This is a genomic window from Hoeflea ulvae (genome assembly GCF_026619435.1).
Taxonomy (GTDB): Bacteria; Pseudomonadota; Alphaproteobacteria; order Rhizobiales; family Rhizobiaceae; genus Hoeflea; species Hoeflea ulvae.
The window spans coordinates 1,545,541-2,455,453 of the sequence record NZ_JAOVZQ010000001.1; the positions used below are offsets into that span (position 1 = coordinate 1,545,541).

At 62.2% G+C, this 909,913-nt stretch carries 878 protein-coding genes, 5 tRNA genes, 1 other RNA gene and 11 pseudogenes (2 of these 895 running past the window's edge); 508 read left to right on the top strand and 387 right to left on the bottom strand.

Annotated features, from left to right (window positions below):
• Positions 1-199: the start of an SDR family NAD(P)-dependent oxidoreductase gene (locus tag OEG82_RS07175; protein ID WP_267611749.1), read on the bottom strand. Its footprint begins 566 nt before the window's first position; only the first 199 of its 765 coding nucleotides appear in the window; the start codon lies at positions 197-199; the stop codon falls past the left edge of the window.
• 83 nt (positions 200-282) lie between these two features.
• Here OEG82_RS07175 and OEG82_RS07180 point away from each other — a divergent pair, with 83 nt between their 5' ends.
• Genes OEG82_RS07180 through OEG82_RS07195 form a run of 3 tightly spaced genes read left to right on the top strand, consistent with a single transcriptional unit; the run spans position 283 to position 4,013 of the window.
• A complete protein-coding gene (locus tag OEG82_RS07180) occupies positions 283-1,230 on the top strand; it encodes a 3-hydroxyacyl-CoA dehydrogenase NAD-binding domain-containing protein (protein ID WP_267611750.1) in 948 nt (315 codons plus the stop codon).
• Positions 1,220-2,899: a 2Fe-2S iron-sulfur cluster-binding protein gene (locus OEG82_RS07190; RefSeq protein ID WP_324288940.1), complete on the top strand. Its 1,680-nt coding sequence runs from the start codon at positions 1,220-1,222 to the stop codon at positions 2,897-2,899. Before OEG82_RS07180 ends, OEG82_RS07190 begins: the two co-directional genes overlap by 11 nt.
• The gene (locus OEG82_RS07195) at positions 2,886-4,013 is read left to right on the top strand and encodes an NAD(P)/FAD-dependent oxidoreductase (protein ID WP_267611751.1); all 1,128 of its coding nucleotides are present in this window, start codon (positions 2,886-2,888) and stop codon (positions 4,011-4,013) included. The genes OEG82_RS07190 and OEG82_RS07195 overlap by 14 nt, the downstream gene beginning before the upstream one ends.
• Here OEG82_RS07195 and OEG82_RS07200 read toward each other — a convergent pair.
• Positions 4,003-4,884, bottom strand: coding sequence for an IclR family transcriptional regulator domain-containing protein (locus OEG82_RS07200; RefSeq protein ID WP_267611752.1), 882 nt, complete (start codon positions 4,882-4,884; stop codon positions 4,003-4,005). The genes OEG82_RS07195 and OEG82_RS07200 overlap by 11 nt on opposite strands.
• A gap of 171 nt (positions 4,885-5,055) precedes the next feature.
• Between OEG82_RS07200 and OEG82_RS07205 the strand changes: the two genes are divergently transcribed.
• The 16 genes from OEG82_RS07205 to OEG82_RS07280 all read left to right on the top strand — a co-directional run bounded on the left by OEG82_RS07205 (position 5,056) and on the right by OEG82_RS07280 (position 20,218).
• Complete coding sequence (locus OEG82_RS07205) at positions 5,056-6,390, top strand: ABC transporter substrate-binding protein (RefSeq protein ID WP_267611753.1); 1,335 nt, start codon at positions 5,056-5,058, stop codon at positions 6,388-6,390.
• Between the two features lie 55 nt (positions 6,391-6,445).
• Positions 6,446-7,342, top strand: coding sequence for a carbohydrate ABC transporter permease (locus tag OEG82_RS07210; protein WP_267611754.1), 897 nt, complete (start codon positions 6,446-6,448; stop codon positions 7,340-7,342).
• Positions 7,339-8,160, top strand: coding sequence for a carbohydrate ABC transporter permease (locus OEG82_RS07215; protein WP_267611755.1), 822 nt, complete (start codon positions 7,339-7,341; stop codon positions 8,158-8,160). The genes OEG82_RS07210 and OEG82_RS07215 overlap by 4 nt, the downstream gene beginning before the upstream one ends.
• 2 nt (positions 8,161-8,162) lie before the next feature.
• A complete protein-coding gene (locus OEG82_RS07220) occupies positions 8,163-9,257 on the top strand; it encodes an ABC transporter ATP-binding protein (protein WP_267611756.1) in 1,095 nt (364 codons plus the stop codon).
• Between the two features lie 43 nt (positions 9,258-9,300).
• Entirely contained in the window at positions 9,301-10,221 is a 921-nt protein-coding gene (locus tag OEG82_RS07225; RefSeq protein WP_267611757.1) for a dihydrodipicolinate synthase family protein, read from the top strand.
• 15 nt (positions 10,222-10,236) lie between these two features.
• Entirely contained in the window at positions 10,237-11,019 is a 783-nt protein-coding gene (locus tag OEG82_RS07230) for an SDR family oxidoreductase (RefSeq protein WP_267611758.1), read from the top strand.
• Positions 11,019-11,729 carry an SDR family oxidoreductase gene (locus tag OEG82_RS07235; RefSeq protein ID WP_267611759.1) on the top strand — a complete coding sequence of 237 codons (711 nt, stop codon included), beginning with the start codon at positions 11,019-11,021 and terminating at the stop codon, positions 11,727-11,729. The genes OEG82_RS07230 and OEG82_RS07235 overlap by 1 nt, the downstream gene beginning before the upstream one ends.
• Positions 11,726-13,108, top strand: coding sequence for an aminotransferase (locus tag OEG82_RS07240; protein WP_267611760.1), 1,383 nt, complete (start codon positions 11,726-11,728; stop codon positions 13,106-13,108). The genes OEG82_RS07235 and OEG82_RS07240 overlap by 4 nt, the downstream gene beginning before the upstream one ends.
• A gap of 60 nt (positions 13,109-13,168) precedes the next feature.
• Complete coding sequence (locus OEG82_RS07245) at positions 13,169-14,614, top strand: NAD-dependent succinate-semialdehyde dehydrogenase (protein ID WP_267611761.1); 1,446 nt, start codon at positions 13,169-13,171, stop codon at positions 14,612-14,614.
• Between the two features lie 275 nt (positions 14,615-14,889).
• Positions 14,890-15,891: a LysR family transcriptional regulator gene (locus OEG82_RS07250; RefSeq protein ID WP_267611762.1), complete on the top strand. Its 1,002-nt coding sequence runs from the start codon at positions 14,890-14,892 to the stop codon at positions 15,889-15,891.
• 122 nt (positions 15,892-16,013) lie between these two features.
• Positions 16,014-16,094 (top strand): pyrroloquinoline quinone precursor peptide PqqA, encoded by an 81-nt coding sequence (pqqA, locus tag OEG82_RS07255; RefSeq protein WP_267614890.1) that lies wholly within the window; start codon positions 16,014-16,016, stop codon positions 16,092-16,094.
• A gap of 30 nt (positions 16,095-16,124) precedes the next feature.
• On the top strand, positions 16,125-17,051 hold the full coding sequence (gene pqqB / locus OEG82_RS07260) for a pyrroloquinoline quinone biosynthesis protein PqqB (RefSeq protein ID WP_267611763.1): 927 nt from the start codon (positions 16,125-16,127) through the stop codon (positions 17,049-17,051).
• Complete coding sequence (gene pqqC / locus OEG82_RS07265; protein WP_425497558.1) at positions 17,048-17,812, top strand: pyrroloquinoline-quinone synthase PqqC; 765 nt, start codon at positions 17,048-17,050, stop codon at positions 17,810-17,812. The genes pqqB and pqqC overlap by 4 nt, the downstream gene beginning before the upstream one ends.
• Complete coding sequence (gene pqqD, locus OEG82_RS07270; protein ID WP_267611764.1) at positions 17,812-18,129, top strand: pyrroloquinoline quinone biosynthesis peptide chaperone PqqD; 318 nt, start codon at positions 17,812-17,814, stop codon at positions 18,127-18,129. The genes pqqC and pqqD overlap by 1 nt, the downstream gene beginning before the upstream one ends.
• Positions 18,126-19,316, top strand: coding sequence for a pyrroloquinoline quinone biosynthesis protein PqqE (gene pqqE / locus OEG82_RS07275; RefSeq protein ID WP_267611765.1), 1,191 nt, complete (start codon positions 18,126-18,128; stop codon positions 19,314-19,316). The genes pqqD and pqqE overlap by 4 nt, the downstream gene beginning before the upstream one ends.
• Complete coding sequence (locus tag OEG82_RS07280; RefSeq protein WP_267611766.1) at positions 19,313-20,218, top strand: alpha/beta fold hydrolase; 906 nt, start codon at positions 19,313-19,315, stop codon at positions 20,216-20,218. The genes pqqE and OEG82_RS07280 overlap by 4 nt, the downstream gene beginning before the upstream one ends.
• Here OEG82_RS07280 and OEG82_RS07285 read toward each other — a convergent pair.
• Together OEG82_RS07285 and OEG82_RS07290 are read right to left on the bottom strand one after the other, a co-directional pair.
• Positions 20,191-21,366 carry an insulinase family protein gene (locus OEG82_RS07285; RefSeq protein WP_267611767.1) on the bottom strand — a complete coding sequence of 392 codons (1,176 nt, stop codon included), beginning with the start codon at positions 21,364-21,366 and terminating at the stop codon, positions 20,191-20,193. The two genes, OEG82_RS07280 and OEG82_RS07285, sit on opposite strands and share 28 nt — an antisense overlap.
• Positions 21,367-21,401: 35 nt before the next feature.
• Positions 21,402-22,799, bottom strand: coding sequence for an insulinase family protein (locus OEG82_RS07290; protein WP_267611768.1), 1,398 nt, complete (start codon positions 22,797-22,799; stop codon positions 21,402-21,404).
• 325 nt (positions 22,800-23,124) lie between these two features.
• Between OEG82_RS07290 and OEG82_RS07295 the strand changes: the two genes are divergently transcribed.
• Complete coding sequence (locus OEG82_RS07295) at positions 23,125-23,292, top strand: hypothetical protein (protein ID WP_267611769.1); 168 nt, start codon at positions 23,125-23,127, stop codon at positions 23,290-23,292.
• Between the two features lie 212 nt (positions 23,293-23,504).
• Here the strand turns inward: OEG82_RS07295 and OEG82_RS07300 are convergent, their stop codons facing one another.
• The 7 genes from OEG82_RS07300 to OEG82_RS07330 all read right to left on the bottom strand — a co-directional run bounded on the left by OEG82_RS07300 (position 23,505) and on the right by OEG82_RS07330 (position 31,180).
• Complete coding sequence (locus OEG82_RS07300) at positions 23,505-24,146, bottom strand: FCD domain-containing protein (protein ID WP_267611770.1); 642 nt, start codon at positions 24,144-24,146, stop codon at positions 23,505-23,507.
• Between the two features lie 98 nt (positions 24,147-24,244).
• The gene (locus tag OEG82_RS07305) at positions 24,245-25,327 is read right to left on the bottom strand and encodes a tartrate dehydrogenase (protein ID WP_267611771.1); all 1,083 of its coding nucleotides are present in this window, start codon (positions 25,325-25,327) and stop codon (positions 24,245-24,247) included.
• Complete coding sequence (locus OEG82_RS07310) at positions 25,320-26,417, bottom strand: isocitrate/isopropylmalate dehydrogenase family protein (RefSeq protein ID WP_267611772.1); 1,098 nt, start codon at positions 26,415-26,417, stop codon at positions 25,320-25,322. The genes OEG82_RS07305 and OEG82_RS07310 overlap by 8 nt, the downstream gene beginning before the upstream one ends.
• Before the next feature lie 2 nt (positions 26,418-26,419).
• Positions 26,420-27,820, bottom strand: coding sequence for an MmgE/PrpD family protein (locus OEG82_RS07315; RefSeq protein WP_267611773.1), 1,401 nt, complete (start codon positions 27,818-27,820; stop codon positions 26,420-26,422).
• Positions 27,821-27,833: 13 nt separating this feature from the next.
• Positions 27,834-28,628, bottom strand: coding sequence for an SDR family NAD(P)-dependent oxidoreductase (locus OEG82_RS07320; RefSeq protein WP_267611774.1), 795 nt, complete (start codon positions 28,626-28,628; stop codon positions 27,834-27,836).
• A complete protein-coding gene (locus OEG82_RS07325) occupies positions 28,609-29,670 on the bottom strand; it encodes an AbrB family transcriptional regulator (protein WP_473423764.1) in 1,062 nt (353 codons plus the stop codon). The genes OEG82_RS07320 and OEG82_RS07325 overlap by 20 nt, the downstream gene beginning before the upstream one ends.
• A gap of 70 nt (positions 29,671-29,740) precedes the next feature.
• Positions 29,741-31,180: an MmgE/PrpD family protein gene (locus OEG82_RS07330; RefSeq protein ID WP_267611776.1), complete on the bottom strand. Its 1,440-nt coding sequence runs from the start codon at positions 31,178-31,180 to the stop codon at positions 29,741-29,743.
• Between the two features lie 319 nt (positions 31,181-31,499).
• Between OEG82_RS07330 and OEG82_RS07335 the strand changes: the two genes are divergently transcribed.
• The 3 genes from OEG82_RS07335 to OEG82_RS07345 all read left to right on the top strand — a co-directional run bounded on the left by OEG82_RS07335 (position 31,500) and on the right by OEG82_RS07345 (position 34,664).
• Entirely contained in the window at positions 31,500-32,576 is a 1,077-nt protein-coding gene (locus OEG82_RS07335) for a tripartite tricarboxylate transporter substrate-binding protein (RefSeq protein WP_267611777.1), read from the top strand.
• An 81-nt stretch (positions 32,577-32,657) separates the two neighbouring features.
• Positions 32,658-33,134, top strand: coding sequence for a tripartite tricarboxylate transporter TctB family protein (locus tag OEG82_RS07340; protein ID WP_267611778.1), 477 nt, complete (start codon positions 32,658-32,660; stop codon positions 33,132-33,134).
• Between the two features lie 9 nt (positions 33,135-33,143).
• A complete protein-coding gene (locus tag OEG82_RS07345; RefSeq protein ID WP_267611779.1) occupies positions 33,144-34,664 on the top strand; it encodes a tripartite tricarboxylate transporter permease in 1,521 nt (506 codons plus the stop codon).
• Between the two features lie 66 nt (positions 34,665-34,730).
• Here OEG82_RS07345 and OEG82_RS07350 read toward each other — a convergent pair whose 3' ends face one another.
• Positions 34,731-36,299, bottom strand: a complete 1,569-nt coding sequence (locus OEG82_RS07350; protein WP_267611780.1) for a rhodanese-like domain-containing protein — start codon at positions 36,297-36,299, stop codon at positions 34,731-34,733.
• Positions 36,296-37,246, bottom strand: coding sequence for an alpha/beta fold hydrolase (locus OEG82_RS07355; protein ID WP_267611781.1), 951 nt, complete (start codon positions 37,244-37,246; stop codon positions 36,296-36,298). The genes OEG82_RS07350 and OEG82_RS07355 overlap by 4 nt, the downstream gene beginning before the upstream one ends.
• A 220-nt stretch (positions 37,247-37,466) precedes the next feature.
• Here OEG82_RS07355 and OEG82_RS07360 point away from each other — a divergent pair, with 220 nt between their 5' ends.
• From OEG82_RS07360 to OEG82_RS07420, 13 genes are all read left to right on the top strand, one after another.
• Positions 37,467-37,685, top strand: coding sequence for an enolase-like domain-containing protein (locus OEG82_RS07360; RefSeq protein WP_267611782.1), 219 nt, complete (start codon positions 37,467-37,469; stop codon positions 37,683-37,685).
• A gap of 70 nt (positions 37,686-37,755) precedes the next feature.
• Positions 37,756-38,454, top strand: a complete 699-nt coding sequence (locus tag OEG82_RS07365; RefSeq protein WP_267611783.1) for an enolase C-terminal domain-like protein — start codon at positions 37,756-37,758, stop codon at positions 38,452-38,454.
• Between the two features lie 112 nt (positions 38,455-38,566).
• The gene (locus OEG82_RS07370) at positions 38,567-39,517 is read left to right on the top strand and encodes a tripartite tricarboxylate transporter substrate binding protein (protein ID WP_267611784.1); all 951 of its coding nucleotides are present in this window, start codon (positions 38,567-38,569) and stop codon (positions 39,515-39,517) included.
• Positions 39,518-39,676: 159 nt separating this feature from the next.
• Positions 39,677-40,156 carry a tripartite tricarboxylate transporter TctB family protein gene (locus OEG82_RS07375; protein ID WP_267611785.1) on the top strand — a complete coding sequence of 160 codons (480 nt, stop codon included), beginning with the start codon at positions 39,677-39,679 and terminating at the stop codon, positions 40,154-40,156.
• Between the two features lie 33 nt (positions 40,157-40,189).
• Positions 40,190-41,701: a tripartite tricarboxylate transporter permease gene (locus OEG82_RS07380; protein WP_267611786.1), complete on the top strand. Its 1,512-nt coding sequence runs from the start codon at positions 40,190-40,192 to the stop codon at positions 41,699-41,701.
• The gene (locus OEG82_RS07385; protein WP_267611787.1) at positions 41,698-43,086 is read left to right on the top strand and encodes an MmgE/PrpD family protein; all 1,389 of its coding nucleotides are present in this window, start codon (positions 41,698-41,700) and stop codon (positions 43,084-43,086) included. Before OEG82_RS07380 ends, OEG82_RS07385 begins: the two co-directional genes overlap by 4 nt.
• Complete coding sequence (locus tag OEG82_RS07390; protein ID WP_267611788.1) at positions 43,083-43,847, top strand: SDR family NAD(P)-dependent oxidoreductase; 765 nt, start codon at positions 43,083-43,085, stop codon at positions 43,845-43,847. The genes OEG82_RS07385 and OEG82_RS07390 overlap by 4 nt, the downstream gene beginning before the upstream one ends.
• Positions 43,844-44,902, top strand: a complete 1,059-nt coding sequence (locus tag OEG82_RS07395; protein WP_267611789.1) for an AbrB family transcriptional regulator — start codon at positions 43,844-43,846, stop codon at positions 44,900-44,902. The genes OEG82_RS07390 and OEG82_RS07395 overlap by 4 nt, the downstream gene beginning before the upstream one ends.
• Entirely contained in the window at positions 44,889-46,082 is a 1,194-nt protein-coding gene (locus OEG82_RS07400; RefSeq protein WP_267611790.1) for a mandelate racemase/muconate lactonizing enzyme family protein, read from the top strand. Before OEG82_RS07395 ends, OEG82_RS07400 begins: the two co-directional genes overlap by 14 nt.
• Positions 46,083-46,099: 17 nt before the next feature.
• Positions 46,100-47,263: an acyl-CoA dehydrogenase family protein gene (locus tag OEG82_RS07405; RefSeq protein ID WP_267611791.1), complete on the top strand. Its 1,164-nt coding sequence runs from the start codon at positions 46,100-46,102 to the stop codon at positions 47,261-47,263.
• Between the two features lie 10 nt (positions 47,264-47,273).
• Positions 47,274-48,440, top strand: coding sequence for a CaiB/BaiF CoA transferase family protein (locus OEG82_RS07410; protein WP_267611792.1), 1,167 nt, complete (start codon positions 47,274-47,276; stop codon positions 48,438-48,440).
• Positions 48,437-49,891: an MmgE/PrpD family protein gene (locus OEG82_RS07415; protein ID WP_267611793.1), complete on the top strand. Its 1,455-nt coding sequence runs from the start codon at positions 48,437-48,439 to the stop codon at positions 49,889-49,891. Before OEG82_RS07410 ends, OEG82_RS07415 begins: the two co-directional genes overlap by 4 nt.
• A 36-nt stretch (positions 49,892-49,927) precedes the next feature.
• Positions 49,928-50,725 (top strand): HTD2 family dehydratase, encoded by a 798-nt coding sequence (locus OEG82_RS07420; RefSeq protein ID WP_267611794.1) that lies wholly within the window; start codon positions 49,928-49,930, stop codon positions 50,723-50,725.
• Positions 50,726-50,743: 18 nt separating this feature from the next.
• Here the strand turns inward: OEG82_RS07420 and OEG82_RS07425 are convergent, their stop codons facing one another.
• From OEG82_RS07425 to OEG82_RS07440, 4 genes are read right to left on the bottom strand one after another with little or no spacing between them, the layout of a single operon-like run.
• The gene (locus tag OEG82_RS07425) at positions 50,744-51,574 is read right to left on the bottom strand and encodes a sulfite exporter TauE/SafE family protein (RefSeq protein WP_267611795.1); all 831 of its coding nucleotides are present in this window, start codon (positions 51,572-51,574) and stop codon (positions 50,744-50,746) included.
• Between the two features lies 1 nt (position 51,575).
• On the bottom strand, positions 51,576-52,442 hold the full coding sequence (locus OEG82_RS07430; RefSeq protein WP_267611796.1) for an NAD(P)-dependent oxidoreductase: 867 nt from the start codon (positions 52,440-52,442) through the stop codon (positions 51,576-51,578).
• Positions 52,439-53,056 (bottom strand): RraA family protein, encoded by a 618-nt coding sequence (locus tag OEG82_RS07435; RefSeq protein ID WP_267611797.1) that lies wholly within the window; start codon positions 53,054-53,056, stop codon positions 52,439-52,441. The genes OEG82_RS07430 and OEG82_RS07435 overlap by 4 nt, the downstream gene beginning before the upstream one ends.
• Positions 53,053-53,757, bottom strand: coding sequence for a fumarylacetoacetate hydrolase family protein (locus tag OEG82_RS07440; RefSeq protein ID WP_425497633.1), 705 nt, complete (start codon positions 53,755-53,757; stop codon positions 53,053-53,055). The genes OEG82_RS07435 and OEG82_RS07440 overlap by 4 nt, the downstream gene beginning before the upstream one ends.
• A gap of 225 nt (positions 53,758-53,982) precedes the next feature.
• On the opposite strand from OEG82_RS07440, the gene OEG82_RS07445 reads away from it, so the two are divergent.
• The 4 genes from OEG82_RS07445 to OEG82_RS07460 are packed head-to-tail and all read left to right on the top strand — an operon-like array spanning position 53,983 to position 57,401.
• Positions 53,983-55,017, top strand: coding sequence for an ABC transporter substrate-binding protein (locus tag OEG82_RS07445; protein ID WP_267611799.1), 1,035 nt, complete (start codon positions 53,983-53,985; stop codon positions 55,015-55,017).
• Between the two features lie 59 nt (positions 55,018-55,076).
• Positions 55,077-55,835: an ABC transporter ATP-binding protein gene (locus OEG82_RS07450; protein WP_267611800.1), complete on the top strand. Its 759-nt coding sequence runs from the start codon at positions 55,077-55,079 to the stop codon at positions 55,833-55,835.
• Positions 55,832-56,680 carry an ABC transporter permease gene (locus OEG82_RS07455; RefSeq protein ID WP_267611801.1) on the top strand — a complete coding sequence of 283 codons (849 nt, stop codon included), beginning with the start codon at positions 55,832-55,834 and terminating at the stop codon, positions 56,678-56,680. Before OEG82_RS07450 ends, OEG82_RS07455 begins: the two co-directional genes overlap by 4 nt.
• A 1-nt stretch (position 56,681) precedes the next feature.
• On the top strand, positions 56,682-57,401 hold the full coding sequence (locus tag OEG82_RS07460; protein ID WP_267611802.1) for a GntR family transcriptional regulator: 720 nt from the start codon (positions 56,682-56,684) through the stop codon (positions 57,399-57,401).
• Positions 57,402-57,657: 256 nt separating this feature from the next.
• Here the strand turns inward: OEG82_RS07460 and OEG82_RS07465 are convergent, their stop codons facing one another.
• From OEG82_RS07465 to OEG82_RS07475, 3 genes are all read right to left on the bottom strand, one after another.
• Positions 57,658-58,845: a hypothetical protein gene (locus OEG82_RS07465; protein WP_267611803.1), complete on the bottom strand. Its 1,188-nt coding sequence runs from the start codon at positions 58,843-58,845 to the stop codon at positions 57,658-57,660.
• Positions 58,846-59,884: 1,039 nt separating this feature from the next.
• On the bottom strand, positions 59,885-60,400 hold the full coding sequence (locus tag OEG82_RS07470; RefSeq protein ID WP_267611804.1) for a hypothetical protein: 516 nt from the start codon (positions 60,398-60,400) through the stop codon (positions 59,885-59,887).
• Positions 60,393-61,319 (bottom strand): endonuclease/exonuclease/phosphatase family protein, encoded by a 927-nt coding sequence (locus OEG82_RS07475; protein ID WP_267611805.1) that lies wholly within the window; start codon positions 61,317-61,319, stop codon positions 60,393-60,395. The genes OEG82_RS07470 and OEG82_RS07475 overlap by 8 nt, the downstream gene beginning before the upstream one ends.
• A gap of 1,096 nt (positions 61,320-62,415) precedes the next feature.
• On the opposite strand from OEG82_RS07475, the gene OEG82_RS07480 reads away from it, so the two are divergent.
• Both OEG82_RS07480 and OEG82_RS07485 read left to right on the top strand, forming a co-directional pair.
• Positions 62,416-63,264, top strand: a complete 849-nt coding sequence (locus OEG82_RS07480) for a hypothetical protein (protein WP_267611806.1) — start codon at positions 62,416-62,418, stop codon at positions 63,262-63,264.
• Between the two features lie 414 nt (positions 63,265-63,678).
• On the top strand, positions 63,679-64,515 hold the full coding sequence (locus OEG82_RS07485; protein WP_267611807.1) for a plasmid recombination protein: 837 nt from the start codon (positions 63,679-63,681) through the stop codon (positions 64,513-64,515).
• A gap of 15 nt (positions 64,516-64,530) precedes the next feature.
• Here the strand turns inward: OEG82_RS07485 and OEG82_RS07490 are convergent.
• A protein-coding gene (locus tag OEG82_RS07490) for an IS3 family transposase (protein WP_267611255.1) occupies positions 64,531-65,681 on the bottom strand; the annotation gives its coding sequence in 2 pieces (ribosomal slippage) (positions 64,531-65,432 and positions 65,432-65,681; 1,152 coding nt in all).
• A gap of 302 nt (positions 65,682-65,983) precedes the next feature.
• Complete coding sequence (locus OEG82_RS07495) at positions 65,984-66,448, bottom strand: very short patch repair endonuclease (protein ID WP_267611808.1); 465 nt, start codon at positions 66,446-66,448, stop codon at positions 65,984-65,986.
• 67 nt (positions 66,449-66,515) lie between these two features.
• On the opposite strand from OEG82_RS07495, the gene OEG82_RS07500 reads away from it, so the two are divergent.
• On the top strand, positions 66,516-68,051 hold the full coding sequence (locus OEG82_RS07500; protein WP_267611809.1) for a DNA cytosine methyltransferase: 1,536 nt from the start codon (positions 66,516-66,518) through the stop codon (positions 68,049-68,051).
• 62 nt (positions 68,052-68,113) lie between these two features.
• Here OEG82_RS07500 and OEG82_RS07505 read toward each other — a convergent pair whose 3' ends face one another.
• The 9 genes and pseudogenes from OEG82_RS07505 to OEG82_RS07545 form a co-directional block, all read right to left on the bottom strand.
• A complete protein-coding gene (locus OEG82_RS07505) occupies positions 68,114-69,919 on the bottom strand; it encodes an AIPR family protein (protein WP_267611810.1) in 1,806 nt (601 codons plus the stop codon).
• Between the two features lies 1 nt (position 69,920).
• A pseudogene (locus tag OEG82_RS07510) lies at positions 69,921-70,924 on the bottom strand (PD-(D/E)XK motif protein).
• Complete coding sequence (locus OEG82_RS07515; RefSeq protein ID WP_267611811.1) at positions 70,908-73,775, bottom strand: Z1 domain-containing protein; 2,868 nt, start codon at positions 73,773-73,775, stop codon at positions 70,908-70,910. The pseudogene OEG82_RS07510 and the gene OEG82_RS07515 overlap by 17 nt, the downstream one beginning before the upstream one ends.
• A gap of 10 nt (positions 73,776-73,785) precedes the next feature.
• Positions 73,786-75,336 (bottom strand): ATP-binding protein, encoded by a 1,551-nt coding sequence (locus OEG82_RS07520; RefSeq protein ID WP_267611812.1) that lies wholly within the window; start codon positions 75,334-75,336, stop codon positions 73,786-73,788.
• The gene (locus OEG82_RS07525; protein WP_267611813.1) at positions 75,278-77,464 is read right to left on the bottom strand and encodes a sigma-70 family RNA polymerase sigma factor; all 2,187 of its coding nucleotides are present in this window, start codon (positions 77,462-77,464) and stop codon (positions 75,278-75,280) included. The genes OEG82_RS07520 and OEG82_RS07525 overlap by 59 nt, the downstream gene beginning before the upstream one ends.
• Entirely contained in the window at positions 77,451-77,951 is a 501-nt protein-coding gene (locus OEG82_RS07530) for a BrxR family helix-turn-helix transcriptional regulator (protein ID WP_267611814.1), read from the bottom strand. Before OEG82_RS07530 ends, OEG82_RS07525 begins: the two co-directional genes overlap by 14 nt.
• A gap of 433 nt (positions 77,952-78,384) precedes the next feature.
• A complete protein-coding gene (locus OEG82_RS07535) occupies positions 78,385-78,513 on the bottom strand; it encodes a hypothetical protein (RefSeq protein WP_267611815.1) in 129 nt (42 codons plus the stop codon).
• A gap of 315 nt (positions 78,514-78,828) precedes the next feature.
• Positions 78,829-80,868, bottom strand: a complete 2,040-nt coding sequence (locus OEG82_RS07540; RefSeq protein ID WP_267611816.1) for a DUF6538 domain-containing protein — start codon at positions 80,866-80,868, stop codon at positions 78,829-78,831.
• Between the two features lie 179 nt (positions 80,869-81,047).
• Positions 81,048-81,121 (bottom strand) — tRNA-Gln (locus OEG82_RS07545).
• A gap of 259 nt (positions 81,122-81,380) precedes the next feature.
• On the opposite strand from OEG82_RS07545, the gene OEG82_RS07550 reads away from it, so the two are divergent.
• Complete coding sequence (locus OEG82_RS07550; protein ID WP_267611817.1) at positions 81,381-82,910, top strand: Ppx/GppA phosphatase family protein; 1,530 nt, start codon at positions 81,381-81,383, stop codon at positions 82,908-82,910.
• A complete protein-coding gene (locus OEG82_RS07555) occupies positions 82,907-83,623 on the top strand; it encodes an RlmE family RNA methyltransferase (RefSeq protein WP_267611818.1) in 717 nt (238 codons plus the stop codon). The genes OEG82_RS07550 and OEG82_RS07555 overlap by 4 nt, the downstream gene beginning before the upstream one ends.
• On the opposite strand, the gene OEG82_RS07560 is transcribed toward OEG82_RS07555, so the two are convergent.
• Entirely contained in the window at positions 83,606-85,021 is a 1,416-nt protein-coding gene (locus OEG82_RS07560) for an MFS transporter (protein ID WP_267611819.1), read from the bottom strand. The genes OEG82_RS07555 and OEG82_RS07560 overlap by 18 nt on opposite strands.
• Positions 85,022-85,414: 393 nt before the next feature.
• On the opposite strand from OEG82_RS07560, the gene guaB reads away from it, so the two are divergent.
• The 3 genes from guaB to OEG82_RS07575 all read left to right on the top strand — a co-directional run bounded on the left by guaB (position 85,415) and on the right by OEG82_RS07575 (position 88,102).
• On the top strand, positions 85,415-86,914 hold the full coding sequence (gene guaB / locus OEG82_RS07565; protein ID WP_267611820.1) for an IMP dehydrogenase: 1,500 nt from the start codon (positions 85,415-85,417) through the stop codon (positions 86,912-86,914).
• On the top strand, positions 86,914-87,513 hold the full coding sequence (locus tag OEG82_RS07570; RefSeq protein WP_267611821.1) for a hypothetical protein: 600 nt from the start codon (positions 86,914-86,916) through the stop codon (positions 87,511-87,513). Before guaB ends, OEG82_RS07570 begins: the two co-directional genes overlap by 1 nt.
• A gap of 175 nt (positions 87,514-87,688) precedes the next feature.
• Positions 87,689-88,102: an MAPEG family protein gene (locus OEG82_RS07575; RefSeq protein ID WP_267611822.1), complete on the top strand. Its 414-nt coding sequence runs from the start codon at positions 87,689-87,691 to the stop codon at positions 88,100-88,102.
• A 45-nt stretch (positions 88,103-88,147) separates the two neighbouring features.
• Here the strand turns inward: OEG82_RS07575 and OEG82_RS07580 are convergent, their stop codons facing one another.
• Positions 88,148-89,107, bottom strand: coding sequence for a LysR substrate-binding domain-containing protein (locus OEG82_RS07580; protein ID WP_267611823.1), 960 nt, complete (start codon positions 89,105-89,107; stop codon positions 88,148-88,150).
• 145 nt (positions 89,108-89,252) lie between these two features.
• Between OEG82_RS07580 and OEG82_RS07585 the strand changes: the two genes are divergently transcribed.
• Positions 89,253-89,534 carry a DUF1127 domain-containing protein gene (locus OEG82_RS07585; RefSeq protein WP_267611824.1) on the top strand — a complete coding sequence of 94 codons (282 nt, stop codon included), beginning with the start codon at positions 89,253-89,255 and terminating at the stop codon, positions 89,532-89,534.
• A gap of 166 nt (positions 89,535-89,700) precedes the next feature.
• Here OEG82_RS07585 and OEG82_RS07590 read toward each other — a convergent pair whose 3' ends face one another.
• The 5 genes from OEG82_RS07590 to OEG82_RS07610 all read right to left on the bottom strand — a co-directional run bounded on the left by OEG82_RS07590 (position 89,701) and on the right by OEG82_RS07610 (position 94,238).
• Complete coding sequence (locus OEG82_RS07590; protein ID WP_267611825.1) at positions 89,701-90,561, bottom strand: DUF937 domain-containing protein; 861 nt, start codon at positions 90,559-90,561, stop codon at positions 89,701-89,703.
• 113 nt (positions 90,562-90,674) lie between these two features.
• A complete protein-coding gene (locus tag OEG82_RS07595) occupies positions 90,675-92,048 on the bottom strand; it encodes a glutamate--cysteine ligase (protein ID WP_267611826.1) in 1,374 nt (457 codons plus the stop codon).
• A 143-nt stretch (positions 92,049-92,191) separates the two neighbouring features.
• Positions 92,192-92,926 (bottom strand): 16S rRNA (uracil(1498)-N(3))-methyltransferase, encoded by a 735-nt coding sequence (locus OEG82_RS07600; RefSeq protein WP_267611827.1) that lies wholly within the window; start codon positions 92,924-92,926, stop codon positions 92,192-92,194.
• Between the two features lie 31 nt (positions 92,927-92,957).
• Positions 92,958-93,596, bottom strand: coding sequence for a hypothetical protein (locus OEG82_RS07605; RefSeq protein WP_267611828.1), 639 nt, complete (start codon positions 93,594-93,596; stop codon positions 92,958-92,960).
• A complete protein-coding gene (locus OEG82_RS07610) occupies positions 93,597-94,238 on the bottom strand; it encodes a LysE family translocator (protein WP_267611829.1) in 642 nt (213 codons plus the stop codon). It lies immediately after the preceding gene.
• Between the two features lie 209 nt (positions 94,239-94,447).
• Here OEG82_RS07610 and OEG82_RS07615 point away from each other — a divergent pair, with 209 nt between their 5' ends.
• Both OEG82_RS07615 and OEG82_RS07620 read left to right on the top strand, forming a co-directional pair.
• On the top strand, positions 94,448-94,744 hold the full coding sequence (locus OEG82_RS07615) for a metalloregulator ArsR/SmtB family transcription factor (protein ID WP_267611830.1): 297 nt from the start codon (positions 94,448-94,450) through the stop codon (positions 94,742-94,744).
• On the top strand, positions 94,728-95,375 hold the full coding sequence (locus OEG82_RS07620) for an SdpI family protein (RefSeq protein WP_267611831.1): 648 nt from the start codon (positions 94,728-94,730) through the stop codon (positions 95,373-95,375). The genes OEG82_RS07615 and OEG82_RS07620 overlap by 17 nt, the downstream gene beginning before the upstream one ends.
• Here the strand turns inward: OEG82_RS07620 and OEG82_RS07625 are convergent.
• The 4 genes from OEG82_RS07625 to OEG82_RS07640 are packed head-to-tail and all read right to left on the bottom strand — an operon-like array spanning position 95,359 to position 99,091.
• On the bottom strand, positions 95,359-96,030 hold the full coding sequence (locus tag OEG82_RS07625) for a LutC/YkgG family protein (RefSeq protein ID WP_267611832.1): 672 nt from the start codon (positions 96,028-96,030) through the stop codon (positions 95,359-95,361). The two genes, OEG82_RS07620 and OEG82_RS07625, sit on opposite strands and share 17 nt — an antisense overlap.
• Entirely contained in the window at positions 96,027-97,463 is a 1,437-nt protein-coding gene (locus OEG82_RS07630; protein WP_267611833.1) for a LutB/LldF family L-lactate oxidation iron-sulfur protein, read from the bottom strand. The genes OEG82_RS07625 and OEG82_RS07630 overlap by 4 nt, the downstream gene beginning before the upstream one ends.
• Positions 97,464-97,481: 18 nt before the next feature.
• On the bottom strand, positions 97,482-98,267 hold the full coding sequence (locus OEG82_RS07635) for a (Fe-S)-binding protein (RefSeq protein ID WP_267611834.1): 786 nt from the start codon (positions 98,265-98,267) through the stop codon (positions 97,482-97,484).
• The gene (locus tag OEG82_RS07640; protein ID WP_267611835.1) at positions 98,264-99,091 is read right to left on the bottom strand and encodes an FCD domain-containing protein; all 828 of its coding nucleotides are present in this window, start codon (positions 99,089-99,091) and stop codon (positions 98,264-98,266) included. The genes OEG82_RS07635 and OEG82_RS07640 overlap by 4 nt, the downstream gene beginning before the upstream one ends.
• A gap of 352 nt (positions 99,092-99,443) precedes the next feature.
• Here OEG82_RS07640 and OEG82_RS07645 point away from each other — a divergent pair, with 352 nt between their 5' ends.
• The 4 genes from OEG82_RS07645 to glcF all read left to right on the top strand — a co-directional run bounded on the left by OEG82_RS07645 (position 99,444) and on the right by glcF (position 104,003).
• Positions 99,444-100,928 (top strand): FAD-binding oxidoreductase, encoded by a 1,485-nt coding sequence (locus OEG82_RS07645; RefSeq protein ID WP_267611836.1) that lies wholly within the window; start codon positions 99,444-99,446, stop codon positions 100,926-100,928.
• A complete protein-coding gene (gene glcE / locus OEG82_RS07650) occupies positions 100,925-102,142 on the top strand; it encodes a glycolate oxidase subunit GlcE (RefSeq protein ID WP_267611837.1) in 1,218 nt (405 codons plus the stop codon). Before OEG82_RS07645 ends, glcE begins: the two co-directional genes overlap by 4 nt.
• A 46-nt stretch (positions 102,143-102,188) precedes the next feature.
• Entirely contained in the window at positions 102,189-102,566 is a 378-nt protein-coding gene (locus OEG82_RS07655) for a DUF4870 family protein (protein ID WP_267611838.1), read from the top strand.
• Between the two features lie 99 nt (positions 102,567-102,665).
• Positions 102,666-104,003, top strand: coding sequence for a glycolate oxidase subunit GlcF (glcF, locus tag OEG82_RS07660; protein WP_267611839.1), 1,338 nt, complete (start codon positions 102,666-102,668; stop codon positions 104,001-104,003).
• A gap of 86 nt (positions 104,004-104,089) precedes the next feature.
• Here the strand turns inward: glcF and OEG82_RS07665 are convergent, their stop codons facing one another.
• Together OEG82_RS07665 and OEG82_RS07670 are read right to left on the bottom strand one after the other, a co-directional pair.
• Positions 104,090-104,800 carry a L,D-transpeptidase gene (locus OEG82_RS07665; protein ID WP_267611840.1) on the bottom strand — a complete coding sequence of 237 codons (711 nt, stop codon included), beginning with the start codon at positions 104,798-104,800 and terminating at the stop codon, positions 104,090-104,092.
• A 144-nt stretch (positions 104,801-104,944) separates the two neighbouring features.
• Entirely contained in the window at positions 104,945-105,712 is a 768-nt protein-coding gene (locus OEG82_RS07670; RefSeq protein WP_267611841.1) for a L,D-transpeptidase, read from the bottom strand.
• A 238-nt stretch (positions 105,713-105,950) separates the two neighbouring features.
• Here OEG82_RS07670 and OEG82_RS07675 point away from each other — a divergent pair, with 238 nt between their 5' ends.
• Positions 105,951-106,586, top strand: coding sequence for a DNA-3-methyladenine glycosylase I (locus OEG82_RS07675; protein ID WP_267611842.1), 636 nt, complete (start codon positions 105,951-105,953; stop codon positions 106,584-106,586).
• Complete coding sequence (locus OEG82_RS07680; RefSeq protein ID WP_267611843.1) at positions 106,583-106,942, top strand: DUF1801 domain-containing protein; 360 nt, start codon at positions 106,583-106,585, stop codon at positions 106,940-106,942. Before OEG82_RS07675 ends, OEG82_RS07680 begins: the two co-directional genes overlap by 4 nt.
• Here the strand turns inward: OEG82_RS07680 and OEG82_RS07685 are convergent.
• A complete protein-coding gene (locus OEG82_RS07685) occupies positions 106,939-107,808 on the bottom strand; it encodes a DMT family transporter (RefSeq protein WP_267611844.1) in 870 nt (289 codons plus the stop codon). The two genes, OEG82_RS07680 and OEG82_RS07685, sit on opposite strands and share 4 nt — an antisense overlap.
• A 200-nt stretch (positions 107,809-108,008) precedes the next feature.
• Here OEG82_RS07685 and OEG82_RS07690 point away from each other — a divergent pair, with 200 nt between their 5' ends.
• The 5 genes from OEG82_RS07690 to OEG82_RS07710 all read left to right on the top strand — a co-directional run bounded on the left by OEG82_RS07690 (position 108,009) and on the right by OEG82_RS07710 (position 112,778).
• On the top strand, positions 108,009-108,452 hold the full coding sequence (locus OEG82_RS07690) for a BA14K family protein (protein WP_267611845.1): 444 nt from the start codon (positions 108,009-108,011) through the stop codon (positions 108,450-108,452).
• Between the two features lie 125 nt (positions 108,453-108,577).
• Complete coding sequence (hisS, locus tag OEG82_RS07695; protein WP_267611846.1) at positions 108,578-110,161, top strand: histidine--tRNA ligase; 1,584 nt, start codon at positions 108,578-108,580, stop codon at positions 110,159-110,161.
• A 218-nt stretch (positions 110,162-110,379) separates the two neighbouring features.
• Entirely contained in the window at positions 110,380-111,495 is a 1,116-nt protein-coding gene (locus OEG82_RS07700; protein WP_267611847.1) for an ATP phosphoribosyltransferase regulatory subunit, read from the top strand.
• A complete protein-coding gene (gene hisG, locus OEG82_RS07705; RefSeq protein WP_267611848.1) occupies positions 111,492-112,190 on the top strand; it encodes an ATP phosphoribosyltransferase in 699 nt (232 codons plus the stop codon). Before OEG82_RS07700 ends, hisG begins: the two co-directional genes overlap by 4 nt.
• Before the next feature lie 270 nt (positions 112,191-112,460).
• Positions 112,461-112,778: a hypothetical protein gene (locus OEG82_RS07710; protein ID WP_267611849.1), complete on the top strand. Its 318-nt coding sequence runs from the start codon at positions 112,461-112,463 to the stop codon at positions 112,776-112,778.
• Positions 112,779-112,841: 63 nt separating this feature from the next.
• On the opposite strand, the gene OEG82_RS07715 is transcribed toward OEG82_RS07710, so the two are convergent.
• The 4 genes from OEG82_RS07715 to groES all read right to left on the bottom strand — a co-directional run bounded on the left by OEG82_RS07715 (position 112,842) and on the right by groES (position 116,366).
• On the bottom strand, positions 112,842-113,231 hold the full coding sequence (locus tag OEG82_RS07715; RefSeq protein WP_267611850.1) for a DoxX family protein: 390 nt from the start codon (positions 113,229-113,231) through the stop codon (positions 112,842-112,844).
• A 183-nt stretch (positions 113,232-113,414) separates the two neighbouring features.
• Complete coding sequence (locus tag OEG82_RS07720; RefSeq protein ID WP_267611851.1) at positions 113,415-113,858, bottom strand: hypothetical protein; 444 nt, start codon at positions 113,856-113,858, stop codon at positions 113,415-113,417.
• A gap of 489 nt (positions 113,859-114,347) precedes the next feature.
• Complete coding sequence (groL, locus tag OEG82_RS07725; protein ID WP_267611852.1) at positions 114,348-116,000, bottom strand: chaperonin GroEL; 1,653 nt, start codon at positions 115,998-116,000, stop codon at positions 114,348-114,350.
• Positions 116,001-116,069: 69 nt separating this feature from the next.
• The gene (gene groES / locus OEG82_RS07730; protein WP_267611853.1) at positions 116,070-116,366 is read right to left on the bottom strand and encodes a co-chaperone GroES; all 297 of its coding nucleotides are present in this window, start codon (positions 116,364-116,366) and stop codon (positions 116,070-116,072) included.
• Between the two features lie 247 nt (positions 116,367-116,613).
• Here groES and OEG82_RS07735 point away from each other — a divergent pair, with 247 nt between their 5' ends.
• The 4 genes from OEG82_RS07735 to OEG82_RS07750 are packed head-to-tail and all read left to right on the top strand — an operon-like array spanning position 116,614 to position 119,933.
• Positions 116,614-117,462, top strand: a complete 849-nt coding sequence (locus OEG82_RS07735; protein WP_267611854.1) for a TIGR01459 family HAD-type hydrolase — start codon at positions 116,614-116,616, stop codon at positions 117,460-117,462.
• A gap of 16 nt (positions 117,463-117,478) precedes the next feature.
• Entirely contained in the window at positions 117,479-118,474 is a 996-nt protein-coding gene (locus tag OEG82_RS07740) for a bifunctional riboflavin kinase/FAD synthetase (protein ID WP_425497634.1), read from the top strand.
• Positions 118,471-119,190: an SDR family NAD(P)-dependent oxidoreductase gene (locus OEG82_RS07745; protein ID WP_267611856.1), complete on the top strand. Its 720-nt coding sequence runs from the start codon at positions 118,471-118,473 to the stop codon at positions 119,188-119,190. Before OEG82_RS07740 ends, OEG82_RS07745 begins: the two co-directional genes overlap by 4 nt.
• On the top strand, positions 119,190-119,933 hold the full coding sequence (locus tag OEG82_RS07750; protein WP_267611857.1) for an SDR family NAD(P)-dependent oxidoreductase: 744 nt from the start codon (positions 119,190-119,192) through the stop codon (positions 119,931-119,933). The genes OEG82_RS07745 and OEG82_RS07750 overlap by 1 nt, the downstream gene beginning before the upstream one ends.
• Positions 119,934-119,955: 22 nt before the next feature.
• On the opposite strand, the gene OEG82_RS07755 is transcribed toward OEG82_RS07750, so the two are convergent.
• The 3 genes from OEG82_RS07755 to OEG82_RS07765 are packed head-to-tail and all read right to left on the bottom strand — an operon-like array spanning position 119,956 to position 121,231.
• The gene (locus tag OEG82_RS07755; protein ID WP_267611858.1) at positions 119,956-120,390 is read right to left on the bottom strand and encodes an RES family NAD+ phosphorylase; all 435 of its coding nucleotides are present in this window, start codon (positions 120,388-120,390) and stop codon (positions 119,956-119,958) included.
• A gap of 2 nt (positions 120,391-120,392) precedes the next feature.
• A complete protein-coding gene (locus tag OEG82_RS07760) occupies positions 120,393-120,881 on the bottom strand; it encodes an MbcA/ParS/Xre antitoxin family protein (protein WP_267611859.1) in 489 nt (162 codons plus the stop codon).
• Complete coding sequence (locus tag OEG82_RS07765) at positions 120,833-121,231, bottom strand: hypothetical protein (protein WP_267615057.1); 399 nt, start codon at positions 121,229-121,231, stop codon at positions 120,833-120,835. The genes OEG82_RS07760 and OEG82_RS07765 overlap by 49 nt, the downstream gene beginning before the upstream one ends.
• 29 nt (positions 121,232-121,260) lie before the next feature.
• Between OEG82_RS07765 and ileS the strand changes: the two are divergent.
• Both ileS and OEG82_RS07775 read left to right on the top strand, forming a co-directional pair.
• Positions 121,261-124,190: pseudogene (gene ileS, locus OEG82_RS07770) on the top strand (isoleucine--tRNA ligase).
• A gap of 229 nt (positions 124,191-124,419) precedes the next feature.
• Complete coding sequence (locus tag OEG82_RS07775; RefSeq protein ID WP_267611860.1) at positions 124,420-124,953, top strand: hypothetical protein; 534 nt, start codon at positions 124,420-124,422, stop codon at positions 124,951-124,953.
• A 167-nt stretch (positions 124,954-125,120) separates the two neighbouring features.
• Here OEG82_RS07775 and OEG82_RS07780 read toward each other — a convergent pair whose 3' ends face one another.
• A complete protein-coding gene (locus tag OEG82_RS07780; RefSeq protein ID WP_267611861.1) occupies positions 125,121-125,567 on the bottom strand; it encodes a nucleoside deaminase in 447 nt (148 codons plus the stop codon).
• 184 nt (positions 125,568-125,751) lie between these two features.
• On the opposite strand from OEG82_RS07780, the gene OEG82_RS07785 reads away from it, so the two are divergent.
• The 12 genes from OEG82_RS07785 to OEG82_RS07840 all read left to right on the top strand — a co-directional run bounded on the left by OEG82_RS07785 (position 125,752) and on the right by OEG82_RS07840 (position 132,575).
• Entirely contained in the window at positions 125,752-127,302 is a 1,551-nt protein-coding gene (locus tag OEG82_RS07785) for a pseudouridine synthase (RefSeq protein ID WP_267611862.1), read from the top strand.
• Positions 127,283-127,900 (top strand): 16S rRNA (guanine(966)-N(2))-methyltransferase RsmD, encoded by a 618-nt coding sequence (rsmD, locus tag OEG82_RS07790; RefSeq protein ID WP_267614892.1) that lies wholly within the window; start codon positions 127,283-127,285, stop codon positions 127,898-127,900. The genes OEG82_RS07785 and rsmD overlap by 20 nt, the downstream gene beginning before the upstream one ends.
• Positions 127,893-128,777: a patatin-like phospholipase family protein gene (locus tag OEG82_RS07795; RefSeq protein ID WP_267611863.1), complete on the top strand. Its 885-nt coding sequence runs from the start codon at positions 127,893-127,895 to the stop codon at positions 128,775-128,777. The genes rsmD and OEG82_RS07795 overlap by 8 nt, the downstream gene beginning before the upstream one ends.
• Before the next feature lie 394 nt (positions 128,778-129,171).
• Positions 129,172-129,372, top strand: a complete 201-nt coding sequence (locus OEG82_RS07800; protein ID WP_267611864.1) for a hypothetical protein — start codon at positions 129,172-129,174, stop codon at positions 129,370-129,372.
• A gap of 216 nt (positions 129,373-129,588) precedes the next feature.
• The gene (locus OEG82_RS07805; RefSeq protein WP_267611865.1) at positions 129,589-130,767 is read left to right on the top strand and encodes a radical SAM/SPASM domain-containing protein; all 1,179 of its coding nucleotides are present in this window, start codon (positions 129,589-129,591) and stop codon (positions 130,765-130,767) included.
• On the top strand, positions 130,767-131,006 hold the full coding sequence (locus OEG82_RS07810; protein WP_267611866.1) for a hypothetical protein: 240 nt from the start codon (positions 130,767-130,769) through the stop codon (positions 131,004-131,006). The genes OEG82_RS07805 and OEG82_RS07810 overlap by 1 nt, the downstream gene beginning before the upstream one ends.
• Before the next feature lie 3 nt (positions 131,007-131,009).
• Positions 131,010-131,195 (top strand): hypothetical protein, encoded by a 186-nt coding sequence (locus OEG82_RS07815; protein ID WP_267611867.1) that lies wholly within the window; start codon positions 131,010-131,012, stop codon positions 131,193-131,195.
• Positions 131,196-131,236: 41 nt separating this feature from the next.
• The gene (locus tag OEG82_RS07820) at positions 131,237-131,419 is read left to right on the top strand and encodes a hypothetical protein (RefSeq protein WP_267611868.1); all 183 of its coding nucleotides are present in this window, start codon (positions 131,237-131,239) and stop codon (positions 131,417-131,419) included.
• A gap of 52 nt (positions 131,420-131,471) precedes the next feature.
• Positions 131,472-131,645, top strand: a complete 174-nt coding sequence (locus OEG82_RS07825) for a hypothetical protein (protein WP_267611869.1) — start codon at positions 131,472-131,474, stop codon at positions 131,643-131,645.
• A 32-nt stretch (positions 131,646-131,677) separates the two neighbouring features.
• Positions 131,678-131,869, top strand: a complete 192-nt coding sequence (locus tag OEG82_RS07830; protein ID WP_267611870.1) for a hypothetical protein — start codon at positions 131,678-131,680, stop codon at positions 131,867-131,869.
• A 128-nt stretch (positions 131,870-131,997) separates the two neighbouring features.
• Positions 131,998-132,210 (top strand): hypothetical protein, encoded by a 213-nt coding sequence (locus OEG82_RS07835; protein ID WP_267611871.1) that lies wholly within the window; start codon positions 131,998-132,000, stop codon positions 132,208-132,210.
• Positions 132,211-132,293: 83 nt separating this feature from the next.
• Entirely contained in the window at positions 132,294-132,575 is a 282-nt protein-coding gene (locus OEG82_RS07840; protein WP_267611872.1) for a hypothetical protein, read from the top strand.
• A 107-nt stretch (positions 132,576-132,682) separates the two neighbouring features.
• Here the strand turns inward: OEG82_RS07840 and OEG82_RS07845 are convergent, their stop codons facing one another.
• From OEG82_RS07845 to OEG82_RS07860, 4 genes are all read right to left on the bottom strand, one after another.
• Positions 132,683-134,125: an MATE family efflux transporter gene (locus OEG82_RS07845; RefSeq protein ID WP_267611873.1), complete on the bottom strand. Its 1,443-nt coding sequence runs from the start codon at positions 134,123-134,125 to the stop codon at positions 132,683-132,685.
• Entirely contained in the window at positions 134,122-134,541 is a 420-nt protein-coding gene (locus tag OEG82_RS07850; RefSeq protein ID WP_267614893.1) for a VOC family protein, read from the bottom strand. Before OEG82_RS07850 ends, OEG82_RS07845 begins: the two co-directional genes overlap by 4 nt.
• Before the next feature lie 259 nt (positions 134,542-134,800).
• Positions 134,801-134,992, bottom strand: coding sequence for a hypothetical protein (locus tag OEG82_RS07855; protein ID WP_267611874.1), 192 nt, complete (start codon positions 134,990-134,992; stop codon positions 134,801-134,803).
• Between the two features lie 68 nt (positions 134,993-135,060).
• Entirely contained in the window at positions 135,061-136,878 is a 1,818-nt protein-coding gene (locus OEG82_RS07860) for a monovalent cation:proton antiporter-2 (CPA2) family protein (protein WP_267611875.1), read from the bottom strand.
• Between the two features lie 102 nt (positions 136,879-136,980).
• On the opposite strand from OEG82_RS07860, the gene OEG82_RS07865 reads away from it, so the two are divergent.
• The 6 genes from OEG82_RS07865 to lpxK all read left to right on the top strand — a co-directional run bounded on the left by OEG82_RS07865 (position 136,981) and on the right by lpxK (position 142,573).
• Positions 136,981-138,315, top strand: a complete 1,335-nt coding sequence (locus tag OEG82_RS07865) for a TldD/PmbA family protein (RefSeq protein WP_267611876.1) — start codon at positions 136,981-136,983, stop codon at positions 138,313-138,315.
• Positions 138,302-139,108 carry a 3'(2'),5'-bisphosphate nucleotidase CysQ gene (locus OEG82_RS07870; protein WP_267611877.1) on the top strand — a complete coding sequence of 269 codons (807 nt, stop codon included), beginning with the start codon at positions 138,302-138,304 and terminating at the stop codon, positions 139,106-139,108. Before OEG82_RS07865 ends, OEG82_RS07870 begins: the two co-directional genes overlap by 14 nt.
• 66 nt (positions 139,109-139,174) lie before the next feature.
• A complete protein-coding gene (locus OEG82_RS07875; RefSeq protein ID WP_267611878.1) occupies positions 139,175-139,423 on the top strand; it encodes a DUF4170 domain-containing protein in 249 nt (82 codons plus the stop codon).
• A 74-nt stretch (positions 139,424-139,497) separates the two neighbouring features.
• Positions 139,498-140,211: a lysophospholipid acyltransferase family protein gene (locus OEG82_RS07880; protein WP_267611879.1), complete on the top strand. Its 714-nt coding sequence runs from the start codon at positions 139,498-139,500 to the stop codon at positions 140,209-140,211.
• The gene (waaA, locus tag OEG82_RS07885) at positions 140,208-141,551 is read left to right on the top strand and encodes a lipid IV(A) 3-deoxy-D-manno-octulosonic acid transferase (protein ID WP_267611880.1); all 1,344 of its coding nucleotides are present in this window, start codon (positions 140,208-140,210) and stop codon (positions 141,549-141,551) included. The genes OEG82_RS07880 and waaA overlap by 4 nt, the downstream gene beginning before the upstream one ends.
• Positions 141,545-142,573 carry a tetraacyldisaccharide 4'-kinase gene (lpxK, locus tag OEG82_RS07890; protein WP_267611881.1) on the top strand — a complete coding sequence of 343 codons (1,029 nt, stop codon included), beginning with the start codon at positions 141,545-141,547 and terminating at the stop codon, positions 142,571-142,573. The genes waaA and lpxK overlap by 7 nt, the downstream gene beginning before the upstream one ends.
• Positions 142,574-142,582: 9 nt before the next feature.
• Here lpxK and OEG82_RS07895 read toward each other — a convergent pair whose 3' ends face one another.
• Positions 142,583-142,810 carry a DUF2093 domain-containing protein gene (locus tag OEG82_RS07895; RefSeq protein WP_267611882.1) on the bottom strand — a complete coding sequence of 76 codons (228 nt, stop codon included), beginning with the start codon at positions 142,808-142,810 and terminating at the stop codon, positions 142,583-142,585.
• A 91-nt stretch (positions 142,811-142,901) separates the two neighbouring features.
• The gene (mutL, locus tag OEG82_RS07900) at positions 142,902-144,743 is read right to left on the bottom strand and encodes a DNA mismatch repair endonuclease MutL (RefSeq protein ID WP_267611883.1); all 1,842 of its coding nucleotides are present in this window, start codon (positions 144,741-144,743) and stop codon (positions 142,902-142,904) included.
• Between the two features lie 278 nt (positions 144,744-145,021).
• On the opposite strand from mutL, the gene OEG82_RS07905 reads away from it, so the two are divergent.
• Positions 145,022-146,737 carry a response regulator gene (locus OEG82_RS07905; RefSeq protein ID WP_267611884.1) on the top strand — a complete coding sequence of 572 codons (1,716 nt, stop codon included), beginning with the start codon at positions 145,022-145,024 and terminating at the stop codon, positions 146,735-146,737.
• Between the two features lie 115 nt (positions 146,738-146,852).
• Positions 146,853-148,220 carry a putative bifunctional diguanylate cyclase/phosphodiesterase gene (locus OEG82_RS07910; RefSeq protein WP_267614894.1) on the top strand — a complete coding sequence of 456 codons (1,368 nt, stop codon included), beginning with the start codon at positions 146,853-146,855 and terminating at the stop codon, positions 148,218-148,220.
• On the opposite strand, the gene OEG82_RS07915 is transcribed toward OEG82_RS07910, so the two are convergent.
• Complete coding sequence (locus tag OEG82_RS07915) at positions 148,210-149,127, bottom strand: LysR substrate-binding domain-containing protein (RefSeq protein WP_267611885.1); 918 nt, start codon at positions 149,125-149,127, stop codon at positions 148,210-148,212. The genes OEG82_RS07910 and OEG82_RS07915 overlap by 11 nt on opposite strands.
• Positions 149,128-149,212: 85 nt before the next feature.
• On the opposite strand from OEG82_RS07915, the gene OEG82_RS07920 reads away from it, so the two are divergent.
• The 3 genes from OEG82_RS07920 to OEG82_RS07930 all read left to right on the top strand — a co-directional run bounded on the left by OEG82_RS07920 (position 149,213) and on the right by OEG82_RS07930 (position 151,455).
• Complete coding sequence (locus OEG82_RS07920; RefSeq protein WP_267611886.1) at positions 149,213-150,778, top strand: trimethylamine methyltransferase family protein; 1,566 nt, start codon at positions 149,213-149,215, stop codon at positions 150,776-150,778.
• A 135-nt stretch (positions 150,779-150,913) separates the two neighbouring features.
• Positions 150,914-151,165, top strand: coding sequence for a type II toxin-antitoxin system ParD family antitoxin (locus OEG82_RS07925; RefSeq protein WP_267611887.1), 252 nt, complete (start codon positions 150,914-150,916; stop codon positions 151,163-151,165).
• Positions 151,166-151,167: 2 nt separating this feature from the next.
• Entirely contained in the window at positions 151,168-151,455 is a 288-nt protein-coding gene (locus tag OEG82_RS07930; protein WP_267611888.1) for a type II toxin-antitoxin system RelE/ParE family toxin, read from the top strand.
• A gap of 69 nt (positions 151,456-151,524) precedes the next feature.
• On the opposite strand, the gene OEG82_RS07935 is transcribed toward OEG82_RS07930, so the two are convergent.
• From OEG82_RS07935 to OEG82_RS07975, 9 genes are all read right to left on the bottom strand, one after another.
• Positions 151,525-153,498, bottom strand: a complete 1,974-nt coding sequence (locus OEG82_RS07935; RefSeq protein ID WP_267611889.1) for a beta-galactosidase — start codon at positions 153,496-153,498, stop codon at positions 151,525-151,527.
• A 19-nt stretch (positions 153,499-153,517) separates the two neighbouring features.
• On the bottom strand, positions 153,518-154,411 hold the full coding sequence (locus OEG82_RS07940) for an SMP-30/gluconolactonase/LRE family protein (RefSeq protein WP_267611890.1): 894 nt from the start codon (positions 154,409-154,411) through the stop codon (positions 153,518-153,520).
• Complete coding sequence (locus OEG82_RS07945) at positions 154,408-155,046, bottom strand: 2-dehydro-3-deoxy-6-phosphogalactonate aldolase (RefSeq protein ID WP_267611891.1); 639 nt, start codon at positions 155,044-155,046, stop codon at positions 154,408-154,410. The genes OEG82_RS07940 and OEG82_RS07945 overlap by 4 nt, the downstream gene beginning before the upstream one ends.
• Entirely contained in the window at positions 155,043-155,975 is a 933-nt protein-coding gene (locus OEG82_RS07950) for a 2-dehydro-3-deoxygalactonokinase (protein WP_267611892.1), read from the bottom strand. The genes OEG82_RS07945 and OEG82_RS07950 overlap by 4 nt, the downstream gene beginning before the upstream one ends.
• Entirely contained in the window at positions 155,972-156,742 is a 771-nt protein-coding gene (locus OEG82_RS07955; protein ID WP_267611893.1) for an SDR family NAD(P)-dependent oxidoreductase, read from the bottom strand. The genes OEG82_RS07950 and OEG82_RS07955 overlap by 4 nt, the downstream gene beginning before the upstream one ends.
• Positions 156,743-156,826: 84 nt before the next feature.
• On the bottom strand, positions 156,827-158,872 hold the full coding sequence (locus OEG82_RS07960; RefSeq protein WP_267611894.1) for an alpha-galactosidase: 2,046 nt from the start codon (positions 158,870-158,872) through the stop codon (positions 156,827-156,829).
• A 16-nt stretch (positions 158,873-158,888) separates the two neighbouring features.
• Positions 158,889-159,737 carry a carbohydrate ABC transporter permease gene (locus OEG82_RS07965; protein ID WP_267611895.1) on the bottom strand — a complete coding sequence of 283 codons (849 nt, stop codon included), beginning with the start codon at positions 159,735-159,737 and terminating at the stop codon, positions 158,889-158,891.
• Entirely contained in the window at positions 159,737-160,669 is a 933-nt protein-coding gene (locus tag OEG82_RS07970) for a carbohydrate ABC transporter permease (protein ID WP_267611896.1), read from the bottom strand. Before OEG82_RS07970 ends, OEG82_RS07965 begins: the two co-directional genes overlap by 1 nt.
• A gap of 108 nt (positions 160,670-160,777) precedes the next feature.
• Positions 160,778-162,019 (bottom strand): ABC transporter substrate-binding protein, encoded by a 1,242-nt coding sequence (locus OEG82_RS07975; protein ID WP_267611897.1) that lies wholly within the window; start codon positions 162,017-162,019, stop codon positions 160,778-160,780.
• Positions 162,020-162,399: 380 nt separating this feature from the next.
• On the opposite strand from OEG82_RS07975, the gene OEG82_RS07980 reads away from it, so the two are divergent.
• Both OEG82_RS07980 and OEG82_RS07985 read left to right on the top strand, forming a co-directional pair.
• A complete protein-coding gene (locus OEG82_RS07980; protein ID WP_267614895.1) occupies positions 162,400-163,170 on the top strand; it encodes an IclR family transcriptional regulator in 771 nt (256 codons plus the stop codon).
• Between the two features lie 68 nt (positions 163,171-163,238).
• Positions 163,239-164,324 carry an ABC transporter ATP-binding protein gene (locus OEG82_RS07985; protein ID WP_267611898.1) on the top strand — a complete coding sequence of 362 codons (1,086 nt, stop codon included), beginning with the start codon at positions 163,239-163,241 and terminating at the stop codon, positions 164,322-164,324.
• Between the two features lie 70 nt (positions 164,325-164,394).
• Here the strand turns inward: OEG82_RS07985 and OEG82_RS07990 are convergent, their stop codons facing one another.
• The 4 genes from OEG82_RS07990 to OEG82_RS08005 all read right to left on the bottom strand — a co-directional run bounded on the left by OEG82_RS07990 (position 164,395) and on the right by OEG82_RS08005 (position 170,544).
• Positions 164,395-166,023, bottom strand: a complete 1,629-nt coding sequence (locus OEG82_RS07990) for a long-chain-fatty-acid--CoA ligase (protein WP_267611899.1) — start codon at positions 166,021-166,023, stop codon at positions 164,395-164,397.
• Between the two features lie 182 nt (positions 166,024-166,205).
• On the bottom strand, positions 166,206-167,855 hold the full coding sequence (locus tag OEG82_RS07995) for a CRTAC1 family protein (protein ID WP_267611900.1): 1,650 nt from the start codon (positions 167,853-167,855) through the stop codon (positions 166,206-166,208).
• Positions 167,852-169,252 carry a di-heme oxidoredictase family protein gene (locus OEG82_RS08000; protein WP_267611901.1) on the bottom strand — a complete coding sequence of 467 codons (1,401 nt, stop codon included), beginning with the start codon at positions 169,250-169,252 and terminating at the stop codon, positions 167,852-167,854. The genes OEG82_RS07995 and OEG82_RS08000 overlap by 4 nt, the downstream gene beginning before the upstream one ends.
• 59 nt (positions 169,253-169,311) lie before the next feature.
• Positions 169,312-170,544, bottom strand: coding sequence for an ROK family protein (locus OEG82_RS08005; protein ID WP_267611902.1), 1,233 nt, complete (start codon positions 170,542-170,544; stop codon positions 169,312-169,314).
• 346 nt (positions 170,545-170,890) lie between these two features.
• On the opposite strand from OEG82_RS08005, the gene OEG82_RS08010 reads away from it, so the two are divergent.
• From OEG82_RS08010 to OEG82_RS08020, 3 genes are all read left to right on the top strand, one after another.
• Positions 170,891-171,919 (top strand): substrate-binding domain-containing protein, encoded by a 1,029-nt coding sequence (locus tag OEG82_RS08010; protein WP_267611903.1) that lies wholly within the window; start codon positions 170,891-170,893, stop codon positions 171,917-171,919.
• A 155-nt stretch (positions 171,920-172,074) separates the two neighbouring features.
• Complete coding sequence (locus tag OEG82_RS08015; RefSeq protein WP_267611904.1) at positions 172,075-173,403, top strand: sugar ABC transporter permease; 1,329 nt, start codon at positions 172,075-172,077, stop codon at positions 173,401-173,403.
• A gap of 11 nt (positions 173,404-173,414) precedes the next feature.
• Entirely contained in the window at positions 173,415-174,206 is a 792-nt protein-coding gene (locus OEG82_RS08020; protein WP_267611905.1) for an ATP-binding cassette domain-containing protein, read from the top strand.
• Between the two features lie 153 nt (positions 174,207-174,359).
• On the opposite strand, the gene OEG82_RS08025 is transcribed toward OEG82_RS08020, so the two are convergent.
• The 10 genes from OEG82_RS08025 to OEG82_RS08070 form a co-directional block, all read right to left on the bottom strand.
• Positions 174,360-174,587, bottom strand: a complete 228-nt coding sequence (locus tag OEG82_RS08025) for a hypothetical protein (protein ID WP_267611906.1) — start codon at positions 174,585-174,587, stop codon at positions 174,360-174,362.
• A 1-nt stretch (position 174,588) separates the two neighbouring features.
• The gene (locus tag OEG82_RS08030) at positions 174,589-175,482 is read right to left on the bottom strand and encodes a LysR family transcriptional regulator (protein ID WP_267611907.1); all 894 of its coding nucleotides are present in this window, start codon (positions 175,480-175,482) and stop codon (positions 174,589-174,591) included.
• Between the two features lie 142 nt (positions 175,483-175,624).
• Positions 175,625-177,052, bottom strand: a complete 1,428-nt coding sequence (locus OEG82_RS08035) for a gamma-aminobutyraldehyde dehydrogenase (RefSeq protein ID WP_267611908.1) — start codon at positions 177,050-177,052, stop codon at positions 175,625-175,627.
• Between the two features lie 17 nt (positions 177,053-177,069).
• Positions 177,070-177,885 (bottom strand): ABC transporter permease, encoded by an 816-nt coding sequence (locus OEG82_RS08040; RefSeq protein ID WP_267611909.1) that lies wholly within the window; start codon positions 177,883-177,885, stop codon positions 177,070-177,072.
• Between the two features lie 104 nt (positions 177,886-177,989).
• Complete coding sequence (locus OEG82_RS08045; RefSeq protein WP_267611910.1) at positions 177,990-178,949, bottom strand: ABC transporter permease; 960 nt, start codon at positions 178,947-178,949, stop codon at positions 177,990-177,992.
• Positions 178,946-179,935: an ABC transporter ATP-binding protein gene (locus OEG82_RS08050; protein WP_267611911.1), complete on the bottom strand. Its 990-nt coding sequence runs from the start codon at positions 179,933-179,935 to the stop codon at positions 178,946-178,948. The genes OEG82_RS08045 and OEG82_RS08050 overlap by 4 nt, the downstream gene beginning before the upstream one ends.
• Positions 179,936-180,109: 174 nt before the next feature.
• A complete protein-coding gene (locus OEG82_RS08055; protein WP_267611912.1) occupies positions 180,110-181,276 on the bottom strand; it encodes an ABC transporter substrate-binding protein in 1,167 nt (388 codons plus the stop codon).
• A gap of 237 nt (positions 181,277-181,513) precedes the next feature.
• On the bottom strand, positions 181,514-182,029 hold the full coding sequence (locus OEG82_RS08060; protein WP_267614896.1) for an arsenate reductase ArsC: 516 nt from the start codon (positions 182,027-182,029) through the stop codon (positions 181,514-181,516).
• Between the two features lie 218 nt (positions 182,030-182,247).
• Complete coding sequence (locus OEG82_RS08065) at positions 182,248-183,156, bottom strand: LysR family transcriptional regulator (RefSeq protein WP_267611913.1); 909 nt, start codon at positions 183,154-183,156, stop codon at positions 182,248-182,250.
• A 92-nt stretch (positions 183,157-183,248) separates the two neighbouring features.
• Positions 183,249-183,551: a hypothetical protein gene (locus OEG82_RS08070; RefSeq protein WP_267611914.1), complete on the bottom strand. Its 303-nt coding sequence runs from the start codon at positions 183,549-183,551 to the stop codon at positions 183,249-183,251.
• 217 nt (positions 183,552-183,768) lie between these two features.
• On the opposite strand from OEG82_RS08070, the pseudogene OEG82_RS08075 reads away from it, so the two are divergent.
• From OEG82_RS08075 to OEG82_RS08095, 5 genes and pseudogenes are all read left to right on the top strand, one after another.
• Positions 183,769-185,864: pseudogene (locus OEG82_RS08075) on the top strand (DEAD/DEAH box helicase).
• Positions 185,865-186,181: 317 nt separating this feature from the next.
• A complete protein-coding gene (locus OEG82_RS08080) occupies positions 186,182-186,646 on the top strand; it encodes a chemotaxis protein CheW (protein WP_267611915.1) in 465 nt (154 codons plus the stop codon).
• Positions 186,647-186,811: 165 nt separating this feature from the next.
• Positions 186,812-190,174 (top strand): transglutaminase family protein, encoded by a 3,363-nt coding sequence (locus tag OEG82_RS08085; protein ID WP_267611916.1) that lies wholly within the window; start codon positions 186,812-186,814, stop codon positions 190,172-190,174.
• A 3-nt stretch (positions 190,175-190,177) separates the two neighbouring features.
• Complete coding sequence (locus tag OEG82_RS08090) at positions 190,178-192,577, top strand: circularly permuted type 2 ATP-grasp protein (protein WP_267611917.1); 2,400 nt, start codon at positions 190,178-190,180, stop codon at positions 192,575-192,577.
• 5 nt (positions 192,578-192,582) lie between these two features.
• Positions 192,583-193,464, top strand: a complete 882-nt coding sequence (locus tag OEG82_RS08095) for a transglutaminase family protein (RefSeq protein WP_267611918.1) — start codon at positions 192,583-192,585, stop codon at positions 193,462-193,464.
• 16 nt (positions 193,465-193,480) lie between these two features.
• Here the strand turns inward: OEG82_RS08095 and OEG82_RS08100 are convergent, their stop codons facing one another.
• From OEG82_RS08100 to OEG82_RS08120, 5 genes and pseudogenes are all read right to left on the bottom strand, one after another.
• On the bottom strand, positions 193,481-194,401 hold the full coding sequence (locus OEG82_RS08100) for an ABC transporter permease (RefSeq protein WP_267611919.1): 921 nt from the start codon (positions 194,399-194,401) through the stop codon (positions 193,481-193,483).
• Positions 194,394-195,402, bottom strand: a pseudogene (locus tag OEG82_RS08105) (ABC transporter permease). Before OEG82_RS08105 ends, OEG82_RS08100 begins: the two are co-directional and overlap by 8 nt.
• A gap of 88 nt (positions 195,403-195,490) precedes the next feature.
• On the bottom strand, positions 195,491-197,191 hold the full coding sequence (locus tag OEG82_RS08110) for a peptide ABC transporter substrate-binding protein (RefSeq protein ID WP_267611920.1): 1,701 nt from the start codon (positions 197,189-197,191) through the stop codon (positions 195,491-195,493).
• A gap of 21 nt (positions 197,192-197,212) precedes the next feature.
• Positions 197,213-198,268 (bottom strand): ABC transporter ATP-binding protein, encoded by a 1,056-nt coding sequence (locus OEG82_RS08115; protein ID WP_267611921.1) that lies wholly within the window; start codon positions 198,266-198,268, stop codon positions 197,213-197,215.
• The gene (locus OEG82_RS08120) at positions 198,261-199,280 is read right to left on the bottom strand and encodes an ABC transporter ATP-binding protein (RefSeq protein WP_267611922.1); all 1,020 of its coding nucleotides are present in this window, start codon (positions 199,278-199,280) and stop codon (positions 198,261-198,263) included. Before OEG82_RS08120 ends, OEG82_RS08115 begins: the two co-directional genes overlap by 8 nt.
• 257 nt (positions 199,281-199,537) lie before the next feature.
• Here OEG82_RS08120 and argE point away from each other — a divergent pair, with 257 nt between their 5' ends.
• Positions 199,538-200,701 (top strand): acetylornithine deacetylase, encoded by a 1,164-nt coding sequence (gene argE / locus OEG82_RS08125; protein WP_267611923.1) that lies wholly within the window; start codon positions 199,538-199,540, stop codon positions 200,699-200,701.
• 11 nt (positions 200,702-200,712) lie between these two features.
• Here the strand turns inward: argE and OEG82_RS08130 are convergent, their stop codons facing one another.
• Genes OEG82_RS08130 through OEG82_RS08145 form a run of 4 tightly spaced genes read right to left on the bottom strand, consistent with a single transcriptional unit; the run spans position 200,713 to position 204,968 of the window.
• The gene (locus OEG82_RS08130; RefSeq protein WP_267611924.1) at positions 200,713-202,305 is read right to left on the bottom strand and encodes a 5-guanidino-2-oxopentanoate decarboxylase; all 1,593 of its coding nucleotides are present in this window, start codon (positions 202,303-202,305) and stop codon (positions 200,713-200,715) included.
• Complete coding sequence (locus OEG82_RS08135; protein WP_267611925.1) at positions 202,305-203,468, bottom strand: pyridoxal phosphate-dependent aminotransferase; 1,164 nt, start codon at positions 203,466-203,468, stop codon at positions 202,305-202,307. The genes OEG82_RS08130 and OEG82_RS08135 overlap by 1 nt, the downstream gene beginning before the upstream one ends.
• Before the next feature lie 4 nt (positions 203,469-203,472).
• Positions 203,473-204,102 carry a TetR/AcrR family transcriptional regulator gene (locus OEG82_RS08140; protein ID WP_267611926.1) on the bottom strand — a complete coding sequence of 210 codons (630 nt, stop codon included), beginning with the start codon at positions 204,100-204,102 and terminating at the stop codon, positions 203,473-203,475.
• Complete coding sequence (locus tag OEG82_RS08145) at positions 204,099-204,968, bottom strand: dimethylarginine dimethylaminohydrolase family protein (protein WP_267611927.1); 870 nt, start codon at positions 204,966-204,968, stop codon at positions 204,099-204,101. Before OEG82_RS08145 ends, OEG82_RS08140 begins: the two co-directional genes overlap by 4 nt.
• A gap of 113 nt (positions 204,969-205,081) precedes the next feature.
• Here OEG82_RS08145 and OEG82_RS08150 point away from each other — a divergent pair, with 113 nt between their 5' ends.
• The 4 genes from OEG82_RS08150 (at position 205,082) to OEG82_RS08165 (ending at position 208,307) form a co-directional block, all read left to right on the top strand.
• On the top strand, positions 205,082-205,888 hold the full coding sequence (locus OEG82_RS08150; RefSeq protein ID WP_267611928.1) for an ABC transporter ATP-binding protein: 807 nt from the start codon (positions 205,082-205,084) through the stop codon (positions 205,886-205,888).
• A 60-nt stretch (positions 205,889-205,948) separates the two neighbouring features.
• Complete coding sequence (locus OEG82_RS08155; RefSeq protein WP_267611929.1) at positions 205,949-206,719, top strand: transporter substrate-binding domain-containing protein; 771 nt, start codon at positions 205,949-205,951, stop codon at positions 206,717-206,719.
• Between the two features lie 74 nt (positions 206,720-206,793).
• Complete coding sequence (locus OEG82_RS08160; RefSeq protein ID WP_267611930.1) at positions 206,794-207,525, top strand: ABC transporter permease; 732 nt, start codon at positions 206,794-206,796, stop codon at positions 207,523-207,525.
• Positions 207,525-208,307, top strand: coding sequence for an ABC transporter permease (locus tag OEG82_RS08165; RefSeq protein WP_267611931.1), 783 nt, complete (start codon positions 207,525-207,527; stop codon positions 208,305-208,307). Before OEG82_RS08160 ends, OEG82_RS08165 begins: the two co-directional genes overlap by 1 nt.
• An 11-nt stretch (positions 208,308-208,318) precedes the next feature.
• Here the strand turns inward: OEG82_RS08165 and OEG82_RS08170 are convergent, their stop codons facing one another.
• Positions 208,319-209,311: a GlxA family transcriptional regulator gene (locus tag OEG82_RS08170; RefSeq protein WP_267611932.1), complete on the bottom strand. Its 993-nt coding sequence runs from the start codon at positions 209,309-209,311 to the stop codon at positions 208,319-208,321.
• 77 nt (positions 209,312-209,388) lie between these two features.
• Here OEG82_RS08170 and bcoG point away from each other — a divergent pair, with 77 nt between their 5' ends.
• From bcoG to OEG82_RS08210, 9 genes and pseudogenes are all read left to right on the top strand, one after another.
• Complete coding sequence (gene bcoG / locus OEG82_RS08175; protein ID WP_267611933.1) at positions 209,389-210,306, top strand: 3-dehydrocarnitine:acetyl-CoA trimethylamine transferase BcoG; 918 nt, start codon at positions 209,389-209,391, stop codon at positions 210,304-210,306.
• A 20-nt stretch (positions 210,307-210,326) separates the two neighbouring features.
• Positions 210,327-210,947 carry an HD domain-containing protein gene (locus OEG82_RS08180; RefSeq protein WP_267611934.1) on the top strand — a complete coding sequence of 207 codons (621 nt, stop codon included), beginning with the start codon at positions 210,327-210,329 and terminating at the stop codon, positions 210,945-210,947.
• Positions 210,944-212,377, top strand: coding sequence for a carnitine 3-dehydrogenase (locus tag OEG82_RS08185; RefSeq protein ID WP_267611935.1), 1,434 nt, complete (start codon positions 210,944-210,946; stop codon positions 212,375-212,377). The genes OEG82_RS08180 and OEG82_RS08185 overlap by 4 nt, the downstream gene beginning before the upstream one ends.
• A gap of 3 nt (positions 212,378-212,380) precedes the next feature.
• Positions 212,381-213,142 (top strand): SDR family oxidoreductase, encoded by a 762-nt coding sequence (locus OEG82_RS08190; RefSeq protein WP_267611936.1) that lies wholly within the window; start codon positions 212,381-212,383, stop codon positions 213,140-213,142.
• 34 nt (positions 213,143-213,176) lie between these two features.
• Positions 213,177-213,923 (top strand): annotated as a pseudogene (locus OEG82_RS24305) (acyl-CoA dehydrogenase family protein); the annotation flags it as partial.
• Positions 213,877-214,311: an acyl-CoA dehydrogenase family protein gene (locus OEG82_RS24310; protein WP_425497635.1), complete on the top strand. Its 435-nt coding sequence runs from the start codon at positions 213,877-213,879 to the stop codon at positions 214,309-214,311. The pseudogene OEG82_RS24305 and the gene OEG82_RS24310, both read left to right, overlap by 47 nt.
• A gap of 32 nt (positions 214,312-214,343) precedes the next feature.
• A complete protein-coding gene (locus tag OEG82_RS08200) occupies positions 214,344-214,631 on the top strand; it encodes an Rdx family protein (protein ID WP_267611937.1) in 288 nt (95 codons plus the stop codon).
• On the top strand, positions 214,628-216,700 hold the full coding sequence (locus OEG82_RS08205; RefSeq protein WP_267611938.1) for an acetate--CoA ligase family protein: 2,073 nt from the start codon (positions 214,628-214,630) through the stop codon (positions 216,698-216,700). Before OEG82_RS08200 ends, OEG82_RS08205 begins: the two co-directional genes overlap by 4 nt.
• A complete protein-coding gene (locus OEG82_RS08210) occupies positions 216,697-217,479 on the top strand; it encodes a carnitinyl-CoA dehydratase (RefSeq protein WP_267611939.1) in 783 nt (260 codons plus the stop codon). The genes OEG82_RS08205 and OEG82_RS08210 overlap by 4 nt, the downstream gene beginning before the upstream one ends.
• Positions 217,480-217,495: 16 nt before the next feature.
• Here the strand turns inward: OEG82_RS08210 and OEG82_RS08215 are convergent, their stop codons facing one another.
• On the bottom strand, positions 217,496-218,197 hold the full coding sequence (locus tag OEG82_RS08215; RefSeq protein WP_267611940.1) for a histidine utilization transcriptional repressor HutC: 702 nt from the start codon (positions 218,195-218,197) through the stop codon (positions 217,496-217,498).
• Positions 218,194-219,558 carry a formimidoylglutamate deiminase gene (locus OEG82_RS08220; protein ID WP_267611941.1) on the bottom strand — a complete coding sequence of 455 codons (1,365 nt, stop codon included), beginning with the start codon at positions 219,556-219,558 and terminating at the stop codon, positions 218,194-218,196. The genes OEG82_RS08215 and OEG82_RS08220 overlap by 4 nt, the downstream gene beginning before the upstream one ends.
• A gap of 74 nt (positions 219,559-219,632) precedes the next feature.
• On the opposite strand from OEG82_RS08220, the gene hutI reads away from it, so the two are divergent.
• The 7 genes from hutI to OEG82_RS08255 all read left to right on the top strand — a co-directional run bounded on the left by hutI (position 219,633) and on the right by OEG82_RS08255 (position 228,075).
• On the top strand, positions 219,633-220,826 hold the full coding sequence (gene hutI / locus OEG82_RS08225) for an imidazolonepropionase (RefSeq protein WP_267611942.1): 1,194 nt from the start codon (positions 219,633-219,635) through the stop codon (positions 220,824-220,826).
• The gene (gene hutH, locus OEG82_RS08230; protein WP_267611943.1) at positions 220,823-222,364 is read left to right on the top strand and encodes a histidine ammonia-lyase; all 1,542 of its coding nucleotides are present in this window, start codon (positions 220,823-220,825) and stop codon (positions 222,362-222,364) included. Before hutI ends, hutH begins: the two co-directional genes overlap by 4 nt.
• Positions 222,361-223,161, top strand: coding sequence for an N-formylglutamate deformylase (gene hutG / locus OEG82_RS08235; RefSeq protein WP_267611944.1), 801 nt, complete (start codon positions 222,361-222,363; stop codon positions 223,159-223,161). Before hutH ends, hutG begins: the two co-directional genes overlap by 4 nt.
• Positions 223,158-224,840 (top strand): urocanate hydratase, encoded by a 1,683-nt coding sequence (gene hutU / locus OEG82_RS08240; RefSeq protein WP_267611945.1) that lies wholly within the window; start codon positions 223,158-223,160, stop codon positions 224,838-224,840. The genes hutG and hutU overlap by 4 nt, the downstream gene beginning before the upstream one ends.
• A gap of 23 nt (positions 224,841-224,863) precedes the next feature.
• On the top strand, positions 224,864-225,952 hold the full coding sequence (locus OEG82_RS08245) for a TRAP transporter substrate-binding protein (RefSeq protein WP_267611946.1): 1,089 nt from the start codon (positions 224,864-224,866) through the stop codon (positions 225,950-225,952).
• A gap of 63 nt (positions 225,953-226,015) precedes the next feature.
• Positions 226,016-226,528: a TRAP transporter small permease subunit gene (locus OEG82_RS08250; RefSeq protein ID WP_267611947.1), complete on the top strand. Its 513-nt coding sequence runs from the start codon at positions 226,016-226,018 to the stop codon at positions 226,526-226,528.
• Entirely contained in the window at positions 226,525-228,075 is a 1,551-nt protein-coding gene (locus tag OEG82_RS08255) for a TRAP transporter large permease (RefSeq protein WP_267611948.1), read from the top strand. The genes OEG82_RS08250 and OEG82_RS08255 overlap by 4 nt, the downstream gene beginning before the upstream one ends.
• Positions 228,076-228,081: 6 nt before the next feature.
• Here the strand turns inward: OEG82_RS08255 and OEG82_RS08260 are convergent, their stop codons facing one another.
• The gene (locus tag OEG82_RS08260) at positions 228,082-228,675 is read right to left on the bottom strand and encodes an urea carboxylase-associated family protein (protein ID WP_267611949.1); all 594 of its coding nucleotides are present in this window, start codon (positions 228,673-228,675) and stop codon (positions 228,082-228,084) included.
• A gap of 1 nt (position 228,676) precedes the next feature.
• A complete protein-coding gene (gene gntA / locus OEG82_RS08265) occupies positions 228,677-229,336 on the bottom strand; it encodes a guanitoxin biosynthesis heme-dependent pre-guanitoxin N-hydroxylase GntA (RefSeq protein WP_267611950.1) in 660 nt (219 codons plus the stop codon).
• Positions 229,337-229,490: 154 nt separating this feature from the next.
• Between gntA and OEG82_RS08270 the strand changes: the two genes are divergently transcribed.
• Positions 229,491-229,691, top strand: a complete 201-nt coding sequence (locus OEG82_RS08270) for a hypothetical protein (RefSeq protein ID WP_267611951.1) — start codon at positions 229,491-229,493, stop codon at positions 229,689-229,691.
• Positions 229,692-229,775: 84 nt separating this feature from the next.
• Positions 229,776-230,855, top strand: a complete 1,080-nt coding sequence (locus tag OEG82_RS08275; RefSeq protein ID WP_267611952.1) for an endonuclease/exonuclease/phosphatase family protein — start codon at positions 229,776-229,778, stop codon at positions 230,853-230,855.
• Positions 230,856-231,082: 227 nt separating this feature from the next.
• Here OEG82_RS08275 and OEG82_RS08280 read toward each other — a convergent pair whose 3' ends face one another.
• The 3 genes from OEG82_RS08280 to OEG82_RS08290 all read right to left on the bottom strand — a co-directional run bounded on the left by OEG82_RS08280 (position 231,083) and on the right by OEG82_RS08290 (position 236,489).
• On the bottom strand, positions 231,083-232,561 hold the full coding sequence (locus OEG82_RS08280; RefSeq protein ID WP_267611953.1) for an NAD-dependent succinate-semialdehyde dehydrogenase: 1,479 nt from the start codon (positions 232,559-232,561) through the stop codon (positions 231,083-231,085).
• Positions 232,561-233,856 carry a 4-aminobutyrate--2-oxoglutarate transaminase gene (locus OEG82_RS08285; protein ID WP_267611954.1) on the bottom strand — a complete coding sequence of 432 codons (1,296 nt, stop codon included), beginning with the start codon at positions 233,854-233,856 and terminating at the stop codon, positions 232,561-232,563. Before OEG82_RS08285 ends, OEG82_RS08280 begins: the two co-directional genes overlap by 1 nt.
• Before the next feature lie 206 nt (positions 233,857-234,062).
• The gene (locus OEG82_RS08290) at positions 234,063-236,489 is read right to left on the bottom strand and encodes a beta-mannosidase (RefSeq protein ID WP_267611955.1); all 2,427 of its coding nucleotides are present in this window, start codon (positions 236,487-236,489) and stop codon (positions 234,063-234,065) included.
• 178 nt (positions 236,490-236,667) lie between these two features.
• Between OEG82_RS08290 and OEG82_RS08295 the strand changes: the two genes are divergently transcribed.
• The 5 genes from OEG82_RS08295 to OEG82_RS08315 all read left to right on the top strand — a co-directional run bounded on the left by OEG82_RS08295 (position 236,668) and on the right by OEG82_RS08315 (position 241,476).
• Positions 236,668-237,390: a GntR family transcriptional regulator gene (locus OEG82_RS08295; RefSeq protein WP_267611956.1), complete on the top strand. Its 723-nt coding sequence runs from the start codon at positions 236,668-236,670 to the stop codon at positions 237,388-237,390.
• 199 nt (positions 237,391-237,589) lie between these two features.
• Positions 237,590-238,651, top strand: coding sequence for a TRAP transporter substrate-binding protein DctP (gene dctP, locus OEG82_RS08300; protein WP_267611958.1), 1,062 nt, complete (start codon positions 237,590-237,592; stop codon positions 238,649-238,651).
• Between the two features lie 23 nt (positions 238,652-238,674).
• The gene (locus OEG82_RS08305; protein ID WP_267611959.1) at positions 238,675-239,190 is read left to right on the top strand and encodes a TRAP transporter small permease subunit; all 516 of its coding nucleotides are present in this window, start codon (positions 238,675-238,677) and stop codon (positions 239,188-239,190) included.
• A gap of 2 nt (positions 239,191-239,192) precedes the next feature.
• A complete protein-coding gene (locus OEG82_RS08310; RefSeq protein WP_267611960.1) occupies positions 239,193-240,503 on the top strand; it encodes a TRAP transporter large permease in 1,311 nt (436 codons plus the stop codon).
• Positions 240,504-240,537: 34 nt separating this feature from the next.
• Entirely contained in the window at positions 240,538-241,476 is a 939-nt protein-coding gene (locus OEG82_RS08315; RefSeq protein WP_267611961.1) for a dihydrodipicolinate synthase family protein, read from the top strand.
• 84 nt (positions 241,477-241,560) lie between these two features.
• Here OEG82_RS08315 and rhaI read toward each other — a convergent pair whose 3' ends face one another.
• Together rhaI and OEG82_RS08325 are read right to left on the bottom strand one after the other, a co-directional pair.
• Positions 241,561-242,841: an L-rhamnose catabolism isomerase gene (gene rhaI / locus OEG82_RS08320; RefSeq protein WP_267611962.1), complete on the bottom strand. Its 1,281-nt coding sequence runs from the start codon at positions 242,839-242,841 to the stop codon at positions 241,561-241,563.
• Between the two features lie 26 nt (positions 242,842-242,867).
• Complete coding sequence (locus tag OEG82_RS08325) at positions 242,868-244,970, bottom strand: bifunctional rhamnulose-1-phosphate aldolase/short-chain dehydrogenase (RefSeq protein ID WP_267611963.1); 2,103 nt, start codon at positions 244,968-244,970, stop codon at positions 242,868-242,870.
• 185 nt (positions 244,971-245,155) lie between these two features.
• Between OEG82_RS08325 and OEG82_RS08330 the strand changes: the two genes are divergently transcribed.
• From OEG82_RS08330 to OEG82_RS08360, 7 genes are all read left to right on the top strand, one after another.
• Positions 245,156-245,965, top strand: coding sequence for a DeoR/GlpR family DNA-binding transcription regulator (locus OEG82_RS08330; RefSeq protein ID WP_267611964.1), 810 nt, complete (start codon positions 245,156-245,158; stop codon positions 245,963-245,965).
• Positions 245,966-246,008: 43 nt separating this feature from the next.
• Entirely contained in the window at positions 246,009-247,004 is a 996-nt protein-coding gene (rhaS, locus tag OEG82_RS08335; protein WP_267611965.1) for a rhamnose ABC transporter substrate-binding protein, read from the top strand.
• Positions 247,005-247,065: 61 nt separating this feature from the next.
• Complete coding sequence (locus tag OEG82_RS08340; RefSeq protein WP_267611966.1) at positions 247,066-248,628, top strand: sugar ABC transporter ATP-binding protein; 1,563 nt, start codon at positions 247,066-247,068, stop codon at positions 248,626-248,628.
• On the top strand, positions 248,625-249,605 hold the full coding sequence (locus OEG82_RS08345) for an ABC transporter permease (protein WP_267611967.1): 981 nt from the start codon (positions 248,625-248,627) through the stop codon (positions 249,603-249,605). The genes OEG82_RS08340 and OEG82_RS08345 overlap by 4 nt, the downstream gene beginning before the upstream one ends.
• Positions 249,602-250,627, top strand: a complete 1,026-nt coding sequence (locus OEG82_RS08350; protein WP_267611968.1) for an ABC transporter permease — start codon at positions 249,602-249,604, stop codon at positions 250,625-250,627. The genes OEG82_RS08345 and OEG82_RS08350 overlap by 4 nt, the downstream gene beginning before the upstream one ends.
• Before the next feature lie 2 nt (positions 250,628-250,629).
• Positions 250,630-250,944 (top strand): L-rhamnose mutarotase, encoded by a 315-nt coding sequence (locus OEG82_RS08355; protein ID WP_267611970.1) that lies wholly within the window; start codon positions 250,630-250,632, stop codon positions 250,942-250,944.
• 3 nt (positions 250,945-250,947) lie between these two features.
• On the top strand, positions 250,948-252,321 hold the full coding sequence (locus OEG82_RS08360) for an FGGY-family carbohydrate kinase (protein ID WP_267611971.1): 1,374 nt from the start codon (positions 250,948-250,950) through the stop codon (positions 252,319-252,321).
• A gap of 15 nt (positions 252,322-252,336) precedes the next feature.
• On the opposite strand, the gene OEG82_RS08365 is transcribed toward OEG82_RS08360, so the two are convergent.
• The gene (locus OEG82_RS08365) at positions 252,337-253,359 is read right to left on the bottom strand and encodes a class 1 fructose-bisphosphatase (RefSeq protein WP_267611972.1); all 1,023 of its coding nucleotides are present in this window, start codon (positions 253,357-253,359) and stop codon (positions 252,337-252,339) included.
• Between the two features lie 318 nt (positions 253,360-253,677).
• Here OEG82_RS08365 and OEG82_RS08370 point away from each other — a divergent pair, with 318 nt between their 5' ends.
• Positions 253,678-254,835 carry an iron-containing alcohol dehydrogenase gene (locus OEG82_RS08370; RefSeq protein WP_267611974.1) on the top strand — a complete coding sequence of 386 codons (1,158 nt, stop codon included), beginning with the start codon at positions 253,678-253,680 and terminating at the stop codon, positions 254,833-254,835.
• Positions 254,836-254,955: 120 nt separating this feature from the next.
• Here OEG82_RS08370 and OEG82_RS08375 read toward each other — a convergent pair whose 3' ends face one another.
• The 4 genes from OEG82_RS08375 to OEG82_RS08390 all read right to left on the bottom strand — a co-directional run bounded on the left by OEG82_RS08375 (position 254,956) and on the right by OEG82_RS08390 (position 260,714).
• Positions 254,956-256,671 (bottom strand): beta strand repeat-containing protein, encoded by a 1,716-nt coding sequence (locus OEG82_RS08375; protein ID WP_267611975.1) that lies wholly within the window; start codon positions 256,669-256,671, stop codon positions 254,956-254,958.
• A 94-nt stretch (positions 256,672-256,765) separates the two neighbouring features.
• Positions 256,766-257,875 carry a hypothetical protein gene (locus OEG82_RS08380; RefSeq protein WP_267611976.1) on the bottom strand — a complete coding sequence of 370 codons (1,110 nt, stop codon included), beginning with the start codon at positions 257,873-257,875 and terminating at the stop codon, positions 256,766-256,768.
• Between the two features lie 91 nt (positions 257,876-257,966).
• Positions 257,967-259,193, bottom strand: coding sequence for a hypothetical protein (locus OEG82_RS08385; protein ID WP_267611977.1), 1,227 nt, complete (start codon positions 259,191-259,193; stop codon positions 257,967-257,969).
• A 93-nt stretch (positions 259,194-259,286) separates the two neighbouring features.
• On the bottom strand, positions 259,287-260,714 hold the full coding sequence (locus OEG82_RS08390) for a hypothetical protein (RefSeq protein WP_267611978.1): 1,428 nt from the start codon (positions 260,712-260,714) through the stop codon (positions 259,287-259,289).
• Positions 260,715-261,320: 606 nt separating this feature from the next.
• Between OEG82_RS08390 and OEG82_RS08395 the strand changes: the two genes are divergently transcribed.
• From OEG82_RS08395 to OEG82_RS08425, 7 genes are all read left to right on the top strand, one after another.
• Positions 261,321-261,818, top strand: a complete 498-nt coding sequence (locus OEG82_RS08395; RefSeq protein ID WP_267611979.1) for a curli assembly protein CsgF — start codon at positions 261,321-261,323, stop codon at positions 261,816-261,818.
• Between the two features lie 48 nt (positions 261,819-261,866).
• The gene (locus OEG82_RS08400) at positions 261,867-262,979 is read left to right on the top strand and encodes a CsgG/HfaB family protein (RefSeq protein WP_267611981.1); all 1,113 of its coding nucleotides are present in this window, start codon (positions 261,867-261,869) and stop codon (positions 262,977-262,979) included.
• Between the two features lie 104 nt (positions 262,980-263,083).
• Entirely contained in the window at positions 263,084-264,592 is a 1,509-nt protein-coding gene (locus OEG82_RS08405; protein WP_267611982.1) for a hypothetical protein, read from the top strand.
• A 106-nt stretch (positions 264,593-264,698) separates the two neighbouring features.
• Positions 264,699-265,214 carry a hypothetical protein gene (locus OEG82_RS08410; protein ID WP_267611983.1) on the top strand — a complete coding sequence of 172 codons (516 nt, stop codon included), beginning with the start codon at positions 264,699-264,701 and terminating at the stop codon, positions 265,212-265,214.
• A gap of 36 nt (positions 265,215-265,250) precedes the next feature.
• Positions 265,251-265,925: a hypothetical protein gene (locus OEG82_RS08415; RefSeq protein WP_267611984.1), complete on the top strand. Its 675-nt coding sequence runs from the start codon at positions 265,251-265,253 to the stop codon at positions 265,923-265,925.
• A 21-nt stretch (positions 265,926-265,946) separates the two neighbouring features.
• Positions 265,947-266,150: a hypothetical protein gene (locus OEG82_RS08420; RefSeq protein ID WP_267611985.1), complete on the top strand. Its 204-nt coding sequence runs from the start codon at positions 265,947-265,949 to the stop codon at positions 266,148-266,150.
• A gap of 205 nt (positions 266,151-266,355) precedes the next feature.
• Complete coding sequence (locus tag OEG82_RS08425) at positions 266,356-267,096, top strand: SH3 domain-containing protein (protein WP_267611987.1); 741 nt, start codon at positions 266,356-266,358, stop codon at positions 267,094-267,096.
• A 525-nt stretch (positions 267,097-267,621) separates the two neighbouring features.
• Here the strand turns inward: OEG82_RS08425 and OEG82_RS08430 are convergent.
• The 4 genes from OEG82_RS08430 to OEG82_RS08445 all read right to left on the bottom strand — a co-directional run bounded on the left by OEG82_RS08430 (position 267,622) and on the right by OEG82_RS08445 (position 273,036).
• Positions 267,622-267,698, bottom strand: a tRNA-Arg gene (locus OEG82_RS08430).
• 294 nt (positions 267,699-267,992) lie between these two features.
• A complete protein-coding gene (locus tag OEG82_RS08435; RefSeq protein WP_267611988.1) occupies positions 267,993-270,659 on the bottom strand; it encodes a bifunctional diguanylate cyclase/phosphodiesterase in 2,667 nt (888 codons plus the stop codon).
• A gap of 263 nt (positions 270,660-270,922) precedes the next feature.
• Positions 270,923-271,813: an NAD-dependent epimerase/dehydratase family protein gene (locus OEG82_RS08440; protein WP_267614897.1), complete on the bottom strand. Its 891-nt coding sequence runs from the start codon at positions 271,811-271,813 to the stop codon at positions 270,923-270,925.
• Between the two features lie 32 nt (positions 271,814-271,845).
• Complete coding sequence (locus OEG82_RS08445; protein ID WP_267611989.1) at positions 271,846-273,036, bottom strand: BaiN/RdsA family NAD(P)/FAD-dependent oxidoreductase; 1,191 nt, start codon at positions 273,034-273,036, stop codon at positions 271,846-271,848.
• 172 nt (positions 273,037-273,208) lie between these two features.
• Between OEG82_RS08445 and OEG82_RS08450 the strand changes: the two genes are divergently transcribed.
• On the top strand, positions 273,209-274,324 hold the full coding sequence (locus OEG82_RS08450; RefSeq protein ID WP_267611990.1) for a hypothetical protein: 1,116 nt from the start codon (positions 273,209-273,211) through the stop codon (positions 274,322-274,324).
• Between the two features lie 80 nt (positions 274,325-274,404).
• Here OEG82_RS08450 and OEG82_RS08455 read toward each other — a convergent pair whose 3' ends face one another.
• Together OEG82_RS08455 and OEG82_RS08460 are read right to left on the bottom strand one after the other, a co-directional pair.
• Positions 274,405-274,674, bottom strand: coding sequence for a glycine zipper domain-containing protein (locus OEG82_RS08455; protein WP_267611991.1), 270 nt, complete (start codon positions 274,672-274,674; stop codon positions 274,405-274,407).
• A gap of 43 nt (positions 274,675-274,717) precedes the next feature.
• Positions 274,718-274,867 carry a hypothetical protein gene (locus OEG82_RS08460; RefSeq protein WP_267611992.1) on the bottom strand — a complete coding sequence of 50 codons (150 nt, stop codon included), beginning with the start codon at positions 274,865-274,867 and terminating at the stop codon, positions 274,718-274,720.
• A 296-nt stretch (positions 274,868-275,163) separates the two neighbouring features.
• Between OEG82_RS08460 and OEG82_RS08465 the strand changes: the two genes are divergently transcribed.
• Positions 275,164-276,039 carry an urease accessory protein UreD gene (locus tag OEG82_RS08465; protein ID WP_267611993.1) on the top strand — a complete coding sequence of 292 codons (876 nt, stop codon included), beginning with the start codon at positions 275,164-275,166 and terminating at the stop codon, positions 276,037-276,039.
• Positions 276,040-276,049: 10 nt separating this feature from the next.
• Positions 276,050-276,352, top strand: a complete 303-nt coding sequence (locus OEG82_RS08470) for an urease subunit gamma (RefSeq protein WP_267611994.1) — start codon at positions 276,050-276,052, stop codon at positions 276,350-276,352.
• Positions 276,353-276,442: 90 nt separating this feature from the next.
• Here the strand turns inward: OEG82_RS08470 and OEG82_RS08475 are convergent, their stop codons facing one another.
• Positions 276,443-276,964: a hypothetical protein gene (locus OEG82_RS08475; protein WP_267611996.1), complete on the bottom strand. Its 522-nt coding sequence runs from the start codon at positions 276,962-276,964 to the stop codon at positions 276,443-276,445.
• A 226-nt stretch (positions 276,965-277,190) separates the two neighbouring features.
• Between OEG82_RS08475 and OEG82_RS08480 the strand changes: the two genes are divergently transcribed.
• The 10 genes from OEG82_RS08480 to ureG all read left to right on the top strand — a co-directional run bounded on the left by OEG82_RS08480 (position 277,191) and on the right by ureG (position 283,448).
• A complete protein-coding gene (locus OEG82_RS08480) occupies positions 277,191-277,496 on the top strand; it encodes an urease subunit beta (protein ID WP_267611997.1) in 306 nt (101 codons plus the stop codon).
• 37 nt (positions 277,497-277,533) lie between these two features.
• Complete coding sequence (locus tag OEG82_RS08485) at positions 277,534-278,349, top strand: cyclase family protein (protein ID WP_267611998.1); 816 nt, start codon at positions 277,534-277,536, stop codon at positions 278,347-278,349.
• A gap of 12 nt (positions 278,350-278,361) precedes the next feature.
• Complete coding sequence (locus tag OEG82_RS08490) at positions 278,362-278,691, top strand: hypothetical protein (RefSeq protein WP_267611999.1); 330 nt, start codon at positions 278,362-278,364, stop codon at positions 278,689-278,691.
• Complete coding sequence (locus OEG82_RS08495; protein ID WP_267612000.1) at positions 278,688-279,122, top strand: lysozyme inhibitor LprI family protein; 435 nt, start codon at positions 278,688-278,690, stop codon at positions 279,120-279,122. Before OEG82_RS08490 ends, OEG82_RS08495 begins: the two co-directional genes overlap by 4 nt.
• A gap of 57 nt (positions 279,123-279,179) precedes the next feature.
• A complete protein-coding gene (gene ureC / locus OEG82_RS08500; RefSeq protein ID WP_267612001.1) occupies positions 279,180-280,892 on the top strand; it encodes an urease subunit alpha in 1,713 nt (570 codons plus the stop codon).
• Positions 280,893-280,980: 88 nt separating this feature from the next.
• On the top strand, positions 280,981-281,430 hold the full coding sequence (locus tag OEG82_RS08505) for a host attachment family protein (protein WP_267612002.1): 450 nt from the start codon (positions 280,981-280,983) through the stop codon (positions 281,428-281,430).
• Positions 281,431-281,439: 9 nt separating this feature from the next.
• Positions 281,440-281,955 (top strand): urease accessory protein UreE, encoded by a 516-nt coding sequence (locus OEG82_RS08510; RefSeq protein WP_267612003.1) that lies wholly within the window; start codon positions 281,440-281,442, stop codon positions 281,953-281,955.
• Positions 281,948-282,166 (top strand): DUF6434 domain-containing protein, encoded by a 219-nt coding sequence (locus tag OEG82_RS08515; RefSeq protein WP_267612004.1) that lies wholly within the window; start codon positions 281,948-281,950, stop codon positions 282,164-282,166. Before OEG82_RS08510 ends, OEG82_RS08515 begins: the two co-directional genes overlap by 8 nt.
• Positions 282,163-282,819 carry an urease accessory protein UreF gene (locus OEG82_RS08520; RefSeq protein WP_267612005.1) on the top strand — a complete coding sequence of 219 codons (657 nt, stop codon included), beginning with the start codon at positions 282,163-282,165 and terminating at the stop codon, positions 282,817-282,819. Before OEG82_RS08515 ends, OEG82_RS08520 begins: the two co-directional genes overlap by 4 nt.
• Positions 282,816-283,448 (top strand): urease accessory protein UreG, encoded by a 633-nt coding sequence (gene ureG / locus OEG82_RS08525; RefSeq protein ID WP_267612007.1) that lies wholly within the window; start codon positions 282,816-282,818, stop codon positions 283,446-283,448. The genes OEG82_RS08520 and ureG overlap by 4 nt, the downstream gene beginning before the upstream one ends.
• Before the next feature lie 12 nt (positions 283,449-283,460).
• Here ureG and OEG82_RS08530 read toward each other — a convergent pair whose 3' ends face one another.
• From OEG82_RS08530 to OEG82_RS08545, 4 genes are read right to left on the bottom strand one after another with little or no spacing between them, the layout of a single operon-like run.
• Positions 283,461-284,195, bottom strand: coding sequence for a proteasome-type protease (locus tag OEG82_RS08530; RefSeq protein WP_267612009.1), 735 nt, complete (start codon positions 284,193-284,195; stop codon positions 283,461-283,463).
• 37 nt (positions 284,196-284,232) lie between these two features.
• Positions 284,233-285,027 carry a transglutaminase family protein gene (locus OEG82_RS08535; protein ID WP_267612010.1) on the bottom strand — a complete coding sequence of 265 codons (795 nt, stop codon included), beginning with the start codon at positions 285,025-285,027 and terminating at the stop codon, positions 284,233-284,235.
• A gap of 4 nt (positions 285,028-285,031) precedes the next feature.
• Positions 285,032-285,976 carry an alpha-E domain-containing protein gene (locus tag OEG82_RS08540; protein ID WP_267612011.1) on the bottom strand — a complete coding sequence of 315 codons (945 nt, stop codon included), beginning with the start codon at positions 285,974-285,976 and terminating at the stop codon, positions 285,032-285,034.
• Positions 285,977-285,978: 2 nt separating this feature from the next.
• Entirely contained in the window at positions 285,979-287,373 is a 1,395-nt protein-coding gene (locus OEG82_RS08545; RefSeq protein WP_267614898.1) for a circularly permuted type 2 ATP-grasp protein, read from the bottom strand.
• A gap of 280 nt (positions 287,374-287,653) precedes the next feature.
• On the opposite strand from OEG82_RS08545, the gene OEG82_RS08550 reads away from it, so the two are divergent.
• On the top strand, positions 287,654-288,541 hold the full coding sequence (locus OEG82_RS08550) for a DMT family transporter (RefSeq protein WP_267612012.1): 888 nt from the start codon (positions 287,654-287,656) through the stop codon (positions 288,539-288,541).
• 68 nt (positions 288,542-288,609) lie between these two features.
• Positions 288,610-289,122, top strand: a complete 513-nt coding sequence (locus OEG82_RS08555; RefSeq protein ID WP_267612013.1) for a GNAT family N-acetyltransferase — start codon at positions 288,610-288,612, stop codon at positions 289,120-289,122.
• Here the strand turns inward: OEG82_RS08555 and OEG82_RS08560 are convergent, their stop codons facing one another.
• Complete coding sequence (locus tag OEG82_RS08560) at positions 289,123-290,721, bottom strand: trimethylamine methyltransferase family protein (RefSeq protein WP_267612014.1); 1,599 nt, start codon at positions 290,719-290,721, stop codon at positions 289,123-289,125.
• A gap of 251 nt (positions 290,722-290,972) precedes the next feature.
• Here OEG82_RS08560 and OEG82_RS08565 point away from each other — a divergent pair, with 251 nt between their 5' ends.
• Positions 290,973-294,818, top strand: a complete 3,846-nt coding sequence (locus OEG82_RS08565; protein WP_267612015.1) for a PAS-domain containing protein — start codon at positions 290,973-290,975, stop codon at positions 294,816-294,818.
• On the opposite strand, the gene mnmC2 is transcribed toward OEG82_RS08565, so the two are convergent.
• Positions 294,805-295,557 (bottom strand): tRNA (5-methylaminomethyl-2-thiouridine)(34)-methyltransferase MnmC2, encoded by a 753-nt coding sequence (gene mnmC2, locus OEG82_RS08570; RefSeq protein WP_267612016.1) that lies wholly within the window; start codon positions 295,555-295,557, stop codon positions 294,805-294,807. The two genes, OEG82_RS08565 and mnmC2, sit on opposite strands and share 14 nt — an antisense overlap.
• On the opposite strand from mnmC2, the gene OEG82_RS08575 reads away from it, so the two are divergent.
• The 5 genes from OEG82_RS08575 (at position 295,556) to uraH (ending at position 299,141) form a co-directional block, all read left to right on the top strand.
• Entirely contained in the window at positions 295,556-296,740 is a 1,185-nt protein-coding gene (locus tag OEG82_RS08575; RefSeq protein WP_267612017.1) for an NAD(P)/FAD-dependent oxidoreductase, read from the top strand. The two genes, mnmC2 and OEG82_RS08575, sit on opposite strands and share 2 nt — an antisense overlap.
• A gap of 97 nt (positions 296,741-296,837) precedes the next feature.
• Positions 296,838-297,758 (top strand): allantoinase PuuE, encoded by a 921-nt coding sequence (gene puuE, locus OEG82_RS08580; protein WP_267612018.1) that lies wholly within the window; start codon positions 296,838-296,840, stop codon positions 297,756-297,758.
• Complete coding sequence (gene uraD / locus OEG82_RS08585; RefSeq protein WP_267612019.1) at positions 297,755-298,252, top strand: 2-oxo-4-hydroxy-4-carboxy-5-ureidoimidazoline decarboxylase; 498 nt, start codon at positions 297,755-297,757, stop codon at positions 298,250-298,252. Before puuE ends, uraD begins: the two co-directional genes overlap by 4 nt.
• Before the next feature lie 5 nt (positions 298,253-298,257).
• Positions 298,258-298,752, top strand: a complete 495-nt coding sequence (locus tag OEG82_RS08590; protein WP_425497563.1) for an ureidoglycolate lyase — start codon at positions 298,258-298,260, stop codon at positions 298,750-298,752.
• A gap of 14 nt (positions 298,753-298,766) precedes the next feature.
• Entirely contained in the window at positions 298,767-299,141 is a 375-nt protein-coding gene (uraH, locus tag OEG82_RS08595; RefSeq protein ID WP_267612022.1) for a hydroxyisourate hydrolase, read from the top strand.
• A gap of 238 nt (positions 299,142-299,379) precedes the next feature.
• On the opposite strand, the gene guaD is transcribed toward uraH, so the two are convergent.
• Together guaD and OEG82_RS08605 are read right to left on the bottom strand one after the other, a co-directional pair.
• A complete protein-coding gene (gene guaD, locus OEG82_RS08600; protein ID WP_267612024.1) occupies positions 299,380-300,675 on the bottom strand; it encodes a guanine deaminase in 1,296 nt (431 codons plus the stop codon).
• Positions 300,672-301,910 (bottom strand): urate hydroxylase PuuD, encoded by a 1,239-nt coding sequence (locus tag OEG82_RS08605; protein WP_267614899.1) that lies wholly within the window; start codon positions 301,908-301,910, stop codon positions 300,672-300,674. Before OEG82_RS08605 ends, guaD begins: the two co-directional genes overlap by 4 nt.
• A gap of 291 nt (positions 301,911-302,201) precedes the next feature.
• On the opposite strand from OEG82_RS08605, the gene ugpB reads away from it, so the two are divergent.
• From ugpB to OEG82_RS08625, 4 genes are all read left to right on the top strand, one after another.
• The gene (gene ugpB, locus OEG82_RS08610) at positions 302,202-303,512 is read left to right on the top strand and encodes a sn-glycerol-3-phosphate ABC transporter substrate-binding protein UgpB (RefSeq protein ID WP_267612025.1); all 1,311 of its coding nucleotides are present in this window, start codon (positions 302,202-302,204) and stop codon (positions 303,510-303,512) included.
• 61 nt (positions 303,513-303,573) lie between these two features.
• Complete coding sequence (gene ugpA, locus OEG82_RS08615; RefSeq protein WP_267612026.1) at positions 303,574-304,455, top strand: sn-glycerol-3-phosphate ABC transporter permease UgpA; 882 nt, start codon at positions 303,574-303,576, stop codon at positions 304,453-304,455.
• An 8-nt stretch (positions 304,456-304,463) separates the two neighbouring features.
• Positions 304,464-305,300, top strand: a complete 837-nt coding sequence (ugpE, locus tag OEG82_RS08620; RefSeq protein WP_267614900.1) for a sn-glycerol-3-phosphate ABC transporter permease UgpE — start codon at positions 304,464-304,466, stop codon at positions 305,298-305,300.
• 6 nt (positions 305,301-305,306) lie between these two features.
• Entirely contained in the window at positions 305,307-306,329 is a 1,023-nt protein-coding gene (locus tag OEG82_RS08625; RefSeq protein WP_267612027.1) for a sn-glycerol-3-phosphate import ATP-binding protein UgpC, read from the top strand.
• 19 nt (positions 306,330-306,348) lie between these two features.
• Here OEG82_RS08625 and OEG82_RS08630 read toward each other — a convergent pair whose 3' ends face one another.
• From OEG82_RS08630 to OEG82_RS08665, 8 genes are all read right to left on the bottom strand, one after another.
• Positions 306,349-307,878, bottom strand: coding sequence for a DHA2 family efflux MFS transporter permease subunit (locus OEG82_RS08630; RefSeq protein ID WP_267612028.1), 1,530 nt, complete (start codon positions 307,876-307,878; stop codon positions 306,349-306,351).
• A gap of 23 nt (positions 307,879-307,901) precedes the next feature.
• Entirely contained in the window at positions 307,902-309,008 is a 1,107-nt protein-coding gene (locus OEG82_RS08635; protein ID WP_267612029.1) for an HlyD family secretion protein, read from the bottom strand.
• Positions 309,005-309,448, bottom strand: coding sequence for a MarR family winged helix-turn-helix transcriptional regulator (locus tag OEG82_RS08640; protein WP_267612030.1), 444 nt, complete (start codon positions 309,446-309,448; stop codon positions 309,005-309,007). The genes OEG82_RS08635 and OEG82_RS08640 overlap by 4 nt, the downstream gene beginning before the upstream one ends.
• A gap of 193 nt (positions 309,449-309,641) precedes the next feature.
• Positions 309,642-310,472, bottom strand: coding sequence for a xanthine dehydrogenase accessory protein XdhC (xdhC, locus tag OEG82_RS08645; protein WP_267612031.1), 831 nt, complete (start codon positions 310,470-310,472; stop codon positions 309,642-309,644).
• Complete coding sequence (xdhB, locus tag OEG82_RS08650; RefSeq protein WP_267612032.1) at positions 310,472-312,844, bottom strand: xanthine dehydrogenase molybdopterin binding subunit; 2,373 nt, start codon at positions 312,842-312,844, stop codon at positions 310,472-310,474. Before xdhB ends, xdhC begins: the two co-directional genes overlap by 1 nt.
• Positions 312,845-312,846: 2 nt before the next feature.
• Positions 312,847-314,325: a xanthine dehydrogenase small subunit gene (gene xdhA / locus OEG82_RS08655; RefSeq protein ID WP_267612033.1), complete on the bottom strand. Its 1,479-nt coding sequence runs from the start codon at positions 314,323-314,325 to the stop codon at positions 312,847-312,849.
• A 98-nt stretch (positions 314,326-314,423) separates the two neighbouring features.
• Entirely contained in the window at positions 314,424-315,575 is a 1,152-nt protein-coding gene (locus OEG82_RS08660) for a patatin-like phospholipase family protein (protein ID WP_267612034.1), read from the bottom strand.
• Positions 315,572-316,345: a 3-hydroxybutyrate dehydrogenase gene (locus OEG82_RS08665; protein ID WP_324288943.1), complete on the bottom strand. Its 774-nt coding sequence runs from the start codon at positions 316,343-316,345 to the stop codon at positions 315,572-315,574. The genes OEG82_RS08660 and OEG82_RS08665 overlap by 4 nt, the downstream gene beginning before the upstream one ends.
• A 172-nt stretch (positions 316,346-316,517) precedes the next feature.
• Between OEG82_RS08665 and OEG82_RS08670 the strand changes: the two genes are divergently transcribed.
• The 3 genes from OEG82_RS08670 to sbmA all read left to right on the top strand — a co-directional run bounded on the left by OEG82_RS08670 (position 316,518) and on the right by sbmA (position 321,030).
• A complete protein-coding gene (locus tag OEG82_RS08670; protein WP_267612036.1) occupies positions 316,518-317,708 on the top strand; it encodes a YbfB/YjiJ family MFS transporter in 1,191 nt (396 codons plus the stop codon).
• Between the two features lie 196 nt (positions 317,709-317,904).
• Entirely contained in the window at positions 317,905-319,518 is a 1,614-nt protein-coding gene (locus OEG82_RS08675; protein ID WP_267612037.1) for a BCCT family transporter, read from the top strand.
• Between the two features lie 183 nt (positions 319,519-319,701).
• Entirely contained in the window at positions 319,702-321,030 is a 1,329-nt protein-coding gene (gene sbmA, locus OEG82_RS08680) for a peptide antibiotic transporter SbmA (RefSeq protein WP_267612038.1), read from the top strand.
• 24 nt (positions 321,031-321,054) lie between these two features.
• On the opposite strand, the gene OEG82_RS08685 is transcribed toward sbmA, so the two are convergent.
• Both OEG82_RS08685 and OEG82_RS08690 read right to left on the bottom strand, forming a co-directional pair.
• Entirely contained in the window at positions 321,055-322,065 is a 1,011-nt protein-coding gene (locus tag OEG82_RS08685) for a polysaccharide deacetylase family protein (protein WP_267612039.1), read from the bottom strand.
• Between the two features lie 98 nt (positions 322,066-322,163).
• Positions 322,164-322,532, bottom strand: coding sequence for a TraR/DksA family transcriptional regulator (locus OEG82_RS08690; RefSeq protein WP_324288944.1), 369 nt, complete (start codon positions 322,530-322,532; stop codon positions 322,164-322,166).
• 108 nt (positions 322,533-322,640) lie between these two features.
• On the opposite strand from OEG82_RS08690, the gene OEG82_RS08695 reads away from it, so the two are divergent.
• The 9 genes from OEG82_RS08695 (at position 322,641) to OEG82_RS08735 (ending at position 330,114) form a co-directional block, all read left to right on the top strand.
• Complete coding sequence (locus OEG82_RS08695) at positions 322,641-323,228, top strand: NnrU family protein (RefSeq protein WP_267612040.1); 588 nt, start codon at positions 322,641-322,643, stop codon at positions 323,226-323,228.
• Positions 323,229-323,416: 188 nt separating this feature from the next.
• Complete coding sequence (locus tag OEG82_RS08700; protein ID WP_267612041.1) at positions 323,417-324,088, top strand: tetratricopeptide repeat protein; 672 nt, start codon at positions 323,417-323,419, stop codon at positions 324,086-324,088.
• A 151-nt stretch (positions 324,089-324,239) separates the two neighbouring features.
• Positions 324,240-325,748, top strand: coding sequence for a ribosome biogenesis GTPase Der (der, locus tag OEG82_RS08705; protein ID WP_267612043.1), 1,509 nt, complete (start codon positions 324,240-324,242; stop codon positions 325,746-325,748).
• 176 nt (positions 325,749-325,924) lie between these two features.
• Entirely contained in the window at positions 325,925-327,103 is a 1,179-nt protein-coding gene (locus tag OEG82_RS08710; protein ID WP_425497564.1) for a cell wall hydrolase, read from the top strand.
• A gap of 377 nt (positions 327,104-327,480) precedes the next feature.
• Entirely contained in the window at positions 327,481-327,888 is a 408-nt protein-coding gene (locus tag OEG82_RS08715; RefSeq protein WP_267612045.1) for an AtpZ/AtpI family protein, read from the top strand.
• A 37-nt stretch (positions 327,889-327,925) separates the two neighbouring features.
• Positions 327,926-328,675 carry a F0F1 ATP synthase subunit A gene (locus tag OEG82_RS08720; protein ID WP_267612046.1) on the top strand — a complete coding sequence of 250 codons (750 nt, stop codon included), beginning with the start codon at positions 327,926-327,928 and terminating at the stop codon, positions 328,673-328,675.
• A gap of 65 nt (positions 328,676-328,740) precedes the next feature.
• Positions 328,741-328,968 carry a F0F1 ATP synthase subunit C gene (locus tag OEG82_RS08725; protein WP_045648097.1) on the top strand — a complete coding sequence of 76 codons (228 nt, stop codon included), beginning with the start codon at positions 328,741-328,743 and terminating at the stop codon, positions 328,966-328,968.
• A 66-nt stretch (positions 328,969-329,034) separates the two neighbouring features.
• Entirely contained in the window at positions 329,035-329,619 is a 585-nt protein-coding gene (locus tag OEG82_RS08730; protein WP_267612049.1) for a F0F1 ATP synthase subunit B, read from the top strand.
• 15 nt (positions 329,620-329,634) lie between these two features.
• Complete coding sequence (locus OEG82_RS08735) at positions 329,635-330,114, top strand: F0F1 ATP synthase subunit B (RefSeq protein WP_267612050.1); 480 nt, start codon at positions 329,635-329,637, stop codon at positions 330,112-330,114.
• A gap of 102 nt (positions 330,115-330,216) precedes the next feature.
• Here the strand turns inward: OEG82_RS08735 and OEG82_RS08740 are convergent, their stop codons facing one another.
• Positions 330,217-330,861 (bottom strand): ribonuclease HII, encoded by a 645-nt coding sequence (locus tag OEG82_RS08740; protein ID WP_267612051.1) that lies wholly within the window; start codon positions 330,859-330,861, stop codon positions 330,217-330,219.
• A 171-nt stretch (positions 330,862-331,032) separates the two neighbouring features.
• Complete coding sequence (locus OEG82_RS08745; protein ID WP_267612052.1) at positions 331,033-332,190, bottom strand: PA0069 family radical SAM protein; 1,158 nt, start codon at positions 332,188-332,190, stop codon at positions 331,033-331,035.
• Positions 332,191-332,384: 194 nt separating this feature from the next.
• Between OEG82_RS08745 and OEG82_RS08750 the strand changes: the two genes are divergently transcribed.
• Complete coding sequence (locus OEG82_RS08750) at positions 332,385-332,900, top strand: glycosyltransferase family protein (RefSeq protein WP_267612053.1); 516 nt, start codon at positions 332,385-332,387, stop codon at positions 332,898-332,900.
• Positions 332,901-332,909: 9 nt separating this feature from the next.
• Here OEG82_RS08750 and OEG82_RS08755 read toward each other — a convergent pair whose 3' ends face one another.
• From OEG82_RS08755 to OEG82_RS08765, 3 genes are all read right to left on the bottom strand, one after another.
• Positions 332,910-333,812 (bottom strand): 4-(cytidine 5'-diphospho)-2-C-methyl-D-erythritol kinase, encoded by a 903-nt coding sequence (locus tag OEG82_RS08755; RefSeq protein ID WP_425497636.1) that lies wholly within the window; start codon positions 333,810-333,812, stop codon positions 332,910-332,912.
• A complete protein-coding gene (locus OEG82_RS08760; protein WP_425497565.1) occupies positions 333,772-335,715 on the bottom strand; it encodes a tetratricopeptide repeat protein in 1,944 nt (647 codons plus the stop codon). The genes OEG82_RS08755 and OEG82_RS08760 overlap by 41 nt, the downstream gene beginning before the upstream one ends.
• 124 nt (positions 335,716-335,839) lie before the next feature.
• The gene (locus OEG82_RS08765) at positions 335,840-336,856 is read right to left on the bottom strand and encodes a polyprenyl synthetase family protein (RefSeq protein WP_267612056.1); all 1,017 of its coding nucleotides are present in this window, start codon (positions 336,854-336,856) and stop codon (positions 335,840-335,842) included.
• A gap of 132 nt (positions 336,857-336,988) precedes the next feature.
• On the opposite strand from OEG82_RS08765, the gene OEG82_RS08770 reads away from it, so the two are divergent.
• From OEG82_RS08770 to OEG82_RS08795, 6 genes are all read left to right on the top strand, one after another.
• Entirely contained in the window at positions 336,989-337,234 is a 246-nt protein-coding gene (locus OEG82_RS08770; protein WP_267612057.1) for a putative signal transducing protein, read from the top strand.
• Positions 337,218-338,102 (top strand): tRNA1(Val) (adenine(37)-N6)-methyltransferase, encoded by an 885-nt coding sequence (locus OEG82_RS08775; RefSeq protein ID WP_425497566.1) that lies wholly within the window; start codon positions 337,218-337,220, stop codon positions 338,100-338,102. The genes OEG82_RS08770 and OEG82_RS08775 overlap by 17 nt, the downstream gene beginning before the upstream one ends.
• Positions 338,103-338,212: 110 nt before the next feature.
• Complete coding sequence (locus OEG82_RS08780) at positions 338,213-339,076, top strand: S49 family peptidase (protein ID WP_267614904.1); 864 nt, start codon at positions 338,213-338,215, stop codon at positions 339,074-339,076.
• 126 nt (positions 339,077-339,202) lie between these two features.
• Positions 339,203-339,394 (top strand): hypothetical protein, encoded by a 192-nt coding sequence (locus OEG82_RS08785; protein ID WP_267612058.1) that lies wholly within the window; start codon positions 339,203-339,205, stop codon positions 339,392-339,394.
• 138 nt (positions 339,395-339,532) lie between these two features.
• Complete coding sequence (locus tag OEG82_RS08790) at positions 339,533-340,486, top strand: glycine--tRNA ligase subunit alpha (RefSeq protein WP_267612059.1); 954 nt, start codon at positions 339,533-339,535, stop codon at positions 340,484-340,486.
• A 131-nt stretch (positions 340,487-340,617) separates the two neighbouring features.
• Positions 340,618-340,956, top strand: a complete 339-nt coding sequence (locus tag OEG82_RS08795; RefSeq protein ID WP_267612060.1) for a hypothetical protein — start codon at positions 340,618-340,620, stop codon at positions 340,954-340,956.
• Positions 340,957-340,980: 24 nt separating this feature from the next.
• Here the strand turns inward: OEG82_RS08795 and OEG82_RS08800 are convergent, their stop codons facing one another.
• Complete coding sequence (locus OEG82_RS08800) at positions 340,981-342,471, bottom strand: sensor domain-containing diguanylate cyclase (RefSeq protein ID WP_267612061.1); 1,491 nt, start codon at positions 342,469-342,471, stop codon at positions 340,981-340,983.
• Positions 342,472-342,779: 308 nt separating this feature from the next.
• Here OEG82_RS08800 and OEG82_RS08805 point away from each other — a divergent pair, with 308 nt between their 5' ends.
• The 6 genes from OEG82_RS08805 to glyS all read left to right on the top strand — a co-directional run bounded on the left by OEG82_RS08805 (position 342,780) and on the right by glyS (position 349,711).
• A complete protein-coding gene (locus OEG82_RS08805) occupies positions 342,780-343,337 on the top strand; it encodes a LemA family protein (protein WP_267612063.1) in 558 nt (185 codons plus the stop codon).
• Positions 343,338-343,376: 39 nt separating this feature from the next.
• The gene (gene aroA / locus OEG82_RS08810) at positions 343,377-344,645 is read left to right on the top strand and encodes a 3-phosphoshikimate 1-carboxyvinyltransferase (protein WP_267612064.1); all 1,269 of its coding nucleotides are present in this window, start codon (positions 343,377-343,379) and stop codon (positions 344,643-344,645) included.
• Positions 344,642-346,579 carry a DUF2207 domain-containing protein gene (locus OEG82_RS08815; RefSeq protein ID WP_267612065.1) on the top strand — a complete coding sequence of 646 codons (1,938 nt, stop codon included), beginning with the start codon at positions 344,642-344,644 and terminating at the stop codon, positions 346,577-346,579. The genes aroA and OEG82_RS08815 overlap by 4 nt, the downstream gene beginning before the upstream one ends.
• 98 nt (positions 346,580-346,677) lie before the next feature.
• Positions 346,678-346,923 carry a CDGSH iron-sulfur domain-containing protein gene (locus tag OEG82_RS08820; protein ID WP_267612066.1) on the top strand — a complete coding sequence of 82 codons (246 nt, stop codon included), beginning with the start codon at positions 346,678-346,680 and terminating at the stop codon, positions 346,921-346,923.
• Positions 346,923-347,312 carry a VOC family protein gene (locus OEG82_RS08825; protein WP_267612068.1) on the top strand — a complete coding sequence of 130 codons (390 nt, stop codon included), beginning with the start codon at positions 346,923-346,925 and terminating at the stop codon, positions 347,310-347,312. The genes OEG82_RS08820 and OEG82_RS08825 overlap by 1 nt, the downstream gene beginning before the upstream one ends.
• Before the next feature lie 230 nt (positions 347,313-347,542).
• The gene (gene glyS / locus OEG82_RS08830) at positions 347,543-349,711 is read left to right on the top strand and encodes a glycine--tRNA ligase subunit beta (protein WP_267612069.1); all 2,169 of its coding nucleotides are present in this window, start codon (positions 347,543-347,545) and stop codon (positions 349,709-349,711) included.
• Positions 349,712-349,844: 133 nt separating this feature from the next.
• Here glyS and OEG82_RS08835 read toward each other — a convergent pair whose 3' ends face one another.
• Both OEG82_RS08835 and purD read right to left on the bottom strand, forming a co-directional pair.
• Positions 349,845-350,378 carry a plant virulence effector HPE1-like domain-containing protein gene (locus tag OEG82_RS08835; RefSeq protein ID WP_267612070.1) on the bottom strand — a complete coding sequence of 178 codons (534 nt, stop codon included), beginning with the start codon at positions 350,376-350,378 and terminating at the stop codon, positions 349,845-349,847.
• Positions 350,379-350,495: 117 nt separating this feature from the next.
• A complete protein-coding gene (gene purD / locus OEG82_RS08840) occupies positions 350,496-351,776 on the bottom strand; it encodes a phosphoribosylamine--glycine ligase (protein WP_267614905.1) in 1,281 nt (426 codons plus the stop codon).
• Positions 351,777-352,055: 279 nt separating this feature from the next.
• Here purD and OEG82_RS08845 point away from each other — a divergent pair, with 279 nt between their 5' ends.
• Both OEG82_RS08845 and ubiA read left to right on the top strand, forming a co-directional pair.
• Positions 352,056-352,508 (top strand): BLUF domain-containing protein, encoded by a 453-nt coding sequence (locus tag OEG82_RS08845; protein WP_267612071.1) that lies wholly within the window; start codon positions 352,056-352,058, stop codon positions 352,506-352,508.
• Between the two features lie 68 nt (positions 352,509-352,576).
• Positions 352,577-353,551: a 4-hydroxybenzoate octaprenyltransferase gene (gene ubiA, locus OEG82_RS08850; RefSeq protein ID WP_267612072.1), complete on the top strand. Its 975-nt coding sequence runs from the start codon at positions 352,577-352,579 to the stop codon at positions 353,549-353,551.
• A gap of 72 nt (positions 353,552-353,623) precedes the next feature.
• Here the strand turns inward: ubiA and OEG82_RS08855 are convergent, their stop codons facing one another.
• The 3 genes from OEG82_RS08855 to OEG82_RS08865 form a co-directional block, all read right to left on the bottom strand.
• A complete protein-coding gene (locus tag OEG82_RS08855) occupies positions 353,624-354,190 on the bottom strand; it encodes a DUF6101 family protein (RefSeq protein ID WP_267612073.1) in 567 nt (188 codons plus the stop codon).
• Between the two features lie 186 nt (positions 354,191-354,376).
• Positions 354,377-355,810, bottom strand: coding sequence for an FAD-binding oxidoreductase (locus OEG82_RS08860; RefSeq protein ID WP_267612074.1), 1,434 nt, complete (start codon positions 355,808-355,810; stop codon positions 354,377-354,379).
• Between the two features lie 149 nt (positions 355,811-355,959).
• Complete coding sequence (locus OEG82_RS08865; protein WP_267612075.1) at positions 355,960-356,931, bottom strand: L-threonylcarbamoyladenylate synthase; 972 nt, start codon at positions 356,929-356,931, stop codon at positions 355,960-355,962.
• 191 nt (positions 356,932-357,122) lie between these two features.
• Between OEG82_RS08865 and OEG82_RS08870 the strand changes: the two genes are divergently transcribed.
• The 4 genes from OEG82_RS08870 (at position 357,123) to OEG82_RS08885 (ending at position 362,302) form a co-directional block, all read left to right on the top strand.
• Positions 357,123-358,187, top strand: coding sequence for a GGDEF domain-containing protein (locus tag OEG82_RS08870; RefSeq protein WP_267612077.1), 1,065 nt, complete (start codon positions 357,123-357,125; stop codon positions 358,185-358,187).
• 240 nt (positions 358,188-358,427) lie between these two features.
• On the top strand, positions 358,428-359,492 hold the full coding sequence (locus OEG82_RS08875; RefSeq protein ID WP_267612078.1) for a diguanylate cyclase domain-containing protein: 1,065 nt from the start codon (positions 358,428-358,430) through the stop codon (positions 359,490-359,492).
• A gap of 226 nt (positions 359,493-359,718) precedes the next feature.
• Positions 359,719-361,500, top strand: a complete 1,782-nt coding sequence (locus OEG82_RS08880) for an acyl-CoA dehydrogenase family protein (RefSeq protein ID WP_267612079.1) — start codon at positions 359,719-359,721, stop codon at positions 361,498-361,500.
• Positions 361,501-361,543: 43 nt separating this feature from the next.
• A complete protein-coding gene (locus tag OEG82_RS08885) occupies positions 361,544-362,302 on the top strand; it encodes a crotonase/enoyl-CoA hydratase family protein (protein WP_267612080.1) in 759 nt (252 codons plus the stop codon).
• Between the two features lie 232 nt (positions 362,303-362,534).
• Here the strand turns inward: OEG82_RS08885 and OEG82_RS08890 are convergent, their stop codons facing one another.
• From OEG82_RS08890 to OEG82_RS08925, 8 genes are all read right to left on the bottom strand, one after another.
• Positions 362,535-362,822, bottom strand: a complete 288-nt coding sequence (locus OEG82_RS08890; protein WP_267612081.1) for a hypothetical protein — start codon at positions 362,820-362,822, stop codon at positions 362,535-362,537.
• A gap of 1,228 nt (positions 362,823-364,050) precedes the next feature.
• Positions 364,051-365,310: a class I SAM-dependent RNA methyltransferase gene (locus tag OEG82_RS08895; RefSeq protein WP_267612082.1), complete on the bottom strand. Its 1,260-nt coding sequence runs from the start codon at positions 365,308-365,310 to the stop codon at positions 364,051-364,053.
• Entirely contained in the window at positions 365,307-366,074 is a 768-nt protein-coding gene (locus OEG82_RS08900) for a TlyA family RNA methyltransferase (RefSeq protein WP_267612083.1), read from the bottom strand. The genes OEG82_RS08895 and OEG82_RS08900 overlap by 4 nt, the downstream gene beginning before the upstream one ends.
• 59 nt (positions 366,075-366,133) lie before the next feature.
• Positions 366,134-366,379, bottom strand: coding sequence for a hypothetical protein (locus OEG82_RS08905; protein WP_267612084.1), 246 nt, complete (start codon positions 366,377-366,379; stop codon positions 366,134-366,136).
• 140 nt (positions 366,380-366,519) lie between these two features.
• Complete coding sequence (gene dxs, locus OEG82_RS08910) at positions 366,520-368,451, bottom strand: 1-deoxy-D-xylulose-5-phosphate synthase (RefSeq protein ID WP_267612085.1); 1,932 nt, start codon at positions 368,449-368,451, stop codon at positions 366,520-366,522.
• Between the two features lie 129 nt (positions 368,452-368,580).
• Positions 368,581-369,519, bottom strand: a complete 939-nt coding sequence (locus OEG82_RS08915) for a pirin family protein (protein ID WP_267614906.1) — start codon at positions 369,517-369,519, stop codon at positions 368,581-368,583.
• Positions 369,520-369,526: 7 nt separating this feature from the next.
• Positions 369,527-369,772 carry an exodeoxyribonuclease VII small subunit gene (locus OEG82_RS08920; RefSeq protein ID WP_267612087.1) on the bottom strand — a complete coding sequence of 82 codons (246 nt, stop codon included), beginning with the start codon at positions 369,770-369,772 and terminating at the stop codon, positions 369,527-369,529.
• Positions 369,773-369,775: 3 nt separating this feature from the next.
• On the bottom strand, positions 369,776-370,702 hold the full coding sequence (locus OEG82_RS08925; RefSeq protein WP_267612088.1) for a histone deacetylase family protein: 927 nt from the start codon (positions 370,700-370,702) through the stop codon (positions 369,776-369,778).
• 324 nt (positions 370,703-371,026) lie between these two features.
• On the opposite strand from OEG82_RS08925, the gene OEG82_RS08930 reads away from it, so the two are divergent.
• From OEG82_RS08930 to OEG82_RS08940, 3 genes are all read left to right on the top strand, one after another.
• Positions 371,027-372,199: a transporter substrate-binding domain-containing protein gene (locus OEG82_RS08930; protein ID WP_267612089.1), complete on the top strand. Its 1,173-nt coding sequence runs from the start codon at positions 371,027-371,029 to the stop codon at positions 372,197-372,199.
• Positions 372,200-372,299: 100 nt separating this feature from the next.
• Positions 372,300-373,496, top strand: coding sequence for a winged helix-turn-helix domain-containing protein (locus OEG82_RS08935; RefSeq protein WP_267612090.1), 1,197 nt, complete (start codon positions 372,300-372,302; stop codon positions 373,494-373,496).
• Positions 373,497-373,644: 148 nt separating this feature from the next.
• Positions 373,645-374,415: a gamma-glutamyl-gamma-aminobutyrate hydrolase family protein gene (locus OEG82_RS08940; RefSeq protein ID WP_267612091.1), complete on the top strand. Its 771-nt coding sequence runs from the start codon at positions 373,645-373,647 to the stop codon at positions 374,413-374,415.
• Between the two features lie 117 nt (positions 374,416-374,532).
• Here the strand turns inward: OEG82_RS08940 and ribB are convergent, their stop codons facing one another.
• Entirely contained in the window at positions 374,533-375,633 is a 1,101-nt protein-coding gene (gene ribB, locus OEG82_RS08945) for a 3,4-dihydroxy-2-butanone-4-phosphate synthase (protein WP_267612092.1), read from the bottom strand.
• An 11-nt stretch (positions 375,634-375,644) separates the two neighbouring features.
• On the bottom strand, positions 375,645-376,739 hold the full coding sequence (gene aroC / locus OEG82_RS08950) for a chorismate synthase (RefSeq protein WP_267612093.1): 1,095 nt from the start codon (positions 376,737-376,739) through the stop codon (positions 375,645-375,647).
• A 237-nt stretch (positions 376,740-376,976) separates the two neighbouring features.
• On the opposite strand from aroC, the gene OEG82_RS08955 reads away from it, so the two are divergent.
• A complete protein-coding gene (locus tag OEG82_RS08955; protein WP_267612094.1) occupies positions 376,977-377,237 on the top strand; it encodes a DUF1344 domain-containing protein in 261 nt (86 codons plus the stop codon).
• A 271-nt stretch (positions 377,238-377,508) separates the two neighbouring features.
• Here the strand turns inward: OEG82_RS08955 and OEG82_RS08960 are convergent, their stop codons facing one another.
• The 4 genes from OEG82_RS08960 to OEG82_RS08975 all read right to left on the bottom strand — a co-directional run bounded on the left by OEG82_RS08960 (position 377,509) and on the right by OEG82_RS08975 (position 380,700).
• Positions 377,509-378,102, bottom strand: a complete 594-nt coding sequence (locus OEG82_RS08960; protein ID WP_267612095.1) for a histidine phosphatase family protein — start codon at positions 378,100-378,102, stop codon at positions 377,509-377,511.
• An 84-nt stretch (positions 378,103-378,186) separates the two neighbouring features.
• Positions 378,187-378,999 (bottom strand): enoyl-ACP reductase FabI, encoded by an 813-nt coding sequence (gene fabI, locus OEG82_RS08965; RefSeq protein WP_267612096.1) that lies wholly within the window; start codon positions 378,997-378,999, stop codon positions 378,187-378,189.
• Positions 379,000-379,113: 114 nt separating this feature from the next.
• On the bottom strand, positions 379,114-380,136 hold the full coding sequence (locus OEG82_RS08970; protein ID WP_267612097.1) for a DnaJ C-terminal domain-containing protein: 1,023 nt from the start codon (positions 380,134-380,136) through the stop codon (positions 379,114-379,116).
• Between the two features lie 105 nt (positions 380,137-380,241).
• Positions 380,242-380,700: an RT0821/Lpp0805 family surface protein gene (locus OEG82_RS08975; RefSeq protein WP_267612098.1), complete on the bottom strand. Its 459-nt coding sequence runs from the start codon at positions 380,698-380,700 to the stop codon at positions 380,242-380,244.
• Positions 380,701-380,737: 37 nt separating this feature from the next.
• On the opposite strand from OEG82_RS08975, the gene pdxH reads away from it, so the two are divergent.
• A complete protein-coding gene (pdxH, locus tag OEG82_RS08980) occupies positions 380,738-381,352 on the top strand; it encodes a pyridoxamine 5'-phosphate oxidase (RefSeq protein WP_267612099.1) in 615 nt (204 codons plus the stop codon).
• 45 nt (positions 381,353-381,397) lie between these two features.
• Here pdxH and OEG82_RS08985 read toward each other — a convergent pair whose 3' ends face one another.
• The 8 genes from OEG82_RS08985 to OEG82_RS09020 all read right to left on the bottom strand — a co-directional run bounded on the left by OEG82_RS08985 (position 381,398) and on the right by OEG82_RS09020 (position 389,831).
• A complete protein-coding gene (locus OEG82_RS08985) occupies positions 381,398-382,450 on the bottom strand; it encodes a polysaccharide deacetylase family protein (RefSeq protein WP_267612100.1) in 1,053 nt (350 codons plus the stop codon).
• A gap of 87 nt (positions 382,451-382,537) precedes the next feature.
• On the bottom strand, positions 382,538-383,512 hold the full coding sequence (locus tag OEG82_RS08990) for an ABC transporter permease (RefSeq protein WP_267612101.1): 975 nt from the start codon (positions 383,510-383,512) through the stop codon (positions 382,538-382,540).
• Between the two features lie 17 nt (positions 383,513-383,529).
• The gene (locus tag OEG82_RS08995; RefSeq protein WP_267612102.1) at positions 383,530-385,077 is read right to left on the bottom strand and encodes a sugar ABC transporter ATP-binding protein; all 1,548 of its coding nucleotides are present in this window, start codon (positions 385,075-385,077) and stop codon (positions 383,530-383,532) included.
• Positions 385,070-386,023 (bottom strand): substrate-binding domain-containing protein, encoded by a 954-nt coding sequence (locus tag OEG82_RS09000; RefSeq protein ID WP_267612103.1) that lies wholly within the window; start codon positions 386,021-386,023, stop codon positions 385,070-385,072. The genes OEG82_RS08995 and OEG82_RS09000 overlap by 8 nt, the downstream gene beginning before the upstream one ends.
• Before the next feature lie 512 nt (positions 386,024-386,535).
• Positions 386,536-386,991, bottom strand: a complete 456-nt coding sequence (locus OEG82_RS09005) for a CopD family protein (RefSeq protein WP_267612104.1) — start codon at positions 386,989-386,991, stop codon at positions 386,536-386,538.
• 100 nt (positions 386,992-387,091) lie between these two features.
• Positions 387,092-387,481 (bottom strand): DUF302 domain-containing protein, encoded by a 390-nt coding sequence (locus OEG82_RS09010; RefSeq protein WP_267612105.1) that lies wholly within the window; start codon positions 387,479-387,481, stop codon positions 387,092-387,094.
• 146 nt (positions 387,482-387,627) lie between these two features.
• The gene (gene tldD, locus OEG82_RS09015) at positions 387,628-389,043 is read right to left on the bottom strand and encodes a metalloprotease TldD (RefSeq protein ID WP_267612107.1); all 1,416 of its coding nucleotides are present in this window, start codon (positions 389,041-389,043) and stop codon (positions 387,628-387,630) included.
• A 257-nt stretch (positions 389,044-389,300) separates the two neighbouring features.
• On the bottom strand, positions 389,301-389,831 hold the full coding sequence (locus tag OEG82_RS09020; RefSeq protein WP_425497567.1) for an invasion associated locus B family protein: 531 nt from the start codon (positions 389,829-389,831) through the stop codon (positions 389,301-389,303).
• A 347-nt stretch (positions 389,832-390,178) separates the two neighbouring features.
• Between OEG82_RS09020 and coxB the strand changes: the two genes are divergently transcribed.
• The 12 genes from coxB to rnhA all read left to right on the top strand — a co-directional run bounded on the left by coxB (position 390,179) and on the right by rnhA (position 399,634).
• Positions 390,179-391,057, top strand: coding sequence for a cytochrome c oxidase subunit II (gene coxB, locus OEG82_RS09025; protein WP_267612108.1), 879 nt, complete (start codon positions 390,179-390,181; stop codon positions 391,055-391,057).
• Between the two features lie 18 nt (positions 391,058-391,075).
• On the top strand, positions 391,076-392,731 hold the full coding sequence (gene ctaD / locus OEG82_RS09030; RefSeq protein ID WP_267612109.1) for a cytochrome c oxidase subunit I: 1,656 nt from the start codon (positions 391,076-391,078) through the stop codon (positions 392,729-392,731).
• Between the two features lie 135 nt (positions 392,732-392,866).
• The gene (locus OEG82_RS09035; RefSeq protein WP_267612110.1) at positions 392,867-393,814 is read left to right on the top strand and encodes a heme o synthase; all 948 of its coding nucleotides are present in this window, start codon (positions 392,867-392,869) and stop codon (positions 393,812-393,814) included.
• A gap of 2 nt (positions 393,815-393,816) precedes the next feature.
• A complete protein-coding gene (locus tag OEG82_RS09040; protein WP_267612111.1) occupies positions 393,817-393,966 on the top strand; it encodes a hypothetical protein in 150 nt (49 codons plus the stop codon).
• Between the two features lie 10 nt (positions 393,967-393,976).
• The gene (locus OEG82_RS09045; RefSeq protein ID WP_267612112.1) at positions 393,977-394,585 is read left to right on the top strand and encodes a cytochrome c oxidase assembly protein; all 609 of its coding nucleotides are present in this window, start codon (positions 393,977-393,979) and stop codon (positions 394,583-394,585) included.
• 62 nt (positions 394,586-394,647) lie between these two features.
• Positions 394,648-395,523 carry a cytochrome c oxidase subunit 3 gene (locus OEG82_RS09050; protein WP_267612113.1) on the top strand — a complete coding sequence of 292 codons (876 nt, stop codon included), beginning with the start codon at positions 394,648-394,650 and terminating at the stop codon, positions 395,521-395,523.
• A gap of 95 nt (positions 395,524-395,618) precedes the next feature.
• Positions 395,619-396,002 carry a DUF983 domain-containing protein gene (locus OEG82_RS09055; protein ID WP_267612114.1) on the top strand — a complete coding sequence of 128 codons (384 nt, stop codon included), beginning with the start codon at positions 395,619-395,621 and terminating at the stop codon, positions 396,000-396,002.
• Positions 395,989-396,741 (top strand): SURF1 family protein, encoded by a 753-nt coding sequence (locus tag OEG82_RS09060; protein WP_425497568.1) that lies wholly within the window; start codon positions 395,989-395,991, stop codon positions 396,739-396,741. Before OEG82_RS09055 ends, OEG82_RS09060 begins: the two co-directional genes overlap by 14 nt.
• Positions 396,742-396,803: 62 nt before the next feature.
• Positions 396,804-397,175 carry a DUF1304 domain-containing protein gene (locus tag OEG82_RS09065; protein WP_267612115.1) on the top strand — a complete coding sequence of 124 codons (372 nt, stop codon included), beginning with the start codon at positions 396,804-396,806 and terminating at the stop codon, positions 397,173-397,175.
• Between the two features lie 16 nt (positions 397,176-397,191).
• Complete coding sequence (ispH, locus tag OEG82_RS09070) at positions 397,192-398,190, top strand: 4-hydroxy-3-methylbut-2-enyl diphosphate reductase (protein WP_267612116.1); 999 nt, start codon at positions 397,192-397,194, stop codon at positions 398,188-398,190.
• A gap of 2 nt (positions 398,191-398,192) precedes the next feature.
• Positions 398,193-399,173 carry a homoserine kinase gene (locus tag OEG82_RS09075; protein ID WP_267612117.1) on the top strand — a complete coding sequence of 327 codons (981 nt, stop codon included), beginning with the start codon at positions 398,193-398,195 and terminating at the stop codon, positions 399,171-399,173.
• Positions 399,170-399,634, top strand: coding sequence for a ribonuclease HI (rnhA, locus tag OEG82_RS09080; RefSeq protein ID WP_267612119.1), 465 nt, complete (start codon positions 399,170-399,172; stop codon positions 399,632-399,634). Before OEG82_RS09075 ends, rnhA begins: the two co-directional genes overlap by 4 nt.
• Before the next feature lie 21 nt (positions 399,635-399,655).
• On the opposite strand, the gene OEG82_RS09085 is transcribed toward rnhA, so the two are convergent.
• Both OEG82_RS09085 and OEG82_RS09090 read right to left on the bottom strand, forming a co-directional pair.
• Positions 399,656-400,141, bottom strand: coding sequence for a peroxiredoxin (locus tag OEG82_RS09085; RefSeq protein ID WP_267612120.1), 486 nt, complete (start codon positions 400,139-400,141; stop codon positions 399,656-399,658).
• Between the two features lie 163 nt (positions 400,142-400,304).
• Positions 400,305-401,186: a protein-disulfide reductase DsbD domain-containing protein gene (locus OEG82_RS09090; RefSeq protein ID WP_267612121.1), complete on the bottom strand. Its 882-nt coding sequence runs from the start codon at positions 401,184-401,186 to the stop codon at positions 400,305-400,307.
• 231 nt (positions 401,187-401,417) lie between these two features.
• On the opposite strand from OEG82_RS09090, the gene OEG82_RS09095 reads away from it, so the two are divergent.
• On the top strand, positions 401,418-401,960 hold the full coding sequence (locus tag OEG82_RS09095) for a YqgE/AlgH family protein (protein WP_425497637.1): 543 nt from the start codon (positions 401,418-401,420) through the stop codon (positions 401,958-401,960).
• Positions 401,961-401,978: 18 nt separating this feature from the next.
• Here OEG82_RS09095 and OEG82_RS09100 read toward each other — a convergent pair whose 3' ends face one another.
• Genes OEG82_RS09100 through thrC form a run of 4 tightly spaced genes read right to left on the bottom strand, consistent with a single transcriptional unit; the run spans position 401,979 to position 408,260 of the window.
• Entirely contained in the window at positions 401,979-404,909 is a 2,931-nt protein-coding gene (locus OEG82_RS09100) for an EAL domain-containing protein (RefSeq protein ID WP_425497569.1), read from the bottom strand.
• Positions 404,906-405,529 carry a GNAT family N-acetyltransferase gene (locus tag OEG82_RS09105; RefSeq protein ID WP_267612123.1) on the bottom strand — a complete coding sequence of 208 codons (624 nt, stop codon included), beginning with the start codon at positions 405,527-405,529 and terminating at the stop codon, positions 404,906-404,908. The genes OEG82_RS09100 and OEG82_RS09105 overlap by 4 nt, the downstream gene beginning before the upstream one ends.
• Positions 405,530-405,544: 15 nt before the next feature.
• Positions 405,545-406,843, bottom strand: coding sequence for a M16 family metallopeptidase (locus tag OEG82_RS09110; RefSeq protein WP_267612124.1), 1,299 nt, complete (start codon positions 406,841-406,843; stop codon positions 405,545-405,547).
• Positions 406,844-406,862: 19 nt separating this feature from the next.
• Positions 406,863-408,260, bottom strand: coding sequence for a threonine synthase (gene thrC / locus OEG82_RS09115; RefSeq protein WP_267614910.1), 1,398 nt, complete (start codon positions 408,258-408,260; stop codon positions 406,863-406,865).
• A 162-nt stretch (positions 408,261-408,422) separates the two neighbouring features.
• Here thrC and OEG82_RS09120 point away from each other — a divergent pair, with 162 nt between their 5' ends.
• Entirely contained in the window at positions 408,423-408,980 is a 558-nt protein-coding gene (locus tag OEG82_RS09120) for a hypothetical protein (protein WP_267612125.1), read from the top strand.
• 12 nt (positions 408,981-408,992) lie between these two features.
• On the opposite strand, the gene OEG82_RS09125 is transcribed toward OEG82_RS09120, so the two are convergent.
• Positions 408,993-409,682 (bottom strand): HAD family hydrolase, encoded by a 690-nt coding sequence (locus OEG82_RS09125; RefSeq protein ID WP_267612126.1) that lies wholly within the window; start codon positions 409,680-409,682, stop codon positions 408,993-408,995.
• Between the two features lie 325 nt (positions 409,683-410,007).
• On the opposite strand from OEG82_RS09125, the gene OEG82_RS09130 reads away from it, so the two are divergent.
• From OEG82_RS09130 to OEG82_RS09150, 5 genes are all read left to right on the top strand, one after another.
• Positions 410,008-411,141 carry a site-specific DNA-methyltransferase gene (locus tag OEG82_RS09130; RefSeq protein WP_267612127.1) on the top strand — a complete coding sequence of 378 codons (1,134 nt, stop codon included), beginning with the start codon at positions 410,008-410,010 and terminating at the stop codon, positions 411,139-411,141.
• Between the two features lie 228 nt (positions 411,142-411,369).
• A complete protein-coding gene (locus OEG82_RS09135; protein ID WP_267612128.1) occupies positions 411,370-411,552 on the top strand; it encodes a CsbD family protein in 183 nt (60 codons plus the stop codon).
• Between the two features lie 79 nt (positions 411,553-411,631).
• Positions 411,632-412,465 carry an AI-2E family transporter gene (locus tag OEG82_RS09140; RefSeq protein ID WP_267612129.1) on the top strand — a complete coding sequence of 278 codons (834 nt, stop codon included), beginning with the start codon at positions 411,632-411,634 and terminating at the stop codon, positions 412,463-412,465.
• The gene (locus OEG82_RS09145; RefSeq protein WP_267612130.1) at positions 412,432-412,749 is read left to right on the top strand and encodes an AI-2E family transporter; all 318 of its coding nucleotides are present in this window, start codon (positions 412,432-412,434) and stop codon (positions 412,747-412,749) included. Before OEG82_RS09140 ends, OEG82_RS09145 begins: the two co-directional genes overlap by 34 nt.
• Before the next feature lie 77 nt (positions 412,750-412,826).
• Positions 412,827-412,985: a DUF3309 domain-containing protein gene (locus OEG82_RS09150; RefSeq protein ID WP_267612131.1), complete on the top strand. Its 159-nt coding sequence runs from the start codon at positions 412,827-412,829 to the stop codon at positions 412,983-412,985.
• Positions 412,986-413,043: 58 nt separating this feature from the next.
• Here OEG82_RS09150 and OEG82_RS09155 read toward each other — a convergent pair whose 3' ends face one another.
• The 3 genes from OEG82_RS09155 to OEG82_RS09165 all read right to left on the bottom strand — a co-directional run bounded on the left by OEG82_RS09155 (position 413,044) and on the right by OEG82_RS09165 (position 415,224).
• Positions 413,044-413,676 (bottom strand): HAD family hydrolase, encoded by a 633-nt coding sequence (locus OEG82_RS09155; RefSeq protein ID WP_267612132.1) that lies wholly within the window; start codon positions 413,674-413,676, stop codon positions 413,044-413,046.
• Positions 413,673-414,764 carry an A/G-specific adenine glycosylase gene (gene mutY, locus OEG82_RS09160; RefSeq protein ID WP_267612133.1) on the bottom strand — a complete coding sequence of 364 codons (1,092 nt, stop codon included), beginning with the start codon at positions 414,762-414,764 and terminating at the stop codon, positions 413,673-413,675. The genes OEG82_RS09155 and mutY overlap by 4 nt, the downstream gene beginning before the upstream one ends.
• A gap of 277 nt (positions 414,765-415,041) precedes the next feature.
• On the bottom strand, positions 415,042-415,224 hold the full coding sequence (locus tag OEG82_RS09165) for a PLDc N-terminal domain-containing protein (protein WP_267612134.1): 183 nt from the start codon (positions 415,222-415,224) through the stop codon (positions 415,042-415,044).
• Between the two features lie 272 nt (positions 415,225-415,496).
• Here OEG82_RS09165 and OEG82_RS09170 point away from each other — a divergent pair, with 272 nt between their 5' ends.
• The 5 genes from OEG82_RS09170 to OEG82_RS09190 all read left to right on the top strand — a co-directional run bounded on the left by OEG82_RS09170 (position 415,497) and on the right by OEG82_RS09190 (position 421,700).
• Positions 415,497-416,009, top strand: a complete 513-nt coding sequence (locus tag OEG82_RS09170; RefSeq protein WP_267612135.1) for a DUF721 domain-containing protein — start codon at positions 415,497-415,499, stop codon at positions 416,007-416,009.
• Positions 416,010-416,169: 160 nt separating this feature from the next.
• On the top strand, positions 416,170-416,925 hold the full coding sequence (locus OEG82_RS09175) for a DsbA family protein (RefSeq protein WP_267614911.1): 756 nt from the start codon (positions 416,170-416,172) through the stop codon (positions 416,923-416,925).
• Between the two features lie 87 nt (positions 416,926-417,012).
• Positions 417,013-420,477: a chromosome segregation protein SMC gene (smc, locus tag OEG82_RS09180; RefSeq protein WP_267612136.1), complete on the top strand. Its 3,465-nt coding sequence runs from the start codon at positions 417,013-417,015 to the stop codon at positions 420,475-420,477.
• A gap of 135 nt (positions 420,478-420,612) precedes the next feature.
• A complete protein-coding gene (locus OEG82_RS09185; protein ID WP_267612137.1) occupies positions 420,613-421,023 on the top strand; it encodes an antitoxin Xre-like helix-turn-helix domain-containing protein in 411 nt (136 codons plus the stop codon).
• The gene (locus OEG82_RS09190; RefSeq protein ID WP_267612138.1) at positions 421,020-421,700 is read left to right on the top strand and encodes an RES family NAD+ phosphorylase; all 681 of its coding nucleotides are present in this window, start codon (positions 421,020-421,022) and stop codon (positions 421,698-421,700) included. The genes OEG82_RS09185 and OEG82_RS09190 overlap by 4 nt, the downstream gene beginning before the upstream one ends.
• Positions 421,701-421,739: 39 nt before the next feature.
• Here the strand turns inward: OEG82_RS09190 and OEG82_RS09195 are convergent, their stop codons facing one another.
• Positions 421,740-422,882: a DegT/DnrJ/EryC1/StrS family aminotransferase gene (locus tag OEG82_RS09195; RefSeq protein ID WP_267612139.1), complete on the bottom strand. Its 1,143-nt coding sequence runs from the start codon at positions 422,880-422,882 to the stop codon at positions 421,740-421,742.
• A gap of 456 nt (positions 422,883-423,338) precedes the next feature.
• On the opposite strand from OEG82_RS09195, the gene ppdK reads away from it, so the two are divergent.
• Positions 423,339-426,005 carry a pyruvate, phosphate dikinase gene (gene ppdK / locus OEG82_RS09200; protein WP_267612140.1) on the top strand — a complete coding sequence of 889 codons (2,667 nt, stop codon included), beginning with the start codon at positions 423,339-423,341 and terminating at the stop codon, positions 426,003-426,005.
• Positions 426,006-426,207: 202 nt separating this feature from the next.
• Entirely contained in the window at positions 426,208-427,296 is a 1,089-nt protein-coding gene (locus OEG82_RS09205) for a YeeE/YedE family protein (RefSeq protein WP_267612141.1), read from the top strand.
• On the opposite strand, the gene OEG82_RS09210 is transcribed toward OEG82_RS09205, so the two are convergent.
• The 3 genes from OEG82_RS09210 to OEG82_RS09220 form a co-directional block, all read right to left on the bottom strand.
• A complete protein-coding gene (locus OEG82_RS09210) occupies positions 427,280-427,699 on the bottom strand; it encodes an aconitase X swivel domain-containing protein (RefSeq protein WP_267612142.1) in 420 nt (139 codons plus the stop codon). The two genes, OEG82_RS09205 and OEG82_RS09210, sit on opposite strands and share 17 nt — an antisense overlap.
• Entirely contained in the window at positions 427,696-428,937 is a 1,242-nt protein-coding gene (locus OEG82_RS09215; RefSeq protein ID WP_267612143.1) for an aconitase X catalytic domain-containing protein, read from the bottom strand. The genes OEG82_RS09210 and OEG82_RS09215 overlap by 4 nt, the downstream gene beginning before the upstream one ends.
• A gap of 84 nt (positions 428,938-429,021) precedes the next feature.
• A complete protein-coding gene (locus OEG82_RS09220; RefSeq protein ID WP_267612144.1) occupies positions 429,022-429,336 on the bottom strand; it encodes a hypothetical protein in 315 nt (104 codons plus the stop codon).
• Between the two features lie 297 nt (positions 429,337-429,633).
• Here OEG82_RS09220 and OEG82_RS09225 point away from each other — a divergent pair, with 297 nt between their 5' ends.
• The gene (locus tag OEG82_RS09225; RefSeq protein WP_267612145.1) at positions 429,634-430,542 is read left to right on the top strand and encodes a DUF1499 domain-containing protein; all 909 of its coding nucleotides are present in this window, start codon (positions 429,634-429,636) and stop codon (positions 430,540-430,542) included.
• Between the two features lie 89 nt (positions 430,543-430,631).
• Here OEG82_RS09225 and OEG82_RS09230 read toward each other — a convergent pair whose 3' ends face one another.
• On the bottom strand, positions 430,632-431,540 hold the full coding sequence (locus OEG82_RS09230; RefSeq protein ID WP_267612146.1) for an MBL fold metallo-hydrolase: 909 nt from the start codon (positions 431,538-431,540) through the stop codon (positions 430,632-430,634).
• 175 nt (positions 431,541-431,715) lie between these two features.
• Between OEG82_RS09230 and OEG82_RS09235 the strand changes: the two genes are divergently transcribed.
• The 11 genes from OEG82_RS09235 to OEG82_RS09285 all read left to right on the top strand — a co-directional run bounded on the left by OEG82_RS09235 (position 431,716) and on the right by OEG82_RS09285 (position 444,409).
• The gene (locus OEG82_RS09235; RefSeq protein ID WP_267612147.1) at positions 431,716-432,297 is read left to right on the top strand and encodes a biotin transporter BioY; all 582 of its coding nucleotides are present in this window, start codon (positions 431,716-431,718) and stop codon (positions 432,295-432,297) included.
• A 207-nt stretch (positions 432,298-432,504) separates the two neighbouring features.
• Positions 432,505-432,578 (top strand) — tRNA-Gln (locus tag OEG82_RS09240).
• A gap of 438 nt (positions 432,579-433,016) precedes the next feature.
• Entirely contained in the window at positions 433,017-433,796 is a 780-nt protein-coding gene (locus OEG82_RS09245; protein ID WP_267612148.1) for a helix-turn-helix domain-containing protein, read from the top strand.
• A 27-nt stretch (positions 433,797-433,823) separates the two neighbouring features.
• On the top strand, positions 433,824-435,092 hold the full coding sequence (locus tag OEG82_RS09250) for an ABC transporter substrate-binding protein (RefSeq protein ID WP_267612150.1): 1,269 nt from the start codon (positions 433,824-433,826) through the stop codon (positions 435,090-435,092).
• A 64-nt stretch (positions 435,093-435,156) separates the two neighbouring features.
• The gene (locus OEG82_RS09255; protein WP_267612152.1) at positions 435,157-436,047 is read left to right on the top strand and encodes a carbohydrate ABC transporter permease; all 891 of its coding nucleotides are present in this window, start codon (positions 435,157-435,159) and stop codon (positions 436,045-436,047) included.
• A 4-nt stretch (positions 436,048-436,051) separates the two neighbouring features.
• Complete coding sequence (locus OEG82_RS09260) at positions 436,052-436,876, top strand: carbohydrate ABC transporter permease (RefSeq protein ID WP_267612153.1); 825 nt, start codon at positions 436,052-436,054, stop codon at positions 436,874-436,876.
• A 9-nt stretch (positions 436,877-436,885) separates the two neighbouring features.
• Complete coding sequence (locus OEG82_RS09265) at positions 436,886-437,980, top strand: ABC transporter ATP-binding protein (protein ID WP_267612154.1); 1,095 nt, start codon at positions 436,886-436,888, stop codon at positions 437,978-437,980.
• A gap of 10 nt (positions 437,981-437,990) precedes the next feature.
• On the top strand, positions 437,991-439,502 hold the full coding sequence (locus OEG82_RS09270) for a sulfatase family protein (RefSeq protein WP_267612155.1): 1,512 nt from the start codon (positions 437,991-437,993) through the stop codon (positions 439,500-439,502).
• A gap of 11 nt (positions 439,503-439,513) precedes the next feature.
• Entirely contained in the window at positions 439,514-440,746 is a 1,233-nt protein-coding gene (locus OEG82_RS09275; protein WP_267612156.1) for an AGE family epimerase/isomerase, read from the top strand.
• 112 nt (positions 440,747-440,858) lie between these two features.
• Complete coding sequence (locus OEG82_RS09280) at positions 440,859-441,833, top strand: LysR family transcriptional regulator (protein WP_267612158.1); 975 nt, start codon at positions 440,859-440,861, stop codon at positions 441,831-441,833.
• Positions 441,834-441,997: 164 nt separating this feature from the next.
• Positions 441,998-444,409, top strand: a complete 2,412-nt coding sequence (locus OEG82_RS09285) for a GcvT family protein (RefSeq protein WP_267612159.1) — start codon at positions 441,998-442,000, stop codon at positions 444,407-444,409.
• Between the two features lie 32 nt (positions 444,410-444,441).
• Here OEG82_RS09285 and OEG82_RS09290 read toward each other — a convergent pair whose 3' ends face one another.
• Positions 444,442-445,299: a formylglycine-generating enzyme family protein gene (locus OEG82_RS09290; RefSeq protein ID WP_267612160.1), complete on the bottom strand. Its 858-nt coding sequence runs from the start codon at positions 445,297-445,299 to the stop codon at positions 444,442-444,444.
• A 215-nt stretch (positions 445,300-445,514) separates the two neighbouring features.
• Positions 445,515-446,615, bottom strand: a complete 1,101-nt coding sequence (locus tag OEG82_RS09295) for a LysR family transcriptional regulator (protein WP_267612161.1) — start codon at positions 446,613-446,615, stop codon at positions 445,515-445,517.
• A gap of 10 nt (positions 446,616-446,625) precedes the next feature.
• Between OEG82_RS09295 and OEG82_RS09300 the strand changes: the two genes are divergently transcribed.
• The 6 genes from OEG82_RS09300 to OEG82_RS09325 all read left to right on the top strand — a co-directional run bounded on the left by OEG82_RS09300 (position 446,626) and on the right by OEG82_RS09325 (position 453,367).
• Complete coding sequence (locus tag OEG82_RS09300) at positions 446,626-447,897, top strand: ABC transporter substrate-binding protein (protein ID WP_267612162.1); 1,272 nt, start codon at positions 446,626-446,628, stop codon at positions 447,895-447,897.
• Positions 447,898-448,163: 266 nt separating this feature from the next.
• Positions 448,164-448,868 carry a carbohydrate ABC transporter permease gene (locus OEG82_RS09305; RefSeq protein ID WP_267612163.1) on the top strand — a complete coding sequence of 235 codons (705 nt, stop codon included), beginning with the start codon at positions 448,164-448,166 and terminating at the stop codon, positions 448,866-448,868.
• Complete coding sequence (locus tag OEG82_RS09310; protein WP_267612165.1) at positions 448,865-449,704, top strand: carbohydrate ABC transporter permease; 840 nt, start codon at positions 448,865-448,867, stop codon at positions 449,702-449,704. The genes OEG82_RS09305 and OEG82_RS09310 overlap by 4 nt, the downstream gene beginning before the upstream one ends.
• Positions 449,701-450,759 (top strand): aldose 1-epimerase family protein, encoded by a 1,059-nt coding sequence (locus OEG82_RS09315; RefSeq protein WP_267612166.1) that lies wholly within the window; start codon positions 449,701-449,703, stop codon positions 450,757-450,759. The genes OEG82_RS09310 and OEG82_RS09315 overlap by 4 nt, the downstream gene beginning before the upstream one ends.
• A gap of 2 nt (positions 450,760-450,761) precedes the next feature.
• Positions 450,762-452,294: a sulfatase gene (locus tag OEG82_RS09320; RefSeq protein WP_267612167.1), complete on the top strand. Its 1,533-nt coding sequence runs from the start codon at positions 450,762-450,764 to the stop codon at positions 452,292-452,294.
• On the top strand, positions 452,294-453,367 hold the full coding sequence (locus OEG82_RS09325; protein WP_267612168.1) for an ABC transporter ATP-binding protein: 1,074 nt from the start codon (positions 452,294-452,296) through the stop codon (positions 453,365-453,367). The genes OEG82_RS09320 and OEG82_RS09325 overlap by 1 nt, the downstream gene beginning before the upstream one ends.
• A gap of 116 nt (positions 453,368-453,483) precedes the next feature.
• Here the strand turns inward: OEG82_RS09325 and OEG82_RS09330 are convergent, their stop codons facing one another.
• On the bottom strand, positions 453,484-454,500 hold the full coding sequence (locus OEG82_RS09330; protein WP_267612170.1) for a LacI family DNA-binding transcriptional regulator: 1,017 nt from the start codon (positions 454,498-454,500) through the stop codon (positions 453,484-453,486).
• Between the two features lie 113 nt (positions 454,501-454,613).
• Between OEG82_RS09330 and OEG82_RS09335 the strand changes: the two genes are divergently transcribed.
• The 13 genes from OEG82_RS09335 to OEG82_RS09395 all read left to right on the top strand — a co-directional run bounded on the left by OEG82_RS09335 (position 454,614) and on the right by OEG82_RS09395 (position 465,383).
• Positions 454,614-454,844: a hypothetical protein gene (locus OEG82_RS09335; protein ID WP_267612171.1), complete on the top strand. Its 231-nt coding sequence runs from the start codon at positions 454,614-454,616 to the stop codon at positions 454,842-454,844.
• Positions 454,841-455,992: a TRAP transporter substrate-binding protein gene (locus tag OEG82_RS09340; RefSeq protein WP_267612172.1), complete on the top strand. Its 1,152-nt coding sequence runs from the start codon at positions 454,841-454,843 to the stop codon at positions 455,990-455,992. The genes OEG82_RS09335 and OEG82_RS09340 overlap by 4 nt, the downstream gene beginning before the upstream one ends.
• Positions 455,993-456,084: 92 nt before the next feature.
• Positions 456,085-456,618: a TRAP transporter small permease gene (locus OEG82_RS09345; protein ID WP_267612173.1), complete on the top strand. Its 534-nt coding sequence runs from the start codon at positions 456,085-456,087 to the stop codon at positions 456,616-456,618.
• A gap of 9 nt (positions 456,619-456,627) precedes the next feature.
• Positions 456,628-457,956, top strand: a complete 1,329-nt coding sequence (locus tag OEG82_RS09350; protein WP_267612174.1) for a TRAP transporter large permease — start codon at positions 456,628-456,630, stop codon at positions 457,954-457,956.
• 12 nt (positions 457,957-457,968) lie between these two features.
• Positions 457,969-459,285 (top strand): histidinol dehydrogenase, encoded by a 1,317-nt coding sequence (gene hisD / locus OEG82_RS09355; RefSeq protein ID WP_267612175.1) that lies wholly within the window; start codon positions 457,969-457,971, stop codon positions 459,283-459,285.
• A 1-nt stretch (position 459,286) separates the two neighbouring features.
• A complete protein-coding gene (locus OEG82_RS09360) occupies positions 459,287-460,045 on the top strand; it encodes an SDR family NAD(P)-dependent oxidoreductase (protein WP_267612176.1) in 759 nt (252 codons plus the stop codon).
• Positions 460,042-461,037, top strand: a complete 996-nt coding sequence (locus OEG82_RS09365) for an alcohol dehydrogenase catalytic domain-containing protein (protein ID WP_267612177.1) — start codon at positions 460,042-460,044, stop codon at positions 461,035-461,037. The genes OEG82_RS09360 and OEG82_RS09365 overlap by 4 nt, the downstream gene beginning before the upstream one ends.
• A gap of 14 nt (positions 461,038-461,051) precedes the next feature.
• Complete coding sequence (locus OEG82_RS09370; protein WP_267612178.1) at positions 461,052-461,339, top strand: UxaA family hydrolase; 288 nt, start codon at positions 461,052-461,054, stop codon at positions 461,337-461,339.
• Between the two features lie 11 nt (positions 461,340-461,350).
• On the top strand, positions 461,351-462,532 hold the full coding sequence (locus OEG82_RS09375; protein WP_267612179.1) for a UxaA family hydrolase: 1,182 nt from the start codon (positions 461,351-461,353) through the stop codon (positions 462,530-462,532).
• Positions 462,533-462,592: 60 nt separating this feature from the next.
• On the top strand, positions 462,593-463,606 hold the full coding sequence (locus tag OEG82_RS09380; RefSeq protein ID WP_267612180.1) for a YeiH family protein: 1,014 nt from the start codon (positions 462,593-462,595) through the stop codon (positions 463,604-463,606).
• 210 nt (positions 463,607-463,816) lie between these two features.
• A complete protein-coding gene (locus OEG82_RS09385; RefSeq protein WP_267612181.1) occupies positions 463,817-464,176 on the top strand; it encodes a cupin domain-containing protein in 360 nt (119 codons plus the stop codon).
• Positions 464,177-464,320: 144 nt separating this feature from the next.
• Positions 464,321-464,716: a hypothetical protein gene (locus OEG82_RS09390; RefSeq protein WP_267612182.1), complete on the top strand. Its 396-nt coding sequence runs from the start codon at positions 464,321-464,323 to the stop codon at positions 464,714-464,716.
• Positions 464,717-464,873: 157 nt separating this feature from the next.
• A complete protein-coding gene (locus OEG82_RS09395; RefSeq protein ID WP_267612183.1) occupies positions 464,874-465,383 on the top strand; it encodes a copper chaperone PCu(A)C in 510 nt (169 codons plus the stop codon).
• A gap of 67 nt (positions 465,384-465,450) precedes the next feature.
• Here OEG82_RS09395 and OEG82_RS09400 read toward each other — a convergent pair whose 3' ends face one another.
• Genes OEG82_RS09400 through OEG82_RS09410 form a run of 3 tightly spaced genes read right to left on the bottom strand, consistent with a single transcriptional unit; the run spans position 465,451 to position 469,767 of the window.
• A complete protein-coding gene (locus OEG82_RS09400; RefSeq protein WP_267612184.1) occupies positions 465,451-466,662 on the bottom strand; it encodes an efflux RND transporter periplasmic adaptor subunit in 1,212 nt (403 codons plus the stop codon).
• Between the two features lie 4 nt (positions 466,663-466,666).
• Entirely contained in the window at positions 466,667-469,042 is a 2,376-nt protein-coding gene (locus tag OEG82_RS09405) for an ABC transporter permease (RefSeq protein WP_324288945.1), read from the bottom strand.
• Positions 469,039-469,767, bottom strand: a complete 729-nt coding sequence (locus OEG82_RS09410) for an ABC transporter ATP-binding protein (protein ID WP_267612185.1) — start codon at positions 469,765-469,767, stop codon at positions 469,039-469,041. The genes OEG82_RS09405 and OEG82_RS09410 overlap by 4 nt, the downstream gene beginning before the upstream one ends.
• 195 nt (positions 469,768-469,962) lie before the next feature.
• On the opposite strand from OEG82_RS09410, the gene OEG82_RS09415 reads away from it, so the two are divergent.
• The 3 genes from OEG82_RS09415 to mog all read left to right on the top strand — a co-directional run bounded on the left by OEG82_RS09415 (position 469,963) and on the right by mog (position 473,037).
• Complete coding sequence (locus tag OEG82_RS09415; RefSeq protein ID WP_267612186.1) at positions 469,963-470,688, top strand: Crp/Fnr family transcriptional regulator; 726 nt, start codon at positions 469,963-469,965, stop codon at positions 470,686-470,688.
• A 96-nt stretch (positions 470,689-470,784) separates the two neighbouring features.
• Positions 470,785-472,398 (top strand): GMC family oxidoreductase, encoded by a 1,614-nt coding sequence (locus OEG82_RS09420; RefSeq protein ID WP_267612187.1) that lies wholly within the window; start codon positions 470,785-470,787, stop codon positions 472,396-472,398.
• Between the two features lie 111 nt (positions 472,399-472,509).
• Complete coding sequence (gene mog / locus OEG82_RS09425) at positions 472,510-473,037, top strand: molybdopterin adenylyltransferase (RefSeq protein WP_267612188.1); 528 nt, start codon at positions 472,510-472,512, stop codon at positions 473,035-473,037.
• Positions 473,038-473,078: 41 nt separating this feature from the next.
• Here mog and OEG82_RS09430 read toward each other — a convergent pair whose 3' ends face one another.
• Complete coding sequence (locus tag OEG82_RS09430; protein WP_267612189.1) at positions 473,079-476,279, bottom strand: efflux RND transporter permease subunit; 3,201 nt, start codon at positions 476,277-476,279, stop codon at positions 473,079-473,081.
• On the bottom strand, positions 476,276-477,244 hold the full coding sequence (locus tag OEG82_RS09435; protein WP_267612190.1) for an efflux RND transporter periplasmic adaptor subunit: 969 nt from the start codon (positions 477,242-477,244) through the stop codon (positions 476,276-476,278). Before OEG82_RS09435 ends, OEG82_RS09430 begins: the two co-directional genes overlap by 4 nt.
• Positions 477,245-477,581: 337 nt before the next feature.
• On the opposite strand from OEG82_RS09435, the gene OEG82_RS09440 reads away from it, so the two are divergent.
• Together OEG82_RS09440 and OEG82_RS09445 are read left to right on the top strand one after the other, a co-directional pair.
• A complete protein-coding gene (locus OEG82_RS09440) occupies positions 477,582-477,830 on the top strand; it encodes a hypothetical protein (protein ID WP_267612191.1) in 249 nt (82 codons plus the stop codon).
• Between the two features lie 138 nt (positions 477,831-477,968).
• A tRNA-Pro gene (locus OEG82_RS09445) sits at positions 477,969-478,045 on the top strand.
• A gap of 110 nt (positions 478,046-478,155) precedes the next feature.
• On the opposite strand, the gene OEG82_RS09450 is transcribed toward OEG82_RS09445, so the two are convergent.
• The 7 genes from OEG82_RS09450 to OEG82_RS09480 are packed head-to-tail and all read right to left on the bottom strand — an operon-like array spanning position 478,156 to position 484,865.
• Positions 478,156-478,749 carry a hypothetical protein gene (locus OEG82_RS09450; RefSeq protein WP_267612192.1) on the bottom strand — a complete coding sequence of 198 codons (594 nt, stop codon included), beginning with the start codon at positions 478,747-478,749 and terminating at the stop codon, positions 478,156-478,158.
• Between the two features lies 1 nt (position 478,750).
• Entirely contained in the window at positions 478,751-479,422 is a 672-nt protein-coding gene (locus tag OEG82_RS09455) for a hypothetical protein (protein WP_267612193.1), read from the bottom strand.
• Between the two features lie 20 nt (positions 479,423-479,442).
• Positions 479,443-480,399: a carbohydrate kinase family protein gene (locus OEG82_RS09460; protein ID WP_267612195.1), complete on the bottom strand. Its 957-nt coding sequence runs from the start codon at positions 480,397-480,399 to the stop codon at positions 479,443-479,445.
• Between the two features lie 28 nt (positions 480,400-480,427).
• Positions 480,428-481,477, bottom strand: coding sequence for an ABC transporter ATP-binding protein (locus tag OEG82_RS09465; protein ID WP_267612196.1), 1,050 nt, complete (start codon positions 481,475-481,477; stop codon positions 480,428-480,430).
• Positions 481,478-481,481: 4 nt separating this feature from the next.
• On the bottom strand, positions 481,482-482,327 hold the full coding sequence (locus tag OEG82_RS09470; protein WP_267612197.1) for a carbohydrate ABC transporter permease: 846 nt from the start codon (positions 482,325-482,327) through the stop codon (positions 481,482-481,484).
• Between the two features lie 3 nt (positions 482,328-482,330).
• On the bottom strand, positions 482,331-483,275 hold the full coding sequence (locus OEG82_RS09475) for a carbohydrate ABC transporter permease (RefSeq protein WP_267612198.1): 945 nt from the start codon (positions 483,273-483,275) through the stop codon (positions 482,331-482,333).
• Positions 483,276-483,299: 24 nt separating this feature from the next.
• The gene (locus tag OEG82_RS09480; RefSeq protein ID WP_267612200.1) at positions 483,300-484,865 is read right to left on the bottom strand and encodes an ABC transporter substrate-binding protein; all 1,566 of its coding nucleotides are present in this window, start codon (positions 484,863-484,865) and stop codon (positions 483,300-483,302) included.
• Between the two features lie 237 nt (positions 484,866-485,102).
• On the opposite strand from OEG82_RS09480, the gene OEG82_RS09485 reads away from it, so the two are divergent.
• The 6 genes from OEG82_RS09485 (at position 485,103) to OEG82_RS09510 (ending at position 491,327) form a co-directional block, all read left to right on the top strand.
• Positions 485,103-486,434: an NAD(P)H-dependent oxidoreductase gene (locus tag OEG82_RS09485; protein WP_267612201.1), complete on the top strand. Its 1,332-nt coding sequence runs from the start codon at positions 485,103-485,105 to the stop codon at positions 486,432-486,434.
• On the top strand, positions 486,427-487,431 hold the full coding sequence (locus OEG82_RS09490; RefSeq protein ID WP_267612202.1) for a thiamine pyrophosphate-dependent dehydrogenase E1 component subunit alpha: 1,005 nt from the start codon (positions 486,427-486,429) through the stop codon (positions 487,429-487,431). The genes OEG82_RS09485 and OEG82_RS09490 overlap by 8 nt, the downstream gene beginning before the upstream one ends.
• Complete coding sequence (locus tag OEG82_RS09495; protein ID WP_267612203.1) at positions 487,428-488,438, top strand: alpha-ketoacid dehydrogenase subunit beta; 1,011 nt, start codon at positions 487,428-487,430, stop codon at positions 488,436-488,438. The genes OEG82_RS09490 and OEG82_RS09495 overlap by 4 nt, the downstream gene beginning before the upstream one ends.
• The gene (locus tag OEG82_RS09500; RefSeq protein WP_267612204.1) at positions 488,438-489,724 is read left to right on the top strand and encodes an acetoin dehydrogenase dihydrolipoyllysine-residue acetyltransferase subunit; all 1,287 of its coding nucleotides are present in this window, start codon (positions 488,438-488,440) and stop codon (positions 489,722-489,724) included. Before OEG82_RS09495 ends, OEG82_RS09500 begins: the two co-directional genes overlap by 1 nt.
• Positions 489,725-489,761: 37 nt before the next feature.
• On the top strand, positions 489,762-490,751 hold the full coding sequence (locus OEG82_RS09505) for a sugar-binding transcriptional regulator (RefSeq protein ID WP_267612205.1): 990 nt from the start codon (positions 489,762-489,764) through the stop codon (positions 490,749-490,751).
• Positions 490,752-490,961: 210 nt separating this feature from the next.
• A complete protein-coding gene (locus OEG82_RS09510; protein ID WP_267612206.1) occupies positions 490,962-491,327 on the top strand; it encodes a hypothetical protein in 366 nt (121 codons plus the stop codon).
• Positions 491,328-491,345: 18 nt separating this feature from the next.
• Here the strand turns inward: OEG82_RS09510 and OEG82_RS09515 are convergent, their stop codons facing one another.
• Positions 491,346-492,299 (bottom strand): sugar-binding transcriptional regulator, encoded by a 954-nt coding sequence (locus tag OEG82_RS09515; RefSeq protein ID WP_267612207.1) that lies wholly within the window; start codon positions 492,297-492,299, stop codon positions 491,346-491,348.
• A 263-nt stretch (positions 492,300-492,562) separates the two neighbouring features.
• Here OEG82_RS09515 and OEG82_RS09520 point away from each other — a divergent pair, with 263 nt between their 5' ends.
• The 5 genes from OEG82_RS09520 (at position 492,563) to OEG82_RS09540 (ending at position 498,328) form a co-directional block, all read left to right on the top strand.
• A complete protein-coding gene (locus OEG82_RS09520) occupies positions 492,563-493,549 on the top strand; it encodes an ABC transporter substrate-binding protein (RefSeq protein ID WP_425497570.1) in 987 nt (328 codons plus the stop codon).
• 112 nt (positions 493,550-493,661) lie between these two features.
• On the top strand, positions 493,662-495,362 hold the full coding sequence (locus OEG82_RS09525) for an ABC transporter permease (RefSeq protein WP_267612208.1): 1,701 nt from the start codon (positions 493,662-493,664) through the stop codon (positions 495,360-495,362).
• Positions 495,350-496,540 carry an ABC transporter ATP-binding protein gene (locus OEG82_RS09530; protein WP_267612209.1) on the top strand — a complete coding sequence of 397 codons (1,191 nt, stop codon included), beginning with the start codon at positions 495,350-495,352 and terminating at the stop codon, positions 496,538-496,540. The genes OEG82_RS09525 and OEG82_RS09530 overlap by 13 nt, the downstream gene beginning before the upstream one ends.
• Positions 496,422-497,573, top strand: a complete 1,152-nt coding sequence (locus tag OEG82_RS09535; RefSeq protein ID WP_267612210.1) for an MBL fold metallo-hydrolase — start codon at positions 496,422-496,424, stop codon at positions 497,571-497,573. Before OEG82_RS09530 ends, OEG82_RS09535 begins: the two co-directional genes overlap by 119 nt.
• Before the next feature lie 11 nt (positions 497,574-497,584).
• Positions 497,585-498,328, top strand: a complete 744-nt coding sequence (locus OEG82_RS09540) for a 5'/3'-nucleotidase SurE (protein ID WP_267612211.1) — start codon at positions 497,585-497,587, stop codon at positions 498,326-498,328.
• 46 nt (positions 498,329-498,374) lie between these two features.
• On the opposite strand, the gene OEG82_RS09545 is transcribed toward OEG82_RS09540, so the two are convergent.
• Complete coding sequence (locus OEG82_RS09545; protein ID WP_267612212.1) at positions 498,375-498,824, bottom strand: PilZ domain-containing protein; 450 nt, start codon at positions 498,822-498,824, stop codon at positions 498,375-498,377.
• A 391-nt stretch (positions 498,825-499,215) separates the two neighbouring features.
• Positions 499,216-500,175, bottom strand: a complete 960-nt coding sequence (locus OEG82_RS09550; protein WP_267612213.1) for a LysR family transcriptional regulator — start codon at positions 500,173-500,175, stop codon at positions 499,216-499,218.
• 105 nt (positions 500,176-500,280) lie between these two features.
• Between OEG82_RS09550 and OEG82_RS09555 the strand changes: the two genes are divergently transcribed.
• The 11 genes from OEG82_RS09555 (at position 500,281) to OEG82_RS09605 (ending at position 511,594) form a co-directional block, all read left to right on the top strand.
• Entirely contained in the window at positions 500,281-501,147 is an 867-nt protein-coding gene (locus OEG82_RS09555) for an ABC transporter permease (RefSeq protein WP_267612214.1), read from the top strand.
• The gene (locus OEG82_RS09560) at positions 501,147-501,932 is read left to right on the top strand and encodes an ABC transporter permease (RefSeq protein WP_267612215.1); all 786 of its coding nucleotides are present in this window, start codon (positions 501,147-501,149) and stop codon (positions 501,930-501,932) included. The genes OEG82_RS09555 and OEG82_RS09560 overlap by 1 nt, the downstream gene beginning before the upstream one ends.
• 37 nt (positions 501,933-501,969) lie before the next feature.
• Complete coding sequence (locus OEG82_RS09565) at positions 501,970-503,115, top strand: extracellular solute-binding protein (protein WP_267612216.1); 1,146 nt, start codon at positions 501,970-501,972, stop codon at positions 503,113-503,115.
• A 63-nt stretch (positions 503,116-503,178) separates the two neighbouring features.
• Positions 503,179-504,267: an ABC transporter ATP-binding protein gene (locus OEG82_RS09570; RefSeq protein ID WP_267612217.1), complete on the top strand. Its 1,089-nt coding sequence runs from the start codon at positions 503,179-503,181 to the stop codon at positions 504,265-504,267.
• A gap of 88 nt (positions 504,268-504,355) precedes the next feature.
• On the top strand, positions 504,356-505,282 hold the full coding sequence (kce, locus tag OEG82_RS09575) for a 3,5-dioxohexanoate:acetyl-CoA acetone transferase (RefSeq protein ID WP_267612218.1): 927 nt from the start codon (positions 504,356-504,358) through the stop codon (positions 505,280-505,282).
• Positions 505,279-505,770 carry a GNAT family N-acetyltransferase gene (locus tag OEG82_RS09580; RefSeq protein WP_267612219.1) on the top strand — a complete coding sequence of 164 codons (492 nt, stop codon included), beginning with the start codon at positions 505,279-505,281 and terminating at the stop codon, positions 505,768-505,770. Before kce ends, OEG82_RS09580 begins: the two co-directional genes overlap by 4 nt.
• Complete coding sequence (locus OEG82_RS09585; protein WP_267612220.1) at positions 505,767-506,786, top strand: histone deacetylase family protein; 1,020 nt, start codon at positions 505,767-505,769, stop codon at positions 506,784-506,786. Before OEG82_RS09580 ends, OEG82_RS09585 begins: the two co-directional genes overlap by 4 nt.
• Positions 506,786-507,913, top strand: coding sequence for an NAD(P)/FAD-dependent oxidoreductase (locus tag OEG82_RS09590; RefSeq protein ID WP_267612221.1), 1,128 nt, complete (start codon positions 506,786-506,788; stop codon positions 507,911-507,913). The genes OEG82_RS09585 and OEG82_RS09590 overlap by 1 nt, the downstream gene beginning before the upstream one ends.
• Positions 507,910-508,257 (top strand): RidA family protein, encoded by a 348-nt coding sequence (locus OEG82_RS09595; RefSeq protein ID WP_267612222.1) that lies wholly within the window; start codon positions 507,910-507,912, stop codon positions 508,255-508,257. Before OEG82_RS09590 ends, OEG82_RS09595 begins: the two co-directional genes overlap by 4 nt.
• 146 nt (positions 508,258-508,403) lie before the next feature.
• Positions 508,404-510,263: a DNA helicase RecQ gene (gene recQ, locus OEG82_RS09600; protein ID WP_267612223.1), complete on the top strand. Its 1,860-nt coding sequence runs from the start codon at positions 508,404-508,406 to the stop codon at positions 510,261-510,263.
• 167 nt (positions 510,264-510,430) lie between these two features.
• Positions 510,431-511,594, top strand: a complete 1,164-nt coding sequence (locus OEG82_RS09605; protein ID WP_267612224.1) for an MFS transporter — start codon at positions 510,431-510,433, stop codon at positions 511,592-511,594.
• Positions 511,595-511,620: 26 nt separating this feature from the next.
• On the opposite strand, the gene idi is transcribed toward OEG82_RS09605, so the two are convergent.
• Entirely contained in the window at positions 511,621-512,139 is a 519-nt protein-coding gene (idi, locus tag OEG82_RS09610; protein ID WP_267612225.1) for an isopentenyl-diphosphate delta-isomerase, read from the bottom strand.
• Positions 512,140-512,529: 390 nt separating this feature from the next.
• On the opposite strand from idi, the gene OEG82_RS09615 reads away from it, so the two are divergent.
• Positions 512,530-513,753 (top strand): efflux RND transporter periplasmic adaptor subunit, encoded by a 1,224-nt coding sequence (locus OEG82_RS09615; protein WP_267612226.1) that lies wholly within the window; start codon positions 512,530-512,532, stop codon positions 513,751-513,753.
• Complete coding sequence (locus OEG82_RS09620; protein WP_425497571.1) at positions 513,750-516,938, top strand: efflux RND transporter permease subunit; 3,189 nt, start codon at positions 513,750-513,752, stop codon at positions 516,936-516,938. Before OEG82_RS09615 ends, OEG82_RS09620 begins: the two co-directional genes overlap by 4 nt.
• Positions 516,939-516,999: 61 nt before the next feature.
• On the opposite strand, the gene OEG82_RS09625 is transcribed toward OEG82_RS09620, so the two are convergent.
• The 3 genes from OEG82_RS09625 to OEG82_RS09635 all read right to left on the bottom strand — a co-directional run bounded on the left by OEG82_RS09625 (position 517,000) and on the right by OEG82_RS09635 (position 520,514).
• The gene (locus OEG82_RS09625) at positions 517,000-517,938 is read right to left on the bottom strand and encodes a DUF808 domain-containing protein (RefSeq protein ID WP_267612227.1); all 939 of its coding nucleotides are present in this window, start codon (positions 517,936-517,938) and stop codon (positions 517,000-517,002) included.
• 324 nt (positions 517,939-518,262) lie between these two features.
• Positions 518,263-519,186 (bottom strand): NADP-dependent oxidoreductase, encoded by a 924-nt coding sequence (locus OEG82_RS09630; RefSeq protein ID WP_267612228.1) that lies wholly within the window; start codon positions 519,184-519,186, stop codon positions 518,263-518,265.
• Between the two features lie 242 nt (positions 519,187-519,428).
• Positions 519,429-520,514 carry a zinc ABC transporter substrate-binding protein gene (locus OEG82_RS09635; protein WP_267612229.1) on the bottom strand — a complete coding sequence of 362 codons (1,086 nt, stop codon included), beginning with the start codon at positions 520,512-520,514 and terminating at the stop codon, positions 519,429-519,431.
• Positions 520,515-520,621: 107 nt separating this feature from the next.
• On the opposite strand from OEG82_RS09635, the gene OEG82_RS09640 reads away from it, so the two are divergent.
• The 3 genes from OEG82_RS09640 to OEG82_RS09650 are packed head-to-tail and all read left to right on the top strand — an operon-like array spanning position 520,622 to position 522,778.
• Complete coding sequence (locus OEG82_RS09640) at positions 520,622-521,527, top strand: ATP-binding cassette domain-containing protein (protein ID WP_267612230.1); 906 nt, start codon at positions 520,622-520,624, stop codon at positions 521,525-521,527.
• The gene (locus OEG82_RS09645) at positions 521,520-522,365 is read left to right on the top strand and encodes a metal ABC transporter permease (RefSeq protein WP_267612231.1); all 846 of its coding nucleotides are present in this window, start codon (positions 521,520-521,522) and stop codon (positions 522,363-522,365) included. The genes OEG82_RS09640 and OEG82_RS09645 overlap by 8 nt, the downstream gene beginning before the upstream one ends.
• A complete protein-coding gene (locus tag OEG82_RS09650) occupies positions 522,362-522,778 on the top strand; it encodes a Fur family transcriptional regulator (protein ID WP_267612232.1) in 417 nt (138 codons plus the stop codon). The genes OEG82_RS09645 and OEG82_RS09650 overlap by 4 nt, the downstream gene beginning before the upstream one ends.
• Positions 522,779-522,912: 134 nt before the next feature.
• Here OEG82_RS09650 and OEG82_RS09655 read toward each other — a convergent pair whose 3' ends face one another.
• Entirely contained in the window at positions 522,913-523,062 is a 150-nt protein-coding gene (locus OEG82_RS09655; RefSeq protein WP_267612234.1) for a hypothetical protein, read from the bottom strand.
• Between the two features lie 446 nt (positions 523,063-523,508).
• Between OEG82_RS09655 and OEG82_RS09660 the strand changes: the two genes are divergently transcribed.
• Positions 523,509-525,692 carry a PAS domain-containing sensor histidine kinase gene (locus OEG82_RS09660; protein ID WP_267612235.1) on the top strand — a complete coding sequence of 728 codons (2,184 nt, stop codon included), beginning with the start codon at positions 523,509-523,511 and terminating at the stop codon, positions 525,690-525,692.
• Positions 525,693-525,723: 31 nt separating this feature from the next.
• On the opposite strand, the gene cysN is transcribed toward OEG82_RS09660, so the two are convergent.
• The 3 genes from cysN to OEG82_RS09675 are packed head-to-tail and all read right to left on the bottom strand — an operon-like array spanning position 525,724 to position 529,022.
• Positions 525,724-527,205 carry a sulfate adenylyltransferase subunit CysN gene (gene cysN / locus OEG82_RS09665; protein ID WP_267612237.1) on the bottom strand — a complete coding sequence of 494 codons (1,482 nt, stop codon included), beginning with the start codon at positions 527,203-527,205 and terminating at the stop codon, positions 525,724-525,726.
• A 46-nt stretch (positions 527,206-527,251) separates the two neighbouring features.
• Entirely contained in the window at positions 527,252-528,184 is a 933-nt protein-coding gene (gene cysD / locus OEG82_RS09670) for a sulfate adenylyltransferase subunit CysD (RefSeq protein ID WP_267612239.1), read from the bottom strand.
• A 19-nt stretch (positions 528,185-528,203) separates the two neighbouring features.
• A complete protein-coding gene (locus OEG82_RS09675) occupies positions 528,204-529,022 on the bottom strand; it encodes a phosphoadenylyl-sulfate reductase (protein WP_267612240.1) in 819 nt (272 codons plus the stop codon).
• Positions 529,023-529,296: 274 nt separating this feature from the next.
• Between OEG82_RS09675 and cysQ the strand changes: the two genes are divergently transcribed.
• Positions 529,297-530,070 (top strand): 3'(2'),5'-bisphosphate nucleotidase CysQ, encoded by a 774-nt coding sequence (gene cysQ / locus OEG82_RS09680; RefSeq protein ID WP_425497638.1) that lies wholly within the window; start codon positions 529,297-529,299, stop codon positions 530,068-530,070.
• Between the two features lie 48 nt (positions 530,071-530,118).
• Here the strand turns inward: cysQ and betA are convergent, their stop codons facing one another.
• From betA to OEG82_RS09715, 7 genes are all read right to left on the bottom strand, one after another.
• Positions 530,119-531,795: a choline dehydrogenase gene (gene betA / locus OEG82_RS09685; RefSeq protein ID WP_267612242.1), complete on the bottom strand. Its 1,677-nt coding sequence runs from the start codon at positions 531,793-531,795 to the stop codon at positions 530,119-530,121.
• Between the two features lie 22 nt (positions 531,796-531,817).
• Positions 531,818-533,284 (bottom strand): betaine-aldehyde dehydrogenase, encoded by a 1,467-nt coding sequence (betB, locus tag OEG82_RS09690; protein WP_267612243.1) that lies wholly within the window; start codon positions 533,282-533,284, stop codon positions 531,818-531,820.
• Positions 533,281-533,925 (bottom strand): glutathione S-transferase family protein, encoded by a 645-nt coding sequence (locus OEG82_RS09695; RefSeq protein WP_267612244.1) that lies wholly within the window; start codon positions 533,923-533,925, stop codon positions 533,281-533,283. Before OEG82_RS09695 ends, betB begins: the two co-directional genes overlap by 4 nt.
• A 1-nt stretch (position 533,926) precedes the next feature.
• A complete protein-coding gene (gene betC, locus OEG82_RS09700; RefSeq protein WP_267612245.1) occupies positions 533,927-535,471 on the bottom strand; it encodes a choline-sulfatase in 1,545 nt (514 codons plus the stop codon).
• Positions 535,468-536,061: a transcriptional regulator BetI gene (betI, locus tag OEG82_RS09705; RefSeq protein ID WP_267612246.1), complete on the bottom strand. Its 594-nt coding sequence runs from the start codon at positions 536,059-536,061 to the stop codon at positions 535,468-535,470. Before betI ends, betC begins: the two co-directional genes overlap by 4 nt.
• Positions 536,062-536,293: 232 nt before the next feature.
• Positions 536,294-536,986: a L,D-transpeptidase gene (locus tag OEG82_RS09710; protein ID WP_267612247.1), complete on the bottom strand. Its 693-nt coding sequence runs from the start codon at positions 536,984-536,986 to the stop codon at positions 536,294-536,296.
• 67 nt (positions 536,987-537,053) lie between these two features.
• The gene (locus tag OEG82_RS09715) at positions 537,054-537,395 is read right to left on the bottom strand and encodes a hypothetical protein (RefSeq protein ID WP_267612249.1); all 342 of its coding nucleotides are present in this window, start codon (positions 537,393-537,395) and stop codon (positions 537,054-537,056) included.
• 441 nt (positions 537,396-537,836) lie between these two features.
• On the opposite strand from OEG82_RS09715, the gene OEG82_RS09720 reads away from it, so the two are divergent.
• From OEG82_RS09720 to OEG82_RS09730, 3 genes are all read left to right on the top strand, one after another.
• Positions 537,837-538,265 (top strand): hypothetical protein, encoded by a 429-nt coding sequence (locus tag OEG82_RS09720; protein ID WP_267612250.1) that lies wholly within the window; start codon positions 537,837-537,839, stop codon positions 538,263-538,265.
• Between the two features lie 144 nt (positions 538,266-538,409).
• Positions 538,410-539,576 (top strand): acetyl-CoA acetyltransferase, encoded by a 1,167-nt coding sequence (locus tag OEG82_RS09725; RefSeq protein WP_267612251.1) that lies wholly within the window; start codon positions 538,410-538,412, stop codon positions 539,574-539,576.
• Complete coding sequence (locus OEG82_RS09730) at positions 539,573-540,328, top strand: SDR family NAD(P)-dependent oxidoreductase (protein ID WP_267612253.1); 756 nt, start codon at positions 539,573-539,575, stop codon at positions 540,326-540,328. The genes OEG82_RS09725 and OEG82_RS09730 overlap by 4 nt, the downstream gene beginning before the upstream one ends.
• On the opposite strand, the gene OEG82_RS09735 is transcribed toward OEG82_RS09730, so the two are convergent.
• A complete protein-coding gene (locus OEG82_RS09735) occupies positions 540,305-541,180 on the bottom strand; it encodes an EamA family transporter (protein WP_267612254.1) in 876 nt (291 codons plus the stop codon). The two genes, OEG82_RS09730 and OEG82_RS09735, sit on opposite strands and share 24 nt — an antisense overlap.
• Before the next feature lie 82 nt (positions 541,181-541,262).
• Here OEG82_RS09735 and OEG82_RS09740 point away from each other — a divergent pair, with 82 nt between their 5' ends.
• Positions 541,263-541,793 (top strand): MarR family winged helix-turn-helix transcriptional regulator, encoded by a 531-nt coding sequence (locus OEG82_RS09740; protein WP_267612256.1) that lies wholly within the window; start codon positions 541,263-541,265, stop codon positions 541,791-541,793.
• Positions 541,794-541,811: 18 nt separating this feature from the next.
• On the opposite strand, the gene OEG82_RS09745 is transcribed toward OEG82_RS09740, so the two are convergent.
• The gene (locus tag OEG82_RS09745) at positions 541,812-542,453 is read right to left on the bottom strand and encodes a transglycosylase SLT domain-containing protein (protein WP_267612257.1); all 642 of its coding nucleotides are present in this window, start codon (positions 542,451-542,453) and stop codon (positions 541,812-541,814) included.
• Between the two features lie 387 nt (positions 542,454-542,840).
• Here OEG82_RS09745 and OEG82_RS09750 point away from each other — a divergent pair, with 387 nt between their 5' ends.
• A complete protein-coding gene (locus OEG82_RS09750) occupies positions 542,841-543,845 on the top strand; it encodes an asparaginase (protein ID WP_267612258.1) in 1,005 nt (334 codons plus the stop codon).
• A 23-nt stretch (positions 543,846-543,868) separates the two neighbouring features.
• Here OEG82_RS09750 and OEG82_RS09755 read toward each other — a convergent pair whose 3' ends face one another.
• The gene (locus OEG82_RS09755) at positions 543,869-544,873 is read right to left on the bottom strand and encodes an AraC family transcriptional regulator (RefSeq protein WP_267612259.1); all 1,005 of its coding nucleotides are present in this window, start codon (positions 544,871-544,873) and stop codon (positions 543,869-543,871) included.
• 139 nt (positions 544,874-545,012) lie between these two features.
• Here OEG82_RS09755 and OEG82_RS09760 point away from each other — a divergent pair, with 139 nt between their 5' ends.
• The 5 genes from OEG82_RS09760 (at position 545,013) to OEG82_RS09780 (ending at position 550,442) form a co-directional block, all read left to right on the top strand.
• Positions 545,013-545,840, top strand: a complete 828-nt coding sequence (locus OEG82_RS09760; RefSeq protein ID WP_267612260.1) for an NmrA family NAD(P)-binding protein — start codon at positions 545,013-545,015, stop codon at positions 545,838-545,840.
• Between the two features lie 34 nt (positions 545,841-545,874).
• Positions 545,875-546,270 (top strand): DUF4345 domain-containing protein, encoded by a 396-nt coding sequence (locus OEG82_RS09765; protein ID WP_267612261.1) that lies wholly within the window; start codon positions 545,875-545,877, stop codon positions 546,268-546,270.
• A gap of 90 nt (positions 546,271-546,360) precedes the next feature.
• Complete coding sequence (locus tag OEG82_RS09770) at positions 546,361-546,846, top strand: anthrone oxygenase family protein (protein ID WP_267612262.1); 486 nt, start codon at positions 546,361-546,363, stop codon at positions 546,844-546,846.
• 89 nt (positions 546,847-546,935) lie between these two features.
• Entirely contained in the window at positions 546,936-549,041 is a 2,106-nt protein-coding gene (locus OEG82_RS09775) for a S9 family peptidase (protein ID WP_267612264.1), read from the top strand.
• A gap of 225 nt (positions 549,042-549,266) precedes the next feature.
• Entirely contained in the window at positions 549,267-550,442 is a 1,176-nt protein-coding gene (locus OEG82_RS09780; RefSeq protein WP_267612265.1) for a vWA domain-containing protein, read from the top strand.
• A 45-nt stretch (positions 550,443-550,487) separates the two neighbouring features.
• Here OEG82_RS09780 and OEG82_RS09785 read toward each other — a convergent pair whose 3' ends face one another.
• The 6 genes from OEG82_RS09785 to OEG82_RS09810 form a co-directional block, all read right to left on the bottom strand.
• Complete coding sequence (locus tag OEG82_RS09785; protein WP_425497572.1) at positions 550,488-551,435, bottom strand: cytochrome c; 948 nt, start codon at positions 551,433-551,435, stop codon at positions 550,488-550,490.
• Positions 551,436-551,496: 61 nt separating this feature from the next.
• Positions 551,497-551,943 carry a c-type cytochrome gene (locus tag OEG82_RS09790; protein WP_267612268.1) on the bottom strand — a complete coding sequence of 149 codons (447 nt, stop codon included), beginning with the start codon at positions 551,941-551,943 and terminating at the stop codon, positions 551,497-551,499.
• Between the two features lie 195 nt (positions 551,944-552,138).
• A complete protein-coding gene (locus OEG82_RS09795) occupies positions 552,139-552,741 on the bottom strand; it encodes a superoxide dismutase (protein ID WP_267612269.1) in 603 nt (200 codons plus the stop codon).
• A 183-nt stretch (positions 552,742-552,924) separates the two neighbouring features.
• Positions 552,925-553,551: a LysE family translocator gene (locus OEG82_RS09800; RefSeq protein ID WP_267612270.1), complete on the bottom strand. Its 627-nt coding sequence runs from the start codon at positions 553,549-553,551 to the stop codon at positions 552,925-552,927.
• A 168-nt stretch (positions 553,552-553,719) separates the two neighbouring features.
• Positions 553,720-554,169, bottom strand: coding sequence for a PilZ domain-containing protein (locus OEG82_RS09805; protein WP_267612272.1), 450 nt, complete (start codon positions 554,167-554,169; stop codon positions 553,720-553,722).
• A gap of 185 nt (positions 554,170-554,354) precedes the next feature.
• The gene (locus tag OEG82_RS09810) at positions 554,355-555,743 is read right to left on the bottom strand and encodes a TIGR03808 family TAT-translocated repetitive protein (protein WP_425497573.1); all 1,389 of its coding nucleotides are present in this window, start codon (positions 555,741-555,743) and stop codon (positions 554,355-554,357) included.
• A gap of 215 nt (positions 555,744-555,958) precedes the next feature.
• Here OEG82_RS09810 and OEG82_RS09815 point away from each other — a divergent pair, with 215 nt between their 5' ends.
• Positions 555,959-556,153, top strand: coding sequence for a hypothetical protein (locus tag OEG82_RS09815; RefSeq protein WP_267612276.1), 195 nt, complete (start codon positions 555,959-555,961; stop codon positions 556,151-556,153).
• 57 nt (positions 556,154-556,210) lie between these two features.
• Here the strand turns inward: OEG82_RS09815 and OEG82_RS09820 are convergent, their stop codons facing one another.
• Complete coding sequence (locus OEG82_RS09820; RefSeq protein ID WP_267612278.1) at positions 556,211-557,587, bottom strand: flavin monoamine oxidase family protein; 1,377 nt, start codon at positions 557,585-557,587, stop codon at positions 556,211-556,213.
• A gap of 200 nt (positions 557,588-557,787) precedes the next feature.
• On the opposite strand from OEG82_RS09820, the gene OEG82_RS09825 reads away from it, so the two are divergent.
• Positions 557,788-559,308 (top strand): diguanylate cyclase domain-containing protein, encoded by a 1,521-nt coding sequence (locus OEG82_RS09825; RefSeq protein WP_267612279.1) that lies wholly within the window; start codon positions 557,788-557,790, stop codon positions 559,306-559,308.
• Between the two features lie 97 nt (positions 559,309-559,405).
• On the opposite strand, the gene OEG82_RS09830 is transcribed toward OEG82_RS09825, so the two are convergent.
• Positions 559,406-559,762 carry a DUF2780 domain-containing protein gene (locus OEG82_RS09830; RefSeq protein WP_267612280.1) on the bottom strand — a complete coding sequence of 119 codons (357 nt, stop codon included), beginning with the start codon at positions 559,760-559,762 and terminating at the stop codon, positions 559,406-559,408.
• A gap of 159 nt (positions 559,763-559,921) precedes the next feature.
• Positions 559,922-560,770 (bottom strand): dienelactone hydrolase family protein, encoded by an 849-nt coding sequence (locus OEG82_RS09835; RefSeq protein WP_267614915.1) that lies wholly within the window; start codon positions 560,768-560,770, stop codon positions 559,922-559,924.
• Positions 560,771-561,016: 246 nt separating this feature from the next.
• Here OEG82_RS09835 and OEG82_RS09840 point away from each other — a divergent pair, with 246 nt between their 5' ends.
• From OEG82_RS09840 to OEG82_RS09865, 6 genes are read left to right on the top strand one after another with little or no spacing between them, the layout of a single operon-like run.
• Complete coding sequence (locus OEG82_RS09840; protein ID WP_425497639.1) at positions 561,017-561,418, top strand: carboxymuconolactone decarboxylase family protein; 402 nt, start codon at positions 561,017-561,019, stop codon at positions 561,416-561,418.
• Between the two features lie 6 nt (positions 561,419-561,424).
• Positions 561,425-562,414 (top strand): magnesium transporter CorA family protein, encoded by a 990-nt coding sequence (locus OEG82_RS09845; protein ID WP_267612282.1) that lies wholly within the window; start codon positions 561,425-561,427, stop codon positions 562,412-562,414.
• A gap of 21 nt (positions 562,415-562,435) precedes the next feature.
• The gene (locus OEG82_RS09850; protein WP_267612283.1) at positions 562,436-562,855 is read left to right on the top strand and encodes a type II toxin-antitoxin system RelE/ParE family toxin; all 420 of its coding nucleotides are present in this window, start codon (positions 562,436-562,438) and stop codon (positions 562,853-562,855) included.
• Positions 562,856-562,868: 13 nt separating this feature from the next.
• Positions 562,869-563,162, top strand: coding sequence for a helix-turn-helix domain-containing protein (locus OEG82_RS09855; RefSeq protein WP_267612284.1), 294 nt, complete (start codon positions 562,869-562,871; stop codon positions 563,160-563,162).
• A gap of 24 nt (positions 563,163-563,186) precedes the next feature.
• The gene (locus OEG82_RS09860; protein WP_267612285.1) at positions 563,187-563,438 is read left to right on the top strand and encodes a CopG family antitoxin; all 252 of its coding nucleotides are present in this window, start codon (positions 563,187-563,189) and stop codon (positions 563,436-563,438) included.
• Positions 563,439-563,486: 48 nt separating this feature from the next.
• On the top strand, positions 563,487-563,969 hold the full coding sequence (locus OEG82_RS09865) for a YchJ family protein (protein WP_267612286.1): 483 nt from the start codon (positions 563,487-563,489) through the stop codon (positions 563,967-563,969).
• Between the two features lie 4 nt (positions 563,970-563,973).
• Here OEG82_RS09865 and OEG82_RS09870 read toward each other — a convergent pair whose 3' ends face one another.
• Together OEG82_RS09870 and OEG82_RS09875 are read right to left on the bottom strand one after the other, a co-directional pair.
• Entirely contained in the window at positions 563,974-564,891 is a 918-nt protein-coding gene (locus OEG82_RS09870; protein WP_267612287.1) for a fatty acid desaturase, read from the bottom strand.
• 177 nt (positions 564,892-565,068) lie between these two features.
• Positions 565,069-565,707, bottom strand: coding sequence for a TetR/AcrR family transcriptional regulator (locus tag OEG82_RS09875; RefSeq protein ID WP_267612288.1), 639 nt, complete (start codon positions 565,705-565,707; stop codon positions 565,069-565,071).
• A gap of 71 nt (positions 565,708-565,778) precedes the next feature.
• Between OEG82_RS09875 and OEG82_RS09880 the strand changes: the two genes are divergently transcribed.
• Entirely contained in the window at positions 565,779-566,498 is a 720-nt protein-coding gene (locus tag OEG82_RS09880) for an SDR family oxidoreductase (protein WP_267612289.1), read from the top strand.
• Positions 566,499-566,559: 61 nt separating this feature from the next.
• Here OEG82_RS09880 and OEG82_RS09885 read toward each other — a convergent pair whose 3' ends face one another.
• Positions 566,560-567,117: a glyoxalase superfamily protein gene (locus OEG82_RS09885; RefSeq protein ID WP_267612290.1), complete on the bottom strand. Its 558-nt coding sequence runs from the start codon at positions 567,115-567,117 to the stop codon at positions 566,560-566,562.
• 282 nt (positions 567,118-567,399) lie between these two features.
• On the opposite strand from OEG82_RS09885, the gene OEG82_RS09890 reads away from it, so the two are divergent.
• Positions 567,400-569,898 (top strand): ATP-dependent helicase, encoded by a 2,499-nt coding sequence (locus OEG82_RS09890; RefSeq protein ID WP_267612291.1) that lies wholly within the window; start codon positions 567,400-567,402, stop codon positions 569,896-569,898.
• A gap of 232 nt (positions 569,899-570,130) precedes the next feature.
• Here the strand turns inward: OEG82_RS09890 and OEG82_RS09895 are convergent, their stop codons facing one another.
• Complete coding sequence (locus tag OEG82_RS09895; protein ID WP_267612292.1) at positions 570,131-570,994, bottom strand: LysR substrate-binding domain-containing protein; 864 nt, start codon at positions 570,992-570,994, stop codon at positions 570,131-570,133.
• Between the two features lie 98 nt (positions 570,995-571,092).
• Here OEG82_RS09895 and OEG82_RS09900 point away from each other — a divergent pair, with 98 nt between their 5' ends.
• The 4 genes from OEG82_RS09900 (at position 571,093) to OEG82_RS09915 (ending at position 573,955) form a co-directional block, all read left to right on the top strand.
• Positions 571,093-571,257, top strand: a complete 165-nt coding sequence (locus OEG82_RS09900) for a hypothetical protein (protein WP_267612293.1) — start codon at positions 571,093-571,095, stop codon at positions 571,255-571,257.
• A 193-nt stretch (positions 571,258-571,450) separates the two neighbouring features.
• Positions 571,451-571,981 (top strand): Kazal-type serine protease inhibitor family protein, encoded by a 531-nt coding sequence (locus tag OEG82_RS09905; RefSeq protein WP_267612294.1) that lies wholly within the window; start codon positions 571,451-571,453, stop codon positions 571,979-571,981.
• A 152-nt stretch (positions 571,982-572,133) separates the two neighbouring features.
• A complete protein-coding gene (locus OEG82_RS09910) occupies positions 572,134-572,511 on the top strand; it encodes a hypothetical protein (RefSeq protein ID WP_267612295.1) in 378 nt (125 codons plus the stop codon).
• Between the two features lie 37 nt (positions 572,512-572,548).
• Positions 572,549-573,955: a PepSY-associated TM helix domain-containing protein gene (locus OEG82_RS09915; protein WP_267612296.1), complete on the top strand. Its 1,407-nt coding sequence runs from the start codon at positions 572,549-572,551 to the stop codon at positions 573,953-573,955.
• A gap of 75 nt (positions 573,956-574,030) precedes the next feature.
• Here OEG82_RS09915 and OEG82_RS09920 read toward each other — a convergent pair whose 3' ends face one another.
• The 3 genes from OEG82_RS09920 to OEG82_RS09930 form a co-directional block, all read right to left on the bottom strand.
• Positions 574,031-574,447 carry an MAPEG family protein gene (locus OEG82_RS09920; RefSeq protein WP_267612297.1) on the bottom strand — a complete coding sequence of 139 codons (417 nt, stop codon included), beginning with the start codon at positions 574,445-574,447 and terminating at the stop codon, positions 574,031-574,033.
• A 111-nt stretch (positions 574,448-574,558) separates the two neighbouring features.
• A complete protein-coding gene (locus tag OEG82_RS09925) occupies positions 574,559-576,193 on the bottom strand; it encodes a chloride channel protein (protein WP_267612298.1) in 1,635 nt (544 codons plus the stop codon).
• Between the two features lie 3 nt (positions 576,194-576,196).
• Entirely contained in the window at positions 576,197-576,694 is a 498-nt protein-coding gene (locus tag OEG82_RS09930) for a thioesterase family protein (protein WP_267612299.1), read from the bottom strand.
• A 240-nt stretch (positions 576,695-576,934) separates the two neighbouring features.
• Here OEG82_RS09930 and OEG82_RS09935 point away from each other — a divergent pair, with 240 nt between their 5' ends.
• The 4 genes from OEG82_RS09935 to ligD all read left to right on the top strand — a co-directional run bounded on the left by OEG82_RS09935 (position 576,935) and on the right by ligD (position 587,008).
• Entirely contained in the window at positions 576,935-578,344 is a 1,410-nt protein-coding gene (locus OEG82_RS09935; protein ID WP_267612300.1) for an FAD-binding oxidoreductase, read from the top strand.
• Positions 578,345-578,389: 45 nt separating this feature from the next.
• Positions 578,390-583,453, top strand: a complete 5,064-nt coding sequence (locus tag OEG82_RS09940) for an AsmA family protein (protein ID WP_267614916.1) — start codon at positions 578,390-578,392, stop codon at positions 583,451-583,453.
• A gap of 142 nt (positions 583,454-583,595) precedes the next feature.
• Entirely contained in the window at positions 583,596-584,492 is an 897-nt protein-coding gene (ku, locus tag OEG82_RS09945) for a non-homologous end joining protein Ku (protein WP_267612301.1), read from the top strand.
• Complete coding sequence (ligD, locus tag OEG82_RS09950) at positions 584,492-587,008, top strand: DNA ligase D (RefSeq protein WP_267612302.1); 2,517 nt, start codon at positions 584,492-584,494, stop codon at positions 587,006-587,008. Before ku ends, ligD begins: the two co-directional genes overlap by 1 nt.
• Before the next feature lie 38 nt (positions 587,009-587,046).
• Here ligD and OEG82_RS09955 read toward each other — a convergent pair whose 3' ends face one another.
• The 4 genes from OEG82_RS09955 to ssrA all read right to left on the bottom strand — a co-directional run bounded on the left by OEG82_RS09955 (position 587,047) and on the right by ssrA (position 588,781).
• Positions 587,047-587,313: a ribbon-helix-helix domain-containing protein gene (locus OEG82_RS09955; RefSeq protein WP_267612303.1), complete on the bottom strand. Its 267-nt coding sequence runs from the start codon at positions 587,311-587,313 to the stop codon at positions 587,047-587,049.
• Between the two features lie 2 nt (positions 587,314-587,315).
• Complete coding sequence (locus OEG82_RS09960; protein ID WP_267612304.1) at positions 587,316-587,510, bottom strand: DUF4169 family protein; 195 nt, start codon at positions 587,508-587,510, stop codon at positions 587,316-587,318.
• 12 nt (positions 587,511-587,522) lie between these two features.
• Positions 587,523-588,095, bottom strand: a complete 573-nt coding sequence (locus OEG82_RS09965; RefSeq protein ID WP_267612305.1) for an SspB family protein — start codon at positions 588,093-588,095, stop codon at positions 587,523-587,525.
• A gap of 315 nt (positions 588,096-588,410) precedes the next feature.
• Positions 588,411-588,781, bottom strand: a transfer-messenger RNA (tmRNA) gene (ssrA, locus tag OEG82_RS09970).
• Positions 588,782-588,914: 133 nt separating this feature from the next.
• On the opposite strand from ssrA, the gene OEG82_RS09975 reads away from it, so the two are divergent.
• The 7 genes from OEG82_RS09975 (at position 588,915) to OEG82_RS10005 (ending at position 595,601) form a co-directional block, all read left to right on the top strand.
• Complete coding sequence (locus OEG82_RS09975) at positions 588,915-590,072, top strand: WD40/YVTN/BNR-like repeat-containing protein (protein ID WP_267612306.1); 1,158 nt, start codon at positions 588,915-588,917, stop codon at positions 590,070-590,072.
• 183 nt (positions 590,073-590,255) lie between these two features.
• Positions 590,256-591,050, top strand: a complete 795-nt coding sequence (locus OEG82_RS09980; protein WP_267612307.1) for a thymidylate synthase — start codon at positions 590,256-590,258, stop codon at positions 591,048-591,050.
• 45 nt (positions 591,051-591,095) lie between these two features.
• A complete protein-coding gene (locus OEG82_RS09985) occupies positions 591,096-591,608 on the top strand; it encodes a dihydrofolate reductase (protein ID WP_267612308.1) in 513 nt (170 codons plus the stop codon).
• 149 nt (positions 591,609-591,757) lie between these two features.
• Positions 591,758-592,867 carry an FtsH protease activity modulator HflK gene (gene hflK / locus OEG82_RS09990; protein WP_267612309.1) on the top strand — a complete coding sequence of 370 codons (1,110 nt, stop codon included), beginning with the start codon at positions 591,758-591,760 and terminating at the stop codon, positions 592,865-592,867.
• Positions 592,867-593,820 carry a protease modulator HflC gene (hflC, locus tag OEG82_RS09995; RefSeq protein WP_267612310.1) on the top strand — a complete coding sequence of 318 codons (954 nt, stop codon included), beginning with the start codon at positions 592,867-592,869 and terminating at the stop codon, positions 593,818-593,820. The genes hflK and hflC overlap by 1 nt, the downstream gene beginning before the upstream one ends.
• An 18-nt stretch (positions 593,821-593,838) precedes the next feature.
• On the top strand, positions 593,839-594,027 hold the full coding sequence (locus tag OEG82_RS10000; RefSeq protein ID WP_267612311.1) for a DUF2065 domain-containing protein: 189 nt from the start codon (positions 593,839-593,841) through the stop codon (positions 594,025-594,027).
• A gap of 104 nt (positions 594,028-594,131) precedes the next feature.
• A complete protein-coding gene (locus OEG82_RS10005; RefSeq protein ID WP_425497574.1) occupies positions 594,132-595,601 on the top strand; it encodes a DegQ family serine endoprotease in 1,470 nt (489 codons plus the stop codon).
• Positions 595,602-595,671: 70 nt separating this feature from the next.
• Here the strand turns inward: OEG82_RS10005 and OEG82_RS10010 are convergent, their stop codons facing one another.
• Positions 595,672-596,244 carry a GNAT family N-acetyltransferase gene (locus OEG82_RS10010; protein ID WP_267612312.1) on the bottom strand — a complete coding sequence of 191 codons (573 nt, stop codon included), beginning with the start codon at positions 596,242-596,244 and terminating at the stop codon, positions 595,672-595,674.
• Positions 596,241-597,132, bottom strand: a pseudogene (gene serB, locus OEG82_RS10015) (phosphoserine phosphatase SerB). Before serB ends, OEG82_RS10010 begins: the two are co-directional and overlap by 4 nt.
• On the opposite strand from serB, the gene miaA reads away from it, so the two are divergent.
• Positions 597,131-598,030 carry a tRNA (adenosine(37)-N6)-dimethylallyltransferase MiaA gene (miaA, locus tag OEG82_RS10020; RefSeq protein WP_267612313.1) on the top strand — a complete coding sequence of 300 codons (900 nt, stop codon included), beginning with the start codon at positions 597,131-597,133 and terminating at the stop codon, positions 598,028-598,030. The pseudogene serB and the gene miaA overlap by 2 nt on opposite strands.
• A gap of 105 nt (positions 598,031-598,135) precedes the next feature.
• Positions 598,136-598,909, top strand: a complete 774-nt coding sequence (locus OEG82_RS10025) for a GGDEF domain-containing protein (RefSeq protein ID WP_267612314.1) — start codon at positions 598,136-598,138, stop codon at positions 598,907-598,909.
• A gap of 136 nt (positions 598,910-599,045) precedes the next feature.
• On the opposite strand, the gene OEG82_RS10030 is transcribed toward OEG82_RS10025, so the two are convergent.
• Complete coding sequence (locus tag OEG82_RS10030; RefSeq protein WP_425497575.1) at positions 599,046-600,983, bottom strand: ATP-binding protein; 1,938 nt, start codon at positions 600,981-600,983, stop codon at positions 599,046-599,048.
• Positions 600,984-601,305: 322 nt separating this feature from the next.
• Here OEG82_RS10030 and OEG82_RS10035 point away from each other — a divergent pair, with 322 nt between their 5' ends.
• Both OEG82_RS10035 and ilvN read left to right on the top strand, forming a co-directional pair.
• Positions 601,306-603,081, top strand: a complete 1,776-nt coding sequence (locus OEG82_RS10035; protein WP_267612316.1) for an acetolactate synthase 3 large subunit — start codon at positions 601,306-601,308, stop codon at positions 603,079-603,081.
• A gap of 87 nt (positions 603,082-603,168) precedes the next feature.
• Positions 603,169-603,741 (top strand): acetolactate synthase small subunit, encoded by a 573-nt coding sequence (gene ilvN, locus OEG82_RS10040; protein ID WP_267612317.1) that lies wholly within the window; start codon positions 603,169-603,171, stop codon positions 603,739-603,741.
• Positions 603,742-603,768: 27 nt separating this feature from the next.
• Here ilvN and OEG82_RS10045 read toward each other — a convergent pair whose 3' ends face one another.
• Entirely contained in the window at positions 603,769-604,614 is an 846-nt protein-coding gene (locus OEG82_RS10045) for an aldo/keto reductase (protein ID WP_267612318.1), read from the bottom strand.
• A gap of 120 nt (positions 604,615-604,734) precedes the next feature.
• On the opposite strand from OEG82_RS10045, the gene OEG82_RS10050 reads away from it, so the two are divergent.
• From OEG82_RS10050 to OEG82_RS10065, 4 genes are read left to right on the top strand one after another with little or no spacing between them, the layout of a single operon-like run.
• The gene (locus OEG82_RS10050) at positions 604,735-605,328 is read left to right on the top strand and encodes a LysE family translocator (RefSeq protein ID WP_267612319.1); all 594 of its coding nucleotides are present in this window, start codon (positions 604,735-604,737) and stop codon (positions 605,326-605,328) included.
• A gap of 26 nt (positions 605,329-605,354) precedes the next feature.
• A complete protein-coding gene (gene nthA, locus OEG82_RS10055; RefSeq protein WP_267612320.1) occupies positions 605,355-606,008 on the top strand; it encodes a nitrile hydratase subunit alpha in 654 nt (217 codons plus the stop codon).
• Positions 606,005-606,664, top strand: coding sequence for a nitrile hydratase subunit beta (gene nthB / locus OEG82_RS10060; protein ID WP_267612321.1), 660 nt, complete (start codon positions 606,005-606,007; stop codon positions 606,662-606,664). The genes nthA and nthB overlap by 4 nt, the downstream gene beginning before the upstream one ends.
• Positions 606,651-607,034, top strand: coding sequence for a nitrile hydratase accessory protein (locus OEG82_RS10065; protein WP_425497576.1), 384 nt, complete (start codon positions 606,651-606,653; stop codon positions 607,032-607,034). Before nthB ends, OEG82_RS10065 begins: the two co-directional genes overlap by 14 nt.
• Positions 607,035-607,098: 64 nt before the next feature.
• On the opposite strand, the gene OEG82_RS10070 is transcribed toward OEG82_RS10065, so the two are convergent.
• Both OEG82_RS10070 and OEG82_RS10075 read right to left on the bottom strand, forming a co-directional pair.
• Complete coding sequence (locus OEG82_RS10070) at positions 607,099-607,548, bottom strand: group III truncated hemoglobin (RefSeq protein ID WP_267612322.1); 450 nt, start codon at positions 607,546-607,548, stop codon at positions 607,099-607,101.
• Positions 607,541-607,696: a hypothetical protein gene (locus tag OEG82_RS10075; protein ID WP_267612323.1), complete on the bottom strand. Its 156-nt coding sequence runs from the start codon at positions 607,694-607,696 to the stop codon at positions 607,541-607,543. The genes OEG82_RS10070 and OEG82_RS10075 overlap by 8 nt, the downstream gene beginning before the upstream one ends.
• 86 nt (positions 607,697-607,782) lie before the next feature.
• Here OEG82_RS10075 and OEG82_RS10080 point away from each other — a divergent pair, with 86 nt between their 5' ends.
• Positions 607,783-608,172: an RrF2 family transcriptional regulator gene (locus OEG82_RS10080; RefSeq protein ID WP_267612324.1), complete on the top strand. Its 390-nt coding sequence runs from the start codon at positions 607,783-607,785 to the stop codon at positions 608,170-608,172.
• 172 nt (positions 608,173-608,344) lie between these two features.
• Complete coding sequence (locus tag OEG82_RS10085; protein ID WP_267612325.1) at positions 608,345-609,472, top strand: ATP-dependent DNA helicase; 1,128 nt, start codon at positions 608,345-608,347, stop codon at positions 609,470-609,472.
• A 306-nt stretch (positions 609,473-609,778) separates the two neighbouring features.
• Here OEG82_RS10085 and OEG82_RS10090 read toward each other — a convergent pair whose 3' ends face one another.
• Together OEG82_RS10090 and OEG82_RS10095 are read right to left on the bottom strand one after the other, a co-directional pair.
• Positions 609,779-610,615: an outer membrane protein gene (locus OEG82_RS10090; protein WP_267612326.1), complete on the bottom strand. Its 837-nt coding sequence runs from the start codon at positions 610,613-610,615 to the stop codon at positions 609,779-609,781.
• A gap of 270 nt (positions 610,616-610,885) precedes the next feature.
• Entirely contained in the window at positions 610,886-612,007 is a 1,122-nt protein-coding gene (locus OEG82_RS10095) for an NADH:flavin oxidoreductase (RefSeq protein WP_267612327.1), read from the bottom strand.
• A 101-nt stretch (positions 612,008-612,108) separates the two neighbouring features.
• Here OEG82_RS10095 and OEG82_RS10100 point away from each other — a divergent pair, with 101 nt between their 5' ends.
• On the top strand, positions 612,109-612,480 hold the full coding sequence (locus OEG82_RS10100; protein ID WP_267612328.1) for a winged helix-turn-helix transcriptional regulator: 372 nt from the start codon (positions 612,109-612,111) through the stop codon (positions 612,478-612,480).
• 17 nt (positions 612,481-612,497) lie between these two features.
• On the opposite strand, the gene OEG82_RS10105 is transcribed toward OEG82_RS10100, so the two are convergent.
• Positions 612,498-613,466, bottom strand: coding sequence for a nucleoside recognition domain-containing protein (locus OEG82_RS10105; RefSeq protein ID WP_267612329.1), 969 nt, complete (start codon positions 613,464-613,466; stop codon positions 612,498-612,500).
• A 119-nt stretch (positions 613,467-613,585) separates the two neighbouring features.
• Between OEG82_RS10105 and OEG82_RS10110 the strand changes: the two genes are divergently transcribed.
• Positions 613,586-614,038: an Lrp/AsnC family transcriptional regulator gene (locus tag OEG82_RS10110; RefSeq protein ID WP_267612330.1), complete on the top strand. Its 453-nt coding sequence runs from the start codon at positions 613,586-613,588 to the stop codon at positions 614,036-614,038.
• A 56-nt stretch (positions 614,039-614,094) separates the two neighbouring features.
• Here the strand turns inward: OEG82_RS10110 and OEG82_RS10115 are convergent, their stop codons facing one another.
• The gene (locus OEG82_RS10115; protein ID WP_267612331.1) at positions 614,095-615,474 is read right to left on the bottom strand and encodes a putative bifunctional diguanylate cyclase/phosphodiesterase; all 1,380 of its coding nucleotides are present in this window, start codon (positions 615,472-615,474) and stop codon (positions 614,095-614,097) included.
• Between the two features lie 297 nt (positions 615,475-615,771).
• On the opposite strand from OEG82_RS10115, the gene OEG82_RS10120 reads away from it, so the two are divergent.
• The 4 genes from OEG82_RS10120 (at position 615,772) to OEG82_RS10135 (ending at position 618,361) form a co-directional block, all read left to right on the top strand.
• The gene (locus tag OEG82_RS10120) at positions 615,772-616,203 is read left to right on the top strand and encodes a hypothetical protein (protein WP_267612332.1); all 432 of its coding nucleotides are present in this window, start codon (positions 615,772-615,774) and stop codon (positions 616,201-616,203) included.
• A gap of 74 nt (positions 616,204-616,277) precedes the next feature.
• Positions 616,278-616,952, top strand: a complete 675-nt coding sequence (locus OEG82_RS10125; protein WP_267612333.1) for a spermidine synthase — start codon at positions 616,278-616,280, stop codon at positions 616,950-616,952.
• A gap of 79 nt (positions 616,953-617,031) precedes the next feature.
• On the top strand, positions 617,032-617,697 hold the full coding sequence (locus OEG82_RS10130; RefSeq protein WP_267612334.1) for a DNA-3-methyladenine glycosylase I: 666 nt from the start codon (positions 617,032-617,034) through the stop codon (positions 617,695-617,697).
• A gap of 31 nt (positions 617,698-617,728) precedes the next feature.
• A complete protein-coding gene (locus OEG82_RS10135) occupies positions 617,729-618,361 on the top strand; it encodes a LysE family translocator (protein WP_267612335.1) in 633 nt (210 codons plus the stop codon).
• Between the two features lie 13 nt (positions 618,362-618,374).
• Here OEG82_RS10135 and OEG82_RS10140 read toward each other — a convergent pair whose 3' ends face one another.
• The 3 genes from OEG82_RS10140 to OEG82_RS10150 are packed head-to-tail and all read right to left on the bottom strand — an operon-like array spanning position 618,375 to position 620,715.
• Positions 618,375-618,944, bottom strand: a complete 570-nt coding sequence (locus OEG82_RS10140) for a histidine phosphatase family protein (RefSeq protein ID WP_267612336.1) — start codon at positions 618,942-618,944, stop codon at positions 618,375-618,377.
• On the bottom strand, positions 618,941-619,546 hold the full coding sequence (locus OEG82_RS10145) for an HD domain-containing protein (protein ID WP_267612337.1): 606 nt from the start codon (positions 619,544-619,546) through the stop codon (positions 618,941-618,943). Before OEG82_RS10145 ends, OEG82_RS10140 begins: the two co-directional genes overlap by 4 nt.
• Positions 619,543-620,715, bottom strand: a complete 1,173-nt coding sequence (locus OEG82_RS10150) for an alkane 1-monooxygenase (protein ID WP_267612338.1) — start codon at positions 620,713-620,715, stop codon at positions 619,543-619,545. The genes OEG82_RS10145 and OEG82_RS10150 overlap by 4 nt, the downstream gene beginning before the upstream one ends.
• A gap of 258 nt (positions 620,716-620,973) precedes the next feature.
• Here OEG82_RS10150 and OEG82_RS10155 point away from each other — a divergent pair, with 258 nt between their 5' ends.
• Positions 620,974-621,249 carry a hypothetical protein gene (locus OEG82_RS10155; RefSeq protein WP_267612339.1) on the top strand — a complete coding sequence of 92 codons (276 nt, stop codon included), beginning with the start codon at positions 620,974-620,976 and terminating at the stop codon, positions 621,247-621,249.
• A gap of 192 nt (positions 621,250-621,441) precedes the next feature.
• Positions 621,442-622,185 (top strand): pyridoxine 5'-phosphate synthase, encoded by a 744-nt coding sequence (locus OEG82_RS10160; RefSeq protein WP_267612340.1) that lies wholly within the window; start codon positions 621,442-621,444, stop codon positions 622,183-622,185.
• 103 nt (positions 622,186-622,288) lie between these two features.
• Here the strand turns inward: OEG82_RS10160 and OEG82_RS10165 are convergent, their stop codons facing one another.
• Positions 622,289-623,176, bottom strand: coding sequence for an SDR family oxidoreductase (locus tag OEG82_RS10165; protein ID WP_267612341.1), 888 nt, complete (start codon positions 623,174-623,176; stop codon positions 622,289-622,291).
• A 149-nt stretch (positions 623,177-623,325) separates the two neighbouring features.
• On the opposite strand from OEG82_RS10165, the gene OEG82_RS10170 reads away from it, so the two are divergent.
• Positions 623,326-623,727: a winged helix-turn-helix transcriptional regulator gene (locus OEG82_RS10170; protein WP_425497577.1), complete on the top strand. Its 402-nt coding sequence runs from the start codon at positions 623,326-623,328 to the stop codon at positions 623,725-623,727.
• Between the two features lie 140 nt (positions 623,728-623,867).
• Positions 623,868-624,356 (top strand): hypothetical protein, encoded by a 489-nt coding sequence (locus OEG82_RS10175; RefSeq protein WP_267612342.1) that lies wholly within the window; start codon positions 623,868-623,870, stop codon positions 624,354-624,356.
• A 24-nt stretch (positions 624,357-624,380) separates the two neighbouring features.
• On the opposite strand, the gene OEG82_RS10180 is transcribed toward OEG82_RS10175, so the two are convergent.
• Complete coding sequence (locus OEG82_RS10180) at positions 624,381-625,184, bottom strand: lipid II flippase Amj family protein (RefSeq protein ID WP_267612343.1); 804 nt, start codon at positions 625,182-625,184, stop codon at positions 624,381-624,383.
• Between the two features lie 348 nt (positions 625,185-625,532).
• Between OEG82_RS10180 and OEG82_RS10185 the strand changes: the two genes are divergently transcribed.
• From OEG82_RS10185 to OEG82_RS10205, 5 genes are read left to right on the top strand one after another with little or no spacing between them, the layout of a single operon-like run.
• Positions 625,533-626,282 carry a FadR/GntR family transcriptional regulator gene (locus OEG82_RS10185; RefSeq protein ID WP_267612344.1) on the top strand — a complete coding sequence of 250 codons (750 nt, stop codon included), beginning with the start codon at positions 625,533-625,535 and terminating at the stop codon, positions 626,280-626,282.
• Positions 626,283-626,308: 26 nt separating this feature from the next.
• On the top strand, positions 626,309-627,301 hold the full coding sequence (locus OEG82_RS10190) for a TRAP transporter substrate-binding protein (protein ID WP_267612345.1): 993 nt from the start codon (positions 626,309-626,311) through the stop codon (positions 627,299-627,301).
• A 57-nt stretch (positions 627,302-627,358) separates the two neighbouring features.
• On the top strand, positions 627,359-627,826 hold the full coding sequence (locus tag OEG82_RS10195; protein WP_267612346.1) for a TRAP transporter small permease: 468 nt from the start codon (positions 627,359-627,361) through the stop codon (positions 627,824-627,826).
• 9 nt (positions 627,827-627,835) lie between these two features.
• Complete coding sequence (locus tag OEG82_RS10200) at positions 627,836-629,110, top strand: TRAP transporter large permease (protein WP_267612347.1); 1,275 nt, start codon at positions 627,836-627,838, stop codon at positions 629,108-629,110.
• Between the two features lie 22 nt (positions 629,111-629,132).
• Complete coding sequence (locus OEG82_RS10205; RefSeq protein WP_267612348.1) at positions 629,133-629,579, top strand: RpiB/LacA/LacB family sugar-phosphate isomerase; 447 nt, start codon at positions 629,133-629,135, stop codon at positions 629,577-629,579.
• Between the two features lie 281 nt (positions 629,580-629,860).
• On the opposite strand, the gene OEG82_RS10210 is transcribed toward OEG82_RS10205, so the two are convergent.
• Complete coding sequence (locus OEG82_RS10210; RefSeq protein ID WP_267612349.1) at positions 629,861-630,478, bottom strand: hypothetical protein; 618 nt, start codon at positions 630,476-630,478, stop codon at positions 629,861-629,863.
• A 129-nt stretch (positions 630,479-630,607) separates the two neighbouring features.
• Here OEG82_RS10210 and OEG82_RS10215 point away from each other — a divergent pair, with 129 nt between their 5' ends.
• From OEG82_RS10215 to OEG82_RS10225, 3 genes and pseudogenes are all read left to right on the top strand, one after another.
• Positions 630,608-631,285, top strand: coding sequence for a TetR/AcrR family transcriptional regulator C-terminal domain-containing protein (locus OEG82_RS10215; RefSeq protein ID WP_267612350.1), 678 nt, complete (start codon positions 630,608-630,610; stop codon positions 631,283-631,285).
• Between the two features lie 91 nt (positions 631,286-631,376).
• Positions 631,377-632,397 (top strand): annotated as a pseudogene (gene ilvC, locus OEG82_RS10220) (ketol-acid reductoisomerase).
• Between the two features lie 222 nt (positions 632,398-632,619).
• Positions 632,620-632,925, top strand: coding sequence for a hypothetical protein (locus OEG82_RS10225; protein WP_267612351.1), 306 nt, complete (start codon positions 632,620-632,622; stop codon positions 632,923-632,925).
• 191 nt (positions 632,926-633,116) lie between these two features.
• On the opposite strand, the gene OEG82_RS10230 is transcribed toward OEG82_RS10225, so the two are convergent.
• Positions 633,117-633,365 (bottom strand): DUF6552 family protein, encoded by a 249-nt coding sequence (locus OEG82_RS10230; protein WP_267612352.1) that lies wholly within the window; start codon positions 633,363-633,365, stop codon positions 633,117-633,119.
• 25 nt (positions 633,366-633,390) lie between these two features.
• Positions 633,391-634,095: an SDR family oxidoreductase gene (locus tag OEG82_RS10235; protein ID WP_267612353.1), complete on the bottom strand. Its 705-nt coding sequence runs from the start codon at positions 634,093-634,095 to the stop codon at positions 633,391-633,393.
• 107 nt (positions 634,096-634,202) lie between these two features.
• On the opposite strand from OEG82_RS10235, the gene OEG82_RS10240 reads away from it, so the two are divergent.
• The gene (locus OEG82_RS10240) at positions 634,203-635,123 is read left to right on the top strand and encodes a LysR substrate-binding domain-containing protein (protein ID WP_267612354.1); all 921 of its coding nucleotides are present in this window, start codon (positions 634,203-634,205) and stop codon (positions 635,121-635,123) included.
• Here the strand turns inward: OEG82_RS10240 and OEG82_RS10245 are convergent.
• Positions 635,089-636,333, bottom strand: coding sequence for an aminotransferase-like domain-containing protein (locus OEG82_RS10245; RefSeq protein WP_267612355.1), 1,245 nt, complete (start codon positions 636,331-636,333; stop codon positions 635,089-635,091). The two genes, OEG82_RS10240 and OEG82_RS10245, sit on opposite strands and share 35 nt — an antisense overlap.
• 511 nt (positions 636,334-636,844) lie before the next feature.
• On the opposite strand from OEG82_RS10245, the gene OEG82_RS10250 reads away from it, so the two are divergent.
• The 10 genes and pseudogenes from OEG82_RS10250 to OEG82_RS10295 all read left to right on the top strand — a co-directional run bounded on the left by OEG82_RS10250 (position 636,845) and on the right by OEG82_RS10295 (position 645,224).
• Entirely contained in the window at positions 636,845-639,211 is a 2,367-nt protein-coding gene (locus tag OEG82_RS10250) for a putative monovalent cation/H+ antiporter subunit A (RefSeq protein WP_267612356.1), read from the top strand.
• 2 nt (positions 639,212-639,213) lie between these two features.
• Complete coding sequence (locus OEG82_RS10255; RefSeq protein ID WP_267612357.1) at positions 639,214-639,633, top strand: Na(+)/H(+) antiporter subunit B; 420 nt, start codon at positions 639,214-639,216, stop codon at positions 639,631-639,633.
• On the top strand, positions 639,633-640,010 hold the full coding sequence (locus tag OEG82_RS10260; RefSeq protein WP_267612358.1) for a Na+/H+ antiporter subunit C: 378 nt from the start codon (positions 639,633-639,635) through the stop codon (positions 640,008-640,010). Before OEG82_RS10255 ends, OEG82_RS10260 begins: the two co-directional genes overlap by 1 nt.
• A 13-nt stretch (positions 640,011-640,023) precedes the next feature.
• On the top strand, positions 640,024-641,589 hold the full coding sequence (locus OEG82_RS10265; RefSeq protein ID WP_267612359.1) for a Na+/H+ antiporter subunit D: 1,566 nt from the start codon (positions 640,024-640,026) through the stop codon (positions 641,587-641,589).
• Complete coding sequence (locus tag OEG82_RS10270; RefSeq protein ID WP_267612360.1) at positions 641,586-642,059, top strand: Na+/H+ antiporter subunit E; 474 nt, start codon at positions 641,586-641,588, stop codon at positions 642,057-642,059. The genes OEG82_RS10265 and OEG82_RS10270 overlap by 4 nt, the downstream gene beginning before the upstream one ends.
• Positions 642,056-642,482, top strand: a pseudogene (locus tag OEG82_RS10275) (cation:proton antiporter). The gene OEG82_RS10270 and the pseudogene OEG82_RS10275 overlap by 4 nt, the downstream one beginning before the upstream one ends.
• Positions 642,475-642,813: a monovalent cation/H(+) antiporter subunit G gene (gene mnhG, locus OEG82_RS10280; protein ID WP_267612361.1), complete on the top strand. Its 339-nt coding sequence runs from the start codon at positions 642,475-642,477 to the stop codon at positions 642,811-642,813. The pseudogene OEG82_RS10275 and the gene mnhG overlap by 8 nt, the downstream one beginning before the upstream one ends.
• Positions 642,814-643,071: 258 nt before the next feature.
• The gene (locus tag OEG82_RS10285) at positions 643,072-643,494 is read left to right on the top strand and encodes a Ros/MucR family transcriptional regulator (protein ID WP_267612362.1); all 423 of its coding nucleotides are present in this window, start codon (positions 643,072-643,074) and stop codon (positions 643,492-643,494) included.
• 358 nt (positions 643,495-643,852) lie between these two features.
• Positions 643,853-644,419, top strand: a complete 567-nt coding sequence (locus OEG82_RS10290) for a helix-turn-helix domain-containing protein (RefSeq protein ID WP_267612363.1) — start codon at positions 643,853-643,855, stop codon at positions 644,417-644,419.
• Positions 644,406-645,224, top strand: coding sequence for a DUF6456 domain-containing protein (locus tag OEG82_RS10295; protein ID WP_267612364.1), 819 nt, complete (start codon positions 644,406-644,408; stop codon positions 645,222-645,224). The genes OEG82_RS10290 and OEG82_RS10295 overlap by 14 nt, the downstream gene beginning before the upstream one ends.
• Here the strand turns inward: OEG82_RS10295 and OEG82_RS10300 are convergent.
• Positions 645,187-645,615 (bottom strand): SufE family protein, encoded by a 429-nt coding sequence (locus tag OEG82_RS10300; protein ID WP_267612365.1) that lies wholly within the window; start codon positions 645,613-645,615, stop codon positions 645,187-645,189. The two genes, OEG82_RS10295 and OEG82_RS10300, sit on opposite strands and share 38 nt — an antisense overlap.
• 297 nt (positions 645,616-645,912) lie before the next feature.
• The gene (locus tag OEG82_RS10305) at positions 645,913-646,236 is read right to left on the bottom strand and encodes a DUF5330 domain-containing protein (protein WP_267612366.1); all 324 of its coding nucleotides are present in this window, start codon (positions 646,234-646,236) and stop codon (positions 645,913-645,915) included.
• A 453-nt stretch (positions 646,237-646,689) separates the two neighbouring features.
• Between OEG82_RS10305 and OEG82_RS10310 the strand changes: the two genes are divergently transcribed.
• From OEG82_RS10310 to OEG82_RS10325, 4 genes are all read left to right on the top strand, one after another.
• The gene (locus OEG82_RS10310) at positions 646,690-648,543 is read left to right on the top strand and encodes a sensor histidine kinase (RefSeq protein ID WP_267612367.1); all 1,854 of its coding nucleotides are present in this window, start codon (positions 646,690-646,692) and stop codon (positions 648,541-648,543) included.
• Positions 648,518-649,432 carry a peptidoglycan-binding domain-containing protein gene (locus tag OEG82_RS10315; RefSeq protein WP_267612368.1) on the top strand — a complete coding sequence of 305 codons (915 nt, stop codon included), beginning with the start codon at positions 648,518-648,520 and terminating at the stop codon, positions 649,430-649,432. The genes OEG82_RS10310 and OEG82_RS10315 overlap by 26 nt, the downstream gene beginning before the upstream one ends.
• The gene (locus OEG82_RS10320) at positions 649,429-649,770 is read left to right on the top strand and encodes a DUF1491 family protein (RefSeq protein ID WP_267612369.1); all 342 of its coding nucleotides are present in this window, start codon (positions 649,429-649,431) and stop codon (positions 649,768-649,770) included. Before OEG82_RS10315 ends, OEG82_RS10320 begins: the two co-directional genes overlap by 4 nt.
• Before the next feature lie 73 nt (positions 649,771-649,843).
• Positions 649,844-650,167, top strand: coding sequence for a sunset domain-containing protein (locus OEG82_RS10325; protein WP_425497578.1), 324 nt, complete (start codon positions 649,844-649,846; stop codon positions 650,165-650,167).
• Positions 650,168-650,208: 41 nt separating this feature from the next.
• On the opposite strand, the gene OEG82_RS10330 is transcribed toward OEG82_RS10325, so the two are convergent.
• Positions 650,209-651,402, bottom strand: coding sequence for a hypothetical protein (locus tag OEG82_RS10330; protein WP_267612371.1), 1,194 nt, complete (start codon positions 651,400-651,402; stop codon positions 650,209-650,211).
• A gap of 223 nt (positions 651,403-651,625) precedes the next feature.
• Between OEG82_RS10330 and OEG82_RS10335 the strand changes: the two genes are divergently transcribed.
• A complete protein-coding gene (locus tag OEG82_RS10335; RefSeq protein ID WP_267612372.1) occupies positions 651,626-651,787 on the top strand; it encodes a hypothetical protein in 162 nt (53 codons plus the stop codon).
• 15 nt (positions 651,788-651,802) lie between these two features.
• Here the strand turns inward: OEG82_RS10335 and OEG82_RS10340 are convergent, their stop codons facing one another.
• From OEG82_RS10340 to OEG82_RS10350, 3 genes are all read right to left on the bottom strand, one after another.
• On the bottom strand, positions 651,803-653,077 hold the full coding sequence (locus OEG82_RS10340; protein WP_267612373.1) for an NAD(P)/FAD-dependent oxidoreductase: 1,275 nt from the start codon (positions 653,075-653,077) through the stop codon (positions 651,803-651,805).
• Between the two features lie 96 nt (positions 653,078-653,173).
• Positions 653,174-653,698, bottom strand: a complete 525-nt coding sequence (locus OEG82_RS10345; RefSeq protein ID WP_267612374.1) for an anthrone oxygenase family protein — start codon at positions 653,696-653,698, stop codon at positions 653,174-653,176.
• The gene (locus OEG82_RS10350; RefSeq protein ID WP_267612375.1) at positions 653,698-654,090 is read right to left on the bottom strand and encodes a hypothetical protein; all 393 of its coding nucleotides are present in this window, start codon (positions 654,088-654,090) and stop codon (positions 653,698-653,700) included. The genes OEG82_RS10345 and OEG82_RS10350 overlap by 1 nt, the downstream gene beginning before the upstream one ends.
• 88 nt (positions 654,091-654,178) lie before the next feature.
• On the opposite strand from OEG82_RS10350, the gene OEG82_RS10355 reads away from it, so the two are divergent.
• Positions 654,179-654,820, top strand: coding sequence for a TetR/AcrR family transcriptional regulator (locus OEG82_RS10355; protein WP_267612376.1), 642 nt, complete (start codon positions 654,179-654,181; stop codon positions 654,818-654,820).
• Between the two features lie 51 nt (positions 654,821-654,871).
• Positions 654,872-655,495 (top strand): methyltransferase family protein, encoded by a 624-nt coding sequence (locus OEG82_RS10360; RefSeq protein WP_267612377.1) that lies wholly within the window; start codon positions 654,872-654,874, stop codon positions 655,493-655,495.
• 33 nt (positions 655,496-655,528) lie between these two features.
• On the opposite strand, the gene OEG82_RS10365 is transcribed toward OEG82_RS10360, so the two are convergent.
• From OEG82_RS10365 to OEG82_RS10375, 3 genes are all read right to left on the bottom strand, one after another.
• Entirely contained in the window at positions 655,529-656,083 is a 555-nt protein-coding gene (locus OEG82_RS10365; RefSeq protein ID WP_267612378.1) for a DUF1254 domain-containing protein, read from the bottom strand.
• On the bottom strand, positions 656,076-656,663 hold the full coding sequence (locus OEG82_RS10370) for a DUF1214 domain-containing protein (RefSeq protein ID WP_267612379.1): 588 nt from the start codon (positions 656,661-656,663) through the stop codon (positions 656,076-656,078). Before OEG82_RS10370 ends, OEG82_RS10365 begins: the two co-directional genes overlap by 8 nt.
• A gap of 199 nt (positions 656,664-656,862) precedes the next feature.
• Positions 656,863-659,055, bottom strand: coding sequence for a transglycosylase domain-containing protein (locus OEG82_RS10375; protein ID WP_267612380.1), 2,193 nt, complete (start codon positions 659,053-659,055; stop codon positions 656,863-656,865).
• A 171-nt stretch (positions 659,056-659,226) separates the two neighbouring features.
• Here OEG82_RS10375 and OEG82_RS10380 point away from each other — a divergent pair, with 171 nt between their 5' ends.
• From OEG82_RS10380 to OEG82_RS10445, 14 genes and pseudogenes are all read left to right on the top strand, one after another.
• A complete protein-coding gene (locus OEG82_RS10380) occupies positions 659,227-659,679 on the top strand; it encodes a YcgN family cysteine cluster protein (RefSeq protein WP_267612381.1) in 453 nt (150 codons plus the stop codon).
• Positions 659,680-659,819: 140 nt separating this feature from the next.
• On the top strand, positions 659,820-659,981 hold the full coding sequence (locus tag OEG82_RS10385; RefSeq protein ID WP_267612382.1) for a DUF1328 family protein: 162 nt from the start codon (positions 659,820-659,822) through the stop codon (positions 659,979-659,981).
• A 123-nt stretch (positions 659,982-660,104) separates the two neighbouring features.
• Positions 660,105-660,395 (top strand): type II toxin-antitoxin system RelE/ParE family toxin, encoded by a 291-nt coding sequence (locus OEG82_RS10390; RefSeq protein WP_267612383.1) that lies wholly within the window; start codon positions 660,105-660,107, stop codon positions 660,393-660,395.
• Positions 660,396-660,686: an addiction module antidote protein gene (locus tag OEG82_RS10395; protein ID WP_267612384.1), complete on the top strand. Its 291-nt coding sequence runs from the start codon at positions 660,396-660,398 to the stop codon at positions 660,684-660,686.
• Between the two features lie 262 nt (positions 660,687-660,948).
• Complete coding sequence (locus OEG82_RS10400) at positions 660,949-661,470, top strand: hypothetical protein (RefSeq protein ID WP_267612385.1); 522 nt, start codon at positions 660,949-660,951, stop codon at positions 661,468-661,470.
• Positions 661,471-662,047: 577 nt separating this feature from the next.
• The gene (locus tag OEG82_RS10405) at positions 662,048-663,340 is read left to right on the top strand and encodes a DNA-packaging protein (RefSeq protein WP_267612386.1); all 1,293 of its coding nucleotides are present in this window, start codon (positions 662,048-662,050) and stop codon (positions 663,338-663,340) included.
• A gap of 59 nt (positions 663,341-663,399) precedes the next feature.
• Positions 663,400-664,047 carry a class I SAM-dependent methyltransferase gene (locus tag OEG82_RS10410; protein WP_267612387.1) on the top strand — a complete coding sequence of 216 codons (648 nt, stop codon included), beginning with the start codon at positions 663,400-663,402 and terminating at the stop codon, positions 664,045-664,047.
• A gap of 309 nt (positions 664,048-664,356) precedes the next feature.
• Positions 664,357-665,535, top strand: coding sequence for a phage portal protein (locus OEG82_RS10415; protein ID WP_267612388.1), 1,179 nt, complete (start codon positions 664,357-664,359; stop codon positions 665,533-665,535).
• 76 nt (positions 665,536-665,611) lie between these two features.
• Positions 665,612-665,932 carry a DUF6107 family protein gene (locus OEG82_RS10420; RefSeq protein WP_267612389.1) on the top strand — a complete coding sequence of 107 codons (321 nt, stop codon included), beginning with the start codon at positions 665,612-665,614 and terminating at the stop codon, positions 665,930-665,932.
• A 53-nt stretch (positions 665,933-665,985) separates the two neighbouring features.
• Positions 665,986-666,453, top strand: a pseudogene (locus OEG82_RS10425) (HK97 family phage prohead protease); the annotation flags it as partial.
• 255 nt (positions 666,454-666,708) lie between these two features.
• On the top strand, positions 666,709-667,968 hold the full coding sequence (locus OEG82_RS10430; protein WP_267614920.1) for a phage major capsid protein: 1,260 nt from the start codon (positions 666,709-666,711) through the stop codon (positions 667,966-667,968).
• Between the two features lie 84 nt (positions 667,969-668,052).
• Positions 668,053-668,619: a head-tail connector protein gene (locus tag OEG82_RS10435; protein WP_267612390.1), complete on the top strand. Its 567-nt coding sequence runs from the start codon at positions 668,053-668,055 to the stop codon at positions 668,617-668,619.
• Complete coding sequence (locus OEG82_RS10440; protein WP_267612391.1) at positions 668,619-668,954, top strand: phage head closure protein; 336 nt, start codon at positions 668,619-668,621, stop codon at positions 668,952-668,954. Before OEG82_RS10435 ends, OEG82_RS10440 begins: the two co-directional genes overlap by 1 nt.
• Complete coding sequence (locus tag OEG82_RS10445) at positions 668,951-669,349, top strand: DUF3168 domain-containing protein (protein ID WP_267612392.1); 399 nt, start codon at positions 668,951-668,953, stop codon at positions 669,347-669,349. Before OEG82_RS10440 ends, OEG82_RS10445 begins: the two co-directional genes overlap by 4 nt.
• A gap of 2 nt (positions 669,350-669,351) precedes the next feature.
• On the opposite strand, the gene OEG82_RS10450 is transcribed toward OEG82_RS10445, so the two are convergent.
• Entirely contained in the window at positions 669,352-669,519 is a 168-nt protein-coding gene (locus tag OEG82_RS10450) for a hypothetical protein (protein ID WP_267612393.1), read from the bottom strand.
• Between the two features lie 135 nt (positions 669,520-669,654).
• Here OEG82_RS10450 and OEG82_RS10455 point away from each other — a divergent pair, with 135 nt between their 5' ends.
• The 23 genes and pseudogenes from OEG82_RS10455 to OEG82_RS10565 all read left to right on the top strand — a co-directional run bounded on the left by OEG82_RS10455 (position 669,655) and on the right by OEG82_RS10565 (position 694,506).
• Positions 669,655-670,062, top strand: a complete 408-nt coding sequence (locus tag OEG82_RS10455; protein ID WP_267612394.1) for a phage major tail protein, TP901-1 family — start codon at positions 669,655-669,657, stop codon at positions 670,060-670,062.
• 7 nt (positions 670,063-670,069) lie between these two features.
• On the top strand, positions 670,070-670,483 hold the full coding sequence (locus OEG82_RS10460) for a gene transfer agent family protein (RefSeq protein WP_267612395.1): 414 nt from the start codon (positions 670,070-670,072) through the stop codon (positions 670,481-670,483).
• Entirely contained in the window at positions 670,480-670,722 is a 243-nt protein-coding gene (locus OEG82_RS10465) for a rcc01693 family protein (protein ID WP_267612396.1), read from the top strand. Before OEG82_RS10460 ends, OEG82_RS10465 begins: the two co-directional genes overlap by 4 nt.
• Entirely contained in the window at positions 670,712-671,296 is a 585-nt protein-coding gene (locus OEG82_RS10470) for a phage tail tape measure protein (protein WP_267612397.1), read from the top strand. Before OEG82_RS10465 ends, OEG82_RS10470 begins: the two co-directional genes overlap by 11 nt.
• A 15-nt stretch (positions 671,297-671,311) precedes the next feature.
• The gene (locus tag OEG82_RS10475) at positions 671,312-671,953 is read left to right on the top strand and encodes a DUF2460 domain-containing protein (protein WP_267612398.1); all 642 of its coding nucleotides are present in this window, start codon (positions 671,312-671,314) and stop codon (positions 671,951-671,953) included.
• Positions 671,950-672,840, top strand: coding sequence for a DUF2163 domain-containing protein (locus OEG82_RS10480; RefSeq protein WP_267612399.1), 891 nt, complete (start codon positions 671,950-671,952; stop codon positions 672,838-672,840). Before OEG82_RS10475 ends, OEG82_RS10480 begins: the two co-directional genes overlap by 4 nt.
• Positions 672,837-673,295, top strand: coding sequence for an NlpC/P60 family protein (locus OEG82_RS10485; protein ID WP_267612400.1), 459 nt, complete (start codon positions 672,837-672,839; stop codon positions 673,293-673,295). Before OEG82_RS10480 ends, OEG82_RS10485 begins: the two co-directional genes overlap by 4 nt.
• A 15-nt stretch (positions 673,296-673,310) precedes the next feature.
• On the top strand, positions 673,311-677,159 hold the full coding sequence (locus OEG82_RS10490) for a baseplate multidomain protein megatron (protein WP_267612401.1): 3,849 nt from the start codon (positions 673,311-673,313) through the stop codon (positions 677,157-677,159).
• Between the two features lie 27 nt (positions 677,160-677,186).
• On the top strand, positions 677,187-677,393 hold the full coding sequence (locus OEG82_RS10495; protein ID WP_267612402.1) for a hypothetical protein: 207 nt from the start codon (positions 677,187-677,189) through the stop codon (positions 677,391-677,393).
• 107 nt (positions 677,394-677,500) lie between these two features.
• Positions 677,501-677,782 carry a hypothetical protein gene (locus OEG82_RS10500; RefSeq protein WP_425497640.1) on the top strand — a complete coding sequence of 94 codons (282 nt, stop codon included), beginning with the start codon at positions 677,501-677,503 and terminating at the stop codon, positions 677,780-677,782.
• Positions 677,783-677,938: 156 nt separating this feature from the next.
• A complete protein-coding gene (locus tag OEG82_RS10505) occupies positions 677,939-678,625 on the top strand; it encodes a response regulator transcription factor (RefSeq protein WP_267612404.1) in 687 nt (228 codons plus the stop codon).
• A complete protein-coding gene (locus OEG82_RS10510; RefSeq protein ID WP_267612405.1) occupies positions 678,622-680,004 on the top strand; it encodes a sensor histidine kinase in 1,383 nt (460 codons plus the stop codon). Before OEG82_RS10505 ends, OEG82_RS10510 begins: the two co-directional genes overlap by 4 nt.
• 176 nt (positions 680,005-680,180) lie before the next feature.
• Positions 680,181-680,630 carry a hypothetical protein gene (locus OEG82_RS10515; protein ID WP_267612406.1) on the top strand — a complete coding sequence of 150 codons (450 nt, stop codon included), beginning with the start codon at positions 680,181-680,183 and terminating at the stop codon, positions 680,628-680,630.
• Between the two features lie 281 nt (positions 680,631-680,911).
• On the top strand, positions 680,912-682,513 hold the full coding sequence (ccmI, locus tag OEG82_RS10520; protein ID WP_267612407.1) for a c-type cytochrome biogenesis protein CcmI: 1,602 nt from the start codon (positions 680,912-680,914) through the stop codon (positions 682,511-682,513).
• Positions 682,510-682,974, top strand: coding sequence for a cytochrome c maturation protein CcmE (ccmE, locus tag OEG82_RS10525; protein WP_267612408.1), 465 nt, complete (start codon positions 682,510-682,512; stop codon positions 682,972-682,974). Before ccmI ends, ccmE begins: the two co-directional genes overlap by 4 nt.
• A 56-nt stretch (positions 682,975-683,030) precedes the next feature.
• Complete coding sequence (locus tag OEG82_RS10530; protein WP_267612409.1) at positions 683,031-685,025, top strand: heme lyase CcmF/NrfE family subunit; 1,995 nt, start codon at positions 683,031-683,033, stop codon at positions 685,023-685,025.
• Between the two features lie 2 nt (positions 685,026-685,027).
• Positions 685,028-685,510 carry a cytochrome c-type biogenesis protein gene (locus OEG82_RS10535; protein WP_267614921.1) on the top strand — a complete coding sequence of 161 codons (483 nt, stop codon included), beginning with the start codon at positions 685,028-685,030 and terminating at the stop codon, positions 685,508-685,510.
• Positions 685,511-685,555: 45 nt separating this feature from the next.
• Positions 685,556-686,785: a bifunctional alpha/beta hydrolase/OsmC family protein gene (locus OEG82_RS10540; RefSeq protein ID WP_267612410.1), complete on the top strand. Its 1,230-nt coding sequence runs from the start codon at positions 685,556-685,558 to the stop codon at positions 686,783-686,785.
• Between the two features lie 153 nt (positions 686,786-686,938).
• Entirely contained in the window at positions 686,939-688,507 is a 1,569-nt protein-coding gene (locus OEG82_RS10545) for a Do family serine endopeptidase (RefSeq protein ID WP_267612411.1), read from the top strand.
• 147 nt (positions 688,508-688,654) lie between these two features.
• Positions 688,655-689,332, top strand: a complete 678-nt coding sequence (locus tag OEG82_RS10550) for a response regulator transcription factor (protein ID WP_267612412.1) — start codon at positions 688,655-688,657, stop codon at positions 689,330-689,332.
• 8 nt (positions 689,333-689,340) lie between these two features.
• Positions 689,341-690,780, top strand: coding sequence for a sensor histidine kinase (locus tag OEG82_RS10555; RefSeq protein ID WP_267612413.1), 1,440 nt, complete (start codon positions 689,341-689,343; stop codon positions 690,778-690,780).
• Positions 690,740-693,767 (top strand): annotated as a pseudogene (locus tag OEG82_RS10560) (bifunctional [glutamine synthetase] adenylyltransferase/[glutamine synthetase]-adenylyl-L-tyrosine phosphorylase). The gene OEG82_RS10555 and the pseudogene OEG82_RS10560 overlap by 41 nt, the downstream one beginning before the upstream one ends.
• Positions 693,768-694,104: 337 nt before the next feature.
• Positions 694,105-694,506 carry a response regulator gene (locus tag OEG82_RS10565; RefSeq protein WP_267612414.1) on the top strand — a complete coding sequence of 134 codons (402 nt, stop codon included), beginning with the start codon at positions 694,105-694,107 and terminating at the stop codon, positions 694,504-694,506.
• Between the two features lie 22 nt (positions 694,507-694,528).
• Here OEG82_RS10565 and OEG82_RS10570 read toward each other — a convergent pair whose 3' ends face one another.
• Entirely contained in the window at positions 694,529-695,641 is a 1,113-nt protein-coding gene (locus tag OEG82_RS10570; protein ID WP_267612415.1) for a PAS domain-containing sensor histidine kinase, read from the bottom strand.
• A 258-nt stretch (positions 695,642-695,899) separates the two neighbouring features.
• Between OEG82_RS10570 and OEG82_RS10575 the strand changes: the two genes are divergently transcribed.
• Positions 695,900-696,259, top strand: coding sequence for a response regulator (locus OEG82_RS10575; protein ID WP_267612416.1), 360 nt, complete (start codon positions 695,900-695,902; stop codon positions 696,257-696,259).
• A gap of 236 nt (positions 696,260-696,495) precedes the next feature.
• On the top strand, positions 696,496-697,554 hold the full coding sequence (locus OEG82_RS10580; protein ID WP_267612417.1) for a zinc-binding metallopeptidase family protein: 1,059 nt from the start codon (positions 696,496-696,498) through the stop codon (positions 697,552-697,554).
• 6 nt (positions 697,555-697,560) lie between these two features.
• Here the strand turns inward: OEG82_RS10580 and OEG82_RS10585 are convergent, their stop codons facing one another.
• Positions 697,561-699,903 (bottom strand): PAS domain-containing sensor histidine kinase, encoded by a 2,343-nt coding sequence (locus OEG82_RS10585; protein WP_267612418.1) that lies wholly within the window; start codon positions 699,901-699,903, stop codon positions 697,561-697,563.
• A 275-nt stretch (positions 699,904-700,178) separates the two neighbouring features.
• A complete protein-coding gene (gene pepN, locus OEG82_RS10590; protein WP_267612419.1) occupies positions 700,179-702,821 on the bottom strand; it encodes an aminopeptidase N in 2,643 nt (880 codons plus the stop codon).
• 202 nt (positions 702,822-703,023) lie between these two features.
• Between pepN and OEG82_RS10595 the strand changes: the two genes are divergently transcribed.
• The 3 genes from OEG82_RS10595 (at position 703,024) to OEG82_RS10605 (ending at position 707,067) form a co-directional block, all read left to right on the top strand.
• Positions 703,024-705,321 (top strand): xanthine dehydrogenase family protein molybdopterin-binding subunit, encoded by a 2,298-nt coding sequence (locus OEG82_RS10595; protein ID WP_267612420.1) that lies wholly within the window; start codon positions 703,024-703,026, stop codon positions 705,319-705,321.
• 246 nt (positions 705,322-705,567) lie between these two features.
• Positions 705,568-706,479, top strand: a complete 912-nt coding sequence (locus OEG82_RS10600) for a DMT family transporter (RefSeq protein WP_267614922.1) — start codon at positions 705,568-705,570, stop codon at positions 706,477-706,479.
• A 174-nt stretch (positions 706,480-706,653) separates the two neighbouring features.
• Complete coding sequence (locus tag OEG82_RS10605) at positions 706,654-707,067, top strand: universal stress protein (protein ID WP_267612421.1); 414 nt, start codon at positions 706,654-706,656, stop codon at positions 707,065-707,067.
• Positions 707,068-707,098: 31 nt separating this feature from the next.
• On the opposite strand, the gene OEG82_RS10610 is transcribed toward OEG82_RS10605, so the two are convergent.
• Both OEG82_RS10610 and OEG82_RS10615 read right to left on the bottom strand, forming a co-directional pair.
• Positions 707,099-708,394 carry an MFS transporter gene (locus tag OEG82_RS10610; protein ID WP_267612422.1) on the bottom strand — a complete coding sequence of 432 codons (1,296 nt, stop codon included), beginning with the start codon at positions 708,392-708,394 and terminating at the stop codon, positions 707,099-707,101.
• A gap of 196 nt (positions 708,395-708,590) precedes the next feature.
• Positions 708,591-709,445 (bottom strand): uracil-DNA glycosylase, encoded by an 855-nt coding sequence (locus tag OEG82_RS10615; RefSeq protein WP_267612423.1) that lies wholly within the window; start codon positions 709,443-709,445, stop codon positions 708,591-708,593.
• 205 nt (positions 709,446-709,650) lie between these two features.
• Here OEG82_RS10615 and OEG82_RS10620 point away from each other — a divergent pair, with 205 nt between their 5' ends.
• Together OEG82_RS10620 and OEG82_RS10625 are read left to right on the top strand one after the other, a co-directional pair.
• Positions 709,651-709,977, top strand: coding sequence for an ArsR/SmtB family transcription factor (locus tag OEG82_RS10620; protein WP_267612424.1), 327 nt, complete (start codon positions 709,651-709,653; stop codon positions 709,975-709,977).
• A 38-nt stretch (positions 709,978-710,015) separates the two neighbouring features.
• The gene (locus OEG82_RS10625; RefSeq protein WP_267612425.1) at positions 710,016-711,242 is read left to right on the top strand and encodes a hypothetical protein; all 1,227 of its coding nucleotides are present in this window, start codon (positions 710,016-710,018) and stop codon (positions 711,240-711,242) included.
• 60 nt (positions 711,243-711,302) lie between these two features.
• Here OEG82_RS10625 and rplI read toward each other — a convergent pair whose 3' ends face one another.
• From rplI to rpsF, 4 genes are all read right to left on the bottom strand, one after another.
• Positions 711,303-711,911 (bottom strand): 50S ribosomal protein L9, encoded by a 609-nt coding sequence (gene rplI, locus OEG82_RS10630; RefSeq protein WP_267612426.1) that lies wholly within the window; start codon positions 711,909-711,911, stop codon positions 711,303-711,305.
• Positions 711,912-711,935: 24 nt separating this feature from the next.
• Positions 711,936-712,895 (bottom strand): DUF2232 domain-containing protein, encoded by a 960-nt coding sequence (locus tag OEG82_RS10635; RefSeq protein ID WP_267612427.1) that lies wholly within the window; start codon positions 712,893-712,895, stop codon positions 711,936-711,938.
• A 148-nt stretch (positions 712,896-713,043) separates the two neighbouring features.
• A complete protein-coding gene (rpsR, locus tag OEG82_RS10640) occupies positions 713,044-713,292 on the bottom strand; it encodes a 30S ribosomal protein S18 (RefSeq protein WP_007196805.1) in 249 nt (82 codons plus the stop codon).
• Between the two features lie 11 nt (positions 713,293-713,303).
• Positions 713,304-713,729 (bottom strand): 30S ribosomal protein S6, encoded by a 426-nt coding sequence (rpsF, locus tag OEG82_RS10645; protein WP_267612428.1) that lies wholly within the window; start codon positions 713,727-713,729, stop codon positions 713,304-713,306.
• Positions 713,730-714,317: 588 nt separating this feature from the next.
• Here rpsF and OEG82_RS10650 point away from each other — a divergent pair.
• The 4 genes from OEG82_RS10650 to OEG82_RS10665 all read left to right on the top strand — a co-directional run bounded on the left by OEG82_RS10650 (position 714,318) and on the right by OEG82_RS10665 (position 718,843).
• The gene (locus OEG82_RS10650; RefSeq protein WP_267612429.1) at positions 714,318-714,806 is read left to right on the top strand and encodes a putative pterin-binding protein; all 489 of its coding nucleotides are present in this window, start codon (positions 714,318-714,320) and stop codon (positions 714,804-714,806) included.
• 25 nt (positions 714,807-714,831) lie between these two features.
• Positions 714,832-716,814 carry a putative bifunctional diguanylate cyclase/phosphodiesterase gene (locus tag OEG82_RS10655; RefSeq protein WP_267612430.1) on the top strand — a complete coding sequence of 661 codons (1,983 nt, stop codon included), beginning with the start codon at positions 714,832-714,834 and terminating at the stop codon, positions 716,812-716,814.
• Between the two features lie 124 nt (positions 716,815-716,938).
• On the top strand, positions 716,939-717,415 hold the full coding sequence (locus OEG82_RS10660) for a pyridoxamine 5'-phosphate oxidase family protein (protein ID WP_267612431.1): 477 nt from the start codon (positions 716,939-716,941) through the stop codon (positions 717,413-717,415).
• A gap of 225 nt (positions 717,416-717,640) precedes the next feature.
• Positions 717,641-718,843, top strand: coding sequence for an MFS transporter (locus OEG82_RS10665; protein ID WP_267612432.1), 1,203 nt, complete (start codon positions 717,641-717,643; stop codon positions 718,841-718,843).
• A 78-nt stretch (positions 718,844-718,921) separates the two neighbouring features.
• Here OEG82_RS10665 and OEG82_RS10670 read toward each other — a convergent pair whose 3' ends face one another.
• The 3 genes from OEG82_RS10670 to OEG82_RS10680 form a co-directional block, all read right to left on the bottom strand.
• Entirely contained in the window at positions 718,922-719,965 is a 1,044-nt protein-coding gene (locus tag OEG82_RS10670; protein ID WP_267612433.1) for an aldo/keto reductase, read from the bottom strand.
• A gap of 111 nt (positions 719,966-720,076) precedes the next feature.
• Entirely contained in the window at positions 720,077-721,003 is a 927-nt protein-coding gene (locus tag OEG82_RS10675) for a calcium/sodium antiporter (RefSeq protein WP_267612434.1), read from the bottom strand.
• 121 nt (positions 721,004-721,124) lie between these two features.
• Positions 721,125-721,511, bottom strand: a complete 387-nt coding sequence (locus tag OEG82_RS10680) for a hypothetical protein (RefSeq protein ID WP_267612435.1) — start codon at positions 721,509-721,511, stop codon at positions 721,125-721,127.
• Positions 721,512-721,651: 140 nt separating this feature from the next.
• On the opposite strand from OEG82_RS10680, the gene OEG82_RS10685 reads away from it, so the two are divergent.
• The 8 genes from OEG82_RS10685 (at position 721,652) to gmk (ending at position 729,029) form a co-directional block, all read left to right on the top strand.
• Positions 721,652-722,275: a MarC family protein gene (locus OEG82_RS10685; protein ID WP_267612436.1), complete on the top strand. Its 624-nt coding sequence runs from the start codon at positions 721,652-721,654 to the stop codon at positions 722,273-722,275.
• Positions 722,276-722,449: 174 nt separating this feature from the next.
• Complete coding sequence (gene fabD, locus OEG82_RS10690) at positions 722,450-723,403, top strand: ACP S-malonyltransferase (RefSeq protein ID WP_267612437.1); 954 nt, start codon at positions 722,450-722,452, stop codon at positions 723,401-723,403.
• Positions 723,404-723,466: 63 nt separating this feature from the next.
• Entirely contained in the window at positions 723,467-724,204 is a 738-nt protein-coding gene (fabG, locus tag OEG82_RS10695) for a 3-oxoacyl-[acyl-carrier-protein] reductase (protein WP_267612438.1), read from the top strand.
• A gap of 282 nt (positions 724,205-724,486) precedes the next feature.
• On the top strand, positions 724,487-724,723 hold the full coding sequence (locus OEG82_RS10700; RefSeq protein WP_047032512.1) for an acyl carrier protein: 237 nt from the start codon (positions 724,487-724,489) through the stop codon (positions 724,721-724,723).
• Between the two features lie 102 nt (positions 724,724-724,825).
• Positions 724,826-726,088 (top strand): beta-ketoacyl-ACP synthase II, encoded by a 1,263-nt coding sequence (fabF, locus tag OEG82_RS10705; RefSeq protein ID WP_267612439.1) that lies wholly within the window; start codon positions 724,826-724,828, stop codon positions 726,086-726,088.
• Positions 726,089-726,199: 111 nt separating this feature from the next.
• Complete coding sequence (gene mltG, locus OEG82_RS10710; RefSeq protein WP_267612440.1) at positions 726,200-727,426, top strand: endolytic transglycosylase MltG; 1,227 nt, start codon at positions 726,200-726,202, stop codon at positions 727,424-727,426.
• Between the two features lie 56 nt (positions 727,427-727,482).
• Positions 727,483-728,370: a YicC/YloC family endoribonuclease gene (locus OEG82_RS10715; protein WP_267612441.1), complete on the top strand. Its 888-nt coding sequence runs from the start codon at positions 727,483-727,485 to the stop codon at positions 728,368-728,370.
• 2 nt (positions 728,371-728,372) lie between these two features.
• Positions 728,373-729,029 carry a guanylate kinase gene (gene gmk, locus OEG82_RS10720; RefSeq protein WP_425497579.1) on the top strand — a complete coding sequence of 219 codons (657 nt, stop codon included), beginning with the start codon at positions 728,373-728,375 and terminating at the stop codon, positions 729,027-729,029.
• 19 nt (positions 729,030-729,048) lie between these two features.
• Here gmk and rsmA read toward each other — a convergent pair whose 3' ends face one another.
• The 6 genes from rsmA to OEG82_RS10750 all read right to left on the bottom strand — a co-directional run bounded on the left by rsmA (position 729,049) and on the right by OEG82_RS10750 (position 736,674).
• Complete coding sequence (rsmA, locus tag OEG82_RS10725) at positions 729,049-729,879, bottom strand: 16S rRNA (adenine(1518)-N(6)/adenine(1519)-N(6))-dimethyltransferase RsmA (protein WP_267612443.1); 831 nt, start codon at positions 729,877-729,879, stop codon at positions 729,049-729,051.
• Entirely contained in the window at positions 729,879-730,928 is a 1,050-nt protein-coding gene (gene pdxA / locus OEG82_RS10730; RefSeq protein ID WP_267612444.1) for a 4-hydroxythreonine-4-phosphate dehydrogenase PdxA, read from the bottom strand. Before pdxA ends, rsmA begins: the two co-directional genes overlap by 1 nt.
• 14 nt (positions 730,929-730,942) lie before the next feature.
• Positions 730,943-731,887, bottom strand: coding sequence for a SurA N-terminal domain-containing protein (locus tag OEG82_RS10735; RefSeq protein ID WP_267612445.1), 945 nt, complete (start codon positions 731,885-731,887; stop codon positions 730,943-730,945).
• Positions 731,888-732,020: 133 nt separating this feature from the next.
• Positions 732,021-734,390: an LPS-assembly protein LptD gene (locus tag OEG82_RS10740; RefSeq protein WP_425497580.1), complete on the bottom strand. Its 2,370-nt coding sequence runs from the start codon at positions 734,388-734,390 to the stop codon at positions 732,021-732,023.
• Positions 734,390-735,478, bottom strand: coding sequence for an LPS export ABC transporter permease LptG (gene lptG, locus OEG82_RS10745; RefSeq protein WP_267612447.1), 1,089 nt, complete (start codon positions 735,476-735,478; stop codon positions 734,390-734,392). Before lptG ends, OEG82_RS10740 begins: the two co-directional genes overlap by 1 nt.
• Positions 735,475-736,674, bottom strand: coding sequence for an LptF/LptG family permease (locus OEG82_RS10750; RefSeq protein WP_267612448.1), 1,200 nt, complete (start codon positions 736,672-736,674; stop codon positions 735,475-735,477). Before OEG82_RS10750 ends, lptG begins: the two co-directional genes overlap by 4 nt.
• A 269-nt stretch (positions 736,675-736,943) precedes the next feature.
• On the opposite strand from OEG82_RS10750, the gene OEG82_RS10755 reads away from it, so the two are divergent.
• Together OEG82_RS10755 and OEG82_RS10760 are read left to right on the top strand one after the other, a co-directional pair.
• Positions 736,944-738,431, top strand: a complete 1,488-nt coding sequence (locus tag OEG82_RS10755) for a leucyl aminopeptidase (protein ID WP_267612449.1) — start codon at positions 736,944-736,946, stop codon at positions 738,429-738,431.
• 11 nt (positions 738,432-738,442) lie between these two features.
• Complete coding sequence (locus OEG82_RS10760; RefSeq protein ID WP_267612450.1) at positions 738,443-738,949, top strand: DNA polymerase III subunit chi; 507 nt, start codon at positions 738,443-738,445, stop codon at positions 738,947-738,949.
• Here OEG82_RS10760 and OEG82_RS10765 read toward each other — a convergent pair.
• From OEG82_RS10765 to OEG82_RS10795, 7 genes are all read right to left on the bottom strand, one after another.
• Positions 738,933-739,694 carry an isocitrate lyase/PEP mutase family protein gene (locus OEG82_RS10765; RefSeq protein WP_267612451.1) on the bottom strand — a complete coding sequence of 254 codons (762 nt, stop codon included), beginning with the start codon at positions 739,692-739,694 and terminating at the stop codon, positions 738,933-738,935. The genes OEG82_RS10760 and OEG82_RS10765 overlap by 17 nt on opposite strands.
• A 19-nt stretch (positions 739,695-739,713) precedes the next feature.
• Entirely contained in the window at positions 739,714-740,763 is a 1,050-nt protein-coding gene (locus tag OEG82_RS10770; RefSeq protein ID WP_267612452.1) for a bifunctional transcriptional activator/DNA repair enzyme AdaA, read from the bottom strand.
• A 145-nt stretch (positions 740,764-740,908) separates the two neighbouring features.
• Positions 740,909-742,123: an ABC transporter permease gene (locus tag OEG82_RS10775; RefSeq protein ID WP_267612453.1), complete on the bottom strand. Its 1,215-nt coding sequence runs from the start codon at positions 742,121-742,123 to the stop codon at positions 740,909-740,911.
• On the bottom strand, positions 742,113-742,874 hold the full coding sequence (locus OEG82_RS10780) for an ABC transporter ATP-binding protein (protein WP_267612454.1): 762 nt from the start codon (positions 742,872-742,874) through the stop codon (positions 742,113-742,115). The genes OEG82_RS10775 and OEG82_RS10780 overlap by 11 nt, the downstream gene beginning before the upstream one ends.
• On the bottom strand, positions 742,871-744,130 hold the full coding sequence (locus tag OEG82_RS10785) for an efflux RND transporter periplasmic adaptor subunit (RefSeq protein WP_267612455.1): 1,260 nt from the start codon (positions 744,128-744,130) through the stop codon (positions 742,871-742,873). Before OEG82_RS10785 ends, OEG82_RS10780 begins: the two co-directional genes overlap by 4 nt.
• Before the next feature lie 192 nt (positions 744,131-744,322).
• Positions 744,323-746,203 carry an ABC-F family ATP-binding cassette domain-containing protein gene (locus OEG82_RS10790; RefSeq protein WP_267612456.1) on the bottom strand — a complete coding sequence of 627 codons (1,881 nt, stop codon included), beginning with the start codon at positions 746,201-746,203 and terminating at the stop codon, positions 744,323-744,325.
• A 191-nt stretch (positions 746,204-746,394) separates the two neighbouring features.
• Positions 746,395-747,408: a zinc-binding alcohol dehydrogenase family protein gene (locus OEG82_RS10795; RefSeq protein ID WP_267614923.1), complete on the bottom strand. Its 1,014-nt coding sequence runs from the start codon at positions 747,406-747,408 to the stop codon at positions 746,395-746,397.
• A gap of 167 nt (positions 747,409-747,575) precedes the next feature.
• Here OEG82_RS10795 and OEG82_RS10800 point away from each other — a divergent pair, with 167 nt between their 5' ends.
• Positions 747,576-748,268, top strand: a complete 693-nt coding sequence (locus tag OEG82_RS10800; protein ID WP_267612457.1) for a glutathione S-transferase family protein — start codon at positions 747,576-747,578, stop codon at positions 748,266-748,268.
• An 811-nt stretch (positions 748,269-749,079) separates the two neighbouring features.
• Positions 749,080-749,502, top strand: a complete 423-nt coding sequence (ndk, locus tag OEG82_RS10805) for a nucleoside-diphosphate kinase (RefSeq protein ID WP_267612458.1) — start codon at positions 749,080-749,082, stop codon at positions 749,500-749,502.
• Positions 749,503-749,581: 79 nt separating this feature from the next.
• Here ndk and OEG82_RS10810 read toward each other — a convergent pair whose 3' ends face one another.
• Positions 749,582-750,619, bottom strand: a complete 1,038-nt coding sequence (locus tag OEG82_RS10810; protein WP_267612459.1) for an alpha/beta hydrolase family protein — start codon at positions 750,617-750,619, stop codon at positions 749,582-749,584.
• A 131-nt stretch (positions 750,620-750,750) separates the two neighbouring features.
• Between OEG82_RS10810 and OEG82_RS10815 the strand changes: the two genes are divergently transcribed.
• On the top strand, positions 750,751-751,785 hold the full coding sequence (locus OEG82_RS10815; protein ID WP_267612460.1) for a helix-turn-helix domain-containing protein: 1,035 nt from the start codon (positions 750,751-750,753) through the stop codon (positions 751,783-751,785).
• Positions 751,786-751,803: 18 nt separating this feature from the next.
• Here OEG82_RS10815 and ung read toward each other — a convergent pair whose 3' ends face one another.
• From ung to OEG82_RS10850, 7 genes are all read right to left on the bottom strand, one after another.
• Positions 751,804-752,490, bottom strand: coding sequence for a uracil-DNA glycosylase (gene ung / locus OEG82_RS10820; protein ID WP_267612461.1), 687 nt, complete (start codon positions 752,488-752,490; stop codon positions 751,804-751,806).
• Entirely contained in the window at positions 752,490-752,984 is a 495-nt protein-coding gene (locus OEG82_RS10825) for a molybdenum cofactor biosynthesis protein MoaE (protein WP_267612462.1), read from the bottom strand. The genes ung and OEG82_RS10825 overlap by 1 nt, the downstream gene beginning before the upstream one ends.
• Position 752,985: 1 nt before the next feature.
• Entirely contained in the window at positions 752,986-753,243 is a 258-nt protein-coding gene (gene moaD / locus OEG82_RS10830; protein WP_267612463.1) for a molybdopterin converting factor subunit 1, read from the bottom strand.
• Entirely contained in the window at positions 753,240-753,824 is a 585-nt protein-coding gene (pgsA, locus tag OEG82_RS10835) for a CDP-diacylglycerol--glycerol-3-phosphate 3-phosphatidyltransferase (protein WP_267612464.1), read from the bottom strand. Before pgsA ends, moaD begins: the two co-directional genes overlap by 4 nt.
• Before the next feature lie 116 nt (positions 753,825-753,940).
• A complete protein-coding gene (gene uvrC / locus OEG82_RS10840; RefSeq protein ID WP_267612465.1) occupies positions 753,941-756,034 on the bottom strand; it encodes an excinuclease ABC subunit UvrC in 2,094 nt (697 codons plus the stop codon).
• A 128-nt stretch (positions 756,035-756,162) separates the two neighbouring features.
• Positions 756,163-756,927, bottom strand: a complete 765-nt coding sequence (locus tag OEG82_RS10845) for an SDR family oxidoreductase (protein ID WP_267612466.1) — start codon at positions 756,925-756,927, stop codon at positions 756,163-756,165.
• Between the two features lie 45 nt (positions 756,928-756,972).
• Entirely contained in the window at positions 756,973-757,911 is a 939-nt protein-coding gene (locus OEG82_RS10850) for a calcium/sodium antiporter (protein WP_267612467.1), read from the bottom strand.
• A 308-nt stretch (positions 757,912-758,219) separates the two neighbouring features.
• On the opposite strand from OEG82_RS10850, the gene OEG82_RS10855 reads away from it, so the two are divergent.
• Positions 758,220-758,858 carry an outer membrane protein gene (locus OEG82_RS10855; RefSeq protein ID WP_267612468.1) on the top strand — a complete coding sequence of 213 codons (639 nt, stop codon included), beginning with the start codon at positions 758,220-758,222 and terminating at the stop codon, positions 758,856-758,858.
• A 131-nt stretch (positions 758,859-758,989) separates the two neighbouring features.
• On the opposite strand, the gene OEG82_RS10860 is transcribed toward OEG82_RS10855, so the two are convergent.
• The 3 genes from OEG82_RS10860 to OEG82_RS10870 form a co-directional block, all read right to left on the bottom strand.
• A complete protein-coding gene (locus tag OEG82_RS10860) occupies positions 758,990-759,643 on the bottom strand; it encodes a DsbA family oxidoreductase (protein WP_267612469.1) in 654 nt (217 codons plus the stop codon).
• Between the two features lie 78 nt (positions 759,644-759,721).
• Positions 759,722-760,138: a hypothetical protein gene (locus OEG82_RS10865; protein ID WP_267612470.1), complete on the bottom strand. Its 417-nt coding sequence runs from the start codon at positions 760,136-760,138 to the stop codon at positions 759,722-759,724.
• A gap of 65 nt (positions 760,139-760,203) precedes the next feature.
• Positions 760,204-760,758, bottom strand: coding sequence for a carboxymuconolactone decarboxylase family protein (locus OEG82_RS10870; RefSeq protein WP_267612471.1), 555 nt, complete (start codon positions 760,756-760,758; stop codon positions 760,204-760,206).
• A 164-nt stretch (positions 760,759-760,922) separates the two neighbouring features.
• Here OEG82_RS10870 and OEG82_RS10875 point away from each other — a divergent pair, with 164 nt between their 5' ends.
• Positions 760,923-761,549 (top strand): TetR/AcrR family transcriptional regulator, encoded by a 627-nt coding sequence (locus OEG82_RS10875; protein WP_267612472.1) that lies wholly within the window; start codon positions 760,923-760,925, stop codon positions 761,547-761,549.
• Positions 761,550-761,561: 12 nt separating this feature from the next.
• Here OEG82_RS10875 and OEG82_RS10880 read toward each other — a convergent pair whose 3' ends face one another.
• The 5 genes from OEG82_RS10880 to OEG82_RS10900 form a co-directional block, all read right to left on the bottom strand.
• Positions 761,562-761,948, bottom strand: coding sequence for a diacylglycerol kinase (locus OEG82_RS10880; RefSeq protein WP_267612473.1), 387 nt, complete (start codon positions 761,946-761,948; stop codon positions 761,562-761,564).
• Positions 761,945-762,541 carry a glutathione S-transferase gene (locus OEG82_RS10885; protein ID WP_267612474.1) on the bottom strand — a complete coding sequence of 199 codons (597 nt, stop codon included), beginning with the start codon at positions 762,539-762,541 and terminating at the stop codon, positions 761,945-761,947. The genes OEG82_RS10880 and OEG82_RS10885 overlap by 4 nt, the downstream gene beginning before the upstream one ends.
• 39 nt (positions 762,542-762,580) lie before the next feature.
• Positions 762,581-763,276 carry a ribonuclease T2 family protein gene (locus OEG82_RS10890; protein WP_267612475.1) on the bottom strand — a complete coding sequence of 232 codons (696 nt, stop codon included), beginning with the start codon at positions 763,274-763,276 and terminating at the stop codon, positions 762,581-762,583.
• Positions 763,277-763,296: 20 nt separating this feature from the next.
• Positions 763,297-763,719, bottom strand: a complete 423-nt coding sequence (locus OEG82_RS10895) for a hypothetical protein (RefSeq protein WP_267612476.1) — start codon at positions 763,717-763,719, stop codon at positions 763,297-763,299.
• 69 nt (positions 763,720-763,788) lie between these two features.
• Positions 763,789-764,640 (bottom strand): 23S rRNA (adenine(2030)-N(6))-methyltransferase RlmJ, encoded by an 852-nt coding sequence (locus OEG82_RS10900; RefSeq protein ID WP_267612477.1) that lies wholly within the window; start codon positions 764,638-764,640, stop codon positions 763,789-763,791.
• Positions 764,641-764,724: 84 nt separating this feature from the next.
• On the opposite strand from OEG82_RS10900, the gene OEG82_RS10905 reads away from it, so the two are divergent.
• Positions 764,725-766,869, top strand: coding sequence for a molybdopterin-containing oxidoreductase family protein (locus OEG82_RS10905; protein WP_267612478.1), 2,145 nt, complete (start codon positions 764,725-764,727; stop codon positions 766,867-766,869).
• Here the strand turns inward: OEG82_RS10905 and OEG82_RS10910 are convergent.
• The 3 genes from OEG82_RS10910 to OEG82_RS10920 form a co-directional block, all read right to left on the bottom strand.
• Complete coding sequence (locus tag OEG82_RS10910) at positions 766,866-767,564, bottom strand: 3D domain-containing protein (protein WP_267612479.1); 699 nt, start codon at positions 767,562-767,564, stop codon at positions 766,866-766,868. The genes OEG82_RS10905 and OEG82_RS10910 overlap by 4 nt on opposite strands.
• A gap of 199 nt (positions 767,565-767,763) precedes the next feature.
• Positions 767,764-768,513 (bottom strand): SDR family oxidoreductase, encoded by a 750-nt coding sequence (locus OEG82_RS10915; protein ID WP_267612480.1) that lies wholly within the window; start codon positions 768,511-768,513, stop codon positions 767,764-767,766.
• A 138-nt stretch (positions 768,514-768,651) separates the two neighbouring features.
• Positions 768,652-769,122, bottom strand: a complete 471-nt coding sequence (locus tag OEG82_RS10920; RefSeq protein WP_267612481.1) for a MarR family winged helix-turn-helix transcriptional regulator — start codon at positions 769,120-769,122, stop codon at positions 768,652-768,654.
• Between the two features lie 125 nt (positions 769,123-769,247).
• Between OEG82_RS10920 and OEG82_RS10925 the strand changes: the two genes are divergently transcribed.
• Positions 769,248-769,676 (top strand): organic hydroperoxide resistance protein, encoded by a 429-nt coding sequence (locus OEG82_RS10925; RefSeq protein WP_267612482.1) that lies wholly within the window; start codon positions 769,248-769,250, stop codon positions 769,674-769,676.
• A gap of 106 nt (positions 769,677-769,782) precedes the next feature.
• On the opposite strand, the gene OEG82_RS10930 is transcribed toward OEG82_RS10925, so the two are convergent.
• From OEG82_RS10930 to purM, 5 genes are all read right to left on the bottom strand, one after another.
• Complete coding sequence (locus tag OEG82_RS10930; RefSeq protein ID WP_267612483.1) at positions 769,783-772,077, bottom strand: arginine/lysine/ornithine decarboxylase; 2,295 nt, start codon at positions 772,075-772,077, stop codon at positions 769,783-769,785.
• A 261-nt stretch (positions 772,078-772,338) separates the two neighbouring features.
• Entirely contained in the window at positions 772,339-773,610 is a 1,272-nt protein-coding gene (locus tag OEG82_RS10935) for an SAM-dependent methyltransferase (protein WP_267612484.1), read from the bottom strand.
• A gap of 152 nt (positions 773,611-773,762) precedes the next feature.
• The gene (locus tag OEG82_RS10940) at positions 773,763-774,173 is read right to left on the bottom strand and encodes a hypothetical protein (RefSeq protein WP_267612485.1); all 411 of its coding nucleotides are present in this window, start codon (positions 774,171-774,173) and stop codon (positions 773,763-773,765) included.
• Between the two features lie 66 nt (positions 774,174-774,239).
• Positions 774,240-774,872 carry a phosphoribosylglycinamide formyltransferase gene (gene purN, locus OEG82_RS10945; RefSeq protein WP_267612486.1) on the bottom strand — a complete coding sequence of 211 codons (633 nt, stop codon included), beginning with the start codon at positions 774,870-774,872 and terminating at the stop codon, positions 774,240-774,242.
• Positions 774,869-775,939, bottom strand: a complete 1,071-nt coding sequence (gene purM, locus OEG82_RS10950; RefSeq protein ID WP_267612487.1) for a phosphoribosylformylglycinamidine cyclo-ligase — start codon at positions 775,937-775,939, stop codon at positions 774,869-774,871. Before purM ends, purN begins: the two co-directional genes overlap by 4 nt.
• Before the next feature lie 201 nt (positions 775,940-776,140).
• Between purM and OEG82_RS10955 the strand changes: the two genes are divergently transcribed.
• From OEG82_RS10955 to OEG82_RS10975, 5 genes are all read left to right on the top strand, one after another.
• Positions 776,141-776,686 carry a CDP-alcohol phosphatidyltransferase family protein gene (locus OEG82_RS10955; protein WP_267612488.1) on the top strand — a complete coding sequence of 182 codons (546 nt, stop codon included), beginning with the start codon at positions 776,141-776,143 and terminating at the stop codon, positions 776,684-776,686.
• A 45-nt stretch (positions 776,687-776,731) separates the two neighbouring features.
• Positions 776,732-777,853, top strand: coding sequence for an AI-2E family transporter (locus tag OEG82_RS10960; protein ID WP_267612489.1), 1,122 nt, complete (start codon positions 776,732-776,734; stop codon positions 777,851-777,853).
• Complete coding sequence (gene hdaA / locus OEG82_RS10965) at positions 777,850-778,557, top strand: DnaA regulatory inactivator HdaA (protein WP_267612490.1); 708 nt, start codon at positions 777,850-777,852, stop codon at positions 778,555-778,557. The genes OEG82_RS10960 and hdaA overlap by 4 nt, the downstream gene beginning before the upstream one ends.
• A gap of 103 nt (positions 778,558-778,660) precedes the next feature.
• The gene (locus tag OEG82_RS10970; protein WP_425497641.1) at positions 778,661-780,850 is read left to right on the top strand and encodes an RNA degradosome polyphosphate kinase; all 2,190 of its coding nucleotides are present in this window, start codon (positions 778,661-778,663) and stop codon (positions 780,848-780,850) included.
• Between the two features lie 196 nt (positions 780,851-781,046).
• Positions 781,047-782,573 (top strand): Ppx/GppA phosphatase family protein, encoded by a 1,527-nt coding sequence (locus tag OEG82_RS10975; RefSeq protein ID WP_267612491.1) that lies wholly within the window; start codon positions 781,047-781,049, stop codon positions 782,571-782,573.
• Positions 782,574-782,948: 375 nt separating this feature from the next.
• On the opposite strand, the gene OEG82_RS10980 is transcribed toward OEG82_RS10975, so the two are convergent.
• From OEG82_RS10980 to OEG82_RS11005, 6 genes are all read right to left on the bottom strand, one after another.
• Positions 782,949-783,302, bottom strand: a complete 354-nt coding sequence (locus OEG82_RS10980; protein ID WP_267612492.1) for a DUF1428 domain-containing protein — start codon at positions 783,300-783,302, stop codon at positions 782,949-782,951.
• Positions 783,303-783,320: 18 nt separating this feature from the next.
• Positions 783,321-784,247, bottom strand: a complete 927-nt coding sequence (locus OEG82_RS10985) for a VOC family protein (RefSeq protein WP_267612493.1) — start codon at positions 784,245-784,247, stop codon at positions 783,321-783,323.
• A gap of 22 nt (positions 784,248-784,269) precedes the next feature.
• Complete coding sequence (locus tag OEG82_RS10990) at positions 784,270-784,500, bottom strand: DUF4287 domain-containing protein (protein ID WP_267612494.1); 231 nt, start codon at positions 784,498-784,500, stop codon at positions 784,270-784,272.
• Between the two features lie 122 nt (positions 784,501-784,622).
• On the bottom strand, positions 784,623-785,318 hold the full coding sequence (locus OEG82_RS10995; protein WP_267612495.1) for a DUF899 domain-containing protein: 696 nt from the start codon (positions 785,316-785,318) through the stop codon (positions 784,623-784,625).
• A 27-nt stretch (positions 785,319-785,345) separates the two neighbouring features.
• Positions 785,346-785,771, bottom strand: coding sequence for a VOC family protein (locus tag OEG82_RS11000; RefSeq protein WP_267612496.1), 426 nt, complete (start codon positions 785,769-785,771; stop codon positions 785,346-785,348).
• Positions 785,768-786,406, bottom strand: coding sequence for a TetR/AcrR family transcriptional regulator (locus OEG82_RS11005; RefSeq protein WP_425497581.1), 639 nt, complete (start codon positions 786,404-786,406; stop codon positions 785,768-785,770). The genes OEG82_RS11000 and OEG82_RS11005 overlap by 4 nt, the downstream gene beginning before the upstream one ends.
• A gap of 200 nt (positions 786,407-786,606) precedes the next feature.
• On the opposite strand from OEG82_RS11005, the gene OEG82_RS11010 reads away from it, so the two are divergent.
• Positions 786,607-787,902 (top strand): SAM-dependent methyltransferase, encoded by a 1,296-nt coding sequence (locus OEG82_RS11010; protein ID WP_267612498.1) that lies wholly within the window; start codon positions 786,607-786,609, stop codon positions 787,900-787,902.
• A 112-nt stretch (positions 787,903-788,014) separates the two neighbouring features.
• Here the strand turns inward: OEG82_RS11010 and rnd are convergent, their stop codons facing one another.
• Together rnd and OEG82_RS11020 are read right to left on the bottom strand one after the other, a co-directional pair.
• Positions 788,015-789,160: a ribonuclease D gene (gene rnd / locus OEG82_RS11015; RefSeq protein ID WP_267614925.1), complete on the bottom strand. Its 1,146-nt coding sequence runs from the start codon at positions 789,158-789,160 to the stop codon at positions 788,015-788,017.
• 15 nt (positions 789,161-789,175) lie between these two features.
• Positions 789,176-790,459, bottom strand: coding sequence for an MFS transporter (locus tag OEG82_RS11020; RefSeq protein WP_267612499.1), 1,284 nt, complete (start codon positions 790,457-790,459; stop codon positions 789,176-789,178).
• 234 nt (positions 790,460-790,693) lie between these two features.
• Here OEG82_RS11020 and aspS point away from each other — a divergent pair, with 234 nt between their 5' ends.
• On the top strand, positions 790,694-792,481 hold the full coding sequence (aspS, locus tag OEG82_RS11025; RefSeq protein WP_267612500.1) for an aspartate--tRNA ligase: 1,788 nt from the start codon (positions 790,694-790,696) through the stop codon (positions 792,479-792,481).
• A gap of 90 nt (positions 792,482-792,571) precedes the next feature.
• Here the strand turns inward: aspS and OEG82_RS11030 are convergent, their stop codons facing one another.
• Positions 792,572-792,733, bottom strand: a complete 162-nt coding sequence (locus OEG82_RS11030) for a hypothetical protein (RefSeq protein ID WP_267612501.1) — start codon at positions 792,731-792,733, stop codon at positions 792,572-792,574.
• 194 nt (positions 792,734-792,927) lie between these two features.
• Complete coding sequence (locus tag OEG82_RS11035) at positions 792,928-794,148, bottom strand: hypothetical protein (RefSeq protein ID WP_267612502.1); 1,221 nt, start codon at positions 794,146-794,148, stop codon at positions 792,928-792,930.
• A gap of 221 nt (positions 794,149-794,369) precedes the next feature.
• Here OEG82_RS11035 and parC point away from each other — a divergent pair, with 221 nt between their 5' ends.
• Positions 794,370-796,616, top strand: a complete 2,247-nt coding sequence (parC, locus tag OEG82_RS11040; RefSeq protein WP_267612503.1) for a DNA topoisomerase IV subunit A — start codon at positions 794,370-794,372, stop codon at positions 796,614-796,616.
• A 26-nt stretch (positions 796,617-796,642) separates the two neighbouring features.
• Here parC and OEG82_RS11045 read toward each other — a convergent pair whose 3' ends face one another.
• The 6 genes from OEG82_RS11045 to hemB form a co-directional block, all read right to left on the bottom strand.
• Positions 796,643-797,368 (bottom strand): DUF3750 domain-containing protein, encoded by a 726-nt coding sequence (locus tag OEG82_RS11045; protein WP_267612504.1) that lies wholly within the window; start codon positions 797,366-797,368, stop codon positions 796,643-796,645.
• Positions 797,369-797,467: 99 nt separating this feature from the next.
• Positions 797,468-798,379 (bottom strand): DMT family transporter, encoded by a 912-nt coding sequence (locus OEG82_RS11050; RefSeq protein WP_267612505.1) that lies wholly within the window; start codon positions 798,377-798,379, stop codon positions 797,468-797,470.
• Positions 798,380-798,527: 148 nt separating this feature from the next.
• The gene (locus OEG82_RS11055; RefSeq protein WP_267612506.1) at positions 798,528-799,277 is read right to left on the bottom strand and encodes an arginyltransferase; all 750 of its coding nucleotides are present in this window, start codon (positions 799,275-799,277) and stop codon (positions 798,528-798,530) included.
• Between the two features lie 19 nt (positions 799,278-799,296).
• Positions 799,297-801,117, bottom strand: coding sequence for an SLC13 family permease (locus OEG82_RS11060; protein WP_267612507.1), 1,821 nt, complete (start codon positions 801,115-801,117; stop codon positions 799,297-799,299).
• 255 nt (positions 801,118-801,372) lie between these two features.
• On the bottom strand, positions 801,373-801,750 hold the full coding sequence (locus OEG82_RS11065) for an RDD family protein (RefSeq protein WP_267614926.1): 378 nt from the start codon (positions 801,748-801,750) through the stop codon (positions 801,373-801,375).
• Between the two features lie 414 nt (positions 801,751-802,164).
• A complete protein-coding gene (hemB, locus tag OEG82_RS11070) occupies positions 802,165-803,220 on the bottom strand; it encodes a porphobilinogen synthase (RefSeq protein ID WP_267612508.1) in 1,056 nt (351 codons plus the stop codon).
• Positions 803,221-803,446: 226 nt separating this feature from the next.
• On the opposite strand from hemB, the gene OEG82_RS11075 reads away from it, so the two are divergent.
• From OEG82_RS11075 to OEG82_RS11105, 7 genes are all read left to right on the top strand, one after another.
• Positions 803,447-803,893 carry a DUF6163 family protein gene (locus tag OEG82_RS11075; RefSeq protein WP_267612509.1) on the top strand — a complete coding sequence of 149 codons (447 nt, stop codon included), beginning with the start codon at positions 803,447-803,449 and terminating at the stop codon, positions 803,891-803,893.
• Positions 803,894-804,017: 124 nt separating this feature from the next.
• On the top strand, positions 804,018-804,542 hold the full coding sequence (ldtR, locus tag OEG82_RS11080) for a transcriptional regulator LdtR (protein WP_267612510.1): 525 nt from the start codon (positions 804,018-804,020) through the stop codon (positions 804,540-804,542).
• A gap of 331 nt (positions 804,543-804,873) precedes the next feature.
• On the top strand, positions 804,874-806,142 hold the full coding sequence (locus tag OEG82_RS11085) for a L,D-transpeptidase family protein (RefSeq protein WP_267612511.1): 1,269 nt from the start codon (positions 804,874-804,876) through the stop codon (positions 806,140-806,142).
• Positions 806,143-806,386: 244 nt separating this feature from the next.
• Positions 806,387-807,700 carry a serine hydroxymethyltransferase gene (gene glyA / locus OEG82_RS11090; protein WP_267612512.1) on the top strand — a complete coding sequence of 438 codons (1,314 nt, stop codon included), beginning with the start codon at positions 806,387-806,389 and terminating at the stop codon, positions 807,698-807,700.
• Positions 807,701-807,706: 6 nt separating this feature from the next.
• Positions 807,707-808,189 carry a transcriptional regulator NrdR gene (nrdR, locus tag OEG82_RS11095; RefSeq protein WP_267612513.1) on the top strand — a complete coding sequence of 161 codons (483 nt, stop codon included), beginning with the start codon at positions 807,707-807,709 and terminating at the stop codon, positions 808,187-808,189.
• Positions 808,190-808,193: 4 nt separating this feature from the next.
• Positions 808,194-809,297, top strand: coding sequence for a bifunctional diaminohydroxyphosphoribosylaminopyrimidine deaminase/5-amino-6-(5-phosphoribosylamino)uracil reductase RibD (gene ribD, locus OEG82_RS11100; protein ID WP_267612514.1), 1,104 nt, complete (start codon positions 808,194-808,196; stop codon positions 809,295-809,297).
• A 4-nt stretch (positions 809,298-809,301) separates the two neighbouring features.
• A complete protein-coding gene (locus OEG82_RS11105; protein WP_267614927.1) occupies positions 809,302-809,916 on the top strand; it encodes a riboflavin synthase in 615 nt (204 codons plus the stop codon).
• On the opposite strand, the gene OEG82_RS11110 is transcribed toward OEG82_RS11105, so the two are convergent.
• Both OEG82_RS11110 and OEG82_RS11115 read right to left on the bottom strand, forming a co-directional pair.
• On the bottom strand, positions 809,877-811,229 hold the full coding sequence (locus tag OEG82_RS11110) for an O-antigen ligase family protein (RefSeq protein WP_267612515.1): 1,353 nt from the start codon (positions 811,227-811,229) through the stop codon (positions 809,877-809,879). The genes OEG82_RS11105 and OEG82_RS11110 overlap by 40 nt on opposite strands.
• A 196-nt stretch (positions 811,230-811,425) precedes the next feature.
• Positions 811,426-812,142, bottom strand: coding sequence for a DUF2161 domain-containing phosphodiesterase (locus tag OEG82_RS11115; protein ID WP_267612516.1), 717 nt, complete (start codon positions 812,140-812,142; stop codon positions 811,426-811,428).
• A gap of 272 nt (positions 812,143-812,414) precedes the next feature.
• On the opposite strand from OEG82_RS11115, the gene ribH reads away from it, so the two are divergent.
• The 4 genes from ribH (at position 812,415) to OEG82_RS11135 (ending at position 817,009) form a co-directional block, all read left to right on the top strand.
• Positions 812,415-812,870 (top strand): 6,7-dimethyl-8-ribityllumazine synthase, encoded by a 456-nt coding sequence (gene ribH / locus OEG82_RS11120; protein WP_267612517.1) that lies wholly within the window; start codon positions 812,415-812,417, stop codon positions 812,868-812,870.
• Positions 812,871-812,872: 2 nt separating this feature from the next.
• Positions 812,873-813,367 carry a transcription antitermination factor NusB gene (nusB, locus tag OEG82_RS11125; RefSeq protein WP_267612518.1) on the top strand — a complete coding sequence of 165 codons (495 nt, stop codon included), beginning with the start codon at positions 812,873-812,875 and terminating at the stop codon, positions 813,365-813,367.
• Positions 813,368-813,372: 5 nt separating this feature from the next.
• Positions 813,373-814,611 (top strand): MFS transporter, encoded by a 1,239-nt coding sequence (locus tag OEG82_RS11130; protein ID WP_267612519.1) that lies wholly within the window; start codon positions 813,373-813,375, stop codon positions 814,609-814,611.
• Positions 814,612-814,855: 244 nt separating this feature from the next.
• On the top strand, positions 814,856-817,009 hold the full coding sequence (locus OEG82_RS11135; RefSeq protein WP_267612520.1) for a sodium-translocating pyrophosphatase: 2,154 nt from the start codon (positions 814,856-814,858) through the stop codon (positions 817,007-817,009).
• A gap of 110 nt (positions 817,010-817,119) precedes the next feature.
• Here the strand turns inward: OEG82_RS11135 and OEG82_RS11140 are convergent, their stop codons facing one another.
• On the bottom strand, positions 817,120-817,629 hold the full coding sequence (locus OEG82_RS11140; protein WP_267614928.1) for an outer membrane protein assembly factor BamE: 510 nt from the start codon (positions 817,627-817,629) through the stop codon (positions 817,120-817,122).
• Positions 817,630-817,765: 136 nt separating this feature from the next.
• Here OEG82_RS11140 and OEG82_RS11145 point away from each other — a divergent pair, with 136 nt between their 5' ends.
• The 6 genes from OEG82_RS11145 to OEG82_RS11170 all read left to right on the top strand — a co-directional run bounded on the left by OEG82_RS11145 (position 817,766) and on the right by OEG82_RS11170 (position 822,323).
• Complete coding sequence (locus OEG82_RS11145; RefSeq protein ID WP_267612521.1) at positions 817,766-818,302, top strand: ubiquinol-cytochrome C chaperone family protein; 537 nt, start codon at positions 817,766-817,768, stop codon at positions 818,300-818,302.
• 13 nt (positions 818,303-818,315) lie between these two features.
• On the top strand, positions 818,316-818,879 hold the full coding sequence (locus tag OEG82_RS11150) for a YceD family protein (RefSeq protein ID WP_267612522.1): 564 nt from the start codon (positions 818,316-818,318) through the stop codon (positions 818,877-818,879).
• A 96-nt stretch (positions 818,880-818,975) separates the two neighbouring features.
• On the top strand, positions 818,976-820,034 hold the full coding sequence (gene plsX, locus OEG82_RS11155; RefSeq protein WP_267612523.1) for a phosphate acyltransferase PlsX: 1,059 nt from the start codon (positions 818,976-818,978) through the stop codon (positions 820,032-820,034).
• Positions 820,035-820,046: 12 nt separating this feature from the next.
• Positions 820,047-821,018: a beta-ketoacyl-ACP synthase III gene (locus OEG82_RS11160; RefSeq protein ID WP_267612524.1), complete on the top strand. Its 972-nt coding sequence runs from the start codon at positions 820,047-820,049 to the stop codon at positions 821,016-821,018.
• A 171-nt stretch (positions 821,019-821,189) separates the two neighbouring features.
• Positions 821,190-821,519 carry an integration host factor subunit alpha gene (locus tag OEG82_RS11165; protein ID WP_267612525.1) on the top strand — a complete coding sequence of 110 codons (330 nt, stop codon included), beginning with the start codon at positions 821,190-821,192 and terminating at the stop codon, positions 821,517-821,519.
• A gap of 264 nt (positions 821,520-821,783) precedes the next feature.
• Complete coding sequence (locus OEG82_RS11170) at positions 821,784-822,323, top strand: MerR family transcriptional regulator (RefSeq protein ID WP_267612526.1); 540 nt, start codon at positions 821,784-821,786, stop codon at positions 822,321-822,323.
• 34 nt (positions 822,324-822,357) lie between these two features.
• Here the strand turns inward: OEG82_RS11170 and OEG82_RS11175 are convergent, their stop codons facing one another.
• Entirely contained in the window at positions 822,358-822,561 is a 204-nt protein-coding gene (locus OEG82_RS11175; protein WP_267612527.1) for a hypothetical protein, read from the bottom strand.
• Positions 822,558-823,556 (bottom strand): LysR family transcriptional regulator, encoded by a 999-nt coding sequence (locus tag OEG82_RS11180; RefSeq protein WP_267612528.1) that lies wholly within the window; start codon positions 823,554-823,556, stop codon positions 822,558-822,560. Before OEG82_RS11180 ends, OEG82_RS11175 begins: the two co-directional genes overlap by 4 nt.
• Before the next feature lie 87 nt (positions 823,557-823,643).
• Here OEG82_RS11180 and OEG82_RS11185 point away from each other — a divergent pair, with 87 nt between their 5' ends.
• Together OEG82_RS11185 and OEG82_RS11190 are read left to right on the top strand one after the other, a co-directional pair.
• Complete coding sequence (locus OEG82_RS11185; protein WP_267612529.1) at positions 823,644-824,864, top strand: GNAT family N-acetyltransferase; 1,221 nt, start codon at positions 823,644-823,646, stop codon at positions 824,862-824,864.
• A 12-nt stretch (positions 824,865-824,876) separates the two neighbouring features.
• The gene (locus tag OEG82_RS11190) at positions 824,877-825,146 is read left to right on the top strand and encodes a hypothetical protein (protein ID WP_267612530.1); all 270 of its coding nucleotides are present in this window, start codon (positions 824,877-824,879) and stop codon (positions 825,144-825,146) included.
• A 193-nt stretch (positions 825,147-825,339) separates the two neighbouring features.
• Here OEG82_RS11190 and OEG82_RS11195 read toward each other — a convergent pair whose 3' ends face one another.
• Positions 825,340-826,965, bottom strand: a complete 1,626-nt coding sequence (locus tag OEG82_RS11195; RefSeq protein WP_267612531.1) for a pilus assembly protein — start codon at positions 826,963-826,965, stop codon at positions 825,340-825,342.
• A gap of 293 nt (positions 826,966-827,258) precedes the next feature.
• Between OEG82_RS11195 and OEG82_RS11200 the strand changes: the two genes are divergently transcribed.
• From OEG82_RS11200 to OEG82_RS11210, 3 genes are all read left to right on the top strand, one after another.
• Positions 827,259-827,335, top strand: a tRNA-Pro gene (locus OEG82_RS11200).
• 363 nt (positions 827,336-827,698) lie between these two features.
• On the top strand, positions 827,699-828,343 hold the full coding sequence (locus OEG82_RS11205; protein ID WP_267614929.1) for an SOS response-associated peptidase: 645 nt from the start codon (positions 827,699-827,701) through the stop codon (positions 828,341-828,343).
• 50 nt (positions 828,344-828,393) lie between these two features.
• On the top strand, positions 828,394-828,576 hold the full coding sequence (locus OEG82_RS11210; RefSeq protein ID WP_267612532.1) for a hypothetical protein: 183 nt from the start codon (positions 828,394-828,396) through the stop codon (positions 828,574-828,576).
• A gap of 590 nt (positions 828,577-829,166) precedes the next feature.
• Here the strand turns inward: OEG82_RS11210 and OEG82_RS11215 are convergent.
• From OEG82_RS11215 to OEG82_RS11225, 3 genes are read right to left on the bottom strand one after another with little or no spacing between them, the layout of a single operon-like run.
• The gene (locus tag OEG82_RS11215; protein WP_267612533.1) at positions 829,167-829,745 is read right to left on the bottom strand and encodes a hypothetical protein; all 579 of its coding nucleotides are present in this window, start codon (positions 829,743-829,745) and stop codon (positions 829,167-829,169) included.
• 1 nt (position 829,746) lies between these two features.
• Positions 829,747-830,088 carry a hypothetical protein gene (locus tag OEG82_RS11220; protein WP_267612534.1) on the bottom strand — a complete coding sequence of 114 codons (342 nt, stop codon included), beginning with the start codon at positions 830,086-830,088 and terminating at the stop codon, positions 829,747-829,749.
• Positions 830,078-831,472 carry a hypothetical protein gene (locus OEG82_RS11225; protein WP_267612535.1) on the bottom strand — a complete coding sequence of 465 codons (1,395 nt, stop codon included), beginning with the start codon at positions 831,470-831,472 and terminating at the stop codon, positions 830,078-830,080. Before OEG82_RS11225 ends, OEG82_RS11220 begins: the two co-directional genes overlap by 11 nt.
• 465 nt (positions 831,473-831,937) lie before the next feature.
• Here OEG82_RS11225 and OEG82_RS11230 point away from each other — a divergent pair, with 465 nt between their 5' ends.
• Together OEG82_RS11230 and OEG82_RS11235 are read left to right on the top strand one after the other, a co-directional pair.
• Positions 831,938-832,348, top strand: coding sequence for a hypothetical protein (locus OEG82_RS11230; RefSeq protein WP_267612536.1), 411 nt, complete (start codon positions 831,938-831,940; stop codon positions 832,346-832,348).
• A gap of 195 nt (positions 832,349-832,543) precedes the next feature.
• Positions 832,544-832,801 (top strand): hypothetical protein, encoded by a 258-nt coding sequence (locus tag OEG82_RS11235; protein WP_267612537.1) that lies wholly within the window; start codon positions 832,544-832,546, stop codon positions 832,799-832,801.
• A gap of 183 nt (positions 832,802-832,984) precedes the next feature.
• Here the strand turns inward: OEG82_RS11235 and OEG82_RS11240 are convergent, their stop codons facing one another.
• The 19 genes from OEG82_RS11240 to OEG82_RS11330 all read right to left on the bottom strand — a co-directional run bounded on the left by OEG82_RS11240 (position 832,985) and on the right by OEG82_RS11330 (position 846,773).
• Positions 832,985-833,275: a hypothetical protein gene (locus tag OEG82_RS11240; protein WP_267612538.1), complete on the bottom strand. Its 291-nt coding sequence runs from the start codon at positions 833,273-833,275 to the stop codon at positions 832,985-832,987.
• A gap of 197 nt (positions 833,276-833,472) precedes the next feature.
• Entirely contained in the window at positions 833,473-833,781 is a 309-nt protein-coding gene (locus OEG82_RS24315; RefSeq protein WP_425497642.1) for a DUF3102 domain-containing protein, read from the bottom strand.
• 449 nt (positions 833,782-834,230) lie between these two features.
• The gene (locus OEG82_RS11250; RefSeq protein WP_267612540.1) at positions 834,231-834,854 is read right to left on the bottom strand and encodes a hypothetical protein; all 624 of its coding nucleotides are present in this window, start codon (positions 834,852-834,854) and stop codon (positions 834,231-834,233) included.
• Between the two features lie 26 nt (positions 834,855-834,880).
• Positions 834,881-835,330, bottom strand: coding sequence for a hypothetical protein (locus OEG82_RS11255; protein ID WP_267612541.1), 450 nt, complete (start codon positions 835,328-835,330; stop codon positions 834,881-834,883).
• The gene (locus OEG82_RS11260; protein WP_267612542.1) at positions 835,327-835,668 is read right to left on the bottom strand and encodes a hypothetical protein; all 342 of its coding nucleotides are present in this window, start codon (positions 835,666-835,668) and stop codon (positions 835,327-835,329) included. The genes OEG82_RS11255 and OEG82_RS11260 overlap by 4 nt, the downstream gene beginning before the upstream one ends.
• 265 nt (positions 835,669-835,933) lie before the next feature.
• The gene (locus OEG82_RS11265; protein WP_267612543.1) at positions 835,934-836,227 is read right to left on the bottom strand and encodes a hypothetical protein; all 294 of its coding nucleotides are present in this window, start codon (positions 836,225-836,227) and stop codon (positions 835,934-835,936) included.
• A gap of 250 nt (positions 836,228-836,477) precedes the next feature.
• Positions 836,478-837,401, bottom strand: coding sequence for a hypothetical protein (locus OEG82_RS11270; RefSeq protein WP_267612544.1), 924 nt, complete (start codon positions 837,399-837,401; stop codon positions 836,478-836,480).
• A gap of 94 nt (positions 837,402-837,495) precedes the next feature.
• The gene (locus OEG82_RS11275) at positions 837,496-837,714 is read right to left on the bottom strand and encodes a hypothetical protein (RefSeq protein WP_267612545.1); all 219 of its coding nucleotides are present in this window, start codon (positions 837,712-837,714) and stop codon (positions 837,496-837,498) included.
• On the bottom strand, positions 837,711-837,965 hold the full coding sequence (locus tag OEG82_RS11280; RefSeq protein ID WP_267612546.1) for a DUF6074 family protein: 255 nt from the start codon (positions 837,963-837,965) through the stop codon (positions 837,711-837,713). The genes OEG82_RS11275 and OEG82_RS11280 overlap by 4 nt, the downstream gene beginning before the upstream one ends.
• Positions 837,962-838,273 (bottom strand): DUF6074 family protein, encoded by a 312-nt coding sequence (locus tag OEG82_RS11285; protein WP_267612547.1) that lies wholly within the window; start codon positions 838,271-838,273, stop codon positions 837,962-837,964. Before OEG82_RS11285 ends, OEG82_RS11280 begins: the two co-directional genes overlap by 4 nt.
• Positions 838,221-839,129, bottom strand: a complete 909-nt coding sequence (locus tag OEG82_RS11290; protein WP_267612548.1) for a DUF1376 domain-containing protein — start codon at positions 839,127-839,129, stop codon at positions 838,221-838,223. The genes OEG82_RS11285 and OEG82_RS11290 overlap by 53 nt, the downstream gene beginning before the upstream one ends.
• Before the next feature lie 64 nt (positions 839,130-839,193).
• Entirely contained in the window at positions 839,194-839,433 is a 240-nt protein-coding gene (locus OEG82_RS11295; protein WP_267612549.1) for a hypothetical protein, read from the bottom strand.
• Entirely contained in the window at positions 839,433-839,690 is a 258-nt protein-coding gene (locus OEG82_RS11300; RefSeq protein ID WP_267612550.1) for a helix-turn-helix transcriptional regulator, read from the bottom strand. The genes OEG82_RS11295 and OEG82_RS11300 overlap by 1 nt, the downstream gene beginning before the upstream one ends.
• Before the next feature lie 90 nt (positions 839,691-839,780).
• The gene (locus OEG82_RS11305; protein ID WP_267612551.1) at positions 839,781-840,500 is read right to left on the bottom strand and encodes a hypothetical protein; all 720 of its coding nucleotides are present in this window, start codon (positions 840,498-840,500) and stop codon (positions 839,781-839,783) included.
• Entirely contained in the window at positions 840,497-841,849 is a 1,353-nt protein-coding gene (locus OEG82_RS11310; protein ID WP_267612552.1) for a site-specific integrase, read from the bottom strand. Before OEG82_RS11310 ends, OEG82_RS11305 begins: the two co-directional genes overlap by 4 nt.
• A gap of 310 nt (positions 841,850-842,159) precedes the next feature.
• Entirely contained in the window at positions 842,160-843,401 is a 1,242-nt protein-coding gene (locus OEG82_RS11315; protein WP_267612553.1) for an O-antigen ligase family protein, read from the bottom strand.
• Positions 843,398-844,963, bottom strand: coding sequence for an undecaprenyl-phosphate glucose phosphotransferase (locus tag OEG82_RS11320; RefSeq protein ID WP_425497582.1), 1,566 nt, complete (start codon positions 844,961-844,963; stop codon positions 843,398-843,400). Before OEG82_RS11320 ends, OEG82_RS11315 begins: the two co-directional genes overlap by 4 nt.
• 48 nt (positions 844,964-845,011) lie before the next feature.
• Positions 845,012-846,193, bottom strand: a complete 1,182-nt coding sequence (locus tag OEG82_RS11325; protein WP_267612554.1) for a glycosyltransferase family 4 protein — start codon at positions 846,191-846,193, stop codon at positions 845,012-845,014.
• A gap of 4 nt (positions 846,194-846,197) precedes the next feature.
• Positions 846,198-846,773 (bottom strand): polysaccharide biosynthesis/export family protein, encoded by a 576-nt coding sequence (locus OEG82_RS11330; RefSeq protein WP_267612555.1) that lies wholly within the window; start codon positions 846,771-846,773, stop codon positions 846,198-846,200.
• A 221-nt stretch (positions 846,774-846,994) separates the two neighbouring features.
• On the opposite strand from OEG82_RS11330, the gene OEG82_RS11335 reads away from it, so the two are divergent.
• Positions 846,995-849,112, top strand: a complete 2,118-nt coding sequence (locus tag OEG82_RS11335) for a GumC family protein (RefSeq protein ID WP_267612556.1) — start codon at positions 846,995-846,997, stop codon at positions 849,110-849,112.
• Positions 849,113-849,120: 8 nt separating this feature from the next.
• Here OEG82_RS11335 and OEG82_RS11340 read toward each other — a convergent pair whose 3' ends face one another.
• Together OEG82_RS11340 and OEG82_RS11345 are read right to left on the bottom strand one after the other, a co-directional pair.
• Complete coding sequence (locus OEG82_RS11340; protein WP_267612557.1) at positions 849,121-850,353, bottom strand: GNAT family N-acetyltransferase; 1,233 nt, start codon at positions 850,351-850,353, stop codon at positions 849,121-849,123.
• Positions 850,354-850,505: 152 nt separating this feature from the next.
• Complete coding sequence (locus OEG82_RS11345) at positions 850,506-850,724, bottom strand: DUF2842 domain-containing protein (RefSeq protein WP_267612558.1); 219 nt, start codon at positions 850,722-850,724, stop codon at positions 850,506-850,508.
• A gap of 210 nt (positions 850,725-850,934) precedes the next feature.
• On the opposite strand from OEG82_RS11345, the gene OEG82_RS11350 reads away from it, so the two are divergent.
• The 3 genes from OEG82_RS11350 to OEG82_RS11360 all read left to right on the top strand — a co-directional run bounded on the left by OEG82_RS11350 (position 850,935) and on the right by OEG82_RS11360 (position 853,016).
• Complete coding sequence (locus OEG82_RS11350; RefSeq protein ID WP_267612559.1) at positions 850,935-852,059, top strand: COX15/CtaA family protein; 1,125 nt, start codon at positions 850,935-850,937, stop codon at positions 852,057-852,059.
• Between the two features lie 62 nt (positions 852,060-852,121).
• Complete coding sequence (locus tag OEG82_RS11355; RefSeq protein ID WP_267612560.1) at positions 852,122-852,409, top strand: YrhK family protein; 288 nt, start codon at positions 852,122-852,124, stop codon at positions 852,407-852,409.
• A 199-nt stretch (positions 852,410-852,608) separates the two neighbouring features.
• Positions 852,609-853,016: an OsmC family protein gene (locus OEG82_RS11360; protein ID WP_267612561.1), complete on the top strand. Its 408-nt coding sequence runs from the start codon at positions 852,609-852,611 to the stop codon at positions 853,014-853,016.
• A gap of 61 nt (positions 853,017-853,077) precedes the next feature.
• Here the strand turns inward: OEG82_RS11360 and argC are convergent, their stop codons facing one another.
• Together argC and speB are read right to left on the bottom strand one after the other, a co-directional pair.
• Positions 853,078-854,007 (bottom strand): N-acetyl-gamma-glutamyl-phosphate reductase, encoded by a 930-nt coding sequence (argC, locus tag OEG82_RS11365; RefSeq protein ID WP_267612562.1) that lies wholly within the window; start codon positions 854,005-854,007, stop codon positions 853,078-853,080.
• A gap of 88 nt (positions 854,008-854,095) precedes the next feature.
• Positions 854,096-855,046: an agmatinase gene (speB, locus tag OEG82_RS11370; RefSeq protein ID WP_267612563.1), complete on the bottom strand. Its 951-nt coding sequence runs from the start codon at positions 855,044-855,046 to the stop codon at positions 854,096-854,098.
• Positions 855,047-855,347: 301 nt separating this feature from the next.
• On the opposite strand from speB, the gene OEG82_RS11375 reads away from it, so the two are divergent.
• The gene (locus OEG82_RS11375) at positions 855,348-856,439 is read left to right on the top strand and encodes an acyltransferase family protein (protein WP_267612564.1); all 1,092 of its coding nucleotides are present in this window, start codon (positions 855,348-855,350) and stop codon (positions 856,437-856,439) included.
• A 79-nt stretch (positions 856,440-856,518) separates the two neighbouring features.
• Here OEG82_RS11375 and rpsI read toward each other — a convergent pair whose 3' ends face one another.
• The 3 genes from rpsI to OEG82_RS11390 form a co-directional block, all read right to left on the bottom strand.
• Positions 856,519-856,998, bottom strand: a complete 480-nt coding sequence (rpsI, locus tag OEG82_RS11380; RefSeq protein ID WP_047030348.1) for a 30S ribosomal protein S9 — start codon at positions 856,996-856,998, stop codon at positions 856,519-856,521.
• Between the two features lie 2 nt (positions 856,999-857,000).
• Positions 857,001-857,465: a 50S ribosomal protein L13 gene (gene rplM / locus OEG82_RS11385; RefSeq protein WP_267612565.1), complete on the bottom strand. Its 465-nt coding sequence runs from the start codon at positions 857,463-857,465 to the stop codon at positions 857,001-857,003.
• Positions 857,466-857,723: 258 nt separating this feature from the next.
• Entirely contained in the window at positions 857,724-858,161 is a 438-nt protein-coding gene (locus OEG82_RS11390; protein WP_267612566.1) for a PaaI family thioesterase, read from the bottom strand.
• Between the two features lie 203 nt (positions 858,162-858,364).
• Here OEG82_RS11390 and OEG82_RS11395 point away from each other — a divergent pair, with 203 nt between their 5' ends.
• Together OEG82_RS11395 and OEG82_RS11400 are read left to right on the top strand one after the other, a co-directional pair.
• A complete protein-coding gene (locus OEG82_RS11395) occupies positions 858,365-859,189 on the top strand; it encodes an enoyl-CoA hydratase (RefSeq protein WP_267612567.1) in 825 nt (274 codons plus the stop codon).
• 116 nt (positions 859,190-859,305) lie between these two features.
• Positions 859,306-859,740: a VOC family protein gene (locus tag OEG82_RS11400; RefSeq protein ID WP_267612568.1), complete on the top strand. Its 435-nt coding sequence runs from the start codon at positions 859,306-859,308 to the stop codon at positions 859,738-859,740.
• A 9-nt stretch (positions 859,741-859,749) separates the two neighbouring features.
• Here OEG82_RS11400 and OEG82_RS11405 read toward each other — a convergent pair whose 3' ends face one another.
• Complete coding sequence (locus tag OEG82_RS11405) at positions 859,750-860,115, bottom strand: hypothetical protein (RefSeq protein ID WP_267612569.1); 366 nt, start codon at positions 860,113-860,115, stop codon at positions 859,750-859,752.
• 153 nt (positions 860,116-860,268) lie between these two features.
• Here OEG82_RS11405 and OEG82_RS11410 point away from each other — a divergent pair, with 153 nt between their 5' ends.
• The 6 genes from OEG82_RS11410 (at position 860,269) to OEG82_RS11435 (ending at position 866,498) form a co-directional block, all read left to right on the top strand.
• Positions 860,269-860,802, top strand: coding sequence for a CoA-binding protein (locus OEG82_RS11410; protein ID WP_267612570.1), 534 nt, complete (start codon positions 860,269-860,271; stop codon positions 860,800-860,802).
• A 138-nt stretch (positions 860,803-860,940) separates the two neighbouring features.
• Positions 860,941-861,501, top strand: a complete 561-nt coding sequence (locus OEG82_RS11415) for an RICIN domain-containing protein (protein WP_267612571.1) — start codon at positions 860,941-860,943, stop codon at positions 861,499-861,501.
• A 426-nt stretch (positions 861,502-861,927) separates the two neighbouring features.
• Entirely contained in the window at positions 861,928-864,156 is a 2,229-nt protein-coding gene (locus OEG82_RS11420; protein ID WP_267612572.1) for an ATP-binding protein, read from the top strand.
• Between the two features lie 3 nt (positions 864,157-864,159).
• Entirely contained in the window at positions 864,160-864,552 is a 393-nt protein-coding gene (locus OEG82_RS11425; protein WP_267612573.1) for a response regulator, read from the top strand.
• Positions 864,553-864,793: 241 nt separating this feature from the next.
• Positions 864,794-866,077 (top strand): O-acetylhomoserine aminocarboxypropyltransferase, encoded by a 1,284-nt coding sequence (locus OEG82_RS11430; RefSeq protein ID WP_267612574.1) that lies wholly within the window; start codon positions 864,794-864,796, stop codon positions 866,075-866,077.
• A gap of 124 nt (positions 866,078-866,201) precedes the next feature.
• The gene (locus tag OEG82_RS11435) at positions 866,202-866,498 is read left to right on the top strand and encodes a hypothetical protein (RefSeq protein ID WP_267612575.1); all 297 of its coding nucleotides are present in this window, start codon (positions 866,202-866,204) and stop codon (positions 866,496-866,498) included.
• Positions 866,499-866,510: 12 nt separating this feature from the next.
• On the opposite strand, the gene OEG82_RS11440 is transcribed toward OEG82_RS11435, so the two are convergent.
• The gene (locus tag OEG82_RS11440) at positions 866,511-866,999 is read right to left on the bottom strand and encodes a DUF6653 family protein (protein ID WP_267612576.1); all 489 of its coding nucleotides are present in this window, start codon (positions 866,997-866,999) and stop codon (positions 866,511-866,513) included.
• A 136-nt stretch (positions 867,000-867,135) separates the two neighbouring features.
• Here OEG82_RS11440 and OEG82_RS11445 point away from each other — a divergent pair, with 136 nt between their 5' ends.
• Positions 867,136-867,480: a cupin domain-containing protein gene (locus tag OEG82_RS11445; RefSeq protein WP_267612577.1), complete on the top strand. Its 345-nt coding sequence runs from the start codon at positions 867,136-867,138 to the stop codon at positions 867,478-867,480.
• Here the strand turns inward: OEG82_RS11445 and OEG82_RS11450 are convergent.
• The 3 genes from OEG82_RS11450 to OEG82_RS11460 all read right to left on the bottom strand — a co-directional run bounded on the left by OEG82_RS11450 (position 867,477) and on the right by OEG82_RS11460 (position 870,432).
• Positions 867,477-868,640 (bottom strand): cytochrome P450, encoded by a 1,164-nt coding sequence (locus tag OEG82_RS11450; RefSeq protein WP_425497583.1) that lies wholly within the window; start codon positions 868,638-868,640, stop codon positions 867,477-867,479. The two genes, OEG82_RS11445 and OEG82_RS11450, sit on opposite strands and share 4 nt — an antisense overlap.
• Positions 868,641-868,938: 298 nt before the next feature.
• A complete protein-coding gene (locus OEG82_RS11455) occupies positions 868,939-869,532 on the bottom strand; it encodes a hypothetical protein (RefSeq protein ID WP_267612579.1) in 594 nt (197 codons plus the stop codon).
• Positions 869,533-869,820: 288 nt separating this feature from the next.
• Complete coding sequence (locus tag OEG82_RS11460; RefSeq protein WP_267612580.1) at positions 869,821-870,432, bottom strand: LysE family translocator; 612 nt, start codon at positions 870,430-870,432, stop codon at positions 869,821-869,823.
• Between the two features lie 118 nt (positions 870,433-870,550).
• Between OEG82_RS11460 and OEG82_RS11465 the strand changes: the two genes are divergently transcribed.
• The 6 genes from OEG82_RS11465 (at position 870,551) to dnaE (ending at position 881,552) form a co-directional block, all read left to right on the top strand.
• Positions 870,551-871,519: an AraC family transcriptional regulator gene (locus OEG82_RS11465; protein WP_267612581.1), complete on the top strand. Its 969-nt coding sequence runs from the start codon at positions 870,551-870,553 to the stop codon at positions 871,517-871,519.
• 154 nt (positions 871,520-871,673) lie between these two features.
• Positions 871,674-872,300 carry an ATP-dependent Clp endopeptidase proteolytic subunit ClpP gene (gene clpP / locus OEG82_RS11470; RefSeq protein ID WP_267612582.1) on the top strand — a complete coding sequence of 209 codons (627 nt, stop codon included), beginning with the start codon at positions 871,674-871,676 and terminating at the stop codon, positions 872,298-872,300.
• A gap of 312 nt (positions 872,301-872,612) precedes the next feature.
• The gene (gene clpX / locus OEG82_RS11475; RefSeq protein ID WP_267612583.1) at positions 872,613-873,893 is read left to right on the top strand and encodes an ATP-dependent Clp protease ATP-binding subunit ClpX; all 1,281 of its coding nucleotides are present in this window, start codon (positions 872,613-872,615) and stop codon (positions 873,891-873,893) included.
• Between the two features lie 373 nt (positions 873,894-874,266).
• Positions 874,267-876,699: an endopeptidase La gene (gene lon / locus OEG82_RS11480; protein ID WP_267612584.1), complete on the top strand. Its 2,433-nt coding sequence runs from the start codon at positions 874,267-874,269 to the stop codon at positions 876,697-876,699.
• Between the two features lie 390 nt (positions 876,700-877,089).
• Positions 877,090-877,362, top strand: a complete 273-nt coding sequence (gene hupB, locus OEG82_RS11485; protein ID WP_267612585.1) for a DNA-binding protein HupB — start codon at positions 877,090-877,092, stop codon at positions 877,360-877,362.
• Positions 877,363-877,985: 623 nt separating this feature from the next.
• A complete protein-coding gene (gene dnaE, locus OEG82_RS11490) occupies positions 877,986-881,552 on the top strand; it encodes a DNA polymerase III subunit alpha (protein WP_267612586.1) in 3,567 nt (1,188 codons plus the stop codon).
• Here dnaE and OEG82_RS11495 read toward each other — a convergent pair.
• Positions 881,549-882,853, bottom strand: coding sequence for a DNA polymerase IV (locus OEG82_RS11495; RefSeq protein WP_267612587.1), 1,305 nt, complete (start codon positions 882,851-882,853; stop codon positions 881,549-881,551). The two genes, dnaE and OEG82_RS11495, sit on opposite strands and share 4 nt — an antisense overlap.
• Positions 882,854-882,937: 84 nt before the next feature.
• On the opposite strand from OEG82_RS11495, the gene OEG82_RS11500 reads away from it, so the two are divergent.
• Positions 882,938-883,516, top strand: a complete 579-nt coding sequence (locus tag OEG82_RS11500) for a GNAT family N-acetyltransferase (protein WP_267612588.1) — start codon at positions 882,938-882,940, stop codon at positions 883,514-883,516.
• A 44-nt stretch (positions 883,517-883,560) separates the two neighbouring features.
• Here OEG82_RS11500 and OEG82_RS11505 read toward each other — a convergent pair whose 3' ends face one another.
• Together OEG82_RS11505 and OEG82_RS11510 are read right to left on the bottom strand one after the other, a co-directional pair.
• Complete coding sequence (locus OEG82_RS11505) at positions 883,561-884,217, bottom strand: hypothetical protein (RefSeq protein ID WP_267612589.1); 657 nt, start codon at positions 884,215-884,217, stop codon at positions 883,561-883,563.
• Positions 884,214-884,480, bottom strand: coding sequence for a DUF3572 domain-containing protein (locus tag OEG82_RS11510; RefSeq protein WP_267612590.1), 267 nt, complete (start codon positions 884,478-884,480; stop codon positions 884,214-884,216). The genes OEG82_RS11505 and OEG82_RS11510 overlap by 4 nt, the downstream gene beginning before the upstream one ends.
• Positions 884,481-884,699: 219 nt before the next feature.
• Here OEG82_RS11510 and OEG82_RS11515 point away from each other — a divergent pair, with 219 nt between their 5' ends.
• Entirely contained in the window at positions 884,700-885,071 is a 372-nt protein-coding gene (locus tag OEG82_RS11515) for a response regulator (RefSeq protein WP_047030330.1), read from the top strand.
• Positions 885,072-885,086: 15 nt separating this feature from the next.
• Entirely contained in the window at positions 885,087-886,460 is a 1,374-nt protein-coding gene (locus OEG82_RS11520; protein WP_267612591.1) for a PleD family two-component system response regulator, read from the top strand.
• Positions 886,461-887,134: 674 nt separating this feature from the next.
• On the opposite strand, the gene rpmG is transcribed toward OEG82_RS11520, so the two are convergent.
• From rpmG to topA, 6 genes and pseudogenes are all read right to left on the bottom strand, one after another.
• Entirely contained in the window at positions 887,135-887,302 is a 168-nt protein-coding gene (rpmG, locus tag OEG82_RS11525; RefSeq protein WP_047030328.1) for a 50S ribosomal protein L33, read from the bottom strand.
• Positions 887,303-887,394: 92 nt separating this feature from the next.
• The gene (locus OEG82_RS11530) at positions 887,395-888,567 is read right to left on the bottom strand and encodes an MFS transporter (RefSeq protein WP_267614931.1); all 1,173 of its coding nucleotides are present in this window, start codon (positions 888,565-888,567) and stop codon (positions 887,395-887,397) included.
• Between the two features lie 23 nt (positions 888,568-888,590).
• On the bottom strand, positions 888,591-889,310 hold the full coding sequence (locus OEG82_RS11535) for an NUDIX hydrolase (protein WP_267612592.1): 720 nt from the start codon (positions 889,308-889,310) through the stop codon (positions 888,591-888,593).
• Positions 889,307-889,759: a DUF983 domain-containing protein gene (locus OEG82_RS11540; protein WP_267612593.1), complete on the bottom strand. Its 453-nt coding sequence runs from the start codon at positions 889,757-889,759 to the stop codon at positions 889,307-889,309. The genes OEG82_RS11535 and OEG82_RS11540 overlap by 4 nt, the downstream gene beginning before the upstream one ends.
• Before the next feature lie 63 nt (positions 889,760-889,822).
• Positions 889,823-892,085, bottom strand: a pseudogene (gene rnr / locus OEG82_RS11545) (ribonuclease R).
• A gap of 101 nt (positions 892,086-892,186) precedes the next feature.
• Positions 892,187-894,820 (bottom strand): type I DNA topoisomerase, encoded by a 2,634-nt coding sequence (topA, locus tag OEG82_RS11550; RefSeq protein ID WP_267612594.1) that lies wholly within the window; start codon positions 894,818-894,820, stop codon positions 892,187-892,189.
• A gap of 253 nt (positions 894,821-895,073) precedes the next feature.
• Here topA and OEG82_RS11555 point away from each other — a divergent pair, with 253 nt between their 5' ends.
• Positions 895,074-895,283, top strand: coding sequence for a hypothetical protein (locus tag OEG82_RS11555; protein WP_267612595.1), 210 nt, complete (start codon positions 895,074-895,076; stop codon positions 895,281-895,283).
• 25 nt (positions 895,284-895,308) lie between these two features.
• Here OEG82_RS11555 and dprA read toward each other — a convergent pair whose 3' ends face one another.
• From dprA to OEG82_RS11575, 4 genes are all read right to left on the bottom strand, one after another.
• Entirely contained in the window at positions 895,309-896,460 is a 1,152-nt protein-coding gene (dprA, locus tag OEG82_RS11560) for a DNA-processing protein DprA (protein WP_267612596.1), read from the bottom strand.
• Complete coding sequence (gene plsY / locus OEG82_RS11565) at positions 896,460-897,038, bottom strand: glycerol-3-phosphate 1-O-acyltransferase PlsY (protein WP_267614932.1); 579 nt, start codon at positions 897,036-897,038, stop codon at positions 896,460-896,462. Before plsY ends, dprA begins: the two co-directional genes overlap by 1 nt.
• Positions 897,039-897,125: 87 nt before the next feature.
• Positions 897,126-898,412, bottom strand: coding sequence for a dihydroorotase (locus OEG82_RS11570; RefSeq protein ID WP_267612597.1), 1,287 nt, complete (start codon positions 898,410-898,412; stop codon positions 897,126-897,128).
• Complete coding sequence (locus OEG82_RS11575) at positions 898,409-899,344, bottom strand: aspartate carbamoyltransferase catalytic subunit (protein WP_267614933.1); 936 nt, start codon at positions 899,342-899,344, stop codon at positions 898,409-898,411. The genes OEG82_RS11570 and OEG82_RS11575 overlap by 4 nt, the downstream gene beginning before the upstream one ends.
• 126 nt (positions 899,345-899,470) lie before the next feature.
• Here OEG82_RS11575 and OEG82_RS11580 point away from each other — a divergent pair, with 126 nt between their 5' ends.
• Complete coding sequence (locus OEG82_RS11580; protein ID WP_267612598.1) at positions 899,471-901,129, top strand: acyl-CoA dehydrogenase family protein; 1,659 nt, start codon at positions 899,471-899,473, stop codon at positions 901,127-901,129.
• Here OEG82_RS11580 and OEG82_RS11585 read toward each other — a convergent pair.
• Positions 901,111-902,046: an AEC family transporter gene (locus OEG82_RS11585; protein WP_267612599.1), complete on the bottom strand. Its 936-nt coding sequence runs from the start codon at positions 902,044-902,046 to the stop codon at positions 901,111-901,113. The genes OEG82_RS11580 and OEG82_RS11585 overlap by 19 nt on opposite strands.
• 162 nt (positions 902,047-902,208) lie before the next feature.
• Here OEG82_RS11585 and OEG82_RS11590 point away from each other — a divergent pair, with 162 nt between their 5' ends.
• Both OEG82_RS11590 and OEG82_RS11595 read left to right on the top strand, forming a co-directional pair.
• Entirely contained in the window at positions 902,209-902,799 is a 591-nt protein-coding gene (locus tag OEG82_RS11590) for a hypothetical protein (protein ID WP_267612600.1), read from the top strand.
• Entirely contained in the window at positions 902,796-903,146 is a 351-nt protein-coding gene (locus OEG82_RS11595) for a DUF6105 family protein (RefSeq protein ID WP_267612601.1), read from the top strand. Before OEG82_RS11590 ends, OEG82_RS11595 begins: the two co-directional genes overlap by 4 nt.
• On the opposite strand, the gene ruvX is transcribed toward OEG82_RS11595, so the two are convergent.
• Positions 903,132-903,626 (bottom strand): Holliday junction resolvase RuvX, encoded by a 495-nt coding sequence (gene ruvX, locus OEG82_RS11600; protein ID WP_267612602.1) that lies wholly within the window; start codon positions 903,624-903,626, stop codon positions 903,132-903,134. The genes OEG82_RS11595 and ruvX overlap by 15 nt on opposite strands.
• Before the next feature lie 90 nt (positions 903,627-903,716).
• On the opposite strand from ruvX, the gene OEG82_RS11605 reads away from it, so the two are divergent.
• The 5 genes from OEG82_RS11605 to gatA all read left to right on the top strand — a co-directional run bounded on the left by OEG82_RS11605 (position 903,717) and on the right by gatA (position 907,435).
• On the top strand, positions 903,717-904,424 hold the full coding sequence (locus OEG82_RS11605) for a metal-dependent hydrolase (protein ID WP_267612603.1): 708 nt from the start codon (positions 903,717-903,719) through the stop codon (positions 904,422-904,424).
• Between the two features lie 48 nt (positions 904,425-904,472).
• The gene (locus tag OEG82_RS11610; RefSeq protein WP_267612604.1) at positions 904,473-905,063 is read left to right on the top strand and encodes a class I SAM-dependent methyltransferase; all 591 of its coding nucleotides are present in this window, start codon (positions 904,473-904,475) and stop codon (positions 905,061-905,063) included.
• A gap of 120 nt (positions 905,064-905,183) precedes the next feature.
• On the top strand, positions 905,184-905,471 hold the full coding sequence (gene gatC / locus OEG82_RS11615; RefSeq protein WP_267612605.1) for an Asp-tRNA(Asn)/Glu-tRNA(Gln) amidotransferase subunit GatC: 288 nt from the start codon (positions 905,184-905,186) through the stop codon (positions 905,469-905,471).
• A 3-nt stretch (positions 905,472-905,474) separates the two neighbouring features.
• Entirely contained in the window at positions 905,475-905,957 is a 483-nt protein-coding gene (locus OEG82_RS11620; protein ID WP_267612606.1) for a GNAT family N-acetyltransferase, read from the top strand.
• On the top strand, positions 905,954-907,435 hold the full coding sequence (gene gatA, locus OEG82_RS11625; protein ID WP_267612607.1) for an Asp-tRNA(Asn)/Glu-tRNA(Gln) amidotransferase subunit GatA: 1,482 nt from the start codon (positions 905,954-905,956) through the stop codon (positions 907,433-907,435). Before OEG82_RS11620 ends, gatA begins: the two co-directional genes overlap by 4 nt.
• A 40-nt stretch (positions 907,436-907,475) precedes the next feature.
• Here the strand turns inward: gatA and OEG82_RS11630 are convergent, their stop codons facing one another.
• Complete coding sequence (locus tag OEG82_RS11630; RefSeq protein WP_267612608.1) at positions 907,476-907,733, bottom strand: YjhX family toxin; 258 nt, start codon at positions 907,731-907,733, stop codon at positions 907,476-907,478.
• Positions 907,734-908,124: 391 nt separating this feature from the next.
• On the opposite strand from OEG82_RS11630, the gene OEG82_RS11635 reads away from it, so the two are divergent.
• Positions 908,125-908,658 (top strand): GNAT family N-acetyltransferase, encoded by a 534-nt coding sequence (locus OEG82_RS11635; RefSeq protein WP_267612609.1) that lies wholly within the window; start codon positions 908,125-908,127, stop codon positions 908,656-908,658.
• Positions 908,659-908,759: 101 nt separating this feature from the next.
• On the opposite strand, the gene OEG82_RS11640 is transcribed toward OEG82_RS11635, so the two are convergent.
• A complete protein-coding gene (locus OEG82_RS11640; RefSeq protein ID WP_267612610.1) occupies positions 908,760-909,044 on the bottom strand; it encodes a DUF6455 family protein in 285 nt (94 codons plus the stop codon).
• A gap of 187 nt (positions 909,045-909,231) precedes the next feature.
• Here OEG82_RS11640 and gatB point away from each other — a divergent pair, with 187 nt between their 5' ends.
• A protein-coding gene (gene gatB / locus OEG82_RS11645; protein ID WP_267612611.1) for an Asp-tRNA(Asn)/Glu-tRNA(Gln) amidotransferase subunit GatB crosses the window boundary here: on the top strand, positions 909,232-909,913 show its start. It continues 821 nt past the right edge of the window; 682 of the gene's 1,503 nt are visible here — the first part of the coding sequence; the start codon lies at positions 909,232-909,234; the stop codon falls past the right edge of the window.

A 909,913-nucleotide genomic window follows, 5' to 3' on the forward strand; every position in this document is an offset into this window, starting at 1 on the left:
CGCAATCCTGTCGTGACAGGTCGACCGGAAATGATGTCCAGTCCGCAGGCAGGTCCGCCTGATCCAGGGCGCCCGGCAGATCGAGAATAGAAATGCTGGCGCCGGCGTCCGCCAGCCGGTTTGCAATCATCCGGCCCAGTCCGCGTGTGCCGCCGGTTACCACCGCGTGGCGTCCCTCGAGATTCCGGGTCAATGTCATGTTGCGCGTCCTTTTCCATCACGTTATAGGGTATTCGTACATTTGTGCGTTATGTGAACGAAATTGACAAGAAGTGAAATGCCATGAGCCAGGAAGTCCATCTCGTCGTTCTCGGAGCCGGATCGATTGGCGTTTCCTTTGCGGCTGTTTTCCGGGATGCGGGTTTCTCGGTCACCATTTGTGATCCCGACCCGGCCCGGCGCGACGCTGCGGTTGAGGCTGTTGATGCCCAGAAGGCCGCCATCCGGCTTGCCAATCTTGAAAAAGGCGGAGCCGGGCCGTTGTCGGTTGTTGCCAGCGCCGATGATGTACTCGCCAAGGCCGCACTGGTCATCGAGGCCGGCCCGGAACGGCTTGAAGCCAAACAGGCAATTTTTGCGACCCTGCTTGCGCGCGCTGCGCCGGATACGATCCTCGCCACCGCATCCTCGGCAATCCCGATGTCGAGGATCCTGCCCGATCCCGCCGATCAGGCGCGCTGTCTTGTGGCCCATCCGGTCAACCCGCCCGCCGTCCTCCGCCTGATAGAATTGTGCCCGGCTCCCGCCACGACAGCCGCTGCCATGGAGCGGGCCGCCTCCCTGTTCGACCAGGCCGGTTTCCGGGCAGTGCGTCTGGGGCACGAGATCGAGGGCTTCGTGCTCAACCGGTTGCAGGGCGCGGTGCTGCGCGAAGCCTATCGCCTGGTCGATGGCGGGGTGATCGGCGCTGAGGATCTGGATGCGGTCATGCGGCTTGGCCTTGGCCCCCGCTGGGCCTTGTCCGGTCCGTTCGAGACGGCTGAGTTGAACACGCCTGGCGGCATTCGCGCGCATGCGGCGCGGATGGGCCCTGCCTACAAGGCGATGGGCGAAGCCCGTGGCGAAACCGGTTGCACCTGGTCCGAGCAACTGGTTTCGCAGGTAGAGGCCGAAAGGCGGGCAATTATGCCCCTGGAAGCCCTTCCGCAACGGGCCAACTGGCGTGTAAAGGCTGTCGCACGCCTGATTGCAGCCCGTGACGCGCTGCTGGGAGATGCAGATGAACGATGAACCGGTGACGATCGAATTTGACGGCAAGCCGGTCCGCGTCCGCGATGGCCAGTCGATCGCTGCAGCGCTGACAGAGGCGGGACAACGCCCGTTCAGAATGACGGTCAAAGGCGCGCAACGCGGCATGTTCTGCGGCATGGGTGTCTGCCAGGACTGTCTCGTCAGCGTGGACGGCGTACCGAACCAGCGTGCCTGCATGACGCCGGCGCGCCAGGGCATGCAGGTGGCCACACAGGTGGCGCTCGCACCGCTGACGGCACCGGCGGCATCACAAGCTGCTTCGTCGCCCGGTCGGAAGATTTCACCCGACGTGCTGGTCATTGGCGGCGGGGCAGGCGGGCTCAATGCCGCCATTGCGGCTGCCCGCTCGGGTGCAAGCGTGGTGGTGCTTGATGAGCGCAAGGTGCCGGGCGGACAATATTACAAACAGACGGCCGGATCCGCGCCCGGACTGGATGCACAGCAACGCGACGGTGCTGAACTGGTGGCGGCTGCCCTCTCCTCGGGTGTCGAAATTCTTACCCAGGTCGAGGTCTGGGGCGCCTTTGACGGGCTGCTGTTCATGGCCGAACACGCAGGCCGCGCAGTCGTCGCCCGACCCCGGACCGCGATCATCGCCACCGGCGCCTATGAGCGGCCCTGCATGGTGCCGGGCTGGACATTGCCGGGCGTGATGACAACCGGGGCGGCGCAGACCTTGTGGCGCAGCTACCGCACGCTGCCCGGCAAACGCATCGCCATCTGTGGATCCGGTCCGCTCAATCTGCAGGTCGCGATGGAACTTGCCCGTGGCGGGGCGGAAATCGTCGCAATCGCCGAGGCGGCCCGGTCGCCCTTCGCGCAACCGGTCGCTGCCGCCAGGATGGCCTTGTCAAATATGGAACTGGCCGGGCGCGGGCTTGCCATGACTGCGGGGCTGAGACGGCACGGCATCCATGTCTCCCACCAGACCAGCCTGACCGGCGTGGTGGAGGCGGAGGGCGGTCTGCTCGCGACATTCCGCAACAGCCGGGGGGCGGAGGTAAGCCATCTCGTCGATGCTGTCTGCATGAATGACGGCTTTGAGCCGCAGAACGAGATCCTGCGGCTGCTTGGCGCTCGGATGAATTACGATCCGGCTTTTGGCCACCTGCGTTGCCAGCGCAGCGACACCATGGAAACGAATGTGCCGCAGCTTTATGCGGTCGGCGACTGTGCCGGGCTCGGCGGCGCGCCCGCTGCAGGCGTCGAAGGCACGCTTGCCGGAATGGCGGCGGCATCGTTCTGCAAGGATGTTCCTCTGCCCGAGACCGGCGACCTGCAGCTTCGGCTTTCCAGGCACCGGCGTTTCCAGAAGCATCTGTGGAAGCTTTACGATATTGCACCGCGCGACCTCTCGGGGCAGACCGATGATCTCACCGTCTGCCGCTGTGAAGAGGTCTCGCTCGGCGAACTCCGCCAGGCGCTCGGCGCCAGGCCGGGGCACGCAGGCACTGTGAAGCGCGCCACCCGGGCAGGCATGGGCCGGTGCCAGGGCCGCTATTGCGGGCCGGTGACCGCACGCATTGTTGCGGCCCGGGATGACCGCGAGATCGAGGATCGCAGCTACTACGCGCCGCGGGTGCCGATCAAGCCGGTGAGCATTGCCGCAATCCTCGCCGCACAGGAGCTGCTGGATGGCGAAGATTGACATTCTGGTCATAGGCGGCGGCATTGTCGGGCTGACGGCCGCGATTGCGGCAGCCCGGGAGGGCGCCAGGGTCACTGTCATCGATGCGGCGATCAATGCCGGATCGACCGCCAATGCCGGAAGCCTGCATGTCCAGATGCAGAGCCGGTTCATCCGGCTCTATCCCGAACAGGCGCCCAATGTCGAAGCCTCGCTGCCGCTCTATCTGGAGGCGGTGAAGGAATGGGAACGGCTCGACGCCGAACTCGGGCCCTTCGAGCTGGTCCGCAAGGGCGGGCTGATGCTCGCCGAAAGCCAGGAGCAGATGGCGTTCCTGGAGAAAAAGGCCGCCCGGGAACGGCAGCGCGGGCTTACGGTGGAACTGCTTGACCGCCCGGCGCTTGACCGCCTCGCGCCGTGGCTCGGAGCACAGATCGTCGGCGCCGAACTGTGCCGCGATGAAGGCAAGCTCAATCCGCTTGTGGCGAACGTGAAACTGCGGCAACGCGCCGTCGCGCTCGGGGTCGAGTTCGGCATCGATCGCGCCGTTGAGCTTGTATCCCGCAGCGCGGTGACGGTGCTTTGCGCCAGTGGCGCGCGCTATGTTGCCGACCGGGTCATTCTCGCGGCGGCATGGGGCGTGGGAGAGCTGGTCAAGGGGCTGGGACTGCATCTTCCTGTGAATGCGGAACCCCTGCACATGAATATCACCGAAGCCGGGGCAGGGCAGATCAATCATCTTGTTCAGCATGCCGAGCGCACGATCACGCTCAAGCAGTTCGGATCGGGACAGATCGTCATCGGCGGTGGCTGGGCTGCCCAAAGCCGCGGCAATGTACAAGTCCCGGCCGTTCTGGCCGATTCCATGCTTGGCAATGTCGCGCTGGCAGCGCGGCTGGTTCCGGCGATCGGCCATTTGCGGGTGATCAGAACCTGGGCGGGAATGAACACCACCCTCGATGGCATGTCGTTGCTGGGCGCCGTGCCGGGTGTGGAACGGGTGATCATGGCCATCCCAGGAGATGCCGGCTATACGCTGGGACCGCTGTGCGGCAGGACCGCCGCCTGCCTCGCTCTTGCCCACACGCCGTCCATCGATGTCGAACGGCTTTCGGCGCGCCGCTTCAGTGCTTGAGAGCCTGTGAAATCGTGGCTGCCGTCTGCTGCAGCTTGGGCAGGACGGTTTCGATCATGGTCTCGGCGCTCATCCGCAATGTCGGCGCGCCGACATTGATGGCGCCGACAAGCCCGCCGAAGGAATTGCGCAGCGGAACCGCAATCGACAGCAGGCCTTTTTCCAGTTCCTGATCAACGATGGACCAGCCGGTGTCGCGGACGGTTTCGAGTATCTTGCGAAATTCGGTGCGGTCGGTCACGGTGCGGTCGGTCAGGGCGACCAGCGGGATGTTCTGGATGATGCCGGGCCACATTTCTGCCGGCTGTGCCGCCAGCAGGACACGGCCCGTAGCTGTGGCGTGAGCCGCAAAGCGTGCGCCGACGGTTATGCCGACCGTGATGACGCGATGATATTGTGTGCCGCTGACATAGACGACCTCGAACTTGTCGAGAACCGCTGCGGAAACCGATTCGCGGATTTCCTCGGAAAGATGATCGAGAAAGGGCCGCGCGATGTCCCATGCGCCTTTCGACGACAGTACCGAATATCCCAGTTCCAGGACCTGCGGCGTCAGATCGAAAAGCTTGCCGTCGGCCACGGCATAGCCTTCATGCACGAGCGTCAGCAAGATCCGCCGGGCGCCGGCCCGCGTGTTGCCGGTCTCGGCCGCCACCTCGGAAAGCGTCATCTTGCGCCGGGTGCGGTTGAAGGCGCGCAGCACTTCAAGCCCGCGCGCCAGCGAGCTTACATAGTCTCTCGGATTGAGGCCGCCGCCCTCGCTGTCCTGAGTCCAGTCCGAGGATGCCGTCATCAGACCGGTGCGCTGATCGGATTTTGGGCCCATCGCACCGCCTTCGGCCTGATTGTCAGTTCCGGGTTTCCGCCCCATGAGTTCACTCCCCGCGCACATTTGTAACTTTCCGCATCGCCATAGCATACGTCTTTGCAAGGTCGCAGCTGAAAAATTTGAAAATGACCACTTGCCACCTGATCGAAAAATGGTGTTATATCGCACAAGAGTACGCTATGTGAACAAAAACCATCAACGGAGGGAACGACAATGAGCAACTCGGGGAATGGAATTTTCAACGTAACACGGCGCGGCGCCATCAAGGGGTTGGCGGCTTCGACACTTTTGAGCACCCTTCCGGTGCGGGCATGGGCCGAGGACGTGACCCTGCGCTGGTGGTCGCCGCAAGGATCGCCGGATCAGGTCGCTGCCTACAAGTTCCAGATCGAGCAGTTCGAGGCAATGCACCCCGGCGTCAAGGTCGTTTTTGAAACAACGTCGGATGAAGGCTATGCGCCGCAGCTCGCCGCCGCCTTCTCGAGCGGTGAAGTCCCCGATGTGGTCACCCACCTGCCGTCGTTCTCCGTGGCCAGCTATTACGCAAATGGCCTGGTCGAACCCTTCGATGATGTGATCGAGGCGATTGGCGCAAGCGACTATTATCCTGGCGCCAATGATGTCTTCAAGGCCGCTGACGGCAAGTATTTCGGTACCGGTATCGGCAACACGGCGGCCAACATGCTGTGGCTGCGCAAGGACCTGATGCAGGCCGCAGGTGTCGACAAGGCGCCGGAGACCTGGGACGAACTGCGCGCCGCCTGCCAGGCGATGCAGGGCGGAGGCGTCTATGGCGCACCGCTGCCCTATGGCCGCAACTCGATGACCTCGCTGATCTTTATCGGCGTCATCCACCAGGCCGGCGGACAGGTGTTCACGCCGGATCTTGAAGTCGACATCGACAGCGAAGCCACCCGCGCCGCCCTGGACTTCTACGGGTCCATGCGTGAACTGTGCCCTCCCGGCGCCACCAACTACAGCTGGGGCGAAAGCCTGACCGCTTTCGTCAGCGGCGCATCCGCAACCGGTATCTATGCCGGGCGCGTGCTCGCCAATGTCAATGCGCAGAATCCTGACATCGCCGACAGCGTCACCTGCGCGACCTATCCGCGGATTTCCACCGACGTGGCACCGTGGACATTCAACGACTTCCCGAGCGTCTTCATTCCGGCTCAGTCCAAGAACAAGGACGCGGCCAAGATGTTCGCCGCCTTCCTGTTCAATCCCGAAGGCTACATCAAGCAGCTGCATGCAGCCCCCGGCCATGTGCTTCCCGTGCTGAAATCCATCAGCACCAATCCGATGTACCTCGATAATCCGATCATCAAGAAGTACGAGGCGGAAGTCGACCTGATGGCGTCGGCTTCGGCCGGTGGATACAATCTCGGCTATGAATCGTCGGCCCACAAGTCGAATGAAAAGGGCGGCGAAGTGGTCGGAAGCGGCGTGATCGCCGACCTGGTCCAGCGGGTTGTGCTCAACGGCGAAAACGTTGACACGGTGCTCAGCGAGACATCCCAGTCAATCGAAGCCATAATGAAGGGCTGAGATCGAAACCCGTGCGGCGGCGAATACCCGCCGCCGCACGTTTATGAGTGGAACCATGATCAAAAACCAGAAAGCAAAGCTGGAGCGGCAATACGCCACTCTCGGCATGATGTTGATTGCGCCCACCGTCCTGGTGTTCTGCGCGGTCATCGTCTATCCGTTGGTTTCAGCCATCTACCTGAGCTTGTTCGACATTTATACGCCGACGCTGCAGGGCGAATGGGTAGGCCTCGACAATTACCGCGAGCTTCTCGGCAAGGGCGAGTTCTGGACGTCGCTGCGCAACAACATCATCTGGACCGTCGGCACGCTCTCGTTGCAGATCCTGTTCGGGATCGGCATGGCGCTGGTGCTTCACCAGAACATCTGGTTTCGAAGCCTTGCGCGCAGCCTGATCCTGTTTCCCTATTTTGTCTCGACCGTGGTTGCCGTGCTCGTCTGGCGCTGGCTGTTCAACGATCTCTACGGCATTCTCAACCACCTGATGATGGCTGCCGGGCTGATCGACATGCCGATCGATTATCTTGGCTCGATGCCCAATGCGATGATCTCGGTCATCCTCGTCGGCGCCTGGAAGTATTTTCCCTTTGTGGTGATCGCCGTCCTGGCGCGGCTGCAGACCATTCCCGATGCGCTTTATGAAGCCGCCCGGATCGATGGCGCCGGCCCTGTCGCCCGCTTCTTCGACATCACGCTTCCGCAACTGCGCGATGTGCTTGTGGTCATCATCATGCTGCGCGCGATCTGGGACTTCAAGGAATTCGACCTGATCTTCCTGCTGACCGGCGGCGGTCCGGTGACCTCCACCCAGACGCTGCCCCTGCTGGTCTACAAGGAAGCCTTCTCGCTCAATCACATGGGCATGGCGGCAGCCTATGCGGTCACGATGATGGCTGTGATGCTGGTGTTCATGATCGTCTATATTCGCAAGACACGGGAGAAAGAGGCATGATCCGTCGCGTTCTCTTCAACCTGATGGCCTGGACCATCGTTCTGGCTGTTGCCTTTCCCCTGTTCTGGATGGTGGTGACCTCGCTCAAGCCCCAGTCGGAACTGTTCCGCCGTCCGCCGACCATCCTGCCCGAAACGCTGACTTTCGAGCACTATTGGCAGCTTCTGGTCGAAACCAACTTTCTGACCTATTTCCAGAATTCGGTTGTCCTGTCGGTCGCGACCACGGTCGTGGTGGTCTCGATCGCGACACTGGGCGCCTATTCGATCGTGCGCTTCAAATACTGGGGCCGGGAGAGCCTGGCATTCCTGGTGCTGTTTACCTATCTGCTGCCGTCGGTCGTGCTGATCATTCCGCTTTACCTGATGCTCGTCGGTCTCGGCCTGTCCAACACCATCCTGAGCCTGGTGATCGCCTACACCACCTTCGCGCTCCCTTATGCGCTGTGGCTGTTGCGGTCGTTCATGGCCGGGATTCCCGAGGACCTGGAATCGGCAGCGCTGGTGGATGGCGCGTCGCGCATGGGCGCCTTCCGTGATGTCATCCTGCCGCAGCTTCTGCCGGGCATCATCTCGACGGCGCTGTTTACCTTCATCCTCTCCTGGAACGAATATCTCTATGCGCTGGTGCTGGTGAATTCCGACAACACCCGGCCGCTCACAACCGGCGTGATGAACATGCTGATCTCGTCATTCAATGTCGAATGGTCGCTGCTGATGGCGGCCTCGGTGATGATGAGTGTTCCGCTGATCATCGTTTTCGCCTTCCTGCAAAGTTATCTAACCCGCGGCTTCGGCGCCGGCGGGGTCAAGGGTTGATCATGGCTGACGTAGTTTTCAACAATGTGCACAAGACCTTCGGTGATTTTATCGCCGTCGAGGGGCTCAACCTCTCCATTAACGAGGGCGAATTCGTCTCTCTGCTTGGTCCGTCAGGCTGCGGCAAGACCACGACACTGCGCATGCTTGCAGGGCTGGAATTTCCCAGTTCGGGTGAGATCAGCATCGGCGACCGCGTGGTCAATGATCTGCCGCCGGGCAAGCGCGACATCGCCATGGTGTTTCAGAGCTATGCGCTTTACCCGCATATGACGGTCGAGAAGAACATCGCCTATCCGCTCAAGAAGCGGGGCGTTCCGCGCGCCGAACAGGGCGCGATGATTGCCCGCGTCGCCGAAATGCTGCAACTGACCCCGCTCCTGTCGCGCAAGCCGAAGCAATTGTCAGGCGGACAGCAACAGCGGGTCGCGCTCGGCCGCGCGCTGGTGCGGGATCCGAAAGTGTTTCTGCTCGATGAGCCATTGTCCAATCTCGATGCAAAGCTCCGCGGAATCATGCGGGCCGAGCTGGTCGAACTGCATCAGCGGCTCGGCCGCACCATGGTCTATGTGACCCATGACCAGCTCGAGGCAATGACCATGTCGGACCGGATCGCGGTCATGTACGACAAGACGCTTCAGCAATTTGCCCCGCCGCAAGAGGTTTATCGCGAACCGGCCAACCGCTTCGTTGCCGGCTTTATCGGCATGCCCTCGATGAACCTCATAGACGGCGACCTTTCCCAAGGAGGTGGCCGGTGGGAATTCCGGTCGGGAGAAATTTCGATTCCGGTCGGACCATTGGTGGACGATGCCCAGGGCGGAGCTGCCTGTATCGGCGTGCGTCCGGAACATCTCGTTCTCGGCGAGGGACCGATCCCGGCCGTGGTCCGGCTGATAGAGAAGACCGGACACGAAAACATCGTGGTGGTCGAAATCAACGGCGGTCTGCGTCTGACCGGCCGTGTTCCGGCCAGCATCGAATGGCGGACCGGCGAGTCGATCCAGCTCTCGATCATGGCGGATGCCGCGCATGTCTTTGCTGCGGGCCCCACCGGCCGACGACTCAATGCGCCGCTGGGCAAGATGCACCCATGACCGCGCCCCATTCCAATAATGCTCTATTCTCAGGAGATCCAAGTTGAACCGTTCATCCGTCAATTGGTTCGGGCCGATGCCTGCAATTACCACGCCGTTCCGAGACGATCTCTCAATCGACGAACAGGCATTTGTCGCCAATATCGATCGCCTGTTTGAAAACGGCGCCACCGGCATGGTGGCGTCCGGCTGCACCGGGGAATTCTGGGCCATGAGCATGGCCGAACGTTCCCGGGTGGCCCGGCTGACAGTCGAGGCCTGCAAGGGCAAGGGGCCGGCAATCATCGGCACCGGAGCCATTCGCCCTGAAGATGTCATCGACCAGATCGATGCCGCCGGGGAAACCGGCGCCGATGGCGTTCTGGTGATGCCGCCCTTTTTCGCCCATCTCAGCGATGCCGAGATCATTGCTCATTTCGAGGCGGTGAACGACAAGGCGAGCCTGCCGATCCTGCTCTACAACATTCCGGGAAATGCAGGCAACGCCATCACTCCCGACATTGCCAGCCGGCTCGCGGATCTCGAGATGGTTGTCGGCATCAAGGAGAGTTCGGGAAGCTGGCGGAATTTCCATGCCACCCTCAATGCCGTGATCGACAAGTTGCTTGTGTTTTGCGGCCCGTCGTCGGTCTATGGCGTTCCCGCAACGCTCGCGGGCGCAGATGGCCTGATCGATTGTTTCCCCAATGTCTGGGCCAGGGGATGTCACGACCTTTGGCACGCAACCAAGGCAGGCCGAATGGACGAGGCCTGGGCGTTGCAGCGGACCGGGATGGAACTCACCGATCTGTTCACCACCGGCGGTCGCACGCTGTACCCGGCGACCAAGGCCGCGATGAACATTCTCGAACTGCCAGGCGGCGGCGTGCCGCGGCCACCACTGCTGCCATTGACAGGCGAGCCACTGGTCGGTCTGACCAGTGGGCTGGAAGCGCTGCTTTCACCTGTTTCGGAACCAGCCTGATCAAGGGAGATAGACATGGATTTAGGATTGAAGGGCCGCAAGGCCATCGTATCGGCCGCGAGCCGGGGACTTGGACTTGCCGCAGCGCGTTCGCTTGCCCGTGAAGGTGTCGCACTGACGATGAATGCGCGTTCGGCCGAGGCGCTGGAAAAGGCTGCGGCGGACATCAGATCGGAATTCGGCGTCGAGGTAACGGCGGTTGCTGCCGATTTCAACACTCCGGAGGGTCGCACCGCGATCCTGGAAGCCGCCGGCGAGGTCGATATCCTGGTCAACAATCCCGGCGTGCGGCAGGTTCCGACCCCCTATGCCAAGATCACCGGAGATGACTGGCGCTACTGGATGGAGACGCATTTCATGTCGTCTCTGGAGATGATCACCGCGGTGGCTCCGGGCATGCAGGCGCGCAAGTTCGGCCGCATCGTCAATATGTCGGTGAGCTTCATCAAGTTTCCCCAGGTGGGATTTGCGCACAGCCATGCGGCGCGTCTGGCGCTTTCGGGCGCCGTTGCGGCAATGTCGCGCGAACTGATGCCCGACAATGTGACGATCAACACCGTCTGTCCAGGCCTGTTCGACACCGATGCGCTGCACACCAACCTGCATGGTCATGCCAAGCGCGGCAACACCACCTATGAGGCGATTGTCGAAAACCGCCTGTCGACCTGCCCCGCCGGCCGGTTCGCTGATCCCAGCGAATGCGGCGATCTGATCGCGTTTCTGTGTTCGGCACAGTCCGGCTTCATGTCGGGCCAGAACATCGTCAATGATGGCGGCGTCTACCAGGGACTGTTTTGATGAGCCCGCGCATTGCCATGATTTCAGGCGCCGGCCGTGGCCTGGGTGCTGCGATTGCGGAGCGCCTGCTTGCCGATGGCTGGTCGCTGTCGCTAGGGATGCGTGACACGGGCGCAACCCAGGATGAATACGATGCCAAGGCGCCGGGGCGGGTGCTTTGCTGCCGCTTCGATGCCACGGACAAGGCCACGGCGCAGAGCTGGGTCGATCAGACGATCGAGCATTTCGGCCGGATCGATGCCCTGGTCAACAATGCCGGCATCCTGCGCATGGTCGATTTTGATCAGGGCAGCGAGGACGATCTCGATGATCTCTGGTCGGTCAATGTCAAGGCGCCGTTCCGGTTGATCCGGGCGGCATTGCCGCATCTCAGGACAACCGGGCAGGGGCGGGTGGTCAACATCGCCTCGACGGATGCCAAGCGGTTCAGGGGCGGCACCTCGGTTGGCTATTCCATGACCAAGCACGCGCTTCTGGCCATGACCCAGGCCGTGCGCTTTGCCGGCTGGGACGAGGGCTTGCGCGCCACCGCCATGTGTCCTGGCGCGATCGACACCGACCTGATCGCCAATGCCCCGTCGGCCACGCCCAAGGCTGACCGCCTGACGCCCGAAACGGTCGCAGGCATGGTCGCCTTCGTTCTGGCGTTGCCGAACCAGGCGTCTGTTCCCGAATTTATCAGCAACACGAGGCTGGAGAGCCTGATATGAACCTGGTCAACCCGATCAATGATGAACTTGCCGCCTGGGATCGCGATTGCCTGCTGCATCCCACGACGCACACCGCCAACCACGCCCGCGGCGACGTGCCGGGCCGGATCATCACCGGCGGCAAGGGCGTCTTTGTCGAAGACCGGGACGGCAACCGCTTCCTTGATGCCTTTGCCGCGCTCTACTGCGTCAATGTCGGCTATGGTCGCAGCGAAATCGCCGACGCGATGAATGCCCAGGCGCAGGAGCTTTCCTTCTTTCATTCCTTTGCCGGTCACGGCAACAAGCCGGCCATCACGCTGGCCCGGATGATCATGGACCGTGCGCCGGATCACATGGCCCGGGTCTATTTCGGCCTGTCCGGCTCGGATGCCAACGAAACCAATGTCAAGCTCGCCTGGCATTACAACATCCTGCGCGGCAAGCCGGAAAAGCGGAAGATCATCAGCCGCTGGCGGGCCTATCACGGGTCAGGGATCGTTTCGGGGTCGATGACCGGGCTCAAGGCCTACCATGCCCGCTTTCACCTGCCGCTGGACGGGTTCCTGCACGCGGACACGCCGCATTACCTGCGCCGCGAAGACGCTTCGATGACCGAGGCGGCGTTCACGGACAAACTGATTGCAGACCTCGAAGCCTTGATCCTGGCGGAGGGACCCGAAACCATCGCAGCCTTCATCGGCGAGCCGGTGATGGGCACAGGCGGCATCCTGCCGCCGCCCGAGGGCTACTGGAAACGGGTGCAGGAGCTGCTCAACCGCCACGACATTCTGCTGATTTCAGATGAAGTCGTCACCGGGTTCGGCCGCACCGGCAGCATGTTCGGTGCGACCCATTATGGCCTCAAACCTGATTTCATGACCGTCGCCAAGGGATTGACCAGCGCCTATGCGCCGCTGTCGGGTTCGATCATTTCGCAGCGCGTGTTCGATGTGTTGATGCAGGGCTCGGATGATTTCGGTGCGCTGGCGCATGGATGGACATACTCGGCGCATCCGGTGAGCTGTGCTGCCGGAATTGCCACGCTCAATCTGGTCGATGAACTCGGCCTGCTGGAAAACGCATCCACCACCGGCCCCTATCTGCTTGCACAATTGCGGGATGCCGTCGGAAGCCACACCAATGTGGCGGAGGTCCGTGGCGTTGGCCTGATGGCTGCCGTCGAGTTCATGGAAGATCCCGGCGCGCGCAAATGGTTCGAGCCTCCGATGAGCATCAGCGGCAAGATTTCCGCGGCCATGCAACGGCGCGGCGTTATTGCCCGGCCGATGCCGGAGGGCGACATCATCGGGTTCGCGCCGCCGCTGTGCATCACCCGCCAGGAGGTTGACCGCGTGGTCGAGGCGCTGCGCGAGGCGGTGCAGGAAACCCTCGGCTGATCCGGCCATTTGAAATGCTTTGGCCGGCACGGCCTCCAGAACCACGAAATGGAATGCAACATGTCGCACGCAAGCCTTGTCCGCCAGGAAAACCTCATCGCCGGAAGCTGGGTTTCCGCTGACTCGGGACGAACCATTGATGTCACCAATCCGGCCGATGGTTCGGTGATTGCAACGGTGCCCAATTGCGGCGCCGGGGAAACACGCCGCGCCATTGAAGCGGCCCATGCCGCTTTTCCGGCCTATGCCGCCCTGCCGCTCAACGAGCGTGTTGCACTGCTGCGCCGTCTGCACCAGCTGATCCTCGACAATCTCGAAGGCCTGGCGTCGCTGCTGACGGCGGAGCAGGGCAAGCCGCTGGCGGAATCACGCGCCGAGGTCGGCTCCTCGGCGGCCTATGTGCTCTGGTTTGCCGAAGAGGCCCGGCGCACCGATGGCTCCGTCATTCCAGCGCCGGTGCGAGGCCGCAAGCTGATGACCACACGCCATCCGGTCGGTGTCGTGGCCGCGATCACGCCGTGGAATTTCCCGTCTTCCATGCTGGCGCGGAAAATCGGCCCGGCGCTCGCTGCCGGATGCACCGTGGTGGTCAAGCCGGCCAGTGCCACCCCGTTGTCAGGCCTTGCCTGGGGACATCTGGCCGAACTCGCCGGTTTCCCCTCCGGCGTGGTCAATGTGCTCACCGGTTCGGCGCGCGAGATCGGCGGCGAAATCACCGGCAACAAGCTGGTCCGCAAGATCACCTTTACCGGCTCGACCGAAATCGGCAAGCAGATCCTGCGCGAGGCCGCGGGCACGGTCAAACGCGTGTCGATGGAACTGGGCGGCAATGCGCCGTTCATCGTCTTTGACGATGCCGATCTCGACCGTGCGGTCGAAGGCGCGCTGATCGCGAAATTCCGCAATGCCGGCCAGACCTGCATCTGCACCAACAGGCTCTACGTCCAGTCGGGCATCTATGACCGGTTCACGAAACGCTTTGCCGAGCGGGTTGCCGCGCTCAACGTCGCGCCCGGCAACGAGGATGGCGCCGAACAGGGGCCGATGATCGATGAAGCGGCGCTGGCCAAGATGGAGGAGCTCGTCGGCGACGCCCTGTCCAAGGGTGCGAAGGTCGTCACCGGCGGCGACCGTCACGCCCGCGGCGGTCTGTTTTACGCCCCGACGGTGCTGTCGGATGCAAGCAGCGACATGCGTTTCACCCGCGAGGAAATCTTCGGGCCGGTTGCGCCTGTCTATCGTTTCGAGAGCGAAGACGAAGCAATCGCCGCTGCCAATGACACCGACTATGGCCTTGCGGCCTACGCCTATACCCAGGACCTGGCGCGGATGTTCCGCCTGCAGGACCAGCTCGAATATGGCCTGATCGGCATCAATGAAGTGCTGATCGTCAGCCCCGAGGCGCCCTTTGGCGGGCTGAAGGAATCCGGCCTGGGCAAGGAAGGCAGCTGGCAAGGCATCGACGATTATCTCGACACAAAATACACCTGCATCGGCGGGCTCTGAGCCGGCCTGGGGGCTGTGGTCACGCGGCCCCCTCTTCGGCAAGGTAATGTCCTGTTCTGCGGCTCTCCAAAGGCTAGCGCTCCTGCACCGCACGGCTCTCAGGGCTGACCAAGGTCGGTAGTGCGGCCAAAAAACCGTGTGCTACATTGGCCTGTGTCAATGGCAGCGCCGCTGCGAGAACCCTTGGACAGAGCGAGTCGAGCAGCATGGCAGGCGCCGGAAAATCCATCTCCCTCGTGTCTGCCGATCCCGCCGGCCCGACCCCGCACGACGGCATGAACGATATGCCGCGGCTTGGCGGCGAGATTTCGCCGCGCCGGCTGCAGATCTTTTGGGCGGTGGCGCATGTCGGCTCGATGACCAAGGCGGCCAAGATGCTCGGGGTCACCCAGCCGTCCCTGTCACAGCAGTTGAGCAGTCTCGAGGCAAGCGTCGGCTATCCGCTGTTTGAGCGCCGGTCCAACGCCATGCACCTGACCGAACTGGGCATCACCTTGTTGCCCAAGGCCGAGCATGTGCTGCGCAGCCTGCAGGAACTGGAAGACGAAGTCGCCCAGGGCAGCGGCGCACCGCGCCACACGGTGCGCATCGCCGGCGCCACGTCTGCAATGCGCACCATCGTTCCGCCGGCGCTGCTGGCGATCGGGCGCAGCCTGCCCAATCTGGACTTCGACCTGCATGAGGGCTCGCCGGGCGAAGCGCTCGATCTTCTCTATGCCAGGCGCGTCAATCTCGGCATTCTGGCAGCAGCGGCGGCGATGGAACTGAGCGCCGGCTTCCAGCAGACCACCATCCATGAGGACCCCTATGTGCTCATCGTGCCTGACGAGATCGACCTCGGCGATGTCGGCGATCCGGTCCGTGAACTGTCGCCGGGAAACCTGCACCTGCTCAACAGCACCGTGCAATTCGTCTACGGGACCCAGCACACGCGGCTGATCCAGGACTGGTATGATGCCGTGTTGCCAAACAACCGCGTCACCGCCCGCGCCCGCAGTTTCGAGCTCGCGATCGAAATGGTCCGGCACCGGCTCGGGGTCTGTGTCGCCCCGGCCCTGTCAGTTGCCGGAAACGGCGGCAGCAAGGGGCTGCGGGTCTATCACACCGGGCTTGAAGCGCGGCGGGTGGCAGCGATCTACCCTTCGCAATACCGTCGCCAGGAGCCCTATGCGCAGTTGATCGACCAGCTTGAAAGTGCTGGCAGCCGGATCGAATTGCCGGCATGCGAGCCGATACCGCCCTTCGTCGCCGCAGTCACCGGCCACCGGCGGACATAGGCGCGGGTTATGGCAGCTATAGATTGTCGCGCCTTCGTCATCCTGATTAGCTGATCAGGCAGGATTACTCCTGCAGACCAGATCCGTCCCAAACGGGCGGACTATATCCGGAGGAAAATGCAATGGCTTGGAAAACACCGAAAGTTGCCGAAGTTCAGGTTGGCATGGAAATCAACATGTACGCCTGCGCAAAGCAGAAGTGATCTGTTGCCTGCTGCGGGAGGCCGGACACGATGCTGCGCATCATAGTTTTGGGGTCCGCAGCAGGCGGCGGAATACCTCAGTGGAACTGCAACTGCGTGACCTGCCGGGTCGCGCGTGATGCACCGGACATGCACAGCGGACAGGTTTCGCTGGCCGTCTCGGCCGATGACGGACGCCACTGGTTCCTGATCAATGCCTCGCCGGACTTGCGTCAGCAAGTGCTTGCGACACAGCAATTGGCGCCATCAGTCGGACATGTCCGCCACACTCCGATTGCTGGGGTGATCCTGACCAATGGCGAGGTCGATGCGGTGGCGGGATTGCTGTCGATGCGCGAAGGCTCGCCCTTTGCCATCCACGCCAATGCCCGGGTGCTGGACATTCTCGCTGCCAACCCGATCTTCAATGTTCTCAACCCCGAGCGGGTCAAGCGGCTGCCAATGCCGCTGGACGAGCCTTTTGAGCCCGTCTTGCCGGACGGGACCGGCTCGGGGCTCGAGGTGACGGCTTTCGAGGTTCCGGGCAAGGTGGCCTGGTATCTCGAACGGGACGCCAGCATTCCGCGCTACACACCCGGCGACACCGTCGGGCTGACGCTGCGGGCCCGCACCGGCGGCCCGGAAGTGCATGTTCTGACAGCCTGCGCAGGGGTGACGCCCGATCTGGCTAAGCGGCTGCGCGGTTCGGCGCTGGTGTTTTTCGACGGCACGTTGTGGCGTGACGACGAGATGATCGAGGCGGGGCTGGCGCAAAAGACCGGGCAAAGCATGGGGCATCTGTCGATGTCGGGTCCCGACGGGACCATTGCCTTGCTCGAGCCGCTGGCGATTGACCGCAAGGTCTTTGTTCACATCAACAATTCCAACCCGGCGCTGCTGCCGGGTTCACCCGAGCGGCAGGCGGTCGAGGCCGCCGGTTGGATCATGCCCGAATTGGGCCAGGAGTTCGCGACGTGACCGCTCAAACCGCCATCCCGACCGAGCCGAACGAACCCCTGGACAGCCCCGAGGCGCTGGAGCGCCGGCTGCGCTGGATCGGCGCCACCCGCTATCATTCGCTGCACCCGTTTCACAAGCTGTTGCACGGCGGCAAGCTGAACAAGGGCCAGGTTCAGGCCTGGGCGCTGAACCGCTATTATTACCAGAGCACTATCCCGCTCAAGGATGCGGTGGTGCTGAGCCGGTTTCGCGATCGGCAGATACGGCTCGAATGGCGGCACCGGATCGAGGACCATGACGGTTCGTTTGACAGCGAAGGCGGGATCGAACGCTGGCTGCAACTGACCGACGGTCTGGGACTGGACCGGGCTTACGTTGAATCGACGGATGGCATTCTGGCGGCAACACGGTTCGCGGTCGACGCCTATGTGCATTTCGTTCGCGACAAGACTCCGCTCGAGGCCGTTGCTTCGTCGCTGACCGAGCTGTTCGCGCCAAACCTGCATGAAGAGCGGATCGCCGGCATGTTGCAGCATTACGACTTCATCAGCCCGGCGGTGATGACCTATTTCAAGCGGCGTCTGGATCAGGCGCCGCGCGATGCCGAGTTCGCGCTAAATTATGTCATGGAACATGCCCGGACCCCGGCCGAACGCCAGGCGGTGTGCGGCGCGCTGACCTTCAAGACCGACTGTCTCTGGGTCCAGCAGGACGCGCTTTACCATGCCTATGTCACCGGCATGATCCCGGCGGGCGCCTTCCGGCCCGAGGCGGCGTGATGAATGCCGGCGTCCGCCCTGTCCGACCCATCATCACCGCGCAGTCGGTGCCGTTTCTGCCGCGCCATGTGATCCTGCGCCACGACAAGCTGCGGGCGCGCTGGCTGATCCTGGTGCCCGAGCGGGTGCTGGTGCCCGAAGACACGGCAGTCGCTGTGCTGCAACTCGTCGACGGACAGCGCAGTGTCGCCGACATCGCCGCGGAACTCGCCGCTGCTTACACTGCCCCGGTCGATCTGATCCTGGCTGACAGCATCGCGCTGTTGCAGGACCTGGCCGACAAGGGCTTCATGGCAACCGTATCGGAGCGCACATGACTGAGGTTTCCCTTCCCCCGGACGATGGCGATCCACCCGACGACGATTTCCAGCTGATCAACAAGGCCGGCGACGCCGAGCGCCATGACCATGGCATCCCGCTGGCGGTTCTGGCCGAACTGACCCATCGATGCCCGCTGCAATGTCCCTATTGCTCGAACCCGCTGGAACTCGAAAGTGCTTCCAACGAGCTCGGCACCGCGGATTGGCTGCGGGTGATCGAGGAGCTGGCCGAGATCGGCGTGCTGCAGATCCATTTTTCCGGCGGCGAGCCGACGGTGCGCAAGGATTTGGTGCAACTGGTGGCAAAGGCCACCGAGTGCGGACTCTATTCGAACCTCATCACCTCGGCTGTCATGCTCGACCGCGCCAAGCTGGCGGCATTGGCCGAGGCCGGGCTGAAACACGTGCAGATCAGCTTTCAGGGCGCCGAGTCCGGTGTCGCCGATCGGGTTGGCGGCTTCCGCAATGGCCATGCCAAGAAGCTGGCGGTGGCCGGATGGACCCGCGAACTGGATCTGCCGCTCACCGTCAATGCGGTGATGCACCGGCAAAACCTGCACCAGCTGCCAGACATCATCGAGATGGCCTATGAACTCGGCGCAGCAAGGATCGAGGTTGCCAATGTCCAGTATTACGGCTGGGCGCTAAAAAACCGCCAATCGCTGATGCCCAGTCCCGGGCAGGTCGACGACTGCGTGCGCGTGGTCGAGGAAGCCCGGGCGCGCCTTGAGGGTCAAATGGAGATCGATTTCGTCATTCCCGATTATTATGCACTGCGCCCGAAACAATGCATGGGCGGCTGGGGGCGGCAGTTCTTCAACATCTCGCCCGCCGGCAAGGTGCTGCCATGCCACGCCGCCGAAACCATCACCGATCTGCGTTTTGACTCTGTTCGTGACCATTCGCTGGCCTGGATCTGGGAGCATTCGCCGGCGTTCAACACCTATCGCGGCACCGGATGGATGCCCGATCCGTGCAAGAGTTGCGAATTCAAGGAAGTCGATTTCGGCGGTTGCCGCTGCCAGGCCTATGCGCTGACCGGCAATGCCGGAAACACCGACCCGGCTTGCGCCAAGTCGCCGCTGCACGCCGATATCTTTGCGCTCGCCGAAGCCGAATCTCTCGGCGATCAGAACCGGTTCGTGTACCGCAATTTCTCCGGCGGGCTCGAAGAAGTCGAATGACCAGTGACGGCTTCCATCTGGACGTCGGCGACGGTCACGCGATCTGGGTTGCGCCCTGGGGCAATCCGGACGGGGTGCCGGTGGTGTTTTTGCATGGCGGACCGGGCAGCGGCTGCGCGCCCTCGGCCCGTGGGCTGTTTGATGCCGCGCGATGCCGGGTGATCTTCATCGATCAGCGTGGCGCCGGGCGAAGCCTGCCCGCCCGCGCCCGCCATGCCAATACGACACAGCATCTGATCGAAGATATCGAACGCGTGCGCCAGTATCTCAAGATCGAGCGCTGGCTGGTTGTCGGCGGATCCTGGGGGGCGACGCTGGGCCTTGCCTATGCGCAGGCGCACCCGTCCCGGGTGACCGGGCTGGGGCTGCGGGCGGTGTTTCTGGGAACCAGGGCCGAGCTTGTCTGGGCGCTCGATACGGCCCTTGCAGCGTTTCATCCCGCGCTTCATCAGGCGCTCTACGCACCGCTGACCGAAGACGAACGCCGCGCGCCGCTGACCGCCATCTGGCAGCGGATTCTCGATCCCGATCCGGCGGTGCATACCGCCACGGTCCGCGCATTCTATCGGGCGGAACGGGCCTTGTCGGAATTGCATCCGGCTCAGCCGGGTCCCGACACGGATCATCTGCCGGCCAGCCCGTTCCTCGAAGCGCATTACTTCCTCAATGACTGCTTCCTGCCGCCCGATTCGCTCTTGCAAAGCGCGGCAAGTCTCGCGGGTATCCCCGGCATTCTGGTGCAAGCAAGGCTGGATCTGCTCTGTCCACCTGTGATGTCACATCGGCTGGCAGCGCTCTGGCCGGATTCAGAAATCCGGATGGTCGAGGCCGCAGGCCATTCCGTCGGGCACGAGCAGGTCTTCGCCGCCCTGCGTCAGGCGGTTTCGGACCTGACCGCCTGAGGCGTGACCTTGAAGGCGTCCGGTCTGGTCTGGAGTGCTGCCTGCAAGGTCGCAGCAGACCCCAACACCACCACGCCTGATCCGGACTGGGCCGCAGCCATCGCCTCGGCCAGCCGCGCCACATCGGCATCGCTGGAGCTCAAAATGCTCTCCAGGTCCGCCATACGGAAATCCTCTGTCATGCCCGTCAGATGCCGCTGAAACAGCGCCAGCATTTCGGCGCCCGCAGTCATGGGCCGGTCAAGCCGTGCCACCGCGCCGACGCGGTAGCGCTCCAGTGCATCCCCGCGCAAGCTGCGGGCGATCCAGGCCGGCGCTTCCGCCATCCTGTCGAGCGTTTGCAGCAATTGCGGATCGCGCGCCGAGATCTGGGTCAGCATGCCCGTGACCGGGTCGTGCCAGGCGCGCACCCCATAGGCGCCGCCGGCAACCCGCAGACTGTCCCAGAGCCAGCCGGTTTCAAGCGCATGCGCCGCCAGTGCCAGCGGCAGAGCCGGGTCCAGCTGTAATGACTGGCCGACGGTGTTGACAGGAAGGGCCACGGGGATCGCTTCGCGAACAGCGGGGTGTGCAAGTGGTGGCGGCAGCTCAGCGCCGTCGGGGCGGCCAATGCGTGTCAGCAAACCGTCCCAGTCGATCTCTTGCCCGCCGCTGACCGCCAGTCGCAGCCGGCTCTGCCCAAGCGCCTTTTCGCGCAAGGAAAGCAGTGAGGCGTGCAGCCGCTCCGGATCTCCCAGCTCAAACCGCCGCAGGGCGTCCTGGGTAGACAATCCGCGCATCATCTCGTTTGCCGCCCCCGCCGGACCGGAGGCGGCGCGCAGCCGCAAATCGGCAAGGATATGTCCGGCCCCCGCGGGCCGTGCGTCGGTGAGCGCAATTTCCTCGGCAAGCAGCGTCATGAGTGTTACCGGGTCCGGCAAGGGGCCGCAGGCAGCCGCTTCCAGCTGCGCCGCCAATGTTCCGGCCTTGGCCGGCAGCGCCTTGCCACGCAGGATCAGACAGGTGCCGAGCTTTCCTCCCGGTCCGGCCCCGGCCCAAAGCAAAGTCTCAAGCCCGCCGCGGCCGAGGCAGCGGGCCAAGAGCGGGGTCAGGGCGAGCTCCGCTTGCGTCAGCGCGGAAAGATCTAGCCCGAGGTCTGCCCGCAGCACATCGTCACGCGGCGCAATATCGAGGATTCGTCCTTCTACCTGTGCAGAGAACTGACGCAGCCGCCGCGGCAGGCTGGCCGGCGACAATACAGGCAGGGGGCTCGTGGGTGACGCTGAAACCGTGATTCTGGTGGTTGGCGGCCGCTGGACCCGTGCCTCAGCGGACCGAGCGTGACCGTCAGCCTATGCGGGTTGTCACACAGATCACGGGAGATCATCGCGCGCATGATGTCGCCATTGCCGAGCCGGTGTCGGAACCGGCCAAGTTCAGACGCAAAACCCAACTCGGCCAGCGGGTCGCCGCCGTGCCGCCAGGATCCCAGCACCCGGTGCAACACAGCCAGTCCACGTGCTTCGCGCAGTTGCAACTCCAAAGTTTCTGCCGCCTCCCGCACCAGATCTATGGGCAGCGTCGCCGCGGCCTCGGCAAGGGCTTGGTTGACCTGTGCATCCGCGGTTTCGGCTGCAAGGTTGTCCAGCACGAGCCGGAAGGCTGCTGGCGGCAGGTCCGCTGTCAGCCCGCCACCTGCACCGAGCAATGGCAGGCGATCACGCAAGAACCCATTTGGTCGGGAGCTCAAGGCGAGGTCGAGACAGGGCCAGCCAAAACGCCCCAGCGCATTCTCGGGCGCAAACGCCCAGGCCACGCCGACAGGTGCTTTCGCGGCGCCGGACGGGTGTGGCACGACCAGGCGGCGCGGCGCGGTGATTTTTGGCAGGACAATGCGGGGCAATGGGTCGCGGCGGCCCTGTCCGGCAAACGCCCGGTCGATCTGCTCCAATCGCTTCGCCAGATCAACCGGGCCAGCGAGGAAAATCCGCGCATGGCTGGGGTGATAAAAGCGCGCATGAAAAGCCTGGATCGCAGCAACCGAGATCGCGCCGATCAGCTCAGGATCGCCGCCATGATCGTGTGCGTAGACGCTGCCCGGATGCAGTCCCCGGCGCAATTCATCCTGCACGCAGTTGACTGCCGAGGCGCGATGGCCTTCGACCTCGCTTTGCAGAACGCGCTTTTCCTCCTCCAGATGCTCCGGCCGCAGCAATGGATGCAGCACCGCATCGAGAAGCACCTCGACAAGATTGGCGAAATCCTCCTCGTTGGGGCTGGCAAGGTGATAGATGGTGCGATCGGGCAGGGTCGAGGCGTTCAGCGCCGATTGCATGCTGCCTTGTTGCAGCGCCGCGTAGAGATTGCTCGCCGGAAACCGCCGCGAGCCGCGAAAGATCATGTGTTCGAGCAGATGCGCAATGCCGCTGGAATCCGGTGGCAAGGTGTCGAAACACACCGCAAACACCCGTTCCACGTCATCGCATAGCAGAACCAGCACATCCGCGCCGGTCGCGTGATGGCGAAATCGCGACGCGACGGCTTCATATTCCGGCAATCGCGCTTCGGACTGCAATGCGAAGGCGTGATGGTGTTCGGGCAACGGCTGATCCTGATCCGGTGACAGGGCCGCCCCAGCCTAGTTCACTCTTGCTCCATCGCAAAAATAAATTCCGCTTTCGCCGAATGCCGATATGGCAACAGGCGGTTCCGGCAGCTGCATTGGGTGGAAGGCATCGAAATCGGCCCGCCAAACTTTTTGCGGGGATCGATGTGTTGGCGGTTGGATGGGCTCACATGGTCGTGCCCGGAATGGGCTGTAAAACCGCGGAAGAGCCATGACCGGGATGCATGGCTGCTTTCCCACTTTGGCAATTTATTGCGATGCAATATCAGGCTATCAAGGTGGCCTATCAAGGAGACGTCACATGTCCGCTTCCCGTCAGAACCGCGTAAGCCGCTTTTTCAGCGCCGCTGCAAGTTCCATCGATTTCGCATTCCAGGCAGACCGTCTCGCGCGCACACCGGAAGATGTGTTCACCGCGCGCGGAACGACCCGCCAGCAGGCCATCCGCGATCTCATCGCACGGACTTGAGTTCCTGCGGATTTTGAGATCTTCCAGGCTCGGCGATCAGATCACGACCCGGGTGTCGTGAGTTCCGAAACCCTGTTTGCGGGTCCTGCATTCAACATTTCCTGAATTTGCGCGTTTCCATGGATGCAGGGACACCGGGCGGTAACTTATTTTACCGCTCGATTGTCACGGCATGGATCAGACGCATCCTGACTGTTGTTCCCGATCCAGTGCTATTTGCCGAGTGTGGTTGTGAACCGTTGTTTGGACCGTTCGACATGGCGAAAGAACGCCTCCTGGGCGCGTTCGCGGTTGCCTGAAGCCAGGGCGTCGACCATTTCCCTGTGCTCGTGATTGGAAACCGCCAAGCCGCCCGCCTGCACCAGTCCGCGGGCACGACACAGATGCAGCTTGTTGACCAGGCTCTGGTATTCGCGGGCCAGCATGCTGTTGTTGGTCGATCTGATCAGGAAATCATGAAACTCGAGATTGAGCGGATAGTAGCGGTCAAAATCGCGCTCCTGCGCGATCTCGTCCATTTCCACCAGATATTCGTTCAGGCGGGCCAGCATCGCGTCCGTCACCAGATCGGTGAGCAAACGGCCGGCCAGCCCGAACAGGGCGGCGCGGATGTCATAGATCTCGAGCGCTTCCTTGGGAGAGATCGACCGGACGAACACACCCCGGTTGCGGATGGCGTCCACCAGGCCCTTCGCCTGCAGGCTGCGCGTGGCTTCCCGCAGGGGCCCGCGGCTGGTGCCGAACCGGGCTGACAACTGGATCTCGTTCAGGCGTTCGCCCGGCTTGAGCTCCCCGGTCAGAATAAGATGCTCAAGCTCGCGTTCAAGCGCCCCCGTCAGGGAAGACGTGCGCAAGACTTGCAAATCATTTTGCGCTGTTTGACTTGATGTACTGTTTTCCATCGAACTCTCCATGCGCGGTATGTAGACAATTTACATTGGCCGATAAAGTGTTATGTCTTGCTCCTCACAATTTCCCTGATTGACTCGACAACCGCCTGCGTCACAGCGGCGGTGTTGGCCTGTCCGCCCATATCGGGCGTATGGGGCCCGGACTGGCAAACCGAACCGACTGCCTCCATCAGAACGGCCGCCGCTGCAGTCTCTCCAAGATGGTCGAGCATCATGCTGGCGGTCCAGAATGCACCGATCGGATTGGAAATGCCCTTGCCGGTGATGTCGAAAGCCGAGCCGTGGATAGGTTCGAACATCGATGGCGCTTCGCCCGTCGGATTAAGGTTGGCGGTTGCGCCGTTGCCCAGGCTGCCGGTGAGCGCGGAAGCAAGGTCAGACAGGATGTCGGCATGCAGGTTGGTCGCCAGGATGGTGTCGTATCTCCCGGGCGTGGTGACCATCTTGGCTGCCATCGCGTCAACCAGCATCCAGTCTGTATCGAGCTCCGGATAGTCCGCCAGAACCTTGCGGCAAACCTGATCCCACAGCACCATCCCATGGCGTTGCGCGTTGGACTTGGTAACCACGGTCAACCGCTTGCGGGGCCGCTTCATGGCAAGATCGCAGGCGTGACGGGCAATCCGCTCGATGCCCGCGCGGGTGAAGACCGACACATCCATGGCCAGTTCCAGCGGCAGTGCCGCATGCGCCCGGCCACCGACACCGGCATATTCGCCTTCGGAATTCTCCCTTACGATGACCCAGTCGATCTGTGAGCCAAGTTCGGGAAGCAGCGGCCCGCGCATTCCCGGCAGAAGCCTTGTCGGCCGGACATTGGCGTATTGGTCGAGGCCCTGGCAAATGGCAAGGCGCAATTCCCAAAGCGTGATGTGGTCGGCAATGTCGGGCGCGCCGACGGCGCCAAAGAAGATGGCGTCAAATCCGCGCAGGGTCTCAACGCCATCGGCGGGCATCATCTGGCCGGTGTTCCGGTAAAGCTCCGAGCCCCAGTCGAAGCTCTCCGCCTCGATCTGGAAATCGCCAAGATTTTCCGACAGTGCGGCCAGCACATCGAGCCCTGCAGAGACCACTTCGGGTCCGATTCCATCGCCCCCGATGGCTGCAATGCGGTGTTTACGCATTCGGTACATCCATTCCGGCAAGTATGCCCTCGATCATTTGCGACTGGCTCGCGGTTCCACGGATATCCGGGGTTCGGGTGGCCGGGTCGGACAATGCGGCATCTATTCCCTGCTTCATCAGCTCGGACGCCTGGACGGCCGATTCCAGCCCGTGACGCCGGCCAAGCCAGTCAAACAACATGCGGGTGGATTCGATCATGGCGAAGGGATTGGCGATGTTCTTGCCGGCAATGTCCGGCGCCGAGCCGTGCGTTGCCTGCGCCATGGCGATCGAACCGCGTCCGATGCACAGACCCGGGGCCATTCCGAGACCGCCGACGAGGCCGGCGGCCTCATCCGTGAGAATGTCGCCAAACATGTTGGTGGTGACAATGGTGTCGAAACTCTGCGGGTCACGCACCAGCCGCATCGCCATCGTGTCGACGATGACTTCGTCAACGGTCACGTCGGGGAAGTCTTTCGCAACTTCATAGCAGCTGTCGACAAACATGCCGCAACCGAGCTTGTACACCGTGTTCTTGTGAACAAGGGTCAGCCGCTTCTTGCGGGCGCGGGCAATTTCGAATGCGGCCCGTGCCACTTTCGAAGACCCTTCGACGGTGATCACACGCACGGAAATCGTCACATCATGGGTGGGGCGGAATTCGCCGGACCCCATCACAACATTTCTGTCCGGCTGGAAGCCTTCATTGTTTTCCCGGACGATGACCATGTCGATGTCATCATGCAGACAGCCGATGTCGGGGAAGGAACGGGTCGGCCGGACATTGGCGAACAGGTCAAAGCGTTTGCGCAGGATCGGATGCGGATTGATCGCTTCGGGAACTTTCGGATATTCCCGATGTCCGATCGGACCGAGAATCCAGCCGTCCAGTCCACCCAGTGTTTCCAGCGTCCCCTCGGGCATTGTATGTCCGAGTTGATCAAGCGCACGGCGACCGATGGGAACATCGACCCATTCGATTTTCAAACCTGTGACCGCCGCGGCGGCCTTGGCGATCTGGACCGATGCCGGGACGACTTCGTGGCCGATGTCATCGCCCTCGAGAACACCGATCCTGAGATGGTCTTTTGTTGCTGTTTGCGTCATCTTCAGCCCGCCTTTGCCTGGTCGGTTGTGCGGCCGGCCGAGACACGGGCGACGTCGGCGACACTGGAGAGATTTTCCAGATTCCAGGAAATCGCCAGCAATTCGCGCGCCGCGTCCTCACCGATCACCAGAGCCGACTGGGTGACGAACTTGTCATCAACCTGGTCATCGGTCAGCGGCACATCCTTCGAGCCCAGCGCCCGCTCGATATGCTTGCGCAGGGTGGAGCCGTCCTCGAAGGTTACGTCGATGGTCACCGACGCTTCGTGGCATTCCGGATCCGCAGTGGCCGAAATCCGGTCGCGCAGCGCTGTGATCTCCGGCTGGTTCACCATTTCGTCGGTGAAGGCGGTCGGGGCGCCGTCACCCTTGAGCAATGCCGCGGCAGCCGAATGATAGACGCTGAACTTTCCTTCAAGGCCGGTGCGAGGCGTTTTCTTTCCGGTGAGTTCCAGCACCAGCGGATGGGTGGTCAGGTGGACCGACTTGATGGCGTTGACCCGGTCACCGATGTCGGCGCGGATCTGCTGGCAACCGTCAATTGTCGGGTGGATCACGATGCCGCAAGCATAGGGCTTGTAGCTGTTGAGCGCGGATTCCCAGCGGGTGCCGAGATCGTCGAGGATCTCGGAATAATCCTGTTTTGTCGAGGTGACATTGGCAAAGCCGCGCGGTGCTTCGATGGCCCGTTCGGAACTGTCGAAATTGGCTTCGGCGAGCAGAGCCGAGGTCAATCCGTTCTGTGCGGCGCGTCCGGGGTGGAAGCTCTTGGTCATGGTCCCGAACATCTCGCGCAAGCCCGAAGACTGGGTTGCGGCAAGTCCGAAGGCCCAGCGCATCTGCTGCTTGGACAGGCCGATCGCCTTGCCGGTGGCCGCTGCCGCACCGAAGACACCGGCGGTTCCGGTGATGTGCCAGCCGCGATCATAGTGATTGGGATAGACCGCATTGCCGATCCGGCATTCGACCTCGATGCCGACGATGAGTGCAGTCAGAAAATCCTCGCCGGACATCGGACGGAGTTCGGCAAGCGCCAGCAAGGCCGAAGCGACCGGTCCGGCGGGGTGGATGATGGTCTTGAGATGCGTGTCGTCGAAATCAAGCACATGGGAGGTGATGCCATTCAGAAGCGCGGCATGAAGGGCGTCGAGCTGTTCGGGGCGCCCGAGAACCGTCGATGAGGCCTTGCCCGAAAAGGGGGAGACGGCTGCCAGGGCGCGGTCAACCGTTTCATGGCGCGCGCCGCCGACGGCACAGCCGACCCAGTTGACGAAGGTGCGCAGACCTTCCCGGCGGACTTCCGCGGAAATGTGAGATCCCTTTATGTCGACAATCCAGTCGACCAACTGTCTGGTTACGTCGGGAACCTCGGCATTGGTCGCTATATGTGTGTGGCTCGACATGGGTATTCCTTTCCTAAAGCAATCCGCGGGCAATGCCGCCATCAACGTTAACCGCCTGCCCGGTCACATAGCTTGCAAGCGGACATGCAAGCCAAACGACCATGGCAGCCACTTCTTCGGGAGTTCCGAAGCGGCCGAGCGGGATGTCCTTGGAGAAATCCTCGAGGATCTCTGCCTGGCTTCTGCCCTGTTCCGCGGCCATCTTGTCGGCCCGTGTGGTCCACAGCGGTGTCAGAGTTCTGCCGGGTGCAACGCAATTGATCCGAATATTGCGGTCAGCCAGTTCGGCGGCGAGTGTCTTGGTCAGGCCCAGAATGCCGGCCTTGTGCACATTCGAGACGATCTGGTGCTGATAGGGCATCTTTGATGCCGCGGCACCCAGGGTCACGATCGCCGGATTGTTGCCCTTTTCGAGCGCGGGTAGCAGGGCCCGGATGGCACGCACGGTCGACAGGATGTTGAAGCTGTAATTGTTGATCCAGTCTTCGTCGCTGAGATCTGTGAAAGCGGAGCGAATGCTGCCGCCCACGGCCGTCACCAGGACGTCGAGCGCGCCATTCCACTGCTGATCCACCGCTTCGGCGAGGATCTTGCCCGAGCCTTCCCGGGTGACGTCACAGGTCACGGAGGTGGGCTTGTCACTCGAATGATCCGGCATGTCGTCAATGGCTGCCAGAAGGTTGTCGCTGCTTCGGGAGGCAAGCATGACATGCGCGCCTTCCCTGGCCATCAACCTGGCTGAAGCCTTGCCGATTCCATAGCTGCCCCCGACCACGAGGACGCGCCGTTCACTGTATCCCAGGTCCAATTTCGGATCCTTTCATGCGCATGTAGAGTTTGAAGACCAGAAGAACGGTCGATGAAACCACGGCAATTCGCATCACGTGGAATGCGGTCACGATTTCCGCATCGAGGTTCATCACCTTGGCGGTCAGAACCATTTCGGTGACTGCGGCAGGCGCGAGTGCGAGAAAGCTTGTCGCATAGGGCATTTGCCCGAAATAGGAGAGAACGAAGGCGCCCATCCCGGCACAGACGATCATGAAACTCGCAGCGACCATGGCGGAAATGGTCACGCGTGGCAGCCGCACCAGAAGCGAGCGCTTGAACTGGCTTCCGAGCCATGTTCCCAGCATGATCTGGGCAACGATGATCAGGAAGGAGGGGACCTGGACGACGAGGATCTCGCTCACCCCAAGCACCATGCCGGTCAGGATCGGCCCGACCAGCCATGGGTTCGGCAACGGGGTCGGCTTGAGGGCGACGGCAACCAGATAGGCAAGCCCCAAGGCGATGATCAGAGACAGGTAATTCGTCGCCCCGACCTCCGTCGATGCCGGCGCAGTTCCATGATCGCCCAGGAAGAACACGAGAAAGGGGACTACCGCGACCACAAGGGCCACCCGCATTGCATGAACGATGGCGACCGAACCCGGGTCTCCGCCATATTCCTTGGACACGGAGGCCATGTCAGCAACGCCGCCTGCCGCCGTGGCGAAAAAAGCCGAGACGCTGTCGATCCTGGCCAGGGGCTTGATCAGCAATGCCGCCACGAATGTATATGCGATCACGTAGAGCGTGGAGACCAGCATGTGCGGGACCAGTGTGGCCGTGGCGAGAAGGACGGCAGGAGTGAACCGCATTCCGACGGCAAGTCCGATCGCCACCTGGCCCAGCTCCCGCCCCATCGGTACGATTGGCGAGATATAGCCAAGTACCGATGCGGCGGTCAGGAAGAAGAACGGGCCAAGCATCCAGGGCAACGGCATCCCGATCAATGTCGCGAGATAGCCCGCCAAGCCCGCAAGGGCATAGGTCAGGCAAAGGCGCGCGAGGTTGCGCGGCGCCATGGCTGATGTGCTCCTGCGTTTATCGGCGCCGTGCTCCGGTTGCGTTGACATTTGCACAGGGTCCTTGCGCTCAATCGGCTTTCAGCAGTGACATCAGCGTGTCGATCGATTTGAGGTTTTCCAGATCGGCGACCATGTCGATGACGGCTTTGGCCTTGCCCATGTCCCATTTTGCAAATTCGGCGTTTTCGGTGAACTTGCCGGCAACCTCATGGTAGGACATCGGGTTGGCAGGGCTGCCCTTGCCGAAATCGGCCATGCCGCTGATCGTGCTGCCATCCTTGAGCTTGATGTCGATATAGGTGGTCATCAGGTGGTAGCCTGCAGCTTCGGCGCGCTCGTCGATGCAGAAATCGATCTTCTCGATCATCTCCTTCACATCGGGTCTGAGCACGGTCTCGTCGAGGAATTCGGGCAGGCCTGCGCGGCGTTCAAGCAGCAGGATCGCCATGCAGAATTCCATCGAGAACTTGGCCTGCAATTCATTGGTCGGGCGGTGATGGATCAACGCATTGGGCATGTTGGAGTTGGTGCCGACCCGGACCGAGACAACATTTTCCGGCTTGATGTCGTGTGCCTTGATCAGCCGCAGCATTTCGGTCATGCCGGGATGCGTCAGCGAGCCTGAGGGATGCGGCTTGATCGACACGCCCGGGGATTCGAATGTCCATGGCGCGCCGAGTTTTCCGTGGATGGCGGCGGCATCATAGCCACCGCCGGCTGCCGAGAAGAACCCGCGGGGCGCCTCGAGAATCTTGTCGGTCGCAGTCCAGCCATAGGATGCAAACTGGGCGGCAACAACTCCGCTTTCCGACGAGCGTCCGGCGTGGAAAGGCTTGGTCATGGTGCCGAAATTTTCACGCAGGCCCGCCGACTGGCTGCCGGCGAGTGACAATGCGCGAACCATCTGTTCGTTGTTGAGGCCCATCAGGCGTCCAGCGGCCGAAGCGGCGGCAAATGTGCCGCAGGTCGCTGTCGCATGGAAGCCGGTCTGGTAGTGCCTCGGGTTGATCGCCTCGGCAATCTTGCATTCGACTTCGACACCGAGGTGATAGGCGAGCATCACATCCGCGCCACTGCTCTTGCGGACCTCGCCGAGCGCAAGTGCGGCGGGCAATGCCGGTGCGGTGGGGTGGGTCAGAAGTCCGTAGACACGGTCCCGCGCAACCGCCAGCTGCGTATCGTCGTAGTCATCGGCATGAATGCCGACCCCGTTGGCAAAGGCCGCAAAGCGGGGCGGCATCTTGTGGGAAGAACCGACAACGGTTGCAGCCCCCTGCGGATAGCCGATGTCGGCCAGATGGGCGCGGACATATTCGCCCGACTGGGCAACCGAGCCTGACAGTGCCAGGCCAAGGCCGTCGAGAATGGATTTCTTGCCGTTTTCGATCACGATCGAAGGCAAGTCGCTGAAGACGGTGTCGACAACAAAATTCGCAACTTCCTGGCTCAAGCCCAGGTCCTCGGATGCATTCGTGCCTGCTGCCTGGCTTGCTGCTGAACTGCTCATCTTGTCCTGTCTCCCGTTAATCTCACATGGCTGGACAAAGGTGCGAGCGAGCGCCCTGGCTCGAATATACGCACCTGTCACGGTGTTCGCCTTTTGAACGTCCTAATTTGAATATTGTCAACAACTTTCAAAGCGCATTTGCACGGTAGCTCAGCTCAAAATCGAAGAGGTCTAGAGTTAAGAGATTGAAAAATTGTTGATAATAACGAAATATGTCATGTGGACGGCTTCTGTGTGTGATTTCGCTCTTCACATCAAAATGACGAAATCGCGTTGCAAATCTCAATATTGTTGACAATTCAAATTCTCACCCATACCTTTGCCGACAGTCGGGGAGAGACAGCGACGCATTGCGCCGCAGGGGAAATATCGGATCACGCCCCGCAGTGGAGGAATTCATGAGCAAGACACTTACACGCCGTACGATACTCAAGATTGCATCGGGCGGAATTGCTGCATCGTTTGCCGCACCCGCCATCCTGCGCGCCCAGAGCGCCTTTCCGGAGCGGCCGATTTCGGTTGTCGTCCCGTTCAATACGGGGGGTATAATGACCGTCTCGCCCGCGCATTTGCACCGTTTCTGCAGGAAGCGATCGGGCAGCCGCTGACAATCGTCAATCGCGGTGGCGGCGGCGCGCTTCTCGGCCACAGCTACTTCATGCAGCAGCCCGATGACGGCTACACCATTCTTTGCACGTCAGCAGCTCCCTATCTGCCGCTGAACATCCTGACCCAGGATGCGCCCTTCAAGATCGAAGATTTCCACATGATCAACCTTCCATCGCGTGACTACACGCTGATGGCGACCAGCGCCGAGTCGGACATCCAGAGTGTCGAGGATGTGGTGTCGCGCCTCAAGGCTGATGCGGGTGCATTGTCGATCGGTATCCAGCCCGCTTCCGCGGACCTGGTCAACATGATGCTGTTTGCAGACGCCAATGGCATCGACCGCTCGGGTCTTCGTCTGGTGACCTATGATGGCGGCGGACCGGCCCGCAACGCCACGGCCGGCGGTGTGGTGGACATCGGAATGGTTGGCGGTCAGGGCTTTATCCCGCTTGGCGAGAAGGTCCGTCCCCTGCTGGTCTTCGATGATGCGAGCCGGGACGGCTGGACATCGCCGAATGTCACCGAGCTCAATGGTGCGGACGCACAATATGTGGCGGGGTCGCAGCGTGGATGGGGCGTGCATGCATCCCTGCTCGAAAAGCATCCCGACCGGTATCAGACAATTCTTGCCGCCATCGAAAGCGCGAGCAAGGATGAGGCAGCCATCGCCAGCCTGAAGGCGCAGGATCTCGCCACGGACTGGGTTGGACCCGAGGCCAGCAACAAGGCGCTTGCTGCCACTGCGAAGGTGATGACCCAGCATATCGATTTGCTCAAGGGTACCTGATCCCGACCGGATCGCCATTGATGTCGGACTTTCGCAAGAAGGTCCGGCATCGTGCACCAGCCGTCTTCGCAGGAGATTTGAATGGGTGAACCAAGCCAACGTCGCGTTGTCATATGGGGGCATTTGTTGCTTCTTTGTGTGATCGCAGCCGTCATTCTCGCTTACTGGCTGGATGCGCGTGGAACTTCACTGAAGACAAACAACCTGCTGCTGGTGCAGCCTGCTGCCATTCTCGGACTCGTTCTCGTGGCGCTGGTCCTGCCGCAGGTCTTCAGAAAGACTGCCGTGCAAGACCTGCCCGATGCCGCCCACCGCAGGCAGGAAGTGCTCAAGGTCGCGCGGGTGGCGCTGCTGGCCGGCGCCTTCGGCATATTTGTCTTTTCGCTCGAAACCATCGGGTTTGACATCGCCACCTTCATCTTCGTTGCCGTGGGCCTGTATCTTTGCGGCGAGAAGAGACTCTGGGTGATCGGCGTCTATTCCGTCATTTTTACCGTGCTTGTGGTTTACGGATATCAGGCGCTCGTGCCCTATCCGTTCCCGCTGACAGTTCTTTGAGGAAGTCGGATGCTCGATTTTTCAGCCCTTGATGGTGCTTACGGCATTCTCACATCTTCCTGGAGCGCCTGGTTGTGGCTTGTTCCGGGCCTGATCATCGGCCTTGTCTTCGGAGCCATGCCGGGCATTTCGATCACCATGGCGATGGCGATCTTCCTGCCGATCACGCTCTATATGGATTTCCTGCCCGCAATCGTGTTTCTCACCTCGATCTATACCGGAGCGGGCTTTGGCGGCTCGGTTCCCGCGGTGCTCATGAACATTCCAGGCACGTCATCGGCAGTAGCAACCACTTTCGACGGCTATCCCATGGCCCGGTCCGGCCGCCACAATCAGGCGCTGGGCGTGGCGCTGGCCTCGTCCGTCATCGGCACCTTGTCGTCCTATGTGCTGCTGTTGTTTCTCATCGTTCCGGTCTCGATCATCGTGCTCAAGCTCGGCCCGCTGGAGATGTTCGCCATTGCCGTCTGGGGACTGTTGCTGCTTGGCTCGCTGTCCGGATCCTCGGTCTGGCGCGGTTTGCTGGCGGGTGTCTTCGGCGTCCTGCTCGGGACGATCGGAATGAACACGGCCGGTTTCATTCGCGGCACGATGGGAGTGCCGTGGCTGCTGGACGGCATTCCCGCAATCCCCGCTATGATGGGGCTGCTGGCGGCAAGCCAGTTGCTCAACCTGATCAACACCACCTATCTGATCGAGAACGAGGACGATCGCAAGATCAGCTTTGCCAAGATCATCGAGGGCGTAAAGCTCACCTTGAAATACCCGACAATCATTTTCCGCGGCGCGACCATCGGGGTCATTGTCGGGGCAATCCCGGGCGTCGGCTCCTCGATATCCAATCTGATTTCCTATTCCGAAACGCGACGCAACGCGCCTGATGGGGACAGCTTCGGATCGGGTAACCCGAAGGGGGTGATTGCGGCTGAATCCGCCAATTCCTCATCCGAGGGAGGCGCCATGGCGACGATGCTTGCGCTTGGAATTCCAGGCGGTGGCGCGACGGCCATCCTACTGGCGGCATTTGCGATGCACAACATCATCGGCGGGCCTCAATTCATCGCGCAGAACCGCGATATAGTCTACGCGATCATCTTTTCGAACTTTGCCCAGGCCATCATGCTGCTGTTTGTAGGACTGGTCTTTGTCTACCTGGCCGCGTCCATCGTGCGGGTGCCTTTACGGTTTCTGATCCCCAGCGTGCTGGTGGTTTCGACGTTCGGTTCCTATGCAATCCTGGGCTCGCTCGCAGGTCCGATCACCCTGTTCATCTTTGCAATCCTCGGCTGGGCCATGGTCCGCTATGACTATCCGGTGGCGGCCACTGTGGTCGGCCTGCTGCTCGGCAGCCTGCTTGAGCAGAACATCATCCGGACCTGGCAGATCAGCCGCGGCGATATCGGCTATCTGCTCGAACGCCCCGGCGCCATCTTCATCCTGCTTGTGATGGTCACCTCGGTGACGTTGACCGCGGTCACCAAGCACCGCCGCAAGAAGGCGCTTGCAGCCAAGGACGCGGCTGAATCCTAGAGCACCGTCCGGTCAATCGAACGGTGCTCCGGTCGCGGTCGACGGCCTGAAGCGCAGTGCCGGCCGTCAAGTGGTCTTGAAAAGTCTGAATGCCGCCTTTTCGGCCGCATCAAGCTGGTCAACCAATCCGGTTTCCCAGGCAAGGTAGCGCCGCGAGGACTCGAGGTTGCCGTCATGACGGTCATGCACGAACCAGGGAAAGTCGATGGCCTCGGCCGGTTCCGGACTGGTGGAATCGACTTTGAGTTCAGCCCCACCCTTTGCCAGCGCATCATGCCCGCCGTTGACAATGACAACATCGGCGAATCCGAGATCCATGGCATCGCGCGCAAATCTTCTGGCTCTGTCCTCCGTGTCGGCAAGGATCGCGATCGTCCCGGCGCCATTCCGCGCCAGTTCTTTCGCCAGTCCCGGTCTGGTCGTCCAGATCGCGCCCTTGACATGGGCTGCGCGGAAATCGGTCGAGGGCCGCATGTCCAGAACTGTGGCATCGGGCATGGCGAGCAGATCGGAAGCGCTCACCGGTTTGATTGGACCGGCCGGAGCCGCGTCGACGATCGGACGCGCCGCCATCTGGCGCAGCGCGTCGGTGATGCGGAGAATATGCACATCATATCCCAGTTGCGTGAGCCAGAAGGCGGCAAGCGCCGATCGCAGACCCGTGTCACAACACAGAACGAGCCGGGAATTGCGGACCCCGACCCATTGGTCCGTTGCCTGCACCAGTTGTCCCGATGCCGCATGTTCGGCAATGGCAAGCGGATCCGCGCCCGCTTCATCGGGCGAGCGGACATCAAAGACATAGGTGGTCCGGTCTGGGGCCGAAAGCATCCGTTCGACATCCGCGCACTCTGCCACCGGCAATGAAAATCGTTCAATGAGTGCGTCGGCTCGCTCTCGTGAAGCGGCAAGCCCGGCGGTATCGAGATTAGGAAACGGGTCTGGCTGATTGTTGCGCTCAAGGTCACGGCCGGACAGGGCCCAGCCCTGTGTGCCGTTTTCCAGTGCGGCAACCTTGCCGTCAAAGCCAGCCAGCATCAGCCCGATCACACCGGTGATACCCCGTGTCCGTCCGGCGCAGGTGACCACGATCCGGGCCTTGTCGCCGATGGCAGAGATCCGGTGGGCCAGCTCGCCATTAGGCAGGCAGACCGCACCCGGCACCCGCATCTTGGCGTATTCGGCAGCGGGTCGGGCATCGAAAAAGCCGAGATCATCGGCCTGTTCGCGGGCTCGGGCGAGTTCATCCGCCGTTATCATCTTCGGATGCCAGATCAGCTCGGCCATTTCGCCGAGCGTCTTGGAAGGAACATTGACACCCTTGTAGACCGGAAATCCGGACGCTTCCCAGGCGGGCATGCCCCCCTTGATCCGCAGGATGTTGTTGTATCCCATGTCCGAAAGCCGCGCCTGCACCCGCTCTGCGACGCCGTCTCCGTTGTCGATCAGCAGAATCGGGCAGGTGAGCCGCGGCACCAGCAAGCCAATCCGGCTTTCGAGGATGCTGTAGGGCAGGGGAATCGCAAAGAGCGGATGCCCCTCGACAAACTGACCCGCCTCTCGAACGTCAAGAAACGCGATTTCCTGTCCGCCATGCAGCAGCGCACGGGCTTCAATAGCAGGAATCGATCTCATGTTTCGACGTCCGTGTCCTGAATACGAACGGGTTCGTCATGAAAGAACGACCAGAACGCCGGATACACCAGATCCGGACGATGCTCGGCCGGATAATGTCCTGTCGGGATTGCAGATCCCTGCAGATTGTCTGCCCACTCGCTCCAGGCCTCGATCGGCTGGAAGTGGCGACCGCAATGGCTGTTGGAGCCCCACAGCACAAGCACGGGACACTCGATCTTGCGCTTGCCGAAATCGGCCTTGTCCATCGCGAGGTCGAGCGTCACCGTTGCCCGGTAATCCTCGCAGACAGCGTGGATCTGCTCATTTGTGGTGCAGCGGACATATTCGGCCATGGCTTCGGGCGTGAATATCTCCAGCCCGACGCCTTTCTTGTTGAGCTTGTAGTGGATGTAATAGTCGAGATCCGCACCGATCAGCCGTTCCGGAAACGGCGCCTTCTGCGCCATGAAGAACCAGTGATAGCTCTCAAGTCCCCATCCCATGGTGACATTGGTGAGCACCGTATGGGTCGGCACGATATCCAGAGCCGCCAGATGTGTGACGCGCTGCGGCTGATCCAGCGCCATGCGAAAGGCTACACGGGCCCCCCGGTCATGCCCGGCGACCGCGAATTTCTCGAACCCGAAATGATCCATGACGTCGAAGGCGTCTTCACCCATGGCGCGGAATGTATAGGCGGAATGGTCAGGGGTTCCGTCCGGCTTGGAGCTGTCGCCATATCCTCTCAGGTCCATGGCCACGACTGTGAAGCCCTGCGCCAGCGAAGGCGCGATCTTGTGCCAGCTGACAAGGGTGAGGGGGTTGCCATGGATGAGAAGCAGCGGCGGGCCTTCACCGGCAATCGCCACCTGAATTTCGGCGCCCCGGGTCTTTACGGTTTCCCGTCGGAACCCCTCCATCAGGCTTGACGAACTCTTCAGCGGCGGCATCGAAATTGTTGACATGAGAAATCCTCCTAATTGTAGATTGTCTACAATATAAAAGCCTGCTCGACAATTGCACAGCGCCAAAATCGCCCATGGGGAGTGAAAATTGAGGGAGGCGAATCATGAAAATCAAGGATATTCGCGCCAGCCTGCATAAAATTTCCATAACCATTCCACGGCTGGAGCCCGGGGCTAGGGGTATGGAAGGACCGAGCAGACCCTCTTTGTCTCCTGCCAGGTGGAGACCAAAGACGGTAGCATCGGCTTCGGCCTGACCGGACATTTCCTTGCGCGCGCGGTGATCACCGCCTTGCACGAGCACATCCTGCCGGTGGTCAGGGGCATGGATATCCGCGATGTCGAGAAGATCCACCAGCGCATCTGGCAGAAGCTCAATCTGCGCGCCATGTCGGACAGGATATCGATGGCGCTGTCGTGCCTGGACAGTGCGCTTTGAGACATCGCCGGCAGGCAGCCGCAGCATCGCTGCCATGCTATGCAATGCCCGCGACAGGATTCCGGCCTGTTTGACCTTCGGACTTCTGCGATATGACATTGATCTGCTGGCGGACGCGGTTCGGCTTCACGTTGCCAACGGGTTCGCCGCGCTGAAGTCGGTTGTTGCAATCAACAAGGGCGGATGGGGTGAGGATGTGTGGCGACTCAAGGCAATTCGTGACGCTGTCAGCCCGGGTATCGACATCATGATTGATGCAAATTACCTCTTCAATCCGGTCGAGGCCAAGTATCCGTGCCGCGAGATCGAGGACTGCCGCATCACCTGGTTCGAGGAGCCGCTCACGCAAAATGATGCCCGCGCCATGGGCGACCTGCGCCGCTCCACGAAGATCCCGATGGCGACAGGCCAGATGGAAGGCCGTCGCTGGCGCCACCGGGAGTTCATCGAGCATCACTCATTCGATATCCTGCCACCCAACGTGGCCTATTGCGGCGGCTTTACCGAAGTGCGGAAATACGCCCACATGGCCCAGACCTGCAACATGCCGATCGCCAAGGGCGGCGGCTCGCCGCTGTTCAACATGCATCTTCTGGCCTGCATGATGAATGGCTGGATCGCGGAGTGGCATCTGGGTATGGTCGCAGTCGGGGAGACCCTGTTCACCGACGCGCCCCGGCTCGTCAATGGCCGGCTCGACATTCCCGTCCGCCCCGACCTGGGTTTGACAGTGAACGAGGATGCCTTTCGCGACACATTGATAGACTGAAGCAGCAAATATCTCTGAATTGTTGACAATCGACAAAACGACCGTCAAGATCGAATGGTCAGGCGCTGATGTCCTGACCATTCAGTCTTGGAAATTTCGGGAGGAAAAACCAATGCTTTCCAGACACTCTCTTGCGGCCACATTGGCTGCTGCGGCTCTGTCGGTTTTGCCCGCGGCTGCCGCGGATTATCCGGTGGACACCGTTACATTGGTCACGCACTCCAGTCCGGGCGGCGGCAGTGATGTGTTCCTGCGCGAAATGTCGAAATATCTCGCGCCCGAACTCGGCGTGAATGTGGTCGTCGAAAATGTGCGCGGCGGCTCGGGTGCCAAGGCCATGGCGGATCTCGCCCAGGCCCCGGCGGACGGCTCGCGCTTTTATGCGACCACGCCGACCTTCATCTACACCTCGCTGCTGTCCGAGCCCGAGTCCACCTATAAGGATCTTGAGCCCCTGGTGAATTTCTTCATCGACCCGGAAGTGATCTACACGGCTGCAGACAGCGAGTACCAGACGCTTGAGGATGTCATCAAGGCATCGGCCGAAAGCCGCGGTCGCTGGGGCGCGGCGAACCCGGCCTCGCTTGAGCGTCAGGCGCTCGAACAGCTCAAGGCTTCGACCGGCGTGCAGGCCGGCATCGTCACCCATGAAGGCGGCGGCGATCTGATGATCAATGTCCTCAACGGCACGCTTCAGATCGGCGTCGGCGAGGTCCAGGAGATCCAGTCCCAGCTCGAAGCTGGCGAGATCCGCCTGCTCGCAACCTTCTCCGATGCACGTCTCGACAATTATCCGGATCTGCCGACTGTCGAAGAGCTCGGCTATGGCGTTGTGGTGCGGAAATTCCGTGGCATTGCCGGCCCCAAGGGCCTGCCGGCAGACGTCATTGCTGCCTGGGAAACGGCAGCGCAGGCGGTTTTGTCTTCCCCGGACTACAAGAAGACCTATGAGGCCAACAACCTCAGGGCCAACTACATGTCGCATGCGGAATACGGTCCCTTCATTGAAAATTTTGCCAATGAAACCGCTGAATTCCTGCGCGAAACCGGCGTGATCAAGTAGTCAACCCCTTGGATCCGGAGCCGCGCTCACCGGGTGCGGCTCCGCTCCGGGACTTGGGCCGCGCCGAAAGTCGTTTTTGGCGTTGAGCGCCACAATACCGGTCCGGGCCTGTGTGCCCGGTCACCAGGTGCCACACCACTCGGATACACAGGAGACACCATGTTCAGTCGCGATTTTGTCGGCGGTATGTCGGCGGTTTTGATTGCCGCTGTGTATCTGCTGTTCGCGTATCAGCTGCGTACCAGCGCACTCGACGATCTGGTCGGGCCTGGAGGCCTGCCGCGTACCTATGGCTGGATGATGCTGGTGCTTGGCCTGATGATAGCGGCCGGCGCGATCATCAAGCAGGTCAGGTCAGGCGTTGCTCCCGATCTCGCGCTCGAATGGAAAGGCCAGGGCCGCCGCATCCTCTGGGCGGCGGGATTGCTGCTGATCGGGGTTGGCTATGTCATCGGGGTCGACACACTCGGCTATCCGCTGGCGATCGCGCTGCTTCTGATTGCAGTGGCTCTCTATCAGGGCGCAAAGCCCGGCCTTCACATTGCGATCATAGGCATTGGCGGCGCCGCCTTCCTGTGGGTGGCATTCGTTCTGGTTCTGGGCGTTTCCATGCCCAAGGGCTTTTTGGGCATTCTCTAAATCAGCCAACCTCCGGCTCATTGGATCGAAGCAATGGAAATCCTCTACCAAGTCGCACTTCATCTGGGTGATCCCTACATATTTCTCGCTGCCGCGGCAGGTGTGACATGGGGCATTCTCGGTGGCGCAATGCCGGGCATTTCGCCCTCGATCACCATGGCGCTGCTGCTCCCTTTCACCTACACGATGGATCCGACCGGCGCGATCGTGCTGTTGGCCTCGACCTATGTCGGAGCCGAGTATGGCGGCTCAATCCCGGCAATTCTCATCCGCACCCCCGGAACCAATGCCGCCGCTGCCACGGTCATCGACGGCTATGAGATGAACAAGAAGGGCAAGGCCGGGTTGGCGCTCGGGATTTCGCTGTATTCCGGCGTCCTGGGCAGCCTATTCGGTCTGATGATGCTGATGTTGCTGTCCAAGCCGCTTGCCTCGGTGGCGCTTGCCTTCACGCCGCCGGCCTATTTCGCACTCGGAGTGCTGGGATTGAGCGTGATCGCCACCCTGTCGGGCGAATCCCTGCTCAAGGGCTTTGTCGCGGCACTTCTGGGACTGATGATCGCCACCATCGGCACCGATCCGGTGACCGGTTCGAACCGCTTCACCTTCGGCAGCTCCGATCTTCTCACCGGCATCGCCCCGGTTCTGATCATGGTTGGCATGTTCGCCATGAGCGAGCTTCTGGTGCAGGCGTCCGATCGCAGCGAAGGCAGCAAGGTGCAATCGCGTCCTCGCATGGAGTTTCCCGGCGTCAAGCTCGCCAGGCGTCTGGCGCTGCCCCAGTCGATAGGAGCCGTGATCGGCACCTTCGAAGGCGTGATGCCGGGGGCAGGGGGCACCATTGCCTCCTTCATGTCCTACAATGAAGCGCGACGCTGGTCGCGTCACAAGGAGGAATTCGGCAAGGGCTCGCCCGAGGGCATCGCAGCGCCGGAGACCGCCAACAATGCGGTTGCCGAAACCGCCCTCGTGCCGCTTCTCTCCTTCGGCATTCCGGGTTCCAATTCGACAGCCATCCTGCTTGGCGGCTTCCTCATCCACGGGCTGGTTCCGGGGCCGATGCTGTTCACGCGCTCCGCCGATGTGGTCTACGGGCTTTACGCCGGACTGTTCGTTGCAGCTTTGAGCCTGTTCGCGATCGGCATCATGATGCTGCCCGTGTGCATCTGGCTGGTCAACCGGCCGCGGCCCTATCTTAGCGCCTTCATTTTCGCGCTCATCCTTTCCGGCATCTTTTCGATCCATGCATCCCTGTCCGATCTCGCGATCATGCTGGTTGCGGGCACGGTGGGCTTCTTCATGCGGATGTTGCGCATCCCGTTCCTGCCCGCCGTTCTCGGGCTGGTGCTCGGATATCTGGTTGAAAGCAGCTTCCGCCGCTCGCTGGTTCTGTCGGGCGATGATCTGACGATCTTCTTCACGGACAAGGTGTCGCTGGCGCTTCTTGTCGTTGCCTTCCTGTTTGTCGCCGGCTCGGTCGGCAAACGCCTGCTCGATGCCCTGCGGAAACGACCGACGGGCCAATATTCAGAGGGATCAGAATGAGTGCCAACCTAGCTGCAGCTCCAGGCTCGCCAAGTGTATCCGAACGCCTTGCGGAGTGGATCACCACGATCTCTCCCGGCGATGTGTCGGCCGCGACATCGGACACCCGCCGCAATATCCTGGTCGATATCGTCGGCCTGTGTTTTTCCGCCCGCGACACCGATTATGTGGTGGCGGTCAAGGCGGCGTCCGAACCGGGTGACCACGTCATCATCGGCCACAAGGACCGCGTGTCGGCCTCCAGCGCGGCGCTGATCAACGGCACGGCGGCCCATGGCGAGGATTTTGACGACACATTCGAAGGCGGGCCGGTCCACTCGGGTGTGGTCCTGGTGCCGGCGCTTGTTGCTGCCGGCCAGATGTATGATCTCAGGAACGATCGTGTCATGCTCGGAATTGCGGTGGGCATCGAGGTTCTGTGCCGACTTGCCCTGACATTGCCGAAGGCGGTGCACAAGGCGGGCTTTCACCCGACATCGGTTCTGGGGGCATTTGCCGCAACGGCCGGAATTTGCGCAGCTTGCGAGGCCGACAAAAAAACCACCGCCAATGCGCTGGGCATTGTCGGCAGCATGGCGTCGGGCATCATTGAATATCTGGGTGACGGCAGCTGGACCAAGCGCATGCATCCGGGCTGGGCGGCGCAATCGGCGCTTCGCGCCTATGGCATGGCAAAGGCCGGCTTCAAGGGTCCCCGCCATGTCTTTGAAGGCACCCACGGTGCCTTCACCACATTCGCCCATCCGATCACGCCTTTGACCGAGAACCTGTTCGCCGATCTTGGCAGCAACTGGGTGATGGATGCGATCACCTTCAAACCCTATCCCTGCGGCACCATGGTTCAACCCTATATCGACTGTGCCATGGCATTGAAGGCGCGTTCGGTCAGCACCCAGAACATCCGCCGCATTGTCTGCAAGACCGCGGAGGGAATCGTCCATCGGCTTTGGGAGCCGCTGGATCTCAAGCAGAAACCACCCACCGCCTATGCAGCCAAGTTCTCCGTGCCTTACGGCGTGGCGCTTGGACTGGTTCGCGGCCATGCCGAACTGGGGGACTTCACCGATGCATCGGTCACCGATCCGGACTTGCTGGCGATTGCGGGCAAAGTCGGGTTCGAGGTCGACCCGGCAAATCCCTATCCTGCAGCCTTCACCGGCCATGTCCGCATTGAGTATGAGGATGGCTCTGTCGAGGAGGCGGAACGCGGTCATATGCGCGGTGGCGCAACCGAGCCGCTGAGCCGGCTGGAAATCGACGACAAGTTCCGCGCCAATATGCGCTTCGGTGGCCACGAGAATCCGGACGCGGTGCTCGCCCTGTGCGACCGCATCGCCGCGGGCGAGGGCAGCAGCGCACTCATCAAGGAATTGGGACAGCCATGACACAGCACATCAATCAGGACCTTTCGGGACGCGTGGCACTGGTCACCGGAGCCTCGCGCAATATCGGGCGGGCGATCGCCGTGGCCCTTGCCGGGCGGGGAGCAAGGATTGCCGTTCATGTCGGGCAGGACCGTGCAGCCGGCGAGGAGACCGCCGCAGCGGTGCGCGAGGCAGGCAGCGAGGCGGTTGTTCTGAGCGGGGACCTGTCCGATCCGGATACCGCCAGGTCAGTGGTCGCGGATGCGGCCGCCGCCTTCGGCCAGTTGGACATGGTCATCAACAATGCCGCCATCCGCCCCGAAGCTCCCTTCGAAACGCTTACCTATGAGAACTGGCGCAGGGTCATGGGCATTGCGCTTGATGCGGTGTTTCTGGTGTCGCAGGCGGCGCTTCCGCATCTCAAGGCCAGTGATATGGCCTCCGTTGTCAATATCGGCGGATTGACCGGCCATACGGGCGCGGCTGAACGCGCCCATGTGATCACCGCCAAGGCGGGGCTGGTCGGCCTGACCAAGGCAATGGCGCATGAGCTTTCGTCTCAGGGGATCACCATCAATTGCGTGTCGCCAGGCCTCATCGAGACGGCGCGGGTGGGGGCAGCAGGCCATAAGCCAAAGCATCACGACACACGCACCAATCTTGTCGGCCACCGCGGAACCGCGGAAGACGTCGCCGAAGCCGTGGCTTTCCTGTGCAGTCCGGCCAGCCGGTACATCACCGGAGAGACAATGCATGTAAATGGCGGCGCGTATCTGGGATGACCCAAAGCCCGTCCCTGTCGATTGCGCTCGGCTTGGGGTGCTCTGCCCTGTTCGGAGCGGGGTTCACCTGGCTTGGTGTGCCGCTCGGCTGGATTCTGGGCGCAATGGCGGGCGCAGCCCTGTATGGCAATACCGCGGGAATAACCGGCAGGACGCGCAATCTGCGACGGGCCGGGCAATTGATTGTCGGCACGGCGACGGCTGGTGTGCTTACGCCGGCGCTTCTCGACACGATGGGCGACCTGCTTCCGGCCATGGTCGGCGCCGCGATTGCCGCCAATGCATTCGGATTGCTGCTTGCCTGGCCATTGGCCCGGATTGCCGGAACCGACCGGACAACGGCGCTGCTGTCCTCGCTGCCCGCCGGCATGGCGGAGATGGCCACGCTTGCCAAGCAGGTCAATGCGCGAACAGAAATTGTCACCGTCGTGCATACGCTGCGGGTGATCCTTGTTGTGGTCTGCGTCCCATTCTTTCTGGGTGTCTCCGGTTCCGCGCCCGCAGTCTTCATCGACACTGGCGGCAGCATGGCAGCGCTTCTGGCGTGCCTGGGCCTCGGGCTCGCCTTCGCACTCGTGTCTGACCGGCTGGGCCTGCTCAATCCCTACATCATCATGCCGATGGTGATCGGCATCGCCTTTGTGCTTTCGGGTTTTCGCGTGGCGCAAATGCCGGTGCCGTTGTTGATCGCCGCACAGGTGCTGATCGGGTTTTCGCTCGGTGCGCGGCTCAAGAGTGAGGATCTCGCCCGCATGCCAAGGGCGGCCCTGGCAGGGATCGTGTGCGGGCTGGCGCTGATTGCTTTCATGGTGCTGTTGGTCGCGCCTGTTCTCAACACGCTGACCGGAACGGATCTTGCCGTGCTCATGCTGGGCGTCGCTCCGGGTGGTCTGGGCGAGATGATTGCATCGGCCAAGGCGCTCGGGGTCGCCTCGGCGCTGGTTGCCGGTTTCCAGTTCGTCCGGTCCTTCCTGACCAACATGATCGTTCCACCGCTTCTTCTCCGCTTCGCCGCAGGGTCATCCAGCAAGGGGAACAGTAATGAAAATCCTTGAGATCCGGGAGGCTGTCGCCTCGATCGCTTCGCCCATCCGCAATGCCTATATCGATTTTTCGAAAATGACGGTCAGCGTGGTCGCGGTCGTCACCGACGTGATCCGCGACGGCAAACCCGTCATTGGCTACGGTTTCAATTCCAATGGCCGGTATGCGGCCCGCGGACTCCTGAACGAGCGCTTCCTGCCGCGCCTTCGTGAGGCAAAGCCGGACGAGTTGATCAATGATGCAGGCGACAATCTCGACCTGCACAAGATCTGGTCGGTCATGATGTCGAACGAAAAGCCCGGCGGCCACGGCGAACGCTCGGTTGCCGTGGGCGTCGTCGACATGGCGATCTGGGATGCGGTGTCAAAGATCGCGGGCGTACCGCTGTACCAGCATCTCGCCCATACCTATGGCGATGGCAAAGCGGACGACAGCGTCTTCGTCTATGCCGCAGGCGGGTATTATTATTCTGGCAAGGATGACAGCCAGCTTCGGGCCGAGATGCGGCGCTATCTCGACCTGGGCTATTCGGTCGTCAAGATGAAGATCGGAGGGGCGTCGCTCGACGAGGACATGCGCCGGATCGAGTCGGTTCTCGAGGTGGTGGGCGGCGGCAAGCATCTGGGCGTTGACGCCAATGGCCGGTTCGATCTGGAAACCGCTGTCGCCTATGCCGAGGCGATGAAAAAATATGATCTGTTCTGGTACGAAGAGGCGGGCGATCCGCTGGACTACCAGTTGCAGGCAGAGCTTGCGAAAGCCTACCCCGGCGCCATGGCCACCGGTGAGAAGCTGTTCTCCCACCAGGATGCCCGCAACCTCGTCCGCCATGGCGGCATGCGCCCCGACCGCGACTGGCTGCAGTTTGACTGCGTGCTCAGCTACGGTCTCGTTGAATATATGCGCACGCTCGAGGCGATCGCGGATGAGGGCTTCTCAAGCCGGAACTGCATACCGCATGGTGGCCATCAACTGTCCCTCAATATCGCCGCTGGATTGAAGCTTGGCGGCAATGAATCCTATCCGGAGGTGTTCAAACCCTTCGGCGGATTTGCCGACGGGATCAGGGTCGAGAATGGCCGTGTCGGCCTGCCGGATGCGCCTGGCATCGGGTTCGAGCAGAAGACGGACTTGATCAAGCTCATGCGCTCGATCACCGAAACTGAGCCGGGCGCAAACACAGTTCGATAAACACACGGATGAACCTCATGGACCCGACAAGCGCTGAAGAGATCACCGAAATCCGCCGCTCCGTTGCCGCGCTATGTGAGCGTTTCGGCAATGATTACTGGCGCGAACTTGACCGCGAGCGCAAATATCCCTCCGCGTTCGTCAACGCGATGACGGAAGCGGGCTTTCTCGGCGTGCTGGTGCCCGAACAATATGGCGGCGTGGGCCAGGGCCTGGTGGTGGCGGCCAATATTCTCGAAGAGGTGCATGCCTGCGGCGCCAATGCGGCTGCCCTCCATGCCCAGATGTACACGATGGGCACATTGCTCAGACATGGCAGCGAAGCGCAGAAGCAGATGTGGCTGCCGAAGATCGCAACGGGAGGGGCCCGGCTTCAGGCCTTTGGCGTCACAGAACCGGCTGCCGGCACCGACACCACCTCGATCCGGACGACGGCCGAGCGTCGCGGTGACACCTATGTGGTCAACGGGCAGAAGGTATGGACCTCACGGGCGGAGCATTCTGATCTGATGATCCTGCTTGCCCGCACAACCCGCAAGGAAGATGTGGTCCGGCGCAGCGAGGGCCTGTCGGTGTTTCTTGTCGACATGAAGCGGGCCCGTGGCAACGGCATGACGATCAAGCCGATCCGCGCCATGATCAACCATTCCACCACGGAAGTGTTTTTCGACAATCTGGAAATCCCGGCCGATTGCCTGATCGGCGAAGAGGGCAAGGGCTTCCGCTACGTGCTCGACGGCATGAACGCCGAACGCATCCTGATTGCCGCCGAGTGCATCGGCGATGCCACCTGGTTCACCCGCAAGTCCTCTGCCTACGCCAATGAACGCGTCGTGTTCGGCCGTCCGATCGGCAAGAACCAGGGCGTCCAGTTTCCCATTGCCCGGGCCTATGCGGAAGCTGCTGCGGCGCGCCTGATGGTGTATCAGGCGGCAGGTCTGTTTGATGCGGGGGAGGCCTGCGCAGCCGAGGCAAACATGGCCAAGCTGCTTGCATCGGAAGCGTCCTGGAAGGCTGCGGACACCTGCCTGCAAACCCATGGCGGCTTCGGCTTTGCCGAGGAATATGATGTCGAGCGCAAGTTCCGCGAAACACGGCTTTACCAGGTGGCGCCGATCTCGACCAACCTGATCCTGTCCTACATCAGTGAGCATGTGCTTGGCATGCCACGGTCCTATTGAGGGGAAAGCCATGACCGGGCAAGCTTTCAAGGATCTGCTCGTCATCAGCATCGAGCACGCCGTAGCTGCACCCTATTGCAGCTGCAAGTTCGCCGATGCCGGCGCCCGCGTGATCAAGATCGAGCGTCCGGAAGGGGATTTTGCCCGCAACTATGACAAGCTGGCTGGTGGCCAATCCTCCTATTTCGTCTGGCTCAACCGGGGCAAGGAATCGATCTCGCTCGCAATCAAGCAGCCTGAGGACATGGCGTTGCTGCGCTCCATGCTGGCGCGCGCCGATGTCCTGATTCAGAACCTGTCCCACGGCGCCATGGCGCGACTTGGGCTGGACGCGGAAACTCTCAGGGCCGAACATCCGCGCCTGATACAGTGCAATATCAGCGGTTTCGGTGAAGCCGGACCCTACAAGGACAGGAAGGCCTATGATCTGCTGGTTCAGGCAGAGGCAGGGCTTGCCTCCATCACCGGTACCGCCGAGGCGCCGGCGCGGGTTGGCGTCTCGGTCTGCGACATCGCCACCGGCATGTATGCCTATGCCGCGATCCTCGAGGCGCTGGCCGAGCGCGGCGTGACCGGTGAGGGGGCCATTGTGGACGTCTCCATGTTCGATGCCATCGCCGACTGGATGACGGTGCCGCTTCTGCAGGCACGCGGCAGTGGCGAAAATCCGCCCCGTCTCGGCCTCCATCACGCATCCATTGCGCCCTATGGCGCCTATCGCTGCGGCGATGGTCAGGACGTTCTGTTCGCCATCCAGAACGAGCGCGAATGGCTGGATTTCTGCATTCAGGTCCTTGGCAAGCCGGAGGTCGCGACTGACGCCCGTTTTTCAAGCCCGTCGGCGCGCACGGCCAATCGCAACGAACTTGACGCCATCATTCTTGACGTTTTTGCCCTGTCGGCAGCTTCCGGGATCCTGGACACGCTCAATAAGGCCCGCATCGCCAATGGTCTGGTCAACACCGTCAAGGATGTTCAGATGCATCCGCAATTGCGGCAGGTGGCGGTGAAGACCGGAGACGGCATCGTCGAGATGCCCGCCGCACCCGCAATCCGGCGTGGGGAGACGCGATCCTATGGCGCAGTGCCGACACTCAATGGCGATGGCGACAGCATCCGCCGGGAATTTGCCGTGCAAAACGGCAATCGAAATCAGGAAAAAGGCCGACTGACATGACCCAGGACACAACCGCGCCTGCAGCCGATCCGTGGGCCTCGCTCACTGGATTGACCGCTGCGGCGAGCCACTTTGTTGCCAATCATCGCTTCGAAGACCTCAACGGGGAGACCCTGCGTCTTGCCCGGCGCTGCATTCTCGATGGTCTGGCGGTGGCGCTGGCCGGCACCGAGCAGGCCGGCATGAAGCCGATCAGCGATTACATAACAAGCCTCGGCGGGGCGCCGCAGTCGCGCTTGATCGGCAAGGCGTCCACCCGACTGCCTGCCCATCTGGCAGCCCTTTGGGGCGGCACCGCAGGTCACGCCATGGACTGGGACGACACCCAGCTCGCGCAGGGTCCGGGGCGGCCCTACGGCCTGCTGATGCATCCGACCATGCCGCCGCTGGTGGCAGCCCTTACCCTGTCCGACCTGGTTGCGCAGGAAACGGGCGCACCGGTCGATGGCCGGAAATTCATCGCCAGTTTCACCGCCGGTTTCGAAGTCGGGTGCAAGATCGCGGAAGCGATCAACCCCGACCACTATATGCGCGGCTTCCATACCTCCGGCACCATTGGCACCTTTGCCGCAGCCGCCGCGGCCGCCCATATGCTGGAACTTGACGAGGAGGCGACGGCCCGCGCATTGGGACTGGCGGCCTCCATGGCCTCGGGCATCCGTGCCGGTTTCGGCACGATGACCAAGCCGATGCATGTCGGCCGTGCCGCCGAGAACGGCGCGACTGCCGCCGTGCTGGCGCGGTTGGGCATGTCGGCCAATTCCGAAGCGCTTGACGGCCGCTGGGGCTATCTGGCAATTGCCGGGCCGGGCGGAGATCCCGCATTGGTGCGCGACCGGTTCGGAGCGCCACACACCATGGAAAGCCCCGGCGTCAGCATCAAGCCGTACCCGTCAGGCGTGCTCACGCACCCGAGCATGGACGCTATGCTGTTCCTGATGCAGGACAATGATCTCAAGGCCGCCGACATCAAGGCGGTGACGCTGAAAGCCGGCAGCAATGTTCTGGGGCCGATCCGGTTTCGGATTGCCCGTACCGAACTGGAAGGAAAATTCTCCTTTGCGTTCCTGCTGTCGGCCATCATTCTCGAAGGGCGCGCGGGCAAGGCCGAGTTTTCGGATGCGTTCGTGCTGTCGGACGCCTGTCAGGACATGCAGAACCGGGTGGAAACTGTCTTCGACCAGTCGATCGAGGACATGGGGTGGGACAGGATCCGCTCCCGGATCGAAGTCGTCACCCATGATGGCCGGACCTTCGAGCGCTGGGCCGACGAGGCCTATCGCGGCAGCCCGCACAATCCCCTCTCAGATGCGGAAATCGAGGCGAAATTCCTCGACTGCGCCGCCGGCCTGCTTTCGGTGGATCGCTCACATCAGGTCTTTGCGATGATCTGGAACCTCGAGGAAGCGCCGGACACCGGACGCCTTTTCGATCTGCTGGATTGGGGATAGGTGATGAGTATTGGCAAGCCTGACGCAGTCGAGATCATGGAAGATCGCGCGGACCTTCAAAGGGCGCAATTGCTCCAATCGATCTTGCCATCGCCTCGTTCGTTTGGGGGCGTGACCGAGCTTCCGTTGCTGAGCCACTGGTGCCAATTTCACCAGACCTCGGGCCTGGCGGATACCGGTCGTGACGGTCATCCGAAAGTGGGCAATTTTCTGCCCGATACCGGTCTGCCGCGCCGGATGTGGGCCGGAAGCCGGATTGAGTTTCTTGCGCCGATTCACGCTGGGGCTGCACTCAAGAAAGTGTGTTCCGTCAAAGCGATCACACCCAAGGAAGGGGCCAGCGGCAAGCTGTGCTTCGTGACCGTTTCCCACGATATTTCTGCGGATGGTGAAACCGTCATCCGTGAGGAGCAGGACCTGGTCTACCGCGCCGAACCCGGCGATGAGACCGCATATCCGCCAAGGCGCGTGGACCCGCCGCAAGGCGCTCAATTCGAAGATGTGATCAGTTCCGATCCGGTTATGCTGTTCCGCTTCTCGGCGCTGACATTCAACAGCCACCGCATTCACTATGACCGCGAATATGCGGTGGAGGTGGAGAGGCACGAGGGCCTGGTTGTCCACGGCCCGCTGATCGCAACCCTGCTTTTTGATCTGCTTGGCCGCAACACCGGTTGGAACCGGTTGCGCCATTTCGCCTTCCGGGCGGTCAGTCCTCTGTATGATATCAGACCGTTCGAGATATCGGGAAAACTGGACGGCGGCAAAGCCACGCTTTGGGCCCACACCAGGGCGGGCGGACTTGCCATGAAGGCGGAAGCCGAATTCGCCTGACCGGGGCTATCGATTCCTTCACGTGAGCAGAGCAAAGACAAAGCGCGCCGCAACCAGCAGCAGGAAACTGCCGAAGGCGATCTCCAGCGACCGGCGCGACAGGCGGTGCGCCAGCGCCACCCCGAAACGGGTGGTCAGGAGCGACATCGGAATTGTCAGCGCAAAGGCGGCAAGGGAAACAAATCCCAACGCATCGGGCGGCAGGTCATCGCGTCCAAGACCGGCCAGGACGTAGCCGATCGCGCCGGGAATGGCGATCAGGACGCCGACACCCGCCGAGGTCGACACCGCCCGGTGGATCGGCACGCCGTGAAGCGTGAGGAACAGGTTGGAGATCGCGCCGCCGCCGATCCCCATGATTGCCGAAACAAGGCCGATGATCATTCCGCTGAAGCGCATCGCCAGGCGGCCGGGCAAGGTCTCTTTCAACCGCCAGCCCTTTCCGCCTGTCAGGAGTTTGGTGGCCGTGATCATGGCCACCACGACGAAGACCGCCTGAAACAGGAACGGCGGGGCGTAGCGCGCAATGACCGCACCCAGTATCACGCCGAGCAGAATGGGAACCGCCCAGGCGCGCAGGATGTCCAGATCAAGCGTTCCTTTTCGGTGATGTCCACGGGCCGAACTGATTGACGTCGGGATGATGACGGCCAGCGATGTTCCGACCGCAATCGGCATTGCCAGGTCGGGCGGGTAACCCAATATGCCGAAAATCTCGTAGAAGACCGGGACCGAAATCGCCCCGCCGCCGACTCCAAACAGGCCGGCGAGGAAGCCGATGGCCGCCCCGGCTGCGGCCAGAGCCGCAATCAGCGTGAGAAGCGTGGCGGGATCGCTGAGCGCACTCACCTCAAGCGCCTGTCAGGTGGCGCGTCAGGCTCGCGCCGTCGAACCTTCCAAGGCCTGCCGCAAGCGCTTCCGAGTAGCTCTTTCTGGATTCTTCCGACAACGGCATCGGTCGGCCGGTGAGCGCAGCCTGCCGGAGCGCAAGCTCGAGGTCCTTTGCAAGCCCGGCAATGTCGAATGTGCCCGGCTGGTCCGTCCCATCCAGAGTGTCGACAACGACCTGCGCGCGGTTCTTCAGCACCGTGGGCCCGGCCGAGCTGTCGGCGATCAGCGAGATGGCCGTGCCGGCGGAGATGCCGGAGCCCTCCAACAGGGTCAAGGCTTCCGCGAGCGTGTTCCAGTATATGGCGAGTGGCAGGTTCACCGCGAGCTTCATCTGGGCGCCGGTACCGGCGGGACCAAGATGCTCCACGCGCCGGCAGAGTGTCTCCAGCACCGGTTTTGCCCGCGCAAAGGCTGCGTCCGTCCCGCCCGCCATGCCCAGCAACTGCCCCTTGAGCGCGGGGCCGACGGTTCCACCCACGGGACAGTCGACGAAATCCGCACCGGCTGCCGTGACCTGTTCGGCAATGGCCCGGGTTTCGTCCGGCAGCAGGGTCGAGAGGTCGACAACGAGCTTGCCGGAAATGCCGGCATGGATCAGTTCGGAGGTTGCCGCTTCCACTGCCGCAGCGTCGGTGAGCGATATGAGGATCGTGCCGGCCGCAGTCACTGTGGCAAGATCGGGTGCGACCTCCGCGCCGGCCTCTGCCGCAGCCGATGTCCGTGACGGGGTCCTGTTCCAGACCGTGACGTCGTAACCGGATTCGATCAGGCGCTTGGCATAGGCACTACCCATTCGGCCCGTGCCGACAATTGCGATAGTTGTCATTTCGGCTCTCCCTTGTCCAATCCCAGGATCTGAAGTGTTGTCTCGCCAGCGCGCAGCCGCTCCATCATCCGGTTTTCCTTTTCCGCGCGCGCCTCTGCGGCGGCGAGAGCGGCGTCAACGGACGCGCATGGTACCACGATGACCGCGTCGGCATCGGCGATGATCATGTCACCCGCAGCGATCCGCGCGCCGCCGATGTCCAGGGTCACGCCGATCTCGCCCCGGCTGCTTTTTCCGGTGCCGCGAATGTCGATGCCGCGCGAGAAGACCGGAAATCCCAGCGTGGCGATCTGAGCGGTGTCTCGCACAGCGCCATTGATGACAAGCCCGGCGATTCCGCGGAGCTTGCAGGCAAGCGCCATGATTTCTCCGAACGGCCCGCTGTCGATAATGCCGCCGCAATCCGCCACGATCACATCGCCGGGCGACGCCGCGGCGATGGCATGGTGAAGCGCCAGATTGTCGCCAGGCGGAAAGCGCACCGTGTGTGCAGGTCCGGCGACCCGCATACCCGGTGAAATCGGCCGCAGCTGCGCGGGCACAAGCCGGGCCTCGGCCGAGGCCTCTCCAACGGTCGCCGTGCCCAGCGCTTCAAACCGCGCGGCGGTGGTCACGCAGCCGGGCCCCCGATGCGCACCTGCATGGGCTCGAGCCCGTCAACCGAGCAGTCGAGCACATCACCGGTGACGACTGCGCCGACGCCGGCCGGGGTCCCCGTCATGATGATGTCGCCTGCGGTCAGCTTGTGCTGCTCGGAAAGCTTGGCAATGATCTCGTCGATTTTCCAGATCAGCAGCGAGATGTCGGCGTCCTGACGGACCTCGCCGTTCACCTCGAGCCGCACATGCCCGTTGCTCATCACCCCGGTCTCCTCGACCCGGCTGATCGGACCGACCGGCGCGGAGTGATCGAAGCCCTTTGTCACCTCCCACGGCAGTCCCTTTGCCAGCGCCGCTGCCTGATGATCGCGGCGGGTCATGTCGAGGCCGACCGCGTAACCGAAGATGTGTTTGGATGCTTCGGACTGGGGAATGTTGTAGCCGCCGGATTTGAGCGCGACCACGAGTTCGCACTCATAGTGGAAATTGTTCGTGAACACCGGATAGGGGATTTCACCGCCATTGGGCACCAATGCGTCCGCCGGCTTCATGAAGATCACCGGGGGGTCGCGCTCGTCCTGGTTCATTTCCTTGATGTGGGCGACGTAGTTCTTGCCAATGCAATAGATGCGCCGGACCGGGAACTTGTCGTCAGACCCGGCAACGTCGAGATGCGCCTGCTTCGGCGGCGAGATGGCATAGGTAACCATGGATATTGTCCTCAAGGGTTTGACAGAAAATCGAGCGGGGATCGCCAGCTTGGGATTTCGGTCTGGACAGGATTTCCCGGATTCACCGCCAAATCAAGATACAAAATTAAAATTTCTCGGGTATTATATATTTTCTGGTGTTTTGAGTAGAGTCATGTAGTTTTGAATACGGACCGTTGGCGTTCAGGTACTCCAGCGGAAACCGCCAAGAACGATAGGGAGGACTACCAAATGACCATTCGTGCCAACATGTCCCGCCGTGGCTTCGGCAAGCTGACGCTCGGCGGCATCGCTGCCGCAAGTGTTATCGGCATGCCGTCAATCGTGCGCGCTCAGACCGCGATCACATTCGCGGTTCCCAATCCTTCAGCGCTGACCTGGATGCCTTACTGGGTGGCCGTCGGCGAAGGATATTTTGCAGACGAGGGGCTCACGCCCACGCTCGAGGCCATTGATGGCTCATCCGCCGTTCTTCAGGCGATGGCAGCCGGACAGGCACAGATCGGCGCCCCCGGGCCTGGACCCACCCTTGGCGCCCGCGCCCGCGGCGTCGATGTGAAATTCCTCTTCAACCTCTATCCGAAGTCGGTCTTCGGCCTGCTCGTCAAGGCCGACAGCAGCTACCAGACGCCAACCGACCTGAAAGGCACGGTCGTCGGCGTCGGTACTGCCGATGGTGCCGAGGTCTCCTTCACCAGCGCGATCATGTCCGATTTCGGCATGACAGCCGGAACCGACTTCACCTATTTGCCGGTCGGCGATGGCGGCACGGCCGCCGTCGCGTTCATGCGCGACGAGGTCAATTCCTATGCCGGCGCGGTCTCCGATGCGGCGATCCTGGCAGCGCGCGGTCTCGACCTCAGGGAAATTACCCCCGAACAGTATCTCGGCTTTTTCGGCAACGGCATCGCGATGCTTGAAAGCCAGATGTCGGCCACGCCGGATCTTGCGCCGAAATTCGGCCGCGCGCTCGTTCGCGGCATAAGGTTTGCTTCCGATCCTGCCAACAAGGAAGCGGCCCTGAAACATTGCGCCGACGGCAATCCCCAGGAAGGCGAGCAGGATTATGCGGCTGCGCTGTATGACGGCGTCGTCGTCCGCATGACCCCGACCGATGCCTTCATGGACCAGGGATATGGCTATCAGCCGCCCGAACACTGGCAGGCGATCCACGATTCCGCCGTTGCCTCCGGCGCGCTGTCGGAACCACTGGCTGATCTCTCGGCGGTCTACACCAATGAGTTCGTAGCGGACTGGAACGCCTGAACTCGATGGTGGAGCACTTTAACTCAAACCCTGAACCGGTCGCACGCACAGTGCGGCCGGTGTATCAGATCGAGCGTCTGTCCAAGACCTATGCCCGCAACAGTCTCGTCGCGCTCACCGACGTCAATCTGACGATCCACAGCGGCGAATTCGTCTCGGTGATCGGCTCTTCGGGGTGCGGAAAATCGACGCTGCTGAAGATCATGGCCGGCCTGCTGCCGCCCACGACCGGCCGCGTGGTTCTTGAGGGCCAGCCCGTGGTCGGCCCGCGGCGCGATATCGGCATGATGTTCCAGCAGGCGACGCTTCTGCCCTGGAAGACGACGATCGAGAATATCCTCATGCCGATCGAGATCCGGGACGGGCGGACCGCCGCCCGCCAGGCACGTGACAAGGCCATGGACCTGCTCGAACTGGTTGGCCTTGGCGAATTCGCCAATGTCTATCCGGGAGAGCTTTCGGGAGGCATGGCGCAGCGGGCTTCGATCTGCCGGATGCTGGTCAGTGACCCGGCAATGCTGCTGCTCGACGAGCCCTTCTCAGCGCTCGACGAACTGACCCGCGATTTCATGAACATGGAGCTGCAGCGCATCTGCACGGAACGCGGCGCCACGGCGTTTCTGGTCACCCACTCGATTGCCGAGGCGGTGATTCTTTCCGACCGTATCCTTGTCATGAAGGCGCGACCGGGGCATATCGTCGAAGATGTCCGAATCGATTTGCCGCGTCCGCGCACTCTGGAGTTGATCAACACGCCGCGTTTCGGAGAGATTGTCGCGCATATCCGGGACCTGTTGGGAAGAGAGGCCTTCGTATGACTGATATCTCGCAGGACCGCAGTGACGATACCGTCTGGGTCGAGCACGTCGCCTTTATCGACATCATTCCGCGCTGGATGGCGATGACATTCCTTTTTGTCGCCGTTGTCGGCCTCTGGGATCTGGTCACCCGCATGGGATGGGTATCCCCCATCATTCTGCCCACACCCGCCGAGACCCTGGACGACCTGATCTTCGTCGGCCGCAACCTGATCACCGGCGAATATATGCTTGAAGCCCTGTGGACCACGACGCTCACCGTTTTCTACGGCTTCGTCATCGCCGTCGGGATCGGGTTTTCGCTTGGCGTGCTGGTGGGGGAAACCAAGTTCGGCGAGCGCGCGGTCATGCCCTATCTCGTTGCCATCGACACGATGCCGAAGGTTGCCTTTGCGCCGCTCTTCATCGCCTGGCTCGGCTTCGGCATCGGCTCCAAGGTGGCGCTCGCTGCCTTCATCGCAACATTTCCCGTGGTCGTTTCCACCGCCGCCGGGCTTTACGCCGCGTCTGAAAACGAGCGCATGCTGTTCAAGTCGATTGGCGCCACGCGCATGCAGACGCTTCTTCGCCTCAAGCTGCCGACGGGTCTGCCCTATATCTTCACGGGCCTGAAGATTGCGGCCGTCGGTGTCATGGCCGGAGCGATTACGGGTGAGTTCCTCGGAGGCGGAAGAGGCTTTGGTGCCTTGATCCGGCAGTCGGCCAGTCAACTTGATACGCCCCGGGTCTTCGCGTTGATCCTCTATCTCAGCATTCTGGGTCTGGCACTCTATTTCACGGTCGTGTGGATGCAGCGCCGCTTCGTGTTCTGGAACAAGTCCGAACTGCCCGGCGGAGTTGCCTGATATGGTCAGCGCCCAGGCCGCAGAGCCGGAAGGCAGGAGCCTTTCCGAACAGGCCTATTTCTGGATTCGCCGCGACATCCTGCTGGGAGAGCTGTTTCCTGGCGACAAGCTGCAGATCGAGGCGATTTCGGAACGCTACAAGATCGGCGCCGTCCCGGTGCGTGAGGCCTTGAACCGTCTTTCCTCGGAAGGCCTTGTCGAGCGCAAGAGCCATCGCGGGTTCTACGCCGCATCGATCTCGATTGCCGACCTTGAAGAACTGGTGAAGACCCGGATCTGGCTAGAGACGCTGGCTTTGCGGGAGTCGATGGGCAATGGCGACGAAACCTGGGAGGAGGAGCTCGTGGTGAGCTGTCACCGTCTCACGCGCATACAGAGACGTTTGCCGGAAGACGCACAGCTGGAAATCTACGAGCAGTGGGAGGAACGGCACAAGGAATTCCACATGCTGCTCCTCGACCGCTGCGGCTCGGCATGGCTGCTCGGATTTTGTTCGACCCTGATGGATCAGGCCGTGCGATACCGAAACCTCTCCATGAACACCAATCCGAGCAAGCAGCGGCGCGAAGGCGCAGCCGCCGAACACCAGGCAATCCTCGATGCCGTTCTTGATCAGGACGACGAACTGGCATGTGCACGCCTGGCAGAGCACTATCGCATCACGCTCGAAGGCCTCAAGGCCGTGATCCTTCCCGAAGACGAGACGGATCAGCCGGGCTGATGCCGGCAGGGGCTAGGGATAGTCCGAGCCATCCTCACGATAAGACGGCCGCCGCGTGGCAATTCAGCGGTCGGTAATAAATGTCGTGTCCGTCTGGACATTGGAAAAGTGTTGTCTGTGAGCACAGCGCTTGCCGGATCACGTGTGGCCGTGGATGCCGTGGCCAGCATGAATCTGTCATCCCTGCGCAAGTTCTGTCAGCTGTGCATCATACGAAAAAGGCCGGACGGTTTCCCGCCCGGCCTGATTGCTGCCGCTACTGGCTGATGCCGATGTTGTTGTTGGCGCCATTCTGCTGGGTGAAGGAGTAGTTGTCGCCTCCATCCTGCATGACGGCAACCTGATTGTCGTCGCCGGTGACTGTTCCGTTGATTTCGTTGCCATTCCCGGTCTGGACGAAGGCGAACAGGTTGCTGTTGCCGATCACGTTGTAGCTCAACTGGTTGTCGTCGCCGAGCTGGGTGACCGTTGCCTGGACCAGGCCCAGGTCTCCGGCTGGCCCTGCGCCGAACCCTGTGCTGCCGTTCAGATCACCCAGGAAAGTGAGCGTGGCCGTGTTGCCAACCGAACCACCGGCCTGATTGTCCTGTGAGACCGACTGAACGATATTGCCAAAGCCTTGCTGGCTGACAGTCGCCGCATTTTCTGTTCCGAACTGCGTGACAATCCGGATTCTGTTCGCATGCCCATGCTGATCAAGATCGGCACTGTTGGCTGTGCCGTCCTGCTTGACATTGTAGACGTGGTTACCGTCCAGGCCGAGCGGGTTGGGATGCCCACCGCCGGTTTGATGGATGTCCACCAGGTTCTTCAGGCTCGCCGCGGTGCCGGGGCCGGTATTGATCTGCTCGATGAAACCGACAAAATGGCGTGGTCCGCTGACCGCCGTCAACGCGGATGGCGCCTGGACGACAATCAGCTCATTGGTCGTTTCTGTGGCCGCCAGGTCCCCGGTCTGTCGGACTGCACCGATTGCGTTTTCCGAATAGGTATCAGCGGCATTGCTCTGTTCAATGGTCAGAATGTTTCTGCTGCCGGTCTGCTGAACGCCGACACCGCCATAGGCAACATTTCCGCTGCGGCCGAGGTAGCGGCTTCCATTGTCCATGCCGACTTCGTTGTTCTTGCCGTCCTGTTCGATGTCGATGCGGTTGTCATGGCCGTATTGGCGCAGGGTCCACTGGTGATCCGCATGATTTTTGAAGCCCGCCTTGTTGCCCGTGCCATCCTGGTCGACAATCGCGATGTTGTTGTCTCCATCGTTGCCGACCTGGCCCTGGAGGATGCGGGTCTGGTTGCCCGAGCCGTCTGCGGCCTGTGTTACATCCGCAGAGTTGGCGTCTCCACGCTGGATGACGCTCGCCCAGTTCTGGTCTGCAAATGCAGCCCCCGGCATCATGAGGCCGAGTGCTGTTGCCGTAGCGAGTGCGATCTTGAGTTTCATGTGACTTCCTCCCAGAAATGTCGGCGGTACGACCGCCTCATAATGTATTGCCCGCCCTTGCGGAATGAACATGGGAGAAGACCGTAGGCACAGCACCCGACCGGATGATTGCGCAACCAAAACGGGAAAAGCCGACGCGGTCTGTATCCCCCCTGCAGATCCACCATGATCTATTTTCCGCTAACAGACAACGTGAATAGTCCGTTAAAGTTAAGATGGATCATGTGTTTGCGGATGTATATGAGGCAGAATACACACTTATGCCTGTGTGCAGTTGCCGAAAGCAGCAGCAAACAGCGGCTGTTTTTAATTAAATTTATAGGTGTATTCCGGCAAAACGAAGCGAAATGAACATGAGCACTCTCGAATGTCTGTGGCGCTGTCCATGGGAGCGGAATCTGCAAGCCGGAGCGGAGAGAAGGCTGAAAAAACCAGTGCTCTTGTGTGGCTGAATGTGCCGCGAAAGTCTGATGGCGCGATTGTCAGTGCGGATCGTCGGCGTCCTGATTCTATGCCTTTCATCGCAAGATGGCCTTGTTAAAGCCACAACAATCATCGGTTTCGGATCTCGTAGTAGTGTGTATTGATGCGGTGTGTCTGACCTCTGTGTCCGTCGCATCCACCGCCGGTCAAAGCGAAAACGACACCGGAAAAACCCCTCAACCCTGGTCGAACAGCACATACAGCGCTGCGTCGCACGATATTTCCAGGCTGCAGGGCACAAACTATGAGAGGCAGAAATCTGTAATGCGGGGCGACCCGAAACATTCGAGGCTGTTCAAAGCTTGAAGAGGGAGATTGGCTGGGGAACCTGGATTCCGACATTTGGACCAAAAAAACTTTGAAGTTCAACGAGTTAAAGATTCTCGCGAACTAGAATGTGGGGGTGTTTCGTGGGGGTGTCAACATCTAGGAATTCCACCCAAAAAATCTGACATAGGCCATCTTCCAAAACGTCCGAATAGGCCATTAGCTTGTCGCCAAACACTCGTCTCCTACGAGGAAGCCTCGGTCCGCATGTTCATTCAGCCCTCTGATTCTATGCATTCCCGTCCGAGGGCTTCTTGGTCTCATCGTTAAAAGCTTCAGCTTTCAGTTTAATACTCGATATGATGCGGCCTGTTTCTGATGAAGCCAATAGTTCGCCCAAGACCAGTTCGAGTGACTCTCGGTCGAATGCATTATGCTTCGTACCGCCAAACCGAAGGGTGCAAGGATATCCAGCATCGCTCTGAGACCAATAAGCAAGCGATTCCGCATCATGCTTCCTGTCGTTAAGCTTATCGTAAGCGACGAGTTTGTCATCGAGGGAAGTTTGGCTTTCCGCATCTTTATTGTTAACAGGCGCAGAAAAAATTGAACCTATTTTTACTAGAGAAGACAAAGTATTGGTGTAGAGGCTCTCGCGTTTTACATATATACTAACCTTGCCATCCGTGTATTCTTCAATAACTTTAGCAATTTCACGCAATATGTGATTAATTTCCTTTTTGGCCGCTGATGCTTTTTCGTGGGCATCGAAGCCTTTTTCCAATTGTGCCTTGAAATCAACCATCTGTAGGCTCCTTATTCAATTCGGCCAATATTGGTAAGTGATCGAGTTTCGACTTCGTGCTCTCAATCGCTTGCACCAAGCGCTCATACCGAAGAACACCTGTTTCTGTTTCATTTAAATGCCATTTGCTTCTGCCAACGAATGCAGCGCAGAATAGCATCTGGTCCAACACGCGCCACCTATGAAGATTGTCGCTTCGATAAAAATAGGTCCCTGTTGGCTCAGTTTGGTCAAATGCCCTAGTGTATCCTTTGGTGCATGCGATCCGCTTCCAAAATGGATTGTACAGTAACTGCGGATGAGTGTTTACAAATGCGGCATCCCGACAACCCCTAAGATAGGTCGTCATTGATTCATTGAATGGCTCGTCGTTGAAATCTCCCAGTACAATAATGTACTGTGTTCCACGTTCAAGGGCGCTATCGACATACCTTCTTAAGGCAGTCGCATAATGACCTCTACTTGAAGAGTCCTCAGGCTTGCGAAGACGACTTGGCCAATGCGATACAAGAAAAGAAAAATTGAATTCATTATGAAGTAAAAAATCCATTCTGCACGATATTTTATAATTTGCTCCAGCTATCGTATCGATCAAAAATTCACTACCATGAAAATGCGATACCTCGCTATTATATATAACACCAAAATTGAATATACTTGATTTACCGCCTATTGTCATATTTTTTATAATAAAAGTTGTTCCAGAAAGCTTTTCATTTATCCAATCCATATTTTCGGAAGAAACTTCTCCAAGAAATAGAATATCACATTTAAATAAAAGTGTTATAATAACTTCAATTATGAGATCACCATCCTCTAGGGGAGGAGGCGTTCCTTTAATGGGTGGCGAAATATTGGTGTTCCACCACCCGATACGTATTTTATCTAACGATGGAAGCGTGGGTATGTTGTTTTTCATATGCCATTATCGATTGGGTCGGACTTTTAGGGATCAGCTTACGCGCTGATGATTGAGATAGTGCCATGTTTAAGTAACCTGTCTAGATTGTGTGTTTGACTATATGGGTCCCAAATTTCCGACAGGGAAGCCGAATTTCCGCATTTCCGTTAATGAAGTCCATAAGCCAATATTGTTTGTTGACCTCTTCGCAATGCCCGAAATCAATTCTTGGCGAGTCGAATATGTCACTTTTGGCGGTCCAGGCAACCGAGTTTTCAGACGGATCGATCGTATTGCTTCGTCGTGGCAGATAGAAGTTCGTCGTAACTGCCATTCTCAGCCGCAGTTTTGGGCTGGAGAACGCCACGTACAAGTACGGGAACCTTGCATCTCGGATGCGGAATTTTCTATCGGCGCTTGACCTATGCGAGGTTTGGCCAGACCATTAAAAAAGCACCGATCACAGGGCTGGAACCCTACGGTGCTTTTGGGAATGTATTCATATGATGGATGACGTCTACATTGTTGTAAAGCCCCGCCGATCTGATCGGTGAGCCCTCGGCTGGGAAATACCCCAGCCTGGACGTCGGAACATTGCACCTAATCACGTCAACAAATTTGGAAAAATTCAAGACCCCAATCGCTTCAGCTCTTTGATAAATCTTCTGATGTTCGAGTTGATGTTTTCGGGGATGACAACTGCAGCATTGCGGCCCCTCTAAAACCAGCCAAGAGGGCAGCTTTGGCGGGCGGCGAAGCCCCCGCTCTTGGAAGAGGAGGAGCTACGGTTCCGCAAGGCGGGAACGGAGATCATTCTCTTCCTCTTTCTCAAGACATCAAAATCAAAGCGCCGCAAGGCTCATCGACTGTCAAAAGGTGGAGTCTACTTTCTATTGTTCAAAGACTCTGCCGTCCTTCAGAAGAAGGTAAACGCGGCCCTGCCGTTGTCGGCTGTGGCATGCCAGGCCATGACGCTACGTCTGTTAATGTCCACCTCCGTACATCTGAAAGAACAGGGGAAATACGCGCTGGCGTAACTGGCATCTACAGATGCGGCTCACCATCGCTTTGCCCAGTGTGTTCCGTGGGTAAGGCTCACGAACGAGCTGATCGTGTGCAGATGGCAGCCAACGCGACATTTGCCAGAGGCGGCGTGTCAGCGCTGATTGTTCTTACTGCATCCCACTCGAAGAAAATGACACTCATGGACATCAAGATGATGGTGCAAGGCGCATCCAGCGCCACGAGGAAAGGGCGAGCCTGGGTCAAGGCATGTGATAAATACAGTATTCTCGGTGTCATCGTTGGCCAGGAAGTGACTTACAGCGTCATCCATGGCTGGCACTATCACCAGCACCTGTCAGTCATGGTTGACGGTCCCGCTAATGGAGAGACGCAAGCTGATGTTCGCGATCGTGCAAAAGCGGCAGGCGAGTGGATAGCAAAAACGTATGCCGCGAAGGTTCGTGCCAAGGGCGGTAGAGTTTCCGATCGACATGGTTGGCATGTCCGCGTCGCTATAGATGCTGAAGATGCCAGCAATTATACGGCAAAAGGCTCGATGGCTTGGGAGGTTTCTGGAGCACATAAAGACATCACCAAATCCGAGACTTCGATAACACCCTGGGACATTGCAGTCGCCGCTTCGGAGGGCAACGCAGAGATGCTCGGACGTTGGCGCGAATATGCCGAAACCATGCCTGGAACGAGGTCCTGTGTGATTTCACCTGCACTGGCGAAGAAGCTCGAAATCGATGCGTCTCCAATGGATGACGAGACGGGGGAGCAGGTTCTGCATGATGGGGATGAAGTGGTCGGCCGCGTTGATGCACCAATCTGGAAAAAATGGGTACGTCACGGTCTTGCCGCCACCTTTTTGAGCCGTGTCGAATTTGGTGGAGAAGAAGGGTTCTCCACTGCAGTCGAGCAAACTGAAATCGATGCTGAACCTTTAGAGCGGTAATATCAGGAGGGTTTGGCTACTCGGAAAAATGAGTTAATCCGATGCCAAATTGTGCGTGCAGCACAACAAGCAGATCGTGAAACCGATTATGCAAGACAATGGGCCATTGCCCGAATTAGGCGGTTTGCACACTCCTGTGGTTCAAAGGATTTGATCCAGTCAACCATCGAACAGGCCGCGCTGGCATTTCCTAATGCCGCGCCCTTAACAGGTAGCGACCTGGTGATAGCCGCAATATAAATGCTGACGCAGTCAGCACGTGCTTGGAAAGCACGAAAGGCCCTGCCAAGGCTCTCAGCGAGCAGAATGCTATGAACAAAGTGAATAGCTGTATTCTGTCTATACAACTTTAATTTCTCGCCAGTTGTCATTATTTTTATTGATTTCTGTTTCGCCAATAAACAATATACATCTATGGGATATCAGTTTTGCAGAATACAGTTATTTTCTCGAAAAGGTAAAAAAGGTAGAAATACTGAATTCATTCTTGATGAGGTTTCGCGAGTGCCAAGTGCATGTCTTCATGTCACAAAGCCAGATAGACCGAATATCGTATTTGGAATAGACATCCCTACGCTTCGCAAACGGCATGATGACCAGGCTGCAGCTGCTCGCACAGTGACCTTAGCTGGCAAATCGCGGGCTATCCGCTCAGATCAAAATACGTTGGTCGGCATTGTCCTAAGCCATCCCGCAACCGTTGAAGACTACCACGCCAGTGCTGATGACAGGAGAGACGTCAACATGTGGGAACGGCGTTCGATCGATTGGCTGAAAAATCAATTTGGCGATCAGCTAATCACCGTCGTGCGTCATCTGGATGAAAGTCATCCGCACTTGCATGCATACATTTTACCCGCTGATTCAGAAATGAAAGCCGCAAATCTTCACCCAGGTTTTGCAGCAAAGAATGAGATCATGAGCTCAACCCCGATGGCAGGCGAAGGGGGCAAAGCACAAAAGAAAAGGGCGGATCATGCTTATGTTCAGGCCATGCGATCTTGGTTGGATGATTACCATCAACAAGTCGCAGTACCATCAGGTTTGTCACGTCTTGGCCCTGGAAAAAGACGGCTGACACGGGAGGAATGGCAGCGTGAAAAACTCCAGGCTGCAGCACTCAAAGCTACCCTGAAAAGAGCGAAAACGGTTGAGGCTCGCGTCACCAAGATTGTGCACGATGCAAGAGACGCGGCACTGGTATCCAGGCAAGAGGCTGTTGAAGCTGAAAACCTTCAAAAGAGACATTGAATAGCCCCGAGTTTTCTAGACACCCTCGGTTTTCATTTCTTGCTGCCGTTCGAACTCGACGGGCGACAGCATCCCGTTCCTGGCATGCTTGCGGTTTGGGTTGTAGAACATCTCGATGTAGTCGAACACATCCTGTCTGGCTTCGACTCGGGTCTTGTAGGTTCGACGCCGTATCCGCTCCCGTTTGAGCAAGTTGAAGAAGCTCTCGGCAACCGCGTTGTCATGACAGTTTCCGCGCCTACTCATTGAGTGTTCCAGATTGTGAGCCTTGAGGAAAGCAGCCCAGTCGATGCTGGTGAACTGCGAGCCCTGGTCCGAATGGATCAGCACCCTGTTCTTCGGCTTTCTACGCCACACGGACATGAGCAGGGCCTGCAAGACCACGCCCGCCGTCTGACGGCTCTGCATTGCCCAGCCGACGACACGCCGGGAGTATAGATCGATCACGACCGCCAGATAGGCGAAACCTTCCAATGTTTTGATATAGGTGATGTCGGTCACCCAGACCGTGTCTGGCGCATCCACGTCGAACTGCCGGTCCAGCGTGTTGTTGACGACCAATGCCGGCTTTCCGCCATAGCTGCCAGGCCGACGCTTGTAGCCGATCTGGGCCTTGATGCCCGCCAGTGTAGCCAGACGCGCAACGCGGTTAGGACAGCACGTTTCGCCTTGATCCAGCAGATCATCGTGGAGCTTACGATAGCCATAGACCTTGCCGCTGTCTTCCCAAGCTGTCCTGATCAGCTTTGTCTGACGTTCGTCTTCCTGCGCCCGATTGCTAAACGGGTTCTTCAGCCATGCGTAGAAGCCGCTAGGTTGAATGCGAAGGGAACGGCACATCGCTCGCACCGAAAACAGCGGACGATGCTCTGCTACGAAGGCGTACTTCACTTTGCATCTCGCGCGAAGTACGCCGTTGCCTTTTTTAAGATGTCGCGCTCCTCCGTCACACGCGCCAGTTCAAGCTTCAGTCGTCGAACTTCAGCAGCCTGTTCGTCGATAGACCCATCGCGGGAGCCTGACTTCGCGAACCGCTTCTTCCACGCATAAAGCGAGTGGGAACTGACACCCAAGCGCTTCGAAACTTCCGCAACCGGATAACCGCGCTCAACGATCTGATGAACAGCATCGCGCTTGAAATCGTCACTGAATTTGGCTGTGCTCATGATGGCCTCCTTGCCTCAAATTTAGGGAAGAAGGCGTCTACAAATCTAGGGGCTATTCAAGTTCAACCGACAGGTGCAGCCGTTGACGCTGCCTCGATCACTTGAATGAAAGGTCCGGTTTCCGGGTTCTTTCCAATGGCGGATAACGGCCGGACGGGGGGCGCAAAGCGGAAATGATTTCCGGGTCGGGGCCGATGGCGGACCTGCAGATCTTGGGCTCAGCTTTGACAGCTCGGACGTTCCGGCCCTCCAAAAATTCTCAAGAAATCTTGAGGTCACAAGAGGAAAACGGTGAGACTGGCTCAGGACCGCTGCGCGCTTTCTTCCCCGATATCGATCTGATCTTCGTCGGACAGCAGCCAGGCTGAGAGAAGTTCCTCCGACGCGGCAACCTGATCCGGCTTCCGCAATGCGCACTCCCACACCGTCGCCACGCGCCACTCATCTTTCAGAAGTCTTTTGCGAACGACGCTGTCACGAGCGACGTTCGCGTCGAACTTCGCCTGCCAGAACTCCGGACGGGTCGCTGGAATGGTCGTGTAGCGACAGCCCTCATGTCGATGCCAGAAACAGCCGTGCACGAATACTACGGCGTGGTACTTCGGAAGGACAAGGTCCGGCCGACCGTGAACCTTGTCGGAATGAAGCCGGAAGCGGAAACCGTGCGCGTGCAATGCCCGCCTGAGAGCCAGCTCGGGCTTGGTGTTCTTTCCCCTGATTCCCGACATCATCCGGGAACGGGTCTGCTGGTCCACGATATCGGTCATATCCGTCCTGGTCTTCGTCCCTGAACCTAGTATACACCGGCTGAATGAAATTCGTCAGGAGCCTGATTTGCCTTCCACTTTCGGCATTGTCGATCTGTTCGCCGGCCCGGGCGGACTTGGCGAGGGGTTCGCTTCCCTCGTCGAGGACGGCCATGCGCCGTTCCGGATCGGCATTTCGGTCGAGAAGGAGGCGTCGGCCCATCGGACCCTGACACTGCGTGCCTTTCTGCGCGAGTACCGTGCACGTCATGGCGTCTTCCCGAAAGAGTTCATCGATTTCCATGCCGGGCTGGCATCCGAACCGGACTGGTCAGCCTTCGATGCCGAAGCCTGGCAGCATGCCATCGACGAAGCCCGCGCGCTTGAGCTCGGCACCAAGGCTGCGGCGACCGCCATTGATGGCGCCATCGCGACGCTGAAAGCAAAGTACGACGACACGATCCTGATCGGCGGCCCGCCCTGTCAGGCCTATTCCCTGGTGGGGCGTGTCCGTTCCAGAGGCAAGGTCGGCTACGTCCCGGAGGAGGATGCGCGGCACTACCTCTTTCGCGAGTACATCCGGGTCCTCGACAAGCTTCGCCCGGCCGCCTTCGTTATGGAAAACGTCAAGGGCATGCTTTCGTCGACAGTCGAGAGCCGGCTTGTCTTCGAGATGCTGATGGAGGATCTGTCCTCGCTCGGCACGGGTCACGCCCATCACTACGAACTTCGTGCCGTCCGGGTCGAGGATGGCAAGGCCAGCCTGCAGGAAGCGTCACAGCCCTCGGACTTCATCGTGCGCTCCGAGGCGTTCGGAGTCCCCCAGCGTCGCCACAGGGTGATCATCGTCGGTATCCGCTCGGACATCGCAGGACGGGCCGCGGATGCAGAGATCGCTATATCCGGGACGGCGCGGACCGTCCGCGATGTCATCGAAACGATGCCCGCCTTGCGAAGCGGCATCAGCCGCGGGCTCGACGACGCGGCTGCTTGGCGAGGAGAAGTCCTCGACGCAGCGAAACTGCTGGCCGGCATCTCCAACGGGAAGGACAACCGCGCGCTACATGAAGCGTTCCTGTCCGTTTCAGAGCGACTGAAGGACAATACGCCTACCATTCGGGCGGCGACACGGTTGCCGGACGGCTATGGCACTTCGAACGATGAGTTGCTGAAGTGGATAGAGCGACCGGGACTTCGCGCGATTGCGCAGCACGAGACGCGCGGGCACATGGCGTCGGATCTCAGCCGCTACCTGTTTGCTGCCGTGTTCGGGACCGTCCATGGCTACAGCCCGAAGGCCGCCGATTTTCCCTTGGTGCTCAGCCCGGATCACCGCAACTGGCACAGCGGTGTCTTCAACGACCGCTTTCGGGTTCAACTGGCGGACGAGGCATCGACCACGGTCACGAGCCACATCTCTAAGGATGGCCACTACTTCATTCATCCCGATCCGATCCAATGCCGGAGCCTGACGGTGCGCGAGGCTGCGAGGCTGCAGACCTTTCCCGACGATTACCTGTTCCTCGGCAACCGCACGCAGCAGTATGTCCAAGTTGGAAACGCCGTGCCGCCGTTTCTTGCAAGGCAGATCGCTGCGCTAGTGCTATCTACGCTGAAACGGTGAAAACCAGCCAGCTGTCAGGATGGGCTCCAAGCCAAACTTTGCGACAACTCTGATATCAGGCATCATGACTGCCGCAACTCCTGGACTGAACCCTGCGGAGCAGGAAATTCAGCCGATCGCACCTTCATCCACGTGTCCGCACGTTTCGCAACTTCCGAAATCTGCTGGCCCGGGGCGATCCTGTTGAACTCGACGTTCACGACGACGGCCCAGTCCCAGACCAGGTCCCTCAGACCACCTGAAATCCCTTGCCGCATCCATATCTGCTCTAGGTCGAGCCGATCACCAAGTCGATCAGCGACCACCGATACGACGTAGGTGGCGATGTTCACCCATCCCTGACGGAACACCTCCTTCGCCTCCTTGGTCTTGATCATGCTTTCGATTGCCTTGAACAGAATGACCTTGGCGATCATCGTCCGATACCACCGGGAATCGAGCGGGCTGGGGACAATATTCGGATCATCATCGAGCGCAGCCATGAAGACTGCGAAGTTCTTCTCGCCAGCCATTGCGACCTGGTTTGGCTTGCAGCGCCACGCTTCATGGTACTTTGCGATGTCGTTCTTGGTCAGTTTGCGCTTTGGCGGGACCATCTCCTTCAGGTTTCGCCTTTTGGCTGGCGTGGTGCCTTCTCTCAGAAGCATGACGTTGTAGGCGCCTGCTGCGCGCTCGTAGAACCATCGCGTTGCACCGTCGGGGCACCAGGTGTCGTTCGCGAGTTTTTCAAGCTCTCGATGGAACGGGCGGTTCGCCGACAGGTCGGACATTTTCACCGCGTTCTGACTGTTCGCATAGCGAGACACGTTGCTTATCAGTCTCTCGCGCGCTTCGTCCTGCGTTCCTTTGAGGATGATGATCTTGGCCGGGACCATGACATGGCTGAGATCGATCGTGCGATCGTCGCGGGATGAGAAGTAGATGGTCGAGGTCGTCTGGCCGCCGTTCACGATCTGCAGACCCTTCAGGAAGGACAGGCCCAGATTCCCGTCCTCAGTCCGCTCGAAGGCCGCTTCGTCGCAGACAAGCACGAGGCCATTGTTGAAGGCGAGGAAGTGCTCCGGTTCCTTTCGCAGCGTTTCGACGATGCCCTTGTTGACCGCGCGCTTGTTCCCCAGAAATGTGCGGATATTGGCTTCGAGCAGGGTCGTCCCGTACCGCAGATAGAGATCCCGGATGAGCTGCCCGGGAATGGCAGTAAGGGCATACTCGTAGTCAGCATCAGGGTCTGGGACGTGAACGCAGGGCAGTGCCCGACCGATCGACTGAACGAAACTGACCGCCAGCTCGTCTCGCGGCTTGCCCTCGGTGTGGCGGAACAGCCTCTCCATGTCCATGGCCTCGACGGCCACCATCTTCTGGTGAACCTCCTTGTTCGAGAACCGTTTAGTCTTGGTCTTGCCATCCGTGATCACGAACACACGAAGTCGGTCGATGTCGCCCCAGCGAGAACGAATGGTTGCCACCAAGTCCCTGACCGGATGGGTAGGATCGATCCTTGCGTCGAGGTTGCCGCTTGCCGCACGAAAGAGAAAGCGAACGCCTTCGCTTGCAGTTGCGGTGGCATCCGAGTCCCTGAGATCGTTCAGCTCCTCGGTCCCGAAATAGTGGGTCACGAAGAGGTCGAGAGCCGTTTCATCAGAGCTGAGCGCATAGCCCGTAATTCGGAGTTTCGCGTTGCCGACCTTGCCGCTCCAGTGGCAAATGGTTGGCGCCTCGCAGATCCCGGTTTCTGCGACATGCTCCATGACCATTTCCGCAAAGACGAGCTCATCCGAAGGAAATGGGCCTTCGCCAGCCTCTACGCGCTCGGCGATGATGGTCTGCAGGTCGGAGCGAAAGTTGCGGTGAAATTCTTCGAGGCTCATATCAATCCAGTCCAAATTCGTTGATCAACTCCGAAAGTCCGATCGAGGGAACTTCGAGCGCGTCGAGGTCGAGCACATAGGCAGCTGAGCGGATGGCAGCTGGAAGCGCAGCGCGCGTGAGACGCGGCATGTTACCTTCCGCGCGGAGTGCCCTCGCGTCCTTCAATGTCAGTGTTCGCCCGTAGAGAGCGGTATGCTCGTCGAGGTATCCCATCACCATGAGCAGAGCTTCGAATCCGCGTTGCACTCCGGCCAGTCCGAACCTCTCTCGGAGTTCCGTAACAAGACCGACGAGCGAGATCCCATCGGTGTTTTCCTCGAAGCGGAAGGCGCACAGGAAGATAGGCGCCCGGTCACCATCCAGCTGTTCGATGCTGTTGATCCGCGCGAGGAAGCTGCCGGTCCGGACCGTGCTCTTCACCTCTACAGCGCCCCCCGAATGTGGAAGTCCTGCGCCGCCCGCAACGGTCCCTGCCAGCAGTCGAGAGCACCTGCCCCAAGGGAAGTGTCCGCCAGCAATCTGAGCATCCAAAGCTCGCCGAGCAGGCCGATCTGCGCGTCGGACGAAAGAGGGCGGTGCGTTCGAGCCATGAAAGCCTGCCACTCCCTGACCCGCTCGAGGAAGGCCTCCATAACGTCGCGGCCCGCGCTGTTGGCTGCTGTCTCCAAAGTTCTCAAGACATCCACGACCATGATGGCGAAGATGTCGGGTGAGCCCTCTGGCCGCCTGACGAGAGCAATCGCCGTCTTGGCTGCGAACACGGTCTGCCCCTCGATGCAAGAGACGTCGAAGCCCTTGCCTTCAGGAAGCTTTGCCGGGTTCACCGGCCACGATCCCGGAAAGGAGACGATCAGCGCCTCCCGCCCGAGCGGAAACTGACAACCCGCCTCAACCGAGACCGCGCCCATATCGATCAGATGTACAAATCGCCAGTCTTCCGCCGCCTCCTGTCGCGCGAGCGCTCGCCAGGCACGAGCAATCCCCTCTTCAGTCCACCCAGTCATTGAGCCCCCCCCACAGTACGCTGTTGGCGATGTACCTCGAGTTGGAGACCTTTCTCTCGGAAGTGCTTGACGGAAAACTGATTGCCCAGGCGACGACGGGATCGGCATCCTTCAGTTCATCGACACCCGCACCCTCGGGATCGAGCAGATAGAGCATGATCAGACCGCGTTCTCGGCGAGCCGGAATGCCCGCTTCGGCGATGCCTTCTCCGAGTACGTGACGGATCTGTGGGCCTCTCGGTTCGGACGGCGGCTCCTTGCCCTCGTTTCGATCCGTATCGTTGCGCCAGGTCTTCTGGCTGAGATCGAGCGCCGCCCTCCATTCCGGCTCGGTCAGATCGATGGCCTGATCGCGAGGCGAGATCAGAGTCTTGATCGAGTATCGATCCGCATGTTCGGTCGTGCGCTTGCGCTGGAGCATGTTGACCGAACAACCGCCCACCTTGCGGTGGGGCTTGTCGTCCGGACCGCTGTCCTTTCCGATCAGCGCGACGGTCCATCTCGTGAGCTCGCGATCCTTGTTCATCTCCTCGATAAAGTCCGCAATTAGCGGACTCATGATCCTGAAGCTGGCGGAGTGGGTCCTGTAGTCCCGCAGAAACGAGATGACGTTCAGGGCTGACACATTACGCCAGAGGTGACCGTTCCACTTCTGACCTTGTGGAACGAAATGCTGATCGTTCAGATCCGTCGATGGACCGAGTGCGCTGATGAACCGGTCCGTGGCATTGTAGTTTGCAGTGATGTCTTCCTTGCGATTGGGAAACACGATGGTCTGAAGAAGGTCGCCCGAATAGGTCAGCTGCATCGCGCGAGCGTTTCTCATCTTGGCCCGAGAGGTCACCGTCAGCACGGAATGCGATTTCACCCGCAGACCGAACTGTTTTGGCGTGGCGCCGGCCGCTACCATGTTGTCAAACTCCTGGCGGAGCTCTTCTGCGGCATCGGCGATGTGGCCGAACCACTCCACCATTTCCTGCGATGTGTAGAGGCGGCAGACATCGAGGTAGCCGTCACGGTAGCCGAACCATCGCCCCATCTGCATGAGCGTGTCGTACATGCGTGCGGTTCGAAGGAAGTAGCTCGTGCAGAGACCCTCAAGCGTCAGACCACGCGCCAGCTTGTCGCCGCCGATGGCAATCACCTTGAGGCCAGTGCCATCATTTTCGGCGTAGTCGAGTGCGTCCTTGGCCGTGCCGTTGATCTCGCGGACGCGAATGTCGGACAGCACGTCGGGGAGGACGGCACGAATGTCCGCCCACGAGAAGTCCTCCAGCGTCTCGCCCTCGACGAGGGCGGAGCGGATACCCTGCATCCCTGGCAGAAAGGTTTCTTGATACTCCGTGCGCATGGACGCCTCGAGGTTCTCAAGCTCGATGCCGCGGGTGTAGCGGCCTTTCAGATCTCGCACGTACTCCGCGACCTGGTTGACGACGGCGTTCTGCACGGAGGTGAAACGGGTAACGTGGATTAGCATCGAGGAGTGTTTGCTGCCTTGTCCGCGCAGCTTCCTCACGGCACAGGCATAGACGAATGAGCGGATCGCTTCTGCGAGCGAGTCCGGCACACGGTCCTCCCCTTGCCATCGCGGCCGGTAGCCGTTCTTGTGTCGTGGCGGCATCCACGGCTGGAACTCATCGTCCGACAGCGGGCGCACCAGAGGCAGGTCTTCCGGTGTGCTGGAAGCCGATCCGAAGACACGACCCGGCCCGACATAATTCGATGGCGCCGCTAGGCTGGTGATGAAGGCCGCGGGGAAGAGGTCCGGTCCGTGCTCCTGAGTCTCCCCGCGTTCATGAATGAAAATGTTCGCAAATGGCGTCGCCGTGTAGCCGACATAGGCCTTTCGCGAGAAATGGTGTAGAACCGACCGGATCAACCTGTTGATTGTCTTCGGTTCATGTTCGAAATCTGGTTTGCCTTGTTCATCTACGGCGTTTTCTCCGGTGTCGACTGATCCATGGTCGGCCTCATCGTCGATCACGAGTAGTGGCAGGTTTGTGACGAGCTTTCGGCCCGTTTCGGGATCTACGTGATCGGCAACCCTATTGCGGATCCAGTGTAGAAGGCGCTCAAGCACCGTCTTGTTCTTCTTTACCACGAAAATCCATGGCCGTTCTTCGGGCGAAATGTTGCCAATGGCTGCTGCATTTGCGGTTCGAAAGTCACCGCCGTTAGTTCGATCAGTTCCCGAGTTTGGTCGTACGGAAAGGTCACTATCTATCAGGCCGACACCGACCGGCGGGCGATCCTCACCGTCGGAAGCAAATCCAAGGAATCCTTCATCGAGCCGGACTTGTGTCTGGGATCTCAGATTGTTGTGCAGGCCGGCCAATACGATGATGATCTTATAACCGGCGTCGGCGGCCTTGCAGATCAGTCCGGTATAGTTGCCTGTCTTGCCCGACTGAACGTGGCCCACGACCAGTCCGCGACGATCCCAAGCGCCCTCCCGGGTCGGGTCCTCGAGCTGTGAAAGGACTTCGTCAGTGGCGACGTCGAGGGCGTCGAGGGCCGTCCAGGGGATGCGCGCTTCCATGTACTCTGAGTAACGCTGCCAATACGTCCAGCCCTTCTTCCTTTCTGCATCAAGCCAAGCGACATGGTCCTCACCGCTCGACAGGGTGGCGTTTTCGCCTACAGTTCGGCTTGATCGTCGGATCAGCTCGTCAACGAGCGCGTCCCGATCAACAAGGACGAAATCGTCCTCCATCATGATCGACAGCTTGGTCAGCTCCTTCTCGATCATTTCCGGCGTAACAGGGCTCTGAGCGCGTTCCGCGGCGAGGCGGAGCATGTTCTGGGCCATGGAAAGGATTGAATCGAAAGCCTTCTGGTTTGAAATCGTCATTGCGTATCTTTCACTTCAAGGGCTGCAACCAGATCGAGGTGCCGATCAAAGGGGGCGTACGACCAAGCCGTTCGCGAGCTTCGGTCGGGCTGAGCCCGCGGAACTTCACCAGTGCTTCAAACATCGAGGACAGGGTCTCCATCACTTCGTTGTCGGCCGCACCGGCGAAACCAGTTCTCGGCGTCTCCTTGTCTTCCGCCGTATCCAGCCAGATGCGCTGCACGGGCACTGTCTCCTCGATCAGCCTCAGAAGAGCGAGGATGTCGGGCTTGAGTGGACCGGCGCGATCGAGGATCGAGGCGACAAGATCATTGTGACGAGCGATACGGTACGACGTTCCTTGTGCCGAACGCCGCACTTGCCAGGCTTCGGCGACGGCGTTCGAGCGCGTGCCTGAGGCCGGGGTGATGTGACCCCGGTGGGCGAAGACCCGCCGCGCCGTGTTGCGTGTTTCTGTTGCCAGACGGTGAAGCTGAGATCGCAATCGCACCGGGGGACTAGCCGTCGATTTCAGGACATTGATCTTCCAATCGGCATCCGCGCTGTTCGGTATGTCGAGCCGGATACGGGCGAGCCTGTGAGCTTCATCGCGCGGCCATGGCTTGCTGCCATCGCCGAGGCCAAGCCAGCCCCCCGCGAGAAGGAGACGCCTGTTGCGGTAGACGTAGAAGCCCTCCTGCTGCGTCCATCCTCCGGGCCCCGCCGCGGCTTCCTGTTCCGTAGGCTTGAGCATGTCGCGATGCGGCAGGACGTGACATTGCACAGTTACACCGGTGGTGTGGAGTATCCGATACTCGGGGCTTTCGAGCGCCTTGCCGGGATGACTGATGAGGTACGGGTCCCACGGCTTCAATCCTCTACCATTGAGGGACAGGCGAAGCATGGGCAGTTGGCCATCGAGGAGACGATGAAAGGTCATCGCAAGATGCGCCTCCACGCGATCTGCGAGCTCGATCATGTCGGTGGCCGCGAAGCCATCGGTCACGATACGGTCCAGCTTCTCCCAGAGAACAACGGTGCCGTGGGCCACCTGGTCCAGCGGCGCAAGCAGATGCTCTGATCCCGGCGCAGGTCCTTCAAAGAGTGGCCATTCGGCGCCGGGTTCCTTACCGATGAGATCAAGGTCCCAGCGCAGGCAGACGACCGGTCCACCTTTCTTCCGACTGGCGACGGTCAGACGACGAGCCTGGGAGAAACTGGCCGTCTTCAAGCCCAGCCCGAAGCGCCCAAGGTCAGTGGCGGCGCGTTCAGCTCTCGGATCGCGTGCGCCAAGGCGCATGCCGGCCTCCAGAGCCGCGTCGTCCATGCCGTCGCCGTTATCGACGATCCTTGCCCAGCTCTCAGGACCGGCCCATTCAAGATGAACGGCAACGTCGCCCGCATTTGCAGCGATGGAATTGTCGACCAGATCGGCAAGTGCGGTGGGAGGTGCGTAGCCGAGCCCACGAAGGGACTCGAGCATCGAACCGGCATGAGGAGGAGCATTTCTTACACCCATCCCGTCACATCCCCAGCAATTCCTGAAGCCGACGCTTGCAACCCGGATGGGAAAGACGATCAAGGCCCTTCGCCTCTATCTGACGAATGCGCTCGCGCGTTACGCTGTAGATCTGTCCGATTTCCTCGAGGGTCATGTCAGAATCGCGGCCGATACCAAAGCGCATCCGGATCACATCAGCCTGACGTTCCGGCAAATCAGCCAGTGCGTCTGTTACGATCCTTTCGGTTTCTGCTTGGTCGAAGACATCCGTTTCTGAAGGCTCCGGCAGCAGGTTGTCCCAGTCGTCTATGCTTGTGGGGTATTCGGCTTCACGCGGGATGCCACGGAACTGTCTGACCTCGTCAATTGTCCATTCCAGCTCTTCGGCGAGTTCCAGGTCGGAAACGACTCCGCCGACCCGAACGTCCAGCCTCTCGAGGGCGCGATCAAGCTTAGTGATCTTCTCGTTCCGATGCACGGGGATGCGGATCGCCCCGCCTTCATCAGCGCGCCATCGCGTGATGGCCTGCCGCATCCAGTAAGTGGCATAGATGAGGAAGCGATAACCACGCTCAGGATCAAAGCGCCTCGTGGAACGCTGCAGACCAATGAACGCCACCTGGAAGACGTCCTCTGGATCCTCGCCTTCCTCCACGTTCCGCGAGGCAAAGCGGCGCACGTAAGGCAGGTGCTCGCGGATAAGGTGCTCGGTGACGGATTCGAAGATCAGTATTTCGGCTTCCAGCTGACTGGCCTCGGCTTGGCACGCTGGAAATTGTTCCAGTCTGCCGACCAACTCCTTGTGGAATGCTAGAGAGAGATCTAATGCCTCGAGCGCACCGAGTGCTTCTCTTCGTCGTTTGCCGTCCATCACCCGCCCAGTGGTGTGCCACGACCTCAGGGCGTCCGCAGCGGCCAATACTTCGAACGTCTCTGCATGGCTTGGGCGCGAAAGAATAATGGTTCTCAAGGAGACCGAGCCGGGGTCTCCATGAGAACCGCGGCGGATGCTTTCCATGACGTCGAGGATCGTTTCGACGGCGGTCTCGGAGGACAGGATGCCCAGCTGGAGCTTCTGCTTGGCCCGCATCAGGGGCTCCAGCAATTGCAGCTCTTCCGATTTCTCCATGACGAAGCGCTGTGTACCGGGCAGCCGCGTCCGACGTGTAAGGACTGCCTCGATCGCGTCAGCCAGGTCATCGGACGAAGTGTCTGAGACGGCGTCCCAGAGATCGGCATCATGCCCCGTCGCCTGATCGAGATCGAAGCCCGCTGCTTCCAGATTGCGCTGGAGATTGATGCGCAGTTCCTCGAGATCACCATTTCCTTCGCAATTGGCGACGAGGCGGTCGATATCATCGAGGGAGCAACGTCCTTTGGCCAGAATTTCCTCTGCCCAGCTGAAGCACAGGTCCGGTTCGATCGACATCCGCGTGCCGGTCTGGACGACTGCTCGTTTGACCGATTGTCTGCCGCGATTGCGGACCTGCAGGAAGTCACTCTCTGCACCGTGATCGGCCGTCACAGCGGCGCTGGAGCCGATGCCTTCCCCGGCAATCGGCGCAGGTGAAAGGTCGAGATCCCAATCCCCGTCCTCGTCATCCGAAGCCACGGGTGACGAACTGACGAGGGCTACGAATGTCCCCGACGCCGTATCGGCCGCGTACTGATCGAAGAATTCTTCTGGTTCTGCCTCAGCTTCGAAATCCAGCAGGTCATCCAGGTTGTCAATCCTATCGGCTGGCTCCGTCTCCTGAATCACGGCGAAACGATACTCCGGAACTGCGTCGGGCCCGGCAACGGCAGTCTCGACCACAAGTGAAACCTCGCACTCGCTAACCGTCTCCGTTTTTATCTCCGGCGACCCCGCGACAAGCAAAGAGAGAAGCTGCGCGGCGAGACCGTGACCTTCAGCAAATGCCACATCAGCAGAGGTCTGTCGGTCGTGGTTCAGTGCGCCGGGGTCGGCACCCGACCGAATGAAGAGATCGCAAAGTGCCAGATTGCCCATGCGAGCTGCAAGGTGGAGCGGTGTGTCGCCTTTCGGGTCGGGCGTGTGGAGCCGAGATGATGCCGCGAAATCAACCAGCCCCTCTATCTTCCCTTCGGAAATTAGCCGGATCTCGACGGAGTCAAGAACACAGCCACCTGATTCGCTCGTCGCCTGAGTATGATTGCCGAGGGTATGGGACAGCCTATCCATCTTCATGGACGGCCTCACTGTTGAGAAGCGCTATCTGCTGGTCCTTCGGCTTCCGTGCTCTAGGGTCGGTATTGAGCTCAATACGCCTCAATATGGTTATCACCACCAACAGGAGTGTTACCGGATTGACATTGCGCACAGGCGTCGGCCCGCACGCCAACGGCCGGAGACCGGCGATCCACAATGCCTCGCGGTCGATGATCCCGTCCGCCACCGACCAAAGCTGGGAGAGGTAGCGACTTGAGTAGGTTTGGCGGAAGAGTGACTTGAACGCTTGGCCGCGGACGTAGGTCCGCGCACTCTTATTGTAGACAATGTTGTCGGGCGCAAATCCAATGTAACGGTTCAGATCGGTGGACGCTTGGTCCAGCGAGACTCCGAACCGGTCCATCAGATTGCTGCGGTTCACATGGCCCTCCCAGAACAAGCGGAATTCTCTGAACTCGAATCGCTGCTCGACTCCCCAACAAAGTTCGGACCTCTCGTTGTCCACCGCGGCCTCCCAGCCCCTGATGCGCATGAAAACTATGCGCGCCTATTTTCTGGGTCGGCATCAAGCTAGCGGGGAGATCACAATCTGGCAATGTAAATGCTTAATGCATTCGCGCTAGGTGGTCCGCCACGGTGGTCGGCGGCCTTCCATCCAGCACCACGACTCAATGGTTTCCCGCCGATCTTACATGTGGCTGTGAATTCGGTCTGATTGAAAGCAGATTTCTCACATCTTCGTCTCTTTTCGCGCGACCCACACGGTTGCAGAGGAACGGAGGCGCCCCAAAGAATAATATGAAAGTAAAGACGATTCCTCGGAACGCTCCAGTTATGGCGCGGAGGTGGAGAAGGTTGGCCGTCAGTCCACTACTAAGCGCGGATGGGTAAGGCTGTCTGGTCAGGCATGGAGGGTGATCCCTTTGGCTATGGCCCGGCTATAGCTGGTAGTCGGCGATATCGAAGGGTGTGGCAATCTCGTTGCCAGCGCGCTGGGCGGCCGTATAATGTGCGGACTTGTAGTAGAGGGCAATTGTGCGCACCACCACGCCCAGACCGTCGAGCACGTGGATTTCGCAGACACCGTACTCTTCGCCCAGCGGAACGTCGGGCTGATTGATTTCCGCTGTACCCGCTCATGCGAGTGCGCCGGACCCAGATGATCGCCATATCACGCCATGTGTAGTGACGGCCCGCAGATGCGCCGGCGAAAGCGGCCTTCGGCCTTTGGCAGACGGCGTCACCGCTTGCTAGGTAAATCCTTCAGCGGCAATATCAAAGTTGGCCGGTTCGGCTCGTTAACTGTTCAAACCCGAGGCTACTTCGAATAAAAGTATTCGCCTCGGTCTAGGTGCAGCATTGCGAACGATACTGCAGGTTTCTCAACCCTCCGAATGCTTCCGCGTCTGCCGCGGCGTGTGCGCAAGAACCTGGGGCAGCAGTCGAACCGGTGCAGGTTTGACTCCGGAACTCGGCCTGGGAAGCTTCATGAGAGACTTCTTCATCAGGCGCAGTCGGGCAACTTGTGAATAGGTGCCCTCGTTCACGTCCTTGTTGATGTGACCGAGAATGTCCTTGCGGATTTCCGACCCGACACCTTCCTGCTTCATCTCGTTGTTGCACCAGTGGCGGAACGAGTGAAACACCTTTCCCTCTTCCTTCGCCTGCGGCAGCGCCAGCTCTTTCATCTTCTGCCAATCGTCGTTGAAGACATCCCCCATCGGCGTCGCTTCCGCCACCGCTCGGAGTTCCGGAAACAGCAGCAAATGGCCTGCCTTGTGCAGTGCGTCAGCATAATCGAGGAAACCAAGCCGGATGAGTTCAGGGTGAATGGGAATGTGTCGTTTCGCCGCTTTGGACTTAAACCTGCGACCCTCCGATGGGATAAACTTGAACCCCCAGATGCCTTCGAGGTCGATGATCTCATCGAGCCGAAACCCGCAAATTTCCTCCCGCCTTGCACCCTGATATGCTCCGATGAGGGGCACCCAATAGCGTGCGTCATGGAAAATCTCGCCACCCGGATTGCCATCAATGCTGCCCGTGGCTGCACCGGTCCAGATCGGAAGACTGAACAGGGCCTCTAGATCACCGGTGGTGAAGGACGGGCGTTCGTTCTCCGAGTCTCCGCTCTTCTTTGCACGAAGCTTGGAGATGCCGTCGTAGCTCTCCCACGAATAGCCATAGGCCTGGCACATGCCTGCGATATTGGCCATGTTGTTCATGTGTCGATTGATCGTCGCCTTTGTCAGGCCGACCTCGGCTTTGGGAAGCTTTTCCGCTCGGGCGAGAATGTCGCTGACGGAGATGACATGGTCCCGCGGCGATTTGCCGTAATTCTTGGGGAATTTGAGCAGGACATCCCGAAATTGTGCGAGGTGTTGTTGACCGACACGGGTAGGGTTGTCGTGCCCGAGGAAGCGCTTGAACAGCTTGGCGAGCTGGACATGTTGCTTCAGGGTTTTGCTGTCCCACTCGCCGAGCGTAACCTTTGCCTCGCCGGCGGCCGCGACGATATCGATCAGGCTGCGATAGCTTTCATCTTCGATGTCAGTGAAGCTGTCGATATCGTCGGCGTCGTCGCTGATTGTCACCTCGGCGGCGACCGGCGCAGCGGGGGATATCACGGGTGGGGGAGGCGTTTGCGGACTTTCGGCCGCGGGCACTGGAACACTGATTGGTGCGGCGGGAGCAGGGGAGGCCGACCCGTTGGGGACATCAATAGGAACGGTTTGAGCGATCGGCCGTCGTGCTTCTTCCAGCAGCCCCGACTGGAGAAGCAGGTCGTCGTCATGACGCAGGCCGGTCCAGCGGCGATCGGCATCGAGAAGTGCCGCAGCCATTCCACGAAGGTAGAGCTGCTCGGCCTGCTGAACGTTCACCCGTGTCTCGGGAATATTGAACTCCTCCATCAGGCCCGCAATCCGCTTGCGATTCGGCGGCATGGCCCCCTGTTTCCGCAGGGTCTCAATCGTCTGGGCAACCAGCGTGATCGTCTGTGCTTCAAGTCCTGCGGCTGACATTTCCTTTTGCTCTATCTGCCCAACAGATGCATCGACACCTTGAGCCGCGAAGAGGCGGTATGCCCAGCCGGTCGCGATGTCCGCGATCCGCGCGCCCTTGGCACTGTCGCCGAAGGACAGCTCAGCGGCAGAGACACGGTCAAGCTTGGCGCTATGGGTGATGGCCACTTTGGTCAGGATACGTCGGGCATCGTCAGCAGAGATCATGGATTGGCTCATTCCGTGTAGTAGGTGCTCGCTGGCCCTCGTGACCTCGGCGGCGATCGAACGGGCAATGTGCAACGACTTTGTCCGCAGGCTGACTTCAATGCCCAAACGGCAACCGGTCCGAGGCTGGACCGGCAGTCGCCGCCTCCACCAATAGACCGCTCCGCGCCGGAACACATATTGCACACTCATGCCAACCTCCTTTTGGAGGTGACGGATTCTCCAACTTTTCCGTCTGCTGGACACCGATGTCAGACACGCGTGGGGGACACCCGTGTAAGACAGTACTGTCCACCAGACGGCAAAACGTATCCCCAGCTAACGAAAAAACGCTGGAAAATCAATCTTGTTCAGAGCTTGAAGAGGTCGATTGGCTGGGGAACCTGGATTCGAACCAGGACTAACGGAGTCAGAGTCCGTGGGTCTACCGTTAACCTATTCCCCAACATGGGCGGGCCGGAAATTTTCCGGGCCAGCGCGGCGGCTTATAGCCAATAAACTTCGAGGATGCAAACCCGGATGCCCCGTTTTTTTCAAAATTCGCAGCAGGCCACGAAGCGGCGGCGATCAGGGCTGCTTGCGGCCTCCATCCGCGGCTCAAAAAGAATTTTGCGTTCTGTCCGCTGCTTTGCTAACCTTGGCCCAACAGCAAACCGTGAAGCGCGACTCGAGGCCGTTGCCCGCCGCGCATGACAGGACAGACCGTGAAAGACCTTCGGGACGGCGAAACGCCAAACGCGGGGGTATCACTGGCAGGTGAAAGGCCACCCGGACGCGCCGCAAAGGCAGCGACGGAGGGTGTGGAACAGGGACGCGGGACAACCACCGTGGCCTCGGGCTCCGTTTCCGATGGCGTGCCATCGGAACGTGTCCCCGCCAGCGTATCCGCCAACAGGGAAGCCGGCGACGAGCCGTCCGGACGCCGCAGGCGGCGGCGCCGCAAATCCGCGAAAAAATCCGACAAGACCCCTGAGACAGGACAGCCCGTTGCCCAGGTGGCTGCGGCCGCGCCAGTGCCTGTGCCGGGTGAAAAGAAGGGCCGCCGCCGGCGGCGCAAGCCCGGCCGTGAAATCCAGGGCCGGCCGCTGGCGCCGCAAAAGGCGCCGGGACAGGCCCCGCACAAATCCAACGCCGCGCCTGCCTCCGGTGCTGCAGGTCCCGCCGGAGCGGCCGCGCCTGCGGTGCGGCGGGTGGTTGACGATCTCTACGCGGCGCTGGATCTGGGCACCAACAATTGCCGGCTGCTGATCGCGCAGCCGACACGGCCCGGACAGTTCCGGGTCGTCGATGCTTTTTCACGCATCGTCAGGCTGGGCGAGGGGCTGGACGCCACCGGGAAATTGTCCGACGACGCCATGGACCGCGCCGTCGAAGCTCTCAAGGTCTGCGCCGGAAAGCTAAAAAACCGCCCGGTGCGGCGTCACCGCCTGATCGCCACCGAGGCCTGCCGGTCGGCCCGCAACGGCGCCGACTTTCTCGACCGGGTTCGCGCCGAGACCGGTCTCGAGCTCGAGGTCGTCACCCGCGAGACCGAGGCCCGCCTGGCTGTGGCCGGATGTTCCTCGCTGGTCGGGCGCGACACCGACGGGCTGGTGCTGTTCGACATCGGCGGCGGCTCCTCGGAAATCGCCATGATCGATCTGACCGAGAACCGCTCCAACCGTCTCGCCGATCACATCAAGGCCTGGACCTCGCTGCCGGTGGGCGTCGTCACCCTGTCCGAGCGTCACGGCGGCTGCCTGGTCACGCCGGATGTGTTTGCCGCCATGGTGGCGGAAGTCGATACGATGCTGGAAAAATTCACGCCACCGCCGCTGCCGGCCTTCTCCGGCCTGGCCGACGGCCGGATCCATCTGCTCGGCACATCGGGAACGGTAACCACGCTGGCCGGCCTGCATCTCGATTTGCCGCGCTATGATCGCCGCAAGGTCGACGGGCTGTGGCTGTCCAATGATGATGTCGACCGCATGCTCGACCGGTTGTTGTCCTGGGATTTCGACGCCCGCGCCGCCAATCCCTGCATCGGTGCCGACCGGGCGGACCTGGTCCTTGCCGGCTGCGCCATCCTGCAGTCGATCCGCAAGCGCTGGCCCTCACGCCGGATGCGCGTCGCCGACCGCGGGCTGCGCGAAGGCCTGCTCAATGAAATGATGGCATCGGACGGTGCCTGGCGCCGCAGCGGCCGCAATTTCCGTTACCGCAACCAGCGCTCGAACCAGGGGGAAAAGCCATGACCCGTCCTCCATCAGGACCCACCGGGCGCAAGCTCGGACAGAAGGTGAAACGCAAGAGCAAGCTCAAGGCCTCGTCGCGGCGCTGGGTCGAGCGGCACCTCAACGATCCCTATGTGCAGCAGGCCCGGCAGGAAGGCTACCGCTCCCGCGCGGTCTACAAGCTTCTGGAAATCGACGCCAAGCACAATATTCTCGACAAGGCCAGGCGGATCATCGATCTGGGGGCAGCACCCGGCGGCTGGTCGCAGATTTCCGCCCAGGTTACCGATTCCACCGATGAGGATCCGAAGGTGGTGGCCATCGATTTTCTCGAGATGGACGGCCTGGCGGGCGTGAAATTCCTGCAGATGGATTTTCTCGACGAGAGCGCTCCGCAGGCGCTCAAGGACGCGTTGGGCGGCGCACCGGACGTGGTGCTGTCGGATATGGCGGCGCCGACCACCGGTCATCAGCGCACCGATCACCTCAGGACCATGTATCTGTGCGAAGTGGCGGCGCATTTTGCCATCGAGGTGCTGACCCCGGGCGGACATTTTCTCGCCAAGACCTTCCAGGGCGGCACCGAGAACGATCTGCTCAACCTGCTCAAGCGCAATTTCAGATCCGTGGTCCACATCAAGCCTCCATCGTCACGGGCGGAATCGGTGGAGATGTTCGTGCTCGCCAAGGGCTTCAAGGGCCGCCATGCCGGGGAATCACTGGCGGACGGGTGAGGCCGCGCGGGGACCCGCGCGTTTGAGGCCATGCCCGGACACGGCTTCGCCGGCATTGGGCGGCAGCGCCAGAAACGGCAGGATTGCGAAGCCGGTGATCGCGGCGACGGCGAAGAAGGCGGTGTGAAATGCGCCAAGCGTCAGTTCCCCGCCGTTGAAGGTGCTGACAAGGTCGAGAATGCCTCCGGCCAGCGCCACGCCGATGGCGATGGATACCTGCTGCAAGGCCGAGGCGATCGAGGTTGCCCGGGCCGCGGTGTCTTCGGTGATCTCGGCAAAGATCAGCGCATTGGCCGAGGTGAAGAACATCGAGCGGACCAGCCCGCCGAAAAACAGGATGCCCATGATCAGCGTCACCGGGGTTGACGGGGTGAAGACCCCGTTGACCGCGATCGACAGCGCAGCGCCGCCTGCGGCCAGCAGCAGCACCCGGCGAAACCCGCCAAACCGGAGCACGCGCTGAATGATGAACTTCATGGTGATTGCCCCGGCGGCTGCGATGCAGGTGACCATGCCGGATTCAAACGGAGTCATGCCGAAGCCCAGTTGCAACATCAGCGGCAGCAGGAACGGCACGGCGCCGGCGCCGATGCGGAACAGGTTCCCGCCCGTCAGCGACAGCGCGAATGTGCGATTGCGGAACATTTTCGGATCAAGCAGCGGTTTGGGATGCACCCGGGCATGGGCCAGATAGAGAAAGAAACACAACACGCCGCCAATCGTTGCCGCGATGCCCCAGACCGGCGGCAGGACCGGAAGGCTGATCACCGAAAGGCCGAAGACGATGCCAGAAGCTGCGGCGCCTGAGAGCAGGAAGCCTATCCAGTCGACCCTGTCATGTCCGCGCCGCGTGTCCCTTGGCAACACCGTCAGCGCAAACACGATCCCGGCCATGCCGATCGGTATGTTGATCAGGAAGATCCAGTGCCAGGTCAGGAAAGTCGTCAAAAAGCCGCCAACCGGCGGGCCGACCAGCGGACCGACAAGCGCTGGGATGGTCAGCCAGGCCATGGCGTTGACCAGCTGCGACTTCTCCGTCGCCCGCACCAGCACCAACCGCCCGACCGGGGTCATCATCGCCCCGCCCATGCCCTGCAGAAACCGCGAAAGAACGAATTCGGTCAGGTTTGACGATACCGCACAGGCAATCGATCCGACCATGAAAACGGCAATGGCGATGGCGAAAATCCGCCGCGCGCCAAACCGGTCCGCCATCCAGCCGGAGATCGGGATGAAGACTGCGAGCGACACCAGATAGGCGGTCAGGGCAAGTTTCAGCGCAATCGGGCTGGTTCCGATATCGGTGGCGATTGCCGGCAGCGCGGTGGCGATCACGGTGGAGTCCATCTGCTCCATGAAAAGCGCGATAGCCAGGACGAGCGGAATTGAGCGTTTCAAAGTGGATATCCATTGCGGTGGAGATGCGAAGGCGTGGCAGCCGTGTCCCGGCGGACAGGGATGTGGCGGTCAATGGGGCAATTCATAGTCCCGGTTTGGTTGATGCAATGTCAACGACAATTGCGCCTCTCGTCGTTGCCAGGGAAATGTGTTGCGCTGGAGCCTCTCATCCTGAATTGGCTTCAAAGCAACGACCTGCCGGCCGCCAGACCGGGCATTGTGTTGCCCGCAGCCCACAATGGGTGCGCTGCGGCGATTTTCGGTGATCAAACGCTTTCGCGCTCTTTCACATGTGAAGGAAGCATGGTACTTGCCGCTGCCAACGCGAGAGACCCGAAATAGCACCGGGCGGTCCGGTTCGGGCCGGCCCCGAACGAACGGAACCGACAGGCGATGGCAAAGATTATCCAAACCATTACGGGCGCAGAAGCGCTGACTTTTGACGACGTGCTGCTGCAGCCCGGCCATTCCGAAGTGATGCCCGGCCAGGCCGATGTCGCCACCCGGATAGCCCGCGATATCGAGCTCAATCTTCCCATCATTTCGTCGGCCATGGACACGGTGACCGAATCACGCCTGGCGATTGCCATGGCGCAGGCCGGCGGCATTGGCGTCATTCACCGCAACCTGACTCCGGAAGAACAGGCCGAGCAGGTCCGCCAGGTCAAGAAATTCGAAAGCGGGATGGTGGTCAACCCGGTGACGATCAGCCCGGAGGCGCCGCTGTCGGAAGCGCTGGGCCTGATGAAGGCGCACGGCATTTCCGGCATTCCGGTCGTCGAGCACCGCGACGGCTCGGGCGGACCCGGCTTTCTGGTCGGCATCCTGACCAATCGTGATGTGCGCTTCGCTTCCAATCCGGATCAGAAGATCCGCGAGTTGATGACCCATGAGAACCTGGTCACGGTCAAGGAAAGCGTCGACCAGACCGAGGCCAAGCGCCTGCTGCACAGCCACCGCATCGAAAAGCTGGTGGTGATCGACGGCGAAGGCCGTTGCGTCGGGCTGATCACGGTCAAGGATATCGAGAAATCTCAGCTCAACCCGCATGCCTCCAAGGACGAGCAGGGACGGCTGCGCGCCGCCGCCGCAACCTCGGTCGGTGAAGACGGGTTTGAACGCGCCGAGCGCCTGATTGCCGCCGGTGTGGACCTTCTGGTGATCGACACCGCCCACGGCCATTCGCAGCGGGTTCTCGATGCGGTCACCCGCGCCAAGAAACTTTCAAATTCCGTGCGCATCCTGGCCGGCAATGTGGCGACCGCAGAAGGCACGCGGGCGCTCATCGACGCCGGAGCCGATGCGGTCAAGGTCGGCATCGGACCAGGTTCGATCTGCACGACCCGCATCGTCGCAGGCGTCGGCGTTCCGCAGCTTTCGGCAATCATGAGCGCCGTCGATGAAGCGCAGAAACACGGGATTCCGGTGATCGCCGATGGCGGCATCAAATATTCCGGCGACCTGGCCAAGGCGATTGCCGCCGGCGCCTCGGCGGTGATGATCGGCTCCCTGCTCGCAGGCACCGATGAAAGCCCGGGCGAGGTCTATCTGCACCAGGGACGCTCGTTCAAGGCCTATCGCGGCATGGGGTCTGTCGGCGCCATGGCGCGCGGCTCGGCGGATCGCTATTTCCAGGCCGAGGTGCGCGACACGCTGAAGCTGGTTCCCGAAGGCATCGAAGGCCAGGTTCCCTACAAGGGCCCCGTGTCGGGCGTGCTGCATCAGCTCGCCGGCGGTCTCAAGGCCGCGATGGGCTATGTCGGCGCGGCCGATCTGCAAAGCTTCCATGAGCGGGCGACATTCGTGCGCATCTCCGGCGCCGGCTTGCGCGAAAGCCACACCCACGATGTCACCATCACCCGCGAAAGCCCCAACTATCCCGGCGCGATGTAATGAAACGGCTGTGGCCCGGCTGGCTTTTGTGCCTGGTCACAGCCGGGCTGTTTGCCTATATGGCGCTGGTTGAATCGGCTGCAATCAGCGCCCTGCTGAGTGGATGGCAGCTGCCCGACGGCGTGCCGCTGGGCTATGATGCGGACGCCGCGCGGGCCTTGTTCGACGCCTTTTCCGCGGAGTTTGCCCGGGCGCAAGCCGAAGGCCGGCAAAGCGCGTCGGAAGCCTATCTGGCGCTGCATGCCGGGGTCGACCTGCTGTTTCCGCCCTTGCTGGCCATGAGCATCGCGTTTAGCGCCTTTGCCGCGACCTACAGCCGCCGGGACCAGACCGAGACACCGCGGCTGGCCAAGGTCGGTCTCGGCCTGGCGCTGGCATTGGCCTTTGCCTATCTCGGTTTTGATTTTTTCGAAAACGCCGTTGCCGACACGATCTATGGCCCGAAGGCGATCACGCTCGCATTCAACGCGGAGATGGTATTCGTGCTGCAGGTGCTTACCCGCGGCAAATATCTGAGCCTCGTGATCGTCGCTGTGCTGATTGTTGCGTTGTGGATTGCCCGTCGCAGGCGCATGCGGACCACACAAACCGTCATCTGAGCCGCTCTGGCTCCAGAGCGGCGCTGTTCGGCCTTATGGTGCCGACAGCCCGGCTACCGCTCTGGGCCTTGGCCAGGCCATCGCCGGGCCGGCCCCGCCGGATGCACAATCTTGTGGCGGTGAATGACGCCATCTGCGATAAATCAGCTCGTTCAAAGGTAAGGCCGTCCCAATCATGACCACATCCACCGCAATTTTCTGGCCGGTTCTGGCCCAGGTGCTTCTCACCTATGTCATCTACGTCACCGTCTCTTCGAGGCGGATCGGTGCTGTCAAGGCCGGCAGCGCCAAGCCTTCCGACTTCAAGGTTCCCTCGATCGAGCCGGAGCCGAGCGCCACGGCCGTCCGCAATCTGTCCAACCAGTTCGAACTGCCGGTGCTGTTCTTTGCGGCCTGCCTGTCGCTCTATGTCACGGGCGGGGCAGGGGTGGCCGCGGTCATAGTGGCGTGGGCATTCGTGATTGCCCGGGTGGCGCATTCCTATGTGCACATCACCAGCAACCGCATCAGGATCCGCCGCTCTTTGTTCATCGTCAGCCTGGCCATCAATCTGCTGCAGTGGCTCCTGCTCGCCATCCACATCGCCTGAGTGGGGGCTTGGGTCGCCAATGCCTCGGGTTCTTCGGGTGCCGGCCTACCAGGCAGGCACGGCGGCAATGTCCGGGCGTCCCCTGTGATCCCTGCGCGATGACGATCCCGAAGCGCCCGACATCGGCTTGTCTTCAGACCCCACCGGGGTGATGTTGTCGAGGCTCGCGGCAATGTGGCCGCAAATGGCGTTGACCAGAGCCGCGGGCGCGCCGGGGCGCTTCATCAGGCCGATCTGGGCCGGTTGCAGCGCCGGAAAGCCATCTGCCGGCGACAGGATGCGCATGCCGGGCCGCACGGCACATTCGGGCAGCAGCGAGACCGCAAGTCCCGACAACACCGCCGAGGCGACCACAGTGGCCGACCAGCTGGTAAACAGCACCTGATAATCCCGCCCGGCGGAATCGAGCGCCGAGCAGGCGAGGTTGCGCCACAGGCAGGAGCGCCGGCCGACGGCAAGCGGAACCACCGCGTCCTCATGCACCGAATGGTTCATCGATGTGACCCAGTAGAGTGGCTCTGTGCGCACCACTTCCGATGTCCGGGCGCGCGGGTTGTGGGTGACCAGCGCCACATCGAGCTCGCCACGCGCCAGCCTCGCGGCCAATTCGATGGACGGTTCGCACTCGATATAGAGCTCGACATTTGGATTTGTCTTGGCAAAGCGCGCAATGATGCCGGGCATGTAGCGGTCGGCATAATCATCCGGCGTGCCGATGCGGATCAGGCCCTCGAGCTGATGATCATCAAAGGCCGAAATGGTCTCGTTGTTGAGCCGGATGATGCGCCGCGCATAGCCCAGCATTCGCTCGCCATCCTCGCTGAGCCGGTTGAGCCGCCCGTCGCGGACGAAAAGGGTCTTGCCGACACGCTCCTCGAGGCGCCGCATCTGCATCGATACCGCACTTTGGGTCTTGAATACCTTGTCGGCCGCGCGGGTGAAACTGCCGGTATCGACAATGGCCACGAAGGTTTGCAATTGGTCGATATCGAGTGGCGCGGGCATGGCGGGGTCCTATCAATCTATTTGATGATAGAGATTAGAAACATTCGCTGGTCTGATCAATCGATTTTTGAGACATAGAGGCTGCAAGTTGGGTCCTGCGCCGGCCCGCAGATCAATCGGCGCCTATTGACCAAGGAATATGACCATGAACGCCCGCAGTTTTGCTGCCTCACGGACACTTGCCCGCTCCTTCAATGCCGGACAGGTTGTGTTGAATGCCATCTACGCCGCTTCCGGCAAGGGTACGGCTCTGGTGCGCGTTCTGCTCAATCGCCGAATTGCCGGCAAACTTCAACAGCTCTCGGATCATCAGCTGGCCGATATCGGCCTGACCCGTGGTGATGTGCGCTGTGGCATGTCCATGCCGTTCAATACCGATCCGACCACCGAACTGGCGCGCCGCGCGCGGTGCAACACCAGCTGGTAGGCTCTTGTTGCCTGTGACCTGTTTCTGAAGAGGTCCCCTGCGGGATGCTGCCCTGTATCCCGCATTTACCCGGCCGCTGCATCCTCTCTTGAGAGACTGCGCGGCCGGGCTTTTCATTCCGCGGGCAGGCTTGGTGCTCAGCCGGTCCCGCTTCATAGCGCGCTGATCAGCGCTTCATGCCCTGAAGATACTGGTCGAAAATCGACTCCATGTTCTTCTGGTAGCCCTGCTGCACTTCCTTGCCCGATTCGAACATCTTGCCGAACAGGTCTTCATAGGGATTGCCGCTCCCGGAGGGGGAGGCGTGGTCGGGTTGCTGCTCCGGTTCCGGCGCTTGCCGCGGCTGTCCGCCGCCCATCGCGCCGCCGAGCATGTCCTGGAAGATCTGGCCAAGCGGATTGTCGCCGAACGGATTGCCGCCGGCCTGTTTCGGCGGGCTTTTCGGCGTGCCGCCAAACATGCCTTCGAGAATCTGCCCGAGCGGATTGTCCATCGGCGAGGCCTGCGGTGCCGGCTTGGCCTTGGCGCCGCCCATGCCCTGGCGCATCATGTCGCTGATCAGATCGCCGATCGGGTTGGAGCCGCCCATCGCATTGGCCTGCATCTGTCCGGTCGATTGCTTGAACAGTCCGCCCATGATCGAAGTCGCCAGAACCGGCAGCATCTGCTTGAATATTTCCTGGCCGATGCCGGTTGCGGCTTCGGCTTGCGCGGCCACCGCACGGCTGACTTCCTTCGATCCGAAGAGATGGCCCAGAATGCCATTGCCTTCGGCCTTGCCCTGGGGGCTGAAGGCATTTTGCATGTTTTCGAAATATTGAGCGTGATTGCCGCCGGCGAGCGCGGAGAGGAAATTCGACATGTCCATCGGGTTTGAGGCATTGCGCTTCAAGCCGGTGGAGAAGGCCGGCATCAGCGCGGCCACCGCCTGCTGCATCTGGTTTTCGTCAAGGCCGAACTGCTTGGCCATGTTCCGCATGGCTTCACCGTTCTGGGCATTCATCATCATGTCAAAAAGCGGCATCATCGGACTGTGTCTCTCCTCAAGCGCTGGAATGCAGGCCTTGGGCAAAGACTATACCGCCCAAAGCGGCATGCCTAGGGCGGTAATCCTTATTCGGCAGGGGGCGATTGATGCTGCTAGTAGGCGTAGTCTTCGAAGACCGGATCGACGCTGCCGTTCCAGCGGCCATTGTAAAGCGCCAGCATCTCCTCGGCCAGCGTGGTGCCGCGGGCGATTGTCTCTTCCAGCGGAGCGAGGAAATGGCTTTCGTCATTGCCTTCGGAATTCAGGCACGCCCGGTTGACCAGACCGCGCCGGGAAATGCCGAGCACTTCGCGGCCGATGTCGCGCAGCGAGTGCCCCTTGATCTTGGCATTCAATCCGTCGCGTGGCGTGGTGTCGCGAATCTGGTTGACCTCATCCAGGTTCCAGTCGCTCACAAGTTCCAGCGCCTCGCCGATTGCCGCTTCGTCATAAAGCAGTCCGACCCAGAATGCCGGCAGGGCGCAGATCCGCCGCCACGGACCGCCATCGGCGCCGCGCATCTCGATGAAGCGTTTCAGCCGGGCATCGGGAAACAGCGTGCCCAGATGGTTGGTCCAGTCTCCGATGGTGGGCATCGGCTGGTCGAGTTCGCCCTTCAGCGCGCCGTTCATGAACTGGCGGAAGGTCACATGTGTCGCCTCGTGGTAATTGCCGTCGCGCAGCACGAAATACATCGGCACGTCGAGCGCCCATTCGACATAATCCATGAAGCCGAAATCATCGGAATAGACGAACGGCAGTTGGCCCGAGCGCTGGTTGTCGGTGTCGCGCCAGATGTCGCCGCGCCAGGAGACCAGCCCGTTGGGCCTGCTCTCGGTAAACGGCGAGGCCGCAAACAGCGCGGTTGCCAAGGGCTGCAGCTTCATGCCGAGCTGCATCTTGCGGCGCATGTCTGCTTCCGAGGAGAAGTCCAGATTCACCTGGATCGTGCAGGTCCGGTACATCATGTCCAGGCCCTTGGTGCCTACCTTCGGCATGTAGCGGGTCATGATGTCGTAGCGGGATTTGGGCATTTTCGGCGTTTCGGCCAGCGACCAGGTCGGGCTGCCGCCCATGCCCAGGAAGCCGATGCCCATGGGCTCGGCGATTTCCTGCAACTGCGCCAGATGCGCGTTCGATTCGCGGCAGGTCTGGTGAATGGTTTCAAGCGGCGCGCCGGAGAGTTCGAACTGCCCGCCCGGTTCCAGGCTGATGGCGCCGGCGCCGGTCGGCTCGACCAGTCCGATGATCTTGCCGGCATCGATGATCGGTTCCCAGCCGAGCATCATCGCCATGCCTTCCAGCAGCGCCCGGATCGAGCGTTCGCCCTCATAAGGCACCGGTTGATGGGACTGGCTGTAGAACACGAATTTTTCGTGCTCGGTGCCGATCCGCCATTTTTCCTGCGGCTTGCAACCTGCTGCCATCCAGTCGGCCAGATCATTGACTGAGCTGATCGGTGTGTCGTCGGTGGTGTCGCGCGCCATGTCCGGGCCTTTATCGTCTGGTCGTTGGCGCGGTCTCGGACCACGCGTGGTCATGTTGCTTGGACCGGAACCGGTCCGCCATGCAAGCGAAAATCCCTGATCCTGAGATCAAAGAAGCTTGATCCGGGCTGGTTCGTGCAGTCCTACCAGTCGCCGATCGTCATCTGCACCGCGGTCAGGGCTGCCACTGCGGCGGTGTCTGCGCGCAGAATGCGCGGTCCCAGCGGAATGGCGGTGACATGGGGCAGGGAGGTCAGCAGCTCCCGCTCGCGCTCGGAAAATCCGCCCTCCGGCCCCACCAGAAGCGCCAGGTCGCGTTCGGTGATGGCGGACAGCGCCGCCGTCGGATTGTCGCCGGCCTGACTTTCATTGCAGAAGATGATCCGGCGCGCCGGGTCCCAGCCGCCAAGCAGGGTCTCGAGCTTCACCGCGTCCCCCAGTTGCGGAATGGCAAGATTGCCGCATTGCTCCGCCGCTTCGAGAATATTGGCCTCCAGCCGCGTGGCGTTGATCTTGTGCATCTGCGTGTGATCGGTGAACACTGGAGTGATCTTGTGAATGCCCATTTCGGTGGCCTTCTGAACCAGATATTCCAGCCGTCCGACCTTGAGCGGAGCAAACAGAAATTCGAGCCGCGACGGTTCAGGCTGCGCGCGAGTCTGGGCGCCGATTTCGAGATTCGCCGCTTTCCTGCCTTGCGGCCGCAGCGTCGCGCTGAATTCGCCGTCGCGTCCGTTGAACACCAGAACCTCGGCGCCGTCGTCGAGCCGCAACACCGTCATGAGGTAATGCGCCTGCTCCCGGGCAAGGGTCAGAACCTCGCCCTGGGCAAGCGGAGCGTCGAGATAGAGCCGTTGAAGTTTGTAATTTGCGCGCATTTTCGACTTCTTGCCCAAGCTGATCCGAAGATCAAGCCTCAGGCCTCCAGCACCCCGAATGGAATACCGGCCGGTATCCATGCCCAAGCGCGGCAACCGTCGAGGCCGGAGTGTCGAGATGGACCGGACAGCCCGGAAGCGCATCAGGATCCGTCGGGGCGCCATAGCCGTCAAACGACCAGGGCAGAAGCCTGCCGCCGCGCAAGGCGTAATGCGTACCGCCCTGGCGGATCATCACCCCATCGGGAAGCGACGAGATTCCCTCTCGCGCAACCAAACGCTCGGGCGCGTCCGGGCTGCGCTTGCGCTCCACCGCCAGCAGCGCGTCGATGGCCGGTGCGGACAACCGCTCTTCGTCCCGGCTTTTGCCGAGAGCTTCCGCAAAAGCGAACGCATCTTTTCTCCGGCATTCGAAGCACGGGCGGTGCCCGGCTGCGAGCGCGGTGACTTCATCGAGAAAGAACAATTCGGTGTAGCGGTTCGGCTGCATCAGCTTCCGGCGCCGTCCCTTGAACGCTGTCACGCAGACAAGCCACGCTCTGCTCCTCTGGTGCCGCACGATCCGTTGATCCGCATCATGCAAAGCGCCGCCACGGTTGCCCATGAACTCCCCGCGCGCCGGATGGACGCAGATAGTGCCTGCTGGGTTGACCCTGTTCTGATAGGGCATTCAGGACGCGCGGCGTGTGAAGGCCGCAGCGATGCCAGCCATCATCAACAGCGATCCGCCGCTGCGCATGGCAATCTTCATCACCTCAGGCCGGCGAATGGTCTGCCGGGCGCCGGCCGCCGCAAATGCAAACACCGCAGCATTGATGATTCCCAGAGCCGTGAAGGTGAGCACATAGGTTGCGGCCTGCGGCGTGTAGGGCAGGGCGGGATCGATGAACTGCGGCACGAAGGCCACGAAGAACAGGATGCCCTTTGGGTTAAGTGCGGTGATCAGGAAGGAATCGCGAAAGATCGTCGCCGTTTTCGCTGGAGCCTCCACCACGTCGGCATCGGACATGTCCGGCAGCGTCACCGGTGTGCGCCACATCTTGTAACCGATCCAGATCAGGTAGGCCGCGCCGACAAATTTCAGCGCCTGAAACAGCGATGCCGATGCTGCCAGCAATGCACCCGCACCGGCGATCGAAAGCGATGTCGCGAGCAGGTCGCCAAGGCCCACGCCGATCACGCTTGCCAGCGCGACCTTGCGCCCATGCGCCAGCGCCTGGGTGATGACCATGATGATGGTCGGCCCGGGGATCACCAGCAGAATGACGCTGGCCAGAACGAAAGCGGCGAAATGTTCGGGTGAAACAGGCATGTCCGGCATCCTTGGTCGTTTGCACCATGCCACAAAGCCGCAATGTCTCCCCAGGGTCAATATCGTTACGCATCACGATAAGGGTGCTCATGTCCGGTGTTTCAGCCGGAAGGCATGAAGCCAAAAAATTCCATTCTCCTCCAATCAGTCCCTTGTACCCGCAGGCAACTATTGTTATTTAGGAAATATCCTAATTAGAGAAAATACGAATGAATAATGTTTATAAGGCTCTCAGTCATCCTGTCAGGCGGGACATACTTGCTCGCTTGCGCCACGGACCGCAAACGGCCGGCGTGTTGGCCGAGCAGTTCGATCTGGCCAAGCCGACACTGTCAGGACACTTCTCGGTCCTCAAGGACGCCAACCTGATCGAGGCAGAAAGGGATGGCACGCGCATTGTCTATCACTTGAAGCTTTCCGTGCTTGAAGAGGCGCTCAGCGGTGCGATGGACCTGTTCGGAATCGGAGCAAAATCGGGGGAGAGAAAAATTGAACCATCCAGCTGAAACCTCTGCCGTTGCCGCAACTTCGGGCGCAGCGTTAGCATCCGTTCTTGCCTATGGCCACATCGATCCTTCAGCGCAGATTGCCATGCACTGGAACATCCACGGCGAGCCTGACCGCTATGCCGGCAAGCTGGAAGCCCTGTTGCTGCTGCCCGGCCTCATGCTGCTCACCACCCTGTTGCTTCTCGCCATCAGCCGAAGCAAGGCGGGACGCCACACGCGCAAGGAAAATCCGGCAACCTGGCTGGCCGGATGGGCCGGCGGATTTCTGGTGATGCTTTCCGTTCACCTGGCTGTCTTGTGGAATGCGATATCGCAGCAGACTGAATTCGCCGGACTGTCACCGGTGCTTGCAGTGGTGGCACTGGTCCTGATCTGGCTTGGCAACGTGCTGCCAAAGACCCGGCCGAACCCGTTTGTCGGCGTCAGGACGGCTTCGACGCTCGCAGACCGTGGCGCCTGGGGAACGTCCAACCGCTTTGCTGGCTGGACTTTCGTGCTCACGGGACTGGCGGCCCTCGCAATGCTTGTCAGCGGTCACCCCAATTTTGCCATCCAGGCGCTTGTCGCCGGATTGGTGGTCAGTGCCCTGGTTTCAATCCTGATCGGCAGACTCACGCGACAACAATGACATGCAGCGCCCTCGGCCCATGGGCGCCGAGCAGGATGGTCTGTTCGATGTCGCCCGAGCGTGACGGCCCGGTGATCAGATTGAGCGCGCGCGGCATTTCACCCTTGCCCTTGAGCTCGCGGACCATGGCCCAGACACTTTCCAGATCGCCCCTGATGTCGGCGGCCTTGATCACAACGATATGGTGTTCAGGCAGGAAATTGATTGTTGTCGGGTTGTCCTGGCCCGACATCAGCGCCAGCGTGCCGGTCTCGGCAATGCCCGCCGTGGCGTGACTGACACCGGCAAGGTCGCCGCCATCCGAAGGCCCCGCGCGCAGTTCGAGGTTCTTTTCCGCGTCCCACCCGGCCTGTGCCAGGCGCTCGTCGGCACCGATCCGGATCGCCGCCGGCAGGTTGCGGGCCCGGAGATAGTCGGAAACCTCGGCAGCCACGTCGCCATAGGCGTTCACCCGGGCCAGTGTCGACCCGAACTGCTCGGCCATGGCGCAAAACAGAGCCACCTGTTCCGGCGCGGCCAGTTGCGCCCGTGCCGGGATGACTCCCGTGGGCGCGTCGGCCAGCCTTGCAGCAACCATGTTCCGGCGCGCGTCGTCTGACGTCTGAACCCGCATCGAGGCGCGGATCTTGCCCAGTACCGTGTCGCGCGCGCTCATTGTCCCGTCTCCTGCTTAAGCGATTCACGTTGCGCCCAGGCCTGCTGGAAGGTGCGGCCTTCCGGCGCTGGCAGGTCGCGGTAGCGGGTCCAGCCACCGGCAAAGGGCAAGGAGCGGAACCGCCGCGAGGTGCCGCCCATCAGGGACAGGATCGGCATGCCGAACGAGGCTGCGAACCGGTAGAGTTTTGGTCGCTTGGCGAAATAGGCCCAGGCCTTGAGCCCGTAGCGGGCAGTCAGCGGTGTCAGATTGCGCTCGAACTCGCGCTCGCGCCAATGCCGCATCATCTTGGGCAAGGGAATCCGCATCGGGCACACCGCCTCGCAGCGCCCGCAGAAGGTCGAGGCGTTGGGCAATTGTCCGGTCTCGTCAATGCCGTTGAGCGAAGGCGTCAGCACCGCACCCATCGGGCCGGGATAGACAGACCCGTAAGCGTGGCCGCCGACGGCATGATAGACCGGGCAATGGTTCATGCAGGCGCCGCAGCGGATGCAGCGCAGCATGTCCTGATATTCGGTGCCGAGCATTGCCGAGCGGCCATTGTCCAGAAGCACCACGTGATATTCATCCGGCCCGTCGGGATCTTCCTCGCGCTTCGGTCCGGTGGAAAACGTCGTGTAGACGCTCATGTCCTGCCCGGTGGCCGAGCGCGCCAGAACCCGCAGGATCTGCGAGGTGTCTTCCAGCGTCGGTACGATCTTCTCGATCGAGGCGACGACCACATGCACCTTGCCCAGCGTCTGGGTCAGGTCGCCATTGCCCTCATTGGTGACGATCACCGAGGTGCCGGTTTCGGCGATCAGGAAATTGGCGCCGGTGATGCCGACATCGGCGGCGAAATAACGCTGGCGCAGCACTTCGCGCGCTTCGCTCAGAAGCGATACCGGCTCGGAAAGGTCACGGTCCTTGGCCAGATGGGTGTGCACCCGGCGGAAGTCGCCTTCGACCTGCTCCTTGTTGAGATGCACGGCCGGTGCAATGATGTGGCTCGGGTGCTCGCCGCGCAGCTGGATGATGTACTCGCCCAGATCGGTTTCCACCGGCTCGATGCCGTTGGCTTCAAGGTGATCGTTGAGCGCGATCTCCTCGGTGATCATCGACTTGCCCTTGGTCACCGTGCGGGCGTTTGCCTTCTTGCAGATGTCGAGCACGATGCGGCGGGCGTCTTCGGCAGTTTCGGCCCAGTGAACATGCCCGCCTGCGGCAGTCACCTTGCGCTCATATTCCTCGAGATAAAGGTCGAGATGCGCCAGCACATGGTTCTTGATGTCGCGGGCATTGTCGCGAAGCGCATCGAATTCCGGCAGTGCATCGACGGATTTCTGCCGCTTGCCGATGAAGCCCTTCTCGACATTGCCGAGCGCCTTCTGCAACTGCGCGTCAACGAGCGCCTTGGAGGCATTGGCCTTGAATTTGTTGGCGGTGAGTTCCATTGTTTGTCTCCTGTCGCCCTATTTGCCGCTGCCGGCGATCGGCGGCTGGCTGGTCATGCCCGCCAGCACTTCGGCGACATGGCGAACCTCGACATCAGATCCCTGGCGCTTGAGTTTGCCGGCCATGTTCATCAGGCAACCGAGATCGCCGGCCAGCAGCATGTCGGCGCCGGATGCATCGATATTGCCGACCTTCTTCGTGACGATGGCATTGGAAATGTCGGAATATTTGACGCAGAAGGTGCCGCCGAAACCGCAGCAGACATCCGAATCGGTCATTTCGCGGACTTCGACGCCGCTGACATTGCCCAGCAGCTTGCGCGGCTGGTCCTTGATCGCGAGTTCGCGCAGTCCCGAGCAGGAATCGTGATAGGTGATCGTGGCGTCAAGCGCCGCGCCGGTGTCGCGCACCATCATCACATCGGTGAGAAACGAGATCAGCTCGTGGCATTTGGCGGAAAAAGCCGTCGCGCGCGCTTCCCAGGCTGCGTCACCTGCAAACAATCCGGGATAGTGCTTCTTCAGCATCGACGCGCAGGACCCCGACGGCGCGACAATGAAGTCAAAGCCCTCGAAGGCCTCGATCACCTGTTCCGCGATCTCGCGCGTATCTGCCCTGTCGCCGGTGTTGTAGGCGGGCTGGCCGCAACAGGTCTGGGCCGCAGGCACATGCACCTCGCAGCCGGCGTCTTGCAGCAGCTTGACGCTGGCAAAGCCGACCGAGGGTCTGAAAAGGTCGACCAGACAGGTCGCAAAAAGTCCTACACGCGGCTGCTCGGCAACCTTCGTTTCACTCGACGTCACTCTGCCGCCTCCGATTGTTTTTGCTTGGTGGTTTTTCTGGCGCCCGAAAGGTCGGGCGCGCGCTGTTGCAGGCGAAGTCGGGATACCCGTTCCCAGTCTCCCGAGCGTTCGGCATCCGTCATCGCCCGGGCGACAAAATCGATATGGGCCTGGGCCGCCTGGCGGCCGGCTTCCGGATCGCCGGCCATTACTGCGTCGTAAATGGCCAGATGCTGTTCCAGAAGTTTTTCGCGCGCACCCGGCAGATTGTAGACCATGGCGCGGTTGTAGAACACGCCCTCGGCCAGCAGCCTGTAGCAGGAGCGCAGGGTGTGAAGCAGAATGATATTGTGGGCGCATTCGCCGATGGCGCTATGGAATTCGACGTCGATCGCCGCCTCTTCCTCGAAATTGTCCTTCAGATGTGCCGTCTTCATCGCGGCGACAATCCGGGTCAGCAGTGCCTTGTCGGCCTCTGTCGCCCGGCGGGCGGCGAATTCTGCCGAAATGCCTTCCATCTCGCGGCGGTATTCGAGGTAGTCGAGGGTCGCCTTCTGATGCCGGGTGATCAGCTCCATCACCGGCCGGGTGAAGACCTGGCCGATGACATCGGCGACAAAAGTGCCGCCTCCATGCTGGGTCGAGAGCAGGCCGCGGCCTTCAAGGACTTTCAGGGCTTCGCGCAGGATCGGCCGCGAGACATCGAACTGCTTGGCAAGCTCGCGCTCGCCGGGAAGACGATCGCCCACCCGCAGGATGCCCTCGAGCACCAGCACCTCGATCTGATGAACCACTTCATCAGATGTCCGGCTGTGCGCAATGCGTGCAAAAATGTCCGTGGTCATTTCCATTTCCCGGGATCGATCGCCGCGACCGTATCAAGGGGCGGGAAAGCTGGTCAATATTTTTATCCAGTTTCAGGTAAAAAACTGTCTTTCATGCGGAAATCGGGCGTTTGCACTGCCGGTGAGCTTCGTGAGTTCTGGTGCTTTTCCACGCGTCGGCGGTATCTTCAGCCGAAAAAATCCATTGTAGCTCCTTGATTAGGGGTTCCCGGAGCGTGCAAGCTCGCTCTGTTGCGGAAAAAGGTGCGGGGAATCGTGTTGCCCGTTGCCAAAATGAGTGGTAAATAAAAAATACCAGTTGCGGCGAAGCCTCCTCAGACAGGCTGCGCCGCGTCATCCCGGGGAGAAAGCCATGTCGGACCTGATCGCCTTTTTGGAGCCTGACAGAGCGGTCATGGATCGCCGTCCGGCCATCATTGCCGACCTTGCAGGTTTGCTGCCCGCCTCCTGCCTGATCACCGAGGCGCGCGAGCTGATGCCGTTCGATACCGATGCCTTCGTTTCCTACCGGCGGATGCCGCTGGCGGTGGTCTTGCCCGAAACCACCGCCCAGGTCGCAGCCGTGCTGAAATATTGCAACGACAATGCCATTCCGGTGATCCCGCGCGGAGCAGGCACCTCGCTGTCGGGCGGCGCGATCCCGCAGGAAGACGCCATCGTCATCGGCGTCTCCAAGATGAACCAGATCCTCGATGTCGACTTTCCCAACCGCGCGGCGGTGGTCCAGGCCGGTGTCACCAATATCTCAATCAGCCAGGCGGTCGAGGCGGATGGCTTCTTCTATGCCCCTGATCCCAGTTCGCAGCTGGCCTGCACCATCGGTGGCAATATCGGGATGAATTCCGGGGGCGCGCACTGTCTCAAATATGGTGTCACCACCAACAATCTGATGGGCGTCAAGATGGTGATGTTCGATGGCTCCATCGTCGAGATCGGTGGCAAGGCGCTGGATTCGGCAGGATATGACCTGCTGGGCCTGATCTGCGGCTCGGAAGGCCAGCTCGGCATTGTCACCGAGGCAACCGTCAGGCTGATTGCCAGACCGGAGGGCGCCCGCCCGGTGCTGTTCGGCTTCGAAAGCTCGGTCGCAGCAGGGGCCTGCGTCACCGACATCATCGGTTCAGGCATCATCCCGGTCGCCATCGAATTCATGGACAAGCCGGCCATCGAGATCTGCGAAGCCTTCGCCCAGGCGGGCTATCCGATGGATGTCGAGGCGCTGCTGATCGTCGAGGTCGAGGGCTCGGATGCGGAGATGGACGCCATGCTCGAGCGCATCATCGCGATTGCGGGCAAGCACGGTGTGAAGACCATCCGCGAAAGCCAGTCCGCCACCGAAGCGGCGCTGATCTGGAAGGGGCGCAAATCGGCCTTCGGCGCCACCGGCCGGATCGCGGACTATATCTGCATGGACGGCACTGTGCCGCTGGGACAACTCTCCCACGTGCTGGCCAAGACCTCCGAGATCATCGACCGGTACGGTTTGCGCGTTGCCAATGTTTTTCACGCCGGCGACGGCAACATGCATCCGCTGATCCTGTTTGACGCCAATGATCCCGAAGAAAGCCTCAAGGCGGAAATGGCCGGCAATGATATCCTCAAACTCTGTGTCGATGCCGGTGGCTGCCTGACCGGTGAACATGGCGTCGGCATCGAAAAGCGCGATCTGATGCGGCATCAATATTCCGATATCGATCTGGCCCAGCAGATGCGGGTGCGCGCTGCCTTTGATCCAAAATGGATTATGAACCCGTCCAAGGTGTTTCCTCTGGATCGTCGCAATGGCAGCCAGAAGGGCAATCAAAGTGCCACTGCCGAAGGCAGGACAGCAGCATGAGCGCGACAGACATCCAGTATCCCGAAACCGAAGCCGAGGTGGCGCGCATTGTCACCGAGGCACATGCCGCCAAACATCCGGTCGAGATCAGGGGCAACGGCACCAAGCTGAGCTTTGGCCGCCCGGTGCAATCCGCAGCGACATTGTCGCTGGCAAGGCTCAGCGGCATCACCAATTACGATCCCGCAGAACTGGTGATGGCAGCCCGAGCCGGCACGCCGCTTGCCGAGATCGAGGCGGCGCTTGACGCCAACAACCAGATGCTGACCTTCGAGCCGGTGGATTACCGGCCGCTGCTCGGTTCCACCGGCGAGCCGACAATCGGCGGCGTGTTTGCCGCAAACATCTCCGGTCCACGGCGCTTGCTCGCAGGTGCTGCGCGCGACAGCCTGCTTGGTGTCCGCTTCGTCAACGGGACCGGCGAGATCGTCAAGAGCGGCGGCCGGGTGATGAAGAACGTCACTGGTCTGGATCTGGTCAAGCTGCTGGCGGGCTCCTGGGGCACGCTCGGAGTGCTCTGCGAAGTCATCTTCAAGGTGCTGCCCAGGCCTGAAACCGCGGTCACCATCGTGGTGTCCGGTCTCAACGACGCCGAGGCCGCCGAGGCCATGGCGGCAGCGCTTGCGATGTCGGTGGAAGTGTCGGGAGCGGCGCATCTGCCCGAAAGTGTCGTGCACAAATTTGCGGGCGCCGGCCTCCCCGGCGGCCCGGCAACCGTTTTGCGGCTTGAAGGTCTCACCCCGTCTGTCGAGGTGCGTACCGAGCGGCTGCTGGCTGAGATGGGCCGTCGCGGCGAGGTCACGGTGCTCGAGACCGCCGGTTCAGACCAGCTCTGGCGCGACATCCGCGATGTCAAACCCTTTGCCGATGGCTCGATGAAGCCTGTCTGGCGAGTTTCGGTTGCACCATCCGTCGGGCACCAACTGGTCGCGGCCTTGCGGCTCAAAACCGGCGTCAACGCCTTTTACGATTGGCAGGGCGGGCTGGTCTGGCTGTGCATGGAGGCTGATCCCGAAGCCGATCTGATCCGGCAATATATCAAGGCGCTCGGCGGTGGTCACGCCACGCTGGTGCGCGCCGATGCGGCGATCCGGACCAGCGTGCCGGTGTTCGAACCGCAGCCCAAACCGCTGGAAGCTCTGGCGCGGCGGATCAAGGACCAGTTCGATCCCGGCGGCGTTCTCAATCCGGGTCGCATGACCGAAACCATGTGATAGATTGTCGCCGTTGAAGATCCAGTTTCAAACCAAGGAGCACGCAATGAGCAATCCTGACCAGGCCCCTGAGCCACGCCAGACAGATCGCTGGCTCGAACCCGGCAAGACCAATCTGCAGGTGATCTACATCCTGTATCTGGCGAGCTTCGTCATCGGCATCACCGGCATTGTCGGCATCGTGCTGGCCCATCTCAACCGCGGCAAGTCCGAAGCCTGGCTCGAGAGCCATTACACCTGGGCAATCCGCACTTTTTGGCTCGGACTTTTGGGCGCATTGATAAGCGGGCTCTTGATGATCGTGATGATCGGCATGCTGACGATGATCCTCGTCGGCATCTGGGTCATTGTCCGCACCATCGTCGGTCTGCAGAAACTCAGCCGCAACGAACCCATTGGCAATCCGCAAAGCTGGCTGCTCTGAGCCCAGCCGCAACAGCCATCGGCACATGCGCCGATCCCGCCAGCCGCGGCGGGGTCCAGGCGGTGCGCCGATACTGGAAAGATCCGAGGAAACCGCGACATGCAGACCAATTTCACCGCCGAGCAGTTGAAAGATTCCGGTGTCGCCGAATCCGAAAAGATCCTCAGAAAATGCGTCCATTGCGGCTTCTGCACCGCCACCTGCCCGACCTATGTCACGCTCGGCAATGAGCTCGACAGCCCGCGCGGTCGGATCTATCTGATCAAGGACATGCTGGAAAATGACCGGCCCGCCGACAAGCAGGTGGTCACCCATATCGACCGCTGTCTGTCCTGTCTGGCCTGCATGACCACATGCCCGTCGGGCGTCAATTACATGCACCTGGTCGACCACGCCCGGGCCCATATCGAGAAAACCTATCAGCGGCCGCTGGCCGACCGCATGATCCGCGGGCTTCTTGCGCTGGTGCTGCCCTATCCCGGCCGCTTCCGCGCCTCGCTTCATGCGGCGCGCCTTGGCCGGCCCTTCGCACCGTTGTTTCGCGTTTTGCCGGGCTTGAAACCCATGGCGGCGATGCTCGAGCTCGCGCCGGCTTCCGTGCCAAAGCCGTCGAAATTCGCCAAGCCAGGGTTACATCCCGGAACAGGCGCAAAACGGGGCAGAGTGGCCATCCTCACCGGCTGCGCCCAGCCGGTGCTCAAGCCCGGCATCAACGAGGCGACGATCCGCTTGCTCAACCGCATCGGCGTCGAAGTGGTGGTGCCTCAAGGCGAGGGGTGCTGCGGCGCGCTGGTGCATCACATGGGCCGCGAGCATGATGCGCACGAAGCCGCGCGCAACAATGTCGATGCCTGGACCCGTCAGATCGACCAGGGCGGGCTCGACGCCATCATCATCACCGCCTCGGGCTGCGGCACCACCATCAAGGATTACGGCTACATGCTGCGCGAGGACCCGGCCTACGCGGAAAAAGCCGCCGTTGTCTCCGCGCTGGCCAAGGACATCACCGAATATCTCGCCAGCATCGAGATGCCCGCTCCGGTCAATGGCGCCAATCTTGTCGTGGCCTATCATTCGGCCTGTTCGATGCAGCATGGCCAGAAAATCACCGTGCAGCCCAAGGCATTGCTCAAGGCCGCGGGTTTCACCGTCAAGGATCCGCCCGAAGGCCACCTGTGCTGCGGCTCGGCCGGCACCTACAACATCATGCAACCCGAGATCGCCCGCACCCTGCGCGACCGCAAGGTCAAGAACATCGAGCGCACCCGGCCCGATCTGATCGCCACCGGCAATATCGGCTGCATGACCCAGATCGCCGGCGGCACCGATATCCCGATTATCCACACGGTGGAATTGCTCGACTGGGTCTATGGCGGGGAAAAGCCTGCCGGATTGCCGGAGGCGGTCAAGACGGTGCGGCTGGAAGCCGCCGAATAGCGAGCGGGTGCCTGTTGATCATGCAGAAAAGGCGGCGTCCGGAAACGCCGCCTTTTTTTGATCGCCTGTTGCAGCAATAAAGCCGCTCAGCCGCCGAACAGCGAGCCGAGGAAATCCATGCCGCGATCGGTGTAGAGTTTCTCGGAACCCTTTCCATTGGGCCCGATCACGATGACCTTGGAGCCGATGCCGGCGCGGCTGTAAAGGTGTTCGACATCCTCGTTCATCATCCGGATGCAGCCTGACGACATGTTCTGGCCGATGGTCCAGGGCTGGTTGGTGCCGTGAATGCGGAAGATGGTGTCGCGCCCGCCCTTGTAGAGATAGAGCGCGCGCGCGCCGAGCGGATTGTTGGGGCCGCCTTTCATGTAGGCCGGCAGATTGCGGCCCTTTTTGCGTTCACGCGCAATCATGGTGGCCGGTGGAGTCCAGCCCGGCCATTCGGCCTTGCGGCCAACTTTGACGGTGCCTGACCAGCCAAATCCCTCGCGGCCGACGCCGACGCCATAGCGGGTGGCGCGGTTGTTGCCCTCGACGAAATAGAGATATTTGGTGTTGGTATCGATGATGATGGTGCCGGGTTTCTCGTTGGTATTGAGACGGACCTTCTTGCGCCAGTATTTCGATTTCGGCTTTTTCGATTGCGCGATCTCCACGACCGGCAGCGCCGTTTCGGTTGCCGCTGGCGCCGCGCTCCGCGGCATCGCGGATGCATCCGGCAGGGCTGGAGCAATCAGAAGCGCCAGCGCGCTTGCCGCCAGGATGGCAAATCGGGATGGAAAGCGTGGAAATATCATGGTGTGCCCCTCGTTCGTGCTTCGGCCCCTGAGTCCAAAGGTACCAGCATTTTTCAGTCGATCAACCATTGCCGGGCGGTAGTGGAAAAACCCGGCCGTGGCGGATGGCCGGCCGGGTTTCGAGCCTGGCCGGTCAGCCGCTGGTCACATCACGATGACCTTGGCGCCGACCTTGACCTGTTCGTAAAGATCGGTGACATCCTCATTGCGCATCCGGATGCAGCCAGATGACACGGCCTTGCCGATGGTCCAGGGCTGGTTGGTCCCGTGAATCCGGTAAAGCGTCGATCCAAGATACAGTGCGCGCGCGCCAAGCGGGTTTTCCGGGCCGCCCTTCATGTGCGCAGGCAGGATCCGGCCTTCCTTTTCGCGCACTCGCTTGATCATCTCGGCCGGCGGCGTCCAGCCCGGCCACTCGGCCTTGCGGGTGATCTTCTCGGTTCCGCTCCAGGCATGGCCTTCCTTGCCAACGCCAACGCCATAGCGCCGGGCCTGGCCATTACCGGTGACGAAATAGAGATGCCGCTCGCTGGTGTTGATGATGATCGTGCCGGGTTTCTGATTGCCGTCATAAGGCACCATCTGCGGCAGGAAACGCGCGTCGATCTGGCGCGCAGGCGCAGCCTTCGCCCGCGGTGCGGCCAGCGCGACATTGGTGACGCGGCGCGGCTGGGCCTTGAGCGAACGGCTCTGCTGCGCCGGCGCCCGGACCGCCTTCGGCTGGGTGCGGTAGACCACGCCGCCACGCGGCGCGGCACGGCCGCCAAGCTGCAGCAGCCACGGCGCGGTCAGATCCGGGCTCAGCACCACCGGCGGGCGCTGGCCATAGCGATCGCCCGCGATTGCCGGGGCGGTGAAGGAAGCGAGGCTCAGCGCCGCGCCTGACAGGACAAGAAGTGCAAGATTTTTCATCGGACGGACCCAATACCTTTCGTCTGATTAAAACAGGACGCCACCGCCGGAATGAGCCGATGGCCCTGTGTTCAACGCCGATGGTGAGGTGTGGATTGGAATCAATTGGTGAATCCGGATGCCTAAAATACCCGTTTGGGTGGAAAGCTCTGCTTAGGGTTATCGCTGCCTTGCCAAACGCGGTGAACGTCCGCTTAATTGTCACCGATTCCCGATTAACCATGACAAGAGCGACCCCATGGCGCATGAAAACGGCCTGATAATCGGAGAGGACGGCCGCACCCGCTGCTTCTGGCCAGGCAATCTTCCCGACTATCTGGCCTATCATGATGTCGAGTGGGGCAGGCCGGTCACCGACGATATCCGCCTGTTTGAAAAGATCTGCCTGGAGGGATTCCAGGCGGGGCTGTCCTGGCTCACCATCCTGCGCAAGCGCGAGAACTTCCGCGCCGGATTCGCCGGCTTCGATTTCCGCAAGGTGGCGCTGTTTGACGAAGCCGACATCGAGCGACTTGTGGCCGACAAGGGCATCATCCGGCATCGCGGCAAGATTGTCTCGACCATCAACAATGCCCACCGCGCCATCGAGATGGTCGACGAGTTCGGCTCGCTGGCGGCCTATTTCTGGAGCCATGAGCCGGGTCCCGAAGAGCGGCCCGAGAAAGTGGACTACGCCACATTGACCGCCAATCCGACGACAGCCGTGTCGACCCGCATCTCGAAGGATCTGAAGAAGCGCGGCTGGAGCTTTGTCGGCCCGACAACCGTCTACGCCTTCATGCAGGCGATGGGGCTGGTCAATGATCACCTCGAAGGCTGCTGTTGCAGGAACGAGGTCGAGGCGGCGCGGGATGCGCTGGTGCGGCACAAATGACGCCGGAAGAGGTCAAAGAGCTGATTTATGAGGTCGCGGAGCTTACGCCAGGCGTCGGACGACTGGAGGAAAGCCTCAAATGGGGCGAGCAGAGCTTCGCGCCGGCGCGCCGCAACATCGGCAGCTCGGTGCGGATCGCGCCACGTCAGAACGGCGAGGTCGCGCTGATGTTCATCTGCCACACCAATCTGGTCGAGCAGTTCCGCACGCTCTATCCCGACGCCCTGACCTATGAGGACAACCGCGCCATCGTGCTTGAGGCCGGCCGGCAGCCGGACCTCGAAGCGCTGTCGCATTGCATCGGCCTGGCGCTCACCTACAAGCTGCGCAAGCGCGGCAAATCCGGACCGGTCTAGACCCGTCTCTGCTTGGCGAGGATGGCGGCCCCGACCCCGCCGAGAATGAGCAGCGACGAGACGACCAGCCGCAAGCTCCAGCTCTCGCCGACAAACAGGGTTCCGCCGGCAGCCGCCATCACCGGCACGATCAGTTGCAGGATGGCGCCCTGTGTGGCGCCGATCTGGCGCAGCACCTGGTACCAGAGCGCATAGCCAAGCCCGGAGGTCACAGCGCCCGAGACAGCGGCGAGCATCAGCCCGCGCGGGGTGGCTTGAACCGGCAGCTGGGCAATCACAACCACAAGGCCGAGCGGCAGCAGAAATGCCACCGAGCGCATGAAATTGTCCGCCGTCGCCTTGAGCGGATCAGCAAGTCCCCGGCCGCGCAGCGAATAGACGCCCCAGGCAGCCCCCGACAGCGCCATGGCGCTTGCGGCCAGCGGGTCGGGTGCGGACAGGCCCGGCGACACCAGCCAGACAAAGGCGCCGAAGGCGGTTGCCAGACCCAGCCACTCCAACAGCGAAGGCCTGTCGCCCTCCTTCAGGCTCCAGCCGATCATGCTGGCCTGCACACAGGCAAACAGGATCAGCGCGCCGATACCGGTGTCGAGCGCCACATAGGCATAGGAAAACGCCACCGCGTAGACAAACAGGGCGAAAGCCGAGACCCACGAGCCCGAGCGAAGCCGCGGTGACCGGTGCTGCCCCGATGCGGTCAACGCGACCAGCACCGCCAGCATCACCGCGCCGCTTGCCAGCCGGACGGCGGAATAGCTTGCCGGGTCGATCAGCGGCGCGTCGCCCGAACCGATCGCCATCCGTCCCAGAACGGAATTTGCGGCAAAGGCAATCAGTGTCAAAACCGTCAGCAGGACCAGGCGCAAGGAAAGCTCTTTCAATGGACAGATTGGAGGCGGCAAATCCGTATTCCGAGACCTATCTGCCGTTTCACGGCTTTTGTCGACAGCGGTTGCGGGTGTTCCATGGTTTCACCCGCGGGACGGGAGTGCTATGGTCGGAACAATAAAACGCGCAAAGCGTTGACGTGACGAAGGGATGTTTCATTCAAACCCAGGAGTGTGAAATGCTCAAGACCGCCCTAAAGTCCTTGATATCGGCGTCTTTCTGCGTCGCCATGATGGTGCCCGCATCCGCCGTGCCGCTGCAGAATCCGGTCACCCAGATCACCGGCAGTTCCGATGTTGTCCAGGTGCGCCACCAGAAACGGCGTGGCTACTATCGTCACAACAACCACAGCTATTATAACGGCCACCGTGGTTACCGTAACCATCGCCGTGGCTATCGCCGTCACAATGGCTACTGGTTCCCGCCCGCAGCCTTTGCGCTTGGCGCAATCATCGGCGGTGCGATGAACAATAACAATTACAATGGCAATGTGCGCCCCGGCTACACCAATCCGCAGCATGTCAGCTGGTGCCACAACAAGTACCGCTCCTATGACCAGCGGAGCAACACGTTCCAGCCGTATCACGGTCCGCGCCGCGAATGCCGTTCGCCCTATTATTGAGGCTGACGAACTGGCTCAGGATGGGGTGAGGGGCCTGCCGGCCTTTCACCCAAGCCTTGCAGCAAAAGGGCCTGTCGGTTAGGAGAAGCGCAACAAAACGTTTCTCCTTCCGCAGGCCCTTTTTCATGTCCGACAAGAAGCAAAAGAAGCCCCAGAAGCTCAAGGCCCGTCTGGCGCGTGGTTTTCCGGATCGCTCGTCGTCCGATATCCGCGCCACCGACCAGATGATGGCCAAGATCAGAACCGTCTATGAGCGTTTCGGCTTCGAGCCGGTTGAAACCCCTTTCATCGAATACACCGATGCGCTGGGGAAATTCCTGCCTGATTCCGACCGGCCCAATGAGGGCGTGTTCTCATTCCAGGACGATGACGACCAGTGGCTGAGCCTGCGTTATGACCTGACCGCACCTTTGGCCCGTCATGTGGCCGAGAATTTCAACGACATCCAGCTGCCCTACCGCACCTATCGCGCCGGCTGGGTGTTCCGCAACGAAAAGCCCGGCCCGGGCCGCTTCCGCCAGTTCATGCAGTTCGACGCCGACATCGTCGGTGCGCCCGGCGTCCAGGCCGATGCCGAAATGTGCATGATGATGGCCGACACCATGGAAGCGCTCGGCATTCCGCGCGGGGATTACGTCATCCGCGTCAACAACCGCAAGGTGCTGGATGGCGTCATGGAAGCCATCGGGCTGGTCGGACCGGAAAATGCCGCCAAGCGCCTTACCGTGCTACGCGCCATCGACAAGCTCGACAAGTTCGGTGCCGAGGGTGTCAAGCTGCTGCTTGGTGCCGGCCGCTGGGATGGTGAAAAGGAAGGCGAAGGCGATTTCGCCCCGGGTGCTGGGCTGAATGAGGAACAGGTTCTACGACTTGTCACTTCTTACCTTGGAACGAGTTTTCGCGATGGAGAAACGCCGAGCGATAGCATGTCCTTTGGCTTCTGGAAGGATGCCGTATCTGGCTCAGACCTCGGCATGCAAGGTGTTGCTGAACTAGAATCCATGGCTCAGATCTGCAGGAATGCCGGATACGAAACAGATCGGGTCAAGTTTGACCCCTCCGTCGTCCGCGGCCTCGAATATTACACCGGCCCCGTCTACGAAGCCGAGCTTCTGGGCGGCATCCCCAATGAGAAGGGCCAGATCGTGCAGTTCGGTTCCGTCGGCGGCGGGGGCCGTTACGATGGGCTGGTGTCGCGCTTCATGGGCCAGCCAGTGCCGGCCACCGGTTTCTCGATCGGCGTCTCACGGCTGATGACGGCGCTGAAAAATCTCGGCAAGCTCTCGGGCGAGGCGGCCTCGGGCCCGATCCTGGTCACCATCATGGATCGCGACCGCATCGGCGACTACGCGAAGATGGCGCAGGAATTGCGGGTGGCGCTCAACCCGCTTGATGAGGACGGCCGGCCGCTCGGACCGACTGTTCCGGTGGAACTGTTCCAGGGCAATCCCAAGGATTTCCCGAAGCAGTTGCGCTATGCCGACCGTCGCGGCGCGCCGATCGCCATCATTCAGGGCGGCAATGAGAAGGAACTGGGCCAGGTCATCGTCAAGGACCTGATCGAGGGCAAGCGCATCGCCGAAACCATCACCGACAATGCCGAATGGCGCGAGGCCAAGGCCGGCGAACATCTGGTGGCCGAGGCCGAGCTGGTGTCGACCGTGAAAAGCATTCTTGAAGCGCAGGCAGCCTATGGCCGGGAAGCCTGAGATGAACATTTTGAGTCTTGTTCAATCTTTTTCCCCTCCCCAACCCCTCCCCACAAGGGGGAGGGGCTAGTCCGTCGCAGGACCAGCTCGGTGCACTCCACCAGCAATTCTCAACAGCCAAAGTCTCAAACGAACCAGAAGGCCGGGTTAAGCCCCTCCCCCTTGTGGGGAGGGGTTGGGGAGGGGCCTTCTTCAGGCAGGCTTGGGGAGAGGCTGCGATGCAATTAGGAGCTCCCGTTTTCGCCGCTGATCTTGCCCGCGCGCTCGATGCGCTGCAGGCGCCGCGCGCCGACATTCCGGTGATCCAGCCGGCCGAACCCTTTCTCGACATGGCCGGCGAGGATCTGCGCCGCCGCATCTTCCTCACCGAATCCGAGACCGGCGAAAGCCTCTGCCTCCGGCCCGAATTCACCATCCCGGTCTGCCGCGCCCATATTGCCGAGAATGTCGCCACCCCGCGCCGCTATTCCTATCTGGGCCAGGTGTTCCGCCAGCGCCGCGAGGGCGGCAACGAGTTCTACCAGGCCGGCGTCGAGGATCTGGGCGAAGCCGATGAGGCCCGCGCCGATGCGCGCGCCCTGTCCGAAGCCCGCGCCCTGATCGCGCAATTTGCGCCACGTCGGGAACTGGTCATCCTGCTGGGCGACCAGTCGGTGTTTGAAGCGGTCGTCGCCGGTCTGGGGCTTCCTTCCGGCTGGCAGAAACGGCTGATCCACGCCTTTGGCAATGAAGCCGCCCTCGACGCCATGATCGCGCGACTGGCCGGCCCCGACGCCTCCATTGCGCCCGATCCCTCGGTCGCGGGATTTCTGGCCGTGGGCGACGCCGCCGGGCTTGAAGCCTATATAGAAGGCGTCATGCAGGACACCGGCTATTCGACCAATGCCAGCCGCTCGCCGGCCGAAATCACCGCCCGGCTGATGGACAAGCAATCGCTCGATGCCACACGGTTGCCGCCCGCATCGCTGGACGCGCTGAAGACCTTTCTTGCGCTGGATGTGCCACTTGATCGCGCCGGCCAGGTGCTCGCAGAATTTGCCGATCATGCCGGGCTCGATATCGGCGCGGCCCGCAAGCAATTCGAAGCCCGCCTTGCGGCGCTTTCCGATCGTGGCGAGGATCTGTCCGTCATGCGCTGGCGCGCAGCCTTCGGCCGTCCGCTGGATTATTACACCGGCCTGGTCTTCGAGATTTCGGCAGGCGAGGGCGGTGCCCTGGCCGGTGGCGGCCGGTACGACCGGCTGATGACGCTGCTCGGCGCGCAAGCCCCGATCCCCGCCGTGGGCTTTTCGCTCTGGCTCGACCGCATTGAAGCCGTGAGGGCGCAGCCATGACCCTGACCATCGCGCTGCCCTCCAAGGGCCGGATGAAAGACGATGCCATGGCGGTCTTCGACCGCGCCGGGCTTTCCATCTCGGCGATCGGCAATGACCGCAGCTACCGGGGCCGTGTCGAAGGGATCGACGGCGTCGAGGTGGCGTTCCTGTCAGCCTCCGAGATCGCCCGCGAACTGGGCGTAGGCACGGTTGATCTCGGCGTCACCGGCGAAGATCTGGTGCGCGAGAGCCTCGCCCGCGCCGACGAACGCGTCGAGATCACCGCCCGGCTCGGCTTCGGCCAGGCCGATGTGGTGGTTGCGGTCCCCGACATCTGGAAGGACGTCGACACCATGGCCGATCTTGGCGATGTGGCTGCGGATTTCCGCGCCCGCCATGGCCGGCGGCTGGCGATTGCCACCAAATACTGGCGGCTGACACAGAGCTTCTTCTCCACCCGTCACGGCATTCAGCTCTACCGCATCGTCGAAAGCCTCGGCGCCACCGAAGGCGCCCCGGCTGCGGGCACGGCGGATATCATCGTCGATATCACTTCCACCGGATCGACCCTGACCGCCAATCATTTGCGCGTCCTCTCCGACGGCGTGATCCTGAAATCCGAAGCCTGCCTGGTCCGCGCCCGCAAGCCCGGACATGATAAGGATCCGCGCATGGCGGCAATTCTCGAGGCGGTTCGCGGCGCCGCTGCCTGAAGCCGGTGCCGGGCAAGGTGGCCGATGCCGCGCACCCGGCTTCGGGCGCTCACCCATCTTATAGAGCCGGCCGGTGATCGTCCGGGATCTTGCATTTTTGGCAATCTGCGCCAGAATGTGTGGATCCGGGACAGACCCGGCCTGCACGCGTCCTCGTCCTGATCGCTCAAGCCTGATCCGGGCGTCTGGCTCCGCCAACCACAAAGCCGTTGGTCCACCGGTTCCGCCTCGTCCCAGGCTTCGGGATGGTTTTGGAGTGTGGGGGTTCCCATGGAATTTTCGTTTGGTGCAGTGGTATTTCTGGCGTCGATGCTCTTGCTGGCGGTTCTGGCGCGGCTGGCTGCCAGCCGTCCCGATGCGGCGGTGTTGCGCGGCGAGATCGCCCCGGCGCTGCTGTCGGTGCTGGTGACGGGCGGGCTGTTGATCGGTTTTCTGGCGATGGTGTTCGGTGGTGAATCCTACATCGCATCCCGCACGGTCGAGGTGCTGGTGATCGTCGGCTTCGCCATCATTGCCTTCTGGGGCATCCGCAAGCTGGTCGGCCGCTTTCCGGCCGGGCATTTCACCGATCATGGTCAACCGGAATAGACAAAGCCCGGCGTGGTGACACGCCGGGCTTCGGATGGTTCAGATGACCGGCTCTGAGTGAGCTCAGGCCACGTTGCGGCGAGCGTCGACCGACCAGCCGCCGGCGCCGGAAACCGACAGCGCCAGGAAGCCGCCGGCAACGGCAATGTTCTTCATGAAGATGATCATCTGCATCTGGTCAGCGGGCTGGTAGTGGGCGAGAAAGCCCGTGACCACGCAAAATGCGGCCAGCGCCCATGCGGTATAGCGGGTGAAGAAGCCGACCAGAATGGCAATGCCGCCGAGGATTTCGAGCGCGATGGTCAGCCACACCGTGATGCCTGGAAGCGGCAGGCCGAGGCTGGCGATGTAACCGGTGGTGCCTTCAATGGCGCCGAGCTTGCCGAAGCCTGCCATGATGAACATGATGCTGAGCAGGATGCGGGCGATGAGGAGGATGAGATTGGTTGACATGGGATTTTCCTGATTTCGATATGACCGGTTCCATATCCGTTTTAGACCACAATCAAAAGCTGAACAATTATGAACAAATTGTTCACTAATTGATACCGGTGGCGTCGTCGGCCATGCACGAAAGATTGTTTGGGACGGCGGCAGGTCGAAGCGACCGTCGCGGAAGACGCATGCGCGGCGCGCTTACTGGGTGTAAGGCTGCGCCTTGTTCAGCTTGAATGTCGGAAAGACAAAGACACCATTGATGGCGCCACCGCCGTCTTCGGAGAAATTCGAGGACTCGCCGATGCACATCACCGGAACCTGGCTGCCGTCTTCATGAACGATCGTGGTGGAAAAGCAGAAGGAGGAGGGGCTCATGGCGGCCACCTCGTAGAGTTCCAGCACATGTTGCCGGTACTGGGAATCATAGCACTGCATCAGATTGAACAGGCCGAAATCGCCGTCGCCGGACAGGCCGTGATGAAGCCGGGCGGCGGGGCCGAGGTGAAACACGCCCGTGGAAAGATCGGCCGTCCAGCTTTCGATCTGGCAATATTGCGAGAGTATGTCCTGGTCCGGTGCGACGAAGCCCTGCGGCTGCGTACCGAACCCTGCTATGCTGTCCGCTTTTGCGATTTTAAACAATGTCGGCCTCGGCGTAGGTGATGAATTCGTGCTTCTGCAATTCTGTCTCTGCCCGGGTGCGGCTGGTGTGCAACTCAGCTCTTAATACAACTCCAGCCGATCTGACCGGTAATGCGAGGTCCGGAACTGTCCGTTGATTGGCATGCCACATCATCTGGACGTCATGCGGCCGCAGGCTTTCGCGATCTAACACTTAGATTCAATAAGCCAATTAATCAAACCTATCCTCTATTTTGAGTTAATGGCAAATTCATTAACCCTGTTCCGCTGAGTATTTTATGCATCAAATGCCGCCCCGGTCCACCGCAATCTTTATTCGTGTCCGGGACAACAAAAAAGGCGGTCAAAAGACCGCCTTCAATGAGTGCCGTACGACCATGGTCGCCCGGCGGGGGACTGGCCCTGCACCTTGCTCAGGCCGACAAGCGGCCTGAAGCGTTGGTGTGCAGGGCGAACGTCCTAGTCAGCAGCAACAAGGCAGAAGCCTTGTTACATCATGCCGCCCATGCCGCCCATTCCGCCCATGTCAGGCATGCCGCCACCGGCGCCTGCACCGGAATCCTTCTTCGGGATTTCGGCTATCATGGCTTCGGTGGTGATCAGCAGCGAAGCAACCGAAGCTGCGTTCTGCAGAGCCGTGCGGACAACCTTGACCGGGTCGACGATGCCCATGGCAATCATGTCGCCATATTCGGACGACTGGGCGTTGTAACCCCAGTTTTCTTCGTCCTTCTCGAGGATCTTGCCAACAACGATCGAAGCTTCGTCGCCTGCGTTGGTGGCAATCTGGCGAACCAGGGCCTGCAGTGCGCGGCGAACGATGTTGATGCCGGCTTCCTGGTCCTGATTGGCACCCTTGGCGGTGATCTTCACGGACGAGCGCAGCAGTGCGGTACCGCCGCCTGCAACGATGCCTTCCTGAACGGCGGCGCGGGTTGCGTTGAGCGCGTCGTCGACGCGGTCCTTGCGTTCCTTGACTTCCGTTTCAGTTGCACCGCCGACGCGGATGATGGCAACGCCACCGGCCAGCTTGGCCAGGCGTTCCTGCAGCTTTTCCTTGTCGTAGTCGGACGAGGTTTCTTCGATCTGAGCCTTGATCTGAGTGATCCGGCCTTCGATCTCGGTCTTCTTGCCAGCGCCATCAACGATGGTGGTGGTTTCCTTGGTGATCGAAACCTTCTTGGCGCGGCCCAGCATTTCCAGGGTCACGTTTTCGAGCTTGATGCCGATGTCTTCGGAAATCACCTGGCCGCCGGTCAGGATGGCGATGTCTTCGAGCATTGCCTTGCGGCGATCGCCGAAGCCGGGAGCCTTGACAGCAGCAATCTTCAGGCCGCCACGCAGCTTGTTGACGACCAGCGTTGCAAGGGCTTCGCCTTCAACGTCTTCCGAGATGATGAGCAGCGGCTTGGAAGTCTGCACGACAGCTTCGAGCACAGGCAGCATGGCCTGGAGGTTCGAAAGCTTCTTCTCATGAAGCAGGATGTAGACGTCTTCGAGGTCTGCAACCATCTTGTCGGGGTTGGTCACGAAGTAAGGCGACAGGTAGCCGCGGTCGAATTGCATGCCTTCGACGACTTCGAGTTCGCTTTCAGCGGTCTTGGCTTCTTCGACGGTGATGACACCTTCGTTGCCGACCTTCTGCATGGCTTCGGCAATGTCCTTGCCGATCTGTGCTTCGCCGTTGGCCGAGATCGTGCCGACCTGTTCGACTTCTGCCGAGGTCTTGATCTTCTTGGCCTTGCGTTGCAGGTCCGCGATGACTTCGGTCACGGCCATGTCGATGCCGCGCTTGAGGTCCATCGGGTTCATGCCGGCAGCAACAGCCTTGCCGCCTTCGCGGACGATGGCCTGTGCGAGCACGGTTGCAGTGGTGGTGCCGTCGCCGGCAACATCATTGGTCTTGGATGCGACTTCACGCACCATCTGTGCGCCCATGTTCTCGAACTTGTCTTCCAGTTCGATTTCCTTGGCGACGGTGACGCCGTCCTTGGTGATGCGCGGAGCGCCGAAGGACTTGTCGATGATGACGTTGCGGCCCTTGGGGCCCAGCGTTACCTTGACGGCATCAGCCAGAATGTCGACGCCGCGCAGCATTTTTTCGCGGGCGGTACGACCGAATTTTACTTCTTTAGCAGCCATTTAACTTAACTCCCGGGCCTGAAGCCCATCGTGTTGAGGCAGATTGGATGTGTATGGGGTGGTATCGGCTCAGCCGAGAACGCCCATGACGTCGCTTTCCTTCATGATCAGAAGGTCTTCGCCATCAAGCTTGATTTCGGTGCCGGACCATTTGCCGAACAGAACCCGGTCGCCAGCCTTGACGTCGAGCGGGACAAGCTTGCCGGAATCGTCACGATTGCCGGAGCCGACGGCGATGATTTCGCCTTCCTGCGGCTTTTCCTTGGCGGTATCCGGAATGATGATCCCGCCTTTTGTTTTTTCTTCAGACTCGACACGACGAACGACAACGCGGTCGTGGAGCGGACGGAACGTGGTTTTTGCCATTGTCTATATTCCTTGATCGAATGACAGAAGCAACTGAGACTCCAGATGAGCCTCACGGAGATGAAGCTGGCACTCACCTCTGTCGAGTGCTAGCGAGCCGGAGATAAGAGCGCCGCGACCAAGAGTCAAGATATTGAAGAGCATTCCAGCGGGATGTTTTTTGCGTCCACCCGGCAATTTTCCCGCAGGGTCTTGTATTGTGAGGCAAGCTGGGCGACATCGTTGGGCCGAAAAGGAAGCAGCCGCAATGCCACGCAGGATTACCGATCTAGACCAGTTGACCGAGCACGCGGACGTTCTGCTGTGCGATGTATGGGGTGTCATCCATAACGGCGTCAATCCGTTTCTTTTGTCGGTGGAGGCCTTGAAGGCCGCGCGGGCCCGTGGCCAGACCGTCATCCTGATCACCAATTCGCCGCGTCCTGCCGAGGGTGTGATCCGGCAGTTTGACACCATCGGCGTCGATCCGGACTGCTGGGATGACATTGTCACCTCCGGCGACGTGACCCGGCAATTGGTCAAGGAAGCACCGCGCGCGATCCATTTTCTCGGGCCGGAGCGCGATTTCTCGCTGGTCGACGGGTTGGACATCGACCTGGTCGAGCCGGACGCGGCGGATGCGGTGCTGTGCACCGGGCTTCTCAATGACGAAGTCGAAACCCCCGAGGACTACCGGACCCTGCTGGCCGGATTTCAGGCCCGCGGCCTGCCGCTGATCTGCGCCAATCCCGATCGCGTCGTCGAACGTGGCGACCGGCTGGTGCCGTGCGCCGGCGCGCTGGCTGACCTTTACGTCGAGCTTGGCGGCGAAACCCGGATTGCCGGCAAACCGCATGCGCCCATCTATATTGAAGCCATGGCGCGGGCGCGCGCCCTGCGCGGCAATGTCGATCAGGCACGCACGCTGGCCATCGGTGATGGCGTCACCACCGATATTCGCGGCGCACTAGACAATGGCTTCGATGCCGTCTTCATCGCCCGCGGCATTCATGCCCGCCAGTATCTTGATGGCCGCAGCACCGACGAAGCGCGGCTGAATGCTTTCCTTGAAAGTGCAGGGGTTGCCCCGGCCTACTGGATGGAATGGCTGGCGTGAGCGGCACGAGGTGAACATCACGATGGCACGACGGTTTGACGATGCCGAAAGGTTTCCCGGCGAACTGAAGGGCGGGGTCGTGGCCATCGGCAATTTTGACGGTGTTCACCGCGGTCATCAGGCTGTGCTGGCCAGTGCCACAGAAGCCGCGCAGGCATCGGGCGTATCCGCTGTCGTGCTGACCTTCGAGCCGCATCCGCGCACCGTGTTCCGTCCCGATCAACCGGTCTTCCGCCTGACGCCGGCGCCGATGAAGGCTGCCATTCTCGGCCATCTCGGCTTTGATGCGGTGGTGGAACAGACTTTCGACAAGGCATTTTCGGCCCAGAGTGCGGAAGATTTCGTCGTCGATATCCTGTGCGAACGCCTTGGCGTTCATCATGTCTTCACCGGCTATGATTTCCACTTCGGCAAGGGCCGCGAGGGCAATCCGGATTTCCTGATGCAGGCCGGACAAAGACACGGATTTGGCGTCACCCTGGTCGAGCAGTTCCAGGATGAAAACGCCGACGTCGTCTCCTCGAGCCGCATTCGCGAGAAACTGGCGCAGGGCGCAGTCGAAGAGGCTGCAGGATTGCTCGGCTATCGCTACGCCGTCTCTGCCGAGGTGCTTCACGGCAAGAAACTGGGCCGCACGCTGGGCTACCCGACCGCGAACATGTCGCTGCCGCCCGAAACCACCTTGCTGCCCGGGATCTATGCCGTCCGCTACCGCCGGGCCGACGGGTCCATCCATGATGGCGTGGCAAGTTTCGGCCGCCGTCCGACCGTGGATGATGACAACGCGGCCCTGGTGCTTGAAACCGTGCTGTTTGATTTCTCCGGCGATCTTTACGGCGAGACCTGCACGGTCTCCTTCGTGTCCAGGCTTCGCGGCGAGGAGAAATTCGATGGCCTGGATCAGCTGGTGGCGCAGATGAAGATCGACGAGGCCGAGGCGCGCGCTGTGCTGGGGCAGGTGACGCCGCTGTCTCCGCTGGACCGGGCAATGACCTTCGGGCCCGCCGAATGATCGGCGCCAAGCCGCGCCGCATTCTCATCACCGGCGGCAATGCCGGGCTGGGCCTGGCGCTGGCCAAGAAACTGTCGCGCCGCCACAGTCTTCTTCTTTCCGGGCGCAAGGCGCGCGAGGATGTTGCGGACTTGCTGCCGCAGGGCGCCGGTTACGTCCTTGCCGACCAGAGCGATCCGCAGCTTTCGGCCCAGGCTCTGGTCACGGGCATTGCCGAATTCGGCTGGGATCGTCTCGACAATGCGGTGCTCAATGCCGGCATCGGCATTGCGCCGCCCGACGGCCTCGACAGCACCGAAGCCATTCGCCTGACCCTTGATGTCAATCTGCTGGCGGCGATCCTGCAGGCGCAGGCGCTGTTTCCCCTGCTGAAGAAATCAAGGGGAACCCTGACCCTGATCGGTTCTGTTGCCCGGTCGGGCTCGGCGACGATTCCCGCCTATGCCGCCTCCAAGGCCGGCTTGCACGGTCTGGCGCGCGCGCTTCGGTCGGAGTGGAAAGGCGAGGTCTCGGTCCAGGTTCTTCATCCCGGCGCCACCAAAACCGACATGCACGACAAGGCCGGTTATGACCCCGGCCGGATGCGGTCCCTGTTTCTTGAGCCGGACGATGTGGTGGCGATGATGGCCTCGGCGATTGCCGGGCGCCGGTCTCCGGTCAACCTGTCCTGGGTGCGCTATCTCAATGGCGGCGCCTTTACCGGGAGGCGGCTTTAATGGCGTCGAGACGCGCGCTCGTGACCGGCGGCAGCTCCGGACTTGGCGCCGCAATCGTCGGGCGGCTGCTGGCTGAGGGCTATGACGTGGTCGTGCTCGATCGCGATCCGCCGCAAGCCTCCGGCGTTTCTGTCGATTTTGTCGACTGTGATCTGAGCAGCCGTGACCAGCTTGACCGGACCATGCCGGGCCTTGTGGATGCGGGTCCCTATGATCTCGTTGTCCTCAATGCCGGGATCAACGCTACCGGCCGGTTCGAGACCGTGGCGGCCAATGTCCATACGGATCTGCTCAGGATCAACGCCGAGGCGCCGATGGTGATTGCGGCACGCCTGTTCGAGGCCAGTGCCTTTTCCCAGGGCGCGGGAATCGTCTTCGTTTCCTCGCTGTCGCATTTCACCGGCTATCCGGGGGCGGCCAGCTATGCCGCCTCCAAGGATGCGTTGGCGATCTATGCCAGGAGCATGCGCAAATTTGCGAGATCGCGCGGCGTCAGCATCACGGTGGCCTTTCCCGGCCCCTTGCGCACCGGCCATGCCGAACGCCACGCGCCGAAAGGTGCCGACGCCAGCAAGCGCATGAATCCGGACCTGGCCGCGAGCCTGATTCTGACGGATGCGCTTTCGGGCAGGACGAAGTCGATCCCTGGCTTTCCAAACCGCAGCATCGCCTTTATCGGCCGGGTGCTCCCCAAGCCCGTCACGGCACTGATGCGGCGTTTGATCTATGATCGGCTGGAATAGCGGCGGTTTGCGAATCCGGGGATCACGTCAAGAAGCGCGGGTCGAGTACATGTGTTTCCAACGAAACCACTGACAGTTGCGAATGGTCCGCGTGCAGCGGATTAATCAGGAAATTCCGGCAATGCGGCATGATAATGCTGGGCACGCTCACCACCGGCGCATCGCCCCGATCGCAAAAGGCTTCAAACGCATCGCGTGAAATCGCCGGATCGTCTTCCCAGTTGTCCGGGACACTGACCACCTCAACGCCGAGCGTGTCGGGCAGGTCGATTTCCAGCAGTTGATAGGTTTCCGGCAGGTCTTCCGGGTCGAAATGCACCAGCAATTCCAGCATCGCCAGCGCCGGATGCTCGGCACAATAGATGATGCGCCGGCCCAGATGATTCCAGCGTCCGGCAACATAGGTGCCGCCTGTGCCGGACAGGTCTGAGTAATTCGATATCCGCCAGATCCGCATGCTCAGGCAAACATGCCGTGATCAATCGCGTGCAGTTCGGATTCGACAATATGCGCGCCGGTTTCAGAGGCCAGCAGATCGAGCGGTATGGCACCGTCGAGCGCACGACAGGGCTTTCGTAGCCATCGTTTGGTGTTCTCCTCCGAGCCGAATACGCGCACTGCTTGCCGATGAATTCGCAGTAAACGGAAAGCCCGCTCTGCCTCGGTCTCTTTTAACCGCATATTATGCTGCTCACTCCGCGTTAAAGGGAGTTTTGATAAAATCAGCTTGAAGATTTCCGGTTGGCTATATCCGAAAATTCTTAGTGATTTTATAGCATAGGCTTTGGTTAGGACCTGATTTTGGCCGGTGTTTTCATTCCGAAGTACAGTGCTATCAGCGACATCAAAAAAGATATTCGGACTGACTGTGATATCGGACTTGCGAGTGTGTAGATTATTTATTCGTTGATCAGAAAAATTTCTTCGTATGGGCTCGGGGAATGACAATGTACGCTTAGCCGCATCTTTTTTCTTTTTTTGCCAATACTTGGGCCTCGCGACACGTGCTCAGTGCCTTGGGTCGTTTTTTTATTGCCTTGAGTCATTTTGACCTCATCAGTTGCGAACAAAAATATGCACACCTGCGGGAATTCACAAGGTCGCACTTTACGCTTCCCTGAGATTGCAGAGCTTGATAAAAGCCCTGCCATGACCACGGTTGTCCCGATCATAGGCTCGCCGCCGATACGAATTATGGTCCCGGTTTCCTGCTGAGCGAACCGCTCGCTGGAGACCGGGCAAGTCGGCGTGAGTTCTGCGCCCCTGTTTTCCGACGAATCCGACATTTTCACTGCCACGGGCCATCGCCCCATAAGATTGCGACACCATGACCGACACCAACGACACGCTTGATTACTCCAAGACGCTCAACCTGCCCGAAACCGAGTTCCCGATGCGCGGCGGCCTGCCCAAGATGGAGCCCGAACTCGTGGCCCGCTGGCAGGAGATGCGGCTGTATGACAAGCTGCGCGAGGACGCCGCCGGCCGCCCCAAATATGTGCTGCATGACGGTCCGCCCTATGCCAATGGCAACATCCATATCGGCCATGCGCTCAACAAGATCCTGAAAGACGTGATCACCCGTTCGTTCCAGATGCGCGGGTACGATTCCAATTATGTGCCGGGCTGGGACTGCCATGGCCTGCCGATCGAATGGAAAATTGAGGAAGAGAACTATCGTTCCAAGGGCAAGGAAAAGCCTGATCTGAAAGACCCGGCGGCAATGCTGGAATTCCGCAAGGAGTGCCGCAACTGGGCCCAGCACTGGGTCGATGTCCAGTCGGAAGAGTTCAAGCGCCTCGGCATCGAGGGCGATTTCGACAAACCCTACAAGACCATGGATTTCAAATCCGAGGCCCGCATCGCCGGCGAATTGCTCAAGATCGCCAAATCCGGCCAGCTCTATCGCGGCTCCAAGCCGATCATGTGGTCGGTGGTTGAGCGCACGGCCCTGGCCGAGGCCGAGGTCGAGTATCAGGTGGTCGAGAGTGACACGATCTGGGTGAAGTTTCCGGTGGCCGGTGGTTCGAGCGATCTGGCTGACGCCTCCGTCGTGATCTGGACCACCACGCCATGGACCATCCCGGGCAATCGCGCTGTCTCGTTCTCCCCCGTATCAATTATGGCCTCTACGAGGTCACGGCGGCAGAGAATGATTTCGGTCCGCAAGTTGGCGAGAGGCTGATCTTCGCCGATGCACTGGCTGAAGAATGCTTCACCAAGGCCAAGCTCGAATTCAAGCGCCTGTCCGATGTCAAGGCCGGCGATCTCGAGGGCATGGTCTGCGCCCACCCGCTCAAGGGGTTCGGCGGCGGCTACGAATTCCAGGTTCCGCTGATCGCCGGCGATCATGTCACCGATGATGCCGGTACCGGCTTCGTCCACACCGCCCCCGGCCATGGCCGCGAAGACTTTGAAGCCTGGATGGATGCGGCGCGGGACATCGAGGCGCGCGGCATCTCCTCGGCCATTCCCTTCACCGTCGATGACGCCGGCTTCTACACTAAGGATGTTCCCGGTCTCGGCCCTGACCGCGAAGGCGGACCGGCGCGGGTGATCGACGACAAGGGCAAGAAGGGCGACGCCAACCAGTCGGTGATCACCGCCCTGATCAATACAGGCAACCTGTTTGCCCGTGGTCGTCTCAAGCACGATTACCCGCATTCCTGGCGCTCGAAGAAGCCGATCATCTTCCGCAACACGCCGCAATGGTTTGTCTATATGGACAAGGATTTCGGCGACGGCACCACGCTGCGCTCGCGCGCGCTGAAGGGCATCGAGGACACCCGTTTCGTTCCCGCCGCTGGCCAGAACCGGCTTCGCGGCATGATCGAGGACCGGCCCGACTGGGTGCTGTCGCGCCAGCGCGCCTGGGGCGTGCCGATCTGCGTCTTCGCCGATGTCGACGGCAATGTGCTTGATGATGATGCGGTCAATGCACGCATCCTCGAGGCCTTCGAAGAAGAGGGCGCGGATGCGTGGTTTGCCGAAGGCGCCCGCGCGCGCTTCCTTGGCAATCTCGCAAGCGATCCGAAATGGCTCCAGGTCACCGACATTCTCGATGTCTGGTTCGATTCGGGCTGCACCCATGTCTTCACGCTGGAAGACCGCCCGGATCTCAAATGGCCGGCCGATGTCTATCTTGAAGGCTCGGACCAGCACCGCGGCTGGTTCCATTCCTCGCTGCTTGAAAGCTGCGCCACCCGCGGCCGTGCGCCCTACGATGCCGTCATCACCCATGGCTTCACCATGGCCGAGGATGGTCGCAAGATGTCGAAGTCGCTCAACAATCAGGTGTTCCCGCAGGACGTCATGAACAAGTCCGGCGCTGATATCCTGCGCCTGTGGGTGATGAACACCGACTATTGGGAGGACCAGCGCCTCGGCAAGACGGTGATCCAGACCAATATCGATGCCTATCGCAAGCTGCGCAATTCCATCCGCTGGATGCTGGGCACCCTGTCCCATGACGCCGGCGACGTGATTGCGCATTCGGAGATGCCGGAACTGGAGCGGCTGATGCTGCACCGGCTTGCCGAGCTGGATGTGCTGGTACGCACCGGCTACGACAATTTCGATTTCAAGCGGATCTCCCGTGCTCTGACGGATTTCGCCAATATCGAGCTCTCGGCCTTCTATTTCGACATCCGCAAGGACGCGCTGTACTGCGATGCACCGTCGAGCACGCGCCGCAAGGCTTCGCTGCAGGTGATCCGCACCATCTTCGACTGCCTGGTGACCTGGCTGGCGCCGATGCTGCCCTTCACCATGGAAGAGGCCTGGCTCTCCAAGAATCCGGACGCCGAGTCGGTTCACCTCGAACAGTTCCGCGACGTTCCGGCCGAATGGCGCGACGAGGCGCTTGCCGCCAAGTGGAAGAAGATCCGCACCGTGCGGCGTGTCGTCACCGGCGCGCTCGAGATCGAGCGCCGCGAAAAGCGCATTGGTTCGTCGCTGGAGGCCGCGCCCGTGGTCTACATCACCGATCCCGCGCTGGTCGAGGCAATCGGCACCGTCGATTTCGCCGAGATCTGCATCACCTCCGGTGTCAAAATCGAGACGGTTGCGGGGCCGGAATCGGCGTTCCGCATGGATGAGGTCAGCGCCGTGGCCGTTGTGCCTGCGCTTGCCGAGGGCGTGAAATGCGCCCGTTCATGGCGCATCACCGATGATGTCGGCTCCGATCCGGACTTTCCCGATGTCTCCGCCCGGGATGCCGCAGCCCTGCAGGAGCTCAAGGCACTGGGCAGGCTTTAGACATGTGCCAGGATCCGCAGTCTTCCGGTCCCGGCAAAAATGCAGGGAAAGTCCTGCGAATCGCGAGGCGCTCAATTGATCCGGGGCAAAATTCTCCGGATCAATTGCCCTTGCTGCAACGATCCGATAAAACGCTGGCTGAATACGTCCAACCTGCCTGAAAATGGCCGGATTGTGCGACGACAAGCAGTTTGAATTCCAAGTGACTGTCTGAGACGGGACCCCGCGCATGACAATGAAGACAGAGTATCGCGCCTGCGTGACCATAGGCGCACTCATTGCCGCCAGCCTGACGGTGTCGGGTTGTCTCGGCCCGACTTATGGCACTGACAAGACCTCGACAGCCCAGCTGTTGGACGACCTCGGCAACATCGCGTCGATCGGCAAGACCAACAAGGGAAGCGGGATCGAGTACAAGCCGCGCCCGGCCATTGTGAAGCCGGCCAACACCGCCAGCCTTCCTGCTCCGCAGCAAAATGTGGCCGAGAACAATCCCGCATGGGTGGAGTCGCCGGAGGAAACCCGCAAGCGGCTGATCGCGGAAGCCGATTCCGCCGGTCCGAATTACAATTCCCCCTGGCCAAGCGGGTGGCGTCATCCGGCTCAACCAGAGGTCCGGTCGGCGGCGGCGCCGCAGATGGTCCGCCGACACCGCAGGAAACGCTCAGCCTGGCAAAACAGCGCCAGTCTTTCCAGGAAGCACGGAAGATCCAGCAAGGCGCCTATTCAGACCGCCGCCGCTTCCTGTCCGATCCGCCGCTGACCTATCGCCAGCCGGCAGCCACCGCACCGGTGGGCGAACTCGGCGAGCCGGAGCGCGTCAAGGAGCGCCGGCGGATTGCCGAGGCCAAGAAGGAAGGCACCGGCAAGCGATCCTGGTGGCCCTGGTAACCGTCTGATCGAAAGCGGTTGACCCGGCCATGGATGACGCTAACGGCGGTCCTTGAAGAAATGCTTGAGCAGATGCATGGCGTCACTGGATGCCATGCCCGGATAGACATCAGGGTTGTGATGGCAGGTCGGCTGGTTGAAGAACCGAACGCCGCTGGTCACAGCGCCGCCTTTTTCGTCCTCAGCGCCGAAATACAGCCGCCGCAACCGCGCAAATGAAATCGCAGCCGCGCACATGGTGCACGGCTCAAGCGTGACATACAGGTCGGCACCGGTGAGCCGCTCGCTTCCCAGGCTGTCGGCCGCCTGGCGGATGGCCAGCACCTCGGCATGGGCGGTCACGTCATTGAGTTCACGCGTGCGATTGCCCGCGCGCGCGACAACCACGCCGTCGCGCACGATCACGGCGCCCACCGGCACCTCGCCGCGCTCAGCGGCTGCCCGCGCCTCGTCGAGCGCCAAGTCCATGTAACCCTTGCTAACCATCAAGCATCCGAACCCATGAAAACCCTTAACCCCGCCCGCCCAACCTGATAGACAGCGTTTCAAGCGCATCCTCTTTTTAATCAAAACTGATTTGAAGTCAGGTCTATGCGGACATCAAATATGGTACAGCGACCTTGACGCGTCACATTCAACGCCCGGTGCTGCAAAGGCAGGCAAACATCAAATGACAGAACAAGACAAGCCCAAACGCGGCAAACCGCAGTCCGACAGGGCAGCAACGGACAAGGCTGCTCCTCGCAAGGCGCCGGCGGATGCGACCGAGACTGCCGCTGAAAGCGGCCGTATCGCCAAGATCCTGGCCCGCGCCGGCGTGGCGTCGCGTCGCGATGTCGAACGGATGGTTGCCGAGGGCCGGATCAAGGTCAACGGCAAGATTCTCGACAGCCCGGCCGTCGTCGTGTCGATGGCCGACCGTATCGAGGTCGACAATGAAGAGGTTGGCGGCATCGAACGGACACGGCTCTGGGTCTATCACAAGCCTGCGGGCCTGGTGACGACCAACAAGGATCCCGAGGGTCGCGAGACCGTTTTCGACAGGTTGCCCAATCACTTGCCGCGCGTCATGACCGTCGGCCGGCTCGACATCAACACCGAAGGCCTGCTGCTGCTGACCAATGACGGCGGCTTGGCCCGGACGCTGGAACTGCCGCAGACCGGCTGGCTCAGGCGCTACCGCGTCCGCGCCTATGGCGATATCGATCAGGCCCGGCTTGACGAGCTCAAGGACGGGATCGCCGTCGAAGGGGTTCTCTATGGCGCCATCGAGGCGACGCTGGACCGCAAGCAGGGCCACAATGTCTGGATCACCATGGGCTTGCGCGAAGGCAAGAACCGCGAGATCAAGAACGTGCTCGGCGCGCTGGGCCTCGACGTCAACCGCCTGATCCGCATTTCCTTCGGGCCTTTCCAGCTTGGTGAGATTCGCGAAGGCGAAGTGTTCGAGATCCGAAGCCGGACGCTGCGCGAGCAGCTTGGCGAGCGCATGATCGAAGAATCAGGCGCCAATTTCGATGCACCCCTGAGCGAGCATCTGCCGCCGCCCAAGCCCGAAGCCGCGCCCAAGGCTCCCGCCAAACCGGCGCAGCGCGAATGGATATCGGCCACCGAGAAGACCGAGCGCGCCCGTGCCCGGCTCGACACCAGGCCCGGACGGCCCGAGCGTGACGGCAAATCCTTCGGCAAGGATCGTGATCGCGGTTCGGACCGCGAGCGCGGCGAGCGCAAGCCGTTTGGCGCTCCCAAGGGAGAGCGGCCCGGCGGCGGGCGCAACGAGGAGCCTGGCGGCAAGCCGGCCAAGCGCAGCTTCGTACAGCGCAGCCGCGCCACCAATGTCTGGATGGCGCCGGGCGCACGCCCGGTTGCTGAAGAAAAGAAGGGCGATGGCGAACGCACCGCCGGCAAGACCGCGCGCGCCGATCAGCGCGCCGACACCCGGCGTGGCAGCTTTCCCAAGGGCCGGTCCAAGCCGCGTCCTGCGGCCGAGGGCGCTGAAGCCAGACCGGAACGGGACTTCAAAAAGCCCGGTGGCAAGCCCGGCATGAAGCCCTCGGGCAAACCGGCAGGCGGCAAGTCATTCGATGGACCTGCCAAGGGTCCGGGCAAGAGTTTTGGCAAGGGCCCCGGCAAGGCGCCGGAAGGCAGGCCGTCAGGTGATCGCGGCGGCAAGCCGGCCGCGGGCAAGGGACGTGGACCAGGTGCGGATCGTCGGCGGTGAGTTTCGCGGCAGAAATCTTGCCGCACCCAGAACCCAGTCGATCCGCCCCACGACAGACCGGAGCCGCGAAAGCCTGTTCAACATCCTGAGCCACGGCTATGCCGAAACTCTGGACGGTACGCGCGTGCTCGACCTGTTTGCAGGCACCGGCGCGCTCGGCCTGGAAGCCTTGTCCCGCGGCTGCCGCTCGGCGCTGTTCGTGGAAAGCGGCGTCGAAGGCCGCGGCATCATCCAGCAGAACATCGAGTCTCTCGGCTTGCAGGGACGCGCGCGCCTGTACCGCCGCGATGCCACCAAGCTCGGGCCCTGCGGCACGATGGGGCAATTCGATCTGGTGTTTGCCGATCCACCCTATGGCCGCGGCCTGGGCGAGCAGGCGCTTGCATCGGCTGCGCAGGGCGGCTGGCTCGGCGACGGCGCGCTGGTGGTTCTGGAAGAACAGGCCGCTGCATCGCCTGATCCGGGGCAGGCATTCGAACTGCTGCAGGACCGTACATTTGGTGACACGGTGATGCGGATATTCCGCTATAATCCAGCACAAGCCGGCGCTGAAACACCGGACGCCGATGCCACCGAAAACGGTTCCGACGATGCCTGACAACCCATCCGTTACACCGGATCTCCCGGTTCGATCCTCCACCCCGACAGTCGCCGTCGCGTTCGGCGGCGGCGGTGCGCGGGGCCTCGCCCATATCCACATCATCGAGACCCTCAACGCCATGGGCATTCAGCCGGTGGCAATCTCCGGCTCGTCGATCGGCGCAATCATGGGCGCTTCCATGGCCTCGGGATTGTCGGGCGAGGAGATCCGCGCCCATACGCTCACCACCATCGGAAAACCGTCCAACGCCTTTGGCAGGATCTGGAAAGCTGCCCGCCCGCGCGGCGTCAAGGATGCGATGGAGGGCGGGCTGCGGCTGGGGCAGTTCAATGTCGAGCGTATCCTTGAGGCCTTTCTGCCCGACAGCGTGGCGCGGCGGTTCGAGGATCTCGCAATTCCCACCAAGATCATGGTCACCGATTATTATGGCCATTGCGAAGTGGTCTGCACCGAAGGTGACTTGCGCCTGGCCATTGCCGCCTCGGCTGCCATTCCGGCAGTGTTCCGACCGGTGACGATCGGCGACAGGATCATGATCGATGGCGGTATCTTCAATCCGGTGCCGTTCGACCAGTTGTGCGGCCTGGCCGATATCGTCATCGGCGTCGACGTGGTCGGGCTGCCCTCGGGAATGCCTGGTCAGGTGCCGTCCACCGTCGACATGATGTTCGGTGCCAGCCAGCTGATGATGCAGTCGATCATCGAGATGAAGCGCAAGGCGCATCCGCCGCATATCCTTCTCAGACCGGAAGTGCACCAGTTCCGCGTTCTTGATTTTCTCAAGGCCAAGGACATTCTCGAGGAATCGCGGGCTGTCGCAGAACAGCTCAAGCGCGATCTTGACGCGGCCTTCGCCTTTTTCAACGCCGGCTAGACCCTTTTCGCCCAGTCCATGAAGCGCTTTCTCCGGGCCTTTAAGGTCTTCGGTGGAGAGCCGCAAGTGGAAATCATCGCCGTTGTTTTGGGTAAAATTATTCCGCTTCGGTTTCCCGTCACATCCAGCTTTGGAATATCGTTTCGATTTTCCCAAGCAGGCACAATTATTGCGGTTGATTTCATTTTCGTAAAACATGACCTATCAAGTGTAGTTTGATGGTTAGCATGAAAACATGCAATGGAATTGCGTAAAGCGCAGCTGCATGTTAGTATTGTTACAGTAAATAAACGTTTCGAATCCTTGTGTCGAAATCATCCGCGATCACTGATCTCGGAAGCGCTCATGGATTCTCTCGTGACCGAAAATTTGGAACGAACAATTGGAGATTGACATGGCTGATTCAAAAGGCTGGCCGCCGGTGCTGCTTTACGGCGTGATCATCAACGAGGCAATTCGCAGCGGCGACAAGGACGTGATGCAGGCCGTCGCCAAGGTCAGCGAATTCATGATGGGCCGCGCAGACGATGACGGATCCGAGATGATTTCGGACTGGCACGCGGCGCACAAGGACCTGATGAAGGCGCTGAACTAGACATCCTGCATCGAGCGGGATGCCAGGCGCAGGGAAGGTGGCCCGGATTGGAAATGCGGGGCTTCCTCTGTCTGTCCAGCGGACTCCTGACGCGCCCGCCATACGGAATGGCGTCGAGCAAGGCAGTCCCGGTGCAATGCTCGCCACAGACGGTTTTCCTGCGCGCTTCGTGCAGGGGAGCCACGCAAGAACTCGTTTTGTAATCGGATCGAGACCATGAATGATGTGTCTGCGCCAAGACTTCTGAGCGAACAGGACCAGCAGCATTGCGTGCCGGTTTACGTCGTGTGGGAAACCACGCTCGCCTGCAATCTCAAATGCGGCCATTGCGGCTCGCGCGCCGGCGTGCGCCGGGATGACGAGCTCGACACTGATGAGGCCTTCGACCTGATCGACCAGATGGCGGCCCTGGGCACCCGCGAAGTCACGGTGATCGGCGGAGAAGCCTTTCTGCGCAAGGATTGGCTCAGGCTGATTGAACGTATCACCAGTCACGGCATTCTGTGCACCATGCAGACCGGAGCCTATGGGCTCAACGAAAGGATGCTGCGCAGCGCTCTGGATGCGGGGCTTGGCGGGATCGGCGTTTCGGTGGATGGCCTTGAGGCCGATCATGATCGCATTCGCGGCCGCAACGGCTCCTACCAGTCCTGTCTGAAAGCCCTGCGCATCGCCGGGGATCTGGGGATGGTGACCAGCGCGAACACCCAGATCAACGTCATCAGCTATCCCCATCTGCGCGAGATCTTCGACGTGGTCGCCGACGCCGGCATCAGCCATTGGCAATTGCAGTGGACGGTGGCGATGGGAAATGCCGCCGACAATGACGATGTCCTGCTGCAGCCCTATCTGGTCAAGCCGGTGATGGATGAAGTGGCCGGGATCTTCCGCCACGCCCAGACCATCGGTGTCACCGTGCGTCCCGGCAACAATATCGGGTATTTCGGCAAGCACGAGGTGCTGTGGCGCGGCGGGCAGGGCGGTGGCCATTATGCCGGTTGCCCTGCGGGCCACAACGCCATCGGGATCGAGGCGGACGGCACGATCAAGGCCTGTCCGTCACTGCCCAAGGAGCGCTATTCCGGCGGCAATATCCGCGATCTGACGCTCGAGGACATGTGGCAGAATTCACCCGAACTTGCCTTCAACCGCACCCGTTCGACCGAACATCTCTGGGGCCATTGCAAGGGCTGCATGTATTCCGATGTCTGCCGCGGCGGCTGCACATGGACAGCTGATTCCCTGTTCCGCAAACCCGGCAACAATCCCTATTGCTATTACCGCGTGTCGGAGCTGGAAAAGCGTGGCATCCGCGAACGCGTCCGCAAGATCCAGGAAGCCCCCGACACGCCCTTTGCCGTCGGCCTGTTCGAAATCGTCGAGGAGCAGATCTGATGGACCTGTCCCGGATGCCCAAGGGCAAACCCTCCGTCGCCCTGCCGCTATGCCTCAACTGCGCCGAATATGTGCGCCGGGTCGATGCGCCTTGCCCGCATTGCGGGCACGACACGACCGTTCCGGGCGGCCGCTACAAGGATGACGGCTTCTATGCCCGTGACGCGCTGGAACGGCTGCTGACCGTCATGGAACAAGCCACCACCCGCACCCCGCGGAAAACCAAAGCGGAGGACTAGGAAATGAAAAACATTATTCCCCCTTACGGCGTCATCCTGCGAGACGCGATCGCAACCGGCGACAAGGATCTGATGCAGGCCTTCATCAAATACAGCGATTTCCTTAAGAGCATGGATCTCAAGGTTTCCGATCGCGATCGCACGCAATGGGAAGACGCCCATGCGGCACTGGTCAAGGCAGCGTCCTGAACGCAGCAAAATCCGGAATATCAATCACAAGGAGTTGGAAAATGGCAGAAATGAGAATGCTTTACGGTGTGATCATTCGCGAGGCTATGGCCACCGGTGACAAGGAGCTGATGCAGGCTGTCTCCAAGGTCAGCACCTTCATGCTGTCACGCGCGGCAGGACGGGACGAGGCACTCAACGACTGGCAGAACGCCGATGGCGAGCTGAAGAAGGCCCTGTCCTGAAACTGGCCGGTCCGCAGATCCGGAACCGAAACGAGAGGAGCAGGAGATGAAAATGCCTCCGATGACACCCTATGGCGTGCCCATTCGCGACGTGATTGCCAGTGGTGACACTGACTTGATGCAAGCCATGATCAAGGTCAGCGACTTCTGTGCCAAGCGCGCCGACACCGACCGCACCAGCGACTGGGCAGAGGCCCATCGCGAACTGGAGAAAGCCGCCGGCTGAAGCGCGAAACCCCAACAACAAAGGAGATGGAAATGGCAAGTCAATATGATGGACCGGTGATCATGCCCTTGTATGGCGTGGCGATCAGGGCCGTCGCAGAGAGCGGCGATAAGGATTTGATGAAGGCGATGCTGAAGGTGAGCGATCACCTGATGTCGCGGGCCCAGGAGGGCGTGGAAGACTGGCGCGCCGCCCATGATGAACTGGCCAAGGCCGCCGGCTGAAGCGGCCGACAGGTCCGGCTCGGGCCGGACGATGAACCGCGGAGACATGGCCTCGCCCCTGATGGGTGGTCTGGGCTGGCTCATCAGGCTGCGAGACACCGCAACATTTGAAGAAAGAAACCACTTCAATGGAGAGCAAGATGAAAAAGGAATATCAGGTTGTCATCGAGGGCGAATTGCCCAAGGGCATGGAAGAAGAGCTCAACGGCGCCATCAAGGAAGTCGTCATGAACAAATTGGCGAAGATTGATTTGCGCTCCGCCAACATGAAGGAACGCATCGCCTCGCTGCGGCCGATTGGCGGCGGCCACACCGATGGCCTGTGGGTAGAGATTCGGTGACCGACCGGGATTGCCCCAGCGCCCCGTGCGCTCCCGGGGCAAAGCTGCATGGATTGGTCGGACCGGATGATCGGATCATCCGGTTGGCGAAACCGATACCGATCGACCAGGAATTCGTCGATCAGGCCAATGAAGGACCATCGCCAACCAAGCGCTTCCGGTTCTCAAGCGCTTGCGTGACCGGATGCGGCTTCTGGAACGGCACCGGATGCAACCTCGCCGCCAAAGCGCTGCAACTGGCCGTGGATGAGGACATGACCGGGCCCTTGCCCAAATGCGCCATTCGGAAAACCTGCCGCTGGTACTCGCAGGAGGGCGGCAAGGTCTGTCACACCTGTTCTCATGTCGTCACCGACATGTCCTGAGGCTGCATCCCGTAGCCAGGCGTTTCATTCTGCCCCTGAGCGCAGCACCGGTGCCAGGGGCAACGGGATCATGCCGCAACGCAGCTGGATAGCATCCGGCTACAGCGTCAAAGCGTCGAGGCCTTGCCGCTGGTAAATGCCGACTGGGCCGCCGCCGGCACCGGGACCGGGACCGGGTCAGGCCCGCCGCCATCGGTGTCGCCGATTTTGGCCACCACTCTGAAACTGACAATCACGGCGGCAATACCGAACACCACCGCGCCCAGGCCATAGCCGGCCAGCGCGCCGGTGGCGCCGTACCAGCTTGAGCCGAGCCAGACGAACGGGATCACGCCCAGCGTCGACCGGCTCCAGTTGAACATCGTCGAATAAAGCGCGAAGCCGAGATTGTTGAACGCGGCATTGGCGACAAACAGCATGCCGTTGAACAGGAAACTGCCGGCGACAAAGAGACAGAAGAACAGGATCACCTCACGCGCGTCTCCGACCGTTCCGAAAAGATCGGCAATCTGGTTGCGAAACAGCGCCAGCAGAGCCCAGGCCACCAGGCTGTAGATCATGATGAAAATCAGGCTGTCGCGCATGGTCGAGACCAGCCGGTCATAGCGCTTGGCGCCGTAATTCTGTCCCAGGATCGGTCCGACCGCACCCGACAGGGCGAACAGCGCGCCGAATGCCACCGGAATGAGCCGCCCGACCACGGCCCAGCCGGCCACGGCCGCATCGCCGTGTTGCGCCATGGTCGTGGTCACGAAGGTATTGCCGACAGGGGTGGCGATCTGGGTCATCAATGCCGGCAGGCCGATGCCGAGGAATGGCGTGAACTCGCGCGCAATAACCGATCTCGACGGCATGGCGAGCAGATTGTGCACCCGGACAAGCGCGTATAGACCGATGCCGACCAGCGCAAATCGCGAGATCACCGTGGCGATCGCCGCGCCGTGGATGCCGAGGTCGAAGCCGAAGATGAACACCGGATCCAGCACTGCGGTCAGCGCGCCGGCTCCCAGCGTCACATACATCGATCGCTTGGCGTCGCCGACGGCGCGCAAAAGCGCGCCCATGCACATGCCGACACCCAGCACCGGCAGCGAGGGCAGGACAATCTGCATGAATTCCGTCGCCAGCGCCGCCGTCTCGCCTTGGGCGCCCATCATCCGCACCAGCCGGCCCAGAAACGGATAGGCCAGTGCGACAGTCGCGATCATCAGGATCAGCATATAGGCGATCGACGCTCCGGCAATCTCCCGGGCCTCGGCCCGGTCTCCACGGCCGAGCGCGCGCGCGGTCAGGGCGGTTGCGGCAATCGAGAGGCCGATGGCGATCGAGCTGCTGAAGAACAGAAGCGTTCCGGCATAGCCGATGGCCGCGGCGAGTTCCTGCTGGCCGAGCAGCGATATATAGAACAGGTTGAGCGCGTCGACGATAAAGATCGCCACCAGCCCCACCGACCCGGTCGCGGTCATGGTCACCACATGGCGCATGGTGGAACCGGTGACGAATTTCGCCGGTTCACCCCTTGCTGCGGCCTGTGGCCTGGCTCCGGTCATGAGGCGAAGACTTGGCCCAGATCCGCAAATCCCTTGAATTCCAGCGCGTTCCCGGACGGATCGCGGATGAACAGGGTTGCCTGTTCGCCGGGCTGTCCTTCAAAACGCACGGTCGGCTTCATGATCCAGTCGATCTTCTCATCGGTGGACACGAGTTTCTCGGCAAGCGCCTTCCAGTCGTCCATCTGCAGAACGGCGCCGAAATGCGGGATCGGCACCGAATGCCCGTCAACCGCGCCGGTCTCGGCTGCCTGGCCGGCATCGGGACGGACATGGCCCGACATCTGGTGGCCGAAGAGGTCGAAATCGATCCAGCTCTCGGTGAAACGCCCCATCGGACAGCCGAGCAGGTTGCCATAGAAATGGCGGGTCTCTTCAATGTCGCGGATCGGGAAGGCTAGGTGAAACGGCGTCATGATCAATCTTTCATCCATGTCTGTGCTCATGCGGGATTGAACATGGTTTGATCCTGTTTGAGCGGTTTGTCCAGAGATCGCTCCCTGCAAAGGCAAGCGCCCTGCCGCCGCGTTCCGCAGTCAACCGTCGACCGGGCCTCGCGCAAAAACCTGTTCCCTGCCATCCCGGCTGCAGGAAAATGTCTCAACAACAGATGTGGAAACGCATCGGTCAATCGCCGATGCCCTCCCATGGCTTTGTCCTGAAAAGTCAGGACTATCAATTGGCGTCTGGAACAACGTCTGCCGGCACGTCGATCGTCACATTGACATCGCTGCCGCCGCCCAGGACGCCCGAGCTATAGAGGTAGAAACCGCCGGCAGCGATGACCAGCAGAAGCAGAATTGCGACAAACCAACCTGACCCTCCACCTGAGGTGACGACAGTCGTGTTTCGTTCATGATCGGTCATTGTGCAAACTCCGTTGGATAACGGAGCTTCAATGCAGCGGCGAATATTTGGTTCCGAAAGGCAAGGGCCTAAGCAGGGTCTGACGTGCTCAATCCGGGTGGAAGCGGCTTGTCCAGCCGTTCGGATTCGCGCTTCGGCTTCATCAGCGGTTCCGGCGTGACCGGACGGGTGTGCAGCTTGTCTTGCCCGGCCAGCAGTCCCTCGACCGCCTGCAATGCAAGCCGTTCCTCGTCGAGACGACGCACATCATGGCTGATTTCCAGCGCCTGATCTTCTGTCGCGCCAAGCGATTCCAGTGTCTTGCGTCCGAACAGCATGCCGGATTCAAAGGTCTCCCGCGCCTCGTAGTCCACGCCCCGGGCGCGCAGTGACAATGTGTGGGTCCGGTCATAGGCGCGGGCAAAAATGCGGGCGGTGGGAAATTCGGCCTGGATAAGGTCGACAACCTTGTCCGTGATTTCTTGCTTGTGCGTGCAGACAGCCACGATCTTCGCCCGCTTGATCCCGGCAGCAATCAGCACGTCCTTGCGGGTGCCATCGCCGAAATAGATCTTGAAGCCGAATTTGGAAGCCGAGCGGATCCGCTCCGCCGAATGGTCGATGATGGTCACGTCGGAACCGCCGGCGAGCAGGATCTGCGAGGCGATCTGGCCGAAGCGCGAAAACCCTACCATCAGGACGTCCGAGCCTGCGCCGGCAAAATCCTCATCCATCTGCTCGTCATCCACCGTCTGCATCAGCCGGTTTGCCAGCAGCGCCGCCAGCGGCGTCAAGGCCATGGAAATGGTGACGATCGCAATCAGCAGCGAGGCAGTGGCCTGGGCAAAAACGCCGGCCGCGGCGGCCGCAGTGAAGATGACAAATCCGAATTCACCGCCCTGCGGCAACAATCCGGCGATCTGGATGCTGGTATTGTGGGTGGATCCGAACATGCGGCAGACGCCGTAGATGACCAGCGCCTTGATGACCATCAGAACCGGGACGGCAATCACAATCACCAGGATATTGTCGGCGATCACCGAAAGATCGAGCGACAGCCCCACCGCCATGAAGAACAATCCGAGCAGGATGCCGCGAAACGGCTCGATATCGGCCTCGAGTTCATGCCTGTAGGAGGATTCGGCCAGCATCACGCCGGCGATGAAGGCGCCCAGCGCCATCGACAGGCCGGCGACCTGCATCAGCGTTCCCGAGCCCAGAACCACAAACAGCGCCGCGGCAATCATCGCCTCCTTGGCGCCGGTTCCGGCAATCAATTGAAACAGCGGATTGAGCAGATAACGACCGGCCACCAGCAGGGCGGCAATGGCGCCGATGGTGACGGCGATGTCAACCAGCAGGGAACCGGAGTGATCCGCGGTCGTCGGCGCAACCAGCGGGATCAGCGCCAGGATCGGCACGATGGCCAGATCCTGGAACAGCAGGATCGAAAAGGATTGCTGCCCGTATCGGGTGTTGAGGTCGCCGCGCTCTTCCAGGATCTGGATGCCGAAAGCGGTGGACGACAGCGCCAGGCCGAAGCCGATCACGCTTGCCGCCGCCCAGGGTTGCCCGCCAATGGCAATGGCGGCTGCAAACAACAGGGCGGCCGAGACCACGACCTGCATCAGCCCCAGTCCGAAAATGTCGCGGCGCATCTGCCACAGCCGTGACGGCTTGAGCTCCAGTCCGATGATGAACAACAAGAGCACGACGCCGAGCTCGGCAAAATGCAGGATTCCCTCGCCATCGGTGATGATACGCAGCAGCGGACCGATCACGATTCCGGCAGCAAGGTAGCCCAGGACGGTGCCAAGCCCTATCTTCTTGAACAGGGGAGCGGCGACGGTGGCACCGCACAGCAGGATCAGGCCTTCGGTGTAAAGGTTGGCTTCGCCTGCGACCATTCAAGATGCTCCTGTTTTCAATTCCGGACCGCACGGACCATGATGGGCTTGATGCTTGACCCTCGGGACAATACATGAGAGCCAAGCGAAAGGCCAAAAAACATGAGCGAATCCAAACAATCTGAAGGCTTGCTGGCGACAGCCGAGCGACTTATCGAGCGCGCCCGCGCCGCCGGTGCCGATCAGGCAGATGCGGTGGTGGTTCGCCGCCGGTCGCGATCTGCGTCCGTGCGCAATGGGCAGGTGGAAAACACCGAGTCGTCCGAATCGGATGATTTCAGTCTTCGCGTGTTTGTCGGGCAGAAGGTGGCAACCGTCCAGGCCGGTCACGGCGCCGATGAGGAAGCTCTTGCCACCCGTGCCGTCGCCATGGCCCGGGTGTCGCCTGAAGATCCCTATGCCTGTCTTGCCGATGCCGAAAGGCTGGCCCGGACCTGGCCTGATCTGGAACTGTTCGATTCCACCGAACCTCCGGCCGAAGCCCTGGTGGAGGCCGCAACCGCGGCCGAAGCTGCGGCACTGGATGTGTCCGGCGTGGCGAGCTCAATCGGCGCCGGGGCAGGCGCCGGGCTTTTCGGCATGGTCCTCGCCACCTCGCACGGTTTCTCGGGCGCCTTTGAGCGATCCGGGTTTTCGACATCGGTGAGTGTGATCGCCGGCGAAGGCGTCAAGATGGAGCGCGATTACGATTTCGACAGCCGCGTCTTCCTCGCCGATCTTGATGATGCCGCAACCATCGGCCGCCGCGCCGGTGAACGGACGGTAGCCAAGGTCAATCCGCGCAAGGTCAAGACCGCGTCCAATGTCACCGTGGTTTTCGATCCGCGGGTGGCGCGCGGCCTGATCGGTCATCTGGTGTCGGCCATCAACGGCGCGTCGGTTGCCCGCAAGACCAGTTTTCTGCGCGACATGATGGGCAAGCAGGTGGCAATCGACGGGCTCACCCTGGTCGATGATCCCTTTGTCCGCCGCGGATCGGGTTCCCGTCCCTTCGATGGCGAGGGCATCTCCGAGGGTCCCCTGACCATGGTCGAGAACGGCGTGCTGCAGCAATGGTATCTCAGCACGTCGGTTGCGCGCGAACTGGGACTGACCACCAATGGCCGCGCCGGTCGCGGCGGACCGTCTTCGAGCAATGTCCTCGTCACCCCGGGCCCGCAATCCGCGAAAGAGCTGATTGCCTCCGTCGGCAACGGCTTCTACGTCACCGAACTGATCGGACAGGGCGTCAATGCGATTACCGGAGAATACAGCCGCGGCGCGTCCGGCTTCTGGATCGAGAACGGCGAGCTGACCTTCCCGGTGTCCGAAGTCACCATCGCGTCCAATCTCAAGGACATGTTCAAGCGCATGGTCCTGGCCAATGACATCGATCCCAAATATTCGGTGGCGGCTCCGACCATTGCCGTGGAGGGCATGACGCTTGCCGGCGACTAGCGACTATGCAGACGACCTGGCATTGATGCTCGAAGCCTCGCGTCTGGCTGCGGACATCGCCATGTCGCATTTCCGCAAGGATCCGGAGGTCTGGTACAAGAACGAGGGCCGCTCCCCGGTCAGCGAAGCCGACATTGCCATCGACCTGTTGCTGCGCAAGATGCTGACGGAATCACGGCCCGATTATGGCTGGCTGTCCGAGGAAGCCATCGACACCGAAGAGCGGCTGTCGCATCGCCGCGTTTTCATCATCGATCCGATCGACGGCACCCGCGCCTATGTCTCCGGCCGGCCGGACTGGTGTGTGAGCATCGGACTGGTCGAGGACGGCCGGCCGGTGGCCGGTGTGCTGGCAGCCCCCGCACGCGGCGAAGTCTGGCTTGCCCATCTGGGCGGCGGCGCGTTTCTGGATGGTGTCCCGCTGGCAATGGGGGACGCCGCGCCGTCGCAGACGCCTTTGCGCGTCGCCGTTCCCGATGTGGTTGCGACAGAAATGCGTCCCGGCGCGAAGGACAGTCTGGACAAGGTACCCGGCGGGCCCTCTCTGGCGCTGCGGGTGGCCGCGGTGGCGCAAGGCAGTCTCGACGGTCTCTACATTCGTCCGCGATCCAGCGAATGGGACCTGGCCGCTGCCGATTGCATGCTGGCTGAAACCGGCCATGTGCTCGTCGACAGGGAGGGCAATCGCCTGGTCTACAATGCGCCCGACCCGTCCCGCGGTCTACTCGTGGCAGCGTCGCACGAACAGGCGCCGGGGCTGCTGGAGTTGCTGCGGCCAGCCAACGGGCATTGACCTTTCCCGGGAATTGCCGCAAACCGCGGCTTGATTGGCAGCATCGTTTATTCGTGGAGCAACCCCATGCCCGATGGCAAAAACAAGCAGCTTCTACACCTCGTCTTTGGCGGCGAACTCTCCAACCTCGAATCGATGGAGTTCAGAGACCTGGACGCGCTCGACATCGTCGGGATATTTCCCGATTATGCGTCGGCCCTTCAGGCTTGGAAATCCAAGGCGCAAATGACCGTCGACAATGCCCATATGCGGTATTTCATCGTTCACATGCACCGGATGCTGGACCCGCACAACGAAAACAAGACCGCGTCTTAAGGGCGCGGACGAAAGCCATTATGACCAAACCGGACGCCGAGGCAGCGCCTAGGCTTCAACAGCTTAGCGAGAAGATGAACCGGCGTCGTCTGGGCAAGAAACTGTTGCAGTCCGAATGGATCCAGCGCACCGGCTCGGCGCTGATCCACTGGATGCTCGGTGCGATCTGGCGCAGCAATCGCGACAACGGCACCTCCACCGACTGGGAGGCGTTGATCGAGGGCGAATGGCCGGCGATCTTTGCGCTGTGGCACGGCCAGCATCTGCTGGTGCCCTATGCCGCGCCATGCAACCGCAAATTCACCTCGCTCGTGTCGCGCAGCGCCGACGCCGAAATCAATGCGCGTGTGCTGGCGCGCGCCGGGATCACGGTGATCCGCGGTTCCGGCGGGCGCGAGGCGCGCGCGGCTTCGGAAAAAGGCGGCGTCAAAGCCCTTATCTCCATGCGCGACGCGCTTCGCAGCGGCATCAATGTGGTCATGATCGCCGATATATCCAAGGGCGAAGCACGCCTGTCGGGTGAGGGCATCATCACCCTGGCAAAAATCTCCGGCCGGCCGATTGTCCCGGTGGCGCTGGCGACAAGCCGCCGCCACGTGCTTGAGAAAACCTGGGACAAGACCACCATCAACCTGCCGTTCGGCACCAGAAGCGTGCGCCTGGCGCCGCCGATCTTCGTGTCCGCCAAGGCCGGCAGGGAAGAGATCGCCGAGAAGCGGGCGCAGCTCACCGCCGAGCTCAATCGTGTCACCGACGAAGCGATGCGCGCTGTCGAGGCCGCCACATGAGCCGCGGCTGGGCTCGCGCGGCGCTGATTGGCTACCGCTGGTTCGGTGCGGGTCTTTATCCGCTGCTCGGTCCCTATCTCGCCATCCGTGCCGCCAAGGGCAAGGAAGAGCGCGGACGCCGCAAGGAGCGTTATGGGCTTTCCGACATCGACAGGCCTGCCGGCCCGCTGGTCTGGTTTCACGCCGCCAGTGTCGGGGAAACCACGGCGGTCGTTCCGCTGATCAGGGAAGTGCGCCGGCGCGGCATCTCGGTGGTGCTGACCACCGGCACGGTCACATCTGCAGGAGTGGCGCGCGAGCGGCTTGGCGACACGGTCATCCACCAATATGTGCCGCTTGATCTCAAGCCAGCGGTGTCGCGTTTCCTCAACCACTGGATGCCCGACCTGGCGATCATTGCGGAATCGGAAATCTGGCCGATGACCATCCTCGAGCTGGGTGTGCGCCGCACGCCGCAGGTGCTGGTCAATGGCCGGCTGTCGGACCGGTCATTCGCACGCTGGAGCAAGCGTCCCAGCCTTGCCGACGCGCTGTTTGAAAATCTCTCTCACGTCATTGCCCAGTCCGATCTGGATGCGGAGCGGTTTCTGGCGCTCGGCGCAAGGCCGGTCAGTGTGTCGGGCAATCTCAAGGTGGATACGACCGCGCCGCCATGGGATGCCGATGAACTGGCCAGGCTGCAGGCGCAGATCGGTGACCGGCCGACATGGGCAGCGATATCGACCTATGAGGGCGAGGACGAGATTGCCGCAGCCGTCCACCGGGCGCTCAAGCCGCGCCACAAGCAGCTGAGCATTCTGGTTCCGCGCCATCCCGATCGCGCCGATGCTGTCGAAGCCATGCTGGTGGCCCGGGGGCTGACGGTCGTGCGCCGTTCCAGCGGTGACGCCATCGATGCGTCGACCGATGTGTTTCTGGGCGACACCATTGGCGAGATGGGGCTGTATCTCAACCTGACCAAGGTGGTTTTTGTCGGAAAGTCGCTCAAGGGCGGCGGCGGACAGAACCCGCTCGAACCCGCCATGCTCGGCTGCTCGGTGCTGGCGGGCGAAAATGTCGACAATTTCCGCGAAAGCTATGCCAAGCTGATCACGAATGGCGGCGCGCGCTTTGTCCGGGATGGCGAAATGCTGGCCAAGTCGGTGCATTTCCTGCTGTCCAATCCGCAGGCCCGCCAGGCCATGGCCGAGGGCGGCGAGAAGACCCTGCGCGACATGCGCGGTGCGCTCAAGGCCACCATCCGCGCGCTTGAGCCCTATATCAATCCCCTGACTGTGAAAGCCCGGCTGCTGCCGCGCGAGAATGAGAATACGGAGAACCGGGCAGGCGGCCAATGGTAAGTGAAGCGCCTCCGTTCTGGTGGCAATCTGCCGGCGTCCAGTCGGCGCTGTTATCGCCCTTTGGCTGGATCTACGGCCGTGTGGCGCGCCGCATCATGGATCACCGGGTGCGCAAGGCCATTGGCGTCCCGGTCATCTGTGTCGGCAATTTCACGGTCGGCGGGTCGGGCAAGACTCCCACCGCACTGGCGCTGGCCGAGACTGCGATCGCCGGCGGGTTCACTCCCGGTTTCCTTTCGCGCGGCTATGGCGGCGGCGTCCGCCACGCCACCGTCGTTGATCCGGCCCGGGACACCGCGCGGCTGGTGGGAGACGAGCCGATGCTGCTTGCCGCCAAGGCGCTGACGGTGGTCTCGGCCGACCGGGTGGAGGGCGCCGAGCTGCTGGTTCGCAGCGGCGCTGACCTGATCATTATGGATGACGGCTTTCAAAGCGCCCGGCTGGTTTTCGACCAGGCCTTGCTGGTGGTGGATGCTCGCCGTGGCATCGGCAATGGCTGCGTCTTTCCCGCCGGGCCGGTGCGCGCGCCGATCATGGACCAGGTCCGCCACGCCGATGCGCTGGTCGTGGTCGGTGAGGGCACTGGCGCCGATCCGATGATCCGGCTGGCCGCACGCGCCGCCAAGCCGATCCATCTCGCCCGTCTGCAGCCGCGCAATGCCGACGAGTTCAAGGGCCGGAATTGCCTTGCCTTCGCGGCGATTGGCGATCCCGAGAAATTCTTTGCAACGCTCGAACGCGCCGATGTCCGTCTGGCGCGGCGGCAGGGATTTCCCGATCACCACCATTTCACCGATGACGAGATCAATGATCTGCTTGCCGACGCCGAATTGTACGGTCTCGACCTGATCACCACGGAAAAGGATTATGTCCGGCTGCAGGCCGGCCATGGCCGGGCGCTTGACCTGGTTCAAAAGACCGCCGTGCTTTCGATCGATCTGGCCTTCGACAGTCCCGATGTTCCCGGCGCCATCATCAATGCGGCCGTGGCGGCATTCAAGCGGCGTCGCAACAGCAGCTAAGCTCGCGCGTCAGCTCCGGCTTGGCAACAGGCCGGCGCGCTGGTCTGCGGTGACGGAGGCATGCACGTCGACATAGGCTTCCTGCCGCGCCACGCTCCAGTATTTCAGCTCTTCGATCGGAATTCTTTCGCCTGTCACGGCGCACACCACATGGGTGCCCGGCATCAGGATCTGAAAATCGCCATCCTGATAGCGAATCTTTGCCGGGCGGTCGCCGGGGCCTTCAAAACGGTTCATGTCAGATTGCTCCCGTTGGGTTCAACCGCTGTATGCCGTCCCGCCTTCCAAATTGCAAGTTGGGGCGGCCGCGGTTGGAACAGGCATCACGTCAGCGGCGCGAAAACAGTTTTTCGATATCGGCGAGTTTCAACTCGATATAGGTCGGGCGGCCGTGATTGCACTGCCCCGATCCGGGGGTGCGCTCCATTTCGCGCAACAATGCATTCATTTCCTCAGGCATCAGCCGCCGTCCCGAGCGCACCGAGCCATGGCAGGCCATGGTCGAGGCCACGGCTTCCAGCCGGTCGCGCAATCCGTCGGCGCTGTTCCACTCGGCGATTTCATCGGCAAGGTCACGCACCAGTCCGCCGACATCCGTCTCACCCAGCATGGACGGGGTTTCCCGCACGGCGATCGCGCCGGGTCCGAACCGCTCGAGCACCAGCCCGAATTCCGCCAGATCCCCGGCGCGGTCGGCCAGCCGGTCGCAATCATCTTCCGGCAGGTCGATGATCTCGGGCAGCAGCAGGATCTGCGACGGCACGGTTCCCGCCTGCAGCGCTTTCTTGAAACGCTCGAATACCAGTCGCTCATGGGCTGCGTGCTGATCAACGAGCACCAGCCCGTCGCTGGTCTGGGCGACGATGTAGTTCTCGTGGATCTGCGTGCGCGCGGCGCCGAGCGGATGGGCGATGGCGGCCTGGTCATGCTCGGCGTCGTCAACCCTTGCCGAGGGCATGGCCGCGCCCGAAATGTCCGGCTGGCCCTGTTCGCCAAACCCCTGCGGGGCATCACGCAGGGGCCGCGAGGGCGAATGATCCATCTGCCAGCCGGCAGCAACCGGCGGCCGGGCCAGTCCGCCGAACCGGCTCTGGGTCCAGCCGGCCTGGCTTTGTCCGGCCGCGGCCGGCTCAACCGACCGGAAGGCCTGAGCCAGGCTGACGCTGGCCGAGGGCGAGGCGCGATCTCCCTCGGCGCTCAACGCCTGACGGATCGCGCCGATGATCAGACCCCTGACCAGACCCGGATCCCTGAACCTGACATCGGCCTTTGCCGGGTGGACATTGACATCGACCAGCGCCGGATCCAGCGTGATCCACAGCACCGCGACCGGATAGCGGCCGCGCGGCAAAGTGTCGGAATAGGCGGCGCGGATGGCCGTCAGGATCTGCTTGTCCTGAACCGGGCGGCCATTGACGAAGGCATATTGCGACAGCGAATTTGCCTTGTTCCAGGTCGGCAGTCCGACATGGCCGGAAAGCCCGACGTCCTCGCGCATGGCATCGATTGCGATCGTGTTGGCGGCAAATTCCTTGCCCAGCACCTGGGCGATGCGGGCCAGCCGGTCTTCGCCGGTCGAGGGCAGCTCCAGCGTCGAGCGGTCCGGCCCCGACAAAGTGAACCGCACCGACGGAAAGGCGATGGCAATCCGCCGCACGATTTCGGTGATCGCTGCGGTTTCGGCGCGGTCGGATTTCAGGAACTTCAACCGGGCAGGGGTGGCAAAGAACAGGTCGCGCACCTCCACCGTCGTCCCCTGATTGGCCGCGGCCGGTTTGAGCGGAGTCGGAACCCCACCCGCCAGCGAGACTTCATTGGCATGGGCGGCATCTTTCGGCCGCGATCGCAGCGTCAGCCGCGCCACCGATCCGATCGAGGGCAGAGCTTCACCACGAAAGCCGAGTGTGCGGATGTCGTCGAGCCTCTGGTCGAGCTTCGAGGTGCAATGGCGGCGCACGGCGAGAGCCAGATCGTCGGCGTCCATGCCCAGCCCGTCATCAACCACCCGGACAAGCGCCTTGCCGCCGACGGCGGTGGCAATCTCGATCCTGCGGGCGCCGGCGTCGATGGCGTTTTCAACGAGTTCCTTCACAACGCTCGCCGGCCGCTCGATGACTTCACCGGCGGCGATCTGGTTGATCAGGGTCTCTGGCAGTTGATGGATGCGCATGTGACCATGTTGAGGGATTCGGTCTGCAACGCAATATTTGAAGCCGTGTGGCGCAGATAAATCTGTTTGCAGCTCTCTCAGCCTGGCCCTGGGAGGCCAACATCACATTCCACCAAGGATTTCTCGGTTGGCGTGGTTAATTTCGGCTTAACACTCCGATGCGATAATCGGGCGACATGAACTGGCTGCTTGTTCGAGGGGAAAATGTTCCGGACCCGGTGGGGTTGGTCACCAGATGAGTATTCCGGCCACCTGTTATTGCATCGGATAGAACTGACATGGCATTGAATGAAAGCGGAATTCAGGGTCGCTCCTTCGAAGCCAAAACCATCGAGGGCCTGGCTCTGGCGCTTGATATCGGCATCATGATCTATGACCGCAACGACACGCTGATTGCCGCCAGCACCCAGGTTCGCCGCTTCTTCGACATCTCTCCCGACGTGCTCATGCCCGGTGCCCGGCTCCGCGACCTGTTTGGCGCGGCCTATGATGCCGGCGGCGGCGTGCTCGGGTCGACCAATGGCCGGCCGCGCAATATTTCGCGCGAGGACTGGATTGCGGAACGGATCGCGGTTCACTGGCGCGAACGCTATGAAAGCATCGAAAAGCTCGCCGACGGACGTTGGGTCCGGCTGTGCAAACGGCGGATGTCCGACGGGATACTGATCAGCACGCTTTCCGATGTCACCAATTACAAGCACCAGGAAACCGAACTGACACGGACACGGCATCAGGCCGAGCTGTCGCAACACATCCTCGACAATCTCGCCAATCCGGTGGTGGTCAAGGATTCCGAGCTTCGCTACGTGGTGGTCAATGACGCCTTCTGCCGGATCCCCGGCTTGCACCCCAAGCAGGTTCTGGGCCGCACCGCGGCCGAACTGGTCGAACCCGAGCTCGCCGCCCATTTCGAGAAGATCGAAGGCGATGTGCTGGCCACCGGAGTGCCCTATGAAACCGTCGAGGACATCTTTCGCGCCGATGGCAATGTGATGCATGTCATCACGCGCATTCGGCGTTCGGGAACGCCCGGCAATTACTATGTCACGATCTCGTTCGACGATGTCAGCGCCTTTATCGAAAGCGGCAAGTTTCGACCCCAGACCATTTCCCGCTATGGCAAGAAAGCCGCCGCAGACGCCCACATTCCACTGGCTGCAGCCGAAGCGCGGCCCGCTCCGACGGGCCGCGTGCTGGTACTCGATGAAAACAGGCACCGGTCCGCAATCCGCGTGGCGGGCTTGAAGTCGTCAGGCGCCGATGCGGTGGCGATTGCCGATGTGCACGAAGCCCTGGCATTCCTCGACGCCGCCAGCTCCGCCGGTATCGAAATCAGTGATGTGGACATATCGATAGAGATGGCGCTGGAATTGTCCGCAATGACGGTGTCAGCCGAGCATGATTTGCTCAGGCGAGCGGTCGAGCGCCGCATTGCCGATGGCACGAGACAGGCGGCCCCCTCGCGGCGGATTCCCGGGCGGGCCGAACCGGCGGACGTGCCCGTGCAAACAGTGCCCGCGCCGGCGACAGCGCCTGCCGCAGCCGCAGCCGTGCCCGATTCGAAACCGCTTGGCGGCTCACAGATTGTCCGCCCGCGGGTGCTGGTGGCCGAGGACAATGACGTCAACCAGATCGTATTCGAACAGATTCTCGAGGGGATAGGGGTCGATTTCCGCATTGTTTCCAATGGCCACGAGGCTGTCGCCGCCTGGCAGGCTTCGGTGCCGGATCTGATCCTGATGGATATTTCCATGCCCGGGATGAACGGCTTGCAGGCAACCCAGGCCATTCGCGACGCCGAAGCGGCCGCTACCGGTGACGACGCGCATGTTCCGATCATCGCGGTGACCGCCCATGCCATGAATGGTGACAAGGAACGCTGCTTTGCGGCGGGAATGGATGATTATCTGTCCAAACCGGTAAGCCCGGAGAAGCTGGAACTGATCATCGAGAAGTGGATCGGTGCTGCGCGCCGCGCATTTGCAACGGGCTGAGTGCCGGTTCGCGCCAAAACCACCGGTGGTTTCTAGGCGCGCATGCAATAGGACAATATTAAGACATCTGCGGCATCCTGAAAGGACTATCATACGGGCGGAAAAGCGTTTTTTGATGACTCCAGAAGTCGAAACCATGGATACGGTGCAGATCAATCCGAAGGCGATCGCCTATACCGACCCTTTGACCGGGCTGGGCAATCGCCGCAGGCTTATGGACAAGATCCGCAAACTCGCCGCCGAACGCGCCGACGACCCCGCGCCCTTTACCATCGGCATCGCCAATATTGACGGGTTCAAGCCGATCAACGATCTTTTCGGCCATGCCGCCGGCGACGAGATCCTGTGCCAGGTGGCCCACAGGCTGCGGGCCTGCCTCCCCGATGGCGGCTTTGTCGCCCGGATCGAAAGCGACGAGTTCGCCTTCGTGCTGCCGCTGGTCTTCGAGAAAAAGGGCGCCGAGAAGATCGGCCGCATGTTCAAGGACGTGCTGTCAGCCCCCTATGATCTCGGCGACCGCAATGTGCGGCTGTCGGCGTCCTTCGGCTTTGCCGTCTATCCCTTTGCTGGTGAGCAATTCGCCGAGTTGCTCAAGAGCGCCGATACCGCGCTCTACCGTTCCAAGCGACGCGGCCGCGGCCAGATCACGGTCTATTCCGAAGAAATCGCCGAAGAGATGCGGCGCGGGACGCAGGTCGAGCAGGCGCTGCGCCGGGCCATCATTGCCGATGAGGTCTCGGTTCATTTCCAGCCCATCGTCAATCTGGCCGATGGAGCCATCCAGGGATTTGAGGCACTGGCGCGCTGGACCGACCGGGAGCTGGGTTCCATTTCGCCCGGCCTGTTCATTCCGCTCGCCGAGGAACGCGGCTTCATTGATTCCCTGACCGAGACCTTGCTCAAGAAGGCGGCCGAAACGGCCAAGCACTGGCCCTCCGACCTGTTCTTGTCGTTCAACCTTTCGTCTGCGCAACTGGTCGACCCGGCAACGGCCTTCAATGTTCTCGCCGTGATCAACCGTGTCGGCTTCGATCCCCGCCGTCTGGAACTGGAAATCACCGAAACCGCGATGATGACCGACCCGGAGGTTGCCGCCAAGGTCGTCAATGAATTGCGCAGCGTCGGAATCCGGGTGTCGCTCGATGATTTCGGTACCGGACAGTCCAGCCTAGGACGCCTGCGCGACTTCGCCTTCAACAAGGTCAAGATCGACCAGAGCTTTGTCAGCGAAATCACCATGGACAAATCGGCCGAGCACATCGTGCGCGCCATTCTGGCAATGTGCGAAGGGCTCAATCTCAAGGTGATCGCCGAAGGTATCGAAACCGAGGAGCAGGCGGCCAAGTTGAGGGAACTCGGCTGCAAGACCGGCCAGGGCTGGCTCTATGGCAAGGCGGTCGACGCGGCAACGGCCATGGACCTGATCGAGGCCCAGGAGAGAGCCCAGGGCAATCCTTCCAATCCCTTCGGTGTCAGTCGCTGATCTCGCGCCCTTCCTTCGTCAGCCAGTCCAGGACCATCTCCGCCTGAGGCGGCAGCGGCTTCGCCTTCGGCCAGATCACATGAAATGCCGCCCCGGTGACGAGTTGATGATCCGTGACCTTCTGAACCAGGCCGGAGCTGATCAGGCGCGTGGTCAGATGGCGCCAGCTTAGCGCGATCCCTTGTCCTTCCATCACCGCCTGGATCACCAGCACATAGTCATTGATCGCAAGGCCGCGGTTTGCCGTGGTGGCATTGACGCCGGCGCTCAGGAACCACTGTCGCCAGTCGCAGGCGCTGCGGAACGGCTCCTCGAGGTGGATCAGCCGGTGCTGGGTGAGATGAGCGACGCTCTCGGGCATGCCGTATTTTTCAAGATAGGCGGCGCTGGCCACGGCCTCGATCACCTCGGGCGCGATCAGCGCGCTGTGATAGTCGGGCCAGTCCTCGGGGCGTCCGCCGCGCACGCCCAGTTCGATGGATTCAGTGGCAATTTCGAGATCCCGGTCAGCGGTCTGGATGCGCAGGTCGACATCGGGCAGATCATCGCGCAGCCGGTGCAGCCGCGGCAGCATCCACAGCGATGCAAAGGCCGTCGACGCCGCCAGCGTTACGGTGTTGGAGCGGCCCCGCGCGCGAATATCCTCGGCCGATTTGCGGATATGACTCAGGCCAAGCGTCACATCCGCATGAAACCGCCTGCCGGCTTCGGTTAGCGACACCGCACGGTGGGCGCGGTTGAACAACGGCGTGCCGAGCTGCGTTTCCAGCGACCGGATCGCGTAGCTCACCGCAGCCTGGGTCATGCCCAGCTCTATGGCGGCTTTGGTGAAGCTCGCATGCCGGCCGGCCGCTTCCAGAACGATGAGATTGCCGGCGGAAGGCAACAGGTGGCGAAGGTTATTCATAAGCTCACCTTATCCAAAGCCCTGAAATTTTCCAGCATTACATCAAGGCATGATGTGCCTAGACTTCGGGTTCGGAGGACGTGCCATGGATGTTGCAGAGATTATCGAGGCGAAGCCGGGAAGACGGCGTGAACGGGCAGGGGGACGCGACGGCCGCCGGGCCGGTCACGGAACCGAACTGCCGCACCGCGCGGCTCCCTATATCATCCGCAACATTCCCACCTACGACATTCTGGGCGAGGACAATCTCCTCAAGATCGAGGCGGCAGCCGACAGGATACTGGCCGAGGTCGGGATCGAGTTCCGCGATGACCCGGTGGCGCTGCAGCATTGGAAAAGGGCTGGCGCCGATGTCGACGGTCTGCTGGTCAGGTTCCCGCCGGGAATGCTGCGCGAGATCTTGAAGTCCGCGCCGTCAAGCTTCACCCAGCACGCGCGCAATCCGGCCAACAATGTTGAAATCGGCGGCAAGAGCGTCGTGTTCGCGCCCGCTTATGGTTCGCCCTTCGTCACCGATCTCGACAAGGGGCGCCGCTACGGCACCATCGAGGACTTCCGCAACTTCATCAAGCTGGCGCAATCCAGTCCATGGCTGCACCATTCCGGCGGCACGATTTGCGAGCCGGTGGATGTGCCGGTGAACAAGCGCCATCTCGACATGGTCTATTCGCATCTGAAATATTCCGATCGCTGCTTCATGGGCTCGGTGACGGCGGAAAGCCGCGCCGAGGAATCCATCGAGATGGCGCGGATCGTCTTCGGCCGCGATTTCGTCGATCGAAATTGCGTCATCCTCGGCAATGTCAACGTCAACTCGCCGCTGGTCTGGGACGGCACCATGACCAATGTGCTGCGTGCCTATGCCCGCGCCAACCAGGCGGCGGTGATCGTGCCCTTCATTCTCGGCGGCGCTATGGGGCCGGTGACCAATGCCGGGGCCATTGCCCAGTCACTGGCCGAAACCATGGCCGGCTGCGCGTTGACCCAGCTTGAGCGCAAGGGCGCGCCGGTGATCTTCGGCAATTTCCTGTCGTCAATGTCGTTGCGCACGGGCTCTCCGACCTTCGGAACCCCCGAACCCGCCATCGGCTCGATGGTGATCGGGCAACTGGCGCGCAGGCTGAATCTGCCATTGAGATGCGCCGGCAATTTCTCCAACTCCAAATTGCCCGATGCGCAGGCGATGAACGAAGGCACCATGTCGATGCTGTCGGCGGTTCATTGCGGCGCCAATTTCATTCTCCACTCAGCCGGTTTCCTCGACGGGCTTTTGTCGATGTCTTACGAGAAATTCGTCATGGACATGGATTTCTGCGGTGCGCTGCACTCCTATCTCGCCGGCGTCGTGGTCGATGACAATTCGCTCGCCATCGACGCCTTTCTGGAAGTGGGGGTCGGCAAGCATTTTCTCGGCTGCGCCCACACCATGGAAAACTACCAGACGGCATTCTGGGATTCGGCAGTCGCCGACAACGAGCCGTTCGAAAAATGGGAAATCGCCGGGCAGACAGATGCGGCAACGCGGGCCAATTTGCGCTGGAAGCAGATGCTGGCCGACTACCAGCCGCCGCCGATGGATGAAGCGACCGACGAGGCGCTGGTTGAATTCGTCGATCGGACCAAAGCCAAACTTGCCGACGCGTGGTATTGAGAACCGGCTACTTACCGGAGTCCTTTTATGGAACTGTCCGGCCTTTGGGCGCCCCTAATGCTCCGGAAATCAGGTCATGGCAAAAATTGACAAAGTTTGTCATCGACTTGTATATTTCGTCAAAGGAGAATTCTCATGGCGACCATGAATGTGTCCCTGCCGGACCGGATGAAAGAGTGGGTTGAATCTCGCGCCGAGACCGGCCGCTACGCCAATGCCAGTGACTACGTGCGCGACCTCATCCGCAAGGATCAGGAGCGCTCCGACAAGATTATTGCCATGCAGCGCTTCGTTGATGAGGGGCTGGAAAGTGGAGCTGGCCGGAGATCCAAAGACAGCCTGTTCGAAGAGGCGCGCGCTCGAATTGCTGCCGGGAGCACGGACTGACAATGGGCTTTCGGCTTACGGTCCAGGCCGAAGACGATATCATCGGCATTGCCGAGGCCGGTCTCAGGCTTTTCGGCGAAACCCAGGCTTTGAGCTACCACCTGCAACTGTTCGAGATGTTCGAATTGATTGCGGCAAATCCGCTAATGGCCCGGGAGCGCCATGAAATCACACCGCCGGTGAGGGTCCATCCATTCAAGGCGCATCTGATCATCTACATGCAGACGCAGAACGATGAAATCCTCATCCTTCGCATTCGTCACAGCCACGAAGACTGGATGGATGAGTGATGATGCGGTTCACGCAGGCGGCCTCGGCGTTTTCCTTTGTCGTCCTCCACCGTTGCTCGTGTTTCGCTCTCAATATCCTGCATCAGAAACTGCCATGATCGTCACTTCTGACGGCTCTATCACAAGCTCGCCCAGCAGCGGCGTTCCAGTCCAGCCCAGTTCCGCCAGATCAAAGCTGCTTGCGCCATAATTGAGCGCGAAGACATGGCCGCCGTGCCGGCGCAGGCGGACGCCGTCATTCAAGTCCCGTGTGACCAGACCGGCCTCCTTGGCGAGGTTGGACAGGACGTTGCGCATCAGGGCCTGATCGGGCCAGCCGCCGAGATAATGCAGATTGCCTTGGTTGACCAAGGCCGGCACACCGTCATCGGCACTCAGAATTGTCTCGGCATCGCTTCCGGTCTCAAGAAACTCTCGCCAGAACTGGAATGTTCCAGTCTCGGTCACTTGCACCGGTGTATCCGCCCGCAAGGTTTCAATGCGGGTGACGCGCATATCTAGGACATCGCGCGGCAGGCCAGGTGGTAGCCCATCGGGAATGGCAAAGTCAGAGGTTTTCGAGCCGGACCGCGGGCCAATCAGCACTTGCCCCTTGCAGTCGCGGATTTCGGCCACAAGATTTTCGGACCAGGTGAACAGTCCGGGAATGACAACCAGCGGGTATCCGTCGAGCTGCGGCGCGCTGGCCGGAATGATGTCCACGGACAGTCCCAGTTTGCGCAGGGCACGGTAGAAGTCGAACACCAGCCGGAAATAGTCGAATTCGCGGCCCTGCGGCTGGATTTCCCAGGCCCAGCCGGAGGGGTAGTCAAAGACAATCGCCACGTCGGCCTTGTCCGGCATCTCATCAAGCACTGTATCCAGCTGTCCGAGTTCGTCGGCTACTCGTGCCGCCTCGTCAAACCCTTCCGCCTCGCTCGAATCCGGCCTCAGCAGGCCGGCATGCATCTGTTCCTGCGCAAACGGCGCCTGCCGCCAGCGGAAATAGCTCACGGTTTCCGCGCCATGGGCAAACGCCTCCCAGCTCCACAACCGCACCATGCCGTCGCGCGGCGCCGGGTTGTGCGGCGCCCAGTTCACCGGGCCGGGCTGTTGCTCCATCACCCACCAGCGGCCCTTCGAGGTGGCACGGTAGAGATCATGGTGAAAGGCCTGGAAATCCGGGTCGCCGGCGCGGGCAAATCTCTGCTTCCACGCGTCCCCCTGGTCGGAGCGGTCCTCGAGAAAGCCGAGCGGATAGGAATCCCAGCTCGAAATGTCGAGATCAGCACCAACATCGAAATGATCGAAGGCCAGCGTCCGGCCCATGAAGTTGTGGATCACGTCCCGCCCCGGCGAATGCGCCCGGATGATGTCAGCCTGCGCCTTGTTGAAACGCACCACCTGGTCAGAGGCATAGCGTCGGAAGTCCATCACATGCGCCGGATTGGCCTCGGTGACTGTCAGGTGGGGCAATTCGATCTCGTCGAAATCCGATACTTCCATTGACCAGAAGACATTGCCCCAGGCCCGGTTGAGCGCGTCAGGGGACTGGTATTTCTGCTGCAGCCAGGCCTGAAACCCACTGCGCGCGGCAGGGGAATAGGACAGCGTGGTGTTGTGGCAGTCATATTCATTGTCGGTCTGCCAGGCGACGACACCCGGATGGGTGCCGAATGCTTTTGCCAGGGCCAGCGTGATCCGCTTGCATTCCTCAAGATAGCCGTCATGGGAAAAATCATAGTGCCGGCGCGAGCCGAATTTCCGCACCAGCCCGTCAGCGCCCACCGGCAGCATGTCGGGCATTTCATCGACCAGCCATTTCGGCGGCGTCGCCGTCGGCGTGCCCAGCACCACTTTCAATTCTGCCGCATGCAGCGTGTCGATTGCGCGCCTCAGCCAGTCGAAATCATAGGCGCCGCGTTTGGGCTCAAGCCGCGACCAGGCAAATTCGCCGATGCGCACGAATGTCAGTCCGAGCGCCGCCATGCGTGCGGCGTCTTCAGCCCATCGGGTTTCGGGCCAATGTTCAGGGTAATAGCAAACACCAAGTGTGCGTTGCATTGCGGCACTTTCTTCAGGGTCAGAGGATATAGTCGGGCTCGAAGCGGCCCTTGACCGGATGCTCGAGCAGGAAGGTCGAACCGGCGCCGGGATCTGCCGCAAGCTGCTCCGCGGACATGTTCTCGCTGGCGGATGTGACCAGCAGGCGATCGGCATCGGGACCGACAAAGGCTGGACAGGTGGTCCTGCCGGCAGGAACCTTGAGCGAGGTGACCCGCTTGCCTTCCGGCGAATAGGCGTCGACGCAGCCGGCGCCCCAGCGCGCGTTCCAGATCATGCCGTCCCGGTCGCAGACCGCGCCATCGAGCCCGCCATCGCCGCCGCGATGATCGAAAAACACCATGGGTTCGCCCACGGGCAGCGCGGTTGCCGGATCGATGGCCACGCGCATCAGCCTGCCGTCCGCCGTGTCGGTGAAATAGGCAATGCTGCCGTCCGGTGAAAAGCAGATCGCGTTGGGGATGGAGACGCTGTCATAGAGCCGGGTCACCACACCGCGCGCCACATGGTAGATTGCGCCCGCGCCGTGTTCGGCGTGTTTGCCCATGGTGCCGAACCACAAGGCCCCGCAGACGTGAACCCGTCCGTCATTGGACCGTGTGACGGCATTGTCCGCCTCAATCGGAGTGATCCTTTCCAGTTTGCCCGTCGCGACATGGCGCAGATGCAAGCCGGTCTCCGTGACAATGACCTGCCGCGCACCGTCAACCCGCGCCAGAACGCTGCCCATCTCCGGCAGTTCGTGGAATGTGGCGCTGTCCGATGCCAGCACATATTCAACGAGCTTGCGCCCAAGAATGTCGAACCACCAGGCCGTCCCGCTATGCGGATCATAGGTCGGCCCTTCGCCCAGAAGGCAGGCGGGCGCGTTGTTCAGTGTCGAGCCTGAATGGAGGACGGTCTCAACGCTCACAGCCCGGCCTCCGCCAGCGCATCAAAGGCCGCAATTGCAGCTTCGCCGCGCCGCGACACCTCCGTGGCATCCATGCCGGCCTTGTAGAGGCTCGAGCCGAGGCCGAAAGTCTTGACGCCGACCGCGGCATAGGCGGCAAAATCATCATTGGAAACCCCGCCCACCGCGCCGACGGGCACATCCTTCGGCAGGATCGCCTTTATGGCATTGATGCCTGATGGTCCAAGCACGCTTGCCGGAAAGAATTTGAGCGCCGAGGCGCCTGCAGCACAGGCGGCGAGCGCTTCGGTCGGCGTAAAGACGCCAGGCATTGTCACCATTCCGTGCGAGGCGGCATGCGCGATCACGTCTCTGTCGACATTGGGACTGACCATCAGGCGGCCGCCGACACCATTGAGCCGGTCAACATCCTCAACGCTCAGCACGGTGCCTGCGCCGATCAGTACATCTTTCGGAGCGCGCTTGACGGCGATCTCGATCGACCGGAACGGATCGGGTGAATTGAGTGGGATCTCGATCGCGGTGAACCCCGCAGCCATCAGTCCGTCGACAATATCGGCGGTCTCTTCCGGCTTGATGCCGCGCAGGATCGCAACCAGGCTGCGCTTCATGGAGGGAAATTTGATCCGTATCATGGGCGTTGTCGATCTCCGCTCGTGTTGGAAAAATGCTGCCAGGATTCAATCAGGCCGCGCCGGACCGCGACGTCCGCATCGATATCGCGCACCGTAACACCGCACTCCGACAGTGCGGCGTGATAAAGCCGCTGCAAGGCGCCGCTTGCCACCAGCCCGATATGTTCACCGCCGCGCACGCCGGCGCCGGAAAATTCCGTTCCGATCAGCAAGCCGGACAGCCGCGCCCGGTTTTCATCCTGTCCGTGATCATACAGCAATTGTCCGGCGCGGATCGAAAACAGATGATGGGTGGTTTTCTCGGGCCGGGTCCAGCCGTCGCGCACACCAGTCAGGAAAGCCGGATCATTCGCATCGACCCCACCCTTGCCGCCGGTCGAGTGCACAAGAATGGTCTTGGCGCTGATCGTGGCAAACAGCTCGCCGGTCATGAAGGTTTCGAACCCGGTGACGCTGGCGCCGTCCATGCTGACCCATTTCGAGTGCGTGCCGGGCATGCAGTAACGGTTTCCGCCCGGCATCTCGAGATGTGCGCCAAGCAATTGTGTTTCCTCGCCACGCATCACATCGGGTTCGCTCACATTGCGCACCGCCAGGCCGGGAAGAATGATGATTTTTCGCGCGGCATCTCTCACCACCGTCGCATTCTGGCCGATGATGGTGAGGTCTGCCGGGATGTCGATGTAACCGGCTTCGACCCATCCCTGCCGCGATCCGGCCATGCCGCAAATCACCACCGGAATATCTTGCGCGACCGCCAAGGTGCTGAGATGGCTTTCCAGCACAAGTTCGAAGCCGCGTGCTGCCACTTCGCTCATGCCCTCATTGCTGCGATGTTCGGCCAGCACAGTGCCGTCCCGGGACATCAACCAGAGCCGGAAGCTCGAGGTGCCCCAGTCGACGGCAACAAGGCAGGGGGTTGTGCTCACATCATGCCTCCGTCGGCAATCAGCACCTGCGCGGTGATCATGCGTGCGGCGCTGGAAGCCAGGAACAGACATGGCCCGACCATGTCCTCGGGCTGGATGGCTTCCTTCAGACACTGGCGGTCGATCATCGCCTTCAAGCCATCCTCCGTCACCCAGAGCTGCTTTTGCCGCTCGGTCATTACCCAGCCCGGCGCAATCGCGTTGACGCGGATGCCGTGCGGACCAAGCCGTCCGGCAAGCCCCTTGGTCAGCCCGACAATGCCGGCTTTTGCCGCGGTGTAGGACGGCATGTTGCCGATATTGAGCATGTAGGACGTCGAGGTGAAATTGACGATGGCGCCATGGCCGGCTTCAATCATGCCCGGCGCCACCGCCTGGGCGGCAAAGGCTGCCGGTCTGAGATTGATTGCCTGATTGGCATCCCAATAGTCGTCGCTCATCTCAAGGAGATCATGGCGGTCGTCGAGTGCGGCATTGGACACCAGCACGGTAACCGCGCCATGAGCCTCATCGGCCTTGGCGCAGGCATTGCGCAACTGGCCGAGGTCGCTGAGGTCAGCCTCCAGAAACAGCGGTGTGTGATCGACCTGGCCGGCAAGCCCGTCAACCAGCGCCTGGCTGGCCGCGACGGCGATATCGATAAAGGCAACCCGCGCGCCTTGCCGGGCAAAGCCCTCGGTCAGGGCCGCGCCGATGCCGGAGCCGCCGCCGGTGATCAGCACCGAAGCGCCCTTAAGGTCGGGAAATATCGTGGTTTGCTCAATCATCCTGCTCTCCTGCGCCGATCCGGCGGCCTTCAATCACGGTCATCGAGGCTGGTTGCGCGTTCGGCAGCCGCAGCCCGTGGTTCATCAGGAAGGTGCCGGACAACCGCACCGTTCCCCCTCGGTCAAGGCGTCGACGACGCGGCGGTTGGCGCGCGGGCTGACATCTTCGGGATTGACCAGTTTGATCTCGTAGACCGCGTCCGGGTCAAGCCCTGCAGCTATCAGCGGCCGCTGGAAAATCTGTGCCGATGCGCCCGCCTGTCCGGCAAACAGGATGAACCGGTCTGCGCCAGAGTCCACCGTCATTTCGGCGAAGACTTCGGTGTCGTCGCTTTCAAGACGGTGCAAGGTGCCCGAAAACAGAAAATCGCGATTCCGCTTCCACCAGCCGGTCACCCGGGAAAGGGTCGCGGCCTCCTCGGAGGTCAATTCGCGCGGATCCATCTCGAAGCCCATGTGCCGCTGCGCCGCCACCCAGGCGCGGAGCGACATCGACAGGATCCGTCCCGAAGTGTGGCAATGGCGCGGGCCGACATGCGAACCCTGAACCTCCGGTGCAATCCAGCGGCTGGCCTCGTGCTGCATGCGAAGCCGTTCCAGCGCGTCGTTGGAATCCGACAGCCAGACCCGGCTGGCAAGCTCCAGAACGCCGAAATCTATACGGCCGCCGCCCGAGGAGCAGCTTTCAAAATCCACATCCGGGTGGGCGCGCACAAGATCGCCGAGCAGCGTCAGAAACCCGCGTGCCTGCTCCGGCCCGCCGCCGGTCAATGGCCGGTTGTGGTCCCATTTGACATAGTCGATGGCATGCGATGACAGGATAGCGTCAATCTGGCCAAACAGATGCGCCCGGACGTCGGCGTTGGCCATGTCGAGCACATGCTGATTGCGGCCGCTGGGCTGATCATCGGGGCCGAGCATGTATTCCGGATGGGTCCGGAACAGGTCGCTGTCACGGTTGACCATTTCGGGCTCGAACCACAGCCCGAAGCGCATGCCCTCGGTATGGACGTGATCGATCAGCGGGCTGAGGCCGTTGGGGAATTTCGCAGAGTCGATCTGCCAATCGCCGAGGCTAGACGTGTCGTCGTTGCGGCCGCGAAACCAGCCGTCGTCGAGCACGAAACGCTCGGCGCCGAGAGCGGCAGCCCGCGAGGCGATGGCTTTGAGTTCGCTGAGGTCATGGCGGAAATAGACCGCCTCCCAGCAATTGTAGTGCACCGGATGCGGTTCGCGTCCGCGCCGCGCATTGACCGGAGCCTGGATGGCGCGCTGATGCCGGTGGAAGGACCGGGAGACACCGTTCAGACCGTCATTCGACCAGGCCAGCAGCAGTTCGGGCGATGCGATGTCGCCTCGGGCCAGGCCATCATCAAGCACACCGAACTGCACCTGCCTGCGCCCGTCGGGCAGTTCCTCGGCCAGCATCCTGTGGCCGCCGCTCCAGGCCAGCGTTGCCGCAAGGCAGGCGCCGCTGTGTTCTCCGGTGGATTGGCTTGCCAGCGTCACGCCGGGAAAATGGGCATGGCCGGTGCGGCCTTCGCGGCTCTCACGGCTATGCGCTCCGATGCAAAACCGGGTTTCCTGACGCTGAAACTCGCCGCACCAACGGCCGGTATGATCGATGATGCGACCCATTCCGGTGGGGGCGGGGACCGCGGGGGCCGCCAGCCAGCTGCAGCTCATCCCCTCGGGCAAGTTCAGCGTCTGTTGCAGATGCAGGATGTCGGTGCCGGGATCGAGCCGGGCCGATATCACAAGCTTCACACCGTCGTCCTTGCCGCGATCGGCAAGCGTGAAGCGGACACCATGGGTGCCGTCGGCATCTGTCGAAACCAGCTTCGGATTGGCCAAATAATCACGGCCATCGGCGTTCTGCAGGATCATGCCCGGATGGCCCTGCCAGCCGGTGATTGCCAGCGGGCACAGCGTCAACGGCTGAAACGGATCGATCTGGCCGGCGCCGACGTTGGGGATGGTGGCAATCGCCAGTGCGGCAAGATCATCCGCGCTTGGCAGTACCGCGCCGAAATGCACAAGGCACGGCACGCCGCTGTCGAAGCTGGCGAAGACGGCCGTGCGGTCACCTCCATCAAGCCGGCACGTGTCGGTGACGGAAAAGTCTGGCATCTCCGCGATTGTCATCTCAGCCCTTTGTCGCCCCGAGCGTCAGCCCGGCAATGAAATGCTTCTGCATCAGGAAGAACATCAGCACGGGCGGCATCGCGGCGATGATCGAACCGGCCGAAACCAGCTGCCACTGTGCGATCCACTGGCCGTTGAGCGAATAGAGCCCGGCCGTCACCGGCTGGGTCTCGGCACTGGTGGTCAGCACCGTGGCCCAGAAATAGTCGTTCCAGATGAAAGTGAAAACCAGAACCGACAAGGCGGCGATGGCAGGGCGCATCAGCGGCAGCACGATGTACCAGAAGATCCGGAATTCGGAGACGCCCTCGACGCGGGCGGATTCGATCAGCTCGAACGGCAGGCCCTTGATAAAATTGCGCATGAACAGCGTGCAGAAGCCGGACTGGAAGGCGATGTGAAACAGCGCCAGCCCGGTGATGGTGTTGTAGAGCCCGGTCGACACAGTGAGATCGCGCACAGGCACCATCAGGATCTGGAACGGCACGAAATTGCCGGCCACGAACAGGAAGAAGATCACCAGGTTCATCTTGAAGCGGTAGACCGCCAGCGCAAAGCCGGACAGGCAGGCAATTGCCACTGCGCCGATCACGGTGGGGATCGTCACCTTGAAGGAATTGATGATGTAGCTGGCGATCGGCGAATTGGTGAACACATCGGCATAATTGGAGAAGGCGAGATAGCTCGGCAGCCCGAAATAATTGCCGGCTGCCAGGTCGCTCGACGGCTTCAGTGAAGTCATGGCGACACCCAGCAACGGCAACAGCCAGAGGATCAGCGCGACCGGCAATGCCAGCTTGTAGAGAATTTGCGTGGCGGGGGAGGCCTTTTCGATGGCAATGGGAAACATCACACGCCCCTTTCGTCGCGGACCATCTTCCAGATGAATCCGGAGATGAAGATCATCATGATGGCAAAGAGAATGACCGCGATCGCCGCGCCGTAGCCCATCCGGTAGCCATATTCCGACAGTGCCTGTTCATACATGTAGAACGACAGCACGCGGGAGGAGCCATAGGGACCGCCATCGGTCATGATCGACACCAGGTCGAAGGACCTGAGCGCGCCGATGACGGTGACGACGACGGCGATGAAGGTGGCCGGCCGGAGTTGCGGAAGGATGACATGCCAGAGCATTTTCCAGCCCCGGGCGCCGTCGAGCCGGGCGGCTTCCACTTGGTCGGGTGCGACATTGTTGAGGCCGGTCAGATACAGGATCATGCAATAGGCGATCTGCGGCCACAGCCCGGCGGCAATGATGCCATAGGTGACGTAGCGGTCGTCGGCAAGCACGGCGACCCCAGTGCCGGTGACCCATTCGATCAGATTGTAGAACAGGCCGAAATTCGGCGCGTAGAACCAGGAGAAGATCAGGCCGACAACGACCTGGCTGATGACGAAGGGAAAGAAGAACAGCGATTTGTAGATGCGGATGCCGGTGACGGTCTGGTTGAGGAACAGCGCCACGAACAGTCCCGCCGGAACCGCCAGCATGTAGAGAACCAGCCAGATGATGTTGTTGTACAGCGAGGTGTAGAAGGCGTCGTCATCGAAGAGCTCGATGTAGTTCTCGAAACCGAGCCAGGTCTTTGTGCCGAGCCCGTCCCAGTCATAGAAGCTCAGCCACATCGAGGCGATGATCGGATAGATGACATAGAGCGTAAACATCGCGATGCCGGGCGCGAGAAAGATCCACGGCGCCAGGGATCGCTGGTTTTTCTTCCAGTATCCGCGCGTGTCGCCTTGCGTTCCGGCAGATGTTGCTGTCGCTGAACCTGTCATGGCTGCCTCCCAGTGCCGCCCGCCCCCAGGGACATTGCCGGACTAGCCGGTCGTCTCGGGCGGAAACAGTGCGACCGGGCGGCAGATGACGCCGCCCGGTCGTCTGGCTTACTTGTAGATACGCTGGCGCGCCTTTTCGAGGCGCTCGAGGATCTTGTCGACATTCTCCGGCTTGACCATGAATTCCTGGAAGCCTTCCATGCCCATCTTGGCCATTTCGGCAGGTGCGTCACGGTCGAAGAACTGGGCGATGCCGCCGTCAGCCGTCGAGAGCATTTCGAAACCGGCCTGCAGGAACGGATCGTCGCCGACCTTGGACTGGTTGTTGATCGGCAACTGGCCGAGCGCTTCGTTGAGCTTGGTCTGCACGTCCGCGGTGGCGATGAAGGCCAGGAACTTCTTGGCGTCATCGACATTCTTGGCACCGGCCGGGATATGGATGGTGTCGGTCGGTGCTTCCTCGCCGCGCGGGATGCCCGGGGTGATTTCCGGGAAGGTCATGAAGCCCAGCGTGTCATTGGTCATGCCGCCGTCCTTGAACACGGCCACGGCAAAGTTGCCCATGACATAGTTGGCGGCCTTGCCCTGCACCAGCAGCGAGGCTGCATCCTGCCACTCAAGTGCGGCATGGTTGGCAGTCAGGTAACCGGGTTCGACCAGCTTGGCCCATTCGGCAAAAGTGTTCTTCACACGGTCGTCGGTCCAGGCAACCTTGCCGGCGGTGAGTTCCATGTGGAAGTCGTAGCCGTTGGTGCGCAGGTTCATGTAGTCGAAGATGCCGGCTCCGGGCCACAGCGCCTTGGTGCCTGTGGTCACACAATCGATGCCGGCTTCCTTGAACTTGGCGCAATTGTCGATGAACTCGGCCCAGGTCGTGGGCACTTCCACGCCGGCCTGCTTGTAGGCGTCCTTGTTGTAGTAGATGCCCCACTGGTAATAGGTGTAGGGGATGCCCCACTGCTTGCCGTCAATGGTCATCGAGCCCTTGGCCGAGGCCAGGCTCTCGCCGAGATTGTTGTCGGTCCAGACGTCGGAGACGTCCTGGAACTGACCGGAATTGACGAAGGGCGCCATGCGGTTTCCGGCATACCAGTTGGCCAGATCCGGTGAATCAGCTGACAGAAAGTTGCGGATCGAGGTCTTGTAGCCCTCATGGTCGAAATTCTGCAACACCACGTCGATGTCGGGATTGGCGGCTTCGAATTCCGCAATCACTGCCTCGAAGGCAGCCAGCGGCGCCGGGTCGAAGTCGGCGTAATATTTCAGCGTGCGCTGTTCCGCCATTGCCTGCGTCGCCATCAGGGCGATCGCGGCCGAGCACAGCAGCGTGGTTTTGAACGAATGCTTCATATGGATAACCTCCCAAGTGTTGACCAGACTGCCGTTCCCTCGGTCGCGGGGTGTGAACACCGGCCGCTGCATCCGCCGGGCAGGCAATCCTCCAAGACCGCCCCGACAGCGTCAATTGAAGTTCCGGTATTTGGAACGCAATTTGACTATTTAGAATTATCATCCTATGATATAGAGATTGTCAAGGTGCAATGCCGGGAGGTCATATTGCGGCGCTTCGGGTTGGGGCGGCTGCAGGCGGCGGGGGAACCGGGCAAGTCGCAACAGGTGCGGAGCCGGAGCCGTGGGGCGAACCGGACAGGACAGGGAGGGGCAGGAGCCAGGTGGAACAAAGCGCAGACAAAGGCGCCGTTGAAACGGCCGACGGGGAGACCGTTCGCATCCGGGTCGATACCGGCACACTCGGCAAGGCGATCGACGTGCTCGACATCGTCGCCTCCGCGGAGGAGCCGATGCGCTTCACCGACATCCTTGCCGTGTCGAACCAGCCGCGCGGCACTTTGCACCGCCAGCTCTCCAATCTGGTTGAAGAGGGACTGCTGTCGCTGGGCCGCGACCATTCCTATTCGGTCGGGATCCGCCTGCTCAAATTTGCCGCCAAGGCCTGGGCCGGCAACCAGTTCCGCGTCATTGCCGAGCCGCATTTGCGCATTCTGCACGACCTCACCGGCGAAACCGTCCATCTGGGCGTGCTGCGCGGCAATGAGGTGATCTATCTCGACAAGGTCGAAAGCCGCCAGGCCGTGCGGATGTATTCGCAGATCGGCAATGCCTCACCGGTATATTGCACAGGTGTCGGCAAGGCCGGGCTGTCGGCCTTGCCGGACGCCGAGCTTCGCGCCGTCGTCGCCACCATCAAGTTTCGCCGCTTCACAGATTCGACGCTGGTCACACCCGAAGCGTTGCTGAGCGAGATCGAGGCGATCCGGCTCAGCGGCAATGCCTATGACCGTGAAGAACATGAGCCCGGCATCCGCTGCGTGGCCGCGCCGATCTATTCGGCTGACAGAAGTTTCGTCGGCGGCCTCTCGGTGACCGGCCCGGCCTACAGGATTTCCACGGATCTGCTCGAAAGCTGGGCCGTGCTGGTGCGCGACGCGGCCAGAGGGATAATGGACGATATGGGCGCGCGGCTGGGACCGCGCACCTGATTTTTGGGAGCGGCGGCCGCCTGGTCGCCGGCAACCGGCTCGAGCCGGGGGTTGTGAAAGGGAGTGTCATGGCTGGTCTTGAATTGCATCAAGTGAAGAAATCTTTTGGCAATGTCGATGTCATCCACGGTGTGGATCTGACCATCGAGGACGGCGAATTCACCGTCTTTGTCGGCCCTTCCGGCTGCGGCAAGTCGACCCTGCTGCGCCTGGTTGCCGGGCTTGAGGCGACGACCGGCGGCAATCTGTCGATCGGCGGCAAGGATGTCACCCATGTCGAGCCGGCCGATCGCGGCGTCGCCATGGTGTTCCAGTCCTATGCGCTTTACCCACATATGACGGTCGAGGAGAATATGGGCTTCGGCCTGAAGATGACCGGCCATCCAGCCGCCGAGATCAAGGAGCGCGTCGCTCGCGCCTCATCCATTCTGCATCTCGACGAACTGCTCAAACGCAAGCCCAAGGCCCTGTCCGGCGGGCAGCGCCAGCGTGTCGCCATCGGCCGCGCCATCGTGCGGCAGCCGGAGGTCTTCCTGTTTGACGAGCCCTTGTCCAACCTTGATGCGGAACTGAGGGTGCAGATGCGGCTCGAGATCGCCAAGCTGCACAAGGAACTCGGCGCCACCATGATCTATGTGACCCACGACCAGGTTGAAGCCATGACGCTGGCCGACAAGATCGTCGTGCTGCGCGCCGGCGTCATCGAGCAGACCGGTTCGCCGCTTTCGCTCTATGACGATCCCGACAATGCCTTCGTCGCCGGTTTTATCGGCTCGCCGCGGATGAATTTCCTGCCCGCCACCGTCGCCGGCTCCGATGGCGAAACCCTGACCGTGCGGCTCGATGATCTTGATGCGATCGACGTGCCGATGACAGTTCGCGGCCCCCATCCGAAGCTGGGCACCGCGTTGCAGCTCGGCATCCGGCCCGAGCATTTCGACGCGGCTGCCAGCGTCCAGGTCTCGATGCCGATCGATGTGATCGAACATCTCGGCGGATCGTCCTTTGCCTATTCGCGGTCGCATCTCGAGCAACCGCTGACCATCGAAATCCGCGAAAACCGCGAGGCGCGCGAAGGCGAGGTGCTCACGACCGGTTTCGATCCCGCGCGGGCCTTCCTGTTTGATACGGGATTGGGCCTGCGTCTGCGCTGATCCTCCGGTTCACATGATAAAGCCCGAAAGCACAACTGCTCTCGGGCTTTATTGAGGCGTCATTATCCGGTCAGTCGATCGGGAAGGCGTAGTCCCTGAGCTGCTCGCGCAGCGCGGTTTTCTGGATCTTGCCGGTCGCGGTGTGCGGGATTTCATCCACGAACACCACGTCATTGGGCATCCACCAATGGGCGATCTTGCCTTCGAGAAATTCCAGAAGCGACTGCTTGGACGGCGACTGGCCTTCCTTGACCACAATCACCAGCAGTGGCCGTTCGTCCCATTTCGGGTGTGCCACGCCGATGACGGCGGCTTCGGCCACCTCCGGATGCCCGACCGCAAGGTTTTCGATCTCGATCGAGGATATCCATTCGCCGCCGGATTTGATCACATCCTTGGCCCGGTCGGTGATCTGCATATAGCCATGGGGATCAACATGGGCCACGTCGCCGGTGTCGAACCAGTTTTCCGCGTCGAACTGTTCGGCGCCACGGCCCTTGTAGTAAGATGACGAGACCGCCGGACCGCGAACCTTGAGCCGGCCGAAGGTCTTTGCGTCCCAGGGCAGCTCCTGGTTCTCGTCATCGGTGATCTTCATCTCGACCGTGAACGGCGGATGGCCCTGCTTGACCTGGAGGTCGAGTTTGTCCGCGCCTTCGAGATGGGCATATTCCGGCTTGACCGAGCATATGGTTCCAAGCGGGCTCATTTCCGTCATGCCCCAGGCGTGGATCACTTCCACGCCATAGGTATCCTGGAACGCCTGGGTGATCGCGCGCGGGCAGGCCGAGCCGCCAATCACCACCCGTTTGAGATCCGGCAGCGAGCCGCCATGTTTTTCCATGTGCTGCAGCAGCATCAGCCAGATCGTCGGCACTGCGGCAGTGATCGTGACTTTCTCCTGGGTCAGGATTTCGTAGATCGAGGCGCCGTCCATGCCCGCGCCCGGCATCACCATGGCGCAGCCCGACATCGGTCCGGAAAATGCTGTCGACCAGCCATTGGCATGAAACAGCGGAACAACCGGCATCAGCCGGTCACGCGACGACAGGTTCAACATGTCCGGCTGAAGCGCGGCCATTGCATGAAGCACATTGGACCGGTGGGTATAAACCACGCCTTTCGGGTCGCCGGTCGTGCCCGATGTGTAGCACATGCCGGCAGCGGTTCTTTCATCGAGATCGACCCAGGCGAAATCGCCGTCGGCTTCCGCGATGTAGCTCTCGTAGGACACCACGTTCTGGAGCGAGGTTTCCGGCATATGCGCGTCATCGGTGAGAATCACGATACGCTCGAGGCTCGGCACCTTCGGCGCGATCACCTCGACCAGCTTGACGAAGGTGAGGTCGACAAACAGTACCCGGTCTTCGGCGTCGTTCATGATCCAGGCGATCTGGTCGGGAAAAAGCCGCGGATTGAGCGTGTGATAGATCGACCCGACTCCCAGGATCCCGTACCAGGTTTCGAGATGCCGCCAGGTGTTCCAGGCCATGGTCGCAATCCGGTCGCCAACGCCGTAGCCGTCCCGGTCGAGCCGTTGCGCAAGCTGCATCGCGCGGCCGCGGACCTGCGCATAGTTGGTTCTGTGGAATGGACCCTCCACCGAACGTGACACAACCTCCCTCTGGCCGTGATAGGTTGCCGCATGGTCGATCACCTTGTGGCAAAGAAGCGGCCAGTCCTGCATCATTCCTAGCATGAATCTCCCCTTTTATTCGTCCTCTTCCTCGCTGAAACAATAGGGCTTTATCGGGGCCGGCGACAACATCATTCTATCGTTCGGGCGGGTTTTGATGGCTGCGCGACGCGATCAGCCAAATTCGCTCCGCGGATTGCGCAGGTCGAACTCCTGCATGGTGCAGTCGGCTGTGTGCCCGGCTCTCATTGCGGTGCCGGATACCAGTAGCGCGCATTGGCTTCGCCGCGGATGATCCGCACATGCTGATTGGCAAACACCCGGTAGGGATGGCTCCACTCGCCGTCCGGCCATTGCACCCGGATGGTGGCGCGTTCGGAAACGCCAAGCCCGACATGGGTGAAACCGGCCTGACCCGAGGCATGGCCGCCGCCGATCTGGATGCGGCGGGTCTGGGTGCGCGTGCCGGTGCGCACGGAAATCAGCGAGCCGACGGAGTGCGGATTGATCTTGCCATTGTCGAGTTCGATCTTCACCCAGTTGCCCATCGACCGGTTGCCCCAGTCGGTTTTGGCGCCGAGATTGCGGAACAGGCTTGCCGGGTGCTCGCGATTGACGACCAGCAGGTCGAGCATGCCGTCCATGTTGAAATCATCGACAACCGCGCCGCGTCCGCGCGTGTCCCGCGCGATTCCGGCTTCCATGCCCTTTTCGTGAAACACCCCGTCAAACCCGCCCAGCAGCAGGTTGTCCGGATCGAACTGGGCGAAATCCGGCATCGCCTGGACATTGCCCTTGGCAATGAACAGATCCGTCAGGGTATCGTTGTTGATGTCGGCAAACTGGCTGTGCCAGCCGGTCGAGGGTTTGGAATCGCCGCCGGTATAGGGCCGCTGTGCCGTGGCCCCCATTTCAAAGGCGATGTCGCGATAGGTCGGGCGGTCCTCGCCGCTTTCGTCATCCAGTTTCTGCAGCTTGGTGTCACCCATCGAGGTCAGCGCATATTCGGGCAGGCCATCGGCGTCGAAATCGGTTTCGGCGATTCCCATGCCCCATATGGTCAGCCGCTGCCAGCCTTGCGAACTGGAATAAAGCCGCGGCGGGCGTCCCTCCGACATCTCCCACAATTGCTCCTCGCCGCCGCGGTAATATTGCCGGTCATTGGTGATCCGGAGGTCCGGCCGCCCGGTGCGGTTCCAGTCGGTGAACAGGATCGACAGCGAGCAATAGCCGGGCTCCAGCCGCAACGGTTCGGAATAGTCGGGCTCCGTGCCCGGGCGTGGGCGCAGCAGCTGGTTGGGCTCGCAAGTGCCATAGGGTGTCCCGGGCGCGGACCGGTCAACATAATTGCCGATGGCGATGGTCGGGAAAGAGTTGCCCTTTTCCCATGTCGCCGACAGCCCTGTTGACCATGCCCGGCCGCCGTCGAATCCGAAGGCGCGATTGGCCTTGGTGAAACTGCAATCAGGCCCGCCCTTGAGCACCATGTTGCGGCCCAGCCGCAGCAGCACCAGATCCATGTGCCGGTCATTGTCGATATCCAGCGGATAGGTTCCGAGCACGCCGGTGAGATCTTCCGGCTCCAGCCCGGTCTCGATCGGCTTGAAGGCCAGCGCCCCGCCGGCCTTGCTCTCATTGACGAAGAACTGCGCCGGACTGGCGCCGCCGGCCATCACCAGATCGGGAAGACGGTCGCCATTGCAGTCGAAGCTGGCCGCACCGCCGCCGACGAAGAATTCCCAGCCTCCGGTGTAGCTGTGGATGATGCCGGCGCTTTCGGCTTCCTCGCTCAGGATCGGTATGTCGGCGGTGAAACTGGTTTGCGCGCCAACCGGTGAGGACAAGGCCGAAAGCCAGACGGCGCCCAGGGTCAGGAGTGTGCGTGTGTGCATCATGGGACAATCACCAGGGTTTTCAAAAACGCGATCAGTGCCGATTTGTCGGCGTCGGGGGCAGCGGCATAGGCGTCGCGGGCTGCGCGTCCGGATCCGCCATGGGCGAGAATGATGTCATCGAGACTGCTGAAATCATTGCGGTGCCCATAGGGTTGGGTCGAGCCGATCCCCCAGAGTTCCGCGGTCTGGAATATATTGCGCTCGACAAAGCGCTGGGACAGAAGCTCGTTGCCGAGCGCATCGATCTGGTTGTCGGTCATCACATGTCGCTTGAGATCGCCGAACAGGGGCACAAGCACGCGGCCCTGATCGTCGCGCGGCAGGACTTTGGCCCAGTCCATCAAGGTGATGTCGTAGATTGCTGTCGTGCCAACCTGCCGGTCATTGAGTGTGCCGGCCATGTCAAATGGTCCGGGGTCGGAGAATGACAGGCTTTCCAGCGGCAGGGCAGGGCGGTGACAGGTGGTGCAGCCGAGCTCGCCGAAGACCGTCTCGCCGCGGTCCGATGCTTCGGCCCAGCCATCAATGTCGGGAATATTGCGGACCGGAACCGGCAGCGTCGCCTGCCAGGCGACAAGCGCCGAAACATCGGCTGCGGAAATCTCCGAGGATTTCTCATCGCCGTCAAAATCATTCGACCCGGTCCAGCGCGCGCCGTAGCGTTCGTCCGATTGCATGCCGTGGTGGTGGTTGAGCGCATTGATGGTGAATTGCCTGAGCGACGTCATCACCCCCTTCTGGCTGAAGGGGCGAATGACCAGGTCTGTGTCGACGCCGTCGAGTTCATCGAGATTGACCGAGCCGTCGGCATCCGCCGAGATGAAGCCGAACTCGATGCCTTTGGACACCAGTTGAAGCCGCACGGTGGTTCCTTCCGCGCGGGCTTGCGACAGCGCGGCGCTGCGGACGGACTGGAGTTCGCGGCTCATCTCCCGCGCCAGCAGTTCCACCAGTCCGGCGCCAAAGATATGGTTGGTGCCGCGCTCGCTGGAAAACTGCGGATCAAGTGAATCGAAATCGGCGCTCTCGAACCCTTCCGAGGCAAAGACATTGGCGACGAAATCGCCGGCGCCGCCAATGGCGGGCTGGTTGTGGCAGGAAAAACAGGACCCCGCGTCCGGACCGGCCGTGCGCATGAAGATCTGCTCGCGCGGATGCTTTCGCCGCGTCGGGTCGATGGCCTGGGTTGCCTGGGGCCGGCCGACGCCGTCAAGCGTGGTGAAATGCGCGCCGAACAGCTCTTCACCGGCTGTTCTCAGGCGTGTCAGCTCCTGGTTCGACAGTGTTCCGGTCGGCATTTCGCCGATCATGCCCAGTGCCCGGGTCCGTTCGGCCCAGGGCTCGTCCGCAACCGCCGGCACAAGTGCCGCGCCGAGCAGGCCGCCGATCACGCCCATTTTCAACGCGCCAAACGCGCCAGGGCGATGTGGAAATCGCTTTCGCAGTGTCGAGATCATCATTCTGCTCCCCCTTGCCCCGCTATTTTCGCCGCAATGACATCGCGGTCAATCGCCGCCATTGTGTGATTGAGATGGCCTTCGAAGACGAGGCGTTCTTCGTCGGCTGACACTGAAATTTCCGGCGGACCTTCGATCCGCACCCCCAGCGATGCTGACAGGCCCAGGTCGATGCCGGGCCGTATCAGGTCGAGAAACCGTATGCCCGGACCGGTGAACACGACCGGCATCTTGCCGTGAAGGCTGATCAGCCGGGCAAGCCCGTTGCCGAGTGCGGTGCCCGCCTGGCGAAAGGCGAATTCCGCCATGCGGTCGCCCCGGCGGGCGAGCACGGCAATCTTTTCGACTTCGCTGAACGGCACGAAACTGGCCGGAATGGTGTTGGGCGGCACCTCGAAAGCGGTGCGCAGGATCGCGTAGAATCCGGCATAGGCCTCGATGCAGCCAAGCGAGCCGCAGCGGCACAGCGCGCCGCCATGGGTGTGGATCATGTGGCCAAATCCCGGAGCCCGGGCCAGCGGTGTCTCCGAGGTCTCGGCATGCACGACACCGAGACCGATGGAGTGTCCAAGCGACAATGCCGCCAGACGCGGGATCGGATGGCTGGCCTGCTGGCTCATCGCGGTGTGCAGGGCGCTGGCCACCAGCAGGCTCTCGTGGCTGAGCGTGATCTTGGCGTCCCAGTCCGGCTCCAGCATCTTGCGCATGTCGACCTGCTGGCTGCCCAGCACCGGCGACCACAGCAGCGAGCTGTTGTCATCGGCCACCAGCCCCTTCGACGAGACCGATATGGCTTTCAGATCATCGCGCGACACCCCGGTCCGATCGGTCAGTCGCTGAAGCGCCGCGCGGATGTCATCGGCGAAGGCCTCGACGCTCTGGCCGGTTTCGTCACGCTTTTCCTCGATTCGGTCGATCAGGGTGCCTGAATAGTCGACCATCGAATATTGAAACATGTCGGAGGAGATCCGCACAAAGGCGGCAAAGGCTGCGGCGCGGCGTTGCCGGAACAGGATGCGCGGCCGTCCGCGGCCTCCCGCCGGCGGGGCTTCGGACCGTTCGATCACCCGTTCGTTTTCCAGCCCATGGGTGATCGCCGAGACGGTCGCAGACGCGAGCCCGGTGGCAAGTGCAAGATCGGTGTGCGCCTGTCCGCTCTGCCTGCGCAGAGCCTCCAGCACAAGCGCACGGTTCTGCTGGCGTATGAGCTCGGTGCTGGACTTGGTCAGCATCTGTGCCGCAGTCCGGTCATGTCCGCAATGTCACTCCCGCTCCTCAAGCATGACAGTCAGGCTCCGTGGCCTGCGCCCTGCATGCGTCTCCTCCCTATGCCGCAAGGGGATTGGCATCCCGCTGGCGTAACTGTCCATCCCCGACCGTCATCTCCGGTCTCAACAGACACGGACCAGACTCCTCCCTGGGCCTGCACCCGGTCGAGGTTTGCAGCGCCGGGGAACCCTGCCACCAATTTTCTCGACTGTCGAGAAAAAGCTTGCCTTTTAAATTCGGTTCGTGCAGTTAACTATTGACCGGGCAGGGGAGGCCCCGTCCGGCAGGTTATTTCCTTGGGAGGACAACATGAAATCCATTATCCATCTGATGGCCGGTTCGGCTATCGCGCTCACCATGTCGACTGCGACTTTTGCCAAGGATATGGTGATTGGCGTGTCTTGGTCGAACTTCCAGGAAGAGCGCTGGAAGACTGACGAAGGCGCCATGAAGTCTGCGATCGAGGCCAATGGCGACACCTATATTTCCGCTGATGCGCAGGCGTCCGCCGCCAAGCAGCTCACCGATGTGGAAAGCCTCATCGCACAGGGCGCCAATGCTCTGGTGATCCTGTCGGTTGACTCCGGCGCCGTTGGTGCGGCAGTCGACAAGGCTGCTGCCGAAGGCATTCCGGTGCTCGGCTATGACCGCCTGATCGAAGACGATCGCGCGTTCTATCTGACATTCGACAACAAGGGCGTTGGCCGCATCATCGCTGAAGAAGTCACCGCCGTGCAGCCTGAAGGCAACTTCGCCATCATCAAGGGCGACCCGGGCGATCCGAACGCGCTGTTCCTTCTTGAAGGCATGATGGAAGTCATCGGCGCTGATGTGGAATCCGGCAAGATCAAGATCGTCGGCGAAGCATTCTCCGATGGCTGGAAGCCTGACAATGCGCAGAAGAACATGGAGCAGATCCTGACCGCTGCCGACAACAAGGTCGATGCGGTTCTGGCCGAAAATGACGGCATGGCCGGTGGCGTGATCGCAGCGCTGTCCGCGCAGGGTCTCAACATTCCGGTCGGTGGCCAGGATGGCGACCATGCAGCCCTCAACCGCGTTGCCCGCGGAACCCAGACCGTGTCTGTCTGGAAGGACGCACGCGCACTCGGCAAGGCCGCTGGCGACATCGCCGGCATGCTGGCAGAAGGCAAGTCGATGACAGACATCCCGGGTGCCGTAAAATGGTCCGGTGGCGCCAAGGGCGTCGAGATGAACGCCATCTTCCTGGCGCCGACCCCGATCACGAAGAACAACATCGACGTTGTCATCGAGGCCGGACACATCGCCAAGGACAAGGTCTGCGAAGGCGCCATGGACGGTGTCAGCGGTTGCTGATCTGACGAATCCTGAAAATATCCTGCGCTGGCGTGTATCGCCAGCGCAGGCTGCTCTTTGTGGGTGGGAACCGGTAACGGTCCCTGGCTGATGCCGGCCATTGCTGCGGTTCCGCCCCAAGAAGAGCCAATGAGTCTGAATCTGGGGGAGTTCCGGTGAGCCAAGCAGCAAAAAAGACAACCGCCGGCGCTGGCCGCGTTGAGAACGAAAATCTGTTCACGAGATTCCTGCGCGCAACCGAGGTTGATGTGCGGTTGCTGGGCATGATTGCGGCCTTGTTGATCATCTGGATCGGGTTCCATGTCTATGGCGCGGTCGTCATTGGCCGCGGCGCATTTCTGTCGCCGCGCAATCTGTGGAACCTGTCGGTGCAAACCGCCTCGATCGGGGTCATGGCGACGGGCATGGTGCTCGTCATCGTCACCCGGCACATCGACCTCTCGGTGGGCTCCATTCTCGGCTTCTGCGCCATGATGATGGCCATCATCCAGGTCTGGATCCTGCCGGAATTTCTCGGCCTCGGCCATCCGATGATCTGGATCATCACCGTGATCTGCGGCTTGCTGATCGGCGCCGCAATCGGCGGATTTCATGGCTATCTGATCGCCTATCTCGGCATACCGGCCTTCATTGTCACGCTGGGCGGCCTGCTGGTCTGGCGCGGAGCCGCCTTCCTGCTGGCGCGCGGCGAAACCATTTCACCGGTGGACAGCACATTCACGCTGCTTGGCGGCGGGCCCTATGGCGCCATCGGGGCGACAGGCAGCTGGATCGTCGGCATTCTGATCTGCATCGGGATCATCGCGCTTCTGGTGGTCGGCCGGCGGCAGCGCAATCACTACGCCTTTCCCCTGCGCCCGATGTGGGCGGAGATTTTCCTCGGTCTGGTCGGCTGCGGCGTCACCATCGGCTTCGTGCTTCTGGTCAATGCCTATCCCTGGCCGATCGGCATCGTCAGGCAATATGCCGAGGCCAACAACATCCAGACTCCGGCCAACGAGATCTACATCTCGCACGGCTTTGCCATTCCGGTCCTGATCCTGATGGGCGTCGGCATCTTCATGACCTTCCTGACCTCGCGAACCCGCTTCGGGCGCTATGTGTTTGCGATCGGCGGCAACCCTGAAGCGGCAGAACTTGCCGGCATCAACACCCGCTGGGTGACGGTCAAGATCTTCGCCCTGATGGGATTGATGTGCGGATTGTCGGCGGTGATCGCCAGTGCCCGGCTAAATTCGGCGACCAACAATCTCGGCACGCTTGACGAACTTTACGTGATCGCCGCTGCTGTGATTGGCGGAACATCCTTTGCCGGCGGTGTCGGCACCATCTATGGCGCGATCCTGGGTGCGGTGGTGATGCAGTCCTTGCAGACCGGGATGGTGCTGATCGGATTTGATGCTGCTATTCAGCAGATGGTGGTGGGCAGCGTGCTCGTCTTCGCCGTCTGGGTTGACACCATGTACCGGCGCCGGGCGAAGTAGGGAGAACCACCATGTCAGACATTTCCAAAAAGACGCCCTTGGTCGAGCTCAGGGACATCTCACTAGCCTTCGGCGGCATCAAGGCCGTGGACCATGTCTCGATGGACCTTTTTCCCGGAGAAGTGGTCGGCCTGCTGGGTCACAATGGCGCCGGTAAATCGGTTCTGATCAAGATCCTGTCGGGTGCCTACAAGCGCGACTCCGGCAAGATCTTCATCGAGGGCAAGGAAGCCCACATCGAAAACCCGCGCGATGCCAAGGGCTACGGCATCGAGACGATCTACCAGACGCTGGCCGTTGCCGACAATGTCGACGCTGCCGCCAATCTCTATCTTGGCCGCGAACTCCAGACCGCCTGGGGCACGCTCGATGACATCGCCATGGAAGTCGAGGCCCGCAAGGTGATGGGACGGCTGAACCCGAACTTTCAGCGCTTCAAGGAGCCGGTCAGCAAATTGTCCGGCGGACAGCGCCAGTCGGTGGCCATTGCCCGGGCGATCCTGTTCAATGCCCGCATCCTGATCATGGATGAGCCGACCGCGGCACTCGGCCCGCAGGAAACAGAACAGGTCGCAGACCTGATCAAGCAGTTGAAAAAGGAAGGTCTCGGCATTTTCCTGATCAGCCACGATATCCATGACGTGTTTGATCTCGCCGACCGGGTCAGTGTCATGAAGAACGGGCAGATCGTCGGTCACGCCAAGACCTCGGATGTCACCAAGGACGAAGTCCTTGGCATGATCATCATGGGAAAATGTCCCCCCGGCGCGATACCGGGGCCGGGCGCGCTGCAAACCGCCTGACCAGACACAAGACCGGAGCCTCGCGCTCCGGTTTTTTGTTGCATTGCGATATCATGCAGCCCTGCGGCCGGTATGCGCCGCCTCCATCGCAGTGAAAACACGCCGTGTGACAGGAATTTACGCAAGTTTATCAAAAGATAAAAAAATCTCGAATTACTTATTGCAATGCAGCATGAACGGTCCCATATTGAGTTCAACGCCATGCTGAACTTCTCCTCCTCCCAATTCGGCATGGCATAAGTCGAGATGATCTGCACCGGGATCCTCCTCCCAAGCACCGGTCAGGACATCGCGACGACATAAGAACGCCTGCCAGGTTTCAATCTGGCAGGCGTTTTGTTTTTCAAGGACATGAATGGCCGTCCGGGCGGTTTCGCGCACTCTATCTGTCGGTCGGAAAGAACCGGGCCTTGTGCTCGTGGGCGACCGTGGAGATGTGGTCGGCCACCGTGCGCACCCGCGCCAGGTCACGGGCGGATTCGTGATAGACCATGTAATAGGATCGTTCGATGCGGTGCTCGGGCAGCAGGCGCACCAGGTCCGGGTCGAGCCCGGCGATGTAATCATGCAGCACCGCAATGCCTGCGCCTGAGCGCACAGCTTCGGTCTGCCCGGTGGCGCTGGAGATCTCGAACTGCGCCGTCCAGTTGCGCAGGATGTCGCGGGTGAAATGCAGCGATGGCGAGAAAATCAGGTCCTCGACATAGCTGATCAGCCGGTGGCTCTTGAGATCATCGGCATGCGCCGGCGTTCCGTGGGCTTCGAGATAGGCGCGGGAGGCATAGAGCGACAGCGAATAATCGACCAGCTTGCGCGCCACCAGCCGGCCTTCAGCCGGGCGCTCGATGGTGATGGCGATGTCGGCTTCGCGCTGTGACAGCGAGAAACTGTGCGGCACCGGCACCAGTTGCAGCCGCAAATCGGGATGGGCGGCGATCAGCGCGCCAAGCCTTGGCGCCAGGAAGGAAACGCCGAAACCATCCGGAGCGCCGATCCGCACGGTGCCGGAAATGGCGCTGTCGGTGCGGCCGAGGCTGGCTTGCGCGGCCATCATCTCGGCTTCGACGCGTTCGGCATGGGCGAGAAAGGCCTCGCCTTCGCCGGTCAGACCGCAGCCATTGGTACGACGCACGATCAGCTGCGCGTCCAGCGCGGTCTCGAGCGCGGTGATCCGCCGCGCAGCGGTGGCGTGGTTGATGCCCAGCCGTTTTGCCGCCGCCAGGATCTGCCCGGCCCGGGCGACTGCGAGAAATACCCTTATGTCATCCCAGTTCATGCCAGTGCCGCTTTCAGAAAGGAGGCGGGAAGCAGGGATGCCGCCACTTGTCCGGTTCCGGTTTTGCGGCATTGCTCCGGGACGGTCAAGGCCGCCCCGGAAGTGCGCCACGCGATGTCTCGCGGAGCGGGATCAGGATTTTCTAGCCGTGGGCGATCATCACGTGGCGTACGGCGGTGTAATCCTCCAGCGCATACATCGACATGTCCTTGCCATAGCCCGACTGCTTGATGCCGCCATGCGGCATCTCGTTGACCAGCATGAAGTGGGTGTTGATCCAGGTGCAGCCATATTGCAGCCGCGCCGCGCACTCCATCGCCTTGGAAATGTCCTTGGTCCAGACCGAGGAAGCCAGGCCGTATTCGGAATCATTGGCCCAGGTCACGGCTTCCTCCGCATCGGAAAAGCGCGTAACCGACACGACGGGGCCGAACACCTCGCGCTGAACGATCTCGTCGGATTGCAGAGCGCCGGCGATCAGGGTTGGCTGGTAGTAATAACCGTTGCCATCGCCCGGCTTGCCGCCGGTGGCAATCTCGATGTGCTTCATCTCGGTCGCGCGTTCGACGAAGCTTGCCACCCGGTCGCGCTGCCGCTTGGAGATCAACGGGCCGATCTCGTTTTCACCATCATCGGCCTGATCATATTTGATGCTCGACACGGCGCTCGACAGGTTGGCGACCAGCTTGTCGTAGATCTTTGGTCCGGCGTAGATCCGGCAGGCGGCGGTGCAGTCCTGCCCGGCATTGTAATAGCCGAAGGCGCGCAGTCCATCGACCACCGCGTCGAGATCGGCGTCATCAAAGACGATGACCGGCGCCTTGCCGCCCAGTTCCAGATGGGTGCGCTTGACCGATTTGGCCGCCGCCTGCAGCACCTTCTTGCCGGTGGCGACGTCTCCGGTGATCGAGACCATGTTGATCTTCGGATGATTGATCAGCGCGTTGCCGACGCTCTCGCCCCGGCCGAGGACTACATTGACGACGCCTTCGGGCAGGATGTCGGCGAGGATTTTGGCGAATTTCAGCGCCGTCAGCGGCGTCTGTTCGGAGGGCTTGAAGACCACCGTATTACCGCCGCCAATCGCCGGGGCCAGCTTCCAGGCCATCATCATCAGCGGGTAATTCCATGGCGCGATCGAGGCAATGATGCCGATCGGGTCGCGGCGGATCATCGAGGTGTGGCCTTCCATATATTCGCCTGCGGCCGTGCCCGGCATGCAGCGCACAGCGCCGGCAAAGAAGCGGTAGCAATCAACAATAGCCGGGATCTCGTCGTTTTTCACCGCGTTGATCGGCTTGCCGCAGTTGAGCGCTTCCAGTGCTGCAAACCCGTCAGCTTCCGCTTCGATCCGGTCGGCGATCTTCAGCAGGTAGGCCGAGCGCTGCGCCGGTGTGGTCCGCGACCATGTGGCGAACGCCTTCTCGGCTGCATTGACCGCTGCCTCGATCTGGATCGAGGAGGCTTCGGGCAGGTTGAGGATGGTCTCGCCGGTGCGCGGGTTGAAGATTTTCTCTTCCGCTTCGGTGCCGGCCTCGAAGCGATTGCCGATCAGCATTTGGGTGTCCATGGCGTTTCTCCCGTGTGTTATTTGCCCTGTCCGGAGATCTGGTCTCCGTCCCGGGTGAGGTAATAGGCAGCAAGAATGGGCAGGAAGGTAACCAGCACCACCACCATCGCCACCACATTGGTGACCGGGCGCTGGCGTGGTCTGACCAGTTCTTCAAGCATCCAGATCGGCAGCGTGGCCTGCTGGCCGGCGGTAAAGGTGGTGACGATGACTTCGTCGAACGACAGCGCGAAGGCAAGCATCCCGCCCGCAAGCAGCGCCGTGCCGATATTGGGCAGGATTACATGGCGGAAGGTCTGGAAGCCGTCGGCGCCAAGATCCATCGAGGCCTCGATCAACGATCCCGACATCCGCCGGAACCGGGCCACCGCGTTGTTGTAGACCACAACGACGCAGAAAGTGGCGTGACCCAGAACGATGGTCCAGAACGAGAACGGGATTTCCGCCAGGTTGAAGGCCGAGCGCAGCGAGATGCCGGTGATGATGCCTGGCAGCGCAATCGGCAGGATCACCAGCAGCGATATAGCTTCGCGTCCGAAGAACTTGGTCTGCGAAATCGCCGCGGCACACAGCGTTCCAAGCGTCAGCGCCACCACCGTCGAGATCGAGGCGACCCGGACCGACAGCCCCAGCGCTTCCCAGACATCAGGCCGGTTCCAGGTCACCGCGAACCATTTCAGCGTCAGGCCCGGGGGAGGGAACTGATAGCTCTTCTCCTCGGTGGTAAACGCATAGAGAAAGATCAGCAGGATCGGCAGATGCAGGAAGGCGAGACCAACGCCTGCGGCAATCTTCAGGCCCATGGGCGTGCTGTTCTGTTTGTCAGAGCGCATGTATGCCTCCATGTCGGTGACAGTTTACTTTTACGCTATGAACTCTTTCCAGCGCGCGCAAAATCGGGAGGCGTAAAAGTAAACTGTCACCGAACTTTCCGGTCTCAGAGCGCATTGAAAGCCCCCGCCCGTTTGGCGAGCCACAGATAGATGCCCATGATCACAACCGGCACCACGGTGAATGCCGCAGCCAGCGGGATATTGCCGGCCGTGCCCTGATGCGCATAGACGGCCATGCCGATGAACAGATGCGAGGTGCCGATGATCTGCGGGATGATGTAATCCCCAAGAGTGAGCGAGAAGGTGAAGATTGATCCGGCAATCACGCCCGGCAGTGCCAGCGGCAAAAGCACATTGCGGAAGGTCTGTCCCGGTGAGGCTCCGAGGTCGGCAGAAGCTTCGAGAAGATTGCCGGGTACCCGTTCGAGTGCGGCCTGCATCGGCAGGATCATGAAAGGCAGCCAGACATAGACGAAGACAAGGAACGTCCCTGTGGTGCTCAGCGACAGCGAATTGCCTCCGACGACCGGCAGCGCCAGCCAACCGTCGATGAGGAAAGTGAGGTGCAGCTTGTCGAACACCCAGGTGAGAATGCCCTCCTTGGCCAGGATCAGTTTCCAGGCATAGACCTTGACCAGATAGCTCGACCACAAGGGCAGCATGACGCCGAGATAAAACACTGCTTTCCAACGTCCCTTGGCATAGCGCGCAGCGTAATAGGCGATCGGAAAGGCTATGATTGCCGAGGCAATCGTGACCATGCCCGCCATGGTGACGGTACGGATGATGATGTCGAGATTGGAGGGACGCAGCAGTTCGCCATAGGTCTTCAGTGTGAACTCGCGCACGACCATGCCGGAGAACTCGTCAATCGAGAAGAAGCTCTGGATCAGCAGGGCGAAAAGGCTGCCGAGATAGATAACACCCAGCCACAACAATGGCGGCGTCAGCATCAGGAACAGCAAGAGCCCCGGCTTGCGCCAGAAGGCGTCAGACAGCGCTCCGCCAATTCCGCCCCGGCCGGGCAGGATTGCGCCGGGCATGGCTGGTGATGAGCTGCTCATGCCTCGGTCCCCATCAGGTGCAAGGCATCATCGCTCCAGGCAAAGCGCACGCTCTCGCCCTGCTGCGGCACCGGCGTGCCGGACGGCAGCAGCACATTGATCTTCTCGCCTGCGACATCGAGTGTCACGCGGGTCGCGCTGCCAAGAAAGCTCGTGGCTGATACTTGTGCTTCATGACCGGTGTCAGACCCAAGGTGGATGTCCTCGGGTCTGAGGCTGGCCCATTCCGCCGGTCCGCCCAGGCGCCGGGTAATATCGGGCGGAAGAACATTGGAGGAGCCGACAAAATCCGCGACAAAGCGGGTCTTCGGACGGCGATAGATGTCTTCGGGCGTGCCGGTCTGCATGATCCGGCCCTCATTGAACACGGCAATCCGGTCAGCCATCGACAGCGCTTCGCCCTGATCGTGGGTGACAAAGACAAAGGTGATTCCGAGTGCCTTCTGCAAGACCTTCAGTTCCTCCTGCATCTGCTCGCGCAGCTTGAGATCAAGCGCGCCGAGCGGCTCATCAAGCAGCAGCACTTTCGGCTTGTTGACGAGAGCGCGGGCCAGCGCCACGCGCTGTCTCTGCCCGCCAGACAATTGTCCGGGCTTGCGGGCACCGTAGCCGGGCAGCTTGACCATCTCGAGTGCTGCCTCGGCGTCACGCAGGCGTTCGGCTTTGCCGACGCCGCGGATCATCTGCCCGTAAGCCACATTGTCCGCCACGTTGAGATGCGGAAACAGCGCGTAGTCCTGAAACACGGTGTTGACGTTGCGCCGGTAGGGCGGAACGCCTTCCGCCGTCTCGCCGAAAATCTCGATATGCCCGGCCGTCGGCTGCTCGAAGCCGGCGATCAGTCTCAGGCAGGTTGTCTTGCCGGATCCCGAGGGGCCAAGCATGGCGAAGAATTCGCCCGGTTCGATCTCCAGGTCGACAGCGTCGACGGCGCGGACGGTCCCGAAGTGACGGGAGACCTTCTGGAATTTTACGGCTGGGATCATCGGGAATCTCGCGTCTCTTCTCTCCCCATGTGGGAGAGAAAGTGATTTCAGTATCTTGGCGCCAGCCAAGTGCTCGAAAACACAAGTGAGGGGGATTAGCTTCCCCTCACTTGCGAAATCTCACACTTGGCCTTCGCACTTGTTCGGCCAATTCATCCCACCAAGGGGACAAACCTAGCGGCCGCCGATGACGCCGATATAGTCCGAGACCCAGCGATAATAGGGCACGCATTCGCCCTGGCTTTCGCATGTCGAGACCGGTGTGGTCCAGAAGTTGATCTTGTCGAAATCATCCAGACCATTGGCGGTGCAGCCCTCGGCAGTCTGCATGCCGCGGCCATCGGTGCAGGCGGCGGGAACCGACGGGTTGGCGCCAAACCAGACCGACAGGTCGGACTGCAGGTTGGAGGCCAGCGAATGCTCCATCCACATATAGGCGCAGTTCGGATTGGCAGCGTCGGCATGCAACATTGTGGTGTCGGCCCAGCCGGTCGCACCTTCCTGCGGAATCACCGACGCCACCGGCACATTGTCGGCCTTGAGCAGGTTGACCTGGAACGGCCAGGAGCCCGACGCCACAACACCTTCGTTCTTGAAGTCGTCGATCTGGATGAAGGCATCGTGCCAGTAACGGCCGACCAGTGTCCGCTGCACGCGCAGCAGGTCGAGTGCCTCCTTGTACTGGTCCTCGTTGAGCTCATAGGGGCTCTTGATGCCAAGCTCCGGCTTGTGGAACATCAGGTACTGCGCCGCATCGGCGATGTGGATCGGGCCATCATAGGCCTGAACCCGGCCCTTGTTGGTCTGGCCGTCCGGAAGATCCATTTCCTCAAACACCACGTTCCAGGAAGTCGGCGCTGCGTCCTTGAAAGCTTCGGTGTTGTACATCAGCACATTCGGCCCCCACATATAGGGTGTGCCGTAATGCACGCCGTCGACGGTGTGCCAGGGCGCATCCTTGAGCCGGTCATCGATTGTCGACCAGGACGGGATCAGATCGGTGTTGACCGGCTGCACCCGTTTGCCGGCAATCAGCCGCAGCGAGGCATCACCCGAGGCGGTAACCAAGTCGAAGCCGCCTTCATTCATCAGCGCCACCATCTCGTCGGACGTGTTGGCGGTCTTGACGTTGACCTTGCAGCCCGAGGCTTCCTCGAACTTGGTGACCCAGTCGAAAGCCTTGTCGGTTTCGCCGCGCTCAAGATAGCCGGCCCATGCCACGATATTGACCTGTCCCTCGCCGGGACCGACTTCAGTCATCATGTCCGCTGATGCAAATCCTGGCGCCATGACCGAAAGCGCCATCGCCATCGCCGTGCCTGTGTTCAGAATTTTTTTCATGTGCTTGAGCTCCCACCAAATGCGGCCGCCAAAATGGAGACCTTAGCCGGAGCCAAGAGTGATACGGAGGGTTTGAGTCCGCAAATACTTTTATCAGAATTATGATATCGGAAAAATCGATACGGGGCCGTTGCTCATATTCCGGGCGTGATGATCAAATATGCCGCAACATTCGGCGCGGGCCCGCCCGCGCTTCCGTCTTCTGAAATGGATGTGCCGGGAACTGTTTTCCGGCGATCAGGCGGCGCCGTTCGGATCCGATGACTGCCCGATGGCATCCAGCCGGTCTTTCAAGGCGAGCCGGTCTATGCTCGCCAGCGGGATGCTGGTGAAGATCGAGATCCGGGCATTGAGCATGCGGTAGGCTTCCGAGAATGCGAGATGTCGTTCCGCGTCGGTACCCTCGGCGCCGGCGGGGTCGGGAATACCCCAATGCGCCGACATCGGTTGACCGGGCCAGACCGGGCAGCTTTCATTTGCCGCGTTGTCGCAGACCGTGAAGACGAAATCCATTCTGGGCGCGCCGGGATCGGCAAATTCCTCCCAGCTCTTCGATCTCGCAAAGCCGGTGTCGTGGTTCAGCCGGCGAAGCAGATCCAGGGCAAGGGGATGCACTGTGCCTTTTGGCTGGGAGCCCGCCGAATAGGCCCTGAAACGGCCTTCGCCAAGCCGGTTCATGATAGCCTCGGCAAGAATGGATCGTGCCGAGTTGCCGGTACACAGGAACAGAACATTATAGGGTCGGTCGGTCATCATTCCTGCTCGCTTGGTTCGGACCAAACCGGTACGGCCGGTCGCTTAGTACTAGATTCTTAATATCCAGATATCGAGAATAATGGATTAATAAATTTGCGCAAGCCCGTTCGTCCGAACGATCCACGATAGTAACTCCTGTCAGTGGGTGAGGGGCGGGCTGGCTACAGGGCTGAGCGAGGCGGTATTGCTGTCCGGCCAAAAATCCGGACGGCTCATTATCGTTGCCGTATGGCCCGTTGCGCCTGCGACAATTCGATGAAGTCGCGCACGGCCTGGCTCAGCTCGCTGCCGCGCCGCCAGGCTACGCCGACCTGGACCATCGGCAGGCTGCCCGAGACATCACGGCTTTCGATCCGGTCGCCTTCCAGTGACCATGGTCGGTAGACGAGATCGGGCAGCAGCGCCACCCCGGCGCCGGTTGCGACCAGGCTGCGCACGGCTTCCACCGATCGGGTCCTGAAGGCGATCTTTGGCCGCGAACCGATGGCGCTCAGCAGCTTGGCGGTGCTTTCCTCGATTTCGTCGATGGTCAGCATGATCACCGGTTCCTCCGCCACATCGGCCACCGTGATGCTTTCCGCAGATGCGAGGCGGTGGCCCAGCGGCAACCACAGCCGGTAGGGTGAAACTTCCAGGATTTCGGTCTGCAGCGCCATGCGGTTGCGCAGATTGGAAATCACGATCACCGCCACGTCCAGTTCGCCGCCGATCAGCAGATGTTCGAGATAGTCGCCATTGTCCTCGATCGCCGACACGGTGACGCCGGGAAACGCCCGCCGGTAGCGCGCCAGGAGATCCGACAGCACATAGCCGGCCACCAGCGAGGTCACGCCCAGATTGAGCGTGCCGGTCAGGTTTTCCTTGTCGTCGGAAAAGGTCCGTCTCGCATCGGACACGTCGGAGAGGATCTTGGTCGCGTGCCGCAGGAACTGGTGGCCCTTGTGGGTAATGGTGAGCCCGCGCGAATGCCGGTCAAACAATTGCACGCCGAGATCGCCCTCGAGTTCCTTGATCGCTTCGGTCACCGCCGATTGCGAAATCGACAGATTCTGCGCCGCCCCGGAAACAGTGCCCTGGGCGGCGACAGCGACGAAATACTGCAATTGGCGAAGCGTGAAGGCCATGGCGCATAACAACCAGCATTCGCCAGGACTGACAACAAGGCTGTTGCGTTATTTGCCATTGCCCGCGAAAGACGCGGCAGCGTCAAGGGGTATCAGAGCCCGGACTGCTCGACCGGCTGCAGGCAATCGACCGGATAATAGGGCCATGCCGCCTTGTCGCAGGAATTGTCACGCGGCTCGGGTCCGATCACGTAGCGGATTTGGTCGGAAGCGGCAGCGTCCCGGATAGGGGTGTTGCCGGGTGCCGCGCCGCGAAGGGCGGCGTCTTCAACCTTCAGGGACGCCATGACCATGTCGGGCTGGGTCGAGCTGGTGACATGGTCGCCTGTCTGGGCGGCAACGGTGGCGGCGGCGAGAGCAGCAATGGCTGCGGTGATGAGCGTGATCTTTTTCATGACACAATAACGACGCAAACTGGACAAGGTTCCATTCGCTGTGGCTGCGCGACGTTCGATTTGGCCCGGATGAAGCCCGGAAGAGTGCCATTTTGCTGAATTTGGCGCTTTGAACCGCAGCCCCAATGCCCTATACCCCACCGATCCGCCGGAGCTGCGTTTTGCCGCTCACGCCCAATCCAGCCGGCCCGGCCATTTTTTCAGTTGAAAGTACCAAATGACGTCCAAGACAGAAATTCATCCGGCCATTGCCGGCGCGCTGGCAAAACGCGGCTATGAAACCCTCACCCCCGTGCAGGAGGCCATGCTGGCATCCGACGTGCGTGACGCCGACCTGCTGGTCTCGGCACAGACCGGGTCGGGCAAGACCGTCGCCTTCGGCATATCGCTTGCGCCGACGCTGATGGGTGACGACGAAACATTGCCGCGCGCCGATCTGCCGATGGCGCTGTGCATCGCGCCGACACGGGAACTTGCCCTGCAGGTCGAGCGCGAGCTGACCTGGCTCTATGGCGACGCCGGCGCGCGCATCGCCACCTGCGTTGGCGGCATGAACATGACCACCGAACGCCAGGCACTCAAGCGCGGCGTGCACATCGTCGTCGGAACGCCGGGCCGGTTGCGTGACCACATCGACCGCGGCTCGCTCGATCTGTCGGCGCTGCGCGCCGTCGTGCTCGACGAAGCTGACGAGATGCTCGATCTCGGTTTCCGCGATGACCTCCAGTTCATCCTCGATGCGGCACCCGACCAGCGCCGCACGCTGATGTTTTCGGCGACCGTGCCGCAGGGCATCGCCAATCTGGCCAAGCGCTACCAGACCAAGGCAGTCCGCGTCACCACCGCCGGCGACGCCAAGCAGCATCTCGACATCGAATACCGGGCGCTGACCGTGGCCCCCAACGACCGCGAAAATGCGGTGATCAACGTGCTGCGTTATTACGATGCCAAGAACGCCATCGTGTTCTGCAGCACCCGCGCCACCGTCAACCATCTGACCGCGCGGTTCTCCAACCGCGGATTTTCGGTCGTGGCCCTGTCGGGTGAACTCAGCCAGAACGAGCGCACCCACGCCCTGCAGGCTCTGCGCGATGGCCGGGCCAAGGTCTGTGTGGCCACCGACGTCGCCGCCCGTGGCCTTGATCTGCCCGACCTGGAACTGGTGATCCATGCCGACCTGCCGAAAAATCCGGAAGGCCTGCTGCACCGTTCGGGCCGTACCGGCCGCGCCGGACGCAAGGGCGTGTCCGCGCTGATCGTCCCCTACAGCGCTCGCCGCCGCACCGAACGCCTGCTGTCTGACGCCCGCATCACCGCCGCCTGGGCACGGCCCCCTCGGCTGACGAAATCCTCGCCCGTGACGATGAACGGCTGATGGGTGATGCGTCCTTCGAGGCCGACATTGCCGAAGACGAAACCACAATGGTCTCGGCGCTGCTGGAAAAGCACGGCCCGGAGAAAGTCGCTGCCGCGCTGATCCGTCTGCATCGTGCCGGCCGGTCCTCGCCCGAGGAACTGATTGACGGCGGACCGGTGTCAGCCCCCGGCGGCACCTATCCCGAACGCGCGCCACGCGGGGAACATGTGCCGATCACCAATGCGGTCTGGTTCTCGCTGTCGCTGGGACGCAAGCAATCGGCCGAGCCGCGCTGGATCCTGCCGATGATCTGCCGCGCCGGCAACATCACCAAGACCGACATCGGGTCGATCAGGATCCATGATCTTGAAACCCATGTCGAAATCTCCGGCGCCGCCGCCGCCAAGTTCGAGGCAGCCGTCGGCCCGACGCGGACGCTCGAGAAGAACGTCACCATCACGCGTCTCGATAGCGTGCCGGAAGCCTCGGCGCGTCCGCCTCGCCCGCCAAGGTCGAAGGATGATGATTTCAACCGGGGTCCCCGCAGCGATTTTGCGCCCGGCGATAAGCCGAAGCCGGATTATGCCAAGAAGCGTCCTTTCACCGGCGGCAAGAAGCGTGATGACCGTCCGCCGCGTCATGATGCCTATGCCGACAGGAAGCCTTCGAGCCGCGATGACCTTCCTGCAGGCGCCAAGGCCGGCGCATGGCCCTATGATGATGTGGCTCCAGCGCCGAAGGCGGCACCGGACAAGCCGGCGGCGCGAAGCGATGCCGGCGCTGAGAAGCCTTTTGCCAAGGACAAGAAGCCCAAGCGCGACAAGCCCGGCTTCAAGCCGGATTTCAAGTCCGATGCAAAGCCGGCCAAGGCCCATCGCAAGGGCCCGAAGTCAGCCTCTGCCGAAACGGCCAAGGGTCCCGGCAATGCCGGCCTGAAGCGCAAGCCAAAGAGCTGATGCCGCGCTGCCCCTGCTGGCAGCCACGTTTTTTACGCCGTCAGGAACCGCCGGATTGCACATGCGATCCGGCGGTTTCTTGTTTTTGACCGGAAAGCCCGGCGGTCGGAACGACACCCGAACAGTGGTGCTGCCAGCCGCTCGCCGCGGGCGCCGCCAAGAGGCGTTTTCGCATTCTTAACCAAAACATGATTGGATCCATGCATGGGAAAGGCCGGGCATTTCCGGCAGGCTCTCCGAGCGAACGGGCGGGATTTTTTCCCGGACTGGCGGAGCAGGGGGCCGGCCGCACCAGGCACATTCGAAGGGATGACACGATGAACGAGACCCATGACGGCAAGGCCAAAGACCTGAAAATCATTTCGTTTTTTCTCGGCAAGCAGGTGTTCAGCGTGAACATCATGTCGGTGCGGGAAATCCGCGGCTGGACGCCGGCAACCCCGTTGTCCCATGTTCCGCGCCACGTTCTTGGCGTCATCAATCTGCGCGGAACCGTGATCCCGGTGGTAGACATGGCATTGCGGCTTGGGCTCGCTCCGATCGAGCCGACCGAACGCTCGGCCATCATCGTCACCAGCGTCCGGGGCCAGATGGTCGGCCTGCTGGTCGACAATGTCTCCGACATGATGACCGTGACTGCAGGCGAGATCCAGGCCGTTCCCGAAATCGGCGCCACCGAAGTGCAGCGAATGACGACATCGATCATCTCCAAGGACGACCAGATGATCTCCCATCTCGACATCGACTCGGTGCTTGACGAAGCCGGCGCACTCGCCGCCTGACACCCAAAAGGTTCGGCCTTCGAGGGCGCTCTGCCATCGCGCACGGCCCTGGACAGCGGTTCGGTGAGAGTTTTGGTGTGCGCTGCATCATGGCGGTGGACATGACATGGCGGGCAGGGCATGCTGGCTCGCGCCGCAAGGCCGCCCGATCAACGGATACACCCCATGTCGATTCTGGCTAGCGTCTACCACCTGACCCATTACAAATATGACCGCCCTGTTACCCTTGGCCCGCAGATCATCCGCTTGCGGCCGGCGCCGCACAGCCGCACCAGGGTGGTCTCCCACTCCCTCAAGATCAGCCCGAAACAGCACTTCGTCAATTACCAGCAGGATCCCTACGGTAACTGGATGGCGCGCTATGTATTTCCTGATCCGGTGATGGAGCTGAAGATCGAGGTCGATCTGGTCGCCGACATGACCGTCTACAATCCGTTCGATTTCTTCGTCGAGGAATCCGCCGAGAACTGGCCTTTCGAATATCCCGAGGACATTGCGCCCGATCTGGTGATCTACCGGACGCCCGAGCCGGCCGGCCCGCGCCTCAAGGCGTTCATGGACACGATCCCGCGCACCGAAACCGGCACCGTGGATTTCGTCGTCGGGCTCAATGCCCGCCTGGCCAATGAGATCGGCTATGTCATCCGCATGGAGCCCGGCGTGCAGACGCCGGAGGAAACCTTCTCGACCGGCAAGGGCTCTTGCCGTGATTCAAGCTGGACGCTGGTACAAATTCTCAGGCATCTGGGTTTTGCCGCACGCTTCGTTTCGGGCTACCTGATTCAGCTCAAGCCTGATCTGGTGGCAATCGACGGCCCGGCGGGAACGGATCACGATTTCACCGACCTGCATGCCTGGACCGAGGTCTATCTGCCAGGTGCCGGCTGGATCGGTCTCGACCCGACCTCCGGCCTGCTCACCGGCGAAAGCCACATCCCGCTCGCCGCCACGCCGCATTTCCGCAATGCCGCGCCGATTTCCGGACTGGCAAGCTATGCAGAGGTTGATTTCGCCTTTGACATGCGGGTTGACCGGATGGCCGAACATCCGCGCATCACCAAGCCTTTCAACGAGGAGTCCTGGGCGGCACTCGACAAGCTCGGCCATGACATCGACGCCAAGCTTAAAGAGGACGATGTCCGCCTGACCATGGGCGGCGAACCTACTTTTGTCTCGATCGACGATTTCGAGAGCGAGGAGTGGAACACGGCTGCCGTCGGTCCGCAGAAGCGCGAGGCTGCCGACAAACTGATCCGCCGGTTGCGCACCCGCTTCGCCCCCGGCGGTTTCCTGCATTACGGCCAGGGCAAATGGTATCCCGGCGAGACCCTGCCGCGCTGGACCTTTTCGCTCTATTGGCGTCGCGACGGCAAGCCGATCTGGCACAATCCCGAACTCATTGCCGATGAAGGCACCGACACCGGACAGGCCAGTCCCGAAACCGCCAAGCAATTGCTGGCAGCCATTGCCGACAATCTCGGGATTGAAGACGATCACGTGGTTGCAGCCTATGAGGACCCGGCAGAGTGGATCCTCAAGGAAGGCAATCTGCCCGACAATGTGACCCCGGATAATTCCAAGCTGGATGACGCCGAGGAACGCCATCGCATCGCCACGGTGTTTTCGCGCGGACTGGCGACGCCTTCGGGATTTGTGCTGCCGGTGCAGCGCTGGCAGTCGAAAGCTGCCGGCCATGGCTGGCGCTCGGAGAAGTGGAAAACCCGGCGTGGCCATGTCTTCCTGGTGCCTGGCGACAGCCCGGTCGGCTATCGTCTGCCGCTCGGCTCGCTGCCGCATGTGCCAGCATCGTCCTATCCCTTCGTCAATCCGGCCGATCCCACCGAGCCGCGCGGCGATCTGCCCGATCCCGAAACCGCGGCTGCGGCGCTGGCCGACGCCCTGGCCGATGCCCGCGCCGCCGAGGCTTCGGCCCAGCCGGTTGCGCAATTCACCGCGGCCGAAGCCACCCAGACCCGGGTCGAACAGACGGTCGGCGATCTTGATGGCGCCGTGCGCACCGCCATCTCGGTCGAACCCCGCGATGGACGCCTTTGCATCTTCATGCCGCCGGTGGAACGCGTCGAGGACTATCTCGAACTGGTGTCCGCCGCTGAAGTTGCTGCTGACAGGCTTGGTCTGAAGGTTCATATCGAGGGCTACGGCCCGCCGCATGATCCGCGTCTCAATGTCATTCGCGTTGCCCCCGATCCGGGAGTGGTCGAGGTCAATGTTCATCCCGCCAGCGACTGGGATGAATGCAAGGCAATTACCGAAGGCGTCTATGAAGAAGCGCGTCAGACCCGCCTGGGCGCCGACAAGTTCATGATCGACGGACGCCACACCGGCACCGGCGGCGGCAATCACGTGGTCGTCGGCGGCGCCACGCCGCTCGACAGCCCGTTCCTGCGCCGGCCGGACCTGCTCGCCAGCCTGATCCTGCACTGGCAGCGCCATCCGAGCCTGTCCTATCTGTTCTCGGGCCTGTTCATCGGCCCGACCAGCCAGGCCCCGCGCATTGACGAAGCCCGTCATGACAGCCTGTACGAGCTGGAGACGGCGCTCGAGCAGATCCCGCATCCCGATGCCGGAACGCCGCCGCTGCCGTGGCTCGTCGACCGGCTGCTGCGCAATCTGCTGACCGATGTCACCGGCAACACCCACCGGGCGGAAATCTGCATCGACAAGCTCTATTCGCCCGACGGCCCCACCGGCCGGCTGGGTCTGGTCGAATTCCGCGGCTTTGAAATGCCGCCGGAACCGCGCATGAGCCTTGCCCAGCAGGTCATGATCCGCGCCCTTGTGGCCCGGTTCTGGCAGAGCCCGGCCAAGGGACGGTTCACCCGCTGGGGCACGGCGCTGACCGACCGATTCATGCTGCCGCATTTCATCTGGCAGGATTTTCTCGATGTGCTGCGCGATTTGCGCGATCACGGCTTTGATTTGCGCTCCGAATGGTACGAGGCCCAGGCCGAGTTCCGTTTTCCCTTCTGCGGCGAAGTGACCTATGAGGGCGTCCGGCTCGAACTGCGCCAGGCGCTGGAGCCGTGGCATGTGCTGGGTGAAACCGGCGCCATCGGCGGCACCGTGCGCTACACTGATAGTTCTGTCGAACGCCTGCAGGTCAAGCTCGAAACTGCCGATCCGTCGCGCTATGTCGTGGCCTGCAATGGTCGTCCGGTGCCGATGACCGAAATGGGCCAGACCGGATCCGCCGTCGGCGGCGTGCGCTACAAGGCTTGGCAGCCGGCGCTGGCGCTGCATCCGGTGCTGCCGGTCAATGCACCCCTGACCTTCGACATTTTCGACACATGGTCGGGCAAGGCATTGGGCGGCTGCGTCTATCATGTCGCCCATCCCGGCGGCCGCAGCTATGACACCTTTCCGGTCAATGGCAACGAGGCCGAAGCCCGCCGGCTGGCCCGCTTCGAGCACCGCGGCCATTCGCCCGGCGCATCGATGCCTGCGCCCGAAACGCCGCATCCGGAGTTTCCGTTCACGCTCGATTTGCGCCGCAAACCGGGGATCTGAGCCGTGCCGGATGCAGCCGAGGCCGAAGTTCCGGAGCGGCCATCCATCCTGTCGGGTTACACGCCCCTGCCGGGCGTGCCCGACGAGTTGCTGGCCGATGATGGCAGCATTCGCCCGGAATGGGCCGGCCTGATCGCGCATCTGGACGCCATGAAGCCTGACGAGCGCGAGCGCGCCTTTGCCCGCGGCACCCAGTATCTGCGTGACGCGGGCGTGTTCGTGCGCAATTACGGCGAGGACAAGAGCCGCCGGGACTGGCCCTGGAGCCCGTTGCCGGTGATCCAGCCGGCCAGGCAATGGCAGGCGCTGGCTGAAGGCCTGGCCGAGCGGGCTGATCTGCTCGAAGCTGTCGTGGCTGATCTCTATGGCGCCAACCGGCTTGTTGCCGAGGGCCATCTTCCCGCCGATGTGATTGCCTCCAATCCGGAATGGCTGCGCCCCCTGGTCGGGGTGAAACCGGCATCGGGCCATTTCCTGCATTTCCTGTCTTTCGAGATCGGGCGCGGGCCCGATGGCGGCTGGTGGGTTCTGGGTGACCGGACCCAGGCACCCTCCGGCGCAGGCTACGCATTGGAAAACCGCGTGGCCTCTGCGCGGTCCTACGCAGGCTTTCTCAACAGCAGCAATGTCGAACGACTGGCCGGGTTCTTCCGTGCCTTCCGCGACGGGCTCAACGCCCTGCGCCATGAGGATGGCAGCCGGGCAGGGATCCTGACGCCGGGGCCGATGAACGAGACCTATTTCGAGCATGCCTATATCGCACGCTATCTCGGCATGATGCTGCTCGAGGGCGATGATCTGACCGTCGATGACGGCCGCTTGATGGTGCGCACCGTCTCCGGACCCAAGCCGATCAGCGTGTTGTGGCGCAGGCTCGATGCAGCCTGGGCCGATCCGCTGGAGCTTGAGGGCAGCTCCCGCCTGGGGACCCCAGGTCTGTTGGGTGCGGTCCGCGCCGAAGGCGTGACCATGATCAACGCGCTCGGCGCCGGCATTCTCGAAAGCCGTGCCTTTCTGGCCTTCCTGCCGCGCCTGTCGGAAGTGCTGCACGGCAGGAAGCTCTCCGTGCCCAATATCGCCACCTGGTGGTGCGGCGGCGCGGAGGAACGCGCGCATGTGCGCGCCCATGCCGATGCGATGCTGATCGGATCGGCCAATTCGACCCGCTTGCCGCTCGAGGCCGAGCCGGGCGTGGTGCTCAGGGGCGACACTTCCGCGATCGGGACCGATTTGGACACATGGCTGTCGGAAGAGGGCCGCAATCTGGTTGGCCAGGAACTCGTGTCGCTGTCGACCACACCGTGCTGGGAAGACGGCGGCCTGCAGCCGAAACCGGTCCGCATCCGGGTGTTCATGGCGCGCACCCGGGAAGGCTGGCAATTGATGCATGGTGGCCTTGCCCGGCTGGCGGCGACCGGCCAGGATCCATCCGCCGTCTCGATCAGCAGCGGCGGCACCGTCGCCGATGTCTGGGTGGTGTCGGACACGCCGGTGCCGGAGGATTCGATGCTGATGCAGACCGGCGAATCCTTCGTGCGCACCTCGCCAGGACTGCTTCCCAGCCGTGCCGCCGACAATCTGTTCTGGCTTGGCCGCTATGTGGAGCGCGCGGAAGGGCAGATGCGGCTGACCCGGGCCTATATGAGCCGTCTGGACGAAACGCCGCTGGGCGGCACACCGCTGATGACGGCGCTTGAGGCCTATCTTGAAGAGCACGCGCTGGCGATCTCCGAAGGCGTGCCGTCGGAGATCGCCAGAACCATTTCATTCGCCGTCAATGCCGCCAACCGGGTGCGCGACCGGTTCTCGGTCGACGCCTGGGCGTCGCTGGCCGACCTCGAGACCACGATAGCGAAGATGGGGCATACGGTCCGTCCCGGAGACGACGCGGCATCCGCAATGGGCGTGCTGTTGCGCAAGATCACCGGCTTTTCCGGACTGGTGCACGAGAACATGTACCGCTTCAGCGGCTGGCGCTTTCTCACCATCGGCCGCTCGCTGGAACGCGCCCTGGCAATGGCCGATCTGCTGGCGACCTTCGGAGAATGGCAAAGCCCGCATGGCGGCTTCGAACTGTGCGTCGAACTCGGCGACAGTGTGATGACCCACCGCAGGCGCTACCCAGTGACGGCCAGCCGCGACACGGTTGTCGATCTGCTGGCGCTGGATCCGCTCAATCCGCGCTCGATCGCCTTTCATGTCGATGAAATCCGCGATCAGGTCAGCCTGTTGCCCGGAGCCGACCTCAACGGACAATTGTCCGCCTTGTCGCGATCGGTTCTGCGCGTGCAGTCCGATCTCGCCGTGTTGACGCCGCAGAGCCTGGACCAGGCCAAGCTGGTGGATCTGGCGCAGGCGATCGGCCTGCTGACCAATGACATCCATGCGCAATTCCTCGATTGATGGCGATGCTCTACGATATCAAACTGATCATGGACTATGATTTCGAGGCGCCGGCTGCCGGTGCGCGACAGATCCTGCGGGCCATGCCGATGGCCATCCCGGGCCGCCAGCGGCTGATTGTCGGCAGCATCGATGTCGATCCGGAACCGGCCATGCTTGCCGAGCGGGATGATTTCTTCGGCAACCGCCTGACCGAAATGGCGTTCAACGAGCCGCACAGCAATATCGTCATGACCCTGAGAGCCAGGGTGGAGGTGACCAGCGGCGCCGAACCCCGGGGCGCCTCGCCGGATCTGTCCGGCCTCGCCACGGCGCTTGAAGCAGTAACCTGTCTCGGGGCCCGCTCGCCATTGCATTTCCGGACGGCCTCCGCCTATGCCAGATCTAACAAGGCGATTGCGCAATGGGCCCGAAGCCGGCTTCGGCCCGGCCAGTCCTGTGCGGACATCGTAACTAAACTGGGTCTGGCGCTGCACCGGGAAATGCGTTTTGACGCGGAAGCCACCACGGTGGACACGCCTGCAGCGGAAGCCTTTGCCAACCGGCATGGCGTCTGCCAGGATTTCACCCACATCATGATCATCGCGCTCAGAAGCCTCGGCATTCCGGCGGGCTATGTCAGCGGCTATCTGCGGACGCTGCCGCCGCCGGGACAGGACCGTCTTGAGGGCGCCGATGCGATGCATGCCTGGGTGTCGGCCTGGTGCGGCCCCGGTGCCGGCTGGGCCGAATATGATCCGACCAATGCGACATTCGCAGGAACCGATCACATAGTGGTGGGCTATGGCCGCGACTATGCCGACGTCGCTCCGCTGCGCGGCGCCATGCGCACCGCGGGCGGACAGACCAGCCATCAGGCCGTCGACGTGGCGCCGGTCTGCAAATAGGGGCCTGATGCCGCCATCAACGTCCGCGGATCCGCGGATCGAGGGCGTCGCGCAGGCCGTCGCCGATATAGTTGACGCTCAGCACGGTCAGCGAAATCGCCAGGCCGGGCCAGAACACCCGCTCGGGATACTGCTGCAGATAGTCGATCGCATCAAACAGCAACCGGCCCCAGGTCGGAAAGTCCGGCGGGAAGCCGAGCCCAAGGAAGGACAGCGCCGACTCGGTGATGATCGCGGTGGCAATCCCGAGCGTGGCCGAGACCATGATCGGAGACAGTACATTGGGCAGGATGTGACGCAGGATCATGCGACGCGACGGCGTGCCCATCGAGCGGGCGGCCAGCACGAATTCGCGTTCCTTCAGCGCCAGAACCTCGCCGCGCACGATACGCGCCGTCTGCATCCAGCTGGTCACGCCGATGGCCGAGACAATCAGGATAAAGGTACCCATCTCGGGCCCGAAGCTGCGGGCCAGGGTTTCGCGGAACAGCATCACCATGACCAGCAGCAGCGGCAGCAGCGGCAGTGCCAGAAACAGGTTGGTCAGTCCCATCAGAACCCCGTCGAGCTTGCGGAAAAAGCCCGACGTCACCCCGATCAGGGTGCCGAGCAGCACGCTGATCAGCATGGCTGTCAGGCCGACGGCGATGGACACCTGTCCTCCCGCCATCATCCGCGCCAGGATATCCCGGCCCAGCTGGTCGGTTCCGAAGGGATGCGCCATTGACGGACCGGAGTTGCGCGCCCGGATATCGATGAAGGTCGGCTCCAGCGTCCAGATCAGCGGCCCGACCGTGACCGACAGCACGATGAACAGGAAGACGGCGGCGCCGAACAGCGCGCCCTTGTGGGTCTTGAACTGGTCCCACACGTCCCACCATTGCGAGCGTCCGGATGTGTCGGGCCCTGCCGGGGCGGAGATCGGGGCGTCAGTCATAGCGGATCCTCGGATCAAGCAGGCCGTAGAGAACGTCAGCGATCAGGTTGCACAGCACGATCAGCACCGCGAAGATGAAGGCCAGCGTCTGCACCATCGGCAGGTCATTGGCGTAGATCGCGGTGATCAGCAATTGTCCCAGGCCGTTCACCTTGAAGATCTGCTCGGTGATGATGGCGCCGCCGAAAATCGACGGGATGCCGAGCGCGATCACGGTGACGACGGGGATCATCGAATTGCGCAGCACATGCACGAGCAGGACCACCTTTTCGGTCATGCCCTTGGCCCGGGCGGTGCGGACATAGTCGTGGTTGAGATTGTCGAGCATCGAGGCGCGCATGAAGCGTGAGAGTTGCGCCGTTGTCTGCAGGGCCAGCACCAATACCGGCAATGTCATCTGCCGCACCTGCTGACCGAAGCTTTCAAAATCATTGACCACCAGCGTGGTGTCGTAAATCGACGGGAACCACGGCAGCATGATTGCGAAAAACACGATCATCAGCACGCCGGAGAAGAACGGCGGCACTGAAAACCCGATCATCGATATAAAGGTGCCGATCTGATCGAACCAGGAATATTGCTTGTAGGCCGAGATGATGCCGATCGGCAACGCGATCATGACGCCGACCAGATAGGCGAGGCCGACGACCCAGGCCGTCTGCGGCAGGCGCTGGATGATGATGTCGAACACCGGTGCGCGGAACTGCCAGGAGACAATGCGCTGCATGCCTTCGGAGAAGTTCGTTCCCGTCACCCAGTCGATGAACACCAGCGGCTCGACCCAGAAAAACTGTTTGGCCCAGAGCAGATAGCGGATGTAGGCGGGCGAGATCGAGCCCGAGGGCGTCACGCATCTTCTGCCGCACTTCCGGCGGGATGCTCAGCGGCTGGTTGGCGAGCGGATCGCCGGGGGCCAGATCCAGCAGCAGGAAAATGATCAGACTGATGAGCACAAGCGTCGGTACAGCCAACATTAGTCGTCTGAATATAAATGTCAGCATTGGCGACGCCTCGGTTCAGCAGTTTGGCGCGGGAAATTTGCAGCAAGCATGGATGGCCCCGCCGGGGCGGGACCATCCGTTTGATGCATTACTTGATGCGGTACCAGTCCGCGGCATTCCAGATTTCGGAATCCCAGGTGTTGAGCACGACACCACCGAGGCTGTTGGCATGAGCCGACACGCGGCCACGATCAACCAGCGGAACAATCGTCATGGATTCCTTGGTGATCATGTCGTTGAGCTTCTTGGCAATTTCGGCGCGCTTGGAAATTTCGCCGGTCTTGCCGAGCTCGGCAACCAGTTCGTCATAGGCCGGATCGCAGTAGCGGTTGATGTTCTCGCCCTGCCACTGGGATTCAGGCTTGGGAGCCTTTTCGCAGGTGTACTGGCCGAGATACTGCTCCGGATCGGTTCCGTCGAAGTTGTTGGCGTACATTTCCACGTCCGCATAGAACTTCTGGAACGTGTCCGGCGAAGCGGGATCGCCACCGAAAAACACCGAACCGTCAATGTTCTTGAGTTCGGTTTCGACGCCGATATCAGCCCACCACTGCTTGATCAGGGCCTGGAAGTCCTGACGCACGGCGTTGGTTGATGTCTGGAACAGAAGCTTGAACTTCTTTCCGTCCTTTTCGCGGACGCCATCGGCGCCAACGGTCCAGCCGGCTTCATCCAGAAGCGCCTTTGCGCCATCCACGTCCTGCGCAATGCAGTCGGTGTTGTCGGATGCGAACAGTTCCGGTGCAGGCACCAGGTTGCAGGTCGGGCGACCGGCCTGGCCGTAACCGATTTCGACCAGCAGGGTGCGGTCGATGGCCATCGACAGCGCCTTGCGGACATTGAAGTCCGACAGGATCGGATGCGGATGCTTGGCGGTTGCCCGCTCGCCTTCAGGCAGATCCGCGGAGGGATCGGTCATGTTCATCTCGATGCGCTCGACCAGTGTGCCGAAGCCCGAAATCGGTGTGCCCTTGCCGCCTTCTGCCATCTGCGCAATGACTTCAGGCGCCAGCTGCAGGTTCCAGGCATAGTCGAACTCGCCGGTTTCAAGAACCGCACGGCCGGCCGATGCGGCATCGCCGCCGCCCTTGAAGGTGACGGTCGCAAATGCCGGCTTGGCCGGATCGCGATAGTTGTCATTGGCCTTCATGGTGATCACGTCGTTCGGCTTGAAGTCGGTGACGACAAACGGGCCGGTTCCGATCGGGCCGAAATTGGCCGCGGTGCATTCCTGGGCTTTCGCGCCAAGGCAATCCTTGAACTGGGCTGCCTGGATGAGCGGCGACTGCGCGCCGACAAAGGCCGCGTAAGGCACGGGCTTCGGTCCGGTGAAGTTCACGATGATTGTGCGCTCGTCCGGTGTCTCGATGCTTTCGACGCCGTCGAATTTCGCGCTCTGGGCGCAGCCGCCATCCGGCGCCATGCAATAGTCGGCGGTGAACTTGGCGTCGGCCGAAGTCACCGGCGTGCCGTCGGACCAGAGCAGGCCTTCCTTCAGCTTCCAGGTGATCGATGTCAGGTCGGCTGCAACGCCGCCGTTCTCGACTGTCGGGATCTCGTCGACCAGATAGGGAACAAGCGCGCCCTTCTCATTGAAGCGGGCCAGCGGCTCGACGACCAGCGAGGAAGCCTCGATGTCCTTGGTGCCGCCCGAGAGATACGGGTTGAGGATCGAGGGCGCCTGCCAGTAAATGATCTTGACGTCGCCGTCCGTGCCGCGTTCGGCATGGGCGATGGGGGCGATCGCCATTGCGGCAACGGCACCCATCAGAATTGTCTTCAGTCTCATGGCTGTCTCCTTTTTGAACTTCTAGTTCGTTGTTTCGCCGGTGGTTGGTTCCCCGGTCATTGTCATGTCTTCCGAATACAGATGGCAGGCCACCTGTCTTCCGTCTCCGAAGTCATAGACGGCGGGCTCGATTTGCCGGCAGATATCCATGACCTTGGGGCATCGGGTCGAAAAGTTGCAGCCCTTGGGCGGGTTGGCGGGCGAGGGCACATCGCCCTGCAGCACGATCGGCGAGCGATGCCGTTCCGACTCGGGGTCGGGCTCGGGCACGGCCGACAGCAGCGCCTGGGTGTAGGGATGCAGGGGCTCGGCAAACAGCTTTTCGCGCGAGGCAACCTCGACGATCCGGCCCAGATACATCACCGCGACACGGTCTGCGATATGGCGCACCATCGACAGGTCGTGGCTGATGAACAGATAGGTCAGGTTCAGCCGCTTCTGCAGCGTCTCCAGAAGATTGACCACCTGTGCCTGGATCGACACGTCAAGGGCGGCGATCGGCTCGTCGCAGACGATGAATTTGGGGTTGAGCGCCAGGGCCCGGGCAATGCCGATGCGCTGGCGCTGGCCGCCGGAAAACTCGTGCGGGTAACGCTTGGCGAAGGCATGGTTGAGCCCGACCCAGTCCATCAGCTCGTAAATGCGTTCAAGCCGTTCCTTCGCCGTCAGTTTCATGTGCTCGTCGAGCGGCTCGCCGATGATATTGGCCACCGTCATCCGCGGATTGAGGCTGGCCTGCGGATCCTGAAAGATCATCTGCATCATCGGCCGCTTCGACCGCAGGCTGTCGCGGTCGACATGGGCGATCTCGGAGCCGTTGATTTCAACCGTGCCGGCGGTGACGTCGTACAATCGCAGGATCGACCGGCCGACGGTGGATTTGCCGCAGCCGGATTCGCCGACCAGGCCAAGGGTCTCGCCGGGCATGATATCGAAGCTGATGCCGTCAACGGCCTTGATGTCGCCGACATGGGTCCGGAACAGACCCGAATGGATCGGGAAATACATCTTCAGGTCACGGACCTTGACCAGCGGACGTGCCGGATCAGCAGCGGCCGTGGATTGGACTTCAGCCATTGATGGCCTCCGGCTCTGGCGTTGACGCCGTATCCAGCAGGAAACAGGCGGCGCGGTGCCCCGGCGCATTCGTCGCATAGAGCGCGGGATTTTCCTGCGCGCAGCGGTCGAAGGCATATTGGCAGCGGTTGCGGAACGAGCAGGCGACCGGCGCCTCATACATGATCGGCGGTTGCCCCTCGATCACCTGCAGCCGCTCGGCGCGGGGGCCGCGCACGGCCGGAACGGTCTTGAGCAGCGCCTGGGTATAGGGATGCTGCGGGTTCTTGAAGATCTCGTTGACCGGGCCTTCCTCGACAGCCTGGCCGGCATACATCACCATCACCCGGTCGGCGATGCCGGCAATCACGCCGAGATCGTGGGTGATCCAGATGATCGCCATGCCCAGCTTGCGGCGCAGGTCCTTCACCAGCTCGATGATCTGCGCCTGGATGGTGACATCCAGCGCCGTGGTCGGCTCGTCCGCGATCAGCACCTTCGGGTCGCAGGCAAGCGCAATGGCGATCATCACGCGCTGGCGCATGCCGCCGGAAAACTGATGCGGGAAATCCTTCAGCCGTCTTTCGGGATCGGGAATGCCGACGAGCTGCAGAAGCTCGATCGACCGCGTCCGGGCCTCGGCCTTGGACAGGCCGAGATGCGCACGCAACGGCTCGGCCAGTTGAAAGCCGATCGTGTAGACCGGATTGAGCGATGTCATAGGGTCCTGAAAGATGAAGCCGATCTTGGACCCGCGCACCTGTCGCAGGTCTTCCGGACTGATCTTGAGCAGGTCCTGACCGTCAAACATCACTGTCCCGTGGCGCATCTCCGCAGGCGGAGACGGCAACAGCCGAAGCAGCGACATCATGGTCACTGATTTTCCGGATCCGCTTTCCCCCACCACGCCGAGCAATTCGCCCGGTCGCAGATGGAAGTCCACCGAATTGACCGCATGCACTTCGCCGCTGCGGGTACGGAAAACCGTTTTAAGCCCTTTAACATCCAGAATTGGCAACGCCGTGTCTGGCATACTGTACCCCTCGGGAAATGTTTTCCCGTTATTTTTGTTGCCGGTCATATCTCTCGATTGCCGGTGATCCTTACTATTGACCAATTTTTCGGTGGTTGACCAGTGGGGTTTTTGAAATTGAGTGATAAGTGTTCAAACGCGGCATCTTCCGACAGAAAATTTCTCGCAGAAGCGCTATGGACAAGGGTTCGCGGTGCGAACAAAGATGTGGAAATCGCCTCTGACTCGAAATTCACCGGATTGGTTTGGGTAAAAAAATGGAAAATTATTCTAATTCTCGCGACATTCTCGCAAAACTGGTTTCCTTCCCTACCGTAAGCCGGGACACCAATTTGCCGCTTGTCGAGTGGGTGGAATCCTATCTTGAAAGTTTCGGAATCCCTTCCGAACGGATCATCAGCCCCTGCGGCACGAAGGCGCATCTCTATGCACAGACCGGTCCGGATATCGATGGCGGGGTGATTTTGTCAGGTCACACCGATGTGGTTCCGGTCGAAGGCCAGAACTGGACGACCGATCCCTGGACGCTCACCGAGCGGGATGGAAAACTGTTCGGGCGCGGGGCCTGCGACATGAAGGGCTTCGATGCGCTGGCGCTGCTTGCCATGGCGCGCGCCTCGTCCCGCCCGCTCAAGCGGCCGCTGCAGCTGGCGCTGTCATTTGATGAAGAAGTCGGCTGCGTCGCCGTTGTCGATCTGGTCGAAACCATGCTCGGCGCTCTGCCGCGGGCGCGCGAAGTCATTGTCGGCGAACCGACAATGATGCGGGTGGTCACCGGCCACAAGGGCGGGCTTGGCTACCGGGTCCATGTCCGCGGCTTCGAGGTGCATTCATCGCTGTTGCCCTATGGCGTCAGCGCGATCATGCAGGCGGCCAAGCTGATCGACTGGGCCAACCAGCGCAACGTTGAGAACATGGCCCGCACGCCGTCTGAACTTGCCGCACCGTTCGAGCCGCCATTCACCACGCTGCATGTCGGCACGATCGAAGGCGGCACCGCCCACAACATCACCGCCAAGGATTGCAACTTCTTCATCGAATTCCGCTTTGTCCCCGGCGAAAGCCCCGAGGAATGGGCCGAGCTCTTCGAGGCCAGGGCAGCAGAGCTGACGGCCGAGATGCAGAAAATCCATCCCGACACGGGAATTGACCTCACCCGCGGATTTGGTCTTCCGGCACTGACGCCCGAGACCGATGGTCCGGCCGAAACGCTGGCGCGGCGCCTGACCGGCGACAATGGTCAGCACGTGGTCAGCTACGGCACCGAGGGCAGCCAGTTCCAGACCCGTGGCTATTCCACCGTGATCTGCGGGCCCGGCGACATCGCCCAGGCGCATCAGCCCGACGAGTTCCTGTCGCTCGATCAGCTCGCCGCCGGCGAGGCCTTCATGGACAGGCTGCTCGATGCGCTGTGCGCCTGAGGTCGGCCAGTTCAACGGGAATAGAGATATTCGATCAGGCAGGGACGCGGCAGTTCCTTGAGCGCCGCGACCAGCTCATTTTGCGATCTCACCCGGCGTGACGGCAGACCATAGGCGCCGGCAACAACTGAAAAATCCGGCGCCGAAGGCGTGACGCCGATCGGGGCGATGTCGGCTGACACCATCGACGTCTCGATTTCCATATAGCCGGAATTGTTCCAGACCAGGAACGCCACATCGGCCTTGCAGTCGCGCGCGCTGCCGAGTTCTGCCAGCGTGAACTGAAATCCGCCATCGCCCAGAAGTGCCACGGCGGGACGGCCGGGATTGCCCAGCGCCGCACCGATCGCGGCCGGGGCTGCATAGCCCAGGGTGCCGAATCCGGTGGCGGAATTGAACCAGGCAGATGCCCGCGGCGCTTCGACATACATGTTGCCGGCATAGACCAGCTGGGTGGAATCGCCGACCAGTGTGGCGTCCGGCAGCACCCGCCAGATTTCGTGGCAAAGATCGATATGGCTGCCATAGGCCTCGCCGATTTCGGTCATGGCGAGGTCTCGCACAGCCTTGCTGCGCTTTGCCCCGTCGCCGGACGGTTCCTGCGCCCACGTCTGCTTGGTGGTGAGCATGTCGGCAAGGAATGCGCCGAGATCAGCCGTGACCGGCAAGGCGGGCTTTGGACCGCGCGACAGCTGGGCGCTGTCGATATCGACCCGGATCAGGTTTTCGGGCAACGTGAAGCCGCCATCCTCATACATGTCGCAATCGGTCGGCCCCAGTTCGGTCCCGAGTGCCAGCACCAGGTCCGCTGCCATCAGCAATTCCCGGACGCAGGCCAGGCTCGGGCTTGCAGGCAGATCGAGATCGTGGCCCGCCATGATGCCGCGGGCATTGGTGGTGCTGACCACCGGCGCATCAAGCGCCTGCGCAAAATTCCGGACAGCCGCCGGGTGAGCAACCGCGCCGCCACCAATCAGGATCACCGGATTTTTCGCCGCGGTACACAGCCGCTGGGCCGTCGCCAGATCCGCCGCCGACGGGTGCGGGCGCGGATTTTCCGGCATTGTGAAGCTCTGCTTTCCGGCAGGCAGCTTCATGATGTCGGTGGGGATCTCGATATGCACCGGGCCGGGGCGGCCGCCGGTCATGACGGCAAAAGCCTGTTCGAGAACAGCGCTCAGCTCGGCCGGATCGGTGAGCGTGAAGGATCGCAGCGCCACGGTGCTGACAAGTCCGGACTGGTCGGGGAGTTCATGCAGATGGCCGCGTCCCTTGCCGAGTGTCGCGGTCGCGTTGACTCCGGAAATCACCAGCATCGGAATGCTGTCGGCGCGCGCCTGCGCCATGGCCGTGAGCGTGTTGGTCAGGCCCGGGCCGGTGATGACAATGCACACGCCCGGCCGCCCGGTGACCCGCGCATAGCCATCCGCCATGAAGCCCGCGCCCTGTTCGTGGCGTGGCGTCACGTGGCGGATCGCGCTGTCAGCCAGTCCGCGATAGAGTTCGATGGTGTGCACACCGGGAATGCCAAACACGGTGTCGACACCCGCCTGTTCCAGCATCACGACAAGGGCTTCGCCAACAGTGATCGTCCGGTCGTGCATCAGATCGTCCCCACAAAGCGCGCGATGCGACGGCAGGCTTCTTCCACCGCCTCGTCCGGCACGGTCAGGCTGAGCCGCACCAGCTTGCCGCCACTGTCGCCGAAGGACGATCCGGGCATCACCGCGACGCCGGCCTCGAGCAGGCGCCAGGCGAATGTCTCGCCATCAAGGCCGGTGCCGGATACATCCAGCACGATGAACATGCCGGCCTGCGGGCGGAAAGGAACGATGCCGTCGAGCTTTTCGAGCCTGTCGGCGAAAACGCCGGACCGCCGCTTGTAGGACTCGCGCATCAACGCTGATGTCTGCATGTCGGAGGTGAGCGCAAACGCCGTCATGTCGGCGATGAAGGGCTGATTGCCAAACAGCATGGTTTCCGAAAACGGCAGCAGTTTCTCGCAAAACTCGTGCGGTCCGACAGCCCAACCGCTGCGAAAGCCCGGTGCTGCATGCGACTTCGAAATCGACGAGACCGCGATGACCCGCTCGGCAAGATCGGGATTGTCGAAGGGCGAGGCAAAGTCTCCGTCAAACACCAGCTCTTCATAGACCTCGTCGGCCACGATCCAGAGATCATGCTTTTTGCAGACCGCACCGATCTTCGCCAACTCGCCGGCCTCGAGCACCGCGCCGGTCGGGTTGTGCGGTGAATTGAGCAGCAGAACGCGGGAGTGCGGCGTGATCGAGGCTTCAAGATCCTCGGCGGTCATGCGGAAGCCGTGCTCCGGCCTCAGCGGCACCGATTGCCGGTGCGCACCGCTGGCAACGATGACGCCTTCATAGGTGGCATAGAACGGATCGCCGACCAGCACGCCGTCGCCCGGACCGGTCAAGGCCATCATGGTCGCAAACAGCGCTGTCTGGGTGCCGGGAAAACACAGCACATTGTTGGTGTCCACCCCGGCGCGCCGCTTTGCATAGCGGGCCGCGATTGCTTCCAGCAGTGCGGGTTCCCCGCGGCCGCTCGAATAGCCGGTGCGCCCGGCCAGCATCGATTGATGGCAGATTTCGAACAGCCGCGGATCCGGCGGCAGGTCTGGTTCGCCGATGGTCAGTTCGATGATGTCGGCGCCTGCGGCCTTCATCTCGCGGCAGCGCTGGTGAATGGCCCATTTGGCGCCGCCGGTGTGGGCCAGACGATCTGTGATTGCGGCATAATGCATTTGGTTATTCCCTGAATTCCGCCGGGTCGATGCCCAGCAGGATTGCCACCGAATCGAGCGCGATCCGGACGATGTCGAAGCGCGCGAATTCATCGCCGCCCATGGAGATTTCAATCCAGAGACCGTCAAGCAGCGCATTGAGCACGATCGCCTTCTTGCGGATGTCCTCTGCGGAGGCCGGCGAGCCGCGCTCGGTCATGAGTTCGCCGACCAGCCGTTCAATCAGGTCACGAAAGGTCTGGTAGCCCTCGCGGTGCGCCTCGGCCATCACCGGATCCGAATTCACCGTGCCGATGAAGGCCGCCCAGATCGACAGCGTGCGGCCGTCGGCCACGGGCGCGGTGACGCTGGCGCGGATCAGGCCGGCAAGTCGTGAATGCGCCGATCCGTTACCGCAGCCGGCCTCGGCCGCCGCCGTCAGGTCCTCGATGAAGGACCGGTAGGCCGCCGCGATCAGGCGTTCCTTGTTGGTGAAATAGCGCCGGATCAGCCCCGGTGTGACGCCGGCGCGCGCAGCGACTTCGCGCACGGTCGCTCCGGCAAGACCCAGCTCGGCAATGCTGTCGAGCGCTGCGGCAATCAGATCCTTCTGCCGCACCGCTTCGGGTTCATGATGAAATGTCCGCCGCGTCATTCCCGCCATACCGGACGGGTGAGGCAGGTGGGGCCGCCTTCACATGGGATGCACAGCGCATCGGCGTTGAACACGCGCACGCGGCATTTGGCGCTTTCCATCAGGGCGCGGGTCTTGGGAAACCCGTCGACCATCAGCACGTCGCCCGGCACCAGCGGCAGCACATTGAGGTTGAGGCCGTAGGAGGCGGCAAACTCGTCCGCCGGGGCTTCAAGCAGGGTATAGCCGCGATCCTTGAGCAGTTGCCAGAAGGCGACCGGAAGCATCGGCGCATAGACCAGTGCCAGTTTCTCGTCGAGCGGCGAGATCACCGACATCAGATGCAGGCAGGCATCGGCGCCATTGCCAAGCGGCAGATCGAAGCCCAGCACCGTGACCCCGTGCGGCGCAAGCATGGCCGCCAGTTGCTCGATGCCGGCCTGATTGGTCCGCACGCCGCGGCCCACCGCCAGCGTTGTTGTGTCGACCCAGACACAATCGCCACCTTCAACCGCACCCGGAGCCTCGATCCGGCCCAGGACCGGAATGCCGGCCGCTTGATAGCTGACCGCATGTAGGTCGGGCTCGGCCATGCGCCCGGGCTTGCCCATGCGCAGGAGTATCGCGCCATGATCGGATACCAGCGACGGATCATGGGTGAACATGGCATCGGCAAGACCGTCGCCGGTGTCTTCGATCCAGATGATTTCGGTGCCGCAGGAGGCGACCAGATCTGCAAAGACGTCAAACTGCTCAATGGCGCGTGCGCCGTCGAATCCGGGACCGTAATGCCAGTCGGCAGCTTTGGCCGAAAGCAGGCTCCGGCCGGGCTTGCGCATGGCAACCCGTTTGAGCGGGGCGGTCATGGATTGAGATCCGTATGTCATGTCTGGGTCCGTTCGGGTGAAGTGCATTTTGTGAAATTATACACTTGATTAATTAGCGCGCAAGGGTCACCATCGGCCAACTTCGCGACAGACGAGGCAACAAAAGGGAACGCATGGGCAGTCCACACATCGCTGCAAAAACAGGTGCCACCGACACAGCGCCCGCTGTAGAGGTGTCCGATCTGCACAAGACCTTTGGCGAGCTTGAAGTCCTCAAGGGTGTCTCGCTGACGGCCAACACCGGAGATGTGGTTGCCATCATCGGCGGATCCGGATCGGGCAAGTCGACCCTGCTTCGCTGCATCAACATGCTCGAATTGCCGACCCGGGGTGCCATCAGCATCAAGGGCGAAACCATCGAGATGCAGCCCGACGGGCGCGGCGGCCTGAAACCGGCCAGTGCCGGACAGTTGCGCCGCATCCGCACCCGCCTTGCCATGGTGTTTCAGAGCTTCAATCTGTGGCAGCACATGACAGTGCTGGGCAATGTCATCGAAGCGCCCGTGCAGGTCATGGGCGTGCCCCGCGACGAGGCGATCGCCCGGGCGGAAACTCTGCTCGAGCGCGTCGGCCTGTCCGACAAGCGTGATGTCTATCCGGCCTTTCTCTCAGGCGGTCAGCAGCAGCGCGCGGCCATCGCGCGGGCTTTGGCGGTCGAACCGGAAGTCATGCTGTTTGACGAACCGACTTCCGCACTCGATCCGGAGCTGGTCGGGGAAGTGCTGGCCGTGATCGCCGATCTGGCCCGCGAAGGCCGCACCATGCTGCTGGTCACCCACGAAATGAATTTTGCCCGGGATGTCGCCAACCAGGTGGTGTTCCTGGCGGACGGGGTGATCGAAGAGCAAGGCCCGCCGGATATCGTCTACAGCGCGCCCAAATCCGAGCGTCTGCAAAAATTCCTCGCGACAGTTCAATAGTCCGGGGCGCATGGGCAAAGCCCGAAACTGACAACCTGAATTCCATAAAGGGGAGAAACCATGAAGACCAAGATTATTACAGCCATCGCCGCTATGGGCCTGGCATTTGCGGCCAGTGCCGCATCCGCTGAAACCGTTCGCGTCGGCGTCGCAGCCGAGCCTTACCCGCCCTTCACCGAGCCGGATGCAGCCGGCAACTGGACCGGCTGGGAGATTGAGTTCATGAACGCCGTCTGCGCCGAAGCCAAGCTTGACTGCGTGGTCACGCCGGTGGCCTGGGACGGCATCATTCCTGCGCTGATGTCCAACAAGATCGATGCCATCATCGGCTCGATGTCGATCACCGAAGAGCGCATGAAGTCGATCGCCTTCTCCGACAAATATTACAACACGCCGGCCGTGATCGCGACCTCCAAGGGCTCGGGCATCACGCCTGACGCCGCGGGCCTCGAAGGCAAGATCCTGGGGGTTCAGGTCTCCACCATTCACCAGGACTACATGACCACGCATTTCGGTGACGTGGCTGCCGAGATCAAGGAATACCAGACCCAGGACGAAGCCAACCAGGATCTGGCGGCCGGCCGGGTTGACGCGGTCATGGCCGACTCTCTGGCGCTCGATGCCTTCGTCAAATCCGACACCTGCTGCGAAATCGTCGGTGCGGTTGAGGACGATCCGGCAATTCTCGGCGCCGGTGTCGGCATCGGCCTGCGCAAGGGCGACGACGAATTGCGCGACAAGTTCAACACTGCGATCGCAGCCATTCGCGACAACGGAACCTATGCCGAATTCTCCAAGGCCTATTTCGACTTCGATATTTACGGCCAGTAGAATGCCACAAGAGGCGCCATGCGTTCTGACCGGTCCGGCGGGAAAACTCCGCCGGGCCGGCAAGGTCGTTCCAGATGCTTGACTGGGTAACAGGCCTTTCTGCCTGGGAGCTGCTGGCGCTGAATCCGCCGGGCTGGGGCGGTGTGCTGCTCAAGGGCCTGGCGATTTCGCTTCAGGTCGCGGTCGGCGGCTATATTCTCGGCTTCCTGATCGGCATCGGCGGCGCAACCGGCAAGCTCTATGGCGGTCCGATCCTGCGCGACGTGCTGGATGTCTACACGACGCTGGTTCGCGCCGTGCCGGAACTGGTTCTCATCCTGCTGCTCTATTACGCCGGCACCGACGCCCTCAATCAGTTGCTGCTGCTGATCGGCGCCGAGCGCATGGATATCAGCGGTCTGGCCGCCGGCATCTTCGTCATCGGCGTGGTGCAGGGCGCCTATCAGACCGAAGTGCTGCGCGGCGCCTTCAAGGCGGTGCCGCATGGCGAAATCGAAGCGGCGCGCGCCTATGGCATGTCGCCGCTGCAGGTTCTGCGCCGCATCACGCTGCCCGGCATGCTGCCGCACGCCGTGCCGGGGCTTTCCAATCTCTGGCTGATCGCCACCAAGGACACGGCACTTCTAGCCGTGGTCGGAGTTGCCGAGCTGACGCTGGTCACCCGCCAGGCCGGCGGCGCGACCAAGCATTATTTCACCTTCTTCTTCGCTGCGGGCCTGCTTTATCTGATGGTGACACTGCTTTCCAATGTCGCGATCCGCCGGATCGAACGCCATGCCCGCCGCGGCATACCGGCGGTGCGCTGATGCAGTCGCAAGCAAGACGCTGGAACGAACCGCACCGCTTGGTGCTGCTGGCAATCGCCGTTGCCATCATCCTGTTTGCGGCCTTCAACATGCGCTGGGACTGGCTGCCACGCTATTCCGGCAAACTGGTCACCGGCGTCGGAACCACGCTGTGGCTGTTGTTCCTGACTTCGGTTCTGGGTTTTCTGCTGGCGGTGCCCTTGGGGCTGGCCCAGGCGGCAGGCCCTGTCTGGCTGTCCGGACCGGCGCGCGCCTTCTGCACTGTGATCCGCGGCACGCCGCTGCTTCTGCAATTGTGGCTGCTCTATTACGGGCTCGGCTCGCTGTTTGCCTATTGGCCGGAGATCCGCCAGTCCTGGGTCTGGCCCTATCTCCGATCCGCCTGGCCCTATGGCGTGCTTGCTCTCACCATGTCCTTCGCAGGCTATGAGGGCGAGGTGATGCGCGGGGCCTTTGCCGGGGTGCCCAAGGGCGAACTCGAGGCTGGTCGCGCCTATGGCATGTCGCCCTTGACCGTGTTCCGCCGCATCTGGCTGCCGCGCGCCATTCACCGGGCGCTGCCGACACTCGCAGGCGAGACCGTGCTGCAGCTCAAGGCCACGCCGCTGGTCGCCACCATCACCGTGGTCGATGTCTACGCCATCATCTCGCGTGTCCGGCAGGACACCTATCTCACCTATGAGCCGCTGCTGCTGCTGGCGCTGATCTACATGATCCTGACCGGGGTTCTGGTGCTCGCCTTCCGCTGGCTGGAAGCCCGGGTGCCGGTCAAGAATATCTGAAGAGGCATGCCTCATCCAGTCTCGGAGCGGGTCTTGCGGTAGAGCGACGGCGCGACGCCGAATTGCCGGCTGAAGGCGCGCGAGAATGCCGGGGCGGAGGAAAACCCGGTCCTGGAGGCGATGTCGGTCATGGTCAGCCGCGTGTCATTGACCAGCCGCCGCGCCGCGGCAAGCCGCAAAGAAAGGAAATAGGCTCCCGGCGTCTCCCCCAGCTGCCGGGCAAACAACTGCTCCAGGCCGCGCGCGGACATCGACACCCGCTTGGCAATGGCGGCGATGCTGACCGGCGCATCGATATGGGTTTCCATGATCCGGATCGCGCGCACCAGCCGCGGATCATGGTTGGTGTCGCCCAGGGTGACATTGACCTGCGCATCGCCGGCGGCGCGCAAATCGTCGTGAACAAAGCTGCTCGCCACATCAAGTGCTGCCGGATGCCCGAGCACCTGCCGCACCAGATCCACCATCAGGTCAAAGGTCGGCGAGGCGCCCGATGTTGTGATGAAACGTCCGTCAATCACATAGCGGTCGGGACGAAGATCGACATGGGGGAAGGCGGTGGCGAATTCCTCGAAATCCTCCCAATGGGTTGCCGCGCGATGCTCGTCGAGCAGCCCGGCGCGCGCCAGCAGCCAGGCGCCCGATTCAATGCCGATGACGATGGTTGCGTGCCGTGCCGCCCGGTAGATATGGGCCGTCAGCCTGCGGTCGGTCATTTGTGCCGCGCCGAAGCCGGCGAGGACCGCAAGCACGTCACAGCGCGTCGTGGCGTCATGCCTGGCGGAAACCGGCCAGGCGATTCCCGACGAGGTCACCGGCGCCTTGCCGTCAACTGACACGAAGCGCCAGTTGAACACCGTCCGGCCCGATTGCCTGTTGGCGGCCCTGAGCGGTTCGACGGCGCTTGACGCGGTCAGCAGCGAACAGCCCGGCACGATCAGCAGATCGACTGTAATTGGCCGGTGCAGATCCGATAAGCCGGCAAGCGCTTTGCTTTGTGTCATGTTTACTTCGTAAATTGGAATACGTGCGCCCGCAAGCCAGTCATCATTGCAAGACACCAAAGAGGAGGATCGACCGCATGCCCCTGACCATGAATCGCGAGGTTTTCATCACCTGCGCCGTCACCGGATCCGGCGCCACCCAGGACCGCAGCCCGCATGTGCCGCGCTCGCCCAAGCAGATCGCCGAGTCTGCCATTGACGCCGCCAAGGCCGGTGCTGCTATCGTTCATTGCCATGTTCGCGATCCCGAGACCGGCAGCCCGCGCCGCGATGTGGCGCTTTACCGCGAAGTCACCGAACGCATCCGCGAGGCCGAAGTCGATGTGGTGCTCAACCTGACCGCAGGCATGGGCGGCGACATCACCTTCGGGCCGACAGAAAGGCCGCTGCCGCTCAACCCTGCGGGCACCGACATGGTTGGTGCATCCGAGCGGATGAAGCACATTCTCGAATGCCTGCCCGAAATGTGCACGCTTGATTGCGGCACCATGAATTTCGCCGAGGCCGATTACGTCATGACCAACACCCCTGGCATGCTGCGTGCCATGGGCGGCATGATGACCCAGCTTGGCGTCAAGCCGGAGATCGAGGCCTTCGACACCGGCCATCTCTGGTTTGCAAAGGAACTGGTCAAGGAAGGCGTGCTCGCACCCGACGCGTTGGTGCAGCTGTGCATGGGCGTTCCCCGGGGCGCACCCGACGACCTCAACACCTTCATGGCGATGGTCAACAACGTACCTGACGACTGGAACTGGTCGGCCTTCGCGCTGGGCCGCAACCAGATGGCCTATGTCGCAGCCTCCGTGCTGGCCGGAGGCAATGTCCGCGTTGGTCTTGAAGACAATCTCTGGCTCGGCAAGGGACAACTTGCCACCAATGCACAGCTGGTCGAGCGTGCTGCGACAATCGTCGAGAATATGGGCGCCCGGGTCATCGGCCCGCAGGCGGTGCGTGAGCGTCTCAATCTCACCAAGCGGGCGCCGGCATCGGCATAGTCTCTAAGGGGGAGGGTGACATGGAGAAGGTCAAGTTTACCGCGATGAAGGATGGCGACCGGGAGGACTATGAGTTCCTCATCGGGCATGAAATCGACTATGCCGCCAAGACCGGCGAGCGGCTTCTGGCAGCGATGGTTGATCTCGACAAGAGCCTGTCGGGCTACCAGGTCACGCGGCTGGGACATTCGTTGCAGGCCGCCACGCGCGCCTGGCGCGATGGCGCTGATACCGATTGGGTGGTCTCGGCCCTGCTGCATGACATCGGCGATATCTACGCGCCCTACAATCACGATGAGTATGCAGCCACTATCCTGAAACCCTTCGTGCGCGAGCAATGCGCCTGGGTGGTCGAAAAGCACGGCGACTTCCAGAAACTCTATTATGCCCACCATGTCGGCGGTAATCCGCATTCGCGCGATGCCTACAAGGGCCATGCCTATTACGATGATTGCGCCACTTTCTGCGAACGTTGGGATCAGAACAGTTTCGACCCCGACTATCCGCATGAAGGCATCGAGTTCTTCCGCGATCAGGTCGAGCAGGTCTTTGCCCGCAAAGCCTACGATCCCGCGGTGATCCGCGCCGGCGAGCGCGTTGAACTGACCGATCCAACAATTGCCAAAGAGCGAAACACATGAGCAATCCTATGAAAGCCGCCATCATCGGTGGTGGTGTCATCGGCGGCGGCTGGGCCGCGCGCTTTCTTCTCAACGGCTGGGACGTGATCGTCTCCGATCCCGATCCGGAGGCCGAGCGCAAGGTCGGTGAAGTGCTTGCCAATGCGCGGCGATCCTTGCCCGCGCTGTCGGATGTGACCGTCCCTAAAGAAGGCAAGCTGAGCTTTGCCACATCGCTTGCAGAAGCTGTGGCAGACGCCGACTGGATCCAGGAAAGCGCACCCGAACGCCTCGACATTAAGCACGCCGTGTTTGCCGAAATCCAGGCCCATTGCCGCGAGGATGCGCTGATCGGCTCGTCCACCTCCGGCTTCAAGCCGTCCGAACTGCAGCAGGGCGCAGCCAGGCCGGAACAGATCTTCGTCGCCCATCCTTTCAACCCGGTCTATCTGCTGCCGGTGATCGAGCTTGTCGGAGTTCAGGAAACTGTCGAGCGCGCCAAAGAGGTGCTCGAAAACATCGGCATGAAGCCGCTGATCGTGCGCAAGGAAATCGACGCCCACATAGCCGACCGGTTCCTCGAAGCCGTCTGGCGCGAGGCGCTGTGGCTGATCAAGGACGGCGTCGCCACCACCCAGGAAATCGACGATGTCATCCGCTATGGCTTCGGCATGCGCTGGGCGCAGATGGGCCTGTTCGAGACCTACCGCATCGCTGGCGGTGAGGCGGGCATGCGCCATTTCATCGCCCAGTTCGGCCCGTGCCTCTCCTGGCCCTGGACCAAGCTGATGGATGTGCCGGAGCTGACCGAAGAACTCACCAACATGATCGCCGATCAGTCGGACGCGCAGTCAGGCATGCATTCGATCCGTGAACTTGAGCGCATCCGCGACGACAATCTGGTCGCCATGATGCGGGCGCTCAAGGGCCGCAACTGGGGTGCCGGCGAACTGCTCAACCAGCAGGACGCGCGCATCAAGCCGTCGCTGCCAACCGACGTCGATGCGCCGTTCACCACCTTGGAGCGTGTCATTCCGATCGACTGGATGGATTACAACGGCCACATGAACGAAAGCCGTTACGGCCAGGTGTTTTCCGATGCCGGAGACGTGGTCATGCAGATGGTCGGCGCTGATCCCGACTACATCGCAGGCGGCCTGTCCTATTTCACCGTCTCCAACGAGATCGGCTATCTGAGCGAGACCCATCTGGGCGATGTCATCCACGTCCGCACCCAGGTGCTCGAGGCCCGTGGCAAGAAGCTGCGGCTCTATCACGAGATGATGCGGACCGCTGATGGCGAATTGCTGGCGACCTGCAATCAGCTTCTGCTCCATGTCTCGCTCGAAACCCGCCGCACTTGCGAGCCCGAAGGCGAGGTTCTGACCAGGATCACTGCGCTCGGCGAAGCCCAGTCGAAATTACCAAAACCTGCCAGCATGCGGGACTAGAGAATGGGCAAGCGGGTTCTCATCACCGGCGGCGGATCTGGCATCGGCAAGGCCATGGCCGAGACTTTTGCTGCTGACGGCGCGCGGGTGCTTGTGACAGACATGGATCAGGTTGCTCTGGACGGTTGCCCCGGCAGCTGGCTGAAGATGACGGGCGACGCCAGCGATCCTGAGCACATGCGGGCGGTGTTCGCGCGCATCTCAGACGAGTGGGGCGGCATCGACGTGGTCTGCTCCAATGCCGGTATTGCCGGTCCGACGGCTCTGGTCGAGGATGTGGATATCGAGGATTTCCGCCGCTGCATCGCTGTCAATCTGGAAGGCGCGTTTCTGGCCGCCAAATATGCAGCGCCGATGATGAAGGCGCAGAAATCCGGTGTGATCCTGATCACGTCTTCCAATGCGGGCATCAACGGATTTCCCAACCGGTCACCTTATGCATCGGCAAAATGGGCGGAGATCGGACTAATGAAGACCCTTGCCATGGAACTCGGTCCCTACGGCATCCGCGCCAATGCGATCGCGCCGGGATGCGTTGAAGGCCCGCGCATTGACGGCGTGATCGAACGCGAGGCCGGGGCCAAGGGCACGACGCCGGAATTGATCCGGGCGGGCTACGAGGCGGGCGTCTCGATGCGCTCCTTCGTCACGGCCCAGGACGTTGCCAACATGGCCGTCTTTCTTGCGTCAGAGGGCGCGCGGCTGGTCTCCGGCCAGGTGATCCCGGTTGACGGCCATACTGAAAACCCCGACCCGAAGGTATAAGCACATGGATTTCGGACTGACCCAGGAACAGGAGATGATCGTCGAGACCACGCGGGCCTTCGTCGAGAATGAACTCTATCCGCACGAGGCCGAGGTTGAACGCACAGGCCATCTGGATATGGATCTTGTCCGCGAGATCCAGCAAAAGGCGATCGCCGCAGGCCTCTACGCCGCCAACATCCCCGAAGAGTTCGGTGGTGCCGGCCTCGATACACCAACCTGGCTGCTTTACGAGAAGGAACTGGGCCGCGCGAATTACGCGCTGCACTGGACCTGCGTCGCACGCCCCTCCAACATCCTCTGCGCCGGAACACCTGATCAGCGCGCCAGATATCTCGATCCCTGCGTGCGCGGCGAGAAATGGGACTGCCTGGCCATGACCGAGCCCGGTGCCGGCTCCGATCTGCGCGGCATGAAGGCCAGCGCCAAACAGGACGGGTCGGACTGGGTGCTCAACGGCACCAAGCACTTCATCTCCCATGCCGATATCGCCGATTTCACCATCGCCTTCATGGCCACCGGTGAGGAGGACACCCCGCGCGGCAAGAAGAAGCTGATCACCGCTTTCTTCGTTGACAAGGACACGCCGGGCTACGCGGTTCGCGACGGCTACCGCAATGTTTCGCATCGCGGTTACACCAATGCCGTCCTCGAATTCGACAATTGCCGCATCCCGGCGGAAAACGTGCTCGGCGAAGTTCACAAGGGCTTCGAGGTCGCCAACACCTGGCTGGGTGCGACCCGGCTGCAAGTCGGCGCGACATGCCTTGGCCGCGCCGATCGCGCTTTCCAGCATTCGGTCGAGTGGGCTGCGACACGCGAGCAGTTTGGCCAGCCGATCGGCAAGTTCCAGTGGCGTTTCGTTCAAGCTCGCCGACATGGCGATGGAAATGAAGGCCGCCGAGCTGATGATCATGGAAGCCGGCTGGAAATTCGACCAGGGCACGGCGTCCGACGCCGACATGGCCATGGCCAAGCTCAAGGCCACCGAAATGCTGGCCATGGTCGCCGACGAGGCAATCCAGATCCATGGCGGCATGGGGCTGATGGACGAGCTGCCACTCGAGCGCATCTGGCGCGACGCCCGCATTGAGCGCATCTGGGAAGGCACATCCGAGATCCAGCGCCACATTATTTCGCGCTCGCTCCTGCGTCCGTTCGGAGCCTAGCCAATCATGCAAAACAATGGAGTGCCACAGGCATGAAACCGTCGATCACCATCACCTATTGCCGCCAGTGCAACTGGATGCTGCGCGCCGGCTGGATGGCCCAGGAACTGCTCTCGACCTTCTCCGAAGAGCTGGGCTCGGTCACGCTCGTGCCCGGCACCGGCGGCATTTTCACCATCGAAGTTGACGGTGAGCTGATCTGGGAGCGCAAGCGCGATGGCGGCTTTCCCGATGTCAAGGCGCTCAAGGGCCGGGTGCGTGACCGGATCGATCCCGAGCGCGATCTCGGCCATGTCGAGCCATCAAAGATCGACGAATGACGCCCGACCTCTCCCGCCTGCTGAGGCCGAAGTCCATCGCGCTGTTTGGCGGCGGCTGGGCCGTCAATGTCGTGGCGCAATTGAAGAAGTCCGGCTTTGACGGCGAGATCTGGCCGGTCAACCCGAAGCGCGCCGACATTCTCGGCGTGCCGTGCCTGGCCTCCATCGATGAACTGCCGGGTGCGCCCGACGCCAGCTTCATCGGCGTCAACCGCGATGCGACCATCGAGGTTGTCGAACGCTTGAGCGCCATGGGGGCAGGTGGGGCGACCTGCTTTGCCTCCGGTTTTCTCGAAAGTGAAACTGAAACAGCCGGCGGCGCGGATCTACAGGCGCGGTTGATCAAGGCTGCAGGCGACATGCCAATTCTCGGGCCCAATTGCTACGGGCTGATCAACTATCTCGACAATGTCACGCTGTGGCCGGATCAGCACGGCGGGATGCCGGTCGAAACCGGCGTGGCCATCGTCGCCCAGTCGTCCAATATTGCCATCAATATGACCATGCAGGCCCGCGGTGTGCCGATCGCCTATGTGATCGCCGCCGGCAACCAGGCCCAGACTGGGGCCAGCGACATCGCCGCAGCCCTGCTCGAGGATGATCGTGTCACGGCAATCGGGCTCTATCTCGAAGGCTTTGGCGATATCCGCGCGCTCGAAACCTTTGCTGCCAAGGCGCGGCTTAAAGGCAAGCCGGTCATAGCCATCAAGATCGGCCGCTCCGACAAGGCCCGCGCCGCCACCATGACCCATACCGCTTCGCTGGCAGGCAATGCCGCGGCGGGGTCGGCGCTGCTCACACGGCTGGGCATCATCGAGGTCGAGACCATCGCTGTGTTTCTTGAAACGCTCAAGCTTCTCCACACCCTGGGGCCGCTCCCCGGCGCATCGGTCTGCTCGGTCAGCTGTTCCGGTGGCGAGGCCAGCCTGATGGCTGATCTGAGCGGCGGATCCAGCCTCGAGTTCAGCGAATTTGCCGCACCCCAGCGCGCGGCATTGAAAGCCGAACTCGGTCCCATCGTCACCATCGCCAACCCGCTCGACTATCACACCTTCATCTGGGGCGACGTGCCGCGCATGACCCGGGTGTTTTCGACCGTCATGGCCGAGAGCTTTGATCTCACCGTCTTCATTCTGGATATGCCGCGCGCCGATCGCTGCGATCCATCCGGCTATCAATGCGCCGTCGACGCCATCATCGCCGCAAAGGCAGGCACCGGCGCTCGCGTTGCAGTGCTTGCCAGCCTGCCCGAAAACATGTCGGATCATTTCACCCGTGAATTCATGGATGGCGGTGTCGCGGTGCTTCACGGCATGGGCGAAGGCATTGCCGCAATCGCTGCTGCCATTGCCGCCGGGCGGTTTGAGACAACTGAACCGGCACCTTTGCTGCTGGCAAGCGGCGCCGTCGGGTCATCGTCAATTCTCAGCGAAGCCGCATCGAAGGACGCGCTTTCCGAATTCGGCCTGAGAATTCCGCGGTCATTCGAGGTGCGCTCCATCGACGAGATGCTCGAGGAAATGGCCGCGCTGTCATTCCCGGTCGTTCTCAAAGGGGTCGGGCTGGCGCACAAGAGCGAAGCCGGTCTGGTTGCTCTCAATATCTGCGACGAACCGAGCCTGATTGACGAAGCGAAAAAAATGCAGGCCGCGACGCCCGAATTTCTGGTCGAGGAAATGGCGGTGGGCGGCATTGCCGAACTGCTCGTCGGCATCACCCGCGACCCCACCGGCACCTTCCTGCTCACACTCGGCGCCGGCGGCGTGCTGACCGAATTGCTCGCCGATACCGTGAGCCTGCTGCTGCCCGCCACCCGCACCGATATCGAAACGGCACTGAAACGCCTCAAGATCGGCCGGCTGCTCGAAGGCTATCGCGGCAAACCCGCAGCCGACATGGGCGCACTCACCGATGCGGTGCTGGCCATTTGTGCCTATGCTGAAGCCCTTGCCGGACGGCTGGTGGAACTCGAAGTCAATCCGCTGATCGCCCGCGCAGGCGATGCCATCGCCGTCGACGCGCTGATCCGTCTCAATGATGCTGAACACAACAAGGAAACCACGCCATGACCGGACCTGTCAGAACCAGAATCGTCGGCCACGTGCTGGAAGTCACGCTCGACCGGCCCAAGGCCAATGCTGTCGATCTGGCAACCAGCCGGATCCTCGGCGAGGTGTTCCGCGATTTTCGCGACAATCCGGATCTGCGGGTGGCGATCCTTACCGGCGCCGGCGAAAAATTCTTCTGTCCCGGCTGGGATCTCAAGGCCGCCGCCGATGGCGACGCGGTCGATGGTGATTACGGTGTCGGCGGCTTTGGCGGGCTGCAGGAACTGCCGCACATGAACAAGCCGGTGATCTGCGCGGTCAACGGCATCTGCTGTGGCGGCGGGCTCGAGATCGCGCTCTCCTGCGACATCATCCTGGCCGCGGATCACGCCAGTTTCGCATTGCCCGAGATCCGCTCCGGCACCGTGGCCGATGCGGCCTCGATCAAGCTGCCCAAGCGCATTCCCTATCACATTGCCATGGAAATGCTGTTCACCGGCCGCTGGCTCGATGCTGGGGAAGCGCACCGCTGGGGCTTCGTCAATCACATTCACAAGGGTGATGAGCTGATGGCCAAGGCCTGGGAAATGGCCGAGCTGCTCGCCTCCGGCCCGCCGCTGGTCTTTGCCGCGATCAAGGAAGTGGTGCGCGAGGCCGAGGGCGAGAAATTCCAGGACACCATGAACAAGGTGACCAAGCGGCAACTCCGCACCGTCGACACGCTCTATGGCTCGGACGACAACATGGAAGGCTTCCGCGCCTTCTCCGAAAAGCGCGATCCGGTTTGGAAAGGCAGATAGGGCAGGGTGCTGCAGCTCAGATCTTGGTGTGCATCTGGTAGCCCGGCGCAAAGGTCAGCCGCACCGAGGTGATCACCAGCCCATCGTTCCAGGTGCTGCGGTCGATCACGAACAGGCCTTCGCCTTCCCTGCAGGCAAGGATTTCCGCTTCGCGTTTGCCGGCCGTCATTGCCGAAAACGAGAAGTCGCCGCCCTCGAAGGGGATATTGGCCACCAGCCATTCATTGGCGCTCTTGACGGTGAGATCGGCCGACTCGATGCCGGGCACGGCTTCCGGGTTGATCCAGCGGTCGCCGAACACATAGGGCTTGCCGTCGGCCAGGTGCAGCGTCACCAGGTGGATCAGCTTGATCCCGGGCTCGATCTGCATGCGGGCGCGGATGCCCGAAGGCGGCACGGCGCGCTCCTGGGACAGCACCGTGTGGCGGTAGGTCTGGCCCTTGCCCTCGATCTCGTAGCGGATCACCGGAATGTCGAGCGTGGCCTTGCGCACCGGGTTGAGCGCCACCCGGGTGCCGGCCTTGCGGCGCCGGTCGAGCAGGCCGGTATCGGCAAGCGCGCGCAGCGCCCGGTTGACCGTCGCCCGGGCGCAGCCGAATTCGACCGACAGCTCCGCCTCGTTCGGAATGAAGTCTCCCGGCTTCCATTCGCGGGCATTGATCCGGCGCAGCACCTCCGCCTGTACCGTCTGCCAGCTGTTGAATTCTCCTCCGCTCAAATGGCCTCTCCAAGCTCCTTCATCGTCTTCGCATAGGCTGAGACGATGGCCTCCCGTTTGATGTGTTTTCCGCCCGTCACCATGTGACGCCCCGCCGACCAGACATCTCCTACCATGCGGTCATCTCCGGCGAATATATAGCAATCGAAGATGGTGTCGCCGGTTCTGCCGATCAGATCAACCGAGCCCGGATCGAGCGCCATCATGTCGGCAAGCTTGCCGACAGCCAGCACGCCATTGTTGCGCGCGGACGCTTTTGAGCCGCCGGCATTGATCGCGTCGAACAGCCGCCGTCCAGTTGATTTGTCCGGTGTCGCCAGCGCCGCGCGCGAGTGATCGCGCAGCCGTTGCGAATAGTCGAGCGTCCTGAGTTCCTCCGACAACGAGATGCGGATGTTGGAATCCGACCCGACGGCTATCGCGCCGCCATTGTCGAACCAGCGCACACCGTCAAAGATACCGTCGCCGAGGCTGGATTCGGTGATCGGGCAAAGCCCGGCAATGGCGCCGCTGCGGGCCAGGCCTTCGGTCTCGTGGGCCAGCATCTGGGTGCAATGGATGAAACAGCGCCGGTCACTGAGTTCCATCGTGTCGAGCACCAGTTCCACGGGCCGCTTGCCATGGGCCGCTTCGATCTCCTCGACTTCGGCAATCTGCTCGGCCAGATGCATGTGCAAGGGATTGTCGCCAGCCAGTTTTGCATGATGAACAAGGTCTTCGGGGGCGACGGCGCGCAGGCTGTGCGGCGCCACGCCGATGCGGCTGTCAGCGGGCAGGCGGGCGATGGCTTCCGCCGACCGGGCGTGCAGCTCGGCATAGGTGTCGAGTGTGTTGCCGAAACGGATCTGTCCCGGGCCAAGCGCCCGCTTGTCTGAGCCGCCATATTGGTAATGCACCGGCAGCAGCGTCAGCCCCATGCCGGTGGCAGCGCTGGCCGCCGCGATCCGCTCAGCCATTTCGGCGAGATTGTCGTAAGGCACGCCACCGGGCTGATGGTGCAGATAATGAAATTCGACATTGGCCGAATAGCCGGCCTCGAGCATTTCCATCTGCACGAAAGCGGCGATGGCCTCGACATTTTCAGGCGTCAGCCGATCGAGAAAGCGGAACATCAATTGCCGCCAGGTCCAGAACGAATCCGATGCATCGGGCCCGCGCTTTTCGGTAAGGCCGGCCATGGCGCGCTGAAAGGCGTGGCTGTGGCAATTGGCAGGTGCTGGCAGCAGCACGCCGGTCCGGTGGCCCTCCGCGGGCTGGTCGGTCCGGATCGTTTCGATCAGGCCGCTCCGGCCTATCTCGATTTGCACATTTTCGGCCCAGCCGCTCTCCAGCAGCGCTTTTTCCGCCCAAACAATCGCCATTGTGTCACGCCTCTTGACAGGTTTTTATGTATATACTTATAGTCCAATCATGCGGACATAACAACGGCGAAATCATGCTCCTGATCAACGCGACATTGGCGACTATGGACGGCGAGACAGCCTATGGGCTGGTGGAGCAGGGCGCCGTTGTCCTCGAGGCGGAGCGAATCCTCTGGGCAGGGCCGGCAGCACAATTGCCTGCGGAGTTCAGCTCCCGCGAGGAGATCGACCTTGAAGGCCGGGTGGTCACACCGGCGCTGATCGATTGCCATACCCATGTGGTGCATGGCGGAAACCGCGCCCGCGAATTCGAGATGCGGCTTGAAGGTGCAAGCTACGAGGAAGTCGCCCGCGCCGGCGGCGGCATCGTTTCCACCGTCGCAGCCACCCGCGCCGCTTCCCAGGAGCAACTGCTTGCCGACGCGCTCAGCCGTGTGGACGCGATGATTGCAGAGGGCGTGACGACCATCGAGATCAAGTCCGGCTATGGGCTGGACATTGAAAACGAGTTGAAAATGCTCCGCGCCGCCAGAGCCGTTGCGGAAAACCGCCCGGTCAGGGTCAGGACCAGCTTTCTCGGCGCCCACGCGGTCCCGCCCGAATACAAGGGGCGACCTGACGCCTATATCGACGGGGTCTGCCTCCCGGCGCTTGAAGCTGCCCATGCCGAGGGGCTGGTCGATGCGGTCGACGGTTTTTGCGAAGGCATTGCTTTCACCCCGGATCAGATCGCGCGTGTCTTCGACAAGGCCCGGGCGCTTGGCATTCCGGTCAAGCTGCATGCCGAGCAATTGTCCAATCTCGGCGGGGCAAAGCTGGCAGCCAGCTATGGCGCGCTGTCTGCCGATCATCTCGAATATGCCAATGCCGAAGATGCCGCAGCCATGGCGAAAACGGGCACAGTGGCGGTGATCCTGCCCGGCGCCTTCTACACGCTGCACGAAACCGCAGCGCCGCCGATTGACGCCTTCCGCGAGCAAGGTGTGGCCATGGCCGTGGCCACCGATTGCAATCCCGGCTCGTCGCCGATGTCCTCGCTGCTCTTGAGCATGAACATGGCCTGCACCCTGTTCAGGATGACGCCGGAAGAGGCGCTGGCCGGGGTGACCCGCAACGCAGCGAAAGCTCTTGGTCTCGATGATGCCGGCCGGATCAAGCCCGGCCTGCGCGCCGATCTCGCCATTTGGGACATTGAGCACCCGGCGGAACTGGCTTACCGCATTGGATTCAACCCGCTCTGGAAGCGGATTTTTGGAGGCGCATTGTGACGCTGACGCTCATTCCCGGTCAGGCGACGCTTGCCCAGCTCGAACAGATCTGGCGCGCCGGCGTTGCCGTGGTTCTCGATGACAGCGCTCTGCCGGGCATTGAGGCGGCGGCTGATCTGGTCCGCACCGCTGCCGCCGGCGACGAGGCGGTCTATGGCGTCAACACCGGGTTCGGCAAGCTCGCCAGTGTCCGCATCAAGCCCGGCGACACCGCGCAATTGCAGCGCAATCTGATCCTGTCGCACTGCTGCGGTGTCGGCGAGCCGCTCGATGTCGCTACCACAAGGCTGATGATGGCGTTGAAGCTTCTCTCGGCCGGACGCGGCGCCTCGGGCATCACCTGGAAGACGCTGTCGGTAATCCAGAACATGCTGCGCGAAGGCGTCACCCCGGTGATCCCGAGCCAGGGCTCGGTCGGCGCCTCGGGCGATCTCGCGCCGCTGGCCCATATGGCCGCCGCGATGATCGGCGAAGGCGAGGCGATCTTTGGCGGCGAGCGCATGCCTGCTGCGGAGGCACTTTCCAAGGCAGGCATCGAGCCCGCCGTGCTCGCGCCGAAGGAAGGCCTTGGCCTGATCAACGGCACGCAATTTTCGACCGCCTGTGCACTGACCGGCTATTTCGGTGCCATCCGGAATCTTCAGGCGAGCGTGGTCTCGTCCTGCCTCTCGACCGATGCCATCATGGGCTCGACCGCACCGCTTGAAGCCGGCATTCATGCCTTTCGCGGTCATCGCGGCCAGATCGATATTGCCCGCGCCATGCGCGCGGTGATGTTGGGCTCGGTAATCCGTGAAAGCCATCGCGATGGCGACACCCGCGTGCAGGATCCCTATTGCATCCGCTGCCAGCCGCAAGTGGCGGGCGCCGCGCTCGATCTGCTGCGCTATGCCGGTCAGACGCTGGAGATCGAAGCCAATGCCGTGTCCGACAACCCGCTGGTGCTGGTCGCCGAAGGCAAGATCGTCTCCGGCGGCAATTTTCACGCCGAGCCGGTGGCCTTCGCCGCCGACCAGATTGCCATCGCCATCGCCGAGATCGGTGCCATCGCCCAGCGCCGTGTCGCGCTGATGGTCGATCCAACCCTGTCCTTTGACCTGCCACCGTTCCTGACCCCGGCGCCGGGCCTGAATTCCGGCCTGATGATCGCCGAAGTCACCACCGCGGCGCTGATGAGCGAGAACAAGCATCTCGCCAATCCCTGCTCAACCGATTCGACTCCGACATCGGCCAATCAGGAAGACCACGTCTCCATGGCCGCCCATGGGGCGCGGCGGCTCAAGCGGATGAACGACAATCTCAATGTCATCATCGGCGTAGAGCTGATGTGCGCGGCCCAAGGCGTCGAGTTCCGCGCACCGCTGACCACAAGCCCGGCCTTGCAGGGCGCTGTGGATCTCATCCGCTCGGAAATCGCCACGCTCATCGATGACCGTTTCATGGCCGGCGACATCGCCAGCGCCGCAGCGCTTGTGGCCGAGGGCAGGGTGCAGAGCGAATGCTCCGTTGCCGATCTGCTTGCCGGAGAAGCTGCATGACCCCGGTCACGGTCAAATCCGGCGACAGCCCGCTGGTGCTCGGACTGCCGCACACCGGCACCTTTGTTCCCGGCGAGATCTTCGCTCGCCTGACACCGCTCGGCCAGACGCTCGGCGACACCGACTGGCATGTCGACCGGCTCTATGATGGCCTGCTGGATGGCGTGACCACCGTGCGCGCCAATTTCCACCGCTCCGTCATCGACGCCAACCGCGATCCCTCCGGTGTCAGCCTCTATCCCGGCCAGAACACCACCGGGCTGGTGCCGATGACCAATTTCGACGGGGAGCCGCTATGGATGGAAGAGCCGGATGCCGCCGAGATCGAAGCGCGCCGCGTTGCCTGGCATGCGCCTTATCACGCAGCGCTTGAAGCAGAGCTCAAGAGGGTACGTGCGATCCATGGCGTCGCCATTCTCTATGACTGCCATTCGATCCGCTCCAACATTCCGTTCCTGTTTGACGGCACGCTGCCCGATTTCAACATCGGCACCAACAATGGCGCGACCTGCGCACCGGTGATCGAAGCCGTTGTAAGCGGCATTTGCGCTGGCGCGGAAGGCTATTCGAGCATCGTCAACGGTCGCTTCAAGGGCGGCTGGACCACGCGTCATTACGGCCGTCCGGCCGACAAAATCCACGCCATCCAGATGGAGCTGGCGCAAAGCACGCATCTGGCCGCCGAGGAGCTTCCCTTTGCCTATGACGAGGCAAAGGCGGAGCGGCTGCGCGTGCATCTCAAGACAATTCTGACATCACTTGCCGATCTGGCAGCTTTGGTGGGAGGCCAATCATGACCAATCCGAGACACAATCAGCGCGACATCTATCCGCCGACAGGCACCGAGATCACCGCCAAGAGCTGGCTCACCGAAGCGCCAATGCGCATGCTGATGAACAATTTGCATCCTGATGTGGCCGAGAACCCGCACGAGTTGGTGGTCTATGGCGGCATCGGACGGGCGGCGCGCACCTGGAAGGATTTCGACCAGATCGTAGCGTCCCTCAAGGAGCTCAACGACGACGAGACGCTGGTGGTGCAGTCGGGCAAGCCGGTGGCCGTGGTTCGCACCCATGTCGATGCGCCGCGCGTGCTGATTGCCAATTCCAACCTGGTGCCGCACTGGGCCAATTGGGACCATTTCAACGAACTCGACAAGCGCGGTCTTGCCATGTACGGCCAGATGACCGCCGGTTCCTGGATCTATATCGGCACGCAGGGCATCGTTCAGGGCACTTTCGAGACCTTTGCGGAAGCCGGTCGTCAACATTATGACGGGGATCTGAAAGGTAAGTGGATACTTACTGGTGGGCTTGGTGGCATGGGCGGTGCCCAGCCGCTGGCAGCCGTGATGGCCGGCGCCTGTTGTCTCGCCGTCGAGTGCGACGAGACCCGCATCGATTTCCGCCTGCGCACCCGTTATGTCGACGCCAAGGCCAAGACACTGGATGAAGCGCTCGGCATGATCGATGAGTGGACCAGGGCCGGCGAAGCCAAATCCGTTGGCCTGCTCGGCAATGCCGCCGATGTTTTTGTCGAACTCGCCGCCCGCATGAAGGCCGGTGGACCGCGCCCCGACATCGTTACCGACCAGACCTCGGCGCATGATCCGCTGCACGGCTACCTGCCCCAGGGCTGGAGCGTAGCCGAATGGCGCGAGAAGCAGGAAAGCGATCCAAAGGCGGTCGAGAAAGCCGCCCGCTCCAGCATGAAAAACCAGGTCGCCGCAATGGTGGATTTCTGGAATGCCGGCGTGCCGACGCTCGATTACGGCAACAATATCCGTCAGGTCGCCCAGGACGACGGCCTGGAAAATGCCTTCGATTTCCCGGGCTTCGTGCCTGCCTATATCCGGCCGCTGTTCTGCCGCGGCATCGGCCCGTTCCGCTGGTGCGCGCTGTCTGGCGATCCCGAGGACATCTACAAGACCGACGCCAAGATGAAAGAACTGTTCCCCGAGAACACCCATCTGCACAACTGGCTCGACATGGCCCGCGAACGCATCGCCTTCCAGGGTCTGCCGGCACGGATCTGCTGGATCGGTCTTGGAGACCGCCATCGCGCCGGCCTCGCTTTCAACGAAATGGTGGCCTCGGGCGAACTCAAGGCGCCGATCGTGATTGGCCGCGATCATCTTGATTCCGGCTCCGTTGCGTCGCCCAATCGTGAAACCGAAGCGATGAAGGACGGCTCCGACGCCGTCAGCGACTGGCCGCTGCTCAATGCCTTGGTCAACACCGCGTCGGGCGCCACCTGGGTGTCGATCCACCATGGTGGCGGCGTCGGCATGGGCTTCTCCCAGCATTCCGGCATGGTTGTCGTCGCCGACGGCACCGATGCCGCAGCGAGACGGCTCGAGCGGGTGCTGTGGAACGATCCTGCTTCCGGTGTCTGGCGTCATGCCGATGCCGGCTACGACATCGCGCTCGATTGCGCGCGCGAACACGGGCTCAATCTGCCCGCAATACTTGGGTGAACTCGAAACTGAGAGGACTGATTATGCAGAGAAGAAAATTTTTGAAGGCTGGCGTCGCCGGAGCAGCAGCCGCTGCGACACTTGCCACACCAGCCATCGCGCAGGACAAGCGCGAGTGGAAGATGGTCACCGCATGGCCGAAGAACCTGCCGGGCCCTGGCGTTGCCGCCCAACTTCTGGCTGACCGCATCACCACGCTGTCGGGCGGTCGCATCGAGGTCAAGCTTTATGCTGCCGGTGAAATCGTCCCCGGCCCCGGCGTGTTCGACGCCGTTTCCGAAGGCACGGCCGAGCTCTATCATGCCGTTCCCGCCTATTGGGGATCGAAGTCCAAGGGCATCCTGCTGTTCGGTTCTCAGCCCTTCGGCCTCCGCGCCGACGAGCAGTTCGGCTGGATGCAGCATGGCGGTGGTCAGGCGCTCTATGACGAAATGTATGGCCGCTTCGGCGTCAAGCCGTTCCTGTGCGGCAACTCGGGTCCGCAGTGGGCCGGCTGGTTCCGCAACGAAATCAATTCGGTGGAAGATCTCAAGGGTCTGAAATTCCGTACCACCGGCCTGGCCTCCGAAATGGCCAACAAGCTCGGCATGGCGTCGGAAGCCATGAGCGGCCCGGCGATGTTCCAGGCGCTGCAGACCGGTGCACTTGATGCCGGCGAGTTCATCGGTCCATGGACCGATTCCGCGCTCGGCTTCTACCAGGTTGCCAAGAACTACTATTGGCCGGGCGTCGGCGAGCCGTCATCGGCGGAAGAATGCGGTGTCAACGCTGCTGCCTATGCCGAGCTGCCTGACGATCTGCAGCAGGTTGTCTCGCTGGCCTGCGAAAGCCTCTACAATCCGGTCTGGACCGAATACACCACCAAGCACGCCCAGTCGCTCAAGACACTCGTCTCCGAGCATGGCGTCACGGTCCGCAAGCTGCCTGACGATGTCATCGTCGCCATGGGCAAGGCGGCTGAAGAGGTTGTTGATGAGTTGCGCCAGAACGATGATGAACTGGTCAAGCGCATCACCGAGAGCTACGTTTCCTATCGTGATCTGGTCGGTGGCTACATGACCTATGCGGACAACGGGCAGATGAACGCCCGCGCCTCCGTGATGGGTTACTGATAGCAAGACTTCGACCGGCGCGGGCAGGGTTCCGCGCCGGTCATCACACAAAGAGGGAACTGCATGCAGCGTCTGGCTGATATTCTCGACGGCATCAGCCGGGCCACGGCGAGCGTCATCCGTTGGCTGGCGCTCATGATGGTGTTGGTGCAGTTCGCCATCGTCGTTGGACGCTATGTCTTCGGCGTCAATTCCATCGCCGTGCAGGAAAGCGTGCTCTACATGCATGCGACGCTGTTCATGCTGGGTGCCGCCTATACGCTGCTGGTCGACAAGCATGTCCGCGTCGATGTCTTCTACGCCAAGGCGTCCGGGACCACCCGACGCCGCATCGACATTTTCGGTCACCTGTTCCTGCTTATGCCATCCATGCTGGTGCTGCTCTACTGGTCATGGCCGTCGGTGCGCAATTCCTGGAAAATTCTCGAAGGCCCGATATCGGTCGGCGGCATTGAAGCGGTGTTCCTGCTCAAGTCGCTGATCCCGGCCTTCTGCATTCTTCTGGTGCTGCAATCGCTGTCCTTGCTGATCCGGCTGATGCTGCCTGTCACCTCCGCGCCAAGGGCCGACGCATGAGCCAGTATCTCGATCTCGTCATGTTCGCGGCCTTGATGGGCGCCATTCTGCTCGGCTTTCCGGTGTCGTTCTCGATTGCCGGCGTGGCGGTCGTCTTCGCTTATCTCGGCTGGGCGCTCGGCGTCATGGACATCACGCTGATGGGCGCCACCGGCCAGCGCGTCTTCGGCCTGATTTCCAATCAGGTGCTGATCGCCATTCCGCTGTTCGTGCTGATGGGGGCAGTGCTGGAGAAAAGCCGCATCGCCGAGGAACTGCTCGACACCATGGGCCGATTGTTCGGTCAGTTGCGCGGCGGCCTGGGCATTTCCGTTGTGCTGGTTGGCGCACTGCTTGCCGCTTCCACCGGCATTGTCGGCGCCACGGTTGTTGCCATGGGCATGATCGCGCTGCCGACCATGTTGCGCTCCGGCTATGATCCGCGCGTCGCTTCCGGCATCGTCTGCACCGCCGGCACGCTGGGCCAGATCATTCCGCCCTCGACCCTGTTGATCATTCTCGCCGACGTCATGTCCAACGCATTTCAGCAGGCGCAGTATGAACAGGGAAAATTCTCGGTCGAAGCACTGTCGGTCGGCCAGTTTTTCGCCGCCGCGCTGATCCCCGGCCTGACGCTGGTGGTGCTTTATCTGATCTATATTCTGGTGCACGGCCTGATCCGCCCGGGCGACATGCCGCCTGCGACGCTCGACACACCCAAGCCCGACCGGCGCGAAATCATCTCGGCAATCATACCGCCGGTATTGCTGATCTTTACCGTTCTCGGTGCCATTCTCGGCGGTGTCGCAACTCCCACCGAAGCGGCCTCCGTCGGCGCCATAGGTGCCTTGTTGATGGCGGGCATGCGGGTCGGCAAGAGCCCGCGGATCATTCTGTGGGGTGCCGCTGCGCTGATCTGCCTCGGCATCCTTGCCGGTCTGTTTCCTGTCCGCTTGCAGCGCAATGATCTTGGCATCAGTTCGCTGAGCGCTGGTGGCTTCTACATCGTGCTGACCATCATCGGCGCGGTGGCGATCCTGACCGCCCTTCGTGCTACGTACCGCACCAAGACCCTGCATGCCGCTGTTGATTCCACTCTGACCATGACGGCGATGATCTTCGCCACCATTCTGGCGGCCGGCATGTTTTCACTGGTGTTCATCGGTCTGGGCGGCGAGGAGCGGGTGGCGCATATTCTTGCCAACATGCCCGGTGGTCCGGCGGGCGCCTTGCTGTTCTGTATGGCCTTTGTCTTCGTGCTCGGCTTCTTCCTCGATTTCGTCGAAATCTCGGTGATCGTCCTGCCATTGATCGCACCGCCACTGATCATAATGGGGCATGACCCGATCTGGCTCGGCGTGCTGCTGGCCATCAACCTGCAGACCAGCTTCCTCACTCCGCCCTTCGGTTTCTCGTTGTTCTATCTCCGCGGCGCAGCGCCGCCCGAGGTCACCACCGGCCAGATCTACGCAGGTGTTGTGCCGTTTATCGGGCTGCAGATCATCGGCATTTCGCTGGTCTGGTTGCTGCCGCAACTGGCAACCTGGTTGCCCGGCGTGATCTTCTAGAACCGGTCAGGCTACCGCCGCATCGATCCGGTAATCGATCGGCTTGTAGCGGAAATTGTTGGATTGTCCGGCGGAACAGGCGGTCATGGCGATGACCAGGTCCATCTCGGCGCGAAACACGGTTTTCTGGCCCGGCTTGCTCAGGGGCGGCAGCACCTTGATCTCGCCGTTGTCGCTGTCGACCGCCACATGCATGAAGACGTTGAAGGCAATCGGGATCGCGTCAGGCCCGATGCCGTAGGGCGCCAGCGCGTTTTCCAGATTGCCCTGGCAGCCGTGATGCGGATCGGTGTCGCCATAGATGATGCTGAAGGTGTCGCGCGAGCAGGGCGTCAGGCTGAAATCATGCCGCCCGACCTCGTCCTCGACAATGCGCAGCATCGGCACAGACCGGTTCGAATAGAGAATGTCCCCGGTGGTCAGGAAGATGCGTCCGGCATAATCGATCGATCGTCCGGACGACAAATATTCGCGCGTGTCGGCCGCACTGAAGGCCACCAGGTCGGAAACCTGCTCGCCTTCGGGGTCAACAACCGTGAGCAGTTGGCCCTTCTTCAGTTCAAACGCGGTGCCGCTGCGGGGTGGAATCCGGTGTGTCATGTCAGGCTACTTCCTTGTGGGCGAAAGGGCATTTCCATTCGGCGTCGACGGCCCGGCCGCTGTACTGGCGTGCCTCGGAGGCATCACCATGGTCGTTGAGCATCGGATTGATGGAGCCCGCCAGCGCCGCGTCTCGCTTGCGGATGATTTCCTTCATCTTGTCGAACCGGCCGTCGGCGCGCAGTTTCTCGAACTGCAGATGCGAATTGAACACCAGCGCCGGTTTGTCGAACCGCCGCGCCGGGCGAGAGGCATTGGGGTGCAGCCCGATGACGAAGAATGGTTCACCGCCGATGCTGAGCGAGAAATGCGGCGATTCCGGATCATTGTCGACGGCGTCGCTCCACGCATTGCCGCTGACGACATCGAGATTGTGCAGCGACTGAAGCCGGTTCCACAAAGCCTTCTCGAAGGCTTCTTCATCAAGCTCGACGGGGCCATCGAAAATGACCACGAAGGACCGGACAATCGGGCTTTGATGATCGAGATCGTCGCTGAACGCGCGCAGGGCACGGTGGATCTCGACGTCGCTGACCGGACTGTCGATCTCGCCGACCTCGAGCACCGAAAGCGCGTCGCGTGCCAGCGCCGACTTGGCGCCGACGCAAGGGAATTCGGCGCTCTGGATGAATTGCTGAAATGACTTGGATATGTCGGTCATCGTTACTTCACTCACTCTCCAAGAGCCTCAACAGGCGGGGTGCTGGCTAAACGAGCAGAGCGGCGGGAAGTTCCCGACAGATATAACCGTGGGTCGCGGAACCAGCGGCTGCATGCGGCGTTGAGGACCATATGTAAAACGCGGAGAATTCAAGATGGACGAGCCCCTGTTCGAAATCGAAAACTGGCGGGGCGGCTGGTACTACAAGTTCGGAAGCCGCTATACCGGCCCGTTCCCGGTCCGCAGTGCAGCCATCGCGGCAGCGACGAGAGATCTGATGGTACCCGAGCCGAGCCATCGCACGCCGCTCCCAGCCTCATTGGCCAGAATGCCTGCCTTTTCCGATTTTGGTTGAGGCGTTGCAGTTGAACAATTCCGGTTCCGGTGCTTTGCTCGGACACCCGGCACCCTGCCGCCTATCCGATGGAGCACGTCCGTAATGTCGATCCTTCTTGCCGTGCTGGCGGCGCTCTGCCTCGTGGCAAGTCTCGTACCTCTGCTGCCTTTTGCGCATGGCATGGTGCGTTCATTTGATTTTGGCCGGCTGCAGGCCATCGGGGTGGCGGCCCTGGTCATTGTCGGCGCGCTGATTGTCGGCGAGGCGACATGGGTCATTCTGACCGCTGTCGGCATGGCAGTCATCGCCATCGTCATCCAGCTTGTCTATGTGCTGCGCTTCACGCCGATCTGGCGCAGCCAGACGGCGCGGTTTGCGGGAGACATCGATTCAGCGGCGACGATCTCCGTGCTGGCCTGCAACGTCAAGCAGGGCAACCGGGATTATCAGCGCGTCATCGATCTGGTGCGGGAAACCAAACCTGATATCGCAGTCTTCATGGAAACCGATGCCGCCTGGGCCGAGGCGCTCAAACCTTGCCTTGCGGAGTTTTTAGTCACCGTCGAGCAGCCGCAGGAAGACAGTTTCGGCATCATCCTCGCCAGCCGCCACACGCTGCGCGACAGTGAAATCCGGTTCCTGCTCAACGAGGAAGTGCCGAGCATTTCCTGCATCGTCGAATTGCCCAGCGGCCGCGAAGTGAGGATGATTGCGCTGCATCCGGAGCCGCCTGTGCCGCTGCGCGACACGCTCGGACGAGACGCGGAAATCCTGCTGGTGGCGGAAGAGGCGCGCGATGAACCCTTGCCGCTGATCGTCACCGGCGACCTCAACGACGTGGCCTGGTCACGCACCACGCGGCGCTTCTTGCGGATTTCGGGCCTGCTCGATCCGCGCCAGGGCCGTGGTCTGTTCAATTCGTTTGATGCGCGGTTCTGGTTCCTGCGCTGGCCGCTCGACCACATCTTTCACTCGCGTGATTTCGAGCTTGTCACCCTTGAGCGCCAGCGTTTTGTCGGCTCAGATCATTTCCCGATGTTCTACCGTCTTGCCCTGACCGACCGGGACCGCAACGAGACGCCGTCCGAACCGACCGGCGAGGACATGGCCGAAGCCGATGAGGCCGTGAGGGTCGAAAGCAGCCGCAACCGCCCGCCCGCGGGCAGTGATTGGGAAGACTGAAATTGGAGAGGCGGCCCGCCGGCCACCGGCCGAACGCCACACTGCGCCAACAGTACCGGGAAATGATCCATCGAAAGTGAAAGCTTCTCGCATTCCGTCATCCCGGCCTTGAGCCGGGATCCAGCCACCCGGCGTCTGCCGGGTGGAAGGACTCTTTCAGCCCAAGGATTTGAGATGACCGGATGCCGGAACGGGGTCCGGCATGACGGCGGTGTGAAAGTCCTGCCTCAGATTCCGCCGAGACAGATATACTTCATTTCCAGATAGTCGTCGCAGCCATATTTCGAGCCTTCGCGGCCCTGGCCCGACTGCTTGACGCCGCCAAACGGTGCGACTTCGGTCGAGATCAACCCGGTGTTGACGCCGACCATGCCGTATTCCAGTGCTTCGGCCACCCGCCAGACCCGTGTCAGGTCATTGGCGTAGAAATAGGACGCCAGGCCAAAAATGGTGTCGTTGGCCTGTTCGATGACATCCTCGACCGTGTCGAACTTGAACAGCGGCGCCACCGGACCAAAGGTTTCCTCGCCGGCCACTTTCATGGCGCGGGTGACGCCGGTCAGGATTGTCGGTTCGAAAAAGGTGCCGCCGAGATCATGGCGCTTGCCGCCGGTGAGCACCTTGGCGCCCTTGCTCTTGGCGTCGGCGATGTGGTCTTCGACCTTGACCACGGCATCCTCGCTGATCAGCGGACCGGTGGTGACACCGTCGCCAAAGCCGTCGCCGATCTTCATCTTGCCGACCGCGACTGCGAGCTTTTCGGCGAAGGCGTCATAGACGCCGGCCTGTACATAGATGCGGTTGGCGCAGACGCAGGTCTGGCCGTTGTTGCGGTATTTGGAGATCATCGCGCCTTCAACAGCGGCGTCGAGATCGGCATCGTCAAACACGATGAACGGCGCATTGCCGCCCAGTTCCATCGAGGTCTTCTTGATCTGGTCGGCGGACTGCCGCATCAGAATCCGCCCGACTTCGGTCGAGCCGGTGAAGGTGATCTTGCGGACCTTCTCGTTGGAGCAGAATTCCTGACCGATCGCCGCACTCGAGCGTGAAGTGATGACGCTGAGCAGGCCCTTGGGCAGACCGGCATCTTCGGCAAGCTTGGCCATCGCCAGCGCCGACAGCGGGGTTTCGCCTGCGGGTTTGGAGATAAAAGCGCAGCCGACGGCGAGCGCCGGTCCGAGCTTGCGCGCGATCATCGCATTGGGGAAGTTCCACGGCGTGATGGCCGCGACAACGCCGACCGGCTGCTTGATCACCACAATCCGCTTGTCGGGCTGGTGACCGGGAATGACATCGCCATAGACGCGCTTGGCTTCTTCCGCGAACCACTCGATGAAGCTGGCGCCGTAGAGGATTTCGCCTCTGGCCTCGGGCAGCGGCTTGCCCATTTCAGCCGTCAGGATCGCGCCCAGATCATCGGCATTGGCGACCATCAGGTCATAGAGCTTGCGCAGCACTGCGGCGCGTTCCTTGCCGGTTTTCTTGGCCCAGTCCTTTTGCGCCAGATAGGCCGCGTCAATGGCGGATTTGGTTTCGGCCACACCGAGATCGGGCAGCGAGGTGATGACGTCGCCGGTGGAGGGATTGAGCACATCGAAGCTCTTGCCGTCCGGGGCCGACTTGACCCATTCGCCGCCGACAAAGGCTGCGCTGATCAAAAGGCCGGGGTTTTTCAGCATGTCTGCGAGAGGTTTACTGGTCATTATGCGTTGGCTCCGATTTCTGAATGGACTTCACGAATGGACGCTTCGAGAAGGTCCAGCGCTTCCTGGAACACCGGATCCTGAATGGTAATCGGCGAAAGGAAGCGGATGACATTGGCGTAGACCCCACAAGTGAGCAGGATCAGGCCCTTTTCAAGCGCCCGGCCTTTGACCGCATTGGCAAAATCCGGGCTTGGCTTGCCGGTCTTGGTGTCGTTGAACTCGATGGCGTTCATGAAGCCGGGACCACGAATGTCGGCAATCTCGGGCACATCCTCGCGGATGCTCTGCAGCCGCTGCTTGAGCCGGTTGCCAAGCTGCATGGCGCGCTCGCACAGCTGCTCTTCCTCGATCACGTCAAGCACGGCATGGGCCGCGGCGATGCCGATCGGGTTGCCGCCATAGGTGCCGCCCAACCCGCCCGGATTGGCCGCATCCATGACGCTGGCGCGTCCGGTGACGGCGGCGAGAGGAAAACCGCCAGCCAGTCCCTTGGCCATGGTGGTCAGATCGGGTGCGACGCCATGATATTCCATCGCGAACATCTTGCCGGTGCGGGCAAAGCCGGTCTGGATTTCATCGGCAATCAGCAAGATGCCATGTTTGTCGCAGACCTCGCGCAGCGATTTGAAGAAGCCTGTAGGCACCTCGTAAAATCCGCCTTCGCCCTGAACCGGCTCCAAAATGATTGCCGCCACCCGTGCCGGGTCGACATCGGCCTTGAACAGCGTGTCGAGTGCTGCAAGCGACTGCTCGACCGAGACGCCGTGCAGGGCGACGGGGAAGGGGACGTGATAGACATCGCTCGGCATTGCGCCAAAGCCGGCCTTGTAGGGGAACACCTTGCCGGTCAGCGCCATGCCCATGAAGGTGCGGCCATGAAAACTGCCCGAGAACGACACAACCGCCGGGCGGCCGGTGGCGGCGCGGGCGATCTTGATGGCGTTTTCCACGGCTTCAGCGCCGGTGGTGACAAACACGGTCTTCTTGTCGAAGTCGCCCGGCACCAGCGTGTTGAGCCGCTCGGCCAGATGGACGTAGTTTTCATAGGGCACCACCTGATGGCAGGTGTGGGTGAACCGGTCGAGCTGCGCCTTGACCGCCTCGATCACCTTAGGATGGCGATGACCGGTGTTGACGACGGCAATGCCGGCGGCGAAATCGATGTAGCGGTTGCCTTCGACGTCCCAGATTTCGGCGTTTTCAGCGCGGTCGGCATAGATCTGCGTCATCACGCCGACGCCGCGTGCAATCGCGTCGGTCTTGCGGGTTTGGATGTCGGCGTTTTTACCCATTTTTCGCAACTTTCTTCGTGTTTTGCCGGCCGCCCTGTCAAAAAAGCTTGCTGCGGCGCCCGATACAGCCGGTTTGGGCAGCCTGTCCGCCTCCGGGGAAAGAGATTCCATCCGCTGTATATCGCGTTGGCGACGACTAGCAAAGCCGCAGAATGGCGCTGTAACGGGCCTTTTTCGCCGCAAACAGAGCTGTCCGTCGACCTGTTTCAACTCTTCAGATAGCGAATTCGGTGATCGCCACGAATTCCGCCGCGGTCGCGGCTGCGATAAAACCGTTTGGCAACACCTGGCAGCAGGGTGAAACCGTTGTCGGACCAGATGTCTGACCCGCCGTGATCATAGCTCACATAGAGCGCCGGAACATCGCTGGTCAGCGTCACGCTTTCGCCTTCTTCGCTCACCTGGATTGACGGCTTCTGGAACCGGTAGTCTTTCGGGCGGCGTGGCAGGTAGTCATTTTCACCAACGTGTCCGCCAGTGCCGTCTTGCCAGCTGAAATGCAGGAACTCGTCGGCAGCGAGGTCTGAGGCGGGAAGGCGGGCGATCTCGACGGCGCGATCTGTCGGGCAATGGCACGACCAGTCGCCGCAGTCACTGATGAAGCCCAGGGTCGAGACCCGCTGTGCCGTGAGTGTGAGTGACACCGCGCTGTTGGTGTCATTTATGGCCCAGAGCACGATGTCGCCGGTCGAAGGGTCGGGTTGAGCGGTGACCAGCACCGGCGCATGAAACCGCCGCGCCAGATAATGGGTCAGCTTCCAGCCGCCGCCATATTCCAGTGACGCCCAGCTTGCCACCGGCCAGGTGTCGTTGAGTTGCCAGTACAGGGTTCCCATGCAGCGCGGCGTGACCGAACGCCAGAACTCGATCGCCGTCTTCATCGCCAGCGCCTGGTTGACCTGGCTGAGCCAGGTCATGTCCTCAAAACTGTCGGGAAAGCGGAAATAGCGCGTCAGCGTTTCAACAATGCGGCTGTTGCCGCCGGCATTGCGCTGGTGCACATCCATGACGCGTGAAGACACATTGCGGTCTTCCTCCTCGGTGAAGCTTTCAATCACCCGGTTGGACGGAAACGACTGAAAGCCGAATTCGGAGCAGAACCGCGGCTGGACCGTGCGGTAGTGCTCGAAATCTTTTGAGGAATGCCACACATCCCAGAAATGCATGTCGCCCGAGCTGTCATCATGCCAGCCGTCACCGAAATTGAGCGGCCCGACCGAGGGCGAAGACGGCCAGAAGGCAATGTCGGGCTTTTCCGCCGCCACCGCTTCCTCCAGTGCTGCGCTCAGTCGGGCATAGACGGCGAGATAGCGGTCGCGATTGCTGCGGCTTTCCTCGAACCAGGTCAGCGCCCCGATGACTTCATTGTCGCCGCACCACAGCGCCAGGCAGGGATGGGCCGACAGCCGCCGGATCTGCTGGCTGGCTTCGCGCCGCACGCTGTCGAGCCAGGCATGGTCATGGGCCGGGTAGAGGCTGCAGGCAAACATGAAATCCTGCCAGACCATAAGCCCGAGTTCGGAGCACAGCTCGTAAAACCAATCCGCCTCATATTGGCCGCCGCCCCAGATGCGGATCATGTTCATGTTGGCTTCAACCGCCGAAGTCAGACGGTCACGCACGGCATCCGGTGTTGCGCGCGCCGGCAGCGCATCGGCGGGGATCCAGTTTGCGCCGCGCATGAAAATTTCGCACCCATTGACCCTGAAGGCGAAGCGGCTGCCGATGTCATCCGCGTCGGTGACAAGCTCGACCGTGCGCAGCCCGATGCGGCGCGTTACGGTGTCTTCGCCCAGGCGCAACTCGAGATCGTAAAGCGGCTGCGCCCCGTGGCCTGCCGGCCACCACAATTGCGGAGTGTCGAGGGTGAGGCTCAGCCGGGTACGGCCGGATCCAGGCCAGACCTGAAGGGTCTGACTGGCGGATTGTCCGTCACAAGCGGCGCTGGTTTCCAGACTGCCTGCTGCAAAACCGGTGTAATGAAGATCGATCTCCAGCGTGACCTTGCCGTCATGATGGATCTGCATGACCATGACATCATCCAGCCGTGCCAGCTGGTTGCGGCGGAGCGTGACCGGGCCGCACAGTCCCAGTGGCGACAGCGCGATGTTCCAGTCCCATCCTGCATCGCATTGCGTTTTGCGCAGGAAATTGTAATGCGGAAGCCTGTTGTTGTCGGTCGAATAGGGAACCGGATAGGGCGACGCGGCGGCGTTGCGAACAGCCTCGGCGGAATTGGAAAGAAACTGAACTTCCAGGCAGTTCTCACCCTCAGTCAGCGCCTGGCCGACATCGAAATCATGGCGCAGAAACCGGTTCTCCACGCGTCCCAGTAGGATGCCGTTCAAGCGTATCTCGGCGACACAATCAATGCCGTCAAACGACAGCGTCCAGTGCCCGGCTTCGATGTCGGTCAGATCAAAGCGTTTGGTTGCGGTCCATTCGCTCTCATGTACCCAGTCGAGCGAGATCTCGGTGTCGCGCCAATAGGGATCGGTGATGATGCCTGCATCAAGCAGCGCCGAATGCACATCGCCCGGCACCGGCAGCGGCGCGCTGTGGGTGCCATTGGTCACGCTCCATCCCGACGAGAGCTCAAGGCCCCGTGCGGTCGCATCTGCCGGAAACGTCATGGCGCTCGTCCTCCCAAAACCTCAATGCTCGTCGATGCCACGCCGGGCCGATTCCGGCAAGTCTGGAGGCCGATTTCGGCCGGCGCTGCGTCCGCTGGATTGGATCGGCAAGGAATTGTATTTGGCGGCGCGGAGTTGTAGTGCTCCTCACAGGCGCGCAGATCATTGGAGATATTTCATGAGCGTTGAAGAGCCGGTTCCCGCAGATCAACCCGAGACCAAGCGCAAGCGCGGCCAGGGTGTCGGCGCCGTCTATGACACGCTCAAGCGGGAAATCCTCAACCTGACGCTGGAGCCCGGCAGCGCGATTGACGAGGTCAAGCTGGCGGAGCGTTTCGGCATATCGCGGACACCGGTGCGCGAGGCCATGGTCAAGCTGGCCGGCGAGGGGCTGGTCGTCACTCTTCCGAACCGGTTCACCATCGTCGCGCCGATCGATTTTCCCAATCTGCCGCAATTTTTTGATGCATTGACGCTGATGTACCGGGTGACCACGCGGCTGGCGGCGGCCAACCGGACCGAGGCCGAACTGGCAAGGATCTGGGAGCTTCAGCACGACTACACGCGCGCTGTGGAGGCCAGGGATGTGCCGATGATGATCGAGGTCAACCGCAACTTCCATGCGCAGATCGCAAAGGCGGGAAAGAACCGCTATTACGCCGAACTGTTCGAGCGGCTTCTCGACGAAGGCCGGCGGCTGCTGCGGCTCTATTACTCCTCCTACAATGACAAGCTGCCAAGGATCTATCTGCAGGAGCATGAGGTCATGCTGGCGGCCATAGAGAAGCAGGATATCGACGCCGCCGACCGCATCGCCAGGGCGCATGCCGAGCAGATCATCCGGCAAATCCAGGCCAGCATGACGGAAGACCGCCGCCTGAACGCGGATATAAGCCTCTGAAATAAAATGACTAAATGCATTTTCTGAACCGCGGATTCTGGACTCGAAATTTATTGTCGACAACGAAAATACAATAAACTATGGTTTTCCTGTCTCCGCAGAGAGGCACCCACGGCGGTCCATTCGCACAGAAGCGGAATTTGTCGTCGGTCAGAACACCATCAACGTCCGCTTCGCGGTCTAAAACACAGAGGGTTCTATGTTTCAAAAAATCAGAAAATGGGCGCTGGTCTCCATGCTGTCGGTTGCGGCATTCCCGGCAGTTGCCCAGGAAGTCACATGGCAGGTGCCGACATCGGTGCCCGAAGGCTCGCCCTTTTACGTCAATTTCCTCGAGCGTTTCGCCGACAATGTCGATGCTCTCACCAACAGCCGCGTGATGATCGAGCCTTTCGGCGCCGGCGTGCTGGTGCCTGCCTTGCAGGTCTATGACGGTGTCCGCGACGGCATCGTCCAGGCCGGTCACTCGACGCCCAGCTATCTGGTCAATCAGGATCCGCTCAACGCCATTTTCGCCGGTTTCCCGGGCGGCATGGGTCCTGAGGCCTATGTCACCTGGATCTATGAAAAGGGCGGCAAGGAAAAGCTCGCAGAACTGCGCGCCAAGGAAGGCTTCAAGAACCTGATCGTCGGCATCGGCTCGTCCGAAGTCATGGCGCATTCCAATGTGCCGATCACCAAGGCCGAAGACCTCAAGGGCATGAAGTACCGCACCTCCGGCCCATGGGCCAAGGTGATGGAAGAGTATTTCGGTGCAGTTCCGACGGTTGTTCCCCCCGGGGAAATCTACACTCTGCTGCAGCGCAAGGGCGTCGACCTGATCGAATGGGGTCCGCCCTCGGCCAACCTGCCTGAAGGCTTCCATGAAGCTGCCAAATACATCATCGTTCCGGGCGTGCACCAGCCGACCTTCCTGTGGGAAGTCGTGCTCAAGCAGGAAACCTGGGATGCGCTGCCTGACGATCTCAAGCCGTTGCTCGAGATGGCCGCAGAACTGACCACCATGCAGGCGCTGGTGCATTTCTACGGTGAAGACGTCGTCGCCATGGACAGCTATCGCAAGGGCCCGAACGAGGTGATCACGCTGTCGCCGGAGTTCATCAAGCAGCTTTCGGATGCGGGCGTGGACTGGATCAGCAAGACGGCAGAAGCCCAGAAGGCTGAAGGCAAGTCGGACATGGCTGACATTCTCGCCGACTACATGGCCTTCAAGACCCTGTGGTCTGCAGAAAGCTCCTACCTGGTTCGTAACCAGGACTAACCGAGACAACGGAACCCACCGTCATGACCAGGCTTTTCAACATTGTCGACGCCTTCTCCCGTCTGCTGTTTTGGATCGCCCAGATCGTGACGGTGGTTCTGGTCATCTCGATGATCTACGAAGTGGTGGCGCGCTATGCATTTGGCGCGCCAACCATGTGGGCCTTTGATATTTCCTACATGTGCACCGGCTCGCTGTTTGTTCTAGGCGCCGCCTATGCGCTCAGGGAAGATGCCCATGTGCGGATCGATTTCCTCGCCCAGAAAATGCCTACTGGCTTCCGCCGTCGGCTTGAAGGTGTGGTCTTCGTGTTCCTGCTGACGCCGATCTTTGCGGCGCTGTCCAAATTCGCGGTCGAGCGCGCCTGGCGCGCCTGGACCACCGCGGAGGTCGAAAGCGTCAGCCCCTGGGCGCCGCTGATGTGGCCGTTCTTTTCAATTCTTGCTGTCGGGCTGATCGCCTTGACCCTTCAGCAGCTTGTCCATGGGTTGCGGGCGTTTCGCGGCCAGGATGACCAGCCGTTCAAACGGGAAGCTTGAGCATGATCATCGCCGCCTTGATGTTCCCCGCGCTGTTTCTGCTTGTGCTGACAGGCATACCAATCGCGTTCTCGCTTGCCATCGTCTCGGCCGGCGCCGGAATTGCCAAATTCGGGCCGCACGCCTTTGCCCAGCTTTACGGGGCGTTTTATTCGGCCTCGACCAATTTCATTCTCGCCGCCATTCCCATGTTCGTGTTGATGGGCGCCATTCTGGAGCGTTCGGGCATTGCCGAGCGTTTGTTCCGCGTCATGCAGATATGGATGTCGAAACTGCCCGGCGGGCTGGCCGTCGCGACCATTGCCATGGGCGCGATTTTCGCTGCCGCTGCCGGTGTGGTTGGCGCCGTCGAGGTGATGATCGGCATGATGGCGATCCCCGCAATGCAACGCGGCGGCTACCGCAACAGCCAGATTGCCGGCACCATCTGCGCCGGCGGCTCGCTCGGCACCATGATCCCGCCCTCGGTGATCGCGGTGATGTATGCCTCGCTGGCGCAGATGTCGGTGGGCGAACTGCTCGCCGGCATGATGTTGCCTGGCCTGCTGATGGTCGGCCTGTTCATCATCTATCTGATAATCCAGGGGGTTATGGCGCCGCCGCAGCCGCTGCACGAAGACAGTGAGCCGGAAATGCCGCTGGGCGAGAAATTGCGGCTGACGGTGTCGTCGCTGCTGCCGATCTGCCTGCTGATCTTTGCAGTGCTTGGCTCTTTGCTGGCGGGCATTGCCTCTCCAACCGAAGCCGCGTCGGTCGGCGCAGTCGGCGCCGCCATCCTCAGCATCATCTATGGCCGTTTCAATCTCGGCATGCTGTTTGAATCGCTCCGGATCACCGTCCGCATCTCGGCGATGATCCTGTTGATCGTCGCCGCCGGCACCATGTTCATGGGCACATTTGCGGCCAATGGCGGCTCGCGCATGATCCGTTCCTTTATCGAGGCGGCCGGCTTTGGCGACACCGGCATGATCATCTTCTTCCTGCTGATCGTGCTGCTTCTCGGCTTCGTGCTCGACTGGACCGCCAATGTGCTGATCGCGGTGCCGCTGTTTACGCCGTTCATCCGCTCCGCCGGCATCGATCCGATCTGGTTCGGCACGATGATGATCATCGTCATCCAGACCAGCTACCTGACACCGCCGATGGCCTCGTCGATCTTCTATCTCAAATCCATCGCGCCGCCGGACATGACCTATGGCCAGATGTGCCGCGGCGTGGTGCCCTTCATCCTTCTGCAGATTGCAACCCTCATGGCGGTCGCCCTGTTCCCGGCGCTCTCGACATGGCTGCCGTCGCAGATCGTCGGATTCTGAAACCCGTTCACTGAAAACAAAAAGGAGACGCCCGATGGATAAGTCTATCTTCACCGGTTGCATACCAGCACTGATGACGCCGTGTCGTCCCGACCGGACCCCTGATTTCGACGCCCTGGTCCGCAAGGGCCAGGAACTGGTCGCCGCCGGCATGTCCGGCGTGGTGTATTGCGGCTCGATGGGAGACTGGCCGCTGCTCACCGATGCGCAACGCATGGAAGGCGTTGCCCGTCTGGTTGCCGCCGGCGTTCCCACCATCGTCGGCACCGGCGCGATCAACAGCGCGTCTGCCGTTGCCCATGCAGCCCATGCCGCCGAAGTCGGCGCACAAGGCCTGATGGTGATCCCGCGGGTTCTGTCGCGGGGAAGCTCGGCCGGCGCGCAGGCAGCGCATTTCAAGGCGGTGCTTTCGGCGGCTCCCGACCTGCCGGCGGTGATCTACAACAGCCCCTATTACGGTTTTGCCACCCGCGCAGAGCTGTTCTTCGCGCTGCGCAAGGAACACAAGAACCTCATCGGCTTCAAGGAATTCGGCGGCGCCCAGGATCTGCGCTATGCGGCCGAGCACATCACCTCCGCCGATGACAGCGTCACCCTGATGGTCGGCGTCGACACCAATGTCTTCCATGGTTTCGTCAATTGCGGCGCCACCGGCGCGATCACCGGCATCGGCAATGCCCTGCCGCGCGAAGTGCTGCATCTTGTGGCTTTGTGCAAGAAAGCAGCGACGGGCGACGCCCAGGCGCGGCTGCGGGCCAGGCAACTCGATGAGGCGCTGGGTGTGCTCTCTTCGTTTGATGAAGGCGCCGACCTGGTTCTCTACTACAAGCACCTGATGGTGCTGACCGGAGACGCCGAATATGAGCTGCAGTTCTATGAGACCGATGCACTCACGGACTCGCAGCGCAGCTATGTGGAAAGCCAGTTTCACCTGTTCCGGACCTGGTACGCGGAGTGGTCCGCACAGGTCTGATCATCCCGGTCGGGGATGCAATCAGATGATCAGATTGGCGGGCGGTGCAGATCAAGCGCCGCCCGCAAAAATTATCGGCAGTTGTCAGACGATGCCGCCGCCGGCGCCACTGACCGCCGGCCGCTCTGCCGCCACCCTGGCGCGGTAGCCGGATTTCCGGAATGCCGAGACCGGATCGATCGCCGATCCCTTTTCCAGACGCGCCATCGCCAGGATCGGTTCGACATCGGTGCGGAACGCCTGCTTCAACAGGGTTGTCGCTGTCATTGCATCATTGCCGTCCTGGGCAGCTTCGAGAGCGGGCCTGTCGACGATCAGCGCCTGCGCATAGGCGCGCTGCACCTCCATGGCGCTGACCATCAGGCTCTCGATCGGATCGGTGACATTGTGCGATTGATCGAGCATATGCGCCGGGTTGAAATTCGGCGCCTTGCGGTGGCTGGCGTCGACAAGCTCGTTGAACACCAGAAACAGCCGGTAGGGATCGATTGATCCGGTGTCGAGATCATCATCGCCATATTTTGAATCGTTGAAATGGAAGCCGCCGAGCTTGCCGAACTGGATCAGCCGGGCGACGATCATCTCGATGTTCACATTCGGCGCATGGTGGCCGAGATCCACGAGACAGAAGGCTTTTGGTCCCAGTTCCTGGGCGATCATGAAATTGGTGCCCCAATCCTGCACCACGGTTGAGTAGAAGGCCGGCTCATACATCTTGTGCTCGGAGAAGATGCGCCAATCCTCGGGCAGCCCCTGATAGATCCGCTTCATCGCCTCCAGATAGCGCTCGAACTGCCGGGTGAAATTGCTCTGGCCGGGGAAGTTGGAACCATCGCCGATCCAGACCGTCAGCGCCTTCGATCCGATGGCCTTGCCGATCTCGATGCATTCGAGATTGTGCTCGACAGCCTGCGTGCGGGTCTCGTCGCGCGTGTTGGACAGCGAGCCGAATTTATAGGATTGCGGCTGATCCGGCTGGTCCTGAAAGGTGTTGGAATTCATCGCGTCAAAGAAAAGGCCCAATTCTTCCGCTTTCGCGTTCAGATCGTCGGCAGGCGCCTTGTCCCATGGGATATGCAGGGACACCGAGGGTGTCGCGCCGGTCAGCTGGTGAATGACGCCGCAATCATCAAGCTTGTCGAAAACATGCCGGGGCTCGCCGCTTCCGGGAAAGCGGGCAAAGCGTGTTCCGCCGGTGCCGACGCCCCAGGAGGGCACCGCGACACCATAGTCCGAGACTTGCGCCTTGATCGCGTCAATGGAAATGCCGCGCCGGTCGAGCCGCTGTCCAAGGCTGTCATAGTCCTCGCGCAGCGCCGCGATCGAGGTTTCGTTCGTCTCTTCGATGACGGATGACTTGATCATGATGCACTCCAATCCATCCAGAGGGGTCAGCGGGTGAAGGCCTGCACATTGCCGGCATCGACATTGATGATGTTGCCGGTGGATTTTGACGAGGCGTCGCTGGCCAGGAAGAAGGCGGCTTCGGCGATGTCTTCCGGCAGGACCGAAAGCTTGAGCAGCGAGCGCTGGCGGTAGTGTTCCTCCAGATCTGCGGTCTGCTTGCCATAGGCATCGGCGCGCTCCTGCAGCCAGTCGCCCGACCAGATCTTCGAGCCGCGCAGCACCGCATCGGGATTGACCACATTGACCCGGACGCCCATCGGCGCGCCTTCGAGCGCCAGGCAGCGGGCAAGATGGATCTCCGAGGCTTTCGCCGTGCAATAGGCCGAGGCGTTGGGGGAAGCGGCCAGGCCATTCTTCGAGGCGATGAAGATGACGGCGCCGCCAAGGCCCTGGGCGCGCAGCATCTTGAAGGCGGCGCGCGACACCAGGAAATAGCCTGTCGACAGGATCGACATGTTCTTGTTCCACAGCTCCAGCGTGGTCTCTTCGACGGGGGCAGACGAGGCAATCCCGGCATTGGACACGACGATATCGACACCGCCGAATTCGGCGGCCATCTCGGCATAAGAGTGATCAACCGCCGTCTCGTCGGTGACATTCATGGTGACCGCGCGCACCACGTCAGGGGAGTATTCCCCGGCGAGAACATCCGCGGTGCGGGCAAGCATGTCCTCGTCGATGTCGGCCAGCACCACGCAGGCGCCCTGGTCGAGAAACCGCCGTGCCGTGGCCGAACCGATGCCGCCGGCGCCACCGGTGACAATGGCGATCCGTCCGGCAAGGCTCTTGGGCTTGGGCATCCGCTGCAGCTTGGCTTCCTCCAGAAGCCAGTACTCGATGTCGAAGGCTTCCTGTTCGGGCAGGCCGCAATAGGTCGAGACACTTGAGGCGCCGCGCATGACATTGATGGCATTGGTGTAGAATTCGCCGGAAATCCGCGCCGTCGCCTTGTCCTTGGCAAATGTGATCATTCCGACGCCGGGCACCAGATAGACAATCGCGTTTGGATCGCGGATGGCCGGGCTGTCGGCGTGTTTGCAGCGCTCGTAATAGCCCGCATAATCAGCGCGATAGGCCTCGACGCTGCTTTTGAGGCTTTCGATCGTGGCGTCGAGATCCGGGCTTGCCGGATCAAACGCCACCACCAGCGGGCGGATCTTGGTGCGCAGGAAATGGTCCGGGCAACTGGTGCCGAGTGCGGCGAGGGGCTCCATGTCGCGGCTGCAGACAAATTCCAGAACCGCGTCGCAATCTTCGAAATGCCCGACCATGTGGGCATTGGCCGAGACCATGCCGCGAATGCGCGGCATCAACGCACTGGCGATGCGGCGGCGCTCCGAAGCTGGCAGCGGCGCGTGTTGCTGTCCGCCAAAGGCCGGTTTGCCAGCCGTCATTGTCTCAAACCAGGCGATCGCCTGGTTGATGATGTTGATGGTCAGGCGATAGCAATCCTCGGCGGTGTCGGCCCAGGTGAACAACCCGTGGCTTTCCAGCACCACACCCTTGGCCTCGGGATTTTCGTGGCAGAATTTTTCCAGCCACAACCCCAGTTCATAGCCGGGCCGCTTCCACGGCAACCAGCCAATGTCATCGCCGAAAATCTGCCGGGTCAGCTCGCGGCTGTTCTCGGACGCGGCGATGGCGATGATTGCATCGGGATGCATGTGATCGACGTGTTTTTGCGGAACATAAGCATGCAGCGGCGTGTCGATCGAAGCCGCGCGTGTGTTCAGATTGAAAGTGCAGTGCGGCAGGTAGCCGACCATCTCATCTTCGAATTCGACCCCGCGATAGAGATTTTTAAGCGCGTTGAGCTTGTCCATGTAGAGGGTAGCGAATCCGTCCATTTTGATGGTTCCGACATCGCCGCCCGAGCCTTTGACCCAGAGAACCTCGACCATGTCTCCCGAGAGAGGATCCTTCTGCATGACCTTTGCCGAGGTGTTGCCGCCGCCGTAATTGGTGACGCGCTTGTCGGAACCGAGCAGGTTGGAGCGGTAGAGCAGCAGCTCCGGCTCGCTCATCTGCCCGGCGATCTTGGGGTCCCAAAGATTGGCCAGACGTCCGGCCTCGGTTTTCTCCAGCATGCAATCCTCCCATCGCCAGGTCATCGCCGGCGCTCCGTATTCGCTTCAATCAACACCCGTTGCTGCGCAGTTGTCAATCATAAACACTCAAAAACAATCATTGTGCATTGCGGTATGATTGAACATGATTGTTTGTGATTGACAAACATGGAATTCGATGGAAATCTTAGGGCTGGGAGGACAGCATGCACGAAAGCGAACGCCACAGGATCATCCTATCCGTCATTCAGGAGAAGCCGGTCGTCACCGTTGCCGAAATGGTAGCGCTGACCGATTCATCCGAGGCCACGATCCGCCGCGACATCGCCACCCTGCATGTTCAGCACAAGCTGCGCCGGGTGCGCGGCGGCGCTGAGTCGACCAATCCGCCGCAGTTTCTCGGCCTTGCCGGACGCACGTTCTCCGTCAACGAAACCATCAATGCCGGCAAGAAGCGCGCCATCGCGCTGGCTGCGGTGGAGCTGTGCAATGATGGCGACTCGATCATCATCAATGGCGGCACTACCACCTTCCAGATGGTGCATCCGCTGGCTGCCAAGCGCATGCAGGTCTTCACCAATTCGTTTCCCATAGCCGAGCATCTGCTCAAGCATTCCAAGAACACCATCACGCTGTCCGGCGGCACCATTTACCGCGAACAGAACATCATTCTCAGCCCGTTCGAAAATGACGTCACCAAGAATTTCTCCGCCCAGAAAATGTTCATGAGCGCCCACGGAATTGGCCCGCTGGGGCTGCTGGAGGCAGACCCGCTGCTCATTCAGGCGGAGCAGAAACTCATCAACCAGGCCGATGAACTGATTGTGCTGGCCGACAGTTCGAAATTCCGGAAGCGCTCGAGCCTGATCCTGTGCGGCCTCGACCGCGTCACCACGGTGATCACGGATGACGGCATCGAAGAGCGGTCGGCGAAGATGCTCGAGCAGGCAGGCGTGGGCCTGATCATCGCCAAAAATCATTCGGTTCAGGAGGAAGTTTCATCGGGGGCGTCATAGCGCTCGACGAAAAATGGACGTCACATCCCAGGGAGGAAAACAGATGGGTATCTTGAAGAAATTCGTGACTGCGGCAGCCATAGGTGTTGCCATTCTCGCCTCGACGGCCGGAGCGCAAGCCGAGAACAAGCGCATCGCGCTGGTGGTCAAGGCGCTTGGCATCGGCTTCTTCGAAGCAGCAGCAAAGGGTGCCGAAGAAGCAGCCAAGGAGCTGGGCGACGTTGACATCATCTACACCGGCCCGACCGACACCACCGCCGAAGGCCAGATCGAGGTGATCAATTCGCTGATCGCCCAGAAGGTCGACGCCATCGCTGTCTCGGCCAATGACACCGATGCTCTGGTGCCGACGCTGAAAAAGGCCATGGACCGCGGCATCAAGGTGATCAGCTGGGACAGCGGTGTGGCCGAGGAAGGCCGCCAGCTGCACCTCAACCCGTCTTCCAATCCCCTGATCGGCAACATGATCATCAAGCTCGCCGCAGACAATCTGCCCGATGGCGGCAAAGTGGCGGTTCTGTCGGCCACCACCACATCCACAAACCAGAACACCTGGATTGAGGAAATGAACAAGGTGATGGGCAACTATCCCGGCATAGAGGTCGTGTCGACCGTCTATGGCGACGACAAGGCCGACAAGTCCTACACCGAAGCCCAGGGACTGATGAAGGCGCATCCGGACCTCAAGGCGATCATCGCACCGACATCGGTCGGCATCGTGGCTGCGGCGCAGGCCGTCTCCGACGCGGGCAAGGCCGGTGAAATCAATGTCACCGGACTTGGTCTTCCCTCTGAAATGGCCGGACATATCGCCTCGGGCGCATCGAAGTCCTTCGCCATCTGGAACCCGATCGATCTGGGCTATTCCGCCACCATGCTGGCCTATTCGCTGATTGACGGCGCCGAAGCCACACCCGGTGCCGAGATCCCGATGGGGCGCATGGGAACGCTGACGCTCGATGACAACTCCGAAGGCGCCATGGCCGACCCGTTCGTCTATGACGCCTCCAACATCGAAGCCTTCAAGGACATCTTCTAGGAAGATCCAAGCCGAGCCGGCAACGCCTTCGGGCGTTGCCACTCTTTTCCAGGGGGCGAGCATGTTGGCGGATACACAAGACGCCCGGGCGCGGGCGACGGATGCACCCACGCAAGCCGCTGCACAGCCATTGCTGTCCCTGCGCGGCGTCTCCAAGATCTTTCCCGGCGTCAAGGCGCTCTCCGATGTGGCGCTCGATCTTTATCCAGGTCAGGTGACAGCCCTTGTTGGCGAAAACGGCGCCGGCAAATCTACCATTGTCAAGATCCTCACCGGGATCTACCAGCCTGATGGCGGCACCATATCGATGGACGGCAGGCCGGTGCATTTTGGCGATGCGCATGCGGCGTCTGCCGCCGGCGTGACCGCCATCCATCAGGAAACAGTGCTGTTTGATGATCTTCCGGTCGGCGAGAACATCTTTATCGGCCACGAGCCGCGCACACGCTTTGGCCTGATCGACACCAAGGCCATGCGCATTCAGGCGCGAGCACTGTTGCACAAGGTCGGCGCCGACATCGATCCGCGCGTCCGCTTGCGCGACCTCGGTATCGCCAACAAGCACATGGTCGCCATCGCCCGCGCCCTGTCGATTGAAGCCCGCGTCGTCATCATGGATGAACCGACCGCGGCGCTGTCGCACAAGGAAATTGCTGAGCTCTATGAACTGGTCGAGCGGCTCAAGGCGGATGGCAAGGCGATCCTGTTCATCAGCCACAAATTCGATGAGATTTTCCGCATCGCCGACCGTTACACGGTGTTTCGCGATGGCGAACTTGTCAGTGACGGCTTGATCGGAGATGTCTCCGAAGACGAATTGGTGCGGATGATGGTCGGCCGCACGGTGGGTCAGATATTCCCGAAAAAACAGGTGCCGATCGGCGACGAGATCCTGACAGTGGCAGGCTACAGCCACCCGACCGAGTTCGAGGACATCGGCTTCAAGCTCAGGCAGGGGGAAATCCTCGGCTTCTACGGGCTTGTCGGGGCAGGGCGCAGCGAATTCATGCAATCGCTGTTCGGCATCACAAAACCTTCCAAGGGCGCGATCCGCATTGCCGGAGAGATCCGGGTGATCCGCAGTCCAGCCGAAGCCATTGAAAGCGGCATTGTCTATGTGCCGGAAGACCGCGGCAAGCAGGGCGCCGTCATCGGGCTGCCGATCTTCCAGAACGTCACGCTACCCAGTTTGCACCGGACCTCGCGGCGCGGCTTTCTCAAGCTCGCCGAAGAGTTCAAGCTGACCCGCGAATACACCTCGCGGCTGGATCTGCGCGCCGCATCGCTGGACCAGGACATCGGCAATCTGTCGGGCGGCAATCAGCAAAAGGTGGTGATCGCCAAATGGCTGGCGACCGAGCCGCGGGTGATCATTCTCGATGAACCGACCAAGGGCATCGACATCGGCTCCAAGGCGGCGGTGCATGAATTCATGACCGAGCTTGCGGCCAAGGGCCTGGCGGTGATCATGGTCTCGTCCGAACTTCCCGAGATCATGGGCATGTCCGACCGGGTGATCGTCATGCGCGATGGCCGGATTGCCGGCGAGTTCGAGCGCGAGGATATCACCGCCGAAGGGCTGGTGCGGGCGGCTGCCGGGCTTGGCGCGGGAGCAGGCGCATGACCCAGATCCTCAAGTCCCGCGAAGCCATCCTCGCCGCCGCCATCCTGCTTCTGGTCGGCCTGATCTCCACCCGCTTTGGTGATTTTGCAGCGCCGGCAAACCTGATCAATGTCTTCAATGACACCTCGATCCTGATCATGCTGGCGCTTGGCCAGATGGTCGTCATCGTCTCGCGCTGCATCGACCTCTCGGTCGCCTCGAATCTCGCCTTGACCGGAATGGTGGTGGCGACCATCAACATGATGTTTCCTGCTGTACCCGTGCCGGTGCTGCTGCTTGTCGCCATCGGCTTTGGTGCACTGCTCGGTTCCATCAACGGCATCCTGGTCTGGAAGCTCGATATCCCGCCCATCGTGGTCACACTCGGAACGCTGACCATTTTCCGCGGCCTGATTTTCCTGATCTCCAATGGCGAGTGGATCAACGCTCATGAAATGTCGCCCAGCTTCAAGGCGTTCCCGCGCTATGATGTGCTTGGCCTGTCGCTGCTGTCCTGGCTGGCAATCGCGACCATTGCCGCTTTCTTCGTGCTGGTGACGCGCACCCCGCCGGGCCGCGCATTCTTTGCTGTGGGCGGCAACCCCCATGCGGCGGTCTATACCGGTATCAATGTCGGCTACACACGGTTCCTGGCTTTTGTGATTTCCGGCGCGGTGGCCGGTTTGTGCGGCTATCTCTGGGTGGCCCGCTACGCGGTCGCCTATGTCGATATTGCCGGCGGGTTCGAGCTGGAAGTGGTCGCGGCTTGCGTCATTGGCGGCATATCGATTGCCGGCGGCATCGGCTCGGTCGGCGGCGCGGTGCTTGGCGCGCTGTTCCTCGGCATCGTCAAGAATGCGCTGCCGGTGGTCAATATTTCACCGTTCTGGCAATTGGCCATTTCCGGCGCGGCGATCATCATTGCCGTGGCCTTCAATGCCCGCTCAGAACGCAAGAAGGGCCGCATCATTCTCAAACAGGCGGAGCGTCTCGCATGAGCGATCAGGCTTTGGACCGCGACCAGCGCGCGCCCGACAGGAACATTCCCGACCGGCTGACATCACCGTTTCAGCGCATTTTCAAAAGCTGGGAGACGCTGCTGCTGGCCGTGGCCATTGCCATCTTCATCATCAACTCGTTTTCCTCGCCCTATTTCCTCGATCCCTGGAACCTCTCCGACGCCACCTTCAATTTCACCGAAAAAGCCATGATCGCCTTTGCCATGGCCTTGCTGATCATCTCGGGCGAAATCGACCTGTCGGTGGCCTCGATCATCGCGCTGACCTCGACCGCGATGGGCTATCTGGCGCAATTCGGATTTGGCGTTCCCGAGCTTGTCGCAGCCGGCCTGCTGGTCGGCATGCTGTGCGGCGCCTTCAACGGCTTCCTGGTGACCGGCCTGGGGCTGCCCTCCATCGTCGTCACCATCGGCACCATGAGCCTGTTTCGCGGCATCTCCTACATCGTGCTCGGCGACCAGGCCTTTCGTGGCTACCCCGCCGGGTTCTCGTTTTTCGGACAGGGCTATGTCTGGTGGGTGTTCACCTTCGAGATCGTGCTGTTTGCCGTGCTGGCCGTGCTCTATGGAATTTTGCTGCACAAGACCGATTTCGGCCGCGCCGTCTATGCGATCGGCAACAATCCGGTCGGCGCGCAGTTTTCCGGCGTGCGGGTCGGCCGGGTCAAATTCATCCTGTTCATGCTGACCGGCCTGATGGCGGGCATCGCCGCGATCTGCCTGACCTCCCGTCTTGGCTCGACGCGGCCCTCCATCGCCTTTGGCTGGGAGCTTGAAATCGTCACCATGGTAGTGCTCGGCGGCGTCAATATCCTCGGCGGTTCGGGCACCATTCCCGGTGTCGTCATCGCCGCTTTTGTCATGGGCATGGTGACCTTCGGCTTTGGCCTGATCAATGTGCCGGGCATTGTCATGTCGATCTTCATCGGGCTGTTGCTGATTTCCGTCATCGCCCTGCCGCGGCTCTGGCTGAATTATCGCACCCGCCGGAAGGCCGTCTGACCATGGAAAAACATGCCTTCAAGATGCGGCTCAATCCCGGTTGCGAGGCGGAATACAAACGCCGCCATGACCAGATCTGGCCGGAGCTTTTAGACCTGCTCAAGGCCGCCGGTATCTCGGACTATTCAATTCACCTCGACCGCGAAACCAGCATCCTGTTTGCTGTCCTGTGGCGCAAGGCTGGTCACACCATGGAGGCGCTGCCGCTTGACCCGGTCATGCAGAAATGGTGGGCGCATATGTCGGATATCATGCAGACCGGAGCCGGCAACCAGCCGCTGGCTGTGCCGCTCGAAACCGTCTTTCACATGGACTAGGCGATGCGATCCCGGGGCAATATTGCAGTCATCGATATCGGCAAGACCAACGCCAAGGTGGTGCTGGTGGGCGGCGATGACCTGCACGAAATCGACATGCGGACCATGCCCAATGTGGTCATCGATGGCGCGCCTTATCCGCATTACGACGTCGAGGCCCTGTGGGCCTTCATCGAGGCAGGCCTGGCGCAGTTTCACGCCGCGCACGGCATCGCGGCGATCAGCATCACGGCCCACGGCGCCAGCGGCGCCTTGCTTGACCAAACCGGCAGTCTGGCAGCGCCGATCCTTGATTACGAGCATACCGGCCCGGATCAACTGGCCGCTGAATATGACGCGCGGCGGCCGGCATTTGCCGAGATCGGATCGCCGCGCCTCCCGCGCGGCCTCAATCTCGGCGCCCAGCTTTACTGGCAGTTCAGCACCTTTGCCGGGCTGTTCGACCGCACCTGCCGGATCGTCACCTATCCGCAATATTGGGCATTCCGGCTGACCGGCGTTGCCGCCACGGAAGTCACCTCTCTGGGCGCCCACACCGATCTGTGGAACCCGCACCAGGCCCGGTTTTCATCCATGGTCGACGCGCTGGGCTGGCGCGAAAAATTTGCCCCCGTCCGCCGTGCCGGTGATGTTCTCGGCAAGATCCGTCCCGAAATCGCCGCGCGCACGGGACTGGCTGCCGGCACCCCGGTCTGTTGCGGCATTCATGATTCCAACGCGTCACTGCTGCCCTATATCCTGGCCAATGATGCGCCGTTCTCGGTGATTTCCACCGGCACCTGGGTCATCGTCATGACCGTGAACGGCAAGCAGCTGACGCTTGATCCGATGCGCGACACGCTCATCAATGTCAGCGCCAATGGCAACAAGGTGCCCTCTGCCCGGTTCATGGGCGGGCGCGAATTCGAACGCCTGATGCAGGGCAGGGAGACAGACTATTCGGAAGCCGATATCGATGCGGTGCTCGAGAAATCTGCGATGCTGTGGCCTTCGATCGAGCCGACCTCGGGTCCGTTTCCCGGACGCACGCCCCGATGGAGCTGCGACCCCGAAACGCTGAGCGATGGCGAGCGTGCCGTTGTCGCCTCGTTCTATCTGGCGGTGATGACAAATGTCTGCCTGCAACTGACCGGCAGCCGCGGACAGCTCTTTGTCGAAGGCGCGATGGCATCAAATGCCGCCTACAAGAAAATGCTCTCCGCCGTGACGGGACAGGACATCGTCAGTGCAACCGGAACCGGCACCAGCACCGGTGCGGCCATGCTGGTGGCGCCGGCCTCGCGGCCACCCTTGCAAAATCCGCCGGATCGGTTCGCCGAGGCCGGGCGCGACCCCTTGATGGCCTATGCGCAAGGTTGGGCCGCGGGTCTCATCTGAGACCCTGCCTGCAGTTCAGACCTGGTTGGGCACGGCTTCGGCGTGATATTTCTCAAGCAGCGCCACCTCGGATTTGGAGCCCAGGATGACTGCGACGCGCTGGTGATGCGATGTCGGGGTGACATCCATGATCCGCTCGGTTCCGGTTGATGCCGCACCTCCGGCCTGTTCGATGATCATGCCCATTGGATTGGCTTCATACATCAGGCGCAACTTGCCGCCGTCTGTCCGGTTGCCGTCATCGCAAGGATAGAGAAACACGCCGCCGCGGGTGAGGATGCGGTGGACCTCGGCCACCATCGAGGCGACCCAGCGCATGTTGAAGGTTTTTTCGCGCGGGCCGTCCCTGCCGGCAATGCACTCGTCGAAATAGCGCTGGATCGGCGCATCCCACAGCTTGTAGCGCGAGGCGTTGATGGCGAATTCGCTGGTTTCTTCTGGAATCCGCATGTCGGGATGGGTCAGGCGGAATTCGCCGGTGCCCTGCTGGTGGGTGAAGCAGTTGACCCCGTTCCCCGTGGTCACGACCAGCGAGGTTGACGGACCATAGACCGAATACCCGGCGCAGACCTGTTCGTGCCCGGCGCGCAGAACCGACCGGTCGTCACTGGCGTCAATGGCATGCGCAATCCGCACCACCGAAAAGATCGAGCCGACCGACAGGTTCAGTTCAAGATTGGACGAGCCGTCGAGCGGGTCGAAATAGACCAGGTAATCGCCGGGCTCGGGATTGGATTTGAGCCAGTAGACCTCGTCGACTTCCTCCGACACCAGGGCCGCCACCCGGCCGCAATTGGAGCAGTGGCGAACGAATTCCTCATTGGCCAGCACATCCATCTGCTTCTGGGTTTCACCCTGGATATTGGTTGATCCGGCGCTGCCCAGATTGCCGACGAATGCGCCGCTGCGGACATGGTTGGAAATGATGCGGCAGGAAGTGGCGATATCCTCGAGCAGAAAGATCAGGTCCTTTTCGAGCGCGTGCTGCCTGTGATCAAGCAGCAGGAACTGACGAAGGGTAAGCTGTTTTTCGCGCATCAGGGGATCCAATTTCCGTTATGCCGGACGCGGTCCGTCGAAAGGTCGACCGGTCCAGTCAGATCGGCCATTGTCGGCCACTGCCTGTTTACATCCCTATTCACACGCTGGCGACCACGAACTGAACCGGGGCTGCGTTTCACACAAATCACCGCCTCGGTTTGCGAGACGCTGCCGGCTGCCAGGTCCCGGAGAGACGTCTGAGTTCGGGAGGGGCAGTTTCGTGCCGTTCAGCGATTCACAAAGCTCAAAAAACCGCTAGGTTGTTGGGAAAGCGCAGCCCGCAAAGCATCTATTGCCGGGAACAGGGAGACGACGATGACGCCTTTCACCTTCAACACGTCGAAAAGCATCCAGTTCGGTGCCGGGCAACTGGCCAGTCTGGGCGAGCTTGCCCGAGACCGGATTGGCCAGCGGGTGATGCTGGTCACCGACCCGGGCCTGTTGCGGACGGAAATTGTCTCACGGGCCCTGACGGTGCTTGAAACCGCCGGTGTCGAGGTCGAGATGTTCTCCGACGTGCAGGCAGATCCACCCGAAGCGGTCATCCTAGCCGCCGTCGAACAGGCGAAGACGGCTTCGGTCGAGGGCATTATCGGTCTCGGCGGCGGATCGTCGCTGGATGTCGCCAAGCTGGTTTCGGTTCTGGCGCTGGGCCGGGAGACACTCAAGACCATCTATGGCGTCGGCAATGCGAAAGGCCCCCGCATGCCGCTGATCCTTGTTCCGACCACCGCCGGCACCGGGTCGGAAGTCACGCCGATTTCCATCGTTACCACCGGCACCAACGAGAAGATGGGCGTAGTTTCGCCGGTCATCCTGCCCGATGTGGCGCTGCTGGATCCGGAACTGACGCTCGGCCTGCCGTCTCACATCACCGCGGCGACCGGCATTGACGCCATGGTGCATGCCATCGAGGCCTATGCCTCCACGAGCGCAAATAACAATCCGCTGTCGCGGCTGCTGGCCACCCAGGCGCTGTCGCTGATGGGGCGTTCGCTGCTCAAGGCTGTTCACCAGGGCGATGACATCACGGCGCGCTCGGACATGCTGCTCGGATCGATGCTGGCGGGGCAGGCCTTTGCCAATTCGCCGGTGGCGGCAGTGCATGCCCTGGCCTATCCGCTGGGCGGGCATTTTCACATTCCCCATGGCCTGTCCAATGCCCTGGTGCTGCCGCATGTGCTGCGGTTCAACGCGGCGACAGCGCCGCAGCCCTATGCTGACCTGGCGCCCTATGCCTTTCCCGAGCTGGCAAAATTCGAGGGCCAGGCCCGGGCGGCGGCCTTTTGCGACCGGCTGGCCGAACTGTCGGCGGCCTGTGGCCTGCAGCAGTCCCTGCGCGCAATGAACATCCCCGAGGATTTTCTGCCCCGCCTTGCCTCCGACGCCATGAACCAGACCCGGCTTCTGGTCAACAACCCGCGGCCTGTGAGCGAATCCGATGCTCTGGCAATCTATCGCGCAGCCTATTGAGCTTGGTCCCGCGGCCCGTTTGAAACCAAAAAAGGCCCGAACCGGATGGGGCTCGGGCCAGATATGGCCGCCGCATTGGCGGAAGAAACCGGGCGGCTTGCCGCCCGGTTTCGTGTCTGATTACTGGCTTACGCCGAGATTGTTGCCGTTCCCGGTCTGGGTGAACGTGGTGTTGTTGCCATTTCCGAGCTGGGCAATGACAGCCTGGTTGTTGTTGCCGTTGATCGAACCGTCGATCATGTTGCCCGTTCCGTTCTGGTTGAAGGCAAACTGGTTGTCGAGCGAGTAGCTGACGTCGCCAACACCGAGTTCAACCGTGTTCAGCGAACCATCCTGGAAGATGTCGCCTGCGGTCAGTCCGGCCGTTGTGGCCACACCGCCGGCGTCACCGGAGAAGCCGCCGCGGTTGCTGAACGAGGACCACATGAAGACGCTGACCTGGTTCTGGCCGGCAGAGCCGCCCTGCTGGTCGACGTTCAGGTAGTTGGTATTGCCGGCGTGGGTTTCGACGTTGGCAAGGTTGTCGCCGTCCTGCTTGACGAAGATGTCATTGTCGGAAGACGTGTTGGGACCGGCGGTGCCGATGTGGACATTTGCCGTGCTGGTGCCGAGCTGATCGATATTGACATAGTTGCCGTTGCCGTTGGCGCTGACATCGGCTTCGTTCAGACCGTTCTGAAGGATGTCGATGACGTTGCTGTTGCCGTTCAGCAAGACAAAAGCGTCATTGCCGGCGCTCAAGGCGGCCGATGTCTGGTCTACGTGCACGGCATTGGAGTTGCTCGAGCCGCTCGCATTGGTGTTGACCGATGCGGTGTTGCTGTCGCCAACCTGCTTGACGCCAATGTCGTTGTCATCGCCGAAGATGTCGGACAGGCCCAGCATGTTGTCATTGCCGGTCTGGTCGACGCCAAGTTCATTGCCGTCACCGGTGAAGCTGAGCGAGCCGACCGAGTTGTCAATGCCGTTCTGGTTGATCCCGAACTGGTTGTCGTCGCCCGTCATGTTCAGGGTTGCACTGTTGTTGGTGCCGCTCTGGATCAGGCTGCTGGAAAATCCGCCCGCGACCGAACCGGCAAAGCCGTTGCTCAGCGGCGTGAAGCCGCCATTGCCGTTGCGGTCGCCGGTGAATGTCAGGTGGGCCGTATTCCTCTCGCCTGCCTGTTTTGCTTCGGTGACCACATTGTCGTCGCCGGTCTGGTGAATGGAAAGGCGGCCGCGCGTGCTGTTGAACACGTTGTTGAAAGCGCCCTGCTGGGCCTTGCCGATCTCGTTGTTGCCACCGACCTGCCTGATGGCCAACCGGTTATCGCCGCCATCCTGGTCGATCTCTGTGATGGTGTTGTCGTCGCCTGCTCTCTGAATAACTGACAGCTGGTTCAATAGGTTGGCACTGGTCATCGCGCTGTTGTTGTCCTGCGCCACATTGCCGACGAAGTTGTTATTGGAACGCTGGCTGATCGATGCCTGGTTGGAGACGAATCCGCTTGAGCCCCTGCCGAACTGGCCGATCGTGACCACCTCGTTGGAGTTACCCGGCTGGGAAATGGAAAGGGTATTGCGCGGACCATGCTGGTCGATGCCGCCATTGCGGATGCCGGCCTTGTTGCCGTCGCCAGCTTGATTGATGTCGAGATCGTTGAAGGTGCCATTCTGAATGAGAACTGTCCAGGGTCCGTTCTTGCCGGCCTGGTTGTTGTCACCCGTCTGTTCGATCAGAGCCGTGTTGTCGGAACCGGTCTGGTCAAGATAGGCCTTGTTATTGTCCGCCGCATAGGCTGCACCGATAAGCAGTGCCATCGCGGTGGCTGAAAGAAGTGTTGTTTTGAGTTTCATTTTCATTCTCCCTGTTCATTCGCGGCGCCCTTTTGAGCTGCCGCGTACTGCTACCGAACGAGCCGGACAGTTTTCTGCCCGGCTCTGGTATTGCTTACTGGCTCACGCCGAGATTGTTGGAATTGCCGGTCTGGCTGAAATTGGCATTGTTGCCATTGCCCATCTGGGCAATCGCTGCCTGGTTCAGGTTGCCGTTCACGCTGCCGTCGATCACGTTGTTGTCGCCGTCCTGGTTGAAGGCAAACAGGTTGGTGTCGCCTGTAACCGTGTAGGTCAGCGAATTGTTGTCGCCCAACTGGTTGGCGGTGGCTTCTGTCAGGCTGATGCTCAGCGCGTCGCCGGAAAAGCTTCCGGTGCCGTTGTCATTGCCGCTGAAGCTCAGCGTCGCGCTGTTGCCAACAGAACCCGAGCCGCTGTTGTCCTGGGTGAGGGAGGCAAGCTGGTTGCCTGTTCCAGTCTGTGTGACGGTCGCGCCATTGTTGGCGCCGATCTGGGAGACAGTTCGGATCACATTGCTGGTGCCGTTCTGCTCGAGATCCGCAGTGTTTCCGTTGCCATTTTGTGTGACGACGTCAATCAGCGACCATTTGCCCGTTTGATCGATCTCGACGCTATTGGCGTAGCCGGTCTGCGACACTCCACCCGACTGGTTGTTCGCGGCACCACCAACCCTCAAGCTGGAGCCGTTCGAATCTTGATTGATCGCGACCGTGTTTGCCGCGTCGGTAAGACCATCACCGGTATAGGTCTGTTCTATTCTCGAAATTGTAGCATTGTGAAACTGGCCGCCAACATTCTGATCGATAACAATCTGGTTGACCGTATTCAGCGGCGTCGTGCCTGCGCCCGTAGATGTCTGCTGAATTGTGCGAGCCTGCGCGTTCTGTTCCTGGTCGATTGTCAGTACGTTGCGGTCGCCGGACTGATCGACACCGAGATTGTTGTGGAGAAAATTGCCGCCTACACCAACACCGGCATTGTTGCCCGTCTGGGAAATGTCGATCTCGTTGTTGTTGCCGCTCTGCATCATTGTGCGTTGCGCCGTGCTGTCACCAGCTTGATTGCCGGTGCCACCTTGTTGGATCAATGCCGAGTTGTTTGATCCATCCTGATCAATATAGGCCTTGTTGCTGTCGGCAAGCGCATTGCTGGCCATAAGCAAGCTCATGGCCGCTGCGGAAAGCAGAATCGTATTGAGTTTCATGTTCTTTCTCCCTTTTTTTGCACGGCGCTCTTTGAGCTTTTCCGCGCCAATTTGAATGAGCCGGACGGTTTCCCGCCCGGCTTCGCATCTGTTACTGATTGACGCCCAGAACGTTGAAATTGCCGGTCTGGGTGAAGTTGGTGGTGTTGCCATTGCCGAGCTGGGCGATGGCGACCTGGTTGCCATTGCCGGTCACGGTGCCATCGATGACGTTGGTGTTGCCGATCTGGCTGAAGGCGAACACATTGGTGTCGCCGGTGACGGTGTAGGTCAGCATGTTGTCGTCACCCAGCTGCACGACGGTTGCCTCGGTGAGGCCAACCGCCAGGGCATCCCCCGTGAAGCTGCCGGTGCCATTGTCATTGCCGTTGAAGATCAGCGTCGCGCTGTTGCCGATCGAACCGGCGCCGTTGTCCTGGCTGAGTGAGACCAGCTCGTTGCCGCTGCCGTTCTGCTCGACCTTGGCATAATTGAAGCTGCCGAACTGATGCGCCGTGCCGATCCAGTTGTTGGTGCCGGTCTGGTCGAAATCGGCCGCGTTGTTTGCGCCATCCTGCTCGGTTTCGTTGATCACGTGATCAAGGCCCAGTTGCAGGATGTTGGTGTTGTTGCCGGTGCCGACCTGGGTGAGGAAATCAACCCGGTTGCCGTGGTCATATCCGTTTGCGCCGAGGGTGTGCTGGGCGATGACGGCGGTGTTGGTTTCCGACAGGCTGGTGCCGGCGCCGGTGTTGTCCTGCCAGACCTGGCCGACATAATTATAGGTCTGCGGGCCGGGATAGGCGACAGGCGCAAGCGCGCCGCCATCGCCATTGTCCTGTGTGATGGTCAGCGCGTTGGTGGTGACCGTGGCGGAGAGTGCCGCATTCTGCTGCACGGTGCCGATGGCGTTGCCGTCGCTGTAGGACGACCCTTCCACCTGGGTCACGGTCAGCGCGTTGAAGCTGCCGTACTGGTCAACACCATGTCCGTAGGGGTTGCCGCCCAGCTGTGTGCGAAAGCTGGTAGAGGCCGGCCGGCGGTCAGTTGGCGTGGCAAAGCCCACATTGTAGTACAGGCTGTTGTTGGTGCCGATGCCGTTGCCATTGCCGCGCTGGGTGATCGACAGCGTATTGTCGTTGCCGTTCTGATAGATATCGTACTGACCGACACCGTAGGCGCTGGTCCCGGCCCTGTTCAAGTCTCCATCCTGCAGGACCATCGCGCTGTTGTCCGTGCCATTCTGGTTGACTGCGGTCGAGTTGCCGGCATAGGCGGCCGTGAGTCCGGCAATGAGTCCGAGTGCAGTCGCGGTTGAAAGTACGATCTTCAGTTTCATAATCCCCTCCCAAGGTATCTGCGGAAACGCTCCGCGGTCTTCGATTTTCCCAGTTGCGTCGGCCGGGCGGTTTTCGCCCGGCCGACGGGTTTTTTACTGGCTGATGCCGAGGTTGTTGCCGTTACCGGTCTGGCTCATGTCAGCCAGGTTGCCGTTGCCGATCTGGGCGACGACCGCCTGGTTGGATCCGCCATCGATGGCGCCAACGATCGTGTTGTCATTGCCGTTCTGATAGGTGGCGAAGGAGTTGCCATCGCCTTCCACTGTGAGCGGTGAGCCAAGTGCAGCTCCGCGCAGAGTGTTGTTGCTGCCTTCCTGCCACAGATCGCCACGGGCAAAATCACTGGCACCGAGGCCTGCAGTCCGAACGACATCGCGGGCGAACTCAGCGTCGCCGGAAAATCCGGGAGACTTTCCACCAGTTGCATTGTTGTCGTCACCAACAATGCTCACACCCATGTTGTTGCCCGAAGCCCCCGACTGGTTCTGGCGGATATCAAGATGGTTGTTGTCGCCGTCAACGTAGAAGCCTGCGTCGTTACCGTCGCCTGACTGCTCGAAATTGGTGACGTTCGAGCTTCCGAGGTGAGCGATTGCCAACTGGTTTGAGTTTCCATTGACAGTGCCGACCGCAGAGTTGAAATCACCGCTCTGATTGAAGCCAAACAGGTTGGAGTCGCCGATCGCCGTCAGGCTGATCGTGTTGTCGATGCCGTTCTGATAGCTGGTGGAGGAAGCCGCGCCGGACATTGCGGCAAAGGTGCCAAGTGCAAGGTCGCTGTTGCCGTTATAGTTGCCGGTGAAATACAGGCTTGATGTGTTGCCGTGGCCGATCTGGTCGGCAAGCGCTACCTTGTTGGTTCGACCGCCAGACTGAGAAATATCGACAGTATTGTCATGGCCGAGTTGTCTGGCGATGCCTACATTGTTCGTAGGGCCGTTCTGGAAAATTGTAATGTCGTTCCCGGTGTCGCCGCTTACCCCGGTAAATTCCTGATCGACGGTGCCGATCTTGATGCTGTTGCCGCCTTTTTGCGTCAGCGTTGCGGTGTTCATGACCGAGGTTGATGAAACTGCGCTGCTCTGGGTTACGGTCCCGATGCCTCCAAAATTGCCCAACTGCCTGATGGTCGCCACGTTGGAGGGACCGCTCAAACCGCCAGGAGCAGTCTGAAGGACAGTTGCTGCCTGGTTCCGGTCACCGTTCTGTTCAGCGTCCAGAACGTTGCGCGATCCGGTCTGAATAACACTGCCGGAATTGTCGTTGCTGGTTGTTCCGAACTTGTTGCCACCTGTGCCACTCTGGATGATGGTAAGGGTGTTGTCGTCACCGTCCTGCGTCACGCGCTGGGCAGATCGTCCAGCCCGGTTTCCCGTACCTCCAGCCTGGTCAATCAATGCGGTGTTGGTATCACCGCCCTGGTCGATATAGGCTTTGTTGCTATCATCCGCATAGGCCGAAGCGCCCATGACAAGGCTGATGGCAGTCGCTGCTGCAAGCTTGATGTGATTCCGTTTCATTGCCAGTCTCCCAAATCGCCCGCCAGTCTCCGGCTGAGCATTCTTTCAAGTCTCAAGACCAAGGCACATCGTTCAATCCAGGCTGCGTTTTCTTGTTATCGCAGGACGGTTGCGCGAGGTCTGGCGCGGCTTGAACGGCCGGCACCAATGATCCGCAGGACCGGAACGGAAGCTCTTTGAAAAACCAAACTTTCCACCCCGGATTGCAATTGTTTACCAAATGTTAACACTTGCCGCAACGACGATTCGTGCAGGAACAGGGCGCCAGTAGAGTCCGGTGGGAGTCGTCTGTATTAAAATGACGCATGCTTTGGGGTTGCTTGGCCTGATCAGGTGTACCAGAATGGGAAATTGCAACATAACTGACCATAAACAGAACAGTTATTGTCAATTAACCATCGGTTAAAGTAATCAAAATAGCGTCCCATTTTGGTAGACGCCGGCCCCTGTTGCAAATAAGCTGCAGGGGTAGGCAATTGCGATGCGGATGAGTGGCGTGCTCTCTTGCATCGTTGCGACCGATAGTGGCATGTGCTGCAGATTAAGGTTGCGTTGATGGCCGCAGGCGCCATTGATCTTGCAATTTTCGGAGTGGAGGCGATTATCATGTATTTAGGGTTTTCAGGAAAAGACGGCAGGCTCCCGGCTCGGGCAGGGCTGTCCGCCATTGTTGTCGCCTTGATGGTCGCCGCAAGCGGAACCACGGCGGCAGGTGATCTGGTCTATACCCCGATCAACCCGTCCTTCGGTGGCAGCCCGCTCAATTCCTCGCATCTGCTGAGCCTTGCCAATGCGCAACGCGAAGCGACGGCGAGTGACGCGGATGACGGTCTTGGCAGCGCGGGCACGGTCACGGATACCGAGACATCCGACGCCGACCTGTTCGTGCGCCAGCTTCAGGGACGGCTGCTGTCCGCGCTTGCCGCCCAGGTCACCGAGGCGATCTTCGGCACCGATCCGCAGGACGGCGGCCTCATCACGTTTGGCGATACGACCGTTGCGTTCGAACGCACGCTCGATTCCATCGCCCTGACCATTACCAACACGCTTGACGGCACGGTGACGCAGATTGTCGTTCCGCAGCTGCTGACATCGAACAACTAGAGAATTTACGCGCGCCGGGGTCCGCCCGGGTGCGCAGGGGGCATTTGGATGAACAGATTTCGTGAGGCACGGATAACAGTGCTACGTGGCGCCAGGGTTGCTGCCGTCTTGCTGGCAGCGGCCGGGTTGAGCGCCTGCGTTTCGACGCCGGACGAGGGGATGGTCGAGGCCTCCTTCACGCCGGTCACCAAACAGAACAATGTTTTGCGCGCTCTTCCGGCGCCGACCAAGCGGATCTCCGTTGCGGTCTATGATTTCCCCGACCTGACCGGCCAGTTCAAGGAGCGTGAAAACGTCCAGTCGCTGTCCAAGGCCGTGACCCAGGGTGGCGCTGCCATGCTGATCAAGGCGCTTCAGGACGCCGGGGAGCGGCGCTGGTTTACAGTGCTCGACCGGGCAAGCCTGAATGACCTGCTGAAAGAGCGGCAGATCGTCACCGAAATGCGCAAGGTCTATCGCAACGAGCAGAGCATCGATCCGAACGCGCTGGCGCCGTTGCGCCATGCGGGCATTGTCCTGCAGGGCGGCATCATCGGCTATGACACCAACACCCAGACGGGTGGCCTGGGTGCCCGCTATCTCGGCATCGGCGCCGACGCCAAGTGGAAGCAGGACACCGTCACGGTGACGCTGCGCGCAGTGTCGACCAACACCGGCGAGGTGCTGGCGAGCGTCACGGTTCACAAGATCATCGCCTCCTATTCGCTTCAGGCCGGCGTCTTCCGCTACATCACCCTCGACAGCATTCTTGAAGGTGAAGCAGGCGTGACCCGCAACGAGCCGGACCAGATCGCGGTCCAGCAGGCCGTGGAAAAGGCGATTGTCGGACTGATTGCGGAAGGTGCGGATCTCGGCATCTGGTCCTTTGCCGACAAGGAGGCCGGCGCGCGCTTTGTCGATGCCTATCTCTCCGAGAAATATGACGGCGAGGTTCCTGTTGCGGCATTGGACACGCCGCGCCCCGAGACCAAGCACGCAGCCGCAGTGGTTGAGACCACGCCCAGACGATCCTCACCGGTCAGGGCGCAGCCCGCGCGCGTGGTGCGGCCGGCTGCTGCCAAGCCGACCGCGCAAAGCGCAAAGCCTGGCGCGCAAGCGCCGCAGAACCTACTGCCTCCGGAATTGCCGCCGGCTCCCGCGAGTGATGAAACCGTAGGATGATCACGCGCAGCCCGCGCGCCTTCGGGCGGCCGGAGTAAGACTTGCCGAGATGCCGGGCGAATTAGTCGCCCGGTCCGGCAATATTCGGAATACTGGAGGTAAGCATGATGCACTACCTGTTCAATTCTACCAGCCTCACGGCCATGGCCGTACTGGCCTTGTCGTCCGTCGCCAGCGCGCAAAATGTGAGCAACGAGGTCTGGATCGGCCAGACCGGGACATCCAACACCATCAGTATCAATCAGGAAGGCTCAGGCAACCTGGTTGGTACGGATGCAGATGATTTCCTGCTGCGCCAGGATGGCGTGAGCAACACCATCACGATTGACCAGTATGGCTGGAGCAACGCGATCGGTGTGACCGCAGGTGCGCTGGCTGCCGATCCGGCCGGCTTCAGCCAGAACGGGCGGGGCAACACCGCCACCATCAACCAGGAAAACGGCCTCGATTCGGGCTCGAATTCGATTTCGACGATCTATCAGGCGTCGCCCAGCCAGGCGACCTCCGGCATCAACCAGTTGTCGATCGAACAGTCCGGCTCCGGGTTCCGCGCTGGCGCCGCCGGCCACCAGATCGGCTCGATCCTGCAGACAAGCGTGGCGGCAGACACGTCGCCCAACACCATCACCATTACCCAGAGCGGCGGCGGGTTTGCCCGGGGCAATGTCATCAAGCGCATCCTGCAGAGCGGCACCGCGAGTTCGGTCACGGCGCTGCAGAGCGACGCCGAACAGGCCATCGATTATGTGTCGCAAATCGGCGACGGCAATTTCCTGTCGGTCGAACAGGGCAATGGCGACGCCAACACGGTCGGCGATGTCAGCCAGTCCGGTGCGCTCAATGCCGCCAGTATCACCCAGGCCGGTTTCCGCAACGAAGTGCTCAGTGTGTTCCAGAACAATGATGGCATCGCGATATCGGGCAATGTCATCGAGGTGATGATCGCCGGCGACGACAATGGCGGCGACGGCTTCGGCGGTGTCGGCTATTTCGGCGTCATGGCAGGCGCCATCGGGGCCGAGCAGGGCTCGATCATCCAGATCGGTGACGACAATGACATCGGCTTCACCGTGACACGCGGCGATTCCAACCAGTATGGCTACAGCCAGATCGGCGACGGAAATGTCGTCGACGTGGTCATCGATGGCGATGCCAACGAGGTCGCTTCGATGCAGATCGGAGACGACAACAGCCTTGTCGTCGAGGTCGAGGGTGGCGCCAATGTGACCGCAGCCTTCGTGGAGGGCGAGCGCAACCGGCTTGATGTCTACCAGAAGGGGTCGCTCAACACCGCTTCATTGTCGGTGGTCGGAGACGACAACAACAAGTTCGGTTCCGAAACCCTGCTTGCAGGCCTTGGCGGCACGGTTTCGGCCTTCGGCAGCTACAGGCCCGGGGTTGTGCTGCAGGAAGGACTGCAGAATGCGGCCTCGATGATCATTCGCGGCGACGGCAATTTCTCGACTGTCCGGCAAAGGGGCGATTACAATATTGCCATGATCACCACGACCGGCAGCCACAACGCAGCCGGGATCTCCCAGGTGGGCGATTACAACGTTGCCCTGGCTGGGCAGCAGGGCTCCGGCAACGTGGCCGTGATCATTCAGCAGTGAGCGCAAAACCGGGCAAACCGGGCCTATGGAGCGCATCTTAGCGCTGATCGTAACCAAATATTAGCCCCGGACTTCTAGTGTCTCCTCCATTACAGGGAGACACTCCATGGTGCACAGAAAATATATTGGTTTGTCGCTGGGCGTGGCCGCTCTGCTTGCTGCAAGTGTGTTGCCATCATCCGCCAACCAGATCGATCAGATCCAGACCCCCGCTACCGGCAACGAGCTGGAACTGTTGGTCACCGGTGATGACAACATGCTCTCGATCGAGCAGATCCACGATTCGAATGGCGGCCTGAACCAGATCAATCTCGAGATTGTCGGAAACGCCAATGGCGGGTTTGGCCAGGACTGGAATCAGCCTCTGCAGTCGATGGAGAGCGTCGGCCTGCAACCCGGGACGATCATCCAGGAAGGCCACGAGAACCTGATCGATCTGCAGATCCTCGGATCAAGCAACCTGTTTGCGGCGATTCAGCGGGGCTCGGGCAACACCTTGTCCGGAACGATTACCGGCTCGGGCAACCAGGTCGCGTCGGTTCAGCTCGGAACCGGCAATTCTTTCGCTTTTTCGCAAACCGGAAACGGGAATTCCATAGCTGTTTTCCAGAAGTCATGGTAAAGGTAAATTCAATCTTAACGTGAAGACGGTGTTGATATGAAGAACCGGTCCTACGTGCTTGTTGGCACATTGTCTGTATTGCTGTCCGCCCTGGCGGTTCCCGCGGCGCAAAGTGGCAACGACAATCAGTTGTTCCTTCTTCAGGAGAGCCCTTCCGGCGCACTCACCGGCAACACTCTCACCGTTGATCAGTCGGCCGCGACCGGCAGCCTGATTTCAGGCCCGCTGGGGGCCGGCGACCCGGCCATTCAGCGTGGCAGCGGCAACGAACTCGAAATCGAGATTACCGGCGAGGGCGGTTACGTGGAGTTTATCCAGGACAACTCCGGCGCCAGCGCGGGCAATAATGGCATCATCAACGTCGGGCCGGGGTCAACGGCAACCCTTTCCCAGAACGGCGATGGAAATACGGCGAGCCTGACCGTGAATGGTCTGGCTGCTCAGGGAGCCATCGTCCAGGAGGGCCTCAGCAATCAGGCTGATCTGAATGTCGTCGGCAACGGCGCGTCCGGGGAAATCACCCAGGTGGGCAATGGCAATGTATCCGGACTGACCGTGACCGGCGCAGGAACGACCGTGAGCTTCGAGCAGACGGGAGATGGCCTGTCTTATGCCACCAGCTATGATGGCGTTACCGTTCCCGGCACTGCTCCCGGCGTTCAGGTCATTTCGAATGGCGCCTCGGTAACCATCACGCAATCCACATTCTAGGAGTGCCGGAGGGGGCGGGGGATGTTCAGATTAGTTTCGGCCTTCGGCTTGCTTGCCGCAATGGCGTCCGTCGCCGTGGCTGAACCAGGTCAATTCGCGACCCCCCAGATCGATGTGACGCCGCAGGAGAACGGCTACAACATTGTCGGCCGGCTGGTCGGGCTGAGCGATGCGACCGTATCCTCCACACTTGCGATCGAAAAAAGGGCCCGTCGGGCTCCGTGAAGAGCCGGCAAGGCCGGGAGGTGACACTGGCTGTCGGAGAGGTCTTCACAATTGCGCAGACCAGTCTTTCCGCCAGCCCGGACTCGGTGATCACGATAACGCTGGATATAGTCAAGGATAAGCTTGCGGTGGGATCGGCGATCGTCACCATCGGACAGCAAGGCGAGTGATTGGTATCAAGTTCGTACATTACAAAGGGAATGGAATGAAACAGCATGCTTCACTGGCCGCGATGGTCGGCCTTCTGGTGGTCCTGACCGGATCAGCGTTCGCCCAATCAAGCGAAGAATTCGTCAAGGCCTTTTCAGGCGAGTGGTACGTCTTCGATCCCGATTTCCGCAATGGTGATCAGCCCTGCCAGATCAGCCTTGAAACGGAAGCCAGCGGCGACCGCTATGTGGCCGCCGTCAAGAATTGCGACGCCGCACTGGCATCTGTGGCGACCTGGGGCATCCTCGAAAACCAGCTCGGACTGTTTGCCGGCGACGGGACGCCATTTGCCAAGCTCGGTGGAAACCAGTTGCGCGTGACCGGCGAGACGCTGTCCAGCAACATCGGATTGATCTTCGAAAGAGCCCAGGGCGACGGGAACAATGCCCAGATTTCCGCGGCGTTGAGAACCTATGGATGTTTCTTCGACGGCTTTTCCAACCAGTGCACCTCCAAGGCCGACCTCGGCAAGCCTGCGCTTGCGACGGATGCGGCGCCTGAGGTCAAGGTGATCGTCAATCTGAACATTCGAAGCCAGCCGCGCCGCAATGCCCAGTCGATCGGCGTGGTCTCGAAGGACACCTGCGTCAAGATCAACCAGTGCCTTTCAGCTTCGGACGGCGTCTGGTGCAGTGCGCAGTTTGGCGACAAGACCGGCTGGCTTTCCAAGACGGCTTTGCGCCAGGACAAGTGGCCTGTCATCACCTTCCGCAACAGCTGCAGCAAGGACGGCTAGCTGCAGAGATCGCAATCCCCGGTCTGGCCGGGGGTTGCAGATGTGCAGTCGTCACGGTCCTATCGCCTTCGAACCTCGCCCGTCTCAGCCTGGCCGGCGACACGATCAAAAGTCCGTTGCGGGTGACAACCCGAACGATGTGCCCCGGATACGGATGGAAATTCCAGCCTGGCGCCTGCGGCATCCGTCATTTTTAAGTCAATGAATTTGCTCGATAAATGATCCGGCGTTTGGCCTTGTGCAGCTTCCTGGTGCCAGCAACGGCACGATGTCAGTGGAACTTGCGAAATTCTCACGCGCAGCTAAACATCCGGCATGACCTGGAAAGCAATCATCTTGACGGTGTCGGCGCTTGCCACCCTGGCATACGGTCGGCAACATCCATGGGTGTTGGCCGGTATCTTTCTTTGCCTTGTCGCTGTCATGGTTTTGGCGGTGATCTCCTCCCAGCGCCGGTAGATGATGAATATTCAGATAAGGCTCTGACCGCTGTCATCCGGAAAGCCTGCATTGAATGTAGGAAAATGGCGCACCCGACAGGATTCGAACCTGTGACCTCTGCCTTCGGAGGGCAGCACTCTATCCAGCTGAGCTACGGGTGCATCCGTGGCGCCTGGCGGGCGGGCGGTCGATCCGGAAATCCGGCTGACGTCACCGCCGCGAAGCAGCTGAGAACGGTCTCTTAGCCCATCCCGGGCGGCGCATCAATGCAATAATCATGCAGTCCGCGGCTCTTTCTAAGGCAAAGGCCAAAGCCGCGCGCCGCGGCGGGCGCTCGGCGAGGGTGACAGGTGGAGCGGCAAGACCGGTCGTGGCCGATACCAGCCCGGATCCGTCACCGGGAGGTGTCACTGGAACGGTCGCTCGCGAAGCAGAGGATAGGCTGACCCGGGTGTTTACGCCACCTGACGCCAGTTTTCGGCGCGGACAAATTCCATCAACTGGTCAGAGGCCATCGGCCGGGCCAGGGCATAGCCCTGCAGCGTGTTGCAGCCCAGATCGCGCAGAATAGCGGCATGTTCCATGGTCTCGACACCTTCCGCCACCACCTTGATGCCGAGCGACTGGCCGATCTCGATGATGGAGGCAACCAACCGCCGCTGGCTCTCCGAGCCGACGATCGGGAAGATCAGCTGACGGTCGATCTTCAGACGGGTCGGCCGCACCTGTATGAGGCTGATGATCGATGCGAAGCCGGTGCCGAAATCGTCGATCTCGATGTCGATGCCCATCGCCTTGAGGCGCTCGATATTGGCGACGATGATGTCGTTCTGTTCATCCAGAAAGATCGATTCGAGAAGCTCGAACGAGAGCGATCCCTTTTCGATGTCGATGCCGTCGAGACTGTCGATCAGGTCGGCTTCGAAAAGCCGGCCCGCCGACACATTGACCGACATTTTCGGGATCGACAGACCGGCGGCCTTCCACCGGGTCGACTGCCACAGCGTCTGCTCGAGGATCGAACGGTCGATCAGCGGCACCACGTTCAGCTCGCCCGCAGTCTTGAGGAAAGCATCGGGCGCGAGCAGGCCTTCCGTGGGGTGCTCCCACCGCGCCAGCGCCTCGACGCCGACGATATCCAGGGTCCTGGCGTCGAATTGCGGCTGGAAGAACGGCAGGAATTCCTTGCGCTCGAGGCCGGACAGAATGTCGTCGGCGACCCGCTTGGTGCGTATGATCTCGGCTTTCAGCGCCGTGGTGAAGAATTCGAAACGGTTGCGGCCATTGTTCTTGGCCCGGTAAAGCGCGATGTCGGCATCGATCAGCAGGCGCTTGCCGCAGGGATCATCGTCGTGATCGACCGAAGCGATGCCGATGCTGACGCCGAAGCGGCATTCGTGGTTCTCATAGGGCACCGGTTGCCGCATCTGCACGATGATGCGGTTGGCCAAAGACGACAATTGCGCGTCACTTGTCTCGCAGGTCATGGCGATGACGAATTCGTCGCCACCGATCCGGGCGATGATGTCGCTATCGCGGGTGTTGGCTCTGAGCACCGATGCGGCATGGATCAGCATAGCATCGCCCGCCGCATGGCCCAATGTGTCATTGATCTGCTTGAAGCGGTCGAGATCGATATGCAGCAGCGCGGTCACGGTCGGTCCGTCGCGCCGGTTGAGAAGCCGCTCGTCGATGAAGCGTCGGTTGGGCAGGCCGGTGAGACTGTCATGCAGCGAATTGCATTCCATCTGCGCCCGGGCGTCCTCGAGCTCGCAGTTGCGCAAATCGGCATCCTGCTTGGCTGCCATCAGCCGCGTCTTGAGCTGCACATCGGCGGACACGTCCCAGTTGACCCCGACAATATAGGTCTGGCCGTCCAGGTCCTGGTGCAAGGCGCCGGTCGAGCGGATCCAGCGGGTGGTGCCGTCCGGGGTGATGATGCGGAATTCGGAACTGTAAGTTCCGCCGGTGGCGACCGCCGCGCGGAACTCGGCCACGGCGCGTTTCCGGTCCTCCGGGTGCATTGCCTGGGTCCAGTAGCTCGATTTCATGAAGACCGAATCGTCGATGACGCCGTAAAGCTCCTTCATCCGCTCGTCCCAGGTCAGTTCCGAGGCGGACAGATTGAACTCCCATACGCCGATATTCGACGCGTCCAGCGCAAGGTTGAGCCGGTGCGACAGCCTGGCCATCTTGATCTGGTTGAGCTTGAGCTCGCGAATATTGCCCCGTCGCTGGTCGTACAGATGCCCGGCGATGGAAATCGGCACCACGACAAGCAGTCCGGCAAGCAGGATCAGCGCGCGAAACTGCCAGGTGTTGTCGGGCGTGCTGGACCAGCCGCCAGCCGGAATGGCCGCGATTTGCCAGCTGCCGGATGGCAGGGTAACTTCCGACAGGACCGGATTCTGGCCGTAAATTTCAGGATCGCCGAAGAACACCGGGCCATCGCCGCCGGTGGAGTCCTTGCCGGCAATCGAGATCTCGATCGGCAGATCGGTCGCAAGCAACCCGCTGGCTGCATAAAGGCGCTCGACATCGACAACAGCGGAAACCAGACCCCACAGGGTTTTGGAGCCGTCATCTTCAGTGAGAAACACCGGAAAGCGGCCGATAAAGCCCTGGCCGCCCTGAACCAGATCAACCGGGCCGGCCAGCACCAGCTTCTCGGAGGTTGCGGCCCGCAAGGCAGCGTCGCGCTGTGCCGGATTGGTGCGCAAATCGAGACCGATGACTTTTTCGTTGCCCTCGAGCGGATAGACCAGGTTGATCACCAGATCCGGCGCCGCGGCAATGCTTCGCAATTGTGAATCCGTGCCGACCAGTCCTGCAGCGATCGCGCCGAAATGGTCCTGATCGATGTCGGGATGGGTCGCGATGGCAGCGACCAGGCCGCGCACCAGCTGGATATTGTTGCCGATATTGCCTTCGAGCTTTGCCCGGATCAGGCTGAGCTGTTCGCTGACGTCGGTGCGCAGGCTCTGGGTGTAGACAAGGCGGTTCTGGTAATCGGCGAAGATCCCCGTGGCGAGGGTGACGGTCAGCGCAATGCCCGCGGCAAGAACGCTCGGGCGCACCAGGAGGTGGGCTTGCCGAAGGCAGGTGATGAACTTCATCAGCATTTTGTCTCCGCCAGGACCGCTGTTGGTCGTGTGCTGTCCCGATTGGCAGACACAGTGGCAGGAAAATGCATAAGAATTGGCTAAATCACGATACTCGATCTAGCGGGTAAGATGTGACCGGCAATGCGAAAATACCCTTCAAATTTCGGGGGGGCGCCTGCCGGGCAAGAGCAATCGACTGCAGGAGAACGGGTCCGGCACATGCCTTTAACGACCCGTGACTTCAGGCGCGGCTCCAACGCCGCGCCTGACACAGGCCGGCGTCATTTCACGTATTTGCGCCAGTCATGTTCCTCGGCAAAGCCCAGCATGTCGCGTATTTTCTTGTTCGAATACAGCGCTTCATGCTCGCCCATCTCGCGGCTGAAGGGAACGCCCGGGAAGAACCGTTCGGCAATCTCGGCCGTCGGCATGTCGACAGAATTGGTGTCGTTGCCGGCATTGAAGATCTGGTAGCCCAGCCCGTCGGTCGTCAGGCACCGGTCAACGATCTGGCCCAGATCGCGCGCGTCGATATAGCAGAAGATGTTGCGGCGGCGCACTTCCGGGTTGGCGAAGAAGCCTGGGAACCGGTCATATTCATCGGGCTCCATCACATTGCCGATCCTGAGCGCGTAGATGTCTGCACCCGAGCGGCGCTGGAAGCTGCGCGCGGTCTGCTCGTTGATGACCTTGGACATGCCGTAGGAATCCATCGGATTGACATCCATGTCCTCTTCCACCGGCAGCGAGGCGGGGCTGACCTCGCCGTCGGCAAAACACACTCCGTAGGTTGTTTCGGACGAGGCGATGATGATCTTGTTGATGCCGAGCTTCACTGCCGCTTCGATCACATTATAGGTGCCGATCGTGTTGATCCGGAAGGTCTCGTTGTCCGGCCGGATCAGAATCCGCGGCACGGCGGCGAAATGCACCACCGCATCGAATTTCGGAACGCCGGTTCCGGGCTCGAGCTCGTCGAAATTGGCATAGCTCGACATGACATTGAACATCTGACCGGAATCGGTGATGTCGGCGGTCAGGTTGTCGACGCCGGGATGGTCGAGCGGTGTCAGGTCGACATTGACCACGTGATGGCCCTGGCCGACCAGATAGGGAATGACATGCCGTCCGGCCTTGCCGGATCCGCCGGTGAACAATACGCGCATTGCTATCTCCTCTTTTTTGGATTGGGTTGAGCCAAAGCTCAGAAGCTGCGTCCTGCCGCAGCGCCGGAAGACCAGGCCCATTGAAAATTGTGACCGCCGAGGTGGCCGGTGACATCCACCACTTCGCCAATGAAATGCAGGCCGGGAACCAGCTGGCTTTCCATGGTCTTCTGGTTGATCCGGGCCGTGTCGACGCCCCCCAGCGTCACTTCGGCGGTTCTGTAGCCTTCGGTCCCGCCGGGAACAATGCGAAAATCTCTCAGGCCCGCCACTATCTCTTCAATTGCCGCATTGCTCAAGTCCGCCAGTTTCGACGGCGCCGATCCGGCTTCGGTGCCGAATTGCTGCGCCAGCCTTTTGGGCAGGATGTCGGCGATTGCGGTCCAGACCGATGTTTTGGGACGGGCGCTGCGTTCGGCCTTGAGATGGGCAGCGAGATCGATGCCGGGCGCGAGATCCGTCGCAACGGCGTCGCCCTCGCGCCAATAGGATGAGACTTGCAACATTGCCGGGCCGGACAGTCCGCGATGAGTAAACAGCATGGCTTCGTCAAAACTCGCGCCGTTGCATGCTGCGCGGACATCAAGCGAGACGCCGGACAGAGCGCCCCAGCTGTCATGCATGTTGGAGGCCCAGGTGAACGGCACCAGACCGGCGCGGGTGTCGGTGATCCGGTGGCCGAACTGCCGGGCGATGTCATAGCCCAGTCCGGTGGCGCCCATTTTTGGAATGGATTTTCCGCCGGTGGCGACGACCAGGGAGGCGGAGTGGAAGACCCCGGCGCTGGTGCGGGTCGCAAACCCTCCATCCCGCGGGCTCACCTCAAGGATCTCCGTCGCAAGTTCCAGCCGCACCCCGGCCTCGCGCATGTCGTCGGTCAGCATCGCGATGATCTCGCGGGCCGAGCCGTCGCAAAACAATTGTCCGAGCGCTTTCTCGTGGAAGGCAATGCCGCGGGCTTTCACCCGGTCGATAAAATCATGCTGGGTGTAGGATTTGAGCGCGGAGATGGCAAAATGCCGGTTGGACGACAGAAAATTGGCCGGGGTGCAGTGGATATTGGTGAAATTGCAGCGTCCACCGCCGGAGATCCGGATCTTTTCGCCCGGCGCGCGGGCGTGATCGATCACCGTGACGCTCTTGCCCCGGCGTGCGGCCTCGATGGCGCACATCATGCCCGCGGCGCCGGCGCCCAGGATCATCACATCGGTTGTTGTCGCAGCGGTCATGCGGGCTCCGGATCAGGAGGGCGACGGATCATGCCGAAGCCTCGTTTGAGACCGGACGCAATAACAGACCGGAGGCGCGCAACAAACCCCGCATATCAACTCCGGCGAAGCTGTTGCCATCGCCGCACCATCCTCTGTAGGAGTGCTGCCTGTGTTTCCGCTGGAATTGACCATGACCCCACACGTCTTCGATCTCGACCCCGTGACGCTGAGCATCGATGCCAGCGTCGGTCACATCGCCGCTTTGAACATCCGTGACGGCGACCGTGTCTTGACGCCGCTGCATCGCGCTCCCTGGGTGGATGACCCAGCGGTAGTCTTTCCGGACGGCACGGCGCCGAATGTTGAGCGCCTGTCCGGCGATTTCTTCTGCGCACCATTTGGCCGCAACGACATCGAGGAAGCGCCATCGCATGGCTGGCCCGCCAACAGCGCCTGGGACCATGTCGACACAGTTGCCGGACATGACCGGACAACCGTGGTTTTCCGGCTCCGCCGTCTGGTGATGGGTGCTGCGGTGGAAAAGCGGATCACGCTCGTGGCGGGTCACCCGTTCATCTACCAGGAACATGTTCTCAGCGGCGGGGAGGGTGCGGTTTCCGCGGCCCACCATGTCATGGTGCATATGCAGGACGGCGGCGAGCTGTCTTTCTCGCCCAAGGCGCGCGCGCTGACTCCGACCGCGGCTCTGGAGACCGATCCGGATCGCGGCCGCTCGCTGCTGGCCTATCCCGCCGAAACGACTGACCTGACCGCCTTTCCGCTGGCCGCCGGCGGCACCGCAGATCTGACGCATTATCCGCCGGGCGATCAGCATGAGGATTTTCTCACCATTGTCGAGACGCCCGGGGCCGCCCTGGGGTGGAGCACTGTCAGCCGCAAGGCCGAGCAGGACCGGATACTGATTCTCAAGGCCCCGGCCACCTTGCCGGTCACCATGGTGTGGATGAGCAATGGTGGGCGGGATTACGCGCCCTGGTCGGGCAGGCATACCGGGGTGATTGGCATTGAGGATGCACGGGCGTCACCGCTGGGCCATGCCGATTCCTGCGCAGACAATCAATTCAGCCGTGCAGGCATCGCCACGGCGTTTCAGCTCGAGAAGCACGGGAAAACAGGGATCCGGCAGGTCGTCGGTGCGTGCAGCATGTCGCACGGAGAGGGCAGGCTTACAGATCTAACGGCAGGCAATGGCACTCTGACGCTGCATTTCGACGGTGGCGCGACCCGCGCGCTCAACTACGACGCCGATTTTCTCGAAGGAAACAGGGAAACCGGCCAGGCCTGAGTCGTGGCGTCTGGAAGCAGGTTCGCCCCTGGCTCGGACCGATGTCGGGGCCAGGGGCGAATATCAATGCTGTTTTCGGATCAGCAGCGTGCTTCGTAGATGTTGCCGTTGCGGTCACGGTAGCGGCACATGCCTGGCGTTGTGGCTGCACCGATCAGTGCGCCTGCGGCGCCGCCGATCAGGGCGCCGGTTGCAACACCGCGTCCGCTGCTGCCTGTAGCCGCTGCGACCAGTGCGCCTGTGCCTGCGCCGACAACTGCGCCGGTGCCGGCACGCTGTTCGGTTGTTGAGCAACCCGCTGCGGCGAGAAGCGAGACCGCTGCAAAAGCGGAAAGAATGAGTCTGGTCATCGAAGGCTCCATTTGGGTGCGGCTACAAAAACAGAGGCAGTTTTCACTCGAACGAGCGAGGCTGCTTCCGAGCCAAGGTTTCATTGTACAGAATAACGATGGCTGACACCATCATGGCGATGCTCATCGCAAGTGCAAGCGTTGAAATCAACATGGTCAGTCCTTCCGGTCCATTGTCTTCGTGTTCAGCCATTCAACGCCCGCCCGCGAATTTGGTTTCATCCCTCGCATGAGATTGTGAAAATAACGCGGGCGGCATTGCTTGCGTGGGCACCGTCAAGGGTGTGCACTCTGCCACCTGAATGGAAGCTGAACGGCCATTCCGCGCCGATGGCTCGGGTTGCGGATTCCTGCTCAATCATTGGGCAGACTGCCTTCGGTTTGAACAGAATGCCGGGCCGGACCTCAAATCAACCGGAGATGATCCGAAACCGCTTGCACCGGCGCGCGGCTTTTCCGATGATTGTTGCTGCAACCCGAAGAGCGCAGATGACTTCCTTGTTTCCCCTTCCGACGGCGCAATCGAACGTGGCCCTGCAGCGCACGCAAGGTGCTGGGCGTCTTTCCGTCAAGCTCTCTTCCGGCCAGAGCCGGATCGACCGGCTGTTCCAGGAAGGCTCTGCCCGCATCAGGGTTCCGCGGGTGCCGCCGGGGTCCCCGCTCGAGGCGGTGCTGATCAACACCGCCGGCGGCCTGACCGGCGGGGATCGCATGGATTGGTCGTTTACAGCCGGAGAGGGCGCGTCGATGACGCTCGCCACCCAGGCCTGCGAAAAGACCTACAAGGCGCAAGGCTGCAGCGAGGCGCAGATTGCCGTGCGGTTGAAGCTCGAACCGGGAAGTTCGATGGCTTGGCTGCCGCAGGAAACCATCCTGTTTGACCGCGCCCGCCTGTCACGCAGCATCGAGGTGGACATGGCTGCGGGTTCGCGGCTTCTGATGCTCGAGCCGGTGGTCTTTGGCCGGTTGGCGATGCAGGAGGCGGTGACACAAGGCCTGTTTGTCGACCGCTGGCGCATCCGCCTTGACGGTGATCTGCTGCACGCGGAACATTTGCGCCTTGGTCCGGACATCGCCGGCGCCCTGGGCAAGGCGGCCGTGGCCGATGGCGGGCTGGCTATGGCGACCCTGTTGCTGATAGCCCCCGATGCGGAGGCTTCGTTGGCGGATGTGCGCAATCTGGTCGGCCAGTCGGGCGGGGCCAGCTACGTGTCGGTGCGCCTGCCTGCTTCGGCAGGCATGGAAACTGGCAAGCTTCTTGCTCGGATTGTTGCCAAGGACAGCTATGAATTGCGCAAAGTTCTTGTACCCTTGATCCGCCGGCTCAACCCGCTTGGCGGCATGCCGAAAGTCTGGTCGATATGAAAGAGATGCCATGAACCTGACACCCAGGGAAAAAGACAAGCTGCTCGTCTCCATGGCCGCCGTGGTTGCCCGCAAGCGGCTCGAGCGTGGCGTCAAGCTCAATCATCCGGAAGCCGTCGCGCTGATCACCGATTTCGTGGTCGAAGGCGCACGTGACGGCCGTGCCGTGGCCGAGCTGATGGAGGCCGGCGCCCATGTCATCACCCGCGACCAGGTGATGGAGGGCATTGCCGAGATGATCCATGATATACAGGTGGAAGCCACTTTCCCGGACGGCACCAAGCTGGTCACCGTCCATGAACCGATAAGGTGAATAATGGGCCCGATGCGCGCGACAGCGGCGGACAAGGCGCATGAAAAAGGCGCGGGCCGAAACCCGCGCCTTGCTCAGTGGTTTTTTGGATTACCGCACATAGACGGTTACCGAACCCTCCGCATCGGTCTTGGCGGCAACGACGCTGGAAAGCTCGACGCCTTCCGATTCAAGCTTGTTCCAGACGCCGGAATTGGCCTGAAGCGAGGTGCGAAGCTTGGAGACGGCATCCTCGTTCTGGCTCACCGCCTGGTCGATGTCTTCAGCAGACACCTCCGCGGCCGAGCCAAGCTCGACAATGTTCACATCGCTCGCATCGGTCACGGCGCTGATATCGGAGGCAGCGTTGGTGTTGTCGCCGATGGCCGCGAGAATTTCAGCCTTGCTGGCGTCCGCGCCGTCACGCGACGTCGTCTCTGCAGCAGCATTCACTCCCAGCGCGGGGTCGGTGACCGACGTGCCTGCCGAACCGCTGGTGGTCGCAGTGCTGGTACCGTTCTTCATCCCGATGCTGGCTCCGGCGTCCGCGCCAACCGAACCGGCGAGGGCAGGGGCTGCGGCGAAGCTCGAGGTCATAAGAGCTGCGGTCAGAATCTTCGTCATGCGTTTCATGGGTTAACTCCTTTTGCAGTTTCACTCGCCGCCCGTTTCGTCTCGGGCGACAAGAAAGAAACGATGCCGCGGGCGTATGGTTGCGTCGGGTTCGAAGGCCATTTCGTGAAGTTTTCATGGCGTGAAAGTGACATGACCCGACGGCCCGCCGCACCCTGCCGGCGCGCGCCGCGCTCAAGGCGGAAACCCGTTCCGCACGCTCAAACGAACTGCATAGGATCCAGTCATGATACCAGGTGAAGTCTTGACCCAGAGTGGCGACGTCGAACTCAACGCGGGCGCTGCAACGATCACGCTGAAGGTGGCCAATACCGGCGACCGTCCGGTGCAGGTCGGCAGTCATTATCATTTTTTCGAGATCAACGAGGCGCTGCGGTTTGACCGCGACAGAACCCGCGGCCTGCGGCTCGATATCGCGGCGGGCACCGCAGTCCGCTTCGAGCCAGGCCAGGAGCGCGACGTGACGCTGGTGCCGCTGTCGGGCGGACGCGAGGTCTACGGATTTCAGCAGAAGGTGATGGGGAAGCTGTGAGGCTTTGCCGCGCCGAAATCGGGGAAGGAGAACCCATATGTGCCATGTATGTGTGATCAACAATGTCAAATCCTCAATGTTGTCGCGACGCGATTTCTTCCGCAAGTCCGCCGCTGCCGGCATCGCCGCAACGGCCGCAGGCGCGGTGTCAGCCAGGCCGGCGCTTGCCACGGCAACGGGAAAGGTTGTCGATCTGACCCACACTTTCGACGGTGATTTTCCGACCTTTGATGGCAAGCCGGGCATCCTCTATACCGAGAACGTCAATTTCGATCAGTCCGGCTACCAGATCTGGGAACTGACGATTTTCGAGCATTCCGGCACCCATATCGACGCGCCGCTGCATTTTTCCAAGGACGGCACCTCCGTGGCGGAACTCGATCCGCAGAACCTGATCTGTCCGCTCTGCATCATCGATATCAAGGCCAAGGCGGCGGAAGACCCCAATGCCATGGTCGAGCCCGAGGACATCGAGGCCTTTGTCAGCGCCAATGGCGAGATCCCCGAAGGGGCGTGCGTTGCCATGAATTCCGGCTGGCAGGACAAGATCGGCGAGGCCGGTTACCGCAATGATGCCGACGGCAATTTCACCTTCCCCGGTTTTTCAAAGGCTGCGACCGACAGCCTGATGGAAATGGGCGTGGCCTCCATCGGTGTCGACACATTGTCGCTTGATCCGGGCAATTCGGCGGATTTCGCCGTGCACACGTCCTGGCTCCCGAGCGGCCGTTTCGGCATCGAGAACCTGGCCAATCTTGACGCGCTTCCGGCCACCGGCGCAACGCTGTTTGTCGGCGCGCCGAAGCATCGCGATGGCACCGGCGGTCCGGCGCGCATCATGGCAATGGTCTAGGAGAAAGCCCTCATGGCCCGCAAACCCGCTAATCCCGTCGAAATCTGGCAAGCCTGCGCAGGGCTCGGGATGCTGGCCTTCGAGGCCCAGGCCGTGATCGGCATGCGAATGCTGGGCATGGGCGGGGTCTGGCCGGTGTCGAAATCCGAAAACAGCAAGATGCTGGCGGAAAAACCGCCGGCATTCGCCAAGGCCGCTGTGGCAGCGGCGCGAAAGGCGGCAGCGGGCGGGCGGCCAGACCAGGTCCTGACCGCCGCCGTCAAGCCATTGACGAAAACCGCACGCGCCAACCGCAAGCGGCTGGCTGGCAACGCGATGCCGCGCGGCAGGAAGAAGACATGAGGCAGCTCACCATGATCAAGACAACCCTCATGGCCGGATGCTGTGCAGCCCTGATGGCTTCATCGGGACTTGCCGACGAGCTGCCCGATTGCATCGATCCACAGACGCAGATGGAAATGACCTATTGCGCCGGTGTCGACTATGAAAAGGCCGATGCGGAGCTCAACAGGCTGTGGCCGGAAATTGTCGCCGCCGCCAGGTCGAATGACGAATATGTGGCCGACCTTGCCCGCGACCGCGGCGTGCCGACGACGCTGGAAGCCTTGCGCACAGCCCAGCATGCCTGGCTCAAGTTCCGAGATGCGCAATGCGAATATGAGGCCTATGACGTCTTTGGCGGCACTGCCCAGCCGATGGTCGGCAGCCTGTGCCTTGCCCGCCTGACGCGCGAACGCATTGAGGTGCTTTCTTATGCACTCGAAACAAGGTGATGGCCCGGCATTTGCTTGCCGAGCTGGTTGAGAGTTTGAACAAACCGAGGATCGCCCATGCCTGCCAGGATTTCCCGTTCCGCCTATGCCGCCATGTACGGCCCGACCGTGGGCGACAAGGTGCGGCTTGCCGACACTGAACTCTTCATCGAGGTGGAGAAGGACTTCACCACCTATGGCGAGGAGGTCAAGTTCGGCGGCGGCAAGGTGATCCGCGACGGCATGGGCCAGAGCCAGGTCACCCGGGCCGACGGCGCGGTGGATACGGTGATCACCAATGCGCTGGTGGTCGATCACACCGGCATCTTCAAGGCCGATATCGGATTGAAGGATGGCCGCATCGCTTCCATTGGCAAGGCCGGCAATCCCGACACCCAGCCCGGTGTCGACATCATTGTCGGACCCGGCACCGAGGTGATCGCAGGCGAAGGCAAAATCCTCACCGCCGGCGGATTTGACAGCCATATCCACTTCATCTGCCCGCAGCAGATCGAGGAAGCGCTGATGAGCGGGCTCACCACCATGCTCGGCGGCGGCACCGGCCCGGCGCACGGCACTCTGGCCACCACCTGTACGCCCGGCCCCTGGCACATCGGCCGGATGATCCAGGCCATGGATGCGTTTCCGATGAACATCGGCCTTTCGGGCAAGGGCAATGCGTCCAGGCCTGCAGCTCTCGAAGAGATGATCCTTGGTGGCGCCTGTGCGCTCAAACTGCACGAGGACTGGGGCACGACGCCTGCCGCCATCGACAATTGCCTGTCGGTTGCCGACCAGTACGACGTCCAGGTGATGATCCACACCGACACGCTCAACGAGAGCGGCTTTGTCGAAAGCACGGTCGACGCGATCAAGGGCCGCACCATCCACGCCTTCCACACCGAAGGTGCCGGCGGCGGCCATGCCCCTGACATCATCAAGGTCTGCGGACTGAAGAACGTCCTGCCGTCCTCCACCAATCCGACACGGCCCTACACGGTCAACACCATCGCCGAGCATCTCGACATGCTGATGGTCTGCCACCATCTCGACAGCGCCATTCCGGAGGACATCGCCTTTGCCGAAAGCCGCATCCGCAAGGAGACCATCGCGGCCGAAGACATCCTGCACGACATCGGCGCGTTTTCGATCATCGCCTCGGATTCCCAGGCCATGGGCCGTGTTGGCGAGGTGATCATCCGCACCTGGCAGACAGCCGACAAGATGAAGCGCCAGCGCGGACCATTGCCCGAGGAAACCGGCGACAACGACAATTTCCGCGTCCGCCGCTACATCGCCAAATACACCATCAATCCGGCCATCGCCCAGGGCATTTCCAGGCATATCGGCTCGATCGAGGTCGGCAAGCGCGCAGACCTGGTGCTGTGGAACCCGGCCTTTTTCGGCGTCAAACCCGACATGGTGCTGCTTGGCGGCATGATTGCGGCGGCGCCGATGGGCGACCCCAATGCCTCGATCCCGACGCCGCAGCCGGTGCATTACCGCATGATGTTCGGCGCCTATGGCAAGGCGCGGACCAATTCCTCGGTCACCTTCGTCAGCCAGGCGGCAATCGAGGATGGCCTGGCGCACAAGCTCGGAACCGCCAAGCAGATGGAAGCCGTCGAGAACACCCGCGGCGGCATTTCCAAGACCTCGATGATGCTCAACGATGCCCTGCCGCATATCGAGGTCGATCCGGAAACCTATGAAGTTCGCGCCGATGGCCAGCTGCTGACCTGCGAACCCGCCACCGTGCTGCCGATGGCGCAGAGATATTTCCTGTTTTGATCGCTCTGCCGCCCCTTGATCCTCGTCAAGCCGTGCTGCGGCAGGATGATGCTATATTGATCTCTGATATAACGAGAAGGAGGGTTCAATGTCCGGTATCAGACTGAAGCACAAGGGATGGGTTGTGGTCGCCGATGGCGAGAAAGCGCTGTTTCTGGTCAACAGCGGCACACCGGACAAACCGGCATTGCGGGTCTTCAGCGGTTTCGAACAGGCAAACCCGAAAACCGCCGTGCAAGGTGAGGACCGCCCCGGACGCCTGTCCGATGGCATAGGCGGCGCGCACCGCAGCGCTGTGCAGGAGACCGACTGGCATCGCCTGGCCAAGCATGAATTCGCCCGCCAGATCGCGTCCAGGCTCGACGACAGCGCCCAGGCCGGCCATTTCTCGCAAATCGTCATCGTTGCGCCGGCACTGGTCATGGGTGAGTTGCGCAAGTCTCTTTCCAACGCGGTGTCGAGCAGGCTTGTTGCGGAGGTCGCCAAGGACCTGACGGGGCACCCGGTGCCCGAAATCGAGAAACTGCTTTTCGGATAGGGAGCATGCATGCATCTGCCGACGGTCACGTCAGTCACAAGGGATTTTGACACCCCTGTCGCCAGCATCACGCTGGATGAAACCGCGCGGCACCGACGCCGCATGCGCATGGTCTCGGACCGGCTGGAAAACGGGGAGACCATTGCCTTCCTGCTCGATCTGCCTCAGGCGCGGCTGTTGCGCCACGGCGACGGGCTGGTGCTTGATGACGGGCGGATCATCGAGGTGCATGCCGTGCCTGAAGCACTGATGGAGGTCAGGGGCAGCGACCCGCGCCACCTGCTGTCGCTTGCGTGGCAGATCGGCAATCGCCATCTGGCAGCCGAGATCACCACGGAAACGATCCGGCTCAGACGCGATCACGTGATCCGCGACATGCTCCTCGGCCTTGGCGCCTCGGTCACCGACATCGAGGCGCCCTTCGATCCCGAAGGCGGCGCCTATGGCGGGGCGCATTCGGCGCATCACCACCAGGCGCATGATCATGCCCACGCGCACGGCCACCCGGAGCACAGTCATGACTGACCGGCGCGACTGGCACAGCGACCCGATCACCAACGAGACACTGATCGATGCCGACTACCGCAACACCCAGAACGTGCGCCGCTTTTTCAAGGCGGCGATCGGCGATCATTTCAAGTTCGACCGGCCTTTCATGGCCTGGATGAAATCCCACCAGGGTGCAACCATGCAGGATGCGGTGGCGGAATGGCAGCGCCGCGAGGCTGACAAATGACCACGACAGCGCTGCTCAAGCTGTTGAGCTGGCTGTCACCGGTGTTTCCGGTCGGCGGCTTTGCCTATTCCGCAGGTCTCGAACAGGCCGTCCAGGCCGGCCACGTGCATGATCGCAGCTCGCTTGAAGACTGGGTCATTGTGCAGATCACCCAGGGCACGCTGTGGAACGACGCGGTGATCCTGGTGGAAGCCCACCGGTCCGCGGGCGATGCGCAGGCAATAAAGGAAACCTCCAGCCTCTGCATGGCCCTGTGCGTCGGGCAGGAGCGGCTTGACGAAACCCTCAACCAGGGCACCTCCTTCATCGAGGCCGTGACGCCCTGGGTGACGCGCAGTGTCATGCCCGGCCGCAACACGCCGCTGCCGGTTGCTGTCGGGGTCGCGGCGGGGTGTGAGCAGATTGATCCGCGCATGACTGCCAGCGCCTATCTGCACGCTTTCGCCTCCAACCAGCTGCAATGCGCCATAAGGCTGTCGGTTACCGGTCAGCAGGGCGCGGCCCATGTGCTTGCCGGCCTGGAACCGGTGATCGAACGGACCGCCGAACGCGCCGCCCTCTCGACCCTGCAAGACCTTGGCGGCGCGGCCTTCATCGCCGATATTGCCGCGATGAACCACGAGACCCTCGAACCACGGTTGTTTTTGTCATGACCTCATCCAACGGCCCCTTGCGCGTCGGCATCGGCGGCCCTGTCGGCTCCGGCAAGACCGCGCTGACCGACAAGCTTTGCAAGGCGATGCGCGAGCACCATTCCATCGCGGTCATCACCAATGACATCTACACCCGCGAGGACGCCGAGGCGCTGGTGCGGATGCAGGCATTGCCCTCCGACCGTGTGGTCGGCGTCGAGACCGGCGGATGTCCGCACACGGCGATCCGCGAGGATGCGTCGCTCAATCTGCGCGCCATCGATGCACTCAACGAGCGCCACCCGGATCTCGACATCATCTTCATCGAATCCGGCGGCGACAATCTCGCGGCCACCTTTTCGCCTGACCTTGCCGATCTGACCATCTACGTGATTTCGGTGTGCCGGGGCGAGGAGATCCCGCGCAAGGGCGGGCCGGCGATCACCCGCTCGGATCTTCTGGTGATCAACAAGATGGATCTGGCGCCCCATGTCGGGGCGGATCTGGCGGTGATGGAACGCGATGCGTCCGCAGGCCGCAAGGGCCGCCCGCATCTGTTCACCGACATGCGCCGCGGCACCGGCATTGAAGACGTCGTCGCCTTCATCGAAGAGGCCGGAGGTCTGCGTACGGCGTCCGCTGCACAATAGATTGCAGGCTGCTCAGTCGCGGGTAAAATCCGGCAGGCTGTTGAAGGCCGTGCGCAACGCGTCCGACCAGCCGTCCGAAATCTTGCTGTAATAGGGATCGGTGGCGACCACGCGCTTCTCGTAGCCCCTGGTCAGGCTGTCGAGCTCGTAAAACTGCAGATCCAGCGGAAGTCCCACCGACAGGTTGGATTTCAGCGTCGAATCAAACGACACATACAGCAGCTTCGTCGCCATCTCGAAGCTCATGTCGGGATCATAGGCGCGCACCAGGATCGGCTTGCCGTATTTGTGCTCGCCGATCTGGAAGAAGGGATTGTCATCCGTGGCTTCAATGAAATTGCCTTCCGGATAGATCAGGAACATGCGCATGGCGCCGCCTGCGACCTGACCGCCGAGAATGAAGGTGGCGCTGAATGTCGACTCGCTCTGATGCCCGTTGTCCGACGCGGTCTTGATCACCTCGCGCACGGTCTCGCCGATCAGCCGGGCGACTTCGAACATCGAAGGCACCTTCATGATGCTCGGCTGCCGGTCCTCGGCGGCCTTGGAATGCTCTTCCAGCATGCTGACAACCGTCTGGGTCGTTGCCAGATTGCCGGCCGCCATGATCGTCATCAACCGGTCGCCCGGCGCGCACCAGGTGTACATCTTGCGAAAGGTCGAAATGTTGTCGACACCCGCATTCGTCCGTGTATCGGACATGAACACGAGGCCCTTGTTGAGGCGTAGTCCGACGCAATAGGTCATGATCAGCGAATCCGCCCGTTAAATGAGTTCGGCGAATCTATTGCTCCACTGTGATGCGGACTGCAAGCTGTTCTTCACCGGTTCCGGTGCGAATGCCCGAAATTGGCGCGGCGTCCTTGTAATCGAGGCCATAGGCAATGTGCACATAGCGGTCATCGGGCGACATGTCGTTGGCGGGATCGAAGCCGACCCAGCCGAGCCCGTCGACATGGGCTTCCGCCCAGGCATGGCTGGCCGCCTGGTCCGGAGTTTCTTCCATCATCAGGTAGCCCGAAACATAGCGGGCCGGATAGCCCAGCACCCGGGCTGCCGCGGCAAAGGTCTGGGCATGGTCCTGGCACACACCTTTTCCCGAGGCGAGCGCGTCTTCGGCGATCGTCTGGGTCTGGGTTGCGCCCGGCACATAGGCCATCGCCTGATGCAGCGAATTCATCAGGCCGTGCAGCTGCTCGAGCGGCTCTCCCTTGGCAACGCCGCGGGCCAGTTCCCGGATCATCTTGCCGGGTTTGGTCAGCGCCGATTCCCGCTGGTAGAGCCACAGCGGCATGTAGCCGCGATGCGGTCCCGACACGCCGATCTTGTCATAGGTCTCGACCGAACCCGTCGCCACCACCCGGATCGCTTCGGTGTCGCGGCTGGCGCTCACCAGCTCGACCACATTGCCGAAATGGTCGACATATTGCGCTTCGACAGCGCCGCCCTCGACCTGCATCGACCAGGAATTGACGGTTTGCAGCTGGCTGTCCTGCGGTGTCAGTCTCAGCCGCTGCAAGGCGTAGCGCACAGGGCTCGCATAGGCGTATTCGGTCACATGGGAAATTTTAAGCAGCATGGAATCAGTCCTGGTAGAACCGGTAGGCTTCGGCGATCTCGGCAGCAACCCGGCTGTTCTGGCTGATGAAACCCTGGAGGAATTCGTGCAGGCCCGTATCCATTATTTCCTTGATTTCCCGTTCCCGCAACATCCCTTGCGTCGCCGCAGCCGTCTCGTGGCATGACGTCCGCTTGCCGTATTGCCGTTCCAGATAGGACAGGTTTGCATTGATCTTGTCATAGCAATAGGCCAGCGATCGCGGCATGCGGCCATTGAGGATCAGGAAATCGGCAATGTTTGAAGGCTTGTAATCGTCGTCATAGACCCAGCCATAGGAGCGGTGCGCCGAAACCGATCTGAGGATTGATTCCCATTGCACATTGTCGAGCGACGAGCCGACATAGGAGCTTGCGGGCAGAAGCACGTAATATTTCACGTCGAGAATGCGTGATGTGTTGTCGGCGCGCTCGATGAAGGTGCCGATGCGCGAGAAATTGTAGCGTTCGGTTCGCAGCATGGTTCCGTGAAACGCGCCGCGGATCAGGCCGGTGCGCTGCTTGATGGTGTCGATGATCGCAGGCATGTCGGCGCTCGACACACGCCGCGAGAGCTTGGCCTTGATGTCGAGATAGCATTCATTGGTTGCTTCCCAGGCTTCGCGCGTCAACGCCGTGCGCACCATCCGGCCATTGTTGCGGGCCGATTCGATGGCCGAGAGCACACTTGACGGGTTCGACTTGTCGCGCAGCAGATAGTTGACCGCATCAGCGCTGGTCACTTCCTCGTTGGAAGCGCAGTAGCCGCCGAACACGCCGGAACTGCGCAGCACCGATTCCCAGTCTTCCTCTTGCCCGTCCATGCGCGTGAGCGCCATGCGCAGGCCGGCATCGATCAGGCGTGCGGTGTTTTCCGCGCGCTCGATATAGCGAAACATCCAAAACAGGCCGTTTGCGGTTCTTCCCAGCATGTTCAATCCTCCAGCACCCAAGTGTCCTTGGTGCCGCCTCCCTGGCTGGAATTGACCACCAGCGAGCCTTCCTTGAGCGCCACCCGGGTCAAGCCGCCGGGAATGATCTGAACCTTGTTCGAAACCAGAACATAGGGCCGCAAATCCACATGCCGTGGCGCCAGTCCTTTCTTGGTCAGGATCGGCACGGTCGAGAGCGACAGTGTCGGCTGGGCGATGTAGTTGCTCGGCCGCGACTTGAGCTTGGCGGCAAAATCGCTCAGTTCACGCTTGCTTGCAGCCGGGCCCACCAGCATGCCGTAACCGCCGGATCCATGGACTTCCTTGACCACCAGGTCGGCCAGGTTTTCCAGCACATATTTGAGCGTATCGGCTTCCGAGCAGCGATAGGTCGGCACATTCTCCAGAAGCGGTTTGCGGCCGGTGTAGAACTCGACGATTTCTGGCATGTAGGAATAGATCGCCTTGTCGTCGGCGATCCCGGTGCCGGGCGCATTGGCGATCGTGATGTTGCCGGCGCGGTAGACATCCATGATCCCGGGAACGCCGAGCGTCGAATCCGGACGGAATGTCAGAGGGTCCAGATAGTCATCGTCAACCCGGCGGTAGAGCACGTCGATGGCTTCGTAGCCCTGCACGGTGCGCATCGCCACCTTGCCGTTGATCACGCGCAGGTCCGAGCCTTCTACCAGCTCGGCGCCCATCTGGTCGGCAAGATAGGCATGCTCGTAATAGGCGGAATTGAAGATGCCCGGTGTGAGCACGGCGATCCTCGGCTTGCCGCTGCAGCCGGGAGGAGCCAGTGCTGCCAGGCTCTGGCGCAACAGTTTCGGATAGTTCTCGACCGGCCTCACCTTGTTGAGGTGAAAAAGCTCGGGAAACATCTGCATCATGGTTTCGCGGTTCTCGAGCATGTAGGAGACGCCCGAAGGTGTCCGGGCATTGTCTTCCAGAACGTAGAACTGGCCTTCGCCGGTGCGCACGATGTCGGTGCCGATGATGTGGGTATAGACCCCGCCCGGGGGGCGCATGCCGATCATCTCGGGCAGGAACGCATCGTTCTGTTCGATCAGCGCGCGCGGAACGCGGCCGGCCTTGATGATTTCCTGCTTGTGATAGATGTCGTCGAGAAAGGCATTGAGCGCCATCACCCGCTGCTCGATCCCCAGCGCCAGCTTTCGCCACTCGGAGCCGGAGATAATGCGCGGCACGATGTCAAAGGGAATGAGCCGTTCGGAGGAGTCTCCCTTGCCGTAAACGGCAAAGGTGATGCCGGTCTTGCGAAAGATGTTTTCCGCGTCCCGCGACTTCTTGAACAGATCCGAGCTTTTCTGTTCCGAATGCCATTTGAAGTACCCCTCGTAGGGTGCTCGCGGAAGGCCGTCCGCAGTCAGCATTTCATCGAAAGGCAAGTGTTTCGCGCTCCCATTTGGAGGTTATAAGATCGCATCAGGTTGAAGAAAGCAAGAACCATGCAGGATTTCTCTGCACGGCTTCGAAGACAGCATTTTTTTGGTCTCTGTTGCGATCAGGTCGCAGTTTCGGGCGATCTGGCGGATTGATTCCGACGGCTTCGACAACAGGCTTGCGCATCGTCGGGACCGGGTCTATCGCTTGCCACCATACCCTCCCTGCAAAGCGGCATTCCTTGCGCTGAATCAATCAGGCTCCATTTCCATGACACTTGATCGTCTGGCCCCCGCGCTGTTTGTCCTGCTTTGGTCGACGGGCTGGATCGTTGCCAAATATGCCAGCCCCCATGCCGATCCGCTGACCTTTCTGAGCTGGCGCTTCACGCTTGCCGCCAGCCTGTTCTTCATCCTGACGATAGTCAGCCGGGCCGCCTGGCCATCGACGCGCGCCGGCTGGCTGCATGCGGTGGCGTCCGGCGTTTTGCTGCACGGCCTCTATCTCGGCGGCGTCTGGTGGGCGATCGATCAGGGCGTTCCGGCGTCGGTATCGGGCCTGATTGCGGCGCTGCAGCCCTTGCTGACGGCACTTGCCGCGCCCTTCATCGTCGGCGAGCGCCTGACCGCCATGCAACGGCTTGGCATTCTGCTCGGTTTCGCGGGGCTCAGCGTTGCCATCGTGCCGGGGTTGCTCGAACTCGACCCCGCCATGCTGCAGACGGCCCTGATCCCGCTGCTGGTCAATGTCACGGCCATGGGCTCGGTAGCGCTCGGCACCATTTACCAGAAGCGGTATCTGCAGGAAGGCGATCTGCGCGCCATCGCCGGTTTGCAATATGTCGGCGGGTTCCTGGTGGTGATGCCGCTGGCGTTTCTGATCGAGCCGATGACCATTGTCTGGAACCTGCAATCGGTGCTGGCCATGGCCTGGTCGGTGCTGGGACTGTCGCTGGTCTCGATCATGCTGCTGCTCTATCTGATCCGTCGCGGCCAGGTCTCGCGCGCCGCCTCGCTGACCTATCTGGTGCCGCCCGCAGTCGCCATCGAAAGCTGGTTTCTGTTTGGCGAAGCGCTGACACTGCCGATGGTCATCGGCACCCTGATCGTCGTCTTCGGTGTCTGGCTCACCAACCGCAAGGTCCGCGTGATCGTTTAATTCTTTGCACGGTTCTGTCTTTTCGCTTGAAGCGGTAGAGTGTGCCGGATCAAGGGCTGGAGAGAGACGTGCAGGAATCTGCGTTGAAGGTCAGGCTGGCGACTGCGGCCGATGAAATGGATGTCACGGCGGTTCTGACTGCCAGCTACACCCGCCTGTGGCAGGGCCATTATGCGGCGTCTGATCTCGAAATCCTGTTGCCGCTGGTGACGCGCGCCCAACCGCAGCTTCTGTCCTCAGGTCGCTTCTTCGTGGCACTAGCCGATGGCGAGCTTGCCGGCTGTGGCGGGTGGAGCCTTGCGGCTCCGGGCACGTCCGGCCGGGTGACCCCGGGATGCGGACATGTCCGCCATTTCGCCGTTCATCCCGATCATCTGCGCAAGGGGGTGGGTCGGGCGCTCTACACCGCCTGCCTTTCCCAGGCCCGCGATCAAGGATGTTCGCGCATGGAAGCCTGGTCTTCGCTGCAGGCCGTGCCGTTCTACGAGCGGCTCGGTTTTCGGGTCATCGAGCATTTCACCATCGATTTTCCAGGCGATGTCGGCCTTGCCTCGGTGCGGATGATTGCAGCTCCAGCCTGATCAGAAATCCGTCGGCACACCGCCCTCGGTCTTGCGCCGGGCGACAAAGGCGTCGAGCTCCTCTGCGATCGCTTCATCCAGCGGCGGCGCCTCGTAATTTGCCAGCGTGTCCTTCCAGACCCGGTTGGCGTGATCATAGGTGGTGGGCTGGCCGGCCAGACTCCAGCTTTCGAAGTTGCGCCAGTCCGACAGGATCGGCGAGTAGAACGCCGTCTCGTAGCGCGACAGCGTGTGTGCGGTGCCAAAATAATGACCGCCGGGCCCGACTTCCGCCATCGCGTCCATGGCCAGCGCATCCGGGCTGGTGTCGATCGGCGCCAGGAATTCGGCCACCATCTGCAGCATGTCGACATCCATGATGAATTTCTCGAACGACGCTGTCAGGCCGCCCTCCATCCAGCCCGCTGCATGCATGATGAAATTGCCGCCGCCCTGGACCACCGCCCACAGCGACATCATCGATTCATAGGCCGACTGCGCATCCAGCGTGTTGGCCGCGCAGGTGTTGGAGGTGCGATAGGGAACCCCGTAGCGGCGCGCCAGCTGCCCGCCGGCGATCACCGCCTTCATGTATTCCGGCGTTCCAAAGGCGGGTGCGCCCGATTTCATGTCGACATTGGAGGTGAAGCCGCCATAGACCACCGGCGAGCCGGGCCGCACCAGCTGGGTGAAGGCGATGCCCGCAAGCGCCTCGGCGTTCTGCTGCACCAGGGCGCCGGCAATGGTTACCGGGGCCATGGCGCCCGCCAGGGTGAACGGCGTGATCACCACCACCTGGTTGCGCGACGACATCTCGATGATGCCCTGCAGCATCGGCGCGTCATAGCGCAACGGCGAGGAGGCGTTGATGATCGTAAACAGCGATGGCTCGGCTTCCAGCTGCCCGGCGGTCAGGCCGCGGCCGATGCGGACGATCTCGAGTGCATCAAGATTGCGCTCCTTGCCCAGCGAATAGGCATGAAACGGCTTGTCCGTCAGCTTGATCATGTCCGACAGGCAATCGAGGTGGCGAACCGACGCATGCAGATCGGTCGGCTCGACCGGATAGCCGCCATTCATGTGGATGATGTCGAAGGATTGCGCCAGCTTGACCAGATTGCGGAAATCTTCCTGGGTGCCGGTTCTGCGGCCATTGTCGCGATCCGAGCAATAGGGCGCTGAGGCGACCTGGGCGAAAGCCATGTTGCGGCCGCCGATTTCGACATTCCGCTCCGGATTGCGGGCATGCAGCGTGAACGGCCCCGGCGTCTGGGCAACCAGATCCATGACCAGTCCGCGATCCATCCGCACCCGCTCGCTGCCGGCCTCAATGCGCGCGCCGGCGGCCTTGAGCCGGGTCCGCGCCTCTTCGAGCATGAAATCCATGCCGATCTGTTCAAGCACGCTCAGCGAGGCGTCGTGGATGGCTTCAAGTCCCTCTTCTGACAGCAGCAGCGACGGATCCTGGCTGTTGAGGATCGAGCGGTAGCGCAGGGTCACCGGGCTCTTCCTGCCCTTGCCGCGATCACCGCCGCGTCCGCCTCCGGCGCGCCTGCGCCGTTCGGGCGAGCCGGCGGTGTTTTCGATGGCGGCGGCTACGATGTCGTCGATGCTGCTCATGGGACCTGGCTCCGTCGTGTTGTCGCCTTCCGCCGGATCTGGCTCGATCGCTGGCCTGTGTTGACTGACGCTATGCCGGGCCAGTCGTTCCCGCAAGTCTCGACAAGAGGCAAATTGCACCGCGCACTGGCACGGGCTGATGGATGGCCAGCCCGAATGCTTAGCTCTCATGGTTAACTCTTTCTTCAATGGCGACATGCGATGTAACGGGTGGTGAGACAGGTCAAATTTTCGTCGATAAGGACTGCCGAGTGGCTGACGTTGACAACATCGGGAGTGACGAGGCACTGATTGCTGCATGCGCGCAGGTCGAAAACGACCCGAATCCGGCATTCCTGAAGGATTCCGAGCTTCGCTACGTCGCGGTCAATGCCGCCTATGCGGCGCTTTGGGACTGCGAACCCAAATCCCTTGTCGGCCAGCAGAGCCACCAGCATTTCGATTCAGTCGAGCAGAATGACCGCGACGAAAAGGAGCGCCGCAGCCTTGTCTTCGGCAAGGACCAGGTCGCCTTGTTTGCGCACCCCTTGCAGGGCGGACGCTACCGGGTGCGGATTCAGCGGCACCGCCAGTCCTCCGGCAAGACCTTTATCCTGGGACGTTTCGAGCCGATTGCCGGCGTCCGCTTCGAGACCGGACACCGGCACGAGCCGGACGCGATCACCGCGCCGGCACATCCTGCCGGGATGGATCCGCAAGCAGCCACCGCCCAAATGGCGGAGCCGGCAGCCGTGCACGCCAATCCGCCGCCGCCGCAGTCAAACGCCGATTCAACCCTTGCGCTGGTGAGCTCTGTTGAAGACGAGGGCCGCAACTCGTTCAACGCCAGCACCAATGCCGCCGACATGTCGCTTCTCAACCGGTTCAACGAAATATTCGACTGCATGGATGTCGGCGTGGTCCTCTATGACCCGCAGGACGTGCTGCTCTACGTCAATCCGGCGATGGATTCGCTCACCGCCCCCGATTTCATGCTGCCGGTCGGCAAGACCGTGCGCTCGACGCTGGAAACCGCCTGTCACATAAGCGCCGAAGACGAGCCGGCCGCACGCACCGCCTGGATCGAAAAACGCCTCGCCCTGCATCGGGAATTCGGCAAGGCGACAGTCGAGCAGCTCAAGAACGGCCGCTGGATCCGCATGGTCAACCGCAAGCTTGACGACGGTTACGTGCTCGGCCTGCGCGTCGATGTGACCGAGCTCAAGGAACGCGAGTTCGCGCTCAAGGCACAGGCCGCCGAGAACGAGATGTTCCGCGCCATACTCGACGAGATGCCGGTCTCGAGCTTCGTCAAGGACGAGAACTACTGCTACACCTATGTCAATCGCGCCCACAGCGATCTGACCGGACTTGCTGCCGAGGATGTGATCGGCCAGGACGACTTCACCCTGTTCGGCGAACAGGGCCAGGCACTGCGCGATGTCGACACCAAGGTGATGAGCGGGCAGGACATCATCGAGAGCGAAGTCGAGCTCAACAAGGCCAATGGCGAGCCGCTTGTCCTGATCGACAGGAAGGTCGGCATCACCGATCCTTTCGGACGCCGGCATCTGCTGGGAACGACGCTGGATGTCAGCGAAATCAAGCGCAGGGAAGACGAGATTTTCGAGACCCGCCGGCTTGCGGAACTCAATCGTTCGGATCTCGAAAGCGCGATTGATGCCATGCATATGGGGGTGGCGGTCGTCGACAGGAACGACAGGGTCGAACTGGTCAATGACGCGTTCTTCAGGATCTGGAAGATCGAGGCGAAGGATTCCTATATCGGTGCGGCCTTTCGGGACCTGATAGACATCAACCGGTACAAGGGCGTCTACAATGTCGCCGACGAGGATTTCGACGCCTATGTCGAAAGCAGGCTCGAGGAAATCCGCAAAGGCTATGTCGAGCCGCGCGAGTTCAAGCGCGCCGACGGCAGGACTGTGATCTATTCGGTCCGGGCGCTGTCGGAAGGCAAGAGGATGGTGTCCTATTTCGACATCACCGAACTCAAGCAGCGTGAGCACGAGCTCGATCTCGCCCGCTCTGAAGTCGAGCAGGCCAGCGAATTGCTCAGCGGCGCGACCGACACCATGGCGCAAGGTCTGCTGGTGACGCGCCAGGGCATCATCGAATTTTCCAATGCCGCCTTCCGCGACATGCTCGATCTGCCGGCTGAAGTGGTCGAGCCCGGCAACACCATGGAAAGCTATTTCACCTACTGCAAGGATCGCGGTGACTATGTTTCGGACGAGAATGTCTCGGAAACGATTGCCGGGATTCTGGAGAAGCACGAGAAGCAGTCAGCGCATTCGCGAGAACTCAAGGCGCCGCACGGCCGCTGGCTCAGAATTGACGCGAAGCCGACGGCAGGCTCGCGGATGATCATCACCTATACCGATGTCACCGAAGCCAAGATGCGCGAAGTCGAACTCAAGGAGCTCTTGGAAAAGGCCAAGATCGCCGACCGCGCCAAGTCGGAATTTCTCGCCAATATGAGCCATGAGATCCGCACCCCGATGAACGGGGTTCTCGGAATGGCGGAACTGCTGTCGCGCTCCGAGCTCAACACCCGCCAACGCACCTTCACCGACATCATCGTCAAGTCCGGCAATGCCCTGCTGACGATCATCAACGACATTCTCGATTTCTCGAAGATCGATGCGGGCCAGCTGGTGCTCGAGGAAGCGCCGTTCGACCTGCGCGAAACCATCGAGGACGTGGCCACGCTGATTTCGAGCCGGGCCAGCGAAAAGGACATCGAACTGATCGTGCGCATCGATCCCGAGTTTCCGACCCGGGTTGTCGGAGACATGGGCCGGATCCGCCAGGTCATCACCAATCTTGCCGGAAACGCGATCAAGTTCACCGAGAACGGTCACGTGCTGATCGAGCTCACCGGCGTGCGCAACCAGGCCGACCGGATCGACCTGAAACTGCAGGTCAAGGACACCGGGATCGGCATTCCGCAGGAAAAGCTGGAGGCAGTGTTCGACAAGTTCTCCCAGGTCGACAATTCCTCGACCCGCCGCCACGAGGGCACCGGGCTGGGACTGGCGATCACCTCGCGGCTGGTCAATTTGATGAAGGGCACGGTCCGGGCCGAAAGCACACCGGGCGAAGGCTCGATGTTCATCGTCGAAATCAGCATGCAGCTTGATCACGACACCGTTCCGGTCCGCAGCGCGCCGGTCGATGTGTCCGGCGCCCGGATATTGGTGATCGACGACAATGCCGTCAATCGCTCCATCCTCAAGGAGCAGCTCAGCGCCTGGGGATTTGACGCATGCGCCGCCGTCTCCGGACAGGAAGGCCTCGATGTGCTCGCGGCTGCGGCAAAGTTCAACGTGCCGGTGGACGCGATCATTCTCGACTATCACATGCCGGACATGGACGGGGTGATGACCGCGCGCGCCATTCGCGAGCGTCACGGCGACAAGGCGCCAGCGATCGTCATGCTGACCTCGATGGACATCAAGTCATCGGACACCGACATCCGCAAGGGCCTGGTGCAGTCGACCTTGATGAAGCCCGCCCGCTCTTCGATGCTGCTGGAAACGCTTGTCCAGGTTCTGCAGGCAGCCGCTCAGTCTTCCGGCAAAACCCGCACGGTCGAACCGGTTTCTCCTGCGGAAGTCGCGCAGCCCGCAGCCGCCCGGGACTGTGCGCCGGACAAGCTCAAGCTCGTGGTGCAGTCACCGGCCGCGGCCTGCAAGCTTGACCTGCTTGTCGCCGAAGACAACGAGGTCAACCAGATCGTGTTCACCCAGATCCTTGATGGTCTCGGCGTGACCTACAGGATTGCCGACAATGGCGGCAGCGCCTTTGACATGTGGAAGGAACTGCGCCCGGCTCTGATCCTGATGGATGTGTCGATGCCGGTCATGAATGGACATCAGGCCACCGAGGCAATTCGCCGGGCCGAAGCCGAGGATCCGGAGCTCGGTCACACACCGGTCGTGGGCGTCACCGCCCATGCCTTGACCGGCGACAAGGAGCGCTGCCTGGCCTCCGGCATGGATGATTACATGTCCAAGCCGATCAGCCCGGAAAAGCTCGAGGCAAAGATCCGCGAATGGATGCCGGAGGAAATCGCCGCTCGGATCACCGTAGGCTGATCACAAGGCCGGGCAGATGGCCTGCGCTCATGTCGCGCTTGCTGGCGTGTCCCGGGCGCTTTTCCACCACGAAACCCGCAGCCTTCAGGTTCCTCCGCACCCATCCCGCCGCCGAATAGGTTGAAAATGTTCCACCCGCCGCTGTCCGCCCGGCGAGGAGGCGCAACAGCTCTTCAGACCACATCTCTGGATTGCGAGATGGCGAAAACCCGTCGAGATACCAGGCGTCCGCCTCGATCTTCACATCGCCGAGCCGGTCGAGCGCCGGGCCGGTGTGCACATGCAGGTTGAGCATTCTGCCGCCGGCGCGAAACTCCGCCGTGATGTCGCCTTCGGGCTGATCCGGCCAGGCCGTGATCAGGCGTGAGGCCTTGTCGCCGAGATCGGGCCAGGCCGACAGCGCGCGGCGCATGTCGTCGCGCTGCAGCGGTCGCAATTCGAAGGAATGGAACGCCAGCCGCGCCCCTTCGGGCGCCGCTTTTTCCCAGGCTGACCAGGTCTCGATGAAGTTGAGCCCGGTGCCGAAACCCAGCTCTGCAATCACCAGCGACGGCTGGCTGGCAAACCGCGCGGGCAGGTCGTTTCCCTCCAGAAAGACATGACGGCATTCGGCCCGGCCATCGGCACGCGAATAATAAAAGTCGCCAAATTCCTCGGAATAGGGCATATCGCCTTCCAGCCAGGAAAGCGGCCTTGGTTGTGGGGCGTCGTCGTTTTCCGGGTCATGGGGGTCGATCATGGGTATTGCCGATAGCGGTGTGGTGCATGCCGGTCAAGCCGCTCCGGATCTGTTGATCGCCGGAGCCGGCGTCGCGGGCCTGTGGCTGACGGTGAAGGCGGCGCGCGCCGGCCTGTCGGTGATGCTGGTCGAACGCGGCAATCCCGGTGGCGGCGCCAGCGGCGGATTTCTCGGCGCCCTGATGCCGCACAGTCCCGAGCGCTGGAATGGCAAGAAGGACTTCCAGTTCCGCGCCCTGGTCGATCTCGAAGATGAAGTTGCACGGCTTGAATCGGAAACCGGGGCCTATTGCGGCTACCGCCGTGTCGGACGCCTGCTGCCGCTGACCTCGGAGCGGGCGCGAACTGCGGAGCTCGCCCGGGTCGGGGAGGCGCAGCTCAACTGGGGCGACGCCTTCCGCTACGAGGTGAAGCACACCGCCGAGATCGACAACTGGCCCGACATCCTCGCGGCCCCGCACGGCACGGTTCATGAAACGCTCTCGGCTCGGATTTCGCCACCCGGTCTGCTCGGCGCGCTGCTCACCAGTATCGCGATGATGCCGAATGTCGATCTGCGCCTGGAAACAAGCGTGGTGGAGGTCAGTCCGGCCGGTCGTACGGCAACTCTGTCCGACGGGTCCGTCGTCAGCTATGGCCATGTGGCGCTGGCCAATGGTGTCGATGCTTTTCCGCTGATCGCGCGTGCCGCCGGGCTGCCGTCCCAGTCGCTTGGAAGCGGAGTGAAGGGGCAGGCGGCACTTCTGGACGCCAGGACCTATCCGGATCTGCCGGTGGTCTATGAGGACGGCCTCTATGTGATTGCGCATGAAAACGGCCATGTCGCGGTCGGCTCCACCAGCGAACGCGATTATGACGATCCGACCGGCACCGACGAGGCTCTCGATCTTGTCATCAAGCGCGCCCGCAGACTGTGTCCGGTGATCAAGCACGCGCCGGTGATCCGGCGCTGGGCCGGTGTGCGCCCGCGCGCCATCGGCCGCGACCCGATGCTTGGGCCGGTGCCCGGCGCACCCGGCGTGCTGGCCATGGCGGGCGGCTTCAAGATCAGCTTCGGAATCGCCCACCGCATGGCCGATGTCCTGGTGTCCGGAATCACCGGAACGCAGGGGCCGGAGACACCCGCAAGTTTCTCCGTCGAGCATCACGCCGCCAAAGCCGCCGGCAAAACCTCAACCGGTTGATTTCGCTGCGACTGCTTGTTGATTTTCTTCAAAGTCCGGCTCTCGACATTTGAAGTGATGCTGGTACCGTTCGCGCTGAATTGAAACGGACAGATCCATGACCACACCATCCTATCCCCGCGACCTGATTGGCTATGGCCGCACCACGCCTGATCCGCAATGGCCGTCGGCGGCCCATTGCGCGGTTCAGTTCGTGGTCAATTACGAGGAGGGCGGCGAGAGCTGCATTCTCGATGGCGATCCGGCGTCGGAAAATCTTCTCTCGGAAATCGTCGGTGCGCAGGCCTGGCCGGGGCAGCGCAACACCAACATGGAATCGCTTTATGAATATGGGTCGCGCGCCGGTTTCTGGCGGCTCTGGCGCATGTTCACCGAGCGCAACATGCCGGTCACTGTCTATGGCGTGGCGCTGGCCATGCAGCGCAACCCGGACGCCGTCGCGGCCATGAGGGAAGCCGGCTGGGAGATTGCCAGCCACGGGCTGCGCTGGCTCGAATACAAGGATTTTTCGGAAGAGGAAGAACGCCGCCACATCGCCGAATGCGTCCGGATCCACACCGAGGTGACCGGCTCGCGCCCGCTCGGCATCTATCAGGGCAAGCCGTCGGTCAACACCTTGAAGCTGGTCATGGAGGAGGGCGGTTTTGTTTATTCTGCCGATTCCTATGCCGATGAACTGCCCTATTGGCTCGAGGGTCCGAACGGCCATCACCTGATCGTGCCCTATACGCTTGATGCCAACGACATGCGCTTTGCCACGCCGCAGGGATTCAATTCCGGCGACCAGTTCTTTGCCTATCTCAAGGACACGTTCGATGTGCTGATGGCCGAAGGGGCGGCGGGCAGTCCGAAGATGATGTCGGTCGGCCTGCATTGCCGCCTGGCCGGCCGTCCGGGCCGTGCTGCCGCCCTGGCGCGGTTCCTCGATTATGTCGCTTCGCATGACAAGGCCTGGGTGACCCGCCGCATCGACATTGCCAATCACTGGCACGAACACCACCATCCGGAGAAGACATGATGGACCGCAATGATTTCATCGCCAAGTTTGGCGGCGTGTTCGAGCATTCGCCATGGATCGCCGAGCGGGCTTTCGATCATGGCCGGATTGCCGAACCGCTCGAGGCAGAGGCGCTGCATGAGGCGCTCTGTGCCGAGTTTCGTCTGGCAAGCCATGACGAGCGCCTGGGCGTGCTGCGCGCCCACCCGGATCTGGCCGGAAAGCTGGCGATCGCCGGAGATCTGACCGAGGAATCGCGGTCGGAACAGGCCGGAGCCGGGCTTGACCGCCTCAGCCCCGAAGACCATGCCCGCTTCACCGAACTCAACAGCCGCTACATGCGCGATTTCGGATTTCCCTTCATCATCGCGGTCAAGGGCCACACCGAGGACAGCATCCTTGCCGCCTTCGAGGCCCGCGTCGACAATGACCCTGAAACCGAATTCGAAACCGCCTGCGCTCAGGTCGAGCGGATCGCCGGTTTCCGTGTGGCAGCGCTGCTGGCAGAAGAATGAGCGCGATGCAGAAGCTTGAACTCGAGCCCCTGACCGCGGACGCCTTTGCGCCTTTCGGCACGGTGCTGGACACCGGCGCCGCCGAAATCCGGATGATCAATGGCGGCACCACCGAACGCTTTCATGCGCTGGCCATGGCCGACACCGAAACCGGGGGCGGCCGCACCATCCTGTCACTGTTTCGCGGCCAGCCGCGCAGCTTTCCCTATGCCGTCGACATGATGGAGCGCCATCCGCTGGGCAGCCAGGCCTTTTTCCCACTCACCCCGCGGCCCTGGATCGCGGTGGTCGCACCGGATGAGAATGGCCGCCCCGGCAGCCCGCGCGCCTTTGCCGTTGCCGGCCATGTCGGGGTTCAATATGCCCGCAATGTCTGGCACCACCCGCTGATCGCGGTGGGAGCGCCAAGCGACTTTCTGGTGATGGACCGGGAAGGCGACGGCAGCAATCTGGAAGAATTCAGCTATGATCAGGCTTACATGATCATGGACCCAACCTGACCAAGGAGACGCCCATGTCCGCTCAACCGCTTGGCACCGGACGCCTGACCACCCATGTACTCGACACCGCCCGTGGCTGCCCGGCCGCCGGAATGGCGATCGAACTGATGCGCATCGAGGGGGTGACCCATCATCTGGTCAAGACCGTCCACACCAATGCCGACGGCCGCGTCGATGCCCCGCTGCTGTCGGGTTCCGAACTTGCTGCCGGCGTCTATGAGCTGGTGTTTCACGCAGGCGACTATCTGCGCTACGCGGGTGATCCTTTGCCGGAACCTGCCTTTCTCGACACGATCCCGATCCGCTTCGGCATTGCCGATATCGGTGCCCATTACCACGTGCCGCTGCTGATCTCGCCCTATGGCTATTCGACCTATCGCGGCAGCTGACGCAGGGGCAGCACATCGTCCGGTCCCGCCGCCGGGCGGGACGTCAAGGTGAGCTGTCTCGGGGAGGGGGCGGAACTTTGTCCGGTCCGGAAAAAGCGAAAGCCGCGTGGCAGTACATCCGTGCTCACGCGACTTATAAGTGATCCTCGAAAAGACCACTGCTGATACACAGCTTGCAGGAACAGTCTTAACGAAGGGTTAAGACAATAATGTGACAGCGCGAAAATTATTCGCCGCCTCAGTCCTGAACCGCTTCTCCGGCGACATAGACCTGGCGCACCGAACGGTCGTCGCCCAGGGTTTGCAGCAGGAACAGCTCCTCTTCCAGCGTCCCCACCGTTTCCATCCTGATCCGCATTGCCGGCGTCGCACCGGCGTCCAGCGCGATGATGTCGGCATCGGTTCCCGGCTCCAGCGTGCCGATCCGGTCGGAAAGCCCCAGCGCCTCGGCATTGCCGAGGGTGGCTTGCCAGTAACTTTCGATCGGCGGCACGCGGTGACCGCGCAATTGCTGGATCTTGTAGGCCTCATCCAGTGTGCGCAGCAGCGAGTAGCTTGAGCCGCCGCCGATATCTGTGGCAATGGCGGTGCGTATGCCATGTTGCCTGATCCGCTTGAGATCGAACAGGCCTGAGCCGAGAAACAGGTTCGAGGTCGGGCAGTGCACCGCAACCGATCCGGCTTCCGCGATTGCCGCCATTTCCCGGTCGGACAGATGGATGGCGTGGCCGAGCAGCATCCTGTCGGTCAGCAGCCCGTGCCGCGCATAGACATCGGTATAGTCCAGCGCCTCGGGGTAGAGCTCCAGCGTATAGGCGATCTCGGCGTCGTTTTCCGACAGATGCGTCTGGATCAGCAGATCCGGATGCTCGCGCGCCAGCGTGCCAGCTGCTTCGAGCTGTTCGGGCGTCGAGGTGATGGCGAAACGCGGCGTGATGGCCACATGATTGCGGGCCTTGCCATGCCAGTCCGCGATCACCGCCTTGGTGTCGTCATAGCTCGATTGCGGCGTGTCGGTAAGCGCTGGCGGAGCATTGCGGTCCATCATCACCTTGCCGCCGACCATCAGCAGGTTGCGGCGGCTGGCCTCGGCGAAATAGGCGTCGGCCGAGCCCTTGTGCACCGAACAATAGGCCGCGGCCGTGGTGGTGCCATGGCGCAGCAGTTCATCGAAGAACAGGGAGGCAAAGCGGGCGGAATGCGCCGCGTCGGCAAAGCGCTGTTCCTCGACAAAGGTATAGGTGTTGAGCCACTCCAGCAGATTGGCCGCATAGCTCGCCGTCACCTGCATCTGCGGGAAATGAATATGCGGATCGATGAACCCGGCCATCAGGAGAAAGGGCCGGTGGTCGATGATCTCGATGCCGGCGGGGGCCCTGGCCATCACGTCGCCATAGGCGCCGGAGGCCGAGATCCGCCCGTTTTCGACGAGTACCGCGCCGTCTTCCTCGTAGACATAGCTGGCATGGTCGTCCCGCGCTTGCGGCCTCGATCTGAAGCTGAGCGTGCGTCCGCGCAGAAGTCTGGCTGTCATTGAGTGTTTCCGCCGGCAATTGTTGATTCATACCAGGCGACGAACAGCGCGCGTTCTTCCGGCTCGACATAGGTGATGTTGCCTGGCGGCATGGCATGGCTGCGTCCGGCCTGCAGATAGATGTCGCGGGCGTGACGGGCGATGTCGGAGGCCGTCTCGAGCCTTACATCCTTGGGCGCATGGGCAATCCCGTCCCAGAACGGCTCGGCTGCATGGCACATCGAGCAGCGCCCCATGATGGTTTCGCTCACCGCTTCGAAATGGACATTGTCGACAAAGCGCTGCTGGACCGGTGCCAGCGAGGCTTCCTCGATCACCTCGTCGGTGCGCGGCAGGCTCGACAGCCAGATCACGGCGATGAACAGCGCCACGGTCGCAGCCCAGGTCCAGTGCGGCTTGCCCTTGCGCGCATGCACGGTGTTGAACCAGTGGCGGATGGTGACGCCCATCAGGAACACCAGCGCTGCGATCAGCCAGTTCCACTGCGTGGCGAATGCCAGCGGATAATGGTTGGACAACATCAGGAAGATCACCGGCAGAGTGAGATAGTTGTTGTGCAGCGAGCGCTGCTTGGCAATCCGGCCATATTTCGGGTCCGGCGTGCGGCCCGCCTTGAGATCCGCCACCACGATCTTCTGGTTGGGGATGATGATCATCGCCACATTGGCGCTCATGATGGTCGCGGTGAACGCGCCCAGGTGCAAAAGCGCCGCCCGGCCGGTGAACACCTGCGTATAGCCCCAGGCCATCGCCACCAGCACCGCAAACAGCACCAGCATCAGCCCGGTGGTGTTCTGCCCGATCGGCGATTTGCACAAGAGATCATAGATGATCCAGCCGAACACGATCGAGGCCACCGAAATGCCGATTGCGACCGGCGCGCTGACATCCAGCACATTGACGTCGATCAGGTAGAGCTCGGCACCGGCATAATAAACCACGCACAGCATGGCGAAACCCGACAGCCAGGTGACATAGCTCTCCCATTTGAACCAGGTCAGGTGCTCGGGCAGGTTCGGCGGCGCCACCAGGTATTTCTGGATATGATAGAAACCGCCGCCATGGACCTGCCATTCTTCGCCGTAAGCGCCCACCGGCAGGCCCGGCCGCTGAACCAGGCCGAGATCGAGCGCGATAAAATAAAACGATGATCCGATCCAGGCGATGGCCGTGATCACATGCAGCCAGCGCACGGCAAAACTGATCCATTCCCAAAAGACTGGGTACTCGTACAGAAAATCGGACATCGGCGCCCTCGCACTTGGTGTTTATTTTGCAGTGCACATGATGCGCAATGCGGAGCTGAATGAAAAGCCCGGTTTGGCGCCGCGCGAATTTAATCAGTTCCCGGTTTTCCCTGATAATCGACCTGATTGCCCGGAGATATCAGGAAGTTCGTCTGAGGTTCGTTTTCCACAGCCACTGTCACATAGCTGTTTTCAATTGCGCGCTAGAACCGCTGCGGTTACGTTTCCCTTTCGGGTTACGTTCGTTTCCACGCGTTTCCCACTTTGGGAGGAGTTTACATGAAAAAGTTTATCGCCGCCGGCGTCGTCGCCGCACTGATGTCGGGCGTTGCGCCAGCCAGCGCCGCCACCCAGATCGATTTCTGGCATGCAATGACCGGACGCCTGGGAGAGCTTCTCGACGAGCAGGTCTCCAAGTTCAACGCGTCCCAGTCCGACTATGTCGTGGTCGCCACCAACAAGGGCAACTACTCCGAAACGCTCAATGCCGGCATCGCCGCATTCCGCGCCGGCGAACAGCCTGACGTTCTGCAGGTGTTCGAAGTCGGCACCGCCACCATGATGGGCGCCAAGGGCGCCATCAAGCCGGTCTATGAAGTCATGGCCGAATCAGGCCTGCCGTTCGACCAATCGGTCTATCTTGCAGCCGTGGCCGGTTACTACACCACCACCGAAGGCCAGATGCTGTCGCTGCCCTACAACTCGTCCACACCGGTTCTCTACGTCAACAAGGACGCCTTGACGGCAGCCGGTCTTGATCCGGAGATGGATCTGTCGACCTGGGAGCAGGTCGGAACCGCGCTCGATGCACTGAAGGAATCGGGCAACAAGTGCCCGCTGACCACCGCGTGGCAGAGCTGGGTTCATCTCGAAAACCTCTCCGCCTACCACAATGTTCCCTTTGCTTCGAAAGAGAACGGTTTTGCCGGCGTTGACACCGAGCTGAGCTTCAACGGCGACGTTCAGGTCAAGCACATCGACACGCTCGGCCAGTGGGCCAAGGACGGCAAGTTCATCTATTCGGGCCGTCGCAACGAAGGCGGCGCACCGTTCCGCGCCGGTGAATGCGCTTTGTTCACCGAATCCTCGGCCGGCTATGCCGGTGTGAAGAACGAAGCCACGTTCGACTTCGCCATCCGGCCGCTGCCCTACTGGAGCGATGTCGAAGGCGCCCCGCAAAACACCATCATCGGTGGTGCATCCCTGTGGGTGATGGAAGGCCAGACTTCGGAAGAGTACAAGGGCGTCGCCGCCTTCTTCAACTTCCTGTCGAGCTCCGACATCCAGGCCAAATGGCATCAGGACACCGGTTACCTGCCGATCACCATGGCGGCCTATGAAGCCACCAAGGCCTCCGGCTTCTACGACGAGAACCCCGGCACCGACATCTCGATCATCCAGATGACCGGCAAGGAGCCGACCGGCAACTCCAAGGGACTGCGCCTGGGCAATTTCGACCAGATCCGCGGCATCATCGATGAGGAACTCGAAGGTGTCTGGAACGGCGCGAAATCCGCCAAGGACGCGCTCGACTCGGCCGTCTCCCGCGGTGACGAATTGCTGCGTCGCTTCGAGCAGGCCAACCGCTAACTGCACTGATCCGGCGGCGCCCTTGCGGCTCCGCCGGTTTTCTCTTCCCGGTTGGTGATCCATGGAAAAACGCGTCGTCTTTAACAACCGCTGGCTGCCCTATCTGCTGGTCGCGCCGCAGTTGCTTGTCACCTTCGTGTTCTTCTTCTGGCCGGCAGGCCAGGCGATCTACCAGTCCGCCTTCATCCCCGATCCCTTCGGGCTCAAGACCCAGTTCGTCGGACTTGGCAATTTCGAATATCTCTTCGGCAACCGCTATTATCGCGAATCCTTCCTCACCACCGCGGTCTTCTCCGTGCTGGTGACCGTGTCCTCAATGTCGTTTGCCCTGTGGCTGGCGGTGCTGGCCGATCGCGTCATCAAGGGCTCGAGCGCTTACCGGACCCTGCTGATCTGGCCCTATGCGGTCGCGCCGGCCATTGCCGGGGTGCTGTGGCTGTTCATGTTCAATCCCTTCACCGGCATCATCGCCTGGATGCTGGCCCAGCTCGGCTACACCTGGAACCACACGCTCGATGGCGGCCAGGCCATGGCGCTGGTGGTGGCGGCCTCGGCCTGGAAGCAGATCAGCTACAATTTCCTGTTCTTTCTCGCCGGCCTGCAGGCGATCCCGAAAAGTGTCATCGAGGCCGCGGCGATCGACGGCGCCAGCTTTGCCCGCCGGTTCTGGACCATCATCTTTCCGCTGCTGTCACCGACGACATTCTTCCTGCTGGTGGTCAATGTCATCTACGCCTTCTTCGACACGTTCGGCGTGATCCACACCATCACGCAAGGCGGACCTCAGCAATCCACCACTATCCTTGTCTACAAGGTCTTTGCTGACGGCTTTGTCGGACAGGATCTCGGATCTTCGGCGGCGCAATCGGTGGTTCTGCTGGTGCTGGTCGGCATCCTCACGGTGGTCCAGTTCCGCTTCATTGAAAGACGGGTGCACTACTGATGAGCGGCATGGTCGAAAAACGCGGGATCGGAACCTGGCTCACCCATGCCGGGCTGATCATCGGCATTGCGGTGATCTGCTTTCCGATCTGGATCGCCTTCGTTGCCTCCACCGTCACCCAGGAAGATCTGATCCGGCCGCCGATGCCGCTGCTGCCCGGGCCGCATTTCTTCGACAACTATCTCGAGGCGCTGCTGACCGGTGGCGTAGCACCCGTGTGGCAGATGCTGCTCAACTCGCTGGTCATGGCGCTCGGCATCACCATCGGCAAGATCATCATCTCGCTGCTGTCGGCCTATGCCATCGTCTATTTCAAGTTCCGCTTCCGGATGCTGTTCTTCTGGCTGATCTTCATGACGCTGATGCTCCCGGTCGAGGTCCGCATCGTGCCGACCTATGAGGTGGTCGCCAGCCTCGGTCTGCTCAACTCCTACACCGGCCTGATCCTGCCCCTGATCGCTTCGGCGACCGCGACCTTCCTGTTCCGGCAATTGTTCATGACCATTCCCGACGAGCTGACCGAGGCCGCCCGCGTCGACGGCGCCGGCCCGATCCGCTTTTTCTTCGATATCCTGCTGCCGATGTCGCGCACCAATATCGCAGCCCTCTTCGTCATCCTGTTCATCTATGGCTGGAACCAGTATCTCTGGCCATTGCTGATCACCACCGATCCCTCGATGAACACCGTGATCATGGGCATCAAGCAGATGCTGCCGACCGGCGACCAGACCGTCGAATGGCCGGTGATCATGGCAACCGCCATGCTGGCCATGCTGCCGCCGGTTCTGGTGGTCATCGGCATGCAGAAACTCTTCGTCAAGGGCTTGGTCGAAAGCGAGAAATGAATTCAAATGGCTGAAATCAAACTTGAAGCGATCAAGAAAAGCTACGGACGCACCGAGGTCATTCACGGCATCGACGCCGAGATCCATGATGGCGAATTCATCGTCATCGTCGGCCCTTCGGGCTGCGGCAAGTCCACGCTGCTGCGCATGGTTGCCGGACTTGAAACCATCACCTCGGGCGAGATCCATATCGGCGACCGCGTCGTCAACGATCTGGAACCGCGCGAGCGCGACATCGCCATGGTGTTCCAGAACTATGCGCTCTATCCGCATATGAGCGTCTTCGACAACATGGCCTATGGCCTCAAGATCGCCAATGTGCCGAAAGCCGAGATACTTGCGCGGGTCAATGAGGCCGCACGCATGCTCGAACTCGAGCCCTATCTCGATCGCAAGCCCAGGGCACTCTCCGGCGGCCAGCGCCAGCGCGTCGCCATGGGCCGCGCCATTGTCCGCAAGCCTGCCGTCTTCCTGTTTGACGAACCGCTTTCCAATCTCGACGCCAAGCTGCGCGTGCAGATGCGTCTGGAGATCAAGGCGTTGCAACGCAAACTTGGCGTGACAGCAATGTATGTCACCCACGACCAGGTCGAGGCGATGACCTTGGCCGACCGCATGATCGTCATGAATGCCGGTGTTGCCGAACAGGTTGGCGCGCCGCTGGACGTCTATGCCAATCCGGCCACTTTGTTTGTCGCCGGCTTCATTGGCTCACCGCCGATGAATGTGATCAGCCATGACATCCGGCCAGGCGCCGCCCCGCTTGATCCCGGCGCGGTCATCGGCATAAGGCCCGAACATATCGATCTGGTTGCCCCCGGCGCCGGCCTGATCGATTTCGATGTCGCCTTCTGCGAGCCGCTGGGTGCGGAAACGCTGGTGCACGGCGTCACCGCCGCGGGCGACAAGCTGGTGGTCCGCATTGACGGCGAGACGAATCTCCCCGCCGATGGCACCCGCATCGGTCTGGCAATCGATCCGGCGCGCATTCTCGCCTTTGACGCAACCGGCCGCCGCACCGAACGCTGAGCCTTGTCCCCGGTCTTGCTCAGTCCATATGGGCTGCAGCCGGGGCAGCCACGGCTGCCTTTGGCTTGCGCAGCATCATTGCCAGCGGAATGGCAAACAGCGTCACCATCATCATCAGCTTGAAATCATTGTTGTAGGAAATCATCAGCGCCTGCTGGTTGACCATGCCGTCCAGCATTTGCAACGTCGCCGGATCGCGCGCCGACCCCGGCAGCAGGGCCTGCAACACCGGATTGAACGGCGTGATGAAGCTGCTCAACTCCGCATGATTGATCTGGATGCTGCGGGTCAGATACAGCGTCACCACCGAAATGCCGATGGATGAGCCGAGATTGCGCACCAGGCTGAACAGGCTCGCGGCATCGGTGCGGAAGCGCGCGTCCAGCGTTGCAAAGGCAACTGTCGACAACGGCACGAACACCAGACCCAGTCCCAGTCCCTGGATGACGCCGGTCGAGATCACCGGGAAACTGTCCATCTGCGGCGAAAACCCGGTCATCATGTAGAGCGATGCCGAGGTCAGCAGCAGCCCGGCGATGACCAGGTAGCGCGCATCGACAATGCGCACCAGCCGGCCGACGATCAGCATCGAGATCATCGTGCCAATGCCGCGCGGCGCCATCACCAGTCCGGTGGTGATCGTCGAATAGCCAAAGACCCGCGACAGCATCGGCGGCAGCAGCGCCAGGCTCGCCAGCAGCACGATGCCGACAATGAAGATCAGCACCAGGCCCATGACGAAATTGCGGTCGGCAAAGATCTTGGGATCGACAAAGGGCTCCTTCGCCGTCGCCAGATGCACGGTGAACACCCAGATGCCGGTGATGGCCAATGACAGCTCGATCCAGATTTCCCAGGCCGAGAACCAGTCGACTTCGCCACCGCGGTCGAGCATCAGCTGCAGGGAGCCGACGCCGAGCGAGAGCATGGCAAAGCCGAAGAAATCGAACCGCCGCACCCGTTTGGCAATCTCCGGCAGATAGGCAGCGCAACCCATGAAGGCGATGATGCCGACCGGCAGGTTGATGAAGAACACCCAGCGCCAGTTCAGTGTTTCGGTGAGCCACCCGCCGAGCGTCGGGCCGATAATCGGGCCCACCATGATGCCAGCGCCCCAGATCGCCATGGCCTGGCCGTGGCGCTCTTTCGGGTTGATGTCGAGCAGGAAGGTCTGCGACAGCGGCACGATGGCCGCACCGAACAGGCCTTGCAGGATCCGGAACAGCACCATCGTCTCGAGGCTCGGCGCCAGCCCGCAGGCCATCGATGTGACGGTGAAGCCGACAATGGTGATCAGGAACAATTGCCGCCGTCCGACCCGGTCGGCCAGCCAGCCGGTGACCGGCGTCATGATCGCGGCGGCGACAATGTAGGAGGTCAGCACCCAGGTGATGGTGTCCTGCGAGGCGTCGAGATCGCCGGTCATTGACGGCAACGCCACATTGGCAATCGTCGTGTCGAGCACCTGCATGATGGTCGCAAGCATGATCGAAACCGTAATCAGGCCCCGATGCGGCACAATGTGGCCCCGTTCGTCGGTCGTGCTCATGGTCTTGCTTTCCCGGCGGCGGGTTACTCGGCGGCTCGGGCGCTGCTGAACAGATCGCCGAAACTGCGGCTTGCCCCGGTGTCAACGGTCACCGTGGCGCTGAGGCCGGAGCGGGCCAGGATGTCGGCTTCCGGGTTGTCCAGTTTCACCCGCACCGGTATCCGCTGCGTGACCTTGACCCAGTTGCCGGTGGCGTTCTGTGCCGGCAGCAGCGAGAATTCCGCACCGGTGCCCGCACCGATCGAATCCACACGCGCCTTGAAGGTGCGGTCGGGATAAAGATCAAACACCACTTCGGCCGGCTGATCGGGCCGCATATGCGCCAGTTGCGGTTCCTTGAAATTGGCATCGATCCACGGCTCTGTGGTCTCGACGATGGAAAACAGCGAGGCTCCCGGCGTCACATATTCGCCCGCCCGGAAGGAGGCTGCCTGGTAGACCAGCCCGTCTGCCGGCGCGCGCACCGTGGCGACGGAAAGATTGTAAGCCGCCTTGTCGCGGGTGGCCAGGGCGGCCACCACCATCGGATGGGCGTCGATCTCGCCATCGAGACTGTTGGCCAGCGCCACCTGCGCGGTGGCAACCGCCTGTTTGGCGGCGATCAGTTCCTGATTGGCCTTTTGCGCGGCGTGGCGCGCATCATCCAGCGACGAGGTGGTCGACACGCCCTTGGCGGCGAGCGACTTCTGCCGCTCCAGTGTGTCCTGGAAATAGGCGGCGTCGTCGCTGGCGATCTGCTCTTGGGTCAGCGCCTGGCTGTAGGCCGCCTTCAGCTCGATGACGTTGAGACGGGCGCTTTCCACATCGGCATTGGCCTGGTTGAGCGCGATCTGAAGCGGCGCCGGATCGACCTCGAACAGCACGTCGCCGCGTTTGACCTTGCCGTTTTCCGTCACATTGACGCTGACCACGCGACCGGAAATCTCGCTGGCGATGGTGATCCGCGCCAGCCGCATATTGGCGTTTTCGGTCTCTTCGAACCGGCCGCCATGGATCCAGACATAGGCGCCGGCGCCGATCAGCAGGCACGGCACCAGCAGCATCAGCACGTTGCGGCGGAGTTTCGATGCGCTCCTGGGCTGCGGTGTCGCCCCGGGCGTGGCTTCTGTGTCGGGTGTTGAAGTGCTCATGATGACGCCTGCTTCTCGGTGTGTATCTGTGTCGCGGCCATGTCGTCGGCGGAAAGGTTGTCGACCATGGTGACAAGCCCCGACATCAGCGCCTGGCGCTGGTCTTCATCGACACCCGCCAGCGCCACCTCGAACACGTCACCGGCCACCTTCTTGATGGTCGAATACATTTCGAGGCTCTTGTCGGTGGGGACCACCCGCTTGATCCGGCGGTCGCTCTCATGGGCGCAGCGTTTCACCCAGCCGCCCTGTTCCATCCGGTCGATCAGGCGCGACACGCTGATCGGTTCGATCTCCATCAGTTCCGCAAGCCGCGCCTGGGTCGGATTTTCCTCGCGAACGACGCGAACCAGGAGCCGCCACTGCGCTGAAGACAGCCCGTGTTCCTGGCTGCGCAGCTCGAAACTCTTGCGCAGCAGCCGGCCGGCGTCGTGGATCATAAATCCCAATTGATCGATGGAGGTCTTTGTCATGAGCTTGGTATATAATAAGCATGCTCATTGAACAAGGATATGCCTCGACACTTTTCTGTGTTCGCTGTCCGCGTGCGCCGGACGAACACTGTCGGCAAGCCAATGCGGGCCGCGTAGCTGGGACGCGGCGTTGATTACATGGTGCTGACGGGGGGTAGGTTCAGCCTTGTGTCTGGCGATGTGCCGCGCGCCAGTCCGCAAGCGCTGCGATAACATCCGCGGCTACCGTGGCGGCAATCACCGCGGGCCGTTTGTCGGCGATCTTGCGGCCGATCGGGCAGACCAGCTTTGCCAGCCGGTCCTTGTCGCCGCCTTCGCGGATGAATTGATGCGCGAATGTCGCACGCTTGGTGTCCGAGCCGATCATGCCGATCTGGGCCAGGTCATCGCGCGCCAGCGCGGCCGAAACGATCAGGAAATCCAGCGCATGGTCATGGGTCAGCATGATCACCGCGCTTCCCGGCGCCATGTCCTTGACCAGGCTCTCGGGCAGGGCGGTCAGATGCCGTTCCGCGCCGAGCGGTGTCATCTCCAGCTCATCGGCGCGCGTCTCAACCACATGCACCCTGACCGGCAGCAGCAGCAGCGCATCTGCCAGCGCCCGGCCGACATGACCGCCGCCAAACAGCCAGACGTCGGGGTCGCGCGCATCCTCGGCCCGCACCATTGCTTCGATCTCGCCGAAACGGGCAGGGGGAATGATCTCGAAGGACAGCGTCACATGCCCGCCGCAGCATTGCCCGATCGCAGGTCCCAGCGGCAGCGCCATCGGTGCGGCCTCGGCCCCGGCCAGCACTTCGCGGGCGCGGTCGATGGCTTCCAGCTCCAGCCGTCCGCCACCGATGGTGCCGAAGGCTGCGGTTCTGGAAATCAGCATCCAGGCGTCCTCGTCGCGCGGCGTCGAGCCCTTGGCTTCCAGCACCCGGATCAGCACAAAGCCGCTGTCGCCGGCCGTCGCGGCAAAATTGCTATAGCCGCCAAGCCGCGCCATCAGGCGTCCGCCTCGTCCTCTCCGGACACGTAGGCCTCGGTGACCATCGCCTTCAACCGCTCCACCGCCATCAGCACCCGCTCGGGCGTCGCCGGCGCATCAAGCTGTGGCGAGACCTGGTAATCGGCGATCGAGGCCACCGCCATGCCGAGCGCCTCAAGCACCGAGATCGGCAGCATGAAGGGCGGCTCGCCGACAGCTTTTGAGCGCCGGATGGTCGGCTCCCGGTTCTCGGCCCAGTCCGCCAGCTTCACATTGAAGATCTTCGGCCGGTCCGAAGCCAGCGGGATCTTGTAGGTCGAGGGCGCATGGGTGCGAAGCCGGCCCTTGTCGTCCCACCACAATTCCTCCGTCGTCAGCCAGCCCATGCCCTGCACGAAGGCGCCTTCGATCTGGCCGATGTCGAGCGCCGGATTGAGCGATTTTCCCGCGTCATGCAGCACATCAACCCGGTCGACCTGATATTCGCCGGTCAGCGTGTCGACCGAAACTTCCGACACCGCCGCGCCATAGGCGAAATAATAGAACGGCCGGCCTTTGCCGCTGGCCCGGTCCCAGTGAATGTCGGGCGTCTTGTAGAACCCGGCGGCGGAAAGCTGGACCCGCTCCTGATAGGCGAGCTTGATGAAATCGCCGAACGGCATCAGCTCGTTGCCGACGCGCACATGGTTGGGCTCGAACGCCACCTGGTCTTCGGGAATGTTGAATTTTTCCGCGGCGAAGGCCACCAGCCTTGTCTTGATCTGTTGCGCCGCATTGGCCGCCGCCATGCCGTTGAGATCGGTACCCGACGAGGCGGCCGTGGCCGAGGTGTTGGGCACCTTTCCGGTGGTGGTGGCGGTAATCCGGATGGTGTCGAGATCGACCTGGAATTCCTCGGCCAGAACCTGCGCCACCTTGGTGTTGAGCCCCTGGCCCATCTCGGTGCCGCCATGGTTGAGGTGGATCGAGCCATCCTGGTAGACATGCACCAGCGCGCCGGCCTGATTGTACCAGGTGGCGGTAAACGAGATGCCGAATTTCACCGGCGTCAGCGCGATGCCGCGGCGGACCACCGGGCTGGTTTCATTGAACGCGATGATCCCGGCGCGGCGCGCCTGGTAGTCTGACGAGGTCTCTAATTCCTCGACAACGCGTGCGATGATGTTGTCCTTGACCGTCTGGTGATAGGGGGTGATGTCACGCCCCGGTCCGCCATAGAAATTGGCCTTGCGGATTTCCAGCGGATCGCGTCCCAACGCATAGGCGATCTCTTCAATGATCCGTTCGCCGCCGAGCATGCCCTGCGGACCGCCAAAGCCGCGAAAGGCGGTGTTGGAGACCGTGTTTGTCATCATCGGCTTGGAGACCAGCCGCACATCCTGGTAGAAATAGCAGTTGTCGGCGTGAAACAGTGCCCTGTCCGTCACCGGCCCCGACAGGTCCGACGAGAAGCCGCAGCGCGCCGCAAAAGACGCGTCGAGCGCATGGATCACACCGCTGTCATCATAGCCGACATCGTAATCTACGACGAAGTCATGCCGCTTGCCGGTGATGATCATGTCGTCGTCGCGGTCGGGCCGGATCTTGACCGCACGGTTGAGTTTCTTGGCAGCAATCGCCGCAATCGCCGCGAACTGATTGGACTGGGTTTCCTTGCCACCGAAGCCGCCACCCATGCGCCGGACCTGCACGGTGACCGCGTTCGACACGGTACCCAGCGCATGCGCCACCATGTGCTGCACTTCGCTCGGATGCTGGGTCGAGGACCAGACGGTGACTTCGTCATCCTCGCCGGGAATGGCAAAGGCAATATGGCCTTCGAGATAGAAGTGATCCTGACCGCCAATGCGCATCTCGCCCTGAAGCCGGCGAGGCGAGCCGGCCAGGCCGGCTTCAATATCGCCGCGCTCCAGTTTCAGCGGATCGGTGACCAGTGGGTAATTTGCATCCATGGCGGCGCGCACATCGGTGACATGCGGCAGGTCTTCATAGCAAAAGACCGCCTTCTTGGCGGCGCGGCGGGCTTTCTCGCGGCTTTCGGCAATGACGGCAAAGACCGGCTGGCCGTGAAACAGCACTGTACCGGTAGCCAGAACCGGCTCGTCATTGCGTCCCGACGGCGAAATGTCATTGCTGCCCGGCACATCCGCGGCTGTCAGCACGGCGATCACGCCGTCGGCTGCGCGCACCGCATCAAGATCAAGCGATGTGATCTTGGCATGCGCCCGGTCCGAGAGGCCGAGATAGCCATGCAGCGTGCCTGCCGGTTCGGGCATGTCGTCAATGTAATCGGCGCTGCCGGTGACATGCTTGTGGGCGGAATCATGCTGGCGCGTCGCATGGGCGCCGCCGGAGATTTCGGTTTTGCTGCGAGGGGAGGGTGCGTCCATGATCATGCCTCCGCCATGGCTGGGTGGCGCTCGATGCGGGCAGGTGCGCCGCAAGTCTCGAGAAAGAACCGGATCATCAGGTTCTGCGCCGACAGCATTCGGTACTCGGCACTTGCCCGCCAGTCCGACAGCGGCTGGTAATCCTCGGCCAGCGCCGTGCGCGCCGCCTGGATGGTGTCCCAGTTCCAGGGCTGACCGGTGAGCATCGCTTCGGTTGCGGACGCCCGTTTCGGCGTCCCGGCCATGCCGCCAAAGGCAATCCGTGCCGAGGCCACCATGCCCTCGTCGTCGAGCGTCACATGAAAAGCCGCGCACAGTGCCGAAATGTCCTCGTCGCGGCGCTTGGAGATCTTGTAGGTGGCGAAGAAGACATCGTCTTCGAGTGCCGGCACCGATACGCTTTCGACGAATTCGCCGGGCTGCCGGTCCTGTTTGCCATATTCGATGAAGAAGGCTTCGAGCGGCAGCGTCCGCCGTTCCGCACCCCTGCGCAGGGTTACGGTTGCATTGAGCGCGATCAGTGGCGGCGGCGTGTCGCCGATCGGCGAGCCATTGGCAATATTGCCGCCGACCGTGCCCATATTGCGCACCTGCTCGCCGCCGATCCGGTCCCACAGTTCCGCCAGCTGCGGAAATGCCGCCACCAGCGCGCCGCGCGCGGCGGTGTAGGACACGCCCGCACCCAGCGTCACGCCGGTTTCATCGAGCGAAATCTGCTTGAGCCCCTCGAGGTGCCCGATGAAGATCACCGGCGCGATCTCGCGCATATGCTTGGTCACCCACAGCCCGACATCGGTGGAGCCCGCCACGATCGTCGCCTCCGGATGGGCCGCGTAGAGCTCGGCCAGATCGTCGACATCGGCGGGCAGGAAGGTTGTCCCGCGCTCGCTTTCCACGGTCACCCGGGCGCCATCGGCAAAACCGGTCAGCGCCTCGATGGTGGCGCCATAGGAAGCGACCAGCCGGTCATTGTCCTCGGTCGGGATGGTCTTTGCCGCAGCAATCGCCGCCTTGATGATCGGCTCATAGCCGGTGCAGCGGCACAGATTGCCCTGCAGTGCGCGTTCGATGTCGGATTCCGCTGGTTCCGGATCGGACAGCCACAGCCCGTGCAGCGAAGCCACGATACCGGGCGTGCAGAAGCCGCATTGCGAGCCGTGATTGTCGACCATCGCCTGCTGCACGGCGCTCAGCGTCCCGTCGGGCCGGTTGAGATGTTCCACCGTGACCACATGGCTGGCGTCGAGCGAACCGACAAAGCGGATGCAGGCATTGACTGATTCGTAGCTCAGAATGCCGTTGTCCAAGCGCCCGACCAGCACGGTGCAGGCGCCGCAATCGCCTTCGGCGCACCCTTCCTTGGTCCCGGTCAGACGCCGGTCGATCCTCAGCCAGTCGAGCAGGGTGAGGTCGGGCGCGAAGCCGGAAAGTTCGACCGTCCGGTCGTTGAGCAGGAATCGGATGGAAGTGCGGTGGGCCATGTCGCCTCGTAAATTTGAACCAGTTGGACAAAACCTACTCCAGCCTGTCACCGGGCGAAAGACCGGAAGCGCGATTAGACAGCTTCAGGCAAAGCCGGTTAATCTCTGCTCTCTTCAAGCATCGCCGATGAATGCCGGGTCTGGCTGCCATCGGCCCGGCGCGGGCCCGGCAGGCCGAGATAGTGGCTTTCAAGGTCAACCGTCGACGCCTTGCCGATCGAATCACGGTTGGCCTCAAGCCAGCGATCCGCCTCAAGCCGTCCGCGGTCGCGCAGATCGGTGAGAAACGACCATCTGACATCGAATTTCGATGACACCGGCAGATCCCGCAACGCATCGTCGGCGTGCACCGAATGCACCAATATATGCCGCAACCGCTCCTTAAACTCGTCCTTGAGCCATTCCCGCTCGATCAGGTGGGTGACGAAATTGATGGCGCGCAATTCATCCAGCAGCGACGAGTTGAACGAGATTTCATTGATCCGGTTCAAAATGTCCGGCGCCGTCTTCGGCACTTCGTCGCGCTCCATCGGATTGATGTGCACGATCATCACGTCCCGGCTTTCGCAATTGTAAAAGAACGGAAACAGCGCCGGATTGCCGACATAGCCGCCATCCCAGTAATGCTCGCCGTCAATCTCCACCGCCTTGAACAGGAACGGCAGGCAGGCGGACGCCATCACCACATCGGCGCTGACCTCGCGGGTCTCGAACACCCGCACCCGGCCACTGCGCACATTGGTGGCGCTGAGAAACAGTTTCGTATCGCAGCGCTGGCGCAGCGCATCAAAATCGACGCTTTCCGACAAAAGGTCGTGCAGCGGGTTGATGTCGAACGGATTGAATTCATAGGGCGAGAAGGTGCGCGTCATGGTGTCGAAGGCGGCATAGGTTGCAGCCGTCACCATTTCCATGCCGGGAATCGCTCCTTGCGGCAGGGCGCGGACCGGCGACCAGACCGAGCCGCCGCGGCTGGATTTGCGCCAGAAATCCTCAAGCGCTGCCTGTCCGCCGATGCGGCCGCCTTCCATCAGGCCATGGGCCAGCACCGCCGCATTGACCGCGCCGGCGCTGGTTCCCGAGAGCCCTTCGAATTCGATATCCGGCTCATCCAGCAGACGATCGATCACGCCCCAGGTGAAGGCGCCATGCGCCCCGCCGCCCTGCAGCGCCAGATTGATGGTGCGGGTTTTGGACCTGCCGGCTTTCGCCCCCGAAGGGGCCCTTGTGTTACGTGTGGTCCTGGTCATTGGGCCGTCCAGCCGCCGTCCATCGGCAGTGCTGCGCCGGTGATCTGCGCGGCCTGGTCGGACGCCAGATACAGCGCCAGCGCGGCGATCTGTTCGACCGTGACGAACTGCTTGGTCGGCTGCGCCTTGAGGATGACCTCGTTGATCACCTGTTCTTCTGTCATGTTGCGTGCCTTGGCGGTGTCGGCGATCTGGCCGGTGACCAGCGGGGTTTCGACATAGCCGGGGCAGATCGCATTGGCGGTGATGCCGAACTCGGCGCCTTCCAGCGCCACCGTCTTCATCAGCCCCAGAATGCCGTGCTTGGCGGCGACATAGGCGCTCTTGTAGGGCGAGGCGACCAGCGCATGCGCCGAGGCGATGGCGATGATTCTGCCCGATGCCTGCTTTTTCATGATCGGCATGGCGGCGCGGACCAGGTGAAAGGCCGAGCTCAGATTGATGCCGATGATGGCGTCCCATTTGGCCACCGGGAAATCCTCGATCTTTTCAACATGCTGGATCCCCGCATTCGGCACGAGCACATCGACGCCGCCGAATTTTGCCTCGGTGGTTTTGACCAGATCGTCGATCTCGTCGGGCTTGAGCATATTTGCGCCATGAAAGATCACTTCGCCGGAGCCGAGTGCAGCCACCCGCGCCCGTGTCGCTTCAAGCTCCTCGGCCTTGCCCAGGCCGTTGAGCACGATGTTGTATCCGGCGGTCGCGAAATTTTCGGCGATTCCGAGGCCGATGCCGCTGCTGGATCCGGTGATGATCACGGTTTTCATGGAAAATCCTTTCGTCATGTTGCAGTGCACAACTAACCTGTCGGCATGAAAGTTCCAAACAATTCTTGGAGAGCGGCTCTCGAATGCGCCGGCCCGGCAACCGTCATCCTTGCCACTGTGCCCATTCCGGTTCATGGAGAACGCCATCCGATAAGCCCAACAAGCGTCCGCCATGATCGATTCTCCACAATCCCGGCCAGATCCCGCGCCTGCCGCCTCCGCCGTCCTGACCACGGCCATGGCCGGGGCGGTTGCCATGGCCGTGGCCATGGGGCTCGGGCGATTTTTCTACACCCCGGTTCTGCCGGCGATGATGGCCGGTCTCGACATGGGACCGGCCGAGGCCGGCTGGATCGCATCGGCCAATTATGCCGGCTATCTGCTTGGCGCCATTCTGGCTGCCTATGGCTGGGCCGAGGGCATCGAGCGCAAGGTGGCGCTTGCCGGACTGCTGGCCACCGCCCTGCTGCTGCTGGCCATGGGTGTCTCGAGCAATTTCGTGCTGCTGTGCGCGATCCGTTTTCTGGCGGGCGTCGCCAGCGCCTTTGTCATGGTCTTCACCTCGGCGATCGTGCTGTCGCATGGTCTCGTCACCGGCAAGCCCTGGGTGCAGTCCAGCCATTTCGCCGGTGTCGGCACCGGCATCTCGGTTTCGGCGATCATGTTCGGCCTGATTGTTCTCGGCGATGGCGGCTGGCGCATGGCCTGGATCGTGGCCGCTGTCCTGGCCTTTGCCGGCCTTGCGCTGGTCAGCCGATATCTGCCGCAGGACGTGATGCGCACCGGCCCGGCCAGGAAGGAGCCGCCGCTGAGCTGGACCCCGGCGCTGCTGGCCCTGACCATCGCCTATGGTATTTTCGGCTTCGGCTACATCGTCACTGCAACCTTCCTCGTCGCCATTGTCCGCGACGGCGGCGGCTCGTCGCTGTTTGAAGCCGGCGTGTGGCTTGCCACCGGTCTCGCCGCCGCACCCTCCGTGGCCTATTGGCTGCCGGCCGTCCGCCGCGTCGGACTTGTCAATGTCTTTGCCATCGGCTGCCTGGTCGAGGCGCTGGGTGTGGCAGCCAGCGTGCTGGTGCCGCTGCCTGCAGGCCCGGTGGTCGGCGGTGTGTTGCTGGGCGGCACCTTCGTCATGGTCACGGCTTTCGGCCTGCAGGTCGGGCGGCAACTCGCCATCGAGAGCCCGCGCCGCGCGCTGGCGATGATGACGGCGGCCTTCGGCACCGGCCAGATCCTCGGGCCCGTCGTTGCCGGCTATCTTGCCAACTGGACCGGAACCTACACCTGGGCGAGCCTCGCCGCCGCCGCCGGGCTGCTGGTTTCGGGCGCAATCGTGCTGGTATTTTGCAAGACAAGGGCCTGAACGGCAGGTTTTCCACACGCTACGGTGGCCCTTTGGCCAAATATGGCGCATATGGGCCATTCAATGCCGGTCAGTCGCCACTCCCCTCCAGACTCCGACTGTTCAATGACAACCCGGTACCCGATGTGCTGCGTATGCATTGGTCTTGGGGCAGGACGGCTGACTGTCGCTACACAAACCGAAAAGGGGGAAGACATTGTCTGACACTGATACGACCACCACGTTGGAACCGAGTTCCGATTTTGAAGTGGGCCAAGACAATATCCAGGTTATGGGACTGGACGTCCACAATCCGGTATTTTTCGTCTCCGCCGTGATCATCGTCGGGTTCGTCATTTTGACATTGATGTTCGGCGAAGCTTCGTCGGCGTTCTTCAGCTGGCTTCGTCCGGCCCTGACCAACATGTTCGACTGGCCTTTGCTGATGGCCGGGAACGTGTTCGTCCTGTTCAGCCTGGCGCTTGTCGTCACGCCGCTGGGCAATATCCGCCTCGGCGGTGTCGATGCCGCGCCGGATTATACCTATATGGGCTGGTTCGCCATGCTGTTTGCAGCCGGCATGGGCATCGGCCTGATGTTCTTCGGTGTCTCCGAGCCGCTGTCGCACTATGCCAGCTCGTTCGGCGGCGCAGTCGTCGAAAACGGCGTCCGCACCGACTGGGCGCCGCTTGCCGGTGCCGCCGGCGATGCCGACGCATCGCGCGCCAACGCCATGGCGGCGACGATCTTCCACTGGGGCCTGCACCCCTGGGCAATCTATGCCGTGGTTGCGCTCGCTCTGTCGTTCTTTTCCTACAATCGCGGTCTGCCGCTGACCCTGCGCTCGGCCTTCTACCCGCTGCTGGGTGAACGGGTCTGGGGCTGGCCCGGCCATGTCATCGACACGCTGGCCGTGTTCGCCACCCTGTTCGGTCTGGCCACATCGCTCGGCTTCGGCGCCGAACAGGCCATTGCCGGTCTCAACTTCCTGTTCGGGATCGAGATCACCGGAACTTCGAAGATCATCCTGATCCTGCTGATCACCGCCGTGGCGCTGTGCTCGGTGGTGGCGGGGCTGGACGCCGGCGTCAAGCGCCTGTCCGAGATCAACATGGTTCTGGCCTTTGTCCTCATGGGCTTCGTGCTGATTGCCGGCCCGACCATGTTCATCGTTTCCGGCGTGTTCGAAAATACCGTGGCCTATGTCAAGGAAATCATCCCGCTGTCCAACCCCTTCGGCCGTGAAGACACCAACTTCATGCAGGGCTGGACCGCATTCTACTGGGCCTGGTGGATTTCCTGGTCGCCTTTCGTGGGCATGTTCATCGCCCGCGTCTCGCGCGGCCGCACGGTGCGGGAATTCATCACCTGCGTGATCCTGGTGCCGACGGTGGTCTCCATCATCTGGATGTCGACCTTCGGTGGCGCGGCCATCGATCAGGTCATCAACCAGGGCAATGAAGTCGTTGCCAATTCCGACCAGGCGGTGATGTTGTTCGAGATGCTCAAGAGCTATCCGATGACGCAGATCGCCTCCTTTATCGGCATCGTGCTGGTCATCGTGTTCTTCGTCACCTCGTCGGATTCCGGCTCGCTGGTCATCGACACCATCACGGCCGGCGGCAAGGTTGACGCCCCGGTGGCCCAGCGCGTGTTCTGGGCAACTTTCGAAGGCATCGTCGCCATCGTCCTGCTGATCGGCGGTGGCCTCGGCGCGCTGCAGGCGGCGGCCGTGGCGACCGGTGTGCCGTTCGCAGCCCTGCTGTTGCTGATGATCTGGTCCACCTACAAGGGCTTGATGGAAGAACACCGGTTGCTCAAGCAGGTCTAAGAAGCCTCGCTTTATGATCTAAAACCGCGAGAGCCCGCTCCTGGCACCCAGGGGCGGGCTCTTGTTTTAGCACAATGGCGTGATTGCTGGCGCCTTCGGATTGCCGTAGTTGCCGCGGTGTCCTAGGTAGTCGGCCAACTTTGAACGAATCACGTCCTGCCATGTTCTCAAGGATCTCCGCCCGTGTTTGAATCCTTTTTCCCCCGACCGAAACTGTTCTTCTCGTCAATGCTGCTCTGGGCAGGTCTGGGCATTTTCATCTGGTACACGGTGGGGGATACCATCGGCGCCGCACTTGGCTTCGACCTGCCGGCGGCCGAAGGCGACCCGATTGTCGGGCTGTATTATTTCTACACCCCGTCATTCCTCTGGTTCTATGTCTTCTACACCGTCTGGTCGCTGATCTTCACGGTCTTCTGGTTCAACTTCTCGCCGCACAAATGGCAGCTCTGGTCGATCCTCGGCTCGATCTTCATCCTCTTCAGCACCTATTTCGGCGTGCAGGTCTCCGTCGCCATCAACAATTGGCGCCGGCCTTTTTTCGACCAGTTCCAGCAGGCCTTGACCGGCGACGGTTCGGTCAGCGCCGGCGATCTCTATGGTCTGCTTCTGATCTTCGCCCAGATCGCCTTCGTCTCGCTCGGCGTCTATGTCATCACCCGCTTCTTCGTCAGCCATTACGTCTTTCGCTGGCGCACGGCGATGAATGATTTCTACATGGAACGCTGGACCCGGGTCCGCCACATCGAGGGTGCGTCCCAGCGTGTGCAGGAAGACACAATGCGCTTCGCCTCGATCATGGAAGGCCTCGGCGTGGCCTTTGTCGACGCCGTCATGACGCTGGTGGCGTTCCTGCCGGTTCTGTGGGGACTGTCGCAATATGTCACCGAGCTGCCGCTGGTCGGCGAGATTCCGCACGCCCTGTTCACCGCGCTTTTGTTCTGGGCCGCCTTCGGCACCGGGTTGCTGGCCATTGTCGGGATCAAGCTGCCGGGACTGGAGTTCAAGAACCAGCGCGTCGAGGCCGCCTACCGCAAGGAACTGGTCTACGGCGAGGACAATGCCGACCGCGCCCAGCCGGCCACCGTGGTCGAGCTGTTCAACAATGTCCGGAAGAACTATTTCCGGCTCTATTTCCACTACATGTATTTCAACATCGCCCGCAGCCTCTATTTCCAGGCCGACAACATCTATGTGAGCGTGCTTCTGGTGCCGACCATTGTTGCAGGCAAGATCACGCTCGGCATCTGGCAACAGATCCTCACCGCATTCGGTCAGGTGTCGAGCTCGTTCCAGTTCCTGGTCAGTTCCTGGACCACGATTGTCGAGCTGATCTCGATCTACAAACGTCTGCATGCCTTCGAGGCCGTGTTCAAAGGCCAGGACCTCTCCGATATCGAGAAGAACTATCTCTCGAGCCAGGGCAGCGGCTATGTGCAGCCGACCCCGAACCCCGCGCCCGGAGCCGGCGGGCCGGATGCGGTGCAGACGATTGAAGATCCGAAATACTGATTGCCCCGGCGGGCAGGGAAGACTCTAGCTCGCCGAGCCGTCCCGACCATTGAGCCGCCGTATCGCCTCCTGGTAGGTCACGCAGGCGACGTCCGGCCGTGTGCAGGTCTCTTTGGCGAAGCGTTCCAGCGCGTTCCAATAGGCGCCGCCATTCATCTCGACGAAATGAAAGCCGAGCTGCAGCGGCTGCCGCGCGCCTGTGTATTCGGTCTCGAAGGCGGCGCGGAATGCGGCCAGCGTACGTTCCTCGAACTGCGCCGATTTCGATGGTGTCTCGAACCCGCTGGAATGGCGCACGAACAGATTGTAATCCATCGCGATGATGCGGCGGTCCTTGGGACCTTCCGGAATCAGCGGCAGTGCAAAGCGGGCGGTTGCCTTGCTGAAGTCGGGGGCGGCCGGGCCGCGCGACACGCCGCTGGCGTCATAGGCAAAACCGCGCTCCGCCAGCGCTGCATAAAGCCCGTCTCCGACCGACAGATAGGGCGCGCGGAATCCCTGGATGCCTGATGTGGCAAAGGCGTCCCAGCCGGCCGGCGCCTCTGCGCCATTGTTGCGCCAGGCCTCGGCAAGGGCTGTATCGAACTGGTCGAATTCCGCCTGCCAGTCGGACTTGCTCCAGTCCTTGCCGTCGAAATGGCCGCAGCCATGGCTGCCGATCTCGTCGCCGGCCTGGTGTGCGGCCCAGATATGGCCGAGCCGTGTCCGTACTTCCGCGCTGTCCTGCGCAAAGCCGACTTTGGAGCGGCCGGACGAATGGCCGGGCGCCTTGTAGCCCTGGCGGTCGGCCTTGCTCATCAGAAAGGTGCAGGAGAGAAAATAGGTAAACCTTGCGCCGCTCTCATCCGCCAGTTTCAGGCTGCGCTCCCACAGCGCGTTGTCATGCGCCCCGTCAAAGGAAATCAGCACCAGCTGCTCCCGCGGCTTTGTGTCGCCGGACCCGGCCAGGGCCGCTGTTGTGCAAAGAGCGGAGGCGAGAGCCAGCGCCAGCAGCCGGGAGGACGAGGACGGGAGGATCGGGGCAGGGAAGTGCATTGTGCTTGGCAACCTGACGTTACGCGGGACGGGTACGAAGTCTGGCTGTGTGATCGCGAAATGCGGCGGTGATGTGGAAGCGTGGCCGATAACCGCGGTCAGCCCGAAGCGCAGCGGACGCATTTTTCCGCCATCGGATCGATCTCGAGCCGCTTGTCCGGAATCACCTCGCCGCATTCGGCGCACCAGCCATAGTCGCCATCTGCCAGCCGCCGCTCTGCCATCTCGATGCGGACCAGATCACGCTTGCGCGCGCGTTCCTGCGCCTCGGCCATCGCCTGCTGCTGCATGGCATCCATCCGCGACAGCCGGCCGACCGATTGCTGGTCCAGCGTCACCGGCGCGCGAGCCTCCGCGCTCAGCACCGACATGCTTTCCAGGTCCGCCTTGCGTTCGGCAAGCCGCCTCCGCGCGGCATCGAGATCGGGTTCCATCGCGCCATCATGGCCCAGTCGCCGCAGCGACACAATCGCCCGCCTTGCTTGCTTCTCAGCAGCGGCGGTCCGGGCTATGGTCCTGCGGCGGCCGGACCGGAAAGGTCTGGCGATGCAAGGGCTATTCAAGGGAGATGTCGGATGATCTGGCTCATTGTCGGACTGGTTCTGTTTCTGGGCGTGCACTCGGTGCGCATCGCCGCACCTGAGTTCCGGGCTGCGCAGATCGACGCCCGGGGACTGAACGCCTGGAAGGGCCTCTATTCCCTGGTGGCAATCGCCGGCTTTGTCATTCTGGTCTGGGGCTATGGCATGGCGCGGCTCGATCCGGTGGTGTTCTGGGTGGCGCCGTCCTGGATGAGCCATGTCGTGGCGCTGCTGATGCTGCCGGCAATGATCTTACTCGTCGCTTCGCAGGTTCCTGCCGGCCGCATCAAGGCAGCCGTCAAGCAGCCGATGCTGCTTGCGGTCAAGATCTGGGCGCTGGCGCATCTTCTGGTCAATGGCGATCTGGCCTCGCTGCTGCTGTTTGGCGGCTTTCTGGCCTGGGCGATCGTCGACCGGATCTCGGAAAAGAAGCGGCTTCTGGCCGGCATCACCCGCAATCCCGTGCCCGGACCGGTGAAATGGGATGCCATCGCGGTGATCGGCGGCCTGGTCCTCTATCTGGCGTTCCTGCTGTGGCTGCATCAATGGCTCATCGGCGTGCCGCCGATTGTCGGCCTGTGAGCAAGCCACAGTGGTGCCTTGCGCGGCTGTCGCTGAGTGAATTGGAGCCCTTGCGGCCTTGCCCGGATGGTGCTCGCGGCGGCTTTCCGCATCTTCCCCCTTACAGAAGCCGCAAAATCGGTTAGAAGGCCCAACACAACGCCGCTTGCGGCAAGATTTTGAGAGGACCGGCTCCGGCCGGTAAAGCGATGGCAGACGACAATTCAACATTCATCCGCGAGGTCAATGAGGATCTGCGTTCGGATTACATGAAAGCGCTGTGGAGCCGGTTCCGCTTTGTCATTCTTGCCATCGCGATCGGCATTGTTGCCGTCACCGCGGGCCTGCGTGGCTGGGACTACTGGCAGGAAACCACCGCCGCCAGATCCGGCGACGTGTTCCTGGCGGCTCTGGAAAAGGCCCGTGGCGGCGACACCGATGCGGCCCTGCTCGAGTTCCAGGAGCTCGAGAAAACCGGCTATGGCTCCTATCCCGTGCTGGCGCGCATGCGTGCCGCCACCGTGCTGGCCGACAAGGGCGACACCGCTGCGGCGATCGAGGCCTTCTCCTCGGTCGGCAAGGATGTGTCCCAGCCTGTCGCCATTCGCGATGCGGCGCGGCTGCGCGCTGCCTATCTGCTGATCGACAATGGCAGCTATGCCGATGTCTCGGCCGAAGTCGAGGTTCTGGCCGTTCCGGGCAATCCGGCGCGTCACTCCGCCCGCGAAGCCCTCGGCATCGCCGCCTTCAAGGCCGGCGAACTCAGCCAGGCCGCGCAGTGGTTCGGCGATATTGCCGCCGATGGGGAAACGCCCAATGGCATCAAGACCCGTGCCGGCCTCATGCTTGACATGATCGCCGCGCAGGGTGGCGCATCCTGATTGCTGACGCGCCAAGGCATGTTGGGTTCGGACGAAGTGGTCTGAACGGCAATCCGCATGCATCAGATCAAAGATTTGCAGCGCCGCTCGCAGCCTCCTGGCTGCGCGGCGCTGCAAGGACAACGACGAGGCCTTCGGGCAAGGACCATCCATGAGTATTACACTGGCTATTGTCGGACGCCCCAATGTCGGCAAGTCGACGCTGTTCAACCGGCTGGCCGGCCGCAAGCTGGCGCTGGTTGACGACACGCCGGGCGTGACCCGCGACAGGCGTCCGGGCGACGCCAAGCTTGTCGACCTGCGCTTCCGCATGATCGACACCGCAGGTCTCGAGGTTGCCGGACCCGACACGCTGGAAGGCCGCATGCGGGCGCAGAGCGAGGCGGCGATGGACGAGGCCGATGGTGCGTTGTTCCTGATCGACGCCAAGTCTGGCCTCACCCCTGCCGACGAGTTGCTGGCCGATATCCTGAGAAAACGCGGCAAGCCGGTGGTGCTGGTTGCCAACAAGGCCGAATCCAAGGGCTCGGAATCGGGCATGTATGACGCCTACCGCCTGGGCCTTGGCGAACCCTGTCCGATCTCGGCCGAACATGGCGGCGGCATGCTCGATCTGCGCGACGCCATCGTAGAGGCTTTCGGCGAGGAGCGCTGCTTTCCCTCCAAGAACGATCCCCTGTCCGAGGCCATCACCGATGTCGACATCCCGATGCCGCGCGATGCCGATGACGAGGATGAAGGCCCCGAATATGATGAATCCAAGCCGCTGCGGGTTGCCATTGTCGGCCGCCCCAATGCCGGCAAGTCGACACTGATCAACCGGTTCCTGGGCGAGGAGCGGTTGCTCACCGGTCCCGAGGCCGGCATCACCCGCGATTCCATTGCCGTCGATTTCGAATGGCAGGGCCGCAAGATCAAGCTGTTCGACACTGCTGGACTGCGCCGCAAGGCCCGCGTCCAGGAAAAGCTCGAAAAACTCTCGGTTGCCGATGCGCTGCGCGCCATCCGTTTTGCCGAAGTCGTGGTGATCGTGTTCGATTCGACCATTCCGTTCGAAAAGCAGGATCTGCAGATCGCCGATCTGGTGGTGCGCGAAGGCCGGGCGCCGGTGATCGCGTTCAACAAGTGGGACCTGATTGAAAACCGCCAGGAAAAGCTTGCCGAACTGCGCGAGATGACCGAACGCCTTTTGCCGCAGATCCGCGGCATCCGTGCGGTGACCGTGGCCGGCCAGACCGGCGACGGTCTCGACAAGCTGATGGAAAACATCGCCATGGTCCACAAGACCTGGAACAAGCGCGTTTCCACCGCCAAGCTCAACCGCTGGCTTGACCACACCCAGGGCCATCACCCGCCGCCGGCCGTGTCCGGGCGTCGGCTCAAGCTGAAATACATGACCCAGGTGAAATCGCGCCCGCCGGGCTTCATGATTTCCTGCACCCGGCCCGAAGCGGTTCCCGAATCCTACACCCGCTATCTGCTCAATTCGCTGCGCAAGGATTTCGACATGCCCGGCATTCCGCTGCGCGTGGTCTATCGCAGCGGCGACAACCCCTACGCGCCCAAGGACGGCAAGACCAAGCGGGCTTCGGTGATGCCGAAGAAATCGCTCAGAGCCACAAAATCCGGCAAGCTTGCCCCGAAAAAGCGGCGCGGTTGATCCCGGCCTGAAAGGGGGCCGTGTCCATTGCACGGCCTCTCCCTGCTGCCCTTGCCCCGGGCCGCCTTGATCTCCGGGTGCATTTTCAGGGCAGGTAATTAACGCTCCATCAAGGTTAATGCTCCATTCTCGCAGATTGTACCGTGTATCTGTTCCCGAGTTTCGGAGTTGTTGTTTTGCGTCAGAAGCATAGTTTGCCCGGCAAAGGCCATTCCCTGCTTGGCCGTTTGTCAGCGCCCGTGGTTTTCGGGGTCGCTGCCTTCCTCTCCACCCCGTCGATGACATCGCATGCCGACATGGCCACCATGCTGGCCGGCAGCGAGGGCGCGGAGTCGCGGTGGAAAACCTTTCTCACCGCGTCCCCGGCCGGTTCCATCCAGGCTGCGGAGCTGGAATTCGCCGATCCGATCCTGACCTCGTCGATCGCCTCGGGCGCCGGTGTGACCCTGCCCAATGGTGACAAGATTGCCTTCATGGGCAAGATCGGCGCTGCCGACCCGCGGCCCGATGCCGACCGCATCACCCGCTCGCTCAAGAAGGGCAGGGTGATGACCGTCACCCCGGTCCAGCCGCCCAAGGATTTCTCCGCTGGCTCCGTGCTCGAGCGGCAATCCAGCCTGTTCCAGCCCGCGCTGGACACAAAGAACTCCATGGCCTTCCTCAAGCCCGAGATTCGCGGCAAGGAAATCCAGATCGCCACCGCCTTCTACGCCACCGGCAAGCAGAAGGCCGAACCGCAGGTGCCGGCGATGCTCGCCAGCCTGGTGACCAACAACAATGCCGACATCCTGGCCACCGCCTATGCGCCGCCCAAGCCGGATTACGCCAAGCAGTCGCCGTTCAGCTCGGTGCTGCGCGAACAGCCCACGCGCGGCCGCTTCATCCCGCCGGTGGGCAAATATGATCATGAATGGGCCGGAACCGCGCTGCCGGCGGCGGCCTTTTCGGCGGCCGAGCAGCGTTGCCTGGCAGCCGGCATCTATTTCGAGGCCCGCGGCGAGAACGTCAAGGGACAGGCCGCTGTGGCGCAGGTGATTCTCAACCGTGTGCGCAACCCGACCTATCCCAAGACGGTATGCGGCGTGGTCTATCAGAACGAAACCTGGCGCAACCGTTGCCAGTTCTCCTTTGCCTGCGACGGCATCAAGGACCGGGTCCGCTCTCCCAAGCATTGGGACATGGCCGAGGAAATCGCGCTGGCCACCACCGCCGGCAAGATCTGGCTGCCGGAAGTCGGCTCCTCAACCCATTACCACGCCACCTATGTGAACCCGCCCTGGGCGCGGAAAATGCGCAAGGTCGGCCAGATCGGACTGCACATTTTCTACATCACCTATGGCGGCGGCTGGTCCTAGGGGCCTCCACAAACGGGCCGGTGCGCTGCAGCACCCGTTGCTCTCGCTCCACCATGCAAGGCGATCCCGCAAATGCCTGATCCGGCGGGGCTTTTTGTCCCGGCAGGTCAACGCCGGAAAGCGCGATCACCGCACAAGGAGCCGGCCTTGCGGATTCGCCCGGCATGCGTGAGTCTGACGCAGGCGGCCCGCGAATTTCTGATACTTCTGTAGGGCTCCCCGGCAACCGGGTCTCAAGCACCTGATAAATAAACGAAAAAATGCTGCGCGATGATGCCTTTCCGCGCCTTGACTATAACCCGGCCTAAAACTATGTTGCGCCCGACTTCGAAGCGGCCTTTTTTGGGTCGTCGCTGGCGTGTCAGGAGTGCGCATTCATGGTTGAAAAGCGCGGAACTGGTGGCTCGGACAACACGAGCGCGAGCGATGAAACGGATAAGGGCCGGTCGGAAAGCCTCGAGGCCCGTCGTCAGCGCCTGGATGCAGACCTTCTTGTCCACCGAAAAGTGGTGCCGGAAGCAAGCTCCAACAAGGAAGCTGCCAAGGGCTATGCGCTTGCGGTCAAACTGTCGAGCGAGTTCATCGCCGGCGTGATCGTTGGAGTGCTGCTGGGCTATCTGTTCGATCGGTTTTTGGGCACGTCGCCCTGGGGACTGATTGTGTTTCTGCTGCTCGGGTTTTGTGCCGGGGTATTGAATGTTTTGCGCTCGACCGGCGCGGTTGCCCAGTCCACACCGGCCGGGCGGAGCCAGACCGGGCCGGACGCGAAAGACGACGGTAAATAATGTCCGGCCTGACCGGATAACGAGAAAGAGGCGTCAGTTGGCCAACGATCCGATTCATCAGTTCCAGATCAGCAAGCTCGTCCCCATCGAGATTGGCGGACTGGACCTGTCGTTCACCAATTCCTCGCTGTTCATGGTGGCCACTGTCGCCGTCGCCGCTGGGTTTTTGTTCCTGACCACTGCCAATCGCGGACTGGTTCCGTCGCGGCTGCAGTCGATCTCGGAAATGTCCTACGAATTCGTGGCGTCAATGCTGCGCGATGGCGCCGGCGCCCAGGGCATGCGGTTCTTCCCGATGGTGTTCTCGCTGTTCATGTTCGTGCTGGTCGCCAACCTGCTGGGCATGTTCCCCTATTTCTTCACCATCACCAGCCACCTGATTGTCACCTTCGCCCTGGCGATGCTGGTGATCGGCACCGTGGTGGTCTACGGTTTCTGGAAGCACGGTCTGCACTTCCTCAACCTCTTCGTTCCTTCGGGCGTGCCCGGCATCCTGATGCCGCTGGTGGTGATGATCGAGGTCATCTCCTTCCTGTCGCGCCCGATCAGCCTGTCGGTTCGTCTGTTTGCCAACATGCTCGCCGGTCACATCACGCTGAAAGTGTTTGCGGGCTTTGTCGTCTCGCTTGGCAGCATGGGCGCGCTTGGTGTCGGCACGGCCATCCTGCCGCTGGCGATGACGGTGGCGCTCACCGGTCTCGAATTCCTCGTTGCCTTCCTTCAGGCCTACGTCTTTGCGGTGCTGACTTGCATGTACCTCAACGACGCCCTGCATCCGGGTCACTAGGTTCCAATCACCGGCGGCTCGCCGCCAACCATATCGCATCCATCCCATTCTAAAGGAGTTTTATCATGGAAGCAGAAGCAGCAAAGTACATCGGCGCAGGCATCGCTTGCCTCGGCATGGGCGGCGCGGGCATTGGCCTGGGCAACATCTTCGGCAGCTACCTGGCAGGCGCTCTGCGCAATCCGTCGGCAGCTGACGGCCAGTTCGGCCGTTTGATCTTCGGCTTTGCCGTGACCGAAGCTTTGGGCATCTTCTCGCTGCTCGTCGCCCTTCTTCTCCTCTTCGCCGTCTAATCGACGAACGAGAGTTAGGTTTGCCACGCCGGATATCCCGGCGTGGCATTTCATCTGGAGGTGACCATGTTTGTTGTGACCACGGCTTATGCCCAGTCCAACCCCACCGAAGGGACCCATTCGGAAACCGGCGCAATTGGTGGCGAAGACCACGCCAGCGGCGCATTTCCGCCCTTTGATTCATCGAGCTTTGCTTCGCAACTGCTGTGGTTGGCGATCACCTTCGGCTTGTTCTATCTGCTGATGGCGCGGGTCATTGTCCCGCGGATCGGCGGCATTCTGGAGCACCGGCGTGACCGGATCGCACAGGATCTCGATGAAGCCAATCGTCTGAAGGAAGAGGCCGACGCTGCCATTGCTGCCTATGAGCAGGAACTGGCGGATGCACGCAAGAAGGCCTCGGCGATTGCCGAGACCGCGCGTGAAAAGGCCAAGGCCGCAGCCGAAGCCGAACGGGCAACGACCGAAGCCGGGTTGAGCGCCAAGATGGCGGATGCTGAAAAGAGCATCGCTGCCATCAAGGCCAAGGCACTGGCCGACGTTGACTCCATCGCCGAAGAGACCGCCTCCGATGTGGTCAAGCATCTTCTCGGCGGATCCGTGACCGAAGCCGAGGTCGCAGCCGCGATCCGTGCCGCATCCGGCAAATAAGCAGGGGACTAGACCATGGACGCTACATTCTTTGCTTTCGTCGGCCTCGTCATCTTTCTGGGAATCCTCGCCTATGTGAAGGTTCCCGAAATGCTGACGGGTGCGCTGGACAAGCGCGCCAACCAGATCCGCAACGAACTCGAACAGGCCAAGAAGCTGCGTGAAGAAGCCCAGCAATTGCTTGCCGAGTATCAGCGCAAGCGCAAGGAAGCCGAAACCGAGGCAGCCAGCATTCTCAGCGCTGCCGAGCGCGAAGCCGCTGTCCTGCGCGAGGACGCCAAGGCCAAGACCGAAGAATATGTCAATCGCCGCACGGCGATGGCTGAACTCAAGATCAGCCAGGCCGAAACCGATGCGATCAACGAGGTGCGCGCCTCTGCAGTTGATCTGGCGCTTGTCGCGGCCGAACGGCTGATCGGTTCCAAGGTCGACGGCAAGGTCTCGAACGACCTGTTCCAGGCTTCGCTCGGCGATCTCAAGACCCGGCTCAACTAGGCCGTCATACCAACAGACTGAGTTAAGGCCGGGATCGTTTCCCGGCCTTTTTCGTTTCTTCGGTTCGGTGTCGTCAAAAGCGCATTGCCGTGCGTGCTGCGGTCAGTCCTTGCGCATCGGCCGGAAGGTCATCCTGTGCAGCGGGCAGGGGCCGTGATCGGCCAGCGCCTTGAGATGTTTCGGCGCGCCGTAGCCCATATGGCTGTCAAAACCGTAATGCGGGTGGTCAAGTGCCGCCCGCGTCATCATCCGGTCGCGCGTCACCTTGGCGACGATCGAGGCTGCGGCAATCGACAGGCAGCGCGAATCGCCCTTGACCAGCGCCCGGGCCATGCAATCTAACCCCGGCGGCACGTCGCGGCCGTCGACCAGGGCGAACCCGGCACGGGTCGGCAGGGCTGCCAGCGCCCGGCGCATGGCGGTGAGGCTGGCGATGCGGATATCGGTGGCCTCGATCTCGCGCGCCGAGGCGGTGGCGAACGCCACCTGTGACGTGGCCAGGATGGCTTCGTACAGCGCTTCCCGGGCTTGCCGTTTGAGCAGCTTGGAATCGTTGAGGCCGTCGGGGATCGCGTTGAAATCCAGAATGACGGCGGCAGCGACAACCGGTCCTGCAAGCGGTCCGCGCCCGGCCTCGTCAACGCCGGCCACCAAGCCGAAACCGCTTTGGACAGCATGCTGCTCAAAGCGATAATCGGGCATCGCCGGGTAGTCTGGAAACAGGGAATCAGGCGGGGTACGAGCCATGTTGCGGCAAACTCGCACACCCGCCTGATCCTCTGCAAGGCCCGGCGGCGGGACGGGTTGCCGCACGGGCGCCGGACCGCCCTGTAACGGGGCGGCGGACGGTCCGGATGGGGTGTCGCGCATGGTCACACCATGCATGAAAAGCGTCTCATGGCCCCGCGAACCGGGGCTCTACAGCAGGCTCAACTGAACCCCTTCGCCATGCGGCGGCACGAAGTGATCGGTCCGCAACGGCGATTTTCGCAGATTGAGGCCAAGCCGCTTCGCAGTCAGCTCGAAGCGCCGGGAAATCTGCCAGGCATAGGGCCCTGTCCCGCGCATCCGAGTGCCGAATTCGGCGTCATAGTCCTTGCCGCCGCGCATCGAGCGGACCAGCGACATCACGTGCCGGTAGCGGTCCGGGTAATGCCGCAGCAGCCAGTCGCGAAACAGCGGGCTGACTTCGATCGGCAGCCGCAGCATGACATAGCCCGCAGCATCCGCACCCGCCGCCTTGGCGGAATCGAGAATGCGTTCGATCTCGTGATCATTGAGGCCCGGAATCACCGGTGCCGCCATTACCGAGACCGGAATGCCGGCCTGCGAAAGCGCGCGGATCGCCTCCAGCCGCTTTTCCGGCGTGGACGCCCGCGGCTCCAGGGTGCGGGCCAGCTTGCGGTCGAGCGTTGTCACCGACAGCGCCACCCGGGCAAGTCCCTTTGCGGCCATGCGCGACAGGATGTCGATGTCGCGCACCACCAGCGCCGATTTGGTGACGATGCCGACGGGATGGCCGGCCGCTTCCAGCACCTCGAGCAATTGCCGGGTGATCCGCCATTGCCGCTCGACCGGCTGGTAGGGGTCGGTGTTGGTGCCGATGGCGATCGGCTGCACCTTGTAGCCCGGCTTCGACAGTTCCCGCTCCAGAAGCCGCGGCGCGTCGGGCTTGGCAAACAGCTTGGCCTCGAAGTCGACGCCGGCCGACAGCCCCATATAGGCGTGGGTGGGCCGGGCGAAACAATAGACGCAGCCATGCTCGCAACCGCGATAGGGATTGATCGAGCGGTCGAAGGACAGGTCCGGCGACTGGTTCTTGGTGATGATGGTGCGCGGCTTTTCGATCTGCACTTCGGTCTTGAACGGCGCCAGCTCCTCGAGGCTGCTCCAGCCGTCGTCAAACACCTCGCAGGTGGAGATCTCGAAGCGGCCCGACATGTTGAGCCCGGCGCCGCGGCCGCGAATGCGGTCATCAGTCAGGCGCATGCCGCTTGCCACAACCTGCGCATCCGCTTCGCCGGCGGTCAGGCCGGGTGCGAAAGCTGTCTGTTTCAACGTCGAAAGGCTTGGCATAAGACCTCCATACGCCCCGAAGCGGGGACAAAAAATCTGTGGCGCGGCGAAGAGATGTGCCGGTCAGGTGACTATATTCCTATCGCAAAAAACGGAACATAGCAAGAACATTAATCAGCGCACACCAGCGAAACGGAATTGATTAACGGATTCAACCGGCTGGCAACTTGCCGGCGCTTGATCTAAAAGAACCCATGATCAGCGTTTTCATCGAATGCAGCAATGACGAGAAGGCACTGGCGGTGACGCTGGCAGCGCTTGTCCATGGCGCGGTCGAGGGTCTTGTCGCCGAAGTGGTGATTCTCGATCGCGGTTCAAGTGACGGCAGCGCCGTTCTCGCCGATGCGGCCGGATGCCGGTTCCTCGACAATCCGGATCTGCGCGAAACGGTGGCCTCGGCTCGGGGAGACTGGCTGCTGCTGATCCAGCCGGGCGCACGGCCCTTGCTGGGCTGGGTCGATCATATCGGCCAGCATATGGCGGTGTCCGAGCAGCCGGCGCGGCTGCGGCCCTCGCGTGAATACAGGCTGCCGTTCTTCAAGCGGTTCGGCCGCCGCGTGTCGGCGCTGGAACACGGCGTGCTGATGCCAAAACGCCAGGCGATAGCAAATTCCGGATCCGGCCAGACGCTGGAAAGCCTCGGCCGTGGCCTGGCGATGAAGCGGCTCAATTGCGAAATCGTCCCGGCCTCGGTGCTGGCGCTGTCCTGACGGCTCAGATCAGCCCGGAGACAGTGTCCGGGTCGCTTCGATGAACCAGCCCGGCCTTGCCGCCCGCATGTGCTGCGCCGCCGCCTCTGCGGCCTCTGCGGAGGCATAGAGCCCAAAGCAGGTGGCGCCCGAGCCTGACATCCGCGCAAGCAGCGTGCCGCTGTCAGCAAGCATTGCAAGGCAGACTGAGATATCGGGAACCAGCCGCATTGCCGGAGCCTGCAGATCGTTGCGGGTCTGCGCCAGCCAGTCAATGAACCCGTCCCTGTCGGCCAGGCTCCCGGGCGCGGGCAGGGCGGCGTTGTCGCGGCGCTCGAGTTTCGAGAAAACAGCTGGTGTCGAGACGCCGACGCGCGGATTGACGATCACCATGTCGAGCCCGAAGTCCGGTGCAACCGGTTCGAGCCTTTCGCCGATGCCGCGGGCAATCAGCGGTTTTCCGTGCAGGCACATCGGCACGTCGGCGCCGAGCGAAAGCGCGATCGCCGACAGTGTTTCGGGGGTCGGCGCAAATTTCCAGACCCGGCACAGCGCTTTCAGCGTCGCAGCCGCATCGGCCGAGCCGCCGCCAATGCCGGAGGCGACGGGAAGCCGCTTGTCGAGCCGGATCCGCACCGCTGCGGCGTCAATGCCGTCACGCAGCGCCGCCGCGCGCAGGGCGTCACGGGCGCGGACAACCAGATTGGTATGCGCATCCTCGTTCGAAAGGCCGGCGGCTTCCGGCCCGTCGAGATCGAAGCCGTCACGGTCGCAGAGTTCCACCGACACCCGGTCGCCCAGATCGGTGAAAACCACCAGGCTTTCGATCAAATGATAGCCGTCCGCCCGCTGTCCGGTGACATGCAGCGCCAGATTGACCTTCGCCGGCGCCTCAGCCGTGAGCATAAGGCCGCGTGTTGCCATGCAGCGCAGGTGCGGCGTGGCCGGCCGGGGCCTGCCCGGCATGGCGCGGTTCGCCATGGGCCGGCTCAAGCCACGTCTTCTTGTCGGCGCCTGCCCCGTCTGCCTGCGGCAGTGCAGGGGCGCTGTCCTTGGCCCCGCCATTGTCGGCGGCCGGGATCGCCGGCTCCAGCGGCGGCAGGCCTTCGTTCAGCTTCAGCTCGATCTTCGGCTTGAGATCTTCCTCGGGATCATTGGCGAGCGCCCGCTTCCACTGAAACGTTGCTTCCAGCTCGCGCCCGACACGCCAATAGGCGTCGCCGAGATGATCATTGATGGTCGGGTCCGCCGGCTTGAGTTCGACGGCGCGCTCGAGCTCGCGCACCGCGTCGTCATATTGCGACAGCCGGTAATGCGCCCAGCCGAGCGAATCGACGATATAGCCGTCATTTGGCCTCAGATCGACGGCGGCACGGATCATGTCCATGCCCTCTTCGAGATTGATGTTCATGTCGATCCAGGAATAGCCCAGATAATTCATCACCTGCGGCTGATCCGGATAGAGCTCCAGAGCCCGCTTGAAATGCGCCTCCGCCTTGGGCCAGTGCTTGAGCCGTTCATTGGCAATGCCGGCCTGGAAGAACAGGTTCCAGTCATTGCGGGTCGGCGCCGGGCCGATCACCGAGATGGCGGTCTCGTAGGTCAGGGCCATTTCGACATAGTCCTTGTCCTGCGACAGCACGCTGCCATAGGCCAGATAGCTTCGAATGTCCCGCGGATCGGATTCGATCAGCGCCTTGAGATGGTCCTTGGCTTCATTGTTGCGGCCCAGATCGGCCAGCGCCAGTCCCAGCTGCAGTTCCGAAACCCGGCGCATCGGCGAGGTTTTTGGCACCGCTTCATAGATCGCGATGGCATCCTCGGTCTTGCCCAGCCGTTCCTTCAGCCCGCCCAGGATCACCAGGGTCTCGGCATTGGTGGCGTCAAGCGCCCGTGCGAACTGCAGATAGACCGCAACGGTCTCTTCCGCGCCCTCGCGGTTGAGCGCGCTGCCGAGGGTGAACAGCGCCGCGGCCGCACCCTGCTGCGCGGTCTTGACGCCGGCTTCCGGCTTGCCGCCGTCCTCGATCAGCTGCTTGAGCGCCGAAAGCGGTGCGTAGCCGGGCGAAAAGGTCTCGCCGGCCGCAAGCGCGTCCAGCGCCGCGCGTTGGTTTCCGCTGCGCGCTTCCATTCCGGCCAGCGCCATCACGCCGCGGATATAGGTGTCGGGCGCCGCGCCGCCGCCCTGAGGGTCGGCGATCAGGTCGGTGAAATATTGCCGCGCCACATCCCTCTTGCCCATCGCCTGCGCCATGGCGCCGGCATGGTAGCGGGTAAACACCGGATACCAGGGCGGTCCGTCCAGCGCGAGGATGGAGGTAAGCGCGACTTCGCCCTTGCCGTCGCCGAATTCGGCCCAGGCCTTGAGCAGCGTATTGAGCAGCCGGTCGATCGGATTGCTGTCTTCCGGATCGAGCAGGTTGGCCGCCTTGCGGTATTCGCGCTTGGTGGTTGCCTCGACCATCATCGCCAGCCGCGAGACCTGGGCGACCGCCGGGTCATCCTTCATCTCGCGCGCCAGCACGACGCCTTCCGAAAACCGTCCGTCGGTGAACAGCGCCACCATCAGCCGCTGCTTGATGTCGGTGTTGTCCGGGTCGAACTCCAGCGCCTTGCGGTAGAATTCGATCGCCCGGCCGGTGTCATTGTCGACATCGGCCGTCTGACCGGCGAGAAATGCGCCTGCAAAGCCGAGAAAATTGGGTTGCTGTTCTTCGGCCTGCTCGGGCGCTTCCGAAGCCGCCTGGCTGGCCGATGGCATCAATGTCCCGCTCAGGGTGACAAACACGCCCAGCGCTACGCTGGCCGCAAACCGGGCTGTCATTTTTCGCCGCATCAAGTCCTGCCTCACGTTCAATTTTGGCCATGCTTCAGCCAGTTGCCGAAGCACATTTGCCCAACACAATGGCTTTTTTGGCGCAGGGCGGCAAGGCCGGAGCCCCCGGCCGTTTCAACGCGCGTCAGCCGGCGCGGTTGACGCAGAATGCGATGACTTCCAAGAGCGCCGCCTTTTCCTCGGTGTCGGGCAGCGGCGCCAGCGCGTCGCGCGCGATTGAGGCATAATGCTCGGCCCGGGCGGTGGTGTCCTTCAGGCTGCCATATTTGGCAATCAGGCCCTTGGCCTTTTCCAGCGCCTGGTCATCGCTGTTTCCGCCTTCCACCGCATCGCGCCAGAAGGCGCGCTCCGATTCGGTGCCGCGGCGATAGGCCAGCACCACCGGCAGGGTGATCTTGCCTTCGCGGAAGTCGTCGCCGACATTCTTGCCCAGGTCATGCGCCGATCCGCCATAGTCGAGCACATCATCGATGAGCTGGAACGCCAGGCCCAGATTCATGCCGTAGGATCTCAGCGCATTGCGCTCGGCCTTGCCCACCCCGGCGATGATCGGTCCGACCTCGCAGGCGGCCGAAAACAGCGCTGCGGTCTTGGACTTGATGACGGCCAGATAATCATCTTCCGTCGTTTCCATGTTCTTGGCGACCGACAATTGCAGCACTTCGCCCTCGGCAATCACCGAGGCTGCGGTCGACAGCACGTCCAGCGCTTCCAGCGAACCCACCTCGACCATCATCCGGAAAGCCTGGCCGAGCAGGAAGTCGCCCACCAGCACGCTGGCCTGGTTGCCCCAGATCATCCGCGCCGTCGAGCGGCCGCGCCTGAGGTCGCTCTCGTCCACCACATCATCATGCAGCAGCGTTGCCGTGTGCATGAATTCCACCGATGTGGCGAGCTTGACGTGGTGTTCGCCGGTGTAGCCGAACATGGTCGCCGCGGCCAGGGTCAGCATCGGCCGGAGCCGCTTGCCGCCGGATGAAATCAGGTGGTTTGCCACCTCCGGGATCATCGCCACATCGGAGCCTGCCTTGGACAGAATCAGCTGATTGACGCGCTCCATGTCGCCGCGGGTCTTGGCGACCAGCGGTTTGACGGATGCGTCCCTGTGTTTTCCATCTTCCAGTGATATGACTACGCCCAAGGGTCCAGACTCCTGTTCTGACTTTGCGGGCACAATATTCAGCGCTTCCCATGACGGCAAGCGGCGATTTGGCGCGGATGGGGGTTGATAACTGATACGTTCGGATCAACAAAAGAATATTGAGGAGAAACGATGCACGATCTCATCCGTACCAATGACCCCGTCCTGATCTCTTTCGTAGAAAGCCTGATGCGCGATGCCGGCATTGGCTGCATGGTCGCCGACAGCGGCATGAGCATTCTCGAGGGGTCGGTCGGCGTGATCCCGCGGCGGATCCTGATCGATCCGGAGCAGGCCAGCCAGGCCCGGCGCATCGTCATCGATGCCGGGCTGGAAAACGAACTCCGGCCCTGGAACGACCGTGACGCGGCAGGCTGATCAAGGCGGCGCGCAGCCCGTTCCGGACAGTTCCGGCACCGGATCGGCAGGCGCCCGCACAGATGCCGGGGACGACCGGCCGGGCTTTTCGGTCGATGCCTTTCACAATGGCGGATTCCATCTCGTGCAGCCGCTGGGCTCCGGGCACCGCGCCGGCATGGACGCCATGCTGTTGGCTGCAACCGTTCCCGACGGCGCCAGCGGCGTCCTGGCCGATCTCGGCTCGGGCGCCGGCGCCGCCGGTCTTGCCGCCGCCACGCGCCTGCCTGGGCTTGGCGTGGTGCTGGTGGAGCGCGCGCCGGCGATGGCCGATTGCGCACGGCGCTCGCTGGCCCTTGTCGAAAACGCCCATCTCGCCGCCCGGGCCGAGGTCATCGAAGCCGATGTCGCGCTCAGCGGCAACCAGCGCCGCAGCGCCGGTCTTGCAGACCATGCCTTTGATTATGTGATCATGAATCCGCCGTTCAATTCGGGCCGGGACCGGCAGACACCCGATCCGCTGAAGGCTCAGGCGCATGCCATGGACAGCGAGGATCTATTCGAGCGCTGGCTGCGGACCGCGGGTGCGATCCTCAAGCCCGCCGGCCAGGTCTCGGTCATTGCCCGTCCCGAATCAGTGTCCGATATTCTCAATGCGCTGGGCCGGCGCTTCGGCGCCGTCGAAATCACGCCGGTCTGTCCGCGCCACGGCACCGATGCGATCCGCATCCTCGTCACCGCGATCAAGGGCAGCCGCGCCCGGCTGTGCTTTCGCGACCGGATTGTGGTTCATGCCGGTCCGGGAAACGAATTTTCCGACCAGATGATCGCGCTTGCCAATGGCCGGTCCGCCTGGCCCCGCCGCCGCAGCCCAGGCGCGCCAAAATAGTCGTTTCGGTCATTCCGGATGCCATAGCGCCATTGCACTTGGGCGGAAAGTGCATACATGATTCCGGGCCTGCTCATGCCCGTGAAGCCAGGCCGCTGCCAACAGGAACGATTCGTCATGGTCTCTATGAATTCTTTTTCCCCGCCCGTTTCCGCAAGGATGTCACCGTCATCCCGGTGGTGCGGCTGCACGGGGCGATCATGGCGGGTGGCAACCAGTTTCGCCAGAACCTCAACATCGCCACCGTCGCGCCGCTGCTGGCGCGCGCCTTCGCCGACAAGCGGGCCCCGGCTGTCGCCATCATGATCAATTCGCCGGGCGGCTCTCCGGTGCAGTCGCGGCTGATCTACAAGCGCATTCGCGATCTCGCCGCCGAGAAGAACAAGAAGGTGCTGATGTTTGTCGAGGATGTGGCAGCCTCCGGCGGCTACATGATTGCCTGCGCCGGCGACGAGATCATCGCCGATCCGTCCTCGGTCGTCGGCTCGATCGGGGTGATTTCCGCCGGCTTCGGCTTCACCGGCCTGATCGACAAGATCGGCGTCGAGCGCCGGGTCTATACCGCGGGCGAGAACAAGTCGCTGCTTGACCCGTTCAAGCCGGAAAATCCCGAGGATATCGCCTATCTCAAGGAGCTTCAGCTTGAAATCCACCAGGTCTTCATCGATCTGGTCAAGCAGGGCCGTGGCGCGCGCCTGGGCGATGACCCGGACCTGTTCACCGGACGGTTCTGGACCGGCATCCGCGGCAAGGAGCTTGGCCTGGTCGACGAGCTGGGCGACCTTCGTTCGGCCCTGCGCGCCCGCTATGGCGACAAGGTCAAGACCCGGCTGATCACGCCGCAGCGCGGCCTGTTCGGCCGCCGGGTGCCCGGTGTCAGCACGGGCATGGCCGCCGGCGCCCTTGCAGGGATCGGCGAAGCAGGATTGAATACGCTGGAAGAACGCGCACTCTGGTCGCGTTACGGGCTTTAGGGCCTGGTGCATGCCGCGTTCACATGGATCCGTTCGAGCGATCATGTATATGCGTCAGTTCAGGGAGTGACAGCGTCCTGTGCGCGTCCAGCCGGACGCGCGGCGCTTTAGGGAGAGGACCGCAAGATGCCGCAATTGTTTCTGCTTGCCGCCGTGGGTGCTGTCGCCTGGCTCGGCTACAAGCGTTTCCTCTCCGAGGCCGAGCGCGTCAACGCCCGGGTGAGGGACGCGGAAAAGGAAACCCGGACCGGCGCCCAGGGCACGCTGATCGAGGATCCCGAAACCGGTGAATACCGGCTGCGCAAACCCGACGAATAGGGCCGGGAACCGGTGCCGATGATGCGCTTGGCCGGGACGCGGACTTGACCACCAAGACCCGGCGTGGCACCTGTCGCCGCACTTCTAGGCCGCCTCAGACGCGGCGTGATGAGACCGCGCACCATCCGGACCAATGCCATGACACAAGAACTTCCCGATCACATGCAGCCCACCCGTTCGTTTCAGGCGCTGATTCTCGCGCTGCACCGCTACTGGGCCGATTATGGCTGCGTCGTGCTCCAGCCCTATGACATGGAAGTCGGCGCCGGCACCTTTCACCCGGCTACCACCCTGCGCGCGCTCGGGCCAAAACCCTGGAACGCCGCCTATGTGCAGCCTTCGCGCCGGCCGAAGGATGGCCGCTATGGTGAAAACCCCAACCGGCTGCAGCATTATTACCAGTACCAGGTGATCCTCAAGCCCAACCCGTCCAACCTGCAGGAGCTCTATCTCGGCTCGCTCGCCGCCATCGGCATCGATCCGCTGCTGCATGACATACGCTTTGTCGAGGACGACTGGGAAAGCCCGACGCTCGGCGCCTGGGGCCTTGGTTGGGAGTGCTGGTGCGACGGCATGGAAGTCAGCCAGTTCACCTATTTCCAGCAGGTCTGCGGCATCGAATGCGCACCTGTCGCCGGCGAACTGACCTATGGCCTCGAACGGTTGGCAATGTATGTCCAGGGCGTCGACAATGTCTATGACCTCAATTTCAACGGCCGCGAAGGCGCCGAGAAGGTTACCTATGGCGATGTCTTCCTGCAGGCCGAGCAGGAATATTCGCGCTACAATTTCGAGATCGCCGACACCGCCATCCTGCTCAAGCATTTCGAAGACGCCGAAAAGGAATGCGAAGCCATTCTCAAGGCCGGCGCACCTTCGGAACCCGGCGCGCTGCACAAATGCGTGCTGCCGGCCTATGACCAGTGCATCAAGGCAAGCCATGTCTTCAACCTGCTTGATGCCCGCGGCGTCATCTCGGTGACCGAGCGCCAGGGCTATATCCTGCGCGTGCGCAACCTGTCGCGCCAGTGCGGCGAAGCCTTCTTGCTCACCGATGCCGGCGGCGCCAATTTCCTGCAGGCCGCCGAATAGCTCGACACGGATTGAAGTGGTTGGGCACAGGTGAGCCATTGCGCCGGGATGTGCCTGCGGCCTGATGCGCGTGCGCAACCCGCATCGCTCTGTTATCCTGCTGTCCGGGAGGACCAGACAGGAGAAGACCGATGGCCGAATTCAAGCTCCCGCTTTCGGGAAATGTGTCGCAACTGATCAATCCGTGGACATCCTGGTTCAGCAGCTATGGCAGCCAGGTGGGCCTGATCAACATCAATCTGGGCCAGTCGCCCGCTCCCGAAGTCGAACAGGAAATTCTCGATGATGTCGGCAGTTACGGCCGGCAACTGGGCCGCATCGGCGACGCCCTGGCCGTGCTGTTGCGCCATTTCCATCCCGCAGAGCCGCTCGAACCCGACGAGGAAAAGGCCATCCGCGCGGTGCGGGCGATGCTCGACCAGATCGAGGACATCAAGGACCGGCACAATCGCGGCGCGATCAGCCCGTAATCTTGGATGAGTGCTGCGGCCGGCTCAGGCGGCCGGGGCCGACTGTGTGTTGCGACCGCCGGATTTGGTCTCGCCTGCCGCCACACCGGCTGTCCGCCCGCTGTGATGGGCCCGCTTGTCCTCATACATGGCAAGATCGGCGCGCTTGATCATCGCTTCCATCGATTCGCCGTCACGGCTCGTGGCGGATCCGATCGAAACGCTCAGCGGCGCATTGGAGTAGAACTGGTTGTTGATATGCAGCAGTTCGCGGATCATTTCGACCATGGTTTCGGCCGCCTTCTTGTCCGCGCCCGGCATCAGGATGGTGAACTCGTCGCCGCCGATGCGCGCGGCATGGTTGGGGCGTGACACCACGCCGTTGAGCACTTCACCAAAGCGGCGCAGCAATGTGTCGCCGGCGTCGTGGCCAAGCTGGTCATTGGCCTCTTTGAGGCCGTTGAGATCCATGGCAATGGCCGAGACCGGCCGCAAAGGCTTGCGCTCCAGCCGGTTGAGCTCGTCGGTGTAAAACGCCCGGTTGTGCAGCTTGGTCAGCACGTCGTGCTTGCCCAGATATTCCAGATAGGCCTCGGCCTTCTTGCGCGCGGTGATGTCGGTGAGCGCCACCTGGACCAGCGACCAGTCGTCTTCATGGCCGGGCAGAACCGCAAAATGCAAAAGGATGTGACGCACCGTCCCGTCCAGCGCGTAATTGATCACCTCGCGATGATGGAACAGCTTGCCGTCCCACAAATCCATCAGCTGTTCCCTGAACGGCTTTTCCATCTCGTCGCGGAAAATGTCGCCCTGGCACTGCAGCAGGGTCTGCAGGTCCGGCGCGCAGAACAGGTCGAGCGTCGCCTGGTTGACATCGATGATCCGGATCTCGCTCATGCATTGACGCACAAATTCCGGATGCACATCCATGAAGACCCGGAAATCGGTAATGCCGCGATCGCGCACCTCTTCCATCAGGGCCTTGATCTCGCTGAAATCCTCGACCCAGAGCGAGACCGGCGAATGCTCCAGCAGCCCTTCCGCATAGCGGCGGCTGCGGATCTCGTTGCGCCGGGCGTCCTCGCGCTGGGTGACGTCTTCGGTGGTCACCAGGATGCGCCCCAGCGTCGCCTCGTGGCCGGGCATCACCGCGCCCTTGAGCTGGATATCCATGCGCCGGCCCGTCAGCGTGTAATTGACCGCATTGCTGTTGAATTCGGTCTTGCCGTCCCACAATTCGACAAGCTCGTTGATGTGACTGGCGAACATTTCGTTGTTGAAGATCACCGGCAGATTGTCGACGAGGTGCTCGAGACTGTCCGCCTCAAACAGGTCGAGCGTCTTGCGGTTCACCTGCAGCACCTTGATCTTCTTGGCGCATGCCGAGACCTGGGCGACATCGTCATTGAGATAGGCGCGCAGATCGGTCACGCCCTCGGCGCGCCATTTCTCGAACTGCTCTTTCACACCGCTGAAATCCTCGATCCACATTGCAACGGGTGCAAGGTCGAATACGGCGGTGTCTGGAGTGCTCATGCGATGCCGGTCCTTGTGAAAGCAAATCCGTCAGGCTTCAGCGGCGGTGAAGCTGCCTGAGGTGCTGCCTGTGATCATGGCGCGATAATGGTAAAATTTTGCTTGATAAACAACCGTCAAAAGCCGATGCGGAGTCGTTTTCTGTTTCACCCGAATGGGTTGGCGGCGCCTGTTTGCCCCTCGCGGCAAGGCGGCCGGGGGCAGGGCTATTCCCGTGGCTTTTTCGGGCGGCTATGGGTAAGATCGCCGCACCATCAGGACTGACCTGTGTGTAAAAGCAACAAACTGATTGAGCCGGGAGTGGGTGTATGGGGACTTGGATTTTTCTGGCGGTGCTGGTCGGCATCGTGCTTTACGCGATTTCACTCTACAACACGCTGGTCAAGAACCGCCAGATGGCGGGCGAGGGCTGGAGCGGCATCGATGTGCAGCTCAAGCGCCGCGCCGACCTGATTCCCAATCTGCTCGAATCGGTCAAGGGCTACATGTCCCACGAAAAGGGTCTGCTCGAGGAAGTCACCCGGCTGCGCAGCCAGGCGGTCTCGGCCAGCAGCGGCTCGCCCGCGCAACGCGCCGGCATCGAGAGCGCGCTCAGCGGCGCGCTGGGCAAGCTGATGGCGGTTGCCGAAAGCTATCCCGACCTCAAGGCCAGCGAGAATTTCAGGGAATTCCAGCAGGCGCTGGAAGAGACCGAAAACGAGATCTCGATGTCGCGGCGTTACTACAATGGCGCGGTTCGCAATCTCAACGTATCGGTGGAATCCTTCCCCTCGACCCTGATCGCCAGGCAGTTCGGCTTCGTCAAGGCGGAGTATTTTGAAATCGAAGACAATGCGGACCGTGCGGTCCCGACAGTCAAATTCTGACCCTGCCCATCTTTGGGCAGCTACGTTCGGGAATAAAACATGAAAACTGACAAACTGACGATCGTGCCGCCAGGGCATGCTCTTTCAGGCGTGGTCAATCCGCCCGGGTCCAAGTCGATCACCAACCGCGCCCTGCTGCTGGCAGGCCTGGCCAATGGCACCAGCCGGCTCACCGGCGCGCTCAAGAGCGACGACACCCGCTATATGGCCGAGGCCCTGCGCGCCATGGGTGTGTCGATCGAGGAGCCCGAGGACACGGTCTTCGTCGTCACCGGAACCGGCGCGTTGGCCGCGCCCGCTGCGCCGCTGTTTCTGGGCAATGCCGGCACCGCGGTGCGATTCCTGCCTGCGGCCATCGCAGCGCTTGTCACCGGCACGGTGGTTGTTGACGGCGACGAGCACATGCACAAGCGGCCGATCACCCCGCTGGTCACAGCGCTCACCTCCCTGGGCGTCGACATTGCGGCGCCGACCGGCTGCCCGCCTGTGACCATTCACGGCAAGGGCGGCTTCACCGCGCATCACGCCGTCGTCGATGCCGGGCTGTCGAGCCAGTATGTCTCCGCGCTGCTGATGGCCGGCCCCTGTTCGGGCAAGCCCTTCGTGGTCGAACTTGCCGGTGACGACATCGGCGCGCGCGGCTATATCGATCTCACGCTTGCGGCGATGCGGGCTTTCGGCGCCACGGTCGAGCAGGCAACGCCATTGATCTGGCGGATCGATCCGACCGGTTATCGCGCCACCGATTTCCACATCGAACCCGACGCCTCGGGAGCCACCTATCTCTGGGGTGCGGAAGTGCTCACCGGCGGGCGGATCGACATCGGCACCGATGCCGCCGATTTCACCCAGCCCGATGCGAAGGCCTTCGAGGTGATCTCGGCTTTTCCCGACATGCCCGCCGTGATCGACGGCTCGCAGATGCAGGACGCCATTCCCACCATTGCAGCACTTGCCGCCTTCAACCGGACCCCGGTGCGCTTTGTCGGCATCTCCAATCTGCGGGTCAAGGAATGCGACCGGGTGCGGGCGATGTCGCTGGGCCTCAATGCCATCCGCCCGGGCCTGGCCCGCGAGGAGGGCGACGACCTCATCGTCACGGGCGATCCGGCGCTCGCCGGCCAGACCCTGCCGGCCGAGATCGACACCTTCGCCGATCACCGCATCGCCATGAGCTTTGCGCTTGCCGGCCTGAAGATCGCCGGCATCACCATTCTGGATCCCAAATGTGTCGGCAAGACCTATCCCGGCTACTGGGATGCGCTGGCCTCTCTCGGTGTCAGCTACCAACAGGAGATCCCGCGATGAAACTGGTTCTTGCTGTCTTTTCCGCACTGCTCTTCATGGCCACGACCACGTCGGCGACCTTTGCGCGCGAAGAGATCCGCAATTTCCAGGCCGGCATAGAGGTCCGCGCCGATGCGTCGATCGAGGTCACCGAAACCATCACCGTCAATGCCGAGGGTCATGATATCCGCCGCGGCATCTATCGCGACATCCCGCTCCGCGCGCTCGATGAGTGGGGCCTGTGGTCGAGCAATGGCTTCGAGCTCATCGAGGTGCTGCACAACGGCCAGCCGGCGCCCCACAGCACCGAGTGGCAGGGGCGTTTCTTCCGGATCTATATCGGCGATCCCGATGTCTACATTCCGCTCGGCGAACACAGCTATACGATCCGCTATGTGACCACCCGGCAGTTGCGGTTTTTCGACAGCTTCGACGAACTCTACTGGAACGTGACGGGCAATTTCTGGACCTTCCCGATTCTTGCGGCGGAAGCCCGTGTCAAACTGCCTGAGGCCGCCCGGGTGATCCCGGATCAGGTCACCGCCTATACCGGCGAATTCGGCGCCACCGGCGGCAATTACACCGGATCCATCATCGGCAGTTCCGAGGCCCGCTTTGCCCTGACCCGGCCCCTTGGCCCCGAGCAAGGCATGACCATCGCCGTCGGGTTCACCAAGGGCGCGGTCACGCCGGATTCGGGCGGCTTCGCCACGCTGCTCAGCGAAAATGCCGGCATCTTCCTGCTTTTTCTCGGCTGGCTCGCCGTTCCCGCCTATCTGCTCCACTCCTGGAACAAGGTCGGCCGCGATCCGCCGTCGCCGCCGGTCATTCCCCTGTTTCACCCGCCGCAAAACCTTTCGCCGGCGGCCCTGTCGTTCGCCCATTTCAATGGCTTCAAGTCGGGAAAGGGCGGCAGCAGCCTGGCCTTCATCGCGGCCCTGCTGTCGCTCGGCGTCAAGCGGTTCCTGCGCATCGAGGAGGACGCGCATGGCACCGTCACTTTGCTGCGCGGGACCGCAGCCGGTCAGCCCAACGCGCCGGCTCTGCCTGCGGGTGAAAGTGCCTTGTATTCCGGCCTGTTGAGGGACCGCGAGGAGATGGTCCTCGACAAGCGCAACGGCGTCTCCCTGCAAAGCGCATCGCAAAAGCTGCGATCGGCGATCTCGTCGGAATATTCCGGCAGATTTTACAAGTCCAACATCGGCCGGTTTGTCCTCGCCGCTCTGGTGGCCATTGCCACTTTCGTCGGCGGTCTGGTGCTACAGGCGCCGCCGGAGGAAGTCCTGTTCTACCTGATCGCGGTGTTGATCACCTCGCTGGTCGGCGGCGGCATTTTCGTTGCGGGGCGGACCCTGCTTGGAGAATCGGGCGCCGGAGGCAAGCTCGCAGGCGTGGTCATGACAGTGGTCGGCGCGGGTATTTTTCTGCTCGGAATTGCCCTGGTGGCATTTGCCAGCGACCTGGCAATCTACCGCCTCGCGGCCGCCCTGGTGATTTTCGGCTGTGTCATCCTGATCATGATGACCTGGCTGCTTGGGGCTCCAACCGCCGAGGGCGCCAAGGTGCTGGCCGACATCAAGGGCTTCAAGCTCTATCTCGAGACCGCCGAAACCAACCGTCTCAACATGCGCGATGCGCCCGAAATGTCCGAAGAGCTGTTCGAGCGCTTCTTGCCCTATGCCGCAGGCCTTGGCGTGGAAAAGCCCTGGTCTGAAGCCTGGGCTGCGCAACTGGCGCGGATGGAGCCTGATCGTCAGCGTGACTACCAGCCGCAATGGTATCACGGCAATTCCTGGTCGCCCGGCAATATCGGGGCCGCGGCCGCGTCCTCGGTGGCCGCGGTTTCGGCGGCAATGGCGGCCTCGATGCCGCAGCCCAAGAGCTCGTCCGGCTCCTCCGGTGGCGGCGGTTCATCCGGTGGTGGCGGTGGCGGCGGTGGCGGCGGCGGCTGGTAGGCCGCGCTCCCATTGCCGGACGGCTAAGCCAGCCGCGGTTGATGCACCAGCACTTGCGGCGTATCCTCATCGCGTCCGTTCACATCAGGGGGCCAGCCATGACAAAGGGTCACATTGCCGCAACCGCGCCGGTGCGCATCCAGGTCGAAGCCGGGAAGAGCTATTTCTGGTGTGCCTGCGGATTGTCGGCCAATCAGCCATTCTGCGACGGCAGCCACAAGGGCTCCGGATTTGTCCCGGTCAAATGGACCGCGGAGGACAGCGCCGCCAGGTTCTTCTGCACCTGCAAACAGACCGACGGCCAGCCTTTCTGTGACGGCTCGCACAAGGCTGTCGCAAGCTGATGGCGCGGGCAAAATTGATAGCGCAGGCGCCGGTCCTGCTGGTTTCGGACCTTCTTGCCAGTGTGTCCTACTGGACCGACAAGGTCGGCTTCACCGCCCGTCTGTGGGGTGAGCCGGCCGATTTCGCCATCCTGCGCCGCGACGGCGTTTTTCTGATGCTCAGCCAGAAACCGGCGGGTCATGACATCATGCCCAACTGGAAAATCAAGGACAACCTCTGGGATGCCTATTTCTGGGTTGATGACGCCAGGGCGATCTATAATGAACTGGTCGCATCCGGTGCCGACATCGATTACCATCTCTGCGAGCAGCCCTATGGTGTTCTCGAGTTCGGCATTCAGGATCTCGACGGGCACGACATTGCCTTCGGCCAGGATCTCGAGGGCTGAAGCATCGGCCTCGTTGCGGCTGTTTTTGCGGTGAGGGAAGGTGACTTTTGGCCCAGCCCTTGCTAAGCCGCGCTCAGCCTTCCATTGACCGCGTGAGACCTGATGCCCGACCTTCTGATTGAACTTCGCTCCGAAGAGATTCCTGCACGCCCGCCCGCCCGCAGCGGCGCAGCCGCGAGGACGGGCAATGCCGGAAACCGCATGCGCAGCACCATGGTGGAGTTGAACTGATGCCCGACCTTCTGATTGAACTTCGCTCCGAAGAAATTCCGGCCCGCATGCAGCGCAAGGCTGCGGGCGACTTGCGCAAATCCGTCACCGATGCGCTGGTCGATGCCGGGCTGACCTATGAGGCCGCCCGCGAATACTGGACGCCGCGGCGGCTGGTGCTCGATGTCCGCGGCCTGACGGCGCGCTCCGTGGACGTCAACGAGGAGATCAAGGGCCCCTCGACCAAGGCGCCGGAGCAGGCGCTGGCCGGTTTCATGCGCAAGGCAGGCCTTGCCGATATTTCCCAGGCCCATGTCCACACCGATCCGAAGAAGGGCGATTTCTACGTCGCCCATATTTCAAAACCCGGTCGCGATGCCGAGACCATCATCGCCGATGTGATGCCCGGCATCATCCGCGGCTTCTCCTGGCCGAAATCCATGCGCTGGGGCAAGGCTTCGGCCAGGCCGGGATCGCTCAAATGGGTGCGGCCGCTGCAATCGATCATCTGCACCTTTGGTCCCGAAACCGAAGACCCCACCGTCATCGCCTTCGAGATCGATGGGCTGGTTGCCGGTAACACGACATCGGGCCACAGATTCCATGCGCCCGAGACCTTCATCGTGCGCCGCTTCGATGATTATTCCGACAAGCTCGAGCGCGCCCATGTCGTGCTCGACGCCGAGCGGCGCAAGGAGATCATCGTTTCCGACGCCCGCAACCTTGCCTTTGCCTCCGGTCTGGAACTGGTCGAGGACGAGGGCCTGCTTGACGAGGTCTCCGGACTGGTCGAATGGCCGGTTGTGCTGATGGGCGAGTTCGAGGAGGAATTCCTCCAGATCCCCGACGACATCATCCGGCTGACCATCAAGACCAACCAGAAATGCTTTGTACTGAGGCAGCCCGGCAACGGCCTGTCGAACAAGTTCGTTCTGGTCTCCAACATCGAGGCCAGCGATGGCGGCAAGGAGATCGCCCACGGCAATGCCAAGGTGGTTCGCGCCCGACTGTCTGACGCGCTCTACTTCTGGAACACCGACCAGGCCGATCTGCCCGACCGCGACAAGCTGACCGCGTCAGCCGAAAAGCTCGGCCTCGACATGGCCAAGCCGCTCGACCAGCGCATGGCGCGTCTGGATCAGCTCAATGTCACCTTCCACGCCAAGCTCGGCAGCCAGGGCGAACGCGTCCAGCGGATTGCCAAGCTCGCCGCTGAACTAGCGCCCATCGTCGGGGCAGACCCGAAACTGGCCACCCGCGCCGCCATGCTTGCCAAGGCCGATCTGACCACCGAAGTCGTCGGCGAGTTCCCCGAACTTCAGGGCGTCATGGGCCGCATCTATGCCGGCCTTCAGGGAGAGAATGACAGCGTCGCTTTGGCCGCCGAAGAGCACTACAAGCCGCAAGGTCCGTCCGATGAAGTGCCGACCGATCCGGTGTCGATCGCTGTCGCCCTGGCCGACAAGCTCGACACATTGGTCGGCTTCTGGGCCATCGACGAAAAGCCGACCGGCTCCAAGGATCCCTATGCGCTCCGTCGTGCGGCGCTCGGCGTGATCCGGATTCTGGTGGAGAATGGTGTCGAACTAAATCTGCTGGCACAAATCGCCGGGAGCCTTAAATCGCTTGCCGATCAGAAACGGATTGATGGTGCTCCCGAGGGATTGGCGACCGACCTCCTCTCCTTCTTCCACGACCGCCTGAAAGTCTATCTGCGCGATCAGGGCGCCCGTCACGATCTCATTGACGCGGTGATCACACCACAGTCCGATGACCTGCTGGACATCACCCGCCGCGTCGAGGCTCTGGGCGCATTCCTCGACACCGAGGACGGCAGGAACCTGCTCGCCGGAACCAAGCGCGCCGCCAATATTCTGGCTGCCGAGGAGAAGAAGGGGACGGCAGTTGCCGATGCGGTTGACCCGGATCTGTTCGAGCTCGACGCCGAGAAAAACCTCTTTGCCGCGGTGAATCAGTCTGTCAGTCAGGCAACGCAAGCCATTGAAACTGAAGATTATTCCGTAGCCATGAGCGCGCTTGCCACTTTACGTGAACCCGTTGATTCATTCTTTGAAGCGGTGCTGGTAAATGCCGACGACGAGGCCGTGCGGGCCAACCGCCTGGCGCTGCTCGCCATGATCCGTCACGCCACCGGCGCGGTTGCCGATTTCTCCCGGATTGCCGGATAGGCCGGGGGCTGCGCCACATAGCCCGAAGCCGGCAACCCCTGGAGGTGGGCGCCGGCTGGGTGCCATCGCGTGGCCCGGTCGAGGGCTTGCGGGGCAGGGACGGGCGGGTTTGACGCGCCGTCCAACGAGTGGATCAGTTGAGCCGGAGCTGCATTTTCGACGGATCGAACGGTTCGGCCGGCGGAGCGCCCAGCGCCGATGTCTTGGTGTCCTTGTCGATGCCCGGCGCGGTGTTGGCGATCACCGGTTCAAACAGGGCAGGCTCGCTGCCGGTCTCCGCAGGTGCTTCGGTCACGGCCGTGTCGGCGACAGCGGTCGGAGCGGTGTCTGCGGTGGCCGGGGCAGCCGGGGTGATCCCCAGCGCGATGAGATCCAGTTCAGTGGCCTTGCTGACCATGGTCACCGGCGAACCGCCGAGCCAGTTTTCGGTCCGGTAGATCATCTTCTCGCCATCGACATCGCGAACCTCGATGATCTGCTCACCGGGCGCCAGCTTGATTTCGGCTTCCGCCTCGGCCTTTTCCGCGGCGATGCGCGCGCAGGACGGGCAGCCGATTTCGACGATGCTGGTCCGGGTGCTGGTTGTTGCTGCAAACTGCTCGATTGAGCCGGCATTGGCTGCTCCGGCGCCCGCGCTGATCGTGGCGGCAATGATCAATCTCATCATGGTGCATACTCTCCTTTGCCCCGGAAACTCCGGTTTTGGTGAGTGCACTCTAGCAGCGGGCCGTTACGATCCGGTTCTTGGAAGCAGTGAACGATTGGTTAATTTCAAGCCGTCCCTTCAGCCGCGCGAGCTTTCCCGCTCGATGGCCCGCCAGCCGATGTCGCGTCGGCAAAATCCGCCGGGCCAGTCGAGCGCGTCAACCGCCGCATAGGCCCTGGCCTGCGCCGTTGTCACATCCGCGCCATGGGCGGTGACATTGAGCACCCGGCCGCCATTGGCCACCAGTTGTTCGCCGTCCAGCGCCGTGCCGGCATGAAACACCTTGGCGCCGGCAGCCTCCGCCGCGGCAATGCCCGAAATCGGCGTGCCCTTCCTCGGCGTGCCGGGATAGCCTTCTGCCGCCATCACCACGGTCAATGCCGCATCGTCCTTCCAGCGCGCCGAGACATGCGCCAGCCCGCCTTCGGCGGCGGCCTTGAGCAGCAGCAGGATGTCATCCTTGAGCCGCATCATCAGCACCTGGCATTCCGGATCGCCGAACCGCACATTGTACTCGATCAGCCGCGGGCCGGTCTCGTCGATCATCAGCCCGGCATAGAGCACGCCGCTGAACGGCGCGCCGATCGCCGCCATGCCGCGCATGGTCGGTTCGATGATCTCGCGCATGGTCTGCTCGATCAGCTCCGACGTCATCACCGCTGCCGGCGAATAGGCGCCCATGCCGCCGGTATTGGGGCCGGTGTCGCCCTCGCCAACCCGCTTGTGATCCTGCGCCGTGCCGAAGGGCAGGGCGGTCTTGCCGTCGCACAGGCAGAAAAAGCTGGCCTCTTCGCCGCCGAGAAATTCCTCGACCACCACTTCCGCGCCGGCCTCGCCAAACGCGCCCTCGAAACAATCCTCGATCGCCGCCAGCGCTTCCTCGATGGTCATCGCCACGGTGACACCCTTGCCGGCCGCCAGCCCGTCGGCCTTGATCACGATCGGCGCGCCCTGGGCCCGGGCATAGGCCTTGGCCTTGGGCGCATTGTTGAAGCGCTGATAGGCGCCGGTCGGGATGTTTTCGCGCGCGCAGAGATCCTTGGTGAATCCCTTCGAGCCTTCAAGCTGCGCGGCTTGCGCCGACGGTCCGAACACCGGGATGCCTGCGCCCGTGAGCGCGTCCGCCAGCCCGGCCACCAGCGGCGCTTCCGGGCCGACCACCACCAGGTCGATCGCCTTGTCCCGGCAGAACGCCACGACACTGTCATGATCGGTCACGTCCAGCGCGCTCAGGGTGGCGTGATCGGCAATGCCGGGATTGCCCGGCGCGGCATAAAGCGTGCCGAGCATCGGCGACTGGGCAATCTTCCAGGCCAGCGCATGTTCGCGGCCGCCAGACCCGATCAACAGCACATTCATCATGGTGAACTCCAAAGCGTGTGGATGGGGGGCAACAGAGAGGCAGAATTGGCTCTGGGTTAGGAAAACATGGTCCGCGGGTCAAGCCGGAACTGCCCGGCAGCGGCCGTCGCCCACAATAATGCCCGCCGGAGCGCCGCACCTCCGGCAATCCCGGCCCCAGTGCGCGTGGTTCGCGATACCGCAAATGCAACGCATTTTAGCTTGCCTATGGGGTGCATTGTAAACAGGTTTGGATCTAATCAGGCATGGATACCAGCGGGCAAGGAGGCCGGCGCAATGTTCAGGATGCTTTACGTCAGCGGTGCATCGCGGCCGATGGGCGAGCGCGATATCGACGCTATCCTTGCCGTCTCGCGGGACAACAACGCCCGCGCCGGCATCACCGGCATGCTGCTGTGGGCCGATGGCGTGTTCATCCAGATCCTCGAAGGCGAAACCGGCGCAGTCCGGAGACTGGCGGCCCGGATCGAACAGGATCCGCGGCACCGAAATTTCATGGTGATGATCGAGCAGAAGGTGGCTGCCAGGGCATTTTCCGACTGGAGCATGGGCTTCAGGCAGCTCGATGCGTCCGGGGCTGTCGACCAGAGCCTGTTCCAGGTCTCGCACGCAGCGCTGGCCAGCCGCATCTTTGATCACGATGGCGGCCTGTTTCTCGACACGGTACTGGCCTTCGGCCGCGATTTCATGGCCGAGCATCAGGCTTCGCCCGGCGCTGCACGGGCCTGACGCGCCGGCGGGGCTGAGCCGGCGCCCCTCTGCTTGACCTGCACCCGTTGCGGTGGCAACAATCGGCCATGCCACACAGATCCAGAACCACCGCCGAACACACCGCCCGCGTCGCCGATGCGCCCTCGGGCAACTGGGTGTATCGCGCCCTGCCGCGCGCGCTCTGGCCGCATGCCCAGCTTGCCCGCTGGGACCGCCCGATCGGCTGGCAATTGCTGATGTGGCCGTGCTTCTGGTCTTCGGCGCTGGCTGCCAATGTCGCCAGTTCCCCTTCCAATCTCGACACCATCTGGTATCCGGCGCTGACCGCCTGGCATCTGGTTCTGTTCATGATCGGCGCCATTGCCATGCGCGGCGCCGGCTGCACCTGGAACGACATCGTCGACTACAGGATCGATGCCAAGGTGGCGCGCACCCGCTCGCGGCCGCTGCCCTCGCGGCGGATTTCGCGTTTCGCCGCCACCGTCTTCGTTGCGGCCCAGGCGCTGGTCGGGCTGCTGGTGCTCTTGCAGTTCAACTGGTTCTCGGTGCTGCTCGGCATCGCCTCGCTCGGCGTGGTGGTGATCTATCCCTTCGCCAAGCGCTTCACCGACTGGCCGCAACTCTTTCTCGGCCTTGCATTTTCCTGGGGCGCGCTGATGGGCTGGGCGGCTCTGTTCGGCGAACTGGCCTGGCCGCCGGTGCTGATCTATATCGGCGCCATTGCCTGGACCATCGGCTACGACACCATCTATGCCCATCAGGACAAGGAGGACGATGCGCTGGTCGGCGTTCGCTCCACCGCCCGTCTCTTCGGCAGCCACACAAAGATCTGGCTCCTTGGTTTCTACGGTGTCTTTGCCGCCATGATGCTGACCGCCTTCGTCATGACATCCGTGGCCTGGCCGGCCTTTGCCGGGCTTGCCATCGCGGTGGCCATGCTCGGCTGGCAGATCCGCGTGCTCGACATCGACGATCCCGATCAATGCCTGGCGCTGTTCAAGGCCAACAGCCGGGTCGGCCTGATCGTCTTCCTCGGCCTGGGTGCCGCGATCTGGGCCTGACGCCCGGTCGGGCATGACAAAACCCGGCTGCCGTTTCGGGCAACCGGGTTGTGGTGTTTTCGGGACTTGTCCTCAGCGCCGCGCGATGATCTCGCGGCCCTCGATCTTCATCCGGACGCCCATCTTGCCGGTTGACCGGCGCACCAGGAAGCGCGGGCGGCGATCGGCGATCTGGTGATGACGGCGGCGGCGTGTCGGCGTTCCTTCGCTCTGCGGAAGCGCCCCGTCATCCAGCGGACGTGCGACACCGTCGGCCTCGACCATCAGCATCGGCAATCCGTACAGCTCGGACCAGCTGCGCCAGTCCGCGGCAATGTCGTCGAGATTGTGCGCCACCAGCAGCGGCACGCACAGTGCCGTGTCGGTGTGATGCAGTTCCAGTGTCACCGTCACCGTGCCGTCGCCATGATCGATGGCGCGCGCCGCTACGCCCTTGAAGGCGCGGGCGGGCAGGGCAATGGACAAAGGCAGACCGGATTTCGACAGCACCTTCTTGACGACGGCGCCACGCCTGTCGACGGTCACGGACACCTCATCCCGCTCATCGCGTGCCGCATAGGAAACGCGTTGCGGAAAATTGTTGGGATCGAGCCGCAATTCGAACCCGGCCCATACAGGCTTCAATACGGTATTGGTCATGTCTATTGCCTCTGTAAACTCTTGAGAGCCCGGTTTTCCGGTCTTCTCATCCGGGGCTTTTCGCCCTCTCACAGGAAGCAAAATGCCGCACGGACGTTCCCGTCGGCTTAAGTTTTTGGGTTAAGAAAAGCTATGTTTTGGAAATGGTTAGCGAAAGACGACCGTCTCATTTCCGTTTTGGAAAGGTTACCGGGAGGCAATCACCTTGTCCGGATTCATGATGCCCCTGGGGTCGAATGCCTGCTTGATCCGGTGCATCAGCGCCATTTCGACAGGTGAGCGTATCGCCGCCAGTTCATCGCGCTTGAGCTGGCCGATGCCATGCTCGGCGGATATCGATCCGTTCAATTCCAGCACAATCGCATGCACCAGCGCATTCATTTCTTCCCAGCGCGCCAGAAAGCTTTCCGTGTCCGCGCCGGCGGGCTGCGAAATGTTGTAATGGATATTGCCATCGCCCAGATGCCCGAAGGCGACGATGCGCGCCCCGGGGATGGCGCCAAGCACCGCCTTGTCGGCGCGGGCCAGGAATTCCGGCACCTTGGCCACCGGCACCGAGACATCATGCTTGATCGAGCCGCCCTCGGGCTTTTGCGCCCAGGACATGGATTCGCGCAGGGTCCAGAACGCCTGGCGCTGCGCCCCGGTCTCGGCGGCTGCGGCATCGCGGATCAGGCCGTTTTCGTCGGCTGCGACAAACAGGCCTTCCAGCATCGTCCGCGCGGCCTCTTGGGACTGCCCCGAGGAAATGTCGATCAGCACATACCAGGGGTGAGGCGCGTCCAGCGGATCGCGCACGCCTTCGATATGGCGCGTGGTGAACTCGATGCCGATGCGCGGCATCAGCTCGAACCCGGTGAGCGAGGGCCCGCAGAAATCCTGCGCCAGCCGGAACAGCTTCAGCGCCACCTCCGGGCTGTCGACACCGGCATAGATGGTCTCGTGACCGGCCGGTTCGGGAAACAGTTTCAGCACCGCCGCAGTGATGACGCCGAGCGTTCCTTCCGCGCCGATGAACAAATCGCGCAGATCGTAGCCCGTATTGTCCTTCTTCAGAGCCCTGAGCCCGTGCCAGATCTCGCCGTCGGGCAGCACCGCCTCGATGCCGAGGCAGAGCTGGCGCATGTTGCCATAGGCCAGCACCGCGGTTCCGCCGGCATTGGACGACAGATTGCCGCCGATCTGGCAGGAGCCTTCCGAGCCCAGCGACAGCGGAAACAGCAGGCCCTTCTCGCTGGCTGCCTCCTGCGCCTGCTTGAGCACCACGCCGGCCTCGGCCACCATGGTCTGGCCGACAGGATCGAGCGAGCGGATCCTGTTGAGCCGCGACAGCGACAACACGACTTCGCCCTTTCCCGGACTTGGCGTCTGCGCGCCGACCAGGCCGGTATTGCCGCCCTGCGGCACGATCGCGGTGCCGGTCTCATGTGCAAGCCGCAGGATGGCTGACACTTCCTCGGTATCGGCCGGACGCAGCACCAGCGGGCTCTCGCCCCTGAAGCGGCCACGCAGCTCGACCAGATGCGGCGCGATGTCGGAAGCGGCGGTCAGGGCGTTCTGCGCGCCGGTGATGGCGGCGAAACGGGCGATCAGCGAAGGGTCTGTCAGTGGTGTGGGCATGCCAAATCATGTATCGCCGTGCCGGCATCAAGTCGAGAGGCGCTAGCCCCTTTGGTGGCGGAATTCATCCGCGCCGACCTGCCATTGGCGGTGATCCTTCGCACTCCGCCTGGACTGGTGCTGGTCTCTGGCGCTGCGGGCGCGAGATTTCAGGGCCGCGGTGCAGCGGCCCGGCTCAGGCGGTCATTGATGGCTTCGCCGAGCCCGTGCATCGGCACCGGGGCCACCGCTATGCCGGTGGCGCCGGCGGCATCGGCGCGTTTGATGAAATCGAACAGATTGGCCGCCGCCTCGCGCAGATCGCCCGAAGCCGACAAGTCCATCACCACCCGCGCCTCGGCCTCGCCGGCCAGCGGCACGCCGCCAAAGCGGATCACGGCCTCGCCGGGCAGGGCGGCGGAGGCATTCAGGCGCACCGCGGCATCCGGTGCATAATGCGAGGCCAGCATGCCCGGCGCGATCACCGCTTGCCCGGAATCCGGCTCCGGCCGCTCCACCGCCATGCGGGCGATGTTTTCGATTGCCTCGACTGCAAGACCGCCGGGTCTGAGCAGCCGCAAACGGCCGTCATCCACCGCCAGGATGGTGGATTCAACGCCCACCGGGCAGGGCCCGCCATCGAGGATCAGCCCGATCCGGTCGCCCAGGTCCTCGGCGACATGGGCTGCGGTTGTCGGGCTCACCCGGCCTGAACGGTTGGCGCTGGGTGCTGCCAGCGGACGGCCAAGCCCGGCAATCAGGTCGCGGGCAAAGCCCTGCGGCATGCGCACTGCCGCCGTCGCCAGTCCTGCCGTGGTCAGCGGGTGGATGCCGGGCGATGCCGAAAGCGGCAGCACCAGCGTCAGCGGCCCCGGCCAGAATGCCTCGGCGAGTTTTTCGGCGAGCGGCGAAAACACCACATGCGCCCTTGCCATCTCGAGATCGGCGACATGGGAGATCAGCGGGTTGAACCGCGGCCGGCCCTTGGCCTCGTAGATCGCGGTGACGGCATGAGGGTTGGTGGCGTCAGCGGCCAGCCCGTAGACGGTTTCCGTCGGCACAGCGACCGGTTCGCCGCGCTGCAATGCCTCAATGGCAACGGCCAGCGTGTCTGGATCTGAGATCGGGAGTATGCGCGCCATGTCGGGCCTGTCCATTTCGATTGCGCAGGCTCTATCAGCCGCATCTGACCGGCGCAATACGGGGCGAATTTCGCCGCCACCTATTAAAAAATCAGCAGAGTCGAGAATAAATTGAGGTTTTCGATTTAGCCGATCGATAACTTTTTTGCAGCATCAGTCCTTCCAAGTAATGAACTTGGTGGACGTTGGAGATGAACAAGCAAAAAACCGCGGCGACATCCATCGGTCTGCGCATCGCCACGACCATGTATCAGATGGGCATCGACGGTCTGCCGCGAAACTACGAACTTCTCTACGAAGCCTATTCCGGTTCCAATCCGGAACTGACGAAGGAATTTCTGGCGATCGGGAAGAAGAAGTCCCAGCGCGCGCTCGATGAGCTCGGCAAGAAATTCCTTCCCCATCACCACGAAGAAACCCTGGTGTCGAAGACAAACGCGCGCATGCAGGTCCAGATGACCACCTTCATGAACCTGCTGGAGCAGGAAAAGTCGTCTTTGTCCGACTACGGCACGATGATCGATGAAGCCTCGCGCGGTTTTGCCTCGCAGACTGAACCCGATCCGGCAACCCTGACCCGGTCGGTGCGCAAGCTCAACCAGGCCACGGAATTGCAGGTATCCAAGAGCGCGGCCCTGGTGGCCGTTGCGGCACAGCAGGCCGCCGCCCTTGAGGACATCGGCTCCGATATCGCCAATTTCGAGAAGATGAAATTTGTCGACCCGCTCACCGGCCTGGCCAATCGCAGGGCCTTCAACCGGGCAGTCGTGCGCATCTACGCCACTCCGGCCTTGCCGATGATGTGCGGTCTTGCCTATGCCGAGATCGATGATTTCAAGCGGCTGAGCGAATTGGGAAAGTCCGACATCGGCAGTCATTTCATCCAGCATGTCGGCAAGCTTCTTCATGCCGGCAACACAACCCATGAATTCGTCGCCCATCTCGACGGCAATCGTTTCGCCTTCCTGATCAGATCGGCGCAAGAATCGGAGATCATGCGTCTGGTCGACGGGCTGCGCACGGCGGTCGCCTCCAAGCCGCTGGTTCATCCGCAGAAACTGCGCGTCATCGGTAACGCCACCCTGTCGATCGGTGTGGCCATGTCGACGGTGGCCAATGATGCCGGAAAATTGCTGGCCTATGCCGAAAAGGCGATGACGGCCTCGATCAAGGGCGGCGGCAACCGCGCCACGCTCTACACCAATGCCGTGCCTGCCAATGCCAACAAGGGCTGGATCATCTATCAGCCGGAATAGACCCGGGCGCTTTCACTTGAGCCAGACACGGGGCGCCGGAATGGCCAGCGGCTCGCGCAGGCAGCAGCATGTCGATTGCGCTTGCTCGACCGCCGGCATCTTGGCCGCCCACCGCGGACGCAGGCGGCAAACCTGTCAATAAATCGGAAAAGTCGAACTTAATTTGAGGCTCGCGATTTAGCTCGCCGATAAGGTTTTGCAGCAACACTGCCATATTGAACCAGTGTGATGGGCCAGTGCATGAGCAAACCGAATCCGACAACAAGTTCCATTGGCCCCCGTGTCGCCACGGCGATGTATCAGATGGGTATCAACGGTTTGCCGAGGAATTATGAACTTGTCTATGAAGCCTATTCCGGCACCAATCCGGAACTGACCAGGGAGTTTGTCGCAATCGGAAAGACGAAATCCCAGCGCGCGCTGGATGAGCTGGGCAAGAAATACCTGCCGCATCATCACGAAGAGACAGTGGTCGCCAAGACCAGTGATCTCATGCAGGCCCAGATGGGCACGCTGATGGATCTTCTCGAGCAGGAGAAGCTGTCTCTGTCCGATTACAGCAAGATCATCGACGAGGCGTCGCGCAGTTTTGCCGCCGCGGCCAAGGACGATCTCGAGGCGCTGGCCCGCTCGGCGCAGGCGCTCACCCAGGCCACCGAACACCAGGCCACCAAGAGCGAGGCGCTGGGGAAGGTGGCGGCAAGGCAGGCAGCCGAGCTCGAGGAGATAAAGTCGGATTTCGACAAGTCCGAACGGCTGAAATTCGTCGATTCGCAGACCGGTCTCGCCAATCGCCGCGCCTTCAACAAGGCGACGGCGGGGATCTATGCCAATCCGGGCCAGCCGGTGCTGTGCGGTCTCGCCTATGCCCAGATCGATGATTTCCGACGCTTTGGCGAAGCCGGCGACAAGGGCCTTGGCGATCTGGCAATCCGCCATATCGGCTGCCTGCTCAATGCCGGCAACAAGACCCGGGAATTTGTCACCCATCTCGACGGCAACCGCTTCGCGGTCCTGATCAAGTCCGGCACTGACAGCGAAGTCATGCGCGTGGTCGACGGTCTTCGCGCCGCAGCCCAGTCCCGGCCGATGGTCCACCCCAAGACCGGCGCCCCTCTCGGCCACCCGACCCTGTCGATCGGCGTGGCCATGTCTGCGGTCACCAGCAGTTTCGGCCAGTTGTCCGCCTATGCGGAAAACGCCGTCACGGCCTCCACAAAGGAGGGAGGCAACCGCACCACGCTCTATTCCAACACCGCACATGCGGAGTCTGCCAAGGGCTGGATCATCTACCAGGCTAAATGAAACCTGCCGCCCGACCCACCTGCGCAGCACGGCCGCAGGGTCCGCAGCCAGCCCGGGCACCGGGGCCGCCCTGCCGTGGCGCAACCGCTGCGGCACAGCGGCGCAGCTTTTCCCCCGGCGCTGCAAAGCTGCGTCTCGGAAATTGACGTTTACGTAAAAATCCCCTAGCCATGATCCCGGTCCAGAACATGCCTTTGCAGGCAGGCGAAAACAGGGAGTGGAAGACATGTATCGTGCGCCGGTTGGGGAAATTGCTCACACGCTCAAATCCGTTGCGGGTCTTGGCAAGGCGCTCGAACAAGACCGGTTCGGCGATCTCGGCGAGGACCTGGTCGACGCCATTCTGGCCGAAGCCGGCCGCTTTGCCTCCGACGAGATCGCGCCGCTCAACGAGATTGGCGACACCCATGGCGCGGTGCTGGCCGATGGCGCGGTCACCACGCCGCCGGGCTGGAAAGAGCTGTACCAGAGCTGGATCGCCGGCGGCTGGAACGGGCTGACCGGCCCGGAAGAGTTCGGCGGCCAGGGCCTGCCGATGCTGCTGTCGGTAGCCACGCTGGAAATGTGGAACTCCGGTTCGCTGGCCTTCGGCATCGGCCCGACCCTGACCATGGGCGCCATCGAAGCGCTCGACAAGCACGCCTCCGATGATCTCAAGGCCAAATATCTCGAAAAACTGGTGACCGGCGAATGGATGGGGACCATGAACCTCACCGAGCCGCAGGCCGGCTCCGATCTCAATGCGCTGCGCGCCCGCGCCGAACCGGTGGGCGACGGCAGCTACAGGATTTTTGGCCAGAAGATCTACATCACCTATGGCGAGCATGATTTCACCGACAACATCGTTCACCTGGTGCTGGCGCGGCTGCCCGATGCGCCGGCCGGCACCCGCGGCATCTCGCTGTTCCTGGTGCCGAAATTCTTCGTCGGTGACGACGGCGCGCTGGGCGAGCGCAATGATGTGTTCTGCTCCGGTCTCGAGCACAAGCTCGGCATTCATGCCTCGCCGACCTGCACCATGATCTATGGCGACGGCAAGTTCGGCGATCAGCCCGGCGCCATCGGCTGGTTGATCGGGGAGGAAAACCGCGGTCTCGCCTGCATGTTCACGATGATGAACAATGCTCGTCTCGCCGTCGGCATGCAGGGCGTGGCGGTTGCCGAAACCGCCTATCAGAAGGCGCTGGCCTATGCCAATGAGCGCACCCAGGGCCGCGCACCCGGTTACAAGGGCGAGGGCATGAGCCCGATCGTCCAGCATCCCGATGTCGCCCGCATGCTGATGACCATGAAGGCGCTGACCCAAGGCGCGCGCGCCATCTGCTATTCCTGCGCCGAGGCGCTCGACATGGCCCGCGTCACCGAAGGCGACGCGGCCAGGGCCTGGGCCGAACGCGCCAGCCTGATCACCCCGATCGCCAAGGCCTTTTCCACCGATATCGGCATGGAAGTCGCCTCCCTCGGCGTCCAGGTGCATGGCGGCATGGGTTTCATCGAGGAGACGGGTGCTGCCCGGCTGCTGCGCGATGCCCGCATTGCCCCGATCTATGAGGGCACCAACGGCATCCAGGCGATCGATCTGGTGATGCGCAAGCTGCCCTTGTCCGGCGGCGCCGCCGTCATCAATCTCATCGCCGATTTCAAGCATGACGCCGAAGCCCTGCGCGCTTCCAATTCACCCGCGCTCGACGGCGTTGCCGATCATCTCGACCAGGCCATCGCCGATCTCGAATCCGCCACCTCCTATATGCAGGCAGCGATTTCGGACGACCGCAAGACCGATGCGCTGTCGGGCGCCACGCCCTATCTCCGGCTGTTCGGCCTTACCGCCACCACCGCCATGCTGGCGCGCGGCGCGCTGGCGGATACTGACGCGCCGGAAGCCGCAGGCCGTGCCGCTCTGGCCCGCTTTGCAGCCGCCACACTGGCGCCCGAGAGCAGGGGCCTTGCAGCCATTGCCACCGCCGGCGTCGCCAGCCTCTCCGACGCCGCTGCCGCACTCGCCTGATATCCTCCCGGCCTCTGGCCGGCGCCATTGCAAGGGAACAGCCATGACCGACCATATCCTGACCCAACGCGCCGGCGAGACCGGCGCCGTCAATGTCATCCGCTTCAACCGGCCTGACAAGAAGAACGCCATCACCCGCGCCATGTATTCGACCATGGCCCGGGCGCTGATCGAGGGCGACCGCGACGAGACTGTCCGCGTCCATGTCATGCTCGGCACGCCGGGCGCATTCACCTCCGGCAACGACATGCAGGATTTCATGGCCGTTGCCATGGGCGGCTCGATGGGCACCGAAGTGCTCGATTTCCTTGCCAGCCTGGCAACTGCGAAAAAGCCGATCGTGTCGGGCGTCGATGGTCTGGCCATCGGCGTCGGCACCACCATCCACATGCATTGCGACCTGACCTTCGCCACGCCCGACTCGCGCTTCCACACCCCCTTTGTCGATCTTGCGCTGGTGCCCGAAGCCGGCTCCAGCCTGCTTGCGCCCGCCGTCATGGGCCAGCAGAAGGCCTTTGCGCTGCTTGCCGCCGGCATTCCGTTCTCGGGCGAGGAAGCCGAGCGCGCCGGTCTGATCTACAAGGTGGTAAGTTCACAAGAGTTGGAACCGGCTGTGATGGCCGCTGCCGAACATCTGGCCGCCAAGCCGCCCAAGGCGCTGGCGATTTCGCGGCGCCTGATCAAGCCCGACCCGGAACCGGTGATCGCCCGCATGCGCGAAGAGGCCGAGCTGTTTTCCAGCCAGCTCAAGAGCGCCGAGGCGCTGGCCGCCTTCCAGGCCTTCATGGCGCGCAAGAAATAGAGCCGTTTATCTGAATCAAGGCCGGTTGTGGCCCGGGTCGCTTGAGCCGGGAAAACACCGCATTCACGGTGCCGGGCATCGTGCGGGGATTTTGACGCTACAGGCTCCCAGCCGGATCACGCATTTCCTGCGCTTACTCGATTCCATGTGAAGATCGAAGAATTGGGGGAGGCCCGGCTCTTGCGAGCCGGGCCGCAGCACCTGGACCCGAAAACGGGGCGCTGCGCTTGATCTATTCGCTGCTGCAGGAAATCTGGCAGACATCGTTTCCGGCCGAGAGCGTCGCATTGCCCTCCATGGTGGAGATGTCCACCCCGATCGACCAGTTGCAACCGGTCGGCACCGAGCCGGCGCCGGAGCCGGTCATGGTGCAGCTCAGTGTCCGCCCGTTGTCGCCATTTTCAAAGATCAGCTTGCTCTGGTCCATGCCCTGAAACGCAAGGCTGATCGTGTCGGCGAATGCCGGTGCAGTAAAGGTAAAGACCAGTGCGGCAGCCGCCGCGAGTGTCAGTTTTGTCATCGGATGCATCTCCCTGGTTGCGGTGAAAACTATAGCATTACGTGTATTACAATATGAAAACTCCTATAAGTTGTCAAATCCGGCCCGGTTGCAGACAGCACCATGCCGCCGCAACCATCGTCCCCGACGCTTGTTCTGGCGGCCGCGCAACGGCCAGCAGGTGTGCGTCCGCGAGCCGGGAAATCAAAGACGGCAACATCAAGAGCCGCTCACCGCGTCGCCGCACGGTGAGCAACTCCGGGATCAAGCCCGGGGTGGAGACGCAAGCCATCGTAGTCCTGTGACTGCCGTCATCCACGGCCCTGTGGCGAGGATCTATTGGCCTTTGACGAAATGAGAGTCTCGCAGATGCCCGGGACAGGCCCGAGTGAGCAAGGTTGGGGACACTTTACTTTTTCGCGCAGCGCACGAAAAAGTAAAGTGTCCCCGAAGTTCTTCCCCGTCGCTGCCTCTGTCTCCCGCAAAAAAATCTCCCAAAATTTTCCACACCTTTTCACCCCGTGCCAAACTGGCCTGACCTTCCGTTCGAACGGATGGCCGGAGCTGACGGAGTTCTGGCCGGCGGAAGGCGGTGAGTTCTGGCGCGCGGGCACCGTACCTGCGGGCCGGAAGCTCGGCGATCGGGAACACCCCGGCGGGAACCTGCCGGAACCGGAGACTGCTGGTCCGCACCAGCACCGGCGGCGTCATCTGACGCCGGTCCTGACAAGGCCTGGTCATGGCTGGACGGTATTGAGGCCGGGAGCAGATCGGGCATGGGCGGGTTCGGCTGGCGGTTCAGCCGAACGAGACGAACCGCCCGGGACTGCGTGACCGGATCGCAAAGAAGGAGGCCCATTTGCGCCCGGAAGGCGCATCTGTCCCTCACCGGTGGGGCGCGGGTGATCGCGCCAAGCCACATCTTCTTGACCACCACGGGCACGTCGCCCGCGCCCCACGAGTCCGGATGTTTCCGGATCACAGGACTGCCTCAAGCCGCCGGCGAAGTGTTTCGCGCGCGGGGTTTTGGTGTGGCTGCTGGCGCTCCCCCTCACCTGCAATTTCTAGCACTTAGCTAACGCTAAGATGCTGAAATTGCTTCCTCTCCCACGAGGGGCGAGGAGAGGGTGGCGCGAGTTCTGCGATTCTACCTCTCCCCTTGTGGGAGAGGATATAAAATCGCGATCTTAGCGCAGCTAAGTCGCAGATTTTGTCGGTGAGGGGGCCCGGCAAACCCCGTCTCCAGCCCCTACCTTTTCGGCCGCTCCAAGAGCGCCACCACTTCCACATGGCTGGACCACAAGAACTGGTCGATCGGCGTCACCGACAGCGCCTTGTAGCCGCCCTTGATCAGGATCTCGAGATCGCGGGCGAGTGTCGTCGGGTTGCAGGAGACCGCGGCGATGCGCTTGACGGTCGAACGCGCTATGTCGCCCACCTGCACCTCGGCGCCGGCGCGCGGCGGGTCGAACACCAGGCCCTGATAGGCCTTCAGCTCGGCCAGCATCAGCGGCCGGCGGAACAGATCGCGCTTTTCCACCGTCACCGGTTTGAGCCCGTGCGCCCGCCGCGCCGCCCGGTCGAGCGCATTGAGCGCCGGGCCGTCGGCTTCCACCGCATGCACATGGCTGTTTTGCGCCAGCCTCAGCGCGAAGGTGCCTGAGCCGGAAAACAGGTCCACCACCCGCTTGGATTTGCCAAGATGCCCGCAGACCAGATCGCCCATCACCAGTTCGGCCGCGTTGGAGGCCTGGACAAAACCGCCCGGCGGCGGATTGACCACCACGGACCCGAAATTGAGCTCCGGCGGCTGTTTCTCGATCAGGATCTCGTCGTTGAAGCTCAGCCGCGCCACGCTCGGTTCGGCCCGCGTCGCCGAAATGATCCTCAGCCGCTCGGGCTCCTTGAGCTTGAACGGCGCGTCGATGGCGATATCAAGCCCCGGCAGCGCATCGAGCACCGAGAAGCGGAACGCCTCCTTGCCCACGGCCACCGTGGTCGCCAGCCGGCGCAACTCGGGAAGCGCCTGGTTGATCCGCGGCGAGGCGATCACGCAGGTCTCGATCTTGACGATCTGATGGCTCGACGCCTTGTTGAAGCCCAGGATCGCGCCCTTGTCGGTGCGCCGCGCGGCAAACACCACCCGCCGCCGTGTGCCCGGCGCGGTGCTTACCAGCGCGCCGACCTTGGCGTCGATATTGCGGCTTTCAAGCGCTGCCACCACCAGGCCGCGCTTCCAGGCGCGATAGGCCTCATCGGCCTGGTGCTGCAGCGCGCAGCCGCCGCATCCGGCATTCTCGAAGTCAGGCCCGAAATGCGGGCAGGGCGGCGTCACCCGGTCGGGCGAGGGCTCGAGCACCGCCATCAGCGTGGCGCGGCCCTTGTCCATGGCCACATTGACCACATCGCCGGGCAGCGTGAACGGCACGAAAACCTGGCCTGCCGGGGTGTCGGCAATGCCGTCGCCCTGTCCGCCGAGCCGGGTGATTTCAAGTGTCTGAGCGCTCATGATTTGACGCCTCCTATGAGAAATTCGTGGTTGCCGTCGCTGCCTTCGATCGGCGAGGCGATCGGCCCGACAGCGCGCCAGCCGGGCAGCGCGTCGAGCCATGCGGCGAGATCATCGGCGATCACCGGCCCCTGGGCGGGATCCCTGAGCAGCCCGCCCTTGCCGATCGCCGCCCGCCCGGCCTCGAATTGCGGCTTGACCAGCAGCACCGCAAAGGCGCCGTTGGCTGCAAGGTCCAGCGCCGGCGGCAGGGCCAGCTTCAGCGAGATGAAGCTGACATCGGAGACAACCGCCCCGACCGCCCGGCCTTCGAGGTGATCGCGGCTGAGATCCCGGGCATTGAGCGCTTCGCGATTGCTGACCCGCGGGTCCGCGGCCAGCGACGGGTGCAGCTGATCATGGCCGACATCAACGGCAATGACATGGCTGGCGCCCGCTTCCAACAGCACCTGGGTGAAGCCCCCGGTCGAGGCGCCGATATCAAGGCCGACGCGTCCGGCGGTATCGAAGCCGAAGGCATCGAGCCCGGCCTTGAGCTTGAGTGCAGCGCGCGAGACATAATCACGCGCCGGATCGGACAGCGTGAATGTCGCCGAGGCCGATACCGCAGCGCCCGGCTTGGTCACGGATCTGCCGTCAACCAGCACCGCGCCGCGGGCAATCGCGTCGCGGGCCCGCGACCGGCTGTCATACAGGCCGAGCCGGACCAGCATCTGGTCCAGCCGGTCCCGGTCGGGCATGGCATGGGGCGAGGGGTGTGTCATGCGCCGTCTTCGCCCGGAAGGGCCGCGAGGGCAAGTGCTTTGTGCGCTGCCCCCCGGGCTCAATAGCGGATGAAGCTGCCATCGACCTGGCGGCGCGGCGCCGGTTCGAAGCGATCGGGCGCGGCCACCCGCTGGCTCAGCGGCGGGTAGAGATGGCCGTTGGGGACAAGGTCGAGCCCGCCCCGGATGTCGCCGAGCTTGGGCTGCAGCATGCGGATTGCAGCTTCCTCAATGCGCCGGTCATAGGTCGGTTGCGTGTCCGACAGCGCCACAGGCATCGCGCCGCAGATGCTCAGCACTGCCATTGCGATCACGCGCCTGTACCGATGTCCCGCCGATGTCCTGATCATTGCCGATCCGCCCTGTCATCCCTGTGGTCTCGAAACAGACTAGCAGGCGGGTGTTTCGGAACGCCCAAGGGACGTGGTTAGGACAAGGCAAATGCCTATGGTTTCAGGAGGGTTACCTGGGCGCCGGTCTGGCCTTTCGACTTCAGCGCGGCAAACACCGTGTCGATGATGCCCTTGCGGTCAAGTCCGGCGCTGGCATACATCGCCTCGGGCGCTGCATGATCCATGAACATGTCCGGCATCACCATGGCGCGCACCCGCAGGCCGCCATCGAGCAGGCCTTCGGTCGACAGGAACTGCAGCACATGGCTGCCGAAGCCGCCGACGGAGCCTTCCTCGATGGTGATCAGCACCTCGTGATGGCGCGCCAGTTGCCGGATCAGCTCATGATCGAGCGGCTTGGCAAAGCGCGCATCGGCCACGGTTGTCGAAAGCCCGGCCGCATCGAGGTCCTCGGCGGCCAGCAGGCATTCGGCCAGCCTTGTGCCGAACGACAGCAGCGCCACCTTGCTGCCCTCGCGCACGATCCGGCCCTTGCCGATTTCAAGGATCCGGCCGCGCTCGGGCATCTCGACGCCGACGCCTTCGCCGCGCGGATAGCGGAACGAGATCGGGCCGTAATCATAGGCCACCGCGGTGCGCACCATGTGCTTGAGTTCGGCCTCGTCGGCTGCCGCCATCACCACAAAGCCCGGAAGGCAGGCGAGATAGGCTGTGTCGAAGGAGCCGGCATGGGTGGCGCCGTCCGCACCGACGAAACCGGCCCGGTCGATCGGAAACCTGACGGGCAATTTCTGGATCGCCACATCATGGACCACCTGGTCATAGCCGCGCTGCAGGAAAGTCGAATAGAGCGCGCAGAACGGCTTCATGCCTTCGGTCGCCATGCCCGCGGCAAAGGTCACCGCATGCTGTTCGGCAATGCCGACATCGAATGTGCGGGCGGGAAACGCCTTGGCGAATTTGTCGACGCCGGTGCCGCCGGGCATTGCCGCGGAGATCGCCACGATCGTCTCGTCAAGCCCGCCCTCCTGCACCAGCGCCTCGCCGAACACGGCGGTGTAGCTCGGTGCATTCGGCTTGGCCTTGGCCTGGGTGCCGGTGACGACGTCGAATTTCGACACGCCGTGATACTTGTCGGATGCGGCTTCCGCAGGCGCATAGCCCTTGCCCTTTTGCGTCACCACATGGATCAGAACCGGGCCCTCGCCATTGTCGCGCACATTGCGCAACACCGGCAGCAGATGCTCGAGATTGTGGCCGTCAATCGGGCCGATGTGGTAGAATCCGAGTTCCTCGAACATGGTGCCGCCGGTGACATAGCCACGGGCATGCTCGACCGCACGGGTGATCGCCCGGTCAATGTTTTTGCCCAGATAGGCGGTCAGCTTTTTGCCGACTTCGCGGAACCCCATATAGGTCCGGCCAGACGCCATCCGCGCCAGATAGGCGCTCATCGCGCCGGTCGGCGGGGCAATCGACATGTCGTTGTCATTGAGAATGACGATCAGCCGCGCATCCAGCGCGCCGGCATTGTTGAGCGCTTCATAGGCCATGCCGGCCGACATTGCGCCGTCGCCGATCACCGACACCACATGGCGTGGCGTGCCCTGCAGCTGGCTTGCCACCGCCATGCCCAGGCCCGCGGAAATCGAGGTCGAGGAATGCCCCGCGCCGAAATCGTCATATTCGCTCTCGCCGCGCTTGGTAAAGCCCGACAACCCGTCCTGCTGGCGCAGCGTGCGGATCCGGTCCCGCCGTCCGGTCAGGATCTTGTGCGGATAGCACTGGTGCCCGACATCGAAGATCAGCCGGTCATGCGGGGTGTCGAACACCTTGTGGATGGCGATCGTCAGCTCGACCACGCCCAGCCCGGCGCCCAGATGCCCGCCGGTGCGCGACACCGCATCGATCATCTCGGCCCGCAACTCGGCCGCAAGCTGCGGCAACAGCTTGTCGTCGATGCTCTTCAGGTCGGATGGAAACCGTACGGTGTCCGGGAGCGGTGTTACTGGCGGATTGGTCAAGTCATGCCTCACAATTGCCTCCGGCGTAGCCCGGATGCAGGAAGGTGTAAACCCGGATTGCAGCCGGAAACAGGCTCTGGGCGCAGATGCCACAGCGCAGTGCGCCGGCAGGCCTTCGGCGTCATCGGCTCATCTCTCCGGCAGCGGGACAAACTCCTGCTCGTCGCCGGGCACGATGTCGAAGCGGCCCGCGCGCCATTCCGCCTTGGCCTGCTCGATGCGTTCGCGCGAGGAGGAAACGAAATTCCACCAGATGTGCCGCCTGGTCGCAATGCTGTCGCCGCCAAACAGCATCATCCGCGCGCCCCTTGCTCCGGCCTTCAAGGTGATGGCGTCGCCGGGACGCAGTATCAGCAGCTGATCGGGCGCAAACCGGTCGCCGGCGATCTCGATCTCGCCGTCAAGCAGATAGAGCGCCCGCTCTTCCCAATCAGCGTCAAACGGCGCCGAGGCCTGTGGCGCCAGAGTCAGGTCGACATAGAGCGTGCCCACATGCTGCGGCACCGGCGAGATCAGCCCGCCAAAGCCGCCCATCACCACCCGGGCGCGAATGCCGGCATCGGAGATCTCGGGCAGCGCCGTGGTCGCCGTGTGCGAAAACGCCGGGTCGATCTCCTCCATATTGTCGGGCAGGGCCAGCCAGGTCTGCAGGCCCGATATCGGCATGTCGCCGCCGCGCATTTCCTCCGGCGAACGCTCGGAATGGACGATGCCGCGCCCGGCGGTCATCAGGTTCACGTCACCGGGCCTGATCACCAGCTCGGTGCCAAGGCTGTCGCGGTGACGGATCGCGCCGTCGAACAGATAGGTGACGGTGGACAGGCCGATATGCGGATGCGGGCGCACGTCCAGCGCTTCGCCGCCCTTGAGGATGGCAGGGCCCATCCGGTCGAAAAAGATGAAGGGCCCGACCATGCGCCGCCGCGCCGAGGGCAAAGCGCGCCTGACCGGAAAGCCGCCGATATCGCGCGAGGACGGAATGATCAGATGTTCGATGGCGTCGCAGGAAAATGGATCACCGGGCTCCGGGTCTCCGCCGGGAAAAAGCTCATGCCATTCTCCTGTGATCAGGGCTCTATTCGGCGTCGAGAGGCTCCGTGCCGACCGGCTGGTTCTGGCGGTCGAGCCGGATTTTTTCGATCCGTTTCTCGGCCGCCGACAGCAGCTTTTCGCAATGCGCCTTCAAGGCTTCGCCACGCTCGTAGATCTCGATGGATTTGTCCAGCGCCACGTCGCCGCGTTCCAGTTGCTCGACGATGCGCTCCAGCTCGGCCACCGCCTGTTCGAAACTCATCGCGGTGATGTCGTTGGCCTCAGTCATCAATCAACCCTCTTGCAACCGTATCACGTGGGCGGCCGCCGATTCGGCGAGCGCCACGAGATCATAGCCGCCTTCAAGCAGGCTGACGACCCGGTTGTCGGCATGGCGTCCGGCGATCTCCATCACCTTGCCGGTGGCCCAGTCGAAATCATCGGCCACCAGGTTGATTTCGGCGAGCGGATCGCGGTGATGGGCGTCAAATCCGGCCGAGATGATGATCAGGTCCGCATGCGCCTCCACCAGCGCCGGCAGGATCCGGGTGCGGAAGGCCTCGCGGAAATGGTCGCTGCCGTCATTGGTCGACAGCGGCGCATTGAAGATGTTGCCCTTGCCGGTCTCTCCCAGCGCGCCGGTGCCCGGATAGAGCGGCATCTGGTGGGTCGAGCAATAGATCACGCTGGGATCATTGTAGAAGATGTCCTGGGTGCCGTTGCCGTGATGCACATCCCAGTCGACGATCGCCACCCGCTCCGCGCCATAGACTTTCTGGGCATGCCGGGCGGCAATTGCTGCCTGGTTGAACAGGCAGAATCCCATCGATGTGTCGCGTTCGGCGTGGTGTCCGGGCGGCCGGGTGGCGACGAAGGCATTGTCGGCCTCCTTCCTGAACACCGCATCCACCGCTGCCATGGCGCCGCCGACGGAGATCAGCGCCGCTTCCATCGAGCGCGGGCTGACGGTGGTGTCGGCGTCGATCTTGGCAAAGCCGCTTTCGGGAATGGCGGCCCGGAGGCGCTCGAGATAGCTCTCGGGATGGGCCAGCAGCACCGCTTCGGCAGCAGCTTCCGGCGCCAGGTGCCGCACCAGCGTGTTGAAGTGCTCATGTTCGAACACCGCTTCAAGCGCCCGCATCCGGTCCGGCCGCTCCGGATGGCCGGGCGGCGTGAGATGTTCGAGGCAGATCGGATTGGAATAGAAAAATGTGGTCATGGTCTGGTTTTAACAGGAAACATACGGCTTTCCAGTGGCAATTTGGCGCGGGCCGGAGCCGGCCCTGCAATGGCGGTTTCGCGCTGGCCCGACTTGCTGCCCGCCGGCAGCATCGTCGGTCGCGGCGGCTGCGCCTGCCGGTTTCGGACTACAACAGGCCAGTCAATCATCGCAATGTTTAGGTTTTCGTCAGAAGCTTGAACTATGGATCAGAACTGGACGCGGGGTCTGATGCTGTGTCTGGAGCTCGTGCGCAGAAACGGCGCTTCGGGCTTGCACCGATCACCATTGCCATTTCAGATGGAAGGCAGAAGATTGCATTCGATGACATCCCGGACACGAAAAACCATCATCTGCGCAAACATCATTTCCCGGTTGAGCCGCGGGTTTAAGCACCCCGGCGCCGGTCTGGTCGCAGCGGCTGCCCTGGTCTGGCTCGCCCTGGCAGGCGCGGTGATGGCGCAGGACCGGCCGGTTGCAGCGCCGGCCGACAAGGATGTCGTCGTCGGGTATCACATCAGCCCACCCTTCGTGATGCGCGATGCCGACGGCAATCTGCAGGGGATGGCGGTCGACCTTTGGAACGAGGTCGCCGGCGAACTGGGCTACACCGCGACCTATCGCGACTACCCCACCGTCGCCGGGCTGCTCGAAGCCACGCGCAACAGCGATATTGATATCGCCGTCGGCAATATCTCGATCACCGAGGACCGGGCGACGCTGATCGATTTCACTCAGCCCTGGTTTGACGCCGGCCTGCGGGTGATGATCGACAAGGAAGGCACCACCGGCCTTGGCGACGTGTGGGAGGGGCTGTGGGACGCGGGCTATGTCGAAGCCTATGGCTGGATTGTTGCGCTGATCATCCTGTCCACGATCGGGCTCACTCTGTTCGACCGGCGCTTCGACAAGAACTTCCCGCCGCGCTGGCGCGACGGTTTCTCCGAAAGCTTCTATGCCGTCATGCTGGTCGCCACCAAGGGAACCCTGCCCAGCCGGACGAAACTGTTCGGCTGGATTGGCAGGATATTCTCGGCCTTCTGGTTGATCATCGGCGTGGCCGTGCTTGCCTATGTCACCTCATCGGTGACCAGTGTCATGACCAGCCTTGCGATCAAGGGCGATATCAGGGGGCCTGAAGATCTGCCGGGCCGGACGGTCGGCGTGTTCGCCGGAAGCATCAGCGAAAACATCATGGCCGGCGAGGGGATCGACATTCGCGCTTTCGAGGGGATTGATCAGGCGGTCGCGGCGCTCAAGGAAAACGACGTCGATGCCATCGTCGCCGATGCGCCGGTGCTGGAATACTACAAGCACGAACACCCAGATATCGGGCTTGATGTCGTGGGCCGGATCTTCAATCCGGGCAAATACGGCTTCGCGCTGCCCTACAGCCAGGAAGCGCGCACCCAGGAGGTCACGATCAAACTGCTGGCGCTGCAGGAAAGCGGAGAGCTGGACGCGCTCGAGAAACAGTATTTCGGCGACGAGCGCTGAGGTCACGCTGCCGGGAGCATGGGCGCGGCGCAGCTTGCCGGGAGAGACAAAAAGTCGGAATACTATTTGAACAAAAGGCGAACGCGTGTAGGCTTGCGCGATGGTGATTCAGGTAGCAAACAGGACGGCGCGGCGGATCTTTCTGGCCCGGCAGGGGCTTTCGGCATCGCCGACACGGGCCCTGTCCAAGGCGGATCTGCTGGCGCTCATTCATGAACTCGGTTTTGTCCAGGTCGACAGCATTTCCACGGTTGAACGTGCCCACAACCAGATCCTGTTTTCCCGCAACCAGACCTTCCGGCGCGAGCATCTGCGGCAATTGCTGGAGGAGGACCGGGCGCTGTTCGAGCACTGGACCCACGATGCGGCGATTGTGCCTTGTGCGTTCTATCCCTACTGGAAGCACCGATTCGTGCGCAAGGAAGCACGCCTGCGCGAGCGCTGGGCCAAATGGCGCGGTGAAGGCTTCGACAAGATGTTTGATGAAACCTATGCGCGGTTTGCCGAGGGCGGGGCCTGTCTGGCCCGCGAGGTCAAGCAGCCGGACCACAAATCCGGTGGCTGGTGGCAGTGGCATCCTTCCAAGACCGCGCTGGAGTTTCTCTGGCAGACCGGAAAACTGGCGATCAGTGCCCGCCAGAATTTCCAGAAGATCTATGATCTCAGCGAAAGGGTGATTCCGGACCATCACCGCGAGGCGGAAGTCTCGCATGACGACTTCGTCGACTGGGCCTGCACCGGTGCGCTCGAGCGCCTGGGCTTTGCCACCCATGGCGAAATTTCAGCCTTCTGGGATCTGGTCACCCCGCAGGAAGCCAGGCAATGGGTCGAGACCAACAGGGATGCGCTGGAGACGGTCGAGATCGAGCCCCATGACCGGGGCAAGCCACGCAGCTGTGTCGCCTTTCAGGGCCTGTCAAACGACCCGCAAGACTGGCCGGAGCCGCCAGCTCGGGTCCGGGTCCTCAGCCCCTTCGATCCGCTGATCCGCGACCGCAACCGGATGGAGCGGCTGTTCGGCTTCCGCTACCGGATCGAGGTCTTCGTGCCCGAGCCGAAGCGGGAATATGGCTACTATGTCTTTCCCTTGCTTGAGGGCGACCAACTGATCGGCCGCATCGACATGAAGGCCGACCGCAAGGCGGATGTGCTCAATGTCACCCGGCTCTGGCTCGAGCCGAAGATCCGTGCCTCGGCCGGACGCATGGCCCGGCTCGAAGCCGAGCTTGCCCGCATCGCCCGTTTCGCTGGCGTTGGTGAAATCGTCTATGCGGCTGGCTGGAATGATGCTGGGTGAAATCGCCAGATGCGCCTGCAGCCTGAAGATGCAAATTCAGCCGGCCGCAAATTTTGTTGGAGCACGGAGTTGTTGATCGTCTCCAGGTATGAAATTTATGCGCCGGCGGGCCGGATCGGATGGCCCGGTTTGAAAGCGAGTCGCAATCATGGTCAGGCCTGTCATCGGCATCATCGGCAATGCCCACAGTGTGGAAAACAGGTTTACGGTGCAGATGGCCGGGCAGAACAACCTGCAGGCGGTGGTGGACGTCACCGGCGCATTGCCGCTGATCTTTGCCGGCGACCCGCATCTGACCGACATCGAGGACCTTCTGGCCGTGGTCGATGGCATCCTGCTCACCGGGGCGAGGGCCAATGTCCATCCCAGCCGCTTCGGCCTCGCGCCCGATCCCAGGCATGAACCCTATGATGAGGGGCGCGACACGGTTGCGCTGCCGCTGATCGAGGCCTGTGTCGAAAGGGGCGTTCCGGTGTTCGGCATCTGCCGCGGCTTTCAGGAAATGAATGTTGCCGGCGGCGGCTCGCTGCATCCCGAGATCCGCGAGTTGCCGGGACGGATCAACCACCGCATGCCGCGGCTTGATACCGGTGAGATCCACCCCGATCCCACGGTGGTCTTTGCCGATCGCCACGAGGTCCGTCTGACGCCGGATGGCATTTTTGCCCAGATCCTCGGCCGAGAATCGATCCGGGTCAATTCACTCCACGGCCAGGGCGTGCTCGACATCGGACCGAAAATCATCGCCGAAGGCGTGGCCGAGGACGGCACCATCGAAGCCATCCGCTTCAGGGATGCAAGGGGTTTTGCCCTCGGCGTGCAATGGCATGCCGAATATGATCCGCAGGAAAATCCGGTCAACCGGCCGCTGTTCGAGGCCTTTGGCGATGCGGTGCGGGCCTACAAGCAGAATCGCTAAAGCGTGTTCCGAAAAGTGGGAGCCGGTTTTCGGAAAAAACACGCGCCAACACAAAAACCAATAGCACATCGCATGAATATGATTGAATGCGACGTGCTTTAGAGCAAAACAGCAGCGTCAGATGATCTCGGTCGAGGAGATCTTGATGCCAAAACCTTCCAGCCCGACATAGTGCCGCTCGCGCGAGGCATAGAGCTTGATCGAGCTGATCCCGAGATCTTTGAGGATCTGCGCGCCCAGTCCGATTTCCAGCCATTCATCCTCGCGCGCCTGCGCTTCGGCATGGCCTTCGCCCTCGATTGCGGCTGTGCGCCGCGAGGCCTGCGGTCCAACGCCGACTGAGCCCTCGCGCAAATACACCACCACGCCGCGGCCCTCGGCGGCCATGCGGTTGACGACCGCCGTCATCGGGTCCTGCTTTGAAAAGACGTCATCGACCACCGATTCCTGGTGCAGCCTGACAGGGATGTCGACCCCGTCGCGAATGTCGCCGAACACCACCGCAAGGTGATGCATCGGGTCCCAGGGCAGCTTGTAGGTATAGGCTTTGGCCTTGCCGGCAACGGTTTCCACGTCGAAGCTGTCGAGATGCTCGACCAGGGTTTCCTTGCGCTGGCGATAGGCAATCAGGTCGGCGACCGAGACCTGCTTGAGGCCGTGTTTGACGGAGAATTCATCAACCTGCTGGCCGCGGGTGACGGTGCCGTCATCATTGACCAGTTCACAGATCACCGCGATCGGCGGCAGGTCGGCGAGCTTGCACAGGTCAACGGCAGCTTCGGTATGGCCCGAGCGCATCAGCACGCCGCCTTCGCGCGCCACCAGTGGAAAGATATGGCCGGGACGGGTGAAGTCGGACGCGCCGGCATTGGGATTGGCCAGGTTGCGCGCCGTCAGCGTGCGGTCATCGGCCGAAATGCCGGTCGTGGTGCCATGCTTGTAGTCGACCGACACGGTGAAGGCCGTGGTGTGGGCCGAATCGTTTTCGGCCACCATGGCGTTGAGGTTGAGCCGCTTGGCTTCCTCGCGCGGCATCGGCGTGCAGACAATGCCGGAGGTGTGGCGCACGATGAAGGCCATTTTCTCGGGCGTGCAATGCACCGCGGCGACGATCAGGTCGCCTTCGTTCTCGCGTCCGCCATCATCGGTGACGACAACGATTTCACCGGCTTCCAGAGCGCGAATGGCGTCAACGACGCGGGCTTGATCATAGGACATGCAAGACTCTTTCAGTCGAGGCGGCCGGTCTGGCCGCGGTCTCTCAGATAATGGTCGGCCAGCGTGCAGGCGACCATGGCTTCACCGATGGGCACGGCCCGGATGCCGACGCAGGGGTCGTGCCGGCCCTTGGTCCTGACATCCACTTCGTTGCCATCGGAATCGATCGAACGCCGGTCATTGAGAATCGACGACGTCGGCTTGACGGCGAATCGGGCGACAACCGGCTGACCGGTGGAAATGCCGCCGAGAACGCCGCCGGCATTGTTGGACAGGAACACCGGCTGGCCATTGTCGCCGATGCGCATCTCGTCGGCATTTTCCTCGCCGCTGATGCAGGCGGCGTCAAAGCCGTTGCCGATTTCCACACCCTTGACGGCGTTGATCGACATCAGGTTCGAGGCGATATCCTGATCCAGCTTGGCATAGACCGGCGCGCCAAGTCCCGCGGGCACATGGTCGGCCACGACCTCGATCACCGCGCCGATCGAGGAACCGGCCTTGCGAATCGAATCGAGATACTCTTCCCAGACCGGCACCATCGCCGGGTCGGCGCAAAAGAACGGGTTGTTGTCGACCTCGTTCCAGTCCCAGTTGTCACGGTTGACCTTGTGGGTGCCGATTTGCACCAGGGCCGCGCGGACGATCATGCCCGGAACAACCCGGCGCGCCAAGCCGCCGGCCGCAACCCGCGCCGCGGTTTCACGCGCCGATGAACGGCCGCCGCCGCGATAGTCGCGCACACCATATTTGGTGTCATAGGTGTAGTCGGCATGGCCGGGCCGGTAGCGCTTGGCGATCTCGGAATAATCCTTCGAGCGCTGGTCGGTATTCTCAATCAGCATCGACACCGGTGTCCCGGTGGTGATCAGGCTGCCATCCTCCTGCGGCATCACGCCTGAGAGCACCTTGACCAGATCGGCCTCGCGGCGCTGGGTGACAAAGCGCGACTGCCCCGGCTTACGCTTGTCCATCCAGTGCTGCAATTCAGCCTCGGTGAAGCGGATTCCCGGAGGGCAGCCATCAACAACGCAGCCGAGCGCCGGTCCGTGGCTCTCGCCCCAGGTGGTCACGCGAAACAGATGGCCAAAGGTGTTATGCGACATGCGGGTCAACCATGGGGTTCGTGGACATTGGGTTTGCGGCTTTGCCCGTTTCGGGGCTTTCGCAGTGACTTCTAGAGGAAATCTGCCGCTTGGGGGAAGCTTTTTGTGAATTGGACCTCGGACCCGCGCGGTTTCGTTGACATCGCAACTAATTGCAGTTCACATGCCGACGTAAATTTCGCCACAATCTGCTCCTTGAAGGGAGCATCTGGACCAATTGTGATCAAGGATTGTCTGATGCGTTTTGCCATTTCCGCCCTGTTGGCTGTTTCAGCCATGCTTGCCCCGTTTTCCGCCATGGCCCAGAGCGCCGATGCCACCGGGCTGATCGATGAAATCTCCACCGCGGAGCAGACCATCAAGCTCGACGATGGCAAGGTCTATCAGACACCGGCCGAGTTCAATTTCGATGGTCTCGACAAGGATGTCGAAGTGGTCATTTTCTACACCGTCGTTGACGGCAAGCGCATGATCAACGATCTCGAACTGGTGCAATAGGCCTCACTCAGCACATTCCCTCAGGCCTTGCGACCTAGCTATTCAGCCGGTTTCAGAAACCCAGCTCGGCGCCGTGACATCGCCTCTGCGGGCCAGAGCTCCTCAACGCTCGAATAGAAGACATAGAATGCCGGTATTCCGGCTGGAAGCTCCACCCATGGCAGCTTTGAGCGCGTGAAGATGTGAACGTCCGGCGGCAGGCGGTCCGGAACAGGTCCAGGAAATGCCTGGGCGCCGGGCGGCAGGGAAGGGCGGTCCGCTCGCGCCGGCGTCAGATCCAGCCGATCGTCGAGCCGGAGATCCTCAGGATACGATCCTGCGGCACATCGATCATCGAGGCTTCATCGCCGGGCATGCCGCCAATGCGGTTGAACAGCGCCCGGATGATGCCGCCATGGGCAACGCAGACCATCGGGCCGCTGACGCTCTCCAGAAATGCATCGACGCGCTGCGCCATCATCTCGTAGCTTTCGGCGCGCTCGCCCGGCGGGCGAAACGTCCATTTGTGATCTTCGCGTTCGGCCATGATGCCGGGGCTGCTGGCTTCGAGTTCCGCAGGCGTAAAACCTTCCCAGTCACCGAAGCTGACCTCGATCAGCAGCGGCTCGATGCGGTAGGCCTTGGGATCAAGCCCGGCATTTTCCCGCACCAGTTCCATCGTGTTGCGCGCCCGCGACAAGGGGCTTGAAACCCAGTCGAAGCGGCTGGCATCAAAGCCGGGGACAGCGGCCAGTGACTTGCCGTTGAAGGCGGCCTGCTCAAGCCCAAGCGCGTTGAGACCGATGTCGCGCGCGCCCTGCAGCCGGCTCTCCCGGTTGTAGCTGGTCTCTCCGTGGCGGATGACGAACAGGTCGAGGTCAGGCATGATCAGGTCTCCAAGCTGTATCCAGCTTGTTTTCGCTATTGGCTTCAGGAGGTCCCGGCCGCAACAGGGCGGCGCGGGAAGGGCTCAGACGACGCTGATGTCGGGCGCGTCGACGGCTTTCATGCCGACTGTGTGATAGCCCGAATCGACATGGTGGATCTCGCCGGTGACGCCCTGCGACAGGTCGGAAAGCAGATACAGTGCCGAGCCGCCCACCTGTTCGATGGTGACGGTGCGCTTGAGCGGCGAATTATATTCGTTCCACTTCAGGATATAGCGGAAATCGCCGATGCCGGACGCGGCCAGCGTCTTGATCGGGCCGGCCGAGATGGCGTTGACGCGGATGCCCTTGCCGCCGAGGTCGACCGCGAGATAGCGCACGCTGGCTTCAAGTGCTGCCTTGGCCACGCCCATGACATTGTAATGCGGCATCACCTTCTCGGCGCCGTAATAGGTCAGCGTCAGGATCGAACCGCCTTCGTTCATCAGCGGTTCGGCGCGCTTGGCAATAGCCGTCAGCGAGAACACCGAGATGTCCATGGTGCGATTGAAGTTTTCGCGGCTGGTCTCGACATAGCGGCCGGTCAGCTCGTCCTTGTCGGAAAACGCGATGGCATGGACGACGAAGTCGATCTTGCCGAACTTGCTCTCGATTTCGGCAAATACCTGATCGATGGTGTCGAGATCGGTGACGTCGCAATGGCCGGCGACAATGGCGCCGAGTTCTGCGGCCAGCGGCTCGACACGCTTTTTCAGCGCGTCGCCCTGGTAGGTCAGTGCGAGTTCGGCGCCGGCATCGGCGCAAGCCTTGGCGATGCCCCAGGCGATCGAACGGTTGTTCGCCACGCCCATGATCAGGCCGCGTTTGCCTTTCATCAGGCCGGAAGTATCAGCCATTGCATTCTCCCTTAGATTTGTCGCGCAGGCTATGGCACACAGGGCCTCTGCCCGCAAGTCGCGCCTGCTTGTGGTGCCGCGCGACGCGCGGCAAACCCTGAGTTGCAACGGGCATCAAACGTACCATGTTTTTCTTTCCGACTGCATCAGATCAATCAGGCGCTGGTCCGGTTTTTTCGGCAGCATCACCCGCAGATGAACATGCAATGCGCCGCGCCTGCCATTGCCCGTCGGAAGTCCCTTTTCGTTGATGCGCAGCACCGTGCCGGACCCGGACCATGGCGGAATCGTGATCCGCAACGGACCGCCCAGCCCCTGGAAGACAACGGAGCCGCCAAGCACGGCTTCGGCAAGATCGACGGCGTGATCGGCATGGATGTCTGCGCCCGCAGAGCGGAACCGCGGATGGGCCTTGTGGTGCAGTGTGACGATGGCGTCGCCCTGGGCCCAGGGGTCGGGCGAGGGCACCCGGATCTCGGTCCCGTCGGTCGCGCCTGGCGGCACTGCAAAGGCCACCGTCTCTCCGTTTTCAAAGCTGACTTCGCCTGTATAGCCGGCAAATGCCTCTTCGATGCTGATGAACTGGTGCTGATTCTGCGGCGGCAGCTCGGGCGTCGATCCGTGCCGGGTCTTCCACTTGGCGAACAGGTCGTCGAGTGCATCGAGCGGGTCCTGATCCATTCCCGGCGCATCGGTCGTGGTGCGCGGACCGGTCGCGCCGGTGGAGGCCGAACTCTCGCGGGCCCGGCGTGCCGCCGCATCGCCGAAGATATGGCTGACCATGTCCTCGAAGACATCCGGATCCAGCGGACCGGTGTCCTCTCTATCGGCGCCGCCTGCGGCCGCGGCGGCCATGGCCTGTTTGAACGCCTTGAACGGATTGGCGGCATAGCCCCGCAGCGGCTTTTGCCTGCGGCGTCCGCGGGCATCGATTTCGCCATCGTCGAATTTGCGGCGCAAGGCGGGGTTGATCAACAGCTTATAGGCATGCGCGATCTCCGCAAACCGGGGCCCGGCCTGGGGATTGTCCCGGTTCTGATCCGGATGCCATGTCTTGGCGAGTTGCCTGTAGGCACTCTTGATGGCCTCTGGCCCGGCGGTCTTGTCGACGCCGAGCACCGTGTACGGACTACGCATGTTACAATTCCCGTATGGGCTTTACTCAGGCAAGCCTAGCGGTGATTTGCTAACCATCCGTGTACAAATCCGGAAGCGGGGGAAAAGCGCATATCGCGTGTTGTTTCAGCTACCTGCGCGCTCGAAGCTGATCAGGTCCCAGCCGCCGTCCGGCCGGCGGCAGACGCGGCCATCATACAGCGCCACGCCATCGAATCCGTGACGCGTGGTCTCAAACTCCCGGCAGGCCCTGGTGCCGTCGCTGACTGTCTCGATCCTGCTCATGACGCCGGCCGACCCGGTCAGCGCATTGGACCAGGGCAGGGGATCGTGCATCCGGCCTTGCTCCAGCCCGCCGACCAGATCGCGAATCACCATCTCGTCGGACATGATCTCGCTGTCGGCCGACAGCGGGGTGATCGCCGCGGTCGTCATCTGGTCAACCGACAGCGCCGAGACCGCGGAGGAGCCGCTGCTCATGCAGCCGGTGAGCGCAAGACAGAAAGGCAAGGCCAGCGCCAAAAGCGCGCGGCGGGCTGTGTGGCCCTTTTCGCGTCTGTCAGCTTCTGTTAGGTCAGGTGTCACGTAGCTTCGCTCCAGCCCGGAGGCATGAGACAAGAGTATGACCGAAACAGGGTTAACGACTGGTGACTTTACCGAAGCGGCGGAGCCTTTCCGGCTTTTCGCCCAGTGGCTGGACGATGCCACTTCATCCGAACCCAATGATCCCAATGCCTTGGCTCTGGCAACGGTTGATGCGGATGGAATGCCCGATGTGCGCATGGTGCTGCTCAAGGTGTTTGATCAGCGCGGATTCGTTTTCTACACGAATTTTGAAAGCGCCAAGGGAACCGAAATCCTGGGCTCCATGAAGGCGGCAATGTGCTTTCACTGGAAGACCCTGCGCCGGCAGGTCCGCATCCGCGGCCCGGTCGAGCAGGTCAGCGATGCGGAGGCCGATGAATATTACGCCTCGCGTCCGCGCGGCAGCCGCATTGGCGCCTGGGCGTCAAAACAGTCGCGGCCGCTGGAAAGCCGTTTCGCGCTTGAAAAGGCCGTTGCCGAATACACCGCCAAATATCCGATCGGCGAGATTCCGCGTCCGAAACACTGGTCCGGCTTTCGCATCGTGCCGCAGGCAATCGAGTTCTGGCACGACCGGCCGTTCCGGTTGCATGACCGCATGGTGTTTGCCCGCAATGGCGATGACTGGGACAAGACCCGGCTTTATCCGTAATCGAAGGAATGCGGCCGTCCGGCGTTCAGAACAGCCTGGGCTGTGTCAGTTCAGCGCAAACGGGATGCCTGACGCCAGGGCCCCGACATAGCGGCGTTTTTGGTAATAGCCGTTGAGCGAAATCCGCGGCAGTGCAAATCTGTCGAGCCGGCTTCCGGGACGCAGAACGCCCGGAATGGTCGTGACCGCCAGGGTGAACCCGAGATCCGCCGCGGCCTGGAATTCGCGCGGACCGGCAGCGCAACTGCCGCCATAGGGATAGGCCAGGGTTTGCGGCATCTCGCCAGTGATCTCGGCCAGGCGTTCGGAAGAGCGCAAGATCTCCGAGCGCATCTGTTCCGGCTTCAGGTGAGCCAGGTTCAGATGCCCGATCGTGTGGGCACCCAGACTTGCCAGCGGCGAGGCAGCCAGTTGCCGCAACTCGCTCTCGTCCATGACTTCCCGGTCCACGATCCCGGTCGGACAAATCCCGGCTGCACGCGCCGTCTGGTCGAGCCGGGACACCATCGCCGCCTGCTCGGCGCAGGCGAATGTCCGGTGCAAACGGTCAAAGGCTGCGTATTTCTCGGCCATCGAGCGGGTCGGAAGCCCAATTTTGCCGCGGCCGAAATCAAATCTGAATTCATCGGTGTCGTTGATCAGCTGCTCGGCGGTCTCCCACCACAGCGAATGGGTGCGGTCGACGAAGCCGCCGGAGACAAAGACGGTATAGGGCACGCCGTGCTTTTCAAACACCGGGCGCGCATGCACATTATTATCGCGGTAGCCGTCATCCAACGTGAACACCATGGCCGGTCCGGACCTGTCCGGATTGGCCAGGAACGCGGGAAGATCCTCGAGCGCCACCGGGACATGGCCGTCGGCCTTGAGCTTGGTGATGCTCGCATCGAGGAATTCCGGCGTCACCGACAGATGCGCCGTCGGATCGAAGTCCTTGCGGGTGGCGGGACGGACATGATGCAGCGTGAAGATCGCGCCGACGCCGCGCAACCCCGGCATGAAGCCGGATTTCGACAGCAGCGACACCGCTTCAAGCCCGGTCTGGATGACGGCGCGCTTGATCATTCTGCGGGCAGCAACTGTGTTTGGTCCGTGCATGAGTCCGATCCGGTGAGCGCAACAAGCGCCAGAAACCGCTCCGTCCTATCAGATGCAGATTAACTGATGTTAAATCGGATGATCGCTCTAGCGGCGGCGCAGCAGGTCGACGAGAATGGCGATCAGCACCACGGCGCCGATGATCACCCGCTCCCAATAGCCCGACACATTCATCAAGACGATGCCGTTTGCCAGCACTGCCATCAGCAGGGCGCCAAACACGGTGCCGACTATGGTGCCTTGCCCGCCCTTGAGACTGGTGCCGCCGATGATGGCTGCGGTGATCGCGCCCATCAGCCAGCCTTCACCGACCGAGGGCTGGCCCGAATCCATGCGGCTGGCATAGAGAATGCCGGCCAGCGCCGACAACATGCCGGCAAGCCCGAACACCATGAACTCCACCCGCCAGCTCCTGATGCCCACCAGTTCGGCTGCTTCGCGGTTGCCGCCGATGGCATAGATGTTGCGGCCGAATCGGGTGCGGGACAGCATGAAGGTCAAGACAGCTGCCGCGCCCAGAAAGAACAGGACCGGTACCGGCACGCCGAACACGCTGCCCTGGCCGAATACGCGGAAAGTCTCGCCCAGCGGGCGGATCGGGTAGCCCTTGGTAATGACCAGGGTCAACCCCGCAAAGATTTCCCAGGACGCCAGGGTGACGATGAAGGGATTGAGCCGCAGGACGGCGACGAAGAATCCGTTGATGAAACCCAGCCCCATGCCGAACAGTGCGGTCAGTGGCACCACCGCATAGGGGTGAATGCCGGTCTGGGTCAGCACCAGCGAGCCGATGATGGTCGACAGCGCCGCTGCTGCGCCGAGCGAGAGATCAATGCCGCCGATCAGAAGCACCAGCGTCTGGCCCAGGGCGATCAGGCCGACAAAGGACGCCTGCCTGGCCACGACTCCGAGATTGTATTGCGACAGGAAGGCCGGTGCGATCAGCGCCAGCACGGTGAAGAGAACAAGCAGGGCGACTAGCACCCCGCTTGCCTCCCATTCCCTCAGGCGGTTGAGCAGCGGCCGGGCCACAGGGCGTTGCGATGGGGATGTCGGTGTCATGGCGTTTGTGACCTTCCTCAAGACATGGCGATGGCAAGCAGGCTTTCCGGGGTGGCATCATGCGCATTGACCGTGCCGCGGATGCGCCCCTCATGCATCACGACGATGCGGTCGGAGACGTCGATCACCTCCTGGAGTTCGGACGAGATGTAGATGATCGACAGGCCCTTGGCCGTCAGGTCGCGCAGGACGGACTGGATTTCGGTCTTGGCATTGGCGTCGATGCCGCGGGTGGGCTCATCCAGGATCAGCACGCGGCTGTTTTTCATCAGCCAGCGCGCGATGATCACCTTTTGCTGGTTGCCGCCGCTCAGGGTGGTGATCGCATCGGAGGGCTGGCCGATCTTGATGCTGAGCCGGTCGACATAGGTTCTGACCTGCCGCTCCATCTCGGCAAAGCGCAGGCCGAGAACACCGCGGAACCGGTCGAAGACCGAAACCGCCATGTTCTCGGTAATGCTCAGCAGGGCGAAAATCCCTTCCTGTTTTCGCTCCTCCGGCAGATAGACCAGTCCATTGGCAATCGCATCGGCAGGATGGCGGAAAAGCACCGGTTTGCCGAACACGGTGACGGTGCCGGAATCGGCAGTGGTCAGTCCGAACAGGCATTTGCCCAGTTCGGTCCGTCCCGAGCCGACGAGTCCGCCGATACCGACGATTTCGCCGCGCCGCAGGTCGAGCGTCACGTCGCTGAACTCGCCCTTGCGGCAGAGTGCCTGGACGTCGAGCACGATGTCATCGGGAATGCTTTCGACCGGCCGGTGCCGGGCAGGCTTGACCTCGCGCCCGGCCATGAAGCTGACCATCTGGTCCTTGCTGGTCTTGCCCGGATCGAGTTCGACCACGTGGTGCCCGTCCCGCAGGACCGTGATGCGCTGCGACAGGTCGAGGATTTCGTCGAGACGGTGAGAGATATAGAAAACCGATTTGCCGCTGTCGCGAAAGCGCCGGATGAACCTGAAGAGCGTGGTGGTTTCGCGCGAAGTCAGCGCGGCCGTCGGCTCGTCGAAAATCAGCACGTCGGCCGAGGTCGAGACGGCTCGGGCGATCTGCACAAGCTGTTGTTCGGCCTTGCTGAGGTCTCCGGCCCGGCTGTCCGGATCGATGCTGTCGTCGATCTGGTTGAGCGTGGCGATTGCCCTGTCGCGGGTGTGGCGCCAGTCGATTGTGCCGGCACGGCCGACCGATTGCATGCCCAGGGCAATATTTTCGAACACGCTGAGCCGGGGGACCAGGTTGATTTCCTGCGGCGCGATGGCGATTCCGTGCTGCTGGGCCGCGCGCGGGCTGGGAAATGTCACCGGCTGGCCGTTGCACAACAGCGTGCCGGCACTGGGACTGAGCTTGCCGGAGATGATGTTCATCAGCGTGCTCTTGCCGGCGCCGTTCTCGCCGATGACGGCATGGATCTCGCCCTTGCGCAAGGTCAGGCTCACATCGCTCAGCGCCTGGACGCTGCCGAACCACTTGTCGATGTTCCGGACTTCAAACTGAACCGCGCTGGCGATGTCGTCCTGTCCGGTCCGGGGGTGTGGCAAGACACCCCCGGAGGTTTCGTCACTCACCCAACAGGTCCTTGGTCAGGATCTGGGATCCTGTCGAGTGCTCATGCGGTGTGGTGTGATTCTGGTTCTTGGCCACCAGGTAGCGCACGGTCCAGTAACCGATTTCCCACTGCCGCTGGGCCTTGACGCCGGCGATGACCCCGTCGGAGATGAATTGCAGGGTCTCGGGCAGATCGTCCATGCCGACGATGGTGATTTCGCCCGCCTTGCCGGCATTCTGCACGGCGCGCGCCGCACCGACGGGATTGGAGGCATTGGAGCCAAAGATCCCCTTGAGGTTCGGATTGGCCTGCAGGGCGTTCTCCGTCAGGTTCACGGCCTTTTCCAGGCTGTCGTCATCGGGTTGTTCGAAGACGATCTTGATGTCGGGATAATTGGCAATGGTTTCCTTGAAGCCCTTCACCCGGGCGGCGTGGTTGGTTGCGGTCAGGCTGCCGGACAGGATGCCCACTTCGCCGGCGCCGCCAATCTTGTCGGCGAGGAAATCCGCAAGGTCGGCACCGTCCTGATAATCGCCCTTGTGGCCGACAAAGTCGAAATCGTCCGAGCAGAAGGTGTCGAAGGTCATCACATGGACACCTGCAGCCACGGCTTCGCCGAGCAATTGCACATTGGTCGCGGGATCAAGGCAGGACACCGCCAGTCCATCGGGATGACGGCCGATATTGGTCTCGATGCGACGGTTGTGATCCGCGACATCAGCCTGCGGCGGCGAATCCCAGACCACTTCGACCGTGATTCCCTGTTCCGCCAGTTCCTCGGCAGCCTTGGTGGCGCCGGCGGCAACGACTTCGTACCAGGGATGCACCACTTTCGGGATGATGACGATCTGGAGCGGCTTGTCGATCGGCTTGATGAGGCTGCCCTGATCGAATGCAAAAGCCTGGCCTCCCGTAAGGGATGCCAACAACACGCCGCATGCGAGCATTGAATTGAACTTGTTCATATCCTTCTCCTTGCAGAACTGGCCTGAACCTTGCGTGGTTTCGGGCCGGGTTGTTGTTGAACATTTCAGCCAGGGAAGTGCCCGGCTGAAAAAGTACCTTGCTGTTGCCGTGACGGTGCAGAGGGTCAGCTCGAAGAAACGAGGTGAGCCGGACAATGTATGAAACAAGTGGCAACGGGCAGGTGTAGAAGCGAGCTGCCGGAAGCATCATGGCCGCAGAGGCGGTCAAGAATGGTCGCGCAGCGTGCCCCCGCAAAATTTGATCTGACTCCCCCAGACGAACTCTTCGGATCGACAGATTTGCATGAGCCGCATCTTTTTTCAATTGTTTTCGGGTGTTGTCAGTTGTCTTCGGATTTCCGGCAAATCCGGCTGATCAACGATAGGATTTGATGGGCATCAAGGGAAATGGAAGCAAGTGCGTGGGCGTTTGGATGCGGTCTGCCGCTTGGGCATGGCGCACCCCTGGCCAGATTGAGGCTGAAAGGCTTGTGGTTCTCGCGGAAGTCCGCCTACCAGAAGCGTCCTGCCGTGGCGACGGTGATGACCAGCACTCCGAGGGTCAGATTGACTGCCACGATCTTGCGGATGGTGGCGAGGCCTGCGGCGGCATCGGCCGTCGCGCCACTGTCGACGGCCTTCTTGAAACGCTGCCAGGGGCGCATCACCAGATAGAGATAGATCACCAGCATCACCAGGCCGAGGCCTTCCATGATGTGGACATAGGCCGGCGCGTTCGATGAGCTCTTGTAGATCCCGAACATCATCATGTAGCCGCTGAGGATCAGCACCAGCGCGGCAACGCCGGCCCAGGGCAGGAAGGTGGCAAACACCCGCCGCCACAGTCCCAGCCGTTGCGGCGCGTCCAGCGCCCCGGCTGCGGGCCTGAGCACCAGATAGGCAAAGGCCATGCCGCCGACCCAGAACACCGCCGACAGCACATGTGCAGCTAACAAGATCATCATCATTGTCTGAAACTCCCAGTCAGGCCTATCAGCCCTGTCCGGACCGCCAGGTCAAGCGGCATCATTGTTGCCGGGGCACGGCCAAACAGCGCTCGCTGTGCGATCAGATTGCCTCGACGGCCTGGCTCAGCATGTCGCGCACAGTGCCGGCGACGGAATGCAGCGTCTCGTTGGGGATGGCCTGCATTGACGCAACGGGGTCGATGGCGCTGACCATGACGTCGCCATCGGGCAGTGACCGGACGATGACATTGCAGGGCAGCATGGCGCCGACCCGCGGCTCGATCCCGATGGCTTGATGGGCCATGCCCGGATTGCAGGCGCCGAGAATGAGGTAGTTGTCCATATCGGCGTCGATCTTCTTCTTCATCGTCGCCTTGACGTCGATTTCGGTCAGCACGCCGAACCCCTTGTCCGCAAGTGCAGCGCGGGTTCGCTCGACGACGGCCTCAAAACTGTCGCCAGTGAAAATGCGGTCGATCGTGTAGCTCATGGTCTGCTCTCCTGTGTCTCATATAGGATGAGCACTATGTGAGACCGGAAGGTGGCAATCGCAAGGCGCCGGGCGGGGCAAGCCGGCGGCCATGCACACCGGGCAGGGGCCGGGACTACAACTGCCGTCCCGGCCGGGCCGACAAATCAGGTCTGGGTGCCGCCGACCGTCATGGCGTTCATCAGCAGATGCGGCTGGCCGACGCCGACCGGAACGGTCTGCCCGGCCTTGCCGCACATGCCGATGCCGGTGTCGAGTGCCGAATCATTGCCGACCATCGAGATCCGCTGCATGGCTTCGGGACCGTTTCCGATCAGCATGGCGCCGGTCACCGGCGCGCCGATCTTGCCGTTTTCGATCATATAGGCCTCGGTGCAGCCGAAGACGAACTTGCCCGAGGTGATGTCGACCTGGCCGCCGCCGAAGGATACGGCATAGAGGCCCTTTTTCACCGAGGCGATCATCTCTTCCGGGGTCTTGTCGCCCGAGAGCATGTAGGTGTTGGTCATCCGCGGCATCGGCTGATGCGCATAGGACTGGCGCCGTCCGTTGCCGGTGGCCTTCATGCCCATCAGCCGGGCGTTCTGCCGGTCCTGCATGTAGCCCACCAGGATGCCGTCCTCGATCAGCACATTGTAGCCCGACGGCGTGCCCTCGTCGTCGACAGACAGCGATCCGCGGCGTCCTTCGATGGTGCCGTCATCCACCACGGTGACGCCCTTTGACGCCACCCGTTCGCCCAGAAGCCCGGCAAAGGCCGAGGTCTTCTTGCGGTTGAAATCGCCTTCCAGGCCATGGCCGACGGCTTCGTGCAGCATCACCCCGGGCCAGCCTGCGCCAAGCACCACATCCATGGCGCCTGCCGGGGCAGGGACGGCGTCGAGATTGACCAGCGCCTGCCGCAAGGCCTCGTCCGCGCCATGGCGCCAGCTTTCATCGGTCAGGAAGTCGCCGAACAGCTTGCGCCCGCCCATGCCGAAGGAGCCGGTTTCCTGCCGGTCGCCGACGCCGGCGACGACGGAAATGTTGAGCCGGGTCAGCGGGCGCACATCGCGTACCCGGTGGCCGTCGGCGCGCAGGATCTCGACGACCTGCCAGTTGGCGCCGACCGACACCGAGACCTGGCGGACGCGCTCGTCCTTGTTGCGCAGGTAGTGATCGATGCTCTGCAGCAGCTTGACCTTGTCCTCAAACCCCGGCGTGGCAAGCGGGTTGTCTGCGGTGTAAAGCAGCTTGTTGGTGCGCTGCGGCGCTTCGGAATAGGTGCCGGTCGCGCCACGGGTGACAGCGGAGACCGCGTCGGCTGCGCGCATCAGCGCGGCTTCCGAGAATTCGCCGGCATGGGCATATCCCGACGTTTCGCCCAGCACGGAGCGCAACCCGAAACCCTTGTCGGTCGAGTAGGAGCCGGATTTCAGCTTGCCATTGTCAAACAGAAGCGATTCGGTTTCTTCGTATTCAAGGAAAAGCTCGCCATCCTCGGCGCCCCGAAGCGCGTCGGCAACGATCCGCTCCACTTTGGCCTCCGATACGTCGAACTGACTGGCGAGTGGGTCCTGCATGGCTGTGTCCAATTCTGATGCGATCATGAGATTGTATATAGGTGATCGGGCAGCGATTGAAACATGACCCGCAAACCGGCGGAGAAATTCATCCCCGGAAACGGCCGGCCATCCGCGCAGGGGTGACGCGCGAAACCATCTGTCCGGGATCCGGCCGCGGGCTGGCCGGGCACAAGGGGTGCCGAAGGCGCGCGAATGGTGTCGCCGATCTCGCCTGAAAGTCAGTTACGGCCGGTGTGCCTGCATGCGCACTGAAATCACGGCAGTGCCGCGTAGCCTTCGGTGAAGCCCGAGAGATCGACCGGGATACCGATGCCTTCCTCGGGTGTCTGGAACACGATGAAGGTTGCCGTGGTGCCGCCGCGCAGCGTGGTAAGCAGGGTTTCGTCGAGCACCACCTCGGCATAGCAGCCATCGGAGAAGCAGCGGACGAAATAGGCCCGGCCGATATCCTTGCCGTCGACATTGAGCCCGAGGCCGGAGGGAAGCAGCACGCCCAGCGGCGCCAGCACCCGCAGGATTCGCGCCTGTTGGTCGGCGGTCTTGAGCACCACCACGGAAAGTCCGACTTCCGGCCGGTCATCAGCGATGACATTCTGCATCAGGGCGCATTGCTCGCCGGGCGCGCCGGCGGGTGTGTCGCAGACGATCGACCAGGACCCGTGCGAGGACTTGACCTTGCCGGCCTGCTGGGCCGCTGCCTGGGTTGCAAGCGCCACGGGAGCCGCGAGCATCAGGCTGGCCAGAAAGGCTGCTCTGGCAGGGTTCGATTTCGGTGCAAATGCCATTTGAACTCCACGTAAAGGCCGAATCATCAGGCTTTTTGTAAATGGGCGGGGCCAAAATGAAACCCTTCACCTGCACTCTCGCCTGTTTTGTACGGCAAAAATACGGCCTGAACACAATCTGGGCCTGTGAGCAGCCGGTTTTGCCGCCGGCCGGGCCGGCGGATGCGGCCATTGGCTGCCTGAATTGGCCTGCAAACGGGCAACTCCGGCAACACCGCGCAAAAATGCCGCATGATCAACACGTGACGGCTGTTGCTAGCGGTGTCATTCTGTGGTTTGAAGCCCCGATCATATTGAGGGATTCCGTCTGGTCACGCAGACGGTACGATACTCGAGGGAGACTGAACGTGACCAACAAGCTTTCTGCAGGGCTTGCCGCGCTGGTTTCGCTGGGCGCGAGCCCGGCTTTGGCCGCACAGCCGGTTGATTGGCAAATGGGCTTCCAGCCCGCCGCCACAGGAATCATGACGCAGATCCGCGGTTTTGAGGCCTATACACTTTGGTTCATCGTGCCGATCACGCTGTTCGTGCTGGCATTGCTGCTCTATGTCATCGTCAAATTCCGCGCCAGCGCCAACCCGGTTCCCTCCAAGACCAGCCACAACTCGCTCATCGAAGTGATCTGGACGCTTGGCCCGGTGGTGATCCTGCTCGCACTGGCGATCCCGTCCTTCAATCTGCTGACCGCGCAATATTCGCCGCCGGAAGCCGATTACACGGTCAAGGCCACCGGATATCAGTGGTACTGGGGTTACGAGTATCAGGACGACGAAGACGCGCTCTCCTTCGATTCGCTGCTGCTGCGCGACGAAGACCGCGCCGACGCCGGCAAGGAAGACCTGGCGGTCTATCCGCGCCTGCTCACCGTCGACAACGAACTCGTCGTACCGGTCGGCAAGACCGTGCGCGTGCTGGTCACTGCCGCCGATGTGCTCCACGCCTTCGCGATGCCGGCTTTCGGCGTCAAGATCGACGCGGTTCCCGGACGTCTCAACGAGACCTGGTTCAAGGCTGAAGTCGAAGGCCTGTATTACGGTCAGTGTTCCGAGCTTTGCGGCAAGGACCACGCCTACATGCCGATCGCCATTCGCGTTGTTGACCAAGGCCAATTCGACACCTGGCTCGCCGCCGCTGCGGATGATGTCGATGCCGCCAACCGCAACTTGCTCGCCGCCATCGAGACCGACGCGAAGTCGGTCGATGTCGCCGCCAACGTCAAGAACTAAGAGAGGGGACTGAGACCAATGGCCGGTTCAACTGTCGCTCACGACGATCATGACCACAAGCCCAAGGGCTTCGTGCGTCGCTGGATGTATTCCACCAACCACAAGGATATCGGCACGCTCTACCTGATCTTCGCCATCATGGCGGGCATCATCGGTGGCGCCCTGTCGATTGCCATGCGGATGGAACTCCAGGAGCCAGGTATCCAGATCTTCCACGGCCTGGCCTCGATGGTCTATGGCTATGAGGGTGACGCGGCCATCGACGGCGGCAAGCACATGTACAATGTGTTCACCACCGCGCACGGCCTCATCATGATCTTTTTCATGGTCATGCCGGCGCTGATCGGCGGCTTTGCCAACTGGATGGTCCCGATCATGATCGGTGCGCCGGACATGGCGTTCCCGCGCATGAACAACATCTCGTTCTGGCTTCTGCCTCCGGCCTTCATCCTGCTGCTGCTTTCGATGTTCGTCGAAGGCCCTGCAGGCGGGTTCGGGACCGGCGGTGGCTGGACCATCTATCCGCCGCTGTCGACGACAGGCCAGCCTGGTCCGGCCATGGATTTCGCCATCCTGTCGCTGCACATTGCCGGTGCCTCGTCGATTCTCGGCGCGATCAACTTCATCACCACCATCTTCAACATGCGTGCGCCGGGCATGACCCTGCACAAGATGCCGTTGTTTGCCTGGTCGGTGCTGATCACCGCATTCCTGCTGTTGCTCTCGCTGCCGGTTCTGGCAGGCGGCATCACCATGCTGCTGACTGACCGCAACTTCGACACCGCCTTCTTCTCGCCTGATGGCGGCGGCGACCCGATCCTGTTCCAGCACCTGTTCTGGTTCTTCGGTCACCCGGAAGTCTACATTCTGATCCTGCCGGGCTTCGGCATCATCAGCCACATCATCTCGACCTTCTCGCGCAAGCCTGTGTTCGGTTATCTCGGCATGGCCTATGCCATGGTTGCGATTGGCGCCGTCGGCTTCATCGTGTGGGCGCACCACATGTACACGGTCGGCCTGTCACTCAACACGCAACGCTACTTCGTGTTTGCCACCATGGTGATCGCGGTTCCGACAGGTGTGAAGATCTTCTCCTGGATTGCAACGATGTGGGGCGGGTCGATCACCTTCCGCACCCCGATGCTCTGGGCGATCGGCTTCATCTTCCTGTTCACCGTTGGCGGCGTGACCGGTGTCCAGCTCGCAAATGCCGGTCTCGACCGGGCCATGCACGACACCTATTACGTGGTTGCCCACTTCCACTACGTGCTCTCGCTCGGCGCCGTGTTCGCCATCTTCGCCGGCTGGTACTACTGGTTCCCGAAGATGTTCGGCTACATGTACAATCCGACGATCGCGCGGGTCCATTTCTGGGTCACCTTCGTCGGCGTCAACCTGGTGTTCTTCCCGCAGCACTTCCTCGGCCTGGCCGGCATGCCGCGCCGTTACATCGACTATCCGGATGCCTTTGCAGGCTGGAACGCGGTGTCGTCCTACGGCTCCTACATTTCCGGTATCGGCGTTCTGGTCTTCCTCTATGGCGTCTGGGAAGCCTTCGGCAAGAAGCGCATCGCCGGCGACAACCCGTGGGGTGAGGGCGCAACGACGCTGGAATGGCAGTTGTCTTCGCCTCCGCCATATCACCAGTGGGAAAAGCTGCCGCGCATCAAGTAAGACAGCGCAATCAGCGACAATTTCCAGGCCGCCGGGACCATCCGGCGGCCTGGCGCATAAAACCCCGGTCACCAAACTCGGGTCCCGACAGTGGGAAGCCCGGGGACCGGGAGATGAAAGAAAGGCAGATTGCCGATGGCAATGACCAACGAACATGAGGCTCTGACAGCACCAGCTTCCGCGGACATCCTGGAAGGCGATGCGGGCGATTTCTTCGCCCTGCTCAAGCCGCGGGTGATGTCGCTGGTCGTCTTCACGGCCCTGGTCGGTCTGCTCATGGCGCCGGGCGAGATCCATCCGGTGATCGGCTTCATCGCGATCCTGTCGATCGCCGTGGGCGCCGGCGCATCGGGCGCGCTCAACATGTGGTATGATGCCGACATCGACATCCTGATGGCCCGCACCGCCAAGCGGCCGGTTCCCGCTGGGCGGATTTCCGCCGACACCACGCTCGCCTTCGGCCTGTTCCTGTCGGTGTTTTCGGTGGCCACCCTTGGCCTGATGGTCAATCTGCTGTCGGCCGGTCTGCTGGCCTTCACCATCTTTTTCTACGCCGTGGTCTACACGATGTGGCTCAAGCGCTCGACGCCGCAGAACATCGTCATCGGCGGTGCTGCAGGCGCCTTTCCGCCGATGATCGGCTGGGCCTGCGTGACCAATTCGATCTCGCTGGAAAGCATCGCGCTGTTTGCCATCATCTTCCTCTGGACGCCTGCGCATTTCTGGGCGCTGGCGCTGTTCAAGTCGGATGACTACGGGCGCGCCGGCATTCCGATGCTGCCCAATGTGTCGGGCGAACGCACCACCAAGCACCAGATCGTGCTCTATGCGGTGCTGACGGCGATCAGCGGCGTTGTGCCGACCATCATGGGCTTTGCCGGCATCGCCTATGGCGTCTTCGCGGCAGTCCTTGGTCTGGCCTTCATCTGGTATTCCGTGCAGGTCTGGCGCATGGCCGACGGGGACGCCAAGATGGTTCCGGCAAAGAAGCTGTTTGCCTATTCGCTGCTTTATCTCTTCGCCATTTTCTCGGCCTTGCTGGCCGATGCACTCGTCACCAAATTCATCGGCATGGGTGCTTGATCATGGATGAAATCGAACTCAGCGAAAAGCAGAAGAAGGCACGCCGCTCGCGTTCGATCGCGCTTGGCGTGGTTCTGGCCTGCCTCGCGGTGCTGTTTTACGTGGTGACGATCATCAAGGTCGGCCCCGGCATCTTGAACCGGCCGATGTGAGGATAAAGGGATGACGTCGCAACAGGGCAAACCAGAGACGGCAAAGACCGGCGCCAACCGCCGGATCGTCATCGCTTGCGCTGCCTTCGTGGTTTCGATGGTCGGCGTCAGCTATGCTGCGGTTCCGCTGTATCAGCTGTTTTGCCAGGTCACCGGCTATGGCGGCACGACACAGCGCGTCGAGCAGATGTCCGACACCATCCTCGATCGCAAGATCCGGGTCCGGTTCGACGCCAATGTCGCCGCGGGCCTGCCCCGGGATTTCAAGCCGGACGATCGCGAGGTCGAACTCAGGATCGGCGAGACCATCCAGGTCGCCTATACGACTGAGAACAAGTCCGACCAGACCACCTACGGCCAGGCGACGTTCAACGTCACGCCGATGTCGGCAGGCGCCTATTTCAACAAGATCCAGTGTTTCTGCTTCACCGAAAACGCCCTGGCGCCCGGTGAAGTCATGAACATGCCGGTCGTCTTCTTCGTTGACCCTGAAATCGTCAACGATCCGGACGCCAAGGATGTCACCACAATCACGCTGTCTTACACTTTCTTCCCGCATGCACCGGAAAAACCCGTTGCAGCCGTGGCCGAGCCGGTGCAAGACAAGAATACCTTGTAAGAGCAACAATGCGCCGGACGGGTGGTCCGGGGCGGGAATGATGACCATCGGGGAAAACTGACATGGCCGACGCACATCAAAAACACCACGACTACCACATCATCGATCCCAGCCCATGGCCGCTGACAGGATCCATCGGCGCGCTCGTCATGGCGCTCGGCGGCATCGGCTGGATGCAGGGCCTCAAGGGCGCGGACTCGCTCCTCGGTCTGCCGATCGCCAACCCGGTCATGTTCCTGGTGGGCCTGGCCATCGTGCTCTACACCATGTTCGGCTGGTGGTCGGACACCATCAAGGAAGCGCATGAGGGTCACCACACCAAGGTGGTCGCTCTGCACCTTCGCTACGGCATGATCATGTTCATCGCCTCCGAAGTGATGTTCTTCGTTGCCTGGTTCTGGGCATTCTTCGACGCCAGCCTGTTTGCCGACGAGGCGCATCAGGTTGCCCGCGTTGCCTTCACCGGTGGCCAGTGGCCGCCGGAGGGCATCGAGGTTCTCGATCCGATGCACCTGCCGCTCTACAACACCATCATCCTGCTGCTGTCCGGCACGACGGTGACCTGGGCGCACCATGCGCTGCTGCATGGCGACCGCAAGGGCCTGGTCAACGGCCTGGCGCTCACCGTGGTTCTCGGCGTGCTGTTTTCCTTCGTGCAGGCCTATGAATACATGCACGCACCCTTTGCGTTCAAGGAATCGATCTACGGCGCGACCTTCTTCATGGCCACCGGCTTCCACGGTTTCCACGTGCTGGTCGGAACCATCTTCCTGATCGTCTGCCTGATCCGCGCCATGAAGGGCGACTTCACCCCCAAGCAGCATTTCGGTTTCGAAGCTGCGGCCTGGTACTGGCACTTCGTTGACGTGGTCTGGCTGTTCCTGTTCTTCACCATCTATGTCTGGGCATCCTGGGGTGCGCCGATCTACCACGGCTAGGTAGCGGCTGAAGCAAGCTATTATACAGGGCGGCGGGGAAACCTGCCGCCCTGTGCATTTGTACGGCGCCGACAATCTGAATGAAGGCAAAACCAATGAGCGAAGACGAAGCGCATTATCCTCCTGTTGACACGCTGTCCGTCGGCCTGCGCGGCCGTTGCCCGCGATGCGGCGAGGGCGCCTTGTTCAACGGTCTTCTCAACGTCAAACCCAAATGCGAGGTCTGCGGGCTGGACTACAGCTTCGCCGATGCCGGCGAGGGGCCTGCCGTCTTCGTCATGCTGATCATCGGCTTCTTCGTCGTCGGCCTGGCGCTGTGGCTTGAGGTCAATTACAGCCCGGCCTTGTGGGTCCATCTGATCCTGTGGATCCCGCTGGCAACGGTGCTGTCGCTGTCGCTGCTGCGGGCGCTGAAGGGACTGATGATCGGTCTGCAATACCGCCACAAGGCGGGAGAGGGCCAGATTGACCGTGACTGAACCGGCCTCCACCAAATTGCCGCGCCGCGCCACCCGGTTCTGGGTCGGGCTTGTGCTGCTGCCGATCGCGCTCGCTGTCCTGGTCTCGCTCGGCACCTGGCAGGTCAAGCGGCTTTACTGGAAAGAGCAGCTGATCGCCTCGATCGAACAGCGCAGCCATGCCGAGCCGCTCGATCCGGCCGGCATCGAAGCGGCGATGGCCGCGGGCGAGCCGATCGACTACCGCACGGCGCGCGCCTCGGGGCGGTTCCTGCATGACAGGGAGCGCCACTTTTTCGCGACCTTCAAGGGCCGGTCCGGGTTCTATCTCTACACGCCGCTCGAACTTGACGATGGCCGCTATCTGTTCGTCAATCGCGGCTTCGTCCCCTATGACCAGAAAGAACCGGCAAGCCGGCCGCAAAGCCTGGTCACGGGCAATCAGCAGGTCACCGGTCTCGCCCGCGAGCGGCTGAGCGAACGGCCGTCATCGATCGTTCCCGACAACAATGAAGCCGATAATGTCTTTTACTGGAAGGATCTGGACCGGATGGCGGCCTCCGTTGGTCTGCCCGCAGGCCAGGTGCTGCCGTTCTTCCTCGATGCCGATGCAACGCCGGTGCCGGGCGGACTGCCGATGGGCGGGGTCACGGTCATAGACCTGCCCAACAGTCACCTGCAATATGCGGTGACCTGGTACGGATTGGCGCTGGCCCTGCTGGCGGTCAGCATTTTTGCCTGGATCAGGCGAAAATCCTGATCGCGGCTGGCGTCGACCGGCGCGGGCATGGTAACCCGGTGTTCGATTTGGAAAGCAGGGGAATGCAGGTGGCAAGTCTGGCTATGGTTCTGGTGGCGCTGATCGCTGTTCTGCACATCTATATCCTCGTGCTGGAGATGTTCCTGTGGACCACGCCGCGCGGCATGAAGGCCTTCGGCATGAAGCCGCAGCAGGCAGAGCAGACAAGGGTGCTGGCCGCCAACCAGGGGCTCTATAACGGCTTTCTCGCCGCCGGGCTGATCTGGTCGCTGCTTCAGCCCGATGCCGAATTTGCCTTTCAGCTCAAGCTGTTTTTTCTCGCCTGCGTGCTGGTCGCCGGCCTCTATGGTGGCGCAACCGCATCGCGCAAGATCTTTGTCATCCAGGCGCTTCCGGCGGCAATTGCCCTGGCCGCCGTGCTGCTGGCCGGCTGAAACCGTGAACGAGCTCATGTCCCGAACACCCCTGACAATCAGGCTTTGCGGCCCCCGCGGATTTTGCGCCGGGGTTGACCGCGCCATCCAGATCGTGGTGCTGGCGCTGAAGAAATACGGTGCGCCGGTCTATGTCCGCCACGAGATCGTGCACAACCGCTATGTGGTAGAAGGGCTCGAGGCGCTCGGCGCCATCTTCGTCGAGGAGCTCGATGAAATCCCGGCCGAGCATCATGCCCAGCCGGTGATCTTCTCGGCCCATGGCGTGGCCAAATCGGTGCCTGCCGATGCCGAAGCGCGCAACCTGTTCTATCTCGACGCGACCTGTCCGCTGGTCTCCAAGGTCCACAAGCAGGCGATGCGGCACGAGCGGCTGGGGCGCCATGTCGTGCTGATCGGCCACAGGGGCCATCCCGAGGTGATCGGCACCATGGGACAATTGCCGCCCGGTGCCGTGACGCTTGTGGAAACCGTGGCCGATGTCGATGCGTTCGAACCCGCCGACCCGACCGCGCTCGGCTTTGTTACCCAGACGACGCTCTCCGTCGATGACACGGCGGATGTGATTGCCCGGCTTCATGCAAAATTCCCACTGATCACCGCACCTGCGGCGGAATCGATCTGCTACGCCACCACCAACCGGCAGGATGCGGTCAAGCAGGCAGCACCGGGCTGCGATCTGTTCGTGGTTGTCGGTGCGCCCAACTCGTCCAATTCCAAGCGTCTGGTCGAAGTGGCGCTCAAGGCCGGCGCCAGGAAATCCATCCTGCTGCAGCGCGCCCACGAGATCGACTGGGACGAGATCGGCGATATAGGCCTGCTCGGCTTGTCGGCCGGTGCTTCGGCGCCGGAAGTCGTCGTCGCCGAGATCATCGACGCCTTCAAGGCGCGGTTTGACGCCACCATCGAATTGGCCGAGACCGTGCAGGAAACCGAGAATTTTCTGGTCAACCGCGAATTGCGCGATGTTGAACTGACCCCCGCCGATATGGCCTTTGTCAACGGAGCGCGCTGAACATGGCCGTCTACACGGATGTCAACGAGGAGCAGCTTCGCGCCTTCCTCGCAGAATATGATGTCGGCACCTTGCTGTCCTACAAGGGCATTGCGGAAGGGGTGGAAAATTCCAACTTCCTGCTGCGCACCACCGGCGGCACCTTCATCCTCACGCTTTACGAGAAACGGGTCAATCGCGACGATCTGCCGTTTTTCATCGGGCTGATGGACCATCTGGCGTTGAAGGGACTGAGCTGCCCTCTGCCGATCGTGCGGCGCGATGGCGGCCATCTCAGCGAACTGGCCGGCCGGCCGGCAGCCATGGTCTCCTTTCTCGACGGCGCCTGGCTGCGCAAGCCGCAGCCGCAACATTGTCGCGAGGTCGGACAGGCGCTGGCCGCCATGCATGTCGCCGGCAGCGATTTTGCGATCCGCCGCGCCAACGGGCTGACAGTTGCTGACTGGCGGCCGTTGTGGGAAGGCGCGCGGGCGCGCGCTGACGAGGTGCAGCCGGGACTGAAGGACGAGATCGACCAGGAACTGGCGAGCCTGGAAAGCGACTGGCCCTCGGGGCTCCCGGAAGGCGTGATCCATGCCGATCTGTTTCCTGACAACGTGTTCTTCATCGAGGACCGACTGTCGGGGCTGATCGATTTCTATTTCGCCTGCAACGATTTCCTCGCCTATGACATCGCCATCTGCCTCAATGCCTGGTGTTTCGAGCCTGATGGCGCATTCAATCTCACCAAGGGCATGGCGCTGATCGACGGCTATGTCTGCGTGCGTCCGCTGGAGCCAGGGGAGGCGGAAGCCTTGCCCTTGCTGGCGCGGGGTGCTGCCTTGCGGTTCTTCCTCACGCGGCTGCATGACTGGCTGACCACACCGGAGGGCGCGCTGGTGGTCAAGAAGGATCCGCTGGAATATATGCGCAAGCTGCGGTTTCATCGCCAGATCGATTCGGCATCGGAATATGGACTACGCATCAAGGACCTGACCCAGTGAAGCATATCGAGATTTTCACCGACGGCGCCTGCTCGGGCAATCCCGGTCCCGGCGGCTGGGGCGCCATCCTGCGCCACGGCGAGACCCAGAAGGAACTTTGCGGCGGCGAGGCTGAAACCACCAACAACCGCATGGAGCTGCTCGGTGCGATCTCGGCGCTCAACGCGCTCAAGAGCGCCTGCGAGGTCGATCTTTACACCGACAGCAAATATGTCATGGACGGCATATCCAAATGGATCTTCGGCTGGAAGAAAAACGGCTGGAAGACCGCGGCGAAGAAGCCGGTCAAGAACGCCGAACTCTGGCAGGCGCTGGACCAGGCCAATCAGCGCCACAAGGTCAAGTGGCACTGGGTCAAGGGCCATGACGGTCATGCCGAGAACGAACGCGCCGACGAACTGGCGCGCGCGGGCATGGAGCCCTTCAAAAGCAAAACGGCGCCCCGCAGGAGCGCCGTTTAAGTCGTCTGATCCGTCTGGATATCAGAGCTGATCGAGCAGTGCGGCCGCACCCGAGGTGACTGCCTTGCCCGGTGTGTCCTCGATGTTGAGCGCGGTCACGGTGCCGTCCTCGACAATCATCGAATAGCGCTGCGAGCGCGTGCCCAGCGTGCCGGCGGAAAGATCGGCGTCCAGGCCGATGGCCTTGGTGAAGCTTGCGTCCCAGTCGGACAGGTAGCGCAGCTTGCCGGTGCCGTTGGTGGCCTTTTCCCAGGCGCCCATGACAAAGGCGTCATTGACCGACACCACGGCGATTTCATCCACACCCTTGGCCAGAATCGCGTCACGGTTCTCGATGTAACCCGGGACATGATTGAGGTGGCAGGTCGGCGTGAAGGCGCCGGGTACGGCAAACAGCACGACCTTCTTGCCGGCGAACAGATCGCTGACCTTGGTTTCCGTCATGCCATCCTCGGTCTTTTCCTTGAAGGTGGCTTCCGGCAGTTTGTCCCCGATTGCAATTGTCACGTCATCACTCCCTCTTTGCTGAAACTCAGGACTAGGATTTAGAGCCCTTCATCCTGAAATGGAAGCGGTTTGATGGAATGGATTTTTTGCGCCAGCCGGGAAAACACCGCAGTCATGATGCCGGGCATCGTGCGGGGATCTTGACGCCAGTGTTGCGACAAATTCAATTGAGCGGCGCGCGCCCTGTCGGCAGGCTCAGCCCGATGGCGCGTTGGCCAAGTGTCACCACGATATCGAGATTTTCACCGGCGACGCCTGCATCCGGCGCCGGTTCCGGAAGCCCCTCGATCCGCACGGTCCAGGTGGCAAGACCTGCCTCGTCACTGACAAGCTGCGGCGGCGCAAAGGCAAAGCCTTGCGGCCCGGCGACAAACAGGTCCGGTGTCACCCCGGATGGCCTGAAACCGGGCAGTCTTGCCGCTATTTCGAGACTCTTGCTTTCGGCGTCAAACCGGGCCGTCTCGACCTTGAAATCCGCTCCGGGAGCCTCGGGAAGCCGCGCAAAGGCGTCCGCGACGATGCTCGGGGCTCCATCATCGGCAACCGAGCCTTCCGCCAGATCGACCGTGAAATCGGCCTGGAACGGAACGCAGATTTTCTCGCATATGCCGACAAAGGCCATGGCCCGGATCTGCACCCGACCCGATCCGGTGCGCCGGAAGGTCAGGGGGAAGCGCACAGGCGCGGTGTAGCCGGCCCAGATCGCATAGCCGTCGTCGACCCGCACCGGTGGCGGGTAGTGCATGGTCTCAAGAACCACGTTCCGGCTTGCGGAAGCATCGAGCATCGGCGGAATGCCGGCGCTGCCCGGGTCACGCCAATAGGTTTTCCAGCCCGGCTCGAGATCGATGTCGAGAACGCCCCTGATGGTGCCATCCTGGTCGGCCGCCGGGTCGATCACCAGCCGCATGCGACCGCCTTCGGTCTCGGCCCAGCCGCTGTCGAGCGCCGACGCGGGCGAGAGCGCCAGCACAAGGGCTGTGACAGGAGCGGCGATCAGCAAGAGAACCCGGCGTGGAGAAAGGCGGCAAAGAGACTTGAGCATGGCGTCAGTCTAGCGGAAACCGCCCGGCCAAATCCATTCAATCCTTCGGGCCCGCGCTCATATTTGCGTGACCGGTCCGCGCTGCGGCAAAGGCGCACGGCCGGTGCGCCGCAAAAGCCTTCCCAAAACCTCAAAACTTGCTAGGCTTGAACAATGTTCGGGATCGAGGACCATTTGTCCCGGCGCGAGCGGGGATGTCTGGACGGGCATTTCCTTGTCGCCATGCCGGGAATGGAGGACGAGCGCTTTGAGCGCACGGTGATCTTCGTGTGCGCGCATTCCGAGGAGGGCGCCATGGGGTTCATACTCAATCGCCCGCAACCGGTCCGGTTTCATGAACTGGTCGAGCGGCTCGAGCTCGACAGTCCGAAACAGTCGCACAAGCGCCCGGTGATCAAGGGCGATACTGCTCCGGATTTTCCGATCCAGTTCGGCGGCCCCCTCGATGTCGGGCGCGGCTTCGTGCTGCATTCGGACGATTACATGAGCCAGTCGACCATGCCGGTCAATGACGATCTGTGCCTGACCGCGACGGTGGATATTCTGCGCGCCATCAGCCAGGGACTGGGGCCGCGCCGCGGCATCATGCTGCTGGGCTATGCCGGCTGGGCGCCGGGGCAGCTTGAGGACGAGATGTCATGCAATGCCTGGCTGAGCTGCCCGGCCCATGAGGACATCGTTTTCGATCCCGACCATTCCGGCAAATATGACCGGGTGCTGGCCATCATGGGGATCGCGCCGGCGATGCTTTCGACCCAGACCGGTCACGCATAACCGGTCGGGCTTAGGCCGTCAGTTCGGTTTGGAAACCGGAAACCGTTCCTTGAGAAGCTTGAGAACCGAATCCGAACCGATCGGCGGGCCGAACAGGAAGCTCTGCCCGTAATCGCAGCCGATTTCGGAGAGCTTGATCGCATCTTCCTCGGATTTGACGCCCTCGGCCACCACCTGCATGTCCAGTTTCTTGGCCAGATCGACGATCGACCGGATCAGCACGCCGCCCTTGTCGGACTGGTCGATGACCAGAGACCTGTCGATCTTCAACGTCTTGAACGGAAAGCGGGTCAGATAGGCCAGCGAGGAATGGCCGGTTCCGAAATCGTCCAGTGTCAGGCCGATGCCGGCATCGGCCAGCCGTGACAGGGTCATCAGCGCCTGTTGCGGATTGTGCATGACCAGGGTTTCGGTCAGCTCCAGCCGGAACCGCTTCGGGTCGCAGCGCGAAGCCGAGATCGCCTTGATGACGTCGTTGCACAGGTCGCTCTTGAGCAATTGCGCGCTCGACAAATTCACCGACATGAAACCCGCGACTTCGCCGACGGCTTCCTGCCACCGCGCCAGGTCTTCCGCCGATTGCTTGAGCGCATACATGCCGAGTTCGAGGATCAGGTCGGAGGCTTCTGCGATGGGGATGAATTCGGACGGCGGCACGGTGCCGCGCTTGGGGTCCTCCCAGCGCAGCAGCGCTTCAAAGCCGGCAATCTCCGCATCCTTGAGTTCGACGATCGGCTGGTAGACCAGTGTGAGTTCCCGCCGCTCCAGCGCCCGGCGCAGATCGCTTTCCAGCCGCTGGCGGTCCGAGCCGACGGTCCTGAAGGCCGGCCGGAACGGTTCGATCCGGTTGCCGCCAAAACGCTTGGCCTGATACATGGCCAGTTCGGCGTCCTTTATCAGATCGTCGGGAATGGCGTTGTTTTCGACCCAGGTCACCACGCCGATGGAGGCGGTCAGCCGGATGTCCTGTCCGGCAAAATCGATCGGGGCGGCAATCGCCTTGGAGATGGCTTCCGCCAGCGCCGCCACCTTGACGGCGTCCTGTTCGGACACCAGCACCAGGCCGAACTGGTCGCCGGCAATGCGTGCCAGCGTGTCCTGCGGCTTGAGCAGCCGTTTCAGCCGCCGCGTCAGCGCCAGCAGGATGGTGTCGCCCACCGACATTCCGAGCCTGTCATTGACCTGCTTGAAGCGGTCGAGATCGATCATGAACACGCTCGGGCGCACATCCGGGTAGCGCTCGGCCATGTTGATCATGGTCTCGAGCCGGTCGACGAACAATTGCCGGTTGGGCAGTCCGGTCAGATTGTCGTGAACCGCGTCATGCAGCAGCCGGTCTTCCGAGGTCTTCTGCTCGGTAACGTCGATGATGGTGCCGACGCAGCGGATGACTTCGCCGTTTGAGCCCAGCACCGGCCGAGCCCTGAGCGCCATCCAGTGGTAATGCCCGTCTTCGGCGCGCATGCGGAACTGGTGGTTGAGCCGGCCCTTGCGGTGTTCGAGCAGCACGTCAAGCGTGGTGCGGAAGCGGTCGCGGTCATCGGCATGAACCCGCGGCAGCCAGAGCCGTGCCGGTCCGGCCAGCGAGCCGGGCGACAGTCCCAGCTGCGGCGACAGGTCAGGCGAGGTGACGACGCGATCGCGGGTCACATCCCAGTCCCAGACCGTGTCGCCGGACCCGGCAAGCGCCATGGCCTGACGCTCCATGTCCGAAAACAGGCCCTGGTGATAGGCGCCGCCGGCAAAGGCGTGCTGCATCACCGTGAACCCCATCAAAAGCACGATCAGCACCAGACCGCCGCCCAGCGCCGGCTGCACGATATCGTTGGCCAGTTGCCCGGTCACCGTCATCCAGGCACCGAAGAGCCAGCACAGGATCAGCGCCCAGGTGGGGATCAGCATCACCGCCCGGTCATATCGGTGAAAGCCGAGATAGGCGATCAGGGCCACGCCGGCGACGGCCGTGGCCGCAAAGGAAAGCCGGGCAATGCCCGAGGCCACCGGCGGATCATAGATGGCGACGGCAAACAGCCCGCCCAGGCCCAGGATCCACGCGACCGTTACATAGGACAGGTTGGTGTGCCAGCGGTTGAGATTGAGATAGGTGAACAGGAACACCACGAGCCCGGTCGCCAGCAGCACCTCGGTGCCCGAGCGCCAGATCCGCTCGTCGCCGGGGGTGACGCTGATCAGCTTGGACAGGAAACCGAAATCCACCGAGACATAGGCGAGCACGGCCCAGGCCAGTGCCGCAGTCGCCGGAAGCATGGAGGTGCCCTTGACCACGAAGAGGATGGTCAGGAACACCGCCAGAAGTCCGGCAATGCCGAGCACGATGCCGCGATAGAGCGTATAGGCGTTGACCGCGTCCTTGTAGGCCTCGGGCTCCCACAGATAGATCTGCGGCAGATCGGGTGCGGCCAGTTCAGCGACGAAGGTGATCACGGTTCCCGGGTTGAGCGTGATGCGGAAGACGTCGTCCTCGCTGCTTTCGACCTTGTCGAGGGCAAAGCCCTCGCTCGGGGTGATCCCCAGAATGCGGGCGGAGCCCAGATCCGGCCACAGGATGCCGGATCCGACCAACCGGAAATGCGGCGCCACGATCAGCCGGTCGATCTGTTCATCGGTGACATTGGCCAGCGCAAACACCGCCCAGTCGCCCGAATGCTGCGGCGAGCTGGCGCGGACCTCGATGCGGCGGACGATCCCGTCCGCTCCGGCGGCCGTCGACACCTGAAAGGCCTCTCCGCGCCGCTTGTAGATCTCGGTGGTCGCGGTCAGGTCAAGGGCGGTGTCATCGCGGCTGATCTTGACCGGTTCGGTGGCCTGCGCCATCGGCGCAAGCACGAACATCACGCAGGCGACAACCAGACCGCACAGGGTCTTCACGCTGCAGGCGGCCAGAGCGCCGCGACGTCTGGTGGTGGTGAAACGGGATATGCATGTCATCCGCCGGAACCGGATCCTTTCGACCGTGCGACTCGCCAATCCTCGGCTATCAGCGCGTAAAGCAGGTGATCACGCCAGGCGCCGTTGATTTTGAGGTAGCCGTTCAAATATCCCTCACGCCGAAAACCGACATTTTCAAGGAGGCGCTGGCTCCTTGCATTGTCGGGAATACAGGCCGCCTCTATCCGGTGCAACCGCATCCGTTCAAACACATGGGGAAGGAGGGATTTAAGTGCGTCATGCATCAGGCCCTTGCCGGCATATTGATGCCCCATCCAGTAGCCCAGCGAGCAGCATTCCGCAGCGCCGCGCCGGATCGTGCCCAGTGTGACACCGCCGACCAGGCGCCCGTTCGCCTTCTGGCAAACAAACAGCGGCAGCGCCAGACCGGCCTCGCGATCGGCGTCATAGCGGCGGATCCGGTAGCGGAAGGCCGGGCGGGTCAGGTCGTCCTCGGGCCAGCGCGGCTCCCATGGCTCGAGAAACGCCCGGCTTGCCGCGCGAAGCTGGCTCCATTCGGCAAAGTCTCCCGCCTGCGGATGGCGCAGAAAGGTGCGCTCTCCCTCTATCCGAAACTCTTCCTGGGCTCGTCCGCGGAATCTGAATACCGGAGGCGCCATGGCGGCCTCTGAACTTTACTCGGCCGCAGCGGTACGCCCGCCACGTTGGCCAAGTGCATGCGCCATTTCGGTCACCGGCATGAGCGTGTCGATCGGTCCGATTGCCGACACCGTGATCGGTGTCTCGAAGAACAGTTTTTCGGAAAGATCGGACAGCCGTTTCGGCGTGATGTTGGCGAGCCGCTCCATCAGTTCGACATTGCTGACCGGCCGGCCGAACAACAGCATCTGGCGGGCGATCTGGCTGGCTCTCGCCGCCGGGCTTTCCTGCGCCATCAACAGGCCGGAACGGACCTGCGCCCGCGACCGGTTGATTTCCTGTTCCTCGACGCCGTCGGCGGCCTTGGCCAGTTCGGCGAGAATGACCGGGACCAGTTCGGCCAGGTCATCGGCGCCGGTTGCGGCGTGAACGCCGAACAGGCCGGAATCCGAAAAGCCCCAGTGAAAGGCATAGACCGAATAGCACAGCCCGCGTTCCTCGCGGACCTCCTGGAACAGGCGCGATGACATGCCGCCGCCCAGGATGTTGGCGAGCATCTGCGAGCAGTAGAAGTCACGGACCTGGTAGGCCCGGCCTTCGAATCCGATCATCATCTGCGCGTCCATCAGGTCGCGGCTCTCGCGGTAGTCGCCACCGGTATAGATGGCTTTCGGGATGGCGCGCAATTGCGTGCCGGTCGGCTTGATCGACTTGCCGAAGCGCTCGTCGACCAGCTTGACGAAGATGTCGTGATCGACCGCGCCGGCGGCCACCACTACCATGCGGTCGCCGGTGTAATGCCGGGCGAGATAGCTTTTGATCTGCGCCGTGGTAAAGGCCTTCACCGTTTCCGGCGTGCCCAGGATCGGCCGTCCGATGGTCTGGTCGCGGAAGGCGGCTTCGGCGAACTTGTCATAGACCACGTCGTCGGGCGTGTCGTTGGCCGCGCCGATTTCCTGCAGGATGACGTGTTTTTCGCGGGTGAGTTCATCCTCGTCAAACACCGAATTGGTCAGAATGTCGTGCAGGATGTCGACCGCCAGCGGCACGTGGTCCTTGAGCACGCGGGCATAATAGGATGTGGTTTCCGTCGAGGTTGCGGCATTGACTTCGCCACCGACATTCTCGATTTCCTCGGCGATCTGACGGGCCGTGCGCTTGTGCGTTCCCTTGAACGCCATGTGCTCGAGCAGATGGGCAATGCCGTGCTCGTCAGCGGTCTCGTCACGGGAGCCCGATTTCACCCAGACCCCCAGAGCGACGCTCTCGAGATGGGGCATCGTCTCGGTCACGACGGTGACGCCGTTGTCGAGAGTTGTTGTCTTGACTTTCATGCGTGTCACTTTCCTCGGGTCATTGTGCGGCCCGCGTCAGGGACAAGATATGGGCTTCCACCTTGTCCTGTTCACTCGGCAACACGCTGAACCGTTCCTCCCGTTTCATCAAATCAGAGAGCCACGACGGGAGCGCGGGGTCAATACCACAGGCTTGTTTTACGGCGTCGGGGAACTTCGCCGGATGCGCTGTCGCCAGCGTTATCATGGGTGCGGCAGGCTTCGTCATCCGGTCTGCGACATGGACGGCCACGGCCGTGTGCGGATCAAGCACATAGCCGGTTTGTGCCTGCATGTCGCTGATCACCGCCTTGACCTGGCGCTCGCTGGCGCGGCCGGCGCGGAAGTCCTTGCGGATCGCCTTGAGCGCGGCTTCACCGATGTCGAAGGCGCCCGACTGCTTCAGCCCCGACATCGCCCGGCGCACGGTTTCCGCGTCACGCGCCCCGGCCTCGAACAGGAGCCTTTCGAAATTCGACGAGATCTGGATGTCCATCGATGGCGAGGTGGTTGGATTGACGCCGCGCATCTCGTAGCGGCCCGTGCGCATCGTGCGCGCCAGAATGTCGTTCTCGTTGGTGGCAATCACCAGCTTGGCGATCGGCAATCCCATGCGCTTGGCGCAGTATCCGGCGAAGATATCGCCGAAATTGCCGGTGGGAACCGTGAAAGACACCTTGCGGTCGGGCGAGCCCAGGGAAACCGCGGCGGTGAAATAATAGACGATCTGGGCCATGATCCGGGCCCAGTTGATCGAATTGACGCCGGACAGGCGCACCTGGTCGCGGAAGGAGCCGTGATTGAACATGGCTTTGATCATGTCCTGGCAATCGTCGAAATTGCCCTGAAGCGCCACGGCATGGACATTGGACGCTTTCGACGTGGTCATCTGCCGCTGCTGCACCGGTGAAACCCGGCCTTCGGGAAACAGGATGAAGATGTCGGTGCGGTCACGCCCGGCAAAGGCGTCGATCGCAGCACCGCCGGTGTCGCCTGATGTGGCGCCGACTATGGTCGCACGCTGGTCGCGCTTGGCCAGGACATGGTCCATCAGCCGGGCGATCAACTGCATCGCCACGTCCTTGAAGGCCAGGGTCGGGCCGTGAAACAGCTCCAGAATGAAGGCGTTGGCGCCGGTTTGCACCAAGGGAGCGACAGCCGGATGCCGGAAGGTGGCATAGGCCTCGTCGATCATCGCCCGCAATGCCTCTGGCTCGATCTCGCCGGCGGTGAAGGGTTCCATCACGCGGAACGCGATCTCCTGATAGCTCTGGCCACGCATCGCCCGGATATCCTTGCGGGTGAATGTCGGCCATTCGCGCGGCACATACAGTCCGCCATCGCGGGCCAGGCCTGCCAGAAGTGCATCGGAAAAGCCCAGGTTCGGGGCTTCGCCCCGTGTCGAAATATAGTCCACAGACATGTTCTCCGGTGGTGGACGCGGGTCGCGCAAGATGAGATAAAGTCGGTCGAATTCTCGCCACGCGGCTGATATAGACCATGGGCGGTCGTCATGCAAAGGCTAGACGATGTCTGCGAAATTTGCCCCGGGCGTTGTGTGAATGAAGGTAGGTATATTGTGTCAAACTCATTGTTGCGTTTCATCCCGGCTCTGATCGGTGCTGCCGTGATCGCCGGCTGCACCTCCACTGATCCGCGCGCCGTTCTCGGCGGCGGCGGCCAGCAGCCGGCAATCGATCAGGCGACGAATGCGCCGGTGGTGCAGGGCACCTGCCCGCAGGTGATCTTGCGCGAAGGCACGGCCTATTACACACGCTATGCCAAGGGCGGTGAGGGCGACGCCACCAAGGTGATGCACCAGGCTTCGATTTCCGACACCACGCGGCAATGCCGCATCAGCGGTGATCAGATGATCATCACGGTTGTCGCCTCTGGGCGCGTCGTGGCCGGACCTGCCGGCAAGCCGGGCACTGTCGAGGTGCCGGTGCGCATCGCCGTGGTCGAGGGCGATACGGTGCTCTATTCGGAACTGCAGAAACAGCCTGTGAACCTGCTGGAAGGCATGCCCGCCGAGCAGTTCATCTTCACCAATGACAGCGTGGCATTCCCGGCGGCCTCGTCGCAGACGGCCAAGCTCTATGTCGGCATCGACCCGGGCCCGTACAACACGCCCTGACGGCCGCACTGATCACAGAAGTTCGGACCATCCGGCCAGCGCTTCAACGGTGGCCGGAAGCTCGGCCATCCGCCGGATCACGGTCTCGGCCCCGGCCTCGGTCAGCTTGTCGGCGTGACCGGGATAGCTGTGCGAGCCGCCGGTGAAGCCGACGACGCGCATGCCGGCGGCGGCTGCGGCATGGATGCCGTGCACCGAATCCTCGACCACCAGAACCTTCTCCGGCTCGACAGTGAATGTCCGGGCACCGTGCAGGAACACGTCCGGCGCCGGCTTGGTGCGGCCTTCGCCGACTTCCCGCGCCGAATAGACATGCTCGCCGAAAAGCCGGTCGATGCCGGTGCGCGCCAGCATCATGGTCAGGCGCTTCTGCTCCGAATTCGAACAGATGCAGCGCGGGCCCGGAATGCGGCTGATTGCCTCGATGACGCCGTCAATGGCGACGACTTCGGTGGCCAGCCGCTTGTCGAGCAGCTTGTCGGATGCATCCAGCAGTGCGGCGGAGAACGGGATGCTGGATTCGCGCTCGACCTCGAACAGGATGTCCTTCCAGGTCAGACCGGCGAAACGCTCGGCCACCTCTTCCGGGCTGATCGGAAAGCCGGCTTCGGTCAGAAGCTTCGATTCCACCTGGGCGGCGACAATTTCACTGTCGACGAGAACGCCGTCGCAATCAAAAATGATGAGGTCGAAACCGGACATGGAATTGCTCCTGCAATTTTAGGGGTGAGGCGTCGGGGAAACGCCACGGGACCTACAGCATGCCCGCAGGGCAGGCAAGGGAGGGCGCGCGAATAGCCGGTTGCAGGGGCCGGTTTCGCCGCCGGCTGAGGCAAACGCGCCTGGCAGACAGGTTTTCTCGTGTCCTGCGGCGGCAAGCCAAGCCCTTCAAATCAGTCGCAAACCGCAATTGCCAGTCCGCTTTGGGCACAAAAACGCCACAATCAAATCCGGGCATTCACCAGATGTTTACTCTGTTCGGTAACCATAAGGATCAGTTGTTGCGTATGTGTAGAGTGAGTATCCCATGGCCCGATCTGTTTCGCTTTCGAAAGTTCAAACCGCCAATGACACGCGTCAAACCTGGCTCGACACCATCATCAAGGGGGATTGTGTGGCAGCGCTCGAAGCGCTTCCGGCAAATTCCGTCGATGTCATTTTTGCCGACCCGCCCTACAATCTGCAGCTTGGCGGCGATCTCGCCCGTCCCGACCAGTCGATGGTCGATGCCGTCAATGACCACTGGGACCAGTTCGACAGCTTTGCCGCCTATGACGCGTTCACCCGCGCCTGGCTGCTGGCCTGCCGCCGGGTGCTCAAGCCCACTGGCACGATCTGGGTGATCGGTTCGTATCACAATATCTTCCGCGTCGGCACGCAGCTCCAGGACATCGGTTTCTGGCTGCTCAACGACATTGTCTGGCGCAAGACCAATCCGATGCCGAATTTCCGCGGGCGCCGGTTCCAGAATGCCCACGAGACGATGATCTGGGCCTCTCCGGACCAGAACTCCAAGGGCTACACCTTCAATTACGAGGCGATGAAGGCCTCCAATGATGACGTGCAGATGCGTTCGGACTGGCTGTTTCCGATCTGCACCGGCGGCGAACGACTCAAGGGCGAGGACGGCAAGAAGGTTCACCCGACCCAGAAGCCCGAAGCGCTGCTGGCACGGGTGCTGATGGCCTCGTCCAAGCCGGGCGACGTGGTGCTTGATCCGTTCTTCGGATCCGGCACAACCGGTGCGGTGGCCCGTCGTCTCGGCCGTCACTTCGTCGGCATCGAGCGCGAGCAGGTCTATATCGATGCCGCCCGGGCACGCATCGACGCTGTCGAGCCGCTGGGCAAGAACGAACTCACGGTGCTGACCGGCAAGCGCGCCGAGCCGCGGGTGGCCTTCAATGTGCTGATCGAGGCCGGCCACGTCAAACCGGGCGATGTGCTGCATGACGCCAAGCGCAAGCACCAGGCGATCGTGCGCGCCGACGGCACGCTGGTTGCCAACGGCACCGCAGGTTCGATCCACAAGATCGGCGCCGTGGTACAGGGCTTTGATGCCTGCAACGGCTGGACCTTCTGGCATGTGGAAACCCCGGACGGCCTCAAGCTGATCGATGATTTCCGCAGCGCCATCCGCCTCGAGATGGCCCACGCAGGCTAGGCCGAACAGTTTCAGATCCGGCGGGCGTCAAGTACCTTCAGTCACCGCCGGACATGCAGCGCCCGGGATGTTTTGAGCATCCCGGGCGTTTTGCATTGAAATGTCCGGAGGTGAAAGCTCACCCGCAACTTTGATTTGAACCAAACCCCGCGCCAGACGTTTTCCCAGGCAAGCCAGATCTTGCACAACCAGCACCGCAGATTTCGCGGTCTTACAGGAGATAGTGGCATGGGTGAAATGACCGACAAGACCAAGGCCGCCGGTAACAAGGTTGCCGGAGCAACCAAAGACGCCGTCGGCAAGGCGACCGACAACAAGAAACTTCAGGCCGAAGGCAAGGCGCAAAAGGCCAAGGGCGCCGCGCAGAACGCATCCGGCAAGATCAAGGGCGCCTTGGGCGACAAGGTTTGACGTTCAAGCCTGAATCATTGCCAACTGGCTGCGCCCCGACAGGGGCGTGGCCTTTTTCTCTTTTCAGGTGAGGTTCACCATGGATCCGCATACAGATCTCACCAGTCCCGACATCATCACGATAAAACGTGTTCTGATCGGGATATTCATCGTTCTCATTGCCCAGGTGCTGTTCGTTGCCCAGGACGTCGTCATGCCGATGGTGCTGGGTGTTCTCATCGCCCTGACGCTGAGACCGGTCGTGCGCTTTGCCGACAAGCGCGGCATCCCCTCGGGAATTTCCGCCATCCTGATCATCGTGTTTCTGGCCGGTGGTCTTGGCTTCGGCGCCTATTCGCTGTCCGGACCGGTCACGGACCTGATCGCGTCCGCGCCCGAGACGGGCGTGAAGATCAGGGCGAAATTCGCCGAATACCAGGATGAGATCGAGGCCGTGAAGGAGGCAACCGAGCAGGTCGAGACACTTGCCCAGGGCTCGGACACCCCCGCTGTGCAGAAGGTTGTGGTGCAGCAGCCGGCTTTGCTCACCGCCGCCGCCTCCAACGCCTTTGTCGGCCTTACCACCTTCGTGGTGGCGCTGATCCTTGCGCTGTTCCTGCTTTCGACCGGCACGCTGTTTTACGAGAAGGTCGTGGGCATCATGCCGCTGATGAGCGAGAAGAAGCGTGCCTTGCGCGTGATCTATGACGTGGAACGGCAGGTCTCGCGCTACCTCTTCACCATCACGCTCATCAATGCCGGGCTCGGTGTCGCTATCGGCCTGGGCCTGTGGCTCTACGGCATGCCGAACCCGATCATGTGGGGCTGCATAGCCGCGATTCTGAATTTTCTGCCCTTCATCGGTGCATGGGGGGCGCTGCCGCGCTTGCCGCCACCGCCATGGTTGTCTACCCGACGCTCGGGGCGGCATTGATCGCGCCTGCCATCTATCTCGGCTTCACCATGCTGGAAGGCAATGTGCTGACGCCGATGATCGTCGGCCGCAGGCTCGAGCTCAACATCGTCGCCGTTTTTCTCACCGTGACGGTCTGGGGCTGGCTCTGGGGCCTGGTCGGCGCGCTGATGGCGGTGCCGATCCTGGTTGGCGTCAAGGTCCTGTGTGACAACTTTGAATCGATGAATGCCTTTGGCCAGTTCCTGTCCGGGCGACCGGCTGCCGAAGACAAGGAAATTGCCGAGGAACGCGGCGCGGGCTGAACCGCGATTGCGGCAGGGAACCAATTGCCCGCTGGGGTGTTCTGCAGAAGAAGTGCAACCACGCAGGATACTATGTCATGGCTATTTCAACTCTGCTCATCATCATTCTGATCATTCTTCTGATCGGCGCGGTGCCGTCCTGGCCGCATGCGCGCAACTGGGGCTACGGCCCATCCGGCTTTCTCGGTCTGGCGCTGCTGATCGTCATCATCCTGGCGCTCACCGGCCGCTTCTGACCGCGGACCTGATGCCCGGTCGTCTCTGGCGGCCGGGCATCAGGACGCAGCTGCATGATCAATTCAGGAGAAGACGCTTGAGGTCGGCGCGAAGGGTTTCGGGGTCGGTAAACAGTACGGACTGCCATCCGGCCGCAATGGCGCCATCGACATTTTTCTGGCTGTCGTCAATGAACAGGCAGGCCGCAGGATCAAGCTCAAAACTCTTGACGTGGGTCTCGTAGATCGCGAGGTCCGGCTTGATCAGGCCAATCTCGCCCGACACCGTCACCCCGCGGGGAATCTTCAGGAACGGATACATCTCGCGCGCCTGCCGGAAGGTATCGGCGGCGAAATTGGTCAGCATGGTCACGTCGCGTCCCTGCTGGATCAGGTCGAGCATGATATCGACGCTGCTGTCATAGGCATGACTGACCATCTCCGGCCAGTGCAACCGGAAGGCCCGGATCAGCTCGGCCTTGTCGGGAAACTGCTCGATCAGCAGCGCCTCGGCCTCGCCCCAGTCGCGCCCGCGATCCTGCTCCAGGTTCCAGTCCTGGGTGCAGATCTTGTCGAAGAATTCCCTGCGTTCGGTCTCGTCCGGGATCAGCCGGCTGAACGGAATGTTCGGATCGTAATGGATCAGCACCTTGCCGATATCGAACACGATGTGACGGACAGGGCGGCCCTCGGGCCGGATGGTTTCACTCATGACTTGCCTTTTCTGAACAATGCGGGGTAGGCGGCACTGAGCGCCTTCTTCATCACGGTTGGCAGCGCTTCGCCGGGCAGCGACTCGGGGTTGCTCCACCAGCCTGGATGGTCGGCGGCGCCGCATACAACCGCATGAAACACCTCAAGTCGCAATTCAAAATGTGTAAAAACATGTGTTATGACGCCCTTGTGCTGCCAGTCTGCGGCAAAAGGCGCGGATTTCTCACCGGTTTCGCCATCTGCCCGCACCGTCCAGTTGGTGGTCGGCACACCGGTCATGCCGCCAAGCAGGCCCTTGTCCGGGCGCTTGACCAGAAGCACCGAGCCATCGCGGCGTTCGGCCACGAAGGCGGCGCCAAGGCGCAGCGGCTTTGACTTCTTTGCCGGCTTGACCGGGAACTGCTCTTGCCTGCCGGAAGCGCGCGCCTGGCACATCTTGTCGATCGGGCACAGCGCGCAGGCCGGGCGTTTCGGGGTGCAGATCGTCGCGCCGAGATCCATCAGCGCCTGGGCGAAATCGCCGGGGCGCTCGTCCGGGGTGGCGTGGCCGACCGCGGCGCGAATTTCGGTCTTGGCGGCAGGCAAAGGCGTTTCGATCTCGAGCAGCCGCGTGAACACCCGCTCGATATTGCCGTCCACCACGGCCGCCGGCCGGTCAAAGGCAATCGCCGCGATTGCGGCTGCCGTATAGGGGCCGATGCCGGGCAGGGCGCGCAGACCGTCTTCATTGTCGGGAAATCTACCGCCATGCTCGCTCGCCACCACGTCGGCGCATTTCTTCAAATTGCGGGCGCGCGAATAATAACCCAGCCCGGCCCAGGCTTTCATCACGTCTTCGGTGTCAGCCGCCGCAAGGTCGCTCACACGCGGCCAGCGCGTGGCAAAGGTTTCGAAATAGGGTTTTACCGCCTGCACGGTGGTCTGCTGGAGCATGATCTCGGACAGCCAGACCCGATAGGGATCGGCAACCACGCCATGAGCTCTGTCAGCCGGGCTCACCCGCCAGGGCAGGGCGCGCGCGTGGCGATCGTACCAGGCAAGCAGCAGGCTCGCCAAATCCGGATCAGGCGCAGTCTTCAAGGGCATGGCGGGTGACATGGAACTCGTGGAGAAGCAGGAAGCAGGATCGCCACGACATAGTGCGCGCGGCGGCGGAGGCAAGCCGATCATGTCGCGGAGACGATCCGGGCGCAATCCACCGCCGCGGTTTTCCCGTCATCATGCGCTGCCGTGATCTGACGCTTCCCCGCCCAACGGCAAAAGGCAGCGCCACCTCGAAGGGGGCACTGCCGGTTTGGCCGTTGGGGGTCGGCAGACTGGCGCCCCTGGGGGCCGCCAGTCATATTCTTGCACCTGTCCGGGACTAGACCCTGCCGCGACCGGCCAGGAACCAGATGATCAGACCGATCACCGGCAGCAGCAGGATGACCAGGATCCACAGCACCTTACTGCCCGTGGAGCCGCCGCCCTTGATGATCTGCAGGATCGCCCAGATGTCGAGAACCAGAATGATGATGCCGAGAATGCCGCCATATTCAAAACCCATGTCAATATCTCCTAATATGATCGCGCGAGCCGCGCTGAAATGATGTGTTGCACCTGACAAACGGTTTTCAACCGATATGGTTCCATCGAACCTGGAACGCGGTTTGCGTGAACACCAGGCCTCATGGCACCCGATCCGGTTCGCGCCATGGAACGGGCCCGCGCTGCGGGACGGGAGCTGGAGGGCGCTTTCCATCACCGGCTTTTCGCGCTATCGGTCGTCGGACAGGGCTGGCCGGCGATGCGCCGGCAGCCAGAAGCGGAGGCAGAGCCGTGGCCAAGCCAAGCCATTATCGCAAGACACGTCAGATTGCCGAGATCGCCAATGGACTGATCGATCCGATCCTGGCCAAGCGCGCGGGAATCAACACGCTGCTGCTGGCCTCGTGGGACGAGATCGTCGGCGAGCAATTTGCCGGCTGCTCGCGGCCCGAACGGATCCGCTGGCCCCGTCAGGACGGCCCGGATGAAACCGGCGGCGGGTTCTCGCCGGGCCTGCTGACCATTGCCTGCGAAGGCGCGCGGGCCCTGTTCCTGATGCACCAGGAGGCCGAACTGATCGGTCGGGTGAACGGTTTTTTCGGATTTCGCGCCATCTCGCAGATCCGCATCATCCAGAAGGCCATCCATGTGCCGACCCGCAAGCCCAGGAGCCGGCCGCTCGACAGCGCCGAAAAGCACCGTCTTGCCGGGATGCTGGCCGATGTCGAGGACCCGAAACTGCGCGAGTCCCTGGAGCGTTTGGGCGCCGGCGTCATCAGCCGGCAGCCGAAACGCAGGCCCTGATCACGGCTCAGTGAACATCGGGCACTTGTTTGGCCACATTTCACGTTATAGGAGTCGGGTAAGCTTGGTGTCCGCTCGGACCGGATGCCGGGCACGGCGCGAACCACCTGAAGGGTGCGGCAGCGTGTGTGAGTACAATCTTGAAACAATGGGTGATTTGATGTTCCGTTTGACGTCCCGATTGAAAGCCGCCGCGACGGTATCCCTGCTCGCGCTGACACTGGCCGCGTGCTCGGACAGCTCCGACCAGTCGACGCAGGCTTCGGGTGCCTCCGCTGAAGCGGTCGCCACCGAGACCGCCGACGCCGGAGTGACATCCGAAATCACCGGAGCCATTGAATCCTCTGTCGAGGCGCCAAAGGCCGATGGCGATGTCGATATGGCCAAGGTGCTCGAGCCCGGCTCGCTCAAGGACATGGTGCTCGGTGAAGAGAACGCGCCGGTCACTGTCGTCGAATACATGTCGATGACCTGCCCGCACTGCGCTGCCTTCCACGAGGAAAACTTCAAGCCGCTCAAGGAAAAATACATCGACAGCGGCAAGGTGCGCTTCATCCTGCGCGAATTCCCCTTCGATCCACGCGCCGCCGCTGCCATCATGCTGGCCCGTTGCGCGCCCGAAGCGCAGTTTTTCCCGATGGTGGACGTGTTGTTCCAGCAGCAGCGCACCTGGGCGACAGCCACCGATGGCCGTGAAGCCCTGCTGCAAATCGCCCGTTTGGCCGGTTTTACACAGGAGTCCTTCGAGGCTTGCTTGACGAACCAGAAGCTTCTGGACGATGTGAATGCGGTCAGAACCAAGGCCGCCAACGAGTTCGGGGTGCAGTCCACCCCGACCTTCATCATCAATGGCAAGCGGTATCCGGGGAACATGTCGATTGAAGTCATGTCGGCGATCATCGACCCGCTGCTCTAAGCGGGTACACCACGACAATCCCCTGCGAGGGCTTCGCCGGGGATGTTTTGCCGTGTCGATGATCTTGCTTGACCGGGAGGTCCGGTCGTGAGGTTCACCAAACTTCGTGTTCTGGGCTTCAAGTCCTTCGTCGAGCCCAATGAATTCGTCATCGAGCGCGGGCTGACCGGTGTGGTCGGCCCCAATGGTTGCGGCAAGTCCAATCTTGTCGAAGCCATGCGCTGGGTGATGGGCGAAAACTCCTACAAGAACATGCGCGCCTCGGGCATGGATGACGTGATCTTCTCGGGCTCGGGCAACCGTCCGGCGCGCAACACCGCCGAAGTCGGTCTCTATCTCGACAATTCCGACCGCACCGCGCCCGCAGCCTTCAATGATTCCGACGAGATCCAGGTCACCCGCCGCATCGAGCGCGAATCCGGCTCGGTCTATCGCATCAATGGCAAGGAAGCCCGCGCCAAGGATGTGCAGCTGCTGTTTGCCGATGCCTCGACCGGCGCCCGCTCGCCGTCGATGGTCGGGCAGGGCCGCATCGGTGAATTGATCCAGGCCAAGCCCCAGGCCAGGCGGCAATTGCTCGAAGAAGCGGCCGGCATTTCCGGCCTGTATTCGCGCCGCCACGAGGCGGAACTCAGGCTGCGCGCCGCCGAAACCAATCTCGAACGTCTCGATGACGTCACTTCGGAGCTTGAATCGCAGATCGAAAGCCTCAAGCGGCAGGCCCGCCAGGCCAACCGGTTCAAGAGCCTGTCAGCCGAAGTACGCCAGGCCGAAGCGATCCTGCTGCATCTGCGCTGGTCGATCGCCAAGGGGCAGGAGGGCGAGGCAGAAAGCGCGCTGGCCAAGGCCACATCCCATGTCGCCGAACTGGCGCAGGCGCAGATGGACGCGGCCAGAAACCAGGCCGTGGCCGCACACAAACTGCCTGAACTGCGCGACGGCGAAGCCGCCGCTGCCGCCGCCCTGCAGCGGCTGCAGATCGCCCGCACCCAGATCGACGAGGAGGCCGAGCGGATATCCCGCCGCCGCGACGAACTCGACCGGCGGCTGTCGCAGCTTAAAGCCGATATCGAGCGCGAGGAGCGGATGATTGCCGACAATGCCGGCATCATGCAGCGGCTCTCAGCTGAGGAAGCCGAGCTGAAACTGGCGCTCGAGGGCAGCGGCGAACGCTCCGCGGCGCTCAAGGCCGTGTTCGACCGGGCCCAGGCCAAACTCACCGAAAGCGAGACCTCGCTCGGGGTTGTCACGGCCGAACGGGCCGAGGCCGCCGCCGAACGCACGCAGCTCGAACGCGTCATCCGCGAGGCGGGCGAACGCAAGGTCAGGCTCGAGCGGCAGATTGCCAGCCAGGATGCCGATCTCGCCGCCATCGCAGAGCGCATTGCCAGGCTGCCCGACCCCGCCGCCAAGCGCCGGGAGACCGAGATTGCCGAAAAGGCTCTGGCCGATTCCGAAAGCGCGCTGATCCGGATCGAGGCGTCGCTGGAGGCTGCGCGCGAAGCCGAGGCCGCGGCGCGCCAGCCGGTCACCGAAGCCAGGGCCCGGCTCAATGCCATCGAGACCGAAGCCAAGACCATTGCCCGGATGCTCAATGCCGGCCAGGGCTCGGAGCTGTTTCCGCCGGTGGTCGACAGCATCAGGGTCGATCGGGGCTACGAGACCGCCCTGGGCGCCGCCCTTGGCGATGATCTCGACCTGCCGCTTGATCCGGCAGCGCCGGCGCATTGGGCAAAGCTTGAAACCGCCGGCCAGGATCCGGCCATGCCCGATGGTGTGACGCCATTGTCGGCCCATGTCCGCGCGCCGGCCGAGCTTGCCCGCCGCCTGGCCCATGTCGGGCTGGTGGCGGATGAAGCCCATGGCCTGGCGCTGCATGCCTCGCTCAAGCCCGGACAGCGGCTGGTCACCCGCGATGGCGCGCTGTTTCGCTGGGACGGCTATGTCGCTTCCGCCGATGCGCCGACACCCGCCGCTCTCAGGCTGGGGCAGAAGAACCGGCTGACCGAGCTCGAGGCCGAAGCCGTCGAAGCCACCGCGACCTTGCGCCTGACCGAAGAAGCGCTCAAAGCCAGCGAGGCTGCGGTCGCAGCCCGGATCGGCGAGGGGCGTCTGGCGCGCGACCTGATCCGCGATGCCGGCGCCAAGGTAAGCCGCTCCCGCGACGAGCTGGCGAGCGCCGAGCGCGCCTCGGGCGAATTGTCGAACCGCCGTGCGGTGCTGACCGAATCCCGCGCGCAAGTGGGCGCGCAACTGGCCGAAGCCGTGAGCGCGCTGGAGCAGGCGATGGAATCGCTGAAAGCCTGCCCCGATCTGGCAGGCCTCGACGCCGCTCTGGTGCAGATCAATGCGGAAGTGGCGACCGATCGCGGCGCGCTGGCCGAAGCCCGTGCGGCCCATGAGGGGCTGGAGCGCGAAAATGCCGCCCGTGTGCGCAGGCTCGAAGCCATTGCTGCCGAACGGACCTCCTGGCTCGAACGCGCGGCCAATGCCGAAAGCCATCTCGCCGCCCTGCGCGCCCGCTCCGAGGAAACCGCGACGGAAGCGGCCGGCATCGCCGATGCGCCCGATGAGGTGGCCGCCCGCCGCCGCGCCTTGCTGACGCAATTGAGCGATGTTGAGAAACGCCGCCAGGATGCCGCCGACGCGCTGGCGCTGGCCGAAACCCGTTCGCGCGAGGCAGACAAGCTCGCCACCGAGGCGATTGGCGCCCTGTCGCAGGGCCGGGAAGTGCGGGGCCGGACCGAGGAACGCCTGATGGCGGCAAGGGAGCGCCGCGAGGATGGCGAGGCGCGTATCCGCGAAGCGCTCAATTGCCCGCCGCATGAAGCCATGCGCCACACCGGTCTGGCCGCCGACGCAGAGTTGCCCGATCCGGCCCTGGTCGAACGCAATCTCGAACGCCTCAAGATCGAGCGCGAACGGTTGGGCGCAGTCAATCTGCGCGCCGAGGAAGAGCAGACCGAACTGTCGGACCGGCTCAACCAGATCATCACCGAGCGCGAAGACATCATCGACGCGATCAAGAAGCTGCGCGCCGGCATTCAGGGGCTGAACAAGGAAGGCCGCGAGCGTCTGCTGGTGGCCTTCGAAGTCGTCAACAACCAGTTCCAGCGGCTGTTCACCCATCTCTTCGGCGGCGGCACGGCGGAACTGCAGCTCATTGAATCCGACGATCCGCTGGAAGCGGGGCTGGAAATTCTTGCCCGCCCGCCGGGCAAGAAGCCGCAGACCATGACGCTGCTGTCGGGCGGCGAGCAGGCGCTGACCGCCATGGCGCTGATCTTTGCGGTGTTTTTGACCAATCCGGCGCCGATCTGCGTGCTCGACGAGGTCGATGCGCCGCTGGACGACCACAATGTCGAGCGTTTTTGCAATCTGATGGACGAAATGGCGTCGTCCACCGAGACCCGCTTTGTCATCATCACCCACAACCCGATCACCATGGCGCGGATGAACCGGCTGTTCGGCGTCACCATGGCCGAGCAGGGCGTCAGCCAGCTGGTCTCGGTGGATCTGCAGACCGCCGAGCAATTGCGCGACGCGGGCTAGACTGCGCTAGGCAGCGGCATAATCCATATACAGATGCACTGACAGCGTGTCCAAAGCCGGGCGCTGTCGCATCATCATGGATTGAAATCTGCCAAATGGCGTGATATTTTGTGTCAAATGGCAAGGATACCGTCGATGGTACTGGTGAAAACATCAGATCAGGTCGCGCTGGCGGCAGTGGATCCGGCCCGCCTGGCGCGGGTCTCCGCCACCGCCTTTTCGCGCATCGTGCAGGCCTGGCGCCTTGGCAACGAGGCCGCCGCACAATTGCTCGACATCAGCCCGCGCACCTTCGCGCGGATGAAGAGCGAGAACTGGTCCGGCCGTCTGAGCCGCGACCAGCTGATGCGTGTGAGTGCCGTGACCGGGCTCTACAAGGGGTTGCATCTGTTTTTCAGCGATGAGCTGGCCGATCGCTGGGTCACGATGCGCAACACCGGCCCGCTGTTTGACGGGCGGACGCCGCTGGAGGCGATGATCGAGGGCGGTCTTCCCACCATTCTCGCCACCCGCAATCATATCGATGCCTTACGGGGCGGTGTGTGACGCTGCCTCTGGCAACACTGGCGCTGTCCGCAACCGTGCGGCTGATCCCGACGGCCTATTACAAGCCGCCGGTGCTGACGCCGTTGGTAAACAACGCGGAGGACCTTGCCGTCCTTGAAGCCCTCGAAGGGCTTACCAGCCAGCGCCTGATCGCAGAAAAATCCGGGCTTGCCGATCTTGACCCGCGCGAATTGCTGTTTCGCGCCTGGGGACAGACCCATGTCAACGCCGCCTTCGCCTATACCCGCAGCGAGGGCAATCGCTTCAACGGCGCAGCGCGCGGCGCCTGGTATTCAGGCTTTGACGATCTCACGGCCATCGCCGAGGTCGCCTATCACCGCACCCGCGAACTCGAACGCATCAGCCATTTTCATGACCATGCGATCTACCAGGCATTGCTCGCAGGCATGATGGGTGATTTCCATGATCTGAGGTCCGCACCACCCGACACGCCCTGCCTGTCTCCCGACATTGGAGTTGCCTATCCGGCGGGGCAGGAACTGGCCCGGGCGATGCGCGGGCAGGGATCACGCGGTTTCGTCTATCCCTCGGCGCGCAGGACGGGAGGCACCTGCCTCGTCGCCTTCGAGCCGCATTCGGTGCAGAATGTCCGCCCCGGCGCGCGCTGGAAAATGATCTGGAACGGCACCCGGGATTACACCGTCACCACTGAATGATATGGGGTCCGGGACCCGCAGGCAGCCGGGGTCGGGCGCCTATAAAGCCCCGATCAGCGCATTTGTCACCCGGTCCTGGGTGTCTTCATCCAGATAGGGATGCATCGGCAAGCTCAGCACGCAGCCCGACAGCATGTCGGTGACCGGCAATGCCCCGCCGGCGACGCCGTGATGGCTGTAGGCGTCCTGCAGGTGTAGCGGCTTGGCGTAATAGACCGCACTGGGCACGCCCTGGTCCTTGAGCTTGCCCTGGATGGCTGCGCGATCAGAGCCTTCAGGCAGCTTGACCGTGTATTGCGCCCAGACCGACTGCAGACCCTCGGGCACCACCGGAGTGGCGACATGGTTTGCGAGCTGTGCGGAATAGCGCGTTGCAATGCGGTTGCGGGCTTCGATCTCGTCGTCGAAAATTCTGAGCTTCTCGATCAGGATCGCTGCCTGCATGGTGTCGATTCGCCCGGTCATGCCGATGCGGACATTGTCATACTGGCTGGTGCCCTTGCCGTGAAACAGGATCGAGCGAAGCGTGTCGGCCAGTTCCGCGTCATCGGTGAAGATCGCGCCGCCATCGCCATAGGCGCCCAGCGGCTTGGCCGGGAAGAAACTGGTGGCCGTCGCCATTGCCAGCGTGCCGACCCGGCGGTTGTGATAGCGCGCGCCATAGGCCTGGGCGCCATCGCCCAGCACCCAGAGGCCTTCGCGCGCGGCAATCTTCGAGATCGCGTCATAATCGGCAGGGATGCCGAAGAGGTCGACCGGAATCACACCCACCGGCTCCTGTCCGGCCTGTCTGGCGCCCGCGATCGCTGTTTCCAGCGAGGCCGGGTCCATGTTGAAGGTGTCGGCGTCGACATCGACGAACCAGATATGCGCGCCCAGCCAGGCCACCACTTCCGCCGTGGCAACGAAGGTGAAGGCGGGGCAGAAGACGGCCTGGCCCGGCCGTACATTCTTGGCCATCAGCACCATGGCCAGCGCATCGGTGCCGGACGAGCAGGCAATGGAATGCGTCGCGCCGCAATGGGCCGAGAGCTGCGCTTCGAGTTCACCGACTTCGGGCCCCATGATGTATTGGCCGTGGTCAAGCACCCGTGCAATCGCGGCATCGACCCGGTCACGTATGAGCGCTTGCTGGGCGGCAAGATCGACAAAACGGACGGGTTCGAGCGAGGCAGATGACATGGTGATGGTGTCCTCGGGCTCAATGCTGATGCTGTTCTCCGCCGCGAGCCCATGAAACGACCGGATTTGGCATTGTGTTAAAGCGCTCCGCCACCCGGGTCCATACGCCATTGCCGCAATTGCACCGGATAGTACCATCGTAACAATCACTTTGCGTTGCTTTTGGTGATGCGACGTGAAATTCGGCAGACGCGCCGGACCAAACTGCGCGCGCGGGTTGCGCAGTTTTGCACAAGCCCCGAATCGGTCCGCGCCTTCGCCATCTTCCTGACCCGTTGGATCGATTTAGACGATCAATAGGCCGATTTGCGCATTGTATTTCCCGGTCCATACGCTAAGCGTCCATGCAAGTGCTCACGGAGACCAGCTCTTCGCGGGATTGGCGTGCGCCCGGTCGGGGGCGGGCGAAGCCGGTTTGGGTCAGCAGGCCGGCTGCAGCAAACGGAAGGTCAAGTGATGACGAAATGGGTCTACACTTTCGGGGATGGTCAGGCGGAAGGCTCGGCTGCCGATCGCAACCTTTTGGGGGGCAAGGGCGCCAATCTGGCAGAGATGTGCAATCTCGGGCTTCCTGTGCCTCCGGGGCTGACAATCACCGCCGACGCCTGCGTCTGGTATTATGACAATGGCCGCAAGATGCCCGATGGCCTGGAAGCCGCGGTCTCCGATGCACTTGTCGGTGTCGGCACAATCGCCGGGCGGGCCTTTGGCGATCCGGAAAAGCCGCTGCTGCTCTCTGTCCGGTCCGGGGCGCGTGCCTCGATGCCCGGTATGATGGACACCGTGCTCAATCTCGGCCTCAACGATGAAACCGTTCTCGCCGTGGCGCGCGATTCGGGCGATGAGCGCTTCGCCTTCGACAGCTACCGCCGTTTCATCCAGATGTATGGCGACGTGGTCATGGGTCTTGATCACGAGGTGTTTGAGGACATTCTCGAAGACGAAAAGGCCCGTCTCGGTCACGAACTCGATACCGATGTCTCCGCCGCCGAATGGCGCGAGATCATTGCCCGCTACATGGCGACCATCGAGCAGGAGCTCGGCGTGCCGTTCCCGCAGGATCCGCATCAGCAGCTCTGGGGCGCAATCGGCGCGGTGTTTGCCAGCTGGATGAATGCGCGTGCCATCACCTACCGGCAACTGCATGACATTCCCGCCTCCTGGGGCACGGCGGTCAATGTCCAGGCCATGGTGTTCGGCAATCTCGGCGATCAGTCGGCCACCGGCGTGGCTTTCACCCGCAATCCCTCGACCGGCGTCAAGGAGCTCTATGGCGAATTCCTCGTCAACGCCCAGGGCGAGGACGTTGTCGCCGGCATCCGCACCCCGCAATCGATCACCGAGGCGGCCCGCATCGAGGCCGGCTCCGACCGGCCGTCGCTGGAAAAGCTGATGCCGGAAGCCTTTGCCGAATTCCTGACCATTTGTGACCGGCTCGAGCGGCATTACCGCGACATGCAGGATCTCGAATTCACCATCCAGGCCGGCAAATTGTGGATGCTGCAGACCCGGTCGGGCAAGCGCACCGCCAAGGCAGCACTCAGGATTGCCGTCGACATGGCCGGCGAAGAACTGATCAGCCGGGAGGAGGCGGTGATGCGCATCGACCCCGCCTCGCTTGACCAGCTCCTGCATCCGACCATCGATCCGCATGCGGCCCGCGACATCATCGGCTCGGGCCTTCCCGCTTCTCCCGGCGCGGCCACAGGCGAGATCGTGTTTACTTCCGAGGAAGCCGTCGAGGCCGCCAAGACCGGACGCAAGGTCATCCTGGTGCGGGTCGAGACCAGCCCGGAAGACATCCACGGCATGCATGCAGCCGAAGGCATTCTCACCTCGCGCGGCGGCATGACCAGCCATGCGGCAGTTGTCGCCCGGGGCATGGGAACCCCGTGCGTCTCAGGCGCCGGCGGCATTCGCATCGATGCCCGCAACGGCACCTTGCTTGCGCTCGGCACCACGCTCAAGGCCGGTGACGTGATCACGCTTGACGGCTCGTCCGGCCAGGTGCTCAAGGGCGCAGTCGCCATGCTGCAGCCGGAGCTGTCGGGTGATTTCGGCCTGATCATGGAATGGGCCGACGCGACGCGGCGGATGAAGGTCCGCACCAATGCCGAAACGCCCGCAGATGCGCGTGCTGCGCGCTCCTTCGGCGCCGAAGGCATCGGCCTGTGCCGCACCGAGCACATGTTCTTTGACGGCGACCGCATCACCACCATGCGCGAGATGATTCTTGCCGGTTCCGAAGGCGGCCGCCGCGAGGCGCTCGCCGGGCTGTTGCCGATGCAGCGGTCCGACTTCATCGAACTGTTCGAGATCATGAAGGGCCTGCCGGTCACCATCCGCCTGCTCGATCCGCCGCTGCATGAATTCCTGCCAAAGACCGATGAGGAAATCGCCGAGGTCGCCGGCGCCATCGGCGTGACGATCGAAAAGCTCACCCAGCGTGTCGATGAATTGCATGAATTCAACCCCATGCTCGGCCATCGCGGCTGCCGGCTGGCGATCTCCTATCCGGAAATTGCCGAAATGCAGGCCCGCGCCATATTCGAAGCCGCCGTCGAAGCCGCCAAATCCACCGGCGCCCCGGTGGTGCCGGAAATCATGGTGCCGCTGGTCGGCCTTCGCCAGGAACTTGATTTCGTCAAGGCGCGGATCGATGCGGTGGCGCGCGAGGTCATCGGAGAGGCGGGTGTCGACATCACCTATCTGGTCGGCACCATGATCGAGCTGCCGCGTGCTGCCATTCGCGCCCATGCGATCGCGGAAGTGGCCGAGTTCTTCTCCTTCGGCACCAATGATTTGACCCAGACCACCTTCGGCATTTCGCGCGATGATGCGTCGTCCTTCCTGATGACCTACCAGCAGAAGGGCATCATCGAGCACGACCCCTTCGTCACCCTCGACATCGAAGGCGTCGGCGAACTCGTGCGCATTGCTTCGGAGAAGGGCAGGGCGACCCGCCCCGACATCAAGCTCGGCATCTGCGGGGAACACGGCGGCGACCCGGCCTCGGTCAAATTCTGCGATTCCATCGGCCTGGATTATGTCAGCTGTTCGCCGTTCCGGGTGCCGATCGCCCGGCTGGCGGCGGCACAGGCGGCGATCAACGCGAAGGCCTGATCCTCCGGATCATGGGTGTTTCCTGCGGGGTCCGGTGCCTGAACCCGCACCCCTTCAACTGCGTCTTGCGGAATGAGTTTGCTCCGGCCCCGCCATCAGCGGATTTATATTCCGCGACCGGCGGAATCCGGGATGGTTTCGTGTCACGGAAGCGACGGGCGCAGCCGGTATAATCCTGCGGTTATTCACGGAGCTGGCAATCATGGACCTCGTACCTCTGATCGATCTCATCGGTGAGCCGCAGACCGCCCTGGTCGGCGGCCTCGTTCTGGGGCTCGCATTCGGCGTGTTTGCCCAGCGCAGCCGCTATTGCACCCGCTCGGCGGTTCTCTCCGCCATGGGCGAAAGCGACCTCAAGCCGCTGGCAACCTGGGCTTTCGGCTTTGCGGCCGCGATCCTGGCGGTGCAGCTGCTGCTTGGCGCCGACATGATCGATGTCGGCGAAACCCGCTTTTTCTCCACCGCGCAGAGCCTCTCGGGCGCCCTTGTCGGCGGCCTGGTGTTCGGCATCGGCATGGTGCTGGCCCGCGGCTGCGTCTCGCGGCTTCTGGTGCTCGGCTCCTCGGGCAATCTGCGCGGCGTCTTTTCCATTGCCCTGGTCGCGGTGACCGCACTTGCGACCTATAGCGGTGTGCTGGTGCCGTTGCGCGACAATATCGGCAGCGTCTGGAGCACGGCCTCCATCGGCGGCAACGACCTTCTGGTCCACGCCGGACTGGAGCGCTGGGCCGGCATCGCGCTGGGTGCGGTTCTGGCCGTCGCTGCGCTGGGCATTGCGTTCAAGGCGCGGCTGTCGCTCTGGCGAGCCCTTGGCGGCATCATGATCGGCCTCACCGTGGCTGCGGGCTGGTATTTCACCTGGCAGCTCTCGACCCAGGTGTTCGAGCCGATCCAGGCCGAAAGCCTCTCCTTCATCCGTCCGCTCGCCACCACCGGCGAACTTGCGCTTCAGAGCGGCTTTGCCGGGCTTGACCAGGGCGTGCTGCTCGGCGCCATCATCGGGGCCTTTGTTGCGGCCCTGCTTTCGGGTGAATTCCGCATCTCCACCTTCGCCGAACCCGGTACGCCGTCGATCTGGCGCTATGCTGCCGGTTCCGTGCTGATGGGCTTTGGCGGCATTCTGGCTGTTGGCTGCACCATCGGCGCTGGTCTCACCGGCGGTTCGGTGCTGGCGGTCTCGTCGCTGCTCGGCCTGGCCTCGATGATCACTGGTGCCGCACTGACCCAGCTTGTGCTGCGCTCCGTGGCGCGCGAACCGGCCAGCCAGTCCGCGATCATGCCGGCGGAGTGATCCGCACAGTCTCGGTCCCGGCTTCAACCAGAAGCCGGGGCAAACACGACAGTTCCTGCCATTCGGCGCGCGCGCCGAGAACCACCACCGGACAATCGATCCCGTAAAGCATCTGCGCCACAAGCGCGCCGGTGGCGATGATGGCGTCGTTTTCTAGCAGGATGATCGCCGCAGGTGCGGTGCCCAGCCGGATCGCCTCGGCCAGCACCGATGCGCCGGAAGACGAGCCCCGGCCGCGCTCCATGCACAGCACCGCTCCGCTGAGGCAGGCCCCGTGCTGCGGGTGAAACCGGTCGATCACCTTGCCGCTGGCGCTGTCGAAGCCACCCCAGAAGCTCAGCGGATCATCAAGCATCAGCACCGGGCCCGAAGCCGTGCCGTGAACCAGGCTGCGCCCGCTCATGCCCGCACCACCCGTCCGGCCCTGGCCGACAGGAGCGTATCAGCGAGCGTGCCGAAGGCGACGTCAATTCCGAGATTTCCCGGCGCGTAATAGGCCCATTTGCCCGAATTGGTCATCACCGCACCGCTGAGATCGCGGATGATCGAGGTGACATAGGTGCAGGTGTCGACCACCACCGTGACGCCTGCGGCCTCCAGTTTTGCTGCGCGTTCGTCCGCCTCCAGCCGCTGCCATTCGTGCCGTCCGGTGTTGATGTAGACAGGCACCGCGAACGGCGCCAGATCGAGCATCGGCATCAGCCGGTCGAATTCGCTCAGCGAAAAATGCGGTGTCCCTAGCGCCACCGCCGTCAGCGCCGTGCCATCGGGCACGGTGCAGAGCCTGGCCAGAATGCCCGAAATCTCCGCCGGTCCGAGCCGGGCAACAACGGGAACATTCGCTCCGCCGGTCGCGGTGAGAAGATCTGGCGCTTCCGGGGTCAGGCCGACTGCATGGAACATCGCCACACTGCCCGAAGATGCAGCCGCAGCCCCAAGCGCCTTGAGATCGTCCTCGCTGGTTGAGGCCGGCAGCCCGGTGATTGCCGCAATGGTGTCGCCGCATTCCTTGCCGACGATCAGCCCGGCCGCCACCGCGATGCCACCGGCCTGATCCGGACCGGCAGTCTCAAATCCGCTCAATTCCACGATCACCCGGGCCCGGCGGTTCTCGCTGCGGTGCAAGCCGTAATCGGGCACCCGGCCGGTCAGGGCGCAGGCGAGATCGATGAAATCGCCATAGCGGTTGGTGCGCGCGCCGATCACCGAATTGGCAAAGACGATCGCATTGGATTCGGCCCAGGCGAGCTGGTCGCCGAAGTTTGGTCTGAACAGGGTCTGGTAGGGCGCACAGGTAAAACTCGGGATGCAGCCGAGCTCGACATGGGCTTCCATCAGGCGCTTTCCGGCAGCGCCAAGCGCTGCGTCGCCGATGAACAGGTCCGGATGAATCAGGTCGACCGAGCCGACATTGAGCGTGGTGGGAACCTTGACGCGACCATCGAGAGCGACGAACCGTTCGACGAAATCGAGGCTGGCCTGGCCATGATACAGGCATCCGTCGACATGGGCGCTGGCGCAGGGCAGCAGCCGTTCGGCGCCAACGGCTTCGGCAAAGCGCAGCACCAGGCCAAGGGCGTCCGCTGCGGCGCGCCCCTGCCTACCTGCCAAGATGTCACTGTCTGTCTGCGTCAATTCCACCTGGCAGCCCCCGCGCTTGCGCAGTGGAGACTAGCGGCAGGGCCGGCACTGAGGAAGGGGTGAAACAGCGATCGAGGCGAAAACTCAGAGCTTTTCCAGCACGCCGACAAAGGCCCTGGCAAAGCGCAGCAGATCAGCCGTACCAGCACCTGGTTCCACCGTCATTGCCCGGTCGCCCTTGCTGTTGAGCACCACCAGGCCAAAGCGCCCGCCATCCTGACGCGACAGGCAGACGACGGCGATGCGCTGGGCATCGTCGAGAAGGCCGGAGGCGGGCAGGTCGAACAGGAATTCACCATTGACCGTCCTGGCCGCCGCGCGCACGGCTTCGCCAAATCCATGCACAGCAATGTCGGTGAGGTCGAGCGCCAGATCAAGCTGCACCAGATCCAGCGCCATCGGGGACCCGCTGGCCGGTTCGGGGGTGTTGCCATAACCGGGCGGGTCGGGCCCTGCTGCGCTGCGGACGGCTGCGAGGGGCCCTGCAGGGGTGTGGCTGCGGCGTCATTGGCCATGGCGGATCTCCTTGAAAACCGTGGACCTTGTCCAGGTTGATCTGCCCCCTTTGCCAAGGATTGCGTTCAAGCGTGGCTGAAGTGTGGCGCTTGCCGCGACCGCGCTGAGCGGCTAAGGAATTCCACCTCACACAGGCGCGCAATCCCGCACGCCGCTTGTCCCGGAGACCTGGCCGCCGCCATGCCGTTCCGTCCTCACCGACCCTATTCCCTTGCTGCCAGCTGGTCGCGCGGGCTTGGCCGATTCACATTGCTGCTGGCTGTCATGACCCTGGTCCTGCATCGCGCCGGCATCCTTGTGCTGCCAAATGCGGTTGCGGCCATCCTGCTGGCGTCATGCCTGGCGGTCGTCGTGCTGGGCCTGTCGATGATCGGCTTCTTCATGCTCTGGCAAGTCGGCGCCAAGGGTGGTCATGCCTCGTTTGCCGGCATGGTGATGGCGCTGATGGTGCTGGTTCCGGTCGGCATTGCCGCCAGCCGCTATGTCATGCTGCCCAATATTCACGACGTGTCGACCGATGTCGTCGACGCGCCCGAATGGCTTGAGCCGCCGGAGATCACCCTGTCCTGGATGCCGCGCGCCAATGGCGGCGATGCGGCGGCGCGGGAGCTGCAGCTTCAAGCCTATCCGCAGGTCACCGGACGGCGCTACGAAGGCGCCATCGACCGTGTGCTGCTGGCCGTGCGCGCGGTGGTGGAGGAAAACAAGTGGAAGCCGGTCGCCAATATCGGGGTCGAAGCCCTGGTCGACGGTCTCGAGCCGACCTCGGAGCCTGCCGGAGACAGCGAGGTGATCTTCAACGGTGTGGTCGATCCGGCGCGCGCACCGATCCCGGAGCCGCGGCCCGACATTGAGAACCAGCTCGAGGCGCTGCCCACCTTCGCGCTGATGCAGTACACCACCCGGACCCTCGTGCTCGGTATTCCGCAGGATGTGCTCATCCGGCTGGTCGAGGAGGAGGAAACCACCTTTGTCGACATGCGGGCCGCGACCCGCGACGGCGATCATGATCTCGGCCTGAACGCCAGGCTGATCAGGGATTTCCTGCGCGATCTCGATATCCGGCTGCTGGGCATTGCCGGCGGCTGATACCGGCCTTGATGTCAGCCAGGTACAGGTGTTCGCGCACTGAACTGCCGTGCCGGACACGCGTTGCGGCCGGTTTCGAAGCCGGGCTGTCAGGCGGGCCGGTATTCGCCGTTGATCGCCGGCGGGCCGTTGGTGATGACTTCGCCCCGGCCGACCAGATCCTCCAGATGCGCCAGCACTGACAGCGCCGCCGCGCCATGCAGCCTTGGGTCGGTGTCGCGGTAGATCGCCTTGACCATCTCGCTGATCAGCCTGTCGCCCTTCCTGACCCGGCCCAGAATGGCGCGTTCGCGCATCCGCCGGTGGGTCTTCAGCGCCCGGACGAATTTCTGCGGCTCCTTCACCTTGCCGCCATGGCCGGGCAGGTAGGCGCGGTCGTCGCGCGCTGCCAGCATGTCGAGCGAAGCCATGAAATCGCTCATCGCCCCATCCGGAGGCGCGATGATCGACGTTGCCCAGGCCATCACATGGTCGCCGGAAAACACCAGCCCCGTATCCTTGAGCGCAAAGGCTGCATGGTTGGCGGTATGGCCGGGCGTGTGCAGCGTCTCGATTGCCCAGCCGTCACCGCTGGTCAGATCGCCATGTCCGGACACGATGTCGGGGACAAAGTCCATGTCCGAGCTTTCCTTGAGCGGATTGACCTCGCCGGTATAGAGCGCCCGGGCGGCGCGGTGCGGCCCTTCCGCGATCACCACCGCTCCGGTCTCCGCCTTCAGCCGGGCGGCGAGCGGGGAGTGATCCTTGTGGGTGTGGGTGACGAAGATATGGCTGACCGGCCGTCCGGCAATGGCCGCCTTGAGGGTGTTCCAGTGGCTTTCGTCCTCGGGGCCGGGGTCGATCACCGCCAGCGCGTCGCGTCCGACAATGTAGCTGTTGGTCCCGTGAAAGGTCAGGGGGCCGGCATTGGGCGCTGTCACCCGCAACACATCCTCGGCAACGGCCACGGCAAAGCCATGGCCAGGCTGGAAGGCCTTGTCGAATTCGGGTTCGCTCACTGATGTCTCCAGTTCCTGCACGGGCACAGCTCACGGCTTCGCCCCGCCATGGCCGATTGTGGATGGCCGTTGATTTGGGCCGGACTGTCTTGCTGTCGGTCGGCTAAGTCAATATACCCATTGCAAAGCGCGACTGTGCAAGTCCTGCTCCCGCCAACCAATCGGAGAAAGATCCATGGCCATCGCTCCCGCACGTTCCCTTGTTGAATCCTACGCGCCCGAAGGCACGGCCGCCCGCTATGCGACCTTTGGCGCGCTTGCACTCCTGGGCAGCATTGCCATTGCCGTTGCCGGCAAGATCACTGTTCCGTTCTGGCCGGTTCCGGCGACGATGCAGACGCTGGCGATCTTCGTCATCGCCGCTGCCTTCGGCCGCAAGCTGGCGCTGGCAACCCTTGCCGCCTATCTCATCGAAGGCGCTGCCGGCCTGCCGGTGTTCACCAATGGCGGAGGTCTTGCCTATTTCGCCGGCCCGACCACCGGCTATCTCGCCGGCTTCGTCATCGCCGCCGGCCTGACCGGCTGGGCTGCCGATCGCGGTCTCGACCGCAATGCGTTCAAGCTGTTTGCCGTCAATCTTGCCGGCACGGCCATCATCCTGCTTCTCGGCGCGGCCTGGATCGCCATGGTGTTCGGATCCGACAAGGCGCTGGCCTGGGGCGTTGGTCCGTTCATCGCCACCGACGTGATCAAGGCCGCCCTTGCTGCTGCGGTGGTTCCCGCCGGCTGGCAGATCGCCAATCTGCTGCGCCGCTGAGGCCGACACGATACAAGCTCCGGCTTTGCCGGGGCTGTGAACAAAAAACCCGCCCGGCATCGCGCCGCGCGGGTTTTTTGGTACGATTTTCCTGGCCGAGGGATGGTTTCGACGCTTGTGATCGCGCGCGTCTTTTGCTATCCCCGCGAGGCTTCCGGTAATTCCGGGATGCGCCCGGCGACCGATCCACGCGTCCGGGTAAAGTGTTGGGGCGTAGCCAAGTGGTAAGGCAATGGTTTTTGGTACCGTCACCCCTGGTTCGAATCCAGGCGCCCCAGCCAATCTTCCTTTCAAGCAAATGAACCCAGGCTTTCCGGCATCTCCGGCCTGGCTGAGACTCACAAGTCAGGCAGTGTCTGACCTGACTGTCTCACCGGACTGTGCAACCTGACGTCTGCCCAAGCCTGCTCCGCGATCGCAACAGGAGCGCTTCTGGCTGTCGCACCACATGTCGTCAGGCGTAGTGCTAAATGAACCGCCCGTGCATGTCACTGTCTTGACGACTCTGCCAGAGTTTCGAGGAAGTTCAGTGCCCAGGTCGACGAAAGCCGCAGTGAGGTGAGGTGGCCCGGTCCTGGTGTGTTCACTTGTGGGTATGCCGGGATGTTCACCGAAGTGTCGGCCCAATCCCGCCTTGACCCGCCGGCTCCCCGATCATCGAGTGCGGCATTGACACCTCCCGATAATGGGATTAAATATTCCCGAAATCGGGAAATAAGATGAGCGACAACCTGAGCAGAACCCTGATCTTGCTAGAGCACCTTTCCTCCGCGAAAGCCGAGGGGGTGACCGTGGCACAGCTGGTAGAACGAACGAATCTGGCCAGTTCGACGGTCTATCGTCTGGTTCAGGAGCTGGAGGGGCTGGGATATCTGCGCAAGGCCAGCGATCGCCGTCTTTTCCCGAAATTCCTGTTCGAGCAGGGCATGAATGTCGGCGGCGTGGATATCGGGCGTCTTACCGAGGCGTGCCAGTCTATATCCTCGCGGCTGATCGTTGCATCCGAATTCATCGCGCTCAGGCGCGAGAACCTGTTGTGGCACATCGCTGAAGAGCATCCCCAGCAATCCATCCGCCTGCGCGCCGGTGTCGGATTTGTCCGCGGCGCCTACGAGCTTGACTGCATCACCCGCATGGCGCTGGCGCATTTGCCGATCAGGACGATCGAAGCAAACTGGGATGTCGCAGCCTTTTTTGATGTCGGCGTGTCAGGCGGCAAGGTGCCATGGGACGAGGCGCGGGCCAGCGTGGCCGCCGTCGATACCAGTGACATGCAATATGACTTGATGGGCAATGCCAAGGGCGTGCGCAGGTTCTGCGTCGCGATCCATGGCACGGGTGGAGAATTCGTCGGGTTGCTGACCGCTGCGGAAGCGGCAACGCCCCTGCGAGACGTCGAGGGGCATGTGGCGCAGGTTCGCGCCGTGCTTCTGGAAACCAAAGGCGCCGTGGAGAGCGGCGCAGGAGCAACAAGCAAGGCGCTGACGCACAACGGCTAGGCGCGCATTATCACCAGGGAGGATACTATGAAATTCGCACTTTACGGTGCAGTCGCCATGGCGACTGCAATGACTGCTTTCGCGCCCGCTGTGGCGGCTGCGCAGGAACTCGTCCTGTCGATCGGCTCACGCGGCTACGGCGGCATGGTCGAACGCAACATCGAGGCGTTTGAAGCTGCCAACCCCGACACGTCGGTGGAATGGCTCAAAGTTTCGGACGTGCCCGGCGACAGCCGCAAGCTCTATGTGACCGGTCTCACTGCAAAAAGCCCGACACCGGATGTCTTCGCCATCGATGTGATCTGGGCCGGTGAATTTGCCCAGCGCGGCTGGCTCGAGCCGCTGAACGACTATCTTGGCGAAGAAACGATTGCAGCCTACAACCCCTCTTTCCTGTCTGCCGCAACGGTGGAGGACAAGGTGTTTGCAGCCCCGTTGTATGTCGACGGCACGCATCTTTTCTACCGCTCGGACCTTCTGGAAAAATACGGCATCGCCGTTCCCAAGACCTGGGAAGAAGTGATCTCCGCCTCGAAGATCGTGATGGAGGGGGAGGGCAATCCCCAGCTCTACGGATTTGTGTCGATGTGGGCCAAGATCGAGGGCCTGTTCATGAACTGGCTTTCCTTCATCAACGGCAATGGCGCCAGCTTCTTTGACGCTGATGGCAATGTCGCAGTCAACTCGCCTGAGGCAATCGCGGCGACCCAGACGATGGTCGACATGCTTTATGAAGACAGGATCGTGCCGGATTCGATCCTGACCATGCGGCCCGATGATGCCCGCACGCTGTTTCAGCAGGGTCGTGCCGTCTTCCTGATGGTGCAGGACTTCGTCCACGCGCCGCTGAGCGCCGAAGACAGCCCGGTGGCCGGCAAGTTCGATTTTACCCGCAACCCCTATTTCGAAGGCCATGAAGATGCGCATTCGACCGCAATGGGCGGCTGGCTCCTGGCGGTCAACGCCAATTCGGAGCACAAGGAGGAAGCTGCAAAGCTGGTGGAATACTTCACCTCCTACGCGGCTCAGCTGGCTGCCGCCATCGACGAGAACCGGGCCCCGGGCCGCACCGACGTCTATGCCGCACCGGAAATGACGGAAGCCGCGCTGATCCAGAAGTTCGGCGAAGACTATGCCGTCGGCGTGGTGCGCCCATCGGCAATAACAGGCAGCCTCTATCCGCGCGTGTCCGAAGTCATGCAGACTGAAGTCACCAATGCGCTGCACCGTCAGAAGACGGTTGAGGAAGCCCTCAATGACGCTGCTGCCGAAGTCAACTCGATCCTCGGCAAGTAAGACCTGATACCCCGTGCGGTCGCTTCGGTCCGCACGGGTTTTCCCCAAAACGCAGGAGGTGGGCATGTCCCGCACCATGAGCTTGGAACGGCGCACGGCGCTGACCGGCATCGGCTTTGTTACGCCTACCATCTTGATCATTGCGCTGATCCTGATCTACCCGATCATCCAGTCGGTGGTACTCAGCTTCGGACAATCGAGCATTGACGGGTCGCAGCCCTATCAGTTTGTCGGCCTGAAGCATTACGCCGCCCTGATGGGGGATGGCAGGTTCTGGAACGCGCTCGGCGTGACCTTCACCTTCACGGCACTTTCCATTCCGCTGGAACTGGGGCTCGGCATCGGCCTGGCCTTGCTGATGAACGAGAGTTTCAAGGGCAAGGGACTTGCGCGCCTCGCGGTGCTGTTTCCCTGGGCATTGCCGACAGCGCTCAACACGCTGATCTGGCGTTGGATGTACAATTCCGACTACGGCCTTTTCAACGGGATAGCCTTGCAGAGCGGGCTTGTCGACCGCCCGATCAACTTTCTCGGCGACGAAATTCTGGCAATGGGATCGATGGTCGTGGTCGCGGTCTGGAAGACCAGTTCCTTCATGGCGCTGATCATTCTCGCCGGGCTGCAGTCCATCCCGCGCGACCTGTTCGAGGCCGGCCGCATGGACGGCATGAGCAAGTGGCAGGAATTCACCCAGATCACATTGCCATTGCTGAAAGGCCCGATCCTGGTGGCGCTGATCATCCGCTCGATGGATGCGCTGCGCACATTCGAGCTGCCTTTCAACCTGACCGATGGCGGGCCGGTGAATGCCACCGAGAGCCTGTCGCTCTACGCCTACAAGGTGATCTTCGATTTCCTCGATTTCAACTTCGGCGCAGCCGTCGTCGTGGTTCAGTTCCTTGTGATTTTCGCCATGAGCCTGATCTACGTCTTCGCACTCCAGAACAAGGACTGAGCCCATGCAGAAACGACCGCGCTACGGCCTTTATGCAATTGTCTCGCTCTCGGTGCTGATCTCGTTCTTTCCGATCGTCTGGCTGATCCTGACCTCGTTCAAGAACACCGCCGGGATCTATGCCTGGCCGCCGCAATACTGGCCCGATCCCTTCACGCTGGACAACTATATCTCGATTTTCACCAATTCACCCGAGCTGCTGCGTTACATTCTCAACAGCTTTATCGTCGGGGCAGGCTGCACGGCTATCACGCTGCTGCTCGGCGGCCTGGCGGCCTATGCCCTGTCGCGGCTGCGGCTGCGCTTTGCCGGCATGCTGATGGTCGGCATTCTTGCTGTGTCGATGTTCCCGCCGGTCTCGCTGCTGCCGTCATTGTTCCAGAATTTCCTCAATCTCGGGCTGCTCAACACCTATACCGGGCTGATTCTCGCCCATGCCGGGCTGTTCCTGCCGTTTTCGGTGTGGATGCTGGCGAGCTATTTCGCCACCTTGCCGGTCGAGATCGAGGAAGCCGCCCGCATGGACGGCATGGGTTTTGTGCGCATTTTCCTGACCATCGTTCTGCCCCTGTCATGGCCGGGTTTCGTCGCCACCGGGCTGATCGTCTTCATCTTCTCGTGGAACGAATTCCCGCTCTCGCTGGTGCTGATGACCCAGAATGCCATGCGAACGGCCCCGGTCGGCATCTCGCTCTATCCCGGCGAATACGCCTTCCCGTGGGAGACGATCTCGACGGCGACGGTCCTGGCGATCATCCCGGTGCTGATCATCACCGCAATTTTTCAAAAACAGATTGTCGGCGGCCTGACCGCTGGCGCCGGCAAGTGAGGTCCTGACATGGCAAGCGTAACACTCAAGCAGATCGGCAAGTCCTACGGCGCGGTCACCGCTGTGGAACAGTTCGACCTCGACATCGCTGACGGCGAATTCCTGGTGCTGCTCGGCCCCTCCGGCTGCGGGAAATCCACCACCTTGCGCATGATCGCAGGGCTCGAGAGCATCACCACCGGCGACCTGATGATCGGCGGCACGCGGGTCAATGACACCGATCCCAAGGACCGCGGCGTGGCGATGGTGTTTCAGAACTATGCGCTTTATCCGCACAAGTCGGTGTTTGACAACATGGCCATGGCGCTCAAGCTGCAGAAGATGCCGAAGGCCGAAATTGCTAAGCGGGTCAATGATGTGGCCGACATGCTCGGCCTGACACCCTATCTCGAGCGAAAGCCCGCCGCCCTGTCAGGCGGCCAGCGGCAGCGCGTCGCCATCGGCCGCGCCATCGTGCGCACGCCGGAAGTGTTCCTGTTCGATGAGCCGCTGTCAAACCTCGATGCGCAGCTGCGCGTCAAGATGCGGATGGAGCTGCAGGAACTGCATGAGCGACTGGGGGTGACCTCGATCTATGTCACCCATGACCAGGTCGAGGCGATGACGCTCGCCGACAGGATCGTCATCCTCGATCGCGGCAGGGTGGCGCAGATCGGCACGCCGCGCGAAGTCTATGAGCAGCCGGCCACCCGGTTCGTCGCCAGCTTCATCGGCAGCCCGGCGATGAATTTCATGCCGGCGGAACGGGCAGGCACGGACTGGAAGATCACCGGCACGGACCTGGTGATCCCCGGGTTCGGTCAGCTTGCCACAGAGGCAGCGGCTCTGACGCTCGGCCTGCGCCCGGAACATATCGAGGTGCTGCCTGCCGACACCGCACCCGGCGACCCCTGGGTGTTCGATGCCACGGTCAAACTGGCGGAATTGCTTGGCGCTGATGCGCTTCTCAATCTTTCGGTAAACGGTCAGCCGTTTCTGGCGCGCGTTGGCGGCACGGATTTCCCGCAGGCCGGAGAGACCGTGCGCATTCGTGTCGACCCGGCACGGCTTCATGCCTTTGATCCGGAAACGGAACTGACCGTCGCCCGCGCGGCACAGCATTAGGACCGCCAACATGACCAAACGACCCAATATCCTTTTCATCATGGCCGATGACCACGCATCCAAGGCAATCAGCTGCTACGGAGCGGGCATCAACTCGACACCAAATCTCGACCGGATCGCCATCGAAGGCATGCGGCTGAACCATTGCTATGTCACCAACTCGATCTGCACGCCCAGCCGTGCGGCGATCCTCACCGGCACCTATAACCACGTCAACAATGTCACCACGCTGGCAACGCCGATCAACAACCGCGGACCCAATGTCGCCAAGCACCTGCGCGCCAGCGGTTACCAGACCGCGCTGATCGGCAAGTGGCATCTGGGCGAGGGCAAGGCGCATGAGCCGACCGGGTTCGATTTCTGGTCGGTGCTGCCGGGGCAGGGCGAGTATTTCGATCCCTACATGATCGAGATGGGCGAAGAGATCGAGGTGCCGGGCTACGCCACCGACATCATTACCGACAAGAGCCTCGACTGGCTCAAGTCCTGCGATCCGGACAAGCCGTTTTTCCTGATGTGCCACCACAAGGCGCCGCACCGGGAATGGGAGCCGCATCCCAAGAACCGCTCGCTCTACACCGATGACATCAAGGTGCCCGAGACCTTCGACGATGATTACCGCAACCGTGCCCGCGCCGCCGCCGAAGCCAAGATGCGGATCAAGGACGACATGAAATATATCGATCTCGGGCTGGTGCAACCCGAGGGGGGCGCCGAGGTCGGCGAGCGGGTGAAGCCCGGCGACATCAACCGCAAGATCCCCAATCCCGAAGACGTCTCCAACCTGCGGCTGATCGATCGCGATACGGGCGAGGTGTTCACCTTCTCCAGCAGCCGCGAGCTCAATCATTTCAAGTATCAGCGCTACCTGAAGCGCTATTTGCGGACGATCCACTCGGTGGATGAAAGCGTCGGGCGGCTGCTTGACTGGCTTGACGAGACCGGACAGGCTGACAACACCATTGTCATCTATACCTCCGATCAGGGCTTCTTCCTGGGAGAGCACGGCTGGTTCGACAAGCGCTTCATGTATGAGGAATCCTTCCAGATGCCGTTGCTGGTGCGCTATCCGGCGGCAATCCCGGCAGGCAGCGTCTGTGACGACATATTATGCAATGTCGACTTCGCCCCGACCTTTCTGGATTTTGCCGGTCAGGTCGTGCCCAACTACATGCAGGGCAGATCAGCCCGGCCGCTGCTGGAAGGCAAGACCCCGCCAGACTGGCCGCAACTGGCCTATCACCGCTACTGGATGCACCGCGACCCCGACCACAATGCCTATTCGCATTACGGCGTGCGCAATCAGCGCTACAAGCTGATCTACTGGTACAATGAGGGCTACGATCTGCCGGGGACCAACCATGGCGGACAGGACCGGGAGTGGGAACTGTTTGATTGCCAGAAGGATCCGCTTGAATTGTTCAACGTCATCGATGATCCTGACTATGCCGACATCCGCGTTGCCTTGCAGCGGGAGCTTGACATGAAGATGGCCGAGATCGGTGACGATCCTGCGCATTAGGAGACACCCCATTGTCTGAAAGACCGCCTTTGGCCAGCGAAACCTGTGAGGGGAACTGGTGTGACGACCCGGTGCACCGGGACTGGCTCCGCCGCGATGCAGTGAAGCAACTCGACTTCTTCCGGCCAAGCCTGCGCAAGGACGGTGGCTTCGATATTCTCAATTGGGATGGCACACCGCGCGCCGGCGTGCCGCTGGAACTGCACATCACCACCAGGCTGGTCCACTCCTATGCGCTGGGTGCCGCCTTTGGCGACAACGGCGCCGCGGCGATCATCGATGCCGGCATGGAGCGTCTGTGGAACGGCCATCGCGACACCACCCATGGCGGCTATGTCTGGTCCATTGACGGCAATATAGTGGCAGATGCGACGAAGCTGGCCTATGGCCATGTCTTCGTGCTGTTGGCCGGCGCCAACGCCAGGCAGGCGGGGCATCCCGATGCGGACCGGCTGATTGATGACGTGACAGCGGTGATCGACCGGCATTTCTGGGATGACGACAAGGGATTGCTGCGCGAGGAGTTCAATCAGGACTGGAGTACATTTTCGACCTATCGCGGCATGAATGCCAACATGCATGGGGTCGAGGCCCTGCTGGCTGCCTTCGAGGCAACCGGACGCGAGATCTACCTTGACCGCGCCGGCCGGATCCTCGCCTTTTTCATAGGCCGGATCGCCCCCGACCATCACTGGCGGATCCCTGAGCATTACACCGAGGACTGGCAGCTCGACCGCGCCTATGCCGGCAATCCGATGTTCCGGCCGGCGGGCACCACGCCGGGGCATTCGCTGGAGCTTGGCCGTCTGCTGCTGCAGCACTGGGATCTTGCGGGACGGCCTGAGAACCAGTCCCCCGAACGGGCGCGCAAGCTGATCGAGCGGGCGCTTGACGATGCCTGGCTGGCCGAAGGCGGCTTGTGCTACACGCTGGATTATTCCGGTGAAGTGGCTATCCGGGACCGCTACTGGTGGCCTGTCGCCGAAGCGATCGGGGCGATCTCGACACTGCAACGGATTGACCCGCGAGACAGCGATGAGAGGTGGTACCGCAAACTCTGGCGGTTTGCCGACGGGCATTTCATCGACCACAAGAACGGCGGCTGGTATCCCGAACTTGACGAGGCGGGCGCTCCGGTCGAGCGCCAGTTCCTCGGCAAGCCGGACATCTACCACTCGCTGCAGGCTGTCATCCTGCCACTGGTTGGGGCGCCTTCGGGGATATTTCCGCTTTTGAAGCGCTGAGGTTACCTGCGGCGGCAGTTCTTCAGAACATTTCATTATCCGAATTAGCCTTGGGGAATTGGCCGATTTCGTTAGAGTAACTTCCGTAGTTCCGAATAATCGGGTGCGTGAGATGACCGATCTGATTGTCAATGCTGTTTCCCTGCGCGGACTTGAGCTGCTCGAAGAGCTCAGCCGTGCCGGTTCCATGCAGGTCGCCGCGCGCAATCTTGGCCTGTCGGCGCCGGCGGCATCGCAGCAATTGAAGAACCTCGAAACCGCACTGGGCCAGAAACTGGTCGAACACGGCCGGCGGCCGTTGGAGCTGAGCTCTGGCGGGCTCGCCTATCTGGCCCATGTGCGCGCGGCGCTTCTGCACTTGCGTCAGGGTGCTGCCGAACTGTCACTGATGGATCTGCGCACGGTCCGCTCTTTGCGGATTGGCATTATCGACGATTTTGACAGCGAGGTAACGCCGCGTCTTGCGGTCGCTCTCGCCAAGGTACTGACGACTGCCGAGCTGAGCCTGATGACGACGCCTTCGTCGCGCACGCATGAGGATGTCGCTGCACGGCACATCGATCTCGGCATTGCCGCCCAACCGCTTGAACTGCCCGAAGGCGTCACGGAAACCCCGGTCTTGCGCGATCCCTTTGTGCTGGCGGTGCCGCGCGGATGTCTGAGCGCGCCGCCGGCAAGCATCGAGGCTCTCAAGGACCTGCAGTTCCTGCGCTATGAAAGGAGCCAGCTCCTGGGCCGCCAGATCGCAGCCCATCTGGCCCGGCTGCGGCTTGCGCCGGAAGGCCGGATCGAAGTAGACAGCAATCAGGCGATCTTCGGACTGATTGCCAGCGGAGCGGGATGGGCGATATCAACGCCCGTCGGATTTCTCCGTGCCCGGCGTTTTCACGACCGGGTCGACATCTTTCCGCTGCCATTTTCGGGATTTGCCCGCACCATCTCCTTGTTTCACCGGCAGGAATGGATGCCGGACACCGCCGGCATCATTGCCGGAAGCCTGCGCGGCATCCTGCGCGAACAGGTGGTGGCGCCCGGCCGCGCGGCGATCCCGTGGATCGGGGAGGCCTTGGCGGTCATTGAAAGCTGACATAGCTGCTCGGCGGAGTGGCCATGGTCCGCGCAATGCAAGCATCCAATGTCGGGAACGTAAAAGTCCCAATTCCAAAAAACGGAATTAGCGCATGAAAGATTGATCTTTCACTCCGATTGCCTCTCAATCTGATGACACTGTCTCTCAGGCCAGAGGTATCCATGAAAGCTCAGACTCGCGTCGTGGTGATCGGCGGCGGCATCGCCGGATGTTCCACCTTGTACCATCTCACCCAGGAGGGTTGGACCGACGTGGTGTTGGTCGAACGCAACGAGCTGACGTCGGGAACGACCTGGCATTCGGCGGCACAGGTCACCAATTTCGGAATGACACAGACGATGGTCGGGCTGAAAAGCCATTCGATCCGGCTCTACAAGGAAATGGCCGACGATCCGGATTATCCGATCAACTATCACCACGGCGACGGCGGCCTCCGGCTGGCGAATTCGGAGGTCACCATGGACGGCTATCGCCACTTCGCCAGTGTGGCCAAGGGGATGGGCGTCGATTTCGAAATCATCGATGCGGCCGAATCCGCCCGCCGTCACCCGCTGATCACGACCGACCGGTTGATCGGCGCGCTTTGGGATCCGATGGATGGCGACATCGACCCGGCGCAGTTGTGTCAGGCGCTGGCGCGGCGCGCCCGCAAAGCCGGTGCCGAAGTGTATCGCAACACACCGGTGACCGGGCTGACCCAGCACAAGGATGACAGCTGGACGGTGCACACCGAACAGGGCGACATCGCCTGCGAAATCGTCGTCAATGCCTGCGGCTATCGTGTCAACGAAGTGGGCGCGATGATGGGGGTGCACCACCCGGTGATGTCGATGGAACATCAGTATTTCCTGACAGAGCCGATCCAGCAGATCATCGACCACGGCCGCAGGGTGCCGTTGCTGCGTTGTCCCATTGATGACTTCTATTCCCGGCAGGAAAAACAGGGGCTGCTGGTCGGTTTTTATGAGCAGGATTGCCGGACCTGGGGCATGGACGGGATCGATCCGGGATTCGTCAATGCGCTTTGCCCCAGTGACACGGATCGGGTGCTGCCGGTGCTTGAAAACGTGTTCAAGCGCATGCCGGTGCTGGAGGAAGTCGGCATTCACACCATCGTCAACGGGCCGATCACCTATACGATCGACGGAGCGCCGCTCGTCGGCCCGATCCCCGGCAAACGCAATGCCTTTTGCATCATCGGCCTGCGCGCCGGCCTCGGCGAAGGCGGCGGCCATGGCTGGCTGCTGGCGCAGCAGATTGTCCATGGCGAGGCGGAATACGATACATGGGTAATTGATCCGCGCCGGTTCACCGGCCATGCCAATGTCGAACTCTGTGCGCTCAAGGCCATCGAGGACTATCAGAACGAATTCCGGTTTCACCTTCCACACGAACACCGGCCCGCGGGGCGTCCGATGAAGACGACGCCGCTGACGCCGATCCTTGCGGCGGAAGGCGCCGAATTCGGGGTCGTCAACGGATGGGAGCGCGTTGCCTATATCAAGCCTTCACCGGATTTTCACGAGAGCCACGGATTTCGCTTCAATGAAACCTTCGAAGTCGTCGCCGACGAGGTGAAAGCCGTTCAAAGCGGCGTCGGCATGACAGAGATCAGTGGTTTCAACAGGTTTGAGATCACCGGACCGGGAGCCAGGGATTGGCTCGATACGATGGTGTGCGGAAGATTGACGCGGAAAGCCGGACGGGTGGGCTTGGCCTATCTGCTCAACGATCACGGCAACATCAAAGCCGAAGCTACGCTTGCGCACCTTGATGATCAGACCACCTGGTATGGATCGGCAGCAGCCTCCGAATACCACGATATGGATTGGCTGACGCAGCACCTTCCCGAGGACGGATCCGTCGCAATCCGGTCACTGACCAACGAATACACCATCCTCGTGCTTGCCGGACCGAAATCACGTGATGTGCTCGCTGCAGTGTCACGCGGCGACTGGTCGGCTGCGGCATTCCCCTGGCTTTCGGTGCGCCGGGCGTTCATCGGCATAGCACCCGCGGTCGTGCTGTCGGTGAGCTTTTCGGGCGAACTCGCCTATGAAATCCATGTCCCCAACGCGCAGTTGCATGCAGCCTATCTGGCCTTGCGCAAGGCGGGCGAAGCACACGGATTGCGTCTGTTCGGATCCCATGCCGTCGAATCCATGCGGCTGGAAAAGGGATACCGGCATTGGAAGGCCGATCTGGTGACCGAATTTTCCCCGCTTGAAGCCAATCTTTCGCGCTTCGTCAAACTCGACAAGCCGGATTTTGTCGGCAAGGCCGCGTTGGAAGCCTCCTCGCCGCGGCGCGCATTTGTCTCCATGGTGCTCGACTGCAGCCATGCTCCGGCACAGGGCGGCGACAGCATCATATCCGATGGCCGCCTTGTCGGCACTGTCACGTCCGCGGGCTGGGGCCACAGGGTCGGACACAACATTGCCATGGGCTTTGTCGACACAGGCTTCGCCGAGATTGGAACCAGCCTGCAGATCGAAGTCATCGGCGCGCCGGTTGCGGCGCAAGTCGTTGCCGAGTGTCTCTATGACCCGGAATACACCCTGGTCCGCGGCTGACCTGATCAAGCCGCAAATCACCCCGAGTGCGATCAATCGCGATCGAAGGCCAGCCGGAACCCGGCATTGGAGGTTCCGTTGTCGGCCTGTTTTCCGGAGCGCGCGGCAATCCGGTAGCGCCAGCAGACATTGTGGTGGCACAGGAATGATCCACCCTTGAGAACACGTTCATTCTCGCGCAGCGCAACCGCATTTCGCCTTTTCGCATCCGCGCTCAGCGACCGGATTCGCAAAAGATCTTCGCACCATTCCCAGACATTGCCGGCCATGTTGTAGATGCCGGCCGCATTGGGCGGGAAGCTGTGGGCAGGGGAGGTGCCGTAATACCCGTCAGCCATCAGGTTGCGGTCCGGGAAGCTACCCTGCCAGATGTTGCAGTGAACGGCGTTGGTGTCACTTGGTTCATCGTCTCCCCAGGGATAGCGGGCCTTGTGCGGGCCGCCGCGTGCGGCATGCTCCCATTCGGATTCCGTGGGCAGGCGTCCACCGGCCCATGCGCCATAGGCCCGGGCATCATTCCACGACACGTGAACCACCGGGTGGTCCGGGGTGGACCGCCAATCGCTTTCCGGCCCCAAGGGTCTGCGCCAGAACGCACCCTCCATTGCGTTCCACCAGGGCATTCCTTCGGGCTGGGGGCCGCCCGTCTGGTCAAGCAATCCGCGAAACACAAAGGACCAGCCATAGCGTTCTGCATCAGTGATGTATCCGGTCTCTTCAACGAAGATGGCAAACTGGCTGAAGGTGATGGTGTGTCTGGTGATACCAAAGGGTCGCAGCCTGACCTTGCGAGCCGGGCTTTCGCCATCCGCCTTGATCTCTGGACGGTCGGTGCCGATGTGGCTCACGCCACCATCGAACCAGGCTATGTCATCAGACGATATTTTCACACTGGCGCCCTTTCGTTCCGCTTTCGCACTTAGGCCGACACCCGGCATCATGCAAATGCATTTTGATTTGCGATTATCCGGATCCGACAGGCTCCCCATGCCGCAGGCGGCCCGGATCAAAGTCCGGCGGCACCATCATCGGCGAATGTGCGGGAGAGCCACGGTACCGCCGGAGCATCCGGCATCGGCCGCGCGATGTGAAATCATCGGCAGTTTCAGGCCGCAGGTTGGCGCAGTGTCATGATCTTTGTCGACAGCAACCGGATGAATTTCTCGATCAGCGGATTGGAAAGTGCATTGGAGCGCCGCACGATCCCGACCTTTCGCTCAAAGTCGAAGCCCTGCAGGACGAAGCGCCCGAATCCCTGAAATTCGGGCAGATCGACATTTGTCAGCGGGGTCGCGCTCACATAGTCCGTGCCTGTCAGGAACCGCTTCATCACGGATTCTGCATTTGTGGTGATCTTGACGCGCGGCGGCACCTGGCTGTGATTGATGAAATAGGCATCAAGCGCCTTGCGGGCAGGTTCTTCGAGATTGGGAAAGATCCATTCCAATCGTGCCAGTTGCGCGGGACCGATTGCCTTTCCCTCGAACGGATGGCCGGGATTGCACAAGCCGGTGAAACCGTCGGTGAACAGGATCTCGACGTCAAAGGCGCCATCGTCAAATTCCGTATTCGCCATGCCGATGTAGAAATCGATGCGATTGTCGAGCAGGGCCCGGCGCAGGTTCTGCGCGTGGTCGGTCATCACGGTGAACTCGGCCGCGGGCAGCAACTGGTCGAGGTCATGCATCGTTTCCGACACGATGCCGACAAAGGAGGAGCCCGCCCCGATGGCTATACGCCCCGAGGAGCCCGAGGCGATTGCGGCGATCTCTGTCCGGCTTTGAACGACGTCGAGCAGGATGCGCCGTGCGTGCCGTTCCAGTGCCAGGGCATAGGCGGTCGGCTGCACCCCGCGCGGCAGGCGCTTGAACAGCGGCACCTTGTAGTAATTTTCCATGGAAATGATGCTCTTGCTCAAGGCGGGCTGGCTGATATTGACTTCCTTCGACGCGCCAAGAAGGCTTCCATGTTCGAGGACCGCGATGAAGTGACGAAATTGTCGTAGGTTTATCAACGCCTTGTCCCCGTGGCTTGTTGTGAGACGGGAACGGTATTCCAATTGGTTATATAAATCAAAAGAAAAGAAGCTTGCTGTTGTATCGAAGCCAGATAATGATGCGGCAGCTTTTAGGGAGGGCACAATGAAACGATTTTCACCGATATACCGGTCCGCCGCGCTGTCCGCGATGGCCGCTATCTGCCTCACGACGGCTTCCGTGAGTTATGCTGACGAACTGGCGCCAATCAATATTGTCATCAACCAGTCGCCATGGCTTGATGGATTTGCCGGCCTTGTCGACCTTTACGAGTCCGAAACCGGCAACACGGTCACGCTTGACGTGAACCCCTATGCCGGCAGTCTCGAAAAGCAGCGCAATGCGGTTCGTTCCGAGCAGAGCGAGTATGACATCCTGATCGTCAACGGCATTTTCTACCCCGAAATGTATCACGGTGGATTTCTCGAGCCGCTGAAGAATGTTGACCCGGACTTCAAGCTCGATCCTCAGATCTACACCTATGACGACACCCTTTGCTATGATGCCGTCAACAAGACGGTCAACTGCGAAACCGGTGACCTGCTGACGATTCCGGTCAATCCCAACATCACGCTGATGTTCTACCGCAAGGATCTGTACGAGCAGAACGGACTGAAGATCCCCGAAACCTGGGACGAGTTGATGGCCAATGCCAAGGCCCTGCACAATCCGCCGGAAATGATCGGCATGATGCAGCGCAGCGCACGCGCCACCATTTCCATCACCTGGGACTACTGGCCCTATCTGATCAGCCATGGTGGCTCATTGTTCCAGGATGAGGGCAACGGCGATTTCTCCGTCACCATCAACAGCCCGGAAGCGCGCAAGGCGCTGGAAACCTATGTGGCCTTTTCAAAGGAAGTCGGACCGGAAAACCCGGCCAGCATGGAGCAGGGTGATCTGATCCAGTACCTGGTAACCGGTCGTGCAGCCCATGCGGTTCTGCCGGCAGCGGCCCAGTCGCAGATGGATGATCCCAACAAGTCCATCGTGGCGGGCAAGATCGGATACATGACCATTCCGCATGCGCCCGGCCATCCTTCCGCGCCCGCACTCGGCCATTGGCTGGGCGGCATTCCGAAGAACATTGCACAGGATCACAAGGTCGCAGCCCTTGCGTTTCTCGACTGGTTCCAGAAGCCTGAGACCCAGATCGCCTATGCTGAAATGGGCGGCTCGCCTGTCAGCGCAGCGGCCTATGAATCCGATTTCGCCGACAAGCCGGAAAACCGCTACATGCTGACCATGCGCACGGCCTCGCCGACCGCACGTCGTCTGTGGACGATCCCCGAGGGGTCCGAAATCGTGGCAGTCCTCGAAGTCGGGCTCAACCGTGTGGTTGCGGGCGAAATCTCGGTCGTGGATTCGCTCAACAACATGGCTGCTGAGATCGAGAAGATCATGGTCGATGCCGGTTACAAGACCGGTCGTCTCCCCGATCTGGCAAACTGATCCCATCCACGAGATACTGGCGGCGGCTGCCGCCGCCAGTTCCGGCTTTCGCATGGGGGCCGGGCAACCTTTCCGACGGGGGACAGATAGCCAATGGCAAACTTCAGCGGCCGCCGTTCGGCCAGATATCTCTCCATACTGCCGGCCTTCCTGTTCCTGGTGCTGCTGTCAGCGTTGCCCCTGTTCAACCTTCTGGCACTCAGTTTCGCCGAAGTGTCCTGGTCGGGAGGGAGTCGCAATGGAGCTGGGTCGGCCTTGACAATTACATGGCGCTTGGCTCGGACGCGCTGTTCAAGGCGGGTATCCTCAACACCATCATTCTTGTTGTTTTCGCCACCACCGCGCAGGTGACCATCGGACTGATGCTGGCGCTCGCATGTTCCCGCGTCGGGCACCGCTCGCGAATCTACCGCACCTTGTTCCTGCTGCCGATCCTCATTCCCGGCATCATCATCGGCGCGATCTGGCGGCTGATGTACAATTACCAGTTCGGCGTCGTGAACCAGATCCTTGACCTTGTCGGCCTGGGGCCAGTGGACTGGCTCGGTTCGTCGTCCCTGGCGCTGATGTCGGTGATCATTGTCGACATTTGGCATTGGACACCATTCTCGTTTCTGCTGCTGCTGGCGGCGGTCGAGGCTTTGCCCAAGGATGTGTCGGAAGCGGCGCAAATCGACGGTGCAAGCAAGTGGAAGGAATTCCGCCGCATCTCTTTGCCACTGCTGTGGCCCGCCATCTTCACCACTTTCGTTTTCCGCGCCATCATCGCCTTCAAGGTATTCGATGAGGTCTACCTGCTGACGGGCGGCGGTCCCGGCACCGCGACCGAGGTGATCAGCTTCACGATCTACCAGCGCTTCTTCATCCAGGACAATCCGGGCTACGGCTCCGCCATGTCCGTCACCGTGATCTTCATCATCGCCGCCGTGATTGCCGTCGCCTTGACCCGCCAGCGGAGCCGGAGCCAATGAGCACTCGTACCAAACAAAACCTGTCGGTTGACCGGGCCCTGCTGGGGTTCCTGTTTCTGGCGGCAATGCTGACCATCGGACCGTTTCTGTGGATCGCGCTTGCATCGTTCAAGACCCAGATCGCGCTTTTGATGGGCACGGTGAAATTCACGCCCGTGGGCATGAATTATGACGAGGTCCTGTTCGGCAACACCTCCACCTTTGCGCGGAATTTTCTGAATTCAATTCTGGTCGCGTCGGTCAGCACCATGGCCGCCATGACGATCGGTTTTCTGGCGGGCTATTCGCTCTTGCGCCTGCGTTGGCCGGGCTGGGTCGTCAACCTGTTCCTGTTGTGGGCGGTTGTCTTCAACCTGGTGCCACCGGTAACCCTTGCGGGCGCCTGGTATGAGCTGTTCCGCGGAATCGGGCTGTCCAACGACATGGTCGCCCTGATCCTGGCGCACACAACCCTTCATCTGCCGATGGCGCTCTGGTTGCTGTCGTCCTTCCTGCGCGAGATCCCGCGCGAGCTGGAAGAGGCGGCTTTCATCGATGGCGCCAGCTTTGTCAAAACCCTGTGGCGCGTCGTGATCCCGATCATGATGCCGGGTCTGGTGTCGACAGGGATTCTGGTTTTCATCTTCAGCTGGAACGAATTTCCGGTGGCACTTGCCCTGACCAACAACACCTCGGCAACCGTGCCGGTCGGAATTGCCAAATTCGCGCAGGAAAACGAGATCAAATACACGCAGATGGCGGCAGCCTCTGTCCTGTCCGCCATTCCGGCGCTGCTCGCGCTGATGTTTGGCCAACGCTACATCGTCAAGGGACTGACGGCGGGAGCGGTGAAATGACGGTGCCGGATCTTGCCCATTTGCGGCAGCGCTATGCGAGCCTTGACGCCTATGCCGCGGTTCGCCTGGTCACCCTGGGCGATGGTGCCGAACGCGGAGTGCGGGTTCTGGAGCTGCGCTCCGGCGGCGGGCTCGAGGCCGAGATTGTCATAGACCGCACCTTCGATATTGGCCGGTTGGCGCTCAATGGCACCACGGTCTCCTGGCACGCGCCTGCGGGCTATCGCAGCTCTGCCAATATCGATGCGCATGCGGAAGACGGTCAGGGGTTCCTGACCGGCATGTCCGGGCTTCTGTCGACCTGCGGCTTTGACCATATCCGCCAGCCGGAGCAGGAAACGGCCTTTGATGCGCCGCTGCATCCGACTCCGCAAATTGCCTATCCCCTGCACGGCGGCGGCGCGCACCAGCCCGCGCGGCTGATCGGCTATGGCGTCAACGAAGAAGGCCCCCGGCCACATATCTGGTGTGAAGGCGAGATCATCCAGTCCATGATGTTCCGGGGCGCGCTGCGCCTGCGCCGGCGCATCGAGATACCGCTGGGCGGAAGCACCATCACGCTGACAGACACCGTGACCAATATCGGCCCGACCGCCGTGTCCAGCATGATGTTGTACCACGTCAATCTGGGCTACCCGCTGGTCGATCAGTCAAGCATGCTGTCCATCGACCCGGCAGAGAAGGTCTGGAGCGACGGCGATCACGACGCCACATCGCCCTTTGGCCCGTCGCCCGCCACGCCGGTTTCGGAAATATCAGTGCACCGGCAGTCGGCACGAAACGGAATGGCCGAATGCCGGCTTCGCAATCCCGACACAGGGCTGAGCTTCAGCCTGGCCTATTCCATCGATACGCTCCCCTATCTCCAGCTGCTGCGGGTCAGGGGCGACGGTTACAATCTGATCGGGATCGAGCCCTGTTCCACAGCCGGCAGAACCCGCAGGGATGCGCGGGACGCAGGCGAAATGCCAATATTGACTCCGGGCAACAGCCGTCGGTTCTCGATCGAGATCGCGTTGAATGCCGAAATCCCCCAACCTGAGGTCACGATCTAGCCATGCGTGCGATATTTGTCCTGTTTGACACCCTGAACCGTCATTTTCTCGAGCCCTACGGCACGGAGCTTATGCAGACTCCGAATTTCCGGCGGCTGGCTGTCAAATCGGTCCGCTTTGACAATCACTATGTCGGAAGCCTGCCGTGCATGCCGGCGCGCCGCGATCTTCAGACGGGGCGGTTGAACTTCATGCACCGCAGCTGGGGTCCGCTGGAACCGTTTGATACCCCGATGACCCAGGTGATGAAGAAGCAGGGGATCTACAGCCACCTTGTCACCGACCATTATCACTATTTTGAGGTCGGCGGCGCCGGCTATCCCAATGCCTTTTCCAGCTTCGAATTCCTGCGAGGCCAGGAGGGCGATGGCTGGAAAGGCCATGCGGCGCCCGACCTCGAACGCTATCGCAAGCAATACCATCCGGCGCAATTCAGCGACAAACCGGGCGATTTGCCGCTGCACAATATGATAAACCGTGACTATGTGCGCGAGGAGGCGGATTTTTCATCCGTTCAGTGTTTCGATCTCGGCTGCGAATTCATCGACACCAACAAGGATGCGGACAACTGGTTTCTGCAGATCGAAACCTTCGATCCGCACGAGCCGTTTCATGCGCCCGAACGCCTGCGGGCCCAGTTCCCCACCGATTACGAAGGTCCGGTGCGCGACTGGCCGCCCTATGCACGTGTGAGCGAAGATGATGCGGAAGCCGACGAGATGCGTGCAAACTACAAGGCGCTGCTGGCCCATTGCGACGAACAAATGGGCCGCCTGCTCGACAAGATGGATGCGCTGGACATGTGGGGCGACACTATGCTGATCGTCTCGACCGATCATGGCTATCTCACCGGGGAACATGACTGGTGGGCCAAGAACAGGATGCCGGCCTATCAGGAAATCGCGCAGATCCCGCTGTTCATCCATCACCCGGACCACGCGGATGCCATGGGCCAGTCACGCACCGCGCTCACTCAGACGCCCGATCTGATGCCGACCTTCCTCGATGCATTCGGCTGCGACATTCCGGACGCGGTGCGGGGCAAGTCGCTGCTGCCGGTGCTGTCTGATCCTTCCGCGCCGACCCACGAATGCGTGATTTTCGGCTATTTCGGCGGCGCCATCAACATGACCGACGGCCGCTACAGCTACTTCCGATATCCGGAAAACCTGCTGGATCAGACACTTTATCAATACACTCTTGTACCCAGCCATATGCGCGAATATTTCCTGCAGGCCGAAATGGCAAACGCGGAACTTGTCGGTGATCTCGCCTATGCGGACGGCTATCAGGTCATGCGGATTCCGGTGATTGCGCAGTCGCCCTGGTACACATCGCATGGACCTGCGGCAATGGAAGGAAGCGCCACCTTGTTGTTCGACATCCAGGCAGACCCGCTGCAGCAAACTCCGCTTGAGGATGCGGCTCTGCATGCCGAGATGGCGCAACGGCTGGCCGCGGAAATGCGCCGCAACGATGCCCCGCCCGAGGCTTTCACCCGGCTTGATCTGACCCGTTTCGCGGAGACCGCATAATGGCAACTTTGACCATCCAGTCCCTGAGGAAGTCTTTCGGCGTTGTCGAGGTCCTGCATGGGCTCGACGCGGATATCCAGGATGGCGAATTCATCGCCATTCTGGGCGAGAGCGGTTGCGGCAAGTCGACACTTCTGCGGATCATCGCCGGGCTGGAGGACACCACCAGCGGCTCGATCTGCATCGATGGCATCGACGTCACGCAGCAAGGTCCGCGGGATCGAGATGTTGCGATGGTGTTTCAGTCCTACGCGCTCTATCCGCACATGACGGTTCGTCAGAACATCGATTTTCCCCTGGAGTTGATGGGCATCGACAAGCCGGCCCGGGCGCGCCGGATCGCGGAAACGGCAGATTTGCTGAACCTCACACCCTATCTGGATCGCAAACCCAGGGATCTGTCGGGCGGCCAACGCCAGCGGGTGGCAATGGGGCGGGCGATTGTGCGCGAGCCCAAGGTCTTTCTGTTCGACGAACCCTTGTCCAATCTCGATGCCAAGCTGCGCGTGCAGATGCGCAGCGAGATCCGCAATCTGCAACAGCGGCTGAAGGTGACGGCGATCTATGTCACCCATGACCAGGTCGAAGCCCTGACCATGGCCGACAGGGTGATCTTGATGAACAAGGGAAAGATCGAGCAGTTTGCCCCTCCGCTGGAGCTTTACGATCGCCCCGCGAGCGTATTCGTTGCCGGGTTCGTCGGGTCACCACCGATGAACCTTGTTGATGGCGAAATACAGGGGCAGGGCAGGCTTGCAGCTTTCGGTACCGAATTTGCCTATGCCGGCCCTGGGGCGGGCGAGGTATCGGTCGGGATCCGTCCGGAACATGTCCGGATCGCCGAGCCGGGCGAGGCTCTGTTTTCGGGCAGGCTGTTGTCATCCGAAAACACCGGGGACCGCCTGAACCTGGTGCTCGATGTTGCCGGCGAGGAGTTCCGGGTCAGCCTGAACGAGCGCATGCAATTGTCGCATGGCGATATCATCCCGTTGTCGATCGTCATGGACAGCTTGCATGTATTTGATCGCGCTACCGGCGTACGCTCATGCCTGACGCCAACGCCTGCGATTTGAATGACGGAGATCTGAATAGCCCCTGGATCCGCGCACGTCTTCTTGCCTGAATTCAGGCAAGGAGGCGATGATGGCCCGGCGGAATTCGGTGAAGATTTCACACGCGATGGTGTTCTTTATACCGGAGCTGCGGCGAGCGACCCGCGTTCGACGATCTCCGTGCCGAATTCGACGCGCGCGTCGGCGGTGTCGCCGGCAATCATCTGAAGCAGTTGCTGCGCAGCCGCCACCCCCATCCGCCGATGCGGCACATGCACGGTCGTCAGGGCCGGCTCGACGAAGGCCGCGATATCGATATTGTCGAAGCCGGTGACGGAGACATCGTCGGGAACCCGCAATCCAAGCGCCTTGGCGCGGCCGATGGCGCCGACGGCAAGGATGTCATTGCCGCAAATGACGGCGGTGGGGCGGGGCACGCGTTGCATCAGCGCGGCAAAGGCATTGCTGCCGTCCTCGAAACTGTAGGGCGCCTCGATGATCGGAAGCGACGCAGGGTCCCGACCCGCCTGTCGCAGTGCCGCGCGCACACCCTCGACACGGTCTGCGGCGCGGTCGTTCATCGCCGTCACACCGGCAATCATGGCGATGTCGCGATGGCCGAGCGCGATCACGCGGGTGGCAAGGGCTTCCGCCGCGCGCCTGTTGTCGAAGCCGACAAAATGATCGGCACTGTCGCCCAGGCTCCAGGCCAGCACATAGGGAATGCCGCGCCGGCGCAGGAAATCGTAAGTTGTGGCGGGCCGGGCCGAACCGATGAGCAGCAGACCGTCGGCGCCGCGTCCGGCCAATGCGCGGATCTGCTCGGCCTCGCGGTCGAAGTCATAGCCGGAACTGGCGACAAGCAAGGTGACACCGACCGAGGAGAGCGTCTCCTGGAAGGCCTGCATGCCCCGGGCGAAAATGGCGTTGTCCATGGTCGGAATCACGGCGCCGATGGTGTTGGTCCGCCCCGAGGCCAGAGCGCGTCCGCCAAAATCGGGCGTGTAGCCCAGCGCGTTGACGGCCTGCATCACCCGCTCGCGCGTCGGCGCGATCACCCGGTCAGGGGCATTCAGGCAGCGTGAAACGGTGGCGGTCGACACGCCCGCCGCCCGCGCGACATCGTCCAGAGTTGGTCTTGTGTGCTGGTTCATTGCGCCTCCAGGGCACTCTTACACAAAGGAAAATCATAACGCACGATGTAAGCGCTTGCAAATGTTGATGCAAGCGCTTACATTGACTTTCGTGGAAGACCTTTGGAGGGGTTATGACGCAAGCAGGAAAACCGGCATTCTGGATCGCAGGCCTCTTGATGGTTCTGTTCACCGCAGACGTCACCGCCGGTGCATTTTTCCGTGCAGCCTTTCTGTCCGATGTGGCGGCAGCCCTCGTGCTTGCAATCTCCTGCAGTTTCTTCGTCGCCGGCCTTCTGCTGCTTGAAGGGCAGGAAAAGCGCGACGAAACCACGACAACTCACAGGGAGGAGGAAACCCAATGACAAACGGAATTCTTAACGACGAGCTGGCCTCGGCCGAACGGCGCAACTTTCTCAGGCTCACCGCCAAGGGCGCGTTCACCGCGGCGCTGGTGGCCGGAGTGGCCGGAACCTTGTGGTCCGAAGAGGCCGTTGCCCAGACCGCCAAGGAAGAAAGCGAGCGCGAGGCCGCGGCCGAGCACACCATGACGATCGCCACCGCCTATATTCTCGGTGCGTCGCGCAGCTATCCAATCATGCAGCTTGATCTCAAGGAAAACATCCAGAACGCCACCAATGGCAAGGTCTATGTCAAGCTCGCGCCCGGTGGCCAGCTCGGCGCCGGCGGCGCGCTTGTGCAGAAAGTCCAGAGCGGCACCATTCAGGCAGCACAGCATTCGCTGTCCAACTTCGCGCCCTTTGCGCCGGCCGCTGACCTGATCAATCTGCCGTACTTCTGCGGAGCCAACCAGAAATTCGTCAATCTGGTCACATCCGATGCATGGAAAGCAGAAGTCCATCCCAAGATCGAGGCAGCTGGTTTCAAGCCTCTGTTCTACATCGTGATCGACCCACGCGTTGTTGCCGTGCGCAAGGGCGGCAATGTCGTCATGTCACCGGCTGACATGGCGGGCGTCAAGTTCCGCGTTCCCGGCTCGGCGATGCTGCAGCAATATTACCGCATGGTTGGCGCCAACCCGACGCCGGTGGCCTGGGGTGAAACCCCTTCCGCCATCAAGCAGGGCGTTGCCGATGCGCTGGATCCGTCGGTCGGCGCACTCTATGTCTTTGGCTTCAAGGACATTCTGAGCCACGTGACATTTACCCAGGCCGTGCCTGACAGCCAGGTGTTCTCGATGAACCTTGAGTGGTTCAACGGCCTGCCTGCCGATGTGCAGGAAGGCATCGAGTTTGCCGGTGAAATCACCGCCCAGCAAAATCTGGCCAAGGTTCCTGCGGCCCGCAACTATGCCATGGCGGAATTGCGCAAATCCGGCGTCGAGTTCCACTCCCTGAGCGAAGATCAGCTTGGCGAATGGAAACAGACCGGCGGCTACCAGAAGCCCGAATGGGATGAGTTCAAGGTGGAGCTTGCCGGGTCGATGGATGTCTTCAACAAGCTCGATGAAGCCGCAAGCACCATGGGCCGCTATTACGTCCACGACGCCTGATTGCTCAATCCTGCCGGCGCCTTGGCGGGCGCCGGCTTCAACCCAAAGTCTTTCATGTCAGCCTGCGCCGCCGGAACCTGTCCGGAGGCGTCATGCGGGAGGGGACAGACGTGCCGAGATTTCTCAAAGCACTGGACAGAAATGCCGAGCGGTGGGCCTTGCTGGTCTTTTACGTGCTGCTTGTGGTGACGATGGCGGTGGAAGTCGTGCGGCGCGAAGCATTCTCCTACTCGTCGATCTGGGGCGAGGAGATCGTTCGCTATTCCTTCATCTATCTCGCCTGGATCGGTGCGGCGTCGGCTGTGCGCGAGCGCGCTCATATCCGCATTGATGTCATCATGCATTACCTCGGTCCGCGCATGAAAGCGGCTCTGTATATGTTTGGCGATCTGGTGATGCTCGCGGTGGCCCTGGTCGCGCTCTACTGGTCTTTCGAAACCGTCGCGGTCTCCTGGAAATTCGGATCGGTCAGCCACGGCCTGCGCGTGTCCATGGTCTGGTTCCTGCTGGCGGTGCCGATTGGTTTCACCCTTCTGATCGCAAGGCTGATCCAGTCAATCATCCATGACGTCATTTCCCTTCGAACCGGCAAGCCGGTGTTCGAAGGCAACCAGCTCTTTGATTGAGGATCAGCCATGTTGTGGAATCAGCAATTGAACACGGTTGTCCTGGGGTGGGATTTCTATGCGCCGGTGATCCTGTTCGTGGTCCTGTGCGCGCTTGCCATCCCTGTCTGGGCGGCAATCGGCTCGGCCGCGATCGTCATGTTGATCATGTCCGGCGCACTGCCGCTGTCCCTGGTTGGCGAATCCCTGTTTGACGGGATTGACCACTTCGCACTCACCGCGATCCCGCTGTTCATCCTGACCGGCGACGTTCTGGTCCGCACCGGTCTCAGCCGCAAGTTTCTCGATGTCGCCGAAGCCCTGACCTGCTGGACCAAGGGCGGTTTCGGGTCGGCCACGGTTCTGGTGTGCGGAATGTTTGCCGCCATTTCAGGTTCCGATGCCGCCGGTGCCGCAGCCGTGGGCCGGATGACCATCGGCAGGCTAGTGGAAAGCGGCTATCCGCGGCCCTATGCCTGCGCCCTGGTGGCAGCAGGCGCCTGCACCGGCATCCTGATCCCGCCGTCGATCGCCTATATCATCATCGGCCTGGTGCTCGGCATCTCCGCCTCCACGCTTTTCCTCGCCGCGCTCATTCCCGGCATCTGCATCCTGGTGTCGATCCTGATCACCAACATCGTCGTCAACCGTATCTACAAATATGAAGGCGGCGAGCCGATGACATTTGCCGAGTGGGGCAGCAATCTGGGTGGCACGCTGAAGTCCGGCTGGTATGCGTTCCTGGTGCCCGGCATCATCTTCTACGGCATCTTCTCCGGACGCCTGACGCCGACTGAAGCAGGCGCCACCGCCGTCATCGTCACCATCATCATGGGCTTCTTCCTCAAGACGCTGAAGCTGTCGGACTTTCCCGCCATGCTGCTCGGGTCTGCCAAGGTGGTGGGCGTGATCCTGCCGATCATCGCCTTCTCGCTGCCGCTGGCCCAGGCGCTCGCCATCATGGGCGTGCCGCAGGGCTTCGTTGCTGCCGTGACATCGATCAGCGAAGACCCGAACATTCTCATCCTGCTGATGATCTTCATCCTGATCGCGGCCGGCTGTGTGATGGAGACGACGCCCAACATCGTCATCCTGGCGCCGATCCTCAAGCCGCTGGCCGACAATATCGGCATGAACGAGATCCAGTTCTGCATCATGATGATCACCTCGCTCGGGGTCGGCTTCATCACCCCGCCGCTCGGTCTCAACCTGTTCGTCGTGTCCGGCATTACCGGGGAATCGATCCTCAAGATTGCCTGGCAGGCAATTCCCTTCGTCTTCTTCATGCTGCTCGTGGTGCTGGTCATCGCCTATGTGCCAGCCCTGTCCACAACCCTTCTTCCCGAAATCTATCAATAGGAGGTCCGGGGAATGTCCCGCACATATCTCAAGAAAGCCGCGAAAACCTCGGCAACCGATTCCGGTTCGGTCCGCGATACAGTCCAGGCCATCCTTGATGAAATCGAGGCCGGTGGCGAAGAGGCAGCGCGGCGCTACGCCGAGAAATTCGACCGCTACGCCGGCAACATCATCGTCACCCGCGACGAGATTGACCAGGCGGCCGCGCAACTGCCGCAAAAGCTCAAGGACGACATCCGTTTCGCCCATGACAATGTGCGCAAATTTGCCGAGGCCCAGAAGGGCACGCTCAGCGATGTCGAGGTCGAGATCGTCCCCGGTCTCATCGCCGGCCAGAAGACGATTCCCATCGAAGCCGCCGGTTGCTATGTGCCGGGCGGACGCTACAGCCATGTCGCCTCGGCGATCATGACGGTGACCACGGCAAAAGTTGCCGGCTGCAAGCATATTTCGGTGTGTTCGCCTCCACGTCCCGATGTCGGGGTCCATCCGGCCATCCTCTACACCGCCGACATCTGCGGCGCCGACACCATTCTCGCCTTGGGCGGGGTGCAGGGTGTTGCCGCAATGGCCTTCGGGCTGTTCGGGGTTCCGCAATCCGGCATTCTTGTCGGGCCCGGCAACCAGTTCGTCGCCGAAGCCAAGCGCATATTGTTTGGCCGCGTCGGCATCGACATGTTCGCCGGTCCCACAGACAGCCTGATCCTCGCCGACAAGGACGCCGATCCGGAGATCGTCGCCGCCGACCTCGTCGGTCAGGCCGAGCATGGCTACAATTCACCGGTCTGGCTTGTCACCGACGATCGTGCGCTGGCCAAGACCGTGATGGCGCTTGTGCCGAAACACATTTCCACCCTGCCGGAGGTCAACCGCGCCAACGCCGAGGCCGCCTGGCGCGATTTCGCCGAAGTCATTTTGTGCGACAGCCGCGAGGAAATGGCCGCCACCTCCGACGACTATGCGCCCGAGCACCTCACCGTGCAGGCGGCCGACCCAGACTGGTGGCTCGACCGGCTTGGCTGCTACGGCTCGCTGTTTCTCGGTGAGGAAACCACGGTGGCCTTTGGTGACAAGGCCTCGGGCACCAACCATGTGCTGCCGACCTCGGGGGCCGCGCGCTACACCGGCGGACTTTCGGTGCACAAGTTCATGAAGATCGTCACCTGGCAGCGCGCCACCCGCGAAGGCTCGAAATCCATCGCCGAGGCGACTGCGCGGATCTCCCGGCTGGAGGGCATGGAAGGTCATGCCCGCACCGCCGACATCAGGCTGCGCAAATATTTCCCGGGCGAGAATTTCGACCTCTCCGGCACGGATCAGGACGTCTGACATGAGCGGCGATGGATTGTTGAGCCTGAAGGGCCGCGTCGCACTTGTGACCGGTGCCAGTTCCGGGCTTGGCCGGGCGGCGGCGACGTTTCTCGTGCAAGCCGGTGCGCAAGTGATCGGCCTGGCTCGCCGCGCCGATGCGCTTGAGCAGTGGCGCTTAGAAGCTTGCGGCGAAACCGTAGCGCTGACTGCTGATCTCGCCGCAGGTACAGATATCGCAGCACTTGTGGCTCAAGCATCCAAGCCGTTCGGTCCACCTGACATTCTGATCAATGCTGCCGGTCTCAATCTGCGGCAATCCGCTGATGCCGTTACCCCTGAAAGCTGGGCGCAAACCATCGCGCTCAATCTGACGGTGCCGTTCTTCCTGGCGCAGGCGCTGGTGCCCGGCATGCGTCAAAAAGGGTGGGGCCGGATCATCAATTTCGCCTCGTTGCAATCGCGCCGGGCCTTTGCCAACGGCATTGCCTATGGCGCCTCCAAGGGCGGCGTCGAGCAGATGACCCGCGCCATGGCGGAAGCCTGGTCGAAGGACGGCATCAACGCCAATGCGCTGGCGCCGGGGTTCTTCCCGACCGAACTGACCGGCCCGGTGTTCGCCGATCCGGCTGTCTCCGCCATGCATGCGGACTCCACCTGTATTGGCCGCAATGGCGAAATGGCCGATATCGAGGGGCCGCTGCTGTTTCTTGCCTCCGAGGCTTCCGCCTATGTCACCGGCCAGGTGCTGTTTGTTGACGGGGGGTATACCGCAAAATGAAAGCGCTTGTTTACACCGCGGCCAGGACCCTTGCCTGGCGCGACGAAGCCGAGCCGGTGCTGCCGCCGGGCGAGTGCCTGGTCCGGGTCGAGGCCGTCGGCATCTGCGGCTCCGACATGCATGCCTTTCTCGGCCATGACGAACGCCGGCCTGCGCCATTGATCCTCGGCCATGAAGCCGCCGGTGTGGTGGTCGAAGGGCCGGGTGCGGGGCGGCGGGTTACGGTCAATCCGCTTGCCACCTGCGGCAAGTGCCGGGCCTGCCTGACCGGCCGCAACAATCTCTGCCCGAAACGCCAGATCCTGTCGATGATGCCGCGTCAGGGCGCATTTGCCGAATTCATCGCCATCCCGGCGGAAAATCTGGTCGATATCCCCGATCATGTGTCCTTCGAAGACGCCTGCCTTGCCGAACCGCTGGCCTGCGGCTGGCATGGGGTTCGCCTCGGTGGCCAGGGTCTGGACTTGCCGCTGGGGGAGGCGCGGTGCCTGGTGATTGGCGGCGGCGCCATCGGGCTTGGTGCTGCGCTGGCGCTCAAGGCGCAAGGTGCCGCCGACATCACCATCAGCGAAGCCAATCAGCGCCGCGTCCAGGCGTTGCAATCTGCCGGCGAATTCCGGATCGCCACACCTGACGACATCACCGCCGAGGATCCCGGCGGCTATGATCTGGTGATTGACGGTGTCGGTTTTTCCGCGACCCGGGCAACCGCCAGCCGTGCGGCACGGCCCGGTGGGGTGATCGTCCATATCGGTCTTGGCGATGCGTCGGACGGCCTCGATATCCGCCGCATGACCTTGCAGGAGATCACATTCATCGGCGCCTACACCTATACGCCGCAGGATTTCCGCGACACCGCCGCAGCCATCTTCGATGGCCGGCTCGGCGCGCTGGACTGGCCGGAGGTTCGCGCCCTGAAAGACGGCGCGCAGGCCTTTGCCGACATTCTCGCCGGGCAGGTTTCCGCCCCGAAAATCATTCTCAAACCCTGAAGAGGAGATTAGCCATGGGGTCCCCCCATCTACTGGTTCATGATCACGCGGACAATGTCGGCGTTGTTGTTGTTGAAGGACTGAGCGCCGGCACGAAGATGCTGTGCGTCGTCACCCATGACAATTCGAGCTTCGAGCTCGATGCCAATGCCGATGTGCCGATCGGCCACAAGATCGCGCTCAAGGACATCGTTTCGGGCGACACCGCGATCAAATATGGCGAGGACATCGGCAAGTTCGTGGCCGACATCAAGAAGGGCGATCACGTCCACACCCACAATCTCAAGACCAAGCGCTGGTAGGAGCCCTGATCATGGCATCGAAATATTCCAACAGGACATTTTATGGCTACCGGCGCGAGAACGGCCGGGTCGGCGTGCGCAATCACGTTGTCATCCTGCCGGTCGACGACATCTCCAACGCGGCCTGCGAAGCGGTCGCCAACAACATCAAGGGCACGCTGGCGCTGCCACATGCCTATGGCCGGCTGCAGTTCGGCGAGGATCTGGACCTGCATTTCCGCACCATGATCGGCACCGGATCCAACCCCAATGTCGCAGCCGTGGTGGTGATCGGCATCGAGCCGGGCTGGACCAAGAAGATCGCCGACGGCATCGCCGCCACCGGCAAGCCGGTCGCAGCCTTTTCGATCGAGCAGAATGGCGACCTCAAGACCATCATGGACGCTTCGCGCGCGGCCAAGGATTTCGTCCATTTCGCCTCCGAACTGCAGCGCGAGGAATGCCCGATCTCGGAGCTCTGGGTCTCGACCAAATGCGGCGAGAGCGACACGACGACGGGTCTCGGCTCCTGCCCGACGGTCGGCAACATGTATGACAAGCTGCTGCCCGAAGGCATCTATGGCTGTTTCGGCGAAACCTCGGAGATCACCGGGGCCGAGCATATCTGCAAGGCCCGCGCCATCAACGAGGAGGTCGGCGAGCGCTGGTACAAGATGTGGGAAGCCTATCAGAACGATGTCATCTTCGCCCATCAGACCGATGATCTCTCCGACAGCCAGCCGACCAAGGGCAATATCGAGGGTGGTCTGACCACGATCGAGGAAAAGGCGCTGGGCAATCTCGAAAAGATCGGCCGGACCTCGAAATATATCGACATTCTCGAGCCTGCCGAAGCGCCGCAATCGGGCAAGGGTCTGTATTTCATGGACTCGTCATCCGCTGCTGCGGAATGCGTGACGCTAATGGCGGCCGGCGGCTATGTGGTCCACACCTTCCCCACAGGCCAGGGCAATGTGGTCGGCAACCCGATCGTGCCGGTGATCAAGATCACCGCCAATCCGCGCACGGTTCGCACCATGGGCGAGCATGTCGATGTCGACGTTTCGGGCATCCTCAGGCGCGACATGACCATCGACGAGGCCGGCGACAGCCTGATCGAGATGATCCTGCGCACCTCCAACGGCCGCTCGACAGCCGCAGAAGCGCTCGGCCATCGCGAATTCTCGATGACAAAGCTCTACCGCAGCGCCTGACAACACCGTTCTCAAACTGGCCGCGCGATCATTCTCGTGCGGCCAGAATCTGGATACCAGATGTCCCCCTATTCCATCCCGGCTTTGACGGCACGCGGCCAATCCCTGTTTCCCGGCCTGCTGCTGGCGCTGACGGTCGCTGCGGCGGCAAAATTTCTGTCCGAACACTACGGCGCGCCGGTGATGCTGTTCGCGCTGCTGATCGGCATGGCGTTCAATTTTCTCGCCTCCGATCCACGCTGCAAGCCGGGCATCGACTTCGCCTCGAAAACCTTGCTGCGGACCGGCATCGTGCTGCTGGGTGCGCGGATAACATTCGGCGACATCGCCTCGATCGGCGTGCCCGGACTTTTGACAGTCATCGGGCTGATTGCCCTGACCATCGGCAGCGGCTTCGTCTGCGCGCGGCTGTTCAACCGCGGCTGGCGCTTTGCATTGCTGACCGGCGGCTCGGTGGCGATTTGCGGCGCCTCGGCGGCCCTGGCGATCGCCGCAGTCATACCGCACAACGACAAGACCGAGCGCAATCTGCTCTTCACCGTGATCTCGGTGACCACGCTGTCGACGATCGCGATGATAACCTATCCGGTCCTGTTTTCGCTGGCCGGGCTGTCGGATGCCCAGAGCGGATTTCTCATTGGCGCCACGATCCATGACGTCGCCCAGGTCGTCGGCGCCGGCTATTCGATCTCGACCGAGGCCGGAGATCTCGCCACCATCGTCAAGCTGCTGCGCGTCACCATGCTGCCGGTGGTGCTGATCGTCATCGTGCTGATTATGGCGGGCGCCACCGAGGGCGGTGGCGGCAAGGTGCGGCTGCCGCTGTTCGTCATCGGCTTTGCCGCCGTCACCGCGGCCAATAGCCTCGGCTTCATCCCCGTCGCAGTGGCTGCAAGTGCCGTCAGCCTGTCGTCCTGGTTGCTGGTGATCGCGATTTCGGGGCTGGGCGTCAAGACCAACATGAAGGCCATGCTGGAACTCGGCTGGCGTCATGTCGCCGTTATCGTTGTTGAAACCCTGCTGCTGCTGGCAATGGCGTTCGCCGCCCTGCAAACTGGCCTGGTGATGGGGTGAAGCCGGCTCCAGATATGATCGCCCATGCGCTCAAGGAACGCTGAGCCGGGGATTGGGCCCGGCTTGACTGTCCTGCCGGTCTGTCTTACCCAGCACGTCATGTCCGGTTTTTTTGAACCCTGCCAAGGGCTTGCAAGGATCGGAAGCCAGACCGGTTGAAAATCTGCCTGTACCGCGTGCGCTCGGGCACCGTGCCATCAAGGAAATGCAATGATTGATCTCAAGAGCTTCGGCGACCTTTCAAGCCTCGAACTGGGTGCGTTTGCGCCCAAGCCGACGACCTTCACCGAAGGCCAGGTCGAGGCGGCGAAACAGCTCTGGGCGTCACCCGATGGCGTGACCAAGGTCGGTGTTTGGGAATGCACCCCGGGCCGGTTCTCCGCCGACCGGACGAAATCCTCGGAAATCTGCCATATCCTCAGTGGCTCGGCCACGGTGGAAGGCAAGCAGGGCGGTGACACGCGCAGCATCGGACCGGGCGACGTGCTCGTCTTGCCGCTCGGCTGGGAAGGCGAATGGACCATCCACGAACAGGTGCGCAAGACCTATGTGCTGACCAGCCGGCCCTGATTGCCGCCCGTCATCATGGCCGGACGGTGGCGCCCGGTCCGATGCTGCAGGGTGACGGCGCAAACTGACGCAGTGGCCTCAAAACCCTTGTGAGCCGTGCGCGCGATCTGTATCTGTTGGCGGATTGGCAGGGCAGGTGAGGACATGACCGGACCGCGACGGATGATCATGAGATCGGCACTGGTGCGCATTGTATGCGCGCTGTCGCTGATGCTTGTCGCCTTCGCCCACAAGCCGCTTGTTTCCTCATCGGCGGCTGCCGCCTATGCCAGCGTCGATGTGGCGGATTACATCCTGCCCGACGGCACGCTTCCCGATCTCTGCCTGACCGGCGAGGGCACCGGCAAACATGCCGTGGCCAGCGCTTGCGAAGCCTGCCGCATTGTTTCCTCGGTCAATCTGCCGGCGCCGGTCGACGTGTTCCTGGTCAATCGCCGCAACGCGACTGCCGAACCCTTGGTCGCGCAGGATCTCAGCCTTGCTTCTCCGGCGCTGTGCAGCAGCGCCTCTCCGCGCGGCCCCCCTTCCTTCACAGTTTGACGCTTTCGCTGCGCATTCCGCAGCGCACGACCTGATCAACGCCAGAGCCCGGCGCGGGTCGCCAGTTCCCCCTTTTTCCAGCCAGGCTTCGTCTTGCACGGCGTTCGCCCTGGTCCTCATTCCGCCCGTTCCGGGTGATCAAAGAGAAAGCCAACCCATGAAAAATATTGCTCTTCTTCTCTCCGCCGCCATTCTCGGTCTTTCAGCCGCAACCGTGTCCGCTCATGACTACAAGCTCGGCGAGCTGATGATCGACCATCCGGTGGCCCGTGCCACACCGCCCAATGCGCCGGTGTCGGGCGGTTACATGACGATCCACAATGCAGGCGCCGAAGCCGACCGCCTGGTCTCGGGCGAAGCCGCATTTGCCGGCCGCGTCGAAATTCATGAAATGACCATGGACGGCGAAGTCATGAAGATGCGCCAGCTCGTCGATGGTCTGGAAGTTCCCGCCGGCGGTGAGGTGGTGCTCAAGCCCGGCGGCTACCACATCATGTTCATCGGTCTTGAGCAGCAGCTCACAAAAGGCGAGAAATACCCGGTCACGCTGGTCTTTGAAAAGGCCGGTTCGGTGGATGTCGAGTTCAGCGTCGAGACGGTTCAGCAGATGAACAAGGCGATGGACCACGGCAAGATGGATCACAGCGAGATGAAGCACGGCGGCTGAATCGGTCGTGCTGGTTTTGAAAGGGCAAGGGGCGGCTTTGGCCGCCCTTGGCAATTCCACAGACTATTCAATCCGCAGCCGCGCGGTCGGCGATGAGGCTGCCGTCCTCCAGCGCGTCGCCGGGATAGAGGATCACCTGATGCCCCTCGCTCAGGCCTGACAGGATCTCGGCCTGCCGGTCGGTCATGTGGCCGATCTCGACCGGCGCCACCCGCGCATAGCCATTCTCCATCCTGAATACCGCCCAGTCGCCGCCGTCGCGGTAAAGCGCGCTGACCGGGATCTGCAGCGCGGCGTCCGACGACCAAGTGATCAGATTGGCGATCACCCGGAACCCGTGGCCGAGGTCTTCGGGCGGGGGCTCGGTGAGGCTGATGATGGCGTTGACCCTTTGCTCGGAGATGCCCAGCGCCGAGGTCTTGGTGAAGGCCGAGGGTTCGATCCGCTCCACCTCCGCCTGCAATGAATCGGCGCCGCCCCAGTCGGTGATCAGCGCCGGACTGCCCGGGCGCACCTTCACCGCATCCGCCGACAGTAGATCGACCAGGATTTCGAGATCGGACGGATCGCCGACTTCGGCGATCAACTGGCCCACCGTGGCGGCCTGTTCGCTCTTGGCATTGAGCGAGAGGATGATCCCGTCGATCGGCGAGACGATGTCGACGCAGCATTCGCCATTTGTCTCGCGCGAGGGCGTTTGCCCGGGCTGGGTCAGGCGCGCCTGGGCGCTGGCAAGTTCGGCGCGTCTGAGCGCAATCATCGCCTCGGCGGAGGTCACCTGGGCTTCGGCCAGTTCGAGCTCGCCGCCGAGCCGCTCGAGTTCGCTCGGAGAGACTATATTGGTCGCGGCAAGTTTCAGGGCCCTGTTGTGGGAGGCGCGGGCCAGATCCCGCGCCGTGCGGGCCCGAACCAGCTCCACCTCGGCCACGGCAACGCTGGAGCGCGCCGCGTCGATGCCGGCCATCAGTTCGGTGCGCGTCCGCGTATCGAGAAACGGCGGATCCAGCGGATGGATGCTGGCGATGTTCTGGCCAGCAGCAATCTCGTCGCCGACCGAAAACGCTATCCGGTCAAGATGCCCGGCAATCGGCGAGGAAACCGCGTAGACATTGCGGATGCGGGTAATCCCGTCCTCCTTGACCGTCTCCTTCAGCGGCGCGACTGTCGCCGTGGCGAGGTCGACCAGGATCGGCCTTTCCCTGAACGCGACATAGATCGCCCCACCGATCGCGGCGGCGGCCACCAATCCTGCGAGGCTTTTGACAAGCACAGAAGTCATGGTTTCAGTCCCTTGTTTTCAAGACGCGAATGAGATCGAGCCGGTCGATGCGGCGGCGCACGATCAGCGCCGACACCAGAGCGCCACCGAGCACCAACAGGCTCGAAACGGCATAGGTTGAGGCATTGATGATAAGCGGAATCCGAAACAGATCGTTTTCAAAGCCCTTGGCGACCAGCCTCGAAAAGCTGTGGCCGATCAGCCAGCCCAGCGGTTGCGCCAGGACCACCATCACGCCAAGCTCGGTAAGCAGCACCTTCGAGACTTCGCCATTGGTGAAGCCGAAGACGCGCAGGCTGGCAAGTTCGCGGGCCCGCTCTGACAGCTGGATCCGGGCCGAATTGTAGATCACGCCGAAGGTGATGATCATTGCAAGCGACACATAGATGGTGATGCTGATGCCGATATTTTCCTCGACCAGCGCCCGGAACCGCTGCCGCGAGATGCCCTGCAGCGCCACCGAGGCTATTGCCGGCGTTTGTTTGACTTCGTCATAGAGATCATTGATGCGGCTTTCATCGACGATCACCCGCGCGCCGGAAATCCGCACCCCGCGGCCCGACAGCCGGTCGAGCGCCTCGCGGCTCATATTTGCATTCAGCCCGACATAGCTGTTGGTCACCCCGACCAGCGGCACCAGAACCCGGCGGCCCTGTCCGTCACTGAGTTCGACCTCGACCTGGTCTCCGGGCACCAGATCAAGATGGCTGGCCAGCCGTTCCGACAGCAATATCCCTGCCGGCGGCAGTTTGATCGGGCCAAAATCCTGATCCAGAACCCGGCTGATGTCGGTCTCCGGATCGGAGCCGATGATCTGTATGTTTCGTGAGCGGTGTCCGTTCCTCAGTGTCGCCGCTTCAGCGCGAAACGGTTCCGCCGCCATCACCCCGGGCAAGCGTGCGACATCGCGCAGGGCATCCTGGGAGCGTTGTGCTGCAAATGTCAGCGTTGCATCCTGGCGGTCGGCCCGAAACCAGATGGTGTCGATCATGTGGTCGACGGAATCGAACGCAAACAGCGATGTGATCAGCAGCGCCACCGGCAGGGCGGTGCCCAGCGTCGTCAATCCGGTGCGCAACGGCCAGCGCACCAGATGTCTGAGCGCCATGGTGGTGAGCTGCGAGAACGGCAGCCGGAACCGTCCCGGGGAACCGCTGAAAATGCTGTGATAGCCCGTCGGCGCCGGCGGCCGCATTGCCACTGCGGGCGGCAATCGCACCGCGCCTATGATGGCATTGGCAGCCCCCACAAGGGCGGCGGCGAAGGTGACCAGCGCCGAAATCACATAGAGGTCGGGAGATCGCGAAAACACCAGAAACGGAAACGCATAAAAATCGCCATAGAGCGAGGCCATGCCGTGGCCCAGCCGCGTGCCGGCAATCGCGCCGATTGCCACGCCGACGACCGAGATCACCAGCGTCAGTTTGGCATAATGCCAGGCAATCGCGAGGTTGGAATAGCCCACCGCCTTCAACAGCCCGATCTGCTCGCGTTCCAGCGCGATCAGCCGGGTCAGGATCATGTTGACGAGAAAAGCCGAAATGAACAGGAAGATCGGCGGGATCACCTGCGCCATGGCCCTGAGCTGCTCAAGCTCGGAATCAAGAAACGCATCCGACATATGGTCGGTGCGGTCATAGGCGCCGGCGCCGCCATGCGGTTTGAGGATGGTGTCGAGCCGTGCAATCACCTCCTTCTGGTCGGCATTGCGCGACAGTGTCAGCGCCACGTCATTGAACGCCCCCTTCATGTCATAGGCGCCTTCGAGCACCGACCGGTGCATGTGGATGACGCCAAATCGTTTCTGGTCCGGCACCATGTCGCCCGGCCCGATGGCATAGACATATTCCGGAGACAGGGTGATCCCGGTGATCGACAGATGCCGCTTGCGGCCATTGATCAGCACATCAAAACCATCGCCGGGTCGAAAGCCGTGCGCCTCGGCAAAGGCTTCGATGATGGTCGCTTCATCCGGGCGGCCGGGTTCAGGCATGCGGCCCGAGCGCAGATAGAGCCGGTTGACGGCAGGCTCGCCATCATCGGGAATCGAGATCAGCATGCCTGTCGCCGGTTCGGCCATGCCGGTGATGTCGATGATCACCGGATTGACGATGCGGGTTTCCACTGCCGACACGCCGTCGATGGCCGCAATCTCGGATTTGAGGCTTTCGGGTGCCCGTGTCGCGCTGGCAAAAATCTGTCCGAAGCGGGTTCGGTCGTAAAAAGCCTCTCTTGTGTCTTCGAGCGCCCGTGTCGCGCCCAGCGCCAGGATCAGGGTCATCACGCCACAGGCCATCACCAGCGCCACGGCCAGCGATTGCGCCCACAACCGTCCAAGGTCGCGGACCAGCTTGCGGTCAAGCATGCTCAGCGCATTCACCAGCTCACCTCCGATGGCTTGATCCGCTCTTCATTAAGCTCACACGAGGCAATCCGGCCATCCAGGAACGAGTAGACCCGGTGGGCTATTTTCCGGATGCCGGCATTATGTGTGATGATGGCGGTGGTTGCGCCGGTTTCCTCGTTCACCCGGGCGAGCGCTTCAAGCACGATGATGCCGGTGGCCGAATCGAGTGCACCGGTCGGCTCGTCGCACAAAAGCACCTCCGGTCTTTTGGCGATCGCCCGTGCAATCGCAACACGTTGCTGCTCGCCGCCGGAAAGCTGCGCCGGGAAGTGGTTCATGCGGCTTTCAAGCCCGACCAGCGCCAGCGCATCGCCAGCGGACATCGGTTTGGACGCCACCTCGGTGATCAGCGCCACATTTTCCCATGCCGTCAGGCTGGGGATGAGATTGTAGAACTGGAACACGAAGCCGACATGGTCGCGCCTGTAGGCGGTGAGGTGCCGATCATTGGCGCCGGCCAGTTCCTCGCCCTTGAATTTGACCGAACCCGATGTCGGCCGGTCGAGCCCGCCGATAATGTTGAGCAGGGTGGACTTTCCGCTGCCCGACGGACCCAGAAGCACCGCCATTTCGCCTGATTCCAGCGTCAGATCGACACCATTGAGGGCGCGAACCTCAACGTCTCCCGTGCGGTAGATCTTGGTCAGGCCGGAGATCTGGAACACCGGCGGCATGGGAGCATCTGCTTCATGTCTCATGCGCACAACCCTACCAGATCCGGACCGAAAGAGCTTGATAAGGGTCAAATTGTGCGAACTGCTTTGTAAATATTCAATGAGAATGATATTTCCATGTTAGAGATAGGTTGCGCCGACAGAACTCAGCCTCTGCGACATCTTGTGTATTTGGAAGCACCGCGCGTTCGGTTAGAATGAATTCATCGGAGAACGCCATTGGATATTCAGCGTAAAGACGTACACAACTCGGATACACCTTTGCTGTGTCAGGCTTGCGAGAGCCGCCATCGTGGCGTGTGCGGCGCGTTGACCAGCGATCAGCTCCTGAAATTGAGCAAGCATTCCAGCCGCCGCGACGTTGAACCAGGCACCGAACTGGTTGGCGAAAGCCTGGCAACCAAGAGCTATTCAAACATCATTTCGGGTGTGGTGAAGCTGTCAAAAATGATGGCCGACGGCCGTCAGCAGATTGTCGGCCTGCAATTTGCCCCGGATTTCCTTGGTCGTCCGTTTCGCGCCGAAAACGGTGTCAGCGCCGAAGCTGCAACCGACGTCAAGGTCTGTTCCTTCCCCAAGGCCGTCATCGAGCGGATGATCGGCGAAATGCCGGAGCTCGAGCACAAGCTGCTGGAGCAGACGCTCAACGAGCTCGACGAAGCCCGCAACTGGATGCTGACACTCGGCCGCAAGACCGCCGGCGAGAAGGTTGCGAGCTATCTGCTGTTGATTGCCACCCATGCCTTTCCGGACAATGAAGAAGATTCCGTGGTGTTCGATCTGCCGATGAGCCGCACCGATATCGCCGATTTCCTTGGCCTGACCATGGAGACCGTCAGCCGGCAACTGACCAAATTGCGCAAGGAAGGCGTCATCAAGGTGATGAACAACCGCCATGTCGAGGTTCCCGACCTCGCGCGCCTGTCGGAACGCGCCGGGGTCTAGCTCCTCGAGCTTACCTTTTCCGGGTTACGTCAATTTCTGTTTGTTAAGGCAAGCTTCTGTACTAGGCTCGTCCGCAGGGCCTGGGAGGAGCCGTGGATGGAATTTGACTATGTCATCGTCGGTGGCGGCTCGGCCGGATCGGTGCTTGCCGCCCGGCTGAGTGAGGACCCCTCGGTCACGGTCTGCCTGCTGGAAGCCGGCGGCGACGGCAAGAATATTCTGATCCGCGCGCCGCTCGGCTTGATCGCGACCCTGCCGGGCCGGCCGAAAATCAACAATTGGGCCTTTGAAACAGTGCCGCAGCCCGGGCTTGGCGGACGTCGTGGCTACCAGCCGCGCGGCCGCGCCCTGGGCGGATCGAGCGCGCTCAACGCCATGCTCTATGTCCGCGGCCATCCTTCCGACTATGACGACTGGGCAAAGGCCGGGTGCGATGGCTGGGGCTGGACTGACGTGCTGCCGCTCTTTCGCCGCTGTGAGCGAAATGTGCGCGGGTCGGATGATTTTCACGGAGCTTCCGGACCGCTGGAAGTGGCCGAACAGCGAAGCCCGCGGCCGATTAGCCGCGCCTTTGTCGATGCGGCCGCCGAAGTGCAGATCCGCCGCAATGATGATTTCAACGGCCCAGACCAGGAAGGGGCCGGGCTTTATCAGGTGACCCAGTTCTGGCGCGACGGCAAGCAGGGAGAGCGCTGCTCGGCCGCCGCGGCCTATCTGCATCCGGTGATGAATCGCCACAATCTCAAGGTCATCACCCGCGCCCACGCCACCAGGGTGGTGCTCGAAGGCCTGCGCGCCCGTGGTGTGACCTACCGCAAGGGCAGGGCGGAGCATCATGTCACCGCCCGGGCCGAGGTGATCCTGTGCGGAGGCGCGTTCAATTCGCCGCAATTGCTGATGCTTTCGGGGATCGGCCCGGCAGACCATCTGCGTGCCCGCGGCGTCGAGGTGGTCAGGGAGCTTCCCGGCGTCGGCCAGAACCTGCAGGATCATCTCGACTATATCTATGCCGCCAAGACCCGCGACACCGATGTGCTGGGGCTCGGGCCGGTCGGCGCCTGCAAGCTGATCCGCGACATCATGAGCTGGCGGCGTGACGGAACCGGCATTGTCGCTTCCCCAGGCGCGGAAGCGGGCGCTTTCCTTAAGTCCGACCCGGATCTCGAACGTCCGGATCTGCAACTGCATTTCGTCGCCGCACTGGTGGATGATCATTCGCGCAAATGGCATCTGGGCTACGGCTATTCCTGCCATGTCTGCGTGCTCAGGCCATGGTCGCGCGGCCAGGTCGGCCTCGACAGCCCCGATCCGATGCGCGCGCCGCGGATCGATCCGAAATATCTGTCCGATCCCCGCGATGCCGATCTGATGCTCAAGGGCGCCCGGATCACCCGCGAGATCATGAATGCGCCGGCGCTGCGGTCCTACCGGCGCAAGGAAGTCTACACGCGGGACGGCATGGACGACGCCGAGCTGATGAGCCACATCCGCGCCCGCGCCGACACCATCTATCACCCGGTCGGCACCTGCCGCATGGGCCGCGACGCGGGCGCCGTCACCGATCCGCAGCTCAGGGTTCACGGGGTTCAGGGCCTGCGGGTGGTCGATGCCTCGGTGATGCCGACGCTGATCGGCGGCAACACCAATGCTCCGACAATGATGATCGCCGAAAAGGCAGCCGACATGATTTTGGCACAAGCGCGGGGATAGGCGTCAGGTGCTGAGGCAATGCCGTATCGGCGGAGTGGGTGCGGCTGTTGCCGGTTGGTGAGCGGCTTGGTAGAAACGCGCCAGCTTTCACCACATTATCCGGAGCCATTCATGACCGTTCGCATTGCCGTTCTCACCGTGTCCGACCGCGCCAGCCGTGGCGAATATGAGGATCTGGGTGGCCCGGCGGTCAAGGCCTGGCTCGAGCGGGTGATCTCGAGCCCGGTCGAGATCGAGATTCATGTCATACCGGACGGGCTGGAAAGCGTTCGCGACACGCTGATCCGTCTGTGCGATGTGGACGGTGTCGACCTGGTGCTGACCACCGGCGGCACCGGCCCGTCACCGCGCGACCTGACGCCCGAGGCGATGAAGGCGGTGATGGAGAAGGAACTGCCGGGCTTTGGCGAATTGATGCGCAATAAGAGCCTCGACTTCGTGCCCACCGCCATCCTGTCGCGGCAGACCGCAGGCACCCGCGGCAAGACCCTGATTGTCAATCTGCCGGGCAAGCCCGGTTCGATCGACACCTGCCTGACGGCAGTGTTCCCGGCCATTCCCTTCTGCCTTGATCTCATCGGTGCGGGCCGGATCGAGACCCATGACGAGATTTTGAAAGCATTCCGCCCGTCAAAGTGACAGGCGGACGCAGGTTCAATTCGAGATAGTGATCGTCCGGTTCAGGTGCGCATCACCCGATAGATTGCCGGGATCACCAGCACGGTCAGCGCGGTGGATGAAGCCAGACCGAACAACAGCGAAATCGCCAGACCCTGAAAGATCGGGTCGGTCAGGATCACCGCAGCCCCGATCATCGCTGCAAGTGCGGTCAGGATGATCGGCTTGAAGCGGATGGCGCCGGCCTCGATCAGCACCGGTGTCAGCGGCGTGCCCGGCACATGGGCATGGCGGATGAAATCCACCAGCAGGATCGAGTTGCGCACGATGATGCCGGCAAGCGCGATGAAGCCGATCATCGAGGTGGCCGAGAACGGCGCGCCGAACAGCCAGTGCCCCAGCAGGATGCCGATGAAGGTCAGCGGCACCGGCGTCAGAATGACCAGCGGCGCCTTGAACGAGCCGAACTGCGCCACCACCAGGATATAGATCCCGAGCAGGGCGACACCGAAGGCAGCGCCCATGTCGCGGAAGGTCACCCAGGTGACTTCCCATTCCCCGTCCCAAAGCAGGGTCGAGACCTGTTCATCGGCGGGCTGACCGTGGAGCGCGATCACCGGCTTTTCAAGGCCGGTCCAGTCCATCGCGTCCAGTGCCTCCTGCACGGCGAGCATGCCGTAGAGCGGCGCCTCGTAAGTGCCGGCCAGTTCGGCCATCACCATTTCGGCAGCACGGCCATTGTGGCGGAACACCGGAAAGGACGAAACCTCCCGTGAGACTTCAACCACATCGCCGAGTTCGACGATCGAGCGGTCGCCCGGCAGCACATTGGCCGGGATCGGCGTGGTCAGGAAACTCTCGTCAACGACGCGCTCCGAGCGCGGCCGTTCAAGCCGTATCGCAATCGGCATGCGTCCGCCGCCGCGGTGCGAATAGCCCACGGTCTGGCCGGTATTGAGGATGGCGATGGTGTCAAACACGTCCTGCTCTTCGACCCGGAAGAATTCGAGCTCGTCGGACGAGATCTTCACCCGCACCCGGTCGGCCGGCTGGCCCCAGGAATTGTCGATGTCGACAATGAAGTCGGCCGAGCGGAACGCCTCTTCCACACGCCGCGCCACGGCCCGCCGGGTTTCGGCATCTGGTCCATAGATCTCGGCCAGCAGCGTTGCCATCACCGGCGGTCCCGGCGGAGGCTCGACCACTTTCAGGTTCGCGCCCTGCGGCAACGGAATTGCGGCAATCCGGTTGCGCAGATCCAGCGCGATGTCATGGCTGGAGCGATCCCGCTCGCCCTTCGGTGTCAGGTTGAGCGCCACATCGCCCATCTGGGTTTCCGACCGCAGGAAGGAGTGCCGCACAAGTCCGTTGAAGTTGAACGGAGCTGCCGTGCCGGCATGGGTCTGGGTCGAATGCACTTCCTCAAGCTGCAGGGCTTCGCGCGCCACGGCCTGGGCGATGGCATCAGTGGCTTCCACCGAGGTGCCTTCGGGCATGTCGATGACCACCGAAAGCTCCGACTTGTTGTCGAACGGCAAGAGCTTGACGGTCACATCCTTGGTGTAAAACAGCGACAGCGAACCCAGCGTCATCGCTCCGACAATCAGCAGGAAGATCCAGGCCGTGGCCTTGCTGTGAAGCACCGGCCGCGCCACCGCACGATACATCTTTCCGAGCAGGCCGCCGGCTTCAACGCCTTCTGCCGCGCCGTGATGCATCGGCGCGCGGCCGGCAATCTTCAGCATCAGCCAGGGCGTCACCATCACCGCGACGAAAAACGAAAACACCATCGCCGCCGAAGCATTGGCCGGGATCGGGCTCATATAGGGGCCCATCATGCCCGACACGAACAGCATCGGCAGCAGGGCTGCCACCACGGTGAGCGTGGCGACAATGGTCGGGTTGCCGACTTCGGCAACCGCTTCGATGGCTGCCTGCTTGCGCTCGCGGCCATCGCCCATGCCCCAGTGCCGGGCGATGTTTTCGATCACCACGATGGCGTCATCGACCAGGATGCCGATGGAGAAGATCAGCGCAAACAGCGACACGCGGTTGAGCGTGTAGCCCATCACCCGGGAGGCAAACAAGGTGAGCAGGATCGTCACCGGAATGACGATCGCCACCACCAGCGCTTCGCGCCAGCCGATCGCCAGCCAGACCAGCACGATGATCGACACCGTGGCCAGCCCCAGATGGTAGAGCAGCTCATTGGCCTTCTCATTGGCGGTCTCGCCATAATCGCGGGTGACTTCCACCGCCATCGAGTGCGGGATCAGCGAGCCTTCGAGAGTCTCGGTGCGTTCGAGAACCTGTTCGGCCACCAGCACCGCATTGGCCCCGGCGCGCTTGGCAATCGCCAGGGTGACGGCGGGCTTGCGATCGATCCCGTCCTCTCCGCGCGTCACCGTGGCCACGATCTGCGCGGTGCTGTCGGTGGCAAAGGAAATATCGGCCAGATCGCGCACATAGACCGGACGGCCGTCGCGTGTGGTGATCAGCAGATTGCCGATCTCGGCCGGCGCATAGAGCGTCTCGCCCACCATCAGCTCGGCGGAGTTGCCCTCGACGGTGACCTGACCTGCAGGAAAGGCGCGGTTGGCGCCGCTGACCTTGGCGGCCAGTTGCTGCAGCGTCACGCCGTTCAGCGCCAGTCTGGCGGGATCCGGCGCGATGCGGATGATCTCGTCGGTGTCGCCGACCAGATAGGTCAGCCCGACATCATCGATCTTGGAGAGTTCGGTCCTGAGCTCCCGGGCCACGCGGGTCAGGTCGTTGGACGTCACCGTATCTCCGGCTTCCTCTGACGGGGTCAGGGTCAGCGAGACGATGGCCACATCGTCAATCCCGCGGCCGACGATCATCGGCTCGGGAATGCCCACCGGGATCCGGTCGAGATTGGCGCGGACCTTGTCATGCACGCGCAGGATGGCCGAATCGGTCTCGGTTCCGACGATGAAGCGGGCGGTGACCAGCACCTTGTTGTCGGAGGTCTGCGAATAAACATGCTCGACCCCGTCAATGCTCTTGACGATGGTCTCGAGCGGTTCGGAGACCAGTTTGACCGCGTCATCGGCCTTGAGCCCGGGTGCCGAGAGCATGATGTCGACCATCGGCACCGAAATCTGCGGCTCTTCCTCACGCGGCAGCGTCATCAGCGCTACCACGCCGAAGGCGAAGGCCGCGAGCAGAAACAGCGGGGTCAGCGGGGAGGTGATGAAGGCGCGCGTCAGCTGGCCCGCAATCCCCAATCCGGGAGTTTTCATGGCCGCACCACCTTGTCGCCTTCAGACAGGCCGCTGATCACTTCCACCAGCCCGGCATTGTCGCCGTCCTGCGCAGCCCCCAGAATGACGGTGCGTTCCACCGCTTCGCCGGCAGCATCTTCAACACTGATGAAATCGATGCCGTGGCGATTGACCACCGCATCGATCGGGGCGAGCAGGGCGGTACGGCTGCCGATCGGCACCTCGACCAGAATGCGGGCATTGACGAAGGCGGTGTCGAGCGTGTCGACCTCGACATCGGCAATCACCCGGCCATTGTCGATCTGCGGATAGAGTTTCGCCAGCCGGCCAGCGGTCTCGCCGCTGTCGGTGGCGATGCGGATTTCGGCGCCGGCCTGCAGCGCACCGGCAAAGCGTTCGGGCACGGCCAGACGGAGAAAGAATCCGCCCGAGCCGATGGTTGCCACCGGTTCGCCGGGCAGGATCACCGAGCCGCGGCTTGCAGGAACGGTCAGCACCCGGCCATCGGCGGGGGCCACAACCGCGCCTTCGGTTTCCTGCTGGGTCAGCACTGCGCGTTGCGCCTGCGTTGCGGCGATCTGGTTGCGGGTGACCTCGACATCGGTGGAAAGCTGCGCCAGCCGCTGCCGCGTCACCACGCCCTGGGTGACCAGCGTTTCGCCGCGCTGGTACTCGGCTTCGGCGGTCTCGAGCTGTGCCGACAGGGCTGCGAGCTGGGCGTCGACGGCTGCGATCTGGAAGGCGATCTTGTCGTCCTTGACCAGTCCGAGCTGCTGGCCGGCGGTGACCAGATCGCCTTCGGAGATCGTCAGTTCCTCGATCACGCCGCCAATGCGGGCCCGCGCCGGCACGATGTTGCGCGATTCCACCCGGGCCTGCACGGCTTTCCATTCGGTGATCTCGGTCGGCGCCAGCGTCACCGTCTCGGCCTGTGCCAGACTGGTGGAGGTTGCGACAAGAAGGGCAAGGCTGAGCTTTTTCATGGGTTGCCTCTTTGCAATGGGTCTCGGGGCACCAGCCATCATGGTCAGCTTGCAATGACGTGTCATTGCGCCAGATCAAGCGCTGCGGCCCGGTTGAGCCTCATATAGGTCATTATATTAAAGATCGCAAATATAATATATGTTTGAGGCCCGAGCTGTACCCGGTGTGGCGGACCGGGCCGGCCAGGACGGCGGAACGTGGTGATTGTCGTCCATGCGGCATTGACCCCGGCGCCCGGGTGACGTCAGGTGCCGCTGAAACGCAAATTGCGATCCTGCATGCCGGTCCGGCATACATCGCTGGCTGTGTAGGATCACCTGAAGGAGAATTGAGCCGATGAGATGGGCCCTGATCGATTTCCGCCACCCGTTCTTCCGCCCCATGACCCGGCGGGTTGTCATCTTCGCCCTGGTGGCGATCTGGACGGTTGTCGAATTCTTCGCCGGTTCGCAGGGCTGGGTGATCTTCTTCGCCGCCCTCACGGCCTATGTCGGCTGGGGACTGTTCCTCTCCGGACAGCCAGACGAGCCGCTCGATGCCGACGGCCAGCCAGGCCATGACCCGGCGCCCAAGGACGGCGAATAGGGCTCGCGCGGCCCGGCCCATCCCGATACGCGCCACCGCAATTGCCGATTCCATTACGACAGGGGAACTTGCTCAGGATTTGATGCGGAAGGGGCTTGTGGCAACGTTTCAGTCGGTCTATAAGCCAGCCGCTGGTCACGGAGTGTAGCGCAGCCTGGTAGCGCACGTCGTTCGGGACGACGGGGTCGGAGGTTCGAATCCTCTCACTCCGACCAGTCTTTTCCCTGATGGTATTGATGAGTTCATTTGGCCCGGCGGCTGCGGCTGAACGCGACTTGCGCTGTGGCAGATCTGGCTCGGGGCAGGGGCGGTACCTGCCGCGGTTTCATTGCGGCGGCGAGAGCTGGTTTTCCGGCTCCTGCGGCAGAAACAGCCCCGGCATCGACCAGTTCGGCGTCTCGCCTGCAAAGCGTTCAAAGAAGCCCACGGCCATGTTGATGTCCTCGAGCGAATTCTCGCGGAAGGACCACCAGGTCCGCAGGTCGCCGAGTTCCGGCGTGGTTTCATTGACCAGAGAAAAATCCTGCTCGATGACCGCCTCGCGCACCGCCAGGCAGAACGTCACATAGAGATAGCCTTCCGGCCAGTATCCCGCCGGCGCCTCCGCATCAGCCGCCCCCGAAGCCGGTTCGACCGTCACCGGGGCGTGCCGCACCAGTTCCCGCAGCATCAGTCCGGCGGCGAAGGTGACATATTCCAGCCGGTGTTCCTTGGCCTTGTATTTCTGCGCTTCGAAGGCGCGGAACCAGGCCGTGAACGCCGACATCAATTTTGCATCGTCGAGGCTGAAATGCCGCTGCGTCTCGTTCTCGACCGTGCCGAGAAAATCGCGAAACGAGGCGATGAACCAGCGGGCGCGGCGAATGGTCTTGCGCACCGGCAAATTGCCCTTGTCCAGCACATGCAGGGCGTCTTTCACCTCAGATCCTCCCGGCAGTCTCGAGCAGCACTTTTTCAAGCTGGTCCGCATCGTCCCTGTGCGCCTGACAGGCCTCGAGGCAGTCATCCGCCAGCCAGCCGGCGATTTTCACCAGCTCGTCTTCGGCGATGCCGTCATCATTGTGGTCCGAAAGCAGCCAGAGCACCACGGCAACGCAGATCCGCAGCCGCTCCCGGGCGTCAAGATCGGCGTCGGTTTGAAGCAGCCCCGGCGCCACGCCGAAGGGTTCCCGGTCGACAAGCGCGCGAAGATAGGATGCTGCGCGCAGGCGCCGGCTTTCCGCGTCATGCCAGCACAGCGCCAGGATGGTCTTGCTGATCAGCAGATCCTGCTTGCCGGCATTGTCGAGCAGGATTCGGATGGCAAATGTCGCCGCCGCAACCGTGTCCAGCGCCGACACATCCGCGCCGCGCAGGGCGGCAGCAGTGCGGGTCACCCGCGCAAGCTCCGGCTTGCGGGCTGACCGTGAGCCGCTCCCGCCGGCAAAATCACTGTGGGTGATGTCCCTGATCGCGTCGCGCAAGGGGCCGGGAAGAAATTCCAGCGCAGGCGCCAGCAGCGAGCGCGGGCCGGATGTCTTCTGGCGCAGCCCCCGGACGAGGTCGCGCAGAGGCAGTGTCAACTCTCGTGGATCGGGGTGCGAAACAGACATCTTCAACGGCCCTCCTTAGCTCAACTCACAGCATAGCCGCGAACCCTGGTATTTGCCATGAAGGAAAGCGTCGTGTCGAGATCCTTGACCACTGCCTGCGATCCCAGCCCCATCGCATTCTGCGCCGAGCTGGCCTGGCCCAGCCGGATGCAGTCCTCGATGGATCTGCCCAGATGAAGCCCGGTGGCAAAGCCGGCGTTGAAACAGTCGCCGCAGCCGCAGGTGCAGACCACGTCGATGAGATAGGCCGGAATGTCGATCCGGGTGCCCTTGGCGTCGCGGTACATCGCGCCGTCGGCTCCCAGGGTGAGAATGACGGCGCCGACGCCGTGATCGAGCAGGAAGCTGGCAATGTCCTCGAAATCGGAGAGCCCCGACAGCGCCGCCGCCTCTTCCTCCGAGGGCATGAAGAAATCGGTATTGGCCAGTAGCGGCTTGATCAGCGGCAGGTCGTCCTGGGTCGAGGCAAACACATCGAGCGTTGTCACGCAGCCGCGCCTCTTGGCCTCTTTCAGGATTTCGGCATTGCGGCCCTGGTCCATGGCGTCCATCAGCCCGACGCCGCCGATATGGAGGATCTTGGTGTCGAGCACCCGGTCGACCTGATCATCCTCCACATAGAAGCCGGCCGTCGCCCCGAGCTTGTGCAGGGCAGGCCGGGCGCCGTCGGGGCGGGTGGTGACGATGCTCGACGAGGTCGAGAACCCCTCGCAGCGCTGGACCAGCAGCCGGTCGACGCCGAAATCGTCAAGCCGGCGCAGCACCCAGTCGCCCATCAGGTCATGGCCGACGCCGCCCACCGCCTGCACCTTGAGGCCATGCTTGGCCGCCACGATGGAGGCCGATCCGGCTGCCCCGGAGACGGCCAGGGCGAAATCGTCGACAAACAGGGTTCCGCCGCCCGCGGGCAGGTCGCTGACCGGCCGGCACAGCGCGTCGAAGGTGTAAAATCCCATCGAAGTGTAATCGAATGTCATCGGGCCTCCCTGGGCTGTCGCGGGCGGGTCAGCGCAGCCGCTGACCGGTCCCGGCATCGAAGAGGTAAATTCGCGCCGGGTCAAATGCCACTGATTCCTGCACGCCCAGTTCCGAACGATAGTTGCGGTCAGCCTTGACTTCGAGCAGTTTCTCGCCCGCCTTGATGGTCAGATAGGTGATGTCGCCGGTGGGCTCCACACCATAGACCGCGCCGTTGAGCTGGGCGCCGGCGCCGCCCACGGTGCAGTCTTCCGGCCGAATGCCGAGCGTGACCTTGCCGCTGTGGGCGGACGTGAGCCCGGCCACTTCGACGCCGGGTGCCGAAAACACGCCGTCGCGCAGCTCGCCCTCGATCAGGTTCATCGGCGGCGATCCGATGAAGCCGGCGACAAAGGTGTTGGCCGGGTCATTGTAGATCTCGTCGGGCGTGCCGGTCTGCTGGATCAGGCCGGACTGCATGATGACGATCCGGTCGGCGAGCGTCATCGCCTCGATCTGGTCGTGGGTGACATAGACGGTGGTAATCTTCAGCTGCCGCTGAATGTGCTTGATCTGGACCCGCATCGCCTGACGCAGCTTGGCGTCGAGGTTGGACAGGGGCTCATCCATCAAAAACACCTGCGGCTGGCGCACGATGGCGCGCGCAAGGGCTGCGCGCTGGCGCTGGCCGCCCGACAGGGCGCCGGGCTTGCGGTCGAGATACTCGGTCATTTCCACCAGCTCGGCGGCGCGGCGGACCAGCGTGTCGTGCTGGCTCTTGTCGACGCCGCGCATGCGCAGCGGAAAACGGATGTTCTCGTAGATCGACATGTTGGGATAAAGCGCATAGCCCTGGAACACCATGGCCACGTCGCGGTCACGGGCGTCGATGTCGTTCATCACCTCGCCGTCCATGCGGATCTCGCCCTCGCTGGGGTCTTCCAGGCCGGCGATCATCCGCATCGTCGTGGTCTTGCCGCAGCCGGAAGGCCCGAGAAAGACGATGAATTCCTCATCGGCGATGTCGATATTGACATCGCGGACACCCCAGACCGTGCCCCATTTCTTCTGTATGCCCGTCAGTTCGATTCTCGCCATTTTCTTATCCTTTCACTGCGCCCATGGTCAGACCGCGCGACAGGTGTTTCTGGATGGCGACAACCACCAGAAAGACCGGCACAAAGGCGAGGAAGGCAACCAGTGCAATTGCATTGTAAATCAGACCGTCCGATCCGCCGGTGAAGTTCGCCAGCGCCACCGACATCGTGTAGGCGTTGGGCGTCGAGGCGATCAGCAGCGTGAACAGAAACTCGTTGATCGCGAAAATCATGGCGATCACCGAAGCCGTGATGATTCCCGGCAGCACCGCCGGAATGATGATTTCCCACAGGATGCGCAGGTCGCTGGCGCCATCGGTGCGGGCGGCGTCCTCGAGTTCCTTGGGAATGTCGAGCATGTAGGAACGGATGATCCAGGTCACAAACGACAGGTTGATGGCGGCATAGATCAGCATCAACGCCCAGACCGTGTCCAGCAGGCCGACATTGCGGAACAGGAAGAAGATCGGGATCGCCACGATCGCCGGGGCCATCATCCGGGTCGACAGGATGTAGAAGCCGATGTCGTCGCGGCCGCGATAGGTGTAGCGCGACAGCGAATAGGCGGCAGGCACTGCCAGAACCAGATCGATGATCACCGAGCCGAAGATTGCCGCGACCGAGTTGCGCAGATATTTGGCCATTGGCCAGTCTTCCCAGATCATGTGCCAGGCATCGAGCGAGAAGCTCGGCCAGTAGATCGGTTGCGGGGTGATGATCTCGGTGCGCGGGCGCAGGCCGATGGACAGGAACCACAACACCGGCGCCAGGCAGAACAGTGCCCAGGCGCCAAGGATGGCGTATCGCAGCAGCAGGCTCTCGCCGCGGGAGTTTTTGCGTTGGGAGGCCATGATTCAGCTCCTCGCCGAAACAAAGGCGCGCTTTACGACAAGCTGCGCAATGATGATGGTGATCACCAGCATGATCACCGATGCGGACGAGGCGTAGCCGAAGTCGAAGAACTTGAAACCGGTGCGATAGATGAAATAGCTGATCGTCTCGGTGCCGAAGGCCGGTCCGCCCTTGGTGATGATGAAGACATTGGTGAACATGGTGGTGATGTCGATCGCCCGCAGGATCAGCGCGACGGCAATCACCGGCTTCATCATCGGCAGCGAGATGTTCCAGAATATCGCATACCATGACGCGCCGTCGAGCCGCGCGGCTTCCTCGACCTCTTCGTCCTGACCCTGCAGGGCGGCGACGAAGATGATGAACAGAAACGGCGTCCACTGCCAGACATCGGCCAGGATCAGGATCCCGCGGCTCATCCAGATCGAGGATTGATAGGCGATATTGCCGTCAATAAGCCCGATCCGCATCAATAGGTCGGCAAATACCCGGGCGTCGAGAAACGACAATTTGTAGATGAAGGCCACCGCCGAGGGCATGAACAGCATCGGCACCAGAAAGATGATCCGCCATCCCTTCACCCAGGGATCGCGATAGGCATAGAACGCGATGGCGAGCGCCAGCACGCATTGCAGCACCAGCGAGATCGAACCGATCACCAGCGTGTTCCAGATCGCGCCCCAGAACTGGTGATCCTGGAACAGGCGCATGTAATTGGCCAGGCCGACCGGCTGCCAGGGCCCGAATTTCACCTGGTGGAAGCTCTGGATGACAGCATAGACGCCCGGATAGAGCGTGATCAGCATGAGGTAGAGGACGGCCGGCGCCACCAGCAAATAGGGAAACCATGCCTTGAGGCGTTTGCTTCGCCGTTTCAGTCTCTGATGCGTCGGCCAGGCCGGGGCGACCGCAGTCGCCCCGGTGTCCGACAGGGAGGATTTGCTCACAGTGAGATCCTGTCTGTCTGTTTGTTATCGGGCCTTCAGAAGGGAAGGTCCTTGCCTTCGCCGACATAGAGCCCGGGGGCTGCTTCCGCGTAATCCACGGGATCCTTGCCCTGATAGAAGCCGTTGCTGGCCATGATCGCCTTGACGGCTGCCGCGGCATTGTCGAGGGCTTCCTTGCCGGTGATCTGGCCGACCACGGCGCGGTTGATCTCGTTGCCGATGGCCTGTTCGATCGGGAAGGCGCCCGGCAGGCGCGGCGAACACCAGGCATGTTCGAGCGAGATCGGCCCAGACCTTGGCCGGCTGCGAGACTTCCTGCAGGTTCGGATTGGTCAGCACCGACTTGTAGCCCGGCGCCACGCCATTGGCGTTGGCCTCGTTCATCGCCATGATCGAACCGGTGGTGAGGAAGGCCAGCATCAGGAAGGCGCCTTCGGCGTTCTGAGCCGATGCCGCGACACAGGAGGTCGATCCGGCAATGTTCGGCGGTGCGAAGCGGCCGCCGGCAATGCGCGGCTCGTAGATGGTGACGAAGTCGTCGACGATCTGCGACTGGTCCGGACGCATGGCCTGGGTGCCCGAATCCTGCCAGCTGATATTGGTGGCAACCTGACCGCCGAGCCAGGCGGCGCGGTTTTCCGGCCAGCCGGCGCCGGCATGGCCTTCATTGGCATTCTTGGACAGTTCGAGAATGATCTCGAGGCCCTTCATGCCGGCATCGCCGTTGAAGATCGGCTCCCAGTTCTCATCGAACAGCATCATGCCGGCCTGCGCCGAGATGTGTTCCCAGGTATAGGTCGACCAGAAGCCGGGTGCGGCCATCAGGCCGACGCCGGAAACGCCGGGCTCGACCTTGTTGAGCTCGCGCGAGACGCGGATCAGCTCGTCATAGCTCGGGATCGAGTTGACGCGGTCGACTTCACCACCGAGCAGCGTCTCCATGTAGCCCTTGCGGACATGGACCATCTGGATGTCGCAATCGAACGGAATGCCGTACATCTTGCCGTTGAAGAAGCCGTAATTGAGCCGGTAGGTATCGTAGAAATCGTCGAGCGGCAGGTTCCACTTGTCGGCAAAGCCGTCGAGTTCGTGCAGGAAGCCGGGGGCCGCGAAATCGCCGAGCCAGGGCGAGAAGAACTGCAATGCGTCAAAGGAGGCATTGCCCGAGATGAACTCGGCCAGCGCCTTGTCGTAGAAACTGTCATCGGGGATGGGAACCAGTTCGACCTTGATGCCGGACAGCGCCTCGAACGGCGCCAGGCCCTCGGCGGCGGATTCCGCGTCGGCTGCGCCGACTGCGAAGCGGACCGTGGTGCCGGCCAGCTCGCTGCGCACGGCTTCCCAGTCGACGGTGCGGATCCAGTCCTTGCTGTTGTCCCAGATCGGCTTGTCGTCGGACATGCCGTAGAGCTTCTGGTAGTCTTGGCGCACATATTTCGAGATCGAGATGTCGTCGAGCACACTTTGCGGATCCGGAAGATTGGACGCCGCGAGCAACGGAGTGCCCCATGTCGTACCGGCGATCGCAATTCCTGTCGCGGTGCTGTTTCTCAAAAAAGAGCGCCGTGAGAGCTTGCCTCTGAATTCCATTAGGTTCTCCTCCCTAGTTTTCACTGAGTGCCCGGATCGCAATCTCTCCGGGATTACGTTTTAGGCCGTTGCGGTCATTTCGCAACGCCAGAACATTTGCATGAACATTTATAACTTTGTTCATTTGCACCCGCAAGTCAACTGGATTTCAGGAATTTTGCCGAACATTTGAGTTGACACATGAACTAAAGTTCACGATGCTTTGCGCAACATTGAATGAGCAGAGGGCAGAATGACATGGGCTCGAATATAGCACTGACGGGGCTGGCCAGGGATCTCGCCGCACGGGCAAGCAACGGCAGGCCCGTGCGCATTGGCCTGATCGGCTCCGGTGAAATGGGGACCGACATCGTCACCCGCGCCTCCATGATGGATGGCGTCGAGGTCGCTGCGATTTCGGAGATCAATCCGGCGGCAGCCCACAAGGCGGTCGAGATCGCCCGGCGCTCCGAAGGCCACAGCCGCGACGCCAACACCACCGACACGCTCAATGCCGCCATCGAGAGTGGCAAGACCGCAATTTCGGACAATGCCGAGGCGATCCTGCAGTCCGGCCTGATCGATGTCGTCATCGACGCCACCGGCATTCCCGCCGTCGGCGCCGAGATCGGGCTGCGCGCGATGGAACACGGCAAGCACCTGGTGATGATGAATGTCGAGGCCGATGTCACCATCGGCTCCTATCTGCGGCGCGAGGCGGAGCGGCTCGGCGTGGTCTACAGCCTGGGCGCCGGCGACGAACCGTCGTCCTGCATGGAGCTGATCGAATTCGTCTCGGCCATGGGCCACAAGATCATCTGCGCCGGCAAGGGCAAGAACAACCCGCTCAACATCGACGCGACCCCGGATGCCTACGAGGCCGAAGCCATCCAGCGCCACATGAACCCGCGCCTGCTGGTCGAATTTGTCGACGGATCGAAGACCATGGTGGAAATGTCGGCGATTGCCAACGCCACCGGACTGATCCCCGATTGCGACGGCATGCACGGCCCCGCCGCGGGCCCGAAGGAGCTGGCCAAGACACTGATACCCGAAAGCGACGGCGGCCTGCTCAAGGGCATCGGCCGGGTCGACTATTCAATCGGCAAGGGCGTTTCGCCCGGCGTGTTCGTCATCATCGAGGCCGAGCACCCGCGCATCCGCGAGCGGCTGACCGACCTGAAGATGGGTGATGGTCCCTATTTCGAATTCATCCGCCCCTATCACCTGACCTCGCTGGAGGTGCCGCTGACCTGCGCCCGCGCCGTGCTTTACGGCAAGGCCGACATGGTGCCGCTCGACCGGCCCGTCGCCGAAGTTGCTGCCGTCGCCAAGCGGGATCTTAAGCCCGGCGAAACCCTTGATCAGATAGGCGAATACACCTATCGCGCCTGGGCCATGGAAGTCTCGCGCGCACGCGCTGCCCAGGCCCATCCGGCCGGGCTTCTGACCGGTGCAACGGTGACCGCGCCGATCCGCAAGGGCGAATTGATCACGGCGCAGAATGCGACCCTGCCAAACGCCAGGATCGTCGAGCTGCGCCGCCGCCAGGATGAAATGCTCTATGGGAAAGTCGCGGCCAATGTCTGAAGTCAATGTCCCCTATGCCATCCGGACCTACAGCCCGGAGGCGCTGAAAACCGCCCTGCGCAAGATGATCCTGATCCGCAAATTCGAGGAGGGCGCGGAGGATTGCTACACCCGCGGCCTGATCCACGGCACCATGCATCTGTCGATCGGCCAAGAGGCCTCCGCGGTCGGATCCTGCATGTCGCTGAGCGATGAGGACAAGATCACCTCGACCCATCGCGGCCATGGCCACTGCATTGCCAAGAATGCCGATCTTGGAAAGATGTTTGCCGAATTCTTCGGCAAGGACACCGGCTATTGCCGGGGCCGCGGCGGCTCGATGCACATCGCCGATGTGGCCAAGGGCAATCTCGGCGCCAATGGCATTGTCGGCGGCGGCCTGCCGATTGCGGTCGGCGCAGCCCTGTCGGCAAAGCGTCTGGGAACCGGCGCTGTAACCATCTGTTTCTTCGGTGACGGCGCCAACAATGAAGGCGCTTTTCACGAGGCGCTGAACATGGCCTCGGTGTGGAAGCTGCCGGTGGTCTTTGTCTGCGAGAACAACAAATACGGCATGTCGACCTCGACCGAGCGCTCGACCGCGGTCAAGAACATATCCGACCGCGCCGTGGCCTATGCGATGCCCGGTGTGAAGGTGGACGGCAATGATTTCTCCGCCGTGACCGAAGCCGTCGATACCGCCGTGGCGCGCGCCGGGGCCGGCGACGGCCCGAGCCTGGTCGAGAACCTGACCTACCGCTGGCGCGGTCATTCCAAATCCGACCGCAACCGCTACCGCACCAAGGAAGAGATCAGCGACTGGATGGAGCGCGACCCGATCCTGCAGATGACCGAATTGCTGGTGTCGCACAAGATCATCTCGGAAGCCGAGGTCGAGAACCTGCAGACCGAAACCACCCAGGCGATCAAGGACGCGGTGGAGTTTGCGGCGGCCAGTCCCGCACCGCAGCTCGAGGATGCGATCCGGTTCGTCTATACCGAAGGGGCTGCGGCATGAGCGGCGACAGCAAGGCAGACCTGCGCGAACTTTCTTATGCGGAGGCCATTCGCGAGGCGATGGACATCGCGCTGGAACGCGACGAGCGTGTCATTCTGATGGGAGAAGACATCGGCGTTTACGGCGGCGCCTTCCAGGTGACCGGCAACCTGGTCGAAAAATACGGCACCGAACGGGTGATGGACACGCCGATCTCGGAGCTTGGCGGCGCGGGCGTCGCCGTCGGCGCGGCGCTGACCGGTCTCAGGCCGATATTCGAGTTCCAGTTTTCGGATTTTGCCGCCCTGGCGATGGAGCAGATCGTCAACCAGGCCGCCAAGATCCGCTACATGCTCGGCGGCGCGGTTTCGGTTCCGCTGGTGATGCGGTTTCCGGCCGGGTCGGGTACCGGCGCGGCCGCGCAGCATTCGCAAAGCCTCGAAGCCTGGTTTGGCCATGTTCCCGGCCTCAAGGTGATTCAGCCGTCCACTCCGGAAGACGCCAAGGGCATGTTGCTTGCGGCGCTGGAAGATCCTGATCCGGTGATGATCTTCGAGCACAAGATTCTCTACAAGATGAAGGGCCACGTGCCGGCGGGCTATTACACGACCCCGATCGGCAAGGCTGCGATCCGCCGTTCCGGCACGGATCTCTCCATCGTCGCCACGTCGCTGATGGTTCACAAGGCATTGGCTGCGGCTGAAACCCTGGCCGGCGAGGGCATCGACGCCGAAGTCATCGATCTTCGCACCGTGCGCCCGATGGACCGCGACACGATCCTGGCATCTGTCTGCAAGACCGGCAAACTCGTCTGCGTCTATGAAGGCGTCAAGACCCTTGGCGTCGGCGCCGAGATTTCGGCCATGGTCGCGGAAAGCGACGCCTTCGACTTTCTCGAAGCGCCGATTGTCCGTCTTGGCGGCGCGGAAAGCCCGATTCCCTACAATCCCGAGCTTGAAAAGGCTGTCGTGCCGCAGGTGCCCGACATTCTCGAAGCTGCCCGCAACATCGCAAGGGGCCGTGTCTGATGCCTGTTGAAGTCATCATGCCGAAAGTCGACATGGACATGGCCAGCGGCAAGATCACGGTCTGGCATGTCGCCGCCGGCGACAAGGTGGGGCAGGGCGACCCGCTCTTCGATATCGAGACCGACAAGGCTGCGATGGAGGTCGAGGCGTCGGCCGGCGGCTATCTGCATCACCTGGTTGCCGAAGGCACCGATGTGCCGATCGGACAGCCGGTGGCCTGGATCTATGCCGAGGGCGAGGATGTCGGCCCGCCGCCGCAAACCGATGCGCCGTCACCCGAGGGCCCCGCACCCGAAGTGGGCCCGGACCCTGCCGCATCGGCGCCCGCGCCAGCGGATACCGCTGCCGCGCTTGAAACCCACGCAAAAACCCGCGCCACGCCGCTTGCCCGTTCGCTCGCCCGCAAGGCCGGGATCGAGATTGGCGATGTTACGGGCAGTGGCCCTCGCGGGAGGGTTCAGGCCGAAGACGTTCGCGCCACGCAAGAGCAGACACAGCCCGCGCCGGCGGCAGCACCGCCCGGCTTCACCGCCGAGACCGGACCTCTGGCGGTCTCGCGCAGCAAGGGCGGAACCGGCACGCCGGTCGTGCTGATCCACGGTTTTGCCAGCGATGCCAAATCCTGGGCGCCACTGGAAGCGCATATCAGCGATCATCCCATCATCCGCATCGAGCTGCCGGCCCATGGCAAGTCGCCGCGGCTCGGCATCTCCCGCTTTGCCGATCTGGTGTCGGAAGTGCGCCGCGCATTCGATATGCTCGGTCTCGAATCGGCGCATCTGGTCGGCCACAGCCTCGGCGGCGCGGTTACCCTCGCTCTTGCCGATACCCGTCCCAAGACAGTGTCCTCCCTGACGCTTCTCGCCCCCGCCGGGCTTGGCCCCGATATCAATGGCGCGGCCCTGACCGGAATCGGCAAGGCCACGCGCGCCGAAAGCCTCGGTCCCTGGCTCAAGCAGATGGTCGCCGACGAACGGCTGATCACCGACGGCTATGTCCGGGCGGCCATGGCGGCGCGTGCCGATACGGCCATGCGCAATGCACAGAATGCGCTGGCGGATGCGGTCTTTCCTGACGGTGTGCAGGCTTTCGACATGCGCTCCGCCCTGGACCGGGTCGACATGCCGGCGCGCATTGTCTGGGGCAGGCAGGACCGGATCATTCCCTGGCAGCATGCGCTGCGGGCGCCGGGCAGGGTCAGCCTGCACCTGTTCGACAATGTCGGGCACCTGCCGCAATTCGAAATTTCAGGCGAGGTTGGAAAACTCCTGCGCGCCCATCTATGATGGGTGACGAACACGATGATCAGTGCGGGACCATTTCATGGCAGCAGACACACTACCGACCGGAGCCTCGGGCCGCGGCAAACCCGTAACCGACCCGCAAAGCCAATTGCGGGTGCGGGCTGCATGGCTCTATTACATTGAGGGCCTGACCCAGTCGGACGTGGCGGACCGGCTCGGCGTCAACCGCATCATGATCACCCGCATGCTCTCGGACGCCCGCAAGCGCGGCGAAGTCGTGATCCGGATCAAGTCGAAGCTCGGACCGCTGGTCGAATCGCAAATTCAGCTCGAGGAAAAATTCGGGCTCGCCAAGGCCATCGTGGCGCCGTTCGGCGAGGATGACGGCGATCCGACACGGGTCATTGCGGCGGCCGCAGGCGAATATGTCTCGGGCCTGATGCGCAACAATGTGACCATCGGCGTGGGATGGGGGCGGACGCTCCACACCATGCTGCCCTATGTCGAGGGCCGCACCCTTGAAGGCGCAAAGGTTGTCTCCCTGCTTGGCGGAATCGCCCAGGCCCGCCGCTTCAACCCGGCGGAATTTGCCTGGCAATTTGCCGAACTGTTTGACGCGGAAGGCTTTCTGATCCCGGCGCCTGCCATCGTTGACTCCGCCCAGACCAAGCATGCCCTGCTTGAGCATTGCGGCCTCGACCATATCATGGGCATGGCCGAAACCTGTGACGTCGTGCTCCTGTCCTGCGGCGGCATTTCGACCATCACCACCTCCTACCGGACCGGCCATGTCTCCGAAGCCGAACGGAACTCGCTGATCGAGGCCGGTGCGGTGGGCGATGTGCTCTACAATTTTCTCGACAGTGACGGCCAGCCGGTCCCGCATCCGGTCAATGACCGTTGCATTGCAGTCTCGGTCGATCGGCTGTCGCGGCTGTCGAACAAGGTGCTGATTTCCGGCGGCATCGAGAAGACCGAAATCATCCGGGCGACTTTGAAATCGATCAAGCCGAACACGCTCGTCACCGACGAGGCCACGGCCCGGCGGCTGTTGGCGGAGGATGAATGAGCGGCAGGGGCGAGGGCGCAGTCACGGTTTCGCAGCGGCAGGCGGTCGTCGCGGAGCGAGTTTCAAACCGTCACATAGAATCAACCCCTTATGGCGGCCTGACGGGCCGCGGATCGGAACGCGGAAGCGGGCCAGAATCGTCCGATAGGATTTGCTCCGCAGATAACGCCGTTGTATCTATGGAGCCCAGACAAGACCGGAGAATGCGAGATGCCGAAACTTCCAATGCAAGTGCCGAACATCGTCAAACGGGTGCTCGATTCATCCCCGTCCGATCTGCGGCTGTTTGCCCACCGGCTGCATGATCACGCCACCGAGGAGCGGATGTCGCCGGCAGATGTGAAGTCCAGTCTGGCCCAGCTCGGATATGACAATATTGACGATTTCTGCCGCGACCTCGACATGCCCGGCCATGTCGCCGAGCACTGGCAACGCTTTGGTGTATCCGCCGAGATGCGCCAGGTGTTCCGCCTGATGATCAAGCAACGCGACCGCTTTGCCGCGGCAGTGGCCGAGTTTGAAACCATCACCCATGTCGGCCTGCAGGATTTCCTCAAGAGCCGCGGCGTCCTCTGAGTTCTTTGGGCCGAATCTCTATTTCTGGTCGAGCAGCGCCTGGGCTGTCGCCATGTCGGTGACCAGCACGCCCGCCGGCATGAGTCGCAGCGCGGCCAGGATGGCGTTGACTTTCGCGGCTCCCCCGGCAGCCAGCACGATTGTCGGAATTTTCGCCACGGTTGCCAGGTCCACCGCCATGATGCGGCTGTTGAGTTCGTGATCGACCAGCTTGCCCTCGGCGTCTATGAAGTAGCACAGCACATTGGCAACCGCGCCCCTGGCGGTCAGCGAGGGGATGAATTCGCTGCCGACAATGCCGTGCCGGAAGATGGTCGCATCCGGCGAGATGTCGCCGACGGTCAGCAGCGCGATGTCGGCATTGGCGGCGCGCTTTTTCACTTCCATCAGCGGCGCCTGCGCCCATAGCGCTTTGGCAAGCTTCGGGTCGTCAACCACCACCGGCGCGGTGATCTGGTAGCTGTCGATATCGAAGGTCTCGGCGACCCTTGCCGCGACGATCGAGGGATTGATCCATCCCGAATGCGGCAGGCTGCCGACCAGTCCGATCACAGAGGCGTCCTTCAGCTTCCGCTTTTCGAGAAATTGCAGACTGCCAAACAGCGTCGCGCCGCCGCCGATGGCAAGCGTCTTCCCGTCGCCCATTTCCGTGCCCAGGTATCGGGCAATGGCATGGCCAATGGCCTTTTCCAGGTTCTTTTCATTGGTGGGTGAGGGGATGACGATTGCCGATGACAGCTTCCAGCGCGTCTCCAGCGCCCGCTCGACGGCGATCTGTTCGCTGGCGGCGCTGTTGATCGTGGTGACCACGATGCCCTCGGTGACGCATTCCGCCAGGGTCCGCATCACCTTGACCCGGCTGACTTGCAGGTGCTCGGCAATCTGTTCCTGGGTCATCTTCTCGACGTGATAGAGCCAGGCGGTCTTGACCTTGAGGTTGGAGGATTTGCTCCGCCATTCCTTGTCGTTCATCGGATGTCCCTTGCGATGCTGGAGCGCTGCGCGAACAATCGCACGATGGCCCGAATGAAAGCAATTTTGCTTTTTGCATGATGATGAAAAAAGCGCCAGCCGCGGCAATTGAAAGATTGTTCAATTGTCATATCAATGTTACAAATGAACAGTAGTGAGGAGGTTGCAGGTCATCATCAGGTCCGATGGCTTGCACGTGTAATGTGATCGGGCGCTAATGCGCCTGATGAAAAGCGCAATTGGACCCGTGAGGAGATGACAATATGAACGTGTTTTCCAAGGCACTGAAGCAGGCCCCTGTTTTTCTGGCTGCTGCCTTCATGCTTTCCAGCGCGCATGCGGACGAGCTGACGCTCTACACATCGCAGCCCGACGCTGACGCCGCCCGGACCGTCGAGGCGTTCCGCAAGAACAACCCCGACATCGACGTGCAGATCTATCGGTCCGGCACCAGCGACATCATGAGCAAGCTCGCTGCCGAATTTGCTGCCGGTGCTTCGCAGGCCGATGTCCTGCTCATCGCCGATGCGGTGAGCATGGAAAGCCTCAAGGCCCAGGACAAGCTGTTGAGCTATCCCGAAGCCAATGTGGATGGCTTTTCCGAGAACGTCTATGATGCCGACAAGACCTATTTTGGCAGCAAGCTGATCACCACCGGTATTGCCTACAACACCGGAGTGACCGCCAAGCCAGAGCACTGGTCCGATCTCGCCGGTGAGGAGTACAAGGGCCTCGTGGTGATGCCGAGCCCGCTCTATTCCGGCGCGGCGGCTTTCCTTCTGAGCGGTTTCGTCGCAAATCCGGATCTCGGATGGGACTATTTCGAAAAGCTCAATGACAATGGCCTGATCAGCGTGCGCGGCAATGGCGCCGTTCTCAAATCGGTGGCAAGCGGCGAACGTCCCTATGGGATCATGGTCGACTTCATGGCGCTCAACGCCAAGGCCAAGGGTTCGCCGGTGGAATTTGTCTTCCCGCCCGAAGGCGTGCCGGCCGTGACCGAGCCCGTGGCAATCATGGCTTCGGCGAAGAATATTCCCGCTGCCAAGAAGTTCATCGACTTCATCCTCTCCGATGAGGGCCAGAAGCTGGCGCTGGAACAGGGCTATCTGCCTGCCAACCAGGCCATTGGCCGTCCTGACTGGCTGCCCGAAGGTGTCGATGTCACCGTCATGCCGATCAAGACCCAGGAAGTCCTGATGAAGACCGACGCCGACAAGGAAAAGTTCACGGAACTCTTCGGCGGCTGAAACCTCGGGGGATGAGCGCCATGTTCATCCCCCTGGTCTTCACGTCTACACCCGGTGGCGTCAGCCCGGAGCCGGTTTTCCGGTTCCGGGCACCCTGCTCAAGGATTATCCGATGCAGAAAAATCAAGAAGGGGGCTGGGACTTTGATCGGGTCCTGACTCTGGCGGTGATCGCTGTCGTCCTGCTTTTGTCGATCATGCCGATGTTCCGGCTGCTGTTTGAGGTGGCTGTTCCCAGCAACGGGCCGTCCAATGCTATCAGCAAGACGTTTTCCAGTTCCGCAACCTGGACCGCAACCCTGCATTCGCTGCAGGTGGGTATCGGCGGAACCATTCTCGCGGTGTTTCTGGGAACCTCGGTCGCGCTTCTTGTCGGACTGACCGCGGTGCGCGGCCGGTCGGTTTTCGTCTTTCTCTATGTCACGCCGTTGCTGATTGCGCCGCAGGTCACCGCATTGGCCTGGTTGCAACTGTTTGGCCCCGCCAGTCCGTTTCTGAAACTGATTGGCATGGCGCCGGCCCTGGGCAGCCGCAATCCGCTGTATTCGACCACCGGCATCATCGTGCTTCTCGGCGTGCAATACGGACCGCTGGTGTTTCTGATGGTGCGCGCCGGGCTTCGCAAATTGCCGCGCGAACTGGTCGAGGCCGGATCAAGCAGCGGAGCAGGGCGGTTGACCGTTCTGCGGACCATCATCCTGCCGCTGATGATGCCGTCGATCATCGGTGCGGCAGCACTTACCTTCGTGTCATGCGTGGGCAATTTCGGCATTCCCGCCTTTCTCGGCATTCCCGCCAACTATCTGGTGCTGCCGACGCTGATCTACCAGAAGCTTGCCGGCGGTGGCCCGAGCGTGCTGTCGGAGGTCGCGGTGCTGTCGATCCTGATCGGCATCATCGCCATGGCCGGGATCTTTGCGCAGGACTATATTTCCAGACGGCGCGACTACCGCATCGTCTCCACGTCTCTGCCGGCAGCGCCCTATGATCTTGGCCGGTTCCGCCTGCTCATCGAATTGCTGATGATGCTGGTCGTCATTGCGGTGCTCGGCCTGCCGGTTCTGGGCCTCGTGCTGACCTCGCTGGTCTCGGCCTATGGCGCGCCGCTGACAATGCAGACCGTGACATTGGCCAATTACGGCTTTGTCATTTTCGAGCACGGCGCCACCGGCCGGGCGTTCTTCAACAGTTTCGGCCTGTCGCTGGCCACCGCGTTCTTCGCCGTGATGATCTCGGTGCCGCTCGCCTATATGGTGACCTGGCGGCAAAGCTGGTGGACCCGGATCATAAACCTGTCGATCGAACTGCCCTATGCGCTGCCCGGTGTGGTGCTGGCGATTGCCTCGCTGCTGCTGTTCCTCAAGCCGCTGCCGGTCATCGGTGTGCAGATCTACAACACGATCTGGATCATCCTCTATGCCTATCTGGCGCGTTTCCTGGTGCTGGCGCTGCGGCCGACCGTAAGCGGGCTGCACCAGATCGACAGATCGCTCGAAGAGGCGGCGCAGGTGGCCGGGGCAGGGCTGATCACCCGCATGCGCACCATCATCTTTCCGCTGGTGGCGCCGGCGACGATTGCCGGCGGTGTCTTGATCTTCCTCACTGCATTCAGTGAGCTGACGGTGTCGGCGCTGCTGTGGGCGTCGGGGTCGGAAACCATCGGGGTGGTCATCTTCTCCTTCGAGCAGGGCGGGGATTCCAACTATGCCGCCGCCACCTCCACCCTCACCGTCGCAATGACCTTCACACTCATGCTGCTGACCAATCTGTTCGCGCGGCATCTTCCAAACGGAGTTCTGCCATGGCGGGATTGAAAATTGAAAATGTCACCAAGGCATTCGGCACCATGCATGCGCTGTCCGGTGTTTCGCTTGATGTGAAAAACGGCGAGTTCGTCGCAGTCCTCGGCCCGTCCGGATGCGGCAAGACCACGCTGTTGCGCGCCATTGCCGGGTTCGAGACCGTCACCGACGGCCAGATCACCGTCGGCGACACGGTGATGTCGAGCCCCAGCGTCAACGTGCCGCCTGAGAAGCGCAAGGTCGGCATTGTCTTCCAGAACTACGCGCTGTGGCCGCATATGACCGTCGCCGAAAATGTCGGCTACAGCCTGAAGGTGGCCAAGGTGGCAAAAGCCACCCGCGAAAAACGCGTCGAGGACGCGCTGGCGCTGGTGGATCTGGTCGGCCTCGGCGACCGCCGTCCGGCCAATCTCTCCGGCGGACAGCGGCAGCGCGTGGCGCTGGCCCGGTGCCTGGTGTCGACGCCGTCGCTGGTGCTGTTTGATGAACCGCTCGCCAATCTCGATGTGCATCTGCGCGCCTCGATGGAGGAGGAATTCGCCGAATTCCACAAGCGCACCAAGACCACCATTGTCTATATCACCCACGACCAGGCCGAGGCGATGGCGCTGGCCGACCGCATCGCCGTTATGGATCACGGCAAGCTGATCCAGTTCGCAACACCGCGCGAGCTCTACCAGGAGCCGCGCAGCGAAATGGTCGCAGCCTTCATCGCCCAGGGCATGGTGTTGCCGGCAAGGCTGCTGTCCGCGCCCGACAATGGCCATTGCAAGGTTCAGCTGCTTGGCCAGGACGCCGTGTTCCGCTGCGCGCCGGACCAGCAGCAGGTCACAGCGGCAAAAGTCTGCATCCGCTCGTCAGATATCGAGCTGGTCGACGGCGGCGGCATCACCATCACCGTCAAGCGCGTCATCTACCGCGGCGGCGGCGCCCGGGTCGACGCTTTTCCGGTTTCCAGCCCCGAACTCCAGCTGACCTTCGATATCGCCGATCCGGTTACCCTGTCGGAAGGCGACACCGCCCATATCCGCGTCAAGTCGGGTTGGGTGATCCCCCAGGGGATCCGCAATAATGCAGATCGATCTGTATGGCGGGTTTGGCGAAAAGGGCCGGACCAGTGTCGGAATTTCCGATCCGGAAACCAGGATCCTGCTCGATGTCGGCATCAAGGTCGGCGCGGCGGGACGTGACTATTATCCGGCCATTGACGCCGCCGCGATTGCCGCCCTCGATGCGGTATTCGTGTCGCATGCGCATGAGGACCATATCGGCGGCCTGAGCTGGTTGCTCTCCTGCGGGTTTCGCGGTCCTGTTTTCATGACCCACGAAACCCGCGGCGAAGCCGATGAGATGCTGGCGCAATATGCCGACCCCGCCCATGTCCGGCAGTTTCCGATCGATCCCGGCCAGGTCAGGCTGTTCAGGCCGGGGGACACGCTGCAGGTCGGTCGGCTCAGCATTGCGACCGGGCGGTCGGGCCATGTGGCCGGCGGCGTCTGGTTCCATGTCGATGACACCAGGCGGCAGGCGGTGTATTGCGCTGATGTCACGCCGGGAAGCAGCGTTTTCGTGATGGACCCGGTGCCGTCCTGCGACCTGATCCTGCTGGATGCATCCTATGCCGCGGATGCGGTGTCGGGGCTGCAGCGACGGGCCGAGATCGAGGCCTGGATCGCGGCCCATCCGGGCGGCTGCCTGCTACCTGTTCCGGCTTCGGGCAAGCCGCTGGAAATCATGGCGATCCTTCCCGGACGCTTTGCCATTCATCAGTCCATGCGCGAAGCCATTGCCACGCAGATCCTGGCCCGGGCCGCCTTTGCGCCGGCCACACGGGAGCTGCTGCAGCAACAGCTGGCCCTTGCGGTCGATTGGCGCGACGGCGAGCCGTTCCCCGATTGTCCTTTGCTCACCGTTGACGGCATGGGCAGCGCCGGGCCGTCGGTGGACGCGATAGGGCGGGCCGCCGCGCAGGATCTGCCGATCCTGCTGACCGGCCATATTCCGGACCACACCCCGGCGCGCAGCTGTTTTGATGACGGCAGCGCCTCCTGGATAAGGCTGCCGACCCATCCGACGCGCGATGAAAACGTGGCAATATGGACCAGTGCCGGCAATCCCGCCGCGCTGGGGCATTCCTGCCAGCATTCCGGCCTGGCCGAACTGCAGCCCTTTCTGCCGAAACTGGACGTCAGCGCCGCGACCGGCGATCACCTCGAAATTTGATGGATATGACAATGAGAATTCTGGTTTGCAATGACGACGGCATAGAAGCGCCCGGGCTGGCCATGCTCGAACGTGTCGCGCGGCGGCTCAGCGATGATGTCTGGGTGGTTGCGCCGGATGGCAAGCGCACCGCGGCCAGCGGTTCGATCACCATCGCCCGGCCGCTGCAGATGACCAGGCTGGGCGATCAGCGCTACGCCTGTTCTGGCACACCGGCCGATTGTGTCGTCACTGCCATGACCTGGCTGTTTGCGGGTATCGGGAAACCGGATCTGGTGCTGTCGGGCGTCAATGACGGCCGCAATGTCGGCGAGGATCTCGCCTATTCGGGAACCCTCGGCATTGCCCGCGAAGCTACCTTCTGGAACATCCCCGCGATCGGCTTTTCCCGGGTCAAGAACCCGGAAATGTCTGAAAATGACGAGGTCTGGTTGAGCGAGCTGATCGGAACAATCTGGGCCGCGCGCGAGCAGTGGTTTGACGAGGGGCACTGGCTGGCGATGAACCTGCCGACAGTGCTGCCGGCGCCGGTGCGGCAGCCCCGCATCGGCCGCGACAAGATCGGCCGTACCGCTGATATCGTCGGCACGGACGGGGATGTGACCACATTGATTGTGCCGCGCGGCCGCTCCCATGCCGCCAGCGAAGGTGACGACAATCATCTGCTCGACAGCGGCCATGTCTGCATCAATCGGCTGAACTGGTTTGGGCAGAAGCCGCTCGAGGATAGTCTGCTCGCGCAATTGCCCGGCTGACCGGGACAGCGCCCGGCAGCGTGAGGTGAGCGCTTGGGTCCTGTATCTATTTCTGGCTTACATATTTCTGCGGAATGGTCGGCAGTTCCGGCAGGCCATAGATGGTTGGCCGGATCCGGCCGATGAATTCATTCGGGTCGCTGATGCGGCTGAGAATGTCGATGAACTCGGTCGGCTGCTCTTTCAGGAAGCTGACGCCCCTGCCTTTTTCCTTCAGGATGATGGTGACGCAGGCGATATGATACTGGAACTCGCCGAAATAGAGCACGAAATGCTGCGGGATGTCCGGTGTGTTGACATGCAGAAACGCGCCGCCTTCAGACACGTTGAGCAATTTGGCCTTGCCGATCACCAGGCCGCGCACGCCCTTGTTGGAATACATCACGCCGGCATTGATATGGCAGTCGCGACGCTCGAACTGGCGCCGGTTTGCGTCCTCGCGGGCGATGCGGGTCAGGTAGTTGACAGAGTTGATGTCTGAACGGCTCGACTGCATTTTTGGCTTTCTCTTGTGCCCACGAAGGTATGGGCAACTGAGTGGCTGAATGTCATTTTACACACTGATCTAAGTATGGAGTTGGGGGTGAAGTTTAGGTGAATCGCCAGCGCAAGTTCTTACAGGCCCGATCTTGCAGTATACATGCAGTGCCATTTCGGCATGAGGCTCACGATACGTAAAATGCAAGCGATCATGTTAATTGTTGCTGGTTATTTATTGTGCGTGATCGGCGCGGAACCGGCATCCGGGCCAAAATTGCATTAACGAATGAAGGAGGCGGGAGAAACCGCGCCGGGCGAGGCGTTCAGCCAAATTCGTTAATTTTTTTCAGTGAGTGGAAAAACTTGCGGTTGCAGACCCAAGCGCGTTGCGGTTGCCAATCTCACGATCAACTGTAGATGCGACGGTCGGTCGGCGTGCTGTCAATCAGATTGATCAGCCCGCTGAGCATGGCGGCCTCGGCGCGGTTTTGCTTGGCGTGCGGGTTCCAGACCACATGCACATCGATCGCCGGTGGCGCCTCATAGGGCGGCAGCCGCCACAGCCGGCCGCGCTCCACATCCTCGCGCACTACATGCAGCGGCAGCGGACCGATGCCGAGACCGGCAATGATCATCCGCCGCACTTCCTCTAGATTGGGCGAGGTGCCGACGATGCGCGCATCCAGTTGCGCCTCGGCGCGCATTTCGGCCACCGAGCGCAGCGCGTCGTCCATCTGGTCGGTGACGAAACTCACCGAGGAGTGGCCGGCGAGATCGGCGGTGGTGACGCCCTCGCGGCCATAAAGCGGATGGGTGGGACCGCAGAACAGGCCGAAATGCTCGCGAAACAATTGCTTGTATTCGAGCTGCGGGATCTTCTCCATCACCAGACAGATGGCCAGCGAAGCGCGGCGGGCGGCGACGGCGGAGAGCGCGCTCCGGCTGGCCATCGCCTCGATCGACAAGGTGGCGCGCGGATGGTCGGTGTGGAACTGGTTGAGCGTGGCATCGAACAGCGGGCTGACCACGTGGCTGGCCATGACGATGCGGACATGGCCGCTGACCTCGTCCTCGACCCCGGCGAGGACCGTGCCCAGCCGCAGGATGGCGCCGTGGATGTCGATGGCCTCGTCATAGAGCAGCCGGCCTGCGGCAGTGAGCTCGAAACGCCCCGGCTTGCGGTTGATCAGGCGTTTGCCCAACCGGTCCTCGAGCCGCTTGAGCGCGCTCGACACCGTCGGCTGCTTCAGGCTCAGCCGTTCGGCGGCATCGGTCACGGAGCTGGCATTGGCAAGCACCAGGAATGTGCGCAGCAGATTCCAGTCGAGATCGCGCGCCAGTCGTTCGGGGGGAGTGAGGCTGCTCATTCATTATTGATACCATCTATGATGGCAATATCAATTATCTATTTGATCAATGTGAGTTCCCGACCCATCATGGGTCAACAAGAAGCGCCAAGGAGCGCAGGGAACATGAGCATCGAACAACGCGAGGCGCGGCAGCCGTGGATTCTGCTGGCACCGGCGCTTACGGCGATCGGCCTGTTGCTGATCGTGCCGTTGATGTTCATCGTCGTCTATTCGTTCTGGCTCAAGAGTGCGGCCGGCGCCGACACGCCTGGCTTCTTTCTCGACAACTGGACCGAAGCACTGACCGACCGGTTCTATCGCGACATCCTGCTCAACACGCTGAAGATTGCTGCGATCACCACCATCGCCTGTGCGGTTCTCGGCTATCCGGCCGCCTATTTCATCTCCCGCTCCCGGGGCAACAAGATGATCCTGCTGCTGCTTCTGATGCTGCCGTTCTGGATCAGCTACATCATTCGGACGATGAGCTGGATCAACATTCTGGGTGTGTCCGGCGCGCTCAATTCGGCGATGATCTATATCGGCATCATCGATGAGCCGGTCCAGATGCTCTACAACCAGACCACGGTGATCCTTGGCCTGGTGCATTTCCTGCTGCCCTTCATGGTGCTCAACATCTTTGTCAGCCTCGACGGCATCGACACCAATCTCGAAGACGCCGCATCCTCGCTGGGGGCGACCCGCTGGCAGGGCTTCCTGCAGGTGACGCTGCCGCTGTCGCTGCCCGGACTGGCAGCAGGCGGACTGCTGTGTTTCGTGCTGGCGGCGGGCACCTATGTCACCCCGGTCATTTTGGGCGGTCCACGCGACGCCATGTTTGCCAACCTCGTCTACGAAGCCATCATCCGGCAGCTCAACTGGCCGCTCGGCTCGGCGCTGTCGCTGCTCTTGCTGATCGTGCTCGGGGTGCTGGTGCTGATCTACAACCGCTATCTCGGCATGGCGCAACTGGCAAAGGGGCTTGGCTGATGGGCTGGCGTCTGATCCGCACCTACACGATCCTGGTCTATCTGTTCATGTTCCTGCCGATCGTGGTGGTGGTGCTGTTGTCATTCAACGCCAACCAGTTCGGCAGTTTTCCGATGACCGGCCTGTCGACCCGCTGGTTCGAGGCTTTGTGGAACAATGACGCCATCCTGCGCGCCTTCCGCACCTCGATCGTGCTCGGCCTGATGACCGCCACCATCTCCACCGTGCTCGGCGTGCTCGCCAGCCTGGCGCTGGTGCGCTACCAGATCCCTGGCCGCAACCTGATCACCACCTTGCTGATCGCGCCGATCCTGGTGCCCGAAGTGGTGCTGGCGGTGGCGCTGCTGCTGTTTCTCAATTTCCTCAACATCGGCAAGAGTTTTACGCTGCTCCTGGCCGGCCACGTCATCTTCACGCTGCCCTTCGTCATTCTGGTGGTGCAGGCGCGCCTTGTCAGCATCCGCCGCGATGTCGAGGAGGCGGCACTCAGCCTTGGCGCTTCGCCGATGCAGACCTTCTTCGCCGTCACCCTGCCGCTGCTGATGCCGGCAGTGGCGGCGGGCGGGCTGTTTGCCTTCACCATCAGCTTCGACGACATCACCGGAACACTGTTCTGGAAGCCGGGCGGTATCGAAACCGTGCCGACGCAGATCTTCTCGATGCTTCGCAATTCGATCTCTCCCGAGATCAACGCTCTCGGCACGGTGATCATCGTGCTGACGGTCGGGCTGCCGCTTATCGGGGTAGCCGTGGCTCGAATACTCGCAACAAGAAGCGGCGCATGAACCGCCCAGGGTCCACAAACCAAGATGGAGAACACACATGGATGATACCAAACGTTACGAGCGGCTGCGCGAGAGATTCCAGAACGGCGACATCAGCCGCCGCAGGTTTTTCGGCCTTCTCGGCGCTGCAGGCGCTGCCTATGGCCTGCAGATGCCCTTTGCCCGCCAGGCGCTGGCAGCCGGTGATGTCACCCAGGTCCGTTTTGACGGCTGGGGCGGCGTTGTCTCGGAAGCCTTCCGCAAACACGCCTTCGATCCCTATACAGAAAAGACCGGCATCAAGGTCATCGACGGCACATTTCCGGGCGGCGATGAATATCTCGCCCTGGTGCGCGCCAGCCAGCCGGGCGAATACAACATCGCCCACCTGTCGGGCGTGTTCGATTACGCCCGCTATGCAAGCTTTGATCTCACCAGCGAACTCAACCTCGCCAATATCCCCAACATGGCCAATGTCATGCCGGCGCTGATGAACGCCTTCAAGTCGATCACCCCGGACAGTCTCTCGGCCGCCCCGTACGATTACGGCACCACGGGGCTCGCCTATAATCGCAAGCACATCAGCGATGAGGAGATGAAGGAAAAGGGCGCATCGATCCTCATCGACGAGAAGTACAAGGGCAAGATCGGCGGCTGGAGCGACTGGCGCACAAGGATGTGGTACGCGGCGCTGCAGACCGGACAGGATCCCAACAACATCGAGGATACGGAAGCCGCCTGGGATGCCGTGCGCAAGCACCGCGACCTGGCGCTCAAATACTGGGCGTCCGGCGCCGAGCTGATGAGCCTGATGGCCGAGGAAGAGATCTACGTCACCGAAGGCTGGTCCGGCCGCATCTATGCGCTGCAGGAGCAGGGCCACGACATCGGCTATTACGATCCGCCGAGCAGCTTCGGCTGGCAGGAATGCCTGTTCGTGCTGCGTGGCAGCCCGATGGCCGCCTGCGAGGAACTGCTCAACTTCATGCTCGACAAGGATACCTCGATTGCGGTCGCCGAAGGCCAGAGCTATCCGCCTGCGCTCGACCCGACCAAGGTCGATCTCGGCGCCAAGATCCCGAAACTGCCGGCATTCGACGCCACCGGCACGCTTTCCGGCCTGACTTTTGCCGATCCGGGCTACTGGAACGGCAATGAAGCGGAATGGTCGAAGGAATTCGGCCGCGTCCAGAAGGGCTACTAGGCCCGGCGCCGGCCCCATCACCATGGCGGGGCCGGACCTTTTTCCAACCGGAGGCACGAGAGCGTGAGCGCAGTTTCCCTGACCCAAATCGTCAAGCGCTTTGGGGACTTCACCGCGGTGCACCCGATGTCGCTTGATATCGAGGAAGGCAGTTTCGTCACCCTGCTGGGGCCGTCGGGCTGCGGCAAGACGACGACCCTGCGCATGATCGCCGGCCTGCTCGATCCCACCGAGGGCGAAATCGCCATCAAGGGCAGGCGGGTCAATGATGTGCCGATCCACAAGCGCAATCTTGGCCTGGTGTTCCAGAACTACGCCCTGTTTCCGCACAAGACGGTGGCCGAAAACGTCGCCTTTGGCCTCAATTACCGCAATGTCGGCAAGGAGGATGCCAAGCGCAAGGTGGCTGAAGCCCTGGATCTGGTGCAATTGCCCGATCTCGGCGCCCGCTACCCCAAGGAGCTTTCCGGCGGCCAGCAACAGCGCATCGCGCTGGCCCGCGCCATTGTCATCGAGCCGGACGTGCTTCTGCTCGACGAGCCGCTGTCGGCGCTTGATGCCAATCTGCGCGAGGACATGCGGGTCGAACTCAAGCGCATCCAGCAGCGCATCGGCGTGACGACGGTGTTTGTCACCCATGACCAGACCGAAGCGCTGGCGATGTCGGACCAGATCATCGTCATGTCGAAAGGCCGGGTCGAACAGGTCGGTGCGCCCGAAGAGGTCTACAATTCGCCCGCGACCGAGTTTGTTGCCCAGTTCCTCGGCGCCTCCAATCTGCTGACGGCGCAGTGCACCAGTGTCCTGGGCAGTGAAATGACTTTGGAACTTTCGGGCTTTCCGCCCTTGGTGATCCCGCGCAGCCGCGCGCGTGACAGTCTGGGAACCGGCCCGGTGCGGCTGGTCATCCGTGCCGAAAAACTGCACCTGATGCCCGCCGATGCCGCCGCCGATGGCCGTATCTCGGTCGAGGCCATGGTGGAGAATGTCGACTATCAGGGCCAGTCGGCCCGCTATTTCCTCCGCGTCGGCAAGCACCAGCTGCAGGCGATCAACATGATCGAGGATCATCCCTTTTCAGCCGGCGCCACGGTGTCCTTGCGGTTCCGCGCCGGGGATTGCGCCGCGCTGCCGGTGGAGCGGGCGTCCTGATGTCCGCGCGCCCCCCGATCAGCCGGCACCCCGGCCCGGTTCCGGCCACCATCACGGTCGCCGCGGCAGCGGTCTGACAGGATCAAGCATGTCCAAAATCATCATTTCCTGCGCCATAACCGGCTCTATTCACACGCCGTCAATGTCGCCTTTTCTGCCGGTCACCGCGGCGCAGATCACCGAGCAGGCCATTGCCGCGGCCGAGGCCGGGGCGGCGATCCTGCATCTGCATGCCCGCGATCCGGACAATGGCCGGCCATCGGCGCGGGTCGAGCACTACATGGGGTTTTTGCCGGCCATCAAGGCCGAGACCGATGCGGTGGTGAACCTGACCACCGGCGGCAGCGCGGTGATGACGATCGAGGACCGCCTTGCCGGTCCCCTGGCCGCCGCGCCGGAGATGTGCTCGCTCAACATGGGCACGATGAATTTCGCACTCTATCCGATGCTGGCCAAGCGCACCGAATGGCTGCACGACTGGGAAGAGCCGTTTTTGCGCAATTCCGACGACCTGGTGTTCAAGAACACCCCGCGCGACATCGAACGTGTTCTCACGCTGATGGGGCAGGAGCGCGGCGCCCGCTTCGAGTTCGAGTGCTATGATGTCGGCCATCTCCATATGCTGAAGCATTTCGTCGATCGCGGCCTGATTGCAGCGCCGATCTTCATCCAGTTCGTCATGGGAGTGCTCGGCGGCATTGCAGCCGACCCAAGCCATCTGGCGCATCTCAAGCAGACAGCCGACAGTTTGTTTGGCGACGACTACACCTTCTCGGTGCTTGCCGCCGGCCGCCAGCAGATGGCGATGGCAAGGCGCGGCGCCGAAATGGGCGGCCATGTCCGGGTGGGGCTGGAGGACAATCTCTACATCGCCCATGGACAACTGGCCAAATCCAATGCCGAACAGGTGGAACTGGTGCGCGGCATCGTCGAAGATATCGGCCGTGTGGTGGCGACACCGGATGAGGCCCGCGCCATGCTCGGGCTCAAGGGCAGGCAGGGAGTGGCGTTTTGAAAACCCGGAAGATCAGCATCCGCAAGGCGGTGGTCGAGGATGCCGCAGCGGTCAATCAGGCGCTGGCGCAATTGTCCGCCGACATGGGCGACGAGCATTGCGCCACGGATGCCGATATCGCCCGCTTCGGCTTCGGCAAATCGCCGGTGTTTCAAACTCTGCTGGCTGAAACCGAAGACGGCGCCGTCGTCGGCGTGGCGGCCTATTCGCCGTTTTTCTCCACCGCTCTGGGCGCAGTGGGCGTCTATGTCTCCGATCTCTGGGTCGCGCAGTCGGTGCGCGGACAGCAGCTCGGCGTCCGGCTTCTCGCGGCCGTCCGCGATGCCGGGGCCGCGGAGTGGGACGCCGGCTTCATCCGGCTCAATGTCTATCATTCCAATCCCCGGGCGCGCAGCTTTTACGAGCGCCTGGGCTTCGTGGCCTATTCGGAAACACAGTACATGACACTGGCAGGTGAGGCCGTGAAATCCTTGGGAGACCCATCATGAAGGCCTTTTTTGACGAGCGCCAGCGCGCGCATGATCCGAAACATTTCATGGCCAATGGGCGGGTTTCAGCCAATCCGGAACAGCCGCAGCGCATCGCCGAATTGAGCCGTGGCGCAAGCGCCGCCAATTGCAATCTGATCGCGCCCACAGACCATGGGTTGGGCCCGATCGCCGAAATCCACTCGCCCGAATATCTGACCTTTCTCGAAACCATTCACAGCCGCTGGATCCGCACCGAGGGCGCCTCGGATGAGGTGATCCCCAATATCCACCCCGACCGGCGCACCGCCAGCTATCCGAAATCCGCCTCCGGCCAGGCCGGCTTTCATCAGGCCGACACCTCCTGTCCGATCGCCGCCGGCACCTGGCAATCGGCCTATTGGTCGGCGCAAACCGCATTGAGCGCCGCCGACAGCGTGCTTGCCGGTGAAGCCGCGGCCTATGCCCTGTGCCGCCCTCCGGGCCACCATGCCTTTGGCGATCTGGCCGGCGGGTTCTGCTTTCTCAACAATTCCGCCATTGCCGCCCAGGCGTTGCTGCGGGCCGGCCGGCGTCCGGCGATCCTCGATGTCGATGTGCATCACGGCAATGGCACGCAAGGCATTTTCTATCAGTGCAAGGATGTGCTGACGGTGTCGCTGCATGCCGACCCGGCACGGTTTTATCCGTTCTTCTGGGGCCATGCCGAAGAACGCGGTGAGGGCGAGGGGCGGGGATACAATCTCAACCTGCCGCTGCCGCGGGGCACCGATGATGAGAACTATCTGGCAGCACTGGATGTGGCCCTGAACCGGATCCGCAGTTTCGGCGCCGATGTGCTGGTGCTGGCGCTGGGACTCGACGCCCACGAGAACGATCCGTTCCACGGATTCAGCATCACGACACCCGGCTTTGCCAGAATTGCCGGGGCAATATCCGGACTGGACCTTCCAGCGGTGATCGTGCAGGAAGGCGGATACCTGTCCGCCGATCTCGGCGACAACCTGACCAGTTTTCTCAACGGATACGGAAAATAATGCCCTCACAATCGGACATTCTGGTGATCGGCGCAGGCATCGCCGGCATCAGTGCTGCGGCGCGTTTGGCGCCCGACGCGAAGGTCACCGTTCTCGAAGCCGAACCGGTGATCGGCCATCACTCCACCGGACGTTCGGCGGCGGTCTTCATCCGCAATTATGGCAACACGGTCCTGCGCGCGCTCAACGCCGCATCGGCGCCGTTCCTGGCCGCGCCCGGTGATGTCTCGGAATCGAGCCTGCTGTCACCGCGGGGCGAGATGCTGGTGGCCACCGACGACGACATGGCGCTGTTCGACGCCTATCTCGACGGCAGCGAAGGCATCGAACGCCTGTCGGCGCAACAGGCGCTGGAACTGGTGCCGATCCTCAGGGGCGAGGCGATTGCGGCTGCCGCGATCGAATGGGATGCACAGGACATCGATGTCGACCGCATGCTGCAGGGCTTTGCCCGCAAGCTGCGCCGCCACCGCGGCCAGGTCATCACCGGCGCGCCGGTGCAATCTGTGTCCCGCCAGAACGGCATCTGGACCGTGGTCACGCCGGCGGGAGAGTTCTCCGCGCCTATCGTCATCAATGCCGCCGGCGGCTGGGCCGATTCGCTGGCCGAAATGGCCGGTGTCCGCCCTGTCGGTCTGCGGCCGCTGCGCCGCTCGGCAGCCCTCATCCCTGCGCCCGAAGGCCACGACATCACCCGCTGGCCTCTGTTCGCCAATGCTGGAGACAAATGGTACGCCAAGCCCGAGGCAGGCAAGCTGATGATCTCTCCGGCCGAGGAAGATCCGGTCGAGCCGCATGATGTCTGGGCCGACGACATGGTGATCGCCGAAGGGCTGCACCGGTTCGAACAGGCGGTAACCATTCCGGTGACGCGGGTCGAGCATTCCTGGGCCGGGATGCGGACATTCGCCCCCGACCGCTCTCCGGTGGTCGGCTTTGCAGCCGATGCAGACGGTTTCTTCTGGCTGGCCGGGCAGGGCGGCTACGGCATGCAGACCGCGCCGGCGCTGTCGCAATTGGCAGCCGATTTGTGCCTGGGGCGTCTGTCGCCGCTGGGCCATGCCGTGGTAGATGCGCTGAGCCCGCGACGCGCGGCACTGAATTCTCAACAAGGACACAAGACATGAGTGATATCAAACGCATTGAAACCGGCCCGCGCATGAGCCAGGCCGTTGTCCATGGCGGCGTCGTCTATCTCGCCGGCCAGGTCGGCGCCGCCGGCGCCAGCGTCACCCAGCAGACCCAGGAAATCCTCGCCAATGTCGATCGCCTGCTGGCGGAAGTCGGGTCCGACAAGACGAAGATCCTGCAGACCACCATCTGGATGTCCTCGATGGATGATTTCGCCGAGATGAATGCTGTCTGGGATGCCTGGGTGCCGCAGGGCCACACACCTGCGCGCGCTGCCGGAGAATCGAAACTGGCGACACCGGACTACAAGGTCGAAATCCTCTGCATCGCTGCCGTTTGAGCCCGATGCCTGACAGGATCTGATCGGTCTCAGTTCCACACACTACGCAATGGAAACGGCCCGTCGCTGCTGCGGCGGGCCGTTATCACTCGCCTGTGGCACCGTGATTGTGCGATAAGTCCGCATCTTGCCACGAAAGCGATTCCATGCCGCAGTCCAGTACCCGTATCGAGCCCAGCTTCGACCGCAAGGCGGCGCAAGACCCGCTTGCCCTGCTCAAGCAGGTCTATGGCTATTCGGCGTTTCGCGGCAAACAGGCGGCTGTGGTTGACCAGGTGATCTCGGGAGGCGACGCGGTGGTTCTGTTTCCCACCGGCGCGGGCAAGTCGCTGTGCTTCCAGATCCCGGCGCTGTGCCGCGAAGGCGTCGGCATTGTCGTCTCGCCTTTGATAGCGCTGATGCGCGACCAGGTCGAAGCGCTCAAGCAATTGGGTGTGCGCGCCGCAGCGCTGAATTCCTCGCTCACCCGCGAGGAATTCATGGATGTGCGCAGCGCCATCGCCAGCAACGAGCTCGATCTTCTTTATGTGACCCCGGAGCGGATCGTCACCTCGGGCTTCAAGGACATGATCGGCAATGCGAAGATCGCGCTGTTTGCCATCGACGAAGCCCATTGCGTCTCGCAATGGGGGCATGATTTCCGCCCCGAATACCGTGAGCTCGGCCATCTCGGCGAGGCCTATCCCGGCGTGCCGCGCATGGCGCTGACGGCGACTGCCGATCCGCATACCCGCGAAGATATCATCGACAAGCTGGCGCTGCGCTCGGCGGAGGTCTTCACCACCTCCTTCGACCGCCCCAACATCGCCTATGAGATCGTCGGCCGGGACCAGCCGCGCCAGCAATTGCTGCGCTTTCTTGGCCGCCACAAGGGTTCGAGTGGCATCGTCTATTGCCTGTCGCGCGCCAAGGTCGATGACACCGCCGAATGGCTCAACAAGCAGGGCATAAGGGCCAAGGCCTATCATGCCGGCATGGATCGCGGCATGCGCGATGCCCATCAGGATGCCTTCCTCAAGGAAGAGGGGCTTTGCCTGGTTGCCACCGTCGCCTTCGGCATGGGCATCGACAAGCCGAATGTGCGCTATGTCGCCCATCTCGATCTGCCCGGCTCCGTCGAGGCCTATTACCAGGAGACCGGGCGCGCCGGCCGCGACGGGCTGCCGTCGGATGCCTGGATGGCCTATGGCATGGCCGATGTCATCCAGCGCGGGCGGATGATCGACAGCGGCGGCTCGGGCGACGACATCAAGCGGGTCGAGCGCGCCAAGCTCAATGCGCTGCTCGGCATCTGCGAAACCGCCGGTTGCCGCCGGCAGGCAATCCTGTCCCATTTCGGCGAGGCGCATCCGGGCAATTGCGGCAATTGCGACACCTGTCTCAAGCCGGTCGAGACCTGGGACGGCACCGACGCGGCCATCAAGGCGCTTGCGGCCGTCTACCGCACCGGCGAGCGTTTCGGCACCGGCCATCTCATCGACGTGCTGCTCGGCAACGAGAACGACAAGACCACCCGTTTCGGCCATGTCGACATGCCTGTGTTCGGAGCCGGCAAGGAAATTCCTGCAAAAACCTGGCAGTCGGTCTACCGGCAACTGCTCGCCGCCGGACTGGTCAGCGTCGATCACCAGGCCTTTGGCGCACTGAAACTGGAAGAGGCGGCCCGCGCCGTGTTCAAGCGCGAACGCGAAATGCGGTTTCGCAAGGATCCTCCGGTGTCGGGCAAATCCGCCCGCGGCGCGTCGCCAAGTTCCGCCAGCGCCAAATCCGCGCTGGAAGAGGCCGATATCGAGCTGTTCGAAGCCTTGCGCGCCGCCCGTATGACGATCGCCAAGGAATTGTCGGTGCCACCCTATGTGGTGTTTCCCGACACCACACTGGTGGCATTTGCCACCGACCGTCCGTCGGACCACGAGGAAATGCTCGGCGTCTCCGGCGTCGGCCAGTCAAAGCTGGAACGCTATGGCGATGCCTTCCTGAAGGTCATCCTTGCGCATCAGCGCTAGAACCGGTCATGTGACGCCAGGTTCATGACTGCCTGAACCCGGCAGGCGCACCCGTCAACCCTGTTTCGGTCAATAGAACTTGACCCGCAGCCGCGACAGGCCGAAGGACATAAGCCTGAGATCATCCTTCCGGACATTGGGCCGGGCTGTTTCAAGGCTGTCCCCGAATGGCAAAACCGGAACTTGCGGCGACCCGCTATTATGCCCTGGCGTTTCTGGCGCCGGCGGTCACCATCACCTATCTGCCGATCTGGCTCAATGAGCGCGGCATCTCTGACGCCGGCATCGGCGTGATCAACACGCTGCCGATGGCCGGCATGCTGTTGTTCTCGGTCTTTGTCGGTCGGCTTGCCGACCGCGCCTCGGACTGGAAACAGGCGATCATGCTCGGCACCGGCCTGGCCGCGGTGTGTTCGCTGCTTCTGGGCCTGGCTGAAGGGTTCTGGATGATCCTGCTGGTCTGGACCATAGCCGTTCTGCCGGCCGGGCTGGTCAGTCCGGTGGCGGATGCCGCGACGCTGCGGCTGTCGATGCGCCTCGGATTCTCCTTCGGCACCACCCGCGCCTGGGGCACGGTCGGCTTCTTGCTGATGTGCTTTGCCACCGGCTATCTTATCCTCTGGTTCGGCGCGTCCTCCTTTGTCTGGCTGTTTGCGATTGCCTGCGGAATGCGGTTCTGGGCGGCCACCGGCCTGCCGAAACTGCGCGATGCCGAGCGTCCGCGCACGATGCCGGAGGGCAGGCTGCTCTCACGCGAGGTGATGGCGGCGTTTCAGCCCTGGGTTCTGCTGCCGGTGATCGCCGGCGCCATCCTGTTTGCCAATCACATGGTCATGAACGCATTTTCCTCGCTGGTGTGGAAACAGCAGGGCCTCTCCGAACCGGTGATCGGGGTCCTGATCGCACTGGGCGCGGCCGCCGAGGCCGCCACCATGTTTGCCTGGAAGCGGATCAACACCCGCTTTCCCGCCCGTGTGCTGATTCTGATTGCCGGCGTTGTGGCGATCGCCCGCTGGATCGGCATGACCCAGTCGCCGCCGCTGGCCGTCATCGTGCTGATGCAGCTCGGCCAGGCGGTCACCTTCACCTTCGCCTATCTCGGCTGCCTCTATTTCATCAACAAGCGCACCAGCGAAGACATCTCGGCCGAGGCGCAGAGCCTGTTCGGCGTCATGATGCAGGGATTTTCCATTCTCGTCGTCGCCGGCTTCGGCGTGGCCTTCGGCATGATCGGCGTCAACGCCTTCTGGATCTGTGTGGCGCTCTCGGTGCTGGCGATCGCCATGGTGCAAGTCTCGCTCAGAATGCGCGGGCCCGATCCGAGCGACTGAAACCGCGGGACCGATACCGGCCGGCGTCAGAAAACCAGTTCGGGATAGCGCTCGGCATAGATCCGGAACCAGGGCGTGAACCGGTGCGGATGGCTGGCGATCTCGGCGTGAAGCTGATCACGGCTGATCCAGCGCGTGGCCTCGACCTCGTCGGGGTTGGGCGTGACGGCAAGACTCATCCGGTCTGCGGTGCCGACATACATCGTTACCTTCTCGTGCTCATGCAGCCCGCTGCCGACATCGGCGGAATATTCGACCACGCGGCGCTCCGACAGCGCAACGCTGAAGCCGAGTTCCTCGCGCAGACGCCGCCGGGCGCAAGATTCTCCGGTCTCGTTCCAGTGCGGATGGGTGCAGCAGGTGTTCGCCCACAGCCCGCCGCTGTGATATTTGGAGCCGGCGCGTTGCTGGATCAGCAGGTGTTCGCCATCGAAGACGAAGATCGACACGGCAAGATGAAACAGCTTTTCGGCATGGGCCTGGAGTTTTTCGACCGGGTAGAGCGAACCGTCTGCGGCAATGGCGGGTATCAGTGTCGGCTGCACATCCGTGCTCCTGTCTCGTGGCGTCGGGGCGCAGTCGTTCCAGCGGCCTGGCCGGCTGGCTGCTGCACCTGCCACACCGGCGGGCGCTTGCCAATGGCTGTTGACGTGTAAATGGTGCGCCGCGGTCCACAGCAAGCGGACTGGTGTTTTGGCGACCCGCACGGCGCTGCCAAAGCGCGGCGATGTGCCTGATCCCGATGCAAAATCGGCTTTGACAAAATTCAATTCTGTCTAAATGGTAAGGTGCATTCGCCAGACAACGCGCTATGTTTCCAGCATGCAACCTGCATTTGCCGCTGATGCAGCCGGCATGTTCGGTCCGGATCCTGGTCGTGCCGGCGAGACGCGTCATGTGCCGTTTTCGTCCGCGCCTATCTGAAAGATGAGAATTTGAAACTCTGGAAACAATTGCTGCTCTCCCTGCTGCTGCTCGCCGTCGCTTTTGTCGGCTGGTCCTGGCTTTACCCCGGATCCCATGACGTGCTCGCCCGCAACGGGCTCGAGCGCATTTCACTCTTCGCACCGGCGGAGGGTGAGGCCAAGAGCAATGCGGCCGCCGCGCCGGGCGCTGCCGGGCGGGGCAGGGGCCGTGGCCCGCGTGAGGCGCTGGTGATCGTGGCGCCGGTCGGCGAGGGCCTGGTCAATGACAAGCTGACCTCGATCGGCACCGGTCAGGCGGTCCGTTCGGTCTCGGTGAAGACCCTCGTGGCCGGCCAGATCGCCGAAATCCCGGTGCGCCCGGGCGGCAAGGTCGAACGCGGTGACGTGCTGATCCGGCTTGATGCCGCCGAGGAAGAACTGGCGGTCGAACGCGCCAGGCTGACGGTCAATGACGCCAAGGCCAAGGTTGACCGGCTGCAGAGCCTGGTGGCAAGCCGCGCCGCCTCCAGTGTCGAGGCCGATCAGGCGCAAAACGCCTTTGAGGCAGCCCAGGTTGCGCTCAAGGAAGCCGAGCTCGATCTGTCGCGCCGCACCGTGACCGCACCGATCAGCGGCTCGCTCGGCATTCTGGCGGTCAATATCGGCGATTATGTCACCAGCCAGAGCGAAATCGCCAGCATTGATGACCGCAGCGAGATCCTGATCGAATTCTTCGTCCCCGAACGTTTCACCTCGGGCATGCAGGTCGGCAAGCAGGTCACGGCGGTGGCGATTTCCCGCCCGGGAGAAGTCTTCGAAGGCGAGATCTTCGCCGTCGACAACCGCGTCGACCAGGCCAGCCGCACCCTGCGTGTGCGCGCCCGCATCGCCAATAGCGATGACAGCCTGCGCGCCGGCATGTCGTTCGAAGTCACTGTCGGCTTCGAGGGAGAACGCTGGCCCGCCGTCGATCCGCTGGCGATCCAGTGGGATTCCACCGGCTCCTATGTCTGGCGCGTTCAGGACAGTGAAGCCAGCCGGGTCAATGTCACCATCATACAGCGCAATGCCGAAACCGTTCTGGTCAGGGCGGATCTCGCTGCCGGCGACGAGGTGGTCACCGAAGGCGTCCAGAGCGTGCGTCCCGGCGCCGAAGTGCGCGTGGTTGGCGGTTCGGCCAGGCCCGGCGCCGGCCAGGAACCGACCGCCCAACGCATGGCGCCTGACACAACAAAGGCCGGAGATGGCGCATGACGGAGCGCGACGAAACCCCTCTCGACCAGTCTGAAGCCAACGGCGCGATGGAAACCGGTGGCGGCACGGCGCTGATGGTGCGCCGGCCGGTGCTGGCCATGGTGATCAGCCTGCTGATCGTGGTCGCCGGACTGGCCGGTCTCTACGGAGCCGAAATCCGTGAACTCCCCGATGTCGACCGTCCGGTGATCACCGTGACGACGGACTTTTCAGGCGCCGCGCCTGAAACCGTCGACCGCGAATTGACTGCAGTTGTCGAAGGCGCGGTGGCGCGTGTCTCCGGCGTTGCCTCGATGTCGTCGACCTCGACGCTTGGGCGCAGCCGGGTGACTATCGAGTTCACCGAAAGCACCGATCTCAATGTCGCAGCCTCCGATGTCAGGGATTCGCTCGGTCGCGTGACCAACAACATGCCCGACGGCGCCGATGATCCCCGCATCGTCAAGGCCGACGCCAATTCCGATCCGGTCATGCGTCTGGCGGTGACCTCGGATCGCTATGATGTCCAGGACATGACCATCCTGGTCGAGGACCTTGTGGTCGACCGGCTGGCGGCCGTCCCAGGTGTCGCCGACGTCAATGTCTATGGCGACCGGGAGAAGGTCTTCCGTGTCGATATCGACCCCTCGCGGCTGGCAGCCTTCGGGCTGACCCTTGCCGATCTTCGCAGCGCGCTGAGCAATGTGGCGCTGGATGTGCCGGCGGGTTCTCTGACGGCAAGGACATCCGACATCGTGGTTCGCGCCACGGCGGATGTCACCACGCCCGAAGGCTTTGAAAATCTCTACATCAATGACCGGGTGAAATTCCGCGATGTCGCCACCGTGACGCTGGGCGCCAATCCGGGGGAATCCTCGTTGCGCGCCAATGGCCGCACCGGCATCGGCATCGGCATCATCCGCCAGGCCGCCTCCAACACCCTGGAAATCTCGCAAGGGGTCAAGACTGCCATCGGCGGCATTCAGGCCATTCTGCCCGAAGGCGTCGATATCCGGGTGACCAGTGATGACGCCACCTTCATCAGCGGCGCGATCGACGAAGTGCGCTCGACGCTGATCCTGGCAGTGCTAATCGTCATCGCCATCATCTTCCTGTTCCTGCGCGACTGGCGGGCGACGCTGATCCCGGCCGTCACCTTGCCGGTCTCGCTGATCGGCGCCTTTGCCGCGATCTGGCTCGCCGGCTTCTCGGTCAACATCCTCACCCTGCTGGCCCTGGTTCTGGCCACCGGCATGGTTGTCGATGACGCCATCGTCGTGCTCGAAAACATCGTCCGCAAGCGCAATGAGGGCATGGGCGTGCGCGCCGCGGCCGTGATGGGCACCGGGGAAGTATTCTTCGCCGTCATCACCACCACCGCGACGCTTGCCGCCGTCTTCATCCCGATTTCGTTCCTGCCGGGGCAGGCGGGCGGATTGTTCACCGAATTCGGCTTCGTGCTGGCCTTTACGGTGATGATTTCCAGCGTTGTCGCCCTGACCCTGTGCCCAATGCTGGCTTCGCGCCTGATCAAGCGGCGCGACATGAGCGCCGAAGGCGGCAGGCAGAGCGCCTTCGTCACCCTCGGCCAGCGCATGTCGCGGGGCTATGCGGCGCTGTTGCGGCGCGCGCTCGATGCACCGCTGATCGTCGTGGTGATTGCGCTGCTGACCGCCGGATCGGCGCTGGCTCTGCTGGGTTCGATCCCGCAGGAGCTTACCCCGCCGGAAGACCGGGCCCTGGCCCTGATGCGGATTTCGGCGCCCCAGGGCGTCAGTCTTGATTACACCCGCGCCCGGATGACCGAAATCGAGCGCCTGGTCGAGCCGCTGCGCGAAAGCGGCGAAGTCCAGAACATCTTTGCCATTGCCGGCAATGGCGGCTCGGCCAATTCCGGCTTCATGGTGCTGGCGCTTGCACCCTGGGGCGAGCGCGAACGGCCCCAGGCCGAGATCGTCGCGGATCTCAACCGCGCCGTCTCCACCGTGCCGGGCCTGCGGGCATTCGCCATCCAGCCCAACAGCCTCGGCATCCGCGGCGCCGGCAACGGCCTGCAATTCGCCTTTGTCGGCAACAATTACGATGAACTGGCCGACGTTGCCCAGGAGATGGTCGACAAGCTCGAGCAGGACCCGCGCTACAGCCAGATCCAGCTGTCCTATGAAACCACCCAGCCGCAGATCTCGGTGCAGATTGACCGCGCCCGCGCCTCCGATCTCGGCGTCGACATCGATGGACTTGCTCAGGCCCTGCAGGCGCTTCTCGATGGCAGCGAGGTGGCGCAGGTGTTCATCGAGGACCGGTCCTATCCGGTCAAGCTGATGTCGACCACCAATCCGATCAATGATCCCACCGATCTGGAGTCGATCTATCTCAAGGCCGGCGATGGCCGCATCGTGCCGATGTCGACCATCGCTTCGCTGACCGAGAAAGCCGTCGCCCCCGACCTCAGGCGCGAAAGCCAGATGCGTTCGGTCTCGATCACCGCCGGCCTGACACCCGGTTTTGCGCTGGGCGAGGCCTGGTCCAATGCCGTCGAACTCGCCGAGCCGCTGATGCCCGGCGGCGTGCGCATCGTCCCTCTCGCCGAAGCTGCAACCCTGGACCAGTCGTCCAACGACATGCTGATCACCTTCGGCATCGCCATCATCGTGGTGCTTTTGGTGCTGGCTGCCCAGTTTGAAAGCTTCGTCAGCGCCTTCATCATCATCTCCACCGTGCCGCTCGGGCTGGCCTGCGCCATCTTTGCCATGGCGTTCACGGGAGGGTCGCTCAATGTCTACAGCCAGATCGGCCTTGTGCTGCTGGTCGGCGTGATGGCCAAGAACGGCATTCTGATTGTCGAATTCGCCAACCAGCTGCGCAACAGCGGCATGGATATCCGCGAAGCGATCGAGGAAGCCTCCAACATCCGCCTGCGTCCGGTGATGATGACGATGATTTCCACCGTGCTCGGCTCGGTGCCCCTGCTGCTGGCCTTCGGTGCCGGTGCGGAGGCCCGCGTCGCGCTTGGCTGGGTGATTGTCGGTGGCCTGGGCCTGGCCATGATCGCCACCCTGTTTCTGACCCCCGTCGCCTATCTGCTGCTGGCCCGCTTCGCCACGCCGTCGGCTGAAGAGGAACGCCGTCTCGACAGGGAACTGCGCGAGGCCGATCACATGGCCAGCCGTCGCGCCGGACAGCAGGAACTCTCTCCGGGCGAATGATCTTTTGCGAAAAAAAGGCACGCATTGATCATGCGTGCCCTTGATGTGAAGTGAGGCCGGTTCAGCCGCGCTTGAAAACGCGCTTGCCCAGGGTGATCACTCCGAGCAGGACCAGGCCGACCGCAAGGCCGAAAATACCGCTGATCAGGGCTTCCGTCGCCCAGCCGAGGAAGCCCGAGGCGAAGGCCACGGCTTCGCGCACGGCAGCCGAGGAATCTTCGACCAGATGGCCGAAAAACGTGATGCCGAAACCTTCCAGGCCGTGAATGATGATCGAGCCGCCGACCCAGAGCATCGCCGCGGTGCCAATGCTAGCGACGGTTTCCATGAAGGTGGGCATGCCGCGCACGATGGCGCGGCCAAGGCTGCGCGTCGCGTCGAAATAGGCGCCCTGCGCCATTTTCAGGCCGACATCGTCGGCTTTGACCAGAATGGCGACGCTGCCATAGACGAGGGCCGTGATGCCCACGGCCACAACGGCCAGCACCATGGCTTCCATCCACACTGTGCCGGATTCGATCGAGGACAGCGCAATCGTCATGATCTCGGCCGACAGGATGAAATCGGTCTTGATCGCGCCGGCGACCCGCTGCTTTTCCAGATGCGCATGATCGATCGGGTTGTCGTCATAGACGGGAAGCGGTTCGGGATGGAAGAAATGCCAGATCTTTTCCGCCCCTTCAAAACACAGATACCCGCCGCCGATCATCAGCAGCGGTGACAGCAGCCAGGGTGCGAAGACGTTGAGCAGCATGGCAATCGGCAGCAGGATGACCAGCTTGTTGAACAGCGAACCCCGCGCGATCTGCCAGACGATGGGCAATTCGCGGGCCGCCGGGAGGCCGGTCACGTATTTCGGCGTCACAGCCGTGTCGTCGATCAGGATGCCGGCTGTCTTGACGCCGACCTTGGCGGCTTGCGCGGTGACATCATCCAGTTGCGCTGCTGCCAGCTTGGTCAGTGCTGCGACATCGTCCAGAAGGGCAAGCAGTCCGCTCATGATTCACTCTTTCAATCCATGTCCGGCCGGTCAGCCGGGGCAACGGTTTCGCTGGTCACAGCCGGGTAGCCGATGCGCCCGGCGCACACAACCCCTCGAAAACCGGGGCCAATCGAGCAACAGTTAGGCCGCGAACTTGCGAAGTCCATACGCGTTTGGCAAGGCCCTGTCGGATTCGGCCACAGATTTGCATGGTGCAGGCGCGGTGGAGCCGCGCTTTGAATGCAAGAAATGGGGAAAGCGAGGGGAGAAACGGGCGCGGCGGGGACGGCCGCGCCACCGGCGCCACGCACCTGATCCAGGAGGCGCGCGCCGGTATTCGGTTTACCTGACAGTGACGACGATCTTGCCCACGGCATGGCCATCGGCAAGCTTGTCATAGGCCGCAGCAACATCGGCCAACTCGTAGCTGCTGTCGATCACCGGCTTGACGATGCCCTTGTCGATCAGGGCGCTCAGTTCGCTCAGCTGCGCGCCGTTGGGCGACATGAAGAACCATTCGAAGCGGACGCCGTGCTTTTCGGCCAGATTGTTTGTATCCTGTCCCTTGATCGAGACCAGGACGCCGCCCTTTTTCAGCACGCCGAAGGAGCGCTCCATGGTTTCGCCGCCCAGCATGTCGAACACGACGTCGTAATCGGACACGCTGTCCTCGAAGTTTTCGGTCCTGTAATCGATCACCTCGTCGGCGCCGAGCGAGCGCACCAGATCGGCATTGCCGGCGCTGGTGGTGGTGGCGACATGGGCGCCGATATGCTTGGCGATCTGGATTGCCAGCGTGCCAACACCGCCGGAACCGGCATGGATCAGGATCTTCTGCCCGGCCTTGAGTGCGGCCTTGTCGACCAGCGCCTGCCATGCCGTCAGCCCGGCCAGTGGGATCGACGCCGCTTCGGCGTGGCTGAGGCCGGCGGGCTTCAGGGCCAGTTCATCGGCCTTGATGCGGGCGACTTCCGCCAGTGATCCCGCATCGTCCTGGTTGGGGCGGGCATAGACCGCGTCCCCCAGCTTGATGCCCGCAACATTGGCGCCGATCTTGCTGACAACACCCGAGACGTCATAGCCCATCACATGCGGGAAACTCAGCGGGATGATGTCCTTCATCTGTCCGGCGCGCACGATGTTGTCGATCGGGTTGAGGCTGGCGGCATGCACCTGGATCAGCACCGAATCCGCGTCCAGAACCGGGTCCGGAACGTCTGCGATTTCGACGTCGGTGGCGTAATTGTTGATGATGGCGGCTTTCATGCGGTCATTCCTTTCGTGAACCGGCCGCGCCGCGTCATCGGACATTTGATGCGCGGCTGCCGTCACTCGTGTTCATTCAACCCCGGACCTCGGCCCGGCGCCGTTCGCCGGGGAAGGGCGGCGCCGGGAGGGGCCGGGACTGATCCGGTTCCGTCGTTACCGGGTCGGCCCGGAGACTGCGGAACTGGGGCGGATGGCGGTCCGCGTCAATGGGAATGACATCATCGTGATGGGGCCTGAGCCTATTTGGCGTCCGGTGCCAGGCAGTCCCGGATGGAACCGGCCATGCCGCGGATCACCTCGAAATAGAGCTCCGGACCGTCTTCCAGCGCAGCACCGAGCGGATCGATCGTGGCGGTTCTGGCATCGCTGCCCTCGACCACCACATCGATCAGCCGGCTTTCGAATTGCGGCTCGGCAAACACGCAGGTGGCCCCGAGCTCGGCAATCTTGTCGTGGATCGCGGAAACCCGTTCGGCGCCTGGGCGCACTTCGGGATTGACCGTGACCGAACCGGCCGCCGAGATGCCGAAGCGTTTCTCGAAATACTGGTAGGCGTCGTGGAAGACGATGAATCCCTTGTCATGAACCGGCACCAGGCTGGCGGTGATTTCGCTCACCAGCCCGTTGAGCTGCTTTTCGACCCTGGCGGCATTGGCGGCATAGGCGGCGGCATTGGCCGGATCGGATTCGATCAATGCTTCGCTGATGGCGCCGACGAAGATCTTGGCGTTCATCGGGTCCAGCCAGACATGGGCGTCAAATCCGCCATGCGCATCATGGTCTCCGTGGTCGTCATGCTTGTCATGGTCGTCATGGGCCGCATGGCCATCGGCGTGATCGTCCTTGTCGTCATGATGGGCAGCTTCGTGCCCGTCGTGATCATCATGGCCATCGTCATCGTGCCCGGCATGGCCTTCCTCACCGTCGTGATCCTCATGCGCATGCGCTTCAAAGGCTCCGCCGGTCCGGAACGGAAGCTTGACCAGCCCGTCGCTGTCCATCAGTTCGACGACGCGGGCGCGCGCGCCGATGGTCTCGATCGGCTTTTCCAGGAAGGTTTCGAGTTCATGGCCGATCCAGAACACCAGATCTGCATCTTCAAGCGCTGACGCCTGGCTCGGCTTCAAGGCATAGGAATGCGGCGAGGCAGCGCCCGAAACGATGAGGTCGGGGGTGCCGACACCCTCCATGACCGCGGCGACCAGCGAATGGACCGGCTTGATCGAGGCAACCACACGCGGTTCGGCAAGGCTCCCGGTCGCCAGCGCCGGTGACAGGGCGAGGGAAATGGCTGCGCTGGCAAGCAAACGGCGAAATGTCATCATGTCGTGTATCCTCGGTGATGTTATATGATTACATTGTTGTGTAATGCTATAACGTGTGGCATATCTTGCCGCAAGACAGAAACGCGATTTTTCCTGGATTCCTTTCCGTGGCTACCAACACGCCTCTCATATCGCTCACCCATGCGGGTGTGGAACGCGCCGGCCGGTGGCTGGTCCGCGGCGTCGATCTTGCCGTCAGCCAGGGCGAGATCGTCACGCTGATCGGCCCCAATGGATCGGGCAAGTCGACCACCGCGAAAATGGCGCTCGGCGTCATGAAGCCGGATGCCGGCTCGGCGCAGCGAGCGCCCGGCCTCAAGGTCGGCTATGTGCCGCAAAAGCTCTCGATCGACTGGACCTTGCCGCTGACCGTGGCGCGCTTCATGCACCTGACCGGCACGCCGACGGCCAACCAGGTCGACCATGCGCTCGCCGCCACCGGCATCGCCCATCTGGCGCAATCCGAAGTGCGCAATCTTTCCGGCGGCGAATTCCAGCGCGCCATGCTTGCCCGCGCCATTGCCCGCAAGCCCGATCTGCTGGTGCTGGACGAGCCGGTGCAGGGCGTCGATTTCACCGGCGAGATCGCGCTCTATGACCTGATCAAGCGGATCCGCGATGACATCGGCTGCGGCGTGCTGCTGATCTCGCATGACCTGCATGTGGTGATGGCGGCGACCGACCGGGTGATCTGCCTCAACGGCCATGTCTGCTGCCAGGGCTCGCCCGTCGCCGTGGCTTCGAGCGAGGAATACCGCCGCCTGTTCGGCGGCCGCGCCGATGCGACCCTGGCGGTCTACGAGCACAATCACGACCACACCCATCTTGCCGATGGAACCGTGCGCCATGCCGACGGCTCGGTGACCGAGCACTGCCATCCCGGCGACGGCCATCATGATCACGGCCATGATCACAACCATGGCCATGACCATGATCACGGCCATCACTTGCCGCCCGGCGCGCTCAAGCCCGGCACAGCATCAACGACAGGGGCAGGGGGCAGCAATGCTTGACGATTTCTTCACCCGCGCCATCGTCGCCGGCCTCGGCGTTGCCCTGGTCGCCGGGCCGCTCGGCTGTTTCATCATCTGGCGCCGGCTGGCCTATTTCGGCGATACGCTGTCCCATGCTGCCCTGCTCGGCGTGGCGCTGGCGTTCCTGCTCGAGGTCAATGTGACCCTGGCCGTCTTTGCCGTCTCGGCGCTGATCTCGCTGGCCCTGCTGGCCCTGCAGAAGCGCGCCACGCTGTCATCCGACGCGCTGCTCGGCCTGCTGTCGCATTCTGCGCTGGCGCTCGGTCTGGTGGCGCTGGCTTTCATGAGCTGGGTCCGCATCGATCTGATGGGGCTGCTGTTCGGCGACATCCTTGCCGTGTCGAAAACCGACATCGCCGTGATCTGGAGCGGTGGCATCGCCGTGCTGGGCGTGCTGGTGCTGATCTGGCGGCCATTGTTTGCCGCCACCGTCAATGCCGAACTGGCCGAGGCCGAGGGGCTCAATCCGGACCGGGCCAATCTGGTCTTCATGATCCTGATGGCCACCGTCATCGCCATTTCGATGAAGATCGTCGGCGTGCTGCTGATCACCGCCATGCTGATCATTCCCGCCGCCACCGCCCGCCGTTTTGCATCCGGGCCGGAGCAGATGGCGGTGTTTGCCTCGATCATCGGCATGCTGGCGGTGGTGCTGGGGCTGGAAGGCTCGCTCAACTGGGACACGCCCTCGGGACCGACGATCGTGGTTGCGGCGCTGGGGCTTTTTCTTCTCGCCATGTCGCCGCTGGGCGGACGTATCGCCAGCCTGGCAAAACAGCGGTCCGACCGCATCAACCGGAAAGGCAGCCTGTCATGAGTGAAGCGGTCCACTTCCATGGTCGCGACGCGGCCGATCTGACCAAGAACCAGTCCCTGGTGTTTGGCGCGCTTTCGCGCGCCGAGGGGCCCCTGTCGGCCTATACCATTCTGGACCAGTTGCGCGACGACGGTTTTCGCGCCCCGCTGCAGGTCTATCGGGCGCTCGACAAGCTGGTCGAGACCGGCATGGTGCACCGGCTCGAAAGCCTCAACGCATTCGTCGCCTGCCGCCATCCCGGCTGCGACAGCCACGAAACCATCGCCTTCGCCATCTGCGAGACCTGCGGCAAGGTCACCGAGATTTCCGACGAGGCGCTGGAAAACCGCCTGCGCCAGCTTGCCCGCGAAGACGGCTTTACCGTCAAGAAGGCGGTGGTTGAACTGCGTGGAGTCTGCGCCGGCTGCGCGTGAGGCGGATCGGGCACTGAGCCGGACGCCGGATGCCGCACGATCCTGATCGCCTTGACGAAGACGCGGCACGAAACCGCCGGCCCTTGCTGCACGGTGTCAGCCATGATCCCGCGCCGCTGCGGCCGTGAAGGGGATCAGGCCCTTTTCGTGACCGTGTATTTCGACGGGCCGATATTGGAATCCACGAATAGGCTGCAATCATTGTGGCGGTTGCTGTCCTTGTAGATCAGGGTATTGCCCTTGTCATAATGCCCGATCACCGGCGGCGGCGCTTTCAGGGTCATGGTGCCCTGCGCATCATTGGGCACGACCGGCGCTGTTGATGGAACATTCGGAAAAAAATCTCGACCACAGTGGCCGCCAGCTTGTCCGTTTGATTGTTGCGGTAAACAATGCCGCCTTCGACTTTTCTGGCCATAATATATCCTCCAATTATGTATTTAATACATGGAGACACTAGGTGAGTATCGAATTTCGGTCAACAATACACAGAATAACGGGTTTTCGCAGCGGGTACCGGCAGCGGTATTATTGAAAATTATCCAATCGCGCTTTTCCACTGGATCCGACGGACTGGCGGATCCAACAAGGCCGCCGTCGGCCCGGAACTGCCGGTCATCCTGGCGACAGGTGCAGTGTGTTAACCCGGTACCTGTAGTCAGGGTGTCTGTGATCGTATAGTTTTTCCAGCTATGCGTTTCTTTTGGAGAACTTGTCGGATGGTTCAAAGGTGAAACCGCTCAACCCGGATCCCGTCGCAAGAGCTTTCCAGCCGGTGATCGACGCCATGCGTGACGGCGTTGCCATCATGGCCCGGGATGGCACCATCCGGTGTGTGAATGATGTCTGGCGGCAGTTCAGCAGCGACAATGACGGCGACCCCGACCAGCATTATCTCGGCGGAAACTATCTCCACATTTGCCGCCGGAGCGCCGATCAGGGCGATCAGCTGGCAGCCGAGGTCGAGGCGGGGCTGATGCGGCTGTTTGCCGATGGACAGGATTATCGTGTCGAATATCCCTGTCACTCCGATACCGAAAAGCGCTGGTTCGAGATGGTCGCCTCGTCGCTCGAATTTGCCGGGGAACGCTTCGCGCTGATCACCCACCACAACACCACCAGCCGCAATCTGGCCAGGATAGAACTCAGCCATGCGGAGCAGAGCGCCCGCAATCTGGCGGCGATCGTCGCCACCATGCCCGATGCGGTGATCGCCTTCGATCTTCAAGGACGCATCACCAGCTGGAATGCCGCCGCCGAAAAGCTCTATGGCTATGATCGCGGCGGAATGGTCGGCCAGTCCATCGAGATGCTCTACCCGCCCGATTGGCCACGACGCGCGGCCGATTACATTGCGGAAATCGTCGCCGGCGAGCTCCAGCATTTCGACGTTACGCGGCAGACCCGTGCCGGCCTGCTGCGCACGATCGCTGTCACCGCCGCACCGGTTCGTTCCGCCTCGGGCGACATCATCGGTGCCTCGACCGTTCATCGCGATGTCACCGAAGAACGCAGGGCGGAGCAGCGGCTGCGCAGCATTCTCGACAATCTGTTTGCCTTTGTCGGTGTGCTGGAGCCCGACGGAACCCTGGTCGAGGCCAACCGTGCCCCGCTGGACGCCGCCGGCATCAAGGCCGCCGATGTCATCGGCAAGAAATTCTGGGATTGCTACTGGTGGAACTACACCCCGGAGATCCAGAACAGGGTGCAGGAATCCTGCGAGCGCGCCCGCAACGGCGAAACGGTGCGCTATGATGTCGAAGTCCGCGTCGCCGGCGGGCAGCTGCTGTGGATCGATTTCCAGTTGGCCCCGCTTCTCGATTCCGATGGCAAGATCGTCAACCTGATCCCGTCAGGGATCGACATTTCCGATCGCAAGTCGATGATGGCTGCGCTGAAAACCTCGCATGACACCTTCAGGAACATGGTGGCGGGGTCTCCCTTCGGCATCTACACGGTCGATGCCGATTTCCGTCTCGCCCATGTCAGTGACGGGGCGCAACCGGTTTTCGCCAATGTGCGCCCCCTGATCGGCCACGATTTTGCCGAAGCATTGCGGATCATCTGGCCTGCCGCTTTCGCAGAAGAGGCAATCAGCCTGTTCCGCCACACGCTTGAAACCGGAGAGCCCTATCACTCCCCCTCGACTATCGAACGCCGCCAGGACAGCAATGAGATCGAATCCTATGACTGGAAGATCGAGCGCATAACCATGCCGGACGGCCGCCCCGGCGTGGTCTGCAATTTTTACGATCTGTCCGAGCGGCAACGCTATGACGAGCATATTCGATACCTGATGCGCGAGGTCAATCATCGCTCCAAGAACCTGTTGACCGTGGTCATCTCGATGGCGCGGCAGACCGCCCGCGCCAGCCCGCCGGCAGAGTTCATTGACCGGTTCTCGCAACGTCTGTTTTCGCTGTCGGGATCACAGGATCTGATTGTGCAGGGCAATTGGGGCGGGGTCAGCGTCCGCGATCTGGTCCAGTCCCAGATCAAGCATCTCGGCGACGACATGCAGACCGATCGCTTCAGCATCGAGGGCCCGGAAATGGTCTTCACCCCGACTGCCGCGCAAGGCATCGGCATGGCGCTGCATGAGCTGTCGACCAATGCGCTGAAATACGGCTCCCTGTCCCGTCTTGGCGGAACCGTCTCGATCGACTGGGACACGCTCGACGAGGGCAAGGTCTTCCGCATCCGCTGGCATGAGCATGGCGGGCCGCCGGTGACGCTGCCGCAGGAAAGCGGTTTCGGGCGCACCGTGATCGAGCGCATGGCGGCGATTTCTGTCGGCGGCAAGGTCGACCTCGACTATGCCCCCACCGGCGTTAAATGGGCCCTGATCGCTCCGGTCGGCGAGGTGGTCCTGACCGGTGGCGCAGAACTGCTCAAATCCATTGGGGAGAGCTGAGCGGTGCACGCCCGCGCCGCCATTGCCCGCATTACTCCCCGTCATTCTCCTCCGGCGCCGTCACCCGGATCTCGCCGGCATGGGCCCGCGCAAATTCGGTTTTCAGGAACGCTTCGAGCAGCCTTGCGGGGAGCGTCACGGTCGCACGGTCGGCGTCGGGCAGGGCGTCGAAACGGCCGGCCTTGGAGCGCTTGCCATCGATCATGCCGCCGGCCACGGTGTTGAACGTGTCCGGATCAATCAGGATGAAGGCGCCGGTTTCCCGGTTGGTTTCGTAATTGTCGAAGATCGCCGTGTCTTCGAAATCGAGCTCGACCACGCCGATGCCGTTCATGGCGAGAAACGGCGCGTCATCCCAGTTGCCGGTGGTCAGGTCCAGCGCCGAGGTCGGGCGCACCATCACCCGCTGGCGGCGTGAGCCGGCCTTCAGCCAATAGCGTTTGCCGGGCACGATGCCGTCCAGCGACAGAGCCACCAGCCGGGCGTTGAAGGCGCGGCCGGTCTGCGGGCGCTGGTCGATGGCTGCGATCATGTCACCGCGGGCCACATCGACCGGACGATCGAGCACCAGCGTGATGGCGTCGCCATGCACGGCGGCGTTGCGGACCAGATCATAGGTGACGATGGCCTTGACATTGGCCTCGACGCCGGAAGGCAGCACCACGACGCTGTCGCCCGGCTTGATTGAGCCGCCGGCGACAGTACCCTGATAGCCGCGGAAACCTTCGCCGGGGCGCGAGACCCGCTGCACCGGTAGCCGGAAGCCGGTGGTCTGGCCGGTGCGCTGGGTGGCTTTTTCAAGCGCTTCGACCAATGTCGGGCCGGTATACCACGGCATCACGTCATCGCCGCGCAGCACGATGTTTTCGCCTTTCAGCGCCGAGACCGGAATGGCTGTGACCTGACGCACGCCGAGCGACAGCGCGATTTCGCGGAATGAGCGCGCGATGGCCTGGAACCCGGCCTCGTCATATTCGCTCAGATCGATCTTGTTGACCGCCAGAACGAACTGCCGGATGCCCATCATCGCCGCGATTGTCGCATGCCGCCGGGTCTGTTCCAGAATGCCGGCGCGGGCGTCAACCAGCAGCACGGCGAGATCGGCGGTCGAGGCGCCGGTGGCCATGTTGCGGGTATATTGCACATGGCCGGGCGTGTCGGCGACGATGAACGAGCGCCGGTCGGTGGCGAAATAGCGGTAGGCGACGTCGATGGTGATGCCCTGTTCGCGCTCCGCCTGGAGGCCATCGAGCAGCAGCGCGAAATCCGGCAGGCCGAGTTCGTTCTGCTTGCCGGTGGAATCGCGCCTGAGGGCCGCCGCCTGGTCTTCCTTCACCGCCTTGGTGTCCCACAGCAGCCGGCCGATCAGCGTCGACTTGCCGTCGTCCACAGAGCCACAGGTGATGAAGCGCAAGGGCCGGGCCTGGCGTCCGGCCTTTGCTGCCTGCGGGTCGGTGATGTGGGCGTCGTCGAGCGGCAGGGGCTGGGTGGCAGCGGAGGTAAGCGCGGTCATGTCATGTACCTTTGGGCAAAGCGAAAGCTGGCTGGACGAACAGGCATCAGAAATAGCCTTCGCGTTTTTTCTTTTCCATCGAACCGGACTGGTCGCGGTCAATGGCCCGACCCTGGCGTTCCGATACCGTGGCGATCTCGAGTTCCTCAATCACCTCGTCAAGCGTCGTCGCTTCCGAACGCACAGCACCGGTAAGCGGGAAACATCCGAGCGTGCGGAACCGCACCATCTCTTCACGAACCTGCTCGCCGGGCAGCAGCTCCAGCCGCTTGTCCTCGGCCAGGATCAGCATCCCGTCACGCTCGACGACCTTGCGGCGCTTGGCGAAATAGAGCGGCACCAGATCGATGTTTTCGGCCTGGATGTAGCGCCAGATATCAACCTCGGTCCAGTTCGACAGCGGGAAGGCGCGCACGCTTTCGCCCGAGCGAATCATGCCATTGTAGATCGACCACAGCTCGGGGCGCTGGTTGCGTGGGTCCCAAGCATGGTCGGGCGTGCGGAACGAATAGATCCGTTCCTTGGCGCGAGAGGCTTCCTCGTCGCGGCGGGCGCCGCCAAAGGCCGCATCGTAACGGCCCATGTCGAGCGACTGCTTCAGCGCCTGGGTCTTCATGATGTCGGTGTAGCGTGCCGACCCGTGGCTGAACGGGGTGACGTTGTCGCGCAGCCCGTCGGGGTTGGTGTGCGCGATCAGGTCCAGCCCGTGCCTGGCCACCACCTGATCACGGAAAGCGATCATTTCGGGAAACTTCCAGCCGGTGTCGATATGCACCAGCGGAAACGGCAGCTTGCCCGGATGAAACGCCTTCAGCGCCAGATGCAGCAGCACCGAGGAATCCTTGCCGATCGAATAGAGCATCACCGGACGCTCGAATTCCGCCGCCACCTCACGAAAGATGTGGATCGCCTCGTTTTCCAGCGCCTTGAGATGCGGGTCGAGCGGCGGCTTGCCGCGCCCGTGTTCGATCACGTTCATGGGGAGTCCTTTGGAAAATTCACGAGGCCGTGGCCGTGACTTTGGGTTGGCCATGAGCCGGGGACTGGGCGCGCGAGCCCGAAACCGAGGCCGACAAATGAAGACCGCATTCGCGGCGTTCGTCTTGCTCCCACCACCAGCGGCCGGCGCGCTCGGGCTCGCCCGGCTTGATGGCGCGGGTGCAGGGCTCGCAGCCGATCGAGGGAAAGCCGCGCGCATGCAGCGGATTGACCGGCACATCATCGGCTTTCGCCCGCGCCTGAAGCGTCTCGAGCGACTGGTCGGCCAGCGGATTGATTTTCAAAAGGCAGCGGTCGGCATCCCATTCGGCCAGCGGCGCATTGGCCCGGTTGCCCGATTGGCCGCGGCGCAGGCCGGTCACCCAGATCTCGGCATCGGCCAGCGCCCGCCCCAGCGGCTGCAGCTTGCGCGCATGGCAGCAGGCATGCCGGGCTTCGACGCTGTCGTAAAACCCGTTCATGCCGTAAAGCGCAACAAAGCCGTCGACCTCGTCCTTCCACGGCTTGAACACTTCGATGGAGATCCCGTATTGCGCTTCCGTCGCTTCGATCAGCGCCAGGGTTTCGGCAAACAGCCGGCCAGTGTCGAGCGTGACGATGCGCAGATCGGCCTGGGTGGCGGCGATCACGGAGGTGAGAACCTGGTCTTCCAGTCCCAGCGATGTGGTGAACACCGCATGGCCCAGCGCCGCGATCCTGAGCATCCGTCCCGGCAGCGGCAACTGCGCCAGTTCGTCGGCAAGACGGGCGGCGAATTCGGGTCCGTAGACCGGACGCGGCGAAACCTGATCGCGGGCAATGGCTTGGTGCAGGGGCATGGTTGAGGCTCCAGTTGGTGAAGCCATAGTCGCGCCTTGCTGCCGTCAAAACGAGGCATCACAGTCTTTTTGTGCGCCCGGTTCAGGTCGGTTGTTCCGCCGGAAGCGCCAAGTGCCGCAAAATCTGCCCAATTCGGCGGGAAGATGCGGGCAACATTGCATTGACCGGGGTCGCCAAACATGTCACGCCAATCGGGTCGAGTAACAAGTATCACGGAGCCCGCTGATGGGCGCGTTTGACTTTGATGATCCTACCACCGGCTCCGTTCAGGCGCTGATCCGGGAGCTTGAAACGGTAGCGATTGCTGCTGGTGAGGAGATTCTGGCAGTCCGCGCCGCGGGCGCCACGGTGACGGTCAAATCCGACCACACGCCGGTCACCCAGGCCGATCAGCGCGCCGAAGCCCTGATCCTCGATTTTCTCACCACATCCTATCCCGGCATTCCCGTGGTGGCCGAGGAACTGGCCGAGGCCGGCCGGTGCCCGAGCCACGCCGGGGACATGTTCTTTCTCGTCGATGCGCTCGACGGCACCGGCGATTTCATCGCCGGGCGCAACGAGTTCACCGTCAATATTGCGCTGATCCGCGGCCACACACCGGTGGCCGGCGTGGTCTATGCCCCGGCGCTGGGCAAGATGTGGAGCGGGGTCACCGGTCATGCCCAGGTCGCCGAGGTCACGGCTGACGGCGAGATCATGGGCCAGCGCGACATTCACACCAGGCAGCGCCCGAAGACACCGGTGGCGCTGGTCAGCGTCACCCACAAGGAACCCGAAACCGACGCCTGGCTCGAAAGCATGCCCGAGCATGAAACCGCAAGCGTCGGTTCGTCACTGAAATTCTGCCTGCTGGCCGAGGGCCGCGCCGATGTCTATCCGCGTCTGGTCTGCCTCAAGCAGTGGGACATCGCCGCCGGTGATGCGGTGTTGCGGGCCGCCGGCGGCATGACGTTGACGCTCGACGGCATTCCGCTGCGCTACGGCGTCGAGGACGCGAATTTCGGCTGCGCCCGCTTCGTCGGCTGGGGCCAGGCGCCCAACGCCTAGATCCCCGTTCCGAAGGCCCGCAGGTCCGGGCCCTTGTTCAACGCCGCTTCAGTTCTGTTTCAGCCGGTCGGTCTCGCGCCAGTCCGGGTTCATCCACGGTTCCAGATTGCTCGGCGCCAGCGGCGTGCGGCCCAGAATGTGGTCGGCGGCCTTCTCGCCGGTCATGATCGACGGGCCGTTGAGATTGCCATTGGTCACCCGCGGGAAGATTGACGAGTCGGCCACCCGCAATCCGTCGACGCCGATGACACGGGTTTCCGGATCGACCACGGCAAGCGGATCGTCGGCCCGGCCCATCCGGCAGGTGCCGCAGGGGTGATAGGCGCTTTCGGCATGCTCGCGGATGAAGCCGTCGATCTCCTCGTCGCTCTGGATATCGCTGCCCGGCTGGATCTCCATGCCGCGATAGGGATCAAAGGCCGCCTGTCCAAACACCTCGCGGGTGATCCGCACCGCCCGGCGGAAATCGCGCCAGTCCTGCTCGTGGCTCATATAGTTGAAACGGATCACCGGCGCGTCCTTGGCATTGCCCGAGCGCAAGGAGACCGCGCCGCGCGAGGCCGAACGCATCGGTCCGACATGGGCCTGGAAGCCATGCATCGGAGCTGCCGCCGTGCCGTCGTAGCGGATGGCGCCGGGCAGGAAATGGAACTGGATATCGGGGTAGGGCACGCCCGCTTCCGAGCGGATAAAGCCGCAGGCCTCGAACTGGTTTGAGGTGCCGAGCCCGCGCCTGAGGAACAGCCACTGCGCCCCGATCAGCGCCTTGGAAAACAGGTTGAGCTTGGAATAGAGCGTGATCGGCTGGATGCATTCCTGCTGGATATAGACTTCCAGATGATCCTGCAGATTGGCGCCGACGCCGGGCCGGTCGGCCACCACCTCAATGCCGTGCTCGGCCAGATGCGCGCCTGGACCGATGCCCGACAGCATCAACAGTTTCGGCGAATTGAACGCAGAGGCCGCAATCACAACCTCACGCAGTGCCTTAACGACTTGAATCTTGCCGTGAACCTCGATTTCCACGCCGGTGGCGCGGTGATTCTCGATGACAACACGCTGCGCCAGTCCCCTGACAAGACTCACGTTTTTGCGCTTCAGCGCCGGCTTCAGATAGGCCTCGGCGGTGGACCAGCGCTGACCCTTGTGGATGGTCTGTTCCATCAGGCCGAAGCCTTCCTGGCGCGATCCATTGTAGTCTTCGGTCACGCCATAGCCTGCCTGACGGCCCGCCTCGATGAAGGCATCAAACAGCGGATTGGCCGCCGGCCCGCGCTGCACATGCAACGGCCCATCGGTGCCGCGCCAGCCTTCTTCGCCGCCGATGCCGCCATTCTGGTGCGAGGTTTCCATGCGCTTGAAATAGGGCAGCACATCGGCAAACGACCAGCCGCTCGCTCCCTGGTCGGCCCAGTGGTTGAAGTCCTCGGCATGGCCGCGCACATACACCATGCCGTTGATCGAGGACGATCCGCCGATCACCTTGCCGCGCGGTGCGGCGAGCCGCCGGTTGCCCAGATTGGCCTCGGGCTCGGTTCTGTAACCCCAGTCATAGATTCCCATGTTCATCGGGAAGGACAGCGCTGCCGGCATCTGGATGAACGGGCCGAAATCCGAGCCGCCATGTTCGATGACGATCACCGAATGCTTGCCGTCCTCGCTCAACCGCGCGGCCATGGCCGAGCCGGCCGAACCGGCGCCGATGATAACGAAATCTGCTTGCATGATGGTCATTCCTGATCTGCCCTCAATACGGGCTGTCGACCGGCCCGGTGGCCACATAGACGGTCTTGAGCTGGGTGTAATGCTCGATTGCCGCACGCGAGTTCTCGCGTCCGATGCCCGATTGCTTGACGCCGCCGAAGGGCATCTCGACCGGGGTCAAATTGTAGGTGTTGATCCAGGTGGTGCCGGCCTCGAAGCTGGCGACAACCCGGTGCGCGCGCGTGATGTCGGCGGTAAACACGCCGGCTGCCAGTCCGAACTGGGTGTCATTGGCGCGGGTGACCGCCTCGTCCTCGTCGTCAAACGGCAGCACGCTCATCACCGGTCCGAAAATTTCCTCGCGCGCGATGGTCATCTCGTCGGTGACATCGGCAAAGACGGTTGGCTGGATCCAGGCGCCGTTCTCAAAACCCTGAAGCTCAGGCACGCCGCCGCCAATGACCAGCCGCGCGCCCTCGCGCTTGCCGCTGTCGATATAGCCCAGCACCTTGTCGCGCTGCGCCATCGAGACCATCGGTCCCAGATGGGTGTCGGGATCGAGCGGATCGCCGATGCGGATGGTTTCTGTGCGAGCCTTGAGCCGGTCGAGAAACCGGTCATAAACGCCGCGCTGGACAAACACGCGTGTGCCGTTCGAGCAGATCTGGCCGGTCGAATAGAAATTGCCCAGCATCGCGCCGCCGATCGCGCTTTCGAGATCCGCATCGTCAAACACCAGGATCGGCGATTTGCCGCCCAGTTCCATGGTCACCGCCTTGATGGTGGGGGCTGCGGCTGCCAGCACCTTGGCGCCGGTCGGCACCGAGCCGGTCAGCGACACCTTGGCGACGTCTGGATGGCTGGCAAGGGCAGCACCCACATCGCCATAGCCCTGCACCACGTTGAAAATGCCGTGCGGCAGGCCTGCATCCTTGAAGGCCTCGGCCAGCTTGAGCGCTGTCAGCGGCGTCATTTCGGAGGGCTTGAAGATGAAGGCATTGCCGCTGGCCAGCGCCGGGGCCGATTTCCAGGCAGCGATCTGGATCGGATAGTTCCAGGCGCCGATGCCGGCGCAGACGCCGAGTGCCTCGCGGCGGGTATAGGCGAAATCGCCACCGCCGAGATCGATATGTTCCCCGGTGATCGCACCTGCCAGCCCGCCGAAATATTCCAGCGCGTCCGCTGCGGACGCCGCGTCGGCGACCAGCGTTTCCTGGATCGCCTTGCCGGTGTCGAGCGTCTCGATCCGAGACAACATGTCATTGCGCTCGCGCAGCAGCTGCGCCGTTCGCAGCAGGATGCGTCCGCGCTCGACACCCTTCAGCGCCGCCCAGGCCGGCTGCGCCGCGCGCGCCGCTGCGACCGCCTGGTCAATGATTGCCGGTGTTGCCGAATGCAGCCTGGCGTTCAGCTCGCCAGTGGCGGGATAGATGCTCTCGATCACCGCGCCTGCAGCGTCTTCAACGTAAGCGCCGGCAATGTGGTGCGAGGCGGGGGGCTGTGCATTCATGTCGGTGTCCTCAGGCTTTCATAAGAGACCATCACGTGGTCGCGATAGTGTGGGCGCGCGCTCAGGCGGGCGTAATAGGCGTCGAGCCTTGGTGTGTCGGCGCGCTCGAAATCCAGTGTGTAGTAGCGATAGAGCAGGTGGCCGGTAATCATGTCGGCAAAGGTCAGCTCGCCGCCACCCAGATAGGGGCCGTCGCTGAGCCTTGTGTCGAGCATCAGCGCCAGCGGCTTGAGCGCATCCGCCGCCGCTTCAACCTGGCCCGGTTTCAGCAGCTTTGGCGAAAATCGCACCAGCGGATAGAAAAGCTGGCCGGTGAAGGCAGGTGCGAAACTGGTCTTGATCCACTCCGCCCACATGTCGAGCTGCACCCGGACGGCCGGGTCTCGCGGCCAGAACCGTTCATCGCCATAGCGGGCGGCGAGATAGCGCACGATGGCGGCACTCTCCCACATCGGCGCGCCATCGCCGTCACGCACCGTCGGCACCAGCCCGTTCGGGTTCATCGCGAGATAGTCAGGCGTCCTGTTGCCGCCATATGAGTGGCCGACGTCGTGACGCTGATGCGCCAGCCCGAGTTCGGCAATGGCCCACATCACCGGCTGCACATTGGATGAGGTTGCGCGTCCCCAGACGGTCAGCATGTCATTCTCCCCTCGGAAAGCGCTTGGAATCCTCAAGCACATTGAGATCCATGTGGTTGCGCATATAGCGCTCCGAGGCCTTCTGCAGGGGCTGGAAATCCCACGGGTAATAATTGCCGTTCCTCAGCGCCTCATAGACCACCCAGCGCCGCGCCTGGCTTTCGCGCACCTCGCTGTCGTAGCGTGTCATGTCCCACCGGTCCCGGACCTGGGTCATGCAGGCCGCGACCCGCTCCGCATGGGCGGGATCATCGGCCAGGTTGACGAGCTCGTCCGGATCGGCGTCGAGATCAAAGAGTTGCGGCGCATCGAGCTCGCAATGGATGAACTTGTAGCGCCCGTCACGGATCGCCACCAGCGGCGCTTCCGAGCCTTCCGCCGCATATTCCATCAGCACCGGTGCAGTCCGCGGTTCTCCAGCCATCACCGGCGTCAGGCTTTCGCCGTCGGTCCAGGGCGCCACCTCTTCAAGCGACACGCCGGCAAGCGCTGCCAGCGTCGGGGTGATGTCGAGATTGGAGGTCGGCTCCGAAACCAGTTGCCCTTCGGCACCCGGCACCGCGATCATCAGCGGCACCCGCGCCGAGCCTTCAAAGAAGCTCATCTTGAACCACATGCCGCGCTCGCCCAGCATGTCGCCATGGTCGGAGCAGAACACCACGATGGTGTTGTCGGCCATGCGTGTGGCTTCGAGCGTTGCCAGAATGCCGCCGATCTTGTCGTCGAGATAGGAGATATTGGCGAAATAGGCCTGCCGCGAGCGCCGGACATTGTCTTGCGTGATGTCGAAGCGCTCCGAATCATTGGCGTTGTAGAGCCGCTGCGAATGCTGATCCATCTCGGCATAGGGGATCGGCGGCACCCGGGGAGTGAGCTCCGGGCAGTCCGCGTAAAGATCCCAGTATTGCTTGCGCGCCACGTAAGGGTCATGCGGATGGGTGAATGACACCGTCAGTGCCCGGGGCCGTGCATCGGGGGCCTCGCTCAGCCGTGAGAGCTGATGCAGCTTCTGGGTGGCGAAGAAGGCGACCTCGTCATCATATTCCATCTGGTTCGAGGTCTCGGCGACGCCGGCGCCGGTGACCGAACCGAGATTGTGGTACCACCAGTCGATCCGCTCGCCGGGCTTTCGGTAATCCGGCGTCCAGCCGAAATCGGCAGGGTAGATGTCGGTGGTCAGCCGTTCCTCGAAACCATGCATCTGGTCGGGCCCGACGAAATGCATCTTGCCCGACAGGCAGGTGTAGTACCCCGCGCGTCTGAGATGATGCGCATAGGTCGGAATGTCGGAGGCAAATTCGGCGGCATTGTCATAGACCCGGGTCCGCCGCGGCAATTGTCCGGACATGAACGAGGCCCGTCCCGGCGCACAGAGCGGCGAGGCGGTATAGTTCTTCGAAAACCGCACCGAGCGCGCGGCCAGCTTCTTCAGGTTGGGCGCATGCAGAAACTCTGCCGGACCGTCGGGAAACAGGGTGCCGTTGAGCTGGTCGACCATGAGGATGAGAATGTTGGGCCTTTTGGCCTCGGCGCGTGCGTCGCTCATACAGTCCTCCCGCGAATTTCCAGAAGTTGCGTCTCGATGTGATCCTCGACCAGCGCCACGGCGTCATAGCGTGCCGGCCCGGTGCCCAGCGCCTTGCGGATATAGAGCCCGTCGATCATCGCGGCCGCACCTTCGGCAATGCGCTCGGCATCGCTCTCGCCGGCCAGCGGGCTCAATCCGCTCATCAGGTTGGAATGCAGCCGCCGGGCGTAAATCGACAGCAGCCGCCGGATTTCCGGGGCCCGCTGGGCATCGACATAGAATGCCAGCCAGGCCGCCACCACCTCGTCGGAAAACTGCTTGTCGGAAAAACTCACCGCAATCACCGCCGAGATCCGGGCGCGGCTGGTTCTGGCGTTTTTCAGCGCCTGTTCGGCATCCTGTCGGAGATCGCGCAGCAGCGCGCGGACGGATTCGATGATCAGTTGATGCTTGGAGCCGAAATAGTGATGCGCCAGCGCCGGCGAGACGCCGGCGCGTCCGGCGATGTCCGACATCGTCACATCCATCGTGCCGCGCGCGCCGATGGCCTCGATGGCAGCGTCTGTCAGCGCCTTGCGGCGGATAGGTTCCATGCCGATTTTAGGCATATCAAGCTCTCCAGGTGTTGGATCGGCCCGCATGCGGGCCAGAGCTGGAATGTAGGTTTGATTGACTGCTCAATCAATGAAAATCCCTGTTTTGCATTAAGCAGCCGTATCCACGCCGCGCGGCCACGCGGTGTCTGTCGGATTGATGGTATTTGCGGCGGGTCCGTCATCAGGCCGGAGGCAGCTATGGCGGCGGGATCAACTCGCCGCCGCCATGAGGGGTGCCCGGCCGTCAAGCCATGGTGGCCGGCATCACCGAGCTGCGGACAATCACCTTGGCTCCGTCACGCACCCGCGCATGCAGGTCGATCACATCTTGATTGAGCATCCGGATGCAGCCCGATGACACCGCCTTGCCGATCGAATTGGCTTCCGGATTGCCGTGGATCCGGTAGAGCGTGTCCTTGCCGTTCTGGAACAGATAGAGCGCGCGGGCGCCGAGCGGATTGTTCGGCCCGGGATCCATCCCGCCATTGGCAACCGAATAGGGCGTGAGCTCGGGATTGCGCGCCACCATGTCGTCGGGCGCCTTCCAGCGCGGCCATTTGCGCCGGTACTGAACCACGGCGTCGCCGGACCAGGAAAAGCCCTGCCGGCCGACGCCGATGCCGTAGCGCATGGCGCTGTCGCGGCTTTCGATCAGATGCAGGTGAAAGGCATTGGGATCGACGATCAGCGTGCCTGGCGCTTCGTTCGGATACGGGTTGGTCACGCGTTGGCGCCAGTAGCGCTCGGGCACGATGCCGTCGGCAACCGCGGGGATCGGATAGGGTTCATCCAGCACGGCGCCATAGGCCGCGGGCATGGCCTTGCGCGTCGGTTTGAGGGCAGGCCCTGAAGGGGTGTCGGTGCTGCTGCCAATCGTGCTGCAGCCGGAAAGCACAGCCAGCGGGGCTGCGCCCAGGAAAAGGCGTCGGGTGATCATCGGTTGAAATCCTTGAAGCTGAGGGAAGGGGAACGGGCAGGCAATGCGCCGGTTCCGGGTCATCACATCAGCAGGACCGGGGCGGCCTGAAAATCCGGCTTGAGCGCATATTGTCGGCCGCGCCGCCGGGCCGGGTGTCAAATTCCAGGGCCGTGCCAATCAGCGCGAGCCGCGGCAGCGACACGGCAAAACCGGTGTCCAGCGTGCAGTTGGACCAGGTGATGGCGCCGCGCTGGCAGCGCTTGCTGGGGGCTGCACCGGTCTTCCCGTTTGCCATGGCTGCGGACTGGACCAGTTCCACCGGTTGCGGAAACACCGCCGCCTTTGCCGACAGCCCACGCGAAAACGGGCCGGTCAACGCGAGCGTGACGGTCAGGAAACACAGAAGGAGGATGCGGTGCGTCTGCATGCAGTGGGTCTTAGCGGCATTTGTGGCCATTTCCAGTCCCGTTCGCCGCAAGCCCATCACATCTTGGTGAGACCTGGAAACTGCCGGCGATCCGCCCGCAGACGGTGATGCGGAAATTCGGGGCCGGGGCGCCCGGTTCCGCGCACTGCCTGCAGCAAACAAACGCCATGGTTAATCATGAATGAACATGTAAAATCATTGTAATAACAATAAATTAAATGGGTTTCATGTCGCGTTCTCCTGCGCGCGCAAGACGCCCGGGCCTCCTGCCGGCAGATTCGATGAAACCATTCCAGCGTCGGGGCATTCCGTCTTTGAAGCACTGCGAAAAACGGCGGCGGCTTTGGACCCCTGAAACCCGACACGGCAAGCGCCGCAAGAGCAGACCGCGCCGCAATTCGCCAGGACTGATCGATGACACTGGTTGGAGGACCTTTTTCGATGACCACTCAGCATGCCGCCTCAACACATACGCCCAATTACCTGACCCGCATGGCGCTCGACCGGCAGGAACGGAAATGGCCCCGTCGTGATTGCAGCGTCCTGTTCAACATCTTCTTCATGCGCAAGGGCGTCCGCCAGATCAGCAAGGCGCAACTGCGCGTCTTCAACATCTCCGAAGGCGGATTGCTCGCCACCTCGCGCCGCGCCGATATCCCGGACAATTTCTACATCAGCATCGGCGACAAGCAGCTGCTCATCGCCTGCGCCATTGTCGCCCGCAAGGACGGCATGCTCAATGTCCGCTTCCTCCATGACCTGCCCACTGTCTTTGTCGACGTCGTGGCCTCGCTGCAGGATCCCTTCGCTCTGCTCGAGGAAATCCGTCCGGCGCTTTATGGTCTGGAAGGCCACGCCAAGCCGAGCTGACCGGATCGCGGACCACCGCGATTCCGTGCGTGCCTGAACATATTCCGCCGGTCAAATCGCTTGAAATCTCCGCGCCTCTTTACAATGCTGTCCGCGCCCCCAAAACTGCGCGGCAGCATTTCGAGATTCCCGGAGACAACCTTCATGACCGCTTGCATCATCGGCTGGGCCCACACGCCCTTTGGCAAACACAGCGACGAAACCGTCGAAAGCCTCGTCACGCGGGTGGCGCGCGAGGCGATCGACCATGCCGGGCTGGAAGCGGGCGATATCGACGAGATCTATCTCGGCCACTTCAATGCCGGCTTTTCCGCGCAGGATTTCACCGCCAGCCTGGTGCTCCAGGCCGATGACGCGTTCCGTTTCAAGCCGACCACGCGGGTGGAAAACGCCTGCGCCACCGGCTCGGCCGCCGTGCATCAGGGCATCAAGGCCATCCGCGCAGGGAGCGCCCGCCGGGTGCTGGTGGTCGGCGTCGAGCAGATGACCACGACGCCCGGACCGCAGATCGGCGCCAATCTGCTGAAGGCCTCCTATCTGCCCGAGGATGGCGACACACCGGCAGGCTTCGCCGGTGTCTTCGGCAAGATTGCTGACAGCTATTTCCAGAAATATGGCGACCAGTCCGATGGTCTGGCAGCCATTGCCGCCAAGAACCACAAGAACGGTGTCGACAATCCCTGGGCGCAGATGCGCAAGGATCTCGGTTATGAATTCTGCCGCGCAGAAAGTGACAAGAACCCCTATGTCGCAGGCCCGCTCAAGCGCACCGATTGCTCGCTGGTCTCCGATGGCGCAGCAGCCATCGTGCTCACCGATGTGACGACCGCTATGCAGGCGCCGCGCGCCGTGCTGTTTCGCGCTGCCGAGCATGTCCAGGACTTTTTGCCGATGTCCAAGCGCGACATCCTCGCCTTCGAAGGCTGTGCGCTGGGCTGGAAGAAGGCCTTTGCCAATTCCAAAACCTCGCTTGATGATCTCTCCTTTGTCGAGACCCATGACTGCTTCACCATCGCCGAGCTGATCGAATATGAGGCCATGGGCCTGGCCAAGCCAGGGCAGGGCGGTGATTTCGCCATGAGCGGCGAAACCCAAAAAGATGGCCGGTTGCCGGTCAATCCATCCGGCGGACTGAAAGCCAAGGGCCACCCGATCGGCGCCACCGGCGTTTCCATGCATGTGCTGTCCGCCATGCAACTGACCGGCGAGGCCGGCGGCATCCAGGTCAAGGATGCCGAGCTTGGCGGCATCTTCAACATGGGCGGCGCCGCGGTGGCCAATTACGTCTCCATCCTCGAGCGCATCCGGTGAGTGCCGGCCTCGCCGGCCACGTCATCGTCACCGGCGGCGCATCGGGCATCGGCGAGGCAACCGTTCTGGCGCTGATTGACGAGGGCGCCGCCGTCACCATTCTCGACGCCAGCGCCGATGCGGTGGAGCGTGCGGAAGAGCGGCTTGAAGGCGAGGATGTTCTAGCGCTGGTCTGTGATGTCACCGACGAGGACGAGGTGGCCGAGTGCCTGTCGCAAGCCGTCGATGCTTTCGGCCCGGTCACCGGTCTGGTCAATTGCGCCGGCATCGCCCGCGACATACCGGCGGAAAAAACCAGCGCCGAGATTTTCCGCCAGATCCTCGACGTCAATCTCACCGGCAGTTTCATTCTCTGCCGCGCGGCGCTCGACCAGATGGGCGACACGCTGTCGATCGTCAATCTGGCCTCGGTTTCCGGCCAGCGGGCCAATGCCGGCCGCGTCGCCTATGGCGCGTCGAAAGCCGGCGTCATCCTGATGAGCCAGGTGCTGGCCAATGAATGGGGCGCCAGCGGCGTCCGCGTCAATGTCGTCGCCCCCGGACCGGTTGACACGCCGCTGATTGCGCGGCTGCACACGATGGATGACCGCAAGGCCTGGACCTCGAAAATCCCGCTCGCCCGCTATGGCCGCCCCGAAGAAGTGGCCAGCGCCATCCTCTTCCTGCTTTCGCCACAGGCGAGCTACATCAACGGCCAGGTGCTCTCGGTCGATGGCGGCTTCAATTCGTCAGGCATTATTGCCGGCCGGTGAGGCGGTCCCTGCGCCCGACCGCCCGATCGACACGCCCACCGCCGTTGCGCCGATCACCAGCGCCATGCCGGCCCATTGCAGCGGGTTGAACCATTCGCCCAGCGCGATCGCGCCGATGGCTGTGGCCACCACCGGGCTCGCCAGCGCCAGATAGACCGCACTCGGCCCGAGCCGGCCGATGCCGCGGGTCCAGACATAATAGGCGAATGCGGTGCCCAGCAGCATCAGCCAGCCATAGCCGAGGATTTCACTCAGTCCCGGCGCCGGCGGCAGGCCTTCGACAAGCAGCGCCACCGGCATCAGCATCGCCCCGCCCAGAATAAGCTGCCAGGTGGTGGTTTCGAGCGGCGTGCCCATCCGGCCCCAGCGGTCGATCAGTACCGTGCCCGCCGCCATCGACAGCGCCCCGCCAATGGCGGCAGCCACGCCGATCGGATCGGGGCGCGCTTCCGGTGACAGCACCAGCAGGCCGACGCCGATGACGCCTGCGACACCGGCCAGGATCTGCACCGGATGCGGCGCCCGCCCGATCAGCCAGGCCGAAATCAGGATCACCGCCAGCGGCTGGATTGCGCCCAGTGTCGCCGCCAGCCCGCCCGGCATCCGTGCCGCGGCGACAAACAGCAGCGCGAAAAACAACCCGATATTGGAAAACCCGATCACCGCATGGCGCTTGAGCGCTGCCAGCGGCGGAATCCGCGGATTGAGCGCCAACAGGATCAGCCCGGCCGGCAGCGCCCGCATCGCGCCGGTAAGCAGCGGATGGCTCACCGGCAGGGTTTCGGTGAACACCACATAGGTGCTGCCCCAGAGCATCGGCCCGAGAAGCGTAATCAGGATTGTGCGCAGCATGGGAACTCGCTATAATTCTATGATTAATATTTCTACGTCGAAATATATTCGGTTGCGGACCGAATGCAAGATCCAAAATGACATGGACAAGATGACCAGACGAGACAGTACCAAACCGGCGCGAACCGGATCGACAATCGACAGCATCCTGGCGCAATGGCGCATGGCCCGGCCGGATCTGGATTGCCGCCCGATGGCGGTGATCGGCCAGCTCTGGCGCACAAGCCAGATCGCCATGAAAGCGGTCGAGGCCAATCTCAAGCACTACGACCTCGACATGGCAGGCTTCGATGTGCTGCTGACGCTGCGCCGTCAGGATGGCGGCGAGGATGCCGGCGGCGCGCTGACGCCGGGCGACCTGGCGCGCGACATGATGCTGTCGCCACCGGCGATGACCAACCGCATCGACCGTCTGGTGGCGCGCGGACTGGTCGAACGACGCGCCGATCCCGATGACCGTCGCGCCTTGCGCGTTGCGCTGACTGCTGCGGGCAGGGAGCTAGCCGACACAGCGGTAAAGACCCATCTTGAGGTGGAGGAAAGCCTGCTCGCCGATCTCGCACAGCACGAGCGCGACGACCTGACCCGCCTGCTGGCCCGCATCGGGCAGTAGCTGCAGCCCGTCCCTGGTTCAGCCGATCAGTCCAGGGCGAAGCCCTTCATCAAGCAAGGCGACGACCTTTGCCGCAGCTTCCGCCTTGGTCACCTGGCCGTCGCCATTCACATCAAGGCCGCGATTGAGCCGATAGGCGGTCGAGCCCTTGCGAAACAAGACAAAGCCCGGCGCCTTGTCGACGGCGCGCGGATAAAGCACCACCATATAGGCACTCGCCAGATCGCCCATCCGCCCGGCATAGGGCGCGAGATAGCGCTCGACATAATCAAGCTGCTCGACCGCGGTCATCAATGCCAACCGGCTGGTGCTCGTCCCCAGCGCCCTGGCGGTGGCAGGCATGAACTGGATCAGCCCGGTGGCACCGGAGCCGGCTTGGTTCGTCACCGCCGGGTCGAAGCTCCGGCCGGTCTCGAACGCCATGATCGCCATCAGATGGTTCGGGTCCATCTCGAGACGATGCGCGATCGCGGTTGCCTTGCGTTTGAAGGCTGCTGAAACTCGCGCGCCCCAGGCGATCTCGATGCCGGTATCTGCGGCAGGCGCGGGCAGGCCGCCCGGCATCGGGTCGACCGGTTGCCCTGTGTCTTTGCGGGCGACAGCGGCACGCCGTGTGGCAAGCCAGGACAGGATGGAGGAGAAAAAGGAAATATCGGCCATCAGCTCTCTCGATGTGCAAGGTGGGTCGGGGTCGATCTGTCTTGCCCGAGTCTAGGCAGCCGGCGCCGGGCGGGGACGTTTTTGCGCGCTCAAGCCTGTCCTTTCCGGCGCCGCCGGGTCTGCGTGCTGCTGCCGCAGGCCTGGGGCGAAGCAAAAAGTGCCAGACCGATAAGGGCGTCTTTTCAAGCCGATGAACGGAAAACCTGAATCAGATTGGCAATTCGCAAACTGAGGGCGGTGCTGTCAGCAACAAGACCTTGTCGACAGGACATTTCCGCGGATTCTTCCCCGCCTCTTGCCCAAAACCCCGGCTTCTGCGATCACTCAGCCAACCCGTCGGCCAGTTGCGCCGCCCCCCGATCGACCTACACCGCCAGGATCCAAGCCATGCAAAATCCCGTTCTCGTCGAAGTCACCCGTGGCCAGATGGTTGAAAGCCGGCATCGCGGCATGGCCGTGGTGGTGGATGGCGATGGCGCGGTGGTGATGAGCCTGGGCGAGGTCGAAGCCCCGGTGTTTCCGCGCTCGGCGGTCAAGTCCATGCAGGCGCTGCCGCTGGTCGAAACCGGCGCTGTCGACCGCTACGGTTTTGGCGACAGGGAACTGGCGCTCGCCTGTTCCTCCCATTCCGGCGAACCCGAACACATGCGCCTGGCCGGCGACATCGTTGCCCGCGCCGGGTTGAGCGAAGCCGATTTCGAATGCGGCTGCCATTGGAGTTTCCAGCAGCAGGTGCTGATCGACCAGGCCCAGGCCGGCGGAAAGCCCGACCAGCTCGGCAACAACTGCTCCGGCAAACATGCAGGCTTCCTCTGCCTGTCATGCCATGCCGGCGTCGATCATCACGGCTATGTCGAATATGATCATTTCGTCCAGACTTCCGTCCGCGATGTCATGGCGGAACTTACCGGCACCGCGCTCGGCCATGACAATTGCGGCACCGACGGCTGTTCGATCCCCACCTATGCCGCTCCCTTGAAGTCAATCGCCCACGGCTTTGCCCGCATGGCGTCTGGCACAGGGCTCGGGCCTGAGCGCGCCAGGGCGGCGCAACGGCTGATGGCGGCCTGCATGGCCGAGCCCTGGTATGTCGCAGGCACCCGTCGCGCCTGCACCGAACTCATGCAGATCGCGCCGGGCAGGATTTTCGCCAAGACCGGCGCCGAGGGCGTCTTCTGCGCGACCATCCCGGAAAAGGGCTATGGCATCGCGCTTAAATGCGAGGACGGCGCCACCCGCGGCGCCGAAGCCATGATTGGTGCCGTGCTGGCCAAGCTGTTTGACGATGATCAGGAGCTCTCCGCCCGGCTCGGCGACTGGTCGCAAAAATCGATGAAGAACTGGAACGGCATCGAGGTCGGCGTCATCCGTCCGGCCGGCGCCCTGGCCTGATCTGGCACGGTTTGCCGCCAGCTCTATCCGGCCCGGGCCGGTCGCTGTTCCGGAAAGGCCGCTCCGGCCCGGCCGGGTTCGGCGCGGCGAATGCTGCCCGGCGGTTTGCCGAACACCCGCTTGAAGGCGCGGCAAAAGGCTGCTTCCGACTGGTAGCCGAGATCGCCTGAAATCGCCGCCAGCGCGTCGCTGGTGTCGATCAGCCGGCTGCGCGCCATGCGCATGCGCCAGTCGGTCAGGTAACGCAGCGGCGTCTGTCCCACCAGATTGGCAAAGCGCGCCGCAAAGGCCGAGCGCGACATGCCCACCTCCACTGCCAATGTGTCGACGCTCCAGTCTTCGCCGGGGCGGCGGTGCATCAGCGCCAGCGCCTTGCCGATCTGCGGATCGCGCAGGGCTGCCAGCCAGCCTGTCTCGGTCGTCGGTGCGGTTTCCAGCCAGGAGCGGATCGCCTGGATCACCACCACATCCGACAGCCGCGTGATCACGGTCTCGCCACCGGGCTTGAGCGAGGCCGCCTCGCTGGCGATGAAGCGCAGCGTGCTCTGCAGCCAGCCGCCGGTCTGGTCATCCCAGGCATCGATGCCGATGATCTGCGGAAGCAGCTTGAGCAGGTGTTCGGCGGCGACATCGTCAAACCGCACCACGCCATACATGGTGCGGGTCATCGAGCCGCCGCCGCCATGGCGCATGATCTCGTAGCGCTCGCTGACCTTGTCCACCGGCAGCTCGAACAGCGGGTCGCCCGCCAGCCCCGGCGCACTGGAAATCGTGTGCGGCGTGCCATGCGGGATCAGCGCCAGGCAGCCCTGCGACAACAGCCGCGGTTCCATCCCCTCTAGCTCGAGCCAGAAGGCGCCGGAGGTGGCGACCATGAACGACATCACCCCCTCGAGCTGCGGAATGGCAATCGCCCAGGGTGCCGTCAGCTCGCCACGGCAATAGAGCGTGCCGGTCAACCGCAGCATGTGCAGCGTCTCGGCGAGCGGATCGGAGGTCACGGGAATGTTCGGGTCAGATGTGGTCATGCGGTCAGACTATGGCCGCCTATGCGCATTGTCCACCGGTTTGGACGAACGGCACATCAATGCAGTTTTTCGATCATTGTTCATCCAGATCGACGGGTTTAGGTCTTGCGCATCGTCAATCAAGCCCAAGGAGCTACTCATGCAGACCGCACCCATTCTCGTCATCGGATCAACCGGCAAGACCGGCAGCCGCATCGTCAAGTCACTCGAACAAAAGGGCTATCCGGTCCGCCAAGGCGCGCGCAGTTCCGCCATTCCTTTCGACTGGGACCGGCCGGACACCTGGGAGGCGGCACTTGCGGGCGTCACGGCCGCCTATGTCTCCTATTTCCCTGACCTTGCCTTTCCGGGCGCGGCAGACAAGATCGAAGCGCTGGTGAGATCCGCCAGGGCGGCCGGTGTCCGCAAGCTGGTGCTTTTGTCGGGCAGGGGCGAGGCGCATGCCCGCAAATGCGAGGACATCATCCGCAATTCCGGCCTCGAATTCACCCTCGTCCGCGCCGCCTGGTTCGCCCAGAACTTTTCCGAAGGCTATCTGCAGGGGCCGGTGCTCGACGGCATGGTGGCGCTGCCTGCCGGCGACATCAAGGAGCCGATTGCCGATGTCGATGACATCGCCGATGTCGCCGTCGCAGCGCTCACCGACGACCGGCACAATGGCGAACTCTACGAGATCACCGGTCCGCGGCTGTTGAGCTTTGCCGAAGCGGCCGCGGAAATCTCTGCCGCTGCCGGCATTCCGGTCCGCTACATGCCGATCACGCTCGAACAATTCCATGCGGCGATGCTCGGGATCGGCGGACCGGTCGTGGCCGATGTCTTCACCGAGATCTGCCGCGAAACGCTGGACGGCCACAATGCCTATCTCACCGATGGTGTCGAGCGCGCGCTGGGCCGCAAGCCGCGTGATTTCGCTGATTTCTGCCGCACCGCCGCCGCCTCCGGCGCATGGAAAAAGGCAGCCTGACCGGTTGTCGTCCCTCTTCACAAGGAGTGATTTCATGAAAACTTCGATCTTTCAGAAAGCCGTGCTGCTGGTGGCAGGCGTCACCGCCATTTTCATTGGCGGCTCCATCCTGTTCTCACCCGCTGCCTTTTATGCGGCCTACGGCATCTCGCTGCCCGCCGATGTCAGTCTGACCAACGAGATGCGGGCCACGGGCGGCAGTGTGGCCATGCTTGGCCTGCTCACCCTGTCCGGTCTGGTGTTTGCCAGATTTGCCCTGGCGTCGACCTTGCTGGCGGCGGCCATGTTTCTTGCCTTTGGCGCGACGCGGCTGTTGAGCCTTGGCATCGATGGCCAGCCCGATGGCGGCCTGGTCACGGCGATGATCGCCGAACTGGTCATCGGAACGGCCGGTCTGGCGGCACTGATCGCCGCGCGCAAACCGGCCTGACCGCCAAATCTGCGGCCGGCTCGCATCAGCCGGCCATCAACCACTCCTCCAAAACACCCGGCCCGCGGGCCCAACCTGAAAGCAAAGCTCATGTCCTTATGGTTCATCCTGCTTGGTGCAGTATCCGTCCTTGCCTATGCGGCGATAGGCGGCGTGTTTCTGGCCTTCTCCGATTTTCTCATGCGCTCCTTCAATCTGGTCAGGGACCAGGGAGGCATCGAGGCCATGCAGGTGCTCAATGTCGAAATCATGCGGTCCGTCTTCATGGTGCTGTTCATGGGGCTGACGTTGGTGTCGCTGTTCATCGCTGTCTATGCGGCCATCAATCTTGGCGGCACGCCCCGGCTGCTGCTGATGCTGGCCGGCGGACTTTATATCATTGGCGTCTTCGCGCTCACCGCCGCCGGCAATGTGCCGCTCAACAACCAGTTGGCAACCCTGGCTCCCTCCACGCCGCAGGCTCTCGCCTTCTGGAAGGAGGCCTACATGACAAGGTGGGTCAGCCTCAACACGCTGCGGACAATTGCCTGCCTGCTCGCATCCGGATTGACGCTTGCAGCGCTGGTCATGCGCTAGCGGCAAATCCTTGCGGCACGGCTTTTCCCCGGCGCTGCCTTGATCCCGCCTGTCCCCGCCTCTATGTCGGGGAGACGCTATTTCCGATCATGGAGTTCTTCTTGCCCGCATTTTCAAACTTGCCTGCTGCCCCCGTCGCTGAAACCCGGCCGCTCAGCGATACCCGCCATGGCGTCACCCGCACCGATGACTATGCCTGGATGCGCGATGACAACTGGCAGGCGATGTTCAAGGATCCGGCCCTTCTCGATCCGGCGATCCGGACCCATCTGGAAGCCGAAAATGCCTACCAGAAGGCCGCCATGGCCGATACCGAAGCCCTGCAGAAGACGCTGTTTGCCGAAATGCGCGGGCGCATCAAGGAAGACGACAGTTCGGTGCCGTCGCCCGATGGTCCCTGGCTCTACGGCGTTCGCTTCGTCACCGGCGGCGAGCAGCCGAAATATTTCCGCATTCCGCGTGATGGCGGCGAAGAGCAGATGATGATCGACGGCGATCTCGAGGCCGAGGGCAAGGCCTATTTCCGTCTCGCCGGCGCCGGACATTCGCCCGATCATGCCGCGACAGTCTGGGGCTATGACGACAAGGGCTCGGAATTCTTCACCCTCAGGGTGCGCGATCTTGCCACCGGCAAGGACCGGCCCGACCTGATCGAGAACACCGGCGGCGGTGCTGCCTGGTCAGCCGATTGCACCGGCTTCTTCTACACCGCCGTTGATGACAATCACCGCCCCAACCGCATCTTCTACCATCGCCTCGGCACCGCCCAGGACGAGGATGTGCTGATCCACGAGGAGGCCGATTCCGGCTTTTTCATGGGCGTTTCCGACACCCGCCTGAATGATTTCATCATGATCGGCATCAATGATCACGAGACCTCCGAATGCTGGGTCATGCCGGCCGATGATCCGTCGGCAAAGCCCAGACTGGTGGCGGCGCGCCAGACCGGCGTCGAATATTCGCTCTCCGAAGGCGGCGATGTGTTCTACATCCTCACCAATTCAGCTGGCGCCAAGGATTTCAAGATCATGCAGGCGCCGGTTGAGAGCCCCGAGCCCGCCAACTGGAGCGAGGTCGTGCCCCACAAGCCGGGCCGGCTGATCCTCTCGGTCAGCGCCTACCGCAATCACCTGGTCTGGATGGAGCGCGAAAACGGCCTGCCGCGCATCGTCATTCACGACCGCACCAGCGGTGAGGAACACGCCATCGCCTTTGACGAGGAGGCCTATTCGCTCGGCTTCCAGGGCTCGATGGAATATGACACCGACATTGTCCGCTTCAGCTATTCGTCGATGACGACGCCGTCGGAACTTTATGATTACAACATGACCACCCGCGAGCGCACATTGCTCAAGCGCGACGAGGTGCCGTCCGGTCACAATCCCGCCGATTACGTCACCCGCCGGGTGATGGCGCCGACCACGGATGGCGAGCAGGTTCCGGTGACGTTGCTTTTCCGGCGCGACACCCCGCTCGATGGATCGGCACCTTGCCTGCTCTATGGCTACGGCTCTTACGGCATTGCGATCCCGGCAAGCTTCAACACCAGTTGCCTGTCGCTGGTCGATCGCGGCTTTGTCTATGCCATTGCCCATATTCGCGGCGGCAAGGAAAAGGGCTTTGGCTGGTACGAGGCCGGCAAGCGCGGCAACAAGACCAACACATTTACCGATTTCATCGCCGCCGCCCGCTATCTCGACGCTGAAAAATTCACTTCGCATGACCGCATCGTCGCCCAGGGCGGATCCGCCGGCGGCATGCTGATGGGCGCCGTCGTCAACATGGCGCCCGATGCCTTTGGCGCCATCATCGCTGCGGTTCCCTTTGTTGACGTGCTCAACACCATGCTCGACGACACGCTGCCTCTGACCCCGCCGGAATGGCCCGAATGGGGCAACCCTGTGGTCTCGCCCGAGGATTATCAGACCATTGCCGGCTATTCGCCCTATGACAATGTCACAGCACAAGCCTATCCGCCGATCCTGGCGGTCGCCGGTCTGACCGATCCGCGCGTGACCTATTGGGAACCGGCCAAATGGGTGGCGCGGCTGCGTGCGCTGTCGACCAGCCAGTCGCCGGTGCTGTTCAAGATCAACATGTCCGCCGGTCATGCCGGCGCCTCGGGCCGGTTCCAGCGGCTCGAGGAGGTTGCTTATGAATATGCCTTCGCGCTGAAGGTGACAGGCAAGGTCTGATCCCGGACACACTGCCGCCGACCGGTTGTTTGCTGGCGGCGCGCAGTGATTTTCGGTGTCCAGCGAGGTAAATAACTCGCCAATGGTGACCCAAATGGATATTCGCTAAAATTTTACCAAGCATTTTAAGGCAATGCTCACAGGCCTCTGCATATGTATTGGCATGAACATTCCTAATTTATGCGAGGTCCTGTGATGGCGAAATCACCGATGATGCAAAAAGTCGTGAATTTGATTCGCAACACTGACGGCAACTTTGCCATGATCGCCAGCATCATGCTGCCGGTCGTGTTCGTGGCAGGAAGCCTTGCCCTGGACACCACCAATGCGATGTCGATGAAGACCCAGTTGCAGAATGCGGCCGACAGCGCGGCGCTGGCCACGGCAAGTCAGCTCTCCAACGAGCAGATCACCCAGGCCGAGGCCGAGGACTACGCCAAGGCCTTCTTTGCCAGCCAGATTTCCGGCGACTCTGAATCGGCAGCGGCCTTTTCCGCGACCCCGACAGTCACCATTTCCTCGACCGGCGTCGGCGCGCGGACCATCTGGACGGTCAAGGTCGTGGCTGCCGGAAGCCAGGACCTGTCCCGGCTGGCCAGGTTCATGGGCAAGGACACCATCAATGTGAACATCAGCGGCACATCCGAATCGTCGAAGAGCGGCAGCGGCTTCAACCCGCTTTCGATGGCGCTGGTGCTCGACCGGTCCGGATCGATGAGAGAGAATTCGGGCCAGACGGTGGAAGAGGTCGTGCAGGGCTACTGCTACAACAGGCGCTCGCGCCGCTACTACCGCTGTGAAACCACCCAGGTGATCGACATTCCGAAGATCGATGTCCTCAAGGAGGCCGTCGGAAACCTGACCGCCCATATCGTCGAGGCCGACCCGACCAACCAATATGCGCGCATGGGCGCGGTGAGCTACAACTCCTCGACCGGTTACCAGGACAAGCTCAGCATTGGCTGGACCAAGGTCGATGTCGCAGCCTTTGCCGCGTCACTTGTCGCTGACGGCGGCACCAACTCCGAAGACGCCATGCACTGGGCCTATGACCAGATCGTCAGTTCGACCGAGATCAACGAGCATTATTCCAAGAACGGGTCGAAAGATCCGAAAAAATTCATCGTCTTCATGACCGACGGCGAGAATTCGACCGGCTCGTCATGGCGGAATGACTATGCCGACAGCCAGACGATCAAATATTGCGACAAGGCCAAGGACGAAGGCGTAACCATCTTTGCCGTTGCCTTCCAGGCGCCTGACCGGGGCGAGGAACTGCTCAGCGCCTGTGCGTCGGGTGACGCCTTCTATTATGACGCCGACAGCGCCGAAGCCCTGCTCGCAGCCTTTGAATCGATTGGTGAAGCGGCGCTGGCCCAGGCCACGCGACTGACCAACTAGAACCATCCCCTGTCTGGTGCGCACAAGCTGCGCCAGGCAGGCTGATTATTCCCAGCCGTTGGCCCGTTCGGGCAGCGCCTTGAGATAGGCGGCGATCGCATCCCGGTCGCCGCTTTCCAGTTGCGCCATATTGGCCTGCACCTCGACCATGGATCCGCCGACACTGTCGAAGTCCGGGGTGAAGCCGCTTTCAAGATAATAGGAAATGTCGGAGGCACTCCAGCTGCCGATCGACTTGCCGCCCGGCGTCAGATTGGGAATTACCCCTTCGCCCTCGGGGTTCTCGGCCCCCGACAGCCAGGCATTGCTGACAAAACCGCCGATCAAATTGCGCGGCGTGTGGCATTCGCCGCAATGGCCGGGGCCTTCGACCAGATATTGCCCGCGCTGAAGCTGCGGATCGCCGCCCGCCAGCGTCACCCGCGGCTCGTCGGTGAAAAACAGCAATTTCCATCCGCCCAGCGACCGCCGGATGTTGAACGGAAAGCCCACCTCATGCGGCAGCGACGCCACATCGCTTTCGGGCAGCGTCTGCATGAATGCAAACAGATCGGCAATGTCGCCATCGCTCATCCGCGTGTAGGAGCCATAGGGAAAGGCCGGATAATAGTGACGCCCATTGGGCGACACGCCGGCCAGCATCGCATTGGCAAAATCCGAAATCGTCCAGCCGCCGATGCCGGCCTCGGGATCGGGCGAAATATTGGGCGCAATGAAGGTGCCGAAATCGCTTTGAAGCCGCACCCCACCCGAAAGCAGCAACCGGGCCTCGTCCTTGGCGCCGGGGGCGGCATGGCAGGAGGCGCAGCCGCCGGCCCAAAACATGGTCTCGCCGGCTGCCGCATCGCCTTCAAGTTCGGCGATGCGTTCAAGTCGGGCGGCGTTCACCGGAGTTGGCGCGGTCAGCCAGAAGCCGATCGCGGCTCCCGCTGCCGCCACTACGCCAAGTCCGAGTGCCAGCCGCTTCACGCCGCACCCCCGGATGACCGCCATCCGGATGATCGGAGTGCGCCCGGCCGGCACCGGAAAAGATGCTGGTGAATGCCTGCGCCCATCAGCTCTTCTTCAGGCGATAGGTCTCATGGCAGGTGCCGCAATTCTTGGTCAGCGGTCCGAAAACCGCCTTCAGACCGTCAAGATCGGCAGGTGCTGCGGCAATGGCCGCATCCGCGTCGGCCTTGAAGGCTGCGAGCCTGGCCTTGAAGCCGTCCATGTCGGTCCAGATTGCCGGGGCTGCCTCGGTTTCGAAGCCGGTTTCCGAGCCTTCGGGAAAATGCTCGGCGAAGGTGGAAGCCACGTCGCTCATCGTCTGCAGAGCCGCCAGCGTAGCGGCCGCATCGTAATCGGCCTCGCCCTTGACCATCTTGGCCAGCGCTCCGGTAGCGCCACCCACCTTCTTCATCATTTCCTGGCGAACCACCTGTGGCTCGTCGGCGGCGATCGCAGGCGCAAATCCTGCAGCGCCGATCACGGCGGCGGCGAACAAAGTCCGGAATTTCATGAGGTCTCTCCTGTTGCTCAATGGTGGTTGCCCCGGCACCATGATTGCACGCTGCGCGTGACGCGAAAGTCACAAGATTGTGAACACTGCGTTTACTATTCGCTGCTGCCTGTCCGCGGGCGCCTCGCACGAAAAAACCCGGCGATGGATATCGCCGGGTTTTTCCTCGTCTCTGCATGTGTCCTCGCGTCAGACTTAGCTGGCGGCGTCGTACATTTCGGCAACATGATCCCAGTTGATCAGGTTGTCGATGAAGGCCTCGAGATATTTCGGCCGGGCATTGCGGTAGTCTATGTAGTAGCTGTGCTCCCACACATCGCAGCCCAGAACCGGCGATGCGCCATGCATCAGCGGGTTTTCGCCGTTCGGTGTCTTCATGATCTCGAGCTTGCCGTCCTTGACCGCGAGCCAGGCCCAGCCGGAGCCGAACTGGCCGACGCCGGCGGCGACGAAATCGGAGCGGAACTTGTCAAAGCCGCCGAGATCCGAGTTGATCGCCTTTTCCAGCGAACCCGGCATCTTGGAGCCGCCGCCGCCCTTCTTCATCCATTTCCAGAAATGCATGTGATTGTAATGCTGACCGACATTGTTGATCAGGCCGGCATTCTTTTCCGCATAGGCGGCCTTGCAGATCTCTTCGATCGACTTGCCGGCATGGGCGCTGCCTTCGAGCAGTTCATTGCCCTTGGTGACATAGGCCTGGTGGTGCTTGTCGTGGTGGAATTCCAGCGTCTCGCGCGACATGTAGGGCGCCAGCGCGTCGTAATCATAGGGCAGGTTTGGCAGTTCGAGGGCCATGAGAATTCTCCTCTTGAATTGGATGAGCGGCGGGGCAAAACCCGCAACGTCGCCTGAACATAGGCGCGCGGTCTCATACAGGCAACGGGGCAACTTCAAAAAGGTTCCTGATCGCCCGAAAACCTCGGGTTGCAGGCACTGGAAGCAGATGAGCCGGGCAGGTCAGAGGCGGCCCCCGGGGCCTCAGCGCTCGGCGAGAGCCAGCCGCAACCCCATCAGTCCGAAGGCGGACGCAAAGCTGCGCTTGACCCACCCCATCACCCGTGGCCGCGACATCACATGGTCGCGCGCCTGTGCCGCGAGCAGGCCGTAGAGCGCGAAGACGGCGAAGGTCAGCCCCATAAACACGCCCGCCAGCCCGAGCATGTCGAGCGTAGCGCCAGCCGCGCCGGGATCGACGAATTGCGGCATGAAGGCCAGGAAGAACAGCGTCAGCTTCGGATTGAGCAGGTTCAGCAGGATGCCGGCGGTGATGATCCGCAACGGCCTGATACCGGCTTTCCGCGCACCGGCCTCGCCAGCGCTGATCGCCAGGGCGCCGGTGTCACGCCACATCTGCCAGGCCATGTAGAAGAGATAGAGCACGCCGAGATACTTGATCACCTGAAAGGCAAGCGCGCTGGCATGCAAAAGCGCCGCCAGCCCGGCGACAGACGCAACCACATGCGGCACGATGCCGAGCGTGCAGCCCAGCGCCGCCAGCACCGAGGCCCGTGCCCCATGTGTGAGTGCTGCGGCAAGGGTGTAGATGACACCGGTGCCGGGCAGCAGAACGACGATCAGCGTGGTGATGAGGAATTCGGGTGTCATGGCGAAGATCCTGCGGCAAGCCGGTTGAAGGCGTTCCGAGAGTGACCGGCGCCGCGGACAATGTCAATTTCGGCGCTGCGCCGCGCCCGAGCAGAGTCCATCGACTGAAACCGGACATTCTTGACAGATCAACGGTTTACGGGCCGGGATTCGCGCAGGCTGGTTCGCTCAGCGCGTGCGGCGGCCGAAGCCGGTGCTTCTTGCCGCAACCCGCCGTGGCGCGGGCATCGTGACGCTCTGGCAGGGCGCTGACGGGATTTCCGATGCGGCGCGATCTTCGCTGCTCAGAACCGGCAGGATGATCTGCTGGCGTGGCTGTCCGGTCGATATCCGCTCACCGACAAAGCGGACGCCGCAATCGCCATTGCGGTACCAGACCCGTTCGCACTGCAACTTGTAGCCGTCAATCTCGACATGCAGGGTGAAATGCTCAGGCACAAGCCAGTCACATCCAAAGCGCAGTCTCGCGCCGGTTTCGCTCAAATCGCGGATGGTGCAGGGCATGGCGCGCAAGCCGCCGTCAAGGCAGGCCAAGGCGCCCTTGAAAACCCGCTTGCGCAGGGCCTGGCGCACCACAAGGGCGGAGTCGGGGCCACTACTGGCCGTCTGTTCGGTCATGGTCTTCAGCGCTCATCGCTTTTTTACTGACCCATTCATTGGGCCGGACAAATTCTAGCAACGGACATTTGTGCGGCCGTGAACATAATCGTTAAAATGCGGAGGATCCGGACAAAGGCTGAGAGATACTGGTCCGGCAGAACGCAAGCCCGCAAAGGTCGAGATGGGAAGCCGCAGCAGGCCCGTCAGGCCACCGCATTGCGCTCCAGCGTCAGATGCGGAAACCGGCCCGCGCCGTCACTGGCCAGATCGCCGGTCACCACTTCGTTCCAGCGGCAGCCGACAATGGCCCCGCCCGGCGTGGCATCGAACATGTTGCCCGAAATCAGCGCCGCACCGGCGCCCTCGACCACCGAAACGGCGACGCCTGCGCCGCAATCGCGCACCGTGTTGCCAGTGAAATTGACCGCCCGCAAAAACGGTCCCCAGCCCATCAGCACGCCCCATTTCGGCGCGCCCTCGATGACATTGCCGCTCACTGCCGCATCCGCCTCGATCGCCATGCCGATGCCGAAACCGGCATATTCGGCCGGGTAGGGACCCAGCGTGGAAAGATTGCGGATGATGTTGCCGGTTACCGATGCCAGCCGTCCGCCCTCGTTGAAATTGGCCACCGAAATCCCCACCGTGCCGCCGTCGATCAGGTTCGACGCGATCACCACGCCCTCGAACGAGAACTCGGCATAGATCGCGGTCTCGCCGGAGCGTATCGCCTGGTTGGAGACGATCTGGACGTTGCTGGCGGAATTGGCGCGGATCGCGGAGAAGGCGCAATCAGACACGTGGTTGCCCGTCACCATCACATTGTTGGCGCGAAAGATATTGATGCCGTTGCCGTTCTGGCCGGTGCCGCCGGCGCGCGCTGCAATCCGCATCACCCGGTTGCCCTCGACCAGCGTCGCGTCCTCTCCGGCGGACCAGCGATGCACCAGGATGCCGCCATTGGCGCAGTCGCGCACCACATTGCGGCTGATCGAGAGCCCGCGGCTTTCAATCGCGTAGACGCCAGCCAACCGCGCGCCAAAAATCTCGCACTGGCTGATCCGCCCGCCGCAGGCTTCCAGCGTTATGCCGTGGCCATCGGCGCCCGACACAGTCACCTCCTCGATGATCGCGTCGGCGACGCCGCGCAGATGCAGCAGCGCCGATACATGACTGCCCAGCCGCTGATTGGCGCCGTCCAGCACCAGCCCGGACAACTCTACCCGTCGCGCGCCTTCGCTCAGGAATGCGTGGCCGCGGCCGCCATAGATCAGCCGTGTGGCGCCGGGCACGCCGGCAATCCGCGCGCCGTCGGGCAGGATGATGTTGGAAATCACGAAACTGCCCGGCGGCAGCCGCAACACCCGGCCATTGGCGGCGGCGTCGTCGATGGCATATTGAAACATGCGGCTCTGGTCATCCACCGCATCGGGCAGCAGACCGGCGAGATCCGCATCATGGCCACCGCGCAGCCCGACCTGGCTGAACAGCTCTGCGGCTGCAGCCTGCGGGATCAAAAGGCTGGCCGCACCGGCGCCGGCAAGACCGTTCAACAGGCTGCGGCGGCTCAAACTGGGACTCCTGGTGCTCATGCGCATTGTGTTGCATGAACCATGCCAACTGCGGCTGTGCCAGAACGGGACAGAAGCGCGCCCTGCGCCCGGTTCCGGGATTGGCCGGCCCGCGGGTAAATAATCTCCAATTCTATTGAGCCAGATCAAGAATGCCGGGCCGCACCCGGGCTAGATTGGCATTCAAAGGGTTCCGCACCGGTGGGTACGCGGACCCGATTGCGCAGGGGGGCGACATGCTCAAACTCACAGCCATGGTCTATATCATCGCCGGCAGCATGTTGGCCGGCAGTTGCGTCATCGCGGCGCTGACCATGGGCCGCATGGACGCGGTGTCGATCGCGATTGCCGCCGTCATTGGCGCACTGGCGGCGTTGCCTGTATCCTGGTTCGTTGCCGCCAGACTGAACAAAGCCATCCGCCCGGCCTGACACAAGGGGCAGGGACGGAGCGCGGGGCTGGCCGGGAGGTGGCCGCCCCGCCACCCATCACGCCAGATCGTCCTCGATGCGCCGCGCCGCGGCCAACCCGCTCAGATAGGCGCCGTGCACCGTGGCATGGTAATCAAACAGCGTGTGCTCGCCGGCAAGCAGCAGCGTGCCGGCCACCGGCTCGGCCAGAGAATCGAAATCCGCCGGTGTGGATCCGGTCTTCGCGTAGGAATAGGCGCCCTTGCTCCAGTCATGTCGTGACCAGCGTGTGGCCAGCACCGTTTCCGGTTCCGGCGTCGCCGCGCCGAACATTGCGCGCAGCGCCTGCATCGCGTCGGCGGTCATTTCCGCGTCGCTCATCGCCTCGGCCTTCGCCGCATAATTGCCGACGCTGAATCCGACCAGAATGTTCTGGACCGAAAAGGTCCGGTAATTGAGAAACGACACCCAGCGTCCCATCGGATCGCCGGTCAGGCCGAAATATTGCGTATCGACTGGCCAGAACGGCCCCGTAAATTTCAGCGCCAGCTTGGTGACATTGCCCATGCCGATGCGGCTGATGGCGGCGCGATACTGTGGAGGCAGTGGCGGATCGAAGCTGATGCCGCCCGCCTGCAACACCCCGAGCGGGCAGGTGCAGACAACGAAATCGGATTCGAAATGGCGGCCATTGGCTGTCACCGTGGCGCCGTCGTCCTCTTCATAGTCGACGCTGACCACCGGATGGCCAAGCCGGATGTCGAGCCCGGCGGCAAGCGGACCCAGCATCCGGTCATAGCCGTTCAAAACGATCACATCGGCGCCGTCATAGGTCTCGTCCTCGTCGAAATAGGCGGCCGACAGGGCATCAACGGGTCCACCTGCGTCGAACTCGGTATAGGATGACACCATCCATCTGGTCGCCGGGTCAGTCAGGGTTTCGGGGGCCAGCCGGGCGATTGCCGCGGCCAGCGGCTGGTCGCCATCAAGCGTCGTGTCAATCCGCGCATAGAGCGCATCGAGCTGCGCCTCCTTGCCGAAGATCTCCGCATCCCGGTAGCGCTTGCCGTCGGCTGACAGCACCATCAGGCTGTCATCCTCGGTGACAAAGATTTCGCCGCCGGCTGCCGCAACCAGAGGCGTGACCGGATTGCCGTCCGGGCGGTGGATCCATCCGGCGCCGAGTTCGAAGGGCGCGCCCAGCGACCAGTCGGTCTGCAACCTGCCGCCAATGCGGTCGGAGGCTTCCAGCACCAGCACCTCGTAGCCCAGATCGGCAAGCTGGCGCGCCGCCGCCAGCCCGGCCACACCGGCGCCGATGACGATGACATCGACATCGTCGCTTGCGGCGCGGGCAACGCCGGTGCCGGTCAAAGGTGCGGCAAGCGCCGACGCCGCGGTCAGGCGCAGGAACTGGCGGCGATCAAACGGCCGTGACTGGACAGGCTTTGGCATCGGACGCCTCGCTCCGGTTCGGATCCCGGGGCAGTCCGGGAATCGCAGGCCCCAACCTGCGCCATGGATCCCGGCGCTGCAATGCGCGGCAGCCCGGGGGATTGCGCCCAGCGTGCGTTAACGCGCTGCCAACCATACTGCTTAGGTCTGTTTTCAGTGGTTCGAACTAGAACGGGGGGCTGAAAACCGGGAACATCACCATGAAGACCGTCTCCACGCACACTGCACGGCCCAACATCGCCATCGGTGTTTACGCGCTGTGTATCGCCGTCCTGGCGGTCTTTGCCGTGTCCAACCTTCAGATCCTGACCTTTGCCGGCGTCGTCGCCGATGATGTCCGCAGCGATCTGGAGCAGTATCTGGTCCAGGCCGAGATCGACCGCCAGATCGAGGTGCTGGCCCGCGACCAGTCGCAGATTTCTCATTGGGACAAGACGGTGAGCGCGCTTCGCGACCCGATCGACCGAGATTTTGTCGAGGAGGAGATCGCCGACTGGATCTGGGAGGATTTCGGCATCGAATCCACCGTCGTGGTGAAGCCTGACGACATGCCGCTGGTGGCGGTGTTCCGCTCCCAGGTGATGGATCCGGCTGCCGGCCTGCCCTATGTCGAGCGCAACCGGGATCTCGTCGAGGCGGCGCGTGAAAACTATTTCGCCCGCCGCGCCCCGCGAAACGGCGGTTACGTGATCACCGGTCAGCCTGCGCGTTTTGCTCCCAAGCTTCATGCCGCAGATGTCCGCATCATCGACGGCCAGATCGGAGTGATCGCGGCGCAGGCGATCATTCCCGACGATGTCGAAACCCTGCCCGACGGAATGCCGCAGGTGCTGCTCACCTTCAAGCCTTTGGGCAAATGGGCTCTTGCCGGGATCGGTGAAAATCTCGGGCTCGAAGATTTTTCCGTCGCGCCTGCTGCCGCGGCTGTCGAGGGCCGCAGCACGGTACTCGTCAGCCAGGTCGCGGGTCAGCCGCCGCTGGCTGCGAGCTGGCAGGTGGAGCTGCCTTCGCGCATCATCTGGAACCGGTCGATCGGCGCCCTTGCCGGGGCCTTTGTGCTGGTCAGCGTCGCGCTGCTGATCGTGGCCATGCGCTATGCCGGTACCATCCATGCGCTGCAGCTCAGCGAGACGCGCAACCGCCACCGCGCCATGCATGACAATCTCACCGGGCTGCCCAATCGTCTGCAGTTCGACATCGCGCTCGACGAGATCGTCGCCGGACAGCGTCAGGATCGTTGCGCCATCCTCTGCCTCGACCTCGACAAGTTCAAGGCCGTCAACGACGCCCATGGCCACCAGGTTGGGGACCTGGTGATCAGGACCGCGGCCCGGCGGATCGCCGATGCTGTCGGAGAAGACGGGATGACCGCACGGGTCGGTGGCGACGAATTCATCATCCTGCTGTGGGACAAGCTCGACCGCACCAGTCTGCTCGCCCGCTGTGAGCGGTTGATTGCCAGCGTCTGCGAGGACATCGCGTTTGACGGCGGGGTGGCGCGCATCGGCGCCAGCATCGGTGTCGCCTGGTGGCCAGATGATGCCCAGACCGCCAAGAATATCATCCGCAGCGCCGACGAGGCGCTCTACCGGGCCAAGGACAATGGCCGGGGTCAGGCCTGGTTTGCCGCAGACAGCGGTGGGGCGCGCTCCGGGGCAGCCGAACGGCGTCAATCCGCGTCCGCGGACGAGACAGTTTCGGGCAGCGTCGCCGCCGCCTGACGCGGCCGCGTTGTCAGGTGACAGACGTCAAGGCAAAGAAAAACCCGGCGGACCGGCCGCCGGGTTGATGCTTCAAGAGGCTGAAGCCGCGTGCGGTTCAGACGAACTGCGACAAGCCGGGGATCGAGGCGACGATTTCGTCGATCGCGTCGCCCGCGCCGTTTTCACGGGCAAAACCCATGGTTTCCTTGGCGGTGTTGGAGATTTCGCCCATGCCGAGACCCATGCCCATCAGCTTCTGCCCCAGACCCATGACGCCGCCCATCGACAGCATGCCGCCGCTTGGCGCCTGGGCGATCAGTGCTTCGGCGCCGGGAACTGCCGCCAGCAATTCACTGACCTTGTCGGCAGGGCCTTCGGACTGAAGAAAGGCCAGGATGGCGCCGACGGCCTGTTTGGCAGTATCGGCGTCAATGCCGACATTGCTGGTGATGCGATTGATCAGTTCGTCCATGGTAAGTTCTCCGGGTGTATAACGTTAACGTAAGCGTAAACGGGCGATTCAGGCTTTGCAAGCGGCGGGCAGGGGTTTTCCGGAGGCTTTTTCACAGCAAAGTCGCCCGGCCGGCATACAGCCGGCCAGGCCGCATACCCGTGCCAGCATCTGTGCCGGTCAACTCAGGGTGCCCTTGAAGAACGCCACCGTGCGCGACCATGCCAGATCCGCCGCCGGCTTGTTGTAGCGGGCTTCCGAGGTGTCATTGTTGAAAGCGTGATTGACGTTCTGATAGACATGCATCGCAAAGGGTTTGCCATTGGCCTTGAGCGCGGCGCGGTAGTCGTCGATGCCGACATTGATGCGCTCGTCGAGCCCGGCATAATGCAGCAGCATCGGCGCCTTGATGGCCGGCACATCGCTGGCCGCGGGCTGACGCCCGTAATAGGCAACGCCGGCGCCCAGTTCGGGATCGGTCACCGCCATCTGGTTGACGAGCCCGCCGCCCCAGCAGAAGCCGACGGCGCCCACCTTGCCATTGGTCTTGTCATGCCCGGCAAGCCAGGCCCGCGCGGCATTTGCATTGGCGGTGGTGTCGGCGCCCTCGAGCTGGCCGATCATCTCGCGCGCCTTGTCTTCATCTTCGGGAGATCCGCCCAGCGGCGACAGGAAATCCACCGCCAGGGCGGCAAAGCCTTCCAGCGCCAACCGTCGCGCGACGTCGCGGATATGGTCGTTGAGCCCGCGGTTTTCATGAATGACGATCACGGCGGGCAGGGGAGCTGAGACTTCCGCCGGCATGACCAGGTAGCCGTTCATCTCCCAGTCGGCGCCGGGGAAGTTGACCTGCGAGATCTTCAGCCGGGCATCATTGGCAGGCACGATGGCGGCGCGGGCGCTGTTGGCGGCCAGCAGCGGCGCGATTGCCGCCGCAGCGGCGCCTGAGCCCGCAAGCTTGGTCAGCCTGTTCATGAAACCGCGCCGGTCCAGTGTCAGGTGAGTGTAATCATCATAAGCCTTGATCATGGCCTGGGTGATGGCCGGTCTGGTCGTCGGTTGATCTGTCACGCCCGTTCTCCCCTGTTGGTTGATCTGGTTGGCTACACTAGGCCTTACTTGCGGCAAATAAAGGGCGGGGCGCCGATCTGGAATTGCCGCATCTGCGAACCGCGTCGCCAAGCCGAATCCACCATGCTAGGCTGGTCCAGGTCTTGCGGCGCCCGTTCGTGCCGCCCGTCATACATCATCCATGGAGAATATTTCGTGACAACAATGCTACCTCGTCCGGATCTGGAATCCGACGCCCGCGTCAAGGCGGTGTTCGATGATATCCGCGCCACTCGCAACACCGATTTCATCAACAATATGTGGCGCTGGTTGGCATTTGATCCGGCACTGCTCGAGCGCACCTGGACGGAAGTGAAGGCCGTGATCGGCAAGCCGTCCTCGATCGATCCGCTGACCAAGGAGATGATCTACATCGCCGTGTCGGTCGCCAACAATTGCACCTATTGCGTCCATTCCCACACCGCCGCCGCCCGCGCCAAGGGCCTGACCGGCGAGCAATATGGCGAGCTGCTGGCCATTATCGGGCTGGCCGGCAAGACCAACCAGTTGGCCACCGCCATGCAGATCCCCGTCGACCCCGCCTTTGACGCCAGCCAGCAGGGCTGACCCAGCGTGATCCGGCTTTATGATGGCGCTGGCGTCAGCCTCGATGCTCCGCAAACCCCGGTTCAGCCGCTCGCCGAACGGGCGTGCTGGATCGATCTTCTGCATCCCACGCCTGAGGAGGAGACCCAGGTCGAGGCCCTGATCGGCGTCGAGGTGCCGAGCCGCGACGAGTTGCACGACATCGAGCCCTCCAGCCGGCTCTATATCGAGAACGGCGCGGTCTACCTGACCGCCAGCGTGGTCTGGAAAGCCGACAGCGACTTTGCCGAGATTGCCGATATCGGCTTTGTGCTCGCCGGCGGACGGCTCGTCACCATCCGTTATGCCGAGCCCAAGGCCTTCACCATGTTTGCCGCCAATGCGCACCGGGAACTTGCCCATCGCGAGCTGGCCGGCGCCGGTGGCCATGATGTCATGACCCGGCTGATCGAGGCGATGATCGACCGCAGTGCCGAAGTGCTCGAACACCGCTCGCGCCGCATCGACGCGCTGTCGACCGAGGTGTTTTCACGCGGTGCCGTCGCCAACCCGGAAGCCGTCACCCGCGATCTCGAGGCCACGCTTACCGTCATCGCCAGCCACCAGCGCACCATTGCCAAGGTGCGCGAAAGCCTGATGTCGCTGGCCCGCATCGCCAGCTTCCTGCAGACCCTGCCGGAAATAATGGGCGACAAGACGCTCAAGCAGCGCTGCCGCTCGATGGCCGGCGACGTCCAGTCGCTGTCCGAGCACGCCGACTTCATCTCCGAAAACATCATCTTCCTGCTCGACGCTTCGCTCGGCCTGATCTCGGTGCAGCAGAACCAGGTGATGAAGGTGCTCTCGGTGGCGGCCATGGTGTTCCTGCCGCCAACCTTCATCGGCACCGTCTACGGCATGAATTTCCAGAACATGCCCGAGCTGAGCCAACCCTGGGCCTACCCGATCGCACTCGCCGTCATGGCCACTTCCGCGCTGGGCCCCTATCTGTGGTTCAAGCGCAAGGGGTGGTTTTGAGGGGGATTTGCTGCAAATGGCGTGGCGCCGCTTCAGGGTTTAGGCATCAATTTGAAGTGTCAGGCCGCGATTGATAAATCGTACCAAATATGGTACGTTTATCTGATGAATGGCCTGAAACGGTTGCCAGCCCGGTTTTTCGAAAGCGCCAATGGAAGAATGCCGGTGCGGGATTGGCTTTTGTCATTGTCCGAAAGCGATCGGAAAGCCATAGGTGACGACATAAGAACTGCCGAGTTTGGTTGGCCTATTGGGATGCCGCTTTGCCGTTCGATTACAGGGAAACAAGGGCTTTGGGAAATCAGGAGCAACCTTGGTGATGGCAGGATTGGAAGGGTGTTTTTCTGCGTGCATGACGGACACATGGCGCTGTTGCATGGTTTCATAAAAAATCTCGAAGAGCGCCCGCAAAAGAACTGGCAATCGCTGAAAAACGAATGAAAGGACTGGCTTCATGAGTCATGAGATCGAACCCGGCAAACTCGGGCAGAGTTATGACGACTACCTCGAAGAACAGGGAACCCTTGACAGTGCCACCGAGCAGGCGATTAAGCGCGTGATCGCCCATCAACTGGCGGTGGTGATGCAAACTCAGCAGATCTCAAAGGCCGAACTCGCCCGCAGGCTGGAGACCAGTCGTTCGCAGATTGACCGGCTGCTGGATCCCGCCAATGATGGCGTGACACTCGGAGCTCTGAGCCGTGCCGCGCAGGCCGTAGGGAGGACGTTGAGGCTGGAACTCTCCTGATCTATTTGAGTAAGGTGAGAGTTTATGAGCAGATCAAACAGACCATGGCCTACACTGACCAGCGATGAAGCCGCTGAAACATTCGTCGCAGAATCCGATCTGAGCGCGTTTGACTGGAGCGCTGCTGAACCGGTGCATCATGAATTCGAAGACAAGAGTGCCCGGGTCAACATCCGCATGCTGGAGGCGATCAAGGCTGAAGCCAGGAAGCGCGGCATCAAGTACCAGCGCTTCATGCGCGAGCTTCTCGATCGGGGCATGCAGACCTTGAGGTGACCGCCCTCTGCTATCACTCACTCCAATCCTCTCCAAGGCTCACACCCCATGTCCCATTGCCCCTGCGGCTCCAGTCTCGAACTCGCCGCCTGCTGCGGCCGCTATCATGCGGGCGTGCCTGTGCCGACCGCGGAAGCCTTGATGCGGTCGCGCTATGCGGCCTATGCCACCGGCAATCTCGATTACATCGAAGCCACCTGCGCCGGACCGGCAGCGCTGGCCTTCGACCGCGCCGAGGCGGAAGTGGCGCAGCTTGGTACCGCGTGGCTTGGTCTCGAGATCGTCAAGACCGGCAAGGGGCGGGAGCGTGACAGCGACGGCACCGTCAGCTTCGTTGCCCGCTACCGCCACAAGGGCGCAGAGGCCACGCACACCGAGACCTCCGAGTTCCGGCGCCTGGAGGGGCGGTGGCTCTATTGGGGCTGCGCCGCCAATTCCGTGGCCCAGCGCGCTGCCAGCGTCGGCCGCAATGATCCGTGCCCCTGCGGATCGGGCCGGAAATACAAGAAGTGCTGCGGCGCCGGCGCCTGACGCCTCACTCCGCCGGATCGTCCGGGTCTGCGCATGAAAGCTGCGGCGCGTATCTGGCATGAAAATGCGTGTATCCCGGTTCGGTGACGAGCAGATGCGGCGCGGCCAGCCGGTGCAGATCCGGCAGCCGGTGAAACGGCACCGCCGGGTAGCTGTGATGTTCGGCGTGGTAAGGCATGTTCCAGGCCAGCCGCCGCACCAGCGCATTGGTCAATGTGGTGCGGGTGTTTTCCAGCATATTGGCGACATAGGCGCAGCGTCCATGCTCGGCCAGCAGGTAAAGCCGCAGAAACGGCTGTCCCAAGACCACCGGGACCAGCCAGACATGGACGAAAACGGTGCTGCCAAGCGCCAGGCTGCCCAGCAACAGAACAGCATAGGCGGCAAGCATCATCCGCGCCTCGCTGCGCACCACGCCGCGTTTGCCCGCCGGCACGAAATCATCGTCGCAGCGCCCGGCCGCATTGTTAATCAGCGTGCGCGCGTGGCTGATCCACACCGGGATGCCGGACACATGCAGCAGATACTGCCGCCAGCCCTCGGGCTTCGGCGTCGCCAGTTCCGGATCCTTGCCCGGCACCTGGGTGAAGCGGTGATGGGCAAAATGGAAATAGCGAAACCAGCGCGGCGGCAGCAGGATCACGAAGCCCGAGATATGCGCGGCAGCCGTGTTGAGCCAGCGCGAGCGGAACGGGGTCTGGTGGCTGGCCTCGTGCAGCAGCGTGAACAGGAACACCAGCAGGATTCCCTGCGGCAACATCAGCAGCGGCCAGAACGGCACTTGCATGATGATCAGCGTCATGGTGACCGCGATGGCCCCGAAATGCAGCGCCAGCTGCATCAAGCCGCGAAGGTCCGATGTCGCGGTCAGCTCGCGGCATTGCTCGGCCGACAGGCCGGCGAGTAAGCTCTTGTGGTCCATGCGATGTTCCCGTGCTGTAAACCGACTGTAGCCAAAGCCGGTGGCTGGCGAAAGCGGCACTGCAAACCATCGCGGTCACGGGGAACTCCCTTATGCCGCAACCACTGCCTGAAACCGCGCTGATCACGGCATTCGATTTCGGCTCACCGACGATCGGGTACCCCCTGCCTGCCTCCCTCAAGCTGACTGGCCTGCGGTCTGGTCGAGAAGAGCCTTGCACATGGTCACCAGATGCCGGCGCAGGCCCTCGGTATCCGCCTCCGGCAGGTTGCGTTCGAACGCGTTGCGCACCGTGCCGAAGATCACCGTGACAAGTGTGCGGTTGACGCTGTCGAGATCGGCGGGTGCGTGGTCGGATGCGCTGGCCAGCATGGCGGTGGTGGCCCGGTCGACGCGCGCGGCAAAATTTGCGACCAAGGCCACGTTGTCGAGCTCCGCGACCGAACGGTAGAGCGCGCGCGTCACCTCCGGCCGCTCGGTCTTTGCCTGCCAGTAACACTCGACAAGCGCCTCCACCATCCGGTTTGCGCGCGTTCCGTGCTGCGCTGCGCAACAGGCCTCGATCCGCTCGGCCAGCGCCTCGAGATAGCGCTCGTTAAGCGTGTAGATCAGCGCCTGCTTGTGCGCGAAATACTGGTACATCGTGCCAACCGAAACCCCGGCTCTTTCGGCCACCCGCGTGGTTGTCAAACGCTGCGGCCCGTCGCGCAGCAAAACCTGAATGGTTGCCTCGAAGATGGCGTCCAGCGTGGCCGTCGCGCGGGCCTGACGCGGCCTTTTCCGGGGTGCGAGCGGGCGCGGTGAGGTGGCAGCCAAATGCGAATCCTCAAACTGAACAATCCTTCATATCCTAACCGCATCACCTGCACACACGAAAGGATCGTTCCATGGCAGACAGACGAATTGCGCTGGTTACGGGCGGCAACAAGGGAATCGGGCTCGAGATTGCACGGCAACTGGCCCAGGCCGGTGTTGATATAATCATCGGCGCGCGTGACGACGACCGCGCCAGAAAGGCCCTTGCGGATCTGGCGGACGAGGGGCTGAGCGCAAGCGCCCTGCACATCGACCTCTGCGACTGGTCAGGCATCGCCGCCGCCGTCGAAAAGGTTGCAGGCTTGCATGGGCGGCTCGACATTCTGGTCAACAATGCCGGCATCTTCGATTTCGCCGACGCAGCCCCGGGAAAAGCCTCGCTCGAGGCGGTGCGCAAGGTGATGGACACCAATTTCCTCGGCACATTGGCGGTCACCCAGGCCTTCCTGCCGCTGTTGCGCAAGGCGCCCGCCGGCCGGATCGTCAATCTTGCCAGTTCGCTGGGGTCGCTGACGCTCAACGGTGATCCGTCCTCGCCCTACTATGCCAACCGGTTCATCGGCTACAACGCCTCCAAGGCCGCACTGAACATGCTGACGATCGAGCTTCACGAGGAACTGAGAGGCACGTCGATCAGGGTCAACTCCGTGAGCCCCGGCTTCGTCAAGACCGATCTCACCGGCTATGGCACCATGACGCCGGAGGAGGGGGCCCGCTTGCCTGTTCGCTTCGCGCTTGATCACGAAGGCTCTGGCCGCTTCGTCGAGCCTGACGGCGAGACGCCTTGGTAGCGGCGCACAGCCTGCTTTCCCGCATTGGCAGGAAAGCAGGCTGCTTCCCGGAGGCTTCGGATCAGGTTTCCTGCGCCGCTTTGCGTTCGATGAAACGCAGCCGGTTGCTGAACGGATCGGTCACCTGCATCTCGAGCCCCCAATCCTGCTTCTGCAGGCCCGGCCGGTTGTAGCGGTAATTGTGCGCCAGGAGTTCGCCATGCAGTTTTTCGACGTCTCTGGCAAAGACCACCGCATTGGCGCCCGGCGTGGCGTCGCCCGAATGCTCGCTCAGATGCAGCACCATCGCCCCGCGGGACACCTGCATGTAGAGAGGCGCATCGGGCCCGAAACGGTGCTCCCAGTCGACGCTGCAGCCGAGAAATTCGAGATAGAATTCGCGTGCCTTGGCTTCGTCGAAAATCCGGATGATCGGGGCCGCCGCTTCCAGCCCGATGCCGCTATCGTCGCGGGTTTCCGGGCTTGCCGCGATCCGCGCCGCCAGAATGTTCCAGGTGTCGAAGCCGAATTGACGGGCCACGATTTCCAGCGCCTGGCTGTGAGTAATGGCAACGCCTGTGCCGGCCAGCCGCTCGCGCATGGCTGAAGCCATGGCTTTTGCATCGAGATATGTTCGCATAGTCCAATCCTGTCTGCGGCGAAGAGGATGATCAGTGTCCGCATTGCTGACTTTTTCGCCGATCAGGAGAACCGGAAAAACAAGACGCGCTTTCGCCAAACCTCAATGAGGCGCGGACTGCCGGCAGCGCTGGCCGTGGCCAGATTGTTTCTCAACTGCCAATGCTGGTCAAGCCTCAGTCCGGTGGTGTGGCGGCTCACAAGTTGTTGAGCCCGGCGCTTCAAGCACCGGAATGAACCGCGAACACTGGTCTTTCTCCCCCGAATCACTACATTCACGGGTATGAACCCAGCAGATGACGACATTCCGTTTTTCGGCGACGATGATCCGGCGCCCGCTCCCCCGCCTGCAGCCAACCCTCCGGCAAGCCAGGGCGGCTCGATTGCGGCGCGCGCTGTTGCCGCGCGCAATGCCTCGCGGCCAACGCCGAACTACCTCTCCGGTCTCAATCCCGAGCAGGCCGATGCGGTGGAATCCATCGAAGGCCCGGTTCTGGTGCTCGCCGGGGCCGGCACCGGCAAGACAAGGGTTCTGACCACCCGCATCGCCCATATCCTCAATCTCGGCCTGGCCTACCCGTCGCAGATCCTCTCCGTCACCTTCACCAACAAGGCCGCGCGCGAGATGAAGGAGCGCGTCAGCGTGCTGGTCGGCGGCGCGGTCGAGGGCATGCCCTGGCTCGGCACCTTCCACTCGATCGGCGTCAAGCTCTTGCGCCGTCATGCCGAACTGGTGGGGCTCAGATCCGATTTCACCATTCTGGACACCGACGATGTGGTGCGGCTGTGCAAGCAGCTGATCCAGGCCGAAGGCATTGACGACAAGCGCTGGCCGGCGCGGCAATTCGCCCAGATGATCGACGGCTGGAAGAACAAGGGGCTCGGGCCTGCCGAGATTCCCGAAGGCGACAGCCGCGGCTTTGCCCATGGCAAGGGCAGGGCGCTCTACACCGCCTATCAGGAACGCCTGCAGACACTCAATGCTGCCGATTTCGGCGATCTTCTGTGCCTGCCGATCCGCATGTTCCGCGCCCATCCCGATGTGCTGAAGGAATATCAGCAGAAATTTCGCTTCATCCTGGTCGACGAGTACCAGGACACCAACACCGCGCAATATATGTGGCTCAGGCTCCTGGCGCAGCGGACCGCGCCGGAGCGGCCAAACATCTGCTGCGTCGGCGATGACGACCAGTCGATCTATGGCTGGCGCGGCGCCGAAGTCGAAAACATCCTGCGCTTTGACAAGGATTTTCCCGGCGCCAAGGTAATCCGGCTGGAGCGCAACTACCGTTCCACCGAGCACATTCTCGGCGCTGCCGGCCATCTGATCGCCCATAATGAGGGCCGGCTGGGAAAAACCCTGTTCACCGAGCAGTCCGACCCCGATCACGAACGCGTGCAGGTGCATGCCGCCTGGGATTCGGAGGAAGAGGCCCGCGCCGTTGGTGAGGAAATCGAGCAGGCGCAAAACAAGGGCCGGGCGCTCAACAACATGGCGATCCTGGTCCGCGCCTCGTTCCAGATGCGCGAATTCGAGGAACGTTTCGTCACGCTTGGCCTGAATTACAGGGTCATCGGCGGTCCGCGCTTCTATGAACGCCAGGAAATCCGCGACGCCATGGCGTTTTTCCGTGTCGTCAGCCAGCCCGCCGACGACCTTGCCTTTGAGCGCATCGTCAATGTCCCCAAGCGCGGACTGGGCGAGGCGGCCGTGCGGCAGGTGCATGATGTCGCCCGTGGCCGCGGCGTGCCGATGCTGGCCGCCGCCCGCGACCTGATCCTGACTGACGAGCTCAAGCCCCGGCCGCGCAAGTCACTCACCGATGTGGTCGAGATGTTTACCCGCTGGCAGTCCATGCTGGAAACCACGCCGGGCCACGAACTGGCCGAAACCATTCTGGAGGAATCCGGCTACACCGAGATGTGGCAGAACGACCGCTCCGCCGATGCACCGACGCGGCTGGAAAACCTGAAAGAGCTGGTCGAGACCATTTCCGGCTTTGAATCCATGCGTGCCTTTCTCGAGCATGTGGCGCTGGTCATGGACAAGGACAACAATCCCGATCTCGATGCGGTCTCGATCATGACGCTGCACTCGGCCAAGGGGCTGGAATTCGAGACAGTGTTCCTGCCCGGCTGGGAAGAGGGCCTCTTCCCGCACCAGCGCGCGCTTGATGAGGGCGGCCGTTCGGGGCTCGAGGAAGAGCGCCGTCTCGCCTATGTCGGGCTGACCCGCGCAAAGCTGTTCTGCCACATCTGGTTCGTTTCCAACCGCCGCATTCACGGGCTGTGGCAATCGACGCTGCCATCGCGGTTTCTGGATGAATTGCCCGAAGCCCATGTCGAGGTCGCCGACATCGACACCGGCTATGGCGGCTATGGCAGAGGCGGAAGCTTTGGGGGCCAGTCCGGCGGCCCCTATGGCGCCTCGCGCTTTGACCGCGCCGAACCGTTTTCCGGCAATTACAACACCCCGGGCTGGAAACGCGCCCAAGCCAACAAGACCGACGCCGCCCGCGACAATTGGGGAACCCGTTCGGGCCCTTCGGTCGAGCGCATAGCCTACGGCGAATCCGGCCCGCGCGGCGGCTCCACCATCGATGGCGAGCTGGTGGCCAAATCCACCGGCACCACCTCGGCCTACACGGTCGGCGACCGCGTCTTCCACCTCAAATTCGGCAACGGCAACATCGCCGTCATCGACGGCAACAAGCTGACCATCGATTTCGACAAGGCCGGCCAGAAACGGGTGCTGGACGGGTTTGTCGAGCGGGTGGGTTAGCAATCGCGTTCAAGTTCTGCTCCGTTCGATCGCATGGTTGATCATGTCTCTGTCATGCCGGGCTTGACCCGGTATCCAGCTGACCCGGCTTCTGCCGGGGCATGAGACTCATACAGCTCAAGGACTTGAGCTGGCTGGATGCCGCATCAGGTGCGGAATGACGGTGGGGGAGCCTTGCCAGAATCTGCAGGCGGCATTTGCGTCGTGCCTGGATGCCAGAACGTAATCCGAGCTACACCCGCCTCCGCCCCAACTCCCCCACCAGAAAATCCGCAAAAATCCCCACATGCGGCGCACAGGCCGCCTTGTTGTAATGCACGCTCATGGCGATTTCGGGCAGGGGCGGGAAGCCGGGCTGGCCGTCGAGGATGCGCAAGGTCTCGGGAATGATCGAGGCTTCCATCACCGAGATTCCAGCGCCGTTGAGCACGGTCTGCTCGATCAGACTGACACTGCGGGTCGAGCAGACAATCCGCCAGGGCCGTTCGATCTGTTCGAGTGCGACAAGCCCGGCATGGCGCACGGCGCAGCCATTCGGGAACAGCGCCAGCGACAGGCCCTGATCGGGATCATCGACATAATCGGGACCGGCCACCCAGTGCAGCGATTCATAGCGCGCGACCCGGCCCTTGACCTGATCCGACTGGTGCGTGCCCAGCATGATGTCGATCTCGCCATGTTCGAGCATCGGTATGAGATCGATCGAGCTTTCGCAGGTCAGTTCGAACTGCACCAGCGGATATTGGGCGGTGAAGGCCGCGAGGATCGGCGCCAAGAGATAGCTGGCGTAATCATCCGGCGCGCCGAAGCGGACCAGGCCTTCGGCTTCGGGCCGCCTGATATGCGAGAGCGCCGCTTCATTGGCCGATAGAATCCGGTTGGCATAGACCAGCAGCGCCTCGCCGGTTGGCGTGATCTCGACGGAATTGCGGCTGCGCTCGAACAGCCGTTCGCCGGTAATGTCTTCCAGCCGCTTGAGCTGCAGGCTGACGGCAGACTGGGTGCGGCCGATGGCCTCCGCAGCGCGGGTGAAGTTGCGGTGCGCGGCAATGGCCACGAAGGAGCGCAGGAGGTCGATTTCAAGATCACGTTGCATGGCTCCTTATTAGAAAACTTCATCATGATTATCAATTTAATTCGTTTCGGACATGAGCAAGGCAGGGCTAGGCTTCTCACACACAAGGAGATCAAGCCATGTTCAACCTGATAGCCAATGCCATGTTTGAAGCCACGCGGACCGCGAATGTCACTCCGGCGCCGGTGCGCAAGGGATGGTTCAGAGCGGTCTCGGACAACTGCATTGAGGTCCGCCGGCGGTGGACGCAGGCTGCAACGGCCGGCAAGCATCAGGACGGCTGAGCCTGCCCGTGCGTCCTCGAAACGGCGGCCGGCGCCGCAGCCGCTTCGCCGTGCCGGGGCGCGATCGTCAGCTGCGGTTCTCGCCGGCCTGCCTGCGACTTCCTGCTTGACCGGCTCCGCGCGCGATGATCTTGTCCGGACAACCCGGGAGATTGCCATGCGCCAAAATATTGAGACAGGATCCGCCACACGAATGTCGACCCTGCTAGGGGTGGCGATGCTGGTGGGGGCGGCGCTGACGCTCAGCGGCTGTGAAGTTACCGAAACCCGCGTCGATTACCGCGCCGGCCCGATGTGCCCGGCCAATTATGATCCGGTCTGCGCCGAACGCCGCGGCGAGCAACGCACTTTCCCCAATGCCTGCCAGGCACGCCAGTCCGATTGGCGCGTTGTCGCCAACGGCCAATGCGGCGCCATGGATTATGGCAATAACCGCCGCGACCGCGACGACCGCAGCCGCGACGACTGGAGCCGCGATGACCGGGGCTCATCCAGAGACCGCGATGGCCGCCGCGACAGCAACCGCGGCCGCGATGACACCCAGTCCCGCCGCGACCGCAGCCGCCCCGGCCAGTCCTCGTCGCAAAATGCCTGCCCGCAGGGCGATGAGCCGGTCTGCGGCCAGCTCGGCAGCAGTGCACTGACCTTTCCCAACCGCTGCGAGATGCAGCGCTCGGGCGCCACGGAAATCAGCGCCCGGATGTGCCGTGGCGGCCGCGGCTGAACCGCGACCCGCGTCCCGCGGCTGGGGCCGGCTGCATGGCCGCCATAGCCTCGGGCGCAGGCGTCAGCGGGTCCGTCCGGAGAGGTGTAAAACACTGAAACCGGGCAAGAATCCGCTGTATTTAATGCCGCGTGTTCTGTAGGCATTTTGCCATGATGAGAACGCTCGGAGCGCTGGATGTGAAACGACTGGTCGTTGCGGCCCTGTTCGTGCCGGTCCTGCTGTTCTCGTTCTTCTCGGTCCACACCATGCCGCGATTTTCCGCTGATGGCATGGAGATCGTCATCTGCACCGGCAATGGTGTCGAGACGGTCTCCGTCGGCGGTGATGACGACCGGGACGACAAGCCGGCGCATGCGCCCTGCGAGTGGTCGGCGCAGATCCACGCGGCAATGCTGTCGGCCGCGGGCCTGGCGGCCGAGCCGCTGGCGCTCGGCCATTTCGAAAACTTTGCCTTTGAAAAGACCCTGCTGCGCTCGCAAAGGCGCAACGCCGGCAACGATGCCAGGGCGCCGCCTCTCTTCGTCTGAACCGAAAATTTCCAGATTTTTGTCAGAGGAGAGACTGATGGTCTCCATTGATTCGACCGGTGTGCCGGCGCAGGACACTGCGTCCGTCAGCACCAGCAAGTTCTATCTCGCGGCGTGGCGCTGGCATTTCTATGCCGGGCTCTATGTCATTCCCTTCTTCATGATGCTTGCTGTTACCGGCATGGCCATGGCCTGGATCGCCTATATCGACGGCCGCGACGGCGAGCGCATCGCCGTGGTGCAACAGGAGCTGGCGCAGCCTGTCTCGGCGCAGGCCGATGCGGCGCTGGCAGCCATTCCCGGCGGCACGCTCCGGCAATATGTCGCGCCGCGCGCCGCGGACCTGGCGGCGATCTTTCGCGTCGATCTCGGCGATACCGCGACGATGGTTGTCGTTGATCCCTACACAGCAACGGTGCTGGCCGAATTTCCGCGCCGCAGCGGCTGGTATGATTTCTTCGACAATCTCCACAGCGAGCTGATGCTGGGCGTCACCGGCGACCGGATGATCGAGATCGCCGCCTCGCTCGGTATGGTGCTGATTGCCACCGGGCTCTACATGTGGTGGCCGCGCGACCATGGCTGGCGCTCGGCGCTGATCCCGTCGGTTGCCCGCGGCGGCAGGGCGATGTGGCGATCGCTGCATGGCGTCGTCGGGGGCTGGCTGTCGCTGTTTCTGGTGTTCTTCCTGATCTCCGGCCTGTCCTGGTCCGGTGTCTGGGGCGAGAAGATGGTGCAGGCCTGGAGCCAGTTCCCGGCGGAAAAATGGGACAATGTGCCCCTGTCGGACGAAACCCATGCCAGCATGAACCATGGCGCCAGGGAAGTGCCCTGGGCGCTGGAGCAGACGCCGATGCCGGCTTCGGGCAGCCAGGTCGGTACGCGGGTCATGGCGGCGGGCGCGCCGATCAGCATCGACAGCATGGACGCCCTGGCGCGCCGGATCGGCTTTGCCGGCCGCTACCAGATGAATGTGCCCGCCGGTGATGCCGGGGTTTACACTTTCAGCCGCGATTCGATGAGCACCGACAGTCCCGATCCGATGTCGGACCGCACGGTGCATGTCGACCGCTACACCGGCAATATCCTCGCCGATGTCCGTTTTGAGGATTACTCCTGGGCCGGCAAGGCCATGGCGGTCGGCGTTGCGCTCCACATGGGCACCATGGGCCTGTGGAGCGTGCTGGCCAACACGGCTGTCTGCCTGTCCGTGCTGTTCCTGTGCGCAAGCGGCGTGGTGATGTGGTGGAAGCGACGGGCAGGGGGCTTGCGCCTCTTTGCGCCGCCTATGCCGCGCAACATGCCGCTGTGGCCGGGCGCCACCCTGGTGGCGCTGGCCGTCTCTATGGCCTTTCCTATGGCCGGGCTCACCCTGCTCACCGTGATGGCCCTGGACCTGCTGGTGATTTCCCGCATTCCAGGCCTCAAGCGCGTTCTCTCCTGAGCCCGGCACCGCAAACAAAAGGCCGCGCTTGCAACAGCGCGGCCTTGAAATTTCGGCATGCATGGGTCGGCCCGGTCAGCCGATCATGGTCCAGACGCCATGGCCGAAAAGGCCGACCAGCAGCACGGCTTGTGCCAGGAACGACAGGGTGAAGCCGCCGCCGCGCTGCCAGCCCGGTGCGTCTTCCTGGATGAAGTGCCAGGCATGCAGGGCGCGGCCGATGGTGAAGCCGGCGCCCAGCACATGCGCCGCCATCAGCGGCATGCCCAGAAGTGCGGCGACCAGCAGCAGTACGAAAAACATCGGCATGTTCTCCACCGCATTGGCATGGCCGCGCATGATGCGGGTGAGATGCTTGACGCCGCCATCGCCGATCGAGACCTTGTGCTTGCCGCGCAGGCGTCCGGTCTCGACGCTGATCCAGATCAGCACCGCCATGTTCAGCGCCGCATAAATTCCCACGGCGGCGAGGACTGGTGTCAAGGCTTGCATTGTTGGTCTCCATCAAATCGGTGTGCGTTCAAGTCATGCACGATGCTGTAGCAGCGGCGGTGGCGGGCACAAGCGGTTTTACGCGCGCAGGCACGGTCAGGCTGTGCAGATTCAGCGGTGTTCTTCCTCGCTCGCGGCAATCAGGCGGCGGTTGAAATGGCTCAGCGCCTCGACCTGCTCGGCCCAGCCGACGATCTTTCCGGTCTCGGCATCGCTCACCACCGGCAGCCGGGTGTGGCCGCCGCTGTCGAAGGTGCGCAGCGCCGCTTCCAGCGTGTCGGTCGGCTTCAGCGTCGGAGTGGTGAGGTCGGGATCGAGAAATTCCGGCTCGGCGTCATCCCCGGGCAGTTTCATGAAATCCATCACCCGCACATTGCGCAACACCGAGCGGTGCGGCCCGTCCTTGACGAAGAGACCGCGCATTTCCAGTTGCCACTGGAAATAGGAATGCCCATGCAGCGCCTGTGTGATGCCATGCGCAATGGCCACTGTCAGCAGCAGCGCAATCGACAGTGCATAGCCGCCGGTCAGCTCGAACACGATCACCGTGGTCGAGATCGGCGCGCCCAGCACAGCGCCCGCCACAGCACCCATGCCGAGGATCGAATAGAGCGCCTGGCTGGAGGCCATTTCCGGAAACACGCTCGCCGCGATGATGCCGAAAGCTCCGCCGGTCATGGCGCCGAGATAGAGCGCGGGCGAGAAGATGCCGCCGCCGAACCGCGCCGCCAGCGTGATCGCGGTGGCCAAGGTCTTCATCACGATCAGCGTCATCATCAGCGCCAGCGGCAATTGTCCCCACAGCGCCAGGTCGGTGGTCTCGTAGCCGACGCCGAGAATCTGCGGGAATGCGATGCCCATCAGGCCGACAATCAGCCCGCCGCCGATCGGCAGCGCCCAGATCGGGACCGGTGAGCGCCTTGCCAGAAAATCTGCGGCAAACAGCACGAACTGGAACATCACCGCGACGAAGGCACAGGTGACGCCCAGCAGCACGAAGGCCGGGAATTCGAAATAGGAGGTGATCTGGTATTGCGGCACGATGAAGGACGCGGTGTCGCCGAACCAGGCCCGCGAGACGATGGCGCCGACCGAGGACGAGATCACGATCGGCACGAAAGCCCGCATGGCGTAATGGCCGAGAATGACCTCATGGGCAAACAGCACGCCGGCAATCGGTGCGTTGAAGCTCGCCGAGATCGCTGAGGCGACTCCTGCGGCAAGCAGGGTGCGGTGCGACCAGCCCGGCAGTGAAAACCGGTGCCCGACCGCACTTGCCAGTGTCGCGCCCAGATGAATGACCGGGCCTTCGCGGCCTGCGCTTGCGCCCGCGCCCAGCGAAAATGCGGTGGTCAGCGAGCCGATGATGCCTTCCCGCAGCCCCAGCCGGCGGCCGGTCATCGCCCGCGCCTCGATCACATCGGCGACGCCGGCGGTGCGCCGTGCCGGCAGAAAGCGGGTGATCATGATGCCGACGACTACGCCGCCGAGCAACGGCCCGGCCAGGATCATGTACCACGGCGTGTAGCGGGCCACGGTGAGCACCTGTTCGGTGGTGTCGCCGAGCCAGTAAAGCTGCGCCACGCCGATCAGCAGCCGGAAACAGATGGCGGCGCCCGCCACCGACAGGCCGACAAACAGCGACAGAACCCAGATGGTGGGCTGGCGGCTGTCGAGATAGGCACGGATATTGGGGGTCACCCATTGGCGGATGAGGCTGGGCAGGGCACGGAGGATTTCCAGCATGAATCAGTCAGTCCCGCCCGGTTGGGCGCGCTTGATGCCGATCGACCGGCCGGCCTGCACCGGCCGCGGCAACGCATCATGGGCGCTTGCCATCTGGCTGACCTTGGCAAGGATGTCATCGGGCATCGGCGCCACTTTCGGGCCCTTCATGTCGATATGCAGCGCCAGCGTTTCCGACGTCGCCGAAAGCCAGCCGTCGACATGGCGGAGCTCCTGAAACAGATGCACCCGCTTGGCGTCGAAATCGAGGATCTGCACGCTGGCGGTGACAAGCGCATCGCGCTTGAGTTCGCGCAGATAGCACACATGCGATTCGGCGGTGAAGAAGCTCATGCTCCGCGCCGCCAGGTAACCCGCCCCGCAACCGAGCAGCTCGAAGGCATGATCCACCGCCTTGTCGAACACGACATTGTAATAGGCCATGTTGAGATGGCCGTTGTAATCCAGCCATGCCGGATCCAGTCCGCGCGCGGGCGCGATCACCGGAGCATCAAACAACATGGCGTCTCCTTCTCGGTTGCACTGGTCTCCCCATCGCCTCGACAATCGGGAAATCATTCGACGTCTGAATGCGTTACAGCGGTTTTTGTGCATCATTTGCGACGCAGGGCGCTGGAAAGCATGTCTGCGGCCCTGCCTGCACTGGACAAGTGCGCCGCAGTTTGCACATTACCTCAACAAACTGATGCGGCAAGCATCGGACGCAGATTGCGGCCCAAACCGCTGACGGGAGAAAATGGAATGAGTGACGTCGACACCGGCCTTCGCAACGAAGAGGGCATCGCCGCCGTGATCGGCGTGCTGCGGCAGAGGTTCGGCGACCAGGTGCAGACCGGCGAGACCCTGCGGGCCCAGCATGCCCACACCACCACCTATATTGCCGGACAATTGCCCGACGCAGTGATCTTTCCCAATTCCACCGATGAGATCAAGACGATCGTCCGCGCCTGCGCCGATCACCGGGTGCCGGTCATTCCGTTCGGCACCGGCAGTTCGCTCGAGGGCCATGTCAACGCGCCGCTTGGCGGCATTTCCATCGACATGGCGCGGCTCGACAAGGTGCTCGAGGTCAATGCCGAGGATCTCGACTGCACCGTCGAGCCCGGCGTCACCCGCGAGCAGTTGAACACCCATTTGCGCGACACCGGCCTGTTCTTTCCGATTGATCCCGGCGCCAATGCCTCGATCGGCGGCATGACCGCCACCCGCGCCTCGGGCACCAATGCGGTGCGCTATGGCACGATGCGCGAAAATGTCATGGCGGTGACCGCCGTGACCGCCGCCGGCGAGGAAATCCGCACCGCCCGCCGCGCCCGCAAATCCTCCGCCGGCTATGATCTCACCCGGCTCTTCGTCGGCTCCGAAGGCACGCTTGGCGTTCTCACCTCGGTGACGCTGAAACTGCAGGGCATACCGCAGGCGATCTCCGGCGGCGTCTGCCCGTTTCCCAGCGTCGAGGCCGCCTGCAACGCCGTGATCATGACCATCCAGATGGGCATCCCGGTGGCCCGCATAGAGCTGCTTGACGCGCTTCAGATGAAGGCCTGCAACGCCTATTCCAACCTCTCCAATCCCGAAAGCCCGTCGCTGTTTCTGGAATTTCACGGCACCGAGGCGGGCGTTGCCGAACAGGCCTCGCTGTTTGCCGAAATCGCTGCCGAGTGCGGCGGCGGCGAGTTTCTGTGGACCACCAATCCCGAGCGCCGCACCGAATTGTGGAAAGCCCGCCACAACGCCTATTGGGCGTCGCTGCAGCTCCGGCCGGGCGCCAAGGGGCTGTCCACCGATGTCTGCGTACCGATTTCGCGGCTGGCCGAATGCGTGGTCGAGACCCAGGAAGACATCGCCGCCTCCGGGCTCATCGCCCCGATCGTCGGCCATGCCGGCGACGGCAATTTCCATGTTCTGGTGCTCATCGACACGGATATCCCAGCGGAAGTGGCGGCGGCGGAAGCCTTTGTTGGGCGGCTCAACACGCGCGCGCTGGCGATGGATGGAACCTGCACCGGCGAGCATGGTATAGGACAGGGCAAGCGGCGTTATCTCCCCCTCGAAATGGGTGAGGGCGTGTCCGTGATGCGGCAGATCAAGCAGGCGCTTGATCCAATGAACATCATGAACCCGGGCAAGATCTTTTCATTCAACGACTAAGACGCAATCAAGCGGTCTAATGGACCGTGACGGAGGATTAAGAAGCTGGTTCGTGTATTTGTCGGTCTTGGTGGATTGCTGGTGTTGGCGCTGTTTGCAGCGCTGATCGCTCCCTATTTTATCGACTGGAGCAGCTACCGGACTGCCTTTGAAACCGAGGCCGGCCGCATCATCGGCCAGCCGGTCAAGGTGCGCGGCGAAGCCGACGCGCGGCTGTTGCCGTTCCCCTCCGTCACTTTCTCCGATGTCACCGTCGGCGACGAGGCCGACCCGGCGATGACCATCAGCAGGTTTTCGATGGATGCCGAACTGGCGCCGTTCCTGAGCGGTGAAGTGCTGATCTTCGATATGCGCGTCGAAGCCCCCAGCGCAAAAGTGCGTATTCTCGAGGACGGCACGCTCGATTGGGCGCTCAAGCGCAAGCCGACCCCGCCGGGCGACCTGGTGGTGCTCGAACATGTCACCATCCAGAATGCCGATATCACCATCATCGACGAGCAGAACGGACGCACCCATTCCATCGAGAACGTCAATGCGCTGGTTTCGGCCAAGTCGCTGTCGGGACCCTGGGCGATCGAGGCCGAAGGCGAGATCGGCGGCCACCGCGGCGGCGTGTCGATTTCCACCGGCATAGCCCAGGCCAATGGCGCCATCCGCATGCGCGCGCGCCTGTCGCCCGACAGCTGGCCTGTGCTGCTCGAGACCGAGGGCGAGGCCCGGATCGAGGGCGACAAGCCGCATTATGATGGCCTGTTCACCTTCACCGCCCTGTCCGAGGCCGAGGCGGATGGCACCGCCTCGGAACGGCCGCTGATCGTCGCCAAGGGCGATTTCGCCGCCACCAATGAGCGCCTGACGATCCAGGAATGGCGCGCCGAGATCGGCCTGTCGGTCGATCCCTATGTGGTCACCGGCCAGGCCACGGTCGACACCGGCCCCAATCCCGAATTCCTGCTGCTCGCCGATGGTCAGCAGATCAACATGGACACCATTGGCGAGGAGGCTGCCGAGGCCGGCCAGGCCACGGCGGCCGTGCCCGCGGCGCAGCGGCTGGCGGTGATCAACACGCTGATCGACCGGCTGCCGCCGCCGCCCTTGCCGGGCCGAGTGTCGCTCAATCTGCCTGCGATCGTGGCCGGCGACACGACCTTGCGGGAAATCACGCTCGACGCCCGGCCCGATGGCAATGCCTGGCTGATCGACGGATTTTCCGCCAATCTGCCCGGCCGCACCACCGTCGAAGCCCGCGGCCGGCTGGTCTCGGGCAAGGACGCCAGTTTCAACGGCACGCTGACCGTCGCCTCGACCCAGCCATCGGGGCTGGCCAACTGGCTTGTCGGCGAGGTCGATCCGGTGATCCGCCGGCTCGGCGCCGCCGGATTTTCCGCCAATGTCAGCCTGACCCCGGCGCTGCAACGCTTCGAGGCGCTGGAAGTGGCGGTCGGTCCGGCCATTCTCACCGGCCGGCTGGAGCGCGAGGTCCCCGCAACGGGTGTGCCATCGCTGTCGGTGGAGCTTTCCGGCGACACATTCGATGTCGATGCGGTTCGCGCGCTGGCGCTGCTTGCGGGCGGCGAGACCGGGTCGGTGCGGCCGCTGACGGACTACAATCTGGCGGCCCGGATCAGGGCGGACACGCTCACCGCCGGCGTCTACAGTCTCGACGGTTTCGAGACCTCGTTCCTGTGGCGCGACCGCCGCCTGACCGTCGACAGCCTGAAATTTGCCGATTTCGGCGGCGCATCGGGGCTGTTTTCCGGGGTGCTGGAAGGACCGGTGGCAAATCCGCGCGGCACCGTCACCGGCCAGGTCAGCGCCGAGGTGGCGGGTGGTTTGTTCGATCTGGCCAGCGAGGCAAGCGGCGGCCACCAGGTCGTTCATCGCCTCGCGGCCAACAGTTTTGCCTTCGACGCGCTTGAGGCGGATATCAGCCTCGCACTTGATCCCGAGACCGGCCCGGACCTCACGGTCACCGGCACCGCCGGCGGCAGCACGGTCCGGATCCGGGCCTCTGGCACCGGGCTGATGCCGAATGGCGACGGTCCGCGCACCATCGACGTGTCCGTGGACAATGCGGAAGCCTACCGCATTCTCGAGCAGGCCGGAATCGAGACATTGCCGCTGGAAGGCGAGGGGCCTGCAGTGCTCAGCGTCAACATCTCCGGCGGCGCCGATGACGGCGATCTGGCCATTGAAGCAACCATGACGTCGGGCGGGTCGGTGCTGGCGCTCAAGGGCAATGGCGCCATTCCCGCCAAAGACGCAGCGACAGGGCTGTTCGAACTCGACATCGATGTGGCCGACATCGAGCCATTCGTCATCATGCTCGGACAATCCCTGCCGCAGGCGGGCGCCGGCTTGCCGGTCTCGATGTCGGCGCTTCTGGCCATGAACGAGCAGCAGGTGCTGCTTTCGGAAATCACCGGCCAGGCCGAGGATAACGGATTTTCCGGCGAACTGGCCTTCGACCGGTCGGCTTCCGGCCTCAACGGCAGCGGCGCGCTGCGCTTTGACCGGGTGGATCTCGGCTGGCTCGGCGAGCTGGCGCTGGGGTCGCATCTGGGCAGCGCCGGTGGCGCAGACTGGAGCGAGGACCGCTTCCCGCCGCCATCCTCCGGGCAACCGGAACTCACACTTTCATTGCAGGCGGGCGAGATTGATCTCGGGCGCGGCGGAACCGCGCGAAACCTGACGGCAGATCTGACCACGGGCAGCGGAACCATTGTTCTCGACGAGGCCGAGGCCGACTGGTTCGGCGGCCGTCTGGGTGGAACGCTGTCGCTCTCCAATACCGACGGAACGGTGTTCATGTCGGCACGGATCACCGCATCGGATGCGGATCTGGCAGCCCTGGACCGGGCGGTGCGCGGAACCTCCACCCTGGCCGGTCGCGCCGGCGCCAGCGTCAGCCTGGAAGGCACCGGCAAATCGATCCGCGATCTGGTCGCCTCGTTGGCCGGTGGCGGCGAACTGGCAGCCAGTGACCTTGTGATATCCGGCCCTGATCCCGATGCCTTCCCGCGCATCATCGGCGCCGCCGACCGTGACGGGTTCGAGATCGAGACCGCTCCCGTGACCGGGATGATTGCCGGGCTGATGCGCGGCGGTGAGATCGAGGCGCAGTCGCTGCGCTTGCCCTTCACCCTGACCGGCGGGGTGATGCGCTTTTCCAATGCCGAAATCAGGGACGGTGAGACAAGCCTGGCCGGCGATGGACGGGTTGACCTGACCGACCTTCATCTTGAGGCCAACTGGCGGATGACATTTGAGCCCGGTGTCGAGGCGATCGCTGGAGGCGACCCGTCGGTGATGTTCGGGATCGGCGGCCTCGTGGTGGATCCGGCCGTCTCCATCGATGCCGGCCAGATGACCAATTACCTGTCGATGCGGAATTTCGAACGGGAGCGGCGCAAGGTTGAACTCTTGCAGGCAGGGGTCGTGGAGAAACAGCGGCTGCGGCGCGAGATCGCGCTTCTGGCCGAACGCGCCGCCCAGCGTGAAGCCGCAGAACAGGCACGCGCCGAAGCTGACGCGGCAGCGGCGCTGCAGGCCGAGGAAGCCGCGCGTCTGGCTGAAGAGCAACGGCTGCAGCAGGAGGCCGAGGCCGAACGCGCCGCCGAGGCCGCGCGTCTGGCCGAGGCCGAGGCGCAAAGGCGGGCAGACGAAGAAGCCGAGGCAGCCCGCAAGGCCGCCGAAGCCGCCCGGAAGCTGGCGGAAGAGGAAGCCGAACGGATCCGCAAGGCCGAAGCGGAAGCCGCGAGACTGGCGGCGGAGGAAGCCGAAAGGGTTCGCATCGCCGAGGAAAAGGCGGCGGCACTGAGGGCGGCGGAAGAGGCCAGGCGCGTTGCCGAGGAAGCCCGCCGGGCACGTGAGGCCGAGGCCGCTGCGGCAGCCGCAAGGCTGGCCGAGGAACTGGCGGCGGAACTGGCCGAGAAACAGGCGGAAAAAGCCCGTCTTGCGGAATTGCAGGCCGAGGCCGAACGCCAGGCCGCTGCAGAAGCTGCCGAACGCGCCGCCGAAGCCGAGCGCCAGGCTGCCGCAGAAGCCGCCGAGCGTGCTGCCGAAGCCGAGCGACAGGCTGCTGCGGAAGCCGCGGAACGCGCTGCCGAAGCCGAGCGCCAGGCTGCCGCAGAAGCCGCCGAGCGTGCCGCCGAAGCCGAGCGACAGGCCGCCGCCGAAGCAGCACAGAAGCAGGCCGAGGCCGAGCGGCAGGCCGCGGCAGATGCGGCCGAACTCAAGGCCATCATCGAACGTCAGGCCGCCGAAGACGCCGCCCGGGCGGAAGCAGAAGCAAGGGCAGCGGCGGAACGTCAGGCGGCCGAGCAGCAAGCTGCCGAGGAGGCAGCGCGCCTTGAAGCCGAGGCTGAACGCCAGGCTGCCGAAGCCGCGGCGGCGGCCGAGCAGCAGGCCGCAGAAGAGGCGGCCAGAATTGCCCAGCTGGAGGCTGCGGCCGTGACAAGGCAGAATGAGCAGGCTGCGATCAGGGACGACCGCGAGCAGTGGATCCAGGACCATCAGGCCGACCCGTGTTTCTACGTCCGGGTGGTGTCGAACACATCTGACGGCATCGCCATGGTAGGCATGGGCGACAAGGTCGAGTCCTTCGAGACCTTCTACAATGATTTCACCTCGGCCTTTGACATTGTCCCCAATCTCCAGGCCCGGTTGCTGTCGGCCGCCCAGTGCCCGCTGCCAGATTTTGTCACGCAGTTTGATGTGGCTGCCAGGTCGGAACTGGCTCTGGCGCTGGACAATGACCGCATCACCAGCGGCGAAACCCTGCGCGGCGTGCTCACTGGTGCGCCCAGTACGGACGCGATTTTCTACCTGATCGACAGTGACGGCTTCTGTTACCGGATCGACCAGTTCGTCAAGCGGTCCGGCGCTCAGTCAGTGTTCGAGATCAAGCTGGTGGAAACGGGCGAACGCAAATCCGACATGCAGGTGATCCTGGCGGTGTCCGGCAATGAGAAGTTCCTCGCCGCAGCCCCGCAGGAAGTCGAACTGGCAAGCGCGGTGTTTCCCAAGCTGGCCCGGGCCGCGCAGGACAGCGGCGCGCCCATTGACCACGCCTATGCCTTCTTCAATTTCGCAGCCGGCGACCCGTAACGCCGCCCGTCCCAGCCCCCTTCTTGAAAACCGAAGATTTTTCGAATGGAACCGATTCCGGTTTCAGGCGTTGAAAAATTGACGGGATAATTGGGGGCGTGTCCGCGGACTTCCAGACCCGGCAACGGAGTGGGAGTGAAACATGGCAGCGCGACCGATCTGGAAAGGGCAATTGCGATTGTCCCTGGTCTCAATTCCGGTGGAAATGTATTCCGCCACCAAGACCGGTGCGCGCATCAGTTTCCGTCAGATCCACGGACCGTCCGGCAAGCCCGTTCGCTACGAGAAGACCGTGCCCGGCGTCGGTCCGATCGATGCCGGCGACATCATGAAGGGGTTCGAATACGAAAAGGATCAGTATCTGCTGATCGATCCCGACGATGTCGATGAGATCAAGCTGGAGACCAAGAAGACCCTCGAACTGGTCCAGTTTGTCGACGCCTGCGAGATTTCCCCGCTCTATTTCAACAAGCCCTATTACCTGGTTCCCACCGACGATCTGGCCGAGGATGCCTATCGCGTGGTCCGTGACGCCCTGCGCGAAACCAAGATGGTCGGGTTGGGGCAGGTAACCATGCGCGGCAAGGAGTATCTTGCTGCGGTCAAGCCCAGTGGTGACGGCTTGCTGCTTGAAACCCTGCATTATGCCGACGAGATCCGCGATTCCGATCCGTTGTTTTCGGAGATCGAGGACGAGACCGCCGATGAGGATCTGCTCGATGTCGCCAAGTCGCTGATCAAGCGCAAGACGGCCGCCTTCAAGGCCGATGCCTTCAAGGACAATTACACCGCCGCACTGCGGGATCTGATCGACCGCAAGACCAAGAGCAAGTCGACCAAGCGGGTGCAAACTGATGATGGCGGCAGCGGCGAAAAGGGTGACGGCGGCAATGTGATCGATCTGATGGCGGCCCTGAAGCAGAGCCTCGCCAAGGCCGAGGGCGGCAAGCCCTCATCCGGATCGGACAAGAAATCCTCTTCCCGTTCATCCAAGTCGACCGGCAGCAAGAAGGCTCCGGCCAGGAAGAAGTCTGCCTGATGGCGGTGTCAGCCAAAAAACTCGCCGACTATGCGGCCAAGCGCGATTTCACCAAGACCGCCGAGCCCAGCGGCGACAGCCCGGCTAAGGCGTCCAGCCGCCCGGCCTTTGTCGTCCAGAAGCATGACGCGCGCCGGCTGCATTATGATTTCAGGCTGGAATGGGACGGCGTGCTGCTCAGCTGGGCTGTCACCAAGGGGCCGAGCGCCGACCCCTCAGTCAAGCGTCTGGCGGTCCGCACCGAGGATCACCCGCTCGACTATGGCAGCTTCGAAGGCACGATTCCGGCGAAACAATATGGCGCCGGAACGGTGATGCTCTGGGACCAGGGCTGGTGGCAGCCGCAAGACGATTTCGCCGCGGGACTGAAGTCCGGCAAACTGAAATTCGTTCTGCATGGCGAGAGAATGCAAGGCAAATGGACGCTCGTTCGCATGAAGACCAAGGAAAAGCGCGAGAACTGGCTGCTGATCAAGGAGCACGATTCACTCGAGGAGGACACCGAAGACGGCCTCATCGAACGCTATGACACCAGCGTCACCACCGGCCGCAGCATGGCTGACATCGCGGCCGGCAAGGCTGCTGCCAAACCCAAGGCCAAGAAGCCCGGCAATGCAAAAGCCAAGTCCGGCTTCAGCCTGGCTACCCCCAAATTTCGCAAGCCGCAGCTTGCCAAGCTGACCGACCAGGTGCCCGAGGGGGATGACTGGCTGCACGAGACCAAGTTCGATGGCTACCGCTGCCTGGCGGCATTGGGCAAGAACGGGGTCAGGCTCTACACCCGCTCAGGCCTCGACTGGACCGATCGCTATGCCGGGCTGGACGAGGCCTTTGCCAGACTTGACTGCCGCAACGCCCTGATCGATGGCGAGGTGGTTTCTGCCAGCGACAGCAAGGGCTCCGATTTCTCCGCGCTTCAGCGCGATCTGGAACAGGGCAGGCCGGTTGTCTTCATGGCTTTCGACCTGCTTGAGCTTGATGGCGAAAAACTCGACAAGCGCCCGCTGGTCGACCGCAAGGAAGCGCTGGCCGCGCTGCTGACGGGACAGCCGGCAGACGCGCCTGTCCGTTATTCCGAACATGTGATCGGCCAGGGCCCGGACGTTTTCAAGGCGATCGAAAAGGCTGGCGGCGAGGGGATCATCTCCAAGGCCTGCAACAGTGTCTATTCCGGCAGCCGAAGTGGCAGCTGGCTCAAGATCAAAACCGGCCTGCGCCAGGAATTCATTGTCGGCGGCTATTCGCCCTCGACAGCGAGGGGCCGGCCCTTTGCATCCCTGCTGGTGGGCTCGCTGGAAAACGGCGTGCTGCGCTATCGCGGCCGCGTCGGCGGCGGACTTGGCGAGCGCGATCTCGACAAGCTGTCCTCACTGATGCGCCGCCGCGCGCGCAAGACCAGCCCATTTGATGAAGTTCCCGCCGACATTGCCCGGGCCGCGCATTGGCTCACCCCTGATCTGGTTGTCGAGGTCGACTACGCCGAACTGACCGATCAGGGCAGTATCCGCCACGGAGTGTTCCGCGGCGTTCGCGAAGACAAGGAGGCCTCCATGGTCAAGCTCGAAAAACCAGTTGCAGCGAATGACAAGGATCAGACATTCCGCGGCGTGCGGGTCAGCCATCCCGAGCGGGTGGTGTTTCCCGAGGCCGGCTACACCAAGGGCGACGTCGCCGGCTATTACGCCAAGGCGGCGGACCGGATGCTGGACTACGCCGGCGACAGGCCGATCTCGCTGCTGCGCTGCCCGGACGGAACCGATGGCGACTGCTTCTTCCAGAAACATGCCGGCCAGGGCTTTCCGGACGGCATCGGCAGCGTCGACATCACCGAAAGCTCGGGCAAGTCCGAGCCCTATATGGTGATCGAGAAACCGGAAGGTTTTGTCGCCGCGGCGCAGATGGGCTCGATCGAGTTCCACATCTGGGGATCCCGGACGGATTTGCTGGAAAAACCCGATCGCCTCGTCTTCGATCTTGATCCCGACGAGGGCCTGGGGTTTTCGGAGGTCAAGACCGCAGCCAAGGAACTGCGGAAAATGCTCTGCGAAATCGGCCTCGACAGCCTGCCGATGGTCACCGGTGGCAAGGGCGTCCATGTGATCGTGCCGTTGCGGCGCGTCGCGGAATGGGAAACGGTGGCCTTCTTCGCCCGCACCGTCGCCAGCCATCTGGCCGAACGCCATCCCGACCGCTATGTCGCGACGATGTCGAAGGCCAAGCGCAAGGGCAAGATCTTCATCGACTGGCTGCGCAATGAGCGCGGTGCGACCGCGGTCGCTCCCTATTCGCTGCGTGCCCGCGAGGGCGCGCCGGTGGCAATTCCGGTCACCTGGCCGCAACTGGCCAAGCTCACCTCCGCCAATTCGTTCAATATGCCCAAGGCGCTCAAGCGGCTCGATCAGGAGTGCCCGTTGCAGGCCATGGCGGCAAGCCAGTCGATCTCGCGGGAAGTTGTGGAATCGCTGGAAACACTGATCCACTGCCAGACTGCGACGCAGACCGCCCGCACCGGGTAATGCCGAAACCGCGCTTGGCGCGTTGCCCAGGATGCCTCTCAATCGGCGTCCCGGGCTGTCGCTGGCTGTGCGGCCCGGCCCAAAGCCCAGTCCAGCACCGCCACGCGGATTGCCGAGGACAGGTTGACCGGTCCGTCATGGGCGCTGTCGATCTCCGCAATCAGGGCTGCCAGCGCCATGTCGCGCTCGTCGGCCATGCGCCTGAGACCATCCATGAAGGCGTCTTCAAGGGTAATGCTGGTGCGGTGGCCGCGAATGCTGACGGAATGTTTGCGGATCTGTCCGCCGGGCTCGGGCGGCGCCACGCTCAGCTGCCGCTGTCGCCGGGGTCGCGGCGCGAAGCCGCATGCTCGCGGGTGGCCTTGTCATTGCGGGCGCGGGCCAGCTCGCGCTCGGCCTTGCTGCGGCCATGCTCGAACCGATTGCGCTCGGCATCGGCTTCCTTGATGCTGCGGTCGCGCCGTTTGCGGGCCATGCGCAGATTGACGACGTCACCGCTCATCCGACCGGCCCGTCAGCTCTTCTTGCGGAAGGAATCAAGCGAGACGACATCGGCGCCGGGTTTCTTCTCGGCTCCGTCCTCGCCGGCCGTGGCTTCGCCTTCTGCGGCTTCAGCCGCGTCTGGCTTCTCGGTCTTGGCCGCCGGTTCGACAAGGCGTTCGATCGTGCCGGCCAGCTCGACGCGACCGTCATCATCGGCTTCGCCACCGTCATTGGCGGCGTTTTCGAGCGCGGTGTCGAATTCGAGTTCGAAATTGACCGAAGGATCGTAGAATCCGCGCACGGCGGCAAAGGGCACCACCAGCTTCTCGGGCTTGTCGGAGAAGGACAGGCCGATCTCGAACTGGGATTCGGTCACCTTCATTTCCCAGAACTGGTGCTGCACCACGATGGTCATCTGCTCCGGGTAGCGCTCCTTGAGCGCGGTGGAGATGCGCACGCCGGGGGCCTCGGTCAGAAAGGTGATGAAGAAATGATGGTCGCCAGGCAGGTAGCCGGTCGCCGCCACTTCGGACAGCACCTTGCGGATCACGCCGCGCAACGCGTCCTGGGCAAGGATGTCATATCGAATGTGGTCTTGCGGCATCAGCGCGGTCTTTCCTGTCTGGGGTCTTCGGAGTTTGCAGCAAACTCCCGTTTACGAAGGCGGTCGGCAATTCCAATTCACCCATGTTTATAACCGGAAAGGCGGTGAGCTTGAAAGCGGTGTTGCGGGATAAAGCTTAACAGCCGCATTGATCGTGCCCAATTCCGGGGATTTCATCGCCAATTCGTCATTTCACCGGCTTCGCTGCTCCCTGCTTTTGTGCCTGGAACAGGTGATGCCGTCGTGACCACAGCTGCGAAAAGCTGATTCTGCATTCCAAATGCCTGTCGTCGTGCAACCGCAGTCTTTAAAGAAAGTGGAGGTTTCTGTTGCCAGGTACCTCCGAACCCCGCCTAGAAGTGCGACCCTCTAGGACTTGATTTGAAGTGTCACACCGCAATTAAGCAGCGAGACGAGCTTCCGCATAGTTGTCATTTGCAACTACAAGTTTAGCCCGATAACGGTGGTACAATACCGAACAAAAAGCCGCTCTTTACACCCTCGTCGATCCTGTTTCGCCCCCATCATCATCCGGCCTTGTGGCCGTTACGGCCTGTCGCCGGATCATGGTGGAGGCGCCGGGTACCGCCCCCGGGTCCGAATGGTTTATTTCAACGCTCGTTTATTGTCATAGCTGCTTGCGCAGCACACCCAATATAGGGTGCGTCGGGTCCAATGAAAAGGGCTGCCGTCACTTGTGCTCAAGAAAACACTGTCGGCGATACGGCGTTGGCGGCAAGACTGCCACAGCCCCGCGGATCTAGCCGATTTGATCATCCGGTGGTAGTCTGAGCCGAGATTGTGGGAGGCGCGCGAGCAATGTCTTCAAGCAGTTTTTCGGTTCTTGTCGGCACCACCAAGGGCGCCTTTCTGATTTCCGGTGACGGCCGGAGCGAATGGGCCGTCACCGGACCCTTCTGCGACGGCTGGCCGATCAACCATGTGATCGGCGATTCCGCCACCGGCAGGATCTGGGCCGCAGGCGGTGGTGACTGGCACGGGGCAGGGGTCTGGCGCTCTGACGATGGCGGCGCGAACTGGGAACTCACCCGCCTGACCCGGGGCACGATGGATGAGTGGGCCGCCGGTGACGCGGATTTCGCCGCGATGATCAACTGGAGCGCCGAGCCGCTGCCGTTCGACGACACATTTTCGCAGATCTGGTCGCTGGGCTTTGCCCATGGCACGCTTTATGCGGGCACCAAGCCGGCAAGCCTGCTGGCCAGCACCGACGGCGGCGAGACCTGGGACAGGGTGGAGGGCCTGAGCGATCACCCCTCCGCGGGCAGCTGGAACCCCGGCGGTGCAGGACTGGTGCTGCACACCATCGTCTCCGACCCGTCCGATCCCCAAAAGCTCTGGGTCGGAATCTCCGCCGCAGGGGTCTTTGCCACCGAGGACGGCGGCGCCAGCTGGGAACGCCGCAACCGCCTGTCCAATGCGGACCATTGCAGCGGGCACGATCATCCCGCCGGGCCGCGCGACGGCGAGATCGGCCATTGCGTTCACAACATGGTGCGCGCGCCGGGCACCGCCGATCTGCTCTACCAGCAAAACCACCATGGTGTCTGGCGTTCGGTCGATGGTGGCCGCAACTGGGACGACATCACGCAAGGCCTGCCGTCCACCTTCGGCTTCCCGATCCGGGTGCACCCGCGCGATCCCGACACGATCTGGACCCTGCCGCTTAATGGCGACAGCATCGGCCGGTTTCCGCCCGATGCTGCGGCTGCGGTCTGGCGCTCGCGCGATGGCGGCCAGAGCTGGCAGGACCTGCGTAAAGGCCTGCCGCAGCAAAGCTGCTATTTTACCGTGTTGCGCCAGGCCATGGCCGGCGACAGCCGCGATCCGGCCGGCATCTATTTCGGCACCAACAGCGGCTCGGTGTTTGCAAGCCTTGACGAGGGTGACAGCTGGGAGGAGATCGCCCGGCATCTGCCGACGATCCTGGCGGTCGAGACCCTCGACCGGCTCTGACAAAGGGTGTGACGCGTTTGCGTCATCGGGTGATTGTTCTGGAAAAACAAAACCCTGCTTCCGCGTTCCGATTCAGTTTGTTAGCCGGCACGGTCAGCGCGGCGGGGATAACTTGCCGCTGGCGTTTAAGCTGATGCCCAAACCGGCTAGGATCGCCGCTCCTCGAATCATCAAGCGGCGGCCATGCAGCAGTATCACGACCTTCTTCGCCTTGTTCTCGACCAGGGCTCCGACCGCGATGACCGCACCGGCACCGGCACCCGCAGCCTGTTCGGCCACCAGATGCGCTTTGATCTGGCGGCCGGCTTTCCGGCGCTCACCACCAAGAAGCTGCATCTCAGATCGATCATTCACGAGCTGCTGTGGTTCCTCAAGGGCGACACCAATATCGCCTATCTGAAGGCCAATGGCGTCTCGATCTGGAATGAATGGGCTGACGAGAACGGCGATCTAGGTCCGGTCTACGGCGCGCAATGGCGCTCCTGGCCGGCCTCCGACGGCACCACCATCGACCAGATCGCCGGTGTCGTGAACCAGATCAGATCCAACCCGTCCTCGCGCCGGTTGATCGTCTCCGCCTGGAACCCGGCGGAGGTCGACAACATGGCGCTGCCGCCGTGCCATTGCCTGTTCCAGTTCTATGTTGCCGACGGCAAGCTCTCCTGCCAGCTCTATCAGCGATCCGCCGACATCTTTCTCGGCGTGCCGTTCAACATTGCCTCCTACGCGCTGCTGACCATGATGGTGGCGCAGGTCACCGGTCTTGAGCCGGGCGACTTCGTCCACACGCTGGGTGACGCGCATATCTACAAGAACCATTTCGACCAGGCCCGTCTGCAGCTCTCGCGTGAGCCGAAGGCTTTGCCTGTGATGCGGATCAATCCCGATGTCACCGACCTGTTTGCCTTTGCCTATGAGGATTTCAAACTCGAGGGCTATGACCCGCATCCGGCGATTTCCGCTCCGATCGCGGTGTGATCATGCAGATGAGCCTCTCGCAACGACCGATAGGGACAGGCTGACATGAGTGATCCGAAAATCGTTCTGGTCGCCGCCCATTCCCGCAACCGGGTGATCGGCCGGGATGGCGACATGCCCTGGCGCCTGCCCAGCGATCTCAGGCACTTCAAGGCGGTGACACTGGGAACACCGGTGATCATGGGCCGCAAGACCTTCGTATCCATCGGCCGGCCGCTCGCGGGGCGCGCCAATATCGTGGTCTCGCGCTCCGGATTTTCCGCTGACGGCGCCGAGTCAGTGGACAGCGTCGAGGCCGCGCTGGAGCTTGCCCGCGACCACGCCCGCAGATCCGGCAGCACGCGGGTTTCTGTGATCGGCGGCGGCGAGATCTACGCCCAGGCCATCGGGCTCGCCGATGAGCTGTGCCTCACCGAAGTCGATGCCGAGATCGAGGGCGACACGGTTTTTCCGGAAATTGATTCGACGCAATGGCAAAAGGTCAGCCTGTCGGAACCGGTGCAGTCGGAAAAGGACAGCCATTCCGTCCGCTTTGCCGTCTGGCAGCGGCGGGAGTGACATTTCGTCCCGAATAATGCGCAAACACGGCCCTATTGGACAATGCCGCGTTGAAAGCAGACCGGACGATACCTATAACGAGGACAGCGTGCGCGTTCTGGTGGAAATCCGCCGGGGCGCGCCATAACACGGTTCGAAAAGAGGTATTGATGCCCTGGAGTAATCAAAACGGAGGCGGCGGCGGTCCATGGGGCGGCGGCGGAGATAACAATCAGGGACCGTGGGGCAAGGGACCTCAGCCGCCACGCAACGGCGGCAACCCGCCCGATCTTGAGGAATTGATCCGGCGCGGCCAGGACAAGCTGCGCCAGGTGCTTCCCGGCGGCGGCGGTGGCCCCGGTTCGGGCGGCAACAAGGCCATCATCGGCCTTGTCATTCTCGGCCTGGTCGGCCTCTGGCTGATGCAGTCTGTCTACACCGTCCAGCCGGATGAACGCGGTGTCGAACTGCGCTTCGGCAAGCCCAAGGATGAAGTGTCCCAGCCCGGCCTTCACATGATCTTCTGGCCATTCGAAACCGTTGAACTCGCAACAATCGTCGAACGCGAAATGGACACCGGCGGGTCTTCCCGCACCGGCTCCAGCGACGGCCTGATGCTCTCGGGCGATCAGAACATCGTCGATGTCGAGTTCAAGGTGCTCTATGCCGTTCAGGACCCCAAGGCGTTCCTGTTCAACGTCGCGCGTCCCGAAGACACGCTGCGCCAGGTTGCCGAAAGCGCCATGCGCGAAGTGGTTGGCCGCCGGCCGGCCCAGGACATTTTCCGCGACAATCGTGAAGCGATCGCCGCCGAGGTGCAGGCCATCATGCAGACGGTGATGGATGCATTCCCGTCCGGCATCGTGGTCAACCAGGTCTCGATCGAAGACGCGGCACCGCCGCGCGAAGTGGCCGATGCCTTTGACGAGGTGCAGCGCGCCGAGCAGGACGAAGACCGTTTTGTCGAGGAGTCCAACCAGTACGCCAACCAGAAACTCGGTCAGGCCCGCGGTGAAGGCGCCCAGCTTCGCGAAGAAGCCTCCGCCTACAAGGACCGCGTCGTCAACGAGGCGACCGGTGAAGCCGGCCGTTTCCTGTCGGTCTATGAGGAATATGCCAAGGCGCCGGACGTGACACGGTCGCGTCTCTATCTCGAAACCCTTGAAAAGGTCCTCGGCGGATCCGACAAGGTCATCATCGGCCAGGATAGCGGCGGCTCCGGAGTGGTGCCTTATCTGCCTTTGCCTGAAGTCCGCAAGAATGCCGGAGGCACCAACTAATGGGTAATCGTCTTCCAATCATCATCGGTCTTCTGGCCGTCATCGCCTTCATCGTCTGGTCGTCTCTGTTTGTCGTCAATGAACGTCAGCAGGCCATTGTCGTCCGTTTCGGTGAAATCCAGGACGTGAAGACCGAGCCCGGTCTCTACTTCAAGCTTCCCTTTGCCTTCATCGACGCCGACACGGTGCAATATGTCGAGGACCGGGCCTTGCGCTTTGACCTCGAAAACATCCGTGTGCAGGTTTCGGGCGGCAAGTTCTACGAAGTCGATGCCTTCGTGCTCTACAAGATCACCGATGCACGCCGCTTCCGTCAGACTGTCTCGGGCGATCTGGTCGCAGCCGAATCCCGGCTCCGCACCCGTCTGAACTCGGCCCTGCGTACCGTATACGGTCTGCGCGGCTTTGAGGCAGCACTTTCGGAAGAACGCACATCGATGATGCGTGAAGTGCGCGATCAGCTTCGTCCCGAAGCCACATCGCTCGGCTTGCAGATCGACGACGTGCGTATCCGCCGGACCGACCTCACCCAGGAAGTCTCTCAGCAGACATTCGAACGGATGAAGGCCGAACGTCTGGCCGAAGCCGAACTGATCCGTGCACGAGGCAACGAAGCAGCCCAGCGTATTCGCGCTATCGCCGACCGTCAGGTTGTCGAGATCGTGTCTGAAGCTGCGCGTGATTCCGAGCTGATCCGGGGTGAGGGCGATGGTGAACGTAACCGCATCTTCGCCGAAGCGTTCTCCAAGGACTCGGAATTCTTCGAATTCTACCGTTCGATGAACGCCTACAGCGAAGCGCTGGCCGACAGCGGCACCACCATGGTGCTGTCGCCGACGTCAGAGTTCTTCCGCTATTTCAACAACAGTGCCGCCGCAATTTCCGCGGAACCCGCTCCGGCGGCAACCGCGGCACCGGCAACACCGGCAGCCGCGGCTGTTCCGGCCAACTGATTGAAAAGGTGACCGCCAGTGAGCACGATCTTTCTGGCTGTCGGACTTGTACTGGTTGTGGAGGGGCTGGCCTATGCGCTGGCCCCTTCCTTTATCCGCCGCATGGCGGAGGAACTGCCCAAGCTCGCGGATGAATATCTGCGCATCTTCGGGGTCGCCGCACTGGCGGTCGGCGTCGGGCTGGTCTATCTGGCGCAGCATCTCTAGCCCGCTCAGGCGCCATAGTGACCCGGTGACCGGACATGCCGGAATGGCGCCATAATTTGTGACAAAATGCCGTTGATAGAATGTCGTTCAAGGAGACCGTCTCGATGAGAACTATTCGCTTTCGCTCTGTCAGAATGGCGTTCGCCGCAGCCATAATGCTGGCTTCACCCACGGTGGTCGTGCCATCATATGCCCAGACGAATCCGGGTCCGGCCTCGGTGGCGGATCTGGCCGAGGGGCTGCTCGATGCGGTGGTCAATATCTCGACATCGCAGAATGTCGACAGCGGCCTGTCCAGACCGCGCCTGCAGGCGCCGGACGGCTCGCCCTTCCAGGATTTTTTCGACGAGTATTTCGGTGACCGGCAGCAGGGTGTTCCGCGCAACCGCAAGGTTTCCTCGCTGGGCTCCGGCTTTGTCATTGATGGCGAAAACGGCATCATCGTCACCAACAATCACGTGATTGAAGGCGCCGACGAGATCGAAGTCAATTTTGCCGACGGATCCAAGCTGGCTGCCGAACTGGTCGGCGCCGATTCCAAGACCGATCTGGCCGTGCTCAAGGTCAAGCCGGTCACCCCGCTCACCGAGGTTCCGCTGGGCGATTCCAGCACCATGCGTATCGGCGACTGGGTGATGGCCATCGGCAACCCGTTCGGGCTTGGCGGCACGGTCACCGTCGGCATCATCTCGGCGCGCGGCCGTGACATCAATTCCGGCCCCTATGACAATTTCATCCAGACCGACGCCGCCATCAACCGCGGCAATTCCGGCGGTCCGCTGTTCAACATGAATGGCGAGGTCATCGGCATCAACACCGCGATCATTTCGCCCTCGGGCGGCTCCATCGGCATCGGCTTTGCGGTCCCGACGGAACTTGCCCTCAATGTCATCAACCAGCTGCGTGAATTCGGCGAGACCCGGCGCGGCTGGCTCGGCGTCCGGATCCAGCCGGTGACCGAGGACATCGCCGAAAGCCTCGGCATGGATGAAGCCAGGGGCGCGCTTGTTGCCGGCATCATTCGCGGCGGCCCGGTCGATGACGGCTCGATCGAGGCCGGTGACGTGATCATCCGCTTTGACGGCAAGGACATTGACGCCATGCGCGACCTTCCGCGTGTGGTGGCCGAAAGCCCGGTCGGCAACGCCGTCGACGTGGTGGTGATCCGCAAGGGCGAGGAACAGACGGTCAAGGTGACCCTGGGCCGGCTTGAGGACGGTGAGCAACTGGCCAGCGCCGAGGTCGAAGGCGATGACCTGCCGGATGCGGCCGCGCCGGTGGTGACGCTCGGGATGACGCTGGCCGAGCTCAGCGACGACATCCGCCAGGAATACGGCATCGCCGAGGATGTGGAAGGCGTGGTCATCACCGAGGTCGATCCTAATTCCGCCGCTGCCGAAAAGCGCATCGAACCCGGCGACGTCATTGCCGAGATCGCCCAGGAAGAGGTGACGACACCCGAAGATGTCATAGAGCGAATCGCCGCCCTGAAGCAGGACGGCCGCCGCAACGCATTGCTGATGCTGGCCGGACGCACCGGCGAACTACGCTTCGTCACCGTGCGCATGGACTGAACTGTCCGCGTAATTGCAGCAGGAAGGCGGCTTTCGGGCCGCCTTTTTTGTCTCGGCAACTGACTTGATTTCAGGGACGTGGATCGGTGGCCCGCATCTGGTAGATGACGTGGCGTTTGAGGTGCGGCATGTCATCGGGCACGCCGGGATGATCAAAATCCAGATCAGGCCGTGCGCTCATGCCGATCCGCCGCATCACCGCAATGGACGGCTGGTTGCTGGTCACTGCAAAGGCCGAGATGTGGTCAAGCCCGATCTCGTCAAATCCGTGCGCCAGCAGTGCACGCGCGGCTTCGCTGGCCAATCCCTTGCCCCAGGCTTCCGGCACATAACGCCAGCCAATCTCGACTCCGGGGCAGATTGCCTGCTCGTCCTCGTCGCGGATTTTCGCAAGCCCGGTAAAGCCGATTGGTTTGCCGGAGGAACGATCCTCGGCGAGCACCCAGCCCAGGCCATTGCTTTCGGCCTGGGCGCGCAATCTGTCGAAGACCTCGTCCGCTTCCGCACGGCTGCGGCGAAACGGGAAGAATTTCAGCATTTCCTCTTCGGAATTGACCCGGTGAAAGAAGCTGCGATCCGCTTCGGTGTCTTGCCAGTGCCGTAGACGCTGACGCGCGGTGATAAGGGACGCGCCGATCTTCATGACGTGACGAAATCGCTTCGGCGGTAGCCTTGCAGATAGAGCAGCGCCGTCAGGTCGCCGTGATCGATGCGGATATCGGCCTGGGCTGCAACCGACGGCTTGGCATGCAGCGCCACGCCCGAGCCGGCGCGGGTAAGCATGCCGAGATCATTGGCGCCGTCGCCGACCGCGATCGCGTCGGACGGGTCGAGCCCAAGGCGGGCCGCCATGTCCTCCAGCGCATCGACTTTCGCCTGCTTGCCGAGGATCGGCTCGCGCACCGCGCCGCTGAGCACGCCGTCGGCGCTTTCGAGGATATTGGCGCGGTTTTCATCAAATCCCAGCATGGCAGCGACTTCCGAGGTAAATGATGTGAAGCCGCCCGACACCAGGGCCGTGTGGTGGCCGTTGGCGCGCATGGTCGCCACCAGCTCGCGCCCTCCAGGCGTCAGCGTGATGCGGCTTTCGATCACCTTGGCGATGACGCTGACCGGCAGGCCCCTGAGCAGGCCGACCCGTTCCCGCAGCGCCGGTTCGAAGGCGATCTCGCCATTCATGGCGCGCGCTGTGATCTCCGAGACCTTGTCCTTCAGCCCGACTTCGGCGGCAAGCTCGTCAATGCATTCCTGGCCGATCATGGTCGAGATCCATGTCGGCGATGAGGATTTTCTTGCGCCGGGTCTCGGCTGTCTGGACCGCCGCATCGACCGGCAGATCGCCGATCACGCTACGCAGCCTTGCCAGTGCATCTGCCGCATCGGTGCCGTCCCTGAGCGCGATATCGCAGGCCACGCCATCGGCGAGCCAGTAGAGACCGGCCCCGTTGACGGCCTCGAAAGCCGCTTCGCCAAGTTCTGGCGACACAACAGGGTTTGACGGATTGGCGACAAGCGTGGCAACGAGGGCCATGAAACAAATACTCCGGCGACAAGATATCTCGGCGATCCTGATAGCCGGGCCAACGGCCAGCGGCAAGTCCGCACTGGCACTGCAGATGGCGCGCGAGCATGGCGGCGAGGTCGTCAATGCCGATTCCATGCAGGTCTATGGCGTGCTCGACCGCCTGACGGCGCGGCCCGATGCCCATGATCTGGGCCAGGCGCCGCACCATCTTTACGGGCATGTGCCGCCGGTCACGGCCTATTCGACCGGGCTTTGGCTTGATCAGGCGACGCAGGCCATTGCCGGCATCCGCGCCCGCGGCGCGCTGCCCGTGGTGGTCGGCGGCACCGGGTTGTATTTCCGCGCGCTCACCGGCGGGCTTTCCGACATGCCGGCGATCCCCGAGCCGGTCAGAACCGAATTGCGCGCCCGGCTGGAGAGCGAAGGGGTCGAGGCCCTGCATGCCGAACTTGCCCGGCTGGATCCGGAGATGGGCGCGAGATTGCGGCCCGCCGACCGGCAGCGGATCCTGCGCGCGCTCGAGGTGGTGACCGCGACCGGACAGTCGATCACTGCGTTTCAGGGCCGTGGCGGCGCCACCATCGTCGATCCGCAGACCGCGCATTGCATCGTCATTGATCCCGACCGGGCCGTTCTGCACGACCGGATCAACCGGCGTTTTTCAAAGATGGTGGAGGAGGGGGCTCTCGACGAGGTCCGCGCTCTGCTGGCGCTCGACATTCCGCCGCAGCACCCGGCGATGAAGGCCATCGGCGTGAGCCAGCTTGCAGAATACCTGGCCGGACACCTTTCGCTTGATCAGGCTGTCGAACTGGCAAGTACAGCCACGCGGCAATATGCCAAACGACAGATGACCTGGTTTCGAAACCAGCTCGACGCGCAGTGGGAGAGAGTACAGTCCTGACTGTGCAAGGTGGTTTTTCTGCACAGGCAGGATGGCTGCATGTTAAACCTAATATAACTTGTGAGGGGTAAGTTCTGCCGACGCGAACAGCATCAGTTGGGGATCATGCGCTATCACAAGGCCGAGCTGTTTTTCTTTCTGCTGATGGGCTTTGTCGGTCTCGGCGGCGTGTTTTCGTGGGCGGCGTTTTCCGCGGCCTCCGGTGGCGTCGTGATCGGCGGAATTGCCACCTCGGCAAGTTTCGCCTTCATGGCGCTGGTGCTGGCCATTGTCTCGCTCGCCTGTGGCCTGTTCCTGATCTATCCGGTCATGTCACGCAGCCTGCGCGAACGCGGCAAATTCCAGGAGATGACCGAATCCCTGTCGGTCCGGTCGCTGTCGCTCGAGCATGCCGCCGTCACGGACGGCCTCACCGGCATGTATAATCGCCGCTATTTCGATGATGCGCTGAGCGAATATCTGGCGGCTTTCGGGCGGATCGAGAAGCCGATCGGCATGGTCATTCTCGATCTCGATCATTTCAAGACCATAAATGACACCCATGGCCACGATGTCGGCGACGAGGTTCTGCGCCAGGTCGCCGAATGCCTGCAGGTCTTTACCCGCTATCATGACGTCCTGGCCCGGCTCGGCGGCGAGGAATTCGCCATCCTGTCCCCCAACATCACCGAGCGCCAGCTTTTCAATCTGTCCGACCGGATCCGCCAGGCGATCGCCGAACTCAAGATCAAGAACGGCAATGTCATGCTCAAAGTCACCGTCAGCGCCGGACTGGCGATCTGGGACGGAACCGAAACCGGTGAAGCGCTCTATCGCCGCGCCGACCGGCAGCTTTACGAAGCCAAGCGCAAGGGCCGCAACCGGGTCTGCGCCGCCTGAGCGCACGCATCTTCCGACCCGTCGGTTTCCCTGACTTTCCAGCCGGCACCAGTCACGCCGCCATCCATTGCCGCATCGCCGTGACACCACCCCGCCAGGGGTGATCAGGCTTTGCAATCGCAACAGGTGGGCGGTGTCAGGATTTCAGGATCGAGGACAGCGGCTTTTTCAGAAGGCTCGAGCGGATCGAGCTGAGTTCGTGCCGTGTCGAAGGCGCCTCGGCAGGGGCGTCATAGCTGCCGTAATCCCGTGCCGAACTCACCGCCGGCGCGGCGGCTGGGGCAGGGGCCGGGTATTCGCTGTCGCGCTGTGCCAGCGGGGCGTGAACTCTCGGGCCGGGCGGCACGATCGAGGGTGACTGCGGTGCAAAGGCTCTTGACGGCTGTGCTTCCGCCGGCGTGCCCTCGTCGATATGGCGCATGCGCATGACGATCTTGCCCAGATCGACCGTATTCGGGTCGCCCCGATGAACCGGTTCCAGCCCGGAATTTGCGCGCGGCAGGACGTCTTCGGAGACCCGCTCGAACACCATGCGCATCGGCACGGCCACGGCCTCGCCAAAGGCGATGGCCTCGCCATTGCCGATCGATGAGAGGAAACTCATGGTCGAGGCATTGGAATTGGGAATGGCCGAACGGATGATGTCCTGGTCATTGTCGTTGGACAGCCGCATGGCGAAAACCGTCGAGCACTGGGACAGGATGGTCGGATCGAGTTCGCCCGGGCGCTGGGTGATAACGCCGAGGCTGACGCCGTATTTGCGGCCTTCCTTGGCAATGCGCGAAATCGCCTGCCGGGTCGGAAAGAACCCGAGATCCTTGTCGGCAGGAACATAGCGGTGCGCCTCTTCGCAGACCACCAGTATGCGCACGCCGCCGGCACTCCACAGCGCAATCTCGAAGGCCATGCGGCACAGGATCGATGCCACCGAATTGACCACCTCGGAGGGGATGCCCGACAACTGGAACGTGGAGACCGGCTTGCCGTCGCCCGGAATCCGGAAGATGTGGCTGATCGTGGTCAGGATCGTGTCGTGAATGGTGTTGGACGAGAACATGAAACCGTAGCGCGGATCATTGACCGCCGCCTGGATCCGCCCCTTGAGCGAACGCAGATGCGGTTTTTCGGCGCGGCCTTCGAGCTTGCCGATGCGCTCGTCGACCAGCGCCAGCAGATCCGCCACCCTGTAGGGCACGGGCGTGTCCGCGGTCAGCGAGGATTTCTCCGGCGCGCGGCGGACAAGGCCGGGATCGTTGCTGCCCTTGAACATCCGCTTGGCGTCCGGGATCAGGTCGCGCAGCACGTCGACTTCCTCGGCGATCGGCGGTCGGCCGCGGAACAGCACCTCGGTGAATTCCTCCAGCCGGAACAGCCAGAACGGCAGATCCAGCGTGTCGGTGTCGATGACTACCGACTGCGTCGGGAAGGCTGCGGCGAATTCATTGTGCGGATCAAGGATCAGCACGCGCAATGACGGGTCCGCCTGCAGCGCCTTGTGCAGCAGCAGCGTGACCGCCGTGGTCTTGCCCACGCCGGTGCTGCCGACCACGGCGAAATGCCGCGACAACAGCGACGGCACGTGGATCAGTGCACCCAGCGAAGTATCCTGGGTCAGCCGGCCGATGACCGCGGTTTCGTTGACGCCCGGATCATAGATCACCGCAAGGTCGGAGGAGCGCATGCGGTGGGCCACGGCGCCGATATAGGGGTAGCGCGAAATGCCGGCGCTGAATTGGGTCTTGCCCTCTTCGTCGCCCGGACGGATTTCACCGACCAGTTCCACCTCGATATGCATCACATTGTCTGTGGTTTCCGACCAGGCGGCAGGTTCCGTCGTCATCGAGCAGACCAGTGCCGCAACCCGGTTTTCGCCGACACTGATGGAAATCAGCCGGCCGACGGACCACAATTCGGCAAGCCCGTTGCCGTCCTTGCCGGCCAGTGCGCTGATCGTGGCCTTCGAACCGGAGCAGCCGATGACACGGCCCATCAGGCGGTTTCCGGGTGCAAACGAGCCGCGACGCTCAGCTTCGTTGTCAACGTCAGGGCTCGATACAGTCATCCGGTTATCCATGTTTCGACATGTTCCGTAAAATTTCGCCGGCTTTTATTCTAACGCCACCGAGTTAATGGGATGTTGCGTCCCCAGCAATTGTCGGTTCTGGGGCTCCGTCGATCGAAAAAAGCCGTTGACCCCGCCCATGCGAGGCGGTAGGTGTTTAGTCATGAACAAGATCGCGAACATTCTCGTGGTAGGACCGCGCATGGGCAGGGTGGCGTAGCCACCCGGCGAAAGCTCCCATGCGCGAAACACAGGCTCCTCCGGGGGCCTTTTTTTATGGCTTAATCCGGGCTATTGAGCCCGCCACACAGACGGACATAAGGGGTCAGGCGATATGGCCGGCAAGCAGATGGAAATGACGGGCGCGGAAATGGTTCTGCAGGCGCTCAAAGACAACGGCGTCAAGCACATGTTCGGGTATCCCGGCGGCGCGGTTCTGCCGATTTACGATGAACTGCATCAGCAGGACGATATCGAGCACATTCTGGTGCGTCACGAGCAGGGCGCCGGTCATATGGCCGAAGGCTATGCGCGATCAACCGGCAAGCCCGGTGTCGTTCTGGTCACATCGGGACCGGGCGCGACCAATGTGGTCACCGCACTGCAGGATGCGCTGATGGATTCGATCCCCCTTGTCTGTCTCACCGGTCAGGTGCCGACAGCGTTGATCGGCTCCGATGCCTTCCAGGAATGCGACACCGTTGGCATCACCCGGCCATGCACGAAGCACAACTGGCTGGTCAAGGACGTCAACCAGCTCTCCCGCGTCATTCACGAAGCTTTCCGCGTCGCCACCACCGGCCGCCCGGGGCCTGTCGTTGTCGACATCCCCAAGGATGTCCAGTTCGCCACCGGCATCTACACGCCGCCTTCACCGGTGATCGAGCAGAAGAGCTACCAGCCGAAACTGGCGGGCGATCTCGACCAGATTCGTGCTGCCGTCGACCTGATGGCCGGCGCCAGGCGGCCGATCATCTATTCGGGCGGCGGCGTGGTCAATTCGGGCCGTGAAGCCAGCCAGTTGCTGCGCGAACTGGTTGAACTGACCGGCGCCCCGATCACCTCGACCCTGATGGGTCTTGGCGCCTATCCTGCGTCGGGCAAGAACTGGATGGGCATGCTGGGCATGCACGGCACCTATGAGGCCAATATGGCGATGCATGACTGCGACGTCATGATCTGCATCGGCGCGCGCTTTGATGACCGCATCACCGGACGTCTGGACGCGTTCTCGCCAAATTCGAAGAAGATCCATATCGACATCGATCCGTCCTCGATCAACAAGAATGTCCATACTGATATCGGCATTGTCGGCGACATCGGCCATGTTCTCGAAGACATGGTGCGGCTGTGGCGTGCATCGAAGAAGACCGACGCCTCGCAGCTCGCCGACTGGTGGAGCCAGATCAACAAGTGGCGCGGACGCAACTCGCTGGCCTATGCGGCCAACAAGGACGTCATCATGCCGCAATATGCGGTGCAGCGGCTGTATGAGCTGACCAAGGACCGTGACACCTACATCACCACCGAAGTCGGCCAGCATCAGATGTGGGCGGCGCAGTTCTACGGCTTCGAGGAACCCAATCGCTGGATGACCTCGGGCGGCCTGGGTACCATGGGCTATGGATTTCCGGCCGCCGTCGGCGTGCAGGTTGCCCATCGCGACAGCCTGGTGATCGACATTGCCGGCGACGCCTCGATCCAGATGTGCATCCAGGAAATGTCCTGTGCGGTCCAGTATGGCCTGCCGGTCAAGATCTTCATCCTCAACAACCAGTATATGGGCATGGTGCGCCAGTGGCAGCAATTGCTGCATGGCAACCGGCTGTCGCATTCCTACACCGAATCCATGCCTGACTTCGTCAAGCTGGCCGAGGCCTATGGCGGCTCCGGCATCCGCTGCGACAAGCCGGCCGATCTGGACGATGCGATCCGCAAGATGATCGACACGCCCGGACCGGTGATCTTCGATTGCCGCGTCGCGGCGCTTGCCAACTGCTTCCCGATGATTCCGTCAGGCAAGGCACATAACGAGATGCTGCTGCCTGACGAAGCGTCCGACGAAGCCGTCGCCAACGCCATTGACGCCAAGGGCCGGGCGCTCGTTTGAGCGCGGCCATGGTTCCGGCGGGGCGGATTGCCCTGATGGATCCATGGCACCTGTCAGGATCGCACCATATCAACAGGAACTGATCATATGAACGCTCAGCACCAACCCACCGGCTCGGCCTATTTCATGTCCGCCGAGACCTCGCGTCCCGAGACCCACACCCTATCGGTTCTGGTCGACAACGAGCCCGGCGTCCTGGCTCGGGTCATCGGCCTGTTTTCCGGCCGTGGCTACAATATCGAAAGCCTGACGGTGTCGGAAACCGAACATGAGGCGCATCTGTCGCGCATTACCATCGTCACCACCGCCACCCCGAATGTGCTTGAACAGGTCAAGTCGCAGCTCGAACGCATCATCCCGGTCCACCGCGTGGTCGACCTCACGGTGCGGTCGGTCGAACTGGGCCATGACAAGCCGCTCGAACGCGAACTCGCTTTGGTCAAGGTCACCGGCACCAATGACAACCGGGTCGAGGCGCTCAGGCTTGCCGACGCCTTCCGCGCCCAGGTGATCGACGCCAATACCGAGCATTTCATCTTCGAGATCACCGGCCGCGTCTCCAAGATCGAACAGTTCATCTCGATCATGCGTCCGCTCGGCCTGGTCGAGATCTGCCGCACCGGCATCGCCGCCATGAACCGCGGCCCGCAGGGCATGTGAAACCGCATGATGATCTGGGGACAGGACTCAGATCATCTGCAGCGGCTGGCGGGATCGCGGCGGCGGAAACAGCCGGTCGAGTTCGGCTGTCTGGGCTTCAGTCAGTTCGATGGCCGCGCTGGCGCGGTTGTCCGCCACCCGCTCCGGGCTTGATGATTTCGGAATGGCGATGACATTGTCGCGGCCAAGCAGGAAGGCCAGCGCCAGTTGCGCCGGGCTGACGCCCATCTGTCCCGCCATCCTGCCCAGATCCGGATTGCGCAACAGCCGGCCTTCATCAAGCGGCGAATAGGCCATCAGCGGCATGGCGTTGTCAGTCATCCAGGGCAGCAGATCGAATTCGATGCCGCGTGTGTCGAGATTGTAGAGCACCTGGTTGGCGGCGCAATTTGCGCCCTGGGGCAGGGCAGAGAGCTGCCGCATCGCCAGCGTGTCGAAATTCGACACGCCCCAGCGGGCGATCTTGCCGGAGGCGCGCAATTCCTCGAAGGCCTCGACGGTGTCGCGCAGCGGGTGCCGCCCTGGCCAGTGCAGCAGATAGAGATCGATATGGTCGGTGCCCAGCCGTTTCAGGCTGACCTCGCAGGCGGCGATGGTGCCGTGACGGCTGGCGTTGGTCGGCAGCACCTTGGAGACCAGGAACACATCGTCGCGGCGGCCGCTTATGGCTTCGCCGGTAACGTCCTCCGCCCCGCCATTTGCATACATTTCCGCCGTGTCGACCAGTGTCATGCCGCACTCTATGCCGGCTTGCAGCGCGCGCACTTCGGCCGCCCTCTCGCTGCGGCGTTCGCCCATGTGCCATGTGCCGAGACCGAGTGCCGGAACGGCTTGTCCGTCGCTGAAAGTGGCTGTGGGAAGCGCTTGGCTCATGGCTGTCTCCTGTGTCGGTTTCTATCACATTCTCGAATGCGGGTATGACGACAATTTGTTTGTCTCGCGGCAAAGGTGGTTTATCAAGCACGGACCGGCACGCAGCCGGCGGGAAAGACCATGGCACTCGAAACCTTCCTGACGCTGATCGCCTTTGCCTTCGTTGCCTCCGGCACCCCGGGCCCGAACACGATGATGCTGTTCACCTCGGGGGTGAATTTCGGCTTCCGCAACACCGTCCCGCACATGGCGGGCATCAGCATCGGCTTTCTGGTGCTGCTTCTGGGTGTCGGCTTCGGGCTCGGCGCGCTGCTGACCACATTTCCGGCGCTCTATCTGGTTCTCAAGATCTTGGGCGGCGGCTATCTGGTCTATATCGCCTGGCGCATCGCCACATCCACCACCTTGCCCGAAGCCAGGGCCGGGGCGCGGCCGATGAGCTTTCTCGAGGCGGCGGCGTTCCAGTGGGTCAATCCCAAGGCCTGGGTCATGCTGGTGACCGCCATGGGCATCTACACCAATCCGGACCACTACACCGACACGGTGCTCCTGATCTGTCTCGCCTTTGCCATTGCCACCGTGCCCTGCGTGACTGCATGGGCCGGCTTCGGCTCGGTGCTGCGCAGCTGGCTGGCCGATCCGGTGCGGCTGAAATGGTTCAACATCACCATGGCGGTGCTGCTGGTAGCGAGCCTCTGGCCGATGTTGCGATAGCGCTGCGAGAGGATTACCCTGCCGTCATGTCCCACGACCATCACCACCACGATCACCCTCACGACAACGAGCTCGACCCCTTTGCCGCACGGGTCAAGGCGCTGGAGACGATCCTCACCGAAAAGGGCCTGATAGACCCCGCCGCCATCGACGCCATTGTCGATACCTATGAGACCAAGGTCGGGCCGCGCAATGGCGCCCGCGTGGTGGCGAAGTCCTGGATCGACCCGGAGTTTGCCGACTGGCTCAAGCGCGATGCCACCGCTGCGATCGCCTCGCTCGGCTTTACCGGCCGTCAGGGCGAGCACATGCAGGCCGTCTTCAACACCGAAGACACCCACAACCTCATCGTCTGCACGCTGTGCTCCTGCTATCCCTGGACCGTGCTCGGCGTGCCGCCGGTCTGGTACAAGGCACCGCCCTATCGCAGCCAGGCGGTGATCAATCCGCGCGGCGTGCTGGCCGAATTCGGTCTTGTGCTGCCTCAGGAAACCCGCATCCGGGTGTGGGATTCCACCGCCGAGCTGCGCTACATGGTGGTGCCGATGCGGCCTGCCGGAACCGAAGGCCTGGGCGAGGACGCGCTTGCAGGGCTGGTCACCCGCGACTCGATGATCGGCACCGGGCTGGCGCTCGCGCCGGGATCGGCAGCACCGGCTGATGCGGGGGTGGGCGCATGAACGGGCCGCATGATCTGGGCGGACAGATGGGTTTTGGCCCGGTGGCGCCGGAAATCGACGAACCGGTGTTTCATGCCGACTGGGAACGCCGCGCACTCGGCGTCACCATCGCCACCGGTGCCTTTGGCGCCTGGACCATCGATGAAAGCCGCCATGCCCGCGAAAGCCTGCATCCGGCGACCTATTATTCTGCCAGCTATTACGAGATCTGGATCCGGGCGCTGGAGGTGCTGCTGGCGCGCCATGACTTCGTTTCCTTTGACGAGCTCGAGGCTGGCCACAGCATCAGCCAGGGCGCCACGCCGAAGCGGGTGCTGGCATCCGGCGATGTCGCAGCTGTACTGGCCAAGGGCGCGCCCTGTGACCGCGAGGTCTCGACACCGCCGCGCTTCAGGCCGGGCGACCGGGTACGCACCATCAATGAGCACCCGCCGGGTCACACGCGGCTGCCGCGCTATGCCCGCGACAAGCTGGGCGTCATTGAAGCCGTGCGCGAGAATTTTGTGTTTCCCGACACCAATGCCCATGGCAGGGGCGAGGCGCCGCAGCGGGTCTATACCGTCTGTTTCGACGGGCGCGAGCTCTGGGGGCAGGGCGCCGATCCGGCGCTGACGGTGTCGATCGACGCCTGGGAGAGCTATCTTGAACCGGCCTGAGCCAGATCCCGAAGCACCTGCAGGCTCGCCGTTCCGCCTGCCGGACGGATCCGGTCCGGACGCGCCGGTCTTTGCCGAACCCTGGCAGGCCCAGGCCTTCGCGCTCGCCGTGGCGTTGCATCAGCGTGGCGTGTTCACCTGGAGCGAATGGGCGGCCGAACTGTCCCGCCAGGTCGCCAGCCCCGGTGCTGCGCAGGATGGCAGCGACTATTATCAGCACTGGCTGGCAGCGATCGAAGCACTGCTGTCGCAAAAGGGCGTGGCCGGTTCCGAGGTGGTCGATGCGGTTTCCGCCTCCTGGCAGCGCGCCGCCCATGCCACCCCGCACGGCCAGCCGATCCTGTTGGAAAACGATCCCGAGCGGGCGTAAAGCCGGAAAATCCGGGACAGTTTACTTTTTGGGCAAGCCCCAATAGTAAACTGTCCCGGAACTGTCAGCCCAGCCAGGCGGGCGGCTGGTTGAACGGCGTGCCGAATCGCGCCAGCCACAGGCTGCGGGCGATGCGGCGGGCAATCACCACGATCGGCCCGACCGTCGGCGGCCCGAACAGCGCCGCCGTGGTGGCTTCGAACAGGTCGAGCCATTGCCGGAAATCGTCTTCCTGCAGGTCCGGCAGGGCGTTGTGCTTGACCACCGGCTGGCCCGAATATTCGCCGGTATACAAAAGCACCGAGCGCCAGAATTTTTTCATCCGGTCAAGATGGGTGTCCCATTTGCCCGCCAGCCGCTCCTCGAAGATCGGCCCGAGCCGCGGATGGGCGCGGATATCGTCGTAGAACCGGTCGACCAGCAGGCCGATTTCGGCCGGCGAGATCGCAACCGCCGGGGTCCGCGGCGGTGCGGCGCGCGCGGTCAGATTTGGCTCGGCAGACCTCTCAGACATAGTTGAGCGCGACCAGCAATGCGACCGTCCCCCAGAAACACATATTGATGAAGGCGCGGATCAGTCCTCCATCCTGCTCGACGGTGATGCCGAGCTTTTGGCGAACCAGGTCGCCGGGAAGCAGGAACAGCCAAATCATTGTTTTCATCACAGCCTCTTTTCTGGTATTTGAATTACCACTATTCGGTTGCGCCGCAAAATGCAATATGCAGATTACCAGTATTGAGGATATCCATGCGTCTGACCCTGCACACCGACTACGCATTCCGCGTCCTGATGGCGCTTGGCCGCGCGCCGGGCGAGATAAAATCGGTGGATGATCTCGCCCGCGAATTCGGCGTGTCGAAACATCATTTGATGAAAGTGGCGCAGAACCTCACCGCCGGCGGCTTCGTCGCGACCGTGCGCGGCCGCAAGGGCGGGTTGCTGCTGGCCCGGCCGGCGAGCGAGATCAATCTCAAGGCGGTGGCCGAGCACATGGAACCCGATTTCAACATTGCCGGCTGCTTTGCCGGTGAGCCCTGCGTGTTCCTGCCGGCTTGCGGGCTCAAGGGCGTGCTCGGCCAGGCCAGGCTCGCCTTCCTGCAGACCCTGGCCGGCCACGATCTGGCCTCGATCATTTAGCTGAAGGTCGGGGACAATTTACTTTTCACCCGACCGCCGGGTTGGACAACCGGAATCCGGAGAGAAAAGCCAATTGTCCCCGTCGTGCCGGCTCTTCGGTTCAAGCCACGCGCGCGGCAAGCCTGCACTTGCCGGGGTCGCGCAGGCCAAGCGAGATCTGCCATGAGAAGTTATGAAGTTTTCACCGCAACAGGATGAGGCGCTCAAGGCCGTCTCGCGCTGGCTCAAGGATGGCCGCACGCCGATCTTCCGGCTGTTCGGCTATGCCGGCACCGGCAAGACCACGCTGGCCAAATATTTTGCCGACAATGTCGATGGCGAGGTGCTGTTTGCAGCCTTCACCGGCAAGGCCGCCCAGGTGCTGCGCGCCCGCGGCGCCAAGAACGCCCGCACCATTCATTCGCTGATCTACCGGCCCAAGGGCGAGGAAGAGGTCTCCGACGAGGAGACCGGCAGGACAACTGTGTCGCCGCTGTTTTCGATCAACCGGCAGAGCCCGCTGGCGCAGGCAGCACTGATTATCATCGATGAATGCTCGATGGTCGACGAGGCGCTGGGTCGCGACCTGATGAGCTTCGGCACGCCGATCCTGGTGCTGGGCGATCCCGGGCAGTTGCCCCCCATTTCCGGCGGCGGCTATTTCACCGAGCACGAGCCCGACATCCTGCTCACCGAGATCCACCGCCAGGCCCGCGACAACCCGATCATCGATCTGGCCATGCAGGTGCGCGAAGGCCGCGAGATCATGCATGGCGACTATGGCGCCGCCCAGGTGATCGGCAAGAACGATGTCGACCGCGACATGGTGCTCGAGGCAGACCAGGTGCTGGTCGGCACCAACCGCACCCGCCGCCGCTACAACATGCGCCTGCGCGAGCTCAAGGGCTTTGACCAGGTGTTCCCGCAGGCCGGCGACAAGCTGGTCTGTCTCAGGAACGATCCCTCCAAGGCGCTGCTCAACGGCTCGCTCTGGCAGGTGATGACCGCCTCCAAGGAGACCGTCAAGCCCGGCATCAACCTGATGATCCGGCCCGAAGACGACGACATGGACCGGGGTGCTGCCAAGATCAAGTTGCTCAAAAGCGCCTTCGACGATCCCGATCTCGAAGTGCCCTGGCAGACCAAGAAGCGCTATGACGATTTCGACTATGGCTACGCGCTTACCGTCCACAAGGCGCAGGGCTCGCAGTGGAACTCGGTCGTCCTCTTCGACGAAAGCTACGCCTTCCGCGAGAGCCGCGAGCGCTGGCTCTACACCGCAATCACACGGGCGGCCGAGCGTCTGGTGATCGTCAGATAGCGGTCCGGTCGCGACGCCCGGGATGTGGTCGGTATGCTGAAGGTGGTCGCCGAGACAAACCGGAAGATCTCACACCGAAAGATCAATATTAGTCCGTGTCTGGCGGCAGAAGGCTTCTGACGGAGATGCACGAGCTGAAAAGAAGCTGCTGGGACGTCCAGACATGCGCGCCAGTTAGATTGCAGAGGCGAAAAGGTTTACGTCACAGAGCTGACGAGCCGCGCCCGCGGAGAATCCGACATGCAGTCAAGCTAAACCCGGACGGTGCAGTCACCGCCCGGGGAAGTCGGGGCGTTCAGGGACGGCTCAATTGAGCGCGTAGCGCAGGCCGGCTCGGATCTGGTGCACGTTGAAGCCGTTGTCGCGGATCTGCACGCCGGTTGCGCCAAAAGCCTTGTCCTCGGAATCATACTCATAGGCATCGCCACCGAAGATGTGCATGAAGCGGTAGCCTGCATCGAGCTTCAGACGGTCGGTCAGATCGTAGCTTGTGCCGACCATCAGCGCCACGGCGGCGCGGACGCTGCCCACACCTTCCTGCTCGGCGGTGTAGCGGGTATAGGCTGCCGGGCACAGCTCGCAGACTTCCTGGCGCGACATGGTGCCGTATTTGACATAGGCACCGCCGGCGCCGGCGCCGAGATAGGGACGGAAGCGGCCAACGGGTTTGAGATCGACATAGGCATTGGCCATCGCCGTCAGGATATTTGCGGTCGAGCTGTCATCATAGTGGCAGTCGGCCGGAAACGGCAGGGCATGCGCCGGATCGGACTTGATCATCAGCGGACATTCGGTCTTGCCGGCAACCTTGGCGTGGAAGAAATCCAGCGTGGCATCGGCTCTGACATGGTCGTTGATCTGGTAACCGACACCGACGCCGGCGGAGACCGTGTCGCGCAGTTTGAGCGAATCGTAACGATAGGTGTCGTCGATTCCCTGAACCCCGACAAACTGGTTCCAGAAATCCCATTCGCCCTTGGAATCCTGGGTCTTGGTGTAGCCGACGTCACCGCGCAGATACCAGCCGGATGTGGCTTCGATCACCGGATATTCGACATAGGGCGGGGCAAGGTCGGCGGCTTGGGCGGGCACGATCAGGCTGACAAGGCCGACGGCCAGAACTGTGTTCATGAGAGATTTCATGGCTATCTCCATCTTTGGCTCCTCGGCGCAGCCGCGCCGTTTTGAGGAGGCTTCGTACCAGGATGTTCCGGTGATACGCCCTTATGGTAAATAGCTGCTTAAGAGGAATCGGATCGCCTTGACCAAGTGCGCCAAAACGGTCCGTTTAAGAAAAGATAATGTCCGGCCATGAAAGAAACCGGCAAGAATTCATGCTGGTTCCGCACTATTCGTCAGCCTGTCCCCGAGCGGGAATACCGCCGCCGGACACAGGGACCGGCGGCGGTGATATCAGACCAGTTCGGCCAGCGAGGCCGGGTCGAAAGGCTTGAGCTCCGCGGTGTCTCCGGTCCTGATCTTGGACACCCATTGCGGATCGCCAAGGATGGCGCGGCCGACGGCGATCAGGTCGAATTCCTCGGCCTCCATGCGCTTGACCAGCGCGTCCAGTCCCACCGGAGAGGAGCTCTGGCCGCCAAAGGCCGCCAGGAACTCGCCCGACAGGCCCACCGAGCCGACCGAGATCGTTGCCGCTCCGGTCAGCTTCTTGGCCCATCCGGCAAAATTGAGACCTTCATCGCCATCGATTTCGGGAAATTCCGGTTCCCAGAAGCGCCGCTGCGAGCAGTGGAAGACATCGACACCGGCTTCCTTCAGCGGCAGCAGCCAGTCGCTCATCTCATCCGGCGTGGTGGCGATCCGGGCCTTGTAGTCCTGCTGCTTCCACTGGCTCAGGCGCAGGATCAGCGGATAATCGGGGCCGACGGCCGCACGCGTCGCCGCCACTACTTCCGCTGCGAAGCGGGCGCGCTGCTTCAGGCTTGCACCGCCATAGCGGTCGTCGCGCAGGTTGGTGGCCTGCCAGAAGAACTGGTCGATCAGGTAACCATGGGCGCCGTGCAGTTCGACCACATCGAAGCCGAGTTTGCTCGCGTCGGCGGCGGCGCTGGCGAAAGCGGCAATGGTGTCGGCGATGTCTTCCTCGCTCATGGCCACACCGTTCGGATCGCCGGGGCCGTTCAGCCCCGAGGGGCTTTCGACCTGTGCCTCCGGCTTCCAGCCGCTCATGCCGCGGGTGGCGCCGGTGTGCCAGATCTGCGGGCCCATCTTGCCGCCGGCGGCATGAACGCCGTCAATCACATCGGCCCAGCCCGCAAGCGCATCCTCGCCGTGGAAAAACGGAATGCCGGCTTCATTGCGCGAGGCCGGACGGTCGATCACTGTACCTTCCGAGAGGATCAGCCCGACATCGGCTTCGGCGCGGCGGCGGTAATATTCGGCGACATTGGCGCCCGGAACGCCGTTCGGCGAAAAATTGCGGGTCATCGGCGCCATGACGATGCGGTTCTTGAGCGTCAGGGATTTGAGCTGGAAGGGTTGAAACAGGCTGTCGGGTGTCAATGGGGATGGCATGATCTGCAGTGTCCTTTCATTCGGGACCACACAGGTATATACTTTATACCAAGGATCAATACCGCACTTTGAATTCACCAGGTATAGTCAAGGATACCGCCATGGACAAAACCACCTGCCAGAGCTTTTCGGCCGAGTGTCCGAGCCGCGAGCTTTTCGACCAGATTGCCGGCAAATGGTCGATGATGGTGCTGACCGTGCTCGATGCCGGGCCGATGCGCTTCAACGCCATCAAGCGGCATCTCGAAGGCATCACCCAGAAGGCGCTGACCGACTGCCTCAGGCGGCTCGAACGCAACGGCCTGGTCGAGCGGCGGGTGATCCCGGCCTCGCCGGTCGGGGTGGAATATGAAATCACCCCGCTCGGACGCACGCTGCAGCCGCCCTTCAGGGCGCTCTATGCCTGGACCATCGAACAGATGCCCAGCGTGGAGGCGGCCCGCAAGGCCTTTGACGGCCGCAACCGCTCCTAGAGGACAGGGCGCGGGGCTCAGAGCCTGGCGGTCCGGACCCGGAACAGATGCGCAAAGAATGTCCGGTCGGGCAGGGTGCGCAGTAGCGCGGCGATGGCCGCGGTTGCAGCGAGCGCGAACACCAGCCGCCCGGCCAGCACGCCATAGCCATCCGCTCCCAGCGACATCACCACCAGCGTGTCCTCGATCACGCTATGGGCAAAGCCCATCAGCACGCAGGACAAGAAGATCTGCCGCGGTGCGATCGCGCCCGATTGCGCCTCGCGGATCAGCAGGCCCGCGCCATAGGACACCCCGAGGAACAGCCCGACGGCGGTCAGGTGTCCGGCTTCGCCGCGAATGCCGGCCAGCCGCAGCAGCGGCGACAGCGCCGTCATCATCAGATCCAGCAGCCCGGTTGCCTTGAGCAGTTGAAGCCCCCAGGACAGCGCCACCAGGATGACGAGCATCCAGACCATGGTCTCGGCAAGCCCCTCAAAGAAGCTGAGCCAGTCCGGCGTGGCGCTCATCGGAACCCAGGCCGGGTTGACCGGCGCCGACAGCCAGCCGGTGAGCGCGAGAACCTGGTGCAGCAGGAAGGCATAAAGCAGACCGCCCACCACCCTGAGCGCGGTGGTGACGGCCATGCCGGGGCCTGCCTGCTGGATGATCTTCTGTTCGACCGGCAAGCCATGGGCAAACAAAATCAGCGCCGAAAACACCGTGACATCCGCCGTGCTCAGCGCGGAGACCGGCACCAGCGTGAAGATCAGCGGCACAGCGCCCCATATCCCCACCAGCATCGCCGTCAGCCAGGCCAGGCCCAGTTCCGGCGGCAGGCCGACGAGATCCATGACCGGCGCAAACACCGGCGCCACCGCCTCGATCACCCCGAACCTCGACAGCAGTTCGGTGACGATGGTGATCGGGATCATGATCCGGGCCAGCATCCAGTAGATTGCAAGCGATTGCGGCGTCGTGCGCAGGATGGAGATGAAAAGCGGCATCGGACATTCCTTCAGGGGTGTTCTGATTTCCTATCCCGGCGCGCTTCGAATTTGTGGTCAAAGATTGCGCGCATTTGCAATTTTATTGCAAATGCGCGGACGCCGGATAAGCTGCGCCGATGGATCGCGTCGACCGAAAACTTCTCAATCTCATGCAGCGCGACGCATCGCGCACCAATCTCGCCATGGCCGACGAGGTCGGCCTGTCGCCGTCGAGCTGCCTGCGCCGCCTGCAGCGGCTGCGCAAATCCGGTGTGATCGAGAAGATTGTCGCCATCCTCAATCCGGCCCGGGCCGGACGCGGGATCAAGGCGCTGGTGACGGTCGAGCTGAAACTGCATGGCGAGCAGCATATGCGCCGCTTTCTCGAGACTGTCGTTACCGAGGAGGCGGTGTCGCACGCCTATGCCGTCACCGGCGCGACCGATGTGGTGCTGATGCTGCGCCTGCACGACATGGAGGAATTCGACGCCCTGTGTGACCGGCTGTTCCGCGATCAGAACAATGTCGCCCGCTTCTTCACCATGATCGTCATCCGCAGCGCCAAGGAGGAAACGGCAATCCGGCTCTAAGGCGTGTTCGCAAAAGCGGGAACCCATTGCATGAATTTAAGTGGATGCAGCGTATTTCAGCCCTGTGCGGCCCGCTTCGGACGGGCCATCGGCGCAGGCTCCGCGGCCTGCCAGACATGGGCGGCAAAGGCATCGGCGGGCACCGGGCGGCCGAACAGATAGCCCTGGAACTCATGACAGCCGCAATCGAGCAGGAATGCGTGCTGCTCGGGGGACTCGATGCCTTCGGCCAGGACCACGAAGCCGAGATCAATGCCGAGCTGGATGATGCTGTTGACCAGGGCCGCGCCGCGGTCGTTCTCCAGCGATTCCTGTACGAAGCTGCGGTCGATCTTGAGCTGGTCCAGCGGCAACCGGCGCAGATAGCTCAGCGAGGAGTAGCCGGTGCCGAAATCATCCAGCGCGAAGCTGATGCCGGTGCTGCGCAGGCTTTCCATCCGGGCCACCGTCGCCGCCATATCGTCGATGAAGACGCTCTCGGTCAGTTCCAGTTGCAGCCGGGAGGGGGCGACCTGGTGGATCCGCAGCGTTTCCATGAGCGAGCTTTCGAAATCCGCCATCTGGAACTGGCTGGCGCTGACATTGACCGCGAGCGTCAGCCGGCTCAGCACCGGATCCTCGCTCCACTGCGCCAGCGTGCGGCAGGCCTCGTCGAGCACCCAGCCGCCCAGCAGCGGCATCAGACCGGCCTCTTCGGCCACCGGGATGAAACTGCCCGGCGGAACCTGGCCGCGTTGCGGATGCTCCCAGCGCAACAGCGCCTCGGCGCCGTGGATGGCGCCGGTGTCGTCGATCTGCGGCTGGAAATAGAGTTCCATCTCGTCATTGCCAACGGCGTTGCGCAATTCCAGCGCCAGTCCCTTGGGGCGGGTGATTTCGATCTGGATGGCATAGACGCCGCCGCACAACATCACCGTTGCCAGGATGGTGTTGATCCAGATGCCGCTTGCGCGAATCTCGTCGGTAATGGGCTGGGCGAAGGGAAAGCCGAAGGAGGTGCTCGCCAGCACGATGAAGGCCAGCAGACAGGCGGCGATGATCACCAGCTGCAATTCCGACTTGCGCCGCAGGTGGTTGATAAAGCCGAGCAGGGCGATATCGAGCAAATAGAGATGGGTGTTCCTCGGATAGGCGTCGGTTGGCGGATCGAACATCAGGCTGAAGCAGGTGATGAACACCAGCAACGAAACCTGGGTCACGATCAGGGCGGTGTTCAGCCGACCCGATTCAAGCAGCCACCAGCCAACGGCCGCCACGACCACAAGCATCATGTCGGGGATGACGAAAATCCACAGCTGCTTCCATGCAAAGACGCCCGCCCACAGCAGGCCTATCGCCATGATCAGGACGCAGGCAGATTGATAGGCGAAAATCAGCCGCTGTGACTGATTTTCGATCTGTGCTTCCTGCGCAGTGTTCTGATGCGTTCCTGGCAACATCTTCTCACATGGTTGGTCACCGCTCAAAAGCGGAACCGGAGTCTTCCAGGGACTGGAATGACACGTCAGGCTTTAAGAAAAAACACCGATACGGGTGTAAGAAATCACCGGTACGTTGTCTTGGTTGCAGTCGCCAGTGCCTGGTCCTGCTGCCAATGCCGCCGGGCGAATGGGGTTTGGCAGCCCGCGCAGGCAGCCGTCAGACCCGCACTTCCCCGTTGCGCAGGCTTCGCTCCGGCTCTATCGTCACCTCCCACGGTCGCGCTCCGCGGCTATTTTCGAGAAAGCTCCCCGATGACGTTCGTCCGCCCTGCCGGCCTGGCCCTGTTGCTTGCCGCCGCTTCCGCCTGTGCCGTTTTGCCCGCCTTTGCCGACAGCCTCGCCGCCGTCTCCTCCACCGCCATGGCCATCACCGGTGATATCGAATTCGATGATTTCGAGATTGTCTTTGAAAACGGCGAGACGCTGGTTTTCGATGAACTGGTCGCAGACACATTCATCGTCGATGGCGAGGAGGTCGGCGCCTCGGTCTACAGCGTCCAGACACCGGCCGATCCGCTGCTCAACAATGACAACCTGCTTTGTGGCCAGGGCGACGTCACCTATGTGGCTGCCTGGGGCGACGCGTCCGACGACAGCCTGACCATCGTCGCCGTTTTCGACACCCAGGATGTGCCCGGCAGCAATGCCGACATGTGCGCCTCCTACACCTATGAGTACAAATGAGCCACGCCAGGGTCCGGCGCGGCGGCATCGTGCTATAGGGTGGCGCGACAAAAACAAAATCAACGGATAGTGCGATGATACCCTGGATCCGGCTCGATGCCGTGACACTCGATGATGGCGTCGAACTGCGGCTGATGCGCCGCGGGACAGAATTCTCCATCATGCTCGGCGCCAACGAGCTGATGAACAGCCGCCTGAGCGGATCCGAGGAAGCGCTGGCCACTCTCGCGTCAGACCGGCTTGCCGGGCGGCCACGTCCGCGCATGCTGATCGGCGGCCTCGGCATGGGCTTTACCTTGCGCGCTGCGCTTAAAGCTCTGGGTGGGGAAGCCCGCATAACCGTCGCTGAACTTGTGCCACAGGTCATAGACTGGGCGGGCGGGCCGATGGCGCCGGTATTTGCTGGCTGTCTCGATGATCCGCGTGTTGCTCTGCATCAGGGCGATGTCGGCGAGCTGATCCGAGGCGGCGAGGGGGCCTGGGACGCCATCCTGCTCGATGTCGACAACGGCCCCGACGGGCTGACCCGGCAGGGCAATGACGCGCTTTATTCCGCCAGCGGTTTGGCGGCTGCCCACCGGGCATTGTCACCCGGCGGCGTCTTCTCTGTCTGGTCCTCGGCGCCCGACGCGGCCTTCACGCGACGGCTCAAACAGGCGGGTTTTACTGTTGAAGAGGTGCCGACCCGCGCCAGCATCAAAAAACGCGGCGCGCGGCACATGATCTGGGTTGCTGTCAAAGCGGGATGACAACCCGGCGTGCCCGCCGCGCTGATCTCGCATTTCCGCAATGGCTCGGCTAATCTCGGTCTGTATGAGGGAGGGCATCGTGCGGTCATTTGACGAGATTTACGAGATTGCGGCGGCGCGCAAGGGCGGCGCCGAGGCGCTTGAAGCCCAGTTGAGCACGCCCAAATCCGCCGCGGAGCTGGCCGCCATCCCGGACGACCGCTGGCTTGCGGCAATGACCAGAGGCGTGTTTCAGGCCGGCTTCAACTGGAAGGTCGTCGAAAACATGTGGCCCGGCTTCGAGGCGGCGTTTGACGGCTTCGATATCGGCCGCTGCGCCATGCTCAATGACGAGGATTTCGACCGGCTGGTATCCGATACCCGCATCATCCGCCACGGCGCCAAGATCAAGTCGGTGCAGCAAAACGCTGTGTTCGTGCGCGAGCTTGCGGCGCAGTCGGGCAGTGCCGGCAAGGCCTTCGCCGACTGGCCCTCGACCGATTTCATCGGGCTGATGGAACTGCTCAGGAAACGTGGCAGCCGGCTCGGCGGCGCCACCGGGCCCTATTGCCTGCGCGCGATGGGCAAGGACAGTTTCATCCTGTCGCAAAGCGTCACCGGCCGGCTGATCGCCGAAGGCGTCGTCGACAGGCAGCCGTCTTCGAAAAAGGCCTTGGCTGACGTCCAGTCTGCGTTCAATATCTGGATGCAGCAATCCGGCCGCTCGCTGACCGAAATCAGCCGCGTGCTGGCCATGAGCCTTTGAACATAATGGTCGGAAACGGAAAGGAAATCCGATGGACTGGACCCTTGCCTTTGTCAGCGTCTTTGCGATTTTCATTCCGGCGCTGATGCTGCCGGGCCCTGATTTCATCGGCGTCGTGCGCTCGGCGATGGCGCGGGGCACGCGCGCCGGTCTGATGACCACGCTCGGCGTGACCATCGGGCTCGGGCTCTATGCCGGGCTCTCCCTGATCGGGCTGTCGGCGATCTTGCTGGAATATCAATGGCTTGCCTGGACGGTGCGGATCTGTGGCGGGCTCTATCTGGCCTATCTCGGTGTCAGGCTGCTGATGACCAGGCCCGCAGCCATCGACCTGGATGGCGGCGATCATCCTGGCTCCGGCAACCCGCTGGTCTTCGGCTTTCTGGTGACGCTGACCAATCCCAAGGCGATCGTGCTGTTTACCAGCGTCTTTGCCACCGCGGTCACCGACGCCATGCCGCTCTGGGTGATGGCGGCGATGGTCGGGCTGGTGATGGCAAGTGCAGCCCTCTGGTACACGCTGGTGACGCTGTTCATGTCGTCGCGCCCGGTGATCGCCCGGTTCGAAAACGCCCAGCACTGGATCGAACGCGCCGCCGGGGCCTGTTTCATCGCCATTGGGGCAAAGATACTCGCCGACAGCCGCAATCCGCTGACGCCGTAAATTCCGGGACCGGTCACGACAGTTCTGTTCGCGTCCAGCTCCCGTCGTTCAGTGCAAACAGATAGGGCGTGGCGTGGCTGCTCTTGAACCAGCACCCGCACAAGTGCTCCGAGATCGCCTGAAGCACGGCGTCATGGCCGACGAGAACGGTGAGAGCCTCGGTGCGCGGCAGCAACAACCCGTTGAGCGCGGCCAGCGCACGGGCGCGCACCTCCGCCCATTGCTCGCCATCCGCGGGCAGGATCCCGGCCAGTTGCTCAAGCCGGGTGATGTCGTAGCGGATCATGGCCTCGCGGATCGACTGCCCCTCCAGTGAGCCGAAATCGCACTCGATCAGATTGTCGTCGGTCTCAGTCGTCCGGTTTGCGGCCCTTGCGATGATCGCGGCCGTGTCGATCGCCCGCGACAGCGGGCTGCTGACAATCCTGCCGATGCGCAAAGATCTGAGGCTCTGGGCCGCGCGGTGAGCCTGGCGCACACCGTTGGCATTGAGCGCGATGTCGGTGCGGCCCTGAAACAGCCCCGATGCATTCCAGTCGGTTTCGCCGTGCCGCACGAAGATGAAGTCGGAGGGGGTGTTCATCGGTCTCCTGGTCCGGTCCAGCCGCGGTCGAGCCTGCGGGTGCGGTCATCGACCTGCGCCCGGATCGCCGCAAGCAGCGGATGGCGGTTGGTGGCGGGCAGCCCGTAGTTCAGATTGAAGCGATAATCGAAATCATCCGGGTTCTTGCCGGTCGAGTGGGTCAGCATTGTTTCGATCTTGTCAAACCCCTTGGCCAGCACCGCTTCGGGCGTCCTGGCTTCGGCATATTCGTCCCAGAGCCCGACAATCTCGGCTCTCAGATCACCGGGCAGGGGCGCGCACAAGGTGACAAGATCGGCACGCTCGCGCGCGGCCCGGTCGTCCCCGGCGCGCTGGTCGATCGCCGGAACGTCGCCGGAAATCGCCTCGCCGAGATCGTGGACGATGCAGATCTTGATCAGCCGCATGAGGTCGACGTCCTCCAGCGCGTCGCCAAACAGAATGACCAGCAGGCAAAGCCGCCAGCTGTGCTCGGCGGTGCTTTCCTGCCGGCCCTCGGGCGTGCGCCCGCTGCGCAGCGTGTCCTTGAGCCGGTTGGTCTCATCGAGAAAACGCAGCACCGCGGCGATCCGCTCCGGGGAGGGAAGCGCTGGGCCGGTCATTCGGCCCGGCTCCATCTGGCCCGGTACTCCGCTGCGCGTTCAGGGTCGAGATTGGTCTTGTCGAGATTGCCGCCGGCCCAGGCCATCACCTTCGGATCCATCACCCGGAACCACAGCGGCGGAATGGCTGCCAGCAGAAAGGTGCCGGGATAGCCCGACGGCAGTGTCGGCAGTTCCTCGAACGAGCGCAGCGCCTGATAGGGCCGCAACGGGTTGGCGTGGTGATCGGAATGGCGCTGCAGGTGAAACAGCATCAGATTGGTGATGATATGGTTGGTGTTCCATGAATGCCGCGGCTCGCATGCGCCATAGCGCCCGTCGGGCTTGAGGTCGCGCTTGAGCCCGTAATGCTCGATGTAATTGGCAACGGTGAGGTGAAACCAGCCAATCAGATTGTGCAGCAGCAGGAACGGCACCATGGTCCAGCCGAAGGCGGCGATCAGTGCCAGATCGGCCGAAAGCGTGATCGCGTAGCATTGCAGGATGTCATTGCGCCAATGCCAGAAACCCAGGCCCTTGCGGGCGAGACGTGCCCGCTCCATCTGCCAGCCGCGCACCGCGGTGCCGGGGATCTCGCGCAGGGAAAACCGCCACAGGCTTTCGCCGAGCCGGGCCGAGGCCGGGTCGTCCGGAGTTGCCACATGCACATGGTGGCCGCGATTGTGCTCGATGCAGAAATGCCCGTAGCCGGAGCAGGCATTGGCAAATTTTGCGCCCCATTGATCCAGCCGCGATGTCTTGTGCCCGAGCTCATGCCCGATGGTGATCGCCGTTCCCGAACTGACCCCGGCGCCCACGCACAGCCCCAGCCAGGCCAGCAGCGGCGTGCCGGGTTGCCCGGCGGCAATGGCGCAGGCCAGCAGCGAGAACCAGAACACCGGCACCGACAAAAACAGCAGCACCCGGTAGAACGGGTCGGCGGCCATGGCCTCGACCACATCTTCGGGCGGATTGTTGGGATCGACGCCCACCAGATGGTCGGCGCCGACATAGACGCCGTAATAGAACACGATCGGTGCCAGAACCCACCAGGGATTGCCGCTCGCCAGATAGGCCACGGCGCCCAGCCCCGGCAGTGATGGCGACAGCACCGACAGGATCCACAGCCAGCGCTTGGTATCGCGGTATTCGACGCGGTCGCCATTCCTGGCGGTGCTGATGAAGATCATCGCAAAACTCCCTGGCGCGTCCGGCGGCTGCGGCGGTTCGCCACAGCCGGCCGCGCCTCGGCCGATGGTAGGGCGACGGGCTGCCGCGGGCAAGCTTGCACATCACCAGGCGGCCTTGGGACCAGGAGCCTGCCGCGCGCCCGCCTGCTCTGGCCGGGTGCACCTTATTGGCACACCGCTGTGCAAGGGCGGAATGATCACTTTTTTAAGAGAGTTCGGGCATGATCCGCTCAATCGATCTGCACAAGGAAAATCCGCATGCGCACCCTGTCCGCAATTGCTGTCTTGATGACTGCCACACTGCTGGCCGCGCCGGCCCAGGCGCTCGATGTCAACCATCTGCTCAACCGGGCCTTCGGAACCTCGGATCTGGAGAAGCTCGGTGTCCCGATCTTCGTGCTGCTTGGCGTGATCACCGTGCTGTTTTTCTGGGTCGCGACCCGGATCGGCAAGAAGCGGCAACGCCGGATGATCGAATCCTATGATGCCGAGATGAAGGATTACTCGTCGCGCCTGCGGCGCGGCAGGTCCTGACCTGATCGCGGCCTCAGCGCCGCATCGGTAGACTGTCATCCCGGCGCCGCCCACTCTGGCGGTCTTGACCGGCATTCATTCAAATCCGGAATGCCGGCTTTCGCGAAATTCATTTCACATCGCCGGTCAATGCTTTAGGGAAATATGAGGGGCCGATGGCCCTTTATCGTTGTCCTTGATCATGAGGCCGTCATGCCCGCCCAGCTTTCCGTCAATCTCAATGCCGTCGCCATGCTGCGCAACCGCCGTGATCTGCCCTGGCCGAGCGTCACTGGTTTGGGCCGCATTGCGCTGCAAAACGGCGCCCATGGATTGACGGTTCATCCGCGGCCCGACCAGCGCCACATCCGCTTTTCCGACCTTCCCGGCATCCGCGCGCTGATCGATGATGAATTCCCGCATGCCGAATTCAACATCGAGGGCTATCCCACCGACGAGTTTTTAGAGCTTGTCGAGGCCAATGAGCCCGAACAGGTGACATTGGTGCCCGACGATCCGTCGCAGGCAACCTCCGATCATGGCTGGGATTTTCAGGGCAAGGGCAATTTTTTGCGCGCCGTGGTGCAGCGGCTGAAGAAGAACGGCGCCCGTGTCTCGCTGTTTTGCGATCCCGACGCCAGCCGCGCCAGCCTTGAAGCCGCCGGGGCCACCGGCGCCGACCGGGTGGAATTCTACACCGGCCCCTATGGCGGCACCCATGATGATCCGGCCCGCGCTGCCGAAGAACTCGAAAAGCTTGCAACAGCCGGCAGGATCGCCGCCGAACTCGGCCTCGGCGTCAATGCCGGCCATGATCTGACCGTCGAGAACCTGCCGGGCCTCGCCCGCGCCATTCCCGGCCTGCTCGAAGTCTCCATCGGCCACGGCCTGATTGCCGATGCCATCGAACACGGCATGGCCGAAACCGTCCGCCGCTTCGTCAAGGCCTGCGCGTGAAGCTTCGCCCGGCCTGACTTCCCTCCATCCGCCACGGACGGAGGGAAGCCGCTGCCATGGCCGGAGATCAAAGCCATGACATGGGTGGTTCGGCGGCCTGGCGTCAGCCCAGCAGCGCCGCCTTGCTGGCGTCGAGGAAATCCTTCATCGAAACAGGCTTGGCGCCCGAAAGCGTGGCGGCATCTTCGGTGACGATGTCGATCTTGCCTGCGCGCGTATTGGCGTCGAAGGAGACGAAGGTCGGGACATAGGGGGCGGGAACACCGGCGGCTTCCATGCCCTGCGCCAGTTGCTCGTCGGTGACATGAACAACCGCCAGCGGCTTGCCGGCGACCATTGAAACCAGTTCGGCAATCTCGTCTGTAGTGTAGGCAACCGGACCGGTCAGCGTGTAGGTGGCGCTGCCGGTTGCGGGACTGGCGAGGCTCGCCGCGATTGCCCGGGCCACGTCGTCGCGGGCGATATGGGCAAGCTTGCCGGTCCCGGCCGAGCTGTACCACTGGCCGCTGGCCACGGCATGCGGCAGCGACATCAGCAGGTTCTCCATGTACCAGGAATTGCGGAAGATCGTGTGGCTTAGACCGGTGGCCCTGATCGCGTCCTCGGTGCCCTTGTGGTCTGGCGCAAACAGCACCTTGCTGTCATCCGGGTTCGGCATCGATGTGTAGAGGATATGCCTGACCCCGGCGGCCTTGGCAGCGGCCACGGCGGCCTGATGCTGGCGCAGCCGCCTGTCGGTTCCGTCGAGCACGTCTGTGGAAATGATCAGCAATTGATCCACCCCGGCGAAGCTCGCCTGCAGCCCGTCCGCATCCTCGAAATCCACCTTGCGGGTCTCGACGCCGCGCGCAGCCAACTCGGCCAGTCTGGCGGTGTCGCGCGATCCGGCGATGATCGAGGAGGCAGGCACGTGATAGGTATCGAGCAGGTGATGCATCACGCGTGTGCCGAGCTTGCCCGAAGCACCCGTAACCAGAATTGTGTCAGCCATGTCATTGTCCTTTCAGGGGCGAGGCGCCCGGTTAGGCGCATCGGAAATGAGTGTTGCTCTCATATTGAGAGTTAATGCATCTATGCTATGTTGCGAGATCCCGAAAGAAGGCAGTTTCGCCGCCAATGGTTACCTGGAAGGAACCACCCATGGACGCGTCCATCTCGTTAGCCGACCGGCTCAAGGCCATGCCGGAGGACTGTTCCCTCGACCAGTGCCCGGTGCGCCAGGTCATGCAGGGCATCTTCGGCAAGTGGAGCACATTGTTGCTGCAGGCCCTTGGCGAACGGCCCTATCGCTTTGGCGAATTGCGCCGGCTGGTGCCCGATATCTCGCAGCGGATGCTGACCCAGACATTGAGGGATCTCGCCCGCGACGGCTATGTCTACCGCAAGGTCCACCCGACCAAGCCGCCCAGCGTCGAATACGGCCTGACCGATCTCGGCATTTCCATGCTTGCGCCACTGAGCGAGCTGGTGGTCTGGGCGAGCGACAATTTCGCCACCGTCGATGCGGCGCGCAAGCGCTTCGATGCCGAACAGGGCAATTAGGCAGGCAGCATCGAGCCCGACGGCCGCTGACGTCATGGACCGGCCGCAAGCGCCGCCGCTGCCGGTCAGCCGTCTGAGTTCATGCTTGAATTTCCGGCGCGGCTCCGCCAGAAAGCGGTAAAGCGTCAACAGAGTGCATCATGAGTCGGCTTGTAACACCCATCATCACCGCGGCCCTGGCATGGAGCCTTGCCGGCTGTGTCGCCCCGTCCGGGCCCGGCCCGTCGGCCCGCCCGGTGCCGGACAATTTCCACACCCTGATGCCGCCGAAAATGGTTTTGCGTGATGACACCGTCGCCGCCGCAACCCATGACCGCAGCGCCAGCCGGCTGGCCTATGTCGGGGTCTGGGCGCCCAATGGCGACGCCTGCGCGATGATGGACCAGACAGCCTTTGACGGCTATGCGGTGATCACGCCCGACAGCATCCGCCGTCCGGGCGAAACCTGCAGCTTCGAGCCCGGCCAGCCGGGCAATGCCGCCCAGAGCTTCGATGCCACCTGCAAGGTCGGGCGCGCCACCGTCCGCAAGACCATCAGCGTTCTCATGAGCAGCAGCCGGAAACTGCGGCTGACGCCCGCACCGGGCGCGCAGGGCCAGAGCCTTGTCCGCTGCCATCTGCAGGAATAGGCCCGGCGCCGGGCCCGGATGCGGCTACAGCCAGCGCGCCACAGCCACGATCAGCTGCGCCCCCGGCACCAGCAGGATCTGGGCAAACACCGTGCCTGCCAGCCGGCTCAGCACCATCCACACCAGCACCCGGCGGTAAAAAACCTGGCTGACCTCGCCCTCGACCACATCATCGGTGAGCCCGGCGAGATAGGGATCGATCAGGATGAACATCATGATGGTGGCGACGCCGTTGATCACCGCCGACAGTGAACTCGCCGTCACCCGGAACTCCGGATCGAGCGAACCGGCATAGATCGCCGCCAGCACGCCCACGGTCCACAGCGCCGTGGCAAGGAAATTCATGCCGACATAGACCACTGGAAATCCCGACGAGATTTTCAGCGAGGTCAGGTTCTGATAACGCGGCAGCGCCACCGACTGCATCACCACCGCGGCCCCGCGCGGTGTCAGCGCCTTGAGTGTCAGCCGCACCAGGTTGCGTCGCTTCTTGAAGCTTGCCACCGCACTGGTGGCTACGCGTTGAACGGTGGGGATCAGCAGCCCGCCGATGACGGTGCCCAGCGACGCCGCCGCCAGGATCAGCGCGAAATCCCATTGCAGATGGCTTGAGCCGGCGTCGAGGATCGAGGTCTCCACCCGCTTGGCCAGCAGCGGCGCCTGAAACGAGTTCGACGTCCGCGACACCAGCACCATCGCATTGAACAGCGAGAACGCGATCGCGATCTGCCCGGTCCGGATCCCTGCAATCCTGAACGCAAACGCCAGCGTCCCGATCAGATGAATGACCACGGTCAGAATGATGATGGCCAGAAGTTGAATGTCCATGAAGCTGCCCGCCCGAAGCCCAGATGCCGGACGCGGAGATAGGATCCGATTTCAGGTTTTATTGCGGCGGTGAGGGAGGAGGCAGCCGATAATCGAAACCACCGGTGTCGCATGAGCCTGCAATACGGCATGGATCGCATTGGCAAATAGGCACTCTATCGGTGCTGAATGACGAAGGTCAAAGTGGTCTGATCAATTTTGCCATCAATGCACAGTCATCACGGGATGACTTTTGCTGTTGTGCAAATCTTCAAGTGAGAATGTCGATTCCCTATGCATTCCTGTCCCAAAGGCTTGACTCTCAGTTGCTGCAGCGGTTTAAAGAGGTAAGACCACTGGATGGAACCTATGTCAGAAATCACCCCGCCCGAAAACACTGATGCTCAATCCGGAAGCGAACGCGTGTTTGCCTTCTTCCGGCGCAAGGTGCTGTCGGGTGAGCTGCGCACCGGGGACCGTCTGCCTGCCGAACGCGATCTGGCCACCCAGCTCAATGTCGGCCGTCCGCTGCTACGCGAGAGCATGCGGTCGCTCGCCATGCTCGGGCTCGTCGACATCCGCCATGGCAGCGGCGCCTTTGTCGGCAAGGCGGACATTTCTGTTCTGACCGATTTCTTCACCTTCAGCCTGGCCCAGGAGCAGAATGTTTCAGAGGACATCATGCAGGCGCGCATGGCGATCGAGTGCCAGGCCATCCGGCTCGCCTGCGAGCGCGCCACAGAAAGTGACCTAGATCGCATCGGCGGCTGTCTGACGGCGCTGATCAAAACACTGTCCGATCCGGAAAAGGGTGGCATGGCGGATTTCCGCTTTCATGCGGCCATCGTCCAGGCAAGTCACAGCCAGGCGCTTGTCACGCTCTACAAGGCGATCTCGGAACTGCTGATGCAGAACCATGTCGAGCGCCGTCGGGTGACGCACAAGACACCGAAAGTCATTGACGATCTGGTGGAATCCCACCGCCAGGTCTTTCTTTCGATCGTGGAAGGGGATGGAGACGCTGCCGACCGACGGCTGCGTGAACACTTCGCGATCGGCGACGAACTGCGCCGTAAAAGCATCATAGCCGCTTTCAGCAGAGGCGGCATGGCGGAGTAGAGTAAACCAACTGTGGAGGAGTGAGTATGTATACTTCAATTACCGGGCGCATTGCGTCCGCCATCCTGGCCCTGGGCATCCTGTCGGCGCCAGCCCTCGCCGAAGAGCTGCGCTATGCGCATGTCGGCTCTGAAGGCGACATTCAGACCCAATTTGCCTCCGAAGCAGCCGAAGGCATCAAGGATGCCACCGGCGGCGACATCACGGTTCAGGTGTTCCCCGCCAGCCAGCTTGGCGGCGTCGCTGAAATGGTCGACGGCGTTCGCATCGGCTCGATTTCCATGGGTCATCATGATTTTGCATCGCTTGCCCGCGTCGTGCCTGACGTGGCGGTGTTCAACGCCCCGTTCATCTATCGCTCTGCCGAACAGGCGCTGGCTGCCACCAACCCCGCGTCCTCGCCGGCTCTGCAGGAAATCAACGAAAAGCTGATCGCCGAAGGCGGCGTGCGCATCATCGGGCGCATCTATCGCGGCGCCCGCCACATCTCGTCCAATTTTGAGGTGAAGTCACCGGCCGATCTCAAGGACAAGCCATTCCGCGCCGTGCCGCTCGACCTCTGGGTCTCAATGGTCAAGGGATTTGGCGCCACACCGACCCCGGTCGAAGTCTCCGAGCTCCCCACCGCCCTGATGACCGGTCTGGTTGTCGGGCAGGAAAACCCGCTGACCATGATCTCGGCCAACAAGCTCTATGAAGTGCAGTCCCATGTCGCCATGACCGGGCACATGCACTCCGTGCTTGCCGTCTTCATCAATGAAGACGTCTGGCAGAGCCTGAGCGAGGACAACCGTGCCAAGATCACCAAGGTGCTGGACGAAAAGGCCGCGGACTCGCTGCGCTGGGCGCAGGAATCGGAAGCTGGTCTGGTCGAAGAGCTCAAGAGCAACGGCATGACAGTGGTCACCGAAGCCGAGGGTCTCGACATCGAAGCTTTCCGGGTTCCGGTGCTGGATCAGATCCGCGCGGATTTTCCGGATTTCGCCCCCTACATCGAACAGATCGCAGCGGTTAAGTAAGCCATTGCATCTTTTGGCGGGCGCCTCCGGGCGCCCGTCTCCTTGCGGGAGCGTGTCATGAAGCTTGCCAGACGCCTTGTCGAATATGTCAGCGTGTTTTTGCTCGGAGCACTGGTGTTTGTGCCATTTGCGCAGATCATAATGCGCTGGGTTTTCGGATCTCCGATCATCGGTGCCGAGGAATTCACCCGCTTCCTGCTCATCTGTGTCGTCTTTGTCAGCTTTCCGCTGGTCGTCGAAGCCGGGGAGAACATCGTCATGGGAGATCTGCGCAAGGCCTTGCCGGTTCTGCCGCGCCGCATTCTCGATGTGCTGACGTCGCTGTGCGCGATCTTCATCACCGGACTGGTTGCCTATGCCGTGTTCAACACCATCGGCAAGAACCTCAACAACGCCACGCCGACACTGAAAATCCCGTTCTGGATCTTTCTCGGCTCCACCTTTTTCGGATTTGCCTCAGCGGCATTGGTCCATCTCGTCCATCTGCGCAAACCACCGCAGAAGGCCACGAGCGTCAGCATCTAGGACCAATCCATGGGCACTGTCATCATCATAGCCTTCCTGGTGCTGTTCATCATCGGCTTTCCGGTGGTCTACGCCATCCTGCTGCCGGGCATTCTCTATATCCTGATCGAAGGGTTTCCGCTCGGACTGCTGGCCCAGCGCATCACCTATGCGCTTGACAGTTTTCCGCTCGTTGCCGTGCCGATCTTCATCTTCGTCGGCAATCTGATGAACCTGTCCGGCGTCACCGACCGTATCTTCCGCTTTGCCGATACGCTGGTCGGCCGCGCCCCCGGCGGGCTGGCCCAGGTCAATATATTCTCATCGCTGATCTTTTCCGGCATGTCGGGCGCGGCATTGGCCGATGTCGGCGGCCTCGGCAAGATCGAGATCGAGGCGATGCGCAAGCGCGGTTTCTCGGCGCCGTTTTCCGCGGCCGTCACCGCCGCCTCTGCCGTGGTTGGTCCGATATTCCCGCCAAGCATCCCGTTGATCGTCTATGGATCGGTTACCAGCGTCTCGATCGTGCAGCTGTTGCTGGCGGGCATCGTGCCAGCCCTGATCTGTGTGGCGCTGCTGATGGCGACGGCGGCGATCCTGTCCCTGCGTCATTCGATGCCGCGGGCTGACCGCTGGCCGACTGCGCGCGAGATCTGGCTGTCGCTGCTGCCTGCACTTCCGGCCATTCTTGCGCCGGTGCTGATGATTTCGGGCATGCTGCTGGGTATATTCACCCCCACCGAAGCTGCCGCGGTCACCGCGATCTATGTCATCCTGATCAGTTCCTTGATCTACAAGGAGCTGACCTGGAACCATATGTGGCACTCGATGCTGGCCACTGTCCGCTCGACCAGCGCCATCCTGATCATCGTCGCAGCCGCCGCGCTGTTTGGCTGGATTCTGGCTGTCGAGCAGGTGCCGCAGAACTTCGCCGCCATGATTCTGCAATGGTCGACCGACCCATTGATGCTGCTGCTGATTGCCAATCTGATCTTCTTCATTGCCGGCATGTTCCTCGATTCCACCACCGCGACGCTGCTGGTGGTCCCGGTGATCGCGCCGCCGATGGTGCTGGCCGGTGTCGACCCTGTGCATCTTGGCATTGTTGCGATCTTCAACCTGATGATCGGACTGCTGACCCCGCCGATGGGACTGTCGCTGTTCCTGGTCTGCTCCATCGCCGAGATTTCGCTGCGCGATCTGCTCAAGGCGCTGGCGCCGTTCTACATCCCGCTGCTGGCAACACTCGGCGTGATCACCTTCGCCCCCGATCTTGTTCTCTGGCTGCCCAGCTTCCTGCGTTAGCCCCTTTGGAAGGATACTGAAAATGCGAATTGTTGTTGGTTCTGATCATGCCGGATTTCCGATGAAGGCTTACGCCCTCGAAGCCATCAAGGCGCTCGGCCACGAGGTCATCGATGTCGGATCTTTCGATGACCAGCCGGTGGACTTTCCCGATATCGCCAGGCTGGTAACCGGCGCGCTGACCGACGGCACCGCCGATCGCGGCCTTATGGTCTGCGGCACCGGCGTCGGCGCCTCGATCGCCGCCAACAAGGTCAAGGGCATCCGCGCCGCCGTCTGTCATGATGTCCATTCGGCGCATCAATGCGTCGAGCATGACGATGTCAATGTGATGTGCATCGGTGCGCAGATTGTCGGTCCCTGGCTCGCCAACGACCTGATCACGGCCTATCTGGAGGCGGAATTTTCCACCAGCGAAGAATTTCGCCGCCGGGTCGAGAAACTGCACGTGATGGATTCCGAACGCTGACAAAAAGGCCATCGCGGATCACCGAGACCGCGATGGCCAACTGACCGGTCTCCGTGAATGTAAGCCCGGGCAGGGGAGGCGGGGCTATCTGACGCTGCTGCTTTCTATGGCGATAAGCGGGGGAGTGACACGCAGGTCAGTGCCGCATTTTTCGGCCATCCGGTGGAATCAGTCGAAGGTGCGCGCGAGTTCCATGTTTCGGATGTCAGGAGCCATGCCCGAATTCGCGCGCCGATTGATCGGCATTATGAAGAGTTTTCAGGAATCCATTCCTGTCGCCCTCAATCCTTCTTGCAATAATAGAGAGCTATATAGGGTTGCATATTGTTGTGGGCTTCATCGCCTCCATACGCGCTGGAATCTGTGGACGCCCCCGATACAGCCACACGGGTGGAATAGTTGGAGTTTTGCTCCTCGATCAGGCCAAACGGGCGTGAATTTTCCGTCGATGTCGATGAAAATGGCACTGAATGGCTGTGGCTTGGAAAGTTTCTCTTGAATAGCTGCACCCTTTCTTCGCCGTAGTGTTGTCCCCTGATGTAAGTACTAAGCAGTTCTCCATTTTGATCATATCGCATCTTGCCGGGAGCTTCTGACGGGTCTCCTGCGCCTATGATGGTCCTCGCTCTGGCGCTCTTGAAGGATTCCCATCCGGCAGGACAAGGCTTGCCGTCCTCTATATCGAATGCAATCACCGCACCTGGCGGAACGCCGCCGATCTGTTCAATCAGTGAAGGGCGAAGGACTGTCCATGCTCCCAAGGCAGCGAGAGCTACGAAGCCGGAAACTATCCCGACAACACCAAGGGCAACGCGCTTGTACATCTCGGATTTGATGGCTTTTGTCGCGTCGGAGACCATCTGGTCTATTTGGTTTTGTTGAATTTGATCATCGGGCATAGGTTGTCCCCTCAGCAACGGATGAGATAAACATTATCATATACTTTCAGGATGTCCCAGCAAAGGTGGTTTTCATGCCGGATCCATTCCCGCTTGACACAGTACCGTACGGTACGGTACATCGCGTTCATGACATTGACCCTTGCACCCGACACTGCTCCCAAGCAGACCGCTGCGCCCGCTGATGCCGCCTTTGGCGCATCGGTGGGCGAGGAGCTGTCGGAGCGTCAGCAGGAGGTGCTCGATGCGGTACTCAAGCTGATGGTGGCCGAGGGCGACGGGTTTTCTGTGGCCGCTGTGGCGCGCGCAGCAAGCTGCTCCAAGGAGACGCTGTACAAATGGTTTGGCGATCGTGATGGGCTTTTGACCGCCACCGTGCGCTGGCAGGCGTCGAAGGTGCGGATGCCGAAACTGCCGCGGGACCGCTTGACCAGCGACAGCCTGAAGGCAGCGCTGACCGGCTTTGCGACAAGCTGGCTCACCGTGATCACCGGCGATCTGTCGATCGCGCTCAACCGCGCCGCCGTTTCCCATGCCGGATCGGGCAAGAGCCGGCTCGGCGAGATCGTGCTGACCAATGGCCCGGTGGCGATGGCGCGGCGGCTCGAGCCGCTGCTGCTGGCCGGACGCGGGGCAGGACTGCTCAATTTTGACGATGCCGGCGAGGCGTTCCGCGCCTTTTTCGGCCTGGTCATCGCCGACACGCAGATCCGCGTGCTGCTGGGCGAGACCGGCCGGCTGGATGAACACGAGATTTCCGTCCGCGCCAGTGCCGCGGCGGACAGGTTTCTGGCGCTGTTTGGCTGAGCCCTTCGGGGCAGGGCGGGAGAGCACCAGCAAGAATCGGCGGGATCAAACCCGCCGCAACAATGGAAACGCACAGCAACAGGAGTGACCCATGCGCGTTTATTACGATCGTGACGCCGACCTCAATCTGATCAAGTCGAAGAAGGTGGCCATCATCGGCTACGGTTCCCAGTGGCCGGGCGCATGCGCTCAATCTGAAGGATTCGGGCGCAACCAATGTCGCCGTAGCACTTCGCGAAGGCTCGGCCACCGCCAAGAAGGCCGAAGCCGATGGCTTCAAGGTGATGAGCGTCGCCGAAGCCGCCGGCTGGGCCGACCTGATGATGATGGCCGCTCCCGACGAGCTGCAGGCCGACATCTACAAGGATCACATCGCCGCCAATATCCGTGACGGCGCAGTCATCGCATTCGCCCACGGCCTCAACGTCCATTTCGGCCTCATCGAGCCCAAGGCTTCGGTCGACGTCGTCATGATCGCACCAAAGGGCCCCGGCCACACCGTGCGCGGCGAATACCAGAAGGGCGGCGGCGTTCCTTGCCTGATCGCCGTTCATCACGATGCTTCGGGCAACGCCCATGACCTGGCTCTGAGCTACGCCTGCGGCGTCGGCGGCGGCCGCTCCGGCATCATCGAAACCAATTTCCGCGAAGAATGCGAAACCGATCTGTTCGGCGAGCAGGTTGTGCTTTGCGGCGGTCTGGTCGAGCTGATCCGCGCCGGTTTCGAAACCCTGGTCGAAGCCGGCTACGCGCCGGAAATGGCCTATTTCGAGTGCCTGCACGAAGTCAAGCTGATCGTCGACCTGATCTATGAAGGCGGCATCGCCAACATGAACTACTCGATCTCCAACACCGCTGAATGGGGCGAATATGTCTCCGGCCCGCGCATCATCACGTCCGAAACCAAGGCCGAGATGAAGCGGGTTCTGCACGACATCCAGACCGGCAAGTTCACCTCCGAGTGGCTGCAGGAATACAAGGGCGGCGCCGCCCGCTTCAAGGGCATCCGCCGCATGAACGATCGTCACCAGATCGAGGAAGTCGGCGAAAAGCTGCGCGGCATGATGCCGTGGATCAAGGGCAATGCGCTCGTCGACAAGGACAAGAACTAAGCCGTCACGTCAATCTGACTGAAAGCGGAAAGGCCGGGAGCGATCCCGGCCTTTTCCATGCCATGTCACGGAAGAACCAGAGAGCAATGCGGGCGCTCGAAACTCGAACGGCGGCAAAATAATATTCGGCCTGCAGCAAATTTTCCGGAACCAATGCCCGGCGCAGGCATTGTGTCCTTGCAACCAACAACAGGGGCTCCCGCCCTGCCAGAGGAGACTGAAATGAAACAGATTCTTGCTGCCACCGCTCTCGCCATGTGCTTCACCGCCGGCGCTTTCGCCCAGACCAATGCCAACAACACCCGCACCGAACTTGACGCCTATGCAGGCAACGACCCGAGCGTCTTCGACATGATGATGGACTCCGAAGGCAATGACCTCGACGACGCCGAATTCCAGGCTCGCTGGGATGGCGCAACGCCGGAACAGCAGGCTGCCCTGAAGGATGCCTGCACCAAGGCACAGGAAGCCGAAGCAAAGTATTCCGACAGCGTCGCAAGCCGCTGCCTGACCGCAACCGGTAACTGACCCCCCCGATCTGATCCTCCCATCAGATCCATTTGGCCAGTCGGCGTCCCCCCTGCCGGCTGGCCTTTTTGCATGCGCGGTTTTCATTCATGAGAGTTAGCGCTTGTCCGCTGCCGATGCCCCCAGGGACAGGGACCCGCAACCGGCCACTGCCATCAAAGGTGGCACGGCCCGGGTGCCCTCTCGGCTGGTCACCCCGCGCTCATCCCCGCCAGCATTACCGCTAGCGCCACGATGTGGATCAGCATGATCGCCCGGTCGTTCCAGATCACACCGACGGCAAACCAGCCAAACACACCGGCGACGAACAGATAGAGATTCCACGGTGTCCAGCCGAAGCCGGTGGCCGTGTAGCCCAGGATCTGGATGATCGACGCCACCCATTTGACCGCGAAGGCGATCCGTTCGCTCGAAAAATTCCCAACAACTGCAGTGGTCATGATCAGGTACTCCTCGGTTTGCCGGTCACACGGACCGCGTCAGCCCGCCGTCGATGCGAAAATTCTGGCCGGTGATGTAGGCCGCATCGTCGGATGCCAGATAGGAAATCAGCGACGAGACCTCGCGCGCATGGCCGTAGCGGCCCATCGGAATCCGCGCCTTGCGGTCGGAGGTCTCCGGCAGTGAATCGATGAAGCCCGGCAGCACATTGTTCATCCGGATATTCTTCGCTGCATAGCGGTCGGTAAAAAGCTTGGTGAAGGCCGCCAGCCCGGCGCGGAACACGCCCGAGGTTGGAAACAGCGGATCGGGCTCGAATGCCGCAAAGGTGGAGATGTTGAGGATGGTGCCGCCGCCCTGGCGCTCCATATGCGGGGTGACCAGCCGGGCAGGGCGGATGACATTCATCAGGTAATATTCCATGCCCTTGTGCCAGTCCTCATCGCTGATCGAAAGCACATCGCCCTTCGGCCCGTGACCGGCGGAATTGACCAGCACGTCCACCCGGCCCCAGGCGGCGATCGCCTTGTCGACAAAGGCTGCCAGCGCCTCCGGGTCGAGATTGGAGCCGGTATGGCCGACGCCGCCCAGTTCTTCGGCCAGCGCCTCGCCCTTGCCCGAGGAGGACAGGATGCCGACCTTGAAACCGTCCGCTGCCAGCCTGCGTGCGGCGTCCGCGCCCATGCCGCTGCCGCCGGCGGTGATCAAGGCTACCTTGTGTTCGCTCATATCCGTCTCTCCTTCAATTGCCCCGAATTTACCGGGCGCCCGAGACGTTGACCAATCATGTTTTCTCGCTCAGACTGTAGAAAATCTACTGTCAATTGGAGCGCTGCATGCGTCTGCCCAATCTCAATGGCGTGCGTGCCTTCGAAGGCGCTGCGCGGCATCTCAATTTCCGCCTCGCCGCCGAGGAACTGAACCTGACACAAGGCGCGGTGGCCCAGCAGGTCCGCAATCTCGAGGCCTCGCTTGGTCAGAAACTCTTTGTCCGCAAACCCCGCGGTCTGGAATTGACCGAAAAGGGCGCGGCCTATTTCACCGACATCCACGCGGCCCTGACCCGCATCGCCCAGGCCACCGCCCAACTGGCGCCGGTCAGCCGCAGCGTTGTGCTCTCCGTGCCGCCATCATTTGCCAGCATGTGGCTGCTGCCGCGGCTGACCGAATTCGAGGCATTGCATCCGGACATTGAACTACAGGTGATCGCGTCCGAAGGCCTGTCCGATTTCGGCGCCGACGGCGTTGATCTGGTTGTCCGCCAGGCCAGCCCGCCCTTTGCGCCAGACCTCAGATCGGTTGAGCTCGCCCCGCTCAACCTGGTGGCGGTCGCAAGCCGCAGCTATCTCGAAACCGCGCCGCCAACCAAAGATCTCGAAGATTTCCGCGCCCACCGCCTGCTCGAAAGCAGCCACCAGAACTGGCGTCAGCTGCTCGGCAACGACGAGGAGGCGGGCAAGGCCGCCCGCGTCTCCCGCTTCAACCAGACAGCTCTCGCCATCGCCGCCGCCCGCGCCGGCCGCGGCGTCGCCATCGCGCCTGAGGCGTTGATCGAACCTGATATCAAAAATGGTGAGCTTAAGGTCGTCTGGCGCGACGAAGCAAAATCTGCGGCCGGCTTCTACGCCGTGGCCCCGCGCGAACCCGGCCGTCCGTCAGGCGACCGCGATCATTTGGCGGAATGGCTGTGTGGTCAGTTTGGCAAGGCGTGGGGGGAGGGCGCTAACCGCCCCGCACCACCCGCCCCAGCCTCTTGATACCTTCTTCAATCATCGCCTCGCTGGCGCACGAAAACGACAGCCTGAGCGTATTGGCTCCCGATCCATCAGCGAAAAACGCCCGCCCCGGAACAAACGCCACGCGTTCGGTTTTGATGCTTTCGGCCAAGAGCGCCGCGCCGTCCGCACCCTCGGGCAGCGTGACCCAGATGAACATGCCGCCATCGGGTCTGGTCCAGCTCACGTCTTCGGGCATGTGCCGGGCAAGGCTCGCCAGCATCGCGTCGCGGCGGGCCTGGTAGGTCGCCTTGATTTTGGCCACCTGGGCGTCGAAGCCCTCGGAGGCCACTTTGTGGATCGCCATCTGGTTCAGCGTCGCCGAATGCAGGTCGGCCGCCTGTTTCATCAGCACCAGTTTCGAGATCACCGGCTTTGCGGCGCAGACCCAGCCGACACGCAGGCCCGGCGCCAGCGTCTTGGAAAAACTGCCGCAATAGATGGTGCGGGTGTTTTCGATTGAGCCGTTGCGCTCGATGTCGAGCGCCTGCATCGGCGGCACTTCGTCGCCGTCATAGCGCAGCGACTGGTAGGCGGCGTCCTCGATCACCGCGATGTCGAGGTCCTCGGCCAGATCTAGAATGTTTTTGCGCGCGGACCCGGCCAATGTTTCTCCGGTCGGGTTGGCGAAATCGGCCGAGGCATAGGCGAATTTCACCTCGCCGCCATTGGCCTTGGCAGCCGCGCGATAATCGGCGGCCGAGCGGTTGCCGAGCGGGGTCAGCCGGTCGTAGCTGGGTTCATAGGCGTTGAACGCCTGCAGCGCGCCGAGATAGGTCGGCCAGCCCACCAGCGCGGTGTCGCCCTTGGATAAAAACAGCTTGCCGAGATAGTCCAGCGCCTGCTGCGAGCCCGAGGTGATCATGATGTTGTCGGCAGTGCACTCGACGCCGAGCGAAGCCATGCGCGTGACCAGCCAGTCGCGCAGCGGCTTGTAGCCTTCACTGACCGAATATTGCAGTGCTGCGCCCTTCGAGTCGCCCGACAGCGCCGAGGTCAGCGCCGCGCCAAAGGCTTCGGCCGGAAACAGCGCCGGGTCGGGAATGCCGCCGGCAAACGAGATCACGTCGGGCTGGTCGAGCAGCTTCAGAAGTTCGCGGATTTCCGACGCCTTCATCCGCTCCGCCCGTGTGGCAAACAGCTTGGGCCAGTCCAGGCCGGTCATCCCCGCCGATGTCGTATCACTGCTCATGCCTGCTCCTCCCGGCGCGCATCGATACCGGGGACAGTCCGCCTTTCCGCGCACGGGAAGATCCGAACTTGCGCGATCCGAAAGGAAAACAGTCCCCGATAGTTCTGCCTGCGCAACAATAATGCGTTTGCGATGTTCCAGGAGCAAGAATGATCATGAACGCAAATTTATGTCAATAATGCTGACCTATTTAATTCGCGCGGCCGCATCGCGCGCAATTCGCTCCGGCCAACGGAAGACCATTTGTCGCCGACCGGGTCAGGGCAGGGGTATTCGTCGGGTTTCAGGGATCCCGGTCAGGGCGTCGAAGTTTCCCTGCGGGGCGAATCGGTGCAGGCTCGGCCGCGGCCAGTATCGGCAAGTCTTTGATGCCGGCAGCGTTTGAGTGAAAAAGGAAGTGCTTTTCCACTGAATATCAAAGTGCTGTCTTGTCCTAGGCGTTTGTGACCATTAAGTGACGGGTACAAAACCGTATAAAGCGGATGCGGCAGGCCATGCCCGGGGAAATTTTATGAGCGCAGTTGCGCCTGGAACGACTTTTATTGTGTTGATGCTGCCGTTTCTGGCGGCGTTGGTCGCGCCGTGGCTGACGCGTCGTCTCGGCCACAATGCGGCCTGGATCCTGGCGCTGGCGCCGCTGGCGATTTTCTTGCATTTCCTCGGTTTTGCCGGCGCTGTTGCTGACGGCGGGATCGTCACCGGCGGCTACAAATGGGTGCCCTCCTTCAATATCAGCTTCTCCTGGCTGATCGATGGTCTGTCGCTGACCTTCGCGTTGCTGATTTCCGGTATCGGCGCGATGATCATGCTCTATTCCGGCGGCTATCTCAAAGGCCATGTCCAGCTTGGCCGCTTCTTCTCCTTCATGCTGATGTTCATGGGCGCCATGCTCGGCGTGGTGATTTCCGACAGCTTCCTGATGCTGTTTGTCTATTGGGAGCTGACTTCGATCACCTCCTTCCTGCTCATCGGATTCGACCACACCCGCGAGGCCTCGCGCCGCGCCGCCATCCAGGCGCTGGTGGTCACCGGCGGCGGCGGACTGGCGCTGCTGGCGGGCCTGCTGGTGATCTGGAACATCACCGGCGTCAGCCAGATTTCGCTGCTGCTGAGTTACGGCGACGAATTGCGCAACAGCCCGTTCTACCTGCTGGCGCTGTTTCTGGTGCTGGGCGGCGCGTTTTCCAAGTCGGCCCAGTTCCCGCTGCATTTCTGGTTGCCCAACGCCATGGAAGCGCCGACCCCGGTCTCGGCCTATCTGCACTCCGCCACCATGGTCAAGGCCGGCGTCTATCTGCTGATGCGGCTCAATCCGGTGCTGGGCGACACTGTCTGGTGGGAAACCATCCTGCCGCTGTTTGGTGGCACCACGCTGATCGTCGGCACGCTGCTCGCCATCCGCCAGACCGATCTAAAGCTGATGCTGGCCTATACCACCGTGTCCTCGCTCGGCCTGCTGGTGCTGCTGACCGGTTTTGGCAGCGAGCACGCCATTGCCGCCGCCGTGCTCTATCTGGTGGCGCATTCGCTGTTCAAGGGCGCGCTGTTCATGGTCGCCGGCCTGATCGACCATGAGGCCGGCACCCGTGACGTGACCCGGCTGGGCGGCCTGCGCAAGGCGATGCCGATCACCTTCATCGCCGCCATGGCCGCAGCCATCTCGATGGCCGGCCTGCCGCCCTTCGTCGGCTTCCTCGCCAAGGAGGAAATCTACTACGCGCTCTGGGCCACCAATCCCTGGTCGCTGGCCTTTGTCGCCGTCGCCATTGTCGGCAATGGGCTGATGTTCGTGATCGGCTTTGCCGTCGCCATCAAGCCGTTCTTCGGGCCCGTGGTCAAAACCCCGAAAGCGGCCCATGAGGGTCCGGTGCTGCTGTGGCTGGGGCCGTTGACGCTCGGTATCGCGGCCCTGGCCGCGGCGCTGCTGTCGCCGCTGACCCACCGTTTCATTTCCGCGCCGATGGCAAGTGCCGTGGCCGGCAAATCCGAGCTGGTCACCATCTCGCTGGTCCCGCATTTCGGCGCGCCGCTGCTGCTGTCGCTGGTCACCATAGTCTTCGGCGTCATCGCCTACCGCATGCTTGACCGCCTGCGCGCGGGCATGGTCTCGCTGCTTGCGGCCATCGGCTGGGGCCCGGACCGCGGCTTCGACCAGTTCATTTTCGGCCTGGTTCGCCTGTCGGTCAAAATCACCCGCGTGGTCCAGCCCGGACGGCTGGAGATCTACATGATCGTCACCTTCCTGATGATTGCCGCGGCCCTGATCGTGCCGATGGCCTGGTATGGCGAATGGCCTTCGATGCCGGTCTGGCCCACCGATGTGCAGTTTCATGAGCTGGTGGTCTTCGCCATCGTGCTGATCGGGCTGCTCGCGGTGATCTATGCCCGTGACCGGCTCACCGCGATCGTGTCGCTCGGCATCCAGGGCTTTGCCGTGGCGCTGATCTTCATGCTGTTTGGCGCACCCGACCTGTCATTCACCCAGTTCATGGTCGAAACCCTGGCCGTCGTCATCCTCGCGCTGATCATGACAAGGTTGCGGCTGACCTCGGCCGACCATCGCCCCACCGGCGAAAAGGCCATCGACATGACCGTGGCGCTGGCCTGCGGCGGCGGCTTCATGCTCTATCTGCTGTCCGTCACCCAGCAGCCGTTCAACACCGAGCTGAGCGACTTCTTCTCGGCCTATTCGAAGGTCGTCGCCCACGGCGCCAATGTCGTCAATGTCATCATCGTGGATTTCCGCGGCACGGATACGCTGGGCGAGATCGCAGTCGTCATGGTCACCGGTCTCGCCATCCTGTCGCTGATCCGCATCCGCACGCCGCGTGTGCCGGTTGCCGACAATGATCCCGACCGCAACGGCGGAGGGCAGTAATCATGCGCACAGTCATTTTCCGCTCGATTGCGCCCTATCTCACCAGCCTGATGATGCTGTTTTCGGTCTTCGTGCTGCTGCGCGGTCACAACGAACCCGGCGGCGGCTTCATCGGCGGCCTGATCGCGGCCTCCGCACTGGCGATCTACGGTATCGCCTGCGGTGTGGCGCCGGTGCGCCGGGCGATCTATTTCCACCCGATGGCGATTGCCGCCTTCGGCCTGTTCATGGCGGCGATGGCCGGCGTGCTGTCGATCTTTGCCGGCGTGCCCTACATGTCGGGCATCTGGATCTACCCGGATTTCTTCGGGGTGGAACTGGCCCTGTCGACGGTGCTGGTCTTTGATGTCGGGGTCTATCTCGTCGTCGTCGGCGCGATCAGTTCCATTGCCCTGGCGCTGGAAGAAAGGGATCGCGACTGATGGAATCCCTGTTAGCCATTCTGGTCGGCGCGCTGTTTACCGTTGCCATCTATCTGTTCCTGTCCAAGCACATCATCCGCATCCTGATGGGCGCGGCGATCCTGGGCAACGCCGTCAATCTGCTGATCTTCACCGCCGGGCGGGTGACGCGCGAAGTGCCGCCGATCATCCCCGCCAGTGCCGATGCGCTCAGCGATGCCGCCGCCAATCCCCTGCCGCAGGCGCTGATCCTGACGGCGATCGTGATTTCATTTTCATTCTTCGCGTTTTTGCTGGTGCTGGGTTACCGCGCCTTCCAGGAACTTGAAACCGACAGTTCCGACGAGATGCGTGTAGCCGAACCGGTGGGCGAGCAGTCGCCGCCGGCCGGCTACTGAGGAGAGACCGGCGATGGCTGGAACAAGCAAGGTCCTCGAGGACTTCTCCGACGTCTATGCGCCCGGTCCGCTGGCGCTCGCCGACTGGCTGATCGTCGCGCCGGTGGTCTGGTGCATTCTGGTCGGCTCGGTTCTGCTGATGCTGCGCAAGCGCACCGATGTGCAGCCATTGATCGCCATTCCGGCGCTGGGTGTGCTCGCCCTGATGACGCTGGGACTGCTCGCCCATGTCGTCGAGGGCGGCACGGTGACCATGACCATGGGCCGCTGGCTGCCGCCCTTCGGCATCTCCTTCACCGTCGATCTGCTCGGCGCCTTCTTTGCCGCCACCTCGTCGCTGGTCGCGCTCGCCGCCGGCATTTATGGCCGCAGCGATGTCGACGAATCGGGCCGCCGCTACGGCTTCTACCCGTTCCTGATGCTGATCATGGCCGGCATCCTCGGCGCCTTTCTCACCGGTGACATCTTCAATCTCTATGTCTGGTTCGAGGTGCTGCTGATCTCGTCCTTCGGGCTGCTGGTTCTCGGCTCGGAGCGCAAGCAGCTTGACGGCGCGGTCAAATATGCCTTTCTCAACTTGATCGCCACGACGCTGTTCCTGGTCGCCACCGGCTATCTCTACGGCCTGTTCGGCACGCTCAACATGGCCGACATCGCCATCAAGGCGTCCGAACTGCGCGGCACCGCGCCGCTGATGACGCTGGTGACGCTGTATCTGCTCGCCTTCGCCATGAAGGCGGCGGCATTCCCGGTCAATTTCTGGCTGCCGGCCTCCTACCACACGCCGCGCCTGGTGGTGTCGGGCCTGTTTGCCGGCCTGCTCACCAAGGTCGGTGTCTATGCGCTGCTGCGCATTCTGGGCATGCTGTTTCCCTTCGAGCGCCAGGAGCTGTCCTTTCTCATCGCCATCGTTGCGGCGCTGACCATGATTCTCGGCGTGCTGGGTGCACTGGCGCAAAACGACATCCGCCGCGCCCTCGGCTTCCTGGTGATTTCCGGCATCGGCGTGATGCTGTCCGGCCTGGCGCTGGGCAGTCCGGCAGGCCTTTCCGGTGCGATTCTCTACGCCGCCCATTCCATGGTGGTGATGACCGCGCTGTATTTTGCTGCCGGACTCGGCGCGCGCCTGGGCGGCGGCTTCGAGCTCAGCTCGGCCGGTGGCGTCTATGCGCAGAACGCGGCCATGGCCGGCCTGACGCTGATGCTGTTCTTCTCGGTCGCGGGCCTGCCGCCATTCTCCGGCCTCTGGCCCAAGATCATGCTGGTCAAGGCCTCGCTCGATGTCGGCGCCTGGTGGCTGGCCGGCTCGATCCTGGTCACCGGGTTCCTGACCACCATCACCGTCGGCCGCATCTGGGTGCTGGCCTATTGGCGCCCCGCGCCGGATACCGGGACCGCGGCTGCCGTCAGCCCGCTGCCGGTCGGCGCAACCGCTGCGCTGTTCGGTCTGGTCGTCATCACCACCGCCTTCGGCGTCTGGCCGGAGCCGGTGATGGCGCTGGCCCAGGAGGCGGCCCGCGGCCTGCTTGATCCGTCTGCCTATGTGCTGTCGGTGTTTCCCGCGGAGGCGTCGCAATGAGCCTGTTCCTGGTCAATGTATTGCTGGCACTGGCCTGGTCGGCCGTCACCGGCTCGTTCACATTCATGAATTTCGTGTTCGGCTTCGTTCTGGCGATCTTCGCCCTTTCGCTGATTCGCGAACAGGTCGGCTCCACCGGCTATTTCTCCCGCGCCCGGCGGGTGATTTCGCTGCTGGTGCTGTTCCTTTACGAACTGGTGCTGTCATCGTGGAAGGTGGCGGTGATGGTGCTGTCGCCGCGCATGGATCTCAAGCCCGGCATCTTCGCCTATCCGCTGCGGGTCGACCGTGATTTCGAGATCACCATTCTCGCCAATTTGATCACGCTGACGCCGGGCACCCTGTCGGTCGATGTGTCGGAAGACCGCCGCACCCTCTACGTCCACGCGCTTGACGCATCCGACCCCGACGCCACGCGGCGCGACATTGCCGAAGGTTTCGAGCGCAAGATCATGGAGGCGTTCCGATGATCAGCATCGAAGCCGTTTTCGACTACGCGGTAACCCTGTCGCTGGCGATCCTGTGCCTGTCCTTCCTCGTCACCATCTACCGCATTGTCAGGGGCCCGACCTTGCCCGACCGGATTCTCGGTCTCGACATGCTGGTGGCCATCGCCATCGGCTTCATCGCGGTGCTCGGCATCAAGACCGGCTACACGCTCTATGTCGATGTCGCCATTGCCACTGGGGCTGGTCGGCTTCCTCGCCACCGTCGCCTTTGCCCGATTCGTGCTGTCGCGCGGCAAGACCGAGGACGACATCCTCACCGAAGCGCGCGAAGCCGCGGCCGCCGGGCGCCGCCAGCCGACCCTTTTGCAGGGAACTCGGGTAAAAAGGCCCGCTGGACAAGCAAAAGCCACAAACAAGAGCGAAGAAGCACCGGCCAATGAATGATATTGCGACATTGATTTCTGCGACGTTGCTGGTTGTCGGCTCGGCCTTTGCGCTGGTTGCCTCGATCGGTTTGTTGCGGCTTCCGGATCTGTACACGCGCATGCACGCGGCGTCGAAGGCTGGCACCATGGGGTCTTGCCTGATGCTGATTGCGCTGGCGATTCACACTTCCGATGTCGGAACCATGTCCCGGGCACTGGCCGGAGTTGTGTTTTTTCTGCTGACGGCGCCGGTCTCGTCGCATCTTTTGGCAAAGGCCGCCTATTCTGTAGGCTATCGATTGCACTCGTCATCGGTCAGAGATGAAATGAGTAGCGCCAGTCAAGAATAGTGTCCAGTCGAGTAGCAAATCTCCAAAATACAACCTGAAACTACAGAAATTCCCATTGCGCGCGACCTAGTGCTACATTTGAACCTCATTTTAGGTTTTCTATTGCGGCGATCGTTCGCAACCTAAGAATTAGTACTTGTCCTGATTTTAATTTCATGTATGAAGGATACTTCAGCTTGTTGCGCGGAATTTGCACGGTGTGCAGTAGCTCTATTCCGCGATTAGGACAGCAAGTTTGCCAAAAGTTAGGACCCGAATATGAATGAAGCAAACAAAGACAATGGTGCTGATCTGCTCATTGAGCTGACAGCAGAAATCGTTGCGGCCTATGTCAGCAACAATTCCGTTGCCGTAAATGATCTGCCAGGCGTGATCACCCAGGTGCATGCTGCACTTGGTGGCGCCACGCTGCCGGTGGAAGAAGTTGTCGAAAAGCAGAAGCCGGCTGTTTCGGTCCGTCGTTCGATCCAGAACGACTACCTGATCTGCCTGGAAGACGGCCAGAAGTTCAAGTCGCTCAAGCGTCACCTGATGACCCACTACGGTCTGACACCTGAGCAGTATCGCGAAAAGTGGGAACTTCCTGCCGACTACCCGATGGTTGCTCCGGCCTATGCCGAAGCACGGTCGCGCCTCGCCAAGGAAATGGGCCTGGGCCAGAAGCGCAAGCGCGCTGCCTGATCCGGGACCGGCTGGGTCCGGTCGATTGTGGTTTGGACGTCAACCCTGAACCCGTGATCGACCCGCCCCGCTGACCATCTTGATGGTCGATGTGACGTCAAAACCGTGGCCGTGTGCCACGGTTTTTTTGTGCCCGGAATTCGGTCGTGGCCGGAGGTCACGCCGCCCTGGTGCCCGTCATTGGCGGCAGCGCAGGCGATTCACCGGCAAAATGTGAGGAAAAAATTCCTTGAAAACTGTCTCCTCGAGCCCAATTCCGCTATAAAAACAACGCGAGGCTGTAGCCGGTGGGTGGCTGCACGTCCGCAATATCTGCATATCATGTAAGAAAATATTCCTATAACAGGAGATTTTCATCATGACAGAAACCCCCTCGATCCCCTCCCGATGCGCGGGTGCTGTAGCGCCACGCGGCAGGATGCTCGCTCTCCCGCCGGCATGCCTGCTGTGCGACGGCAACCGCGTCGGCCACAGCCTCTCGGCGATCGCCGCCATGGCCGCGCGCCGGCCCGACGGTCTCACGGTCCGGTCCGACCGCAGCCCCGTCACGCGGAGCGGGCGGCGGCGGCAGGCTGCGGCACGGCGGATCGATCCGGTGGATGTGCTGAGCTGCCGCATCGTCGGACGGCTGGTCACCGAACTGTTTTCCGCTGCCTGCGCGGCGGAGCTGCCGGCAATCGCCACCCGGCGCCGGCCGCAGTGCCACCGGCGGCAGATCGCCATGTATCTCTCCCATGTGGTGCTGTCGGTGCCCTTTGGCAGCATCGCGCTGGCCTTTGGCCGCGACCGCACCACGGTGATGCATGCCTGTTCGGTGACCGAGGACCGCCGCGACGATGCCGGCTATGACCGCTTTGTCGAGATGTGCGAGCGCTGTGTCGACGCGGTCTTTGCGCCGATTGGAGCCGATCATGACGCGTTCTGAAGCGTATGCGTCGCGCAAGGCGCTGGCGGGACTTGTCGGCTTTCTCGTCCGCGGCCCGGCCACCGGCCCCGGCCTCAGCATACTGTCAGCAACCGCCCGGCTGGAGCTTGAGCGCGAGGATGGCGCCCGGCGCAAGGTCGAGGCGCGGCTGCTGAAGCTGGCGCTGGAGCGCGGCCTGCTGGTGGCCGACAAGGCAGGGGAGCTGCCGTCCGCCTGCCATGTCTATGCGCCATCGCCTGAGGGCAGGGCGGCGCTCAGGCGCTGGCTCTGCGACCCCGGCAGCGCCTTCCAGGACCAGCACCGGACCCTGCAATCGCGGTCCGACCCGGATCTGGGCCGGCTGACCGTCAACATCCTGGAATCGCCGCTTGCCGCACTGGCACGGATCAAGGCCGGGGACGGGCGCCCGTTTCTCGATCCCGCCCATGTCGAGGCCGGGGAGCGGCTGCGGCTGGATTTCACCCGCGGTCAGATGCAGGCCGCACTCGGCCAGAGTTGGGAGCCGGTGCACATCAAGCGGCAATCCGGTGCCTCGGGCGGCGGCGCCGACATCACCGACACGGCCATGGCGGCGCGCGTGCGGGTCGAACGGGCGCTCTCAGAAGTCGGGCCGGAACTGTCCGGCGTGCTTCTCGATGTGTGCTGTTTTCTCAAGGGACTGGCCCAGGTCGAGCGCGAACGGCAATGGCCGGCACGCTCTGCCAAGCTGATGCTGCGCACCGGGCTGGCCGCCCTTGCCCGGCATTACCGCATGACCGTTGGCGGTTCTACGCCGCCGCCCGTGCCGCCGCGGCGTGGGCCTTGATGCGCATCACCATCGAGCGCAGGCCGTTGGCGCGCTGCGGCGACAGGTGCTCGCCCAGACCCAGCCGGGTCAGCAATTCGCCCTCGTCGAGCTGCTCCACCACGGAGGCTTTCTCGCCCGAGGTCGCCGCCAGCACGATGGCGACCAGCCCGCGCACGATATGCGCATCGGAATCGCCGCGATAGATCATCACCGGATCGCCGGGTTCGCCCGGTCCGGTTTCCGCCACCAGCCAGACCTGGCTGGCGCAGCCCTTCACCTTGTTGGCGTCGGTGTGTTCGGATTCGGGCATGTCCGGCAACGCCTTGCCGATCTCGATGAGATAGCGGTAGCGGTCTTCCCAGTCGTCGAGATACTCAAAATCGTCAATGATGGTCTGCAGCGAAGCCATGGCGTGTTCCTGTCTTGCCAGACATATAGGCAAAAACGCCCGCCAATACACCCCGCCGCGGCGCAAAAGCGCAACCGGTCTGCCAAAGCACGCGGCAATGCGGGAAAGGGGCAGGCGCGGCGCGGTCGGCGGGATGGCGCCCAGGCCTCAAATCACAAAAAAACACCGCCGGGAGGAAGGGCATGGTCCCGGCGGCGGCGCGTCAACGCGCAAGAGATGGCAGTGTCAGGCATCATGACCCGGGAAATGCCCGCGCTTCGGTGCAAACACCGGTGAAGCGGCGCGGGGCCGGCGAAGTCAGTTCGTCTCGGGCAGGGAGCCGGTCACCAGATCAGGCTCGCCGTCGGAAAATTTGGTGTCGAGAAACCGGTAGGCGATGCGCGCGCCTTCCTTGGCGCGCAGGCCGAGAGCGGCGAAGGTCTCGCTGCCGGTTTCGCAGATGTCGGGCTTGCGCACGCAGATCTGCTTGATGTCGGCAAAGGCTTCGGCGGCTGCGGCCATCGACTGGCCGACTTCCAGCGGCGGCGCCTCGTCAAGCGCATTGCCCGATTCTGTGTCGAGGAACGGTAGCGCGATCAGCACGAGTGAAAACCAGAAACTTCCCTTTATCAAAAACCACATGGAGGAGCCCTTCCTGTTGTCCGCCATCTTTGGACGGAGATGTCCGGGTTGTCCCGAACTTGACCAGACCATGACGCAGTTTCTTCAAAGTTGATTTGAAACCGGACAGAGAGTTTGAGCCAAATTTGTCGAAAATTTTAGGCAAATGCCCGAGCTGGCGCCGTTGATCCGGTCTAAACCGCCGGCAGGGACGGCGTTGCGGCCATGACGCAGGCCCGCGTCATGCCGGCCTTGCCCGGCATTGATCAGCGGGTGTGGTCAAAAGCTTCACGTTCCGTTCAGGTTTTGGAAAGCGGTGATTAACCATATCGGCCAAAGCCGGTAGTTCGCCCGCGGGAGCGGCAAAAAACACCCTGTTTCCGGCCACCTGCGCCGCGTGGCTTATTCTTTCCTTAAGTTGGCACTGGCAGAGTCGGGCCAACAAAAAAACCTGCGGCGTGTACGGAATCGGCAGTGACAAAATTGGATGATCTCATCGACAAAATGCGGCTTGCGGGCCGCCAGACGGCCCAATCCTGGTTGGGCCCGGCTGCGCTTGAGGCTGATGCTGAGGACCGTCGTGTCGGTGCCATGACGGCATGCCTGTCGAGCGCGATCCTGGCCCCGATGCTTGCCGTACCGGTCCTGTTGACGGCGTTTTCCTGGCCGCAGGCGATTGCCGGCGCGCTGGTGGCTGCTGCCATGCCGATCGCCGCAGCCGGCGTTTTGTCGTCAACCTCGTCACTGCGGATCACCGGCCGCATTTCGCTTGCCGCCGCTGCCGCAGCCCTTGCCACACTCGCCGTGCTGACCGGCGGCCTGGCCTCTCCCTTCCTGCCATTACTGGCGCTGCTGCCGCTGGAAGCCGCGATATATTCGAGCAGGCCATCGGGTCTGGCTCTGGGCGCCGCTGCCGCCTGCCTGGCGCTGGCTTTGGTTGCTGTCGCCGGCCAGACCGGTCTTGCCGGGGCTGCTCCGGCTTCGGGCTTTCTGGCCACCGGCCTGTCGCTGGGTCTTTATGCCTTGGTCCGCGGACTGGCCTTTGCGCTGGCGCGGCCTGCCGCTGCAAAACCCGCGCCCGTCGCAAGCGTGGAGACGGTGCTGGTTCAGGATCTGGCCATTCTCGACATGTTTCCCGGCCTGGTGACGCGGCACAACAGCCGCGGCGACGTCACCCATGTCGCCGGTGCCGACCAGACGGATTTCATCATCCGCATCGGCGGCTTTTCCGGCAAGGGCTATGTCAACCACATCCATGTCGCCGACCGGATCGGCTTTCTCGACGCCATCGATTGCCTGCGCCGCGGCGAACGGCGCCAGCAGGTCGAACTGCGCTTCGATTGCGTCGGGCAGGAGTCCCAGTTCGTTCATGTCGCCGTTTCGCTGCAGGCGGAGCAGGATGCCGACGGCAATTTTTTAGGCTTCATTGCCCAGACCCGCGACATCTCAGCCGAGATCGCCGACCGGCTGCATGCCGACGAGATCGTCGAAGTGGCCGAAACCGCCAACGCCGCCAAGACCTGCTTTCTCGCCGCCGTCAGTCACGAATTGCGCACACCGCTCAATGCCATTCTCGGCTTCTCCGACATTCTCGCGCGGGAATATTTCGGTACCTTCAATGATGAGCGCCAGCGCGAATATGTGGCGCTGATCCACCAGTCGGGCGAACACCTGCTCAGCCTGGTCAACACCATGCTCGACATGTCGAAGATCGATTCGGGCCGCTACGAGGTCTTTGTCGAGCCGTTCCAGATCGGAGAGGTGGTCGACAGCTGTGACGCCATGCTGCGTCTGCAGGCGACCAATCGCGGCGTCACGCTCACCCGCCGCCTGGCCCGCGGCGCCGGCGAAGTCATTGCCGACAAGGGCGCCATGCAGCAGATCCTCATCAACCTGGTCGGCAATTCGATCAAGTTCACCGAAGCCGGCGGCGTCATCAATGTCGATGTCGCGGTCAATGACGAGCGGCTGACGCTGGTTGTCAGCGACACCGGCATCGGCATCCCGGCGGACAAGCTGGCCCGCATCGGCGAACCCTTCGTGCAGGCGCAGGACGGGCTTGGCCGGCATTATGAGGGCACCGGGCTCGGCCTGTCGCTGGTCAAGGGCCTCGTTGCCCTGCATGGTGGCACATTCGCCATTGCCAGCACCGAAGGCGAGGGCACCGTGGTGACCATCGATCTGCCTGCAGATGGATCGGGCGCCAACCGCACGCCGGTGGAGACGACCGCTGTCGCGGTGGCCTTCCCGCCGGTCCTGCCACGACCCGCAATCAGAAATGCACAATACAGGAATGAAGACCATGTCGAGACAGCGCGCAGCGCCTGACCCGTTTGCGGATGACACCAGCTCCGGCCACGGCGTTCTTGCAGCGCTTGGCCAGCTTGTGTCGGCCCATCCCTCGCTTGCCGGCGGCAGCGTCGCCTTCGCGGTGATTTTCGGCTTCGTCGCCGCCAATGCGCTGTGGCACCAGCCCGGCGACCACCCGGCGCCAATTCTCAAGACCCGGGAAGTGGCAACCGCCGCGGTGCCGGTGGCGAGCGCCCGGCCGGTCGCCGCCGTGCCGTTCGCCAAGGAGGTTCCGGCGCGCACCGTCACCACCTTCAGGATCGAACGCAGCGACGACACCCCGACCGCCTCGATCCCGGTTCCGGTGGTAGCCCCGGCAATCGCTCCGGCGCCGCAGCCGGTCGTGGTCCAGTCCGCAGCCGATCCGGTGCTGAGCCAGATCCAGGCCATCCTTGCCGCCCAGGGGCTCTATTCCGGCGAGATCGACGGCCTGATGGGGCCGAAATCCGCAGCGGCGATCCGTCAGTGGGAAAAGCACAATGGCTATTCCGAAACCGGCGATGCCACGGCAGAGCTTCTGGCCGTCATGGGCTCGCCCGTGGCCCCGGCCAGTCCCGTCACCCTTGCCAGCGCCGACACCGGTCCGGTACCCGCACCGGTGCCACGGCCGACGCCGGCGGTGAGTGCCGATAGCCGTACAAGCGGGCCGGTCACGGTTCCCGCGGCCGTCGAAGGTCCAAGCGAACTGGTCCAGCAGATCCAGTCCGGCCTGTCCAACATCGCCTATGCCGACATCTCGGTGGACGGCGTGGCCGGGGCGCAGACCCGCGCGGCGATCAGCGCCTTTGAAAAGCACTACCGGCTTCCGGTTACCGGCCAGCCCAACGAGACGGTGCTGAAGAAACTGCTCGAAATCGGCGCATTGTGAGGCTCAAGGCCGGCATTTTCGTCTCCGCCCTGACCCGCCGCGTCTTTGCCGATGGCGGCATGGCGGCGGTTGAAAAACACGGTGCGGAGGAGGCGGGCGCGATCTTTGTCCGCATCCGCCATCGCGACGGTTCCGAAAGCCTTGCCGCCCCCGCGCCGCAAACCGCCTTCGACACCGACCACCCCGACGGCCGATTGTTCGAACTGCGCAAGAGCCGGGTGCCGGAACTTGAAATCTCCGAAGCAATTGCCCGCGAGGCCCGGTTTGATTCCGACATCTGGGTGGTGGAAATCGAAACCGACAGCCCCGAAACATACCTCGATTTCGGCGACAGCTGATCGCCGCGGCTGCGCCGGGCGCGCCGTTAAAAATTTAGCTTCTGTTCTCAGCAGACATTAGTCTTTTGCCTGCATGATCAGGCCTCGCAACGCTGCGTTGGGGGTTGTCATGAACAGAATTGCCATGTCGGTGTTTGTCGTCTCGGGTCTTGCCTTTGCCGCACCGGCAGCGCTCAGCTTCGTCGCACCGCGCTTTGCCCAGTCGCAGACCCCGGTTGCCGAGAATGGCGCCTGCCTGATCAAGGGCAATATCAGCATCACCACCGGTGAGCGGATCTACCACATGCCCGGTCAGGACTATTACAACGCCACGAAAATCTCGCCGCAGCATGGCGAGCGCTGGTTCTGCAGCGAAGCGCAGGCCCGCGCGGCCGGCTGGCGGAAAGCCAGGCTCTGAATTTTGTCAGATGCAGATTTGCCTGATCCGGTTGCCCGCTGTCAGCCGGTCTTGCGGGCTGGTGTGGTCCGGCGGGCGGTTTCGGGCAGGGGCCGCGGCGTGGCGGCCTGGCGAACCGGCTTGCCATCGGCCAGCACCGGCACATGCTGCGAGGCGCCGTTGGTGTAGTCGTCGGCGCGTTGCCAGGCGGCCAGTCTTGCCGCACAGCTTTCGCTGTCGAGTTCCTCGATCAGGTCGGTGGCGAGCGTATGCCGCTTTGACGGCTGCGCCATATGCGGAAAGAAGCTTTCCAGCGCCGATTTGATCGTGGTTTCCGGCGCGCCGAGACCGATCAGCGCGGTGGCGAGCTGGCGGCCCGACAGATCCATCATGATCCGTTCCGCCAGCGCAAAGCTCGAGCCCATGGCGTCGGCAAGGGCGGTGGCGAACCAGGAGGCCTGGTCGGAGGTTGCGTAGCGCGCAAGCTTGGCCAGTTGCACCTTGGCAAAGCGGCTTCTTGTTTCGGCCGACACCGCGGTCCTGCCCGGGTTTTCGGCGTCGGCTGCATCGGGCGCAATCTGCGGCAAGGGCGTGGCAGCGCTGTCGGGCTTGCGCCGGCTGGTCGGGCGGTTGAGCGGCGAGGGGGTTGCAGGGCTGCGCTGCGCCAGATTGCGCAGGACGGCGCGGAGCTTCTCGCTCGGATCGAGCGGCGGCGCGGTGATCACCGGCAGCGCATCGGCCGTTTTCGGCGCCTGCTTGACCGGGGCCGGTTGGGCCGGGGCCTCGCGGGCCTCCAGCGCCGGATCCGGGATCAGGCCGCGCAGGATCAGCAGACCCTCGACGGAGGGATCATTGAGCCCGCGCAGTGCCGCAATCGCCTGTGGCGACAGGTCCGGCCGTCGCGCGGCAGCGCGCGCATGCGGCGCTCCATTGCGCGCCACGCAGCGGGCCAGGGCGCTTTCCTTGAGCCGCGGATAATGGGCGATGAAGGGGGCTGCAATGGCGATCGGTTCGTTGATCAGCATGTCGACCACATCATCGGGCACCCGCGACAGGCGCGACAGGGTGGCCGAGACGGTGCGGCGGGTTTCCGGGCTGGCCGCGGCGTAGAGCGGCATGAACAGCCGGGAAAACCGCGCCATGTCCTGGCGTGTCGGATGGTCGAGGCATTCGAGTGCGCTGATCGATGCCATCAGCACCGCAGCCTTACGGTGGGCCGCATCGGGCCGTTCGAGATCGCGGAAACTGTCGGACACGGGACACACCTTACTGAAACGCAACAACTCACTTGTGACAAGTTATACCAAAAACGTTAGCAAGCTGTTAACCAAGTGGTGGCTTGATGCTTATCAAGCAAGGAGATGAATGTCGAGCGTATTTCCTGTTCCACCACGTTGGAGACCAGATATGACGACAATATTGAGCTTTGATCAGTCAAGATGCCGGCCAGCAAGGTCGCCGCTTCCCGGAGAAAAAACCTTGCCGGGAACTGCAGATGTGCTGATGTTCACCGGCGTGCGCCGCGAACCGCTGCATTCTGGCGCAACCCGTTACGCCTCCGGCCTGCCGGCCCCGATGTTCGACGATCCCGCACCGCTCAAGCCCACCGGCAGAAAACGCCAGCGCAGCAAGAACGGCTGACTACAGCGCTGGCTGCTATTTCAGCTTGTGCATTGCCAGCATCTTCATGATGGCGCTTTCGTAATAGGTTTCGGTCACGCCCTTGCGGACCTTGCGCAGGAAATACTTCTCGAAGGCCACCTTGGCCAGATGCACCCACATGCCCTCGCTGGCCCAATTGACATTGCGCGGCGGGTTTTGCGGTTGCGCCAGGAAGGCCACGCCGCGGTCGCCGAAATCGGCCAGGCAGAAGGCGTTCCAGGTGGCTTCATCCACCGGCTCGCGCCCCTCGAGCAAAGCCTTGATGTTCTTTGCCGTGGCCAGAACCATGCTTTCGATCATGTAGCCGGTCTTCGGCACGCCGGTGGGGACGGGGGTCTTTTCCATCGGCGCTATGGCGATCGCCACGCCGATGCCGAAGATGTTGGGATATTTCGGATTGCGCTGGTGCTTGTCGACAATGATGAAACCGCGCGGATTGACAAGGCCTTCAATGTCGCGCACCGCGCCAATGCCGCGGAAGGCCGGCAGCATCATCGAATATTTGAAATCGAGTTCATGCCTGGTCTTTTCCGAGCCATCCTCATTGAGCTCGGACACAGTCATCTTTCCGGCTTCGACCTTGTCCACCTTGGCATTGGTGATCCAGCGGACGCTGCGCTGGCGCAATTCGTGCTCGAGCATGCCCTTGGTGTCGCCGACGCCGCCAAGCCCGAGATGGCCGATATAGGGCTCTGCGGTGACAAAGGTCATCGGCACCTTGTCGCGGATCTTGCGGTTGCGCAGCTCCTTTTCCATGATCATGGCATATTCATAGGCCGGGCCGTAACACGACGCGCCTTGCGCCGCACCAACGACAATCGGGCCGGGATCGGCGCAGAAGGCTTCAAACGCGGCATTGGCCTGGACCGCGTGATCGACGGTGCAGACCGACTGGGTGTAAGCTTCCGGGCCCAACCCCTCGATTTCGTCAAAGGCCAGTTCCGGGCCGGTGGCGATGATAAGGTAGTCATAGCTGACCGTGCTGCCGTCCTCCATCTCGATGCGGTTGTCTGCGGGCACAAGCCTGCTGGCTGAAGCCTGGACAAAATCGATGCCGTGTTTTGCCATCAGCGGCGCAAGCTCGATGGTGATGTCATCCTTCTGGCGCCAGCCGACCCCGACCCATGGATTGGACGGGGTGAACTGAAAGCTTCCGGTCTTGTTGACCAGAACGATGCGGTGATCCTTGCCAAGCTCGGCCTTGAGGTCAAAGACCATCGATATTCCACCGAGACCGGCTCCAAGAACGACAATGTCAGCCTTTTTCATGCGCTTATCCTCTGGTGGCCGGACAAAGGGCGACCGGCAATACATATGTTATTCACAATGTATAGCGCACTCCCAAAACGTCCTCCTTGATTGAAATCAAGTGCTGCGCGGGTTTTGCCGTGGCGGCGCGGCCGGTCCGATCCCGAGCAGGCCGATGCCTGTGAGCACAACGGTGAGGCCGCCGGCGATCGCGCGAAGCTGGTTCCAGCCCTGCCAGGGGGCAGAATAGTCACGCCAGATCCGTGCCGCCGCCTCGCGCTCCAGCGGCAGTTCGACCCGTGCCAGGGCCTCGTTCATCGGAACATTGACCGCGATCGTGATGCCCAGCCCGCCAAGGCAATAGACCGCGGCGGCAAGCCCGAACCACCACGCGGCCCGGGGGCGGCCGGCATGCAGCAGCGCCAGCATGGTGAGCGCGAGCACCACCGGCGTGAGGAAGAATGCCGGGAAGAACACCGCATTGCGCACCGAGGCGTTCATTGCCTGCATGGCCGCGATGGCCAGTTCAGGATCGGCGGCATCGAGCCCCCACATGGTCGAGCAGACCCAGGCATAGAAGAACCCGAAGATGGCGGCCGACAACGTTAGCGACGCCAGCGGCAGCACGCGGGTGGCAATCATCAGGCCGGGCCCCCGGAGCCGGAGTTGGCAGGGCCGCGAAAATGGCTCACCGCTGCGCCGAAAAGCGCCAGGCAGGCAAGCTGGCCGCCGATCACCGCAGGCCAGATCAGCCCGAACTGGGCGTCAGCATATTTCTGCGGGCCGAAGGAGATCAGCGCCATCAGGGCGGCCAGCAGGCTGAAGAGGCAGCCCGCCCGGCTGCTGCAGCCGCCAAGCAGGATCGCCGCCGCGGCTGCCGACAGCGATGCTCCGAGGAACGGCGCAATGCCGAACAGCGGCGTGGCTTGCGGCGGATGCGGCGGCACCCCGGCGTAAAGCGCACTCAGCATGACGAGTTGCAGGATGATCAGGGCTGAAAGCGCGGAAATGGACGTGCGGTTCTGGTCTTGCATATGTAGGTCTCCATAAGCGTAATTGTGTGTACGGTTGCTTATATCCGTAAACTCAATTACGCTTTCCGTCAACACGGAGAAACCGGCAATGCGCGACGACACCAGAATGGCCCGGCAGCAGCAGATCGAGCAGGCGGCCTATGCCGTGCTGGAGACAAAAGGCTATGCCGGCGCCTCGATGCTGGCGATTGCCAGGCAGGCAAAGGCGTCCAACGAAACCCTGTACAACTGGTATGGCGACAAGAACGGGCTGTTTGCCGCTTTGGTGGTGCGCAATGCCGCGGAGGTGCAGGACCTGCTGCAGCAGGGCCTGCAAAGCGGCCGGCCGGGGCTCGAGATCCTGCGCGTGCTCGGACCGCGCCTGCTGGCGCTGCTGACCGGACCGCGCGCCGTCCAGCTCAACCGGGCAGCCGCCGCCGACCCGACCGGTGAATTGGGCAAGGTCATATCGGGGCGCGGACGCGAGACCGTGGCGCCGCTGATCGGCGAGGTGCTGCGCCGGGCGAAACAGGACGGCGATCTGGATTTCGGCACGGTGGAGGAGGCGGTCGGGCTCTATCTCGACCTGCTGGTTGGAGACCTGCAGATCCGCCGCGCCATCGGCGGCGCGCCCCCGGACGAGGACGCCATCTCGCGCCGCGCCGACCTGGCTCTGGACCGCTTGCTGCGACTCAATCCCGCATCGACACAGCCGACGCCAACCTGCCATGAAAAAGACGACAAGGGTTGATAGCCGGCAGGCAAGCTATCCAACACGCACAAACAGAACGGGGATGTCCGGATGACGGATTTGCTGCAGCCCAAGGCTTTCGAGCAGAAGAAGCGCCTGCTGGTCGTCCAGCTTTTCAGCCTTGTGGCGATCCTGGCCTTGCTGGTGTCGCGCCCCTATTGGAGCGAGGCGCTGCCGCTTCACGAGGCGATGGAGATCGCCGGTCTGGGCCTGATCCTGGTCTGCATGTTCGGCCGGCTGTGGAGCATCCTCTATGTCGGCAGCCGCAAGAACAGCGAACTGGTGACATCGGGGCCCTATTCGGTCACCCGCAACCCGCTCTATCTGTTTTCGACCATCGGCATTTTCGGCGTCGGCCTGGTGTTCGGCTCAATCTCGGTGGCCTTCGTCTTCGGCGCATTGAGCTATCTGGTGTTCACGCTGACGGCGCAACGGGAAGCGGCGTTTCTGCGCAGCAGCTTCGGTGCCAGCTACCGCGCATACGAGGCCTCAACGCCAAGGTTCTGGCCCGATCCGAGGCTCTACCACCAGCCTGATGAAATGACCTTCTCGCCGCGGGCGCTCAAGCGCACCTTTGTCGACGCGCTCTATTTCCTGGCGATGTTTCCGGCAATCGAGGGGATCGAATATCTCCAGACCGCAGGCTATCTGCCAACATTGTTCTGGCTGCCCTGAACCCAAACGGCCTGCCTCAGCGTCAGTCCCTGATCAGGCCGGGTCGGTCTTGAAACTGGCGCAAGCGGCGTTTCGGAGAAAATTCCGCACCAGCGGTTCGTGGCTCGGCATCGGCGCCACGGCGCGCAGCACCACATAGCCTTGCGGCCGCGGCAGTTCGACCAGCACCGTGCGCTCGAGTGCCGCCGGCATGGCGCGGCGCATCTGCAGCATCTGCGCCGGCGTGACGAAGGCGATATTGACGCTCTCGCCGATCGAGGAGCGGTCGTTCATCGAATAGGTCTCGTTGGCCGAGGCGTCATAGGCCGACACGGTCCAGATCGGCACGCCGCCGGTGGCGATCACCCGCACCGGGCCGGTGGAGATGTCGAAATGGCAGACGGCGCTGCGGATGTTCGGATCGTCGTTGAACAGCCCGGTCACATTGGGCTCATTGGCCAGCGAATAGAACCGGTTGGCCGCTCCAAGCGCCATCACCCGGGTCCAGGCGTCCTTGCCGGTCCATTGCGGCAGGGCCAGGATGATGATGATGTGGATCAGGGCGGCGCCGACGAGCCCGATCACGATGGCAAGCAGCGCACTACGCATCGGCGCATCCGATCAGGCTGATCTCGGGCATGTCGAGTTCGACCATGCTGACCGATCCCGCCGTCGGCGTGTCGACCAGCGTCAGCACGAAGCTGATCTTGCCCTGCGTGTCGAGCCGGATCCAGTTGCCCGGCGCCGGCGTGGCGCCGATCCGGATGCTGAAACTGCCGTCGGTGCGGCGCAGCGTCGTCCAGGAATTCAGGCTGGCGGGAAAGCGCGGCGCCGCCTCGATGGGATGGCCTGCGGCATCGGCGACGCGCAGCGTCCAGAACCGGGTTGGCGGGGTGGAGCCGGAAACCTCGTAGCTGCAGCGGCCCGACAGCGGCGCGCCGGCGGCGTCAGCGCGCGCGGTAAACACCAGACCTTCGGCGCGGCCAAGCAGGATGCGGCCATCGCCGGCGCGATGCGCCTTGGCGAAGGGGTCGGCCTTGGCCGTCTGCAGTTCCGGATAGGCGGTCCAGGAGCCGAGCTTGATAGCGCCGAAGCCGGAGGTGGCGCCGAGCATCCAGGACGCGGACCAGGCGCCACCACCAAAGGCGATTGCCAGAGAAAGGAGAACCAGGGCAGGCAGGCGAAACACGAGCGGATATTTCCTTCGTCAAATCGGCTGGGTGGCGATCCCGGCGTGGTGGGTCTGGCGCGCCCGGCCCGGCGCACCGGGGCCGTGTGTACTGCCAGCCTGCAACCCTGTCATCATGTATCTGCGGCGCAAAGTCAAAAAACGGCACCTGATCGCAAGCCGGTCGGCTGTCGAAGCAACACCGGGCTGCATTGCGCAATCACTGTTTGGCAACAACCGGATCAACGCCCGGCAAGGGCGCGATTGCGGCGACGCGTTCGGGCAGTCCCAGCGGCTTGGCCTGTTCGAACTGCTCGGTCAGCCCGCGCAGCACCTCGGTGGAGGCGGGGTTGAGCGTGCGCGGCCGTTGCAGCGGCGCCAGCGCATTGCCATTGGCATCGGTGGCGGATTTGGCGACCAGCGGTGCGGCGCGCGGGGTGGGCAGCGGATTTTCAACGCCGGGAATGGCGCGAAGCTCGATGCCCTGATGGGCGTAATCCATCAGCCGCTTGAAGGTCATGGCCGGCAGGGAGCCGCCGGTCATCCGGTTGGACGAGGTATAATCGTCATTTCCGAACCAGACCGCGGCGGTGAAATTGCCGGTGAATCCGCAGAACCAGGCGTCGCGATAGGCCTGCGTGGTGCCGGTCTTGCCGCCGGTGAGAACGCCGTCGACGGCCGAACGCCGCGCGGTGCCGACATAGGGCACGCGAGTCAGCATCTGGTTCATATAGGCGCCGGCGGTTTCCGACAGCACCCGCTCGGCCGGCGGCTCGTCGCGGTTGAAATCATAGAGCACATCGCCGCTGTAATTGAGGATCTGCGCGATACCGTGGCGCCGCGACTGGTAGCCTCCGGTGGGAAACACCGCATAGGCGGTTGCCTGGTCGAGAACGGTCACTTCGGAAGTGCCGATCGGAATGGTGACGTCGCGGCGGATCGGCGTCTCGACGCCGAATTTCTTTGCCTGCTCCATGATCTGGCCGATCGGATCCTCGCCGAGCTTTTCCTTGGCGATCCGCACCGGGATGGTGTTGATCGACTTGGCCAGCGCGGTTTTCATGTCGATGCGGCCGCGATAGCTCAACCCGTAATTCTTCGGGTTCCAGTTGCCCCAGTGGATCGGCGCATCGACAATCGGGCTGTCGGGCGTCATGCCTTTTTCCATGGCCAGCGAATAGGTGTAGATCTTGAACGAGGAGCCGGGCTGGCGCAGCGCCCGCGAGGCGCGGTTGAACTGGCTTTCGCCATAATCGCGGCCGCCGACCATGGCCCGCACCGCGCCGCCATTCTCGATCAGCACCAGGGCTGCCTGGCTGGCCCGGTAGCGTTCGCCATCCTGGCGCAGGCTGGTTTCGACCGAAGCCTCGGCAGCCTTCTGCATGCCGGTGTCAATGGTGGTGCGCACGATCAGCGAGTGCTGATCAAACCCGCCGGCGATGCGCTTGACCTCCTCGAAGGCCCAGTCGAGGAAATAGTCCGGCGCGTCGTGATCGCCGCGGTCAATCACGCTGGCCGGATTGCGCCGGGCGCCGATGACCTGGCCTTCGGTCATCATGTTGCCCTGCACCAGATTGGACAGCACCTCGTTGGCCCGCCCGCGGGCGGCGGGCAGGTTGATGTGCGGGGCGTAGCGGGCAGGGGCCTTGAACAGGCCCGCCAGCATGGCCGATTCCGCCAGCGAGACCTCGGTGATGTTCTTGCCGAAATAGAATTGCGCCGCAGCCGCTGCGCCAAAGGTGCCGCCGCCCATATAGGCGCGGTCGAGATAGAGCCTGAGGATTTCCTTCTTGGGCAGATTGGCCTCGAGCCAGAACGCCAGAAAGGCTTCCTTGACCTTGCGCTCAAGTGTGCGCTCATTGGTCAGGAAGAGGTTCTTGGCCAGCTGCTGGGTGATGGTGGAGCCGCCCTGGACCACCGAATTGGCCTTGACGTTCTCGGTCATGGCGCGGGCGAGGCCGAGGAAATCGATGCCGAAATGCTCGAAGAAACGCCGGTCCTCGGTGGCCAGCACCGCCTTGACGAAATGATCGGGCAAAAGGTCGACCGGGGCCGAATCCTCGTGGATGATGCCGCGATGGCCGATCTCGTTGCCGTAGCGATCGAGAAAGGTGACGGCGAAATCATCGCGCGCGCGCCAGTTGCCGGCGGTTTCCTCAAACGCCGGCATGGCCAGTGCCAGCAGCAGCACGAAGCCGGCGGTGCCGACATTCATGCCTTCGCCAAGAATTTCGAAAAAGGCCTTCCAGGCGCCGCGGGTGCGGAAGCGGCGGAAGAAGATGGTGATCTCTTCCCAGGTCTCGCCGGCGGAAAAGCCGGCGTTCCAGATCGTCGAATCGATCCAGGAATCGATGCGCAGCAGGATGTTGGAGCGCTTGCGCGGCCGGTTTTGCTGGTTGAACGGGTCCTGCACGACTGTTGATCCATTGCCGGCGCCAGCTGACGCTGCGCCCTGTTAGCGTTGCAGGCGATGACACATCACCGCCAAATTTGCCCCATGGTCTATGCTTTTGGCCGATTTTCGGTCAAAGGACAAGCAGGATGCGCGTTGCCAACCGTGCCGGAATGCAAAAAGGAAGACGCCATGGGCACCAAGCCCTTCTGGAGAACCAAGCGGCTTGACGACATGAATGCGGCCGAGTGGGAAAGCCTCTGCGACGGCTGCGGCCGCTGCTGCCTCAACAAGCTGGAGGACTGGGACACCGGCGAGATCGTCTGGACCAATGTCGCCTGCCGGCTGCTCGACGGAAATACCTGCCGATGCAAGGACTACGCCAACCGCCAGGCCACCGTGCCCGACTGCATCGGGCTGACGCCGGACCAGGTCGACACCATCAGCTGGCTGCCGCCGACCTGCGGCTACCGGCTGGTGGCCGAGGGCAGCGATCTCTACTGGTGGCATCCGCTGGTCTCGGGCGACGCCGAGACCGTGCACGAGGCCGGCGTGTCGGTGCGCGGCCGTACGCTGAGCGAGGTCGATATCCCGGTGGAGGATTTCGAGGATTACCTGGTCGAATGGCCGGGCGAGGAAGCCTGAGCGCAGGCTCGGGTAGCGGCGGAATTGACGTCGATGCCGGACCGGAGAAAAGCCGCCTGCAACAAAATGTGTCGGAACGGTGGAACCATATCCGCGCTGCCGCATTGTGACCCTGTATTGCCAAATGGAGGGTTTATCCGATGATCCAGTGGATCCTGATTTTGCTTATTGTCGCAGCCGTTGCCGGCCTGCTTGGATTCGGCCGGCTCTCCGGCGCCGCGCTCTCTGGCGCCAAGCTGCTGATCGGCCTGGTGCTGGTGCTGTTCCTTCTCGCCGTCCTCGGCATTGTCGCCATCGCCTAGCTTAACGTTCTTCATCCTCCCAAGCTGAAGCACACCTGCCGCCGGAGACCCCTGGTCCCGGCGGTTTTTTTGTGTTTGAGGGGTGATCTTGATTGTCGTCGATCTGTGAATTATATTTCACAGATGATAGAAGTTCGCCAAACAGAGGTGTTTGCGAAATGGCTTGGCAAACTGCGCGACAGTCAAGCCAAAGCGCGAATTCTGATACGGATCAGGCGAATGACGCTGGGCAACCCAGGCGACATCAAACCGGTCGGACAGGGCGTAAGCGAACTGCGTGTTGATTATGGCCCAGGGTACCGGATTTATGTCGCCATGAAGAATGAACGGCTGGTCGTTCTTTTGTGCGGCGGAGACAAATCGCGGCAGCAGGCGGACATCAAGATGGCATGGAAACTGGCCAAGGAGCTTTGAATGACATTTGCAACCCAACCCTTTGATGCTGCTGAATTTCTCGACAGCCCCGAGATGGTGTCAGCCTATCTGGATGTAGCCCTTGCGGAAGATGATCCTGCGCTGTTTGCCGCCGCTCTCGGCGACATCGCCAAGGCGCGCGGCATGAGCGACATAGCCCGCAGCGCCGGGGTCACTCGCGAGGCGCTCTACAAGGCACTCAGCGAAAAGGGCGATCCGCGCATGTCGACCCTGTTCGGGGTGATCAAGGCGCTGGGGCTCAAGGTGAAGGTGGTGCCTGAGGGCGCGTGAGCGGTTTCCCATACGGGCAAATCAAAAAAAATAGGAAAATAATCCTTGACGGTGTCACAGTGCTTTGGTAGGGTTGTGCCATGATCACGGAAATGCGCCGGAAACGGCGGGTCGGGCTAGCGGGTTCCGCTGGGCCTGTGTGATCGGGATCCGGCGGGTTTGCCGTCGGACAATAGGATATGTGCGTGAGGCGCCTCTGGATTTTCCGGGGCGCTTTTTTCGTGGCCTGCAGGCCGGATTTCAAAGTTTTGCGAGGTGGGCAATGACCGGGATTGTTTGGATCCACGGAGCGGCGGGGCTGTGTGAGCCGGGGCCGATGACGGCGGGCGAGGCGGGGATGCTCGACCGGCTGATTGACCTGGTGCTGGCGCTGGAACCCTTCGAGATCAAGCAGCAGGCGCCCGGCGGCGCGGGTGCGCCTGATGCTGCGGGCGAGGTGACGGCCGCGGATCCGCCGTCGCCGACGCTGCTGGCCGAAAGCACCGAGCGCATGCTGACGCAGATGCGCGCCGTGCTTGACCGCGAGGCAGGCCGGCTGGGCGCCGAGGGGACGGAGGGCAAGGCGGCGGTGGACCAGGTGGCGCTGATTGCCCGCACGCTGGAAAAGATCGACCAGATGGAACGGCTGATTGCCCAGGACCGGGCCAGCGCCGCCCGGCAGACGCTGAGCCCGGATGAGCGGGCGCAACTCCGGCAGACCGTGCGGCAACTTATCCTCGCTGCCGCCGAGCGGCTGGCCGCGGACCGCGCCGGCGAACAGGCAGGGCCAGCGGGAAAGCGGTGACGGTGATGAAGAGAGCGGGCCGGACATTCAGGAACAGGAATTTTCGGAACGGGCAGAGGTTGAAACCAAGTGACGCTCTGACAACGGGTTGGATGACGCTGCGCGTCAGAAATGTTGTGTTGATTGTTTCGGCAAAATCTCAGCCTCCGTCATCCCGGCCTTGAGCCGGGATCCAGCCACCACGTGTCTACGTGGTGAAAGAGTCCTCTGACTCGGCAGACGCCGTGTCGCTGGACCCCGGATCAAGTCCGGGGTGACGTAGGTGGAGGGGAAGATGACCCAACTCAGAATAGTCCCGTGGACCAGGTGGCCGGCAGGAGAGTGACGCATGACAATCCGGTCGATGGCAGCGGCGCTGAAATGTGGGGTGTGGACGAGGCCCGGGTCAGGCCGTGCAAAGCTGGTCCGTAGCGTCCTGATCTACGCACCACAGCCACGGCGGGAGTCAAACCCCGGCAATCGGGACCGGGGTGATCAGGTCCCGGATATGCAGGATCCGGATGGCGGTCGAGATGTCTTGAAAAACAATGAGATAGAGTGGCTTCGTGACTCAGTTTCGCATGGCAACGGACTGAGCATGGCGGACACAGTCGAGGCTTTGCTGGCGGCGCATCTGGCGCGGCTTGGTGATCAGGCGTTGATTGCCAATGCGCATGACTGGCAGCTTGCCGCCCGGCCCGAACAATTGCCGCCCGTTGGCGCCTGGAGGACCTGGCTGCTGATGGGCGGGCGCGGCTCGGGCAAGACCCGGGCCGGGGCCGAATGGGTGCACGCGCTAGCCACCGGCGAGATTGCCGGGCTGGGCAGGGATGGCCGTATCGCGCTGGTGGCCGAAACCTTTGGCGACGCGCGCGAGGTGATGATTGACGGGGTGTCGGGAATTTTGGGCGTGGCGCGGGATCAGCGGCCCAGCTTCGAGGCGACGCGGCGCAGGCTGGTGTGGCCCTCGGGCGCGGTGGCGCAGATGTTTTCGTCCGAAGACCCCGATAGCCTGCGCGGGCCGCAATTTGATCTGGCCTGGTGCGACGAGCTTGGCAAATGGCGGCACCAGCGCGAGACCTGGGACATGCTGCAATTTGGCTTGCGGCTCGGGACATCGCCACGGCAGTTGGTGACGACAACGCCACGGGCGACGCCGCTGATGCTGGCGCTGGTGAAAGATGCGGCGACGCGGGTGACGCGAATCCGCACCGAGGACAATGCGCAGCATCTGGCGGCGGGATTTCTCGACGCGATCCGGGCGCGCTATGGCGGCACCAGGCTGGGGCGGCAGGAGCTCGATGGCGAGCTGATCGCCGACCGCGAGGACGGGCTGTGGCGGCGCGACCAGATCGAGGCGCTGGTGGTGCGCAGTCACGGACTGCTGCGGCGCATCGTGGTGGCGGTTGACCCGCCGGCAGTCAGCGAAGCCAGATATTCCTGCTGCGGAATTGTTGCTGCCGGGCTGGATGCGGAGGGCCGGGCGGTGGTGCTGGCCGATGGCTCGGTGGAGGGCGCAAGCCCATCGGCCTGGGCGGGTGCGGTGAGCCGGCTCTACCGCCGCTTTGACGCCGATTGCGTGGTGGCCGAGATCAACCAGGGCGGCGACATGGTGGCAAGCGTGCTGCGCACCGTCGATCCCTCGCTGCCGGTCCGCACCGTGCGGGCGACACGTGGTAAATGGCTGCGCGCCGAACCGGTGGCGGCCCTTTATGAGCAGGGCAGGGTGGTTCATGCCGGGCACTTTGCCAGCCTCGAGGACCAGATGTGTGACTTCGGCCCCGACGGGCTGTCGTCAGGCCGCTCGCCCGACCGGCTCGATGCGCTGGTCTGGGCGCTGACCGAACTGTTGCTGGGCCGAAGAGGCGCGCCGCAGATCCGGCACCTATGAGGCTACAGCAGAATCGGGCAGGCTGGACGGCAGAACAGGTGATGGCGAGGGAGACGGCAATGACAGCAGGTGTGACGGCGACGGACGAGGTGCTGGCCGGCTATGCCGGGCTAGGTGCTGACTGGATCGCGCGCTCGGACGGTCTGAGCTGTGACGAAATTTACGCACCGGTGACCGATCTTCTGCCGGACGAACCCAGTCGGGTTCTCGATCTGGGCGCTGCAACCGGACGCGACGTGGCCTGGCTCGCAGCCCGCGGGCATAAGGTTGTCGCGGTTGAACCGGTCAGCGAATTGCGCGAAGCCGGGCAGCGGCTGCACCCGCTGGAGGCGGTGGAATGGCGCGATGACCGGTTGCCGAGGCTGGAACGGATCGGCGCAAGCGAGATGTTCGACTGCGTGCTGGCCAATGGCGTGCTGCATCATCTGGAGCCCGATGCGCAGGAAGCCTCGATCCGCCGGCTGGCCGGGATGCTCAGGCCCGGCGGGCTGCTGATTGCATCGCTCCGGCATGGCGTGGGCCCCAAAGGCAGACAAGCCTGGCCGATGGATGTCGCAGCACTTGTGACGGTGGCGCAGACAAGCGGCATGGAACTGATCCGCCGGGTCGACAAGGGCTCGGTCCAGCCGGAGAACCAGAACGCCGGGATAACCTGGACCTGGCTGGTGCTTAGGCGCGGTGAGTTGCCGGGCATGACTGACGGCTGACCTGCTGGAGAGGCTTGACCTGGATTTGACATCTTGAATCTGGTCCCTTGGGGCGAAGTTTACATCCGTCATGCCGGACCCCGATCCGGCATAGAGCCAGCCCAAGTCCTTGGGCTGAAGAGAGTCTCCTGGCCCGGCGGACGCCGGGTCACCCCGGATCAAGTCCGGGGTGACGCTGGAAATTTGTGTCCGCCAGATCACTTCCGCGGTTTTTTGGCCCGGACCTGATCCGAGGCGAAGTGGAAAATGTTGGCCCCGCCTGGCTTGCCCGGCGGGGCTTTTTGATTCCGGTTTTGAAAGGTGTGAGAGATGGCATTCGGATTGAAGCTTCCCTGGACGCAGGCTTCGTCAGCCAAGGCACCTGCCGCCAAGAGCTGGCTGCCGGGCGCGATTGCAGCACTTGCGGGTGACGCGGTCGCGCAGTGGAGCGGGCGCAGCTACACAGCCATTGCGCGCGAAGGCTTCATGCGCAATCCGGTGGCGCATAGGGCAACACGGATGATTGCCGAAGCCGCCGCCTCGGTGCCCTGGCTGGTGTTTGACGGTGGCCGCGAGCAGGAGCGGCATCCGGTGCTGGATCTGCTGGGTCGCCCTGACCCGAATGGCGCCGGCGACGGGTTCTTCGAGACGCTCTATGGCCATCTGGTGCTGTCGGGCAATGCCTGGATCAACCCGGTCAGCGCCGGAGGTCATTTGGCTGGGCTGCAGCTCTTGCGGCCCGACCGGATGCGGGTGATCACCGGACCGGACGGATGGCCGACGGGTTATGAGCATCAGGCCGGCGGCAGACGGCAGCGCTTTGCCGTCACGCCTGAAGAAGGGCCGGGACTGCTGCACCTGAAGCTGTTTCATCCGCTTGATGATCATCTGGGGTTTGCACCGCTGGAAGCAGCGCTGATGGCGCTCGATCTTCACAATGCAGCGATGAACTGGAACAAGGCGCTGCTCGACAATTCCGCCCGGCCTTCAGGTGCGCTGGTCTATCAGCCCAAGGACGGCGGCAACCTGACGCCGGAGCAATATGAGCGGCTCAAGGCCGAGCTCGAGGAAGGCTATCAGGGTGCGCGCAGGGCAGGCCGCCCGATGCTGCTGGAAGGCGGGCTCGACTGGAAGGCGATGGGGCTGACGCCGCGCGACATGGATTTTGTTGAAGCCAAGAATGGGGCTGCGCGTGACATCGCGCTGGCGCTGGGTGTGCCGCCGATGCTCTTGGGCATCCCCGGCGACTTGACCTATGCCAATTACCAGGAGGCCAACCGCGCCTTTTGCCGCCTCACGGTGTTGCCGCTGGTGGCCCGCACGGCGCAAGCGCTGACAGCCTGGCTGCAACCCATTCACGGTGCGGGGCTGAAGATCGATTACGACGCCGACCGCCTGCCGGGACTGTCCGCCGAGCGCGACGGATTGTGGGCGCGGGTCGGTGCGGCGGATTTCCTCACCGACGAGGAAAAGCGGGAAGCCGTGGGATATCAGCGTGTTGCGGGCTGAGCCGGATTCAAACAGGCAAGCGCATGATTCAATCTGTGAGGCGGATATGACCGCCAGATCTGCGGGAGGCAAGGCAATGCAAAGCATGGATCCCGAGCCGGCAATGCTGGCCGCCCGCGTCGCAGGCGCAGTGGCCGGTGCGCTGGTGTCGCTCGCCTACATGATGCCGAAGGGTGCGCGTGAGGCCGCGGCGCGCGCCATCGCCGGCATCGTTTCCGGCCTGGTGTTTGGCGCACCGGCGGGGGTGGCGCTGGCGCAGTGGATGGGCGTGGCGGAGCTGCTGTCTCCATCTGAAACCCTGCTGACCGGATCGGCGGCCGCCAGCATGACCGCCTGGTGGGTGCTCGGCGCGCTGGCGCGGATTGCCGATCGGACGGGGCGCGGCCCCCGATCATAAACGCTGCGCGCGGCGCGACAAAAAAACACTTCGACAACATCAAGGACAACACCATGACAAGCGACTGGAGCGCATCCGGACGGCAGCACAAACGTGTCGATCTGGCACTGGAAGACGTCAGCGGCGATGGCAGTTTTTCGGGCTATGCCAGCCTGTTCGGCGCGGTTGATCTGGGCCGCGACGTGATCGAGCCCGGCGCCTTTGCCGCCTCCCTCAAGCGAAGAGGGGCGAGTGACGTGCGCATGCTCTACCAGCATGATCCGGACCAGCCGATCGGCCGCTGGCTGTCGATCCGCGAAGACAGTCGCGGACTGCATGTCGAGGGCAGGCTGGCACTCGGCGTGGCCCGCGCCCGCGAAGTGCATGAGTTGATGAAATCCGGTGCGCTCGACGGGCTGTCGATCGGCTTTCAGACGCTCCGCGCCCGCACCGAGGCCAAGGCCGGGGTGCGCCGGATCCTGAGCGCCGATTTGTGGGAGATCTCGGTGGTGACCTTCCCGATGCAGCCGGGCGCGCGGGTGACCGCGGTCAAGGGGTTCGGGCAGGCAACACCGGCACCGACGCGGCGCGAACTTGAACGCCGGCTCACGCGGGATGCGGGGCTGAGCAGACGCCAGGCGCGCGGGTTGATTGCCCGCGGCTATGGCGCGCTTTCGGACAGGCAGGACGCTGCGCCGGAGGATCTCAAACGCCTGGAGACGCAGATGCGCGCCCTGACCGGTGCGCTTGAACGCTGTCCCAGTCCCAACGAACCCAACCTGTTGAAAGGACGACCGATGAACACCCAAACATTGATCAGCCGGGCCAAGGCGGCCCGTGCGCCCGAAACCAAGAGCATCGATGCCGATGTCTCCGCCGCTTTCGAGGACTTCATGTCCGCGTTTGAGCATTACAAGCAATCCAATGACGAGCGGTTGGCCGAGATCGAGCGGCGTGGCGGCGGTGATGTGCTCACCGAGGAAAAGATGGCGCGCATCGACACGGCGCTGGACGAGCAGAAGCGGACGCTCGACGCGTTGCTGGTCAAGCGCGCCCGCCCGGATCTCGGACGCGGCGGCAGCGCTGCGCCGGGGCCGGTGCGCCAGGCCTTTGATGCCTATGTGCGGCGCGGCGACGAGGCCGGGCTGCGGCAATCTGAACTCAAAGCAATGTCGGCGGGCAGTGATGCGGATGGCGGCTATTTGGTGCCCGACGAACTCGACAGCGAGATTGGCCGGCGGTTGTCGGAACTCTCGCCGATCCGCTCGATTGCCACGGTGCGGCAGGTCTCGGGCGCGGTGCTGAAAAAGCCCTTTGCGCTTGACGGCATGGCCACCGGCTGGGTCGGCGAAACCGATGCGCGACCGCAGACGGCGGCGCCGCAGCTGGCAGAGCTGCAGTTTCCGACCATGGAGCTTTACGCCATGCCGGCCGCTACCGCCTCGCTGATCGAGGACAGCGCTGTCGACATCGAGGGCTGGATCGCGAGCGAAGTCGAAGCCGCCTTTGCCGAGCAGGAGGGGGCGGCCTTCGTCACCGGCGATGGCGCCAACAAGCCGCGCGGCTTTCTCGATTATCCCAGCGTTGACGACGACAGCTGGAGCTGGGGCAATCTCGGCCATATCGCCACCGGATCATCGGGTGCTTTTGGCGCTGACCCGTCCGACCGGCTGGTCGAGCTGATCTATGCGCTGAAAGCCGGGCACCGGCAGAACGGGCGGTTTGTCATGAACCGCAAGACGCAGGCGCAGATCCGCAAGTTCAAGGATGCTGACGGCAATTATCTCTGGACTCCGCCGGCCGGTGCGGGACAGCAGGCATCGCTGATGGGCTTTTCCGTGGTTGAGGCCGAGGACATGCCCGACATCGCCGCCAATTCCGCCTCGATCGCCTTTGGTGATTTCCGCCGCGGCTATCTGGTGGTCGACCGCACCGGGGTGCGCATCCTGCGCGATCCCTATTCGGCCAAGCCCTATGTGCTGTTTTACACCACCAAGCGTGTGGGCGGCGGGGTGCAGAATTTCGAGGCGATCAAGCTGCTGAAATTCGCCGCCTGACGGAAAAAATCCTCCCGAGAACGCCTCTCCCGGTCTCCGGGGAGGCAATTCGGCCCCCGATACACCAGCCTCCCGGAGACTGCCATGACCTTGATCCAGACCGATCCGCCGCTGGCGGAACCGGTGACGCTTGCCGAATTGAAGGCGCATCTGCGCATTGATACGAGCGACGAGGATGATTTGCTCGAAAGCCTGATCCGTGTCGCCCGCGCCCATCTTGAAGCTGTCACCGGCGTGGCGCTGATCAGCCAGGGCTTTCGGCTTGTGCTGGATGACTGGCCGCGCAGCGAGGTGATTTCCTTGATGAAAACGCCGGTTCAAACCATTGACGCGATTCTGGTTTATGATGCTGATGGCGTGGCGCAGGATCTCGACCTCTCCGGCCTGCTGCTCGACGGCTCCGCACAACCGGCGCGGCTGATGGTGCGGGAGCGGTCGCGGCCGGGGCCCCCGATCAACGGCATCGAGATCGAATTCACCGCGGGATTTGGCGCGGGCACGGATGTGCCGCCGGAACTCAAGCGGGCGATGCTGATCCACGCCGCGCATCTTTACGAATTCCGCGGGGCGGTGACGCGGGACATGCAGCCGGCCTCGATTCCGGTGGGCTATGAGCGGCTGATCGCGCCCTGGCAGAGGCGGGCTTTGTGATGGGCGCGCTGTTTGTCGATCCGGGCCGCCTGAGCGCGCGGCTGGCGCTGGAAGCACAAGCTGATCTGCCCGACGGGCAGGGCGGTGTGACCGAGGGCTGGACGCTGCTCGCAGAGCTTTGGGGGCGGATTGAACCGCTGCGGGCGACGGCCGGTGAACAGGCCGGTGCGGCAACCGCGCCGGTCAGCCACCGCGTCACCATCCGCTATCGCGAGGACGTCCGTCACGCCATGCGCTTTGTCCACCGCGGCCGCGTTCTGGAGATCCGCAGCCTGCACGATCCCGATGAGCGCCGCCGCTATCTGGTCTGCGATTGCGAGGAGAGCCAGCCATGAGCGCCAATGCGTTGCAGAAAGCGGTGGTCGCGCGTCTGGCGGGCGACCCGGAAGTAATTGCGATCATCGGCGCTGGCCGGATCTTCGACCGGCTGATCAGCCGCGCCGAGCCGCCTTATCTGGTGATGGGCGAGGCGACGATTACGGATTTTTCCACTGGCGACGATGATGCGAGCGAACACCGTTTCGAGATCGAGGCCTGGACCCGGCAGAACGGCCGCAAACAGGCGGTCGAGCTTGGCGATGCCGTGCGCGCCGCCCTGCACGATGCCGATCTGGTGCTTGAGAACGCGGTGCTGATCAATCTTCGCCACGAACGCACGGTCAGCCGCCGCGCGCCCAGGACCGGGCTGCATGTGGCGCGGCTGAGGTTTCGTGCGGTGACCGAGCCGTAGTTTTACTTCTTTCGGGTGCCTTTCGTCTCATCTTGCCCCAATGCAGAGGCTGAAACGCTTTTGATTTCCGAACGGGTAAGCTTGCCAGTCCGCAAACCCTTCGAAGCGATTGAAGACACCTTGTTTCCTGTTTGTTTGGTGGCGCCACCACCAGATTTCTTCGCTGCCATTGGATCGTTCCTTAGTTGAGATTCGACTCTTGACCAAGAGAATGTACTCCATTTGTTCAGGAAACGCGACGCGGGAATATTTTATCAAGCTCAATCGACAACTTATCCACAATCATAGCCTGAAAGGACATTTCCATGACCGCCCAGAAAGGCAAGGACCTGCTCATCAAGATCGATGATGGCGGGAATTTCGTCACCATCGCCGGATTGCGTGCCCGACGGCTGGCCTTCAATGCGCAAGCCGTTGACATCACCGACGCCGAATCCGCCGGGCGCTGGCGCGAGCTTTTGGGCGGCGCCGGGGTGCAGCGGGCGTCGCTGTCGGGCGGCGGACTGTTCAAGGATCAGGCCAGCGATGCGCTGACGCGAACCGTGTTCTTTGCCACCGAGATCCGTGACTGGCAGGTGGCGATCCCGGATTTCGGCACCGTGACCGGGCCGTTCCAGATTACCGCGCTGGAATATGCCGGACGTCATGACGGCGAGATGACCTTCGAGATCGCGCTGGAATCGGCCGGCGCGCTGGTCTTCGCGGCGGTGTGAGGCGGTGATGCGGATTCACCCTAACCGCCATCGCGGCGAAATCGCGGCCGAGTTTGATGGCGAGACAAGGCTGTTGTGCCTGACGCTGGGCGCGCTGGCCGAGCTCGAAAGCGCTTTTGGCGTCGCCAATCTGATGGAGCTTGCAGGCCGCTTCGAGGCGGGCCGGCTTTCTGCCGGTGACATCATTCGCATTGTCGGCGCCGGGCTCCGTGGCGCAGGCAACCGGCTGAGCGACGAGGATGTGGCCGAGATGTCCACCGAGGGTGGCGCGGTGGGCTTTGCCCGCATCGCCACCGAACTGCTCTGGGTGAGTTTTGGCGGCGAACAGGCAGACGCGATTTCGAACACAACACCAGATCGGGAGGGGCACGTTCCGTTACGGCCGGAAAACCCTCCCGGGCCGCAGGTGGCGACGAGGTGACGAAGCCGGAGCGGGCGTTTTTCCCCTGGGCGTCCGTGATCCGCTTCGGCCTTAGCCACCTGCGGCTGCCCCCTGATGCGTTCTGGCGGCTGAGCCTGCCGGAACTCAGCGCGCTGGTTGCTGGGACCGGCGCGCCACAAACAGCGACCCGGCGCGGGCTTGAGGCGCTGATGGCACAGTTTCCCGATACCCGCAGCAGCGATACTGCCTTTGCAAAGGAGCCTTCCGATGGCCGATGAGCCGAGCCTGAATGTCGATGTCGAACTCGATCTCAACGGCGCCGACCGGGCGCTTGATGAGCTGACACAGAAGGCCGATGCCTTTGGTGGCGCGCTGTCGGGCGCGTTGAAATCGGCGACGGTGGAGGGGCGAAATCTCGACGATGTGCTGCGCACCCTGGGCACCCGCATGGTCGGCATTGCGCTCGATGCCGGCATGAAGCCGCTGGAGCAGTTGATGAGCAACTCGATCGCCGGACTGACCGGCAGCCTCGGCCGGCTGTTGCCCTTTGCCAAGGGCGGCGTGCCGGGACGGGTCACCGCCTTTGCAGATGGCGGCGTGGTTGGCAGGCCATCCTACTTTCCAATGCCGGGCGGCGATGTCGGGCTGATGGGCGAAGCCGGCGCAGAAGCCATCCTGCCGTTGAGCCGCGGCGCCGATGGCCGGCTGGGGGTGGCCTCGGGCGGCGCAAGTCAAACGGTGCAGGTGACCTTCAATGTGACCACGCCGGATGCGCAGAGTTTTGTAAAATCCGAGGCGCAGGTGACCGCCATGCTGGCCCGTGCGGTCGGCCGTGGCCGTCGTGGCTTGTGAAACGGGAGGTGAGGCATGAGCAACGGTTTTCATGAGGTGCGGTTTCCATTGCGGCTGTCGCTGGGCGCCAGTGGCGGGCCGGGGCGGCGCACCGATATCGTGGCGCTGTCCAATGGCGGCGAAACCCGCAATGCCCGCTGGGCCGATGCGCGGCGGCGCTATGATGCGGGTACCGGCCTGCGCGGACTCGATGATCTCTATCAGCTCACGGCGTTTTTCGAGGCGCGGCGCGGCCAGCTCTACGGGTTCCGGTTTCGCGATCCGGTCGATCATGCCTCGGCGCCGCCGGGACAGCCGGTCACCGCGATCGACCAGCAGATCGGCACCGGCGACGGGGTACAGACCGTGTTTGAACTGACAAAAACCTATTCCGATGCGGGAGGTGCGACCGTGCGCCGGATCGAAAAACCTGGCGAGGGCAGTGTCGTGCTGGCGGTGAACGGGCTGGCGCTCGACCCGGGCGACTATGCGGTGGATCACGCCACCGGTCTGGTGACGATTGCGCCGGGGGCGGTTCCTGTGCCTGGGGCGATCGTGACCGCAGGATACGAATTCGACATTCCGGTGCGCTTTGACACCGACCGCATCGAAGTGAGCCTTGCGGCCTTCAAGGCGGGTTCGGTGCCGACAGTGCCATTGGTGGAGATCAAGCCATGAGGGATTTGCCGAGCGCGCTTGTTGCGCATCTTGCTAAGACGTCGACGACGACATGCCATGCCTGGCGGTTGACCCGGACCGATGGTCTGGTGCTGGGTTTTACCGAGCATGATCGTGATCTGGAATTCGCCGGCACGGTGTTTTCCGCCGCCACCGGGTTTCGCGCCAGCGAGGTGGAAACCGGGCTGGGGCTGGAAGCCGACGCCGCCGATGTGGCCGGCGCCTTTTCCGCAGCCGAAATCAGCCCGGACGACCTGGCGCTGGGGCGCTATGACGGGGCGCGGGTCGAGACCTTTCTGGTCAATTGGCAAATCCCTGGCGATCATGCGCTGCTCTCGACCCGGGAACTGGGCGAGGTGCGCAGCGCCGGACCGGCCTTCACGGTGGAATTGCGCAGCCTCGCTGCCCGGCTCGACCAGCCGCACGGGCGGCTTTATGGCAGCCGTTGCGACGCCGATCTGGGGGACACGCGCTGCGGCAAGGATATCTCGGGGGCGCCATTTACGCTGAGTGCAAACATCACCGAGGTGGTGGACGAGATGACCCTGGTGGTCAGCGGTCTTGGCGACCGGCCGGCCGGATGGTTCGGCAATGGCCGCATCCGCTTTTCGACCGGGTTGCTGGACGGTGTGGCTGTCGACATTTCCAGCCACACGATCGAGGCCGGCGGGGCGCGGCTTGTGCTGTGGCAGCCTTTGGCGCGACTGCCGGGGCCGGGCGATCAACTGACTGTCTCGGCGGGCTGCGACAAGGCGTTTGAAACCTGTTCAGCCAAGTTCGGCAACCGACTCAATTTTCAGGGCTTTCCCTATCTGCCGGGCAGCGATTTTGCCTATGGCTATGCCGATGCCGACACGGTGCATGACGGCCGGCCGATCGTGCCATGAGCGCGGACCAGCACGGGCAGCGCATCGTGGCTGCGGCGCGGGGCTGGATCGGCACGCCTTACCGGCACCAAGGATCGCGCAAGGGCGTGGGCTGTGACTGCCTTGGCCTGGTGCGCGGCGTCTGGGCCGAGGTGACCGGACATCCCGCCGAAACGCCCGGACCCTATGCGCCCGACTGGGCCGAGCGCGCAGGCAGCGACCGGCTGATCATCGCCGCACGGCGTCATTGCGGCGCGGCGCTGCCGCAGAGTGAAGCGATGCCCGGCGACATCGTTCTGTTTCGCTGGCGCGCCGGGGTTTCGGCCAAACATGCCGGCATTCTCTCCGGTCCGGATCATTTCATCCATGCCTATGAGCCGGTGGGCGTGATCGAAAGCGTGCTGGTTGCCTCCTGGCGGCGGCGGATCGCGGCGGTGCATCGGATTCCCGCCGACAAACTGAAACCGGCAGACTGAAAGCGAGACATCATCATGGCGACAATCTTGTTGCAGGTGGCCGGCGCCGCCGTCGGCGGCATTTTCGGACCGGTCGGCACGGCGATCGGATCGGCCATCGGCGCCACTGTTGGCGGCATGCTCGACACCTCCCTGATCAATTCCACCCGCACCATTTCCGGCCGTGGCTTGAGCGGCGCGCGCATTCCTTCGGCCGATGAAGGATCGCCGATCCTGAGGGTGCATGGCTCGATGCGGGTTGCCGGAACACTGATCTGGGCGACGCGGTTTGAGGAAACCGTCACCCAGGAACGGCAGGGCGGCAAGGGCAGGGGCGCGAAGGTCGAAAGCTATCAGTACCACGCCAATTTCGCACTCGGCCTGTGCGAAGGCCCGATCGCCGCGATCCGCCGGGTCTGGGCCGACGGGCGCGAGCTGGATCTCGACAGCCTCGAGATGCGGATTTATCGCGGCACGGCGACGCAATTGCCCGATCCGTTGATCGAGGCCAAGCAGGGGGCTGGCAAGGTTCCGGCCTGGCGCGGGCTTGCCTATGTGGTGTTCGAGCGGCTGCCGCTGGATGATTTTGGCAACCGCATTCCGGCGTTGCAGTTTGAGGTGGTCCGTCCGGTTGGCGCGCTGGAACCGGCGATCAAGGCGGTGGCGCTGATCCCCGGATCGACCGAACATGGCTATGCAACCACCCCGGTGCGCGAAAGCCTTGGGGTGGGTGCTGCGCGGGTGCTCAACCGCAACATGCGCCAGGCGTCAACCGATTGGGCCCAGTCGCTCGATGAGCTGCAGGCACTGTGCCCGAATCTCAAATCCGTGGCGCTGGTCTCGGCCTGGTTCGGCGATGATCTGCGTGCCAGCCATTGCCGGTTCCGTCCCGGCGTCGAGGTGGTGGCGCGCAGTGATGAAACCCGGCCCTGGAAGGTGGGCGGACTCACCCGCGCCACGGCGCATCTGGTTTCCACCAAGGATGGCGGCCCTGCCTATGGCGGCACGCCGGATGACCGGGCAATCATCGAGGCGATCCGCGATCTCAAGGCCCGCGGGCTCGAGGTGGTGCTCTATCCCTTCGTGCTGATGGATGTGCCCGACGGCAATGGCCTGCCCGACCCGCAGGGCGGCAGCCAGCAACCGGTCTATCCCCGGCGCGGCCGCATGACCGCGAGCCCGGCGCCGGGACAGCCCGGCACGCCCGATGGCACGGCGGCGATGCGCAGCCAGATTGCAGCGCTATGCGGCACGGCGGCGGTCAGCGATTTTTCCATCAGTGGCGACACGGTGAGCTGGACCGGCGGTGACGAGGGCTACCGCCGCTTTGTTCTGCATCACGCAGCCCTGGTCCAGGCGGCCGGCGGTGTCGACGGTTTCGTCATCGGCTCGGAGATGATCGGCCTGACGCGGCTGCGCGATCACAATGGCGCGTTCCCCTTTGTCGATGAGCTGATCGAACTGGCAGCGGATGTGAAGGCGATGCTGGGGGCGTCGACCCTGGTGACCTATGCCGCCGATTGGACCGAATATGCCGGCTACCGGCCCGCTGACGGCTCCGGCAATGTCCATTTCAATCTCGATCCGCTGTGGGCGCATCCTGCCATCGGTGCAGTGGCGATCGACAATTACATGCCCTTGAGCGACTGGCGCGACAGCGATCTTGCCGGCGGCAATCCCGATGGCGCCCGCAGCGGCAATGATATCCGGGCGCTGGGCGAGGCGATCGAGGGCGGGGAGGGATATGACTGGTACTATGCCGATGAGGCAGGCAGGGCGGCCCGCGCGCGTCTGCCGATCAGTGACGGGCTTGGCGGCAAGGACTGGGTCTACCGGGTCAAGGATCTGCGCGGCTGGTGGCAGAACCAGCATTTTGACCGGATCGGCGGCAGCGAGGCCGCGAGCCCCAGCCCCTGGGTTCCCGGCTCCAAGCCGATCTGGTTTACCGAGCTCGGCTGCCCGGCGGTCGACAAGGGTGCGGCGCAGCCCAATCTGTTTCCCGATCCGAAATCCTCCGAAGGTGCGATCCCCTGGTACTCGAATGGCGGGCGCGACGACCTGGCCCAGCGCGCCTTTCTGGAAGCGCATCTGGCGCATTGGTCCGGCGCGGCCAATGCCGATGGCATGGTCGATACCGACCACATTCACCTGTGGACCTGGGATGCACGGCCGTTTCCGGCCTTTCCGCTGTCCTCTGCGGTGTGGTCGGACGGCGCCAATTGGCGCACCGGCCATTGGCTCAACGGGCGCCTTGGCACGGTGGCGTTGAAGGATCTGATTGCCGCGGTGCTCGGCGAGGCCGGGATGACGGATTTCGATGTCGATCGCGTCGACGGCATGGTCAGCGGACATGTGATCTCCGAACCGGCATCCGCGCGTGCGGTGCTGGCGCCGCTGGTCGACGCCTTCTGCATCGATGTGCGCGAAGGTCCGCAGGGCCTGGAATTCGTCTCACGGCTGACGGCGGGCGCAGCTGCGCTGGAGATCGATGCAGTTGCCGAAGCCGAGGCGGGTGCGCTGTTTGAGGAAACGCGCGGCGAAATCAGCGAATTTGCCAATGAGGCTGTGCTGCTTTCCGCCGATCCGATGGTTGACTACGCGTCCGCCTCGGCACGCTCGCGGCGGCTTGAGGGAGAGCCGGTGCGCCAGCGCGACATGCCATTGAGCCTGGCAATCGAGCCGGGGCTGGCGCGGATGACCGCGGACCGCTGGCTGCATGATCACCGTCTGCAGCGCCGCCGCCTGCGCTTTGCGATGCCGCCGCAATCCGCAGCCCTGCAGCCCGGCGACACCGTTCGGTTCGGGCTCGAAAACGCCCCGCGCGGCCGCTACCGGATCACCCGTATCGAGGATAGCGAGATGCGCCGGATCGAGGCAGTGGCGCATGCCCCGGCGGGCTCGGGTGTCGTGGTGGAGCCTTTTGTCAGCCACGCGCCCGATGACGCCAACGCCTTCTTTGCGCCGGAGATCGTCTTTCTCGATCTGCCGGTGCTCTCCGGCACTGACGAGAGCGGTTGGGCGCGGGCAGGGGCGCTTGCCATTCCCTGGAGGCAGATCGTTCTTTCCAGTTCGGTGGAGGCCGAGGGATTTGCCGCCCGCGCAAGGCTGGATGCGCCGGCGCGGATCGGCGTGCTGGCCGAAGCCTTGCCGGCCGGAGACAGCGAAGGCCGTTTCGATCACTCCGCGGTGCTTGAGGTCGATCTGGCCTTTGGCAGTCTCTCCACCGCCAGCCGTCTGTCGGTTCTCAATGGCGCCAATGCGGCGGCGGTCGGGTCGCAGGCCGGTATCTGGGAGATCGTCCAGTTCGAGACCGCCGAGGAAATTCTGGCCGGGCGCTGGCGGCTCACAGGCTTGCTGCGCGGACAGGCTGGAACCGACGACGCCATGCGCGCCGGCGCTGCGAAGGGCGCGCGCTTCATTATGCTCGACAATGCCGTGGCACCACTCAACCTGACGCTGGATGAAGCCGGCCGCGCGCTCAACTGGATCGCCGAAGCATCGGGCGCCGCGGCTGGCGCGGCGGCGCCGGTGAGCTTTGCCGGCGGTGAGCGGGCGCTCACGCCGCTGTCGCCGGTGCATCTGCGCGCCGTCCGTCAGGCCGGTGGCATCGCGCTCTCCTGGATACGCCGCGGGCGCTTGTCGGCCGACAGCTGGGTCGCGGCTGAGGTCGCCAATGACGAGGGTTTTGAGCGCTACCGGCTGGAGATCCTCGACGCCGGTACGGCAATCCGCACGGTCGAAACCGAGACGCCGGGCTGGCTTTATCCGGCAGCCGACGAGATTGCCGACTTCGGCTCGGCCCGGCCCTCGCTGAGTTTCCGCGTGGCGCAGGCAGGCAAGCGCGTGCCCTGGGGCGTGGCGCGGACGGCGACACTCGAAATCTGATCACCCCGAACCTGAAAGGATTTTTCCATGACCGACAGCAAACCCTGGTGGCAATCCAAGACCCTGTGGGGCGCCATTGTCACGCTTGGCTCCGCGGGTCTCGGACTGGCCGGACTTGACGTGAGCGATGCCGATCGCGAGGCCCTGATCGAGCTTTTGACCTCGCTTGGCGCCGCCATCGGCGGGCTGATGGCGATTTTCGGACGGATCACGGCGAAGAACCGGATCGGCTGATGCCAAATAGCCGTTGCAGCCTGTTTCCATTCATTTGCGGTTCAGGCATGATCTTGTATCACTGGCTCCAAGATGAAGTACCAACCGTGTCAGGGCTGACGATGACTATGAATTTGCTCAGTATTGGATTGATCGCAGTGCAGGCGGCAACGATGTCGCCGGTTGCCGCGCCATCGACCGGTCTGCAGGCGCCCGACGGCACCGCGATCGTGCAGGTCGCTGCCGATTGCTCCGGTGCTGCCGCTCAGGTTGTCAGCCAGACCGGCGGGCAACTGCTCTCCGCGTCGGCCAGGAACAGCGGCGGCCAGGTGGTCTGCGAGATCACCGTGCTGGTTCCGGGCAACGGCTCTGACCGGCCGAAGAAGGTGACCGTCCAGGTCCCGCAATAGGGGCCTTCCAGCCGGGCGCCGGGGGCGCCGGGTTCCACGCAATCGCAAACTGTCCGGAATGCGCGAGTCGGTGCATGATAGGGCGGCGCGCCCGAACAGGCGAAAGGTCCGTCACGGGCAGGGCGCCGGCAAACCAAACCAAGCGGGGCAAGACACGTGCGCATATTGATTGTCGAGGATGACAAGGATCTCAATCGCCAACTGGCCGACGCGCTGCTTGAGCAGGGCTATGTGGTGGACCGCGCCTATGATGGCGAGGAAGGTCATTTCCTTGGCGACACCGAACCCTATGACGCGGTGATCCTCGATATCGGTCTGCCGGAGATGGATGGCGTCACCGTTTTGGAAAAATGGCGGGCGAATGCCCGGATCATGCCGGTGCTGATCCTGACCGCCCGCGACCGCTGGAGCGACAAGGTCGCCGGCATCGATGCGGGAGCCGATGACTATGTCACCAAACCGTTTCATGTCGAGGAAGTGCTGGCGCGGATCCGCGCGCTGATCCGCCGGGCATCCGGCCACGCCTCCTCGGAGATCTCCTGCGGTCCGGTGCGCCTGGATACCAAGGCGTCGAAAGCCAGCGTTGACGGCGTCACCCTGAAACTGACCAGCCATGAATACCGCCTGCTGTCCTATCTGATGCATCACATGGGCGAGGTGGTGTCGCGCACCGAGCTGGTCGAACATATGTATGACCAGGATTTCGACAGGGATTCCAATACGATTGAAGTGTTTGTCGGCCGGCTGCGCAAGAAGATCGGCGTCGAGCTGATCGAAACCGTGCGCGGACTTGGCTACCGGATGGTGCCGCCCGAAACCGCGGATGCAGGCAAGGCGGGATGAAACGCGGCTCTCTCACCGCACGCGTCCTGCTGTTTGCATCGGTCTGGGCGGTGATCGCGCTGGTCGCCATCGCCATCGTGATTTCGCAGCTCTACCGGACCGGCAGCGAGCGCGCCTTTGGCGACCTGCTGCGGGCCCATCTCAACAGTGTCATCAATGCAGTCACCATCGACGCCAATGGCCAGCTGTCGGGCAATCTGCAACTGGGCGACCTGGTGTTCGAACAGCCCGGAAGCGGCTGGATCTGGCTGGTCGAGCCGCTCGGTGATCTGGCAAGCCCGCGACTGGCTTCGGTCTCGATCGGCGAGGGCACCATTGCCGTGCCGCCTGTCTCCGAATTGCCGTTCAACGAGCGCTATCAGCGCAGCTATGCAGCCCGCGACGACCAGGGCAATCGGCTCGAGGTGGTTGAAACCGAAGTCGAGCTCGATGCCGAGGGGCACGCGGCGCGCTTCCGCGTGGCCGGCAATCGAGAAGTGCTCGAGGACGAGATCGCCGAATTTTCGGGCAATCTCTATCTGGTGCTGGCGCTGTTCGGCATCGGCAGTCTGCTGGTCAACGCCGTGGCCATTCTCTACGGCCTGCGCCCGCTCGATCATGCCCGTCAGGCGCTGGGCAGAATCCGCGCCGGCGAGGCGCAGCAGCTCGATGGCACCTTCCCCCGCGAAATCGCCCCGCTGGCCGGAGAGATCAATGAACTGATCAGCGCCAACCAGCGGGTGGTCGAGCGCGCGCGCATGCAGGTCGGCAATCTGGCACATTCGCTGAAAACCCCGATTGCGGTCCTGATCAACGAATCCCGCGACATGACTCCGGCGCATGGCGCCTTGGTGCGCGCCCAGGCCGAGACCATGCAGGCGCAGGTCCAGACCTATCTCGACAGGGCCCGCATCGCGGCCCAGCGCGGCAGCGTGCTGGCCCGGACCGAGGCGGCACCGGTGATCGAGCGGCTGATCAGGGTGATGGCCAAGCTGAATCCGGATCTGTCGTTTTCCACCGACATCGAACCAGGCCATGCGGTGCTGGCCATGGAAACCCAGGATCTGGAGGAAGCGCTGGGCAATCTGGTCGAGAATGCCGCCAAATTCGCCCGTACCGGTGTTGCCGTCAGGCTGCGGCCGGTGCCCGTGGGCGAGGGCCAGCGACAGATGTTCCGCATCGATATCGACGATGACGGGCCGGGCCTTGACGAGACCGGCATGCGCGAGGCGGTGAAGCGCGGCCGCAGGCTCGACGAATCCAAGCCCGGCACCGGTCTCGGGCTCTCCATCGTCGGCGAGATCGCATCCGAATACAAAGGCGATTTCACGCTGGCGCAGGCACCCTCGGGCGGACTGTCGGCGCGGCTGACGCTGCCGGCGCTGATCACGCAGGCGTGACCAGAGTTCAGCTCCGCGGACGGTGCCGGACCGGGACAGCACCAGGTAAAACAGCTATGGTTGTTGCACGGCGGCAACGCACGTCACAATGCCGCCACACGTGCGCGGCAAACAGATATCGCACCATAACTCCGCATACCGGAGACGCTGTGCACTTGGTCAAGGACGGTAGCAGGATGGCATATTCACTTTCGGGCATTGCGAAGCTGGTCTGTATCGTGGGAATTTCTGCGGCAGTGGCCGGCTGCACCGCCACAGGCCGGGCGCGGCCCCTGGCGTTCGGGCCGGTGACGACCAGCTCAAGCGCCGGCAGCGGCGCCATTCTGACTGCTCTCAATGGCGGGATTCTGCCCCAGGGTGCTTCGAGCAGCCTGACCCAGCCCGACAGGCTGCGTGCGCTCGAGGCCGAGTACCAGGCGCTGGAGAAAACTCCGCTTGGCCAGAAGGTCGCCTGGACCGGCCAGGCTGGCGGCACCGCCGGCGAGGTCTCGGCCGGCACGCCCTATCAGGTGGGACAGCAAAACTGCCGCCAATACACCCACAAGGCCACGATCGGGGGCGCTTCGGTGACCGGACAGGGTGCGGCTTGCCGCAACGAGGACGGAAGCTGGACGCCGCTGGGCTGACCTTGCTCCTCATAGGTTGATTTGGGTCATGGCGCAGGCCGCCGCAATGATGTCCATTGTGTTCCGACGGGTTCATTCGAAAGACGATGGGCATGCGGCAGAATCAACGGCTCAGACGAATCCGGTGCGGGTCAGGTGAAGCCTGGCGCCCGGTTGTGGCCGGAAGTTGCCGGGCACGCCTTGCGGGTCGCGGCGAGCCATGGACGCGACCAAACGCCCCAATCGGTGGGCAGACGCCGATTGCGGTTGGAAAACACACAATGCTCGGATATTGAAACCATATGTTGTTCTGGGTAATCGCAGCCGTCATGACCGCCGCAGTGACCCTGGCCTTGCTCAGGCCAGTGGCGCGTAGCCGTAATTCCGGGCCGGATGTGCCGGAGCTGCATGATGTGGAAGTCTACCGCGACCAGTTGAGCGAGATCGACCGCGACCTCGCCGATGGCCTGGTCGAGCCGGCGCAGGCCGAGGTGGCGCGGACCGAAATTTCGCGGCGGCTGCTGGCGGCGGCCCGCAAGGGCGATGCGGCGATGGCCGCCGACAGCCATGCCGAAAGCCGCGGATTGCGCCGGGTCGTGGTCACGGTGATTGCTATCTTCATGCCATTGGCCGCATTGACCGCCTATCTCGAGCTGGGCCGGCCGGACCTGCCGCAATTGCCGCTGTCAGCCCGGCTTCAGGCCCAGCCTGAGACCACCGACGTGGCCATGCTGATTGCCCAGGCGGAGCGGCATCTGGCGGAAAATCCCCGCGACGGGCGCGGCTGGGACGTGCTCGGACCGATCTATCTCAGAACCGGACGTTTCGAGGAATCGGCGACCGCCTTCCAGAAGGCGATATCGATTCTCGGGCCGTCCCCGGGCAGGCTTGCAAGCCTTGGCGAAGCGCTGTTTTCCGCCGCCGGCGGGGTCGTGACCGAAGAAGCCAGCCTGGCGTTCCAGACTGCCCGCGAGCTCGATTCATCCGATCCGAAACCGCAGTTCTTCCTGGCCGTCGCGCTGGCGCAGTCGGGCAAGACGGCGGAAGCGCGCGCCGCCTTCAACGGCATGCTGCAGACCGCACCCGCCGAGGCGCCCTGGATCCCTGCGGTGCAAAGCCAGCTCGCCGCGTTAGAAACCGGCACCGGCCCGGCGCAGTTGCAGGGCACCGGCACGGTGACGCCGCGTGATCCGACCGCCGCCGACATTGCCGCCGCCCAGAACATGAGCCCTGAACAGCGCCAGGCGATGATCGGCTCGATGATCGACAATCTGGAAGCCAAGCTTGCCGAAAATCCCGATGATATCGCAGGATGGCTGCGGCTCGTGCAGTCGCATGTCGTCACCGGCGATCGCGACCGGGCCCAGGCCGCCCTCGACCGCGCCATTGCAGCCTTCGCGCCGACGGGCAAGGAAAGCCAGGCCTTGAGCGAAATGGCCCGGGAACTGGGACTCGTCGCCGGATCCATCCTTGGCGGCGTGCAGATGACGCCCGCCACCGGCAAGCGGGATGCGCAGGCCACCGAACGCTCGGCGGTTGCCAAGAACCCCTTCATCCTGCCGGGCGCAAGCGGCAGTCCTGCCGTTGTGGACGAACAGCCGACCGAATTGGGCGGACCATCCCAGGCCGATGTGGCGGCAGCCGCGGAGATGCCGGCGGAAGACCGCACGGCGATGATCCGCAACATGGTTGCCTCGCTTGACGCCAAGCTCACCGACAATCCCGACAATATCGACGGCTGGCTGCGGCTGGTGCGGTCCTATGCCGTGCTGGGCGACCGCACTGCGGCCGAACAGGCGTTGAGCCGGGCCAGTGGATCGTTCCCCGCCGCCAGCGACGGCGGCCAGGCCCTGGCCCGGCTGGCGCTGCAACTCGGACTTGAACCTGTGGCGGAGGGCCAATGAACCGCAAGCAGAAACGACTGTCGATCATTGCCGCCGGCGCGGTGTTCCTGATCGGGGCTGCGGCGCTGATCACCACGGCGCTGCGCGAGCAGATCGTGTTTTTCAATTCGCCCACCGACGTGCTGGCCCAGCCGCTGGCGCCGGGAACCCGGGTGCGGCTCGGCGGACTGGTCGAGCAGGGCTCGGTCGAGCGCGGCGACAATTCGTCGGTGACGTTCCAGGTCACCGATACCAATGCCTCGGTCAAGGTGCGCTATGTCGGCATCCTGCCGGACCTGTTCCGCGAGGGGCAGGGCGTGGTCACCGAAGGGGTGTTTTCGGCTGAAGAAGGCACCTTCATGGCCGACTCGGTTCTGGCCAAGCATGACGAGAACTACATGCCCAAGGAAGTTGCCGATTCGCTGAAGGCCCAGGGTGTCTGGCAGGATGGCGATCCGACGCCAGGTGTCGAGACCCAGTAAACCCGAAGATCGCCGACGCGGCAATCGCCGTGTCAGCTTGTGCAGGAGTGGACGCCATGATCACAGAAATCGGCCATTTCGCCCTCATTCTTGCCCTGGCGGTGTCCATCGTCCAGTCGATCGCGCCCTTGATCGGCGCGCGCCGCCGCGATGCCGCGCTGATGGCGATCGGCCCGATGGCGGCACTGACCGCGCTGATGCTGGTGGCGATCTCGTTCTTTGCGCTGACCAATGCCTATGTCACGTCCGATTTCTCGGTGCAGAACGTGGTCGAGAACTCGCATTCGCTCAAGCCGATGCTCTACAAGATCACTGGTGTCTGGGGCAATCACGAAGGCTCGATGCTGCTCTGGGTGTTGATCCTGACGCTGTTTTCCGGCCTTGTCGCCTTGTTCGGCCGCAATCTGCCCGACACGCTGAAGGCCAATGTGCTTTCGGTCCAGGCCTGGATCACGGTGGCGTTCCTGCTGTTCGTGCTGCTGACCTCGAACCCGTTCATCCGGCTTGACCAGGCCCCGGTGGAGGGCAATGACCTCAACCCGATCCTGCAGGATATCGGCCTGGCGATCCATCCTCCGCTGCTCTATCTCGGTTATGTCGGGTTTTCGATCTCCTTCGCCTTTGCCATTGCGGCGCTGATCGAGGGACGGATCGACGCCGCCTGGGCGCGCTGGGTGCGGCCCTGGACGCTGACAGCCTGGATCTTCCTCACCGCCGGCATTTCGATGGGCAGCTACTGGGCCTATTACGAACTCGGCTGGGGTGGCTGGTGGTTCTGGGATCCGGTTGAAAACGCCTCCTTCATGCCCTGGCTGGTGGGCACGGCGCTGCTGCATTCGGCGCTGGTGATGGAAAAGCGCGAGGCGCTGAAGATCTGGACGGTGTTGCTCGCCATCCTGACCTTCTCTTTCTCGCTGCTCGGCACCTTCCTGGTCCGCTCCGGCGTTCTGACATCGGTGCATGCCTTTGCCACCGACCCGACCCGTGGCGTGTTCATTCTGGGCATTCTGGTAATCTTCATCGGCGGCGCGCTGGCACTGTTCGGATTCCGGGCCGGGACGCTGAAGGCCGGCGGCATGTTCGCGCCGATTTCGCGCGAGGGCGCGCTGGTTCTCAACAATCTGTTCCTGACCACGGCGGCTGCCACCGTGCTGATCGGCACGCTCTACCCGCTGTTGCTGGAGGCCGTCACCGGCACCAAGATTTCGGTCGGGCCGCCGTTCTTCAATCTGACCTTCGGTCCGCTGATGCTGCCCTTGCTGCTGGCCGTGCCCTTCGGGCCGTTGCTGGCCTGGAAGCGCGGCGATCTGGCGGGGGCGGCGCACCGGCTCTATTTCGCCATCGGCATTGCCATGCTGGTGGGCCTGGGTGTCGTCTTCCTCAAAACCGGCGCGCCGGTGCTGGCCGGTATCGGCATCGCGCTGGGCGTGTTCCTGATCCTGGGAGCCTTGACCGATCTGGCGCTGCGTGCAGGCATCGGCCGGGTTGGCGCCCGCGTGGCCTGGAGCCGACTGGCCGGGCTGCCGCGGTCGGCATTCGGCTCCGCGCTTGGTCACATGGGACTGGGTGTCACCGTGATCGGCGTTGTCGCCGCCAGCGTGTTTTCGACCGAAACCGTCGTCACCATGGATCCCGGCGACACGGTTTCCGCGGGCGGTTATGAGCTGCGCTTTGACGGTCTCGAAGATGTGACCGGCGCCAATTTCACCGCCCAGTCCGGCGAGTTCACGGTTTCGCGTGGCGGCGTCGAGGTGGCAAAGGTGGCATCGTCGAAACGTTTCTACCCGGCGCGCCGCATGCCAACGACCGAGGCCGGCATTCTGACCTTCGGCGCCAGCCAGCTTTACGTGGCACTTGGCGATCCCGAGGCCAATGGCGGGCTGGTGGTTCGGGTCTGGTGGAAGTCCTGGGTCACCTTCATCTGGTACGGGACGATCCTGATGGTGCTGGGCGGCATTCTGTCCCTTTCGGACCGCCGTCTGCGCATCGGCGCGCCCAACCGTGCCAATGCCGGAAAGGTGGCCAAGAAAGCTGCCGGGGCCACCGCATGAGCCTGCTGCGTCAATTCCTTGCCGCAGCCGCGCTGATGCTGGCGCTGATCGGCCCGGCGGCGGCCGTCAATCCCGACGAGGTGCTGGCGGATCCGGCGCTCGAGGCGCGGGCGCGGACGCTGTCGCTGGAATTTCGCTGCCTGGTTTGCCAGAACCAGTCGATTGACGATTCCAATGCCGAACTGGCCCGCGATCTGCGGTTCCTGGTGCGTGAACGGCTGGTGGCAGGCGACAGCGATCAGGACGTGATCGATTACGTGGTCTCGCGCTATGGCGAATTTGTGCTGCTCAAGCCGCGGTTTTCGATGCAGACGGTGTTGTTGTGGGGCGCTCCGGTTCTGATCTTTCTGATCGGCGCCACGGTGATGCTGGTCAATGGCCGCGGCAGGAACCAGACAACCGCCACCGGCGGCGGCGACGGGCTGAGCCACGCCGAACAGGCCGAGCTCGCGAAACTGTTGAAAGACCGTGATCAGCAAGCCTGATATGATTGCCCCACCTGACAGTGAGACGAGAGCAAGGGGCACGACATGACGGCACACACCATCAAGGCGGAGTTTACGGGCCATTCCGGCGCCAAACTGGCGGCGCGGCTGGATTTGCCCGCCGGTTCAATCCGCGCCTGGGCCTTGTTTGCCCATTGCTTCACCTGCTCCAAGGACACGCTGGCGGCGCGCCGTATATCAGGTGAACTGGCGCGCGCCGGCATTGCCGTGATGCGGTTCGATTTTACCGGCCTGGGCTCGAGCGGCGGCGACTTCGCCTCGACCAATTTCTCGTCCAATTTGGAAGATCTGCGCGCTGCCGCCGACTGGCTGGCCGTCCATTACGACGCCCCGGAAATCCTTGTCGGCCATTCGCTGGGTGGTGCTGCGGTGCTGGCGATTGCCGGTGATCTCAAATCGGTCAGGGCTGTGGCAACCATCGGCGCGCCGGCCGAGGCAAGCCATGTGATCGAGAATTTTCAGAGCCATATTGACGAGATCACCACCGGGGGCGAGGCGGCGGTCAGTCTCGGCGGCCGGCCTTTCACCATCCAGCGCCAGTTTGTCGAGGATCTCAACGCCATCAGCCTGGCCGAAAAGATCGGGCGGATGAAGACCGCGCTGCTGGTGCTGCACGGCCCGCGCGACCAGGTGGTCGGCATCGACAATGCCGCGGCGATCTTCACCGCCGCCAAACACCCCAAGAGCTTCGTGTCGCTCGATGACGCCGATCACATGCTGTCCGACCCGGCTGACGCCAATTATGCCGCCGGGATCATTGCCTCCTGGGCTGCACGCTATCTGCCGGTCGAAGCGCCGCGCCGCGACGATGCGCCGGTCGAGGACGTGGTTGTGGGAGAGACCGGGCAGGGCAAGTTCCAGGTTTCGGTGCAGGCCGGCCCGCACCGGATGCTTGCCGATGAACCGGCCAGCGTTGGAGGCGCCGACACCGGACCCTCGCCCTATGACCTGATGTCGGCGGGACTGGGCGCCTGCACGGCCATGACGCTGCGCATGTATGCGCGGCTGAAGAAGATCGATCTGGGCCTGGTCACGGTGACGGTCAGGCACAACAAGGTGCATGCGGCCGATTGTCTGGAATGCACCGAGAGCGAGCGCGCCAATGGCGGCAAGATCGACCGCTTCGAACGCGTCATTTCGATTGACGGCGGCACGCCCGCGTCCCTTGCCGACAAGATCGCCGAGATTGCCAACAAGTGCCCGGTACACCGAACGCTCGAGCACGGCGCCAAGGTGGTGACCACAGTCGAGTGATCCCCGGCAGCGCTGGTCGGGATTGTGGCAGGGGCAGGGCGGCAAACATTACAAAGGTTTAATGATCCGGAAAGCTTGCCGTAACTGACACATGCCTATCTGTAGTCCCAAGAGCCGGATGAACGGCTTTGATGACAAAGATGAGGTTGATACATGTCGAAAGCATCACGCAAATTTTCCAAGGGCTTCCTGAGCACGACCGCCATTGCCGGCGTTGCCGCTGCCCTGCTGGCCACCGGCGTTCCGGCACCGACCACCGGCGCCTTCGCCGACGCCGTGCGCGTTGAGGCGCCACAGGCACCGAGTTTCGCCGATGTCGTGGACGCCGTATCACCGGCCGTCGTGTCGGTTCGCGTCCAGGCCGAAGTCAAGCCCGTCTCCAATGACGGCGGTTTCAATTTCGATTTCAACGGCAGGGGGTTCGACGACCTTCCTGATGATCACCCGATGAAGCGGTTCTTCGATCAGTTCAACCGCGGTTTTGGCGACAGGCAGGGTCCTGACAGCGACCGTCGCGCCGAGCGTGACCGTCGCGATCCGGACCGGAAGAAGCGCCCCGGCCGGGTTCGTCCGGTAAGCCAGGGCTCGGGCTTCTTCATCTCCGAAGATGGCCTGCTGGTCACCAACAACCACGTGGTTGAAGACGGCTCCGCCTTCACCGTGATCATGGATGACGGCACCGAGCTTGATGCCAAGCTGATCGGCCGCGACAAGCGCACCGATCTGGCCGTGCTCAAGGTCGAGGAAGAGCGCAAGTTCACCTATGTCGATTTCGCCGATGACTCCAAGATCCGCGTTGGCGACTGGGTTGTGGCTGTGGGCAATCCCTTCGGTCTCGGCGGCACTGTGACTGCGGGCATCGTTTCCGCACGTGGCCGTGACATCGGCGCCGGCCCCTATGATGATTTCATCCAGGTGGATGCGGCCGTCAACCGCGGCAATTCCGGTGGCCCGACCTTCAATCTCAACGGTGAAGTGATCGGCATCAACACCGCGATCTTCTCGCCGTCGGGCGGCAATGTCGGCATTGCCTTTGCCATTCCCGCCACGACCGCGCGTGCGGTCATCAATGACCTGATCGCCGACGGATCTGTCGAGCGCGGCTGGCTTGGCGTGCAGATCCAGCCGGTGACAGCCGATATCGCCGAATCGCTTGGTCTCGCCACCGAGGAAGGCGCGCTTGTCACCGAACCGCAGCCGGATGCACCGGCCTCCAAGGCTGGCATTGCCGCCGGTGACGTGGTCACGGCTGTCAATGGCGACACGGTCAAGGGTCCGCGCGAGCTGGCCAAGATGATCGCTGCCATGGATCCGGGCAAGGCTGTGGACATCACGGTCTGGCGCGACGGCAAGAGCGAGACCATCAAGGTCGAGCTGGGTTCGCTTCCCACGGACATGGCCGCTGTTTCTCCCGAAGAGGATTCGGCACCGTCGATCCCGCAGGCTGAAGCCACGCTCGACAATTTCGGCCTGACAGTGGTTCCTGCCGAGACCGGCAACGGACTGGTCATCACCTCGGTGGCGCCTGACAGCGTTGCCGAAGAGCGCGGCCTGCGCGCCGGTGATGTGATCCTGGCCGTCAACAACAAGGACGTGACCAATGCATCCGACGTGGTGAGCATCATCGATGCCGCCGCCAAGGACGGCCGCAAGGCCGCCCTGTTCCAGGTGGAGAACGAGAACCGCTCGCGGTTTGTCGCCCTGCCGATCGACCAGGGCTGATCGAGGTCAACCCAGCATCCGGCGGCACGGCACAAGACGTGTGCCGGATGCAACAACGCGGTGGGCCGCCCCCTCTGGCCCGCCGCGTTTTTTTGTCCGTATTTCAATAGATTCCCTTTGGACGAAAAGCGCTCTAGGATCATTTCCATGAAGATTCTCATTATCGAAGACGATCTGGAAACCGCGGCCTATCTGTCGAAGGCATTCCGGGAGGCCGGAATCACCGTTGATCACGCCAGCGATGGCGATTCAGGATTTTTTCTCGCTTCTGAAAACAGCTATGACGCCCTCGTGGTCGATCGCATGCTGCCCAAGCGGGACGGGCTGTCGATCATCAGCGAGTTGCGCGGCAATGGCGATGATACCCCGGCGCTGATCCTTTCGGCCCTGGGCCAGGTGGATGACCGGGTGACCGGCCTGCGCGCCGGTGGCGACGACTATCTGACCAAGCCCTATGCATTCTCCGAACTGCTGGCGCGCATCGAGGTGCTTGGCCGACGCAAGGGCGGCCGCGACCAGGAAACCACCTACCGGGTCGGCGATCTCGAACTCGACCGGCTGAGCCACGAGGTCCGACGCGCCGGCCAGCTGATCCCGCTGCAGCCGCGCGAATACCGGCTGCTTGAATATCTGATGAAGAATGCCGGGCAGGTGGTGACCCGCACCATGCTGCTCGAACATGTCTGGGATTACCATTTCGATCCGCAGACCAATGTCATCGATGTCCACATCTCGCGGCTGCGCTCGAAGATCGAGAAGGATTTCGGCGAACCGCTGCTGCGCACCGTGCGCGGCGCCGGATACATGATGAAAGCCGGAGGCTAGGGACCATCATGAACCGGCTGCGCGCCATGTTGTCGACCACTGCGGTGCGGTTGTCGGCGCTGTATCTGGGGTTGTTCGCGCTATGCGCCATCGCGCTGGTGTTTTATGTCACCGCCATTTCCGAAGGCATGCAGCGGGACCGGACCCAGAACACCGTCGGCAACGAGTTGCGCATCGTCGCCGGCGCCTACAGGCGCGGCGGCGTCGCCGGGCTGGTCCGGGTCATCGAACGCCGCTCCCGCCAGCCGGGCGCCAATCTGTATGCCATCGCCACCCCCACCGGTGACCTGATCGCCGGCAATATCGAATCGCTGCAGCCCGGCGTGCTCGATGCCGAGGGCTGGAGCGCCGAGCCGTTTCGCTACCAGCGCATCGGCGAGACCGCCAATGAAAACCACCGGGCGCTGGCCCAGGTGGTGTTCTTGCCCAACGGCATGCGGCTGATGGTCGGCCGCGATATCGGCGAGCGCGAGCAGGTCCGGGGCCTGGTTCGGCAGGCGCTGGTGATGGCGCTGGCGATCATGTTTGTCGGCGCCCTGGCGATCTGGTTCTTTGTCGGACGCCGCGCGCTCAGGCGCATCGATCACATGTCCAATGCCAGCAAGAAGATCCTCGCCGGCGACCTGTCGCAGCGCCTGCCGGTCAATGGCTCCGGCGATGAATTCGACCGGCTGAGCCTGTCGCTCAACACCATGCTGGGCCGCATCGAGCGGCTTAATGAGGGGCTGAGGCAGGTTTCCGACAACATTGCCCATGATCTCAAGACGCCGCTGACCAGGATGCGCAACCGCGCCGAAGCGGCGCTGGCCAGCGATGGCGGGCCGGAGGCCCATCATGAAGCGCTCGAACAGATGATCGCCGACAGCGATCAACTGATCCGCACGTTCAATGCGCTGCTGATGATCAGTCGCGTCGAGGCGGGATCTTCGACGGCGCAGATGAGCCTGGTCGATCTGTCCGGGCTGGCCCAGGATGCGGCCGAGCTTTACGAGCCGGTTGCCGAGGAAGAAGGGGTGACGCTGACCGCCCGGATTGCGCCGGGCATCACCATCAATGGCAACCGCGAATTGCTGGCCCAGGCGCTGTCCAACCTGATCGACAATGCCATCAAATATGTCGGTGATGCACCGGCGCCGAAGATTGCGGTGACGCTGTCCCGCACAGGCGGCGAGGTTCTCCTGAGCGTGCGCGACAACGGCCCCGGCGTTCCCGCCGAGCGGCGCGAGGATGTCGTCAAGCGCTTCGTCAGGCTTGATGAAAGCCGTTCAAAACCCGGCACCGGGTTGGGATTGAGTCTTGTCCAGGCGGTGGCGGCGCTGCATGGTGGACGGCTCGTGCTGGATGACGAGACGCCAGAGGCCAAGGATTATCCCGGTCTCGCCGTCACCATGGCACTGCCGGGGGGACATGACCAAGACGCCAGCAACCGGACTGCTTTCCAGGCTTGAAAAAAGCCCGATCCGCGCGCCCTCGGCCAATGCGGTGAAATCGGTTCTGGCCGATCTCAAGCCGCTGGCAGCCGACCATCCGGAGATTGCGTCTGTCTTGTCCGGCGATAGCGCCGCCCGGGATTTCCTGCTCGCCGCGCTGGCCCTGTCGCCGTTTTTGCGCGAGACCGCACTGGCCGATCCGGATTCGCTGGAGCTGGCGCTGTCCAAGCCTGCCCCCTACGTGCTGGCCAGGACGCTCAACGCTGCGCGCAGCTGCTGGCGCGATGCCGATGGCAATCCTGCCAGCGAAGCCGCGCTGATGCGCGATCTGCGCCGGGCCAAGCGGCGGGTGGCGCTGGTGCTGGCGCTGCATGATCTGGCCCGGCTGGTCGACGCTCGGCACACCACGGCGGTTCTGAGCGATCTGGCGGACGCGGCGCTGGGCGCGGCCTTCGATCATCTGCTGCGGGCCGGTCACGAGGCCGGCAAGCTGATCCTGCCCGACCCGGATGATCCCTGCAGGAAATCCGGCCTGATCGTGCTCGGAATGGGCAAGCACGGCGCCCATGAGCTCAATTATTCCTCCGACATCGATATCGTCGTGTTCTTCGATCCCGAGGCCGGGGTGGTGCGTGACCGCGACGAGGTCACCGATGTGTTTGCCCGCATGGTGCGGCGGCTGGTGCGGATCATGCAGGAGCGGACCGGCGACGGCTATGTGTTCCGGACCGATCTGCGGCTGCGGCCGGATCCCGGATCGACGCCGCTGGCGTTTCCGCTGGAAGCGGCGATGAATTATTACGAAAGCCGCGGCCAGAACTGGGAACGGGCGGCCTTCATCAAGGCGCGCCCGGTGGCGGGCGACCTGCCGGCCGGCGAGGATTTCCTCAAGGGGCTGACGCCTTTCGTGTTTCGCAAATATCTCGATTTCGCCGCCATATCGGACATTCATTCGATCAAGCGGCAGATCCATGCGCATCGCGGTTTCGGCGACATCGCGGTCAAGGGCCACAATGTCAAGCTCGGCCGCGGCGGCATCCGCGAGATCGAGTTTTTCGTCCAGACCCAGCAATTGATTGCCGGCGGACGGATGCCGCGTCTGCGGCTCAGGCGCACCGACGAGATGCTGGTGGCGCTGGCCCGGGCCCGCTGGATCGACCCTGCCACCGCCCGGACGCTGGCGGAAAGCTACTGGTACCTGCGTGACGTCGAGCACCGCATCCAGATGGTCCGTGACGAGCAGAGCCATACCTTGCCCGAGAGCGAGGCCGAACTTGCCCGCATCGCCCTGATGATGGGCGAGGCCGACACCGAGGAGCTTCGGCAAGACCTATGTTGCCGTGCTGGCTCGGGTCGAGCAGTGCTATGCGGACCTGTTCGAGAAGGAGCAGGGTCTGTCAGGCGGTATCGGCAATCTGGTCTTCACCGGCGAGGATGATGATCCCGGCACGCTCAAGACCCTTGCCGAACTCGGCTTCGAGCGGCCGTCCGACATCTTGCGCACCATCCGCACCTGGCACTATGGCCGATACCGCGCCACCCAGTCGGTGGAGGCGCGCGAGAGGCTCACCGAACTCACGCCCGAGCTGCTGCGCGTCTTTGGCGCCACCAAACGCGCCGACGAGGCGCTGTTCCGGTTCGATGCCTTCATCTCCGGCCTGCCGGCGGGCATCCAGCTGTTTTCGCTGATCGGCAGCAATCCGGCGCTGCTGTCGCTGATGGTGACGATCATGGCGTCGGCGCCGCGGCTGGCCGAGATCATCGCCCGCAAGCCGCATGTGTTTGACGGCATGCTCGATCCGGGACTGATGGCGGAATTGCCGACCCGCGATTATCTGTCCGAGCGGCTGGTAGCCTTCCTCGAGGGCGCCAATGCCTATGAGGAGATCCTTGACCGGCTGCGGATCGTGGCGCTGGAGCAGAAATTCCTCATCGGCGTGCGGCTGCTCACCGGAGCGATCTCGCCCCAGCGCGCTGCGCGCAGTTTCTCGCACCTGGCCGATCTGATCATCAGCGCAGCGCTCGATGCCGTGCGCGACGGCATGGAGGAGGCGCATGGCAAGGTCGCCGGCGGCCGCGTGGCGGTGATCGGCATGGGCAAGCTCGGCAGCTACGAGCTCTCGGCCGGCTCCGATGTCGACATCATTCTGCTTTACGACCATGACCCGGATGCCGACGAGTCCGACGGTGCCCGGCCACTTGACCCGGTGCGCTATTATACCCGCATGACCCAGCGGCTGGTGGCGGCGCTGTCGGCGCCGACGGCCGAGGGCATTCTCTACGAGGTCGATCTCAGGCTCAGGCCGTCAGGCAACAAGGGGCCGGTGGCCACCTCGATCCGCGCGTTTTCCAAATACCAGGCCGAGGAGGCCTGGACCCGGGAGCACATGGCGCTGACCCGCGCCCGCACCGTCGCCGGAGAGGACAGCCTGCGCCGCGAAGCCCGGACGCTGATCGACGAGGTGCTGGCCAAGCCGCGCGATGAAACGAAGCTGCTGGCGGACCTGAAGGAAATGCGTGAACTGATCGAGCAGGAAAAGCCGCCGCGCGACATCTGGGACGTCAAGCTCATTCCGGGCGGTCTGATCGACATCGAATTCATCGCCCAGTATCTCTCGCTCCACGCCCGGGCGTCGGGGTGGCTGCCCGCGCCGGAGGATGACGGCGCCGCCGGGCTGATCAGCGTTGTGGAAACCCCGCAGATCTTTCCGGACTCCGATCACAGCGAATGCACCAGTACCGACGCCACGCTCAAGGCGCTCGGTCCCGATGCGCTCGGTGAGGAGGCGACGGAAGACTTGCGCCATGCGCTCGACATGTGGAGCGGGCATGCCCAGATCGTGCGGCTGTGCACCGAAGGCGGATTTGACCCCAAGAATGCGCCTGCCGGCCTCATCGACCTGGTCATCCGCACCGGCCAGGCGCCGGATCTCGCCAGTCTCGAGGCTGATTTCAAAGCAACGTCGAAGCGCATCCGTGCGCTGTTCAAGAAGGTGACGGGGTAGGGGCCCCGGCCAGCAACGCAACTGCCTGTGAGCAGACCCTTTGCCGGGCGACAATACAGCTTTGAAACAATAAGTCAGTTTCGATTGCGCCGCCCGACATGTTACGGAGCCTGTTCCACAATCAATGGGACAGCTTGAGGGCGCGAACAGGCGCTGATCTTCAATGAATTGTTAATGGCACGAATCAATACGGCAAATCTCGTATGTAGACGCGACGGCCGGCCTCGATCTAGACATGTACCACCATGGTTTCGAGCCCGTGCGCATGCCCCAATCATCAAAGGTCACGACAGCGGCTCGCACCCCCTCGGGTTATCGCGTGCCGATGGGAGACGGTATGAAGAAGAAAGTGGTCGTCGTAGACGACAACATGTTTGACATTTCCATGCTGCGCCGCGGATTGCGTGCTGCAGGCGCGGATGTCGATCTGATCGAGGTCAGCGACAGCGGTCAGGCCATCAATGTCATCGCCAGCGAGGTTCCCGCGCTGGCCATCGTCGATCTGAGCATGCCCGAGCCGGACGGTTTTGCGGTGCTGTCGGCGGTCCGTTCCGATGAGCGGATGAATGAGACACGGGTGATGATGCTGTCGGGGTCGACGTCGATGCCCGACCGCGAAAAGGCCGAAGATCTTGGAGTGAACTGGTATCGGGTCAAGCCCGATTCCCTTGACGGCTATCGCGATCTGGGCTCGGAGATCATGGAATTCGTTCACGACCGGGGCTTGGCGCCCGGTTGAGGCCAAACTGGCACCCAATGGGTCAGGCCTGTTGCGGCGGGACGTCCCATGCGGCGCCGGCCGCGCTGTCGAGCAGCACTGCGTCGATGGTCCAGCAGATTGTCGTGCCGGTGCCGAATTCCGGCTCTGCCATCCACACCCGTCCGCCGCGTGACATTGCCAGCCGCGCAACGGTTTCCAGCCCGAATCCCCGGTCGTCAGACGGCGGCGACTTCATCAGCTCGATCACATCATTCGGATTGGTAAAGCCCGGTCCATCATCCGACACCCGGATTTCCAGCATCCGCCTGGCCGTCTCCGGTGTCCTGAGCTCGATGAGGACCTTCGAGGATGCGTGCTTGAGCGCGTTGTCGAGAATGTTGCGCAACTCCACCTGGAGGGCGACGGATTCGACGACGATATGCGCGTCCGGATAAGTGACGTCGATCCGTGACAGCGGGTCAAGAATGGCGACCAGATCCGAGCAGAGATGCCCGAAATCAACCTGCGTCTTGGTGTCGGTCTCGCCCATGAAGGAGCGGGCGTGCTGCAGCACCTCGTCGAGCTTTTCAAGTGCTGTGTCTGACACCTGCTTGACCATGGTCAGCAGTTCGAGCTTGCCGTCGCCCATGTCGACGAAGCCGTCCTCGATCAGTTCCGTCACCAGCCGGATCTGTCGCAACGGCCCGCGCAGATCATGCGCGGCCAGGCCGGTGAACAGGCTGATTTCCTCGCTCAGCCGTTTTGATTCGACCACCGAGTTGAGCGCATGAAACTGGCGTTCCTTGTAGGAAGTGATGTTCTCGGCGATGCCGATGACGCCGACCACCACGTCGCGGTCGTCAAATACCGGCGACAGCGTGGTCAGCCACCAGATCTCGCCGGTCTCGAAATTGAGCAGTTCCTCGTATTTGTAGGGCGCTCGGCTGTCGACGCATTTGGCGTAATTGGCGGTGATCGTGGCGGCCAGGCGCGGCGGCAGCACATCACGGACCTTCTGTCCCTTGACCCGTGCGTTGCTCAGGCCGGTCACAGCCATGTGATGCGCGTTGAGCGCGCGGAAGGAGAATTCTCCGGCGGCGTCGACGTCAATCATGAAAACCGGGAAGCACAGCTGATCCATCATCAGTTCGAATTCGGCCCTGATGTCTGTCATGAATGGTTCAAATGCATAGGCTGTCTTCCATCGTTTTTCAGTCCTAGATCAGACACTTTCAGAGGCCGAAAAGCGAGGAATTTGATGGTTTGCGAATCGATTTTTTGTGGAGATCGCGAATATCACAGTAAACGAAACTATAAATTATAGTCCGAAAACTCCCAGTAGGCTGCCTGGTACGGTATGTGCTATCGCCGTAAGGCGCAATGCGCTGCGACAGGTCGATATACCTTGTCACGTCAAGTGCGGAGGGTTGCGATGCTGAGCATATTGCTGATTGATGACGATCCCTACCAGCACAAGATACTGTCCTGTTTTCTGCGCAAGAAATACGGTGCCGACGCCGGCTTCACATCGGCGCACGATCTGGACGAGGCCCTGGTCCATCTCGCCAGGCAATCCTTCGAGGTGATCCTGCTCGACAACAGGTTGCCGCCTTACACGGACTTTACCCAGACGATCGGTGACATCTCCCGGCTGAGCGCGGACAGCAGGATCTATCTGATTTCGGCCGACCGCGACACAGTCAGCCAGAAACTGTGCAAGTCGCACGGCATCGTCGACATGATCGACAAGTTCGAACTGCGCGATGCCATTGCCGAGGGGCTGCTCGAGTAGCTCAAGCCCTGCTGCCCTGCCGGCCCGGACACGCATTGCTCCTGTCCTGAAATAGAATCCTGTTCCGGCGAGAAAACCCGGAACATTTGCCGCTCCCATGCGTTCTGACCGACCCCCTCATGTGAATTGCGGCGGCGGTTTGTGTGCCGTGCCGGGCTGGGATCTGCTAGACCTGACACCACTTCCGCCATGCCTGCCACAGACGGCCACGACCAACAAACCACTGGATTGACCCCATGCGCCGCTTTGCCTGTCCCAACTGCTCCAACGAAGTGCATTTCCGCAACAGCGAATGCGTCAACTGCAATTCGCGCCTGGGCTATGTGCCGGCCTGGGACCAGATGTTCTTCGCCAAACCCGGAGACACGCAGTGGCATGACGGCGCCACGGTCTACAAGGCATGCGCCAACCGGCAGGAAATCTTCTGCAACTGGCTGGTCGAGGACGGGGTCGAGGACGAGCACTGCCTGAGCTGCCGCCACACGCTGGTGATCCCTGATCTGTCATCGCCGGAGAACCGCGATCATTGGGCCTCGCTGGAGGAAGCGAAGCGGCGGCTGTTCTACTCGATCCAGAAATTTGGTCTCGGTGTCGGCGATCTCGTCAATGCCGGGGACACGGCGCTGCGTTTCGAATTCAAGGCCGACACGCTGGCGCCCGACGGCAAGACCAAGCGGGTGCTGACCGGCCACGAGCACGGCCTGATCACCATCAATGTCGCCGAGGCCGACGATCCCACCCGCGAGAAATACCGCAAGGCGATGGGCGAGCCCTACCGCACCCTGATCGGGCATTTCCGTCATGAGGTCGGGCACTATTACTGGGATCACCTGGTCTGGAACACCGACAAGCTGGAGCCCTACCGGGCGATCTTCGGCGACGAGCGCGAGGATTATGGCGAAGCGCTCAAGCGGCACTATGAAAACGGCGCACCTGCAGGATGGGAAGCGACCCATGTCAGCTCCTATGCCTGCGCCCATTCCTGGGAGGATTTCGCCGAGAGCTGGGCGCATTACTTCCACATCGTCGACGGCCTGGAAACGGCCGGCTGGTATGGGCTCGACGGCCATACACCGGATGCCGGCCTCAACCGGACGCCGGGCGGCTGGTCGGATGCCGGACCCTATGGCGCGGCCGAATTTCGTCCGCTGATGGATGCCTGGGTGCCGCTGACGGTGGCGATGAACGCGATGAACCGCTCCATCGGCCTGGGGGATTTCTATCCCTTCGTTCTCTCGGACACGATCTTTGCCAAGCTCGAATTCATCCACGGCCTGATCCACGACCGCGCCTGAGCAGGCCTACTCGGCTGCGATCGCGTTTTCCGGACACTCGATCGGCACCCGAACGCTGACGATGGTGCCGACACCTTCGGCCGAGCGAACCTTCATGGCGCCGCCGTGCAATTCGGCGAGGCTGCGCGAGATGGCAAGTCCCAGGCCGGAGCCGCCGGTGGATTTGGAGAACTGGTTCTGCACCTGTTCGAAGGGCTGACCGATCCGGCCGAGGATAGCCTTGGGGATGCCGATGCCGGTATCCTCGATGGTCAGGGTCACGGCGCAGGAGGTCTTGCGCGCCCGCACCAGGATCCGGCCGCCGGGCTCGGTGAACTTGACGGCATTGGACAGCAGGTTGAGCAGGATCTGCTTCATGGCGCGGCGGTCGGCGGTGAGCGACAGGCGCGGCGAAATGCGGTGCTGCACCTCGATGCCCTTCTTTTCCGCCTGGATTGCCACCAGCCGCAGGGTTTCCTCGAGCAGCGGCGCCAGATCGACATCTTCCCGGTCGATCTGCATCTGTCCGGCCTCGATCTTGGCCATGTCCAGAATGTCGTTGATGACGGTCAGCAGATGGATGCCCGAATTGTGGATGTCGTCGGCATATTCGACATATTTGTCCGACCCCAGCGGCCCGAACATGCGCGCCTGCAGCACTTCCGAGAAGCCGATAATGGCGTTGAGCGGGGTTCTGAGCTCATGGCTCATATTGGCGAGGAATTCCGACTTGGCCCGGCTGGCGGCTTCCGCCCGCTCGGTCTCGATCTGGTAGTCGCTGTTGAGCGCTGACAGCTCGGCCGCCTTGCGCTTGAGTTCGGACTGGGAGGTGGTGAGATCGCCGATGGTGGCCATCAGCCGTTTCTCGCTGTCGCGCAGCCGCTCCTGGTTGCGCTTGAGCGGGGTGATGTCGGTTCCCACCGAAACCTGACCGCCGTCGCGGGTCTGGCGTTCATTGATCTGCAGCCAGCGTCCGTCGCCGAGCTGGACTTCATAGGTGTGCGCCAGTCCTTCGGCGCAGGGCACCGCCAGGCGGCGTTCGACCACCGGACGGGTTGCGGCCTCTTCGACCTTTGCCCGTGGCGTGCCGGGCTCGAGGATGCCGGCAGGCAGGCCGTGGATTTCCTGGTAATGCTTGTTCCACAGCACCAGCCGGTCGTCGCGGTCCCACAGCACGAAGGCTTCCGAGGTGCTCTCGATGGCGTCGAACAGGCGCTGATCGGCCTCGACGGTGCGCTGCTGCAGCCGGTGCTGCTCGGTGACGTCCATGGCGATGCCGATCAGGTGGGTCTGCGCGGAGGTCGGATCGACCACCTGGGCCCGTGCCCGCATCCACAAATAATGGCCGTCGGCATGGCGCATCCGGAACAGGTGATCGACCTGCTTGATGTCGCCACTGGCAACCTTCTGGGCGATTTCATAGAGATCGCCATCATCGGGATGAACAAGCTGCGAGGCTTCGCCGAAGGAAATCACGCTGTCGCGTGGCTTGAGCCCGAGGATCTCGTACATCGAGCGCGACCAGTAGAGCCGCCCGCGCGCCATGTCCCAGTCCCACAACCCGCAGCGTCCGCGCGACAGGGCCATGTCGACGCGCCGGTGGCTTTCCTGGTAGATGCCGTCGGCCTCGTTGGCGCGGCCGGCCTGGCTGAAATAGGCGTAGAGGATGACCAGCAGGATCGAGGATGTGGCAATGAACAGCGTGACATTGACCGAGACGGACTTGCGCCAGGCCTCATTGATGGTGGCGATCGGGTTGAGCGCCAGGATGGCGCCTGCCTCGTTCGGCAGCCGCGACATCGCCGCCAGATACTGCTCGCCATCCAGGTCGATCGTCTGCACGCCGGCACGCTCGCCAAACAGCCACAGCGGCGAGGATTCCGACATCAGCCGCGACGCCGGTGCCCCCACGAGGTGCTGTCCGCCGGAGGTGGCCGCAAACACGCGGTTCTTGTCGTTGAGAACGAGCAGATAGCGCCCGCCGGTGTCGGGCATCGGGTTGAGCACCCGGTTGAGGCGGGCTTCGGTGTCCCAGCGCAAGCCCTGCTTGATGGCTTCGGAATCCGCGGCCAGCGTGGCCTTGCCCGCCGCAAGCGACATCGCGGTCATCTGCTGCGCGGTGGCCAGTGACAGGTCGCGGCCTTCATTGATGTTCATGTAACGGGCGGCTGCGACGACCATCAGAAAGGCGACGATCAGCACGGGAATGAGGCGCTTGAAGAATGGTTCCGCGCCGATCAGGCGTTCATAGGCCGGCTGAGCAAAAAGCTTCGCGTGACCCGAAAGGCCGGTTTCGATTGCCCGTTTTGCCCCCGCCTTGCGAGCGTGATTCGACCCTTCGGCCGCAGAAGTATGCTGCGCGTCCGTCATAATGCTTGAAAACCCCGTTAGGATCCGGACTACCGCATCTCCGAATCTACCCTAATGAATCAAAGGTGATTCGCCTTGTCCAGTGCAAAAAAAGGGATTTGTTAAGGATTTGAATTTGCAACGTTTAATTCAAAATCGATTCCCGCTTTTGAAACCGGTTTCCAAACCTGCATCCCCAGGCCGCGCAAATCACCGAGCGACGGCCTCCAATGCCGCGCACCAGCCATGCCGATGATCCGGTCTGGTCTGGCGGCGCGGATCGGTGGCGCGGTGCATCAGCCGTCCAGCATCCGGTCGACAATGTCGCTGACGTCGGGTGACAGATTGGCCGCTTCGCGGATCGACACCAGCGCCAGCCGCGCCTGTTCCTGCCGTCCCGCTTCCAGCGAACGCCAGGACCGCATCGCCGTCAGCAGCCGGGCGGCCAATTGCGGATTGCGCTTGTCGATGTCGATCACCTCGCGCGCCAGCAGCCGATAACCGTCGCCTGAGGCGACGTTGAAGCCGGTCGGATTGCCCGCCGAAAATCCGCCGATGAGCGAGCGCACCCGATTGGGATTGCTGCGGTCGAAGTCCGGGCTGTCGAGCAGCTCCTCGACCCGCCGCCAGGTGGTTTTGCCCGGCATCATCGCCTGGATCGCATACCATTTGTCGAGCGCCAGCGGATCGCCGGAAAACCGGGTCCGGAACGCAGTCAGCGCGTCAGCTGTCTCGGCTGCTGCCGGAAAGCTCTGGGTCAGCACCTGCAGCGCTTGCGACAGCACGGTCATGTTGTCGGCAGCGTCGAATGCCGCCATGGCGCGGCCCGGACCGCCATCGGCAATGGCCGCATAGGCCAGTGCCGCGCCGGCAAGGGCGCGTTTTCCTGCGTCTTCCGCACTCGGACTGTAGGCGCCTTCGGGCGCCGCACCGGCCAGCCGTGCAAACACATCGGCGCCGAAGCGGGCGACTTCCGACAGCACGGCGTTGCGCGCGGCATGGATCGAGTCGGGGTCGATATTGGAGCCGATCTCGCGGGCGATGTCGCTTTCCGCCGGCAGGGCCAGCGCCTGGGCGCGGAAGGCCGGCTCCAGGCTTTCGTCAGACGCGGTGGCCACCAGGATTTCGGCGAGCTTCTGTGCCGAGGGCAGGTTGCGGCCGTCGCGGCACAGTTTCGACGCTTCCACCAGATACCGCGTGGCCTGCTCATTCAGCGCCTGCCAGCGCGCCACGCCGTCGCTGTCATGCCGGGCAATATGGGCAAGATCGGCAGCACTTTGTTCCATGGCAATGGTGACCGGTGCCGAGAAACCGCGATTGATCGAGAGCACCGGGCGCTCCGGCACGCCGGTGAAGGTGAAACTTTGCTTGCGGCGGGTGAGGTGGAAGACGCCGTTTTCGGCGTCGTTCCCGGAGGGCTGACCGGCGAATTCGCTGCCGTCGGGCAGGATCAGGCCATAGGCCAGCGGTATGTGCATCAGCGCCTTGCGCGGCTGACCGGGTGTGGCCGCCAGCGACTGTTCCAGCGTCACCTTGAAGGTGTGTCCGGCCTCGTTCCAGTCGGTCGATACCGAGACCGACGGGGTGCCCGCCTGGCTGTACCACAGCGCGAACTGCCTGAGATCGCGGCCGCTGGCTTCGGCGAAGCATGCGAGGAAGTCCTCGATCGTGGCGGCGTCGCCGTCATGGCGTTCGAAATAGAGATCCATGCCCTTGCGGAAATCCTCCGCGCCCAGGATGGTGCGGATCATGCGCACCACCTCGGAGCCTTTTTCATACACCGTTGCAGTGTAGAAGTTGTTGATTTCACGATAGGTTTCGGGGCGAACCGGATGCGCCAGCGGGCCTGCATCCTCGGGAAACTGATGCGCTTTCAACAGCCGGATCTCGGCGATGCGCTTGACCGGGGCCGAGCGCTGGTCGGCGGAAAATGTGTGGTCGCGATAGACTGTGAGGCCTTCCTTCAAGCAGAGCTGGAACCAGTCGCGGCAGGTGATGCGGTTGCCTGTCCAGTTGTGGAAATATTCATGCGCGATGATGGCCTCGATATTGGCATAGTCGGCATCCGTCGCCGTCTCGGGATCGGCCAGCACATATTTGTCGTTGAAGACATTGAGCCCCTTGTTCTCCATGGCGCCCATGTTGAAATCCGACACCGCGACGATCTGGAAGATGTCGAGATCATATTCCAGCCCGTAGACCTCCTCGTCCCATTTCATCGAGCGCTTGAGCGCATCCATGGCATAGCCTGCGCGGTTTTCCTTGCCGTGTTCGACATAGATCTTCAGCGCCACCTCGCGGCCGCTCATGGTGGTGAAGCTGTCCTCGATCAGGCCGAGATCGCCGCCCACCAGCGCGAACAGATAGGACGGTTTCGGGTGGGGATCGAACCAGGTGGCGCAATGCCGGCCTTCGTCAAGGCTGCCGCTGCTCACGAGATTGCCATTTGACAGCAGGTATCTGGTTTCGCTTTTGCGGGCGATGATGGTGACGCTGTAGACGGCCAACACATCCGGGCGATCATAGAAATAGGTGATGCGGCGAAAGCCCTGCGCCTCGCACTGGGTGCAATAGACGCCATTGGTCCGGTAGAGCCCCATCAGCTGGGTATTGGTCTGCGGCGAAATCACGGTGGTCACGGTGATCTCGAAGGGGACACTGGCCGGCAATTCGCGGATGGTCAGTGTGTCGGGCGTGGCCGTGTAAAGCGCCGGATCGATGTCACGGCCGTCAAGCTGCAGGCCCTCGAGCGACAGCTCATCGCCATCAAACACCAGTTCCGCATCCGCCGCCACGCCGTCGCGGCGCTGCAGGCTGATCCGGGAGACGACCCTGGTCTGCGTCGGGTCTAGCTCGAAGGTGAGGTCGATGCGCTCGACCACGAAATCCGTCGGCCTGTAATCCTTGAGCTTGAAAACCTGTCCCGTTTCAGTCCGCATGGTGTCTGTGTCCCGCAATTTCACAATCAAGGGCAGGAGGCTATCACAACTGGTCCTGACATGGGGTTAAGACCGGCGGGGCTGCCCGGGCGCAGCCGTCCGCGACCATGGGCGCGGACTCGACAAATGCGGCATCCGCGATAACTATGCGGGCAAGAGTCGCATGGGCGGCGAAACCACCAATCCGTCACCGGGAACTGCCATGAACATCGCGACACCGAAATTTGGCGTGGGCGCGTCCGCCTTGCGCAAGGAGGATCCCAAGCTGATCCGCGGCGAGGGGGCCTTTACCGACGATATCCGCGCCGAGGGCGAATTGCGCGGTTTCGTGCTGCGCTCGCCCTATGCCGCCGCACGGTTCACGATCAACGACCTGGAGACCGCGCGCGCCAGTGACGGCGTCCATCTGGTGCTGACTGCGCCAGATGTCGCCCATCTCGGTCCGGTGATCTGCCAGACGCCGCTGAAACAGCCCGACGGGACCCGGCATGCACTCAAGCACACGCCGCTCCTGTGTGACGGCGAGGTGCGCCATGTCGGCGATGCGGTGGCCTTCATCGTCGCCGAAACGCTGGTCCAGGCCCAGGATGCGGCGGAACTTATCGATATCGACTGGCAGATGGGCGAGGCCCATGCCGAGCTTGCCACGGCTCTCGAAGAGGGCCGCCCGCTGGTCTGGCCCGATCTCGGCACAAACCAGGCCTTTCTGTACCAGGTCGGCAATGCCGAGGCGACGGACGCGGCCTTTGCCGCAGCCGAGCATGTGACCACCATCAGTTTCATCAACAACCGGCTGGTGTCCAACTACATGGAAACCCGCGCCTGCCTGGCCGAGTGGGACGCAGCTGAAGCCAGGTTCACGCTGACGCTGGGATCGCAGGGCGTTCACGGCATCCGCCGCACCCTTGCCCGGGATGTCTTCGGCATGGATGTCGAGGCGTTTCGGGTGATCACCCGCGATGTCGGCGGCGGGTTCGGCACCAAGTCGTTCAACTATCGCGAATATCCGCTGTCGCTGGAAGCCGCGCGCCAGCTCGGCCGACCGGTCAAATGGGTGGCCGACCGCACCGAGCATTTCCTTGCCGACGCCCATGGCCGCGACCATCAGGTGACCGCCTCGCTGGCCATGGACAAGGATGGCCGGATCACCGGGTTGCGCGCCGATCTGCTTGCCAATATGGGCGGCTATCTGAGCCAGTTCGGCCCCTTCGTCCCGACATTCGGCGGCTCGATGGCCACCGGCGTCTATGACATTGCCAATCTCGATTTCAGATTGCGCGGTGTGTACACCCATACCACGCCGGTCGACGCCTATCGCGGCGCCGGGCGTCCCGAAGCAGCATTTCTGATCGAGCGGCTGATCGATGCCGCAGCGCGCGAGCTGGACATGCCCGCCGCCGAACTCCGCCGCCGCAATTTTATCCGCCCGGAGCAGTTTCCCTATGCCACCCAAGGCGGCCGCATCTATGATGTCGGCGAGTTTGACGGCCATATGACCCGCGCCCTGGAAAAGGCCGATGCGGACCAGTTCGACGACCGGGCGGAACAGGCAAGGTCCCGCGGCAAGCTGCGCGGTCTGGGCGTTGCGGTCTATATCGAGGCCTGCGCATTTGCAGGCTCCGAACCGGCCAGGCTGACGCTGGACGCCGATGGCGGCATCACGCTCTATATCGGCACCCAGACCAACGGCCAGGGCCATGCCACGGCCTACAGCCAGTTCATCGCCGATGTGATCGGCATCGATTTCGACAGGATCACCGTGCGTCAGGGCGATACCGATGAGCTGGCCAATGGCGGCGGCACCGGCGGGTCGCGCTCGATCCCGCTCGGCGGCGTTTCGGTGTCGGCGGCGTCCGAGGTTCTGGCCGACAAGATGAAGAAGCTTGCCGCCGATGAGCTGGAAGCGTCACCGTCGGACATCGAGCTGGTCGACGGGGCCGCGCGCATTGTCGGCACCGACCGGGTGATGAGCTATGCCGATCTGGCCCGTGCCGCCAGCACCGAGGAGGACCGCACCGGGCTGGCCGACGTGGTGCAGGACGAGGCGACCTATCCCAACGGCACCCATGTCTGCGAGCTGGAAATCGATCCGGATACCGGCCGGGTGGAGATCGTCCGTTACACGATCGTCGATGATTTCGGCATGACGGTCAATCCGGTGCTGCTGCTTGGACAGATCCATGGCGGCGTCGTTCAGGGCATCGGCCAGTGTCTGAGTGAAGGCGTGGTCTATTCCGAGGACGGCCAATTGCTCACCGCGAGCTTCATGGATTACGCCATGCCGCGCGCCGACGGCATGCCGTTCTTCGATTTCGAAACCCGCAACGTGCCCTCCACCACCAATGCTATGGGCATCAAGGGGGCAGGCGAGGCGGCAACGATCGGCTCATGCCCTGCGGTGATGAACGCGCTTGTCGATGCGCTTGACCGCGTCCGCGGCGTGCGCCACATCGAAATGCCGGCAACCCCGCAACGGATCTGGGAGGCCTTGAACGGATGATCCGCCACGCGTGGTCCATCAGCGCAACGCGGGTGGTTCATCAGGTTTTTGATCGGACGGATGGTCGTCGATCGGGTTATGGTCCGACGCGCCGGCAAACGCCGCCGAAACACACGCCAAACATGATCTGCGGGCCTTGCCGTTCCACTGATCAGTCATGAAAGAGGTCATGTGACCGAAAGCCCACACCCTGTCACCACGCCGGCCGGACAGCAGCCATCGGCTGTATCGCCGACCGGTTCGCCGATGGTCGGGATCGCGCTCAAGGTCGCCTCGGTGACGGTGTTCGTCACCATGTCGACGCTGATCAAGGCCTCGGGAGAAGGCATCCCCGCAGGCCAGATCGTGTTCTTCCGCTCGGCCTTTGCCATGGTGCCGATCCTCATCTTCCTGGCGCTGCGCGGCCAGCTCGTGACCGCCTGGGGCACCGCGAATCCGATGTCGCATTTCGGTCGGGGACTGGTCGGCGTCACCGCCATGTCGCTCGGGTTTTACGGCATCATGCGCCTGCCCTTGCCCGACGCGATCGCCATCGGCTACGCCATGCCGCTGTTGACGGTGGTGTTCGCCGCCCTGTTTCTGGGGGAAAAGGTCAGGATCTTCCGCTGGTCTGCGGTGGCCGTCGGTCTCGGCGGCGTGCTGATCATCACCTGGCCGCGGCTGAGCCTGTTCGGCGACAGTTTCGGCTCCAGTGAAGCACAAGGGGCGCTGGCGGTGCTCGCATCCGCGACACTGGGCGCCACGGCGATGATCCTGGTGCGCAAGCTGGTGCTGACCGAGCGGACGCCCACCATCGTGCTCTATTTCTCGCTGACGGCCACGCTGCTGTCGCTGGCCTCGCTGCCCTTCGGCTGGGTTGTCCCGGACTGGCAGTCGCTGGCGCTGATGACGCTGGCGGGATTTTGCGGCGGGCTCGGGCAGATCCTGCTGACCCAGAGCTACCGGCATGCCGAGGTCTCGACCATCGCGCCCTTCGAGTACAGCTCGATCGTGCTGGGTATCCTGATCGGCTATTTCATCTTCGGCGATGTGCCGACCTGGACCATGCTGACCGGGACGACAATCGTCGTCGGCGCCGGGATCTTCGTCATCCTGCGCGAGCATTCCCTCGGCCTCGAACGCAAGGCCCAGCGCAAGCTGGTGACGCCGCAGGGCTGACCGGTTTTCGCACGAATGGGCCGTTTTCCGCCCGTATTTCCCCGGTTCCGATGGCACTTGATCACGATCAAGGCAGGCCGCACCGCATTCATGTCTGATGATCGGGCTGTCATGCTGTTCTCGGCGCAGTCGGGCGCCGGACCGGAATCCGGCGGAAATTGAGGAGACCCCGTCATGTTCAAGCACATCATGGTTCCCGTGGATCTTGATCACGCCGACCAACTCGACAAGGCGCTCGCCGCCGCAGCCGATCTCGCCCGGCTTTACAGTGCCTCCGTGACCGTCGCGGGTGTGGCCAGTTCGGCGCCGGGCAAGAGTGCCCACAACCCGGCCGAATACCAGGTCCGGCTGCAGGATTTCGCCCAGGCCCAGACTGAAAAACACGGCGTGACCTTCATGCCGCTTGCCGTGACATCGCATGATCCGGCTGTCGATCTCGACATCAGACTCAAGCAGGCGGCCGAAGAGACCGGCACCGATCTGGTGGTAATGGCCTCGCATGTGCCAAGCTTCCGAGACCATTTCTTCGGGTCCAATGCCGGCTACCTCGCCACCCATATGCGCATCTCGGTCTTCGTCGTGCGTTGACGCCGTCAGACCACCGGATGGTCCTGCCTGCTCAGGCCTGGGTCTCCGGTGCATCGGCGTCGGCGTCTTCCGTTTCGCTTGCTTCGCCATAGGTGGGATCGGAGCGCGGATCGAGTTCGGCGCTCTGCGGCGTCAGGTCGGGCATCGCCGCCATCGGCAGGAAGTCGGACCGCATTTCCTCCGGCGGCTGCTCACGGCGGCTGATGCGCCAGGCGGCGTGGCCGGAATAGGCGGCAAAACAGATGGCGATCACCACAAACAGGGCGTGCGGTCCGAACCAGTCCATCGCCGCACCGGTGATCAGCGGCCCGATCATGGTGGCCACGCCATAAGTGATCATCAGCCCGCTGGAGACTTCAACGAACTCGTCGGGTTCGGCATGGTCATTGGCATGCGCGACATTGAGCGAATAGATCGGCAGCAGCACGGTTCCCAGAAACAGCATGCCGGCAAAGAAGATGATCCGGTTGTCCACCCCGAAGGTCACGGTGATCGCGCAGGCGAGAATGCCGATGAGACCGGCAAAGATCATCACCCTGCGGCGGTCCATCCGGTCGGAAATGCGGCCCAGCGGATACTGGAAGATCGCGCCGCCGACCATGGCGATCGCCAGCATGGTGGCGCCCTCGGCCGTCGAGAGCCCCAGCTTGGTGGCATAGACCGGTCCGAGCCCGCCCCAGGCGCTGGCGATCAGGCCCGCAAGCAGGGTGCCGATGACGGCTGCCGGAGACCGCCGGTAGAGCGCGGGCACATCGAATTTGACCTGGGTCAGCGGCTGCGGCGACTGCGCGCTGGAAAGCAGCGTCGGCATCACCGCCATCGAGCAGATCAGGGTGCACAGCATGAACAGCGTAGGGCCGCTCGGATCGCCGAAGGGAACGATATATTGCCCGACCATCACCGCCGACATGCTGACCATCATGTAGACCGAGAACAGCGCGCCGCGGTTTTCATTGCTGACCTTCTCGTTGAGCCAGCTTTCGATGATCATGTAGGCGCCGGCGATCGAGAAACCGGCCATGGCGCGCGTCAGCACCCAGACGGTGGGATGCACCACCAGCGTATGCAGCAGGTAGGACATGGCCATGATGGTGGTCAGCGCGCCGAACACCCGCACATGGCCGACCTTGAGCACGAGCCTTGGGGTGATGATGCAGCTCACGGTAAAGGCGATGGCGTAGCCGGTCGCAATCAGGGAAATCGCGAAGGTCGACCAGCCCTCGGCCACCGCCCTGACCGGGATCAGATAGCCCGACAGACCCATGGCGGTGAGCAGAAAAAAGGTTGATAGCAGCAGCGACGCCACCGATCGAACGGACTGGATCATGGCGGCTTTCCTGTCAACGGAGCGCAACCCGGCTGCCCCGGTTGCTGTCCGGATCAGTCAGGCGCGGTTGTAATTGCGATTCCTTGCACAGACCTTCTCACACCCGATTGCGACGCAAAGGCCCGATTGCGACGCAGCACGAGAATAAATGCGAAGCGCCGTGGTCCCGTGCATCGTCTGCGAACAACAGGATGCCTTACCCGGCCTTGAGCTGTTCGATCCGGGCCTGCAGCGACAGCAGGTCCATCCAGGCAAGCTGCTTTTGCGCCGGATATTTGAGCAGGTAGCCCGGATGCAGGGTCGGCAGCGCCGGGATGGTGCTGTCATTTGCCTTGTAGTCCATCCAGGTGCCGCGCACCGACAGGATGCCCTCCTTGGTGCCCAGCAGCGACCGGCTGGCGACATTGCCGAGCATCACCACAATCTTCGGCGCCGCAAGTGCGACATGGCGCTCGATGAATGGGCGGCAGAGCTCGATTTCATGCGCAGCCGGGGTGCGGTTTCCCGGTGGCCGCCACGGAATCATGGTGGTGACATAGACCGTGTCGCGGTTGAGCCCGATGGCCGCCAGCATGCGGTCGAGCAATTGTCCCGGGCGTCCGACAAAGGGCGCGCCCTGGATGTCTTCCTCGCGGTCCGGCGCTTCGCCGATGAACATGATGTCGGCATCCGGATTGCCGTCGGCAAAGACCAGCGACTTGGCGCTGTGACGCAGATTGCAGCCGGTAAAGCCGTCAAGGGCAGCGCGCAGTTCGGCGATGGAACCGGCGGCGGCAGCCAGGCTCCGGGCGCTTTCAAAGGCGGCCTCGCCGGGGACTGTGAGTTGTGAAGCCTGCGGCGCCGGCGCCAGCGGCTGCGCGGCGATCTTGCGGCCGTGGGTCGCGGCAGCCGAGGGCTGGCCTGCGGCGTCCTGGCCGGCGGCAGCTTGATTGGGGGTGTTGGCTGTGCGCCTGCGACCGGGGCAACGGTCCTGGGCTGGGCCTTGGCCCGGGCGCGCTCCTCGAGGATCTGCGCCGACTGGGCGAAGCGGTCGACAGGCGCATCCTCGCACAGATCGTCGACACCGCTGTCGGCATAAAAATGCAGAAGCGCCGCCAGCTCGGCCGAGTCCATTTCAAGTGCCATGCCTTCCATGGGGCCGTTCTACCCGATGGCGATTGCAGTGGGAAGAGGCACAGGCGCCCCGGTCCACCGTGCCGTTCATTACGCATCCCCGGGCACTTGAATATTCTTTCATTCCATGGAATATAAGAATTATGGAAATGAATGCTGCAATCAAGGTCTTTTCGGTGCTCGCCCATGAGGGGCGCGTGCTGCTGCTGCAATCCCTGGTCCGGGCCGGTCAACAGGGCGCGTCGGTGGGCGCGCTGGCGGCAAGTGTCGACCAGAATCTCAAGACCGTGTCGGCGCAATTGCAACTGATGGCCGATGCCGGGCTGGTCAGCGTCCGCCGCGAGGGCAAGCAGATGATCTACAGCGCGCATTACGACACGCTCGGATCGCTCTTTGCCTTCATCATGCATGATTGCTGCGGCGGACATCAGGATCTGCGCCGGAGAGTGCAGCGAGCCTGCGCATGCTGACCCCGGCGACAGGGCCCGCCTGCTGCGGGGAGACGCCGGTGGCGGCCATCAACAGCCTGTGCCATTGCCTGGCATATGAAGCCGAACAGCGCCGCGCCCGCGTGGCTGCCGGCAGTCAGAACCCGCAGATGCCAGCCCTGCTGGCACAGCGGCCCGGGCTTTTTGCAGGCACCGCCGTGTTCCCGGCCCGCGACGATTACCGGCAAATGGCGCAACTGGTCGAGGCGGTGACCCGGATCACCGCAACCGGAGCCTATCAGGCGGTCGTGCAGGCCCGTGATCCCGCAATCGACCTGACTCGCCAGCGGGCGAGTCACGGCCTGCTGATGGGGTATGATTTTCACCTCTCTGCCGCCGGGCCGCGGCTGATCGAGATCAACACCAATGCCGGCGGCGCCTTTCTCACCAAGCCCTTTGTCGATGCCGGATCGGACTGCGCGCCGCTCGAATCCCACAGTCCGGATTTTGACGAGGCCCGGCTCCAGGAACGGCTGGTGTCGATGGTCCTGCAGGAATGGGTTTCCATCCGTCCGGGTGAGCCGCTTCGCGCGCTCGCCATTGTCGATGAAGACCCCGAGACACAATATCTCTATCCCGACATGCTGCTGGCCGCGGAACTGCTCAACGCTCGCGGCATTCGCACGGTCATTGCTGCCCCGTCGGATCTCGATTACCGCGACGGCAGGCTGTGGCTCGGCGGCGAGGTCATTGACATGGTCTACAACCGGCTGACCGATTTCAGGCTCGAGGCAAGATCCAGCACGGCCTTGCGGCAGGCCTATCTTGAGGACGGCGCGGTGGTCTCGCCATCGCCGCGCCATCACGCGCTCTATGCCGACAAGCGCAATCTCGTGATCCTCGGAGGCGGCGAGGGGGCGCCCGGCGCGCTTGGCGCGGAACTTTGCGCGATGATCCCGCAGACCAGCACGCTTTCCGCCATCGACCCGGCGCTGGCCTGGAAGACGCGCAAGACGATGTTCGTCAAGCCCTCGGATGGCTATGGCAGCCGGGCGGCCTATCGTGGCGACAAGCTGACAAAGCGTGTGTGGAAATCCATTCTGGCGGGGAACTACGTCGCCCAGCAATATGTTGCGCCCAGCTATCGCGGCCTGGTGGTCGACGGCGTGAAGCTGCGGCTCAAATTCGACATCCGGCTTTATGCCTATGCCGGCCAGCCGCTGTTTCCGGTGGCGCGGATCTATGCGGGGCAGACCACCAATTTCCGCACGCCGGGCGGCGGACTGGCACCGGTGGTTCTGGTCTGAGCAATAAAAAACGCCCGGGAACAGGTCCCGGGCGTCCAGATCAGGCGGCAGCAATCAGTCTCAGGCGTTGTAGTCGCTCGAGTCTTCTGCGCCTTCTTCTTCGTCATTGTAGTCCGGGTCGTTTTCGGCAGCTTCTGCGGCTTCAGCAGCGGCTTCCTCGTCGATGCCGTAGATGGCGTCGGCCGAAGACAGGTCTTCGCCCTTGGACTGGCGCTCGGCTTCGTCGGCGGAACGGGCAACGTTGAAGGTGACCGACACATTGACGTCGGCGTGCAGCACCAGCGGCACGGTGTGCAGGCCGATGGTCTTGACCGGGTTGTTCATGTCGACCTGGCTGCGGCCGATGGTGAAGCCGTTGTCGGCAAGAACGGCAATCACGTCGCGGGCTGCAACCGAACCGTAGAGCTGACCGGTTTCACCGGCAGAACGGACAACGACAAAGGTCTTGCCGTCGAGCTTTTCGGCGATCTGTTCGGCTTCCGACTTGCGCTCGAGGTTGCGGGCTTCGAGAACCGTACGTTCGGCTTCGAAGCGGGTCTTGTTGGCAGCATTGGCGCGCAGCGCCTTGCCCTGCGGCAGCAGGAAGTTGCGGGCGTAGCCGTCGCGAACCTTGACGGTTTCGCCCATCTGGCCGAGCTTTGCGATGCGTTCAAGAAGAATGACGTCCATGGTGTTTGTCCTTTCGAGGAGGTGTCAGGGTCTGGATCTGGGACCGGAATTGGTCGCCGTGAGGGTCCGGGCGGTGTCGAACAGCCCGAGGAAGAGAAAGAAGCCGAGCGGAATGGTGAAGATCACCGTCGCCAGATAGGCTGCCGACAGCAGCAGCCCGCGGGCCGGCTTGCCGCGTGTGCGATGATGCGCGATGGCAAAGCCCGCCACCACGAAGCAGATGCCGAAGGCGCCGACCAGGGTCCAGCCGATCAGCCCGATGCCGCCGCCCGAAAAGCTCATCACCGCGCCGGCTGCCAGCGCAAGCGCGCCCAGGCGCGGCACTCTGAGTTGCGAGGGGATGTCGTCCTTGGGCCGCTTGGAACGGCCGGACAGGCGCACGATGGCAGAGGCGACATACCAGCCGGCAAACAGGATCAGCACCCACATCGCAGCCTGGATCGCCGGCAGCGCGAACAGGAAGAACTGTTTCATCTCGGCCAGGCCCTCGGCGGAAGGCTGGTAGTCGGCATTGCTGTCCTTGATGGTGGTAACAAACACGTCGACCAGCTCGCCGATGAATTCCGGGCCGTATCCGGTTGCAAGTCCGACCGCCACGAGCCCGACACAGACGCAGGCCGCGATGTTCATGAAGATGTCGGACAGCGGGTACCAGATGACGCCGCCTTCGGGGCCGCCGATTTCCTCGGCCGGTCTGGCCAGATTGGAAAGATGCGCAATCCAGGCCGCCGGCGCCAGCGTGGTGACAGCCGAAACCAGCGCGGCCTGCGGCGTGGTGGTAAGAGCGATGATCGCCATGGCGCAGACAACCGCGACAATGGACGCAAGGTTGGACCAGCCCAGCCCGGCAATCAGCACGGGCAGCGCGGCAGCGGCAAAGAGAAAGAATGACAGGCCTGACGGAGATCCGGCGCTGACAAGCAAAAACGCGGCAGAAACGCCGGCGAGCAGGCCCACAAGGAGCGATGTGCTTTGCTGTGTCATCAGTCGCTGTCCTGCCTTCAAGCAGTTAGAGGTCAGCCGCAAGTGATTTCGCGTCTCGACCCCAACACGGGATTTTCGGTACCCAGGCCCCGCGCCCGTCGCGGAATGGGAACGGAACCCGGCGCAAGACGCCGGGCTCCTGAATTTGCTACTTCAGCACGTAAGGCAGCAGGCCGAGGAAACGGGCGCGCTTGATCGCCTTGGCGAGTTCGCGCTGCTTCTTCTGGCTCACAGCCGTGATGCGGGAAGGAACGATCTTGCCGCGCTCGGAAATGTAGCGCTGCAGCAGACGCACGTCCTTGTAGTCGATCTTCGGCGCATTCGCACCCGAGAACGGGCAGGTCTTGCGGCGGCGATGGAACGGACGACGGGTCGGAATCTGATTGATGTCTACCATTGTCGTATCTCCTATTCGCGGTCTTCGCGCGGACGGCGCGGGCCACGGTCACCGCGATCGGGGCGGTCGCCACGGGGGCGGTCGTCACGGTCGCCGCGTGGGCGGTCATCGCGATCACGCTTCTGAAGCATGGCCGAAGGGCCTTCTTCATGGGCTGCGACGGAAACGGTCATGAAACGAAGAATGTCTTCGTTGAAGCGCATCTGGCGCTCCATTTCCTTGACGGCATCCGACGGCGCATCAATGTCCATCAGCGCATAATGCGCCTTGCGGTTCTTGTTGATGCGGTAGGTGAGGGACTTGAGGCCCCAGTGTTCAATACGCCCGACTTGTCCACCATTGGCTTCGATCACACCCTTGTACTGTTCAACGAGGGCTTCGACCTGCTGGCTGGAGACATCCTGCCGGGCAAGGAATACATGTTCATATAGAGCCATGATTGACTTGCCTTTCTTGCATTTTACATCACCCGGATCCGGCGCTAAGCCCCAGCGACTTGTCCTGGCGGCCATTTGGGCCGGGCAAGAAAGACGTGGTATCGAGACGGTCGTGAGCGGAGACACGGGAGGCCGGAGCGCTGTTGCCCCCGGGACCCTTGTAACAAGGATCGCACCCTCCGTTCAGCCACCAGCCAGATGACCGGGTGTTCGAACAAGGGCGCTTATACGCGGATTTGACCGTATTGCAAGTGCGAAGCTGGCACGGATTGCCGCAGCGGCTGGCAGGCCGGTCGCGCAGCAGCCTGATGCCTGACCATGCCGGCGATTTTGAAGCCCGGCGGCACCATCAAAGCACAACCATGCGCATGGTCACGCAGCCGGTGCCGGCGAGCCGGTCTTGCGGCCGGTGCATGTCTTTTTCTTCTGATCTGGGGGCAAGTTACCCCCAATTTGTAGGGGTAAGTTCTGGAGTGCCGGCTTAACCCCGGTTTCACTGCAGTTTGAGCATTATCCGTTTCCAGGTCTGAGGCCGGGCAGCCATTTGCTGGCAAGCCGGCCTGAATTTTGAAACGAAAGGATTTGCTCATGTCTTCGTTGCTGAAGGCGCTGTTTGTCGGCGCAACACTTGCCCTGGCGGGCATTTCCACGCAAGCCGTTGCGATGGACGAGGTGGTATTGACCGTCTCCGGGAAGGTGGCAAATGGCGAGCCGGTGGATTTCACGCTCGCCGAACTCGAGGCGCTCGGAACTGCGAGCATCACCACAAGCTCGCCCTGGGAATCAAACGCAATGACCTTTGACGGCGTGCCGCTCGCGGTGCTGATGGAAGCGGTCGGCGCCTCCGGCGATACGGCTTCCATCGTTGCACTCAACAAGTACCGCACCACCGTTCCCGTCACCGATTTCATCGATCACGGCGTCATCCTCGCCAGCCGCAAGGAGGGTGCGCCCATGCCGGTCTCAGACAAGGGGCCGCTGTTCGTGGTCTATCCCTTTGACGACAAGCCGGAGTTGAACAGCGAAATCTATCACTCGCGGTCTGCATGGCAGGTTCGCAGCATCGTCGTCGAATAGTCCGAGCGCAAAGACCAATCCATTCATGCGGCTTCCCAAAACCACATTCAATCTGCTCGCCCTTGCAGGCCTTGTTGCGCTTGGAGCCATCGGCTGGATCCATGCCGGCCTCATGGCGGCGACTGAGGAGTCGGTTGCCCGTTCCGCCCGCTATGACGTGACCTGGACCGGTTCGGCAGGGCGGATGGAAATTCTGGAGCTGCAGAAGTGGATATCGGACTATATCGCAAGCGGCAGTCCTGAAGACGCGGCCCAGGTCGAGTTGTACAGCCAGATTGTCGAGGGCCGCTTGACCAACTGGAACTCTGGCAAGTTCGGCGACTATGTCGACATGGTGCCCGAGCGACGGACGGCTTTCGATCGCATCCGTGCAGATTATCTCGACGCCATTTCGGAAATCGGCAACCTGGATGATCCGCAGGTGCAGCAGCGTCTCGTCGAGAAACTCGAAGAGATCGCACCGGTCATTCACCGGATTGGCGCCGATGCCCACACCACCACGATGGTGGTCAATTCCGAGATCCGCAACCGGTTGGTCAGCGAGCAGCGCGTGCAGAAATACCTGGCCTATGTGCTGATTGGCCTCGGCACATTTTTGCTGATTGCCATGATGTACCAGAACAGGTCGCTGGAACGTGCCCATCGCGCCGCGCGCCATGCCGCGGTCGGATTTTCAGACCTTGCCCACCATGACAGTCTGACAGGGCTCCCCAACCGGCTGGCCTTCAAGAGCGCCTTCGACACCGCGATGATGTCCGATGGCTATGCCACGCAGACACTGGCGGTGCTTGCGATCGATCTCGACGGGTTCAAGTCTGTCAACGATCTGCTCGGGCATGCTGCGGGGGACGACCTGCTGGTCCGGGTCTCAGACCGTCTCAGGACATTCATCGCCGGAGTGGGCCCCGAAAACATTGCCTCCCGTTTTGGTGGCGATGAATTTGTCGTGCTGTTGCAGGGCAAGGCCGCCTTCAGCCGGTGTGAAGAAATTGCCGACGAGCTGCTGTCGGTGCTGAGCGAATCCTATCTCATCCAGAATAGCACCGTGGCGATCGGTGCCACGATTGGGCTGGCCGTGCTCGATCGGGCAGGCGATTCCGCCTCCAACCCCTTGCTCGATGCGGATCTGGCGCTCAGCAACGCCAAGGCGCTTGGCAAGGGCATCGTGGTCAAGTTCGACCCTTCGATGCGGGCGGATTTCGAACGGCGAGGGCGTCTCGAAATCGATTTGAAGCTCGCGCTCAAGAATGGCGATATCTTCCCCTTCTACCAGCCCCAGGTCGACATCGACACCGGGAAGCTGGTCGGCTTCGAGGCGCTGGCGCGCTGGAATCATCCGGAACTGGGCTGGATAGGCCCCTATGAATTCATCCCGATCGCCGAGACATCGTCGCAGATTGTCGAGCTTGGGCGCTGCATCCTGACGACCGCCTGCATCGAGGCGATGGCCTTCCCGGACGATGTCCGGGTTTCGGTCAATCTGTCGGTCGGGCAGATGCTGCGTGACGATGTCATCGGCATGGTCACCGACATTCTGGCCAGCACCGGCTTCCCGGCCGAGCGGCTGACGCTGGAGGTGACCGAATCCGTGATGATGTCCGAGCCTGAACTGGCGGCCCGCATCCTCAACGGTCTCAAGGAACTCGGAATCTCGATCGCGCTTGACGATTTCGGTACCGGCTATTCGGCGCTGTCCTATCTGCGCCAGTTCGATTGGGACGAGCTGAAGATCGACAAGAGCTTTGTGGACGATCTCGGCCATGATCCGCGGTGCCTTTCCATCATCGAGTCGGTGGTCGACCTGGCCACCGAACTGGGCATGAAGGTGGTCGCGGAAGGTGTCGAGACGGCCGATCAGCACGAGATCCTGCGCAAGAGCGGATGCCACATCGCACAGGGCTATCTGTTTGGCCGACCGCAACCCATCGACCAGGTTCACGTCACGCTGCTCAAGTCTCTTGCTCCATCTGCGCCGCAGATCGAAGCGACCAAGGCAACCGGCACCTGATCGCCGGCTTCCGCCGTCACCTGTTGGTCCGGACTGCCGCTGTTCCGGATAGCTGAGAAAAAACGAAACTTAACGCTGCGCTCCGCGTTCTGCTGACGAGAAGTCACGCAACAGGAGCACACTCATGACCAAGATCGATCAAGACCACGTCTGGGAGATGATGGACGGCATCAGGATTGCCATGTTCATCACCTGGGACGGCAGCCGCCAGAGCGCCCGCCCCATGGCTGCCATGCCGCGACAGGACGAGCATGCCATCTACTTTTTCACCGGCGCGAATGCGGAAAAGGACGATCAGATCGAAGAGTTTCCGATTGTCACCCTGGCCTTTGTCGACCAGTCGAAGAATGATTATGTCTCGATCACCGGCGTCGCCAAACTGTCCAATGACCGCGCCAAGATCAAGGACCTGTGGTCGCCGATGATGAAGTCATGGTGGGACAGCCCCGAGGATCCGGACCTGCGCCTGATCAAGTTCACGCCGGAAGATGCGCAGGCCTGGGACGGCCCGCATGACATGGTCTCGACCATCAAGATGGTTGCCGCCGCCGCCGGTCTCGGCAAGCCCGATCTGGGAGACAGCGGCAAGGTCACAATGTAAAAGATCACGCCGCATTTGCCGGTCAGTTCACCACCGCCGTGCCCCCATGGGTCGCGGCGGTGGTCTTGCATTTGCGGATGGGGATGGCCGTGCCGGCTCCAATCGGGATCTCGGCCGCGCGGCCTTGGCGTCTTTCCCGCACCGGCTTGCCAGAATCGGCAAAGGCGCAGACTGTAACGGCGTCCGCCGCGTCAGTTGTCTCTCTTTTCAGCGTTAGCCAGCACTTTGGTCCAGCATCGCCTTCCGCTTGTCGAGTTTCCGCCAGCCAGAGCCGGCGTCAATTCCTTTGCCATTCTGGCCGCCTGCGAAGCCTCGGCCCGGGCGACGCTGATTTCGGTCTATCCGGTGCTGATGTACCGGGCGCTGGGCAGCGCCGCTTCGGTCTCGGAAGTCTATGTCCTGATCGGCCTGACCGGACTGGTCTGCGCGCTCTGCGTGCCCTTGCTCGCCCGCTTCGTGCCGCGGCGCTGGCTCTACACGCTGGGCGCGCTGATCATGATCTGCGGCAGCATTCTCGGCGGCTTTTTCGATGCCCGCTATGTGCCCTTCGCGGTTGCGGCAAATTCGGTCGGCCTGGTCATCCTGGCGGTCTGTTTCAACGCCTACGTGATGGATTATGTCGAGCGCGCCTCGATGGGCAGGAATGAAAGCCGGCGCCTGCTGTTCAGCGGTATTTCCTGGAGCGTCGGGCCGTTTCTGGGCGTGGTGCTGATGGACTGGCATCCGCAGATACCGTTCCTGATCTCGATCGCCGCCTGCCTGGCGATGCTGAGTTTCTTCTGGTATCTGCGGCTTGGCGACGGCAAGGTCATCACCAAGGCGCGCAGGCCGCCGACCAATCCGCTGCGCTATATCCCGCGGTTTTTTCGCCAGCCGACCCTGGTCGGCGGCTGGTTCTATGCCACGATGCGGTCCGTCGGCTGGTCGATCTACATCATCTATGTGCCGATTTTCGCGGTCAAATCCGGACTGAGCGACCAGATCGGCGGACTGGCGCTGTCGATTTCCAATGCGTTTTTGTTCTCCACGCCCTTCATGCTCAAATTCCTCCAGAAAACCAGCGTCCGCAGCGCCATCGTCACCGGCTTTGCCGGCACCGGCGTGCTGTTCGCTGGTGCCGCCATGCTCTCGGGCTTTCCCTATCCGGCGATTGCCATGCTGGTCTCGGCGACGGTGTTCCTGGTGCTGCTCGATGTCAGCGGCGGCCTGCCGTTCCTGCTGACGGTCAAGCCGTCCGAGCGCACCGAGATGGCGGCGGTCTATTCCACCTATCGCGATGTCGCCTCGGTCGGTTCGCCTGCCTTCGCGCGGCTGGTGCTGGTCATCACGCCGGTGCAAGGGGTCTTTGCCGCCATCGGCGTGGTGCTGATCGGCTGCGCGCTGATTGCCCGGCGCACCCATCCGGGACTGGGCCGGCGCCGGCACTGAGACGGGGCCGCGGGCTGCCGCCGGCCTCAACGGTCAGGCAGCAGGCCCGCAAGCCCGGTCGCGTGAGACGGGCAGGGGTCAGATCGGCAGCGGATGCGCCCGCCGAGCCGTGGCGATGTCGTCCATCACCGCGTCGGACAGTCTGACATCCTTCGATCCGATGGCGGTTTTAAGCTGCTCCACCGATGTGGCTCCGACAATCGCCGCGGTCATGAACGGGCGCGACAGGCAGAAGGCGATGGCCATCTGAGCCGGGTCGAGCCCGTGTTTCTGCGCGACCTCGATATAGGCCTGGGTCGCGGCTTCCGATTGCGGACTCCAGCGCCCGCCCAGATTGGGCACCTTGCTGCGGCGTGAGCCGTCCGGCGTGACATCGCCCTGGTATTTGCCCGACAGGATGCCGGCGGCCAGCGGCGAAAACGCCAGCAGGCCGACATCCTCGTGATGCGCCACTTCAGCCAGATCGGTGTCGAACATCCGGCAGATCAGGTTGTATTCGTTCTGGATCGAGGCTGCGCGCGGCAATCCGTGCTCCTCGGCCATGCGGACAAATTGCATGGTGCCCCAGGCGCTCTCGTTGGACAGGCCGATGGCGCGGATCTTGCCGGCCTTGACCGCATCGCCCAAGCCTTGCAGCGTTTCCCGAATGTCATCGGTTGCCGTGGTCTTGTCCTGGCTGCTGGCGTCAAAGGCCCAGTGCTTGCGGAAATGGTAGGAGCCGCGATTGGGCCAGTGCAGCTGGTAGAGATCGATATGGTCGACGCCGAGCCGCTTCAGGCTGCCGTCAACCGCCTCCATCACCGAAGCGCGGGTGAAACCCTGGCTGTCGCGGATCCATTTGACCCCGTTGCCACCCATCTTGGTGGCCAGAACCACATCGTTGCGCTTGCCCGAAGCGCGGAACCAGCTGCCGATATATTCCTCGGTGAGCCCTTGTGTTTCGGCCCGGGTCGGCTGGGTCGGATACATTTCCGCCGCATCGAAGAAATTGACGCCCTGGGTCAGCGCATAATCCATCTGCGCATGCGCCTCGGCTTCGCTGTTCTGCTCGCCCCAGGTCATGGTGCCGAGGCAGATCTCGCTGACCATCATGCCGGTTCGTCCGAGCGGGTTCATTTTCATCGGGGATGTTCCTCTTGATTGCCGGCCCTGGCAGAGCGGCGCATGCCAAAATATGGCCGCACAATAGCCAGCGCGGGCGAGGGCGCAAGCCTTGCCCGCGTCATGCTCAAATCAGAACAGCCAGACCACATAGCCCGTATAGATGCCCAGCATCACCACCCCGGCCAGGCGGTTGATCCGTCCGGCAATCAGGATCAGCCCGGTCAGCGCCAGCGAGACGACGATCATGAACGGAATGTCGAATCGCGCCATCGAGGCATCGATGCTTACCGGTGTGACCATGGCTGTGATGCCCAGAATGCCGAGAATGTTGAAGATGTTGGAGCCGACGACATTGCCCAGCGCCACCTCGGCATGGCGGCGAAAGGCGGCGACCACCGAAGTTGCCAGTTCCGGCAGGCTGGTGCCGACCGCGACGATGGTCAGACCGATGACCGCTTCCGAGATGCCGAATTCCCGGGCGATCGAGGTTGCCGCGCCAATCAGCAGGCTGGCGCCGACAAACAGCGCGCCGAGGCCGCCGATTATAAAGAGGGCTTCTTTCCAGCCTTCGATCTTGACCACCAGCTCGGCTTCCTCTGCCGTCAGGCAGCGGCGGTCGCTGCGGGTGACCCAGGCGAGATAGGCAGCAAGCGTGGCAAACATGGCCAGGCCGAGCCAGAGATTGATCACGCCCCAATAGCCCAGTCCCAGCATGACGAGCGCCGCAGCCAGCATCATCACCAGATCGCGCTTGAGGTTGGGAATCCGTGTGGCTATCGGCGAGATCGCCGCGGCGGTGCCCAGGATAAGCAGGATATTGGCGATGTTGGAGCCGACCACATTGCCCACAGCGATGGCCGGCGAGCCGTCCAGTGCGGCCTGCAGCGACACCAGCAGTTCCGGCATCGAGGTGCCGAAGCCGACCACGGTCAAGCCGATCAAAAGCGGCGGCATGCCGAGCCGGTTGGCCAGGGAAATGGCGCCGCGAACCAGAAAATCCGCACCAAAGGTCAGCAGCGCAAGCCCTGCGATCAGCATAACCACATTCATAAGCATGATGTCTGACCTCGGGTCACGGGTGCGGGCGGCCGCCGGCGATAGCAATGTCGCGGGAGGCCGAGGCAAGGCTTGGGGATATCAAGGGGCGGGTGCCGAAGCCGGCACCTGCGGCATGGGCTCAGTCGGCGTTTTCGGGGTTCATTTCCGCCGAGATCGCCAGTTTTGCCGTCATATAGGTCGCCCAGATGGCCAGCGGGCCGATCAGCGCGATCAGGACCATGTCGCCCATGGCAGCCAGATCGAGCAGGCCGTCGGCAGCCCAGATGGTAGCGATGGCGGCGAGCCAGATTTCGGAGCTGATCAGCACGATCGCGCCGACTGCGGTGAGAAACGCCACGAATCTGGATTTGGGCAGGGCAGCGGGCGAACCGCCGGAGAAATTGGCCGGGGAGGGTGACGCGGAGTGCGACATCTGTGTGGATCCGAAAAAAGCGCTGCCGGGTTTGAGCGCAACGATGATGATGTGACGGCGATCCATGGCAAATTCAAGGGGGCGCGTGTTCATGGCTGGGAAATATTTTTGCTTTATGACCGGCGTTCCGATGATGGGCGGAAAGATGACCTGTCGGCCACTGTGTGGCGCGCTTGTTCTTGCTCTATGCGGCATCCGGGCGCGCCAGCGTGGAGAAAAAGGAAAGCAGTTCGATGACAGGCATATTCGAGCAATTCGTGACGCTGTGGGTGGTGATCGATCCGATCGGCACAATCCCCGTCTTTGTGGCCATCACCGCCAGCATGACCGCCGCCGAGCGCGTCAAGACCGCGATCCGCGCTGCGGTGATCGCAGCCAGTGTGTTGCTGTTTTTCCTGGTGGCCGGGCAGTTCCTGCTCGAGGCCCTCGATATCAGTCTCCCGGCGTTCCAGATCGCCGGCGGGCTGATTCTGTTCCTGTTCGCGCTCAGCATGATCTTCGACACGTCGAAGCCCGAAGCCGAAACCGCCGAGGCGAAGAAACTGGCAGATGCCCATACCGTGGCGGTGTTCCCGCTGGCGGTGCCGTCGCTGGCGTCGCCGGGCGCCATGCTCGCCATCGTGCTGCTGACCGACAACAACCGGTTCAGCGTCCAGGAGCAGATCGTCACCGGCACCGTCATGGTCTGTGTCGTCGGCGTTGCCCTGGCCTGCATGCTGATGGCCACGCCGATCCTGCGCATCATCGGCAATGGCGGTGCGGCGATCGTCAGCCGGGTGATGGGCATGGTGCTGGCAGCCGTTGCCGTCGACGCGGTGATCAATGGCGTCATGGAGCTGATCAGAACCGCAGCCTGACGCCGGGACGGATCGATGTGTCCTTTGGCCGGCAGTTCGGTGAGCAGGATTTCGGCCGCATCTGAACGCGTTTGCGCTTGACGCGTCTGATGCCGCGAACGGCACTGAACTTGACTCCGGCGCCGCGAATGTGAATTGAAGCGGCAACGCGACATACAGGATTGGAGCCAGCACATGGCCATTGCATTCACTTTTCCGGGCCAGGGCAGCCAGAGCGTCGGCATGGGCAAGGATCTCGCCTCGGCCTATCCGGAGGCGCGGGCGGTGTTTGACGAGGTCGATGCGGCGCTTGGCGAAAAGCTGTCGGCGGTGATCTTCGACGGTCCCGAGGATGCGCTGACGCTGACCGCCAACGCCCAGCCGGCGCTGATGGCGGTGTCGATGGCGCTGATCCGCGTGCTCGAATCACGCGGCCTCGATCTGGCAAGCACCGCCAGCCATGTCGCCGGCCATTCGCTCGGCGAATATTCGGCGCTGTGTGCGGCCGGCATGTTCTCGATTTCCGACACGGCCCGGCTGTTGCGCATTCGCGGCAACGCCATGCAGGCCGCGGTGCCGGCAGGCGAGGGCGCCATGGCGGCCATCATCGGGCTCGAGAACGAGGACGTGGAAGCGGCCTGCGCTGAAGCCCGCGCGCTCGGCGCGGTGCAGATCGCCAATGACAATGGCGGCGGGCAATTGGTGATCTCGGGTCTCAAGCCCGCGGTCGAGGCCGCTGCCGCCAATGCCACGGCCCGGGGCGCCAAGCGGGCGCTGATGCTGTCGGTATCGGCGCCGTTCCATTCAAGCCTGATGCAGCCGGCCGCCGACGCCATGCGCGAAGCCCTCGCCGGCATTGCCAAATCGGCGCCGGTCGTCCCGGTGATCTCCAATGTGCGTGCAGCACCGGTCTCCGATCCGGACGAAATCGCGCAATTGCTGGTCGAGCAGGTGACCGGCCAGGTCCGCTGGCGCGAGACGGTGGCTTGGTTTGCCGCCAACGGCGTCGACACGCTGGCCGAAATCGGCGCCGGCAAGGTGCTGACCGGCCTGGCCCGCCGCATCGATCGCTCGATCACCGGGCTCAATGTCGGGGGACCGGATGATATTGACCCGTTTCTGGCCGCAATCGACGCGCAAAACAGCTGAGCAACAGACCTGATGACAGCCTGATTGCAGGCTTGAACTGACAAAATCCCGAAAGGACGACCCATGTTCGATCTGACCGGCCGCAAGGCCCTGGTGACCGGTGCCTCCGGTGGAATCGGTGAAGCCATTGCCCGCCAGCTTCATCACCGCGGCGCCACTGTCGGCATTCACGGCACCCGCGTCGAGAAGCTCGAGGCGCTGGCCGCAGACCTTGGCGAACGTGTGATGCTGTTTCCCGCCGACCTGTCGGACCGGGACGCCGTCTCCGAACTTGGCAAGACCGCCGAAGAGAAGCTCGAAGGCGTCGACATCCTGGTCAACAATGCCGGCATCACCAAGGACGGACTGTTCGTGCGCATGAGCGACGAGAACTGGGACCAGGTTCTCGAAGTTGACCTCACCGCCGTGTTCCGCCTGACCCGCGAACTGACCCATCCGATGATGAAGCGCCGCCATGGCCGCATCATCAACATCACCTCCGTTGTCGGCGTCGCCGGCAATCCGGGCCAGGCCAATTATTGCGCCGCCAAGGCCGGCATGATCGGCTTTTCCAAGAGCCTTGCCCAGGAAATCGCGCCGCGCAACATCACTGTCAATTGCGTGGCCCCCGGCTTCATCGAAAGCGCCATGACCGAAAAGCTCAATGACAAGCAGCGCGAGGCGATCATGGGCGGCATTCCGATGCGGCGGATGGGCTCGGGCGAGGAAGTTGCCTCGGCCGTGACCTGGCTGGCATCCAACGAGGCTTCCTACGTCACCGGGCAGACCATTCATGTCAATGGCGGCATGTTGATGGTCTGATCACCCGCAGGTGAAACAGACTGGCCGGATGCGTCACCATGCGGCGGAAATCACGCTCTCGGCGTATTTTCCGGCTTTGCCCGCATGCCAAACCATGGTACTTCGCCCTCGCCGTGAGTGGTGATGAGAGCTGATTTCGAGTTCGAAATATGCCGTAATCCACAGCTCCGGCTTTGACGGAACCAAGTCTGGTGCATAAAGATGTGCAACAAGCTTGATTACCCATGCTTGCGCAGGTAACGAGGCGCAAGAACAATGTGAAACAGGTCGAGGAAATCCGACATGAGCGACATCGCAGACCGCGTAAAGAAAATTGTCATCGAACATCTGGGCGTTGACGCTGAAAAGGTGAACGAAGGCGCAAGCTTCATTGATGATCTCGGTGCGGATTCGCTCGATACGGTCGAATTGGTGATGGCATTCGAAGAAGAATTCGGTGTGGAAATCCCCGATGACGCCGCCGACACAATCCTGACCGTCGGTGACGCAGTCAAGTTCATCACCAAGGCCCAGGCCTGAATGGACATGATCAGGCGGGCGCCTGATCTGCCCGCCTTCAAGACCGGCGCAACACCTGCGCCGGTTTATTTTCCTTTTCTGGCATGACTGGGATTTGAGACGATGCGAAGAGTCGTCATCACCGGCACTGGTGTGGTTTCTCCGCTTGGCTGCGGCACGGAGATTACGTGGTCTCGTCTGATCGACAGCCAGAACGGCGCGTCGCGGGTGACCGCTTTCGACGTCAGCGACATCCCTGCTCAGATCGCCTGTTCCGTCCCCATCGATCCGTCGCTCGAGGGCAGCTTCAATCCGGATGACTGGATGGAGCCCAAGGAACAGCGCAAGATCGACAAATTCATCCTGTTTGGCGTTGCTGCTGCCGAAATGGCGCTCAACGATGCAGACTGGCATCCCCAGAGCCGTGAAGACCAGATCGCCACCGGCGTGATGATCGGCTCGGGCATTGGCGGCCTCGAGGGCATTGTCGAGGCAGGCTATACCCTGCGCGACAAGGGACCCCGGCGGATCTCGCCCTTCTTCATTCCCGGCCGCCTGATCAATCTGGTGTCCGGCCAGGTTTCCATCCGCCACGGACTGCGCGGTCCCAACCACGCGGTGGTGACGGCCTGCTCGACCGGTGCGCACGCCATTGGCGATGCGGCACGGCTGATTGCCTTCGGCGATGCCGATGTCATGGTGGCCGGCGGTGCCGAGGGCGCGATCTGCCGCATCGGGCTGGCAGGCTTTGCCGCCTGCAAGGCGCTGTCGACCTCCTATAACGACACGCCTGAAAAGGCCTCGCGGCCCTATGACCGCGACCGCGACGGCTTCGTCATGGGCGAGGGGGCTGCGACCGTGGTTCTCGAAGAGCTCGAACATGCCCTGGCGCGCGGCGCCAACATCATCGCGGAAGTGGTCGGCTACGGATTGTCCGGCGATGCCTACCACATCACCGCGCCGGCCGAAGACGGCGATGGCGCCTATCGCTGCATGCAGATGGCGCTCAAACGCGCCGGTCTGACACCCGCCGACATCGACTACATCAATGCCCACGGCACCTCGACCATGGCCGACACTATCGAACTGGCCGCCGTTGAACGGCTGGTGGGCGACGCCGCGCCCAACATATCGATGTCGTCCACCAAATCGGCCATCGGGCATCTGCTCGGCGCCGCCGGTGCCATGGAAGCGGTGTTCTCCGCGCTGGCCATCCGCGACAATATCGCTCCGCCGACACTCAACCTGGACAATCCGGAGGTCGAGACCAAGATCGACCTGGTTCCCAATGTCGCGCGCAAACGCCGCATCGATGTGGCCTTGTCCAATTCCTTCGGCTTCGGCGGCACCAACGCTTCGCTGGTTTTGAGGCGCTATCAGGGCTGAGGCTGAGGTTGCCCCCGGGCGACGGCCGCTTTACCCGTATTTCGCCACATTGAGCGGCAAGAACACAGCAACCGGATTTGGCCTTTTTCCAACTCCTGCGGAGATTGACACGTGACCGACCGCAACGACCAGAACAAGGGCATTTTTGGCCGTGCCGGCAGCAACAAGAATGCGTCCGGCCCGATCATTCCCGTCTCGCCGTCCCAGGCACTGAAGCCGGAAAGCGCGCCGCCGCCGCCCCGGCGTTCGCGCCGCGCCCGCAACCAGGTCGTGGTCTTCCTCAATTTCATCCTGTCGCTGGTGATTTTCATCGCGCTCATCGCGATCGGTCTGTTCTGGTATGGCAAGACCGAATTCGAAGGTCCCGGACCGCTTGACCGGACCACCGACTACATGGTGCGCGAAGGCGCCGGTCTCAACGAGATCGCCGCAGGTCTGGAACGCCAGGGCATCATCGCCAATCACCGGATTTTCTCGCTCGGCGCCAAGGGCATTCTCGGCGACGATACGCTCAAGGCCGGCGAATACGAGATCAAGGCGCACTCCTCGATGCGCGGCATTGTCGAGCTGATGCAGTCGGGCAAGTCGATCCTGCATTCCTTCACCGTGCCCGAAGGCCAGACCGTCGAGCAGGTGTTCGAGCGGCTGCGCAATGCGGAAATGCTGGAAGGCGATCTGCCCGAGGAAATGCCGGAAGAGGGCGCGTTGCTGCCCGAAACCTACAAGTTTTCCCGTGGCACCACTCGCGCCGAAATCATCGAGCAGATGACCCGGGCGCAGTCCAGAGCGCTCGAACAGGTCTGGGCGATGCGCGCACCCGACCTGCCGCTGGAAAGCCCCGAAGAGCTGGTGATCCTCGCCTCCATCGTCGAGAAGGAAACCGCCAAGGCAGACGAGCGTCCGCGGGTCGCCGGCGTGTTCATCAACCGCCTCAACAAGGGCATCCGTCTGCAGTCGGATCCCACCATCATCTATGGTCTGTTCGGCGGCGCCGGCAAGCCGTCCGACCGGCCGATCTACAAGTCCGATATCGAGAAGCCGACCGCCTACAACACCTATGTCATTGACGGGCTTCCGCCGACGCCGATCGCCAATCCGGGCCGCGAAGCGATGGAAGCCGTCGCCAACCCGTCGCGCACCAAGGATCTCTACTTTGTCGCCGACGGCACCGGCGGGCACGCCTTTGCCGAAACACTCGCCGACCACAATTCCAATGTGGCGCGCTGGCGCAGGCTGATGTCGGAACAGGAAAAGGCGCTGGCCGCCGAAAAGGCTGCCGCTGCAGAGGCCGCAGCAGACCAGGCCGGTGAAACGGAACCGAAGCCGGACGCCAACTGATCCGGACTGGCCGGACGCTGGTCGGTGAAAAACTGAATTCGGAAGGGGTGGGGGACATGGCGATCCAGTCAATGACAGGCTTCGCGCGTCACGAAGGCGAAGCCGAAGGGTGCCGCTTCGTCTGGGAACTCCGCTCGGTCAACGGCAAGGGCCTGGACGTGCGGCTGCGGCTGCCCCAGGGGTTCGAAGCGCTTGAGCAGCCGGTGCGCAAGGCCGCTGCCGCAGCTCTTACCCGTGGCAACCTGCAGGTCAGCCTTTCCGTCAACGCCAAAGGCGCCGCAGTCGAGGCCGTGGTCAACGAGGCAGCGCTAGAAGCGGTCATCGGCCTGGTCGACAAGCTGGCCTTGCGCATCGACGCGCGCAAGCCGGCGCTCGACGGCATTCTCAACATCAAGGGCGTGCTCGAGTTTCGCGATCCGGAACTCTCCGACGAAATGCGTGCTGCGCGCGATCGGGCTGTTCTTGCCGGTTTCATGGTGGCGCTTGAGGCGCTGAGATCGATGCGGCTGTCGGAAGGTGCCGCGCTTGCCCGGGTGCTTGGCGACCAGGTCGACCGCATCGAGGTGCTGACGCTTGCGGTCGAATCCGATCCGTCGCGCTCGCCCGAGAACATCCGCGCCCGGCTGGCTGAGCAGGTGGCAAGCCTGATGGACACCGGCGCCGGTCTTGACCGCGACCGGCTGCACATGGAGGCGGCATTGCTTGCCACAAAGGCCGATCTGCGCGAAGAGATCGACAGGCTCAAGGCCCATGTCGAAGCGGCGCGCGCGCTGCTTTCGGGAGACAGTGCTGCCGGGCGGAGACTCGATTTCCTCGCCCAGGAATTCAACCGCGAAACCAACACGATCTGTTCGAAATCGAATGCGGCGGCAGTCACCGCCATCGGGCTTGATTTGAAAGTGCTGATAGACCAGTTTCGCGAACAGGTACAGAATCTGGAGTAAAGATGAGCCAGCCGCCCGCAGATCTTCCGTCGGCCCGAATCAAACGGCGCGGCCTCATGCTGGTCATTTCATCGCCATCGGGCGCGGGAAAGTCGACCATTGCACGCAATTTGCTCGAACACGACACCGGGCTCAGCCTGTCGGTCAGCGTGACCACGCGTCCGCGCCGCGGCAGCGAGATCGAGGGCGTGCATTACCATTTCAAGTCCCGCAAGGACTTTGAGCGCATGCGCGATTCCGAAGCCCTGCTGGAATGGGCCGAGGTGCACGGCAATTGCTACGGAACCCCGCGGGAAGCGGCTGAAATCGCGATGGCCGAAGGCCGCGACATGCTGTTCGACATCGACTGGCAGGGCGCCCAGCAATTGCAGGAGAAGATGAGCGCCGATGTGGTCTCGATCTTCATCCTGCCGCCCTCGATGGAAGAGCTCAGGGCCCGGCTGCACCGCCGCGCCGAAGACACCGACGAGGTGATCGAACAGCGCCTGGCCAATGCGCGCTCTGAAATCGAGCACTGGCGCGAATATGACTATGTCGTCGTCAATGACGATCTCGACCGCGCCTATTCCGCCGTGCGCGCCATTGTCCAGGCAGAGCGCCTGCGCCGCGATCGCCGTCCCGGCCTTTTCGATTTCGTCACGGATCTGCTCGAGAGCTGATCAGAGCGCGCCAAGTTGATTAAAGTGCGCGGGCAAGCGCACAGAATTCCTCGACACTGAGGGTTTCGGCGCGCCGGGAGGCATCGATCCCGACCTTGTCGAGCAAGGCCTCTCCGCCCAGCGGTTTGAGGCTCTGCCTGAGCATCTTGCGGCGCTGGCCGAAGGCGGCCTGGGTGACGCGTTCGAGCTTGTCTAGCTGGCACGGCAGATGCTTTGCCAGCGGCTCAAGCTGCACCACGCTCGAGGTCACCTTGGGCGGCGGCGTGAACGCCTCGGGCGGCACGTCGAACAGGATCTCGCTGTGGGCGAGCCAGCCTGCCAGTATGCCGAGCCGGCCATAATGGTTCGAGCCCGGCGCAGCCACGATCCGCTGCCCGACTTCCTTCTGGAACATCAGCGTCATCGAGCTCCAGAACGGCGCGTCGGGATCAGCGGTCAGCCAGTTGATCAGCAATTGGGTACCGACATTGTAGGGCAGGTTGGCGACGATCCCGGCCGGCGCGCCATCGGCGATGGCTGCAAGATCGATCTTCAGCGCGTCCCCTTCGACCACCTCGAGACGTCCGGGATAGTGATCGGCGATTTCCGAAAGTGCCGGCAGGCAGCGCGGGTCGGTCTCGATTGCCACCACCCGGGAGGCGCCCTGGGCCAGCAGCGCGCGGGTCAGGCCGCCGGGGCCGGGGCCGATTTCGAACACGGTAAAGCCTTCGAGCGGCCCGGCCGAGCGGGCGATCTTCGCCGTCAGATTGAGATCGAACAGGAAATTCTGGCCCAGCGCCTTTTTCGGCGCCAGCCCGTGGGCCGCCACCACATCGCGCAGGGGCGGCAGGCCGTCGGGTGTAAAGGCCATCAGGATGTGCTTTCTGTAGAAGAGGCAGTCTCGGCATCGGCCATGCTGCCGGCCAGCCTGAGGGCTGCAACCAGGCTGTCTGCGCGCGCAACACCCTTGCCGGCCAGCGGGAACGCCGTTCCGTGGTCGGGTGATGTGCGGATGAAGGGCAGGCCGAGAGTGGCGTTGACCGAATCGTGGAACCCCAGCGTCTTGGCCGGGATCAGCGCCTGGTCATGATACATGCAGATGGCCGCGTCATAGCCCGCCCTGGCTTCGGCATGAAACATGGTGTCGGCAGGCAGGGGTCCGAATGCATCAATGCCCTGGGCTCGGAGCCGGGCTATCGCCGGCGCAATGATGGCGGCGTCCTCGGCACCGAGCGCACCGTCCTCGCCCGCATGCGGGTTGAGGCCCGAGACGGCAATGCGCGGTGCGGGCACGCCAAATCGGCAGGCCAGGTCGCGGGCGATGATGGTGGCGGTCTCGACAATGGCCTCGGTGGTCAGCGCCTCCGGCACCTGGCGTAACGGAATGTGGATGGTCACCGGAGCCACTCGAAGCTGCGGCCCGGCCAGCAGCATGACCGGACGCAGACCGCGGCCTTCCGGCGATCCCGCGGCGAGATCGGCCAGATGCGCCAGATATTCGGTGTGTCCGGGAAATGCGAAACCGGAGGCGTAGAGCACCGACTTGGCGATCGGGCAGGTCACCACTGCGCGGGCGCGGCCATTCAGGGTGAGTTCGACCGCCAGTCGGATGGCTTCGATCACGGCCCCCGCATTGGCCGGGTCGGGCGTTCCTGGACGCGCTGCAACAGCGAGAGGCACCGGCAGCACGGGCAGGGCAGTGGCAAAATCGGCCGCAGCCTGCTCCGGGGTGGTCTCGCGAAGCGGGACGTTCAGCCCGAGCAGGTTCGCCCGTTCTGCCAGCATTGCCATGTCGCCGATCAGAAAGAAGGCGGGCACCCCGAGTTCAGCCCGGTTCAGCCAGGCCGTCAGCGCCAGATCCGGTCCGATTCCTGCAGGGTCGCCCATGCTCAGTGCCAGGGCGGGTCGGTTCCCGGTCATGTGGGGTGATAATCCTACTTGTTGGCGATGACTGCGCGTTTGCGAAGTTCCTCGAGATATTTCTTCGCGTCAGCAGAATCAGCCTCGTCATTGTTCTCGGCGCGGAAAACCAGTTCAGCGGCCTTGTCGTCGGAGACGGTCTTGGCCGAGCAGATGACGATGAATTCGATGCCGCGTTCGGTCACGCGCGCCGGGGTTGCGGAGCCGGCCTTGGTCTTCTCGATCAGCGGCTTCCATTCCGGCGGCAATTCCGGCTGCATGATGCGGCCAAGCTGGCGCAGGGTGACATCGCGCAGCCCGGTGATCACCGAAGCGGCGCTGTCGCAGCCCTGGTAGCGGCCGCGCAACTGGTCGGCTTCGCGCTTGCGGGCATTCAGTGTGGACTGATTGCGCTTGCTGGCGGGCACCACGAAAATCACCTGCTGCAGGATATATTCGGTGGTCGAGGGCTGGTTGTCGCCGCGTTCGAGCATCTTGGACACCAGGTCCTGTGTCGACAGGCTTCCGCCGCTGCTGCTGACGCCAACGGCCTGCAGCACCCGCGGCCAGCTCATCTGGATCTGGATGAAGCTCTTGAAGTGTTTCGGGGTCACGCCGGCCTGATTGAGGATCTGGGTCAGCTGCTTTGGCGTGAGCTTGTTGGACGCGGCAAAGCGCGCGAAGGATGCATCGACCTGTGCGTCGCTGACCAGCGCCCGGACCCGGGCTGCTTCCTGCAGCTTAAGCGCCTCTTCGGTGAGCTGTTCCCGCGCCTTGGCGCCGAGATTGCCGCTGGTGCGTTGCAGTTTGAGGAAGGCTACCCGGCGCGCGATATCGACGCTGGTGATCGCCTGGTTGTTGACCACGATCTTGATCTGACTGGCGGCAAACACGGATGGCGCCGACACAGGTGCGAACGAAAACGCGACAACTGCGGCGAGCAGCAAACCGGCAAAGCGGAAGTGCGCAGGAAAATGCATACGTTCTGGTCCTCTATTCCGGTCAAAACAGACCATGCCAGTGTGGCAAATCGAAAGTCGCTCGTAAATGCCTGCCGGATGCGGCAAAAACGAGGCGTTGGCCCGATGGTAACCGCCAGCCGGCCTGCCTGCGTCAGAAACGCGGTTTCAGCAGGCTGACCTCGTTACCGGAGTTGGCGCCAAGTGCGCCAAGGGTCCGGAAACTCAGCCGCGCTCCCACTGACCAGTCTCGGGCGTTCACGTCGTAGTCATCGCGGGTATGCACGTAGGCCATTGAAAACGCAAAACATTCGTCTTCATACAGAAGTCCGAAGGTGCGCTTGTTGAATTTTTCATCGACCAGATCATAGCTTGCCGAAGCTGCGGCGCTCCAGAAATCATTGATCTTGATCTCTGCGGAGCCAGTCACTTCACGGCGGTCGTCTTCCGCAAATGTGTTCGGCCGGGGCGCCTTGATCTCGCTGTATGTCAACGAGGTGGAGAACGAACCCTTGCTGAATCCGGCCCGCACGTCGGTACGTTCGGGGCGGAAATCGTCCTTGTCGAAGCGGGCGGAGACGGCAAGCGACATGCCCTCATAGGCAATACCGCTCATGCCGACATAATCCGACACATCCTCTTCGAGCCCGGAATTCCGCGTCGCCTGTGAAAGATCCGGTGCGGCAAAGGAGTTGAGCCCGGCCAGGTGATAGGACTGACCAAAGGCTGCCTGGGTGGTAAAGCCATTGTCGAAAGTGCCGGTGTAGCGCAGTCCGACATTGGCGCGAATGCCGCCTTCGGTGCGGTCGAAGCCGGAAAACTTGTCACGCTCGAACAGCGAGGTGGTGTCAAAGACGAAGCTCTGCGAATCCTCATTGGGAATGCCGCCCGCAAGCTGCTCGTCGGGCCGGACGAAAACCTGGCCGATCGGTTCGAACACATGGTTTGAACTCGCTGTGGTGACCAGAACCGGGTAGCTGGCTTCGAGCCCCGCCGTCACCATGCCCCGTGCATGCGAGCCGTTGCCGGCAAACACACCGTCATAATCGGCCGGCGCCGTGTCGACATTGACCGAGTTCAAGTCGCCGCGTGCAGCCAGGATCGGCGTAAGCCGCAATCCGTTGCCAACGGTTTCGGTCCTTCTCCATTCCAGTTCGGCGCTGAGCCGCGCATTGTCGCCGGCAAAGCCCTTGTAGCGGTCGGCATACACCGGATCGACCGAAGCAAAACCCGTCCTCGTCGTGATTTCGTCGGTCTTGCGCGATACCGAATAGCCATTGATGTTCAGGGCCAGTTCGCCGCCGGCGACGGGATCGGAAAATGTGCGCTTGTAGTCGAGCGACGGATGGACCACAGCCTGCTGGTCCTCGTTCAGGTCGGTCGGAGTCCCATCCTGAATGTCGAACCGGTAGGTGCGAAGGTCAAAATGGCTGCGGTTCGACAGGCCGGTGAGGTAGACTTCCGACTTGACCGTGTTGGCGCTGTATCCGGCAATGCCATAGGTCTCGGAAAAATCATTGTCGGACTGGATCATGCCGTTCCAGCCGAAGACCCAGCGCGGATTGATCCGGAACTCACCTGTTGACGCGAACATGCCGCGTTCCTGCACAAGCGCATCCGTGGTCGTGGCGCTGAACACACCAGGTTCGCTTTGCGAAATGCCGGCAACTTGCAGCTTGATTTCGCCATCGGCAAAATTGCGCCGGAATTCGGCCTGTCCGAGAAAGCCCTGTTTGCTGTAGTAGGTGGTGCTGATCGTCGCTTCCATATAGGGCGAAATCGCGACATAGAACGGCACGGTCACGCCGTTTCCGAGATTGTCGGCACTGATGTAGCTCGGGGCGAGAAAGCCGGTCTTGCGCTTGGCCGAACTGTCGGGAACCTCGAGATAGGGGAGGTAGGCAATCGGCATGCCGAACAGCTCAAACGTCGCGTGCCGCAACTGGATGGTCTTGGTCTCGCCGTTCTGGATGATGCGCTTGGCCTTGACCTGCCAGAACGGAGCCCGTTCCGGGTTCTTCTCGCACGCCTCGCAAGCGGTATAGACGCCATTGTTGAACGTCGTCTGCGTGCTGCTGCTGCGCTCGGCGCTTTCGGCGGCGATCCGGGTGTTGTCGGTGGTTTCGATTCGCAGCGCGTTGAGGAAACCGTCGGCGAAATCGTCGGTGACGTCGAGGTCGTCGGCATAGATCCGGTTGCCGGTCGGCTCGACCATTTCGACCGATCCCAGCGCCCGCATGCGGCCGGATGCCTGGTCGTATTCGACCCGGTCAGCCACCAGCTTGTAGTTGCCATAGTCGATCTGCACGGCACCGGTCGCAACCACCACGCCGGTGTCCTGATTATAGGTCAGCTCGTCGGCTGCCAGCAGCATTTTTGCATCATCAGCCACGCTGACGGCATCCGGGGTCGCGATCTGTGCCGTGGCCTCGGGGGTAGCGAATGCAAAAATTGCGCAAACAGCCGCGCCAGCGCACAAGACGCTCGCGAACGCATTAACTCTAGACCGGCGCATGCTCGCCACTATCCGTCCTCCTTGTGGAGAAGCACTGTTGTCCCCAATGCCGATGCCACCAGAACCGGAAGCCACGCCGCCACTACAGGCAAAATGGTCCCGGCATTTGCAAATGCCTGGATCAGCTCGGAAACGACATAAAGCACGAAGCCTGCCAGTATTCCACCCAGAATGACCGTTAAAGACTGACCGAACCGCACAAATTTGAGCGACACCATCGCCGCAATCAGCGTCATCGCCGCCAGAAGCGCGGGGAGAGCCAGCAAACGGTGGAATTGCATCTCGTAGCTGGTGGCGGGAAGCCCGAAAGACTGGGCCGTGGCAATTTTCCCACGCAACTCGAAAAACGGCACGGTGTCCGGCGAAGTCAGGGATTCGCCAACAAATTCGGCCTTGAGGCTGGTCGGCACAGTCGCGGTTTCAAGCAGTTCCGCAGGCTGCGATCCGCGGATTCTCTTCACATCCGTCAACACCCAGACACCATCTCCCAGCTCCGCCTGCTTGGCCTCCAGACGTTCCCTGATTCGCTGATCCTCGTCGAACAGGAAGAAGCTCGCGTCAGACAGCTTGGTGCCGCCGTCGGAGGTGGCGCGCGCGCCCAGCACGGTGTCGCCCTGTTCGGTTCGCTGCCGCAGCCACGGCGAATTGGCCGTCGGACTGCTCGAGCCGAGATTGCGCTCGACAACGATCGTTTCGGCCACCTGCAGCGCCTTGGCCGCCAATGTGTTCAAGGCGGTGATCGACAGCGCACCGATGAGCAGGTTGGCCGCAATCAGCGGGGCAAGAAACTGCCAGGCTGAAACACCCGCGGCCCGGGTCACCACCAGCTCATATTTGCGGTTGAGCTGCAGCAGCGTGGCGATCGAGGCGATCAGCACGACAAAGGGGATCACCGCCTGCAGCACGGTCGGCACCCTGAGCGCTGAAATGGTCAGGCCGAGGAGCACGGTGTAATCGGCCGCGCCCGACAGCCGCCGGCCTGATTCGTTGAAGTCCACCAGCAGGATCACGAACAGAATCGCCAGGCAGTAGCTCATGAAGGTGGCGATGTAGCGCCGGAAGAAATAGCGCGACAATGTCGAGGTCAGGAAACTCATGCCGACCCGCTCCCGCCAGCCGACGTTGCCGGGTCCTTCCAGCGCTCGATCCGGTTCCGGGCATATTCGATCAGGCGGTCATTCAGCCGCGCCCAGGCCCTCGGGATGGTCAATGTCCGGCCGGTCAGGGCCAGGAAGCCGAAAATGCCGATGATCGCCGCCGGGACTGCATAGGACAGGGTTTCCATGAAGACGCTGCCGCCGGCCGCTTCGCCGCTGTAAAAGCCAAATCCGCGCGCGCCCAGCGTGATGCCTGCGACGATGGCGCCGTTCTGAAACTGCTCATGCCGGTTCGACCGGGCCTTGCCCAGGAATGTGAAGGCGACCAGGCCGAAGGCCAGCGGGTACATCCAGGTCGAGAAGCGCTGCACCAGCTCCTGCTTGATGGTGAAGTTCGCATTGACGAGATAATAATCGTCTGCCGCGGGGTCGAGCAGGTAGGGGGTGGTTTGCTCCTTGGGCCTGCGTGCGGAAGCCTGACCCGCAGGAACGAAGGCTGCCATGTCGAGCGCATAGGAGGTGAAGGTGACGATGGAGATCTGGTCATTGGTCAGGTTGTGCTGCTGCAATTCGCCATCGACCAGATAGAGAATATTGGTTTCGCCGACAGCCCTGACGACGCCGCTGCGCGCGTAATAGATGGTCTCGTTGCCTTCGGTGCGGGAGTCGGCGAGGAAAATGCCCCCCAGTTCGCCGCCGGGCAGCTTCTCGTTGACCTGGACGTAAAGCCCGTCCTCGAGCCGCATGAAGGTGCCCGAGCGCACGGCAACGGAGAACAGGTCCGACTGGGCCTGCGCCAGCACATCATAGAGCTTGCTGTTGGACCAGGGCTCGACGAAATTGCTCACCAGCAGCACCATCAGTGACACCACGGTGGACAGAACCAGCACCGGCTTGAGCACGGTGGCGGGCGGAACGCCCGCTGCCTCGATCACCACGAGTTCGCTGTCGGAGTTCATCACCGACAACACCTGTCCGACGCCGATCAGCAAGGCGAACGGAGCCACGATCGACAGCACCGAGGGAATGAGCGTGGCCGCCAGCAGCAGGAATGCGCTCAGCGCCTGGCCGGTCGTGGTCAGCACATCGACGCGGATGAGCACCTGCGTGGTCATCACCAACAGCGTCACCGCCGTCAAAGACCAGAAAGTCAGCAAGCTCATTCGGCGCAGGATGTATCGTTCGATCTGCTTCATTGCGCCTTTCCGGGGCAAACGGCGGGCTTGCGCCATGATTCGCGCGGCGCTTGGGATTGCGGATTGATCATCCAGACCATGCACCAGCCTTATCAAACTCCAAATTGGATAATGTGTGGCAAACAAACACGGTTAACAGTTTCTTGCAGGCCGCCATGGCAAATGCAATATCATGAGAATGCCTTGATCTGGTCGCAACCCTTGCCTTATGGCCTGAAACCGCGAAGATCGCCGCCAACGCCAATCACGCAAATTCCACGGGAGCCGTCATGTCGATGAGCATTGAAATCAGTTTTTCCAAAACAGCAAAAATTTCGGGAGGACTGGTTGTCGCCATGGGCTCTTTGGACTCGCCCGTATCCGAGGCGGCACGGACTGCCGATCCTTCCGGCCAACTCGACAAGGCGGTCAAGGTCGCGGGCTTCACCGGCAAGTCCTTTGCAACTGTCGATGTCATCGCCCCGGTCGATGCGGCAGCCGACCGCATCGCGCTTGTCGGCACCGGTGACCCGGCCAAGCTCACCGCCCATGACTGGATGCGCGTCGGCGGCAAGATCTGCAAGCTGATCGGCAAGGCCTCCAAGGTGACGGTGCTGCTGGGCGAGGCGGGTGCGCCTTCCACGGATGCCGCCGCCGACATGGCGTTGGGTCTGCTGATGCGGTCCTATGATTTCGATATCTACAAGACCAGGAAGAAGGACGATGACGAAACCGGCGCGCAGAATGTCAGCGTGGTGTTCCAGCATGCTGATGCCGGCGACTGCAAGAAGCTCTTTGCCGCGCGCCAGGCGATCTCCGACGGCGTTACCCTGGCCCGCAACCTGGTCAACGAACCGGCCAATGTGCTGGGACCGGTCGAATTCGCAGCCCGCGCCAAGGAGCTCGAGGCGCTCGGGGTCGAGGTCGAGATCCTCACCGAAAAGGAAATGAAGAAGCTCAAGATGGAGGCCCTGCTCGGGGTTTCGCTGGGATCGGTGCGTCCGCCGCGCATGGCGATCATGAGCTGGATGGGCGGCAAGGCCAAGGACAAGCCGGTGGCCTTCGTCGGCAAGGGCGTGGTGTTCGACACCGGCGGCATTTCGATCAAGCCGGCGGCCGGCATGGAGGACATGAAGGGCGACATGGGTGGAGCCGCCGCCGTCACCGGTCTGATGCACACGCTCGCCGCCCGCAAGGCCAAGGTCAATGTCATCGGCATCATCGGCCTGGTCGAGAACATGCCCGATGGCGCCGCCCAGCGTCCCGGCGATATCGTCCGCTCCATGTCCGGCCAGACCATCGAGATCATCAACACCGATGCCGAAGGCCGGCTGGTGCTGTGCGATGCGCTGACCTATTGCCAGGAGCGGTTCAAGCCGTCGATCATGATCAATTTGGCCACGCTGACCGGCGCTGTCATGGTGGCGCTGGGCCAACATCACGCCGGACTGTTCTCCAACGACGACAAGCTGTCGGAAGCGCTGAGCAAGGCCGGCGAAACCACCCAGGAGCGGGTCTGGCGTCTGCCGCTCGGGCAGGATTACGACAAGATGATCGATTCCAAATTTGCCGACATGAAGAACACCGGCGGCCGCTATGCCGGCTCGATCACTGCGGCGCAGTTCCTGGCGCGCTTCGTCAAGGACACGCCCTGGGCGCATCTTGATATCGCCGGCACGGCCATGGGTTCGCCCGCCACCGACATCAACCAGTCCTGGGCATCGGGCTTCGGCGTGCGGCTTCTCGACGAGTTGGTGCGCGCCAATTACGAAAGCTAGGGTCAGCACGCGTGGCCGAGGTCCTGTTTTATCATCTGACTGAATCCCGGCTCGAGGATGCGCTGCCGCCGCTTCTCGAGAAGAGCCTGGAGCGCGGTTGGCGCGTGTCGGTGCATCTGGGCAGTGAAGAGCGGCGCGCTGCCCTTGATGCCCATTTGTGGACCTTTCGCGAGGACAGCTTCCTGCCGCATGGCGGGGAGGAGGGCGAGCATGCCGCACGCCAGCCGGTGCTTCTGACCCTGGCTGCCGAGGCCGCCAATGCCGCGACCGTCCGCTTTGTCGCCGATGGCGCCGGGGTTCCGGCGCTCGACGGGGTCGAAAGGCTGGTTATGATGTTTGACGGCCATGACCAGGCGCAGCTCGACACCGCCCGGGCGCAGTGGAAAAGCCTCAAGGCCGATGGCCACGCCTTGACCTATTGGCAGCAGACCGCCGACCGGCGCTGGGAGAAAAAGCGTAGCGCCGATTACTCGTTTGAGCCGGGCGAAACCCGATGTTGTCTCAATCCTGGGCTTTGAACCGCGCAGTCAGATCCGCGATCATGGTCCGGTAGGGTGCTGGTCCGGCCGAAATCCGCGCGACGCCGAGCTTGCCGAGATCGCCGCGCGACGGGGTGTTTCCCGGACGCAGGATATTGACCGGCAGCGTCACGTTCTTGCAGATCCGGGCAATCAGCTCGGGATCCGCAAGGCCGGGCACAAAGAAACCGCTGGCGCCGGTAGCAGCATAACGGCCGGCCCGTTCGATTGCCGGTTCGATGAGATCGCCGTGACGCGAGGCGTCCTTTTCCTTGAGGAACAGGTCGGTGCGGGCATTGATGAACAGCGGAACCTCGGCCTGGTCTGCGGCGTCCCGGACGGCTGCGATGCGGCCAGCCTGTTCTGCCGGTTCATACAATCCCTCCTCGCCGACGATCTGGTCCTCGAAATTCACGCCGATTGCACCGGTCATCAGAAGCTGGCGGACATTTTCGGCCAGTTGCCGCGGCGCACGCGCATATCCGCCTTCGAAATCGACGGAGACCGGAAGATCCGTGCTGTGCACGATCCGCTCCACCACATCGAGCAGCAGTTGCAGCGGCATCTTTTCACCGTCGCTGTAGCCCTGTGCGGCGGCGACCGACCAGCTGCCCGTGGCAATCGCCGATGCGCCGGCATCATTGACCGCCTTGGCGCTGCCGGCGTCCCAGATATTGAAAAGAACCAGCGGATCGCCTGACACGTGAAGGGCGGCAAACTGGGTGGCTTTGTCGGATTGGGTCATGCGTGGTCTCCCCCGGTTTTCAGGCATATTGCCGTTCGATTTCGATGAGTTTCTGCTTGCGCCACAGCCCGCCGCCATAGCCGGTCAGCGAGCCGTCGGCGCCGAGCACCCGGTGGCAGGGCACCAGCAGCGCGATCTGGTTGGCGCCATTGGCCCGCGCCACTGCCCTAACCGCCGCGGGGCGGCCGATCTCATTGGCGATTGCGGAATAGCTTCTGGTCTCGCCGGCCGGAATCTGCACCAGCGCATGCCACACCGATTTGGTGAAATCGCTGCCGTGAAATGCCATGGGCACCTTGAACTGCGCAGCGCGGCCCGAGAAATAGGCCTCGAGTTCGCGCTCGAGACCATCCATCGGCGCTTGCCGGCCAATTCCGATGCGGCCCTTGAAGGCCTGGTGCAGGCGCCGCAATTCCGCCGGCAGCGCCTTGCGGTCGGCAAATTCGAGAAGATGCAGATGGGTCCTGTCGCACAGCGCGATCATCGCCCCGAGCGGCGTGTCGATATAGTCGGCCTTGATCAGCCCGTCGGCGGCAAAACTGCCCGGCGCCAGGCCCATCAGCCGGGAGAATGCGGTGCGGAAGGCGCTTGGCGATCCAAAGCCTGCGTCCAGCTGCGCCTCGATCACCTTGTGGCCGGACGCCAGCGCAACATGGCCATCGCGCAGCCGCTCAAGCCGCGCCATTTCCAGAAACGTCATGCCAAAATGCCGGTTGAAAGCGCGGCGCACGGTGGAGGGATCAAGCCCCATCCGGGCGATATCAGGTTCGCGCCAGCGGTGCCCTTTGCGCGCGTTCAGTGCCGCCAGAAGGGCCTTGATCGCCGGTTCGGCTTCGGCGGCGGGCGCCAAGGGATGGCAGCGCTTGCAGGCCCGGAATCCGGCCTGAAGGCACTCTCCGACGCTGGTGTAGAAGGTGCAGTTTTCAGGCTTGGGCTTGCGCGCCGGGCAGGTCAGGCGGCAAAACACCCCGGTCGAAGAGACACCGACATAGGCGCGGCCATCGTAATCGGGATCACGATTGACGAGCGCGTCATACAGCGTGGCGGGGCCGGGGAGATCAAACAACATGGCCCAGACTAGCGCCGCAGCCGCGTCTCGTCAGCCTGAATTCGGGCGTCTATTCAAAACGGACCGCCAAACGCGAAACTTGGTCACCGGCAGGCGGAATCAGTTTGCCAAGCCTTGCCGCCAAGGATTCGGGATCGTTGATGTTTTACTGATGCCGCAACGCCTCGATCGGGTCCATACGGGCTGCGCGGCGGGCCGGAAAATAGCCGAACACGATTCCCACCTGCGCCGAGAACACGAAAGCAGCCAGCACGATGCCGGGACTGGGTGCAAACGGGATCGCCAGTAGCCGGGCGCCGAGCAATCCCAGCCCCAGCCCGAGCAGGATGCCGATCAATCCGCCGATCAGCGACAGCACGATGGCCTCAATCAGGAACTGCAGAAGGATCTGGCCTTCGGTGGCGCCGACCGCCAGCCGGATGCCGATCTCGCGGGTGCGCTCGGTGACGGAGACCAGCATGATGTTCATGATGCCGATGCCGCCGACCAGCAGGCTGACGGCAGCCACGGCCGAGAGCAGGCCGGTGAGCACGCTGGTGATGCCGGTCAGCATCGAGGTGATCTGTTTCATGTCGAAGACATTGAAATCATCTTCCTCGAACGGGCCGATCCGCCGCCGCTCGCGCATCAGGCTTTCGATATCGGCCTTGGCCTTTTCGGTGGAAATGCCGCTTCTGACCGAGGCATAGATCATCGACACATCCTGGTTGCCGGCAATGCGGCGCTGGAACGCCCGGATCGGGATCAGCACGATGTCATCCTGATCGGTGCCAAAGCTGGACGCGCCCTTGACCTCCAGCGTGCCGATGATCCGGCAGGAGATCTGTTTGAGCCGGATATTGGCGCCGAGCGGATCGCCATTGCCGAACAGTTTCTGGCGCACGGTATCGCCGAGGATGCAGGCCGAAGAGCCGGTGCGCAATTCGCTGTCGTAAAACGACCGGCCGCTGGCAAGTCCCCAGTCGCGGGCGGTGAGAAAGCGGTTGTCGGTGCCTGTGACCGTGGTCGAATAGTTCACATTGCCGAAAATCGCAGTCATCGAGCGTGAATTGCTCGGCGTCGCCACCGCAACGCTGGCGATCTGTTGTTCTATGGCTTCGACATCCTTCAGCGTCAGGCTCGCCGCGGTACCGCCGACGCCCGATCCGGGCCCTTGCGAGGGCTGGCCGGGACGGACCATCAGCAAATTGGTGCCGAGCGTCGAGACATCGGCTTCGACCTGGTCGGTGGAGCCCTGGCCGACGGTGACCATGGCAATGACGGCGGCGACGCCGATGACGATGCCCAGAACCGTCAGGAAGGAGCGGAAGGCATTGCGCAGGATTGCCTGCAAAGCCAGCCGGATGGCTTCATACAGCATCGGTCACCGCCCTGTCTTTGCGCGCATCGGTTTCAATGCGTCCGTCAAGGAAATGGATGATCCGTTCGGCATAGTCGGCCATGTCCGGCTCATGTGTGACCATCAGGATGGTGATGCCGTCGGTCCGGTTGAGGTCGGTCAGCAGGTCCATGATCTCGTGGCTGCGCGAGGTGTCCAGATTGCCTGTCGGCTCATCGGCCAGGACCACGTCCGGATTGGTGACGATGGCGCGCGCGATCGCCACACGCTGCTGCTGGCCGCCGGAAAGCTGCGAGGGCGTATGGTCCTCGCGGCCCTTCAGGCCGACCTTGGCCAGCGCCTCGCGCGCCAGCCGCCGCCGCTTGGCGCCGGGCATGCCCTGATAGATCAGCGGCAGCTCGACATTGTCCAGCGCCGAGGTGCGGGCCAGCAGATTGTAGCCCTGAAAGACGAAGCCGAGAAAATTGCGCCGCAGCAGCGCCAGCTGGTTGCGTCCCAGATGATCGACCTCGGCGCCGCCGAAGCGGTAGCTGCCGCCGGTCGGCTTGTCCAGGAATCCCAGAATGTTCATGGCGGTGGATTTGCCCGAGCCGCTCGGTCCCATGATGGCGACGAATTCGCCGCCATGGATTTCGAGATCGATGCCCTGAAGCGCGCGGACTTCGGCGTCGCCCGATCCGTAGATCTTGGTGATGCCCTGAAGCTGGATCAGCGGCGTGCCGATAGGCGCCGGTGCAGGGCCCGGGGCAGGCGAGGTCGGGTCGACGCTCATTCGGAGGTCAGATCGGTAATCACCAGATCGCCCTCAGCCACATCGCCCTCGCGGATTTCGGTTTTCGTCCCGTCGCTTTCTCCGGCCAGGATGTCGACGCCCTCGGCCTGTCCGTCGCGCAGGATCCAGATGGTGCGGCGCCCGTCTGCGCTGGTCTTTGCCGCCGAGGACGGCGCGCGGGTCGGCGCGTTCTTGAACAGCATGCCCAGCAGGCCGCTGCCGCTGCTCTGGTCTTCCGGCTCGACCGGGGGCGCAAACCGTAGCGCGGCGTTCGGGATCGCCAATGTGCCGGTGATCTCCGCCACCTTGATGTCGGCCGTCGCCGTCATGCCGGGGCGCAGCAGCAGGTCCGAATTGTCGATCGACAGGATCGCCTCATAGGTGACCACGCCATCGACGGTCTTCGGCGCAAACCGCAATTCGGAAATGACGGCGGGAAAGGTCCGGCCCTGATAGGCTTCGACGGTGAACATCGCCTCGTTGCCGACCTTGACCTTGCCGATGTCGGCCTCGTCAATGTCGACGCGCAGCTCCATCTTCGTCAAGTCGGCGGCGAGCGTGAACAGCACCGGCGCCTGCAGCGATGACGCCACGATCTGCCCGACCTCGACATTGCGGTCCAGCACCACACCCTCGATCGACGAGCAGATGCAGGCCTTTGCCAGATCGGCTTCGTTGATCCTCAGATTGGCTTCGGAGACGCGGATATCGGCTTCCGCGCTCTTCAGCGCGGCTTGCGCGCGCTCATAGGCGGCCTTGGCCTTGAGCAGGCTTTCCAGCGAGGTGACCTGCCTTTGCTCAAGCAGCACTGCGCGGTCGTAATTGTCCTTGGTTTCATTCAGCGTTGCCCCGGCTTCGGCCAGACGCGCCTGGGTGGCGGTCAGGGACGCGCGGGAGAGCTCGACATTGGCTTCCAGCTTGTCGGTGTCGAGCCGGGCCAGGATCTGGCCCTTGGTCACCACATCGTTGAAATCGGCTTCCACCGACCTCACGGTGCCGGACAGCTCGCTCGATATCTCGACCTGGTTGGTGGGCTCGACGGTGCCGGTCGCGGTGACCTGGACGATGATGTCGGTCCGTTCGATGGCCTGGGTGGTGTAGACCGGCAGGTTCTGCCGCGAGGCCGCATTCCACCAGGACCACAGCCCTGCCGCCGCCACCAGCAGCACCACGGCCCAGATCAGCCTGCGCCGCAGAGGCGACCGGTTCTCGGCGGTTTTGACGATGGATTCGATTTCGGCTTTGGAAGGTGGCATCGGCAGGTCCCATGGTTTGGACCTTGCTAGCATGATCGCAGCGCCACAGGCTTGACATGTGTCAAGCGCTGCGGCCCGACACGATCAATTGACGGTCGCCATCACGGGCCGTACCTGACGACTTGCGACCGCGGCGCGACGCAGGCAGGCGCTCTCATGCCGCCGCTGCGGACTACAGCCTTGGCGGCAGGACTACTCTGCCGCCTCGGCTTCGTCGACCTGGCTGGTCATGGCCAGCCAGTCTTCTTCGGCCTTGGCCAGTTCCGCCGCTCGTTCGCCGCGCTGCTTGGTCTTCTGCGCGATCTTGTAGGGTGCGTCGGCAAACTGCGCCGGATTGGCAAGCTCGGCATCCAGCGACTGAATCTGTTTGCTAAGCCTTTCGACCAAGGCTTCGAAATCCTTGATCTTTTTCTTCATCGGCGCAAGGTCGGCGCGCTCCTGGGCTGCCTGTTTGCGCTTCTCGGCCTTGGAGCCGCCATCGCCGTCGCCGCTCTTCTTGCCCTTGCCAGACGAGCCCACCACTTCCTGGCGGTAATCCTCAAGGTCGCCGTCAAACGTGCTGACAGTGCCGTCCTTGACGATCCACAGCCGGTCGACGGTGGCCTCGATCAGATGCCTGTCATGGGAGATCAGGATCACGGCGCCGGGGAAATTGTTGAGCGCCCGGATCAGCGCCGCGCGGCTGTCGATGTCGAGGTGGTTGGTCGGCTCGTCCAGGATCATCAGGTTCGGTGCATGAAATGCCGACAGGCCCATCAGCAACCGGGCCTTTTCGCCGCCGGAGAGATCCTTGGCCGGGGTGTTCATCTTGTCCTGCTTCAGGCCCATCTGCGCCACCCGGGCGCGAACGCGGGCTTCCTGCGCATCCGGCATCAGCGCGCGCACATGGGCGACGGCGGATTCCTCGGGAATCAGGTCGTCCATCTGGTGCTGGGCAAAGAACCCGGTCTTGAGCTGCGGTGCGGTGCGGATCAGGCCTGCCTCGGCCTGCAGCCGTCCGGCGATGAACTTGGCGAAGGTCGACTTGCCGTTGCCGTTCGAGCCCAGAAGCGCGATGCGGTCATCGGCGTCGATGCGCAGGTCCAGCCGTGTCAGGATCGGCGAGCCGGGCGTGTAGCCGACAGAGCCGCCTTCAATGGCGATGATCGGCGAGGCGACGCCGCGGTCGGGCCGCGGAAACGAAAATCCGCTGACGTCGTTTTCGATCACCGCATCGACAGTGCCCATTTTCTCCAGCGCCTTGATGCGCGACTGCGCCTGGCGCGCCTTCGACGCCTTGGCGCGGAAACGCTCGACAAATTCTTCCATGTGCTTGCGCGCAGCCAGGCTCTTTTCGCGCGCTTTCATCTGGTGCTCGTCGCGCTCGGCCTTCTGCCGCTCGAACTGGTCGAAGCCGCCGCGATAGAAGGTCAGCTTCTTCTGGTCGAGATGGACAATGGCATTGGCCGCGGTGTTGAGCAGGTCGCGGTCATGGCTGATGATCAGCACGGTGTGCGGGTAGCGGCGGATATAGTCCTCCAGCCACAGCGTGCCTTCAAGGTCGAGATAGTTGGTCGGCTCATCGAGCAAAAGCAGGTCCGGTTCGGAAAACAGCACCGAGGCCAGCGCCACGCGCATCCGCCAGCCGCCGGAGAAACTCGAGGCCGGGCGTTGCTGGGCCTCGTGGTCGAAGCCGAGGCCGGCCAGGATCGAGGCGGCGCGGGCTTCCGCCGAATGGGCGTCGATGTCGACAAGCCGCATCTGGATTTCGGCGATGCGCAGCGGGTCGGTCGCGGTTTCCGCTTCCTTCATCAGCCCGGTGCGTTCGCGGTCGGCGCGCAGCACGATCTCGATCAGCGACGTCTCTTCGGACGGGGCTTCCTGCGCCACCTGTCCGATGCGGGTCTGTTTCGGGATCGAGGTGTGGCCGGTCTCGGAGGCCATCTCGCCGGTGATGATCTTGAACAGGGTCGACTTGCCGGCGCCATTGGGCCCGACCAGTCCGGCCTTGATGCCAGGCGGCAGCGCCAGCGAGGCATTGTCAATCAAAAGGCGCCCGGCAATGCGTGCGGAAAGATCTGTAATCGTAAGCATGGCGGCTTATTGGCCGCAACGGCGCCGATTTGCAAGGGCAGAACGGCGGTGCACCAAAACTTGTTCGCGATAGATGCGGTGATGTCACGCTTGCAAACGCAGCCGATCAGCGTGACCGGCGGGTGACCGTCCGGCGCAAGACAGGCAAGGGGACAGTGCTGAAGCGCGGATCAGTTCTTCTCCGTCAGGGTTCAGTCGAGCGTGATCATCGCCTTGATCAGCCCGTCCTTCTGGCTCGCCCAGCGGGGCAGGTCGGTGACCGCGCCGGCGAAATCGGTGCGGTGGGTGATGATCCGCTCAAGCGCAACATGCCCGGCCTTGTGGCCCGCAATGACGGTGCGGAAATCCTCCGAGGTGGCATTGCGGCTGCCGATCAGGCTCATTTCGCGCTTGTGGAATTCCGGATCGGAGAACGACACGGTCTCGTTGACGACGCTGACAAGGATATAGCGGCCGCCATGCGCCACCCGGGCAAAGCCTGACTGGATCGAGGCCAGATTGCCGGTGGCGTCAAACACCGCGTCAAAACCGTCCCCCTCCGTCAGCCGGCTGATCTCGGCGTCAGCCGTCGCACCGGCAAGGATCGGCTGGCAATCGCCGGCAATCGCGCAGGCCTCCTTCAGCCGGTCCGGGTCAAGATCGAGGATCGACACCTCGGCGCCGGCCAGCCGGGCGAAGATCGCCGCGCCCAGCCCGATCGGTCCGGCGCCGGTCACCAGCACCCGGTCGTCCGGGGCGATGCCGCTACGCCGCACCGCATGGGCGCCGATGGCCAGAAACTCGACCGTGGCGCAGGCATCGAGCGACAGGCCCTCGGCCGGCACCAGATTGCGTTCGGGAATGCAGATTTCCTCGCACATGCCGCCATCGCGGTGCACGCCGAGCACGGCAATGGCGGTGCAGCAATTGGGTTTGCCGCGCGTGCAGGCCCGGCAGGTGCCGCAGGCAATATAGGGATTGACGATGACATGGTCGCCGACCGCATAGGCGCTGTCCGGCCCGGTCTCCAAAATTTCCGCCGCCAGTTCATGCCCCATCACCCGGGGATAGTTCAGGAACGGATGCTTGCCTTCGAAAATATGGTAATCGGTGCCGCAAATGCCGATGCGGCGGATTTTGAGCCGCACGTCACCATCGCTGCGCACCGGCCGGGAAATCTGCCGGATCTCTAGGCTTCCGGGCTGGGTGCAGGCGACGCTGTTCATCAATGACATCTGTTTTGCTTTCAGGCTGGTTGGCTGGAAAGTGTGCGGATGCGTGGACTTTGATGAAATTGGCAATCGGAAGCAAGCCCGGCGATCATCCGACAGGGTGGTGACAAATCCGGTCTGATCGACCATGAGTGGCAGCACCAACAATTTGCGGAGCCTCCATGACCATCATCCTTCACGAGCTTGTCGGCGCTGATCCGGCGCGTCCCTTCAGCCCGCATTGCTGGAAAGCGGTGATGGCACTGGCCCACAAGGGTTTGCCGTTTGAACGCAGCAACGTCTGTTTCACCAAGGTGCCCGAGGTCGAGGGCGGCGTGTCCAAAACCGTGCCGGTGATCCGCGATGGCGATCAGGTGGTGTCCGACAGTTTCATGATTGCCGCCTATCTCGAGGAAACCTATCCCGACAGGCCGTCACTGTTTGGCGGGGAGGGTGGCCAGGCCATGGCCCGCTTCGTTGAAAGCTGGACCAACACCGTGCTGCACGGCGTCATGCGCGACATTGCCATGAAAGGCATCCATGATGCGCTGGCACCCGTGGACCAGGCCTATTTCCGCTCGAGCCGCGAAGCGCGTGTGGGCAAGACCCTGGAGCAGATGGTTGAGGGGCGCGAGGCCGCACTGGCCGCGCTGCCCGGAACCCTCATGCCGGTGCGCGTGACGCTCAAATCCCAGCCGTGGATCGGCGGATCATCTCCGTTGTTTGCGGATTACATCGTCTTTGGCGCCCTGCAATGGGTGCGGCTGACCTCGAACGCCAGGCTGCTCGAGGCGGATGACCCGGTAAAGGACTGGTTCGAGCGCTGTCTTGATCTCTATGACGGATTGGGCCGCTCCGTCCCACAATCCGCCTGACACCGTCAGGCTGCCGGAACCAGCGAGGCGATGGCCGCGACGAACATCAGGATGCCGAAGGCCCAGTCGAGATGCCGCCGGTGCCAGCCGGAGCTGAGATAGTGGCAGCCTGACCAGCCGGCCATCGCCCAGAGTGCCAGTCCCAGTGGCGGTGACTACGGTCAATCCGACAAAGGCCGCTGCCAGCGTTACTGCGCCGCTGAGCGCCGAACCGGCCAGAAACACGGCGACGGCCCAGCTTTCAGGACTTTGCAGATATTGCTGCGGAAACGGTGACAGCTTGGCAGTGGGCGAGGGCTCTCCCGGTGCGGGATCCGCAAGATAGCGGCTCAGCCCGGAAAGCGCCAGCAACAGCGATGCCAGCACCATGCTGATGCTGCCCATCCAGAACGGCGCCACAAGCAGGACGGCGAGCGCCAGCGCGAAAAGCAGCAGCCAGCCGCACAGGCTGGAAATGATGCAGTCGAGCACAGGCTTGAAGCAGCGACCGGCGCCGGCCGCCAGCATCGCGTTGTTTTGCGGCGCAAACCCCAAAACCGCGACGGCTACGACTCCCGAGGCTGTCACCGCGTCAGACATGGCTTCAGTCTACAACGGAACCGGGTGCAGGCCAAGAATTCCACGGCGCCTCGGACAGCCGGTTGCGGCGGCAAAGCCGGGCCGTGGATGCCGCGACCTGCGCATCGCCTCTTGCGGATGACAGGGCATGCGGCTATTTAGGCCGCAACCCGGGACCGAAACCCTTTCGGCCCGGCTTTTTGCACCCCATTTGGCCCGCTTGTCTGCGGGATACCGCTAAAGGAATGAGACCATGGCGATTGAACGCACATTTTCGATGATCAAGCCCGATGCCACCAAGCGCAACCTGACCGGCGCGATCACCAAGGTATTTGAAGACAACGGCCTGCGCGTCGTTGCCTCCAAGCGCGTCTGGATGAGCACCCGCGAAGCCGAAGGTTTCTACGCGGTCCACAAGGAACGCCCTTTCTTCGGCGAACTGGTTGAAGGCATGACTTCCGGCCCGACCGTTGTTCAGGTCCTCGAAGGCGAGAACGCCATCCTCAAGAACCGCGAAATCATGGGCGCCACCAACCCGGCCAATGCCGACGAGGGCACCATCCGCAAGACCTTCGCGCTGTCGATCGGTGAAAACTCGGTGCACGGCTCGGATGCGCCTGAAACCGCAGCTGAAGAAATTTCCTACTGGTTCTCCGGCACCGAAATCGTCGGCTGAATCTGAACCAGCTATTTGAATGCGAAACGGCTCCTTCGGGAGCCGTTTCTGTTTGTACTTTCGCCGCAGTGCCGGTTGTTCACTGCCGCGCAAAATGAACCGCAACTTCGTCGATGATCATGGCGTGAAGCGCGCGCCGTTCGGTGGCGCCATCGATGCAGATGAATGCGTCGTCAGGTTCCTCCTGCTTGAGGATTTCCAGGCCATTCGGCCGGCATTCACCCAGGAAGTCAAAATGCGCCAGATTGGCCGGCTCGAGATAGGTGACGCTGGGCTTGGGCAGGGCGGCGACCAGCGCCCGGGATTCGACATCGAGGTCGATGCCTGTTGCCTCAATGTCTCGCGGCGCGCCGAAGATCAGCATGGGTGTCTTGATGCGCCCGAGGCTCTCACTCGAAAAGGTCTGCGTTCCCCCGAGGTCGAAAACAGCAAACGCCTTGATGCGCGGATCGGACAGATCGGCGGACATGGTCGCGATGTCGTCCGGGGTTTGCGCAACATTCCAGTTGGCAAAAATGCCGCACACCAACTCACCGGGACGCCCATCGCAAAAATCGCCAAATGCCTTGGCGTCATAGCGACCGCCTGCCAGAGCCATGGCCGTAAACCCGCCCAGAGAATGCCCGGCCATGAAAATGCGGTCGGGTTGAATGTGTTCACTGAGGTCCGATGTTGCGAGCAGATGGTCAATCACCCGCGACACGTCTTTGGGCCGCTGCCACATCTGCCTTGCATCCTCGGCATCGCGGGCCCAGGTCGAGGTGCCGGGATGGTTGATGGCTGCGACGACATAGCCGCGTTGCGCCAGTGCCGATGCCAGCCAGGACTGGTTCATCGCGTTGCCGTACATTCCATGCGAGAGCACGACGAGGGGATGCTGCCCCGCGGCGGGTCGGGCATCCTTGATCGCCTTGATTCCGGCCCAGACCTGGTTTGAATGCTGTTCCGACAGTTCTTCGGTTTCGGTCGTGGGATACCAGACGAAACCCTCAAGATCGCGTTGACCGGCAGTGTCTGCGATCGTCAGATCGGCCAATCCGGTTTGATAGTTCTGCGCCTGTGCGCTACTAGCCATTGTCGCGACCACGATGGTTGCCATCTGTAGAAAACGTTTCATTGCCTGCTCCTTTTCGGGGTGATTGATGCCTCCGAAAGTCAGCAAAATCATCGCAGGTGCAATGGGATAGGGGGCCGCCGCATGTCCTTGATCACGTTCAAGGACAGCCCGGACAAAAAAGAGGACACAGAATGGAAGGTTCGTTGTTTGCATTGCCGCTTCCGATCTTTTCGGCGGTCCTGTGCGCTGTGATTGCCGTGCTGGCCCGGCGGCTGGATCTGGGCAATGACAAATCGGCAATCCTGTTTTCGGCTCTCTTCAGCCTGTTCACCCTGGAGGCCGGGCTCGTCGCAATTCGCTTTGGCTACGGGATCGACCATTTTGTCGGGCTACAGCGGGTGTTGCCGCTGTTCGTCGGCCCGCTGAGCTATCTGCCGTTCCTGGCGCTGATTGTTCCTGCAGAGCAGTTCAATGCCATGCTGCTTCGGCATCTGGGAAGCGTTGCCGCCATCACGCTCGGGCTTCAATTGCTGCCGCTGCGCGCCGGGATCGCGGATATGGTGATCGTCGGCAGCTATCTTTTCTATGCAGTCGCGCTGCTTTGGCGATGGCGCCAGGGCCCTGACCAGCTGATCCATGCCCGTTTAGGCGTGGCCCGCACCGTCACCCGCTGGATGCTTTGGGCGGCGGGCGTGTTGATCATCCTGCTGTTGCTCGAATCCGCGATCTCGCTGAGCTTTGCGATGCAGAAGGGCGGTCAGGTTGCCGCGATCATCTCCTATGGCACCCTCTTGATGATCCTGTTTCTCGTCGGTGTCCTGTTTGTGTTGCCGCGATTTCTGAAAAGCCGTCCGGTCGCATCGCGCACCCCGTCCAGCGGCAATGCGGAGGCTGCCAGGCTGGAAGCTGCAGCCCATGCGCTGTTGATGGAGACCAGGCTGTTTCTTGATCCGGATCTGTCAGTGCAGCGGTTGGCCAAACGCCTGCATGTCCCGGTCCGCAACCTGTCCCTCGCCATCAACGAGACAAAGGGGGTGAACGTGTCGCAATATGTCAACGATCTCAGGCTGTCGCACGCGGCAAATCTGCTGCGCAGCTGTGATGACAGCGTTGCCGCGGTTATGGTCGAATCCGGGTTTTTGACCCGGTCCAATTTCTACCGCGAGTTCCAGCGCGTCTATGGCCAGTCGCCTGCCGCCTACCGGCAGAGCAATCCGGCCCCCTGAGCGCCGGCAGCAACCGGATCAGGCTACAGGCAATTGCCAATCAACCGGTTCCATGCCGTTTTTCTCCAGAAAGGCATTGGCCTGGGAGAAATGCCGGCAGCCGAGGAACCCGGTATGGGCCGACAGCGGCGAGGGGTGCGGCGCCTTGAGCACCAGATGGCGGCTGCTGTCGACGAACTGGGCCTTTTTCTGCGCGTAGGAGCCCCAGAGCAGAAACACCACCGGATGCGGCAAGGCATTGACCTGGGCGATCACCGCATCGGTAAAGCGCTCCCAGCCGCGGCCGCGATGCGAGGCTGCCAGCCCGCGCTCGACGGTCAGCACGCTGTTGAGCAGCAGCACGCCCTGCCGGGCCCAGCTTTCCAGATAACCGTGCTGTGCCGGCGGGATGCCCAGATCGGTGGCGAGCTCCTTGTAGACATTCTTCAGCGACGGCGGGACACGCACATCGGGCCGGACGGAAAAACACAGGCCATGCGCCTGTCCGTCGCCGTGATAGGGGTCCTGGCCCAGAATGACGATCTTGACCTTGTCGAGCGGTGTCAGATCGAGGGCGGCAAAATATTCCGGTCCCTTTGGAAATATCTGTTTGCCGGCGTGGATTTCGGACGCCAGGAATGACTTGAGCTCAGTCATATAGGCTTGCGAAAATTCGTCCGACAGCGCCGCCTTCCAGCTCTCCTCCAGCTTGACGGTTCCGCCCATCACGATCTCCGCCAGCGCGCCTTGGCCGCATCGTCGGCATCCTTGGCCGAGACCCATTCGCCGGTGCCGCCACCGGCAAGATGTTCCTTCTTCCAGAACGGCGCATCGGTCTTGAGGTAGTCCATCAGGAACGCCGCGCCGTCAAAGGCTGCCTGGCGGTGCGGGGCGGCGGCGACCACGGCGACAATATTGCCGCCCGGCGCGATGGCGCCATGGCGGTGGATCGCGGTGATGCCGGTCAGCGAAAACCGCGTCACGGCCTGTTCGGCGATGGTTCGGATGGCGCGCTCGGCCATGCCTGGATAGTGCTCGAGCTCGAGGGCGGACAGCTTGCCGCCTTCGTCGCGGCACAGGCCGGTGAAGCTGACCACCGCGCCGATGTCGCCGCGGTCTTTGGTCAGCGCCGCAATCTCGTCGGCAATGGAAAAGTCGTCGGCCTGAATGCGCACGGTGACCGGCGCCGGGTGATCGGAGCTGGTGGCGCGCGCAGTCATCTCAGCCTCCCGTCATCGGCGGAAACAGCGCAATTTCCCGGGCATTGCCGATCGCTTCATCATGGTCGGCGTGCTCTTCGTCAATCGCCGCGCGGATCACGCTGGGAACCGACAGGGCGCCTTCATATTCCTCGCCCAGCGTGGCGAGATGGGCGATCAGTTCGCCCACGGTGGTCACATCTGCCGGAAGCTCAAGATCTTCCGAACCCTTGCCGATGCGCTCGCGCACCCAGGCGAAATAGACCATCCGGACCTTCATTCATCCACCATATGCCGCAATCCGGCGCGAAAATAGTCATAGCCGGTATACATCGTGATCAGTGCCGCGATCCACAGCATGCCGATGCCGATCTGCGTCGTGTGCGGCAGTACCTTGTCGCCGGCAGGGCCTGCAAGCAGGAACCCCAGCGCGATCATCTGCAATGTGGTCTTCCACTTGGCGATCCAGGTGACCGGCACCGACACCTTCAGCGCCGCCAGATATTCGCGCAGCCCCGAGACCAGGATCTCGCGGCACAGGATGATGATCGCTGCCCAGATCGACCAGCCGGCAATGGTGCCATCGGCGGCGATCAGCAGCAGGATCGCCGAGACCAGCAACTTGTCGGCGATCGGGTCGAGCATGCGGCCGATATTGGAGGTCTGGTCCCAGATGCGCGCGAGATAGCCGTCAAAGAAATCGGTGACCGAGGCGACGATGAAGATCCCCAGGGCGCTCCAGCGCGCCAGGTCGGAGCCATGCAGCCGGCCCTCGATGAAGAAGCACAGCACGATCAGCGGTACGGCAAGGATCCGCGCGTAAGTCAGTATATTCGGTATGTTAAGCGCGCGCGACGCCATGGAGCACCCCAATCGAGAATTTTGCGCAAGATGCGCGGGACAAGCCGGTCAGGTCAACCACTCGATGACGACTTAGCGCCTTAATGTCGCAGTTATGTGATCACGTTATCCTGAGGTCAGCGGTTTTCCTCGTGGAAATGGTTGTAGATCAGTTCCGCCACCGTCTGGGAGATGCCCTCGACGGTGGTCAGATCATCAACGCCCGCGCGTGAGACCGCCTTCGCGGTGCCGAAATGGTGAAGCAGGGCGCGCTTGCGGGTCGGACCGATGCCGGCGATTTCATCGAGCGGATTGCTGACCAGCTCCTTCTTGCGCCGCGCCCGGTGCGTGCCGATGGCAAAGCGGTGGGCCTCGTCGCGCAGCCGCTGCACGAAATAGAGCACCGGATCGCGCGGCGGCAGGGTAAAGTCGGGCTTGCCCCGGACGAAGAAGCGCTCGCGCCCGGCTTCCCGGTCCATGCCCTTGGCAACGCCGATGGCGGTCACCTTGTCGGCAATGCCGAGATCCTCGAGGATGGTGCGCACCGCGCTCATCTGGCCCTTGCCGCCGTCAATCAGCACAAGATCCGGCCAGGCCGGCATGCCGGACGCGCTGACTGCATCGGGATCGGCGCCATCGGCGGCGTCCGGCAGGCTCGGGCCGGCATCGCCATGGTCCTTGATCAGCCGCGAGAACCGCCGCTGCATGACCTCGCGCATCATGCCGAAATCGTCGCCCGGGGTGATCTCGGTCGATTTGATGTTGAACTTGCGATACTGGTTCTTGGCAAAGCCTTCCGGCCCGGCGACGATCATGCCGCCGACTGCATTGGTGCCCATGATGTGCGAGTTGTCATAGACCTCGATGCGCCGTGGCGGATGCGGCAGGCCGAATGTCTTGGCGAGCCCTTCCAGCAGCCGTGTTTGCGACGCGGTCTCGGCCAGGTTGCGGCCATGGGCCTCGCGCGCATTGGTCAGCACCTGGTCGACCAGCTCGCGCTTTTCGCCACGCTGCGGCACGGTGATGGTGGTCTTGCGGTCCATGCGCACGCTCAGCGCTTCCTGCAGCAGCGCCCGGTCCTCAAAATCATCGGAGATCAGGATCATTCGCGGCGTCGGCTTGTCGTCATAGAACTGGCTGATGAAGGCACCGAGAATCTCGCCTGGCGCTAGCGACGGGTCGGCCTTGGGGAAATAGGCGCGGTTGCCCCAGTTCTGTCCGGTACGGAAAAAGAACACCTGGATGCAAGCCATGCCGGCATCGTGATGAATGGCGAAGATGTCGGCCTCTTCGACGGTCTGCGGATTGATGCCCTGATGGCTCTGCACATGGCTGAGCGCCGACAGCCGGTCGCGATAGACCGCCGCGCGTTCGAAATCCAGGTCCTCGGAGGCTGCCTGCATTGCGGTCGACAGTTGCGCCTTGACCGCCTGGCTGCGGCCGGAGAGGAAATCCTTGGCCTCGCCGACCAGCCGCGCATAGCCTTCCGCATCGATCTCGCCGGTGCAGGGGCCGGAGCAGCGCTTGATCTGGTAGAGCAGGCAGGGCCGGGTGCGGCTTTCATAGACGCTGTCGGTGCAGGTGCGCAGCAGGAACGCCCGCTGCAGCGCGTTGATGGTGCGGCCGACCGCGCCCGCCGAGGCAAAGGGGCCGTAGAACGAGCCCTTGCGCGAGCGCGAACCGCGATGCTTGAGAATGGCCGGAGCCTCGTGATCGCCGGTGATCAGGATATAGGGGAACGACTTGTCGTCGCGCATCAGCACATTGAAGCGCGGCTTCAGCCGCTTGATCAGATTGGCTTCCAGCAGCAGCGCTTCGGTTTCGGTGCGGGTGGTGACGAATTCCATATTCGTCGTCTGCGCGATCATCCGGGTGATGCGGTTGGTGTGGCCGCGGCCTTGCGCGTAGTTGGTCACCCGCTTTTTCAGGCTGCGCGCCTTGCCGACATAAAGCACGTCGCCGGCCTCGTTCATCATCCGGTAGACACCGGGCTGGTTGGGCAGGTGCTTGACGAAGGCCTGGATGACCTCGGCGCCCTTCAGTCCCTGGGTCAGGCCGGGGCTTTCGTTCCACTCGATGCCGGCCACATTGGCGACATCGGCGGGCAGGGGCGCCTCCATCGCAGGCTGGTCGTCTTCTTCCTGGTCCGTTTCCTCATAGATCACCCCGCCGTCGGTTTGCGCCGCGGCTTTGGATGGTTTCGAAGATGTCGGGTTTGGCGTGCGAGTCATTGAGTGATCTTATCCACTTCCGGCGCAATGCGGGCAAGAGAGTGTTTTGCTCATCATCCTGTCATCTGGCGTCAGCAGCCCGGTTTATCAAGCGGGCCGGCCGTTCTGTCGCGGTTGATGCTGGAGGTCTACTCGCCGACGTCAATGACATCCGGAGTCTGCCAGGCCAGATGCTGACCGCCGTCAAGCGCGATCATCTGGCCGGTGATCGAGCCGGCCTGGTGCAGGTAACGGATGGTGGCGCCGAATTCGGCCAGGTCCGGCCCGTGGCCGAGAGGCACCGCCGCGGATTGCCGGGCGAAATCGCTTTCCTTCTGGCGCTCATTGGCGAGCGTCGGGCCGGGACCGATGGCATTGACCCGGATGCGCGGCGCCAGCGCCTGGGCCATGGTCTGCGTCGCCGTCCACAAGGCCGTCTTCGACAGCGTGTAGGAGAAGAAATTCGGCGTCAGCTTCCACACCCGCTGGTCGATGATGTTGACGATCAGGCCGTCGCGGCCTTCGGGCAGGCTTGCCGCCATCGCCTCGGCAAGAATGACCGGCGCCTTGAGATGAATGGCGAAATGCAGGTCGAACTGTTTCTCGTCGAAATCGCGCACCGAATCGTCTTCAAACACCGAGGCATTGTTGACGATGATGTCAGGGAAACCGAGCCGCGCGCAGACTGTGCCATGGAGCTTGCGGACTGCGTCGGCGTCGGTGAGATCGGCCAGGAATACTTCCGCCACGCCGCCGCTGTCGCGGATCGAAGCGGCCACGGCTTCGGCTTCCCTGCCGCTTGTATTGGCATGGATGGCGATGTGGTAGCCGCGCGCGGCCAGATCCATCGCGATGGCCTTGCCGATCCGGCGACCGGCGCCCGTCACCAGAACAGTCCCTGTCGCAGATGTCATGCTGTTTCCCGGGTTGCGCCTGCCGTCGGGGGCGGTCGGCTGGTCTTAGAACACTGAAAAGATATAGGCCGCAAACACCAGAAGCATAGCCGTGCCGCCAAGCTTTTTGATCGGCACGTTCCAATGCGCCAGTCCGACCACGAGCAAGCCGGCGGCGAGCATCACCCACATGTCGATCGAGGTGATGCGCGGATCCACCTGAAGCGGCAGGATCACCGAGGTGCCGCCGAGAATCAGGCCGATGTTGAAAATGTTGGAGCCGACCACATTGCCGATCGCCACCGCACCGGATTTGCGCCAGGCGGCCATCACCGATGTCACCAGTTCCGGCAGCGAGGTGCCGATGGCGACAATGGTCAGCCCGATCACGGTTTCCGAGGCGCCGAGCATCCGCGCGATATGGGAGGCGCCGTTCACCGTCAGCCAGGCGCCGAGGGGCAGGCCGATCAGTCCGCCCAGGATGAAAGCAGCGGTCTTCCAGTTTTCCTGGGGAACATCGGCGACGTCATTATGATAGTCCGGCGCCGGGCCCATGTCGCATTCCCGTGCTGCCTTGATCTGCCAGCCGAGATAGGAGCCCATCATGACCAGCAGGATGGCGCCGTCGAGCCGGCTGAGCGGACCGAACCACATCATCACCATCAGCGTCAGCGTCATGAAGATCATCACCGCCAGCGACATGCCGATGCCCTTTTCGCGGCAACTGATGCTCATCAGCAAGGCCGGGCCGCCCAGCACCAGCAGCACATTGGCAATGTTGGAGCCAACCACATTGCCCAGGGCAATGCCGGAAACGCCGTCAAAGGCGGCCTGGAGCGAAACGAAAAGTTCCGGAGCCGAGGTTCCGAAGGCAACGATGGTCAGACCGATGATCAGCGGGTCGATTGACAGTTTCTCCGCAAGCGCCACAGCGCCTCGCACCAGATAGTCGCCTGCGAAGACAAGGACGATCAGGCCCGCGATCAGGGTCAAAATGCTCAGCATGCCGGGGAATCAACACTCTCGGTTTGGAATTGGGTGAGTCCACATATAGGCGACGCAATTCTGTAAGCAATGGATACAAGCAGATGCAGCCATTCGGGCAGAGCCGGGCGGCCCCGGCGGGCGCCGATTTTGTTGCACGAAAGCAACAGTCCGGACTGCCCTTTTTCTGCCGCTGTGTTTCCACATTCCCGCTTCGTCCCCGCCGCAATCGGTCTCCATCTTGTGGGCTGTCAGAGGCGACCTTCCCACCCGTCTCGACATTTCAGGTCCACGGCCCGTTCGTGGCCGGAACAACCAAGGAGAATAAAATGCGTATTCGTAAACTGGCACTGCTGGCAGCAGCCTTTTCCGTGTCGCTCGCCGGCCCCGTGCTGGCCGCGGACGCGATCATGGAACAGCCCCCGGAAGCACCGATTGCTGAGATTGCACCCCAGACCTTCATGTGGTCGGGTGGTTACGTCGGCGGTTACGGTGAGTACAAGTGGGGCGAGTTCGACGCTGTTGCTGGCCAGAGCGCTGACGGTTTCGGCGGTGGCGTCTACGGCGGCTACAACTGGCAGTCAGACAATATCGTCTATGGTGCTGAAGCCGACGTCGGCTATTCCGGCGCTGACTTCTCTGCTGGCGCCGCAAGCGGCGAGCAGGGTTTCAACGGCTCGCTGCGTGCCCGCATCGGTATGGATATGAACCCGTTCATGATCTATGCCACCGGCGGTATCGCTGCGACGGAAGCTGAACTCACCAATGCTGCTGGTTCCGACACCAACACGCATGTCGGCTGGACAGCCGGCGCCGGTGCAGAAGCCTTCGTCACCGAGAACATCACCACACGTATCGAGTATCGCTACACCGATTATCAGTCGCAGGACTACAACCTCGGCGGCACCAATGTGTCGTCCGGTTTCGACGATCATTCGGTCCGTCTCGGCGTTGGCATGAAGTTCTGATCCGTCAGAACCTGAAACTGAAAAAACAGAAGCCCGGACGAGACATCGTCCGGGCTTCTTTCGTTGTGGAATGTCTTGCAAGCACAGCCCCACCGCCTGCCGGTCCGGAGGTGGCGCCTGTGTGCTCGGTCTCAGCCACGCATCTGCGTCAGCTGCTTGAGGATGCTGGTGTAGTTCTCGGTGCCCTGGGCGCCGGTGACCAGGTGCTTGCGGTCAAACACCACCGCTGGCACGCCGGAAATGCCCTGCTGGACCCAGAAGCTTTCCTTCTGCCGCACCTCTTGCGCATAACGCTGGTCTTCCAGCACTGCCCTTGCTTCTGCAGCATCCAGGCCGATGCTCTCTGCCACATCGACCAGCACGGCGATGTCGGAGAGATCGCGGCGGTCGGTGAAATGGGCGGCAAACAGTGCCTGTTCCAGATCATGGCTGCGGCCCTGGGTTTCCGCCCAATGGATCAGTTGGTGGGTGTTGAAGGTGTTGTGCATTCGCATGTCGTCGGCAAAGTTGAACGCGAATCCGAGGTCCTTGCCAAGTTCGGTCAGCCTGGCGCGGCTTTCCAGCGACTGCTCGCGCGTGCTGCCGTATTTCTCGGTGATGTGCTCGCCGAGATTCTGGCCCTCGGGCGGCATTTCGGGATTGAGCTCGAACGGGTGCCAGTGGATTTCATGGGCGATGCCGGTGTCTTCCAGCGCCTGCGCCAATTGCCGGTAGCCGACGATGCACCAGGGGCAGACAACGTCTGAGACGATGTCGATCCGCAGCGGCTGGGTTTGGTCTGTCATGTTCGGTCCTGTCGTCTGAAGTTTGATTGGTGATTGCTGTCTCAGGTAATGCGTGAATTCGAAAATTCCAGCGCTGCCCTAGCGCCCGGCAACGCCGCGCTCGCCCCGCCACCATTTGACCGCGTCGGGATAGTCGAACATCAGCGACAGCAGATCGGTGGCAAACAGGCCCCATAGATAGAGCCCATAAGCGCCCGCAAGCGGCTGGATCCAGATGATGAGCACCAGAAGCGCGCTCCACGGCAGCAGATGCGGCACGGCCATCAGCTTGGAAAAGCCCCGCTCGTGCAGCATCACCGGCAGATTGGCGAGCATGGCGCCATTGGCGAGCATGGCCACCCAGACGCCCATCGGCTCATCCATGAAGGCGACGCTGGCCGCATTGACCGGCACCAGCACGAAAGCCACCCAGATCTGCACCCAGCCGGGCAGGGACCGGTAGGAATGCCAAATCTCCGCGATCAGCGATTTCGGCCGGGCGGATGCTGAGCGCATGGACTTGATCCTTTGCTTGGTTCCAGGATGCGCGGACCCGGTCGGTCCGGGCCCGCGCAATCAGGTCAGGCGGCTTTCTGCCAGCCGAATTTCTCGAACGGCGCGTCGACCGGCGTCTGCGCCAGATGGTTGGTGTAGTTCGACATCACCTTCTGGGCGACACCCAGAACCACTTCGAGAATATGACGCTTGCTGAAGCCGGCATCAAGGAAAGCCTGCACTGCCGCTTCGTCGACATTGCCGCGGCCGCGCACAACGCTGAGCGTGAAGCTGCGCAAGGCTTCCAGATGCGCGTTGGGCAGCGGCGTTTCATTGCGCAGCGCCTCGGTGATCGCGTCATCGACCTTCATGCTCTTGGCGATGCCGGTATGGGCCGGAACGCAATAGTGGCAGGCATGCTCGACATTGACGGTCTGCCAGACGACGGTCAGCTCGTCCTTGTTGAAGCTCGAATTGAGGAACTGCTCGTGCAGGAACTGGTAGCCGGCAAGAAGGCCGGGGGCTTCGGCCATCGTTGCATGCAGTCCGGGGATCATGCCGAACTGTTTCATCGAATTGGCAAGCAGGGGCTTGCTGTCTTCAGGGGCTGTGGTCTCGGTGTGAAGCGGAAAGTCGGTCATCACTATCTCCTCGGGAGTAAAGGTTGCGCCCGGTTCGGACGTCGCCTCTATATGTTCGCTTTGAGTGATCACTCAATAGCTGAATTGAGCGATCACTCAAAGTTGATTAGCGGCCGATCGGGGAAGGGCGGGACAAATCGCGAAAAAATGCCTATCTAGGAAGCATGAAACGCGCACGACCATATGACCGCGACACCGCACTGGATGCGGCGGTTGAGCTGTTCTGGACCAAGGGCTATCACGCCACCTCGCTGAAGGATCTCGAGGTGGCGCTCAACATGAAGCCGGGCAGCATCTATGCGGCCTTCTCCAGCAAGCAGGCGCTCTATCTGGCCGCGCTGGAGCGCTATTTCGAAACATCCCGCACCGCGTTTGCGTCCGGGCTGCAAAACCAGATGTCGCCGCTCAAGGCCCTGTCCGATTACCTGCTGCAGCTTGCCCGTTCGCGCTCGGAGGATCCGAAGGGCCGCGCCTGCATGCTGATCAAGACGCTGATTGATACGGGTTCGACCGACGCCACGATCTCCGGCAAGGCCAATGCCTATCTCGAGGACATCCAGGCTGATTTCGCCGCGGCGTTCGACCGCGCCAAGCAAATCGGCGAACTTCCCCAGGAACTCGATTCAAGGCGTCTGGCCCGGCGCTACCAGTCGAATATCAACGCGCTCAGGATCGAACTGCATCGCGGAATGCCGCAAGACGAGATCCTGGCCCTGGCCGAGGATATGGTCGATGATCTCGAGCGGCTGCGGCCAAAACCGGCCCAGCCCCGGATCAGCACGCCGGTCTGACCCGCCGACGCATCAAAATTGAGCAGGCGCCCATCGGGTCCACAGCACGAAGCCGGCCCAGATCGCATTGGCCACCAGCAGGCAGAAAACCGCGAAGGATCCAAGGTCCTTGGCGTGTTTTGCCATGATCGAATAGTCAGGCGAGGCATGGTCGGTGATTTCTTCGATCGCCGTGTTCAGCGCCTCGATCGAGACGGTCAGCAAATAGAGCAGGATCGCCCCGACAAAGCCCCAGAGCGGCGCACCGGCAAACCCAAAAACCACGAGGACGAGCGAAAAGGCCAGCGTCTCGTGCTGGAACGCGGTCTCGCGCCACAACCGCCGGACCCCGCCCAGGGAGTAACGGGCGGCCGCAAACACATGGCCGATTCCGCCCTGTTTTTGCGGCCGTTCGCTCACGCCTTTGGCCGCATCGCGTCCAGTTCCGGAAAATTGCCGGCGAATTTCGCGTTCCAGCGTTTGAGCTTGGGGCGGCCGCGTTCCCATTGCCCGGCAAAGCGCAGGCCGAGATAGGCCATCAGCGCTGCCAGCGCAAAATGCCCGCCATTGAGGGATTTTGTCGTCCGCGGCAGGTTGGCTTCGAGGTAATCAAGCCCGCGGGTAACCTTGGTCCACTGCCTGTCGATCCATTCCTGGTGGATTTTTTCTTCCGGCCGGAAGCGGCGCTCATACATGATCACCAGCAGGCAATCGCAGATGCCGTCGCACAGCGCTTCCAGAACCTCGACATCGGTGCGCTTGGCCGCATTGCGCGGGTAAAGCCGCTTGCCGCCGGCGCGGTCGAGAAACTGCATGATCGCCCGGCTGTCATAGATCGACTGGCCTTCATCGGTGATCAGGGTCGGTATCTTGCCCAGCGGATTGCTGTCGATCAGCTCGCCTTCGAGCGCATTGGTGTCGGTGAGCACGCCGTCGGCGTCGATGCCCGCGAACTTGGCAGCCATCCGCACCTTTGCGGAATAGGGCGAGGCGGGGGAGTAAAGGATTTTCATGGATCAGGTCTTTCGTGGTTTTCAAACAGGCGGCGCTGGTCAGTCGGGCTCGGGAACCTCGAGATTGGTGGCCCTGCAGCCACCCCGGTCGACATCGCCGCAGGCGCGGAAATCCAGCGATGGCGTCAGGCATATGCGGACTTCGCGCAGCATCCCGCGCGTACATGATATGGCAATGCCGTCGCCCGCCATGCCGGGATTGGCCCCGACAAAGGCTGCTTCCGCCTCCATCGCGTCCATCTGCGCCGGCAAATTGCTCATCGAAAACTCTGCCGGGACCCTCACCCGGTCGCTGGCGGCGCGCAGCACGCGGAAATAATCCTTTTGCGACAGGCCGGAGCAGGAGCCGTGCTTGCGCCACTGGTGCCCGATCAGGCCCATCGAAGGGACGATGTCGGTGTAGTCGCGCCCCAGGCTGGACGGCACCCTGTCGGGCTCGCCGGTCGCGCAGAATTCGGGGTAGCCCTTCTCGAATTGCGGCCACAGCCCGTGAATGACGAACCGCAAGTCGCGATCCTCGTCACATTGCTGCTGATTGGCGCCTGCGCCCTCGATCTCGCAATAGGCCGGCGACCATGACATGGCCAGCACGTAGAAATCGAACCCGGTGCCCAGCGGCAGATCCGCAGGCACTGAAACCGCCGCCCCGGTGTCGGCCTGCGCCGGCGGGGCGCCATCGTCGGAGCAGGCGGCAAGCACGAGCACCGCCAAAACCAGGATCGATCTGATCAGCATGGCGTGCATCAGGCGTGCAATCAGCGGACCGAGCGGCACCAGGCGCCGTAAACCTTGAGCGGATCAAGCCCGGAGATGCAGAATTCCAGATTGTCGCGCAGGCCGGCAAATCCCATGCCGCCTTCGATCAGCCACCAGATCGGGCGCTTGCTGCCGTCATTCATGCGCGCGGTGCCGTGGCAATAGAGCCGCGGGATCGACCAGTACTGGTCACCGATGCGGCTCTTGTTGCGGTGCGGCTGTTCGATCTGCTCGATGGCGAGACCGCGCTGCAACACATGGGTGTCGGTCCAGACAAAGCGCTTCTGGATATGGGTGAGTACCTGTGGCGCATCGCAAGACGGGAAATTGCCGCCGGTGAAGGCCGCAGCGGGGCTGACAAAGCCCGAAAGCGACATGCCGAAGGCCACGGTGAATGCAAGGATCAAGCTCTTCATGGTCATAACGGTTCTCCAAACGGGATGCGAGTCACGGTATAAGGCGTGCCACCGCCTTTGGGCAAGCAGCAAGGCTCAGGTCTCGCCAACAAGCATCTTCATGTCCGACACGGCGCCCGGGCCCTGGGCCAGCAGGCGGGCAAGTTCGGGCAGGATTTTTTTGAGCTCGGCTTCCAGCGTGAACGGCGGATTGACGATCACCAGTCCGGATCCGTTCAGCCCCGGCGCGGTCCGGTTGTCGCGCGTCAGCAGCCGCACCGAGAGCGTGCGCGGCCGGCCGAGCGCGACCAGTTTCTTGTCGAAGGCGGTCAACTGGCTGTCGGCCTTGATCGGGTGCCACAGCATATAGGTGCCGCCGGGAAAACGCCGCGTGGCGCGGGCCAGCCCGTCGACCATCCGGTCATATTCGCCATCCTCTTCGAAGGGCGGATCGATCAGCACAAGGCCGCGCTTTTCCTTGGGCGGCAGATGACCGCCCAGCGCCAGCCAGCCGTCAAGTTCGATCACCCGCACCTGGTGGTCGCCCGCAAAAACCTTGCGAAGCTGGGTGGCGTCGGCGGGATGAAGCTCTATTGCCGTCAGCCGGTCCTGCTTGCGCATCAGCATGCGTGCAAGTTTCGGCGATCCGGGGTAGTGGCGAACGCCGCCCTCGGGATTGAGCGTCTCGACCGCTTCCAGCCAGGGCGCCAGGAAAGCCTTGAGTTCGTCCGACATCGCCGCCTTCGTCAGCCGGCCGATGCCTTCGCGCCATTCACCGGTCTTTTGCGCCTCGTTCGACGACAGATCATAGACGCCGATGCCCGCATGGGTGTCGATCACCCGGAACGCCTGATCCTTGTGTTTGAGGTAATTGACGATCTGGGCCAGCACCGTGTGCTTGAGCACATCGGCGAAATTGCCTGCATGGTAGCTGTGACGGTAATTCATCGTTTGACGTAATCTGTCCCTGAATTGATCTGATGAAGCCGGGCGGGCGTGGCGCGGTGTCGCGATTTCTCTTATAGAGAAAGCATGAACGACGCGACCCCCATTGATTCCGCCCTCATCGATTCCGGTGCAGTTGCCGCCATCGGCCATTCCGCCTGTCCGCATGATTGCCCGTCCACCTGCGCGCTGGAAGTGGAGCTGCTGTCGCACAACCGCATCGGCCGGGTGCGTGGCGCGGCCGGCAACAGCTATACCGCCGGCGTGATCTGCGCCAAGGTGGCGCGCTATGCCGAGCGGATCAACCATCCCGGCCGGCTGCTCAAGCCGCTGATCCGCGCCGGCGCCAAGGGCGAGGGGCAGTGGAAGGATGCCAGTTTCGAGGCAGCGCTCGATCTCATCGCCGAGAAATTCGACCGCGCGGAAAGCAAATTCGGCTCCGAGACCGTCTGGCTCAACTATTACGCCGGCACCATGGGGCTTGTGCAGCGCGACGGCATCCACCGGCTGCGCCACGCCAAGCGCTACTCGAACCAGTTCGACAGTTTCTGCACCAACCTGGCCTGGACCGGCTTCACCATGGGCGCAGGTGCGCTGCGTGGTTCTGACCCGCGCGAGATGGCCAAATCCGACTGCGTGGTGATCTGGGGCACCAATGCGGTCTCCACCCAGGTCAATGTCATGACCCACGCCATGCGCGCCCGCAAGCAGCGCGGCGCCAAGATCGTCGTCATCGACATTTATGACACGCCGACGATGAAACAGGCCGACATCAAGGTGCTGCTGAAGCCCGGCACCGATGGTGCCTTTGCCTGCGCGGTGATGCATGTGCTGTTTCGCGAGGGCCTGGCCGATCGCGATTATCTCAACAAATACAGCGACGACCCGGCAGGTCTTGAATCACATCTGCAGGACCGGACGCCACAATGGGCCGAGGCGATCTGCGGTGTGCCGGTGGCCGAAATCGAAGCTTTTGCGCGTCTGGTCGGCACCACCAAGCGGAGCTTTTTCCGGCTCGGTTACGGCTTTACCCGCCAGCGCAATGGTGCTGTCAACATGCATGCAGCGCTGTCGCTGGCGGTGGTGACCGGCAGCTACCAGTATGAAGGCGGCGGGGCGTTTCATTCCAATTCCGATATTTTCCGGCTCGACAAGACGCTGCTCGAGGGCCGCAAGCATTTTGACCCAAGCCTGCGCTGGCTCGACCAGTCCAAGATCGGCCGGGTGCTGACCGGCGAGGCCGAGGCGCTTAATGGCGGTCCGCCGATCACCGCCATGCTGATCCAGAACACCAATCCCGCCAATGTGACGCCCGAGCAGCGCAAGGTCATTGAAGGCTTCAAACGCGAGGATCTGTTTGTCGCCGTGCATGAGCAGTTCATGACCGACAGCGCAAAACTCGCCGACGTGGTGCTGCCCGCCACGATGTTTCTCGAGCATGACGACATCTATCGCGGCGGCGGCCATCAGCACATTGTTCTGGGCCCAAAGCTGGTCGATCCGCCTGAAGGGCCAAAGCCCAACCATCACGTGATCGAAGGGCTGGCCAAGCGGCTGGGCGTGAGCGACCGCGAAGGCTTCGGCCTGACCGAACGTGAGCATATCGACATCATGCTGAAAAAACGCGGCATGGGTGATTTCGACAGCTTCAAGGCCGACAAATGGGCCGATTTGCAGCCCGATTTCAACACCGCGCATTTTCTTGACGGCTTTGGCCACAAGGACGGCAAATTCCGCTTCCGGCCCGACTGGACCGGCACCCCGGCCGCCAACAAGCCGCCCAAACGCATGGGTCCGCAGGGGCCGGTGGACCAACTGCCTGAGTTTCCCGATCATGTCGACCTGATCGAGAGCGCAGATGCCGACCACCCGTTCCGGCTGGCAACCTCGCCGGCGCGGTCGTTTCTCAATTCGACCTTTGCCGAAACGCCGTCTTCAACGGCCAAGGAGAAACGGCCCGAGCTGATGATCCATCCGGACGACGCGGCCGCACTCGGCATCGCTGATGGCGACCGGGTGCAGCTCGGCAATGGCCGGGGCGAGGTTGCAATGCATGCCGGGCTCGATGCCGGCCAGCGTCGCGGCGTCGTCATCCATGAAGGTCTCTGGCCCAATTCCGCCTTTGAAGCCGGCGAGGGCATCAACACGCTCACCGGCGCGGATTCCTGCGCCCCCTATGGCGGCACCGCCTTTCACGACACCAAGGTGTGGCTGCGACGGGCAGAGGTCTAGTTCAAGACATAGCCATCGAAAGTTTTCCCCGGATCGCTTTTAACGAAATTGAACGGATTGAGTTGAGCCGCATTGGAATAGCCGCCGCTCACCGCTCCAAGGAAAACGTCTATGTGGTTGCCGGTGATTTTTCCGCCCACATCGCCGCATTCAAAAATACCGTCATGTGTCTGGCCGTTGGGTAGCGCTATGCCTTTTGCGGCTGGGATGTAAATTCTTTGCCCAAATTTGGCATAGCCGCCATTGAGCCATGGTTCCGAATTTTCCACCGTGCCCAGATCACATGCCAGTGTCTTGAAAGGGAGCAGGGGGTTGCCTCTTGATCCGTCTCCATAGGGATGTTTTGCCAATGTCCACCGGACTCTGGAACTGGACTTATGAGGGCAATCTGCCTGTTTCGGATTGCGGACGCCTGCATAGTTGAAGACCTGAGATGCCACATGTATTGTACCCTCGATGGCGCCCTTGCACCAGTCGGACGCCTGGATCTTGGGCCCGATGACTTGATCCTGCATGTTCCGGATTGGAACCGCGTCGTCTTGTGTGTATTCCTCAAGCTTGAGAGCGTAGTAGAATGTTGCCCAAAGCTTTACTTTGGTGCTATTTGAGATATCGAAATCCTGAGAATGCGAAGCGTATGGGTTAGTTATAAAAAGGATAATTGCAATAAGAATAGCTGATCTATATTTATACATAATTGATTCTCCTTATTTATTTTCTGCGGAAAGGTAATTTTATACATATTGTAATTCTAGTTCAATTGATTATATGGGCAAAATGTACATTAGGTATTGGCCGGCACCGCCTTTCACGACACCAAGGTGTGGCTGCGACGGGCCTGACGCTTTCATGACTGCCAAAAGCCTGCCGACGCAGCGCCGGCAGGCTTTCGCATCAGGTCTTGTTGATCGAGTTGCCGCCGTCGGCCAGCAGCGCGCTGCCGGTCACGAATGACGATTCATCGGACACCAGAAACAGCGCCGCGCGCGCGATTTCTTCGGGCTCTGCCATCCGCTTGAGCGCATGCAGCCCCTTCACCCAGTCATGAAACGCCGGATCGTCGCCCGCCATTGCGGTCCTGGTGCCGCCCGGCAGCAGCGCGTTGGCGCGAATGCCGTCTGCACCATGTTCGGCTGCCAGCACCTGGACAAGGCCGATCAGCCCTGCCTTTGAGGCGGCATAGGCGCCCATGCCGGGAAGTCCGATGGTGTGGCCGACAAAGGACGAGGTAAAGACAATCGACCCGCCGCGCTGCTTCATGGCCGGAATCTGATGCCGTGCGGCATGAAACCCGCCGGTCAGGTTGGTGGCAATGACCATTTCCCATGTTTCGGGCGACATGTCCGGGATCGGGCCCATTTCCCCGGTTGTTCCGGCATTGTTGAAGGCGCCGTCAAGTCCGCCAAATTCTGCCGTCGCCAGATCGACCAGCGCCTTGTGGTAGGTGCCGTCTGAGATGTCGCCGGCGAGCCATTTTGCCTTGCGGCCGGTCTCGCCGATTTTCCCGGCGATCAGCGCCAATTCGGTGTCCCGGCGTGCGCCCAGAACCAGATTGGCGCCTTCGGCGGCAAAAAGTTCGGCGGCCGCCGCGCCGATGCCGCTGCTGGCGCCAGTGATGATGATGGTTTTTCCCTCAAGTCGCATGCTGCTCTCCTGTGTTGCGAGAGCCGATGCTTAGGCAGAGGAGAGCGAGGCAGCCACCCGATTTGAGCACCCGAAACCAGCCGCTGCCGTTGCAGTGAAGCCAGCTTCCAGCATTGAGATCTGCCCGGTTCGCACGCTTTACTGCGCCGGTTCTGTTTGCCGGGACAGCAGGGCGGCGCGGACGGTGCCGAGCACATCGTGCAGTTTGACCAGATCGGCAAGCGGCAGACCGAAGGCCTCCATGATGCAGTCGGGAATGTGCCGCGCGGCCTGATGCAGCTCTGCGCCCTTTCCGGTCAACGTTACCCGCACCTTGCGTTCATCCGCCGCATCGCGCTTGCGCGTGACCAGGTCCTGTGTTTCCAGCCGCTTGATCAGCGGCGTCAGCGTCGAGGATTCCAGATACAGCCGCTCGCTGATGGCGCCGACGGTGAGGTTGTCGCTGGCCCACAGGATGGTCAGCACCAGATATTGCGGATAGGTCAGCCCCAGCGGCGCCAGCAGCGGCTTGTAGACCTGGCCGACGGCGTGGTGGGTCGAATAGAGGTCAAAGCAGAGCATTTCCTCCACCGCCATGCTGCGGTTGCCGGCCTCGGGCTGTTCAGTCATCGTCGAAACTCCATTGCGCAGGCCTTTTATTTCGCGGGCCGGTCAATCGCAAGCAGTTGACACTCCGCCGGCACAGGGATTAATATCGCACACGATTTAATCGTAAGCAATATAAGGAGCTCTCCATGCCGACCAAGATTGTCTACTCCACAAATGCCACGGCCACCGGCGGCGGTCGCGACGGTCATTCCAGCACCCATGATGGCGCCGTTGACGTCAATCTGGTGGTTCCCAAGGAAATGGGTGGCCCGGGTGGCGACGGCGTCAATCCCGAGCAGCTCTTTGCCACCGGCTATGCCGCCTGCTATCTCGGCGCGCTGCGTTTTTACGCCGCTCAGAAGAAGGTCGATGTGCCTGACGACACCACCGTCAATGTGACGGTCGGCATTGGCCCGCGCGAGGATCTGGGCTTTGGCCTCGACGTCAAGATCAAGGTGTCGTTGCCCGGTGTCGAAAAATCGGTCGCCGAAGATCTGATCGCCGGCGGACACAAGGTCTGCCCCTATTCGCATGCCACGTCCGGCACGCTCGACATCACGCCCGAGCTCGTCTGACCCGACACGTAGATCTGACGAATGAACGACAAAAGCCCGGATCGATCATGGTCCGGGCTTTTGCGTATTCAGTCGCCCGTCAGGCGCATGGCCTCAGGCCTAAGCTTCAGGCCGCCACGCAGTCGGCATAATAGGCCACCACCCCGTCGTCGCCGGCCTCCTGCACCAGGCCGTGGATGTCGGTTTCGAAACCGGGGCATTCATGCGCGAATTCGCGGTTGAACTTGAGATATTCCACGATCTTGGTGTTGAACACCTCACCCGGGATCAACAGCGGAATGCCGGGCGGGTAGGGGGTCACCAGGCTGGTGGTGATGCGGCCCTCAAGCTCGTCGATCGGCACCCGCTGTGTCGTGCGCTGGGCAATATGGGCGAATGCATCACTCGGCTTCATCGCCGGTGTGTGATCGCTCAGATACATGTCGGTCGACAGGATCGCCACGTCATATTTGGCGTAGAGCGCGTGCACATGCTGGCACAGATCGCGCAGGCCCATCTTCTCGTAGCGAGGCTGCTTGGCGCAGAACTCGGGCATCACCCGCCACATCGGCTGGTTCTGGTCGTAATCGTCCTTGAACTGCTGCAACTCGGTCAGCAGCGAGTTCCAGCGGCCCTTGGTGATGCCGATGGTGAACATGATGAAGAAGCTGTAGAGGCCGGTTTTTTCGACCACCACCCCATGCTCGGCCAGGTATTTGGTCACGATCGAGGCGGGGATGCCGGTGTCTTCAAACCGCCCGTCGAGATTGAGCCCCGGCGTGATCAGCGTCGCCTTGATCGGGTCGAGCATGTTGAAGCCCGGCGCCATGTCGCCGAAGCCGTGCCAGGAATCCTCGCCGTCTGACTGGTGCACGCCATCGGCATCGGTCCTCTTGAGCACCCAGTCCTTGGTGCGGCCAATGCCTTCTTCGGCCAGTTCGAGCGGCGGTCCCCAGACCTGGAACCACCAGTCGTCATCGCCGAATTCGTCGTCGACCTTGCGCATGGCGCGGCGGAAATCCAGTGCCTCGGCGATGCTTTCCTCCACCAGCGCGGTGCCGCCGGGAGGCTCCATCATTGCTGCCGCCACATCGCAGCTGGCGATGATCGAATATTGCGGGCTGGTCGAGGTGTGCATCAGATAGGCTTCGTTGAACAGATGCCGGTCGAGCTTGGTGTCCTGGCTGTCCTGCACCAGCACGTGGCTGGCCTGGCTGATGCCGGCCAGCAGCTTGTGGATCGATTGCGTCGCATAGGTGACCGAATGCATCGGCCGGGCACGTTTGCGGCCCATCGCGTGGTAACTGCCGTAAAACGGGTGGAACGAAGCGTGCGGCAGCCAGGCCTCGTCGAAATGCAGGTTCTCGACATAGCCGTCGAGCAGGTCCTTGATGGTTTCGGTGTTGTACAGCACCCCGTCATAGGTCGATTGCGTCAGCGTCATGATCCGCGGCTTGACCGTGTCTGCGTCAACGCCTTCGAGCAGCGGATTGGCGCGGATCTTGGCCTTGATGGATTCGATCTCGAACTCGCTCTGCGGGATCGGGCCGATGATGCCGTAATGGTTGCGGGTCGGCTTGAGAAACACCGGCACCGCCGCCGTCATGATGATCGAGTGCAGGATCGACTTGTGGCAATTGCGGTCCACCACCACCACGTCGCCGGGCGCCACAGTATGGTGCCAGACCATCTTGTTCGAGGTCGAGGTACCGTTGGTGACGAAGAAGCAATGGTCGGCGTTGAAGATCCGCGCGGCATTGCGCTCCGACGCCCCGATGGCGCCGTTGTGATCGAGAAGCTGGCCGAGCTCTTCCACCGAGTTGCAGACATCGGCGCGCAGCATGTTCTCGCCGTAGAACTGGTGATACATCTGCCCGATCGGGCTCTTGAGAAACGCCACGCCGCCCGAGTGCCCGGGGCAGTGCCAGGAATAGGAGCCGTCCTCGGCATAGTTGAGCAGGGCCTTGAAGAAAGGCGGCTTGATGCCTTCGAGATATTTCTTGGCTTCCCGGATGATGTGGCGCGCCACGAATTCCGGCGTGTCCTCGAACATGTGGATGAAGCCGTGCAGCTCGCGCAGGATGTCGTTGGGCAGATGCCGGCTGGTCTTGGTCTCGCCATAGATGTAGATCGGGACATCAGCGTTCTTCCAGCGCACTTCCTCGATGAAATTGCGCAGATTGAGCACTGCCGGATCAAGATCCGGTCCGGGGCTGAACTCCTCGTCATCGATCGACAGCACGAAGGCGCTGGCGCGCGACTGCTGCTGCGCAAACTGCGACAGATCCCCATAACCGGTCACGCCCAGAACCTCGAACCCTTCGTTTTCAATGGCTTGCGCCATGGCCCGGATGCCGAGCCCCGACGAGTTTTCAGAGCGGAAATCTTCGTCGATGATGACGATGGGAAAGCGAAACTTCATGGCAGCGTCCTAACGGGAAAACAGTGTCTGCGTTCCTACAGCATAAGCCCTGCAACCGGAATCGATTTGACGGCTTGTGCGCAACATTTAAGGCCGAATGCGTTCCTGGTGTGATGCTGCATGGGAATCCGCTCGTTGAGGTCACGGGACGCCTGCGGCGGGGCAGGGCGCAGAGCGGCAAGCGCTCACACCCGGCTGGCCCAATTCATGGCTGGAGACAGGAGGCGCGCGCGGTCCTGTGCGGGCAGGCTGAGGCGGACATCATTCGTCGAGCGCCTGCTTCGCGCTGGCCGTGACGCGGCCCAGAAATTCTCTCTCGCGGTCCGCAAGACGCGCTTCCTCCGCACCGATATAGTCGCGGGTGATCGGCACGACGTCGCGTTCACGACCGATCTGCAGCTGGAACACATTGCTCGAGCCCTGCAGGAAGACGCATTCGGCAATCGACAGATAGAGCTCCCACATCCGGCAAAAGCGTTCGCCCATGATCTCCACCGCCGCCTCGCGGTTGTCGAGAAAGCGATGGCGCCAATGCTGCAATGTATAGCCGTAATGACAGCGCCAGATCTCGCAATCGAGCAGCCACAGGCCAGTGGGTTCAAGGGCTTCCACCGTTTCCGACAGCGACGGGGCATATCCGCCGGGAAAGATGTATTTGCGGATGAAGGGACCGGTGACGCCGGGCGGCGCCTTCGACGAGATCGAATGGATCAGCGCCACGCCATCCGGGCTGAGCCGGTCGCGCACGGTGAGGAAATAGGGAGCCAGAAACTGCACGCCGACATGCTCGAGCATGCCGACCGACACCACCCGGTCAAAAGTGCCCTCGACTTCGCGGTAGTCGATCAGCTCGAACTTGACCCGGTCGCTGACCCCAAGGATTTCGGCGCGCCGGCGGGCGACTGTCAATTGCCGTTCCGACAGGGTGACGCCCAGCACTTCGACATCGGCGACATGGGCGAGGTAGAGCGCCAGCCCGCCCCAGCCGCAACCGATATCGAGCACCCGCTGACCGTCCTTGAGGTTGAGCTTGGCCGCGATATGCCGCTTTTTCAGCGTCTGCGCCTGTTCGATTGTCGCGGTGCCTTCGGGGAAATAGGCGCAGGAATATTGCATGTCGCTGTCGAGAAACAGCCGGTAGAGATCCTCGCCGATATCGTAATGCGCCTTGACGTTGGCGCGCGCCCGCGAGAGCACATTGTTTTGCTGGAACCGGCGGATCTTGCGGGACAGTCCGCGCCAGAATATCTGGCTGGGCGTGAGGTCAAAATGGCGCTTGTTGGCGTAAAACAGCGTGATCAGATCATGGATGCTGCCGCGGTCCACCACCAGGTCGCCATCCATATAGGCTTCTGCGGCATTGAGCTCGGGATTGAGAAGGATTTTCCATTCCGCGGCCTTTGAGGTGAAGCGGATGGCGGCCTCGGGGCCGGGTTCCTTGCCGCCGAATTCATGCACCACGCCCCTGGCGTCAGTCAGTGTCAGCCGGCCTTTCTGGATTGCCTTGTCAAGAAGTCTGTATAGCGAAAACATGGCGACTCCGATGAAATCTGAGGTTAACGAGAGCCAGTCACCACCGGCGCTAGATATGGAATTACAACTCCTCGCCATTCTTCGCAATCGGAGTCTGAATCTTCGCTATCCAGTTCGCCGGTATAGATAAATCGGATCTTCCGTATCAGGTGTTAGACCTGAGCCTGCAAGCAAGGCCGTGACGAATTCCATTCAGGCAGGCAAGCGAAGGTGGAGATGCTGGAGCGGATCCTGCGTGTTGCCATTGAAAAGCAATGAAGGCTCTCACCGCGAGATGCCGCGGGCAGGGCGGTACAAATCATCCCGCTCATTTCCACCAAAGTCGCTTCCGCGGCGCGAACGGTTCCGTCAATGTCTGCTTCGGTCATGGCCGCGCAGATAAACCGGCGATGGGCCGGCGTGATCAGATGCCAGTAGTCGAGCATGCCGTTGCAAAACAGCCGCATGGCGCGGTCGCAATCGGCCTCCCGCTCATGATCGAAGCGGATGAAGGTGGTTGCCGGAAACCCGGTGGATCTGGCGGGAACCCCCGACCGGCGCGCGGCCTTGTCCAGCCCGGTCATCAGTCGCCGGCCCGGTTCACGAGCCGCGCCGATAACGAAGATGAAGACTTTGCGGGGCTGGTTTACTTAAGTAATGCTGTCCTTGAACAGCGCCCGCCCGTCGCGGCTCATGCGGACATCGCCCCGGGCCAGCATGGCCAGTGCCTTGGGGTAGATCCGGTGTTCGGCTTCGAGCACGCGCTGGGACAGCGTGTCGGGCGTGTCGTCATGGGCCACCCGCACGGCTTCCTGCTCGATGATCGGCCCTTCATCCATCGCCTCGGTGACAAAATGGACGGTGCAGCCATGCACCCGGCAGCCCGCCGACAGCGCCCGGCTGTGGGTTGCAAGGCCGGGAAATGCCGGAAGCAGGGAGGGATGGATATTGATCATCCGCCCCGAATAGCGCTGGACGAACTCGCCCGACAGCAGCCGCATATAGCCGGCCAGGGCAATGATCTGCGCGCCCGAGGCGGCGATGGCGGCGCTCACGGCGGCCTCATGGTCGGGCTTGCTGTCATAGTCGGAGCGCGGAATGGCCACGGCCTCGATGCCGAAGTCGCGGGCGTGTTCGAGGCCCTTGGCGTCCGGCTTGTCGGAAATCACCAGCACGATTTTAGCCGGATAGTTTTTCTCCAGCGATGCGGCGATCAGCGCGCCCATATTCGATCCGCGGCCGGAAATCAGCACCGCGACAGGGACTTTGGTCTTGTCGCTCACAGCGCCAGGGTTCCCGTATAGGTGACGCCCGGCGCGCCTTCCGCGCGGGCGATCAGCCGTCCGAGCCGGACCACGCTTTCGCCCTCGGCCTCAAGCGCGCGCGTCACCTGGTCGGCGTCCGTCGCCCGGACCACGGCGATCATGCCGATGCCGCAATTGAAGGTGCGCAGCATTTCCTGCGGCGCGACGCCGCCGGTCTTGGCGATCCATGAAAACACCGCCGGTGCGGAAATGGCGTCGAGATCGACCTCGGCGGCAAGCCCCTGCGGCAGCACGCGCGGCAGGTTTTCCGGAAATCCGCCGCCGGTGATGTGGGCCAGAGCCTGGATCGCGCCGGTGGACCGGATCACGGCAAGCAGCGATTTGACATAGATGCGGGTCGGCTCCAGCAGCGCGGCGCCAAGGCTGACCGATGGGTCGAAGGGGGCCGGCGCGTCGTAGCCGAGACCGCTCAGCTCGACAATGCGGCGCACCAGCGAATAGCCGTTGGAGTGGACGCCGGAAGAGGTCAGGCCCAGAACGACGTCGCCCTCGGAAATCTCGCCGGCGGGCAGCAACTGGCCGCGTTCGGCGGCGCCCACGGCAAATCCGGCCAGATCATAGTCGCCATCGCGGTACATGCCGGGCATTTCGGCGGTTTCCCCGCCGATCAGCGCGCAGCCCGACAGCAGGCAGCCCCCGGCGATGCCGCTGACAATCGCTGCGCCCTGGTCCGGGTCGAGTTTGCCGGTGGCGAAGTAATCGAGAAAGAACAATGGCTCGGCGCCCTGGACAACCAAGTCGTTGACGCACATGGCGACGAGGTCGATGCCGACGGTGTCATGCAGGCCGGCTTCGATCGCCACCTTGAGCTTTGTGCCGACACCGTCATTGGCCGCCACCAGCACCGGGTCAGTAAATCCGGCCGCCTTGAGGTCGAACAGGCCGCCGAAGCCGCCGATTTCGCCATCCGCGCCGGGACGCCGCGTCGAGCGCACCAGCGGCTTGATGCGGTTGACCATCTCGTTGCCGGCATCGATGTCGACGCCTGCCTGGGCATAGGTGAGGCCGTTTTTCGGATCCGCCATGGTGGCTTCGCCTCCTGGGTGTCTAAGGAGCTTCGGATGCGCCGGAAATGACATTTTGTTGGCAATTCCGCAAGTCGGGGCAGGCGGCGCAGGGTGACAAAAACGGGATAACCGGGTGAATTTGCCCTGATTGGCGGCAAGGCTGTTGGAAAAGCGCTATTCAATCGCCATATCCGGGCCACTCAGGATACTGTGCCGCCAATGACATTGCCCAATTACATCACCATTGCCCGCTTCCTCATGGTTCCGCTGATCGTTCTCGTGATGATCGACGGTCACATGCTGGCAGCCCTTGTGCTGTTCGTGCTGGCGGGCGTGTCGGACGGCATTGATGGTTTCATTGCCCGCCAGTTCGACCAGACGTCAGAGCTCGGCGCCTGGCTCGACCCGATCGCCGACAAGTTCCTGCTGGTCAGCGTCTTCGTCGTGCTGGGATGGCTCGCCGTGCTGCCGACCTGGCTGGTCATCCTGGCCGTGTCCCGCGACGGGCTCATCATCGGCGCGGTGGTGCTGTCGAGCCTGATGGACAACCCGGTCCAGATACGCCCGCTGATGGTGTCCAAGGCCAACACCATGTTCCAGATCCTGCTGCTCATCCTGGTGCTGGCCGATCTCGCCGGCCTGGCCGATCTTGACGCTGTGATCGGATGGATGATCTATGCGGTCGCGGGCTTGACCATCGCTTCGGCGACCGCCTATCTCGTCCCCTGGCTCAGGCACATGGCCGGTGAGGCAAATTCCGATTAGAATGCCGTTGAACACAAGGCGTTGAAGCGTCGGCAAGAGGTGATCATGACAATGAAAATCGACCGATCGGCGCTGCGGCGGCAGATCTTCTTCTGGTTGCTGGCCTTCGCTGTCTTTGTCGGCTTTCTGATGGTGTTCAGCTCCATCCTGCTGCCTTTCATCGCCGGCATGGCGCTGGCCTATTTCCTTGATCCGGTGGCCGACTGGTTTGAGCGCCGCGGCCTGTCGCGGCTGATGGCGACGCTGGTGATCCTGGTTGCCTTTGTCGGCATCTTCGCGATCTCGCTGGTCGTGCTGATTCCGGTCCTGGTCACACAGGCTGCCGATCTGGGCGGGCGCATTCCGGGCTATATTTCCCAGCTTCAGACATTGCTGACTTCGGAATCGACCCTGCTGCCCGACTGGATCAGCGGCCAGCTTGCCCAGATCAAGGAGAGCTTTGCCGCCCTGTTGAAGGAAGGCGCTGGCTTTGTCGGCACCATATTCCAGCAGATCTGGAATTCCGGCATGGCCATTCTCGACATCGCCGCGCTGTTCGTGGTGACTCCCGTGGTGGCGTTCTATCTCCTGCTCGACTGGGACCACATGGTTGAAAAGGTCGACAGCTGGGTGCCGCGCGACCATGTCGACACAGTGCGGTCGCTGGCCAAGCAGATCGACCGCTCGATTGCCGGTTTCGTGCGCGGGCAGGGCAGTGTCTGTCTGATCCTCGGGCTTATCTATGCCATCGGCTTGTCGATCGTCGGGCTCAATTTCGGTCTGCTGATCGGCCTGTTTGCTGGCCTGATCAGCTTCATTCCCTATGTCGGCTCGCTGGTCGGACTGGTGCTGGCGCTGATTGTCGCCATCGTTCAGTTCTGGCCGGATTTCGTCATGATCGGCGCAGTCGTCGCGGTCTTTGCGGTGGGGCAGTTCTTCGAAGGCAACATCCTGCAGCCGCGGCTGGTCGGCAAGTCGGTGGGGCTGCATCCGGTCTGGCTGATGTTCGCCCTGTTCGCCTTCGGGGCGCTGTTCGGCTTTGTCGGCATGATGATCGCGGTGCCGGCGGCGGCGTCCGTCGGCGTGCTGGTGCGGTTTGCCATTTCCCGCTATCTCGACAGTGACCTCTATCATGGCCACCAGCGCCCGGAGCGGCCGGGTGTGGAAACCGGGGCTGCGCCTGAATGATGCCCAAGCCGCCCTTCACTCGGCAATTGCCGCTGGAATTCAACCACGACCCGGCAACCAGCCGCGACGCGCTGATCGTGTCGGACCGTCTCAACGCGGCGGTGGCGATTGTCGACCGCTGGCCCGACTGGCCCTCACCGGTGGTGATTCTCGCCGGACCGACCGGGTCGGGGAAATCCCATCTCGCCGCGATCTGGGCTTCCCGCGTCGGCGCCACAGCGGTGAGCCTCGTCAAGCCAGACCCGATGGTGCTCGAACTTGCGGCTCAGGGACCGGTGCTGATCGAGGATATCGACCGGCAGGGCTTTGATCAGACCACATTGTTTCATCTCATCAACACCGTCCGCGAGCATGGCACCGCGGCGCTGATCACCACCCGGCTCTGGCCTGCCGGCTGGAGCGTCACATTGCCGGATCTGGCCTCGCGGCTGAAGGCTGCGACCGTGGTCGAGATCGCCGAGCCCGATGAGGAACTGCTGGCCCAGGTGCTGGTCAAACTGTTTGCCGACCGACAGGTGGCCGTCGATGACCGGATCATCACCTGGCTTGTTGCGCGGATGGAACGCTCGCTGGCCGCCGCGCATGCCATTGTCACCCGGCTCGACCAGCTTTCGCTGGCCCGCGGGTCGAAGATCACCCGGGCCATGGCCGCCGAAGTGATGGCCGAGATGGATGGAAGTCAGGACGACATCGAACTGTCATAGTTCCTTCGTTCTTGTGCTATAGAGGGTGACAACCTGAAGCAGGGCGTTGGAGTTGGGCATGGAAGAGTTTGAGGGCGTCGAGATGAACGGTGGAAGCGCGGAGATGAGCGGAGCCGGCATCGATCCCGTACCGGAAGCAGCGCCCGCGCTCGATCTCCTCGACAGCCCCGACCGCTTCATCAACCGCGAGTTTTCCTGGCTGCAATTCAACCGCCGTGTTCTCGACGAGACGCTCAATGTCAGCCATCCGTTGCTCGAGCGGGTGCGGTTCCTGTCGATATCGGCCGCCAATCTCGACGAGTTCTTCATGGTTCGCGTCGCCGGACTTGAAGGGCAGGTGCGCGAAGGCATCACCAATCGCTCGGCCGATGGGCTGTCACCGAATGAACAGCTTGATCAGATTCTTGACGAGATCGACGGGCTGCAGCTTGAGCAACAGGCGTCACTGGCGATCCTGCAGCAAAATCTGGCCGCCGAGAACATCTATATCGTGCGCCCCTCGGTCCTGACCGCGGCGGACATGGTCTGGCTTGAGGACGAGTTCCTGCAATCCATCTTCCCGGTGCTCACCCCGCTTGCGATCGATCCGGCGCACCCGTTCCCGTTCATTCCCAATCTTGGATTTTCCATCTGCCTGCAGCTTGCGTCCAAGGCCGCCAACGAGCCGATGACGGCGCTGATCCGCCTGCCGGTTGCGCTCAACCGCTTTCTGCGACTGCCCGACCTGGACGGCGCCATCCGCTACATCACGCTCGAAGATGTGGTGAGCCTGTTCATCAGCTCGCTCTATCCCGGATACGAGGTGCGCGGCTCCGGCACATTCCGCATCATCCGTGATTCCGATATCGAGGTGGAGGAAGAGGCCGAGGATCTGGTCCGGCTGTTTGAAAGCGCGCTCAAGCGCCGCCGTCGCGGCTCGGTCATCCGCATCGAGTTCGATTCGGAACTGCCGCAAAGCCTGCGGGAATTCGTGGTGCACGAGACCAATGTTGCCGAAAACCGCATCGCGGTGCTGCCGGGCCTGCTGGCGCTCAACACATTGTCCGAGATCACCAAGGCGCCACGCGACGATCTCAAGTTCGAGCCGTACAACGCCCGGTTTCCCGAACGCATCCGCGAGCATATGGGCGACACCTTTGCCGCCATCCGGGAAAAGGACCTGGTGGTTCACCACCCGTATGAATCTTTTGACGCGGTGGTCCAGTTCCTGTTTCAGGCCGCGCGAGATCCCGATGTGCTGGCGATCAAGCAGACGCTGTACCGGACCTCCAATGACAGCCCGATCGTCCGCGCATTGGTCGATGCCGCCGAGGCCGGAAAATCCGTGACCGCGCTGGTCGAACTCAAGGCCCGCTTCGACGAGGAGGCCAATATCCGCTGGGCCCGCGATTTGGAGCGTGCCGGCGTGCAGGTGGTTTTCGGCTTCCTCGAGCTCAAGACCCACGCCAAGATGTCGCTGATTGTCAGGCGCGAGGAGGGCAAGCTGGTGTCCTATTGCCACCTGGGCACCGGCAATTACCACCCGGTCACCGCCAAGATCTACACCGATCTGTCCTATTTCACCTGCGATCCGCTGATCGCCCGCGACATGGCCCATGTGTTCAATTTCATCACCGGTTACGGCGAGCCGGAGGGGCTGTTGAAACTGGCGGTGTCGCCGCTCAATCTGCGAACCCGGATTCTCGAAAACATCGAGGCTGAAATCGCCCACGCCGCCGCGCACAAGCCGGCAGCGGTGTGGATGAAGATGAACTCGCTGGTCGATCCCGAAATCATCGACGCGCTGTATCGTGCCAGCCAGGCTGGCGTCGAGATCGACCTGGTGGTGCGCGGCATCTGCTGCCTGCGACCGCAGGTTCCCGGGCTTTCCGAGCACATTCACGTCAAGTCTATCGTCGGCCGGTTCCTCGAACACAGCCGCATCTACTGTTTCGGCAATGGCCACGGCCTGCCATCCTCGGAAGCGCTGGTCTATATCGGCTCGGCCGATCTGATGCCGCGCAATCTCGACCGGCGGGTCGAAACCCTGGTGCCGATCGTCAACAAGACCGTGCATGAACAGGTGCTCTCGCAAATCATGCTGGGCAACATGATCGACAACCAGCAGAGTTACGAAATCCTGCCCGACGGCACTTCGCGCCGGATCGAACCCGGCAAGGGCGAGGAGCCCTTCAATGCGCAGGTCTATTTCATGACCAACCCGAGCCTGTCGGGCCGCGGAGAGGCGCTCAAATCCAATGCCCCGAAGCTGATCGCCGACCGATTGGCCCGCACGACACGCAGCAAGCGGTGAGGCAGGACGCCTGTGCTGGCCGGGGCCCGGGCCGGGCGGATCGGCCCGTCAGTCCTGTGGACAGAGCAGTCAAGTGCAAGGTTTAGCGGGTTCCGGATTGGCGCCGATCAATATATAAACACGCAAGCCTGTTGTCCCTGAACCCGCTTTTGGCTCGCGCCGAACGGGTCGTCCAAACCGCGAAGTGCACGTAGCAATGGTGGAATCGGAAGCCCAGGGGCGTTTGCCAGGTATTCATCCTGTGTCCGTTGTCGATATCGGCTCCAACTCGGTTCGCCTTGTCATTTACGAGGGGCTCAGCCGGGCGCCGTCGGTGCTGTTCAACGAGAAGGTTCTGTGCGGTCTGGGCAAGGGTCTGGTGGCCACCGGGCGGATGGATGATGCCGGCATTGCCCGCGCGCTGGCCGCGCTCAAGCGGTTCCGCGCCCTCTCCGAGCAGGCCCGCGCTTCTGAAATGCATGTTCTGGCCACGGCGGCTGCCCGCGAGGCCGAAAACGGCGCCGCTTTCGTTGCCGATGCGGAAGCGATTCTGGGCTGCCGCATCCGGCTGCTGACCGGCGAAGAGGAAGCCCGGTTCTCGGCACTGGGCGTGATCTCGGGCTATTTCCGGCCCGATGGCATTGCCGGCGACCTTGGCGGTGGGTCGCTTGAACTCGTCGACGTCAGCAACACCACCCATTCGGGCGAGCAAACCTTGCCGCTTGGCGGTCTGCGCCTGTCGGAAATGTCCGGAAATTCGATTTCCAAGGCCCGCGTCATCGTCAAGCGCGAACTGGCGAAATCGCCGGTGCTGAGCGGCGGGGCAGGGCGGACCTTCTATGCGGTGGGCGGCACATGGCGTAACATCGCCAAGCTGCACATGGAGATAAACAACTATCCGCTGCACATGATGCAGGCCTACGAGATCAATGCCCAGCCGGCGATCGACTTTCTGGGCGAAGTCGCTGCGATGAAGCAATCCAAGATCAATGCGATCAAGGCGATCTCGAGAAACCGCCGCGGCCTGTTGCCCTATGGCGCGGTGGCGCTGCAAGAGACGCTGATTGCCATGAAGGCTGCGCGGGTCAGCTTTTCGGCGCTCGGTGTGCGCGAGGGCTATCTCTATTCCCTGCTGGGCCCGGCGGAAGCGGCGCGCGACCCGCTGCTGACCGCCGCCGGTGAACTGGCGATACTGCGCGCCCGCTCGCCCGAGCATGCCCGCGAACTGGCCGCCTGGACCGGGCGCATGTTCCCTGTCTTCGGCGTGCATGAAACCGAGGAGGATGCGCGTTACCGTCAGGCCGCATGCCTGATGGCCGACATTTCCTGGCGTGCCCATCCCGATTACCGCGGCCTGCAGGCGCTCAACATCATCGCCCACGGCACCTTCACCGGCATCACCCATGGTGGGCGCGCCTATATCGCGCTGGCCAATTATTTCCGCTTTGAAGGCCTCAACGAGGACGGCGCGTCCTCTGGTCTCGCCGCCATTGCCGGTCCAAAATATCTCGATTATGCCAAATTGCTCGGCGGCATGTTGCGCGTGGTCTATCTGTTTTCAGCCTCGATGCCGGGAATGGTGCCGCAGCTTTCCTTCGCACCGGCCGAACCCGCCGATGGCGATGTCGATATCGTCCTGCTGGTGCCGCGCTCCTGCGAGGCCTTTGTCGGCGAGCGGCTGGAAGGCCGGTTGCAGCAACTCGCCAAGCTGACCGGCAAGCGTCTCGGTTTTCGGGTCGGCTGAAACCCGGTCTTTGCGTCGGTTTGAGCCAACACTCGCTGGTCTGCTGATCACAATGCTTGGGGGGCTGTCCGACGCTGCTGGTGAGGGCACTGCTTCCGGCGACTGGACAAAGAAAAAGGCCGGGCGAAATTCGCACCGACCTTCCTGACTTGCCTCAACACACACTGCCAGTACATCCGTGGTCAGGGTGGAGACAAATTTCTTTGTTAATCTCAATATGGGGTATCCTTTCCCCATTGCAAGGGCCAGCGCTCAAAGTTTTTATGAGGCCGCAGACAAAATGATAGTTCCGTAAGGCATCATCATCCCGGGATAGGGCCTGGAGGGGTAGCCGCATCCCGGGATGGCAAGGCCCAAAAGGCTTTGCACTTGATCCTAAACGTCAAGAATGACCTCGAAACCGCCGTAGATCATGCGCTTGCCGTCAAACGGCATGGTTGCCGGATCGTAGTTCATCCGCGAATCCTTCATCACCTTTTCCATGCCTGCCGTCTGGGTTGCCTTGTCGGGCCACCAGACCCAGGAGAAGACCACGGTTTCGTTGTCTTTGGCCTGGACCGCCAACGGCATCGAGGTCAGTTTACCGTCAGGGACGTCGTCGCCCCATGCCTCGACCACCTGGGTGGCGCCGTGATCCTTGAATATCGCAGCTGCGATATTGGCCATATCGAGATAATCCTGCTTTTTGTCATTCGGCACCGCCGCCATGAACCCGCTCACATATGCCATGCTACTCTCCTCTCTGGTTTAACCTCTGGCTGCCGCTTCCAGTGCGGCGATATCGAATTTGCCCATGGTCAGCATTGCTTTCATCAACCGGTCGGCTGTGGCCTGATCATTGGACGCCATCAGCCGCTCCATGACGGTCGGGGTGATTTGCCAGGAGACGCCGAACCTGTCTTTCAGCCAGCCGCACCGGCTCTCCTGTCCACCCTCTGCCGTAAGCTCGTCCCAGTAGCGGTCGATCTCGGCCTGGGTCTCGCAAGACACCATCAGCGACACGCCTTCGGTGAAGCCGAACCCGTGTGATCCAGGACCGTCCATGATGATGAAGTCCTGACCGAACAGGGTGAAACGGCCAAACAGCACCGTGGCCGCGTGCTCGCCCTCCGCCGCGTCGCGATATTGCACCGGCCCTGTCGCGGACCCGGGGAAGGTGTGCGTGTAGAGCGCGATCGCCTCTGCGGCGCGGCCGTAAATGCCCTCGGTAAACATCAGCGCCGGTGTGATCGCCGGGCCGTTGCCTGGTTGCCTGCGCAGCATGATCTGCCAGGACACGCCGTAGCGGTCATTGAGCCAGCCATAGCAATCGCTCCACGGATAGCTGTCGAGCGGCATCAGCTCCGAGCCGCCGTCGCTGAGCGCGGCCCACAGGGCCTTGACCTCGGCTTCGGTGTCGAATTCGACGAACAGCGAGATGGACGGGGTCGGCTTGAAGGCCGGTCCGCCATTGAGGCCGGAAAAGCGCCGGCCGGCGAGTTCGAAACCCGCCACCATCACCTTGCCTGCCGGCTGGCCGTGCACCTCGCGGCCTTCCTCGCCGTAGTGGCTCAAGTGAGTGATGCGGCTGTCTGCAAAAAGGCTGGTGTAAAACATCGCTGCCTCCTCGGCCTGGCTGTCAAACCAGATGAAGGGGGTGATGATCTGCCTGGAATCTCCGTTGGGTTTTCCCATGATAGTCCTCCCGTTAGCCTGGCTACTTGGCCGGCATCTGCTTGATGTTGGTAAACAGCGCCCAGATCGCCATGGCGTGGCCCCGGCCGAGATCAAAATCCTGTTTCAGCCATGCGACCACGTCACCGGCCTTCACTCCCTTTGCGACCTTGCCGTCTTCGAGCAGACCGCGGGTTTCCGCGAGCTGGCGGAGCTGGTCCGGGGTCTTTCCCGTTTTTGCCTTGATGGTATCAAGATAGGCCTGAAAACTCATGCTTGTGCTCCTCGAGGTTGGTGTTCCGTGCCACGCAGGACCAGCGGCGGCGTGACGGGTGTGATGGTGTCGAAGTTCGGTGCCGCATCGGCTTTGGCCTGGTTCTGCGCCCACCCCTTCTGTCAGGCCTGCGCTCGTGCAAGCCGGCGCGCGGCACTCGGCGCGGATGGCTGCGCATCATATTCGTCGTGGCGCCGCCACCATTGATAGGGCGCGTCCTGAGGCACGCCCTCTGGCGCATCCTGCCAGGTCTCCTGCCGGCCATAGGGGGTGATGTCGAGCAGCGCCATCGGCGTGCCCAGCGTCTCCACGCCACGGTAGCTGGTGTAGTAGGTCCGCATGATGCCGTCGTCCGTGCGCAGGAAGACATTGAGGCCGAAACCTCGGTCGATTCCGAAATCATCGCCGAAGCTGTCAATGCTCTGGTAGAACGGCATGCTCCAGCCCATGCGCCGCTTGTAGCGTTCGATTTCCGGCGACGGAGCCCGGGCAACGAAGGCGAGTGTCACGTCGCGGGCATTGAGATGGGCCAAATGCGGAATGTGATCGCCGAACATGCTGCAGCCGGCGCACGGCGCAGGGTCGGCCGGCTTGAGCATGTGATGATAGACGATCAGCTGGCTGCGGCCCTCGAACAGACCTTCAAGATCGGTGTCTCCGGCCGGGCCGGTGAAGCGGTAGTCCGTTTTCACCCTGAGCCATGGCAGCCTCCGGCGATCGGCGGCAATGCGGTCCAATGCCTCGGTGGCGGCCTTTTCCTGTGCCAGTTGGCGCGCATGGGCCTCCATCCATTCGGCCTCGTCGACAATCCTGTTCATGTCATCCTCCCTTGAAATGACCGGTGCTCAACCGGCCCGTTGCTTCTCGATTGCTGGTTCGTTGAAGGCCCATTCCAGTCCGAACGGGTCGTGGACGCGGCCGAACCGGTCGCCCCAGAATTCAAGCTTGAGCGGTGAGAGCACCTCGCATCCGGCCCCGACCGCGCGGTCCCACCAGAGATCTCCATCGGCGATCACCAGTTGCAGCAGAAAATTGCTGCCCGACGAGGGGGCGCTTCCGTGATCGGGGAAGGGGTCCATCATCATCACCATGCCGTCATTGATTTCGATGCTGGCATTGAGCACCCGGCCGTCCTCGCTGCGGGCCACCTCGCCACGCAGCACGGCGCCGAAGGCACGGGTGTAGAACTCGATGGCCTTGTCGGCACCCTCGACGGTGACGTAGGGGATCACGCCTCGCATCAGGCGCTTGTAATCGGAAGGACTGCTCATGCGGCTTTCTCCTCTGGCTGGTTGAACAACAGCGTCACGTAACGCTTGAGATGCGCGACACTGTCGATGGCGACCGACATGGAATCCTCTGCCTTGGCGAGGATGAATGCACCCTGCAGCACAGCCTGGGTGTGCAGCGCCAGGCTCTCGGCGGTCCACCCGGCATCGCTCATGCCGCGCGCGTCCATCGCCGCCTGGATGTCGGGCGCCAGCGTGTGCGCATGGCCGGCAATGGAGGCATGGCAGGCGTCACGGATCGCCGGCGCTGTCAGATAGGTCTCCTGCACCATGGTGCCGACCAGGCAGGTGTAGTCCGGCAATTCTCCGGCCAGCAATTGGCGGCGGAAATCGATATAGCCCAGCACCCGGTCGAGCGGATCGGCGTGGTCGTGATAGGGCGCCGCGGCAAACAGTTCACTGGTGAATTCCGACCAGTATTCGGCAGCGGCAACGCCCAGCGCTTCCTTGCTCTTGAAGTGATGAAAGAACGCGCCCTTGGTCACCCCGGCTGCGGCGCAGAGCTCGTCAACGCTCGTGCCGGAATAGCCCTTGGACCGGATCACGGCAAAACCCGCGGCCAACAATTTGTCGCGGGCGGATTGCGGCGGTGGGGCGGTCTCGCGGTCGGTCATCATCGGCTCCAGATTTGCACCAACATACCGACTGGTTGGTATGTTGGCAAGAGGCTTTGCACCGGCTTGCGTAACAAGGGTTCTGTGGCATTCGAGGTTGCCTTGGCGGGCAGGTGGCCTACAAGGGGGCGAACTGATTGAAGACCGGACCCAGAGCCGGTTCGCTGTCGCCCGGGCGATGGTATTTTGAGGAGCAAGTGTCGATGAGCGCCAAGGGCCGTCTGAAAAGTTTCCGCAAACTCCTGGCTCATGCGCGCAAGGTTCTGGAACTCGACATCGCATTCAGGCTCTGGGACGGCTCCACCGTGCCCGAAAGCGCCGAGCCCGGCGGCTTTACGATTGTTCTGGCCGACGAAGGCCTGGTTGCGGCGCTGATGCGCTCTCCCAATCCCGAAACCCTGCTCAATCTCTGGGTGTCCAGGCGCATCGATTTTGAAAATGGCGACATGTTCGATCTGGTCGCACGCCGGCCCAAGGTCCGCACCCGGCAGATCCGGGCGCAGCTCAGCAAGTTTCTCGTTTTCAACACGCTGCGCAAATTCATGTTTGTCGGCAAGGGTGGACCATGGCCGCTGAGCGATCAACCCGACGAGAAACCGTCCGACGGCAATGCCGAGGAAAACCAGAAGAACATCGCCTACCACTACGATGTCTCCAACGCGTTCTACCAGCTCTTCCTCGACGAGCAGATGGTCTACACCTGCGGTTACTGCACCCTGTGGGACAATGACATTGACCAGATGCAGCGCGACAAGCTGGAGATGATCTGCCGCAAGCTGCGGCTGCAGCCGGGCGACAGGATGCTCGACATCGGCTTTGGCTGGGGCTCGCTGGCGCTCTATGCGGCGGCCAATTTCGGCGTGCATGTCACCGGCGTTACCCTGTCCGAGCGGCAGCTGGAATTTGCCACGGCCAGGGCCGAAAAGCTCGGGCTGTCGGACCGGGTCGATTTCGTGCTGCTCGATTATGCCAAGGTGGAGGGCGAATTCGACAAGATCTCATCGATCGGCATGCATGAAGCCATCGGCATCGACAACTACCCGACCTATTATTCAACCATTGCCAGGGTGCTCAAGCCCGGCGGTATCTATCTGCATCACGCCATCACCCGGCCCGCCAAGAAGGACGCCAAGACCTTCCGCAAGAAGAACAAGGAGTTTGCGCTGCTGACCAAATACATTTTCCCCGGCGGCGAGCTCGATCACATCGGCAACACGGTGATGAACCTGGAGCAGCATGGCTTCGAGGTGCATGATGTCGAGAACTGGCGCGAGCATTACCAGCGCACCTGCAAGCTCTGGCATGACCGGCTGCTGGCCAATTACGACGCGGCAGTGGCCGAGGTCGGCGAGGTCAAGACACGGCTGTGGCTGGTCTATCTCGGCGGCTGTTCGATTGCGTTTGAGCGCAACACCGTGCGGCTCTACCAGACTGTGACAACCAAGGTCCGTCGCGGACCGGCGGGACTGCCGCCGACCCGGGCTGATTTGTACCGATAGGCGGAAGCCCTAAAGCACGTTGCATTCAATCGTATTCATGCAATGTGCTTTAGGTTTTTGTCTTGACGCGTGTTTTTTCACGAAAACCGGTTCCCACTTTTCGGAACACGCTTTAAAGCTCTACCGCTTCGACCTTCTTGTCGGCGAAGCGGAGCGCCACTTCACCGCGAATGAGCTTGAGCGCGCGGTCGCCGAACAGTTCCCGGCGCCAGCCTTTCAGCGCACCGACATCGGCAGCTTCGCCGTCAATGGCAATGGCTTCGAGATCATCGGAGGTGGCGATGATCTTGGCGGCAACATTCTCTTTTTCGACCGTCAGCTTCAAAAGCACCCGCAACAGTTCCACCGCCGCCTGAGCACCCTCGGGCGCCTGTCTCTGGCGCGGCAGCCGCGGCATCTCGTCCTTTGGCGTTTCCAGCGCTTCCTTGACGATCTCGACGATCGTGGCGCCTTGTTGCGAGCGCTCCCAGCCGCGCGGAATGGTCCTGAGCCGCGACAGCGCCTCGCTGTCCTGCGGCTGCTGTTGCGCGATCTCGTAGATCGCTTCGTCCTTGATCACCCGGCCGCGCGGCACGTTGCGCGCCTTGGCTTCGCGTTCGCGCCAGGCTGCCACATGCTGCAGCACGCACAGCTCGGCGGGCTTCTTCACCCGCATCTTCAGCCGCCGCCAGGCATTTTCGGGCTCGACCTCATAGGTGGCGCGCGATTCGAGAATGGCCATTTCGTCGGTCAGCCAGTGGGCGCGGTTTTCCGCTTCCAGCCGCGAGACAAGCTCGAGATAGACATCGCGCAGGTGGGTGACGTCGGCGAGCGCATAATCGAGCTGCTTGTCGCTGAGCGGCCGGCGGCTCCAGTCGGTGAACCGCGAGGACTTGTCGATCGGTGCGCCGGTGATCCGCGAGACCAGCTGGTCATAGGAAATTGATTCGCCGAAACCGCAGACCATGGCGGCCACCTGGGTGTCGAAAATCGGATGCGGAACAAGATCGCCGAGCTTGACCACGATTTCGATGTCCTGGCGCGCGGCGTGGAACACCTTGATCACCGACGCATCTGCCATCAGGTCGAAAAATGGTTTGAGATCAATCCCTTCCGCCTGAGGGTCGACGATACCTTCATCGTCCGGACCTGCCATCTGGATCAGGCAGAGCTCGGGCCAATAGGTGGTCTCACGCAGGAACTCGGTGTCAACAGTGACAAAGTCGTGGCTGGCAAGGCGGGCGCAAAAGGCGGCAAGCGCCTCGGTCGTTGTAATCATGTCCATGATTGGCCTTTAGCGGGATTTTTCCGGTTTGTCTTGCCCTGGAATCGCATTTGGATCATCCGGGGCCGGCTTTCGGCGCAGCGGCTGTGCCGCCATGCGCGCAAAAACCGGGGAGGTGCGCAGCAATCCGGTGAAACGGCCGCGGTCGGGTTCGTCGGGCGCTCCGCGGATGATCCGCACGATGGTGTAGACGACGAAGGCGCCATGCATGGCGCAGATGAAGGCGAAAAACGCCACCGGCCCAAGCCAGTCGACCAGCACCGCCGACAGGAGCGGGCCAATCGAGGCGCCGATGGCCCAGAAGAACATCAGGCCCGAGGCGATCTGCACGAATTCACCATCCTTGGCCCGGTCATTGGCATGCGCCGCCGACAGCGAGTAGAGCGGCATGGTAAACGCCCCCCACAGGAATATGCCGGCGAGGTTGAGCGCCACATCGCTGCCCGCGAACCAGACCATGAACAACCCGCACAGGGTCGATCCGGTGGTGGCCATCAGCAGCACCGAGCGGCGGCCGATCTTGTCGGAGAGATAGCCGAGCGGATATTGCAGCATGATGCCGCCAATGATGCCCGCACTCATGAAGGAGGCGATGTCGGAGACCTGCAAGCCCAGGCTTTCAGCATAGAGTGGCCCCACCGAGCGGAACGAGGCCGTGGTCAGGCCCACCGTGATGGCGCCGGCCGAGGCCAGCGGCGAGACCAGCCACAACCGTTTCGGGCTGAAGGAAAACGGTGCAGGCGGGGCAGGGTTGGAGCGATCCGCCAATGACACCGGCACGATCGACAGGATGATCAGCATGGTCATCACCGCAAAGATCTCGAAGCCGCCAATACCGAAGATCGGCAGCAGATATTGCGAGGCGGTGACGGCGCCCAGATCGACAAACCGGTAGATCGCCAGGGTTCTGGCCCGGTTTGTGTTGGTGATCTGCGCGTTGATCCAGCTTTCCACATTGGCAAACAGCGAGGCGAAGCAGAGCCCGGTGACCAGCCGCATCAGGAACCAGAAGAACGGGTCAATCACCATCACCATGGCAAGCGAGGCGCAGGCTGCAAGTGCGGCCATGGCGGCAAAGGCGCGAATGTGGCCGGTGGTCCGCAGCAGCCAGGGCGTCATCCAGCAGCCGATGATGAAACCGAAATAATAGCCGGCCCCGGCAAGTCCGATGACGGTGGGCGAAAACCCTTCCGCCGAGCCGCGCAGGCTGATCAGCGTGCCCTGCAGGCCATTGCCGGCCAGCAGCACGCCTGCGGTTGTCAAAAGCGGAATGAGCGGACGAAGCGAATGCATGACGGGCCGATACGAGAAACAGGAACCCGAGTCCTACACCGGATTTGCCTGCCCGTCGTGGCGAAATCCCGCCAATGCACAGTGCGATTGCGCCGTTTCACCTTGACAAAGAGGGTGGGTCATGCGCTTTTCCGCGCGATTTTTACCGTGCGCCGAGGCGGCGATGCGAACCTCTTTTTGCACTCCGCCAATCCGCCGATTCCACCCATTGGTCCCAGCCATCGAGGATATGCCATGCATCCCTACCGTTCCCATACCTGCGCCGCGCTTCGCAAGAGCGACACCGGCGCCACCGTTCGTCTTTCGGGCTGGGTGCACCGTGTCCGCGACCATGGCGGTCTGCTGTTTATCGACCTGCGTGACCATTACGGCCTGACCCAGATCGTCGCCGATCCGGATTCGCCGGCCTTCAAGACCGCTGAAAAGGTTCGCGGCGAGTGGGTGATCCGCATCGACGGCGTGGTCAAGGAACGCATGGCCGACACCATCAACGCCAATCTCGGCACCGGCGAGATCGAGGTCTTCGCCCAGGAAATCGAAGTTCTGTCCGCGGCCAAGGAACTGCCGCTGCCGGTCTTCGGCGAGCCCGAATATCCCGAAGATGTTCGCCTCAAATACCGCTTCCTCGATCTGCGCCGCGAGACCCTGCACAAGAACATCGTCACCCGCACCAAGGTGATCGCCGACATGCGCAAGCGGATGACGGATATCGGCTTTGCCGAATATGCGACGCCGATCCTGACCGCGTCCTCGCCCGAAGGCGCGCGCGACTTCCTGGTGCCGAGCCGCATTCATCCCGGCCAGTTCTACGCTCTGCCGCAGGCGCCGCAGCAGTACAAGCAGTTGCTGATGGTGGCGGGCTTCGACCGTTATTTCCAGATCGCCCCGTGCTTCCGCGATGAAGACCCGCGCGCCGACCGCCTGCCGGGCGAATTCTACCAGCTCGACCTCGAAATGAGCTTTGTCACCCAGGAAGATGTCTGGGACACGATGGAGCCGGTGATGCGCGGCGTCTTCGAGGAATTTGCCGAAGGCAAGCCGGTGACCCAGAATTTCCGCCGTATCCCGCATGCCGAGGCCATTCGCAAATACGGCTCCGACAAGCCCGATCTCAGAAACCCGATCGAGATGCAGTCGGTGACCGAGCATTTCGCCGGTTCCGGCTTCAAGGTCTTCGCCGGCATGATCGCCAACAACCCCAAGGTCGAGGTCTGGGCAATTCCGGCCAAGACCGGTGGCTCCCGCGCATTCTGCGACCGGATGAATTCCTGGGCGCAAGGCCAGGGCCAGCCCGGCCTGGGCTATATCTTCTGGCGCAAGGAAGGCGACACCATCGAAGGCGCCGGCCCGATCGCCAAGAACATCGGACCGGAGCGCACCGAGGCGATCCGCATCCAGATGGGCCTGGAAGACGGCGACGCCTGCTTCTTCGCAGCCGGCGACCCGGCCAAGTTCGCCCGCTTTGCCGGCGACGCCCGCACCCGCGCAGGCGAGGAACTCAACCTGGTTGACGAAGACCGTTTTGAGCTCTGCTGGATCGTCGACTTCCCGTTCTACGAATGGGACGAGGACGCCAAGAAGGTGGAATTTGCCCACAACCCGTTCTCGATGCCGCAGGGCGGCATGGAAGCGCTCGAGACCCAGGATCCGCTGTCGTTGAAGGCCTACCAGTATGACCTGGTCTGCAACGGCTTCGAAATCGCTTCGGGCTCGATCCGGAACCAGTCGCCGGAGCTGATGGTCAAGGCCTTCGAGAAGGTGGGTCTCAGCCAGACCGATGTCGAGGAACGCTTCGGCGGCCTCTACCGCGCCTTCCAGTATGGCGCACCGCCACATGGCGGCATGGCGGCCGGGGTCGACCGGGTGATCATGCTCATCGTCGGCGCCAAGAACCTGCGCGAAGTGGCGCTGTTCCCGATGAACCAGCAGGCCCAGGATCTTTTGATGGGCGCTCCGAGCCCGGCTTCGCCGGCGCAGTTGCGCGATCTTTCGATCCGCCCGATTCCGCCCAAGCCTGAATAGGGCTCATCCGGAATCAAATCATCAAAAAGCCCGGGTAAACTGATGCTTCCCGGGCTTTTTCTTGAGGTTTCGGCAGGTCCGAAGTGTCTCTCAATCCTTGTCGTCGGTGGTGTCCGGCTCAATGTCGAGCAGGTCTTTCTTCGGCGCTGCAGCAGCTTTTGTTTTGGTCGGGGCCTTGGCTGCGGTCTTGGCAGTCTTGGCGGCAGGCGTTTCCGCCGGCTTCTTTTCCGGTGTGGCTTTGTAGCGAATCATGCGGGGAATTCCGATGCGGGTGCGAGGGTGGTGACTGGTGCGAAGGGGCGCGCCAAATCACTCAGTGTCTGGTCTCATCCTGCGCCCGCAGCCGCCAACAAGCAACATCGCCCGCACCGCAATACAGCGCTTTGCGGCGGCGGCGAAGCGCCGCAGCCCGAACCGGATGGAAACAGCCAAGCGCCTGCCGCCCGCTATTCATTGCAGCAGACCTCGACCGGATCATTGGCGGTGACCTGCACATTGAGCAGGTCCACCAGCGATTTCGGATCGCCCATGCCCGCACCCATGATCACCGGCACCGCCACCGGCGAGGCAGGCCGGGCCGAGATGGTGATGCTGCCGGGATCGTCGAGATAGACATTGGCGGCGGCGGAAATCTGCTGTTGCAGGGCGGGCAGGCCCAGTTGCCCCAGCATCAGCGGCATCATGCCCTTGATCGCCATGCGCATCTGGTCGCCGGAAATGCCCTGGCCCTTGCCGGCAAAGTCCAGCGCCTTTTCGGTCACCGAGTCGTCATCAAAGCGGATGGCGGCTGAGTTGAAGCTGAGTTGCTGCAGCATGCCCAGCATGGCAAACCCCAGGGCCTGCTGCGCGGCTTCCGGGTCGGGATTGGCAGCGGCGGCGTTCTGTGCCTGCTGCATCGCCCTGATGAATTCCATCGTGTAGCCGGAGATTTCCATCGACATGGCCAGGCGGCCGATATCGTCGAGGCTGAGGGAATATTCGCGCAGGTTGAACGTGCCCGGTTCCACATCCCATATGCCGTCGAATGTGACGTCGCCGGTCACGGTTGTGTAGCCCAGCGCCGAAAGCGCCTGCTTGGCCTTGGGGTTCCTGATCTCGCTGAGATCGATGGACATGCCGGAGCCGTTCATCAGCAAGCTGACACGGGAATCATCGTCGCTGCGGTCGACATCCAGGTCCACCCCGGTCATGGAGAAGATCTCCTTGCCGCCTTTGTCGACCACGATCCGGCCCGTCGAGAAGCCTTCGTAAAAGGTAACGTCGGCGATCGTTTCATAGACCGGATCCGCGGGAACCGTCAAACCGGACAGCTCGATGTCGACAACCGAGACGCTGATGCCGTCCCCGGTGATGTTGACGTCATCGAATTGCATCTGATCGACATGATAGCTGCCGTCATTTTCATCCTTGACCCCGTTGAAGGTGAGGTCGCCGATGTCGACCGCCGCCTCGCCGGGGGACTGGACGCGCGCCGATTTCAACACGATCGTGTCGCCATCCGGCTCCACCGATGCAAAGCTCACCTTCACGCCGCCCTGGCTGGCTATCGCGGCGACCTTGGTGGCGAAATCATCCGCGTCCAGCGCCAGCGCCGGACCTGACACGGCGAGGGAGCCCAAAACAGAGGACACAATTAGCTTTTGCATGAAGCGGGGATGGAAATTCATTTGACTGTCCTTTGATGGCCGGGCGGATGCGGCTTGCCGGGAGGTGTGCACGAATTCGCGTGAAACGTTAGTTTGGTCACGTCACACCGTCCAGCCATGATCCCGCGATAAGCGGCGGAAAAATGGCGTGGACGGCATTAATGTGTGGGAACCTGGCTGCACGACGGGGCTTGACGCTGCCGCCCCTTGCCCCGAATCAGTGCTTCCGTTAACCCGTGCCCATGGGAAAAAGCCTGCTTCCGCCCGGTGGGGGCGACCACATTCAAGCCGTTGACCTGAAGAAAGCGCTCGAGGAGCGCTATCTGGCCTATGCATTGTCGACCATCATGCACCGGGCGCTGCCCGATGTGCGCGATGGCATGAAGCCGGTGCATCGCCGCATCGTTTATGCCATGAGCGAGATGGGGCTGAAATCAGCCGGGTCCTTCAAGAAAAGCGCCAAGATCGTCGGTGAGGTGATGGGTAACTTCCATCCGCACGGCGACCAGTCGATCTATGATGCGCTGGTGCGCCTGGCGCAGGATTTCTCGGTGCGCTATCCGCTGGCCAATGGTCAGGGGAATTTCGGCAATATCGACGGCGATAGCGCCGCTGCGATGCGTTACACCGAATCGAAGATGACCGCGGTCGCCGAACTGCTGATCGAAGGCATCAATGAGGATGCGGTCGATTTCCGCGACACCTATGACGAGGAAAACAGCGAGCCGGTGGTGCTGCCCGGCGCCTTTCCGAACCTGCTCGCCAATGGCTCGACCGGCATCGCCGTGGGCATGGCGACGTCGATCCCGCCGCACAATGCAGCAGAACTCTGCGACGCGGCACTGGCGCTGATCCGCCGGCCGGACGCGACAGTGGAAGACCTTCTGCAATATGTCGAGGGGCCGGATTTCCCCACCGGCGGCGTCGTCATCGACAGCCGCGAATCCATTCTCGAATCCTACCGGACCGGCCGTGGCGGCTTCCGGGTCCGGGCCAAGTGGGAGACCGAGGACACCGGCCGTGGCGGCTACCAGATCGTCATCACCGAGATGCCCTACCAGGTGCAGAAATCGCGCCTGATCGAAAAGATCGCGGAACTGCTGATCGCCCGCCGGCTGCCCTTGCTCGACGATGTCCGTGATGAATCCGCCGAGGACGTCCGCCTGGTGCTGATTCCCAAGAGCCGCACCGTCGATCCCACCTTGCTGATGGAATCCCTGTTCAGGCTGTCGGACCTGGAAAACCGCATTCCGCTCAATCTCAACGTGCTGTCGATGGGCAAGGTGCCCAAGGTGATGAATCTCGCCGAGGTGCTGACCGAATGGCTGGCGCACCGCCGCGAGGTGCTGCAGCGCCGGTCACGCCATCGCCTGGCGGCAATCGAACGGCGGCTGGAACTGCTGTCCGGTTTCCTCATTGCCTATCTCAATCTCGACGAGGTGATCCGCATCATCCGCGAGGAGGACGAGCCGAAACTCGAACTGATGAAGACCTTCGAGCTCAACGACGTCCAGGCCGAGGCGATCCTCAACATGCGGCTGCGCTCGCTGCGCAAGCTCGAGGAAATGGAAATCCGCAAGGAATTCGGCAATCTGACCGGCGAGAAGGCGGATATCGAAGCGCTGCTCGCCTCCGATGCCAAGCAATGGCAGACGGTGGCCTGGGAAGTCGGCAAGGTGCGCGAGACCTTCTCCAAGGAGACCGAGCTTGGCGCCCGCCGCACCCGCTTTGCGGAGGCTCCGGTGGCTGACCTCGCGGCGATCGAACAGGCGATGATCGAGAAGGAACCGATCACCGTGGTGATTTCGGAAAAGGGCTGGATCCGCGGTATGAAGGGTCACATGGCCGATTATGCCGGGCTGCAGTTCAAGGATGGCGATCAGCTCAAGATCGCCTTCCATGCCAACACCACCGACAAGATCGTCATCGTCACCACCGGCGGCAAGGCCTATACGCTGGGCGCCGACAAGCTGCCCGGCGGCCGCGGCCATGGCGAACCGCTCAGGATCATTGTCGATATGGACAATGACCAGGCGGTGCTGACCGCCTTTGTCCACGATCCGGCGCGCAAGCTGCTGCTTGCCTCGACCGTCGGCAACGGCTTCATTGTCGCCGAGAGCGACATGGTGGCCAATACCCGCAAGGGCAAGCAGATCATGAATGTCAGCCTGCCGGTCGAAACCCGGCTCTGCGTGCCGGTGACGGGTGATCATGTCGCCATCATCGGCGAAAACCGCAAGATGCTGATCTTTCCGCTGACGCAGCTGCCGGAAATGAGCCGCGGCAAGGGCGTGCGCCTGCAGCGCTACAAGGACGGCGGCGCCGCCGACGTGCGCTGTTTTGCCATGGAGGACGGGCTGACATGGGAAGACAGCGCCGGCCGCATGCACAACCGCAAGAAGGACGAGCTGACCGAATGGATCGCCGACCGCGCCCAGGCCGGCCGCCTGGTGCCCAAGGGCTTCCCGAGATCCGGCAAGTTCAGCTGATCAGCCGAGGCATTTTTCGGTCCGCCTCAAACGCCGATCCGTCCAAATCCCGGCAGCTTGATCCCCGGGCGTGCTACATCTATTCCGAATACCAGTCCGCCAAGCCGCAGTTCGACGCCGTAGAGGGTGCCGACCGCAAACCCGGCATAGCCGCCGAGCGAGAGTTCGAGATTGCGCCAGTCGGGTGACAGGGTGACAAATTCCCCAAACGGCCGGAAATCGCGACCCACCGCTTCGGGCGGCAGGGATATCCCCAGTTCCGGCACGTTTCTGAGAACATGGGCGACGAAGGAGTTCGAATTCGGACCCGGCCACAAGGTATAGTCGCCACGCCCGGAAAATGGATATGTCCTGACCGCGTCCTCGATGCTGGGGATCAGGCGTGCCGCATCTTCGCCGTGCAGCGCCACCAGAATGTCGGGATCATTGGAATACCAGCGGCCGTCGGCAGGGTAGCCATTGATGCGGATCGGGCTGCCCCAGCCCACCTTGTCATAGCGGGTGTAGCCGCCATTCCTGGTCTTGGTGACTATCCAGCTGTGCACCGCCAGCGCGCCCTTGAGCCCGCCGGTTCTGGCGGTCATCACATACAGCGCGGCGTCAGGATCGCTGCCCGCCTCCGGCAACTGGCCCGACGACGACCAGTCGGCGCTGCGCCAGGACCCCGGTTGCGAGCCGGCTGCCCGCACGCCGAGCGAGGCCAGGGCAGGGACGATGAAACACAAAAACACAAGCAGCAGGATTTTCTTCATGCGTGACGGCAAGCCTCGGAACGATCGGACAGGCCTGTTCAAGCACGGCCTTGCGACGTTTCTGCGGCAGCAGCTCCGGACAGGAGGGCTTTTGCCGATTTACACCGGATGCCGCGGCGCCAGGCTGCGCGCCTTGCGCCGGTGATGCAACAATTGCCACACCGAATGGGCCACCAATGCGGTGACAATGATGGCGCCGCCAACCAGACCGGTCGGGGTTGGCGCTTCGGCAAAGATCATCCAGATCCAGATCGGGGTGAGAATGGTCTCGAGCAGATAGAACATCGCCACTTCCGGGCCCGAGATATATTGCGGCCCGGTTGCCAGGCACCAGAACGCGATCGGGATGATGATCAACCCGTTGAGCACCAGCCAGACCGGTTCGCCCAGCACCAGGCCCGCCGGGCCGCCGGCCATTGCCAGTCCGATCAGTGCCGGCACCACGGCGGCAAACAGCGGTGCAAAGCCCATGCTGGTGCGCGCCTTGCGGCTGGCGGTGATGGCGCCGGCCAGAATGAAGCTCGAGGCCAGTCCGTAGAGGTCGCCGGTGATGTTGCCCGCCTTCAGGCCGTCAAAGACGATCAGCAGCACGCCGACGATCATCACCGCCATGGCCAGCAAGGTTTGCGGTTTTGGCCGTTCACCGATCAGCCACCAGGCAAGAAGTGCCGAAAACATCGGATTGAACGCCAGGATGAACACCAGGTTGGCGGTTGTCGTGTTGAACACCGCCAGCATGAAGGTGATCGAGGCAATGCCGTAAAGCGTCACCACCACAAGCCCGGCCTTGCCCGGAATGATCGGCACATGTTTCTTGAACACGAAGCGGAGCACGCTCCAGGCAAACAGCGCTGCCAGGAAGGTCAGCGCGCTGCGCATTGCCAGCGCCGACCAGGCATCGCTTTCCGACAGCCGCAGCAGCGGAATGTCGATGGTCAGCATCAGGCCGCCAAAGGCGGTGATCAGCAGGCCCTTGCGATGGCTCGCCGCAGCGGTGATTGGGTCTTGCATGGCGGAACTGGCCTTGAGCGGATTGCATGAAACCGGAGAGTGCCGGACATCCGGTGGAGCAGGGATTGCCCGTGGTCGTCAAGCGCAAAGCCTGGAGCGAAACGGATGCGCGTGTGCCCGCCGGCGCGCGGCCGTGCCGGAAGCGTTCCTAGGGGGCGAAGCGCTGCCAGCCCTGGGCTCTGAGATGTTCCTGAGGCTGGAACCGGGTCTTGTATTCCATCTTGCGCGATCCCTTGACCCAATAGCCGAGATAGACATGCGGCAGCCCCAGCGCCTGGGTCCGGGCGATGTGATCGAGGATCATATAGGTGCCCAGCGAACGGCCGGTTTCTTCGGGCTTGTAGAAGGAATAGACCATCGACAGCCCGTCGCTCATGTAATCGGTCAGCGCCACGCCGATCAGCTCTCCAGCCGGGACTTCCAGCAATCCATCGCCCTCGGTCTTGATGCGGTATTCGATGATTCGGGTGTCGACATGCGAATCCTCCACCATCATGGCGTAGTCGCCGATGCTCATGTCGGCCATGCCGCCGCGCTGGTGGCGGTCGTCGAGATAGCGACGGAACAGCTTGTATTGCTCGCTCGACGGTTCGGCGTGATATTCGGTGGCGACCACATCGGTATTGGCCGCGCGGTTGCGGCGCATCGACCGGGTCGGCTGAAACTCGGAAGCCAGAATGCGCACCGAAACGCAGGCGCGGCAGGCTTCGCAGGCCGGACGATAGGCAATATTCTGCGAGCGCCGGAAGCCGCCCTGGGTCAGAAGATCATTCAGCGCAGGCGCCTTGCCGCCGACCAGATGGGTGAACACCTTTCTCTCGCTCTCGCCTTCCAGGTAGGGGCAGGGCGAGGGCGCGGTCAGAAAAAACTGCGGTGAGTTGACGTTCTGGTTCATCATGCCTTGGTGTCGAAGCGGGTCACAGTCCGTAATACCATGGCGCAAGTAATGAAAAGGTCAACCAGATGATGATCACAAGCGGGGTGCCTGCGCGCAAAAAATCGCTGAACCGGTAGTGACCGGGGCCCATCACCAGCAGGTTGGTCTGGTAACCGATCGGGGTGGCAAAGGACGCGTTGGACGCGAAAATCACCGCGGCGATGAACGGTTCGGGTGAAACACCCATGCCCTTGGCGATGCCCAGCGCAATCGGCGTGAACAGCACGGCGGTGGCATTGTTCGACAGCACATTGGTCAGCGCCGCCATCACCAGGAACAGGCCCGACAGGATCACGCCGGGCGGCGCGCCCTCCAGCAGCGACAGCGAGCTCGAGGCAATCAGTGCCGCACCGCCGGTTGACTCAAGCGCGGTCGCCAGGGCCACCGAGGATCCGACCAGCAGAAATATCTGCCGGTCAAAGGCACGTGCGGCCTGCAGGATCGACAGGCAGCCGGTCAGCAGCATCAGCACCGCGCCGCAGATTGCCGCCACCACGATCGGCACCAGCGAAAACGCCGAAACCAGCACGATGGCCGCAAAGATTGCCACCGCGATGCGGGCCTTGCGCGATTGCGGCACGGCCTGGGCCGAGTGTTCAAGCAGCAGGAGGTCGTGATTGCCGCGAAGCCGCTGGATCGCATCCACCGGGCCGCCGATCAGCAGCGTGTCGCCGGGTTCAAGCCGGATGTCGGACAGCGCCGAGCGCGCCATGCGGCTCTTGCGCTGCACACCCAGTACCGAAATGCCGAATTGCGGCCTGAGCCCGGAAAGCTGGATGGTGCGCCCGGCATAGCGCGAGCCCGGTGCGATCACCGCTTCGGCCAGATGGTAGTCCGGACCTGGCGGCAGGTCCTGCGGGGTCTCGTCGGACTGGCCGTCATCGGCTTCCAGACCGGCGCGGCCGCGCGCCAGCACCTTGGAAAAGGCCTTGCGGGTGCCCGTCACCACAAGCGTGTCGCCGACCGACAGCGTCATGTCTTCAAAGGGCGGCAACACCGGCACGTCGCGCCGCTGCAGCATCCTGAGCGTCAGGTCGCCAAGACCGGGAAACATGCCGGCCTTGGCCGAAATGCCGACAAAGGGATGGTCGCGCGACAGGGTGATCTCGCCGATGAACTGCGCACCGGATTTGGCGCCCACCGAAAGTTCCGCATCGCGCTCGGGCAGCAGGCGCGGCAGCACGCCCAGCACATAGGCGCCGCCGACCAACGCCAGGATCACGCCCATGCCGGTGATGTCGAAAAAACCGATTTCATAGCCATAATCGCGCACCACGCCGGCCACCAGAAGGTTGGTCGACGAGCCGATCAGCGTGGTCATGCCGCCCAGGATGGTGATGAAGGACAGCGGAATGAACACCCGGCTCGGCGAGATCGAGCGCTGTGCGGCAATCACCACCAGGATCGGGATGAAGATCACCACCACCGGCGTGTTGTTCAGGAATGCCGAGATCACCGCGGCGCCGACCAGGATGAACAGGATCGGCCGGAAGGTGCTGGAGCCGCCCATGCGGCCGAGCTTACGTGCCGGCAGCTCCATCGCATCGGTGGCAAACAGGCCCTGACCGACAATCAGCAGCGCAATGACGGTGGCGAGCGCGGGGTTGGAAAATCCGGCCAGCAACTGCTCGGGTTCGAGCACCGCGCCATCGATGCCGGAATAGGGCACGATGCCGAAGACGATCAGCACGGCCGCCAGTGAAACCAGCGAAACGCCCTCCATGGCCCAGCGTTCGGAGGCATAGGCGATGATGGTTGCCACGATGATGACGAACGTCGCAATGAGATGAAAATCGGGCATGAATGCGTGGTGACCTGTTGGCGCGGGCGTGCAACCACTTTACCGCGCCGCACACTGCCAAGCCTAGGGCTAAATTTTCCAGCGGGGCCGCTGCGGCGAAACGCCCGGTGCGGGGCGTGACGGCATCGGGAAACGGATTTGCGAAAAAATGCGCGGCGTTCCCGTCAGGGAATCGCCGTCATTCGGGACATGATCCGCGACGACGAGAGGCGAGGGGGCGTCAGTCCTGACAGGATGGGACCGGCTCCGGAAAACCTACCCGCGCACCACCACGGTGCCGAGCAGCCAGTCGTGCACGGTCTGCTTGCGGTCGAGCACCAGGGTGGCGAGCAGGATCAGCGGGGTCAGCACGGCGTTGAGCGCCCAGAACAACACGCCATGGACAACAGCGAGCGTGAAATCGACCGGCCGGCCATCGAGGCGGACGACGCGAATGTTCATCATCCGCATGCCCGGTGTGGCCTGGTTGGGACCACCCATCGACAGGCCGATATAGGGGACGGCGACCAGCAGGAACAGGATCGGATAGAGAAAGAAACCGAGACCCAGAGTGAAAATGCCGATGAAGAACACCAGCACCGCCACCGGCACGCACAGCGCCAGCACGATGGCGTAATCGATGAAGAACGCCATGATCCGCCTGCTCCGCACGCCGTCATACAGCGCGATGTCGTCATAGGCGCCGGTTGCCTGCTCTGGCGCGCTGTCTGGGAACGGTTGGCTCACGGGTCTCTCCTGTCAAAGGTTGCGGGCAAAACGGCCGCGCTCGAGCAAATGTAGGAAGTGAGGCGCCACAGTTAAAGGGTTGGAGCCGGGCTGAACGGGCGAAGCGCACATTTTGGCGCAAGAATTTGCGGTGCTGCAGGACGCTATCTTACACCACCATCATCGGATCGGGGCGGCCACCCGATCCGACACCAGCATTATCAATGCCAGCACGCCATTATTACCAGAAGTCAAACAGACAATGCCGGACTTGATCCGGTATGACGGGGGCTTGGGAGTTAGCATCCCCAGATGGATCAGTGAACCGGCACAACCGCCCGCTCAGCCGCCGCCCTTGGCGATCAGCCTTGCCGCTTCCGGCGCGAAATAGGTCAAAATCCCGTCGCAACCGGCGCGTTTGAAGGCCAGCAGCTTTTCCATCATGATCCGCTCTCCGTCGATATAGCCCGCCGCGTGACCGGCCTTGATCATCGAATATTCGCCTGACACCTGATAGGCGAAGGTCGGGAGGCCATAAGTGTCCTTCAATGCCCGGCAGATGTCGAGATAAGGCAGGCCGGGCTTGACCATCAGCATGTCGGCACCCTCTTCGACGTCCATTCCGGCGTCGCGGATGGCTTCCATGGCGTTGGACGGATCAAGGTAATAGGTGCGCTTGTCGCCTTTCAACAATCCCGAGGTGCCGATCGCCTCGCGATAGGGTCCGTAGCACGCCGAGGCGAATTTGGTCGCATAGGACATGATCGCCACATTCTGGTGGCCTGCCGCGTCAAGCGCCCGGCGGATCGCGCCGATGCGGCCGTCCATCATGTCGGACGGCGAGATGATGTCGGCCCCGGCATCGGCCTGATGGACGGCTGCTGCGGCGATGGCGCGCACGGTCTCGTCATTAATGATCTCGCCGTCGCGCAGAATTCCGTCATGACCGTGGCTGGTAAAGGGATCGAGCGCCACATCGGTGATGATGCCGATATTCGGCACGGCCTGCTTGATGGCGCGGGTTGCCTGGTTGATCAGATTGTCCGGATCGAGCGCGTGCGAACCGGTGACGTCGCGTTTGTCCATCTCCACATTGGGGAAGGTGGCAAGTGCGGGGATGCCCAGATCGGCAGCCATCCTGGCCGCTTCCACCGCCCTGTCGACGCTCATCCGGTTGACTCCGGGCATGGCGGCGATCGGTTCGGCGATGTTGGTGCCGGGGACGATGAAGAGAGGCCAGATCAGGTCGTCCACGGTCAGCCGGGTCTCGCGCACCAGCCTGCGCGACCAGTCGGCCACCCGGGTGCGGCGCATGCGGCGGTGCCCGGTGATCTCGTCGACATCGATTGCGGCTGCGGCTGCCAGGCCGGCCGCCGTGTTCTTGGAATCTTTGCTCATCAGTCTCATCCCCGGGCTTGCATTCGCGTGGCGCCGTTGCCGGATTGATTGCACGCGTGTCCGAAGCTTTAGACCGCACCGGAGGCCGGCCGGTCAAGCCGGACAAATGACCTCACCAGGGCCGAGGCCACGCTGCGGCTTGCATGCCGGACTGCGGATTGGCTATGACTGCGCCTCGACAGTGAGCGCGCAAGTGTCTCCTGTCCTGAAAAAGGAGACGCCGTTCATGGCGATACTGCAGATCGGCGCCGCACCAGAGCTCGGCACAGGTGCCCTTGAAGCCAGTTTCCGGCTGTTCATGCGGCTGGTGGCGTTAAGCTGCCTGCTGGCCGGGCTGCAATATTGGGGACGGCTGATCGGCTACTCGGATGGCGGCATGTCGCGTTTCGACCTGATTCCCTCCTATTGGCAACTGGCCGCCGCCTCGCTGGCGGTGCTGCTTCCGGTGGCGGCCGTCGGCCTGTGGATGCATGTGCCCTGGGGGCCGGTTATCTGGGTGGCTGCGGCCGGAGCGGAAGTGACGATGCACAAGGCCTTGCCGCAGTGGTTCGGCGAGCGCCCGCTGCTGATGGTGGCCCATGCGGTGGTTGCCCTGGTCTATGTCGGTTTCCGCATCGCGCTCTTCATCAAGCGCCGCCAGGATGCCAAGCAGGTAAGACATGATTCACTCTAATGCGCGGTCGCTCCCGGGTAACCCGCTGTTAAGCCTACAGTTTAAGTAGAATTTTATGGGTATTCGATAGTGTCTGTCTCAAGGCGGGAACAATAACCGCCACCACAACAGTGAGGCAGTCATCATGTCATATACCAATTCCGCACTTGCCGCGGCACCGAAGAATACAGCGGCCAACGACGAGTCCGAAGGCCTGCGCGATCTCTACCTGGAATCGCTTCAGTTGGTCGAGCGGCTTCACCGCCGTCTGCTCGATGTCATCAAGGACGAGTTCGACCGCGCCAACCGCACCGACATCAATGCCATCCAGGCGCTGCTGTTGTTCAATATCGGCAATTCGGAGCTCACCGCCGGCGAATTGCGCAGCCGCGGCTACTATCTCGGCTCCAACGTCTCCTACAATCTCAAGAAGCTGGTCGATCTGGGCTACATTAACCACCAGCGCTCACGCGTCGACCGCCGCGCAGTGCGCATCAGCCTGACCGAGCACGGCACCGAAATCGCAGAAATCGTTGCAGGTCTTTATGACCGCCACATCAATTCGATCGCCAAGGTCGGCGGCATTGGCGCCAGCGAGTTCGAGGAACTCAACCGTCTGATGCAGCGTCTTGACCGGTTCTGGAACGACCAGATCCTCTATCGCCTCTGAATCGAACGCGATCTGTGAAAAAATGCGGCGGGCTCGGCTCTGCCGCTTTTTTGTGTCTGGTCTTGCCCGGATCGGATCATGGCCTCCGGCAACCGCAGATGCCGCATTCGGCTGCGGACCATGAATTGGCCATATTGCCGTGCGAGCGGTGAAAATGGGCATCAATGTGGCGGCGGGAAACCGGCCCATCCGGTTTGGCTCTTGTCGCGTGCTCACGCAAATGTGTCGCGACCGGCTTGACGGATCGCTTCTGGTTCCGAATTTTAAACATTAGCATGATAGACAAATTCGCAACTCTCAACGTCAGCTTCGAATGCATGGTGGATTACGCATGACAAAATCCGGACTAGACAAGCTTTCCCGGCGCCGGTTCATCGGCCGCGCGGCAGGCATGGCAGCCGCAGCGATGGCCGCTGGCCCGGCCTTGGCCCAGTCGACAATCCAGGACATCATCAGTTCACCCCGGCGCGGCTCCTGGGACGACCAGTTCGACGCCAAGAGCTCGCGCTCTGTGGCCGAAACGGCGACCCGCTATCCGATCGCCAGCGCCGACACGATTGCCTATGTCGAGCGCGCGATCTTCGATTATCAGGGGCTGATTGCCCGCGGCGGCTGGCCGATGGTGCCGGCAACCAAGAAATTGCGCATGGGCGTGTCCGATCCCGACGTGCGGGTCCTGCGCCAGCGGCTGATCGCCTCCGGCGACATGGACCGCAGCGCCGGCCTGTCCAACGAATTCGATTCCTATGTCGATGGCGCCGTCAAGCGCTTCCAGGCGCGCCACGGCCTTCCGCCGGATGGTGTTCTGGGCAGCTTCACCTATCAGGCGCTCAATGTTTCGGCCGATGTGCGGCTCGGACAGCTCGAAACCAATCTGGTGCGGTTGCGCTCGATGTCGGGTTTCCTCGGCGACCGCTATGTGATGGTCAATATTCCAGCGGCTCAGATCGAGGCGGTGGAAAATGGCAGCGTCGTGCTGCGCCACACCGCGATTGTCGGCAAGATCGACCGTCAGACGCCGATTCTCAATTCCAAGATCCACGAGATCATTCTCAATCCGTACTGGACCTCGCCGCGCTCGATCATCGAGAAGGACATTGTGCCTCTGATGCGCAAGGACCCGACCTATCTGACGCGCAACAATATCCGGTTGTTTGACAATCAGGGCAATGAAGTCGCGCCGGAAATGGTGGACTGGAATGCCGAGAAGGCGCCGGCCCTGATGTTCCGCCAGGATCCGGGCAAGGGCAACGCCATGTCCTCGACCAAGATCAATTTCCACAATCCGCATGCTGTCTACATGCACGACACGCCACAGCAGGGTGTGTTCAACCAGCTTTTGCGGTTTGAATCCTCGGGATGCGTCCGGGTGCAGAATGTGCGCGACCTCAACACCTGGCTGCTCCGCGACACGCCGGGTTGGGATCGCCAGAGAATGGAAGCGACCATCGCCTCGCGCGAAAACACCGAGATCCTGCTGTCGACCCCGGTGCCGGTGTACTTCACCTATTTCACCGCCTGGGCCTCGCAGGATGGCGTTGTCCAGTTCCGCGACGATGTCTATCAGCGCGACGGTGTGGAAGAACTCGCACTGCGCTGAGGTCTGCCTGCCGGACACACACTTTAAAAGCCGCCCCGACACGGGCGGCTTTTTTGTATGGAGGGTGTGATTGGTGCTCACAATGACGCATTTGAGCCTGCGGATATTGCCCTTGTGATGCGACAGGGGTAAACAGCCGCTTCCGGGTCGACACGCCTCGCACCGGAGTCGAGCCGATTTCCAGAGCGCCTCCGAAACCAGGCAGGCGTTCTGCCAGACCCGAGCCACACAAGGAACCTGGAACATGTCCAACGCGACTTCTGCCGCCAGCCTGGCGGACGCCTTTTTCAACAAGCCATTGGCCGAAGCCGATCCGGACGTGTTTGGTTCGATCCAGAGTGAGCTGGGTCGTCAGCGGCATGAAATCGAGCTGATCGCTTCCGAAAACATCGTGTCGCGCGCTGTGCTCGAGGCCCAGGGCTCGATCATGACCAACAAATATGCCGAGGGCTATCCGGGCAAGCGCTATTATGGCGGCTGCGAATTTGTCGACATCGCCGAAACCCTTGCCATTGAGCGCGCCAAGAAGCTGTTTGGCTGCGACTTCGCCAATGTGCAGCCCAATTCCGGCTCGCAGATGAACCAGGCCGTGTTTCTGGCTCTGCTGCAGCCCGGCGACACCTTCATGGGTCTCGACCTCAATTCCGGCGGACATCTCACCCATGGTTCACCCGTCAACATGTCGGGCAAGTGGTTCAAGGTGATTTCCTATGGCGTGCGCGAAGATGACAATCTTCTCGACATGGACGCGATTGCCGAAACCGCCGAACGCGAACGCCCCAAGCTGATCATTGCCGGCGGTACCGCCTATTCGCGCATCTGGGACTGGAAGCGGTTCCGCGAAATTGCCGATTCCATCGGCGCCTATCTGATGGTCGACATGGCCCATATCGCCGGTCTGGTGGCCGGTGGCCAGCATCCCTCGCCAATCCCGCATGCCCATGTCGTCACCACCACCACCCACAAATCACTGCGCGGCCCGCGCGGCGGCATGATCCTGACCAATGACGAGACCATCGCCAAGAAGGTCAATTCGGCCGTTTTTCCGGGCCTGCAGGGCGGTCCCCTGATGCATGTCATCGCCGCCAAGGCCGTTGCCTTTGCCGAAGCGCTGACGCCGGAATTCAAGATCTATGCCGAAAACGTCGTTGCCAATTCCCGCGCCCTTGCAGCCTCGCTCAAGGACAATGGTCTCGATATCGTCTCCGGCGGCACCGACAACCATTTGATGCTGGTCGATCTGCGGCCGAAAAACGCCACCGGCAAGCGCGCTGAAGCAGCCCTTGGTCGCGCCAACATCACCTGCAACAAGAACGGCATTCCGTTTGACCCGGAAAAGCCCTTTGTCACCTCCGGTGTCCGGCTCGGCAGCCCTGCGGGCACCACCCGCGGTTTCGGCGAGGCGGAATTCCGCGAGATCGGCAATCTCATTTCCGAGGTTCTCGACGGTCTCAAGATGGCCAATTCCGAAGATGGAAATGCCGCTGTCGAGGCCGCGGTGAAGAAGAAGGTCATGGCGCTCACCGACGGTTTCCCTCTCTACCCCTATCTCGGGTAACGGCGGATGCGGTGTCCCTATTGCGGTTCTGAAGACAGCCAGGTGAAGGATTCGCGGCCCGCCGAAGATGGCGCCGCGATCCGCCGGCGTCGGGTATGCCCCGATTGCGGCGGTCGCTTCACCACCTTCGAACGGGTGCAGCTGCGCGATTTGCAGGTTTTGAAAAAGACCGGCCGCAAGGTGCCGTTCGACCGTGAAAAACTGGCCAAGTCCTTCCAGATCGCGCTGCGCAAGCGGCCGGTCGATCCCGAGCGGATCGACCGTGCGGTTTCGGGCATTGTTCGTCGCCTGGAAAGTTCCGGCGAAACCGAGATCGCCACCGACGGGATCGGCCTCCTGGTGCTCGAAGCGCTCAAGGCGCTCGATGATGTCGGCTTTGTCCGCTATGCGTCGGTCTACCGGGACTTTACCGGCCCGGAGGATTTCGAGCGGACCATTTCCGAACTGACCGCGCGGATTGCCGGCGATACCACTGCCGGGGATATCTGACACCATGACGGCGAGCGCGCTTGACCGTCGCTACATGGCGGCGGCGATCCGTCTGGCACGCTGGCACGAGGGCCGCACCGGCTCCAATCCCTCCGTCGCCACGCTGATCGTTCGCGAGGTCGACGGCGCCAATGTGATCGTCGGACGCGGCGTCACCGCCATTGGCGGGCGCCCGCATGCCGAGGCGCAGGCGCTGGCCGAGGCCGGCGACCTGGCGCGCGGCGCAACTGCCTATGTCACGCTCGAACCCTGCGCTCATCACGGCCGCACACCGCCATGCGCCGAAGCGCTGGTCACATCCGGCATTGCGCGCGTGGTCGCCGCTGCCACCGATCCGGACGAGCGGGTTTCGGGCCGGGGCTACGCGATACTGCGCGCGGCCGGCATCGAGGTGGAGGAGGGGGTGCTTGCCGCCGAGGCCGAACGCGGTCTCGCCGGCTACCTGACTCGACGCATGAAAAACCGCACGCATGTGACTCTGAAACTTGCTGTTTCCGCCAATGGCAAGATCGGCCGCCGCGATGGCGAGCAGGTGCTGATTACCGGTGAAGTCTCGCGCAATCAGGTCCATGCCCTGCGCGCGTTGTCGGATGTGATCCTGATCGGCGCTGGCACCGCCATCAATGATGATCCGGAACTCACCTGCCGGCTTCCGGGCCTGCAGGATCGCTCTCCGATCCGGCTGGTGCTCGATACGCATTTGAGATTGCCGCTCGGTTCTCGGCTGGTTCGCTCTGCGCGCGAAGTGCCGTTATGGATCGCCACTGCCGCTGCACAGGACGATCCGCGGCGCGCCGAGCTTGCGGCCTGCGGAGCGGAGTTCATCGCTTCCGATGCGCATGACGGCCGGCTGGCGCTGCCCGAACTGCTGGAAGACCTGGCGGCGCGCGGCCTCTCCACCGTCTTTGTTGAAGGCGGTGCCGCGGTGGCCCACGCATTCCTCGCCGAGGGGCTCGTCGATCGCCTCGTGCTGCTGACCGGCCCGTCTGATATTGACGGCGATGCCGTTGACGCGCCGGTCACGCGCCTGACTGTCCCGTCTGCTTTCCGTCCGGTCGCCTCCATGATCTGTGGAGACGACCGGATCGATGAATATGAAAGGGTTTGAAACCATGTTTACCGGCATCATCACCGATATCGGCCGGGTGGCCGCCGTGACACCGCGCGACCAGGGCGTCAGCTTGCGAATCGAGACCGCCTGGGATCCGGCCGGGATCGACATCGGCGCATCGATTGCCTGTTCCGGCGTGTGCCTCACCGTCACGGCACTGCCGCAACATGGCGACAATGCACGCTGGTTCGAGGTCGAGGCCTGGGAGGAGGCGCTGCGGCTGACCACGATTGCGACCTGGGCGCAGGATCAGCGGATCAATCTCGAGCGCTCGCTGAAGATCGGCGATGAACTCGGCGGCCACATGGTCTCAGGCCATGTCGACGGGCAGGCCGAGATCATCGCGATCAAGGACGAGGGCGAAGCCCGCCGCTTCACATTGCGGGCGCCGATGGAACTGTCTCGGTTCATCGCACCCAAGGGGTCGGTGGCGCTGGACGGAACCTCGCTGACCGTCAATGCGGTCAATGGCGCCGATTTCGACGTGCTCCTGATCCGGCATTCCCTGTCCGTCACCACCTGGGGCGAGCGGGGCGAGGGCGATCACGTCAATCTCGAGGTGGACCAGATGGCCCGCTATGCGGCGCGCCTGGCCGAAACTGCCGCCCAGTCCTGACGGGCTGAAGGCGCGGTTCGGCCTGCGAATGGATTTCCCATGCTGAACCGGGCCAGCAATTGCAGCCCGAACACTGCCAGGACATGCATAAGCCACAGCGCACTGTTGCGGGCCAGGAAGAAGGTCTCGAGGAATGACAGCAGGCTGGCAAAGACAATGATCATGAAGAACATGTCGGCCAGCCTGGCATTGCCGGGGATCCGCCGCGCCTTGGCATAGTTGAACATCGGACCGATGAACAGGAACCAGATCACCACAGATCCGCCGATCACGCCCAGATTGAGGAGGATATCGACGTAATTGTTGTGGCCATGCACAATGAAGCGGTAATCCCAGGCGGATTCGAACGGCTTGTCGAGCAGGAAGACGGTGTCGGTGCCCCAGAAATTGTAAAGCCCGTATCCGAGCCATGGCTGCTCCGGGATCTTTGACAGGCCGAATGCCCACAACGTGGTGCGGCCGGTATAGGTCTCGTCGGTCAGCAAAGCGGCAGCCAGGCTGGACAGTTCCTGGCTGTAGAGCGATCCCAGCGTCAGCAGGCCCACAGCCGCGAGCGCGGCCAGATGAACCAGGATGGCTGCGGAACTGCGGCCGAAGAGGCTTGCCATGAACACGATCAGGATCGACAGCGGGAAGAAGCCGCTGGTGGTCTTGGACCCGGTCTGCAGCACGAACACGGTGGCGGCGACGAAGATGATCAGTCCGGCCAGACGGTGGCCGCTGCGCATCAGATAGACCCCGAAGATGGCGATGATGCACATCACCGGTCCGGCGACGTTCTTGTGGCTGAAATGGCCGCGCCACAACCCGGCATGTTGCGGTTCATAGACATCATAGCCATGTGTCGCCAGGCCGGGCGCGAGAACAAGCCCGCCATAGGACATGGCCAGCGCCGCCGTCGCGCCGAGCATCAGCGCGATCTGGAAATCCTTCTCGCCGCGGGGCAGAACGATGGTCGAAAATGCGATGAACATGCCGATGACGGTGAACACCACCGCGCGCAAGGTGGTATCGGAATCCGGCGCGGTTGCCACATTGTAGCCGAGCACCACGCACAGCAGCAGCAGGCTTGGACTGAGCAGGCTGGCAAGCACCCGGCGGCTGACCATGCTCAGCATTGCCAGCGCAAACACCAGCCCCGCCGCCAGAAAACCGACCTGATTGACCAGACTTCCCTCCGTGGCAACGGCTTCGTTGACCATGCTCTCAATGGCAAAGGGCTGCAGCGAAATCAGCATCAATGCAAGCCCGAGCGCCGACAGCGTAATTGCCAGGCCGCGCACCAGCCGCACCGACAGCGCGGGCTGTCGCATCGGATGCGCGCTGTCTTGCAGCGGGGACCATGCCGCAGCGGGCTGTCCGTAAAAGCTGTGTGATGGGTGGCGCATGCCATTGCCTGGGCAAGAGATGTGAAGCGGCAAGCATCCGCATTTATGGTTAAGCAACCGTAAAAATCGCCCGCGCGCAGCGGGGAAGAGCGGGTTCACCGGTGTCGAAGGTGGTCGTGGTTCAATTCGGTGTGTCGCCCGGATCGGCAATCTCTGCCGGACTGTCCGGATCGCCATGAAATACCAGCGCTTCGCTGCCCTTGTCGCACAGCCCATAGATGCCGGTCGCCACCCGCTCGAACCAGCCGTAATGATTGTCCGCCATCAGCGCGCGCGCCCTGTCGACGCCGGAGGCCTTGGCCACCAGCGCCGCCTTGGTCGGTCCCAGCTCGGCCAGGATACGGGCGCAGCGCAGGGCGTCCTGGCGATAGGCCGTCATCAGGCCCTGCCGCGTGGCGCCGCCTGAATTGGGGTCTCCTGTCCGTCGGGCAAATTCTTTCAGCAGCCGCGCCTTCTTGATGTTAGATTTTCTCGGCCTGTAGGGCGCGGGATCGGCATGAACCTCGACCAGCCCGTCCTTGAGCCGGACGGTCATCAGGCCCAGACCCAGCCGGCGGCACAGCGAGGTGTTGGCGGCAATGGCTTTGAGGAACGCCCGTCCGGTGCCGCGCGGCACGGCGATATAGACCTGATCGGTGATCGCCTGGCGTTCGATGCCCTGATGAAACAGCGACAGCGAAAAACCGGTCTTCAGTTCGACGACGACCGGATCCTCGTCCCCGCGGACGGCAACGATGTCAGCCGCGCCGATCTCGCCCTTGACCGTATAGCCCTGGCCTTCGAGCAGCGTCTTGACCGGCAGGTAGAGATCCGTTTCCTTGGGTTTGGGTGCGCGCATGCCTGCCTGCATAGCGGAGTCGCACCGCCGCGCAAAGATCCTGTTCGCCCGCCGTGAGCTGGTGATTGTCCTGGCTGCCGGTGCCGCGTGCCGGCCGGGCAGGTTTAACCATTCGCGCTGACAAAAGGTCGCTGAGCCGCCGCAGACGTCCTTTTGTGCTTGCCAAGCGCCGGACAAAGTGTTTTGACCGCGCTCTGATCCGACCTGTTTTTATGGTTCCTGCCTGGAACCCGTGATGCGTGGCAAAGCCGCACGCAAGAAGGAATTCCGTCATGGCCAAGTCCAAGACACCGCATTTGATGATTGTTGAAGCGCGGTTTTATGACGATATGTCCGACGCGCTTCTCGACGGCGCCACATCCGCGCTCGATGCGGCAGGCGCCACCTATGAAGTCGTGACGGTGCCGGGCGCGCTGGAAATTCCGCCGGCCATCGCCATGGCGCTGGATGCGATGGATGAGGGCGGGGTCGAATTCGACGGCTTTGTCGCGCTCGGCGTCGTCATTCGGGGTGAGACCCATCATTTCGACATCGTCGCCAACGAGTCCGCGCGCGGCCTGATGACCTTGTCCGTGTCTGAATCGCTGGCCATCGGCAACGGCATCATGACCACTGAAAATGCCGACCAGGCCTGGGAACGGGTCAAGAAGGACCGGCTCGACAAGGGCGGCTTCGCAGCGCGTGCGGCGCTGTCGATGATCACGCTGAAAAGCCAGCTGGCAGGGTGACCATGACTACTGACCAACCTTCATCGCCGGAAATCAAGGTCGCCAACCAGCGCGGCGCCGCTCGGCTGGCTGCCGTCCAGGCGCTGTACCAGATGGATATCGGCGGGGCAGGCGTTCTCGAAATCGTCGCCGAATACGAAGCCCATCGCCTCGGCAACGAGATTGACGGCGAACAGTACCGGCCGGCAGATCCGGCCTGGTTCCGCGCCGTTGTGTCAGGCGTGGTCGAAAACCAGCGGGCGCTCGATCCGGAAATCCGTACCAGCCTGAACGAGGACTGGCCGCTGTCGCGGCTCGACGCCACTTTGCGCGCGATCCTGCGGGCAGGGGCCTGGGAGCTGACCACCAAGAAGGACGTGCCGATCGCCGTCATCGTCAATGAATATGTCGATGTGGCGCGGGCGTTCTTCGAGGGCGACGAGCCGAAGATCGTCAATGCGGTGCTTGACCGCCTGGCGCGCAAATATCGTGGTGAGCAAAAACCCAACAAGGGCTGACCGGCATGGCTTTTCTCGACAAGGTTGGATTGGCCGGGACGACCGATGCCGAGAATCTGGCGCGCCGCAACGCGCTGCTGCTGTCCGCATCGCAGGCCTTTGGCGGTGCCGCCGCGCCGATCGCCATTTCGATGGGCGGCCTTGCCGGGTTCTACCTGCTGGGCGCCGACAAGTCGCTGGCAACGGCACCGGTTACAGGTTTCAACCTCGGCGTTGCCGTCGGAGCGCTGCCTGCGGCCTGGCTGATGCGCCAGATCGGCCGCCGCTACGGTTTCCTGTCGGGCATGGCCATGACGGCGCTGGGCGGCCTGCTCTCGGCGATTGCCCTGTTCCGTCATGAATTCTGGTTCTTCGCCTTCGGCATGGCCTTTATCGGCCTGGGTGGCGCCTTCGTGCAGCAATACCGCTTTGCCGCCGCCGACGGATCTCCGTCCAGTTTCAAGGCGCAGGCCATTTCCTGGGTGCTGGCCGGTGGCGTTTTCGCCGCCATCATCGGGCCGCAGACCGTGATCTACACGCGCGAACTGTTCGCGCCTGTGATGTTTGCGGGATCCTTCGTGGCGCTGCTGCCGCTGGCGCTGATCACCATGTCGATCCTCTGGTTCCTGCGCGTCCCCAATGATTCCAGGCCCGGTGATGCCGGACATGACGAAACGCCGGCACGGCCGCTGTTTGAAATCATCAGCCAGCCACGCTTCGTCACCGCCATGATCTGCGGCGTCGGCTCCTATGCCCTGATGACCTTCATGATGACCGGCGCCCCGCTGGCGATGGTCGGATGCGGTTTCTCGCCGGAACTCGCCACGCTGGGCATCCAGTGGCACGTGATGGCGATGTTCGCGCCGAGCTTTTTCACCGGCAAGCTGATCGCCCGCTTCGGCCGCGACACCATCACGGCGACCGGGCTGTTCATTCTGCTCGGCTGCGCCGTCGTCGCCCATATGGGGATCGAACTGTGGAACTTCTGGCTGGCGCTGGTTCTCCTGGGCATCGGCTGGAATTTCGGCTTCATCGGCGCCACCACCATGGTGACCATGACCTACCGGCAGTCGGAAAAGAACAAGGTTCAGGGCTTTCACGATGTCACCCTGTTCGGCATTGTCGCCTTTTCCTCGCTGATGTCGGGCAAGGTGCTCAATGCCTGGGGCTGGGACGCGCTCAACAGCCTGTTCTGGCCTGTGGCGCTGTTTTGCCTGCTGGCTCTGGCTGCCCAGAACATCTGGGAGCGCCGTCAGGCACTTTGATCCTTTTTGCGCAAGTATCGGTCCGGTCAGGCCGGATCAATTCTGCCAAATAAGCAAGCTTTCCCTGAGCTTATTGCAGGTGTCCGGGCAATTAGCCTATCGACGCTCTTGACGTCACCCCACCTCTGTCGCAATCATCCGCCGCGATGCGGCATGGTCCGGACGCGTGGTCCGGGATCCTTGGCCGCGCGTTATCTGGCCGGGGGAGATCATCTGATTCCGGCCAAATTGGAGGGATATCAGCATGACAATTCTTTTTGCTGTGATCGCCTGTGGATTGCTTTCCATTGTCTACGCCGTCTGGGCGACCAAATCGGTGATGGCAGCCGACCAGGGCAATGCACGCATGCAGGAAATCGCAGGCTACATTCGTGAAGGCGCTCAGGCCTATCTGAACCGTCAGTACACAGCCATCGCCATCGTCGGCGCCGTGGTTGTGGTCGTCACCTATCTGCTGCTCGGCGCCACCGCCGCCATCGGCTTTCTCATCGGCGCAGTTCTGTCGGGTGCGGCCGGTTATATCGGCATGCACGTCTCGGTGCGCGCCAATGTGCGCACGGCGCAGGCTTCCTCCGTCAATCTTGCAAGCGGTCTCGACATCGCCTTCAAGGCGGGCGCCATCACCGGCATGCTGGTCGCTGGCCTCGCGCTGCTGGGTGTTGCGGTCTATTACTACCTGCTGACCGGCCCAATGGGTCTGGCTTCCGACAGCCGTCAGGTCATCGACGCCCTGGTGGCGCTCGGCTTCGGCGCATCGCTGATCTCGATCTTTGCCCGTCTCGGCGGCGGCATCTTCACCAAGGGTGCCGATGTTGGCGGCGATCTCGTCGGCAAGGTTGAAGCCGGTATCCCGGAAGACGATCCGCGCAACCCGGCCACCATCGCCGACAATGTCGGCGACAATGTCGGCGACTGCGCCGGCATGGCTGCCGACCTGTTTGAAACCTATGCGGTGACCGTTGTCGCAACCATGGTTCTGGCAGCGATCTTCTTCGGCGGCATGGATATCCTCGGATCGGCCATGCTCTACCCGCTGGCCATTTGCGGCGCCTCGATCATCACCTCGATCGTCGGCACCTTCTTCGTCAAGCTTGGCCAGAACGGCTCGATCATGGGCGCGCTCTACAAGGGCCTGATCGTCACCGGCGTGTTGTCGATTGTCGGTCTTGCCGGCGCTACCCAGATGACCATCGGTTGGGGCGAAATCGCCGTCATCGACGGCAAGTCGATCACCGGTTCGGGCCTGTTTGCCTGCGGCGTTGTCGGCCTCATCGTCACCGCGCTCATCGTTGTGATCACCGAGTACTATACCGGCACCAACAAGCGTCCGGTCAACTCGATCAGCCAGGCTTCGGTCACCGGTCACGGCACCAACGTGATCCAGGGTCTTGCGATTTCGCTTGAATCCACCGCATTGCCTGCGATCGTCATCGTCGGCGGCATCATCTCGACCTACCAGCTTGCCGGTCTGTTCGGCACCGGCATCGCGGTTACCGCCATGCTCGGCATCGCCGGCATGATCGTCGCGCTCGACGCCTTCGGCCCGGTCACCGACAATGCCGGTGGCATCGCCGAAATGTCCGGTCTTCCGCCGGAAGTGCGTCAGGCCACCGACGCGCTCGACGCGGTCGGCAACACCACCAAGGCCGTCACCAAGGGCTACGCCATCGGGTCTGCCGGTCTCGGCGCGCTGGTGCTGTTTGCGGCCTATTCGAACGACCTGAAGTTCTTTGCCGCCAAGGCAAATGCGGAAGGCTCGACGCTCTATCCCTACTTCAAGGACATGGGCGAGATCTCGTTCGATCTGTCCAACCCCTACGTCGTTGCGGGCCTGATCTTCGGCGGTCTGATCCCCTATCTGTTCGGCGGCATTGCCATGACAGCCGTGGGTCGCGCTGCGGGTTCGATCGTGGAAGAAGTCCGCGCCCAGTTCAAGGCCAAGCCGGGCATCATGGCCGGCACCGAAAAGCCTGACTATGGCCGTGCGGTGGACATCCTGACCAAGGCCGCGATCAAGGAAATGATCGTGCCGTCGCTGCTGCCGGTGCTGGCGCCGCTGTTCGTCTATTTCGGCGTGCTGCTGATCTCCGGTTCGAAGGCCTCGGCCTTTGCTGCACTCGGGGCGTCGCTTCTGGGCGTGATCGTCAACGGCCTGTTCGTCGCCATCTCGATGACCTCGGGTGGCGGTGCATGGGACAACGCAAAGAAATCCTTCGAAGACGGCTTCGTCGACAAGGATGGCGTCAGGCACGAAAAGGGATCCGAGGCGCACAAGGCTTCGGTGACCGGTGATACCGTCGGCGATCCCTACAAGGACACCGCCGGTCCGGCCGTCAACCCGGCCATCAAGATCACCAACATCGTGGCGCTGCTGCTGCTGGCCGTGCTCGCGCACTAGGCCGACAGTCAGGCACATCGCCTTTGAAACGAAAAACCCCGCGGAGAGCGATCTCCGCGGGGTTTTTGATCTGGTGTGCGACTGAGGGTCAGCTCAGGCCGGGGATCGGATCAGTTGCCGCCACCCAGGATAGACCGGGCCACCGCGTTCCGGGTCGCATCCGGTGTCGAGCCGGACAGCACCTGTGCCAGGAAGGGCTTGTCAAGTCCGCCGGTCGGCGTGGTGCGGGAGATCATGTCGAACACCTGACCATCCTGCAGCGTGTAGTTGGCAATGTTGGTGACGATGCCTTCGTCGTCGAAATAGACCGCCAGCACCGATTGCCCGACAAGCTTCTGTTTCATGAAGCTCGCGGCACGGGTGCGCTTTTGTGAAATATAATAGAAAACTTCGTTGTCGAAGGTGGCCGTCGTCGACGGCGTCCCCAGCGACAGCAAGACCTGCTCGCGGCTGGAACCGACGGGCGTCAGGTCCAGGGCGGTCTGGTCGACGACATAGCCCTGATTGAACACTTCACCGGTTGAACAGCCAGTCAGCGCGAGCGTTGAGACGACCGCAACTGCGGCGCCGAGACGTAAAACCCGTCCGGTTGCCTTGAAAACTCTCATCGTCAACGACATCTCCCTTTGGCATGCGAGCGTGAATGCTGCGGCCATTGCGTTTTGTGTTCCATTCGGTAAACCAGCTTCCACACGGATGCAACACGCCAGTCTATCGCAGTTGCGATGATACCCATCCGCCATTGAAGGCATTTTCATGATCTGGAACCTGTTCAAACGAAATAAAGCCAATCAGGCTCTGGTCGAGAGTCAATATGAGCGGATTACCCAGTCGGCCCGTTCTCCGGTGTTCTACGCGGAAATGGGCGCTCCTGATACGGTGATGGGCCGATTCGAGATGATCAGCATCCATCTCGTGCTGTATCTGCGCCGGACCGGCACCGCCAACGAGGCAGCGCAGGGCATCGCCCAGGAAATCGTGGATGCCTTTTTCGAGGACATCGACCATTCGATGCGTGAACTTGGCGTGGGCGACACCAGCGTGCCCAAGCGCATGAAGAAATTTGCCCGGATGTTTTACGGCCGCGCCAAGTCCTACGGTCTGGCGCTTGCCGAAGGTGACCGCGATGCCCTGGTCGAGGCCTTGCGGCGCAACCTGCACCCAGATCAGCCTGACAATGCCCCGTCGATGCAGGCCTTGTCGGAATGGATGATCGAGACCGCCCGGAACCTTGAAGCGGTTTCCGAGGAAACACTGGCGGCGGGTCAACTGGCCTTTCCGGAAACCCATTGAGAAAGAAGATCCGATGACACAGCCAGACAACGATCTGTTTTCCTATCCGGTCAAGGTGAGCAACATCTCCGCCAGCGCGGTGACCGTTCGCATCTCTGCCGATGCAGCCGATCTCAAGCGGCTGGAAAGACAGTGGGGTGTGTCGCAGGTGCTCAACTTCGAGGCGGAAGTGGTGCTCAGCCGCTGGAAGCGCGACGGCGTGCGGCTCACCGGCCATATCAGCTCTTCGGTCGTCCAGCCCTGTGTGGTGACGCTTGAACCGGTCACCCAGCAGATAGAAGAGGATTTCGAATCCATTTTCCTGCCCGAGAACTCACGGCTCGCAAGCCGCATGCTGGACAACAATGGCGAGATGTTTCTCGACCCGGAAGGCCCGGATTTGCCCGAAACGTTTACTGGCGACACGATCGATTTCGGCGCCGTGGTTGCCGAGTTCGCAGCGCTCGCGATTGATTCCTATCCCCGCAAACCGGGTCTTGAATTCGGTGACCGGATCGAGAGCGATCCGTCGCAGGACAAAAAACCGTCACCTTTTTCGGTTTTGCAGTCTTTGAAGCGGGAAGATTCCAAGGGTTAGCCGCATCTGCGGTGACAAAGCAGTTGTGCCCCGTGCGAAAACGGGTATTTTCTGCCCACAAATCCGGCCCGTAGAGCCGGGGATAAAGGATGGGGTGTGATCAGAATAGCGGTGGACTTAATGGGGGGCGATCATGGCCCCAAGGTGATTGTGCCCGGCGTCGCCAAGGCGTTGGAACGACACCCGGAAATCCGCTTCACTCTGTTCGGTCTCGAAGCCGAGTGCCTTGCCGTGCTCAAGAATTTCCCGGCTCTGCTCGAGGCCTCGACCTTCGTGTCGTGCGAAATCGCCGTAAGCATGGATGACAAGCCCAGCCAGGCGCTGCGGCACGGACGCTATCGCTCATCGATGTGGCGCTCCATCGAAGCCGTCAAGACCGGTGACGCCGATGTCTGCGTCTCGGCCGGCAATACCGGCGCATTGATGGCCATGTCGCGATTCTGCCTGCGCACCATGGCCAATATCGACCGGCCCGCCATCGCCGCGATCTGGCCAACCCTGCGCGGCGAGAGCATTGTGCTCGATGTCGGCGCCACTATCGGCGCGGACGCCCAGCAACTGATCGACTTCACCATGATGGGTGCCGCGATGGCGCGAGCCCTGTTCGAGATCGAAAAGCCCACCGTCGGCCTGCTCAATATCGGCGTCGAGGAAGTCAAGGGCATGGAAGAGATCAAGGAGGCCGGTCGTCTGATCCGCGAGGCCGCCATGCCGAGCTTCGACTATTACGGATTTGTCGAGGGCGGTGACCTGGGCAAGGGAACGGTCGACGTCGTTGTCACCGAAGGCTTCGTCGGAAATGTCGCCCTGAAGACCGCGGAAGGCACCGCCCGCCAGATCGGCGGCTATCTGCGTGCCGCGATGTCGCGCACCCTGATGGCGCGGATCGGTTATTTCTTCGCCAAGGGCGCCTTCGACCTGCTGCGCGAGAAAATGGATCCAGGCAAGGTCAATGGCGGCGTGTTTCTCGGCCTCAACGGGATTGTCATCAAGAGCCATGGCGGCGCCGATATTGACGGCTTCGCAGCCGCGGTGGATGTCGGCTATGACATGGTCCGCAACGGTTTGAAGTCAAAGATCGAACACGATCTCAACCTCTATCACACACGTCGCTCAGCGCTTGCCGTGCCGGCCGTGGACAGCTCTTCCAGCTAGGATGCAAGAATAATGATCCGTTCAGTTGTACGTGGTTTCGGGGCGCAGGTCCCCGAGCGAATCATGAAAAACAGCGATTTCGAAGGTGTGGTCGAAACCAATGACGAGTGGATCGTTCAGCGGACCGGCATTCGCCAGCGCCACATTGCCGGCGAAGGCGAGACCACGGCTTCGCTGGGGGAAATGGCTGCCCGCGCAGCACTTGACCGCGCCAATATGACCGCGGCCGATATCGACCTGATCATCTGCGCCACCTCGACGCCGGACAACACCTTTCCCGCCACCGCCGTCAATATCCAGAACCGGCTCGGCATGCATCACGGTGCGGCCTTCGATGTGCAGGCGGTCTGCTCGGGTTTCGTGTTCGCGGTGACGACAGCCGACAGCTACATCAAGTCGGGCCTGGCCAGGCGGGTGCTCGTCATCGGCGCCGAAACCTTCTCCCGCATTCTCGACTGGAATGACCGCACTACCTGCGTTCTCTTCGGAGACGGCGCCGGCGCGATCGTGCTGGAGGCGGCCGAAGGCGAGGGGAACACCGATGATCGCGGCGTGCTCACCGCGCATCTGCGTTCCGACGGTGCGCACCGCGAAAAGCTCTATGTCGACGGCGGACCCTCGACCACCGGGACGGTCGGGCATCTGCGCATGCAGGGCCGCGAGGTGTTCAAGCACGCAGTCGGCATGATCACCGACGTGATCGAAGCGGCCTATGCCGCCACCGGCCTGGGATCGGATGACATTGACTGGTTTGTTCCTCACCAGGCCAACCGCCGCATCATCGATGCCTCGGCGCGCAAACTCGGCATTGCCGAATCCAAGGTGGTGATCACCGTGGACCACCACGGAAACACCTCGGCGGCCTCGATTCCGCTGGCGCTTGCCGAGGCGGCAGGTGACGGCAGGATCAAAAAGGGCGATCTTGTGCTGCTCGAGGCGATGGGCGGCGGCTTCACCTGGGGCTCGGTGCTGTTGCGCTGGTAGTCAAATGGACGTCGAAACAAGGATTTAAGCGTCATGTTCAACTAATTTTGGTTCGTCGGCCCAACTGCGGTCGCATTCGCCTGAGTTACTTGACCTTGAGAAGCTTGAACCATAGTGTTGTTGAACTACATTAACGGGCGGCGGGGATGCTGACCAGTTTGGTTGGATAAAATGAGTGGCAAAACGATCACCAGGGCGGACCTTGCAGAAGCGGTATTCCGCAAGGTGGGGCTCTCGAGAACCGAATCAGCAGAACTTGTAGAAATGGTCATTGACGAAGTTTGCGGCGCCATCGTGCGTGGCGACAGCGTCAAGCTTTCCTCATTTGCGACCTTCCAGGTTCGCGAGAAGAAAGAGCGCATAGGACGCAATCCCAAGACCGGGGAAGAAGTGCCGATCAGCCCGCGCCGGGTGATGACCTTCAAGGCCTCCAACGTGCTCAAGAGCCGTGTTCTCAAAGGCCACCTGGCCCGCAAGGGCAAGACCAAGAGCAAGCCGTAAGCCGCGCCTTACCCTCGTTGCGCCGCGATCTGGCCTGTAGATGTGCTGATAGTGGTTGGCAATGGTCATCATGCCCTTGATATTCAGCCTGCAAAGCTTTGAACTGGTGATGGCTTCGCGGCTCTTGATCGCGATTCGCTGCCGCATCGGGCGTCAATTCCGTTTTGGGTCTGACGCGAGGCGATGCGGCAATATTACAGGGTGGAGTGATCTGCGTGCAGGCTGTTGAGCGCACCAGCATCGCCCGAAAATCGGAGTGGCAGTATGGACAAGAGCCCTGACGCGTTCCGGACGATTTCGGAGGTGGCGGAAGACCTGGATCTGCCGCAGCATGTGCTGCGCTTCTGGGAAACCAGGTTCACCCAGATCAAGCCGATGAAGCGCGGCGGCGGCCGGCGGTACTATCGCCCGGACGACATCGATCTTCTCAAGGGCATCCGCACCCTGCTTTACGATCAGGGCTACACGATCAAGGGCGTGCAGAAACTGCTCAAGCTCAACGGCAACAAGTTTGTCATCGCCGTCGGCGCCGGTGACATGGCCGCGGTCGAAACATTGTCGGCCAGCATGGCCCAGGAGGCGGAGCCGGCACGCGCGCCCGCAGCCGATGAAGACCAGCTTGTCGGCAAGGCGCGCCTGCCTTCGACCCGGCGGTTCTTCAGCCTAGGTGGCGAATCCGGCAAGGAGCCGGACGAGGCGGCAGCATCGAAGGGCGGCGGATTGAAGCGCGATGACAGGGCCTTGCTTCAGGAAGCGCTCTATGACCTTCTCGAATGCAAGAGATTGCTCGACCAGGTCCGCTGATCGCCGCGGCCCGCAGCCTCGCGGCCAATCCTGATCAATTTACCCTGAGCCCGTGAACCCGGCGCGCTTCTTCCAGTGCCGCTTCGAGATAGGATTCGACATCGACGAAGCCCTTTTCGCGGGCCAGCGCCAGCGCCATGTCGATCTGCATCATCACCATGGCGAGACGCTCTCTGTCGTCCTGGGTCGCCAGGGTGACAAGCTCCAGCCGGTTGGAAGGTGAACGGCGTGAAGTCATGAGCGAGCCGTGAATCCTTCGAAATAAGACCTGAGGTCCTCGCGCGAAAACTGCTCTTCAATCGCCTCGGGCGTCATCGTGTCAGGACCGAACCAGGGATATTTGCGATCGTCGAAACTGTCGGTCAGGAGATCGATAAAGGCCCTGTGCCGGGCACTCTTGACCACTTCCGGGTGGGTCGCAAGCCAGATCTCGACGCGGAAATCGAAGCCCAGATCGATATGTTCGACATCGCCGCCGATGGCTCTTGCATAATTGGGCATCAGCCCGATGCCGGCGCCCTTGGCGACAGCCCAGTAATGCGCGGACGAGAAATTGGTTTTCATCCGCACCATGCGGTTGGCAATCTGTGCCCCGAATATCTTGTCGAGCTCATAGCCCCGCAACTGGTCGGTCTGCTGCTCGACTACGCGGTGATTGACCATGTCGGCAACATTCTTGGGGCGGCCGAACTGTTCGAGATAGCTGGCGCTGGCAAAGGGGACAAGGTGCAGATAGCCCAGCCGCTTGACCTTGAGTTCCGGCCGGTTGGGCATTTCAAGCTGCACCGAGATATCGGCTTCCATGCGCAGCACATCGACCGAGCGCATGGCGCATTGCAGCTCGATGCGGTTCCTGGCGCCGGTGTCATTCATGTAGTCGACAATGCGCGGCGTCAGCCAGAAACTGCCCAGGCCCTCGGTGATGGCAAGCCGGATCGGGCCGCTGGCCTCGCGCTCCGCCATGGCGGCCACGCGCCACATGTCCGATACCGAACTCTCCACGTCCCGCGCGGCAAGCACCACCCGGCGGCCTTCATCGGTCAGGCGGACGCCATCGGACTCGCGAAACAGCAAGGGGTATCCAAGCTGATCCTCGAGCCTGGTGATTGTTCGCCGCACCGTGTTGATCGACATGCCGAGCTCTTCCGTGGCCTTGCGGAAGCTCGAATGCCTCGCAACGGACAGGAAAACCCGGATGCTGTTCCAATCAGCGTTCCGCCATTGGTGTTCCATAGGGGGAACTCTCTGTAGCACTATTTGCCAAAGTCAAATGCGAAGGACTTGGTTAACTTCTTCTTCGATACATAGAGGAATTTAACCATGTCCGCCAAACCACAGAATAGCGTTTTCCCCGCAAATGCAAGCGGGTTGACTGCTGAGGCGGCGCTGGAAGCACAGCGCATGCAGCGTGCTGCTGCAATGGTGACCGTTTCCAACAGGCTGGAGCGTGCCGACGTGCCGCGGCTTCTCGAAGCTGCCGGCAAGGTCATCGGCCAGCTGGCCGAGCCTGCAACGGTAATCCGTATCGCGGAGAAGAACCCGGATGCGATCTGGCTGTTTGCACGCCGGGGCAGGACCCGCGCGGAAGGCTTCATGTCCGCTCTTCTGCTCAATGAGGCAGGCCGATCGGCGCTGTTTGAAGGCAGCCTGAACCTTCTTGATCCGCAGGACGAGTATCTCGTGTGCCAGCATGAACGGCCCGCCGCAATCTATGTCTGGGCCAGCTTCACGCCGGGCATTCTGGCGGCCGGCATCAACCGCGTCATGGACCGCTTCGACTCGCCCCATTACGCCGAAGCCGACGTCGTCTCGACCTCGTTCACCATCCGCGGACATCGCGCCATGGTCCGGCGCGGCTTTGAGCACGGCGTCTGGCACGATGGCCATTTCCTCGAGGGTTTCTACATGATCCCGCGCCGGTCGAAAACGCTGGCCGAACGGCTGCCGCGCTACGCCACCCATGATCCCGTGCTGCGGCCGACCGGCATCCGTGTGGTGACGGGGTTTGACGACATGATGCGGGTTGCCGCGGTGCGCTCGGCCGTCTTTATCGGAGAACAGGCCTGCCCCTTTGACGAAGAGTTCGACGGCAATGACCTGGCCGCCACCCATCTGCTGGCGCTGGTCGACAACGAGCCGGCCGGCTGCATGCGCGTGCGCTATTTCGGGGATTTCGCCAAGATGGAACGGCTGGCGGTGCGCAAGGAATTCCGCACGTCACGCACGGCCTTCGAGCTGGTGCGCGCCAGCGTTGCATTGTGCAAGGAGAAGGGGTTCCGCCGGATCTATGGCCATGCCCGCGAGGACTATCTGCCTTTCTGGCAGCATTTCGGCTTCAAGCTCAAGGAAAACGGTGCGCCCTTCGCCTTCTCGGATCATGTTTTCGTCGAAATGATCGACGACATCGAACCGTCGCCGACAGCGATCTCGCTCAAGGACGGACCCTACCGGCTGATCCGGCCGGAAGGCGCATGGCATGTCCCGGGCCCGCTTGAACTGTCGGCCGCACGGCATGCGCATTCCCATAGTCCGCACATGTGAGAGGCACTGTTCATGTTCACAGCCCAAGCAACATCCTACGCCTGGATCATTCGCACGCTGGTTACCTGCCGCGAAGAAGCGGACCGGCTCAAGCATGGCGATCTGAGCCACCTCATCAACATGGCCGTGCTGCAGACGGCGCTGGACTGGGAGGGCCATGAACCCTCGAAGGGCCAGGAGACAAATCTCGATGCGCTGCTGCGCCTCAAAATGAAACTCGCGTTTTCAGAACGGAGCGACAATATCGTCCTTCTGAACAGCAAAACCGCCGGGGAAGCCTAACGACCAGCGGTTTGCCGGGCGGGTGCTAGGGTTGACGCCACCGTTCGCGGCGCATCCGTCCGGTTTTATTTGAACCCATGGGACGAGCTGTTCCGTGCAGGGAAAGACCGGGGCTGCGTCAGTGCAGCTCCGGTCTTTCCGGTTTTGGGTCCGAGCGCCGCATGGGCGCCGGGCTTGTCGGAAGAAAAGCGGCCTACAAGGTCAGCCGGAGTTGCACCACGCCCTTCCTGATCGCATCCATGATCGGGGCAAGCTGCTGCCGCGATGGCGCATCGAAATAGTGGGCTTTGCTCGACGCGCATTCCGACAGCACCGTCTCCGTGGTGACCACCGGCTTTTCGAGCCGGATGGTGTAGATTTCGACGCCGTCTTCCTTGGCATTGGTGCAGGCGGCGATCGTCTTCTTGTCCAGCGCCGAGGTGGTCTGGCCGGAGCTTGCCGCGGTGAGGCCGTCCAGGCGGCCGTCAACCAGATATCCCATGCTGGTGTAACTCGATCCAAGCAGGTTGTTGAGGTTGCCGAAGGAGTTCTCGCCGTCGCTGACGAAGATCATGATCTTCTCGACCGATCCGTCGGCCTCGTCCGAGCCCTCGGTGAAGGGTTCGCGGCTCGAAAGCACGCGCCAGCCCCACATCACCCCTTCCAGCATGTTGTTGCTGCCGGAGGCTGTGAGTTTCCGCACCGTCGACCTGATCTCGTCGAAGTCGGTTGTCAGCGTGACCAGCGGTTCGACCTCACACCCAAATCCCGGACCTTTCGGCGCGGACTGACCTGAAAGCGAGATCGACGGCGAGAAATCCGCTTTCGGTTTCTTCCATTTCATCACCTGGACGATGGCGTCATCGGTGTCCTTCGGCTTGACATATTTGCCGGTGCGGCCATAGCGCACGAGCTGGTCTTCCTTGTCGGTTTCCGTGGTGCCCTTGCCTTTGAGGGGCAGTCCGGAATCCGGCAGGTAGGAATTGGCAAACAGCAGCGGGATGTCGGGTTCATCAATGGCGAAGAACGGCGTGAACAGTGACTGCTTGTCATTCGGGTCGGGCACGGTGTCAAAGACATCGTGCAGCGTCTTGCCATTGGCCACGCGTGTTTCCACGCATCCGGGCCAGTCCACCTTGAGATGTCTGAACATGGCAAAACGGCTGAATTCCGAGGGCAGGTCGGATTGCGGGATTGGTGCCTTGGCGTCCTGGTCGAGCCAGTCGGCCGCGGGCACCTTGACCTTGCCGCCGCCATTGATCACCGGGCCGAATTCCGGCCCGACATTGACGAAGCCGGAATAGGGAACAAGCGCGATCTTGACCTGGTCCTTGTCAAGCCCGAGCGCCTCGATGTCATCCACCAGGCCGATGATGGCATTTTGCAATGTCACCAGCTTGCCGCCGGCCATCGAGCCGGTGGTGTCGAGCACAAGCGCGATCTCGTATCTGGTCGAGGCATAGGTGGCTTCCGAGCGGACATTGACCATGACGGATTTCTTGTTCAACAGCCCGCTAAAGACCAGCGGCTTGTCCACGGCGACATTGATCCGGGCAACGCCGCTCGCCGTGGCGGCCGCGACCTGTGCGGTAGTGAAGCCGTAATTGGCGGCAACCACCTGGCGGGCGATCTCGACGGCATACGGGCCGGTGATCTCGCCTTCGCGGGCAACTGCGAGGGCGGCCGCATCTGCCGCATTCTGCAATTCGCTTTTCTGGAGGCTCAAGCCGACATAGTCGACCGCCAGTCCGCCCGACAGCATCACCGGAACGGCGAGAATGGCAAAGGCCATGCCGAAATTTCCGGATGTGTCCTTGAGAAGGGGAATTTTCCTCAACATCTTAATATACCTGAATCTGCAATCATGCTCTGGCTCCGGCCGGCAACTGTTCATTCGAACCAAGGCCCCGTGCCATCTTCTTGTTCTTGCGGTGATTATGGAAATCTAAGTTAAAATAACGGTTTCCTAACTGCTGAAATATCTAACTAACGCGCTGGAATACTTGCGGGTAAAAACTGATAGGGGGGTGATTTTCGAGGCTTGCCGGGAGGCAAACGCAGCAGCGATTTTGCGGCAAAAATCAAAACCGGCCTTGCGCCGAAAACGTCGATGATCTATGGCCTGTGACCAGTCGGAGCGTAGCGCAGCCCGGTAGCGCACTTGTCTGGGGGACAAGGGGTCGTGGGTTCGAATCCCGCCGCTCCGACCATTTTTATCTTTTGAGTATCAAGGGCTTATTGGTATTGCCACCATTTGCGTCCTAGCCAATGGTCATGCTTTCGGGAGTTCGTAAGCGCATAGTAAGCACCACAAATATCTTTGGGATAAGCGGAAGCGGCAATGAGCGATGTGTAGGCCGCCGGCCTGCATCTTGTTTGTCAGGTCCCCCAATGCCTTCACCCCGTCCAAGTGGCGACATATTGACCGGCACCGCAAAATGGCTTGGTGGATCGAGCATCGGGTTGAAGCGGCACCTTATACCGCATGTGAGTTGTCTTGATTTATTGCAGCGCTCGGAAAGCCGATGCAATATGGCGATGCCTGTCCATTTGGCCGCAAAGGAGATTCGCTGATGTGTAACCTCTACAATCTCACGATAGGACCGCAGGCAATTCTCGAATTCACAAGAGCGGTTGTGAACGAGGTCGGCAATCTCGAACCTGGGAAAGTGTATCCCGACTATTCGGCACCCATCGTGCGGACAGGCGAGGATGGCAAGCGCGTGCTTGCGCGAGCGCGCTGGGGCATGCCCACGCCATCGAAGTTTCTTGAGGGCAAGAAGGTCGACAAAGGCGTCACCAATGTGCGCAACGCATCTTCGCCCCATTGGCGGCGCTGGCTTGGAGTTGAGAGCCGTTGTGTGGTTCCGGCGACAGAGTTTGCTGAGCCGGACCCAGCAAGCAAGGCGGAGGGGGAAAGGACACCCAATGCTTGGTTCGCCGTCAATGACGATCGACCTCTGTTTGTTTTTGCTGGCATTTGGACCCGCTGGACAAGCGTTCGAAAGCTTAAGGAGGGTGAGATCGAGACGGATCTTTATGCCTTCCTCACAATCCAGCCCAATGCCATAGTCGAGCCGGTCCACAAGAAGGCAATGCCGGTGCTTCTCACAACTAGCGAAGAAATCGACATTTGGCTTTCTGCCCCGTGGGACGAGGCGAAAGAGCTGCAGCGGCCGCTGCCCGAAGATCTGCTGAAGATGGTGGACGAGACCTAGGCAGATCACGGGGCTACTTGGTAGGCCCCTCACAAGCGGGGAGGCATGTCATGGCAACGGACATACGGCATAAATTGGCAAAGGTGCAATTCATCCACGGGTCGATCGAGGGGCTAATAGGTCTTGCGAAGGCCGAAAAATTCGAGATGCTCGCCTATCTCCTCGAAACGGCGAGGCACGAAAGCGAAACTCTTGAGGCAACGCTGAAAGACGGGCTTGCCAAGCCTGTATGAATGGACGATCCAGAGCGCCGGGACGGCAGCTTTGGAGATTCGATGCTGTGTTCACGCCCGAGAAACCCATCATCATTGAAACATTCGCCGACCTGCTCGAACATGGCTACCGACTAAACGGCACCTGCCACGGCTTTAGGGTTAACCGCGATGTTGACCTGTCGCGATGCCCCGCGAGAAGAACCTACATCAATCAACTCAAATGCCGAGATTGTGGATCATCGGTCATGATCATTTTGAGCAAGACTCAAACAATCTCCGATAACCATAATCCGGCACTGGATAAGTGGCGCTAGCGACGAGGCAGGGAGTCTATTGATCCTACCTCTCAGCAGGGCGGGGCTGTTTGATGTGTTCGTGGGGTCCCGCTTTACCTTCGCGGGCCTAACTTCCCCCTGTTTGGCGGTAAGGGGATGAGTTGGGCAAAGCGATGATTCTCGACAACAAATATCCTAAGCCGGAAAATTTGCTAGGAAGTTGAAGATGGAAGGTTTCGCCTGAAGGCGGAAGGTGAAGAAAACGGCGGAACCAGTGGTGAAAATTGAGCTGTCGGACTCTCCTTTCGCAAGGCTGAGCCTCTATATTCGCCGCTATGAAGACGCCGTCGTGATAGTTTTGATGTGAGCTTCGATCCGCGCTTTAGTTTTCGTCCTAAGTTTGCGGAGGCTGACCTTAGCCTTAAGCAGGGCATCCCTTCGCAAACTATCCTGATTTACAGCATTGGAGGATGCGTTGAAAAATCCTAGAACTTCATCCTCGAGCTCGTTGAACCCGTTCAACCAATCGGTATCGTCGGTGAACATGCTCTCATTCGCATCATTTAAGCGGCTCTCAAGTTTGCCAAGCGCGTCAATAGTGGACCGATTGAGGATTTCAATTTCCGGCTTAAGCTGATCCAACGTTTGCCCTGATCGAGCGATTGACTCGGCTTTGGTCGCCGCAACCTCACAATCGGCGAGGGCTTCTAGCAGAGGAGTCTTAACGGTACTCCGAAATTCTTCGAGGCGAATTGTTTGAGTGCGGATGGCAAGAGTTGACCGGTTAGCGACTCGACGATTCCGTTCGCTCCACATCAAGGAAATAATGGAAATACCCAAAGCCCCCCACAATCGGATTTCATTCCAATTCCAAACGGCTGCCTTGGTTACAACTTCCTGAGTTTCTGCCATTTTAGGTTTTGAACGCAGATCCGCGGCGTTCGGTTAGGCTTCTGTCTATCCCTCGAAGGATCTGCTCCATCATTACCGGCTTCGCGATGAAATTGTAATGTCGAAGAAATTCGTCCTTGGATTTAAAGCGCTTAACACTCTCAGAGAACATACCTTGAAAGAACGAGGCGGCCACTGCGTCGATGTCATCTGGGATGATAACGGACACAACCTCGCCCTTAGCATCGAGTCGATCGAGGTCGTATTTCTTCCGGGCTTCCACGCCACGTTCATGGCCGGAGATGTTACGAACTGTACCGCCGGCAATCTCTCTGAAGTCAATCCGTGTTGCTTCAAGAACCATCGAACACTCTCCTTAACACATCCGGATCCAACGAAAATCCTATGCTGATCGCCGTGCCTGGCATTTTTGCGTCAAGATCGAACACATATTCAGGGTCTGGCGGAATGCTAGCTGAATTCTGGCTATTGAACCACTGCACGCGCGGGGGCGGCTTTGCGTCCCCGCTTATCATTCCCTTGTTATAAGGTCCTTTAAGCTGGATACAAGACGAACCTGAAATAATCGTTACCTGCGGGGTATGCCTTTGGTCGTTGGTTTGTCCTAGCTCGGTGACGAAGTCGAGGATGTCCATTATCCCAAACCCACCTCGATTGGCGGCGTCGGCCTCCTCCACGCAAGTGACGCCGTCCTGCAGAGCCGCCAACGTTCTTAAAGTATCGTCAGATTGTCTAGCACCTGCTCGTCGCATGGCCGCAATGTAGGCTGCGATTTCGCTCTTCTGGTTCGGGTGCGCGCGCGATAGGCTTTCAGAGAAGGTATCTCCGATGGAAACTATCCCTATACTGGCCTTATATGTCGGGCCACCGTCGACCTCGCTGCGTTTGGCTAGGAAGCCCGAAACAGACCATGAACCGTCACGGCGGTAACCGTCTGAGTGCCGCTCCGCATTCTCAAGCACCTCTCCTAGCAGATTCATCAACTTTTCTCTGCCTGATTCCGTCAATTCCAGCTCGATCTCTGGACGGCCTAGCCACTCATCGATAGCGCCTACAAATCTGTCTGTCGCGTAGTCGCGCGTGGGTACATCTACGAACGGAGATCGGCTGTCGGTCCCACCGGCGCGGCGGCGCCTAGAAAGTGGGAATGCCCAAACGTCTTTGAAGTCTGACAGCCCCTTGAAGCCGACACCCAATGCGTACTGAATTCCAATGGCAGCCAAGACTTTTTGCATTGGCACATTCATCTCGCCGCCTTCAAAGACGGGGATCATCTCCTTCCAGCACTCCACGAGCACCATGAACGGCGCGACGTCGAGACAGTATTCGTCCTTGAAGTTGATGCGCGCGCCAAGGCACCGAGCTTCAGCCTCCGCTATCTGTCTGAGAGCAGTTAGAGTGGCTCGGGGGTTTTTTAGGAAACTGAAATCTTCTAAATCGATCTCAGTGCCGACCGATTGAGGATTCCTATTTCTCAGTCTTTGCCAGAAGTTTGGCTTGGTTCGCTCTGGATAAAGTCCATCGAGTACCACTGAGGTTCGCATCTCACGTAGCAACAAAACCAGATCTGCGGATGTCAATTCGCTACGTTGCGGATTGTATGTCTTATTTTTGCGAACCACATTCTCAATGGCTCGCTTGACGCCGAGTTTGGATTGTCCCTTTAAACCCTTTACGTTCCAAGATTTTGCAAGCGCGTTACGCCGCTGCTGTGCTGAATTGCGCAAGACCACGTCCACAGCAGTTTCGTTATGGGTAAGAGCTCTCCGTACGAGCTCGGCAGTGCTGATTGTTCTCAACGCGGATTCACATTTGCTATTTGAGGCGCGGCGACCGTGAGTCGATGATGGACCGCTAGCCGCGGTTGTATTATCCCTTGTAGGTTGTGACATCATAGCCTGTTGTTGGCAACGTGCACTCCCGGATTGCTGCTGAACATCGCGTGGATTAGGGGGGCGATCAGCATCTATTCTTGGATCTTGAGTGAGATCGACTCCCTGGAGCGTGCCGAGCTTGTCGCCACATGAGCGGCGCTTTGCAAGCGCGTAAAAAAGTTAGGCAAGAAAGTGGGCCAAGCTGGCGCACATGTTTGATATGCTTGAGTAACCGATAGACTCAGCCTTTGGTTGCGTCCACCTTGATCTCTCCCGTCGATTCGCGCACGATTAAGGTAACATAGGAGGACGCGCTTGATGGCAAGAAAATTTAGAGCATCGGTTCAGTATAACGACTTCCGCGGGACTGCCGCAGCGGATCGCGGCGACAATAATGACCTGCTTTCACACTTCCGTGACCAAGGTTATGTCAGCGAGAAGGACGTGCTTGTGGCTATCGAATTCTGGAGTGGCGAAAACCACAGCGGCCCAGTGAAGGAAATGTCCGTGACGCTGACAGTTGCCGACATTCAGAATCACACAACGTTGGACGATTTCTTGGCCGATCCAAAGCGACCATCTCTGCGATCAGTCCATGTTGATATGACAAACGACGAGTTTTTTGGGTTTTTCAAGCGCTTCAATGTCGTACTTACGCATAGCAGATACGAAGATCAGATCGGCGCCAACGAGTACGAGGCGGATGACATTTATCCGAACGACTCGTAGCCGCGGCAATGGAGACAGGTGAATGACGCGAGACGCGTTCGCACAATCTTTCAAGATCGTTGGCCGGATCCTATCAAAGTTAGCTGGAGGTGGACTTCGAAGAATCGATTTGTGGCCAGTCGATTTGTTTGAAATGGACTATTTAGATGATGGATGGGTGGAACTCGATGAACACTTTTATGACGTGATGACGTGATGACGTGGCTCGAAAAAGAGGGCGCGATCACCTTTCAGGAGCAGATTGCCGGCACTGCCGGTGAAAGCGGATTTGGTGGCGTACAGCTAACCTCGCTTGGGTTAACGCTTCTAAGTTCTGACACCGGAGAAGAGCTGCCTGGTGCGACCATTAAAGAAACGCTGTCACGGGACACTTCGTTGGCGCCGACCATCTATACAAAAATTGGCGCCCTGTTTGGCGGTTTACTTGGTGGTTTTACCAAAACGATATCTTAAGCCGAAACCTTCAGCGGATAAGGCCGGTCACTGACCGGCCGCGTTGTCTCTCTCTGCGCGTTCATCCCGCGTCAAAGGAAAGGATGCGCTGAATATGGACGATCATCCTGCGGGTAAAGTGAGATCGCTGTTCACAGCGGCAAAGGGCGCGCTTCGTGCGCGCCCTCGATGATGGTGGTGGTTTCAGTGGCGCGGAGTAGCAACCGGCTGCAACCGCCTAGCCTGATCCGCTGCCCGATCGGCGCAACTCTCAATCAGCAGCTCGCCAAATCTCGAGGACCGGAGAGCTTCGTGGACCGCTGCCAGGTCTAAGAGGTCAGTGCCAGCCTCGACGAGCTTTTCGGCCATAAGCTTGGCCGTGAAATCATTGACCGCTGCCCGCATTGTTGGGGTCATGAAGCCATGAATTGCCCGCGGTGAACGCTGGTCGCTTGTCGTCGGATCGGTGGGGGTGATATTGTTCAAGGAAGCCATACGGCTCTCCATTCGATCGGTTGTGGTCAGAGCCGCCGGCGGGTGCAACCGTCCGGTGGCTCGCTGCTTTCGAAGCAGCGTCGCAAACTTGCATTAGATGCAGTGAAATATCAAGCCAAAAATCATAACAATATCAATAGGATATAATTCGATTTAACCGAATTTGCTTAGCGACGATATTTGATTTAATCGAGTAGTCATGCATCGCATGAGCCAGCGCCTTCGCTCTCTCCAGACCGTCCAGCTTGCGGCGGAGATCCTTGACCGTGGCGGCGCTGACGACCTCGCCAGCGGCGATCATCGCCTCGATCTGCTCGCGGACTTCCGGCGGGTATTCGGGGCGGCAAGCTCATAGAGAGACTTGCTTTCCAAATCGGCCACGGTGGCCGATTTCCATCGCCATAGACACGGGAAACTTCCATGAAACGGCGGGCTGTCCTCTCGCTCATATCGAATTCTTTTTCGATCCAGGGCAGAAAGTTCCCGTGCCCGATCTGCTCTTTCACGGCGAGCAAATTGCGGTCAATTCGATAGTGTCCGGCTGGCCGTTCGCCTACGTCGCTGAAATCGTGAGCAGAAATCAATGAGGCGGACAAACTTATGTCCGCCTATTGTCCGCTTCGGTACTTTTCCCTGGATCCATGGGCAAGTCGTGTTATTTCAATGGTGCGCACGATCTTTCACGGAAATTATGCGCGGATTTGACTGGAAGTATCTGGAAAATTGTAAAATGCCGTGTAGCAACCTCTAGACTCTTTCGGCGGGCTGCATCATCATCAGTGCTTTCAAGGAATTAGAATATGGCAAATAAATCCGGTGATCGTCCGCCAAGCACGCGCCCCTCACAGCCGGTGACAGGTCAGAAGTCGTATACCCCACCTTCGAGGCAACCCGGCACGACCTACCGACCGAGTGCGCCACCTTCCCAGCCGTCCCCGCCTCCGCCGAAAAAGGGTTAACGCTTAGGCGCGTAGCGCAAGTCAATTTGTCTTATGCTGGATGCGGGGACAATCGAGTAATTCACCCCCCAGTTGACTTCCCGGACGCTGCTCTGCGGCTTGTGGATTTGGTCATCTTTGACCTTTTTGTATACGTCGGTCACGCATAATGCGATTGATCCGTCTGCTCCCATTACGACTGGCCCGAATGGAGCATCTGCAAAACTCCCAGTGTCGGCGCACATCAATTCTGTTCCATCATCGAGCACTACAAGAGCTTGAGTGACATGATGCTTGGTGTCCCTGAAAAAAGTAGTCAACACGGATGGATCATCGTCTACGTAGGATAGGGCCGCTCTCGAGAACGCTTTCCGGATCAAATCTCGAAAAACCTTTCGCCACAGAGCACCGGCTGTAGCAGACGCAAGAAAAGCTGCGAGAACGGCAAAAACGGTTCCGAAGCGTGGCTGGATGAATAGAAAGGGCATCGTGGCGACCAAGCCGAAAGCGATTGTTATAAACGCGATATCGAGTTGCTTGTGGTGATCGCGCAACCCGGCGTTTGCAGCCAAATAGCCGATATAGCCCGCGCCGAATGCCACCTGAAGCTGAAGTGAAGCGGAAAAGAACTCGATTGGCATTGAACCCTCCTTTGGACGGGATGATCTTAACGTCGGTTTTCTAGAACTATCGCTGCTGCAATTGCCTCGGCGTCCCCGCGACCAATTGTAAGTTTGACCATATCAACTTCACTTTCAATGTAGGCGACTATTGACGCTTTCGATTTGGCGTCAATACCAACGATGCTACCGGATATCTGCCGAAACGATTTCTCCGACGTCGGCGCCGCCTCGTCGCGGGGCATAATCATTTCAAGGTCGAGCCGACCGCCCTCGCAATGGTGAATGCGAAGGAAGCCCCTCTTGGCGAGGTCTTGGAGCATGTCGGGGGCGTGGCGGCTCGATAGCTGCGCAGCCGATGCCAGAGCGATCATGCGGCCACGATACCGGCCACGCGGCCCGGCCATACCAGCGGCGGCGGCAGCCAGGCGGACTGTAGCTGATGAGATCCGTGCGTCGCCGGCGATATCGGCCAGCCAGTTGATCTGAACGCTCATGTGGTTGTCTCCGCCAGTAGACAAATTTCACCGTCGACAAGCTCGATCAGACGAGCCGATACAAGCTCGGTAATAGCGCGGTTTGTGGCAGCGCGGGATAGGCCCGCGCCGGAGGTCAAATTCAAGCTTCCCGAAGGGCTATGGGCGCGACCGCCGATTGCTTCGGTGCCAACGAAGATGGCAAGTGTGCGTGCGTCTGGTGACAGATCATTATCGTCAGTCAAAAACATCAGCCAATACAGCGCGGTGCGATTGAGCGGTGCGGCTTCGGGCGGACTATCGTCGGGCTGGCGCGCAGCTTCCATTCGCTGAAACTCTGGTGTGCGGTAGATGCTCATTCGCTTAGGCTCTCCTGATCTTGGAAAATGGTTCCGAAATGGCTCAGTTCGGGGATTTATGTTGCGCTTTACCCCAACCCCAACAGCGTTTCTGGAAAAAATTGAAATGCGAAAAGCCGGCAATCTCGCCGCCCCGCCCCCCGGAAAATCGGCCTTGAAAGGTACCTTGATAGGGGGGACCTGCCTCCCTCTCTGCCCCGTCCGCCGCCCTGGCCGGTCGCGGACCACCGCAGCATCGACAACGCGACCACGGCCCTGCACGTTTTCATGCAGCATCGGCTTCATCTGCCAAAGCTTCATAGACACGCACCGCCTTGCGTTGCATCGCCTGACGAAGGTCAGGGTCCGTGATGACGATTGGCCTCGCATCGCGCGTTCTCGAACGTGCTTCGGGAGTGTAGGCGTGTGTCTCGCCATTCACGTCGGCGATTACTAGGCAGCCGACCAGCTTGAAGGTCGGAAAGTCGGCGTCGAATGTAGCGACGAGCCGCGAGCCGTTGCCCCGGCACTCGGCCTCAACTAGGCGCATGGCGGTGATGACGACTGCTGGTTCAATCATTCGCACAGCCCAGATCTCGCAGCTATGGCCACGTCAAAGGCGTTCTTCCAGCCGGCTTTTGCATCAGTCCCTGAGGGCTGATCATTTCCGGCAGCGGGTGTCTTGCTGAACGCCTCATTCCAACCGTCGGCGGGCTTCTGTGTGGCCGACTGATCTGAGCCGGCATGAGCTGCGGCGCCTTGAGCCGTACACGCAGGGACGGACTGTGGTTCAGCGTCGCGCATGGCTGCGGCAATACTTGTGAGATAGCTCATGAGGGTTCTCCATCAAAGGTTTCGACAACTTCGAGAATTGCGCGCGGATCGGCATCGAGGCGACGATCGATCACCATGCCTTCCTTGGCGGCGGCTACAATCAGACTTTCTTCGGTGCGTTCAAGCTCAAGCCGGCGGTCGGCAAGTTCGCTGAAAAGCTTCTCCCGATCGGAGTCGGAAAGCGCGCCGTCGACCTTCATTGTGTCGACCTGGGCGTTGAGCTTCTTGATGAGCTCGTCTCTCATCAACCAAACGAAAAAGTCTGATCCGCCGGTCCCGATCTTGTTGCCGTTGACGATATCGAGGCGAAGCTCCTGATGGATTTTCGCGGGATCACCGTTGCGGATGCGGGGATCGATCGAGGGGGCGCCGCGCGCCGCGATGGCATCGACCGTTGCAGCCATTTCTGTCTTGAGTTCGTCGATCGGCATCGGCGCGCTTTGGGCATCATCCCAGGCGGTTTCAATGTGCTCGATGTCCGCGCGGATGCGCGCCAGCGCCTGGCGGGGCGTCTCGGCTTTGGCAAGTTTGGCCGGTGGGAGGGGGTCGTGCGCAAGTTGACCACCACTACTAAAATGGGTGACCGTCCACTCACGTAGGGCCTCAAGATAGTGAAATTTCTCCCAGGCGGATCTTGCTCGATCGTGAGTGGCGGTCACCCGATCAAGCTCGGCTCTTAGCCGCTTTACGGGTTCAAGCGCGCGTTCTTCTGCGCCGTGAGGTCGGGTCCGCGGAAGTTGCTGGATGTGGAGTTGCGCGTTCGCTTCGGCCTGTTCGAGGCGCCGGCGACAATCTTCGACGGCGCTCATGGCGAGGCGAAGGCCGCCATAGGCCAGATCCTTGGCCTCGATCAGCGCGCGGACCTTTTCCGCGCTCTGTCTCGGCAATTTTTGGATGATGTCTTCGTGAAATTCGGCCATGGCTGGTCTCCGTTGTTGGGGAGACGGTGTGCGGAAAGCGGCGAAGCGTCCAGATGGCAAAATCCGCAAATTCCGCAGAACGCGGCAGGCTGACTTATTTCCGTTTTTTGGAGGGCGCCAAAAGCCGGGGTTTATTGATCCACCACTTCTTGCCGACCTGGATCGCGATGTCTTCGTCCTCCATCCGCCTGGTGATCGTGTCGGCTGACGAACGGGTCAGATATTGGGCTTCTCCGCGGGATACCCATGAGCCGTCATTGAGGTCGATGGTTGTGGGGTCCGGTGGCCAGATGTCGTCGGGCTGATCGCTCATTTGCGGACCTCGCCAGCGTAGAGAGCGAGCCTCTGAAGCTCGACCTGCACGGCATCCTGGAAGGCCAGGACCTGGCGCCGGACGTCCTCGTCGCCGACACCCACCGATCGGAGATCGTCGGCCATGGCCTTGCAGGTTTCCTTCCACCACTTGTCGGCCGGTTGGCCGTGTAGGAGATCCAAGCGCTTCGCAGCCTGGATCACTTCAACACGCCGCCGATCGAGCGGGAATGCGATGACGAGCGCCGTCATTTGATGCCTCCGACATTGCCGTCATATCGGGAAAATTCAGCCTGCACCGCGTCGTGGAAGCGATGCATTTCCGCTCGAACTTCTTCATGGGGCACGCCGGCAATCAGCAACGGAAAAGTCAATGACCGGATCAGCGCATCCCACTGGCGCACGGCCTCATCTTCCTCCTCGCGCAAAATCATTTCGGCAGTGTCGCGGACCAGATCGCGCCGGCGCGAAAACGGGAAGTGGATCACCCTTGCCGCAAGATCGAGCTCAAGCTGCATCTGATTTCCTCCCATGCGGGTGAGGTATTTTGCAGGGATCAATCCATTCCACCGCACCTCCACCGATCACTCTCTCAAAAGCCTCATTGAGCATGGTTTTGTCGGTGCGAAGGCTTCCGTCGCTTAGGACTGGGACGAATACGACCAAGTCATCGGCTCTTGACATCTTCAAAATACGCCGTTTGCGATCCTCTATCTGGATCAGTGCGTATTCAAGGACGGTACAGATGCCATGGTCTCCCACGTCGACCTTGTCGCCCTTTTTCAGCATGTTTTTGTCTCGGCCGGATGCGCCAGCGAGCGCGTCCGGATCGGTCTGCTCTACAGAATGAATTGAAGCTGAGGATCTATTGAGGGTATCCCCTCGGGGGATACCCTCTCTCTTATCTTCTCTACTCTCATCTATATAGCATTGCGGTTGCATAGAGGTTTCTTTGAATTCATTATCTTTTTTCAATTCTTGCAACGTTTGTTTTTCAACGGCTTTGCGATTGCGTTGCGTTTTGTCGCCGGTTTCGCTCTGGTATCCTCGGCTTTTGGCTTCGGTTTGGCGTTCCTTTTTCCACCGGGCTTCCGCTCCGGCCTGTCCACCCTTCGACCGCTTCATAGCGTCGTCGAGTTCTCCCTCGATGTAGTCTGACCACAGCAAGTCGTCTGCGCCCTGGACAATGAAGCCGGCGGACAGCAGCTTCAGCACGATCCTCTTGATCGTCGGCGTCGACACGCGACAAGCATTTGCAAGCCATTTCGGGTCCGCCGGGATCGGCCCACCGATCTGATGCATAGTGTCAAACAATCGGTTCAGAATACCTTCGTCCTCGGGCTCCAAATCCAGTCGCATATTTGCCCAGATCTTGACGTGGTGCTTCCACCAATCCAGCGGTTCCTTGACGCTCATGTGATGAGCCCCGCAACGACAGCGACGACCATCAGAACGGCCGCGGCATAGGCGAACAGGCCAATCATGACATCACCTTCGAGCACGCCCGGCACCTGAACTTGCGGCCGGCGAGCATCGCGGCGGGAAGTTCGACCTTGCCGCGGTGGCCGCAGGCGCAACGCAGAACGCGCGTCACCATCTCAGCGTCGACGGCTTCCTTGCGGGCCTGGGCGCCGTTGACGCTGCCGCCGAGATCCTCGGTGCCGTGCCGGCGGGCGCGGGCGCGGGATGCCGCGCCGCCCCAATTCATCGCGCGGGCCATCAGGCGAGCGCTCCGGCTTCATTTGCATATCCGGAGGTCGAACCGTGCGCCTTTCCTGCTAACCAAGCGTCAAGGTCATTTCGCCGATATAGCGTCTTGCGCGCGGATTGCCGGATGAATACGGGGCCTCCGCCGGCGCATCGCAATTTTGCGAGGGTCGAGGGCGAACTGCGAAGGTAAACCGCCGCCTCTTTCGCGTCCATAATGTCGAGGTTCTTGAGGTATTCGGGGTCAATGACCCGATCGATATCTGCCATTTCAATCTCCATATCGCCCGCCGTTGATCGGCGTTACGCAGAGATTAGCAATGTCGTTCCGCACCCCTTAGGCGACGAATTCTGGATATTTCACTCCAAAATCGTTGCCCGTATTTCACCTTCCGGCCACCCACCATTACTAAGCCAGAATTGCCGCTCCTTACGAATGCCATCTAGAAGACGACGATCACTCTTGTCCAAGATTGCAGCAAACCGTTTTCGGGTTCGAGCCGATGCCCCTGGCACGCGCTCTAACGCCCGGTCGACGACAATCTGAATGAATGCCAGTGCGAAGCTGATGACGGCGTGAGGCGCGTTGTCGATTGTTTCATTCGATGGAAGATTATCCAGCGTCTGCGGCGATAGCAGCCGAAGCGTCTGACATAGCATGTCGAAGAGTTCTTCCTCTGCTATCCGAAGATAGCTATCCACACGGGTATTCGGTCTTTCAGTCAGCAGATGCATTGCAATGTCACCGGCGGCCGCAGCCCCAACCCGCGTTTCCAAATCGACCACAGCACCCACGGCCCTCAGGTCGAGAAGATGTCTTGCGTGAAGCGCGCCGTCCGTCTCAGGTGATCGCGATAGCGCCCGTGCCGGGTCATCCGCGATGCGCTTTAGCTCGCCCAAATAGTCAGCCTGGAAACGCACGTATTTATTCTGATCTGGCTCCTGTAGAAGCCCTTCAAAGCTTCGGGTGGCCGCTTCGATCTGGTGTGTCAAAAGGTCTACCAGAGCAGGTGTAACGACGAGGCCCAAAGGGCTCATGAGGTCAGCCACCTGTCGTTCTGAAAGCAGTGGGGCGATCATTCTGCGTTCCTACGGATTGGGATCACTTCGGCTTCGGGCGCTGCCGATGCCTCGCCCATCGCCGCCGCAATCTTATTGGCGATCGCGTCCGATGCCTTCCGCAGCGGATCAGCGTCCAAGTGGGCATACCGCTGTGTGGTCGAGGCCTGCGTGTGCCCTAGAAGCTTGCCGACGATCAGGAGCCCGTGGCCGTCGCCGGCGCCGACGCTGGCGAAGCTGTGACGCAGGTCATGAAGTCTGACACCTTCAATGCCTGCCGCTTTGCAGACAAGCTTCCAAGGACGTTTCAGATCAGATCGAGGTTGCTCTTTCCCGTCTTTGCCTTCGCCCGGAAAAAGGAACTTCCCACGCCGCTCCAAGCCCGCGAGAACCGCGCGGGCAGGCGGATTGAGCAGAATGGTTTTCGGGCCGGTCTTGCTATCGCGCAGGCGTAAGAGGCCGCGCTCCAGATCGACAAACTCCCATTCCAAATTAAGGATCTCGCGAAGCCGTGCCCCCGTGAAAATGAGAAGTCGAAGTGCCGCGGCCGCGTCAGGATCTATGCGGGTCATCCGGTTTTCCGCTTTTGGCGCGTGCTTTGTCTTCCCTGCCGGGTTCGGTTGCCAAGCCACGCCAGACGTCTCGCATTGCCGGATGGCCGCGCCCAGGCGCTCAAGCTCGTCGACGGATAGAAACCGCTCTTTTGCGTGTTCCCTGAATTTCTCCAATTTGAATGTTGGCTTTCTGACGCCCTCGGGCAGAAGGTCTATACCTTCGGCCCACCCATAGATCGCCGACAAGACCGTCATGACGCGATTGGCCATCGCAGGGGTTCCGGCCAAGCTGTTGTGCAGTTTCGCCACATCTTGCCGTGATATCTCACGCGCATCTTTCCTTCCGAGGCTCGGCAGAATGTGAGCCGCGATCACATGGCGATAGAAGTCGACCGTGTTCGGTTTGCGCTTCACCCTGACGTGTTCACGCATGAACCGGGCAGCAAGTCGATTAAAGCGCAGATCGCGTGAAAGCCTGCGCTCTTTGTCAGCCGCCGCACTCGCAGCCTTGAGCGTGTCCTGTGCGGCTTGCTCTACAGCCTGCCGGTCAATGCCTTTCTCGGCCTCACGGATCAGTTCGCGGGCGCGTTCACGCGCCTGCTCGACTGTCCATGTTCCAAAACCCCCGATCGACACCCGCTTGCTCTTTGCTGCTCGGCCACTGCCAATGCGGAATTGAGCCACGAAGGTGCGCTTGCCGCCCGGTGTGATGTTGACGCCAAACCCTTTCACGCTCGCGTCGCCAGCGTCCCAAAGGAAGTACGCCTTCTCTCTGGCGAGCGCGGTCTCGACGACCTTTTTTGTGAGCTTGCCCATGAACCGTCGACCTTCTTGTTTTTTGCTCATTCCCAAAAAATAAGCACATAGTAAGCACCAAATCGGAACGACGTGGGCCGGCACGGAGCGACGATATTCGATGGATGTAGAGAAATCAAACGGTTATGTTAGACGCGGAACGACGCGGAATATCACGGAATGTAGTTTTCACTATCTGGGGGACAAGGGGTCGTGGGTTCGAATCCCGCCGCTCCGACCATTTTTCATCGGTCCGTTTCGGTCCCGCCTCTGTGCGGAGTGCCAGTGAGCTTCGCCTTCAAGCGGGTTCTGGTTGGGACGCTGATAAGGCCTATGCGTCCGTGAGCCGCGATCTGGATTGCCAGCGCATTTCCAGCGCGATGCAACCCCAGACGATGCCTATCAGCAGATAGAAATGCCGCCAGTGGTCGGTGTCGATGACGCTGCCGATAATCATGTGCCCCACCAGAACGATATAGGCGAGCATCAGATAGGGATGCCAGGGCCGCTCGCGCAGCAGGAAGCGGAACCCCAGCACGAGCGTCCAGATCATCAGCGCCACATAGCTGACGAAGCCGAGCCAGCCATAGTCCATCAGCGCCTTGAGCCAGATATTGTGGGTGTCTTCGCCCCACATCAGCCCGAATTCCAGCGGGCCAATGCCCAGGGGATGCTCCATCGCCATTACGAAGCCGATCGCATGCCGCTCGAAGCGGCCGAGCCGGGCGCCGTCATAGGTCTGGACAAGCTTGGCACGGTCCGAAAACAGCTCGGCGATCTGATCGGACTGCAGGGCCACGATGATGGCGCCGATGAGCAGCAGGACGCCGACCAGCGACATCACCAGGATTTTCAGCCGGAACACGCCGGTGCGTTCCTTGATCAGCATGGTCAGCACCAGAAGCACCATGCAGATGGCCAGGAGCCCCCAGGCCGCGCGCGAGAACGAGAAGAACACGCCGAGTACAAGAACCGTCAGACCGATTGCGCGCAACGGCGCCGCCCTGAAGGTTCCGGTCAGCAGTCCGTGCATGAGATAGAGCGCAGGCAGAACCAGATAGGGCCCGAACACGTTTGGATCCTGGAAGGCGCCCATGGCGCGGCCGTAGCGGGTGAACACCTCGCCGCCGGGAATAAGGTCGAGATAGCCCAGGATTCCCAGGAGGGCGGTGATGATGGCCCCCGCCAGATAGGCGCGGAAGATCAGCCGCAGACGCCGCGGGTCTGCCTCGATGATGGCGGCAAAGAACATCGCCGTGAATGCCAGGAACAGCGACACCGCGATATACATCGGCGTGTCCTTGACCTCGGCCATGGTCAGGATCGAGATCATGCCGCCGATATTGAAGACGACCAAAAGCGCAATCAGCGGAGCGATGTGGCGCGACAGCCGCAAGCCGAAGATCGCCCAGATGCCGATCAGGGCAGCGAGATAGACCTCATAGGGTGCCGGCTCGTTGATCACGAAGCCCGACAGGAACACGCCAAAGGCCACGCACAGGGAGGCCAGTAGCGAGATCGCCGCGCGCTGCGGCTGAAAGACGGCAGGTGCGGGGAGGGCGGCGCTGGTCAATAGGCGTGTTCCGTGTTGAACAGCCTCAGCGGCGTGAGGAACAGGATTTTAAGATCGAACAGCAGCGACCAGTTCTCAATGTAGTAAAGATCACAGGCGGTGCGCTGCTTGATCTTCTCGTCATTGTCGATCTCGCCGCGCCAGCCATTGATCTGCGCCCAGCCGGTCACGCCCGGCTTGACCCGGTGCCGGGCGAAATAGCCATCTACGACTTCGGCGAACAGCCGGTCACGGCTGGCTGCAACCACGGCATGCGGCCGCGGCCCGACGAGCGACAGGCTGCCGCGCAGCACGTTGAAGAACTGCGGCAATTCGTCGATCGAGGTCTTGCGGATGAAGCGGCCGACCCTGGTCACCCGCGGATCGTCCTTGGTGACGGCGGCGCGGGCGGTGGGGTCGCATTGTTCGGTGTACATCGACCGGAATTTCAGCACTTCGACGACTTCATTGTTGAAGCCGTGCCGCTTCTGCCGGAACAGGACCGGCCCCTTGGAATCGAGCTTGATAGCAATGGCCGCGCCGAGCATCACCGGCCACAGAAGCGCAATTGCCAGCAGCGAAAAGAACACATCGAAGATCCGCTTGGCCACTGAATCCCAGTCGGTGATCGGACGGTCGAAAATGTCGAGCATCGGCACCGCACCGACATAGGAATAGGCGCGCGGCCGGAACCGGAGCTTGTTGGTATGCGCCGCAAGTCGAATGTCGAGCGGCAGCACCCAGAGCTTTTTCAGCAGGGTCAGAACCCGGGATTCGGCATTGAGCGGCAGGGCGATGATCAGCATGTCGATCCGCGCCATACGAGCAAAGGCGGTCAGCGAGTCGATATTGCCCAGTTTCGGATAGCCGGCGACGATAGGCGGCGAGCGGCGTTCGTCGCGATCGTCGAAGAAGCCGCAGATGCGGATGTCGTTGTCGACGTCCTGTTCGATCGAACGGATCAGCGCCTTGGCGTTCTCGCCGCCACCGACGATGATGGCACGGCGTTCCATCACCCCGTTGCGGGCCCAGCGGCGAATGCCATAGGCGACGATGTTGCGGGTGACGACCAGCGACAGGGCGCCGGAGATGAACCAGGCGGCAAACCATACCCGCGAAAACACCAGGCTGTATTTCAGGAAAAAGGCCACCAGTGCGATCAACGCGAAGGAAATGCCCCATGACGAAAGCACCTTGGGCAGCGTCTTCAGCGCATTGCGCAGCGCCGGCACCTGATAGCCGTCCGCGAGCTGGATCAGCAGCACGGCCAGCGATGACCCGATGAAAATCGCCGGCAGGTAATAGACCAGCGTGCCTTCGTAACTTATCCCGACATACAGGGCATGAACGACAAAACCGGACAGGGCAATCAGCGCGAATTCGACAAGCCGCAGCGTGCCCACGATCATCGTCGGGGAGTAGTTTTCCTGCGAAAGCCGGATGGCGGTCTGACGCGCAAGGCGGCTCATCTCGGCGCCGGTGTCACCGTCCTTGGGCTTCTGGCCCGGATCGGCTTCAAGTTCCGTCATTGCCTTGCGAATGGAGGCCGCGCTGAACGTATTGTGGTTGTCAATCTTGTTCACGGCCGAATTCTCCCCGGAAACTGATGTCACCGGGATAGCATGGTCACCCTAAGAAAGGCTTGACGCCGCCTTCGCCTTGCCGTCCCCGACAGTGCCAATCTGACATTCCTGGTAGACCTCGATCATCCGCCCGGCCATGGTCTGCGCGGAGAACCGGTCGCGAAAAGCTTCCATCTCCGGCATCGCCGCGGCCAGCCAGCCCGGATCGGTGATATCCTTCGCCATCGCGCCGGCCAGTGCTTCGGTGTCCCCGCGCGGGACAAATCCGGCAAAATCGGCGCCGAGGATCTCCGGAATGCCGCCAACCTGTGTCGATATCACCGGCTTGCCGGCGGCAACGGCTTCCAGAACGATATAGGGCATCGATTCAGCCCGCGAGGGAACAACAACCGTGCGGGCGAGCGCGAAGGCGTCGCGGGCGGGCATCGCATCGCGCATGGTCACCCGGTCTGCCATGCCCAGCATGTCGAGACGGGCCTGATAGCGCGCCTTGTCCGCACCGTCGCCGACCATGACGCCACGCAGGGGCTTGCCGGTGAGCTGTTCGGCCCGCCGTATCGCCTCGATGAAGACGTCGGGACCCTTGAGGTCCCGCATCATGCCGATATAGAGAAAATCCACGGCGCCGGCGGCGTTGGCGACCGGCTCGAATTCAGGGGCGCGCAGCCCATTGTGGATCAGCCGCCAATCGACCCGCGGCCGGCCGACCTTTTTCTCATAGGTTCTGCGCTCGTAATCGGAGACGAAGATCAGCCGGTCGGTCCGCCGTTCCAGGAAACGCTCTATGGCGAAATAGGCCTGGCCGCGCAAGGTTTTTTCGTCGTAATGCAGGCTTCCGCCATGCGGTGAATAAAAACGGGCAACGCGAGACTGGGATACCCGTAACCGTGAGCCGACCAGTCGCACGAAGGCGCCGCCCTTGGCGCCGTGTCCGTGCAACACATCCGGCTGCAAATTCTTGATTTCACGAAAGGTTTTGACGGCTGTCGTGATGTCGGAAAACCCGAGAGAACGGCGCATGGGCAAGCGTGTGAGCCCGAGCGCCAGATTGGGCATGATGCTTTCGAAAAGGGCGTCTTCATAGGCGCCGCCGGTGGTCGAATCGCACAGGATGCCGACTTGATGACCTGCCTTGGCGTGCTCCTCGGCGAGATCGCGGACATGGCGGAAAATGCCTCCCACGGGCGACCGAAAGCAATGAAGAATCCGTAAGGGGGTGTCTGCCTCCATGAATTTAGAATAGCCGTTCACGCACATAGATGGTGTCGCCGGCAAGGATCGGATCGGTGATCTTGACCCGGCCGGTCATGATCTGGCCGTTGATGTTGCGGGTGATGTCGACATTGTGCTGATAGGCCCGTGCGGAATAGCCGCCGGCGATGGCGATGGCGTTCTGCACGGTCATCCCGGCAACATAGGTGTACTGCCCGGCCTGACCGACTTCACCCAGCACGTAGAATGAGCGGTAGCGGTCGATTTCAATGGAGACGTCCGGATCACGCAGATAGCCCTGCCGAAGATTTGCGGCAATCGAGCCTTCCAGTTCCTGCAGGGTGCGTCCGCGTGCGGCCACGGCGCCGATCAGGGGAAAGGCGATATAGCCGGCCTGGTCGACGGAATAGGTTCCGGTCAGACCGGTCTGCTCGAAAACGGTGATGCGCAGACGATCGCCGGCATCCAGCCGGTAAGGCTGCATCACGGCTTCATGGAACGCCTCGGGGGCGGGATGATAGCCGGAGCACCCCGCCAGCATGACTGAGGTCATGGCGGCCGCCAGCAGGGTTGTCACTTTGGACTTGGCGGGTTTCATGCTTAACGTGCTCCACGCGGAACGTTTGAATATCGAGCCCTGTTATCGATCCATTAGGGTTAACGGGCGGTAAAACTGGGCGATGAAAGTCACAGGCGGTCGAAAAAAGTTATACCCGGGCAGGGCGCCAAAGGTAAAGGAAGCGTCACTGCAGCCTTAACCGTTGCGTTACCATGTTCGTTTACGCTTGTGGCCATATGGAAGTATGGAGTTGCTCGCGTATGTCTGTTCCAGGGATGTCACAACCGGATGTGGATATTGACCTCGGCCGCCTGTTGAAGGCTGTCTGGGACAGGAGGAACCTCGTTCTCGGGCTGACAGCCGCCGCGGCAGGCCTTGCCTTTCTCGTCACTGCCATGATCGATCCGCTCTACAAGTCGGAGACCCGGTTGCTGGTCGAAACCCGCGAGCCGGTCTATTCCAGTGACCAGAACCCGCAATCGGCCGGAACCGCGCTGGATGAGCGCGCCGTGACCAGCCAGGTCGAGATCCTGCAGTCCACCGATCTGGTCAAGCAGGTGGCGCGCGAGCTCAACCTGTCGTCACGCGTCGAGTTCGACCCCGCCGCCAACCCTTCGGCGATCGGCGATCTGCTGGTCATGCTGGGGCTCAAGAAGAACCCGCTGGACGTGCCTGCCGAAGAGCGCATCCTGAAGGAGTTCTACAGCAAGCTCTCCGTTTATGTCATTCCGGGGTCCCGGGTCATCGGCATCGAATTCTCGTCCGGGGATGCCGAACTGGCGGCCCAGGTGCCCAATGCCCTGGTCGACGCCTATCTTGCCTTCCAGTCTGGCGCCAAGCTGGAAAACAACACCGACGCCAGCGCCTGGCTGGAGCCGGAAATCGCCCGGCTGCGTGAAAAGGTCCGGGAATCCGAGGAAAAGGTCGCGCAATACCGCTCCCAGACCGGGCTGCTGCTGGTCAACCAGCAGGATACGATCGCCGCCAAGCAATTGTCCGACATCTCGACCGAGCTGAGCCGGGTCCGCGCTGAACGCGCCGATTCCGAAGCGCGCGCCCAATCCGTCCGCAATGCGCTCAGGAACGGCCAGGCGGTTGACGCTGTCTCCGACGTCCTGAGCTCGCCGGTGGTTCAGCGCCTGCGCGAAAGCGAAGGCAATGTCCGCGCCCAGATTGCCGATCTATCGACCACCTTGCTGGACGAGCATCCCCGGATGAAGGGTCTTCGCGCGCAGCTTGATGATGTCGAGAAACAGATCCTGGCCGAAATCCGCAAGGTCCTTTCGAGCCTGGAGAGCAATGCCCGGGTGGCCCGAATCCGCGAAGAGGAACTCACGGCCCAGCTCAATGCGCTCAAGGCCGGTTCGGCGCGCGAAGGCGAGGAATCGGTCGAACTCCGGTCACTGGAACGCGAAGCCGCAGCCCAGCGCGATCTTCTCGAAACCTATCTGGGGCGCTACCGCGAGGCTGCCTCCCGCACCGAACCCAAATCGTTGCCGGCGGATGCGCGGGTGATCTCGCGTGCGGTGCCGGCATCGGAATCGCATTACCCCAAGACACTGGCGATTGTCGGCGTTGCGGCGTTTGCCACCTTCGTGCTGGCATCGGTCGGCGTGATGCTCGCCGAACTCTTCTCGGGGCGGGCCTTGCGGCCTTCCGAGGCTCTCCTCCGCGAACCGGAGCTCGAGCCGTCAGCAGCCGTTGCTGCGGACGACGATGCGACGGAACCATCAGTCGAGCCCGAACCGGCGCTTGAATTGCTGCCGGTCATTTCCAATGTTGCCGATGATTTCAGTGTCGAGGCGGTTGCCGAGCAACTTGTCACCGACGCGACGCCGGTGGCCATCTGTGTCTCGCCCGAGGGTGACGAAGGCTCTGCAGCCGCGGTCATGCTGGCGCGAACCGTCGCCGGCGAAGGCCTCAAGACGCTGCTGATCGATCTTACCGGCTCGGCCTGTCCGACCGATCTGATGGCAGAGTCGGCGCGCTTGCCCGGCCTGACCGATTTGATGTGCGGCGATATCGCCATTGCCGATTCGATCCATCCCGACCGGTTGTCATCGGCCCACATCATTCCGCACGGCAACGCCAATGCGCGCCGGGCCATGCGGGCCATCGACCGTTTGCCGATGGTGATCGATGCGCTGCAGGAAGTCTATGACCTCGTCATCGTCGAGTGCGGCTCGGCCGAGGCCGCCGCTGTCGCCCGCATCGCCCGTTCGGAAAACGGCGAGATCATACTCTCCATCCTGCGCTCGGACCTGTCCGAGGTGGAACAGATCCTTGCCGAATTCAACGAGCAAGGCTTTCACGATGTGTTGCTGATGACGCCCGGCATGCCGACCGGTCCGGTGGACAATCACAGCTCGGCTGCCTGAGCCGGTGGTCAGTCGGGTTCAGCTGCAGCCTTTTGCCTGCGCACGGGCAAGCCGCGCAGCCAGGTGGCGAGGCGATGCAGCCCGGGCGAGGTCTTGATCACCCGTTTGAGCCGGATCATGCCTGCGATCAGCGGCGCGGCCAGGCGCCCCTTCAGGTTCAGCGGAACATAGCAATCCACCAGTTCGGTGCGTTGCGGGCACCAGGAGCGCTTGTAGCTCTGGTCCCCGACGCCGAAATCGAACAGCTTGTGGCCGGCCAGCGCCGCGCGCTCGATCATCCGGTAAAACAGCAGCTCACCGGCGCTGACATCGGCCGCAATGACGTCATTGATAGATCCGAACTGGCAGGTGACGTGGCCATGTTTGAGGGTCAATCCGGAGACCGCGATGATCTCACCCTCATGATCGCCTCCAGCCAGTTCAAGACCGTGCAGCTCCAGTGCGGCGCGTCCATTGGCGTCACGATCGGTGGCAAGGATGCGCAGGAATGTCCGCACCGCCGGATCGGCAAAGACATCAGGCAGGCCCTGGGCTGCAAACCGCAGCGCCTTCTGCCGGAAAAAGGTCTCGAGCAGCCGCAGCGCCAGGGCATCATCCTCGCCGATGAGATGACGGTATCCGCCCATGGCTTCGAGGCGGCGTTCGGAAACCCGCATCTTCTTGCGCCGCCGCTTGCCATTGATCTGCGCCAGCACCGCGCTGAAATCGGCAAACAGCGGCAGTTGAAAGCTGGGATTCTGGTGAAACACCTTCGGCAGTGCCGAATAGGGTGCGTCTGCGGCGGTGGCGGGCGTCAGCTTGTCAAACAGCACCACATCGGCGCCCAGGCCCGCTTGCGACAGCGTGAGTGCCAGCTCATCTGCTGTCACCGGAGCCAGGTCGGCCAGCCTGACGCTGTCGAGGAGTCCGGTGTTTTCGTTGGAAAACGCGGTCCCTGCAAACCGGGCGATGCTGAGGCCGCACGATCGCTTGATTTCGAGCGGCAGCATCGCAACGGCAGCGCCGTCCTGCTCCAGCGTGACCAGGCACAGATTGGCGCCCGTTGCCTCGCGCCAGGCTTCAACCCAAGCCCGGCCTTGATGAAACGCCACTGCCGGATCATCTTCCAGCCTTTGCCACAAGGCCGTCAGATCATCAGCCACCGAGGCTAGGTGCGCTGTCAGACGCCTGCCTGACGGATGTGGCTGTCTGGCGGCGGTGGGCCGGGTGACCGGCACGGTCATCTCATGTGTATTGGCCATTGTCCCGATGCTCGCGCGATTCATACCTGTGCGCGAAGCATGCCCGGATCAGCCTAGGGTCCGGTAAAGACGGCGCCACGGCCGGCAAAAAGCCGTCGTGACGGCTAATGCGGCGTTAATGCTGCAGCGGACACCCGGAAAATGGGGCGAGCCTAGGGCTGCTTGGGTTTGGCAGGCCCTTCCATCCACCGGATCAGGAACATCGCCGGCACGATCCAGAAAACCCCTGTGACCATGAAATAGAGCAGATGGACATACCAGGCGGATTCGGCCAGGCGATAGGTCGCAACCGTCGTCGCGACGAGCGCGTAAAGCACCGCCAGCGCCACGATGAGCGCGGCTCCGATAAGCTTTCTGAGACGGACGGGCATGAGCGGGCCTTTACTGTTCGGACTTCGACACAAAGCGTTCGGCACAATGCGCCCCGGTGAGCGGTTGCATGAGGATTTAACCGCTCTGGCGCTGAACGCAAGGGCAAGCTGACCAGCCACGCCGCGACCGCATGCCGCAAAGCTGCAGCCCTTGCCTTGCAACGGGGCGTGGTGCACATGTTCGGCACTGTTGAAAGGATCATATTGCCGATGTCCGCCACGCCCTTGACCCACTCCACTGCCGCATTATCCGACACCGGCTCCGTGATTGCCGAAGAGCAGCGCATCCGCCGCAACCGGGCTGCGCAGCGTATCTGGCTCGGCCTGGTTCTGGCAGCAATCTTCGCCCTGATCCTGGTTGGTGGAGCCACGCGACTGACCGATTCGGGTCTGTCGATTACACAGTGGAAGCCGATCCATGGCGTGATTCCGCCGCTGAGCGAGATGGAATGGCAGGAGGAGCTCGAACTCTACCGCCAGATCCCAGAATACCAGCTGATCAACAAGGGCATGAGCCTGGACGAGTTCAAGACCATCTACTGGTGGGAATGGGCGCACCGGTTCCTGGCCCGTGGCGTCGGCGTGTTGTTCGGCATCCCGTTCCTGATCTTCCTGGCAACAGGGCGCGTGGAAAAGCGCCTGCGCTGGCCGCTGTTCGGACTGCTGGTCCTGGGCGGCCTGCAAGGCGCCGTGGGCTGGTGGATGGTGGCTTCGGGTCTGGTGGACCGCGTCGATGTCAGCCAGTACCGGCTCGCCACCCATTTGACGCTGGCCTGTCTGATCTTTGCAGCCATTGTCTGGGTGATGCGCGGGCTTGCGCCGCATTCCGCCGATCCGGTGCCGAGCATCGGACTGAAGCGCGGGGCAGGGGCGCTGACGGGGCTTGTGCTGGTGCAGATCTATCTCGGCGGCCTTGTTGCCGGTCTCGATGCCGGTCTGGCGTCCAGCACCTGGCCGTTGATGAATGGCGCACTGGTGCCCGAGGGCCTGCTGGAGATCATGCCGGCCTGGCGCAATTTCTTCGAGAATGAACTGACGGTGCAGTTCGTCCACCGCCTTGGCGGCTATCTGCTGTTCGCGTTGGCGCTGTGGCACATGGTGGCATCGATTGTTCATGGCCGCGGCACCACCCACTGCCGTCGCGCGGTGGTGCTGTTTGGTCTGGTGACCATCCAGGCGCTGATCGGCATTGTTGTGATCCTGGGCCAGGTGCCGTTCGGCTGGGCGCTGGTGCACCAGGGCTGGGCCATTGTCGTGCTCGGTTTCGCGGTCGCCCACTGGCGTGGCTTTTACGGCGCCTATCCGATGGAAACCAGGATCCGTCTCAGGAGTTGACCGGACCGCGCTGTCGGGAGACGGTGCAAGCGCAACACCACCTTCAATGAAAGGAGAGTGCAATGGCGCTTTTCAAGCTGTCCCGTCATCGCCGCTATGTCTCCGACGAAAAATATTATGCCTGGTTTGAACTCGCCTACACAACTGTCGATGTCTGCGCTGCCTTGTTGTTCGTGGTGGGATCGATCATGTTCTTCTCTACGGAATGGCTGACAACCGGCACCTGGTGCTTTCTGATCGGTTCGCTCTGCTTCGCACTGAAGCCGACACTGCGCATCATCCGGGAACTCCGCTACGTCAGAGACAATGATCTGGAAGATCTCGCCAAGCGGTTTGAGAGCGATTCCTGATCCGCATATCTGCTTCTACCAGGCCGCCAAGAGTTTCACTGTTCCTGCCTTCCTTGATGCGGATCAAGGTTTGGCCTGCCGGATGGCCGTAACCTCAAACACGAACCCATGAAATTTCGGGCGATGTCCTGCTGGCGGACCTGTTGCACTGGTTTTGTCGCAAGGATGCCAGTCCGGACGAGCTAGGAGACGAGTTCTTATGCTGGAATATGCTGTCGAGGCCCGCCGCATCAACAAGCACGGCAGCGTCGCGAAAACCAAGGATGCAGAGATCACACTTGATACCGACGTTGCTGGCCGGGATGATGCATTCAATCCGGCGGAACTCCTGCTCGCGGCGATTTCGGCCTGCATGATCAAGGGGATCGAGCGCGTCGCGCCGATCACAAAATTCGAGTATCGCGGCATCGAGGTGCGGCTCAAGGGCAAGCGCCAGGATAGCCCGCCATTCATGGCGGAAATCACCTATGAACTGATCATAGACACCGACGAAGACGACCATCGACTGGAACTCATTCATTCCAACGTGCGCAAGTATGGCACGATTTACAACACCATAGCCGCCGCGACGAAGCTCGAGGGGATCGTCAGGCGCAAGACGGATTGAACTGCCGGCAGGTGCCCGTTTCGGTCCCTGCAAAACCAGTCCGATGCCTGCTGCGCCTCCGTCAGGCGCCGATCATCAGATCGAGGTTCTGCACTGCAGCACCGGATGCCCCTTTGCCGAGATTGTCCAGCGACGCCACCAGATTGACCTGGCCCGTGCCTTCAACACCGCAGACATAGAGCTTCATATTGTTGGTGCCGACCAGTTCTTCCGGATCAAGCCGGGCTAGACCGGCACTGTCCGCAAGAGACACGACGCTGACTGCACCGCCCTGGGAATAATGCGTCTCGAGCGCCGAATGGACCTCCGCCATCGACGGATTGCCCGTCATCAGCTCGAGATGCAGCGGAACATTGACCAGCATGCCCTGCGCGAAGCGGCCAACAGCCGGGGTGAAGATCGGCCGCCGCTCAATCGCGGTGTGGGTCATGATTTCGGGCACATGCTTGTGCGCCAGTGTCAGCGCATAGGCAAAATAGGCAGCCCCGATCGCATCATCGCGAGAGCCATCTTCCATCTGTGCGATCAGTTGCTTGCCGCCGCCGCTATAGCCCGACACGGCATTGATCGTCACCGGATAATCGGTGGGCAGAAGGCCCGCGGCGACCAGCGGGGCAATCAGCGCGATGGCGCCGGTCGAGTAACAGCCCGGATTTGAAACGAACTGCGCCGCCGCAATGCGGTCGGCCTGGCCCGGCGAAAGCTCGGCAAAGCCATAGGCCCAGTCGGGATTGCTCCGGTGCGCGGTGGAGGCGTCGATAAAGCGGGTTCCGGCATCGGCAGCCAGCGCCACCGATTCGCGCGCCGCATCGTCGGGCAGGCACAGGATCGCGATATCGGCCTCGCGCAGGAATTTCGTCCGCACATCGGCATCCCGCCGTTGCTCTGCCGGCATCGACATCAGTTCGATATCGGTCCGGTCCTGCAACCGCGACACGATCTGCAGGCCGGTCGTGCCGTGTTCACCGTCAATAAAAATCTTGGGAGCCATCGGGCTTCTCCGTTCATGCATAAAAATCAGGGACTTGCGCAGCGCTTCGGACTCGATGCCCGAAGCGGCTCATGAGGCTTGCGAGACTTTATCGTCGCGCGCGGCGTTCTGCGAGAAGTCCAAGATATTGCATGGCGACAGCTGCTCCGGCAATCGCGGTGATGTCCGCGTGGTCATAGGCTGGCGCCACTTCTACAATATCTGCGCCCTTGATATCAAGTCCCCCGAGCTTTTGCAGCACCGACAGCATTCTGGCGCTGGACGGGCCACCGGCCACCGGGGTTCCGGTTCCCGGTGCAAAGGCCGGATCGAGACAATCAATGTCGAAGGTCAGGTAGCAGGCCGCACCCCCGACATGGTCGAGAATGGTCTGGGAAATTTGCGCGGCGGTCATGTCCTCGATCTCGTGGCCATAGAGGATGCGGATGCCGCAATCCTCCGGCGCATGGGTTCTGATGCCGACCTGGATCGAGCGGGACGGGTCGATGACGCCGTCGCGGACCGCGCGACCGACAAAGGAGCCGTGGTCGATCCGCTTGCCATCGTCAAACCAGGTGTCCTGATGCGCGTCGAACTGCACCAGCGCCAGCGGGCCATGCTTGGCCGCATGCGCCTTGAGCAGCGGCCAGGTGACGAAATGATCGCCGCCCATGCTCATCAGGAAGGCGCCTGATGCGAGAATTTTGGTGGCTTCGCGCTCGATCGTCGCCGGCGTCTTCTGGTGATTGCCGTAATCGAGCAGGCAGTCGCCATAATCGATCACCGGCATCGCCTCGAACAGGTCGCGGTTGAACGGATATTGCGGGTCGTTGTCCAGAATCGCCGACGCGCGGCGGATCGCCTGCGGGCCAAAGCGGGCGCCGGGGCGGTTCGACACCGCCGCGTCAAACGGAATGCCCCAGACCACCGCATCCGCACCCTTGAGCGTCTTGGTGTATTTGCGCCGCATGAACGACAGCGCCCCGGCATAGGTCGGGTCGCTCGCCGCCGATGTCAGCGAACGGGCTGTGAAAGCGTGGTCGATGGATTTGTTGGCCATGGGTCTGGTTCCGGACGCGAAGTTGCAAGCCAGTCTGTCTAACCCATTCAGCGGTTGCAAGAAAGCCGTTGCATGCACGCTCATGCCGTCCGGGCGGTGACTGGCGGGCTGTCCTGCGAGCTGGCGCATGGATCAATTGCAGGCTTGCAGCGCACTTGCCGTCTGGAAGTCGTTCTGCCGGGGGCGCGGCGCATTCGGCGCATTCGGCGCGTGCGGATTTTCTCGAACTTCAGGGAATTTCAAGTTTTCCGAGTCTATCTTTTGCCGCCCGGCTTCTGGCCGACCCAGCGCGGAAGCAGACATGAGCGGTCCTGGTTTTTCCTCACAGCCCGATGCGGCTCTTCTGTCCGTCCAGTATTTGCGTGCCGCTGCCGCACTGGTGGTGATGTTTTTCCATGTTTCGGTGCTGACCCAGGAAACCTGGGGCCTCGATCCGGAGCGGGTCGATCATGTCGGCGCGGCAGGCGTCGATCTGTTCTTCGTCATCTCCGGCTTCATCATGGCAATGATCGTGGCGCGGCAAGGGGCCTTTGACGGCAAGGATTTCTGGATCCGGCGGATAGCACGTATCGTGCCGGCCTATTGGGTGATCACCTTCTTCGTCTTCGCGCTGGCCGCATTGCTGCCGAGCCTGTTTCAGACGACCACGGCTGAACTCTTGCACCTGCTGCTGTCGCTGTCATTCCTGGCCGTCGACAGTGGCGACGGATCCACAGTGCCGATGCTGGGTGTCGGTTGGACCTTGAACTACGAGATGTTCTTCTATGCCATCGTCGCGCTGACCGCGGGCCTGTTTGCGGACCGGAGGCTGTTGGGCACATCGGGCGTGATCATCGCCCTGGTTCTGGCCGGGGTGCTGATTGACCCCGCAAATCCGACCCTGGCCTTTTACACCAACCCGATCCTGCTCGAATTCGTCTTCGGCGTTTTCGTCTTCCGGATATGGCTGCGCGCCCGCAGCCGGAAGGTCGGGCTGGCGCCGCTGGTTGTCCTTGTTGCAGGCGTGCTGCTTCTGGTCTGGCAATGGGAAAGGCCACTGGTCGACTGGCGTCCCTATTACTGGGGGCTGCCCGCCACCGCGGTGCTCTATGGCGCGCTGCAGGTCGTTACGTTCAAGAGCGCGTTTCTGGCGCGTCTGGGAGACTGGTCCTATGCGCTTTATCTCACGCATGTCTTCGTCGTCACCTTCTACATCAAATTCGTGGTTCCGCTGCGCGTTCTCGGCGATATGCCCTGGGAGATCCACTACCTGGTCATGACCATCCTGGCATTTGGCGTTGCGGCCGGTTTTTACACCCTTGTCGAACGGCCGCTGTCGCGCTGGGTCCTGAACCGGTTGCGGCCCGCAACCCCTGAGCCGCAGCGCGCAGCGGCCACCGGTCCTGCCGAATAGCAATATCCCGGGGAACAGGCACAAAAAAAGACGGGGCCGAAGCCCCGTCCATAATGCTTTCCAATATTGACCAGGCGACTTAGCGCTTGGAGAACTGGAACGACCGGCGGGCCTTGGCCTTGCCGTATTTCTTACGTTCGACAACGCGGCTGTCGCGGGTCAGGAAGCCACCCTTCTTGAGCACTGGGCGCAGGCCCGGCTCGTAATAGGTCAGCGCCTTGGAGATGCCGTGACGAACGGCGCCGGCCTGGCCTGAAAGACCGCCGCCTGCAACGGTGCAGACCACGTCGAACTGGCCCTGACGGTCAGCAGCAACAACAGGCTGCTGGACGACCATCTGAAGCACGGGACGTGCGAAGTAGGTGACAAAATCACGGCCGTTGACGGTGATCTTGCCGGTGCCTGGCTTGATCCAGACGCGGGCAATCGCGTTCTTGCGCTTGCCGGTTGCGTAGGACCGGCCGAGGTCGTCGACCTTGCGGACGTGAACCGGGGCTGCCGGTTCGGCTGCTGCGGTCACAGTTGCGCCGAGCTCCTCAAGCGAATTGAGTTCAGCCATAATCAGGCGCTCCTTTTGTTCTTGGAATTCAGGGCCGCGACGTCAAGAACGGTCGGCTGCTGAGCTTCATGCGGATGTTCGGAACCAGCATAAACCCGGAGGTTCTTCATCTGGCGACGGCCAAGCGGGCCGCGTGGAACCATGCGCTCGACAGCCTTTTCGACGATCCGCTCGGGAAAGCGACCTTCGAAGATCTGGCGCGCGGTGCGCTCCTTGATGCCGCCGGGATAGCCGGTGTGCCAGTAATATTTCTTGTCGGCATATTTGTTGCCGGTCAGAACCGCCTTTTCAGCGTTGATGACCACGACATTGTCGCCATCGTCAACGTGAGGGGTGTAGGTGACTTTGTGCTTGCCGCGCAGGATGGTGGCGATGACAGTGGCCAGACGACCGACGACGAGACCCTCGGCGTCGATGATGATCCACTTCTTTTCCACCTCTGCAGGCTTCTGCGAGAAGGTTTTCATGGGTTTCTCTTTTCATTCAGGATCCGAAGCAGGGTGACCCGCCCGGACGTTTCTTGTTGCTTGGGTTGTCCCGAAACCATCAATGATCACGAGCCAACTGCGCGCCATCGCCTCAAGGACGTGGACGCTGCGTGCTTATAGGCGGGACGGAAAAAACCGTCAAGCAAGGCAAAAGCGGGCATTGCAAATATAATGTAATGAAAACAACGTGTTATTCATGCGGTATTATAATACCGCATGAATCTGGTCTCAAACCCGTCAGTTTCGCGGCGGAATCGAGTAGGTCGCAGTGGCGTGGGCGACCAGTTCGCCGCCGGAATCGCGGATCGCGATATCGGTCACCACCAGCCTTTTGCCCAGCTTGAGGATGGTCGCGGTGGCGTCCAGCGGCCCCGGTTCGGGCTTCATCAGGAAGTTGATATTGAGATTGGTCGTTACTGCCAGCGCCACGCGGCCGATATGGGCAAGGATCACCGCATAGGCCGCCAGATCGGCCAGCATGAACAGCGTCGGCCCGCTGACCGTGCCACCCGGGCGCAGATGCTTGTCGTCCGCCTCGAGTCGGACAAGCGCGGTTCCGGCAGCCACATCTCTCACCGAGATATTGTCGCCGTTGGATTTGATCTGCGGAAACACCTCGTCGAGATAGGCGGAGACCTCGGGTGCGGACATGACGGGCGCGGCTGCTGCGGGCATTCTGTGATCCTGTCTGGAGACGGGAGGGCGGTTTGGCAGCGCGCACCGGACGCGTTGACGCGGCGGCTTCGCCTCCCGATCCTCCCGAGGATGGAGTTGTCCGGCAACGTTGCGGAAAATCGCGGTCCGGTCAACGCCGCGATGGGGTTCCCGCCGCCCTGTCATCGGGCTAAACTGACGCTGAACTGGAAAGGTGTCCCCGCATGAACGTCGTAGAGCTGAACCCGAGCACGCCCGCCGGCCTGGTCAAGTCCGAAATCCTGAACGGCGTGCTGCGCCTGGAGATGAACAATCCGCCGGCAAATGCGCTGTCGATCGCGCTGATGCAGGCGCTCAAGGACGCGCTGGACGCGACGCGGCAGGACAAGTCGATCCGCGTGGTGATCATCGCTTCGGCCACGCCAGGCAAGCTGTTTTCTGCCGGTCATGACCTCAAGGAACTGACATTGCACCGCGCCGACGAGGACCGGGGCAGGGCGTTCTTTGCCCGCTCCATGAAGCTCTGCGCCGAGCTGATGCAGACGATCGTGCATCTGCCGGTGCCGGTGATTGCCGAGGTCGATGGCCTCGCCACCGCCGCCGGCTGCCAGCTTGTCGCCTCCTGCGATCTGGCAATGTGCACGGACACCTCGGCCTTCTGCACCCCCGGCGTCAATATCGGGCTGTTCTGCTCGACCCCTATGGTGGCGCTCAGCCGCAATGTCCATCGCAAGCAGGCCATGGAAATGCTGCTCACCGGCGAGACCATCGACGCCTCGACTGCGCGGGAATTCGGCTTGATCAACCGGATCATGCCGCGCCAGTACCTGACTCAAGTTGTGATGAAATACGCCGATGTCATTGCTTCCAAATCACCTTTGACGGTCAAGATCGGCAAGGAGGCCTTCTACCGCCAGGCCGAAATGTCGCTCGAAGACGCCTATGACTACACCGCCCAGGTGATGGTCGAGAACATGCTGGCCCGCGATGCCGAGGAAGGCATGAACGCCTTCATCGCCAAGCGGACGCCGGAATGGACCGGGGAGTAACCGGCGGCTGGCAGATTGACAGTGCGAGCCGCCTTGTTCATGATGTGTTCTTGTGTGATTGAAGCGCGGTCAAACCCGAGCTGCAACTTCCAGCATCCCATCCGTGAGGACTCGTCATGACCCTGTCACCGCGCATCACCATGGTCACGCTCGGCGTTGCCGATGTGGCGGCTTCGACCGCGTTCTATCAAAAACTCGGCTTCAAGCGGTCCTCGGCCTGCAATGACAGCGTCACCTTCTTTCACATGAACGGCACCGTGCTCGGCCTGTTCGGGCGCGATGCGCTGGCTGCCGACGCGGGTCTGGAACCAACCCGGCCGCAAAGCTTCGAAGGCGTCGCCCTGTGTCACAATCTCGAATCCGTGGCCGAAGTCGACGCCGCCTGGAATTTCGCGGTTGAATGCGGTGCCAGGCCGGTGAAAAAGCCGCATGAGGTGTTCTGGGGCGGCTATTCCGGCTATTTCGCCGATCCCGACGGGCATTTATGGGAATTGGCCCACAACCCGTTCATGCCCCTGGGCGAGGACGGGCATATGAGCCTGCCGGACTGACAGCTTGCCCTATTGCGTGATCCTCAGCAGTGGCCGGAACCGCATCAGGTCATCATCATCGCTCGCATTGGCGTCGCAGGCGATTACCCTGCAGCTGTTGGTGTCGCGCGCCGGCACGCTGGCCCAGACACCGATGGAATTGCCCGGGCACATCCGCGATGAGCTGACATAGCGGTCATAGATCGGCAGGCCCCTTTTCGAGGTGTATCGCAGGATGGCGGCTCCCTCGCGGATCAGCGCGCCGCGGATGGCGTGGCAATCGGTTCCGGTGGTCTCAATGCGGCTGATGGCCTGGGCCGGACCGTTCACCATCATCAACCCGGCCATGACCGCGGTCATGGAAATCATGCTGTTCAGAATCAGGCGCGCAGGCATGGTGGTCTCCTCCGGTTGGCGTCTGGCGAAAGGCTACACAAGCAATATGTCGCGGATTTGGTCGCAGGCAAGGGAGGCGGGACGCCTATGGTGGCTTGACGCACCAAGGTGCTGTTGCGACAACCGGACCGGCCCCAGCAGGATACATCCCGGATGAACCACGACCGCTACACCAGTTCCTATATTTCAGGCATTTTGCAGTCGGTCAGGACCATTGCGGTCATCGGCGCATCGGCCAATGAAGTCCGTCCCAGCTTTTTCGTGATGAAGTATCTGCTTGGCAAGGGCTATGAAGTCATCCCGGTCAATCCGGGGCAGGCGGGCAAGCCCATCCTCGGGCAGATGACCTATGCACGCCTGATCGATGTGCCCGTGGCGATCGACATGGTCGATGTTTTCCGCGCCTCCAATGCCGTGCCCGGCATTGTCGACGAGGTTTTGGCGCTTGATCCCAGGCCCCAGGTGATCTGGATGCAACTCACCGTGCGCCATGACGAGGCCGCTGCTCGCGCCGAAGCTGACGGCATCAAGGTGGTGATGGACCGCTGCCCGAAGATCGAATATGCCCGGCTGTCGGGCGAAATTGGCTGGAACGGTGTCAACAGCGGCTTGATCTCATCGCGCAAACCGGTGATGCGGTCAGGCTTTCAGAGCTATGGGCTCAGAGTGCCCGACGATCAGGAGTGAGCAAACCGCGCAACATGTTTCCTCCCTGGTCATGACAGCGGAGATTGCCCGGCTTTATGCAAGTTTTTTTCTTTGACGATGAGGCCTGATGCTGAATGCTATCAGCATATTATATTCATCAACTGAGAGTAATGCATTATGATCAGCACAGGTTTTTCTAAAGCGTTTGCCCTTCACGCCCGAACTCGGCCGATGCGCAAGCAAACATTCTTGGCTTTGCTCGCATCATTTGTTTTAGTTGTTCCTTTTGGTGCGCAGGCCCAGGAATTTGACAATGGAATATATTATCGGCTGACCACCATGTGGCAGGGCGAAGGCAAGTCGCTCGATGTCGTCAATGACGGGGTCAACAACAAGTTGATCCTTGCCGACACCGGAAATTATTCCGGGCAGTACTGGAAAGTGACCAGGCTCGACGACGGATCTTACCGTTTGACAACGCAGTGGCAGGGCGAAGGCAAGTCTCTCGACGTTGTCAACGATGGCACAAACAACAGGCTGCAGCTCGCCGACACCGGCAATTATTCAGGTCAGCACTGGCGAGTTGTGCGCCAGTCAAACGGATATTATAGACTGACCACCGATTGGCAGGGCGAAGGCAGGTCTCTTGATGTTGTCAATGACGGGGTCAACAACAAGCTGCAGCTGGCCGATACCGGTGATTTTTCAGGCCAGTACTGGAAAATAGCCGCCCAGTGACGCGCGCGGTGCTGGTCTCTGCCGCCTCTTTGTTCACCTGTGAATTCCGGGGCAGTGCGGACTGCCGGCGGCTCTCAAGTGCAATTGTTTCCTGACGACGATATCTTCGCCAAGAGCCCGAGGGTTCCAGCCCCGGTTCGATGGCGTCTGTTGAGTATAAAGTCATGGATCCGGCGTCTGTATTGATCTCCGACCCTGAATTTTTACCGGGATAGCCGGAAAAATTCAGGGCGGGAAATAACCGGTTACTTCATGTTTTTCGCAGAGTCTCCGCCCCTGACGAGATGTGCCTGAACGGGTCTTTTCGCCTCTGCAGCCATGCGGAAGCAGCGTTCGGGGCAGTCGCGGAGGCTGACTATGCAACATGACACGGCGACCGAATTCGGGACTTCAGGGTGGATACGGCGAATCTGGCAGCCCGCCGTCGTGTCTTTGAAGAACAAGATCGTCATGCTGGCCTGTATCTGTGCGTTGATGAGCGCGCTGCTGGTCGGCGGCATCAGTTACTACCGCATCGAGGCGATCGTTCTCGACGCTTCGGTCGAAACCCTGGCCGGTGAAACCCGTCTGCTGGCTCAGCGCTTCAAGTTTTCCTATGATCAGTTGAAAAGCGACGTTCAGGTGCTGTCGCAGACACCTCCCATCCAGGGCATCGCCCGCAGCACCCGGAATGACGGCATCGATCCGCAGGACGGGTCGAGTACCAGGATCTGGCGGGATCGCCTCGCCACCATCTTCTCGTCCATGCTGGCCACCCGGCAGGACTATTTCCAGATCCGCTACATCGGTGTCGGTGACGGCGGCAGGGAGCTGGTACGGACCAACCGGACCGCCTCCGGCATTGAAATTGTTGCCGATGGCGAGCTGCAGCAGAAGGGCAATGAGCCCTATTTTCAGGGCGGCCTCGAGACACTGCAAAACAGCGTCCGTTTTTCCGAAGTCAGCTACAACAAGGAGCGCGGCACGCTTGACAGCACGCTGGTACCGACCGCACGCGTGGTGATGCCCGTTTTTGACGAGGAGGGAACCATTTTCGGGATGATTGTCATCAACGCCCATTATTCGGAGATGCTGCGCCGGGCCTTCGAAGAGATCTCCCCGAAGGAAAACACCTTTGTCCTGAACAATTCCGGCGACTACATGGAATATACCTCCAACGGCACGATCGGGCGGTTTCAGTTCCACGACGATTATTCGGCGCCTCCGCCCCTCTTTGTGGACAAGGTGCTGCACACTGATCTCGATGAAGAGACCTTCTCCTCCGGTTCCGATGTGTCCTATTTTGTCCGCCTGAATATCGATCCGGACAATCCCGATGCCTTTCTGGGCGTGGTGGTCCGGGTGCCCTACCAGGAGCTGATGCGTTCGACCTTCCAGGCCCGCAGGGACTCGCTGGTCGGGGGCGGGCTGCTGGTTCTGGGCTGCTTTGCGGGCTCGCTGGTCATGGCCCGGCGGTTCACGGCGCCGCTCAACAAGCTGACCGCTGAAATCAAGCATTCGCAGGGCCACAAGAAGCTTGAAAACCTGCCGCTGAAGCGCGGCGACGAAATTGGCGACCTGGCGCGCGCCTTCGATCAGAAGACCCGTGAACTGGCCGCCAATGAAGCCAAGCTGACTGCCATTGTCGACAACACGGTCGATGGTCTGTTTACAACCGACGCCAATGGAACAATCGAAACCTTCAACCGCGCCTGCGAGGGCATATTCGGCTACCGCGCCGAGGACGTGATCGGACGGAAGGTCACCCTGCTGATGCCTGCGCTTTATCTGGGCGGACCAGAGGGCGGGGTGCGGCCGGCGCAGACGAAGGCAGAGCGCGACGTGGAAGGCTGCCGCAAGGATGCCAGTGTCTTTCCGCTCGATCTGTCGATGAGCAAGATCAATATCGGCGACCGGATCATCCACAGCGGCATCGTCCGCGATATCTCCGAGCGCAAGCGCATGGAGATCATGAAGGACGAGTTCATTTCCACCGTCAATCACGAGCTGCGCACGCCGCTGACGTCAATTCAGGGCTCGCTCGGGCTGCTGCTTGCTCTGTCTGGAGACAAGGGCGATGACAAGACGCGGAAACTTCTCAAACTGTCCTATGACAGCTGCCAGCGCCTGTCCCGCCTCGTCAATGACATTCTCGACATGGAAAAGATCGCCGCTGGCAAGCTCGATTATCAGCTCGAAGTGGTCGAAGTCTGCCAGCTTGTCGCCGACATTGTCGAGCGTCAGCAGTCCTTCTCCGAAAAATACGGCGTCGACTGCGTGCTGCGCTTTGATGTGGCGGAGGCCTATGTGAATCTCGACCAGGACAGGTTTGACCAGGCGCTCGTCAATCTGCTCTCCAATGCGGCGAAATTCTCCGAGCCTGGGGAGAGAGTCGTGGTCAGGGTCGCGATGAACCCGAATTCGGATGTGGCGGTCTCCGTCTGCGATTGCGGCTCCGGCATTCCCGAGGCCTTCCGCACCAAGATCTTCGGCAAGTTTGCCCAGGCCGATGGCTCGGCCACCCGGATGAAGGGCGGTAGCGGACTTGGGCTCAACATCACCAAGAAAATCATCGAAGCATTTGACGGCACGGTGACCTTCCAGAGTGAAGAAGGTGTGGGGTCGACCTTCACCTTCACTCTGCCGGCCTGTCCACCAAACAAAATGAGGGCCTAGGATTTGACGGACGAACTGATCAATATTCTGTATGTCGAGGATGACGAAAGCATCGCCCAGGTGGTGATGATGGCGCTCGAGGAGCTTGGCGGCTTCACCGCTATGCACTGCGACGGCGGCCAGAAGGCGCTCGATGCGGTTGCAGGCTTCGCGCCGCAACTGATCCTGATGGACGTGATGATGCCGCGCATGAGCGGTCCGGAAACCCTGGAAAACCTCAAGCAGATGCCCGAAGCCAGGGACATCCCCGTGGTCTTCATGACGGCCAAGGTGCAGACCCATGAAAAGGAATATTACCGCAGCCTCGGCGCGGTGGGCGTCATCGCAAAGCCCTTCGATCCGATGACACTCTCCGACCAGGTCACGGCGCTCTGGCGGCAGGCCGTCGCGGCCTGACACAACGATTGCACACGCGAGCTTTCCGCTGCCGGGGCGCCGGCGGGAGCTCCTGACACACGGCCCGCTCGGCGGCGGGCGGCGTTGGCAAATGAATCCCGAAGGGCCGCGATGACGCTGCTTTTTCAGGAAATCCATCCTCTATTTCTCCGGCCCAGGCGCAAAAAACTTCTTTGACGCTGGCCCGCACATGCGGGATAACCCCTCCGAGATTATTTGTCGGGCACAAGGGGAGAAGTCCATGTCGAACAATCAGCCGGGATTCAGCACGCTAGCCATTCACGCGGGGGCCCAGCCGGATCCCGCCACCGGCGCGCGCGCCACACCGATTTACCAGACCACCGCATTCGTCTTCGACGACGCCGATCACGCCGCCTCGCTGTTCGGCCTGAAGGCCTTCGGTAACATCTACACCCGCATCATGAACCCGACCCAGGCCGTGCTTGAAGAGCGGGTTGCGGCACTCGAAGGCGGCACAGCGGCGCTCGCCGTTGCCTCGGGTCATGCGGCGCAGCTGATCGTGTTCCACACCATCATGAGCCCGGGCGACAATTTTGTTGCCGCCAACCAGCTGTATGGCGGGTCGATCAACCAGTTCGGCAAATCCTTCAAGTCCTTCGACTGGCAGGTGCGCTGGGCCGATCCTGCCGACATGGCCAGCATCGAAAGCCAGATCGATGACCGCACCAAGGCGATCTTCGTGGAAAGCCTGGCCAATCCGGGCGGCACCTTTGTCGACATCAATGCCATTGCCGAAGTGGCGCGCAAGCATGGCCTGCCGCTGATCGTCGACAACACCATGGCCTCGCCCTATCTGATCCAGCCGATCGAGCACGGCGCCGACATTGTGCTGCATTCGCTGACCAAATTCATCGGCGGCCACGGCAATTCGATGGGCGGCATCATTGTCGATGGCGGGTCCTTCGACTGGTCCAAGTCCGGCAAATATCCGGCACTGTCCGAGCCGCGCTCGGAATATGGCGACGTCGTGCTGCACGAAACCTTTGGCAATTTCGCCTTTGCCATCGCCTGCCGCGTGCTCGGCCTGCGTGACCTCGGTCCGGCGATCTCGCCGTTCAACGCCTTCATGATCCTGACCGGTGCGGAGACCCTGCCGCTGCGGATGCAGCGCCATTGCGACAATGCGCTGGCTGTCGCCGAATGGCTGTCCAAACACGACAAGGTCAGCTGGGTGCATTATGCCGGCCTGCCGGATCACGACAACCACGCCCTGCAGCAGCGATATTCTCCCAAGGGTGCTGGCGCGGTCTTCACCTTCGGCCTCAAGGGTGGCTACGATTCAGGCGTGAAGTTTGTCGAGGGCCTCGAGATGTTCTCGCATCTGGCCAATATCGGTGACACGCGCTCGCTGGTCATCCATCCGGCATCGACCACCCACGCCCAGTTGTCTCCGGAGCAGCAGACTGCCGCCGGCGCCGGCCCGGACGTGGTGCGGCTGTCGATCGGTATCGAAGACGTCAAGGACATCATCGCCGACCTCGAGCAGGCGCTCGCCAAGGCCTGACGCCTTCGCGTCAAGCCGTGATCTGAACGGCCCGGCGTCCAACGCCGGGCCGTTTGATCTGCAACAAGTCAAAAACCTGCAAGAGGCTTTATGCTTCCCCTGAACTCAATCAGTGGAGGCCATCATGCCACGACCAATTATTCGGAGATTCACCACCGCTGCAGCCATGACGCTGGCGGTCATGAGCCTCGCTCACGCCCAATCGGCCAATCCTGCCTGGCTCGACCAGCTCTCCGAGCAACTGGCCGCGGAGAAGGATTGTGCGGTCGAGTATTTCGTCAATCTCAGGGAAGGCGAGCTGGCCGGGCGGCTGACCTTTGAAGCCCGCGCCCAATGCGCCGATGGCCGCCAGTTCGACGGATCGCTGACCGAGCCCGCAGAAAACTTCACCATCAGCGAGTGCGGCGTTCAGGTCTGCTGACAACGCGTCTGATCAACCACCATGCCCGCCCGTCATGTCGGCATTTAGCCAGGCCATGCGGTCGCCGAACCACAGCTTGAACACCGATGCCAGCATGGCGCCGGCAAAGACCGCCCAGGGATCAAGCACCCAGAGGCCATAGGCGAGCGGGATGATCGAAAGGCCCGACAAAAGGCTCAGGATCATCGCCGCCCTGGCGTGATGTGCAGGGATCGGCGTCGCCTTGCGCGCCAGCCAGCGGCGCTCCCCCAGAACCACTTGCGACGCCCAGTTGTCCAGCCTTGCCGGTGGCGAAAAGGCGCGTGGATTGACCAGCGTCCATGCAATGACCAGGCCGATCGGGATCAGGCACCACCAGCCGATCCAGATCCGGCTCCAGACAGCAAGGGCGAACAGCATCAGGATTGGCACCCTTGTCCAGAAACTCCAGGGATTTGCATGCCGCGCCCAGGTCGCGTCATCCATCATCATCGAGCTTTCAATTGCTTTGTCTATTCGCATTGGTGCATCCTGAAACTGGTTCACGCAGTTTGGGCGATCCGCCCGCCGGCATGGAACGCCTGACGATTGGCGGTGCCGGTCTGTCCGACGGCAAACGCCGCCACGGCTTCGGGTCTACGCATTTTAGGGAATGATCATGGTCACAGCAAATCTCGTTCCGGTCAGCCCTTCCGTGGAGCCGGACATTTCAAGACCGGATCCGGAAAAGCTGCTGTCCGGCGACCCGGTCCATACCACCTGGAACCTGGAAGAGCGAGACGGGCTCTATTGCGGCATCTGGCAATCGACGCCCGGCAGCTGGCGGATCGCCTATGACGAATGGGAATATTGCCGCATCCTCGAAGGCGTGTCGGTGATTTCAGAAGATGGCGGCGCGGCAACCACGGTCAGCGCCGGCGACAGTTTCATTCTCAGACCGGGCTTCAAGGGAATCTGGGAAGTCATTGAAACGACTCGCAAGGACTACGTGATCCGTCTCTAGCCGGATTCGGCGACAAGGCTCTCGAGCCCGTGAAAATGGTAGCTGTTGCGGTAGCGCGGCGGTTGCCTGAGCTTAAGATCGGGCAACCGCGAAAACAGCACCGCCAGCGATTCCTGCAGTTCAAGCCGGGCCAGCGGTGCCCCGATGCAGAAATGCAGCCCGGCGCCGAAACTGACGTTTTTCTGGTCCGCCCGTCCGGGCCGGAACTGGTCCGGCGCCTCAAACGCCGAGGGATCGCGGTTGGCCGCGCCCAGCAGCAGCGCAACCTGTTCGCCCGGCTTCAGCGTCACCGGTCCCAGATCGATATCCTCATAGGCATAGCGAGTGAACATGTGCAGCGGCGCATCAAACCGCAGCGCTTCCTCGACGGTTGCCGCTCCGGCCTCCGGCGTTGCAAAGAACCGGCGCGGATCGCCGCCCTGATCGAGAATGGTCTTCACCGCATTGCCGGTCTGGTGCACCGTAGCCTCGTGCCCGGCATTGAGCAGCAGCACACAGGTCGAGATCAGTTCGTCGTCGGTGAGCTTTTCGCCGGTGTCGCGCACCGCGATCAGCGCCGACAGCAGATCATCGGTTGTGGAATGGCGGTGTTCCGCGATATGCGCGGTCAGGAAGGCACCGAAATCGGCCGAGGCGCGGTTGGCCCGGTTTTCGGTTTCGCGCGCACGCTGCGGTACATACATTTCGCACATGGCGTGCGACCAGCCGAGCAGATCATCGGCGCGGGTCACCGGCACGCCGAGCAATTCGCAGATCACCGTGAGCGGGATCGGTGTGGCGAATGACGGCAGCAGGTCAAAGGCATCGTCAGCGGGCAGGGCGTCGATGAGCTGATGCGCCAGCGCATGGATGCGCGGGCGCAGCCGCTCCACCGAACGGGACACGAAAGCGCGGTTGACCAGGGTTCTTAGCCGCGAATGCGCCGGCGGTTCGCGTTCGAGCAGCGAGCCGCTTTCGATCCGGTCAAAATCGCTGAGATGTTCGCGGCCTTCGACCGGGTTCAGCGGCGCGCCCCAGCGGTTTTCCCGGCCCAGCCGCCGGTCGCGCAACAGGCCATTGACCTGGTCATAGCCAGCCACGCACCACATGCCGTATTGCTCCCAGTAGAAAACGGGCGAGGCGCGGTGCCTCAGCGCATAAAACCGGTAAGGGTCTTGCACGAAGTCGGGCTCTTGGGGATCTTGCGAAATGGTCAGGGAACGAGCGATCATCGGGGAGACTTATCGCGGAACGGCGATCAGGGAAATCCGTTGTTTCAAAAGCTGCTGAAATTGCCGGGGACAGGTCCCGAAGCGCCCCGGCGGGATGGAAATCCTCAGGGAGCCGACCGATTTGCGCCGCTGGTGTCACCGCACGTTGTTCATCCGCGATCCCGAAGCAAACATCATCGAGATCTCTGCAAAGTACTGATCCGAGACGAGCGGGCGCGGTGGGCCAACCCGCTCACCCCGGACAATCTCAGTGACAGCGGCGTCGGCCCGATACCTGCACCCAGCCGGATGAGGCGGGGCGGACTTCCACGGAGCGAGCCACCGTCTTGATCACCGGCGGCACCTGACGGGCGATGGTGCGCGCAGGTTGGACGATCACGGTGCGGCTGCGGTGACCGTAGCGCGCCGGAATCCGTTCATGCACGGTGCGTGCGGACTGCACCACCACGGTGCGGGCCCGGGTGGCGTATTTGGCCGGATGGACCACCTTGCACAGGGTCTTGACCCCATGGATGCGGCGCCATTCCCAGCCGATCGATTTGGCGCGGACCAGAACCTTTTCGTGCACGGTCCGGGTCACCGCCGGAATGGTGCGGGCAATCACCCGTTCCGGCTCGATCAGCACCTGTTCGGTGATCTTGCCGTAGCGCGCCGGAATGGTCTCGTGCACCACCCTGCCGGGCCGGACCACAACCTGCTGATGCACGGTCTTGTAGACCGCGGGCTGGTGGACCTGCTGGTAGCAGGCCAGAGGCTTGCCGCCGGCAAGCGCCGGCGAAGCCATGGACACGGCCATTATGGTGGCGATCGCGCCGCGGCGAATGGATGAATACTCGGACATGTTGCTCTCCCTGGTAGACCCGGCGGCACGTGATCGGCCGTCTTTTCTGCTTGGTTGCAGCAAGTGTGCAGCAGTCCCGGTGCCGAGGAAAGCAAAACCTTAATGTGTCGTTAATATCGTGATGCGCCGAGCGCGGAAATTGGTTCTCAGCCGAAGCGGAAAACAGCCGATATTCTTTTGGTCTGGTGAGGCGACCGCTCCCGATCCCGTCTCGGATCAGAAGCTTGGCAGATATACACCGGATTCTCCCGTTCTGGGGGCGAAGCTCGATCGTTCAGTCGCGAAAAGCTAGTCTGAGACGTTCAAAAGCACGGGTATCATTGCCGCCACAAGGACCATGGCCATGACATGGTTGAACACGACGATCCTGCTGCCCTTGTCCAGGAACCGCTTCAATGCTGTTCCGGACACGGCCCAGATGCTGATGGTGGGAATGTTCACAATTGCAAAGATCAGCACCAGGGCAATCAGGCTTTTCCGTGGCGCTGACGGATCGACATAGGAGGCCGTGACGATGATCGCCACGGTCCAGGCCTTGGGATTGAACAGTTGCAGCATTGCGGCTTCAGCAAAGCCGAACGGCGCGCCGACGATGGTCTCGCCGCCCGAACCCAGCGAGCGGCTGCGGGCGATTTTCAGGGCCAGCCAGAGGACATAGAACCCACAGGCGAGGCGGATGCCGAGTTCCAGCACCGGGAAGCTCTTGAGCAGCTGCCCCAGCCCCAGCCCGACCATCCCGACCATGCTCAGGAAGCCTAGGCTGATGCCGAGGATCAGCGGGATCGACCGGGTGAAGCCGAAATTCGCCCCGGATGTCAGCAGCAGGAAGTTGCCCGGCCCGGGGGAGGCGGACATGACGAATGCAAAACCCATCAGGGCAAGCGCGCTATCGATCGGCATGGTTTCGAGCTCCTGCGTTGGGACTTGCAGGCTTCTACGCCGGACAGATCGGCGGATCACTGCCTACCAAGCCCAAATTATTTGCAGATCGTCCCGGATTCTGGTTCAATTTCCGATCATGGACGTGCTCACCGAAATCTTTTCCACACTGCGCCTGCAGGCAGGGCTGTATTTCAGCACCGCGATACGCGGCGATTTTGCCATCGGACTGGCGGCGGAGCGGCGGCGCATACGGTTTCACCTGGTTCTGGAAGGCAAATGCGTGGTCACGGTTCCGGATCAGGACCAGATCAGCCTTGCCCAGGGCGATCTGGTGCTGATCCCCGATGGCGCGCCGCAAATCCTGTCCTCCGGTGAAAATGTTGCCGCCCCGGTCGATCTTGACGATCTGATCGCGCGCGTGCCGCCGGTGGACGGTGTCTTGCACCATGGCGACGTGGGTCCGCTGTGCCGCATCCTGTGCGGGTTTCTTCGCTTCGACGAGGCAATCGACCATCCTGTTCTCGACAGTCTGCCGCCGATGATCCCGCTGCGCCAGTCATGCGATGCGGCACCGTCCGGTGTTGCGGCCTCGCTGGCGCTTCTGCATGCGGAAACGAGCGAGCCCGGGGCGGGGCAGGCATCGATCCTGCACAGGATAGTGGAAATTCTGCTGATGCAGATCGTGCGGTCGAGCCTGCCCGATCATGCAGCTCATCCGAACGGTTTCGCCCGCGCCCTGGCAGATCCGCGGCTGTCGCGAGCGCTGTCGGCCATGCATTCCGGCTTCGAGACAGCCTGGGACATCGAAATGCTTGCGGCCCGGGCCGGCATGTCGCGGTCCCGTTTTGCCGAGAGTTTCAGCGCAACCGTCGGGATGACGCCCTTTGCCTATCTGACCCGGTGGAGAATGATAAAGGCTCGCGAGCTGTTGCAGCAGCCCGGGCTTGATATGGCCGAGATTGCCGAGCGATGCGGCTACCGCTCGGTGCCTGCCTTTGGCAGGCGCTTTGCGGCGATGTTCGCAGTCGGGCCCGGGGAATGGCGCAGGCAGGCGCAGTCATACAGTCAAAATGCACCCGGGATGCCGCCAAATTCAAAACCGTAACCTGGCTTTAACGCCACTCGTGAACAAGGTCGCCCAGCCGTTTCACAGCCTTACATCTTGAAGCGACGGGGGGCACACTCTATGTAGTGGGTTCAAAGAGATTGATTCCCCGCAGGCCGCGGCGCCTGTGGGACCGTTTGACAAGGGAAGCGCAATGAAAAATACAGTTGAAAACGCCATGGCCCTGGTGCCCATGGTCGTTGAACAGACTAACCGCGGCGAACGGTCCTACGATATTTTTTCGCGGCTTCTCAAGGAGCGGATCATCTTCATCACCGGTCCCGTCGAGGACCATATGGCGACGCTGGTCTGCGCCCAGCTTCTGTTTCTCGAAGCCGAGAATCCGAAGAAGGAAATCGCCATCTACATCAATTCGCCCGGTGGCGTGGTGACGGCCGGCATGGCGATTTACGACACCATGCAGTTCATCCGTCCCGCGGTCTCGACGCTGTGCGTCGGTCAGGCCGCGTCGATGGGATCGCTGCTTCTGTGCGCCGGCGAAAAGGGCATGCGCTTTGCAACGCCCAACGCCCGCATCATGGTGCACCAGCCCTCCGGCGGCTTCCAGGGTCAGGCCTCCGATATCGAGCGCCACGCCCAGGACATCATCAAGATGAAGCGCCGGCTCAACGAAATCTATGTCACCCACACCGGCAATGATTACGAGACTGTCGAGAAGACCCTGGACCGGGACCACTTCATGACAGCCAGTGAAGCGCTTGAATACGGCCTGATCGACCGGGTCATCGACAAGCGCGAATACATCGAAAGCCCGACATAGGCAGCGGGTCGGGCCCTTTCGAATGCCAAAACTGTGTTTTCACAGGAAATGCGGCCCTCTTGCATCACGTTTTCGTGGGCTTGGGGTGGCGCAACTTGTGCAGCGCGCTAATATGGACGTTAAGTCTATGTTCAAATTCTCTGGCTTAGCATCGCCAGATTGACGGGGATTCGTTGCCACCGGCTTCGGGTTTGAATAACCAGAGGCCGGGTTTGTACCCCGAGATTGCCTCAATGTTCCGAAGCCACGGCTCGGGGCGGCGAGGCGCCAGACATCCAGGTCAGACGCCTGGATTGCGGGAAGGAAAGTGAAATGAGCAAGGTCAGCGGCAGCAACGGCGGCGATTCCAAAAATACCCTATATTGCTCTTTCTGCGGCAAGAGCCAGCATGAAGTACGCAAACTCATTGCCGGTCCCACGGTCTTCATCTGTGATGAGTGCGTGGAATTGTGCATGGACATCATCCGCGAGGAAAACAAATCCTCGATGGTGAAATCGCGCGATGGCGTACCCACCCCGCAGGAAATCATTGCCACACTCGATGAATATGTGATCGGCCAGCATCAGGCCAAGAAGATCCTCTCGGTGGCGGTGCACAACCATTACAAGCGCCTCAACCACTCGTCCAAATCGGGCGAGGTGGAACTGGCGAAGTCCAACATCCTGCTCGTCGGCCCCACCGGCTGCGGCAAGACCTATCTGGCCCAGACACTGGCGCGCATCATCGATGTGCCCTTCACCATGGCCGATGCCACGACCCTGACCGAAGCCGGTTATGTCGGCGAGGATGTGGAAAACATCATTCTCAAGCTGTTGCAGTCGGCCGACTACAATGTCGAACGCGCCCAGCGCGGCATCGTCTATATCGACGAGGTCGACAAGATTTCGCGCAAGTCGGACAATCCGTCGATCACCCGCGACGTCTCGGGCGAAGGCGTTCAGCAGGCGCTTCTGAAGATCATGGAAGGCACGGTTGCCTCGGTGCCGCCCCAGGGTGGCCGCAAGCATCCGCAGCAGGAATTCCTGCAGGTTGACACGACCAACATCCTGTTCGTCTGCGGCGGCGCATTCGCCGGCCTCGACAAGATCATCTCGGCGCGTGGCGAAAAGACCTCGATCGGGTTTGGCGCCAATGTCCGCGCCCAGGACGAGCGCCGGGTCGGCGAGGTTCTGCGCGAGCTCGAGCCGGAAGATCTGGTCAAGTTCGGCCTGATCCCGGAATTCATCGGTCGTCTGCCGGTGCTTGCCACGCTGGAAGACCTCGATGAATCCGCGCTGATCCAGATCCTGACCGAGCCCAAGAATGCTCTGGTCAAGCAGTATCAGCGCCTGTTCGAGATGGAAGATGTGGTGCTGACGTTCCACGAAAGCGCGCTCACCGAAATCGCCAAACGCGGCATCATCCGCAAAACCGGCGCCCGCGGACTGCGCTCGATCATGGAGAAGATCCTGCTCGACACCATGTTCGAACTGCCGGAACTCGAAGGCGTGCGCGAAGTCGTCATCTCCGACGACGTGGTCATAGGCAATGCCCGGCCGCTCTACATCTATGCAGAGCGTGGCGACGAGGCCAAGGGCTCGGCTTCGGCCTGACCCTTCGCCACGGCGGCAGATGCGCCCAAGATACAACCCTCCGGGCCAGTTCCGGAGGGTTTTTCGTTTTCATCGGGGCTGCGGGCGGCACGCAGGACAGGTACAATCGCGGCATCATGACGAAAAGAGCCGGGCATCCTGTCTGCCGCGTGGAGCAAGGATCCAGCTTCCCGCCACTTTCATTGTCTAATATCGTGCCGAATCGAAGATGGAGCATTTTAGCCGGGCCGCCCGACTTGAAACCGGGGCGCCGGTTCTCCAATTAGACTGCAAGGGCTATGCCCACTATAAGGACGCGAACAGCGGTTGCTGGAATAGCTGGGGCCGCGCCCCGCGTTGCCAATCGGCCCGACAGGCCACGAAAGGAAATGAAATGCCGGACAAAAAAGTGAGTACTACTCATTCGCCCACAGAGGCAGGTATCTATCCCGTTCTTCCGCTGCGCGACATCGTCGTTTTCCCGCACATGATCGTGCCGCTCTTTGTCGGTCGCGAAAAATCGATCCGTGCGCTTGAGGAAGTGATGGGATCGGACAAGCAGATCATGCTTGCCACCCAGATCAACGCCAGCGATGACGATCCGGATCCCGCCGGGATCTACGAGATCGGCGCGATCGCCAATGTTCTGCAATTGCTGAAGCTGCCCGACGGCACCGTCAAGGTGCTGGTCGAAGGTCGTGCGCGTGCCGAAATCGTCGGCTACACCGACCGCGAAGAATATTACGAAGCCCGCGCCGTCGAGCTCGCCGAACCTGAAGAGGACCCGGTCGAGATCGAAGCGCTGTCGCGTTCCGTGGTTTCCGAGTTCGAAAACTACGTCAAGCTCAACAAGAAGATCTCGCCGGAAGTTGTCGGCGCGGCAAGCCAGATCGACGACTATTCCAAGCTCGCCGATACGGTCGCCTCGCATCTGTCGATCAAGATCCCCGAGAAGCAGGACATGCTGTCGACCATTTCCGTGAAGGGCCGCCTGGAAAAGGCGCTCGGCTTCATGGAAGGCGAAATCTCTGTGCTGCAGGTGGAAAAGCGCATCCGCTCCCGCGTCAAGCGGCAGATGGAGAAGACCCAGCGCGAATATTACCTCAATGAGCAGATGAAGGCGATCCAGAAGGAGCTTGGTGACGGCGAGGACGGCCGTGACGAGATGGCCGAGATGGAAGCCCGCATCGCCAAGACCAAGCTGTCGAAGGAAGCCCGCGAAAAGGCGGATGCCGAGTTCAAGAAGCTCAAGCAGATGAGCCCGATGTCGGCCGAAGCCACCGTCGTGCGCAACTATCTCGACTGGCTGCTGGGTCTGCCCTGGGGCAAGAAGTCCCGCGTCAAGATCGACCTCAATGCCGCCGAGAAGGTGCTTGAGACCGATCACTTCGGCCTTGAAAAGGTCAAGGAGCGGATCATCGAATATCTTGCCGTGCAGGCACGCTCTTCGAAGATCAAGGGCCCGATCCTCTGCCTCGTCGGACCTCCCGGCGTCGGCAAGACCTCGCTCGCCAAGTCGATCGCCAAGGCGACCGGCCGCGAATATGTCCGCATGGCGCTTGGCGGCGTCCGTGACGAGGCCGAAATCCGTGGTCACCGCCGCACCTATATCGGCTCGATGCCCGGCAAGGTCATCCAGTCGATGAAAAAGGCCAAGAAGTCCAACCCGCTGTTCCTGTTCGACGAGATCGACAAGATGGGCCAGGATTTTCGCGGCGATCCGTCATCGGCGCTGCTTGAGGTGCTGGATCCGGAACAGAATTCAACCTTTATGGATCACTATCTCGAGGTTGAATATGATCTGTCCAACGTGATGTTCATCACTACGGCCAACACGCTCAACATTCCGGCGCCATTGATGGACCGGATGGAGATCATCCGCATCGCCGGTTACACCGAGGACGAGAAGCAGCAGATCGCCCGCAGGCATCTTCTGCCCAAGGCCGTGCGCGATCATGCGCTGCGTCCGGAAGAGTTCGAGATCACCGACGAGGCGCTGCTGCAGATCGTTCGCACCTATACCCGGGAAGCCGGTGTGCGTAACTTCGAGCGGGAACTGATGAAGCTGGCGCGCAAGGCCGTGACCGAAATCCTCAAGACCGGGGTCAAGTCGGTCAAGGTCGACGTCGACAACCTGTCGGACTATCTCGGCGTGGCGCGTTTCCGCTATGGCGAGGCTGAGTTCCACGACCAGATCGGTGTCGTCACCGGCCTGGCCTGGACCGAGGTGGGCGGCGAATTGCTGACCATCGAGGGCGTGATGATGCCCGGCAAGGGCAAGATGACCGTGACCGGCAATCTGCGTGACGTGATGAAGGAATCGATCTCGGCGGCGGCCTCCTATGTCCGCTCGCGGGCTGTCGATTTCGGCATCGAGCCGCCTCTGTTCGACAAGCGCGACATCCACGTCCACGTGCCGGAAGGGGCAACCCCGAAGGACGGCCCTTCGGCCGGCGTCGCCATGGCCACATCGATTGTGTCGATCATGACAGGCATTCCGGTTCGCCGTGATGTCGCCATGACCGGCGAGATCACCCTGCGCGGCCGGATCCTCCCCATCGGCGGTCTCAAGGAGAAGCTGCTGGCGGCCCTGCGTGGCGGCATCAAGACGGTGATGATACCGGAAGACAATGCCAAGGACCTCACCGAGATTCCGGACAATGTCAAAAACGGTCTCGAGATCATCCCGGTTGCCAAGATGGGTGACGTGCTGCGCCATGCGCTGGTGCGCATGCCCGAGGCCATCACCTGGGATCCCGATGCCAAGCCGGAAGCACCGCTTGCAGCCGAAGCCGGCGAAGAGGGCGGCGCCACCATCGCGCACTGACACGGCTGGTTCGGGCTCGCCCGAACGCCACAGCCACATGACACCGGGCCGCACATCTGATCGATGTGCGGCCCGTTTGCGTTTGCCGGAGTGGGCAAAGGCCTGTTCTGACCGGTGCAGCGGCCTGGGCCGGCCGGGAACGTTTCGGTACGGTCCCGGACAAAGCCTGTGGACTTCGCTCAGCCCGCAGCGATTTCGCGCGGGATTGCAACTTTTTGTTAAGGTTATGCGTTCTTTGTCCGTTCAAGCATCCGAATTCCACCGAATTGCCTGTAGAAAACCTTTATAAAACCCCGGTTTCCGGGGAGTTTGGTTGCTTGCTGCGGCGAGATGCGTAGGATCACCGCATCGAACACATTGAGTCGAAGAAACGTCAGGAAAGGTATCAAAATGAACAAAAATGAACTCGTAGCCTCTGTGGCTGAAAAATCGGGCCTCAGCAAGGGTGACGCAACATCGGCTGTCGAAGCGGTTTTCGAAACCATCACAGGCGAACTCAAGAACGGCGGCGACGTGCGCCTGATCGGTTTTGGCAATTTCACAGTGTCGCGTCGCGAAGCCTCCAAGGGCCGCAACCCGCAGACCGGCAATGAAGTTGATATTCCGGCTCGCAACGTGCCGAAGTTCTCGGCCGGCAAGGGCCTCAAGGATGCGTGCAACTAAGCCGCAATCCTGACCGAACTGAATGAAAGCCCGGGTGTCATCGCCCGGGCTTTTTTTATGGCCTGTTGGCAAGGGCCAGGGGCAGAAGATCTCCGCGCAACAAGTGTGTGAGTGCAGAAAGCACAATCGGGTTCTGTTCGCTTGACAAGAGAACAAACATCGAACAGTATGGAAACACACAGGGAATATAGGAGTTGATCATGACATCATTTGCCCGCGATCTTGCCGCTTTCGTTTCCATGTCACTGTTTGTGGCGAGCTTCGCCGTTCTCGCCATGGCGTTCTGATCCAGGCTCTTCTGCCTCCGGCGCACTCTGTGTTTGCAGAGGCTCGGGGTGGAGGTGAATGCCGGAATGCGTGACCTGTTCCAGATGCGGCAGGCTCGCAAATTTGCCGGGTGCCGCGCCGGACTGGTTTCACCCGGCGTCGTCCACAGGAATCGTCCTTTGTGAACCGCGCGCTGATGCGGGTCAGGCAAGGGCAGGCGGCGGCGCCATCGGGCGCTGCCATCATTTCACGATCTGCGCTCTGGACTTTATGGTCCGGGTCCTCACAATTGCTGCTTGAGTCTTGGACGGCATCGACCCGATGCCTCGCCATGAATCGATCAGCAGGGGATTTTGATGGCGCGGGAAAGCAAGTCAGCCAAGGTGCTGGCCAATCTGGCTGCGGGCACACAGCAGGCCCGCGAGCGCGACAGCAACACCGAGGGCCGCAGTTCCGGATCCTGGCCGGGTTTTGTGCATCTGCGCGTCCATTCGGCCTATTCGCTGCTTGAGGGCGCGCTGCCGATCAAGACCCTGATCAAGCGTGCGGTCTCCGATGACCAGCCGGCGCTGGCAATCACCGACACCAACAATCTGTTCGGCGCCCTGGAATTTTCGGTCAAGGCCATGGAAGCAGGCATTCAGCCATTGATCGGCTGCCAGCTCGACATCGACATGGAAGACGGCCAGGGCTCGGAGCGCCGCTCTCACCGCGAGCATTTGCAGAAATCGCCCTCGATCGTGCTCTATGCCGCCACTCCGGCGGGCTATGAACGTCTGGTCGCCATTGTCAGCCAGGCCTATCTCGGCGACGACAGCGGCGGCGAGCGGGCCCATATCTCGCTGTCCTGGCTGCAGCAGGACGCCGGCGGCCTGATTGCTCTGACCGGTGCGGCCGGTGGTCCGGTGGATCAGGCACTGCGCGAAGGCCACCCCGACCAGGCCAGGAGCCGTCTTGAAAGCCTAAAGGCCGTGTTCGGCGACCGGGTCTATGTCGAGCTGCAGCGCCAGCGTGGCTATGACCGGGCTCATGAGGCCAGGATGATCGCGCTCGCCTATGACTGCGAAATTCCGCTGGTGGCGACAAATGAAGCCTTCTTTCCCACGCCCGAGGATTTCGAAGCCCATGATGCCTTGATGGCGGTGGCCTGCAATGCGGTGATGTCGGATGACCGGCGGCCGCGGCTCAGCGTCGACAATTGCCTCAAATCCCGCTCCGAGATGACGCAACTGTTTGCCGATATTCCCGAAGCCCTGGCCAACACAATCGAAATTGCCCGGCGCTGCAGCGCCATCGTCGAGCTGCGGGCACCGATCCTGCCGCGCTTTACCGGCGGCGGCGAGGACGACCCCGTCGCGGCGCTGGCCGCGGAAGCCGCGGAATTGCGGCGGCAGTCGATTGACGGGCTCGAGCGCCGATTGGCGCGCATCGGTCTCGCCGAGGGCTATTCGGAGGCGGACTACCGCGAGCGCCTGCAGGTCGAGCTCGACATCATCGAGAACATGAAGTTTCCCGGCTACTTCCTGATCGTGGCCGACTTCATCAAATGGGCCAAGGACCAGGGCATTCCCGTCGGACCCGGCCGTGGTTCGGGCGCAGGTTCGCTGGTCGCCTATGCGCTGACCATCACCGATGTCGATCCCCTGCGCTTCTCCCTGCTGTTCGAGCGCTTCCTCAACCCGGCCCGCGTGTCGATGCCCGACTTCGACATCGACTTCTGCCAGGATCGCCGCGAAGAGGTGATCCGCTATGTGCAGAAGAAATACGGCCGCGAGCAGGTGGGTCAGATCATCACCTTCGGAAGCCTGCAGGCGCGCGCAGCACTGCGCGACGTCGGCCGTGTGCTCGAGATGCCCTATGGTCTGGTCGACCGGATCTGCAAGCTGGTGCCCAACAACCCCGCCGCCCCGACGCCATTGCACAAGGCCATCGAGGAAGAGCCGCGCTTTGCCGAGGAAGTGGAAAAGGAACCTGCCGTCGGCCGCCTGCTCGACATAGCCCAGAAGCTCGAGGGACTTTACCGGCACGCTTCCACCCATGCGGCGGGCATCGTCATCGGCGACCGTCCGCTGTCGCAGCTGGTGCCGATGTATCGCGATCCGCGCTCGGACATGCCGGTCACCCAGTTCAACATGAAATGGGTCGAGCAGGCAGGCCTGGTCAAGTTCGACTTTCTGGGGTTGAAGACGCTGACGGTGCTCAAGACCGTTGTCGGCTTCATCGCCAAGCGCAACATCACCATCGATCTCGAAGCCCTGCCGCTTGACGACACCCCCACCTACGAGATGCTGTCGCGCGGCGAGACTGTCGGCGTGTTCCAGGTGGAATCGGCCGGCATGCGCAAGGCGCTGATCGGCATGCGTCCCGACCGGATCGAGGACATCATTGCGCTCGTGGCGCTCTATCGCCCGGGCCCGATGGAAAACATCCCGGTCTACAATGCGCGCAAGCATGGCGAGGAGGAGCTGGCCTCCATCCATCCCAAGATCGACGGGCTGCTGGCTGAAACCCAGGGCGTGATCGTCTACCAGGAACAGGTGATGCAGATCGCCCAGGTCCTGGCCGGCTACTCGCTCGGCGAAGCCGACCTTCTGCGCCGCGCCATGGGCAAGAAGATCCAGGCGGAAATGGACAAGCAGCGCGCCCGCTTCGTCGACGGCGCCGTCGAGCGCGGCGTGTCCAAGCCGCAGGCCAACCTGATCTTCGACCTTCTCGCCAAGTTCGCCAATTACGGCTTCAACAAGTCGCACGCAGCAGCCTATGGCATCGTCTCCTACCAGACGGCCTATCTCAAGGCGCATTATCCGGTCGAGTTTCTCGCCGCATCAATGACGCTCGACATGTCCAACACCGACAAGCTCAACGATTTCCGCCAAGACGCCAGGCGGCTGGGCATCGAAGTCGTGCCGCCCTCGGTGCAGACAAGCTTCCGGCATTTCGAAACCGGCGACAACCGGATCTATTATGCGCTGGCCGCGATCAAGGGCGTCGGCGATGCCGCCGTCGAGCATATTGTCGAGGTCCGGGGCGACGAGCCCTTTGCCTCGCTCGAGGATTTCTGCACGCGCATCGATCCGCGCCAGGTCAATCGCCGGGTGCTGGAAAGCCTGATTGCCGCGGGTGCGTTTGATTGCTTCGGCAAGGAGCGCGCCTCGCTCAGCAGCGGTCTCGACCGGGTGCTGGGCTTTGCCCAGCGCGCCCAGGAAAACCGGATTAGCGGCCAGAGCGACATGTTCGGCATTGGCGGCGGTGGCGCGACAGAGGCCGAAACCATTCAGCTGCCCGCCGTCATGCCCTGGCTGCCGGCCGACAAGCTGCACCGCGAATACCAGGCGCTGGGCTTCTACCTCTCGGCGCATCCGCTTGATTCCTATAATGATCTGCTCGCCAAGATGCGGGTGCAGACCTGGGCGGATTTCTCGCTCGCGGTCAAGGCCGGCGCCACCGCCGGCAGGCTTGCCGGCACCGTGACCAGCAAGCAGGAGCGCAAGACCCGTACCGGCAACAAGATGGGCATCATCGCCTTTTCCGACAGTTCCGGACAATATGAGGCCGTGCTGTTTTCCGAAGGCCTGGCGCTCTACCGGGACCTGCTCGAACCGGGCAAGTCGATCGTCATCACCGTCACCGCCGAGGAGCGGCCGGAAGGCATAGGGCTGAGGATCCAGACCGCCGATTCGCTGGAAGACCGGGCGGCGCGCGGCCAGTCTGCACTGCGGGTCTATATGCGCGATGCGCGACCGCTCAATTCGGTGTCGACGCATCTGACCTCGCGTGGCGATGGCCAGGTGTCCTTTGTCATGATCAAGGATGACGGCCGCCGCGAGATCGAGGTGACGCTCTCGGACCGCTACAGGATCACGCCCCAGATCGCCTCGGCGCTGAAGGCGGCGCCCGGCGTGCTGGATGTCGAACTGGTCTAATCCTCCTCCGCCTGCCTAGTTTTTCGCGACGTCCCGAAGGTGTAGCCCGTTTCAACTATATCGCGGCCGAATTTCTGGCGCACCTTGTCGATGGCGCTTTCCGCCACGGCCCGCCGTGCTGCTGCCGGATCGACCAGGTCGGGTGGATCGGCGCGGGCGGCATCGGTGAGATCGGTGACGCCGATGCCAATCAGCCGGAACCGGTCCTGGCCAAGCTCGCGTTCCAGCAGATGCAGGCCGGTGCGAAAAATCCGGTCGGCCAGCATGGTCGGGTCCTCAAGCTTGAAATTGCGCGTCCGGCTCTTGAAGTCCGAGGTCTTGAGCTTGAGCACCACGGTCTGGCCGGCGATGGTGGAGGCCTTGAGCCGGGCCGACACCTTCTCCGAAAGCCGGCGGAGCACCGGCACCAAGTCCTTGACCTCGGACAGGTCGGAATTGAAGGTGGTTTCGGCCGAGACGCTCTTGGCGCCCTCATTGAGATGGACGGTGCGCTCGTCCTCGCCGCGCGCCAGATGGTACAGACGCTTGCCCATGACGCCATAGCTGCGCATCAGCGCTGTTTCGTCCATTGTCTGCAACTGGCCGATGGTGCGGATGCCGTCGCGCTCCAGCGTCGCCGCAAAGGCCTTGCCGACGCCCCAGATCATTGTCACTGGGCGCGGCTTGAGAAAGGCGATCGCCTCCTGCTTGCCGATCACCGAGAATCCGCGCGGCTTGTCGAGATCGGACGCCACCTTGGCGAGGAACTTGCAGTAGGACAGCCCGACCGAGAGGCTGATGCCGATTTCGGCTTCCACCCGCGCCGCAAAGCGCGCCAGCGTGCGGGCAGGGGTGTCCTTGTGCAGGCGCTCGGTGCCGGCAAGGTCAAGAAACGCCTCGTCGATCGAGATCGGCTGCACCAGCGGTGTCAGCTCTTCCATCAATTGCCGCACCTGGCGTCCGACCCGGACATACTTCTCCATGTCGGGCTTGATCACCACCGCGTCAGGGCAGGCGTCGAGCGCCTTGAACATCGGCATGGCCGAGCGCACCCCGTGGATGCGGGCGATGTAGCAGCAGGTCGAGACAACGCCGCGCTTGCCGCCGCCGATGATCACCGGCTTGTCGGCAAGTTCCGGATTGTCGCGCTTTTCCACCGTCGCGTAAAACGCATCGCAATCGACATGGGCCAGCGTCAGCGTGTCGATCTCGGCATGACGGATGATCCGCGGGCTGCCGCAGGCATGACAGCGCCTCGCCTCCGCACGGGCGGGGGTCAGGCAGTCACGGCAAAAGCCGGGAAGGGTAGAGGCTGCGGACATTTGAGAACAAATATTGAACATTGAGTCAATTCGCAATAGATTTCGACTCAGCAGACCGTGCAGATCCACTGGAAATCAACACCTATGAGCCTGACCATTCATCCCCTCACGGCTCCGTTCTGGCCGGACCTGGAAAGCCTCTTCGGGCCTCAGGGTGCCTGCTATGGCTGCTGGTGCAGCTATTTCCGGCTGGCACCGAAACAGCGCGATGCGCTGGGCCGGGACGACAAGAAACAGCTGCTCAAGGACGCCGCGAGCGATTCCGTGCCGCCCGGGCTGATCGCGTTTGACAGCGGCGTGCCGGTGGGCTGGGTTCAGGTAACGCCACGCGCCCATGTGCCCCGCTGGAACACTGCGCGCACCGTGTCGCGGCCGCTCGATGGCGATGATCCGTCCGATCCGGGGCTGTGGGCGATCTCGTGCCTGTTCGTGCAGTCGAAGCGGCGCGGGCAGGGGCTGAGCCACGCCCTCGTCGCGGCGGCCGTGGCGCATGCGCGTGACAATGGCGCCCGTCTGGTCGAGGCCTGTCCGATCGAACACGCCAAGCAGTCAAGGTCGGTGGGTCTGTTCATCGGGTCTGTGTCGGTCTTCGCCGGGGCCGGCTTCAAGACCGTGGCCGAGCGCAAGAGCGGCCGGCCGCTGATGCGCAAGGCGCTGGCGTGACCGGTGGCACGGGCAGGGCTGCAGCGGTACGGGCGGCGGGTGCTTCAGGCTGCTGCCGGGGTGAAATGCGCCCGGATCAACGCTTCGGCATGAGCCCAGTCATCGGCAATGTCGACACCGTCGCCCGGATGCGGCGCCATTGCCCGGAACGTGTCATTGGCCATCAGGTTGAGCAGAAGCGTGTCGGGCACATGTTCGCGCACCGATTGCAGATTGGTGAATATGTCGTCGACAAACACCACCGGCTGCGTCCGCGCACCGTGCAGGGCCATCACCGCGGGTCCTTTTGCCGCTTCGGTGGCGATCATCGGATAGTCGAAGCCATGCTGCGACAGCAGCCGCCGGCGCACGGCGCGGTGGCGCGGCGGCATCGCGGTGAGAAACACGACATCGGCATGCTCGGCCAGCCGCGCCAGACTGTCGGCGGCCGCGGTGACCGGGGTCTGCCACTGGTCCTGGCTCGTAAAGAACGCCTCCAGCAGCGCCGCCACCTTGTCTTTGCCGGTTTCCACCCCATCTTCGAGGCTGAATACATTCCCATTCAGCCGGAACGAGGTCGGGCGCAGTTCGAAGCCATTGTCGACCAGAAAGGCCTGAAACGGCGTGACGAATTCCAGCACCACCTCGTCGATGTCGCAGACCACCAGCGGCCGGTCGGTGAGCATCAGGTCGTCATGTTCGGCGTCGGGGATCAGCATCATCCGGTCTCCGTCGCCCCGCCAAGCGCATGGAAGGCGCGGGTCACGGTTTCGGGCCGCGTATCGGTGGCGGCGCAAAAGTCCATCAGCGTCGGTTCATGGCTCATCAGGAAGCCGAGCACGCCGGCCAGAAAGCCTGGCTCCTGCGCCGCATCGCGCATATTGCCGGCTTCCAGTCCGGTCAGGGCCAGGAAGCGGCCCATCAGTTCAGGTTCGCCCGCGAGCCAAACCAGCACGGCAATCGCCGTGTCTTCCGCATCTGCCATCGGTTTCGTGCCTCTCCGGGATACCATCAACCATATTCGAAATGTCGGATTACCACTTTTTCAACCTAATGGAACTATGGTGACTGCGTTGACTGGCTTTTCCGGCCGAACAGTCCGCACACCGTATCGGCCGAAAACCGGTATAATCGGCCACCGGCCGCCGGCAACAACAGTATCAGCCGGGCGGTTGTCCGAGCCGGATCGGGGATGGGAACGGATATGACAAAGCAGGTGATGATTGTTGAGGACAATGAACTCAACATGAAACTCTTCCGGGACCTGATCGAAGCGTCAGGTTACAAGACGATCCAGACCCGCAACGGCATGGAAGCGATGGACCTTGCCCGCCAGCACCGTCCGGATCTCATCCTGATGGACATCCAGCTTCCGGAAGTCTCCGGTCTGGAAGTCACCAAATGGCTCAAGCAGGATGACGACCTGCACATGATTCCGGTCATTGCCGTCACCGCATTCGCGATGAAGGGCGATGAGGAGCGCATCCGCCAGGGCGGGTGTGAAGCCTATATTTCAAAACCGATTTCGGTTCCCAAATTCATTGAAACCATCAAGACCTATCTTGGCGATGCTTGAGGCTGGAGTAAGACCATGACCGCACGCATTCTGGTCGTCGATGACATTCCGGCAAATGTGAAGCTGCTCGAAGCCCGGCTCCTGGCCGAGTATTTCGAGGTGCTGACGGCTGCCGACGGAATGACCGCGCTGTCGATCTGCGACCAGACCCCGGTCGACCTGATCCTGCTCGACATCATGATGCCTGGAATCGACGGATTTGAAGTCTGCGAGCGCCTCAAGACCAATCCCCGCACGGCCCATATTCCCGTTGTCATGGTCACGGCACTCGATCAGCCCGCCGACCGGGTGCGCGGTCTCAAGGCCGGCGCCGATGATTTTCTGACCAAGCCGGTCAACGATCTGCAGCTGATGACCAGGGTCAAAAGTCTCATCCGCTTCAAGGCCTTGAGCGATGAACTTCGCCTGCGTGCGGAAACCGCGCGCAACATGGGTCTGGAAGCCCTGCTTGCACCGCACCAGGGCACGCTGGAGGAGCCTGGCCTGGTGTTGCTGGTCGAGGGGCGCGCCAATGCACAGGACCGCATGGCCAGGGCGCTCAGGGGCGTGGCCGAGATCACCGCGATCGGGGATCCCCAGGCGGCGCTGTTTGAAGCGGCTGAAAAACCCTATGAGCTGGTGATCGTCTCCACGGCGCTCGAAGACTATGATCCGCTGCGGCTGTGCTCGCAGATGCGCTCGCTGGAGCGCACCCGCTTCATTCCGATGCTGGTGGTGGCCGAGCAGGGCGAGGACCAACTGGTGATCCGGGCGCTCGAGCTTGGCGTCAATGACTATCTGCTGCGGCCGCTCGATCCCAACGAGCTGGTGGCGCGCAGCATCACCCAGATCCGCCGCAAGCGCTATTCCGACTGTCTGCGGGCCAGCCTGTCGCAGTCGGTCGAATTTGCCGTCACCGACGCGCTGACCGGCCTCAACAACCGCCGCCATCTCGACACCCATCTGGCGACACTGGTCGAGCGCTCCAACCGGCGTGACCGGCCGCTTTCGGTACTGATCACCGACATCGACCATTTCAAGGCCATCAACGACACCCATGGTCATGAGGGTGGCGATGACGTGCTGCGTGAATTTGCCCGCCGGGTGCGTGGCGCCGTGCGCGGTGCCGATCTCGCCTGCCGCTATGGCGGCGAGGAATTCGTGGTGGTGATGCCCGACACGACGCCGGAGATCGCCGCCCAGGTGGCGGAGCGCCTGCGCGATGCCATAGCGGCTGCGCCGTTCAAGATCTCGGCCACCGGCCGCGTTGCCCCGCTGACCACCTCCGTCGGCATCGCCACGCTGGAAAAGGGCGGCGAGGGCGCTGATTCGCTGATGCGGCGCGCCGACAAGGCGCTGTACCAGGCCAAGAACAACGGCCGCAATCGCGTCGTCAGCCAGGCGGCCTGAGCCGCAACGGTTCCTCACAAGCTCCACACGGCCCGCAACCGCGCGGCTGCGCCATTCAGGGCCCTTGCTACAGCTTGTCGGCAGGCCGGCACCAGAACCGTTGCCCTGATCAACCGGACCTGGCCGTGTCATCCTGTGATGCGGGAGGTGCGGCGGCGACAATCTCAAAAATTTCAGACGCTTGAAATGGGTCTCGGTGGTGCTGGTTGAACCATGCACTCATTGTCCATCCGCGTGGGCGGGGATGTGCCGGGCAATGCAACGACGAGTACAGCGGCAGTGACGTGGCCAATGCAGTATGGCGGGGCCGAGATGGCTAAGAAACGATTAAAATGCGCGGCATTATTAACCACATACTTTGACAGTTCATGGTGAGGGTTAAGAAACTATTGATTTATTTTCGGTTTGGGACAATTGTCCACAATGCGTGATGCGTTTTGAGACTGTCACATGCGCAGTCTATAGTTACGCCAGATTAGAGATACCCCATGATGTTCAGGTCCGCCGCATCTCCTGGGTCGTGGGGTGGCCGGTCAAGATCAAGCGCATAGTGGTATCCTCGTTCCACGCCTTTGTCTTGATCGGCCTTTCATGCAAAAAACCCGCTTCCGGAAGGAAGCGGGTTTTTTGTTGAGTGCGTGCAATTCCGCGCAGCAGCGGGAAGGTAAGCCGGATTACTTGATCTTGGCTTCCTTGAATTCAACGTGCTTCTTGGCGACAGGGTCGTACTTTGTCTTGGTCATCTTGTCGGTGAAAGTACGGCTGTTTTTCTTGGTTACGTAGAAAAACCCTGTGTCGGCTGTCGACAGGAGCTTGATCTTGATGGTGGTCGCCTTGGCCATGGTGTCTTGCCTTCTTCAAAAATGAAGCCGCGGACAGCACACAAGGCTCCACGGCGAAACTTGCGCGGAACCTACAAAAGCCGGGCCGAAAGTCAAGCCCGTTTCGGTCCGAGCAGGATACGAAACAGCGTCAGGGCTACATAAAGTGCGAAAAAGAACGCCAGCGCCCAGGCAAAACCGTGATCGCCGGCAACATCCATCGCCACGCCGATGGTCTGCGGGCCGACCAGCATGCCCAGCGCATAGCAAAACACAAAGGCCGCATTGGCAGATGCGAGGTCCGAACCATGCAGCTTGTCGCCCAGATGGGCCAGCCCGACGGTGTAAAGTCCGGCGACACTGCCGCCCCAGAACAACAGGATAACTGCCGACAGGAGCCAGTCATGGATGAGGTAGGGCAGGGCCAGCGAGCCAATCAGCCCGATGATGGCAAAAAGCGACAGCAGCCGCCGTCGGTCGCCGATCTTGTCGGCAATCAGGCCGACCGGGATCTGGAACAGCACATTGCCCAGTCCCATCATCATCAACAGCAGCGCGCCCTGTGATTCGGTGAAGCCGGTGCGGTTGGCATAGACCGGAAACAGCGCCAGTCCGCCCGATTCAACCGCGCCGAAGATGAACACCGCAGCCGTCGCCGTCGGCACCAGAAAGACATAGCGCATGAAGGAATAATTCGGAGCCTCGCCGATCGGCGGGTTCTCCTTGCGCGCCATCAGGATCGGGACCGCCGCCAGCAGGATGACGCCGGAGCCGATCAGGAACGGCAGGATGCCTTCCGACCCGATGATCGAGAAGATCAGCGGCCCGGCTGCAAAGCCGAGCGACAGCACGGTGGCGTAGATGCCCAGAACCAGCCCGCGCCTGGATGGCGGTGCGGCCGTGTTGATCCAGAACTCCGACAGCACGAACAGGATGGTGATGGCGCCGTGAAAGATCACCCGCAGCGGAAACCACATCCACAGCGCTTCGGCATAGTAGAAGCCCAGGGCGCTCACGGCGGCGGCGACGATTGCCAGCACCATCGTGGTCACCACGGTGAACCGCCGGGCAATCACGGTGGTCAGCGGCGCCGCCACGATGGCCGCGACGCCGGCCATGGCCGAATTCAGGCCGATCATCGAGGATGATACGCCGCGTTTTTCCAAAATGATCGACAGCAGCGGCAGGCCGAGCCCGATGGCGATGCCGACTGCGGTGATGGCGGAAATGGCTGCAAACAATGCCGGCCAATGGATCTCCTCGCGTATCGCGGGGGGCTTGCGGATGAGTGATCCATATCGGGTTTGCCTTAAATCATTTCTCGAACAAAGCGTCCGTTGCGAAAATAGTAAAACGGCACAGACCGGCCGAAAAGCAAGGTCGAGTCTTCGTCGAGCGCCTGGACAAGATCCGAGAGAATCACCTTGGTGATCCGCGGCAGCGGATGGCTGTCATGGGCATTGACGGGAATCCATGACAGATCATGCAGTTCGTCGCTGTCGCGAATCCGGGTCGGATCGATCCCCAGTTCGTCGCAGAAACAGGCAAAGAAGCGCGTGTCGAATCGCCGCGACTGTCCAGGCGGCGTGATGGCGCGGGCGAGGTAACGGAAATGCGACACATCGGGACGCAGGGCGCCGCCATATTCGGGCGGCGTCAGCGAAAGATGGGCTTCCTCCTGCATTTCACGCGCAGCTGCCACGGCCAGCCCGCGCGCGGCGTAGCGATGGAACCGGGCGGCGGTGCGCTGCATCAGCTTGTCGGCAACTTCCTCGCGCAAGGGCTGGGCCAGCGGGGTCTTGTTGTCGCCGGGATCGCGCCTGCCGCCGGGAAAGACATAAAGATCGGGCATGAAGGCATGACGCTTGCCGCGCTTTCCCAGTAGCGCGCGCGGCACATCGCTGCTTCTGTCCAGCAGGACGAGCGAAGCCGCATCCCGCGGGACGCGCGGCGGATGACGCTGATCGCTGATCCTGGCCAGATGATCCTCGGTCAGAAGATCGATATTGGAAGCAGCGCTGCCATTCATCGCGCATCCTCGTGAGCAGGCTCGGCGAGCATGGGTTCTTCCGCTTCGCCGCTGAAGCCATGCATGCGCAAGGCCCATTGCAGTCCGATCACGCCGCCCTTGAGCGGCTGCAGCAGCACCAGTGTGAGCAGAATGGTGATGGGGATCCAGATCAGCAGATGCTGCCAGCTTTCAAGCACCAGCCATGTATCGGTCGCCATGAAGCCGGCGACAACGATGTGGCCGACAACGAAGATCGCCAGATAGGCGGGAAAGTCATCGGCCCGATGGTGGCTCATTTCCTCGCCGCAGGCAGCGCAGGCATCGACCGGCTTGAGGTAGGCCCTGAACAGCTTGCCTTCGCCGCAATGGGGGCAGCGGCCGAGCAGGCCGCGCTTGATCGCGCTCCAGGTGCTGCGTGGTTCGGCCTGTGCCGGGTTCGGGGTGTTGTTGCCGCCAAGTTCGAGCATGGCTCATCTCCTGAGTTCGATGGGCGTCGTAACGCCTTGTGTTGACGTGCACGGCGGGCTGTCTCAGCGCCGTCCGCGCGCCGGCCGTGTTCCGGGCTTTTTCGGCCCGCCCCGGCGCGCCCGGCCCGACTTGTGGAACGAGCGGGTGCCGGTGGGCATCTTGTGTCCCTCGCTGAGCATCTCGAATCGCATCGAGCCCGCCAGCGGGATCACTTCGACGATCTTGATCTCCACCTCGTCGCCGAGCCTGTAGCCAAGCCCGGTCTTCTCCCCCGTCAGTGCCTGATGAGCCTCATCATGATGATAATAGTCAAGCCCAAGTGTGGAAACCGGGACGAGATCCGTCTGCGCCAAATTGAGGCAGGCTGATGAACAGGCCCGTCTTGGTCACGCCGGAAATCCGGCCGGTAAAGGCTTCGCCAATGCGGCTGGCCAAGTGATGGGCAACCAGCCGGTCCACCGTGTCGCGCTCGGCCGCCATGGCGCGGCGCTCGGTGACGGAAATCTCCGCGGCAATGTTTTCGAGCCCCGCCTCTTGCTCCGGTGTGATGCCGCCTTCGCCAAGCCCGAGCGATCCGACCAGCGCGCGATGCACGATCAGATCTGCATAGCGCCGGATCGGCGAGGTGAAATGGGCGTATTTCATCAGGTTGAGGCCGAAATGGCCGATATTCTCCGGCGAATAGATCGCCTGGCTCTGGCTGCGCAGCACCATCTCGTTGACCATGCCCTGATAGGGCTCGCCCGAGGCCTTGGCGAGAATGCCGTTGAAGGCGCTGGCCCGCACCGCCGCGCCACGCGCCAGCGACAGGCCGAGCGTGCCGAGAAACTCGCGCAGCACTTCCTGCTTGGCCAGCGACGGCTGGTCGTGAACCCGGAAGATCAGGGGCTGCTTGCGTTTTTCCAGCGTCTCCGCCGCGGCCACATTGGCCTGGATCATGAATTCCTCGATCAGCCTGTGCGCATCGAGTCGTTCCGGCACGATCACCTTGTCGACCTTGCCTTCGGGCGTCAGCAGAATCTTGCGTTCCGGCATGTCGAGATCGAGCGGCTGGCGTCGGTTGCGCTCGCGCTTGAGCACCTCGTAGGCGGCCCATAGCGGCTTCAGGACAGGCTCGAGCAGCGGCCCGGACTTGTCGTCGGGGTTGCCGTCGATTGCCGCCTGCGCCTGCTGATAGGACAGTTTGGCGGCACTCTTGATCATCACCCGGTGAAACTTGTGGCCGACCTTGCGGCCTTCACTGGAAAACACCATGCGCAGCGCCAGAGCCGGGCGGTCTTCGCCTTCGCGCAGCGAACACAGATCGTTGGAGATCCGCTCCGGCAGCATCGGCACGACGCGATCGGGAAAATAGGCCGAGTTGCCGCGCTTGAGCGCTTCGCGGTCGAGCGGTGAGCCGGTGCGCACATACCAGGACACATCGGCAATCGCCACGGTGGCGATGACGCCGCCGGGATTGTCGGGCGAGGGGTCCGCTTCGGCATAGACCGCGTCGTCATGGTCCTTGGCGTCATGCGGGTCGATGGTGATGAGCGGGATGTGGCGCCAGTCCTCGCGGCCCGAGAGCGGCGCCGGCTTGGCGTTTTCGGCGGCCTCGATCACCTCTGCGGGAAACACATGCGGGATGCCGTGGGCATGGATGGCGATCATCGAGATCGCCTTTTCTCCCTCGACCGATCCCAGAACGGCATGAACCTTGGCGCGCGGCAGTCCCATGCGGCCGAGCTTGATCGATTCCACCTCGACCAGATCTCCGTCCCCGGCATTGCCGGCGGAGTCGGCGTCGATGGCGAATTCCTCGCCGCGGCGTTCGATCGGCAACAGCCGGCCGCCGCCATCGGGCAGGGCACGAAAGACGCCCAGAACCAGGCCTTCGCGCCGGTCGAGCACTTTCATGATACGGGCTGAATAGGTGGTCTTGGCGCCATGCGTCGTTGCAAAGATCCGCGCCAGAACCCGGTCGCCGATGCCGGCGGCCGTCGACGGCGCGCGCGACTTGCTGCGGTCGCGGCCGGCATTGGACTGGCGTATGGTGACAGGCGGTGCCTCGCCATGATCCTCGAGCCACTCCGCAGGCCGGGCGATCAGGTCGCCATCGGAATTGCGCAGGGCGATTTCCAGCACCGCGACTGCCGGCAGGGTGCCGGGCCGCCGCAGCATTTTCCGGTCACGCTCGATCATTCCCTCTTCCTCGAGGTCGCGGAGCATGTCCTTCAACTCGGCCCCGGTGTCGCCTTTGAGGCCAAAGGCCTTGGCGATGTCGCGCTTGGAGGCGCGATCAGGATTTTCGCTGAGAAACCGCAGGATGGTGTCCCTGTCGGGCATGTCGCCGCGGCGAAACGCCGGGCGCGCCTCTGCAGTCTTCTCGTCGGTCTTTCCGGGTTTCGGTTTGGCAGTTCCCGGTTTGCGGGGAGGATGTCCCAATGTCAGTCCTTCTTCGCCTTCGCGGCGGCTGGTTTCTTGGCTTTGGCTTTCGGTTTCGCCTTGGCCTTCGGCTTGGCGGCCTTCTTGGCCGGCGCCTTGGTTTTCTTGCCCGATGCAGCGGCCTTGGCGGTGATCATTTCAAGCGCTTCCTCAAGCGTCACCTCGGTGGGAACCTTGTCCTTGGGCAGCGTCGCATTGATCTTGGCCCAGTTGACATAGGGGCCATATTTGCCGTCGCGGACGGTCACCGGTCCGCCATCGGGATGCTCGCCCAGCGCCTTGAGCGCCGCTGGCGTGCCGCGCCCGCGGCCGGGACCCTTGGCCACCTTTTCGGCAATCACGGTGACGGCGCGGTTGAGGCCGATGGAGAATACCTCCTCGACGCTTTCGAGATTGGCATAGGTTCCGTCATGCAGCACGAAGGGACCGTAGCGGCCCAGTCCGGCCGAGATCATCTTGCCCGATTCCGGATGCTGGCCGACATCGCGCGGCAGGCTCAATAGCGCAAGTGCCTTTTCATGGTCGATCGAATCGACCGCCCAGCCCTTGGGCAGGCTTGAGCGCTTGGCTTCCTTGCCTTCGCCGCGCTGCACATAGGGGCCGAAGCGGCCGGTGCGCAGCGTGATCGGTTCCTCGGTATAGGGATCCTTGCCCAGATCCTTGGGCTCATTGGACAGCGCCGCATCGCCTTCGGCATTCTGGTCGTTGGACAGTTGCCGGGTGAAGCTGCAGTCGGGATAGTTCGAACAGCCGACAAAGGCGCCGTACTTGCCCAGCTTCAGCGACAGGTTGCCGGTGCCGCAGGTCGGGCATATCCGCGGGTTGGAGCCATCTTCGCGCACAGGGAACACCAGCGGCGCCAGCGCCTCGTTGAGGGCGTCGAGCACCTGGGTGACACGCAGTTCCTTGGTGTCGTCGATATGGGCGTGGAACTCGGTCCAGAATTCCCGCAGCACATCCTTCCAGGCCAGTTCGCCCGCCGAAATCCGGTCGAGCTTTTCCTCGAGATCGGCGGTGAAGCCGAATTCGACATAGCGGTTGAAGAAGTTTTCCAGAAAGGCGATGACCAGCCGGCCCTTGGGCTCGGGCGTCAGCCGGCGCTTGTCGATCGTCACATATTCACGGTCGCGCAGCGTTGCCAGCGTCGAGGCATAGGTCGAGGGCCGGCCGATGCCGAGTTCTTCCATCTTCTTGATCAGCGAGGCTTCGGAATAGCGCGGCGGTGGCTCGGTGAAGTGCTGGGTGGCGTTGATCTTGTCCTTGGCCAGCGCTTCCTTCGCGTTGATCTCGGGCAGGCGTGCATCATCATCATCGTCGCCATCGGACTGTTCGCCGTCCTCCTTGGCATCGGTATAGGCGGCGATGAAACCGTCGAAGCGGACAACCGAACCGGTGGCGCGCAGGCCGGCGGTCTTGCCGTCCTTGGTGGCGGTGATGTCGACCGTGGTGCGTTCGATCTCGGCCGAGGCCATCTGGCTGGCAGTGGCGCGTTTCCAGATCAGGTCATAGAGCTTGAGCTGGTCGGCATCGAGATAGCGCTTGATGTCGTCGGGCGCACGCTCGAAGCCGGTCGGGCGGACGGCTTCGTGGGCCTCTTGCGCATTCTTGGCCTTGGTCGTGTAAAGGCGCGGCTTTTCCGGGCAATAGCGCTCGCCGAAGCGGGCGGTGATGGCGGCCCCGGCTTCCTCAATCGCCTCGGGCGCCATCTGCACGCCGTCGGTTCGCATATAGGTGATCAGACCGACGGTCTCACCGCCGATATCGATGCCTTCATAGAGCTTCTGTGCCACCTGCATGGTCCGCGAGGCGTTGAAGCCGAGCTTCGAGGAGGCCGCCTGCTGCAAGGTCGAGGTGGTAAAGGGCGGCGACGGATTGCGCCGGGTCGGCTTGGCCTCGACGCTGTCGGCGACAAAGGACGCGCCTTCGAGCATGTCCTTGATGTTTTCGGCCAGATCACCATTGGTGACCGACATCTTGGTCATCTTCTCGCCGTCATGGGCGGTGAGACGTGCTGTGAAGCCTTCGCCGCGCGGGGTCTTCAGCTCGGCCGAGATCTGCCAGTATTCTTCGGAATTGAACCGCTCGATTTCGCTTTCGCGGTCGCAGACCAGCCGCAATGCGACGGACTGGACGCGTCCTGCCGAACGGGCGCCCGGCAGCTTGCGCCACAACACCGGCGAAAGATTGAAGCCGACCAGATAGTCGAGCGCCCGGCGCGCCAGATAGGCGTCGACCAGCGGCGTGTCGATCTCTCGCGGATTGGCCATCGCGTCGAGGACGGATTTCTTGGTGATCGCGTTGAAGACGACGCGCGAGACCTTCTTGTCCTTGAGCGCCTTCTTCTTGTTGAGAACTTCCAGCACGTGCCAGGAGATGGCTTCGCCTTCGCGATCCGGGTCAGTTGCCAGAATGAGGGAGTCGGCGCCCTTGAGCGCTTCGGTGATGTCCTTGAGGCGCTTGTTGGAGGCGGTGTCGACCTCCCACTTCATCTCGAAATCCTCATCGGGAAGCACCGAGCCATCTTTGGCCGGCAGGTCGCGCACGTGTCCGAACGACGCCAGCACCGTGTACTCGTTTCCGAGGTATTTGTTGATGGTTTTTGCCTTCGCAGGCGATTCGACTACCACTACATTCATAAGATTGCTCGCATTCGGCCATGGAATTCGGCATGCCGCGCGAATTCGCACCGTACCGATTTGGCCCACGAAATGTACATCGAATGCGGCGCGGTCAAGCCCAACTTCCCGATTCCTGCCTTTTCTCGCCTGAATACAACCAACGCGTGCTTACAACTGTATTGCAATTAGAGATAATTGAGCTATCGTATTTCAAGGATCTGTTCGACCGCGTGCTGCGCGCGGTTGTGTGTTCGGACACAAGGAAGCCGCAATGCCGACCCGCCCCCCACATGGATCATGGGCGAACGCCCAGAGCCAGCAGAACATAGCCTATATCCGGCAGATGCTGGCCGAACTGCGCAGCGTCGCCGAGAGCGAGAAGGCCGACATGCTGTGCTATCTGATCGAGATGGCCTATCTGGAGGCCGACGATGTGCTGGCAGGACTGCGGTCTCTCGATGTTGCCAGGAAATCGAACTAGGGCCGGCCAGGTTGCGGCGCCGGATTCAATCCTCGTCAAATGACAAGGACACCATTCCGCCGGGGTGACGATGCAGGCGTCCCGCCAAATCCAGTTCCAGAAGCACCAGATAGACCGTCGCCGCCGCAACGCCGGTATGGCGGATGATGTCGTCGATCTCCGCGGGCGAGGGCCCCAGCGCCTCGATCACACGGGCGCGGTCGTCGTCACCGGGCTCGTCAAACGGCGTGCCGTCCCCGGTGCCGGGCTCTTCCATCACCGGGTCGTCATCTCCAAACACTCGGCTTGACGGCGCCAGCGCCTCGATCACGTCATTGCTTTCAGTGGTCACGATCGCGCCTTCCTTGAGGAGACCATTGGTGCCTGCCGCTCTTGGATCGAGCGGTGAGCCGGGAATGGCAAAGACCAGCCGGCCGAAATCGGCCGCGCGCCGCGCCGTGATCAGCGAGCCGGAGCGGTGCGCCGCCTCGATCACCACCAGGCCAAGGCCGACGCCGGCGATCAGCCGGTTGCGCCGCGGAAAATCCCGGGCGCGGGGCTCCCATCCCATCGGCATTTCACTGATCGCCAGTCCCTGGCCGGCGCAGATTTCGCGGAAGAGGTCGAGGTTTTCGGGCGGGTAGGGCTGGTCGAGGCCACCAGCCAGCGCGGCGATGGTTCCTGTCTCTAGGCTTGCCCGGTGCGCCGCCGCGTCGATGCCGCGCGCCATGCCCGAGATGATTGTGTATCCGGCAGCACCAAGTTCACGCGCCATCCGCGCGGCCATTTTCGCGCCTGACACCGATGCATTGCGGGCGCCGACGATACCGACCGAGACCTGTGTCGCCAATGCCAGGTCGCCGATCGCCGAGAGCAGCGGCGGCGCGCCGTCGATCCGCCGCAACGCGGGTGGGTAGTCCGGCTCGCCGATCCCGATGAAGACAGCGCCGAATTTCTGCGCGGCTTCCAGTTCGCGCTCGGCATCATCGATGCTGGCCACCCGGATCGCCCGCGCCGAACCGCCGCGCCGCGACAGGTCCGGCAGATGCTCGATTGCCGTTTCCGCCGAGCCGAAATGGTTGATCAGGTCGCGAAAGGTCGCCGGGCCGACATTGTCGGAGCGGATCAGCCGCAGCCAGGAAAGGCGCTGGCGATCAGAAAGGGCGACACCGCGCCTTCCGTCATCGCCCGGCGGCATCAGCCCTTGTCCCCGATGCGGCTCTCTGTTCCTGCCAGCAGCCGCCGGATGTTCTGATGGTGCTTGAGAAAGGTGATCAGCGACATGATCATGAACAGCGACGCCACTTCCGGCTGCCCGTAGATATAAAGTGCGACGGGCACCACCAGGGCTGCGGCCAGTGCCGCCAGCGAGGAATAGCGGAACAGCTTGGCCATGCCGAGCCAGACTGCGGCAAAGACCAGCACGATCACCGGCGCCAGCCCCAGCAGCACGCCCAGATAGGTCGCCACGCCCTTGCCGCCCTTGAATTTCAGCCAGACCGGGTAGAGATGACCCAGAAACGCGCCCAGGCCGGCAATCAGCGCCGCTTCCATGCCGATCACCTGGCGTGCGACGACAACCGCCACCGTCCCCTTCAGGGCATCGGCCAGCAGGGTCAGGGCCGCGAGCTTCCTGTTGCCGGTGCGCAGCACATTGGTCGCGCCGATATTGCCCGACCCGATGGTCCGCAGATCGCCAAGCCCGGCCTTGCTGGTCAGGATCAGGCCGAACGGGATCGAGCCGCAAAGATAGCCGAACAGCAGCGCGCCGAGCATCACCTGGGTGGAAAGCGACCAATGGATCAAGTCGGGCACGTCGAAACTTCTCCCCAAAACCATGTTCTGACAGGCCGCAAGCGGCGGTCAGGCGCGATGAACAGTGACACCTGCAACCAGCGTTTGCAACACTTTGCCGGTAAACCGGGCATCCTCGAAAGCGCTGTTCTTGGACTTCGAGACGATATCGTCCTTTGACAGCACCCAGGGATATTCCGGATCGATCAGCGCGATATCGGCGCGGGCGCCGGGCGCCAGCGTTCCCGCATCCAGTCCGAGAATCTGCGCCGGACGGGTCGACATCGCGTCGACCAGGCGCATCAGCGGCACATCGCCGGCATGATAGAGCCGCAGCGCTGCCGCCAGCAGTGTTTCCAGCCCGATCGCGCCGTTCTCGGCATCTGCAAATGGCAGCCGCTTGGTGTCGACGTCCTGCGGATCGTGCGCCGAAACGATGATGTCGATCGCGCCGTCGGCCAGTGCCGCCGTCATGGCGCGCCGGTCATCCTCCGTGCGAAGCGGCGGCGACAGCCGGAAGAAGGTGCGGTACTCGCCGATGTCGGTCTCGTTCAGCGTCAGGTGATTGATGCAGATCCCGGCGGTCACCTTGAGCCCGCGGGCCTTGGCGGCGCGGATCACATCGGCGGATTCGGGCACCGAAATGCTCATGGCGTGATAGCGGACGCCGGTCAGCGCCGCCAGACGCAGGTCGCGTTCGAGCGGAATGATCTCGGCTTCGCGCGGCACGCCGGGAAGCCCCAGCCAGCTGGCGAAAAGCCCCTCGTTCATCACCCCGGTTGCGCCCAGTTGCCGGTCCTGCGTCGCCACCGCGATCACGGTTCCGAAATCGCGCGCATAGGTCATGGCGCGCCGCATCACTGCCGGATTGTCGACCGTGTGCCGCCCGTTGCTCAGCCAGACGGCTCCGGCTTCGAGCAGCAGGCCGAATTCGGTCATTTCCTCGCCCTTGAGCCCCTTGGTCAGGGCCGCGGCCGGATAGACATTGACGACCGCTTCGTCGCGCGCCAGCCGCTGGACGAAATCGACCAGCGCCACGTCGTCGATCACCGGGTCGGTGTCGGGCATCATCACGATCGATGTGACGCCGCCACGCGCCGCAGCGCGGCTGGCCGAGGCGATGGTCTCGCGATGCTCGGCGCCGGGTTCGCCAATATGAACGCAGGCGTCGACCAGGCCGGGAATGGCAATCAGCCCGCTGCAGTCCTCGATCTCGCAACCGGGTGGCGTGGCAAAGCCCACGGAACTGGCGCCGATGGCTGAAATCCTGCCGTCGACAACCACAATGTCGCCGATCTCGTCCAGATTCCGGGACGGATCGACAATTCGCACATTGGTCAGACGCCGCGGCTTCATGGCTCGGTCCCCTGTGGCAGCATCAGCGTTTCCATCACCGCCATGCGCACGGCAACCCCCATCTCGACCTGAAGTTCGATGACGCTTTGCGGCCCGTCGGCAATGTCGGAAGCGATCTCGACACCACGGTTCATCGGGCCGGGATGCATCACCAGCGCGTCGTCCTTGGCAAATCGGAGCTTTTCGGCGTCCAGCCCGTAGTAACGGAAATACTCGCGCACCGAGGGCACGAAGGAGCCGGCCATGCGCTCGCGCTGCAGCCTGAGCATCATCACCACGTCGGCATCCTTGAGCCCGTCTTCCATCCGCTGGAACACTTCCACGCCCATATTTTCAATGCCGGACGGCAGCAGGGTCGAGGGCGCGACGACACGGACCCGCGCACCCAGCGCATTGAGGATCAGGATGTTCGAGCGCGCCACGCGCGAATGCAGCACGTCGCCGCAGATGGTCACGATCAGCCGCCCGACCTTGCCCTTGCTGCGGCGGATGGTCAGCGCGTCGAGCAGCGCCTGGGTCGGGTGCTCATGCGCGCCGTCGCCGGCATTGATCACCGGGCAGCCGACTTTCTGCGACAACAGCGCCACCGCACCGGCTGACGAATGCCGCACCACCAGAACATCCGGGTGCATGGCGTTGAGCGTCATCGCCGTGTCGACCAGGGTTTCGCCCTTTTTGACACTGGAATTGGCCACCGACATGTTCATCACATCGGCGCCCAGGCGCTTGCCGGCCAGCTCGAAGGAGGCCTGCGTCCGGGTCGAGGCTTCAAAAAACAGGTTGATCTGGGTGAGACCGCGCAGCGTCGAGGTCTTTTTCTCGCGCCGGCGGGATATTTTCACCGCCTCGTCGGCCCGATCGAGCAAATAGTGGATGTCTTGCTCCGAAAGCCCCTTGATTCCGAGCAGGTGGCGGTGCGGAAATGACATCAGGCGTCCCATGGGGTTGAGGTCTTGCTGGGTCTATAGAAAGGTTCCGGGGCAGGGGCAAGCGTGGCAACACGCAAATAGTGCAATGTCCCCATGCAATACGGCGCGAATCCCTGTATGCGAGGTTTCATGAGCCCGATCCAAGCCTTTGGCCAGCAGGCCGACAATCAAAGTCCGTTCTTTTCCGGGCACAATGCCTATCGTTCTGATCCTTTGCTGAAGGACATCGCGGCCGACATGCCGCGTGCGCTTCGCGATGATTTCGAAACCGTCGGCAAGTTCGTGGCCTCCTCGGAGGCGCAGGACCTGGCCCGCATTGCCAACCGCGCGGTGCCCGAACTCAGGACCCATGACGGGCAGGGCAATCGCATCGACCAGGTCGATTTCCATCCCAGCTGGCATGCCCTGATGCGCCGTGGCGTTGCCACCGGTCTGCAGGGCTCGGTCTGGGAAGGCCGCCGCGAGGAAGCGGGCCTTGCCCACCAGGCCCGCGCCATCCGGTTCTACCTCACAGCCGGTCTGGAATGCGGACATCTGTGTCCGCTGACCATGACCAATGCCTCGATCGCCGCCATCATGGCCTCGCCGCGTATCGAGAAGGCCTGGGCGCCGCAGGTGGTGTCGCGCCGCTATGATGGCAGCCATCGTCCGGCCATGCAGAAATCCGGTGTGACCATCGGCATGGGCATGACCGAAAAACAGGGCGGAACCGATGTCCGCGCCAACCAGAGCACGGCGACCCGCGCCGGCGAGGGCGTCTACAGGCTGTCGGGACACAAATGGTTCCTGTCCGCGCCGATGTCGGACGGTTTTGTCATGCTGGCCCGGACCGGCAGCGAGAACAGCGGCGAACTGAGCTGTTTTCTGGTGCCCCGGATCCTCGAGGATGGCAATCTCAACGGATTGCGGCTGCAGAGGTTGAAAGACAAGCTCGGCAACCGGTCCAATGCGTCCTCCGAGGTCGAGTTCACCGACACATTCGGCTTCCTGCTGGGCGGCGAAGGCGAGGGCGTGCGCACCATTCTGGACATGGTGACGCTGACCCGGCTCGACTGCGCGCTGGCGTCCGCCGGCATGATGCGCGCCAGCCTGGCAGAGGCGGTGCATCATTGCCGTCACCGGCGGGTCTTTGGTCAGTTGCTGATCGACCAGCCCCTGATGATCCGGGTCCTGGCCGATCTGGCGCTGGAGGTTGCGGCAGCGACGGCGCTGTCGCTGCGGCTGGCTCGCGCCTTCGACATGGCCCGGGACAATCCCGCCGAGGCGGCGATCGCCCGGCTGCTGACGCCGGTGGTCAAATACTGGGTCTGCAAGATCGCGCCTTCGGTCATCTATGAGGTGATGGAATGCATGGGCGGCAATGGTTATGTCGAGGAACGCGCCGTCGCCCGGCACTACCGCGAGGCTCCGGTCAATGCGATCTGGGAAGGCTCGGGCAATGTCATGGCGCTGGATGTGCTGCGGGTCCTGACCCGTGGCCGTGAACTGTGCGAAGTGGCGCTCGACAGCATCAACACCGATCTCGGCGCGGCCGGGCCGCGCACCGTCGATGTGCTCAGGGCCTGCATGGCCGTGGCCGAACGGGACGAGGGCGCCGCACGGCTTCTTACCGAACAGTTCGCGCTGGCTGCGGCGGCGGCCGAGCTGACCCGGCTCGGCGCCGGCCATGTCGCCGAAGCCTTTGTCGAAACCCGGCTTGGCGGCGCCTGGCGGTCGACCTACGGCATGCTGGATGCCCGCTTCGACGGCCGCCAGATCATCGACATGCTCTATCCGCCGGCGATCTGATCAACGCACCACATCACCGCCGGAATGGTGATGAAGGACAAGACGGTCTGCACCGTGGCGACGGCGGCATAAAGCGGCGCGTCGCCGCCCATCTGGCGCGCCAGCAGGTAGCCGTTCATCGCTGTCGGCACCGAAGCGCAGAGTGCGACGATCATCAGCGGCTCGCCGCTCAGGCCGAAGGCCAGCGCCAGCCCGATCATGATCATCGGAAACACGACCAGCTTGAGCAGGGTCGGCGCCAGCACGGCGGGGCCGGGGCGAATGGCGTCATTGAGTTTGAGCCCGGCGCCGACCATCAGCAGACCGAGGCCGAGTGAAGACCGCGCGATCAGATCGATCGCCAGTTCCACCGGTTGATAGATGTCGAAGGGCAGGGCGTTGGCCACCAGGCCGGCGACGCAGCCCAGGATCAGCGGATTGCCGGCAATGCGCTTGACCAGGGTCGCCAGGCTGCGGCCGCCGGTGCCGTACCAGACCAGCACTATCACATTGATGAAATTGAGCGGGATCATGATCACCGCCATCACCAGCGCCACCAGCGCCAGCCCGGCCGGTCCGGAAAGCTTTTCGGCGATCGCCAGCGCAATGAAGGCGTTCCACCGCGACGAGGTCTGAAACAGGGTCGTATAGCTCGCATCCGACATGCCGCGCACACGCGCCAGCGGATGCAGCGCGAGCAGAAGCGCAGTCATGACGCCGACCGCAATCAGCGCCACCAGCGAGACCGTGCCGAGCTCGGTGCTGGAAAAATCGGCCTTTGCCAGGGTCAGGAACAGCAGCGACGGAAACAGCACATAATAGCCCACGGTCTCCAGTCCGGGCCAGAGGCTCTGGTCGATGAACCGTGCATGGCGCAACGCCGCGCCCAGGAGAACGATCAGGAAAATCGGCAGAATGCTTTCAAATATCAGGGACATCGGTCTCGCCATGTGCTGGAAGCAATTTCATAGGGGCTCCGGAACCGGCGGGCAATGGCGGCCGTTAACCTTAACAAATGGTTTACATTGCGTCTGCGTGTTCACACGTTCATTCTGGACCCAACGCAAAGACTGCAGCTTCGGAAGGTTGACGGATCCGCAATGAAGACAAGCCGCCTGTTCTACACCTCAATGATGCTGTTCTGGATCGGTTTCCTGGCGCTTTTGGCGCTGGTCGTGACCTATGCACCGCAGGGTGGGGTGGAGCTGGCCGGTCTGACGCTGTTTGCCGATACCGGACTGGTCGGGGCCGCGATGGCGGCAATGGACGCGATAGGTCTTTCACTGACGGCGCAGAGCGTGGTGTTCGGCCTGCTCGGCGGCTTCAACGTGGCATCTGCCGGATTGCTGCTGTTTGCGATGATGTTCTGCGTGTTTGGCGAGGAACGCGAGCAGCGCGAGGCGCGGCCTCTGGCGGAAGGGGCGGCGACCTGTTCGGCCGCAGCGGCTGCCCTGTTGGTGGCGGTGTCCTTCGCGGGCGGCCATGCCGGCGCGCTGATGGTGTTGCAGCTGATCGGCTTCGGCGGGCTGCTGCTGACGGTCCTGTCGCTCGCCCAGGCCATGATCGTGCCGGACGAGAGCAGGCTCGGGGATATCTCGGCACTGGATGATGTCATCGCCGACCACGCGGCCAATCACGCCGCCTTCAGCGCCCAGCTGGCGTCCTTCTCCAGGCGCGAGCCGATTTCATGAAGCTTTTCCTTTTCCTCTGGATTGTCCCCATCATCCTGCTCGGCAGCTGGTACGGCCTGTCCTATTACGACATCAATTTCGGCTACCGGATCCTGTCGCGCGAGCTGCATGACCTGGTGTTCACCATCTATGGCAACCTGCTCGGTCTCGAACCCGAATCAATCCCGCCGCTGGTGGTCAAGGCGGTGATCTTCGACACATTCCTGGTTGTCGGCTTCATCGTCCTCAAGCGCCGCCGCAAGCAGATCTGGGCGGGGCTGTGCCAGCTCTTCCGCTGGACCGGCGGGCATACGCCGTCCGAAGAGGCCACGCCGCAACCGCAATCGGATTATTCAAGAATCGGCTGACCCCGCATGTGCCCGGCGCAGGCCTGCAAGCCGGTCGAGCGCGCCCTGCAGGATGAAGCTGGCGGCGGCCGAATCGATCCGCTCCTTGCGCTTCTTGCGCGAGACATCCATTTCGATCAGCGCCCGTTCGGCGGCCACGGTCGACAATCGCTCGTCCCAGAACACGAAGGGCAGGTCGGTTTTGTCCGCCATGCTGCGCACGAAGGCGCGCGTGGACTGGACGCGCGGTCCTTCGCTGCCATCCATGTTGACCGGCAGGCCGATCACAGCCGCGCCGACATTGTCCCGCGCCAGTGATTCGAGCAGCACGATTGCATCGAGGGTGAACTTCTTGCGCTTGATCATCGGTCGCGGCGAGGCAAGCCGCAGCGACAGGTCGGAGACGGCCAGCCCGATGGTCACGCTGCCCAGATCGATGCCGGCAATGGTCTGTCCCGGCAGCAGCCGCTCATTCAGCTCTTCGATCCCGATCACCGCCATTTTACAAACTCCGCCTTTGCGCCGGGGCACGTGCCGGGCTAGATGATGGGTTTAGCGAACATGCCCAGAAAATGCGAGGGAGCGTATCCAATGAAAATCACCTGGCTCGGCCATTCTGCCTTCCGGTTGGAAACCGCCAAATCCACCATCCTGATCGACCCGTTCTTCACCGGAAATCCAAGTTTTGAAGGCAATGACCGCAAGGACGCGGTCAAGGGCGTCACCCATATTCTGCTCACCCATGGCCATGGCGACCATATTGGCGATACCGCCGAGATTGCCAAGGAAACCGGCGCGGTCGTGCTGGCCAATTACGATCTTGGCATGTGGCTCACCCATCATCAGGGTGTGGAGCGTCTGGAGATGGGCAATACCGGCGGCACCATTGCGCTGGACGGTTTTTCCGCCACCTTCGTCAACGCGTTCCATTCCTCGGCCCATATCACCTCCGATGGCGTGTCGCATTCGCTCGGCAGCGCCAATGGCCTGATGCTGCATTTCGAGGACGAGCCCAGTCTCCTGCACATGGGCGACACCGATATCTTCTCCGACATGGCTCTGATCAACGAGTTGCACCGTCCGGAAATCGGCATTGTGCCGATCGGCGATCGCTTCACCATGGGCGGCGCGGTGGCGGCACTCGCCTGCCGCCGGTTCTTCTCCTTCGCCAAGGTGCTGCCTTGCCATTACGGCACCTTCCCTATTCTCGACCAGACCGCCGACGCCTTTCTCGAAGGCATGGAAGAGGACGCCAGGAACGTCGCCGTGCCCAAATCCGGCGAAAGCATCACGGTCTGACGCGCGGTCGGGGCGGATCCCGGCAGCATAACGGACAGGTGGACGAAAATGACCCAGGATGACCGGACGCTCAGCTTTTATACGCAGCGCGCGTCAGCCTATGCCGCGCGCACTGAATACGCGAACTCGAAGCAGATCGAGGCCTTTCTGTCCTTGCTGCCCGCCGGGGCCACCATTCTCGAACTGGGATGCGGATCCGGGCGGGACAGTGAATTCATGATCGGCAGGGGATTTGACCTGCATCCCACGGACGGCACGCCCGAGCTGGCGCAAGCGGCCCAACAACGCCTCGGCATACCGGTCGCCACGCTGTTGTTTGCGGACCTGGATGCGGACGACGCCTATGAAGGCATATGGGCCAATGCCTGCCTGCTGCATGTTCCCCGCCCGGATCTGCCGGGGATCCTGTCGAAAGTTCACACCGCATTGAAGAAAGGCGGAGCCTTTTACGCCAGTTTCAAGGCTGGCGACACCGAGGGCCGCGACCAGTTCGACCGCTACTACAACTATCCGTCTGAGCGTCTGTTGCGGCGATGGTATGCCCCGTCGGGATGGACGAACATCGATATCACGACCCGGATGGGCGGCGGCTATGACGGCAAGCCGACCGAATGGCTCCATGTCACTGCGGTCAAGTAAAGCCGGGTTTCGCATGATTGCCAGCCTGGCCGCGATGACAAAACAGCGGCCCGCGGTTGCGTGCGCCGCCGCCCACCGCTATAGCGGGGCAACCTGTTCACACCACCTGATGAGGACCCGATGTCCGTAGATCTTGCCACCGTCAAACGCGTTGCGCACCTGGCGCGAATTGCCGTCACCGACGAGGATGCCGCGCGCATGGAAGGCGAACTCAATGCCATCCTCGGCTTTGTCGAACAGCTCTCGGAAGTCGATGTCGACGGCGTCGAGCCGATGACCTCGGTCACCCCGATGATGATGAAGAAGCGCGCCGACATCGTCACCGATGGCTCCAAGGCCGAGGATATCGTCGCCAATGCGCCTGAATCCACCGACAATTTCTTCGTCGTGCCGAAGGTGGTCGAATAGGGCATGGCTGTATCGGTCGCCATAGAATCGCCGTTGCAGGACGAGGTGAAGGGCCTGGTCGAGGCACTCGACGCCCATCTGCTGCCGCTTGCGCCGGCTCAGTTCCACTTCGGCCTCAATATCGAGGAAATGACCGGTTCCGACACCACCGTGTTCGTGGCGCGCAATGATGCCAGCCAGGCCATCGGCCTGGGCGCGCTCAAGGATGTGGGGCCGGATGCCGGCCTGCGCACCGGTGAGGTCAAGCGCATGTTCACCGCGCCGGCAGTTCGCGGCCAGCGTGTCGGCTCGGCGCTGCTTGCGGCGATCTGCGATTGCGCTCGCGCGCTTGGCATCGAGCGGCTGGTGCTCGAGACCGGAGTGGGCGAGGGCCTTGCCGCAGCCATCCGGCTTTACCAAAACCACGGCTTCACCGAATGTGGCGCCGTGCTCGATTATCCTGATTCCGGCTATTCCCGGTTCTTTGAAAAGAAGTTGTCCGCATGACCGACCTGATCCGTCTGACCATCGCCGAAGCCCGAGACGAAATGGGCAAGGGCACATTTTCCAGCCTCGAGCTGACCGATGCCTATCTGGCTGCGATCGATGCCGCCAACCCGTCCATCAACGCCTATGTCAAGGTCACGGCCGACAAGGCCCGCGACATGGCCAAGGCGTCCGACGCCCGCCGCGCCGACGGCAAGGCCGGTGATCTGGAAGGCATTCCGCTCGGCATCAAGGATCTTTATGCCACCGAAGGCGTCCACACCCAGGCCTGCAGCCATGTGCTTGACGGCTTCGAGCCGCGGTATGAATCCACCGTCACGGCCAATCTCTGGGCCGATGGCGCCGTCATGCTGGGCAAGCTCAACATGGATGAATTCGCCATGGGCTCCTCCAATGAGAGCTCCTATTACGGCCCGGTGATCAATCCCTGGCGCGCAGAAGGCTCCAACGCCAATCTGGTGCCCGGCGGCTCTTCCGGCGGCTCGGCTGCCGCTGTTGCCGCACTGCTGTGCGCCGGCGCCACAGCAACCGATACCGGCGGCTCGATCCGCCAGCCTGCGGCATTCACCGGCACGGTTGGCATCAAGCCGACCTATGGCCGCTGCTCGCGCTGGGGCATTGCCGCTTTCGCCTCGTCGCTTGATCAGGCCGGCCCGATTGCCCGCGATGTCCGCGATGCGGCGATCATGCTCAAATCCATGGCCTCGGCTGATGCCGGGGACACCACCTCGGTGGATCTGCCGGTGCCCGATTACGAAGCCGCACTCGGCGGTTCGGTCAAGGGACTGAAGATCGGCATTCCGCGCGAATACCGCATCGATGGTATGCCCGCAGAAATTGACGCCGTCTGGCAGCAGGGTATTGCCTGGCTCAAGGATGCCGGCGCCGAGATCGTCGACATCGAACTGCCGCACACCAAATATGCGCTGCCGGCCTATTACATCGTTGCACCTGCGGAAGCCTCGTCCAACCTGGCCCGCTATGACGGCGTCCGCTATGGCCTGCGCGTGCAGGGCAGGGACATTGCCGAGATGTATGAAAAGACCCGTGCCGAAGGTTTTGGCGAGGAGGTCAAGCGGCGCATCATGATCGGCACCTATGTGCTCTCCGCCGGCTATTACGACGCCTATTACCTGCGCGCCCAGAAGGTACGCACCCTGATCAAGCGCGACTTCGAACTGGCCTTCGAGGCCGGCGTCGACGCCATCCTGACGCCCGCCACCCCGTCCTCGGCCTTTGCTGTCGGTGACGAGAACCTGGCGGCTGACCCGGTGAAAATGTATCTCAACGACATTTTCACCGTCACCGTCAACATGGCAGGCCTTCCCGGTATCGCTGTGCCCGCCGGCCTCGACCCCAAGGGTCTGCCGCTCGGCCTGCAGCTGATCGGCCGTCCGTTCGAGGAAGAAACCCTGTTCAGGACCGCCCATGTGATCGAACAGGCCGCGGGCCGGTTCGAGCCGAAGCGCTGGTGGTAATACGAACCAATGGGCGGCGCCCGAAGGCGCCGCTTTGGTTTTACCTGTTGTTGAGCTGCGATCTGACCAGTTCCAGCCCGCGGCGGGTGACGCCATAGGGCTGCCCCTTGCGCGAACTTATGGCGCGTCTGCGCTTGAGCTTGCGGAAGATTTCGAGGTCGAGGCCGCCATAGAGCCAGCCCTCGCGGGTGATGAGTCTGGCGTCGGCGATTTTCCTGGCGTCATTGCGGGTGAGTTCGATCCTGCCGCCCTGGGCGAGCAGATGCAGGATACGCTGTTCGGCGCGTGATATGTCCATGAGTGTCGTGTCCGGGATAGCGCTCTTGCGAGCGCACAAAAACAATCGCCAACGTCGAGGACGTCAGCGGTTTCAATGTTCTTGTCGGGCCTGCGCGGCGTCGTTGACGCGGGCAGGCCCCTTACCGGGCCTCGGACAGAGACAGCATAAAAACTCCGTAATTGGACGGTCGCAAGATATTTGAAGACTGTTTTTCGGTCAATCCCGCCGGCTGCAACAAAAAGTCCCGAGATTGGCCGGATTTTCATTTTGCGCACAAGGAAAGCATGCGGAAAACCTCGCCCGGGCAAAGAGTAGACCACATCAGGGCTTGATGAACCTGTTGATTCCGGCGACAGTCGGATCAATTGGCGGCGTATCGGCGTGGCCTTGACCTGACGGAGCCGTAGAGATGTTGACGATCCGGCCTGCCACCTCCGCTGAAGCCCAGGATCTGTCGAAGATCGGCCTGGCGGCGTGGGAAAAGGCAATAAGGGTCTGGGGCGAGGATGCCGACCGGCTGCGCCAGAATGCCAATGACGCCTTCTACGGCTTCTGCACCGGACACTGGCCCGACATCCTGGTGGGCGAATGGGACGGCGAGCTGGCCGGTTGGGGCGCCTGCGAGAAGGCTGATGATTTCATCACCGATCTTTGGGTGCATCCTGATTTTCAGGGCAGGGGCATCGGCACGGCGGTGCTTGAAGCCATCGAGGCGGGCATTCGCGACCGGGGCTATCCCACGGCCCGGCTCGACACCCATGCCCGCAATGCCGGCGCAATCAAGCTCTACAAGCGTCTCGGCTACCGGGTGAAGGCCTATTTCGTCACCTATTCCGATGCGCTCGACGAAGACATCGACAAGGTGGAGATGATCCGCGAATTCGATCCCGGTGCGGTGCCTGCTGAAACCGACAGCGACGAGGACGGCCTTTACGGCATCTGAGCAGCCAGCCGAAGTCTTTCAAAAAAAGGACCCGGAGGCGGGAGGCCGTTCCGGGTCGTTCAGGTGGGCAAATATGACTTTGCCTTGAGGGATCTGCAATTTCAGCCGGCAGGGGAGGTCTCGGCGTCGAGCTTCGAGCGCACCCGGGCGAAAAGATCATGGTTGCGGCAATAGCCCGGTGCCTCGTCCGGATTCTCCGCGTCCGACAACCATTGACCGCAGGCTTCGGTCTGCTCGCAGGTCAGGCAGCGGTTGGCCGCGCGGCGCAAGACCCCGCCATGGCCCGGCATCGCCTTGACCTCGTCGATCACGGCAAGTTTCTTCATCATGCCTTCCATCAGGTCGGCGCGCTGGGTCAGGCGGCTGAAATAATCGAACGTGCTCATGATCCATTCCTCTCTGCTGTTGGACAAGGAATCGCACGGCGCCGGCTAGGTCGCATTGATCTCTGTCAATCATTTCGCAGGTGGATTTATCGGCCGCGGGAAGCCGGATCGGGCGGAAAGTCTTGCAGTCCGGCCGCCTTTGTTCTACCGGACGGGGTGTCGAAATTTCCAGAATAATGAGCCTGCCATGACCCTCGTTGATACCCGCACTCCCGAACCCAAGCGCTTTGTTCCCGGCGCCACCGGCGATTGGGAGATTGTCATTGGCCTGGAGGTTCATGCCCAGGTGACCAGCAATTCGAAGCTGTTTTCCGGGTCCTCGACCGAATTCGGCAAGGCCGCCAATTCCAATGTCAGCCTGGTCGATGCGGCGATGCCGGGCATGCTGCCGGTGATCAACGAGGAATGCGTGGCGCAGGCCGTGCGTACCGGACTTGGCCTCAAGGCCAAGATCAACAATCGCTCGGTGTTCGACCGCAAGAACTATTTCTACCCCGACCTGCCGCAGGGCTACCAGATCTCCCAGTTCAAGGATCCGATTGTCGGCGAAGGCGAGATCATCATTTCCGTCGGTCCCGACCGCAAGGGCAATTTCGAGGACATCGAGATCGGCATCGAGCGGCTGCATCTGGAACAGGATGCCGGCAAGTCGATGCACGACCAGCATCCGACCATGTCCTATGTCGACCTCAACCGGTCAGGCGTGGCGCTGATGGAGATTGTCTCCAAGCCCGACATGCGCTCGGCTGACGAGGCCAAGGCCTATGTCACCAAGCTGCGGTCGATCCTGCGCTATCTCGGCACCTGCGACGGCAACATGGACGAAGGCTCGATGCGCGCCGACGTCAATGTCTCGGTGCGCAAGCCCG

Bases quoted from the DNA above. Each gene is read 5' to 3' on its own strand.
- OEG82_RS11215 (WP_267612533.1), bottom strand. From the start codon at position 829,745: ATGGCAGAAACTCAGGAAGTTGTAACCAAGGCAGCCGTTTGGAATTGG.
- OEG82_RS08805 (WP_267612063.1), top strand. From the start codon at position 342,780: ATGGGGACTTGGATTTTTCTGGCGGTGCTGGTCGGCATCGTGCTTTAC.
- rhaI (WP_267611962.1), bottom strand. From the start codon at position 242,841: ATGATCAAGTCATCCGTCATCGAAGAGACGAACGAAACCTCGATCGCG.
- OEG82_RS07555 (WP_267611818.1), top strand. From the start codon at position 82,907: ATGACCCGTCCTCCATCAGGACCCACCGGGCGCAAGCTCGGACAGAAG.
- OEG82_RS10385 (WP_267612382.1), top strand. From the start codon at position 659,820: ATGATCCAGTGGATCCTGATTTTGCTTATTGTCGCAGCCGTTGCCGGC.
- OEG82_RS08660 (WP_267612034.1), bottom strand. From the start codon at position 315,575: ATGACCAGGACCACACGTAACACAAGGGCCCCTTCGGGGGCGAAAGCC.
- OEG82_RS09710 (WP_267612247.1), bottom strand. From the start codon at position 536,986: ATGATCACCCGACGCCTTTTCCTGGGCGCAGCCCCGCTGGCTGTGCTT.
- OEG82_RS08390 (WP_267611978.1), bottom strand. From the start codon at position 260,714: ATGAAACGGAATCACATCAAGCTTGCAGCAGCGACTGCCATCAGCCTT.
- OEG82_RS08455 (WP_267611991.1), bottom strand. From the start codon at position 274,674: ATGACCAGACTCATTCTTTCCGCTTTTGCAGCGGTCTCGCTTCTCGCC.
- uraH (WP_267612022.1), top strand. From the start codon at position 298,767: ATGTCCGCTCAACCGCTTGGCACCGGACGCCTGACCACCCATGTACTC.
- dprA (WP_267612596.1), bottom strand. From the start codon at position 896,460: ATGCCGCCGGGCGATGACGGAAGGCGCGGTGTCGCCCTTTCTGATCGC.
- OEG82_RS09530 (WP_267612209.1), top strand. From the start codon at position 495,350: ATGGCGGGATTGAAAATTGAAAATGTCACCAAGGCATTCGGCACCATG.
- OEG82_RS07465 (WP_267611803.1), bottom strand. From the start codon at position 58,845: ATGAAACTCAAGATCGCACTCGCTACGGCAACAGCACTCGGCCTCATG.
- OEG82_RS09100 (WP_425497569.1), bottom strand. From the start codon at position 404,909: ATGACATGCATATCCCGTTTCACCACCACCAGACGTCGCGGCGCTCTG.
- ugpB (WP_267612025.1), top strand. From the start codon at position 302,202: ATGAAAAAGTTTATCGCCGCCGGCGTCGTCGCCGCACTGATGTCGGGC.
- OEG82_RS09975 (WP_267612306.1), top strand. From the start codon at position 588,915: ATGTCTTCAAGCAGTTTTTCGGTTCTTGTCGGCACCACCAAGGGCGCC.
- OEG82_RS08365 (WP_267611972.1), bottom strand. From the start codon at position 253,359: ATGCGCGAAAAACAGCTTACCCTTCGTCAGTTCCTGCTGCTTGATCAC.
- OEG82_RS07945 (WP_267611891.1), bottom strand. From the start codon at position 155,046: ATGATACGGATCAAATTTCCCTCCATGAAGCGCAGCCTGGTTGCGATC.
- glcF (WP_267611839.1), top strand. From the start codon at position 102,666: ATGCAGACCAATTTCACCGCCGAGCAGTTGAAAGATTCCGGTGTCGCC.
- OEG82_RS10070 (WP_267612322.1), bottom strand. From the start codon at position 607,548: ATGTCTGAGAGGTCTGCCGAGCCAAATCTGACCGCGCGCGCCGCACCG.
- pepN (WP_267612419.1), bottom strand. From the start codon at position 702,821: ATGCGGACTGAAACGGGACAGGTTTTCAAGCTCAAGGATTACAGGCCG.
- OEG82_RS10815 (WP_267612460.1), top strand. From the start codon at position 750,751: ATGGAAGGTTCGTTGTTTGCATTGCCGCTTCCGATCTTTTCGGCGGTC.
- OEG82_RS11060 (WP_267612507.1), bottom strand. From the start codon at position 801,117: ATGCCCGATTTTCATCTCATTGCGACGTTCGTCATCATCGTGGCAACC.
- OEG82_RS07990 (WP_267611899.1), bottom strand. From the start codon at position 166,023: ATGCTAGGAATGATGCAGGACTGGCCGCTTCTTTGCCACAAGGTGATC.
- hflK (WP_267612309.1), top strand. From the start codon at position 591,758: ATGCCCTGGAGTAATCAAAACGGAGGCGGCGGCGGTCCATGGGGCGGC.
- OEG82_RS07215 (WP_267611755.1), top strand. From the start codon at position 7,339: ATGATCCGTCGCGTTCTCTTCAACCTGATGGCCTGGACCATCGTTCTG.
- OEG82_RS10325 (WP_425497578.1), top strand. From the start codon at position 649,844: ATGATCAGGCCTCGCAACGCTGCGTTGGGGGTTGTCATGAACAGAATT.
- OEG82_RS07910 (WP_267614894.1), top strand. From the start codon at position 146,853: ATGACTCCAGAAGTCGAAACCATGGATACGGTGCAGATCAATCCGAAG.
- OEG82_RS09775 (WP_267612264.1), top strand. From the start codon at position 546,936: ATGGAGTTCTTCTTGCCCGCATTTTCAAACTTGCCTGCTGCCCCCGTC.
- OEG82_RS10075 (WP_267612323.1), bottom strand. From the start codon at position 607,696: ATGAAAACAATGATTTGGCTGTTCCTGCTTCCCGGCGACCTGGTTCGC.
- cysN (WP_267612237.1), bottom strand. From the start codon at position 527,205: ATGACCGCGCTTACCTCCGCTGCCACCCAGCCCCTGCCGCTCGACGAC.
- OEG82_RS08490 (WP_267611999.1), top strand. From the start codon at position 278,362: ATGGCCCGCAAACCCGCTAATCCCGTCGAAATCTGGCAAGCCTGCGCA.
- OEG82_RS07905 (WP_267611884.1), top strand. From the start codon at position 145,022: ATGGCATTGAATGAAAGCGGAATTCAGGGTCGCTCCTTCGAAGCCAAA.
- OEG82_RS11520 (WP_267612591.1), top strand. From the start codon at position 885,087: ATGACCGCACGCATTCTGGTCGTCGATGACATTCCGGCAAATGTGAAG.
- OEG82_RS08725 (WP_045648097.1), top strand. From the start codon at position 328,741: ATGGAAGCAGAAGCAGCAAAGTACATCGGCGCAGGCATCGCTTGCCTC.
- OEG82_RS10780 (WP_267612454.1), bottom strand. From the start codon at position 742,874: ATGAGCGTCGACCCGACCTCGCCTGCCCCGGGCCCTGCACCGGCGCCT.
- OEG82_RS10150 (WP_267612338.1), bottom strand. From the start codon at position 620,715: ATGATCTTCATCAGCACCGCCAGGAATGGCGACCGCGTCGAATACCGC.
- OEG82_RS09000 (WP_267612103.1), bottom strand. From the start codon at position 386,023: ATGAACAAGTTCAATTCAATGCTCGCATGCGGCGTGTTGTTGGCATCC.
- OEG82_RS08315 (WP_267611961.1), top strand. From the start codon at position 240,538: ATGGATAAGTCTATCTTCACCGGTTGCATACCAGCACTGATGACGCCG.
- glcE (WP_267611837.1), top strand. From the start codon at position 100,925: ATGAGCGCGACAGACATCCAGTATCCCGAAACCGAAGCCGAGGTGGCG.
- OEG82_RS11440 (WP_267612576.1), bottom strand. From the start codon at position 866,999: ATGCGAATAGACAAAGCAATTGAAAGCTCGATGATGATGGATGACGCG.
- OEG82_RS09045 (WP_267612112.1), top strand. From the start codon at position 393,977: ATGACGTCGCAACAGGGCAAACCAGAGACGGCAAAGACCGGCGCCAAC.
- OEG82_RS11020 (WP_267612499.1), bottom strand. From the start codon at position 790,459: ATGCATTCGCTTCGTCCGCTCATTCCGCTTTTGACAACCGCAGGCGTG.
- clpX (WP_267612583.1), top strand. From the start codon at position 872,613: ATGAGCAAGGTCAGCGGCAGCAACGGCGGCGATTCCAAAAATACCCTA.
- OEG82_RS07960 (WP_267611894.1), bottom strand. From the start codon at position 158,872: ATGCCAGACTTTTCCGTCACCGACACGTGCCGGCTTGATGGAGGTGAC.
- ligD (WP_267612302.1), top strand. From the start codon at position 584,492: ATGGCGGTGTCAGCCAAAAAACTCGCCGACTATGCGGCCAAGCGCGAT.
- OEG82_RS10195 (WP_267612346.1), top strand. From the start codon at position 627,359: ATGAAGCTTGCCAGACGCCTTGTCGAATATGTCAGCGTGTTTTTGCTC.
- OEG82_RS07590 (WP_267611825.1), bottom strand. From the start codon at position 90,561: ATGATGCCGCTTTTTGACATGATGATGAATGCCCAGAACGGTGAAGCC.
- OEG82_RS07295 (WP_267611769.1), top strand. From the start codon at position 23,125: ATGTCCGCTTCCCGTCAGAACCGCGTAAGCCGCTTTTTCAGCGCCGCT.
- OEG82_RS11515 (WP_047030330.1), top strand. From the start codon at position 884,700: ATGACAAAGCAGGTGATGATTGTTGAGGACAATGAACTCAACATGAAA.
- OEG82_RS10550 (WP_267612412.1), top strand. From the start codon at position 688,655: ATGAAGATTCTCATTATCGAAGACGATCTGGAAACCGCGGCCTATCTG.
- OEG82_RS09805 (WP_267612272.1), bottom strand. From the start codon at position 554,169: ATGACCGAACAGACGGCCAGTAGTGGCCCCGACTCCGCCCTTGTGGTG.
- OEG82_RS08010 (WP_267611903.1), top strand. From the start codon at position 170,891: ATGAAATCCATTATCCATCTGATGGCCGGTTCGGCTATCGCGCTCACC.
- OEG82_RS09560 (WP_267612215.1), top strand. From the start codon at position 501,147: ATGGGCTGGCGTCTGATCCGCACCTACACGATCCTGGTCTATCTGTTC.
- OEG82_RS08260 (WP_267611949.1), bottom strand. From the start codon at position 228,675: ATGACACACCGGATTCCACCCCGCAGCGGCACCGCGTTTGAACTGAAG.
- OEG82_RS08055 (WP_267611912.1), bottom strand. From the start codon at position 181,276: ATGAAAAAAATTCTGAACACAGGCACGGCGATGGCGATGGCGCTTTCG.
- mutL (WP_267611883.1), bottom strand. From the start codon at position 144,743: ATGCGCATCCATCAACTGCCAGAGACCCTGATCAACCAGATCGCCGCC.
- ubiA (WP_267612072.1), top strand. From the start codon at position 352,577: ATGCCACACAGATCCAGAACCACCGCCGAACACACCGCCCGCGTCGCC.
- OEG82_RS10185 (WP_267612344.1), top strand. From the start codon at position 625,533: ATGTCAGAAATCACCCCGCCCGAAAACACTGATGCTCAATCCGGAAGC.
- OEG82_RS10685 (WP_267612436.1), top strand. From the start codon at position 721,652: ATGACAGGCATATTCGAGCAATTCGTGACGCTGTGGGTGGTGATCGAT.
- OEG82_RS10620 (WP_267612424.1), top strand. From the start codon at position 709,651: ATGGAAATGAATGCTGCAATCAAGGTCTTTTCGGTGCTCGCCCATGAG.
- OEG82_RS07455 (WP_267611801.1), top strand. From the start codon at position 55,832: ATGACTGATATCTCGCAGGACCGCAGTGACGATACCGTCTGGGTCGAG.
- OEG82_RS09900 (WP_267612293.1), top strand. From the start codon at position 571,093: ATGTTCAACCTGATAGCCAATGCCATGTTTGAAGCCACGCGGACCGCG.
- purM (WP_267612487.1), bottom strand. From the start codon at position 775,939: ATGGCGGATCCGAAAAACGGCCTCACCTATGCCCAGGCAGGCGTCGAC.
- OEG82_RS09540 (WP_267612211.1), top strand. From the start codon at position 497,585: ATGAGAATTCTGGTTTGCAATGACGACGGCATAGAAGCGCCCGGGCTG.
- pqqE (WP_267611765.1), top strand. From the start codon at position 18,126: ATGACTGAGGTTTCCCTTCCCCCGGACGATGGCGATCCACCCGACGAC.
- hisS (WP_267611846.1), top strand. From the start codon at position 108,578: ATGTCCGACAAGAAGCAAAAGAAGCCCCAGAAGCTCAAGGCCCGTCTG.
- OEG82_RS10790 (WP_267612456.1), bottom strand. From the start codon at position 746,203: ATGCTTACGATTACAGATCTTTCCGCACGCATTGCCGGGCGCCTTTTG.
- OEG82_RS09720 (WP_267612250.1), top strand. From the start codon at position 537,837: ATGACCACTCAGCATGCCGCCTCAACACATACGCCCAATTACCTGACC.
- ugpA (WP_267612026.1), top strand. From the start codon at position 303,574: ATGGAAAAACGCGTCGTCTTTAACAACCGCTGGCTGCCCTATCTGCTG.
- OEG82_RS08380 (WP_267611976.1), bottom strand. From the start codon at position 257,875: ATGAAACTCAATACGATTCTGCTTTCCGCAGCGGCCATGAGCTTGCTT.
- ugpE (WP_267614900.1), top strand. From the start codon at position 304,464: ATGGTCGAAAAACGCGGGATCGGAACCTGGCTCACCCATGCCGGGCTG.
- OEG82_RS10870 (WP_267612471.1), bottom strand. From the start codon at position 760,758: ATGACCGACTTTCCGCTTCACACCGAGACCACAGCCCCTGAAGACAGC.
- OEG82_RS11250 (WP_267612540.1), bottom strand. From the start codon at position 834,854: ATGCCAATCGAGTTCTTTTCCGCTTCACTTCAGCTTCAGGTGGCATTC.
- fabD (WP_267612437.1), top strand. From the start codon at position 722,450: ATGGCCATTGCATTCACTTTTCCGGGCCAGGGCAGCCAGAGCGTCGGC.
- ku (WP_267612301.1), top strand. From the start codon at position 583,596: ATGGCAGCGCGACCGATCTGGAAAGGGCAATTGCGATTGTCCCTGGTC.
- OEG82_RS10170 (WP_425497577.1), top strand. From the start codon at position 623,326: ATGGACGCGTCCATCTCGTTAGCCGACCGGCTCAAGGCCATGCCGGAG.
- parC (WP_267612503.1), top strand. From the start codon at position 794,370: ATGGGAAAAAGCCTGCTTCCGCCCGGTGGGGGCGACCACATTCAAGCC.
- nusB (WP_267612518.1), top strand. From the start codon at position 812,873: ATGACTACTGACCAACCTTCATCGCCGGAAATCAAGGTCGCCAACCAG.
- OEG82_RS09915 (WP_267612296.1), top strand. From the start codon at position 572,549: ATGGTCTCCATTGATTCGACCGGTGTGCCGGCGCAGGACACTGCGTCC.
- OEG82_RS07875 (WP_267611878.1), top strand. From the start codon at position 139,175: ATGCCCGATGGCAAAAACAAGCAGCTTCTACACCTCGTCTTTGGCGGC.
- uraD (WP_267612019.1), top strand. From the start codon at position 297,755: ATGATGGACCGCAATGATTTCATCGCCAAGTTTGGCGGCGTGTTCGAG.
- OEG82_RS07200 (WP_267611752.1), bottom strand. From the start codon at position 4,884: ATGGGGCGGAAACCCGGAACTGACAATCAGGCCGAAGGCGGTGCGATG.
- OEG82_RS10655 (WP_267612430.1), top strand. From the start codon at position 714,832: ATGCGGCTTCCCAAAACCACATTCAATCTGCTCGCCCTTGCAGGCCTT.
- OEG82_RS09895 (WP_267612292.1), bottom strand. From the start codon at position 570,994: ATGCAACGTGATCTTGAAATCGACCTCCTGCGCTCCTTCGTGGCCATT.
- OEG82_RS07420 (WP_267611794.1), top strand. From the start codon at position 49,928: ATGGAAGATCGCGCGGACCTTCAAAGGGCGCAATTGCTCCAATCGATC.
- OEG82_RS07485 (WP_267611807.1), top strand. From the start codon at position 63,679: ATGGGATATCAGTTTTGCAGAATACAGTTATTTTCTCGAAAAGGTAAA.
- OEG82_RS07345 (WP_267611779.1), top strand. From the start codon at position 33,144: ATGCTCGATTTTTCAGCCCTTGATGGTGCTTACGGCATTCTCACATCT.
- OEG82_RS09550 (WP_267612213.1), bottom strand. From the start codon at position 500,175: ATGAGCAGCCTCACTCCCCCCGAACGACTGGCGCGCGATCTCGACTGG.
- OEG82_RS10225 (WP_267612351.1), top strand. From the start codon at position 632,620: ATGAAACAGATTCTTGCTGCCACCGCTCTCGCCATGTGCTTCACCGCC.
- OEG82_RS07850 (WP_267614893.1), bottom strand. From the start codon at position 134,541: ATGACGCCGTTTCACCTAGCCTTCCCGATCCGCGACATTGAAGAGACC.
- OEG82_RS11460 (WP_267612580.1), bottom strand. From the start codon at position 870,432: ATGCCGATCGATAGCGCGCTTGCCCTGATGGGTTTTGCATTCGTCATG.
- OEG82_RS10770 (WP_267612452.1), bottom strand. From the start codon at position 740,763: ATGTTGTTTGATCTCCCCGGCCCCGCCACGCTGTATGACGCGCTCGTC.
- hisD (WP_267612175.1), top strand. From the start codon at position 457,969: ATGTCCCGCACATATCTCAAGAAAGCCGCGAAAACCTCGGCAACCGAT.
- OEG82_RS10920 (WP_267612481.1), bottom strand. From the start codon at position 769,122: ATGACTGAACAGCCCGAGGCCGGCAACCGCAGCATGGCGGTGGAGGAA.
- OEG82_RS09050 (WP_267612113.1), top strand. From the start codon at position 394,648: ATGGCCGACGCACATCAAAAACACCACGACTACCACATCATCGATCCC.
- OEG82_RS11620 (WP_267612606.1), top strand. From the start codon at position 905,475: ATGGCTGTATCGGTCGCCATAGAATCGCCGTTGCAGGACGAGGTGAAG.
- nrdR (WP_267612513.1), top strand. From the start codon at position 807,707: ATGCGGTGTCCCTATTGCGGTTCTGAAGACAGCCAGGTGAAGGATTCG.
- OEG82_RS08245 (WP_267611946.1), top strand. From the start codon at position 224,864: ATGCAGAGAAGAAAATTTTTGAAGGCTGGCGTCGCCGGAGCAGCAGCC.
- OEG82_RS08925 (WP_267612088.1), bottom strand. From the start codon at position 370,702: ATGACCACATTTTTCTATTCCAATCCGATCTGCCTCGAACATCTCACG.
- OEG82_RS07745 (WP_267611856.1), top strand. From the start codon at position 118,471: ATGATCGGCGCCAAGCCGCGCCGCATTCTCATCACCGGCGGCAATGCC.
- OEG82_RS07245 (WP_267611761.1), top strand. From the start codon at position 13,169: ATGTCGCACGCAAGCCTTGTCCGCCAGGAAAACCTCATCGCCGGAAGC.
- OEG82_RS07715 (WP_267611850.1), bottom strand. From the start codon at position 113,231: ATGTCAACCAATCTCATCCTCCTCATCGCCCGCATCCTGCTCAGCATC.
- lptG (WP_267612447.1), bottom strand. From the start codon at position 735,478: ATGAGTTTCCTGACCTCGACATTGTCGCGCTATTTCTTCCGGCGCTAC.
- OEG82_RS08790 (WP_267612059.1), top strand. From the start codon at position 339,533: ATGACACAAGAACTTCCCGATCACATGCAGCCCACCCGTTCGTTTCAG.
- OEG82_RS07375 (WP_267611785.1), top strand. From the start codon at position 39,677: ATGTTCAGTCGCGATTTTGTCGGCGGTATGTCGGCGGTTTTGATTGCC.
- OEG82_RS11495 (WP_267612587.1), bottom strand. From the start codon at position 882,853: ATGTCCGCAGCCTCTACCCTTCCCGGCTTTTGCCGTGACTGCCTGACC.
- OEG82_RS09400 (WP_267612184.1), bottom strand. From the start codon at position 466,662: ATGACTTCTGTGCTTGTCAAAAGCCTCGCAGGATTGGTGGCCGCCGCC.
- OEG82_RS08415 (WP_267611984.1), top strand. From the start codon at position 265,251: ATGAAGAACCGGTCCTACGTGCTTGTTGGCACATTGTCTGTATTGCTG.
- OEG82_RS11510 (WP_267612590.1), bottom strand. From the start codon at position 884,480: ATGGCAGATGCGGAAGACACGGCGATTGCCGTGCTGGTTTGGCTCGCG.
- OEG82_RS09960 (WP_267612304.1), bottom strand. From the start codon at position 587,510: ATGAGCGGTGACGTCGTCAATCTGCGCATGGCCCGCAAACGGCGCGAC.
- OEG82_RS10200 (WP_267612347.1), top strand. From the start codon at position 627,836: ATGGGCACTGTCATCATCATAGCCTTCCTGGTGCTGTTCATCATCGGC.
- OEG82_RS10360 (WP_267612377.1), top strand. From the start codon at position 654,872: ATGACGGATTTGCTGCAGCCCAAGGCTTTCGAGCAGAAGAAGCGCCTG.
- OEG82_RS09150 (WP_267612131.1), top strand. From the start codon at position 412,827: ATGGCTATTTCAACTCTGCTCATCATCATTCTGATCATTCTTCTGATC.
- OEG82_RS08990 (WP_267612101.1), bottom strand. From the start codon at position 383,512: ATGACACCGACATCCCCATCGCAACGCCCTGTGGCCCGGCCGCTGCTC.
- OEG82_RS10395 (WP_267612384.1), top strand. From the start codon at position 660,396: ATGACATTTGCAACCCAACCCTTTGATGCTGCTGAATTTCTCGACAGC.
- OEG82_RS08955 (WP_267612094.1), top strand. From the start codon at position 376,977: ATGCGTTTTGCCATTTCCGCCCTGTTGGCTGTTTCAGCCATGCTTGCC.
- OEG82_RS07240 (WP_267611760.1), top strand. From the start codon at position 11,726: ATGAACCTGGTCAACCCGATCAATGATGAACTTGCCGCCTGGGATCGC.
- groES (WP_267611853.1), bottom strand. From the start codon at position 116,366: ATGGCAAAAACCACGTTCCGTCCGCTCCACGACCGCGTTGTCGTTCGT.
- OEG82_RS11165 (WP_267612525.1), top strand. From the start codon at position 821,190: ATGAGTGGCAAAACGATCACCAGGGCGGACCTTGCAGAAGCGGTATTC.
- OEG82_RS07190 (WP_324288940.1), top strand. From the start codon at position 1,220: ATGAACGATGAACCGGTGACGATCGAATTTGACGGCAAGCCGGTCCGC.
- OEG82_RS08305 (WP_267611959.1), top strand. From the start codon at position 238,675: ATGACCAGGCTTTTCAACATTGTCGACGCCTTCTCCCGTCTGCTGTTT.
- OEG82_RS11410 (WP_267612570.1), top strand. From the start codon at position 860,269: ATGAACCACGACCGCTACACCAGTTCCTATATTTCAGGCATTTTGCAG.
- OEG82_RS09565 (WP_267612216.1), top strand. From the start codon at position 501,970: ATGGATGATACCAAACGTTACGAGCGGCTGCGCGAGAGATTCCAGAAC.
- glyS (WP_267612069.1), top strand. From the start codon at position 347,543: ATGCCCGACCTTCTGATTGAACTTCGCTCCGAAGAAATTCCGGCCCGC.
- OEG82_RS09255 (WP_267612152.1), top strand. From the start codon at position 435,157: ATGTCCCGCACCATGAGCTTGGAACGGCGCACGGCGCTGACCGGCATC.
- OEG82_RS10990 (WP_267612494.1), bottom strand. From the start codon at position 784,500: ATGAGTTTTCAGGCCTATCTTGATACCATCAAGGCAAAAACGGGAAAG.
- OEG82_RS08740 (WP_267612051.1), bottom strand. From the start codon at position 330,861: ATGGCTCGTACCCCGCCTGATTCCCTGTTTCCAGACTACCCGGCGATG.
- OEG82_RS08050 (WP_267611911.1), bottom strand. From the start codon at position 179,935: ATGATCCCAGCCGTAAAATTCCAGAAGGTCTCCCGTCACTTCGGGACC.
- OEG82_RS10090 (WP_267612326.1), bottom strand. From the start codon at position 610,615: ATGAAATCTCTCATGAACACAGTTCTGGCCGTCGGCCTTGTCAGCCTG.
- hemB (WP_267612508.1), bottom strand. From the start codon at position 803,220: ATGAGCAAAGATTCCAAGAACACGGCGGCCGGCCTGGCAGCCGCAGCC.
- OEG82_RS09095 (WP_425497637.1), top strand. From the start codon at position 401,418: ATGGAGGACGAGCGCTTTGAGCGCACGGTGATCTTCGTGTGCGCGCAT.
- OEG82_RS10405 (WP_267612386.1), top strand. From the start codon at position 662,048: ATGGCGGACACAGTCGAGGCTTTGCTGGCGGCGCATCTGGCGCGGCTT.
- OEG82_RS07830 (WP_267611870.1), top strand. From the start codon at position 131,678: ATGGCAAGTCAATATGATGGACCGGTGATCATGCCCTTGTATGGCGTG.
- OEG82_RS09650 (WP_267612232.1), top strand. From the start codon at position 522,362: ATGAGTGAAGCGGTCCACTTCCATGGTCGCGACGCGGCCGATCTGACC.
- OEG82_RS09655 (WP_267612234.1), bottom strand. From the start codon at position 523,062: ATGACCCTGAAAGCGCCGCCGCCGGTGATCGGGCATTATGACAAGGGC.
- OEG82_RS08735 (WP_267612050.1), top strand. From the start codon at position 329,635: ATGGACGCTACATTCTTTGCTTTCGTCGGCCTCGTCATCTTTCTGGGA.
- OEG82_RS07880 (WP_267611879.1), top strand. From the start codon at position 139,498: ATGAACCGGCGTCGTCTGGGCAAGAAACTGTTGCAGTCCGAATGGATC.
- OEG82_RS09870 (WP_267612287.1), bottom strand. From the start codon at position 564,891: ATGGACCACAAGAGCTTACTCGCCGGCCTGTCGGCCGAGCAATGCCGC.
- OEG82_RS07600 (WP_267611827.1), bottom strand. From the start codon at position 92,926: ATGCGCGCAAATTACAAACTTCAACGGCTCTATCTCGACGCTCCGCTT.
- OEG82_RS09840 (WP_425497639.1), top strand. From the start codon at position 561,017: ATGCTACCTCGTCCGGATCTGGAATCCGACGCCCGCGTCAAGGCGGTG.
- OEG82_RS09250 (WP_267612150.1), top strand. From the start codon at position 433,824: ATGAAATTCGCACTTTACGGTGCAGTCGCCATGGCGACTGCAATGACT.
- OEG82_RS11395 (WP_267612567.1), top strand. From the start codon at position 858,365: ATGAACGTCGTAGAGCTGAACCCGAGCACGCCCGCCGGCCTGGTCAAG.
- OEG82_RS08870 (WP_267612077.1), top strand. From the start codon at position 357,123: ATGAACAAGCAAAAAACCGCGGCGACATCCATCGGTCTGCGCATCGCC.
- OEG82_RS09985 (WP_267612308.1), top strand. From the start codon at position 591,096: ATGAGTGATCCGAAAATCGTTCTGGTCGCCGCCCATTCCCGCAACCGG.
- OEG82_RS09545 (WP_267612212.1), bottom strand. From the start codon at position 498,824: ATGCAGTCGAGCCGTTCAGACATCAACTCTGTCAACTACCTGACCCGC.
- OEG82_RS11505 (WP_267612589.1), bottom strand. From the start codon at position 884,217: ATGATGCTGATCCCCGACGCCGAACATGACGACCTGATGCTCACCGAC.
- OEG82_RS07355 (WP_267611781.1), bottom strand. From the start codon at position 37,246: ATGTCAACAATTTCGATGCCGCCGCTGAAGAGTTCGTCAAGCCTGATG.
- OEG82_RS08325 (WP_267611963.1), bottom strand. From the start codon at position 244,970: ATGCTGGAGAAAACCGAGGCCGGACGTCTGGCCAATCTTTGGGACCCC.
- rpsI (WP_047030348.1), bottom strand. From the start codon at position 856,998: ATGGCTGAACTCAATTCGCTTGAGGAGCTCGGCGCAACTGTGACCGCA.
- OEG82_RS08370 (WP_267611974.1), top strand. From the start codon at position 253,678: ATGACGCCTTTCACCTTCAACACGTCGAAAAGCATCCAGTTCGGTGCC.
- pqqD (WP_267611764.1), top strand. From the start codon at position 17,812: ATGAATGCCGGCGTCCGCCCTGTCCGACCCATCATCACCGCGCAGTCG.
- xdhC (WP_267612031.1), bottom strand. From the start codon at position 310,472: ATGGCGCGGCTTGGCGGCTATAGCAATTTTGCCGCGACGGCCGGCGAC.
- OEG82_RS11010 (WP_267612498.1), top strand. From the start codon at position 786,607: ATGAGCGCCAAGGGCCGTCTGAAAAGTTTCCGCAAACTCCTGGCTCAT.
- OEG82_RS10265 (WP_267612359.1), top strand. From the start codon at position 640,024: ATGGCTGGAACAAGCAAGGTCCTCGAGGACTTCTCCGACGTCTATGCG.
- OEG82_RS07205 (WP_267611753.1), top strand. From the start codon at position 5,056: ATGAGCAACTCGGGGAATGGAATTTTCAACGTAACACGGCGCGGCGCC.
- OEG82_RS07710 (WP_267611849.1), top strand. From the start codon at position 112,461: ATGGAATTTTCGTTTGGTGCAGTGGTATTTCTGGCGTCGATGCTCTTG.
- OEG82_RS10860 (WP_267612469.1), bottom strand. From the start codon at position 759,643: ATGACAGACCAAACCCAGCCGCTGCGGATCGACATCGTCTCAGACGTT.
- OEG82_RS07860 (WP_267611875.1), bottom strand. From the start codon at position 136,878: ATGGTCGCAGGCGAAGCCAACCTTTACACCGAAGGCCTGATCCTGCTG.
- OEG82_RS08505 (WP_267612002.1), top strand. From the start codon at position 280,981: ATGTCCGGTATCAGACTGAAGCACAAGGGATGGGTTGTGGTCGCCGAT.
- OEG82_RS10250 (WP_267612356.1), top strand. From the start codon at position 636,845: ATGAGCGCAGTTGCGCCTGGAACGACTTTTATTGTGTTGATGCTGCCG.
- ndk (WP_267612458.1), top strand. From the start codon at position 749,080: ATGGCGATTGAACGCACATTTTCGATGATCAAGCCCGATGCCACCAAG.
- OEG82_RS07795 (WP_267611863.1), top strand. From the start codon at position 127,893: ATGCCTGACAACCCATCCGTTACACCGGATCTCCCGGTTCGATCCTCC.
- OEG82_RS11145 (WP_267612521.1), top strand. From the start codon at position 817,766: ATGATCTGGAACCTGTTCAAACGAAATAAAGCCAATCAGGCTCTGGTC.
- OEG82_RS10575 (WP_267612416.1), top strand. From the start codon at position 695,900: ATGCTGAGCATATTGCTGATTGATGACGATCCCTACCAGCACAAGATA.
- bcoG (WP_267611933.1), top strand. From the start codon at position 209,389: ATGCCCCTGACCATGAATCGCGAGGTTTTCATCACCTGCGCCGTCACC.
- OEG82_RS07580 (WP_267611823.1), bottom strand. From the start codon at position 89,107: ATGCCCGCGCCACTCGATATCGACCAATTGCAAACCTTCGTGGCCATT.
- OEG82_RS07965 (WP_267611895.1), bottom strand. From the start codon at position 159,737: ATGTTTCCCATTGCCATCGAAAAGGCCTCCCCCGCCACGCAAATTCTC.
- OEG82_RS10270 (WP_267612360.1), top strand. From the start codon at position 641,586: ATGAGCCTGTTCCTGGTCAATGTATTGCTGGCACTGGCCTGGTCGGCC.
- OEG82_RS08280 (WP_267611953.1), bottom strand. From the start codon at position 232,561: ATGACCAGTAAACCTCTCGCAGACATGCTGAAAAACCCCGGCCTTTTG.
- OEG82_RS09140 (WP_267612129.1), top strand. From the start codon at position 411,632: ATGGATCCGCATACAGATCTCACCAGTCCCGACATCATCACGATAAAA.
- OEG82_RS10125 (WP_267612333.1), top strand. From the start codon at position 616,278: ATGATACCCTGGATCCGGCTCGATGCCGTGACACTCGATGATGGCGTC.
- OEG82_RS08310 (WP_267611960.1), top strand. From the start codon at position 239,193: ATGATCATCGCCGCCTTGATGTTCCCCGCGCTGTTTCTGCTTGTGCTG.
- OEG82_RS08860 (WP_267612074.1), bottom strand. From the start codon at position 355,810: ATGCCCACACCACTGACAGACCCTTCGCTGATCGCCCGTTTCGCCGCC.
- OEG82_RS10365 (WP_267612378.1), bottom strand. From the start codon at position 656,083: ATGCGTAGTGCGCTGCTTGCCATCGTGATCGGGCTCGTCGGCGCCGCC.
- OEG82_RS07400 (WP_267611790.1), top strand. From the start codon at position 44,889: ATGAAAATCCTTGAGATCCGGGAGGCTGTCGCCTCGATCGCTTCGCCC.
- OEG82_RS07755 (WP_267611858.1), bottom strand. From the start codon at position 120,390: ATGCGGATCTGGCGGATATCGAATTACTCAGACCTGTCCGGCACAGGC.
- OEG82_RS10935 (WP_267612484.1), bottom strand. From the start codon at position 773,610: ATGTTTTCGCTATACAGACTTCTTGACAAGGCAATCCAGAAAGGCCGG.
- OEG82_RS10850 (WP_267612467.1), bottom strand. From the start codon at position 757,911: ATGCTGAGCATTTTGACCCTGATCGCGGGCCTGATCGTCCTTGTCTTC.
- OEG82_RS07970 (WP_267611896.1), bottom strand. From the start codon at position 160,669: ATGACAGGTTCAGCGACAGCAACATCTGCCGGAACGCAAGGCGACACG.
- OEG82_RS09860 (WP_267612285.1), top strand. From the start codon at position 563,187: ATGAGCAGATCAAACAGACCATGGCCTACACTGACCAGCGATGAAGCC.
- OEG82_RS08890 (WP_267612081.1), bottom strand. From the start codon at position 362,822: ATGACAAAACTGACACTCGCGGCGGCTGCCGCACTGGTCTTTACCTTT.
- OEG82_RS09210 (WP_267612142.1), bottom strand. From the start codon at position 427,699: ATGAGCGGGCGCAGCCTGGTTCACGGCACGGCTTCGGGCCCGGTGCTG.
- OEG82_RS08750 (WP_267612053.1), top strand. From the start codon at position 332,385: ATGATCAGCGTTTTCATCGAATGCAGCAATGACGAGAAGGCACTGGCG.
- purD (WP_267614905.1), bottom strand. From the start codon at position 351,776: ATGAATGTGCTGTTGATCGGGTCTGGCGGCCGCGAACATGCGCTGGCC.
- OEG82_RS09585 (WP_267612220.1), top strand. From the start codon at position 505,767: ATGAAGGCCTTTTTTGACGAGCGCCAGCGCGCGCATGATCCGAAACAT.
- aroC (WP_267612093.1), bottom strand. From the start codon at position 376,739: ATGTCGCATAACACCTTTGGCCATCTGTTTCGCGTGACCACCTGGGGC.
- OEG82_RS10635 (WP_267612427.1), bottom strand. From the start codon at position 712,895: ATGACACAGCAAAGCACATCGCTCCTTGTGGGCCTGCTCGCCGGCGTT.
- OEG82_RS11345 (WP_267612558.1), bottom strand. From the start codon at position 850,724: ATGCCCGTCCGTCTCAGAAAGCTTATCGGAGCCGCGCTCATCGTGGCG.
- pdxH (WP_267612099.1), top strand. From the start codon at position 380,738: ATGACCGAAACAGGGTTAACGACTGGTGACTTTACCGAAGCGGCGGAG.
- OEG82_RS08410 (WP_267611983.1), top strand. From the start codon at position 264,699: ATGGTGCACAGAAAATATATTGGTTTGTCGCTGGGCGTGGCCGCTCTG.
- OEG82_RS11570 (WP_267612597.1), bottom strand. From the start codon at position 898,412: ATGAAGCCGCGGCGTCTGACCAATGTGCGAATTGTCGATCCGTCCCGG.
- OEG82_RS08670 (WP_267612036.1), top strand. From the start codon at position 316,518: ATGATCGATTCTCCACAATCCCGGCCAGATCCCGCGCCTGCCGCCTCC.
- hutI (WP_267611942.1), top strand. From the start codon at position 219,633: ATGCTCCTGATCAACGCGACATTGGCGACTATGGACGGCGAGACAGCC.
- OEG82_RS08165 (WP_267611931.1), top strand. From the start codon at position 207,525: ATGCAGTCGCAAGCAAGACGCTGGAACGAACCGCACCGCTTGGTGCTG.
- fabI (WP_267612096.1), bottom strand. From the start codon at position 378,999: ATGGCTGATACTTCCGGCCTGATGAAAGGCAAACGCGGCCTGATCATG.
- OEG82_RS09245 (WP_267612148.1), top strand. From the start codon at position 433,017: ATGAGCGACAACCTGAGCAGAACCCTGATCTTGCTAGAGCACCTTTCC.
- OEG82_RS08445 (WP_267611989.1), bottom strand. From the start codon at position 273,036: ATGACCGCTGCGACAACAACCGATGTGATGATCCTGGGCGCCGGCGCC.
- OEG82_RS08295 (WP_267611956.1), top strand. From the start codon at position 236,668: ATGAGCGTTGAAGAGCCGGTTCCCGCAGATCAACCCGAGACCAAGCGC.
- OEG82_RS07385 (WP_267611787.1), top strand. From the start codon at position 41,698: ATGAGTGCCAACCTAGCTGCAGCTCCAGGCTCGCCAAGTGTATCCGAA.
- OEG82_RS10510 (WP_267612405.1), top strand. From the start codon at position 678,622: ATGAAACGCGGCTCTCTCACCGCACGCGTCCTGCTGTTTGCATCGGTC.
- OEG82_RS09305 (WP_267612163.1), top strand. From the start codon at position 448,164: ATGGCGCTTGGCTCGGACGCGCTGTTCAAGGCGGGTATCCTCAACACC.
- OEG82_RS08640 (WP_267612030.1), bottom strand. From the start codon at position 309,448: ATGATCCACGACGCCGGCCGGCTGCTGCGCAAGAGTTTCGAGCTGCGC.
- OEG82_RS09270 (WP_267612155.1), top strand. From the start codon at position 437,991: ATGACCAAACGACCCAATATCCTTTTCATCATGGCCGATGACCACGCA.
- OEG82_RS11375 (WP_267612564.1), top strand. From the start codon at position 855,348: ATGAGCGGTCCTGGTTTTTCCTCACAGCCCGATGCGGCTCTTCTGTCC.
- OEG82_RS09440 (WP_267612191.1), top strand. From the start codon at position 477,582: ATGAGATGGGCCCTGATCGATTTCCGCCACCCGTTCTTCCGCCCCATG.
- OEG82_RS07915 (WP_267611885.1), bottom strand. From the start codon at position 149,127: ATGAATAACCTTCGCCACCTGTTGCCTTCCGCCGGCAATCTCATCGTT.
- OEG82_RS11305 (WP_267612551.1), bottom strand. From the start codon at position 840,500: ATGATCGCCCCACTGCTTTCAGAACGACAGGTGGCTGACCTCATGAGC.
- OEG82_RS07630 (WP_267611833.1), bottom strand. From the start codon at position 97,463: ATGGAACTCACCGCCAACAAATTCAAGGCCAATGCCTCCAAGGCGCTC.
- OEG82_RS10470 (WP_267612397.1), top strand. From the start codon at position 670,712: ATGGCCGATGAGCCGAGCCTGAATGTCGATGTCGAACTCGATCTCAAC.
- OEG82_RS11005 (WP_425497581.1), bottom strand. From the start codon at position 786,406: ATGATGACCGACCGCGAGACCGCCCCACCGCCGCAATCCGCCCGCGAC.
- OEG82_RS10845 (WP_267612466.1), bottom strand. From the start codon at position 756,927: ATGACATCTGCGACAGGGACTGTTCTGGTGACGGGCGCCGGTCGCCGG.
- xdhB (WP_267612032.1), bottom strand. From the start codon at position 312,844: ATGGACGCACCCTCCCCTCGCAGCAAAACCGAAATCTCCGGCGGCGCC.
- OEG82_RS08135 (WP_267611925.1), bottom strand. From the start codon at position 203,468: ATGCATTATGCCGCAATCACAGATCGTCTGGCCCACACCGGCGGCGCC.
- OEG82_RS07350 (WP_267611780.1), bottom strand. From the start codon at position 36,299: ATGAGATCGATTCCTGCTATTGAAGCCCGTGCGCTGCTGCATGGCGGA.
- OEG82_RS07865 (WP_267611876.1), top strand. From the start codon at position 136,981: ATGAGCGAATCCAAACAATCTGAAGGCTTGCTGGCGACAGCCGAGCGA.
- OEG82_RS08330 (WP_267611964.1), top strand. From the start codon at position 245,156: ATGCACGAAAGCGAACGCCACAGGATCATCCTATCCGTCATTCAGGAG.
- OEG82_RS10415 (WP_267612388.1), top strand. From the start codon at position 664,357: ATGGCATTCGGATTGAAGCTTCCCTGGACGCAGGCTTCGTCAGCCAAG.
- OEG82_RS07575 (WP_267611822.1), top strand. From the start codon at position 87,689: ATGACCACATCCACCGCAATTTTCTGGCCGGTTCTGGCCCAGGTGCTT.
- OEG82_RS11445 (WP_267612577.1), top strand. From the start codon at position 867,136: ATGGTCACAGCAAATCTCGTTCCGGTCAGCCCTTCCGTGGAGCCGGAC.
- OEG82_RS11160 (WP_267612524.1), top strand. From the start codon at position 820,047: ATGATCCGTTCAGTTGTACGTGGTTTCGGGGCGCAGGTCCCCGAGCGA.
- ppdK (WP_267612140.1), top strand. From the start codon at position 423,339: ATGACGAAATGGGTCTACACTTTCGGGGATGGTCAGGCGGAAGGCTCG.
- OEG82_RS09630 (WP_267612228.1), bottom strand. From the start codon at position 519,186: ATGAAAGCCGCCATCATCAACAATTACGCCACCGACGTCGAAATCGCA.
- OEG82_RS08900 (WP_267612083.1), bottom strand. From the start codon at position 366,074: ATGACACACCCCTCGCCCCATGCCATGCCCGACCGGGACCGGCTGGAC.
- OEG82_RS09020 (WP_425497567.1), bottom strand. From the start codon at position 389,831: ATGGCATTTGCACCGAAATCGAACCCTGCCAGAGCAGCCTTTCTGGCC.
- OEG82_RS10700 (WP_047032512.1), top strand. From the start codon at position 724,487: ATGAGCGACATCGCAGACCGCGTAAAGAAAATTGTCATCGAACATCTG.
- OEG82_RS10670 (WP_267612433.1), bottom strand. From the start codon at position 719,965: ATGAAAATGAACCCGCTCGGACGAACCGGCATGATGGTCAGCGAGATC.
- OEG82_RS09890 (WP_267612291.1), top strand. From the start codon at position 567,400: ATGAACCCAGCAGATGACGACATTCCGTTTTTCGGCGACGATGATCCG.
- pqqB (WP_267611763.1), top strand. From the start codon at position 16,125: ATGCTGCGCATCATAGTTTTGGGGTCCGCAGCAGGCGGCGGAATACCT.
- mnmC2 (WP_267612016.1), bottom strand. From the start codon at position 295,557: ATGATCGACCCCCATGACCCGGAAAACGACGACGCCCCACAACCAAGG.
- OEG82_RS09595 (WP_267612222.1), top strand. From the start codon at position 507,910: ATGAGTGATATCAAACGCATTGAAACCGGCCCGCGCATGAGCCAGGCC.
- OEG82_RS07460 (WP_267611802.1), top strand. From the start codon at position 56,682: ATGGTCAGCGCCCAGGCCGCAGAGCCGGAAGGCAGGAGCCTTTCCGAA.
- OEG82_RS09350 (WP_267612174.1), top strand. From the start codon at position 456,628: ATGTTGTGGAATCAGCAATTGAACACGGTTGTCCTGGGGTGGGATTTC.
- OEG82_RS10985 (WP_267612493.1), bottom strand. From the start codon at position 784,247: ATGGGAAAACCCAACGGAGATTCCAGGCAGATCATCACCCCCTTCATC.
- plsY (WP_267614932.1), bottom strand. From the start codon at position 897,038: ATGCTCGGCGCGCTGCTGTTCGGCTATCTTTGCGGCTCGATCCCGTTC.
- OEG82_RS10210 (WP_267612349.1), bottom strand. From the start codon at position 630,478: ATGCCCGATGATCAAATTCAACAAAACCAAATAGACCAGATGGTCTCC.
- OEG82_RS09835 (WP_267614915.1), bottom strand. From the start codon at position 560,770: ATGATCAAGGCTTATGATGATTACACTCACCTGACACTGGACCGGCGC.
- OEG82_RS11640 (WP_267612610.1), bottom strand. From the start codon at position 909,044: ATGAGCACGTTCGATTATTTCAGCCGCCTGACCCAGCGCGCCGACCTG.
- OEG82_RS08190 (WP_267611936.1), top strand. From the start codon at position 212,381: ATGGGCAAGCGGGTTCTCATCACCGGCGGCGGATCTGGCATCGGCAAG.
- OEG82_RS09205 (WP_267612141.1), top strand. From the start codon at position 426,208: ATGGACCTCGTACCTCTGATCGATCTCATCGGTGAGCCGCAGACCGCC.
- OEG82_RS08485 (WP_267611998.1), top strand. From the start codon at position 277,534: ATGTGCCATGTATGTGTGATCAACAATGTCAAATCCTCAATGTTGTCG.
- OEG82_RS11220 (WP_267612534.1), bottom strand. From the start codon at position 830,088: ATGGTTCTTGAAGCAACACGGATTGACTTCAGAGAGATTGCCGGCGGT.
- OEG82_RS08180 (WP_267611934.1), top strand. From the start codon at position 210,327: ATGGAGAAGGTCAAGTTTACCGCGATGAAGGATGGCGACCGGGAGGAC.
- OEG82_RS09420 (WP_267612187.1), top strand. From the start codon at position 470,785: ATGGAATTTGACTATGTCATCGTCGGTGGCGGCTCGGCCGGATCGGTG.
- OEG82_RS11075 (WP_267612509.1), top strand. From the start codon at position 803,447: ATGGCGATACTGCAGATCGGCGCCGCACCAGAGCTCGGCACAGGTGCC.
- OEG82_RS07625 (WP_267611832.1), bottom strand. From the start codon at position 96,030: ATGAGCGCGCGCGACACGGTACTGGGCAAGATCCGCGCCTCGATGCGG.
- OEG82_RS10855 (WP_267612468.1), top strand. From the start codon at position 758,220: ATGCGTATTCGTAAACTGGCACTGCTGGCAGCAGCCTTTTCCGTGTCG.
- OEG82_RS09390 (WP_267612182.1), top strand. From the start codon at position 464,321: ATGACCGGACCGCGACGGATGATCATGAGATCGGCACTGGTGCGCATT.
- OEG82_RS08880 (WP_267612079.1), top strand. From the start codon at position 359,719: ATGTATCGTGCGCCGGTTGGGGAAATTGCTCACACGCTCAAATCCGTT.
- OEG82_RS11605 (WP_267612603.1), top strand. From the start codon at position 903,717: ATGAAAATCACCTGGCTCGGCCATTCTGCCTTCCGGTTGGAAACCGCC.
- OEG82_RS10440 (WP_267612391.1), top strand. From the start codon at position 668,619: ATGGGCGCGCTGTTTGTCGATCCGGGCCGCCTGAGCGCGCGGCTGGCG.
- OEG82_RS09430 (WP_267612189.1), bottom strand. From the start codon at position 476,279: ATGAAAACTCCCGGATTGGGGATTGCGGGCCAGCTGACGCGCGCCTTC.
- OEG82_RS08685 (WP_267612039.1), bottom strand. From the start codon at position 322,065: ATGCACTTCCCTGCCCCGATCCTCCCGTCCTCGTCCTCCCGGCTGCTG.
- OEG82_RS11310 (WP_267612552.1), bottom strand. From the start codon at position 841,849: ATGGGCAAGCTCACAAAAAAGGTCGTCGAGACCGCGCTCGCCAGAGAG.
- OEG82_RS10825 (WP_267612462.1), bottom strand. From the start codon at position 752,984: ATGACTGCGCGCGCCACCAGCTCCGATCACCCGGCGCCGGTCACCGTG.
- OEG82_RS07930 (WP_267611888.1), top strand. From the start codon at position 151,168: ATGGGCTTTCGGCTTACGGTCCAGGCCGAAGACGATATCATCGGCATT.
- OEG82_RS07330 (WP_267611776.1), bottom strand. From the start codon at position 31,180: ATGAGCAGTTCAGCAGCAAGCCAGGCAGCAGGCACGAATGCATCCGAG.
- OEG82_RS08530 (WP_267612009.1), bottom strand. From the start codon at position 284,195: ATGACCTATTGCGTCGGACTACGCCTCAACAAGGGCCTCGTGTTCATG.
- miaA (WP_267612313.1), top strand. From the start codon at position 597,131: ATGAAACAAATACTCCGGCGACAAGATATCTCGGCGATCCTGATAGCC.
- aspS (WP_267612500.1), top strand. From the start codon at position 790,694: ATGCATCCCTACCGTTCCCATACCTGCGCCGCGCTTCGCAAGAGCGAC.
- OEG82_RS09910 (WP_267612295.1), top strand. From the start codon at position 572,134: ATGATGAGAACGCTCGGAGCGCTGGATGTGAAACGACTGGTCGTTGCG.
- OEG82_RS09195 (WP_267612139.1), bottom strand. From the start codon at position 422,882: ATGTCATCTGCCTCGCTCGAACCCGTCCGTTTTGTCGATCTTGCCGCC.
- OEG82_RS08475 (WP_267611996.1), bottom strand. From the start codon at position 276,964: ATGAAACGCATGACGAAGATTCTGACCGCAGCTCTTATGACCTCGAGC.
- OEG82_RS08035 (WP_267611908.1), bottom strand. From the start codon at position 177,052: ATGGACACCCAAATGCTGATCGGCAATCGCTTCGAGGCCGGCACCGAA.
- OEG82_RS10580 (WP_267612417.1), top strand. From the start codon at position 696,496: ATGCGCCGCTTTGCCTGTCCCAACTGCTCCAACGAAGTGCATTTCCGC.
- hisG (WP_267611848.1), top strand. From the start codon at position 111,492: ATGACCCTGACCATCGCGCTGCCCTCCAAGGGCCGGATGAAAGACGAT.
- OEG82_RS08480 (WP_267611997.1), top strand. From the start codon at position 277,191: ATGATACCAGGTGAAGTCTTGACCCAGAGTGGCGACGTCGAACTCAAC.
- OEG82_RS07380 (WP_267611786.1), top strand. From the start codon at position 40,190: ATGGAAATCCTCTACCAAGTCGCACTTCATCTGGGTGATCCCTACATA.
- OEG82_RS10095 (WP_267612327.1), bottom strand. From the start codon at position 612,007: ATGCCATCCCCATTGACACCCGACAGCCTGTTTCAACCCTTCCAGCTC.
- OEG82_RS11030 (WP_267612501.1), bottom strand. From the start codon at position 792,733: ATGATTCGCTACAAAGCCACACCGGAAAAGAAGCCGGCGGAAACGCCT.
- OEG82_RS11175 (WP_267612527.1), bottom strand. From the start codon at position 822,561: ATGACTTCACGCCGTTCACCTTCCAACCGGCTGGAGCTTGTCACCCTG.
- OEG82_RS09795 (WP_267612269.1), bottom strand. From the start codon at position 552,741: ATGGCCCTCGAACTGCCAAACCTGCCCTATGATTACGACGCGCTGGCG.
- OEG82_RS08435 (WP_267611988.1), bottom strand. From the start codon at position 270,659: ATGCTGATGAAGTTCATCACCTGCCTTCGGCAAGCCCACCTCCTGGTG.
- OEG82_RS09505 (WP_267612205.1), top strand. From the start codon at position 489,762: ATGGCAGCAGACACACTACCGACCGGAGCCTCGGGCCGCGGCAAACCC.
- OEG82_RS10785 (WP_267612455.1), bottom strand. From the start codon at position 744,130: ATGCCACCTTCCAAAGCCGAAATCGAATCCATCGTCAAAACCGCCGAG.
- OEG82_RS10775 (WP_267612453.1), bottom strand. From the start codon at position 742,123: ATGCTGTATGAAGCCATCCGGCTGGCTTTGCAGGCAATCCTGCGCAAT.
- OEG82_RS10885 (WP_267612474.1), bottom strand. From the start codon at position 762,541: ATGAAAATCCTTTACTCCCCCGCCTCGCCCTATTCCGCAAAGGTGCGG.
- OEG82_RS09770 (WP_267612262.1), top strand. From the start codon at position 546,361: ATGTCCTTATGGTTCATCCTGCTTGGTGCAGTATCCGTCCTTGCCTAT.
- OEG82_RS10245 (WP_267612355.1), bottom strand. From the start codon at position 636,333: ATGAGCAGTGATACGACATCGGCGGGGATGACCGGCCTGGACTGGCCC.
- OEG82_RS09485 (WP_267612201.1), top strand. From the start codon at position 485,103: ATGGGCTCGAATATAGCACTGACGGGGCTGGCCAGGGATCTCGCCGCA.
- OEG82_RS10105 (WP_267612329.1), bottom strand. From the start codon at position 613,466: ATGCCGCTTTTCATCTCCATCCTGCGCACGACGCCGCAATCGCTTGCA.
- OEG82_RS11205 (WP_267614929.1), top strand. From the start codon at position 827,699: ATGTGTAACCTCTACAATCTCACGATAGGACCGCAGGCAATTCTCGAA.
- ruvX (WP_267612602.1), bottom strand. From the start codon at position 903,626: ATGGCGGTGATCGGGATCGAAGAGCTGAATGAGCGGCTGCTGCCGGGA.
- hutG (WP_267611944.1), top strand. From the start codon at position 222,361: ATGACCCCGGTCACGGTCAAATCCGGCGACAGCCCGCTGGTGCTCGGA.
- OEG82_RS10485 (WP_267612400.1), top strand. From the start codon at position 672,837: ATGAGCGCGGACCAGCACGGGCAGCGCATCGTGGCTGCGGCGCGGGGC.
- OEG82_RS09590 (WP_267612221.1), top strand. From the start codon at position 506,786: ATGCCCTCACAATCGGACATTCTGGTGATCGGCGCAGGCATCGCCGGC.
- OEG82_RS09830 (WP_267612280.1), bottom strand. From the start codon at position 559,762: ATGGACGAACTGATCAATCGCATCACCAGCAATGTCGGCATTGACGCC.
- OEG82_RS07410 (WP_267611792.1), top strand. From the start codon at position 47,274: ATGACCGGGCAAGCTTTCAAGGATCTGCTCGTCATCAGCATCGAGCAC.
- OEG82_RS07670 (WP_267611841.1), bottom strand. From the start codon at position 105,712: ATGAAAAATCTTGCACTTCTTGTCCTGTCAGGCGCGGCGCTGAGCCTC.
- OEG82_RS08575 (WP_267612017.1), top strand. From the start codon at position 295,556: ATGGGTATTGCCGATAGCGGTGTGGTGCATGCCGGTCAAGCCGCTCCG.
- OEG82_RS09980 (WP_267612307.1), top strand. From the start codon at position 590,256: ATGCAGCAGTATCACGACCTTCTTCGCCTTGTTCTCGACCAGGGCTCC.
- OEG82_RS11540 (WP_267612593.1), bottom strand. From the start codon at position 889,759: ATGCTCGAACTTGGCGGCAACAACACCCCGAACCCGGCACAGGCCGAA.
- OEG82_RS08520 (WP_267612005.1), top strand. From the start codon at position 282,163: ATGACCACGACAGCGCTGCTCAAGCTGTTGAGCTGGCTGTCACCGGTG.
- OEG82_RS11150 (WP_267612522.1), top strand. From the start codon at position 818,316: ATGACACAGCCAGACAACGATCTGTTTTCCTATCCGGTCAAGGTGAGC.
- OEG82_RS09495 (WP_267612203.1), top strand. From the start codon at position 487,428: ATGAGCGGCGACAGCAAGGCAGACCTGCGCGAACTTTCTTATGCGGAG.
- OEG82_RS10290 (WP_267612363.1), top strand. From the start codon at position 643,853: ATGACAGAAACCCCCTCGATCCCCTCCCGATGCGCGGGTGCTGTAGCG.
- OEG82_RS07615 (WP_267611830.1), top strand. From the start codon at position 94,448: ATGAATAATGTTTATAAGGCTCTCAGTCATCCTGTCAGGCGGGACATA.
- OEG82_RS08795 (WP_267612060.1), top strand. From the start codon at position 340,618: ATGGCCGAATTCAAGCTCCCGCTTTCGGGAAATGTGTCGCAACTGATC.
- fabF (WP_267612439.1), top strand. From the start codon at position 724,826: ATGCGAAGAGTCGTCATCACCGGCACTGGTGTGGTTTCTCCGCTTGGC.
- OEG82_RS10660 (WP_267612431.1), top strand. From the start codon at position 716,939: ATGACCAAGATCGATCAAGACCACGTCTGGGAGATGATGGACGGCATC.
- OEG82_RS07985 (WP_267611898.1), top strand. From the start codon at position 163,239: ATGGCTGGTCTTGAATTGCATCAAGTGAAGAAATCTTTTGGCAATGTC.
- OEG82_RS07430 (WP_267611796.1), bottom strand. From the start codon at position 52,442: ATGACAACTATCGCAATTGTCGGCACGGGCCGAATGGGTAGTGCCTAT.
- tldD (WP_267612107.1), bottom strand. From the start codon at position 389,043: ATGCAGGACCCACTCGCCAGTCAGTTCGACGTATCGGAGGCCAAAGTG.
- OEG82_RS10540 (WP_267612410.1), top strand. From the start codon at position 685,556: ATGACGGCACACACCATCAAGGCGGAGTTTACGGGCCATTCCGGCGCC.
- OEG82_RS11110 (WP_267612515.1), bottom strand. From the start codon at position 811,229: ATGCGACAGCCCGCGCTGTCGGTGCGGCTGGTGCGCGGCCTGGCAATT.
- OEG82_RS10800 (WP_267612457.1), top strand. From the start codon at position 747,576: ATGACCATCATCCTTCACGAGCTTGTCGGCGCTGATCCGGCGCGTCCC.
- OEG82_RS09515 (WP_267612207.1), bottom strand. From the start codon at position 492,299: ATGAACGACAAGGAATGGCGGAGCAAATCCTCCAACCTCAAGGTCAAG.
- OEG82_RS08345 (WP_267611967.1), top strand. From the start codon at position 248,625: ATGACCCAGATCCTCAAGTCCCGCGAAGCCATCCTCGCCGCCGCCATC.
- OEG82_RS09820 (WP_267612278.1), bottom strand. From the start codon at position 557,587: ATGCCAAAGCCTGTCCAGTCACGGCCGTTTGATCGCCGCCAGTTCCTG.
- OEG82_RS09075 (WP_267612117.1), top strand. From the start codon at position 398,193: ATGGCCGTCTACACGGATGTCAACGAGGAGCAGCTTCGCGCCTTCCTC.
- guaB (WP_267611820.1), top strand. From the start codon at position 85,415: ATGGCAAAGATTATCCAAACCATTACGGGCGCAGAAGCGCTGACTTTT.
- OEG82_RS09310 (WP_267612165.1), top strand. From the start codon at position 448,865: ATGAGCACTCGTACCAAACAAAACCTGTCGGTTGACCGGGCCCTGCTG.
- OEG82_RS11595 (WP_267612601.1), top strand. From the start codon at position 902,796: ATGAAGCTTTTCCTTTTCCTCTGGATTGTCCCCATCATCCTGCTCGGC.
- OEG82_RS08150 (WP_267611928.1), top strand. From the start codon at position 205,082: ATGGGCAGTCCACACATCGCTGCAAAAACAGGTGCCACCGACACAGCG.
- OEG82_RS10910 (WP_267612479.1), bottom strand. From the start codon at position 767,564: ATGTATAAATATAGATCAGCTATTCTTATTGCAATTATCCTTTTTATA.
- OEG82_RS07395 (WP_267611789.1), top strand. From the start codon at position 43,844: ATGACCCAAAGCCCGTCCCTGTCGATTGCGCTCGGCTTGGGGTGCTCT.
- OEG82_RS09460 (WP_267612195.1), bottom strand. From the start codon at position 480,399: ATGACATTCGATTACACTTCGATGGGATTTTACACCTTCGACGCGCTG.
- OEG82_RS08395 (WP_267611979.1), top strand. From the start codon at position 261,321: ATGTATTTAGGGTTTTCAGGAAAAGACGGCAGGCTCCCGGCTCGGGCA.
- OEG82_RS09930 (WP_267612299.1), bottom strand. From the start codon at position 576,694: ATGTTGTTTGATGCTCCGGTGATCGCGCCCGCGCGCGGACTGGATCCG.
- OEG82_RS09855 (WP_267612284.1), top strand. From the start codon at position 562,869: ATGAGTCATGAGATCGAACCCGGCAAACTCGGGCAGAGTTATGACGAC.
- OEG82_RS11195 (WP_267612531.1), bottom strand. From the start codon at position 826,965: ATGTTGAGGAAAATTCCCCTTCTCAAGGACACATCCGGAAATTTCGGC.
- OEG82_RS09880 (WP_267612289.1), top strand. From the start codon at position 565,779: ATGGCAGACAGACGAATTGCGCTGGTTACGGGCGGCAACAAGGGAATC.
- groL (WP_267611852.1), bottom strand. From the start codon at position 116,000: ATGGCTGCTAAAGAAGTAAAATTCGGTCGTACCGCCCGCGAAAAAATG.
- hdaA (WP_267612490.1), top strand. From the start codon at position 777,850: ATGATGCCCAAGCCGCCCTTCACTCGGCAATTGCCGCTGGAATTCAAC.
- OEG82_RS11630 (WP_267612608.1), bottom strand. From the start codon at position 907,733: ATGGACATATCACGCGCCGAACAGCGTATCCTGCATCTGCTCGCCCAG.
- guaD (WP_267612024.1), bottom strand. From the start codon at position 300,675: ATGACAGCCAGACTTCTGCGCGGACGCACGCTCAGCTTCAGATCGAGG.
- OEG82_RS07195 (WP_267611751.1), top strand. From the start codon at position 2,886: ATGGCGAAGATTGACATTCTGGTCATAGGCGGCGGCATTGTCGGGCTG.
- OEG82_RS09510 (WP_267612206.1), top strand. From the start codon at position 490,962: ATGCCGAAACTTCCAATGCAAGTGCCGAACATCGTCAAACGGGTGCTC.
- uvrC (WP_267612465.1), bottom strand. From the start codon at position 756,034: ATGACTCGCACGCCAAACCCGACATCTTCGAAACCATCCAAAGCCGCG.
- OEG82_RS07975 (WP_267611897.1), bottom strand. From the start codon at position 162,019: ATGAAGCATTCGTTCAAAACCACGCTGCTGTGCTCGGCCGCGATCGCC.
- OEG82_RS07540 (WP_267611816.1), bottom strand. From the start codon at position 80,868: ATGAGTGTGCAATATGTGTTCCGGCGCGGAGCGGTCTATTGGTGGAGG.
- OEG82_RS10925 (WP_267612482.1), top strand. From the start codon at position 769,248: ATGCCGACCAAGATTGTCTACTCCACAAATGCCACGGCCACCGGCGGC.
- OEG82_RS08855 (WP_267612073.1), bottom strand. From the start codon at position 354,190: ATGACCAATACCGTATTGAAGCCTGTATGGGCCGGGTTCGAATTGCGG.
- OEG82_RS08460 (WP_267611992.1), bottom strand. From the start codon at position 274,867: ATGGCTGAACACGAAGACAATGGACCGGAAGGACTGACCATGTTGATT.
- OEG82_RS07665 (WP_267611840.1), bottom strand. From the start codon at position 104,800: ATGATATTTCCACGCTTTCCATCCCGATTTGCCATCCTGGCGGCAAGC.
- OEG82_RS09105 (WP_267612123.1), bottom strand. From the start codon at position 405,529: ATGGCGCCTCCGGTATTCAGATTCCGCGGACGAGCCCAGGAAGAGTTT.
- OEG82_RS07835 (WP_267611871.1), top strand. From the start codon at position 131,998: ATGGAGAGCAAGATGAAAAAGGAATATCAGGTTGTCATCGAGGGCGAA.
- puuE (WP_267612018.1), top strand. From the start codon at position 296,838: ATGACCACACCATCCTATCCCCGCGACCTGATTGGCTATGGCCGCACC.
- OEG82_RS09410 (WP_267612185.1), bottom strand. From the start codon at position 469,767: ATGAGACATGAAGCAGATGCTCCCATGCCGCCGGTGTTCCAGATCTCC.
- OEG82_RS08285 (WP_267611954.1), bottom strand. From the start codon at position 233,856: ATGGGTAAAAACGCCGACATCCAAACCCGCAAGACCGACGCGATTGCA.
- OEG82_RS08360 (WP_267611971.1), top strand. From the start codon at position 250,948: ATGCGATCCCGGGGCAATATTGCAGTCATCGATATCGGCAAGACCAAC.
- OEG82_RS07515 (WP_267611811.1), bottom strand. From the start codon at position 73,775: ATGACGATTTCAAACCAGAAGGCTTTCGATTCAATCCTTTCCATGGCC.
- OEG82_RS11050 (WP_267612505.1), bottom strand. From the start codon at position 798,379: ATGCAAGACCCAATCACCGCTGCGGCGAGCCATCGCAAGGGCCTGCTG.
- OEG82_RS10135 (WP_267612335.1), top strand. From the start codon at position 617,729: ATGGACTGGACCCTTGCCTTTGTCAGCGTCTTTGCGATTTTCATTCCG.
- OEG82_RS08930 (WP_267612089.1), top strand. From the start codon at position 371,027: ATGACATCCCGGACACGAAAAACCATCATCTGCGCAAACATCATTTCC.
- OEG82_RS08510 (WP_267612003.1), top strand. From the start codon at position 281,440: ATGCATCTGCCGACGGTCACGTCAGTCACAAGGGATTTTGACACCCCT.
- OEG82_RS09635 (WP_267612229.1), bottom strand. From the start codon at position 520,514: ATGATGACATTTCGCCGTTTGCTTGCCAGCGCAGCCATTTCCCTCGCC.
- OEG82_RS10970 (WP_425497641.1), top strand. From the start codon at position 778,661: ATGAGCGGAGCCGGCATCGATCCCGTACCGGAAGCAGCGCCCGCGCTC.
- OEG82_RS09905 (WP_267612294.1), top strand. From the start codon at position 571,451: ATGTCGACCCTGCTAGGGGTGGCGATGCTGGTGGGGGCGGCGCTGACG.
- OEG82_RS07895 (WP_267611882.1), bottom strand. From the start codon at position 142,810: ATGAACCGTTTTGAAGGCCCCGGCGACCGCCCGGCAAAGATTCGCTAT.
- OEG82_RS11170 (WP_267612526.1), top strand. From the start codon at position 821,784: ATGGACAAGAGCCCTGACGCGTTCCGGACGATTTCGGAGGTGGCGGAA.
- OEG82_RS08005 (WP_267611902.1), bottom strand. From the start codon at position 170,544: ATGCTGACCAAGTCCAGCACCGAGCTCATACGCCAGCAGAACCGTGCG.
- cysD (WP_267612239.1), bottom strand. From the start codon at position 528,184: ATGAACGTGATCGAACACGGGCGCGGCAAGCCGCCGCTCGACCCGCAT.
- OEG82_RS10895 (WP_267612476.1), bottom strand. From the start codon at position 763,719: ATGACCATGAAGAGCTTGATCCTTGCATTCACCGTGGCCTTCGGCATG.
- OEG82_RS08845 (WP_267612071.1), top strand. From the start codon at position 352,056: ATGTTCAGGATGCTTTACGTCAGCGGTGCATCGCGGCCGATGGGCGAG.
- argE (WP_267611923.1), top strand. From the start codon at position 199,538: ATGGAAAATTATTCTAATTCTCGCGACATTCTCGCAAAACTGGTTTCC.
- OEG82_RS09490 (WP_267612202.1), top strand. From the start codon at position 486,427: ATGTCTGAAGTCAATGTCCCCTATGCCATCCGGACCTACAGCCCGGAG.
- OEG82_RS07605 (WP_267611828.1), bottom strand. From the start codon at position 93,596: ATGCCCTATCAGAACAGGGTCAACCCAGCAGGCACTATCTGCGTCCAT.
- OEG82_RS11555 (WP_267612595.1), top strand. From the start codon at position 895,074: ATGCCGACCCGCCCCCCACATGGATCATGGGCGAACGCCCAGAGCCAG.
- OEG82_RS08745 (WP_267612052.1), bottom strand. From the start codon at position 332,190: ATGCCAAGCCTTTCGACGTTGAAACAGACAGCTTTCGCACCCGGCCTG.
- OEG82_RS09465 (WP_267612196.1), bottom strand. From the start codon at position 481,477: ATGGCGAGAATCGAACTGACGGGCATACAGAAGAAATGGGGCACGGTC.
- OEG82_RS08065 (WP_267611913.1), bottom strand. From the start codon at position 183,156: ATGGCCTTCACGCTTCGCCAATTGCAGTATTTCGTCGCTGTCGCCGCC.
- OEG82_RS10380 (WP_267612381.1), top strand. From the start codon at position 659,227: ATGGGCACCAAGCCCTTCTGGAGAACCAAGCGGCTTGACGACATGAAT.
- OEG82_RS08155 (WP_267611929.1), top strand. From the start codon at position 205,949: ATGAAGACCAAGATTATTACAGCCATCGCCGCTATGGGCCTGGCATTT.
- OEG82_RS11235 (WP_267612537.1), top strand. From the start codon at position 832,544: ATGACGTGGCTCGAAAAAGAGGGCGCGATCACCTTTCAGGAGCAGATT.
- ilvN (WP_267612317.1), top strand. From the start codon at position 603,169: ATGAACGCTCAGCACCAACCCACCGGCTCGGCCTATTTCATGTCCGCC.
- OEG82_RS09225 (WP_267612145.1), top strand. From the start codon at position 429,634: ATGCCGTTCCGTCCTCACCGACCCTATTCCCTTGCTGCCAGCTGGTCG.
- OEG82_RS08625 (WP_267612027.1), top strand. From the start codon at position 305,307: ATGGCTGAAATCAAACTTGAAGCGATCAAGAAAAGCTACGGACGCACC.
- OEG82_RS11415 (WP_267612571.1), top strand. From the start codon at position 860,941: ATGATCAGCACAGGTTTTTCTAAAGCGTTTGCCCTTCACGCCCGAACT.
- OEG82_RS08820 (WP_267612066.1), top strand. From the start codon at position 346,678: ATGACAAAGGGTCACATTGCCGCAACCGCGCCGGTGCGCATCCAGGTC.
- OEG82_RS07920 (WP_267611886.1), top strand. From the start codon at position 149,213: ATGGATGTTGCAGAGATTATCGAGGCGAAGCCGGGAAGACGGCGTGAA.
- OEG82_RS08540 (WP_267612011.1), bottom strand. From the start codon at position 285,976: ATGCTGGGAAGAACCGCAAACGGCCTGTTTTGGATGTTTCGCTATATC.
- OEG82_RS07810 (WP_267611866.1), top strand. From the start codon at position 130,767: ATGGACCTGTCCCGGATGCCCAAGGGCAAACCCTCCGTCGCCCTGCCG.
- OEG82_RS09620 (WP_425497571.1), top strand. From the start codon at position 513,750: ATGACGGAGCGCGACGAAACCCCTCTCGACCAGTCTGAAGCCAACGGC.
- OEG82_RS07325 (WP_473423764.1), bottom strand. From the start codon at position 29,670: ATGGCGCCGCGCAACCTCGCGCGCCTTTGCCTGACCTATGCCCTTGCG.
- rsmA (WP_267612443.1), bottom strand. From the start codon at position 729,879: ATGGCCTTTACACCCGACGGCCTGCCGCCCCTGCGCGATGTGGTGGCG.
- OEG82_RS11190 (WP_267612530.1), top strand. From the start codon at position 824,877: ATGTTCACAGCCCAAGCAACATCCTACGCCTGGATCATTCGCACGCTG.
- OEG82_RS08145 (WP_267611927.1), bottom strand. From the start codon at position 204,968: ATGACATACGGATCTCAATCCATGACCGCCCCGCTCAAACGGGTTGCC.
- OEG82_RS07845 (WP_267611873.1), bottom strand. From the start codon at position 134,125: ATGACCGGAGCCAGGCCACAGGCCGCAGCAAGGGGTGAACCGGCGAAA.
- OEG82_RS10420 (WP_267612389.1), top strand. From the start codon at position 665,612: ATGCAAAGCATGGATCCCGAGCCGGCAATGCTGGCCGCCCGCGTCGCA.
- OEG82_RS07610 (WP_267611829.1), bottom strand. From the start codon at position 94,238: ATGCCTGTTTCACCCGAACATTTCGCCGCTTTCGTTCTGGCCAGCGTC.
- OEG82_RS07690 (WP_267611845.1), top strand. From the start codon at position 108,009: ATGCTCAAGACCGCCCTAAAGTCCTTGATATCGGCGTCTTTCTGCGTC.
- ribD (WP_267612514.1), top strand. From the start codon at position 808,194: ATGACGGCGAGCGCGCTTGACCGTCGCTACATGGCGGCGGCGATCCGT.
- OEG82_RS11585 (WP_267612599.1), bottom strand. From the start codon at position 902,046: ATGTCCCTGATATTTGAAAGCATTCTGCCGATTTTCCTGATCGTTCTC.
- OEG82_RS10350 (WP_267612375.1), bottom strand. From the start codon at position 654,090: ATGCAAGACCAGAACCGCACGTCCATTTCCGCGCTTTCAGCCCTGATC.
- OEG82_RS09145 (WP_267612130.1), top strand. From the start codon at position 412,432: ATGGTTGTCTACCCGACGCTCGGGGCGGCATTGATCGCGCCTGCCATC.
- OEG82_RS11230 (WP_267612536.1), top strand. From the start codon at position 831,938: ATGGCAAGAAAATTTAGAGCATCGGTTCAGTATAACGACTTCCGCGGG.
- OEG82_RS11055 (WP_267612506.1), bottom strand. From the start codon at position 799,277: ATGATGAACCAGAACGTCAACTCACCGCAGTTTTTTCTGACCGCGCCC.
- OEG82_RS11300 (WP_267612550.1), bottom strand. From the start codon at position 839,690: ATGGCAGATATCGATCGGGTCATTGACCCCGAATACCTCAAGAACCTC.
- OEG82_RS11580 (WP_267612598.1), top strand. From the start codon at position 899,471: ATGAGCCCGATCCAAGCCTTTGGCCAGCAGGCCGACAATCAAAGTCCG.
- OEG82_RS11255 (WP_267612541.1), bottom strand. From the start codon at position 835,330: ATGAGCGTTCAGATCAACTGGCTGGCCGATATCGCCGGCGACGCACGG.
- OEG82_RS11265 (WP_267612543.1), bottom strand. From the start codon at position 836,227: ATGATTGAACCAGCAGTCGTCATCACCGCCATGCGCCTAGTTGAGGCC.
- OEG82_RS09675 (WP_267612240.1), bottom strand. From the start codon at position 529,022: ATGCCCCTGCACCAAGCCATTGCCCGCGATCAGGTTTCGCCGCGTCCG.
- rnd (WP_267614925.1), bottom strand. From the start codon at position 789,160: ATGATTACAACGACCGAGGCGCTTGCCGCCTTTTGCGCCCGCCTTGCC.
- OEG82_RS09285 (WP_267612159.1), top strand. From the start codon at position 441,998: ATGAAAGCTCAGACTCGCGTCGTGGTGATCGGCGGCGGCATCGCCGGA.
- OEG82_RS10865 (WP_267612470.1), bottom strand. From the start codon at position 760,138: ATGCGCTCAGCATCCGCCCGGCCGAAATCGCTGATCGCGGAGATTTGG.
- OEG82_RS07925 (WP_267611887.1), top strand. From the start codon at position 150,914: ATGGCGACCATGAATGTGTCCCTGCCGGACCGGATGAAAGAGTGGGTT.
- OEG82_RS08835 (WP_267612070.1), bottom strand. From the start codon at position 350,378: ATGATGAGATTGATCATTGCCGCCACGATCAGCGCGGGCGCCGGAGCA.
- OEG82_RS07680 (WP_267611843.1), top strand. From the start codon at position 106,583: ATGACGCCGGAAGAGGTCAAAGAGCTGATTTATGAGGTCGCGGAGCTT.
- OEG82_RS10490 (WP_267612401.1), top strand. From the start codon at position 673,311: ATGGCGACAATCTTGTTGCAGGTGGCCGGCGCCGCCGTCGGCGGCATT.
- gmk (WP_425497579.1), top strand. From the start codon at position 728,373: ATGAGCCAGCCGCCCGCAGATCTTCCGTCGGCCCGAATCAAACGGCGC.
- OEG82_RS10450 (WP_267612393.1), bottom strand. From the start codon at position 669,519: ATGGCAGCGAAGAAATCTGGTGGTGGCGCCACCAAACAAACAGGAAAC.
- OEG82_RS08885 (WP_267612080.1), top strand. From the start codon at position 361,544: ATGACCGACCATATCCTGACCCAACGCGCCGGCGAGACCGGCGCCGTC.
- OEG82_RS07445 (WP_267611799.1), top strand. From the start codon at position 53,983: ATGACCATTCGTGCCAACATGTCCCGCCGTGGCTTCGGCAAGCTGACG.
- OEG82_RS09740 (WP_267612256.1), top strand. From the start codon at position 541,263: ATGGACAAGATGACCAGACGAGACAGTACCAAACCGGCGCGAACCGGA.
- OEG82_RS09625 (WP_267612227.1), bottom strand. From the start codon at position 517,938: ATGAGCGGACTGCTTGCCCTTCTGGACGATGTCGCAGCACTGACCAAG.
- OEG82_RS11105 (WP_267614927.1), top strand. From the start codon at position 809,302: ATGTTTACCGGCATCATCACCGATATCGGCCGGGTGGCCGCCGTGACA.
- OEG82_RS09325 (WP_267612168.1), top strand. From the start codon at position 452,294: ATGGCAACTTTGACCATCCAGTCCCTGAGGAAGTCTTTCGGCGTTGTC.
- OEG82_RS11405 (WP_267612569.1), bottom strand. From the start codon at position 860,115: ATGCCTGCGCGCCTGATTCTGAACAGCATGATTTCCATGACCGCGGTC.
- OEG82_RS10215 (WP_267612350.1), top strand. From the start codon at position 630,608: ATGACATTGACCCTTGCACCCGACACTGCTCCCAAGCAGACCGCTGCG.
- OEG82_RS11045 (WP_267612504.1), bottom strand. From the start codon at position 797,368: ATGAAGAAAATCCTGCTGCTTGTGTTTTTGTGTTTCATCGTCCCTGCC.
- OEG82_RS07525 (WP_267611813.1), bottom strand. From the start codon at position 77,464: ATGAAGATGGATAGGCTGTCCCATACCCTCGGCAATCATACTCAGGCG.
- OEG82_RS11535 (WP_267612592.1), bottom strand. From the start codon at position 889,310: ATGAATGGCAGCGCTGCTTCCAATATCGATCTTCTGACCGAGGATCAT.
- OEG82_RS09335 (WP_267612171.1), top strand. From the start codon at position 454,614: ATGACGCAAGCAGGAAAACCGGCATTCTGGATCGCAGGCCTCTTGATG.
- OEG82_RS09965 (WP_267612305.1), bottom strand. From the start codon at position 588,095: ATGCCGCAAGACCACATTCGATATGACATCCTTGCCCAGGACGCGTTG.
- OEG82_RS10960 (WP_267612489.1), top strand. From the start codon at position 776,732: ATGACAATGAAAATCGACCGATCGGCGCTGCGGCGGCAGATCTTCTTC.
- OEG82_RS07640 (WP_267611835.1), bottom strand. From the start codon at position 99,091: ATGACCACGGACATTTTTGCACGCATTGCGCACAGCCGGACATCTGAT.
- OEG82_RS09370 (WP_267612178.1), top strand. From the start codon at position 461,052: ATGGGGTCCCCCCATCTACTGGTTCATGATCACGCGGACAATGTCGGC.
- OEG82_RS10930 (WP_267612483.1), bottom strand. From the start codon at position 772,077: ATGAAGTTTCGCTTTCCCATCGTCATCATCGACGAAGATTTCCGCTCT.
- OEG82_RS08815 (WP_267612065.1), top strand. From the start codon at position 344,642: ATGAAACTGGTTCTTGCTGTCTTTTCCGCACTGCTCTTCATGGCCACG.
- topA (WP_267612594.1), bottom strand. From the start codon at position 894,820: ATGAATGTAGTGGTAGTCGAATCGCCTGCGAAGGCAAAAACCATCAAC.
- OEG82_RS08545 (WP_267614898.1), bottom strand. From the start codon at position 287,373: ATGCTGACTGCGGACGGCCTTCCGCGAGCACCCTACGAGGGGTACTTC.
- OEG82_RS10240 (WP_267612354.1), top strand. From the start codon at position 634,203: ATGCGTCTGCCCAATCTCAATGGCGTGCGTGCCTTCGAAGGCGCTGCG.
- OEG82_RS11130 (WP_267612519.1), top strand. From the start codon at position 813,373: ATGGCTTTTCTCGACAAGGTTGGATTGGCCGGGACGACCGATGCCGAG.
- gatC (WP_267612605.1), top strand. From the start codon at position 905,184: ATGTCCGTAGATCTTGCCACCGTCAAACGCGTTGCGCACCTGGCGCGA.
- ribB (WP_267612092.1), bottom strand. From the start codon at position 375,633: ATGTCCTATGATCAAGCCCGCGTCGTTGACGCCATTCGCGCTCTGGAA.
- OEG82_RS10495 (WP_267612402.1), top strand. From the start codon at position 677,187: ATGACCGACAGCAAACCCTGGTGGCAATCCAAGACCCTGTGGGGCGCC.
- OEG82_RS10165 (WP_267612341.1), bottom strand. From the start codon at position 623,176: ATGGCTGACACAATTCTGGTTACGGGTGCTTCGGGCAAGCTCGGCACA.
- betA (WP_267612242.1), bottom strand. From the start codon at position 531,795: ATGCAAGCAGATTTCGTTATCATCGGCGCCGGTTCGGCCGGCTCGGCC.
- OEG82_RS11465 (WP_267612581.1), top strand. From the start codon at position 870,551: ATGGACGTGCTCACCGAAATCTTTTCCACACTGCGCCTGCAGGCAGGG.
- OEG82_RS07750 (WP_267611857.1), top strand. From the start codon at position 119,190: ATGGCGTCGAGACGCGCGCTCGTGACCGGCGGCAGCTCCGGACTTGGC.
- betB (WP_267612243.1), bottom strand. From the start codon at position 533,284: ATGAATGCACAGCCCCCCGCCTCGCACCACATTGCCGGCGCTTACGTT.
- OEG82_RS10750 (WP_267612448.1), bottom strand. From the start codon at position 736,674: ATGAAGCAGATCGAACGATACATCCTGCGCCGAATGAGCTTGCTGACT.
- OEG82_RS10035 (WP_267612316.1), top strand. From the start codon at position 601,306: ATGGCCGGCAAGCAGATGGAAATGACGGGCGCGGAAATGGTTCTGCAG.
- moaD (WP_267612463.1), bottom strand. From the start codon at position 753,243: ATGAAGGTCCGGATGGTCTATTTCGCCTGGGTGCGCGAGCGCATCGGC.
- OEG82_RS11260 (WP_267612542.1), bottom strand. From the start codon at position 835,668: ATGAGCATCTACCGCACACCAGAGTTTCAGCGAATGGAAGCTGCGCGC.
- OEG82_RS10940 (WP_267612485.1), bottom strand. From the start codon at position 774,173: ATGACCGGGCTGGACAAGGCCGCGCGCCGGTCGGGGGTTCCCGCCAGA.
- OEG82_RS07250 (WP_267611762.1), top strand. From the start codon at position 14,890: ATGAACGATATGCCGCGGCTTGGCGGCGAGATTTCGCCGCGCCGGCTG.
- OEG82_RS08895 (WP_267612082.1), bottom strand. From the start codon at position 365,310: ATGAGCGCTCAGACACTTGAAATCACCCGGCTCGGCGGACAGGGCGAC.
- pdxA (WP_267612444.1), bottom strand. From the start codon at position 730,928: ATGACCGGGAACCGACCCGCCCTGGCACTGAGCATGGGCGACCCTGCA.
- OEG82_RS07220 (WP_267611756.1), top strand. From the start codon at position 8,163: ATGGCTGACGTAGTTTTCAACAATGTGCACAAGACCTTCGGTGATTTT.
- OEG82_RS08100 (WP_267611919.1), bottom strand. From the start codon at position 194,401: ATGACTGACGCCCCGATCTCCGCCCCGGCAGGGCCCGACACATCCGGA.
- OEG82_RS07340 (WP_267611778.1), top strand. From the start codon at position 32,658: ATGGGTGAACCAAGCCAACGTCGCGTTGTCATATGGGGGCATTTGTTG.
- OEG82_RS10050 (WP_267612319.1), top strand. From the start codon at position 604,735: ATGGCACTCGAAACCTTCCTGACGCTGATCGCCTTTGCCTTCGTTGCC.
- OEG82_RS09435 (WP_267612190.1), bottom strand. From the start codon at position 477,244: ATGAAAAAGCTCAGCCTTGCCCTTCTTGTCGCAACCTCCACCAGTCTG.
- OEG82_RS08635 (WP_267612029.1), bottom strand. From the start codon at position 309,008: ATGAGCACTTCAACACCCGACACAGAAGCCACGCCCGGGGCGACACCG.
- OEG82_RS09340 (WP_267612172.1), top strand. From the start codon at position 454,841: ATGACAAACGGAATTCTTAACGACGAGCTGGCCTCGGCCGAACGGCGC.
- OEG82_RS10555 (WP_267612413.1), top strand. From the start codon at position 689,341: ATGAACCGGCTGCGCGCCATGTTGTCGACCACTGCGGTGCGGTTGTCG.
- aroA (WP_267612064.1), top strand. From the start codon at position 343,377: ATGAAAACTGACAAACTGACGATCGTGCCGCCAGGGCATGCTCTTTCA.
- der (WP_267612043.1), top strand. From the start codon at position 324,240: ATGAGTATTACACTGGCTATTGTCGGACGCCCCAATGTCGGCAAGTCG.
- OEG82_RS10190 (WP_267612345.1), top strand. From the start codon at position 626,309: ATGTATACTTCAATTACCGGGCGCATTGCGTCCGCCATCCTGGCCCTG.
- argC (WP_267612562.1), bottom strand. From the start codon at position 854,007: ATGGCTCCCAAGATTTTTATTGACGGTGAACACGGCACGACCGGCCTG.
- OEG82_RS09055 (WP_267612114.1), top strand. From the start codon at position 395,619: ATGAGCGAAGACGAAGCGCATTATCCTCCTGTTGACACGCTGTCCGTC.
- OEG82_RS07780 (WP_267611861.1), bottom strand. From the start codon at position 125,567: ATGGTTAGCAAGGGTTACATGGACTTGGCGCTCGACGAGGCGCGGGCA.
- OEG82_RS08040 (WP_267611909.1), bottom strand. From the start codon at position 177,885: ATGCGCTCTGACAAACAGAACAGCACGCCCATGGGCCTGAAGATTGCC.
- OEG82_RS07935 (WP_267611889.1), bottom strand. From the start codon at position 153,498: ATGCAACGCACACTTGGTGTTTGCTATTACCCTGAACATTGGCCCGAA.
- OEG82_RS07370 (WP_267611784.1), top strand. From the start codon at position 38,567: ATGCTTTCCAGACACTCTCTTGCGGCCACATTGGCTGCTGCGGCTCTG.
- OEG82_RS10235 (WP_267612353.1), bottom strand. From the start codon at position 634,095: ATGAGCGAACACAAGGTAGCCTTGATCACCGCCGGCGGCAGCGGCATG.
- OEG82_RS11210 (WP_267612532.1), top strand. From the start codon at position 828,394: ATGGCAACGGACATACGGCATAAATTGGCAAAGGTGCAATTCATCCAC.
- OEG82_RS08275 (WP_267611952.1), top strand. From the start codon at position 229,776: ATGTCGATCCTTCTTGCCGTGCTGGCGGCGCTCTGCCTCGTGGCAAGT.
- OEG82_RS10305 (WP_267612366.1), bottom strand. From the start codon at position 646,236: ATGTGGTTTTTGATAAAGGGAAGTTTCTGGTTTTCACTCGTGCTGATC.
- OEG82_RS10875 (WP_267612472.1), top strand. From the start codon at position 760,923: ATGAAACGCGCACGACCATATGACCGCGACACCGCACTGGATGCGGCG.
- OEG82_RS07305 (WP_267611771.1), bottom strand. From the start codon at position 25,327: ATGCGTAAACACCGCATTGCAGCCATCGGGGGCGATGGAATCGGACCC.
- OEG82_RS10005 (WP_425497574.1), top strand. From the start codon at position 594,132: ATGAGAACTATTCGCTTTCGCTCTGTCAGAATGGCGTTCGCCGCAGCC.
- OEG82_RS10460 (WP_267612395.1), top strand. From the start codon at position 670,070: ATGCGGATTCACCCTAACCGCCATCGCGGCGAAATCGCGGCCGAGTTT.
- OEG82_RS10610 (WP_267612422.1), bottom strand. From the start codon at position 708,394: ATGATCCAGTCCGTTCGATCGGTGGCGTCGCTGCTGCTATCAACCTTT.
- OEG82_RS10650 (WP_267612429.1), top strand. From the start codon at position 714,318: ATGTCTTCGTTGCTGAAGGCGCTGTTTGTCGGCGCAACACTTGCCCTG.
- OEG82_RS08770 (WP_267612057.1), top strand. From the start codon at position 336,989: ATGCACGATCTCATCCGTACCAATGACCCCGTCCTGATCTCTTTCGTA.
- OEG82_RS11455 (WP_267612579.1), bottom strand. From the start codon at position 869,532: ATGTCCGAGTATTCATCCATTCGCCGCGGCGCGATCGCCACCATAATG.
- OEG82_RS08425 (WP_267611987.1), top strand. From the start codon at position 266,356: ATGAAACAGCATGCTTCACTGGCCGCGATGGTCGGCCTTCTGGTGGTC.
- OEG82_RS11400 (WP_267612568.1), top strand. From the start codon at position 859,306: ATGACCCTGTCACCGCGCATCACCATGGTCACGCTCGGCGTTGCCGAT.
- OEG82_RS10680 (WP_267612435.1), bottom strand. From the start codon at position 721,511: ATGAACACGCGCCCCCTTGAATTTGCCATGGATCGCCGTCACATCATC.
- kce (WP_267612218.1), top strand. From the start codon at position 504,356: ATGTCCAAAATCATCATTTCCTGCGCCATAACCGGCTCTATTCACACG.
- OEG82_RS07815 (WP_267611867.1), top strand. From the start codon at position 131,010: ATGAAAAACATTATTCCCCCTTACGGCGTCATCCTGCGAGACGCGATC.
- OEG82_RS10030 (WP_425497575.1), bottom strand. From the start codon at position 600,983: ATGGATAACCGGATGACTGTATCGAGCCCTGACGTTGACAACGAAGCT.
- OEG82_RS09155 (WP_267612132.1), bottom strand. From the start codon at position 413,676: ATGAGTGAAACCATCCGGCCCGAGGGCCGCCCTGTCCGTCACATCGTG.
- OEG82_RS11280 (WP_267612546.1), bottom strand. From the start codon at position 837,965: ATGACGGCGCTCGTCATCGCATTCCCGCTCGATCGGCGGCGTGTTGAA.
- OEG82_RS10570 (WP_267612415.1), bottom strand. From the start codon at position 695,641: ATGACAGACATCAGGGCCGAATTCGAACTGATGATGGATCAGCTGTGC.
- OEG82_RS11295 (WP_267612549.1), bottom strand. From the start codon at position 839,433: ATGGCCCGCGCGATGAATTGGGGCGGCGCGGCATCCCGCGCCCGCGCC.
- OEG82_RS07390 (WP_267611788.1), top strand. From the start codon at position 43,083: ATGACACAGCACATCAATCAGGACCTTTCGGGACGCGTGGCACTGGTC.
- OEG82_RS09005 (WP_267612104.1), bottom strand. From the start codon at position 386,991: ATGATGATGATCTTGTTAGCTGCACATGTGCTGTCGGCGGTGTTCTGG.
- OEG82_RS10545 (WP_267612411.1), top strand. From the start codon at position 686,939: ATGTCGAAAGCATCACGCAAATTTTCCAAGGGCTTCCTGAGCACGACC.
- ung (WP_267612461.1), bottom strand. From the start codon at position 752,490: ATGGGCGGAACCGTCAAGCTGGAGGAGAGCTGGAAGGCGGCGCTGTCG.
- OEG82_RS09815 (WP_267612276.1), top strand. From the start codon at position 555,959: ATGCTCAAACTCACAGCCATGGTCTATATCATCGCCGGCAGCATGTTG.
- OEG82_RS07310 (WP_267611772.1), bottom strand. From the start codon at position 26,417: ATGACGCAAACAGCAACAAAAGACCATCTCAGGATCGGTGTTCTCGAG.
- OEG82_RS10110 (WP_267612330.1), top strand. From the start codon at position 613,586: ATGGATCGCGTCGACCGAAAACTTCTCAATCTCATGCAGCGCGACGCA.
- OEG82_RS10500 (WP_425497640.1), top strand. From the start codon at position 677,501: ATGAATTTGCTCAGTATTGGATTGATCGCAGTGCAGGCGGCAACGATG.
- OEG82_RS10300 (WP_267612365.1), bottom strand. From the start codon at position 645,615: ATGGCTTCGCTGCAGACCATCATTGACGATTTTGAGTATCTCGACGAC.
- OEG82_RS09750 (WP_267612258.1), top strand. From the start codon at position 542,841: ATGCAAAATCCCGTTCTCGTCGAAGTCACCCGTGGCCAGATGGTTGAA.
- OEG82_RS07235 (WP_267611759.1), top strand. From the start codon at position 11,019: ATGAGCCCGCGCATTGCCATGATTTCAGGCGCCGGCCGTGGCCTGGGT.
- OEG82_RS09785 (WP_425497572.1), bottom strand. From the start codon at position 551,435: ATGGCGGTCATCCGGGGGTGCGGCGTGAAGCGGCTGGCACTCGGACTT.
- OEG82_RS10340 (WP_267612373.1), bottom strand. From the start codon at position 653,077: ATGAAAAAGGCTGACATTGTCGTTCTTGGAGCCGGTCTCGGTGGAATA.
- OEG82_RS10455 (WP_267612394.1), top strand. From the start codon at position 669,655: ATGACCGCCCAGAAAGGCAAGGACCTGCTCATCAAGATCGATGATGGC.
- OEG82_RS09375 (WP_267612179.1), top strand. From the start codon at position 461,351: ATGGCATCGAAATATTCCAACAGGACATTTTATGGCTACCGGCGCGAG.
- OEG82_RS08210 (WP_267611939.1), top strand. From the start codon at position 216,697: ATGACCGGACCTGTCAGAACCAGAATCGTCGGCCACGTGCTGGAAGTC.
- OEG82_RS08715 (WP_267612045.1), top strand. From the start codon at position 327,481: ATGGTTGAAAAGCGCGGAACTGGTGGCTCGGACAACACGAGCGCGAGC.
- OEG82_RS08760 (WP_425497565.1), bottom strand. From the start codon at position 335,715: ATGCGGCGAAAAATGACAGCCCGGTTTGCGGCCAGCGTAGCGCTGGGC.
- OEG82_RS08940 (WP_267612091.1), top strand. From the start codon at position 373,645: ATGGTCAGGCCTGTCATCGGCATCATCGGCAATGCCCACAGTGTGGAA.
- OEG82_RS08875 (WP_267612078.1), top strand. From the start codon at position 358,428: ATGAGCAAACCGAATCCGACAACAAGTTCCATTGGCCCCCGTGTCGCC.
- OEG82_RS10120 (WP_267612332.1), top strand. From the start codon at position 615,772: ATGACGTTCGTCCGCCCTGCCGGCCTGGCCCTGTTGCTTGCCGCCGCT.
- OEG82_RS11360 (WP_267612561.1), top strand. From the start codon at position 852,609: ATGCTGGAATATGCTGTCGAGGCCCGCCGCATCAACAAGCACGGCAGC.
- fabG (WP_267612438.1), top strand. From the start codon at position 723,467: ATGTTCGATCTGACCGGCCGCAAGGCCCTGGTGACCGGTGCCTCCGGT.
- OEG82_RS10905 (WP_267612478.1), top strand. From the start codon at position 764,725: ATGAACGACGCGACCCCCATTGATTCCGCCCTCATCGATTCCGGTGCA.
- OEG82_RS09645 (WP_267612231.1), top strand. From the start codon at position 521,520: ATGCTTGACGATTTCTTCACCCGCGCCATCGTCGCCGGCCTCGGCGTT.
- OEG82_RS11435 (WP_267612575.1), top strand. From the start codon at position 866,202: ATGCCACGACCAATTATTCGGAGATTCACCACCGCTGCAGCCATGACG.
- ccmE (WP_267612408.1), top strand. From the start codon at position 682,510: ATGAACCGCAAGCAGAAACGACTGTCGATCATTGCCGCCGGCGCGGTG.
- OEG82_RS08800 (WP_267612061.1), bottom strand. From the start codon at position 342,471: ATGAGCACTCCAGACACCGCCGTATTCGACCTTGCACCCGTTGCAATG.
- OEG82_RS09765 (WP_267612261.1), top strand. From the start codon at position 545,875: ATGAAAACTTCGATCTTTCAGAAAGCCGTGCTGCTGGTGGCAGGCGTC.
- OEG82_RS09330 (WP_267612170.1), bottom strand. From the start codon at position 454,500: ATGAACCAGCACACAAGACCAACTCTGGACGATGTCGCGCGGGCGGCG.
- OEG82_RS07675 (WP_267611842.1), top strand. From the start codon at position 105,951: ATGGCGCATGAAAACGGCCTGATAATCGGAGAGGACGGCCGCACCCGC.
- OEG82_RS09320 (WP_267612167.1), top strand. From the start codon at position 450,762: ATGCGTGCGATATTTGTCCTGTTTGACACCCTGAACCGTCATTTTCTC.
- OEG82_RS09745 (WP_267612257.1), bottom strand. From the start codon at position 542,453: ATGGCCGATATTTCCTTTTTCTCCTCCATCCTGTCCTGGCTTGCCACA.
- OEG82_RS11085 (WP_267612511.1), top strand. From the start codon at position 804,874: ATGACAAAATCCGGACTAGACAAGCTTTCCCGGCGCCGGTTCATCGGC.
- OEG82_RS10400 (WP_267612385.1), top strand. From the start codon at position 660,949: ATGACCGGGATTGTTTGGATCCACGGAGCGGCGGGGCTGTGTGAGCCG.
- OEG82_RS09235 (WP_267612147.1), top strand. From the start codon at position 431,716: ATGGCCATCGCTCCCGCACGTTCCCTTGTTGAATCCTACGCGCCCGAA.
- OEG82_RS10715 (WP_267612441.1), top strand. From the start codon at position 727,483: ATGGCGATCCAGTCAATGACAGGCTTCGCGCGTCACGAAGGCGAAGCC.
- OEG82_RS10735 (WP_267612445.1), bottom strand. From the start codon at position 731,887: ATGCATTTTCCTGCGCACTTCCGCTTTGCCGGTTTGCTGCTCGCCGCA.
- OEG82_RS11330 (WP_267612555.1), bottom strand. From the start codon at position 846,773: ATGAAACCCGCCAAGTCCAAAGTGACAACCCTGCTGGCGGCCGCCATG.
- OEG82_RS10160 (WP_267612340.1), top strand. From the start codon at position 621,442: ATGCCCGCCCAGCTTTCCGTCAATCTCAATGCCGTCGCCATGCTGCGC.
- OEG82_RS09935 (WP_267612300.1), top strand. From the start codon at position 576,935: ATGAGTGACGTCGACACCGGCCTTCGCAACGAAGAGGGCATCGCCGCC.
- OEG82_RS10260 (WP_267612358.1), top strand. From the start codon at position 639,633: ATGGAATCCCTGTTAGCCATTCTGGTCGGCGCGCTGTTTACCGTTGCC.
- OEG82_RS08060 (WP_267614896.1), bottom strand. From the start codon at position 182,029: ATGACCGACCGACCCTATAATGTTCTGTTCCTGTGTACCGGCAACTCG.
- pqqA (WP_267614890.1), top strand. From the start codon at position 16,014: ATGGCTTGGAAAACACCGAAAGTTGCCGAAGTTCAGGTTGGCATGGAA.
- hflC (WP_267612310.1), top strand. From the start codon at position 592,867: ATGGGTAATCGTCTTCCAATCATCATCGGTCTTCTGGCCGTCATCGCC.
- OEG82_RS07585 (WP_267611824.1), top strand. From the start codon at position 89,253: ATGAACGCCCGCAGTTTTGCTGCCTCACGGACACTTGCCCGCTCCTTC.
- ribH (WP_267612517.1), top strand. From the start codon at position 812,415: ATGGCCAAGTCCAAGACACCGCATTTGATGATTGTTGAAGCGCGGTTT.
- OEG82_RS11140 (WP_267614928.1), bottom strand. From the start codon at position 817,629: ATGTCGTTGACGATGAGAGTTTTCAAGGCAACCGGACGGGTTTTACGT.
- glyA (WP_267612512.1), top strand. From the start codon at position 806,387: ATGTCCAACGCGACTTCTGCCGCCAGCCTGGCGGACGCCTTTTTCAAC.
- OEG82_RS09480 (WP_267612200.1), bottom strand. From the start codon at position 484,865: ATGGAATTCAGAGGCAAGCTCTCACGGCGCTCTTTTTTGAGAAACAGC.
- rplI (WP_267612426.1), bottom strand. From the start codon at position 711,911: ATGGACGTCATTCTTCTTGAACGCATCGCAAAGCTCGGCCAGATGGGC.
- OEG82_RS08465 (WP_267611993.1), top strand. From the start codon at position 275,164: ATGACTTCCTTGTTTCCCCTTCCGACGGCGCAATCGAACGTGGCCCTG.
- OEG82_RS09735 (WP_267612254.1), bottom strand. From the start codon at position 541,180: ATGCTGCGCACAATCCTGATTACGCTTCTCGGGCCGATGCTCTGGGGC.
- OEG82_RS09520 (WP_425497570.1), top strand. From the start codon at position 492,563: ATGAACGTGTTTTCCAAGGCACTGAAGCAGGCCCCTGTTTTTCTGGCT.
- xdhA (WP_267612033.1), bottom strand. From the start codon at position 314,325: ATGGCCCACCGCACTTCCATCCGATTCCTGCTCAACGACCGGACGGTC.
- lon (WP_267612584.1), top strand. From the start codon at position 874,267: ATGCCGGACAAAAAAGTGAGTACTACTCATTCGCCCACAGAGGCAGGT.
- recQ (WP_267612223.1), top strand. From the start codon at position 508,404: ATGCCGCAGTCCAGTACCCGTATCGAGCCCAGCTTCGACCGCAAGGCG.
- OEG82_RS11065 (WP_267614926.1), bottom strand. From the start codon at position 801,750: ATGGCGTTCTTCATCGATTACGCCATCGTGCTGGCGCTGTGCGTGCCG.
- OEG82_RS08255 (WP_267611948.1), top strand. From the start codon at position 226,525: ATGAGCCAGTATCTCGATCTCGTCATGTTCGCGGCCTTGATGGGCGCC.
- OEG82_RS11355 (WP_267612560.1), top strand. From the start codon at position 852,122: ATGGCGCTTTTCAAGCTGTCCCGTCATCGCCGCTATGTCTCCGACGAA.
- OEG82_RS10145 (WP_267612337.1), bottom strand. From the start codon at position 619,546: ATGACCGGCCCAGCGCTTCCCTCCCCGGAGCGGATCGCCGCGGTGCTG.
- OEG82_RS08960 (WP_267612095.1), bottom strand. From the start codon at position 378,102: ATGCCTGACCTCGACCTGTTCGTCATCCGCCACGGAGAGACCAGCTAC.
- mutY (WP_267612133.1), bottom strand. From the start codon at position 414,764: ATGCCCTTGAAGACTGCGCCTGATCCGGATTTGGCGAGCCTGCTGCTT.
- OEG82_RS07505 (WP_267611810.1), bottom strand. From the start codon at position 69,919: ATGAGCCTCGAAGAATTTCACCGCAACTTTCGCTCCGACCTGCAGACC.
- OEG82_RS10345 (WP_267612374.1), bottom strand. From the start codon at position 653,698: ATGATTGCCACCCGCGTGCTGCCGCTGGCGTCGCTAACGTTGTCGGCC.
- OEG82_RS09260 (WP_267612153.1), top strand. From the start codon at position 436,052: ATGCAGAAACGACCGCGCTACGGCCTTTATGCAATTGTCTCGCTCTCG.
- OEG82_RS10900 (WP_267612477.1), bottom strand. From the start codon at position 764,640: ATGAATTACCGTCACAGCTACCATGCAGGCAATTTCGCCGATGTGCTC.
- lpxK (WP_267611881.1), top strand. From the start codon at position 141,545: ATGGTAAGTGAAGCGCCTCCGTTCTGGTGGCAATCTGCCGGCGTCCAG.
- OEG82_RS10285 (WP_267612362.1), top strand. From the start codon at position 643,072: ATGAATGAAGCAAACAAAGACAATGGTGCTGATCTGCTCATTGAGCTG.
- OEG82_RS08270 (WP_267611951.1), top strand. From the start codon at position 229,491: ATGGACGAGCCCCTGTTCGAAATCGAAAACTGGCGGGGCGGCTGGTAC.
- OEG82_RS09010 (WP_267612105.1), bottom strand. From the start codon at position 387,481: ATGAGCTACACGATCGACCGCATTTTCACTGGCGACAGTTTTGAGGCC.
- OEG82_RS08290 (WP_267611955.1), bottom strand. From the start codon at position 236,489: ATGACGTTTCCGGCAGATGCGACCGCACGGGGCCTTGAGCTCTCGTCG.
- OEG82_RS09040 (WP_267612111.1), top strand. From the start codon at position 393,817: ATGGATGAAATCGAACTCAGCGAAAAGCAGAAGAAGGCACGCCGCTCG.
- OEG82_RS08095 (WP_267611918.1), top strand. From the start codon at position 192,583: ATGCTCTACGATATCAAACTGATCATGGACTATGATTTCGAGGCGCCG.
- mog (WP_267612188.1), top strand. From the start codon at position 472,510: ATGACCGTTCGCATTGCCGTTCTCACCGTGTCCGACCGCGCCAGCCGT.
- OEG82_RS08935 (WP_267612090.1), top strand. From the start codon at position 372,300: ATGGTGATTCAGGTAGCAAACAGGACGGCGCGGCGGATCTTTCTGGCC.
- OEG82_RS09315 (WP_267612166.1), top strand. From the start codon at position 449,701: ATGACGGTGCCGGATCTTGCCCATTTGCGGCAGCGCTATGCGAGCCTT.
- OEG82_RS11635 (WP_267612609.1), top strand. From the start codon at position 908,125: ATGTTGACGATCCGGCCTGCCACCTCCGCTGAAGCCCAGGATCTGTCG.
- OEG82_RS10810 (WP_267612459.1), bottom strand. From the start codon at position 750,619: ATGAAACGTTTTCTACAGATGGCAACCATCGTGGTCGCGACAATGGCT.
- OEG82_RS08470 (WP_267611994.1), top strand. From the start codon at position 276,050: ATGAACCTGACACCCAGGGAAAAAGACAAGCTGCTCGTCTCCATGGCC.
- OEG82_RS09470 (WP_267612197.1), bottom strand. From the start codon at position 482,327: ATGGCCTCCCAACGCAAAAACTCCCGCGGCGAGAGCCTGCTGCTGCGA.
- OEG82_RS08115 (WP_267611921.1), bottom strand. From the start codon at position 198,268: ATGGCTGAAGTCCAATCCACGGCCGCTGCTGATCCGGCACGTCCGCTG.
- clpP (WP_267612582.1), top strand. From the start codon at position 871,674: ATGAAAAATACAGTTGAAAACGCCATGGCCCTGGTGCCCATGGTCGTT.
- OEG82_RS08985 (WP_267612100.1), bottom strand. From the start codon at position 382,450: ATGCACGGACCAAACACAGTTGCTGCCCGCAGAATGATCAAGCGCGCC.
- OEG82_RS07995 (WP_267611900.1), bottom strand. From the start codon at position 167,855: ATGATGCACACACGCACACTCCTGACCCTGGGCGCCGTCTGGCTTTCG.
- OEG82_RS09810 (WP_425497573.1), bottom strand. From the start codon at position 555,743: ATGAGCACCAGGAGTCCCAGTTTGAGCCGCCGCAGCCTGTTGAACGGT.
- gntA (WP_267611950.1), bottom strand. From the start codon at position 229,336: ATGACCGACATATCCAAGTCATTTCAGCAATTCATCCAGAGCGCCGAA.
- OEG82_RS07570 (WP_267611821.1), top strand. From the start codon at position 86,914: ATGAAACGGCTGTGGCCCGGCTGGCTTTTGTGCCTGGTCACAGCCGGG.
- betI (WP_267612246.1), bottom strand. From the start codon at position 536,061: ATGCCTAAAATCGGCATGGAACCTATCCGCCGCAAGGCGCTGACAGAC.
- rhaS (WP_267611965.1), top strand. From the start codon at position 246,009: ATGGGTATCTTGAAGAAATTCGTGACTGCGGCAGCCATAGGTGTTGCC.
- OEG82_RS07955 (WP_267611893.1), bottom strand. From the start codon at position 156,742: ATGATTGAGCAAACCACGATATTTCCCGACCTTAAGGGCGCTTCGGTG.
- OEG82_RS08160 (WP_267611930.1), top strand. From the start codon at position 206,794: ATGCTTGACTGGGTAACAGGCCTTTCTGCCTGGGAGCTGCTGGCGCTG.
- OEG82_RS07820 (WP_267611868.1), top strand. From the start codon at position 131,237: ATGGCAGAAATGAGAATGCTTTACGGTGTGATCATTCGCGAGGCTATG.
- OEG82_RS09035 (WP_267612110.1), top strand. From the start codon at position 392,867: ATGGCAATGACCAACGAACATGAGGCTCTGACAGCACCAGCTTCCGCG.
- ccmI (WP_267612407.1), top strand. From the start codon at position 680,912: ATGTTGTTCTGGGTAATCGCAGCCGTCATGACCGCCGCAGTGACCCTG.
- OEG82_RS08450 (WP_267611990.1), top strand. From the start codon at position 273,209: ATGACCCCACACGTCTTCGATCTCGACCCCGTGACGCTGAGCATCGAT.
- OEG82_RS09365 (WP_267612177.1), top strand. From the start codon at position 460,042: ATGAAAGCGCTTGTTTACACCGCGGCCAGGACCCTTGCCTGGCGCGAC.
- OEG82_RS10605 (WP_267612421.1), top strand. From the start codon at position 706,654: ATGTTCAAGCACATCATGGTTCCCGTGGATCTTGATCACGCCGACCAA.
- OEG82_RS08695 (WP_267612040.1), top strand. From the start codon at position 322,641: ATGATCTGGCTCATTGTCGGACTGGTTCTGTTTCTGGGCGTGCACTCG.
- OEG82_RS07825 (WP_267611869.1), top strand. From the start codon at position 131,472: ATGCCTCCGATGACACCCTATGGCGTGCCCATTCGCGACGTGATTGCC.
- OEG82_RS08970 (WP_267612097.1), bottom strand. From the start codon at position 380,136: ATGCGTAGTCCGTACACGGTGCTCGGCGTCGACAAGACCGCCGGGCCA.
- OEG82_RS08140 (WP_267611926.1), bottom strand. From the start codon at position 204,102: ATGACGCGGCGGACATTTCATCATGAACCCGAAGCGGTGCGGCAGAAG.
- waaA (WP_267611880.1), top strand. From the start codon at position 140,208: ATGAGCCGCGGCTGGGCTCGCGCGGCGCTGATTGGCTACCGCTGGTTC.
- OEG82_RS09385 (WP_267612181.1), top strand. From the start codon at position 463,817: ATGATTGATCTCAAGAGCTTCGGCGACCTTTCAAGCCTCGAACTGGGT.
- OEG82_RS10410 (WP_267612387.1), top strand. From the start codon at position 663,400: ATGACAGCAGGTGTGACGGCGACGGACGAGGTGCTGGCCGGCTATGCC.
- OEG82_RS10435 (WP_267612390.1), top strand. From the start codon at position 668,053: ATGACCTTGATCCAGACCGATCCGCCGCTGGCGGAACCGGTGACGCTT.
- OEG82_RS11270 (WP_267612544.1), bottom strand. From the start codon at position 837,401: ATGGCCGAATTTCACGAAGACATCATCCAAAAATTGCCGAGACAGAGC.
- OEG82_RS09130 (WP_267612127.1), top strand. From the start codon at position 410,008: ATGGCCCGATCTGTTTCGCTTTCGAAAGTTCAAACCGCCAATGACACG.
- OEG82_RS08110 (WP_267611920.1), bottom strand. From the start codon at position 197,191: ATGAGACTGAAGACAATTCTGATGGGTGCCGTTGCCGCAATGGCGATC.
- OEG82_RS11135 (WP_267612520.1), top strand. From the start codon at position 814,856: ATGACAATTCTTTTTGCTGTGATCGCCTGTGGATTGCTTTCCATTGTC.
- OEG82_RS10355 (WP_267612376.1), top strand. From the start codon at position 654,179: ATGCGCGACGACACCAGAATGGCCCGGCAGCAGCAGATCGAGCAGGCG.
- OEG82_RS10080 (WP_267612324.1), top strand. From the start codon at position 607,783: ATGCGTCTGACCCTGCACACCGACTACGCATTCCGCGTCCTGATGGCG.
- OEG82_RS09535 (WP_267612210.1), top strand. From the start codon at position 496,422: ATGCAGATCGATCTGTATGGCGGGTTTGGCGAAAAGGGCCGGACCAGT.
- OEG82_RS09265 (WP_267612154.1), top strand. From the start codon at position 436,886: ATGGCAAGCGTAACACTCAAGCAGATCGGCAAGTCCTACGGCGCGGTC.
- OEG82_RS09925 (WP_267612298.1), bottom strand. From the start codon at position 576,193: ATGCTGGAAATCCTCCGTGCCCTGCCCAGCCTCATCCGCCAATGGGTG.
- rplM (WP_267612565.1), bottom strand. From the start codon at position 857,465: ATGAAAACCTTCTCGCAGAAGCCTGCAGAGGTGGAAAAGAAGTGGATC.
- OEG82_RS09090 (WP_267612121.1), bottom strand. From the start codon at position 401,186: ATGCTCAAGTCTCTTTGCCGCCTTTCTCCACGCCGGGTTCTCTTGCTG.
- OEG82_RS11335 (WP_267612556.1), top strand. From the start codon at position 846,995: ATGTCTGTTCCAGGGATGTCACAACCGGATGTGGATATTGACCTCGGC.
- OEG82_RS11180 (WP_267612528.1), bottom strand. From the start codon at position 823,556: ATGGAACACCAATGGCGGAACGCTGATTGGAACAGCATCCGGGTTTTC.
- OEG82_RS08590 (WP_425497563.1), top strand. From the start codon at position 298,258: ATGCAGAAGCTTGAACTCGAGCCCCTGACCGCGGACGCCTTTGCGCCT.
- OEG82_RS10180 (WP_267612343.1), bottom strand. From the start codon at position 625,184: ATGGACATTCAACTTCTGGCCATCATCATTCTGACCGTGGTCATTCAT.
- OEG82_RS09500 (WP_267612204.1), top strand. From the start codon at position 488,438: ATGCCTGTTGAAGTCATCATGCCGAAAGTCGACATGGACATGGCCAGC.
- OEG82_RS09125 (WP_267612126.1), bottom strand. From the start codon at position 409,682: ATGTCCGGTTTCGACCTCATCATTTTTGATTGCGACGGCGTTCTCGTC.
- OEG82_RS11290 (WP_267612548.1), bottom strand. From the start codon at position 839,129: ATGAGCGTCAAGGAACCGCTGGATTGGTGGAAGCACCACGTCAAGATC.
- speB (WP_267612563.1), bottom strand. From the start codon at position 855,046: ATGGCCAACAAATCCATCGACCACGCTTTCACAGCCCGTTCGCTGACA.
- OEG82_RS07735 (WP_267611854.1), top strand. From the start codon at position 116,614: ATGCCACGCAGGATTACCGATCTAGACCAGTTGACCGAGCACGCGGAC.
- OEG82_RS09695 (WP_267612244.1), bottom strand. From the start codon at position 533,925: ATGCTGACCGTCTGGGGACGCGCAACCTCATCCAATGTGCAGCCGGTG.
- OEG82_RS09280 (WP_267612158.1), top strand. From the start codon at position 440,859: ATGACCGATCTGATTGTCAATGCTGTTTCCCTGCGCGGACTTGAGCTG.
- OEG82_RS08405 (WP_267611982.1), top strand. From the start codon at position 263,084: ATGATGCACTACCTGTTCAATTCTACCAGCCTCACGGCCATGGCCGTA.
- OEG82_RS08665 (WP_324288943.1), bottom strand. From the start codon at position 316,345: ATGAAAACCGTGATCATCACCGGATCCAGCAGCGGCATCGGCCTCGGA.
- OEG82_RS09220 (WP_267612144.1), bottom strand. From the start codon at position 429,336: ATGGCGCTGGATCTGGTGCAGCTTGATCTGGCGCTCGACCTCACCGAC.
- OEG82_RS08130 (WP_267611924.1), bottom strand. From the start codon at position 202,305: ATGCACGACCGGACGATCACTGTTGGCGAAGCCCTTGTCGTGATGCTG.
- OEG82_RS08515 (WP_267612004.1), top strand. From the start codon at position 281,948: ATGACTGACCGGCGCGACTGGCACAGCGACCCGATCACCAACGAGACA.
- OEG82_RS10230 (WP_267612352.1), bottom strand. From the start codon at position 633,365: ATGACCACTGCAGTTGTTGGGAATTTTTCGAGCGAACGGATCGCCTTC.
- OEG82_RS11115 (WP_267612516.1), bottom strand. From the start codon at position 812,142: ATGCGCGCACCCAAACCCAAGGAAACGGATCTCTACCTGCCGGTCAAG.
- OEG82_RS08355 (WP_267611970.1), top strand. From the start codon at position 250,630: ATGGAAAAACATGCCTTCAAGATGCGGCTCAATCCCGGTTGCGAGGCG.
- OEG82_RS09175 (WP_267614911.1), top strand. From the start codon at position 416,170: ATGTTCCGTTTGACGTCCCGATTGAAAGCCGCCGCGACGGTATCCCTG.
- ureG (WP_267612007.1), top strand. From the start codon at position 282,816: ATGACCTCATCCAACGGCCCCTTGCGCGTCGGCATCGGCGGCCCTGTC.
- gatA (WP_267612607.1), top strand. From the start codon at position 905,954: ATGACCGACCTGATCCGTCTGACCATCGCCGAAGCCCGAGACGAAATG.
- OEG82_RS08080 (WP_267611915.1), top strand. From the start codon at position 186,182: ATGAACGAGACCCATGACGGCAAGGCCAAAGACCTGAAAATCATTTCG.
- ctaD (WP_267612109.1), top strand. From the start codon at position 391,076: ATGGCCGGTTCAACTGTCGCTCACGACGATCATGACCACAAGCCCAAG.
- OEG82_RS08205 (WP_267611938.1), top strand. From the start codon at position 214,628: ATGACGCCCGACCTCTCCCGCCTGCTGAGGCCGAAGTCCATCGCGCTG.
- OEG82_RS08920 (WP_267612087.1), bottom strand. From the start codon at position 369,772: ATGACTGAGGCCAACGACATCACCGCGATGAGTTTCGAACAGGCGGTG.
- OEG82_RS09920 (WP_267612297.1), bottom strand. From the start codon at position 574,447: ATGCAAGCCTTGACACCAGTCCTCGCCGCCGTGGGAATTTATGCGGCG.
- OEG82_RS10585 (WP_267612418.1), bottom strand. From the start codon at position 699,903: ATGACGGACGCGCAGCATACTTCTGCGGCCGAAGGGTCGAATCACGCT.
- ldtR (WP_267612510.1), top strand. From the start codon at position 804,018: ATGTCATATACCAATTCCGCACTTGCCGCGGCACCGAAGAATACAGCG.
- OEG82_RS08185 (WP_267611935.1), top strand. From the start codon at position 210,944: ATGAGCAATCCTATGAAAGCCGCCATCATCGGTGGTGGTGTCATCGGC.
- OEG82_RS11325 (WP_267612554.1), bottom strand. From the start codon at position 846,193: ATGGAGGCAGACACCCCCTTACGGATTCTTCATTGCTTTCGGTCGCCC.
- rpmG (WP_047030328.1), bottom strand. From the start codon at position 887,302: ATGGCCAAGGCGACCACCATCAAGATCAAGCTCCTGTCGACAGCCGAC.
- OEG82_RS11185 (WP_267612529.1), top strand. From the start codon at position 823,644: ATGTCCGCCAAACCACAGAATAGCGTTTTCCCCGCAAATGCAAGCGGG.
- OEG82_RS09865 (WP_267612286.1), top strand. From the start codon at position 563,487: ATGTCCCATTGCCCCTGCGGCTCCAGTCTCGAACTCGCCGCCTGCTGC.
- OEG82_RS07475 (WP_267611805.1), bottom strand. From the start codon at position 61,319: ATGAAAAACAACATACCCACGCTTCCATCGTTAGATAAAATACGTATC.
- OEG82_RS07210 (WP_267611754.1), top strand. From the start codon at position 6,446: ATGATCAAAAACCAGAAAGCAAAGCTGGAGCGGCAATACGCCACTCTC.
- OEG82_RS10430 (WP_267614920.1), top strand. From the start codon at position 666,709: ATGAACACCCAAACATTGATCAGCCGGGCCAAGGCGGCCCGTGCGCCC.
- OEG82_RS10045 (WP_267612318.1), bottom strand. From the start codon at position 604,614: ATGAGCCAAGCGCTTCCCACAGCCACTTTCAGCGACGGACAAGCCGTT.
- OEG82_RS07495 (WP_267611808.1), bottom strand. From the start codon at position 66,448: ATGACCGATATCGTGGACCAGCAGACCCGTTCCCGGATGATGTCGGGA.
- OEG82_RS09755 (WP_267612259.1), bottom strand. From the start codon at position 544,873: ATGACCACATCTGACCCGAACATTCCCGTGACCTCCGATCCGCTCGCC.
- OEG82_RS10295 (WP_267612364.1), top strand. From the start codon at position 644,406: ATGACGCGTTCTGAAGCGTATGCGTCGCGCAAGGCGCTGGCGGGACTT.
- OEG82_RS08200 (WP_267611937.1), top strand. From the start codon at position 214,344: ATGAAACCGTCGATCACCATCACCTATTGCCGCCAGTGCAACTGGATG.
- OEG82_RS10955 (WP_267612488.1), top strand. From the start codon at position 776,141: ATGACATTGCCCAATTACATCACCATTGCCCGCTTCCTCATGGTTCCG.
- hutU (WP_267611945.1), top strand. From the start codon at position 223,158: ATGACCAATCCGAGACACAATCAGCGCGACATCTATCCGCCGACAGGC.
- OEG82_RS08700 (WP_267612041.1), top strand. From the start codon at position 323,417: ATGGCAGACGACAATTCAACATTCATCCGCGAGGTCAATGAGGATCTG.
- OEG82_RS07855 (WP_267611874.1), bottom strand. From the start codon at position 134,992: ATGACCGATCATGAACGAAACACGACTGTCGTCACCTCAGGTGGAGGG.
- OEG82_RS09380 (WP_267612180.1), top strand. From the start codon at position 462,593: ATGTCCCCCTATTCCATCCCGGCTTTGACGGCACGCGGCCAATCCCTG.
- OEG82_RS08340 (WP_267611966.1), top strand. From the start codon at position 247,066: ATGTTGGCGGATACACAAGACGCCCGGGCGCGGGCGACGGATGCACCC.
- OEG82_RS09790 (WP_267612268.1), bottom strand. From the start codon at position 551,943: ATGAAATTCCGGACTTTGTTCGCCGCCGCCGTGATCGGCGCTGCAGGA.
- dctP (WP_267611958.1), top strand. From the start codon at position 237,590: ATGTTTCAAAAAATCAGAAAATGGGCGCTGGTCTCCATGCTGTCGGTT.
- OEG82_RS09555 (WP_267612214.1), top strand. From the start codon at position 500,281: ATGAGCATCGAACAACGCGAGGCGCGGCAGCCGTGGATTCTGCTGGCA.
- OEG82_RS10975 (WP_267612491.1), top strand. From the start codon at position 781,047: ATGGTGGAATCGGAAGCCCAGGGGCGTTTGCCAGGTATTCATCCTGTG.
- OEG82_RS10255 (WP_267612357.1), top strand. From the start codon at position 639,214: ATGCGCACAGTCATTTTCCGCTCGATTGCGCCCTATCTCACCAGCCTG.
- OEG82_RS08905 (WP_267612084.1), bottom strand. From the start codon at position 366,379: ATGGCAGTGCTGAGCATCTGCGGCGCGATGCCTGTGGCGCTGTCGGAC.
- OEG82_RS10025 (WP_267612314.1), top strand. From the start codon at position 598,136: ATGCGCTATCACAAGGCCGAGCTGTTTTTCTTTCTGCTGATGGGCTTT.
- OEG82_RS07280 (WP_267611766.1), top strand. From the start codon at position 19,313: ATGACCAGTGACGGCTTCCATCTGGACGTCGGCGACGGTCACGCGATC.
- OEG82_RS11430 (WP_267612574.1), top strand. From the start codon at position 864,794: ATGTCGAACAATCAGCCGGGATTCAGCACGCTAGCCATTCACGCGGGG.
- OEG82_RS09165 (WP_267612134.1), bottom strand. From the start codon at position 415,224: ATGGGTTTTGAATATGGCGGCATTCTCGGCATCATCATTCTGGTTCTC.
- OEG82_RS08825 (WP_267612068.1), top strand. From the start codon at position 346,923: ATGGCGCGGGCAAAATTGATAGCGCAGGCGCCGGTCCTGCTGGTTTCG.
- OEG82_RS07785 (WP_267611862.1), top strand. From the start codon at position 125,752: ATGACAGAACAAGACAAGCCCAAACGCGGCAAACCGCAGTCCGACAGG.
- ureC (WP_267612001.1), top strand. From the start codon at position 279,180: ATGCCTGCCAGGATTTCCCGTTCCGCCTATGCCGCCATGTACGGCCCG.
- OEG82_RS10765 (WP_267612451.1), bottom strand. From the start codon at position 739,694: ATGACCCAATCCGACAAAGCCACCCAGTTTGCCGCCCTTCACGTGTCA.
- OEG82_RS09185 (WP_267612137.1), top strand. From the start codon at position 420,613: ATGGTACTGGTGAAAACATCAGATCAGGTCGCGCTGGCGGCAGTGGAT.
- OEG82_RS07800 (WP_267611864.1), top strand. From the start codon at position 129,172: ATGGCTGATTCAAAAGGCTGGCCGCCGGTGCTGCTTTACGGCGTGATC.
- OEG82_RS08045 (WP_267611910.1), bottom strand. From the start codon at position 178,949: ATGAGCAGCTCATCACCAGCCATGCCCGGCGCAATCCTGCCCGGCCGG.
- OEG82_RS08350 (WP_267611968.1), top strand. From the start codon at position 249,602: ATGAGCGATCAGGCTTTGGACCGCGACCAGCGCGCGCCCGACAGGAAC.
- OEG82_RS11610 (WP_267612604.1), top strand. From the start codon at position 904,473: ATGACCCAGGATGACCGGACGCTCAGCTTTTATACGCAGCGCGCGTCA.
- OEG82_RS07180 (WP_267611750.1), top strand. From the start codon at position 283: ATGAGCCAGGAAGTCCATCTCGTCGTTCTCGGAGCCGGATCGATTGGC.
- ispH (WP_267612116.1), top strand. From the start codon at position 397,192: ATGTCCCGAACACCCCTGACAATCAGGCTTTGCGGCCCCCGCGGATTT.
- OEG82_RS08535 (WP_267612010.1), bottom strand. From the start codon at position 285,027: ATGCTGCTTAAAATTTCCCATGTGACCGAATACGCCTATGCGAGCCCT.
- OEG82_RS10205 (WP_267612348.1), top strand. From the start codon at position 629,133: ATGCGAATTGTTGTTGGTTCTGATCATGCCGGATTTCCGATGAAGGCT.
- OEG82_RS08420 (WP_267611985.1), top strand. From the start codon at position 265,947: ATGTTCAGATTAGTTTCGGCCTTCGGCTTGCTTGCCGCAATGGCGTCC.
- OEG82_RS07470 (WP_267611804.1), bottom strand. From the start codon at position 60,400: ATGGTTGATTTCAAGGCACAATTGGAAAAAGGCTTCGATGCCCACGAA.
- OEG82_RS07315 (WP_267611773.1), bottom strand. From the start codon at position 27,820: ATGTCGAGCCACACACATATAGCGACCAATGCCGAGGTTCCCGACGTA.
- OEG82_RS08630 (WP_267612028.1), bottom strand. From the start codon at position 307,878: ATGAGCACGACCGACGAACGGGGCCACATTGTGCCGCATCGGGGCCTG.
- OEG82_RS09110 (WP_267612124.1), bottom strand. From the start codon at position 406,843: ATGAAAGTCAAGACAACAACTCTCGACAACGGCGTCACCGTCGTGACC.
- OEG82_RS11340 (WP_267612557.1), bottom strand. From the start codon at position 850,353: ATGGCCAATACACATGAGATGACCGTGCCGGTCACCCGGCCCACCGCC.
- OEG82_RS07230 (WP_267611758.1), top strand. From the start codon at position 10,237: ATGGATTTAGGATTGAAGGGCCGCAAGGCCATCGTATCGGCCGCGAGC.
- OEG82_RS10140 (WP_267612336.1), bottom strand. From the start codon at position 618,944: ATGAACACCCCCTCCGACTTCATCTTCGTGCGGCACGGCGAAACCGAC.
- OEG82_RS10085 (WP_267612325.1), top strand. From the start codon at position 608,345: ATGAAGTTTTCACCGCAACAGGATGAGGCGCTCAAGGCCGTCTCGCGC.
- OEG82_RS07775 (WP_267611860.1), top strand. From the start codon at position 124,420: ATGACAATGAAGACAGAGTATCGCGCCTGCGTGACCATAGGCGCACTC.
- OEG82_RS08385 (WP_267611977.1), bottom strand. From the start codon at position 259,193: ATGAAACTGAAGATCGTACTTTCAACCGCGACTGCACTCGGACTCATT.
- OEG82_RS08030 (WP_267611907.1), bottom strand. From the start codon at position 175,482: ATGAACTGGGATGACATAAGGGTATTTCTCGCAGTCGCCCGGGCCGGG.
- OEG82_RS09360 (WP_267612176.1), top strand. From the start codon at position 459,287: ATGAGCGGCGATGGATTGTTGAGCCTGAAGGGCCGCGTCGCACTTGTG.
- OEG82_RS09395 (WP_267612183.1), top strand. From the start codon at position 464,874: ATGAAAAATATTGCTCTTCTTCTCTCCGCCGCCATTCTCGGTCTTTCA.
- OEG82_RS10600 (WP_267614922.1), top strand. From the start codon at position 705,568: ATGGTCGGGATCGCGCTCAAGGTCGCCTCGGTGACGGTGTTCGTCACC.
- OEG82_RS08785 (WP_267612058.1), top strand. From the start codon at position 339,203: ATGCCGCAATTGTTTCTGCTTGCCGCCGTGGGTGCTGTCGCCTGGCTC.
- OEG82_RS10315 (WP_267612368.1), top strand. From the start codon at position 648,518: ATGTCGAGACAGCGCGCAGCGCCTGACCCGTTTGCGGATGACACCAGC.
- OEG82_RS08170 (WP_267611932.1), bottom strand. From the start codon at position 209,311: ATGACACAAAGCAAAGCGCTTGCCGGCTTATCGGATCTGCACCGGCCA.
- OEG82_RS10480 (WP_267612399.1), top strand. From the start codon at position 671,950: ATGAGGGATTTGCCGAGCGCGCTTGTTGCGCATCTTGCTAAGACGTCG.
- OEG82_RS07415 (WP_267611793.1), top strand. From the start codon at position 48,437: ATGACCCAGGACACAACCGCGCCTGCAGCCGATCCGTGGGCCTCGCTC.
- OEG82_RS10795 (WP_267614923.1), bottom strand. From the start codon at position 747,408: ATGAACAGCGTCGCCTGCACCCAGCCCGGAAGCCTAGAGATCCGGCAG.
- OEG82_RS08020 (WP_267611905.1), top strand. From the start codon at position 173,415: ATGTCAGACATTTCCAAAAAGACGCCCTTGGTCGAGCTCAGGGACATC.
- OEG82_RS08400 (WP_267611981.1), top strand. From the start codon at position 261,867: ATGAACAGATTTCGTGAGGCACGGATAACAGTGCTACGTGGCGCCAGG.
- OEG82_RS07405 (WP_267611791.1), top strand. From the start codon at position 46,100: ATGGACCCGACAAGCGCTGAAGAGATCACCGAAATCCGCCGCTCCGTT.
- OEG82_RS09455 (WP_267612193.1), bottom strand. From the start codon at position 479,422: ATGTCTGTTTCGCACCCCGATCCACGAGAGTTGACACTGCCTCTGCGC.
- OEG82_RS10475 (WP_267612398.1), top strand. From the start codon at position 671,312: ATGAGCAACGGTTTTCATGAGGTGCGGTTTCCATTGCGGCTGTCGCTG.
- OEG82_RS09725 (WP_267612251.1), top strand. From the start codon at position 538,410: ATGACCGCTTGCATCATCGGCTGGGCCCACACGCCCTTTGGCAAACAC.
- OEG82_RS08560 (WP_267612014.1), bottom strand. From the start codon at position 290,721: ATGAGCAGCATCGACGACATCGTAGCCGCCGCCATCGAAAACACCGCC.
- OEG82_RS09885 (WP_267612290.1), bottom strand. From the start codon at position 567,117: ATGCGAACATATCTCGATGCAAAAGCCATGGCTTCAGCCATGCGCGAG.
- OEG82_RS10175 (WP_267612342.1), top strand. From the start codon at position 623,868: ATGAGTCGGCTTGTAACACCCATCATCACCGCGGCCCTGGCATGGAGC.
- OEG82_RS11500 (WP_267612588.1), top strand. From the start codon at position 882,938: ATGAGCCTGACCATTCATCCCCTCACGGCTCCGTTCTGGCCGGACCTG.
- dnaE (WP_267612586.1), top strand. From the start codon at position 877,986: ATGGCGCGGGAAAGCAAGTCAGCCAAGGTGCTGGCCAATCTGGCTGCG.
- OEG82_RS09525 (WP_267612208.1), top strand. From the start codon at position 493,662: ATGCAGAAAAATCAAGAAGGGGGCTGGGACTTTGATCGGGTCCTGACT.
- pgsA (WP_267612464.1), bottom strand. From the start codon at position 753,824: ATGGCGTCGCGCGCGCTTAACATACCGAATATACTGACTTACGCGCGG.
- OEG82_RS09135 (WP_267612128.1), top strand. From the start codon at position 411,370: ATGGGTGAAATGACCGACAAGACCAAGGCCGCCGGTAACAAGGTTGCC.
- OEG82_RS10890 (WP_267612475.1), bottom strand. From the start codon at position 763,276: ATGCTGATCAGATCGATCCTGGTTTTGGCGGTGCTCGTGCTTGCCGCC.
- OEG82_RS07805 (WP_267611865.1), top strand. From the start codon at position 129,589: ATGAATGATGTGTCTGCGCCAAGACTTCTGAGCGAACAGGACCAGCAG.
- OEG82_RS10675 (WP_267612434.1), bottom strand. From the start codon at position 721,003: ATGCTTATGAATGTGGTTATGCTGATCGCAGGGCTTGCGCTGCTGACC.
- OEG82_RS11000 (WP_267612496.1), bottom strand. From the start codon at position 785,771: ATGAGCAGTCCTTCCGATTACAAGCGCCTGATGCGAGGCGTGATCCCC.
- OEG82_RS11590 (WP_267612600.1), top strand. From the start codon at position 902,209: ATGAAGACAAGCCGCCTGTTCTACACCTCAATGATGCTGTTCTGGATC.
- OEG82_RS08730 (WP_267612049.1), top strand. From the start codon at position 329,035: ATGTTTGTTGTGACCACGGCTTATGCCCAGTCCAACCCCACCGAAGGG.
- OEG82_RS08085 (WP_267611916.1), top strand. From the start codon at position 186,812: ATGTCGATTCTGGCTAGCGTCTACCACCTGACCCATTACAAATATGAC.
- OEG82_RS07595 (WP_267611826.1), bottom strand. From the start codon at position 92,048: ATGGCGCGCGACACCACCGACGACACACCGATCAGCTCAGTCAATGAT.
- OEG82_RS08375 (WP_267611975.1), bottom strand. From the start codon at position 256,671: ATGAAACTCAAAACAACACTTCTTTCAGCCACCGCGATGGCACTGCTT.
- OEG82_RS08000 (WP_267611901.1), bottom strand. From the start codon at position 169,252: ATGGGCGTGATCGGCGGCCTGCTCGGCGCGGCACTTGTGCCGGCGGTT.
- OEG82_RS10515 (WP_267612406.1), top strand. From the start codon at position 680,181: ATGGCATATTCACTTTCGGGCATTGCGAAGCTGGTCTGTATCGTGGGA.
- OEG82_RS11240 (WP_267612538.1), bottom strand. From the start codon at position 833,275: ATGGCTTCCTTGAACAATATCACCCCCACCGATCCGACGACAAGCGAC.
- OEG82_RS10595 (WP_267612420.1), top strand. From the start codon at position 703,024: ATGAACATCGCGACACCGAAATTTGGCGTGGGCGCGTCCGCCTTGCGC.
- OEG82_RS10445 (WP_267612392.1), top strand. From the start codon at position 668,951: ATGAGCGCCAATGCGTTGCAGAAAGCGGTGGTCGCGCGTCTGGCGGGC.
- OEG82_RS09760 (WP_267612260.1), top strand. From the start codon at position 545,013: ATGCAGACCGCACCCATTCTCGTCATCGGATCAACCGGCAAGACCGGC.
- OEG82_RS08550 (WP_267612012.1), top strand. From the start codon at position 287,654: ATGACACTTGATCGTCTGGCCCCCGCGCTGTTTGTCCTGCTTTGGTCG.
- OEG82_RS11350 (WP_267612559.1), top strand. From the start codon at position 850,935: ATGTCCGCCACGCCCTTGACCCACTCCACTGCCGCATTATCCGACACC.
- OEG82_RS08120 (WP_267611922.1), bottom strand. From the start codon at position 199,280: ATGCCAGACACGGCGTTGCCAATTCTGGATGTTAAAGGGCTTAAAACG.
- OEG82_RS09715 (WP_267612249.1), bottom strand. From the start codon at position 537,395: ATGCAGACGCACCGCATCCTCCTTCTGTGTTTCCTGACCGTCACGCTC.
- OEG82_RS11390 (WP_267612566.1), bottom strand. From the start codon at position 858,161: ATGCCCGCAGCAGCCGCGCCCGTCATGTCCGCACCCGAGGTCTCCGCC.
- OEG82_RS07700 (WP_267611847.1), top strand. From the start codon at position 110,380: ATGCAATTAGGAGCTCCCGTTTTCGCCGCTGATCTTGCCCGCGCGCTC.
- OEG82_RS10915 (WP_267612480.1), bottom strand. From the start codon at position 768,513: ATGCGACTTGAGGGAAAAACCATCATCATCACTGGCGCCAGCAGCGGC.
- OEG82_RS08495 (WP_267612000.1), top strand. From the start codon at position 278,688: ATGAGGCAGCTCACCATGATCAAGACAACCCTCATGGCCGGATGCTGT.
- OEG82_RS08250 (WP_267611947.1), top strand. From the start codon at position 226,016: ATGCAGCGTCTGGCTGATATTCTCGACGGCATCAGCCGGGCCACGGCG.
- OEG82_RS10100 (WP_267612328.1), top strand. From the start codon at position 612,109: ATGGACAAAACCACCTGCCAGAGCTTTTCGGCCGAGTGTCCGAGCCGC.
- OEG82_RS10010 (WP_267612312.1), bottom strand. From the start codon at position 596,244: ATGAAGATCGGCGCGTCCCTTATCACCGCGCGTCAGCGTCTACGGCAC.
- OEG82_RS11035 (WP_267612502.1), bottom strand. From the start codon at position 794,148: ATGAATTTCCATCCCCGCTTCATGCAAAAGCTAATTGTGTCCTCTGTT.
- OEG82_RS08220 (WP_267611941.1), bottom strand. From the start codon at position 219,558: ATGGCGATTGTTTGGGCGGAAAAAGCGCTGCTGGAGAGCGGCTGGGCC.
- rpsR (WP_007196805.1), bottom strand. From the start codon at position 713,292: ATGGTAGACATCAATCAGATTCCGACCCGTCGTCCGTTCCATCGCCGC.
- hupB (WP_267612585.1), top strand. From the start codon at position 877,090: ATGAACAAAAATGAACTCGTAGCCTCTGTGGCTGAAAAATCGGGCCTC.
- OEG82_RS08070 (WP_267611914.1), bottom strand. From the start codon at position 183,551: ATGAAAAAGATCACGCTCATCACCGCAGCCATTGCTGCTCTCGCCGCC.
- OEG82_RS10530 (WP_267612409.1), top strand. From the start codon at position 683,031: ATGATCACAGAAATCGGCCATTTCGCCCTCATTCTTGCCCTGGCGGTG.
- OEG82_RS10390 (WP_267612383.1), top strand. From the start codon at position 660,105: ATGATAGAAGTTCGCCAAACAGAGGTGTTTGCGAAATGGCTTGGCAAA.
- OEG82_RS10995 (WP_267612495.1), bottom strand. From the start codon at position 785,318: ATGAACAGGATTGTCGACGAGGCCGAATGGATGGAGGCCCATGCGCGC.
- OEG82_RS09345 (WP_267612173.1), top strand. From the start codon at position 456,085: ATGCGGGAGGGGACAGACGTGCCGAGATTTCTCAAAGCACTGGACAGA.
- OEG82_RS09605 (WP_267612224.1), top strand. From the start codon at position 510,431: ATGGCAAAACCGGAACTTGCGGCGACCCGCTATTATGCCCTGGCGTTT.
- OEG82_RS09800 (WP_267612270.1), bottom strand. From the start codon at position 553,551: ATGACACCCGAATTCCTCATCACCACGCTGATCGTCGTTCTGCTGCCC.
- nthB (WP_267612321.1), top strand. From the start codon at position 606,005: ATGAACGGGCCGCATGATCTGGGCGGACAGATGGGTTTTGGCCCGGTG.
- OEG82_RS07655 (WP_267611838.1), top strand. From the start codon at position 102,189: ATGAGCAATCCTGACCAGGCCCCTGAGCCACGCCAGACAGATCGCTGG.
- OEG82_RS10565 (WP_267612414.1), top strand. From the start codon at position 694,105: ATGAAGAAGAAAGTGGTCGTCGTAGACGACAACATGTTTGACATTTCC.
- mnhG (WP_267612361.1), top strand. From the start codon at position 642,475: ATGAATGATATTGCGACATTGATTTCTGCGACGTTGCTGGTTGTCGGC.
- OEG82_RS10755 (WP_267612449.1), top strand. From the start codon at position 736,944: ATGTCGATGAGCATTGAAATCAGTTTTTCCAAAACAGCAAAAATTTCG.
- OEG82_RS09825 (WP_267612279.1), top strand. From the start codon at position 557,788: ATGAAGACCGTCTCCACGCACACTGCACGGCCCAACATCGCCATCGGT.
- OEG82_RS10980 (WP_267612492.1), bottom strand. From the start codon at position 783,302: ATGGCATATGTGAGCGGGTTCATGGCGGCGGTGCCGAATGACAAAAAG.
- betC (WP_267612245.1), bottom strand. From the start codon at position 535,471: ATGAGCGACGCACGCGCCGAGGCCAAAAGGCCCAACATTCTCATCCTC.
- OEG82_RS08865 (WP_267612075.1), bottom strand. From the start codon at position 356,931: ATGGCGCGCATACTCCCGATCTCAGATCCAGACACGCTGGCCGTTGCC.
- rpsF (WP_267612428.1), bottom strand. From the start codon at position 713,729: ATGGCTCTATATGAACATGTATTCCTTGCCCGGCAGGATGTCTCCAGC.
- OEG82_RS07645 (WP_267611836.1), top strand. From the start codon at position 99,444: ATGTCGGACCTGATCGCCTTTTTGGAGCCTGACAGAGCGGTCATGGAT.
- OEG82_RS09065 (WP_267612115.1), top strand. From the start codon at position 396,804: ATGCAGGTGGCAAGTCTGGCTATGGTTCTGGTGGCGCTGATCGCTGTT.
- OEG82_RS11275 (WP_267612545.1), bottom strand. From the start codon at position 837,714: ATGAGCGATCAGCCCGACGACATCTGGCCACCGGACCCCACAACCATC.
- OEG82_RS10155 (WP_267612339.1), top strand. From the start codon at position 620,974: ATGCGCACCCTGTCCGCAATTGCTGTCTTGATGACTGCCACACTGCTG.
- nthA (WP_267612320.1), top strand. From the start codon at position 605,355: ATGTCCCACGACCATCACCACCACGATCACCCTCACGACAACGAGCTC.